The 922,746-nt window shown below is 28.5% G+C and carries 875 protein-coding genes, 5 tRNA genes, 6 rRNA genes, 1 other RNA gene, 20 pseudogenes, 2 CRISPR repeat arrays, 4 riboswitches and 7 other annotated features (2 of these 920 cut by a window edge); of the genes and pseudogenes, 361 read left to right on the top strand and 546 right to left on the bottom strand.

Annotated elements, in window-relative coordinates; genetic code table 11:
- From recD2 to NQ543_RS06895, 27 genes are all read left to right on the top strand, one after another.
- Nucleotides 1-200, top strand: partial view of an SF1B family DNA helicase RecD2 gene (gene recD2, locus NQ543_RS07025; protein WP_004609280.1) — the end only. Its footprint begins 1,993 nt before the window's first position; the window shows 200 of its 2,193 coding nt (coding positions 1,994-2,193); its start codon lies beyond the left edge, outside the window; the stop codon is at nt 198-200.
- A gap of 229 nt (nt 201-429) precedes the next feature.
- Nucleotides 430-626, top strand: a binding site (T-box leader).
- Nucleotides 627-664: 38 nt separating this feature from the next.
- A complete protein-coding gene (alaS, locus tag NQ543_RS07020) occupies nt 665-3,274 on the top strand; it encodes an alanine--tRNA ligase (protein ID WP_004609279.1) in 2,610 nt (869 codons plus the stop codon).
- A 60-nt stretch (nt 3,275-3,334) separates the two neighbouring features.
- The gene (locus NQ543_RS07015; RefSeq protein WP_004609278.1) at nt 3,335-3,586 is read left to right on the top strand and encodes an IreB family regulatory phosphoprotein; all 252 of its coding nucleotides are present in this window, start codon (nt 3,335-3,337) and stop codon (nt 3,584-3,586) included.
- Between the two features lies 1 nt (nt 3,587).
- A complete protein-coding gene (ruvX, locus tag NQ543_RS07010; protein ID WP_004609277.1) occupies nt 3,588-4,007 on the top strand; it encodes a Holliday junction resolvase RuvX in 420 nt (139 codons plus the stop codon).
- Between the two features lie 12 nt (nt 4,008-4,019).
- On the top strand, nt 4,020-4,409 hold the full coding sequence (locus NQ543_RS07005) for a DUF1292 domain-containing protein (RefSeq protein ID WP_004609276.1): 390 nt from the start codon (nt 4,020-4,022) through the stop codon (nt 4,407-4,409).
- A gap of 277 nt (nt 4,410-4,686) precedes the next feature.
- Nucleotides 4,687-5,220 (top strand): methylated-DNA--[protein]-cysteine S-methyltransferase, encoded by a 534-nt coding sequence (locus NQ543_RS07000; protein WP_004609275.1) that lies wholly within the window; start codon nt 4,687-4,689, stop codon nt 5,218-5,220.
- A 683-nt stretch (nt 5,221-5,903) separates the two neighbouring features.
- Nucleotides 5,904-9,362 carry a glycoside hydrolase family 3 N-terminal domain-containing protein gene (locus tag NQ543_RS06995; protein ID WP_039903796.1) on the top strand — a complete coding sequence of 1,153 codons (3,459 nt, stop codon included), beginning with the start codon at nt 5,904-5,906 and terminating at the stop codon, nt 9,360-9,362.
- 249 nt (nt 9,363-9,611) lie between these two features.
- Nucleotides 9,612-10,172 carry a GNAT family N-acetyltransferase gene (locus tag NQ543_RS06990; RefSeq protein ID WP_004609273.1) on the top strand — a complete coding sequence of 187 codons (561 nt, stop codon included), beginning with the start codon at nt 9,612-9,614 and terminating at the stop codon, nt 10,170-10,172.
- Nucleotides 10,173-10,246: 74 nt separating this feature from the next.
- Nucleotides 10,247-10,870: an SAP domain-containing protein gene (locus tag NQ543_RS06985; protein ID WP_004609272.1), complete on the top strand. Its 624-nt coding sequence runs from the start codon at nt 10,247-10,249 to the stop codon at nt 10,868-10,870.
- 148 nt (nt 10,871-11,018) lie between these two features.
- A complete protein-coding gene (locus NQ543_RS06980) occupies nt 11,019-11,699 on the top strand; it encodes a DUF5710 domain-containing protein (RefSeq protein ID WP_004609271.1) in 681 nt (226 codons plus the stop codon).
- A gap of 178 nt (nt 11,700-11,877) precedes the next feature.
- Nucleotides 11,878-12,111: a GNAT family protein gene (locus tag NQ543_RS06975; protein WP_004609270.1), complete on the top strand. Its 234-nt coding sequence runs from the start codon at nt 11,878-11,880 to the stop codon at nt 12,109-12,111.
- A 109-nt stretch (nt 12,112-12,220) separates the two neighbouring features.
- The gene (locus NQ543_RS06970; RefSeq protein ID WP_004609269.1) at nt 12,221-12,727 is read left to right on the top strand and encodes a flavodoxin domain-containing protein; all 507 of its coding nucleotides are present in this window, start codon (nt 12,221-12,223) and stop codon (nt 12,725-12,727) included.
- A gap of 393 nt (nt 12,728-13,120) precedes the next feature.
- Nucleotides 13,121-14,059, top strand: coding sequence for a tyrosine-type recombinase/integrase (locus NQ543_RS06965; protein ID WP_004609268.1), 939 nt, complete (start codon nt 13,121-13,123; stop codon nt 14,057-14,059).
- Between the two features lie 24 nt (nt 14,060-14,083).
- Entirely contained in the window at nt 14,084-14,599 is a 516-nt protein-coding gene (locus NQ543_RS06960) for a transcription termination/antitermination NusG family protein (RefSeq protein WP_004609267.1), read from the top strand.
- A complete protein-coding gene (locus NQ543_RS06955) occupies nt 14,596-15,093 on the top strand; it encodes a transcription termination/antitermination NusG family protein (protein WP_004609266.1) in 498 nt (165 codons plus the stop codon). The genes NQ543_RS06960 and NQ543_RS06955 overlap by 4 nt, the downstream gene beginning before the upstream one ends.
- A 113-nt stretch (nt 15,094-15,206) precedes the next feature.
- Nucleotides 15,207-15,311: a PglD-related sugar-binding protein gene (locus tag NQ543_RS06950; RefSeq protein ID WP_230197284.1), complete on the top strand. Its 105-nt coding sequence runs from the start codon at nt 15,207-15,209 to the stop codon at nt 15,309-15,311.
- A 110-nt stretch (nt 15,312-15,421) separates the two neighbouring features.
- On the top strand, nt 15,422-16,645 hold the full coding sequence (locus tag NQ543_RS06945) for a DegT/DnrJ/EryC1/StrS family aminotransferase (protein WP_004609265.1): 1,224 nt from the start codon (nt 15,422-15,424) through the stop codon (nt 16,643-16,645).
- On the top strand, nt 16,632-17,873 hold the full coding sequence (locus NQ543_RS06940) for an ATP-grasp domain-containing protein (RefSeq protein WP_004609264.1): 1,242 nt from the start codon (nt 16,632-16,634) through the stop codon (nt 17,871-17,873). Before NQ543_RS06945 ends, NQ543_RS06940 begins: the two co-directional genes overlap by 14 nt.
- A gap of 31 nt (nt 17,874-17,904) precedes the next feature.
- Nucleotides 17,905-18,564, top strand: coding sequence for an acetyltransferase (locus NQ543_RS06935; protein ID WP_039903789.1), 660 nt, complete (start codon nt 17,905-17,907; stop codon nt 18,562-18,564).
- A gap of 11 nt (nt 18,565-18,575) precedes the next feature.
- Nucleotides 18,576-19,169: a sugar transferase gene (locus NQ543_RS06930; RefSeq protein ID WP_004609262.1), complete on the top strand. Its 594-nt coding sequence runs from the start codon at nt 18,576-18,578 to the stop codon at nt 19,167-19,169.
- Nucleotides 19,159-20,430 carry a glycosyltransferase family 4 protein gene (locus NQ543_RS06925; protein ID WP_004609261.1) on the top strand — a complete coding sequence of 424 codons (1,272 nt, stop codon included), beginning with the start codon at nt 19,159-19,161 and terminating at the stop codon, nt 20,428-20,430. Before NQ543_RS06930 ends, NQ543_RS06925 begins: the two co-directional genes overlap by 11 nt.
- A gap of 14 nt (nt 20,431-20,444) precedes the next feature.
- Entirely contained in the window at nt 20,445-21,509 is a 1,065-nt protein-coding gene (locus NQ543_RS06920; RefSeq protein ID WP_039903786.1) for a glycosyltransferase family 4 protein, read from the top strand.
- Nucleotides 21,510-21,564: 55 nt separating this feature from the next.
- Nucleotides 21,565-22,059 carry an acyltransferase gene (locus NQ543_RS06915; RefSeq protein ID WP_004609259.1) on the top strand — a complete coding sequence of 165 codons (495 nt, stop codon included), beginning with the start codon at nt 21,565-21,567 and terminating at the stop codon, nt 22,057-22,059.
- A 15-nt stretch (nt 22,060-22,074) separates the two neighbouring features.
- Nucleotides 22,075-22,248, top strand: a complete 174-nt coding sequence (locus NQ543_RS06910; protein WP_004609258.1) for a hypothetical protein — start codon at nt 22,075-22,077, stop codon at nt 22,246-22,248.
- A 48-nt stretch (nt 22,249-22,296) separates the two neighbouring features.
- Nucleotides 22,297-23,268, top strand: a complete 972-nt coding sequence (locus NQ543_RS06905) for a glycosyltransferase (protein ID WP_004609257.1) — start codon at nt 22,297-22,299, stop codon at nt 23,266-23,268.
- Complete coding sequence (locus NQ543_RS06900) at nt 23,240-24,457, top strand: O-antigen ligase family protein (protein ID WP_004609256.1); 1,218 nt, start codon at nt 23,240-23,242, stop codon at nt 24,455-24,457. The genes NQ543_RS06905 and NQ543_RS06900 overlap by 29 nt, the downstream gene beginning before the upstream one ends.
- Nucleotides 24,457-26,007, top strand: coding sequence for a lipopolysaccharide biosynthesis protein (locus tag NQ543_RS06895; protein ID WP_004609255.1), 1,551 nt, complete (start codon nt 24,457-24,459; stop codon nt 26,005-26,007). Before NQ543_RS06900 ends, NQ543_RS06895 begins: the two co-directional genes overlap by 1 nt.
- A 128-nt stretch (nt 26,008-26,135) precedes the next feature.
- Here the strand turns inward: NQ543_RS06895 and NQ543_RS06890 are convergent, their stop codons facing one another.
- Nucleotides 26,136-27,296, bottom strand: coding sequence for an IS110 family RNA-guided transposase (locus tag NQ543_RS06890; RefSeq protein WP_004609000.1), 1,161 nt, complete (start codon nt 27,294-27,296; stop codon nt 26,136-26,138).
- 308 nt (nt 27,297-27,604) lie between these two features.
- Here NQ543_RS06890 and NQ543_RS06885 point away from each other — a divergent pair, with 308 nt between their 5' ends.
- The 8 genes from NQ543_RS06885 to NQ543_RS06850 all read left to right on the top strand — a co-directional run bounded on the left by NQ543_RS06885 (nt 27,605) and on the right by NQ543_RS06850 (nt 34,926).
- A complete protein-coding gene (locus tag NQ543_RS06885) occupies nt 27,605-28,564 on the top strand; it encodes a glycosyltransferase family 2 protein (protein ID WP_004609252.1) in 960 nt (319 codons plus the stop codon).
- Entirely contained in the window at nt 28,561-29,718 is a 1,158-nt protein-coding gene (locus NQ543_RS06880) for a glycosyltransferase (RefSeq protein ID WP_004609251.1), read from the top strand. Before NQ543_RS06885 ends, NQ543_RS06880 begins: the two co-directional genes overlap by 4 nt.
- Before the next feature lie 27 nt (nt 29,719-29,745).
- Complete coding sequence (locus tag NQ543_RS06875; RefSeq protein WP_004609250.1) at nt 29,746-30,219, top strand: glycosyltransferase family protein; 474 nt, start codon at nt 29,746-29,748, stop codon at nt 30,217-30,219.
- Nucleotides 30,180-30,962, top strand: a complete 783-nt coding sequence (locus tag NQ543_RS06870; RefSeq protein ID WP_004609249.1) for a glycosyltransferase — start codon at nt 30,180-30,182, stop codon at nt 30,960-30,962. The genes NQ543_RS06875 and NQ543_RS06870 overlap by 40 nt, the downstream gene beginning before the upstream one ends.
- A gap of 13 nt (nt 30,963-30,975) precedes the next feature.
- The gene (locus NQ543_RS06865) at nt 30,976-31,500 is read left to right on the top strand and encodes an acyltransferase (protein WP_004609248.1); all 525 of its coding nucleotides are present in this window, start codon (nt 30,976-30,978) and stop codon (nt 31,498-31,500) included.
- Between the two features lie 125 nt (nt 31,501-31,625).
- On the top strand, nt 31,626-32,702 hold the full coding sequence (locus tag NQ543_RS06860; RefSeq protein WP_004609247.1) for an NAD-dependent epimerase/dehydratase family protein: 1,077 nt from the start codon (nt 31,626-31,628) through the stop codon (nt 32,700-32,702).
- Nucleotide 32,703: 1 nt separating this feature from the next.
- Nucleotides 32,704-33,870 (top strand): nucleotide sugar dehydrogenase, encoded by a 1,167-nt coding sequence (locus NQ543_RS06855; RefSeq protein WP_039903781.1) that lies wholly within the window; start codon nt 32,704-32,706, stop codon nt 33,868-33,870.
- A 12-nt stretch (nt 33,871-33,882) separates the two neighbouring features.
- Nucleotides 33,883-34,926: a nucleoside-diphosphate sugar epimerase/dehydratase gene (locus NQ543_RS06850; RefSeq protein ID WP_004610418.1), complete on the top strand. Its 1,044-nt coding sequence runs from the start codon at nt 33,883-33,885 to the stop codon at nt 34,924-34,926.
- A 60-nt stretch (nt 34,927-34,986) separates the two neighbouring features.
- On the opposite strand, the gene NQ543_RS06845 is transcribed toward NQ543_RS06850, so the two are convergent.
- Nucleotides 34,987-36,104 (bottom strand): IS3 family transposase gene (locus NQ543_RS06845; protein ID WP_148344849.1). Its coding sequence is split into 2 segments (ribosomal slippage): nt 34,987-35,858 and nt 35,858-36,104, totalling 1,119 coding nucleotides; the frame shifts between segments, so codons are not numbered across the junction.
- Nucleotides 36,105-36,132: 28 nt separating this feature from the next.
- On the opposite strand from NQ543_RS06845, the gene NQ543_RS06840 reads away from it, so the two are divergent.
- The 12 genes from NQ543_RS06840 (at nt 36,133) to NQ543_RS06785 (ending at nt 47,024) form a co-directional block, all read left to right on the top strand.
- Complete coding sequence (locus NQ543_RS06840) at nt 36,133-37,353, top strand: polysaccharide biosynthesis C-terminal domain-containing protein (RefSeq protein WP_039903773.1); 1,221 nt, start codon at nt 36,133-36,135, stop codon at nt 37,351-37,353.
- 108 nt (nt 37,354-37,461) lie between these two features.
- Nucleotides 37,462-37,788, top strand: a complete 327-nt coding sequence (locus NQ543_RS06835; RefSeq protein WP_004608753.1) for a hypothetical protein — start codon at nt 37,462-37,464, stop codon at nt 37,786-37,788.
- The gene (locus tag NQ543_RS06830) at nt 37,760-38,068 is read left to right on the top strand and encodes a hypothetical protein (RefSeq protein WP_004608752.1); all 309 of its coding nucleotides are present in this window, start codon (nt 37,760-37,762) and stop codon (nt 38,066-38,068) included. The genes NQ543_RS06835 and NQ543_RS06830 overlap by 29 nt, the downstream gene beginning before the upstream one ends.
- Nucleotides 38,069-38,120: 52 nt before the next feature.
- On the top strand, nt 38,121-39,305 hold the full coding sequence (gene wecB / locus NQ543_RS06825; RefSeq protein ID WP_004609242.1) for a non-hydrolyzing UDP-N-acetylglucosamine 2-epimerase: 1,185 nt from the start codon (nt 38,121-38,123) through the stop codon (nt 39,303-39,305).
- Nucleotides 39,306-39,508: 203 nt separating this feature from the next.
- On the top strand, nt 39,509-40,789 hold the full coding sequence (locus NQ543_RS06820) for a YdcF family protein (RefSeq protein ID WP_004609241.1): 1,281 nt from the start codon (nt 39,509-39,511) through the stop codon (nt 40,787-40,789).
- A gap of 391 nt (nt 40,790-41,180) precedes the next feature.
- Nucleotides 41,181-41,387: an NUDIX hydrolase gene (locus NQ543_RS06815; RefSeq protein WP_004609240.1), complete on the top strand. Its 207-nt coding sequence runs from the start codon at nt 41,181-41,183 to the stop codon at nt 41,385-41,387.
- Nucleotides 41,388-41,508: 121 nt separating this feature from the next.
- Nucleotides 41,509-42,600 carry an endolytic transglycosylase MltG gene (mltG, locus tag NQ543_RS06810; RefSeq protein WP_039903770.1) on the top strand — a complete coding sequence of 364 codons (1,092 nt, stop codon included), beginning with the start codon at nt 41,509-41,511 and terminating at the stop codon, nt 42,598-42,600.
- A 1-nt stretch (nt 42,601) separates the two neighbouring features.
- Nucleotides 42,602-43,198 carry an O-methyltransferase gene (locus NQ543_RS06805; protein WP_004609238.1) on the top strand — a complete coding sequence of 199 codons (597 nt, stop codon included), beginning with the start codon at nt 42,602-42,604 and terminating at the stop codon, nt 43,196-43,198.
- On the top strand, nt 43,198-44,133 hold the full coding sequence (locus NQ543_RS06800; RefSeq protein ID WP_004609237.1) for a peptidase U32 family protein: 936 nt from the start codon (nt 43,198-43,200) through the stop codon (nt 44,131-44,133). The genes NQ543_RS06805 and NQ543_RS06800 overlap by 1 nt, the downstream gene beginning before the upstream one ends.
- On the top strand, nt 44,117-45,358 hold the full coding sequence (locus NQ543_RS06795; RefSeq protein ID WP_004609236.1) for a peptidase U32 family protein: 1,242 nt from the start codon (nt 44,117-44,119) through the stop codon (nt 45,356-45,358). Before NQ543_RS06800 ends, NQ543_RS06795 begins: the two co-directional genes overlap by 17 nt.
- 100 nt (nt 45,359-45,458) lie before the next feature.
- Complete coding sequence (gene greA / locus NQ543_RS06790) at nt 45,459-45,944, top strand: transcription elongation factor GreA (RefSeq protein WP_004609235.1); 486 nt, start codon at nt 45,459-45,461, stop codon at nt 45,942-45,944.
- A 447-nt stretch (nt 45,945-46,391) separates the two neighbouring features.
- The gene (locus NQ543_RS06785; protein WP_004609233.1) at nt 46,392-47,024 is read left to right on the top strand and encodes a YetF domain-containing protein; all 633 of its coding nucleotides are present in this window, start codon (nt 46,392-46,394) and stop codon (nt 47,022-47,024) included.
- Nucleotides 47,025-47,040: 16 nt separating this feature from the next.
- Here NQ543_RS06785 and NQ543_RS06780 read toward each other — a convergent pair whose 3' ends face one another.
- The 4 genes from NQ543_RS06780 to NQ543_RS06765 all read right to left on the bottom strand — a co-directional run bounded on the left by NQ543_RS06780 (nt 47,041) and on the right by NQ543_RS06765 (nt 50,914).
- Nucleotides 47,041-47,835: an ABC transporter ATP-binding protein gene (locus NQ543_RS06780; protein WP_039903766.1), complete on the bottom strand. Its 795-nt coding sequence runs from the start codon at nt 47,833-47,835 to the stop codon at nt 47,041-47,043.
- Nucleotides 47,828-48,757, bottom strand: a complete 930-nt coding sequence (locus NQ543_RS06775) for an ABC transporter permease (protein WP_004609231.1) — start codon at nt 48,755-48,757, stop codon at nt 47,828-47,830. Before NQ543_RS06775 ends, NQ543_RS06780 begins: the two co-directional genes overlap by 8 nt.
- An 11-nt stretch (nt 48,758-48,768) precedes the next feature.
- Nucleotides 48,769-49,758, bottom strand: coding sequence for an ABC transporter substrate-binding protein (locus tag NQ543_RS06770; protein ID WP_004609230.1), 990 nt, complete (start codon nt 49,756-49,758; stop codon nt 48,769-48,771).
- Nucleotides 49,759-49,806: 48 nt separating this feature from the next.
- Nucleotides 49,807-50,032: a binding site (T-box leader), on the bottom strand.
- A gap of 87 nt (nt 50,033-50,119) precedes the next feature.
- On the bottom strand, nt 50,120-50,914 hold the full coding sequence (locus NQ543_RS06765) for a ZIP family metal transporter (protein WP_004609229.1): 795 nt from the start codon (nt 50,912-50,914) through the stop codon (nt 50,120-50,122).
- Nucleotides 50,915-51,141: 227 nt separating this feature from the next.
- On the opposite strand from NQ543_RS06765, the gene NQ543_RS06760 reads away from it, so the two are divergent.
- The gene (locus tag NQ543_RS06760) at nt 51,142-51,525 is read left to right on the top strand and encodes a metal-dependent transcriptional regulator (RefSeq protein WP_039903763.1); all 384 of its coding nucleotides are present in this window, start codon (nt 51,142-51,144) and stop codon (nt 51,523-51,525) included.
- Between the two features lie 46 nt (nt 51,526-51,571).
- On the opposite strand, the gene NQ543_RS06755 is transcribed toward NQ543_RS06760, so the two are convergent.
- Entirely contained in the window at nt 51,572-52,828 is a 1,257-nt protein-coding gene (locus NQ543_RS06755) for a hypothetical protein (protein ID WP_004609227.1), read from the bottom strand.
- A gap of 123 nt (nt 52,829-52,951) precedes the next feature.
- Here NQ543_RS06755 and pnp point away from each other — a divergent pair, with 123 nt between their 5' ends.
- The 7 genes and pseudogenes from pnp to NQ543_RS06725 all read left to right on the top strand — a co-directional run bounded on the left by pnp (nt 52,952) and on the right by NQ543_RS06725 (nt 61,160).
- Nucleotides 52,952-55,084: a polyribonucleotide nucleotidyltransferase gene (gene pnp, locus NQ543_RS06750; RefSeq protein WP_004609226.1), complete on the top strand. Its 2,133-nt coding sequence runs from the start codon at nt 52,952-52,954 to the stop codon at nt 55,082-55,084.
- Nucleotides 55,084-55,632 carry a Maf family protein gene (locus NQ543_RS06745; protein ID WP_004609225.1) on the top strand — a complete coding sequence of 183 codons (549 nt, stop codon included), beginning with the start codon at nt 55,084-55,086 and terminating at the stop codon, nt 55,630-55,632. Before pnp ends, NQ543_RS06745 begins: the two co-directional genes overlap by 1 nt.
- Before the next feature lie 152 nt (nt 55,633-55,784).
- Entirely contained in the window at nt 55,785-56,216 is a 432-nt protein-coding gene (locus NQ543_RS06740) for a hypothetical protein (protein WP_039903759.1), read from the top strand.
- 347 nt (nt 56,217-56,563) lie between these two features.
- Entirely contained in the window at nt 56,564-57,190 is a 627-nt protein-coding gene (locus NQ543_RS06735; protein WP_039903844.1) for a GNAT family N-acetyltransferase, read from the top strand.
- Nucleotides 57,191-57,238: 48 nt separating this feature from the next.
- Nucleotides 57,239-57,952 carry a 5'-methylthioadenosine/adenosylhomocysteine nucleosidase gene (locus NQ543_RS06730; protein WP_004609222.1) on the top strand — a complete coding sequence of 238 codons (714 nt, stop codon included), beginning with the start codon at nt 57,239-57,241 and terminating at the stop codon, nt 57,950-57,952.
- Nucleotides 57,953-58,138: 186 nt separating this feature from the next.
- Nucleotides 58,139-58,330: pseudogene (locus NQ543_RS12155) on the top strand (IS1182 family transposase); the annotation flags it as partial.
- Nucleotides 58,331-58,691: 361 nt separating this feature from the next.
- The gene (locus NQ543_RS06725; RefSeq protein ID WP_004609220.1) at nt 58,692-61,160 is read left to right on the top strand and encodes an FAD-dependent oxidoreductase; all 2,469 of its coding nucleotides are present in this window, start codon (nt 58,692-58,694) and stop codon (nt 61,158-61,160) included.
- 22 nt (nt 61,161-61,182) lie between these two features.
- Here the strand turns inward: NQ543_RS06725 and NQ543_RS06720 are convergent, their stop codons facing one another.
- Nucleotides 61,183-61,857, bottom strand: a complete 675-nt coding sequence (locus tag NQ543_RS06720) for a Crp/Fnr family transcriptional regulator (RefSeq protein ID WP_004609219.1) — start codon at nt 61,855-61,857, stop codon at nt 61,183-61,185.
- A 218-nt stretch (nt 61,858-62,075) separates the two neighbouring features.
- Nucleotides 62,076-62,660, bottom strand: coding sequence for a TVP38/TMEM64 family protein (locus tag NQ543_RS06715; protein ID WP_004609218.1), 585 nt, complete (start codon nt 62,658-62,660; stop codon nt 62,076-62,078).
- 413 nt (nt 62,661-63,073) lie between these two features.
- Between NQ543_RS06715 and NQ543_RS06710 the strand changes: the two genes are divergently transcribed.
- Complete coding sequence (locus NQ543_RS06710) at nt 63,074-64,189, top strand: 6-phosphofructokinase (RefSeq protein WP_004609217.1); 1,116 nt, start codon at nt 63,074-63,076, stop codon at nt 64,187-64,189.
- A 146-nt stretch (nt 64,190-64,335) separates the two neighbouring features.
- On the opposite strand, the gene NQ543_RS06705 is transcribed toward NQ543_RS06710, so the two are convergent.
- The gene (locus NQ543_RS06705; RefSeq protein WP_004609216.1) at nt 64,336-64,866 is read right to left on the bottom strand and encodes a dihydrofolate reductase family protein; all 531 of its coding nucleotides are present in this window, start codon (nt 64,864-64,866) and stop codon (nt 64,336-64,338) included.
- A 366-nt stretch (nt 64,867-65,232) separates the two neighbouring features.
- On the opposite strand from NQ543_RS06705, the gene NQ543_RS06700 reads away from it, so the two are divergent.
- The 9 genes from NQ543_RS06700 (at nt 65,233) to NQ543_RS06660 (ending at nt 72,298) form a co-directional block, all read left to right on the top strand.
- Complete coding sequence (locus tag NQ543_RS06700; RefSeq protein ID WP_039903754.1) at nt 65,233-66,657, top strand: ABC transporter permease; 1,425 nt, start codon at nt 65,233-65,235, stop codon at nt 66,655-66,657.
- 1 nt (nt 66,658) lies between these two features.
- Entirely contained in the window at nt 66,659-67,330 is a 672-nt protein-coding gene (locus NQ543_RS06695) for an ABC transporter ATP-binding protein (protein ID WP_004609214.1), read from the top strand.
- Between the two features lie 136 nt (nt 67,331-67,466).
- Nucleotides 67,467-67,679 carry a FeoA family protein gene (locus NQ543_RS06690; protein ID WP_004609213.1) on the top strand — a complete coding sequence of 71 codons (213 nt, stop codon included), beginning with the start codon at nt 67,467-67,469 and terminating at the stop codon, nt 67,677-67,679.
- Nucleotides 67,680-67,710: 31 nt separating this feature from the next.
- The gene (locus NQ543_RS06685; protein WP_004609212.1) at nt 67,711-67,929 is read left to right on the top strand and encodes a FeoA family protein; all 219 of its coding nucleotides are present in this window, start codon (nt 67,711-67,713) and stop codon (nt 67,927-67,929) included.
- A gap of 26 nt (nt 67,930-67,955) precedes the next feature.
- Complete coding sequence (gene feoB, locus NQ543_RS06680) at nt 67,956-70,136, top strand: ferrous iron transport protein B (RefSeq protein WP_004609211.1); 2,181 nt, start codon at nt 67,956-67,958, stop codon at nt 70,134-70,136.
- Between the two features lie 57 nt (nt 70,137-70,193).
- Nucleotides 70,194-70,385 (top strand): FeoB-associated Cys-rich membrane protein, encoded by a 192-nt coding sequence (locus NQ543_RS06675; protein WP_004609210.1) that lies wholly within the window; start codon nt 70,194-70,196, stop codon nt 70,383-70,385.
- A gap of 156 nt (nt 70,386-70,541) precedes the next feature.
- Complete coding sequence (locus tag NQ543_RS06670; protein ID WP_004609208.1) at nt 70,542-70,901, top strand: heavy-metal-associated domain-containing protein; 360 nt, start codon at nt 70,542-70,544, stop codon at nt 70,899-70,901.
- A gap of 306 nt (nt 70,902-71,207) precedes the next feature.
- A complete protein-coding gene (locus tag NQ543_RS06665; RefSeq protein WP_004609206.1) occupies nt 71,208-71,726 on the top strand; it encodes an HTH domain-containing protein in 519 nt (172 codons plus the stop codon).
- A gap of 107 nt (nt 71,727-71,833) precedes the next feature.
- Complete coding sequence (locus NQ543_RS06660) at nt 71,834-72,298, top strand: IS3 family transposase (protein WP_004609205.1); 465 nt, start codon at nt 71,834-71,836, stop codon at nt 72,296-72,298.
- Here NQ543_RS06660 and NQ543_RS06655 read toward each other — a convergent pair.
- Nucleotides 72,291-73,151: an IS3 family transposase gene (locus NQ543_RS06655; protein ID WP_050752797.1), complete on the bottom strand. Its 861-nt coding sequence runs from the start codon at nt 73,149-73,151 to the stop codon at nt 72,291-72,293. The two genes, NQ543_RS06660 and NQ543_RS06655, sit on opposite strands and share 8 nt — an antisense overlap.
- Before the next feature lie 23 nt (nt 73,152-73,174).
- A complete protein-coding gene (locus tag NQ543_RS06650) occupies nt 73,175-73,516 on the bottom strand; it encodes a transposase (protein ID WP_004609083.1) in 342 nt (113 codons plus the stop codon).
- Nucleotides 73,517-73,557: 41 nt separating this feature from the next.
- On the opposite strand from NQ543_RS06650, the pseudogene NQ543_RS06645 reads away from it, so the two are divergent.
- From NQ543_RS06645 to NQ543_RS06570, 16 genes and pseudogenes are all read left to right on the top strand, one after another.
- Nucleotides 73,558-73,944, top strand: a pseudogene (locus NQ543_RS06645) (transposase); the annotation flags it as partial.
- A gap of 137 nt (nt 73,945-74,081) precedes the next feature.
- Nucleotides 74,082-74,915, top strand: coding sequence for a Cof-type HAD-IIB family hydrolase (locus NQ543_RS06640; protein WP_039903750.1), 834 nt, complete (start codon nt 74,082-74,084; stop codon nt 74,913-74,915).
- Nucleotides 74,916-74,927: 12 nt separating this feature from the next.
- A complete protein-coding gene (locus tag NQ543_RS06635) occupies nt 74,928-75,089 on the top strand; it encodes a hypothetical protein (RefSeq protein ID WP_004609202.1) in 162 nt (53 codons plus the stop codon).
- Between the two features lie 52 nt (nt 75,090-75,141).
- Nucleotides 75,142-76,338 carry an IS256 family transposase gene (locus NQ543_RS06630; protein WP_004610476.1) on the top strand — a complete coding sequence of 399 codons (1,197 nt, stop codon included), beginning with the start codon at nt 75,142-75,144 and terminating at the stop codon, nt 76,336-76,338.
- A gap of 130 nt (nt 76,339-76,468) precedes the next feature.
- The gene (locus tag NQ543_RS06625) at nt 76,469-76,702 is read left to right on the top strand and encodes a hypothetical protein (RefSeq protein ID WP_039903748.1); all 234 of its coding nucleotides are present in this window, start codon (nt 76,469-76,471) and stop codon (nt 76,700-76,702) included.
- A 427-nt stretch (nt 76,703-77,129) separates the two neighbouring features.
- Nucleotides 77,130-80,480, top strand: coding sequence for a LamG-like jellyroll fold domain-containing protein (locus NQ543_RS06620; RefSeq protein WP_050752800.1), 3,351 nt, complete (start codon nt 77,130-77,132; stop codon nt 80,478-80,480).
- Between the two features lie 489 nt (nt 80,481-80,969).
- Nucleotides 80,970-81,800, top strand: a complete 831-nt coding sequence (locus NQ543_RS06615) for a sialate O-acetylesterase (RefSeq protein WP_004609198.1) — start codon at nt 80,970-80,972, stop codon at nt 81,798-81,800.
- A 257-nt stretch (nt 81,801-82,057) separates the two neighbouring features.
- Entirely contained in the window at nt 82,058-83,947 is a 1,890-nt protein-coding gene (gene htpG / locus NQ543_RS06610) for a molecular chaperone HtpG (RefSeq protein WP_004609197.1), read from the top strand.
- Nucleotides 83,948-84,000: 53 nt separating this feature from the next.
- On the top strand, nt 84,001-84,537 hold the full coding sequence (locus NQ543_RS06605) for a nitroreductase family protein (protein ID WP_004609196.1): 537 nt from the start codon (nt 84,001-84,003) through the stop codon (nt 84,535-84,537).
- A gap of 181 nt (nt 84,538-84,718) precedes the next feature.
- On the top strand, nt 84,719-85,141 hold the full coding sequence (locus NQ543_RS06600) for a PD-(D/E)XK nuclease family transposase (protein ID WP_039903745.1): 423 nt from the start codon (nt 84,719-84,721) through the stop codon (nt 85,139-85,141).
- Nucleotides 85,142-85,177: 36 nt separating this feature from the next.
- Nucleotides 85,178-85,519, top strand: a complete 342-nt coding sequence (locus NQ543_RS06595) for a transposase (RefSeq protein ID WP_004609083.1) — start codon at nt 85,178-85,180, stop codon at nt 85,517-85,519.
- Nucleotides 85,444-86,403 (top strand): IS3 family transposase, encoded by a 960-nt coding sequence (locus NQ543_RS06590; RefSeq protein ID WP_333790947.1) that lies wholly within the window; start codon nt 85,444-85,446, stop codon nt 86,401-86,403. The genes NQ543_RS06595 and NQ543_RS06590 overlap by 76 nt, the downstream gene beginning before the upstream one ends.
- Before the next feature lie 264 nt (nt 86,404-86,667).
- Nucleotides 86,668-86,985 carry a hypothetical protein gene (locus NQ543_RS06585; RefSeq protein WP_004609194.1) on the top strand — a complete coding sequence of 106 codons (318 nt, stop codon included), beginning with the start codon at nt 86,668-86,670 and terminating at the stop codon, nt 86,983-86,985.
- Nucleotides 86,986-87,137: 152 nt separating this feature from the next.
- Complete coding sequence (locus NQ543_RS06580; protein WP_004609193.1) at nt 87,138-87,614, top strand: GNAT family N-acetyltransferase; 477 nt, start codon at nt 87,138-87,140, stop codon at nt 87,612-87,614.
- 172 nt (nt 87,615-87,786) lie between these two features.
- Nucleotides 87,787-90,225, top strand: coding sequence for a heavy metal translocating P-type ATPase (locus NQ543_RS06575; RefSeq protein WP_004609192.1), 2,439 nt, complete (start codon nt 87,787-87,789; stop codon nt 90,223-90,225).
- The gene (locus tag NQ543_RS06570) at nt 90,218-90,469 is read left to right on the top strand and encodes a metal-sensing transcriptional repressor (protein WP_004609191.1); all 252 of its coding nucleotides are present in this window, start codon (nt 90,218-90,220) and stop codon (nt 90,467-90,469) included. Before NQ543_RS06575 ends, NQ543_RS06570 begins: the two co-directional genes overlap by 8 nt.
- Nucleotides 90,470-90,490: 21 nt before the next feature.
- On the opposite strand, the gene NQ543_RS06565 is transcribed toward NQ543_RS06570, so the two are convergent.
- The 3 genes from NQ543_RS06565 to NQ543_RS06555 form a co-directional block, all read right to left on the bottom strand.
- Nucleotides 90,491-91,534, bottom strand: coding sequence for a DUF2812 domain-containing protein (locus tag NQ543_RS06565; RefSeq protein ID WP_039903744.1), 1,044 nt, complete (start codon nt 91,532-91,534; stop codon nt 90,491-90,493).
- Between the two features lie 74 nt (nt 91,535-91,608).
- Nucleotides 91,609-91,959 carry a DUF2200 domain-containing protein gene (locus tag NQ543_RS06560; protein WP_004609189.1) on the bottom strand — a complete coding sequence of 117 codons (351 nt, stop codon included), beginning with the start codon at nt 91,957-91,959 and terminating at the stop codon, nt 91,609-91,611.
- Nucleotides 91,960-91,971: 12 nt separating this feature from the next.
- On the bottom strand, nt 91,972-92,631 hold the full coding sequence (locus tag NQ543_RS06555; RefSeq protein WP_004609188.1) for a DNA alkylation repair protein: 660 nt from the start codon (nt 92,629-92,631) through the stop codon (nt 91,972-91,974).
- Nucleotides 92,632-92,774: 143 nt separating this feature from the next.
- On the opposite strand from NQ543_RS06555, the gene NQ543_RS06550 reads away from it, so the two are divergent.
- The 3 genes from NQ543_RS06550 to NQ543_RS06540 all read left to right on the top strand — a co-directional run bounded on the left by NQ543_RS06550 (nt 92,775) and on the right by NQ543_RS06540 (nt 95,625).
- Nucleotides 92,775-94,508, top strand: a complete 1,734-nt coding sequence (locus tag NQ543_RS06550) for an ABC transporter ATP-binding protein (RefSeq protein ID WP_039903743.1) — start codon at nt 92,775-92,777, stop codon at nt 94,506-94,508.
- Between the two features lie 446 nt (nt 94,509-94,954).
- Nucleotides 94,955-95,194, top strand: coding sequence for a hypothetical protein (locus NQ543_RS06545; RefSeq protein ID WP_259935258.1), 240 nt, complete (start codon nt 94,955-94,957; stop codon nt 95,192-95,194).
- A gap of 5 nt (nt 95,195-95,199) precedes the next feature.
- Nucleotides 95,200-95,625 (top strand): reverse transcriptase domain-containing protein, encoded by a 426-nt coding sequence (locus tag NQ543_RS06540; protein ID WP_259935257.1) that lies wholly within the window; start codon nt 95,200-95,202, stop codon nt 95,623-95,625.
- Between the two features lie 15 nt (nt 95,626-95,640).
- Here the strand turns inward: NQ543_RS06540 and NQ543_RS12120 are convergent.
- The 3 genes and pseudogenes from NQ543_RS12120 to NQ543_RS12115 all read right to left on the bottom strand — a co-directional run.
- Nucleotides 95,641-95,850, bottom strand: a pseudogene (locus NQ543_RS12120) (integrase core domain-containing protein); the annotation flags it as partial.
- An 88-nt stretch (nt 95,851-95,938) separates the two neighbouring features.
- On the bottom strand, nt 95,939-96,499 hold the full coding sequence (locus NQ543_RS06535; RefSeq protein ID WP_259935739.1) for an IS3 family transposase: 561 nt from the start codon (nt 96,497-96,499) through the stop codon (nt 95,939-95,941).
- A gap of 82 nt (nt 96,500-96,581) precedes the next feature.
- A pseudogene (locus NQ543_RS12115) lies at nt 96,582-96,731 on the bottom strand (hypothetical protein); the annotation flags it as partial.
- A 188-nt stretch (nt 96,732-96,919) separates the two neighbouring features.
- Between NQ543_RS12115 and NQ543_RS06530 the strand changes: the two are divergent.
- Genes NQ543_RS06530 through NQ543_RS06520 form a run of 3 tightly spaced genes read left to right on the top strand, consistent with a single transcriptional unit; the run spans nt 96,920 to nt 97,693 of the window.
- A complete protein-coding gene (locus NQ543_RS06530; RefSeq protein WP_336254210.1) occupies nt 96,920-97,099 on the top strand; it encodes a reverse transcriptase domain-containing protein in 180 nt (59 codons plus the stop codon).
- Nucleotides 97,041-97,403, top strand: a complete 363-nt coding sequence (locus NQ543_RS06525; protein WP_259935256.1) for a reverse transcriptase domain-containing protein — start codon at nt 97,041-97,043, stop codon at nt 97,401-97,403. The genes NQ543_RS06530 and NQ543_RS06525 overlap by 59 nt, the downstream gene beginning before the upstream one ends.
- 20 nt (nt 97,404-97,423) lie before the next feature.
- Nucleotides 97,424-97,693, top strand: coding sequence for a hypothetical protein (locus NQ543_RS06520; RefSeq protein WP_050752807.1), 270 nt, complete (start codon nt 97,424-97,426; stop codon nt 97,691-97,693).
- 73 nt (nt 97,694-97,766) lie between these two features.
- Here NQ543_RS06520 and NQ543_RS06515 read toward each other — a convergent pair whose 3' ends face one another.
- Both NQ543_RS06515 and NQ543_RS06510 read right to left on the bottom strand, forming a co-directional pair.
- Complete coding sequence (locus NQ543_RS06515) at nt 97,767-99,089, bottom strand: O-antigen ligase family protein (protein ID WP_004609185.1); 1,323 nt, start codon at nt 99,087-99,089, stop codon at nt 97,767-97,769.
- Between the two features lie 3 nt (nt 99,090-99,092).
- Complete coding sequence (locus NQ543_RS06510; RefSeq protein WP_039903742.1) at nt 99,093-99,839, bottom strand: LytR/AlgR family response regulator transcription factor; 747 nt, start codon at nt 99,837-99,839, stop codon at nt 99,093-99,095.
- 376 nt (nt 99,840-100,215) lie between these two features.
- On the opposite strand from NQ543_RS06510, the gene NQ543_RS06505 reads away from it, so the two are divergent.
- The 5 genes from NQ543_RS06505 (at nt 100,216) to NQ543_RS06485 (ending at nt 107,974) form a co-directional block, all read left to right on the top strand.
- Nucleotides 100,216-102,753 (top strand): MSCRAMM family protein, encoded by a 2,538-nt coding sequence (locus tag NQ543_RS06505; RefSeq protein ID WP_004609183.1) that lies wholly within the window; start codon nt 100,216-100,218, stop codon nt 102,751-102,753.
- Between the two features lie 37 nt (nt 102,754-102,790).
- On the top strand, nt 102,791-104,551 hold the full coding sequence (locus NQ543_RS06500; protein WP_004609182.1) for a SpaH/EbpB family LPXTG-anchored major pilin: 1,761 nt from the start codon (nt 102,791-102,793) through the stop codon (nt 104,549-104,551).
- Nucleotides 104,552-104,599: 48 nt separating this feature from the next.
- A complete protein-coding gene (locus NQ543_RS06495) occupies nt 104,600-105,451 on the top strand; it encodes a class C sortase (RefSeq protein WP_004609181.1) in 852 nt (283 codons plus the stop codon).
- 5 nt (nt 105,452-105,456) lie between these two features.
- Nucleotides 105,457-106,299 carry a class C sortase gene (locus tag NQ543_RS06490; RefSeq protein WP_004609180.1) on the top strand — a complete coding sequence of 281 codons (843 nt, stop codon included), beginning with the start codon at nt 105,457-105,459 and terminating at the stop codon, nt 106,297-106,299.
- An 88-nt stretch (nt 106,300-106,387) separates the two neighbouring features.
- Nucleotides 106,388-107,974 (top strand): IS1182 family transposase, encoded by a 1,587-nt coding sequence (locus tag NQ543_RS06485; protein ID WP_004609179.1) that lies wholly within the window; start codon nt 106,388-106,390, stop codon nt 107,972-107,974.
- A 147-nt stretch (nt 107,975-108,121) separates the two neighbouring features.
- On the opposite strand, the gene eno is transcribed toward NQ543_RS06485, so the two are convergent.
- Nucleotides 108,122-109,393: a phosphopyruvate hydratase gene (gene eno, locus NQ543_RS06480; protein WP_004609177.1), complete on the bottom strand. Its 1,272-nt coding sequence runs from the start codon at nt 109,391-109,393 to the stop codon at nt 108,122-108,124.
- A gap of 111 nt (nt 109,394-109,504) precedes the next feature.
- On the opposite strand from eno, the gene NQ543_RS06475 reads away from it, so the two are divergent.
- The 5 genes from NQ543_RS06475 (at nt 109,505) to NQ543_RS06455 (ending at nt 113,369) form a co-directional block, all read left to right on the top strand.
- Nucleotides 109,505-109,753 carry a hypothetical protein gene (locus NQ543_RS06475; protein ID WP_004609176.1) on the top strand — a complete coding sequence of 83 codons (249 nt, stop codon included), beginning with the start codon at nt 109,505-109,507 and terminating at the stop codon, nt 109,751-109,753.
- Between the two features lie 52 nt (nt 109,754-109,805).
- Nucleotides 109,806-110,012, top strand: a binding site (T-box leader).
- Between the two features lie 51 nt (nt 110,013-110,063).
- Nucleotides 110,064-110,837 carry a substrate-binding periplasmic protein gene (locus tag NQ543_RS06470; protein WP_039903739.1) on the top strand — a complete coding sequence of 258 codons (774 nt, stop codon included), beginning with the start codon at nt 110,064-110,066 and terminating at the stop codon, nt 110,835-110,837.
- An 18-nt stretch (nt 110,838-110,855) separates the two neighbouring features.
- Nucleotides 110,856-111,539 (top strand): amino acid ABC transporter permease, encoded by a 684-nt coding sequence (locus tag NQ543_RS06465; protein ID WP_004609174.1) that lies wholly within the window; start codon nt 110,856-110,858, stop codon nt 111,537-111,539.
- Nucleotides 111,532-112,260 carry an amino acid ABC transporter ATP-binding protein gene (locus NQ543_RS06460; RefSeq protein ID WP_004609173.1) on the top strand — a complete coding sequence of 243 codons (729 nt, stop codon included), beginning with the start codon at nt 111,532-111,534 and terminating at the stop codon, nt 112,258-112,260. Before NQ543_RS06465 ends, NQ543_RS06460 begins: the two co-directional genes overlap by 8 nt.
- Nucleotides 112,260-113,369: an aminotransferase class I/II-fold pyridoxal phosphate-dependent enzyme gene (locus tag NQ543_RS06455; RefSeq protein ID WP_004609172.1), complete on the top strand. Its 1,110-nt coding sequence runs from the start codon at nt 112,260-112,262 to the stop codon at nt 113,367-113,369. The genes NQ543_RS06460 and NQ543_RS06455 overlap by 1 nt, the downstream gene beginning before the upstream one ends.
- A gap of 127 nt (nt 113,370-113,496) precedes the next feature.
- Here the strand turns inward: NQ543_RS06455 and NQ543_RS06450 are convergent, their stop codons facing one another.
- Entirely contained in the window at nt 113,497-114,900 is a 1,404-nt protein-coding gene (locus NQ543_RS06450) for an ISL3 family transposase (protein ID WP_259935254.1), read from the bottom strand.
- Nucleotides 114,901-115,014: 114 nt separating this feature from the next.
- A complete protein-coding gene (locus NQ543_RS12110; RefSeq protein ID WP_004608838.1) occupies nt 115,015-115,464 on the bottom strand; it encodes a DUF6431 domain-containing protein in 450 nt (149 codons plus the stop codon).
- A 370-nt stretch (nt 115,465-115,834) separates the two neighbouring features.
- Here NQ543_RS12110 and NQ543_RS06445 point away from each other — a divergent pair, with 370 nt between their 5' ends.
- From NQ543_RS06445 to NQ543_RS06435, 3 genes are all read left to right on the top strand, one after another.
- A complete protein-coding gene (locus NQ543_RS06445; RefSeq protein WP_259935253.1) occupies nt 115,835-116,179 on the top strand; it encodes a PD-(D/E)XK nuclease family transposase in 345 nt (114 codons plus the stop codon).
- A gap of 378 nt (nt 116,180-116,557) precedes the next feature.
- Nucleotides 116,558-116,773: a hypothetical protein gene (locus NQ543_RS06440; RefSeq protein WP_259935252.1), complete on the top strand. Its 216-nt coding sequence runs from the start codon at nt 116,558-116,560 to the stop codon at nt 116,771-116,773.
- Nucleotides 116,774-117,033: 260 nt separating this feature from the next.
- A complete protein-coding gene (locus NQ543_RS06435; RefSeq protein ID WP_259935251.1) occupies nt 117,034-118,230 on the top strand; it encodes an IS256 family transposase in 1,197 nt (398 codons plus the stop codon).
- A 172-nt stretch (nt 118,231-118,402) separates the two neighbouring features.
- On the opposite strand, the gene NQ543_RS06430 is transcribed toward NQ543_RS06435, so the two are convergent.
- Entirely contained in the window at nt 118,403-118,852 is a 450-nt protein-coding gene (locus NQ543_RS06430; RefSeq protein WP_039904092.1) for a GNAT family N-acetyltransferase, read from the bottom strand.
- Nucleotides 118,853-118,956: 104 nt separating this feature from the next.
- Here NQ543_RS06430 and NQ543_RS06425 point away from each other — a divergent pair.
- From NQ543_RS06425 to NQ543_RS06375, 11 genes and pseudogenes are all read left to right on the top strand, one after another.
- Nucleotides 118,957-120,006: pseudogene (locus tag NQ543_RS06425) on the top strand (CapA family protein).
- Nucleotides 120,007-120,354: 348 nt separating this feature from the next.
- A riboswitch (ZMP/ZTP riboswitch) is annotated at nt 120,355-120,434 on the top strand.
- Nucleotides 120,435-120,603: 169 nt separating this feature from the next.
- The gene (locus NQ543_RS06420) at nt 120,604-122,274 is read left to right on the top strand and encodes a formate--tetrahydrofolate ligase (RefSeq protein ID WP_004609680.1); all 1,671 of its coding nucleotides are present in this window, start codon (nt 120,604-120,606) and stop codon (nt 122,272-122,274) included.
- Between the two features lie 36 nt (nt 122,275-122,310).
- A complete protein-coding gene (gene purE / locus NQ543_RS06415) occupies nt 122,311-122,799 on the top strand; it encodes a 5-(carboxyamino)imidazole ribonucleotide mutase (RefSeq protein ID WP_004609681.1) in 489 nt (162 codons plus the stop codon).
- Between the two features lie 16 nt (nt 122,800-122,815).
- Nucleotides 122,816-123,517, top strand: coding sequence for a phosphoribosylaminoimidazolesuccinocarboxamide synthase (purC, locus tag NQ543_RS06410; RefSeq protein WP_004609682.1), 702 nt, complete (start codon nt 122,816-122,818; stop codon nt 123,515-123,517).
- 16 nt (nt 123,518-123,533) lie between these two features.
- Nucleotides 123,534-124,559 carry a phosphoribosylformylglycinamidine cyclo-ligase gene (purM, locus tag NQ543_RS06405; protein ID WP_039904100.1) on the top strand — a complete coding sequence of 342 codons (1,026 nt, stop codon included), beginning with the start codon at nt 123,534-123,536 and terminating at the stop codon, nt 124,557-124,559.
- On the top strand, nt 124,553-125,146 hold the full coding sequence (gene purN, locus NQ543_RS06400; protein ID WP_004609684.1) for a phosphoribosylglycinamide formyltransferase: 594 nt from the start codon (nt 124,553-124,555) through the stop codon (nt 125,144-125,146). The genes purM and purN overlap by 7 nt, the downstream gene beginning before the upstream one ends.
- The gene (purH, locus tag NQ543_RS06395) at nt 125,147-126,670 is read left to right on the top strand and encodes a bifunctional phosphoribosylaminoimidazolecarboxamide formyltransferase/IMP cyclohydrolase (RefSeq protein ID WP_004609685.1); all 1,524 of its coding nucleotides are present in this window, start codon (nt 125,147-125,149) and stop codon (nt 126,668-126,670) included.
- 17 nt (nt 126,671-126,687) lie between these two features.
- Complete coding sequence (gene purD / locus NQ543_RS06390) at nt 126,688-127,938, top strand: phosphoribosylamine--glycine ligase (RefSeq protein WP_004609686.1); 1,251 nt, start codon at nt 126,688-126,690, stop codon at nt 127,936-127,938.
- A gap of 10 nt (nt 127,939-127,948) precedes the next feature.
- Nucleotides 127,949-131,710: a phosphoribosylformylglycinamidine synthase gene (locus NQ543_RS06385; protein WP_004609687.1), complete on the top strand. Its 3,762-nt coding sequence runs from the start codon at nt 127,949-127,951 to the stop codon at nt 131,708-131,710.
- Nucleotide 131,711: 1 nt separating this feature from the next.
- Nucleotides 131,712-133,097, top strand: a complete 1,386-nt coding sequence (gene purB, locus NQ543_RS06380; RefSeq protein WP_039904103.1) for an adenylosuccinate lyase — start codon at nt 131,712-131,714, stop codon at nt 133,095-133,097.
- A gap of 559 nt (nt 133,098-133,656) precedes the next feature.
- Nucleotides 133,657-135,102 carry a radical SAM protein gene (locus NQ543_RS06375; protein ID WP_039904104.1) on the top strand — a complete coding sequence of 482 codons (1,446 nt, stop codon included), beginning with the start codon at nt 133,657-133,659 and terminating at the stop codon, nt 135,100-135,102.
- A gap of 1,019 nt (nt 135,103-136,121) precedes the next feature.
- Here the strand turns inward: NQ543_RS06375 and asnA are convergent.
- On the bottom strand, nt 136,122-137,129 hold the full coding sequence (gene asnA, locus NQ543_RS06370; protein WP_004609690.1) for an aspartate--ammonia ligase: 1,008 nt from the start codon (nt 137,127-137,129) through the stop codon (nt 136,122-136,124).
- 143 nt (nt 137,130-137,272) lie between these two features.
- On the opposite strand from asnA, the gene NQ543_RS06365 reads away from it, so the two are divergent.
- The 4 genes from NQ543_RS06365 to NQ543_RS06350 all read left to right on the top strand — a co-directional run bounded on the left by NQ543_RS06365 (nt 137,273) and on the right by NQ543_RS06350 (nt 141,425).
- On the top strand, nt 137,273-138,541 hold the full coding sequence (locus tag NQ543_RS06365; RefSeq protein ID WP_004609691.1) for an L-cysteine desulfidase family protein: 1,269 nt from the start codon (nt 137,273-137,275) through the stop codon (nt 138,539-138,541).
- Nucleotides 138,542-138,620: 79 nt separating this feature from the next.
- Nucleotides 138,621-139,760, top strand: a complete 1,140-nt coding sequence (gene proB, locus NQ543_RS06360; RefSeq protein ID WP_039904105.1) for a glutamate 5-kinase — start codon at nt 138,621-138,623, stop codon at nt 139,758-139,760.
- Nucleotides 139,753-140,979 (top strand): glutamate-5-semialdehyde dehydrogenase, encoded by a 1,227-nt coding sequence (locus NQ543_RS06355; RefSeq protein ID WP_004609693.1) that lies wholly within the window; start codon nt 139,753-139,755, stop codon nt 140,977-140,979. The genes proB and NQ543_RS06355 overlap by 8 nt, the downstream gene beginning before the upstream one ends.
- 26 nt (nt 140,980-141,005) lie before the next feature.
- The gene (locus NQ543_RS06350) at nt 141,006-141,425 is read left to right on the top strand and encodes a C-GCAxxG-C-C family protein (RefSeq protein WP_004609694.1); all 420 of its coding nucleotides are present in this window, start codon (nt 141,006-141,008) and stop codon (nt 141,423-141,425) included.
- A gap of 311 nt (nt 141,426-141,736) precedes the next feature.
- Here NQ543_RS06350 and NQ543_RS06345 read toward each other — a convergent pair whose 3' ends face one another.
- The gene (locus NQ543_RS06345) at nt 141,737-142,921 is read right to left on the bottom strand and encodes an IS110 family RNA-guided transposase (RefSeq protein WP_004609695.1); all 1,185 of its coding nucleotides are present in this window, start codon (nt 142,919-142,921) and stop codon (nt 141,737-141,739) included.
- Nucleotides 142,922-143,223: 302 nt separating this feature from the next.
- Between NQ543_RS06345 and NQ543_RS06340 the strand changes: the two genes are divergently transcribed.
- The 19 genes from NQ543_RS06340 to NQ543_RS06250 all read left to right on the top strand — a co-directional run bounded on the left by NQ543_RS06340 (nt 143,224) and on the right by NQ543_RS06250 (nt 161,944).
- On the top strand, nt 143,224-143,682 hold the full coding sequence (locus NQ543_RS06340; RefSeq protein WP_004609696.1) for a MarR family winged helix-turn-helix transcriptional regulator: 459 nt from the start codon (nt 143,224-143,226) through the stop codon (nt 143,680-143,682).
- Entirely contained in the window at nt 143,676-145,904 is a 2,229-nt protein-coding gene (locus NQ543_RS06335) for an ABC transporter ATP-binding protein (RefSeq protein WP_004609697.1), read from the top strand. The genes NQ543_RS06340 and NQ543_RS06335 overlap by 7 nt, the downstream gene beginning before the upstream one ends.
- A complete protein-coding gene (locus NQ543_RS06330; protein ID WP_004609698.1) occupies nt 145,897-147,750 on the top strand; it encodes an ABC transporter ATP-binding protein in 1,854 nt (617 codons plus the stop codon). Before NQ543_RS06335 ends, NQ543_RS06330 begins: the two co-directional genes overlap by 8 nt.
- Before the next feature lie 284 nt (nt 147,751-148,034).
- Nucleotides 148,035-148,586, top strand: coding sequence for a hypothetical protein (locus tag NQ543_RS06325; RefSeq protein ID WP_004609699.1), 552 nt, complete (start codon nt 148,035-148,037; stop codon nt 148,584-148,586).
- Between the two features lie 39 nt (nt 148,587-148,625).
- On the top strand, nt 148,626-148,892 hold the full coding sequence (locus NQ543_RS06320) for a hypothetical protein (protein ID WP_004609700.1): 267 nt from the start codon (nt 148,626-148,628) through the stop codon (nt 148,890-148,892).
- Nucleotides 148,893-149,119: 227 nt separating this feature from the next.
- On the top strand, nt 149,120-149,770 hold the full coding sequence (locus NQ543_RS06315; RefSeq protein WP_004609701.1) for a hypothetical protein: 651 nt from the start codon (nt 149,120-149,122) through the stop codon (nt 149,768-149,770).
- A gap of 81 nt (nt 149,771-149,851) precedes the next feature.
- Nucleotides 149,852-150,235 carry a hypothetical protein gene (locus tag NQ543_RS06310; RefSeq protein ID WP_154645956.1) on the top strand — a complete coding sequence of 128 codons (384 nt, stop codon included), beginning with the start codon at nt 149,852-149,854 and terminating at the stop codon, nt 150,233-150,235.
- A gap of 11 nt (nt 150,236-150,246) precedes the next feature.
- The gene (locus NQ543_RS06305) at nt 150,247-150,546 is read left to right on the top strand and encodes a hypothetical protein (RefSeq protein ID WP_004609703.1); all 300 of its coding nucleotides are present in this window, start codon (nt 150,247-150,249) and stop codon (nt 150,544-150,546) included.
- Nucleotides 150,539-151,147 carry a DUF1430 domain-containing protein gene (locus NQ543_RS06300; protein ID WP_004609704.1) on the top strand — a complete coding sequence of 203 codons (609 nt, stop codon included), beginning with the start codon at nt 150,539-150,541 and terminating at the stop codon, nt 151,145-151,147. The genes NQ543_RS06305 and NQ543_RS06300 overlap by 8 nt, the downstream gene beginning before the upstream one ends.
- A gap of 1 nt (nt 151,148) precedes the next feature.
- Nucleotides 151,149-151,793, top strand: coding sequence for a putative bacteriocin export ABC transporter (locus tag NQ543_RS06295; RefSeq protein ID WP_004609705.1), 645 nt, complete (start codon nt 151,149-151,151; stop codon nt 151,791-151,793).
- A gap of 178 nt (nt 151,794-151,971) precedes the next feature.
- Nucleotides 151,972-152,631 (top strand): LytR/AlgR family response regulator transcription factor, encoded by a 660-nt coding sequence (locus NQ543_RS06290; protein WP_004609706.1) that lies wholly within the window; start codon nt 151,972-151,974, stop codon nt 152,629-152,631.
- Between the two features lie 512 nt (nt 152,632-153,143).
- A complete protein-coding gene (locus NQ543_RS06285; RefSeq protein WP_154645957.1) occupies nt 153,144-153,434 on the top strand; it encodes a hypothetical protein in 291 nt (96 codons plus the stop codon).
- A 348-nt stretch (nt 153,435-153,782) separates the two neighbouring features.
- Nucleotides 153,783-155,924: an ATP-binding cassette domain-containing protein gene (locus NQ543_RS06280; RefSeq protein ID WP_039904109.1), complete on the top strand. Its 2,142-nt coding sequence runs from the start codon at nt 153,783-153,785 to the stop codon at nt 155,922-155,924.
- 1 nt (nt 155,925) lies between these two features.
- Nucleotides 155,926-157,731, top strand: a complete 1,806-nt coding sequence (locus NQ543_RS06275; RefSeq protein WP_004609709.1) for an ABC transporter ATP-binding protein — start codon at nt 155,926-155,928, stop codon at nt 157,729-157,731.
- A 254-nt stretch (nt 157,732-157,985) separates the two neighbouring features.
- A complete protein-coding gene (locus NQ543_RS06270; protein ID WP_004609710.1) occupies nt 157,986-159,818 on the top strand; it encodes an ATP-binding cassette domain-containing protein in 1,833 nt (610 codons plus the stop codon).
- A 46-nt stretch (nt 159,819-159,864) separates the two neighbouring features.
- Nucleotides 159,865-160,134 carry a hypothetical protein gene (locus NQ543_RS06265; protein ID WP_004609711.1) on the top strand — a complete coding sequence of 90 codons (270 nt, stop codon included), beginning with the start codon at nt 159,865-159,867 and terminating at the stop codon, nt 160,132-160,134.
- A gap of 78 nt (nt 160,135-160,212) precedes the next feature.
- Nucleotides 160,213-161,052 carry a DUF368 domain-containing protein gene (locus NQ543_RS06260; protein ID WP_004609712.1) on the top strand — a complete coding sequence of 280 codons (840 nt, stop codon included), beginning with the start codon at nt 160,213-160,215 and terminating at the stop codon, nt 161,050-161,052.
- 405 nt (nt 161,053-161,457) lie between these two features.
- Nucleotides 161,458-161,766 carry a PD-(D/E)XK nuclease family transposase gene (locus NQ543_RS06255; protein ID WP_004609713.1) on the top strand — a complete coding sequence of 103 codons (309 nt, stop codon included), beginning with the start codon at nt 161,458-161,460 and terminating at the stop codon, nt 161,764-161,766.
- A gap of 13 nt (nt 161,767-161,779) precedes the next feature.
- Nucleotides 161,780-161,944, top strand: a complete 165-nt coding sequence (locus NQ543_RS06250) for a hypothetical protein (RefSeq protein ID WP_154645958.1) — start codon at nt 161,780-161,782, stop codon at nt 161,942-161,944.
- Nucleotides 161,945-162,089: 145 nt separating this feature from the next.
- On the opposite strand, the gene NQ543_RS06245 is transcribed toward NQ543_RS06250, so the two are convergent.
- Nucleotides 162,090-163,274 (bottom strand): IS110 family RNA-guided transposase, encoded by a 1,185-nt coding sequence (locus tag NQ543_RS06245; protein ID WP_039903945.1) that lies wholly within the window; start codon nt 163,272-163,274, stop codon nt 162,090-162,092.
- A gap of 487 nt (nt 163,275-163,761) precedes the next feature.
- On the opposite strand from NQ543_RS06245, the gene rpsP reads away from it, so the two are divergent.
- The 48 genes from rpsP to NQ543_RS06005 all read left to right on the top strand — a co-directional run bounded on the left by rpsP (nt 163,762) and on the right by NQ543_RS06005 (nt 207,841).
- Entirely contained in the window at nt 163,762-164,034 is a 273-nt protein-coding gene (gene rpsP / locus NQ543_RS06240) for a 30S ribosomal protein S16 (protein WP_004609715.1), read from the top strand.
- A gap of 2 nt (nt 164,035-164,036) precedes the next feature.
- On the top strand, nt 164,037-164,285 hold the full coding sequence (locus NQ543_RS06235) for a KH domain-containing protein (RefSeq protein WP_004609716.1): 249 nt from the start codon (nt 164,037-164,039) through the stop codon (nt 164,283-164,285).
- 115 nt (nt 164,286-164,400) lie between these two features.
- Nucleotides 164,401-164,907 (top strand): ribosome maturation factor RimM, encoded by a 507-nt coding sequence (gene rimM / locus NQ543_RS06230; RefSeq protein WP_117604637.1) that lies wholly within the window; start codon nt 164,401-164,403, stop codon nt 164,905-164,907.
- A complete protein-coding gene (gene trmD / locus NQ543_RS06225) occupies nt 164,897-165,616 on the top strand; it encodes a tRNA (guanosine(37)-N1)-methyltransferase TrmD (protein ID WP_004609719.1) in 720 nt (239 codons plus the stop codon). The genes rimM and trmD overlap by 11 nt, the downstream gene beginning before the upstream one ends.
- A gap of 106 nt (nt 165,617-165,722) precedes the next feature.
- On the top strand, nt 165,723-166,073 hold the full coding sequence (gene rplS / locus NQ543_RS06220; RefSeq protein WP_004609720.1) for a 50S ribosomal protein L19: 351 nt from the start codon (nt 165,723-165,725) through the stop codon (nt 166,071-166,073).
- A gap of 110 nt (nt 166,074-166,183) precedes the next feature.
- Nucleotides 166,184-166,729 carry a signal peptidase I gene (gene lepB / locus NQ543_RS06215; RefSeq protein ID WP_004609721.1) on the top strand — a complete coding sequence of 182 codons (546 nt, stop codon included), beginning with the start codon at nt 166,184-166,186 and terminating at the stop codon, nt 166,727-166,729.
- A gap of 14 nt (nt 166,730-166,743) precedes the next feature.
- Nucleotides 166,744-167,610, top strand: coding sequence for a ribosome biogenesis GTPase YlqF (gene ylqF, locus NQ543_RS06210; protein ID WP_004609722.1), 867 nt, complete (start codon nt 166,744-166,746; stop codon nt 167,608-167,610).
- Entirely contained in the window at nt 167,597-168,217 is a 621-nt protein-coding gene (locus tag NQ543_RS06205) for a ribonuclease HII (RefSeq protein WP_004609723.1), read from the top strand. Before ylqF ends, NQ543_RS06205 begins: the two co-directional genes overlap by 14 nt.
- A 67-nt stretch (nt 168,218-168,284) precedes the next feature.
- Entirely contained in the window at nt 168,285-169,037 is a 753-nt protein-coding gene (dprA, locus tag NQ543_RS06200) for a DNA-processing protein DprA (RefSeq protein ID WP_039904116.1), read from the top strand.
- Nucleotides 169,038-169,113: 76 nt separating this feature from the next.
- The gene (gene topA, locus NQ543_RS06195) at nt 169,114-171,186 is read left to right on the top strand and encodes a type I DNA topoisomerase (RefSeq protein WP_004609725.1); all 2,073 of its coding nucleotides are present in this window, start codon (nt 169,114-169,116) and stop codon (nt 171,184-171,186) included.
- Between the two features lie 61 nt (nt 171,187-171,247).
- Nucleotides 171,248-172,552: an FADH(2)-oxidizing methylenetetrahydrofolate--tRNA-(uracil(54)-C(5))-methyltransferase TrmFO gene (trmFO, locus tag NQ543_RS06190; RefSeq protein WP_004609726.1), complete on the top strand. Its 1,305-nt coding sequence runs from the start codon at nt 171,248-171,250 to the stop codon at nt 172,550-172,552.
- Nucleotides 172,539-173,435: a tyrosine recombinase XerC gene (xerC, locus tag NQ543_RS06185; protein WP_004609727.1), complete on the top strand. Its 897-nt coding sequence runs from the start codon at nt 172,539-172,541 to the stop codon at nt 173,433-173,435. The genes trmFO and xerC overlap by 14 nt, the downstream gene beginning before the upstream one ends.
- Before the next feature lie 150 nt (nt 173,436-173,585).
- The gene (gene rpsB / locus NQ543_RS06180; RefSeq protein ID WP_039904118.1) at nt 173,586-174,449 is read left to right on the top strand and encodes a 30S ribosomal protein S2; all 864 of its coding nucleotides are present in this window, start codon (nt 173,586-173,588) and stop codon (nt 174,447-174,449) included.
- A gap of 67 nt (nt 174,450-174,516) precedes the next feature.
- Entirely contained in the window at nt 174,517-175,404 is an 888-nt protein-coding gene (gene tsf, locus NQ543_RS06175; RefSeq protein ID WP_004609729.1) for a translation elongation factor Ts, read from the top strand.
- A 195-nt stretch (nt 175,405-175,599) separates the two neighbouring features.
- Nucleotides 175,600-176,316 (top strand): UMP kinase, encoded by a 717-nt coding sequence (gene pyrH, locus NQ543_RS06170; protein ID WP_004609730.1) that lies wholly within the window; start codon nt 175,600-175,602, stop codon nt 176,314-176,316.
- Between the two features lie 2 nt (nt 176,317-176,318).
- Nucleotides 176,319-176,864: a ribosome recycling factor gene (gene frr, locus NQ543_RS06165; RefSeq protein ID WP_004609731.1), complete on the top strand. Its 546-nt coding sequence runs from the start codon at nt 176,319-176,321 to the stop codon at nt 176,862-176,864.
- A gap of 87 nt (nt 176,865-176,951) precedes the next feature.
- Complete coding sequence (locus NQ543_RS06160) at nt 176,952-177,707, top strand: isoprenyl transferase (RefSeq protein WP_004609732.1); 756 nt, start codon at nt 176,952-176,954, stop codon at nt 177,705-177,707.
- Nucleotides 177,707-178,489, top strand: coding sequence for a phosphatidate cytidylyltransferase (locus NQ543_RS06155; RefSeq protein WP_004609733.1), 783 nt, complete (start codon nt 177,707-177,709; stop codon nt 178,487-178,489). Before NQ543_RS06160 ends, NQ543_RS06155 begins: the two co-directional genes overlap by 1 nt.
- A gap of 1 nt (nt 178,490) precedes the next feature.
- Nucleotides 178,491-179,642, top strand: a complete 1,152-nt coding sequence (locus tag NQ543_RS06150; RefSeq protein ID WP_004609734.1) for a 1-deoxy-D-xylulose-5-phosphate reductoisomerase — start codon at nt 178,491-178,493, stop codon at nt 179,640-179,642.
- On the top strand, nt 179,642-180,721 hold the full coding sequence (locus NQ543_RS06145; RefSeq protein WP_004609735.1) for a M50 family metallopeptidase: 1,080 nt from the start codon (nt 179,642-179,644) through the stop codon (nt 180,719-180,721). Before NQ543_RS06150 ends, NQ543_RS06145 begins: the two co-directional genes overlap by 1 nt.
- Nucleotides 180,722-180,770: 49 nt before the next feature.
- Complete coding sequence (locus NQ543_RS06140) at nt 180,771-185,090, top strand: PolC-type DNA polymerase III (protein WP_004609736.1); 4,320 nt, start codon at nt 180,771-180,773, stop codon at nt 185,088-185,090.
- A gap of 96 nt (nt 185,091-185,186) precedes the next feature.
- Nucleotides 185,187-185,654 carry a ribosome maturation factor RimP gene (locus NQ543_RS06135; protein WP_004609737.1) on the top strand — a complete coding sequence of 156 codons (468 nt, stop codon included), beginning with the start codon at nt 185,187-185,189 and terminating at the stop codon, nt 185,652-185,654.
- Nucleotides 185,655-185,666: 12 nt separating this feature from the next.
- A complete protein-coding gene (gene nusA, locus NQ543_RS06130) occupies nt 185,667-186,965 on the top strand; it encodes a transcription termination factor NusA (RefSeq protein ID WP_004609738.1) in 1,299 nt (432 codons plus the stop codon).
- 12 nt (nt 186,966-186,977) lie between these two features.
- Entirely contained in the window at nt 186,978-187,235 is a 258-nt protein-coding gene (rnpM, locus tag NQ543_RS06125) for an RNase P modulator RnpM (protein ID WP_039904120.1), read from the top strand.
- Nucleotides 187,228-187,524: a L7Ae/L30e/S12e/Gadd45 family ribosomal protein gene (locus NQ543_RS06120; RefSeq protein ID WP_004609740.1), complete on the top strand. Its 297-nt coding sequence runs from the start codon at nt 187,228-187,230 to the stop codon at nt 187,522-187,524. The genes rnpM and NQ543_RS06120 overlap by 8 nt, the downstream gene beginning before the upstream one ends.
- 4 nt (nt 187,525-187,528) lie before the next feature.
- The gene (gene infB / locus NQ543_RS06115) at nt 187,529-189,367 is read left to right on the top strand and encodes a translation initiation factor IF-2 (protein ID WP_004609741.1); all 1,839 of its coding nucleotides are present in this window, start codon (nt 187,529-187,531) and stop codon (nt 189,365-189,367) included.
- An 8-nt stretch (nt 189,368-189,375) separates the two neighbouring features.
- Entirely contained in the window at nt 189,376-189,720 is a 345-nt protein-coding gene (rbfA, locus tag NQ543_RS06110) for a 30S ribosome-binding factor RbfA (protein ID WP_004609742.1), read from the top strand.
- 109 nt (nt 189,721-189,829) lie between these two features.
- On the top strand, nt 189,830-190,708 hold the full coding sequence (locus tag NQ543_RS06105) for an aldose 1-epimerase family protein (protein ID WP_039904125.1): 879 nt from the start codon (nt 189,830-189,832) through the stop codon (nt 190,706-190,708).
- Nucleotides 190,709-190,745: 37 nt separating this feature from the next.
- Complete coding sequence (locus NQ543_RS06100; protein ID WP_004609744.1) at nt 190,746-190,922, top strand: sporulation protein Cse60; 177 nt, start codon at nt 190,746-190,748, stop codon at nt 190,920-190,922.
- 53 nt (nt 190,923-190,975) lie between these two features.
- The gene (locus tag NQ543_RS06095) at nt 190,976-191,125 is read left to right on the top strand and encodes a DUF1540 domain-containing protein (protein WP_004609745.1); all 150 of its coding nucleotides are present in this window, start codon (nt 190,976-190,978) and stop codon (nt 191,123-191,125) included.
- Nucleotides 191,126-191,553: 428 nt separating this feature from the next.
- Nucleotides 191,554-192,972: a group II intron reverse transcriptase/maturase gene (gene ltrA / locus NQ543_RS06090; RefSeq protein WP_004608658.1), complete on the top strand. Its 1,419-nt coding sequence runs from the start codon at nt 191,554-191,556 to the stop codon at nt 192,970-192,972.
- A gap of 162 nt (nt 192,973-193,134) precedes the next feature.
- Nucleotides 193,135-193,632 carry a hypothetical protein gene (locus NQ543_RS06085; protein ID WP_230197296.1) on the top strand — a complete coding sequence of 166 codons (498 nt, stop codon included), beginning with the start codon at nt 193,135-193,137 and terminating at the stop codon, nt 193,630-193,632.
- Nucleotides 193,616-194,335: a pseudouridine synthase gene (locus NQ543_RS06080; RefSeq protein ID WP_004609747.1), complete on the top strand. Its 720-nt coding sequence runs from the start codon at nt 193,616-193,618 to the stop codon at nt 194,333-194,335. Before NQ543_RS06085 ends, NQ543_RS06080 begins: the two co-directional genes overlap by 17 nt.
- Before the next feature lie 32 nt (nt 194,336-194,367).
- Nucleotides 194,368-195,012: a tRNA (guanosine(46)-N7)-methyltransferase TrmB gene (trmB, locus tag NQ543_RS06075; RefSeq protein WP_004609748.1), complete on the top strand. Its 645-nt coding sequence runs from the start codon at nt 194,368-194,370 to the stop codon at nt 195,010-195,012.
- On the top strand, nt 195,013-195,333 hold the full coding sequence (locus NQ543_RS06070) for a thioredoxin family protein (RefSeq protein WP_004609749.1): 321 nt from the start codon (nt 195,013-195,015) through the stop codon (nt 195,331-195,333).
- A gap of 8 nt (nt 195,334-195,341) precedes the next feature.
- Nucleotides 195,342-195,944 (top strand): YtpR family tRNA-binding protein, encoded by a 603-nt coding sequence (gene ytpR, locus NQ543_RS06065; RefSeq protein WP_230197297.1) that lies wholly within the window; start codon nt 195,342-195,344, stop codon nt 195,942-195,944.
- Nucleotides 195,945-195,964: 20 nt separating this feature from the next.
- A complete protein-coding gene (locus tag NQ543_RS06060; RefSeq protein ID WP_004609751.1) occupies nt 195,965-196,675 on the top strand; it encodes a hypothetical protein in 711 nt (236 codons plus the stop codon).
- A 2-nt stretch (nt 196,676-196,677) separates the two neighbouring features.
- Nucleotides 196,678-197,010, top strand: a complete 333-nt coding sequence (gene acpS, locus NQ543_RS06055) for a holo-ACP synthase (protein ID WP_004609752.1) — start codon at nt 196,678-196,680, stop codon at nt 197,008-197,010.
- A 210-nt stretch (nt 197,011-197,220) separates the two neighbouring features.
- Entirely contained in the window at nt 197,221-197,556 is a 336-nt protein-coding gene (locus NQ543_RS06050) for a single-stranded DNA-binding protein (RefSeq protein WP_004609753.1), read from the top strand.
- 58 nt (nt 197,557-197,614) lie between these two features.
- On the top strand, nt 197,615-199,426 hold the full coding sequence (gene lepA / locus NQ543_RS06045) for a translation elongation factor 4 (RefSeq protein WP_004609754.1): 1,812 nt from the start codon (nt 197,615-197,617) through the stop codon (nt 199,424-199,426).
- 426 nt (nt 199,427-199,852) lie between these two features.
- Nucleotides 199,853-201,271 carry a group II intron reverse transcriptase/maturase gene (gene ltrA, locus NQ543_RS06040; protein WP_004608658.1) on the top strand — a complete coding sequence of 473 codons (1,419 nt, stop codon included), beginning with the start codon at nt 199,853-199,855 and terminating at the stop codon, nt 201,269-201,271.
- A 160-nt stretch (nt 201,272-201,431) separates the two neighbouring features.
- A complete protein-coding gene (gene yfmF, locus NQ543_RS06035) occupies nt 201,432-202,694 on the top strand; it encodes an EF-P 5-aminopentanol modification-associated protein YfmF (RefSeq protein ID WP_004609755.1) in 1,263 nt (420 codons plus the stop codon).
- Nucleotides 202,694-203,974: an EF-P 5-aminopentanol modification-associated protein YfmH gene (gene yfmH, locus NQ543_RS06030; RefSeq protein WP_004609756.1), complete on the top strand. Its 1,281-nt coding sequence runs from the start codon at nt 202,694-202,696 to the stop codon at nt 203,972-203,974. Before yfmF ends, yfmH begins: the two co-directional genes overlap by 1 nt.
- Nucleotides 203,975-204,203: 229 nt before the next feature.
- Nucleotides 204,204-204,434, top strand: coding sequence for a DUF896 domain-containing protein (locus NQ543_RS06025; protein WP_004609757.1), 231 nt, complete (start codon nt 204,204-204,206; stop codon nt 204,432-204,434).
- A gap of 87 nt (nt 204,435-204,521) precedes the next feature.
- Entirely contained in the window at nt 204,522-206,498 is a 1,977-nt protein-coding gene (gene tkt / locus NQ543_RS06020) for a transketolase (protein ID WP_004609758.1), read from the top strand.
- A gap of 111 nt (nt 206,499-206,609) precedes the next feature.
- A complete protein-coding gene (locus NQ543_RS06015; RefSeq protein WP_039904135.1) occupies nt 206,610-206,990 on the top strand; it encodes a sporulation inhibitor of replication protein SirA in 381 nt (126 codons plus the stop codon).
- A gap of 3 nt (nt 206,991-206,993) precedes the next feature.
- Nucleotides 206,994-207,197 (top strand): YneF family protein, encoded by a 204-nt coding sequence (locus NQ543_RS06010; RefSeq protein ID WP_004609760.1) that lies wholly within the window; start codon nt 206,994-206,996, stop codon nt 207,195-207,197.
- A gap of 23 nt (nt 207,198-207,220) precedes the next feature.
- The gene (locus NQ543_RS06005) at nt 207,221-207,841 is read left to right on the top strand and encodes a histidine phosphatase family protein (RefSeq protein WP_004609761.1); all 621 of its coding nucleotides are present in this window, start codon (nt 207,221-207,223) and stop codon (nt 207,839-207,841) included.
- Nucleotides 207,842-208,039: 198 nt separating this feature from the next.
- Here NQ543_RS06005 and plsY read toward each other — a convergent pair whose 3' ends face one another.
- Nucleotides 208,040-208,648 carry a glycerol-3-phosphate 1-O-acyltransferase PlsY gene (gene plsY, locus NQ543_RS06000; protein ID WP_117604651.1) on the bottom strand — a complete coding sequence of 203 codons (609 nt, stop codon included), beginning with the start codon at nt 208,646-208,648 and terminating at the stop codon, nt 208,040-208,042.
- Between the two features lie 157 nt (nt 208,649-208,805).
- On the opposite strand from plsY, the gene parE reads away from it, so the two are divergent.
- Nucleotides 208,806-210,734 carry a DNA topoisomerase IV subunit B gene (gene parE / locus NQ543_RS05995; protein WP_004609763.1) on the top strand — a complete coding sequence of 643 codons (1,929 nt, stop codon included), beginning with the start codon at nt 208,806-208,808 and terminating at the stop codon, nt 210,732-210,734.
- Between the two features lie 12 nt (nt 210,735-210,746).
- Nucleotides 210,747-213,296 carry a DNA topoisomerase IV subunit A gene (gene parC, locus NQ543_RS05990; RefSeq protein WP_004609764.1) on the top strand — a complete coding sequence of 850 codons (2,550 nt, stop codon included), beginning with the start codon at nt 210,747-210,749 and terminating at the stop codon, nt 213,294-213,296.
- 12 nt (nt 213,297-213,308) lie between these two features.
- On the opposite strand, the gene sigK is transcribed toward parC, so the two are convergent.
- Nucleotides 213,309-213,995, bottom strand: a complete 687-nt coding sequence (gene sigK, locus NQ543_RS05985) for an RNA polymerase sporulation sigma factor SigK (RefSeq protein WP_004609765.1) — start codon at nt 213,993-213,995, stop codon at nt 213,309-213,311.
- A 133-nt stretch (nt 213,996-214,128) separates the two neighbouring features.
- On the opposite strand from sigK, the gene yqeH reads away from it, so the two are divergent.
- The 16 genes from yqeH to NQ543_RS05905 all read left to right on the top strand — a co-directional run bounded on the left by yqeH (nt 214,129) and on the right by NQ543_RS05905 (nt 228,108).
- Complete coding sequence (yqeH, locus tag NQ543_RS05980; RefSeq protein ID WP_004609766.1) at nt 214,129-215,226, top strand: ribosome biogenesis GTPase YqeH; 1,098 nt, start codon at nt 214,129-214,131, stop codon at nt 215,224-215,226.
- 14 nt (nt 215,227-215,240) lie between these two features.
- On the top strand, nt 215,241-215,528 hold the full coding sequence (yhbY, locus tag NQ543_RS05975; RefSeq protein WP_004609767.1) for a ribosome assembly RNA-binding protein YhbY: 288 nt from the start codon (nt 215,241-215,243) through the stop codon (nt 215,526-215,528).
- Nucleotides 215,525-216,625, top strand: coding sequence for a nicotinate-nucleotide adenylyltransferase (locus tag NQ543_RS05970; RefSeq protein WP_004609768.1), 1,101 nt, complete (start codon nt 215,525-215,527; stop codon nt 216,623-216,625). Before yhbY ends, NQ543_RS05970 begins: the two co-directional genes overlap by 4 nt.
- The gene (gene rsfS, locus NQ543_RS05965) at nt 216,618-216,962 is read left to right on the top strand and encodes a ribosome silencing factor (protein WP_004609769.1); all 345 of its coding nucleotides are present in this window, start codon (nt 216,618-216,620) and stop codon (nt 216,960-216,962) included. The genes NQ543_RS05970 and rsfS overlap by 8 nt, the downstream gene beginning before the upstream one ends.
- Nucleotides 216,962-217,684, top strand: a complete 723-nt coding sequence (locus tag NQ543_RS05960; RefSeq protein ID WP_004609770.1) for a class I SAM-dependent DNA methyltransferase — start codon at nt 216,962-216,964, stop codon at nt 217,682-217,684. The genes rsfS and NQ543_RS05960 overlap by 1 nt, the downstream gene beginning before the upstream one ends.
- Nucleotides 217,684-218,373 carry a 5'-methylthioadenosine/adenosylhomocysteine nucleosidase gene (locus NQ543_RS05955; RefSeq protein WP_004609771.1) on the top strand — a complete coding sequence of 230 codons (690 nt, stop codon included), beginning with the start codon at nt 217,684-217,686 and terminating at the stop codon, nt 218,371-218,373. The genes NQ543_RS05960 and NQ543_RS05955 overlap by 1 nt, the downstream gene beginning before the upstream one ends.
- 3 nt (nt 218,374-218,376) lie before the next feature.
- Entirely contained in the window at nt 218,377-220,710 is a 2,334-nt protein-coding gene (locus tag NQ543_RS05950) for a U32 family peptidase (protein ID WP_004609772.1), read from the top strand.
- A gap of 115 nt (nt 220,711-220,825) precedes the next feature.
- Nucleotides 220,826-221,155 carry a helix-turn-helix domain-containing protein gene (locus NQ543_RS05945; RefSeq protein ID WP_004609773.1) on the top strand — a complete coding sequence of 110 codons (330 nt, stop codon included), beginning with the start codon at nt 220,826-220,828 and terminating at the stop codon, nt 221,153-221,155.
- Nucleotides 221,156-221,290: 135 nt separating this feature from the next.
- The gene (locus NQ543_RS05940) at nt 221,291-221,605 is read left to right on the top strand and encodes a PTS sugar transporter subunit IIB (protein ID WP_004609774.1); all 315 of its coding nucleotides are present in this window, start codon (nt 221,291-221,293) and stop codon (nt 221,603-221,605) included.
- Between the two features lie 89 nt (nt 221,606-221,694).
- Nucleotides 221,695-222,012: a PTS sugar transporter subunit IIB gene (locus NQ543_RS05935; RefSeq protein ID WP_004609775.1), complete on the top strand. Its 318-nt coding sequence runs from the start codon at nt 221,695-221,697 to the stop codon at nt 222,010-222,012.
- Between the two features lie 137 nt (nt 222,013-222,149).
- Nucleotides 222,150-222,422 carry an ACT domain-containing protein gene (locus NQ543_RS05930; RefSeq protein ID WP_039904145.1) on the top strand — a complete coding sequence of 91 codons (273 nt, stop codon included), beginning with the start codon at nt 222,150-222,152 and terminating at the stop codon, nt 222,420-222,422.
- 14 nt (nt 222,423-222,436) lie between these two features.
- Entirely contained in the window at nt 222,437-223,801 is a 1,365-nt protein-coding gene (locus NQ543_RS05925; RefSeq protein ID WP_004609777.1) for a PFL family protein, read from the top strand.
- Nucleotides 223,802-223,841: 40 nt separating this feature from the next.
- Nucleotides 223,842-225,071, top strand: a complete 1,230-nt coding sequence (locus NQ543_RS05920; RefSeq protein ID WP_004609778.1) for an ATP-binding protein — start codon at nt 223,842-223,844, stop codon at nt 225,069-225,071.
- Between the two features lie 7 nt (nt 225,072-225,078).
- Nucleotides 225,079-226,812, top strand: a complete 1,734-nt coding sequence (locus NQ543_RS05915) for a GNAT family N-acetyltransferase (protein ID WP_004609779.1) — start codon at nt 225,079-225,081, stop codon at nt 226,810-226,812.
- 95 nt (nt 226,813-226,907) lie between these two features.
- A complete protein-coding gene (locus tag NQ543_RS05910) occupies nt 226,908-227,654 on the top strand; it encodes a putative ABC transporter permease (protein ID WP_004609780.1) in 747 nt (248 codons plus the stop codon).
- Between the two features lie 100 nt (nt 227,655-227,754).
- Entirely contained in the window at nt 227,755-228,108 is a 354-nt protein-coding gene (locus NQ543_RS05905; protein ID WP_004609781.1) for a helix-turn-helix domain-containing protein, read from the top strand.
- A gap of 153 nt (nt 228,109-228,261) precedes the next feature.
- Here NQ543_RS05905 and NQ543_RS05900 read toward each other — a convergent pair whose 3' ends face one another.
- The 26 genes from NQ543_RS05900 to NQ543_RS05775 all read right to left on the bottom strand — a co-directional run bounded on the left by NQ543_RS05900 (nt 228,262) and on the right by NQ543_RS05775 (nt 247,147).
- Nucleotides 228,262-228,531, bottom strand: a complete 270-nt coding sequence (locus NQ543_RS05900) for a hypothetical protein (RefSeq protein WP_004609782.1) — start codon at nt 228,529-228,531, stop codon at nt 228,262-228,264.
- A gap of 12 nt (nt 228,532-228,543) precedes the next feature.
- Entirely contained in the window at nt 228,544-229,725 is a 1,182-nt protein-coding gene (locus tag NQ543_RS05895) for a phosphopentomutase (RefSeq protein WP_004609783.1), read from the bottom strand.
- A gap of 9 nt (nt 229,726-229,734) precedes the next feature.
- A complete protein-coding gene (gene xerD / locus NQ543_RS05890; protein WP_004609784.1) occupies nt 229,735-230,643 on the bottom strand; it encodes a site-specific tyrosine recombinase XerD in 909 nt (302 codons plus the stop codon).
- Between the two features lie 65 nt (nt 230,644-230,708).
- Nucleotides 230,709-231,272, bottom strand: a complete 564-nt coding sequence (locus NQ543_RS05885; RefSeq protein ID WP_004609785.1) for a hypothetical protein — start codon at nt 231,270-231,272, stop codon at nt 230,709-230,711.
- A 50-nt stretch (nt 231,273-231,322) separates the two neighbouring features.
- The gene (locus NQ543_RS05880) at nt 231,323-232,528 is read right to left on the bottom strand and encodes a DNA polymerase IV (RefSeq protein ID WP_039904150.1); all 1,206 of its coding nucleotides are present in this window, start codon (nt 232,526-232,528) and stop codon (nt 231,323-231,325) included.
- Between the two features lie 10 nt (nt 232,529-232,538).
- Nucleotides 232,539-232,862, bottom strand: coding sequence for a branched-chain amino acid transporter permease (locus tag NQ543_RS05875; RefSeq protein ID WP_004609787.1), 324 nt, complete (start codon nt 232,860-232,862; stop codon nt 232,539-232,541).
- A complete protein-coding gene (locus NQ543_RS05870) occupies nt 232,855-233,052 on the bottom strand; it encodes a hypothetical protein (RefSeq protein WP_004609788.1) in 198 nt (65 codons plus the stop codon). Before NQ543_RS05870 ends, NQ543_RS05875 begins: the two co-directional genes overlap by 8 nt.
- A gap of 19 nt (nt 233,053-233,071) precedes the next feature.
- The gene (locus NQ543_RS05865) at nt 233,072-233,527 is read right to left on the bottom strand and encodes an AzlC family ABC transporter permease (RefSeq protein ID WP_004609789.1); all 456 of its coding nucleotides are present in this window, start codon (nt 233,525-233,527) and stop codon (nt 233,072-233,074) included.
- Between the two features lie 85 nt (nt 233,528-233,612).
- Complete coding sequence (locus NQ543_RS05860) at nt 233,613-234,599, bottom strand: SpoIVB peptidase S55 domain-containing protein (protein ID WP_039904153.1); 987 nt, start codon at nt 234,597-234,599, stop codon at nt 233,613-233,615.
- Nucleotides 234,600-234,652: 53 nt separating this feature from the next.
- Nucleotides 234,653-236,308, bottom strand: coding sequence for a DNA repair protein RecN (gene recN, locus NQ543_RS05855; protein WP_004609791.1), 1,656 nt, complete (start codon nt 236,306-236,308; stop codon nt 234,653-234,655).
- Between the two features lie 8 nt (nt 236,309-236,316).
- On the bottom strand, nt 236,317-237,117 hold the full coding sequence (locus tag NQ543_RS05850) for a TlyA family RNA methyltransferase (RefSeq protein WP_004609792.1): 801 nt from the start codon (nt 237,115-237,117) through the stop codon (nt 236,317-236,319).
- A complete protein-coding gene (dxs, locus tag NQ543_RS05845; RefSeq protein WP_004609793.1) occupies nt 237,098-238,972 on the bottom strand; it encodes a 1-deoxy-D-xylulose-5-phosphate synthase in 1,875 nt (624 codons plus the stop codon). The genes NQ543_RS05850 and dxs overlap by 20 nt, the downstream gene beginning before the upstream one ends.
- Complete coding sequence (locus NQ543_RS05840; protein ID WP_004609794.1) at nt 238,972-239,820, bottom strand: polyprenyl synthetase family protein; 849 nt, start codon at nt 239,818-239,820, stop codon at nt 238,972-238,974. The genes dxs and NQ543_RS05840 overlap by 1 nt, the downstream gene beginning before the upstream one ends.
- Nucleotide 239,821: 1 nt before the next feature.
- The gene (gene xseB, locus NQ543_RS05835) at nt 239,822-240,037 is read right to left on the bottom strand and encodes an exodeoxyribonuclease VII small subunit (RefSeq protein ID WP_004609795.1); all 216 of its coding nucleotides are present in this window, start codon (nt 240,035-240,037) and stop codon (nt 239,822-239,824) included.
- 9 nt (nt 240,038-240,046) lie between these two features.
- Nucleotides 240,047-241,363, bottom strand: coding sequence for an exodeoxyribonuclease VII large subunit (gene xseA / locus NQ543_RS05830; RefSeq protein WP_004609796.1), 1,317 nt, complete (start codon nt 241,361-241,363; stop codon nt 240,047-240,049).
- Nucleotides 241,363-241,767, bottom strand: a complete 405-nt coding sequence (gene nusB, locus NQ543_RS05825) for a transcription antitermination factor NusB (protein WP_004609797.1) — start codon at nt 241,765-241,767, stop codon at nt 241,363-241,365. The genes xseA and nusB overlap by 1 nt, the downstream gene beginning before the upstream one ends.
- Nucleotides 241,768-241,858: 91 nt before the next feature.
- Nucleotides 241,859-242,197 (bottom strand): Asp23/Gls24 family envelope stress response protein, encoded by a 339-nt coding sequence (locus tag NQ543_RS05820; RefSeq protein WP_039904156.1) that lies wholly within the window; start codon nt 242,195-242,197, stop codon nt 241,859-241,861.
- Between the two features lie 50 nt (nt 242,198-242,247).
- Nucleotides 242,248-242,718, bottom strand: a complete 471-nt coding sequence (locus tag NQ543_RS05815) for a SpoIIIAH-like family protein (RefSeq protein ID WP_004609799.1) — start codon at nt 242,716-242,718, stop codon at nt 242,248-242,250.
- A gap of 115 nt (nt 242,719-242,833) precedes the next feature.
- Nucleotides 242,834-243,391 (bottom strand): elongation factor P, encoded by a 558-nt coding sequence (gene efp / locus NQ543_RS05810; RefSeq protein ID WP_004609800.1) that lies wholly within the window; start codon nt 243,389-243,391, stop codon nt 242,834-242,836.
- 78 nt (nt 243,392-243,469) lie between these two features.
- Nucleotides 243,470-243,844 (bottom strand): hypothetical protein, encoded by a 375-nt coding sequence (locus NQ543_RS05805; protein ID WP_004609801.1) that lies wholly within the window; start codon nt 243,842-243,844, stop codon nt 243,470-243,472.
- Nucleotides 243,828-244,298 carry a prepilin-type N-terminal cleavage/methylation domain-containing protein gene (locus tag NQ543_RS05800; protein ID WP_050752810.1) on the bottom strand — a complete coding sequence of 157 codons (471 nt, stop codon included), beginning with the start codon at nt 244,296-244,298 and terminating at the stop codon, nt 243,828-243,830. Before NQ543_RS05800 ends, NQ543_RS05805 begins: the two co-directional genes overlap by 17 nt.
- Nucleotides 244,250-244,471 carry a PulJ/GspJ family protein gene (locus NQ543_RS05795; RefSeq protein WP_004609803.1) on the bottom strand — a complete coding sequence of 74 codons (222 nt, stop codon included), beginning with the start codon at nt 244,469-244,471 and terminating at the stop codon, nt 244,250-244,252. Before NQ543_RS05795 ends, NQ543_RS05800 begins: the two co-directional genes overlap by 49 nt.
- Nucleotides 244,458-244,865 (bottom strand): prepilin-type N-terminal cleavage/methylation domain-containing protein, encoded by a 408-nt coding sequence (locus NQ543_RS05790; RefSeq protein ID WP_004609804.1) that lies wholly within the window; start codon nt 244,863-244,865, stop codon nt 244,458-244,460. Before NQ543_RS05790 ends, NQ543_RS05795 begins: the two co-directional genes overlap by 14 nt.
- Entirely contained in the window at nt 244,855-245,157 is a 303-nt protein-coding gene (comGC, locus tag NQ543_RS05785) for a competence type IV pilus major pilin ComGC (protein ID WP_004609805.1), read from the bottom strand. The genes NQ543_RS05790 and comGC overlap by 11 nt, the downstream gene beginning before the upstream one ends.
- A 9-nt stretch (nt 245,158-245,166) precedes the next feature.
- Nucleotides 245,167-246,168, bottom strand: coding sequence for a type II secretion system F family protein (locus tag NQ543_RS05780; RefSeq protein ID WP_004609806.1), 1,002 nt, complete (start codon nt 246,166-246,168; stop codon nt 245,167-245,169).
- Nucleotides 246,161-247,147: an ATPase, T2SS/T4P/T4SS family gene (locus NQ543_RS05775; RefSeq protein ID WP_039904158.1), complete on the bottom strand. Its 987-nt coding sequence runs from the start codon at nt 247,145-247,147 to the stop codon at nt 246,161-246,163. The genes NQ543_RS05780 and NQ543_RS05775 overlap by 8 nt, the downstream gene beginning before the upstream one ends.
- 184 nt (nt 247,148-247,331) lie before the next feature.
- Here NQ543_RS05775 and NQ543_RS05770 point away from each other — a divergent pair, with 184 nt between their 5' ends.
- Both NQ543_RS05770 and NQ543_RS05765 read left to right on the top strand, forming a co-directional pair.
- Complete coding sequence (locus tag NQ543_RS05770; RefSeq protein ID WP_004609808.1) at nt 247,332-249,125, top strand: flavin reductase; 1,794 nt, start codon at nt 247,332-247,334, stop codon at nt 249,123-249,125.
- A gap of 73 nt (nt 249,126-249,198) precedes the next feature.
- Nucleotides 249,199-250,089: a PHP domain-containing protein gene (locus tag NQ543_RS05765; RefSeq protein WP_039904160.1), complete on the top strand. Its 891-nt coding sequence runs from the start codon at nt 249,199-249,201 to the stop codon at nt 250,087-250,089.
- A 77-nt stretch (nt 250,090-250,166) separates the two neighbouring features.
- Here NQ543_RS05765 and NQ543_RS05760 read toward each other — a convergent pair whose 3' ends face one another.
- The 14 genes from NQ543_RS05760 to NQ543_RS05695 all read right to left on the bottom strand — a co-directional run bounded on the left by NQ543_RS05760 (nt 250,167) and on the right by NQ543_RS05695 (nt 264,299).
- Nucleotides 250,167-250,295, bottom strand: coding sequence for a hypothetical protein (locus tag NQ543_RS05760; protein WP_004609810.1), 129 nt, complete (start codon nt 250,293-250,295; stop codon nt 250,167-250,169).
- A 313-nt stretch (nt 250,296-250,608) separates the two neighbouring features.
- Complete coding sequence (locus NQ543_RS05755; protein ID WP_004609811.1) at nt 250,609-251,022, bottom strand: hypothetical protein; 414 nt, start codon at nt 251,020-251,022, stop codon at nt 250,609-250,611.
- Complete coding sequence (locus NQ543_RS05750; RefSeq protein WP_259935709.1) at nt 251,022-252,341, bottom strand: M18 family aminopeptidase; 1,320 nt, start codon at nt 252,339-252,341, stop codon at nt 251,022-251,024. The genes NQ543_RS05755 and NQ543_RS05750 overlap by 1 nt, the downstream gene beginning before the upstream one ends.
- 66 nt (nt 252,342-252,407) lie before the next feature.
- Nucleotides 252,408-253,826, bottom strand: coding sequence for an amino acid permease (locus tag NQ543_RS05745; protein ID WP_004609813.1), 1,419 nt, complete (start codon nt 253,824-253,826; stop codon nt 252,408-252,410).
- 133 nt (nt 253,827-253,959) lie between these two features.
- A complete protein-coding gene (locus NQ543_RS05740) occupies nt 253,960-255,351 on the bottom strand; it encodes an LCP family protein (RefSeq protein ID WP_039904205.1) in 1,392 nt (463 codons plus the stop codon).
- Between the two features lie 14 nt (nt 255,352-255,365).
- Nucleotides 255,366-256,106, bottom strand: a complete 741-nt coding sequence (locus tag NQ543_RS05735) for a tyrosine-protein phosphatase (RefSeq protein ID WP_004609815.1) — start codon at nt 256,104-256,106, stop codon at nt 255,366-255,368.
- Between the two features lie 3 nt (nt 256,107-256,109).
- A complete protein-coding gene (locus NQ543_RS05730) occupies nt 256,110-257,546 on the bottom strand; it encodes a polysaccharide biosynthesis tyrosine autokinase (RefSeq protein WP_039904163.1) in 1,437 nt (478 codons plus the stop codon).
- A gap of 4 nt (nt 257,547-257,550) precedes the next feature.
- Nucleotides 257,551-258,948 carry a polysaccharide biosynthesis tyrosine autokinase gene (locus NQ543_RS05725; protein ID WP_004609817.1) on the bottom strand — a complete coding sequence of 466 codons (1,398 nt, stop codon included), beginning with the start codon at nt 258,946-258,948 and terminating at the stop codon, nt 257,551-257,553.
- A gap of 27 nt (nt 258,949-258,975) precedes the next feature.
- Nucleotides 258,976-259,794 carry a DUF5011/hyalin repeat domain-containing protein gene (locus tag NQ543_RS05720; protein WP_039904164.1) on the bottom strand — a complete coding sequence of 273 codons (819 nt, stop codon included), beginning with the start codon at nt 259,792-259,794 and terminating at the stop codon, nt 258,976-258,978.
- A 52-nt stretch (nt 259,795-259,846) separates the two neighbouring features.
- Nucleotides 259,847-261,610, bottom strand: a complete 1,764-nt coding sequence (locus NQ543_RS05715) for an ABC transporter ATP-binding protein (protein ID WP_004609819.1) — start codon at nt 261,608-261,610, stop codon at nt 259,847-259,849.
- Entirely contained in the window at nt 261,597-262,388 is a 792-nt protein-coding gene (locus tag NQ543_RS05710) for a phosphoenolpyruvate carboxykinase (ATP) (protein WP_004609820.1), read from the bottom strand. The genes NQ543_RS05715 and NQ543_RS05710 overlap by 14 nt, the downstream gene beginning before the upstream one ends.
- Before the next feature lie 112 nt (nt 262,389-262,500).
- Complete coding sequence (locus NQ543_RS05705) at nt 262,501-262,914, bottom strand: hypothetical protein (RefSeq protein WP_004609821.1); 414 nt, start codon at nt 262,912-262,914, stop codon at nt 262,501-262,503.
- Nucleotides 262,915-262,917: 3 nt separating this feature from the next.
- Complete coding sequence (locus NQ543_RS05700) at nt 262,918-263,979, bottom strand: radical SAM protein (RefSeq protein WP_004609822.1); 1,062 nt, start codon at nt 263,977-263,979, stop codon at nt 262,918-262,920.
- A complete protein-coding gene (locus NQ543_RS05695; RefSeq protein ID WP_004609823.1) occupies nt 263,979-264,299 on the bottom strand; it encodes a PqqD family protein in 321 nt (106 codons plus the stop codon). Before NQ543_RS05695 ends, NQ543_RS05700 begins: the two co-directional genes overlap by 1 nt.
- 314 nt (nt 264,300-264,613) lie before the next feature.
- On the opposite strand from NQ543_RS05695, the gene NQ543_RS05690 reads away from it, so the two are divergent.
- From NQ543_RS05690 to NQ543_RS05685, 3 genes are all read left to right on the top strand, one after another.
- Complete coding sequence (locus NQ543_RS05690) at nt 264,614-264,811, top strand: hypothetical protein (protein WP_148344865.1); 198 nt, start codon at nt 264,614-264,616, stop codon at nt 264,809-264,811.
- A gap of 66 nt (nt 264,812-264,877) precedes the next feature.
- A complete protein-coding gene (locus NQ543_RS12105) occupies nt 264,878-265,084 on the top strand; it encodes a LytTR family transcriptional regulator DNA-binding domain-containing protein (RefSeq protein WP_083784283.1) in 207 nt (68 codons plus the stop codon).
- Nucleotides 265,085-265,121: 37 nt separating this feature from the next.
- Nucleotides 265,122-266,357, top strand: a complete 1,236-nt coding sequence (locus NQ543_RS05685) for a nucleotidyltransferase domain-containing protein (RefSeq protein WP_004609826.1) — start codon at nt 265,122-265,124, stop codon at nt 266,355-266,357.
- Nucleotides 266,358-266,559: 202 nt separating this feature from the next.
- On the opposite strand, the gene NQ543_RS05680 is transcribed toward NQ543_RS05685, so the two are convergent.
- Entirely contained in the window at nt 266,560-267,069 is a 510-nt protein-coding gene (locus NQ543_RS05680; protein WP_187362841.1) for a ferritin-like domain-containing protein, read from the bottom strand.
- 324 nt (nt 267,070-267,393) lie between these two features.
- Between NQ543_RS05680 and NQ543_RS05675 the strand changes: the two genes are divergently transcribed.
- Nucleotides 267,394-268,197, top strand: coding sequence for an ISNCY family transposase (locus tag NQ543_RS05675; protein WP_004609828.1), 804 nt, complete (start codon nt 267,394-267,396; stop codon nt 268,195-268,197).
- Between the two features lie 215 nt (nt 268,198-268,412).
- On the opposite strand, the gene NQ543_RS05670 is transcribed toward NQ543_RS05675, so the two are convergent.
- The 6 genes from NQ543_RS05670 to NQ543_RS05645 all read right to left on the bottom strand — a co-directional run bounded on the left by NQ543_RS05670 (nt 268,413) and on the right by NQ543_RS05645 (nt 274,720).
- Complete coding sequence (locus tag NQ543_RS05670; protein ID WP_004609829.1) at nt 268,413-269,522, bottom strand: metallophosphoesterase; 1,110 nt, start codon at nt 269,520-269,522, stop codon at nt 268,413-268,415.
- Between the two features lie 120 nt (nt 269,523-269,642).
- Nucleotides 269,643-270,833: a [FeFe] hydrogenase H-cluster maturation GTPase HydF gene (hydF, locus tag NQ543_RS05665; protein WP_004609830.1), complete on the bottom strand. Its 1,191-nt coding sequence runs from the start codon at nt 270,831-270,833 to the stop codon at nt 269,643-269,645.
- The gene (hydG, locus tag NQ543_RS05660; protein WP_039904169.1) at nt 270,834-272,255 is read right to left on the bottom strand and encodes a [FeFe] hydrogenase H-cluster radical SAM maturase HydG; all 1,422 of its coding nucleotides are present in this window, start codon (nt 272,253-272,255) and stop codon (nt 270,834-270,836) included.
- A gap of 27 nt (nt 272,256-272,282) precedes the next feature.
- Nucleotides 272,283-273,371, bottom strand: a complete 1,089-nt coding sequence (hydE, locus tag NQ543_RS05655; protein ID WP_004609832.1) for a [FeFe] hydrogenase H-cluster radical SAM maturase HydE — start codon at nt 273,369-273,371, stop codon at nt 272,283-272,285.
- Nucleotides 273,343-273,588: a TM1266 family iron-only hydrogenase system putative regulator gene (locus NQ543_RS05650; protein ID WP_004609833.1), complete on the bottom strand. Its 246-nt coding sequence runs from the start codon at nt 273,586-273,588 to the stop codon at nt 273,343-273,345. The genes hydE and NQ543_RS05650 overlap by 29 nt, the downstream gene beginning before the upstream one ends.
- A gap of 148 nt (nt 273,589-273,736) precedes the next feature.
- Nucleotides 273,737-274,720 carry a D-isomer specific 2-hydroxyacid dehydrogenase family protein gene (locus NQ543_RS05645; protein ID WP_004609834.1) on the bottom strand — a complete coding sequence of 328 codons (984 nt, stop codon included), beginning with the start codon at nt 274,718-274,720 and terminating at the stop codon, nt 273,737-273,739.
- Between the two features lie 486 nt (nt 274,721-275,206).
- Here NQ543_RS05645 and NQ543_RS12070 point away from each other — a divergent pair, with 486 nt between their 5' ends.
- Nucleotides 275,207-275,770: a DapH/DapD/GlmU-related protein gene (locus tag NQ543_RS12070; protein ID WP_004609835.1), complete on the top strand. Its 564-nt coding sequence runs from the start codon at nt 275,207-275,209 to the stop codon at nt 275,768-275,770.
- Nucleotides 275,771-275,801: 31 nt separating this feature from the next.
- On the opposite strand, the gene NQ543_RS05635 is transcribed toward NQ543_RS12070, so the two are convergent.
- Genes NQ543_RS05635 through NQ543_RS05620 form a run of 4 tightly spaced genes read right to left on the bottom strand, consistent with a single transcriptional unit; the run spans nt 275,802 to nt 279,088 of the window.
- Entirely contained in the window at nt 275,802-276,578 is a 777-nt protein-coding gene (locus tag NQ543_RS05635; RefSeq protein ID WP_004609836.1) for an HAD-IIB family hydrolase, read from the bottom strand.
- A 15-nt stretch (nt 276,579-276,593) separates the two neighbouring features.
- Entirely contained in the window at nt 276,594-277,412 is an 819-nt protein-coding gene (locus NQ543_RS05630; RefSeq protein WP_004609837.1) for a MetQ/NlpA family ABC transporter substrate-binding protein, read from the bottom strand.
- A 5-nt stretch (nt 277,413-277,417) separates the two neighbouring features.
- Nucleotides 277,418-278,083: a methionine ABC transporter permease gene (locus NQ543_RS05625; RefSeq protein ID WP_004609838.1), complete on the bottom strand. Its 666-nt coding sequence runs from the start codon at nt 278,081-278,083 to the stop codon at nt 277,418-277,420.
- A complete protein-coding gene (locus NQ543_RS05620; protein ID WP_004609839.1) occupies nt 278,084-279,088 on the bottom strand; it encodes a methionine ABC transporter ATP-binding protein in 1,005 nt (334 codons plus the stop codon).
- 33 nt (nt 279,089-279,121) lie between these two features.
- Nucleotides 279,122-279,352, bottom strand: a binding site (T-box leader).
- Nucleotides 279,353-279,485: 133 nt separating this feature from the next.
- Here NQ543_RS05620 and NQ543_RS05615 point away from each other — a divergent pair.
- Nucleotides 279,486-280,217, top strand: a complete 732-nt coding sequence (locus NQ543_RS05615) for an ABC transporter ATP-binding protein (RefSeq protein WP_004609840.1) — start codon at nt 279,486-279,488, stop codon at nt 280,215-280,217.
- Nucleotides 280,210-281,382: an ABC transporter permease gene (locus tag NQ543_RS05610; RefSeq protein WP_004609841.1), complete on the top strand. Its 1,173-nt coding sequence runs from the start codon at nt 280,210-280,212 to the stop codon at nt 281,380-281,382. The genes NQ543_RS05615 and NQ543_RS05610 overlap by 8 nt, the downstream gene beginning before the upstream one ends.
- A 54-nt stretch (nt 281,383-281,436) precedes the next feature.
- On the opposite strand, the gene NQ543_RS05605 is transcribed toward NQ543_RS05610, so the two are convergent.
- The 10 genes from NQ543_RS05605 to NQ543_RS05560 all read right to left on the bottom strand — a co-directional run bounded on the left by NQ543_RS05605 (nt 281,437) and on the right by NQ543_RS05560 (nt 291,979).
- Nucleotides 281,437-282,603 carry a cation diffusion facilitator family transporter gene (locus tag NQ543_RS05605; protein WP_004609842.1) on the bottom strand — a complete coding sequence of 389 codons (1,167 nt, stop codon included), beginning with the start codon at nt 282,601-282,603 and terminating at the stop codon, nt 281,437-281,439.
- Nucleotide 282,604: 1 nt separating this feature from the next.
- On the bottom strand, nt 282,605-282,952 hold the full coding sequence (locus tag NQ543_RS05600) for a hypothetical protein (protein WP_039904175.1): 348 nt from the start codon (nt 282,950-282,952) through the stop codon (nt 282,605-282,607).
- Nucleotides 282,953-283,015: 63 nt separating this feature from the next.
- On the bottom strand, nt 283,016-283,624 hold the full coding sequence (locus NQ543_RS05595) for an MBL fold metallo-hydrolase (protein WP_004609844.1): 609 nt from the start codon (nt 283,622-283,624) through the stop codon (nt 283,016-283,018).
- 36 nt (nt 283,625-283,660) lie between these two features.
- Entirely contained in the window at nt 283,661-283,810 is a 150-nt protein-coding gene (gene rpmG / locus NQ543_RS05590; RefSeq protein WP_004609845.1) for a 50S ribosomal protein L33, read from the bottom strand.
- 71 nt (nt 283,811-283,881) lie between these two features.
- Entirely contained in the window at nt 283,882-285,975 is a 2,094-nt protein-coding gene (locus tag NQ543_RS05585; protein ID WP_004609846.1) for a peptidoglycan D,D-transpeptidase FtsI family protein, read from the bottom strand.
- A gap of 127 nt (nt 285,976-286,102) precedes the next feature.
- A complete protein-coding gene (locus NQ543_RS05580) occupies nt 286,103-288,346 on the bottom strand; it encodes a DNA translocase FtsK (protein WP_004609847.1) in 2,244 nt (747 codons plus the stop codon).
- An 86-nt stretch (nt 288,347-288,432) separates the two neighbouring features.
- Nucleotides 288,433-290,127 (bottom strand): ribonuclease J, encoded by a 1,695-nt coding sequence (locus NQ543_RS05575; RefSeq protein ID WP_039904177.1) that lies wholly within the window; start codon nt 290,125-290,127, stop codon nt 288,433-288,435.
- 151 nt (nt 290,128-290,278) lie between these two features.
- Nucleotides 290,279-290,866 carry a dipicolinate synthase subunit B gene (locus NQ543_RS05570; RefSeq protein ID WP_004609849.1) on the bottom strand — a complete coding sequence of 196 codons (588 nt, stop codon included), beginning with the start codon at nt 290,864-290,866 and terminating at the stop codon, nt 290,279-290,281.
- The gene (locus NQ543_RS05565) at nt 290,853-291,602 is read right to left on the bottom strand and encodes an NAD(P)-dependent oxidoreductase (protein ID WP_004609850.1); all 750 of its coding nucleotides are present in this window, start codon (nt 291,600-291,602) and stop codon (nt 290,853-290,855) included. The genes NQ543_RS05570 and NQ543_RS05565 overlap by 14 nt, the downstream gene beginning before the upstream one ends.
- A gap of 59 nt (nt 291,603-291,661) precedes the next feature.
- Nucleotides 291,662-291,979 (bottom strand): hypothetical protein, encoded by a 318-nt coding sequence (locus tag NQ543_RS05560; protein WP_004609851.1) that lies wholly within the window; start codon nt 291,977-291,979, stop codon nt 291,662-291,664.
- Nucleotides 291,980-292,078: 99 nt separating this feature from the next.
- On the opposite strand from NQ543_RS05560, the gene NQ543_RS05555 reads away from it, so the two are divergent.
- Nucleotides 292,079-292,597 (top strand): hypothetical protein, encoded by a 519-nt coding sequence (locus NQ543_RS05555; RefSeq protein ID WP_004609852.1) that lies wholly within the window; start codon nt 292,079-292,081, stop codon nt 292,595-292,597.
- 23 nt (nt 292,598-292,620) lie between these two features.
- On the opposite strand, the gene NQ543_RS05550 is transcribed toward NQ543_RS05555, so the two are convergent.
- The 8 genes from NQ543_RS05550 to NQ543_RS05515 form a co-directional block, all read right to left on the bottom strand.
- A complete protein-coding gene (locus NQ543_RS05550) occupies nt 292,621-293,061 on the bottom strand; it encodes an Rrf2 family transcriptional regulator (RefSeq protein ID WP_004609853.1) in 441 nt (146 codons plus the stop codon).
- Between the two features lie 187 nt (nt 293,062-293,248).
- Nucleotides 293,249-294,028, bottom strand: a complete 780-nt coding sequence (gene phnX / locus NQ543_RS05545; RefSeq protein ID WP_004609854.1) for a phosphonoacetaldehyde hydrolase — start codon at nt 294,026-294,028, stop codon at nt 293,249-293,251.
- On the bottom strand, nt 294,028-295,122 hold the full coding sequence (locus NQ543_RS05540) for a 2-aminoethylphosphonate--pyruvate transaminase (RefSeq protein ID WP_004609855.1): 1,095 nt from the start codon (nt 295,120-295,122) through the stop codon (nt 294,028-294,030). Before NQ543_RS05540 ends, phnX begins: the two co-directional genes overlap by 1 nt.
- A 15-nt stretch (nt 295,123-295,137) precedes the next feature.
- A complete protein-coding gene (locus tag NQ543_RS05535; RefSeq protein WP_004609856.1) occupies nt 295,138-296,121 on the bottom strand; it encodes an extracellular solute-binding protein in 984 nt (327 codons plus the stop codon).
- A gap of 2 nt (nt 296,122-296,123) precedes the next feature.
- Nucleotides 296,124-297,740, bottom strand: a complete 1,617-nt coding sequence (locus NQ543_RS05530) for an ABC transporter permease subunit (protein WP_004609857.1) — start codon at nt 297,738-297,740, stop codon at nt 296,124-296,126.
- Nucleotides 297,740-298,489, bottom strand: coding sequence for an ABC transporter ATP-binding protein (locus NQ543_RS05525; protein WP_004609858.1), 750 nt, complete (start codon nt 298,487-298,489; stop codon nt 297,740-297,742). Before NQ543_RS05525 ends, NQ543_RS05530 begins: the two co-directional genes overlap by 1 nt.
- 125 nt (nt 298,490-298,614) lie before the next feature.
- Entirely contained in the window at nt 298,615-299,478 is an 864-nt protein-coding gene (locus tag NQ543_RS05520; protein ID WP_004609859.1) for a MurR/RpiR family transcriptional regulator, read from the bottom strand.
- A 329-nt stretch (nt 299,479-299,807) separates the two neighbouring features.
- Complete coding sequence (locus NQ543_RS05515; RefSeq protein WP_039904181.1) at nt 299,808-300,362, bottom strand: DJ-1 family glyoxalase III; 555 nt, start codon at nt 300,360-300,362, stop codon at nt 299,808-299,810.
- A 201-nt stretch (nt 300,363-300,563) separates the two neighbouring features.
- Between NQ543_RS05515 and NQ543_RS05510 the strand changes: the two genes are divergently transcribed.
- Genes NQ543_RS05510 through NQ543_RS05500 form a run of 3 tightly spaced genes read left to right on the top strand, consistent with a single transcriptional unit; the run spans nt 300,564 to nt 303,133 of the window.
- Entirely contained in the window at nt 300,564-301,172 is a 609-nt protein-coding gene (locus NQ543_RS05510; protein ID WP_004609861.1) for an ECF transporter S component, read from the top strand.
- 6 nt (nt 301,173-301,178) lie between these two features.
- A complete protein-coding gene (coaBC, locus tag NQ543_RS05505) occupies nt 301,179-302,360 on the top strand; it encodes a bifunctional phosphopantothenoylcysteine decarboxylase/phosphopantothenate--cysteine ligase CoaBC (protein WP_004609862.1) in 1,182 nt (393 codons plus the stop codon).
- Nucleotides 302,360-303,133, top strand: a complete 774-nt coding sequence (locus NQ543_RS05500; protein ID WP_004609863.1) for a type III pantothenate kinase — start codon at nt 302,360-302,362, stop codon at nt 303,131-303,133. The genes coaBC and NQ543_RS05500 overlap by 1 nt, the downstream gene beginning before the upstream one ends.
- 48 nt (nt 303,134-303,181) lie before the next feature.
- Here NQ543_RS05500 and NQ543_RS05495 read toward each other — a convergent pair whose 3' ends face one another.
- The 7 genes from NQ543_RS05495 to NQ543_RS05465 are packed head-to-tail and all read right to left on the bottom strand — an operon-like array spanning nt 303,182 to nt 309,604.
- On the bottom strand, nt 303,182-303,880 hold the full coding sequence (locus NQ543_RS05495; protein WP_004609864.1) for a DUF421 domain-containing protein: 699 nt from the start codon (nt 303,878-303,880) through the stop codon (nt 303,182-303,184).
- A 53-nt stretch (nt 303,881-303,933) separates the two neighbouring features.
- Nucleotides 303,934-304,443 (bottom strand): flavin reductase, encoded by a 510-nt coding sequence (locus NQ543_RS05490; RefSeq protein WP_004609865.1) that lies wholly within the window; start codon nt 304,441-304,443, stop codon nt 303,934-303,936.
- On the bottom strand, nt 304,433-305,860 hold the full coding sequence (malQ, locus tag NQ543_RS05485; RefSeq protein ID WP_004609866.1) for a 4-alpha-glucanotransferase: 1,428 nt from the start codon (nt 305,858-305,860) through the stop codon (nt 304,433-304,435). Before malQ ends, NQ543_RS05490 begins: the two co-directional genes overlap by 11 nt.
- A gap of 1 nt (nt 305,861) precedes the next feature.
- Nucleotides 305,862-306,503, bottom strand: coding sequence for a lactate utilization protein (locus NQ543_RS05480; protein ID WP_004609867.1), 642 nt, complete (start codon nt 306,501-306,503; stop codon nt 305,862-305,864).
- Nucleotides 306,504-306,553: 50 nt separating this feature from the next.
- A complete protein-coding gene (gene feoB / locus NQ543_RS05475) occupies nt 306,554-308,566 on the bottom strand; it encodes a ferrous iron transport protein B (RefSeq protein WP_004609868.1) in 2,013 nt (670 codons plus the stop codon).
- The gene (locus NQ543_RS05470) at nt 308,556-308,792 is read right to left on the bottom strand and encodes a FeoA family protein (RefSeq protein ID WP_039904185.1); all 237 of its coding nucleotides are present in this window, start codon (nt 308,790-308,792) and stop codon (nt 308,556-308,558) included. The genes feoB (NQ543_RS05475) and NQ543_RS05470 overlap by 11 nt, the downstream gene beginning before the upstream one ends.
- Nucleotides 308,793-308,803: 11 nt before the next feature.
- On the bottom strand, nt 308,804-309,604 hold the full coding sequence (locus NQ543_RS05465) for an MBL fold metallo-hydrolase (RefSeq protein ID WP_039904187.1): 801 nt from the start codon (nt 309,602-309,604) through the stop codon (nt 308,804-308,806).
- Between the two features lie 191 nt (nt 309,605-309,795).
- Here NQ543_RS05465 and NQ543_RS05460 point away from each other — a divergent pair, with 191 nt between their 5' ends.
- Both NQ543_RS05460 and NQ543_RS05455 read left to right on the top strand, forming a co-directional pair.
- Entirely contained in the window at nt 309,796-310,314 is a 519-nt protein-coding gene (locus NQ543_RS05460; RefSeq protein WP_004609871.1) for a cysteine hydrolase family protein, read from the top strand.
- 69 nt (nt 310,315-310,383) lie between these two features.
- Nucleotides 310,384-311,448 carry a branched-chain amino acid aminotransferase gene (locus NQ543_RS05455; RefSeq protein ID WP_004609872.1) on the top strand — a complete coding sequence of 355 codons (1,065 nt, stop codon included), beginning with the start codon at nt 310,384-310,386 and terminating at the stop codon, nt 311,446-311,448.
- Nucleotides 311,449-311,525: 77 nt separating this feature from the next.
- On the opposite strand, the gene NQ543_RS05450 is transcribed toward NQ543_RS05455, so the two are convergent.
- Nucleotides 311,526-312,866 (bottom strand): citrate synthase, encoded by a 1,341-nt coding sequence (locus NQ543_RS05450; RefSeq protein WP_004609873.1) that lies wholly within the window; start codon nt 312,864-312,866, stop codon nt 311,526-311,528.
- 105 nt (nt 312,867-312,971) lie between these two features.
- Nucleotides 312,972-313,652 (bottom strand): class I SAM-dependent methyltransferase, encoded by a 681-nt coding sequence (locus NQ543_RS05445; RefSeq protein ID WP_004609874.1) that lies wholly within the window; start codon nt 313,650-313,652, stop codon nt 312,972-312,974.
- Between the two features lie 214 nt (nt 313,653-313,866).
- Between NQ543_RS05445 and NQ543_RS05440 the strand changes: the two genes are divergently transcribed.
- Complete coding sequence (locus NQ543_RS05440) at nt 313,867-316,200, top strand: cation-translocating P-type ATPase (RefSeq protein WP_004609875.1); 2,334 nt, start codon at nt 313,867-313,869, stop codon at nt 316,198-316,200.
- 21 nt (nt 316,201-316,221) lie between these two features.
- On the top strand, nt 316,222-317,532 hold the full coding sequence (locus tag NQ543_RS05435; RefSeq protein ID WP_004609876.1) for an amidohydrolase: 1,311 nt from the start codon (nt 316,222-316,224) through the stop codon (nt 317,530-317,532).
- A gap of 28 nt (nt 317,533-317,560) precedes the next feature.
- Here the strand turns inward: NQ543_RS05435 and NQ543_RS05430 are convergent, their stop codons facing one another.
- Nucleotides 317,561-318,103, bottom strand: a complete 543-nt coding sequence (locus NQ543_RS05430) for a hypothetical protein (RefSeq protein ID WP_004609877.1) — start codon at nt 318,101-318,103, stop codon at nt 317,561-317,563.
- A 96-nt stretch (nt 318,104-318,199) separates the two neighbouring features.
- Here NQ543_RS05430 and NQ543_RS05425 point away from each other — a divergent pair, with 96 nt between their 5' ends.
- On the top strand, nt 318,200-318,646 hold the full coding sequence (locus NQ543_RS05425) for a GAF domain-containing protein (protein WP_004609878.1): 447 nt from the start codon (nt 318,200-318,202) through the stop codon (nt 318,644-318,646).
- A gap of 33 nt (nt 318,647-318,679) precedes the next feature.
- Here NQ543_RS05425 and NQ543_RS05420 read toward each other — a convergent pair whose 3' ends face one another.
- The 7 genes from NQ543_RS05420 to NQ543_RS05390 all read right to left on the bottom strand — a co-directional run bounded on the left by NQ543_RS05420 (nt 318,680) and on the right by NQ543_RS05390 (nt 324,930).
- Nucleotides 318,680-319,084 carry a hypothetical protein gene (locus tag NQ543_RS05420; RefSeq protein ID WP_039904189.1) on the bottom strand — a complete coding sequence of 135 codons (405 nt, stop codon included), beginning with the start codon at nt 319,082-319,084 and terminating at the stop codon, nt 318,680-318,682.
- A gap of 59 nt (nt 319,085-319,143) precedes the next feature.
- Nucleotides 319,144-320,331, bottom strand: coding sequence for an Mbeg1-like protein (locus tag NQ543_RS05415; protein WP_004609880.1), 1,188 nt, complete (start codon nt 320,329-320,331; stop codon nt 319,144-319,146).
- Nucleotides 320,332-320,433: 102 nt separating this feature from the next.
- Entirely contained in the window at nt 320,434-321,027 is a 594-nt protein-coding gene (locus NQ543_RS05410) for an HD domain-containing protein (RefSeq protein ID WP_004609881.1), read from the bottom strand.
- Between the two features lie 95 nt (nt 321,028-321,122).
- Entirely contained in the window at nt 321,123-321,509 is a 387-nt protein-coding gene (locus tag NQ543_RS05405; protein WP_230197300.1) for a bacterial Ig-like domain-containing protein, read from the bottom strand.
- Nucleotides 321,510-321,751: 242 nt separating this feature from the next.
- Entirely contained in the window at nt 321,752-324,391 is a 2,640-nt protein-coding gene (locus NQ543_RS05400) for a bacterial Ig-like domain-containing protein (protein WP_004609883.1), read from the bottom strand.
- 81 nt (nt 324,392-324,472) lie between these two features.
- Nucleotides 324,473-324,622, bottom strand: a complete 150-nt coding sequence (locus NQ543_RS05395) for a hypothetical protein (RefSeq protein ID WP_154645959.1) — start codon at nt 324,620-324,622, stop codon at nt 324,473-324,475.
- 232 nt (nt 324,623-324,854) lie between these two features.
- Nucleotides 324,855-324,930, bottom strand: a tRNA-Gln gene (locus NQ543_RS05390).
- Between the two features lie 53 nt (nt 324,931-324,983).
- Between NQ543_RS05390 and gltX the strand changes: the two genes are divergently transcribed.
- Entirely contained in the window at nt 324,984-326,414 is a 1,431-nt protein-coding gene (gene gltX, locus NQ543_RS05385) for a glutamate--tRNA ligase (RefSeq protein ID WP_004609885.1), read from the top strand.
- 15 nt (nt 326,415-326,429) lie between these two features.
- On the opposite strand, the gene NQ543_RS05380 is transcribed toward gltX, so the two are convergent.
- The 24 genes from NQ543_RS05380 to NQ543_RS05260 all read right to left on the bottom strand — a co-directional run bounded on the left by NQ543_RS05380 (nt 326,430) and on the right by NQ543_RS05260 (nt 350,380).
- Nucleotides 326,430-326,795 carry a hypothetical protein gene (locus tag NQ543_RS05380; RefSeq protein ID WP_004609886.1) on the bottom strand — a complete coding sequence of 122 codons (366 nt, stop codon included), beginning with the start codon at nt 326,793-326,795 and terminating at the stop codon, nt 326,430-326,432.
- 9 nt (nt 326,796-326,804) lie between these two features.
- Nucleotides 326,805-329,360 carry a translation factor GTPase family protein gene (locus tag NQ543_RS05375; protein WP_004609887.1) on the bottom strand — a complete coding sequence of 852 codons (2,556 nt, stop codon included), beginning with the start codon at nt 329,358-329,360 and terminating at the stop codon, nt 326,805-326,807.
- Nucleotides 329,361-329,411: 51 nt separating this feature from the next.
- Entirely contained in the window at nt 329,412-330,743 is a 1,332-nt protein-coding gene (locus tag NQ543_RS05370; RefSeq protein WP_004609888.1) for an MATE family efflux transporter, read from the bottom strand.
- An 88-nt stretch (nt 330,744-330,831) separates the two neighbouring features.
- Nucleotides 330,832-331,569, bottom strand: a complete 738-nt coding sequence (locus NQ543_RS05365; RefSeq protein ID WP_004609889.1) for an amino acid ABC transporter ATP-binding protein — start codon at nt 331,567-331,569, stop codon at nt 330,832-330,834.
- A complete protein-coding gene (locus NQ543_RS12080; protein ID WP_004609890.1) occupies nt 331,569-333,140 on the bottom strand; it encodes an ABC transporter permease subunit in 1,572 nt (523 codons plus the stop codon). Before NQ543_RS12080 ends, NQ543_RS05365 begins: the two co-directional genes overlap by 1 nt.
- Nucleotides 333,141-333,202: 62 nt before the next feature.
- Nucleotides 333,203-333,370: riboswitch (Lysine riboswitch) on the bottom strand.
- A gap of 124 nt (nt 333,371-333,494) precedes the next feature.
- Nucleotides 333,495-333,935 carry a hypothetical protein gene (locus tag NQ543_RS05350; protein WP_259935680.1) on the bottom strand — a complete coding sequence of 147 codons (441 nt, stop codon included), beginning with the start codon at nt 333,933-333,935 and terminating at the stop codon, nt 333,495-333,497.
- A gap of 6 nt (nt 333,936-333,941) precedes the next feature.
- Complete coding sequence (locus tag NQ543_RS05345; protein WP_004609933.1) at nt 333,942-334,574, bottom strand: hypothetical protein; 633 nt, start codon at nt 334,572-334,574, stop codon at nt 333,942-333,944.
- Nucleotides 334,575-336,060: 1,486 nt separating this feature from the next.
- A complete protein-coding gene (ucpA, locus tag NQ543_RS05340) occupies nt 336,061-336,855 on the bottom strand; it encodes an SDR family oxidoreductase UcpA (RefSeq protein WP_004609935.1) in 795 nt (264 codons plus the stop codon).
- A gap of 15 nt (nt 336,856-336,870) precedes the next feature.
- A complete protein-coding gene (locus NQ543_RS05335; protein WP_039904247.1) occupies nt 336,871-337,251 on the bottom strand; it encodes a hypothetical protein in 381 nt (126 codons plus the stop codon).
- On the bottom strand, nt 337,226-337,822 hold the full coding sequence (locus NQ543_RS05330; protein WP_004609937.1) for a nucleotidyltransferase family protein: 597 nt from the start codon (nt 337,820-337,822) through the stop codon (nt 337,226-337,228). The genes NQ543_RS05335 and NQ543_RS05330 overlap by 26 nt, the downstream gene beginning before the upstream one ends.
- Complete coding sequence (locus tag NQ543_RS05325) at nt 337,822-340,113, bottom strand: xanthine dehydrogenase family protein molybdopterin-binding subunit (RefSeq protein WP_004609938.1); 2,292 nt, start codon at nt 340,111-340,113, stop codon at nt 337,822-337,824. The genes NQ543_RS05330 and NQ543_RS05325 overlap by 1 nt, the downstream gene beginning before the upstream one ends.
- 2 nt (nt 340,114-340,115) lie before the next feature.
- The gene (locus NQ543_RS05320; protein WP_004609939.1) at nt 340,116-340,580 is read right to left on the bottom strand and encodes a (2Fe-2S)-binding protein; all 465 of its coding nucleotides are present in this window, start codon (nt 340,578-340,580) and stop codon (nt 340,116-340,118) included.
- On the bottom strand, nt 340,570-341,373 hold the full coding sequence (locus NQ543_RS05315) for an FAD binding domain-containing protein (protein WP_004609940.1): 804 nt from the start codon (nt 341,371-341,373) through the stop codon (nt 340,570-340,572). The genes NQ543_RS05320 and NQ543_RS05315 overlap by 11 nt, the downstream gene beginning before the upstream one ends.
- 3 nt (nt 341,374-341,376) lie before the next feature.
- On the bottom strand, nt 341,377-342,780 hold the full coding sequence (locus tag NQ543_RS05310) for a uracil-xanthine permease family protein (protein ID WP_004609941.1): 1,404 nt from the start codon (nt 342,778-342,780) through the stop codon (nt 341,377-341,379).
- A 10-nt stretch (nt 342,781-342,790) separates the two neighbouring features.
- Nucleotides 342,791-343,552 (bottom strand): ABC transporter ATP-binding protein, encoded by a 762-nt coding sequence (locus NQ543_RS05305; protein WP_004609942.1) that lies wholly within the window; start codon nt 343,550-343,552, stop codon nt 342,791-342,793.
- Nucleotides 343,549-344,544 carry a FecCD family ABC transporter permease gene (locus tag NQ543_RS05300; RefSeq protein ID WP_004609943.1) on the bottom strand — a complete coding sequence of 332 codons (996 nt, stop codon included), beginning with the start codon at nt 344,542-344,544 and terminating at the stop codon, nt 343,549-343,551. Before NQ543_RS05300 ends, NQ543_RS05305 begins: the two co-directional genes overlap by 4 nt.
- Nucleotide 344,545: 1 nt before the next feature.
- Nucleotides 344,546-345,568: an ABC transporter substrate-binding protein gene (locus tag NQ543_RS05295; RefSeq protein ID WP_004609944.1), complete on the bottom strand. Its 1,023-nt coding sequence runs from the start codon at nt 345,566-345,568 to the stop codon at nt 344,546-344,548.
- On the bottom strand, nt 345,552-346,085 hold the full coding sequence (locus NQ543_RS05290; protein WP_004609945.1) for a nucleoside-triphosphatase: 534 nt from the start codon (nt 346,083-346,085) through the stop codon (nt 345,552-345,554). The genes NQ543_RS05295 and NQ543_RS05290 overlap by 17 nt, the downstream gene beginning before the upstream one ends.
- An 86-nt stretch (nt 346,086-346,171) precedes the next feature.
- Nucleotides 346,172-346,474, bottom strand: a complete 303-nt coding sequence (locus tag NQ543_RS05285) for a hypothetical protein (protein ID WP_004609946.1) — start codon at nt 346,472-346,474, stop codon at nt 346,172-346,174.
- Nucleotides 346,475-346,513: 39 nt separating this feature from the next.
- Nucleotides 346,514-347,464 (bottom strand): trigger factor, encoded by a 951-nt coding sequence (gene tig / locus NQ543_RS05280; RefSeq protein ID WP_004609947.1) that lies wholly within the window; start codon nt 347,462-347,464, stop codon nt 346,514-346,516.
- A gap of 441 nt (nt 347,465-347,905) precedes the next feature.
- Nucleotides 347,906-349,102, bottom strand: coding sequence for an IS256 family transposase (locus tag NQ543_RS05275; protein WP_004610476.1), 1,197 nt, complete (start codon nt 349,100-349,102; stop codon nt 347,906-347,908).
- Between the two features lie 75 nt (nt 349,103-349,177).
- A complete protein-coding gene (locus NQ543_RS05270) occupies nt 349,178-349,351 on the bottom strand; it encodes a hypothetical protein (protein WP_004609948.1) in 174 nt (57 codons plus the stop codon).
- A 191-nt stretch (nt 349,352-349,542) separates the two neighbouring features.
- Nucleotides 349,543-349,866 (bottom strand): PD-(D/E)XK nuclease family transposase, encoded by a 324-nt coding sequence (locus NQ543_RS05265; protein ID WP_039904253.1) that lies wholly within the window; start codon nt 349,864-349,866, stop codon nt 349,543-349,545.
- Between the two features lie 133 nt (nt 349,867-349,999).
- Nucleotides 350,000-350,380 carry a hypothetical protein gene (locus NQ543_RS05260; protein WP_039904256.1) on the bottom strand — a complete coding sequence of 127 codons (381 nt, stop codon included), beginning with the start codon at nt 350,378-350,380 and terminating at the stop codon, nt 350,000-350,002.
- Nucleotides 350,381-350,649: 269 nt separating this feature from the next.
- Between NQ543_RS05260 and NQ543_RS05255 the strand changes: the two genes are divergently transcribed.
- Complete coding sequence (locus NQ543_RS05255) at nt 350,650-351,159, top strand: DUF6512 family protein (RefSeq protein WP_004609951.1); 510 nt, start codon at nt 350,650-350,652, stop codon at nt 351,157-351,159.
- 27 nt (nt 351,160-351,186) lie between these two features.
- Here NQ543_RS05255 and NQ543_RS05250 read toward each other — a convergent pair whose 3' ends face one another.
- The 11 genes from NQ543_RS05250 to NQ543_RS05200 form a co-directional block, all read right to left on the bottom strand.
- On the bottom strand, nt 351,187-352,143 hold the full coding sequence (locus tag NQ543_RS05250) for a hypothetical protein (RefSeq protein ID WP_039904259.1): 957 nt from the start codon (nt 352,141-352,143) through the stop codon (nt 351,187-351,189).
- A gap of 118 nt (nt 352,144-352,261) precedes the next feature.
- Nucleotides 352,262-352,912 carry an ABC-2 transporter permease gene (locus NQ543_RS05245; protein WP_004609953.1) on the bottom strand — a complete coding sequence of 217 codons (651 nt, stop codon included), beginning with the start codon at nt 352,910-352,912 and terminating at the stop codon, nt 352,262-352,264.
- Nucleotides 352,909-353,760, bottom strand: a complete 852-nt coding sequence (locus tag NQ543_RS05240) for an ABC transporter ATP-binding protein (RefSeq protein WP_004609954.1) — start codon at nt 353,758-353,760, stop codon at nt 352,909-352,911. Before NQ543_RS05240 ends, NQ543_RS05245 begins: the two co-directional genes overlap by 4 nt.
- Before the next feature lie 2 nt (nt 353,761-353,762).
- Nucleotides 353,763-354,134: a GntR family transcriptional regulator gene (locus NQ543_RS05235; RefSeq protein ID WP_004609955.1), complete on the bottom strand. Its 372-nt coding sequence runs from the start codon at nt 354,132-354,134 to the stop codon at nt 353,763-353,765.
- 102 nt (nt 354,135-354,236) lie between these two features.
- Nucleotides 354,237-355,592 (bottom strand): MATE family efflux transporter, encoded by a 1,356-nt coding sequence (locus NQ543_RS05230; protein WP_039904262.1) that lies wholly within the window; start codon nt 355,590-355,592, stop codon nt 354,237-354,239.
- Between the two features lie 273 nt (nt 355,593-355,865).
- Nucleotides 355,866-359,048, bottom strand: coding sequence for a carbamoyl-phosphate synthase large subunit (gene carB / locus NQ543_RS05225; RefSeq protein WP_004609957.1), 3,183 nt, complete (start codon nt 359,046-359,048; stop codon nt 355,866-355,868).
- Complete coding sequence (carA, locus tag NQ543_RS05220) at nt 359,041-360,129, bottom strand: glutamine-hydrolyzing carbamoyl-phosphate synthase small subunit (RefSeq protein WP_004609958.1); 1,089 nt, start codon at nt 360,127-360,129, stop codon at nt 359,041-359,043. The genes carB and carA overlap by 8 nt, the downstream gene beginning before the upstream one ends.
- A gap of 10 nt (nt 360,130-360,139) precedes the next feature.
- Complete coding sequence (gene purF, locus NQ543_RS05215; protein ID WP_004609959.1) at nt 360,140-361,558, bottom strand: amidophosphoribosyltransferase; 1,419 nt, start codon at nt 361,556-361,558, stop codon at nt 360,140-360,142.
- Complete coding sequence (locus tag NQ543_RS05210) at nt 361,558-363,168, bottom strand: CTP synthase (RefSeq protein WP_004609960.1); 1,611 nt, start codon at nt 363,166-363,168, stop codon at nt 361,558-361,560. Before NQ543_RS05210 ends, purF begins: the two co-directional genes overlap by 1 nt.
- Before the next feature lie 133 nt (nt 363,169-363,301).
- Nucleotides 363,302-363,868 (bottom strand): ANTAR domain-containing response regulator, encoded by a 567-nt coding sequence (locus NQ543_RS05205; protein ID WP_039904265.1) that lies wholly within the window; start codon nt 363,866-363,868, stop codon nt 363,302-363,304.
- 19 nt (nt 363,869-363,887) lie between these two features.
- On the bottom strand, nt 363,888-365,129 hold the full coding sequence (locus NQ543_RS05200; protein ID WP_187362836.1) for a glutamine synthetase family protein: 1,242 nt from the start codon (nt 365,127-365,129) through the stop codon (nt 363,888-363,890).
- Nucleotides 365,130-365,377: 248 nt separating this feature from the next.
- Between NQ543_RS05200 and NQ543_RS05195 the strand changes: the two genes are divergently transcribed.
- Both NQ543_RS05195 and NQ543_RS05190 read left to right on the top strand, forming a co-directional pair.
- Entirely contained in the window at nt 365,378-366,313 is a 936-nt protein-coding gene (locus NQ543_RS05195) for a transposase (protein WP_187362837.1), read from the top strand.
- An 11-nt stretch (nt 366,314-366,324) separates the two neighbouring features.
- Complete coding sequence (locus tag NQ543_RS05190) at nt 366,325-366,693, top strand: transposase (RefSeq protein WP_004609964.1); 369 nt, start codon at nt 366,325-366,327, stop codon at nt 366,691-366,693.
- Nucleotides 366,694-367,187: 494 nt separating this feature from the next.
- A CRISPR array of direct repeats spans nt 367,188-368,459; the repeat unit is 33 nt; unit sequence ATTTACATTTCATATAATGATCAGATTATAAAC.
- A 169-nt stretch (nt 368,460-368,628) separates the two neighbouring features.
- On the opposite strand, the gene NQ543_RS05185 is transcribed toward NQ543_RS05190, so the two are convergent.
- The gene (locus tag NQ543_RS05185; RefSeq protein ID WP_117605149.1) at nt 368,629-369,207 is read right to left on the bottom strand and encodes a DUF3267 domain-containing protein; all 579 of its coding nucleotides are present in this window, start codon (nt 369,205-369,207) and stop codon (nt 368,629-368,631) included.
- A gap of 148 nt (nt 369,208-369,355) precedes the next feature.
- Here NQ543_RS05185 and NQ543_RS05180 point away from each other — a divergent pair, with 148 nt between their 5' ends.
- Nucleotides 369,356-370,036: a PIG-L family deacetylase gene (locus NQ543_RS05180; RefSeq protein WP_004609966.1), complete on the top strand. Its 681-nt coding sequence runs from the start codon at nt 369,356-369,358 to the stop codon at nt 370,034-370,036.
- 1,294 nt (nt 370,037-371,330) lie between these two features.
- On the opposite strand, the gene NQ543_RS05175 is transcribed toward NQ543_RS05180, so the two are convergent.
- From NQ543_RS05175 to NQ543_RS05165, 3 genes are read right to left on the bottom strand one after another with little or no spacing between them, the layout of a single operon-like run.
- Complete coding sequence (locus NQ543_RS05175; RefSeq protein ID WP_004609968.1) at nt 371,331-372,290, bottom strand: glycosyltransferase family 2 protein; 960 nt, start codon at nt 372,288-372,290, stop codon at nt 371,331-371,333.
- Nucleotides 372,277-372,678, bottom strand: a complete 402-nt coding sequence (locus tag NQ543_RS05170) for a GtrA family protein (RefSeq protein ID WP_004609969.1) — start codon at nt 372,676-372,678, stop codon at nt 372,277-372,279. Before NQ543_RS05170 ends, NQ543_RS05175 begins: the two co-directional genes overlap by 14 nt.
- Nucleotides 372,650-375,082 carry a YfhO family protein gene (locus tag NQ543_RS05165; RefSeq protein ID WP_004609970.1) on the bottom strand — a complete coding sequence of 811 codons (2,433 nt, stop codon included), beginning with the start codon at nt 375,080-375,082 and terminating at the stop codon, nt 372,650-372,652. The genes NQ543_RS05170 and NQ543_RS05165 overlap by 29 nt, the downstream gene beginning before the upstream one ends.
- Nucleotides 375,083-375,909: 827 nt before the next feature.
- Between NQ543_RS05165 and NQ543_RS05160 the strand changes: the two genes are divergently transcribed.
- Entirely contained in the window at nt 375,910-377,259 is a 1,350-nt protein-coding gene (locus NQ543_RS05160; RefSeq protein ID WP_187362838.1) for an ISL3 family transposase, read from the top strand.
- A gap of 167 nt (nt 377,260-377,426) precedes the next feature.
- Here NQ543_RS05160 and NQ543_RS05155 read toward each other — a convergent pair whose 3' ends face one another.
- The 9 genes and pseudogenes from NQ543_RS05155 to NQ543_RS05115 all read right to left on the bottom strand — a co-directional run bounded on the left by NQ543_RS05155 (nt 377,427) and on the right by NQ543_RS05115 (nt 387,290).
- Entirely contained in the window at nt 377,427-378,185 is a 759-nt protein-coding gene (locus tag NQ543_RS05155) for an AIM24 family protein (RefSeq protein ID WP_004609973.1), read from the bottom strand.
- Nucleotides 378,186-378,696: 511 nt separating this feature from the next.
- Nucleotides 378,697-378,882 (bottom strand): annotated as a pseudogene (locus NQ543_RS05150) (flavodoxin); the annotation flags it as partial.
- Between the two features lie 344 nt (nt 378,883-379,226).
- A CRISPR array of direct repeats spans nt 379,227-380,917; the repeat unit is 33 nt; unit sequence ATTTACATTTCATATAATGAACAGATTATAAAC.
- 163 nt (nt 380,918-381,080) lie between these two features.
- Nucleotides 381,081-381,359 (bottom strand): CRISPR-associated endonuclease Cas2, encoded by a 279-nt coding sequence (cas2, locus tag NQ543_RS05145; RefSeq protein ID WP_039904266.1) that lies wholly within the window; start codon nt 381,357-381,359, stop codon nt 381,081-381,083.
- Nucleotide 381,360: 1 nt separating this feature from the next.
- Nucleotides 381,361-382,353, bottom strand: a complete 993-nt coding sequence (cas1b, locus tag NQ543_RS05140; RefSeq protein ID WP_039904314.1) for a type I-B CRISPR-associated endonuclease Cas1b — start codon at nt 382,351-382,353, stop codon at nt 381,361-381,363.
- 2 nt (nt 382,354-382,355) lie between these two features.
- Nucleotides 382,356-382,844, bottom strand: a complete 489-nt coding sequence (locus NQ543_RS05135; protein ID WP_004609978.1) for a CRISPR-associated protein Cas4 — start codon at nt 382,842-382,844, stop codon at nt 382,356-382,358.
- Nucleotides 382,845-382,856: 12 nt separating this feature from the next.
- Nucleotides 382,857-385,019, bottom strand: coding sequence for a CRISPR-associated helicase/endonuclease Cas3 (locus NQ543_RS05130; RefSeq protein ID WP_004609979.1), 2,163 nt, complete (start codon nt 385,017-385,019; stop codon nt 382,857-382,859).
- A 52-nt stretch (nt 385,020-385,071) separates the two neighbouring features.
- Nucleotides 385,072-385,932 carry an IS3 family transposase gene (locus NQ543_RS05125; protein WP_050752797.1) on the bottom strand — a complete coding sequence of 287 codons (861 nt, stop codon included), beginning with the start codon at nt 385,930-385,932 and terminating at the stop codon, nt 385,072-385,074.
- A gap of 23 nt (nt 385,933-385,955) precedes the next feature.
- Nucleotides 385,956-386,297, bottom strand: a complete 342-nt coding sequence (locus tag NQ543_RS05120) for a transposase (protein ID WP_004609083.1) — start codon at nt 386,295-386,297, stop codon at nt 385,956-385,958.
- A gap of 552 nt (nt 386,298-386,849) precedes the next feature.
- Nucleotides 386,850-387,290 (bottom strand): Hsp20/alpha crystallin family protein, encoded by a 441-nt coding sequence (locus tag NQ543_RS05115; protein ID WP_004609980.1) that lies wholly within the window; start codon nt 387,288-387,290, stop codon nt 386,850-386,852.
- Between the two features lie 607 nt (nt 387,291-387,897).
- Here NQ543_RS05115 and NQ543_RS05110 point away from each other — a divergent pair.
- Together NQ543_RS05110 and NQ543_RS05105 are read left to right on the top strand one after the other, a co-directional pair.
- The gene (locus NQ543_RS05110; protein WP_004609083.1) at nt 387,898-388,239 is read left to right on the top strand and encodes a transposase; all 342 of its coding nucleotides are present in this window, start codon (nt 387,898-387,900) and stop codon (nt 388,237-388,239) included.
- Nucleotides 388,164-389,123 carry an IS3 family transposase gene (locus NQ543_RS05105; protein ID WP_333790947.1) on the top strand — a complete coding sequence of 320 codons (960 nt, stop codon included), beginning with the start codon at nt 388,164-388,166 and terminating at the stop codon, nt 389,121-389,123. Before NQ543_RS05110 ends, NQ543_RS05105 begins: the two co-directional genes overlap by 76 nt.
- Here NQ543_RS05105 and NQ543_RS05100 read toward each other — a convergent pair.
- From NQ543_RS05100 to NQ543_RS05080, 5 genes and pseudogenes are all read right to left on the bottom strand, one after another.
- On the bottom strand, nt 389,120-389,347 hold the full coding sequence (locus tag NQ543_RS05100; protein ID WP_083784284.1) for a cupin domain-containing protein: 228 nt from the start codon (nt 389,345-389,347) through the stop codon (nt 389,120-389,122). The two genes, NQ543_RS05105 and NQ543_RS05100, sit on opposite strands and share 4 nt — an antisense overlap.
- A complete protein-coding gene (locus NQ543_RS05095; protein WP_004609982.1) occupies nt 389,296-389,589 on the bottom strand; it encodes a transposase family protein in 294 nt (97 codons plus the stop codon). Before NQ543_RS05095 ends, NQ543_RS05100 begins: the two co-directional genes overlap by 52 nt.
- 492 nt (nt 389,590-390,081) lie before the next feature.
- Nucleotides 390,082-395,973, bottom strand: a complete 5,892-nt coding sequence (locus tag NQ543_RS05090) for a glycoside hydrolase domain-containing protein (protein ID WP_004609983.1) — start codon at nt 395,971-395,973, stop codon at nt 390,082-390,084.
- 419 nt (nt 395,974-396,392) lie between these two features.
- Nucleotides 396,393-396,959, bottom strand: a pseudogene (locus tag NQ543_RS05085) (conjugal transfer protein TrbL family protein).
- The gene (locus tag NQ543_RS05080; protein ID WP_004609985.1) at nt 396,910-397,101 is read right to left on the bottom strand and encodes a SpaA isopeptide-forming pilin-related protein; all 192 of its coding nucleotides are present in this window, start codon (nt 397,099-397,101) and stop codon (nt 396,910-396,912) included. The pseudogene NQ543_RS05085 and the gene NQ543_RS05080 overlap by 50 nt, the downstream one beginning before the upstream one ends.
- A gap of 49 nt (nt 397,102-397,150) precedes the next feature.
- Between NQ543_RS05080 and NQ543_RS05075 the strand changes: the two genes are divergently transcribed.
- Nucleotides 397,151-397,678, top strand: a complete 528-nt coding sequence (locus NQ543_RS05075; RefSeq protein WP_039904268.1) for a hypothetical protein — start codon at nt 397,151-397,153, stop codon at nt 397,676-397,678.
- A gap of 1,143 nt (nt 397,679-398,821) precedes the next feature.
- Here NQ543_RS05075 and NQ543_RS05070 read toward each other — a convergent pair.
- The 3 genes and pseudogenes from NQ543_RS05070 to selD form a co-directional block, all read right to left on the bottom strand.
- Nucleotides 398,822-399,238 (bottom strand): YjdF family protein, encoded by a 417-nt coding sequence (locus NQ543_RS05070; protein ID WP_004609989.1) that lies wholly within the window; start codon nt 399,236-399,238, stop codon nt 398,822-398,824.
- A gap of 214 nt (nt 399,239-399,452) precedes the next feature.
- A complete protein-coding gene (locus NQ543_RS05065; protein ID WP_004609990.1) occupies nt 399,453-399,803 on the bottom strand; it encodes a VOC family protein in 351 nt (116 codons plus the stop codon).
- 56 nt (nt 399,804-399,859) lie between these two features.
- Nucleotides 399,860-400,333: pseudogene (gene selD, locus NQ543_RS05060) on the bottom strand (selenide, water dikinase SelD); the annotation flags it as partial.
- Between the two features lie 171 nt (nt 400,334-400,504).
- On the opposite strand from selD, the gene yqeC reads away from it, so the two are divergent.
- Nucleotides 400,505-401,212, top strand: a complete 708-nt coding sequence (yqeC, locus tag NQ543_RS05055) for a selenium cofactor biosynthesis protein YqeC (RefSeq protein WP_004609993.1) — start codon at nt 400,505-400,507, stop codon at nt 401,210-401,212.
- A gap of 668 nt (nt 401,213-401,880) precedes the next feature.
- On the opposite strand, the gene brnQ is transcribed toward yqeC, so the two are convergent.
- On the bottom strand, nt 401,881-402,981 hold the full coding sequence (gene brnQ / locus NQ543_RS05050; RefSeq protein WP_004609994.1) for a branched-chain amino acid transport system II carrier protein: 1,101 nt from the start codon (nt 402,979-402,981) through the stop codon (nt 401,881-401,883).
- A 296-nt stretch (nt 402,982-403,277) separates the two neighbouring features.
- Here brnQ and NQ543_RS05045 point away from each other — a divergent pair, with 296 nt between their 5' ends.
- Complete coding sequence (locus NQ543_RS05045; RefSeq protein WP_004609995.1) at nt 403,278-403,700, top strand: hypothetical protein; 423 nt, start codon at nt 403,278-403,280, stop codon at nt 403,698-403,700.
- A 94-nt stretch (nt 403,701-403,794) separates the two neighbouring features.
- On the opposite strand, the gene NQ543_RS05040 is transcribed toward NQ543_RS05045, so the two are convergent.
- The 12 genes from NQ543_RS05040 to NQ543_RS04985 form a co-directional block, all read right to left on the bottom strand.
- Entirely contained in the window at nt 403,795-404,274 is a 480-nt protein-coding gene (locus NQ543_RS05040; RefSeq protein ID WP_004609996.1) for a YbaK/EbsC family protein, read from the bottom strand.
- A 118-nt stretch (nt 404,275-404,392) separates the two neighbouring features.
- A complete protein-coding gene (locus NQ543_RS05035; RefSeq protein WP_004609997.1) occupies nt 404,393-405,289 on the bottom strand; it encodes an SIR2 family NAD-dependent protein deacylase in 897 nt (298 codons plus the stop codon).
- Nucleotides 405,240-406,001, bottom strand: a complete 762-nt coding sequence (locus NQ543_RS05030; protein WP_004609998.1) for a protein-ADP-ribose hydrolase — start codon at nt 405,999-406,001, stop codon at nt 405,240-405,242. Before NQ543_RS05030 ends, NQ543_RS05035 begins: the two co-directional genes overlap by 50 nt.
- Before the next feature lie 74 nt (nt 406,002-406,075).
- On the bottom strand, nt 406,076-406,294 hold the full coding sequence (locus NQ543_RS05025) for a DUF6429 family protein (protein ID WP_004609999.1): 219 nt from the start codon (nt 406,292-406,294) through the stop codon (nt 406,076-406,078).
- Between the two features lie 146 nt (nt 406,295-406,440).
- Nucleotides 406,441-406,575 carry a hypothetical protein gene (locus tag NQ543_RS05020; RefSeq protein WP_004610000.1) on the bottom strand — a complete coding sequence of 45 codons (135 nt, stop codon included), beginning with the start codon at nt 406,573-406,575 and terminating at the stop codon, nt 406,441-406,443.
- 277 nt (nt 406,576-406,852) lie between these two features.
- A complete protein-coding gene (locus NQ543_RS05015) occupies nt 406,853-406,975 on the bottom strand; it encodes a hypothetical protein (protein ID WP_004610001.1) in 123 nt (40 codons plus the stop codon).
- A 121-nt stretch (nt 406,976-407,096) separates the two neighbouring features.
- Nucleotides 407,097-407,261, bottom strand: coding sequence for a hypothetical protein (locus NQ543_RS05010; RefSeq protein WP_004610002.1), 165 nt, complete (start codon nt 407,259-407,261; stop codon nt 407,097-407,099).
- A gap of 253 nt (nt 407,262-407,514) precedes the next feature.
- Nucleotides 407,515-407,694 carry an SWIM zinc finger family protein gene (locus NQ543_RS05005; RefSeq protein WP_004610003.1) on the bottom strand — a complete coding sequence of 60 codons (180 nt, stop codon included), beginning with the start codon at nt 407,692-407,694 and terminating at the stop codon, nt 407,515-407,517.
- Nucleotides 407,695-407,751: 57 nt separating this feature from the next.
- Entirely contained in the window at nt 407,752-408,630 is an 879-nt protein-coding gene (locus NQ543_RS05000; RefSeq protein WP_083784288.1) for a sensor histidine kinase, read from the bottom strand.
- A gap of 21 nt (nt 408,631-408,651) precedes the next feature.
- Entirely contained in the window at nt 408,652-409,437 is a 786-nt protein-coding gene (locus NQ543_RS04995) for an ABC transporter permease (RefSeq protein ID WP_004610005.1), read from the bottom strand.
- Between the two features lie 2 nt (nt 409,438-409,439).
- On the bottom strand, nt 409,440-410,339 hold the full coding sequence (locus NQ543_RS04990) for an ATP-binding cassette domain-containing protein (protein WP_004610006.1): 900 nt from the start codon (nt 410,337-410,339) through the stop codon (nt 409,440-409,442).
- 96 nt (nt 410,340-410,435) lie between these two features.
- Nucleotides 410,436-411,107, bottom strand: a complete 672-nt coding sequence (locus NQ543_RS04985; protein WP_004610007.1) for a response regulator transcription factor — start codon at nt 411,105-411,107, stop codon at nt 410,436-410,438.
- Between the two features lie 307 nt (nt 411,108-411,414).
- On the opposite strand from NQ543_RS04985, the gene NQ543_RS04980 reads away from it, so the two are divergent.
- On the top strand, nt 411,415-412,476 hold the full coding sequence (locus NQ543_RS04980) for a metallophosphoesterase (protein ID WP_039904271.1): 1,062 nt from the start codon (nt 411,415-411,417) through the stop codon (nt 412,474-412,476).
- A 50-nt stretch (nt 412,477-412,526) separates the two neighbouring features.
- On the opposite strand, the gene NQ543_RS04975 is transcribed toward NQ543_RS04980, so the two are convergent.
- Nucleotides 412,527-413,093 (bottom strand): sugar O-acetyltransferase, encoded by a 567-nt coding sequence (locus tag NQ543_RS04975; protein WP_039904273.1) that lies wholly within the window; start codon nt 413,091-413,093, stop codon nt 412,527-412,529.
- 274 nt (nt 413,094-413,367) lie between these two features.
- On the opposite strand from NQ543_RS04975, the gene NQ543_RS04970 reads away from it, so the two are divergent.
- From NQ543_RS04970 to NQ543_RS04955, 4 genes are read left to right on the top strand one after another with little or no spacing between them, the layout of a single operon-like run.
- Nucleotides 413,368-413,625, top strand: a complete 258-nt coding sequence (locus NQ543_RS04970; protein ID WP_004610010.1) for a hypothetical protein — start codon at nt 413,368-413,370, stop codon at nt 413,623-413,625.
- Nucleotides 413,626-413,650: 25 nt separating this feature from the next.
- The gene (locus NQ543_RS04965; protein ID WP_004610012.1) at nt 413,651-414,079 is read left to right on the top strand and encodes a VOC family protein; all 429 of its coding nucleotides are present in this window, start codon (nt 413,651-413,653) and stop codon (nt 414,077-414,079) included.
- A 14-nt stretch (nt 414,080-414,093) separates the two neighbouring features.
- A complete protein-coding gene (locus NQ543_RS04960; protein WP_004610013.1) occupies nt 414,094-414,522 on the top strand; it encodes a cytidine deaminase family protein in 429 nt (142 codons plus the stop codon).
- A gap of 26 nt (nt 414,523-414,548) precedes the next feature.
- Nucleotides 414,549-414,926 (top strand): GNAT family N-acetyltransferase, encoded by a 378-nt coding sequence (locus tag NQ543_RS04955; RefSeq protein ID WP_004610014.1) that lies wholly within the window; start codon nt 414,549-414,551, stop codon nt 414,924-414,926.
- 254 nt (nt 414,927-415,180) lie between these two features.
- Here the strand turns inward: NQ543_RS04955 and NQ543_RS04950 are convergent, their stop codons facing one another.
- Nucleotides 415,181-420,979 carry a lamin tail domain-containing protein gene (locus tag NQ543_RS04950; protein ID WP_004610015.1) on the bottom strand — a complete coding sequence of 1,933 codons (5,799 nt, stop codon included), beginning with the start codon at nt 420,977-420,979 and terminating at the stop codon, nt 415,181-415,183.
- A gap of 781 nt (nt 420,980-421,760) precedes the next feature.
- Between NQ543_RS04950 and NQ543_RS04945 the strand changes: the two genes are divergently transcribed.
- The 5 genes from NQ543_RS04945 (at nt 421,761) to NQ543_RS04925 (ending at nt 425,572) form a co-directional block, all read left to right on the top strand.
- A complete protein-coding gene (locus NQ543_RS04945; protein ID WP_039904276.1) occupies nt 421,761-422,654 on the top strand; it encodes a helix-turn-helix transcriptional regulator in 894 nt (297 codons plus the stop codon).
- Nucleotides 422,655-422,717: 63 nt separating this feature from the next.
- A complete protein-coding gene (locus NQ543_RS04940) occupies nt 422,718-423,467 on the top strand; it encodes an N-acetyltransferase (protein WP_004610017.1) in 750 nt (249 codons plus the stop codon).
- 11 nt (nt 423,468-423,478) lie between these two features.
- Nucleotides 423,479-424,360 carry an SPL family radical SAM protein gene (locus tag NQ543_RS04935; RefSeq protein ID WP_039904279.1) on the top strand — a complete coding sequence of 294 codons (882 nt, stop codon included), beginning with the start codon at nt 423,479-423,481 and terminating at the stop codon, nt 424,358-424,360.
- A 575-nt stretch (nt 424,361-424,935) separates the two neighbouring features.
- A complete protein-coding gene (locus NQ543_RS04930; protein WP_004610019.1) occupies nt 424,936-425,226 on the top strand; it encodes a DUF3784 domain-containing protein in 291 nt (96 codons plus the stop codon).
- Nucleotides 425,227-425,431: 205 nt separating this feature from the next.
- Entirely contained in the window at nt 425,432-425,572 is a 141-nt protein-coding gene (locus tag NQ543_RS04925; protein WP_004610020.1) for a hypothetical protein, read from the top strand.
- 262 nt (nt 425,573-425,834) lie between these two features.
- Here the strand turns inward: NQ543_RS04925 and NQ543_RS04920 are convergent, their stop codons facing one another.
- From NQ543_RS04920 to NQ543_RS04905, 4 genes are all read right to left on the bottom strand, one after another.
- Complete coding sequence (locus tag NQ543_RS04920; RefSeq protein ID WP_004610021.1) at nt 425,835-426,044, bottom strand: hypothetical protein; 210 nt, start codon at nt 426,042-426,044, stop codon at nt 425,835-425,837.
- A gap of 42 nt (nt 426,045-426,086) precedes the next feature.
- On the bottom strand, nt 426,087-427,397 hold the full coding sequence (locus tag NQ543_RS04915) for a sensor histidine kinase (protein WP_039904281.1): 1,311 nt from the start codon (nt 427,395-427,397) through the stop codon (nt 426,087-426,089).
- Complete coding sequence (locus NQ543_RS04910; protein ID WP_259935732.1) at nt 427,381-427,950, bottom strand: response regulator transcription factor; 570 nt, start codon at nt 427,948-427,950, stop codon at nt 427,381-427,383. Before NQ543_RS04910 ends, NQ543_RS04915 begins: the two co-directional genes overlap by 17 nt.
- 345 nt (nt 427,951-428,295) lie before the next feature.
- The gene (locus tag NQ543_RS04905; protein ID WP_004609458.1) at nt 428,296-428,682 is read right to left on the bottom strand and encodes a group II intron maturase-specific domain-containing protein; all 387 of its coding nucleotides are present in this window, start codon (nt 428,680-428,682) and stop codon (nt 428,296-428,298) included.
- Nucleotides 428,683-428,700: 18 nt separating this feature from the next.
- On the opposite strand from NQ543_RS04905, the gene NQ543_RS04900 reads away from it, so the two are divergent.
- Together NQ543_RS04900 and NQ543_RS04895 are read left to right on the top strand one after the other, a co-directional pair.
- The gene (locus tag NQ543_RS04900) at nt 428,701-429,123 is read left to right on the top strand and encodes an ATP-binding protein (protein WP_004610025.1); all 423 of its coding nucleotides are present in this window, start codon (nt 428,701-428,703) and stop codon (nt 429,121-429,123) included.
- A gap of 38 nt (nt 429,124-429,161) precedes the next feature.
- Nucleotides 429,162-429,512, top strand: a pseudogene (locus NQ543_RS04895) (transposase); the annotation flags it as partial.
- Between the two features lie 159 nt (nt 429,513-429,671).
- On the opposite strand, the gene NQ543_RS04890 reads toward NQ543_RS04895, so the two are convergent.
- The 5 genes from NQ543_RS04890 to NQ543_RS04870 form a co-directional block, all read right to left on the bottom strand.
- A complete protein-coding gene (locus NQ543_RS04890) occupies nt 429,672-430,922 on the bottom strand; it encodes a TIGR02679 domain-containing protein (RefSeq protein WP_004610027.1) in 1,251 nt (416 codons plus the stop codon).
- Entirely contained in the window at nt 430,919-434,914 is a 3,996-nt protein-coding gene (locus NQ543_RS04885; protein WP_004610028.1) for a TIGR02680 family protein, read from the bottom strand. The genes NQ543_RS04890 and NQ543_RS04885 overlap by 4 nt, the downstream gene beginning before the upstream one ends.
- 1 nt (nt 434,915) lies before the next feature.
- A complete protein-coding gene (locus NQ543_RS04880) occupies nt 434,916-436,031 on the bottom strand; it encodes a TIGR02678 family protein (protein ID WP_004610029.1) in 1,116 nt (371 codons plus the stop codon).
- Complete coding sequence (locus tag NQ543_RS04875; protein WP_004610030.1) at nt 436,021-437,511, bottom strand: TIGR02677 family protein; 1,491 nt, start codon at nt 437,509-437,511, stop codon at nt 436,021-436,023. The genes NQ543_RS04880 and NQ543_RS04875 overlap by 11 nt, the downstream gene beginning before the upstream one ends.
- Before the next feature lie 372 nt (nt 437,512-437,883).
- On the bottom strand, nt 437,884-438,681 hold the full coding sequence (locus NQ543_RS04870; protein ID WP_039904285.1) for a hypothetical protein: 798 nt from the start codon (nt 438,679-438,681) through the stop codon (nt 437,884-437,886).
- A 330-nt stretch (nt 438,682-439,011) separates the two neighbouring features.
- Between NQ543_RS04870 and NQ543_RS04865 the strand changes: the two genes are divergently transcribed.
- The 4 genes from NQ543_RS04865 (at nt 439,012) to NQ543_RS04850 (ending at nt 443,353) form a co-directional block, all read left to right on the top strand.
- Entirely contained in the window at nt 439,012-440,271 is a 1,260-nt protein-coding gene (locus tag NQ543_RS04865) for a methionine gamma-lyase family protein (protein ID WP_004610032.1), read from the top strand.
- A gap of 140 nt (nt 440,272-440,411) precedes the next feature.
- Nucleotides 440,412-440,570 (top strand): six-cysteine ranthipeptide SCIFF, encoded by a 159-nt coding sequence (scfA, locus tag NQ543_RS04860; protein WP_083784286.1) that lies wholly within the window; start codon nt 440,412-440,414, stop codon nt 440,568-440,570.
- 66 nt (nt 440,571-440,636) lie between these two features.
- Nucleotides 440,637-442,022 carry a thioether cross-link-forming SCIFF peptide maturase gene (scfB, locus tag NQ543_RS04855; protein ID WP_004610034.1) on the top strand — a complete coding sequence of 462 codons (1,386 nt, stop codon included), beginning with the start codon at nt 440,637-440,639 and terminating at the stop codon, nt 442,020-442,022.
- Nucleotides 442,022-443,353, top strand: a complete 1,332-nt coding sequence (locus NQ543_RS04850; protein ID WP_004610035.1) for an aminotransferase class V-fold PLP-dependent enzyme — start codon at nt 442,022-442,024, stop codon at nt 443,351-443,353. The genes scfB and NQ543_RS04850 overlap by 1 nt, the downstream gene beginning before the upstream one ends.
- Before the next feature lie 131 nt (nt 443,354-443,484).
- Here NQ543_RS04850 and NQ543_RS04845 read toward each other — a convergent pair whose 3' ends face one another.
- The 14 genes from NQ543_RS04845 to NQ543_RS04775 all read right to left on the bottom strand — a co-directional run bounded on the left by NQ543_RS04845 (nt 443,485) and on the right by NQ543_RS04775 (nt 461,713).
- Nucleotides 443,485-444,231, bottom strand: coding sequence for an SDR family NAD(P)-dependent oxidoreductase (locus NQ543_RS04845; protein ID WP_004610036.1), 747 nt, complete (start codon nt 444,229-444,231; stop codon nt 443,485-443,487).
- A gap of 20 nt (nt 444,232-444,251) precedes the next feature.
- Nucleotides 444,252-444,809: an elongation factor P gene (gene efp, locus NQ543_RS04840; RefSeq protein ID WP_004610037.1), complete on the bottom strand. Its 558-nt coding sequence runs from the start codon at nt 444,807-444,809 to the stop codon at nt 444,252-444,254.
- 310 nt (nt 444,810-445,119) lie between these two features.
- Nucleotides 445,120-445,809 carry a radical SAM protein gene (locus NQ543_RS04835; RefSeq protein WP_004610038.1) on the bottom strand — a complete coding sequence of 230 codons (690 nt, stop codon included), beginning with the start codon at nt 445,807-445,809 and terminating at the stop codon, nt 445,120-445,122.
- 2 nt (nt 445,810-445,811) lie between these two features.
- On the bottom strand, nt 445,812-446,294 hold the full coding sequence (locus NQ543_RS04830; RefSeq protein WP_004610039.1) for a QueT transporter family protein: 483 nt from the start codon (nt 446,292-446,294) through the stop codon (nt 445,812-445,814).
- A gap of 69 nt (nt 446,295-446,363) precedes the next feature.
- A riboswitch (PreQ1 riboswitch) is annotated at nt 446,364-446,410 on the bottom strand.
- Nucleotides 446,411-447,000: 590 nt separating this feature from the next.
- Nucleotides 447,001-447,927: a site-specific integrase gene (locus tag NQ543_RS04820; RefSeq protein WP_039904287.1), complete on the bottom strand. Its 927-nt coding sequence runs from the start codon at nt 447,925-447,927 to the stop codon at nt 447,001-447,003.
- Nucleotides 447,928-447,990: 63 nt separating this feature from the next.
- The gene (locus tag NQ543_RS04815; RefSeq protein WP_148344858.1) at nt 447,991-450,966 is read right to left on the bottom strand and encodes a type I restriction endonuclease subunit R; all 2,976 of its coding nucleotides are present in this window, start codon (nt 450,964-450,966) and stop codon (nt 447,991-447,993) included.
- 87 nt (nt 450,967-451,053) lie between these two features.
- Nucleotides 451,054-452,997: a restriction endonuclease subunit S gene (locus NQ543_RS04810; protein WP_004610042.1), complete on the bottom strand. Its 1,944-nt coding sequence runs from the start codon at nt 452,995-452,997 to the stop codon at nt 451,054-451,056.
- Nucleotides 452,998-453,201: 204 nt separating this feature from the next.
- Nucleotides 453,202-454,395: a restriction endonuclease subunit S gene (locus tag NQ543_RS04805; RefSeq protein ID WP_004610043.1), complete on the bottom strand. Its 1,194-nt coding sequence runs from the start codon at nt 454,393-454,395 to the stop codon at nt 453,202-453,204.
- Complete coding sequence (locus NQ543_RS04800) at nt 454,395-455,999, bottom strand: type I restriction-modification system subunit M (RefSeq protein WP_039904294.1); 1,605 nt, start codon at nt 455,997-455,999, stop codon at nt 454,395-454,397. Before NQ543_RS04800 ends, NQ543_RS04805 begins: the two co-directional genes overlap by 1 nt.
- A gap of 1,061 nt (nt 456,000-457,060) precedes the next feature.
- Nucleotides 457,061-457,687 (bottom strand): transposase, encoded by a 627-nt coding sequence (locus NQ543_RS04795; protein WP_004610046.1) that lies wholly within the window; start codon nt 457,685-457,687, stop codon nt 457,061-457,063.
- 53 nt (nt 457,688-457,740) lie between these two features.
- Complete coding sequence (locus tag NQ543_RS04790) at nt 457,741-458,610, bottom strand: IS3 family transposase (protein WP_004610047.1); 870 nt, start codon at nt 458,608-458,610, stop codon at nt 457,741-457,743.
- Between the two features lie 17 nt (nt 458,611-458,627).
- On the bottom strand, nt 458,628-458,930 hold the full coding sequence (locus tag NQ543_RS04785) for a transposase (RefSeq protein ID WP_004610048.1): 303 nt from the start codon (nt 458,928-458,930) through the stop codon (nt 458,628-458,630).
- A 98-nt stretch (nt 458,931-459,028) separates the two neighbouring features.
- Nucleotides 459,029-459,835: a reverse transcriptase domain-containing protein gene (locus NQ543_RS04780; protein ID WP_004610067.1), complete on the bottom strand. Its 807-nt coding sequence runs from the start codon at nt 459,833-459,835 to the stop codon at nt 459,029-459,031.
- 828 nt (nt 459,836-460,663) lie between these two features.
- Nucleotides 460,664-461,713 (bottom strand): Shedu immune nuclease family protein, encoded by a 1,050-nt coding sequence (locus tag NQ543_RS04775; protein WP_004610066.1) that lies wholly within the window; start codon nt 461,711-461,713, stop codon nt 460,664-460,666.
- A 561-nt stretch (nt 461,714-462,274) separates the two neighbouring features.
- On the opposite strand from NQ543_RS04775, the gene NQ543_RS04770 reads away from it, so the two are divergent.
- Together NQ543_RS04770 and NQ543_RS04765 are read left to right on the top strand one after the other, a co-directional pair.
- Nucleotides 462,275-462,610 carry a hypothetical protein gene (locus tag NQ543_RS04770; RefSeq protein WP_004610065.1) on the top strand — a complete coding sequence of 112 codons (336 nt, stop codon included), beginning with the start codon at nt 462,275-462,277 and terminating at the stop codon, nt 462,608-462,610.
- 394 nt (nt 462,611-463,004) lie between these two features.
- The gene (locus NQ543_RS04765) at nt 463,005-463,346 is read left to right on the top strand and encodes a hypothetical protein (protein ID WP_050752816.1); all 342 of its coding nucleotides are present in this window, start codon (nt 463,005-463,007) and stop codon (nt 463,344-463,346) included.
- A 532-nt stretch (nt 463,347-463,878) separates the two neighbouring features.
- On the opposite strand, the gene NQ543_RS04760 is transcribed toward NQ543_RS04765, so the two are convergent.
- From NQ543_RS04760 to NQ543_RS04735, 6 genes and pseudogenes are all read right to left on the bottom strand, one after another.
- Nucleotides 463,879-464,724: a hypothetical protein gene (locus tag NQ543_RS04760; RefSeq protein ID WP_004610062.1), complete on the bottom strand. Its 846-nt coding sequence runs from the start codon at nt 464,722-464,724 to the stop codon at nt 463,879-463,881.
- A gap of 4 nt (nt 464,725-464,728) precedes the next feature.
- Complete coding sequence (locus tag NQ543_RS04755; protein WP_335311186.1) at nt 464,729-465,265, bottom strand: Mov34/MPN/PAD-1 family protein; 537 nt, start codon at nt 465,263-465,265, stop codon at nt 464,729-464,731.
- Complete coding sequence (locus NQ543_RS04750) at nt 465,258-466,919, bottom strand: ThiF family adenylyltransferase (RefSeq protein WP_039904304.1); 1,662 nt, start codon at nt 466,917-466,919, stop codon at nt 465,258-465,260. The genes NQ543_RS04755 and NQ543_RS04750 overlap by 8 nt, the downstream gene beginning before the upstream one ends.
- A complete protein-coding gene (locus NQ543_RS04745; protein ID WP_039904303.1) occupies nt 466,882-467,883 on the bottom strand; it encodes a cyclic GMP-AMP synthase DncV-like nucleotidyltransferase in 1,002 nt (333 codons plus the stop codon). The genes NQ543_RS04750 and NQ543_RS04745 overlap by 38 nt, the downstream gene beginning before the upstream one ends.
- A 130-nt stretch (nt 467,884-468,013) precedes the next feature.
- Nucleotides 468,014-468,280, bottom strand: a pseudogene (locus NQ543_RS04740) (type I restriction-modification enzyme R subunit C-terminal domain-containing protein); the annotation flags it as partial.
- A gap of 15 nt (nt 468,281-468,295) precedes the next feature.
- The gene (locus NQ543_RS04735) at nt 468,296-468,619 is read right to left on the bottom strand and encodes a hypothetical protein (protein WP_222848065.1); all 324 of its coding nucleotides are present in this window, start codon (nt 468,617-468,619) and stop codon (nt 468,296-468,298) included.
- Between the two features lie 300 nt (nt 468,620-468,919).
- Between NQ543_RS04735 and NQ543_RS04730 the strand changes: the two genes are divergently transcribed.
- Nucleotides 468,920-469,360 carry a transposase gene (locus NQ543_RS04730; RefSeq protein ID WP_004610055.1) on the top strand — a complete coding sequence of 147 codons (441 nt, stop codon included), beginning with the start codon at nt 468,920-468,922 and terminating at the stop codon, nt 469,358-469,360.
- Between the two features lie 477 nt (nt 469,361-469,837).
- On the opposite strand, the gene NQ543_RS04725 is transcribed toward NQ543_RS04730, so the two are convergent.
- From NQ543_RS04725 to NQ543_RS04705, 5 genes are all read right to left on the bottom strand, one after another.
- Complete coding sequence (locus NQ543_RS04725) at nt 469,838-470,692, bottom strand: toll/interleukin-1 receptor domain-containing protein (protein ID WP_004610054.1); 855 nt, start codon at nt 470,690-470,692, stop codon at nt 469,838-469,840.
- 20 nt (nt 470,693-470,712) lie between these two features.
- A complete protein-coding gene (locus NQ543_RS04720) occupies nt 470,713-471,366 on the bottom strand; it encodes a TIR domain-containing protein (RefSeq protein ID WP_004610053.1) in 654 nt (217 codons plus the stop codon).
- Nucleotides 471,367-471,382: 16 nt separating this feature from the next.
- A complete protein-coding gene (locus tag NQ543_RS04715) occupies nt 471,383-472,231 on the bottom strand; it encodes a macro domain-containing protein (protein WP_004610052.1) in 849 nt (282 codons plus the stop codon).
- 355 nt (nt 472,232-472,586) lie between these two features.
- A complete protein-coding gene (locus NQ543_RS04710; RefSeq protein ID WP_004610051.1) occupies nt 472,587-472,727 on the bottom strand; it encodes a zinc ribbon-containing protein in 141 nt (46 codons plus the stop codon).
- A 35-nt stretch (nt 472,728-472,762) separates the two neighbouring features.
- A complete protein-coding gene (locus NQ543_RS04705) occupies nt 472,763-472,888 on the bottom strand; it encodes a hypothetical protein (protein WP_004610050.1) in 126 nt (41 codons plus the stop codon).
- A gap of 175 nt (nt 472,889-473,063) precedes the next feature.
- On the opposite strand from NQ543_RS04705, the gene NQ543_RS04700 reads away from it, so the two are divergent.
- The 4 genes from NQ543_RS04700 (at nt 473,064) to NQ543_RS04685 (ending at nt 476,432) form a co-directional block, all read left to right on the top strand.
- Nucleotides 473,064-474,074 carry a WYL domain-containing protein gene (locus tag NQ543_RS04700; protein WP_039904297.1) on the top strand — a complete coding sequence of 337 codons (1,011 nt, stop codon included), beginning with the start codon at nt 473,064-473,066 and terminating at the stop codon, nt 474,072-474,074.
- 353 nt (nt 474,075-474,427) lie between these two features.
- The gene (locus NQ543_RS04695) at nt 474,428-474,730 is read left to right on the top strand and encodes a transposase (protein WP_004610048.1); all 303 of its coding nucleotides are present in this window, start codon (nt 474,428-474,430) and stop codon (nt 474,728-474,730) included.
- A 17-nt stretch (nt 474,731-474,747) separates the two neighbouring features.
- Entirely contained in the window at nt 474,748-475,617 is an 870-nt protein-coding gene (locus tag NQ543_RS04690; RefSeq protein ID WP_004610047.1) for an IS3 family transposase, read from the top strand.
- A gap of 632 nt (nt 475,618-476,249) precedes the next feature.
- Nucleotides 476,250-476,432: a hypothetical protein gene (locus NQ543_RS04685; RefSeq protein WP_039904614.1), complete on the top strand. Its 183-nt coding sequence runs from the start codon at nt 476,250-476,252 to the stop codon at nt 476,430-476,432.
- 513 nt (nt 476,433-476,945) lie between these two features.
- On the opposite strand, the gene NQ543_RS04680 is transcribed toward NQ543_RS04685, so the two are convergent.
- The 10 genes from NQ543_RS04680 to NQ543_RS04635 form a co-directional block, all read right to left on the bottom strand.
- Nucleotides 476,946-478,049, bottom strand: coding sequence for a hypothetical protein (locus NQ543_RS04680; RefSeq protein WP_039904612.1), 1,104 nt, complete (start codon nt 478,047-478,049; stop codon nt 476,946-476,948).
- A 190-nt stretch (nt 478,050-478,239) separates the two neighbouring features.
- Nucleotides 478,240-480,765, bottom strand: coding sequence for a DUF4268 domain-containing protein (locus tag NQ543_RS04675; protein WP_039904608.1), 2,526 nt, complete (start codon nt 480,763-480,765; stop codon nt 478,240-478,242).
- Nucleotides 480,766-481,131: 366 nt separating this feature from the next.
- Nucleotides 481,132-481,359, bottom strand: coding sequence for a TnpV protein (locus NQ543_RS04670; protein ID WP_083784300.1), 228 nt, complete (start codon nt 481,357-481,359; stop codon nt 481,132-481,134).
- Nucleotides 481,360-481,373: 14 nt separating this feature from the next.
- A complete protein-coding gene (locus tag NQ543_RS04665; protein ID WP_004610556.1) occupies nt 481,374-481,517 on the bottom strand; it encodes a hypothetical protein in 144 nt (47 codons plus the stop codon).
- Between the two features lie 186 nt (nt 481,518-481,703).
- The gene (guaA, locus tag NQ543_RS04660; protein WP_004610555.1) at nt 481,704-483,251 is read right to left on the bottom strand and encodes a glutamine-hydrolyzing GMP synthase; all 1,548 of its coding nucleotides are present in this window, start codon (nt 483,249-483,251) and stop codon (nt 481,704-481,706) included.
- 12 nt (nt 483,252-483,263) lie between these two features.
- Nucleotides 483,264-484,541 (bottom strand): adenylosuccinate synthase, encoded by a 1,278-nt coding sequence (locus tag NQ543_RS04655; protein ID WP_039904603.1) that lies wholly within the window; start codon nt 484,539-484,541, stop codon nt 483,264-483,266.
- A 508-nt stretch (nt 484,542-485,049) separates the two neighbouring features.
- Complete coding sequence (locus tag NQ543_RS04650; protein ID WP_004610552.1) at nt 485,050-485,778, bottom strand: anti-sigma-I factor RsgI family protein; 729 nt, start codon at nt 485,776-485,778, stop codon at nt 485,050-485,052.
- Complete coding sequence (locus NQ543_RS04645) at nt 485,771-486,253, bottom strand: RNA polymerase sigma factor (RefSeq protein ID WP_004610551.1); 483 nt, start codon at nt 486,251-486,253, stop codon at nt 485,771-485,773. The genes NQ543_RS04650 and NQ543_RS04645 overlap by 8 nt, the downstream gene beginning before the upstream one ends.
- Nucleotides 486,254-486,266: 13 nt before the next feature.
- On the bottom strand, nt 486,267-486,638 hold the full coding sequence (locus NQ543_RS04640; RefSeq protein WP_004610550.1) for a hypothetical protein: 372 nt from the start codon (nt 486,636-486,638) through the stop codon (nt 486,267-486,269).
- Between the two features lie 940 nt (nt 486,639-487,578).
- Nucleotides 487,579-488,439 carry a diacylglycerol/lipid kinase family protein gene (locus NQ543_RS04635; RefSeq protein WP_004610549.1) on the bottom strand — a complete coding sequence of 287 codons (861 nt, stop codon included), beginning with the start codon at nt 488,437-488,439 and terminating at the stop codon, nt 487,579-487,581.
- A gap of 661 nt (nt 488,440-489,100) precedes the next feature.
- On the opposite strand from NQ543_RS04635, the gene NQ543_RS04630 reads away from it, so the two are divergent.
- Nucleotides 489,101-489,175: transfer RNA gene (locus tag NQ543_RS04630), tRNA-Arg, on the top strand.
- Nucleotides 489,176-489,252: 77 nt separating this feature from the next.
- Here the strand turns inward: NQ543_RS04630 and NQ543_RS04625 are convergent.
- The 3 genes from NQ543_RS04625 to NQ543_RS04615 form a co-directional block, all read right to left on the bottom strand.
- A complete protein-coding gene (locus NQ543_RS04625) occupies nt 489,253-489,459 on the bottom strand; it encodes a hypothetical protein (RefSeq protein WP_004610547.1) in 207 nt (68 codons plus the stop codon).
- A 134-nt stretch (nt 489,460-489,593) separates the two neighbouring features.
- Nucleotides 489,594-491,012 (bottom strand): group II intron reverse transcriptase/maturase, encoded by a 1,419-nt coding sequence (gene ltrA / locus NQ543_RS04620; protein WP_004610546.1) that lies wholly within the window; start codon nt 491,010-491,012, stop codon nt 489,594-489,596.
- Between the two features lie 447 nt (nt 491,013-491,459).
- Entirely contained in the window at nt 491,460-492,548 is a 1,089-nt protein-coding gene (locus NQ543_RS04615) for a CHAP domain-containing protein (protein WP_004610544.1), read from the bottom strand.
- 168 nt (nt 492,549-492,716) lie between these two features.
- Here NQ543_RS04615 and NQ543_RS04610 point away from each other — a divergent pair, with 168 nt between their 5' ends.
- From NQ543_RS04610 to NQ543_RS04580, 7 genes are all read left to right on the top strand, one after another.
- Nucleotides 492,717-493,091 (top strand): GntR family transcriptional regulator, encoded by a 375-nt coding sequence (locus NQ543_RS04610; protein ID WP_004610543.1) that lies wholly within the window; start codon nt 492,717-492,719, stop codon nt 493,089-493,091.
- Nucleotides 493,092-493,093: 2 nt separating this feature from the next.
- The gene (locus NQ543_RS04605; protein ID WP_004610542.1) at nt 493,094-493,960 is read left to right on the top strand and encodes an ABC transporter ATP-binding protein; all 867 of its coding nucleotides are present in this window, start codon (nt 493,094-493,096) and stop codon (nt 493,958-493,960) included.
- Nucleotides 493,954-494,604, top strand: coding sequence for an ABC-2 transporter permease (locus NQ543_RS04600; RefSeq protein WP_004610541.1), 651 nt, complete (start codon nt 493,954-493,956; stop codon nt 494,602-494,604). The genes NQ543_RS04605 and NQ543_RS04600 overlap by 7 nt, the downstream gene beginning before the upstream one ends.
- 81 nt (nt 494,605-494,685) lie before the next feature.
- Nucleotides 494,686-495,363, top strand: a complete 678-nt coding sequence (locus NQ543_RS04595) for a response regulator transcription factor (RefSeq protein WP_004610540.1) — start codon at nt 494,686-494,688, stop codon at nt 495,361-495,363.
- Nucleotides 495,360-496,352, top strand: a complete 993-nt coding sequence (locus NQ543_RS04590; protein ID WP_004610539.1) for a sensor histidine kinase — start codon at nt 495,360-495,362, stop codon at nt 496,350-496,352. Before NQ543_RS04595 ends, NQ543_RS04590 begins: the two co-directional genes overlap by 4 nt.
- Nucleotides 496,353-496,447: 95 nt before the next feature.
- Nucleotides 496,448-497,215: an ABC transporter ATP-binding protein gene (locus NQ543_RS04585; protein ID WP_004610538.1), complete on the top strand. Its 768-nt coding sequence runs from the start codon at nt 496,448-496,450 to the stop codon at nt 497,213-497,215.
- Entirely contained in the window at nt 497,205-499,211 is a 2,007-nt protein-coding gene (locus NQ543_RS04580; protein ID WP_004610537.1) for an FtsX-like permease family protein, read from the top strand. The genes NQ543_RS04585 and NQ543_RS04580 overlap by 11 nt, the downstream gene beginning before the upstream one ends.
- Nucleotides 499,212-499,302: 91 nt before the next feature.
- Here the strand turns inward: NQ543_RS04580 and NQ543_RS04575 are convergent, their stop codons facing one another.
- From NQ543_RS04575 to NQ543_RS04545, 7 genes are all read right to left on the bottom strand, one after another.
- Nucleotides 499,303-503,085 (bottom strand): beta-N-acetylglucosaminidase domain-containing protein, encoded by a 3,783-nt coding sequence (locus NQ543_RS04575; protein WP_050752826.1) that lies wholly within the window; start codon nt 503,083-503,085, stop codon nt 499,303-499,305.
- A gap of 594 nt (nt 503,086-503,679) precedes the next feature.
- On the bottom strand, nt 503,680-503,916 hold the full coding sequence (locus NQ543_RS04570) for a helix-turn-helix domain-containing protein (RefSeq protein ID WP_004610535.1): 237 nt from the start codon (nt 503,914-503,916) through the stop codon (nt 503,680-503,682).
- A 5-nt stretch (nt 503,917-503,921) separates the two neighbouring features.
- Nucleotides 503,922-504,341, bottom strand: coding sequence for an RNA polymerase sigma factor (locus NQ543_RS04565; RefSeq protein WP_004610534.1), 420 nt, complete (start codon nt 504,339-504,341; stop codon nt 503,922-503,924).
- A gap of 261 nt (nt 504,342-504,602) precedes the next feature.
- The gene (locus tag NQ543_RS04560) at nt 504,603-505,376 is read right to left on the bottom strand and encodes an ABC transporter permease (protein ID WP_004610533.1); all 774 of its coding nucleotides are present in this window, start codon (nt 505,374-505,376) and stop codon (nt 504,603-504,605) included.
- On the bottom strand, nt 505,369-506,289 hold the full coding sequence (locus tag NQ543_RS04555) for an ABC transporter ATP-binding protein (RefSeq protein ID WP_004610532.1): 921 nt from the start codon (nt 506,287-506,289) through the stop codon (nt 505,369-505,371). Before NQ543_RS04555 ends, NQ543_RS04560 begins: the two co-directional genes overlap by 8 nt.
- Complete coding sequence (locus NQ543_RS04550) at nt 506,286-506,759, bottom strand: helix-turn-helix domain-containing protein (protein WP_039904597.1); 474 nt, start codon at nt 506,757-506,759, stop codon at nt 506,286-506,288. Before NQ543_RS04550 ends, NQ543_RS04555 begins: the two co-directional genes overlap by 4 nt.
- Before the next feature lie 304 nt (nt 506,760-507,063).
- Nucleotides 507,064-507,735: a helix-turn-helix domain-containing protein gene (locus NQ543_RS04545; RefSeq protein WP_039904596.1), complete on the bottom strand. Its 672-nt coding sequence runs from the start codon at nt 507,733-507,735 to the stop codon at nt 507,064-507,066.
- Nucleotides 507,736-508,223: 488 nt separating this feature from the next.
- Between NQ543_RS04545 and NQ543_RS04540 the strand changes: the two genes are divergently transcribed.
- The 3 genes and pseudogenes from NQ543_RS04540 to NQ543_RS04530 all read left to right on the top strand — a co-directional run.
- Nucleotides 508,224-509,285, top strand: a complete 1,062-nt coding sequence (locus NQ543_RS04540) for a replication initiation factor domain-containing protein (RefSeq protein WP_471527412.1) — start codon at nt 508,224-508,226, stop codon at nt 509,283-509,285.
- Entirely contained in the window at nt 509,285-509,488 is a 204-nt protein-coding gene (locus tag NQ543_RS04535; protein ID WP_004610525.1) for an excisionase, read from the top strand. Before NQ543_RS04540 ends, NQ543_RS04535 begins: the two co-directional genes overlap by 1 nt.
- Nucleotides 509,489-509,564: 76 nt before the next feature.
- Nucleotides 509,565-510,164 (top strand): annotated as a pseudogene (locus tag NQ543_RS04530) (integrase DNA-binding domain-containing protein); the annotation flags it as partial.
- 41 nt (nt 510,165-510,205) lie between these two features.
- Here the strand turns inward: NQ543_RS04530 and NQ543_RS04525 are convergent.
- Nucleotides 510,206-511,066, bottom strand: a complete 861-nt coding sequence (locus NQ543_RS04525; protein WP_050752825.1) for an IS3 family transposase — start codon at nt 511,064-511,066, stop codon at nt 510,206-510,208.
- A gap of 82 nt (nt 511,067-511,148) precedes the next feature.
- Complete coding sequence (locus NQ543_RS04520; RefSeq protein WP_004608772.1) at nt 511,149-511,430, bottom strand: transposase; 282 nt, start codon at nt 511,428-511,430, stop codon at nt 511,149-511,151.
- A gap of 52 nt (nt 511,431-511,482) precedes the next feature.
- Here NQ543_RS04520 and NQ543_RS04515 point away from each other — a divergent pair.
- The 3 genes and pseudogenes from NQ543_RS04515 to NQ543_RS04505 form a co-directional block, all read left to right on the top strand.
- A pseudogene (locus NQ543_RS04515) lies at nt 511,483-511,818 on the top strand (site-specific integrase); the annotation flags it as partial.
- A gap of 78 nt (nt 511,819-511,896) precedes the next feature.
- Nucleotides 511,897-513,014 (top strand): IS3 family transposase gene (locus tag NQ543_RS04510; RefSeq protein WP_148344849.1). Its coding sequence is split into 2 segments (ribosomal slippage): nt 511,897-512,143 and nt 512,143-513,014, totalling 1,119 coding nucleotides; the frame shifts between segments, so codons are not numbered across the junction.
- A gap of 30 nt (nt 513,015-513,044) precedes the next feature.
- Nucleotides 513,045-513,305: pseudogene (locus NQ543_RS04505) on the top strand (tyrosine-type recombinase/integrase); the annotation flags it as partial.
- 522 nt (nt 513,306-513,827) lie between these two features.
- Here NQ543_RS04505 and NQ543_RS04500 read toward each other — a convergent pair.
- From NQ543_RS04500 to NQ543_RS04475, 6 genes are all read right to left on the bottom strand, one after another.
- Nucleotides 513,828-514,655 (bottom strand): undecaprenyl-diphosphate phosphatase, encoded by an 828-nt coding sequence (locus NQ543_RS04500; RefSeq protein ID WP_004610518.1) that lies wholly within the window; start codon nt 514,653-514,655, stop codon nt 513,828-513,830.
- A gap of 39 nt (nt 514,656-514,694) precedes the next feature.
- A complete protein-coding gene (locus NQ543_RS04495) occupies nt 514,695-515,231 on the bottom strand; it encodes a histidine phosphatase family protein (RefSeq protein WP_004610517.1) in 537 nt (178 codons plus the stop codon).
- Between the two features lie 75 nt (nt 515,232-515,306).
- The gene (locus NQ543_RS04490; RefSeq protein WP_004610516.1) at nt 515,307-516,524 is read right to left on the bottom strand and encodes an iron-containing alcohol dehydrogenase; all 1,218 of its coding nucleotides are present in this window, start codon (nt 516,522-516,524) and stop codon (nt 515,307-515,309) included.
- Between the two features lie 69 nt (nt 516,525-516,593).
- Complete coding sequence (locus NQ543_RS04485) at nt 516,594-517,514, bottom strand: LysR family transcriptional regulator (RefSeq protein WP_039904591.1); 921 nt, start codon at nt 517,512-517,514, stop codon at nt 516,594-516,596.
- Between the two features lie 311 nt (nt 517,515-517,825).
- Nucleotides 517,826-519,001, bottom strand: a complete 1,176-nt coding sequence (locus NQ543_RS04480) for a YibE/F family protein (protein ID WP_004610514.1) — start codon at nt 518,999-519,001, stop codon at nt 517,826-517,828.
- Nucleotides 519,002-519,065: 64 nt separating this feature from the next.
- The gene (locus tag NQ543_RS04475; protein ID WP_039904588.1) at nt 519,066-521,324 is read right to left on the bottom strand and encodes a purple acid phosphatase family protein; all 2,259 of its coding nucleotides are present in this window, start codon (nt 521,322-521,324) and stop codon (nt 519,066-519,068) included.
- 483 nt (nt 521,325-521,807) lie between these two features.
- Between NQ543_RS04475 and NQ543_RS04470 the strand changes: the two genes are divergently transcribed.
- Genes NQ543_RS04470 through NQ543_RS04425 form a run of 10 tightly spaced genes read left to right on the top strand, consistent with a single transcriptional unit; the run spans nt 521,808 to nt 529,713 of the window.
- Nucleotides 521,808-522,299: an NADH-quinone oxidoreductase subunit NuoE family protein gene (locus tag NQ543_RS04470; protein WP_004610512.1), complete on the top strand. Its 492-nt coding sequence runs from the start codon at nt 521,808-521,810 to the stop codon at nt 522,297-522,299.
- Nucleotides 522,293-522,646: a hypothetical protein gene (locus NQ543_RS04465; protein ID WP_004610511.1), complete on the top strand. Its 354-nt coding sequence runs from the start codon at nt 522,293-522,295 to the stop codon at nt 522,644-522,646. Before NQ543_RS04470 ends, NQ543_RS04465 begins: the two co-directional genes overlap by 7 nt.
- The gene (locus tag NQ543_RS04460) at nt 522,646-523,053 is read left to right on the top strand and encodes an ATP-binding protein (protein WP_050752828.1); all 408 of its coding nucleotides are present in this window, start codon (nt 522,646-522,648) and stop codon (nt 523,051-523,053) included. Before NQ543_RS04465 ends, NQ543_RS04460 begins: the two co-directional genes overlap by 1 nt.
- Nucleotides 523,050-524,210 carry a [Fe-Fe] hydrogenase large subunit C-terminal domain-containing protein gene (locus tag NQ543_RS04455; RefSeq protein ID WP_004610509.1) on the top strand — a complete coding sequence of 387 codons (1,161 nt, stop codon included), beginning with the start codon at nt 523,050-523,052 and terminating at the stop codon, nt 524,208-524,210. Before NQ543_RS04460 ends, NQ543_RS04455 begins: the two co-directional genes overlap by 4 nt.
- A 4-nt stretch (nt 524,211-524,214) precedes the next feature.
- Complete coding sequence (locus NQ543_RS04450; protein WP_004610508.1) at nt 524,215-524,541, top strand: hypothetical protein; 327 nt, start codon at nt 524,215-524,217, stop codon at nt 524,539-524,541.
- A gap of 1 nt (nt 524,542) precedes the next feature.
- The gene (locus tag NQ543_RS04445; RefSeq protein ID WP_004610507.1) at nt 524,543-525,244 is read left to right on the top strand and encodes a PHP domain-containing protein; all 702 of its coding nucleotides are present in this window, start codon (nt 524,543-524,545) and stop codon (nt 525,242-525,244) included.
- Nucleotide 525,245: 1 nt separating this feature from the next.
- A complete protein-coding gene (locus NQ543_RS04440) occupies nt 525,246-525,779 on the top strand; it encodes an ATP-binding protein (protein ID WP_004610506.1) in 534 nt (177 codons plus the stop codon).
- Nucleotides 525,776-526,144 (top strand): (2Fe-2S) ferredoxin domain-containing protein, encoded by a 369-nt coding sequence (locus NQ543_RS04435; RefSeq protein ID WP_004610505.1) that lies wholly within the window; start codon nt 525,776-525,778, stop codon nt 526,142-526,144. The genes NQ543_RS04440 and NQ543_RS04435 overlap by 4 nt, the downstream gene beginning before the upstream one ends.
- An 11-nt stretch (nt 526,145-526,155) precedes the next feature.
- Nucleotides 526,156-527,955, top strand: coding sequence for an NADH-quinone oxidoreductase subunit NuoF (locus NQ543_RS04430; RefSeq protein ID WP_004610504.1), 1,800 nt, complete (start codon nt 526,156-526,158; stop codon nt 527,953-527,955).
- A gap of 9 nt (nt 527,956-527,964) precedes the next feature.
- Nucleotides 527,965-529,713, top strand: a complete 1,749-nt coding sequence (locus tag NQ543_RS04425; protein WP_004610503.1) for an NADH-dependent [FeFe] hydrogenase, group A6 — start codon at nt 527,965-527,967, stop codon at nt 529,711-529,713.
- Between the two features lie 1,251 nt (nt 529,714-530,964).
- On the opposite strand, the gene NQ543_RS04420 is transcribed toward NQ543_RS04425, so the two are convergent.
- The 3 genes from NQ543_RS04420 to NQ543_RS04410 are packed head-to-tail and all read right to left on the bottom strand — an operon-like array spanning nt 530,965 to nt 533,023.
- Complete coding sequence (locus NQ543_RS04420; RefSeq protein ID WP_004610501.1) at nt 530,965-531,897, bottom strand: poly(ethylene terephthalate) hydrolase family protein; 933 nt, start codon at nt 531,895-531,897, stop codon at nt 530,965-530,967.
- An 8-nt stretch (nt 531,898-531,905) separates the two neighbouring features.
- Nucleotides 531,906-532,892, bottom strand: a complete 987-nt coding sequence (locus NQ543_RS04415; RefSeq protein ID WP_004610500.1) for an alpha/beta hydrolase fold domain-containing protein — start codon at nt 532,890-532,892, stop codon at nt 531,906-531,908.
- Nucleotides 532,889-533,023 carry a hypothetical protein gene (locus NQ543_RS04410; RefSeq protein WP_004610499.1) on the bottom strand — a complete coding sequence of 45 codons (135 nt, stop codon included), beginning with the start codon at nt 533,021-533,023 and terminating at the stop codon, nt 532,889-532,891. The genes NQ543_RS04415 and NQ543_RS04410 overlap by 4 nt, the downstream gene beginning before the upstream one ends.
- A gap of 159 nt (nt 533,024-533,182) precedes the next feature.
- On the opposite strand from NQ543_RS04410, the gene NQ543_RS04405 reads away from it, so the two are divergent.
- On the top strand, nt 533,183-533,689 hold the full coding sequence (locus tag NQ543_RS04405; RefSeq protein ID WP_004610498.1) for a TetR/AcrR family transcriptional regulator: 507 nt from the start codon (nt 533,183-533,185) through the stop codon (nt 533,687-533,689).
- A gap of 157 nt (nt 533,690-533,846) precedes the next feature.
- Here the strand turns inward: NQ543_RS04405 and NQ543_RS04400 are convergent, their stop codons facing one another.
- The 18 genes from NQ543_RS04400 to NQ543_RS04315 all read right to left on the bottom strand — a co-directional run bounded on the left by NQ543_RS04400 (nt 533,847) and on the right by NQ543_RS04315 (nt 549,724).
- Complete coding sequence (locus NQ543_RS04400; RefSeq protein ID WP_004610497.1) at nt 533,847-534,365, bottom strand: DUF5662 family protein; 519 nt, start codon at nt 534,363-534,365, stop codon at nt 533,847-533,849.
- Nucleotides 534,352-534,942, bottom strand: a complete 591-nt coding sequence (gene scpB / locus NQ543_RS04395) for an SMC-Scp complex subunit ScpB (protein ID WP_004610496.1) — start codon at nt 534,940-534,942, stop codon at nt 534,352-534,354. Before scpB ends, NQ543_RS04400 begins: the two co-directional genes overlap by 14 nt.
- A complete protein-coding gene (locus NQ543_RS04390; RefSeq protein WP_004610495.1) occupies nt 534,942-535,670 on the bottom strand; it encodes a segregation/condensation protein A in 729 nt (242 codons plus the stop codon). Before NQ543_RS04390 ends, scpB begins: the two co-directional genes overlap by 1 nt.
- 81 nt (nt 535,671-535,751) lie before the next feature.
- Complete coding sequence (locus NQ543_RS04385) at nt 535,752-537,137, bottom strand: VanZ family protein (protein ID WP_004610494.1); 1,386 nt, start codon at nt 537,135-537,137, stop codon at nt 535,752-535,754.
- 188 nt (nt 537,138-537,325) lie between these two features.
- Nucleotides 537,326-537,559: a hypothetical protein gene (locus NQ543_RS04380; RefSeq protein WP_004610493.1), complete on the bottom strand. Its 234-nt coding sequence runs from the start codon at nt 537,557-537,559 to the stop codon at nt 537,326-537,328.
- Between the two features lie 188 nt (nt 537,560-537,747).
- The gene (locus tag NQ543_RS04375) at nt 537,748-537,978 is read right to left on the bottom strand and encodes a PD-(D/E)XK nuclease family transposase (RefSeq protein WP_004610492.1); all 231 of its coding nucleotides are present in this window, start codon (nt 537,976-537,978) and stop codon (nt 537,748-537,750) included.
- Between the two features lie 184 nt (nt 537,979-538,162).
- Nucleotides 538,163-539,440, bottom strand: a complete 1,278-nt coding sequence (locus NQ543_RS04370; protein ID WP_004610491.1) for a spore germination protein — start codon at nt 539,438-539,440, stop codon at nt 538,163-538,165.
- Nucleotides 539,440-539,790 carry a stage V sporulation protein AE gene (spoVAE, locus tag NQ543_RS04365; RefSeq protein WP_004610490.1) on the bottom strand — a complete coding sequence of 117 codons (351 nt, stop codon included), beginning with the start codon at nt 539,788-539,790 and terminating at the stop codon, nt 539,440-539,442. The genes NQ543_RS04370 and spoVAE overlap by 1 nt, the downstream gene beginning before the upstream one ends.
- Nucleotides 539,790-540,794 carry a stage V sporulation protein AD gene (locus NQ543_RS04360; RefSeq protein WP_039904578.1) on the bottom strand — a complete coding sequence of 335 codons (1,005 nt, stop codon included), beginning with the start codon at nt 540,792-540,794 and terminating at the stop codon, nt 539,790-539,792. Before NQ543_RS04360 ends, spoVAE begins: the two co-directional genes overlap by 1 nt.
- Nucleotides 540,772-541,215: a stage V sporulation protein AC gene (spoVAC, locus tag NQ543_RS04355; protein ID WP_004610488.1), complete on the bottom strand. Its 444-nt coding sequence runs from the start codon at nt 541,213-541,215 to the stop codon at nt 540,772-540,774. Before spoVAC ends, NQ543_RS04360 begins: the two co-directional genes overlap by 23 nt.
- A gap of 70 nt (nt 541,216-541,285) precedes the next feature.
- Entirely contained in the window at nt 541,286-542,080 is a 795-nt protein-coding gene (locus tag NQ543_RS04350) for a folate family ECF transporter S component (protein WP_004610487.1), read from the bottom strand.
- A 181-nt stretch (nt 542,081-542,261) separates the two neighbouring features.
- Nucleotides 542,262-543,821 (bottom strand): GNAT family N-acetyltransferase, encoded by a 1,560-nt coding sequence (locus tag NQ543_RS04345; protein WP_004610486.1) that lies wholly within the window; start codon nt 543,819-543,821, stop codon nt 542,262-542,264.
- A gap of 54 nt (nt 543,822-543,875) precedes the next feature.
- A complete protein-coding gene (locus NQ543_RS04340; protein ID WP_004610485.1) occupies nt 543,876-544,202 on the bottom strand; it encodes a cyclic-di-AMP receptor in 327 nt (108 codons plus the stop codon).
- A gap of 153 nt (nt 544,203-544,355) precedes the next feature.
- Complete coding sequence (locus NQ543_RS04335) at nt 544,356-545,015, bottom strand: potassium channel family protein (RefSeq protein WP_039904576.1); 660 nt, start codon at nt 545,013-545,015, stop codon at nt 544,356-544,358.
- Nucleotides 545,016-545,063: 48 nt separating this feature from the next.
- Nucleotides 545,064-546,467: a TrkH family potassium uptake protein gene (locus tag NQ543_RS04330; RefSeq protein WP_004610483.1), complete on the bottom strand. Its 1,404-nt coding sequence runs from the start codon at nt 546,465-546,467 to the stop codon at nt 545,064-545,066.
- Nucleotides 546,468-546,484: 17 nt separating this feature from the next.
- Nucleotides 546,485-547,042, bottom strand: coding sequence for a manganese efflux pump MntP (locus NQ543_RS04325; RefSeq protein ID WP_004610482.1), 558 nt, complete (start codon nt 547,040-547,042; stop codon nt 546,485-546,487).
- Entirely contained in the window at nt 547,042-548,613 is a 1,572-nt protein-coding gene (locus NQ543_RS04320; RefSeq protein ID WP_004610481.1) for an NAD(P)/FAD-dependent oxidoreductase, read from the bottom strand. Before NQ543_RS04320 ends, NQ543_RS04325 begins: the two co-directional genes overlap by 1 nt.
- Nucleotide 548,614: 1 nt before the next feature.
- A complete protein-coding gene (locus NQ543_RS04315; RefSeq protein ID WP_004610480.1) occupies nt 548,615-549,724 on the bottom strand; it encodes an aminoacetone oxidase family FAD-binding enzyme in 1,110 nt (369 codons plus the stop codon).
- Between the two features lie 146 nt (nt 549,725-549,870).
- On the opposite strand from NQ543_RS04315, the gene NQ543_RS04310 reads away from it, so the two are divergent.
- From NQ543_RS04310 to NQ543_RS04300, 3 genes are read left to right on the top strand one after another with little or no spacing between them, the layout of a single operon-like run.
- Nucleotides 549,871-550,605, top strand: a complete 735-nt coding sequence (locus NQ543_RS04310) for a YebC/PmpR family DNA-binding transcriptional regulator (protein ID WP_004610479.1) — start codon at nt 549,871-549,873, stop codon at nt 550,603-550,605.
- Nucleotides 550,606-550,634: 29 nt separating this feature from the next.
- The gene (locus tag NQ543_RS04305) at nt 550,635-551,300 is read left to right on the top strand and encodes an MBL fold metallo-hydrolase (RefSeq protein WP_004610478.1); all 666 of its coding nucleotides are present in this window, start codon (nt 550,635-550,637) and stop codon (nt 551,298-551,300) included.
- Between the two features lie 2 nt (nt 551,301-551,302).
- Entirely contained in the window at nt 551,303-551,716 is a 414-nt protein-coding gene (locus NQ543_RS04300) for an acyl-CoA thioesterase (RefSeq protein WP_004610477.1), read from the top strand.
- Nucleotides 551,717-551,936: 220 nt separating this feature from the next.
- Here the strand turns inward: NQ543_RS04300 and NQ543_RS04295 are convergent, their stop codons facing one another.
- The 12 genes from NQ543_RS04295 to NQ543_RS04240 all read right to left on the bottom strand — a co-directional run bounded on the left by NQ543_RS04295 (nt 551,937) and on the right by NQ543_RS04240 (nt 559,632).
- Nucleotides 551,937-553,133, bottom strand: a complete 1,197-nt coding sequence (locus NQ543_RS04295; RefSeq protein ID WP_004610476.1) for an IS256 family transposase — start codon at nt 553,131-553,133, stop codon at nt 551,937-551,939.
- Nucleotides 553,134-553,199: 66 nt separating this feature from the next.
- A complete protein-coding gene (locus NQ543_RS04290) occupies nt 553,200-553,409 on the bottom strand; it encodes a hypothetical protein (RefSeq protein ID WP_004610475.1) in 210 nt (69 codons plus the stop codon).
- A gap of 11 nt (nt 553,410-553,420) precedes the next feature.
- A complete protein-coding gene (locus NQ543_RS04285; protein WP_004610474.1) occupies nt 553,421-554,524 on the bottom strand; it encodes a type VII secretion protein EssB/YukC in 1,104 nt (367 codons plus the stop codon).
- Between the two features lies 1 nt (nt 554,525).
- Nucleotides 554,526-554,768, bottom strand: a complete 243-nt coding sequence (locus NQ543_RS04280) for a hypothetical protein (protein WP_004610473.1) — start codon at nt 554,766-554,768, stop codon at nt 554,526-554,528.
- The gene (gene essA, locus NQ543_RS04275; protein WP_004610472.1) at nt 554,740-555,246 is read right to left on the bottom strand and encodes a type VII secretion protein EssA; all 507 of its coding nucleotides are present in this window, start codon (nt 555,244-555,246) and stop codon (nt 554,740-554,742) included. Before essA ends, NQ543_RS04280 begins: the two co-directional genes overlap by 29 nt.
- A 208-nt stretch (nt 555,247-555,454) precedes the next feature.
- Entirely contained in the window at nt 555,455-555,577 is a 123-nt protein-coding gene (locus NQ543_RS04270; protein WP_004610471.1) for a hypothetical protein, read from the bottom strand.
- A 380-nt stretch (nt 555,578-555,957) separates the two neighbouring features.
- Nucleotides 555,958-556,278 carry an alpha/beta fold hydrolase domain-containing protein gene (locus NQ543_RS04265; protein WP_004610470.1) on the bottom strand — a complete coding sequence of 107 codons (321 nt, stop codon included), beginning with the start codon at nt 556,276-556,278 and terminating at the stop codon, nt 555,958-555,960.
- Between the two features lie 206 nt (nt 556,279-556,484).
- Nucleotides 556,485-556,853, bottom strand: a complete 369-nt coding sequence (locus NQ543_RS04260) for a VOC family protein (RefSeq protein WP_004610469.1) — start codon at nt 556,851-556,853, stop codon at nt 556,485-556,487.
- Between the two features lie 11 nt (nt 556,854-556,864).
- A complete protein-coding gene (locus NQ543_RS04255) occupies nt 556,865-557,986 on the bottom strand; it encodes an Ldh family oxidoreductase (protein WP_004610468.1) in 1,122 nt (373 codons plus the stop codon).
- A gap of 69 nt (nt 557,987-558,055) precedes the next feature.
- Nucleotides 558,056-558,496 carry a 2-thiouracil desulfurase family protein gene (locus NQ543_RS04250; protein WP_004610467.1) on the bottom strand — a complete coding sequence of 147 codons (441 nt, stop codon included), beginning with the start codon at nt 558,494-558,496 and terminating at the stop codon, nt 558,056-558,058.
- Nucleotides 558,480-559,133 (bottom strand): HAD family hydrolase, encoded by a 654-nt coding sequence (locus NQ543_RS04245; protein ID WP_004610466.1) that lies wholly within the window; start codon nt 559,131-559,133, stop codon nt 558,480-558,482. Before NQ543_RS04245 ends, NQ543_RS04250 begins: the two co-directional genes overlap by 17 nt.
- Nucleotides 559,134-559,188: 55 nt before the next feature.
- A complete protein-coding gene (locus NQ543_RS04240) occupies nt 559,189-559,632 on the bottom strand; it encodes an Rrf2 family transcriptional regulator (RefSeq protein ID WP_004610465.1) in 444 nt (147 codons plus the stop codon).
- 223 nt (nt 559,633-559,855) lie between these two features.
- Here NQ543_RS04240 and NQ543_RS04235 point away from each other — a divergent pair, with 223 nt between their 5' ends.
- On the top strand, nt 559,856-562,294 hold the full coding sequence (locus NQ543_RS04235; RefSeq protein WP_004610464.1) for a YhgE/Pip domain-containing protein: 2,439 nt from the start codon (nt 559,856-559,858) through the stop codon (nt 562,292-562,294).
- Nucleotides 562,295-562,377: 83 nt separating this feature from the next.
- Here NQ543_RS04235 and NQ543_RS04230 read toward each other — a convergent pair whose 3' ends face one another.
- The 9 genes and pseudogenes from NQ543_RS04230 to NQ543_RS04190 form a co-directional block, all read right to left on the bottom strand.
- Nucleotides 562,378-563,010, bottom strand: a complete 633-nt coding sequence (locus NQ543_RS04230; RefSeq protein ID WP_004610463.1) for a flavodoxin — start codon at nt 563,008-563,010, stop codon at nt 562,378-562,380.
- A 17-nt stretch (nt 563,011-563,027) separates the two neighbouring features.
- Nucleotides 563,028-563,420: pseudogene (locus NQ543_RS04225) on the bottom strand (cupin domain-containing protein); the annotation flags it as partial.
- 50 nt (nt 563,421-563,470) lie between these two features.
- A complete protein-coding gene (locus tag NQ543_RS04220; RefSeq protein ID WP_004610461.1) occupies nt 563,471-564,004 on the bottom strand; it encodes a flavodoxin family protein in 534 nt (177 codons plus the stop codon).
- Between the two features lie 16 nt (nt 564,005-564,020).
- Nucleotides 564,021-564,896 (bottom strand): aldo/keto reductase, encoded by an 876-nt coding sequence (locus NQ543_RS04215; protein WP_004610460.1) that lies wholly within the window; start codon nt 564,894-564,896, stop codon nt 564,021-564,023.
- A gap of 15 nt (nt 564,897-564,911) precedes the next feature.
- Nucleotides 564,912-565,406: a cyclophilin-like fold protein gene (locus tag NQ543_RS04210; RefSeq protein WP_004610459.1), complete on the bottom strand. Its 495-nt coding sequence runs from the start codon at nt 565,404-565,406 to the stop codon at nt 564,912-564,914.
- A 179-nt stretch (nt 565,407-565,585) separates the two neighbouring features.
- Nucleotides 565,586-567,004 (bottom strand): group II intron reverse transcriptase/maturase, encoded by a 1,419-nt coding sequence (ltrA, locus tag NQ543_RS04205; protein WP_004608658.1) that lies wholly within the window; start codon nt 567,002-567,004, stop codon nt 565,586-565,588.
- Between the two features lie 431 nt (nt 567,005-567,435).
- Nucleotides 567,436-568,683 (bottom strand): D-alanyl-D-alanine carboxypeptidase family protein, encoded by a 1,248-nt coding sequence (locus tag NQ543_RS04200; protein WP_004610458.1) that lies wholly within the window; start codon nt 568,681-568,683, stop codon nt 567,436-567,438.
- Nucleotides 568,676-569,572 (bottom strand): DMT family transporter, encoded by an 897-nt coding sequence (locus tag NQ543_RS04195; RefSeq protein ID WP_039904569.1) that lies wholly within the window; start codon nt 569,570-569,572, stop codon nt 568,676-568,678. Before NQ543_RS04195 ends, NQ543_RS04200 begins: the two co-directional genes overlap by 8 nt.
- A 194-nt stretch (nt 569,573-569,766) precedes the next feature.
- Complete coding sequence (locus tag NQ543_RS04190) at nt 569,767-575,328, bottom strand: discoidin domain-containing protein (protein ID WP_004610456.1); 5,562 nt, start codon at nt 575,326-575,328, stop codon at nt 569,767-569,769.
- Nucleotides 575,329-575,696: 368 nt separating this feature from the next.
- Here NQ543_RS04190 and NQ543_RS04185 point away from each other — a divergent pair, with 368 nt between their 5' ends.
- Nucleotides 575,697-575,990, top strand: a complete 294-nt coding sequence (locus tag NQ543_RS04185) for a helix-turn-helix domain-containing protein (RefSeq protein ID WP_004610455.1) — start codon at nt 575,697-575,699, stop codon at nt 575,988-575,990.
- A gap of 43 nt (nt 575,991-576,033) precedes the next feature.
- Here the strand turns inward: NQ543_RS04185 and ileS are convergent, their stop codons facing one another.
- The 25 genes from ileS to NQ543_RS04060 all read right to left on the bottom strand — a co-directional run bounded on the left by ileS (nt 576,034) and on the right by NQ543_RS04060 (nt 600,397).
- On the bottom strand, nt 576,034-578,763 hold the full coding sequence (gene ileS, locus NQ543_RS04180; protein ID WP_039904567.1) for an isoleucine--tRNA ligase: 2,730 nt from the start codon (nt 578,761-578,763) through the stop codon (nt 576,034-576,036).
- 33 nt (nt 578,764-578,796) lie between these two features.
- Nucleotides 578,797-578,997 (bottom strand) — a binding site (T-box leader).
- Nucleotides 578,994-579,425 carry a DivIVA domain-containing protein gene (locus NQ543_RS04175; RefSeq protein ID WP_004610453.1) on the bottom strand — a complete coding sequence of 144 codons (432 nt, stop codon included), beginning with the start codon at nt 579,423-579,425 and terminating at the stop codon, nt 578,994-578,996. (Overlaps the previous feature by 4 nt.)
- An 11-nt stretch (nt 579,426-579,436) precedes the next feature.
- The gene (locus tag NQ543_RS04170; RefSeq protein ID WP_004610452.1) at nt 579,437-580,195 is read right to left on the bottom strand and encodes a YlmH family RNA-binding protein; all 759 of its coding nucleotides are present in this window, start codon (nt 580,193-580,195) and stop codon (nt 579,437-579,439) included.
- Nucleotides 580,196-580,223: 28 nt separating this feature from the next.
- Entirely contained in the window at nt 580,224-580,658 is a 435-nt protein-coding gene (locus tag NQ543_RS04165; protein ID WP_004610451.1) for a cell division protein SepF, read from the bottom strand.
- Nucleotides 580,659-580,753: 95 nt separating this feature from the next.
- Nucleotides 580,754-580,993, bottom strand: a complete 240-nt coding sequence (locus NQ543_RS04160) for a YlmC/YmxH family sporulation protein (protein WP_004610450.1) — start codon at nt 580,991-580,993, stop codon at nt 580,754-580,756.
- Nucleotides 580,994-581,016: 23 nt separating this feature from the next.
- Nucleotides 581,017-581,793, bottom strand: a complete 777-nt coding sequence (locus tag NQ543_RS04155) for a SigB/SigF/SigG family RNA polymerase sigma factor (RefSeq protein WP_004610449.1) — start codon at nt 581,791-581,793, stop codon at nt 581,017-581,019.
- Nucleotides 581,794-581,841: 48 nt separating this feature from the next.
- Nucleotides 581,842-582,537: an RNA polymerase sporulation sigma factor SigE gene (sigE, locus tag NQ543_RS04150; RefSeq protein WP_004610448.1), complete on the bottom strand. Its 696-nt coding sequence runs from the start codon at nt 582,535-582,537 to the stop codon at nt 581,842-581,844.
- Entirely contained in the window at nt 582,537-583,274 is a 738-nt protein-coding gene (locus tag NQ543_RS04145; protein WP_039904563.1) for a sigma-E processing peptidase SpoIIGA, read from the bottom strand. Before NQ543_RS04145 ends, sigE begins: the two co-directional genes overlap by 1 nt.
- A gap of 72 nt (nt 583,275-583,346) precedes the next feature.
- On the bottom strand, nt 583,347-584,123 hold the full coding sequence (gene proC / locus NQ543_RS04140; protein WP_004610446.1) for a pyrroline-5-carboxylate reductase: 777 nt from the start codon (nt 584,121-584,123) through the stop codon (nt 583,347-583,349).
- Between the two features lie 44 nt (nt 584,124-584,167).
- Nucleotides 584,168-585,265, bottom strand: coding sequence for a cell division protein FtsZ (gene ftsZ / locus NQ543_RS04135; RefSeq protein WP_004610445.1), 1,098 nt, complete (start codon nt 585,263-585,265; stop codon nt 584,168-584,170).
- Nucleotides 585,266-585,291: 26 nt separating this feature from the next.
- A complete protein-coding gene (ftsA, locus tag NQ543_RS04130) occupies nt 585,292-586,551 on the bottom strand; it encodes a cell division protein FtsA (protein ID WP_039904561.1) in 1,260 nt (419 codons plus the stop codon).
- 73 nt (nt 586,552-586,624) lie between these two features.
- Nucleotides 586,625-587,386 (bottom strand): cell division protein FtsQ/DivIB, encoded by a 762-nt coding sequence (locus NQ543_RS04125; RefSeq protein ID WP_004610443.1) that lies wholly within the window; start codon nt 587,384-587,386, stop codon nt 586,625-586,627.
- Between the two features lie 3 nt (nt 587,387-587,389).
- Nucleotides 587,390-588,304: a UDP-N-acetylmuramate dehydrogenase gene (gene murB / locus NQ543_RS04120; protein ID WP_004610442.1), complete on the bottom strand. Its 915-nt coding sequence runs from the start codon at nt 588,302-588,304 to the stop codon at nt 587,390-587,392.
- 1 nt (nt 588,305) lies between these two features.
- Complete coding sequence (murG, locus tag NQ543_RS04115; protein ID WP_039904559.1) at nt 588,306-589,391, bottom strand: undecaprenyldiphospho-muramoylpentapeptide beta-N-acetylglucosaminyltransferase; 1,086 nt, start codon at nt 589,389-589,391, stop codon at nt 588,306-588,308.
- A gap of 27 nt (nt 589,392-589,418) precedes the next feature.
- Nucleotides 589,419-589,499: an FtsW/RodA/SpoVE family cell cycle protein gene (locus NQ543_RS04110; RefSeq protein ID WP_230197318.1), complete on the bottom strand. Its 81-nt coding sequence runs from the start codon at nt 589,497-589,499 to the stop codon at nt 589,419-589,421.
- Between the two features lie 20 nt (nt 589,500-589,519).
- On the bottom strand, nt 589,520-591,127 hold the full coding sequence (locus NQ543_RS04105) for a recombinase family protein (protein WP_039904557.1): 1,608 nt from the start codon (nt 591,125-591,127) through the stop codon (nt 589,520-589,522).
- The gene (locus NQ543_RS04100; protein WP_154645961.1) at nt 591,117-591,272 is read right to left on the bottom strand and encodes a hypothetical protein; all 156 of its coding nucleotides are present in this window, start codon (nt 591,270-591,272) and stop codon (nt 591,117-591,119) included. The genes NQ543_RS04105 and NQ543_RS04100 overlap by 11 nt, the downstream gene beginning before the upstream one ends.
- 53 nt (nt 591,273-591,325) lie before the next feature.
- Complete coding sequence (locus tag NQ543_RS04095; RefSeq protein ID WP_004610437.1) at nt 591,326-591,850, bottom strand: GNAT family N-acetyltransferase; 525 nt, start codon at nt 591,848-591,850, stop codon at nt 591,326-591,328.
- A gap of 103 nt (nt 591,851-591,953) precedes the next feature.
- The gene (locus NQ543_RS04090; RefSeq protein WP_230197317.1) at nt 591,954-592,058 is read right to left on the bottom strand and encodes a hypothetical protein; all 105 of its coding nucleotides are present in this window, start codon (nt 592,056-592,058) and stop codon (nt 591,954-591,956) included.
- Nucleotides 592,059-592,118: 60 nt separating this feature from the next.
- Entirely contained in the window at nt 592,119-592,388 is a 270-nt protein-coding gene (locus NQ543_RS04085; protein ID WP_004610436.1) for a hypothetical protein, read from the bottom strand.
- 231 nt (nt 592,389-592,619) lie between these two features.
- Nucleotides 592,620-592,841, bottom strand: coding sequence for a P-loop NTPase family protein (locus tag NQ543_RS04080; protein WP_004610435.1), 222 nt, complete (start codon nt 592,839-592,841; stop codon nt 592,620-592,622).
- A gap of 340 nt (nt 592,842-593,181) precedes the next feature.
- Nucleotides 593,182-593,514 (bottom strand): AAA family ATPase, encoded by a 333-nt coding sequence (locus NQ543_RS04075; RefSeq protein ID WP_004610433.1) that lies wholly within the window; start codon nt 593,512-593,514, stop codon nt 593,182-593,184.
- Nucleotides 593,515-593,627: 113 nt separating this feature from the next.
- Entirely contained in the window at nt 593,628-596,414 is a 2,787-nt protein-coding gene (locus tag NQ543_RS04070) for a hypothetical protein (protein WP_004610432.1), read from the bottom strand.
- A 5-nt stretch (nt 596,415-596,419) separates the two neighbouring features.
- A complete protein-coding gene (locus NQ543_RS04065; protein ID WP_004610431.1) occupies nt 596,420-599,563 on the bottom strand; it encodes a hypothetical protein in 3,144 nt (1,047 codons plus the stop codon).
- Nucleotides 599,564-599,587: 24 nt separating this feature from the next.
- A complete protein-coding gene (locus NQ543_RS04060) occupies nt 599,588-600,397 on the bottom strand; it encodes a hypothetical protein (protein WP_004610430.1) in 810 nt (269 codons plus the stop codon).
- Nucleotides 600,398-601,044: 647 nt separating this feature from the next.
- Here NQ543_RS04060 and NQ543_RS04055 point away from each other — a divergent pair.
- Genes NQ543_RS04055 through NQ543_RS04045 form a run of 3 tightly spaced genes read left to right on the top strand, consistent with a single transcriptional unit; the run spans nt 601,045 to nt 602,266 of the window.
- Nucleotides 601,045-601,209, top strand: a complete 165-nt coding sequence (locus NQ543_RS04055) for a hypothetical protein (protein ID WP_004610429.1) — start codon at nt 601,045-601,047, stop codon at nt 601,207-601,209.
- Between the two features lie 12 nt (nt 601,210-601,221).
- Nucleotides 601,222-601,656, top strand: a complete 435-nt coding sequence (locus NQ543_RS04050) for an ImmA/IrrE family metallo-endopeptidase (RefSeq protein ID WP_004610428.1) — start codon at nt 601,222-601,224, stop codon at nt 601,654-601,656.
- On the top strand, nt 601,649-602,266 hold the full coding sequence (locus NQ543_RS04045; protein WP_004610427.1) for a hypothetical protein: 618 nt from the start codon (nt 601,649-601,651) through the stop codon (nt 602,264-602,266). The genes NQ543_RS04050 and NQ543_RS04045 overlap by 8 nt, the downstream gene beginning before the upstream one ends.
- Here the strand turns inward: NQ543_RS04045 and NQ543_RS04040 are convergent.
- From NQ543_RS04040 to NQ543_RS04030, 3 genes are all read right to left on the bottom strand, one after another.
- Entirely contained in the window at nt 602,241-603,182 is a 942-nt protein-coding gene (locus tag NQ543_RS04040) for a hypothetical protein (RefSeq protein WP_004610426.1), read from the bottom strand. The two genes, NQ543_RS04045 and NQ543_RS04040, sit on opposite strands and share 26 nt — an antisense overlap.
- Before the next feature lie 175 nt (nt 603,183-603,357).
- Nucleotides 603,358-605,235, bottom strand: a complete 1,878-nt coding sequence (locus NQ543_RS04035; RefSeq protein WP_039904554.1) for an AAA family ATPase — start codon at nt 605,233-605,235, stop codon at nt 603,358-603,360.
- 132 nt (nt 605,236-605,367) lie between these two features.
- Nucleotides 605,368-606,501: an AbiH family protein gene (locus NQ543_RS04030; RefSeq protein WP_004610424.1), complete on the bottom strand. Its 1,134-nt coding sequence runs from the start codon at nt 606,499-606,501 to the stop codon at nt 605,368-605,370.
- A gap of 230 nt (nt 606,502-606,731) precedes the next feature.
- On the opposite strand from NQ543_RS04030, the gene NQ543_RS04025 reads away from it, so the two are divergent.
- From NQ543_RS04025 to NQ543_RS04015, 3 genes and pseudogenes are all read left to right on the top strand, one after another.
- The gene (locus NQ543_RS04025) at nt 606,732-607,664 is read left to right on the top strand and encodes an Abi family protein (protein WP_004610423.1); all 933 of its coding nucleotides are present in this window, start codon (nt 606,732-606,734) and stop codon (nt 607,662-607,664) included.
- Nucleotides 607,665-607,949: 285 nt separating this feature from the next.
- Nucleotides 607,950-608,258, top strand: a pseudogene (locus NQ543_RS04020) (transposase); the annotation flags it as partial.
- A gap of 486 nt (nt 608,259-608,744) precedes the next feature.
- Entirely contained in the window at nt 608,745-609,953 is a 1,209-nt protein-coding gene (locus NQ543_RS04015; protein WP_004610421.1) for a Fic family protein, read from the top strand.
- A 566-nt stretch (nt 609,954-610,519) separates the two neighbouring features.
- Here NQ543_RS04015 and wecB (NQ543_RS04010) read toward each other — a convergent pair.
- From wecB (NQ543_RS04010) to NQ543_RS03915, 20 genes are all read right to left on the bottom strand, one after another.
- Nucleotides 610,520-611,704: a non-hydrolyzing UDP-N-acetylglucosamine 2-epimerase gene (wecB, locus tag NQ543_RS04010; protein WP_004610420.1), complete on the bottom strand. Its 1,185-nt coding sequence runs from the start codon at nt 611,702-611,704 to the stop codon at nt 610,520-610,522.
- 3 nt (nt 611,705-611,707) lie between these two features.
- Complete coding sequence (locus NQ543_RS04005; RefSeq protein ID WP_039904666.1) at nt 611,708-612,907, bottom strand: polysaccharide biosynthesis C-terminal domain-containing protein; 1,200 nt, start codon at nt 612,905-612,907, stop codon at nt 611,708-611,710.
- Nucleotide 612,908: 1 nt separating this feature from the next.
- Nucleotides 612,909-613,952: a nucleoside-diphosphate sugar epimerase/dehydratase gene (locus tag NQ543_RS04000; protein ID WP_004610418.1), complete on the bottom strand. Its 1,044-nt coding sequence runs from the start codon at nt 613,950-613,952 to the stop codon at nt 612,909-612,911.
- Nucleotides 613,953-613,970: 18 nt separating this feature from the next.
- Nucleotides 613,971-615,512 (bottom strand): lipopolysaccharide biosynthesis protein, encoded by a 1,542-nt coding sequence (locus NQ543_RS03995; protein WP_004610417.1) that lies wholly within the window; start codon nt 615,510-615,512, stop codon nt 613,971-613,973.
- A 14-nt stretch (nt 615,513-615,526) separates the two neighbouring features.
- Nucleotides 615,527-617,839 (bottom strand): polysaccharide pyruvyl transferase family protein, encoded by a 2,313-nt coding sequence (locus tag NQ543_RS03990; protein WP_004610416.1) that lies wholly within the window; start codon nt 617,837-617,839, stop codon nt 615,527-615,529.
- Between the two features lie 10 nt (nt 617,840-617,849).
- Nucleotides 617,850-618,995: a glycosyltransferase family 4 protein gene (locus NQ543_RS03985; protein ID WP_039904551.1), complete on the bottom strand. Its 1,146-nt coding sequence runs from the start codon at nt 618,993-618,995 to the stop codon at nt 617,850-617,852.
- A gap of 13 nt (nt 618,996-619,008) precedes the next feature.
- Nucleotides 619,009-620,127 (bottom strand): EpsG family protein, encoded by a 1,119-nt coding sequence (locus tag NQ543_RS03980; protein WP_004610414.1) that lies wholly within the window; start codon nt 620,125-620,127, stop codon nt 619,009-619,011.
- A gap of 3 nt (nt 620,128-620,130) precedes the next feature.
- Nucleotides 620,131-621,342: a glycosyltransferase gene (locus NQ543_RS03975; RefSeq protein ID WP_004610413.1), complete on the bottom strand. Its 1,212-nt coding sequence runs from the start codon at nt 621,340-621,342 to the stop codon at nt 620,131-620,133.
- A 20-nt stretch (nt 621,343-621,362) separates the two neighbouring features.
- Entirely contained in the window at nt 621,363-622,316 is a 954-nt protein-coding gene (locus NQ543_RS03970; RefSeq protein ID WP_004610412.1) for an Ldh family oxidoreductase, read from the bottom strand.
- 465 nt (nt 622,317-622,781) lie between these two features.
- On the bottom strand, nt 622,782-622,973 hold the full coding sequence (locus NQ543_RS03965; protein ID WP_004610411.1) for a hypothetical protein: 192 nt from the start codon (nt 622,971-622,973) through the stop codon (nt 622,782-622,784).
- A gap of 184 nt (nt 622,974-623,157) precedes the next feature.
- Nucleotides 623,158-623,343, bottom strand: coding sequence for a hypothetical protein (locus tag NQ543_RS03960; protein ID WP_039904549.1), 186 nt, complete (start codon nt 623,341-623,343; stop codon nt 623,158-623,160).
- Nucleotides 623,344-623,506: 163 nt separating this feature from the next.
- Complete coding sequence (locus tag NQ543_RS03955; RefSeq protein WP_004610409.1) at nt 623,507-624,835, bottom strand: glycosyltransferase family protein; 1,329 nt, start codon at nt 624,833-624,835, stop codon at nt 623,507-623,509.
- Between the two features lie 2 nt (nt 624,836-624,837).
- Nucleotides 624,838-625,809: a glycosyltransferase family 2 protein gene (locus tag NQ543_RS03950; RefSeq protein WP_004610408.1), complete on the bottom strand. Its 972-nt coding sequence runs from the start codon at nt 625,807-625,809 to the stop codon at nt 624,838-624,840.
- Nucleotides 625,810-626,982 carry a glycosyltransferase family 4 protein gene (locus NQ543_RS03945; protein WP_004610407.1) on the bottom strand — a complete coding sequence of 391 codons (1,173 nt, stop codon included), beginning with the start codon at nt 626,980-626,982 and terminating at the stop codon, nt 625,810-625,812. It abuts the gene before it with no gap.
- Nucleotides 626,966-627,865, bottom strand: coding sequence for an aldolase/citrate lyase family protein (locus tag NQ543_RS03940; protein WP_222848062.1), 900 nt, complete (start codon nt 627,863-627,865; stop codon nt 626,966-626,968). Before NQ543_RS03940 ends, NQ543_RS03945 begins: the two co-directional genes overlap by 17 nt.
- Nucleotides 627,828-628,442 carry a sugar transferase gene (locus tag NQ543_RS03935; RefSeq protein ID WP_004610405.1) on the bottom strand — a complete coding sequence of 205 codons (615 nt, stop codon included), beginning with the start codon at nt 628,440-628,442 and terminating at the stop codon, nt 627,828-627,830. The genes NQ543_RS03940 and NQ543_RS03935 overlap by 38 nt, the downstream gene beginning before the upstream one ends.
- Nucleotides 628,442-629,041 (bottom strand): PglD-related sugar-binding protein, encoded by a 600-nt coding sequence (locus tag NQ543_RS03930; RefSeq protein WP_004610404.1) that lies wholly within the window; start codon nt 629,039-629,041, stop codon nt 628,442-628,444. The genes NQ543_RS03935 and NQ543_RS03930 overlap by 1 nt, the downstream gene beginning before the upstream one ends.
- A 3-nt stretch (nt 629,042-629,044) precedes the next feature.
- Nucleotides 629,045-630,934 carry a polysaccharide biosynthesis protein gene (locus NQ543_RS03925; protein WP_259935583.1) on the bottom strand — a complete coding sequence of 630 codons (1,890 nt, stop codon included), beginning with the start codon at nt 630,932-630,934 and terminating at the stop codon, nt 629,045-629,047.
- A 91-nt stretch (nt 630,935-631,025) separates the two neighbouring features.
- A complete protein-coding gene (gene ltrA / locus NQ543_RS03920) occupies nt 631,026-632,444 on the bottom strand; it encodes a group II intron reverse transcriptase/maturase (RefSeq protein ID WP_004608658.1) in 1,419 nt (472 codons plus the stop codon).
- Between the two features lie 537 nt (nt 632,445-632,981).
- Entirely contained in the window at nt 632,982-633,473 is a 492-nt protein-coding gene (locus NQ543_RS03915) for a transcription termination/antitermination NusG family protein (protein WP_004610401.1), read from the bottom strand.
- 361 nt (nt 633,474-633,834) lie between these two features.
- Here NQ543_RS03915 and NQ543_RS03910 point away from each other — a divergent pair, with 361 nt between their 5' ends.
- From NQ543_RS03910 to ftsW, 4 genes are all read left to right on the top strand, one after another.
- The gene (locus NQ543_RS03910; protein ID WP_004610400.1) at nt 633,835-634,104 is read left to right on the top strand and encodes an HPr family phosphocarrier protein; all 270 of its coding nucleotides are present in this window, start codon (nt 633,835-633,837) and stop codon (nt 634,102-634,104) included.
- A gap of 95 nt (nt 634,105-634,199) precedes the next feature.
- On the top strand, nt 634,200-635,189 hold the full coding sequence (mraY, locus tag NQ543_RS03905; RefSeq protein WP_004610399.1) for a phospho-N-acetylmuramoyl-pentapeptide-transferase: 990 nt from the start codon (nt 634,200-634,202) through the stop codon (nt 635,187-635,189).
- A 1-nt stretch (nt 635,190) separates the two neighbouring features.
- Entirely contained in the window at nt 635,191-636,549 is a 1,359-nt protein-coding gene (gene murD, locus NQ543_RS03900) for a UDP-N-acetylmuramoyl-L-alanine--D-glutamate ligase (protein WP_004610398.1), read from the top strand.
- A 63-nt stretch (nt 636,550-636,612) separates the two neighbouring features.
- Entirely contained in the window at nt 636,613-637,626 is a 1,014-nt protein-coding gene (gene ftsW / locus NQ543_RS03895) for a putative lipid II flippase FtsW (protein WP_004610397.1), read from the top strand.
- Nucleotides 637,627-637,774: 148 nt separating this feature from the next.
- Here ftsW and NQ543_RS03890 read toward each other — a convergent pair whose 3' ends face one another.
- The 4 genes from NQ543_RS03890 to trpC form a co-directional block, all read right to left on the bottom strand.
- The gene (locus NQ543_RS03890; protein ID WP_083784293.1) at nt 637,775-638,107 is read right to left on the bottom strand and encodes a PD-(D/E)XK nuclease domain-containing protein; all 333 of its coding nucleotides are present in this window, start codon (nt 638,105-638,107) and stop codon (nt 637,775-637,777) included.
- A gap of 74 nt (nt 638,108-638,181) precedes the next feature.
- On the bottom strand, nt 638,182-639,330 hold the full coding sequence (locus NQ543_RS03885) for an AAA family ATPase (RefSeq protein WP_230197312.1): 1,149 nt from the start codon (nt 639,328-639,330) through the stop codon (nt 638,182-638,184).
- A gap of 109 nt (nt 639,331-639,439) precedes the next feature.
- A complete protein-coding gene (locus NQ543_RS03880) occupies nt 639,440-639,922 on the bottom strand; it encodes a DNA-deoxyinosine glycosylase (RefSeq protein WP_004610394.1) in 483 nt (160 codons plus the stop codon).
- A 3-nt stretch (nt 639,923-639,925) separates the two neighbouring features.
- Entirely contained in the window at nt 639,926-640,717 is a 792-nt protein-coding gene (gene trpC, locus NQ543_RS03875; RefSeq protein ID WP_004610393.1) for an indole-3-glycerol phosphate synthase TrpC, read from the bottom strand.
- Between the two features lie 197 nt (nt 640,718-640,914).
- On the opposite strand from trpC, the gene NQ543_RS03870 reads away from it, so the two are divergent.
- Nucleotides 640,915-641,166 (top strand): hypothetical protein, encoded by a 252-nt coding sequence (locus tag NQ543_RS03870; protein ID WP_004610392.1) that lies wholly within the window; start codon nt 640,915-640,917, stop codon nt 641,164-641,166.
- 76 nt (nt 641,167-641,242) lie between these two features.
- Here the strand turns inward: NQ543_RS03870 and NQ543_RS03865 are convergent, their stop codons facing one another.
- The 4 genes from NQ543_RS03865 to NQ543_RS03850 all read right to left on the bottom strand — a co-directional run bounded on the left by NQ543_RS03865 (nt 641,243) and on the right by NQ543_RS03850 (nt 645,638).
- Nucleotides 641,243-643,120 carry an FtsX-like permease family protein gene (locus NQ543_RS03865; protein ID WP_004610391.1) on the bottom strand — a complete coding sequence of 626 codons (1,878 nt, stop codon included), beginning with the start codon at nt 643,118-643,120 and terminating at the stop codon, nt 641,243-641,245.
- Nucleotides 643,117-643,881 (bottom strand): ABC transporter ATP-binding protein, encoded by a 765-nt coding sequence (locus NQ543_RS03860; protein WP_004610390.1) that lies wholly within the window; start codon nt 643,879-643,881, stop codon nt 643,117-643,119. The genes NQ543_RS03865 and NQ543_RS03860 overlap by 4 nt, the downstream gene beginning before the upstream one ends.
- Before the next feature lie 99 nt (nt 643,882-643,980).
- On the bottom strand, nt 643,981-644,964 hold the full coding sequence (locus tag NQ543_RS03855; protein WP_004610389.1) for a sensor histidine kinase: 984 nt from the start codon (nt 644,962-644,964) through the stop codon (nt 643,981-643,983).
- Nucleotides 644,961-645,638 (bottom strand): response regulator transcription factor, encoded by a 678-nt coding sequence (locus tag NQ543_RS03850; RefSeq protein WP_004610388.1) that lies wholly within the window; start codon nt 645,636-645,638, stop codon nt 644,961-644,963. Before NQ543_RS03850 ends, NQ543_RS03855 begins: the two co-directional genes overlap by 4 nt.
- 132 nt (nt 645,639-645,770) lie before the next feature.
- Here NQ543_RS03850 and NQ543_RS03845 point away from each other — a divergent pair, with 132 nt between their 5' ends.
- Nucleotides 645,771-646,262: a prolyl-tRNA synthetase associated domain-containing protein gene (locus NQ543_RS03845; RefSeq protein ID WP_004610387.1), complete on the top strand. Its 492-nt coding sequence runs from the start codon at nt 645,771-645,773 to the stop codon at nt 646,260-646,262.
- Between the two features lie 6 nt (nt 646,263-646,268).
- On the opposite strand, the gene NQ543_RS03840 is transcribed toward NQ543_RS03845, so the two are convergent.
- From NQ543_RS03840 to NQ543_RS03775, 14 genes are all read right to left on the bottom strand, one after another.
- Nucleotides 646,269-646,766 (bottom strand): GNAT family N-acetyltransferase, encoded by a 498-nt coding sequence (locus tag NQ543_RS03840; RefSeq protein ID WP_004610386.1) that lies wholly within the window; start codon nt 646,764-646,766, stop codon nt 646,269-646,271.
- A 2-nt stretch (nt 646,767-646,768) separates the two neighbouring features.
- Nucleotides 646,769-647,785 carry an AI-2E family transporter gene (locus tag NQ543_RS03835; RefSeq protein ID WP_004610385.1) on the bottom strand — a complete coding sequence of 339 codons (1,017 nt, stop codon included), beginning with the start codon at nt 647,783-647,785 and terminating at the stop codon, nt 646,769-646,771.
- Between the two features lie 53 nt (nt 647,786-647,838).
- Nucleotides 647,839-649,233, bottom strand: coding sequence for a polysaccharide deacetylase family protein (locus tag NQ543_RS03830; RefSeq protein ID WP_039904535.1), 1,395 nt, complete (start codon nt 649,231-649,233; stop codon nt 647,839-647,841).
- A gap of 56 nt (nt 649,234-649,289) precedes the next feature.
- Nucleotides 649,290-651,044, bottom strand: coding sequence for a hypothetical protein (locus NQ543_RS03825; RefSeq protein WP_004610383.1), 1,755 nt, complete (start codon nt 651,042-651,044; stop codon nt 649,290-649,292).
- Between the two features lie 230 nt (nt 651,045-651,274).
- A complete protein-coding gene (locus NQ543_RS03820; protein WP_004610382.1) occupies nt 651,275-653,071 on the bottom strand; it encodes an FIVAR domain-containing protein in 1,797 nt (598 codons plus the stop codon).
- 83 nt (nt 653,072-653,154) lie between these two features.
- The gene (locus tag NQ543_RS03815) at nt 653,155-653,925 is read right to left on the bottom strand and encodes a right-handed parallel beta-helix repeat-containing protein (protein WP_230197314.1); all 771 of its coding nucleotides are present in this window, start codon (nt 653,923-653,925) and stop codon (nt 653,155-653,157) included.
- 191 nt (nt 653,926-654,116) lie between these two features.
- Complete coding sequence (locus NQ543_RS03810; protein WP_004610380.1) at nt 654,117-654,566, bottom strand: hypothetical protein; 450 nt, start codon at nt 654,564-654,566, stop codon at nt 654,117-654,119.
- Between the two features lie 243 nt (nt 654,567-654,809).
- A complete protein-coding gene (locus NQ543_RS03805; protein WP_004610379.1) occupies nt 654,810-655,928 on the bottom strand; it encodes a 5-methyltetrahydropteroyltriglutamate--homocysteine S-methyltransferase in 1,119 nt (372 codons plus the stop codon).
- A 111-nt stretch (nt 655,929-656,039) separates the two neighbouring features.
- Complete coding sequence (locus NQ543_RS03800; protein WP_039904531.1) at nt 656,040-656,942, bottom strand: LysR family transcriptional regulator; 903 nt, start codon at nt 656,940-656,942, stop codon at nt 656,040-656,042.
- A 93-nt stretch (nt 656,943-657,035) separates the two neighbouring features.
- Complete coding sequence (gene ltrA, locus NQ543_RS03795) at nt 657,036-658,454, bottom strand: group II intron reverse transcriptase/maturase (protein WP_004608658.1); 1,419 nt, start codon at nt 658,452-658,454, stop codon at nt 657,036-657,038.
- Between the two features lie 429 nt (nt 658,455-658,883).
- The gene (lepB, locus tag NQ543_RS03790; protein WP_004610377.1) at nt 658,884-659,399 is read right to left on the bottom strand and encodes a signal peptidase I; all 516 of its coding nucleotides are present in this window, start codon (nt 659,397-659,399) and stop codon (nt 658,884-658,886) included.
- 33 nt (nt 659,400-659,432) lie between these two features.
- A complete protein-coding gene (locus tag NQ543_RS03785) occupies nt 659,433-660,152 on the bottom strand; it encodes a SigB/SigF/SigG family RNA polymerase sigma factor (protein WP_004610376.1) in 720 nt (239 codons plus the stop codon).
- Entirely contained in the window at nt 660,145-660,579 is a 435-nt protein-coding gene (gene spoIIAB / locus NQ543_RS03780; RefSeq protein WP_004610375.1) for an anti-sigma F factor, read from the bottom strand. The genes NQ543_RS03785 and spoIIAB overlap by 8 nt, the downstream gene beginning before the upstream one ends.
- On the bottom strand, nt 660,579-660,902 hold the full coding sequence (locus tag NQ543_RS03775; RefSeq protein ID WP_004610374.1) for an STAS domain-containing protein: 324 nt from the start codon (nt 660,900-660,902) through the stop codon (nt 660,579-660,581). Before NQ543_RS03775 ends, spoIIAB begins: the two co-directional genes overlap by 1 nt.
- Before the next feature lie 155 nt (nt 660,903-661,057).
- Here NQ543_RS03775 and NQ543_RS03770 point away from each other — a divergent pair, with 155 nt between their 5' ends.
- Nucleotides 661,058-662,200, top strand: coding sequence for a D-alanyl-D-alanine carboxypeptidase family protein (locus NQ543_RS03770; RefSeq protein ID WP_004610372.1), 1,143 nt, complete (start codon nt 661,058-661,060; stop codon nt 662,198-662,200).
- Between the two features lie 701 nt (nt 662,201-662,901).
- Here NQ543_RS03770 and NQ543_RS03765 read toward each other — a convergent pair.
- From NQ543_RS03765 to gpr, 7 genes are all read right to left on the bottom strand, one after another.
- Nucleotides 662,902-663,276, bottom strand: a complete 375-nt coding sequence (locus NQ543_RS03765; RefSeq protein ID WP_004610370.1) for a helix-turn-helix domain-containing protein — start codon at nt 663,274-663,276, stop codon at nt 662,902-662,904.
- Nucleotides 663,277-663,316: 40 nt separating this feature from the next.
- On the bottom strand, nt 663,317-663,796 hold the full coding sequence (locus NQ543_RS03760) for an HAD family hydrolase (RefSeq protein ID WP_004610369.1): 480 nt from the start codon (nt 663,794-663,796) through the stop codon (nt 663,317-663,319).
- A gap of 66 nt (nt 663,797-663,862) precedes the next feature.
- Nucleotides 663,863-665,119 (bottom strand): pyrimidine-nucleoside phosphorylase, encoded by a 1,257-nt coding sequence (locus NQ543_RS03755; RefSeq protein WP_050752823.1) that lies wholly within the window; start codon nt 665,117-665,119, stop codon nt 663,863-663,865.
- A 45-nt stretch (nt 665,120-665,164) separates the two neighbouring features.
- Complete coding sequence (fmt, locus tag NQ543_RS03750; protein ID WP_004610367.1) at nt 665,165-666,118, bottom strand: methionyl-tRNA formyltransferase; 954 nt, start codon at nt 666,116-666,118, stop codon at nt 665,165-665,167.
- A gap of 15 nt (nt 666,119-666,133) precedes the next feature.
- A complete protein-coding gene (locus NQ543_RS03745) occupies nt 666,134-666,418 on the bottom strand; it encodes a hypothetical protein (RefSeq protein ID WP_004610366.1) in 285 nt (94 codons plus the stop codon).
- Nucleotides 666,418-667,155: a stage II sporulation protein P gene (gene spoIIP / locus NQ543_RS03740; protein ID WP_004610365.1), complete on the bottom strand. Its 738-nt coding sequence runs from the start codon at nt 667,153-667,155 to the stop codon at nt 666,418-666,420. Before spoIIP ends, NQ543_RS03745 begins: the two co-directional genes overlap by 1 nt.
- A 51-nt stretch (nt 667,156-667,206) precedes the next feature.
- Nucleotides 667,207-668,181 carry a GPR endopeptidase gene (gene gpr, locus NQ543_RS03735; protein WP_230197311.1) on the bottom strand — a complete coding sequence of 325 codons (975 nt, stop codon included), beginning with the start codon at nt 668,179-668,181 and terminating at the stop codon, nt 667,207-667,209.
- 128 nt (nt 668,182-668,309) lie between these two features.
- On the opposite strand from gpr, the gene rpsT reads away from it, so the two are divergent.
- From rpsT to ltrA (NQ543_RS03720), 3 genes are all read left to right on the top strand, one after another.
- Nucleotides 668,310-668,570, top strand: coding sequence for a 30S ribosomal protein S20 (gene rpsT / locus NQ543_RS03730; protein WP_004610363.1), 261 nt, complete (start codon nt 668,310-668,312; stop codon nt 668,568-668,570).
- A 37-nt stretch (nt 668,571-668,607) separates the two neighbouring features.
- A complete protein-coding gene (gene pepF / locus NQ543_RS03725; RefSeq protein ID WP_004610362.1) occupies nt 668,608-670,383 on the top strand; it encodes an oligoendopeptidase F in 1,776 nt (591 codons plus the stop codon).
- A 564-nt stretch (nt 670,384-670,947) separates the two neighbouring features.
- Nucleotides 670,948-672,366 carry a group II intron reverse transcriptase/maturase gene (gene ltrA / locus NQ543_RS03720; RefSeq protein WP_004608658.1) on the top strand — a complete coding sequence of 473 codons (1,419 nt, stop codon included), beginning with the start codon at nt 670,948-670,950 and terminating at the stop codon, nt 672,364-672,366.
- A gap of 111 nt (nt 672,367-672,477) precedes the next feature.
- Here ltrA (NQ543_RS03720) and NQ543_RS03715 read toward each other — a convergent pair.
- From NQ543_RS03715 to NQ543_RS03700, 4 genes and pseudogenes are all read right to left on the bottom strand, one after another.
- Nucleotides 672,478-673,674, bottom strand: a pseudogene (locus tag NQ543_RS03715) (IS256 family transposase).
- Nucleotides 673,675-673,783: 109 nt separating this feature from the next.
- Nucleotides 673,784-674,089, bottom strand: coding sequence for a hypothetical protein (locus NQ543_RS03710; protein ID WP_039904528.1), 306 nt, complete (start codon nt 674,087-674,089; stop codon nt 673,784-673,786).
- A 302-nt stretch (nt 674,090-674,391) separates the two neighbouring features.
- Complete coding sequence (locus NQ543_RS03705) at nt 674,392-674,700, bottom strand: PD-(D/E)XK nuclease family transposase (protein WP_004610358.1); 309 nt, start codon at nt 674,698-674,700, stop codon at nt 674,392-674,394.
- Between the two features lie 149 nt (nt 674,701-674,849).
- Nucleotides 674,850-676,256 carry a uracil-xanthine permease family protein gene (locus NQ543_RS03700; protein ID WP_004610357.1) on the bottom strand — a complete coding sequence of 469 codons (1,407 nt, stop codon included), beginning with the start codon at nt 676,254-676,256 and terminating at the stop codon, nt 674,850-674,852.
- Between the two features lie 325 nt (nt 676,257-676,581).
- Between NQ543_RS03700 and ispG the strand changes: the two genes are divergently transcribed.
- Both ispG and NQ543_RS03690 read left to right on the top strand, forming a co-directional pair.
- Nucleotides 676,582-677,637 (top strand): flavodoxin-dependent (E)-4-hydroxy-3-methylbut-2-enyl-diphosphate synthase, encoded by a 1,056-nt coding sequence (gene ispG / locus NQ543_RS03695; RefSeq protein WP_004610356.1) that lies wholly within the window; start codon nt 676,582-676,584, stop codon nt 677,635-677,637.
- 54 nt (nt 677,638-677,691) lie between these two features.
- Complete coding sequence (locus NQ543_RS03690; protein WP_004610355.1) at nt 677,692-677,949, top strand: hypothetical protein; 258 nt, start codon at nt 677,692-677,694, stop codon at nt 677,947-677,949.
- Here NQ543_RS03690 and NQ543_RS03685 read toward each other — a convergent pair.
- Nucleotides 677,922-678,782: a deoxyribonuclease IV gene (locus NQ543_RS03685; RefSeq protein WP_004610354.1), complete on the bottom strand. Its 861-nt coding sequence runs from the start codon at nt 678,780-678,782 to the stop codon at nt 677,922-677,924. The genes NQ543_RS03690 and NQ543_RS03685 overlap by 28 nt on opposite strands.
- Nucleotides 678,782-680,152 carry a DEAD/DEAH box helicase gene (locus NQ543_RS03680; RefSeq protein ID WP_004610353.1) on the bottom strand — a complete coding sequence of 457 codons (1,371 nt, stop codon included), beginning with the start codon at nt 680,150-680,152 and terminating at the stop codon, nt 678,782-678,784. Before NQ543_RS03680 ends, NQ543_RS03685 begins: the two co-directional genes overlap by 1 nt.
- Nucleotides 680,153-680,278: 126 nt before the next feature.
- Here NQ543_RS03680 and NQ543_RS03675 point away from each other — a divergent pair, with 126 nt between their 5' ends.
- Together NQ543_RS03675 and NQ543_RS03670 are read left to right on the top strand one after the other, a co-directional pair.
- On the top strand, nt 680,279-680,614 hold the full coding sequence (locus tag NQ543_RS03675) for a hypothetical protein (protein ID WP_004610352.1): 336 nt from the start codon (nt 680,279-680,281) through the stop codon (nt 680,612-680,614).
- Nucleotides 680,615-680,629: 15 nt separating this feature from the next.
- The gene (locus tag NQ543_RS03670; RefSeq protein ID WP_004610351.1) at nt 680,630-681,541 is read left to right on the top strand and encodes a 4-hydroxy-3-methylbut-2-enyl diphosphate reductase; all 912 of its coding nucleotides are present in this window, start codon (nt 680,630-680,632) and stop codon (nt 681,539-681,541) included.
- 99 nt (nt 681,542-681,640) lie between these two features.
- Here the strand turns inward: NQ543_RS03670 and NQ543_RS03665 are convergent, their stop codons facing one another.
- The 19 genes from NQ543_RS03665 to dapF form a co-directional block, all read right to left on the bottom strand.
- Entirely contained in the window at nt 681,641-684,799 is a 3,159-nt protein-coding gene (locus NQ543_RS03665) for an Ig-like domain repeat protein (protein ID WP_187362832.1), read from the bottom strand.
- 238 nt (nt 684,800-685,037) lie between these two features.
- Complete coding sequence (locus NQ543_RS03660; RefSeq protein WP_004610349.1) at nt 685,038-685,787, bottom strand: Nif3-like dinuclear metal center hexameric protein; 750 nt, start codon at nt 685,785-685,787, stop codon at nt 685,038-685,040.
- Nucleotides 685,774-686,466, bottom strand: a complete 693-nt coding sequence (locus NQ543_RS03655) for a tRNA (adenine(22)-N(1))-methyltransferase (RefSeq protein ID WP_004610348.1) — start codon at nt 686,464-686,466, stop codon at nt 685,774-685,776. The genes NQ543_RS03660 and NQ543_RS03655 overlap by 14 nt, the downstream gene beginning before the upstream one ends.
- A gap of 1 nt (nt 686,467) precedes the next feature.
- A complete protein-coding gene (gene rpoD, locus NQ543_RS03650; protein WP_004610347.1) occupies nt 686,468-687,715 on the bottom strand; it encodes an RNA polymerase sigma factor RpoD in 1,248 nt (415 codons plus the stop codon).
- Between the two features lie 3 nt (nt 687,716-687,718).
- Nucleotides 687,719-689,470, bottom strand: coding sequence for a DNA primase (gene dnaG, locus NQ543_RS03645; protein ID WP_004610346.1), 1,752 nt, complete (start codon nt 689,468-689,470; stop codon nt 687,719-687,721).
- Between the two features lie 9 nt (nt 689,471-689,479).
- Nucleotides 689,480-690,853 carry a glycine--tRNA ligase gene (locus NQ543_RS03640; RefSeq protein WP_004610345.1) on the bottom strand — a complete coding sequence of 458 codons (1,374 nt, stop codon included), beginning with the start codon at nt 690,851-690,853 and terminating at the stop codon, nt 689,480-689,482.
- Between the two features lie 145 nt (nt 690,854-690,998).
- Nucleotides 690,999-691,892 carry an alpha/beta fold hydrolase gene (locus NQ543_RS03635; protein WP_039904647.1) on the bottom strand — a complete coding sequence of 298 codons (894 nt, stop codon included), beginning with the start codon at nt 691,890-691,892 and terminating at the stop codon, nt 690,999-691,001.
- A gap of 5 nt (nt 691,893-691,897) precedes the next feature.
- The gene (locus NQ543_RS03630) at nt 691,898-693,733 is read right to left on the bottom strand and encodes a YgiQ family radical SAM protein (RefSeq protein WP_039904523.1); all 1,836 of its coding nucleotides are present in this window, start codon (nt 693,731-693,733) and stop codon (nt 691,898-691,900) included.
- A 98-nt stretch (nt 693,734-693,831) separates the two neighbouring features.
- Nucleotides 693,832-694,578, bottom strand: a complete 747-nt coding sequence (gene recO, locus NQ543_RS03625) for a DNA repair protein RecO (RefSeq protein ID WP_039904521.1) — start codon at nt 694,576-694,578, stop codon at nt 693,832-693,834.
- Nucleotides 694,568-695,458: a GTPase Era gene (era, locus tag NQ543_RS03620; RefSeq protein WP_004610341.1), complete on the bottom strand. Its 891-nt coding sequence runs from the start codon at nt 695,456-695,458 to the stop codon at nt 694,568-694,570. The genes recO and era overlap by 11 nt, the downstream gene beginning before the upstream one ends.
- On the bottom strand, nt 695,437-695,853 hold the full coding sequence (cdd, locus tag NQ543_RS03615; protein ID WP_004610340.1) for a cytidine deaminase: 417 nt from the start codon (nt 695,851-695,853) through the stop codon (nt 695,437-695,439). Before cdd ends, era begins: the two co-directional genes overlap by 22 nt.
- Before the next feature lies 1 nt (nt 695,854).
- Nucleotides 695,855-696,313, bottom strand: coding sequence for an rRNA maturation RNase YbeY (ybeY, locus tag NQ543_RS03610; RefSeq protein WP_004610339.1), 459 nt, complete (start codon nt 696,311-696,313; stop codon nt 695,855-695,857).
- 9 nt (nt 696,314-696,322) lie between these two features.
- Nucleotides 696,323-698,365 carry a cysteine peptidase family C39 domain-containing protein gene (locus tag NQ543_RS03605; RefSeq protein ID WP_039904517.1) on the bottom strand — a complete coding sequence of 681 codons (2,043 nt, stop codon included), beginning with the start codon at nt 698,363-698,365 and terminating at the stop codon, nt 696,323-696,325.
- A gap of 49 nt (nt 698,366-698,414) precedes the next feature.
- Nucleotides 698,415-698,960, bottom strand: coding sequence for a chromate transporter (locus NQ543_RS03600; RefSeq protein WP_039904645.1), 546 nt, complete (start codon nt 698,958-698,960; stop codon nt 698,415-698,417).
- Complete coding sequence (locus NQ543_RS03595; RefSeq protein WP_004610336.1) at nt 698,960-699,517, bottom strand: chromate transporter; 558 nt, start codon at nt 699,515-699,517, stop codon at nt 698,960-698,962. Before NQ543_RS03595 ends, NQ543_RS03600 begins: the two co-directional genes overlap by 1 nt.
- A 40-nt stretch (nt 699,518-699,557) precedes the next feature.
- Entirely contained in the window at nt 699,558-700,745 is a 1,188-nt protein-coding gene (locus NQ543_RS03590; RefSeq protein ID WP_004610335.1) for an aspartate aminotransferase family protein, read from the bottom strand.
- 1 nt (nt 700,746) lies between these two features.
- Nucleotides 700,747-701,880 (bottom strand): M20 metallopeptidase family protein, encoded by a 1,134-nt coding sequence (locus tag NQ543_RS03585; protein ID WP_004610334.1) that lies wholly within the window; start codon nt 701,878-701,880, stop codon nt 700,747-700,749.
- Nucleotides 701,881-701,889: 9 nt separating this feature from the next.
- Complete coding sequence (gene dapD / locus NQ543_RS03580) at nt 701,890-702,594, bottom strand: 2,3,4,5-tetrahydropyridine-2,6-dicarboxylate N-acetyltransferase (protein ID WP_004610333.1); 705 nt, start codon at nt 702,592-702,594, stop codon at nt 701,890-701,892.
- A 14-nt stretch (nt 702,595-702,608) separates the two neighbouring features.
- Entirely contained in the window at nt 702,609-703,442 is an 834-nt protein-coding gene (dapF, locus tag NQ543_RS03575; RefSeq protein ID WP_004610332.1) for a diaminopimelate epimerase, read from the bottom strand.
- Nucleotides 703,443-703,697: 255 nt separating this feature from the next.
- Here dapF and nrdD point away from each other — a divergent pair, with 255 nt between their 5' ends.
- Nucleotides 703,698-703,976 (top strand): anaerobic ribonucleoside-triphosphate reductase, encoded by a 279-nt coding sequence (gene nrdD / locus NQ543_RS12150; RefSeq protein WP_004610331.1) that lies wholly within the window; start codon nt 703,698-703,700, stop codon nt 703,974-703,976.
- A 47-nt stretch (nt 703,977-704,023) separates the two neighbouring features.
- Here the strand turns inward: nrdD and NQ543_RS03565 are convergent, their stop codons facing one another.
- Complete coding sequence (locus NQ543_RS03565) at nt 704,024-704,704, bottom strand: LytR/AlgR family response regulator transcription factor (protein ID WP_004610330.1); 681 nt, start codon at nt 704,702-704,704, stop codon at nt 704,024-704,026.
- A 403-nt stretch (nt 704,705-705,107) separates the two neighbouring features.
- Between NQ543_RS03565 and NQ543_RS03560 the strand changes: the two genes are divergently transcribed.
- The 5 genes from NQ543_RS03560 (at nt 705,108) to NQ543_RS03540 (ending at nt 709,546) form a co-directional block, all read left to right on the top strand.
- Complete coding sequence (locus tag NQ543_RS03560; protein ID WP_004610329.1) at nt 705,108-705,638, top strand: matrixin family metalloprotease; 531 nt, start codon at nt 705,108-705,110, stop codon at nt 705,636-705,638.
- Between the two features lie 17 nt (nt 705,639-705,655).
- Nucleotides 705,656-706,375: a hypothetical protein gene (locus NQ543_RS03555; RefSeq protein WP_039904511.1), complete on the top strand. Its 720-nt coding sequence runs from the start codon at nt 705,656-705,658 to the stop codon at nt 706,373-706,375.
- Between the two features lie 455 nt (nt 706,376-706,830).
- On the top strand, nt 706,831-708,411 hold the full coding sequence (locus tag NQ543_RS03550) for a hypothetical protein (RefSeq protein WP_004610327.1): 1,581 nt from the start codon (nt 706,831-706,833) through the stop codon (nt 708,409-708,411).
- Between the two features lie 156 nt (nt 708,412-708,567).
- Entirely contained in the window at nt 708,568-708,876 is a 309-nt protein-coding gene (locus NQ543_RS03545) for a DUF1430 domain-containing protein (protein WP_004610326.1), read from the top strand.
- A 4-nt stretch (nt 708,877-708,880) separates the two neighbouring features.
- Complete coding sequence (locus tag NQ543_RS03540; protein WP_004610325.1) at nt 708,881-709,546, top strand: putative bacteriocin export ABC transporter; 666 nt, start codon at nt 708,881-708,883, stop codon at nt 709,544-709,546.
- Nucleotides 709,547-709,962: 416 nt separating this feature from the next.
- Here NQ543_RS03540 and NQ543_RS03535 read toward each other — a convergent pair whose 3' ends face one another.
- The 9 genes from NQ543_RS03535 to NQ543_RS03495 all read right to left on the bottom strand — a co-directional run bounded on the left by NQ543_RS03535 (nt 709,963) and on the right by NQ543_RS03495 (nt 718,598).
- Entirely contained in the window at nt 709,963-711,825 is a 1,863-nt protein-coding gene (locus NQ543_RS03535; RefSeq protein ID WP_004610324.1) for an ABC transporter ATP-binding protein, read from the bottom strand.
- Complete coding sequence (locus NQ543_RS03530; protein WP_004610323.1) at nt 711,818-713,551, bottom strand: ABC transporter ATP-binding protein; 1,734 nt, start codon at nt 713,549-713,551, stop codon at nt 711,818-711,820. Before NQ543_RS03530 ends, NQ543_RS03535 begins: the two co-directional genes overlap by 8 nt.
- Nucleotides 713,552-713,606: 55 nt before the next feature.
- The gene (locus NQ543_RS03525; protein WP_004610322.1) at nt 713,607-714,035 is read right to left on the bottom strand and encodes a MarR family winged helix-turn-helix transcriptional regulator; all 429 of its coding nucleotides are present in this window, start codon (nt 714,033-714,035) and stop codon (nt 713,607-713,609) included.
- 86 nt (nt 714,036-714,121) lie between these two features.
- Entirely contained in the window at nt 714,122-714,883 is a 762-nt protein-coding gene (locus NQ543_RS03520) for a nitroreductase family protein (RefSeq protein ID WP_004610321.1), read from the bottom strand.
- A gap of 60 nt (nt 714,884-714,943) precedes the next feature.
- Nucleotides 714,944-716,539 carry an ABC-F family ATP-binding cassette domain-containing protein gene (locus NQ543_RS03515; protein ID WP_004610320.1) on the bottom strand — a complete coding sequence of 532 codons (1,596 nt, stop codon included), beginning with the start codon at nt 716,537-716,539 and terminating at the stop codon, nt 714,944-714,946.
- A gap of 137 nt (nt 716,540-716,676) precedes the next feature.
- The gene (locus NQ543_RS03510; protein WP_004610319.1) at nt 716,677-716,856 is read right to left on the bottom strand and encodes a PspC domain-containing protein; all 180 of its coding nucleotides are present in this window, start codon (nt 716,854-716,856) and stop codon (nt 716,677-716,679) included.
- On the bottom strand, nt 716,856-717,596 hold the full coding sequence (locus NQ543_RS03505) for a DUF4097 family beta strand repeat-containing protein (protein WP_004610318.1): 741 nt from the start codon (nt 717,594-717,596) through the stop codon (nt 716,856-716,858). The genes NQ543_RS03510 and NQ543_RS03505 overlap by 1 nt, the downstream gene beginning before the upstream one ends.
- Nucleotides 717,583-718,281, bottom strand: coding sequence for a DUF1700 domain-containing protein (locus NQ543_RS03500; protein WP_004610317.1), 699 nt, complete (start codon nt 718,279-718,281; stop codon nt 717,583-717,585). The genes NQ543_RS03505 and NQ543_RS03500 overlap by 14 nt, the downstream gene beginning before the upstream one ends.
- On the bottom strand, nt 718,281-718,598 hold the full coding sequence (locus NQ543_RS03495; RefSeq protein WP_004610316.1) for a PadR family transcriptional regulator: 318 nt from the start codon (nt 718,596-718,598) through the stop codon (nt 718,281-718,283). The genes NQ543_RS03500 and NQ543_RS03495 overlap by 1 nt, the downstream gene beginning before the upstream one ends.
- Nucleotides 718,599-718,903: 305 nt before the next feature.
- On the opposite strand from NQ543_RS03495, the gene NQ543_RS03490 reads away from it, so the two are divergent.
- The gene (locus tag NQ543_RS03490) at nt 718,904-720,064 is read left to right on the top strand and encodes an IS110 family RNA-guided transposase (protein WP_004609254.1); all 1,161 of its coding nucleotides are present in this window, start codon (nt 718,904-718,906) and stop codon (nt 720,062-720,064) included.
- A 241-nt stretch (nt 720,065-720,305) separates the two neighbouring features.
- On the opposite strand, the gene NQ543_RS03485 is transcribed toward NQ543_RS03490, so the two are convergent.
- From NQ543_RS03485 to NQ543_RS03475, 3 genes are read right to left on the bottom strand one after another with little or no spacing between them, the layout of a single operon-like run.
- The gene (locus NQ543_RS03485; protein ID WP_004610314.1) at nt 720,306-720,917 is read right to left on the bottom strand and encodes a manganese catalase family protein; all 612 of its coding nucleotides are present in this window, start codon (nt 720,915-720,917) and stop codon (nt 720,306-720,308) included.
- Entirely contained in the window at nt 720,881-721,159 is a 279-nt protein-coding gene (locus NQ543_RS03480; RefSeq protein ID WP_004610313.1) for a spore coat protein CotJB, read from the bottom strand. The genes NQ543_RS03485 and NQ543_RS03480 overlap by 37 nt, the downstream gene beginning before the upstream one ends.
- Nucleotides 721,156-721,287, bottom strand: a complete 132-nt coding sequence (locus NQ543_RS03475; protein WP_083784291.1) for a spore coat associated protein CotJA — start codon at nt 721,285-721,287, stop codon at nt 721,156-721,158. Before NQ543_RS03475 ends, NQ543_RS03480 begins: the two co-directional genes overlap by 4 nt.
- Before the next feature lie 157 nt (nt 721,288-721,444).
- Here NQ543_RS03475 and NQ543_RS03470 point away from each other — a divergent pair.
- A tRNA-Trp gene (locus tag NQ543_RS03470) sits at nt 721,445-721,518 on the top strand.
- A gap of 147 nt (nt 721,519-721,665) precedes the next feature.
- Here the strand turns inward: NQ543_RS03470 and NQ543_RS03465 are convergent.
- Both NQ543_RS03465 and NQ543_RS03460 read right to left on the bottom strand, forming a co-directional pair.
- Nucleotides 721,666-722,217: a sugar O-acetyltransferase gene (locus tag NQ543_RS03465; RefSeq protein ID WP_004610311.1), complete on the bottom strand. Its 552-nt coding sequence runs from the start codon at nt 722,215-722,217 to the stop codon at nt 721,666-721,668.
- 22 nt (nt 722,218-722,239) lie between these two features.
- Nucleotides 722,240-724,921 (bottom strand): ABC transporter ATP-binding protein/permease, encoded by a 2,682-nt coding sequence (locus NQ543_RS03460; protein ID WP_004610310.1) that lies wholly within the window; start codon nt 724,919-724,921, stop codon nt 722,240-722,242.
- Between the two features lie 197 nt (nt 724,922-725,118).
- Between NQ543_RS03460 and NQ543_RS03455 the strand changes: the two genes are divergently transcribed.
- The 4 genes from NQ543_RS03455 (at nt 725,119) to NQ543_RS03440 (ending at nt 728,267) form a co-directional block, all read left to right on the top strand.
- Nucleotides 725,119-726,129 carry an aldo/keto reductase gene (locus NQ543_RS03455; RefSeq protein WP_004610309.1) on the top strand — a complete coding sequence of 337 codons (1,011 nt, stop codon included), beginning with the start codon at nt 725,119-725,121 and terminating at the stop codon, nt 726,127-726,129.
- Between the two features lie 108 nt (nt 726,130-726,237).
- Nucleotides 726,238-727,125, top strand: coding sequence for a LysR family transcriptional regulator (locus tag NQ543_RS03450; RefSeq protein ID WP_039904504.1), 888 nt, complete (start codon nt 726,238-726,240; stop codon nt 727,123-727,125).
- 103 nt (nt 727,126-727,228) lie between these two features.
- On the top strand, nt 727,229-727,576 hold the full coding sequence (locus NQ543_RS03445) for a MerR family transcriptional regulator (protein WP_004610307.1): 348 nt from the start codon (nt 727,229-727,231) through the stop codon (nt 727,574-727,576).
- Between the two features lie 4 nt (nt 727,577-727,580).
- The gene (locus NQ543_RS03440; RefSeq protein ID WP_004610306.1) at nt 727,581-728,267 is read left to right on the top strand and encodes a carboxymuconolactone decarboxylase family protein; all 687 of its coding nucleotides are present in this window, start codon (nt 727,581-727,583) and stop codon (nt 728,265-728,267) included.
- A 67-nt stretch (nt 728,268-728,334) separates the two neighbouring features.
- Here the strand turns inward: NQ543_RS03440 and rlmD (NQ543_RS03435) are convergent, their stop codons facing one another.
- Nucleotides 728,335-729,474, bottom strand: a complete 1,140-nt coding sequence (gene rlmD, locus NQ543_RS03435; protein ID WP_004610305.1) for a 23S rRNA (uracil(1939)-C(5))-methyltransferase RlmD — start codon at nt 729,472-729,474, stop codon at nt 728,335-728,337.
- Nucleotides 729,475-729,548: 74 nt separating this feature from the next.
- Nucleotides 729,549-731,444, bottom strand: a complete 1,896-nt coding sequence (locus tag NQ543_RS03430; protein ID WP_004610304.1) for a polysaccharide biosynthesis protein — start codon at nt 731,442-731,444, stop codon at nt 729,549-729,551.
- A 242-nt stretch (nt 731,445-731,686) separates the two neighbouring features.
- Here NQ543_RS03430 and NQ543_RS03425 point away from each other — a divergent pair, with 242 nt between their 5' ends.
- The 7 genes from NQ543_RS03425 (at nt 731,687) to NQ543_RS03395 (ending at nt 737,018) form a co-directional block, all read left to right on the top strand.
- Nucleotides 731,687-732,373, top strand: coding sequence for a YveK family protein (locus NQ543_RS03425; RefSeq protein ID WP_039904503.1), 687 nt, complete (start codon nt 731,687-731,689; stop codon nt 732,371-732,373).
- Nucleotides 732,373-733,134 (top strand): tyrosine-protein phosphatase, encoded by a 762-nt coding sequence (locus NQ543_RS03420; RefSeq protein WP_004610302.1) that lies wholly within the window; start codon nt 732,373-732,375, stop codon nt 733,132-733,134. The genes NQ543_RS03425 and NQ543_RS03420 overlap by 1 nt, the downstream gene beginning before the upstream one ends.
- Nucleotides 733,135-733,863 (top strand): CpsD/CapB family tyrosine-protein kinase, encoded by a 729-nt coding sequence (locus tag NQ543_RS03415; protein ID WP_004610301.1) that lies wholly within the window; start codon nt 733,135-733,137, stop codon nt 733,861-733,863.
- 6 nt (nt 733,864-733,869) lie between these two features.
- Complete coding sequence (locus NQ543_RS03410) at nt 733,870-734,880, top strand: hypothetical protein (protein ID WP_004610300.1); 1,011 nt, start codon at nt 733,870-733,872, stop codon at nt 734,878-734,880.
- An 89-nt stretch (nt 734,881-734,969) separates the two neighbouring features.
- Nucleotides 734,970-735,527, top strand: coding sequence for a hypothetical protein (locus tag NQ543_RS03405; protein WP_004610299.1), 558 nt, complete (start codon nt 734,970-734,972; stop codon nt 735,525-735,527).
- Nucleotides 735,527-736,195 (top strand): class D sortase, encoded by a 669-nt coding sequence (locus NQ543_RS03400; RefSeq protein ID WP_004610298.1) that lies wholly within the window; start codon nt 735,527-735,529, stop codon nt 736,193-736,195. The genes NQ543_RS03405 and NQ543_RS03400 overlap by 1 nt, the downstream gene beginning before the upstream one ends.
- Before the next feature lies 1 nt (nt 736,196).
- Nucleotides 736,197-737,018, top strand: coding sequence for a hypothetical protein (locus NQ543_RS03395; protein WP_004610297.1), 822 nt, complete (start codon nt 736,197-736,199; stop codon nt 737,016-737,018).
- Nucleotides 737,019-737,122: 104 nt separating this feature from the next.
- On the opposite strand, the gene ltrA (NQ543_RS03390) is transcribed toward NQ543_RS03395, so the two are convergent.
- The 13 genes and pseudogenes from ltrA (NQ543_RS03390) to aroF form a co-directional block, all read right to left on the bottom strand.
- Nucleotides 737,123-738,541, bottom strand: coding sequence for a group II intron reverse transcriptase/maturase (ltrA, locus tag NQ543_RS03390; protein WP_004608658.1), 1,419 nt, complete (start codon nt 738,539-738,541; stop codon nt 737,123-737,125).
- Between the two features lie 455 nt (nt 738,542-738,996).
- The gene (gene rpsO / locus NQ543_RS03385) at nt 738,997-739,263 is read right to left on the bottom strand and encodes a 30S ribosomal protein S15 (protein WP_004610296.1); all 267 of its coding nucleotides are present in this window, start codon (nt 739,261-739,263) and stop codon (nt 738,997-738,999) included.
- A 117-nt stretch (nt 739,264-739,380) separates the two neighbouring features.
- Nucleotides 739,381-740,091: pseudogene (gene yaaA, locus NQ543_RS03380) on the bottom strand (peroxide stress protein YaaA).
- Nucleotides 740,092-740,117: 26 nt separating this feature from the next.
- Nucleotides 740,118-740,879: an EFR1 family ferrodoxin gene (locus NQ543_RS03375; RefSeq protein WP_004610293.1), complete on the bottom strand. Its 762-nt coding sequence runs from the start codon at nt 740,877-740,879 to the stop codon at nt 740,118-740,120.
- Nucleotides 740,863-742,023 carry a glycerate kinase family protein gene (locus NQ543_RS03370; RefSeq protein WP_039904501.1) on the bottom strand — a complete coding sequence of 387 codons (1,161 nt, stop codon included), beginning with the start codon at nt 742,021-742,023 and terminating at the stop codon, nt 740,863-740,865. The genes NQ543_RS03375 and NQ543_RS03370 overlap by 17 nt, the downstream gene beginning before the upstream one ends.
- Before the next feature lie 17 nt (nt 742,024-742,040).
- Nucleotides 742,041-742,616 (bottom strand): hypothetical protein, encoded by a 576-nt coding sequence (locus NQ543_RS03365; RefSeq protein WP_004610291.1) that lies wholly within the window; start codon nt 742,614-742,616, stop codon nt 742,041-742,043.
- Between the two features lie 113 nt (nt 742,617-742,729).
- Entirely contained in the window at nt 742,730-743,353 is a 624-nt protein-coding gene (locus tag NQ543_RS03360; RefSeq protein ID WP_004610290.1) for an HAD family hydrolase, read from the bottom strand.
- Between the two features lie 212 nt (nt 743,354-743,565).
- A complete protein-coding gene (locus NQ543_RS03355) occupies nt 743,566-744,063 on the bottom strand; it encodes a shikimate kinase (RefSeq protein WP_004610289.1) in 498 nt (165 codons plus the stop codon).
- A gap of 6 nt (nt 744,064-744,069) precedes the next feature.
- Nucleotides 744,070-745,188: a prephenate dehydratase gene (pheA, locus tag NQ543_RS03350; RefSeq protein WP_004610288.1), complete on the bottom strand. Its 1,119-nt coding sequence runs from the start codon at nt 745,186-745,188 to the stop codon at nt 744,070-744,072.
- Between the two features lie 2 nt (nt 745,189-745,190).
- Nucleotides 745,191-746,258, bottom strand: coding sequence for a chorismate synthase (gene aroC, locus NQ543_RS03345; RefSeq protein ID WP_004610287.1), 1,068 nt, complete (start codon nt 746,256-746,258; stop codon nt 745,191-745,193).
- A complete protein-coding gene (gene aroA / locus NQ543_RS03340) occupies nt 746,236-747,516 on the bottom strand; it encodes a 3-phosphoshikimate 1-carboxyvinyltransferase (RefSeq protein ID WP_004610286.1) in 1,281 nt (426 codons plus the stop codon). Before aroA ends, aroC begins: the two co-directional genes overlap by 23 nt.
- A gap of 1 nt (nt 747,517) precedes the next feature.
- A complete protein-coding gene (gene aroB, locus NQ543_RS03335; RefSeq protein ID WP_004610285.1) occupies nt 747,518-748,576 on the bottom strand; it encodes a 3-dehydroquinate synthase in 1,059 nt (352 codons plus the stop codon).
- A gap of 18 nt (nt 748,577-748,594) precedes the next feature.
- Entirely contained in the window at nt 748,595-749,611 is a 1,017-nt protein-coding gene (aroF, locus tag NQ543_RS03330; RefSeq protein WP_004610284.1) for a 3-deoxy-7-phosphoheptulonate synthase, read from the bottom strand.
- Nucleotides 749,612-749,673: 62 nt separating this feature from the next.
- Nucleotides 749,674-749,924: a binding site (T-box leader), on the bottom strand.
- Nucleotides 749,925-750,084: 160 nt separating this feature from the next.
- Here aroF and NQ543_RS03325 point away from each other — a divergent pair.
- A complete protein-coding gene (locus NQ543_RS03325) occupies nt 750,085-750,501 on the top strand; it encodes a helix-turn-helix domain-containing protein (RefSeq protein WP_004610283.1) in 417 nt (138 codons plus the stop codon).
- Nucleotides 750,502-751,148: 647 nt separating this feature from the next.
- On the opposite strand, the gene NQ543_RS03320 is transcribed toward NQ543_RS03325, so the two are convergent.
- Nucleotides 751,149-751,235, bottom strand: a tRNA-Leu gene (locus NQ543_RS03320).
- 223 nt (nt 751,236-751,458) lie between these two features.
- Here NQ543_RS03320 and NQ543_RS03315 point away from each other — a divergent pair.
- Genes NQ543_RS03315 through NQ543_RS03305 form a run of 3 tightly spaced genes read left to right on the top strand, consistent with a single transcriptional unit; the run spans nt 751,459 to nt 753,480 of the window.
- On the top strand, nt 751,459-751,668 hold the full coding sequence (locus tag NQ543_RS03315) for a hypothetical protein (RefSeq protein ID WP_004610282.1): 210 nt from the start codon (nt 751,459-751,461) through the stop codon (nt 751,666-751,668).
- Between the two features lie 52 nt (nt 751,669-751,720).
- A complete protein-coding gene (locus NQ543_RS03310) occupies nt 751,721-753,043 on the top strand; it encodes an RsmF rRNA methyltransferase first C-terminal domain-containing protein (RefSeq protein WP_004610281.1) in 1,323 nt (440 codons plus the stop codon).
- On the top strand, nt 753,040-753,480 hold the full coding sequence (locus NQ543_RS03305; RefSeq protein WP_004610280.1) for an HD domain-containing protein: 441 nt from the start codon (nt 753,040-753,042) through the stop codon (nt 753,478-753,480). The genes NQ543_RS03310 and NQ543_RS03305 overlap by 4 nt, the downstream gene beginning before the upstream one ends.
- Nucleotides 753,481-753,515: 35 nt before the next feature.
- Here the strand turns inward: NQ543_RS03305 and NQ543_RS03300 are convergent, their stop codons facing one another.
- The 4 genes from NQ543_RS03300 to NQ543_RS03285 form a co-directional block, all read right to left on the bottom strand.
- Nucleotides 753,516-754,238 carry a lysophospholipid acyltransferase family protein gene (locus NQ543_RS03300; protein WP_004610279.1) on the bottom strand — a complete coding sequence of 241 codons (723 nt, stop codon included), beginning with the start codon at nt 754,236-754,238 and terminating at the stop codon, nt 753,516-753,518.
- Between the two features lie 2 nt (nt 754,239-754,240).
- Complete coding sequence (locus NQ543_RS03295) at nt 754,241-754,711, bottom strand: dihydrofolate reductase (protein WP_004610278.1); 471 nt, start codon at nt 754,709-754,711, stop codon at nt 754,241-754,243.
- Nucleotides 754,711-755,598, bottom strand: coding sequence for a thymidylate synthase (gene thyA, locus NQ543_RS03290; RefSeq protein WP_004610277.1), 888 nt, complete (start codon nt 755,596-755,598; stop codon nt 754,711-754,713). The genes NQ543_RS03295 and thyA overlap by 1 nt, the downstream gene beginning before the upstream one ends.
- 65 nt (nt 755,599-755,663) lie before the next feature.
- Complete coding sequence (locus tag NQ543_RS03285) at nt 755,664-756,017, bottom strand: helix-turn-helix domain-containing protein (protein ID WP_004610276.1); 354 nt, start codon at nt 756,015-756,017, stop codon at nt 755,664-755,666.
- Nucleotides 756,018-756,237: 220 nt separating this feature from the next.
- Between NQ543_RS03285 and NQ543_RS03280 the strand changes: the two genes are divergently transcribed.
- Nucleotides 756,238-756,915 carry a beta/alpha barrel domain-containing protein gene (locus NQ543_RS03280; protein WP_004610275.1) on the top strand — a complete coding sequence of 226 codons (678 nt, stop codon included), beginning with the start codon at nt 756,238-756,240 and terminating at the stop codon, nt 756,913-756,915.
- A 53-nt stretch (nt 756,916-756,968) separates the two neighbouring features.
- Here NQ543_RS03280 and thrS read toward each other — a convergent pair whose 3' ends face one another.
- The 3 genes from thrS to NQ543_RS03265 form a co-directional block, all read right to left on the bottom strand.
- Nucleotides 756,969-758,702 (bottom strand): threonine--tRNA ligase, encoded by a 1,734-nt coding sequence (gene thrS, locus NQ543_RS03275; RefSeq protein WP_039904494.1) that lies wholly within the window; start codon nt 758,700-758,702, stop codon nt 756,969-756,971.
- Between the two features lie 425 nt (nt 758,703-759,127).
- Nucleotides 759,128-759,364 (bottom strand): hypothetical protein, encoded by a 237-nt coding sequence (locus NQ543_RS03270; protein WP_224758263.1) that lies wholly within the window; start codon nt 759,362-759,364, stop codon nt 759,128-759,130.
- A gap of 66 nt (nt 759,365-759,430) precedes the next feature.
- Complete coding sequence (locus NQ543_RS03265; RefSeq protein WP_004610271.1) at nt 759,431-760,156, bottom strand: pseudouridine synthase; 726 nt, start codon at nt 760,154-760,156, stop codon at nt 759,431-759,433.
- Between the two features lie 162 nt (nt 760,157-760,318).
- Here NQ543_RS03265 and NQ543_RS03260 point away from each other — a divergent pair, with 162 nt between their 5' ends.
- From NQ543_RS03260 to NQ543_RS03225, 8 genes are all read left to right on the top strand, one after another.
- Nucleotides 760,319-761,842 (top strand): 4Fe-4S dicluster domain-containing protein, encoded by a 1,524-nt coding sequence (locus tag NQ543_RS03260; RefSeq protein WP_004610270.1) that lies wholly within the window; start codon nt 760,319-760,321, stop codon nt 761,840-761,842.
- Nucleotides 761,843-761,904: 62 nt separating this feature from the next.
- Nucleotides 761,905-762,135 (top strand): TFIIB-type zinc ribbon-containing protein, encoded by a 231-nt coding sequence (locus tag NQ543_RS03255; protein WP_004610269.1) that lies wholly within the window; start codon nt 761,905-761,907, stop codon nt 762,133-762,135.
- A gap of 77 nt (nt 762,136-762,212) precedes the next feature.
- A complete protein-coding gene (locus tag NQ543_RS03250; protein WP_039904488.1) occupies nt 762,213-763,229 on the top strand; it encodes a D-alanyl-D-alanine carboxypeptidase family protein in 1,017 nt (338 codons plus the stop codon).
- Nucleotides 763,222-763,794 (top strand): nucleoside recognition domain-containing protein, encoded by a 573-nt coding sequence (locus tag NQ543_RS03245; protein ID WP_004610267.1) that lies wholly within the window; start codon nt 763,222-763,224, stop codon nt 763,792-763,794. The genes NQ543_RS03250 and NQ543_RS03245 overlap by 8 nt, the downstream gene beginning before the upstream one ends.
- The gene (locus NQ543_RS03240; protein ID WP_004610266.1) at nt 763,787-764,296 is read left to right on the top strand and encodes a hypothetical protein; all 510 of its coding nucleotides are present in this window, start codon (nt 763,787-763,789) and stop codon (nt 764,294-764,296) included. Before NQ543_RS03245 ends, NQ543_RS03240 begins: the two co-directional genes overlap by 8 nt.
- A 393-nt stretch (nt 764,297-764,689) precedes the next feature.
- Nucleotides 764,690-764,854 carry a hypothetical protein gene (locus NQ543_RS03235; RefSeq protein ID WP_154645960.1) on the top strand — a complete coding sequence of 55 codons (165 nt, stop codon included), beginning with the start codon at nt 764,690-764,692 and terminating at the stop codon, nt 764,852-764,854.
- A gap of 112 nt (nt 764,855-764,966) precedes the next feature.
- Nucleotides 764,967-765,269, top strand: coding sequence for a transposase (locus NQ543_RS03230; protein ID WP_004610048.1), 303 nt, complete (start codon nt 764,967-764,969; stop codon nt 765,267-765,269).
- A 17-nt stretch (nt 765,270-765,286) separates the two neighbouring features.
- Nucleotides 765,287-765,928: an IS3 family transposase gene (locus tag NQ543_RS03225; protein ID WP_004610263.1), complete on the top strand. Its 642-nt coding sequence runs from the start codon at nt 765,287-765,289 to the stop codon at nt 765,926-765,928.
- Between the two features lie 21 nt (nt 765,929-765,949).
- On the opposite strand, the gene NQ543_RS03220 is transcribed toward NQ543_RS03225, so the two are convergent.
- Genes NQ543_RS03220 through NQ543_RS03210 form a run of 3 tightly spaced genes read right to left on the bottom strand, consistent with a single transcriptional unit; the run spans nt 765,950 to nt 768,636 of the window.
- Entirely contained in the window at nt 765,950-766,972 is a 1,023-nt protein-coding gene (locus NQ543_RS03220) for a tyrosine-type recombinase/integrase (RefSeq protein ID WP_004610262.1), read from the bottom strand.
- Entirely contained in the window at nt 766,962-767,924 is a 963-nt protein-coding gene (locus NQ543_RS03215) for a tyrosine-type recombinase/integrase (protein ID WP_004610261.1), read from the bottom strand. The genes NQ543_RS03220 and NQ543_RS03215 overlap by 11 nt, the downstream gene beginning before the upstream one ends.
- Nucleotides 767,917-768,636, bottom strand: coding sequence for a tyrosine-type recombinase/integrase (locus NQ543_RS03210; protein ID WP_004610260.1), 720 nt, complete (start codon nt 768,634-768,636; stop codon nt 767,917-767,919). The genes NQ543_RS03215 and NQ543_RS03210 overlap by 8 nt, the downstream gene beginning before the upstream one ends.
- 51 nt (nt 768,637-768,687) lie before the next feature.
- Here NQ543_RS03210 and NQ543_RS03205 point away from each other — a divergent pair, with 51 nt between their 5' ends.
- Entirely contained in the window at nt 768,688-769,029 is a 342-nt protein-coding gene (locus NQ543_RS03205; RefSeq protein WP_004609083.1) for a transposase, read from the top strand.
- Nucleotides 768,954-769,913 carry an IS3 family transposase gene (locus NQ543_RS03200; RefSeq protein WP_333790947.1) on the top strand — a complete coding sequence of 320 codons (960 nt, stop codon included), beginning with the start codon at nt 768,954-768,956 and terminating at the stop codon, nt 769,911-769,913. The genes NQ543_RS03205 and NQ543_RS03200 overlap by 76 nt, the downstream gene beginning before the upstream one ends.
- A 15-nt stretch (nt 769,914-769,928) precedes the next feature.
- On the opposite strand, the gene NQ543_RS03195 is transcribed toward NQ543_RS03200, so the two are convergent.
- Nucleotides 769,929-770,354 carry a hypothetical protein gene (locus NQ543_RS03195; RefSeq protein WP_004610259.1) on the bottom strand — a complete coding sequence of 142 codons (426 nt, stop codon included), beginning with the start codon at nt 770,352-770,354 and terminating at the stop codon, nt 769,929-769,931.
- A gap of 255 nt (nt 770,355-770,609) precedes the next feature.
- Between NQ543_RS03195 and NQ543_RS03190 the strand changes: the two genes are divergently transcribed.
- Entirely contained in the window at nt 770,610-770,888 is a 279-nt protein-coding gene (locus NQ543_RS03190; RefSeq protein WP_004610258.1) for an integrase core domain-containing protein, read from the top strand.
- A gap of 47 nt (nt 770,889-770,935) precedes the next feature.
- On the opposite strand, the pseudogene NQ543_RS03185 reads toward NQ543_RS03190, so the two are convergent.
- From NQ543_RS03185 to NQ543_RS03120, 14 genes and pseudogenes are all read right to left on the bottom strand, one after another.
- Nucleotides 770,936-771,118 (bottom strand): annotated as a pseudogene (locus tag NQ543_RS03185) (IS256 family transposase); the annotation flags it as partial.
- 686 nt (nt 771,119-771,804) lie between these two features.
- Nucleotides 771,805-773,997 carry a glycoside hydrolase domain-containing protein gene (locus NQ543_RS03180; protein ID WP_004610256.1) on the bottom strand — a complete coding sequence of 731 codons (2,193 nt, stop codon included), beginning with the start codon at nt 773,995-773,997 and terminating at the stop codon, nt 771,805-771,807.
- Between the two features lie 415 nt (nt 773,998-774,412).
- Complete coding sequence (locus NQ543_RS03175; protein ID WP_004610255.1) at nt 774,413-775,786, bottom strand: sodium-dependent transporter; 1,374 nt, start codon at nt 775,784-775,786, stop codon at nt 774,413-774,415.
- Nucleotides 775,787-775,874: 88 nt separating this feature from the next.
- Complete coding sequence (locus tag NQ543_RS03170; protein ID WP_004610254.1) at nt 775,875-776,411, bottom strand: flavodoxin domain-containing protein; 537 nt, start codon at nt 776,409-776,411, stop codon at nt 775,875-775,877.
- A 72-nt stretch (nt 776,412-776,483) separates the two neighbouring features.
- Nucleotides 776,484-777,869, bottom strand: a complete 1,386-nt coding sequence (locus tag NQ543_RS03165) for a D-2-hydroxyacid dehydrogenase (RefSeq protein WP_004610253.1) — start codon at nt 777,867-777,869, stop codon at nt 776,484-776,486.
- A 9-nt stretch (nt 777,870-777,878) separates the two neighbouring features.
- Nucleotides 777,879-779,342: a metallophosphoesterase family protein gene (locus tag NQ543_RS03160; RefSeq protein ID WP_039904485.1), complete on the bottom strand. Its 1,464-nt coding sequence runs from the start codon at nt 779,340-779,342 to the stop codon at nt 777,879-777,881.
- Nucleotides 779,343-779,406: 64 nt separating this feature from the next.
- The gene (gene asnS, locus NQ543_RS03155; RefSeq protein WP_004610251.1) at nt 779,407-780,792 is read right to left on the bottom strand and encodes an asparagine--tRNA ligase; all 1,386 of its coding nucleotides are present in this window, start codon (nt 780,790-780,792) and stop codon (nt 779,407-779,409) included.
- 58 nt (nt 780,793-780,850) lie between these two features.
- Nucleotides 780,851-781,477 carry a redox-sensing transcriptional repressor Rex gene (locus tag NQ543_RS03150; protein ID WP_004610250.1) on the bottom strand — a complete coding sequence of 209 codons (627 nt, stop codon included), beginning with the start codon at nt 781,475-781,477 and terminating at the stop codon, nt 780,851-780,853.
- On the bottom strand, nt 781,470-782,504 hold the full coding sequence (gene tsaD / locus NQ543_RS03145; RefSeq protein ID WP_004610249.1) for a tRNA (adenosine(37)-N6)-threonylcarbamoyltransferase complex transferase subunit TsaD: 1,035 nt from the start codon (nt 782,502-782,504) through the stop codon (nt 781,470-781,472). The genes NQ543_RS03150 and tsaD overlap by 8 nt, the downstream gene beginning before the upstream one ends.
- Nucleotides 782,505-782,951, bottom strand: a complete 447-nt coding sequence (gene rimI / locus NQ543_RS03140) for a ribosomal protein S18-alanine N-acetyltransferase (protein ID WP_004610248.1) — start codon at nt 782,949-782,951, stop codon at nt 782,505-782,507.
- Nucleotides 782,945-783,547 (bottom strand): tRNA (adenosine(37)-N6)-threonylcarbamoyltransferase complex dimerization subunit type 1 TsaB, encoded by a 603-nt coding sequence (gene tsaB / locus NQ543_RS03135; RefSeq protein WP_004610247.1) that lies wholly within the window; start codon nt 783,545-783,547, stop codon nt 782,945-782,947. The genes rimI and tsaB overlap by 7 nt, the downstream gene beginning before the upstream one ends.
- Nucleotides 783,544-783,993 carry a tRNA (adenosine(37)-N6)-threonylcarbamoyltransferase complex ATPase subunit type 1 TsaE gene (tsaE, locus tag NQ543_RS03130; protein WP_004610246.1) on the bottom strand — a complete coding sequence of 150 codons (450 nt, stop codon included), beginning with the start codon at nt 783,991-783,993 and terminating at the stop codon, nt 783,544-783,546. The genes tsaB and tsaE overlap by 4 nt, the downstream gene beginning before the upstream one ends.
- An 8-nt stretch (nt 783,994-784,001) precedes the next feature.
- Nucleotides 784,002-784,535: a DUF402 domain-containing protein gene (locus tag NQ543_RS03125; RefSeq protein ID WP_004610245.1), complete on the bottom strand. Its 534-nt coding sequence runs from the start codon at nt 784,533-784,535 to the stop codon at nt 784,002-784,004.
- A gap of 120 nt (nt 784,536-784,655) precedes the next feature.
- Nucleotides 784,656-785,183, bottom strand: coding sequence for an energy-coupled thiamine transporter ThiT (locus NQ543_RS03120; RefSeq protein ID WP_004610244.1), 528 nt, complete (start codon nt 785,181-785,183; stop codon nt 784,656-784,658).
- 73 nt (nt 785,184-785,256) lie between these two features.
- Nucleotides 785,257-785,356, bottom strand: a riboswitch (TPP riboswitch).
- Nucleotides 785,357-785,470: 114 nt separating this feature from the next.
- Here NQ543_RS03120 and NQ543_RS03115 point away from each other — a divergent pair.
- On the top strand, nt 785,471-786,661 hold the full coding sequence (locus NQ543_RS03115) for an acetate/propionate family kinase (protein ID WP_004610243.1): 1,191 nt from the start codon (nt 785,471-785,473) through the stop codon (nt 786,659-786,661).
- Nucleotides 786,662-786,694: 33 nt separating this feature from the next.
- Nucleotides 786,695-787,363, top strand: a complete 669-nt coding sequence (locus NQ543_RS03110) for a YoaK family protein (RefSeq protein ID WP_230197309.1) — start codon at nt 786,695-786,697, stop codon at nt 787,361-787,363.
- Nucleotides 787,364-787,379: 16 nt separating this feature from the next.
- On the opposite strand, the gene NQ543_RS03105 is transcribed toward NQ543_RS03110, so the two are convergent.
- Nucleotides 787,380-787,898, bottom strand: coding sequence for a hypothetical protein (locus NQ543_RS03105; protein ID WP_004610241.1), 519 nt, complete (start codon nt 787,896-787,898; stop codon nt 787,380-787,382).
- Between the two features lie 126 nt (nt 787,899-788,024).
- Here NQ543_RS03105 and NQ543_RS03100 point away from each other — a divergent pair, with 126 nt between their 5' ends.
- Nucleotides 788,025-788,933: an RluA family pseudouridine synthase gene (locus tag NQ543_RS03100; protein ID WP_050752820.1), complete on the top strand. Its 909-nt coding sequence runs from the start codon at nt 788,025-788,027 to the stop codon at nt 788,931-788,933.
- Nucleotides 788,934-788,946: 13 nt separating this feature from the next.
- On the opposite strand, the gene NQ543_RS03095 is transcribed toward NQ543_RS03100, so the two are convergent.
- The 5 genes from NQ543_RS03095 to NQ543_RS03075 form a co-directional block, all read right to left on the bottom strand.
- On the bottom strand, nt 788,947-789,357 hold the full coding sequence (locus NQ543_RS03095) for a peptide deformylase (RefSeq protein ID WP_004610239.1): 411 nt from the start codon (nt 789,355-789,357) through the stop codon (nt 788,947-788,949).
- A 10-nt stretch (nt 789,358-789,367) separates the two neighbouring features.
- Complete coding sequence (locus NQ543_RS03090; protein WP_004610238.1) at nt 789,368-790,696, bottom strand: MATE family efflux transporter; 1,329 nt, start codon at nt 790,694-790,696, stop codon at nt 789,368-789,370.
- 42 nt (nt 790,697-790,738) lie between these two features.
- The gene (locus NQ543_RS03085) at nt 790,739-791,446 is read right to left on the bottom strand and encodes a pseudouridine synthase (protein WP_230197308.1); all 708 of its coding nucleotides are present in this window, start codon (nt 791,444-791,446) and stop codon (nt 790,739-790,741) included.
- 1 nt (nt 791,447) lies between these two features.
- Nucleotides 791,448-792,413: a helix-turn-helix domain-containing protein gene (locus tag NQ543_RS03080; protein ID WP_039904476.1), complete on the bottom strand. Its 966-nt coding sequence runs from the start codon at nt 792,411-792,413 to the stop codon at nt 791,448-791,450.
- Nucleotides 792,414-793,217: 804 nt separating this feature from the next.
- A complete protein-coding gene (locus tag NQ543_RS03075) occupies nt 793,218-793,466 on the bottom strand; it encodes a hypothetical protein (protein ID WP_004610234.1) in 249 nt (82 codons plus the stop codon).
- A 706-nt stretch (nt 793,467-794,172) separates the two neighbouring features.
- On the opposite strand from NQ543_RS03075, the gene NQ543_RS03070 reads away from it, so the two are divergent.
- Nucleotides 794,173-795,290 (top strand): IS3 family transposase gene (locus tag NQ543_RS03070; protein WP_148344849.1). Its coding sequence is split into 2 segments (ribosomal slippage): nt 794,173-794,419 and nt 794,419-795,290, totalling 1,119 coding nucleotides; the frame shifts between segments, so codons are not numbered across the junction.
- A gap of 89 nt (nt 795,291-795,379) precedes the next feature.
- Here NQ543_RS03070 and NQ543_RS03065 read toward each other — a convergent pair.
- Complete coding sequence (locus tag NQ543_RS03065) at nt 795,380-795,925, bottom strand: ArdC-like ssDNA-binding domain-containing protein (protein WP_004610233.1); 546 nt, start codon at nt 795,923-795,925, stop codon at nt 795,380-795,382.
- Between the two features lie 321 nt (nt 795,926-796,246).
- Here NQ543_RS03065 and NQ543_RS03060 point away from each other — a divergent pair, with 321 nt between their 5' ends.
- Nucleotides 796,247-798,517 (top strand): hypothetical protein, encoded by a 2,271-nt coding sequence (locus NQ543_RS03060; RefSeq protein WP_004610231.1) that lies wholly within the window; start codon nt 796,247-796,249, stop codon nt 798,515-798,517.
- A gap of 398 nt (nt 798,518-798,915) precedes the next feature.
- Here NQ543_RS03060 and rlmD (NQ543_RS03055) read toward each other — a convergent pair whose 3' ends face one another.
- The 22 genes from rlmD (NQ543_RS03055) to NQ543_RS02950 form a co-directional block, all read right to left on the bottom strand.
- Nucleotides 798,916-800,265, bottom strand: a complete 1,350-nt coding sequence (gene rlmD / locus NQ543_RS03055) for a 23S rRNA (uracil(1939)-C(5))-methyltransferase RlmD (protein ID WP_004610229.1) — start codon at nt 800,263-800,265, stop codon at nt 798,916-798,918.
- Nucleotides 800,266-800,297: 32 nt separating this feature from the next.
- Nucleotides 800,298-800,981 carry a hypothetical protein gene (locus NQ543_RS03050; RefSeq protein ID WP_039904472.1) on the bottom strand — a complete coding sequence of 228 codons (684 nt, stop codon included), beginning with the start codon at nt 800,979-800,981 and terminating at the stop codon, nt 800,298-800,300.
- A gap of 49 nt (nt 800,982-801,030) precedes the next feature.
- Nucleotides 801,031-802,464: an Asp-tRNA(Asn)/Glu-tRNA(Gln) amidotransferase subunit GatB gene (gene gatB / locus NQ543_RS03045; protein ID WP_004610227.1), complete on the bottom strand. Its 1,434-nt coding sequence runs from the start codon at nt 802,462-802,464 to the stop codon at nt 801,031-801,033.
- Nucleotides 802,465-802,469: 5 nt separating this feature from the next.
- Nucleotides 802,470-803,918 carry an Asp-tRNA(Asn)/Glu-tRNA(Gln) amidotransferase subunit GatA gene (gene gatA, locus NQ543_RS03040; RefSeq protein ID WP_004610226.1) on the bottom strand — a complete coding sequence of 483 codons (1,449 nt, stop codon included), beginning with the start codon at nt 803,916-803,918 and terminating at the stop codon, nt 802,470-802,472.
- Nucleotides 803,918-804,208, bottom strand: coding sequence for an Asp-tRNA(Asn)/Glu-tRNA(Gln) amidotransferase subunit GatC (gene gatC / locus NQ543_RS03035; protein WP_004610225.1), 291 nt, complete (start codon nt 804,206-804,208; stop codon nt 803,918-803,920). The genes gatA and gatC overlap by 1 nt, the downstream gene beginning before the upstream one ends.
- 9 nt (nt 804,209-804,217) lie before the next feature.
- Entirely contained in the window at nt 804,218-805,291 is a 1,074-nt protein-coding gene (locus tag NQ543_RS03030) for a CamS family sex pheromone protein (RefSeq protein ID WP_004610224.1), read from the bottom strand.
- A 44-nt stretch (nt 805,292-805,335) separates the two neighbouring features.
- Entirely contained in the window at nt 805,336-807,330 is a 1,995-nt protein-coding gene (gene ligA / locus NQ543_RS03025) for an NAD-dependent DNA ligase LigA (RefSeq protein ID WP_039904468.1), read from the bottom strand.
- 221 nt (nt 807,331-807,551) lie between these two features.
- Nucleotides 807,552-812,360, bottom strand: coding sequence for a TIM-barrel domain-containing protein (locus NQ543_RS03020; RefSeq protein WP_004610222.1), 4,809 nt, complete (start codon nt 812,358-812,360; stop codon nt 807,552-807,554).
- A gap of 293 nt (nt 812,361-812,653) precedes the next feature.
- Nucleotides 812,654-812,998, bottom strand: coding sequence for a hypothetical protein (locus tag NQ543_RS03015; protein ID WP_004610221.1), 345 nt, complete (start codon nt 812,996-812,998; stop codon nt 812,654-812,656).
- A 29-nt stretch (nt 812,999-813,027) separates the two neighbouring features.
- Nucleotides 813,028-813,753: a hypothetical protein gene (locus NQ543_RS03010; RefSeq protein ID WP_004610220.1), complete on the bottom strand. Its 726-nt coding sequence runs from the start codon at nt 813,751-813,753 to the stop codon at nt 813,028-813,030.
- Nucleotides 813,754-814,392: 639 nt separating this feature from the next.
- Complete coding sequence (locus NQ543_RS03005; protein WP_004610219.1) at nt 814,393-816,537, bottom strand: ATP-dependent helicase; 2,145 nt, start codon at nt 816,535-816,537, stop codon at nt 814,393-814,395.
- A 95-nt stretch (nt 816,538-816,632) separates the two neighbouring features.
- Nucleotides 816,633-817,550 carry a dihydroorotate dehydrogenase gene (locus tag NQ543_RS03000; RefSeq protein ID WP_004610218.1) on the bottom strand — a complete coding sequence of 306 codons (918 nt, stop codon included), beginning with the start codon at nt 817,548-817,550 and terminating at the stop codon, nt 816,633-816,635.
- Nucleotides 817,543-818,298: a dihydroorotate dehydrogenase electron transfer subunit gene (locus tag NQ543_RS02995; protein ID WP_004610217.1), complete on the bottom strand. Its 756-nt coding sequence runs from the start codon at nt 818,296-818,298 to the stop codon at nt 817,543-817,545. The genes NQ543_RS03000 and NQ543_RS02995 overlap by 8 nt, the downstream gene beginning before the upstream one ends.
- An 11-nt stretch (nt 818,299-818,309) precedes the next feature.
- Complete coding sequence (locus NQ543_RS02990; protein WP_004610216.1) at nt 818,310-819,578, bottom strand: dihydroorotase; 1,269 nt, start codon at nt 819,576-819,578, stop codon at nt 818,310-818,312.
- Nucleotides 819,571-820,443, bottom strand: a complete 873-nt coding sequence (locus NQ543_RS02985; protein ID WP_004610215.1) for an aspartate carbamoyltransferase catalytic subunit — start codon at nt 820,441-820,443, stop codon at nt 819,571-819,573. The genes NQ543_RS02990 and NQ543_RS02985 overlap by 8 nt, the downstream gene beginning before the upstream one ends.
- Nucleotides 820,444-820,581: 138 nt before the next feature.
- The gene (coaD, locus tag NQ543_RS02980) at nt 820,582-821,064 is read right to left on the bottom strand and encodes a pantetheine-phosphate adenylyltransferase (RefSeq protein ID WP_004610214.1); all 483 of its coding nucleotides are present in this window, start codon (nt 821,062-821,064) and stop codon (nt 820,582-820,584) included.
- Between the two features lie 4 nt (nt 821,065-821,068).
- Nucleotides 821,069-821,617, bottom strand: coding sequence for a 16S rRNA (guanine(966)-N(2))-methyltransferase RsmD (gene rsmD / locus NQ543_RS02975; protein WP_004610213.1), 549 nt, complete (start codon nt 821,615-821,617; stop codon nt 821,069-821,071).
- Nucleotides 821,618-821,625: 8 nt separating this feature from the next.
- The gene (locus tag NQ543_RS02970) at nt 821,626-821,979 is read right to left on the bottom strand and encodes a YlbF/YmcA family competence regulator (RefSeq protein ID WP_004610212.1); all 354 of its coding nucleotides are present in this window, start codon (nt 821,977-821,979) and stop codon (nt 821,626-821,628) included.
- Nucleotides 821,980-822,159 carry a YlbE-like family protein gene (locus NQ543_RS02965; protein ID WP_004610211.1) on the bottom strand — a complete coding sequence of 60 codons (180 nt, stop codon included), beginning with the start codon at nt 822,157-822,159 and terminating at the stop codon, nt 821,980-821,982. It abuts the gene before it with no gap.
- A complete protein-coding gene (ylbD, locus tag NQ543_RS02960) occupies nt 822,152-822,454 on the bottom strand; it encodes a spore coat protein YlbD (protein WP_004610210.1) in 303 nt (100 codons plus the stop codon). The genes NQ543_RS02965 and ylbD overlap by 8 nt, the downstream gene beginning before the upstream one ends.
- Before the next feature lie 26 nt (nt 822,455-822,480).
- On the bottom strand, nt 822,481-823,764 hold the full coding sequence (locus NQ543_RS02955; RefSeq protein WP_004610209.1) for an FtsW/RodA/SpoVE family cell cycle protein: 1,284 nt from the start codon (nt 823,762-823,764) through the stop codon (nt 822,481-822,483).
- Nucleotides 823,757-824,023 carry a UPF0223 family protein gene (locus NQ543_RS02950; RefSeq protein WP_004610208.1) on the bottom strand — a complete coding sequence of 89 codons (267 nt, stop codon included), beginning with the start codon at nt 824,021-824,023 and terminating at the stop codon, nt 823,757-823,759. Before NQ543_RS02950 ends, NQ543_RS02955 begins: the two co-directional genes overlap by 8 nt.
- A 113-nt stretch (nt 824,024-824,136) precedes the next feature.
- On the opposite strand from NQ543_RS02950, the gene NQ543_RS02945 reads away from it, so the two are divergent.
- Together NQ543_RS02945 and def are read left to right on the top strand one after the other, a co-directional pair.
- Nucleotides 824,137-824,343 (top strand): hypothetical protein, encoded by a 207-nt coding sequence (locus NQ543_RS02945; RefSeq protein WP_004610207.1) that lies wholly within the window; start codon nt 824,137-824,139, stop codon nt 824,341-824,343.
- A 59-nt stretch (nt 824,344-824,402) separates the two neighbouring features.
- The gene (def, locus tag NQ543_RS02940) at nt 824,403-824,972 is read left to right on the top strand and encodes a peptide deformylase (RefSeq protein ID WP_004610206.1); all 570 of its coding nucleotides are present in this window, start codon (nt 824,403-824,405) and stop codon (nt 824,970-824,972) included.
- Nucleotides 824,973-825,106: 134 nt separating this feature from the next.
- On the opposite strand, the gene NQ543_RS02935 is transcribed toward def, so the two are convergent.
- Both NQ543_RS02935 and NQ543_RS02930 read right to left on the bottom strand, forming a co-directional pair.
- A complete protein-coding gene (locus NQ543_RS02935; RefSeq protein WP_004610205.1) occupies nt 825,107-826,390 on the bottom strand; it encodes an O-acetylhomoserine aminocarboxypropyltransferase/cysteine synthase family protein in 1,284 nt (427 codons plus the stop codon).
- A gap of 94 nt (nt 826,391-826,484) precedes the next feature.
- Nucleotides 826,485-826,907: a hypothetical protein gene (locus NQ543_RS02930; RefSeq protein WP_004610204.1), complete on the bottom strand. Its 423-nt coding sequence runs from the start codon at nt 826,905-826,907 to the stop codon at nt 826,485-826,487.
- Nucleotides 826,908-827,007: 100 nt separating this feature from the next.
- Here NQ543_RS02930 and NQ543_RS02925 point away from each other — a divergent pair, with 100 nt between their 5' ends.
- Nucleotides 827,008-827,673: a hypothetical protein gene (locus NQ543_RS02925; RefSeq protein ID WP_004610203.1), complete on the top strand. Its 666-nt coding sequence runs from the start codon at nt 827,008-827,010 to the stop codon at nt 827,671-827,673.
- Between the two features lie 55 nt (nt 827,674-827,728).
- Nucleotides 827,729-828,967 carry a 6-phosphofructokinase gene (locus NQ543_RS02920; RefSeq protein ID WP_004610202.1) on the top strand — a complete coding sequence of 413 codons (1,239 nt, stop codon included), beginning with the start codon at nt 827,729-827,731 and terminating at the stop codon, nt 828,965-828,967.
- A gap of 23 nt (nt 828,968-828,990) precedes the next feature.
- Here the strand turns inward: NQ543_RS02920 and pdxR are convergent, their stop codons facing one another.
- Nucleotides 828,991-830,307 carry a MocR-like pyridoxine biosynthesis transcription factor PdxR gene (gene pdxR, locus NQ543_RS02915; protein ID WP_039904463.1) on the bottom strand — a complete coding sequence of 439 codons (1,317 nt, stop codon included), beginning with the start codon at nt 830,305-830,307 and terminating at the stop codon, nt 828,991-828,993.
- Between the two features lie 134 nt (nt 830,308-830,441).
- On the opposite strand from pdxR, the gene cysK reads away from it, so the two are divergent.
- Nucleotides 830,442-831,356, top strand: coding sequence for a cysteine synthase A (cysK, locus tag NQ543_RS02910; RefSeq protein ID WP_004610200.1), 915 nt, complete (start codon nt 830,442-830,444; stop codon nt 831,354-831,356).
- A gap of 7 nt (nt 831,357-831,363) precedes the next feature.
- Here cysK and NQ543_RS02905 read toward each other — a convergent pair whose 3' ends face one another.
- The 5 genes from NQ543_RS02905 to NQ543_RS02885 all read right to left on the bottom strand — a co-directional run bounded on the left by NQ543_RS02905 (nt 831,364) and on the right by NQ543_RS02885 (nt 840,201).
- The gene (locus NQ543_RS02905) at nt 831,364-831,810 is read right to left on the bottom strand and encodes an RrF2 family transcriptional regulator (protein ID WP_004610199.1); all 447 of its coding nucleotides are present in this window, start codon (nt 831,808-831,810) and stop codon (nt 831,364-831,366) included.
- A gap of 59 nt (nt 831,811-831,869) precedes the next feature.
- Complete coding sequence (locus tag NQ543_RS02900; RefSeq protein ID WP_004610198.1) at nt 831,870-832,601, bottom strand: YiiX/YebB-like N1pC/P60 family cysteine hydrolase; 732 nt, start codon at nt 832,599-832,601, stop codon at nt 831,870-831,872.
- A gap of 11 nt (nt 832,602-832,612) precedes the next feature.
- Complete coding sequence (locus NQ543_RS02895; protein WP_004610197.1) at nt 832,613-834,757, bottom strand: Tex family protein; 2,145 nt, start codon at nt 834,755-834,757, stop codon at nt 832,613-832,615.
- Nucleotides 834,758-834,891: 134 nt separating this feature from the next.
- The gene (locus NQ543_RS02890; RefSeq protein ID WP_148344848.1) at nt 834,892-839,616 is read right to left on the bottom strand and encodes a discoidin domain-containing protein; all 4,725 of its coding nucleotides are present in this window, start codon (nt 839,614-839,616) and stop codon (nt 834,892-834,894) included.
- A 162-nt stretch (nt 839,617-839,778) separates the two neighbouring features.
- The gene (locus tag NQ543_RS02885; RefSeq protein WP_004610195.1) at nt 839,779-840,201 is read right to left on the bottom strand and encodes an NUDIX hydrolase; all 423 of its coding nucleotides are present in this window, start codon (nt 840,199-840,201) and stop codon (nt 839,779-839,781) included.
- A gap of 101 nt (nt 840,202-840,302) precedes the next feature.
- Here NQ543_RS02885 and pepV point away from each other — a divergent pair, with 101 nt between their 5' ends.
- The 4 genes and pseudogenes from pepV to NQ543_RS02865 form a co-directional block, all read left to right on the top strand.
- Nucleotides 840,303-841,670 carry a dipeptidase PepV gene (pepV, locus tag NQ543_RS02880; protein WP_004610194.1) on the top strand — a complete coding sequence of 456 codons (1,368 nt, stop codon included), beginning with the start codon at nt 840,303-840,305 and terminating at the stop codon, nt 841,668-841,670.
- A 48-nt stretch (nt 841,671-841,718) separates the two neighbouring features.
- Nucleotides 841,719-841,805: transfer RNA gene (locus NQ543_RS02875), tRNA-Leu, on the top strand.
- A 170-nt stretch (nt 841,806-841,975) separates the two neighbouring features.
- Nucleotides 841,976-843,397, top strand: coding sequence for a metallophosphoesterase (locus NQ543_RS02870; RefSeq protein ID WP_039904458.1), 1,422 nt, complete (start codon nt 841,976-841,978; stop codon nt 843,395-843,397).
- 87 nt (nt 843,398-843,484) lie between these two features.
- Nucleotides 843,485-844,276, top strand: a pseudogene (locus tag NQ543_RS02865) (FIVAR domain-containing protein); the annotation flags it as partial.
- Nucleotides 844,277-844,897: 621 nt separating this feature from the next.
- Here NQ543_RS02865 and metA read toward each other — a convergent pair.
- The 3 genes from metA to nagB form a co-directional block, all read right to left on the bottom strand.
- Entirely contained in the window at nt 844,898-845,839 is a 942-nt protein-coding gene (gene metA / locus NQ543_RS02860; RefSeq protein ID WP_039904454.1) for a homoserine O-acetyltransferase MetA, read from the bottom strand.
- 63 nt (nt 845,840-845,902) lie between these two features.
- Nucleotides 845,903-847,147 (bottom strand): deoxyguanosinetriphosphate triphosphohydrolase family protein, encoded by a 1,245-nt coding sequence (locus tag NQ543_RS02855; RefSeq protein ID WP_004610190.1) that lies wholly within the window; start codon nt 847,145-847,147, stop codon nt 845,903-845,905.
- Between the two features lie 80 nt (nt 847,148-847,227).
- On the bottom strand, nt 847,228-847,959 hold the full coding sequence (gene nagB, locus NQ543_RS02850) for a glucosamine-6-phosphate deaminase (RefSeq protein WP_004610189.1): 732 nt from the start codon (nt 847,957-847,959) through the stop codon (nt 847,228-847,230).
- A 208-nt stretch (nt 847,960-848,167) separates the two neighbouring features.
- Here nagB and ptsP point away from each other — a divergent pair, with 208 nt between their 5' ends.
- Nucleotides 848,168-849,877, top strand: a complete 1,710-nt coding sequence (ptsP, locus tag NQ543_RS02845) for a phosphoenolpyruvate--protein phosphotransferase (RefSeq protein ID WP_039904452.1) — start codon at nt 848,168-848,170, stop codon at nt 849,875-849,877.
- 59 nt (nt 849,878-849,936) lie between these two features.
- Here the strand turns inward: ptsP and NQ543_RS02840 are convergent, their stop codons facing one another.
- The 9 genes from NQ543_RS02840 to dtd all read right to left on the bottom strand — a co-directional run bounded on the left by NQ543_RS02840 (nt 849,937) and on the right by dtd (nt 860,334).
- The gene (locus NQ543_RS02840) at nt 849,937-850,638 is read right to left on the bottom strand and encodes an ABC transporter ATP-binding protein (RefSeq protein ID WP_004610187.1); all 702 of its coding nucleotides are present in this window, start codon (nt 850,636-850,638) and stop codon (nt 849,937-849,939) included.
- A 10-nt stretch (nt 850,639-850,648) separates the two neighbouring features.
- Nucleotides 850,649-851,413 (bottom strand): ABC transporter ATP-binding protein, encoded by a 765-nt coding sequence (locus tag NQ543_RS02835; protein ID WP_004610186.1) that lies wholly within the window; start codon nt 851,411-851,413, stop codon nt 850,649-850,651.
- Nucleotides 851,414-852,349: a branched-chain amino acid ABC transporter permease gene (locus NQ543_RS02830; protein ID WP_004610185.1), complete on the bottom strand. Its 936-nt coding sequence runs from the start codon at nt 852,347-852,349 to the stop codon at nt 851,414-851,416.
- A gap of 10 nt (nt 852,350-852,359) precedes the next feature.
- Nucleotides 852,360-853,235, bottom strand: coding sequence for a branched-chain amino acid ABC transporter permease (locus NQ543_RS02825; protein WP_004610184.1), 876 nt, complete (start codon nt 853,233-853,235; stop codon nt 852,360-852,362).
- A gap of 63 nt (nt 853,236-853,298) precedes the next feature.
- Nucleotides 853,299-854,459 carry an ABC transporter substrate-binding protein gene (locus tag NQ543_RS02820; RefSeq protein ID WP_039904449.1) on the bottom strand — a complete coding sequence of 387 codons (1,161 nt, stop codon included), beginning with the start codon at nt 854,457-854,459 and terminating at the stop codon, nt 853,299-853,301.
- Nucleotides 854,460-854,703: 244 nt separating this feature from the next.
- Nucleotides 854,704-854,812 (bottom strand): 5S ribosomal RNA (gene rrf / locus NQ543_RS02815).
- A gap of 76 nt (nt 854,813-854,888) precedes the next feature.
- A 23S ribosomal RNA gene (locus NQ543_RS02810) occupies nt 854,889-857,798 on the bottom strand.
- A gap of 227 nt (nt 857,799-858,025) precedes the next feature.
- Nucleotides 858,026-859,550: ribosomal RNA gene (locus NQ543_RS02805) — 16S ribosomal RNA — on the bottom strand.
- The 16S, 23S and 5S rRNA genes sit together here, the layout of an rRNA operon.
- Nucleotides 859,551-859,884: 334 nt before the next feature.
- On the bottom strand, nt 859,885-860,334 hold the full coding sequence (dtd, locus tag NQ543_RS02800) for a D-aminoacyl-tRNA deacylase (protein WP_004609931.1): 450 nt from the start codon (nt 860,332-860,334) through the stop codon (nt 859,885-859,887).
- A 75-nt stretch (nt 860,335-860,409) separates the two neighbouring features.
- Here dtd and NQ543_RS02795 point away from each other — a divergent pair, with 75 nt between their 5' ends.
- On the top strand, nt 860,410-861,672 hold the full coding sequence (locus NQ543_RS02795; RefSeq protein ID WP_004609930.1) for a replication-associated recombination protein A: 1,263 nt from the start codon (nt 860,410-860,412) through the stop codon (nt 861,670-861,672).
- Nucleotides 861,673-861,706: 34 nt separating this feature from the next.
- Here the strand turns inward: NQ543_RS02795 and miaA are convergent, their stop codons facing one another.
- From miaA to NQ543_RS02690, 21 genes and pseudogenes are all read right to left on the bottom strand, one after another.
- Nucleotides 861,707-862,630: a tRNA (adenosine(37)-N6)-dimethylallyltransferase MiaA gene (miaA, locus tag NQ543_RS02790; protein WP_039904235.1), complete on the bottom strand. Its 924-nt coding sequence runs from the start codon at nt 862,628-862,630 to the stop codon at nt 861,707-861,709.
- A gap of 2 nt (nt 862,631-862,632) precedes the next feature.
- Nucleotides 862,633-864,447: a DNA mismatch repair endonuclease MutL gene (gene mutL, locus NQ543_RS02785; RefSeq protein ID WP_039904233.1), complete on the bottom strand. Its 1,815-nt coding sequence runs from the start codon at nt 864,445-864,447 to the stop codon at nt 862,633-862,635.
- Nucleotides 864,448-864,452: 5 nt separating this feature from the next.
- Nucleotides 864,453-866,966, bottom strand: coding sequence for a DNA mismatch repair protein MutS (mutS, locus tag NQ543_RS02780; RefSeq protein WP_004609927.1), 2,514 nt, complete (start codon nt 866,964-866,966; stop codon nt 864,453-864,455).
- A gap of 70 nt (nt 866,967-867,036) precedes the next feature.
- Entirely contained in the window at nt 867,037-867,531 is a 495-nt protein-coding gene (cotE, locus tag NQ543_RS02775; protein ID WP_039904230.1) for an outer spore coat protein CotE, read from the bottom strand.
- A 270-nt stretch (nt 867,532-867,801) separates the two neighbouring features.
- Nucleotides 867,802-869,316, bottom strand: coding sequence for an IMP dehydrogenase (locus tag NQ543_RS02770; protein ID WP_004609925.1), 1,515 nt, complete (start codon nt 869,314-869,316; stop codon nt 867,802-867,804).
- 72 nt (nt 869,317-869,388) lie between these two features.
- Nucleotides 869,389-869,727, bottom strand: a complete 339-nt coding sequence (locus NQ543_RS02765) for a YlbF/YmcA family competence regulator (RefSeq protein ID WP_004609924.1) — start codon at nt 869,725-869,727, stop codon at nt 869,389-869,391.
- Nucleotides 869,708-871,153 carry a tRNA (N6-isopentenyl adenosine(37)-C2)-methylthiotransferase MiaB gene (gene miaB / locus NQ543_RS02760; RefSeq protein ID WP_004609923.1) on the bottom strand — a complete coding sequence of 482 codons (1,446 nt, stop codon included), beginning with the start codon at nt 871,151-871,153 and terminating at the stop codon, nt 869,708-869,710. Before miaB ends, NQ543_RS02765 begins: the two co-directional genes overlap by 20 nt.
- Before the next feature lie 182 nt (nt 871,154-871,335).
- Complete coding sequence (locus NQ543_RS02755; RefSeq protein ID WP_004609922.1) at nt 871,336-871,596, bottom strand: stage V sporulation protein S; 261 nt, start codon at nt 871,594-871,596, stop codon at nt 871,336-871,338.
- A 45-nt stretch (nt 871,597-871,641) separates the two neighbouring features.
- Entirely contained in the window at nt 871,642-872,421 is a 780-nt protein-coding gene (locus NQ543_RS02750; RefSeq protein WP_004609921.1) for a TIGR00282 family metallophosphoesterase, read from the bottom strand.
- Nucleotides 872,422-872,464: 43 nt separating this feature from the next.
- Nucleotides 872,465-874,021: a ribonuclease Y gene (gene rny / locus NQ543_RS02745; RefSeq protein WP_004609920.1), complete on the bottom strand. Its 1,557-nt coding sequence runs from the start codon at nt 874,019-874,021 to the stop codon at nt 872,465-872,467.
- Between the two features lie 419 nt (nt 874,022-874,440).
- Nucleotides 874,441-874,873: pseudogene (gene tnpA, locus NQ543_RS02740) on the bottom strand (IS200/IS605 family transposase).
- A 208-nt stretch (nt 874,874-875,081) separates the two neighbouring features.
- Nucleotides 875,082-876,113 (bottom strand): recombinase RecA, encoded by a 1,032-nt coding sequence (gene recA / locus NQ543_RS02735; RefSeq protein WP_004609918.1) that lies wholly within the window; start codon nt 876,111-876,113, stop codon nt 875,082-875,084.
- A 37-nt stretch (nt 876,114-876,150) separates the two neighbouring features.
- On the bottom strand, nt 876,151-876,609 hold the full coding sequence (locus tag NQ543_RS02730) for a CinA family protein (protein ID WP_004609917.1): 459 nt from the start codon (nt 876,607-876,609) through the stop codon (nt 876,151-876,153).
- On the bottom strand, nt 876,609-877,202 hold the full coding sequence (gene pgsA / locus NQ543_RS02725; protein WP_004609916.1) for a CDP-diacylglycerol--glycerol-3-phosphate 3-phosphatidyltransferase: 594 nt from the start codon (nt 877,200-877,202) through the stop codon (nt 876,609-876,611). Before pgsA ends, NQ543_RS02730 begins: the two co-directional genes overlap by 1 nt.
- Nucleotides 877,202-878,200 (bottom strand): helix-turn-helix domain-containing protein, encoded by a 999-nt coding sequence (locus NQ543_RS02720; protein WP_004609915.1) that lies wholly within the window; start codon nt 878,198-878,200, stop codon nt 877,202-877,204. The genes pgsA and NQ543_RS02720 overlap by 1 nt, the downstream gene beginning before the upstream one ends.
- A gap of 200 nt (nt 878,201-878,400) precedes the next feature.
- Nucleotides 878,401-879,546, bottom strand: a complete 1,146-nt coding sequence (gene fucO / locus NQ543_RS02715) for a lactaldehyde reductase (RefSeq protein WP_004609914.1) — start codon at nt 879,544-879,546, stop codon at nt 878,401-878,403.
- A gap of 414 nt (nt 879,547-879,960) precedes the next feature.
- A complete protein-coding gene (locus NQ543_RS02710; RefSeq protein ID WP_004609913.1) occupies nt 879,961-881,562 on the bottom strand; it encodes an FAD-dependent oxidoreductase in 1,602 nt (533 codons plus the stop codon).
- Nucleotides 881,562-882,125 carry an alkyl hydroperoxide reductase subunit C gene (gene ahpC, locus NQ543_RS02705; RefSeq protein WP_004609912.1) on the bottom strand — a complete coding sequence of 188 codons (564 nt, stop codon included), beginning with the start codon at nt 882,123-882,125 and terminating at the stop codon, nt 881,562-881,564. Before ahpC ends, NQ543_RS02710 begins: the two co-directional genes overlap by 1 nt.
- Nucleotides 882,126-882,361: 236 nt before the next feature.
- Nucleotides 882,362-882,913: a TetR/AcrR family transcriptional regulator C-terminal domain-containing protein gene (locus tag NQ543_RS02700; RefSeq protein ID WP_004609911.1), complete on the bottom strand. Its 552-nt coding sequence runs from the start codon at nt 882,911-882,913 to the stop codon at nt 882,362-882,364.
- A 78-nt stretch (nt 882,914-882,991) separates the two neighbouring features.
- Nucleotides 882,992-883,315, bottom strand: an RNA gene (gene rnpB / locus NQ543_RS02695) — RNase P RNA component class B.
- A gap of 81 nt (nt 883,316-883,396) precedes the next feature.
- Nucleotides 883,397-883,732 (bottom strand): DivIVA domain-containing protein, encoded by a 336-nt coding sequence (locus tag NQ543_RS02690; RefSeq protein ID WP_004609910.1) that lies wholly within the window; start codon nt 883,730-883,732, stop codon nt 883,397-883,399.
- A 169-nt stretch (nt 883,733-883,901) separates the two neighbouring features.
- Between NQ543_RS02690 and recU the strand changes: the two genes are divergently transcribed.
- The gene (gene recU / locus NQ543_RS02685) at nt 883,902-884,501 is read left to right on the top strand and encodes a Holliday junction resolvase RecU (RefSeq protein WP_004609909.1); all 600 of its coding nucleotides are present in this window, start codon (nt 883,902-883,904) and stop codon (nt 884,499-884,501) included.
- Nucleotides 884,491-887,196 carry a transglycosylase domain-containing protein gene (locus NQ543_RS02680; protein ID WP_004609908.1) on the top strand — a complete coding sequence of 902 codons (2,706 nt, stop codon included), beginning with the start codon at nt 884,491-884,493 and terminating at the stop codon, nt 887,194-887,196. Before recU ends, NQ543_RS02680 begins: the two co-directional genes overlap by 11 nt.
- Before the next feature lie 206 nt (nt 887,197-887,402).
- Here the strand turns inward: NQ543_RS02680 and NQ543_RS02675 are convergent, their stop codons facing one another.
- The 7 genes from NQ543_RS02675 to spoIVA all read right to left on the bottom strand — a co-directional run bounded on the left by NQ543_RS02675 (nt 887,403) and on the right by spoIVA (nt 892,321).
- A complete protein-coding gene (locus NQ543_RS02675; protein ID WP_230197302.1) occupies nt 887,403-887,636 on the bottom strand; it encodes a hypothetical protein in 234 nt (77 codons plus the stop codon).
- 226 nt (nt 887,637-887,862) lie between these two features.
- A complete protein-coding gene (nth, locus tag NQ543_RS02670) occupies nt 887,863-888,507 on the bottom strand; it encodes an endonuclease III (RefSeq protein ID WP_004609907.1) in 645 nt (214 codons plus the stop codon).
- Entirely contained in the window at nt 888,500-889,093 is a 594-nt protein-coding gene (locus NQ543_RS02665) for a DnaD domain-containing protein (protein ID WP_039904223.1), read from the bottom strand. Before NQ543_RS02665 ends, nth begins: the two co-directional genes overlap by 8 nt.
- Before the next feature lie 4 nt (nt 889,094-889,097).
- On the bottom strand, nt 889,098-889,511 hold the full coding sequence (locus NQ543_RS02660; RefSeq protein WP_004609905.1) for a hypothetical protein: 414 nt from the start codon (nt 889,509-889,511) through the stop codon (nt 889,098-889,100).
- Between the two features lie 199 nt (nt 889,512-889,710).
- Nucleotides 889,711-890,418, bottom strand: a complete 708-nt coding sequence (locus NQ543_RS02655; RefSeq protein ID WP_004609904.1) for a zinc metallopeptidase — start codon at nt 890,416-890,418, stop codon at nt 889,711-889,713.
- 89 nt (nt 890,419-890,507) lie between these two features.
- Complete coding sequence (locus NQ543_RS02650; protein ID WP_039904220.1) at nt 890,508-890,780, bottom strand: HU family DNA-binding protein; 273 nt, start codon at nt 890,778-890,780, stop codon at nt 890,508-890,510.
- A gap of 65 nt (nt 890,781-890,845) precedes the next feature.
- The gene (gene spoIVA / locus NQ543_RS02645; RefSeq protein ID WP_004609902.1) at nt 890,846-892,321 is read right to left on the bottom strand and encodes a stage IV sporulation protein A; all 1,476 of its coding nucleotides are present in this window, start codon (nt 892,319-892,321) and stop codon (nt 890,846-890,848) included.
- A 138-nt stretch (nt 892,322-892,459) separates the two neighbouring features.
- Here spoIVA and NQ543_RS02640 point away from each other — a divergent pair, with 138 nt between their 5' ends.
- A complete protein-coding gene (locus tag NQ543_RS02640; RefSeq protein WP_004609901.1) occupies nt 892,460-893,620 on the top strand; it encodes a pyridoxal phosphate-dependent aminotransferase in 1,161 nt (386 codons plus the stop codon).
- Between the two features lie 57 nt (nt 893,621-893,677).
- On the opposite strand, the gene pyk (NQ543_RS02635) is transcribed toward NQ543_RS02640, so the two are convergent.
- Nucleotides 893,678-895,108 carry a pyruvate kinase gene (gene pyk / locus NQ543_RS02635; protein ID WP_004609899.1) on the bottom strand — a complete coding sequence of 477 codons (1,431 nt, stop codon included), beginning with the start codon at nt 895,106-895,108 and terminating at the stop codon, nt 893,678-893,680.
- Between the two features lie 341 nt (nt 895,109-895,449).
- On the opposite strand from pyk (NQ543_RS02635), the gene NQ543_RS02630 reads away from it, so the two are divergent.
- Nucleotides 895,450-895,773 (top strand): PTS sugar transporter subunit IIB, encoded by a 324-nt coding sequence (locus NQ543_RS02630; RefSeq protein WP_039904237.1) that lies wholly within the window; start codon nt 895,450-895,452, stop codon nt 895,771-895,773.
- A 185-nt stretch (nt 895,774-895,958) separates the two neighbouring features.
- Here NQ543_RS02630 and NQ543_RS02625 read toward each other — a convergent pair whose 3' ends face one another.
- On the bottom strand, nt 895,959-896,195 hold the full coding sequence (locus tag NQ543_RS02625; RefSeq protein ID WP_004609897.1) for a methylated-DNA--[protein]-cysteine S-methyltransferase: 237 nt from the start codon (nt 896,193-896,195) through the stop codon (nt 895,959-895,961).
- Between the two features lie 153 nt (nt 896,196-896,348).
- Here NQ543_RS02625 and NQ543_RS02620 point away from each other — a divergent pair, with 153 nt between their 5' ends.
- The 3 genes from NQ543_RS02620 to NQ543_RS02610 are packed head-to-tail and all read left to right on the top strand — an operon-like array spanning nt 896,349 to nt 898,691.
- Nucleotides 896,349-897,098: a threonine/serine exporter family protein gene (locus tag NQ543_RS02620; RefSeq protein ID WP_004609896.1), complete on the top strand. Its 750-nt coding sequence runs from the start codon at nt 896,349-896,351 to the stop codon at nt 897,096-897,098.
- 1 nt (nt 897,099) lies between these two features.
- Complete coding sequence (locus tag NQ543_RS02615) at nt 897,100-897,555, top strand: threonine/serine exporter family protein (protein ID WP_004609895.1); 456 nt, start codon at nt 897,100-897,102, stop codon at nt 897,553-897,555.
- Nucleotides 897,552-898,691, top strand: coding sequence for a nucleotidyltransferase (locus NQ543_RS02610; protein ID WP_004609894.1), 1,140 nt, complete (start codon nt 897,552-897,554; stop codon nt 898,689-898,691). The genes NQ543_RS02615 and NQ543_RS02610 overlap by 4 nt, the downstream gene beginning before the upstream one ends.
- Before the next feature lie 110 nt (nt 898,692-898,801).
- Here NQ543_RS02610 and ltrA (NQ543_RS02605) read toward each other — a convergent pair whose 3' ends face one another.
- The 8 genes from ltrA (NQ543_RS02605) to NQ543_RS02570 all read right to left on the bottom strand — a co-directional run bounded on the left by ltrA (NQ543_RS02605) (nt 898,802) and on the right by NQ543_RS02570 (nt 911,000).
- Entirely contained in the window at nt 898,802-900,220 is a 1,419-nt protein-coding gene (ltrA, locus tag NQ543_RS02605; protein ID WP_004608658.1) for a group II intron reverse transcriptase/maturase, read from the bottom strand.
- A gap of 439 nt (nt 900,221-900,659) precedes the next feature.
- On the bottom strand, nt 900,660-903,050 hold the full coding sequence (gene pheT, locus NQ543_RS02600) for a phenylalanine--tRNA ligase subunit beta (protein ID WP_004609893.1): 2,391 nt from the start codon (nt 903,048-903,050) through the stop codon (nt 900,660-900,662).
- A gap of 4 nt (nt 903,051-903,054) precedes the next feature.
- A complete protein-coding gene (pheS, locus tag NQ543_RS02595) occupies nt 903,055-904,092 on the bottom strand; it encodes a phenylalanine--tRNA ligase subunit alpha (protein ID WP_039904217.1) in 1,038 nt (345 codons plus the stop codon).
- A gap of 33 nt (nt 904,093-904,125) precedes the next feature.
- Nucleotides 904,126-904,325: a binding site (T-box leader), on the bottom strand.
- A 104-nt stretch (nt 904,326-904,429) separates the two neighbouring features.
- Nucleotides 904,430-904,538, bottom strand: a 5S ribosomal RNA gene (gene rrf / locus NQ543_RS02590).
- A 76-nt stretch (nt 904,539-904,614) separates the two neighbouring features.
- A 23S ribosomal RNA gene (locus NQ543_RS02585) occupies nt 904,615-907,524 on the bottom strand.
- A 227-nt stretch (nt 907,525-907,751) separates the two neighbouring features.
- Nucleotides 907,752-909,276: ribosomal RNA gene (locus tag NQ543_RS02580) — 16S ribosomal RNA — on the bottom strand.
- Nucleotides 909,277-909,621: 345 nt separating this feature from the next.
- Nucleotides 909,622-910,338 carry a TrmH family RNA methyltransferase gene (locus NQ543_RS02575; RefSeq protein ID WP_004609170.1) on the bottom strand — a complete coding sequence of 239 codons (717 nt, stop codon included), beginning with the start codon at nt 910,336-910,338 and terminating at the stop codon, nt 909,622-909,624.
- Entirely contained in the window at nt 910,335-911,000 is a 666-nt protein-coding gene (locus NQ543_RS02570) for a M48 family metallopeptidase (protein WP_004609169.1), read from the bottom strand. Before NQ543_RS02570 ends, NQ543_RS02575 begins: the two co-directional genes overlap by 4 nt.
- A 54-nt stretch (nt 911,001-911,054) precedes the next feature.
- Here NQ543_RS02570 and sspI point away from each other — a divergent pair, with 54 nt between their 5' ends.
- Nucleotides 911,055-911,255 carry a small acid-soluble spore protein SspI gene (sspI, locus tag NQ543_RS02565; RefSeq protein ID WP_004609168.1) on the top strand — a complete coding sequence of 67 codons (201 nt, stop codon included), beginning with the start codon at nt 911,055-911,057 and terminating at the stop codon, nt 911,253-911,255.
- 13 nt (nt 911,256-911,268) lie between these two features.
- Here the strand turns inward: sspI and NQ543_RS02560 are convergent, their stop codons facing one another.
- From NQ543_RS02560 to dnaE, 11 genes are all read right to left on the bottom strand, one after another.
- A complete protein-coding gene (locus tag NQ543_RS02560) occupies nt 911,269-911,706 on the bottom strand; it encodes a hypothetical protein (protein WP_004609167.1) in 438 nt (145 codons plus the stop codon).
- On the bottom strand, nt 911,699-912,544 hold the full coding sequence (locus tag NQ543_RS02555; RefSeq protein WP_004609166.1) for a hypothetical protein: 846 nt from the start codon (nt 912,542-912,544) through the stop codon (nt 911,699-911,701). The genes NQ543_RS02560 and NQ543_RS02555 overlap by 8 nt, the downstream gene beginning before the upstream one ends.
- 148 nt (nt 912,545-912,692) lie before the next feature.
- Complete coding sequence (gene pyk / locus NQ543_RS02550) at nt 912,693-914,129, bottom strand: pyruvate kinase (RefSeq protein WP_004609165.1); 1,437 nt, start codon at nt 914,127-914,129, stop codon at nt 912,693-912,695.
- Nucleotides 914,130-914,166: 37 nt separating this feature from the next.
- A complete protein-coding gene (pfkA, locus tag NQ543_RS02545; protein ID WP_004609164.1) occupies nt 914,167-915,126 on the bottom strand; it encodes a 6-phosphofructokinase in 960 nt (319 codons plus the stop codon).
- Nucleotides 915,127-915,233: 107 nt separating this feature from the next.
- Nucleotides 915,234-916,139, bottom strand: coding sequence for an ATP-binding protein (locus NQ543_RS02540; protein ID WP_004609163.1), 906 nt, complete (start codon nt 916,137-916,139; stop codon nt 915,234-915,236).
- 9 nt (nt 916,140-916,148) lie between these two features.
- Complete coding sequence (locus NQ543_RS02535; protein ID WP_004609162.1) at nt 916,149-917,396, bottom strand: DnaD domain protein; 1,248 nt, start codon at nt 917,394-917,396, stop codon at nt 916,149-916,151.
- Nucleotides 917,397-917,398: 2 nt separating this feature from the next.
- Entirely contained in the window at nt 917,399-917,968 is a 570-nt protein-coding gene (gene coaE, locus NQ543_RS02530) for a dephospho-CoA kinase (protein ID WP_004609161.1), read from the bottom strand.
- Nucleotides 917,968-918,918, bottom strand: a complete 951-nt coding sequence (locus NQ543_RS02525; RefSeq protein WP_004609160.1) for a Gfo/Idh/MocA family protein — start codon at nt 918,916-918,918, stop codon at nt 917,968-917,970. Before NQ543_RS02525 ends, coaE begins: the two co-directional genes overlap by 1 nt.
- The gene (gene mutM, locus NQ543_RS02520) at nt 918,919-919,731 is read right to left on the bottom strand and encodes a DNA-formamidopyrimidine glycosylase (protein WP_004609159.1); all 813 of its coding nucleotides are present in this window, start codon (nt 919,729-919,731) and stop codon (nt 918,919-918,921) included.
- An 8-nt stretch (nt 919,732-919,739) separates the two neighbouring features.
- Entirely contained in the window at nt 919,740-922,352 is a 2,613-nt protein-coding gene (gene polA, locus NQ543_RS02515; RefSeq protein ID WP_039903691.1) for a DNA polymerase I, read from the bottom strand.
- An 11-nt stretch (nt 922,353-922,363) separates the two neighbouring features.
- Nucleotides 922,364-922,746 carry the end of a DNA polymerase III subunit alpha gene (gene dnaE, locus NQ543_RS02510; RefSeq protein WP_004609157.1) on the bottom strand. 2,671 nt of this gene lie beyond the right edge of the window, so only the last 383 of its 3,054 coding nucleotides appear in the window; the start codon falls outside the window, past its right edge — the gene reads right to left on this strand; its stop codon occupies nt 922,364-922,366.

Here is a 922,746-nt window from a genome sequence, read left to right as displayed (position 1 = left end):
TGTTAAGTGATTATTATATAATGTTAAGAAGAAATTTATTATATACAGCTATAACCCGAGCAAAACAGTCTTTATTTATTTTGGGAGATGCTAAAGCATTTATGCATGGTTTGCATAATTATCAAGATAATCGTCGAAAAACTACGTTAAAATTACGTTTTGAAGATAAACCTGAAATTAGTGTGTATGATTTTTTATAATCTTTACAAACTATAATGAGGTGAGATTATGTTATCTAGAAATAAATTGTTAATTGGTTTAAGTGTTGCTTCATTAATGATTTTATTTAGTGAATGCGATTGTATAGAAGATATGATGGATAATTTAAAGGCAAAAATGTAAAATTATTATATGAAATTAAAAAGACAATGAATGTTGTCTTTTTAATTAAATCAAACTTGAAAAATAAATAAGAATAGTTTATAATTTGGTAAATCGTTGAAAAAGAAAAGTACTATAAAAAATGTTTTTTAGAGATAGTATGGCTGGTGAAAATACTAATCATGTTTATAGGAAAGCTACTTTGGAGAGTAATTAAAAATTACCGTTTAAGCTGCGTTATAAGCTAATAAAGGGCATGAGTATTCATGAATTAGGATGGTACCGCGATTTAAGTCGTTCCTAGTAATAGGGCGACTTTTTATATTGGATAAAGGAGATAAATATGAAGCAATTAACTGGAAATCAAGTAAGAAAAATGTTTTTGGATTTTTTTGAAAGTAAGGGACATAAAGTAGAACCTAGTCATTCATTAATTCCTAATGATGATCCAACCTTACTATGGATCAATGCTGGAGTAGCAGCATTAAAAAAATATTTTGATGGAACAATCAAACCTGAAAATCCACGTATTACTAATGCACAAAAATCAATTCGTACAAATGATATTGAAAACGTTGGAAAGACAGCTAGACATCATACTTTTTTTGAAATGTTAGGTAACTTTTCAATTGGAGATTATTTCAAAAAAGAAGCAATTGATTTTGCTTGGGAATTATTAACAGATGAAAAATGGTTTGCATTTGATAAAGATAAATTATATATTACTGTTCATGATCATGATGAAGAAGCTTATAATTATTGGGTTGATGTAATTGGAGTAGAGCCAAGTCATATGTTAAAAACACCAGGTAATTTCTGGGAAATTGGAGAAGGTCCATGTGGACCAGATTCAGAAATTTTCTATGATCGTGGTGAAAAATATGATCCCGAAGGATTGGGTTTAAAGTTATTTTATGAAGAATTAGAAAATGATCGTTATATCGAAATTTGGAATTTAGTATTTTCACAATACAATTCTCAAGAAGGTGTCGATCGTAATGATTATGAAGAATTGCCACAAAAAAATATTGATACTGGAATGGGATTAGAAAGAATTACTAGTATTATTCAAGATGGTGAAACAAATTTCGATACAGATTTCTTTTTACCAATTATTCATGAAGCTGAAAAGCTTGCAAATGTAAGTTATCAAGAAAATAAAATGGCATATCGTGTTATTGCTGATCATATCCGTACAGTTACTTTTGCCTTGGCTGATGGGGCATTATTTGATAATGCTGGACGTGGTTATGTATTAAGAAGAATTTTAAGAAGAGCGGTTCGTTATGGTAAACAAATCGGAATTGAAAAAGCTTTTATGTATAATTTAGTTGGTGTAGTAAGTGAAATTATGAAAGAATTTTATGATTACTTACCTGAAAAAGTTAGTTATATTAGTGATTTGGTTAAAAAAGAAGAAGAGGCTTTTCATAAAACATTATCAAATGGAGAAAAGTTATTAAGTGGATTAATTAAAAAGAATAGTGATGGAATTATTAGTGGTAAAGATGCTTTTAAACTATATGATACTTATGGTTTCCCATTTGAACTTACATTAGAAATTGCTCAAGAATCTAATTTGAAAGTTGATGAAGAAGGGTTTAAAGAAGAACTTAAATTGCAACAAATGCGTTCACGTGGAGCAAGAGTTGATAATGAATCAATGACAAGTCAAAAACCAGATTTAATGGCTTTTGATTTACCATCATCATTTGAATATGATCCTACTAATATTAGAGGAGTTGTAATTGGATTATTTAAGGATGGTGTTAAAACAGATCAATTAAATGATTATGGTGAAATTGTCTTTGATGTAACAACTTTCTATGCTGAAATGGGTGGACAATGTGCTGATACCGGAATTGTTTATAACGATGAATGTAAAGCTAAGGTTGTAAATGTATTAAAAGCACCAAATCAACAACATTTACACTTTGTAGAACTTGAAAGCGGAAGTATTAAAGTTGGTGATGTTTTAACTTTAGAAATCGATAAAGAAAAACGTGGTAAAATTACCGCAAATCATACAGCAACACATATTTTACAAGCTGCTTTAAAAGAAGTAATTGGAAGTCATATTAATCAAGCTGGTTCATATGTTGATGATAATCGTTTAAGATTTGACTTTACTCATTTTGAAAAAATCACTAATGAACAGTTAAAAGCAGTAGAACAAAAAGTTAATGATGTTATCTTTAAAGGAATTGATGTTGAAATTGCTAATATGAGTAAAGAAGAAGCATTAGCTAGTGGAGCAATGGCTTTATTTGATGAAAAATATGGTGATACTGTAAGAGTAGTTTCTGTAGGTAATTATTCAAAAGAGTTATGTGGTGGATGTCATGTAACTAATAGTTCAAATATCGGATTATTTAAAATTGAAACTGAAGAAAGTGTTGGTAGTGGAATTAGAAGAATTGAAGCAGTTACTGGTAAGATAGCTTATGAAGCATTAGTATTAGAAAAAGAAACAGTTGATACAATTAGTTCAATTTTAAAATTAAAAAATCGTAAGGAAGTAGTTAATAAAGTTACGAGTTTAACAGAAGAATTAAATGCTGTTAAAAAAGAAGTAGAAGCATTGAATTCAAAATTAAATGCTTTAAATGCAGCTAATAGAATGAATGATATTCAAGATATTAATGGTGTAAAAGTATTATTTGTTGAAGAAGATATGGAAAGTAATAAAGCAAAACAATTAGCATTTGATCTTAGAGATAAAATTGATTCAGGAATCGTTATTTTAGTATCTAAATTTGAAGAAAAATGTTCATATTTTGTTGGTGTAAGTAAAGACTATGTTGCAAGTGGAATTAAAGCTGGCGATGTTGTTAAAAAGATAAATGCTATTGTTGATGGTCGTGGTGGTGGAAAACCTGATTTTGCACAAGGTGGTTGTCCAGTTAATGAAAAGATAGATACGATCAAAGATGAACTTAAAAACTTCTTTTAATTTAAGACTATTTGGTGTAAAATAGTTTTATAGGCAAAGCCTTAAGGGAGGTCGAATAATATGCATGATTTAACAAAGACAAAAGTATTTAGTTCTGAAGATATGCGTCGAGAAATGATTCGTAGTAATCTTCAAACTGTAATAGATGCTTTAAATGAAAGAGGGTATAATGCAGTACATCAGATTGCAGGTTATTTAATCTCTAATGATCCTGCATATATTTCTAGTCATAAGAATGCTAGAAACATAATTCAACAAGTTGAACGTGATGAAATTATTGAAGAGCTAGTCAAATCATATTTGGAGAAATAGGATGGAAAAAATATTAGGACTAGATTTAGGTTCAAGAACTTGTGGTATTGCCATGAGTGATGCACTTGGTATGCTTGCTCATGGCTTAGAAACATACCGTTTTAATGATGGTAATTATAAACAAGCTGCAAATTATGTTGTTGAAATAATTAATAAAAACCAAATTAAAACAGTTGTATTAGGTTTGCCTAAACATATGAATGGCGATTTAGGTGAAAGAGCACAAATTTCGATTATGTTTAAGGAAATGTTAGAAAAAAAAGTTGCAGGATTAAATGTCGTGTTGGTTGATGAGCGTTTGACAACAAAGGTTGCACAAGATCGATTGATTTTTGCTGATGTTTCGAGAAAAAAACGCAAACAAGTAATTGATAAAATGGCAGCTGTTGCAATATTGCAAGGTTATTTAGATGCTAATTAGAAAGGAAAAAAGATGGAAGCAAATAAAATCCAAGTTATTGATGATCAAGGAAATGAATTAGAATATGAAGTGTTATTCACTTTTAATAATGATGAATTAAATAAACAATATGTTTTATATTATGATTCATCATTAGAAGAGCCAAATGTGTATGCATCAATTTATGATGATGAAGGAAAGCTATTTCCAATTGAAACTCCTGAAGAATGGGAAATGGTTGAAGAAGTTTTTCAAAGTTTTATGGCTGAAAGTGAAGAGGGTCATGAATGCTGTGGTAGACATAAAGACGGTGGATGTTGCCACGAAAATGATGAAGATCATGAATGTTGTGGAGGACATCATGATGATGATCACGAATGTTGCAAAAAAAATGGTGATCATGAATGTTGTAAAGATAATTAGTTATTTTAAAGTATGGAATGATGTAAAATCCATACTTTTTATTATTATAGAATTATTTAGTAATAAAAATATTATTAGGAATGTTTAATATAAATAAAAGTTTTACGAATTTATTTAATTTTAAGATGATGATTTTAATATATGAGTATGATATGATTAATTTATGTTAGGCTAAGAGGAAGTAAGATTATTTTAGTTTTATTAATATTTAATAAAATTTTAATTGATAATGATTGAAAATTAAGTATAAATGAACTAGGAAGGAGAAATAATCAAGATGAACTATAAAAAAACATATATTTCACCACTGGGAATAATTTATATGCGAAGTGATGGAGAATATTTGACAGGATTATGGTTTGAAAAATCTAGAGATGATTTAAAACATCAGGGAGATTTCGAGGAAAAGGATTTATCAATATTTAATGAAACAAGTAATTGGTTAGATATTTATTTTAGTGGTAAAGAGCCTGATTTTATTCCAAAATATAAGATTGAAAATTTAACACCATTTAGAAAAATGGTTATAGATATTATGAATAAAATTCCATATGGGAAAGTAGTTACATATAATGATATTGCTAAAGAAATTGCAAAAATAAAAGGTCTTAATAAAATGTCTGCTCAGGCAGTTGGAGGGGCAGTTGGTTGGAATCCTATTTGTATTATTATTCCATGTCATAGAGTTGTTGGAAGTAATGGAAGTTTGACAGGTTATGGTGGTGGGATTAAAAATAAGATAAAATTATTAGAACTTGAAAAGAATGATATGACTAAATTTATTATTCCTACAAAAGGGACTGCTTTATAAGTGAACATGGTTAAAAGGCATAAATAAAGCTATTATTTTTTATTAAGCGAGAATATAGATCTAAATTATAATTTTATTTTAGATGATAACTTATTTTTAAAATAAATTGAAAAACGTTGATAATTAGAGTGTTTTTTAGTTTGTTTATATTGACAGTTTTTGTTTTGATAGGTAAAATAATTATATAGAAAGAGATGTTACTGTTAAATCAGGCATGACCTAAATATTGTTAATGATACTATAGTGTCGTCAACTTTATTTAGGTTTTATTTTTAATGCTGATAAATTGAAATTGAGAAATGGAGGGATTGAGAAAATAGGTTATAAATTATTATATTGGGGAATTTTTATTTAATAAAATAGGTGAAGTTTAAAGATTTTGCATTTTTTAATGTGTATAATCAAGTAAGTTTTTGTTTTGTAATTTAATAGTATTTTAATAAATTCTGGTTAATATTTATAATTTATCATATTTGTTTAGTTTATGATATTAAAATAAGATATTTTTAAGCATGTTAATATAAATAATAGTATAAAGATAAGAGTGTCTTCTAAACTACAATACTTGATTTTGAAATTTTTATTATATATGACAAAATTGCTTGTACGAAAGGATAAATCTTAACTTTACCAATATATTATTTTAAGTGCAAGAATATGCACACAAAAAGGAGAGAAAGAATATGAAATTAGGGAAGAAAATTGTTTCTTTGATGATAGTTTTAGTGATGATTGCTACAACTATATTTGGGATAAATATTTCTAATGCTGTGGCTTTAACTAATGAACAAAAAGCTCAAGAATTAGTTTCAAAAATGACATTAGAAGAAAAGATAGGTCAAAAAATCATGCTTTCATTTAGAAGTGGGTGGACAATGAAAGATGGTACAAAAATTTCATCTGTACAAAATATTAATGATGAAATTTATGAAATTATTGGAAAATATGATATTGGTAGTGTTATTTTATTTGCTGCAAATTTTGCATCTGATGCTAGTATTAATGTTGAATTAACAGATGGATTACAAAAAGCAGCAATGGATCAAAATTTAGGAAAGAACAGTATTCCTTTAATAATTGGAACTGATCAAGAAGGGGGAATAGTTTATCGATTAACTGGAGGAACTGCCTTGCCAGGGAATATGGCTGTAGGAGCTACAAATGATCCTGAATATGCTTATAAGGCTGGTAAAATTATTGGTAGTGAATTGAGTTCAGTAGGTGTAAATACAAATTTTGCTCCTGATGCAGATGTTAATAATAATCCTAATAATCCAGTTATTGGGTTGCGTTCGTTTAGTAGTGATCCACAATTGGCAGCAAAATTTACTACAGCTTATATTGAAGGGGTTCAAAGTCAAAACATAGCTACTTCAGCTAAACATTTTCCAGGGCATGGAAATGTTGCAACTGATTCACACACAGGATTACCTTCAATTGATGCTACTAAGGATGAGTTATATCAAACAGAATTAGTACCATTTAAAGCTGCAATTGCTGCAGGAACTGATATGATTATGACAGCACATATTCAATTTCCAAATGTAGTAAAAGAAGAAATCTATTCAGCAAAAAAAGATGAATATATGTTACCACCTGCTACTTTATCAAGAGAAATTTTAACTGATCTTTTAAGAGATGAGTTGAAATTTGATGGTGTGATTGTAACTGATTCAATGACTATGAATGGTGTTGCTAATTATTTTGATGTAAATGAACGTAATTTGCTAGCAGTCAAAGCAGGAGTTGATATTTTAGATATTCCATTTAATGATATATCTTCATGGGCTGATATGGAAACTAAACTAATTCCGTTAATTGATGCATTTGTTGATGCCTATACTAAAGAAGATGGTTATAATGGAATAAAATTATCTATTGAGGAATTAGATAAGTCTGTTGAAAGAATTTTAACATTAAAATATAATCGTAATATCATGGAATTAGTTAATGATAATACGAGTTTACAAGATAAAAAAGCAAAAGCTTTAGAGGTAGTAGGGTCAGTTGAAAATCGTGAAACAGAAAGATTGATTTCAGCAAAAGGAGTTACTGTTGTTAAAAATGAAAATGATGTTTTACCATTGAAATTAACTAGTAATTCTAAAGTATTATTTGCAACTACATATTCTAGAAATAATAATCGATTTGTTTTAGCGTGGGAAAGAGCAAAACAAGCTGGAATTATTCCAGAAGGTGCAGACTATAAAATTTTACAACACTATAATTGGACTGGATTAGATGATAAAGTCAACAGTGCAATTAATTCAGATGGTTCAAATTTCCAAGGAACAAATCGTGATTTATTAGATTGGTGTGATGTATTAGTACATTCTTCAGAAATATCTAGTGCCTCAGGAATAGATGGTTATCTTGTTGCATGTCCACAATTATTTACTAATTATTGTAAGAGTTTAGGAAAACAAACAGTTGTAATTTCTTTAAATCATCCTTATGATGTCCAAGCATTTCCTGATGCTGATGGAATTTTAGCTGTATATGGAACAACTAGTCTTGGTTTGGATATAACTGAATCTTTTGGAGGAGGAACAGTAGGAGCGACTGCTGCATTTAGTCCAAATCTTACTGCTGGAACTGAAGTAGTTTTAGGTACATTTGGAGCTTCTGGAAAGTTACCGGTTGATATACCTAAATATGTTCCAGGATCAAAAGTATATTCAACAGATGAAATTGTTTATGAACTAGGTTATGGTATTGAATATGAAGCATTAGCTAAAGATCCTGATAAAACTGCTTTAGTAGAAGCAATCAATAAAGTTGAGACATTAAATAAAAATAATTATACTGAAGAATCATGGCAAAGTGCTAAAAATGAATTAGAAACATTAAATGATGTTTTAAAAGTTGCTAAAAATGCTAATTTAACTCATAAATTAGCGCAAGCAAAAGTTGATGAAAATACACAAGAACTAAAAAATCAATATGATAAAGTTTTAGAATTATTAGTACCTGTTAGTGTTGATAAAACAGCATTAAAGATAGCAGTTGATATGGCTAATTTAATTACAGATGAGGAATTAGAAAATGTTGTACCAGTAGTAGTTAATGAATTCATTGTGGCAAGAAATGAAGCTAATGATATTTATAATAATGCAAGTGCTTTACAAGTTGAAGTAAATAATGCATTTGACAGACTTGCTAGTATCATGCAAAAATTAGAATTTTACAAAGGAGATAAAACAGCATTACAGGCATTTGTTGATAAAGTTGATGAAATAGATTCAAGTAACTATATTCCAACTACATGGACGGTTTTTGAAACAGAATTAAATGAAGCAAAAGATGTATTAGCTAATGAAAATGCCATGCAAGAAGAAATAAATAATGCATATAATGAATTAGTAACAGCATTCTTGAACTTAAGATTAAAACCTGATAAAACAGGATTAGGACAATTAATTGAAGAAGCTGAAACTAAACAAGAAAGTAATTATACACCTGATTCTTGGAATACTTTACAAGAAGCATTAAACTATGCAAAAGAAGTTTATAATGATGAAAATGCAACACAAGAAGAGGTAGATAATGCAGTAACTAAATTACAAGATGCACTTGATAATTTGGTGAGTGTAGTAGATAAAAGTGCATTACAAGCAATGGTTGATAAAGTTAATGGATTAGACAGTAAATTATATACAGAAGCATCATGGAATAATTTAGCTGAACCAATGACTAATGCTCAAACAGTATTAGATAATCTAGATGCAACACAAGTTGGGGTAAATGCAGCTTATGAAGCATTAATAAAAGCATATTTAAACTTAAGATTAATTCCAAATAAAGATTTATTAGAAGAACTAATCAATCAAGCAGAAATGTTAAATGTTGCTAATTATACAAAAACATCATACAGTGTATTAAAAGATGCATTAAATGAAGCAAAATTAGTATTAGATAATCCAAATGCATCACAAGTTGAAGTAGATGCAACAAAAGATGTTCTTGCAAAAGCAATCGCAGGATTACAAATAGTAGACAACATAGTAAGTACACCAGTAAATAATGGTGATACCACAAGTGTAAAAACTCGAGATAATAATTTAGCTGAAATATTTGCAGGACTAGGATTATTAAGTATGGCTGGATATATTGTATTTAGAAAAAAGAAAATGATTAAATAGAATAATCTGGAGTTTTAAATTATAACGGGGAAAATGCTCCCCGTTTTTTAAGTATGTTAAACATATGATCTTCGTAGATTAAACTAATATCAATTTTTTAATACTGAATATAAAAAATGAAGATATTATAAGTTATAATAAGCTGTGTATTATGCATGATTTTTTTTAAGATAGGGAAGTATTTTAAATAATAGGTATTGATAAAATTGTGTTACAATAAATATAACAAATATTAAAAGAGGAAAAGATATGGAATTGATACAGTACATACAAGAAAATAATGATAAAAAAATTGTAGATAAAATTATTGCTCTAGAAAATACTGCGTGGCCTCAAGATAAAGAAAACAATATTTTTCCATCAGGATTAAACACGTATTTAACTTCATTTATTTTGATAGAAAATGATATTGCGATTTGTCATGTTGGAATAAGAAAAACTATTTTATATCATAAAGAAGAGAAATATTTAGCATGTGGATTGAGTGAAGTTGTAACCCATCCTCATTATCAAAAAAGAGGTTTAGCATCTCAAATAATCAAAAAAGCGATAGAATTTATTATTTTACAACAAGCTGATATTAGTATTTTTACTTGTACTAAAGAAAAAGTTTCTTTTTATACAAGACTGGGATGGCAAGTAATTCCAGGCGCTTGTTTTATAGGTGGAACAACAAACAAACCATTTCGTAGTGATGATTTAAATCTTGTAACTATGATAATGTTTATTTCTCATAAAAGTAAACAGCATAGAAAAGATTTTGAAAATACAGATATTATTTTCGAATTAAAAGAAAATCAGCTTTGGTAAATTGATAGTTATGAAAATATAAAATTATTTTTATTTTTAATAAAATAAAGATATAGATTAAAATTTTAATAAGGATGATAGTAATGAATGAACGACCTGATTTTAATAAAATTGAATCATATAATGAATTTATAAAATATTATTGGTATCGAGATGAATTAAAAAAGATATGTAAAAGTTTAGGTGTTGCTAGTAATGGCACAAAACAAGATATTAATTATTATATTGAACAATATTTTAATGGAAATATAATCAAAGATAAAAAATATAAAGCAAGTAAAGTTAAAGATTCTTCTATAAGTTTAGATTCTAAATTATTAGAATGTGATTTTTGTTTCAATCAAAAATTTAGAGAATATTTTTCAAAGTTGACAAATATAACTAATTTTAAATTTAATGCTAATATGGCTACTACTTGGAGAATGGTAAAAAAGAATAACGATAAAAATTTTACGATACAAGATATGCTTGATGTTTATTATGGTAAAAAAGAATATGCAAGATATGATAACTCATCTTGTCAGTGGAATAAATTTTTTAAAGATTTTTGTGCTGATAAAAGAAATTCTATATATTCAAATAAAATGAAAGTTGCTTCAATTTTATGGAATGAAGTTCGTAATTCAACAAAAGAAAAAGTTTATACAGAAGAACTAATAAAAGAATATGCAGACAAAATCAAAAACTATCAGCAATAGAAATGTTGTTTACAAGAATTATATATTTACATGGCATTTGGTTTATTTGATTATAATCTACTTGATAAATATTTACTTTTGCTACTGCAAAGATTATTACATTAGAATATGATAAGAAAAATAAATTTAAAGGTTAGGGGGAAGATATATGCTTATATTAAATGTGCCCTATAATGAAAAAGATGATGCAAAATCTTTAGGAGCAAGATGGAATCCTATAATAAAAAAATGGTATGTAAAAGATAAAAAGGATTATCATAAATTTATCCATTGGATAGAACCGTATGGTAATATAGTGATTATTGATGAATTATATCTTATTGAAGGAGTTAAAAAGTGTTTTAGATGTGGTAAGGATACAAGAGTTATTGGTTTTGGAATTGATAAACACTTATCGATAGATGGATTGTTTGAAATAGAAAATAATAATTATGATGATAATGAAATTAAAGAAATATTATATGATAAAATGCTTGAAATAAATCAAGATGATATTCATATAGTTGGACCGATATATCCAATACCAGAGCCATTAATGGAATATATTCAAAATAAATATAATTACAAATTGAGATACTCTAAAACTACTCATATAAGTAGTATTTGCAATTGTTGTGATAATTGTGATGTTTTACAAGGAGATTTTTTTCTTTTTAGTGAAGTAGATAGTCCATTTTTTATCCATTCTCAAGAAGATGTAAAAAAATTAAAAATTTATAAAATAAAACTAGAGCAGGATTTAATAGTAAATGCGGATGATGGCTGGGCATCATTTGATGAAATGTTTAAAAAATATGGAAAAATTATTCCATTGGATATAAAAATATAAGAAAGTTGATAAATTTTGTCTAACTTAAAGTTTATAGAAGAGGAGTATTGTGGTAAGAAAATTTAAAGAAGGTGGTTTGAATATTGTCATGCAAATATGGTTTGATACAAATATTAAAACCCATCATTTTATATCAAGACACTATTGAATAGATAATTATGAAAGGGTAAAAGATATATTGCCAAAAAAAGAAATATATGTATTTGAAAATGATGATACTAATCAAATAAATGATTTTATTGGATTAATGGATAATTATATTGTAGGGATTTTCGTAAATAAAAATGCTCAATCAAGAGGGATTGGAAAAACAATTATTAGATTATGTCAAAAAATCAAAGTAACTTTAAGTTTAAAGGTATATCAAAAAATAAATGGGCTATATCTTTTTATCAAAGAGAGCAATTTGTGACTCAATCCGAACATATTGATAATGATAATAGTTAAAAAGAGTTTATTATGACTCGGAATAAATAAAGTTTATTTTGTATAATATAGAAATTTTTAGAGGGTGAAAATATATGAAAAGTCTAATTATATACGGTAGTCAATATGGAACAACAAAATGTTATGCTAAAAAACTTGCGGAAATAACAAAAATACCGATTATTAGTTACGAAGATATTAAAGATTTAACGAATTATAATTTAATAATTCATTTTGGTGGATTGTATGCAGGAGGTGTAAAAGGGCTAAAAAATACTGTTAAAGCGTTGAAAAAAGATGTAAAAATTATTATTGTTACAGTAGGATTAGCTGATGTATATGATCAAGAAAATATTGATAATATTAGAAGGTCTATAAGTAAACAAGTTCCTCAAAATATCTTAAGTAATGCGACTATTTTTCATTTAAGAGGCGGAATAGATTATAAAAAGTTAAATTTAAAACATCGAACAATGATGGCACTTTTGTATAATAAAGTAAAACATCTTCCAGAAAATAAAAAAACAGCTGAGATAAAAGCAATGATAGAAACATATAATCAAAAAGTTTATTTTATTGATTACGATGCATTAAATCAATAATTAGATATATTATAATTTTATTAAAATATTGAAGTATGGAAATCAGTAATGATTAACATACTTCTTTTTTATCTTTTAGTATATGAACAAGTTATAATATAAAATGTTAAGTCATAACATAGAAATATGCTAAAAAATATCTATATATAACAAAAAAGTCATAAACTATATATTAAAATTATTGTTTATGACTGCTTTTATATAAATTTTTCATAGAACTAGCTATTCTGCGATTTGAATTATAGCACAAAAAGCTACTTATTTAAACATAATATTAGATAAAATTCAAAAAAAGACATAATTTGCATTTTATTACTAATTTTTAGCACGAATATTTAAAATAAACGATTTACCTTTTTCAAATACAACTATATATTTAAGGGAGGCAATTATATGAGTAAAAATTTTATTGTAGTTAGTAGGGAATGGATGTATTTAAAAAAATTATCGGTTAAGTATTCTTCATATGTAAAATATGAGAATGTTGTTAATGTACACTTAATACAATATTTTGGTAAATATTGTTTGCAACAGATCAATGATGATATAATCATTAATTATTTTCAAACAAAAATTAATGAAGAAAAGTATTCATTAAGTACGTTATCTACAATACGTTATGTATTGAAATCAATTTTAGAATATGCACAGTCTAAATATGCAATTAAGTGTCCTAATTTTAATTTTATTAAACTAGCTAAAAAGAAAAATGATTGCAAAGTATTAACATCTGATCAAATAATGTTATTAGGAAAATATTGTTTTAATCATTTTGAACCAATATCTTTAGCTATTTTATTATCTTTGTATGGGGGATTAAGAATTGGGGAGTTTAGTGGTTTAAAATGGAAAGATATTGATTTTGAAAATGATTTGATTAGAGTTGAAAGAACTGTGGAAAGATTAAAAGCACCAGCTAATAGTATGACAAAAACACAGTTAATGTTAATGGATCCAAAAACAGCAACATCTAAAAGAATTATTCCAATTCCTGTTTTTGTTATGGAATATGTAAAAAAATATTATCAACATCATGCTATTGATGATGAACATTTTATCTATACTAATAGTAAAAATATTTCTGATCCTAGAAGTATTCAATATAGTTTTCATCGTATTTGTAAACTATATAATTTTAAATCAAATTTTCATTCTTTAAGACATACATATGCAACTAATTGTGTAATGAATAATATTGATATTAAATCATTATCAGAGATGTTAGGACATTCTAAAGTATCTACAACATTAAATCTATATGTTCATTCATCACTCGATTTTAAAAAAACACAGATAAATAAGATAGAAAAGCCTAGTTTTTTCGCAGAATAGCTAGTTCTGCGAAAAGCGAAAGGAATGAAATTGGTTATGTATTGGTATGTTATTCATGCAAAAGTAGACCGAGGAAGTAAAATTGTTAAATTTTTTAATAGCCAAAAAGGTGTAGATGCTTTTATTCCTAAAATTGAAAAATGGCATAATGTTAAAAGTGTAAAGGATTATGTTATTAAGGATTTGTATCCAGATTATGTTTTTGTTAAAAGTGATATGGATAATGAAGCGTTTAATAAAAAATTTAAAGAGTTCTTTGAGTCGATTGAAGGTTTTGGAGAGTTATTAGAGTATGAGGGTGTTTATGCATTAAAAGATACAGAACAAGACTTAATGGAAAAACTATTTAATGGAGGACATATCATTAAACGTTCCATCGGTAATATTGTTGACAAGAAATTGATTGTTGATACAGGACCGTTATTAGGGTTAGATGATTTAGTGGTTAAGATTAATCGTCATCATCGCGTTGCAACTTTACAAACAGAGTTTTTTGATAAAAAAATCATGGTTCCTTTGGAAGTAATAAGTAAATCATGAATTGGTATGTTTTAAATACGTTAAGTTATAAAAAAAATCAAGTTGTTTTTAATCTTAATAAAAGAAAATGTATTGAAGCATTTGTACCACAGTATGAATATTATCATCGTAAAACAAAAGAATATCTTATTAAACCAATGTTTACGGGATATGTTTTTGTTAAAACTGAATTGAATCAATTAGAGTTTAATTCGTTGTTATATAAAATGGCTGAAGAGAAAAATGGTGTGATAGGTCAATTGGTTAATAAAGAAACATTGGCTTTGAGAAAAGAGGAAATTAGGATGTTTGAGTTATTATTAGATGCTTATCATGTTGTAAGAATGTCCCAAGCATATTTACAAGATGGAAAAGCAGTGATTATTGAAGGACCATTGAAGTCATTTGAAAATAATATTGTAAAAGTTGATCGACATAATCAATATGCATATCTTGATTTATCGTTTATGGATAGACGGATAAAAGTAGGATTATATATAACATGCAAAAATTAGCTAGAGAGAATGGTATATCCGCCTCTAGATTTATTTTGAACATAGTTTACTTACCTTGGGGTAGGGGGAACTATGTTCTTTTTTTGTATTAGGGAGGGGATATTATTAGAAAATTGTTAATTGTAGGAGCAGGCGGTCATGGAAGATGCTGCTTAGATATTATTAGAGATTTAAACTGTTATGATGAAATCAGTTTTTATAAAATATCAAACAAATAATTAAGATAGAACATATTATATTGATATGCATTATCTTATTTTTATTTTATTTAATAAATAGTTTATTAAAATTACTAATTAAAAGTATAAGGTGAAGGGGAGTTATTGATATGATACAAGTGTTAGAAAAAAAAGTCATTTCGTTTTCACCACCTGATATTGGCGAAGAAGAAATTAATGAAGTAATCGATTCTTTAAAGTCAGGTTGGATTACAACTGGTCCAAAAACAAAAGAATTTGAAAAAAGAATAGCACAGTATTGTCATGGTGAACAAGCTGTATGTTTAAATAGTGCAACTGCATGTATGGATATGACGTTAAGATTATTAGGAGTAGGACCTGGTGATGAGGTTATTACATCAGCATATACATATACTGCTTCATGTAGCGTTATCTGTCATGTTGGGGCTACTCCAATAATTGTGGATGTTGCTAAAGATTCTTATGAAATGGATTATGAAAAGTTGGCAAATGCAATCACTGAAAAAACAAAGGTTATTATTCCTGTAGATATAGCTGGTATTATGTGTGATTATGATAAGATTTTTGAAGTTGTTGAAAGTAAGAAAGAATTATTTAAACCAAGCAATGAAATTCAAAAAGCTTTTAATCGTGTTATTGTAATGTCAGATGCAGCACATGCATTTGGAGCTAAGCAAAACGGTAGGATGTGTGGAGAAGTAGCAGATTTTACATCATTTAGTTTTCATGCAGTTAAAAATCTTACAACAGCTGAAGGTGGAGCAGTTGTATGGAAGAATGTGCCAGGTATTGATAATGAGTATATCTATAAACAATATCAGTTATTATCATTGCATGGACAATCAAAAGATGCTTTAGCTAAAACAAAATTAGGAGCATGGGAGTATGATATTGTTTTACCAGCGTATAAGTGTAATATGACAGATATTACAGCAGGTATAGGATTGGGTCAATTAAACAGATATGAGCACTTATTAGCTAGAAGGAAAGAAATTATTGAGATGTATAATGAGGGATTAAAAGATTTGGATATACAACTTTTAAATCATTTTGATATTGACCATAAATCATCAGGCCATTTATATTTTGTAAGAATTAATGGGATTAATGATAAACAAAGAAATGAAATAATTGCAAAGATGGCTGAAAAAGGCATAGCATGTAATGTTCATTATAAGCCACTACCAATGTTAACAGCATATAAGAAATTGGGATTTGATATTAAGGATTATCCTAATGCATATAATCAATTTATTAATGAAGTGACATTACCGCTTCATACTAAATTAAGTAATGAAGATGTTGAGTATATAATTAAAATCTTTAAAGAGGTTTTAGATGAGTGTAAATAAAAAATATAAATTAATGGTAGTTGGAGCAGCGGCTTTACAGATGCCTTTGATAAAGCGTATTAAAGAGAGGGGGTATGAGTTGGTTGTTGTATCTCCAAATCCAACTGAACCTGGTTTTGAATACGCTGATTATTCAGTAATTGCTGATGTTAGAGATCAAGATTTAATTCTTGAAAAAGCACGTGAATTGAAGATAGATGGCGCGGTTACAGACCAAACAGATTTAGCAGTTAGAACAGTGGCATATGTAACTGAAAAAATGGGTTTATCGTCTATTGGTTATAATATTAGTTGCTTATTTACTGATAAAGTTCTTATGCGAAAAAAATGTAAAGAATTAGATTTAAATCCTATTCCATATGCATTAGTACATAATTTATATGATGCAATAGAATTTTATGATACTTTAGGAGCACCTGCAATAATTAAACCAGCAGATTCTCAGGCAAGTAAAGGAGTACACAAAATAACTTGTAGACAAGATATGATCATGTATTTTAAAGAAGCTATGGATTATTCTCGAAATGGAAAAGTTATTATAGAAAAGTTTATTAATGGTTTTGAGCTTTTAGTTGATAGTTTGATTGTGGATGGAGAAATAAAAGTTCTTACGATTGGAGAATATGCTCCATTTGCAAAAAAAGATGTATTTTCTAGTCATAAGACCATATTTCCAAGTAAATGTCCAAAAGATGTAAAAGAAAAAGTAAGTACTTTTAATAATCAAATTATAAAAAAATTTGGATTAAATAATTCGCGTACTCATGCCGAATATTTATATGATGGCGAAAAATGTTATTTAGTTGAAATAGCAGCAAGAGGTGGAGGAGTATTTATATCATCGGATGCTGTAAAATTCTGCGCAGGTATTAGTACGGAAGATTTTTTGATTGATGCTGCAGTTGGGAATTTGTATATGCCAGAACCAAGTTCTGATTTTGTGGGACAGTATTTTGGGGAACTTTTTTTCTATATGCCAGAGGGAGAGATTATTAGTACAGAAGGTATTGAAGAAGTTCTAAAACTTCCTTTTGTACACAATTGTTTACTTACAGGAATAGAAGTAGGTATCAAAACTCCACCAATTACAGATAAAAATGGAAGAAAACTATTTACATTAACTGGAAATAGTTATGATGAGCTTGAGAAAAGAATGTGTTTAATAAAAAGTATGATAGATATAAAAGTACGAACTGATAATGGGATTGAGGGTATTATATGGAGTTAGTCAGTTTATATCTATTAAATGGAGGATGCATATGAATAAGTGTATAATATTTGGATTATCGTGTTTTTCAGATCTTGTAGCAAATTACATTGAGGCAGAAAATCAATATGAAATAATTGCATATACAGTAAATGAAAAATATCTTAAAAGTAATTTTTATAATGGCAAACCAGTTATTGCCTTTGAAAAGTTACCAGAAATTTTTGATATGAGTGATATTTATCTTATTAATACAGTTGGATATAGCAAAATGAATTCGATTCGTGAAAAAATTTTTGAAGAAAGTAAAAAGATGCAATTTAAGATTGGATCGTTTATTAGTAAAAAAGCAGTTGTATATACAAGTAAAAAAAATATTGGTGTAGGTAATATTATTCTTCCTTCATCACATATTGGATATAACGTACATATTGGAAATAATAATATTATTTTTTCTGGTGTAAATCTAACTCATGAAATTGAAGTGGGGAATAATAATTTTATTGCTTCAGGAACAACTGTTGGGGGATATGTAAAAATAAAAAATAATTGTTTTTTAGGTATGAATTCAACTATTAAAAATAGAATCACTTTAAATGATAAAACCTTAGTTGGGGCATCAGCGTATATACATAAGGATTCAGAAAAAAATGGTGTTTATGTTCCAAATAGAAGTATTAAATTAGATAAGGATAGCAATTTTTTTATATAAGGAGGAACTAAATGTATAAAAAGTTTTTAAAACGATTATTTGATATATTAATAAGTATCTTATTTCTTATACCTTTATCAATAATTTTTATTATTGTTTCAGTCGCTATTTTTATTGAAGACAGGGGACCTATCATATATAGTGGAGAAAGATTAGGCAAAAATGGCAAGGTTTTCAAAATGTATAAATTTAGATCAATGCATGTAAATTCTGAAGACATTAGAAATGCTGATGGAAGTACTTATAATTCAAAAAATGATCCAAGAGTTACTAAAGTTGGACATTTTATTCGAGAAACAAGTATAGATGAACTTCCACAAATAATAAATGTATTATTAGGTGATATGAGTATAATAGGTCCTCGAGCTAGTCTTAGCAACTCTCTTAGTGGATATTCTAGTGATGAATTGGATAAATTAAAAGTTCGTCCAGGAATAACAGGATACTCACAAGCCTATTTTCGTAATTCTTTATCGTCTAGAGAAAAAAGATTGAAAGATGTATGGTATGCAAATAATGTTTCGTTATGGTTGGATATAAAAATATTATTTAAAACATTCAGCACGGTATTATTGAGAAAAGGATTGTACACAAATGACAACTAAGAGAATAGAAAAAAAGAATATAATAAGATTATACGCATACTATACACCAGAAATAACTGCTAGTACACATTTAGTAAATGATTTAGAAAAAACATTAGTTGATAATGATTTTCAAATTGATTGTGTTACTCCTACCCCATCAAGAGGACTTGAACAAGATATAGTAGATAACTATAAAGATATACGGTATGAAGAAAAATATGATGGAAAGATTCGCGTGCATAGATTTAAGCTTTTACCTGAAAATAGTGTGGTCATAAAAAGAATAATACGTTATCTACTATTAAATATAAAACAATATAGAACAGCAAGGAACTTGTCAAATTGTGATGTTATTTTAGCTGGGAGTACACCGCCTACTCAAGGAATTGTAGCAGCATTATTGGGTAAAAAATTATGCTTACCTGTAGTGTATATTGTACAAGATATTTTTCCGGATTCGTTAGTTAGTACAGGAATATCAAGCGAAAAATCTTTATTTTTCAAAATTGGTAAATTAATTGAAAAATATACATATAAACATGCTGATAAAATAATAGTGATTTGTGATGAATTTAAACATAATTTGGTCGATAAAGGTGTATTGGCTGAAAAAATTAAAGTGATTTATAATTGGATTAATGCTGATGAAGTAATTCCTATTTCAAGGAATAGTAATAAACTTTTTGAAGAATATAATTTAGATAAAAATAATTTTTTTGTTACATATGCAGGAAATATGGGTAAAGCGCAAGATATAGATACAATTATAAATGTGGCTAAAATTATGCAAGAATATAAAGATATTAAATTTATATTATTTGGTTCAGGAGATGGAAAAAAATATTATGAAAATCTTATAAATTCAGAAAAAATAAATAATATTACTATATTACCTATTCAACCTCAAAATAGAGTGTCAGAGGTATATAGTTTAGGTAATGTTTCAATAGTATCTTGTAAAAAAGGTGCTGGTAAAACAGCTTTACCGAGCAAAACATGGAGCATTATGGCAACTGCTACAGCAGTGATAACTAATTTTGATAAAGATTCAGAACTTAATAACATTATTAATGATTCTAAGTCGGGAATTGCATGTGAATCTGGAAATGTTATGGAAATAAAACACGCAATTTTAAAACTATATGATGATAGAGCATTATGTAGTAAAATGGGTAATAATGGACGAGAATATATTAAAAGAAACTTAGATTCAAATATGTGTACTAAAAAATATATACAAGTTTTAAATGAAGCTATATCGATAAAAAAGGATAGATGAGAGGAGAAATATATATGCGAGTATTATTAGTATCTCCGTTGCCTCCACCAACAGGAGGAATAGCAACATGGAGTTTAAAATTTCTTGAATATTGTCGAAATAATAATATAAATGTAGTAACTATTAATACTGCTATAATTGGAAAAAGAGGTAAATTTTATGGTTCAAAAAGAAATCCTTTTACAGAAATATACAGATTAGTAAAAATTATTAGACTGACATTAAAAACTATTAAAAAAAAAGAGATCTCAATTGCACATGTTAATTCATCTTGTTCAAAATTAGGGATATTTAAAGATTATTTAATTATAAAAATATTATCCAAGAAAAAAATACCAATAATTTTTCAATGTCATTGTAATATTTGTGATCAAATTAACAATAATACGATTCAAAAGTTTTTTTTAAAAAGAATATGTAAAAAAGTAAAACTTGTGATGACTTTAAATATGGATTCTTTAAATTATATTAAAGAAATGGGAATAATAAATTGCAAAATTTTTCCAAATTTCATTGATGATGATTTTTTAATAGATATTCCAAAAAAAGTAAATGAAAAAATAAATAAAGTTGTTTATGTAGGGCATGTAAGTATTGAAAAAGGGGTACAAGAAATTCTTTGGACTGCAGAGAGATTTAAAGATATAGAGTTTATTTTATTGGGATCAATACATTACGGAATTGATGTGGTTCAAATACCTAATAATGTTAAATTTTTAGGTAATAAAAAACATGAAGAAATAATTTATTATTTAGATCAGGCGGATGTTTTTGTATTCCCGTCTTATAGTGAGGGTTTTTCACTTGCTCTTTTAGAGGCAATGTCAAGAGGTTTACCTATAATTGCTACTGATGTAGGTAATAATAAAGAATTATTGGAAAATAAAATTGGTAAAGGAGGAATTATAATAGATCCTAGAGATAAATTTGCTTTATATAATGCAATGATATCTATAAAAGATAAAGAAATACGAAAAAATTTTTCTTTATTTAATTACAATATTTCAAAAAAATATGTAAAATCTAAAGTTTTAGGAGATTTAATAGTAATATATAATACTATTATTGAAATGAGATAAGATGGTATACCTAATATTAAAAAAATTAAGTTGGCTTTTCTATCGCTTTTTTTTTATGCCAATTTTAAAGTCTGCATGTGGTAGTTGCGAAAAAGGTGTTACTATTGGGAAACAATGTACAATTAGTGGTATTAAAAATATTAAAATTGGTAAAAATTCATCGATTGGTGGGCGAGCACTAATTTTATGTACAAGAGCTAAATTAATAATTGGAAATTATGTTATGATTGGGCCACAAGTTAGTATTATAACTGGGGATCATAAGATTGATACAATAGGTAAATATATGGTAAATGTTTCTGACGATGAAAAAGTTCCTGAAAATGATCTACCTGTAGTTATTGAAGATGATGTTTGGATAGGGGCAAATTCAACAATTTTAAAGGGAGTTACAATTGGTGAAGGTTCAGTAGTGGCTGCAGGTTCTGTTGTAACAAAGAATGTCCCAGCGTATACAATAGTTGGTGGCGTGCCTGCTAAAATTATTAAAAATAGATTTACAGATGATGAATTGAAAAAGCATAGAAAGTTAAAAAACTTTAAAAATTAAAATAGGAGAATAAGGATGGAAGCACTAATAGTAACTCTTGATAAGTGTCCTAACCAAGATGCAGGAGCAGTAAGGATACATATGTATGCTAAAATACTTATAGAAATTGGTTATAAAGTAACTGTAATATCAATGGGAGAATCAACAAGATTTAATATAAAGCAACTTGAAAATATTTCATATATATAATATAGATCCGAAAAAAAATTTAAATTTCAAAAAATTGTAGACTATTTTATGTTTCCACTAAGGTTAAAAAAATTTATAAAAAAGAAACATTATGATTTATGTTTACATACACAAATTGATAAAATTAGTTTGGAAATTTTGAAAAAATACTGCAAAAAAATTAATATTAAATTAATATATGATGCAGTTGAGTGGTTTTCACCAGAGCAATTTAAAAGAGGTGATAAATCAATAAGTTATAAAAGAAATGATTCATATAATACAAAATGGATAGATAAACAATATTATGTTATTGCAATTAGTGAGTATTTAAAGAAACATTTTTTAGATAGGAATATAAAAGTGCTTAAGATACCGGTTATCTTAGATGTTCAAAATATTATTTCTAAAAAAAATATTTCAAATGATAAACTAGTTATCATGTATGCAGGATCTCCAGGAAAAAAAGACTATTTATTTGAAATTTTAAATGGAATTTTATTATTGAAAAAAGAAGAGCAAAGAAAATTAAAGTTTATTATTATAGGAGTAACTAGAGAACAATTAGTAAATATATGTAGTGTTGAAAATAATATTATTGATAAATTATCTGAGGTTATTGAAATAAAAGGGCGAATCTCTCGGGCAGATGTTTTATGTGAATTAGAAAAAGCAAATTTTACAATTTTGATAAGATCAGAAAAGCAACGTTATGCAAAAGCTGGATTTCCAACAAAATTTGTTGAAAGTTTAGCAACTGGAACACCAGTTATTTCTAATTTAACATCTGATTTAAATGATTATTTAATAGATAAAACAAATAGTATTGTTGTTGATTCATGTGATGAGAGAAGTATTTGTATTGCAATAAAAAGAGCACTAGCACTAAGTAACAATGAAAAAGTATATATGTGTCAAGAGGCGAGAAAAACAGCAATTAATTATTTCGATTATCGATTATTTATAACCCCAATTAAAAATTTTATATTTGAAATTGGAAAAGGAGAAGCAAATGATAACTTTAAAAAAATTAAAAATTAATGATATTTTTATTGGATTGATTTTATTCTTATTTTCAATGAATTTTATTAACATGGAAAGCAGATTAGTTTTAGTTTTATTTTTATCTGTTTTTTTATTATATAAATGCATTTGTATTCCGAAAAAAAGTATATTATTGATATTATTTTCAATATTATTTTATATTATGTCAGTTTATTATCATAGAGAATTTTTAACATATTATGTTTTACCTTATTTACTAGCACCTACGATGGGATATTTAGTAGGTTCTACGATAATAAATAAATGTTCATTTGAAAATTTAGATAATATGGTACGTTATTATATTTTTATTATAGTCTTTGGAAGATTTACGCATGTTTTTATGAATATGATAATTTCAGGAGGATTCGTCGATTATAATAGGAATGGTATGGATATTTGGACAAATAGCGTAATTGCTGCAACTGGACAAGGTGCTTTAATGTCGTTATGTATATCGTTATTATTTTACATGTTGTTTGTTGTGAATAGGAAAAATAATTTTAAAATGAAAATTATATTATTTATTGCAGTTATTTTTGCTATTTATAATAGTTTAGTTACAGCATCTAGGACAGCATTAATAATAATGATAATAGTTTTTGTGGTAAATATTTTTTGTACTGTAATAATGAGAAGTCAAGATAGTAAATTGAAAATAAAACGTATTTTTAAAATATCAATATTTGTAGTGATAGCTGTATTACTTTATTCTAATAATGCTTTTCAAATCAAAGAAAGATGGGAAAATACACCATTATATGAAAGAATTTCTGATGAAACAGGATATCAATCCGGTGATGAATATCGAAAGGAAAGTTTATTTAAAACAATTGAAGAGGCATATAAATATCCTTTTGGAGATGGGTCATTAGATACAACCCATAACTTATGGTTTGATGTTTTAAAGCAAGTTGGATGGTTTCCTTTTATATTATTGGTAACATTTACTGTTGTAGCTATTCATGACGTATTAAAAATAGTAAAAAATAGTAGTATATTATTAGAAAATAAATATTTGATATTAAGTATTTGTTGTGCTTTTTTAATAAATTTCTTCGTAGAACCAGTTTTTAAAGGAATGCCATATTATTTTGTTGATTTCTGTATTTTTGCAGGAATGTTAAATATCTATGCAAAAAGAAAAGGTAGCTATTATATAAACATCAGAAAGGATGATGTATAATGCAATCAAATTTTTCACGTTCAATAAAAAACATTGTATTAACTATGTTTTGTCAAAGTTGTACATTAATTCTTAGTTTTGTTTCTAGAAGTATTTTTATTCGATTTCTTTCTGCAGAATACTTAGGGATAAATGGACTATTTTCAAATGTATTAACAATATTATCATTTACTGAATTGGGTATTGGTAATGTAATGGTATATAGTTTATATGAGCCAATAAAGAAAAAAAAATATGATAAAATTAATGCCTTATTATTATTATATAAAAAAGCATATCATATAATTGCTACTGTAATGCTTGTTGCTGGATTATTAGTTACTCCATTTATTAATTATTTAATAAAAGAAAAACCAAGTATCCCAGAAGACATACATCTTTTATTTGTATTATATTTATTGAACACTGTTGTATCATATTTTTGTACATATAAAAAATCTATGCTATTGGCTGATCAAAAATCATATATTAATAATTTAGTGGCTAATTTTGCACACATTAGTCTTATGATAGTTCAATCAATCATTCTTTATTTTACACATTCTTTTATTTTATATCTATTATGTCAAATCCTATGTACACTAATGATTAATGTTATTTTGACTGTAATTGTTAACAAACAATATCCGTATGTTTTATTAGCACCTAAAAATCAGTTGTCAAAAGATGAAAAAAAAGAAATTTTTGTTAATATTAAGGCGTTAGCAATATCAAAAGTTTGTGGTATTGTCTCGAGTGGTACAGATAATATAATTATTTCAAAAATGTTTGGTCTTTTACAGGTAGGTATCATTTCAAATTATTTAATGGTTATTAATTCAGTAAATAACATATTTTATAATGCATTAACAAGTATTTCATCTAGTGTTGGAAACTTTAATGTTGATAGTTCTGTTCAAGAAAAAAGAAATATTTTTGATGAATTATTTTTATCAGTTTATTTTTTATATAGTTTTGTTTGTGTATGTTTATTAGTTTTAATGAAACCATTTATTATTCTTTGGTTAGGTGATTTATATTTGATATCCTCATTTACTTTAATTTCGCTTGTTTTTTCAATTTATGTAAGTGGTATAAATTACAGTATATATGTTTTTAGAACAACTGAAGGATATTTTAAAGAGGTACAGTATATATATGTTCTTTCAGCAATTTGTAACATATTTTTATCTATTTTATTAGGAAAACTATGGGGAATAGAGGGAGTTTTTGTTGCTACATGGATGTCTAAATTATTTCTTACAGAAGTTTCTGATAGTTATTATACATATGTAAAAATATTGCATAGGAAACATATATCATATTTTTACCGTTATCTATTTTTTTTATTTATTTGTGTAATTAATGCTTTAATATGCTTTTTAGTTGTTAATTCTATATCTTTTAACGGATGGATGGGACTTATTTTAAAAGGTGTTATTTGTGGGAGTGTGAACATCATATTTAATATACTAGTATTTTTTCATCGTAAGGAATTTAGAGCAATTATTAATCGTTATTTAAATCTCATAAGAAAGACAACTATATTAAAGTCAAGTAGTAGATTATGAAATAGTATGAAAATAAATTACTTGAAAATATAGTATTTGATCTTTGAAATTGTGAATGAAAAAATGTTAAAAAGAACTATCGTAAAAATAGCTTATTTTAATAGAATTTAGTTCGATAAATATTTTGATTATTTAAGAGAATTTATATCAAAAGTAATATGATTTATTTCAAGATGATAAATGATTCTTAAAAGTTTTCTTACACAATGACCTAAAGCGCAAAGATGTCCTTTACCTTGACTTCGTTTTAAATGATAGTAGTTATTAAATGCAGGGTTGTGGCGTATTACAGGTATGATGACTCGATAAAGTGTTGCCCTTAGATATTTAGAACCTTTCTTGGTTATGGCTGTTTTATCAGCTGAAAATTCGCCAGATTCACTGATATATGGATTCACACCTGCAAATTTAATTAATTTTCCTGCATTTGAGTATTTACTTATATCACCAAGTTCAGCTAAAATAGAAGTACCAGTAATAATTGATATTCCTGGTATTGATGTGATAGAAGAATCTTGTGTGATGGCGAGTTCTTCTATTTTTTTATCTAATTCTTCAATTTGAGAGTTTATTAAATCAATACTGGAAATAACCGATTGAATGATAAAAGAAATAGAAACATCATGAATACCCACAGAATTAGAAGCTAATTCTTTTAAGTCTTCTGCTGAGAAGATATTACAGTATTTAAAACATTTTCTTAAAGAACGAATATCTGTATGTGCAATGGTATAGGCATCACCATATTTTCTTAAAATATTTAAATATGTAATGGTGTATTCATTATTAAATAATGTATTAAATTCAGGAAAAACAATATCAATATGTCTTTGAAGAATATTCTTCTTACGATTCATTTCAATTGTCAATTGTGTACGATAGCGCGTTAATTCTTTGGCCTCCTTTAATTTCTCATCTTGAATAGAGATGATGCGATAGTAATCTTTATCTAGGAGAGCTTTGGTAATTAAAATAGCATCTTCTTTATCGCTTTTAACAGTTTTTAAAGAAGCTTTTCTAAGGTTCTTAGTGGTAATAGGATTGATTAAAGCAACTTTATAACCTTTAGCCAATAAGCAGCTTTCAATGGCAAAGTTATAGTGTCCGGTATCTTCCATACCGATTAAAAGTTCATCTTGTGTGTATTTATTAAGTTCGTCATAAAATTTTTGAAATCCATCTTTATTGTTTTTGAATAAAAAAGGATCACATAAAGATTCGCCAGTAGAAGCATCCATGATAAAAGCGGCATGTTTATATTTGGCAATGTCAATTCCAACAAGTTTCATAATTATCAATTCCTTTCTTAAGATGATTTGTGATTGTGAAATCAGATCCACTTCAAAGGTATCAAAAACCTGGTGTGTTCATAATTCAAAAGACTCATACAACTAATAATAAATGCGATACAAAGAAGTGGTAAGATCCTTTCTGAAAAGTCAAAGCAATAAGGAAAAAAATACAAATCCACATTCACAATTACACATTTTAACACAACCTGAAGTGATACCAAATAATTCAGGTAGAAAGGAGAATTGGTATATTAGATTTATTACTCTTTGTATGAGTAACTTCAATATACCAGGAAAAATAAGATATGAATACCCCTCTAATTAGTATTATAGTACCTGTTTATAATGTTCAAAAGCATTTAAGAAGATGCTTAGATAGTATTATCCAACAGACATATGAAAATTTTGAATGTATTCTTATTAATGATGGTTCGACAGATGGAAGTGGTGAAATTTGTGATGAGATTGCTAAACAAGATAAAAGATTTATTGTTATACATCAGCAAAATGCAGGATTATCTGTTGCGAGAAATAATGCTCTCTTAATGGCCAAAGGTGATTATGTTTCATTTGTTGATAGTGATGACTATATTTTACCACAATATCTTAATAGCTTATTGAATGCAATTATAAGTACCGATTCAGATATTTCTAAATGTGATTATTTTAGAGGAAAACTTACGAAGGATAAGGATACTTACGATGTTTCGGTAGTAAATTCTAAAAAATTTACGAGAGAAGTTTTATTGGATAAGGTTGGAAGTCAGCTTTGGCAATATATGTACAAAAAATCACTTTGGAATGACATAGTTAGTCCAGCAGGAAGGTATGCTCAAGATATGATGATATTGCATAAAATTACAAATAGAGCAAAAAAAATAGCTGTAATTGATCAAAAACTATATTTTTATTATATCGATAGGAATGACAGTACATCAAATGATTCCAAAAAAAAGGTGAAAGGAGCTTTTGATCGAGCAATTGCATTTAAAAATAGATATTTATTTGCAAAGGAGTTCGGTTATGAAGATTGTTGTAATAAGCTAATAAAAAATGTAATGGATTTTTATAATAATGCGTTAACATTAAAAAAACATACAAATGATTTATATTTAGATGATATGAAAGATTTATCATCATTTTTAAAACAAGAATTAAAATTTCAACAACAAAATAAAGAAATAGGATTTAAGTACATACTTCTTGGTTATCTATTAGGCTACTCACCTAACATGTATTGTAGATTGAAAGGAAAATCAGAATGATAATTGCATTTTTTTCAAATTATTTATCACATCATCAATTACCATTTTCAGAAGAAATGAATAAGATTAGAGATTGTGAATATTATTTTATTTCATGTGAACCATTTAATGATGAAAGAATTAAATTAGGATGGAAAAGTGAAAATAAAAAAAATTATGAGTTGCGTCCATACGAATCACAAGAAGACTATATTAAAGCAAAGAAATTAGCATTAGATTGCGATATAATGATTTGGGGATCAGCCAGTTATGAATATATAAAAATTCGAAAGAAGAGTGGAAAAATATATTTTAGATATTCAGAAAGACTTTTAAAATCAGGGATAAAAAAAAGTATTTTATCATTAAATTTTATACGATATATTAAATTAAATATATTACTAAGAAGTAAAAATGCTTATTTATTAAGTGCTAGTGCGTATGCACCTTTTGACTATAAAATTACTATGGGAAAATTTGCTAATATGTATAAATGGGGTTATTTTCCTGAGACAAAACAGTATGAAAGTATTGATAACTTAATTTTAAACAAAGATAAAATATCTATTTTATGGACAGGTCGTTTAATTGAGTGGAAACATCCAGAGTTTGCAATAGAATTATCAAAAAAATTAAAAGATAATGGAGTTGAATTTAATTTAAATATTATTGGTGATGGGCCATTAAAAATTCAACTCTCTGAAATGATTAAACATTTTAATTTGAAAGCAGAAATTCATTTACTTGGTGCTATGACTACTGAGGAAGTAAGGATGTATATGGAAAAAAGTAAGTTTTTTTTATTCACATCTGATTATAATGAGGGATGGGGTGCTGTATTAAATGAGGCAATGAATAGTGGATGTGTTGTATTCAGTAGTGATGCAATAGGTTCTACAAAATACTTGATTGAAGATGGAATTAATGGTTTTGAATATTGTGATGGAAATATGGATGATTTAATAAATAAGTTTAAATGCATATATAATGACATAGAAAAAAGTCATGAGATTGGCAAAAATGCATATTTGACAATTAAAACAAAATGGTCTGCTAAAGAATCGGCATTAAGATTTTTTAAACTATGTCAATGTGTAACGGCAGATAAAAATTATAATATAAAGGATGGACCGTTAAGTAAAGCCAAAGTAATTATACCAAAAAAGATATGGTAATCTAGAATGGCGAAAGGAGAATGATTTGTGAAAATTGTACACATAAATGGTGTATTTAAAAGCGGAAGTACTGGAGCGATTATATCATCTATTAATGATGTTTTAAAAAAAAATAATATTGAATGTGTAGTATGTTATGGGATTGGTCCTAAAAGAAATGGTGCTTTTAAATTTTGTTATAGATATGAGCAGGCACTATATAGAAGAGTTTCTAAATTGATTGGATTAAGATATGGCTTTGCGCCATTTTCAACATTGCGACTTATAAATTTTTTAAAAAAATCAGAAGCAGATATTGTTCATTTACACTCGATTAATGGAAATTGTGTGAATATACATAAGCTTTTAAAGTGGCTAAAAAAAATAATATACCTACTATCATCACAAATCATGCTGAATTTTTTTATACAGGTAATTGCACTTCAACATATGGATGCAAACAATATAAATCTGAGTGTTATATGTGTCAAAATAAAGTTTGGGCAACAGATAATGCATTGATAAAAAATACACATAGAGCATGGGAAAAAATGAAAGATGCATTTTGTGGATTTAAGGAATTAACCATTGTTTCTGTCTCACCATATGGTAAACAACAATCTAGGAATTCGCCAATCTTAAAATCTTATGTGCATGAAGTTATTTTAAATGGAGTAAACACATCTATTTTTTATCCGAGTTTTGATATAAATATTAGAGATAAGTTAGGAATTAGATCAAAAAAAATATATCTTTTTGTGACGTCTGAATTTTCTGAAAAGAAAGAACATTTAAAAGGTGGATATTATTTGTTAAAATTAGCAGAAAATATGCTTCAAGAAGATTGTATGTTCATTGTAATAGGGAGTGGAAATACTGCTTTATCAAGTAATTACTCCAATATAATATTCATTAACCATATAGAAGATAAGAAATTATTAGCTTGTTATTATTCTCAAGCTGATATACTTCTTTCATTAAGTAAATCAGAAACATTTGGTATGACATGTGCTGAAGCATTATGTTGTGGTACACCGGTTGTTGGATTTCGTTCAGGAGGTCCTGAGAGTATTGTATTACCTGAGTATAGTTATTTTACAAGATATGGTGATATTAATGATTTAGAAAAACATATGCACATAATTTCTGATAAATGCAAATTTCAAAAAAATAAAATAAGCGTAGATGCAAGGCAAACATATGATTCAAATCGTATGGCAACTGAATATCTAAAACTCTATAGAAAAATTTATAAAAATATTTGAAAGGGGAATTAATATGTCAATAATAGGTCAGTTATTAGATAAATATTATCAAATAAAAAAGCCATTAGCATATGCAAAGAAAAAGGGTGTTAATTTTACTGGTGAAGGGAAAGTAACAATTTATGGAAAATGTTCATATGGCTCAGAGCCATGGATTATATCGATTGGAGATAATGTTTATATAACAAATAACTGTGTATTTATTACGCATGATGGTGGTACATTACTTTTTAGAAAAGAAATTCCTGATTTAGAAATTACAAAACCGATTATTATTAAAGATAATGTATATATTGGTAATAATGTAACAATTTTGCCTGGTGTAACAATTGGAACAAATGTTGTTATAGGTGCTTGTTCGGTTGTTACAAAAGATATTCCTGATAATTGTGTATACGCAGGTAATCCTGCACGCTATATTAAAGGTATTGATGAATATAAGGAGAACTTGATAAATAATTCACTTCATTTAGGTCATCTAGTGGGTAAAGAAAAAGACGACGCTTTAAAGAAATATTATGGATATGATAAAATTTAAACTGGTCATAAAATATAATAGTAAAATTTATATATAATCAAATTTATAGGTATAAACATATTTTTACTACAATATATGTTTTTTTTATAAAATATGTAAAACTAGCGAAAGGAATTTTTATTAAGATGAATTATTGTAAAAAAATATTGATTACAGGTTCAGCAGGTTTCATCGGTTCTAACCTTATTTTAAGATTATTGAAAGATTATGAAGATATTCATATTATCGGTATCGATAATATGAGTGATTATTATGATGTTTCGATAAAGGAATATCGTTTAAAGAAAATAGAAGATTTAGTAGAAAAGACCAATAATAAATGGTCTTTTTATATTGGCAATATTGCTGATAAAAATCTGATTGATAAGATCTTTGATGAGCATAAACCAGATATTGTTGTTAATTTGGCTGCTCAGGCAGGTGTCAGATATTCGATTTCTAATCCTGATGCTTATATCGAAAGCAATTTGATTGGATTCTATAATATTTTAGAAGCATGTAGACATTCCTATGATAATGGTCAAAAAGGTGTTGATCATTTAGTATATGCATCAAGTTCATCTGTATACGGTTCTAATAAAAAAGTACCGTACAGTACAGATGATAAAGTTGATAATCCAGTCAGTTTATATGCTGCTACTAAAAAATCTAATGAACTGATGGCACATGCCTATAGTAAATTATACAATATCCCATCAACTGGTCTTAGATTCTTTACAGTATATGGACCAGCAGGCAGACCAGATATGGCATATTTTGGATTTACTAATAAATTAAGAAATAATGAGACAATTAAAATTTTTAATTACGGTAACTGTAAAAGAGATTTTACTTATATTGATGATATAGTGGAAGGTATTGTAAGGGTAATGAAAAAAGCACCTGAAAAGAAAAAAGGTGAAGATGGTTTACCGATACCGCCATATAAAGTATATAACATCGGTAATAATCACCCAGAAAATTTATTAGAATTTGTTGATATATTACAGCAGGAACTGATCAGTGCAGGAGTATTGCCGAAGGATTATGATTTTGAGGCACATAAGGAACTGATAGCAATGCAGCCAGGGGATGTACCGATAACATATGCAGATACAACACCATTGGAACAGGATTTTGGGTTTAAACCAAGTACATCATTAAGAGATGGACTTAGAAAATTTGCTAGATGGTATAAAGAATTTTATATGGGAGATGAATAAAATGAAAATAGCAGTGGCAGGAACAGGATATGTAGGATTAAGTATTTCTACATTACTAGCACAACATCATGAAGTTGTAGCTTTGGATATCATTAAAGAAAAGGTAGATATGATCAATAATCATATTTCACCTATTCAGGATAAAGAAATTGAAGAATTTTTAAAAACTAAAGATTTGAATTTAAAAGCAACTCTTGATAAAGAAGTTGCTTTTAAAAATGCCAAATTTGTGATTATCAGTACACCTACAAACTATGATGAAAATAAAAACTATTTTGATACATCAAGTGTTGAAGAAACAATTGAAAGTGTCTTAAAGATTAATCCAGAAGCTATCATAGTCATCAAATCAACGATACCGGTAGGCTTTACAAAAACTATGAAAGAAAAATACAGTATTGACAATCTGATGTTTTCACCGGAATTTTTAAGAGAAGGAAGAGCATTATATGATAACTTATATCCTTCAAGAATCGTAGTTGGTGAAAAAAGTGAAAGAGCAAAAGAATTTGCTTCACTGTTAGCGCAGGGTGCTGTTAAAAAAGATATTCCAATGTTGTTTACAGACAGTACAGAAGCAGAAGCAATCAAATTATTTGCTAATACATATTTAGCATTAAGAGTTTCATATTTCAATGAACTGGATACATATGCAGAAATGAAAGGGCTGAATACTAAAGAAATAATTGATGGGGTATGTTTAGATCCAAGAATAGGAAATCATTACAATAATCCATCATTTGGATATGGAGGATACTGCTTACCAAAAGATACCAAGCAGTTAAAGGCAAATTATAAGGATGTCCCAGAAAATTTAATCAGTGCTATCGTACAGTCAAACAGTACCAGAAAAGATCACATAGCTCAGGAGATAATCGATAAAAAGCCAAAAGTAGTAGGAATCTATCGTTTGACAATGAAATCAGGCTCAGATAATTTCAGAGCAAGTGCAATTCAGGAAATCATGAAAAGAATCAAGGCCAAAGGAATTGAAGTAGTAGTATATGAACCGACATTGAAAGAAGATAATTTCTTTAACAGCAGGGTAATTAATGATATAGAAAAATTCAAATCAGTAAGTGATGTAATAGTAGTAAACAGAGTGAATGAAGAATTAAAAGATGTAAAAGAAAAGATATATACAAGAGATCTGTATAAAAGAGACTAAGGGGGAATGTATATGACACAATTTAAAGATAAAACATTACTGATTACCGGAGGAACTGGTTCCTTCGGTAATGCAGTATTAAACAGATTTCTAGAAACTGATATCAAAGAAATCAGAGTGTTTTCTAGAGATGAATTAAAACAGGATAATATGAGACATGAATATCAGGCTAAATATCCTGATGTTTTTCATAAACTTAAGTTTTATATCGGTGATGTCCGTGATATAAACAGTATCAAAAATGCTATGCATGGTGTTGATTATGTCTATCATGCAGCCGCTTTAAAACAGGTACCATCTTGTGAGTTTTTTCCAATTGAAGCTGTTAAGACAAATGTCTTGGGAACTGAAAATGTCTTAACTGCAGCAATTGAAAGTGGAGTCAAAAGAGTAGTATGTCTATCAACAGATAAAGCAGCTTATCCTGTAAATGCAATGGGAACAAGCAAGGCAATGATGGAAAAAGTAATTGTTGCTAAGTCTAGAACAGTAGATCCAGATAAAACAGCAATCATGTGTACAAGATATGGAAATGTATTAGCATCAAGAGGTAGTGTAGTACCTCTTTTTATTAACCAGATAAAAGAAGGAAATGATCTAACTGTAACCGATCCAACGATGACAAGATTTGTAATGACATTGGAAGAAGCAGTAGATTTAGTATTATTTGCATTTGAAAATGGAGAAAGCGGAGATATCTTTGTACAAAAGGCACCGGCATGTACAATTGAAGTATTAGCTAAGGCGGTAAAGGAATTATTTAATGCCGATAATGAAATCAAGGTAATAGGAATCAGACATGGAGAAAAGATGTATGAAACACTATTAACAGATGAAGAGTGTGCCAATGCAATTGACTTAGGAAACTTCTATCGAGTACCGGCTGATAAAAGAGACTTGAACTATGACAAATATTTCTTTGAAGGAATGGTGAAAAATACATTAACACAGTTCAATTCAAATAATACAAGACTGATGACCTTAAAAGAAGTAAAAGAAAAATTAATGGAAGTCAAGTTAGTAAGAGATGAACTGAATGAATGGGAGAATAAATAAAATGAAGATCTTGATAACAGGAGCTAAAGGTTGGATTGTCAACACTTTTTTGGACAATTTCTATGAGAACATCCTAAATTCAACTGGTGTCTTATAGCCAAGTGAACCATGTATCCTCACATTATTATACCAGTTTACATAATCAAATAATTCTAGTTCCAGTTCTTCAAAACTTTCAAACCTTTTATTAAATGCAAACTCTGTTTTTATAATTTTATATGTTGCTTCAGCAACTGCATTATCATACGGACATCCTTTAGCACTTAATGACCTGTTTATATTAAATGCCTTTAATGCATTTTCAATATCTTCATTTTTGAATTCATTTCCTCGATCACTGTGAAACAAATCTATTTTTCGTAAATCATATTTTATTGAATAGAGTGCTTTTTCTACTAACTTGGCATTTTTATTCTTACTGGCTGCATATCCTACAATCTCTCTGTTATATAGATCTAACATAAGACATATATAATTCCATTTTCCATCCACATTAACATACGTCAGATCACTAACTACTACCTTCATTCTCTCTTTTTGATTAAAATTACGATTGAGTCTATTTTCTATATTATCATTATTACATGCTGCGTGATGTACTTTATACTGTTTAACTGTATAGCTTGATACTAAGCCATTTTCCTGCATAATACGTCTAATTCTTCTTTTACTGACAATATGGCCCAGTTTAGCCAATTCTATTTTAATCTTTCTTGAACCATAGTTGTTTCGACTGTTTTTAAATATTTCTTTTACTAAAGCAGTCAGATAATGATCATTGGATTTTTTCTTATTTAATTTATTATTACGATTATAATATAATGATGATCTAGGTATATCTAGTAATTTACACATTGCGCTGACCGGATATTTATCTGCATTGGAAATGATAACATTTATTTTCGTCCCATGATCAGCGCTGCTTGCTTTAAAATATCATTTTCCATCTTCAGTCGCTGATTTTCCTTGCGGAGTCTGATTAGTTCTTTTTCTTCATCACTGCGGTTGTCCTCGACATGGAACGAACCAGTATTATTGTACTTTTTGATCCATGAAGATAAAGCAGATGGAGTCAGTTCATATTCACGAACCAGCTCAGCTCTTGGTTTTCCGCTGTTGTATAATTCGACCATTTTCTGTTTAAATTCATCACTGTAAGTTCTTCTTTCTCTTGCCATTTCAGATTACCTCATTTCTTGATTTTCTATTGTAACAGTTCTCTTAAAAACTGTCCAATTTAGTGTAACCTATCCAGGTTTTGTAGGACAAAACCTTGCGGCTTCATTAAAAAATATCAAAGATGGTAAAGATCGAACTAGACCATCATTAAATATTGAAGATATCTATGAATATGATATCGACAGTGATGAGTCACTGTTAGATACATACTGTAAAGACTGTGATTTTGTCTTTAATTTAGCTGGAGTTAATCGTCCTAAAGACCAAAGTGAATTTATGAAAGGTAACTTTGGTTTTGTCAGCAAGCTGTTAGATACATTAAAGAAATATGATAATAAATGTGGTGTGATGCTTTCATCATCTATTCAGGCAACATTGATTGGACGATATGCAGACAGTGATTATGGAAAAAGTAAGCTTGCAGGAGAAAATCTGTTTTTTAATTATGCAAATGAAATAGGTATAAAAGTATATGTATATCGTTTTCCTAATCTGTTTGGTAAGTGGTGCAGACCAAATTATAACAGTGCAGTAGCAACATTCTGTTACAATTATGCTCATGATTTAGAGATTCAGGTAAATGATGCAAGTGTTGAACTTGAATTATTATATATTGATGATCTAGTTAATGAAATGCTTGATATTTTAGAAGGCAAAGAACATCATTGTATATTTGACGGAGTTGATGCAATTGAAGATAAAGACGGAAAATACTGTTATGTACCGACAACTCATAAAGCAACATTAGGACATATTGTTGAACTGTTAGACAGCTTCAAAGCACAGCCAAATACCTTAGTTATGCCGGAGATCCCAAATAACAGCTTTGCAAAGAAACTGTACAGTACATATTTATCATATTTACCAGAGGAAAAAACAATATTTCCTTTGAAAATGAATATCGATGAAAGAGGAAGTTTTACTGAATTACTTAAAACAAAAAACTGTGGACAGTTTTCAGTCAATATTAGTAAACCAGGAATCACAAAAGGACAGCACTGGCATCACAGCAAGTGGGAGTTCTTTATTGTTGTATCGGGACATGGACTGATTCAGGAAAGAAAGATCGATAGTGATGAGGTAATTGAGTTTGAGGTATCAGGTGATAAGATTGAAGCAATTCATATGTTACCAGGATATACACATAACATCATTAATTTATCAGATAGTGAAGATCTAGTAACAGTAATGTGGGCAAATGAATCATTTGATCCAGAACATCCTGATACATTTTTTGAAAAAGTATAACGTAACGACATCTTTTTTTCGTATATAGTTACTGAAGGATAATATTACAGTCGTGTCATTGTAATAAGAAAAAAACTTTAGTATTATATATTTAAGGATGTGATAGTTATGATGATGGAAATGTTTTTAGATGAACAAAAGGCAAGAAAATATAATATCAATATAGATGAATGTTATTTAGAAGTGGATCAATTTTTTGAAAAACGTGGTGTAAAGAAAGTTGAAAAAGGTGTGTACAAAGGAACTAAAGACGCTCTTTTTGCAATGGTTAAAGCACAGTGGGAATTACCTAAAACACCATGGTTTTTAAAAATAGTAGATAGCTGGTATTTTAGATATGTTGGTGATACGATTGAATGTCGAGAAGATGCATTAGAATCTTATTATAGAATTTTCACGAAGAACAATGATTACAAAAACGCGAAAAGCTATTAATTTTGACTTAGATAATAATTTATTGAAACAGAATTATCCTTCAAAAAATTATAAGAATGCTTGGCGAGATATTAAAAAATATTTTGAAGATGAAAATTTTATTCATCGTCAGTATTCAGGCTATGTATCTAAAGATGATATCTTGATGACTGATGTTTTTAATCTTGTTGGCAAGCTATCAAGACAGTATCCATGGTTAAAAATGTCAGTAATGATATTTGATGTAACTATTGTTGGTGATGAATATAATCTTTTGCCAATAATTAAAGATGAAACATAATAAAAATGAGTTAAATTAACTCATTTTTATTATATAAAGGGAGGTATAACTAATGGAAATAACTACAGATTATTCAAATGTTAAATGGCAAGAAAATGATAAATTAAAATTATTGATTATTGTAGGAACTAGACCTGAAATTATTAGATTAGCTGCTGTAATTAATAAATGTCGTAAATACTTTGACTGTATCTTAGCTCATACTGGTCAAAACTATGATTATAATTTAAATGGGATCTTCTTTCATGATTTAAAACTGGATGATCCTGATGTCTATATGAATGCAGTTGGTGATGATCTTGGTGCAACTGTTGGCAATATCATTAACTGTTCTTATAAGCTGATGAATCAAATCAAACCAGATGCATTGCTTATCTTAGGGGATACTAACAGCTGCTTAAGTGCCATCAGTGCTAAAAGATTGCATATCCCTATCTTTCATATGGAAGCTGGAAACAGATGCAAGGATGAATGTCTGCCAGAAGAAACAAATCGAAGAATCGTTGATATCATTTCAGATGTCAATCTGGCATACAGTGAACATGCAAGAAAATACTTACATGAATGTGGACTGCCAAAAGAAAGAGTATATGTAACAGGTTCACCGATGGCCGAAGTATTACATAACAATCTAGAACAGATCAAATCATCAAAGATCTTAGAAAAACTGAATCTAAAAGAAAAAGGCTATATTTTATTAAGTGCTCATCGAGAAGAAAATATCGATACTGAAAAAAACTTCTTATCGCTGTTTAATGCTATCAATAAAATGGCAGAAAAATATGATATGCCAATATTATATTCATGCCATCCAAGAAGCAAAAAAAGACTAAAAGAATCAGGATTCAAACTAGATTCAAGAGTAATTCAACATGAACCGTTAGGATTTCATGACTACAATAACTTACAGATGAATGCCTTTGCAGTAGTAAGTGACAGTGGAACATTACCAGAAGAAAGCAGTTTTTTTACATCAATAGGGAAATCGTTTCCAGCGATCTGTATACGAACAAGTACAGAAAGACCAGAAGCGTTAGATAAAGCGTGCTTTATCTTAGCAGGGATAGATGAAAAATCATTATTACAGGCAGTAGATGTAGCAGTAGAGGTGAATGGCAATAGTGATATAGGAATACCGGTACCTGACTATATAGAAGAGAATGTAAGTACAAAGGTAGTAAAACTGATACAGTCATATACTGGAGTAGTTAATAAGATGGTATGGAGAAAATATTAATGTTAACCTAGTTTAAGACTAGGTTATTTTTTTGTTTGAAATAGTGGAGTTTAATTTTATTAGTAATAATCATTTTTTGATGTTAATAATGGATAAGTTAAGTTGACTTTAATTAGAAAGCTTAGTATGATTAATATATATATAGATCATATTTTTACTTATTTAAACTATACTTATTGCAATAGAAAAGGAAGGGACAAAAAATGAAAAAATTATTTAAAAGTGTGTTAACGGTTTTTGTTTCATTAACAATGTTATTTTCATTAACAGTAAATGTTACTGCAATTGAAAATACTGCTAGTAGTGATGAAGAAAGATTGATAAGTGAAATTTTAACTTATTTTTCTTACAGTGAAGGTGATTTCAATGAACATAATGGATGGACTGCTTCGTCAATCACTGCTGATGTCGATATTCAAAGATGTTTAACTGAATTAAAAGAATTAAATCCAGAATTAGGGGAAGCATTTACCAATATTATAGATTACTGGATTTATGCAGATACAACGATGCCAATTTATTCTGATTTTTTACCTGATGGTTTACCAATGGACAATAGTTTATGTATTGTAACTTTAGGATATCAATTAGATCAAACAACAGGTGAAATGCAACAAGAATTAATTGATCGTTTAATAGTTACTTTAAATAGTGCTAATAGATACCCTAATGCATATATTGTAGTAACTGGTGGAGGAACATCACCTGCTGATCCATCTAAGACTGAAGGGGAAGAAATGGCTAAATGGTTGATTGCTAATGGTGTTGATGAAAATCGTATTATTGTAGAAAATAAAGCACCAACTACTGTTGGTAATGCTACTAATACATTTAGATTATTAAAAGAAAAACCAGAAGTTAAGTCAATTGCAATGATTTCTTCATCTTCGCATATTCAAAGAGCTGTAGCAATTTTCCAAGCTGTTTTCCAATTAGAAGCATATAAAGCTAATACTGATGCAATTGAAATTTTAAACAATACAAGTTGTTCAGTTGATCGCCAAGAAACACTAAGTCAACAAATGAATTCAGTTACTGAAGCAATTAATACTTGTTTAAATTCTAAGAATATTGGAATAATTGCAGATCTTAGCCTATCTACACTTGATAGTATTGAAATAACTAATGTAAACGATACTTATAGTAAAGGTGCTAAAGTTGAACCAAAAGTAACTGCGCATTTTACTACACCAGCTGGTGAAAAATATGATTTAGATGTAACAGATAAAGCAGAAATTACTGATATTGATACAAGTAAATTAGGAAACCAAGTATTAAAAGTAACATATAGTTATGGTGATGTAGTAAAAGATGTAAGTAAAACTATTACAGTAGGTACGACAGCTGTTGATACATCTAAAGGCGATAAACCATCAAATACCACAGCTGTAAAAACTGGTGATGAAACGTATGCATTAACATTTGTTAGTTTAATGATGTTGACTGCTTGTGGATATACTTATTTAAGAAGAAAAGAACTATAAAAAATATAATAAGTAAAATTTTTGATTTATATATAAATGTTGCAATAAATATAAAATTAGCTGTACAATAACCCCATATTTTGTACAGCTTTTTTTATATATAATTGTTTTTAGTATATTATGTTTGTTTTTAATATTTTCCTAATCCATATATTCATTTTAGATAAAAGAAAAAAAGACAAATCTATTTTAATATATTAAAACGTTAAAATAGTGCTTAGAGATGAAATGGAGTAATTATTAAATGAGCTATTGTAGTGTATGTGGTGAAAAATTAATTCAAAAACAATGTGAGATAAATAGTAATGTTTCTTATTGTTTTAAATATAAACAATAATATAGTAAAAAAGATAATATTTTATAATAAAGAAGAAAATGCTTAACAAATACTTTGATTCATAATTATGCAGTTGTAGTTGATAGTGAAAATTTTGTTTTAATAAACGAAGTAGATGAAGCAAAATGGTTTAAAGTAGAAAATATTTTATCAGCTATAAAACCTAATTCATTAGCAAAATCATTTGTTGAAAGATATTTAAAAAAAATATGTAAAATTATTTATGACTTGTTGAATTATGATTTGATAAGTCTTTTTTAAATGTAAAAATATTTCTTTTTTTGTATAAAAATGGCTATACTAATAATAAGCTGCCATTATATCTGTAGATAAGTTGAATATATACGAAAAATATCATATAATGTAAAAAATGGAGGATGCTATGAAGAAAATAAAAATTATTGCTGCTTGTATTGCTGTTATATTTGCAGTTATTATTGCTATGATATTTTTTTATTTTGATGGGCAAAAAGCAGTAAGTACAAAAAGTAAAGAAATAGTAGTTGAAGTTTCTGGTTCAGCTAGCAATGTTTTAGATCAATTAGATAAAGCTGGCTTAATAAGAAATAAAACTGTCGCAAATTTATATATAAAATTAAATCACTATGATTTTAAAGCTAACGTATATGTTTTAAATCAAAATATGGATTTAAAAACAATTTTAAAAATTATTGAAGGAGATAATGACTATATTTCCACTGATAAAGTTACTATATTAGAAGGATATACAATTCCTGAATGTGCTAAGCAAGTAGCTAAAGTAGCAAATATTGAAGTAGATACTACTAATTTAAATGATGATCAGATCTTAGAATTAAAAACAAACAAAGTTTTAGAAACATGGACAAATACGGAGTACTTGCAATCATTAATAGATAAATACTGGTTTTTAGATCAAACTATTTTATCAACAGAAATTATGTTTCCTCTAGAAGGATACTTTGCACCAGAGACATATGTTATTACAGCTAAAGATGTCAGCATTGAAAATATTACAACCATGATGCTAGATCAGATGGATAAAAATTTACAAGAATATAAAGATGAAATTAGCCAATTTATAATTAATGGAAACAATATTTCCTTACATCAATTTTTATCACTAGCATCGATAGTTCAATGTGAAGCTTCAAAACCATCTGAAGATCAAGCAAAAATAGCTGGGGTATTTATTAATCGTTTAGAAAAACCAATGCGCCTTCAAAGTGACGTAACAGTAAACTATGCTAATCAAATCAAAACAGTTGCTGTTACTTATAATCATTTAGAAGTTGATTCTAAATACAATACATATAAATATGAAGGCCTTCCAATTGGACCAATAAGTACAGTCTCTAAAGATGTAATTAATGCATGTTTACATTATCAAAAAAGTGATAATTTATTCTTTTTTGCATTAAAAGATGGAACAATAATATATTCAAAAACATATGATGAACATCAACAAATAGTAAAGGAAAATAAATGGTATTAAAATGAAGTATTTTGATGATTTAGAAAAAAGTGCAATTGATCGTAATATTCCGATCATGCAACGTGAAGGTTTAGAATTTATGATTAATGTTTTTAAAGAAAATAATTGTCATTATTGCTTAGAAATCGGAAGCGCAATAGGTTATTCGGCAATGATGTTAGTTAGTAATATTGATAACTTTAAAGTTGAAACAATTGAATTAAATGATGAAAGATATTTTGAAGCTATAAACAACATCAAAGATAAAAATTTACAAGAAAAAATTATTATCCATCATGATGATGCTTTAGAATTTGATTGCAATTCTTTAGTATTAAAAAAATATGATTGTCTTTTTATTGATGCAGCAAAAGCACAATATCAAAAGTTTTTTGAAAAATATATTGGTTTAATTAAAGAAGATGGAGTTTGTATTGTTGATAATCTTGACTTTCATGGAATGATCTTTGATATTGAAAATATCAAAAATCGCAATACTAAACAATTAGTTAAGAAAATAAAAAGATTCAAAGATTGGATCTTTAATAATGATGAATATGATGTTACATATTATCATGTTGGTGATGGAATATGTGTGATTAGAAAAAGGGTGGCATAATGGAATTAGTAGTACATTTAAATAGTAAAAAGTTTATTAATGATTTTATCGAAATTGGAATTAAAAATTTTATTGTCGGAACAAAATACTTTTCATGTCGACAAGCGTTGTCACTTGATTATCAAGAATTAAAAGATTTAAATGAACAATTAAAAGATAAAAAGTTATGGGTGCTAGTAAATGCTTTGATTGAAGAACATAATTTAGATGAGTTAGTTGATCATTTAGCTAAATTAAATGAAATAAAAATAGCAGGAATTCTATTTCAAGATTTTAGTGTGTTACAAATTTGTAAAGAAAATAATTATAATTTTGAAATGGTCTATAGCCCAGATACACTAAATACCAATCAGGCAACTTTAAATTATTTAAAGACATTAGGCATAAATAGTGCTTTTTTAGCACGTGAAATTCCTCTTGATGAAAAGATGATGATTGCTAAAAATACCGATTTAAAAACCATGATTCAAGTACATGGTGTTGAATATATGGCATATTCAAAGCGTAAATTATTGTCTAATTATTTTAAAGAAACAGGAATTGATCATGGCGTTTTAATTGACGATAATTTAACAATTCAGGCAAATGCAATTGATTATCGTTGTCATATTTATGAAGATAAATTTGGTTGTCATATTTTAAGTGAAAAACAGCTTTGTACTTTAGATATTTTAAGTAATTTTAGTTGTTTTGATTATTTGTATTTTGAATCATTATTTATTGATGATTTAAAAGTAGTTGAAATTGTTAGTTTATATCAAGAGGCAATTAATAGTATTAGTAAAGAAACTTATGGTAAGGTAAGTAAAGAATTAATTAGCGTGCTTCATCAAATTAAAAATAATGTTAAATATCACCACAGTTTTATGTTTGATGCGACAGTTTATAAAATAGATGATGTAAGAAAGCGAGAAGAAAATGAGAGAAGTAAGTAAAATCGTTAACGATAAAAGAATTATCTATAAAAAACCAGAATTACTAGCACCAGCTGGTAATCTTGAAAAATTAAAAGTTGCTATTCGTTATGGAGCCGATGCCGTATTTGTTGGTGGTAAAGAATTTTCGCTTCGCTCTGGGGCTTCTAATTTTACCCTTGAAGATATTAAAGAGGCGGTAGAGTTTGCAAATAAATATAATGCTGCTATTCATGTAACATGTAATATTATTTTACATCAAGATAATTTACAGGGAATTGAAGATTATTTAAGAAAATTAGATGAAATTGGAGTTAGAGCGATTATTGTTGCTGATCCATATATTATGATGATTGCTAAAAAATTAAATTTAAAACTTGAAGTTCATGTTTCAACTCAACTTTCAACTTTGAATAGTAAAGCGATTAAGTTTTATGAAAACCAAGGAATGGATCGAGTTGTTTTAGGTCGTGAAGTTTGTTATGATGACTTGAAAATGATTTTGGATAAAACAGATATGGATATAGAGTATTTTATTCATGGAGCAATGTGTATTCATTATTCAGGAAGATGTATGTTATCTAATTATTTTTCTCATCGTGATGCAAATCGTGGTGGATGTTCGCAATCATGTCGCTGGTATTATGATATTTATGATGAACATGGAAAGTTAAATGAAGGCAAGATTCCATTTAGTATGTCAAGTAAAGACATGGCTTTAATTAATCATATTCCTGAATTAATTGAATTAGGTGTTGATTCATTTAAGATTGAAGGACGAATGAAATCATTACATTATATTGCAACGATTGTTTCAACATATCGTAAATTAATTGATGATTATTGTAATGATCCTGATAATTTTGTTTTGAGTAATAAATATTATGATGAATTACTTAAAGCAGCAAATCGGGCTTTATGCACTGGTTTTTTTGATAATCAGGCAGATAATTCAAAACAGTTATATAACCAACGTGATGAACATCCAACTCAAGAATTTTGTGCACGAGTGGTTGATTATGATAAGGCAAATAAATTAGCTATTATTGAACAGCGTAATTATTTTTCAGTTGGTGATAAAATTGAGTTTTTTAGTCCAAATCATGATAATATTATTATTAAAGTGGAAAAGATTATTAATGAAGATAATGAAAATGTCTTAGTTGCAAATCATCCAATGGAAATTTTAAAAATACCGGTTGAAATTGAATTAGAAAAAGACGATATGGGCAGAAAAGTTAATTAAGTTTAAAATAATATTTTATCATGTAAATTCATGCTTAATTAAGATTAGTACTAGATATTTATCTAGATATATGCTATATTAATGATTACGAGGTGAGAATATGGAACAAGAAAAAGTATTGTTGACTCAAAGTGGGTTAGAAAAATTAGAACAAGAAAGAGATAGATTAATCAATGTCGAAAGACCTAAAGTAATTGAAGAATTACAATTAGCTCGTTCTCAAGGGGACTTATCAGAAAATGCTGATTACGATGCTGCTAGAGAAAAACAAGCTCACTTAGAATCAAGAATTAAAGAAATTGATTACATGCTTCAAAATGTAGAAATCATTTCTGAAGATCAGATGGATTTAAAAGTTGTAAAACCTGGTACGACAGTAACTATTTTGGATTTATCTGAAACTGATGCAGAACCTGAAAGTTATAAAATTGTTGGGTTTACAGAAACTGATCCATTAAATGGTAAGATTTCAAATGAATCACCACTTGCTAAGGCGGTGATTGGTCATGATGTAAATGAAATAGTGACAGTAGGTGTTGCAGAACCATATGATGTTAAAATTTTAAATATTGAATTTAAAGGTTAATATAGATGAAGACTAGCTAATAGCTAGTTTTTTTTATTTAAAGAGCATTTAGTTTCTTTTTATATAACGATAGAATAATTACACTTGCAATTAAAATAAATGGGCGAGAAATAATGTTAAAAAAGTTTAAGTTATCGATGTTTAACATAATGGCCACAATTGCAAAGATCAAACCACATAATAAGCTGTGTAAAATAGCATTTTTAGGAAATTTTTTTACAATCATAAATGCCCAAATAATCATAATGATAGCTGCAATTAGGTTAATTATCAGGTGATAAATAAAATTTGATAAATGAATAAAATTGATAATAAAGGCTAAGATAAGACTAGTAATTGTAAAGGTGATTAGGATGAATAATGCAAATTTTAAATATGTTTTGAAATAAGAATTCATAGTTCCTCCTTTTTATCTTAGTAATAATATATTTAAGGGTTGATGAAAATATGAATGTTTTAGAAGTGTTTTTTATTAGTCAGGGGATATATATTTATTTAAGTATTTTACTTAGAATTTTTGGTAAAAAGGAATTTAGTCAATTAAATGTATTTGATTTTGTTGTATTTTTGATTATTGCTGAAATAATGACAGATTCATTAGGAAATGATGACTTTCCTTTTATTTATGGAGTTATTGCTACATCAACATTGATTATAATTGATCGGTTGGTATCATTAATTACATTAAAGTCTAAAAGGTTAAGAGATATTTTTGAAGGCAGACCTACATATATTATTTATAAAGGGAAATTAAATCAAAAGGCAATGAAGAAACAACGCTATACTGTTGATGATTTATCGCATCACTTACGTGAAAATAATATAGATAGTATTTCAAAAGTAGAATTTGCTTTATTAGAGACAAATGGAACATTATCAATTATTACCAAAGAAGAATGTTGTGTTGAATTACCAGATGCTTTGATTATTGATGGAATCATTAATGAAGACAATTTAAAACTATTAAATTTAGATATTAATTGGTTAAAAAAAGAACTAAAAAAACAACATATTCATAACATTGATGACGTATTTTATTGTATCTTAGAAAAAGAAAAATTATTAGTTATAAAAAAATAGAACCGTGTCAACAGTTCTATCCAAGTAACATACGATCATTAGCAAAAGCTTCACCACTAGCTTCTTCAAACTTATGAAGTAAGTCTTCAACAGTCAAGTGTTTCTTTTCTTCTCCTCTAACATCATAAATGATTCTACCATTATACATCATGATCAAACGATTACCGACGTCAATAGCATCACGCATATTATGAGTGACCATCATGGCAGTTAAATTTTGTTTTGCAACGATTTCACATGTCAATTTTAAAACCTTAGCAGAAGTAGCTGGATCCAAAGCAGCAGTATGTTCATCTAATAAAAGTAATTTTGGTTTTTGTAAAGTCGCCATTAATAATGTAATAGCTTGGCGTTGACCACCAGATAATAACTTCATTTTAGTAGTTAAACGATCTTCTAAACCAAGATTTAAAGTTTTAACTAACTTACGATATTCTTCTTTTTCTTCTTTAGAAACACCCCAAGTAAGTCCACGTTTTTTTCCTCTTCGTTTAGCTAAAGCTAAATTTTCTAAAATTTGCATATCTCCAGCTGTGCCTAACATTGGATCTTGGAATAAACGACCGATTTTCTTAGCTCTTTGATGTTCTGGTTGTAGAGAAATGTTTTCACCATCTAAGGTAATAGTTCCACAATCTAAAGGATATAAACCGGAAATCATATTTAATAAAGTAGATTTTCCAGCTCCATTTCCACCGATAATAGTAACGAAATCTCCTTCATTTAATTCTAAATCAATTTCATGAAGAACTTTTTTTTCATTAACAGTGCCAAGATTAAATGTTTTACTTACTTTTTTTAATTTAAGCATCTTCATCAATCTCCTTTGTTAATTTTTTATACGTAGAAATTTGTTTACGTTTAGAAAGCATAATTGGAATTGTTAAAGCAATACCGACAAGAATAGCAGTTAATAACTTCAAATCATCAGTATTTAATCCAATCTGTAAAACTAAAGCAACAATGATACGATAAATGATGGAACCAATAATAATTGAACTTAGTCTTAATGCAAAACCACTTTTTTTACTAGAAACAATAACTTCGCCAATTACAATTGAAGCAAGAGCGATAACAATTGCTCCAGTACCAACTCTAACATCAGTTGCTTGACCATATAGAGCATATAAACCACCAGATAATCCAACTAGTCCGTTACTAATCATCAATCCTAATAATTTCATTGTATCTGTATTGATTCCAAGTGATCTGGCCATTTGTTCATTATTACCAGTGGCTCTAATTGATGAACCCATTTCAGTACCAAAGAACCAATATAATAAAGCAATAAATAAAATAACAAAAAGTAACGAAACAATAAATGCAATATAATATTTATTTATATTTAATGCTCTTGAAATATCATTAAAAAGAGTATTAGCAGTAGTTAAAGGTAAATTAGCACGTCCGCCCATAATTCTTAAATTGATTGAATAAAGACCAATCTGTGTCAAAATACCGGCTAGAATGGCTGGTATTTTACACTTAGTATGCAAAATACCAGTAATTCCTCCAGCAATAAAACCAGCTAAAATAGCAAATAAAATAGCTAATAGAGGATGCATATTATTTAAAACACAAACAGCACAAACAGCACCGCCAGTTGCAAAACTGCCATCAACTGTTAAATCAGCAATATCCAATAAACGGAAAGTAATATAAACACCAAGAGCCAAAAATCCCCATATTAAACCTAAATCAACAGCACCTAGGTAAGTATAAAATAATCCCATTTTAAAAACTCCTATTCTTCAATAAAAACAGCATCAGGATAATCTTCTTTATTAACTGTAATACCACACTTATTAGCTATTTTCATATTAATAACCAAAGAACAATCCTTAACATCTAATTGTACAATCGATGTATTAGCGGCAGTTTTTTTGCCATTTAAAATATCTAATGCTTGTTTACCAGCTTTACGACCTAAAGCTTCATAACTGATTCCATATGTTGCAAGTCCGCCAGCGTTAGTCATACCTTCTTCACCGACAATACATGGAATTTTTGCTTCACTAGTAATTGCTTCAACACTGCTCATATATGTTGCAAGTAAATTATCGGTTGGAATATAAACAACATCATTTTTATCACTTACAATTTGGCTTGTTACAGCTTGAATTTCGTTAGAATCAGCTACTTTATATACAGTTGCATCTAATCCTAATTTTTTTGCTGCATCTTTAGCTAAATCACCTTGAATAATTGAATTATCTTCACTACCACAATACATAATCGCAACTTTTTTAGCATCAGGTAATAATTTATGCATTAAATCAAATTGATCTTTAACCGGTGTTAAATCACTAGCTCCAGTAACATTTCCACCTGGTTCATCATTGCTTTTTACAAGCTTAGTAGCTGTATAATCAGTTATAGCACATCCTACAATGGGAATATCAGTTGTAGCTGCAGCTACTGATTGTAGAGCGGGAGTTGCAATTGCATAAATTAAATCATTCCCTCCATTTACTAATTTATCAGCAACAGTAGAGCAGTTTGCTTGATCTCCAGCAACTATATAATCAATATTTTCTTCCTTGACACCGGCTTCAACTAATTCGTCTTTAAATCCCTCATATGAAGCATCTAAGGCATCATGCTGCATTAACTGAATAACTCCGATTTTAACATCGGCTAAATCTTTTGGTTCACCACTTGCACCACCGCTATTACATCCAGTAATACTAGCAGCCATAGCTAAAGCAAGCAACCCACTAAAAACTTTTTTCATTTTATATTTCCCCCTTTATTTTCAATTATTAAACAAAAAAAGTCCTCTAAAGAGGACGACAAGGTCGTGGTACCACCCCAAATTCATCATTAGCTCACACTAATAATCTTTATAAGTATATAACTTTACTAGATAACGGCTAGTGACCGATGATTACCTACATATCAGTATCCAACTCCATGATGAATTCAATATTCCTTAACGCATTGTTTTCACCACCCACAATGTCTCTGATATCTAAAGAATATTTACTAGTTCACTTCACTGTCTTTGTTTAATAAATTGTTACTTTTATGATACATTGTTATCAACTATTTGTCAATAAGTCCTGGATTTTGACTTAATACTTTTTTACTTATAGTTAAGAAAACAAGATATCAAAAGACATCATTACCACAAAACCAATCATAAAACTAACTGTTCCAAAATCAATTTTTTTAGTTGTATTTGCTTCAGGAATCAACTCTTCAATACAAACAAACATCATGGCTCCAGCAGCAAAACATAATGCAAAAGGTAAAATACCATTAACTAATGATGCAAAAATATAGCCAATCAAAGCTGCCGGTATTTCAACAATTGCTGAAAACTGACCATATAGTAAAGCAATAAATTTACTTTTACCACCTTGATATAATGGTAAAGAAATTGCTGTTCCTTCTGGAAAATTTTGAATTCCAATTCCTATAGCAACCATTAAAGCTGGTAAATAATTACCGTCTTGACATCCTGCAAAAGCAACACCAACTGCTAAACCCTCAGGAATATTATGCAAAGTCATGGCTAATAACAGTAATTTATTCTTAGAATAATTACTAGGATTTATTCCTTCTTGATCATGTGACATTAAATGTTCATGAGGTAATAATTTATCAATAATCATCAATAAACCAACCCCACAAATAAAACCAATAGGAATAATCAATAATTCTAATTTACTACTATTTTCAAGATATTGTAAAGCTGGTAAGATAAGTGAAAAAAAAGATGCACCTACCATAATTCCTGCTGAACTGCCAAGGGCAAAACAGACAATCTTTTGACTTGCTTCTTTAACAAAATAAACTAATGAAGCTCCTAAAAAAGTCATTAACCAATTGAACGTAGCAACAAGCAATACGATTACAAATGGATTTAGCGATAATAAATAATCCATTATTTCACCTCATTTATATTTATGAAATAAAAATTATTAGTTATAGGCGCTAATGATTTTTTGTTAAATTTAATATAAAAAATGATAATAAAATGTGTTCTCTGTACTTTTTAAGATTATTTAAAAATATTAGAAATATCAAGATTTTTTTGTTAATAAGAGTTTTAAGGTGTTTGTATTGTCGTAAATACAATAATATGCTATTATTAAAGAACAGAGGTGAAATTATGGAAAATATGACAATTGCGATGCAAAATTATTTAGAGTTGATATATGAATTATCATTAGATGGTAAAAAAGCTCGTGTAAGTGATATTGCAAAACAACTCGGGGTATCTAAACCTAGTGTAAATAATGCAGTTGTAGTACTTGCAAAAAATGGGTATGTAAATTATGAAAAGTATGCAGATATTAAGCTTACTAAAGAGGGAATCAAGGTAGCAAAATTTATTTGTAATAAACACCAGACGATTAAGAAATTATTTGTTGAGGTATTAAATATTGATGAAACGATTGCTGATAAAGATGCTTGTCTAATTGAACATGTTATCTCTGATGAAAGTATTAAAGCAATGAAAGTATTTATGAATAATTATAAAAAAACAAAATAAAAACCAGCTTTTTTTTGAATCAAGCTGGTTTTTATAATGAACTATTTTAATAATTGAAATCAACATATTCTTCAGTTGTAACAATTAAAATGGCTTTACTTGTAACAATTCCTTTTTTATTGTCGAATGTTTCAATAGGCGTATATTCAACTTTATCATGACGTTGTACTTCTTCATCATAAACATAATCTTCTTGTCTAAAGAAAATACCATCTTCATCATATCTTGAAATAGTCCCCAATTCTTTTTGTCTGTTATAATGTACAACAGTTCCTTCAATACGTTCAACATATTTATCAAGATTATTCATGATTTTATCGTACATAATATCATAAAGTTCATCAGAATTTTGATCACTGTATTTATCCCCATAATCTTTTGCTGATGTATATTCACGATTGTTTTCTTGACAAAGTTTTGTTAAGAAAATATCTACAATTTCAATTAAATCCGCATCTTCAGTTCTAAGTGTTGCTTCTTTTAGCCTTAAATAAATATTTAAATGATCGATGTTGTAACCTTTTTCAAAGAATTCATATAATAAATAAGCATTAGCTTCTTTATACTTACCAATGTTTGAATTTGTTTTATAAAGAACTTCATAAAAATCAATTGAGCGAATGCGATTATGTAAAGATAAGAAGATTTTTTTAGCTTCTTCATATTGTTCTAATTCTACTAAACAACAGGCTCTTTGATAATCAATCCATTGTAATGTATTGAAATGCCATTTTAATGGTAATGCTAAGGCATTATTTGCAGTTTCAACACATTCTTTATATTTTTTTGCATTATATAATGCTCTAACTTTTAAACGATAATAACGTTCTTTTTTAGATTCAAATTCTTTGCCTTCACTATTAGTGAAAGGTTTATCATCTAATAGATTCGGATCTAATAAATTAAGCATTTCGATTAATTTTTCATAATCATCTGCTTTCTCTTTTTGTAAATACTTGATAGCACGATTCACAGATGGTTCCATTGGTGAATAACGCTCTTGTTTACAAATAGCTAAAATGTCGTCTAGGATGCCAAAGAAAAGAGTTTCATTTTCTTTGATTTTTTCATCATCGATATTGATATACTTGTTGTAAAGGGCATAACCATATTGATTTAAGTATCCTTTTAAATTTGGGGCTAAAGACATAAATGTCTTACCCACTTCAATTGCTTCATCATTGTTTTCATTTTTTTTCAATAATCTAATATAATCATTAGCCTGAAAATCATTAAATGAAGCAGGGTCGTCTTTAAATTTTGAATTGTATACTTCTAAGCTTTTTAATTCATTTTCATTCATAAAATCACCTCTGATTAGTATTATAACATTTTTTTATACAGATTTGCAGTAGTATCGTAATAAATTGTTTTGAAATAGAAATTTATATGTTATAATGGCTAAGATAATAGATGAGGTGAAAGAATGAGTAAACAAGTGTTTAGTATGGATTTTTATGGTAAAAATCTAAGTGTGGAAATTGGAGAATTGGCTAAACAAGCTAATGGATCAGTATTAGTTAGATACAATGATACTGTTATTTTGTCTACTGTTGTTGCAGGTAAAGAACCAAAAGATGTTGATTTTTTTCCGTTAACAGTAACATATGAAGAAAAATTATATTCAGTAGGAAAAATTCCTGGTGGATTTTTGAAAAGAGAAGGTCGTCCTAGTGAACATGGAACTTTAACAGCTAGAATGATTGACCGCCCAATTAGACCATTATTTGCTGATGGATTTAGAAATGAAGTGCAAAGTGTTAACACAGTTTTGTCAGTTGATCAAGATGCATCGCCAGAAATGGCAGCTATGTTGGGGGCATCTTTAGCATTATGTGTTTCTGATATTCCATTTAATGGACCAATTGCAGGGGTTAATGTTGGATTAGTTGATGGTGAATTTATTGTTAATGGAACACCAGAACAACTAGAAAGATCATTAATCAACTTAGAAGTAGCGGGAACTAAAGATGCAATTAATATGGTTGAAGCTGATGCTAAAGAAGTTAGTGAAGAAGTAATGCTTGAAGCGTTATTATTTGGTCATGAAAAAATCAAAGAATTAATTGCATTCCAAGAAAAAGTAGTTGAAGCTTGTGGTAAAGAAAAATTAGAAATTCCGTTATTTGAACTAGATAGTAATTTAGTTGATGAAGTAACTTCTCGTGCTAAAGATCAAATGGTTGCAGCAGTATCAATTCCTGGTAAATTAGAAAGATATGGCGCAATTGATGCATTAATCGAAGAAGTTACAAATGAATATGATAATAAAGAATATGAAAATGATGATATAAAAGCTAATGTAATGAAACAAGTAGGAATCATCTTACATGATTTAGAAAAAGATGAAGTACGCCGTTTAATTACAGTAGAAAAGATAAGACCTGATGGTCGTCGTTTAGATGAAATCAGACCATTAGATTCACAAATTGATTTACTTCCTCGAGTACATGGATCAGCTTTATTTACACGTGGAGAAACACAAGTATTATCAGTTGCAACATTAGGAGCAATTGGTGAACATCAAAAAATCGATGGTTTAGGTTTAGAAGATCAAAAACGTTTCATGCATCATTATAATTTTCCACCATATTCAGTTGGTGAAGTAGGAAGAATGGGAGCACCAGGGCGTCGTGAAATTGGTCATGGGGCATTAGGTGAACGTGCTTTAGCTCAAGTAATTCCAGGTGAAGATGTTTTCCCATATACAATTCGTGTTGTATCAGAAGTTTTAGAATCAAATGGTTCATCTTCTCAAGCATCAATTTGTGCTTCATCAATGGCATTAATGGCAGCTGGAGTACCAATAAAAGCACCGGTAGCTGGTGTGGCAATGGGACTTGTAAAAAAAGGTGATGACTATACTATTTTAACTGACATCCAAGGTATGGAAGATCACTTAGGTGATATGGACTTTAAAGTTGCGGGAACTGATGAAGGTATTTGTGCTTTACAAATGGATATTAAAATTGATGGTATTACTAAAGAAATATTACAAGAAGCTTTAGCTCAAGCTAAAGTGGCACGTAGAGAAATTATGGCTAATATGATGGCGGTTATTAATGAACCACGTAAAGAATTATCACCATATGCACCAAAAGTACAAATGATCAAAATTGGAACAGATCAAATCAAATCAGTTATTGGTCAAGGTGGAAAAACAATTAATGAAATCATTGAGCAATCTGATGGAGTTAAGATTGATATTGAACAAGATGGTACAGTGATTGTATATCATCATGATCAAGAAGCAATTAACAAAGCAATTGCTTTAATTGAAAAGATTGTTAAAAAAGCTAAAGTTGGTGAAGTATATGATGGAAAAGTTGTTAGAGTTGAAGATAATTATGCTTTTGTAAATTTATTTGAAGGAACTGATGCATTCTTACATATTTCTGATTACAATCATGAAAGAATTAAAAAGATGTCTGATGTAGTTAAACTTGGAGATATTTTAAAAGTTAAAGTCACAAAAGTTGATGATAAGGGTAAAGTTAATGTTTCTAGAAAAGCACTACTTCCTAAACCAGTAAAAAAAGAAGAGGCAAAATCTGAATAATGAAAAAAATTGTTTTAGCTAGTAGTTCACCTAGAAGAAAAGAATTATTAGAATTACATAAAATTGATTTTATTATTGATTATGTAGAAATAGAAGAAGTGCTAGACAAAAATCTAGCACTTCCTTTGCGTTTAGAAAAATTAGCATATCAAAAAGCTTTACCTATTTCATTAAAATATCCTCATGATATAGTAATTGGAGCAGATACAATGGTTTGTTTAAACAATAAAATGTTAGGTAAGCCAAAAGATCGTCAAGATGCATTTGAAATGTTGAAAAGCTTATCAAATCAAAGTCAAACAGTATATTCTGCTATAGCTATTATTGACGATGGAAAAGTAACAACATTTAGTGATGGTATTAAAGTAACTTTCAAAAAACTTACTGACATGGAAATTAATGAATATCTAGATACTAATGAATGGATTGGCAAAGCAGGAGCTTATGCAATTCAAGGTATTGGTAAATGTTTGGTTGATAAAATTGAGGGAGATATCGAAACAGTTATTGGTTTACCTGTTAGAATGATTGAGGATTATTTGAAATAAACATGGATTTATCCATGTTTTTATATTAGATAATTTTTAATTAATAATACTATATGATATTATAAAAGTAGAAAAAAGTATCAAATTATTTAAAATATGTTTAATTGTGGTAATAAATTAGTTATGGATAGGTATTAAAGGTGGGGTGGAATATGAAATTTAATCGAGTTATCTTTAATAGGATCATATTAGGGTTGATTGCACTTTTACAAACAATTCATTTGATTTGTCAAATAAGAAAAGATTATTTTATTGGAACAGAGAATTTAAGTCAATTACAAATTAAACAACAAATTGAGATGTCTAGTATTCAAGGACCAATAAGTTATATTCTCCAAGCATTAATAACGACAATGGTTTTTATGGTTATAATAACTTGGTATAAAAAAGATGTTTCGAGACTTTTAAAAGAAGATATAATCCTAATAATATCATTATTTGTAGTTTCTTATATTATTATGAATATTTTTAGTCTGGCTGTGGGTAATACGTTTGAAAGTATTTTAAGATTACCGCTAATAGGAATTGTATTTATTATTTGTTTGTATATAAAAACAGATACTAGATTGAGAAAACTCGCATAAATACAGTATCTATTAGCAAAATATCAAAAAGAAAATAAGGAAAATTACAACAGATGAAAGAGCTTGATGTAACGACTTATAAAGAGAAATACAGGGTTTTAAGAAATCGACGCTTGAAAGAGGTCGTCTTTTTCTATGGTATGTAACAGCAAACTATTTCATTTCTGCTTGATTATCTTAAAACTTATTAGGCTATGGTTTGTCAAGTGCTTGTTGTGTAAGCAATGCTGAATAGCACCTTTTACAAAGCATAGGCTGATAAGTCATTTTTCAAAAGCAGAAAAGAAATGATAACGCTTATTACAGCGTGTTATAATATAGACAAAAACAAATTGGAGGTTGTAGGAGTGAAGCTATTGATTGAGATAAAAGAAGTTTGCAGACAAGATTACAAAAAAGCTCAGAAATTTGCAATTCAGGGAATGCATTTAGATTGGTATATGGATAGCAAAGTTATTTTGGATTTGTACGCAAAATATTTCTGGTATATGGAACTAAATCGTGCAACAAAAGTTTATGGTGCTTATATTGATGATATTTTTGTGGGTGTTTTACTTGCCGAAATAAAGAATGAGCCAAAACGTTATTACAGCGTGTCAAAAGCGTTTTATGTGAAGATATTTGATTGGCTTCAGCATCTTGTGGCGGGAAAAGGTGTTGAAGAATATGATGAAGCGAATAAAGATATGTATAAGTCTTTTTGCCAAAAGAATAATCCTGATGGAGAGATAATTTTTTTTGCCGCTGACCCTGATTGCAAAATTAAAGGTATTGGAACAGCATTATTGTCTGCATTTGAAAAAGATGAAAGCGGAAAACTTATTTATTTATACACAGATAATGCTTGCACTTATCAATTTTATGAGCATAGAGGTTTTGAACGTTCAGAAGAACGACAAGTTGTGCTTGACTTGGATAAAAAGCAAGTTCCTTTAACTTGTCTGTTTTATACAAAGAAAATTACTGAACAGTAATAAACTGGCAAATCCCAGTTTTTCATAAGCGAAGAAAGGAGAAAAAACATGAAAATCGGAATTGTATGTGCCAGTGATGATGAACTTGCGCCTTTTTTAACTATGATAGATAGCTACAAGGTTACGGAAAAGGCAATGCTAAAATTTTATGAGGGACAAATTTGTGATATGCAAGTTGTTGCTTTATTTTCGGGGGTATGTAAGGTAAACGCTACCATAGCAACACAAATATTGATTGACATTTTTGGAGTGAATATCGTTATCAATGCAGGAGTAGCAGGCGGAATGGACCCAAAGCTGAAAATATTTGACACTGTTATATCTACGGAAGTCTGTTATCATGATGTTGCACAAGATGTTTTAACGGAATTTCACCCGTGGCTGAAAACTATATTTTTTGAAGCAGACAGGGAATTGATAAAAATATCTGAAAGAGCTGTAAAAGAAACAGAGCCCAAAGGCAAAGTGTTTTGGGGACGGATAGTTACGGGGGAATCTTTTATAACCAGCGAAGGACGAAAAGAAATCAATGATGAATTTACACCTCTGGCGACCGATATGGAAACGGCAAGTATCGCTCATGTATGCTATGTGAACAAGATACCATTTCTTTCAATCTGTTGTATTACAGATACCGCTGAACATAATGGTATTGAAAATTTTGAAGAAAATTGCGCTAAGGCTTCTGTGATTGCAAAAGATATTACAGTAGCTTTATTGAAGGAATATAACAGTCAGCATAAAATGGAGCAACAAAACTAGAAAAGGAATTAGAAAGGCTCAAATTAAGCAATCGCCGAAGTGAATCTTATAAGCCCCCGTTATCTAACTACAAAAAACAAAAGACATACAAAAATCCCGATATGAAACGATGTACGAAGTTATAAGACTGATTACAGAACATTTAATGGAACTGATGATAAGACAAAATATAGAAATAGTATACGGAAAAGGCAAAAGACAAAGGAGCAAAGAAAAATACAGATAAATTATGCCTTAAATGAAATGCAGGATAAAGTAGATGAAAATCTTGGAACCGAAGAAGAAAACATAAATGTAAAAACAGAACTGCTGTTAATAGGAATAGCCTATAATATACGAAAATACCACAATAAAAAGAAGGAGATGTCAATTTTCTAAAAGACTAAATAAAAACATGTAAAAAATACATGTTGTTTTAATAGTACCAAAAAAAGTTATCTAAATACGGATAACTTTATTTTTTCTAAATATACGATATCAGGCAAAAAAAGGCGTAACATCTAAAGATTAAAATCTTTATTCTTTACAGTCCCTTTTATGTTTTGATAGATTATTTATTAATAATTTAAGTATATTATACATATAAATTATCTATTAATGTAAGTTGTAATTTTTAAAGTTATCATAAGCAATATATATTTTAATAAATTAGATTACAGTTATGTGATTTAGTTACAGAAGAAATTAATTAAGTTTGTTATGATGATAATATAATAATGATGATAAGGAGAATGGATATATGAAAAAAAAGACTTTGATTATTGGCGGTGTTGCTGGAGGGGCAACTACAGCCACAAGACTTAGAAGAAGAGATGAAGAGATGGAAATTATTATGTTTGAAAGAGGTAAATATATTTCTTATGCAAACTGTGGATTACCTTATTATATTGGAGATACAATAAAAAGTCGCGATGCTTTATTATTACAAACACCTGAAGCAATGGAGAGTAAATATAATGTTGATGTTCGAACATTAAATGAAGTTATTGAAATAATTCCTGATCAAAAAAAGGTAATTGTAAAAAATTTAAAAACTGATGAAATTTATGAAGAAAGTTATGATAATTTAGTTATTGCAACTGGTTCATCACCTATTAAACCAAATATTTCTGGTATTGATGGAAAAAACATTTTTACATTATGGAATGTCCATGACATGGATGTAATTAAAGCTCATATAAAAGAAAATAAACCAAAAAGTGCAGCAGTTATTGGAGGGGGATTTATTGGTTTAGAAATGGCTGAAAATCTTCATAATGCCAATCTTAATGTTACTTTAATTGAAATGCAAGATCAGGTCATGGCACCACTTGATAAGGAAATGGCTAATTTACTTCATGAAAATATGATTGCAAATCAAGTTAATTTGATTTTAAATGATGGTGTAAAAGCATTTTATGAAAAAGACAATAAAACAAAAATAGAATTAAATAGTGGTAAAGAAGTTATTGTGGATATGGTTATATTATCTATTGGCGTCAAACCTAATAGTGAATTAGCTTCAAAAGCTAAGATTGCTTTAAATCAAAGAAAAGGAATTATTGTTGATGAATATTTAAAAACATCTGTTGATAATATTTATGCAGTAGGAGATGTAATTGAAGTTGAAAATTACATTACTAAAGAAAAAACAATGGTTCCATTAGCAGGAACTGCTAATAAACAAGCACGTATTTTGGCAGATAATTTGTGTGGTGATAAGAAAAAATATCGTGGTTCAAAGGCAACAGCGATTGCTAAAGTATTTGATTTAAATGCAGCTAGTGTAGGAATCAATGAAAAGCAATTAAAAGCAATAAAAAAAGTAAAAAATAAAGACTATTTCACTGCATTGATCAATCAAAAATCTCATGCTGGATATTATCCAGGAGCTACAACTTTAACATTAAAAATGATTTTTGATGCTAAAGGGAAAATCTATGGGGCACAAATAGTTGGGCAAGATGGGGTAGATAAACGTATCGATACTTTGGCTACAACAATTAGATTAAATGGAACTATTTATGATTTAATGGAATTGGAATTATCATATGCACCACCGTTTTCTTTGGCTAAAGACCCTGTTAATATGTTAGGATTTGTAGCTGAAAATATATTAAGTCATAAAGCTAATTTTATTGAATGGGATGAAGTTGATGCATTATTAGTCAATAAAGATAAAAAAGACGATTTTATTGTTCTTGATGTAACAGAAGAAATGGAAAGAATGGCTTTTGCAATCGATGGTTCTTATCATATTCCTTTAGGAAGCTTACGTCAGCGTTTAAATGAACTAGATAAAAATAAGCTAATTATTCCATATTGTGCTGTTGGAGTTCGTTCTTATAATGCTGCTAGAATATTGATGCAAAATGGGTTTGATCGAGTAGCAATTTTATCTGGTGGAACAACGTTTTATAAATCGATGCACTATAAGCAAACAACTATAAAAAAAGATGATAATACTACTAATAATGATAATCATGATGAAAAAAATGTTGATGATGGAGAAGTGAAAATTTTAGATTGTAGTGGGTTACAATGTCCAGGGCCTATTATGAAAGTAAGCGAAGCATTAAATGAAATGGAAAATAATGAGATCTTAAAAGTATCGGCTAGTGATATGGGATTTATGGCAGATATTGCTTCTTGGTGTAAAAAAACTGGAAATACTTTATTAAAAACAATGCGAGTTAACAATGAAAATATTGTCTATATAAAAAAGGGTCTAAATGTTATTGAAAACAAATCAGAGGTTAAAGATGGTAAGACAATGGTTGTATTTAGTGGTGATTTAGATAAAGTGTTAGCGTCATTTATTATTGCAAATGGTGCAGCAGCAATGAATCGTCCAGTAACGATGTTCTTTACTTTTTGGGGTTTAAATGTTTTACGTAAAAGTGAGAATATCAAAGTTAAAAAATCATTTATTGATAAATTATTTGGATTAATGATGCCAAGAGGTAGTCGTAAGTTAAAGTTATCAAAAATGAATATGGCTGGTATAGGTACTAGTATGATGAAAAAGGTTATGAATGATAAAAATGTTGATTCATTAGAAATATTAATGAAAAAAGCCATAGACAATGGCGTGCGTTTAGTTGCTTGTACAATGTCTATGGATATTATGGGAATTACAAAAGATGAATTAATTGATGGAGTTGAATTTGGAGGAGTAGCATCTTATTTAGCTGATGCTGAAGACGCTAATGTAAACTTATTTATCTAATGAAAAATAGATTGATATAATTTTATATTAATGAAGATAAACTTCGCTTATCGATAATATGAATTTGTCCTCGAGATAAACTAACATAGCCCTCTTTTGCAAAATAATTCAACATTCTTGATACAACTTCTCGAGCTGAATTTAAATTTTGAGCAATTTGTTCATGAGTCATTTTAATATCAAGACTATTATTACGATTACTTTCATCAAGTAAAAAAGTAGCTAATCTTTTATCAAAACTAATAAATAAAATTTGTTGCATCGCCCACATGACATCTGAAAAACGTTCAGTTGCTAATTTATAAGAAAATAATTCTACATGAATATTTTGAGAAAATAGTTGTAGAAAAACAGCAGGACTAATTTGAATAATTTGACACTTTGTTTGTGCCTCAACTAAAACGTCAAAATCAATACAATCTAAAACACAAGCAGCTGATAAAATACAGACATCATTAGCATTTAATCGATATAAAGTAACTTCCTTGCCTTCATCAGAAACAATATACGTTCTTAAACATCCCTTTATAACTACTAAAATACCAATGCAATCATTATTACCTTGATGAATCAATTGACCTTGGTCAATATCTTCAATCAATGCATTTGAAATTAACAATTCTTTTTCATCTTGATCAAGATTATCCCAAAATGGCAAAGTTTTACTTAATAAATTTATTTCATTCTTTTTTAGCATCATAGGCTCCTTTCAATAAAAATATAAATTATAATAAAGGAAGTAATTTAGGCAAATAATTTATATTTAAAACCTAATATTTCCTTTTTTATTATAAAAATATATTTTGTATATTAAAATAAAGGTTTATTAGAATTGAAAAAAGTTAATTATTCAATAATCATTATATATTATAAAAATTATTTAGTCATTAAAAAAGCCTACTAACTAGTAAGCTTTTAAAATAATGATGTAACCCAAGATATCACCATATTTAATCCAAGACTATAAGCAGCAATTGACCATGGTTTACATGTTAAAATAATGAAAATAAATTTCTTTAATGACATTGGTGTCAATCCTGCTAAAAAGCAAAGCAAATCATCAGGAGCACAAGGAACAAACATTGCAATTGCAAATAATTTATCAAATTTTTTTCCTTTTTCAATCCATGAAATATATTTATTATAATTATTTTGAGAAACTAATTTCAAAACAATATTTTTTCCATAACGTTTAGCAAGTAAAAAATTAATTATTGATCCAGTAGAAATACCAATAAAATTATAAACAAATCCCCATAACGGTCCAAAAAAAGCAACACCAATTACACAACTAACTCCTCCTGGAATAATAGGAATCACACATTGAACAATTTGAATTAAAATAAATATGATTGGTGCAAAAATACCTGCAGTCTTTAAAAATGCTTCTAAATTTTGTGGGGAAGAAAATATTCCACTTTGATAGCCGATAAAACCCAAAAATAATAAAATTATAAATGATAATATAGTAAGATAATTTTTATTAAATGATAAATTCATAATTAGTTCTCCTTTAAATGTTACTTCAATAAATACTAGATAACTTATTTTCTAAGCACATTATATTTTCAAAGACTAAAACAAAACTTTCTAAGATTCTTAAAAAAATCTTAAATATTAATATAAAATAAATAAATATTTAGACTTTGTATATATTATCTAAAATATAAATATTTGTTAAAATTATATTTTTAGTTTACTGTTATAAAAAATATATGATTATCATAAAAAATATTTCTATTAAATAGAATATTGAAATATTTTGTTTCGTATATATATTTGCCAAATATCTTAATATAAATCATTTTTTTACAATTTAATTACAAAAAAATATTAATTTGTTGTAAACGGTAACATTTTTTATTGAGTTTTATTTAAAATAATTTTATAATAATAATTATGGAGGTGTAGTTATGGCAGACATAAAAAGAATTGCATTATTATCTGGGGGTGGAGATTGTCCTGGATTAAATGCAGTTATTAGAGCAGTTACTAAAGCTGCGATTAATGAATACGGATATGAAGTTATAGGCTATGTATATGGATATCGTGGTCTTTATAACAATGATTACATAGAATTGACAGTTGATAAGGTTGAAAATATTTATAAAGAAGGGGGAACTATTTTATATAGTTCTAATAAAGATAATTTATTTGATTATCTTGTTGATGATGGACACGGTGGAAAAGTTAAAAAAGATGTGTCTGATGTAGGGGTTGAAAATTTAAAGAAGGCTGGAGTTGATGTATTAGTTGTTTTAGGTGGTGATGGAACATTAACAAGTGCTCGTGATTTTGCGCGTAAAGGAGTTAATGTTATTGGTATTCCAAAAACAATGGATAACGATTTACCAGCAACTGATTTAACTTATGGTTTTATTAGTGCTTCTTCTGTAGGTACTGAATTTATTGATCGATTAAATACAACAGCAAAATCACATCATCGTGTAATTTGTTGTGAATTAATGGGACGTGATGCTGGATGGATTGCGTTATATGCTGGAATGGCTGGAAATGCTTCATGTATTTTAATTCCAGAAATTCCTTTTACAATTGATAGTATTGTAAGACATGTAGAAAAACGTGATAAAGAAGGTTATCCATATACTGTTATTGCAGTAGCTGAAGGAGCAAAATATGCTGATGGTACAAAAGTTATTGGTAAAATTGTTGAAGATTCACCAGATCCTATTCGTTTAGGTGGAATTGCTAGTAAAGTTGCAGATGACTTGGAAAAAGTAATTAAAAATCATGAGGTACGTTCGGTAAATCCTGGACACATTATTCGTGGTGGTGATATTCAAGCATATGACCGTATTTTATCAATTCGTTTTGGTGTTAAAGCAGTTGAATTGATTCATGAAGGTAAATTTGGAAATGTTGTGACTTTAAAGGGTGAAGAAATGTCTTATACCTCTTTAGAAGAAGTAATTGGTGATGCTAAATTTGGTAAACAAAAACACGTTGATCCAAATGGTGAATTAGTAAGAGCTGCAAAATCAATTGGAATTTGTTTTGGAGATGATTAAGAGATGGAAACATCTCTTTTTTATATCTGTAATTATTATTTTGAAAATATGTTAATAGCTATTTATTATAAATAAATGACAATATTATAAAAAATATAAAATTTTAGGATACCTGATCATAGGTATTCTCTAAACTAAAAATATATTTAACGTCGTGTATAGATTAATTCTGTTATGCCATTATAAGATTGAGTGCTTTTTAATTTCAATTTAAGTTCGTTAGATACTGGTTCAAAAAGTTTAATTCCATCACCTAAAATAGTTGGGATAACAGAAATATAATATTCATCAATTAAATTATCTTGTATTAGTGGTTGGATAATTTTTGCACCACCACAAATCCAAATAGATTTACCATTTTTTTGTTTTAAATCTTTGACAAGCTCACTAGAATTTTTTTGTACAAAATTAATATTATTAGTAGAATCTAATTTTCTATGTGTGATTATATAACTTGTCAAAGAATCATATACCCAATTATCTGGTGATAATTCATTTTTTACTTGATAATACGTATTCCAACCCATAATAACAGTATCTACATCTTTTATAAAAGAAGAATATGTATCAATATTTTCTTCATCATCATTTTGACCATGTAACCAATTAACTTTACCATCTTTGCTAGCAATAAAACCATCAAGACTCATTGCTATATATAAAATAACTTTTCTCATTACTTTCCACCTTAATTTTAATCATATAAGTATTATATCATTTTATTTTATGCAAATATTATTAATTTATTATTTTAATTTTTCAAATAATATAAATAATTAATTGCATATTTTATTTTTATAAGTACATACTATTATTGAGGTGAGTTTATGAAGAAAGCAAAAAAACAACAACAATCAAATAATCACAACGCAAAAGATCAATTAGGTGATGATAATATTGTTGTATCAGGAAATAAACAAAATTCTCAAATGAATCATCGATAAAAATATGTGGAAACTTTTATAAGTTTCCCTTTTTTTTACATTATTGTAAGAATTTTATGTTGCATTTATTTGATAGATTATTTACAGGGAGGTAGAGACATGATAAAAAATGCGTTTCTTAGTATTAGAAAAAATTTAGGTAAGACAATTTTATTGTTTGTTATTATGGTTGTGATTACAAATTTAATAATTGCTGGATTGTCAATTCAAAGTGCATCTAAAAAGTCGATGGAACAAATTAGAACTTCATTGGGTAATGATGTAACTTTGAGCGTAGATATGAAAAATATGATGGGGCAACGTGAAAAAGGTCAAGCTATTGAAGAAGTACAAGCAAATATAACAACTACGATGGCTGACCAATTAAAAGATTTGAAATATGTAGAAAATTATAATTATACAATTTCAACTTTTGTTGATAGTGATACACTTAATCCGATTGAATTAAGTGCTAGTGACAATCAAATAAATATTCAATTTCCAAACCAAATGGGAGGCTTTAATGGAAATAGTGGAAGTTTTTCCATTAGTGCCAATACAACAATGGAATATTTAGAAGCTTTTAGTAATGAAGAAAGTAACTTAATAGAAGGAAAATTGTTATCGACAAGCGATAAAGGAAGTGATAGTTGTGTTATTGAGACAACATTGGCTAGTGATAATGATCTAGGTGTAGGTGATACAATTACATTAACTGCGACTGTTAATGATGAAACATTAAGTAAAACTTTAACAATTGCAGGAATTTATGAAGTAAGTGATTCGACTCAAATGATGGGGCCAGGTCATGATAATCCATTTAATACAATTTATACTGATTTATCAGTAGGACAATATTTTACAGCAAGCGATAGCAATATAACATCAGCAACTTATTATTTAGATGATCCTGAAAATATTGAAAAATTCCAGGAATTAGCTAAAGAAGAAACAGATATTGATTTTGAAACATATACATTAGAAGCAAATGATCGTTTATATCAACAAAATGTAAATAATTTAGAAAATACTCAATCGTTTGCAACTATGTTTTTAGTTGTAGTTATTGTTGCAGGTAGCGCAATTTTGTGTTTAATTTTAATTTTAACAATTAGAAATAGATATTATGAAATTGGAGTATTTCTATCACTTGGTCAAAATAAAATAAAAATTATTTTACAACAACTATTAGAAATCTTAATAATTGCTACAGTAGCTTTTGCTTTATCCTTAACAACAGGAAAAGTAGTATCAAATGTTGTGGGTAATATTTTAGAATCTGGCGTAAGTGATAATGGTGTGAGAATGGAAATGCCATCAGATATGCCAATTCAAGAAGAACAAACAAATATTCCGCAAATTCCTGCCTTTGATGATGTTTTTACTGCTCCAGAAAATAAGGAATTGGATGTTTCATTAACAACTCAAACAGTCTTACAACTTGCTGGTATTACAGTAGCTATTTGTTTAGTATCAATTACAATTCCATCAGTTTATGTATTAAGATTAACCCCACGAGAAATTTTGACTAAGAGGGAGGGATAATATGGAAACGATTTTAAGTTTTGAGGATGTTTCATATAGCTATTTGGATGGCTCTAGTACAGTTACTATTTTAGATAAGGCAAACTATGATTTTGAAAAAGGAAAAATTTATGCAATCGTTGGAGCTAGTGGTAGTGGGAAAACTACAACAATTGTTTTAGCTGGGGGATTAGATAAACCTAAAGAAGGTAAAGTTAATTTTAAAGGAACAGATATTAATCAAATTGGTTTAAATAAATACCGAAGAAATGATATTTCAATTGTTTTTCAAGCATATAATTTAATCTATTACATGAATGCCTATGAAAATGTTGCAAATGCTATTGAAATACCTAATATCAAAGTACCCAATAAAAAAGAATACTGTTTAAATATTCTACAAAAATTGGGACTTACAAAAGATCAATGTTTTCGAGATATTAGAAAATTATCTGGTGGACAGCAACAAAGAATTGCAATAGCTAGGGCGATAGCAAAAGATGTAGATTTAATCCTTGCTGATGAGCCAACTGGTAATTTAGATGAAAAAAATTCGCGAGAAATTTTAAAGATATTTATTGATTTAGCTCATAATGATAATAAATGTGTAATTATTGTTACTCACTCACCATCATTAGCAGCTAAGTGTGATGTGCAACTTAAAATTAGTGATGGACAAATTATTGAAGTATAAAGTCGCATAAGCGACTTTGTTTTTATTTTTAAAGTTAAAATCAACTAACTTTTTATTGATAAAGTATTGACTTTTTAGTTAGTTAAGTATAACATGTAGATAGTTAGATAACGCTAACAAAAGTGAGGGAGTGATAATGATGCCGTTAACAATGCTAAATGTTGGAGAAGTAGGAACTATTAGAAAAATTGGTGGCAACGATGAAACTAAAAGATTTCTAAATAATCTTGGTTTTGTAATTGGAACAAAAATTACTGTTTTATCAGCAATTTCTGGTAACGTAATTGTAAATGTAAAAGATTCAAGAATTGCAATAAATCAAGATATGGCAAGACATATTATGATTTAAATACAATTATTACAAGGAGAGTGATAAAAAAATGAATTTAAGTGAAGCAAAAGTGGGTACGACAGTAACTGTAGCTAAAATCGAAGGTGACGGAGCTTATAAACGCCGTATTATGGATATGGGTATTACTAAAGGAACTGAATTGTATATTAGGAAAGTTGCTCCATTAGGAGATCCAGTAGAAATTACTGTTAGGGGTTATGAATTAACGGTAAGAAAAAATGATGCTAAGTGTATATTGATTAAATAAGTTGATTAAAAAAAGGGGGAAAAAGTATGGAAATTAAAATTGCACTTGCTGGAAATCCTAACTGTGGAAAAACGACAATGTTTAATGCCTTAACAGGTGCTAATCAATATGTGGGTAACTGGCCAGGAGTCACTGTTGAAAAAAAAGAAGGTAAATTAAAAGGTAAAAAGAACAAAAATGTTACAATTACGGATTTACCGGGAATTTATTCACTTTCACCATATACTTTGGAGGAAGTTGTTAGTCGTGATTATTTATTGAATGATAATCCAGATGTAATAATTAATTTAGTAGATGCTACGAATATTGAAAGAAATTTATATTTAACGACACAATTAATTGAGACAGGAATTCCAGTAGTAATTGCTTTAAATATGGCTGATTTAGTAAAAAAACAAGATATTAAAATTAATGTTGAGCGTCTTTCAATGCTATTGAATTGTCCAATTATTGAAACTTCGGCTTTAAAACAAACTGGATTAGAAGAATTGATTGATAAAGCACTTGATGTTGCTTTAAAAAGAGAAGTTGATTTACCTAAAGAAATCTTTTCTAAAAAGTTAGAAAAAGCAATTGATGAAGTAATGAAAGTTTTACCAAATTCAATTAGCGAAGATAAAAAAAGATGGTATGCCATTAAATTACTTGAAAATGATTCTAAAGTTAGTGAAAACTTAGTTATTATAAACGATATTAAAGAAGTAATTGAAAGAAATCGCAGCAAAATCGAAAAAGAAAATGACGATGATATGGAAAGTATCATTACAGATGAACGTTATAAATTTATTCAAAAGATTATTGCTACTACAGTAAAGAAAGGTCAAAAAAATTTAACTTTATCAGATAAGATTGATAAAATTGTAACTAATCGTATTTTAGGTATTCCAATTTTTATTGCTGTAATGTTTGTTGTTTATTATGTTTCAGTGACAACAATTGGAACATTTGTTACAGATTGGACAAATGATGTATTTGTAGTTGCAATTCAAGATTTTGTAAGTGGAATTTTAGGTAATATTGGAGCTGGAAATGTTGTCTCTAGTCTTGTTGTTGATGGAATTATTGGTGGTTTAGGAGCAGTTTTAGGCTTTGTTCCGCAAATGGCTATTTTATTCTTATTTCTATCAATATTAGAGGATTGTGGATACATGGTACGTATTGCTTTTGTTATGGATCGTATCTTTAGACACTTTGGATTATCTGGAAAAAGCTTTATTCCTTTGTTAATTTCTTCAGGTTGTGGAATTCCTGGGATTATGGCTTCAAAAACAATTGAACAAGATAATGATCGTCGTTTGACTATTATGACTGCCACTTTTATTCCTTGTGGTGCTAAGTTACCGGTAATTGCATTAATGGGCGGTGTTATGGCTAGTTATGCAACTGGTAGTTATGAAGCTGGTGGGTTGATTGCTCCAATGATGTATTTTTTAGGAATTGTTGCTGTGTTAGTTGCTGCAATTATTTTAAAGAAAACAAAACCATTTTCTGGTAAACCAGCACCTTTTGTTATGGAGTTACCACAATATCATCTTCCTTCATCAAAAACAGTTTTATTACATGTTTGGGAAAAATTAAAAGGATTTATTATTAAAGCTGGAACAATTTTATTTTTAGCATGTGTTGTAATGTGGTTTTTAGGTGTATTTGGATTTGAAAATGGATCATTTAAAATGGTTGAAGATAGCTCAAATAGTCTACTTGCAGTTATTGGTGGATTGATTGATCCAATCTTTGCTCCACTTGGATTTGGTCAATGGCAACCAGTTGCGGCTTCGCTTTCTGGTTTTACAGCAAAAGAAGCAATTGTTTCAACTATGGGGACATTAGCAAATGTAGCTGGTGATGTTGAAAACAGCGTCAATGTCGCTCAAGGTATTCAAGCGTGGTTTCCAACAAGTTTAGCAGCTTTATCATTCTTGGTATTTAACTTATTAGATTCACCATGTTTAGCGGCAATTGCGACAATGGCACAGCAATTACAATCAAGAAAATGGTTCTGGTTTGCAATTTTATTCCAAAATGTTTTTGCTTATATTGTTAGTTTGTGTATTTATCAAATTGGTACATTTTTTATGAGTGGAACATTTACAGTATTAACAGCAGTTGGATTTATTTTCTTACTAATAATATTATTCTTATTATTTAGACCTGATCCTTATAAAAATAAACAAGTTTATGCACGTCGTAGTGTACAAGAATATTAAAAAATAATTGAAAACTGGATCAAAAAGATCCAGTTTTTTTAAAAGAGGTGAAATTGGATGGTTGTAGATATTATCATATTAACCCTTATATTAGGGTATTGTTTTTATTTGATTTATAAACAAATAAAAATAATAAAAAATATTGATAAAAATAGTTGTTCAGGCTTATGTAGTGGATGCACTGGATGTAGTAGCTTTAACAATATTAAAGATGAATACTATAAAGATAAATTATTAAAAAAGGAGTAGATTAAATTGGGTGATGCAACAAATTCAATGTTTTACATGTTTTTAATTATTATTGCTGTATATATAGTAGGAATGTTGCTATATCAAGGATTTTTATATTTAAAGAAGATATTCAGTAAACGAAAAAAAATATTAATTTAAAGGAGTAGAATTAGTATGGTTGATACAATTATTGTTGTTATTATAATTGTTTTATTATGGTTTGCACTAAAAAAGTCAATAAAACACTTTAAGGGAGAAGAGACTTGTTGTAATAGTAAGTGTGATACAATTAGTAAAAAAGAATTAGTGAATCCTATTATTGGTAAAAAAGTTATTAAAATAGAAGGAATGCACTGTGATCACTGTAAACAAAAAGTTACATCTGCTTTAAATGACTTAGAAGGAGTAAGTGCTGATGTTGATTTAAAAAATAATTGTGCAATTATTAGTTATGATCACGAAATAGATAAAGAAATAATTAAAAATACTTTAAAAAATGCAGGGTATTCAGTTGTATCGATTAAAATGTTGTAATAAAATATTAGTATTGTTTTACTTTTAATGATATAATAACTTAAATTATTATTAAGAGGTGATGATTATGACAACGATAATTGTGAGTATAATAATTTTTATAATGTTTATAATTGCATGTTATGTTATTATAAAAGATACAAAACTTAAAAAAACGGGATGTAATAGTTGTCATAAATGTCAAAAAAATAACATATGTCAGGATAATAAATTATTGAAAGATTACTATTATGATAAAAAATAGCACTTATATAATGATATGAACCTCATTATTTGGACACCAAATAATGGAGGTTCATTTTTATTATGGCAAAACTTACAAGAGAACAAAAAATAGAACTATACAAAAAACGAAAACAAGGAGAAACTGTATCATCATTATCTAAAGAATATCAAATAAGATCTGATAATATTAAGTATTTAGTTAGATTAATAGATAGACATGGATTTGATATTTTAAGATCTAACAAAAATAATTATTATTCACCAGAATTAAAATTAGAAATCATTAATAAAGTCCTTATTGATGGTAAATCAATAACAGGTACAGCAATTGAATATGGGCTAGCTGGTGATGGATTATTACATAGCTGGATTAACTCGTATAAAGACAACGGATATGTTATAGTAGAGAAAAAGAAAGGAAGACCATCTACTATGAACAAAGAAAATCAATTTAATAAAAAATATGAAGATATGTCACCTGAAGAAAAAATAAAATATCTTGAAAATAAAAATCAGTATCTAGAAGCAGAGAATGAATACTTAAAAAAGCTGCGTGCTGCAGTTCAAAAAAAGAAAAATCAACAATCGAAGAAAAAGTAACGATTGTTTGTGAACTGCGGCTTAAATATCCATTAAAGATTCTTCTTAAAATATCAGGATTAAAACGTTCAACTTATTACTACACATTATCAAAGACTAACAAAGATATGAAAAAAGATGAAATAATGAATAATATCATCAATATCTTTTATACTCATAAGGAACGTTATGGCTATCGTAGAATAGCTTTGGAGCTAAGAAATAAGGGATATATTGTCAATCATAAGAAAGTCAAACGATTAATGTCTGTAATGGAATTATATGGAAAAACACCAAAAGCAAAATATAAGTCATATAAAGGTGATATGAATGGTACAACAAAAAATTTATTACTTAATAAAGTAGTAGACGAAGAAAATCATAAGACATATTATGAGAGAAATTTCAACACAACAAGTTGCAATGAAATATGGTTAACAGATGTATCGGAGTTTCATATAGCAGCAGGAAAGCTTTATCTATCGCCAATATTGGATTTGCATAATCGAGAAATAGTATCTTTCAATATATCAACAACTTGGTACTATGTCAAGATTTCGGACCACATAAATGTAAGAAATTTAATTAATTGATACTAATTAAATAATCATGCTCATATTCATTAGGTGATTTATAATCACAATGTGAATGTACTCTTATTGTATTATAAAATCCTTCTATGTATTCAAATACCAGCTTATATGCATGATTATAATTTATAATCTTAAATCTGTTCAGCCATTCCCTTTTTATCAATGCATGATATGATTCTATACACGCATTATCCCACGGTGTTCCTTTTTGTGAATAGCTTCTTTTCATCTGCTTAGTTAATCTTTTGTATTTCTTCGATGTATAGTGCACTCCGCGATCTGCATGGATTACTATTGGTTTTGCGCTTTTTCTTCTTTTTTTAGCTGTTTCCAGACATTTTAATACTTCATCTACTTCTAATGTTTTGCTTAATGTCCATGCTATTATTTTTCTTGAATAGAGATCCATTATACTGGTTAAATATACAAATCCTTCATCTGCTGTCCAGATATATGTTATATCAGTACACCATGCCTGATTTGGTGCTTTTGGATTAAAATCTCGGTTTAGAATATTTTTTAGTTTATTTGAAAAATCACAGTCTTTTGTTGTTATTGTATATGGTTTGATATAATGAGCTTTAATATTGTTTTCCCTCATTATGTTTCCTACATATTTTTCACTTATTTTTTCTCCCTCTTTTTTTAGTATTTCAGTTATTTTAGGAGCTCCATATATTTCTTTTGAATCCTTATAGATTTTCTTGATTCTTTCTGTGATTCTAGCTTTTCTGATTTTTTGTTTACATGGTTTTCTTTTCAAATATTCATAATATCCTGATTTACTCAGTTGTAATTTTTTTAGCATACCGGTAACTGAAGTCTGTTTATCTTTTTTAGATTTTTCTTTTATCCTTTTATAAAGATCCTGCTTAGTTAATTGCCCAGTATGCCAATAGCCTTTTTTAGGACTTCTAAAGCATCCTGTGTATCTTTCAGTTCTTTTTTTAATCTGGCAATTTCTTTAGCTTCGTCACTTGAATAATTACCGCTTCCTCTTGAATTAATTACGCCGTCATTACTACTGGCATCTTTAAGCCATTTATGAACAGTGCTATCAGCAATACCAAACTGTTTAGCTATAGCTACTTTAGATTCATCAGGATGTTCTAAAACATATTGAACAACTCCCTGTTTAAATTCATCTGTAAATGTTGGTTTAGTCATCATCATATACCCCTTTTCTATTTTTGATTTAAGCTTATGACATTGTATCATATACTAGCTAGTTCTTCCATTTAACTGGTACAGTTTTTATTCTAGCATCAACTCCAAATTTTGAACAAACAAAAGATATGCTTAATAAAGCTTTTGAAAAATATGATAATTTGAATAATCTTATCTTTCATTCAGATCAAGGCTGGCAATATCAGATGCAGTCATATCATGAAATGCTTGAAGAAAAAAGAATTCAACAGTCAATGTCAAGAAAGGGAAACTGTTTAGACAATTCGCCAATGGAAAACTTTTTTGGAAAGATGAAAAATGAGATGTTTTATGGATATGAGTATACATTTGAAACATTAGATGATTTAAAGATTGCGATGGAAGAATATATTGATTATTATAATACACAAAGAATAACAGCAAAATTAAAAGGACTAACTCCTGTCCAATACAGGAATCAATCCTTATTAACTGCTTAAACTTAAATTTAAATATAGTATCCAATAAATTGGGTTCACTTCAATAAGTAGGTGCTATTTTTATTATTTATCAATATTCTTTATTTAAAGTAAAATATCAAGTATACTAATAACGTATTTTGCAAAGGAGATAAATGATGAAAAGAAAAAGTATTTTTTTAGATGTTGATGGAACTTTAGTTTCTGGACATGCAACAATGAATCCCAAAGTAATAGAGGCAATTAATCGAGCTCGACAAAATGGTCATTGTGTATTTATTTGCACAGGAAGAAATAAAACCGGAATCAAGTATGAACTAGCTAAAGCAGATTTTGATGGGATTATTGCAAGTGCTGGTAGTTATATAGAAATTGATAATAAAGTTATTCATAGTGTTTATTTTAATAAATTATTAGTAGATAAGATATCTAAAGTATTTGATGAGAATAATATATATTATAATTACGAATGTACAGACGTAACTTATATGTCTAAAAAGATGGTAGAGTTGTTTATAGGGGGAGTTAATTTTGAATCTGGTAATATAGAACTTGAAAAAATGATGCAAGAAGAATTTAAGAAATTTAGTATTCAAGATTTATCATTATATAATAATCAAGATATTCATAAAATATGTTTTATTGCTACTGATCAAATTGATGTTGAACGAGCAAAAAAACAATTAGGTGATGATGTTAATATGGTAATTCATGATATCTTTGATGCAACAACAATTAATGGTGAATTAATTTCCAAAGTTGATAATAAAGCCACAGCAATTAAACAGGTGATTGATTATTTAGGAATTGATAAAAAAGATACGATAGCTTTTGGTGATAGTATGAATGATTATGAAATGATCAATTTTGTTGAATGTGGAATAGCGATGGGGAATGCTTGTAAAGAACTTAAAGAGGTTGCTTCAAGAATTTGTAGAAGTGTTGATGAAGATGGAATATATTATGAATTTATTGAATTAGGATTAATATAGAGAAGGTATAAAATGCTTAAATTATTTGGAATCGTGTTAATTTATTTAAGTGGTATTACTCTTGCAGGAATTTTGGCAGTTGGATTATTTTTAGGATTACTATTAATAAAAAAGCAGATTAGTCATATGACAGAAGAAAAATGGGATATGGAGAGTGTAAATAATTTTGTGTAAACTAATCCACCAATGGTAGAATTAAATTAACTGCCAAAGGAGGATTTTTATTATGAGTAAAAAAGATATAGTTAAATATATAATTGATGAGTATGGTGTTACATCACCTACTGACATAACTAATGCATTAAAAGACTTATTAGGTGAAACATTACAAGATATGTTGAACTCTGAATTTGATGAATATATGGGATATGACAAGTATGATCAAAAAACAGATAAAACTAATTATCGTAATGGAACTTACAAAAAAACAGTTAAAACATCTCAAGGGAATATGGATTTAAATATTCCAAGAGATAGAAACTCATCATTTGATTCAGTTATTATAGAAAAACACAATCGTGATATTAGTGATATTGATAACAAAGTTATCAACTTATATGCCCGTGGTATGTCTGCAAGAGATATCAGTGATACTATTAAAGATATTTATGGTGTAGAAGTTAGTGCAGCTATGATAAGTAAAATAACAGATAAAATTATACCTAAAGCTTTAGAATGGCAAAATAGACCATTAGATACTGTATATCCAATAGTCTTTATTGATTGTGTTCATTTTAATGTTAAAGCAGATAATATGGTTACCAAAAAAGCTGCATATGTTGTCTTAGGGGTTAATGAGAATGGATATAAGGAAATACTTGGTATTTGGATTGGCGAAAACGAAACAGCTAAATTCTGGCTATCAGTACTAACTGATTTAAAGAATAGAGGAGTTAAGGATATATTAATTATTTGTAGTGATGGTCTTCCAGGTATTAAACAGGCAATTGAATCAGCATTCCCAAATACAGTACAACAAAGATGTATAGTTCATCTAATTAGAAATTCATGTAAATACTTGAGTTATAAAGATAGAAAAGAATTCTGTAAAGATCTAAGAACAGTATATACAGCATCTACAGGTGATAAAGCATTAGAAGCACTAGATAAGTGTAAAGATAAATGGGGAGATAAATATCCGTATGCATTTAAGCCATGGGAAGATAATTGGAATGAAGTTTGTAATATGTTTAATTATGTTCCAGAACTAAGAAAAATCATGTACACAACGAATGCAATTGAAAGTCTGAATAGTGCATTTAGAAAGTTTACTAAAATAAGAACAGTATTCCCAACAGATGAAAGTTTATTTAAATCTTTGTACTTAGCTCAGGATAAAATAACAAGTAAATGGAATGTCCCATATGGTAATTGGGGAGTTATATATTCTAGTCTTCAAATCATCTTTGAAGGGAGGCTTTAACGAGAACGTTTACAATTAAATATATTATGATATGATATAAAAAAGTAACTGTATGATTACTCAATACAGTTACCCATCAAATTCTATCATTGGAAATAGACTTTACACAAATAATTTACAGGCTCGGGATATGTATTTTAGAAAGCTTTCTAATCATGATTTTTTTATCCGTGGATTAATCATTTATATAATTGCTCTTTGTTTAATTGCATGGTTGAGTTTTTATATTTTTAGTGTGTTAGATTATCAATATGCGAAAATACTTTCTAAAGTGTTTATTTTAATTGGTTTGGGATATGTTGTTTTTGAATACATCAAGCATAAAGATGAAATAATTAAAAAATTAAATCGATTACATGGATAATCGGTTATTAAGTTTGTAAAATTCAAAGTTAATAAAGAAAATCACTGTAGGGATTAGCTATGGTGATTTTTTGATTTAGTATTTAATTTTTTATTAATTAGATAGAAATCTTTTTTAGTTATTCTCTATTTTATATTTTTAAAAATTGGTCTTAATAATTTTTTGATTTGATTATTGAGGCTTAATGTGATAGTCATATTTTATTTAATAGTAACAAAGTAGTTAATTATGTAGAAATTCTACATGATTAAAACGTAATGTTTTAAGTAGATTAGCTAAAATCATAATTTTATTCGTTCATTTTTGTATAAATTCTACAAAATATATTAATTTTTTTTATTTATTCTTAACTTAATTTTAAATATAAATTAGTAGCATGCTCTTTTTTGTTTTTGATATACTGCGATTGTTCAAAGGAGGAAAGAGAATGAAAACGAACAATTATGTTATTTCACTATTAACTGCAATGATGATTGTTTCACAAAGTCCTGTAGTTATTAATGCAAATAATGTTAAAAATTATCAATATGATTCAATTGGTAATATTGTTAAACAAAACGAATCATTACAAGCAGATATTTTTAATGTTGATTTTAGTGATGGTACAAATGACCTATCACCTTTACAAAATCAATTAGGAAAAACAATTGGCAATCCAAAAATTATTGAAAGTGATGAATTACATAAAAATATTGCTAAATTTGATGGTAGCAGTGCTTATCTTTATCCTTTCAATCAAGAAAAATATCAAAAAATTAATCAAACAGTTACGATGGAATGCATGGTTAAATTTAATAGCATTCCAAGTGGTGAACATGATATTTTTTCAAACCAACAATCTGGGGGAATCGGTTTAGGATTAAATAATGGAAAATTAACTTTTTTTGCTCATGTTGGGGGAAGTTATCGTCAACCGGTTTCTACAGTTAAAGTAGGTCAGTGGTATCATATAGTTGGTGTTATTGATGGTAAAGAGGTTAAATTATATGTAAATGGGCAATTACAAAGTACAGTAACTGCCCCAAGTGCAGGAATAAAATATCCAACATCATCAGGGGCTTGGAACATGGTTTTAGGTGCTGATAGTGATTCAAGTAACGGAGCTCAATCTTATATTAATGCAGATTTAAGTTTTGCAAGAATTTACAGTAGTGCCTTAAGTGATGATGGTATTGCTTATTTAAGTGATAAAGCATTTGCTGGAGCAGATATCGAAGAATTAAAGCCACAAGATATAAATTTAGGTTTAATTGGTAGTGAAGGAATTAGTGAAAATGGACAATGGAACTTAAATATTCATGCTAATGAAGTAAAAGTAGGAAGTATTGATAAAATTGAATATGATTTAGTATATGATAGTGATGCACTTAATTATGAAGGTGTGCAACATAAAATGTCTGGTGTAACGATTTTGGAAGAAGAAAAAGGACGTTTACACATTGTTTCATCTGCTACACTTTCAACAAATGATTTTAATATTTATGCAACAACACGTCTTGGTAAATTAAATTTTACAACAGAAGATGTAACAGATACAAAAACAGTAACTATCAAAACTGAAAATTTTAAAGCTTATGCTCAAGGTAAAGATGTTACCGAAAGTATGACTAATTATCCACAAGCTTCAAAAGACCTTAAAATTTATAGTCAAGAAAAATTTTATTTAAATGGAGATGGGGTTATTGGTGCTGGAGATATTGCTCTTGCAAGTGATGATTTAAAATATGATATTGCTAGTCAAGCTAATATTTATCCATATAAACATGTGGTAATTTTAACTATTGATGGAGCAGGAACTGTTTGGGATCCTGAATATATGTACTATACAACAAGTAATAGCATACTTCCAACTAAACAAAATAGTCCGGAAGTTTTAGCTAAACGCAAAAATGTTTATGCAATGGATCTTTTGAATAAAGAATTTGCAACAAGTTATAGTGCTCAAGCAGTTACGCCATCTATTTCAGCACAAAATTATTCATCAATTTTACATGGAGTACCATGGAAAGATGTTCCTTCTGAATATCAAGTAACTAATGATATTGCAGGTCAAAAATATTATGCTGATTTTAATAAAGAGATAGCTAAATATCCTTCTATTTTTAAAGCAGTAAATAGTGCTTTTCCATCACGTCAAAATGCAGCATTTGCTGAATGGACACAAATTTTAAATGGAATCATTGAACCAGATGCTCAAGTTATATCAAAAGGGTCAGCATCTAAAGAAAGTTTTTATGATGTAGCTAATTATATTAAAACGGATGATTTTAAAAATACAGCTGTTGTTTATATGCAAAGTGACTGGATGGATCATGTTGGACACAGTACAGGATATTATAATGATACATATTGGGCTGAACTAGAACAATATGATGACTATTATAAAGCAGTAGTTGATGCTTTAAAAGAAACTGGAGAATATGATGAAACATTAATTATCACAAATGCTGATCATGGTGGAAATGCGTATAACCATGGTTCTAGTGATCCTTCAAATATGGATATTTTTATTGGTATTGGTGGTCAAACAGTTGATTCTGGTAAAAAACTGACTGGTGGTAATAATGCTGATATTTCACCTATTGCTTTAGATGCACTAAGAATTAATAAACCAACTTCAATGACTGGAGAAGTATTTGATCAAAGTGCATTTTTATCACAGGATGAAATGAGTAAGAAAAATCGTGATATTGAAAATATCAAAATGGAAGTAGCTGGAAAGAGTGCTACATTAACATTAGAGAATCCAAAAAGTGAAACACGTGTAATCGATGCAGTAATTGATTTGAATGGTCAAAATATTACATCAATTAATCCTAATGGTGGAACAATTTTACGTCAAAGTATTGAGGATGACCAATTAAAACTTACAATCAGTTATACAGGACAACCAACAACTTTAGCAACAATTAATTTTGAAAAAGAGTCAAGTACACCAGCAAAATTATCTGAAATTATGTTAGGTGATGAAAGTGGAAATGAAATCTATCCTGATATTGAAAATAATGTAATTGCTTCACTAACAAATAAACAACATTTACAAATTGCTGTTGAATTAGCTAATCAGGTAACAGAAGAACAACTAGATAAAGTAGTACCAGTAGTTGTTGCTGAATTTAAAGCAGCATTACAAGAAGCAAAAGAAATTTTAGAAAACAAAAATGCTTTACAAAGTGATATTGATGCTTCATTTGAACGTCTTGCAAGTGTAATGCAAAAACTTGAATTTTTTAAAGGAAATAAAGATATATTAAAAGCATTTATTAAACAAGTAAGTAGTTTAGAAGAAAATAAATATAGTCAAATATCATGGTTAGAATTTACTAAAGCACTTAATGAAGCTAATACTCTAATAAATAATGAAAATGCTTTACAATATGAGGTAGATGAAGCATATACTAATTTAGTAACGGCCTTTTTAAACTTAAGATTAATTCCTAATAAAGATATGTTACAAAATTTAATTAATCAAGCTAATAACTATATTCAAACAAATTATACAGCTGCTTCATGGAATGTATTTAAAAATGAGTTAGAAAACGCTAAAATAGCTTTAAACAATCATGATGTTAATCAACAAGAAATTGATAATGCAGTAACTGCTTTAACTAATGCTATAGCAAATTTACAAATAATCGATACAAAAGGTAATAAAATAAACAACACTGATATTATATCAAGTGTAAAAACAGGTGATAATAATGCAATAACAATATTTGTAACATTAAGTTTGTTAAGTACAGCTGGATACATTTTCTTAAAGAAAAAAAGAAAATAACTTTATAAAATAGACAAATGGTATTAAAAAAGCTAGCAATTAAATTTCAAATTGTTAGCTTTTTCATATGTGCTAGACATGATATGCATTTAATAGGTGTAGATCTGATTGAATTACTGTTAAATATAATGAACTACAAGTGATATTATGGATGAAAGAAATAATGGCTAGATTTTACGAATCTATGAATAGAAGTTAAAAAAGTAAATCAAGAAATTATAAAATTATTGTTACATTTTGTATTATAAATTTAAAATACGATTAGTATGTACATTTATGATAAAAGTATGAAACTTTTATTCAATAACATGGCTATGCTTTTTATTTTTAACGTTAAAATTATTATATTTAAATAAAACAAAGTACATAGATTTTAAAGAATGATGACAAGTAAAATAATAGGAATATTTTGAATAAAGTGGATTAACACAGAGTGTTTTAGTACAATATAAAAGATTTATATAATTTAAAATAGGAGGAAAATATTTAATGAAGTCAGTTTTACTTATAGGACAATCAAATATGGCAGGACGTGGATTTTTACATGAAGTTACACCTATTTATAATGAAAATATTTTTATGTTAAGAAATGGAAGATGGCAGATGATGGTAGAGCCGATACATTTTGATAGATCGGTTGCTGGAATAGGACCGGCAGCATCATTTGCTCAAGCATGGTGTAATGCAAACAAAAGTGAACAAATTGGATTAATTCCTTGTGCGGAAGGAGGTAGTTCTATTGACGAGTGGAATACTGATGGTATTTTATTCCGTCATGCAATTAGCGAAGCTAAATTTGCTATGGAAAACAGTGAATTGATTGCAATCTTATGGCATCAGGGTGAAAGTGATAGTCATAGTAAAAGATATAAAGATTATTATCAAAAACTCAATGTTATAGTTAATTCATTTAGAAAGGAGCTGAAAGCTCCAGAAATTCCATTTATTATTGGCGGTTTAGGTGATTATTTAGGAAAAACAGGATTTGGAAAAAGCTGTATAGAATATGAATTAGTAAATCAGGAATTGCTTAAATATGCAAAGAATAATAAGAATTGTTATTTTGTAACTGGAGAAAAGTTATATGTAAATCCAGATGGTATTCATATTAATGCTGAGTCACAAAGAAGATTTGGAATAAGATATTTCGAGGCTTATCAAAGGAAATCGAATATATATTATCCATTAGAAGATGAAGTTGAAACAGTAGCAGTATGTTGTAAAAAAGAACATAGTATTGCAGAAAAAAGATATATAGCTTTAGAACAATTTACCTTAGGAAAAATAACTTTGGATGAAGTGATGAAATTTTTAAAATAAAAATGTCAATTTTGTAATTAAATATATTATTTAGATAAATCATACGAAGAGATTAATATATGATAAAACGAATATTTTTATTCTCTAATATGTTTGAAAAAGTTATATTTATAAGATAATCCAGAATTAGATATAAAATTTACTTAAATAAAAAATAAAAATAATAGCACTCAGGTGTTGACAGTGCTAAGGGGTTGTATTAGAATAGTGTTAGCACAAAAAGATAATGAGTGCTAATATAGAATGGAGATGTAAATATGGCTGAAAAAAAACAATTTAAAGCAGAATCAAAAAGATTATTAGATTTAATGATTAATTCTATTTATACACATAAAGAAATTTTCTTGCGTGAATTGATTTCAAATGCAAGTGATGCAAGTGACAAATTATATTATAAAGCATTAACTGAAAACATTTCATCTATCAATCGTGATGATTTAGTTATTGAAATTGGCTATGATAAAGATAATCGTATTTTAACTATTAAAGATCATGGTATTGGAATGGATAAAGATGAATTGGAAACACATTTAGGAACAATTGCTAATAGTGGTTCATTTGAATTTAAAAATGAAAATGATCATGACGACATTGATATTATTGGTCAATTTGGAGTTGGTTTTTATGCTGCTTTCATGGTAGCTAAAAAAGTTGAAGTAATTTCTAAAAAATATGGTAGTGATCAAGGATATACGTGGGTATCTGAAGTTAGTGATGGTTATGAAATTTTTGAAACTAATGTTAGTGATCATGGAACAACAATTAAGTTATATTTAAAAGATAATACTGAAGATGAAAATTATGATGAATATTTAAATCAATATCATCTACGTGATTTAGTTAAAAAGTATTCTGATTATGTTCATTATCCAATTAAAATGGATATGACCGTTTCTAAGAAAAAAGAAGATAGTGATGAATATGAAGATGTTGTTGAAAATCAAACATTGAATTCAATGGTGCCATTATGGAAAAGAAATAAAAAAGATATTACAGATGAAGAATATAATGAATTTTATAAAGATAAATTTAATGATTTCAATGATCCATTAAAAGTAATTCATAGTCGTGTTGAAGGAAGCGTTTCATACGATTCATTATTATTTATCCCATCTAAACCACCAATGAATTATTATTCAAATGAATATGAAAAAGGATTACAATTATATTCACGTGGTGTCTTTATTATGGATAAAGCAAGTGATTTAGTTCCAGAACATTTTAGATTTGTTAAAGGATTGGTTGATTCTGAAGATTTATCATTAAATATTTCAAGAGAAATGTTGCAACATGATCGTCAATTAAAAGTTATTGCTGATAAGATTGAAAAGAAAATTCAATCAGAATTAGAAACAATGCTTAAAAAAGATCGTGAAAAATATGAAGAGTTTTTTAATAGTTTTGGATTACAATTGAAATTTGGAATTTATAATAGTTATGGAATGTTAAAAGAAAAACTTCAAGATTTATTATTGTATTATTCAAGCAAAGAAGAAAAACTTATTACTTTAGCTGAATATCTTGAAAAAATGCCTGAAGAACAAAAAGAAATCTATTTTGCAAGTGGTGAAACTAGAGAAAAAATTGCTACATTACCACAAGTAGAATTAGTTAAAGATAAAGGATATGATGTATTATATTTAACTGATAATGTTGATGAATTCTGCTTCCAAATGATGCGTGATTATAAAGAAAAACCATTCAAGAGTGTGGCACAAGGTGATTTAGATATTGAAAGTGAAGAAGAAAAGAAAGAATTAGAAAAAACTAATGAAGAAAATAAAGATTTGTTGACAGCAATCAAAGATGCTTTAGGTGATAAAGTTGTTGATGTTAAAGTATCTTCACGTTTAAAATCACATCCAGTATGCTTAGTTTCAAGTGAAGGATTATCATTTGAAATGGAAAAAGTATTAAATCAAATGCCTGAAGGTAATGATATTAAAGCAGGTAGAATTTTAGAAATCAATCCTAATCACGATATCTTTAATGCAATGAAAAAAGTATATGAAAATAATAAAGATAAAATTGGAGATTATGCTAGTATCTTATATGATCAAGCATTATTGATTGAAGGATTCTCAATTGAAAATCCAGTAGAATTCTCTAATAAAATCTGTGATTTAATGATTGAATTAAATAAATAAGGGCTTTTATTAGCCCTTTTATGCTATAATGTTTTTATGAAAGAAGGGATAAGATGGAATTAGATACAGTAATAAAAAAACGTAGAAGTATTAGAAAATATAGAAATCAAACAGTAGATAAGAAATTAATTAAACAAATAATTGAAGCCGGAATTGAAGCTCCATCATGGAAAAATAGTCAAACTGCACGTTATCATATAGTTAATTCTAAAGAAGCTTTAGATGCTTTTAAAAATAATTGTTTACCACTATTTAATCAAGAAAATTGTAAAGATGCACCGGTATTGATTGTAACAACATTTATAAAAAATCGTTCAGGTTTTGAACGAGATGGAACTGCTAGTAATGAATTAGCTAACGGTTGGGGATGTTATGATCTTGGTTTACATAATCAAAATATGATTTTAAAAGCGACTGAATTAGGTTTAAGTACTTTAATTATGGGAATTCGTGATGAAAATAAAATTAGAGAAATGTTAAATATTCCTGTAGAAGAAACAATAGTATCAGTAATTGCTTTGGGGTATAAAGATATTGAAGTTGATCGTCCAAAACGAAAAAGTGTTGATGATATTTGTAAGTTTTATTAAGATAGGTATTTTTTCGTTGTTAAAAAATGATTATCTATGTTACATAAAAATAAATAACTATTATATAGCTGTTGAATAATATTAGCAGCTTTTTTATTTTAGTAAGTAATTTTAAATTAATTGTTAAAATAAAAAAAGAAAAATGATCACTAAAAAAGTATATGATAATGAGGTGATCAAATTGATTAAACGAATAGATAAAATCTATGATTTTAAAAATGATTTCATGTTCAAACACTCTCTTGGCAATGACCAAGATCCTGGTTCCTTTTATTTGCTTAAACTCTTTATTGAAGGTATTTTAAATATTAACTGTAAATCAATTATGATCTTAAATCCTGATCTTGTCGTTGAAAATATTGAAGATAAAGATATGCTTTTAGATATTAGAGTACAAACAAATACTGGTGATTATGTTAATATCGAAATGCAGTATTCTGCATTTTCTAAAAATCAGTATCAAAGATTTCAGATATATGGAGCATCATTATTGTCAAGACAGGAAAAAGAAGGAGATGACTATCAAAAAAATATCAATCATGTATATCAGATAATCTTTATCGATGATATCGATAAAGCAAACTTAAAACTGATGCTAGAATAAAAACTGTACCAGTTAAATGGAAGAACTAGCTAGTATATGATACAATGTCATAAGCTTAAATCAAAAATAGAAAAGGGGTATATGATGATGACTAAACCAACATTTACAGATGAATTTAAACAGGGAGTTGTTCAATATGTTTTAGAACATCCTGATGAATCTAAAGTAGCTATAGCTAAACAGTTTGGTATTGCTGATAGCACTGTTCATAAATGGCTTAAAGATGCCAGTAGTAATGACGGCGTAATTAATTCAAGAGGAAGCGGTAATTATTCAAGTGACGAAGCTAAAGAAATTGCCAGATTAAAAAAAGAACTGAAAGATACACAGGATGCTTTAGAAGTCCTAAAAAAGGCTATTGGCATACTGGGCAATTAACTAAGCAGGATCTTTATAAAAGGATAAAAGAAAAATCTAAAAAAGATAAACAGACTTCAGTTACCGGTATGCTAAAAAAATTACAACTGAGTAAATCAGGATATTATGAATATTTGAAAAGAAAACCATGTAAACAAAAAATCAGAAAAGCTAGAATCACAGAAAGAATCAAGAAAATCTATAAGGATTCAAAAGAAATATATGGAGCTCCTAAAATAACTGAAATACTAAAAAAAGAGGGAGAAAAAATAAGTGAAAAATATGTAGGAAACATAATGAGGGAAAACAATATTAAAGCTCATTATATCAAACCATATACAATAACAACAAAAGACTGTGATTTTTCAAATAAACTAAAAAATATTCTAAACCGAGATTTTAATCCAAAAGCACCAAATCAGGCATGGTGTACTGATATAACATATATCTGGACAGCAGATGAAGGATTTGTATATTTAACCAGTATAATGGATCTCTATTCAAGAAAAATAATAGCATGGACATTAAGCAAAACATTAGAAGTAGATGAAGTATTAAAATGTCTGGAAACAGCTAAAAAAAGAAGAAAAAGCGCAAAACCAATAGTAATCCATGCAGATCGCGGAGTGCACTATACATCGAAGAAATACAAAAGATTAACTAAGCAGATGAAAAGAAGCTATTCACAAAAAGGAACACCGTGGGATAATGCGTGTATAGAATCATATCATGCATTGATAAAAAGGGAATGGCTGAACAGATTTAAGATTATAAATTATAATCATGCATATAAGCTGGTATTTGAATACATAGAAGGATTTTATAATACAATAAGAGTACATTCACATTGTGATTATAAATCACCTAATGAATATGAGCATGATTATTTAATTAGTATCAATTAATTAAATTTCTTACATTTATGTGGTCCGAAATCTTGACATAGTACCAAACTGTATGATCGCTATGAAAGCAGAAATGAAGAAGGAAAGCTTGAAAAATATAATCTACTAACCAGAGTATATGTACAAATGCCCTATATCAATCTAATCAAGAAACAGAAAAAACTAGAAGAATTCAGTGAAATAGAAAAGGGGATATACATATTTTAAAACGGAATAACAGATGATATAATTAGGTTAAAGGAAGATAACAAGGTGGTAGAGATCATGAAAGAAAAGATAGAGAGATTCAACCAAGATGAGCAGTTAAGAGACATGGCATATAAAAGGAGCTTAAATCGCTGGGCGAATGAACGAGATAAACAGGACATGTATGAAAAAGGAAAAGAAGAAGGAATTGAAGAGGGAATAAAACAAGGAATCATAGAAAAAAGTAAAGAAAAGACAAAACAATTATTTAATAAATATTATCCTAAAGAAGATGACAGTATTTTAGAGAATTTAAATAATGAACAATATGATAAGATATTTGAAATGATCTTAGATAACCGAGGTATTAATGAAATTAAGAAATTTTTAAAATAATGGATAAAGATTAAATTAAAAACTATCATTTGATAGTTTTTAAAGTTATAAAAAGATAATAAAATGATTATATGTATTTTTTGTTGTTTTTGAATAAAAATGATATGATTATATAAATTTCAAAATAAGATTTATAAAAAGGGGATAAAATAATGTGTTTAACTTTTAGATATGCAAAAGAAAGTGATTGTAAATTAATTTTACAATTTATCAAAGATCTTGCTTCTTATGAAAAAATGTTAGATGAAGTAATTGCTACAGAAGAATTATTACATGAATGGATTTTTGAAAAGAAAAAAGCAGAAGTAATTTTTGCTTGTGAAAATGAAAAAGAAATTGGGTTTGCTTTATTTTTTCATAATTTTTCAACTTTTCTTGGAAAAGCAGGTATTTATTTAGAAGATTTATATGTAATACCAGAATATCGTGGTAAGGGATATGGTAAAGTAATTCTAAAAAAACTAGCACAAATTGCAGTTGATAGAGGCTGTGGAAGATTAGAGTGGTGGTGTTTAGATTGGAATCAGCCGAGTATAGATTTTTATTTATCGTTAAATGCTAAACCGATGAAAGATTGGACTGTTTATCGTCTTGCTGGAAAAACTTTAGAAGATTTAGCTAAAAAATAAAATGATTATACAATAATTTATATTTTAAGTGGTTAGTTTATGTGACTGATCACTTTTTATAGTTAAAGTAAAATAAATATATGTAAATAATTTTTATCATATTACTTGTAAAAAAAATAAAGTTGGGTTACACTATATTCGTACCCCCTAGGGTAGGGGTTAGGAGGGAGTTATGAAACAAAAATATAGTGTAAAAGGTATGACATGTTCGGCATGTGAAAATCATGTGCATAACAGTGTTTGTAAATTACCTGGTGTAAATAATGTCGAAGTTAATTTGTTGACAAATTCGATGAATGTTGAATTTGATGAAAATCAAGTTAATGATGCAATGATTATTAAAGCTGTTAGTGATGGTGGTTATCAGGCTAATGTATTTTCAGATAGTTTGGTATATGACGATGATTTAAGTAAGTTAAAGAAAAAATTGATTTATTGTTTTATTGCTTTGTTTTTATTGATGTATGTATCAATGTCAACAATGTTTAACTATCCGATTTTTTCGATTATTAGAGAAAATAGTTATGTAAACATAAGTTTACAGATAATTTTTCTAATTCCTATTTTAATATTGAAAAGAGATTATTTTATTAATGGATTTAAAAATTTAATTCATTTTGATCCAACTATGGATTCATTGATTGCTCTTGGTGCTGGAGCAGCAATTATTTATAGTATTTATTCATTGGTTTTAACAATCAATGGGATGATGATGGTAGGACATCTTGTTCATAATGTATATTTTGAATCAGCAGGGATGATTGTTACATTAATTAGTTTTGGTAAATATTTAGAAGCTAAATCTAAAAAGAAAACAACTGATGCAATAAGTAAGTTATTACAATTAGCACCTGATGTTGCTTGTCGAATTAATGATGGTAAAGAAGAATTTGTTAAGATTTCTGAATTGAAAATTGATGATAAAGTTTTGGTTAAAGCTAATGAAACGATTCCAGTTGATGGTAAAATTATTCAAGGAGTCAGTTCGGTTGATGAATCGATGATTACTGGTGAAAGTTTACCAGTAGAAAAAGAAGTTGGTAATTTGGTTATTGGTGGAACAAATAACTTGCAGGGAAGTTTTGTTTATCAAGTAACTAAAACAGTTGAAGATAGTACTTTAGCAAAAATAATTGAATTAGTCGAAGAAGCATCTAGTTCAAAAGCACCAATGACAAGAACAATCGATAAAGTAGTTAAATATTTTGTTCCAACTGTTATTATCATTGCTTTAATTACTTTTATTTATTGGTTAGCAACTGGAAATGATTTGAATTTTGCTGTTACTAGTGCTATTGCTGTATTGGTTATTTCATGTCCCTGTGCTCTAGGTTTAGCGACACCCGTTGCGATAATGGTTTCTACTGGAGTTGGAGCAACAAATGGAATACTAATTAAAAGTGCAAGTGTTTTAGAAAATGAAAATAGTATTGATGTTGTTGTATTTGATAAAACTGGAACCCTTACCCAAGGGAAGGCCAAAGTAAGTGATATTTATAGTGATAGTTTAAGTGAGATGGAAGTTATTAGAATCATTGCTTCATTAGAAAAAGGGTCAAGTCATGTTTTGGCAGAAGCATTTGGTTTAAAAGCACAAGAACTTAATTTAAAGTTAGAAGATGCAAGTGAATTTGAATCATTAAGTGGATTAGGAATTAAAGGTAAACTTGATGGTAAAGAATATTTAGTAGGTAATCTTCGCATGATGAAAGAAAAAGGAATTGATATAACTAAATATCAAAATCAAATTGATGATTATGTTGCTAGAGGAAAAACATTAGTCTTTTTAGCTAATGAAAACAAATTAGTTGGTTTAGTAAGTATTTTTGATGAAATTAAAGAAACTAGTAAACAAGCAATTAAACGTTTAAGAAAAATGAATATTAAAACAGTTATGCTTACAGGAGATTTAAAGGTTACAGCTAATGCAATTAACCAGCAATTAGGGTTAGATGAGGTTATTGCTGAAGTTCTACCGCAAGATAAAGAAAATGTTATAAAAAATTTACAGATGCAAGGCAATAGTGTTATGATGGTAGGAGATGGTATTAATGATGCACCAGCACTAGTACGTAGTGATGTTGGGGTTGCAATTGGAAAAGGAAATGATATTGCTATCGATGCCGCTGATGTGATTTTGATGAAAGATGATATGCGTGATATCGTTTCTTCAATTGAGTTATCTAAAAAGACAATTCTTAATATTAAAGAAAATCTTTTTTGGGCATTTATATATAATGTAATTGGAATCCCGATTGCAGCTGGTGTATTTTATCATGCGTTTGGACTTAGATTAGATGCTATGGTTGGGTCTTTATGTATGTCTTTATCATCAGTATGTGTTGTTAGTAATGCTCTTAGATTAAAGAGATTTAAACCATATTATCAAAAGGAGAATAAGAAAATGAAAAAAGAAATTGAAATTGATGGAATGATGTGTCAAATGTGTAAAAAACATGTAGAAGAAGCTTTAAATAATTTAGCTGATACAACTGCAACAGTTAATCTTGAAGCTAAAAATGCAATTGTTGAAACAAATCAAGATGATACTATTTTAAAAAGTGTAATTGAAAAAGCAGGTTATAAAGTAGTAGGAATTAAAAATGTCTAATGAAAAAGTACTCCTTCGTTTAAAAACAGCTCGTGGACAAATTGATGCAGTAATAAAAATGATTGAAGATGAACGATATTGTATTGATATTTCAAATCAGTTATTAGCAATTCAATCATTGATAAAAAATGCAAATAATGAAGTTTTATCTAATCATTTAAATCATTGTGTTAAACATGCAATCAATGAACATGATGCTGATAAAAAAATTGACGAAGTAATAAAATTATTAACAAAATTATAAAAAAGCTCCTAGTGAGCTTTTTTAATTTACTAAATTTTTATAACGATCATTTTCTTGTAAATCAAAATTAGTTTGAATTACGATAAGTCTATTTTCATCAACAAAAATCATCCCATCATAAACATCACTACCAGCAAGTAAATAACCATTGCTAATTTCTTTTTTATCTTGATAATAATTAACACTTAAGTAATTTTCTAAATAATTTTGAGCTTTATGTTTAGATGAAAAATAATAATAATTGATCTTTAGGCTTTGGTCACTGTTTGTTTCAAAATAACTATATGATTTATCAATCAATAAACTCGATGATTTTACACATTCTTTATTAGATTTTTGATTATAACCAAAATCTTTTAATGTAAACATATTATCACTAATATCAACATATTGTCGTGATGATGAATCTAAAACAAAGCCACTAATTGTGATAATAAAAAAGAAAATAAATAACCAATTTGAAATTATAAATAAATATTCATTCTTTTTATTATAACTAGGTAGCTTTTTTTTAATTAAAGCATTTTTTATTTTCTCAGTTTGAATATAATTAGTTAAAAAACGAACAATTAAGCTAATACATAAAAATAATGGAGCAAAATGGATTAAAATTGAACCATTAGTAACAAATTCATCAGGACTATTATTAAAAAATATTGAAGGAATCAATGAAAAAGATAATAATAAACTAATTGATACAAGTAAAATATTTAATAAAGTTCGATTCTTTTTAAAATAATTTAATAATAACTCGCGATTAGTTTCTTTAATCTTTATATCCTTATCTGCTTTAAATACAAAAATCTTGCGAGATTTACCAATAAATTCATATCCATGTTCAACATATTCAAGCAACCACTTATCTCTTTGTTCACGATTAGATGCCTGTTTATTTTTATCCGGTACAAAGATATCTGTTTTATAATATTGGCGTTTATTATCGTGTTTAAAAATAGTAAACATGTCTACATTTTTACAATTATATCCTTGTTTAGATAATTCATTTAATTTAGCTTCTAATAATTTATAATTACTAGGATCATAATTTGTTAATTTAAATTTCATAAGTAACTCCTTTTCTATAGTATAGATTATCATTTTTTTAACTATTAATAAAGAAAATACTTATAAAACTAATTTTATTTACGTAAAATTTTATCCATTGCTTTTCCTTTAGCTAATTCATCAATTAATTTATCTAAATAACGAATTTCTTTCATTAATGGTTCATCGATATCTTCTATTTTTACATTACATATTTTATCTTTGATCAAATGGCGTTTTTCATTTTTTTGTGGAGCTTCATTGAAAAAAGTTGCATAATCAATATCACTTTCAAGCATTGTTTCAATCTGTTTTTCATTATAACCAGTTAACCAATTAATAATTGTATCTACTTCTTGTTTAGTACGTCCTTTTTTTACTGCTTTATTAACGAGAAGGGGATATATTTTAGAAAATTTCATTTTATATATTTTATCACTGCTCATAGTTAATCCTCCTTAAATATATTTACTTGCTTCTTTAATGCTCAATTTATCTAATTTATCTTGGTATTCTTCAATAAAACACTTGACCCATTTACTATTAGTTTTAGAATAATCTCTTAAACTCCAGCCAATTGCCTTATTAATAAAAAATTCATCACTACCTAAATTATTAATAATAATTTGCTTTAATAGTTCTTTATCTGTTTTATCTTTTCTAGTAAGTTGATGATCAATAGCGATTCTTCTAAGCCAAAAGTCATCATCAACTGACCATTTCAACATTAAATCATTTACTCTTTTATCATTTAATCCAATATCACCGATTATTTGATCAAAACAATCTATTGTATCCCACCATTGTTTACTTTTAACATATTTTTCAATTTTAAAAATATCATCATAACTTAAATACTTTTTAAAAGCTCTTAAATAATCACAAACTAGATATTGAAATTCACGATATTTATCTTGATAACATAAATCAAGAAAATGCCAATCAATTGATTTATTTTTCTTTTCGTCTTTTAAAAATTGTTGATATAACTTTTTTCTATCTGGCGCATTTAATCCATAAAAAGCAAATTTATTTTTCATATACTTAGCCATTGATTTAGCTTTTTCTTTGTTTTTGTTTTCAATGAATATATTTTTAATCAATAAATACTTATCCATTAAACCAACTCCTTTAATAATTATATTGTAGCATTAAAGTAAAAGATTAGAAATATTAAAGTAACTTTGTATTTTAAATACCATTTTACTATAAAAAAGTAATAATATGTGTTATTATGTATTGGCATGAAAGGGGAGTGTATATGAGTAGTAGATCAAAAAAGTTTTTATCATATTATCGACCATATTTAAAACTATTTTTGGCAGATATGTTTTGTGCAATGATAGCAGCTGGAATATCTTTAGTATTTCCAATAATTATTCGTTATATTACGGGTACGGTATTAGTTGATAATAATTTTGAAATCAGCTTAATTTATAAATTAGGTGTATTGATGATTGTACTAGTAGTGATTGAATATTTGTGTAATTATTTTGTTGCATACAAAGGTCATGTAATGGGTGTATACATGGAACGTGATCTTAGAAATGAATTATTTCAACATTATCAAAAATTGTCTTTTAGTTTTTATGATGAAGAAAAAACAGGACAATTGATGTCTAGACTTACAAATGATTTATTTTCACTTACAGAATTATATCATCATGGACCTGAAGATATTGTTATTTCATTTATTAAATTTTTTGGGGCGTTTGTAATTCTTGCAAATATTAATTTGCAGTTAACTTTAATTATTTTTGCTTTTATTCCAATAATGGGTGCGTTTATTTATTATTATAATCGTAAGATGAAAAAAGCATTTAAAGCAAATCGTCGTCGAGTTGGAGATATTAATGCGCGCATTGAGGATAATTTATCAGGAATAAGGGTTGTAAAAAGTTTTGCGAATGAAAATTATGAAAATAATAAATTTAATGATGAAAATAATCGTTATGTAAATAGTAAAAGTAACAGTTATTTTTATATGGGTAAATTTCATTCTGGATTAGGTGCGTTTACAAGTATGATTACTGTTGCTGCGGCTATTTTTGGATCAATTTTTATTTCTAAAGATGTTATTGTTACTGCAGATTTAGTTGCTTTTTTATTGTATATTAATAATTTAATAGAACCGGTTAAAAAGTTTATTAACTTTACAGAACAGTTTCAAGAGGGAATAACTGGTTTTGAAAGATTTATGGAAGTATTGGAAATTGAACCGGATATTGTTGATAGTAAAAATGCAATTGATTTAAAAGATGTTAAAGGTGCAATTGAATATTGTAATGTTGGATTTAAATATAATAAGACTAATGATTATGTTTTAAAAGATATTAATTTAAAAATAAAGCCTGGTGAATATGTTGCTTTGGTAGGAACTTCTGGTGCTGGAAAGACAACTATATGTTCATTATTGCCGAGATTTTATGAAGTTAGTGAAGGAAAGATTTTAATTGATGGACATAATATTAAGGATATTAAATTAAATTCATTACGACAAAATATTGGAATTGTACAACAAGATGTATATTTATTTGCGGGAACTATTTTAGATAATATTCGTTATGGTCGTTTTGATGCGACAGATGAAGAAGTAATTGAAGCTGCTAAAAAAGCAAATGCGCATGATTTTATTATGGAATTACCTGATGGTTATAATACTGATTGTGGACAACGTGGAGTAAAATTATCGGGTGGACAAAAACAACGTTTAAGTATTGCACGAGTATTTTTAAAAAATCCACCAATTCTTATTTTTGATGAAGCAACAAGTGCTTTAGATAATGAAAGTGAACGTATTGTTCAAGAATCATTAGAATCATTAGCTAAAAATCGTACTACTTTGGTAATTGCACATCGTTTATCAACGATTCAAAATGCCCAAAGAATCTGTGTTTTATCAAATGAAGGAATTGTTGAAGAAGGTACTCATGAAGAGTTATTAAAGAAAAATGGCCAATATGCTAGTTTTTATTATATTGGAAAAAATATATAACAAATATAAAACAGCTAATCACTGACGATTAGCTGTTTTATTAGTGTGCCACGCATGACATAAGACTAGGTGGTGAAAGTCCACTGTGGGGGTTTCGTACTACCAACCACTAGCCGAAGACAAGGTATCCATCGTAAGGTGTGAACGGGAGGAAGTTGGAGGCAAAGTCCTGACCCAAGGAATACGAACTATTTTAGGCAGAAGCTTATCGGATGAGATTGCTAAACAAATCGAAGTCCAATAGTACGACGGAATAAGCAGTGTAAAGATAGTGGGTACATAGGATGAAAGTGTTATGTCTTACCGTGGGAGGTCCTAGGAACATGATGAAAATGTAATCATGGTGGAAACGTTTGTCCTAGGAAGTCAGCCGAGGTCATAGTAGTGATGATGATAACTGTAATGGTTATCTAGCGAAGGACCGAACATAAGGAGGTGAACTGGAAATGAAAGATACTCAAGATAAAATAGGATACTGTCAACTATCATTAGGCTTACTCTATGAAGATAGTACGGAATACGACAATAGTGGAGAAGTGTATCCTACATCAAAACAAGAGATATCACATACGAAGAACACCAATAGATTTGTAGTACATGAGAAGTTACTTGAAACAATTATGGAGGATGCCAATATAGAAAAGGCAATCCAAAGGGTTATGAGTAATAAGGAAGTGGTGGTGTAGATAAAATGCAAGTCGCAGAAGTTCGTACGCATTTCGCACAACACTGGTCTTATCTAAAGAAACTTATCATGGAGGGACATTATAGTCCACAAGCCGTTAAAAGAGTAGAAATACCAAAAGATAACGGAAAGAAAAGAGAGTTAGGAATTCCAACAGTGACGGATAGGGTCATACAACAGGCGATAGTACAGGTACTGACACCAATATTTGAACCCCAATTCAGTGACAATAGTTATGGGTTCCGACCAAGAAGAAATGCCCATCAAGCAGTAAGAAAAGTAGTCGAATACGCCAATGAAGGATATCGATATACAGTAGACCTAGATTTAGAGAAGTACTTTGATACAGTCAACCATTCAAGACTTATACAGATATTGTCACAAACTATTAAAGACGGAAGTGGTACTATGTCAAGATTTCGGACCACATAAATGTAAGAAATTTAATTAATTGATACTAATTAAATAATCATGCTCATATTCATTAGGTGATTTATAATCACAATGTGAATGTACTCTTATTGTATTATAAAATCCTTCTATGTATTCAAATACCAGCTTATATGCATGATTATAATTTATAATCTTAAATCTGTTCAGCCATTCCCTTTTTATCAATGCATGATATGATTCTATACACGCATTATCCCACGGTGTTCCTTTTGTGAATAGCTTCTTTTCATCTGCTTAGTTAATCTTTTGTATTTCTTCGATGTATAGTGCACTCCGCGATCTGCATGGATTACTATTGGTTTTGCGCTTTTTCTTCTTTTTTAGCTGTTTCCAGACATTTTAATACTTCATCTACTTCTAATGTTTTGCTTAATGTCCATGCTATTATTTTTCTTGAATAGAGATCCATTATACTGGTTAAATATACAAATCCTTCATCTGCTGTCCAGATATATGTTATATCAGTACACCATGCCTGATTTGGTGCTTTTGGATTAAAATCTCGGTTTAGAATATTTTTTAGTTTATTTGAAAAATCACAGTCTTTTGTTGTTATTGTATATGGTTTGATATAATGAGCTTTAATATTGTTTTCCCTCATTATGTTTCCTACATATTTTTCACTTATTTTTTCTCCCTCTTTTTTTAGTATTTCAGTTATTTTAGGAGCTCCATATATTTCTTTTGAATCCTTATAGATTTTCTTGATTCTTTCTGTGATTCTAGCTTTTCTGATTTTTTGTTTACATGGTTTTCTTTTCAAATATTCATAATATCCTGATTTACTCAGTTGTAATTTTTTTAGCATACCGGTAACTGAAGTCTGTTTATCTTTTTTAGATTTTTCTTTTATCCTTTTATAAAGATCCTGCTTAGTTAATTGCCCAGTATGCCAATAGCCTTTTTTAGGACTTCTAAAGCATCCTGTGTATCTTTCAGTTCTTTTTTAATCTGGCAATTTCTTTAGCTTCATCACTTGAATAATTACCGCTTCCTCTTGAATTAATTACGCCGTCATTACTACTGGCATCTTTAAGCCATTTATGAACAGTGCTATCAGCAATACCAAACTGTTTAGCTATAGCTACTTTAGATTCATCAGGATGTTCTAAAACATATTGAACAACTCCTGTTTAAATTCATCTGTAAATGTTGGTTTAGTCATCATCATATACCCCTTTTCTATTTTTGATTTAAGCTTATGACATTGTATCATATACTAGCTAGTTCTTCCATTTAACTGGTACAGTTTTTATTCTAGCATCAAAGAGTTATATCACTCATACATAAATATCTCAATGCAGGAGTCATAGTAAAACATAAGTTTGAAGAAACTACAAAAGGAGTACCCCAAGGTGGGCCACTCAGCCCATTATTATCAAATATATATCTTAATGAATTTGATAAAGAAATGGAAAAGAAGAGGAAATCGATTTGTAAGGTACGCAGATGACTGTGTCATACTATTCAAAAGTAAAAGAAGTGCAATGAGAGTCAAAGAAACAGTGACAAGATATTTAGAAGAGAAATTATTTGTAAAAGTGAACCAAGAGAAGACAAAGGTAGCCTATATTACTGATATAAAATTCTTGGGCTTTGGATTTTATATAGAGAAGAGTGGTAATGTACGAATCACTGTTCACAAGAAATCTAAAGAAAAGATGAAAAAGAGAATAAAGGAAATCACCAAAAGGAACCGACCAATATCAAGTAAGGAATTAGCTAAAGAGTTAAAGAATACATTACAGGTTGGGTGAATTACTATAGGATAGCGAATATGAGTAAACATCTAAGGGAAATAGACTCATGGATGAGAAGAAGAATACGAATGATATATTGGAAAAGATGGAAGTTAGTAAGAACAAGGTATAGAAATTTACAAAAACTAGGTATTAATAAAAGTAAGGCATGGGAATGGGCAAACACAAGAAAAAGCTACTGGCACATCGCCAATAGCTTCATACTAAAAAGGACACTTACAAATGAAGTATTAAAAATATACGGATTTATAAGTGCACTAGATTATTACAACTCTATAAACTTATGAAACGCCGTGTAGGGAACCCTACGCACGGTGTTGTGAAAGGGGCGAAAGATTTTAATTCTTAGCCCCTATTCAATTAAAATAAATTCAGATATCCTAGAAAGATCCAAGCAATAGCTGTAGAGAGTGAATAATTATAAAAGACACCATAATCAAACAGCCCACCAATTACTTCACAAACGACAATCAAACTAAAAATTAAAAGACCAAAATAATGTTTATCATTATATTTAGTTAATAAATAAATTATTTGTTTAAAACAAGAAATAAAAAATAATCCAAACAAGATAAAACCAATAATTCCTGTAGTAACTAATGCTTCAACAAATTCATTATGACTATGAACTACTTGAATTGATTGGATGGTTGTACCATCTGTTTGGTCCATCCCCATTTTTTTAAAATTATTTGCACCAATTCCAATAATTGGACTTTTTAGCCAAATTTCAAAAGAAGTATTCAATAATTCTAATCTACCACTACTAACTTGATCAAGTAATTCAAGCGCTTTAGAACTATCACCGGTAAATAATGAATAAGTAGCTTCAATAACTTTTGATATTTGAAATCTACTTTCTTCTTGGATTGGTTCTTGATTAAAAATAGCATTAATTCCTTTATCAATTACTAAACTACCAAAAATAATTGATATACATAATATACATATAATACCTATTTTTTTTAGTTTAGGATATTGTTTTTCTTTTAAAAAGAAATAATAAATTAATGCAGTAGCAATTAAAGCAAGAATAATTAAAGCACTACGACATTTAGTAAGTAAAATATAAATGATTTGAATTCCAATATTAATATAATATAATTTTTTATACCGATAATTATAAATGATTGCTAATATTGCTAATAAAATTGTTATACAGGCTAAAAATGCAGCTGGATTACAATTGAAATATATACCAAATAAACGATTTCCTGATGTACCAATAATCCAGCCATTTTTACTATCATAAATATTAAATAAATACATGATAATCGAAATAAAGCTTGCAAAACCAACTAAAATATTTGTAAAAGGAATAATTAGTGAAATTTCTTTTTTTATTGATGATATTGTGGTTGATTTTTTATTATTAAAAAGTAAGAAAAATATAATTAATTGAATAATAGCAAGAATATATGATTTTAAATCACTATATTTTTGATTTAAGATAGTTGCTAGTAATAAAATAATGCCATAAGTACTAATGTATATAAAATTTTTATTAATATTTATTTGTTTATGGGAAATATCATTAATAACAAGATAAACTCCCCAAATAATTATAGTTATTGATAAAAATGTATTGCTAATACCAAAATATCCTAAAGCTAGGGTATTGATAAAAGTATATAGGATAAAAGCTACTCTAAAATATTTATGAGATAATAAATATTTTTTCATATACTAATTACCAATAACATATTTTTTTCTAATATATTTTAGATATTTAGCTTTTATTTTAGTAAATGTTTGACTAGCAATAGGAATAACTTCTTTAGTTGTCATAATAAAAGTATGATTATTCATTATTTTATAAACATAGTCTATATTTACTAAATATGATTTGTGTGGAGAAATAAAGTAATCATATTTTAATAATGGTTTCATCCATTTTTTAAAAGAGGTTCTAATTGTTGCTGATTTAATTGTTGAACCATGCTTAGTATGGATAAATAGATAATGATTTTCATATTCAACAAAAGTTATTAAACGATGATCAATCGTAGTAATACCATCTTTTGTTTTAATTTCTAATAAACTTAAGTCCTGATGACTTAATAAACTAAGAATTGATGACATAAGTGATAAAAATTTAATTTTTTCAATTGGCTTTGGTAAAATAGCAAATGGTAAGATATCTAAATATTCAGGTAAGTAATTAGTATTATTACTTATGAAAATAATAAAAGCGTAAGGGTTGATTTTACGAATTAACTTGCTGATATATAAAACTTTTTCAATGTTTTTAGAAGTTAGATCTAGAAAATATATATTAACGGTACTAGTAACATCATTATTATATTCATTTAGTTCTAAATCAGATGAAATTGTAATTATTTTAAAATAGTTTTTAGTAATATATGGCATATGCTGATTAAAAATTTCTTCGATTGTTTGTTTTTCGTCACTATATAAAATAATTTTATACATAAAATATTTCCCCTCTGTTAAACGTTTATCAATATGTTTCGCTTGACAGTTTACCATACTTAGTTGATTTTTTCTATAGAGGTGAAATTAATTATTAATTTTTTTTATAAAAATTTTATGATATCTATTTAATTATAGGATATATATTCAAGGTTGATATTTGATAAAAGTTACATGTTTTAAGTGTATTTATTTTGTTTTTAAGTAAAAACAACTACTTACTTTAGGTAAGATGATATACTTATGTTGCCAGGATGTAATTTATCTTTGGATTTGATAAATAAGCTATGATTCATGTAGACTGAATTACTTCTTAGGCTATTTATCTCTAATTAGATATTTATGAAGAATATTTAGAAAAAAAGGAGGTGATAAAATGCATAGAATCAAAAAGTTATTTATTTTGCAATTAGCAGTGATTTTAGTGTTTTCAATAATTACAGTTATGTCTTCTGCAGATGCTAATATTCCTCAAGGACCAATTGATAGTGTTGATAAGGATAATGGTGTAGATCAAATTATGGAAGCGGGAATTGAAGATAAAAATTTTGCAACGGCAATATATGATTCCTTTGTATCAGCTAATTACTTCGGTGATGAAACCAAAGATGTAAGGCAGATATTAATGGAATATGAAGGAACTATTGATGCTGCTAATCGAGGAATTAAAGGTATTTATGGTATTGAGTGGCTGAAAAATGCAACATTAATTGATTTAAGCAACCAGCCAAATGCACCAGCTACAAGTATAAAGAATGAAATTGGTGATCTAAGGCCTTTATCAATCGAATATATTACACAGATTACTGGTATTACAGATGAAGAAGCGCGTGAATGGTATTGTGAAGGACAAGAATATAATATGGTACTCAATTTATCTGGAAATCCAATTTCAAATTATAAACAATGTGTTGGTCAGATTCATATAATTATTGGTATACAAACTGCAGCATCGTTTGAAGGTTACTATTTAAATGCCATTAAAACAGGAGCTGTTGATTGGTCAGTAAATTTAAAAGTGGACACACCAGAAATCTATGAGGAAGATAACCGAGTAAAATTTTCTAAAGATCCATATTCAACTCAAATTATTTGGGAAGGAACTACAGTTAATAATGATATTGCGTTAAACTATGAAGCGTTGGATAATGATATATTTGAAATTGATAATATCAAACATAGTGGTAAAGTTACTGGTTCTTTGGGAGTTTCTCTTGAAAATGCGATAAAATTTTTTAAGTATATTGATTATGGTGGTGGCGGATTTACAGTCAGAGATGCCATATCATATGGGTATGGAACAAACTTTATATCACGTATCTATATGCCAGTCGTTGCCAATAAAACTTTTAAAACAAATGTTAAAGTAACAAAATCTGCTACTAGTGATAATAGTGGTAAAAAGGTTGTTGGGGCTAAGTATCATTTATATTATAATGACGGTGATCAAGATTATGAAAATGATGAATTAGTTTCTGATAAAATATATATTACTGATGAAAATGGTGAGTTTTATGTTGATGATAATTTAGGAGTCGGTGAATATTATTTAAAAGAATTTGAAGCACCAGAGGGGTTCTTGATTAATGAAAATCCAATTTTCTTTAATATTACTGCTGATAAAACAACTATTAGTGTAACTGGTGGAGATAAAGATTTAAATATAAATGCTGGAGACATCAAAGAAGACCCAAATACTGTTTATATCGATCGTTATTCTAATGATGTTGAAGTAAGTATAAATGTTGATCCAGATTATGCTGCTGATCCTAATTATAAGTTAGAAAATATTGAACTTACATATTTTGATCGTGAAAGGCAAGAATTTATTACGCTAAATGTTACAGGGCCAGATGCTAATACCCCGTTTGCTTCGCCTGAAGAAGCTGCAAAATGGGTAACTGACTGGATTAATTCTAATAAAGGTAATGAAGAAAATCCAGGGGTTATTGATGGACAAGTAACAATAAATGCGCATTTTATTCATAACAAAGAACTCCAGACTTCAGATCCTAGACCAATGATGGATGTTGAATTTGATAAAGCTAGTCGAGACTTTGATGAAAAAGGTGATTTGAACTTATCGCCATTACCAGGGGCAACTTTTAAATTAGAATGTATGCACAAGCATACTGAAAAATGTAAGGATAAAAATGGCGGTTATACAAACTGCACGGATCCTCATACTGATGATCCTAAATATTTAACAGATGAAGGATGTAACTGGACTAGTAAAGCTATTAGTGATAGTGAAGGAAAAGTTAGATTTACTAAATTAAATACGGGAAAATATAAAATGAAAGAAACTACTGTTCCAGATGGTTATTTACCAACTGAAACAACATGGATTTTGACTGTAGATGCAATTAACAATACTTTTGAAATCGTTGTTAATTCAACTGATGACAATAGTGATTTAATCGGAAATCAAGACGATGGTTATACAATTGTTAATGAAACTTATAATATAAAAGTAATCAAAATCGATGCTGAAACTAATGAAAAATTGGTTGGAGCAGAGTTTGGTTTATTTAAAAAAGAAGCGAGTGGTGAATGGAGTAGTGAACCAATCCAGACTTCTATTACTAATGAACATGGTTTAGCTTTCTTTGAAAAGCTAAGTGAAGGAGAATATAAAATTAAGGAACTCACAGCTCCACCGGGCTATGAAATAATTACAGAGGAAGTTGTGTTTAAACTGCCATTTGAATATCTAAGCAAAGATTTAAATGGTGTTGAAAACACATTCTCATCTGATTCTAAAACAATTACATTTACAATTTCTAATAAAGTCGGTTTCAATCTTCCAAAAACTGGAGCTGGCATAACGGCAAGAATTGCTGCAATTGGAATTGTAATCATGGGAATAACAGTTATATTATTAAAAAAGACAAGAAAAATAGAAAAGGGTTAAACTATTTTATTTAATTTTATGGAGAGGTAAAAAGACGATGAAAGTGATTAAGAAGATTTTTAGTTTAATGTTGGTTTTTCTAGTTGGATTTGCTTTAACATTGCCTGCAGGGGCATCTGATAAAGTTGATCCAAAGGATAACCCTGAAATTGATTTAAGTAAAACAACTGGATCTATAACAATTAATAAAGAAGGTTCTACTTTTAGCATTTATAAAATTTTAGATGCTGTTGGAAAAGAAGGACAAAATGTTTATAATTATACAGTAAATAGTAATTTTATTAATTTAATTGGTGAGGGTAAAGCTTATTCTTTGGAAAAAATTGCAACTATGCCTAACCAATTAAATATTAATAATTATGATGATGAAGGTAATTTAATTGGTGTAACTGATCCAATTACTGAAGAAACATCAAAGTTCACAAGTGATGTACAAGCTTATATTGAAGCTAATAGTATACAACCAACTGCTACAATTCCTGTTAGTGAAGCAGGGGAAACAAAAGTTACTTTAGATATTGGTTTCTATATTATTATTGAAACTGGTACTTCTGGTGATTCTGCAAGTGTTGCATCTAAATCTATGTTAGTACCATTACCATATGTTGATGTTAATAAAGCTGAAGATAACAAATTATTTTGGAATTTTGATTTAACAATTACACCAAAAGATGAACCAGTAAATGTTGATAAAAGTATTATTGAAGGTGATAAAAAAGAAAACATTAGTGATAATAATGTAGGCGATATTCTTACATATCAAGTAGATGCTGATATTCCTCATTATGATGCTTCTACAAATACTCAAATGGTTAAATATATTATTACCGATACATTAAGTAAAGGGTTAGATTTCTATAGAGAAGGAGATCCTGAAAATAATATCGATATTATTGTATCTAATTTCAGTGGGGAAAGTAAAACATTGAAACCAGGTACTTTAGAAACACATGAAACAACAATTGGTGAAGAACCATATACTTATTATTCAGTAACCGATGGAGATTATGCAGTTAGTTATGATGGAAAGACAATGACTCTTGTTTTTGATTATCCTGATATAATGGCTTATAATAATCTTCAACTTAATTATCAAGTAAGAATTAATGAAGATGCTGTAATCGGTGTTGAAGGTAACCCTAACCAAGTTGATCTTGAATATACAAACAACAATAAAACATGGAATACTTCTAAACCATGGGACAAAACAGAAACTTATGTTTATGGTTTAAAAATTAACAAAGTTGACCCTGATGGAAATAAATTAGAAGGTGCTGAGTTCCAATTATATGCAGGTGCACCTGATCCTGATGGTGATTATGAAGGAAGAAATCCTTTAGTTACTTATAAATATGAAAATGGTCAACTAGTGATAAATAGTAATGATGGTAAAACAGCTGTTACAGATAAAGATGGTATTGCTTATTTAATTGGTTTTGAAGCTGGAACATATACATTAGTAGAAACAAAAGCTCCTAACGGATATATTATCCCAGATGGTCAAATGCAATTAGATGTTGTTGAAACAATAGGTGTTGATGAAGATGGTAAAGAAGCAGTTACTGATGTAAAATATACTTTAACAACAGGAGATGAAGTGACTGAATTACCTACTGAAGTTCTTGGAGATGTTGAAATAGGTGATGGATCTGTGGCTGTAACAAAAATCGTTAACCCTAAAGGATTTAATTTACCTAGAACAGGTGGCGCTGGTACTTGGATGTTTGCTGTTGGTGGTATTTTGATCATGGCAGGTATGGCTACAGCGTTTGTTAAATTAAGAAAAAAAGAAAACTAAAATATAAAAGAACTACATTAGTAGTTCTTTATTTGATAAAGAGGTACTATGAAAAAAAATGTAGTTAGAATAATATTAATAGTAGGTTTTTGTATTGGTTTAATAATTAGCTTATATCCATTAATTAGTAATATCTATTCTAGAAGAAACCAGATCCAAGTTATCAATGATTATACTGAAGATATTAAGGAAATTGATACGAAACAAATTGCAAAAGAGTTGGAATTAGCCAATGCTTATAATCGTAAATTAAATCAGACAATTGTTTTGACTGATCCCTTTGATCCAAGTGCTATTGACATGGCTGATGATGTGTATTATGATATTTTAAATTATACTGATGATGGGGTAATGGCATATATCAATATTCCAAAAATCGATGTTAATTTGCCAATTTATCATGGTACTGATAGTGAACACATGTTAAAGGGTGTAGGACATTTAGTAGGTACATCTTTTCCAGTTGGTGGTATTGATACACACGCAGTTCTATCAGCTCATTCAGGGTTATCTACAGCAGAATTGTTTACTAATTTAGCAGATTTAAAAAAAGATGATTTGTTTTATATTCATGTATTAGATGATGTATTAGCTTATGAAGTTGATAAAATAAACGTGGTCAAACCTAATGAAACTAATGATTTAAAGATTGTTCCAGGGCAGGATTATGTAACTTTAGTTACATGTACACCTTATGGAATTAACAGTCATCGTTTATTGGTTAGAGGTCATCGAGTTGAATATAATCCAGATTTAGAAAAACAAGAAAGTAAAAAAGCTAATAATGATGTATGGTTTAAAGAATATATTAAATCGATTGTAAGTGGGATTGGAATTATTGTATTAATTATTATTTTTATTGTCGTATTAAAAAGAGTTAAAAGGGTATTACGGAGGTAAAAGTAATGGTTAGAAAAATTCTGATGGTGCTTGTTGGTATTGGTTTTTTAGCAGGTTTGTGTTTTTTCTTGTTTCCATATGTTAATTCTTGGATGGTAAATAATGATGCTAAAAAGGAAATAGAAAGTTTTGAAGTTTTGAAAGAAGAAAAAAACTTTGATACACATGATTTGTTGTTTGAGATGATGGAAGATTACAATAATAAATTGTATAAAGATGGGCAAAACGGTATTAGTGATGCTTGGACTTTTGATCAAAAGGATTTTGTAATTGGTGATTATGATTTTAAAAATGATGTTTTTGCAACTATATCTATTCCAAAGATGAATCTTGAAATGCCGGTTTATTTAGGGGCGTCTAAAGAAAATATGGCAAAAGGAATTACAGTTCTCGCAAATACTTCTTTACCAATTGGCGGAAAAAATACAAACAGTGTTTTAGCTGGTCATCGAGGATATCGTGGGGTACCATTTTTTAGAGATATTGAGAATTTACAAGTTGGTGATGAAATAACGATTAACAATTATTGGCAAGAGATTAAATATATTGTATCTGATATTCAAATAATTTTACCCTCAGAAAGTGAAAAAATATTGATTCAAGAAGGTAAAGATATGATTACTTTGATTACTTGTCATCCTTATCGTAGAAATTATCAACGATATGTTGTCTATTGTGTTAGAGAAGATGAGTATAAAAAAGATGGAAATAGTGTAGTACATCAAGGGTCAAAAGTTGTTAAATCTTCTAAAAATGATATTATGATTGAGCGATATTTACCATTTATTTTATTATTAATATTAATAATTTTTATATTTGTACTAATCAAAAAAACAAAGAGGCTGTAACGCATTAAAATAATGTGTTTGACCAAAAATAAAAAAATAGCACTTAAACTCAGATGAGTATAAGTGCTATTTTTGGTATAATTAGATTATGCAAAATATAAAAATAATAGAATCTAATTACCCGATTGACAATTCTTATTATAATACATTTCAATGTAAACTTCCACTAGATTTTTTTACAGTTGTTCCTGTAGATGATCCGGTGACATCTTTCGTAGAAATTATGAAAGGAATTAACACTTCAAAGTATTTTAACTGCCCCCATAGAGGCAACAGGGGCTACGACCCTAATATGATGTTACAGGTTACATTGTTTGCATTTATAAACGGTCAATATGAATTAAGAAAAATGGAAGAATTATGCAGATATGATATCCGATATATGTGGCTGGCTAATGATGAAACTCCTTCTTTCATGGCTTTTCAAAGATTTATATCAGAAAAATTATCGATGTCTATCGAAGATATTTTTTATGATGTTGTTAAAAGAATCATTGAATTAGATGATGTTGATATTTCTAAACTTTATATTGATGGAACTAAGATAGAAGCCAATGCAAGGAAAAACAGTTTTGTTTGGAAAAAAGCTATTCTAGGCTATCAGGAAAAAGCATTTCTTAAAGTGACAGATCTGATCATAAGATTAAATGATGATCTTAACTTTAAATATGATATAAAATCAAGATATTCTGCTGATGATACAGGACTGATTGCAGAACAGTTAATGGAACTGATGATAAGACAAAATATAGAAATAGTATACGGAAAAGGCAAAAGACGTTCCTTATTACAGAAATATTATGATGAATTTCTTGAAATCTATATAAAATTAATGAGATATGAAGAATCATTGAACATATGTGGCGACAGGAACAGTTATTCAAAGACTGATCATGATGCTACCATGATGAACATGAAGTATGACTATTATAATCATACAGGTATATTTAAACCGGGATATAACCTGCAAATAGGTGTAAGTGATGAATATATTATGCATATGGATATATTTTCAAATCCTGCTGATACAAAAACATATATACCGTTTATGAAAAAATATAAAGAAAGATACGGCTGTTATCCAAAATGGCCAATAGGCGATGCCGGATATGGAAGCTATGATAATTTGCTTTTTAATGTCATAAACGGGATGGAACTGGGATTAAAGTATAATTATTATGCAAAAAAGAATACAAAGGAATTTAAAAAGAAAATATATAATCAGATGAACTGGGAATATGATGAAAAGGGATTTAAAGTCTGCCCACAGGGACATTCATTTAATATTGAAAAAGAAGAAAGATGGAACACAGCAGGTGAATATCTACAAATCAGCAGAGTATTCGAATGTGGTAAATGTCATGACTGTAAAGTAAAAGAAAAATGCACAAAGGCAAAGGAGCAAAGAAAAATACAGATAAATTATGCCTTAAATGAAATGCAGGAAAAAGTAGATGAAAATCTTGGAACCGAAGAAGGAAAAGAGATGAAAAAGCAAAGAAGTATACAGTCAGAAGGGACATTTGGAATAATAAAGCAGAATATGGATTATGTCCGATTAAAAAGAAGAGGAAACATAAATGTAAAAACAGAACTGCTGTTAATAGGGATTGCCTATAATATACGCAAATACCACAATAAAAAGATGAAAAAGAAGGAAATATCAATTTCCTAAAAAGCTAAATAAAAACATGTAAAAAGCACATGATGTTTTTATAGTACCAAAAAAGTTATCTAAATATGGATAACTTTGTTTTTTATCTAAATATACTGTATCAAGCAAAAAAAGGCGTAACGCCTAAAGATTAAAAATCCTTATTCGTTACAGCCCCTTTTTTATTTTACCTTGATAACAAGAAAAACCTGCTAAGTCATCTTCGATTTTTAATAAACGATTATATTTACAAATACGTTCACTTCTAGACATTGAACCAGTTTTGATTTGTCCAATATTTAAAGCTACTGCTAGATCGGCAATAAATGTATCTTCGCTTTCTCCAGAGCGATGAGATATAATTGGTGCAATCTTGTTTTTAGTCGCAAGTTCGATACAATCTAAAGTTTCGCTTAAAGTACCAATTTGATTTAGTTTAATTAAAATACTATTACTATAGTGTTCATCAATACCTCGTTGTAATCGTTTAGTATTAGTTACAAATAAATCATCACCAACTAATTGAATTTTATCACCTAATTTATTAGTCAATTCACGCCAACCGCTATAATCTTCTTGATCAAGTCCATCTTCAATTGAAATGATTGGATATTTAGAAATAAGCTTTTCATAATATACAATTAATTCTTTAGTTGAATAATCTTGATTATTAATTGTATATACACCATTATGGTACAATTCACTAGCTGCAACATCCAAAGCAATAGCAATATCTTTTCCAGGTTGTAAATGGCATTCATTAATTGCTTTAATAATTAATTCTAGTGCTTCTTCATTACTGTTTAGATTAGGAGCAAAACCTCCTTCATCACCAACAGATGTTGCTAAATTAGCTCTTTTTAAAATTGCTTTTAAGGTATGGAAAACATTGGTTGCCATCTCCATTGCCTGATAAAATGAATTTGCACTAATAGGCATAATCATAAATTCTTGAAAATCCAATGAATTATCAGCATGACTTCCACCATTGATAATATTAATCATTGGAGTTGGCAAAACTCTAGTATTTGGAGTACCTAAATAACGATAAAGAGGGATATCTAAATAATTAGCAGCACAATTAGCTACGGCTAAAGATACTGCAAGTGTAGCATTAGCACCTAATTTAGATTTATTTTCACTATTATCATAGCGAATCATAGTCATATCAATTTCTCGTTGTGATAAAACATTTTTTTGTTTTAATAGCTTGTTGATTGTATCATTGATATTGTTTACAGCTTTAAATACACTTTTACCTAAATAACGACTATCATCATTATCACGTAATTCTAAAGCTTCGTATTTACCGGTTGATGCACCGCTAGGAACGATTGCACTACCACAAAAACCACTTTCAGTTGTTACTTCAACTTGAATTGTTGGAAATCCACGTGAGTCTAATACTTGTCTTGCATATACATTATTTATATATGGCATATTTTTTCACCTCATTTATATTATGGAACAATTGTATGGTTTTAGTCATTTTTTATAATTTAATGATTTAGATATTATAAAAATGTGTTATACTATTTGTGGTGATGTAAAATGATAAGTGGAATATTGATGGTTATAGGAATTTTTGGTTTGTTAGTTTTAGGATGTTTTTTCTTGCTTTATAGTAGTGAAAAAAAACGTTTGAATCAAAAAAAACATGTAGAAAAAATAAATGTTATTGAACAGACTAATGGACAATTAGATAATATTTTAAAGCAGATGCAAGCTCTTAATCCACCGCTTGAAAAAGTGTGTGGGAAAATTGACAAATTTAATCATAAATTTCTAAAAGTAAAATAGTTAAAAAATTATTGACATTGAAACAAATTTTTATATAATATAGATAAATATTGGAAACTCATTGATAAAGAGAGTAGTTTGATGGCGTTTTTTAGCGAGCTGATGGTGGTGGAAGATCAGTAAACAAAATTAGACGAACCGCACTTTGTAGAGGATTGCTTGAATATAGTAGGGCAGTAAGTAAGTCTACTTTACAGACAAGAGGGGATATAAATCTTTATATCAATAAGAGTGGTACCGCGGATAATTCGTCTCTTGGCAAATGCCAGGAGACTTTTTATTTTGCTAAAATCAGGAAAGGGTGAAAAAAATGAAGAAATGTTTTAAGTTATTATTAGCAGGAATCATGGTATTTACACTTGTAGCATGTGGTGGTGAAGAAAAGGCTAGTGAGGAAGAAAATGTAAAAGAAATTAATATAGCTGTATCACCAGATTATCCACCATATGAATCTTTAGATACAGATGGTAAGACAATTGTTGGATTTGATGCTGACATGATTGCATTATTTCCAGAATATTTAAATGATGGAGATACAACATATAAATTTGTTTGGCATAGTATGAGTTTTGAAAATATTGTTTCTCAAGTTCAAGGAGGACAAGTTGATATTGGTGTATCTGGATTTACTTATGATAAGTCTAGAAAAGTAGCTTGGTCAAAACCATATACAGCTACAGCTCAAGTTGCTGTTGTTGATAAAGATTCAGATATTAAAACAGTCAAAGATTTAGAAGGTAAAACAATTGCAGCACAAAGTGGTTCAACTGGTGAAAAAGCTGCTAAAGAAATTAAAAATGCAAATGTTGTTTCAGTAACTAATGTTCAAGAAATTTTTAGTTCTTTAACTAGTAAACAATATGATGCAGTTGTTGTTGATTTAGCTGTTGCACAAAATTATGTAAAAGAACAAAATTTTGTAATGTTAGAAGAATCGTTATTGGATGAAAAAAATTATATTATCGCTAAAGAAGGAAATGATGAAATGATCGATATGATCAATAAATGTATTGATAAGTTTTTAGCTAGCGATGACTATAAAACTTTATGTGAAAAATATGGTTTAAAACAATTAGAAAATTAAAAAAAGGTAGGGATAGATATGTTTAGTGCATTCGACAGTATCTTTACCCCAGAAAACTTATTATTTCTTTTAAAAGGGGCAATGACATCACTTGGAATCGCAGCTCTGTCCCTTTTAATTGGTTTTGTATTTGGGGTATTAGGTGCTTCAGCAAAAATTTCAAACAATAAAATTTTAAGAGCAATAGCTAATGTGTATGTCGAAGTAATTCGTGGAACACCAATGTTATTACAGATTATGATTATTTTCAATGTAGTCCCAATTATTATTACTGAAATTACTGGAAATGTATTTAGAATGAATTATTATTTAATTGGGGTTGTGGCGATGAGTATCAATAGTGGTGCTTATACTACAGAATTGATTAGAAGTGGAATTAATGGTGTTGATAAAGGTCAATGGGAGGCTTGTCAAACATTAGGACTTTCAAGATGGCAAACAATGAGATTTGTTATTTTACCTCAAGCTTTTAAAAGAATTGTTCCACCACTTGTAAGTGAGTTTATTACTTTAATTAAAGATTCTTCTTTAATTAGTGTAATTGGAGCAGTAGAATTGATGAATTCTGCAAAGGTAATTGGAAATCAATATTATGAATTTATGTCGCCTTATTGTTTAGCGGGATTATATTATTTAGCTATGACATTGACTATTTCATATATTGCTAAAAAGATAGAAAGGAAGTTGGCTGTAAGTGATTAAAGTAGAACATATTGTTAAAGAATTTAATAGTTTAAAGGCAGTTAATGACGTTTCTTTGGAAATAAAAAAAGGTGAAATTGTCTGTTTAATTGGGCCATCTGGTTCTGGTAAAAGTACAGTTTTAAGATGTATTAACGGGCTTGAAAAACCAGAAAGTGGAAAAATTTATGTTAGTGGTGAATTGTTTGATGAAAACGATAAAGAAAATTATACTCGTTTAAAAAGTAAAATGGGTTTTGTGTTCCAACACTTTAATTTATTTCCTAATATGACAGTTTTAGAAAATTTAACATTAGCACCGATTAATGTGATGAATAAATCAAAAGAAGAAGCTATACAAATTGCTTGTAAATATTTAGAACGTGTTGGTTTGTTAGATAAAAAAGATGTTTATCCAAATAAGCTATCAGGAGGACAAAAACAACGTGTTGCAATTGCTCGAAGTTTATGTATGAATCCTGAAATTATGTTGTTCGATGAACCAACTAGTGCGTTAGATCCAGAAATGGTTATTGAAGTATTAGAAGTTATGCAAGAATTAGCTAAAGAAGGAATGACGATGGTTGTTGTGACTCATGAAATGGGCTTTGCTAGAACAGTGGCAAATCGAGTGGTTTTTTTAGAAGAAGGTAAAATTGTTGAAGAAACTGATTCAAAAGAATTTTTTACTAATCCTAAAACTTCAAGAGCTAAAGAATTCCTTAGTAAGGTGATGCATTAATGAAAATTGATTTTTTTGATGTTGAAGCTTGGATGACCGAACATGAAAAAGATTATCGTTATAATCTTGCTGAAACATGTGTTGATTCAATGAATGTTAATGATTTATTGAAAATGGTCGAGGATAAAGATGCAGTAATTAATGATTTATTGAATACCAAATTGGACTATGGTCCAATAGAAGGAAGTAAAAGGTTACGTAAGGCTATTGCAAAATTATATGAAACAGGTGATTTAGATAATATTGCAATTAGTCATGGGTGCATTAATGCTAATGAATTAGTGTTAATTAGTTTGCTTGAAAAAGGTGATCATCTTATTTCAATAACGCCAACTTATCAACAGATGTATTCTTTTCCAGAATCATTTGGAGTAGAAACAGGTTTGGTTGAATTAAAAGAAGGAAATGATTGGTTACCAGATCTTGATGATTTTAAACGAGCAATTAAAGACAATACAAAGATGATTTGTTTAGTTAATCCAAATAACCCTACAAGTACAATGTTTTCAAAAGAATTTTTAATGAAGTTAATTGAAATTGCTAAAGCTCATCAATTATATATTCTTTGTGATGAGGTGTACCAAGGGTTAAGTGATGATGAAGTGTCGATTAGTGATTTGTATGATTTAGGTATTGCAACTAGTAGTTTATCAAAAATCACTTCATATGCAGGTCTTAGAATAGGGTGGATAAAAGCTAATCATAAGATTATTAAAATGATTAATGATCGTCGTGATTATCATATTATTTCTACCGGTTATATTAATGATTATTTAGCTACGATTGTAGTTGAAAATTACGATAAGATTTTAAAAAGAAGTAGAAAAATTATTGAAACTAATAGACAAATTTTAATTGATTGGTTAGAAAAAGAGCCGTTGGTTGATTGTGTTGTACCTAAGGTTGGAACAATTGCCTTTTTAAAGTATAAATTACCGATAAAATCAAAAGAGCTTTGTATTGAATTACAAAAAGATACTGGAGTCTTTTTTGTACCAGGAGCTTGTTTTAATCAGGAATATCATTTGCGATTTGGTTTTGCAAACAACAGTAAAGATATTAAAATAGGTTTAGAATTATTTTCTAAATGGTTACATAAAGATGATTAAAATTTAATTATGTTTATAAATAGAGGCAATCTAAAATAACCTGGGGTTCTGGGGTTTTAGATACTAAATCATAACGGGGAAAAGTTGTTCCCCGTTTTTTTGTATCTTTCTATGAGAAAATGTACTTTTATTTGATATCTGTATTTTTGATTGGATACATGTGATATGTGGCATCATCATTGAGGCAGTACATGACCCTGTTTTTAAATCTATGCCAGTTAAGATATCCATTTGAACTATGTTTGAGTAATTTTATTGATTTATTTCTATTTTCAATGATTCCATTGGAAATGCGTTTCCCATCTGCTCTTATAAATGAATTGACGATTTCCCGTTTCCATTTAGTAAATGTATTTGCAAAATCTTTCATTTCTTTAATAGGACTGCTTTTAAATAGGGTAATCAGTTCGTCGATATTTTTTTTGGCACTGTCATAAGAAGAATCCCTGTAAAAAACATCCAGCTGATATTTAAGGTCATAAGCTAAATCTAATTCCCGATCATCCCTGATCATATAGTCAAAAATATCATAGTAGTTGAAATATCCCTGAAGTACTTTATTATATTTCTTTTCTACATTGGGATCGTATATGCACTTGTTGTTATTGGAGAAGAGCATCCAGTGGAATTTTTTCAAAACATAATAATGTCTGGATACTTCTGATAATTCATTTTTTTCAGCTTCGGTAAGGTTTTCTTTTTTGTTAAGGTAATTTTTTCTGGAGTAATAGCGATTCATGGAATTGATTCTTACTTTATCCAGTTTTCTGTGAAATTCCTGCTTGACATGATAGTGATCAACAGCACATAAGGCATCAGGAAACATAATTTTAGAAACAACACGATATGATTCCCACATGTCGAATGATACAACTTTAACTTTTTTTCTTTCTGATAAAGGAATATTAAAGAAATAATCCATCAGTACCTGTTTTCTTCTTGATGGAAGTACATCAACGATATTTTGTGACTGAAAATCAAGAAGAACACAGATGTATCTGCTTTTTTCGGATTTAAAAGCATAAACTTCATCAATGCACAGATATTGAGGAAGCTGCCTTCTTGACATGCAGACAAATGAATCAAAAATATGAGCGGCAGTTGTCTGTGAAATATGATAACGCTGAGCTACATCTTTAAATGTTGCAGCAGGATGCTTCAAATCTCTAAGGATATTATATACAGTCGCTAAGGAGATTCGTGAACCGGCAACAGAAAAAGGATTAAGTTCATAGAATGTTTTATTGCATTTTTTGCATCTGTATCTTCTGGCTCGATAATCAATCACACATCTATGACTGGTCAAAACAGAATGAGTGATGGTTTTTGTGGAGTAATCTTTAACTTGGTCAGTCATATTGAGGCATACAGGACACCGATGCGGTTTTCTGGCAAGAGTTACAGCTATATGAAGGTCGTCCTTTTGATGAGAGATGGCGAATGATTCAATATCCTTATTTTCAAGATTGAAGAACTGAAGGAAATCATTCTGGCTAATAACGTTTTTAGGCACAGTAGAAGTATCACACATGAAGCATCACCGCCATATCATAAAAAAATAAACATAATTTCATAAATAAATATACACTCCTTTCTTTGTTTACAGGTAAATAATAGAACCAAAAAAGGAAAGAAGATATAAAAGTTATGTGGTTATAAAAATAACGGGGAGATTTCTGGAATTAAATTTACATAAAACAAAATAATCATCGATAAAACAGGAAAATTTATGCTTAAGGTAATAAAAGTGAGATGAGTTGAGGATAGGGAGGGCAGTAATGACGATCTTATAAAGATCATGAAAAGTCAAGGAAATAAAAGGGATCATATCTTCAGCCAGGATAGCATGTGTTTTACCGCAGGATTTGCACATGATGCGAGTGATTCTGATTCTAATTTTTTGATTGAAAATAAAGATAGTACGAAAGTAGTAGGCATGTCTGATCCATAAAGAACCATGACAGTTAGGACATAGAATATTATCAAAATTTAAAGAATTAACGGAATCGTTATATGACTTGGATATTAAAGCTTCTAATTTATTCAGGTCAGGAAGAATAGTATTGATTTTTTTATTAAAATGGGTTATTATCATATTGTTCTTATGGAAAGGATGTATACAGACTGTGGTAGGAAAGTATGCATCCTTTTTTCTTTCTCAAAATTTCAGATAAACTGATAAAATAATTTTATCAAAAACCCCGTGAATATGGAAAGAATATAAATAATTATAATAAAAGAGCACCCCTATATATTTGAGTGCTCATTAAAACCCCGTAAAAGATTAGATAGTCTAAATAGAAAGACAATAACTCAGTTAAATTGATGTGATTGTCTTTTTTGTATGCTTAGATTTATATCTTTTAATATTTTACTATAACCATTAACTCTAGTTATTTTATAAAAATATAAATAAAAAAAGAAAAATGATTACTAAAAAAGTATAAGATAACGAGGTAATCAAATTGGTTAAACGAATAGATAAAATCTATGATTTTAAAAATGATTTCATGTTCAAACACTCTCTTGGTAATGACCAAGATCCTGATTCCTTTTATTTACTTAAACTCTTTATTAAAAGCATTTTAAATATCAGCTGTAAATCAATTACGATCTTAAGTCTTGATCTTGTCGTTGAAAATATTGAAGATAAAGATATGCTTTTAGATATTAGAGTACAAACCAATACCGATGATTATGTTAATATTGAGATGCAGTATTCTGCATTTTCTAAAAATCAGTATCAAAGATTTAAAATATATGGCGCATCATTGTTATCAAGACAGGAAAAAGAAGGAGATGATTATTAAAAAAATATCAATCATGTATATCAGATAATCTTTATCGATGATATCGATAAAGCAAACTTAAAACTATATGATTGCTATGAAAGCAGAAATGAAGAAGGGAAACTTGAAAAATATAATCTACTAACCAGAGTATATGTCCAAATGCCCTATATCAATCTAATTAAGAAACAAAAAAAACTAGAAGAATTCAGTGAAATAGAAAAGGGGATATACATATTTGAAAACGGGATAACCGATGATATAATAAGAATAGAAGATAACAAGGTGGTAGAGATCATGAAAGAAAAGATAGACAGATTCAACTAAGATGAACAGTTAAGAGACATGGCATATAAAAGGAGCTTAAATCGCTGGGCGAATGAACGAGACAAACAGGACATGTATGAAAAAGTAAAAAAAGAAGGAATTGAACAGGGAGTTATGCAAGGAATCATAGAAAAAAGTAAAGAGAAGACAAAACAGTTATTTAATAAATACTATCCTGAAGAAGATGATAGTATTTTAGAAAATTTAAATAGTGAAAAATATGATAAGATATTTGAAATGATCTTAGATAATCGAAGTATCAATGAAATTAAGGGATTTTTAAAATAGTAAGATTAAAAGTGGTTGGAAAAAATTAATTAAGTTAAGTATAAAAAGACAATAGTTCAAAATGAACATTGTCTTTTTGGTATATTGGATTGGTAAATAATCATATTTATTTTGGTTATAAAAGTCAAATTACGCAATATTAAGGATGATAATTATAGTAAAAAGAATATTTATTTTAATTTATGAGAGTGTAAATAATTTTGTGTAAACTAATCCACCAATGGTAGAATTAAATTAACTGCCAAAGGAGGATTTTTATTATGAGTAAAAAAGATATAGTTAAATATATAATTGATGAGTATGGTGTTACATCACCTACTGACATAACTAATGCATTAAAAGACTTATTAGGTGAAACATTACAAGATATGTTGAACTCTGAATTTGATGAATATATGGGATATGACAAGTATGATCAAAAAACAGATAAAACTAATTATCATAATGGAACTTACAAAAAAACAGTTAAAACATCTCAAGGGAATATGGATTTAAATATTCCAAGAGATAGAAACTCATCATTTGATTCAGTTATTATAGAAAAACACAATCGTGATATTAGTGATATTGATAACAAAGTTATCAACTTATATGCCCGTGGTATGTCTGCAAGAGATATCAGTGATACTATTAAAGATATTTATGGTGTAGAAGTTAGTGCAGCTATGATAAGTAAAATAACAGATAAAATTATACCTAAAGCTTTAGAATGGCAAAATAGACCATTAGATACTGTATATCCAATAGTCTTTATTGATTGTGTTCATTTTAATGTTAAAGCAGATAATATGGTTACCAAAAAAGCTGCATATGTTGTCTTAGGGGTTAATGAGAATGGATATAAGGAAATACTTGGTATTTGGATTGGCGAAAACGAAACAGCTGAATTCTGGCTATCAGTACTAACTGATTTAAAGAATAGAGGAGTTAAGGATATATTAATTATTTGTAGTGATGGTCTTCCAGGTATTAAACAGGCAATTGAATCAGCATTCCCAAATACAGTACAACAAAGATGTATAGTTCATCTAATTAGAAATTCATGTAAATACTTGAGTTATAAAGATAGAAAAGAATTCTGTAAAGATCTAAGAACAGTATATACAGCATCTACAGGTGATAAAGCATTAGAAGCACTAGATAAGTGTAAAGATAAATGGGGAGATAAATATCCGTATGCATTTAAGCCATGGGAAGATAATTGGAATGAAGTTTGTAATATGTTTAATTATGTTCCAGAACTAAGAAAAATCATGTACACAACGAATGCAATTGAAAGTCTGAATAGTGCATTTAGAAAGTTTACTAAAATAAGAACAGTATTCCCAACAGATGAAAGTTTATTTAAATCTTTGTACTTAGCTCAGGATAAAATAACAAGTAAATGGAATGTCCCATATGGTAATTGGGGAGTTATATATTCTAGTCTTCAAATCATCTTTGAAGGGAGGCTTTAACGAGAACGTTTACAATTAAATATATTATGATATGATATAAAAAAGTAACTGTATGATTACTCAATACAGTTACCCATCAAATTCTATCATTGGAAATAGACTTTACACAAAATAATTTACAGGCTCAATTCTATCATTGGAAATAGACTTTACACAAAATAATTTACAGGCTCTAATTTATATTTTTAATGCTTTTTTTAAAGTACATTAGGTCAATTGCCTGCATTTGATTTTCAAATATTTCTTTTGGATAATAATCCAAAAAGAAATTTTCAATACGGTGGCTATATACATAACCTAGACGGGTATAAAAAGTAATGTTTTCAAAACTTGAATTTGCTGTTGATAATAAAAAGGTATCATAATTACTATATGTTTTTTCAACGAATTTTATTAGCGCTTTTGCATATCCATTACCACGATGTTCTATTAATGTTAAAATATTTTTAATTTCTACATTACCATCAATTATTTCAACAGCAATAAATGATACTGGTTCGTTATTAACAAAATAACCATATAAACTACCATGTTCTAGATAATCTCTAACTAAATTAATATTTGGATCACTTTGAGTTAATAACTTATCGTAATCTAATTTGTTTATTATTTCTTTAATCACTTCAATCACTCCTAGCAGTATTATAAATTAAAGTACCATAAATAACAATATGGTATTTAAAGTGATAATATGGTTTGATATAATTATTTAAAAGGAGAACAGTTATGAAAAAGATACTAATATTAATAGCAATGCTATGCTTGCTTACGGGATGTTTTGGTAATGACAACAAAGAAATTAAAAAGACTGAAACAAAAAAAGAAGAAGCAAGTAACACAATGGTAGAAAAAAAGCCAGTTAAAACAAGTATTAAATTAAGTTTTGCTGGTGATTTTACATTAGGCAATTATGCTAACCAGGCATATTCTGGTTCGTTTGATCAAGAATATGAAAAAAATGGGAAAGATAGTTCATATTTTTTAAAAAATGTAAAAAGCGTTTTTGAAAGTGATGATTTAACTGTTGTTAATCTTGAAGGACCATTAACTAGTGCAACTGTACATGTTGAAAAGCAATTTCCTTTTAAGGGTTCAAAAGAGTATGCAAATATTTTAGTAGATGGTAGTATTGAAGCTGTAAGTTTAGCTAATAATCATTCAGAAGATTATTATAAGCAAGGTATGGATGATACTAAAGCTGTACTTGATAAAAAAGGAATTGGATATTTTGGTTATGAAGCTTCTTTTGTTAAAGAAGTAAAAGGGATAAAAATAGGTTTTTTAGGGTATCGTTCGATGTCGGTGTCAATGAATAATGAACAGGGACGAAAGACAATAAAAAATGCAATTGATGATTTAAAAATGAATCAGGAAGTCGATGTGGTTATTGTATATTTTCATTGGGGAATAGAATGAGAATATTATGCTAATGATGATCAACGTAATCTTGCAAAATTTACTATTGATAGTGGAGCGGATTTAGTAGTTGGAGCACATCCTCATGTTTTGCAGGGAATTGAAGAGTATAATGGTAAGCATATTGTTTATTCTTTAGGTAATTTTTGTTTTGGAGGTAATCGTAATCCTAGTGATAGTGATACGATGATTTATTCGATTACAATGAATTTTGTTGATGGTGTTTATAATGATAGTAATTATGAAATCATTCCTTGTTCAATTACTTCAGCAAGTAATAGAAATAATTATCAACCGATGATTTTACAGGGTGATGAAAAAGATCGAGTTTTAAAGAAAATAGAAAGGTATAGTTATTAATAGGTAATTGTCGTGATTAAAATGTTATTTTATTTTTTATATAGCGGTTATATTATTTTGTTGATTGGATTATTAGGAGGTAGAATTTCTGGTAATGTTGATATGCTCAAGTTTAGTGTTACGTGTTTAATTGTATGTTTATTTGATTTTTTGATTAGTTATCTTGTTGTTTTTAAAAGTAAGCTAAATAGTCAAGAAATAGGTCATAATCAACAGCATTTTAAAAAGGTAATTAAGCTACTTATAATACCATTAGTTATTATATATTTTGTTAATTTTTTAACTTGAGATAAAATCGATATTTTTTTTGTAAATGCTTGAATCTTATATAAATTAATGGTATTATGCATTTAGTTATACGACTGACGGAAGTGGAATTAACCACAGGGAGTATAATCATAGAAGAGCCGACCGTCTGGGCAAGAGTCTGGATTAGTGCGGGCTCTTTTTTAATTCTAAAGATAATGTAAAAGTACTGTTATGGACGTTTGTATCAGTTGAGAAAAACGTATAAATATGGTATAAATTAGGTGTATTTTAATTGTTTAGACAGTATCTTTAGAAGAATGTGAAAATTATAATTGAAAGGGTGGCAGTATGTTAAGTGATGTTGAAATTGCACAAAGTGCTAAAATGAAACCAATTAGTGAAATTGCTAAAAAAGTTGGTTTACAAGAAGATGATTTAGAATTATATGGTAAGTATAAAGCTAAAATTTCTTTGTCAGCAATTAATCGTTTAGAAAACAATCCTGATGGAAAATTGATTCTTGTAACAGCGATTAACCCAACACCTGCTGGGGAAGGAAAAACTACAACAATGATTGGGTTGTCACAAGCTTTAAATAAACTAGGGAAAAAATCAGTAGTAGCTATGAGGGAACCTTCTTTAGGTCCATGTTTTGGAATCAAAGGTGGAGCAGCTGGTGGAGGATATGCTCAAGTAGTACCGATGGAAGATATTAATCTACACTTTACTGGAGATATCCATGCTATCACTGCTGCTAATAATTTAATTGCAGCAATGCTTGATAATTCGATTCATCAAGGGAATCCGTTAAATATTGATGTCCGTAATATTGTTTGGAAAAGAGTTGTTGATTTAAATGATCGTGCTTTACGCAATATTATTTGTGGCTTAGGTGGTAAAGTAAATGGTGTACCTCGTGAAGATGGTTTTGACATATCAGTAGCAAGTGAAGTAATGGCTATTCTTTGTTTAGCGACAAGTTTAGATGATTTAAAAGAACGTGCTGGAAGAATGATCGTTGCTTATGATTATGATGGTAATCCAGTTACTGTTAATGATATTGAAGCAACAGGTGCAGTTACACTGCTATTAAAAGACGCAATCAAACCAAACTTAGTCCAAACATTGGATCATACGCCAGTCTTTGTTCATGGTGGTCCATTTGCAAACATTGCTCATGGATGTAATTCAGTTATGGCAACTAAATTAGCAATCAAATTAGGTGATTATGCAATTACTGAAGCAGGTTTTGGTGCTGATTTAGGTGCTGAGAAATTTTTAGATATTAAAAGTCGCCAAGCTGATCTTGATCCTCAAGCAGTAGTAATTGTTGCTACAGTAAGAGCATTAAAGATGCATGGTGGTGTTGATAAAAAAGAATTAGCTAATGAAAATTTAGAAGCATTGGCTAAAGGTGTAGAAAATTTAGAAAAACATATTGAAAATATTAAAAAATATAATTTACCATCTGTAGTAGCTATCAATGTTTTTCCAACTGATAGTGAAGCTGAGTTACAACTTTTAAAAGATACTTGTAATAAAATGGGAGTTGATGTTGCAATTTCTGAAGTTTTTGCTAAAGGTGGCGATGGTGGAATTGAATTGGCTCAAAAATTATTAGAAGTACTAGAAACTAAAGAAGCTAATTATAAACCACTATATGATTTAGATTTATCAATCAAAGAAAAAATTGAAGTTATTGCAAAAGAAATATATGGAGCTAGTGGCGTTGCTTTTGATAAAAAAGTAATTACAAAAATGAAAAAATACGAAGTTCAAGGATTAGGAAAATTACCAATATGTGTGGCTAAAACACAATATTCTTTATCTGATCAGCCAACATTATTAGGCCGTCCTAGTGGGTTTACAATCAAGATCAATGATCTTATTCCATCAGCTGGAGCAGGATTTTTGGTAGCAATTTCTGGTAGTATTATGAGAATGCCAGGACTTCCAAAACGTCCAGCAGCTGTCAATATGGATATTGATAAAGATGGTAAAATTACGGGATTATTTTAAATAGATTATCGTGATTTAATATGAAAGGGTGGAAATATGAAAGTAGCAATCATTATGGGTTCAACTAGTGATTTAAGTAAAGTAGAACCAGCAATCAGTATTTTAAAAGATTATGGGGTTGAGGTAAATGTTAGATGTCTTTCAGCTCATCGTGCTCATCTTGGTTTAAGTAGTTTTATTAAAGAAACAGAAACAGATGGTACAGAAGTTATTATTACAGCTGCAGGAATGGCAGCAGCTTTACCAGGTGTAGTTGCTTCACAAACAGTTTTACCAGTTATTGGAGTGCCAATTAGTGGTTCAACATTAGATGGTATGGATGCTTTATTATCAATTGTTCAAATGCCTTCAGGGATACCTGTTGCAACAGTAGCAATCAATGGTAGTAAAAATGCAGCATATTTAGCTTTACAGATTATGGCAATTAAACATGATGATATTAAAGAAAAATTAGTTGCTTATCGTAAAGAAATGGAAGCTCAAGCAATGGAAGCAAATGTTGAAGTAATGGAAAAATATAAATAAGAGGAGATTAGAAAAAATGGCAGAATTATTATATGAAGGAAAAGCAAAACAAGTTTATTTAACTGAAAAGGAAGATGAATATTTAATTCATTATAAAGATGATGCAACTGCAGGTAATGGAGTTAAACATGACCAATTTGAAGGTAAAGGAGTTTTAAATAATACAATTTCTTGCATTATTTTTGATATGTTGGAAGAAGCTGGAATTAAAACTCATATGATCAAAAAATTAAATGATCGTGATATTTTAGTTAAAAAAGTTGATATTTTCCCATTAGAGGTAATTATTAGAAATATTACTACAGGATCTTTTTGCAAAAGATTAGGAGCACCTGAAGGAATTGTTTTAGATGAACCAATTTTTGAAATTAGTTATAAAAATGATGATTATGGTGATCCATTAATCAATGAAGATCATGCTGTTGCTTTAAAATTATGTACAAGAGATGAATATAATTTTATTAAACAAGAAACTTTAAAGATTAATGAATTATTAAAAGAATTTTTCTTGAGTTTAAATTTAAAATTAGTTGATTTCAAGATTGAATTTGGAAAAACTCCTGATGGCGAAATTTTATTAGCTGATGAAATTTCTCCCGATTCTTGCCGTTTATGGGATGTAGAAACTAATCAAAAATATGATAAAGATGTATTTAGACAAGATATCGGTGATCTAATCGAAACTTATAAAGCAGTACTTGCAAGAATGCAAAAATAATAAAGGAGAAATAAAAATGGATTATAAAAAGGCTGGAGTAGATATTGAAGCTGGCTATAAATCAGTTGAATTAATGAAAAAACATGTTAAAGAAACTTTAAGACCAGAAGTTTTAGGGGGACTTGGCGGATTTGCTGGAGCATTTGATTTAAGTGCAATCAAAAATATGGATGAACCAGTTCTTTTATCAGGAACTGATGGTTGTGGAACAAAAGTGAAACTTGCTTTTATTATGGATAAGCATGATACAATTGGAATTGATGCTGTAGCAATGTGTGTTAATGATATTGCTTGTTCTGGAGGAGAACCATTATTTTTCTTAGATTATATTGCTTGTGGTAAAAATTATCCTGAAAAAATTGCAACAATTGTAAGTGGGGTAGCTGAAGGTTGTAAGCAATCAGGATGTGCTTTAGTTGGTGGTGAAACAGCTGAACATCCAGGACTTATGCCAGAGGATGACTATGATTTAGCTGGTTTTGCAGTAGGTGTAGTTGATAAAAAAGATATTATTAATGGTGAAAGTATTAAACCTGGAGATGTTTTAGTAGGAATTGCTTCAAGTGGAGTCCATAGTAATGGTTTTTCACTTGTACGTCAGGTTTTTGAAATGACTAAAGAATCTTTAGATACATATTATGATGAACTTGGTAAGACATTAGGTGAAGCTTTATTGATGCCAACTAGAATTTATGTAAAAGCACTTAAAAATGTTAAAGATGCTGGTGTTGTTATAAAAGGATGTAGCCATATTACTGGTGGTGGTTTTGATGAAAATATTCCTAGAATGTTACCTGAAGGAATAAAAGCGATAATTAATAAAGATAGTTATACAGTTCCTGCAATTTTTGATTTGATTGCTAAAAATGGTAATATCAGTGAAGATATGATGTATAATACTTTTAATATGGGATTAGGTATGGTTATTGCTCTTGATCCAAAAGATGTTGACAAAGCAATAGTAGCGATTAAAGAAGCTGGCGATGAATGTTATATTGTAGGTCATGTTGAAGCAGGCGATAAAGGGGTAAAATTATGTTAAAAATTGCCGTCTTTGTTTCTGGCGGTGGAACTGATTTACAGTCAGTTATCGATGCTATTGAAGCTAATCAAATTAATGGTAAGATTGTTTTAGTTATTTCTAATCGTAAAGATGCTTATGGATTAGAACGTGCTAAAAAAGCTGGAATTGAAACAGCAGTGGTAAAAAAAGATGATGAATTGATTGTTAAAATGCTAAAAGAACGTGAAGTTGATTTAGTTGTTTTAGCAGGCTATTTAGCGATTTTAAGTGATGTCTTGATCGATGCGTATCCAAATAAAATAATTAATATTCACCCATCACTTATTCCTTCTTTTTGTGGACCGGGATATTATGGAATGCATGTACATGAAGCAGTATTAAAACGTGGTGTTAAAGTAACTGGAGCAACTGTTCATTTTGTCAGCAGTGAAGTAGACGGGGGTCCAATTATTTTACAAGAAGCATGTAATATTGATGATTTAGATAACCCTGAAGATATTCAGGCAAGAGTTTTAGAAATTGAACATCGAATTTTGCCTAAAGCTGTTGCTTTATATTGTAATGGTAAAATTGTTGTTGAAAATGAAAGGGCTAAGGTGAAATAAATGAAAAGAGCATTAGTTAGTGTTACTAATAAAGATGGTATCGTTGATTTTTGTAAGGGTTTAGTGGAATTAGGATTTGAAATTGTTTCTACTGGAGGAACAATGGCAAAATTACAAGAAGCAAATATTCCATGTATTGCAATTGATGATGTAACAGGATTTCCAGAAATTTTAGATGGACGTGTTAAAACATTACATCCTAAAGTTCATGGGGGATTATTGTTCCGTCGCGATGTTCCTGAACATGTTGAAACAGTTAAAGAGATGGATATTAAGCCAATTGATTTAGTTTGTGTTAATTTATATGAATTTGAAAAAGCTTTAAAAGCTGGTAAACCAATGGAAGATATGATTGAAAATATTGATATTGGCGGTCCTTCAATGATTCGTTCAGCAGCTAAGAATTTTAAAGATGTTTTAATTGTTACTGATCCTAAGGATTATGATGCTACTTTAACAGCAATTAAAGATAATCAAGATGACTATGATTTTAGATTAAATCTTGCATATAAAGCCTTTTCAACTACGGGAGCATATGATGCGATGATTTCACGTTATTTTGCTGGTGTTGTTGGAGATGATTTCCCTGATGTATTAAATATTAGCTTGAAAAAAACTGAACATTTACGTTATGGTGAAAATTCGCAACAAAGAGCTAATGCTTATGTTGACCCATTTGTTCAACATAGTTTATTGGATTATGAACAATTACATGGTAAAGAAATTTCATTTAACAATGTAAATGATTTATATGGGGCAGTAGCAGTAGTTCGTGAATTTAATGATCAAATTGTTACAGCAGCAATCAAGCATTCAACACCTTGTGGGGTTGCAATTGGTAAAGATGGTTATGATTCATATATGAAAGCTTATAATGCTGATCCTCAAAGTATTTTTGGTGGAATTGTTGCAGTTAACTATAAAATTGATAAAAAAACTGCTGAAGAAATGCATAAGATTTTCTTAGAAATCGTAGCTGCTCCTGACTTTGATGAGGATGCTTTAGAAATATTAAAGAAAAAGAAAAATTTACGTATTTTAAAACTTAAAAACTTAGATGTAAGAGAAGCAAAATATGATATTAAGTATTTAGAAGGTAAAGTCTTAGTTCAAGATATTAATACTAAAATGATTAAAGAAATGAATTATGTAACTGAAGCCAAGCCAACAAAAGAACAAATTAATGATATGGAATTTGGAATGCGTGTAGTTAAATTTGTTAAATCTAATGCTATTTGTATTGTTAAAGATGGTGTTACTTTAGCAGTTGGTGGTGGACAAACTTCTCGTGTATGGGCATTAGAAAATGCTATTCATAACAACCCAGATAAAGATTTTAATGGGGCTGTACTTGCAAGTGATGCATTCTTCCCATTTAGTGATTGTGCTGAGGTTGCTTATAATGCGGGAATTGGTGCAATTGTACAACCTGGTGGATCAATTCGTGATCAAGATTCCATTGATTTCTGCAATGAAAAAGGAATTCCAATGGTATTTACAGGATATAGACATTTTAGACATTAATAGAGAGGTTTGAATATATGAAAGTACTAGTAATTGGTAGTGGTGGACGTGAACATGCCATTGCTTATAAATTAAATCAAAGTAGTAAGGTAGATAAAATCTATGCAATTCCTGGAAATCCAGGGATTGCTAAGATTGGTGAATGCATTGAAGGTAGTGTTGAAGATAACAAGATGATTGTTGATTTTGCTAAAGAAAATAAAATCGATTTAACAGTTATTGGACCTGAAGTACCTTTATGCAATGGTTTAGCTGATGATTTAGAAGCTGCAGGGTTAATGGCTTTTGGTCCAACTAAACATGCTGCAACTTTAGAAGGAAGTAAAGCTTTTTCTAAAGATTTTATGGTTAGACATAATATACCAACTGCTAAGTATAAAGAAGTTAATAGTTATGATGAAGCTATTGAGGCAATTAATGATTTTGATTATCCATTAGTAATTAAGGCTGATGGTTTAGCAGCAGGTAAAGGTGTAGTTATTGTTGATAATGTAGATGATGCTAAAGCAACACTAAAAGAAATGATGGTTGATGGAAGTTTAGATGGTGCTGGAAGTAAAGTAGTATTAGAAGAATTTTTAACTGGTTTTGAATGTTCATTACTATGTTTCTGTGATGGTGAGACGATTGTTCCAATGGTAAGTGCTAAAGACCATAAACAAATTTATGATGGTAATACCGGTCCTAATACAGGAGGTATGGGAACTGTTTCACCAAATCCATTTATGCCAGAAAATATGGATGAAGTATTAAAAAATGATATTTTGGATCCTTTTATGAAAGGATTAAAAGCCGATAATATGGATTATCGTGGTGTTGTCTTTATTGGTTTAATGATTGAAAATGGTAAAGCCAAAGTATTAGAATTTAATGTTCGCTTTGGTGATCCAGAAACACAATCAATTATGTTAAGATTAGATAGTGATTTGTATGATATCATGGTTGGTTGTGCAACAAAGACATTAAAAGATGTAGAAGTTAAATGGAATGATCAACATGTTGCTTGTTTAGTTCTTGCAAGTGGAGGATATCCTGGAAGCTATGCAAAAGGAATTGAAATTAAAAATATTGATGACTGTGATGATTGTGTTATATTTCATGCAGGAACTGCTATTAAAGATGGTAAATTAGTTACTAGTGGCGGACGTGTTTTAAATATTTGTGCAACTGGTTCATCATTAGAAGATGTAAGAAATAAAGTATATGCAGTAGCTGATAAGATTGATTTTGAAGGTAAGTATTACCGCAAAGATATTGGACTTAGATAGGGGGATAATAATGAGTGATGTAAAACGTATATACGTTGAAAAAAGAACAGCGTATGCAACAGAAGCAAATGAAATTAAACATAATTTAATTGAACAGTTGGGATTAGAAATCAAAACATTAAGAGTTATCAACCGTTATGATGTTCAAGGGATAAGTGATGATATTTTAAATAAAGGCATTGATACAATTTTATCTGAACCAATGGTTGATGATGTTTATCAAGAAGATTTCCCTAAAAATGAAGAAGAAGCAATCTTTGCTATTGAGTTTTTACCAGGTCAATATGATCAAAGAGCAGATTCTTGTGAGCAATGTTTTGCTATTTTAACTGGTAATACTAATGCTAAAGTAAAATGTGCTCGTGTATTTGCAATTACTTTTGCTGGTAATAAAGATGATGTTTTAAATAAAATTCAAGGTTTTTTAATTAATCCGGTAGATCAACGCCTAGCGTCTTTAGATAAACCAAAAAATTTAAATGATGAAGTGCCAGAAATTAAACCTGTATCTACAATCACTGGTTTTAATGAGTTTAGTAAAGAAGAACTTGAAAAATTCTTAGTTGATAATGGAATGGCAATGAATTATGATGATTTAAAAGTTACACAAGATTACTTTAAAAATGAAGAAAAACGTGATCCTACTGAAACTGAATTAAAAGTATTAGATACATATTGGTCAGATCATTGTCGTCATACTACTTTTGCCACTGTTATTACTGATTTAGATATTGAAAATGGTGCTTTTAAAGAAATTTTAGAAAAAGATATTGAAAATTACAAAACTAGTCGTCATTTAGTTTATGGAATTGATACTAAACGTCCACTTACATTAATGGATTTAGCGACTATTTCAATGAAAGAATTACGTAAAACAGGTTACCTAGATGATTTAGAAGTTTCTGAAGAAATTAATGCTTGTTCAGTAGAAATTACAGTTCATACAACTGATGGTGATGAACAATGGTTATTGATGTTTAAAAATGAAACACATAATCATCCAACAGAAATAGAACCATTTGGTGGAGCAGCAACTTGTTTAGGTGGAGCAATTCGTGATCCATTATCAGGAAGAGCTTATGTATATCAAAGTATGCGTATTACTGGAGCAGGAGATCCACGTAAATCATTAGAAGAAACAATTAAAGGTAAATTACCTCAACGTAAGATTTGTCAAGAATCAGCTCATGGTTTTTCTTCTTATGGTAACCAAATTGGTTTAACAACTGGTTATGTTCATGAAATTTATGATGAAGGTTATGTAGCTAAAAGAATGGAATTAGGTGCAGTCGTGGCTGCTGCTCCAAAAGAACAAGTTAAACGTTTAGAACCATTAAAAGGACATGTTGTCTTATTAATTGGTGGTCGTACTGGACGTGATGGAATTGGTGGAGCTACTGGTTCTTCTAAATCTCATGATATTAAGTCAATTGAAACAGCAGGTGCTGAAGTTCAAAAAGGTAATCCAGTTGAAGAAAGAAAAATTCAACGTTTATTTAGGAATAAAGAAGTAAGTGAAAAAATTGTTCGTTGTAATGATTTTGGAGCAGGTGGAGTCTGCGTTGCTGTTGGTGAATTAGCACCTGGTCTAGAAATTGATTTAGATGCCGTCTTAAAGAAATATGATGGTTTAACAGGGACAGAGTTAGCAATTTCTGAATCACAAGAACGTATGGCAATTGTAGTAGATAGTAAAGATGTTGATTTTATTAAAGCTGAATGTGCTAAGGAAAACTTAGAGGTTGTTCAAGTTGCTATTGTTACTGATCAAAATCGTTTGATAATGAGACATATGGGTAAAGATATTGTTAATATTTCACGTGAGTTCTTAGATGCAGCTGGAGCAAAACGTTATCAAGATGTTAAAATTATGTTACCTGATTTTGAAAACACACCATTTGATAAACAACCACAAACTAGTTTTGTTGATACTGTAACTAAGACATTATCTAAATTAAGTGTTGCTTCTCAAAAAGGGTTAATTGAAAGATTTGATTCTTCAATTGGTAATGGTACAGTGTTATCACCTTTTGGAGGAATTAAATATCATAGTGAAACTGAAGGGATGGCAGCATTGATTCCAGTGCTAGGAAAAGAAACAACAACAGCTTCAATCATGACTTATGGATATAATCCAGTAATCTCTAAATGGTCACCATACCATGGTTCAATTTATGCAATTGTTGAATCAATTGCGAAAATTGTTGCAATGGGTGGAAATTATCATAATATTCGTTTTTCATTCCAAGAGTATTTTGAAAAATTATTAACAAATCCAACTACTTGGGGTAAACCTACAGCAGCATTACTTGGTGCTTATCGTGTTCAAAATGCTTTAAAATTACCTTCAATTGGAGGTAAAGATAGTATGTCAGGGTCATTTGAGGATTTACATGTACCTCCAACACTAGTATCTTTTGCAATTACTAGTAGTGATGTTGATGATATTATGACACCTGAAATTAAAGAAGCAGGGCATATATTAGTAGAAGTTGTTATTAATAAAGATAAATATCATGTATTTGATTTTGATCATTTACAAAAACAATATGATGCTATTATGGCATTAATGAAAGAAAATAAAATTTATAGTGCATATACTGTAAAAGATGGTGGTGTAATTGAAGCCGTTAGTAAGATGGCTTTTGGTAATGGTATTGGAGTTGCTTTTAGTGGTGAATATGATTTAGATAGTTATGTAATGCGTGATTATGGAAATATCATCATTGAAGTTAAAAATGAAGAAGATTTAGATGTTTTTGATAATTATCGTATTGTTGGTACTACTAATGATAGTGAAGTATTATCATATGGACATGAAGCTATTTCTTTGGATGAAGCATATGCAATTAATAAGGCACCATTAGAAAGTGTCTATCCAACAAGAGAAGTAGCACCTACAAGTGAAATTAAAGTAGCTGCATGTAATACACGTTCTACTTTAAAAGCAAAAGTTACTGTTGAAACACCACTTGTAGTTATTCCGGTATTCCCAGGAACTAACTGTGAATATGATTCAAAACGTGCTTTTGAAAAAGCTGGAGCAAAAGTTCAATTAGTTTTAATTAGAAATAAAACTGAACAAATGCTTACAGATTCAATTAATGAATTAGAAGCAGCAATTAGACAAGCTAATATTGTAATGTTACCAGGAGGGTTTAGTGCTGGTGATGAACCTGAAGGTTCTGGTAAATTTATTGCCACAGTATTAAAGAATCCTCGTTTAAAAGATGCAATTAGTGATTTATTGGATAATCGTGATGGATTAATGATTGGAATTTGTAATGGATTCCAGGCATTAATTAAGTTAGGATTATTACCATATGGTAAAATTCAAGATATGTCTAAAGATGATCCAACATTAACTTTCAATACAATTGGTCGCCACGTTTCACAAATGGTAGATACAAGAATTGGAAGTGTTAAATCACCTTGGTTAAAATATGTAAATGTTGATGATATTCATACAATTCCAGTTAGTCATGGTGAAGGTCGTTTTGTAGCGCCAAAAGAAGTTATTGAAGAATTGTTTGAAAATGGACAAGTATTCTCTCAATATGTTGACCCTAATCGTAAGGTAACAATGCAAACACCTTATAACCCAAATGGTTCAATGTATGCGATTGAAGGAATTATTTCTCGTGATGGTCGTGTTATTGGTAAAATGGGTCATAGTGAACGTCAAGGTGAAAACCGCTTTAAAAATGTTTATGGTGAAATGGATCAAAAATTATTTGAAGCAGGTGTAGATTATTTTAAAGGTGGAAAATAGAATGGAAAAACAAGAGTTTGAATGTTTAACACTTTGTCCCTTGGATGGACGATATTCGGGTATTAAAGATGCATTAGGTGAGTATTTTTCTGAATATGCATTAGTAAAGTATCGTGTTTTTGTTGAAATTCAATGGTTAAAGTTTTTAATTGAAAATGTTGAAAGCGATATTTTAGCTAAATTTGATGTAAAAGATATTGATAAACTTACAGCTATTTCTAGTGAATTTAATTATGATTCTTTTGCAAGAATCAAAGAAATTGAAAATACTACTCGTCATGATGTTAAAGCTGTTGAGTATTTTATTGATGAAAAGCTTGAAGTATTAGGATTTGGATATTTACAAAGTTTCGTTCATATTGGATGTACTTCTGAAGATATCAATAATACATCATATGCATGTATGTTAAAATATGGTTTAAAAGATGTTTGGTTACCTAAGGCAAAAGAATTTGCAGCACTTATTGATAAGTGGGCTGATGAACATAGTGAAGATGCAATGCTTGCACATACTCATGGTCAACCAGCAACACCAACTACAATTGGTAAGGAATTTAAAGTTTATGCATATCGTTTCTTATCAAGTATTGAAAATATTGAAAGTATTAAAATTAAAGCTAAATTTAACGGGGCAACAGGTAACTACAGTGCTATTTTAACAGCTTTCCCTGATATTGATTGGCAAACTATGGCTAAGAAATTTGTTGAAGAGTATTTAGGTTTAACTTTTAATCCATTAACTACACAAATTGAAAGTCATGATTATACTTGTCATATTTTAGATGGAATTCGTCATTTTAATAATGTATTAGTTGATTTTGATGTTGACATGTGGCTGTATATTTCAATGGAATACTTTAAACAAATACCTGTTAAAGGTGAAGTTGGAAGTAGTACAATGCCTCATAAAGTTAATCCAATTCGTTTTGAAAATAGTGAAGCTAATATTGATATGTCAAATAATATTTGTGTAGCTTTATCAAATAAACTTCCTAAATCAAGAATGCAACGTGATTTATCAGATTCTTCTAGTCAAAGAAATCTAGGTTTAGCGTTTGGATATTCTTTACAAGCAATTAATGAAACTACAAATGGTTTAGCTAAATGTGTAGTGAATAAAGAAAAACTTGTTTATGATTTAAATGAAAAATGGGAAGTACTAGCAGAACCAATTCAAACAATGTTAAGAAAATATGGTGTACCTGATGCTTATGATACATTAAAAGCGTTGACAAGAGGTAAGAGTATTTCTAAAGAAGATATCTTGAAATTTGCAGAAAGCTTAGATATTTTATCTGATCAAGATCGTCAAACTTTAATTGATATGACACCAGCTTCTTATATTGGGCTTGCAAATATACTTGCAAAAATTAATTTATCTAAATAAGCTGTGATGAAAATCACAGCTTTTATATTGGATAATAGATACTCAAAATAATTATATTCTTAAATATTATATATTAAAAATTAGTAACTAAAATTAATTTTATTATAATTATTATTTTAGATACTAATAAATTATATTTTTAGTACTTTCGCATTACTACATTATTTTTAAATCAAACTTATAAAATTAAGAAGAAAATGTAATATAAAATAGCTTAATTATTGTATGGATAATATGTAAATTAGTATTTATTACTCAATCTTATTTATTAGAAAGAGTAGTTTTAATTAAATATTAGTAATTTATTATTTTTTGGTAAAAGATAGTTTTAAATATCATTACTATAGAAACAATATTTATTAATTTTGTTTTAAGAGTATCATTATTTGAAAAAATAGTATTTAAAAATAAATAAATAAATTAAGTAGATAAAAATATTTATTTTTAAATACTTATGTTTAAATTATTAAACTTATAATTTTTGGATATTGAAATATTTGAAAAAGATTTTATAATAATAGATAAGGAAACTTTATTTAAATGGGAAGAGGGGAATATATTGAATTTATCTAATTTAGGTATTACTTTTTCTACATCTAATTCTAAGTATTTTTATGATACTAAGACTGAGAAAGTATTTAGATGTGAACCAACACAGTATAATATTTTAAATGATATATTAAATGGTGTAGATATTTATGATAAATATTTAGATAAAGAAATAGAAAAAGTAAATGCAATAATAGAAAATACTAAAATATTATCTAATGAAAAAGATCTTCAATTTTATGATGGATATAGAGAATTTATAGAACATTCAACAGATATAGTTACACAAATAGTATTTGAATTAACAGAAAATTGTAATTTTAGATGTAAATATTGTATTTATAATGAGCAAAGTGATTATTTTAGAAATTTTTCTGCTAAAAACATGAATGAGGAAATAATAAAAAAAGCTCTGGATTATATGTTACCTTTAGCTAAAGGTTTATTAGTTATAGGATTTTATGGAGGTGAACCTTTAGTTCGATTTGATTTAATAGAAAAAACTGTAAATTATGTGAATATACATAAACCCAAAAAACTAAAAATCAAATACGCTTTGACAACTAACTTGTCTTTGATGACTAGAGAAAGAGCACATTTTTTTGCTAATCTAGAAGATTGTACTATCACTTGTAGTATAGATGGTCCTAAGAATATTCACGATAATTTTAGAGTATCAATCAATGATGAAGGTACATTTGATAAAACAATAGAAGGTTTGCATAATTTGATAGATGCATTTGGGGAAAGAGCTAAAAGATGTTTATCTATCTATACGGTAATTTGTCCGCCATATACAGATGAAAGATTGCAAGCAATTTATGATTTTTTTACTGGATTAGATTGGTTACCAAAAGAAATTAATTGTGAGAATACCAAAGTAAAGGCAGGAACATACGAAGTTAAAGATAATATTGAATATCCTAATAAATTGCTATCAGAACCAATAAAGGATTTCTTTTTGAGAAAATCGTTAAAGACTACTGATCCATTTGATTACGCAGTTCAAGCTATTAGAAGGCTAATTATAAAGATTAATAATCGTAGAATTAGTCAAGCACCTGGTTGTATAATTCCTATGAATGGTTGTTGTATACCAGGACAAAAAAGAATTTTTATTACAACTAATGGTGAATTTAAAGTTTGTGAAAAAATTGGTCATTCACCATCAATTGGTAATGTTGAAACTGGTTTCAATAAAGATGAACTGATTAAACATTATTATTATGATTATATAGAACAGTCTAAAAATGATTGTTTACATTGTTGGGCTTCAAAATTGTGTCCAGCATGCTTTTCAAATTGTTATGATGAAAAAGGATTTAATATAGTCGCTAAGAGAAATGATTGTATTAGAATGAAAAATTTTGTGAAAGATTGCTTGATAATTTACCATGAGTTATTAGAAAATAACCCTGAATTGCTTGTGAACATTATCAAATCAATTGATAATTGATTTGGTTTGTTAATAAAAAGGAAGGAGGGGAGAATCATGGAAGAAGTTAAGGTAATTGTTGAAAATAAAAAACAAGAAACTGTTGCTTTAGGATCTTGTTGGTGTCCTTGGTATACTCAAACTGTAATGTTTATTAACTATTAATTGAGTAAAAATTTATCTTAATATTATTAAGTTAAGATGACTTTATTTTGACCAGAAATTACTATCTATCGATATAATTTCTGGTTTTTGTTTATGTAAACTAGAAAAAATACAGTACTGATATTGTATTTTACAAGGCATATAATTAAAGTACACTATAATTTTTTGTTTAACTTGTCGAATATTTTTTTAGTAAGTAGAATGAGCAAAATTTTTTTGGTTTTAGATGAGTTGTAAGTGAGGTTTTCTTAGAAAATATCTTATTAAATGAAGGAATCTGGTAAAATTATCCTACCTAGTATGTATATTTTCTTTTGTTTTTCTTTGAAATCTTTTTTAAATAATTTGTTAATAGAAATTATTCAAAAATATGCATATATATGTATGCTGATGGATTATTTTTTAAGTGTCATATTTATTATATAGAAACATTTGCTTTTTCATTAGTAATAATTGTAACCCTTGTATAAGGGAACATATATATTTTAATAATGTTGGATTATAATACTTCATACTTATTTTTATATTGTATCTAAATCATATTTTAGTTATATTACTATATATATCCTGATAGATAAAGAAATAAATATTTTTAATAATATTATAATATTGAAATTGATTTTATATTTACAAAATTTTTTATGAATATAAATATTAAAGCATAAGGAGATAATGATAGCATATGATAAAAAAGATGAGATATTATAATGGTTCTTACTCGATAATGGATAATAAAAAAAGAGATTTCGAAAATGATTGTATTTATCAATCGTTTAAGAAGTCTCTTTTTAATATTCTGCCTTAAAATAAGAAAGGGCTAATATCTCTATTTTTATTTATTTTGGTTTATGTATTATGTTATTGAGTATTTATAACTATAATAAATTAATGTTATGTTTACTACATTCATCAATCATTTCTTGAGGCCAAATACTTGCTTGAACTTCACCAACGTGAGCTTTTTTAAGTAATAGCATACATAATCTTGATTGACCGATACCACCACCAATAGTGTATGGTAATTCTTTATTCATAATTTGTTGATGATATGGTAATTGTAAACGATCTAAACAATTTTCTGTTTCTAATTGTTTAACTAGACTATCTTCATCTACACGAATCCCCATTGATGAAATTTCTAAAGCGCATTTAAGTGGTTCAAACCAGAATAAAATATCACCATTTAAATCCCAATCATCATAATCTGGAGCACGTCCATCATGTTTAATACCACTTTTAAGTTTTTTTCCAACCCCCATTACAAAGATACATCCGTATTCTTTGCACATTGCAGTTTCACGTTCAGTAGGTGTTAAATCAGGATAACGATCTTCTAATTCTTGTGATGTGAAAAAATGTATTTTATCTGGTAATCTATTTACAGCATGGGGATATTTGTACCATACTTCATGTTCCATATGTTTTATAACTTTAAATATTTTTAAAACATGACGTTTTAATGTTTCTTCATTTCTTTCTTCTTTAGAAATAATTTTTTCCCAATCCCATTGATCAACATAATATGAATGCAAGTTATCAACTTCTTCATCTTTTCTAATGGCATTCATATTTGTATATAGACCTTCATGCATTTTGAAACCATATTTTTTTAAAGCCATTCTTTTCCATTTAGCAAGTGAATGAACTACTTCGATTTCTTCATTTGGCATTTGTGGAATGATAAATGAAACAGGTGTTTCTACACCATTTAAATTATCGTTTAATCCACTGCTTTTTGGAACAAACAAAGGGGCTGAAATTCTAGAAAGCTGTAAAGCTCTTCCAATTTCTTTTTGAAAAGTATCACGAATATATTTAATTGCCTCTTGTGTTTGTCGTAAATTTAGTACGGGATCATAATTTTCAGGTATAATTAATTTCATTGTAACAATATATCTCCTTTAATCATTTTTCTACATTGTAACACGTTAGAATGTCATGATACAATAAGAAAATTGAGTAATTTTGTTAAGATTTATGGTAAAATAGATTATGTTAGTAAAAATAGAAAGGATTGTATAAAATAATGAACAATATTAAATATCAAACGTATATTCAAATACTAAAAGAGGAGCTTGTTCCTGCAATGGGATGTACAGAACCAATTGCTTTATCATATTGTGCTAGTAAAGCTCATGATATTTTAAATAAAATGCCAGAGAGATGTTTAGTTGAAGTAAGTGGTAATATTATTAAAAATGTAAAAAGTGTAGTTGTTCCTAATACTAATGGTTTAAAAGGAATTGAGGCAGCTGTAGCAGCTGGAATTGTTGCGGGAAATACAAATAAGTTATTAGAAGTAATTGCTGATGTTAAAGACGAAGAAATTGCTGCAATCAATGAATTCTTAAAAAGAGATTGTATTGAAATCAAACCACTAGATAGTGAATATATTTTAGATATAAAAATTACATTATTTGAAAGTAATCATTACGCAAGTGTACGAATTGTCGATTCGCATACTAATATTATTTTAATTGAAAAAGATAATGAGATTCTTTTTTCAAAAGAAAATCAGAAATTCAATGATAAAATTGTTTTAAATTATGATGAATTAAATGTCGCTGATATTTATGAATTTGCTTGTCTTGTAAAAATTGATGACATTAAAGAGGTAATTAAACGTCAAATTGACTACAATAGTAAAATTGCAAATGAAGGAATTATTAATAATTATGGTGCTAATATTGGTAGTGTATTATTAAAAAGTGGAAATGATACAGCTACAAAGGCAAAAGCTATGGCAGCGGCTGGTAGTGATGCAAGAATGAGTGGCTGTGAACTTCCAGTAGTGATAAATTCTGGTAGTGGAAATCAGGGAATAACAATAACTTTACCAATCGTTGAATATGCTAAGGCTTTAAATGTTAGTGATGAAAAATTATATCGTGCTTTAGTTTTAGCTAATTTAATCGCAATTCATCAAAAAAATGGAATTGGGCGTTTATCAGCATATTGTGGAGCAGTAAGTGCTGGATGTGCTGCTGGTAGTGGTATTGCGTTTTTACATGGCGGTGATTATCAGTGTATTGCTCATACGCTTGTAAATTCTCTTGCAATTACTTCGGGAATAATTTGTGATGGTGCAAAATCTTCTTGTGCTGCGAAAATTGCTGCAAGTGTTGACGCAGGGATTTTAGGTTATAAAATGTATTTAGAAGGGCAAGAGTTTAAAGATGGTGATGGAATTGTTATCAAAGGAGTTGAAAATACGATTCGTAATGTAGCCCGTCTTGGTAAAATTGGAATGAAAGAAACGGATAAAGAAATTATCAAGATTATGATGGATTGTTAATTATTAAAATAACACGGCTTTAATGTTGTTATGTGACTATAAAACTTGTATAATTAAGGAAATTGCAGGAGGAAAAGTTATGAGGGATTTAAGTAAAGTAAAAAGTTTGATTATTAAAATTGGTTCATCATCGCTATGTGATGATGAAGGCAATATCAATAAGGAAAAGATATTAAATTTGATTTGGCAGATTGCTCAAATAAAGCGTAAAGGAATTAAAATTACGTTAGTCAGTAGTGGAGCAATTAATGCAGGGGTTCATATTATGAATCTTACTGAACGTCCCCAAACAATTCCTGAAAAACAAGCATTAGCAGCAATTGGTCAAGCTTCATTAATGCAAATATATGAAGATTTATTTAGTTTATTTGATTTAAAATGTGCACAAATTTTATTAAATCATGATGATTTTGATGACCGTAAGCGTTTAATGAATTTTAACCATGCACTACAAGCATTAATTAAATATGATGCAGTACCAATTATTAATGAAAATGATACTTTAGCGGTTGATGAAATAAAAGTTGGTGATAATGATACTTTAGCATCATTGATTGTTCCAGCTGTAGATGCTGATATGGTTATTTTAGTTAGTGATATTGATGGTTTATATGATGATAATCCACATACTAACAAAGATGCTAAATTGATTTGTGATGTTAATGGTATTACTAGTGAAATTGAAAATATGGCTAAAGATGCTTCTAGTAAAGTAGGTACCGGAGGAATGGTTACAAAGATCAAAGCTGCAAAAGTGTGCAACGATTATGGTTGTGCAATGGCAATTGTTAATGGTAGTAAAGAAAATGTTTTGGTTGATTTATTGAATGGACAAGACGTTGGTACATATTTTAATGGTGATGTAGGTAGAAAGTTAAGTGCTCGAGAGCATTGGATCATGTATCGTAGTATGCCTAAAGGTAAAATTATTGTTGACACTGGAGCGAAAAATGCACTTGTAAATAATCATAGCAGTTTATTACCTAAAGGAATTATTGATGTTACGGGAAATTTTTTAATTTCTCAAATTGTTGATATTGTTGATGAAGAAGATAATTTACTAGCGCGAGGAATGGTTAATTATTCAAGTGATGAAATTAAATTGATTAAAGGGTTAAATACTAGTGAAATTGAAAGTATATTAAATTATAAAGATTATGATGAAATCGTTCATGCGAACAATTTGGTTTTAGTAGAAGGGGTGAAAAATAATGATTGAAGATCAATTAAAACTAGCAAAATTAGCTTGTCGTCAAATGCAAAAAGTTGATAAATATACAAAAATGAATGCTTTAGATGCAATTAGTAAAGGATTACTTGAAAATATCGAATATATTTTAGCTGAAAATGCTAAAGATATTAATAATGCGAAAGCAAATGGTATATCATCAGCGATGATTGATCGTTTATTACTGACAAAACAGCGAATTGAAGCAATGGCTAAAGATGTTGAAAAAGTTGCTGATTTAAAAGATTGTATTGGTGAAGTCGTTCGAGAGATAAAACGACCAAATGGATTGGATATTAAACAAATTAGAATTCCTATTGGAGTTGTTGCAACAATTTATGAATCAAGACCAAATGTTACAGTAGATATTGCTTCAATTTGTATAAAAACGAACAATGTTTGTGTTTTAAAAGGTGGAAAAGAAGCGATTCATTCTAATATTGCTTTAATAAATGTAATTAATATGGCAATTAGAGATATTTTACCAGATAATGTTGTTACATTAATTGAAAATACTGATCGTTCTATTGTAAGTGAGATTATTAGGTCAAATAACTATGTTGATGTAGTTATTCCTAGAGGTGGAGCTGGATTGATTCAATATGTTGTTAATAATGCAACAGTACCAGTAATTGAAACAGGTGCCGGAATATGTCATTTATATATTGATAAAGAAGCTAATCTTGATATGGCAGTAGAAATTGCAATCAATGCAAAAATTTCACGACCATCAGTATGTAATGCTATTGAAACAATTTTAGTTCATCAAGATATTGCAACTGAATTTTTAATGAAAATAAAGGAACCATTTAAAAATATAAAAATATATGGGGACATTGAAACATTAAAATATTTAGATGGGCAATTAGCATTAGAACAAAATTATGCTACAGAATATGACGATTATATTTGTAATTTTAAAGTAGTTAAAGATATTGATGAAGCAATTGAACATATTTATAGTTACTCAACTAAACATTCAGAAAGTATCATTACTAATAATGATACTACAGCCAAGTATTTTATGGATTCTTTAGATTCAGCATGTGTTTATCATAATGCTTCAACACGCTTTAGCGATGGGGGAGAATTTGGCTTTGGAGCTGAAGTAGGAATAAGTACTCAAAAATTACATGCTCGAGGACCAATTGGCTTGCAAGAAATGACATCAACTAAGTATTTGATTTATGGTAAAGGACAAATTAGATAAATATTTTATAAGAAAGAGGAATAAAAATGAATATTGAAGAAAGAGTAAAAAAAGCATATGATTTACATCATATGGGTTATAATTGTGCTCAAGCAGTATTAGGAGCTTATGTTGATTTATTTGATTTAGAAATGGATCAAGCAATGACGATTGCCTATGGCTTTGGAGGTGGAGTTGGAATGACTCGTGAGATTTGTGGTACTTTAACAGGTGGAGCTATGGCACTTGGTTTAAAATATGGTAAAGGTGAAGCAGATGTTAAACAAAAGAAATTTGTTAATGAAAAAGTCTCTGCTTTATGTAAAGAATTTGAAGCATCTCATGGTTCGGTTATTTGTGGAGAATTATTAGGAATTAGAAAAACTGATAAAGAAGTTAATCGTGCTACTTGTGATGATTTAATTGAAGAAGTTGTTAGATTATTAGAAAAATATTTGATTGATTAAATGAAAAATGTCTTATTTAATGAGACATTTTTATTTTTATAAAAATTAGGGTAAAAAGTTTATATTGACAATAGTTTGAATACTAACTATAATGGTTCGTATACTAAATAATAGGTGGAATTATTTATTTAAGAAAGCTAACTATATAAAAATCAAGTGTTTTTAATGAAAAAGTTTGAAAATAGTAAATATTTTGATTCTAACAGTTAGATAGTAAAGTTATTTGAAAAGTGAATACGGATTTGCAATTTTAGGCATGACGAAAACAACCTTCTAGGTCCAATTTTTAAAATTTTATTTTTCTCAATCGATTATCTTAGAAGTCCAGGATTGAACTGCTGATTTGTACTCAGCAGATGATAAACGATTCTAAGCAGCTTCCTTACACAATGCCCTTGTGCACATCGATGGCCTTTGCCTTGAGAAATCTTCAACTGATAATATTCTTTGAATACAGGATTGAACCTGATTACAGGAAGTATTATCTGGTACAAGGTCTTTCGCAAGTATTTAGATCCTTTCTTGGTAATGGCAGTATGCTGTGCATTATATTGACTTGACTCGTAATGATAAGGAGCTACTCCTGCAAATTTAATGATTTGGGACGGTTTGGAATAGTTGCATATCTCTCCTAATTCGGCTAAAATAGAGGTACCAGAAAAATGTGAAATTCCTGGTATGGTTAGGATAGGAGAGTTGTTTTGGACGGAAAACTCTTCTATTTTTTTATCTATTTCGGCAATCTGCTCATTGACAAGCTCGATCTGGCTGATGAGATGTCTGATCTGAATCACTTCAGCAGCTGATGGGATGCCGATTGATATTTTCGCACATTCTTTGAGCTGCTCAGGTGTCAAAGATATACGTCTTCCTCTGCCTTTTGATTCAAAACATTTGCGAAGCGTTCTTATATCAGTATTGGCGATATTGTCAGCACTTCCGAATGTTTTAAGGATATTCATGTAGACGGAACCGTACTTGCTCTTGAACAGACGATTGAACTCAGGAAATACGATATCGATAGATTTTTGAAGACGATTCGTATAGACGTTCAATTCTTCTTTTAGATTATGATGATGTCTGGTCAGCTGCTTCTGTTCATAAAGATCGAAGCGATCGACTCTGGTGATACGATACTGCTTCTTGCGTTCGTGAGTATCCAGGACATCACAGATAGTTATAGTATCAAGTTTATCGTTTTTAGTAATGCCGCCCTGCATCTTACGAGCAAAATCAGTGGTTTTAGGATTGATTAAAGCAACAGCAAAATGGTTGTCCAAAAGGTATTTCAGCAAAGCAAAGTGATAATGACCGGTATCTTCCATACCGATGAGGACAGAGTCCTTGGAATAAAGTTTAATTTTTTGAATCAGAGAATCGAACCCTTCTTTATTGTTGGGAAAAGAAGATGGCGAAACGACAACTTCACCAGTATCTTTATCCATAATACAAAAGAAGTGCTTGTTCTTTCCGATATCAATACCAATTAATTTCATAATGAAAACATCCTTTCAATTCAATCATGTGAAATGGCATCCACAACACTTAGATCACAAAACCTGGTTCAAAATAGGAATTCAAGACTCATCTAACTAATCATTGTTTAGAAATAAGGTGTGGTAAGATCCTTTCTAAAGTAGTCAAGCCACAAGGAGCGATACAAATCCACATTCACATACTTCAATATTTTACAAGTAAAGCTAACCGTAATCAACCACGGATCAATAAGGTTGATAGAAAAAGTATACTGTAGATGACCAACTAAATGAGTCATTTATAATATACCAGGAGGTATAAAATGTCGGATGTTAAATATGATGATGTAAAAAAGTTAATTGAAAATTTTCAAGATTTGCATAAAAATATGCATTATTTATTAAACGAAAAAACTAAACAATTTGATCTTTCTGCTAGTCAGATTAGATTATTGATGATTGTAAAAAAACATCAAAATATTAATCAAAATGCGTTAGCTAAAAAACTCAATGTAACTAAAGCAACTTTATCAGTTAGGTTACAGCGTCTTGAAAAAATGGGATATCTTACTAAAAAGCAAGACATTCATGATAAACGAAATTATATCTTAAATATTACTGATATGGGTGATACCTTTATTAATGAAGGAATGGAAATATTACAAGAAAAAATACTTAATTTGTTTAAAGGTGTTAGTAAAGAACAAATTAGTCAATTAAATGATGTAATAAATATTATTAAATTGAATATTGAAGAATATAAAGGAGAAAGACAATGCTGAAATTAAAACATTATTTTAAAAAGTTTTGGGCACCGATTTTACTTTGTGTTGGTTTATTATTTATGCAATCACAATCAGAGTTGGCTTTGCCTGATTATATGTCAGATATTGTATCAGTCGGTATTCAAGCAGGTGGTTTTGATAGTGCTGTAAGTGATGTATTAAGTGAAGAAACTTTTAATCATTTATTAGTTTTATTAAATGAAGATGATCAAACAATTTTAGAGGATTCTTATCAATTAGTGACTTCAAAAGATATTGATCAGGATTTATTGGATAAATTTAGTAAAGCTAAAGGAAAAAACCTTTATGAATTAAAAGAACTCGATGATGAAGAAATGGATCAATTAGAAGATATATTAATTAAACCAATGTTATTGATTACATCAATTGATAGCATGGATCCAAATTCTAAAGAATATCAAGAACAATTTGGTAGTTTACCTGCAGGGATGAGCCCATATGATGCTATTGGCATGATGCCTCAAGATCAAAAAGATAAAATGTTTGAAAAAATTGATCAACAAATGGAAACAATGGGTGAATCAACATTAAAAATTGCAGCTGGAAATGGTGTAAAAGCTGAATATGAAAAACTTGGTTGTGATGTTGATCAAGTACAAAACAGTTATATTTTACAAACTGGTATTAAAATGTTAGGAATTGCGCTTATTGGAACTGCTTGTGCCATTGGATGTGGCTTTTTAGCTAGTAAAGTTGGTTCAGGTGTTTCAAGATTATTACGTAGTGATGTGTTTAAAAAAGTTGAAAGTTTTTCTAATGAAGAATTTAATAAATTTTCAACTGCATCATTAATTACTCGTACTACTAACGATATTACGCAAGTTCAGATGGTTGTAATTATGTTTATTAGGATTGTATGTTTTGCACCAATGATGGGAATTGGGGCATTAATTAAAGCTTTTAATAATACACCATCTATGACTTGGATCATTGGATTAGTTTTAATTATTATTTTTATGGTTATTATTGTAACATTTATAATTGTAATGCCTAAATTTAAAATTGTGCAATCATTGATTGATAAATTGAATTTAACAATGAGAGAAAATTTATCAGGGATGTTAGTTATTCGAGCTTTTGGAAATGAGGAACATAGTGAACAAAGATTTGATAAAGCTAATAGTGATTTAACTAAAGTTAATTTATTTGTTAATCGTACAATGGTATCAATGATGCCAATCATGATGTTTATTTTCAATATTGTTAGTTTATTGATTGTATATTATGGAGCTAAACAAATTGATTTAGGTAATATTGCAATTGGACAAATGATGGCATTTATGCAATATGCAATGCAAATTATTATGTCATTTTTAATGATTGCAATGATTGCAATTATGTTACCCCGTGCTAGTGTAGCAGCTAATCGTATTTATGAAGTATTATCAATGGAAGTAAAAATCAGTGATCCAAAAAATCCTGAATCATTTGATGAAAATAAAAAAGGATTAGTTGAATTTAAAAATGTTACATTTAAGTATCCAGGAGCTAATGAAGCAGTATTAGAAAATATTAGCTTTACCGCTAAACCTGGTGAAACAACTGCATTTATTGGCTCAACTGGATCTGGTAAAAGTACATTAATTAATTTAATTCCCCGTTTTTATGAAGTGACTGATGGTAAAATTGAAGTTGATGGGGTTGATATTAGAAATGTTAATCAACATGATTTAAGAGATAAAATTGGTTTGATTCCTCAAAAAGGTTTATTATTTTCAGGAACAATTAAATCTAATTTAACTTATGGAGCACCTGATGCAGCTGATGAAGAATTGGAAGAAGTTATTAAAATTGCTCAAGCAAAAGAATTTATTGATCAAAAAGAAAAACGTTTAGATGATCCAATTTCTCAGGGTGGTACAAATGTTTCTGGAGGTCAAAAACAACGTTTAGCAATCGCTCGAGCTATTGCTAAAAAACCAGAAATATTTATTTTTGATGATAGTTTTTCTGCACTTGATTTTAAAACAGATGCTAAGTTAAGAAATGAATTGAATAAAATGATTGAAAAGACAAGAAGTACAGTTTTAATTGTAGGACAACGAATCGCATCAATTATGTCAGCTAATCAAATTATTGTTTTAGATGAAGGAAAGATTGTAGGTAAAGGAACGCATGATGAATTGATGAAAAACTGTAAAGTATATCAAGAAATCGCATATTCACAGTTATCAAAGGAGGAATTAGGACATGAGTAATAATCAAAGAAGAAACGGCCCTAAATTCAACCCTGGCATGCATGGTATGCGTGGTGGCGGTGAAAAAGCTAAGGATTTTAAAGGAACGATTGCTAAGTTATTCAGATATTTAAAACCTTATTATTTTAAATTAGTTATAGTAATTATTTTTGCAGCTGCTTCAACAGTATTTTCAATTGTTGGACCAAAGATTTTAGCTAAAGCAACTGATAAGTTGAGTGAAGGAATTATGGCTAAAGTCAGTGGTACTGGTGGTATTGATTTTGAATATATTGGATATATAATTTGGATTTTAGTAGGATTATATTTAGTGAGTGCTTTATTTAGTTATATTCAAGGATTTATTACTTCTACTATCTCACAACGCGTAGCTTATGATTTAAGAACATCAATTTCTAAAAAAATGGATCGTATGCCACTCAGTTATTTTGATCGACATACTAGTGGGGATATATTGAGTAGGGTAACTAATGATATTGATACAATTGCTCAATCATTGAATCAAAGTATGTCACAGGTAATTACTTCGAGTGTTACGGTGGTAGGAATTTTTATCATGATGTTAAGTATTTCGCCACAAATGACAATTATTGCAGTGTGTGTCTTACCTGTTTCAATGTTATTAATTAGCATTGTAATGAAACGTTCACAAAAATATTTTGCTAAACAGCAACAAGCATTAGGTGATGTCAATGGCCATATTGAAGAAATGTATGGTGGACATAACGTTGTTAAAGCATTTAATGGTGAAGAAGCTTCAGTAAAACAGTTTGATGAATATAATGATAGTTTATATGAAAGTGCCTGGAAATCGCAATTTTTCTCTGGCTTAATGCAGCCAATTACTAATTTTGTTGGTAATGTTGGTTATGTTGCCGTTTGTTTGTTAGGTGGTGTCTTAGCCGGTGGTGGAAATATTTCGATTGGTGATATTCAAGCATTTATCCAATATGTAAGACAATTTAATCAACCAATTAGTCAATTAGCTCAAACAATGAATATGTTACAAAGTACAGCAGCAGCTGCAGAACGTGTTTTTGAGTTTTTAGATGAAGAAGAGTTAGAAAAAGAAACTCCTAAGATTACAAAAGACGAACTTGAAAAGATCAAAGGTTCTGTAACCTTTGCTGATGTTAATTTTGGTTATTTAGAAGATCAAACAATTATTAATGATTTTAGTTTGCATGTTCATTCTGGACAAACTGTTGCAATTGTAGGACCTACAGGAGCAGGCAAGACAACAATTGTTAAATTATTAATGAGATTTTATGAGTTAAATGGAGGAACTATCTTTATTGATGGTAAAGATATTCGAGATTTTGCTCGTAAAGATTTACGTTCATTATTTGGAATGGTTTTACAAGATACTTGGTTATTTAATGGTACGATTAAAGAAAATTTAATGTATAGTAAATTAGATGCCAGTGATCAAGAAGTTCAAGAAGCTTGTAAAGTGGCTTATGTTGATCACTTTGTTCAAACTTTAGAAGATGGTTATGATACAGTTATTAATGAAGAATCATCAAATATTTCACAAGGACAAAAACAGTTATTAACGATTGCAAGAGCATTTTTAAAGGATCCAAAAATTTTGATCCTTGATGAAGCTACTTCATCAGTAGACACAAGAACAGAAGTTTTGATTCAAAAAGGAATGGAAAGATTGATGGAAGGAAGAACAAGTTTTGTTATTGCTCATCGTTTATCAACAATTCGAGATGCTGATACAATTATTGTTATGAAAGATGGCGATATTGTTGAACTTGGTAATCATGAGTCATTACTTGAAAAAGATGGTTTCTATGCATCGTTATATCGTTCACAGTTTGAAGGACTTGATAACTAATATATGCGGACTTAAGATAATATCTTAGGTCCTTTTTTAATTAATTAAGAAATTTACCGTTTAAGTAAATGTTTGACCGTTTGAAGATAAAATAGACGATTATTTGTTTTTATTTAATATAATATAAATAGAAAAGTATAAACTTTTTAAGTTATATAGAAATTTTGTTGTTTGTGTAATGTTTAAATAGAGCGATGAGTTAGATAACAAAAATATTAAATATCCAAGTAGTGATTTGCTATACACTGATATAAATTTAATAATTATTGAAAGGATTTGATACTATGAAAAAGATAATAGCTGGTTTAATCGTTGTAGTAATAGCTATAGTTCTAACACTATTTATTTTTCCAAAAAAAGATGATGAAGTGATTGTTCAAATAAATGATCTTAAAACAGAGCTAAAAACATCAACACATCAAAATATCATTAATGCTGGTTATACAAGAATGGATAATAAAGATAATGTAAATTTATATAATCAAAAACCAGGGATAAATCTTTATACAATGGAACAAAATGTAAAAAATAATTCAGTAATGGCAATCGGTTTAACAATTAATGATAATATTAAAACATTAAAAATTGATGATTATGATTTATTAAAAATGAATAAAGAAGAATTATCAAAGGAATTTAATTTAATAGAAATAGTTGATCTTGTAAAATTTGTATATAAAGATGATTATTTTGTTTGTTTAAATTATCAAGATAATAAACTTGTTGATTTTGTAATTACTTATAATGTAAATGGCAATATGAGTGTTAAAGGTACTGATATATTTTATGAAGAATACAAGCAACAATGGCAAGATGAAATTGAAAATATTTGGTAATATCAATAATTATAAAACAAGTTTAAAGGAAAGATAGTTATGAAAAAAGAATATTTTTTTAAATTTGATAAAGTATTTACAGTTATAACTTTTATTTATATAGTAATAATGCCATTATTTTTTATGGAAAGGAATGAAATTGTATTTCTTTGTTTTAGTGCATTCTTTTTTGTAGAAAAATTAGCACTTTTAAACTTTTTAAAAGATGACGCATCTAAAAACAAAAAACTTTTATATTTATTGATAGCGATAATTCTAATTGGATGTTTAATATATGGAATGATTCGGTTGTTTGGATTAATTTAAATTGTTTATTCAAAAGAAATATGGAGATATTAGGTTTAATGATATTGTGATGAAAAAGTAAGTTGTGGTGGTAGCTTCGATAAACGTTATGATGAATGTACATGGAATTCAAATCATTACTATTATAATCAGATCATGAACATAATTATAACAGATATGAAAATTATTAGATTAAATATAAAATACTTATCAAGTGATAAGTATTTTATAGCTTTAGGAGGGATAGGATGAAAAAATTATTAGTTATTATCGTGGGACTTTTTTCATTTTTAATGGTCTATCTGTCAGTTAGAGAAGTTAATATTATTCAGGGAACGAATCTTTATTTGGCTGATTATACTATTGCTGATTACTTTAATGAAACAAATTATTCATTAAGTATTAGCGGTAATAATTTTGAAACTATTTATAATGCTTTGATAGAGTTTGCCGGTAATGAGGAAATTACATATGTATATCGTGATGAGAAAAATGATGATCAGCTGATGTATACGATTTTGAATCGCTATATTTTTTCAAGTCGGGATGATGTCATGGAAGCTTTTGATATTAATATCAAAGATGAAATTGATTTCTCGCGTTTAGATACAGATGCTTATTACAGCAGTGCTGCTGATGATCAAAGCAATGGACGAATTATGATTTTAGACAATCATTTTTTTGACCAGTATTTACAGATATTTAATTTTAAAACGTTTAATAAAATTGAAGAATGCAAGGATAATGATCTTTATATTAATATAGTCTGTAAAGAAAAAGTTTTTAATAAGTTTATTGAATTTCTTTATGACTATGATGAAAGTATTTCTGTATCTAATCATACTGGAAGCATTAATGAAATTACAATTCTTAACGAGAGCGAAGGAATAATAGCTTAAGGTAAAAAATTATTACAGTTTAATGTAATCGTTTTTGCAGTAATTATTATCAGTATGATCTTAAAACAGAATCGCAATTATATGATCAGACGAATGATGGGGACATCGACAATAAAAATATTTATCAATGAATTTGGAAAACTATTTGCATTGCTGTTTGGTGAGTTTGCATTAATTAATGTATTATCATTTTTTATCCTAGTTAAACAGGAAAGTGTAACTAAATGGAAGGTTTTAGGAGATATAATAAAGTTTGATGGCTATTTTTTAATAATATTACTTGGAATTGGAATAATCAGCTGTTTATTTATTCGCTTAGTTGGACATGTAAAATATTTAAACAGTCACAATCAGCTCAGTAAGCTTTATTATATTCAGGCGATTATAAAAGTAATTATTACGGTTGTTTTACTGGTACCGTTTGTCAATGCCTATAATTACGGTAAACCGTATTTAATTACCTAAATGTAAGAGCAATGAAGGATGAGGTAGGTAATTTATATTCAATAGATTTCAATCCTGAAAAAAGCAAAGAGATATTTTATGAATATATAGATAAAGCAGTATACTGTGATTTTCAGACATATTTTGACAATGTTGACACCCTTAGATATGATGATGTTTCAAAAGATGATGTTTATCCTTATCCAATGATTAGAACCAATGCAGTTTATTTAAAAGATCATGATATCAGGGATTTAGCTGGCAATAAAATTGATATTGAAAAAATCAAAGAAGATACTATTTTAGTGCCTGAAGAGTTTAAAAATGGCTAAGTATCAAAAAAGAAATGAACCGGTAATATATATCAAGAATAACGGTAAATTTTATAATTATAAATTATGGCAGCCATATGTACTGGATAATCCAATTCTTTATATTCAAAGAACTTTTTCATTCATTGACAATGAAATTCAAAGCATGTTCTTTAAAACAGATGATCCTAAGACATTACTAGAGGAACTGAAACCATACGGTATTCATCAATTTATCACTGCACAATATCGATATGATCATTATATAATGACATTTAAAGAACAGCTGATTGACTTTGGTTTGATATTTATTATTTATGTAATTTTATATTTAATTTTAATCATTCAGTCAATCTTAATGTTTTATAATGAACATGGAAAGACGATTGCAGTTAAATACATGCTAGGAAAATCAAAGATAAAAAGATATTGGGAATTATTCAGTGTCAGTGTACTAAGTTATGCAGTAATCTTTGCAGCCAGTACAAAATTAGATATAACTAGAAAAGACAGTATTAAGTTTATTTGTACTTTTGCGATTTTAGAACTGGTAATTGAATTATTGTATATTAGTTATTATGAACGAAAGAAGATGATTTCACTGTTGAAGGGGGAAAAGTAATATGACTATTGTAGAATTAGAAAATGTCAGTAAAAGTTATGGAGATAAAAATGTTTTAAATAATTTAAGTTTTAAAATCGAAGAGGGAACATTTAATGTTATTATGGGAGCATCTGGTTCTGGGAAATCAACAATTTTAAATATCATCGGTTTACTAGATAAAGCAACAAGCGGTGATGTGATTTTGTTTGGACAAAAGAATATCCGACCGTTTTCAATGAAAGCAGAGCAGATGCTTAAAAATAAAATAGGATATTTATTTCAAAATTTTGCTCTGATTGAAAATGAAACAGTTGCAAATAATTTAAAACTAGCATTAGAAAATGTAAGAGGTAATAAAAAAGAGAAAATCAGTGCAGCATTAAAAGAAGTAGGTCTAGAAGGCTATGAAAATAAAAAAATATTTAAATGTTCAGGAGGAGAACAACAAAGAGCAGCAATTGCTAGACTATTATTAAAGCCATGTGAGTTAATTTTAGCTGATGAACCGACAGGATCACTGGATATAAAAAATAGGGAGATTGTAGTAAAGCTGTTAAAAAATATGCAGGAACAGGGGAAGACAATTATTATAGTAAGTCATGATTCATTCTTTGAAGCAATTGCAGATAATGTAATTGATTTAAATAATGATGTTAGCAGATAATAATTATATTTGAGTTAGACTAAATTTGTTTATTTAAAAAATATCAGATAAATGTAAAAGAATAGATTAATCATAATTCCACTATTATGATGAGTCTATTTTTATATTTTAAGGTAAATATGCAACATAAAATGTAAAAATGTGTTATAATTAGCATATATAAGTGGGAGAGATATGTATGATAAAGGTAGCTATAGTAGATGATGAACAAGCAATATGTGATAAAATAAAAAACATATTACTTAAATTTGATGACATAAGAACATATACATATAATTCATTAAGTTTATTAGATCAAGAATATGATTTTATTTTATTAGATATTGAAATGCCTGATTATGATGGAATAGAGTATTCAAAAAAACATTTAGATCAAAAAATTATCTTTATATCAAGCTATGATACTAGATATAAACAAGCATATGGGCCTAATATATATGGATATATCACCAAAGATAATTTAGAAACAGAAATAATAGAAAATGTATCTAAGATGATTAAATTAATAGAAAATGATGTTATGCTTAGTTTTAAAGTAAATGGTCAGGAAATATCAATAAAACAAAATATGATTATTTATTTTATGTATTTAGGTGATAAAAATATTGCATTAGTGTATGAAAATAGTCAGATGATAGTTAAAAATCAAACAATAAAGAGTATTATGGAAAACTTAAATGATGATTTTATTATGATTGATCGCGGTGTTGTAATTAATAAAAATAGAATTGACAGAATCTGTAATGAAGGAATATATCTAAAGGGTGTAAATTGTTTATTTTATGTAAGTCGAAGAAAAAGAAAAGAGGTAGTAAGAGCTTTTTATGAAATTAAATAGTGTTTATTTGACCGTTTAATTACATATTTAACCGTTTAAAGAGAAAAATAATATTTCTCTTTTTTTTTATGCTATGATGCAAGTGTAGAAGATAATATAAGATTTATTTAAAAAGGCAAATTTAATTACTAAATAAAATATTTGATTTTTAAATAGTGAATTGAAAACTTATCTTTTTCTATGATATTAATAATAAAAATAGAAAAGTAATGATATTTATTTTTTAAATCTGGTCATAAAAATTTTATGAATATGTGATAATGAAATAATTAAAATATTTTTAAAAGGAGATGATACAAATAAGAATAATTTTATGATATAAAATATCCATTATGTTAGTATGTTGTTATTTTTACCGATTAAAGTTTTATTACATATAATGCATGAAATTTTTATAAAACATTTATTTGCTTAATGCTATATTTTGTAATTTTAAAATATTTTAGGGAAGGAGAAAGGTATGATTATACCTCATGTTTATTATGAAAAAATTATTATTTAGTTGTAGTTTAATGATAGCATGTTTATTTGTATCGATGAATATACTTACTGCCGCTTATATTACTGTACAAGACACAGATTCTTATGCATATAATCAAGCAAATTATGCTATTGTAACATTAAGTGGTCAAAGGGATACCAGTACCGATAGATTAAGCAATGTTAAAACAAGTAAAACGGTAAAAGGTCAAGTTGTAGTTGATTTTGAGACGATTCAAAGACCTAATCAATTTTCTGCTAATGTAGATGTTAATTTTAGATATCAAGGACTTTATCGAGGAACTGTCCATTTAAGTATTTAGCTAAATAGGGGGCTAGCTCCCTATTTTAAATATAATATTAAACTATTGAATTTTATTGATTTTTTATATAAGAAGAATATCTTAGGGTTAATTATAACAATAGATTTTATATTCATTGTTTTTGATATCAATTTTATAAATGTTTGAATGGATTTTGTATATAAATATATATTAAATAAATAAGAATTTTTAAGATAGTTTATTATTTATAAAATAACGGTTTAATTTGTTGAGTTAAAATTGTTTAAATTTAAGGTGTCTAATCAATAAAAAATGTATAATTTTTTAATTTAAATTATTGTTTATATATATTTATATATGATAAAAAAGCAAATGGAGGGAGATAATATGATAGAGTTAAAGAATATTAATATATCTTTTGGAAAAAAAGAGTGTATTAAAAATGGTCATTTTAAAGCATATCCTTATCAGATAACTTCAATCATCGGAGAAAGTGGTACAGGTAAGAGTTCATTATTGTATTTGATTGCAATGTTAACATCAAAAAGTTGTAAATATTATTATAATGGTAAATTATTAGAATTTAACGAAAAAGATAAAAGTAATTTTAGAAATAAAGAAATATCATTTATTAGTCAAGATAGTATTTTGATTGATACAATTAGTGTCGAAGAAAATATCAAACTTTATTTACAGATGTCAAAAAGTAATTATACTGTTGATGATTTATTAAAAGAAATAAATTTACAAGATAAAAAACATGCAATGCCAAATAATTTATCCGGTGGTGAGCGTCAAAGAGTTGCTTTGGCTTGTGCAATAGCTAAAGATAGTAAAATTATTTTAGGTGATGAAATAACTTCAGCTCTTGATGATGAAAATAAAAAAATAGTTACTAAGATACTTAGAAAGTGTGCTAATCAGGGAAAAATTGTTATTTTAGTAAGTCATGAAGATAATATTATTGAAAATAGTGATCGTATTTATCGTATTGAACATTTGGAATTGATTTTAGAAAAAGAAACATCGATAAATTCAAATACAAATAGTGAAGTTGATAATCGAAATAATACTAGTTGTTTTAGAATATTTAAAAATTTATTTTATTCGAATAAAAAAAATAATTTACGAAGACTTTTGATTAGTGTAGTAGTTATGTCGTTTATATTTTTAAGTGCATCAATTTTTGTAACATCTAATGAAAAACTTAATAATGAAAATTATTCTACAAATAATTTATCAATTAATAAACTTCTTGCAGTTAGTGATGAAAGTGGCTTTTTTCATCAAATTGACGGACAGCTAGGATGTAGTATCCATTTTATTGAAAATCAAGAGCCATTAGATACATCTATTATTAATCAATTAAATAATCTGGATCATATTAAAAAAAGCTATGATTATTATACATTCAATTATTCAATGTCGTCAGGTAACGGTATTTTTGAAAATATGACAATAAAAGTATTTAGAGATAACAAAGAAATTTTAAAACGAAGTAATGAAAATACAATAAGTGTTGATAAAGATTATCCTTTTTCAATTATTCCGTTTTTTCCAGAAGACGAATTTGTTTCAAATGATAGTGGCATTTATGTAAATAGCAATATGGCATATTATTACAATATTGAAGTAGGAGATATTTTAGAATTAGAAATTAATGTTCCTTATGCAATGTTAGAATTAAATAATCAAGAAACTTTAACCCTTGATGATAACATTGAAGCAAAAGCATATAATCCAGTATCTTGTCTTGGTAATAGGGTACCATATAAAGGTAAAGTAATTGGTATTATTGATTCAAATTCACAACTTGATAATGAAGTTTATCTTCATCATAGTATTATGGAAAATATGATTAATGAACAAGTTGAAAAATATCAAAAAAATGAAATAGAAATTAATTATAATATTTTTGAAGGTTATTCATCAATAATGGATTTAAAACCATATGCAAAAGCTATTTTTGTTGATAAAAAAGAAAATGTTTTAAAAGTACAAAATGATATTAATGAAATATCTGATGCAGTATTTGCATATAATGAATATCAAAGTATTTTAGAATTAGAAAATAATAGTGAGCAAATAAAAAATGATACAATTAAATTAGCTATTGTATGTATATTAATAATAGTGATAGGTGTAATTATTATAGAAATATTTTATCTAAAAAAATATAAATCAACATATATGATGTTAAAGTTGATTGGATATAGTGAAAAAAAGAAAAATAAAATTTTTATCATTCATGGGTTATATCAAGGATTAATTATTTTATGTACAGCAATGATTGTATATATAATTGGATCGATTCCCTTGATTATTGCTTTGAAAACTAAAGAAAATATTTTATTGGTACGTTCAAGTTTTCCGGATTTTTATAATACTTTTACAGGTTATGCAGTATTTTCATGGCAACATTTTATCTTCTTTACTTGTATTTTAGGGTTGGTTCTTATAGTTAGCCATTTAGGGATGAAAGTATTTTATAATCGAATAGATACTATTAAATGGTTAAGAGGTAAATAGAATGATTGAGATAAAAAATATTCATTTACAGATTCAAGATAAAGTGCTGCTTAAAAATGAACAATTAAATATTAACGAAGGTTATATTTATGTAATCAGTGGAAAAAGTGGCTGTGGGAAAACAACATTATTATATGTAATTTCACTGTTATCTAATTACTCTAATACTATTTATCATTGGGATGATCAGCGAATTGATAATTTAAGTGATGAAAAGATTGCAATGATTAGAAAAAATCAGATTGGTTATATTTTACAAGATTTAGAACTTATCAGCGAGAATTTAACTCTTCGAGATAATATTAAATGTATGTTTGCACTTATAAATAAGAAAGATGATTGGGCTAAAGTTGATGAATATATGCATAAAATGAATCTTGATGGTTTATTGGATCAAAAAATTGATGAATTATCCAGAGGTCAAAGACAACGTTTTGCTTTGGTTTTAGCTCTTATAAAAGATGCAAAATTAATTATTTTAGATGAACCTACTTCTTCATTGGATAAAGATAATACAATAAAACTGATGGCGTATCTTCAAATTATTGCAAAAAATTATCATAAGATGATTGTTATTGCTAGTCATGATAGATATGTGAAAAATAATTGTGATGTTTTATATGAAATTGAAAATTGTCGTCTTGTTTTAAAAACACAATCACTAATTAAAGAAAATGTATCTATGTTGAAAAATGATACTAAGATCAGTAATGATTTTTATAAAATTTATAATAAGAATAATTATAAAATAACAAAATTGTTAATGAAATTAATTTATACGATCATGATTATTGTAATATGCATCGGACCGGCTATTTTAACAATGTATATAAATGAAATCAAGCAATTATATGATCAGTATGCTAGTGATGAAATAATTGTTGTAAACTCAGATGAAAATTTACTAAATGTGTTATATGATGGTAAAGCTAATGTTTTTAGTATAGAGCAAATAAATATGTTGAAGGAAATAGAACATGTTATTGATGTCGATTATTATTGGCAATTAGAAGGTGCATTGAGTTTTGGTAAAGATGCAAAAAACATAACTGTTATTCCTAAAAAAGATTTAGATAAAATAGCCATTCCATCATCTTTAGCAAATAAAACAACAAAAAAAATGTCATTATCAATGATGTTATCAGTTGAAAATCAAATATATGAATTTAAAACGATAATAGATGATTATATAGTTAAAGATTATTTAATAAGTGAAAATATTGATAATGAAGTGATTTTTTTACCAGATAAACTCATTGATAAATTACTTTTACAACAAAATATCACTAATAGTGCTTCACTGGTAGTTAGATGTGATAACGTAGATAATATTGAAAATACGATGACTAAAATTACTAATTGGTTACCTGAAGTAACTGTTTTGTCTAATGGAACTAAATATAAAGAACAATTAGATAATTTACAAAATATTGAACAGTTGATTAACTTATTGCGTATTGTAACAATTATAGGGATTATTGTAATTGTCTATATCATTCAAATAATGGAAAATAAAAGTAGAATAAAAGAGATTACTAATTTGAGAATAAATGGGATTACAGAAAAAACATTTTATAAATTATATTATTACGAAAATAGATTTGTTATTTTGGCTACAATTGTTGGCTGTGTCATGGGATATATAATAGCAGTATCTTATTTTAAATCATCACTAGTACTTAGTAATTTATCGTTGATTTTATTACAATCAATCTTATGTTTATTAATAAGCCAAATTATTCCGTTAATTATTTCATCGAAACAAATTTTTACTAAAGATATTGCTAAAATTTTAAGAGATAATTAAATTTTTTAGAAGTTAAAATATTTAGTTATATAAAAAGTGAGTTATTTGATTTCTTATCATCAAATGTCTCACTTTTAGATTTATTAATCATAAAAATCTCTTATTTATTGAAAGTGATCTTTTACTAGAATTACTAATTGAATTAGTGTATATTACATATTATGAAAAGAAAAGCTGGTTGCTTTGTTGAAAGGTGAATTATAAATTCTTGAATGAAAATTAATTAGGGAAAAATATTGTTATGAGGGGTAAAAATGATTGAATTAAAAGACATTAATGTTTTATGTGATGAAAAAGAAGCTATTATAGATGGGTGTTTTATTGCATATTCTAATCAAATCACATCAATTATTGATAAAAGTGGTAGTGGCAAAAATACTTTATTGTATATACTGGCAATGTTAGTATCGAATAAATGTAAATATTATTATAATGGTAAATTATTAGCATATGATAAAAAGCAACAAATGGATTTTAGAAATAAGTATATTACTTTTATTACGAAAAACAGTTTATTAATTGATACTATTAGTATTGAAAAAAATATCGAGTTTTATTTACAGCAAGTAAACAGTGATGAAACCGTTGATGATTTATTAATAAAATTAAATTTGATTAATAAAAAAGAAGCTATGCCAAGTGATTTATCTGATGCTGAATTACAAAGAGCTATTCTAGCTTGTGGATTAGCTAAAAATACTAAGATTATTTTGATAGATGATAAAATGATGTTTACTAATCATAATGATGAGTTAATTTTAAATCTACTTAAAGAGTATGCTAATCAAGGTAAAATTGTAATCTTGGCAAGCAACGGTGAAAGAATTGTAAGAAACAGTGATCGTGTTTATCGTTTAGAAAATTCCAAATTGACATTAGAAAAAGAAAGTGAATCTAATTTAACAGTACAAGATGAAAGTTTTAAACAAAGCAAAATTGATGTATTTAGAATATTTGAAATTTTATTTCGGTCAAATAAAAAATATAATCTAAGACGAATATTAATAAGCTTTATCGTGATGTCAATATTATTTGCAAGTGCATCGATTTTTAATTTTGTAAATAATAATTTTGATAATCGTTATGCAACAAATTACTTAACGCCAATTAAACTTTTAGCAATCAGTAATGAAAGTAGTTTTTTTCATCAAATTAATGATGGATTACAAATTGGTTATGGATTGCATTATATTTATCATCAAGAGCCCTTAGATACTAAAATTACTGAACAGATGGAAGGTATCGAAAATATTAAAAAAATTTATGATTATTATACTTTTAATTATTCGATGTTATCGGCTTCGGGGTTTAGTCAAGATATGTCAGTTAAAGTAGTAAGAGCTGATCAAGAAATTGCAAGACGTAAATTAGATTGTGATGAAGATTATTCATTTTCAATTATTCCATTTTTTCCTGAAGAAAAACTTAGGCTAGATAAAGGTATTTATGTAAATAGTAATATGGCATATAATTATAATATTAAAGTAGGTGATACTTTAGAATTAGAAATAAATGTGCCATATGCGATGGCTAAATCAATTGATAAGCAAATATTGGGGTTTGATGATGGTACTAAAGGAAGAGCATATCATCAAGTGGCGTGCATTGGTGAAAAAGTACCACTAACAGTAAAAGTAGCAGGGATTATTGAAATGGATTCACAAGTAAGTAATGAAATTTATCTTTCAAATAAAATCATGACTAAAATGATTGATGAACAAGTTAAAAGATATCATGATGGAGAAATTAATTTAGACTATAAGTTATATGAAAAATATACGACAATTATAGATTTAAAACCATATGCAAAAGCTATTTTTATTGATGATGAAAAGCATGTTGAAAAAGTTCAAAAGGAAATAAGTGAGATATCTGATTTAGTATTTGTTTATAATGAGTATCAAAATACTTTAGGGTTAAAAAATGATAATAATTTAATGAAAGATGTTATAGCTAAGATGATGTTTATTTGTATTGGCATGTTTATTTTAGCTACGCTACTTGTAGAGATATTTTATTTAAAAAGATATAAATCAACATATATGATGTTTAGATTAAATAGTTATTGTAATTATCAAAAAAAATAAAATTTTTATCATTCATGGGTTGTATCAGGGATTGATTATTTTATGTATGGCAGTGGTCATATATGTGATTGGCTCACTTCCATTGATTATTGGTGATAGAACAGATTTAAACATATCACTAATTCGTTCTCTTTTTCCTGATTTATATATCAAATTTAGCGATTTTACAATGTTTTCATGGAAGCATTTTATGTTCTTTGTGATTGCTTTGATATTTGTTGTTGTGATTGCTTATTTAATTGTGTGGCTATTTTATCAATGTCAAGATATTATCAATTATTTAGAAGATGAATCTGATGAAGATGATTACTGTTAAGGGTGTTTTTTTACAAATAATCCTTGTTATATGAAAACAATTTTACTATAATAATTAATTATTGATAAGGAGGCTAGTATGTTAAGAAATATAATAGGTGGTATTGCAATTGGGATTGCAAATGTTATTCCTGGTGTAAGTGGGGGTACAATGATGGTAATCCTTGGTATTTTTAATCGGATGATGGATGCAATTAGTGGTGTGTTTAAACGTGAAAATCCAAATCGAAAAGATGATATTATTTTTATTGTACAAGTTTTAATTGGAGCAGCTGTGGGGATAATTGGTTTTGCTAAAATTTTAGAAGTTTTGTTTGAATATTGTCCAACTCAAACGATATATTGGTTTATTGGCTTAATTGCTTTTAGTATACCGCTATTTTTAAAAGGTGAAATGAGCGGACAAAAATTGGCGATAATACCTTTTATTTGTGGTTTGGCTATTATTTTTGTTTTAGAATTTTTAAATCCTGGTGAAGGGAAAACAGTTGTAAACCCTGATTTTCCTCCATTAAGTGCAGCTTTATTTATTAAAATGGTAATTATTGGAGCTGTATCCGGGGCTACGATGATTATGCCTGGAGTTAGTGGTAGTATGGTATTACTTATTTTGGGCGAGTATTATTTATTTAAGTCATATTTAGCAAATGTTACTAGTTTTAGTTTAGAGGTTATTTTACCATTAGGATTTATGGCTATTGGAATTGCAATAGGAATTGTTATTAGTGCTAAGTTATGTTCTTATTTTACTAAAACACATAAGGCTGGTTTTTTAAGCTTAATATTAGGTTTGATCGTTGCATCGTCATTAGTATTGATTCCTTTTGATGTTGTTTATGATTTTAATTTAATTATAACTTCTTTAGTAGCGTTTGCTTTTGGAGGTATAATTGTTTTTGGATTATCTAAAATACAGTAAAACGTTTTGAAGTGTCAAGCAGAAATGCTTGGCATTTATATTTAATATGCCAAAGTTGATTAGAATGAAGGCTAAATAGACTAAAGATAGTGATCGAATCATTAATAAGTAATTGATGTTAGTATCGTGTGAATGAATAGTAAAAATTAAGATACCAAGCTTATATGTGATTTTTATATTTTTTAACATAAGTGAATATATTGTGAATAATGTGAATAAGTTAAAAACTATATCAATTTTTTAATTGTGTCAATTGATAAAGGTTTAAGTTATTAGATGAATAATTATATTTTTATTAAAAATCATAATTTGAAATTTATTTTTATATAAACAGTTATCAATAAAATTAATTAAAGCATAAATAAAAAAAGAAAAATGATCACTAAAAAAGTATAAGATAATGAGGTGATCAAATTAGTTAAACGAGTAGATAAAATCTATGATTTTAAAAATAATTTCATGTTCAAACATTCTCTTGGTAATAATCAAGATTCTGATTCCTTTTATTTACTTAAGCTCTTTATAGAAGGTATTTTAAATATCAGCCGTAAATCAATTACGATCTTAAATCTTGATCTTGTCGTTGAAAATATTGAAGATAAAGATATGCTTTTAGATATTAGAGTACAAACCAATACTGGTGATTATGTTAATATTGAAATGTTTTCTAAAAAACAGTATCAAATATATGGTGCATCATTGTTATCAAGATAGGAAAAAGAAGGAGATGATTATCAAAAAAAATATCAATCATGTATATCAGATAATCTTTATCGATGATATCGATAAAGCTAACTTAAAACTATATGATTGCTATGAAAGCAGAAATGAAGAAGGAAATAAGATGGTAGAGATCATGAAAGCTAACTATATAAAAATCAAGAGTTTTTGATGAAAAAGTCTGAAAATAATAAACTTCCTGATTTTATGAATCAACTAGTAAAGTTCTTTAAAAAGTGAATATGTATTTGTAGTTTTTGGGCATGATGAAAACTACCTTGAAAAAGGTATTTTTAAAATTTGCATATGGCTATTTACTATCTCAGGAGTTCAGGGTCAAACTGCTGACCTGTAGTTAATAGATGATAAATGATTCTAAGCAACTTTCTTACACAATGTCCCTGAGCACAACGATGTCCCTTGCCTTGAGAAAGCTTCAATTGATAATACTGTTTGAATACTGGATTATTGTTGATCACAGGCAGTATGATTTGATATAAGGTCTTTCTCAAGTATTTAGATCCTTTCTTTGTAATAGCGGTATGCTGTGCAGTAAACTGACTGGATTCATAATGCAAAGGAGCGACTCCTGCAAATTTAATGATTTTTCTTGCGCTGGAGTAGTTGCTTATCTCTCCTAATTCGGCTAAAATAGAGGTACCAGAGAAATGAGAAATTCCTGGGATACTTAGGATAGGAGAGTTGTTTTGAACAGAGAACTCTTCTATTTTTTTATCTATTTCAGCGATTTGATCATGAATAAGTTCAATTTGACTAATGAGATGCTTGATTTGAATCACTTCTGCAGATGAAGAAATGCCTATAGAAGATTTGGCACACTCTTTAAGTTTTTCAGCGGTCAGAGAGATACGACCACCTCTGCCTTTGATGTCAAAACATTTACGAATGGTTCTGATATCAGCACTGGCGATATTTTCAGCACTGCCAAATGTTTTAAGTACATTCATGTAGACAGTACCATACTTGCACTTGAATAGACTATTAAACTCGGGAAACACAACATCAATGCATTTTTGTAAACGATTTGTATAGACGTTTATTTCCTTTTTTAAATTATGATGATGTCTAGTCAGCTGTTTTTGTTCATAAAGGTCGAAACTGTCAACCTTTGTAATACGATACTGTTTCTTACGTTTGGGGGTATCTAAGACGTCGCAAATAGTCAGCGTATCAAGTTTGTCATTTTTCGTGATACCACCTTGGAGCTTGCGCGTGAAATCGGTCGTTTTGGGATTGATCAAGGCAACAGTAAAACTTTGATCTAAGAGATACTTTAACAAAGCAAAATGATAATGTCCGGTATCTTCCATACCAATCAAGACAGAAGATTTAGAATAAGGTTTAAGTTTTTGAACAAGAAAATCAAATCCTTCTTTATTGTTGGCAAAAGAAGTAGGCGAAATAATAAGTTCACCTGTATCTTTATCCATGATGCAAAAGAAGTGTCTGTTTTTTCCAATATCGATTCCAACTAACTTCATGATAAAACATCCTTTCCTAATAGATTATGTGAAATGGTATCCACAACACTTAGACCACAAAACCTGGTGCAAAATAGGAATTCAAGACTCATCTAACTCATCATTGTTTAGGAATAAGGTGTGGTAAGATCCTTTCTAAAGTAGTCAAGCCACAAGGAAAAAAATACAAATCTACATTCACATATTCAATATTTTACAGAATAACTTAAACGTCATCAACCACGGATAAACAAGGTTGATAGAAAGGAGAAGGTATACTGTAGATGACTATTAAATGAGTCAATTACAATATACCAGGAAAGATAGACTGATTCAATCAGGATGAGCAGTTAAGAGACATGGCATATAAAAGGAGCTTAAATCGTTGGGCGAATGAACAAGATAAACAGGAATTTATTTAAAAATTAGAGGTGTCAAGCAAAAAAGCTTGACACCTAATGTTTGGTATGTTAAAGTAGACGAGTAAATTAATTAGGAGGATATATAAATGGCAGTAAAATTAAGATTAATTAGAATGGGTGCTAAAAAAGCTCCTTTCTATAGAATAGTAGCAGCAGATTCAAGAGCACCAAGAGATGGGCGTTTTATTGAAATGTTAGGAACATATAATCCTTGCACTAATCCTGCTCAAGTAACTATTAAAGAAGAAGAAGTATTAAAATGGTTAAATAACGGAGCTCAACCATCTGATACAGTTAAAAACTTATTATCTAAGCAAGGAATTATGAAAAAATTTGCTGATTCAAAATCAGGTAAATAATTATGGATTACGCAAAGATTCTTAAAGATATCGCAATTGAATTAGTCGAAGACAAAGAACACTTAGAAGTACGTGAAATGCCTTCGTTAGAAGAAAATGTTGTAGTATTGCATGTGTTTTGCGCTCAAAATGATATCGCTAGATTGATTGGACGTAAAGGAGTAATGGCCAATTCAATTAGACAATTGATGTCAGTAGCTGGTCGAATGACTAGTAAAAAATTAGATATTAAGTTTGAATCGTATGAATAGAAAATAGATGTGGTTTGCACATCTATTTTTTTAAGTGAAATATTTGGTAAGTGAATATGTTGTGAATAAGTTGAAAGGAGCTAAATGAAAATTTATAGATTTTCATAGTGAAATGATGGATAAGGTTAAAGTAGGTAAGATTGTGGGTACTCATGCTTTAAAAGGTGAGTTGAAAATTAGATCGAATAGTGATTTTAGTAATGAAAGATTTAAAAAGGGTAATTCTTTATATATTCGTTATCATGGAAATGATATTGAATTAGAAATTATTTCCTCTAGATTTCATAAAAATAATTATTTAGTAGCCTTCAAGGATCATCAAAATATTAATTTAGTAGAAAAATATGTTGGTTCATTTATTTACGGTTTAAAGGATAATACCTTATTAGGTGAAGATGAATATTTTTATGATGATTTAATTGGGTTGATGGTAAAGTGTGATGATAAAATAATAGGAAAAGTAAAAACAATTTATAATAATGGACGTCATGATATTTTAAATATTGATTATAATGGAAAAAATGTCGCAATTCCATATGTTGATGCTTTCATTAAAGATGTAGATTTAAATAATGAAGTTATTGAAGTTGAATTGATTAAGGGATTAATTGATGAAGATTGATATTTTAACATTATTTCCAGAAATGTTTGAAGGTTTTTTAAATACGTCTATTATTAAAAGAGCAATAGAAAAAAATCTTGTTGATGTTAAGTTGTATGATTTTAGAGAGTTTTCTAATGATAAGCATAAACATGTTGATGATTATCCGTATGGTGGCGGACAAGGGATGGTGCTTAGATGTGAGCCGATTATTGAATGTTTAAAAACTCTTGTTGATGATGATAGTTTGGTTATTTTGATGTCACCGCAAGGATTAACTTTTAATCATGCTCTAGCAACCACTTTATCAACTAAAAAACATTTAATTATTATTTGTGGTCATTATGAAGGGTTTGATGAAAGAATTCGTGATTATGTTGACATGGAAATATCAATTGGTGACTATGTGTTAACCGGTGGTGAGTTAAGTAGTATGGTTGTAAGTGATGCGATAATTAGGCTACTTGATGGGGCAATTAAAGAAGACAGTCATCAAGATGATTCATTTAGTCAAGGACTTTTAGAATATCCACAGTATACTAGACCACAATGTTATGAAGGAAAGAGTGTACCTGATGTTTTGCTTAGTGGACATCACGAAAATATTCGTAAGTGGCGTAAATATCAATCGTTAAAAAGAACGTATTTAAAAAGACCTGATTTATTAGAAAAATATGAATTTGATAATGAAAGCTTAGAAATGATGAAAAAAATTGAAGAAGAAGATTGACAATTGTTGTTTAAATGATGTATAATATCGAAGTCGTAAGACTGCAGGTGTTCCGCTGGTTAATCGAATGAACATCCAAGACAAAATTTGATAAAGGAGAAAAGAAATGAATTTACAATTAGTAGAACAAATTACTAAAAAACAATTAAGAAGTGATATTCCTGAATTCAAAGCAGGGGATACATTAAAAGTTTATGTAAAAATTAAAGAAGGTGACAAATTCCGTGTTCAGTTATTTGAAGGGGTTTGTATTGCAAGAAAAGGTAGTGGTATTTCTGAAACATTTACAGTAAGAAAGATTTCTTATCAAGTAGGTGTTGAAAGAACTTTCCCAGTTCATTCACCAATTATTGATCGTATTGAAGTGGCTAAAATTGGTAAAGTACGTCGTGCTAAACTTCACTATTTACGTGGATTATCTGGTAAAGCTGCTAGAATTAAAGAAATTAGAAAATAAGAAATGGGTTCCCATTTCTTTTTTTTACTGGTTTTAATTAAAACAAGAAATTATTTCATTTCTTTTTAAATGTTTTTTTTGTATAATAGAATATCGTAGGAGGCTTTGTAATGGCAAAAAGAAAAGAATTGATTAGGTTTTCATTAGAATTGGTAATTATTGTTGCAGTTACAGCTACTGTTTGTACTAAAATTGTTGTCCCAGTAAAAATACAGGGCGATAGTATGTATCCTACTTTACATGATAAAGATACCTTGATTGTAAATAAATTATATTTAAATAGAAGTGATATTAAGCGTTTTGATATTGTTGTTTTAAAGTCTAATAAATTAAATCAAGATATTATTAAAAGAGTAATTGGGTTGCCTGGAGATAATATTGTTTTTAAAGATGATAAATTATATATTAATGGTACATATTATGTAGAGGATTATTTAGATAAAGATTATATTGAAGAGGCAAAGGAAAAATATAATGCTAAGTTGTTTACTGAAGATTTTGAAATAACTTTAGATAATGATGAAATTTTTGTTTTAGGAGATAATCGTTTGCGTTCATCTGATTCTAGAACATTGGGAACTTTTAAGTACAGTGATATAATTGGTAAAAAAGGAATAGTAATTTTTCCTTTAAAAAATATGAAATTTGTAGAATAACGGAGGAAGATAATATGTCTAAACAAATTCAATGGTTTCCTGGGCATATGGCTAAAGCACGCCGTGAAATTAGTGAGAAAATGAAGTTGATTGATATTGTTGTGGAGTTAGTGGATGCAAGAGCACCATTATCCTCTAAAAATCCAATGTTTGATCAAATTTGTAATAATAAACCAAGATTAATTGTTATGACCAAAAAAGATTTAGCTGATGATAAAGTTACAGCACTTTGGATTGAGTATTTTAAAAGCAAAAATCTTCATGCGATTTGTGTGAATTTAAAAAACTTTAATGAGTATCAGCAAGTAATAAATGTCTGTAAGGAAATTTTAAAAGAAAAGATGGAACGTGAAGCAAAAAGAGGACTTAAATCTCGTGCGATGCGGGCGATGATTTTAGGTATTCCTAATGTTGGGAAGTCAACGTTTATCAATCGTTTAGCTAAACGCAAAGCGACTGTTACTGGAAATCGCCCAGGAGTGACTAAGGCTCAACAGATTATTCGAGTTGATAAAGATTTTGAATTATTTGATACTCCAGGAGTATTGTGGCCACGTTTTGAAGATATAAATATTGCTAGAAATATTGCATTAATTGGTTCGATTAAACAAGATATTTTACCACTAGATGAATTGTTTATTTATGCAATCGAATATTTAGAAAAAACATATCCTAACAGTGTAAAAAAACGATATGATATTGAAATTGATTTTGAAAGTGATTGGATTGAAAAAGTATATGACGATATTGCTAAAAATCGTAAAATAAAGCCAGTAAGAGGATATACTGATTATGATCGAGTGATGGAAGTCTTTTTTAACGATATTTTTGATGGTAATATTGGTAAAATTACTTGGGAGAAACCAGATGAAGCGCTATGAATATGAAAATAAGTATTATAATTTAGGATATGACTACATTATTGGCTTAGATGAAGCAGGACGAGGACCTATGGCTGGAGAGTTAGTAGTGGCAGGTGTTATTTTTCCTAAAGGCTATTATGATGAAAGAATTAATGATTCTAAACAGCTTTCAAATAAAAAACGCGAAGAATTATATGGATTGATTGTTGAAAATGCCCTTGCATATGATATTGAAATAGTTAGTGTTGAAGATGTGGATAAATTAAATGTTTATCAAGCAAGTAAGCAAGCAATGGAAAAATGTATTAGTAATTTAATGCGAGATAAAATGTTTGCTTTAAGTGATGCTATGCCTTTATCTTATTTTAATCATGAAGCAATTATTAAAGGAGATGCTAAGAGTATTTCAATTGGAGCAGCGAGTATATTAGCTAAAGTAACTAGAGATCATTTAATGGAAGAATATGCTAAAATTTATCCGGAATATGGTTTTGATAAACATAAAGGTTATGTTACTAAAATGCATAAAGAAGCACTTGAAAAATATGGACCTTGCCCGATCCATCGAAAATCTTTTGCACCAGTTGTAAAGGCAATGCAAAAACAAATGTCATTTGATTTTTAAAGTGACATTTTTATTTTTGTAGTAATTATCTTTTTTTATTTGTAAAAGATAATGAGGTGATTAAATGATGGAAGAAATTATATTATATTTTGCGTTAAAATATGCCGGTGATTTTGATAAAATCTATCAGGCTTTGGAACGTAAAGAAAAAATTGACGATGATCTAAAGGGGCATCTTTTTAAGGAGTTAAAATCTAAGTATACAACAATAATTTCTGATGATTATCCAGCTGCTTTAAAAGAAATAAATTGCCCACCATTTGTGTTGTTTTACTATGGTGATTTAAATTTAGTTAACACTAAATGTATAGGAGTTATCGGAATGCGCCAACCTAGTGATTATGGAATTGAAGTAACTAAGACGATAGTTAGTAAATTAGTGTTGGAAAATTATACGATTGTAAGCGGAATGGCTTTAGGAATTGATGCTATGGCTCATCAAAGCGCAATGAATGTACTAGGAAAGACGATTGCAGTTCTTGGAAGTGGAATTGATAATTGTTATCCATTAAAAAACAAAACAATTTATGAAATAATGAAAGTAAATCAGTTGGTTATTAGTGAATATCCAGGAAATTTAGTACCTAAGAAAATTAATTTTCCACGAAGAAATCGAATAATTTCTGGGTTAAGTGAATCTATATTAGTAACTGAAGCAAATGAACGTAGTGGCACGATGATTACGGTAGGTCATGCTTTGGAACAAGGGAAAGATATTTACTGTATTCCAAGTAGAATTAATGATTCTTCAGGTTGTAATCGTTTGATTCAACAAGGAGCTAAATTAGTTATGGATATTAGTGATATTGTTGATGATTAAAGGTTTTTTTAAATTTTAGGTTGACAAAATAACAAAAAACACTAATAATTGGTGTTAATTATGTGGAGGAAATGAAATGAGCAAAAAAATAGTTATAGTTGAGTCGCCATCCAAGTCCAAAACAATTGAAAAATATTTAGGAAGTGACTATATAGTTACTTCTTCAAAAGGACATGTAAGAGATTTGGCAACTTCTGGTAAAGAGGGATTAGGAGTTGATGTTGAAAATCAATTTTTACCTAAATATGTGATAAACAAAGATAAAAAGGATGTTGTAAAAGAATTGAAACATTTAGTTAAAGAATCTGATGAAGTATATTTAGCTACTGACCCCGATCGTGAAGGGGAAGCGATTTCATGGCATTTAGCACAAGTGTTAAATGTTGATATGAATAAAGAAAATCGTGTGGTCTTCAATGAGGTTACTAAAGATGCTGTTGTTAATGCTTTGCAACATCCACGTAAGATTGATCAAAATTTAGTAAAATCTCAAGAAACAAGAAGAGTTTTAGATCGAATTATTGGTTTTAAATTATCAAAGTTATTACAAAAGAAAATTAAATCAAAAAGCGCTGGGCGAGTTCAATCGGTTGCATTGCGTTTAATTGTAGAAAAAGAACGTGAAATTGAAGCTTTTGTTCCTCAAGAATATTGGAAAATAAAAGCTGAGTTTGAAAAGGATGAAATTGAATTTACTGGTGAATTAGCTAAATACAATAATGTTAAATTAGAAATTAAAAATGGTGAAGAAGCTAATCAAATCTATGAATCTTTAAATAAAGAGTTTGAAGTTGCTAATGTTAAAAAGACAACTAAAAAAAGAGAGTCAAAATTACCATTTATTACTTCAACTTTGCAACAAGAAGCCTCTTCAAAATTAGGATATAAAGCTAAAAAAACAATGTCGATTGCTCAAAAACTATATGAAGGTGTTGCTTTAGAAGATGAAACGGTAGGTTTGATTACTTATATGCGTACTGATTCAACGAGATTATCGGATGTGTTTGTAAAAAGTGCGTATGAATATATTGAAGAAAAGTATGGTAAAGACTATGTTGGAAAGGTAAAAGTGAGTAAAAAAACAGAAAATGTTCAAGATGCTCATGAGGGGATTCGTCCAACTAGCGCTTTAAGAACACCTGAAAGTGTAAAGAAATTTTTAAAACCAGATGAATATAAATTGTATTCGTTGATTTATGCTCGAGCAATGGCTTCATTGATGGCACCAGCAAAATTTGATGCTACTTCGGTATCATTAATGAACAATGGTTATGAATTTAAGGTTACTGGTTCAGTAATGAAATTTGATGGATATTTACGTGTTTATGGTGAATATGAAAAACAAAATAATGAATTATTACCAGAACTTAAAGAAAAGGAAATGTTGGAAAGTAAAAAGGTTGAAAAAACACAACACTTTACTAAACCACCTGCTCGTTATAGTGAAGCTAAGTTAATCAAAGAAATGGAAGAGCTTGGAATAGGACGTCCTAGTACTTATGCGATGATTATTGATACAATTCAAACTAGAGGTTATGTTGAATTAGTTGATAAAGCTTTCAAGCCAACAGAAACAGGAATTTTAACTAGTGATCGTTTAACGCAGTATTTTAATGATATTATTAATGTTGAATACACAGCAAAAATGGAACATGAATTAGATGAAATTGCTGAAGGTGAAGATGATTATGTAAGTGCTTTGCAAAGTTTTATGGATGTTTTCCAACCATTGTTAGATGATGCATATGATAAAATGGAAGTAGTGGCACCGAAAAAAACTGGTGAAAAATGTCCTGAATGTGGACATGATTTAGTTGAACGTCGCGGACGTTATGGATTGTTTGTAGCATGTGAAAATTATCCGGAATGTAAATATATTAAAAAAGATCCTGTTGAATTAGAATATACGGGTGAAGAGTGCCCTAAGTGCGGAGGTAAAATGGTCTTTAAAAATGGTCGCTTCGGTCGTTTTGAAGCTTGTTCAAATTATCCGGAATGTAAGTATATTAAAAATAGCAAGAAAAAAGAACCGGTGATGACAGATGAAGTTTGTCCTAATTGTGGCTCTCCGGTAGTAATTAAACAAGGACGCTATGGGGAATTTAAAGCTTGTTCAAATTATCCTAAATGTAAGACAATTATTAAGTAGAACATTTGTTCTACTTTTGTTTTCAATTTATAAATGTTAAAATGTAAAAAAGGTGATAAAGATGGAAAAAATAGTAAATGTAATTGGTGCTGGATTAGCTGGAGTTGAAGCTAGTTATCAGCTGGCAAAACGTGGCTATAAGGTACGCTTATATGAAATGCGTCCTAAGAAAATGACACCGGCACATCATAGTGAAAATTTTGCTGAATTAGTTTGTTCTAATTCTTTAAGGGCAGATGGGATGACTAATGCGGTTGGAGTATTAAAATGTGAAATGGAAATGTTGGATAGTATAGTTATTAAATATGCTCGAATCCATCAGGTTCCAGCGGGTGGAGCATTAGCGGTAGATCGTGAGAATTTTTCGAAATCAATTACAGAATTTATTAAAACTCATCCGTTGATTGAAGTTATTAATGAAGAAGTTAAAAAGTTTCCTGAAGGTTATACAATCATTGCTTCAGGACCGCTTACAAGTGATAGTTTATCAAATGCAATTAAAGATAAATTAGGTGAGGATTATTTTTATTTTTATGATGCAGCAGCACCAATTGTAACTAAAGATAGTATTGATTTTGAAATTGCTTATTATAAATCTAGATATGATAAAGGTGATAATGAATATATTAATTGTCCAATGACCGAAGAACAGTTCAATGATTTTTATGATGCGTTGATTAATGCTGAAGTTGTAAAACCAAAAGAGTTTGAAGAGAAGTTTTTTGAAGGTTGTATGCCTTTTGAAGAAATGGCGCGAAGAGGCAAACAAACATTACTATTTGGACCAATGAAACCGGTGGGATTAAATACACCTGAGGGAAAAAGACCATTTGCAGTGGTTCAATTACGTCAGGATAATGTACAAGCTAGTTTGTATAATATCGTTGGTTTTCAAACTCATTTAACGTGGCCGGAACAAAAACGAATTATTCATATGATTCCTGGGTTGGAAAATGCATCTTTTGTTCGTTATGGGGTAATGCATCGAAATAGTTTTATTTGCTCACCAAAGTATTTATTAAATACATATCAATTAAAGCTTGCTAATAATATTTTTATGGCTGGACAAATTACTGGAGTTGAAGGGTATGTTGAGTCAGCTCAAAGTGGGATTGTGGCAGGGATTAATATGGCTAGATTACTAGAGGGTAAAGAGCTGTTAGTTTTTCCTAAAGAAACAGTTATGGGAGCACTAGCTAATTATATAACTAATGCTTCTAAAGATGATTTCCAACCAATGAAAGCTAATTTTGGAATTTTACCTGATTTTCCTACTAGGATTAAAAAGAAAGAGCGTAAAGAGGCATATGCTATGCGAGCGATTAATACAATGAAAGAATTTATTGTAGAAAATGAACTTGGATAAATTAATTAATGAGTATTTAGATTGTTTAAAATATGAACGCAATTATTCAAATAATACAATTGCATCATATCGTCGTGAAATTATGCATTTTAAGGTTTATTTAGTGCAAGAGGGAATAAGTGATTATAATGATGTTGATTATTTGATGTTACGAGGATACTTAACTAAGTTATATGATAAAAATTTAGCTAAATCTAGTATTAATCATCGTTTGAGCGCGTTGAGAAGTTTTTTTGATTATTTGTTAAAAGAAGAGTTTATCAAAGATAATCCTTTTAAATTAATTGAATCACAAAAAGTTGGTCAGCGTAATCCGGATTTTCTTTTTCAAGAAGAAATGATTGACTTATTGGATAGTATTGAAACTAAAGATGATTTAGGTATTAGAAATAAAGCAATGCTAGAATTGATGTATGCTTCAGGATTACGGTGTTCAGAAGTGGCTAATTTACAAATCAGTGATATTGATTTTAATCAGATGGTCGTTCTTGTTCATGGCAAAGGTGGAAAAGATCGCTATGTTCCTTTTCATGAATATGCTCGTGATTGGTTGGTTAAATATATTGATGAAGCAAGAAATAATTTGATGATCAAAAATGCGGGCCATAATTTTATTTTTGTTAATAAGCTTGGCAATCCTTTGACTAATCGCGGAATTGAAAATATTGTTGACCGGGTTACTTTTAAATATGATGCTACAAAAAAAATACATCCTCATACAATTCGTCATTCGTTTGCAACGCATTTATTAAATGCCGGAGCTGATATTCGTACGGTTCAGGAATTATTAGGACATAAAAATTTAGCGACAACACAAGTATATACACATATTAGTAAAAATCATTTGAAAAAGGTTTATATGAAAACACATCCGCGTAGTTAAAAATGTAAAAAAATTCTTGAATGATAGAAAAAACTATGATAAAATTCAAAAGGTATGAAAAATACACACATTATGGATTCATTTATCTAGTGCCTATCGGTGATAAATGTTCGAAATAATGGAGGAAAAAACGAAAAGGAGGAAGTTACAATGTCAGTAATTTCAATGAAAAAATTATTAGAAGTAGGTGTTCACTTTGGACATCAAACAAAAAGATGGAATCCTAAAATGGCTCCATATATTTTTACAGCAAGAAATGGAATTTATATTATCGATTTACAAAAATCATCTAAAAAAATTGACGAAGCTTATAAAGCTATGAATGAAATCGCTGCTAAAGGTGGAAAAGTATTATTTGTTGGTACTAAAAAACAAGCTCAAGAAGCAGTAAAAGAAGAAGCAATTCGTTCTGAAAGTTTCTATGTAAATTCTCGTTGGTTAGGTGGAACTTTAACTAACTTTAAAACAATTCAAAAAAGAATTAAAAGATTAATTGAATTAGAAAAAATGGAAGCTGATGGAACTTTTGATTTATTACCTAAAAAAGAAGTAATCTTACTTAAAAAAGAAGCTGCTAAGTTAGAAAAGAACTTAGGTGGTATTAAAGAAATGAGAAGATTACCAAATGCCTTATTTGTAGTTGATCCAAAAGCTGAACATAATGCAGTAGCTGAAGCTAGAATCTTAGGTATCCCAGTATTCGGTATTGTTGATACTAACTGTGATCCAGATGAAGTGGATTATGTTATCCCAGCTAATGATGATGCAATTAGAGCTGTTAAATTAATTGTTGCAGCTATGGCGGATGCTATTTGTGAAGCTAAAAATGAACCATTAACTGTAGCATATATCAAAGATGAAGATGATAAAGAAGTATCTATGAATGATGCTATCACTTCAGTTGAAAATAACCAAAGAAGAGCTCCAAGAAATAAAGCTGGAAAACCAAATCCAAGAAAAAATAATGCTCCAAAAGCAACTAAAGAAGAAAAGACAGCTGGAACTGAAAATTAATTATGGAAAATAAGGGAAAGCTTAGCTTTCTCTTTTTAAATAAAGAAGGATAAAGGAGAAAATAAAAATGGCAATTAGTGCAAAATTAGTAAAAGAATTACGTGAAAAAACTGGTGCTGGGATGATGGATTGTAAAAAAGCATTAGAAGCTTGTGATGGTGATATTGAAAAATCATTCGACTGGTTAAGAGAAAAAGGAATTGCAAAAGCTGCTAAAAAAGCTGATCGTATCGCTGCTGAGGGTTTAACTACATTTGTAGTTGATGGAGATACTGCTGCAATCGTTGAAGTTAACTCTGAAACTGACTTCGTTGCAAAAAATGCTGAATTCCAAGCATTAGTAAATACAATCGCTAAAACTGTTGCATTAAGCAAACCAGCAGATTTAGAAGCTGCATTAAATACTGAAGTAGAAGGTAAAAAATTAGAAACAGTTATTGCTGAAGCTAGTGGAAAAATCGGAGAAAAATTAAGCTTTAGAAGATTTGAAGTTTTAACTAAAGAAGATGGTGAAGTATTTGGTGCTTATTCACATATGGGTGGAAAAATGACTGCAATTGTTAAAATTGCTAATTCTACTGATGAAAAAGCTCGTGATGTTGCTATGCATGTGGCTGCTTCAAATCCACAATATATTGATAGAACTGCTATCCCTCAAGATGTTTTAGATCATGAATTAGCTGTATTAAAAGCTCAAGCTATGGAAGAAAATGCTCAAGCAGCTAAACCTAAACCAGAAAATATTATTGAAAAAATGGTTGAAGGTAGACTAAATAAAAACTTAAAAGAAATGTGCTTGGTTGATCAAGAATTTATTAAAAATCCTGATGAAACTGTAGCTAAATTCTTGGGTGAAGGTAAAGTTTTGAATATGGTTAGATTCCAAGTTGGTGAAGGAATGGAAAAAAGAGAAGAAAACTTTGCTGAAGAAGTTGCTGCTCAAATGAAAGCTTAATTGTATTATTTAATAATTGGACAAAGTATCCCTTTGATACGCTTTATAGCCTTTCAAAGGGACTTTTTTGTGAAATGAGTGTCGCTTGACTAAAAGAAAAAAATGTGATAAATTTTTTAAAGATAATGTATTCATCATTGCTAATAATTGATGTAAATTATGCATGACTCTTAAAAAATATAAAAGGAGAGAATTATGAAGTATAAGCGAGTGTTATTAAAATTAAGTGGTGAAGCTTTAGCTGGAGAAGACAAAATTGGTATAAATGCTAAAACTGTTGCCGATATTGCTAGACAAATTAAAGATGCTAAAGATTTGGGTGTTGAAATAGCAATTGTCTGTGGTGGTGGAAATATATGGCGCGGTAAAACTGGAGCAGACATGGGAATGGATCGTTCTAGTGCTGATTATATGGGAATGTTGGCAACTGTTATGAATGGGTTAGCGGTCCAAAATGCATTAGAAGCAATTGGGGTTCCAACTAGAGTTCTTTCAGCAATTGAAATGCGTCAAGTGGCTGAACCATATATTAGAAGACGTGCAATTCGTCATTTAGAAAAGGGTAGAATCGTTATTTTTGGTGCTGGTACTGGTAGTCCTTTTTTTACAACAGATACAACAGCGGCTTTAAGAGCGGCTGAAATTAATGCTGATGTCATTTTGATGGCTAAAAATGGTGTTGATGGTGTATATTCTGCTGATCCTAAACTTGATGCAAATGCAGTACGTTTTGATGAGATTTCATATTTTGATGTTTTACAAAAAGATTTAAAGATTATGGATCAAACTGCAATTACTTTATGTAAAGACAATAATATTGATTTATGCGTGTTTAATATGTCTAAAGATGGTAATATTGCTAAGGCATGTAATGGCGATAAGATTGGAACAACTATTTCTGGAGGTAAATAAAAATGATTGATATGATTTTAGATGAAGCTAGTGAAAGAATGGGTAAAACAATTGACTCTTTTAAGCGTGATTTAACTACTGTTAGAACTGGACGTGCTAATCCAGCGATGCTTGATCGTGTTATGGTTAACTATTATGGTTCACCTACACCAATTAATCAAATGGCAGGTATTTCAGTTGTAGAAGGACGTCAATTAGTAATCAAACCTTATGATAAATCAGTGATTAAAGATATTGAACATGGAATCTATGAAGCTGAATTAGGATTAACTCCTCAAAATGATGGTGAAATTATCCGTATCATGGTTCCTGCTTTAACAGAAGATCGTCGTAGAGAATTTGCTAAACAGGTATGGAAATTTGCTGAAAATGCTAAGGTTTCAATTCGTAATATCCGTCGTGATAGTAATGATGAAATAAAAAAAGTTGATGGAAGTGAAGATGAAATTAAAGCTGGACAAGAAAAAGTTCAAAAATTAACTGATAAATTTGTTAAAGAAATTGATGAAATTGCTAAAGTAAAAGAAAAAGAAATTATGACAGTATAATATCAAAGATGCTAAGCTTATTTTAGCATCTTTTTTTTATTGCTTTTTTATGGTATAATCTCGATTAGTTAAGCGGGAGGTTGACAAATGTTTTTAAAGAAAAATAAAATTGAAGAAATAGATTATCATGATATAGATTTAGATAATATACCAAAGCATATCGCTTTTATCATGGATGGAAATGGACGTTGGGCAAAGAAAAGAAAAATGCCACGAACTTATGGACACCATGAAGGAACAAAAACAATTCGTGATATTGCTTTAAAATGTAATGAATTAAAAGTAGAAGCAATGACAGTTTACGCTTTTTCAACAGAAAATTTTGCTCGTCCTGATAGTGAAGTACAATATATTTTTAAATTACCAAAAGATTTTTTTAATTCATATATGAAAGAATTAATGGAAAACAATGTTAAAATATGCACGATTGGACATCTTGAAATGGCACCTAAAGAAACGCAAGATATCATTAACAAAGCTATTGAACAAACAAAAAATAATACTGGCTTGAAATTATGTTTTGCTTTTATTTATGGTGGACGTGATGAGATCGTTTGGGCAAGTAAAAAGCTTGCAAAAAGAGTTAAAGATGGACAAATTGATGCTGATGAAATTAATGAAAAGTTGTTTGAAAGTGAATTAATGACTAGTGATTTACCGGATGTTGATTTGATGGTTCGAACTAGTGGGGAACAAAGATTATCAAATTTTTTATTATGGCAACTAGCATATGCAGAATTTGTATTCACTGATGTTTTTTGGCCAGATTTTAATGATGATGAGTTGTTAAAAGTAATTTGGCAATATCAAAATCGTGATAGACGTTTTGGAGGATTGAAATAATGAAACAAAGAATTATTACTGCGATTTGTTTAATTGCTGTTGCTTTACCATGTGTTATTCTTGGTGGTTATTTTTTTAAGGGATTTATTGCTGTAGCCTTAATTGCAGCGGTTTATGAAATGCTACGTATTTGTACAAGGCCGAAAGTAAAATTATATATTTATCCATTGGTAGCTTTGTTTTTTGTTTATGGATTTTTATTTGATCAAAATGATTTGTTTTTAGCATCATATGGGATTTTACTTTATTTAGTTGTTCTTTTTACCGCAACGATTTTTGATGATACTTTAACAATTGAACGAACTAGTTATATTTTTACGATGGGGGTATTAATTTGTAGTGGTTTACATGCATTAATGGCTCTTCGTGATATTTATGGTTTTGAATATTTATTGTTGTTAGCATTAGCTACATATGGTAGTGATACAGGTGCTTATTTTACTGGGGTAACTATTGGAAAACATAAATTGATTCCTCGACTTTCACCAAAAAAGACAATTGAAGGGTCAATTGGTGGAATTTTACTTGGAACAATACTTTCAGTTGCTTATGCTAGTTATTTAGGTATAATTGAAACTAATCGAGTTTTGATTGTTGCATGTTTTGTTTTAACAATTACTGGTCAAGTAGGTGATTTAGTATTTAGTGCGATAAAACGTCATTTTGGAGTTAAAGATTATTCTAATTTACTTCCGGGACATGGTGGTGTACTAGATCGAATTGATAGTATTTTATTTAATGCATTAGTATTAAGTTTCTTTTTAGTGATGGTGAGGGTATAAAATGAAGTATATAACAGTATTAGGTGTTACTGGTTCAATAGGTATGCAAACTGTTGATGTTGTAAAAAATCATCGTGAACGTTTTAAAATTATAGCTATGTCAGCAGGTTATAATATTGAAAAAGTAGAAGAAATTTTAAAGATAATTGAAGTGGAATATATTTGTGTTGTTAGAAAAGAAGATGCAAATTATTTACAAACAAAATATCCGGATAAAAAGATTTATTATGGGAATGATGGTTTAATAAAAATTGCTACTTTAAGTGAAGTTGATATTGTTTTAAATGCAATTGTTGGGTTTGCTGGTCTTTTACCAACAATTGAAGCAATTAAAGCTAAAAAAGATATTGCTCTAGCAAATAAGGAAACTTTAGTTGTTGCTGGGCATATAATTACTAAGCTAGTAAAGGAAAATGGTGTAAAGCTTTTGCCGGTAGATAGTGAACATTCAGCAATTTTTCAGTCATTAAATGGTGAAAATAGTAAACAAATTAAAAAAATCATTTTAACTGCAAGTGGTGGTAGTTTTAGAGATAAAAAACGTGAAGAACTTGTAGGGGTAAGTGTTCAAGAAGCATTGAATCATCCTAATTGGTCAATGGGGGCTAAAATTACAATTGATAGTGCTACATTATTTAATAAAGGTTTAGAAGTAATTGAGGCTAAATGGTTATTTAATGTTGATTATGATCAAATTGAAGTATTGATTCATCCTGAAAGTATTGTTCATTCGATGGTTGAATTTATTGATAATTCGATTATTGGACAATTAGGTAATCCAGATATGCGTTTGCCAATTCAATATGCGTTAACTTACCCAAATCGTGATGTTTTAGTAGGTAGTGAAAGTTTAGATTTGGCTAAAGTCATGACATTAACATTTAAAAAACCAGACTTTGAACGATTTAGAGCCTTGAAGCTTGCATTTCAAGCAGGAAATGATGGTGGAAGTATGCCGTGTGTTTTAAATGGAGCTAATGAACAAGCAAATGAGTTATTTAGAAATGGTAAGATTGAGTTTTTACAAATCGAAGAATTAGTAGAAAAAGCTTTATCTTGCCATAAGAAAATTGAAAATCCTACTTTAAATGAATTAATTGATATTGATAGTTGGGCTCGTAATTTTGTATTAAATGAGATAGGAGAAGATTAATGCAGACATTAATAAATATTATAGTTTTTATTTTAATATTAGGAATTGTAGTTTTAGTTCATGAATTAGGTCATTTTGTAACTGCTAAACTTTTTGGTGTTTATTGTTCAGAGTTTTCAATTGGAATGGGACCTAAATTATTTTCTAAAAAAATTGGTGAAACTGAATATGAAATTAGAGCTTTACCAATTGGTGGTTTTGTAAGCATGGCAGGTGAAGCTGATAATGATATTGAAGAATTTAAAGATGTGCCATATGAAAGAACAATTAAAGGAATTAGCTGTTGGAAAAAATGCGTTGTTTTTCTAGCTGGTGTATTCATGAATTTCATTTTATCATTAGTTATTTTGATTGGGGTATATAGTTTTATTAATGTCCAAACAAATACTCCTGAAATCGGAACTATTAGTAATGATAGTCCGGCGATGATGGCAGGATTAGAAGCCGGAGATGTGATTTCAAAAATAACATATGATGGTGAAGAAAATATTATTGCGTCTTTTAGTGATATTCAAGAAATATTAGATAATTCAAACATAAAGTCTGAAAGCGAACAAATTAATTTAAAAGTAGAAGTTATTCGAGATGGTAAAGTTTTAACTAAGAATGTTAACGCTAAATTTAATGCGGATAGTAATTCGTACATGATAGGAATTACAGCGGCAACTAGACAATTAAGTTTTTTTGAAGCAGTTAATTATGGCTGGGATCAGTTTGTTGAAATGTCATTATTGATTTTTACAACTTTAGGTAAGTTGATTACAGATTCAGCTAATACGATCGGTCAATTATCTGGACCTGCTGGTATTTATAGTGTTACATCACAAATTACGGAAACTGGTTCAATTAGTCAATTGCTGATACTATTGGCGCTTTTATCTACTAATATTGGAATGTTTAATTTACTTCCAATTCCAGGGTTAGATGGATGTCAAACATTGTTTGCGGTAGTTGAAAAAATTATTGGTCGTGATATTCCGATTAAACTTAAATATTTACTTCAGGTTGCTGGGTTAGTGTTAGTATTTGGTTTAATGATTTATGTTACAATTAATGATATTTCAAGAATGTTTGGTTAAAGGGAATTTAATTCCCTTTTCTTATATTGATAAGATGTGAGGTGAAATAATGGATAATAAATTATTGATATTATTAAAAAATTTGGGTATTGAAAAAGAAGCTGATGGATTGAATGATGGTAAAATAACGAAAGTATTTGTAAGTAAGGATGATAGTTATACTTTTTATTTATCTTTTCAAAAATTGATTCCATTTAATGAATATCAATTATTAATACAAAACAAAGATAATTTTCCTTTTCCAATAAAATATGTGATTGATTATGAAAATGATGATTTTACCCAAGAAGAATTAATTCCATATATTGGTTATCTTTTAGAAGTATTAAAACAAAAATATCCGGTTTGTTTAACTTTAACAACAGATAATTTTAAAGTGGGCCCAATTATTAAAATTGGAGCATGTAATACAATTCAACTTGAACAATTGACACAGTTAAAAAGTGAAATAGAATCACTATTTAATCAAACAGGAATTAAACGAAACTTTGATTTTTATCTTGATGAAGAAAATGATACTTTTAAAGATATTAAAGAAGAAATGGAAACATATGAACCAGTTGAAATTGATATGTCACTTCTTCAAAAAACAGAAAAACCAAGTATGAAAGAAAATACTTTTCAAAATAAATATCGCAAAAAAAGCAATGCAGTTGATATGAAAATTGAAGAAATAACAGATCAAACACTAGATAATAATATTTGTATAAAAGGTTATGTTTTTAAAACAGATATAATTGTAACTAAATCTAATAAACATATTCAAAGTTTATGGGTAACTGATTATACTGATTCAATCATTGTTAAACGCTTTGAAAATAATTCAAATAATTCACTTGAAGAACTAAAATCAATTGGTAAAGGAAATGTATGGGTTAAAGTACGCGGAGAAGTGCGTTATGACAGTTATGCTCATGAAACGGTAATGATAGCTCGTGAGGTTGAAATTATCAAAGGTCCTGCACCTAGAAAGGATACAAGTGAAATAAAGCGAGTAGAATTACATACTCATTCAAAGATGTCGGCAATGGATGGAATTGGAACAATTGAACAATATATAAAAACTGTAGCTTCATGGGGACATAAAGCAATTGCTGTAACTGATCATGGAAATGTGCAATCTTTTCCTGAAGCTCAAAGTGCTAGTTTGCAAGCAGGAATCAAAATGATTTATGGTGTTGAGTTCAATATGGTCGAACCGGTCTTAAATATTGTTTATAATCCAATTGATGTTTCAATTGAACATGCAACATATGTAGCTTTTGACTTAGAAACAACTGGTTTATCAGTAATTCATGATGGAATTACTGAATTTGGTGCGGTCAAGATAAAAAATGGTGAAGTAATTGATCGAATGCAAAAATTTATTAATCCTGGAAAGACAATTTCTTCACGAATCAGTAGCCTTACAAATATTACAAATGAAATGGTAAAAAACGAACCGACTATTGATAAAGTTTTGCCTGAAATTATGGAGTTTTTTGGTGATTGTATTTTAGTTGCTCATAATGCAAGTTTCGATGTAGGTTTTTTAAATGAGAATTTAAGAAGAAGTAATATGTCAGAAATTAAAAATCCAATTATTGATTCATTAGCTCTAGCAAGAGCAATATTAAAACCGATGAAATCATATCGATTAGGCAATGTTTGTCGAAGTTATCGTGTTAATTATGATGATGAAGTAGCGCATCGTGCTGATTATGATGCAAAGGTACTTGGTGATGTATTTAATTTAATGATTCATCAAATTATGCAAAGTGAAAAATATAGTTTGTTAGATGTTTGTAAATTAACAAGTGATGATGTTTATAAAATTGTTTATCCTTATCATATGTGCGCTTTAGCACTAAATAAGACAGGATTAAAAAACATGTTTAAACTAGTTAGTGAAGCAAATACTAAATATTTTCATGGTGAATCAAGAATACCAAAGGAACGTTTGGAATATTATCGAGAAGGTTTGTTGTTTGGAAGTAGCTGTTATAATAGTGATGTTTTTGAAGCGGCATTAAATTTATCTGATGAGCGTTTAGAAAATGCAATGAAATTCTATGATTATATTGAAATCCAGCCACTGGAAGACTATTTTCATTTAATTGAACGTGGTAAGTTACAAGATAAAGATGAATTGATCAAATCTTTACAGAGAATTGTTACTTGTGCTAAAAAGTTAAATAAAATAATTGTAGCAACCGGTGATGTTCATTTTTTAGATGTTAAAGATCGAATTTTTAGAGATGTCTTTATTTCAAATCCAACGATTGGAATTGGTCATAAAGCTCATCCGCTTTGTGATCGTCGTAATCCAAAGGCAAAAAATCCATGTCAATACTTACGAACTACTGATGAGATGCTTGAGTGTTATCCATATTTATCAAAAGAAGAAACTTTTGAATACGTTGTAACAAATACTAATAAGATTGCTGATATGGTTGAAGAAATAAAACCAATTCATGATAAATTATTTACGCCAAAAATTGATGGTGCTGATGAAAATTTAAAGAAGCTTTGTTATGAAACAGCGCATAAGACTTATGGTAATCCTTTACCATCAATTGTTGAAAAGAGATTAGAAAAAGAGCTGAGTAATATTATTAAACATGGTTTTGGGGTTATTTATTATATTTCTCATTTACTTGTAAAAAAATCTAATGATGATGGTTACTTGGTTGGTTCAAGAGGTTCTGTTGGTTCATCGTTTGTTGCAACAATGTCGGGAATTACAGAAGTTAACCCGCTACCACCTCATTATGTATGTCCTAATTGTACTTATAGTGAGTTTTTAGAAGAAGGAACAATTGCTGATGGTTATGATTTAGAGGATAAACCCTGTCCTAAGTGTGGAACGATTATGAAAGGTGAAGGCCATAATATTCCCTTTGAAACTTTCTTAGGATTTAATGCTGATAAAGTTCCTGATATCGATCTTAATTTTTCTGGAGAATATCAGGCTAATGCCCATGCGTTTACTAAAGAAATTTTTGGTGAAGACCATGTTTTTAGAGCAGGAACAATTTCAACAGTAGCTGAAAAAACAGCATATGGATATGCTAAAGGATATGCAGAATTGATGGGGAAAGATCAGTCCATTAGAAGTGCCGAATTAGAAAGAATAGCAGCTGGATGTGGTGGTGTTAAACGAACAACAGGGCAACACCCGGGAGGGATTATTGTCATTCCTAGGGATATGGATGTTTTTGATTTTACACCTTATCAATACCCTGCTGATGATTTAAGTGCTACTTGGAAGACAACTCATTTTGACTTCCATGCAATTCATGATAATGTCTTAAAGTTTGATATTTTAGGACACGTTGATCCTACTGTGATTCGTGCTTTACAAGATTTGACAGGAGTTGATCCTAAAACAATTCCTACTAATGATAAAAAAGTAATGTCATTATTTACAAGCAGTAAAGCACTTGGCTGTGATTTGGAATTTATTGGTTGTAAAAGTGGTGCTTTAGGTTTACCGGAATTTGGAACTAACTTTGTAAGAGGAATGCTTGATCAAACACAACCTAAATCATTTAGTGATCTGGTAATTATTTCAGGGTTATCTCATGGTACTGATGTTTATTTAGGAAATGCTGAAAGTTTGATTAAATCGGGTACTTGTACATTGTCTGAAGTAATTGGATGTCGAGATGATATCATGGTTTATTTAATTGAAAAGGGATTACCAAATAAGGATGCTTTTGATATTATGGAATGTGTTCGTAAAGGTAAATCTACTGCGGTATTTCCAAAAATGCAATATGAGGAATTAATGAAAAAGCATAATGTACCGCAATGGTATATTGAATCATGTAAAAAAATTAAGTACATGTTTCCTAAGGCTCATGCGGTTGCTTATGTTCTTTCAGCAATCCGAGTAGCGTGGTGGAAAGTTTATTATCCGCGTGAATACTATGCTGTGTATTTTTCGACTCGTTGTGATTTTTATGAAATTGAAACATTGATTCAAGGGAAAGATGCTATTATGGCACGTCGTGAAGAAATTGCGCAATTAAAAGCACAACGCAGTGCTTCAAATAAAGAAGAAGGTTTGTGGGATGTTTTTGAAATCGCTTTAGAGATGATTGAGCGTGGTTATCATTTTAATCCAATTAGTTTACAATATTCACAAGCCAGCAAATTCATTTTAGATCCTAATGATGAATTTGGATTAATTCCACCTTTTAGTGCAGTTGATGCATTAGGTGAAGCAGTTGCTAAAACAGTTATTGATGCTCGTAATCAAGCTCCATTTTTATCAAAAGAAGATGTGATTAAACGTACTAAATTAAATAATTCCCATATTAAAACATTAACTAAGATGGGTGTATTTAATGGAATGCAGGAAAGAAATCAATTATCACTTTTTTAAAGTTGCAATTTTTAAATAGATATGTTATTATAGCTGTAGTTTCATAGAGAAGCGAGTGGGGCAACCCACTCTTTATTATTGAATAGAGGTGAAATGATGGAACTTTTAAATAAGATTAAAGAAATGATTGAACCAATTTTACAAAGTAACGATGTTTATCTTGATGATATTGAATATGTTCAAGATAAAGGAGAATGGTATCTTAGAATTTTTGTTGAAAAAAATGAAGGTTTTTTAGATATGGATACTTGTGTAGCGGTAAGTGAGCAAATCAGTCAAAAGCTGGATGAAGAAGATCCGATTAAGGGAGAATATTATTTGGAGGTTTCTTCGCCTGGGGTTGAAAAACCATTAAAAACATTTGAACAGGTTAAATCTTCTATTGGAAAGTATGTATATGCAAAATTTTATAATCCAATTGCAGGATTAGATGAAGTTGAAGGTTTTATTAATTCGATTGAAGATGAAACGATTGAATTTGAATATTTAGTTAAGAATATTAAAAAGAAAGTAAAAATTGAATACAACAATATTAAATTTATTAGATTAGCTGTGAAATTTTAGGAGGATATTAAAGTGGCTGGTATTAAATTCATGGAGGCATTAAATTTATTAATTGAAGAAAAAGGAATTGAAAAAGATGTCTTCTTAGAAATGTTGAAAGAATCTATTGCAAAAGCATATAAGAAAAATTATTTAAATTCTGATGCTAATGTCCGTGTTGAAATTAATGAAAAAACTGGTAAATTTAGATTATTTGAATTAAGAACGGTTGTTGATGATCTTGAAGATGAAGATTTAGAATTATCGTTGGAAGAAGCTCAAGCGATTAACCCATTTTATAAAATCGGTGATGTTGTTGAAACAGAAGCAGACGTTGAACATATTGGTCGTTTAGCAGCGATTCAAACAAAGCAACTGTTTAGACAAAAAATTCGTGAAACTGAAAAAGAAACTCTTTATAATGAGTTTGCTGATAAAAAAGATGATATTATCACTGGTATAGTTGATCGTGTTGAAGATAAGTTTGCAATCGTAAATATTGGAAAAACAGGAGCGTTTTTAGCATTAAATCAGCAAATTCCTGGAGAAAAATTAAAAGAGGGACAACATTTAAAAGTTTATGTTTGTGATGTTGATCGTGGAACTAAAGGAACTCATATTGTAGTAAGTAGAACAGAACCAAATTTTGTTAAAAGATTATTTGAATTAGAAGTACCTGAAGTTTTTGATGGAACAGTTGAAATTAAAGCAGTTTCTCGTGAACCAGGAGAAAGAAGTAAAATTGCAGTTTATGCAAGTAATGAAAATATTGATCCAATCGGTTCATGTGTTGGACCTAAAGGAAGTCGTGTTAAAAATGTTGTTGATGAATTAAATGGTGAAATGATCGATATCATTATTTGGAGCAATGATCCTGTTGAATTTATTTCAAATGCATTGAGTCCTTCAGAAGTTAAATATGTTTCTATTAATGAAAAAGATCATAGTGCTTTAGTAATTGTTCCAGATGATCAATTATCGCTTGCAATCGGTAAACGTGGACAAAATGCACGTTTAGCAGTAAGATTAACTGGATGGAAGATTGATATTAAATCAGTAAGTGAAGCTTTAGAAAATGGTTTAATTACTTTGGAAGAATTAGAATCAAAATCAGTACCTGTTGATGCAAGTTTTGAAGAACAATTTGCTCAAGAAATGTTGGAAAATAACGATGAAGCAAATGATGAAGAAGTCATTGTTAAAAATGATGATGAAATTATTGATGCTGAAGAAGATTATGATGATGATTTTTATGATTTAGATGACGAATATAGTAAATATGATGAAGAAATTGATTATGATGAATATGATAAATATTATGATGCTGACTAGGGAGTGATAATATTGCGTAAAATACCATTAAGAAAATGTTTAGCTACCGGTGAACAATTACCTAAAAAAGAATTAGTAAGAATCGTTCGTAATAAAGAGGGCGAAGTGTTTGTTGATTTGACAGGGAAAATGAATGGGCGTGGGGCTTATTTAAAAAAAAGTAAAGAGGCTTTTGAAATTGCAAAAAAGAAAAAATTGTTAGCACGTTCTTTACAAGTTGAAATTCCTGATGAAATATTTGAGGAATTAGGTAAGTTGATTAATGAATAATTTTTTAAATTTATTGGGACTAGCTAGTCGTGCCCGTAAAATTGTTACTGGAGAAACATTAATCAAAAAAATTAGAACAAATGCAATACATCTAGTTATTATTGCAAGTGATGCTAGCGATAATACTAAAAAGAAATTTATTGACAAGTGTACTAGTTATAATGTTGATTATATAGTAACTAGTAGTAGAGAAGAATTATCGAGTGCAATTGGTAAAAATAATCGGGTTGCTTTAGGAATTCAGGATGCTGGATTTGCAAAAAGTTTAAAAGAAAAGACAGGAGGGTGAAATTATGGCAAAACAAAACAAAAAAAATAAAAAAGGAAAAAAACAGTTAATGTCTAATTTTCCATCAAAACAAGAAGAATCAGTTGCTAAAGATGGAGTGATTGTATATGAAGAGGGAATTACTGTTGGACAATTAGCAGAAAAAATTGGACAAACACCTGCTAATATTATCAAAGTATTGTTTTTACTTGGAACAATGGTAACAATAAATTCGGCTCTTAGTGATGAACAAGTAGAATTAATTTGTTTAGAATATGGTTTTGATGCTGAAAAACATATAGAAGTAAATGAAATCAATTTTGAAGAAATTGAGATTGTTGATGATGAAAGTGATTTAGTACCTCGTTGTCCAGTTGTTACGATCATGGGACATGTTGACCATGGTAAAACAACATTATTAGATACTATTAGAAAATCTGCAGTTGTTGAAGGTGAATTTGGAGGAATTACACAACATATTGGTGCTTATCAAGTTGATGTAAATGGTAAAAAAGTTACTTTTTTAGATACTCCAGGACATGAAGCTTTTACTGCAATGCGTGCTCGTGGAGCACAAGTTACTGATATTGTTATTATTGTTGTAGCAGCTGATGATGGTGTGATGCCACAAACTAAAGAAGCAATTGACCATGCTAAAGCGGCTGGTGTACCGATTGTTGTTGCTATTAATAAAATTGATAAAGAAGGTGCTGATCCTGAAAGAATCAAAGGTGAAATGTCTGAGTATGGATTATTACCTGAAGATTGGGGTGGAGATACAGTATATTGTGAAATCTCTGCAAAAAAAGGGATTGGAATCGATGAATTATTAGAAACATTGATTGTTGTCGCTGAATTAGCTGATTTAAAAGCAAATCCAAATCGTTATGCATATGGTAGTGTAGTTGAAGGAAAACTAGATCGTGGACGTGGGCCAGTTGCAACATTATTAGTTGAAAATGGTACTTTAAGAGCTGGGGATCCAATTGTTGTAGGAACTGCTCATGGACGTGTACGTCAAATGTTAGATGATCGTGGAAAAGTAATTAAAGAAGCTTTACCAGCAACACCAGTAGAAATTACAGGGTTAAATGATGTTCCAGTTGCTGGAGATAAATTCATGGTTTTTGAAAGTGAAAAACAAGCTCGTAGTGTTGGAGAATCACGTTTGAAAGCAAAATTAGATAAGGAACGTAGTGTAGGAGCTGCTATGTCTTTAGATGATTTATTTTCACAAATTAAAGATGGTGAAGTACTTGATTTAAATATTATCGTTAAAGCTGATGTGCAAGGAACAGCTGAAGCAGTTAAAGCTTCACTTGAAAAAATTGATGTAGAAGGTGTAAGAGTTAATGTTATTCGCTCTACAGCTGGTGGTATTTCAGAATCTGATGTTTTATTAGCCACAGCTTCAAAAGCAATCATTTATGGTTTCAATGTTCGTCCTAATGCTAAAGTTCGTCAAAAGGCTGAAGAAGAAGGTATTGAAATTCGTCTTCATAATATCATTTATAAAATGGTTGAAGAAATTGAAACTGCAATGAAAGGTATGTTAGCGCCTGAAATCAAAGAAGTAATTACTGGTCAAGCAGAAATTCGTCAAGTTATTAAAGTGTCAAAAGTCGGGAATATTGCTGGATGTTATGTAACTGATGGATTTATTCGTCGTAATTGTGGCGTTCGTTTAATCCGTGATGGTGTCGTTGTTTATGAAGGAAAACTTGGTTCATTGAAAAGATTCCAAGATGATGTTAAAGAAGTTGCTAGTGGCTTTGAATGTGGTTTAAGTATTGAAAACTTTAATGATATTAAAGAGGGCGATATTGTTGAAGGTTATATCATGGAAGAAGTAGAAGTTAAGTAGGTGATTACATGGTTTTAAAGAAGGAAAAAGTTAGTGGTATTATTCAAAGAGAGTTATCACAAATTCTTCAAATGGAAGTTCGTGATCCTAAGATAGGATTTTGTACGATTACTGCAGTTGATTTAACTAATGATTTATCTATTGCTAAAATTTATGTAACATTTTTAGGTAAAGATTTTGATACACGTAAAGGAATGCAGGCTTTAGAGCGTTCAAAGGGTTTTATTCGTTCGTTGCTTGCAAAACGTCTTACAATTCGTAAAGTTCCTGAGTTACATTTTGTAAATGATACTTCTTTACAATATGGTAATAAGATTGAAAAAATTATTGATGATTTAAATCATAATAAATAATTAGAGGCAATTATTGCCTCTTTTATTTTAAAATTAAAATTTATATACTTTTTAGTTTAATTATAGATATGTTATAATAGATTATAGATATATGACTCAGGAGGTAATTATGATAACATTAAAAAATAATTTTTTAGAAGTTGTTCTAAAAAATAAAGGGGCTGAAATTATTAAAATAGTTGGACAGAGAGACCAAATCAATTATATGTGGCGTCGTGATCCGATTCAATGGGGAAGCAGCGCGCCGATTTTATTTCCAATCGTAGGAGCACTTCAAAATAATGAATGTCATATTAATGGTAAAACATACAGTATGACACAGCATGGTTTTTCACGTCACAGCGAATATCTTGCTAATCAAATAAATGATACTGAAGTTATTTTTACACTGGAACCGAATGAAGAAATATTAAAACAGTATCCTTATTTATTTAAATTAGAAGTAACTTATAGTTTAAATGATAATGTTCTTGCTTGTAATTTGAAGGTTATAAATACTGATAATAAAGAAATTTATTTTCAGATAGGAGGACATCCTGCTTTTGCTTGTCCATTTATGGAAGGTGAATCAAGTAATGATTATTATTTAGAATTTAGCGATAATGAAACTTTAGCTAGAAAAGTACTTAATTTAAAGAAAAAAGGAATTAGTCATGAAACTGTTTCTTTTTTAGATAATGAAAAAAGATTTTTTGTTCGCCAAGAGCTTTTTAGTAATGATACGATCGTTTTAGAAAATTTCAAATCAAATAAAATGGCATTAAAATCATTAAATCATAATAAATCATTGGTTGTTCACATGGATGGTTTTACTCATTTAGGTATTTGGGCAGCTAAACATGTAGGAGGATTAATTGCTATTGAACCATGGTTTGGTCATAGTGATTATGATGATTTTTGTGGAGAATTTAAAGATAAAGAAGGAATTGTTAGTTTAAAAGAAAATGAGCAATTTGAAGCAACTTTTAAAATTGAAATAAACCAATAAGACAATTTTTTCATGATGATTTTTTTATAATTTAATTATGAAAATAAAAATTATTGAAAAAACACATGAATTAGATTTAGAAGATGAGTTGAACGATTTTATTGCAAAGGAGGAAGTTTCAATTATTAATTTACATTATCAAGTTGCAATGACTTTTTCAAATGAATTGGAATATAGTTTTAGTTGCCTGATAGAATATGAAGATAAAAAATAATTTTCTCGTATAGTTTTAATGAGATTGTTAAAAATAGTTATGGAGGTGATTCCATGGCTAAAGACGTATGTTGTCATGTGGATAATTGTGTTTACAATAATAACTGTAAATGTGAAGCTCAAGAAATTACAGTATGTAATTGTAAATGTAATCATGCAAAAGAAATTAAAGAGACTGCGTGTGAAACTTTCAGATGTAAATAGGAACTTATGTTCCTATTTATTTTTAGTGTGCCACGCATGACATAAGACTAGGTGGTGAAAGTCCACTGTGGGGGTTTCGTACTACCAACCACTAGCCGAAGACAAGGTATCCATCGTAAGGTGTGAACGGGAGGAAGTTGGAGGCAAAGTCCTGACCCAAGGAATACGAACTATTTTAGGCAGAAGCTTATCGGATGAGATTGCTAAACAAATCGAAGTCCAATAGTACGACGGAATAAGCAGTGTAAAGATAGTGGGTACATAGGATGAAAGTGTTATGTCTTACCGTGGGAGGTCCTAGGAACATGATGAAAATGTAATCATGGTGGAAACGTTTGTCCTAGGAAGTCAGCCGAGGTCATAGTAGTGATGATGATAACTGTAATGGTTATCTAGCGAAGGACCGAACATAAGGAGGTGAACTGGAAATGAAAGATACTCAAGATAAAATAGGATACTGTCAACTATCATTAGGCTTACTCTATGAAGATAGTACGGAATACGACAATAGTGGAGAAGTGTATCCTACATCAAAACAAGAGATATCACATACGAAGAACACCAATAGATTTGTAGTACATGAGAAGTTACTTGAAACAATTATGGAGGATGCCAATATAGAAAAGGCAATCCAAAGGGTTATGAGTAATAAGGGAAGTGGTGGTGTAGATAAAATGCAAGTCGCAGAAGTTCGTACGCATTTCGCACAACACTGGTCTTATCTAAAGAAACTTATCATGGAGGGACATTATAGTCCACAAGCCGTTAAAAGAGTAGAAATACCAAAAGATAACGGAAAGAAAAGAGAGTTAGGAATTCCAACAGTGACGGATAGGGTCATACAACAGGCGATAGTACAGGTACTGACACCAATATTTGAACCCCAATTCAGTGACAATAGTTATGGGTTCCGACCAAGAAGAAATGCCCATCAAGCAGTAAGAAAAGTAGTCGAATACGCCAATGAAGGATATCGATATACAGTAGACCTAGATTTAGAGAAGTACTTTGATACAGTCAACCATTCAAGACTTATACAGATATTGTCACAAACTATTAAAGACGGAAGAGTTATATCACTCATACATAAATATCTCAATGCAGGAGTCATAGTAAAACATAAGTTTGAAGAAACTACAAAAGGAGTACCCCAAGGTGGGCCACTCAGCCCATTATTATCAAATATATATCTTAATGAATTTGATAAAGAAATGGAAAGAAGAGGAAATCGATTTGTAAGGTACGCAGATGACTGTGTCATACTATTCAAAAGTAAAAGAAGTGCAATGAGAGTCAAAGAAACAGTGACAAGATATTTAGAAGAGAAATTATTTGTAAAAGTGAACCAAGAGAAGACAAAGGTAGCCTATATTACTGATATAAAATTCTTGGGCTTTGGATTTTATATAGAGAAGAGTGGTAATGTACGAATCACTGTTCACAAGAAATCTAAAGAAAAGATGAAAAAGAGAATAAAGGAAATCACCAAAAGGAACCGACCAATATCAAGTAAGGAATTAGCTAAAGAGTTAAAAGAATACATTACAGGTTGGGTGAATTACTATAGGATAGCGAATATGAGTAAACATCTAAGGGAAATAGACTCATGGATGAGAAGAAGAATACGAATGATATATTGGAAAAGATGGAAGTTAGTAAGAACAAGGTATAGAAATTTACAAAAACTAGGTATTAATAAAAGTAAGGCATGGGAATGGGCAAACACAAGAAAAAGCTACTGGCACATCGCCAATAGCTTCATACTAAAAAGGACACTTACAAATGAAGTATTAAAAATATACGGATTTATAAGTGCACTAGATTATTACAACTCTATAAACTTATGAAACGCCGTGTAGGGAACCCTACGCACGGTGTTGTGAAAGGGGCGAAAGATTTTAATTCTTAGCCCCTATTCAATTGTGAATTAGATGTGAATTTGTGAATAAAATTAGTTTATCATTATTTTCTATTAGATTAAGATAAAACATGTTATAATGGTAGCGGTGATGAAATTGAAACGAATTCTTATAATTATGCTTTGTTTGTTAATAACTGGCTGTAAAGCTAGTGAAACTGAGGTAAATGATAAGCTTGATATGCAATATAAAAAATATACACAAAAACTTATTGAACAACGTGAATTTAAAGATGGAAGTGACGAGTTTTCAATCAGATTAGTTTTAAATAAAATTAATGATAGCAAAACACGTTATGATATTATTATTGACAGTCCTAGAATAAATATGTATGATTTACAAGCGATTGCTAAAGTTGAAAATGATGATGAAAGCAGTTTGCCTAGTTTAGGGATTTTAGAAGATGAGAGTTTTTCTTTAGTGCCTGGTGTTGTTGATAAAACAAAGGGAATATATCGTGGAGTTAATTTATCAGGAGTTACAAAGAAAAAGGATATTAGAGTTATTATATATTTAAGGTTTTATAATGATGAAAATAGTAAAAAATTGGAAGAAAGGTTTATAAGATTGGATGATGATGAGACTTGATAAGCTTTTAGCTAATTATGGAATAGGAACACGTAAAGAAGTTAAAAGTTATATTCGAAAGGGTTTTGTTGAAGTTAATGGTGAAATCATAAAAAAAGATGATTATAAAGTTGATTATCAAAAAGATGAGATTATTTTTGATGGTGAACTAATTGAATACCGCCCATATGTTTATTTAATGTTAAATAAGCCTAAGGGTTATGTAAGTGCTACTAAAGATAATGTTCATCCAACGGTTATTGATTTGATTGTTGGATATGAAAATTATGATTTATTTCCAGTTGGTCGACTAGATATTGATACTGAAGGACTTTTATTAATTAGTAATGATGGTGATTTTGCTCATCGATTAATGTCACCAAATAGAAATCATGCCAAAGTATATGTTGCTAGAATTGCAGGAATAATGAATGAATTTGATATTTTAGCGTTTAAAGATGGTGTGATTTTGGATAATGGTTATAAATGTAAACCAGCTAATTTGAAAATTTTAGAAGTGTTTGATGATAGTTGTGAGGTTGAAATAGAGATTTTTGAAGGAAAATTTCATCAAGTAAAGAAAATGGTAGAAGCTTGTAATAAAAAAGTAACTTATTTAAAACGAATAAGTATTAAAGGATTGACAATAGACCGTAGTTTACAATTAGGTGATTTTCGCGAACTTACTAAAGAGGAATTTATCGACTTGACTAAAGAATTATGATAAAATATATACATGTGTAAAGGGGAGTAATAATGCGACTTAGAAATAATCCAAGGGCTTATGACATTATGAATGAAAATAAAGATTTTGTAGTAATTGAGCCAGAAAGTTTTAAAAATAATTGGAAAAGTGTTTTTGGAAATGATAATCCAATTTATATAGAAATTGGAATGGGTAAGGGTGATTTTATTTATGAAAATGCCCGTTTGAACCCTGACATAAATTATATTGGGATTGAAAAATATCCAAGTGTTTTAGCAGCAGCGATTAATAAGATTAATTTACAAGAAAATAAAGTGAGTAATCTTCGTTTAATGCGTTATGATGCAATTGAGTTGAATAATGTATTTGAAAAAAATGAAGTAGATAAAATTTTCTTGAATTTTAGTGATCCTTGGCCTAAAAGTAGACATGCTAAAAGAAGACTTACTTCTAGTAAGTTTTTAGATGTTTATCGTCAAATTTTAATTGATCAAGGAGTTATTGAATTTAAGACAGATAATCGTGGTTTGTTTGAGTATTCATTGATTTCATTGAATCAATATCCAATGGATTTTGAATATATAAGTCTTGATTTGCATAATAGTCCTGAAAGTGAAGGAAATATTATGACTGAATATGAGCGTAAATTTTGTAAGAAAGGACCAATTTATAAATTAATTGGAAGGTATAAATAAATGGATAAATTAATTGAAATTAAGACAGTTGAAGAATTTGAAAAAGCAAAAGCTGGTAAAACTATTTTTATGTTTACGGCTAATTGGTGTCCTGACTGTATGTTTGTTAAACCGTTTATTGGTGATATTGTTGATGCAAATCCAGAATTTAAGTTTTATGTAGTAAATCGTGATGATTTATTAGATTTATGTAAATCTTTAGATATTTTAGGTATTCCATCTTTTGTGGCTTATAATGATGAAGCAGAGATTGGACGCTTTGTAAGTAAACTTCGTAAGACAAAAGACGAAATTCAAGCATTTATTGATAGTTTAAAATAAGAGGTGTTATGATGATGTTTCATGGATTTTATAATTTAGATCATGTAGGCGATATTATGCTTGCAAGAATAGTGGATGGTAAAACATTTAGCTATGATAAATATGATGATTTAGTTGTTTTAAAAGATAAAAAGGAAAATGTTATTGGTTATAATTTATTAAATGCCAGCAAATATTTAGGTAGTCTTAATAATGGTTTGATTAAATTTAGTGATGAACAAGTTGATGCTTTTAATGAAATTTTAGAAAAATATGGTTTTTTAGCAGTTACAGTTGATAAAACACCACGTTTTATTGTTGGTGAAGTTGTTTCAATGTGTGATCATCCAGATTCTGATCATTTACATATTTGTCAAGTTAATTTAGGAAACGAAGAAACTCAAATTGTATGTGGTGCACCCAATGTTGAACAAGGGCAAAGAGTTGTAGTTGCTACAATTGGAGCAATTATGCCAAGTGGTTTAGTAATTAAACCATCTAAATTACGTAAGGTTGATTCTAATGGGATGATTTGTTCGGCTCGAGAATTAGGCTTACCAAATGCACCTCAAGTGCGTGGAATTTTGGTATTAGATAAAGAAAAATATAATATTGGTGAATCTTTTTTTTAGACTAGAGGGGGAATAATAGAATGTTTAAAGGGTTATTTAAAAAGCATGTACAAAATGATGATATTTTTGAAGTTGACCCAGTTGTCGAACAACGTCGTAAAGAAAAATTTAGCACGCCATTAATTTATGATGAAGAATTTAAAAATAAAGAGACTAAAAAACCAAAAGAAAATGTTAAAGTTAAACCTGTTGAAAAACCAAAAGTAAGTGAATCAAAGAAAATAGTTGAAGAAGAACCAAAAGAAATTTATCGTATGAGTGAAATTATTTCGCCAATGCGAGGAATTACTAAAAGTAAAGAACCAGAAAAAAAGGTTTCTAAAAAAACTAAAGCTAGACCTAAAAGAAAACTATCTGATGATGAGTTAGTTCCCGTATTAAGTCCATATTTTGGTAATTTTGAAAAAAAGATTGAGGTAGAAACAGAATCTAAGTTGACAGCTATTAAAGAAGAAAAACCAGATGTTAAAGAAGAAAAGCCAAAAGTTGAAAAAAGAGTAAATAGAGAAACTGATGGTCTACCTACTGTAGAAGATAATCTTCGTAATATTGCTAAAATTGTTGAAGAAGAAAAAGACCAATTAAAAATTATTGAAGAAAGAACTGGAGAGTTTAAGTTGGATTTTTCTGGGGATGAAGAAAAAAAGAAAGATAGTTTAATTGACGAAATTGATGATGATATGTCATTAGATGAATTAATGAGTTTATATGAAAAGAAGTTTAAGGATTAATTATGATTAAAGGAATTGGTTGCGATATTGTTGATTTAAATCGCTTGAATGATTGTTTGGATGAGTTTGCTTGTAAAATCTTAACGTTTAAGGAGTTTGAAATTTATCGTAATAAAAAAACAGATAAACAAAAACGTGAATTTCTTGGTGGTCGTTTTGCGGGTAAAGAAGCTTTTTTTAAAGCTGTTGGAATAGAAGAAAAATTGGTTTCATTTAATGATGTTGAAATTTTAAATGATACTAATGGAAAACCATTTTTAAATTATGTTAATTCTTATATTTCAATTGCTCATGAAAATGATTATGCCATTGCTTATGTTATTGTAGAAGTCTAAATGACTTCTTTTTTTATTTATATTTTAGCCAAATTTTAGTAGACATTAACGGTCTAAAAACACATATAAAAAAGTATTTATTTCATATATAAAATAAAATCGATCAATATTGATTGATTTTTGTATTTTTATGAATTTTTACATTTTTAAGTTAGCTTGAAAAGCAATAATTATATTCATATAATTATTTTGAAAGAGGAGGGAGATTAAATGTTAAATCAAGTTATGCTAATTGGAAGATTAGTTGATATACCAGTAATGAAAACTACTAAAGGTGGTGTAAAAGTAGCCAATGCAACATTGGAGATTGAACAAGGGTTTAAAAATGGTTTAGGAGCGTATGAAAGTGATTATGTAACAGTTTCTTTGTGGCGTGGGATTGCAGAAATGATTATTGAAACAGCATTACCAGGAAGCATGATAGCAATAAAAGGTAGATTACATTCACGAACATTTGAATGTAGTGATTCTAAAGTTATTACATCAATCGAAGTGATTGCTGAACATGTTTCTTTACTGGATAAATATTTTAGAGGGAATAAATAGTATTTGAGTTTGACCTACTTATTTGTTATAATATTGTAACGAAAGTGGGTGATAATAAATGACGATTGATCAAAGTAAAATAAGAAATTTTTCAATTATCGCGCATATTGATCATGGTAAAAGCACCCTGGCAGACCGCATACTTCAATTAACTGGAGCAGTAGCTGATAGAGATATGAAATCTCAATTACTTGATAGTATGGATCTTGAGCGTGAAAGAGGAATAACGATAAAATTAAATGCGGTTCAACTTAATTATACTGCAAAAGATGGACAAACGTATTTGCTGCACTTGATCGATACACCAGGGCATGTCGATTTTACATATGAAGTATCTCGCTCTTTGGCGGCTTGTGAAGGTGCTATTTTAGTTGTTGATGCAGTTCAAGGGGTTGAAGCACAAACTTTAGCAAATGTATATTTGGCACTAGATAATAATTTGGAAATTTTACCAGTTATTAATAAAATAGATTTACCAAGTGCAGATCCTAGTCGAGTTATTAAAGAAGTAGAAGATGTGATTGGATTACCGGCAGATCATGCACCATTGATTTCTGCAAAAACTGGATTGAATATTGAAGAAGTTCTTGAAAAGGTTGTTCATGAATTCCCAGCACCTTCTGGAGATATCAATAATCCTACTCAAGCTTTGATATTTGATTCTTACTATGATAGTTATCGAGGTGTAATTGTTTTTGTTCGAATTAAAGAAGGTAAAATTAAAGTTGGCGATACAGTTAAATTTTTAGCTACTAATGCAATATATGAAGTTACTGAATTAGGTGTTAGAACACCTCGTGAAGTAAAAAAAGAAGAGCTGGTTGTCGGTGAAGTTGGTTGGTTTTGTGCCTCAATCAAATCTATTCAAGACATCCATGTTGGTGATACGGTTACTACTCTTGAACAGGAATCAAATGTTCAATTACCAGGATATCGTCAATTAAATCCAATGGTGTATTGTGGGCTTTATCCAATCGATAATGCTCGTTATAAAGATTTACGTGAAGCATTAGAAAAGATGAAATTAAGTGATTCAGCGTTAATGTTTGAACCAGAAACATCACAAGCATTAGGGTTTGGATTTAGATGTGGTTTTTTAGGATTATTACATATGGATGTTATCCAAGAAAGATTGGAAAGAGAGTTTGATCTTGAATTAATTGCTACAGCACCATCAGTTATTTATCATTGTTATCTAACAGATGGAAGTGAATTAATTATTGATAATCCTGCAATGATGCCAGCTCCACAGGTTATCGATCATATCGAAGAGCCATATGTAAAAGCATCAATTATGACTCCTAGTGAGTTTGTTGGTGCAATTATGGAACTTTGTCAAAATAAAAGAGGAGAGTATGTTGATATTGAATATATTGATGATACTCGTAGAAATGTTATTTATGAAGTTCCTTTATCAGAAATTGTTTATGATTTTTTTGATAAATTGAAATCTAGTACTAAAGGTTACGCTTCACTAGATTATGAATTAATTGGTTATCGAACAAGCAAATTACAAAAGATGGATATTTTATTAAATGGCGATGCAGTTGATGCTCTTTCAACGATTGTTCATAAAGATTTTGCGTATAGCCGAGGAAAGATTATTTGTGAAAAATTAAAAGAAATCATTCCTAAACAAATGTTTGAAGTACCAATTCAAGCGGCGCTTCAGGGGAAAATCATTGCTAGAACGACAATTAAAGCGATGCGAAAAAATGTCTTAGCTAAATGTTATGGTGGTGATATTACCCGTAAAAAGAAATTATTAGAAAAACAAAAAGAGGGTAAAAAGAGAATGAAAGCAGTTGGAAATGTGGAAATTCCTCAGGAAGCTTTTATGGCAATTTTATCTGTTGATGATGATAAGTAGTATTTAATACTACTTATTTTTTAGTGTGCCACGCATGACATAAGACTAGGTGGTGAAAGTCCACTGTGGGGGTTTCGTACTACCAACCACTAGCCGAAGACAAGGTATCCATCGTAAGGTGTGAACGGGAGGAAGTTGGAGGCAAAGTCCTGACCCAAGGAATACGAACTATTTTAGGCAGAAGCTTATCGGATGAGATTGCTAAACAAATCGAAGTCCAATAGTACGACGGAATAAGCAGTGTAAAGATAGTGGGTACATAGGATGAAAGTGTTATGTCTTACCGTGGGAGGTCCTAGGAACATGATGAAAATGTAATCATGGTGGAAACGTTTGTCCTAGGAAGTCAGCCGAGGTCATAGTAGTGATGATGATAACTGTAATGGTTATCTAGCGAAGGACCGAACATAAGGAGGTGAACTGGAAATGAAAGATACTCAAGATAAAATAGGATACTGTCAACTATCATTAGGCTTACTCTATGAAGATAGTACGGAATACGACAATAGTGGAGAAGTGTATCCTACATCAAAACAAGAGATATCACATACGAAGAACACCAATAGATTTGTAGTACATGAGAAGTTACTTGAAACAATTATGGAGGATGCCAATATAGAAAAGGCAATCCAAAGGGTTATGAGTAATAAGGGAAGTGGTGGTGTAGATAAAATGCAAGTCGCAGAAGTTCGTACGCATTTCGCACAACACTGGTCTTATCTAAAGAAACTTATCATGGAGGGACATTATAGTCCACAAGCCGTTAAAAGAGTAGAAATACCAAAAGATAACGGAAAGAAAAGAGAGTTAGGAATTCCAACAGTGACGGATAGGGTCATACAACAGGCGATAGTACAGGTACTGACACCAATATTTGAACCCCAATTCAGTGACAATAGTTATGGGTTCCGACCAAGAAGAAATGCCCATCAAGCAGTAAGAAAAGTAGTCGAATACGCCAATGAAGGATATCGATATACAGTAGACCTAGATTTAGAGAAGTACTTTGATACAGTCAACCATTCAAGACTTATACAGATATTGTCACAAACTATTAAAGACGGAAGAGTTATATCACTCATACATAAATATCTCAATGCAGGAGTCATAGTAAAACATAAGTTTGAAGAAACTACAAAAGGAGTACCCCAAGGTGGGCCACTCAGCCCATTATTATCAAATATATATCTTAATGAATTTGATAAAGAAATGGAAAGAAGAGGAAATCGATTTGTAAGGTACGCAGATGACTGTGTCATACTATTCAAAAGTAAAAGAAGTGCAATGAGAGTCAAAGAAACAGTGACAAGATATTTAGAAGAGAAATTATTTGTAAAAGTGAACCAAGAGAAGACAAAGGTAGCCTATATTACTGATATAAAATTCTTGGGCTTTGGATTTTATATAGAGAAGAGTGGTAATGTACGAATCACTGTTCACAAGAAATCTAAAGAAAAGATGAAAAAGAGAATAAAGGAAATCACCAAAAGGAACCGACCAATATCAAGTAAGGAATTAGCTAAAGAGTTAAAAGAATACATTACAGGTTGGGTGAATTACTATAGGATAGCGAATATGAGTAAACATCTAAGGGAAATAGACTCATGGATGAGAAGAAGAATACGAATGATATATTGGAAAAGATGGAAGTTAGTAAGAACAAGGTATAGAAATTTACAAAAACTAGGTATTAATAAAAGTAAGGCATGGGAATGGGCAAACACAAGAAAAAGCTACTGGCACATCGCCAATAGCTTCATACTAAAAAGGACACTTACAAATGAAGTATTAAAAATATACGGATTTATAAGTGCACTAGATTATTACAACTCTATAAACTTATGAAACGCCGTGTAGGGAACCCTACGCACGGTGTTGTGAAAGGGGCGAAAGATTTTAATTCTTAGCCCCTATTCAATTAATTTTAAATTAGAGCTATAGTTTTAATTCTATTTTTATTTTTTTGGTGTATAATATATACATTAGATTGAAAAAGGAGTGTCTTATGAAAAAAAGTTATCAATTAGCTGGATATACATTACATGTAATTCCAACAAAAAAATTTAAAAATATAACTATGTCATTAAAATTAGAAAATAAATTGATAAAAGAAAATGTGACTAAACGATCATTACTTTCTTTTATGTTAACTGGGGGGACAAAAGATTATCCCTCAACGCAAGCTTTATCAAGCCATTTAGAGGATTTATATGGAATGAGTTTTGGAACTAATTTGGCTAGTAAAGGGTTAGTTCAAGTTTTGAATATTTCTAGTGTTTGTATTAATGAAGAGTTTTTACCATATCAAGAAGATTTACTTAAACAACAAATTAAACTGTTTAATGATGTTCTTTATAATCCTAATGTAATCAATGGTAAGTTTGATGAGCAAACTTTAAATATTAAGAAAAAAGAATTAAAGGAACGCTTAATTGTTCAAAATGATGATAAATTTATGTATGGATTAAACCAGTTATTTAAAAATATGGGTGAAGATAGCTTTTTATCAGTTTGTAATAATGGATATATTGAAGAAATTGATAAAATTACTAATGAAGAATTATATCAATATTTATTAGAGTGCATTAAAAATGATGCTAAACATTTATATGTGGTTGGAGATGTTGATGAAAGTATCGTTGATGTTTTTAAAGAAAATTTAAGTTTTGAGTCAAGTAATGTGTTTAATGAAGTTGTAACAAATTTTAAATCAACAAAAAAAGAAGTATTAGAAGTAATTGAAAAACAAGACATTACTCAAGCAAAATTAAATATGGGATTTGTCGTTGATTGTAATTTTTTAGATGAAGGTACTTATGCAATGACCGTGTTTAATGCAATATTTGGTGGGTTTTCACAATCTAGATTGTTTAAAGTAGTTAGAGAAAAACATAGTTTATGTTATTATATCTCATCTAGTTACGGGGCATTTAGTGGGATTATGACTGTTAATGCCGGAATTGAAGGTAGTGACTATCAAAAGGCTAAAGAATTAATTTTAAAAGAACTTGCTAATATTCAAAATGGTGATTTTAGTGATGATGAAATTAATTTAGCGAAATTAATGTTAAAAAATTCACTTACTAAAACTAAAGATGAACCAATGAGTTTGATTGCTTTAGCATATAATCGAGATTTAACAAATAAACAAGAAACAAATGATGAATATCTTGAAAAAATCTTAAAAGTTAGTCGTGAAGAAATTATTGCAGCAAGTAAAAAAGTGCATTTAGATACTATTTTCTTACTTACAGGGAGTGATAAATAATGGAAAAGCTATATTTTAATACGTTAAAAGAAACACTGTATCATGAAAAAATGGATAATGGGTTAGAAGTTTATTTACTTCCTAAACCAGGTTTTGAAAAAACTTATGGTTTATTTTCAACGAATTTTGGTGCTATTGATACAACATTTGTACCACTTGGTCAAGATGAAATGATTAAAGTAGAAGATGGAATTGCTCATTTTTTAGAACATAAAATGTTTGATATGAATGGCACTGATGCATCTGATGAATTTGCTAAACTAGGAGCTAGTACAAATGCTTTTACATCTTCTAGTCGTACTGCATATTTATTTAGCACAACTTCTAATGAATATCCATGTATTGAATTGTTATTAGATTTTGTTCAAAAGTTAGAAATTACACCTGAGAGTGTAGAAAAAGAAAAAGGTATTATTGGTCAAGAAATAAAAATGTATGATGATGATCCAGATTGGCGAGTTTATTTTGGATCGATTCAAAATTTATACAATCTTCATCCAGTTGCCATTGATATTGCAGGAAGTGTAGAAACAGTTAATAATACTACTAAAGAGATGTTAGAAACTTGTTATAATACATTTTATCATCCAAGTAATATGATGCTTTTTATAGTAGGGAATATTGATGCTAATAAAGCAATTTCAATTATTCGTAGTAATCAAGCTAAAAAGGATTTTAAAATAGCAAATAAGATTGTTTGTCAAAAAGTCTTTGAGCCAAATAACATTAAAGTTAAAGAAAATGTTTTAACAATGGATGTTGAGATGAATAAAATTATTGTTTCTATTAAGATCAATGAAATTTTTGATGATCCAAAATTAAAAATTAAGCGTGAATTAGCAATTAATTTATTATTTGATCTATTATTTTCTAAAAGTTCAAAATTATATAACGATTGGTTAAATAGAGGAATAATCAATGATTCATTTAGTGCAAATTTCACACAAGAACGTGATTATGCATTTATTCAAATTGGTTGCGATTGTGATGATTATGAAACATTAAAAGATAATTTAATAGATTTAATTAAAAATTTTAAAGACATTAAAATTGAAAAAAGTGATTTTGAAAGAATTAAAAAGAAAAATATTGGCTTGTTTATAAATATGTTTAATAGTCCAGAAAGTATTGCCAATATATTTAGTCGTTATTATTTTGAAGGAACGATTGCCTTTGATTTAATTGATGAAGTTGCAAAAATTAGTCTTGATGATATCTATTCAATGTTTAAATATTTTGATTTAGATTATACGAGTACATGTATTGTTAAGAAAAAGTAAAATACAATATTGAATAATAGTTGACACATTGTCTGCTTATGTTATAATAACGTTGGTTAGAGAGTATATAAAAATTTCCACATCATAGATACGGGAACCTGATCTAAATTGCGGTGTTGAAAACCTATCTTTGAATAGGGATCCTAAAGTATATTTAAAGGTGCCCACCTGTACAAAACAGGGAAATATCTAAAGCTCTCTACCTTTTTTATGTTAAGGAGAATGATGAATGAGTAGCATAGATCCAAAGTTAATTGAAAGAATCAATGAGCTAGCAAAAAAGAAAAAAGATGGTACTATTACTAAGGCGGAATTGAAAGAACAAGAAAAATTACGTCAAGAGTATTTAAAAGCTTTTAGAAGTGGTTTTAAGCAACAATTAATGGGCATAAAGGTAGTAGATGTTAATGGAAATGATGTAACTCCTCAAAAAATAAAAGCTGAGAAATTAAAAAATTAAAGTAATTTAAATAAACTTATTCAAATTTAGACATTTTTGTGTATAATAAGGATAAGTTTTTTATGTGCAAAAAGGAGATTAGAATAAATGGAAACATCAACGTTATCAATTGCAGCTATCCGTGCATTAGGCATTGATACTATTAACAAAGCAAATTCGGGACATCCAGGAATGGTTTTAGGGTCCGCACCAGCTATTTATACTTTATTTACTAAAGAGATGAATTTTTATCATAAGCAATCAAAATGGTTTAATCGAGATCGTTTTGTTTTAGCTTCTGGACATGCATCAGCGCTATTATATACAATGTTACATTTATCTGGATATCAGATTTCAATGGATGATTTGAAAAACTTCAGACAATGGAATTCAAATACTCCAGGGCATCCTGAATGTGATATTACAGATGGTGTCGATGCTTCTTCGGGGCCTCTAGGGCAAGGGATTCCGATGGCAGCTGGAATGGCTTTAGCAGAAAAGTTTTTAGCGACTAAATACAATAAAGAAGATTATAACATTGTTGATCATTACACATTTGTGTTATGTGGTGATGGAGATATGCAAGAGGGTGTTACTTATGAAGCAGCATCACTTGCGGGACACCTTTCTCTTGGTAAATTGATTGTTTTATATGATGCTAACCAAGTTACTTTAGATGGACCATTATCAATGTCGTTTAGTGAAGATGTTAAAAAGCGTTATGAAGCAATTGGATGGCAAGTTATTAATGTTGCAGATGGTAATGATATTAATGCTATTCAAAAAGCAATTCGTAAGGGTAAAAAAGAATTATATAAACCAACTTTGATTATTGTTAATACAATAATTGGATATGGTTCAAGTAACCAAGGAACAAATAAAGTTCATGGGAATCCATTAGGTAAAGAAGATGGAAAAAATGCGAAATTATCTTATGGTTTTGATCATGAAGAGTTTTATGTGCCTGATGAAGTTTATGAAGATTTTGCCAATACATGTATTAAACGTGGTAAAAATCGTTATAATAAATGGAATCGTTTATTTAAAGATTATGAAAAAAATTACCCTGAATTAGCTCAGGAATTAAAAGATGCAATTGATGGTAAATATTCTTTAGATGTTGAAGAAATTACTAAAAAATATGTACCAGGATTTAGTGATGCAACTAGAAATACATCATATGAGTTGATTCAAGAAGCAGCTAAACAAAATCCAACATTTATGTCAGGGACTGCAGATTTAGCTTGTTCAACTAAAACGGAGATTGCTTTTGAAGAAGCTTTCAGTGTTGAAAATTATGGTGGACGTAATTTAGTTTTTGGAATTCGTGAATTTGCAATGGTTGCAATGATGAATGGAATTACTTTACATACAGGAATCAAAGTATCAGCTGGTGGTTTCTTAGTATTCTCAGATTATTTTAAAGCAGCACTTAGAATGGCGTGTTTAATGGAATTACCAATTATTATTCCTTTATCACACGATTCGATTGCAGTAGGTGAAGATGGACCAACTCATCAACCAATCGAACAATTAGCAATGTTACGTTCCTTACCAAATGTTCAAGTTTTAAGACCAGCAGATGCAATTGAAACTGCTGCTGCATGGAAAATAGCGATAGAATCAACTAAAAATCCAACTGCAATCATTTTAACTAGACAAAATGTTACAACACTTGAAAACACTTCAGTTGAAAGTGTAAGTAAAGGAGCTTATATAGTAGGGCATGAAGTTGATCATATTGATGCAATTATTATTGCGACAGGTAGTGAAGTAAATTTAGCAATGGAAGCTAAAAAAGCTTTATTTGAACAAGGAATTGATGTGCGTGTAGTTTCAATGCCATCAATGGAATTATTTGAAAAACAAGATGATGATTACAAAGAAACAGTTCTTCCACATAATGTGAGAGCACGTTTATCAATTGAAATGGCTAGTGATTTTGGTTGGTATAAATATGTTGGCTTAGATGGTAAAACAATGTCAGTTAATAAATTTGGAACAAGTGCTCCAGCTAATGTAGTAATTGAAAATTATGGTTTTACTGTTGAAAATGTAATTAAAAATATAAAAGATATTTTATAAGAGCAAAAAGTATCAAAGTCTTAATTTAAAGATTTTGATACTTTTTATATTTTCTTCTTTTTTTGACAATTTCTATTAAATAAACTTGTTAAAATTAAAGTGGTGATAGAAATGAATACATATAAAATATATAAATTAAATCAAAATGTAAAAGATTTATTAGAACAATATCCAGAGATAAAAGAAAAAATTATTACATTGCAACCAAAAAATGTTTATTTTACTAAACAATTAGAATGTCTTTTTGAAAATAATGATGGAGTTAGTGATTTTATTGAATATAAATTAAAACAAAGGAAAGATTATCTTCGTAATAAAAATATCCATATTATTAAAAATGAACTTACTAAAGAAACAATGAAATGTCAGGTGTTTGATTACTATGTTATTATAGAAGCATCTAAAAAATCCAATATATTCTTAGATATATTGTATCAAATTTCTAAAAGTTATGTTATAATGGATGAGCAAGTTAGAAGTTTGGAGGTATAAAAAATGGTTTTAAATGTAATCATTGGTGTAATTATTGGGATAATTATTGGATTTTTTGTGGCGCGATATATGTTTAAAAAACAATTACGAAAAAACCCACCAATTAATGAAAAAATGATTCGTGCAATGTATATGGAAATGGGTCGCAAACCAAGTGAAACCCAAATTAAAAGAATTATGGCGTCTATTATGGCGCAATATAAATAAGGGATTAGCCCTTATTTTATTTTATGAAGATATATATTACTAGACATTCTAAAACATTGTGGAATCAAGAAAAAAGACTTCAAGGATGGCAAGATTCACCCCTTAGTGAAACTGGCATTAAAGATGCTTTGTTATTAAAAGACAGAATTAAAGATTTGAAAATTGATTGTTGTTATTCTAGCCCAATTGGGAGAGCCAAAAGTACGAGCCAAATTTTATTTGATCAGTTTAATGAAGACGTGCGTTTAAAAGAAATGAATTTTGGAATTTATGAAGGGAAGAAAATTGAAGAACTTTTAAATAATGAAGAATACTTTAATTTATGGAATAATCCTGATGATAATGTTAGATTAACAGGTGGAGAATCGTATTTTGAAGTTCAAACAAGATTAAAGTCATTTATAAATGATGTATATCAAAAATATTATGATAAAACAATTTTCATTACGATTCATGGCATGCTTTTTGTAATCTTACATGGTTTAATGCTTAATTATCAAACAAAAGATCTAGTGAAGATCAATCAACATATTGTAAGAGGGTGTTCGTTAAGTGAAGTGGATTTTGATGGTAAAAACTTTACAATTAAATATATTGGTGATGCTAGTCATTTAGATGATGAAGAGGTAATCAGTTATAAATAAAAGGTTAAAAATATGTTTAGTTTATGGTGTCAAGTTAAGAAATTTAATTGTTTTTTAATTTGACATTTTTTATTAAATTAGTTTTTCTGATTTATATTTTTAACTAGTGTTAAACTATTTTAATTGTATTAAAAATCTAATGTTTAAATATAATAAAAAAGTATCAACTTAATAAGTTGATACTACTAACAAGATTTTTTACATCCAGCTTATTTTGCTTTCAGTTTTATTTTTTACTCTTTTTAGGTTTTCACGATGACGATAAACTAATAAAAGAATAATGATAGCAGTTGTTAGTTTACCGATTAGTGATATATCTAAAAAAGGAATTGAAACTAAAACTGATGATGAAGCTAATACTGAAGATAAAGATACATACTTGCTTATCTTTAAGACAATAAAGAATACTACCAAGGCTAAAATAGCACCAATTGGATTTACTGCTAAAAAATAACCAATTGCAGTTGATACAGCTTTACCACCTTTAAAGTTTGCAAAAATAGGATAACAATGTCCGATTACACAAAATAAAGCACATATATATGGTAAATCTGCATGTAAAGATAAGATTGAGCATAAATACTTAGTTAAAAGCATAATAATTAGTGCTTTTGATGCATCTAAAATAATTACTGCTACACCAGCTTTTTTTCCTAAAACTCTTCCAGTATTCGTTCCACCTAAATTTCCAGAACCAAAATTACGCACATCAGTTTTATAAAATAGTTTACCAATTACTAAAGCAAATGGAATTGAACCATAAAGATATGCCAAAATTATTAATAATATTGAAATCATATACATCACCTGACATTTATTATATAATAATCGTTTAAAAAAGCAATATTTTTATAAAACTTAAATTAGATTAATAAATTAATCAATTTAAAAACACAATAACCTTTGAAAAAATGATGTAATTTAGTTATAATGTCAAAAGTGATTAAAGGAGGCAATTGATTAAATGGCAGCTAAAAATAGTTATGATGAATCGAATATTCAAATATTAGAAGGATTAGAAGCAGTTAGAAAAAGACCTGGAATGTATATCGGTTCAACTGATAGCCGTGGTTTGCATCACCTTGTTTGGGAAATTGTCGACAATGCAATTGATGAAGCATTAAGTGGATTTGGTGATAACATTCAGGTAACGATTTGTAAAGATAATAGTATTATAGTTAGTGATCATGGTCGTGGGATGCCAACGGGAATGCATGCATCGGGTAGACCAGCGACAGAAGTCATTTTAACTGTTTTACATGCTGGTGGTAAATTTAATGAAGATGGCGGTTATAAAACATCAGGTGGTTTACATGGTGTTGGAGCCTCTGTTGTTAATGCTTTGTCTACCTGGTTAGAAGTAACAGTTTATCGTGATGGAAAAATTTGGCAACAAAGATTTGAAAATGGTGGTAGTAAAATTGGAAAATTAAAAGTTGTTGGTAAAACTAATAAAACGGGAACGACAATTCATTTTTTGCCTGATGCAAGTATTTTTTCAACGACAGAATATAATTTTTCAACAATTAGTGAAAGATTGATGGAAAGTGCCTTTTTATTAAAAGGAATCAGAATTGATTTAAAAGATGAACGTAGTGATAAAGAAGTTGTTTATCAATATGATAATGGATTGATTGCATTTGTTGAATATTTAAATTATGAAAAAGATGTATTAAATCCAATTATTAGTATTGAAGGTATCAATAATGAAATTGAAGTGGATTTAGCAATGCAATTTACTTCAGGATATCAAGAAAATACTTTGTCATTTGTAAATTTAGTAAGAACTAGTGATGGGGGAAGTCATGAAACTGGCTTTAGATCAGCTTTAACTAGAACATTTAATGAATATGCTCGTAAATATGGTTTGTTGAAGGAAAAGGATAAGAATCTAGAAGGAAATGATGTTCGTGAAGGTTTATCAGCAATTATTTCAATTAAAGTGCCGGAACATTTATTACAGTTTGAAGGACAAACAAAATCAAAATTAGGGACTCCTGAGGCTCGTAATGTGGTTGATAATATTGTCTATGAAAAACTATCTTTTTATTTAGAAGAAAATAAACAAATTGCAGATGTTTTAATTAAAAAAATGATTAAAGCAGCTCAAGTTCGTGATGCGGCTAGAAAAGCTCGTGAAGCTGCTAGAAAGGGAAAAGGAACACGGCAAGAAAAAATTTTAAGTGGTAAATTAGCACCGGCTCAATCCAAAGATAAAAAGCGTAAAGAATTGTATTTAGTCGAAGGGGATTCGGCTGGTGGTAGTGCTAAACAGGGACGTGATCGTAAGTATCAAGCAATTTTGCCATTACGTGGAAAAGTTATTAATACGGAAAAAGCAGCGATGAGTGATATATTGAAAAATGAAGAAATTGCAACGATTATTAATACAATTGGAGCAGGTGTTGGTGCTGATTTTAATGAAAAAGACAGTAACTATAATAAAGTTATTATTATGACCGATGCCGATACTGATGGGGCACATATTCAAACTTTATTATTAACTTTTTTCTATCGGTATATGAAAGGCTTAATTACAGCTGGTAAAGTATATATTGCTCTGCCGCCATTATATAAAATATCTAAGAAAAACGGAAAAAAAGAAGAAGCTATTTATGCATGGCAAGATGATGAACTAGAGGATGCAAAAAAGAAAATTGGTAAAGGTTATGTTGTACAGCGTTATAAAGGTTTAGGGGAAATGAATGCTAGTCAATTATGGGAAACAACAATGAATCCCGAAACGAGAACATTGATTCAAGTATCAATTGATGATGCCGCTCTTGTCGAAAGACGTGTTTCGGTATTGATGGGTGATAAAGTAGAACCGCGCCGTGAATGGATTGAACAAAATGTTCAATTTACACTAGAAGATAATTTTACAATTGATTAAGGAGGATAAAGCATGGATAAAAAAATAGTCATGTCACTTGAAACGATCATGGGTGATCGCTTTGGTAAGTATTCTAAATATATTATTCAAGATCGTGCTTTACCGGATGTTCGTGATGGGTTAAAGCCAGTTCAACGAAGAATTTTGTATTCAATGTATAAAGAGGGTAATCTAGCCACTAAACCATATCGTAAATCGGCTAAAACTATTGGAAATGTAATTGGTAATTATCATCCTCATGGTGATACCTCTGTTTATGATGCAATGGTTCGTCTATCTCAAGATTGGAAAATGAGAGCTCCATTAATTGATATGCAAGGTAATAATGGTTCAATCGATAATGATCCTGCAGCAGCAATGCGTTATACTGAAGCAAGACTTTCACCAATTGCTGTGGAATTGTTGAAAGATTTAGATAAAGATACGGTTTTAATGTCTTTAAACTTTGATGATACTGAATATGAACCAACTGTTTTACCGGCGGCGTATCCAAATTTATTAGTTAATGGCGCAACGGGAATATCGGCCGGATATGCAACAGATATACCACCGCATAATTTAGAAGAAGTTATTGATGCAACAATTTATCGAATTAAACATTCAAATTGTTCACTTGAAAAAATTATGGAATTTATTAAAGGACCTGATTTTCCTACTGGAGCGATTGTAGAGGGTAAAGAAGGAATCTTAAATGCTTTTAAACATGGTAAAGGGAAAGTAATTGTTCGCAGTAAAACTGAAATTATTGAAGAAAAAAATATGAATAAAATCGTAATTAGCGAAATTCCTTATGAAGTTAATAAAGCTGAGTTAGTTCGTAAAATTGATGAAATCCATTTCAATCGTAATCTTGAAGGAATAATTGAAGTTCGTGATGAATCAGATCGTAATGGTCTTAGAATCGTAATTGATTTAAAAAAAGATATTTCTGTACAAAATACTTTAAATTATCTATATAAAAATACTGATTTGCAAAAAAATTATAATTATAATATGGTAGCAATTAAAGATAAGCGACCAGTATTAATGGGTATTTTAGATATTTTAGATGGTTATATTGATCATCAAATTGATGTTGTTACTCGTAGTTCAATTTATGATTTAAATAAAGCTAAAGATCGTAAACATATTGTTGAGGGATTAATCAAAGCTATTTCTATTTTAGATGATGTTGTTAAAACAATTAGAGAATCTAAAGATAAAAGTGATGCTAAAAAAAATTTAATGGCTAAATACGAATTTAGTGAAAAACAAGCTGAAGCGATTGTAATGTTACAATTATATCGTTTAACTAATACCGATATTAAAACATTAGAAAATGAAAATGAAGAATTGAATGAAAAAATCAAATATCTAAATACTATTTTAGATAGTGATGAAGTATTAAGAAAAGTAATCATTGATCAATTAAAAAACATTAAGAAAAAATATCCAATGCCACGTTTATCAATGATTAGAGATAAGATCCAAGAAGTTAAAATTGATGAAAAAGCGATGATTTTATCTGAAGATGTCAATATTTCGATTACTAGAGATGGTTATATTAAAAGAATTAGTAATCGTTCGATCAAAGCAAGTGAAAAAACGCCATTTGGTAAAAAAGAAAATGATTATTTAGTATCAATGTATAAGGCCAATACATTAGATCATCTATTGTTATTTAGTGATGCTGGTAATTATTTATTTATTCCGGTTCATAAAATTGAAGAGTTTAAATGGAAAGATCCTGGTAAACATGTAAGTTATTTAGTTAAGATGGATTCTAGTGAAAAAATTATTGCAAGTATTCTAGTTAAAGATTTTAATTTGCCATTATATGTGATGATTGCTACTAAAAATGGTCAAATTAAACGTACTTTATTAAAAGATTTTGAAGTGACACGATATTCTAAACCATTAAAATGTATTGGATTAAAAAATGGTGATAAAGTTGTTGATGTTAAATTAACTAATAATGATCAAGGAATTATTTTAACAACAAAAAAAGGTTATGGTGCTTTATATAGTGAACAAGAAGTTTCGATAGTTGGGATAAAAGCTTTAGGAATTAAAGCAATTAATTTAAAAGATGATGAGCTAGTAAGTTTAGATACATTTGATCCTATGGTTGATCATTCTTTAGTATTGATTAGTGATAGTGGTGGAATAAAAAGAATTAAAATCAGTGATATTAAACCATGTAATCGTGCTACAAAAGGAGTAATGTTGTTTAAGAATCTTAAAACTAAAACAACATATGTAAAAAAAGCCTTAATCGTTGATAATAATCAGCAAATAATGATAACTTTAAATAATCAAACAGTAGTTGAATTTAAAGTCAATGATTATCATAACATGTCATTAGAACAAAAATTTAGTTCATTAGTTAAACTTAATAAAGATCAATATATTGATGATATTTATATTGATAAATGTATTTCAACAAATGATTACACTACTTTAAAAACAACATTAAATGTTAAAAAAGTAAGTGATGATCAAAGTTTGATTACAAAAAAGAATAAATCATTGAAATATGAAAAGATTAGTTTAGAAGATATTTTAAGTGATGGAGAATTTTAAAACCGTAAATATTTACGGTTTTTCTTCCATATGTTTTTTTAATAATTTTATCAAAGCGCGTTTTTCTAATCTAGAAACATAAGATCGAGAAATATTAAGTTTTTTAGCAATTTCTTTTTGACTGTATTTTTTGGTGTTATTTAGACCATAATGCATGATTAAAGTTTCTTTTTCTCGAGGATCAAGGATATTAAAATAAGTGGTTAGTCTGTTTAGAGTGTCTTTTTTGTCGATGATATCGATAAATTCATCTTGTTTTATGGCAATTGTATCACCTAAAACGATTTCGCTGCCATCTTTATCAATACCGATTGTTTCGTTTAATGAGACATCTAAATTGGTTTTTTTATTGGCTCTTAGATGCATTAAAATTTCATTTTCGATGCATCTAGAGGCATATGTGGCTAATTTAGTTTTGTGATTTTGTTTATAACTATCTACTGCTTTGATTAGTCCAATTGTTCCAATTGAAATAAGATCTTCTTGTAAATCTTTGTTATTTTCGTATTTTTTAGCAATATGGGCAACTAAGCGCAAGTTTCTTTCAATTAAAACATTTCTAGCTTCTTGATCACCATTGAAAAAACGTTCAAGATATTTGGCTTCTTCTTTGGGAGTCAATGGTATTTCAAAAGATTTTGATTTGATATAGGAAAGAAAAAAGCCATTAGTAAGTAATGACAATAATGTTGAAAACATGTTTTTCACCTCTAGTACATATATATTGAAAATCTTTTGTTTTAGGACAAAATATTTGTTATTTGTTGATTTTATTTACTTTAAAAGTTATTTGAAATAAGGTACAATAGGTGTAGTTTGAAAAGGAGAGTATATGAGCGAAGAAATTAGATGTTTTGGCTGTGGAGCAGTAATTCAAAGTGAAGATGAAAATGAAATTGGCTTTGTGCCAAAAAAAGCATTAAATAATGATAAGGTATTATGTAAACGATGTTTCCGTTTAAAAAATTATCATGAATTACAAAAAACAAATCTTACAAGTGATGATTTTTTGAATATTCTTCAAGAAATAGGTAATCATGATTGTTTAGTTGTTTATTTAATTGATTTATTTGATTATAATGGTAGCTTGATTAATGGGTTGCCACGTCATTTAAATAATAATGATATCTTGGTAGTAGGGAATAAAAGAGATATTTTACCTAAGTCATTAAAAGACATAAAAATTATTCACTGGTTGCGCCGTCAATTAAAAGAAACAGGAATTAAACCGGTTGATGTAATTTTATCTAGTGGTGTAAAAAATTATAATTTAGACTTATTGATTAATAAAATAAACGAATATCGCCATGGACGTGATGTTTATATTGTAGGAGTTACAAATGTAGGGAAGTCTTCATTGATTAATGCTTTATTAAAGCATTATGGAACAGGTGATAATAACTTGATTACTACTAGTGAATTCCCAGGAACAACTCTCGATTTAATAGAAATTGCTTTAGATGATCATAGCTATTTATATGATTCGCCAGGAATTATTAATCCTCATCAAATGGCACATCTTGTTAAAGATGAAGATTTAAAAACAATTATTCCTAAAAATGAATTAAAACCAATTAATTATCAATTAGATTCAAATCAAAGCTTATATTTTGGTGGTTTAGCTCGATTTGATTTTATTAAAGGAAATCATAGTTCTTTTACATGTTATTTTCCTAAGTCGTTAAAGATTCATCGTACTAAATTAGAAAATAGTGATGGGTTGTATAATCGTCATTTAACTTTAAAACCAGAAATTGAGGAAATTAAAGATATTAAAGATATGGTAGCTTATGATTTTAAATTACCTAATTATAAAGTTGATCTGGTAATTTCAGGTTTAGGTTTTGTTAGCGTGAATTGTGCTAATGCAAAGGTGAAAATACATGTTCCTAAAGGCGTTGGAGTATTTATAAGAGAAGCATTAATATAGAAAGGATAAATGATATGTTAACTGGAAAACAAAAAAGATATTTAAGAGGAATAGGTCATAATTTAAGTGCTATTTTTCAAATTGGTAAAGATGGTGTTCATCAAACACAAATTGAAGGAATTGATGCAGCATTAGAAGCCCATGAATTAATTAAAATTAAAATTTTAGAATCTTGCGGTGAATCTAAAAATGAAGTTGCAATTGAAATAAGTATGAAAACTAAAGCTGATGTTGTACAAATACTAGGAAGAACTATTCTTTTATATCGCCCTAGTGAAAAAGGTTTATATAAATTACCATGATGAAAATTGGAATATTTGGTGGAAGCTTTGATCCAATTCATCGCTCGCATATAAGTGTAATTGAAGAGTCATTAAAACAACTAGCTTTAGATAAATTATTAGTTGTTCCAACTGCTAATAATCCTTGGAAAGATTCTAGTAAAGCAACTAATAAACAGCGCTTAGAGATGTTAGAAATTGCAACTAGGCGTTATCAAAAAGTTGAAATTTGTTATTATGAAATTAATCAAAAAGGTGATGCCAAAAATTATACGATTGATACAATCAAGTATTTAAAATCTAAATATCATGATGATCAATTATATTTTATTATGGGAATGGATCAGGCTAGTTTGTTTCATAAATGGAAAGATGCTGATAAAATTAGTGAATTAGTATCTTTGGTGGTTTTTGATCGAATTGGTTATCAAACAAATAATAATTTAAAAAAATATAATTTTTTAAAATTAGATTTTGTTGCAACCGATGACGCTAGTAGTGACATTCGTAATGGAAATTTACATTCACTAGAACCAGAAGTGTTAAAATACATTGTATCTAATGGTATATATTTAGATACAATCATTAAAACTAGAATGTCAGCTAAAAGATATAAACATACTGTAAGTATGGCAAAGTTAGCTAAAGAAATTGCTAAAAGCAATGGAATTGATGAAACCAAAGCATATGTAGCAGGAATGTTGCATGATATTGCTAAAGAAATGCCACATGACAAGGCTTTAGCATTAATGAAAAAATATTTTCCTGATTATCTAAATAAGCCTGAAGCGATATGGCATCAATGGTTGTCACAATATGTAGCACAAATTGAATTTTTAGTTGATGATCAAGAAATTCTACAAGCAATTAGACATCATACAACGGCATCAATTAATATGTCTAAATTAGATATGTGTATTTATGAAGCGGATAAATATGATCCAAGTCGTGATTATGATTCGTCTAAAGAAATTGAACTATGTAAGCAAGATGTGATAGCAGGATTCAAGTCATGTTTACAAGATTTTTATGATTTTTCGACAAAAAAAGGAAGAAAAATCGATGAATGTTTTTATGGGATATATGATAAATATGTAAAAGGAGAAACAAATGGATAAATTAGAAATTATTGTAAAAGCTTTGGATGATAAACTTGCAAAAGATATTGTTGTTATTGATATGCAACTTGCAAGTCCTGTTTTTGATACTTTTGTTGTTTGCTCAGCAGATAATGAACGTTTGATGAATGCTCTTAAAGATAGTGTTGAAGATAGTATGGCTGAAAATGGATATGAAGTAAGATCAATCGAAGGTCGTCGTAATAGTAAATGGTTATTAATGGATTATGGAGATATTATTGTTCATATTTTTGATCAAGATGAACGTGATAGCTATAATCTAGAGAAATTATGGTCTGATATGCCAAGAATTGATATTTCAGGATATTTAAAATAATGTCATATGAAAACTTTGCATACTATTACGATAGTTTAATGGATGAGCAATTTTATGATGATTATTATCAATTTATTAACGAACATGCAAGTTTTAAAAGTGTTTTAGAACTTGGTTGTGGGACTGGCGAAATTGCAATTCGTTTAGCTAAGGATAATAAAGAAATTTATGCTACTGATTTGTCTAAAGATATGTTGGAAGTGGCAAGAATGAAGGCACTAGATTCAGATGTTAATTTAATGCTTGGTCGAGTAGATATGACTGATTTTAAAAGTAATCGAGCTGTGGATTTGATTTTGTGTTTATGTGATTCGATTAATTATGTTTTAAGTAAGAAAAAAGTATTACAAACGTTTAAAAATGTTTATGAATCATTGAAATATAATGGGACATTTATATTTGATGTTGATAGTCTTTATAAAATGGACTATGTACTTGATGGCTATTTTGAAGAAGAGGATGATGAAGAGTTTTATTTTAAATGGGCTGTTAAAAAGACTGGTGAAGGAAAAGTAGAACATTTAGTTGAAATAATTGATAAGGAAAATAATGAGCATATTAATGAAATTCATCATCAGCAGACTTATAGCATTGACACTTATTTGGAGTTATTAAAAAAAGCTGGGTTTAATGAAGTTGAATATTATGGTGAGTTTGAAGAGTATTATGATAAATCACAACGAATTATTTTTGTATGTCATAAAAGAAGGGAAAGAATGTAATGATTGGAATAATTGGCGCTATGGAAGAAGAAGTAGCTGAGATTAAGGAATATATGGATGTAAGTGATAGTAAAATTATTTTAGATTGTACTTTTTATCATGGAACAATTGAAGATAAAGAAGTAGTTTTATTACAAGGTGGAATTGGAAAAGTAAATGCCGCTATTTGTACTACTTTGTTGCTTACAAATTATGATATTGACTATGTAATTAATGTAGGTTCAGCTGGAGGATTATGTTTAAGTCAAAATGTTGGAGATGTTGTTATTTCAAATGAAGTGTGTCAATATGATTTTGATATTACTGCCTTTAAAAATAGAGTATTAGGTGAAGTACCAGGATTACCACCACGAATTAAAGCTGACGATGCTTTGGTTAATAAAGCTATTAATGTGTTAAAAAGTTTAGATTTGAATTATGAAACAGGGTTAATTGTTTCTGGTGATAAGTTTGTTGCTAACAAAGAAGTTGCATCATATATTAAAAATAATTTTGAGGATGCAAAATGTTGTGAAATGGAAGCGGCAGCAGTAGGACAGACATGTTATAAATTCAATACTAAATTTATCATTACTCGTTCATTAAGTGATATTTTTGGTAAGGGTGATTCAACGATTCAATTTGACGAATATTTAAAAAAAGCAGCCAAAGCATCAGCTAAAATGTGTGTGGCTTTGATTAAGGATTAAAATATGATAAATAATATTGAATTATTAGCACCGGCAGGAAGTTATGAAGCATTAGTAGCTGCTGTTCAAAATGGTGCTAATGCTATTTACTTAGGTGGTAATGAATTTAGTGCCAGAGCTTTTGCAACTAACTTTGATCATGATGAATTAAAAAAGGCCCTAAGATATTGTCATTTAAGAAATGTTAAAGTCTATGTTACTGTAAATACTTTGTATGAAGATAATCAGTTTGTTAAATTAAGAGATTATCTTTTGTTTTTATCATCAATAAATGTTGATGCCTTAATTATTCAAGATATTGGATTGATGGCTTATGTAAAAAAATACTTTCCTAATTTTGAAATACATATGTCTACGCAAACTAGTATTTATAGTTTAGAAGCAGTGAAATATTTTGAAAAAATAGGAGTAGAGCGGGTAGTTTTGGCTCGTGAAAATAGTCTACAAGAAATTAAAAATATTTGTAGCCATACAAATTTAGATATTGAAGTGTTTGTTCATGGGGCATTATGTATGTCTTATTCAGGACAATGTTTAATGTCTAGTATGGTAGCTAAAAGAAGTGGTAATAAAGGAGCGTGCGGTCAACCATGCCGTTTAGCTTATAAATTACAAAAAGATGGTAAAAGTATCGATCAGATTCCAAGTTATTTATTATCACCAAAAGATTTGTGTACATTAGAAAATGTGGATAAGCTAATTGAAGCTGGGATAACTTCATTTAAAATCGAAGGAAGAATGAAACGTCCTGAATATGTAGCAATAATTGTAGGCCAATATCGTAAAGCTATTGATGCATATTTTAATAATCAAAAAATAGTTGATTATAAAGAACGATTAAGCAAAATGAAACAAATGTTCAATCGTGGTTTTACAGGTGGTTTTTTATTGCAAGATAAAGATTTTATGGCAAGCGACTATCCAGGGAATCGCGGGATTAATTTAGGTAAAGTTATTAATTATGATTATCAAAAGAAGCTTGTAAAAATTAAGCTTGAAACTAAATTAAAGCAAGGGGATCGAATTGATTTTCAGGGAATTGATTATACTAGAACGATTACTAAGTTATTTTTAAATAATAAATTAGTTAATTTTGCAAATGCTAATGAGATTATTGAAATTGAATTAAACACACCGGTAAAAAAAGGCACACTAGTTTATAAAATTATTGATTTTGATTTAATTGAAAGAGCTCAAGCAAGCTATCAAAAAGAAAATATTAAAAATGAAATAGAGATGTATTTTACCGGACAAATTAATATCTGTCCAAATCTAACAATTATTTATCAAGATAAAGTTGTTGATGTTACATCAAATTTAATCATTGAACCAGCAAGTAGAACGCCACTTTCTAGTGAGCGGATTAAAGAACAGCTTGGAAAACTGGGAAATACAGTTTTTAAAGCTGAAAGTATTATTGTTGATTTTCCTGATAATGGTTTTTTCAGTTTAAAAGAAATAAATCAAATGCGCCGCAGTGCAATTGAAAAATTAGAACTATTGCTTACCGATACAAATGATATTAGTATAAATATTGATAAAGAAAGAAAAGAACATCTAAATAAAAAAATCAAAGGAATATGTATTCGCGTATATACATTATCACAATTAGAAGCAATAATTGATCAAGATATAGCCAAAATATATTTTCCACTTACTAATGAATTAAAAGATGCTATACTTTTAGCAGATAAACAGCATAAAAAAATCATTCCTTTTACAGGCTTTTTAAGTAATACAAAGCAACTATATGAATTTAAAAATAGTGATTTATATCAAGGAATTGATGAGATTTTAGTTGGAAATTACGGAGCATTAGAAATATTTAAAGATAAAAAATGTAGTTTAGATACAACTTTTAATCTTTATAATAGCTATGCACTTTCATATTTAAAATATGATGCAATTTTATCTTTAGAAATGAGTAAAAAGCAAGTTAATAATTTAACTGATATAAAACAAGATATTACAATGGTTGTATATGGCAAGACAGTTAATATGCATTTAAAACATTGTATTATTAGTAATCATTATTTTAATGAAAAAAGAATTGGATGTAATATGTGTAAAAATGGAAAGTATAGTTTACTTGATCGAAAAGGAGAATCTTTTATGATTTTAACAGATGATAATTGTAATAATTTAATTTTTAATAGTCATCATTTATATATAAATAAATTAAATGATTTGGAAGTTGATTATGTATTATTGTCATTTAGTGATGAAGATAGTGATACTGTTAAGTTGATTTATGACGAGTATAAAAAGATTGTATCAGGAAATAATTGTCAAATTCCGACTTTTATTAAACATACAAATGGTTATTTTTATGATTAATTATCATTTATTGTCAAAAAAATATTGTATTTTAGCAAAAAAAATTTTAAAAAATCAAAATTTTATTGAAGAAAAGTAAGTAAAATGCTAAAATTTATTTATCGGAGGGATCGTTATGATAGATAAAGATTTGGCAGCAAGATTAAAATCCTATCGAAATTTTAAACATCTTACGCAAAAAGAAGTAGCAAAATATTTAAAAGTACCACATTCTGCTATCTCAGATATCGAAAATGGTAAACGTGATATCACAGTAGGGGAGCTTAAAATATTTTCTAATTTATACGGGCGCAGTGTTGAAGAGATTATGAGCGGAAAAAAGTATGATTATTATAATATTGCTAATATTGCTCGACTTTTAACAGAATTACCAGATGAGGATTTGAAGGAAGTTATGTTTATAATTGAATATAAGCGTAAACGAAATGAAGAAAGAGAAAAATAGAACAAAGCAAATATACTTTGTTCTATTTTAGATTGTATAAATTATGGGATATATGTCAAAAAGATATAAGAATGGGTTTACATCTAATAATATTCGTTGTAAAATTATTATAAATAAAAAAAGGAGTGTAGATAAATGAAGACTATTTTATTAGTGTGCTCAGCTGGTATGTCAACTAGCTTGTTGGTAACAAAGATGGAGAGTGCAGCTAAAGAAGCAGGAGTTGATTGTAAAATTTTTGCATTGCCTTTTTCTGATGCCCCTAGAGTATTAGAAGAAGTAGATTGTATTTTATTAGGACCTCAAGTTCGTTTTCAAAAAGCTGCAATTGAAAAATTAGCTGCTGGACGTAAAGCTGGACCTGTTCCTGTTGATATTATTGACATGAGAGATTATGGAACAATGAATGGAAAAGCTGTTTTTGATGCAGCAATGAAGATGATTGGTTAATAATAAGCTTGATTTATAATAAAAACGGGCGTGGTAGATGCCCGTTTTGTATGATGGTATTTTAAAATTATATATGAGGTGATTTAAGCATGAAAAAAAGAATTATGTTGATTTGTGCAGCGGGTATGTCGACTAGTCTATTAGTGACAAAGATGCAAAAAGCGGCACATGAATTAGGTGAATATGTAGAAATTTTTGCATTACCTTTAAATGCTGGAAAAAAAGAAATTACAAATGTTGATTGTGTTTTATTAGGACCACAAGTTAGATATGCAAAAACTGAAATTGAGTCAATTATTGAAGAAAGTGGTAAAAAAATCCCTTATGCAATTATTGATATGAAAGATTATGGTTTAATGGATGGAAAAACTGTTTTTGCTAAAGCAATGAAATTAATGAGCAAATAATTAAAATATCTATATATGTTAAGCATATATGGATTTTTTTGTTATTTGCTAAAAACAGATAAGTATAAATTAATAATTTAGACTTTTTTGTTGTAATTAAATATGCTATAATGTTTAAAATATTAGGAGGAAATTTTATGCAAAAGGGAATTATTACAGTAGTTGGTAAAGATCAAGTAGGAATTATTGCTAAAGTATGTAGTTATTTAGCTACTAAGCAAGTTAATATTTTGGATATTTCTCAAACAATTATTCAAGGGTATTTTAATATGATGATGATTGTTGAGTTATCACATATTAGTGAAGAGTTTGCTGTTATTTGTGAAGAATTAGATAAATTAGGTGTTGAAATCGGTGTCAATATTAAATTACAACATGAAGATATTTTTAATAAAATGCATCGTATTTAAGGAGAAATTATAAAATGATTAATTTATTTGAAGTTACAGAAACTAATAAGATGGTTGAACAAGAAAATCTTGATGTTAGAACGATAACATTAGGGATTAGTTTATTAGATTGCATAGATCATGATATTGATGTTGTATGTGATAATATTTATAAAAAAATCACTACCGTTGCTAAGAATTTAGTACCAGTTGGTAAGGAAATTGAAATGAAATATGGTATTCCAATTGTTAATAAACGTATTTCAGTTACACCTATTGGTTTTGTAGGTAGCAATGCTTGTAAAAGTACTGATGATTTTGTTAAAATCGCTAAAGTGTTAGATAAATGTGCAAAAGAAATTGGTGTGAATTTTATAGGTGGATATAGTGCAATTGTTTCTAAAGGAATGACAAAAGCGGAAGAATTATTAATTAAATCAATTCCTGAAGCAATGAGAGTAACTAGTAATGTTTGTAGTTCCGTAAATGTTGGTTCAACTAAAACTGGAATTAATATGGATGCTGTAAAATTGATGGGGGAAATCATTAAGGAGACTGCTGATTTGACTAAAGAAAATGATTCAATCGGTTGTGCAAAATTGGTTGTATTATGTAATGCTCCTGATGATAATCCATTTATGGCTGGAGCGTTTCACGGTGTAAGTGAAGCTGATGCAGTTATTAATGTTGGTGTAAGTGGTCCTGGTGTAGTAAAAAATGCTATTAATAATGCTAAAGGTAAAGACTTTGGTGAATTATGTGAAATCATTAAAAAAACCGCTTTTAAAATTACACGTGTTGGTCAATTAGTTGCTAAGGAAGCATCTAAAAAATTAGGGATTCCATTTGGAATCATTGATTTATCATTAGCTCCTACTCCAGCTATCGGCGACAGTATTGCTGATTGTTTAGAAGGGATGGGGTTAGAAAGTGTTGGCGCTCCAGGAACAACTGCAGCGCTTGCGATTTTAAATGACCAGGTAAAAAAAGGTGGCGTTATGGCATCTTCGTATGTTGGAGGACTTAGTGGAGCATTTATTCCTGTAAGCGAAGATCAAGGAATGATTGATGCTGTAAATAGAGGTGCATTAACACTTGAAAAATTAGAAGCAATGACATGCGTTTGTTCAGTTGGCTTAGATATGATTGCAATTCCTGGTGATGTTAGTGCGACAACTATTTCTGGTATTATTGCTGATGAAATGGCAATTGGTATGATTAATCAAAAAACTACTGCAGTTAGAATTATCCCAGTTATTGGGAAAAAAATAGGTGAAGTAGTTGAATTTGGAGGGCTGTTAGGTTATGCTCCAATCATGCCAGTAAATAAATTTGAATGCAGTGAATTTATTAATCGCGGTGGAAGAATTCCTGCGCCAATTCATAGTTTTAAAAACTAAAAGACGATTTCTCGTCTTTTTAATTTGAAGGGGGATTTTTATGGATGAATTAATTGTTTTTTCTCCATTTTATAGTGATCATGAAGTTGAAAAATGTTTTGTTTTATATGATGAAATTGTCAGAAAGAAGATAACAACAAATGTAAATCAATTTGTTTCAGTATTAATTAAATTAGCAGAAAAATATAGTTTATCAGGTAATTTGTTTAATAGTTTATTAACTAATTTATTGATTAATAATGAAAATTCATTTACATTGGCTCTAGAAAGAAAAAAAGACATCGCACCAAATTTGAAAAATGTTGTAATGAATGATTTTAAAATTATTTATGAAATGTTTAATAGTGATTTTAGTTCTTTAACATTACTTCATCAGGATTTGATTAATAATTTTATACCTTCTAAACCAATTATTAATCAAGAATTATTTGAAGTTTCAAACACATTACAAAATAATTTAACTGAGTGTAAAAATGTCGAAGAATTCTATGATGTTTTAAATGCATTTTTTTCAGTATATGGTGTAGGAAAATATGGATTAAATAAAGCATTTCGTTATGAAAATGAACAAATTTGTCCTATAATACATATAGGTAACGGTCGATTAGATCAATTAATCGGATATGAAACTCAAAAACAACAACTTAAACAAAATACTGAAGCATTTTTAGCAGGGAAAAAGGCAAATAATGTTCTTTTATATGGTGATAGCGGTACTGGTAAATCTAGTAGTATCAAAGCTTTGTTAAATGAATATTATAAAGATGGTTTAAGAATGATTGAAGTTTATAAACACCAATTTAAATATTTGCCACGGATCATTCAAGAATTACAATCGAGAAATTATAAATTTATTTTATTTATGGATGATTTGTCATTTGAAGAATTTGAAATAGAGTATAAATATTTAAAAGCAGTTATTGAAGGTGGACTAGAAAAAAAACCGGATAATATTTTAATATATGCAACAAGTAATCGTCGCCATTTAGTAAAACAAACATGGAGTGATCGACAAGACCAAGATGAAATAAATATTAATGATGCCAAACAAGAAAAAACATCATTAAGTTCAAGATTTGGAGTTAAAATATTATATACACATCCCAATCGTCAAAATTATTTAGATATCGTTGATGGACTTGCTAAACAATATGATTTAAAGATAAATCAAGAAGAATTGCATCAAAAAGCCTTAACATGGGAAATTCGTCATGGTGGATTTTCTGGAAGAACTGCAAAACAATTTATTAATGCGATGTTAGGTAAATAGGAGAAATATGCAAAAATTATTATTAAAAGATTATGACAAAATTAAAAAATATTTAGATGATGCTAATTATGAAGGATACAATTCTAATTTTGTAACTATGATGATGTGGGATCATGAATACAAGATCTATTATGAAATAAAAGATAATTTCATGATTATGTTACATACATATATGAATGAAAAATTCTTTGCAATGCCATTTTGTAAAGAAGAATACTATCATGAAGCAATTGAATATATGATGGAATATGCAAAATTAAATAACTTTCCTTTTAGAATTGAATTAGCAGTACAGTCATCTGTAGAAATAATTAAAAAATTGTATGGAGATAAGTTTTTATATTTACATAATGATGCTAATGATGATTATATATATACTAAAAGTTCATTGGAAACTTTATCAGGTAAAAAAATGCAAAAAAGACGTAATCATTTTAATGCATTTATAAAAGAAAACCCTAATTATATTTATAAAGAGATCGAAGATGATGATATCGATAATGTTTTACAATGTTTAAAAAAATGGGATTTTTCTAGACAGATAGAGGAAAGTGTAATATCAGAATATGTAGGAATTGTTTATTTACTAATTCATCGTCATGAATTAAATATTAAAACTGGCTGTATTTACATCGATGGGAAATTAGAAGCATTTATTATTGGATCACCATTAAAACATAATACTATTCAAATTCATGTTGAAAAAGCTAATAAAGAAATTAGAGGTTTATATGTAGCAATTTGTAAATTTTTCTTAGAAAATAATTTTCCAGATTATGAATTTGTAAATAGGGAAGAGGACATGGGATTAGAGTCATTGCGTAAAGCAAAAAGGAATTTACATCCAGTTAAAATGATTGAAAAATATTCTATTGTAATTAATAATCAAAAAATACGTAAAGCAAATGATCAAGATTTATATGATATTATTGATTTGTGGCGTGATAGTTTTAGTGATGAAAATGAAATATCAACTAATTTTTATTTTATGAATCGATATGATTTGAAAAATGCATACATTTTAAAAAATAATGATACATTAGTATCAATGTTACAAATTGTACCATATACAATTATTATTAATCATCAAGAAACATTAGCATATTTTATTTTAGGAGTAGCTACTAATAAAAATTATCAAAAACAAGGAATGATGAAAAAACTAATGAATTATGTTTTATCATTACCAAAATTTGCAGATAGCAAAATCATGCTTCAAGCATATCATCCAGAAATTTATTATTTATTTGGTTTTACAGAAAAATATTTTCATAAAATAACAAAAATAGATAATAATTTATATAAAACCAGCAAAGTTAATAGCATAAAAATAATTGATAAATCTGATTATGCTAAATTAGTAGAATTATATAATTGTTATTGTAATAAATTTAATGGGTATCGTAAAAGAGATGTTGAATATTATAAAGAATATCTAATTCCTCGTTGTAATGCTTATAATGAAAAAATAGAACTATTTTATGAAGATACTTTAGCAATAGGTTATGCGATATATAGTAAAACGAAAGAAGAAATTAAAATATCAGAAATAATTTATCTTGATCAAAATTGTTTAGATAAGATAATTGAATATTTTACAAAAAGCAATAAAGTATTATTTATTGAAACAGATATGCGTGCAAATTTACATGGTGAAAGTAAACAAATATGTACCATGCTAACTAATTTTTCTTTCAATGATTGTTCTAGTGATGATTTATATATTAATGAATGCTTATAACTTTAAAAGAATATAGCAATAAAAATACTGCTATGTAGAAAATTTATGTCTAAAAGTTAAATATCATTTATATTTATAAAGAAGAGGTTGAAAAGATGAATTTATTTTTGACGTTAGCATTTTTGTTTTTTATTGGAGCTATTACCGGATGGGTAATTGAAGTTTTATTTAGAAGATTTTTATCTTCAGCAAATCCAGAACGTAAATGGATTAATCCAGGATTTTGTACTGGGCCATATCTTCCATTATATGGAGTAGGGTTATGTATGCTTTATTTGATTGCATCTTTGGAACAATATAATATTATCAAAGATTATTTTTGGAATAAAGCAATACTTTTTCTCATGATGGCAATTTTTATGACTGTTATTGAATATATTGCTGGGATATTTATTTTAAAAATTTCCAAAGTACGTTTATGGGATTATCGTAATGAACCAGGAAATATTCAAGGAATTATTTGTCCAAAGTTTTCTATAATATGGGCATGTTTAGGAGCGGTATATTATTTTTTGATTCATCCTTATATTTTAAATGCTCTTTTATGGTTATCTAATAATTTGGCATTTTCTTTTGTGATTGGAATGTTTTTTGGAATATTTATAATTGATGTCGTAAATTCTGCGCAATTGGTTGTAAAATTAAAAGCATATGCTGAAGAAAATGATGTTATTATAAAATATGAAATGATAAAGACAAATATTCGAAAATGGCATGATGATAATGAAATGAAATATCATTTTTTTAAACCATTTAAAACAGATACTCCTTTAGCAAAACATTTGAAAAATATGCAAGAAATTTTTGAAATAAGATATTCAAAGCATAAAAAAAATAAATAAATATAATAATGTTAAAACTCTTTGACAAAGTTCAAAAGACATTTGATAGATTTGTTAACTCAGTATTTTCTATAATTAATTGCGAAAGGAGATAAATAAAATGACATTAGGAGAAAATATTTTGAAATTAAGAAAGAAACAAGGACTTTCGCAAGAACAATTAGGATATCAAATTGATGTGACAAGACAAACTATTTCAAATTGGGAATCAGAAGATACAGCACCAAATCCTGAGCAATTAAAACGCTTATCAAAAGTATTTGATATAAGTGTCGATGAATTATTAGATAATGAATATAAATCAAAAGCAATTTTAATTAATAAAGTATCTAATACAGAAAGACTAGCCGGTATGATTATAAAAATCTTGAAAGTATTTGGGATTATAGTTATTTTATATTTAATCTTTGTAGCTGTTGCATTGATTGGATTATTTATCTATAGTCAAATGTAAATAGTTTTAACTAAAAATAAGAATTGTTTTATTACAAATGCAGTTCTTATTTTTTAGTTATCAATAAATTTTTATGATATATATAACTTCGCATAATGTATATTATGTAAATTTTATATAAAATAAAAACTAAGAAATAATGCATCTTAGCTTTTATAAAAATAGATTGTTAATAAATGCAGTACAATTAATAATTAAAAAGATCACACCTATAAAAATCAAAAATATGTATAAGTTAATTTTATCTTTTTTATAATTATTATATAATGCAAGCATTGAACATACTATCAAGCATATCGCAATGATAAAAAATGTAACTATACTTATTGGTGTTTTAGTTAATAAACCAGCACCAAAAATAAATGTACCAACTGCATAAGCCAATATTGAAAATACGATTAAGCGTTTGTTATTTTCTTCCATAAATACCTCTCATTAAATTATTTTATCTAAAATTGAATTTCCAATTTTTGGCAACTCAACTTCAAAATTATCTGCGATTGTTGCACCAATAACAGCAAATGAATCCATTTCTGGTAACTGTTTTGGTTTAATCAATTCTTTTGAATAAATAATTAAAGGAACTTGCTCACGAGTATGATCAGTACCTTTGAAAGTCGGATCATTTCCATGATCACTACTAATCATTAATAAATCATCTGGTTTTAAATATCTCATTAGTTCTTCTAATTGTAAATCAAATTCTTTAATGGCTTTGCCATATCCAATTGGATCGCGACGGTGTCCATAAATTGAATCAAAATCAACAAGATTAACAAAACACAAACCGTTGAAATCTGTTTTTGCAATCTCAATAACTCTATTTATAGTGTCAATATTATTTATTGTTTTAATATCTTTAGTAATTCCTTGATTTGCAAAGATATCAGCGATTTTTCCAATTCCAATTACATCATAATTATTATTTTTTAAATTATCTAGTACTGTAATTGCTGGAGGTTTTAATGCAAAATCATGTCGTGAAGAAGTTCGTGTATACGATCCATCTTTATTTTTGATAAATGGTCTTGCAATTACTCTTCCTATTTTCCAACGAGGATCCATTGTTAATTCTCTTGCAATCTTACAGGCATCGTATAATTCTTGTAGAGGAATTATATTTTCATTAGCTGCAATTTGAAATACAGAATCAGCTGATGTATAAACAATCCAATCGCCAGTTTTTGCTTGATGTTCAGCATACTCTTCAATAATTTTTGTTCCACTAGCAGCTTTATTACCCACGCATTTACGACCAGTTTTAGCTTCAAATAATTTAATAAATTCATCAGGAAAACCTGTTTTTGTAAATGTTATAAGTGGTTTTTTAGTATGTATTCCCATCATTTCAAAATGGCCGGTTATTGTATCTTTGCCACTTGAAAGTTCATTGAGTTTTAATGTATAGCCTAATTGAGATCTTAATGGATAAATACCTTCAAAATCTCCTAAATTTCCTAAACCTAATCCTTCTAAATTAGGAATGTCTAGTCCATTACATGCATCACAGATATGTTTTAAAGTATTTGCACCTTCATCATCATAACTGCTTGCATCTTGACCGTTTCCAATTCCTAATGAGTCACATATTAGTAAAAATATTCGTTTATATTTCATGTGTCCTCCTTAAATTTTATTTTTCTTTTTTACCCGCGGATGAAATAGTTGATATTCTTTTTTGATTTTTTGATTTGATATGTGGGTATATATCGTTGTTGTTGAAATGTTGCTATGACCCAGTAATTCTTGAATTGAGCGTAAATCAGCACCATTTTCTAGTAAATGAGTTGCAAAACTATGTCGGATTGTATGGGGTGAAATCTTTTTATTTATTGTTGTACGTTCGATAATTTGTTTTAAAATAATATAACACTCTTCTCTACTTAATTTATTACCATGATTATTAAAAAATAGCAACGGTGAGTCTTTTTTTATAAATTCATTGCGATAGTGTTTTAAATAATCATTTAATATATTTCTTGCCATATTACTTAATGGGACAATGCGTTCTTTATCCCCTTTTCCAATAATTTTAAGATAACCCATATTTATATTAAGTGAGCTTATTGTTAAATTAGTTAATTCAGATACCCTTAGTCCAGTTGCATACATAAGTTCAAACATACAACGATTTCTACTACTTATATGATCGTTGATTTCGATACTGTCTAATAATTCTTGCATCTCTTCTTTGCTTAATACAATTGGAAGTTTTTTATCTATTTTAGGTAAATCAAAGTCACTCATAATGTTTGTATCAATAACTGTTTCTTTAGTTGCAAATGTAAAAAACATTCTAAGTGAAACAAGCTTTCTGTTTATAGAAGTAGCAGATATCTTTTTTGAAAGTTCTTTAATATATAATCTAACATGTTCTTTAGCTATATCATTTATTTTAGTAATTTGAAAGTTATGATCTAAATAGCTTTCAAATTGATTTAAATCTTTGATATAGGCATTGATTGTATTTTTACTAAGCCCCTTTTCAACTATTAAATATTGCTTATATTCTTCTATTTCATCTTTTAATAACATATTTTTACCTCTTTTACTTCCTCATTATAGCATGTTTAAAAATAAACTTGCTAGTATTATGCAAATTAAAGTACATATACTTTAAATGCCATTGAAATTGTAACAATAATTAAAATTACGATTAAATAATCTAAGATATAATTAATTATTTTACGACTATTAAATACTTCTTTAGTAACAAAACTAGTTGTAAATGTATTTAAAGATAATCTAAGAGAAATTATTGAAATAACATACATTAAAATAAGTTCAATAATTAATTGTGGTACATAGCCAAGTAAAAACATATTAATATCAAAATTATTTAATGTAAAATAAAAAATTGATGCCAACGTAAATTGCATTCCTTTTGAAAATATAATAAAACTATTAAAAAATAGACCTAAAAAACTAGTAGACATCAATAATGATAAAAATATGTATATTCCAGTTATTATCAGATATAAATCATAGTTATTTGTTGTACTGTTACCTTTACAAAAAAATAAATACTTACAAAATTCAATTAAATTATCATTTCCATAAAAGTTGTAAATAATACCAAATAACATTCCACAAACTAATAATACTAAAGTAAATACATTGAACAATAGTTTTTCGTTTTTAAATACCTTATTTAAAATACTCATAAGTAGTCCTCCGTTTATACACCTTATGAGTAAAGTTATTATTTATTCATCTATTTTAAATATTTTTTTTGAATATTTTTATTTTTAATTTTTGATGCTTTTGTAATGATTGGTTTTTTAAATTTTTTATTTATGTCATCTAGAATAATATCTAAATCATCATCGTTATTATTAGTTTTATCGTTACTAGAATCAAAAATAGATAATTGTTCTTTATAATCTTTTTTATCAATTGTATTGTTTAAACTTACTCCTAGTAATCTTACTGCTCTTCCATTGTAATTAGCATCAAAAAGCATTTTTGCGGTAGATAAAATAATTTCATAATCATTAATATAAGAATTAATGGTTGTTTGACGAGAAATGCTTTCAAATCTTGTGTATTTAATTGTTATGGAAATAGAATTTGAGATAAGATTTCTATTTTTAGCTCTTGATGAAACTTTTTTTGCGAGTTTTTTTAATGTATCATATAAAATCACTTCGTCAGAAGTATCATATGGTAAAGTTGTCGAGTTACCAACTGATTTTAATTCGTTTTGTTGGGGATCAACCATTCTTGAATCAATTCCATTAGCTTTTCGATACAATAATAAAGCATTTTTTCCCACTATTTGTCTTAAAATATCATAGTTTGAATAATCAGCAATATCTTTAATCGTATTTATACCGGCTTCTTTTAATTTAATTGTTGTCTTTTTTCCAACGCCAAACATATTTTGAATATCTAAGGGCCACATCAATTCTTTTAAATTTGATCTTGTTAAAATTGTAATGCCCATCGGTTTTTTCATATCACTAGCCATTTTTGCTAAAAATTTATTTGGTGAAATACCGATTGAACATTTTAAATGTAATTGTCTATAAACATCTTGTTGAATCTCTTTAGCTAATTTAATAGGATGAAAGTTTCTTTCTTGTATGATTTTAGTTACATCTACATAGCATTCATCAATACTGGCTACTTCTAAAACATCACTATATGAGGCAATAATATTAAAAAAATCATTAGATAATTGATGATAATATTCAAAATCAACAGGTAATACAATTAAATCTTTACATTTTTGATATGCTTGAAACAATGGCATAGCTGAATGGATACCAAATTTTCTAGCTTCGTATGATGCTGTTGTAATAATACTACGACGTGATTGTCCTGAAATAACTAATGGTTTGTTTTTTAATTTAGGATTACGGGCTATTTCTGCACTTGCATAAAATGCATTTAGATCAATATGAAAAATAACTTGCATAACTACCCTTTTAAACAAAAATTAATTGTATACAAACCATATAAATAATTGTCCCAGTAATGATAGATAGTAGTGTATTGTTTTTATACAAATGAATTAAAATAGTAATTATAACAGCAATCAATTCTGGTAAAGCATGATTTTTATTAAAGAAATTCATATCCTTTAAACAATATACAACTAACATTGTCATAATGGAATATGGCAATATTTTACTTAAATACATTATTAAATCAGGTGTTTTTTTAGGATCTTTAAAAATAATAAACGGTAGAACCCTGGTTAAAAAGGTTGTTATAGAAACTACCGTAATTATCATAATATCATTACTCATATTTATTATCTAACCTCTTTTTTTCAATAACTAATATTAAAATAATTGTAACTAAAGATATAATTACAAAATTATCACGACCAAATATAATTAATGCAACTATACTAACTAAAAAACCAACAATAGTTGCTTCGTGATTTTTATTGCTTTTTATTTGATTAATTACAATAACAATAAATAATGCTGTCATAGAAAAATCCAAGCCACTACTATTGAATGTAATAAAATTTGAAATACATGCTCCAACCAATGAGCCAATAAATATGATCAAATAAACATATTAAAAAAAGCTCATATTTATTTTTTGAATGATTATTTACTAAAAGTGAAAAAGTTTCATCAGATAGTGAAAAAATCATATATGGTTTCAAATATTTTGTCTTTTCAAATTTTTTTAACATTGAAATACCATAAACGAGATGACGAGCATTTACCATCAAAGTCATAATAAAAGTACTAAATAAACTATAATGCGCCATTAATAGTGATATAGTCAAAAATTGCATACTTCCAGCATAAATAAAAACACTCATAATTAAAGCATAGTAAATTGGATAACCACTATCAATTAACAACATACCAAAAGCACATCCTAAAACAAAATAGCCCATTAAAACAGGAATTGTTTGTTTAAAAGCTTTCTTTATAATTACAATATTCATCATTATTTTCCCCCTTAACTATTATACTAAAAATTTTTAAACATGGAAGTTTATTTTATTTTAAAAGGTGCTCCAGGCACCTTTTGAACTACTTATCCATTTCTAACATCCATTCAATATATAATCCATATCCAAGCATTGGGTTATTACCAGATACATGAGTAACACAGCCAATAATTTTATCATTTTGAATGATTGGAGAACCACTCATTCCTTGAACAATACCATTTGCTTGTTTTGTTACTGCTTGATCGGTAACTTTAAATTCAATACCTTTTTCTTTGATTGAATCCTGATTATTCAATTTAGTGATTTCAATTTCACACTTTTGGATTTTTTGACCATCTAATACTGTTAGAAAGTATGCTTTTCCTAATTCAATCTCATCAATATTTGCTGTTTCCATAGATTTTTTTTTAGAAATATCGTAATTATAAGTTCCATAAATACCGAATTGATTATGGCTGTTTATACTACCTATTTCAACATTTGAAATATCAGCAATTTTGTTTCCAGAATGATTAGGTGTAGCTTTTTTTATACTTGTAACAGTACTTTCAAAAATTTTACCAGATTGTAGTAAATCACTGTTTAATGTAGTATCTTCCATAGCATGACCTAATGCTCCAAAACTTTGCTTATCAGGATTATAAAAAGTAATGGTTCCAACACCATTAATTGCATCTTTGACATATAAACCAGTAGTAAATTGGTTGTTTTCATAAATAACTTTTAGTGTTTTATGAATTTCTTTGTTATTTCTGATTATTGTAACATCAAAGTTTTCTTTTAAATTCCCACTATTTTTAATTATTTCACTCAATTCATTAATAGTAGTTACTTTTTTACTTTCGATTTCAATAATCTTATCACCAATTTTGAATTCATTTTCTAAAGGATTATAAATGTCATCGGTTGTTTTTACTTCATAGCCGCCAGTTATCACTACTCCTTGATAATCTAATTCAATTCCAATTGAATCGCCACCAGGGATTAATGTAATCGCATATGCTGCAATTGGATTAATAATGGATAAAGCTACAACTAGAGAAAGAATTAGCTTTTTAAAAAGCATAGAAACCTCCTTGTAACTAACGTTACATCTTAGTTTGGCTTCTATGCTCATAATTATTCATTACTTAATTTTAATTTTTTAGCATGATCGATTGATTCTTTAGATATATCTTTTCCAGAAATTAATTTAGCAATTTCTAAAATACTTTTTTCTTCACTTAATTCACTAACTTTAACACTTGTATTATCATCATAACTTGTTTTTTTGATTAAATAATGATGATTAGCAAAACTAGCAACTTGAGCTAAATGACTAATGCATAATACTTGATATTTTTTAGCAATATATTTCATTTTAGCACCAATACTTTCAGCTACTTTACCACTGACACCACTGTCAGCTTCATCAAAGATGATTGTTTCAAGTGAACCAGAAGATAATGATAATGTTTTTATTGCTAGCATGATTCGAGACATTTCACCACCTGAAGCAATTTTATTTAGCGGTTGTAATGTTTGACCAGAATTTGTTGAAACTAGAAAGGTAATAATATCTTGACCATTTTTTTGTAGAGAGGTTTTTTGAAAATTTATTTCAAATACAACTTTTTCTAGATACAATGATTTTAATTGTTCCATTACTTTATTTGTAAACTCTAATGCTTTTTGTTTGCGTAAAGTTGTTATTTCTTTTGCACTTTGATTAACTTGAATTAAAATTGAATCTAATTTTGATTTTAAATCGTTAATATATGTTTCACGATTTGTAAATGAAAGAATTTTATCTTCGATTTCTTTTTTTGCATTTAAAATAGCATTGATTGATTGACCATATTTTCTTTTTAAACGATTTAATTTAAATAATGTTTCTTGGATTTCATTTAAACGAAATTCATCAAAATCATTTCGATTATATTCATCTAAAATAGCATCATTTAAATCAATTAAATTATAATATAAATCATACATTTGTTCATAGATTTGCTGATAGTTAACATGTTGATTTAATGTTTCTAATTCATTTAATGCACTATTTAGTGATGAGAGTGTGCCTTGATTACCTTCCATATATTGACGATAATTACTAATTTTTTCATTAGTTTTTTCAAAATCAAGTAATCTTTTTTTCTCGGATTCTAATTTTTCTTCATCAATCTCTGTAAGATTCAAACTATTTATTTCAGATAATTGATTTTGGTAATATTCTAGTTGTTCATCGCTTAATTCTTCTTCAACTGCTTTTTGATAAGTTTTTTTTATGTCGATGTATTTTTGATATACTTCTTTGTATTTTTGTTTCAGTGATACAAGTGGTTTACCAATATAATCATCTAAAATATTAATGTGGTTATTGCTATCGAATAATGTATGTGTTTCAAATTGAGAATGGATATCAATTAATTCTTTCATGATTGATTTAAGAGCCATGGTAGAAACATTGCGATAATTAATTTTAATTGTTGTTTTATTATTACGATTAAATGATTTAGACACAATTAGTTTATCATCATATTCGATGCGATATTCCTTTAATTTATCTAAAACAGAAGAATTATCTTTAATTGAAAAAACACCTTCAATAAAAGATTCATTAGCATCACTTTTAATAAAAGTAGTTTGACTACGATTTCCGCATAATTGACCAATTGCATCAATAATGATTGATTTACCAGCACCAGTTTCACCAGTTAATACAGTCATTTGATCATGAAAATCAATTTGTAATTGATCAATAATCGCAAAATTTTCTATATAAATACTCTCTAACATTATTTCACCTACCTTTCAAAGCAATTATGAGCTGCATTTACTACATCTTCAATATTAATTTCAACATCCTTACCATCTTTTATAAATAAACCTAAAAATTCAATATTTCCTTCACCACCGGTAATTGGAGAATAAGTGAGATTAGTTAAAGTAAAACCATCTTCTTTAGCGTACTTAATAACATCTTTAATTACACGACAATGAATCTTTTTGTCTTTAACAATTCCTTTTTTTCCCACATCTTCTTTACCTGCTTCAAATTGTGGTTTGATTAAAGCAACAACTTGGTTATTTGCTTTTAAAATATTTTTTAGAGCATTAAAAATATGTTTTAATGAAATAAACGAAACATCAATTGATGCTAGCGTTGGGATTCCTTCTTGAAATAAATCGATTGTTGCATAACGAAAATTTGTTTGTTCTTTAACAATTACGCGGGGATCATTTCTAAGTTTCCAAACCAATTGATTTGTACCTACATCAACAGCATATACTAATTTTGCACCATTTTGTAAAGCGCAATCAGTAAATCCACCTGTTGAACTACCAATATCTACCATGATTTTATCTTTGATATCTAAAGAAAAATCTTTTAAAGCTTTTTCTAACTTTAAACCGCCACGAGATACATATGGCATAATATTTCCTTTAACATGCAAATTAGAATTAATTGGTATTTTTGTTCCTGGTTTATCAATAATATCATAATCATCATGAACAATTCCGGCCATAATTGCTCGCTTTGCTTTTTCGCGGGAATCAAAAAAACCTTGTTCAACTAATAAAACATCAATTCTCTCTTTTTTCATCAATTATCTCCTTAACTTTTTGATAAAATGATTCCATATCTAATCTTTCATCTTTTAAAATTTCATCAATACTTCCTTGAACTGAAAAATGATCATCAACCCCAAAACTATAAATTCTTTTTAAAATACCATTTTGACTATAATAATATGCAATATTACTTGCTAGAGAATTAATTTTTAATTCAGTTTCATAGATAACCAATGGTTTATCATCAACTATATGATTCAACATTTCAAAATCCATCGGTTTAATAAATAAAGCATCTACTAATCTAATTTTAATATCTTTATCTTCAAAATAACTACGAACTCTATTAACGTTTTGTCCATAACAAATAACTGTACAGTCATAGTCATGATCATTTTCGATAAACCATTTACCAATTGTTAAAAAATCATCATCTTTGACAATTTCATCTTTAATATCTCCTCGAGGAATTCTTAAAATATAAGGATGATCATTATTTTTTATATATGTATTAATAAATTTTTTGGCATCTTTACTATTACTTGGTGTACAAATAATAACATTAGGCAATGGGTTTAAAATTCCTAAATCAAATACACCATGGTGAGTTGGTCCGTCAGCTCCAACAAAACCGCAGCGATCAACACAAATCAAACATCCTAAATCCATTCTTGCAATATCATGATTGATTTGATCATAAGCCCGCTGTAAAAAAGATGAATATACAGAAATAAATGGTTTTTTCTTGGCTATTGCAAGACCTGCTGTAAATGTTAATGCATGTTCTTCAGCAATTCCAACATCAAAACTACGATTTGGGAAATGTTCAAATATATCATCCATACAAGAACCATGAATCATAGCGGGAGTTATTGCAACAATATCTTTATCTTTAGACATATTTAATTCAATATGATCAGCAACCATTTTTGACCAGCTAATTTTATCTTTAGGTGGTGGAGTTTTAATTGTACCATCAACAATATTAAAAGGTGCGATACCATGCCAATTACCTTTAAAATCGTTTTCAGCATATTTATACCCGCGACCTTTTTTCGTTACGACATGAATAACTACACTTGATTTAGACTTTTTGGCCAAATTTAGAACTCTTATCAAATCCTCAAAATCATGGCCATTAACGGGTCCTAAATAATCAACACCAAAATCTTCGAAAATCGTATCATCAATTAAACCATGTTTCACAAAGTCTTTAACTCGTTTAGAAATATTAAAAATCATTTGACCAAATTTATTTTTTGAAGTGATGTTACGATAATCTTGTTTTAGATTATTATACGTGCCACTTAATCTTATAGAAGATAGAAATTCACCAAAACCACCAACGCTTTTGCCAATTGACATTTGATTATCATTTAAAATAATTATTACTTTATTTTTAATTGACCCCAAATGATTTAAAGCTTCCAAAGATTCACCACCAACCATAGCAGCATCACCGATAACAGGAATCACTTCATAATCTTGATGATCTAAATCACGAGCAATAGCCATTGCAACCGCAGAGCTTAGAGCCGTTGATGAATGTCCTGCTTCCCAAACATCATGTTTGCTTTCTGCCTGTTTTTGAAAACCAGATAAACCATTATACTTGCGTAAAGTATCAAAGCGATTCGCTCTACCAGTTAATATTTTATGAACATATGATTGATGACCGACATCAAAAAATATTTTATCTTTAGGAGAATTGAAAACATAATGCAAAGCAATAGTTAATTCTACAACCCCTAAATTACTAGAAAGATGTCCACCAGTTTTTGAAATATTCGTAATTAAAAACTCACGAATATTACTAGATAATTGATTTAATTGTCTGATATCCAACTCTTTTAAAAAAGAGGGATCTTTTATATTGTTTAGATCCATTATTTCACTCTTCTCTTTAATTTTTCCAATACTTCTAAAATTAATTCGTGATTAATTTTTAATTTATTTATCAACGCAGTGGCTTCATTAAAATAACAATCAGCTATCTCTTGTGATTTTTCAACACCCATTAATGTAACATAAGTTGATTTGTTATTTTCAATATCGCTACCAACATTCTTTCCTAATAATTCACTATTACCAACTACATCCAAAATATCATCTTGAATTTGAAATGCTAAACCGATTTTATAACCAATTTCTTTAAATGTTTCTAAATCGTTAACATTAGCAACTAAGGCCCCCATTTGCATTGAAGCACTAATTAAATCACCAGTTTTATGATGATGAATTAAGTCCAATTCTTTACGATTAGCTTTTTTATTTTCAAATTTAATATCCAAAGCTTGACCTAAAATCATCCCATTTACACCACTGGCCTGATATAAAATACTTAATAATGCAATTTTTAACTCACTATTGTAGTTTGCTTTTAAAATAACATTGGCTGCTTCGTTTAATAAACCATCACCTGCTAAAATTGCAGTGGCTTCATCAAATTGTCTATGACAAGTAGGTTTCCCCCGTCTTAAATCATCATTATCCATACCTGGTAAATCATCATGAATTAATGAATAAGTATGAATCATTTCAATTGCACAGGCAGCATCTAAATAATCATGATAATTTAAACCATAACTTTGAATGATTCTAAGCATTAATAATGGGCGAATTCTTTTTCCTCCAGCGAGTAATGAATACTTCATTGCATCTTTGACTTTGGAATCTTGAAAACAATCAGTAATTTTAATTAATCTGGTATTTATCTCCTGAATTATCTGTTTCATGTTATTCCTCAAGATTTAAGTCTTCTAATTTACCATCGACTAATATTTTTGCCACTTTGTTTTCGATTCCTTCTAATTTATCATTGCAAAGTTTAGTTAATTGAATGCCTTCTTGAAATAATTCAACGCTTTTTTCTAATGATATTTGATTGTTTTCTAATGCACTTACAATTTCTTCAAGGCGATTCATCGCCTGTTCAAAAGTAATATTTTCCATAATTTACCTCTATTCAATAATGGCGTTTTTACTACCATCTTTCATTTTTATTTTAATTTTATCACCTGTTTTTAATTCATTTGCAGTTAAAACAACATTATCTTCTTTTAAGACAATTGCAAATCCGCGTTCTAATACTTTTAATGGTGAAAGTGTATTTAATTTAGATAATGTATAATATAGTTTTTCTTTTTCGTATTTTATTTTTTGTTTCATTAATTGTTCCATTGTCTGATTAATTAAATTTAAATGATTTTTTTGTTCAAGCGTAAATAAATTTGCTTGATGATTAAAAGTTTGAATCAAATTTTTAGCATTATTGCTTTGAAAATTCAAATTATAAGTAAAAATATCTTTTAATCGTTCAGACAAATAATCTATTTTAACTTTTTTATCTTCAAATAACTTATTTGGATTTTTAAATAAATAAAATGAATTTAATTTATTCAACATCTGTTTATTTAAAGTTATTTTTTGTTTCATTAATGTATTCAATGTATAATTAATATTATTTACATTCTGTTTTAATTCAACTAAATCAGGTGTTGCTTTAATTCCAGCAGCAGTTGGTGTTGCACAACGATAATCAGCAACAAAATCACAAATCGTATAATCAATTTCATGACCAACGCCACTAATAATTGGTGTTTTACAATTATAAATAGCTCTAGCTAAAGCTTCCTCATTAAAATTCCATAAATCTTCTAAAGAGCCTCCACCGCGGGCTATAATAATAGTATTGAAACCTAAACTATCAACGTAATTCAAGGTTTTAATTATATGTAAATATGCTCCTTTTCCTTGAACTGGAATGGGAAAAACAATAACTCGAACAACTGGAAATCTTAATTTAATCGTTCTTACAATATCTGCTAACGCTGCACTTGGATAAGCTGATAAAACAGCAATTTTGCTAGGAAATTTAGGAATTTCCTGTTTATGTTCTTGATCAAATAGACCTTCTAAAGCTAATGTTTTTTTTAGTTGTTCATATCGTAAATATAAATTACCTAAACCATCTTGTTCAATATTATCAACATATAATTGATATGTTCCAGCTACATCATATACAGAAACACTTGCTTGAATCAAAACTTTCATACCATTTTCTAATTCAAATGGCAATTTTCGTGCTTTTGAAGCAAACATAACTGCATTGATTCTAGACGTTTCATCTTTTAATGTGAAATAAAGATGCCCAGAACTATGGTGTTTAAAATTTGAAACTTCACCTTTAATTAAAATCTTTTGTAACTGTTCATCGCTATCTATTTTAGCTTTTAAATAACGATTTAGTGCGCTAACCGTTAAATATCGTTTTTCCATTACTTAATTTTATTTAATACTCCATTTACAAATTTATAAACATCATCATCACAATATTTTTTAGATAATTCAACTGCTTCATTAATAATAACTTCTTTACTTTGGTCCGTTTCTAATAATTCATAACATCCAACTAAAAGAATTGCAAGTTCCATTTTTGATAATCGTTCAAGTGACCATCCTTTTTTTAAATGTTTTGCAACTTCAGCTTTATACTTTTCAAGATTATTAGCAATGCTACTAATTAACATAACACAATAATCATAATCATCTTTATCATTTGCTAGTTCTTTATCACTATCTAAGTAATTATAAACTTCTTCTGTTGTTATATCTATAAGTAATTTTTGGTAAATTGCAATAACTGCTTTTTCTCTAATTAATTTTTTTCTATATTTCTTCATTCAAACCGTCCTTCCAAAATATCTATAATGATTTTATCATATTTGTATATTAAAATAAATGAATAATAAAAAGATTATCGAAAGATAATCTTTAAAAATTTATACCTTTAATTTCAATATTAACTTTAATATTTTTAATTCCTGTCATTTCAAAACAACTTTGAATAATTTTATTTTGTAATGCAGTAGTTGTGGTTGTAACGTTTAATCCATAATCAATTAGTATTGCTACATCAACAATAACTTGATTATTTTTGTTAAGACGCACGTTTATTGGGGAATTTCCAGGCATGTTGATCATATTCCCTTCAAAGCATATACCATTCATTGCTTTTACAGTTTCAATGATTATTGACTGAAATACATTTAAACCAATATTTAAAGTACCTAAATTTGTTTCTTTTTCGACTGAATAATATTCTTGACTCATATTAACTGCTCCTTTATATACACTTATTGTATATAAAATCAAGATAAAATTCAAGTCTCACTAATAAACTTAACTTCCACTTGATATTCGTTGTTTGTTTTTTCCATTACTGCTTTAATAATATTGTTAGCATCAGTTTCCTTACCATTTTTTTTATCTACAACTACTTTAATTGTTTTATTTTCCACTTCTACAAAGGCATTTTTAAATCCTGCATTATTAATAATATCAGTAATCTTTTTTTCTAAAGCTGCCGTTTCTTTAGCTTCACTAATTGAAGCTAAGGCTGAAGCAATTTCATCACTATTGCTTTTACCAGAAGCAATAATTGCATTATTTTTACTAATTAAATCTTCTCGTTCTTTATCTAAATTTTTTTGCATCATTTCAATTTGTGAAACTTCCTGATCATTTAAAGAAACTTGATTAGCAGTATTTTCTGGAGGCAAAAGAATATAATAAATTGAAAGTACTAAAATTAGACTAAATAAGGTTAAAAAAGTAATTGCTTGTCTATTCATATTTTTTCTCCTTTATCAACTACTCTAGTATATGTTAAAAAGATAAAAATATGAAAATAAACAATAATATATATAAAAAGTGATGATTAAATTTTAATCATCACTGATTAGTTAATTATGCTCTACCTTGATATTTACCATCAACTGTATTTACGATAACAATTTCACCTTCAGAAATAAATAAAGGTACTTTAATTTGATATCCTGTTTCAATAATAGCATTTTTAGTAGCTCCTGTAGCTGTATCACCTCTTACAGCTGGTTCAGTTTCAATAACTTTGAAAGGAACATTGATAGGTAAAGAAACTCCTAATACTTCTCCTTCATAACTAGTTACTTCAACTTCATCACTTTCTTTTAAGAAATTGATTTCCCATTTTAAATTATCAGCAGGAATTTCAATTTGTTCATAAGTTTCATTATCCATAAAAACTAATGCTTCTCCAGAATTATAAAGATATTGCATTTTATTTTTATCAACGTGTGCTTTTTTTACTTTATCATTTCCACCAAATGTAACTTCAGTAGTTGAACCAGATCTTAAATTCTTCATTTTGATTCTAATATTTGCAGCTGCACGAGCTGTTTTATTATGTGAATAATCTAATACAACATATAAGTTACCTTCATATTCAAAAGTAGTTCCTGGTCTTAAATCTCCTACACTAATCATTAAAAAAAATCTCCTTATTTGTAATTTACTTTGTGATTATACCAAAAAATAGTGATAAAGTGAAGTGCTTTTCTTTAATTATCGATATTCAAAAGATAATATCACTAATGAATCAAGTTCAATTTCTAAATTAAAACCAAATTCATTATCATATTTCTTTACTATAGTTTCAATATAATAATAATTTCCAAAATCATCTACAGTATAATTAATTACATAATTTTCAATCTCAATTACATTACTTAATAAAATATCATTTAAAATCATCTCTTTATAGTATCTTATAATACTAAGCTCAATTAATCGTTCGTTATTTAACCTTTTTGTTCTTTTAATCGCTCGACTATTTTCAATAATATTAAGATAAAACACACTAATATTTAAAACTAAAACCATAAAAACAATTAAAACCACTTGTAAAATCGAGCCTTTTGATTTATTCAACTGTTTCATCACTACTATCCTCAATAATCTCTTCATTTTTTAACTGATAATCAGTTGCAATTAAATAATGATATTCATTTTCACCATCATTTAAACACATATAAATATTTTTATCATATCTATAAAAACTTAACTCTTCAACATTTCTAATAATAATATCAAACCCTGGTTCTTTAACAACACGATTTTTATTCAATGATAATGTATATGTTTTATCATCACTATCTAAATATAATAAATTTCCGCCTACTTTAATATCTCTTGCAGTATATAAAATTTTAGCAACTTGTTTTGCTCCCATTGCATAAAAACTAGTATTAACATTAATGTTATTTTTACTAGTAACTATTTTAACGATTGGCAATACATTGATTACAATCAATAAGCAAATAGCTAAAGAAAATAATACCTCAATTAATGTAAAACCTCTTCTATTGATGAATCTAATTGATTTGTTTTCCATAATTCTAATTCCTTATTATTTTGTAATTTTAAATATTCATAATATTCGTGATTATTAGATTGATAATGTTTCAAGGCACTAACATAGCTACTAAAAATCATCACTACTGAGCCTACAAAGATACTAAAAGCTAATAATGTTTCAATTAATGTCATTCCTTTACTCTTTAACATAAAAAACCCCACTTCCAACATTAAATATAATACTTTTACAAGTATTTTTATCGCATAATTTTAAAGTATTTCCAGAATTGATATTACCATTTTTATTAAAATAGAGCTCAAAGCTATTTTCAAAATAATAATTCTCATCTAATTTTAGAACATGCTGATTGCCATCATTATAGCTTATTTGATTATTTTCAATGATGATATCTATTTTTTGATGATTTAACAGTGCTTGAGTTTTAGCATCCTGCAATAAAGAAATAACCTGATTACACTGTTGTTTAATTGATAAATGTACAGGTGATAAGCGTGCATACCTTAATGTAAATAAACTAAGAATAATAATTACACTAATTGAAAAAATAACTTCAATTAGTGTAAAACCACGATTAATTAGCATAAGCTTGACCATCGACAATAGAGATTTTTAAACCACTAGGGCAGGTTATTTGTTTTTCTGTCAAATACGGATGTTCACCCGATGTTAAATCAGAAATACTAGTTGGCAAGTGACCATGCTCGATCTCGTATAATACTATTTGGGAGTTGACTACTTCAACTTGAGCTTCACAGCTTTTTTCTTTAACAACCCGATTTTTACTTGTCACGTTAGGAATAACAAGTAATAAAATAATTAAAATGACTGAAATACAAAAGATCATTTCGATTAACGTAAATCCTTTTCTTTTCATTGTAACCTCCTATAAATTACTAATAACTGACATCATGGGAATAACTATTGATACATAAACTAAAACAACAAAAGTTGCGGTAAAACAATAAATTGTTGGTACAATTATTTTAATTACTTTACTAATTTTAAAATGCAGTATATCAAGTGATATTTTTAAATAATTATCAAGTGATTTATTAGCACGATTATCATGAATCAATAATTTAAAACTGGCAATAAATAATGGTTCAAAATAATTAAAATTAATGATGATTTTTTCTAATGACTCCCCTTTTAAAATCTGTGTATATATTTCATAGATCAACATTTTAATATCACTATCATCGATTTGTTGATAAAGCATAATAACTATATCAGTAGTATCATAACCATTAACTAATAACTCATTATAATAAAGGGCGAATTTAATTGAATAATATTTTTGAATGATATTTTTAATTATAAAAATATGACTAACAAAAAAATCAATTAATTGAAAATACTGTTTATTTATCGCATATATTGCGACAAAACAAAGTCCAATAAAACTGATAAGCAATCCTAAAATCAAAATAGGAATTATTTTAAATAACATAAACATAAATCTAGTTATTAAACTAGGTTCAATTGAAAATTCATTAAATAATTGCATAATTGATGGTAAAAGTGCATATACAATAAATAGTGAAAACATCATTAAAAAAACAATTAATAATGAAGGATATGTTAGCTCTTTTTTTAATTTCATAAAGGTATTGTCTTTTGATTTACAAATATTAACACTTTGTATAATTGCTTTAGATAAATTATTTTTAATTCTAAAAAAATTAAAATATTCTTTAAAAGTTTTATTAAAATCACACTCTAGAATCGCTTCATCCAAACTTTTGCCCTCATTTAACTTTAATTTTAATTGTTCAATTCGATCATTGTTATAAATATACTTACATATATTTAAGACATCTTGAATCAAATATCCCTGCTCTAAAAAAATAGCAATAGTCTCTAAAAAACGATATTCTTCATTCATACAAAACTCCTGTTAACTGTTTTTGATCAACCAAATCATTGTCTAATAAATATTTAGCATTGTCTTTAAAAGTAGTATATTCAACATATCCTTCTTTAAAAAAATGTTTGATCATTGTTCGATTTAAATATTCAACTAAAATAATTGGTTCATGTGAGCTTTTTTGATAAAGTATTTTTTGTGCCATTACCCCAATTAATACATCTTCGACATCAATTTTTAAGATCCCTAAATTTAACAATCTACGAATTGTTGTAAGGCAATTACTAGAATGAATCGTAGTTAAAACTAAATGACCAGTTAAAGCACAAGTTATTGCTAATCTAGCTGTTTGTTCATCACGAATTTCACCAATCATAATGACATCAGGATCATGACGAAGAATTTGTTTTAATGAGTTATTGTATGTAATTCCTAATTTATCGTTGATTTGAATTTGTAGACAATATGATTTTTTTATTTCAATTGGATCTTCTAATGTTACAATATTTTTTTGTTCAAACTTATTTATTGTATCTAATAATGTATATAATGTTGTTGATTTTCCTGAACCAGTTGCACCACTTACAATAAATAAACCAGCATTTAGTTTTACGATTTGATTTAAAAAATCTTTTACATCTTTAAAAACAGTAAGTTCATCTAATGACAAATTACGATGATTATTTAATATACGAACAACAATACTATCGATATCTTTTCCAGGTAAACTAGAAACCCGCAGATAATATATTTTGTTTTCATATGTATAGTTTATATGTCCGGTTTGTGGCATTAACTGGTAATTAATATCAATATTAGATTTAAATCGAATATAATTAATTAATTTTATTCCTACATTATAATCGAGTACATCATATTGAGTTAAACGACCATTTTGTCTAAATGATATAATACATTGTTGTTTTAATAAAAAATGAATATCTGATGTTTTATATGAAATGGCATGATTTATTATTTTTTCAAATAAGTCGTTCATATTTTTCCCTCCTATTACCATATACATTTTTAGATTTCAAATTACTTTTGATTTAAAAAAATATTATATTTTTTATTATATTAATGTCATAAAATAGCATATCAATATATGTCTTATCGATTGATTTTGAAAATACAATGTACTATAATTTTATTGGACATTTAAATAAGATAAGGAGAAGGTTATGAAAATTTCACAAGATATTCATTATATTGGTGTAAATGATCACCAAGTTGATTTATTTGAAGGACAATATGTTGTGCCAAATGGAATGGCATACAATTCTTATGTAATCATGGATGAAAAAATTGCAGTAATGGATACTGTTGATATTAATTTTACCCATGAATGGTTAGATAATTTGGATGATGCATTAAATGGAAAAACTCCGGATTATTTGATTGTACAACACATGGAACCTGATCATTCAGCAAATATTTTAAATTTTATCAAAACGTATCCAGATGCAACTATTGTTGCAAATACAAAGACATTTGTAATGATGGATCAATTTTTTGATTTAGATTCATCAGTAAAAAGACTGGAAGTAAAAAATGGTGAAACATTATCTTTAGGTCAACATAATTTAACTTTTGTATTTGCACCAATGGTACATTGGCCAGAAGTTATGGTTACATATGATAGTAAAGACAAAGTATTATTTTCTGCAGATGGTTTTGGAAAATTTGGAGCTAATGATGTAGAAGAAGATTGGGCATGTGAAGCACGTCGTTATTATATTGGTATTGTTGGAAAATATGGTGCTCAAGTACAAGCTTTATTAAAAAAAGCGGCAACTTTAGATATACAGACAATTTGTCCATTGCATGGACCAGTTTTAACAGAAAATTTAGGATATTATTTAAATTTATATAATATTTGGTCATCATATGGTGTTGAAAGTGAAGGTATTGTTATTGCCTATACGTCAGTTTATGGAAACACTAAAAAAGCCGTTGAATTACTTGCTGAAAAATTAAAAGAAAAAGGTTGTCCAAAAGTTGCAATTCATGATTTAGCACGCGATGATATTGCTGAAGCGGTTGAAGATGCTTTCCGTTACGGTAAGTTAGTTTTAGCAACGACTACCTATAATGCAGATGTTTTCCCATTTATGAAAGAGTTTATTAATCATTTAACTGAAAGAAATTTCCAAAATCGTACAGTTGCTTTAATTGAAAATGGATCTTGGTCACCACTTGCTAATAAAACAATGAAAGAAATGCTTTCAGGATGTAAAAATATTACATTTGCAAACAACTCAGTAACAATTAAATCTGCAGTTAAAAATGATACAATTGAAGCTATTGATAAATTATCTGATGAATTATGCCAAAATTATATCGCTCAATCAGATGATAAAGCTAATAAACATGATATGAGCGCCCTATTTAAAATTGGTTATGGTTTATATGTTGTTACAAGTAATGATGGTAAAAAAGACAATGGTTTGATTGTAAACACTGTTACTCAAGTAAGCGATTCACCAAATCGTGTTGCAGTAAATATTAATAAACAAAACTATTCACATCACGTAATTAAACAAACTGGAAAACTTAATGTTAACTGTTTGTCTGTCGAAGCACCATTTAGTGTTTTTGAACGTTTTGGTTTCCAAAGTGGTAGAACAGTTGATAAATTTGCTGATTTCAAACCACTTTATTCAGATAATGGATTGGCATTTTTACCACGATATATTAATGCTTTTATGTCTTTAGAAGTAGAAAATTACGTTGATTTAGATACACATGGAATGTTCATTTGTAAAGTTAGTGAAGCTCGTGTAATGTCTGATAAAGAAACAATGAGTTATAATTATTATCAAGATCATGTTAAACCTAAACCAAATACAGAAGGAAAAAAAGGTTTTGTATGTAAGATTTGTGGATATATTTATGAAGGTGATACATTACCTGATGATTATATTTGTCCATTATGTAAACATGGTGCAATTGATTTTGAACCAATTGAAAATTAGTTAAAACAAAATATCCGTACATTAATTGCGGATATTTTTATAATTATATAAAGAAATTAAAGGGAGCTAAATGATGGAAAAATATATTGATTTACATATGCATTCTAAATATAGTGATGATGGTGAATTCAAACCAGCTGAACTAGTTGAAAAATGCCATAAAAAAAATATTAAAATTATGGCAATTGCTGATCACAATAGCGTGAAAGCAATAGAGGAATCTAAAAAAGTTGCTAATAAATTAAATATTACATATATTCCTGCAATTGAAATAGATTGTACTTATAAAGGTATTGATTTACATGTTTTAGGTTATGGAATTGATTATCATCATGAAGATTTTGAATCTTTAGAAAAAAATATTTTAAATCAAGAACTTAAAAACTCTAAAGAAAAGATTGAATTAACTAATAATTTAGGATTTGATGTTGACAAAGAAGCATTAAAGAAATTAAGCGCTAGTGGTGTATATACCGGTGAAATGTTTGGTGAAATTTTATTAAATGATCAACGTTATTTAGATCATCCTTTATTAAAACCATATCGAAAAGATGGTAACCGCAGTGATAATCCATATGTAAATTTTTATTGGGATTATTATGCTCAAGGTAAACCTTGTTATACAAAAATGATTTATCCAACTTTAAAAGAAACAATTGAATTAATAAAAGAACATGGGGGTGTTACTGTATTAGCACATCCTGGTAATAACTTAAAAGGAAAATTTGAAATATTTGATGAAATGGTAAAATTAGGTCTAGATGGTGTTGAAGCATTTAGCAATTATCATGATAAAGAAACTGTTCAATATTTTTATCAAGCGGGCTTAAAACATAATATGTTAATTACTTGCGGTAGTGATTATCATGGTAAAACTAAACCAGCGATTGAATTAGGTGAATGTCGATGTATAATCGATGAAAAAGAAATTGAAGAACAACTAAAAAGCTATAATCTAATATAAAAAGCTTACCGATATAAGCTTTTTATATTAGATTATTTTTATTTAAAATAAATCGGGGAATTGTTCTATAATTCCATTTACAAAAAACTAGACATTTTTAAAATCTCATTTTGAACCATATCATAAGCATTTATATCAGCAATATAATCTCCTTGTAATCTAGCAGTTACTTCGATTGTTGTAAGTCTTAAGTGTTCATATAACATATTTTGCACCTTTTCTTTAGGAAAAAATGGGTTGATACTACTAAATGCTTCTGCAATACTTATTAAAAGTAATCGTGTTCACATAGTATTTTCTTGCCGTGTTAAATTCATCAGCTCTAATAATTTAACTTCATCTATACTTACCTAATAGTTATTATCTTGATCCTCTCTTAATCCATCTAATCTATCATTTGAATTTATATCGTCCATAATTTTCCCTCTTAATATAGAATATTAACAGTGGTAAAATTGTTTACTGATTATCTGTTATTAAATAAAAAAGTATGGTATTTATTTAACCATACTTAAAAAATTATTTCATTTTAATAGAATTAAGTTCTTTTTCAAATAGTTTCTTATTTGTTAAAAAGGCAATAACTAAAATAGCAAATGAAATATCGAAAGGACTCTTTAGCGTAATAATTACAATAAACAATCCAATTACATATCCAAAAATTTGAAAAACAAATGGCTTTTTAGAAATACCATGTTCACTAATTAATTTATACTGATTGACTAAATTATGCAATGTAATATAAAATGCCACAATTGCTACTAACACATCTACAGAAAAATTAATTAAATAATTATCTGTCAATAATTCTTTTACAAATAATAAAACTATATAACCACACATTGTTTGCCATAACCCAGAGATTGTATATTTTTCTAATATCTCTTTTTTTATTTTAGCAACTTGTTTTTTTGTTAACTTCTCTTTTTTCATTACTTAGTAACCTTTAATTCATGTGCAGTTGTTTCTTCAATATGACTATTAAAAAATTCTTCCATTACTTTGATCATATAATATGTATCTTTAATTCCTGCCGTTTCATAAGATGAATGCATTGCAAGTTGTGGTAAACCAATATCAACCCCATTCATTGAAACTTGAGCCATTGCAATATTTCCTAAAGTACTGCCACCTACTACGTCAGATCGATTTGCAAAAAATTGTACTGGCACATTAGCATTTTTACATAACCCTTTAAAAACAGCAATACTTACAGCATCACTTGTATACTTTTGCCCAGCGTGTGATTTAACAACAACACCTTCGTTTATATATACACAATTATTGACATCTGTTTTACTTGGATGATTTGGATGAACTGCATGAGCATTATCAGCACTTAACATAAAACTTGAAGCTAAAGCACGATAATATTCTTCATCACTTTTACCTAACGCATTGTTTACACGTTTTAAAACATCTTGTAAAAACGTAGAACCTGCTCCTTGTTTTGTTCCCGAACCAACTTCTTCATTATCAAAACATGCATATACATTAATTGATTTAGCATTATATCCTTTTAAAAATCCTTGTAAACTACTATAAGCACATTGTAAATCATCTAATTGTGGACAAGAAATAAACTCTTCATTTATCCCCCATATAGATGGCTCCATACGGTTATATAAATATAAGTCACTACCATAAATATTTTCAACATCAATATTTAATTTTTCAGCTATTAATTTATTTAAATCTCCTACTTTGCTATCACTACCACCAAATAATGGCAACATGTCTACTTGTTTATTATATGCATAACCATCGTTTACAGCACGATTCATATGAATTGCAACGTTAGGAATTAATACTAAATCACGATCAAAATTAATTAATTTAGTAAGATAACGATCGCCATCACGTACTAAAACACGTCCAGCAATTGATAAAGGCCGATCAAACCAAGTTGAACACAGCATTCCGCCATAACCTTCGGTATTTAGTTGCGTATATTTCCCTCTAATTTCAATTTCAGCATTTTCTTTGATTTTAAAAGTTGGTGAATCACTATGTGAAGCAGCAACATTAAAGCTATAGTTACTTAAATCAGTACCTAAATTTAAAGCAATGATACTAGAATTATTTCTAGAAACAAAATAACGTTTACCTGTTTCAATCTGCCATACTTGTCCTTCTAATAATTCTTCAAAGCCATTTTCTAATAATGTTTTTTTTATGTTATCAATGGCATGAAAAGCAGTAGGACTTTTTTTTATAAATAACATTAATTCCTGCGATATTTTTTTATCCATAAACAAAACCTCCGTATATAAGTATAACATATCCTTTAACTAAACGTTAAAGGATATGTTTAAAAATTATTTTGTTTTATTTTTTTTAGCAAGAGCAGGCATAATTGCTCCTAATCCAACTAAAATTATAGGTGTAATAATGTTCATTGCAATTTCAAATGGACTTCCCTTAAGCATTCCTAGTCCACAGCAAATAGCTGTAATTGCAAAACACCACCAACCAAAAAATTTCGCAAGTACTTGATTTTTAGTAAAACGATATTCAGCAGGGAATTTATCAATTGCCTTGCGTAAAGCAATATAAGCAATAAACACCCATAAATAACGAAGTGGCATACATACCGAATTTAATTGTGTTAAGAATTTTAAAAACGAAGTAACACTGTTGATTCCTAAAGCTGGTACTAAAATTAATGGTGTTACAATAGCCACTACTAACCATATACCGTTTACATATGCACCTTTATCATTTTTCTTCAACAACTTAGTAGGAATATATTGTCTTGCATCTTCATTATCTAATAACATTCTAAGTGGTGCATCAATAGAAATAACTAATGTTGATAATTGACCAATCATATTACAGATGGCATAAATAATCATAAATGTATTTCCAATGCCATAATACTCGCCTAATTTTTGGAATGACCAATAAGCACCATTTGCAATATACGAATCAAAGTTTGCATTGATATCTGCAACATTAAACATCATTCCCATTGAAATTGTTCCCAGTATTGCACAAACAATAACCATGATTGCAAGAGTAATCATTCCTTTAGGGAATCCCTTAGATGGATTTTCAACTTTATTTACATAAGGTGAAATCTTTTCACAACCCCCAACTGCAAAAACTAAAATAGATAAAGATGTAAAATACTCTAATCTAAATGATGGAATTAAGTTTTTAAAACTCCAGTCAATTGTTTGATACCCACCATTTGGATTAAGTACAGGTGCTGCCATCATTAAGATAATAAATAGAATTGACATAACAAACATCGAAGATCCTGCTAATGTCGCAAGTGATTTCAATGGGTTTAATCCTCGAGATGCTACCCATGCAAAAAATAAGAAAACAATCAGCGTAATAATTTGAACTAATCTAATATCCAAAGAATCATAAAAAGATGAATTTTGGAAAAGAACCCAACTTAACGCTTTTAATCCTCCTGATGCTTTAGATGCAATATAAGGCATATGTACAACCCAATATGTCCATCCAGCATAATAAGCTAGTTTCGAACCCATTGTTTCATGAATCCATGAACTAACTCCACCACCGGCATTTTTAAATGCTGAACCTAATTCTCCAACCATTAATGCATAAGGTACAAAATACAATGCAAACATCATGATCCAGCTAAAAATTACCTGAATACCGTTAAAGTATACAAATCCATTTACTACGTTTCCAAATCCCCAAACTGTAGAAAACGCCATAAAGGCTAAGTTATACCAAACGATTTTTTTCGAATTTGACATAAATAACCTCCATCTAATATTACAAATAAATGTTTTGTTTTTAAAACATTTATTTGCTTTTCAATTATATCAAATTACTATGATTTTCCCTATTAATTTATATTTTTTTATTAATCTAATAAAAAGTAGTTATTTAATATAATTCATTAATTTTGACTTTAGCGTTTTCAACTGACTTATCATCAGGAACTATCATGTATAAATCAGAACCATAAATTGGTGAATATAACGTTTGTCCATTTCCATTAACACTTTGCTGTTGAATTGTCCAAGGACTCATATCATCTAACTGCATTCTTACTAAACTAATTATTTGTTCATCAGACATGTTAGTTTGAAAAGAAACCTGCAATTTATCCATTAATTCACTATAATTGCTGATTATTGCCGGTGATAAAATTTTATTAATAATTCCTGTAATTACTCTCATTTGATTTCTACCACGTTCTTTATCACCATCTTCAAAAGAATATCTTTCACGTGAAAATACTAATGCTTCTTCACCATTTAAAGTAATTTTTCCAACCTCAAAGTTTTTAAATGCTTGAGGATTATAAACTTCGATACCACCTAAACTATCAACAATATCGATTAAACTATCAAAATTTACTCTTATAAAATAATCTATATCAATACCAAAATAAGATGCAACATTTTGCATTGTTTCATTAACTCCATATAAGCCTGAATGAGTTAATTTATCTCTTTGACCACCAAGAACATTAAATGGAATATAATAATCTCTTGGAACACTAGTTAATAAAACCGTTTTTGTAGTTGGGTTAACCGTTATTATCATATTAACATCAGAACGTGATTTAGTTGTAATTGAGCCATATGTATCTATTCCACTGACATAAACATTAAAAGTATTTCTAGTAATATCATTATTTTCAGGAGAATCTATTTGAGTAATATATTGTTTTGAATAGATAACTCTTGTATCATTAGAAAAATCAGGAAAATCTTCTTCAATCATGGCTCGATATGATTCGTTAATAATTATACAATCAACATCATTATTATATAAAGCATTTACTAGTGTTAACACACCACTGTATACTTTGGGTTGAATGTTTTCGTTGTTTTCTCTTTGAAGTTTTTCAATTGTTTTATCTACTGATTCATCATCAGTAGCAAGAGTTGAATATATTTTTCCTTTTAAATCTTGGGTGTATTGATATGTACTATTTGCTTTTACAATAATTGAAACACTGTCTGTTTCTACATGAGTTTGAGTTTTAGTTAAAGCATTCATTGTTTTAGAAAAAGTATAGTTTAAAGGTATTAGTAATAAGCAAAAGATAATAATAAGTATTTTACCTGTAAGTTTTATTTTTTTATTTTTTGCTTTATATTGGCTTAAAATAAATAAAAACAAGATAGCTATAATAACAATCATAAAAATAATGATGTATTTTGTTGATAAAATAGGATATTTAATTAACTGATACCCAAGCCGCAATATAACAATAATTAAAACAATCATAAAATATGTTCTAATATCTTTAAATATCTTATTCATTGTTCCCTCCACTTTTAATTTTGATCAATAAATGTAATTTTTTTATTTTCAATAATAGCTTTAGGGTGCATATATAATAATTTATCTGCATATTCAATACCATAATTCAATTCCAAATAATCTTGAATTTCATTCATATTAGGACGACGATACATACTGCTATGACCATCACTAGCTACAACTGTTACTAAACGGTAATCTAATAATTTCTTTGCAGTTATTTGGGTATTTTTACCAAAATGACCCAATATACTGCCTTTATTGATTTGAATTAAACAGCCAAGTTTTAACCATCGATAAATAATCCAAGGTTCTTTTTGAACATTTACATATCTTTCAGGATGAGCAATAAGTGGTATTTTACCAATCTTTAATATTTCTTTTAAAATCATTTCAATATCACTTACAGTATCATCAAAATAAAATTCTATCAAATAATATCTTGACTTATTTAATCCAATAACTTTATTATTTATTATTTTTTCAACAAGATCATTACTTGCTAAAATTTCCATTCCTAAATAAATCTTTAAATCAATTTTATGTTTAATTAATTCATTTTTAAAACGACTAAATGTATCAATTAAATTATTTCCATTATAATTTTTAAAACCATTGATTTGATTACTATGAGGCGTTACAACCATTGCTTTTACTCCACTATCGAATGCAAGTTTGGCCATATTAATTGCTTCATCCATGCTATTAGCCCCATCATCTAGATTAGGTAAAATATGAATATGTGTATCAATCATAACTTACTCCTTATATTCACCGCCTTTACTATATCTATATTGATTATATCCATAACTATAATGACCGTATTCTGATGATTTTTTAGTATAAATATTAAAGACATACCCCATAAAACAACAATCTTCTTTTAATATAGATAGTCCATTTTGTATCTTTTGATATGGTAGAAAATCATATTTTACAACATATAACAAAGCATCAGAATATTCTTGGATTAAAGTAACATCTTGAAAGATTCCACATGGTGGAGTATCAATAATTACATAATCAAATTCTTTTTTCATTTTTTCAATAAATTTTTTAAAATCCGGATGACTTAAAACAGATACAGGATTATTAATCGGTTTATCATTTCCTATAAACCAAAATTTTGAATTATCTAATTTACGAATATTTTTTAATACATCACCTTTTTGTAAATATAAATCAACTAATCCTTCATTATTATCACATTTAAGAATTTTGGCAATTGATTGTCTACGTAAATCAGCATCAATTAATAAAACACGTTTACCATTAGCTGCAAATGTTTCTGCTAAGTTTATTGTAAGGGTTGTTTTACCTTCGTTTGCAGCTGTACTAGTTACTACTATTACTTTATGTTCTTCTTTTTTAAAAACTCGTTCTAAGCGTATTTGTAGTGAACGCATATTTTCTTTGAAAGCAAAAGAAATTCGTCGGTCATTGATCGATATTCTTGTTTGTTTGTGAATTTTACGAGCTTTAAATTTCACTTGTGGAATTGTTGCCATACAGTTTAAATTTGTAATTCGTTTCATGTCTTCAGGATTTTTTACCGTTTTTCTAAAAAGCGCCATACATCCTAAAATTATTGTTCCAGATACCAAACCAATTATACCACCTACAAGAACAGTATTTGTAAAAGTTAATTTGTTGTAAGGATCTGTTGGAAGTTGTGGATTATTGATCATATGAAATTGAATTTGCCCTAAAACAAAACGTGCAACATCAGGATAAATTTCAATTGCTGATGTTAAAATCGACATTGCATCTTGAGGACTGTTACTTTCTACACCCATAGTTACGATATTAGATTCACTAACTGTACTGGCACTTAAAGTTCCATTTAAACTATTAACACCTAATTCATCAAGTAAAATACTTCTAAAATAGCTACTATCAAGAATATATGGAAAGGTTTTAGATAATTGATCAGCAGTATTTTGTGAATAATAATAACTGTAACTTCCGGTATTTTCACTATCAGTTGCAACTGTAAAAGTTGCTTCACAACGATAAATTGGAGTATAAGTAAGATAACGGAAAGTAGAAAAAGCAATAGTACATATAACAATAGTTCCTAAAAATACGCCCCAATAGTCTTTAAGTATTTTTAAAAAATCATGAATTAGTTCACTTAAATCAATTTCAATGCTATCGTCTTCCATCATTGATTCTTTTAATCTTTGTTCATCCATGATATCACCTACTTTCATGTCTATGGGTTTTATAATCATAATAACTATAACCATAGTCATTATGACGAATTTCATCATCTATAAACATATTTAAAGCAAACCCTATAAAATCACAGTCGCTTTGCCAAATTAAATCAACAGTATCATTTATAATTCTAATATCTGTCCAATCTTGACGCACAAGTAAAATTGTACTGTCAACAACTTCCATCCATACTTCTGCATCTACGGAAACAGATATAGGTGAACAGTCAATTATAATATAATCAAATTGCTCTTTTAACTGGTCTATTATTTTTTTTAAAGTAATAACGTCCATTAATTTTGAGGGATCATCAACAGCATGGTAAAGAAACAATTCGTAGATATTGCTTTTTTTATTGAAATATATGCTTTCTTTTAAAGTGGCTTTTCCTGTTATAACATCTTGTAAAGGATTAGTATCTAAAACTTCTTTATCAAATATTTTATATTGTGCTGGTTTTCTAAAATCACCATCTATCAATAATACTTTTTTATTTTTTTCAACAAATGATAAACAAATATTAGCTGCAACTGTTGATTTACCTTCATTTTCGCCAGTTCCAGTAACTAAAAGTACTTTAAAATTATGTTTATCAAAATTATGTTCGATTCTTGATGACATTCTTCCATTTGCTTCAACAAAATTCATGCTTGCAATAGGAGAACTGATAAGCAATGATTGTTTGGATTTTTTTAAATGTTTATTTCTTTTTTTCTTTTCATAAGGAATCACACCAACAACTCGACCATCTAATAATTTTGTAGCGTTTTCACTACTTTTAAGTGTATGACGAAATAAATATAGACAAACAATAATTCCAGCGACAGCTACTCCACCTAATAATGCGATATAGTTACGATAATTGATCAATCTTGAACTATTTGATGGTGTAGTTGGAATTGAAGGTTCTTGTAATACTTGTAATGTAGCATTAGTAAACACATAATCAGAAACTTCATCATAATGTTTTAATGCTGAATTCATAAATTGGTAAGCATTTTGAGGATCTTTAGAAGTAACATTTAATACTAATAAATTAGTTTCTTGAATTTGATTGCATGTAATCGTTCCTTGATTAGTTTTCCCAATTTCATTTTCCACTAATTCTAATAAAACATCACTTTGAAAAACTTCTTTAATAATATCAGCCATTTCATTAGCCATTGCTAGTGAAGTATATGTATCACTAGTTCCTTGAGCATTTACTACTAAAGTTGTAGAAACTGTATATTCAGGGATATAAACTAATTTTCCAATTCCTGTAGCTGCTAGATACAAAGAAATTACGATAAGGACAATTATCCACCAATTTTTTAATAAATCCCTAATAATACCTCGATAGTTGATTGAATCTAAATTAATTTCATCTTGATTCATATTTATGATTGCCCCCTTTCTTTGAAATTATTGTACAACTACAGTTAACCATGTTTCACCACTTGTTCCTGAATAACTAGCACGATAATGAATTTCATAAATACCAGGTGTAGTATTATCAACATTTGATTCAATTTTAACAACACGATGTAGTGTTCTACCTTGAGCACTTGTAACACTTTCAATATAATCAGCAGCATCGATTGTTTCACCAGGATTTATATAAATAATTCCCTGTGTTAATTTAATGTCAATTTGATTGTTTTCGCTTTTAATAATATGAACAGGTAACTCAATTGTTGATGTATCACCAAAACTATTAGAAACTTCATAAACACTATGATAAGTTCCCGCAACTGAATAGTTGATATCGTTACTTGTATTTATAATTGATTCATTTATTTCTCCATCGATTATATCATTTGCAATAATTCTTTCTTTAAGAAGGGTTGAATTACCTTCTCTTTCAGTAAATACTAATGGCTCACTAGTATTAAATCTTGGTGCATGATAATCACTAAAATGCACCTTTCGTGTATAGCTAGCTGAATGATTAGAAGAATCAAAGACAACATAAGTAACATTACAAACACCAGGATTAATAAATCTTGACATGCTTCCTACTACAATTTTACTTGTTAAATCACCATCATCTTGATCATAAGCACTTAATCCTTCTAAAAGCTGACTTTCTGTATAGTTACATGGAACCTCTAAAACATCACGATCACTTGTTATTTCTGGTATAGATGAATCACTACTTATTAATTCTTTTACAACTGCAATAATAAAAATTAATAAAGATACGCAAAATATTACAATAACTGTACGTTTTAAAATCCTCATGTACATCCTCCTTGCATTAAAAATCTTTAAAAAATCTAAATATCCAATTTCACTAATCATCTCCCTTTAAAAAACGTGTTACTTCTTCTTGATTTGCTTCATGAATAGAACCATTAGAAATCTTATAAACACGATGACACATTGAAAAAACACTAGGGCGATGCGCTGCTACGATTATTATTCTTAGAGGGTCATGTTCTAAAATATTCTTTAATACTTTCTTTTCTGTAGCTATGTCTAAAGCACTTGTAGCTTCATCTAATAATAAAATTGGGGTACTAACCAGTAGGGCTCGAGCAATCGATAATCTTTGTTTTTGTCCCTGTGAAAAACGACGTCCAAGTTCTCTTACTGGGGTATTGATTCCCTCAGTTAATTCCTTAATAAATTCCCATGCGCAAGACATTTTTAAAACTTGAATAATTTCTTGTTCTGTTGCCTCAGGCTTTAGCATTTTAATATTATCAGCAATTGTTCCTGAAAACATTGTGTTTTCTTGAGGAATATAACTAAATAAACAGCGGGTTGCTGAAGAAATATCAATCATTAAACCATTAGGATTACCAACTTTTAAACTACCTTTACGAGGATGAAATAGTCCTAATAATAAATTCAATGTCGTAGTTTTCCCTTGTCCACTAGGTCCTAACAACCCTATTATTTCCCCTGGATGAGCATATAAAGAAGAGTTTTCATAAACTGGTTTTCCTTCTTTGTACCAAAAACTTACATTATTCATATAAATCTCAACACCATATTTACTAGCTTCATTTAAAATCAAACGAGCTTCTTTATCATCTTTTACTTCTTCTCTAGGAAGATCAATAATTTCAATGATTCGTTGAGCATTAATACAAGCTCTGACCAATGTTGGAACAAGATTGACAATTGAACTAAAAGATCCTCTAAGTGATCCCGCCATTCCTACAAACATTGTCATCGTTCCATAACTAATTGCTCCACTAGCTAAACGAAATAGCGCGTATCCATAACAAGCATAACCAATGACTTGGCCAACTAATGAAGTGATAATTGTACCAAATGTTTGATATTTGTTTTGATCTAATGATATTTTCATTGATTTTTGTTGTACATCATGAAAATCATTAATAAATTTAGGTACTAGACCAAAAGCTTTAATCATTTGCAGATTTTGAAATGTTTCCTGATCAAAAGCCATTTTATTACTTGAAAAATCTTGATTTTTCTTAGTAAACTCACGCATTTTACGCATTGTATATCTTGATGTAAATAATGTAATAGGTGCTCCCATCAAAGCAATTAATGCCATTATTGGATCATTTTTCATCATAATCCAAAATGCACTAAAAAAACTTATAAAAACAGAGATGACAGTTGGGATAAAAGTTAAAATACTGTTTGCTACCATTCCTGCATCTCCATTAATTCGATACAATAAATCTCCAGTACGATAATCCAAAAGATATTCCCAATCTGTTTGTATAATCTGTTTAAAAATATCTTCTCGAATTTCAGTTTGAATCTTTAATTGAATTCTTAGCGATATCCGTGTTCTAATCACATTAATAAAAATTTGACCAACACCTGTACCAACGTACATACCAATTACATAAACAAGATTTTTAGAACTCTCTCCAGTTACAACATCAACAAGATCTCTAGAAACAACTGTTGTTCCTAATCCTAACAATGATCCTGATGTCATCAAAAACGTATAAATTGCAATCAATATCCAATATCTCTTTACATAAGTACTCAACCAGAGCAATTGATCAAACAATTCATTTAAACGTCCTTCTTTAATCCTCTTAATAATATGCTTAATTCTTTTCATCTATAAATATCACCTGCTTAACTAACTCAACTGACTCTTTGTCAGCTTTATTTGTTAGCTCATAAACAGGAACATTTCTCAACAAATGATCTAAAGTATCTAAACATAAATCCATCCCATTTTCTAACCACATAGGATAAATAATGTTATTACTAACTTCACTCACTTTTTCAAAACCATCTAATTTCCTAATCCTATTTTCATTTCCTTGTTTTAAAACAACTAAGCCTAAAACAGGAACATTTCTATTTTCACAATATGGAGATGAACCACACCATGGGGTTCCCCATCCAATAAACTCATTACTTTTATCTTCAACAAATACACAATCACCATTAATAATAAGTGCATCTAAATATTTATTCCATAACTCTGCCTGAGTTGTTTTACCAATACCAGATGGCCCTAAAAACATAATTCCTTTACCTTTATATTCAACTAATGAACTATGAATTTGTATTATATGTTTTTGCACAGCATGAGTGTAAAACAACTGCATTGTAAAAGCATCAAAACTTTCGGACTGATTCATTTTTATAATATTTGCTTTGCTCCAATCTTCATTTACAACCATAAAATCATTACCATTCATAATAAGATGTGTATTAGTATCTTGAAGATCGACATACTGTAGACCATTAAAAAAATCATACCCACGATAAAGAAAAATCTTTATATCAAAATTATCTAAATTAAAATCATTAAATTTTCTCCAGCAATTTTTTTGATAAGGGTATTTTATATATAAGTCAAAATTGATAATTTTATATTTATTCATAATTTTTTAGTTATTGATTTTTATCATTCAAAATTATATAAAATTTATAATTAAAAATGTAAACATATAATATACTTATATTGTGATCGTTCAATCTAATGTATACTATATTTTATGCTTTTGTAACACAACTCATTTCTTTAGATTGTATATCTATAACTAGACGCGAAATTAAATTAGCACCTAATCCTGTTGTTTGCGATTCTAATTGCTCAAGGTATTGTTGCCATTGTGAAAATACATTGTTAAGATTTGGATTTTCTCCTAGTCCGTTCACATATTGTTGGAATGCATCATCATTATTTGCATATACTCCTCCATTAAATACATTTACAGGAGAACCAGAAAAACCACTATACCAGCCAGTTCCTATAAATCCACCATCAGGGGTCCAATGAAAAAAGTAACCTTCTACGGTAGTTGCACCAGATGGAATTGAATTTGCACTAGTTGATACTGAGTGCCCACTTACTCCATCATATTGATTTGATTGAGGTACTTTAACATAGTTTGTTTCAGTTGCCATATTTTATTCCTCCTTAACTTCTTTATAATATCCCTTTAATTTTTGACAATATTCATTATTTATTTTATTAACGCTTCCAGAATGTGTTGCAAGTGTTGCAGCACATTTAAAACATACACTAGATACCTTACATGCTTTACATTCTTGAGGCCAATCTAGGTTATCTTCATATTCTATTAATTGCCCCCACGCTTCATTAAAACTTAATGTTTCAATTGAGATATTTGGTTCTGTTAAAAAACTACAAAATCCCATTTTACCATCCCAAGTAATCCAATATCCTAAACGATAATCTTGACAATACGTACATGGTTTTCTTTCTATATTAATAGGATTATTTAAGTAATGTTTGATTTCTTCTTTTTTATATTGATCAATTTTATCTTGGACGACTATTTCATCTAGATTTATTTTTTCATTTCTAAAAGAATTTTTTATACCACCGGTTGATACCCAAGGTAATTGATTAATATAGGCATAGAAAGCCATCTTTTTTATGTCATCAAGATTTTGTTTTGTGATTGTACTTACTAATTGAATTGGTATATTCATCTTTTTTAGTAATTGAATACTTTGGTGAACTTTTGTAAAGCCATTATCTATTTGACATACTTTTTTATATGTTTCGTTGCTTGAACCATATAATGTTATTTTTATCAATCTAGGTGGATAGTTTTCAAATAGTTTTTGATATTTAGGAATTAGCGATGCATTTGTTTGCAAAGTAATAAAAAATCCCATTTTTGATAACTGTGTATATATTTTTCCAAATTCAGGATGTAGTAATGGTTCTCCACCAGTAATACATAACCATGTTGTTCCTGCCTCTTTTGCTTGTTTTGCAATATCAATCCATTTTTTTGCAGATAATTCTTTTCCATATTTTGGAATATCTTTTTCTGATAAATGAACATAACACATTTTACAATTAAAATTACATCTTGGTGTTAGTTCAAAAGTTCCAGATATTGGTATCGCATCATCGAAAGCTTTTTGCCATACTTGTTTATAAAATGGATCAAGCCATTCCATACGATTACATGCTGGTTCAAATTTATATGCCATTATTTTTTAGGGACACGTACATATACGCTTCCTCGAACCCTTCCATCATCGATAATATAATTATCTGTTAATAGTTTGATATAGCCTTCAACATCTTTACGAGCAGTTTCCTCACTTACTCCATCGTAATGTTCCACTATCATTTTAACAAGATCATCAATTTCAAATTCGTTATTTTTCATATACTCCCATAAGTATGCAGCTGAAGATGAAATATAAACAATTGAAGTGACTTCTTGTACTCTTTTTCCAACTGGAACAATTACGTGTTGATCTGCAACTTCACGTAAAATTAAATCACTTTTTAATTTCAATTGCATCCCTCCTTTTATTAAATCAATAAATATAAGATTAAATATCCTTATATATTCTATTGTAGTCCATGCATTGTTTATTTGTCAAATTTTTTCGTGAAATAGAAAAATTGCTCGTCAAGAATACATTTAAAGCATTATATTTAAAAAAATATATATTATTTGATAGAATATAATTAAGGATATGATGCTTGCAAACAAAGAATTATTAAGTAATGAATGTGTTGAATTAAGTAGACAATTTATTAAAGATTTTTATAATCAAGATACTAATAAATATTTCGATTTAATAGATGATAATTTTATGTGGGTCGGTGCTTTTGAATTTATGTACATTTATGGAAAAGAAAAAAGATTCATGGACTCTTTTACACATTCATAGTTCTCATGCTCGTGATATACCTTTAGAATTTGATAGTGTTTATCAAACTCCAAATATTAATGAATATACATCTTGGTTTCAATATCTTAGAGCAATTGATTTCAATGATACTAAAGATAAACGAATCCAATTCTAAGATCTCAATAGTACAACGCATTATCTTTTACCCTTTGAGATTATTTATATTTAATCAAACGATAAAATATGTACTATTTATACTTTTGGTGATAGCATAAATATAAGAAGTTCCACAAATAATATTTCAAAATATGTTTCATTTTTATTACATGTTCATAAAAGATATTTAGTAAATAACTACTATATAAAATCAATAAAAAGATACCAAATAAAACTTATTAATGGGATTACTATTCCAGTTAGTCAAAAAATATTTAAATATAAAAAATAAATTAAAATCATTAACTTACAATTTATAGGAGAAACTTATGAAGCAAGTACAAACAATTCTTATGCATATAATATCTTGTTTTATGCATGATACAGATTTTCAACTATCCAATCAATTAACTAAAGAAAATTGGCAAGAACTATATGAACTTTCAAAAATTCATTCATTACTCCCAGTTGCATATGAAACCATTAAAACCAATGAATCATTTTTAAAAACAGATGAAGAATTTAAACATAAATGGCAAGACGAAAGTACATCATTAGTTGTTAAACAGATACAACTTAGTGATGCTTTTTTAAACATCTATCAAAAAATAAAAAATAATAATATTGATTGTATTGTTACAAAAGGAATTGTCTTAAGAGAACTTTATAATAAAAAAGAATGGCGAGTATCTGGTGATGAAGATATTATTATAAAAAAAGAAGATTTTAATAAAGTGTGTCACATACTACTTGATAATCATTATCAAGTAGTTAATGAAGTTATTAATGATAATGTACAAGTTACTACATTTATTGATCCTGTTTCTACTTTAAGTATTGAATTACATTTACAGTTATTTGGCAATGATTCTTATTTAGGTTTTTTGAATAAGTATTTTGAAGCTATTTTTGTTAATAGTAAAAATATTGAAATTGATGGTGTTTCAATCCAGGTAATGAATGAATTTGATCAGTTATTTTATTTGATTTGTCATTGTTTTAAACATTTTATTAATAATGGAGTTGGATTAAGACAATTGATGGATATTGGGATGTATAGTATAAAAAATTATGAATTTGTTGATTGGGATAAATTATTTAATTTTGCAAATGAATTTAATATAAGTATATTTATTCATTGTATATATAGTGTACTTGAAGATTTTTATAACGTTAAAATGAGTGATATCAATTATCCTAAACATTTAATTGATAAATTAGATTATACTGATTTTTTAGATGATATTTTTGATAGTGGTGTATTTGGTCTTTCAACTAAAGAAAGAGTTTATAGTAATTTGATGACTAGAAGAGTTTTAAATGAGCAAAACAAAAAAACATCACTTATATCCCTTATTTTTCCATCAGCTAAAAATTTAAGAGCTGGTTATCCTATTTTATATGATAAACCATATCTACTTCCATATGTATGGATAAAACGAATGAAAGGCTTTATTAATCGGTATAAACGCAGTAAAAAAGAAACTGATCTAGATATGAAAAAAGCAATTGAATTAGGTAATAAACGTATTTCATTATTAAAAAAATATAAAATCATAAAATAAAAAGACTAAATGAACAGTTTTTAAACTATTTGGTGCTCTAAATAATTAGGAACCCTTTAAAATATCTGTCGCTTTTTGGAGGAGAGCCTGTAAATTATTTTGTGTAAATGGTACTATGTCAAGAAAAAGTACCAGTTAAATAGAAATTTTTCTATTTAACTTCGACATTTGAAAAATTCTGATTCTAAGCTAAAAGTTTGTCTTATTTTGCATTACTGATTAAAAAATTATACTTACTTGCATGTCTTAATTCGTCTGTCATTATAGACATAAGTAATGTATAACTATTTCCGCTTGGCATTGTTCCCAAAATTTTTCTATACTTAGCAACTGCATTTAATTCACCAAATAATGCCAGCTTTAGATTTGATTTATAGTCCATATTAATTTCTGAATTATTTGATAACGTACTCTCCGGCAAAATTTGTCCTGTAAATTCATAGTATAATCTTCTTAATATCCGGTTATGTTTTCTTTCATCATTCCTGATACTTTTTATGATCTCTTTCTCCTCATTTGTTGGTGCTTGTTTAATTAAAACATTGTAAAACATCTCATCTTCTTTTTCATTTCCAATAGACTGCTTAATTAAAGAAATCGCTTGATTTAGTGTAATAATTTCTTCACTATCTAGTTGTAATTCACTATTTCTGTCATTAATTTCATAATCTTGGTTATATGGAGTGCACATATTATAATAATTGAGATACATTTTATCCCTCCTCATTACCATAATATGTTTTATTTTATGAATTGTTATTCTTTATTTCTCGAATTATTTATTAAATGTACTAATAAACTAGGTTGTTATTCAATTTTTTTATTTTCCAAAAGCTTTTTCATCATATAAACAAAGATCTTTAAAGAAAACAATTAATCATATGATTGTTGGAATAGTCACTAAATACTATAAAACGAAATAAGAAAAAATAGCACAACTCCAAGAATTATTGATGGCACTTTTTCTTGACATAGTACCACTATTTCTATCATTGACAGTAAAAATGCTCATCCTAGAAGACCCAGATGCAAGTATATGGGTGAAATGATCCAGATGGATGCTTCCAGCTTTGAATGGATCGATGGTCATATCTGGCATCTTCATTTGGCTGTTGATGATGCTACTGGTGAGGTCGTCGGTGCTTATTTTGATACTCAGGAAACACTAAATGGTTATTATAATGTCCTCTATCAGATTTTGACCAATTATGGTATCCCTGCTATGTTTTATACCGATAGACGTACTGTTTTTGAATATAAAAAGAAAAACAACACTTTTGATGATGATGACACTTTCACTCAATTTTCCTATGCATGTCATAATCTTGGCGTTGATATTAAAACAACGAGCATCGCCCAAGCTAAAGGCAGAATCGAAAGAATGAACCAAACCTTCCAATCTCGTTTACCTATTGAACTCAGACGTGCTCATATAACCGATATAGAGTCAGCCAATAAATTTTTAAAATCCTACCTAAAAAAATTCAATGACAGGTTTGCTCTACATCTCAATACTACCAAATCAGTATTTGAAACGCAACCATCAATTGAAAAGATCAATCATACTTTAGCTGTTCTTTCTCCTAGAAAAATTGATTCAGGGCATAGTATCAGATTTCAAAACAGGCTGTATTTGCCCGTGACAGAGAATGGAACACCCGTTTATTTAAAGAACAGAACAGATTGTATGGTTATTGAAGCATTTGATGGGAATCTGTATGTCAATGTACTTGATCACATATATATCATGCAGGAAATTCCAAAACATGAATTGTATTCAAAAGAATTTGACGAAGTAAAAAAAGAAGCTAAACCAAGAAAAAATATATTCCACCGATAAATCATCCTTGGAAACAGGCTTCCTACTTAAATTTTCTTGCAAAACAAAAGCACCGATCTGGTGCTAATGTTTAAAATTTTTTGGGACATTTTCAAATTTGCTTGACACTATTTATATTTTTACTTAATTAACATTTAGTATTTTTTATGTATACGATATATATTTGTACATTATTTATGGGAAACTATAAAAAATTAGATTAATTTTTATAATTCTCAATATTTTTTTAAATAACGAAATTTTATCCATCCTACATTATTATCTTTAATAACATAGGCATATATGCCATAAACTCCAATTAATTTAACTACATCACCTTTTTCAACTTCAATAAAATTATCAACATAATCATCTAAACAATATAATTTCTCTTTATTCTTATATAAAAATTCATTTTTAATTTTTAACACACAATTAGTATTAGTTTGTAAACATTTAGAAAATATTTTACCAGGTTTGATAAGATTAACTTCATAATTTGGCCATGCAATTTTATGATATTTCTTTTTTTCTGTATGTACATCAACAATTGCCTGATATAAAGGAAGTGGTTGAACATAAACTTTTTCGAAATAAAATCTATCGTTATCACCATTAATTATTAAAGCATTTAATTGATTAACAAATTTCACCCCTGTTCCACCATCTATGCTTATAATTCTTTTTTTGTTATCAATAATAATATCATTATTAATTGCATGACTATGTTGATTAGAAGTAGGTAAATGTCCAACAACAACATAATCATTTAAACAATGACCATCTTGAAAAAATGTTTTCATTTCAATTAATGAAGAAAGCTTAGAGTTTTTCCAATCTTTACGATTTTCAATACCAGCATGAACAAAAATAAAGTTATTTAAATGCAATGTTGTTGGTAACGTATTAAAATAATCAAAATAAGGTTGTAGATATTCTTTTACTTTAGCTTGAATTAATTCAGGAGCATCTTTTTTTATATCCATTGATAATTTATTAAGAGCTTGTTTAATCATCCCACTTTTACCTATACGATTTAAATAATTAATTACTTGTTTTACATATTTTTGATTACAGATCATTTCTTCTAAAGCATATTCGCAGTTCCCTAAAATTACATATACACGATCGCTATTTTTTTGTAATTCTTGTAAATATTCAATTGTTTCAATCGCTTGATTTCCCTTTTCAATAAAATCTCCTAAAATAACTAAGTAATCATTTTTATTATAATTTACTTTTTTTAATAATTCTTTAAATCGATCTAAATGACTATGAATATCACTAATTACAATGCATCGATATTTTCCAAAAATTCTTTTTTCTAAATGTTTAACTTTTAACATATTGCCACCTCTAATATAACTATATCATGATTTAACTATTTCTTGGTTAAATATATGTTAATTTAAAATAATAATATTTAAAAATCCAAGCCATTTAATTAAACAACTTGGATTATATAACTATTTTACATATACTATTTTATCTAAGATATCATTTACATATGCAAGTAAAATACCATAATTTGTCATTGGAACATTTTGTTTTTTTGCTTGTTCAACACGTGACATGATATGGCGGCGATTGAACATACAACCTCCACATATAATAATTAAATCATATTTTGTTAAATCATCAGGGAAATCATTACCATTTACAAAATCGATATTTGTAATTGAATAACGTTGCTTTAACATTCTTGGAATTTTAACTCTGCCAATATCTTCATTTACAGGTACATGACTACAACATTCAGCTATTAATATTTTAGCATTTTTGTTGAGATTACTAAGCTTGTTTACACTTTCGATATAATAGCTTAAATCACCTTTATATCCGGCCATTAAAACTGAAAAAGATGTTAATTTACAATTTTTAGGAATATTTTGATAAACATACTTAAATACTTGGGAATCTGTAATGATTAAATCAGGCTCTTGATTTAATTTAGCTAATGTTTCTTGCAATGTATCTGTAGTTGTAGCTACAGGAATACATTTTTTATCTAGTAACTCTCTTATAACTTGGACTTGTGGTAAAATCAATCTCCCTTTAGGAGCTTGAATGTCCTGGGGCATTACTAATAAAACTAAATCACCAGATTTAACTAAAGTTCCAAGGATACTTTCTTTTTCATAATCATTAGGTATATTTTGAATTATTTTGTTTTTTAATTCTGTAATTCCTTGTTTTGTTTTTGTACTTACTAAAATTGGTTTGCATTGAATGTTTTTTTCTACATTATTAATTATTTCTTCTTCTATTTCTAAATCGATTTTATTAATTACAGGAATTATAGTGATATGTTTATTTTTAAAATATTGATACCAAGCTAATTCTTCAGAGATATCATCACTAAATATGATAATCGCTAAATCGATTTTTTCACTTGTTTTTTTAGTTTTTCTATTTCTTAAATTTCCTAAATCGCCTACATCGTCAAAGCCAGCTGTATCAATTAATACACAGGGACCAATCCCTTGAATTTCCATTGCCTTATAAACAGGATCAGTTGTTGTACCAGCCACATTTGATACAATTGATACTTCTTGATTTACAAATGCATTGATCAATGATGATTTTCCACTGTTACGTTTACCAAAAAAACCAATATGAATGCGATTTGCACTAGGTGTTTGATTTAAATTACTCATTTAAAACCTAAAATCTCGCTTTCCTTGTTCAATCATTGATAAACGTTTTTTACAAATTTCTTTAACTTTAGCACTAGTAATATTATTTATTTCTTTATCAATTAATTTATTAGCTTTTATTTTTGTATCTTCACTTGCATAGTCTTGAATATATTCTTTTAAAGTTAATAAAGCATTTGGATGACAACAGTTTGAAATTTGACCAGATTTACAAAGCTGCATAAAACGATCCCCTGTTCTGCCTTCTCGATAACATGCAGTACAAAAACTTGGGATAAAATTTAATGAACAAAGCCAATTAACAATTTCATCTAAACTTCGTTTATCGCTTGTATCAAATTGAGCAGATGTTGTTTCATCTTCAGTTTCAGGTTTTTCATATCCACCAACACTTGTTTTAGAGCCACCACTAATTTGTGATACTCCTAATTCTAATACTCTTTCTCTAACTCTTTTTGATTCTCGAGTAGAAATAATCATTCCGGTATATGGTACTGCCATTCTAATAACCATAACTATTTTTTCAAAGATTTCATCACTTATTGCATTGGTAAAATCATCTTTATCAATATCGTCAGCTGGACAAATTCTTGGCACACTAATAGTATGCGGTCCAACTCCATGAACTGCTTCTAAGTGTTCAGCATGCATCAATAACCCCACAAAATCATAACGATACATCTCTAAACCAAATAACACACCAATTCCTACATCATCAATACCACCTTCCATTGCTCGATCCATTGCTTCAGTATGATATGCATAATTATGTTTTGGTCCTGTTGGATGTAAAGCTTCATAATTTTTTTTGTTGTATGTTTCTTGGAAAAGAATGTAAGTTCCAATTCCGGCTTCTTTTAATTTACGATAGTTTTCTACTGTAGTTGCTGCAATATTTACATTTACACGACGAATTGCGCCATTTTTATGTTTAATTGAATAAATTGTTTTAATGCTTTCTAAAACATATTCAATTGGATTGTTGATTGGATCTTCACCGGTTTCAAGAGCTAAACGTTTATGCCCCATATCCTGAAGTGCAATTACTTCTTTTTTTATTTCTTCTTGAGTAAGTTTTTTTCTTGCAATATGCTTATTTTTTTGATGATATGAACAATACACACAACCATTAACACAGTAATTTGATAAATATAATGGTGCAAATAAAACAATTCGATTTCCATATAATTTATCTTTAATCATTTTTGCAACTTTTTCCATTTCCCTGATTGCTTCAGGAATATCACATTCTAAAAGCAGCATTGCTTCACGATGTGTTAAACCTTTGCAATCTTTTGCTCTTTCAATCAACGAAAAAATTAATTCTCGATTATTTTTATTTTTCTTTGCATATTCAATTGTATCTAATATTTCTTGATCATCTATAAATTCTTCTGCCTTATTAGATTTTACATTATACATATTCATTCTCCTTCTTTTACTTAGGAATTATCCCTTGTAATCAAATTTACAATAATCTCCACGCTGATATACTATTTGATAACCTTCTTTTTTCAATGTATCAGCTAATTCATTAAGGCCTTCACTAGCTTCTTGACCACTAGACGCCTTATTATCATAAAGTAAGTATTTTTTTCTAACTTCATTAGGTGATAAATTAGGCATTACAACATTACATCCATGCTTTATTCCTTCAATTCGTCCATTAGGATCTAAAGTAGCTAGAGCAGTAGTTGCTGGTAAAAGTACATCTTTAGTCATAATTCTAATGATACTCAATAAAAATAAAGTCAAATTTAAATCACCATTTTTTTGATTTTTAAATGGGGTATCTTGATGAACTAAAAATGGTCCAATTCCAACCATTTCTGGCTGTAACTCTTTTATAAACAATAAATCATTAACTAGATGATCGATTGTTTGTAGATAGCTACCAACCATAAAACCACAACCAGTTTGAAACCCTATTTCTTTTAAATTAAATAAACACTTGATTCTTTTTTTAAACGACATTTCACGAGGATGCAACATATAATAATGCTCTTCATTATAAGTTTCTTCTCTTAATAAATAACGATTAGCTCCTGCATCATAATATTTTTGATACGTCTCTTTACTTTTTTCACCAAGTGATAATGTAATTGCACAATCTGGATATAAATTTCTAATTGATTTAATGATATCAACCATTAAATCATCATCATAATACAAATCTTCCCCACCTTGTAATACAAAAGTTCGAAAGCCTAATTTATAACCTTCATTACAGCAAAGCAATATTTCTTCTTTGTTTAAGCGATAACGTAACGCTTTTAAATTGCTTTTTCTAAGTCCACAATAATAACAGTCATTTTTACAATAACTACTAATTTCAATCAAGCCTCTAATATATATCTTATTACTAAAAATTTGTTTTGTTATTTTATTTGCACGTTTTTTAGCATAATTAAAGTCTTGATAGCTATAAGTAGATAATAACTGCTTAAATTCATTAAAACTTAAAATACCATCAAGTTCTAATTTATCAATTAATTGTTGGTTATTCATTTTATTTTTTAGAATATAGTGCTTTAACACTAACCCCTTCTACCATCCCTAGTTTTCCTGAAAGTGCTCCAATTATATCATTAGGTCCATCAACGATTATCGAAATAACCGATACTTGTTTATCTTTATAAGGAATTCCCATTCGACCAATAATATATTGGTTATATTCATGTAATAATTCATTTATTTTGTATGCACTTTCTATTTTATAAACAAATATTCCAATTATTGCAATTCTAGTTTCCATCTTACCTCCTTAAATGAAAAAGTCATTAATACAAACTAATGACTTTTTATGTATTTGCCCTTTGACTTAGATCAATCCTTATCATTAGCTGTAATACATTTATTTTAACACATTTAACGATGAAAACGTTATCATATGATAAATATTTTTAACAAATCCTAAATTTATTTTCTTTTCCCTTCTTTGAAGTAACAATACTTAATAAAGAATTTTCAACCATATCACTTACTGCCTGTTTAGTATAAAAAGCCATATGTGGTGTCAATAAAACATTAGGCATTTCTTTTAAAATTGATAGGTAATGATTTTTAATTGTTTTGTATTTATAATCGTTATAATATAAACCTAATTCATTTTCAATTACATCCAGTGCACATGCACTTATTTTACCACTTTCAAGGGCTTCAATTAAATCAGCGGTATCAATAATACTGCCTCTTGCAGTATTGATAATAATAACTCCACCTTTCATTTTATTAATAGTTTCTTTTCTAATTAAATGATAAGTATCTTTAGTTGCAGGAATGTGAAGGGTTAAGATATCACTTTGACTTAAAACCTTATCTAATGATACATACTTTGCATATTTTTTTACTTCTTCATTTATAAAAGGATCATAAGCTAAAATATTGCAGTTAAAACCAGTTAAATTTTTAATTACATTTTTACCAATTGCTCCTGTTCCAATTACCCCAACAGTCATATTCTCTAATTCTAAGCCCATACTTTCTTGTAATGAAAAATCAAAGCCCTCGGCTCTTTTTAAAATCATTTTCATCTTTCTAAGAGCCATTAACATGATCATAATTGTATAATTAGCAACACTAGCTGTTGAATAAGTAACATTACTTACTTCAATTCCAAATTCAATTGCTGCTTCAATATCAATATGATCATATCCAATTGTACGAGTAGAAATATGTTTAATTCCAAGATTAGCCCAAGCTTTAATAATATCTCTAGTAATGGGTGTAGTAATTACACTAATTCCATAACAGCCCTTAGCTAAATTTACATTATCTATACTTGGTTTTTCGTAACATTTTATAATTTGCAGATCATATTTTTTACTAAATTCTTCAAAAAAATTTCCTTCATCGAATTCACGATAGTTATACACAGCTATTTTCATTTTCTTCTCCTTTATTTAAGATATAAATAAGTTTAGTACTTATTTTAATTTTTGTACAGATATTTAATAAAGATATTCACAATGTAAATATCTTGTGACTTTGTGACAAATAAATATATAAAAATAGATTATTTCCAAATTATATATCTATTTTTAGTATTTTTTGTAATATTAAAAAATATATTCACTAAAATAACAAATAATTTCTTTATATTATTTCTATGTGACTTTAAATTTAATTTTTAAAATCAAATGTTTAGTAACAGTAATTAATCATTTTTACTAGTTAAAATATTCTTAGCTTTTTCATAAATTATAACATTTTTTATTTATTTAATAATATTAAATAAATTATTTTGTGAATTAATTGTGAAATTGTGACATTCAGCAATAATATGCTTTAATTATTGACATATAGTTTAGTTTAAGTATTATAATTTAAAAGATTATTATATTAAAGTTGATTTTTAAAGGAGAAATATATTTATGGAGATTGAAAAATTTTTAGAAGATTTAAAATCAGGTAAAGCTATCACTGGGGGTTCTCACGAACATGAACTGATGCATTATTTAGCAGAAGATGCGATGTTAAAAACTGCACAATTAAATAATTCTTATCATGATGCAAAAATAAGACGTCAATTATTCTCTGAAATAATTGGCAAACCAGTTGACGATACTTTTGCAATATTTCCACCATTTTATAGTGAATGTGGTAAAAATATTTATATTGGAAAAAATGTTTTTATTAATTGCTGTTGTCATTTTCAAGACCATGGGGGAATTTATATAGATGATGATGTTTTAATTGGATCTCATGTTGTCCTTGCTACCATTAATCATGGTCTGTTTCCAGAACAAAGAACAGATAATATTCCATCTGCTATTCATATTGGAAAGAAAGTTTGGATTGGGTCACATGCAACAATTCTTCCTGGCGTAACAATTGGAGATAATGCGATAGTTGCAGCAGGCGCAGTTGTAACAAAAGATGTTCCTGCTAATACTGTTGTAGGTGGTGTACCTGCAAAAATAATAAAAAATGTCTGAAAAAGTTATTAAAACTTATCAGACATTTTTATTATTCAATCCATCCAAAATGTTTACAGGCATTATATATTCCATCTTTATCACACGAATCAGTTATATATGTTGCTTTTTGTTTTAATTCATCAATCGCATTCCCCATTGCAATACTTGTCCATTCATCACTAAACATGCTTAAATCATTTTTTTCATCCCCAAAAACAACCACATCTTGATAATCACCATTAAAATGATCAACGATCTTTTTTATTCCAACTGATTTATCACCAGGTTCTACGAATAAATATTCTTTATGAAAACGACACCAAGGTAATTCTTTTAATGTTTCTAGTTTTTGTTCTTCGGGGCTAAAACAAGCAATATAAACTTTATATATTTCATCAAAATCACGAGGATCTAAACCTGGTTGAACAACTGTATTCATATAAATATCATGAGTAAAATCATAAAAACGATTATCAGGGGCTAATCTTCTTATTTCGTTATCTGGTGAAATGGCCCAAATAAAACCTTTTTCTTTACATTCATCTATTAATTTAAGACATTTATTGTAATCTAATGGTTTGATTTCTAATAATTGCCCATTAATTGTTATCCCATTACCACCATCGCTAACCATATTTTCAAAGCCTAATGCTTTCATATGATCAACTGCCATAGCATAACTTCTACCGGTAGCAATTGCTAAAAAGTGACCTGCTTCTTTTAATTTTTTTAATGCTAATTTTGTTGAATCAGGAATATATTGTTTTCCAGGTACGCCTACTGCTAATGTTCCATCAATATCAAAAAAGAAAAATTTACGTTTCATTTTTTGCCTCCATTTTTAATTTACTGGGATTACTGAACCATCACTATATGTTGAAGTAATAAATTCTTTAATTTGATCAGATTTTAATACTTCCATTAAAGCTTTGATTTTTTTATCGTTTTCACTACCTTTTTTACAAGCAACAATATTTACATATGGATTATCTTGACTTGCAGATTCTAAAAGAACTGCATCTTTTGTTGGGTTTAAACCAGCATCAATTGCGAAGTTTCCATTAATTGCAACTAATGCACCTTCGTTATTTTCATAGGCACTAGTTAAGATTTCTGGCTTGATTTCTTTAAATTCTAAATTTAAAGGATTTGATACAATGTCTTTAGTTGTTGAATTTTGAACTTTTACATTTTTATCTAATTCAATTACTCCGGCTTTATCTAAAATAGAAAGTACACGGCCATAATCAGCAGCAGAATTCGAAATAATAATTACATCATCTTTTTTTAGTTCATCAATACTTTTGATTTGTTTAGAATAAAATCCAAATGGTTCAATGTGAATACCACCTAAATTAACGAGATCATAACCATTAGTTTCTACAGAATCTTCAAAAAAAGGTTGATGTTGAAAATAATTTGCATCAAGATCTCCAGCATCTAAAGCACGATTAAAAATAAAATAATCATCAAAAATTTTAATTTCTAAATCAATGTCATATTCATCCTTTAAAATATTTTTAGCTTCTTCTAAAATATCGCCATGTGGTTTTGATGTGGCCCCTACTACTAAAGTATTTTCATCACTTGCATTACCACCACAAGCAGTTAATGTAACTGCTAATACTAAACTTATAATTGTTAATAACCATTTTTTCATCTTTTCTACCTCTTATCTAACTTTCTTACAAAATAATCACCAATAATTTGTATAATAAATACAATAATCAATATCAAAATAGTTGCTGTATACATAATATAATTATTATTTCTAGCCATTCCATATAAATATGCTAAATTACCTAACCCACCAGCACCAATGGCTCCAGCCATAGCTGTATAACCAACTAATGAAATTGCCATTACAGTAACTGAAGAAATTAAAGCAGGTTTTGCTTCAGGAATTAGTACTTTAGTAATAATTTGGAAATTACTAGCTCCCATTGCTTTACTTGCTTCGATTGTACCACTATCTACTTCATTTAAAGCGATCATAACCATTCTTCCATAAAATGGTGCACTTGATAAAATCAATGAAGGTAAAGCTGCTTTGGCTCCTATCATTGAACCTACTAAAGCAGTAGTTAATGGTACAATAATCATCAATAAAATAATATACGGAATCGCTCTTAAAATATTAACGATTAAATTCAAAACTTTATTAACAGGTTTATTAGGGTATAAACTATCTTCTTGTGTTAAATAAATAGCTATTCCTAAAATTAATCCAATAATTACTGCAAAAATCAAAGAAACAACTGTCATAAATAATGTTTCACCTAAGGCATTAATCATTGCATCTATATCGATATTTTCTAAAATATCATTCATTTACATCACCTCCACTTCAACATGATATTTATTAAATAATTCAATTACTTTTTCATAATCACCTGTAACTTCTAAAATCATAATTCCAAATGAACTATCAATTGTATTCGTCAAATTAGCTTCAATTACATTAATAAATGAATCACATTGTCTAATTACATTAGTTAAAATTGGTGTTCTACTAGTATTTTCATTAAAAATAACTTTTAATAACTTACCATTTGAATAAATGTTTTTTAACACATCTAAATCAAATTCATTATTATTTTTAATATCACGTATAAAACTTTTAGTTACAGAATGTTTTGGCATAGTAAATATTTTTTTTACATTACCTTCTTCAACAACCTTACCTTCAGACATTACTGCTACACGATTACAAATTTTTTGGACTACTTCCATTTGATGAGTGATCATCACAATTGTAATTTCTAATTTACGATTAATTTCTAATAGTAAATCTAAAATTGATTTAGTTGTATCAGGATCTAAAGCGCTAGTAGCTTCATCACATAGTAAAATTTTAGGATCATTAGCTAGGGCCCTTGCAATCCCTACCCTTTGTTTTTGTCCTCCTGATAATTCACTTGGATAAGCATTTTCACGACCTGTCAATCCCACTAGATCAACTAATTCTTTAACTCTTTGTTGGCGTTTATGTTTTTCTTTGATTCCAGCAATTTGTAAAGCTAATTCAATATTTTCACTAACTGTTCTTGACCATAATAAATTAAAATGTTGAAAAATCATTCCAATTTTAGTTCGTAATTGTCTAAGTTGTTTAGGTGACAATTTATTTAATTCATGTCCATCAATCAAAATCTTTCCCTTATCTTGTCTTTCTAATTGATTGATCATTCTTACAAGTGTTGATTTTCCTGCTCCACTATAACCAATTATTCCAAAAATATCACCATCATTAATTGATAATGAAACATTATCAACGGCTACTACTTTACGATTTTTTAAATCATAAATTTTACTCACTTCTTTTATTTCAATCATAAATCCTCCTTATAATATAAAAACTCGCCCTTGACAAAGGACGAGTTCTAACCCGTGTTACCACCTTAATTCATTATTATCTCACAATAATAACCTCATCGAGTACCATCATACTCTAGCGCTCTAACGGGCGCACCCGCTATAGACTAAATATCGCCTATAAAACTCCAAGACCATCTTCATTTACAGCCACTTACCCTTTTTCACCAAACAAGGACTCTCTACAAAGGAGATGTAAACTACTCTTCTTTTCATCGTCGTTGACATAATATTAACTAAAACTTTTTTAAAAGTCAAGTACTATTTTATTAAAGTAATACATTTAAAAGTTACTAAATGCTTTGATAATATGACTTTTTTAGTTTAGAATAATTATATACTATAAAGGGGGATAAATATGTTAAGAGTCGAAAATTTAACAAAAAAGTTCAAAAAAGTAACTGCGGTTGACAATGTTTCTTTTGAAGTAAATCCAGGTGAAATTATTGGATTGTTAGGAGAAAATGGCGCTGGTAAAACAACTACTTTAAGAATGTTAGCAACAATGTTAAAACCAACTTCTGGAAATGCTACGATTGATGGTTATAATATTATTGATAATCCTAATAAAATTAGAGAAAGAATTGGAATTTTATTTGGTGGTGATGTGGCTTTATATGATCGTTTAACCGGAAGAGAAAATATGATTTATTTTGCAAAATTAAATGGGATGAGTGATTTAGAAGCAAATCAAGCTGTTAATAAAATTGCAAGTGAACTAGAAATGAGCGATTATATTGATCGCCCAGTAGGAAAGTATAGTCGTGGAATGAAACAAAAAGTATCACTGGCAAGAAGTATCATTCATCAACCTGATGTAATGTTATTTGATGAACCGTCTACTGGTCTAGATGTTTTATCAAGTAAGCTTATCCATGATTTTATTTTAAAATGTAAAAAAGACAACAAAGCAATTGTTTTTTCTAGTCATAATATGTATGAAACAGAAAAGCTATGTGATCGAATTATTATTATTCATAAAGGTAAAATTGTTGCTAGTGGGACAATCGAACAATTGAAAAAAGATTATCAAAAAGATAGTCTTGAAGATTTATTTATTGAATGTATTGGAGGGATGCAAGATGAGTAATATAATGACTATTGTAAAAAAAGAATTTAAAGATATTTTAAGAGATCGAAAAACATTGTTAATGACATTTGTTATTCCAATTATTATTATGCCATTATTATTTACTTTCATCTTTTCATCAGTTAGTGATTTAGCTTCACCTAGTGAAGATAATAAATATAAAATTGTTTTAGAAACTAATAATCCAGAAATATCAACTCTTTTTAATGAATCTAATATTTATGAATTAGTTAAAAGTAATGATCCAATCAATGATGCTTATGATGGCAAAATAACGGCATATGTGATTGCCAATGATATCAATGAATTATTACTTCAAGGCAAAACTCCTGAAGTTGATCTATATTATGATACAACTTCACAACGTGCTTTAACAGCAATTAGTACAGTACAAACAATGTTCAGTAACTACCAAAATAATTATTTGGCAACTTATTTAGAGCAGAATAATTTATCTAGTGATATTTTAAAACCATTTACTTACAATGAACATGCTAAAGATAGTGAAGCTGATAGTGTATCATTAATGATGCTAGGAATGCTAATCCCAATGATGATCATCGGTTATTCTGGTTCTGGAATTGTTCCAATTGCGACTGATTTAGGAGCTGGGGAAAAAGAACGCGGAACATTAGAACCATTGCTTTCTACATCGGTTTCAAGAAGTTCAATTCTAATTGGAAAACTAATTGTTACAGCAACATTTGGAACAATAACGTCAATTCTATCTGCTGTTGGATTATTATTAGCATTTAAATTTGGATTAAGTGATATGATGGCTTTTTCAATTGATTTATCAATTCAAGGAATGCTTTTGATTATCTTATTAGCGGTGCTATATGTAATATTTATTTCTGCTGTCATGTTGTTAGTATCGACTTATGCTCGATCACTAAAAGAAGCAAATACATATTTAACACCAGTAACTTTAGTTCCTGTATTACTTTCTGTTATTACAATGTACATGGAACCAAGCGCTGTTTCAACGACAATGATGAATATTCCTATCTTAAATGTAGTTGTTGTAATTAAGGAGATTATTTTTAATCAGTTAAATTATACACATTTATATATGACAATAGGTTGGTCAGTAGTTTATGTTATTATTGCCATGATTGGTGCTAAAATGATGTATGAAAAAGAAGAAATAATTTTTAGAGCATAAAAGAGGTTTAAACGAATAACTTTTTAAAGTTAATTCGTAAAACCTCTTTTTTATTTATACAAAACTGTGTTCTATTTGCATTACAGTTTGATAATTCGGATTTATATTTTGTAGTTTTTCATTAATTTGTTCTTTTAAAAGATCGTGTTTTATTTGATCATTTGATGGGATTAAAACATCAAAAATCAAATTTGTATGAGTAGGCCCAGTTACAATTCTAAAATCATGTATGCTATATTGTTTATTTATATTTTTAACAACTTTTAAAACAATTTGTTTTAATTCATTAGTTAAAATATCATTTGAATCAATTGGGTCCATATGAATTGTTGTTAAGATATGATATTTATCCAAAATAGCTCTTTCAATTACATCCATCTCATCATGAACTAGCATAATATCATTATCGCTATCAACTTCAACATGTAATGTTAAAAATCTCCTACCCGGACCATAATCATGCATCATTAAATCATGAATTCCAAGTACAGTTGGAAACGATAAAATATAATTTTCAATATCTTTAATTAAATCTTTATCTGGCGCCATTCCTAGTAGTGGATTAACGGTATCTTTAAATATTTCAATTCCCGCTTTTAAAACAATAAGCGATACAATTGCTCCCATTATGCCATCAATTGCAAAATCTGTATATAACGATAAAATCAAAGAAATTAAAGTAGCTAAAGTAGCAATAACATCATTTAAACTATCTTGACTAGCTGCCAATAATGTTGCAGAATTAATTTTCTTTGAAGCATAACGATTAAATGATGCCATCCACAATTTAATTAAAATTGAAACAATTAAAATAATTACAGCTACAAAAGTAAATGTAACTTTTTGTGGTTCTATAATTTTTATAATCGAATCTTTTAATGATTGAATACCTACTAATAAAATAAGAAAAGCAATAATCAATCCTGCAACATATTCAACTCTTCCATGACCATAAGGATGAGTTTCATCAGGATGTTTATTTGCTAACTTAAAACCAAATAACGAAGCTAAATTACTACCTACATCAGATAAATTATTTAACCCATCAGCTTGAATTGCAATACTATTAGTAATAACCCCGATTGTAAATTTAAAAATTACCAATATTATATTACATATTATTGATAAAGTTGAACAAAGTGTCCCATATTTTTCTCTTACTTGCGAATTATTTACATCATTATAATTCTTAATCCATTTTTTTATTAATATTTTAAACATCTTAGCTTAAACAATAAACAAAAATATCTTGTTTATTCATTTCAATTAAATTTGCTTCCATTAATTCATCTAAATATTTATTAATTTTATTTTGATCAACTTCTTTATTAGCTAAAATAGCTAACGTTTTTACAATCATAGGATTATCCACTTTTAATAAAGCTTTATTTTCTTGATTATAAGTAGGTTTCTTTAATAAAACATCCAATATTGCAACATAAGCCAATTTAGTTTCTAAACGAATGTTTCTAAACATTGCATTTTCAAATAATTTTTTTGGCATATAATAATTAGTTGCACCAATTTCATCTTTTAATTTTTTTAATAACTCTTTATTGTATAGTTCCATCTCAATTCCTCCAGATACATTAATAATTATATCATAAACAATCACTAATATGCTAAATATTTCTTATAAATAAGGATTACTTGCTTGTTCTTGTTTTAATGAGGTTGCAGGACCATGTCCTGGATAAACAATTGCATCAAAATCATATTCTTTAATCTTATTTAAAGACGTACTTGTATCATGCTTTGATGAATTTGGAAAATCAAATCTTCCAATTGAACCATTAAACAACACATCACCAGAAAAAATAACACTTTCTTTAGGTAAATAAATCATTGAAGAACCAGGACAATGTCCTGGTAAATGTAACCAGTTAATTTCAAAATTTCCAATTTTCATTTTTTCATTACTAGCTATTACTGGTGCATTAACTACAAATGGTACTTCAAAAATTGAAAGGTTTGCTTTTGCATCATGCAACAATGCAATATCTTCTTGATGAATATAAATAGGACAATGACAATGTTCATATATATAATCAACTGCTCCGATATGATCAAAATGTCCATGTGTTAATAAAATTGCATCTAAAATTAATTCGTTATCGTTTAAAAATTTAATTACCTTTTTACCATTATCGCCAGGATCAACAATAAAACAATGATGATCATCATCACTGACAATATAACAATTTGTTTGCATATTTCCTAATAATAAAGTCTTTACCTTCATAATCTATCCTCCTATAAAGAAAAAAAGCCGTTAGGCTTATTTTTTTTCTTTATGTACAGTTTTTTTATTACATCTTGGACAATATTTATTAACTTCCATTCTATCTGGATGATTTCTTTTATTTTTTGTATTAATGTAATTTTCTTCACCGCATTCAGTACATTTAAGAATTATATTTTCTCTCATTAGTTACACCTCCATTTGTAAACTTCCGTTAAATATATTAACACAGTCTTATTCTAATTACTAGCTTTTTTTCAATTTAAGCCATACTTTTTTACATATTCATCAACAATTGCTTGTGAAATATATGGTGCAGAGCTTGAAGAATTATCAGAAGCAACAGTTTGACGAATCGCAACACAAGCAAAAGCAACGATTGGTTCAGAATTTTCATCAGCTTGAATATATCCAATTTGTAAGTGGTTTGGATAATCGGTTTTTCCAGTTCCTGTATAATCTTCAGCTGTCCCGGTTTTTGCATATGTAATATACGGTTTGCTAGACCAATACTTATTAGATGTACCATTACTGCGGGTTACACAAGCACGCATTCCTTGTTTTATTTGATTAAACGCAGTAGTTTGAGCTGATACATCATCTAAGACTTCAGTTTTAGCAACATAATTAGCATTAGCTATTCCATCTGAATCAGTAGTGTATGAATCTAATAATAAATGTGGTTTAATTCTTTTTCCACCATTAGCTAAAGTAGCTGCATATTGAGCTAATTGAATATTTGTATATGTATCATACTGTCCAATTGAAGCATCTAGTAAAAAACCTCCGGTTCTATTTCGATCACGATGAACTCCTAATTCTTCATATGGAACATCAAGTCCAGTTTTCACGCCTAAACCAAGTTCACCCAAATCTCTTCTTAAAATATCAAAAGCTTCATCATTTATTTTTAATGGTCCATCATATACATAGTTAGCACCACCTAAAAGCATTGCAATTCTAAACATATAAACGTTTGATGAATATGCCATTGCATCAACTTCATCGATAGCACCCATATTACGATATGATTTTTTTGGTTCAGTTCCTTTAATTTTAATTGGCTCATCTACAAACACCGTTCCTGGTGTAATAAGACCTTCTTTAAATCCTGTATATAATGTTCCACCTTTAATAGTAGAACCAATCAAATTGGCATCTAAATAATTTCCAGCAGCATAATCAGTTACCTCACCAGTCTCTTTATCAATCATTTTACCAGACATTACTAAAATTTCTCCAGTATAAGGATCAATCATGGTAAAGAACATTTTATTAAAGAATTTATTTTGACCATTCATTGTCTTTAATTCATTTTCTATTAATTGATCAGCAAATTGCTGTAACTGCCAATCAATTGTTAAACGGATATTTGACCCCGCAATACCTGATTTTGAACTAGTAACAATTGGATTACCATTTTCATCGTAGTTTAATGTATAACTACTATCACTACCTCTTAAAATATCTTCATATTGTGCTTCTAAACCAGATACTCCAATACGTGAATCATTTTGATATCCTAACGCTAACAATTCATCTTTTTGTTCAGCTGGTAGACCTTGTTTTTTAGTTGTTACTTTACCTAAAACTTGACTAAATTCATTATTATAAACATACTGACGTGACCAATCAGTAGTTATTTTGATTCCGGGTAAAATATCTGCATTTTCACCAATAATACTTGCTTCTTGTTCTGTTAGTCCTTCTGCTAAAATTGATGAACCACTAGTACAACTTCGCATTAAATAATAAAAATGTGTATATTTTAAAGTATCTTCATCCATATATTTTTCCAACATTTCATCACTAATACGTTCGATTTGTAATTTTAAAAGCGCATCATCATAATTATCTTGATTTTGAAGTTTACTTTTTTCTTCATCACTAACTAAATCATCTGCTAATTTTGGATATGCAATAATAAAATAATCCTTTTTATTACGTTTTGATATTGTTGAAGTATCAAAGTTAATCGTATCTGCTAAAAATCTTGCTGACTTTTTTAATTGATTATTTGTTATTTTTTTAGGTGCATAATATGTAGCACAAATCACATTAACATTTTGAACTAATTTTGTATAATTACGATCAACAATTTCTCCTCGTGGAGCATCTGTTGTATATGTTGCAGTTCCATATTTTTCAAGTTTAACTGCTAATTCATCAGCTGCACTAAATTGAATATATGCAAGTCGTGTAGCCATTACTGATGAAATTGTAACTACTATACAAAGTAAAATAATTAATCGTCTTGTAAGAATATTACCTTGTTGATTCTTTTTTTCTTTTGCTTGTTCTAAGGCTCCATAAAATTTAATTTTATGGATATTGTTACGAAAATTCAACATATTTCCTTGCCTCCTTATTACCTAAATATTATAGACTAATTGTCATCTTAAGTAAATCAAAACCTAATTAAGTGATTATATTTACACAAATTCACTTAATTATCAAAAATATATAAAAAGATATCTATTAAACATCTTCTTGATAACCGCGAATATATACTTCACGTGGTTTAGAACCAATTTGTGGTCCTATTACACCATCAGCTTCTAACTGATCAATAATTCTTGCAGCCTTATTATATCCAATTCTAAATTTTCTTTGCAATAAAGATGTACTTGCCTTTTGAACTTCAATAACAAAACTACGACACATTTCATACTCTTCGTCCTCTTCATCCTCTTTTGAAAGAGTACTAGAAGTAGATGTATTTAATTTAACATTCATATATTTTTCATCATAATTAGCTCCTTGTTGACTAATTGTATGATGACAAATTGCCATAACTTCCTCATCAGATACAAATGCTCCTTGAACACGAATTGGTGAACTCGAACCCATTGGCGAAAAAAGCATATCTCCTTTTCCTAATAACTTTTCAGCACCAGTAGTATCTAAAATAGTTCTTGAATCAACCCCAGATGATACCGCAAAAGCAATTCTTGAAGGAATATTTGCTTTAATAACCCCAGTAATGATATCTGTAGAAGGTCTTTGTGTTGCTACAATTAAATGAATTCCTGCTGCTCTAGCCATTTGAGCAATACGCATGATGCAATCTTCCACCTGTTTACTTGCTACCATTATTAAATCAGCAACCTCATCTAATATCACAACATGAAATGGCAATACTTCAAGTTGTTCATCTAATGGCATATCCTCATTTTTTTTCATTACATAATTATTATAACTTTCGATATTTCTAACATTAGCCTTTGCAAATAAATCATATCTTCGCTCCATTTCAACAACGACTTCTTGTAATACAGCTGCTGCCTTTTTAGGATCTGTTACAACTGGTGTAAGTAAATGTGGAATTCCATTGTAATTAGTTAATTCTACTTTTTTGGGATCAACTAAAATAAATTTAACTTCATCTGGTCTTGCACGCATTAAAATACTACAAATGATAGTATTTACACACACTGATTTTCCACTCCCAGTTGCTCCAGCAATTAATAAATGAGGCATTTTGTTAAGTTGAGCACAGATTGTTTTTCCACTAACATCTTTACCTAAAGGCACTAATAATTTATTTTCTTGTAATTCTTTAGGAATGTCTTTAATTACTTCTTTAAAAGTAACCATTGAAGCAACACTATTAGGAATTTCTACTCCAACTGCAGCCTTACCTGGTATCGGGGCTTCAATTCGAATGTCTTTAGCAGCTAAAGCTAATTTAATATCGTCTTGTAATTGAATAATTTTGTTAACTCTTGTTCCTGTTTCTAATTTTAATTCATATTTTGTAACAGATGGTCCAATAAAAATATCACTAATAGATGCAATTACTCCAAATTCTCTAAGCACTGTAGTTAAAGCATCAGCTTTTTTTAAAGCATTTCCTTTATTATCACCAGATTTTTTTGTAACTGGATTTTTTAATAATGATAATGCAGGTAAACGATAATTTTTATTGATCTTTTGTTTTGTTTTTGAAGTTTCATCATGAATTTTAGGTTCTTTTTCTTTTATCTCTAAAGTCATTGATTTTTCATCAAATTCCATAGTTGAAGAAGCATTATCATCTTCTTGTAAATGAACTGTATGAATTCTTGTAGTATCTTTTATTTCTGGTTCTATCTTATTTTCAAATACTTCATCAGGAAAAAAGAAAGCATCTTTTTTCTTTGTGAAAAAATCAATAAATTTCCCACTTTGCTTAACTTCTTTTTTTGAAGATTTTTTCTGAGGTCTTTTTTTACGATGAGTTACATAATATTTACTACTCAATATTGCAATAGCAATAATTAAAATAAATCCAGCTGCAATTAATGCTCCTGTTTTATCAAATAAAGCACTTAAAAAACCATAAAATATTGCGCCTAGCATACCACCACGATTACATGGGGCTTGATTAAAATATTGATTAATAACTTTTATGCCCGTCATATTATCGTCGTTTAATGCTGACATAAATGTTAAAATTGATGCTATCAACAAATAACAGCCAACCGCATTTGGACCATTTAAACGCGGTAATTTTGCATGATAAATAGCGTATATTGCTAAAACGATTAAAACTACGTATCCAATTCCTACAAAATTGCCTAATATATATGTGCACATATAATTTAAATATTCACCAATTGGACCTAAACGCAACGTAGCTACAATAACTAAAAACAAACAAACAGCTGTTATGATTCTGAATTGTAAAGCTTCGCTTAGCTGTTCTTGCTTTGATTTTTTTGATCGCTTTGTTTTAGCCATATCTCACACTCCCTATCCTAACTCAACTATTATAGCATAATAATGTATTCTAATAAAAGTAAAAGATTGAATGATTACATTCAATCTTACACTTCAATAATAATTGGTAAAATAACCGGTCTTTTACCTGTTTCTTTGGCAATATATTTACTAGCTTTATCTTTTATTTCTTGGCGTACTTCAATTGCCTCTAAAGTATAATCACCTTTCATTTGAGCTACACATTTTTCAGCAATATCAATTACACCTTTAATGATATGTTCAGAATCCTTTAAATAAACAAATCCTCTTGATTGTACATCAGTATTAGCGATTATTTCACGTTTTTTACTATCAATCGTTACCCCAATTACAACAACACCATCATTAGAAAGCTGGATTCGATCATCAATAACCTTATCACCAACATCACCAACACCAATTCCATCAATCATAACATCTTCAACTTCAATTGTATCACGATAATCTTCCAAAACACCATTTTTAAATGTTAAAATTTCGCCATTATCTATAATTGGAATATTTTCTTGTAAAACCTGCATACTCATAGCTACTTCCATATTTGAAATAAAATGCTGATATTCCCCTTTAATTGGAATAAAATACGTTGGATTAAAGATTTGGATAATTACTTTAACATCTTCTTGACTAGCATGCATAGAAGTAAGTTCTTTATTTTTTAAAACATGAATATTCGAATCGGTTTTATATAATTCATTGATTGCTCGATTAGCTATCTTTTCTGTTCCTGGTACCACTGGTGAAGCAACAATAAATGTATCATTTTCATTAAGTTTTAAATATTCATCGCCCCCATCAATAATATCATTGATATCATGATAAATTCTTTGTGGCGTTCCACTTAATAAAACTACTAAATCATCATCAATTCCTTTTTTGCCAATATCAGTAGAAAAAGCAATTATCTCTTTTGGAATATTAATTACAGCTTTTTTCAAACGTTGACCAATTCTTACAATACTATTTGTACTATCGTACTTATCACGTCCATAAAATACAATTTTACGATTATATTTTTTAGTTAACTCAACTATTTCCTTAGTTCTAAAAATGTTTTGCGCATATGATGAAATAATAATTCTTCCTTCACTATCTTCAAATATATTATCAATTTTATCAGTCAACTTATGTTTAGGCGAAGTATAACCAGAATTTTTAGAATAAGAAGATTCACATAACAGTGCTAAAACTCCTTTTTTGCCAATTTCCATCATCTTTTGAATATCACATCTAAAACCTTCTGGTGCTCCAAAATCAATGATAAATTCACCACAATACACGATATAGCCATCTCTAGTCCACAAAGCAACACCAACACTGCCTGGAATTGAATGAGTTACAGGGAAAAACTCTACTGGTACCCCTTCAATTTCAATTGAATCATTACGTTTAACACGATTTAATTGATAATTAATTTTAAAATTATTATGTTTTTTATGACGTTTTAACATTTGATCAATTAAATCAGCAGTTAATGCAGGAGCATATATTGGTGCATTTACAGCTTCTAATAAATATGGTAATGCCCCCATAACATCATCATGACCATGTGTAATAATAATTGCTACTACACGACTTGCATTTTCCTTTAAATAATCAAAACTAGGAATAATTATATCTATCCCTAACTTATTAATTTCAGGAAATCTAAATCCTGCATCTAAAATAAAAATTTTATCTTTTATTTCAATACAGTACATACTTTTACCCATTTCAGCTTGCCCACCAAGCGGTAAAATCTTTACAATATCTTTTCTCATTTTTTCCTCCATTATTATTATGTCCAAAAAACAGTCCTTAATATATTAACACATCAAAGTATCCATGGCTAATACTTTCTAAAAACATTGTAACAAAAAATAAATGAAAAGAGAAATAAATTAATATTTCTCAATCAATTTATTTAATTTTTTAATCCTTACACCCTTCAAAAACTGGTTGTAGCTGTTTATAATTTAGAGCATTTACTAAAGTTTGAATAACTAGATTTTCATCAAATAACATACTATTAGGTTTTTTTATACAATCATCTTGATACATTGGAACTAAATAAAAATGTTTTGTATTTAAAATTTGCATGATATTTTTACCTGAATTACTTAAAGCATCATTAGTTGCAATTGCTAAAACAACATTTTTTTCATTTCGTAAAGTTGATTTACAAGCCATTGTTACTGCATTATCATTAATACCATAAGTTAGTTTTGCAAGTGTATTACCACTACAAGGCATTACTAACATGATATCCAAAGGCGTTTTAGGCCCAAATACCTCTGCACTTACAACATCGTCAATGACTTTACGATTAATCACTTTTTCAATTTCTGCAATTAACTCTTTTGCTCGGTCAAATCGTGTATCACAATTTTCTATTTTTTCACTTACAAATACATAAATATCGCATTTTTGTTTCACGAGTTCATTTAAAACATACATTGTTTTTTTCAATGAACAAAACGATCCAGTGATTCCAATTCCAATCTTTTTATTTTTCAACATGACTATCAACTGCCCGTTTAATTGCTTTATATAAAGCTAACGCACTACTTTGATAAGCATATTTTGTTGGAAGTTGTTTTAATAAATGATAATTAACATCTCTTAATGCACTACTCAAACCATATGGTTTAGATGCAATATCATATATTTGACAATCTTTATCTTTAGTATTCATCATTTTTTCATTAATAATATTGTCAGGCACGGTATTGATAATAAAATCAAATCCATTTAATGATAATTCTTCTAAACAAAGATATCGATAACCACTTAAAATAATTTCATTACGATAATGTTTTTCACGCGTTGAAACAGAAATATGAGCATTAAACCGCATCAATTTACTAGCTAAATCTTTTCCACAATTACCATAACCTAAAATTAAAATATTAGAATCATTCAAACTAATCGCATTATCAATAATCATATATGCAATTAATGCTTCATCACTGATATAACTATTTTCTAAAACAAAAGTTTGATCACTATATAAATAATGATACTTAAAACCCTTAATTTTACTTAAATACTCTAAACGCTGATTTTTAAGCAGTGTAAATACAACACTGCCAAAAGCAAAATCATCTTGCTTACAATCCTTACCATCTACACCTAAATAAACAATCATACATGAAGGTAATTTATCTTGATTATCCACTACTTCATAACCATCTCTAGTCATTAATTTGGCTAAGTATTTACACCGATTATCTATTTGATTAATATAAACTAACATATTCCACCTCTAATATAAAATATGATAATTATTTAGGTTTGTGACAAGCCCGATAAAAATCAATCTTGTAGCTTTATTCCCATCTCTTCAGTTAATAAGCTTAACAACATTTCAATACGTTCATGCAACAAATCAATTGCCTGATTTAAAACTATTTTTTCATCTAAGCTATAATTGTATTCACTTATTTCATACTGACATTTTGTAATTAAATAATCATAATTATTATCCCCTACTTTAATCAAATAATTCAAATTTAATAAATTATTTTTATCATAATCATAACTTACTTTAATTTTTGCTTTTACATTTTCAAATCGTGTCTTTTTCACTTTACTTATTTCATTTGCATTAATATTTATTAATTTTGCTTTCATCTTTTTTCCTCCTTAATATCTTATACATATGTAAAAGCATTTTTTCTTTTTTTATTTACATCTTTTTACCCTTTTATTAAAATAACATTGGAGGTATTTATGTATTATATTATTACTTTTTTTACTTTTATTTTATCTTTAAAAACTTCTTGGATCTATAATAACTTTACTTACTTATCATATCAACCTACTTTGCGTATTTATTTTCTTATCTGGATTAGTGTTGTTTCAATATTTTTATTGATTAAAACAATTAAGCTTTTAAATTATAGTTATATTACTGGATTAGATAAATTATTAATTAGTTTTAACTTAATTTGTATTTTATTAGGTAGTTATTTACCGTACGATCCTAATAATACAAATATTTTATCAACTTTACATATTGTTCTTTCAAGCATCGCTTCATTATCATATTTAATAATAATTCAAATCATTATCAATCGCTTAATTCCAATTGATTATAATGCTTATAACCAAATAAATATAATTTATCATCGTTTAATTACAATTTTAATAATGCTTATTATCATGTTTGGAAGCATTAATACTATTATTGAGTTATTTACCATTTTTACCATTTTATTTATTTTAAATAAAATTGAAAACACGCTGTAATCTTTTCAGCGTGTTTATATTTATTATTTATCTTTAGAAATATAATATTTTGTATCTTTTATAACATCAGCTAATGTTATCTTTTTTAGTTCGTTTTCCAATGCATTTTGTACTTGTACTAACTTCCCATCTAAAATATTATGAATATTTCTTCCTACTGGACACTGACTATTAGGATTTTCATGAAAATGAAAAAGTTCTCCATTTTCTATACATTCTACAGCACTATATATATCATAAAAATTAATTTGTTCAAGTTCTTTTGCGATAGTTGCCCCACCGCTTCCACGTTTTACTTCAACAAGTCCAGCATTTTTTAGTTGTGATAAAATTTTTCTAATGATAACTGGATTAACATTTACACTAGCTGCTAAAAAATCACTTGTAATTTTATAATCATCTTTAAAAGTATCAATACACGCAAATATATGAACTGCAATTGTAAAACGGCTTGAAATTTGCATGATTATCCCTCACTTTCCTGCTTAATTGATTATAGTGATAATTTATACTAATGTCAATGTACTTCTTTTTTCAAAAATATTTACTTTACTAAAAAATACGATTCTTTTATAGAACATATTTCCGTATCTATTTTTAGAATCATATTTTTTGTTTTAAAAACTTAATATATTTAAACTACTAATTTTTTTAATTATATTTATTAATAATATCAATCAATTCACTTAAATTATTAATCACATAATCAGCGCCAGCATCTAAATATATTTGTTTAACTTTTTCAACTAATTCAGTTTTTTTAATTTTATCTAAATTATTAAATTCTTCTTCATTTAATCCTAGAGTTGAACTTCCCTCAATTACCCCAATTGTAATTACACCAGCGTTTAAACCCTCTTCTATATCAGAAACTGTATCACCAACTTTAATTACATTTTTAACACTTGTAACATTTAAAGTTTGAATATTTTTAAAAATCATATATGGATAAGGACGGCCTAAATGATTGGTTGCATCAGGAGAATACCAACAATCTGGACAATATCCTTGTTCTTTAGCACTTTTTAAAACAGGTTCCATCATCATATCAGTATATCCAGTAGTTGAACCAATTTTAATTTTCATTTCCTTGAGTTTATTTACTATTTCTATAACATATGGCTTAATACCAGTATGTTTAGTAATTCCAGCCATTAATGATGCTTCAAATAATTCATAAATTTTATCAATATCTTTTTTATCATAATTACGATTATATTTTGTTTTAAAGACTTCATTAATTGTTGGCATTTCCAACATCCTTTTAATATGATCAATTTTCAACATTCCCATTGGTTCTCTGATTTGATCAAAAGTTGGATCAATTCCATAAGCATTAAAAGCATCTTTAAATGCTTGTACAGGTGCAAAACAACCATAATCAACAGTTGTTCCTGCCCAATCAAAAATTACTGCTTCAATTCTACTCATTATGCTACCTCCGCTAAAAAATCTTTAATAATTGAACATAAATTCAATATATCAGCCTCATAAATTTCTCCAATATTTCCAATTCTAAATGTTTGAGCTGTAGTTAATTTACCAGGATAAATTGCATATCCACGATTTTTTATATAATTATACATTTCATTAAATTCAAAATATTTATCGTTTGGATAATAGAAAGTTGTAATAATCGGCCCTTGATAGGCTAAATCAACATAACTATCCATCCCCATTTCTTTCATTTTTTTAATTAATAAGCGATTATTGGCATAATAACGCTCACTACGTTTTTCTATCCCACCTTCTTCAAGCAATTCGTCGATTGCTTTAGAAAAAGCAAGGACTACATGAGTTGGTGATGTAAAACGCCACTTACCGTCTTTATCCATTGTCTCCCATTGATCATATAAATCCAATGATAAACTTCTAGCTTTGCCTTTACAAGCAATTAATAATTGTTTATTTGCGATAATAAATGAAAACCCTGGCACACCTTGAATACATTTATTGGCACTACTAATAGTAAAATCAATTCCTAATTTCCCTACTTCAATATCCACACCACCAAAACTACTCATTGCATCAACAATAAATATCCTATTACGTTCTTTAACTACTTTGGCAACACTTGCAATATCATTTAAAATTCCTGAAGTTGTTTCACTATGTACCATTGCAACATGAGTTATAGCAACATCTTCATTTAATTTTTCAGCAATTACTTTTGCTGATGGATTTTCATTTTCAGCAAATTCAATTACTTCATAATTAACTTTAGCATGTTGACAAATATTTGCCATTCTTTGACCATAGGCACCATTTGCAATAATTAACAGTTTTTCATTTTCTCCTACAACACTTGTAAGAACTGATTCCACTCCAAACGTTCCACTTCCTTGCATTAAAACAACAGTATATTCATCATCATTTACATGTGCTAATTCTAATAGTTGTTTTCTAATTTTTTGAGTGATTTTTTTATAATCATCGTCCCATGTACAATGATCAAATAACATTTCTTGTTTTACAGAAGCAGTGGTTGTAAGTGGCCCAGGTGTCAATAGTTTATAATTTTTCATGATTTATAATCTCCTTTACTTACATTGCTCAGATAATTTTTGATGTTTTTCTAATAATTCTGCAGTTAATGGTTCTGCAAATATTTTTGGATATGTAGATTTATTTGCATTATCACTAGTTTCACCTTCATATAATGGATTAGGATAAGTTTCTAGCAATTCTTTACGTCCTTTTTCAATAATGCATTTAGCCATCTCCATAGCTTTATCTTGACGTTTACTGTCTTCTTTTTTTACAACTGCAATTGATTCTGTCAAACTAAAATTCCCTTCAGTAGGATCAATAAAATCAATTGGTAAACCATCCTCTTTATCACGCACCGCTTGATGACGCAAACCAAATCCAATAGCAACTTCACCGGCTCGAACTTTTTTAATTGGTCCAGAACCAGAATCTTCAATATGAGCCCCAGCATTTTGGTAAATACCAGTCAAAACTTCTTTAGCTCCGTCTTCACCATATTCACTAATCAATGCTTGAATTAATAACCAAGCTGTTGATGAAGATGCAATATCTGTTACTGATACCATATCTTTATACACAGGATCAGCCAAATCTTTTAAACATGTAGGTGTTGGCAAATTATTAGCTTTTAATTCTTCTGTATTTACAATAATTGCTCCTTCTTGAGAAGTAATTGGTATATAAAAACTTGGAAATTCTGTCAATGTTTTAGGGTTAAAAGTTAAGTCTACAAACATTTTATTTTCATTTTGAGCACTATCTAAATAAAATGAACTCATTGTAACTAGATCTGCTTCTATGTCGCTACCTTCAGCGATAAGTTTTCCACCTAATTCTGATGTTCCAAAAGTTTGAAAGATGTATTCTCCTTCAAAACCATTGTTATCTAATGCGTTTTTCATTGCTGTTACAGCTTCATCATCAGCATTAGAATAAATAATTACTTGATCATCAGTTGATGAACATCCTCCAAGTGCTAGTGAACTACAAATCATGGCACTAGCTAATAATCCTTTAATAAATTTCTTTTTCATTTTTATTTTCCTTCCTTTTTCTTAATAATATATTTAAATACTCCTTTAGCAATTAAATTAATTAATAAAATTAATATTGATAATACAAATATTTCATTAAATTTTGCAAAATGCTGTAACTCTTTGATTTTGGTCGTCATAACCATTGTTCTTGCTCCAGCAATAAAGATTACTGCACTAACCGTTACCATTGCATTAATAAAATAATAACTAAATACTTCAAATAATGATATCAGTGCATTAGGGGTAATAATTCTTGTAACTGTTTTTAACCAATTATCTCCCATTAGTTTTGCTGTTGTTTCAAACGATCCATTCATCTTTACCAATGCATTTTTCATCATTAAATATGGTGATGAAAAAAAGTGCACGATATTACATAAAATAATAATTAAATACGTATTTTGTATTGGTGTACCAGAAAAAATTAATAAATAAGCGATTCCTAATACCATCCCTGGAATTGTATTAGTTATTAAAGCAATTGATTCAATTGTTTTCTTTAATCCCTTACCTAAATTACTTCGAGCCGTTACTAATGCCCCACCATAAACAACCAAAGTTCCCAATAAAGCTGTTAAAATAGCAACAACCAATGAATTTTTAATTACTCCTAATAAAGCATTATCTTGAAAAACACTTATAAAATTTTCAAATGTAAAAGTTATTCGATATGGCCATTCACCAACAAATGGAACTATTATTATTACTGCAAAAATAGCAATAATAATAACATTAATAATTACACTTAAACTTCCCCATATAACATCTCGAGCATAATTTTTCTTTAATTCAATTGTTGAAATTTTATTATATCTAATATTGTATTTTTCTAAATAATGCAATAATGCAATTGATACAATTGATGGAATCAGCATTGTCATCGCTACAACTGCACCACCGGCAAAATCAGGAATACTTCCTAACATTTTATTGTACAATAAGCTTGCAACAACATCATATTTTCCACCAACTGAAGCTGGGATTCCAAAGTCTGTAAAACTTAGAAAGAATGCCTGAATAAAAGCAGCTACCAATGTGCCAAGTAATGGGATCATTAATGTATTTTTAAATGTTTTAAAATAATTATCATTCATTAATTTTGATACAATAATGAATTTCTTATCAATATAACTCATCGCATTATTAATTAGCATAAATGCAATTGGAAAAGTATAAATTACATATCCTAACAATAGACCATTAAATCCATAAATATCAAATAACTGAAAACCAAATACCTTTGTCCATAATCCTTGTTTACCAAATGAATAAATTATTGCAAAACCATAAGTAATCGTTGGTAATAACATTGGTAACATTGATATATTTACAACAAATTTCTTTAACCATTTAAACATCCTCGTATAGTTAATACTATAGGCAATAATAAAAGCTAAAACGACTGATACAAAAGCACTTGTTAACGATACTATAAAACTATTTTTTAATGTATGACCAAAGCCTGTTGTTTGATATGTATTAATATAATTTATAAATGAAAATTCATTACCATTATAAAATGATTGTAATAATAATGAGCCAAGAGGGATAACTAAAAACGTAGCAAAGAGTACTATTATGATTCCATAGATAAATTTAATCTCTTTATTTTTCATTAGCTTACCTCACTAAACAACGATATAATATTCTTTCGCTTTATTTCTAATTGATTTAAGATAAAGTTTTTAACAAAATCACAACTCGGTGCATTAATTATTTCTTCTGGTTTACCAAATTGTGCAATTTTTCCTTCATTAATAATCAATACTTGATCCGATAAAGTTAAAGCCTCTTCAGGATCATGAGTAACAATTATCGTTGTAAGGTTATATTCTTTAGCAATCAATTTAATTCTTTCTTTGATTGATTCTTTAATTACACCATCTAATGCACTCAATGGTTCATCTAATAAAAGAATTTTGGGTTTCATTACCATTGTTCTTGCTAAAGCAACACGCTGTTTTTGTCCACCAGATAATTGATCGATTTTTTTATCTAAATGTTTTTCTAAACCTAACAAATGGATTAAATCATTTACTTCTTCTTTAGTAGAAATATTCTTTTTATTTTTTAATCCATATATAATATTTTCATACGCATTTAAATTAGGAAATAATGCATAATCTTGAAAAACGATATTAAATCCTCTTTTTTCCATCGAAACATTTGTTAAATCTTCATCATCAAATATAATCTTTCCGCTATCAACTTCACTAATTCCTAAAATTAAATTTAGCAAAGTTGTTTTTCCGCTTCCTGATGGTCCTAAAATTGAAACAATTTGTCCTTTCGGTATTTCAAAATTTAAATCATCTAATATTTTAATTCCATCAAACGACTTAATTATCCGTTCCAGTTTTAACATTCATATTACCTCCTTTGAACACTTGCATTATACTTATTTCAAACACTTACTTTCTACTTATTTTTCTTTAAAAATTTGTTAAGACAATGTAAAAAAAGAAGAGCTGATAATGTAGAAATTCTACATCATTGCTCTTCTTTTAAATAACCTCGATGACTAATCAACTTACTATTATAATCCAATTGTTTAGTATAATAATCATAATCACTTTTAATAACTCCCATGTATAACATATCAACTAAAGCAGTTTGTACAGTTCGAGAAAAAATAGCATCTCCATACATTAATTGATCGTTACTTGTTGATAAAACAATATTTGCATATTGGGTTAACATCGTATTTTCAAAATTAACTATCGCAATTGTAAAAGCACCCTTTTCATAAGCGATTTTTAATGCATCAACTGTTTCTTTAGAATTACCGGAATAAGAAATTCCAATTGCTAAATTATTAGAGTTTAAATTACTGGCATTAATGCTTTGTAAATAACCATCATCATATAATACAACTTGTTTACCTAAATAAATTAATTTGATCATTAAATCATTTGCTACACTTAATGAATTTTCAACTGCAAAAATACTTATATGATTACTATTATGAATCGCTTTTATTGCGTTTTCATAATTTTTAATAGAAATTGATTTAAGTGAATCTTCTAACATAGTTATTGTTCTTGCAACGATATTACTTGGAATATCTTTAATTAATTCTTCTTTTCCTAATGTATAACCATATAAAATATCAACATTATTACTTTTTTGATTTTTTAATAATTCATATTTAAATTCTTTAAAACTATTATAGCCAATCGCTTTAACAAAACGCATTATTGTTGGTTGTGAAACACTTACTTCTTTACTTATTAATGTCATTGATAATTTTGCATAATCATCATTAAAACTAAGAATGTAATCAGCAACTTTTTTCTCTGATGGTCTTAAAATATTATAGATCATTTTTATTCTAAAAATAGCTTTATTTATCATATTTACTCCTTGTACATTTTCTACATATTTTATTAATTTATATACATTATTATCATAATTTATTTTAAAAAAAGTTGCTATAAATGATTAAAATTTGATATTAAGAATATGTAATTTTTTTGTAAATAAAATAAAATTTGATTTTTTGTGATAAATATTCTTCTTTATTAGCGTTTTTGTATATCTTTCATATAATAATTTTTAACTTACTCAATACAATCTAAGATATAAAAATTGTAATCTATAATAAATAGTAAGTTTTTTACTATATCAAAAAAAGATAATGGAACAGTTTGAAAAACTACACATTATCTTTTCATATTTTAAACTTAAATATTTTCTTTTAAAAATTTATATTGCATTCCTTCTTGAATATTTGAACTATCAATACCTAAGGCTTCTAAAATACAATAACTAAAGGCTAATGATGCTGCAGGACCTCTTCCAGTAATTATATTTCCATCTTGATAAACTAATGTATCTTGATAAATCGCACTATTTAATTCTTTTTCAAACCCAGGGAAACAAGTTACTTTTTTATCTTTAATTACCCCGGCTTTTTCCAAAACAATTGGACCTGCACAAATTGCAGCAACTATTTTATTAGCGTTATTAAATTTTTGAACAAGATCAATAACACGTTTATCATCTCTTAAATTTGTTGCTCCTGGTAAACCTCCAGGAATTACTAAAGCATCATATGTTTCGATATTTTCATCACATAAACAATCCATAACTACTTTTATATGATGTGAGCTTTCTACTTCTAATTTATCCATTCCTACCATTGTACATGTAACGTTTGCACGAGTCATTACATCTACTACTGAAAGTGCTTCAAGCACCTCAAATCCATCATGAAATAATACAGCTACTTTTTTCATTTTGTTTCCTCCTTGCATATCACTATTCTAACATTAAATTGGCTAAATTGCATTATCAATGATTGAAAAATGAATTGTATAGTAATATAATGAGCGTGTTATTAACATAAAGACTTAGTAATGACAAGACATTAACTATTTACTGTGTGATAACAAATACATTATAAACACCGTATCTAATGAACGGTAGTGGAGGTTAAAATGAAAAATAAAAAAACTAAAGATCTTATTTTGTATGCAATGTTTATTGCAATTGAAATGTTGCTTGTATTCATTCCTTTTTTAGGATATATCCCAATTGGGCCTTTACGTGCAACTACTCTACATATTCCTGTTATCATTGCAGGAATTACTCTAGGTAAAAAAGGCGGAATGATTATTGGACTTGTTTTTGGGTTAAGTAGTTTATTTTATAATACGATCAGTCCAACAGTTACTTCATTTGTTTTTTCACCATTTATTAGTGGTAGTATTTTAAGTGCCGTAGTTGCAATTGCTCCTAGAGTTTTAATTGGCTTTTTTGCAGGGGGTATTTTTGAGCAGTTTTGTAAACATAAATGGAATCAATATGTAGGAATAATAATTTCTGGGTTAGCTGGTTCTTTAGCCAATACGATTTTAGTATTAGCTGGAATATATTTTATTTTTGGACAAAGTTATGCTCAAGCGATAGGTCAGGATTTCAATTTATTAATGGCTTATTTGATTGGAATTATTACTAGTAGTGGAATTTTAGAAGCAGTTGTAGGAACAATTATTGCTCTAATGGTATGTAAACCATTATTAGTATATACAAAGAAAGGAATGTAGATATAAATGAAAACAATAGTTGTAGGAATTAGTGGTAGCATTGCGGCGTATAAAGCATGCGATGTAGTTAGAGCATTAATAAAAAAAGGTTATGATGTTGAGGTAATTATGACAAATAATGCAACCAAATTCATTAGTCCTTTAACACTAGGAGCATTGATTAATAAACCGGTATTAGTGGATGATTTTGATGATGAAGGTTACCAAATCAAACATATCAGTTATGCTAAAAAAGCTGATTGTTTTGTTATTGTTCCTGCAACAGCTAATATTATTGGCAAAATTGCTAATGGAATTTGTGATGATGTGTTAACTTCAACATTTATTGCAGCAACTTGTCCTAAATTAATTGCACCTGCAATGAATGTTAACATGTATGATAATTTAGCTACACAACGCAATATCGAAAGATGTAAAACATATGGGATTAAGTTTGTTGAACCGGGCTATGGTTTACTTGCTTGCGGAGATACTGGTCGTGGCAAATTATCAGATTTAGATCATATTTTAACAATGATTGATTATTGTTTAAGCGATAAACCATTAAAAAACAAACGAATCTTAATTACTGCTGGTCCTACGCAAGAACCATTGGATCCAGTTAGATATATTACTAATCATTCTAGTGGTAAAATGGGCTATGCCCTTTGTAAACGGGCTTTTGAAATGGGAGCTAAAGTTACTTTAGTTACTGGTCCAACAACACTTAAACATCCTTATGGTATTAAAATTATTGAAGTTAAATCAGCTTTAGAAATGTTTAAAGCAGTTAAAGATAATTATCAAAAACAAGATTTTATTATTAAAGCTGCTGCAGTTGGTGATTATCGCGTTAAGGAAATTGCTAGTGAAAAAATAAAGAAAGCGGATGATGTTTTAAAGCTTGAATTAGTTAAAAATGATGATATTTTAGCTTATTTAGGAAGTCATAAAACTAATCAAATTTTATGTGGTTTTGCCATGGAAACTAATAATTTAGTTGAATTTGCAAAACAAAAATTTGTTAATAAAAATTGTGATCTATTAATAGCAAATAACTTAAAAGATCCTGGGGCGGGATTTAAAAATGATACTAATAAAGTTACTTTTATTAGTAAAGATGAAATTGAAGAAATTGAATTAATGACAAAAAGCGAGTTAAGTGATTTAATTTTAAGAAAATTAATTAAAATTAAGGAGGCAAAATAGTGTTAATAGTTATTGATATTGGTAATACCAATATTACAATGGGATTAGTTGATAATAATGAAATAATTGATAATTATCGTTTAACAACTAAATTGGAGAGAACTTCTGATGAATATGGTTTTATGCTACTTAGTTTTTTAAATGCATCAAATATTGATGTTAAGGAAATTGAAGATGTGATCATTGCTTCAGTTGTTCCTAAAATAATGTATTCATTTAGTAATTCTATTAAAAAATATTTTAATAAAGAACCTATTATTATTGGTCCAGGAATTAAAACTGGAATTAGAATTAAAATCGACAATCCAAAGGAATTAGGTGCAGACCGTTTAGTTGATGCTGCTGGAGCTTACTATATTTATGGTGGTTCTTGTTTGGTTATTGATTTTGGAACTGCTACTACTTTTGATGTGGTTGATGAAAACGGTGATTTTTTAGGTGGGGCTACAGCTCCAGGAATTGGAATTAGTATTAATGCTCTTTCTAACCAAGCTGCTAAATTACCAGAAATCGAAATTAAAAAACCTAAAAATGTTATTGCTAAAAACACTGTTAGCAGTATGCAAGCTGGAATTGTTCATGGTTATGTTGGCTTGACTGAAAATATTATTAGAACAATAAAAAAAGAGTATGGTAAGAATCTTAAAGTTATTTCTACTGGAGGCTTAGGTAGAATTATTTTCAATGAGACTGCTTTGATTGATGTTTACGATCCTGATCTAACTTTTAAGGGTTTAAAAATTATTTATGATAAATATAAAAAACTAAAATAAAATGACACTTAATGTGTCTTTTTATTTTAGTATAAATATATAAATTATTTATGTATCAAAATTTCTTTCAATTTCATTTAGTGTATAAATGATTAAACTATTATTATCAGCTTGATACATTAAAATTATATCCAAAAGTTCAATATTACGCACCTTTAATTCTTTTTCTAGCCATTTTTCATCTTTATTTATCTTTTTTAAATTATCAAAATAAATATGTCCTTCTTTAACTAATAATGTAGGTAATTTTACTTTATTAACTTTTATTTGCATATCCTCAACTACTAATGGTCGATATCTTTCTTTTGGAAAAAAACTAAACCGTCCATTACTCTCTAATACAACTGTTTGTAACTCATTTAAATTAAAATATCCTGCAATTCTGCATTGCATTAAAAACTCATCAAGATCAACTTTAGCTTTTTTTAACTCATTAAAATAAATTTGATCATTTTCATACAAAATAACTGCGTAACCATCAATAATTTTTCTTAACTTTAATGATTTCCCAGTTATTTTAGATAAACAAATAATGACTATTGCATATACAATCATTGCAATCAATGGCTGTAAAATATTATCTGCTCCTGCCATAACTAATTCGCTAGCAATACTTCCTATTGTTATTCCATTAATATAGTCATACATATTTAACTGTGTAACTTGTCGATATCCCATTAATTTAGTAATAACAAACAAAACTGCTAATGAAAAAAGTGACATAAGAATATACTCTATTATTTGCATAACATCACCATAATTAGTATGTCTATTTTATAAAAAAATAAACGAAAAAGATTCTAATCCTTTTCGTTTACATAAGCATTTTCAATTTCACCAATATACACATAATGATAATCTTTTTCTGGATAATAGTTATTATCTAATTTATCATCAATAAAGCCTTCTGGTGTTATCTTACCTTTATATAATTTTTTACAAACAAAAGTCATTTTTCCTTGTTTGAAAGTTGGTTGATTATCAACCATTTCAACATCAAAACCAACTTCATCAATCTTATTGACATCACGGCCTGATTTACTACCTAAAACGCCCAATTCCTTTTTATAACCTTCAAAAAAAGTTAATGTAAAATGATCACTTGCATCAACAAATTCTCTTGTATAACGTTGAGGTCGAATATAAACAGTAACTATATTTTTATTCCAAATAACTCCAATACCACCCCAAGAAGCAGTCATTGTATTTACTTTATCTCTATTTAATGCACTAATTAATAGCCAATCTTTTCCTATTGCTTTAAATGGATTTAAAACAATTTCATCAACATTTATTTTTTTAAAACTCATCTTGATCCTCTTTTCTTAACTTAAAAAACAAATCTAATCCTTTTTTAACCAAATCAATTTCAGGTACTCGATACGTCCAATTAATATCATTAACTTCACCTGGAACATTAAACCTTTGATCATTATTCACTTCTAATAAATCCCAAATTGGGATAATTACATCACTAGCATTAGAATGTAAACAATAACTAATAATTGCCTGATTTAAAGGCAAATTATTTTTAAAATAATTTCTATAACTTTCAACTTGATAATCATCAAGTCCTTCTATCCAGCCTTTAAGAGTTTCATTATCATGAGTACCAGGATAGAAAAAACATTCACCAAGTTCTTCCAGTTCATCAATTGACATAAATTGAAAAACCTTCATTCCTTTTAACCCATAATGATCTTTAAGCTCTACAACTTCTTTTCTTAAATATCCTAAATCTTCTGCAACTAATTCAATATCCCCTAATTTATCATATAAACAATCAAATAATTCATATCCAGGGGCATAACGCCAATATCCATTAGCTGCAGTTGTAAAATTTGATGGAATATCCCAATAAGAATCAAATGCACGAAAGTGGTCAATTCTCGTAATATCAAAAATTTTACTTGCCCAACCAATCCGATTGATCCAAAAATCAAAATCATGTTCTTTTAAATAATCCCAATCATAAATTGGATTTCCCCAATATTGACCAGTTTCACTAAAATAATCAGGCGGAACACCAGCAACATCAGTTGGATAGCCATCTTCATCAAGTAAAAATGAACAATTATCTATCCACACTTCTACTGAACCATGGTCTACATAAAATGGCATATCACCAATGATTTTTATTCCTTTTTTATTGGCATATTTTTTTAATGCAAACCATTGCTTATAAAAAATATACTGAACAAATTGATAATAGCCAATTTCATCTTGATATTGTTCAAGATTAACTTGATAATATTTAGGATAATATTTATGTTCATCTTTCCATGAGGCCCAATCAAAAGTACCATTTATTGAAGCAAATGTACAAAAGATTGCATAATTTAATACCCAAGGAGACATTTTTAAAAATTCTTGATATTCATCATTCTCCTTAAAATTTTTATATGCTTTTAATAAATATTTATGCTTAAATTCTCTGACTTTATCATAATATACTATATTACTATCACTTAAAAATAACTCAACTTCATCTAATAAATTCATATCTACCAATTGATTTAAATCAATATATATTTCATCACCAGCATATGTACTAATTGCTCGGTAAGGAGAATTAGCCTGATATGAAGGATGAAATGGTAAAATTTGTAAATAATCAGCTCCATTTTGTTTTAATAAATCGATAGTTTGATACGCATTTTTTCCAAAATCACCGATTCCAAAGTCAGAGGGAAAACTCGATAACGGAAATAATACTCCTACTTTCATATTAATACCCTAAATCTTCATTTACAATGATTACTTTAATACGATCAGCATTAACCTGATATCCTAATTTAACATAACTGCTACAAATACGATCAGCTGATAAACAGTTTTTACATTCACCTGTTTTTGCACAAGGTGTTTTCTTATTTAAACGGACCGCATTAGCTGGGGCACTAATTGTTTTAATGTGATTGATTGCTTCAGCTTCAGTTTCAAAAACTTTATTTTTTCCAGCTACAACGATTACTTCTTTTGGTCCATAAATCATTGCTGCAACACGATTACCAGTTCCATCTATATTATATAGATGACCATCTGTTGTTAAAGCATTAGTACTTGTAATAAAAATATCACTTGTAAACGCCTTTTTAAATACATCATTTAATTCTTCTCTACTTAAACCTTCTTGATAACGATCGTTATATACTACATCACTTTCTTTAATTAAGTCAATAACACCAGTTTCAAATAAAGTCATTGATCCGCCAAGGGAAACAGTTTTTTGATTAGATAAATATCTTTTTAAATAGTTATGTAATTGTTCAAAGTTTTCAACAAAAGTAATTTGCATGTTATTTTGATTAAATGCTTTAATCATTCTATCTTCTCTAATTCTTATAATTTCTTGTAAATTTTTATCCATAATTGTAAGTCCTTTCAAAACATCTATAGTACTATTATATTCTTTGTTTACTAAGAAATCAATAAGGCAATACGATAAACAATAAAAGCTACTATATATGCAACTCCTGTTTGATACAAGGCTGTTAAGATTGCTTGACAAAGAGACCCTAATTCTCTTTTAGTTGCTGCAAATGCTGCAACACAAGGCATATACAAAACAGTAAAAGTTAAAAAGGCAAAGGCACTAGCTGGTGTCAATAACATATGTAAAGATCGATATAGGGCAGCTGGTGTCGCTGAATTTGTTAAAACTGATAGTGTTGAAACAACTGATTCTTTAGCTGTAATACCTGTTATAAGTGAAGTTGACAAACGCCAATCTGAAAAACCTAATGGTTCAAAGATAAACGCTAATTTACTACCGATATACGCTAAAATACTTTTTGAACTGTCACTTACCATTTCAAATCTAAAATTGAAACTTTGTAAAAACCAAATTAATAAAGAAGCAACAAAAATAATTGTAAAAGCTTTTTTCAAGAAATCTTTAGCTTTTTCCCACATATGCATAATAACATTTTTAGCAGTAGGTATACGATAACTTGGCAGCTCCATAATAAAAGGAATTGGATCACCAGGAAAAACCGTAGCCTTTAATAATAACGCCGAACAAATTGCTACTAAAATACCAATACAATAAATTGTAATCATTACTAGCGGTGCTTTATCACTAAAAAAAGCTGCAATGATCATTCCATAAATCGGTAATTTAGCACTGCATGACATAAATGGTGTAACAATAATTGTCATTTTACGATCTCGCTGTGATGATAATGTTCTAGATGCCATGATTGCAGGAACTGAACAGCCAAAACCAATTAACATTGGAACAAAAGATTTGCCAGATAAACCAATTTTTCTTAATAATTTATCCATAACAAAGGCAACTCTTGCCATATAACCACTGTCTTCAAGCATCGATAAAAAGAAAAATAATACAACTATTAATGGTAAAAACGAAAGAACACTTCCTACCCCAGCAAATACACCATCTTGTAATAAAGAAATCAACCAAGTAGCAACATCTTGACTTTTTAAAAAGTCAATAATTGTATTTGTAATAAAATCAATTCCATTTTCCATTAATGTTTGTAATGGAGCGCCAATTACATTAAATGTTAAAACAAAGATCAATAACATTATTAAAATAAAAATTGGTATTCCAAAATATTTATGAGTTAAGATTGCATCAATTTTTTCAGATCTTAATTGACTATTTGTTTCCTGTTCTTTAAATACTGTTTTACTAGTGATACTTTCAATTGTTTGATAACGCATTTCTACTAATGCAGCATCTTTATCTAAACCTTCTTTTTGTTCCATATCTTTAATAATATGATCAATAATATGTAATTGATGATCATCAAGCTGTAATTGTTTTATAATATCTTCATTACCCTCAATTACCTTAGTAACAGCAAAACGATTAGGTAAATTAGTTTTATTAATATTTTCCTCAATTAAATGACTAATTGAGTGAATTGCTTTATGAATTTCACCACTACATAAATCTAAATGAAAACAGTTTTTTTCTGTTAAAGTTTCTTCAATTGCTTCAATCAATGCTTCAATTCCTTCATTTTTACTTGCAGAAATTGGAACAACTTTAATCCCTAAAGCATCTTGCAATCCTTCAACATCAATACAGTTACCGCTATTAATTACTTCATCCATCATATTTAACGCTAAAATCATTGGAATATTTAATTCCAATAATTGCATCGTTAAATATAAGTTTCTTTCAATACTTGTAGCATCAATGATATTAATGATCATTGATGGTTTTTCACGAATTAAAAAATCAGTTGAGACGATTTCTTCCATAGTATATGGTGTTAATGAATAAATACCTGGTAAATCAACTAATTTAATATTTGGATGTCTTTTAATTGTTCCTGATTTCTGTTCAACTGTAACTCCAGGAAAGTTTCCAACATGCTGATTTGAACCTGTTAAAGCATTAAATAGCGTTGTTTTTCCACAATTTTGGTTACCAATCAATGCAATTGTTTTATTTGCCATTGTCAATCACCTCAACTTCAATCATTGCTGCATCATCTTTTCTAATCGTTAAAACATAACTACGTAAATATAGTTCAATTGGATCTTTCATAGGTGCAACTTTACGTACTTTAACAATTGTTTTAGGTGTCAATCCCATTTCTAATAAACGTCTTCTAAGCAATCCTTCACCATGAACTACCGTAATTTTTCCACTCATCCCCGGTTCTAATTTATCTAATGTCATAAAATACCCCCTCACAACTTAAATATTTCTAAATCATCTGGTACATAAATATTTCCATTAAAATATAATTTAGCTTCATTTGTATATAATTGTTTACGTTTTTCTAAATTCATTTCTTCACTATGATACAATAGCAAATTTTCAACTTCTAATAAGTTAGCTATCAAGCTTGCATCTTTAACAGTTGAATGATGTTTTTCATACGGTTTAAAAATATCTTTTTGCTTATCTAAACAAAAAGCCTCACATAATAACCATTTAGCTTTATATGCATATTGATAACATGATTCATGATACGGTTCATCACCTAAACATGTCAGTTTTCCATCTTCTAACGCTATACTAAAGCCAAACTGTTTGATTTTTGTTGAATGAATATCAAAAAATGTTATCATATGACCTAAAATCGTTAAAGATTGACCATCTTTTACCTCATTGATAAAAATTCGTTTTCCAATTAAATTATAAAGCTTTTCTTGTAATGTCAATTTAATAATTGTTTTAATCGTATCAACTAATTCATCATGACAATAAATTTGAAAATTACCATCATATTGTTTATTTTTTATCATTGTAGCAATCATTCTAAAAATCCAAACAGTTCCTAAAACATGATCACTATGACCATGCGTTACAATCATATATTTTATCTTTTTTAAATCAATTTTAGCTAAATCCAACTGTCTTAAAATACCATTACCACCACCGGCATCAACAAGTAAATATTCATTTTTATTTTTTAAAACAAAGCAAGTATTGTAACACTTTTTAACACCTGCATTACCAGTTCCTAGCACTATTAATTTTTCCATAAAATCCTCCACGCTAGATTATACAACAAATTAGCAAAACTTTATAGTTAAATTAATCAAACAAATTATTTTTTGTTTATAATAATATATAATAAAAGCACAATCTTGTATACACCATTTAAAAATAATGATAAAGTGATTACATATAAAGATATATTAAAAGTTTTAATTTATTATAAAGGAGTATTGATATGAAAAAATTATTAGTTGTAATTGACTATCAAAATGATTTTGTAAGTGGTAGTTTAGGCTTTGATCAAGCAAAAGAAATCGAAGATTATTTAGTTGAATTAATTACTAAGTATCACGATCATTATGATGATGTTATTTTTACTTATGATACACATTATGATGATTATTTAAATACTGATGAGGGGAAAAATTTACCAATTGTTCATTGTCTTGAAAATAGCGAAGGATGGAAGTTATATGGAAAGATCGATGCATTGGCTAGTAATGATAAAAAAATTAAAAAGAATACTTTTGGTTCTTTGGAACTTGGAAATTATTTAAAGGATAAAGATTATGATGAAATTACTATTGTTGGTGTAGTTTCTAATATTTGTGTTATTTCTAATGCTATAATTATTAAAACTGCCTTACCGAATACTAAAATTATTGTTGATAGTAAAGGAATTGCTAGTAATGATTTATCATTACAACAAAAAGCTCTTGATATTATGAAAAATTTGCATATTGAAATAAAATAATTAATTGTATCTTGTAACAAACCTGAAATAAGAGTATACTTATAGATAACTTAAAGGGGGTAGTTGATAATGGAAATTAAAATTGAAAGAGCTAAAACACTAAAAGAAAAACCTGATCAAAATAATCTAGGTTTTGGAACTTATTTTACTGATCATATGTTTATGATGGATTATACTGAAGGAATTGGTTGGCACGATGCTAGAATCGTTCCATATGCTCCTATCGCTATGGATCCAGCAACAATGGTATTACATTATGCTCAAGAGACATTTGAAGGATTGAAAGCATATCGTAATCCTAAAGGAGAAATAACATTATTTAGACCTGAAATGAATGCTCGAAGAATGATTAATTCCAATAAACGTATTTGTATGGCAGAATTACCTGAAGATATGTTTGTTGAAGCTGTTGAAGCAATCGTTAAATATGAACAAGACTGGATTCCAACTGCAAAAGATACATCTCTATACATTCGTCCGTTTATGTTTGCAAGTGAAGCAAGTGTAGGTGTACACCCAGCTAAATCTTATACATTTGTCATCATTTTATCACCAGTTGGTAGTTATTATCCTGAAGGTGTAAATCCAGTAAAAATTTGGGTTGAAGATGAATATGTTCGTGCTGTAAAAGGTGGGACTGGTTTTACAAAATGTGGTGGAAACTATGCTGCTAGTATTGCTGCTCAAGTTAAAGCTGAATCTCATGGTTATACACAAGTATTATGGTTAGATGGTGTTCATCGTAAATATGTTGAAGAAGTTGGAACGATGAATGTTATGTTTTTAATTAATGATACTGTAGTTACCGCACCGCTTGAAGGTTCAGTGTTACCAGGAGTTACTCGTGATTCAATCATTCACATTCTTAAAGATTGGGGATATAAAGTAGAAGAACGTGAACTAAGTATTGATGAATTAATGGAAGCTGGACGCAATGGTAAGCTTAAGGAAGCTTTTGGAACAGGAACTGCTGCAGTTATTTCGCCAGTTGGCCAGTTATATTATAAAGGTGAAGAAATCGTTATTAATGATTTTAAAACAGGTGAATTAACACAAAAATTATATGATACTTTAACTGGTATTCAATGGGGACGTTTAGAAGATAAATACGGTTGGGTTCGTTATATTAAATAAATAAAAATGCTAAATTCCTAAATTAGGTTTTTAGCTTTTTTTTGTTAAAAAACACTGACTTTTGCCAGTGTTTGTAGTTATTTTCTTTTATCCAATGAAATATATTCGTGTGTTTCACCAACATATTTAGCGGCAGGTCTAATAATTCTACCAGAATATAATTTATTTTCAATATTATGAGCTAACCAACCTACTGCACGTGCAACAACAAACATCAATGTATATAATTCACGAGGAATTGATAACATATCATAAATCAATCCACTATAAAAATCAACGTTTGCACAAACAGTAATTTCTTTTCGTTTTTTTATAGCCTTAATTGCTGCCTGTTCAAAACGATAATAAAATTCAAACTCTTTATCTCGTCCCTTTTCTTTAGCCAATTCCTTACATTGTTGTCTTAAAATAACACAACGAGGATCACTAACAGTATATACAGCATGACCAATACCATAAATTAAACCACTATTATCATTAAATTGTTTATCTAAAATTTTTTCAACAATATTTTCAATTTCTTGATCAGTAGCTTCTATTCCTATTTCATCAATTGCAAGAAGCATCTGTTGCATTACTGCTAAGTTAGCCCCACCATGCTTAGGTCCCTTTAATGAACCAATTGCTCCAGCAAAGCTTGAATAAATATCAGTTCCTGTAGAACTAATTACAACATTAGTAAAAGTAGAGTTATTTCCCCCACCATGATCAGCATGTAATACCAAGCACATATCTAAAACTTCTGCTTCTTTTTGAGTGAATTGTTTATTATCTCTAAGTAGATATAAAATATTTTCAGCAATTGACAAATCATATCTAATTTGATGAATATATAAACTTTCTTTATCAAAATAATGTACTTTGCTTCGATAAGCATAACATACAATCAGTGGAATTTTAGCAATTAAATTTAATCCCTTATACATTGTTTCTTTAGGACTAGTGTTATCAGGATCATCATCATATGAATACAACATCAAAACTTCTTGCTGTAATTTATTCATTAAATTCTTTGATGGAAAACCTAATATTTTAGACTCTAAATAATTTGGTGGTAATTCATAATATTTAGACATCTCATCTTTAAATTTATTTAATTCATCTTCGTTTGGTAAATATCCAAACAAAATTAAAAAACATGTCTCTTCAAATAAAAATCTTTGATGCGGTTTTCTTTTATTAATAATATCGCTAACATTAATTCCCCGATAATATAACTCCCCTTTACAGTCAACTTTTTTACCACCAACTCTTTTATAACCTACGACATCTGATATTTTGGTGAGACCGACAAGTACTCCAGTACCATCTTCATTTCTTAGACCTTTTTTAACATCATATTTTGAATAGAGTTCATTATCAATACGATATTCATCTTTTCTAACTTTTTCTAGAAATCCTTCTATAAACTCACTCATATATATACCCCCTAAACTTTACATGTATTATATCATTATTTAGTATAATTGTATACAATCTATGTTAATTTAAAGTTAACTAGAGCCTCTATTATAGAATTTATATTATTTTTTTCTAGCTGCTATAAGTAACATCATTGGACGTCTCATTTCATCTTTCATTCCAAGTAAATTCATCATCTCTTTTGGTGGCTGTGGTTCAATAATATGTTGTAATTCAAAATCATTTTTAAGTAACGTATTTAAATAAGTTGTTAAAGTTCGATGATATTTGATTACTGGTTCTTTTAAAAATATTGCTTCACGCTTTCCTTCATAAAAATAATTATCAACTGGAAAATGCTTAATATTACCATTTTCATCATAATACCTGTCTTGATTTCCATTAGCAGTAAAAATTGGATGTTCAACTGAAAAAACAAGATTTTCTCCACTTTTTAACCACATTGATATATTATTTACTAACGATTTAAAATCTTTTACATAATGAAATACAAGTGAACTTATAATTATATCAAAAATATTTTTTGAAAAAGACAAATCTTCCATTGCTATACAGCGATAATCGATTTTTTTATCATTATTTTTATTTTTTGCTACTTCCAATATCTTTTTTGAAATATCTATTCCTAAAACATATCTAGCTCCATTATCTATTGCGTATTTACAATGCCATCCATACCCGCATCCTAAATCTAAAACGGTTTTATCTTGAAAATCAGGTAAAAATTTTTTTAATTCATGCCATTCACCGACTCCTTGTAACCCTTTTTTTGATTGTTCCAATTGACCATATTTATAAAAAAATCTTCATTATCATATTTATTTTCTTTCATAATAACTTCCTTTCGTCTTTAAATTATTTATATATTATAGCATTTAATTATTAGTTAATCATCGTGTTTTTAATTAATAATCTTGTCTTGTTTTAATAATTATTTATATTACTTAGGTTGTTTAATTAGAATAATTAAGCTAAAATTAATATAGAGGCGATATTATGGAAAAAAAATTTACAGGTTTGAGTGATCAAGAAGTTATCCAAAGAATTAATGAAGGAAAAGTTAATAATGTCGATAACAAAATTACTAAATCTTATAAAGAAATATTTATCAATAATACAATTACTTTTTTTAATATGATCAATATTTCTTTGTTAGCATTACTTATCTTTGTTGGTTCTCATAAAAATACTTTATTTATTTTAGTCATTGTTATTAATACGATTGCTGGAATATACCAGGAAATAAAAGCAAAAATTACTTTAGATCAACTTAAAATCATTGTTTCTTCTAAAGTTGATGTTATTCGTAATGGTATAACTAAAACAATTGCAATCAATGAAATTGTTTTAGATGATTATTTAATTTTACATACTGGTATGCAAATACCATCAGATAGTATTTTAGTTGATGGTTATGTTGAGGCAAATGAAGCATTGTTGACTGGAGAATCAGATCCAATTTTAAAGCAGATTGGTGATAAACTTTTTTCTGGCAGTTTTGTTACTTCTGGTAAAGGGATATGTAAAGTTATTCATGTAGGTAATGATAATTATACTAATAAGATTGCTAATGAAGCAAAGAAATTAAAAAAACATGAATCTAAATTGAATCAAAGTTTAAATATGATTTTAAAGTATATTAGCATTATTATTGTACCATTAGGAATATTATTGTTTTTAAAGCAATATTTATATGGTAATTTAGGGTTTAATGATGCAATTGTTAGTACTGTTGCAGCAATTATTGGAATGATTCCTGAGGGACTAGTTTTACTTACAAGTGTTGCCTTAACTATCAGTGTTCTTCGTCTTGCAAAGCAAAAAACTTTAGTCCAAGAATTATTTTGTATTGAAACTCTTGCTCGAGTAGATACTTTATGTCTTGATAAAACTGGTACAATTACTGAAGGAACGATGAAAGTTGAATTTGATGTTAAAATATGTAATGTTGATATTGAAGAGATTGTTGGTAATCTAATTAATTCATCAACTGATGAAAATGTTACTTCTAATGCGCTAAAAAAGCATTATACTAAAACGAATAATTATAAATTATGCCATAATATTCCGTTTAGTTCTGATCGTAAATATAGTGGTGCTTCGTTTTATCAAAAAGGAACTTATTATTTAGGGGCATATCAATTTTTATTTCCCCAAGGTAATGATGAGTTAGAAACAATATGTAATAAATATGCTAGTGATGGTTATCGTATTTTAGTTTTAGCTCATAGTAGTGAAGTAAAACAAGACGATAAATTAGCTTTGGATTTAACTCCATATGGTATCATTGTTTTAAGCGATGTAATTAGAAAAGATGCTAAAGAAATTCTTGCATATTTTGATAAACAAGGTGTTGATTTAAAAGTAATCTCTGGTGATGACCCGCTTACCGTTGGAGCAATTGCTAAAAAAGCTGGTTTAAAAAATGCTAATCATTATATTGATGCATCTACTTTAAAAACACCTCAAGATTTTGAAAACGCACTTAAAAGTTATTCAGTATTTGGACGTGTAACCCCACAGCAAAAAAAAGAAATGGTTTTAGCTTTAAAACGTTTAGGACATACTGTAGCGATGAGTGGTGATGGTGTTAATGATGTTTTAGCTTTTAAAGAAGCTGATTGTTCAATTGCAATGGCAGCAGGCAGTGATGTGGCTAAAGATGTTGCTAATTTAGTATTATTAGATAATAATTTTAGTGCTATGCCACATATTGTTAATGAAGGAAGACGAGTTATTAATAATATTACTATGTCTGCATCAATGTTTTTAATTAAAACTATTTTTTCTATTTTAATTTCTATTGCAACTATCTTTTTAGGTCAAGCTTATCCATTTGAACCAATTCAGCTTTCTTTGATTAGTACCTGTGGCGTTGGAATCCCAACATTCTTTTTGACGTATGAAGCTAATTTTGAGCAAGTAAAAGGAAATTTTTTAACGACTGTTTTAGAAAAATCATTTCCATTTGCCCTTACAATTGCTATTGGTGCTGCCACGATTACTAATATTGGTTTATATTTAGGATATGATCCTTTAATGTTAGCAACTATTTGTATTTTATTTACAGGATGGAATTATTTACTTGCGTTATTAAAAATCTATCGCCCATTAACATTATATCGTAGAATTGTTATTTATCTTACTCAACTACTTTATTTTGCTTTAATGCTAATTGGACAGCCATTATTTGAGTTAACTGATATTAGTTTTAATTGGTTAGTTGTTTTATTAGCCTTAATTGTATATTCTTCGTTATTTATTGATTTTTCTAGCTATTTATTTAAACAATTGGAAAAATTTTATAATAAACATAAAAAATCAAAATAATATTATCAAAGGAGAACGATTATGTATGAAAAAATAAAATCATTGGCAAAGCAATATTATCCTGAAACAGTTGCTATAAGAAGAGATTTACATAAATACCCTGAACAAGGCTGGTTAGAAATGCGTACTGCTTCTTTAGTTGCAAAAAAACTAGAAAAGCTAGGTTATCAAGTATTAATCGGAAAAGAGATAATGTGTGAGGAATATCGAATGGGTGTTCCTGACCAAGAGACGCTTGAAAGTAATTATCAACGAGCTATCTTACAAGGTGCTGACCCTTATTATATAAAAAAAGTAAAAGATGGTTTTACAGCAGTAGCTGGTATTTTAAAAAATGGTAGTGGTCCAGTTGTTGCTATTAGATTTGATATGGATGCATTGTGTATTGAAGAAGATGATTCTATTAATCATAATCCTGGTAAATTTGGTTTTATTTCATGTAATCAAGGTACTATGCATGCTTGCGGTCATGATGGCCATGTAGCAATCGGTTTAACTGTTGCTAAAATTTTAAGCAATATTAAAGATAGTATTCAAGGAACAATAAAGCTTATCTTTCAACCTGCTGAAGAAGGTGTTAGAGGTGCTAAAAGTATTTGTAAAAGTGGTATTTTAAAAGATGTTGATTATATTTTTGCCGGACACATTTGGCAACAAGAAGCAAATGAAGATTATGATATTTATCTTGGGATGAATGAAACTTTTGCAACAACTAAACTTGATGTTATTTATCATGGTGTTTCTTCTCATGCAGCAGGAATGCCTCAATTTGGAAAAAATGCTTTATTATCAGCATCATCTTGTGTTTTAAATTTACATTCAATTCCTCGAAATAGTGATGGTTGTACTAGAATAAATGTTGGTACAATTAGTGCCGGTACTAGTCGTAATGTTGTTCCAGAAACTGCTAAATTAGAAATTGAAGTGCGCGGTGCAACTACTGAATTAAATAATTATATGGAAGTATATGCGCGTGATGTTATTCGGGGAGCCGCTTTAATGCATGATACGATTGTTGAAATAAAGCAAATGGGTAAAGCCTATTCTCTTGATTGTGATAAGGAAATGATGGATATTATCAATCATGTATGTAGTGAAAATTTAAAAGAAATCAAAGTTGCCCCAAATTATTTGAGTCCTTTAGATGGCAGTGATGATTTTTCTTATATGATGTCTACAGTTCAAGACCATGGTGGAATTGGTACTTATATGAAATTAACAACAAATCTTTGTGCCTCTCCACATAATTGTGCTTTTGATTTTGATGAAAAAGTTCTATTAACTGGTACTACTGTTTATAGCTGTATTGCATATTATTTATTGCACAAATAATCGTACGAATCATCGTACGATTATTTTATTATCTTTTATTTGTTTCAAAAAAACTCATAAAATTATCAACAGCATTATTAATATCGTCACCTAATTGTGTTCTAAATTCATCAAAATCATATTTAGCACCATTTATAATATCATCTAATTCATCATCATTTGCATTATATACTTCTTTAGCATACTCTTTAGTTTGATGAGCTAAATTTCTAATTGTATCTTCATCTCCAACTTGTCCTTTATCTGCGGCCACTTGTAAATAACTTGCATGTTCATATAGTTTTTTTGCAGTTTCTTTATCTTTTACATTATCAAGATTTTCATTAATATAAGTCACGGCTTCACTTACATCTGTTTTATTTACTTCATAATCATTATTAAATTTATTTGTTACTTCTTTATCGATTTTTTCTAAGTCATTATCAGTAGTGTCATTGTTTGTATCATTAGTTTGATCTGTCTGATTGGATTGATTAGTATCACTAGTATCTTCTTTACTACATCCTACTAATGTAAAACAAAATGTGCATACTAATGTTAAACACAATAAGTATTTAGTTACTTTTTTCATTTATATAATCTCCTTATCATAATTTTATATTATTATTTTTAACCGATATTAGTTTTTTAAACCAAAAAATATTGTATAATATAACCGGTGATTAAAATGAAAGAAAAACAACTAGATTCATTATTAGAGAATATTAATTATGAAATATCGATTCTTGCAAATACAAGTGCATTTATTAAACAAGAATTTGAAGATGTATCTTGGGCTGGCTTCTATTTAAATCAAAATAAACAATTGATTTTAGGACCATTTCAAGGATTAATTGCTTGTACCTCAATTCCTTTTAATAAAGGCGTATGCGGTGCTTGTGCAACTAGTAGAAAAACTATTTGTGTTGAAAATGTCCATGAATTTCCTGGACATATTGCTTGCGATAGTGCAAGTAATAGTGAAATTGTAATACCAATTATCATTGATGATGATTTATATGGTGTATTAGATCTCGATTCTACTAGTTTTAATCGTTTTAAAAAAGATGATCAAATCATTTTAGAAAAGCTAGTAGCTACTTTAGTTAAACATTTAAAACGATTTAAATGTTAAAAGGTAAATTGTGCTTTAAGCATAATTTACCTTTTAGCTTTTTTTATCAAATTTATGTTTACATTTTGGACATGTAATCGTAATTTTACCACGTCTTCTTGGTACTCTTACCATTTGTTTACAACTTGGACATAAAAAATATTTATGTTCTTTATCTTGTTGATTATTTTTAATAAGATTATATCTTCTTTTTATTGGATGAATTAATGATAAAAATCTTTCATTTTCTTGTCTACGTCGATAAATATTTCGTGAATATGTTCTAAATAAATAATACAACAAGACCAACCAGATAATTAGAACTAAAAATGATTCTTTAATAAAAAATACATATAAAAGTAACAATATAAGTGCCAAAACAACTAAAAAAACATTAAATTGATCACTACCGTATCGTCCACTCATAAATTTTATTAAAGAATTTTTAAATTTATCCATTATTTTCCCTCTTTTCATCTTTGATAATAAAATAATACTAATAAATTATGAATTTATTATTACTTTTTCTTATATTCTTTACGACTATTATTATTTTCAATTAATAAAGTTTTAAAAAAGCAAATTATTGCTTCCCTTGATTCACTATCCATATTTTTAAGCTGTTTTAAAGCTTTAATTAAATGAATAAAAGCTTTTTGTGAAAAATCATTAACTTTTTCAATCTTTATTGCATCAAGAATATTAAAAATACTTTCAATCGCCTGTTTTCTAGTATCTTTATCAACTTTACTAAGCCATGATTTAAAAGTAATATCCATTGCTTGACTATCTTTATTAAAATCCCTGCATGTAATAAAATTTTTACCTTCAATCTGCCAAGAAAAAGCATCATGTTGCATTAATCCTTTTGCGTCACTTTTAACAATAACTACATCTTCTAAAGAATCAAGCATAATTCCAAAAATACAATTTTCTGGTGCATATTTTTTAATTTTAGAAATAAGTAAATCATAATTTATTAACTTTGTATTTTGTAAATCAAATCCTGGTCCATCATGATTATATATACATATTATTCTATTAATTAATTTTTTATAACTATTACTAGCGGCATATACTGCAAGATTACCACCCTTTGAATGTCCACCAATTCTAATTTTAACACCATAAAAATATTGATAAAGATATTCTTTAAGTATTTTAAAAGCACTAGTTTGCTTATCTCTATTTTTAATTAAAAAACTAAGTGAATATTTATATTTTTTTCCAATAATCATCTCTAAATATTCTTTAGCTCTAATTTGTGAGGGAATCAAAGTTTTATATGACATCATAAAATCTTCTTTCCATCCTAAAATGGTATCATCTGTCCCACGATAAGAAATAAAAATACTCCCATCTGATAACCAAAATGTAATAGCAGCAAATTGTTTAGTAATTTTATAATCTAATTCACTTACGTAATCAGATAATAATATATCTTTGTAACGATTTGATTTTGCCATAATTTCTAATAAAATGATTGAATTTTTAGTAAATGAAAATTCTTGCATCAATTTTTCTACATCATTTAATTTAAAAAACTGATCAGCAACATCTTTTAAATAACATTTTTCACTTATTACAACATTATTAAACTCAACGTATACAAGTAAACTTAATGCTAAAGCATCAATATCATTAAAAGGATCATTTTGAAAACTCAAATCACCTCGCCATTTTACATAATCAATTATATTTGTCACAATATTTCTCCTAACTTATTATTTATATAATTTAAATATTTGTTTTTATAACTATCTTTATTCACATTTTATGCACTTTTTCACATCTATAATAAATTATCACTATTTATCTTTAATATTACCTTTTTTTACATTTATATCGATTATCTTTTTTATATATTCCCATATATCAAGCGATCCTAATTTTGTTTTTTTCTGTCTTTGTATTACTTGATTTTTATCTACATTATGTTTTATCCAATCACTACCATCATTAGAATTATTTAAAAGTAATGGCTGAAAATTATCCATTGCATGTGCAAACTTTGCTTCAGCAGTTTTACATGCTTCAAATTCTTCAAATAAACTCTTCAATTCTTTTTTTTGATCATCAGGAAGAATTCCAAAAATACGATCAGCAGCTCTTTTTTCACGTTCTTTTTGGGTTTTTAAACCAATTATATCATATGCATAAGTATCACCTGCATCGATTTCTACGATATCATGAATTAATGCCATCATCATTGCTCTAGCTATATCAAACTGTTCATTGGCATATTCTTTCAATAAATAAATCATGATTGCCATGTGCCATGCATGTTCAGCATCATTTTCTTGACGTCCGTGATTACTTAAATGTGTTTGACGAAGAATGTTTTTTTCTTTGTCAATTTCTAAAATAAAAGCTATTTGTTTTTCAAATCTTTGTTTATCCATATTTTTATCCTACCTTAATACTATTTTATATTTATTATAACATGCTATTTTATTTTTAGTTCTAAAATTAAAAGGGATACTCAAAAGTATCCCTTTTAACGCTTATTTAAATAATCCTTTTTTCTAAGCATTGTAAAACTAGCTACACTTAATAATGCAATTGTTGTATAAACACTAGTCAAACTATTATCTCCTGTTTTTACTGCAACATTTTTATCTTGGTTAGTTTTGTCCTTATTATCTTCTTTATCCATTGATGTATCTTTAGCTGTTATTTCAATTTCAAACTCAGCTTTAAAATCGCCATAACTAATTACAATAACTTGTTTACCAAGTTTATTCATATCTGGTAAGGAAATGATTAAATCATCATTGCTAATTAAAGCAGTTGTCTGATTATCATAGTTAGCTAAAGCTTTTAAACCATCAAGATTAAATACTTCGCCTTGTTTATATGTTAGTTTTAATGGTAAAGATTGAATTTTTAAACCTGATATTTTTTTGCAATAACTTCAATTGTATCATCAACAGATAACTCTGTTCTTTTATAAACAATAATAACGTTTTGCTTACCAATATGATACTTATCAAATCCTCTTACCTCAAAATCAAGAGCAGTTACTTTTTTTTATCTCTTCACTACCATTGTCATAAACAATCTTTACTTCTCCACTATAAATAAATTCCATTCCTTCTTTAATTTGTCTAATCTCGGCTTTTCAACCTATATTAATGATACAGGTGTTTTTTCTTTAATTAAAATAGGATAAGTAACAGTAAATCCATTATAAATAACACTAACATTTACCTGACCAGGTTTACTCATATCAACACTACACATAGCTAAAGTAATATCGATTATTTCACTACTTCCATTATCATAAGTCAATAACAATTTACCACCAGTAACATCTAAACCTTGACCTTCAATATACTCGGTTTTATCTGGTAAAGTTGAAACAGTAATATTAACTAATGTTTTATCATTGATCAATATTTCAAGACTAGTAGTCAATCCTCCATAATTAACGATAATAGTTTGATTACCAATTTTACTCATATTTGGTAAATTAAACATATTACTATCTACATTTACTATTTCTTCACTTCCATCATTATAGTAAACTTTAATTGTTGCCCCATTAATTTCAAATTTTTGATCAACAAGATAATTAACTTTATTAGGTAAACTATTCATTTCTATTTTTGTAATAACTTTTTCGATAACATTTACATCAAATGTTGTTGTTTTTCCTTTATATGTCACTGTAATTGTTTGCTTTCCTATAATATTTACATCATAACCACTAATCATATCCATTGAAGCATCAATTACTTCTGATGTTCCATCATTATATAATGCAATTACTTTTAAATTACTAATGTCTAAAGGTTGTCCTTCGATATATTCAGTTTTGATTGCTCCATCAGAATCAAGTTTTTGCCCTCTTATATATTCAATTTTATTTGGTAGAGTTACAAGTTCTATTTTTGTAGCTTCTTTTTTTATAACCTCAACTTCAAATGTTGCTGTTTTTCCTTGATATGTTACGATAATTGTCTGTTTTCCAAGATGATCTTTATCATAGCCACTAACCATATCACTAGTCAAATCTATTTCTTCACTTGTGTCATCATTATAAGATACAATAACTTTTCCACCTGTTAAATCTAATGATTGTCCTTCAACATATTTAACTTTTGTAGGAGGGGTTAATACTATATCTTTAACTTCTTTTTCTATTATTTCAATTTTAAAAGTGGTAGAAACTGTTTTATTATCTTCTTTATATGTAACTGTTATCGTTTTTTCACCTAAACTAGATGAATCAAAACCAGTAATTGTTACATCATTATAATTTAATTTTTTAGAACTATCATCATTATAATAAGCTGTAATATCTAAACTTTCAGGATCAAAATCTTGACCAATTACATATTTTGTCTTTGTTGATGTAACTTCAAGATGATCAAGAGCTAATGGCTCTTTTACTGTAACAGTTTTATATGGTGTAATGAAAGTATTTCTATTTAAATCGTTTGTTATACGATATATTACAAAATATTTACCGGCATCTTCTTTGGTTACATTTTCAATTGTAAAAGTTGGTTTACATGTTTGAGCAATCAATATTGGATCACCATTACTCTGTGATTTATACCAATTATACTCATCTATAGGCCAATTTTCATATGGTGTCACTTCCATTGTCAGTGTTTCGTTTTCTGTTACCATATATTTCAAATTTTTGTCACTATCCGTATTTCTAATTCGATCAAAGTATACCCCAAAATCACTTATTAAATTTTGATGATCATTAACATTTTCTGGTAAAAAATACCATGCTACGTTCATCCATTTTTCACCTAAACCAGAACTTTTATATAGCCATCCTATTTCTAATAATTCTTTACGTCCATTATCTGTTTCAAATATTATTTCAGTAGGCATAACACCAAATATATCATTTTCATCTACACTATTTTCATTCCACAAACTATCATGAACATTTGTCCATGCATAATCAACTTTTACAACATTTGAACTAAGCATTGTAGCTGGATCAAAAAGATCAGTTTGATATGTAACAATTTTATCATTTTCATTTAAATCTTTTAGACCTAGTATTTCTATTTTATATGAATCAACATATGTATCTGTATTTACTTCAGGTTGTGCAAACGCAAATCCATAACCATAACTTACTGTTGTTAATTTATTATTTTTTGCTGTACACTCATAACTTTCATTAGTAGTTAAATTAGTTACTTTTATTGTGATATCATTAATATTATCATAACTTAATTGTTGATCATTTAGTTCTATTGACCACGCTGTTTCTTCTGGGTTAAGACTAATATTAGGATAAGGACCTGGAGCTGGGTATGCTGTACATGGTAAATTCATTGTTTCTCCACCCAACTGTCTTCCTATTGCCATTCTATCTGTATATGCAAATGTCATACCTGTTGTTTGATAACTCAATAACATATCACGATGCCCTGTCGTATTGAATGCATTTTGTCTTTGATTGTATCCTTCTTCAAACCATTGTTCAATTGATGCTTGAGGTGAACTACCATAAGCAATAATTTTATTAGGTGCAAATGCAGATTGCCAAAATTCATCACTCATATCATTAGGCTTTGACCATAAATTTGAGCTACCAGAATAATGATTTAATGAACCTGTTGCATTAAAATACAATGTTTCAATGACTGCAAAATTTTGTAAATTTTGATCATGACTAGAAACATTTTCATATGGATTTACCCCTGCTAACCAACGATAAAAATTAGTTAAATCCGTCATTGCTTGATGAACTTCTTCTTTTAATTTTCCTCCATCATAGGGAGCTACCAATGATGGGGTAATCTTATAATAATCATTATTCCCTCTATTATAATATTCATCCTTTTTAGCAATATCATATTTTTCTGTTACTTACTCTTTTGTTCTTCCTTTAAAAGGCTCCAATTCATTTAGATTAATTACATTATTATCTGCCTTTAAAGTCATCACATAGGAAGAAAGCATTGTAATACTTAAAACTAACGCTAAAAATATCGAAAAAACTTTCTTTAAATACCTCATTTCTATTCCCCACTTGGATGTATTTATATATATAGTTATATCCCAATTTAGTCTTAAATTCAATTTAATAAATCGAAAACATCCTATAAAATCAACATATTTTTCACATAAACAAAATTATAAATTATTAATAATTTTAAAACGTATTAATTAAATATAAAATAAATAGCACATAATATACTAACTTGTTATCAACAAATTACTATATTATGTGCTATACTAATCATATAAATGGCTGGGGTACCTGGATTCGAACCAGGGAAATGGCAGATTCAGAGTCTGCTGCCTTACCGCTTGGCTACACCCCAATGTATAATTATTATATCACTTTTTAAAATAATTTAAAGGAGAAAATTTAAAAATGAACAAAATTAGAACCCGTTTTGCTCCAAGCCCTACTGGTTATATGCATATAGGAAATTTAAGAACTGCATTATATAGTTACTTAATCGCTAAACATCTTGATGGTGAGTTTATTTTAAGAATTGAAGATACAGATAAAGAACGTGAAGTAAGTGGTGCGATTGAACTTATATATGATGTTTTAAAAGATACTGGTTTAACATATGATGAAGGACCACTAAAACCAGGTAATGTAGGACCATATATTCAATCAAAAAGACTAGATATATATCAAATATATGCCCATGAATTAGTTGATTTAGGTTATGGTCATTATTGTTTTTGTAGCGAAGATAAAATTAAAGAAAACCAAAATTATTTATATGATGATCCATGTAAAAATATCTCAATCGAAGAAGCTAGAAAAAGAATTGCTAATAATGAAAAATATACCATTCGTCAAACTATTAATAAAACTGGAACAACTACATTTAATGATGCAGTTTATGGCACTATTGAATACGAAAATGCATTATTAGACGAAGGAATTTTATTAAAGAGTGATGGTTATCCTACATATAACTTTGCTAATGTCATTGATGATCATTTAATGAATATTACCCATGTCGTTAGAGGAAATGAATATCTATCAAGTACTCCTAAATATAATTTAATTTATCAAGCTTTTAACTGGCAAATACCTACATATATTCATGTTCCTCCAGTAATGAAAGATGCTCAAAATAAATTAAGTAAACGCAACGGTGATGCCAGTTATCAAGATTTAATTAATAAAGGTTTTTTAAGTGAAGCAATTATTAATTATATTGCTTTACTAGGATGGTCACCAGTTGGCGAAGAAGAAATATTTTCATTAGATGATTTAGTTAAACAATTTACAATTGAGCGAATTAGTAAATCACCTGCAATTTTTGATTATGAAAAACTAAAATGGATGAATGGTGTATATTTAAGAAATATGACTGTTGAACAATTTAATCAATTAGCTATAAATTATTATCAAAATAGTATTGAAACAAAAATAGATTACTTAGAACTTTCAAAAATCTTACAACCTCGTATTCAAATATTAAGTGAAATTAGTGAAGCTGTTGATTTTATCGACTTACCTCATCCATTTAATCAAGATTTATTTATTAATAAAAAAATGAAAACAAACATTGAAAATTCATTAGAAGCTTTAAAAATCGTTTTACCAGAATTAGAAAATTTAGATTTTAACAATGAAGATAAAATTAAAGAAAAATTTATTGAATTAGCTAAAAAACATGAAAAGAAAAATGGACAGATCATGTATCCAATTAGAGTAGCTTTAACTTTTAAAACATTTACACCTGGTGGTGCTGTTGAAATTGCTCATATTCTTGGTAAAGACGAAACAATTAAAAGAATCAAAAATGCTATTGAAAAATTAGAAAAAATAGTTTAAAACCTAGTCACTTGACTAGGTTTTTTGACTATGTCTTTCTTTTAATCTTCTAAAGGCATTCTTTAAATTAATATCCTCTTCTTGAGCAAAAACAATTTTAGTATCTTCTAAAACAATAACTAAGCAATATTTTAATTTACGATTTAAACGATAATCCAACAAACTTACTTGTTCAAATAATAATTTTACTTCCGCAAACGCCCTTTTTAAATCATTAATTTCACCAAAAAAAATCCCCTTTACTTGTTCATATGCAAATTTCTTACTTTTAATCAAACCATTTACATAAAAATAATCATCTGTAATCTTTAAAGTATAAATCGCTCTTTTATTATAACCATCAATTCCTCCAATATAATTAAGATTATACTGAAATTTCATCTAATCACCTTATTCCTTATTATAATTTTTTATATCCTCTAATAAATAATTATATCCCTTAGCTTGTTTACGACGATATTCTTCCAATTTTTCTTTATCTAATTTTTCTACTTCTAAACGTAATTCTCGAGAAGAAATTCTTTTCCCACCTTGACCAAGAACAATTAATTGTTCTAAAGCATCTGATGTTGCTACTGTAATATTATATTTACTTGCAAGTTCGTGTGTCGTTCTTTCAATATACATGTCTGCTGTTTGGGCTTCTTTTGTATAAACAATATAGATATTATGATATTTATAACTAGAACCTAAATTATTTTTTACTTTATAAGCATCAAAAACTAAAATTAAAATACATTTTTTATAGCCTTGATAATTACACATTATATCAATTAATCGCGTTCTAGCAGCATCTAAATTATCTTTAGCTAATTCTTTTAATTCCGGCCATGAATGAATAATGTTATAACCATCAACTAATAAACATTCCGGCATGTATTTATATGTTGTATTACTGATGATTTTTTTAGTTAATGTGTTTGTTTGATGTTGTTTTATTGGTCCATAAGTACGAATAAAAATGTTTTCTAATTCTTCGTCTTCATTGCTATACGTTGTTTTTTCAATTTTCTTTTCTATATTTTCATTTTTTGGTTTAAATTGATAAGGAATATGCATATAATTTTCTACTTCATCCCATTTAACATTAAAACCGGCGCCATGACTACAAAATACAGAACCAGTAGGGTTTTCAAGATCAGATTCACTATCATAATTGATTTTACTAATTATTTCTTCTTGATTAGTACAAGGATAATAACCATCAATTTGTAATGTTATTCTACCTTTACCTTTAGTATAACTAATTACCTCACTTTGGTAATTTTGCATTTTACTAACTGGAGCCTTTCCCGTTAGATAAGCCATTTCATCTTGCTCTTTCGATAATTTAAAAGTGCCATTCATTGTTTCAATATCATAAATTGCTCGACTTAAATATTCAACCGGTATTTCTAATGTAAACTTGAAATATGGTTCTAATAAAATTGATTTAGTTGCTTTTAATCCTTGTCTTAAGGCACGATACGTTGCTTCACGAAAATCGCCACCTTCAGTATGTTTTAAATGTGCCCTTCCAGATATCAATGTTATTTTCATATCTGTAATTAAAGAACCTGTTAAAACTCCAATATGCTCTTTTTCTTTTAAATGGCTCAAAACTAACCGCTGATAACTTGTAGCTAAAACATTTTCTTTACAATCAACGGCAAACTCTAAACCACTTCCTGGTTTACCTGGTTCAAGTAATAAATGAACTTCAGCATAATGTCTTAATGGTTCAAAGTGTCCTACCCCTTCAACTGGTTCTAAAATCGTTTCTTTATAAATAATATTACCATGATCAAATTCAACATCTAAATTAAATCTTTCACTAATGATATTTTTTAGAATTTCGACTTGGATTTCTCCCATTAACTCAACATGAATTTCTTTTGATTGATTATTATAATTGATATGTAATTGCGGATCTTCTTTTGATAACAATAATAATTTTTCTAAAGCTTCATGTTGATTACAGTTTTCTGGTAAAATAATTCGATAATCCATATATGGTGATAAAATTGGAGTATTAATTGTTGATTCATTTCCTAATCCTTGACTAATTTCAAAGTTCTTAAAACCTTTAATTGCACATATATCTCCAGCATATACTTCATTTACTAATTGATATTTATCACCCGAATAAATTCGAATTTGATCTACTTTTTCATTACCTACTTGTTCTTTTACTTTTAAACTACCACCCGTTATTTTTAAATGAGTTAACTTATTGCCTTGTTTATCATGAGTTATTTTAAATACTCGAGCTTGAAACTGCTTAGGAAATTTTTTTTCTTTAACATAGTTTGTAAATTCATTTAAAAAAGTATCTATTCCTTCTATTTTTAAAGCCGAACCAAAGAAACATGGAAATAAATTTCGCTGATAAATTTCATCAATGATCATTTCTTTTGTAAGAGTTTGATGTTCTAAATAATAATCTAGTAATTTTTCATTATTTAAAGCAATTGTCTCATAAAAATTTTCATCTAAATTTTCAAAATCAAAACAATTTTCATCAAACTGTCCTTTTAAATCATTCAATAATTTATCTTTATTTGCATAAATACTATCCATTTTATTTATAAAAATAAATGTTGGAACATGATAATGCTTTAATAATTTCCAAATTGTTTCACTATGATTTTGGATTCCATCAATCCCACTAATAACTAATATTGCATAATCTAAGACCTGCAATGTTCTCTCCATTTCAGTTGAAAAATCAACATGCCCTGGTGTATCAATTAATGTAATTTGACAATCATTCCAATTAAACATTGCTTGTTTAGAAAAGATCGTAATTCCTCGATCTCTTTCTTGACTATTATAATCTAAAAATGCATCACCATGATCAACTCTACCTAAATGACGTATCGTTTTACTTAAATATAACATGCTCTCTGTTAATGTTGTTTTACCCGCATCAACATGCGCTAATATTCCTAATACTATTTTTTTCATTCAATCACACCTTTTTAATATCTTATCATATCTAGAATCTAAAATATAGAATTATAATTTTTTCGTACTAAATCTACGATAAACAAACAAAAATAATATCGATGTAACTGACCATGTAATTGGATAAGAAACAAGCAACATATTAAACGAAGAAAATATCGGCGCTATAAATAAAACCCAAAAAATTCTAAGCACACAAATACCTAAACATACAATTACCATCGGTTCAAGTGACTTTCCACAACCACGCATTATTCCAGAAAATATTTCTACACAACAATATGTAAAATAAAATGGTGTTAAAAACCGAATTATCTCACTACATTCATTAATAATTTTTATATCATTAGAAAATAAAACTGTAATATTGCTACCAAAAATCCATAGAAAACTACTAATTAATCCTGCTGATACAAAAGCCATAAACAGGCATGTTTTCATTCCTTGATTTACACGTTTCATTAATCCAGCACCATAATTTTGTCCTGTAAATGTAGTTATTGTCGAACCAAATGCTCCCATTACCATCCAAAATAAAGCATCAATTTTTACATAAGCAGCCCATGAAGCAATTGTATTTGTACCATAAGCATTAATGCTCGTTTGTAAAACTATGTTTGAAATAGAATACATAGTTGATTGTATCCCAGCTGGAATTCCTATTTTTATGATTCTTTTTAAAATTGCTGTATCTATTTTTATTTCTTTTAATCTTAATTGATAACTATGCTTACTTCTTATCAATTTTCTCATTACTAAAAAAGCACATACAAATTGCGCAACTACTGTAGCAATTGCCGCACCAGCAACTCCAATCTTAAAATAAGCAACAAACAATAAATCAAAAAAGACATTTACACCACTACAGACAATTAAATAATATAATGAGGTTTTTGAATCACCAATTGCCCTTAATATCCCAGCACCGATATTATAAATTACTCCAGGTATCATGCTTAAAAAATATAATTTCATATATAATGTCGCATCATTAATGATGTCACCTGGAACTCCAATCATATTTAGACATTGTCTAGAAAAAAGCAAACCAAAAATCATCATGACAACACCACAAATAAATGACATTGCAATCGATGTATGAACTGCTTTAGATACTTTTATATCATCATTCGATCCATAAAATTGAGCAATTACAACAGTTGCTCCAGATGATAATCCAATAAAAAAATTAACGATCAAATTTATTAAATTACCAGTTGAACCAACTGCAGCAAGAGCATTAGTTCCCACATATTTTCCTACAATAACCGTATCTACAGTATTATATAGCTGTTGAAAAAATGTTCCAATTAAGATAGGAAAGAAAAATAATAACAATTGTTTCCAAATCACTCCAGTTGTTAAATCTAATTCTTTATCCATAATATCCTCCCTAATAGACTGTTTATTATCATAGCATCAATACTCACTACCAGCAACACAATTCACAAAAAAACACCTAATTAGGTGTTTATTGTTCTAAATAACGTTTTAAAAATTCTTTTGTTCTTTCCTTGCTTGGATGATTAAAAATATGGTCAGGTGTTCCTTGTTCCATAATTACACCACCATCCATAAAAACAACTCTGGAAGAAACATCACGAGCAAATTGCATTTCATGAGTTACAACAATCATTGTCAATCCTTCATTGGCCAAATCTTTCATAACTTTTAATACTTCACTTACCATTTCTGGATCTAAAGCACTTGTTGGTTCATCAAATAATAATACTTCTGGTTTCATACATAATGCGCGAGCAATCGCTACACGTTGCTTTTGTCCTCCTGATAATTGAACACTGCTTACATTCGCAAATTTCAACATTCCTACTTTTTCTAAATATTTTTTTGCTATTTCAATTGCTTCTTTACGATGTCTTTTTAAGACTTTCACTTGACCAATAACACAATTTTCTAAGACTGTTTTATTATTAAATAAATTGAAGTTTTGAAACACCATCCCAACTTTACTACGATGTTTATTTACATTAATTTCACCTTTTAAAATATCTTTTCCATGATACATAATTTTACCAGCATTTGGTGTTTCTAAAATATTTAAACAGCGTAAAAATGTTGATTTACCACTACCACTAGCACCAATGATCGTAACAACTTCACCAGAAGAGACTGAAAAATCAATACTATGTAATACTTCTAAATCACCAAAAGATTTCTTTAGTTTTTCAACTCTAATAATTTCTGACATTATTGTACACTCCCCTCTTGATCAAAAACAATCGCTTTTTTACGATTCATTCTTTTTTCAATATAATTTAATATTCTTGTAGTTGGGAATGTTAAACATAAATAAATCAAAGCAACTACAAAATAAGTAGGGACAAATGCATATAAACTTCCAGCAACACTTTTTGCCTGATAGAATAATTCAGTAACTGCAATAACATTTAAAACACTACTATCTTTAATATTAATTACAAATTCATTACCGATTGCTGGAAAAGAATTTTTAATTGCTTGTGGTAAAACAATATATAACATTGTTTGTACACTATTCATTCCAATACTTCGAGCTGCTTCACTTTGTCCTTTATCAACTGCTTGAATACCTGAACGAATAATTTCAGCCATATATGCTCCAGTATTGATTGTAATTACAAAAACCCCAGCCGTAAATGGCGACCAATGGACAATATTTTTTAAACCATAATAAATAAATGCCCCTTGTACCATCATTGGTGTTCCTCTAAATATTTCAATATAAACAGTAGTAATAAACCAAACTACTCGTTTAACAATCTTACTAATTAAACTATCTCTTTCTTCAACCTTGATTGCTCTAATTGCACCAATAATTAAACCAATCAATAATCCTAAAATCGTACCACTAAAAGCAAGTGTCAATGTTGAACCAATTCCACTAATAAATAATGGACTATAAACTTCAAAAATTTGTTTTGCAGCAATAAAAATATTATCACTTAAACTTGTAATTGTTGCCGGAATACGTTCAATTGCTTCATCCATCATTTCACGTTTTTCTTTATCGGATAATGTATCTAGAAAACTATCAATTTGATTTTTTAATTCTGGATTATCTTTATTTACTGCTATTGATACTGATGTATCTGTTAAATCAACATCAAAACCTTTTCCATCTGCAAATTCTACATATGTCAAATCCGGATTTGTTGCAACAATTCCCGCAGCTACAGGTAATTCAGCAGTTACTCCATCAACCAATTCATTATTTAATTGCATTACCATTGCTGGATAATCTTCTAAAGCAGTTGCATGAATAACGTCAGGAATTTGATCAATTACAGTATCATATAACGTATTTAATTGTCCTAATACTTTTTTATTAGAAAAGTCTTTTAAACTTTTAGCATCAGCTAATTTATCATCTTTTCTAACGATCATGACCATTTGTGATTCATAATATGGTTGTGTAAAATCAACTCTTTGACGACGATCAGCAGTATCAGTCATCCCTGCAATTACAGCATCAATAACGCCTGCTTGAAGCGCTGGTTCTAAACCATCCCAGCTCATCTTTTTAATTACTAATTCTTTTCCTAAATACTTAGCAATTGCTCTAGCAATAGTTACATCATAACCATCAGCATATCCGCCTCCTTCTAAGGCAACAGTTGTCTCAGTTTCATTTACCTGAGTCCAATTAAATGGTGTGTAGTTACACTCCATTCCTACTACAAAAGTATTATCATCTTCCTCTTGGGCTTTTATCGTATTAATTGGGGATATTATCGATAAAAGTACAGTTAATACTGTAATAATTTTTAATAGTTTATTCATCTTTTCTTTCTCCTAATTTTGATATGAAAAAAAGTCGTGCTATTAACACGACTTGGTTATCTTGTGCTAATAGCTCCTCTTCATTACTGAAGGAGTGTTGTAGGTATTTCCCACAACCCCTAGATAATAAATCGCCATTTATTATCTATCGGCAAAGATTACCTTTCCTATAGATCACTGTATGCCTACTTACTATAGTACTCTGATGCTTTGCAACCTCTATTTTTTTCATTTTTAGAATATCTTAATTAACTGATTTTGTCAATAAAAATCTTTTCTTATAACTTTAATCAGTTGACTTTTATTAGTATATTTTATAAATTTATATTTAAAATACTAGATCATTATTTATTACTATTTATTTTTATCTATTGTCTTCGTTTTAATTTTGCTTTTATATATAAGGCAAATAATAAATACAACTCCTATTAGTGGTAATCTTAAAACACTTTCAAACGTATTACCCACAGCTAGACTAAAAATATTCATAATAATATAAGAAACTACAAATAATGATATTATTAAGATTATATTTTCTTTTAAAAGTCTTGAAACATCTTTTTTTCGCCAAGTTATAACTATCATTACAATCATTAGTATTGTTAATATTCCAATAATATAACTTATCGGTCCTTGAATACTAGACATCTCAATTCTTTGTTCTATCTGTAATTGACTTAAATTTTCTGTTCCAATAAAATAATCTTTTCTTATTTGACAAATCAAATGAATTGTTTGTAAAAGTGCAATCAACCCTAATATGATCCTATTAAAGATAATTCGATTAAATTTCATATTTTATCACGCCTTTAATGTATATGTATGTCCGCAACTTCCATAATCTAAATTTAATGATGGTAAATAATCATGAAGCGTAAGCTCCGCTCTAACTTTATACGAACAAGAATATTCCACAGATAGTCTACTTGCTTGTCTTTTACTTGTTGAAACATCATAAATACTTGGACTAAAAGCACCACCCCACCCTACAAATTCAACACTTAATTGAGGATCATAAATATATGTAATATTTCCTGTGCTAGGATTATATGAGAATCTACAATATAATGATGTTAGCCATTCTTTAAAATATCTGTTTCCACTATCATAGCCACTTTCATAACTTTGAAAAGTTTTTGCTACTACTGTACTCGCCCTAGTAGAAGGCTCCTCTTTTATATATGTTATTTCATAATTATTATCAACTATTGCTTTATTTATGGTTGCCAAATCACCATTATTATATGAATTTCGATATAAATTTAAAAAATCATCTGAAATTTCTCGCTCACCATTATAGACAAGTACATTTTCCTCATCATTAAAGCATTTTGTAATAAATTCTTCAAATAATTTTGATACATGATCGATGTTTGATAATGCCTTAACGCTGAAAATATCAAAAAATACGCATAAACTTAGAACAACTATCACAAAACTTAAAAAAACTTTTTAAGATATTTTTTCATTTTTCTTCCCTGGTATATATAAATTAAAAACCTCTCTAAATATACCTTTTCTTTTCATTATTGTAGATTACTATACAAACCTTATTAATATATTTATATTAATTACTTTTTCACCTTCTCTCCGTTTATAATTTCGTTATCTACCAATAATTTAATATACTTCTTTAATAATTATATATTTTATAAAACTATATATAGCAAAAAATATAAATCTAACCATAAATTAATATACTGTTATATTATATATATTATCGATGCTATACCATACAGTTTTGATTTTATTAAAATTATATACATAAATACTATAATTAATTTTATAATTTTCATTTTAGTAAGCTATATTTTTATCTTAATCAAGTAATTCATTCTGTTGTAAATATATGATTAAAAATTAATTATTAGAAATTGTATAATATTTTATTCATTTAATATTTCTCATATTTTTTAATGCCTCAGGCTCAATTTCTTGATATTGATGAAATTTTGAAATCATATTTACCAATAATACTGCTAAATAAAATATAAACTTAGAAATTACCAATAAATATATTTTTTTAAGTTCATAGATGCCTCAACAGTTAAAATATGAATAACATAAATCATATAAATAAAATTATTTAAGAAAATAGAATCAGTGAAATATAAGTAATTTATTTAAAACAACTTGAATGTTATTAATTGCATCCTACTATCTTGATTTACCTCACTTTTCTATAATTTTTACATTTAAATTGTTTTCCCTTATAAATATTTTTTCTAGTATGAAAATACTTTATATCTACATATTAATAAAGTTTATATTATTTTTACACCTGCATCATAACATAAAAAAAAGAGAAATATTATTTTTTCTCTTTAAACGGTTAAATATGTAATTAAACGGTCAAATTTTTATTATTTAGTTTCATAATATACTTTTTTCAATTTGATCTAGCTGAAAAAAATTATGTAGTGAAAACTGGTCTTGAACTATTAGATTATATATTGATTGAAAAAAATGATTTTTTAAAAAAGTAGTACATAAAAACATTTATTACTTGAATTATTGTCCACTAAAAGATAAATATTTTTATAATTTTAGGAAATTCAATCAATAATGTAATCGAAAATTGCAGTTCTAATTACACAAAACAAACAAAAATTAATATTAGCTAATATCAAAATAACTATTATATAAAAATACAAAACAGTATATCTAAACTAACCCTAAAAAATAATTCTACAAATCATGGTTATAGGATAAAAAATATAATGGTATTATTGATTTTTCTGAAGATAATTACTTTTCCATTGTTAAAATAATAATTTCACTTTTTAAAACCAAATAATTTTTCATGTTATTGCTAAAATTTAAAGAGTGATATCACAAAAATAACTCTTTTTTATTAACACTCAGATAATCAAATAAAAAAGTAGAGTTTCCTCTACTTCAAAATAATATGATAAAATCTTTATGCACCAACACTAACAGTTTCTGGAAGGGTACTTCCTCCATCAATAACCATAGCTGTTCCAGTAATATAACTACTTTCGTTACTACCTAAAAAAGCAGCTAAATCACCAATTTCTTCAGGTGAAGCTAAACGTTTTAAAGGTGTAGCATCGGCAATTGCTTGTTTAACACTTTCAGGATTATTAGCATCGCTTTGCATAGCAATACTATTAGCCATTGGAGTATCTACATAACCAGGACAAATCGCATTAACATTGATTCCATCTTTAGCAAACTCTCTTGCAAGTGATTTAGTTAAACCAATCAAAGCGGCTTTACTTGTAGCATACCCAACTTCTCCTTCATCAGCTACCATATATCCTGTAACTGAACTCATAATAACAATCTTACCGTTTTTATTTTCAACCATTGATGGTAAAATAGCTCGACAAATATTCCATGCCCCTTTTACATTAACATCTAAATGAAAATTATAATCATTCTCATCTGTGTCTAAAAAGTTTTTTAAACGACATACTCCTGCATTAGATACTAAAATATCAATCTTACCAAAAGTCTCAATTCCTTTATTTACAGCATTTTTACAATCATCCATTTTTGTAACATCAGTTTTTACAAAAATACTTTTAATTCCATATTGTTTTTCTAACTGATTACAAAATTCTTGTGTTGAATCACTACGTGCACATAAAATTAAATTTGCACCTTGTCTTGCATATACTTTTGCAATTCCTTCACCAATTCCTTTACTTGCACCAGTAATAAGTGCCACTTTACCTTCTAATTTCCCCATCTTTTTTCCTCCATTTTATTTAAAAGCTATTATATATTTTAAATATTCAATCGTATCTTTCGATAAAAATAATCTCGATTCTAAATTATGATCAATTACAATTGCATTAACATTTAATTTTTTCATTAACTTTAAATAATCAATAAGCTTTAACTCTAAGCAATATTTTGAAACTTTTTTAGAAAAAATAGAAAAATATAACTTATTATCTATACTAACTGGATTCTCTAATAAAAACTTAATTTCATCTTTTGATAACGTTAGTAGTCTTTTTTTAGATATTTTTATTTTAGTAATTATATAAACCGGATTACTTTTAAGATATTCTAAAATATCTCTTAAACTATCTAAATCATTATTATTTTGATAATTATAAATCATTTGAGACAATGTCATTATTTAAATCCTCTATAACATCGATATCAAATAATTCCTTATAATCATTGACTTCAAAAAATAAACACTCATCAAGATATTTATTTAAAACTTTTCTTCCTCCATAATCTCCTTTTAACTGCTTCAATTCATCAACATATTTACAATCAAAAATAGTTGGGTTCCCTACTTTATTTTGATAACTTAAAGTTGCTAATGAATAATTAGAAGCATTATAAGTATCAAGCATCTTATTTAAAGTTTGATAATTTAAATTAACTTGATCAGCTACAACAAACATTACTTGAAAATTATCTTGTTTATTAATCATCTCTAAGCCTGCCTTAATTGAATATGAAATTCCATCTTTACATTCAGATGAATACACATAATCTAAATCAGGATATGCTTTTGTTATTTCAAAATATTGAGTAACCACGATTAATTTACAATCATTACGCATCGAAACTAATTTAATGAGATTATCTAAACCATAGCGGTATAATTCTTTATCATTTATCTTATAAAATAACTTATTAGTACCAAAGCGGCGGCTATTGCCTGCCGCTAAATAAATAATATATGTCTCCATTATTCCTCAGGTAAAGCCATCAATACTTTTTCTGGTGTCATTGGCAAATCTCTAAGCCAAATTCCAGTAGCATTAAAAATCGCATGGGCAATTGCAGGGGAAGGAGTATTAATAACAATCTCACCAATTGATTTAGCCCCAAAAGGTCCACTTTGTTCATAACTGCTTTCAAATTCAACACGTAATCTTCCCATATCTAAGCGAGTTGGAATTTTATATTGCATAAATGAATTTTCATTAATAGCCCCTTTTGCACTGTATTGAATATTTTCATATAAAGCCATTCCAATTCCTTGGACAATTCCCCCTTCAGTTTGTACCCTTGCTAGATTAGTATTAATTACCGTACCACAATCAACCACAGCAACATAATCTAATACATCTACTTGTCCAGTATATTTATCTAATTCGATTTCAACCATTCCAACCATAAATGGTGGTGGTGAAACTGGTGAAGAATGGGACATTGTAACTTGCACAGGTATTTCATTACCACACATTGATTTAGTTGCAAGATCAAATAATAAAACCTCTTTATTAGTTTTTAAATTCTTAACACCTTTACCTGTAAAAACTAATTCATCATATTCACACTGTAAAATTTCAGCTGCTAATTTACATAAATTTTCTTTTAACCTTTCACAAGCTTTTAAAACTGCTTTACCTGTAACATAAGTAGTACTTGAAGCATAAGAACCAGAATCATATGGTGAAGCATCACTATCAGCACCAAAAACAATAATTTTATCAACATCGCATTCTAAACTTTCTGCAGCCATTTGCGCTAAAATTGTATCACAGCCAGTTCCCATATCGGCTGCTCCAATCGATAGTGTATAATAACCTTCATCTTCTAATTTAATTGTTGCTGAACCGACATCAACTCCAGAAATTCCTGAACCTTGCATGGCCATAGCAATTCCAGCACTACGTATTTTACCATTTTCTAACTTACGAACTTTTGATTTATTTTCCCAATCAAACAATTTTTTAGCATGTTCCATACATTTATCTAAAGTACAACTTGTAGCTACTTCATTATAGTAAGCAGGCATTGTTTGTCCTTGTCGAACCATATTTTTTTCACGAATTACCACAGGATCAATATTTAAACGAGCCGCTAATTCATTTACGATTGATTCAACTGCAAAAGTTCCTTGGGTTGCTCCATAACCACGATATGCGCCTGCTGCTTGAGTATTTGTATAAACAACATCATAACTAAATTTAAATGCTTCTAAATTATTTGAATATAACGGTATTGATTTATGACCAGATAATCCTACTGTAGTTGGTCCATGTTCACCAAAAGCACCAGTGTTTGATAGTGTATAAACATCAATAGCTTTAATTGTTCCATCGTTCATTGCTCCTATTTTCACCGTTACTTCCATTTCATGGCGCGGTGAAGCTGCAATTTGCGATTCTGTTCGAGTATAAATGATACGTGATGGTTTTTTAGTCATCCATGTTACAAAAGCTGGATATATTTCGGCTACAACGGTCTGTTTAGCACCAAAACCTCCACCGATTCTTGGTTTTTCGACTCTAATTTTTGATTTTGGAATACCAAGAGCATTAGCTAAAATTCGACGAACATGGAAAACAATTTGCGTTGAACTAATTACATGTAAACGTCCATAAGCATCAATTTGACAATATGTTCTAAATGTTTCCATCATTGCTTGATTATTAGCCTTAGTATGATAAGTTCTTTCAATAACTTCGTCACATTTAGAAAACACTTCATCAATATTACCATCTTGACAAGTTTCACTAGCACATAAGTTTCGTTGATTATCAGCACCAACAGGACATAATGATTTCCAGTTATCTTCAGGATGAATTAAAATTTCATTATCTTTAGCTTCTTTAAAATCAATAATTGCCTCTAAAACTTGGTATTTTACTTTAATTAATTTTAAGGCCTGATCAACTACTTTTTCATTTTCTCCTGCTACAATTGCTACTGCATCTCCGACAAAACGAACTCTTTGATCAAGAATCAAACGATCATATGGACTAGGTTCCGGATATGTTTGACCAGCCATTGTAAAACGTTGATTAGGCACATCTTTATATGTATAAATAGCTTCAATTCCACTAATTGCTTTTGCTTCAGTCGTATCAATTTCTTCAATTAATGCATGAGCATGTGGAGAACGTAACACCTTAACAATTAAACAATCATTAGGAGTAATATCTTCAACATAAACAGGTTTCCCTAAAAGAAGATTCATCGCATCTTTTTTTACTACTGCTTTATTTACTTGTTTAAAAGATTTCTCCATCACTATTCTCCTTTCTGTTTTTTAAACGCTAAATAGGCTTTAATTCCGCATAACTGTCCTTCATATCCTGAACAGCGACAAAGATTACCAGATAAATATGCAAGTATTTCATCATCACTTGGATCAGAATTTTCTTTAAATAACGCCATGGCATTCATCATAAATCCAGGATTACAAAAACCACATTGTTCAGCTCCTTGATTTGCAATAAACGTAGCAAACTCGCTAGCTTCTTCTTGTAAACCTTCTAAAGTTACGATTTTATGTCCGGCTACACGTAATGCTAAAATACTACAAGATAAAATTGGTTTATCATCCATAAATACTGTGCACAAACCACAATTACTTGTATCGCAACCACGCTTCACACTCAAACATCCATTCATTCGTAGAAAATCAATTAATAACATATCTGGTGAAATATCCTGACAAATATCTTTGCCATTTAAATTCAATTTAATTTCCATGATTTTCCTCCTTATCAAGTTCAAATAAAGAACGTTGAATCAATACTTTAGAAATACGACGACGATATTCCTTACTTCCTCTCAAGTTAGAACCAACAACTAATTGTTTTGCAATATTTTCAGCAAATTCTTTTGCTGTTTCTTTAGTAATTCCATTCTCCAAAATATGATTTTCATCATTAAAAGCAATTGCTTTTAATGGGCGAGCACCGATTACACATAAATATTCACCGTTTAACTTACTCATTGCTAAAGTCAAGACCGGAAAATCAGTTTTAGTATTTCTTTGTGACATATACACAATTTTAACTGGTGATTTTTTTACAATTATTCTTACTAAAATATCTTTAGTCATCGGCATTGTCGCAAATTCACGAATTGGAATGATACCGCCTGAATACATCTCTACATAAGCATCTAATCCCATAAATACTGTTAGCACATCAGAAAATCCATAGCGACCATAAATACTACCACCGATTGTCGCTAAATTTCTAAACTGTACTCCTACAATATTTTTAACACTTTCATAAATTGCATGATTTGTATATTCATTTAAACTTTGATCAAGTTCTAATTGACGCAATGTAACCATTGCTCCAATATGAATTTCATCACCTTTATCTTCAATTTTATCCAATCCAAGATCACATAAATCAATAGCAATATCAACACTACGATTTTGCATCTTTAACCACAGCATCCCACCAATTACTACACTACTGCGATTTTGGCACAAGTCATAAGCCTCTTTTAAAGTTTTAGCTCGAACATATTGATTAATTGTAAGCAAAAGTTATTCCTCCTTTACTTTCTTTTCTTTTGGTAAACAAATATTTAAAATAATTGCTACAAAGGCAGCTGGAACAATTCCCGAACCTCCAAAAATTAATTGAATTGCTTCAGGTAAACCAGCAAGAACAGCACTATTAGCACCTAAACCATAACCTAATCCTAACGCTACTGATACAATTGTCATATTACGAGGTGTTAGTGGTTCACGTGTGATTAATTGAATCCCACTCATTACAATTGATGAAAACATAATTACAGCTGCACCACCTAAAACACTTTGTGGCATGATTGAAATCAAAGCCGCAAGTTTAGGAAATAAACCACATAAAATTAAGAAAATTGCTCCACAAGATAAAGCATAACGATTAACAACTTTAGTCATTGTGACTAATCCTACATTTTGACTAAATGAAGTATTTGGTAATACTCCAAAGAAAGCTGCAAAACTAGAACCTAGACCATCACAAATTACCCCGCCGGATAATTCTTTATCACTAGCTTCACGATCCAATCCACCTTCAATAACTCCAGAAATATCACCAACAGTTTCTACAGCCGTAACCACAAACATAATAAGCACTGGTAAAATTGCTCTTAAATCAAATACTGGCTTAACCGGCATAAAATCTGGTAATGCAAACCAACTAGCTTCAGCCACTTTACTCCAGTCTAATACCCACGATTTTACAAACTCCGTTCCATCTGCACTAATTCCTGTAGTTGAAACAAACATTGGTAAAATCATACAAACAATATATCCACAAATAATTCCAATTAAAATACAAGAATAATTCAACATGCCACTAGTACCATGTTTTAAAACCAAAATCACAACTAAAACAAATAAGGCAATCAATAAATTTTCAATTGAACCATAATCTTTTGCTCCAGTTCCACCTCCAAATGAACCAACACCAACACTAATTAATGATAAACCAATTGAAAGCACAACTGTTCCGGTAACAACTGATGGAAAAAATCTTCTCAATGGTTTAAGCATAAAACCTAATACAGTTTCAAATAAACCACCGATAATTGAAGCTCCCATAATTGCTCCATAACCAATAATTCCTCCACCCATTACATTAGCAACACTTTGAAAAACACCGATAAATCCTGAACTAGTTCCCATAATAATCGGAACTTTACCACCAATTGGACCAATTGCAAATAATTGTACTAATGTAACAATTCCAGCTACAAGCATTGCATTTTGTAATAACGAAACTTGAATTTTAGCAAACTGTGAAGCATCAGACATTGCTGCACAGGCACTTGTAATAATTAAGATTGGGGTCAAATTGCCAACAAACATTGCTAAAACATGTTGCAACCCAAGTGGAATTGCTTGTTTTAGCGGTAATTTCCCTTCAAATTTATACGGACTTGAATATTTTTTCTCCATAAAATACCTCTTATTCTATTAAACTATAAAATTGTTTTTCATCCTTTTTAATAATTATATTTGAATAAATTAATCTAATTTTTTCAGTAATTTCCTCTGGCGTTTCTATTAAAGGATGAATCTCGCTAATAATTTTTCCTTTATCCATTAATAAAACCTGATTACAATAATTAAGTGCATCTAAAGGATTATGAATGACTAAGATAATTGCTTTATTATTATTTTTAACTAAATCACGGAGTTTTTTAAATAACATATGGCGATTATCAAAATCTAATGCACTGTCAGGTTCATCTAATAGCATTATTGGTGTATCTTGCATCAAAACTCTAGCAAAATTAACTAACTGCTTTTGTCCTTCACTTAAAATTGCATAATTTTTATTTAATAAATTTTCAAGATGTAATAATTTTGCAATTTGATTAAGTTTCTCGACATTTTTATTTTCACCAATTTTCCAATAGACATAATCACCTAACAAAATCAAATCATAAGCAGTAATACCGTCAATTATTTCAATTCTTTGTGTTAACATACTAATATTTTTAGCTCTTTGTTTAATTTTCATCTTTAAAAAATCTTCACCACAAAAAAGCACATCACCACTAGTTTTTAAAAAACCCATAATTCCTTTTAATAATGTCGATTTACCACATCCATTGCGACCAATTAATCCAATCATATCTCCTTTATTCAAACTAAAAGAAACATTATCTACAACATTATCTATATAAAATACCGAAAAATCTTTAATCTTTAATAACTCTTTCATTTAATACTTCCTCGTTGACGATACATCCAAAATAATAACATCGGTGAAGAAAAAAGAATCGTCAAAACACTTAATGGTAATTCTGCTCCAAAAACAAGTGATCTTGCAAGCATATCAGCAACTAAAATAATTATCGCACCAATTAAACCACTAACAATATAAAAACAGCCTGTTCGCTTTTTTAAAAATAAATATGTAATATGTGGTGCAATCAACCCAACAAATGAAATTACCCCAGTAATTGCAATTACCGAAGCTATCAGCCATGTTGTAAGCAATAAAATAATAAATCTTTGTCCTCTAGCATTTAATCCCAAATATCGTGCATTTTCATCACCTAAAGATAAAATAATAATTCGCTGATGAGCTAAGCAAAGCAAAACAAATGGAATTATTCCTAATAATAATGATAAAATCATTTTATCAAGAGTAATTGAAGCTAAACTACCCATTGTCCAAAACTCAATTGATGCAAGTTCTCCTAACGGATCTGCCATATATTTAAGCATCATTATTCCAGCATCTGCTAAAGACGAAATAATAATTCCTGCCAAAATATAAGTAGAAAGTTGCTTTCCTCTAGTTGTTTTAACTAAAAATATAACTAAAAATAAACTCAACAGCCCAAAAATAAAAGCTCCTACAGTCTTTTCTAAAAGAGAGCCGGTTCCGATGACGATTGCTAGAGCCGCACCTAAACTTGCCCCTGAAGCCACTCCAGTTAAATCAGGCGAAGCTAAAGGATTGCAAAATAGTACTTGATAAATACTACCAGCAAATCCCAAAGCAACTCCTGCATATATTCCCATTACAGCTCGAGGAATCCGTAAGTTATAAAAAACATTACGCTGAATTGAAGAATCATTTTTACCTAGTAAAATATTAATAATATCTTCAATTGATAAATCAAAACTACCAATCAATAATGAAATAATAAACAAAAATATGCAGACAATAATAATCAAAATTAAACTTATATTTTTATTTTTCATTTTATCTAGTAATTAAACTTTGATCCACTTCAAATCCATAGAATGTATCATAAAAATCAACAACATCTTCTTTAAAATCATCAAATGCATATTTATCTTCATGTAAAATACTAGCTATCCACATTGAACCCAATATTGCTGAAGGAACTGGTGAATCCCACTCTTCAATTCCCTTTGGCATTTGATAAACTGCATTATTTTTTATCGCAGTTAATGAAGATAATTGACCATCATTTAATACATCTTGAACACTATAAGATGCCGCTGGTGGAATAATAATAATATCTGGATTTAATTGTAAAAGTGTTTCATAAGAAACAGCCGTCCAATAATCACCTTTTATATCTTTAGCAACGTTTTTACCACCTGCAATTTCAATCATTTTACTTTGATACATTGTTCCTGGAGCAGTTTCTAAAAAGGCTGAATTAGAACCGATGTAAACTGTTTTATTACTATCACCATATTCTTCCATTTCTTCAATTTTATTATCATAATATGAATTTAAAAGCTTAGCTTGATCAGCTTTTCCTGTAGCTTTAGCAAGTAATGAAAGCATTTCCAATAATAATTCATCACTTTCAGGATTAACTACTATTGATTTTACTCCTAAATCATCTAATGTATCAGCATTATCTTTTAGTTTTAGTGGTAAAATAACCAGATCAGGCTCTAAATCAGCTATTGCTTCAATATTTATTCCCTTCATTGAACCTACCTGTGGTAATTCTAACAATTTTGAATTTACCATAGAATAAATTGGTCGACTATCTGCTTTTTGTTCAATTCCAACTAGATTATCACTAAGCCCTAAAGCAAGACATGCATAAGTACTAATATAATATGTACTTACTAGTTTATTAGCCGGCTTTTTTAAAACTATTTTTCTTCCAGCTTGATCTGTCAATGTAATTTTTGTTTCTTCTTTTTTTACTGTTGTTTCATTATTACTACAACCTACTAATGAAAAAGCTAATGTAAATGTTAATAATACTCCTAAAATCTTTTTAATCAATTTTATCACCTTCCCATGTTAATAATACATTTAATCTAAATATGATTTCTTGATATGCTTTAACAAATGAAACTTCATCTAAGTCATACAGATAACAATCTTTTCTATTTTTTATCTTTTCTAAATAATCAATCTTTTCTGCTTTAATAACTGCAATAACTATTTTATCACTATTTAATACTTCATTAACATAATAAAGAAAATCACGACTAGTTCTTTCAAATCTACCTAATTCATCCATAATAACTAATGAATAATTACTATCTAAAGCATTTTTCAAACACTTCTTTCCAAATGTAGAAAAAGATTCAGGAATACCAACTATTTTATTATCAACATATTTAGAAATCGGAATTGATGTCTTATTAATAAAATCATACATCTGATATGTTGAAATTAAACCATAGTTTTTTAATGGCACAGTTTTAAAACCGGCGTATCCTTGAAACTGTTCAATAACTCTTTTAACCAAAGTAGACTTACCTGCATTTTTTCTACCTGTAATCAATATATTTTTCTTCTCCAATCTATCTCACCATCATATCTAAATCAAAGTTTTTTACTTAGAAAGTATACCATATAAGCCACTTTTCTACAACGAATCAAAACTAATTAGTCAAACAATACAAACTCTAAACAATACACTAAATGATCAAACATAACTGTGTTAAAACCATAACAAATACAATCATCACATGGTCCATCCCAGTCATTATTTAACTTATCTAATAATGTTTTTACATCATTTTTTTCTATTTCTAGAGTACAATACAACTCACTATGATCCTTTAATCCTGAATAACTTCTAACTGGTGAAATTGAAAATTCAGAATTAATTTGCTTTAATTTTTCTTTAATTTGATCAACCTGACTATTTTCTTCACTAGAAATGATTACATGTAATCTAGCTAACATGTTATTTTTCGTGGAAAAACCGATAGAAAATCTATCGGTTTATTCGATTACAACTGCACTTTCAATAATTAATTGACTTGCTTTAACACGGTTGAAATCATTTCTTAAGTTTTCAGGTTCAACATGTTTTAATACTTCTTCTTTAGATGTATTATTATATAAAGCAATTTTTTCTAATTGTTGTTGTACTTCTTCATCTGTTGTTTGAATATTTTCCAATTTTACAATTTCATCAATAATTGCTTCAAATGTAGCTTGTTGTTTAGCAGATGGTTCAATTTGTTTTTTGAATGTTTCATGATCCATATTCATCATTTGAAGATATTGTTCTAATTGCATTCCTTGTTGTGCAAGTTGCATCTTTACATGTTCAATATATTTTTCAATTGCTTTTTGTAAATCATCTTCACTAATTTCAACTTCACTATTACTTAATACTTGATCAAAAGCAGCATTTTCTTTTTGACCTTGATAAGTTTGATCATGATGATTTTGAATATTAGCTTTAACACTTTCATGTAATTGTTCAACAGTTTCGATACTTGGAATATTTAACCCTGCAACAAATTCATCATTTAACGTAGCATCTTTTTTAGTTTCAATTTTATGAACTGTTACTTTAAAAACAACATCAGCTCCAGCTAAATCACTAACTCCATAATTTTGGGGAAATGTTAAATTTAAATCTCTAGTTTCTCCTTGTTTCATTCCAATCATTTGATCTTCAAAACCAGGAATAAATTGATTTGAACCAATTTCTAATTTATGTCCTTTTGCACTTCCACCTTCAAAAGCAGCTCCATCTTTAAACCCTTCAAAATCAATTGTTGTAAGGTCACCTTTAGCTACCTCACCATTTTTTTCTTCAAGAATTGGATTTTGCGTTACAATTGCATTTAATTGTGCTTCAATTTCTTCTTGAGTTACAGTTTGTTTTGTTACTTTAATTTCGACACCTTTATATTGCCCTAACTTATTAATTTTACTCATTTTCAGATTCCTTTCTTCAATTGACCGTCTAATTGTATCAAATTATGTTTATTTAAGCAATAAATTTTAAAATTCGTTTTTTACATTATTATAATAATATCGGCTTGCAATAAAAATTACATCACTATTAATAAAATATTTCTATCAATTGGTAACTGTATTTTTATAACCACACTAACTATATATTCATGATATTTAAATATAAAAAAGATTAAATCGTTTTGATTTAATCCTCAAATATTATTTTAAAAACCCTTTAATTTCATTAATACTTCGATTATCTAAAATCATTTCAAATATCTTATCATATTTTTCGAGCCTGTAAATTATTTTGTGTAAAGTCTATTTCCAATGATAGAATTTGATGGGTAACTGTATTGAGTAATCATACAGTTACTTTTTTATATCATATCATAATATATTTAATTGTAAACGTTCTCGTTAAAGCCTCCCTTCAAAGATGATTTGAAGACTAGAATATATAACTCCCCAATTACCATATGGGACATTCCATTTACTTGTTATTTTATCCTGAGCTAAGTACAAAGATTTAAATAAACTTTCATCTGTTGGGAATACTGTTCTTATTTTAGTAAACTTTCTAAATGCACTATTCAGACTTTCAATTGCATTCGTTGTGTACATGATTTTTCTTAGTTCTGGAACATAATTAAACATATTACAAACTTCATTCCAATTATCTTCCCATGGCTTAAATGCATACGGATATTTATCTCCCCATTTATCTTTACACTTATCTAGTGCTTCTAATGCTTTATCACCTGTAGATGCTGTATATACTGTTCTTAGATCTTTACAGAATTCTTTTCTATCTTTATAACTCAAGTATTTACATGAATTTCTAATTAGATGAACTATACATCTTTGTTGTACTGTATTTGGGAATGCTGATTCAATTGCCTGTTTAATACCTGGAAGACCATCACTACAAATAATTAATATATCCTTAACTCCTCTATTCTTTAAATCAGTTAGTACTGATAGCCAGAATTTAGCTGTTTCGTTTTCGCCAATCCAAATACCAAGTATTTCCTTATATCCATTCTCATTAACCCCTAAGACAACATATGCAGCTTTTTTGGTAACCATATTATCTGCTTTAACATTAAAATGAACACAATCAATAAAGACTATTGGATATACAGTATCTAATGGTCTATTTTGCCATTCTAAAGCTTTAGGTATAATTTTATCTGTTATTTTACTTATCATAGCTGCACTAACTTCTACACCATAAATATCTTTAATAGTATCACTGATATCTCTTGCAGACATACCACGGGCATATAAGTTGATAACTTTGTTATCAATATCACTAATATCACGATTGTGTTTTTCTATAATAACTGAATCAAATGATGAGTTTCTATCTCTTGGAATATTTAAATCCATATTCCCTTGAGATGTTTTAACTGTTTTTTTGTAAGTTCCATTACGATAATTAGTTTTATCTGTTTTTTGATCATACTTGTCATATCCCATATATTCATCAAATTCAGAGTTCAACATATCTTGTAATGTTTCACCTAATAAGTCTTTTAATGCATTAGTTATGTCAGTAGGTGATGTAACACCATACTCATCAATTATATATTTAACTATATCTTTTTTACTCATAATAAAAATCCTCCTTTGGCAGTTAATTTAATTCTACCATTGGTGGATTAGTTTACACAAAATTATTTACACTCTCTATTTTTCACTATTTAAATTTTCTAAAATACTATCATCTTCTTTGGGATAGTATTTATTAAATAATTGTTTTGTCTTCTCTTTACTTTTTTCTATGATTCCTTGCATAACTCCCTGTTTGATTCCCATTTCAAGACCTTGTTCAACCCCTTCTTCTTTTCCATTTTCATACATGTCCTATTTGTCTCGTTCATTAGCCCAGCAATTTAAGCTCCTTTTATATACCATGTCTCTTAACTGTTCATCCTGATTGAATCTGTCTATCTTTCCTTTCATGATCTCTACCATCTTATTTCCTTCTTCATTTCTGCTTTCATAGCAATCATATGGTTTTAAGTTTGCTTTATCGATATCATCGATAAAGATTATCTGATATACATGATTGATATTTTTTGATAATCATCTCCTTCTTTTTCCTGTCTTGATAACAATGATGCACCATATATTTGATACTGATTTTTAGAAAACATTTCGATATTAACATAATCACCAGTATTGGTTTGTACTCTAATATCTAAAAGCATATCTTTATCTTCAATATTTTCAACGACAAGATCAGGATTTAAGATCGTAATTGATTTACAGCTGATATTTAAAATACCTTCAATAAAGATTAAGTAAATAAAAGGAATCAGAATCTTGGTCATTTCCAAGAGAGTGTTTGAACATGAAATCATTTTTAAAATCATAGATTTTATCTACTCGTTTAACCAATTCAATCACCTTATTATCTTATACTTTTTTAGTGATCATTTTTCTTTTTTTATGTGATTAATTATAAAAATAGCCAACTATCAATATAAAATTGATAAATTGGCTAACTTATATAAACACACTTTTATTTAAACTATCATCAATATACCCATACATATATTTAATAACATCATTCAATCCTGTAAAACATTTCAAAATCTTTTTAGTAAGCTTATATTCCAAATACTTATTATCCCCATAATATATTTTAATATTAGCAAGTTCATTATTAGTATCAATATAATTATTTTGATCAACCATTACTCTTAAATTACAAAATATCCAATACACTAAATCTTTATCAATCTCATGATTAGTTTCTTTTATTTTATCATTATCACATAAATATTCAATCCTAAGTATATAACTAATGCCATCTTTTAATAAAGTAATAATAATTTGATTTTCCATCTGATTACCAATAAAAAGAGAAATTAACTTTCTTTTCAACAATCAAGACCTCCTTTAATAACAATCTATGCATCATCAAACTAAATATACCCACTTATTTTTTAAATAAACAACAAAATTCATTTATCAATTTTTATACTTTATTTTAATTTTCAATCACCTTATCATAGAAATAAAAATTATTTTATAAAACTTTTTTATATCATTAATATATTACTTAATAACATAAACAGAAATAAATTAAATGTTTCATCACATCTTGTCATATTTTCAATTATTATTGATATACTTTGTTTGAGGAGGGCTCTATGTTAAAAAGAATAAAACCAGAAACATATACTTTACTTGGTATTTTAGTTTTGTTTGCTGTTGGTTCATTATTTCATTTTTTATATTCGTTAACTGGTGAATGTTTTATTATCGGTTTATTTGTTCCTATTAATGAAAGTATTTTTGAGCATACTAAAATGGTTGTTTTGCCAGTTTTTATTTGGTGGTTTATTTTTTATTTGTTTAGAAAAAAAGATTTATTTGTCAATGCCTGGTTTACTAGTGCTTTAATTGCAATGATTAGTGCAATTATAGCAATTCCAATGCTATTTTATTTTTATAGTCAAGCTTTTGGGATTGAATCTTTGATTATTGATATTTTGATTTTATTAGCTTCTTTAGCAATTGGTCAAATTCTTGGTTTACATTATTACCGTCATGGAAAAGGAATCGAATATCACTTTGCGATATTTTTAATGATTGTAATAATTATTCTCTTTGCATTTTTTACAATAAATCCACCAGCATTCCCTATTTTTAATAGTTAAATAAAAAAATCCCCATCGGGAATTTTTTTATTCATTAGATATTTGTAAAATAATCAGGGCTTGTAATGCATTATTATTTTTAACATCGTTTTCAATATCGCTATCACTAGTTGTTTGATCATACATATATGCCTTGCTTCCATCAAAATAAATTGCATAATTAACATCTGGATCACCTTTTTGAACTATATCATAGCAATTATCAAGACTACGTTTTTTTAATGTAGCTTCATTTTTTAAATCATAATCTTCACGATCAAGATTATAAACACCAAATTCAATAGCCGTAAAATCTTTACTAACCTTTACAAAATCACTCAACATATATCCTCTAGCATTTGCATGAGGTGATGAATAATAATCAATTGTTAATGATGTTTCTTGGCTAACTTGATTAAGTGGCGGTATTTCTAGATCGTTTGTTAATTGTGGAAGATTGACAAAATTGTAATCTTGTAAATTGATGTCAAATTCTGCTTGAAACTCATTTAGTAATTGTAAAGACATCAATAATGTTTCTTTTAACAAAGGTATATTATCATATGTAATTTGATTATCTTCACCAATTGATAATTTCCCATTTGCCTTGGAATCATAATTTTCATAATCTAATGTATATTCATTATAATTTTCATTTTCTGCTTTAATCTTTAAAGTTTGACTCTTACCTCCAGATTCAGTTATTTCATAAATATATTCAAGAGATTTTTCATCTTCATTTTGTAATGAAAACATTACATTTTTAATAGTTTCTTCTTCTTTAATTTCTTTTCTTATTGTCAAAGAAGGATGATCAGCATCTTTTGCATTTTTTAAATCTTCAACAGCAATAGAAAAATCATCATTTTGATACCAATTATCTTCTAATTGATCCTTAATCGCATCAACTATTGCCATCCAAAAATCAACACTCTTTTCTTCTTGCTTTTGACATCCTGCAAATAAAAACAACATAGCTATTAATACAGTAATTATTTTTTTCATATTATCCACTCCATTTATTTAAAAATTTTTATATCTTTAAATTTTATAATTATTTTAACATAATACCTTATAAAAGTCTCATAATCTAAAATAATAAAATCAGGTTGTTAACCTGATTTTAAAACTCTTTATTTTTTATTATTTTCATACTAATCTTACATGATATAAACATTATTATTAAAGATAGTAGCATAACAATCACTAAAATCATACTGATATTCATCGTTAATAATGTATTAATAACTGGTGTAAAATCAATGTTTAATATTCTAATTAGTTCATTAAATCCATAACCAATAATAAATATTATTGCAAAAACTATAAACATTGCAACTCTGCTTTTTTCACTACCAAATTTTATTTGCAAAGGTAGCATTAATGATTGTAATATTAAAACAATTGGGATATAAATCAATGCTATCAAAAACAAATCATTTGTAACTGTACTATTTAAAAATAACGTCAATATACATGCAATTATTGTTGATAAAATAAGTGATATAACACCAAGCATAATTGCAAAAATATACTTTTCAATAACATAACCTTTTCTTGTAATCGGTAGTGAAAATAAAAATGCATTGCCATTATCAAATTCATCATAACTAATAGTACTTAAAGCAAACATCGAACAAATCATTGTTAAAAAACCGATTACAAATATACTATCTGTTGTTATCCCAAAAAATATTGCAACAATTGTTAAAGTTATAAAAAAACTCTTTTGCATCATTAATAATTTAAAATCTTTTATTATTAAACCCTTCATTTTTCTACACCTCTAATCATTATAGGAATCAATTCATCAATATTGCCTTTTTCAATTACAATATTTGGATAATTTTCCATATAAAACTGTCTTTGATTCGTTAAACATGAATAACCAAAATTTTCTTTTTTATATCTTAAAATATATTGTTTATCTAATTGATTAAATTGCTTGTCATCAACTTTCAATAAAGCATAATCGCTTAATAAAACATCACTATCTTCATGAAAAATTATTTTCCCATTATCAATCATATATAAATCATCACAAAGATTTTCTAAATCACTTGAAATATGTGAACTAATCAAAATTGCGCGCTTATCATCTTTTTCCATATACTCTCTTAGCGTTTCTAACACTTCATTTCTAGCCATAACATCTAATCCTGATGTTGGTTCATCAAGAATCAAAAGCTCTGTATCATGACTAATTGCTACTAAAATTTTTAATTTAGCTTTCATTCCTGTAGAAAATCCTTTAATTTGTTTATTCATCGGTAAAGCTAAGCGATGACACTGCTCTATAAAAAATTCTTTATCAAATTTATTATATAAATTTGATAAAACAGGAATTATATCAATAATTCTTAAATAACCACTAAACCCTGAATCAGATAATACAACTCCTAATTTTTGTTTATCTAAAATTGTAATCTCTTTAATATCTTTATTAAAAATTGTAATTTTGCCACTATCAAAATTAATTAAACCGAGAATTGCTTTAAAAGTTGTACTTTTTCCAGCACCATTTTGACCAATTAAGCCAGTAATATAACCTGGTTTTACTTGTAAAGAACAATCAAGTTCAAATGAATCATATCGTTTTTTTAGATTATCAATTTTTAACATATCTATTCCTCCATCATCAATTCAAATAACGCTCTAATTTCTTCATCACTTAAACCACAACGTTTACCTTTTTGAATTGCCATTTCTATTTCTTGTTCAACTTCTTTTCTTTGTTCTTCAATAATTAAATTTTTATTTGAGGCATTAACATAAGTTCCTTTACCATGAACAGTTATAGTAAAACCTGTTTGTTCAAGTTGATCATACGCTTTTTTTACTGTCAGCGCACTTATTTTTAGTTCTTTAGATAAAGAACGTACTGAAGGCAGAACTGTATTTGCAACCAATTCACCGTTTATGATCATTGCTTTGATTTGATCAACTATTTGTTCATAAATCGGTGTCATTGATGAATTATTTATAATTATTTTCATTGTCTTCCTCCTATCTATAAACAGTATATAACAGTATAAAACTGTTGTCAACTGTTATATACTGTTTATAAAAAAATAGAAATCTAATCAGATTTCTATCTTTTATATCACTTGACCAATTTCTCTATTTTTAACAGCAAAAAACTTTCGATACAGCAAATAAGAAATACCGCATACAACTACTTCACTAATCCAAAAAGCATGCCATACGCCTTTAGCTCCTAACCACTTACTTAAACAAAATGCAATTGGAATGATAATAACTATATATCTAAGAGCTGAAATAATAAGCGATGCTAAACCTTCCCCTAAAGCTTCTAATGCTCCACAAGTTGTAATTGAAACTGTGGAAACCATAAAACCAATACTGATAATTTGTAAAGCTTCAATTCCATAATTAATTGTTTCTTGATTTTTTGTAAAAAGACTCATCAACTGTTCTGGAACAAGGAAACAAAGAATTGTTCCTAAAAACATAATTGCAAGAGAAAAACCTAAAGCCGTACGATAAATCTTTTTCATCCGGTGATATTCTTTTGCTCCATAATTAAAACTAATTAATGGACGAATTCCTTGGATAATTCCATTTGCAGGAAGATATACAAATGTCTGTAATTTATAATAAATTCCTAAAATCGTTACATAAATTTGTGAATATGTAGCTAAAATCCCATTTAAAGCTGATATTAATAATGAAGGAAAAGCCATATTTAAAGTTGCTGGAATCCCAATATAGTATAATTTTTTAATTAATTTTCTTTCAGGTTTAATTAGTTTTGTTTTTATTTTAACTGATAAAGGATTTCTAATATAAATATAAGCATATAAAAATGCAACTAAACTTTGACCAATTCCGGTTGCTAAAGCCGCTCCAGCTATCCCCATAGCAGGAATAGGACCTAATCCAAAAATAAGAATTGGATCTAAAATAATATTAGTAATACAACCAGCAATCAACACAACCATTGTTGTCTTCATCTTTCCTAAGGCTTGAAAAACTTTTTCTAAAGCAATTCCAACATTAACAGAAACAGCAAATAAAAATGCCATATTAGAATATTCAATTCCCATTGAAATAATTTCTTGATTATCTGTAAATAAACTTAAAAACCACGGCATGATTAAAATACATATAGCTGTAAGAATCAAGCCATGTAAAAAGCTTAAAAATATCCCTAATGAAGTTGCACAATCAGCCATTTTTAGTTTTTTTGCTCCTAAACTTAAAGCAATAACTGCATTAATTCCGACTCCAAAACCAACGCCAATCGACGTAACAAGATTTTGGATTGGAAAAACAAACGATAACGCCGTCATTGCATTTTCACTTATTTGGGCTACAAAAAAACTATCAACAATATTATACAATGAATTTACAAGCATTGATAAAACATTAGGAACTGACATAATAAAAACAAGACGCCAGATTGATTTTTCTTTCATTAAAATTTGATCCATAATAACCTCCCATAAAATAAAAATACCACACATTCCTAAATAGGAAACTGTGTGGCGAAAATATAATTAAATTTGAAAAATCCACACCCCATAGGGTTTTAGTTATATTGTTTTAAGCAGAAAACATCATACCTTGAATATAAATAATTGTCAAGTTTTCATTCATTACTAATTTTATATTTTTAGTAAAAAATTATAAAATTTACTTTAAAATATTTATATTACATATAAATTATTTTTCTAATAACACAAAAAGAGAAACTAAAAGTTTCTCTAATCATTTATTTTAGAAATACTAATCGTTGTCTCTTCCAAAACATCTAAAATTACTTTTACAGTATCTAAGGATGTTAACACCGTTACTCCATTTTGAATAGCACATTGTCTAATAATTACCCCATCGCTATTTGATGAAGGTGATGACATCGTTGAACGAGTATTAATTACATAACTTACATAACCAGCACGAATTGATTCTAGGATCTCATTACTACCTTCACTAATTTTCTTTCTAATTCTTGTTTTTATTCCTTTTTCTTTTAAGAAATTAGCCGTACCGACAGTGGCTTCAATATTAAATCCCATATCATAGAATCTTTTAATCAGTGGTAATGCTTCTTCTTTATCTTCATTAGCAATTGTAACAAAAATTGTTCCATAATTGGCTACTGACATTCCTGAAGCGATTAAGGCTTTATACATTGCACGGTGTAGTTTTTTATCATAACCAATTGCTTCACCAGTAGATTTCATTTCTGGTGATAGGTAAGTATCCATTCCACTTAATTTAGAAAATGAGAATGTTGGTACTTTTACATAATACTTTTTAGCGTGTTCAGGCGACATTTCGATAATACCTTGTTCTTTTAAACTTTTACCTAAAATAACATATGTAGCAATATCAGCTAAGCTATATTTTGTAACTTTTGATAAAAATGGCACTGTTCTTGATGATCTAGGATTTACTTCGATAATATACACATTTTCATCCTTATCAACGATAAATTGGATATTAAACAAACCAATAATACCAATTCCTAATCCTAGCTTAGTCGTATACTCTTTAATCGTATTTTTTACCTTTTCACTAATACTAAAAGTTGGATAAACACTAATTGAATCTCCAGAATGAATCCCAGTTCTTTCAACTAATTCCATTATTCCAGGAATAAATACATCTTTACCATCACAAATAGCATCAACTTCAACTTCTTTACCTCTAATATATTTATCAACTAAAACCGGTTTATCTTCATCGATTTCTACTGCAGTTTTTAAATAATGTTTTAACTGTTCATCGTTATTGATAATTTGCATTGCTCTTCCACCAAGTACAAAACTTGGTCTTACTAAAACTGGATATCCAATTTCACTAGCAACCTCTAAACCATCAAAAACATTAGTAACAGCCTTTCCTTTAGCTTGAGGAATATTTAATTTATCAAGTAATTTTTCAAAAACATCACGATTTTCAGCTCTTTCAATTCCTGTACAATCAGTTCCAATTAACTTAACACCTAATTCACTTAATGGATTAGCTAAGTTGATAGCTGTTTGTCCTCCTAAAGTTGCAATCACGCCAATTGGTTTTTCTAGTTCAATGATATTCATTACGTCTTCAACACATAATGGTTCAAAATATAATTTATCGGAACATGTATAATCAGTTGACACTGTTTCTGGATTATTATTAATAATAATTGCTTCATAACCTGCATTTTTAATTGTTGAAACGGCATGAACTGTTGAATAATCAAATTCAACCCCTTGACCAATTCGAATTGGACCAGATCCTAGAACAATAATTTTTTCTTTTTTAGAAACAATTGATTCATTTTCATCTTCATATGTTGAATAAAAATATGGAATATAACTAGAAAACTCTGAAGCACAACTATCGATCATTTTATATACTGGTAAAATGTTGTTTTCTTTTCTTAAGTTTCTAATGTCAAGTTCATTTTGATGCCAATATTGACCAATTATTTTGTCACTAAAGCCCATTTGTTTAGCTTCTTTAAGAATTTCAATATTTAATGGATTTTCTTTTAATTTAATTTCTTGTTCAATAATATTTTCTATTTTCTTTAAAAAGAACATATCAATTGCTGTAAGATTAGCAATTGTATTTATGTCAATCTTATTTCTTAATAAAGCCGCAATTGCATAAATACGATCATCAGTACCAATTTTAATATACTCTAATAATTGTTCATTACTATACTCATCAAATTTACTATTATAAATATGCTCTAAACCAATTTCTAGTGAACGAATTGCTTTTAATAGACTTTCTTCAAATGATCTACCAATAGCCATGACTTCACCAGTAGCTTTCATTTGGGTATTTAATGAATTATTGGCATCTGCAAATTTATCAAATGGAAATCTTGGCATTTTAGTTACAATATAATCTAAAGCTGGTTCAAATAATGCTGGTGTATTAGCAAGCATTATTTCATCAAGCGTCATCCCAATTCCAATTTTTGCTGATACTCGAGCAATTGGATAACCACTTGCTTTTGAAGCTAAGGCACTTGAACGAGAAACACGAGGATTTACTTCAATTAAATAATATTGAAATGACTTAGGATCTAAAGCAAATTGAACATTACAACCACCTTCGATTTCTAATGCTCTAATGATTTTTAAAGCACTATCTCTTAACATATGATATTCTTTGTTAGTTAATGTTTGTGAAGGACATACAACGATTGAATCGCCGGTATGAATTCCTACTGGATCTAAGTTTTCCATATTACATACTGTAATTGCTGAATCATTTTTATCTCTAATTACTTCATATTCAATTTCTTTATAGCCCTTAATACTTTTTTCAATTAATACCTGATGAGTTGGTGATAATGTTAATGCATGTTTTATTAAACTCTTTAATTCTTTTTCATCATCAGCAAATCCACCACCAGTTCCACCAAGTGTAAAGGCTGGTCTTAAAACTACGGGATACCCGATTTTTTTTGCTACTTCAATTCCTTCTTCAATTGAATTTGCAATATCTGATGGTAATACTGGCTCATTTAAATTAGTACACAATTCTTTAAATAACTCACGGTCTTCAGCCTGTTCAATACTTTTACTTCTTGTTCCTAATAATTCAACTTGGCATTCTTTTAGAATACCCTTTTTTTCTAATTGCATTGCTAGATTTAGTCCTGTTTGACCACCAATTCCAGGTAAGATAGCATCGGGACGTTCATAACGAATGATTTTAGCGATAAATTCCAAAGTTAGTGGTTCCATATAAACTTTATCTGCAATAGTTGTATCTGTCATAATTGTTGCTGGATTACAATTACACAATACGACTTCATATCCTTCTTCTTTTAATGCTAAACATGCTTGTGTTCCCGCATAATCAAATTCAGCTGCTTGCCCAATGACAATTGGCCCTGAACCAATCACTAAAACTTTTTTTATATCTGTTCTTTTAGGCATTTTTTTCTTCCTCCATTAATTGAATAAACGTATCAAATAAATATGCACTATCTTGAGGTCCTGGAGCACTTTCAGGATGATATTGTACACTAAAGACTTTATCTTTAAGTGATCTTACACCTTCAATTGTATTATCTAATAAATTAATATGCGTAATCTCTAAATCAGTCTGTTTAAGACTATCATTATCTACGGCATAGGAATGATTTTGTGAAGTGATTTCAACTTTATTTGTAAATAAATTTTTAACAGGATGATTAGCTCCACGATGACCAAATTTCATTTTGTAAGTTTTTGCTCCATATGCAAGACTAACAATTTGATGTCCTAAACAAATTCCAAAAATTGGGTATTTCCCTATTAAATTTCTAATTGTATTAACTACAGCCATTACATCTTGAGGATCGCCAGGACCATTTGAAATAAAGATTCCATCAGGATTTAGCTTTTCAATCTCACTAGAAGTTGTATTGTAAGGAACGATCGTAACTTTACATCTTAATTTATTTAAAGATCTAATAATATTATGTTTAATTCCACAGTCAATTGCTACAACATGATATTTTTCATTTTCAACATCACCATGCCATATTTGTTTAGTACTTACTTTACTAACAGCATCATGTAAAATCTCACTATTTTTTAAAATTTCTAAACCTTTTTCTAATGGCGTATCAATTGATGTTATTAATACTTTTCTACTTCCAAGTTCTCTAATTGACCTTGTAATTTTTCTAGTATCAACTCCATAAATACCTGGAATATGATATTTTTCCATTATTTTAAAAAGCGTTGACGAACTGCGAAAATTTGATGGAAAATCATTATATTCTCTTACAATTAAACCTCCAATTGTAGGAATAGAAGTTTCAAAATCATCATCATTTATTCCATAATTACCAATTAGCGGATAAGTCATGACTACTGCTTGATATGTATATGAAGGATCAGAAATAATTTCTTGATATCCTACCATTGATGTATTAAAAACGATTTCACAAACTCGTTCATTATCGGCACCAAAACTTCTGCCGTAATATTCACTACCATCTTCTAAAATTATCTTTTTATTATATTCCATATTTACCTCACTACTTTTCTTTTAATAACGGTTTTTCAAAACGATCTTTTCTTGTATCACTAGGTATTTTAGTTGGATAATTACCATCAAAACATGAACTACAATAATCCTCACTATTAATTAGTGATTTAAGTTCATTAACCGGTAAATAACCAAGTGAATCAACACCAATAATATTTCCAATTTCTTCAACACTATGTTTACAGGCAATTAAATGCTCACTAGAATCAATATCAGTACCGTAATAGCACGGATATAAAAATGGTGGCGAAGATATACGCATATGAACTTCTTTAGCTCCAGCTTCTTTTAATAATTTAACAATCAAGCCACTAGTTGTTCCGCGAACAATTGAATCATCAATCAAAATAACTCTTTTATCTCGAACATTTTCTTCAATAACACTTAATTTAATTTTTACTTGATTAAGTCTTGAAGACTGTCCTGGCGAAATAAATGTTCGTCCAATATATTTATTTTTAATAAAACCAATTTCATAAGGAATTTTAGATTCTTGACTGTATCCAAGGGCAGCATCTATTCCCGAATCAGGTACACCAATTACAACATCACCATCAACCGGATGATATTTTGCTAAAAGTCTTCCAGCTTCTTTTCTTGAATGATGAACCGAAACACCATCAATAACTGAATCTCCCCTAGCAAAATAGATATATTCAAAAATACATGTTTTTTTCTTTTTTGTCTTGCAATGTTCTTTTCTAGAAATTACACCATCTTCACTAAAAATAACAATTTCTCCAGGTTCAATATCTCTAACAAAACTAGCACCAACTGCTTTTAAAGCACAGCTTTCAGAAGCGACGACATACATCCCGTCTTCACTTATACCATAACAAAGTGGTCTAAAACCATAAGCATCACGAGCACAGATTAATTTTTGTGAAGACATTAAAATCAATGAATAGGCTCCATCTAATTGTTTCATGGCTTGGCTTAAAGCATCTTCAATCGTATTAGTTTTAAGTCTTTCTTTAGTAACGATATAAGCAATTGTTTCGGTATCACTTGTAGAATGAAAAATTGCTCCTGATAATTCTAACTCATTACGTAATTCAAAAGCATTACTTAAATTACCATTATGAGCCAAAGCCATTTTTCCTTTTTGATGGTTTACTTCAATTGGTTGACAATTATTACGATTGGTTTTCCCGGTTGTTCCATAACGAACATGACCAACTGCCATGTTTGCTTCAGGAAAATTCATTAATTTATCTTTAGAAAACACATCATTTAATAAACCTAAATCTTTATGACTGTAAAATACACCATCTTGATTTACTACAATGCCACAAGATTCTTGACCTCGATGCTGCAAAGCATACAATCCATAATATACAATATTAGCAAGATCACTTTTATTTGGCGAATATACACCAAAAACTCCACATTCTTCGTTAATAGCCATTATTTACCTCCCATTGAATACTTTAATGCTGCTTCAATAAATCCCACAAAAAGAGGATGTGCACGATTAGGTCTACTTTTAAATTCCGGATGAAATTGAACCCCAATAAAAAACGGTTTATCGCTTAATTCAACTGTTTCAACTAGTCTACCATCAGGTGAAATTCCACTTAAAACAAGACCTTTTTTTTCAAAAACATCACGATAATCATTGTTAAACTCATAACGATGACGATGTCTTTCACTAATATTATTTATTCCATAATACTTTTTAATCATACTATTTTCTTTTAGTATACATGGATAAGCTCCTAGTCTTAACGTACCACCTTTATCAATATCATCATTTTGTCCTGGCATATAATCAATTACTTTATCTTTAGCATTTTCATTAAATTCTCTTGAGTCAGCTTCATTTAAACCAAGAACATTGCGTGCATATTCAATAACTGTAATTTGCATTCCTAAACAAATTCCAAAGTATGGTAAGTTGTTTTCTCGAGCATATTTACACGCTAAGATCATTCCTTCAATACCACGATCACCAAAACCACCAGGAATAATAATACCATCTAAATCTTTTAATTTTTCTTGGTAATTAGCTTCATTAATCAATTCTGAATCAATCCAATGAATTTCAACATGACTATTATGATAATATCCAGCGTGATTTAATGCTTCCACAACTGATAAATAAGCATCATGCAAAGAAACATATTTGCCTACTAAACCAATATTTATTGCAAATGGTCGCATTTTTATTTTCTCTACCATTTCTTGCCATTCTTTTAAATCTGGTTCAGGTGTTTTTAAATTAAGTTCATCACATACTACTTTAGAAAAATTTGATTGTTCAAGCATGATTGGAGCTTCATATAAATTTGGTAAAGTGATATTTTCAATAACATTTTCTAATTTAACATTACAAAATAATGCAATCTTTTGAAAAATTGATTTTTCTAATGGCTCATCACAACGTAGCACGATAATATCCGGATTAATCCCCATACCTCGAAGTTCTTTAACAGAATGTTGAGTAGGTTTTGATTTATGTTCGTTAGATCCTTTAATAAAAGGAACTAATGTTACATGAATAAAAATACTATTATCTTTACCTACTTCTAATGATATTTGTCTAATTGCTTCTAAAAATGGCTGTGATTCAATATCACCAGTTGTTCCTCCAATTTCAGTAATTACTACATCAGCATTTGAGCTTTTACCAACATTATAAACAAATTCTTTAATTTCATTAGTAATATGAGGAATTACTTGAACTGTTGAACCCAAGTATTTTCCTTGTCTTTCTTTATTTAAAACATTCCAATAAACTTTACCTGTTGTTAAATTTGAATATTTATCCAAATTTTCATCAATGAATCTTTCATAATGACCTAAATCTAAATCAGTTTCTGTTCCATCTTCGGTAACATAAACCTCACCATGTTGATAAGGACTCATTGTCCCAGGATCAACATTTATATATGGATCTAATTTTTGTGAAGCTACTTTAAGTCCACGAGCTTTTAGTAATCTTCCTAATGAAGCAGCTGTTATCCCTTTTCCAAGCCCCGATACTACTCCACCAGTTACAAATATGTATTTTGTCAAAATCTATCATCTCCTTTTTATGATTTACAAGAAAAAAGGCGACTTTAAGATAACCTTAAAAAGGTATTTCTTAAAGACGCCTTTGTCTTTCTACGTGGCATTCTACACTGTAATAACTTATTTGTCAATAAATTTATCCATATTTATTAATTATTTTTTTTGCGATAATAATTTTAGTTGTTTGATAATCCATTGCTTTTTTTTCAATAAAATGATGAGCTTCATCTTCATCCATATTAAATTTTTGAATTAGGATAAGTTTAGCTTGATTTACTAATTTTAATGCTACTAGACGTTTTTGCAATTTATTGATTTCATTTTTTACTTTATTAATATTTCTAATTGAAACACTACACATTCTTAAAACATTAAATAATGTTGTACGATTATATGGTTTAGGTAAAGTATATATTCCCATTTGTTCTAGTTCATAAGCGATATTTTCATAAAATTCGCTTTTTAACATTAATAGTACTTGACTATTAGTAACTTTAATAACATTTTTTACAAAATCAATATAGTTTTTTGATGATAAAGTAGAATCAACGATTATTAATTCAAAATGTTGCTCAAGCATCATTTTTTTAGCTTTATCAATATTTTCGACATAAAAAATATTTTGTGATTTTAGCTTAAATAATACTTCTTTTATCATTAATAAATTTTTATGATCACAACAAATTACTAATATCCCATTCACTTTATCACCTCCTAGTTAATTATAATTTTTTTATTAAATAATATTTTTCTACTAATTTTTCACCAAGAACTTCTTTAATAAAACTGCTATTTTTCATAATTTCTAATGAATCATTTAAAGTTTCTGGTAATTTTTTTAAATGAATATTATTAGTTTCTAAATTATACAAATCTAAATCAATCGCATCTACTAATTCTTCTTGATTTTCAATTCCCTTTAAGCCAGCATTAATAACAAGCGCAAAAACAATATATGGATTGATAACAGGGTCACTAACTCTTAATTCAACTCTTGAAAATTCTTTTCTAGCTGCCGGAATTCTGATTAATTGTGATCTGTTTTGATGTGACCAGCTTACATACTTTGGTGCTGAAAATTCACCTAAACGTTGATATGAGTTAGCAGTTGAACATAAAAATGCCATCATTTCGATTGTTCTATTTAAAATTCCAGAAATAAAATATTTAGCGTATTGATAATTTTTGAAATTTTCCGGATTAAAAATATTTTGACCATCTTTAGTAAGTGAAAGATTAATATGTAAACCATTTCCACTTTCATTTATTAATGGCTTAGGTAAAAACGATGCGTGTAAGCCATTAATTACAGCAACTGTTTCAACAATATTTTTAAAGATCAAAAAATAATCAGCAGCATAAAGAGCATCACTATATTTAAAGTCTATCTCATTTTGACCTGGTCCGTTTTCATGGTGAGAGGTTTCAGTATCTAAACCCATTTCATCCATTCTTAAACATATCTCACGTCTTATTTTTTCACCTTTATCTAAAGGGTAAATATCAAAATATCCGCCTTGGTCAATCGGTTCATTAGTTGGATTCCCTTTTTCATCAGTTTGAAATAAATAAAATTCACATTCTGTTCCAATTTTTGGTTCGAATCCATACTCTAAACATTTATTAACTGCATTTTTCAAAATCAAGCGACTATCAAATTCATATGGTTTGTAATCAGGTGTAAAGATATCGCAAAAAAAACCTACCATCATTCCTTCATATGGGCTATATGGTATAACATTAATCGTAGTTGGATCTGGCATTAAAATCAAATCTGATTTTTCAAGATTTGCAAATCCCTTAATACTTGAACCATCAAATGAAATCCCATATTTAAAAGCTTTTTTTACTTCTTTAGCACTAATAATAATGTTTTTAGTAACCCCCGTTAAATCACAAAACATTAATTTAATAAATTCAATATTATTTTCTTGAACAAATTCAATTACTTCACTATATCCCATAGTATCCTCCTTAAATACAAAAATCATTTTAAACTATCTAAAACAATGCAATTATTACATACATTCTACACTATATTATTTTCAATCGCAACATCCGTATTTTTAACTAGAAACAAATAAAATCTAATGGGGAGTATTTTTCTCTCCTTTTTACTATACTATTTTTTATCTGGCTGCTCTATATCATAGATAAAAATAAAAAAGTTTTACTTAGGATCTTTGACCTCGATGATGAGATCGTTGATGATTTGGATTTAGAAGTTAATTTCAATCAAAATAAACTATATATTAAATTTAAAAAAATTATCAAATGTTGTTCTAACTGCGGTTCAGTCAATTTTTTAAGCAAAGGGTTTTATAAAACCTGTTTGATTGGTTGTCCTTTTAATGGCAAACCTACTCTCATTGTTTGTAAACTTAGAAAATATGTATGCAAGGACTGTCATTCTTATTTTGTAGAAAATAATCCTATCGTTTATAAAAATTCTAATTTGACTAGAACTGCTGTTATAACTATCTTAGATGAATTAAAACCTTATACAGCTACCTATTCCCAAGTAGGACGAAGATTTGGCATTTCAACTACCCAAGTTATTAATCTATTTGATAAGTATGTTAGAGTAAAAAGAAAACAGCTTCCTAGAATCCTTCTTATTGATGAATTCTTTTTCTCAAGAAAAACTAAATTTAAATATCCAGCTATACTCATGAATTTTGAAAATAATTTGATTATCGATGTTTTAAAATCAAGAAAACAGGAAATCACAGTCGACTATTTCTTTCATATCCCTAATAAAGAAAAAGAAGCTGTTGAATTTATTTGTACAGATATGAGCTATACTTTTAAACCGTTATTAAAGCTCTATTTCCCTCATTCAACGCTTCTTGTTGATCATTTTCATGTCATCAAATACATTAATGATCAACTCAATAATACTAGAATTAGAATCATGCGTAAATATGCTAATGATAAAACTTCATTGGAATATCGTCTATTAAAAAACCGTTCTGAATTATTGCTTAAAAATAAAAAAGATTTAGATAATCTTACTTTGAAAAAGGATAAAATATTAAATTATACTTTAACTCAAGCAGAAGTTGTGCATCAGTTGACACTCATAGATGATGAAATCAATAAAGCTTATAAGCTAAAGAAATTATATATAGATCTTTTGATAATATAAGTAAAGATGAAATGAATGATTATGATATGGAAAAAGAATTAAATTCAATCATCAAACAATTCAGATACTCTCAAATTGAAGAAATGAAAGAAGTTGCCGATACACTCAATAATTGGAAAAAGGAAATATTAAACTCATTTGTTTGGGTTAGAAACAGAAGAATATCAAATGGTCCTATAGAAGGAAAAAATTACTACATAAAAAAGATTATATATAACGGTAATGGAATGCAGAACTTTGAATGTACACGAAATAGAATACTGTACTCTCAAAACAAATATGAAAAATATGATTTGAATATAGAATATAATGATTCAATAAAAATGAAATCAGATGATCTAGAAACATCATTTGATGAAGAAACAGATGAATTTGATTAAGAAAAAATACTACATTCTCCCCATAATATTTTAAAGGGAGAAATTGAAATTTTTTGTTTCAAATCCCCATGAAATTTTATAGCGCCCTTTATTTTTAAATAATATTAAGTTCTTTTTGAGCATTACTATAATTTTTTTCAATATTTAATGAATTAGTTAAGATCATATTTATTAATCTATGAAAATAAAGTAAAAAGAATTAATTCATATTCACAAACTAACTCAGCACTAGGTTTACTACAACTCTACAAGTTTTTAATTTAGTACTATAAATTCTTCTATTTCTTACTATTTTAGATTATCCCACTTTTACTAAATTATAATAATTCTCCTATAATATCCAATTTAGTCTAACACATTTCATATAATGATTAGTTAGATTATAAACCTTTTTAGGTTTAGGAGTTAGACCACCAATGTCTAGTATTTCATATAATGATTAGTTAGATTATAAACGCGAAACATACTATCTGCAAGAACGCCACCATAAAGAAATTTACATTTCATATAATGATCAGATTATAAACTTTAGAAAGCATACCTTTATGGGCAGTAACTCTGCTATTTACATTTCATATAATGATCAAATTATAAACTTTCTGCATCAATGACAGTGTTAGTTTTGGTATCATAATTTACATTTCATATAATGATCAGATTATAAACAATATCATCATAATTAATAATTTTGGTGTAAATAATATTTACATTTCATATAATGATCAGATTATAAACTTCTGAATACAATGATTATGCAATTGTCCCATGTGTATTTACATTTCATATAATGATCAGATTATAAACTCAATCGGTGCAGTAGGTAGCGACACAGGTTCAATATTTACATTTCATATAATGATCAGATTATAAACAACGTATCCACAAGGATGGAAAGAAGTAACAGAGGGATTTACATTTCATATAATGATCAGATTATAAACTAGGCGTTAGTGATATTTTCAATAACAATGATATTATTTACATTTCATATAATGATCAGATTATAAACACTTGATGATTTACGTTTTGTAAAGCAAAGTGGTATATTTACATTTCATATAATGATCAGATTATAAACAGCTTTACGTAGTAAAGTGCGCCTAAATATTGATTTATTTACATTTCATATAATGATCAGATTATAAACAATTGGGCAAATTATGTAACAGATATCATGCTAGTTGATTTACATTTCATATAATGATCAGATTATAAACACATCCTTTGCTAAATCGTGTTAAATCTCTTCAGGAATTTACATTTCATATAATGATCAGATTATAAACTTGTTCACTAGGAATATATTTAAATCCTAAATCCTGATTTACATTTCATATAATGATCAGATTATAAACTAACCTTCAAGTAGAACAATATATAATCTTTTCCATTATTTACATTTCATATAATGATCAGATTATAAACAAATCTTAAAATACCGCGTTTTGTTTTTCTTTTTGTATTTACATTTCATATAATGATCAGATTATAAACAATTCTTTCCATTCATCAATCATACTTTTATAAATATTTACATTTCATATAATGATCAGATTATAAACGTATTAGCTATTGTACAGTTAGTGCAACGGTTCTTATTTACATTTCATATAATGATCAGATTATAAACTAACTTTTAGTTTAATTTAATTAAAACAAAGTTTTATTTACATTTCATATAATGATCAGATTATAAACGTAATCTAGCCCTTTAGGGATTAGGCTTATGCCTTATTTACATTTCATATAATGATCAGATTATAAACCCGTTAACAGGTATTGATTAAATAAATAATTATTTTAAATTATCTCTATATCTTTAAATTATCATATTAATTGTATAAATACAATATTTATTTTGTTTATTTGCTAAATTTATTCTGTCGTACTCCATATATTTTTACATAATTAAGATCGACTGAAGATTTGTTTAAATTATGGTATATACCAATAAGAATTAAATTGATACAAATATGTTTTTGCTCCTTTTGGCATCTGAGTTATAGCATTATATGTATTATAATAATCTCCTGCTCCCATACTAATTGAAATGATTCCAAATACAACAAAGAAAATCAAATTTGGAAATATTAATCCAATAATATAAGGAACCAAACCAAAAACAATATTTGGTAATAACGACATAAAAACATACCTTGATTTACTCATCGACTCAACACCAGTTACAAATAACATTCCTTGTGCTAAATTTGTGTATAAATATACATTCTCTTTAAAACAAATAGCATGTAATATCTCATGAGGAAAGATTATTAATATTGGTGCAACACATCCAAAAAGTATTTGCCAAAAAGAATTTGTTAAATAATTTTTACATCGAATAATTGCAATAATTCCTAATACAACAATAATTATTAAACTTATTTTAGTTAAAAGTAATGATAAAGTTTTACTATCTTTAGGTTCTTGAAACATAACTGCTCCTGGTTTATGATTTCCATGAGGTAATGATTCAGGATTTAAATCATATTTACCTTTATAATATAATTTCATCTTATCTCCTTTATAATAATTGCTCTGTTTATTATATTTTATCATTCATTAACTAAAATAAAAATAGTTTAAAAATAATTTATTTAATCTTAAGTAATTTTAAGAAAGCCTTTATTATATTAATTTGCAATCATGATAGAATTTAAATATGAAAAAAATAATATTATTATGTTTAATTCTTTTAAATGGATATACAAATATTGATTTATCAAATAACAATATTATCCATCAACAAATTTTTGATCAAATTGATATTGATACATATCAAAATATTATGATTGTTGCTCATCCAGATGATGAAACAATTTGGGGTGGCGGTCATTTACTTAAAGATAAATATCTAGTGATTTGTTTAACTAATGGCAATAACAAAACTAGAAAAAAAGAATTTAATGAGGTGATGAATAAAACACATAATCAGGGTATTATTCTTGATTATCCTGATAAAACAAATAATAAACGAGATGATTGGAAAACATCATACAAAAATATTATCAATGATTTGAAATATTTATTATCTAAGAAACAATTTAAAACAATTGTTACTCATAATCCTAAAGGAGAATATGGTCATCAGCATCATAAAATGACCAGTACAATTGTTACAAACATTGTAAAGAATCTCAAACAAACAGATAACTTAAAATACTTTGGTAATTATTATCAAAAAAACAACCCTGTTTTACCTATGATTCCTACTTACAATAAAAAAACATTAAAACAAAAAAATGATTTAGTTAAATATTATAAATCACAAAAAAAAGTATGCCATAATTTAAAACACATGTTTCCTTATGAAAATTGGATTAGTTACAAAAACTGGAAATAAAATTATGTTTAACAAAATAACTCATTATATAAAGAGTTATTTTGTTAAATTTTTTATTTTATAAAACATATAAGGAGAATATATCCCCCAAATAAAATTACCTTGAATCAAATCTAACTTTCTTAACACCGAATACTTAATTATAAATACTTATTAATTTTCAGTTACATTTTTATCAAATACATAGATTTAGTTGTATTATTCACAACATCATCAATCACTAACTCAATATCCTTTATTAAAAGTATTTCAGGTTTTAAATAGACAAGTTGCTTTTGAAAATAACGCTAACTAGTACTAAACATTCCTTAATTATCCTTATAATCTGGAATGTACTTTTTAAATCAGCAGTATTTTTAATTGACTTATTTGGAGAAAAATTATCTAAACGATCTATCTGTTTTATTGCCATTAGATAATATATATAGTTATCAGCAAAATATATATTACATGCTTGATCTCCTTTATACTATCCATATCATAATATTTTAAATCTAACGCACAATATATTAAGCGATTCACTATATCATAAACAAATAGTCCATAATAATCATGAAGTATAACCTATTTTTGCGAAACATAATCAAGTTTAGTCATACTTATTCCAATACTATCTTCTAATAGTTCATTATTAATATCGACATTTACTGCTTTTTGCTCATCTGTTTTTTTAAAAATATATACCAATAAAACAAAATAATACGACTATTAATGCCCTACTTAATTTATTTACTGGCTTTATTTTTCCATCTCCTCTTAATTTCTATCAAGATAATATTAAAGCCTTAAAACTTAGTTATTATCATATATTAATCATCTTTCTATAAGACAAATATCGTAGTAAATATAATAATTTCTTCCTATAAATATTATACTTAATTATTAAGCATCATTAACTTTGTGAATACTTGATTTTTTTTTTACCATAATATATAATGTGCTTAGGCAAATAGTGATTAAGCCACAGAATGTAAAAAAGGAACGTGTCAGCGTTCCTTTTTTATTTGTTGTCATTTTTTTATGTATTTGTTAAGCCATTTGCCAATAAAACAGGCTATAATATCAGCTACAACAGATACCAAAATAGTGATTAATATCTCCACAGAATGTCACCTCCTTTCTCTTACGAGTGGAGGAAATGACAACTAAATTATTATAACATAACCATATTATTCAATAAATAATAGCTTATTAACAATGAGATATATTTAATACATTTATGATAAAAGTGCAATATATAAACATTTTTATACATGTAATAAAAATGAGTGTATTTGCATACACTCTAGCTATATTATAATCTGTTTAATTTATTATCCACCATTTTTTTATTACTATCTTTTACAATATATATAGGTCTGGCTTTATTTTCCATATAATCCTTAGAAATATATTCACCTAAAATAGCAATAAATAACATTTGAGTACCACTTAAAAATAAAATAAGACAAACAATTGTAGTATAACCACTAACATCATTTCCATATAATAAAGTTGAAATAGCTGTATATAAAGATAATAAAATCGATCCAATAAACAAAATTATTCCTACAATTCCTGCTAACTTTAATGGTGCTGTTGAAAAAGAGAAGATTCCTTCTAATGCATATGAAAATAAACTTTTAAAATTCCATTTTGTACTTCCGGCTACTCTTTCTACATTATTAAATGGGATCCATTTTGTATCAAAACCAACATATGAAAATAATCCTTTCATATATCGATTATATTCTCTAATTTCTAAAATCGAATTAACCATCAAACGACTCATCATTCTAAAATCTCCAGCACCATCACTCATATCAAATTTAGAAAAACACTGAATCACTTTATAAAAAGATTTACTTAAAAAATTTCTTATTTTTCCTTCACCGCTACGATCCATTCTTTTGCCCGCACAACAATCATATCCCTCTTGACTTACAGCATGATACATTGGGGCTAATAATTTTGGTGGATGTTGTAAATCTGCATCCATAATCACACAATAATCACCTGTTGATTTTTCTAATCCTGCAAACATGGCAGCTTCTTTACCAAAGTTTCTTGAAAATGAATAGTAGTTACAATGATTATCTTTAACACAAAGCTCTCTTAATATTTCAATTGTTTGATCGTGACTTCCATCATCAATAAATAAAATTTCGTAATCAATATTATTTATTTTATTCAATTCCTTTGTTACTTCTCGATGAAACAATGGCAATACTTCTTCTTCATTGTAACATGGTACAATCACACTAATTTTGTCCATACTCTTCTCCTTTAACAAAAATTCTAAATTTACAAAACACATAATTAGAAACCACAGTAACAATACTGACAAATATCTTTGAGATCATTTCATCTAAACTAAACAATTGAATAAATATAAACAATAATGTACTTTCAACTACTAAAGTAGCTAATCTAAGCATAAAAAATTGATAAGCTTCTTTACTTGCATCATTTTCACTTTTAAAAACATATTGTCGATTAGCAAAAAAAGCAAAAATCACAGCACCTATCCATGATATTACATTTGCAACTAACCATCCTTGATGAACTAATTTAATTAATAGCCAATAAATAATAAAATTGACTAACGTTGTACATCCACCAACAATAATATAACTAATCAACTCTTTTAAATCTTTCTTCATCTTTTTTTCTCCCTTGTACTACAAATAAAACTAAACCACCAAAACTTAAACATAACCCAATATTTTTCATTGGTGCATTAAAAACAATTTCTACATCATGTTTACCTTTAGAAATTTTAGTTCCTAAAAAAGCTGTATTAACACACTCACTTTCAACCTCTTTTCCATCAATTAAAACACTAAATCCTTTTTGATATGGAAACGATGTAACTAAATAACCATCTTTACTTACATCAATTTCACCCCGAGCAACAAATCCATCTTGATTATAAACACCTTTTAAAGCATCTACATTATTGTGACGATTTTTAATTACATCATAATCTAAAATATACGTTTTTATATTTTTCAAATTATAATGACCCTGACTAAACTCTAATTGTAATTTATCTAAGGGTTCATTTTGACTAATAATATATGTAAAATGCGTATTATTGTTTGGATAAGCTGCATTTATACTAGATAATTTATTTTTTATGCCATTTATTTTTATTGTTGTATCAAGTTTTTCTATGTATTTAACATCTTTAATATCAAATTCTATAATTAAAATTTTATTTTCTAAGATCGTATTTAAATTCAATTCTAATTTACTATTATTTTTAGTATCAATTTGATAACCATTATCTATTTTAGTTATCTTTAAATTATTACTTTGATAATTAATTGACGTATTTAAATCAATATTTTTTATTTTACTTTGATAATCTTTATGTCCATTTTCTACTATTACATTATTATAAATAGTATCTAATGTATCAGGAAATTGTAATTCATTGAATTGTTTATTATCATAACTATTACTAGTTGCATAAACTAATGGTAAAACATTATTATTTTCATATAAATTTGTTTCTATTTGTCTATAACCAATTGGTACAACATCTTCACTATAGACCGTTTTTACTCCTAATAATCCTTGAAAAAAGATATTTGAATTTGAAATACATGCTACTCTATTTCTTATACTAATAGGATTTTTAATTACATCGTAGTAAAAATGATTATATAAGTTATTATTTATTGAACTATAAATTGAAGTTCGATAAGTATTATTTCCTTGATTTACTGTATTTAATGATTGTTTAAAAGAATCATAGCGATAGTTGTTTTCAACTTTAACATTACTTAATTTATTTACCTGATTATATGTCTTTTTAGTAACATAACTTTCTTGTTGATTAGTTGCATAACATACTAATAATGGCATAACTGTCAATATAAGTAATGCTTGGTGATCTAATTTTAAATAGATGATAATTCCAATTAAACAAATAGCAATATCTAATGCTATTAATGGTTTATTTATTACAATAACAACTGGTAAAATGAATAACATTAATAAAGCAATATTTATCTTTTTATTTGTTTGTTTATATTCATTTAATGTATTCACTACGACATAAATAATTATTGGAATAAATGGCATAAGTATTTTATTTCGTGGATATAAAAAACCATTTAAACAAAATTTAAAGATTGGGATAAATAAAATTAATAATATAAAAATAGTTAATTTTCTTGTTTTTTTAAGCGTTAAACCTAAAATAAGTCCAATCAAACTTAAATAACTTAAACCACATCCATAAGGATCATATAATAAAGAATTTAAATTAAAGTCTGGAATAAATAAATTAATCAAATTTATTGTTTCAGCTTTAGTTTGATGATTTTCTAACATTACATATGCAGTTGGTAACAATAAAACACTACATATTAATATTGCGATTATAATTGGTTTAAGAATTTGTAATATCTCTTTGATTTCAAAACCATCTTTATTTATAACTTCAAAACAATAATAACTAAAAATTACAAATATTGCCGTGACACTAAAAAAATAACTATTAATAATGATCCAAACAATCGAGCCAATTAATAATTTATTTTTTCTAGTTTCAAGATATTGATCAACCGCAATTAATCCTAATAACAATCCTGACATATAATTAACAAACATAATTTGTCGATGACTTTGAAATAAAATCGATGAAGACAATAGCATAATCGCTCCAATAATACATAATAAAAAATTAAATCGTTTTTGTTTTAACCAATAATACATTAAATTCGTACTTACAACCAAGTTAAAGATCATATATATAATAATAATATTTTTTATTTCAATAAAAGGAAATAAGCAGCTAAGCAAAATATCCGGTCGTAATAAACCATAATATGAAAAATTATATATATTTTGACCAGCACCAAGATTAAAAGCAAAATCTGGAAAAATAGATTTATTATCTAAAATTAGCTGTCTTAAATAATCAGCGATATTAACATGTTGACTTAGCCAATCGGTATTCGAACCAAATATATTTTTTGATGGTATGATAACTACTACCATTATCAAAGCTAGGCATGTTAAAAATATATATGGATAAATTTGTTTTCTTTTCATTCGTTTTCCTCCCAAATATATTATCAAACATAATCCTTAAGAACGACCTGAAGAACTTCTAAATATTTCTTAATTTTTATTTATTATAACGAGTTATAATAAATAATCTTGTCAAAAATTGATGAATTTATGAATAATAAATTTTTAATTGTTGTTATTTTACTTCTAACTAACAAAAAAAATTAAAAAACAACAAAGAAAACAACTAATATAACAAACATTAATTAACGATATAAAATAAAAATACATTCCTAATTATAATTTTTTGTAATAAATCTATCAACTATTTCTGTAAATAAAATTAAATAATATATCTATTTATATTATATTTTTTTGGCTTCAAACTCTAATTTTTTATAATTCTCTCACTTATTTACCCATATAGATCAATTATTTCCTATCATTTTTTAATTTCTTCTACATTCAAATAATTTTTTTTAGAAATCTTACTAAACATATCTTAAATTTTATCTATTTTAACTTAATAACTTTTTATATATTAAAAAAACATGCTAGTTTTAAATATATTATTATAATTTTTTCAACGATATGATTCTTATTAGTTTAATAAACACTTGTTGCTTTCACAAATTATTTTCAAAAGAAAACTTTGATATAAAAGAGCAGTAAAAAGTTATTATAGCTATATTTTTAGGCGCTTTAATTTAAACTGGGGTAAACGATAACCTTTAATTTAAGTTGGGGTTTTCGATTTCTCCTTTAATCTTTATTTGGGGTCATCTGTTGATGACTCTTTTTATATAAAAAAATCCTTTCATGATATGATTTGATTGTTCATGTCAATCTATCAGGAAAGAAGTAATATCATGTACGATGATATCATCAACATTTTAAACCTTAATCATTCTGATGTACAGTCTTGTACTTCAAAAAAAGAAAATAACCGTATTACTTATTACATTACTTTAACCAGAAAAGAATTCTTTTGTCCTCTTTGCTTTCATAAACTCTATGTCAAGGATTATCGTAACGTTAAGCTCAGTCATAAGATTATCAGATGCTTTGATACTCGCATCATTTATAGAAAGCGGCGTTACTACTGTAGTAGGTGTAAATCTTATCATTATGAAGATAATCCTTTTGTTTCTACAAAACGTTCTGTTTTCACTGATCTCTCTGAAATTCAAATGATGAACTTCTTAAAAGAACATTCCGCTACTTTCTCTATGACTGCTAGACAATTTCATACATCTCCTACAAAAGTCATAAATGTATTTGATACCTTAGGTCAAATGAAAAAACTTCCTTTTACAGATGCTATCTGCATCGATGAATTTTACTGGAACAGAAAAAGCAAAAACAAGTATGCTTGTGTTATTGTCGATTTTAACACCAGTAATATCATCGATATTATCGAAGGAAGAAAATTAAAAAATTGGGACAGCTATACTCAGCTCATCAATAAAAAGGAATTACATAGTGTTAAATATATATGTACTGATCTGTTTGAAACCTATAGACAAGTACAGAAAATCTATTTCCCTCATGCTTTATTATGCTGTGATTCATTTCATATTATTAAAAATATTAATATCCTTCTTAAAAATGAAAGAATAAAAATTATGAAGAAACATGAGAAAGATTCTGTTGAATATTATCTTCTCAAGAATTTCAATTATCTTTTAATGATGAACTCCTCTAAAATCAAGGAAAATAAAGCGAAATATAATCACAAATTAAAAAGATATATTAATTATCCTCAGCTGCTGGAACTCATACTAAATATCAGTCCTGTTCTTAAAGAAGCCTATGAGCTCAAAGAACTTTACTTATTTTTTAATACGACCTCTAGTATCAATGATACACGTGTAAATTTATCAGAAGTCATCAATGAATATGCTTCATCAAATATAGAAAGTTATAGAAAATTTTCAACAACACTTGTTGAATGGTTTGATGAAATTGTCAATTCGTTTCATATATATAATGATCAAAGGATATCAAATGGCAAGATTGAAGGAATAAATTCAAGAATCAAAACAATTCTAAAAAATGCCAATGGATTTAGAAACTTCTCAAGAATGAGAAATAGAATTATGTTTTCATTAAACAAGAACTCTCTGCCTTCTTCCTTAAAGCAGTCACAAATAATCAAAAAGTCTGGAAGAAAACGTGGTAAATATAAAAAAATAAAATTATTTAATAAACATGATTGAATAAGTCCAATATAAAAGGTAGAAATCAGTTACTATACAGTCACCATATTTCTACCTTTATTTGATACCCAACCCCCCAGAGATTTAAAGCCATAACTGCTTTCACCCCAGTTTAAATTAAAGTATCCAAATAATGGGGTTCATATCACAATAGTGGATTCCTTTTATTATTGTACTGGAGCCATCAATACCTTTCCAGTTCCACGATATACATTTACAAGCCCTTCACCACTAGCAGCTGAACCAATTAACGATTTCCCTGAACGCTCAACTGTAAATTCAAGACTACCACTCCATGCAATTGCCATATTTCCATCTATTTTTAACACATCATCTTTTAATGTGATTTCGATAAGTTCTTCTTTTGGAACCATAGATTCCAAACATACTACACCACTACCTTGAATTCCTAAATTAAATAGTCCTTCATTTCCAGCTACTGTTGAAGAAAAATTAGAACGCATTACTGCTTTATGCTTTAAAGACGCATCACAAGCTAAAAACAATCCATCATCAAGTACAATTGAGTTATTCCATTCATCTAGATCAATTAAAAGCAAGTGTTTATATGTTGGTTCTAAAACCAACAATCCCTGACCGGTATATTCTGGTTTGATTGCTGATTCTCCAGTTACTTTACCACGCACTGCCTTACCAAAAAAATCTCCTACTCCTTTAATTCCAGTTGTAGCATGAACATCTCCAACCATCCATTGCATTGCTCCTGCTTGAAGTGTAATATTTGCTTTACTTACATCACAAATTACTTGCCGTTTTCGAACATTCATTTCATTACAAAAATATGCAGTTTGAGCATCTTGTGGCGTAACACTTAAATCTCGAATAAATTCAATAACTTTAAATGGACCAAGTTCATTTATTACTCGAATGTCATTATTATCTGTAAAATTTTTAACATCAAACATAAATTTTCACCTCATTTTTTTATTTCTACTTAAATTTTATCATATTCTCTAGTAACCTACAATCAATGTATCTTATTACTTATATTTCAATGGTTTTATTAATATTATCTAATAAATTTTAACTTTCACTAAATAATTTAATTTTACAAAAAAGGTGATATCAACAATATCGTCAATATCTCTTTTTTATCTGTCTCTATAATATTTATGAAATAAAATTACTATACTTGATTAAAAATATCTTCTAATCATTTATCGTAAATAAAAATCTAATTTCTATTTGCACCATAAGACTTGTTTTTTTAATTCTAACTCTTCAACTAAAACCCCTGCTTTTCTTTGAAGCATTAGCATTTGCAATAAATTGATCATAAAATGGATCACGGATACCGTAACAATAAAATGTTGATAGTAAATTACCCAAGCTTAGTAACTCTACATCTGTAATTGCTACACTAATCACTCATAAAATGCAATAAATATATTGATATCTTTATCATTAACACCTTCTTTAATTTAAACTTGAAATCCATTCTTGAATATCATCTTGAGATACATTTGATGAAAATCTTCTATCTTCTAGCCAATTACCAGTTCCTGCCATACCAGCTAACAATTGACCACTTTCACCAATTCCATCACTTGAAGAAGTACAAAATGGAATCACAGTTTTTCCAATAAAATCATTGTTTTCAACAAAACTATTTACTTGCTAAGCAGTATTGCCACCATAGTGGATAACCAATAAACCCCCGATCATACTCATCCCAATTTTCTACTGTTGTTGAAACAAGTTCAATATTTCTTGCATCTTCAATGTTTCCAGTTGCCGAATAATAAACAACTAATATCTTACCATCAATAGTAGTTGTGTCTGTATTGTGTGTGTTATTTTCATTTGTTGATGAATTGGATGATTCATCTTGTGAGTTGTTACTACAACCACTAAGGCCTAAAACAAGAAATATCTTTTATAACGTTTCATAGAATGATCAAATTATAAACTTACTGTTCCCTACAAAGTAGATCAACAGATAAAAGATTTACATTTCATATAATGAACAGATTATAAACAAAGATGGATGGAACGATGTTGGAGATTATGAAATATTTACATTTCATATAATGAACAGATTATAAACCCAATTTACTTCTTGTTATAAATTGGTCTGACTGACATTTACATTTCATATAATGAATAGATTATAAACTATTCGAAATTTTTATCTGCATCACTTAATAAAGCACATTTACATTTCATATAATGAACAGATTATAAACGCAAATTTTAATTCTGAGCGACCTTTTTGACAAATATTTATATTTCATATAATGAACAGATTATAAACGTAATGATGATTTAAATGGCTCTATTCTAGATTATAATTTACATTTCATATAATGAACAGATTATAAACTTTTTTTACAAGATTAAACATATCGCCATAAGTATGATTTACATTTCATATAATGAACAGATTATAAACGTCCGGAAATTCTTCAGCATACATCTTATCAAAAAAAATTTACATTTCATATAATGAACAGATTATAAACAGCGACCTTAGTTTAGCTAACATTGAAGATATTTACATTTACATTTCATATAATGAACAGATTATAAACCAAACCATCCAGCTGATCCAACTGCTAAAAAACCACATTTACATTTCATATAATGAACAGATTATAAACAATGACATATGTTGATAAAACAGTAACTTATTATAAAATTTACATTTCATATAATGAACAGATTATAAACGTTAGAATTAGATGATGATGTTGAACTTGCTGAAGAATTTACATTTCATATAATGAACAGATTATAAACATTCCTGATGATGATATAAAAAACTTTGTAAAAAGAATTTACATTTCATATAATGAACAGATTATAAACTCACCAGCAGGGTGAAAAAAGAGACGGAACGCCTTTACGATTTACATTTCATATAATGAACAGATTATAAACGACAGTGCAAATGAAATTGGTTTTTTTGTTGATGATATTTACATTTCATATAATGAACAGATTATAAACTTCGTTGTCTTATCGATCATGAAACAAGGCTTGTATTATTTACATTTCATATAATGAACAGATTATAAACAAACAAGGCAGGATAGAGCAAGTAGTAGCTTACCAATTTACATTTCATATAATGAACAGATTATAAACCACTACAGGAGCATTAGTGTTTGTAATTCAAAGTAAATTTACATTTCATATAATGAACAGATTATAAACTTAATCAATTTAAGGGTGTTGCTGAATATTATTCCAAATTTACATTTCATATAATGAACAGATTATAAACGAACATAAACTCTTCCAATTGCCGTTTATCTTTGATATTTACATTTCATATAATGAACAGATTATAAACGCTAGATGAGCTGAATGAGCCACACGTCAAAGGGTATTTACATTTCATATAATGAACAGATTATAAACCTAACATCAGTCTCTACGTATGTGATAGTTTCTTCAATTTACATTTCATATAATGAACAGATTATAAACCTTCTGCCCATACGATATATTTTTGTAATCCTTTATTTACATTTCATATAATGAACAGATTATAAACCTGCACTTTGCAAATCTTTAACTGCACGCTGTGCAGATTTACATTTCATATAATGAACAGATTATAAACTGCCAAAGGTATGTTTGTTAATAACATCAATCAAAAATTTACATTTCATATAATGAACAGATTATAAACCCGTTATCAGGCATTAAATTACATAAATAATTATCTTAAATTATCTCTATATCTTTAAATTATCATATCAATTGTATAAATACAATGTTTATTTTGTTTATTTGCTAAATTTACTCTGTCGTACTCCTCGTGTTTTTGCATAATCAAGATCGACTGAAGACTTTTAAATAAATTGATCATTTCCTTCTAATTTTCTAGTAATAAAATCTTTTTTCATCCATACATTATTCCTAGCTGAAAATATAATACATGAATCTATATCTTCTATCAAATATTTTTTTAATTCTGAACTTAATGATAAATATTGAGCTCGATCAAGTTCTCCTTCAAATACAGAATTTTGTATATGTGTCAAATATTTTTTACATGTTTTAAAAACATAACGTTGCCTTTTAGTATAATTTTCTTCTTGTTTTATATCATATATAACAATCAAATACATATTACCACCATATTTTAAACCCTTCGTATATTTTTTCATCAATAATATGTTTAATTAACTTATACGCTTCTAACCTTATTAAGTGTTTATAAGAAACACTTCTATTTAAATCTTTATGTTTAATGCTTCTTGTTAGGGTATTTTCCAATGCACTAACAACAACTTTTATAGTTGAATCTTTCATTCGATAATAGCCACCATCATCAATATAAAAATCATTTTCTGTTATCATATTTTTATTTAATAATGAAAATATAGTTCTGTCTACAATCAATGGTTTAAATACTTCAGATAGATCTAAACAAAGGGAAAAACGTTTATCTGATGGTTCATGTAAATAACTAATAGTTGGATTTAATTGCGTTCTATATATTTCTGATAATGTTTTTGTATATATAATAGTATTCATAAAAGAAATAAGTGTATTAACAAGATTATCAGGTGGTCGCTTAACTCTTTTTTCAAAATCAATATCTTGATCAATTATTATTTTCCATGATTCATAATATACTTTACGTATATTTCCTTCTACACCCATTAATGAAGAGATATTTCTAGTAGAATATATTTCTTTTCTAAGTTCTTCTATTTGCATAATATACTGTTTTAAATCTTTGTCTCTAGAATTATAATATTTTAAATTTCTTAAAATATTATATGATGCAGCTTCTATAATTTGCTGAGCAATTAATAATCTTGATTCATATTCTTGATACTTTTCAACTTGTTTTACTAATAAACTACCTGACACTAATGTTTCTTTAGGATAAAAAGAACCAATATAGAAATCATAATAATTGTAAAAATGCACACAAATACCTTTTTGTGATAAAAACGATAGTAAAGTAGAATTAATACTTACTGTAGAAAATATGTATAAATCGTATACTCTTTCAATTGGAATATCTTTTTTACCTTTTTCGTTTATTAATACTAATGAATCATCTTTTCGGCGAAGTTCTCCACTTGTAAAAATATAATATGATTGCTCCATTATTAAATATAACACAACTCATAATATGCACATTTTTTGCATATTTTACTATTAATAACTTCTGGTGGAGTAACTTTATTGCATAGCTCATTAATATCTTTTAATCTATTTTCTATCATTATTTTATCATTTTCATTAAGTACTATCATCTCTTTACGGTTTTCTTTGGGAATCAATAGCTCTCCTTTACATTCTATTCCTTTTTTATTTAATAAATATAAATAATATTTTAATTGTTGTTCTGCCATTTCTAGCTTCGATGAACTTTTCTTTATTTCACAAATAACATTATCTCTTACAATATCAATACAAACAAGATCATCTAAATAAATATGTTTTTTATCTCGTTTATAACTTTCTTCATCTATTAGTTTACCAATCATAACATTTTCATTTTCTTGCTCCATTACAATATCTTTAGCAAAAAACCATAGTTTTCGCCAACATAAATAACTATACGCATACATAGTTCCTGATATTTTCTTCATCATTTTCACCTGCTTTTAAACATACTTATCATTTAATTCATTATCATCAATTTCATTAATAACTAATCCAATACCTTTATGTATTTTATCATCAAAATCATATTTACAACGTGCTCGATGAATAGCTTCTCCTTTAATACAACTTTTTATATCAATATAATCACTACTTTTCAATGGTTTATAAATTGTATATGGTATACAGTAATCAATTAAATTATTTAATAATTCATATTTTTTTGTAGTCTGACTTTCACCACTTTTAATACAATCAATTAACTTTTCAACTTCTTTTAAATTATAAAAACGTTCAGGTAAGATATAAATACTATTAATATTTCTAAATTTATTATCTACTTCACTTTTTTCAACTTGCAAAGCAATAAGATCTTTTAAATACTCCTTCTTTTCATTATATATTTTCATATATCTTGTTTTTTCTAATTCTTTTCGATCATAAACCCTATCCATGCACTTAATTTTTTCTTCTTCTAAAAACATTTGATTATGATAATCTTTTAAAATATCTAATGTTCTTTCATAAATTATTTTATCATAGACACAGCCAATCCCATCTTTAAAAGTATAAATATTAACATTAATTAATTGATTAATGTTTTCTCTTTTACGATAAACTCTTCCCATTCGTTGGATGAGACTGTCAATCGATGAAAGATATGTATATAAAACATCAAAATCAATATCTAAACTAGCTTCGACAATTTGAGTCGATACACATATTCCTGTTCGATTACTTTTTGAAAATTCAATTACATCATCTTCAAGAATTTGACGATGTTTTTTAGTATATCTACTATGTAACAAATGAATTTCTGTATTACTATCGAGTTCTAAAAGTTTTGTGTATAATTTTTGTGCTGAATTAACAGTATTACAAATAACTAAAATTTTTTTTGTTTTAGCATCATCTAAAATATTATCTAAATCATTTAACATATCATCTTCATGAATCGTTATTTTATGACGATTATTAATATTTCCAATAAATCTCTTGTATTTGATATTACATGTCGATAATTCATCTAAAATAAACTGTGGTAATGTAGCTGTAATAATTGCAAATTTTCCACCGATTTTATGGATGTATTTCAAAGCTGTAATAATCGTAGCTAGCATATCAGGTGAATAAGCTTGTAATTCATCAATAATTACCTTACTGTATTTTAAAGTGGCTAATAGATGTTCAGTTCCCAAAGCTTTATAAGCAAATTTAAATATTTGATCAATAGTACAAACTGTTAGTGGGTAAGCCAAATTTCTAGCATTATGATAATTAGCTAAATCATTATCATACAACTTATAACAATCACCATGTAATATTGCAACTCTATTTTGATTATTAATTGGTAATAAATAATGTTCTTTAATTCTTTGATAAATAGCATTAGCAGAAACTTTCATCGGTAAAGTAAAAAAGCCTTTTTCATCATTAAGCCATAATAATGCTGCTTCTGTTTTACCAGCACCTGTACTTGCAACAATAGCTACATTTTCATTGTAGTTTTCCATCATAAATTTTTGAACACTATTTAGATCAAAACGTTTTAATATATTATCTTTCATTGATTGCTCGGCTTCGATTTCAATAGCTAAATTACCACTTGCTGACCAATCACAGCGATTCAATATTCCTTTAACTATTACAAATTCAATCCATTCTTCATCGGTAATTGTACTTGTTGGATTTCTTGGATAAATTAAATTTAAGTTTGCATAACTTAAATTATAATAATTATCACCTAAATAATTTGAAAGTTGCTCTTCATAATAGGCTTTTGAAAACTCTTTAATTCTATCTTTTAAAAATTCACCTCGACGATGATGATAAAATACTGAGTTTATAATTATTTTAAATTCTTTAATTTCTTTTCTAGAAAATCCTATTTTTTTAAAATCAACTGCTAATACACTTAAATAACCATGTGGAATCTCATCATTAGTATAGTGACCTCGCATTTTTTCTTGAAAAATTGTATTTACTTTCCCAATATCATGATATTTTATTGAAAGTTCGATCATTTTATCAAATTTTTCATTAAAATATATTTTTTTCAATTTCATTAGCTCATGGTATGAATCTAATACCATCTGCGTATGCTCTTTAATAGATATGTTTTCATTGATAGATTTAGCATAATAAACATCATATTTTTTATCCATAATATCTGGTACTATGTCAAGATTTTGGACTACATAAATGTAAGAAATTTAATTAATTGATACTAATTAAATAATCATGCTCATATTCATTAGGTGATTTATAATCACAATGTGAATGTACTCTTATTGTATTATAAAATCCTTCTATGTATTCAAATACCAGCTTATATGCATGATTATAATTTATAATCTTAAATCTGTTCAGCCATTCCCTTTTTATCAATGCATGATATGATTCTATACACGCATTATCCCACGGTGTTCCTTTTTGTGAATAGCTTCTTTTCATCTGCTTAGTTAATCTTTTGTATTTCTTCGATGTATAGTGCACTCCGCGATCTGCATGGATTACTATTGGTTTTGCGCTTTTTCTTCTTTTTTTAGCTGTTTCCAGACATTTTAATACTTCATCTACTTCTAATGTTTTGCTTAATGTCCATGCTATTATTTTTCTTGAATAGAGATCCATTATACTGGTTAAATATACAAATCCTTCATCTGCTGTCCAGATATATGTTATATCAGTACACCATGCCTGATTTGGTGCTTTTGGATTAAAATCTCGGTTTAGAATATTTTTTAGTTTATTTGAAAAATCACAGTCTTTTGTTGTTATTGTATATGGTTTGATATAATGAGCTTTAATATTGTTTTCCCTCATTATGTTTCCTACATATTTTTCACTTATTTTTTCTCCCTCTTTTTTTAGTATTTCAGTTATTTTAGGAGCTCCATATATTTCTTTTGAATCCTTATAGATCTTCTTGATTCTTTCTGTGATTCTAGCTTTTCTGATTTTTTGTTTACATGGTTTTCTTTTCAAATATTCATAATATCCTGATTTACTCAGTTGTAATTTTTTTAGCATACCGGTAACTGAAGTCTGTTTATCTTTTTTAGATTTTTCTTTTATCCTTTTATAAAGATCCTGCTTAGTTAATTGCCCAGTATGCCAATAGCCTTTTTTAGGACTTCTAAAGCATCCTGTGTATCTTTCAGTTCTTTTTTTAATCTGGCTATTTCTTTAGCTTCGTCACTTGAATAATTACCGCTTCCTCTTGAATTAATTACGCCGTCATTACTACTGGCATCTTTAAGCCATTTATGAACAGTGCTATCAGCAATACCAAACTGTTTAGCTATAGCTACTTTAGATTCATCAGGATGTTCTAAAACATATTGAACAACTCCCTGTTTAAATTCATCTGTAAATGTTGGTTTAGTCATCATCATATACCCCTTTTCTATTTTTGATTTAAGCTTATGACATTGTATCATATACTAGCTAGTTCTTCCATTTAACTGGTACAGTTTTTATTCTAGCATCACTATCTTCATAGAGTAAGCCTAATGATAGTTGACAGTATCCTATTTTATCTTGAGTATCTTTCATTTCCAGTTCACCTCCTTATGTTCGGTCCTTCGCTAGATAACCATTACAGTTATCATCATCACTACTATGACCTCGGCTGACTTCCTAGGACAAACGTTTCCACCATGATTACATTTTCATCATGTTCCTAGGACCTCCCACGGTAAGACATAACACTTTCATCCTATGTACCCACTATCTTTACACTGCTTATTCCGTCGTACTATTGGACTTCGATTTGTTTAGCAATCTCATCCGATAAGCTTCTGCCTAAAATAGTTCGTATTCCTTGGGTCAGGACTTTGCCTCCAACTTCCTCCCGTTCACACCTTACGATGGATACCTTGTCTTCGGCTAGTGGTTGGTAGTACGAAACCCCCACAGTGGACTTTCACCACCTAGTCTTATGTCATGCGTGGCACACTAAAAAAGAGATTGCCTAAGCAATCTCTAATCTATTATTCAATACTAATTGTATTGTTTTCAATAACCTTGATATCTTTTTTAGGTACTGATAATCTCAATACACCATCTTCATATTTAGCTTTGATATCTTCTTTAGGAATATTCTTTCCGATAAAAAAGCTTCTTGACATGCTTCCTGCATATCTTTCTTGGCGAATATATTTACCGTCTTTATCTTTATCATCTCGATCAAGAGTTTTATTTGTAGATACAGTTAAATATCCATTTTCAAATGAAACTGAAATATCTTCTTTTTTAAAACCAGGTAAATCAATATCTACTTCGTATGTGCCATCTGTTTCACGCACATCTGTTTTCATCATATTCTTTGCATGTTTACCATATAGTGGATTTTTTCTTCCAAAAAATTCTTCTTCAAAAGAATCCATCCAATCATCAAATAAATTTTCTCCAAAAATACTAGGCATCATCATAAGTCATTACCCCTTTCTGTTGTTTGACACTTAGATCATATTAGCATTGTTGAAGATGCAATGTTATATGAGAAACTAGGTTTTTTCTCTTTCCTAATTTCTAACTATATTATAGCCTTATTTTTTAGCACTGTCAAGAGGTAAGTGCTAATAATTTTTATATTTTTTTGCAAACCCAGTAAAATCAATGGTTTGCAAGCATTTTCCACTCTTGAAATTGTCATTTTTCTTAGGTTTGACACCAATTTGACACCAATTTTTTCTTTTCCGGTGTCAGAAGTTTACCGTCATACTATCCAGCTTTGCTATCTCGTTTTCAATCCTTGCCCTGTCGCCCAAGTGATTATACACTTCCATAGTCACATCAAAATGAGCGTGTCCTATGATACGCTTACTTGATTCGCTTTCCTTTGTATTTGTATAAGTTTATAAACATCTCTTTCTAGATATAGAAAAAGCGGTAAATCATATTAACTAATAACCGCTTTATGTAACATTGGATATAATTGTAAACTTTGAGATTTATCGTTCCACAACGACCGTCAACAAGATTAAATTGATGCTAGAATAAAAACTGTACCAGTTAAATGGAAGAACTAGCTAGTATATGATACAATGTCATAAGCTTAAATCAAAAATAGAAAAGGGGTATATGATGATGACTAAACCAACATTTACAGATGAATTTAAACAGGGAGTTGTTCAATATGTTTTAGAACATCCTGATGAATCTAAAGTAGCTATAGCTAAACAGTTTGGTATTGCTGATAGCACTGTTCATAAATGGCTTAAAGATGCCAGTAGTAATGACGGCGTAATTAATTCAAGAGGAAGCGGTAATTATTCAAGTGACGAAGCTAAAGAAATTGCCAGATTAAAAAAAGAACTGAAAGATACACAGGATGCTTTAGAAGTCCTAAAAAAGGCTATTGGCATACTGGGCAATTAACTAAGCAGGATCTTTATAAAAGGATAAAAGAAAAATCTAAAAAAGATAAACAGACTTCAGTTACCGGTATGCTAAAAAAATTACAACTGAGTAAATCAGGATATTATGAATATTTGAAAAGAAAACCATGTAAACAAAAAATCAGAAAAGCTAGAATCACAGAAAGAATCAAGAAAATCTATAAGGATTCAAAAGAAATATATGGAGCTCCTAAAATAACTGAAATACTAAAAAAAGAGGGAGAAAAAATAAGTGAAAAATATGTAGGAAACATAATGAGGGAAAACAATATTAAAGCTCATTATATCAAACCATATACAATAACAACAAAAGACTGTGATTTTTCAAATAAACTAAAAAATATTCTAAACCGAGATTTTAATCCAAAAGCACCAAATCAGGCATGGTGTACTGATATAACATATATCTGGACAGCAGATGAAGGATTTGTATATTTAACCAGTATAATGGATCTCTATTCAAGAAAAATAATAGCATGGACATTAAGCAAAACATTAGAAGTAGATGAAGTATTAAAATGTCTGGAAACAGCTAAAAAAAGAAGAAAAAGCGCAAAACCAATAGTAATCCATGCAGATCGCGGAGTGCACTATACATCGAAGAAATACAAAAGATTAACTAAGCAGATGAAAAGAAGCTATTCACAAAAAGGAACACCGTGGGATAATGCGTGTATAGAATCATATCATGCATTGATAAAAAGGGAATGGCTGAACAGATTTAAGATTATAAATTATAATCATGCATATAAGCTGGTATTTGAATACATAGAAGGATTTTATAATACAATAAGAGTACATTCACATTGTGATTATAAATCACCTAATGAATATGAGCATGATTATTTAATTAGTATCAATTAATTAAATTTCTTACATTTATGTAGTCCAAAATCTTGACATAGTACCAAATCTTCATTTCCAGTATTGATAATGCTGTGTTTGGAACCTTTCTTGCAGATATGACAAGTACCCGCATTTAACAATTCTTCTTTTCCGTCACAAATGGCTTTCCCTGTACCAGAAACAACATAATTTATATCGTCACTTGTTTCATGTTTGTGTAATCTGGTACTTTTTCTTGACATAGTACCAAATTGTTACAAAATATTTTTCGATTAATAATTTCAATTACAACATTTTTACCATGCACAGGTAGATTGTTAAAGGATTTTTTATATTTTAAATGACATTTTTGTGATGGTGTCCCACAGTAAGGACATATAGGATCTTTTATTTTAGACTGTACTTGAAAAATAATACAATCATCATTTGAATGCATTGAAACAAATTCTAAATCAGGACTCAGCATATTAATAAATTCCTGCATATTTATCTATCACCTTTACCAACATTGTACATTATTTTTTATTATATTTAACCAATATTGGAAAGAACCAATCTTATTTTAACTTTTATATCTACCACAGGATTATTTATAAACCCCTCTTAAAGATGGTTGTTTCCATCTTTTTGAATACCTTAAACCACATTCAGTTTATTGCTTAACCACTGATTTGTGAAAGTTCAACTACTCTTGTGTCATAGCTTGACCACACAAATCGTTATAGCTCAACCACTGGATTATTTAAAATCCCAATTAAAATATAAAACATATGAAGTATAACCAAAAGAAAGGAACAATTTTCTCCTGTTGAGATTACTGTTCCTTCTTTCATATTTTTGACTTTGGGAGTCTTAACTTTTTTATTTCATTTTAAGGCCCCTCCAATTTGCCCCCAAATTTCTGACGGTTCCCCTTAAAAATTTGGGTAACCCAAAATTATGATAGCTCAATATTCATTTTAAGATAAAATAGTAATTAATAATTTTGATTATTCGTTATTCTTTGTTTAATGATTATAGCACCAAGAGCAATTAATGATATCACTGCAAATGTACTATATAACGCAACATTGTTTGTATTACCTGTTATTGGATTAGCATTATCTTCCTTTTCATCTTCAATAGGTTCTGCAGGTTTTATTGGTTTACTTGGTTCAAGTGGTTTACTTGGTTCAAGTGGTTTACTTGGTTCAAGTGGAGTCCAAGGAAGTTTATTCACTTTAACTAAACCATCCATAGCGTCTAGTAGTAATTTAGTAGCTGAATCAACTTGTTCTTGTGTAGCATTTTCATCAATTTTTTCTGCTACGCTTATAGCAGCACGTAATACATCAAATGATTCTTTTGTATAATCATCTTTATTTAGTGCGTTTGCTTCTTTTAATAGTTTATAAAATTTATTAAAATCTACTACTGGTTTCTTTACCAATGATTCAAAACCTTTTTTTAATACATCTAAAGTTTTATCAACTTGAACTTGTTGTGAGAAATCATCATCCTGTACATCTAAAGCATGATTATATGCTTCTATGAATTCTGCATATGATTTTTCAGTATAAGAATCTTCTGGTAATAATTCTTTTTTCACTTTCTCAATGTATTCGTTTAATGAATCTCGATTTACTAATCCATAGGCATTTTCTAAATGACCAATTTTAAATTTTGCTTGTTTGATATAACATAAGTCAGTTGTTACTTTACCCCATCCCCAATTTTCAGAGAATTCACGATTCCAGTGACCATAAGAATCCATGATAAATGTACCGTCTTCTAGGACAACTACACCAGTATATCCTGTATCACCAGAATATGTATTTTGAGCCCAATCTTCTTCTAATTGGATAACATAATCACCATCTTCTTGGTTCATTAAATCTTCATAAGTTCCAACCCACGCAACCCATTCACCACAGTGCCAGTCATTACCGCCATCAAATTTACCATTGTCGTTTAAATCATATTGAATTTCTCGGAAAGTAATTAACAATCTCCCACTAATTGGATCGTAAGTAGCTTTATGACGTTCTCCAGCTAAAGAACCTGGTAAATCTATTGGCTTAGACCATGTTTCACCTTCATCATCTGAATAAATTAATGTTGTTGGATTTTTATGTGATTGGCTTCTAGCAAGACCAACGATACGTTCACCGTCAGGAGATCTAAACATTCCAATTTCACACATTTGATATTCTTTTTCAATTGACCGATAATCTTGTAAAAAAGTCTCTGGTTCACTCCATACCTCATTACCATTTTCATCAAATGTTAAGTATGTTTTGAAGTTTTCATAAGCATAGTTATGATAAATACCCATCCATTTTTGGATATAATTTCCATCTTTATCTTTAAGTTGCACTAAACTTGCCATCGCAACGATTGCATCATTATCATCATTTCCACGAATCTTCTCATAGAAATGTTTGTATTCTGTCCATGTTTCTCCATTATCATCAGAATAACTAGTATTCCATCCATAAGTATTGCCATCGTTGTCAGTCCCCCATCCAGGACAAGCAGTAATCAACATAATACGTTCAGTTCCATCTTCGAGATTTAAGACATACATAGTAGGTGTTTCTTGAGATCCAACCCATGATTTTGGAGTGTTTTCTTTTTCAGTCCATGTTTCTCCATTATCATCACTAATTTTCATGATGATAGGTCCTTTTCCATGTCCTTTAGGATAAGCCGTAATTAAGCGACCAGATTTAGTTCTAACCATATCTGGTTGACCTAAATATTGACGATCAGTACCTGGTGCCTTTTCAACATCACTTAAGTATTTTTCTGGAAGTTCATATGTTTTCAACACGTTTTTAATATTAATTTTCTTTTCAACATTAATTTCAACTTCTTCTCTAAATCCACCAGCTTTATTTTCAACAACAATGATTGCTTTACCTTTTGCTACTGCTGTTACAGTTCCTTCATCATTTACAGTAGCAACTAGAGGGTTTAATGATTTATATGTAATTGTTTTATCAACATTATCACTAATTAAATTAGTTTCAATTTGATAAGTTTCATTTAAGAACATATTAACATTTTTTTCACTAACATTTAAACCTTTTAATAACATATCAGAAGTAACTTCAGCTTGACTTAATACTCGATTATAAACTTTTAATTCATCAATATATCCAGTAAATCCTGTTCCACCAATAACATCAATAGGAGCTAATGTTTTTCCAGTTTTTGTCCAGTTATTATTCGCAAAAAATTTACCATTTACATACATTGATAAACCGTCTTGCTTACTTTGAGTCCAGACAATGTGGTACCAATTATTTTCTTTAAATGGATATGCAAATGTTAAAACATCTCCATCTTTTTTACCAACATGGAATCCCGCATCACGTGTTGGAGACATTTTTAAGTCGAATGAGAAATCTAAACCTCGATCCATTAATACGGAAACACGTTTATTTAATTCTGCAGTACAATTCACCCAGTAACTTACTGACCATGAAGAATCTTGATTAAATTTATTATCTTCTTCAAAAGTAACATTCTGTTTTTCATTGTCAATATATAATGCATTTCCGGACTTTCCATCTTTAAATTGTGCTTCATTTACTGTACCATTTCTATCACCCCAAGAATCATCAGCATTTCCCTCAAATGGATAATAGTATTCTTGAGATTCTTCATCTATTTTAACTGTAGTAACAGTCACTTTTATTGTATCAAACTTGGTTTTATCTTGTGATGATACTGCTTTAATTGTTGCAGAGCCTAATTTATTTCCTGTAACAACTCCATTTTTGTCTACTGAGACAATTTTTTCATTCGAACTTTCCCAGTAAACGTTTGAATTTAATACATTTTCAGGTAATACTTTTGCAGTTAATTGTTTTGTACCGTTTAATGTAACTTCTACATTATTTTCATTAATCTCAACACTTTCAACGTCATTAGTACCATTTTCTTTTAATTTGATATATTTATCAGTTAAGTCATTTAAATCAGATTTGAAGGTATTCATTTCTTCAGCTAATTTTTCGATTTCTGCTTCTGTCATGTATCTATTATTAACCGTTCTGGCAATTTGGGTAACTTTAGAATACATTACGTCAACATCAGTTTGTAGCCTAGGAATTTCAGCTAATATTTGTTTAATTTTGTTAACATCACGAACCCCTTCCCCCATTCTTTCTAAACGAACAGAACTTTTTGAAACAGGGTTTTCAGTACCTTTTACATCTGGATAGATTAAGAAACAATCGCCAGGCTCAAATGCGTTATGAGTTGCGTCATTTAATGGATCTTCAACCCATGCATCATATGCCCAACGTAAGAATCCTCCAGTTTCTTGACCAGCATTAATTAGTGACCAATAACTTTCTACTGGTGCACTTAAAGAGAAATTTCCTGGTTGATGTTCAGTACAAGAATATAACGTAGTTTTATATCCTAAAGCTTCACGTTCTTTTACTAATTCACTAAACGCTTCTGGATTTGCTGCCGCTGCAGTGTCCCCAACATTTAAATCAGTAACTCTTAGAGCTAAATCTTTTTTAGTTGTGAAATGATCCATTGCTCCAGCAGTTTTTAAAGGAACATCATTAATATTTACAACTGAATCAATTAAATCAAATGCTCTTCCATCAAATCCTCTTTCATCAATTCCAATATATGAATCATAAAACCAACCTTTTTCCATTAGATGATCAATCAAATCTTTTAGGAAATCTCCCCAAACTTTTTTATAACGATCACTTCCAACTGTGTATGATTCGTAAGTCAATTTATTTCCTTCCCAGTAAGCAAATGAATTATGCCACGGCGCAATACTATAAAGTACGATTTTATCTCCAATTCCCAATGATTTATTAAATTCAACCCATTTATCAAAATCTGTATAATCATAATTAAATGAACCATCTGTATTTTTAGTCCATTTAACCATTGATGGGTAATGAACATCATTTTTACTATAAGTTTGTCCACCCCATGCTTCTTCTACAATTGTGGTTGTGATTGCATGACCACCAATACTTTTATATAGTTCCATTCCAGATTTCATGATTTCTAAATGTTCATCACTGAAAGGAACTACACCATAATACTCAGCAGACGCATAAGGATATTGCCATAATTCAATATCAAATGAATCCCTATATTCGTCAGCATCTTTTAAAGTTACATCTTTAATATCAACTATATAAGTAAATGTTAATGGGTTATCTAAGCCATCAGCTTCCACTGTTAAAGTTGTTGTATATTTACCAGCTACAGCGTTTTTTGGAATATAAAGTTCAACCCAAACTGGTTGAACTTTATTGAATCCAACATTAATTGGGGATGTTTGATATAAAATATCAGAACTTTCTCCTCTATTTTTCCCATTATCTTCAGGTACAGGACGTGTTGTGCTACCATATCCTAAAAATGGTCCATTATAAGCTTTCGTCGATTTAATAAACGTAGTAGTAATATTATCTTTACTAATAGTATTATCTCCACTTACTAAATCCGTTGCAGTAACTTTCACATTTTTCAACGAACATCCTTTTGTAATTAATGCAATTTCTGATAATAATCTATCATTTTTCCACCCAAATAATTTTTTTGATGTTAATCCTAGCTCATTAACTTTATCATAAGTTTCTTGAGTATATTGAGTATCAATATCTACAATACTACCATGTAAACTTAAAGTCCCTTGCTCAACCGTAACATTTATTTCTTCTTTAATGCTATATGCATCAGAAATTACAGTAATTATAGTGTCTCCTACTCCTTCGGCAATAATTTCGCCCTTTGCATTAACTGAAGCAATATTTGAATCAGCTGTTTCATAACGTACATCTTTTAAGTCAGCGTAATCTGGTGTAACTGAATAAGTAATTTGATGTGTTGCACCCTCAATTAAGGTGATATTTTTATCTGCAATCTCAATACCATTTACAGCATATGGAGCATGATATACAACTACCTTAGCACAGTCTATTCCTGTGTTTGTTGCAGCATCTTCTTTCTTACCTGTAGCAACAGCTTTTAAAGTATGTTTACCTTCACTTAATCCATCGATTTTTTTTATCAACGTAGAGTTAATATTCTCCTTATTATATAAACTATATTCTCCATAAAAAATATCATCTACATAATATGCAACATAACCCATTGGTTTGTTTTTTCCAGCATAGATATCAATAGCATGTCCAACAAAATCTACAGTATAATAAACTTCTTTTGGATTATCTTTTGGAGGAATTGTTGACCAAGTATGCTCATCACTATCACCTAACCAATGTCCATCTGAGAAAGTAAATTTATTGCTAGTTCCTGAAGTTTTTTTATGAGAAATTGTAGTTGTTTCTTCTATTTCTGCTCTAGAACCATACACTTTAGCATAACTAACTTGTAAACCTTTTTGACTTCCATCATTTGGTAATAATACAGTTATAGTATGAGTTCCATACGCTAAATTTTTAACGGAATATAAAACTTGTTCTTTTGCTACCCCTGTAGTTTCAAGTGTAACTTCCTCTGATTCCCCTTCATCAAGTTTGTAAATATTTTTTGATGAACCAGTCGGAGTTATTCCAATTAATTCAACACCTGTACCTACGAAAGTAAACTGATAACTATGTTTACTTGCTTCGGTATTATTCTCATTCCAAACCCAGTGCTGTGTTTTTAATTCGCCTTCACCGATTTTAGCATCTGAATTGGACCAACCAGTTAATCCCGCATCATCTTCGCTTTCACTATAAATAAAATAATTTTGAAGAGTAGTGGATGTTACATTGTCATCTACTACTAGATAGTCTTCTTTTGCAAATGTTGTAGTTGCTACTGATGGCATAACATACATAAAGGCCATCATACTACTCACTAAAACCTTAAAAAATTTTTTTATCATTTTATTTTCCCTTCTTACATTAATAAATGAATTGTACTCCCATTATTCTTTATATTTCCGCCTTAAATAATAAACTTTTTTCAAGTACAAATACTGATTTGTTAAGCTATTAAGCTTCTCCTTTTTAATATTGTCTAAAATCAAAGTATATAATAATTTTCTTTCTGATTAATATCACCTTCTTTATAAAAATAAGTTCATGTATACTCTCAATAACATATTAAAGCAGTATACATGATTAACCGCTTACATTATAATTTAAAAAAGAAAAAAAGATTTATATTTTTTAATATACTTTTTATATTTTTTATCAAATTCTTTTAATATTATGTTATGTTATTTATGTACACATACTTGGCAAAAAAAATGTAACTACTTTGCGCTTAATATGCTTAAATTCAATAGAGATACTATCTCAACTATTTCACTGAATTCATTACTGTCTTGGTAATCATCACTGCCGACTGCATTCCATATACCGAGCTCATCAAATTTCCTTTCGTTGATGTTTCTAATCCAAACTGTTGCGCGATTCTTGGTACTTCTGCATCCGCAAATAACATTCCTAGTCCTAATAGCAATTCTGTCTACAAAAATGCTGTAAAACATTTTGCAATCGTCTGCTCGCACCATGATATGAAACCATCCGTAAATCCTCTAGGAACACTGAACATATACAAACTTGCTACTGCAACTTGGATTAGCAATATTCCTCCATGTTTCAAGTTTGCAAAAAACACTTTGATGACACAGTATCCAATCATGATGATCATGACCTGGGTAATCAGTATCCCCATATTGAGATTCATGATGATCTCCTGTGCATTATTCGACATTTCTCCAATTTCTCCACCAATAAACGAAGTCATTCCCCCAGTCATTTGTGTCTGCAATGATATGCAAAATTTATATAATTCTACAGGCACTGTCCATTTGTCATCTAGTGTTTTCGTTTCTCTGACTATACGTACCAAACGGTAATTCATCTGATACTGCGTAACCTTTCTTGTCGGTTACCAGAACTTTTGCTGTTTCTCCTTTTGCATTTTTAGTAATCGGTGCTTTTTCCAATGAGCCATATTTATAAATATCTTTCTGTGCTTTTACTGTTAATTCAACACCTTCCAACAGGTCTGCTTCTCCTGTATTATCGGAAGTGGTACTATGTCAAGAAAAAGTGCCAGAACGATTTTACAGTGAGAAAAATGATATAAATAATGTTGCGTCATTAAAAGCTGCATGTTCAAATAATAATATTCATTATAAAACAATGAAAAAACTAATGGAGACGAATGAATATGAAATAGTTTCATACTTTGAAGATGAAAAAATGACTCAAAGGATGGCACGAATTGAAGAAAAAAATAAGCTTGTAAACGAAGTAAAACAAATGAGAAATAAAGGAATGTCATATACAAAAATATCTGAGTTGCTTAATAGTAGTCGAAAAACTGCAAAGAAATATGCAACAGATGGATTTTTATTTACAATCGAAAATATATCATGCCATCGAACAAACAGTTGCGAAAAATATCATACAGAAATTCAAAATATGGTAGATAATCATTATACTATCAAAGAAATATACAAACATATTGTAACTAAAGGGTATGAAGGTAAGTATGGGAATATTAAACAAACTGTAGCTCAAATAAAAAAACAGGACAATTTCAATATAAGATTGTTTTACCTCGCAAGTATGTGATTAAACTTTTATATAAACAGTTAGATAAAATTGATGGGTTAAGTAAAGATAAATTACGTAAAGTCTATCAATTATATCCAAAAGTGAAGATACTTTTAGAACTTTTTATGAGTTTAAAAGCATCTTACATAGTATGAAATCAGTTCATGCATTAGAATCTTGGATAAAGAAAGTAAGTATAGATAGTTTTGGTCATATTATTATTTTTATCACTGGAATAAGGGAAGATTATGATGCGGTCAAAAATAGTATTTTATATTAAGAAAGTAATGGTGTTGTTGAAGTATCAGTTAATAAACTTAAACTTGTTAAAAGAATAATGTATAGTAGATGTAGTTTTGAATTACTTAAATCAAAAACGTTAATGATGAATATAATTAAGTAATTTCAACCAACATTGGAAAGAGCCATATTTATGTTAGCAAATATAAGCGTCCTCACCCTCAACGGTCAAATGCCCCTCATTAAAGGTAGAACCAATCGAACCGTCATTCATTACTTTTTCATAAATCTAATGCTCCTTTCATTTTGGGTAATAAAATAGCCGTCCAATAAGAACGGCTGGAAATAGAAAAGGAACGTCATTTTAGGCGTTCCAAAGTCTATGAAATATTCAATTTTTTATACTGACGTGTTACTCATCAAAATCTCAAATTAAGGTTATTTGACACCAATTTTTCTTTTCTGGTATCAGAAGTTTACTACCATACTATCTTTTCAATTCTTGAACAATCATTATTATATTCTTGCAAAAATATAAAGAAGTTTATGAGTTATATGAAAGCAGCTGTAATAAGTACAATATTATTATGGAGAAATTGGTGAAACAACAATAGATAAGATTTGTTGTTCTAAATATTCAAGCAAACTCTTTAATACCGCTTTAGAATTAGGAAGTACAAAAGCTATGTTTTGATTATAATAATCTGTTCGTCAAATATATTAACTTATGGATATAGTATAGTATTGACTATTTAGCTATGCCAGGTATTAAAGAAGATACAAAACAAAGAGGTGCAACTTTGATTACAATAAATAAGAGTGGAGAATATGAAATCAAACCATATCGATTAATAGAATTAGAATAATAAAAAACTTTAAAATATAAAATTAAACTTTATTAAAAAAGCGTAGGGGTAATTATTATCTGCCCCTATGCTTTTCCTTTCTTTTTTGCTGTTTCAGTTCAAATTTACGCTTTTTATTTATTTCTTGTTGTTTGCGGTTTTTCATCTTACGTTCAATTTTAAACTGCTCCTGCTGTAATTTTAAAGCTTGCCTAGATTTTGTTGCTAATCCAGTATTATGCATTTGTTTGCGTACTTCACGTTGCATTCGTTTTGGATTATAATTTACCTCTTTTACATCAGTTGCCACAGCCAGACTAAAGTGCAAGCGATAGTAGTTTTTCAAAATAAAATGATATACCTCATAATCTTTTGGCTCCGTTTTAAATGTAACTTTACATACAGATAATTTTTCTTGCGATATCTGTTCAAAAACACCTACCCAAAATGGCATTTCAAAAAATACTGTCACTTTGATTGATACTTTGTCCATGACAATTCCTCCTTAAATAATAATACTAAGCAAAGAATGGACGACCCTAAGGAGGGAGGGTTACTTACACCAATTGGTGCGACCGGGCTACCTACCGACTCTGTAAGATCACATTTCTTACGTTGCGTTTTTATCTTTGTATTTTGATTTTATCATATTATTAATTGTTTATCAACTAAAGCATTAGTTTGTTATTTCTATTATTAAATCACTTTTATTTAATCGGTGCTGTTAGTTCAATATGATTACCTTCTGAATCAATAAATTCTACAACCCAATTATTATTTATTTTTGTTAGTGGAAAACATAGTTTTAAATTTTTAATCTTGTTTTTTAATACATCTAAATTTTCAACATCTATACTAGGTAAACAATTACTGCCATATACATGAGTTTCATCTACTTTTTTAAAAGCAAATAATCCTAATCTAAACCCATCAATATCAAAAACACTATAAATATCATCTTTTATAAAAACTTCTTTTTCAAAAAAATTCTCATAAAATTCAATTGCCCTATACATATCTTTTACACATAAATATAATGATCTAATATGACATTGCATAACTCTTTACTAACCCCCTAATTTAACATCAAAAAACATTCTTATTTTACATTACAATTTTGATAAATTTTATCAGGATGTATTTTTCCAGTAACACTTAAACCATATTTAATATCTTCATCTTGAATCGAATGACCGCCAACTAATATTCCACCGGCTTCTTCTACTTTTTTAGCGCCACCCATTAAAATTTCACCTAATACGTTTAAATCATCATTTTCAGGAAAACATACAATATTTAAAGCACTAATTACCTCGCCACCCATTGCATAAATATCACTTAACGCATTTGTCGCAGCAATTTGTCCAAATATATAAGGATCTTCAACCATCGCTGGGAAAAAATCCAAAGTCGTTACAATCGCAAGATCATCACGTAATTTATATACTGAAGCATCATCCTTAGTATCATAACCAACTAATAAATTTTTATCTTCTTTTCTTGGTAGTTTAGCTAACACATGATCTAGCACTCCAGCACCTAATTTAGCACTACAGCCTCCGCTTTTACAAAATATTTTCTTTTCCATAATTATCTCCATATCTTCTATATATTTTTTTCCAACTATAAACCAAACTATTCTTATGATTACTTGTCTTTATTTTCTTCCAAAAATTACATTTAGCAATTAAAAAATTTTTCACAACATTATTTTACAATATATCTGATTTATTTTATACTACTTTTAGGAAGTGATGTAATGAAAACAGCTATTTTAAAATTAATTAAAAACGCCAAACTTGATCATGAACATTGTATATCTTTAATTGGTGGTGGAGGCAAAACCACGCTTGTTTTTGAACTCGGTGATGTTTTTTGTAAAGACGAAAAAACTATTTTAACAACAACTACACATATGCTCTATCCTGATCATTTAGATAAACAACAACTTTGTTTACACGAAGATATTTTAGAAATAAAACAAAAACTAAAGTCTTTAAATTTATTATTTTTAGCTAAACCATATATTAATAATAAAATACAATCTATGTCTTTTGAATTTTTATCAAATGTATTATTACAATGCGATAAAATGATTATTGAAGCTGATGGTTCTAAGCATTATCCTTTAAAATTTGAAAAAGAAAATGAACCTGTCGTGCCTAGTTTTTGTAACTGTGTAATTCAAGTTGTAGGCGCAAATGCAATCAATAAAAAAGCTAATGAAGTTCTGCATCGCTATTTACTTGCAAAAAAGTATTTTAATTGGCAAGATGATCCAATCGTTGATCTTTTAATTCTTAAACAAATAATTATATATAATTTTAATAAAGTTGCGGCTAAACGTAAGATTGTTATAATTAATCAAATAGATGTTTTAAAAGATTTTTCTTTGTTATATTTATTAAAGAATCAATTACCCTATGAGATTTATTTTCTTTCTGTTAAAAAAGATTTGTTCTATTAAATATATCATTTTCAAAATCCTTGAGTCATTTCTTTAATCTGACAATTTTTGTATTTTACTATAGACAATTTTATTTGTTGTAGTAGAAAAGCATGTTATTACATTGATTTATAAAAATTACTGGAGGAAAATATGAAAATTGTAATTATTGGTGATGGTAAAGTTGATTTTGCTATTCAAACAGCTAAGTCAGGAAGGATATGATATAACAATCATTGAAAATAAACCACAAATATCGAATTTAACAATAGCTGTTTTTAGACGTTGTTGAAAACGGGAAAATGATATATCAACTATGATGTATTAAAAAAGTTCAAGTTAATCAAGTATATTTAGTAATCGCATTAACTTCAAGTGATGAGATTAATATTATAAATTGTTTAATGACTAAAAAATGAATACTGATTATACTATAATGAGAATTAGAAATCCTAAATACATTGCCACAAAAAAATGTTTGTTCTTTAAATTTTCTAAATTTAATTAAAATAAATTCTTTTTCTAAGAAATGTTTAGAAATTTATCTAGTTTTAATCTTTATAGCCCCATTAATTCAGGTTCATAAAAAATTTAATTGTATGGAAGATATCTCTCTCCTTTTTTAATATACCTATAACATATTATGAATTTTTATATTATAAAAAGTGAGAATTCACTCACTCTTTAAATTATTTATTTTCTTTATATGGCAAAATAATTCCGATCAAAACAATAATAATTGAAATTGGACACATAATTGATAGAATTGGAACAGAAAATTCTAAAATAAAATCCAATCCAAAACTTGAAACTACAAAACTAAATACTGTAAATATAAGTAGCCAATTTTTATAAGAAATTTTTGGGGCAAGTTCATGAAAATATTCTGAACAGCAAGATAATAATCCTGCTGCTACATTAAAACATGCGATAAAGAAAATTGCTCCGACAATCCATTGACCCCATGAACCAAACGCACTATTAATTGCATAAGATAAAACTTCTGCACCATTATTTGAAGTAGACATAACCGAAGAAGTATGCATTCCAATATAGCCAGTAATTATATAAACAGTTCCTAATAAAATCCCGGCAATGACTCCAGCTTTCATACTTTCTTTAGCAATCTGTCCTGGTTTTTTTATACCTAAAGCCTGAATATTTAAAGTAATAATAATTCCAAAATTCAAGGCTGCTAAAATATCCATAGTTTGATATCCCTCGACAAAACCCGTTATAAAAGCATTATTTGCATAAGAATCAGTTGCTGGTGATAAACCAAAAGGAACGATAAATATTGTTCCTAGAAAAAGAATACCAATCAATATTAATAATATTGGTGCAGTTATTTTTCCAAGTAAATCTTTTAAACGATTAGGATGTAATGCAGCATACCCTGCCAAAATAAAAAATAAAAAAGCATAAATCATTTGTGACAAAAAAGAACTCGAAATAAATGGAGCTAATGTCATTTCAAATGAAGTAGATGCAGTTCTAGGAATAGCAACACATGGTCCAATTAGTAAATAGACTAATGTAATAAAAATTAGTGTAAATTTTGGATGAAAACGGTCAGTTATATTTTTTAAACCACGATGTTTTGATACAACAATTACTGCAACAGTTGGTATAACAACCGCAGTTAAAATAAAACCTAGTATTGCTAGTACAAACTGTTCGCCACTTTTGGCACCTATTAATGGTGGGAAAATTAAATTTCCCGCACCAAAAAACATTGAAAATAAAGTTATTCCAATAATCAAAGTATTTTTTAATGATAATTTATCCATAATTAACTCCTTTTAAACATAGCATACTTACTATATCAAAATATTTATAACCTGCCTACTTTAAATTTAAAAATTTTATGTTTAATGTCGAATTAATAAATTTCATCATACCTTTAAACAAAGCTAAAACAAATATACTCTTATTAATTGAAAATAAAAATTAATAAGAGTATACTTACTGTAGTGAAGGTATTTATATTAAACTTTTGTTTAAACTAATATTTAATACTAATTTATGAATTTTATTATATCTTTTAAATATATCTGAATTATATATCCATGGAGGTTTAATATTCATGAAAAAATTATATTTATACTTAATCAAAAATACTAAAAAAATTAATTTTATTTGTTTATTATGTTGTATTATTCCAATTATAGCAGGGATATGTTTATGGATATGGTTGCCAGATAAGCTTATTTGCTGGAACACGGTAACTGCTTCAATGAGTGGAACAGGTAGTAAGTTTGAAATTATTTTTATTTATCCTTTGATAATGCTTATCATTGAATTATTTATCATTAAATTAGCTGATGCACTAATTAATAAGACTGTAGCTAATTTAACAAAAATATTTATCCCTCTTTATGTTTTATATACATCGATAATATCATTAGCTAATGGTATGAATAATTTATTTATAAGTTTAATACTTACTATTATATTGTTTATTTTTGTTTTATATTTAAGTAATATCTATAATAAAAAATCAATTTAAAATGGTAGTGATAAAGTATTGTTTTATCACTACCATTTTTATTATCCATATATGTAATAACTAAATAAAAGCAATAATTTCTATTTTAATATTACTAAACATCTACAGACCAATCTTTGCAAACATCTACCCAATCGATAAAATGAGAATGAATTTCTAATTTAGCTAATGATAGATATACTGTACTATAATCATTTCCACCTGCAGGATAAACTTTTTCAAAACGTTTTAGTGATATATCAAGATACACGGCTACTTCTTTGTTAATTGCAAAAGGACATACTCCTCCTGGTGCGTGACCAATAAGAGTTTCTACTTGACAAGCTGGAATCATCTTTGCCTTTTCATTAAAGGTATTTTTATATTTTCTATTGTCAACTTTACTATCCCCTGCTGCAACAATTAAAATTGGTTTTCCATCAACTAAAAAAGACAGTGTTTTAGCAATTTGACATGGCTTACAGCCAATTACTTTTGCTGCCTCTTTTACTGTAGCACTTGATTTTTCAAGTTCGATAACTCTATCTTCCATTCCAACATTTTCAAAATATTGTTTTACATCTTCAAAAGACATTTTTTCACCTTCTTATAACTTATTAATATTAGTATATACTATAAAATCAGCAAAATAAACATATAAAGTATCTGATTTATAAATCACTCAACTAAATACCATAACCAATAAAAAGATACTAATTATTAGTATCTTTAGCTAACATGGTTTGTAAATCTTTAATTACTTTATAAATGTCTTCTTGAATACAAATTGTTTGCTTTTTTATTTCTTTTGGATAGTAGGTATCTTGAACATTTATACAGGCATATAATGCATTTTTATTTTTAAGTGTCATATTCCAAAAAGGGTATTTAATAATGCCTGGAGTATTATTTCCTACTCCTAGTTCTAAAAATAAAATATGCTGTTTTTTATGTGATTTTAAAAATTCATGATAACATTTGGCTGCTTGATGCCATCCTTTATCTTCAACAAATGTATCATCAATGCGTAAATTCATTGTCATCAATGCACCACAGTGAGGACAATAAGGAATCGCTTGAGTCGGTATTTTCATCTCTTTTTGTTTTGATACCATATTTAAAATTTCTTTTTCATTATCATAAGTTATTGGCTGACAGGCTTTGGAACATTGAAACAAACCATAATCTCCTTGACTGTAAAATAACCGTTGTTTATCAAATCCAGCTTTTTGAAAACAATGATCAACATTTGTAGTAAGAACAAAATAATCTTTATCTTTAACTAACTGATACAATTTTTGATATACCGGTTTTAATGGCTCTTGATAACGATTAATATAAATATAACGGCTCCAATATGCCCAATACTCTTCTAAAGAATCAAAGGGATAAAAGCCTCCAGCATACATGTTAGCAATCCCATATTTTTCATGAAAATCACTGAAATATTTCATAAAACGTTTTCCATCATATGTAAATCCAGCAGCCGTAGATAATCCTGCACCAGCTCCAATAATTATTGCATCAGCTTGTAAAAAAGCATTTTTTAATTTATATATATTATCTAAGTAAACTTGCGTAGATGTCATAATCGTTTTTTGTAAAAACATTAAAAATCACCTCTATTTCATGATCTTTTTGATATTCATAAACAGTTTGAATTGCAATTTTAGCAGCTATATCATTAGGAAAATGAAACTCACCAGTTGAAATACAACAAAATGCAATACTATTAAGTCCCTTTTCACTAGCTAATTTTAAACATGAATTATAACAAGATCGTAATTTTTCACAATCTGATTTTTTTAACTTATTAATTATAATTGGGCCAACTGTATGTAAAATATATTTACTTGGTAGATTAAATGCTGGAGTGATTTTTGCTTTTCCAGTTGCTTCATCATGGCCTTGTTGAGCCATTAGCTTAGCACAAGCTAGTCGTAATTGAATTCCAGCATAACTATGAATTGCATTATCAATACAACCATGGTTAGGATAAAAACACCCTAACATCTGACTATTAGCAGCATTTACAATCGCATCACGACAAAGCGTAGTAATATCCCCTTGCCATAAATATATTCCTTTTTTTATTGGTGTAAGTAAATGACAATCTGTAATCCCCTTTTTAGCAATTTCTTCTTGTAAATATTCGTCTTGTATTTTTAAAAATTCATTAGATGCTTCTTTGGGAAGACGAATATTGAATAATGCTCGTAATAATTGTTTTTGTAATGTAGGTGTTTTAGGAATTTTTATTTTTTCTTGTTGTTCTTTTAAAAGTTCTTTTATTAAGTAAATTCTTCGTTCTTGTTGTAACATGTTTCTTACCTCTTTATTTTATAAATGTAACTATAATCATTACAACATTAGTATAATATCTCTTTGTTGTAATGTCAATAGTTACATTTATTTACGAATAAAACCGCTGAATTCAGCATTTTTGGTAATATATACGCTTTATCCCATAATTTATTAATAACATCAAAATCATAACCTCTCCATGCATAATAATCTTTATCTTGATTAAAAGCACTATCATTTTCAAATCTAGATAAATACATTAACACCATCGTAAGTTCTTTCATCGCTTCTTTAGCCGTAATTTTTTCCATAACAACTATCTTCTATAATCTTTCTAATTCTTCCATCGTTGTTTTTCTTTTACTATACATAATTTTCCAATTTTTAACTATATCTCGAACAGTTTTATCACCAGCTTTGATTTTCGTCATTTTTTTTTAGGATCATTATCTATTCCTTATATTTTTTGATTAACTATATAAGTAGCCATCTTATTTAATTCTTCAGTATATTTTTGTAATAGTTCTTGAAAATAATCATCTTTTAAAATATTTTCATATTTAAATACATAATTTAAGCCTGGTGATTTCAAAACATAATCTAATAATCGATCATAGAGTTTTCCTTCTTTATATAAATGATCAATATAACTCCTTTAATTTTAAGTTATGTTCTTTAACTAATCCTAATTTATCTGCACCTAACTTTAATGATTCTTTTAAAACTTTGATTGCTTGGTTATATTATTTTTTTATTAATACATGTTGAAATATAATATTCTCGAATTCTTGGATATTTACAGTTTTCTTTACAATATTTATCAATATCATCAAATGAAAATTTTAATTCTTCCATTATTTTAATGTGATTTAAAGCCCAATTTTCAATATTATAATTTGTTGTCCAACTTTCTGATTTTTTTCAAGCATTACCTTATTTTCTGTATATAATAATTTATCTTTTAAACTTTTTTCACTTTTAAATTGTTCCATTAAAATCTCTTCTAAATACTCTTCAATGTAATCAATAACGGACCATCAAATATTTAATAAACCATTGATATATTTTAGCTTCAATTTGCTCATTAGCTTGATCTGAAATTTTATTCCACACTTAATAACACTTACTAGCAAACATTCCAAGGCCATCATCAGAATCATCCATCTCGACATTAAATACACTTAAAAATAAATAACTAGTTAACTCAAAAGCTTCTAAGTAATTACCAGCATCAATCATCATATTAACACTTTCATCTAAGTATTTTTCCATAGCCATTATAAACTTACCAGCTTGATGATATGAAATAAAATAATCTCGTCCTAAAAATGATTTAATTGTTTTATTGATTTGTTTTTTTATATTGCTTTATATCTATCTTCGACTTGTCTACTAACATTTTAAACTTCAATAAAAGTTTATCATCATCTTTTAAAACATTAAAAAGAAAATCACGTACTTGTTTATCACTAGCTTTTTCAATGATTTCATCAAGTGTAGAAGAATTATTGGAAATATAATTGTTTATTGATTATTTGTATTCTATATGCTCCTGATATGTATATAAAACTGCTGTTATATGCTTACAATTATGCCCATCCATAGCATATGGACAAGAACAATACATCTCAATTATTTCGTCATCATCAAAAATTATTTCAACATCGTAATCATTATTTTGCACTAATATTATTTTTTGAAATATGTTCATTAACTACGGCACCCTCTAAATAAATGTTCCCATTTCATTATTTACATCTCCTTTATTTTATATGTTTGTATTTATTGTTATTATTAAAATATCATTATCCAATGTTGCTTTAATTGACCAATTATGAATTTCAACAATCTTTTTTACAATTGATAATCCTAGTCCGGTAGAATTTTGATGTCTTGCTTGGTCACCTTTATAAAAGCGATCAAAGATACTTTCAAGATCAAATTGTTTATTATTATCTATATTATTAATAAAACTAATGATTCCGTTTTCTTCATTAATTTCAAAATAGTTTTTACCATGTTTAAGTGCATTATTTACTAAATTTTGAAGCATTCGCATAGTCATTTCTTGATTTGCATTAAGCAAAAGATGTTCATTTGAAAATAAAATAACAGGTTCAATATTTTTTGAATCAAAATCATAATAAAATGATGCTAATACTTTACAAATAAGGGGATATATTTCAAATTCTTCTTTTTTGATTTGATAATCGCTGTCATTTATTTTTGAGTGTAAAAATAAATCTTCTAAAATTGTTTTTAATGTTTCTAAACGATACTCAATTGTATCTAAATACTTTTTCTTTTCTTCTTCATCACTAGTTTCCTCAATTAATTTTAAGTATCCTTGCATACTAGTAAGCGGTGTTCTAATATCGTGAGATATTCCTGACATTAACGTTTGCATTTCTTTTTCTTTTTTTAATGCTAGTTCTTCGATTTCTTGAGTTTTTTTGTATAAAGAATTTATTTTCTTTTGTAAATATTTAATTTGTTTTAAATTACTTTGAATCGATATTTCAAAATGACTTTCATGTTCGTTTTTATAATCAATTTGTTCATTAATTTTTTTAATATCATTTATCAAAATAAAAAGAAGGCTTAAGCTAATGATTGTTATAATGCAAAAAATAGCACACAAGATCATCACTACTTAACACCTCCATATTTACAAATCTCTTTTTTGAATAATTTTAATACTAATAATAGTATACACTATAATATAAATGATTGAAATGAAAATTGTTTTTATCATGGTACTATGATTAAATGAGATAATATTTGTAAAAAGATAGGAAAGTGAATATTTTGCTAAATTTGAAAGATGAATAAATTCAAGAATCCCATTAATAAAAGGAAATAGCATTCCTGAAGCAATTAAAAATAATAAAATAATTCCAGCTGTTTTGTTTTTAAATAATGTTGATACAAAAATAATTAAACTAAACATTGCCATAGATAATAAAAACATTACTATTATAGATTTTAAAATTATTGATAATGACTCAATTTCAAAGCCTTCAATCAAAATATTTCCTAATATAAAACTTAGACTATAACAAATAAATAAAATAACTAATGACATAATTATTGAAACAACGACTTTTGAAATAATCATTGCATTTCTACCATTAGGTAAAGTTGCTACATTTTTAACATAGCCACTGCTATATTCATGACAAACAAATAAACTAAGATATATTCCTAAAATCAATACTCCAAATGAATGTCCAAACGTTGTAGCATAACCATTAAGTGATTTAACAACAGTATCAACTTGAATATAAAAACCTGGTTCATTAATAATATTAGTTGAATTGAAATTACTTGTATTTTGAGTTGATGTTTGCATTACTATACATACTATATATATGAAAATAAAGATGCCTATAGAAACCCAAAAACCTTTACTTTTTGATAGTCTTGTTATTTCTGATTTTATAATATTAAACATATTTAGCCTCCGATCTTTTCTAAAAAGTATGATTCTAAGTCTTGTTTTTGATAATATATTTGATTTATTTTAATATTATGTTTTGTTAATACTAGATTGATTTTTGAACTTTCGATATTATCATATATTCTTATTTCATTATTTTCATGAACAATATAATCATAAATTCCTAAATCATTTTCTAATAATGGGATAGCTTTTTCTACTTGTTCAACTTTTAATAACAAATAATCTCGACATTTTTGATCAAGTTCTTTAGCACTAATTTCTTCAATAATTTGACCATCACGAATAATTCCATATCGTGTTGCAACTTTACTTAGTTCTCCAAGAATATGGCTACTAATAATAATTGTCATTTTTTTATTTTCATTGAGATATTGAATAACTTCGCGGATCTGTCTGATTCCTTCGGGATCAAGACCATTAATTGGTTCATCAAGAATCAATAAATCTGGATTACCTAACAGAGCTAATGCAATTGCTAATCTTTGTTTCATTCCAAGAGAAAATTTCTTAACAATCTTTTTACTTTTAAAATCAAGTTTTACTAGATTTAATAATTCAATAATTTTTTCTTTATCTTTAAGTCCCATCGCAATCGCTTTTAATTCCATATTGTCATATGCTGATAAATTAGGATATAAACCCGGATTTTCAATTAATGAGCCAATTCTTCTATCAGTAAATTTATTTCTTGACTCACCAAATAATTTAATTTGACCAGATGTAGGAAAAATAAGACCCACTATCATTTTTAAAGTTGTTGACTTCCCTGCCCCATTTCTGCCAATAAAACCATAAACGTCTCCTTTTTTAATTGTCATATTTACATGTGATACTGCTTTTGTATCTTTGTATGTTTTACATAAATTATTGATTTCTACAACATTTTCATTCATCTTGCTCCCTCCTTGATTACATTTTTTATTATAAATATTAAAGTTTTAAAAAGTACAAAGTAATTATAAAGAAAGTATAAAGAAAAAGCTGAATTATTATTCAGCCATCTTAAATCCAATGCCCCACACTGTTTTAATATAGTCTTCATCAGTTTGTTTACTAATTTTTTTTCTAATATTACTTATATGAACATTAATTGTTTTATCATCACTAAGATAATCATCATTCCAAGCATATGCGTATATCTCTTGTTTTGTAAAAACTCGTTTAGGATTTTGTATTAATAATTCAAGAATATAATATTCGTGTCTAGTTAATTGAAGCAGTTGATTATTAATGATTGCATCATAGATTTGATTATCTAAAGTTAATTTTTTAAAAGTCATATTATTAGTTTTTTTATTGCTTTTTCTTAATTGAACATGAATTCTTGCTAGTAATTCTTCTAATTCAAATGGTTTGCATAAATAATCATAAGCCCCTATTTCTAATATTTCTACTTTACTATTAAGAGAATCTTTTGCTGTTAAAACAATAACAGGAATATCTGATTTTTCTCTAATTTTAACAAGAACTGATTTGCCATCCATACCTGGAAGCATTAAATCTAAAATAATAAGATCATAATTATCATCTTTACAATATAAAAGCCCTTCTGTTCCAGAATAGGCCTGATAACATTTAAAACCATTTTTATTTAAATAATTATAAATCATTTCGTTGATATCATTATTATCTTCAATAATCAAAATATTAGTATTTTCCACTTTTTCACCCCATCTATTTTTATTTAAACTAATATTATCAAATTAAAATTATAAAATAAATAAAAATAGCATGATAACTTATTAATAAATTTAAATATATCTATTAAAAATATATATTATTAGTACTTAATTTTCTATAATATCCAAAAAATTATTAATTTACTATTAAAACAAAAAATGTTATATATGATATTAATACATTTATTAAAGTTAATGATTTTATTTTTGATATTTTAGAAATATTTAATTATTTTTAAAGTTTGTATATATTTTTATTTTGTAAAATATGATTATGGAGGTATAATCTATGCAATTTTTAATAATGAGTATTGTTCTTTTTTTAGTTTTTGTTTTATATTTTCGATATTTATTTAATCTTTGTTTTTCATTCAATAAGAAAATTATTCTATTATTAGCATGTCTTTGTTCAATTCCCTGTTTAAAGCCCAATAGTATATTATTTATTTTTGAAGTTCACTTTATTTTAATTTCTTTTTTAATGACAAAATTAATGAAATATATAATAAAAAAACAAGATAAAACTAAATTAAGATTACTTTTTATTATTATCATCCCCATCTTTATTTCAAGTTCTATTTTAACTTATGGCTATATGAATATAAAAGATATTAGAAAAACAGAATATACAATTTACACGAATAAAAAATTAGATAAAGAATTTAAATTAACGATGATTTCCGATTTACATTATCCATGTTCCACTGATAAAAAAGAATTACTTGAAATCGTAAATAAAATAGAAAATGAAAATTCTGATGCGATTATCTTAAATGGCGATATTATTGATGAATATACAACAAATAACGAAAAAAAAGAAGTCTTCCAAACTCTTGGTAGACTATCAAAAACAACCCCTGTTTTTTATATATTTGGTAATCACGATACTGGTGAGTATTCTTTAAATAATCATAGTTCTTATGATTATTTAAAAAAATTAATTGAATCTTATGGTATTGAAGTATTAGCAGATAAATCAGTTACGCTTGATAATCTAACAATAATTGGTAGAAAAGATCTTCATCAACCATATAGAAAAGATATTTTACAACTAACAAAATCTATAGATGATAATCAATTTAATATTGTTTTAGATCATCATCCAAAAGATTTAAAAGCTAGTGCTAAATCTAATATCGACCTTCATTTATCAGGTCATACTCATGCTGGACAAGTTTTTCCGGCATACTATATATTTGAGTTATTTAATATTAATGAATTAAATTATGGAAAAGAAAAAATTGACGACATGACTGCAATAAATTCATCTGGTATTGGTGGTTGGGGATTTCCAATTCGAACTCAAAATCATAGTGAATATGTTGTAATCAACATCAAACATAAAAGTTAAATAAAAATAAAATATTTATCGATTTTCAATTATCATCTATAATTTGTATATCACTTTCCAATTTTATCAATTGTTTTAATGATTTTAGCTGGATTTCCTGCTACTACAACATTAGCCGGTACATCTTTTGTTACAACACTACCCGCCCCAATTACAGCATTATCTTTTATCGTGATTCCTGGTAATATACAACAATTACCTCCTATCCATACATTTTTACCAATTGTAACTGCTTTTCCATATTCAATATCATTTAATCTTTTTTTAGGATCTAGGCAATGACAAGCAGTATATATATGAGTATTTGGTCCAATTAACGTATGTTCCCCTATTTTAACAAGACACACATCCAAAATAACACAGCCATAATTAAGCATTACATTTTTACCAATAAAAATATTATATCCATAATCACAATAAAAAGGTGGTTTTATCCAAAAATTACCCTCAGTATTTATTAACTTTTTTAATAATCTTGAACGCATATTTATTTCATTAAAGCATTTTTTATTATATTTTGTACATATTCTATTTGCTCGTGCTCGATCTAATACTAATCGTGGATTAGCTGGATTATATATTTCTCCAGAAATCATCTTTTCTTTTTCACTTTTCATTTTTTCCTCCATTTATATCTTCATTATTCAAAAATAAAGATATAATTTATATTGCTTTAAAATAATACTTCAATTTTGATTTGAAGATCAATAACATGCCTTAATTATATCATAATAATAAAAATAGATTATATCGGTTATAAAAACTAAATAAATTTATAGTTTTTTCTTTTATATTAAAATATTATTTTAATAACTCATCTTTAATTGAACAAACTTTATAAAACCACTATAATTAAAATAAAAGATATTATGATATATGGAAGTGATATGTATGATAGTTTTAGGAATAATCATGTTAATATATGGTTTATTTACAATAATTAATGGAAAAATGCCATTTATTACTAAATATTCAGGAATTAAAAATATTTCTTTACATTGTCGTATTGAAGGATGTGCTATATTATTAGCAAGTTTATCAATCATCTTATTTAATTATTTAAATTTAGATTCAGTTTGTATGATGATACTTTTAATTACTTTATGTATCATAACTATAATTATTGAAATTATTTTAAAAGTATTTTAAAAAAATTAAATTTGGGGGATATTTTATGAAACTAGCAACAACTTATATCTGTGTTGATGATATTGAAAAATCATTAAATTTTTATAAAGCATTATTGCAACAAGAACCACTTTATTGCAATGATGATCGCTGGGTAACATTTGATTGTGGCAATTTAATTTCTCTTTATAATAGAAAATATGATGAAAAGTTAATTAAAGAAACAGATACAATTCATTTTAATCAAGCTTATTTAGATGATTTTAATAAACTTGTTTTACCTAAAAAGAATAATGTAGTAATATTGAATTTTGAAGTTAATAATTTAAAAGAAGAATATAAACGCATCAAAGATTTAGCTATTGGTGATGTATCAGAAATTTTATATGTTAATGTACACTTACCATATTATTATTTTAATATTACTGATCCAGATGGTAATATTTTGGAAATAACTGGAAAATATGAAGTTTAAAGGAGTAAAATTATATGGATATTTGGGAAAAGTTATATTTAAAAGCAAAAGAACAATATCATCCAGAAGAAGTATCACCATTTATTTATGCACATCATGTTGTTTGTGCTTTGGAAAGTGAAAACGGTGAAATATATACTGGTTTTTGTATCGAAAGTTGTTGTGGTGTCCTTGATTTATGTGCTGAAAGAACTGCTGCATTAAATATGTATATAAACAGTGGCCAAACAGTTATTAAAAGATTAATAGCCTTTCGCGATAAAGCACCTTTTGGTAAAGGTAGCGGAATACCTTGTGGAGCATGTAGAGAATTTTTAATGCAGTTAAATATAAAAAATAAAGATACAGAAATAATGGTCGATTATAAAAATCGTGAAATTATAACTTTAGGAAAGCTTTTACCTGATTGGTGGGGAATATATCGTTATGAAAAAAATGAATGATATTATTAACGAAAGGAATATAGTTTATGATTGAATATAAAGTTAATGATACAAAGCTTTTAGCTGATAAATTTATTTTGTTTGTTAATCAAATATGGAAAGGTAATTATGATTTAAATAAAACTACTGATGCTTTATCTAAAACAATAAATATAACTGCATATGATGGAAATACACTTATTGGCTGTTTAAGAATTCTTAGTGATGGTTATTATTTTGGAACTATTACAGAATTACTTGTTCTTCCAAAATATCAAAAACAAGGAGTTGGTAGTAAACTTCTTCAACTTGCAAAAGATAATACACCTACTCTATTATATTTTGGAGCCCAACCAGGAGTAGAAACATTTTATGAAAAAAATAATTGTAAAAAAAGCTTACAATCTTATATTATTGAAAAATAATTTAACTACAATAATATTATATTAACTAAAACTGCTAATTACATATTTTTATACATTTAAAAATCGAGAATACTTTATTTTTATTACTATATAGAATTATAAAGTTTCATAAGATTTTAACGTATCCTCAAATATATAGGGGCACTTTTTTTATTTAAAAAATACGGAGTGATTAATCACTCCGTATTAAATGAGTCATATAATTGCATGTTATTCTAGATTGATTTTATTTCTATGTGATATAAAGTCATTAATTATTTATGATTATTTTTTAGATTTTTTAAATATTTTTTAATCGTTATTATAAAAGCCATTAAGCTTACAATTGCCAATGTTAAATAATTAATATTTACAAGATCCCCTGTAAATGGTGTATTGTCAGATGTACTAGTAGTTCCATTTGTATTACTATCATTTTCTGGTTGAACATTGATATCTTGATCATCATCATTTTCAACAACTTCTACTATTCTAGTTACAATAGTAACATTATTAAAGCTATCAGTTACTTGATATACCAACTTATATCTACCAGCTTTATCAACATCGACACTCCCTAATACAACAATTTGACTAGTTAAATCATTACCTTGGCTGTCATAAGCTTTAACATCTTTCAATGGATCAAAATCTGTTCCTACAGCAACCTTATTAAATTCATCATCAGGTAATACAATCGTTGGTTTGATATTTTGTTTATCAATATTAACATAATTAACATTTGATCTTGTTAAACCACCATTAGCATCACTAATTTCAACATACCAGCCAAATAGTCCATGAGGAGCATTTTCTAATGTATAACTAACTTCCTGATTACTTTTTACACCATCAACTATACCAAAAGTATCATTTGTATAAATATTGACATCTAAATTTGTTGTTTCAATTTGTTTTTGAACTGGTGTAATTCCTAAATCACTATAATTAATTATAAATTCTTCTTCGCCATTAATATTAGCTACATCACCAATGTTACTTTCATCTTTAGCGTTATAATCATCTAATGAAGGTGAATATGTTCTAATAATTATTTGTCCATTAGTATTATCAAAATGCATCAATCGCATATAACCCATACCACCTTGGGCTAAGCCTTGATAATCAAATAACATCTGATAAACATTACGATCATTAACACCATCATGATTATCATCAAACTGCGATACTACTGTTTGAGCATTATGATAATGGCCAGATAAAACCATACAAACATTAGGATTAACAGCTACGACTTCATTATAGATTCGTTGTGGTTCTTCACCTAAGCCACCACTAGCTAATAGGTATTCATGGAAATTCAAAATTGCTTTTCTTTCTGGATATTTAGCCAAAACATCATTCATCCATTGAATCTCTTGGTCACCAATACCCCATCCCATATATAACATGATAAAATCAATACCATCAACAGTAATTAAATCATAATGCCCACGATTATCTTGATAACTTTCACCATACCATGGGGTTTGATTATATCGATCTTCACCAAAATATTTAGAGAAAGAAGTATAATCACCACTTAAATGACCAACATCATGATTACCAGCTAAAACACCATAAGGTATATTAGCATCATCAAGCATTTTATAAGCATTATCAGCATTGATCCATTCTTGTCCTTGATCTTCGTCATCAATAATATCACCATCATGGAATAAATACTGAATATTCATTCGTTCACGATTAGCTATCAACCAATTATGAATATCTAATTGATATTGATAGTTTCCATCAACATCTTGAACCGGATTACCATCAAAGTCTTCATTATAATATTGAGTATCACTTTCAATTGCAAATGTAAAATCATAGTTTTCTCTTGGAGTATCTGCTGGATTAGACATTGTACCAGTAACATCTTCTCCATATTGATTAGGAGTATATCCTTCACCATTTTGAACCATAATTTTAATTGTTTGATCAAATAAGTGATCTTTCAATATTACTTCACCGGTTAATTTCATGGTTTCATCATCAATTTCCATAATCGTATCTAATTTATCAAAAGTGTTAGTTGTATAATTATATGCATACATAAAAGTCTTTTGATTATTAGATTTACCTTCCCAATCAATCTTAACAGTTGCCTCATCACTAATATTACCACTTACTTTAACATCAAACTGTTGATAAGGGAAACCATCACCAGAATCACCACTGAAATCTTGAGTATTATTACCAGAAATCTGACTAACACCACTAGACAAAGTAATATTAGCATCACCTAATAGGTAACGTTCACCCCTTTTGAAAGCAACCTGCATCAAATCATCAGTACTATCACTTACAGTAACTTTAAATGTTGGATCACCATTAATAGTTGTCCCACTTACTGGTGTTATTTCCCCATTAATTGCTGCATTCTCTTCTGGAGTTACAAAGTTTATTACCTTGCTAGTAACATTTCCAATCATATCTGAAGCAGTTAATACTAATTGATGATTACCAGGAGTCATTTCTAATGAACGAAAATCATAAGGCAATTCAATTCCTTGTCCATCAAGGGTAGCAATTAAAGTACTTGTATCACAAATAGCATCTTGTGCACTAGCTTCAACAGTTCCATTATGATAAATTTGACCTTCAACCATATTAGTTTCAATAACAGGGGCCGTATTATCACTAACAAATGATACTGTCTTACTACCACTTGTTACACTATGAGTACCATCTTCTAACATAGTTGTATCAAGATCATAACGTAAAGCGTTAAAGTTTTGTTCATCTAATGTGAAAGTAGCATATAAAATTTCAACTTTGCTTGTACCATCACCCATACTAATTTCTTTTTCAGGAGTAATATCATTCACTTCAACAGGACTATCTGGTTTCCAGTTATCTTCAGTATGTTCAACTGCTCCTAAACCATAAACAGCACTATATTGACTAGCTCTTAAAGTTGTACCATCTGGTAATGTTAATCTAATATTTTTTAAAGTAAAATCATCGTTATTTTCAACATTGTGTTCTAAAGCGTTAGCTTTATTACCCGCATGGAAGGCAACTGTAATTGTTTTTGTTTCACTATCAAAGTAGCTGGCATTTATATCATAAGCATATGTTCGCCAATCACTATAAGTACCTTCATTGAAAACACCAATTACATCATTTCCAATAGCAACTGCATTTTTAAAGAAAACATCAGTTTGAGTAGTATCAAACACAATTCTTGCGTTTCCATTAATTGATTTAACTGCTTTATTAGTTACATCCTGATCATCAATTATTAAATTATTACCAGTACCTATAATTTGTTCAGTCTGGTTAATAATTGCACCTTCACTAATATTGATTTGATCACCAGTAGATACTGGATTTTCATTATTAACTGTGTTAACAGGTGTGGTTATTTGTTGATAGCCATCACTAATAACAAAATAATATGTATATGAGGATTTATTATATAAATCTATTGCCGGTAATGTTTTAGAAAAATTATCGCCAGAATTACGTAATAAATTATAAACTTCATAATCTTCACTATTATTATCTTTTAAATACAAATAAACACTTTTAATTGTTGTTTCGTTAGATTTAGCATCAAGTAAAAAAGTTAAATCACTAGCTTCATTAAAAGTAGTTGGTGTATGATCTTGATATACCGGCAAAGAAACAATTTCTGGTAAAACAGCTTCATACATTGGTTTTTCGCTCACTGTTCCAGGTGATGGCTTAGCATCATTATCAACTAGTACACTAGTAAAAGTTAAACCATCATATCTATTTTGATATACAATTGATTTATCAGCTGTAGTATCATCAACACCATCCATATTATATAAAACATAATCTAAAACATCTTTAATATTAGAAGTTATTTTCAACCCACGAGCTGAACCATTAGCCATTCCTGCATTATAGATTGAAATTAAATGATCACTGTCTAGATTAGTATTAAATTTATTATTAAAATCACTAATTTGCAAATCATCATTAGCACCGTTTTTAATCCAGAAAACTAATGTATCATGTGATTTGATAATTTTATCTTCATTAGTTTCATACCAGATAACATCACCATCTACACCTTGATCAGGATAATTATAATACAATTTATAATCTTTTAAATTAATATCCAAATTTGAATTATTATAAATTTCAATAAATTCATAACCATCACTGCCACCAACATTAGAACTATCAGGCATAATTTCACTAATAACCAAAGGAGCGACCTTACTTTGATCAATCATCCCTGGTTGTTCGATTACTACCGTGTTCTTAGCAGAAGTTGCTTTATTAAGACCATCAGTAATAGAAACATCATATGTTAAATTTGAATAACCTGTTAAATCTTGAGCTGGTACATCTACCTTCAAAATTCCATCAGTATATAATAAATCATAGCTAGCTACGATATTTTCATCTTGATATAGATTTAACTTAGCATCAATAATCATCTTAGTAAGATTAGTATTTTCTAACCTTACAGTAAAATTATCATTGGCACTTACAAAACTATCAGCCACTACTTCAACTTCAGGGTTTTCGACAATTGCTGGTGTTAAATATTTACCAGTAATTAATTGTTGACTATTTAACTTTCCTAATGTTACTTCATTATTATAAACGGGTACTCCAGAATTTGAAGTGTAATTATAATAAATAGCTTCATCGGTGTCGATTTTACCATTACTAGAATCACCAGCAGTATAATCTACAGCTGTTAATTCTTGATTGGTGTTAGTAACAATTTTAAATCCTCGTGTACCACTATTGCTCATTCCATCGCTATGAATAGTTGTAAAATTATCACCAGCAACAAAATTAGTACCATAATTATTATTAAAATCTGCAACTGTTAAACCTGCTTGTTCTACAGCATCATTAACAATCCAAACAGTTAACACTTCTTTAGCTTCTAAGACAATATCATCATCTAATTTCCAAACTGTTTTTTTATTACCATTAACATAAACTAGCTGATAATTATTTACAGCCACCTTTTGGTCACTAACATTAAATATCTGTAAATATTCATAAGCATCACTACCAGAAACATTAGCGCTGTTTGGTGATAATTCACTAATTAATAGTGGTGAAGCAAATTCAACTGTTCCTTTATTAACAGTGACTGTTTGCGTTGCACTAATAATTTCATTGATACCATCATTAAAAGTAGCACTAATATTTAAAAGCTCCTCATTACTAATTTCACTAGCAGGAACACTATAAACATAATTACCGTCATTGTCATATGTCATATCATATTCTTTATCATTTACCTTTAAAGTTGCTTTTAAAATAACTCCTGGTAAATTAGTTGTAGCTTTTACAACCAAAGCTTCGCCAGCATTGATTTCTTGAGCAGTATTAACGGTAACAATTCCATCATTTACTGTTACAAATTGATACTTACTTTCTAATTCTTGTTGTTCAATCAAACTACCTGGTGTAGGATCTAAATCATAACTATAAGTACTTTCTTGAACTCTACCGGAATTATAAATAAAGTTAATTCCTTTTTTTGTCTGGGCTTTTACATCTTCATCATTATAAATTACTGAACTTAAAATTTGTTTAGTGTTTTTTACTGTAACCTGTAGTTCTCTTTGACCGCTATTAGAAAAACCACTAACAATATTTTCAGTTTTAACAATCTGACCTTCATCAGCTGATAAATTATAATATTCTCTAAACAAAGCTAAATCTAAATCTTTACTTTCTTCATTTTGAATCCAAACAATCAAAGCTTGATTAGCTGGTAAAATAGTATTAACCGGTAAATTCCACTCACTAATAGTACTTCCATTATCATATAGCACTTGGTAATCATCTAGATTAATACTTTGATTACTAGTGTTATATAATTCAAAATATTCAAAAGCATCGCTTCCATTGGCTGTTATCATATCACTTTGATGACTATCTGCAACTATTTCACTAATAATAATTGGCGATGTAATACTATTTTCATCTAAAAAAATCGCATTACTATTATCATTATTAACTGCTTGTAATGAAATAACACTATTGCTACCTACTACAAGAGCTGTTGCCAAGGTTGCCATTGTGACCTTAATTACTTTATTTGATTTTTTCTTCGTCATTTTTTCATCCCCCTGATATTACAAGAGTATTGTAACAGAACCATCATCGAAGTATGTTAAAGCCAAGTAATTTTTACGTTAATTATCTTTTATACATTCTTTACTAAATATTTACTTTGATAAAATCATTTTAAAATAACCTGTGTTAAAATTTAGCAAAAATAATAGACAAGCATTTGATAAATGGCGATAAGAAAATATCAAAAACAATTAAACTTAACAGTTGACAATTAAGGTTACAAAAAGCAATATCTATTTTTCTAAAGACACACACTATTTTTTGATATTACTTATAAACAATCAAAAAGTTATAATATGACATCCTACATATAAGTAAAGTGTATTTACTAAAAAAGCATAAAGTATAAAGAAAGTAATCAATTGTTTTTTTATTAGAAACGATCATTTTAATTATTGTTGCATCAAAATATCTTTCCTTACCTGTGAAATTTTCCATACCAGATAGACTTGTTGATTTTGGACAAAAAACCAATTTTCCATGGATAAATTTCATATTTAATTACTACCTATTATATCAAAAACAGAAAAAACTGTTGTTCATCAATATAAAATCATCAACAATATAATGAAAAATAATTTTAAATACATACTTAGTAATATATCTTTCTAAACTATTGATTATTCAAATTAGAAAATACAAATCTATAAATAGAGACTTATCTAATTTAGAAATTCAATAAACCTCAAAATCACCATAAATCTTGACATATAAATGTCATATTTATATGATAACATGAGAAGCAAGGGAGTGAGTGGCTATATGAAAGAAAGCAGATTATTTAGAATTATTTATCACTTAATGGAAAATGGAAAATCTACTGCTCCAGAGTTAGCAGAAAAATTAGAAGTATCAGTAAGAACTGTTTATAGGGATATTGATATTATTAGTAGTGCGGGCGTACCTATATATGTGACAACGGGAAGAAATGGTGGTATACAGATAGCAGACAGTTTTGTTTTAGATAGGTTGCTTTTATCTGATAAAGAAAAAGAAGATATAATAACGGCATTAAGAAGTGTATCTATTGTGGATGATCATAACCGTGATACACTATCAAAGCTATCAGCGATTTTTAATACAAAAAGTGAAAACTGGCTTGAGGTTGACTTTTCACGCTGGGGGAATAAATCGCAAGATAATACTATGTTTCAAAAGATAAAGGAAGCAATCATATCACACAAAATGCTTTGTATTGTTTATGCAAATACTCGTGGAGAAGTGATTGAAAGAGTAATCTGTCCACTCAAAATGGTGTATAAAGCGAAAAGCTGGTATATAAAAGCCTTCTGTATGAATAAGTCCGACTTCCGTATTTTTAAATTGACACGTATTATACAAGCAAGGAATATGGAAAAAAATTTTAGTCCTATGGAATTTCCACAAGAAAAGAAGGAAACAAAAGTAAATTATGAAAATGTTATACTGCGTTTTCCTCAAGAAATGGCTTATCGGATTTATGATGAATTTGAAGTTGATGAAATCAATCAAGATGATAATGGAGATTTTATAATTTGTGCTCCAATGCCTATAGATGAATGGCTGATTGGTTATCTGCTTTCTTTTGGTTCAAAGGTTTATATCATAGAACCAAAGTATTTAAAAAAAATTGTCTACAATGAAGCAAAAAAAATATGCGAACAAAATAAACCATGACATATGTTGTCAAGGTTATTGTGATATAATACAGATGAAAAAGTATTAAGGGGTGACCTATTAATGAATGAAACATTTATGAACTTAACGCTGGATAATCTGGATACAGAACATATATGTTGTGCAATTTCGGATAAAAAACATCAAGTTGGAGTATCAGTAAAAAAACAATGGCTTAAAAAACGAATTGAAGAAGGTCATGTTTTCCGTAAACTTGATCAAAAAGGAAAAGTATTTATTGAATATGCTCCAATAGAAACAGCATGGGTTCCTGTTTCTGGAGAAAACTATCTGTATATTTACTGCCTTTGGGTAGCAGGCTCTTTTAAGAAAAAAGGGTATGCAAAATCTTTACTTGAATATTGTATTCATGACGCAAAGGAAACTGAAAAATCTGGTGTATGCGTTCTCAGCTCAAAAAAGAAAAAGCCTTTTTTATCGGATAAGAAATTTTTTTTGAAATATGGTTTTGAAGTGGTAGATACGGCTGGGAATGATTTTGAGTTATTATCATTGTCTTTTGATGGGAATAAGCCTAGTTTTTCTAAAAATGTAAAGAAAATGACAATCGATCAAAAGGAACTGACAATCTATTATGGGTTGCAATGTCCATATATTCCTAATTGTATTAAACAAGTACAGGAATACTGTAATAAAAATAATATACCATTAAATTTAATTGCTGTAGATACTTTAGAAAAAGCTAAAAATGTTCCTTGCATTTTCAATAATTGGGCTGTTTTTTATAATGGTGATTTTGTGACTAATCATCTTTTGAATGAAACTTTTTTGAAAAAGAAATTTCAATTATAGAGGTATAGTATATGCACTTAAAAAAGGTGAAAGGGATTTTATCTTCATCAAATGGAATGAACTTATATCGAGGTTGTACTCACGGCTGTATATATTGTGACTCAAGGAGCAAATGTTACCACATGGAACATGCTTTTGAAGATGTTGAAGTCAAAGAAAATGCTATTGTCCTTTTAGAAAATGCTTTAAAAAGGAAACGATTAAAATGTATGTTGAGCACTGGTTCTATGACAGATCCTTATCTTCCTCTTGAAGATGAATTTGGCAGTGTTAGAAAAGCATTATCGTTAGCATATAAGTATGGGTTTGGCTTTACTTTGATTACAAAATCTAATCGTGTATTAAAGGATTTAGATTTATTAAAAGCTATCAATGACAAGACAAAATGTGTAGTACAAATGACATTAACAACTTATGACGAGGATTTATGCAAAAAGATTGAACCAAATGTTAGTACTACAAAAGAAAGAGTCGAAGTTCTAAAAAAGCTACATGATGCTGGTATTCCTACAGTTGTTTGGCTTTGTCCTATTCTTCCTTTTATCAATGATACGGAAGAAAACATTAAGGGTATTTTAAATTATTGTATTGAAGCAAAAGTTTATGGTGTAATTTGTTTTGGAATGGGACTAACGCTTCGTGAGGGAAATAGAGAATATTTTTATAGTCAATTAGATCAATCATTTCCATATATGAAAGACAAATATATACAAACTTATGGTATGCAATATCAGATAAATAGTCCAAATAATACAACATTGATGAAACTTTTTCATCAATTATGTGAAGATAACGGAATAGTACATGACAACAAAATTATCTTTGAATATTTAAGTGAATTTGAAGAAAAAAATAGAAGTATCCAGTTGAGCTTATTTGATGAACTTCTTTAACAAATTGATACTAATATAAATAGTGTACCAGATAAATAAAAAAACTATTGATATATAATATTACTTGAAAACAGTAAAAGAAGTAATAACTTATATAATTAATAAACAAGGACAAAAAATTAAAATTGAAGTGTAACACTATAAAAATAGACAAGTAGTTTAAAATTGAAGCAATTAATTATTAAAAAACAGTCTAAACTAACATGCTATAGACTGTTGATAAGCTTGATATTTTAATTAATTCTCTCCATTGCTGGGTCAAAGATTATTATAATGATGAAACTAAAATTTTTAGGAAATCAGGTAATTATGATTTAAATAAAACTAATAGTACTTTATCTAAAACAATAAATATAACGCATATAATGAAAACACACTTATTGGCTGTTTGAAAATTCTTACTGACAGTTATTATTTTAGAACACAGCCTGGAGTTGAAACATTTTATAAAAATGATTGTAAGAAATTTTATAATCTTATATTATTGAAAAATGAATTTAACTACAATAATATTATATTGACTAGAATCGCTAATTACATATTTTTATACATTTAGAAATCAGGAGAAATGAAAAATGGATATAACTTTATTAATTTGTGCTTTATTTTTATTTATTTTAGCTATTTTATTATATATAGGAAAACTTAGTAATATGATTGCAGGATATAATACATTAAGTGCAAAAGAAAAAGAACAATATGATGAAGCAAAATTATGTAAGATACTAGCAATAACTTTGTTCTTCACATCAATTGTTTTAATCTTAGGGGCTATGAAAATATTAAGTTTTACCGATATGATCATTATTAGTATATTTATATTAATTATTGGGGTTATATTAGGAAATATTATTCCTAAAAAATAATATTTATATTAAAAATACTAACTAATTCTTTATATTTTATTACTTAAAAAATTAAGAATTATAAATTAAAATAAATATGTATGATGTTATAATTACATATTTATCAATTCCAACTCAAAAATCAATATAATCATATTTGATATTTAGAATTAATATAAAAATGATTATACCAATAAAACTAAAATATAAATAAGGAGTTAGACATATGATAGAATCTATTTTAAGTGATTTACTTACGGTATTTTTAGATATATTAATTTTTAATCCTTCTCATCCTAAAACTTCAAAAAAAAAGACGACTAATAAGATTAATTTTAATATCGCTAATATTTATTGTATATCTTAGTATTTTTGCAATATCACTTTTTATTACAATATCATCAATTCAATTTGATAAAACATTGGCAATTAAAATGGGAATTGTCACATCTTTATTATTGTCGATACTTTTAGTTTTCAGTGTTAAAGTTTATAATCAATGGAAAAAATCACAATCATCTAATTAAATACATATTTTATTGATTATATTTATATATCATAATGATTTTAATAAAACCATACACATAACAAAAACTGTTAAAAAAATCAACCCGCATATAAAATAACTTTTATCTATAATATTTTATTTTATCAAAATTATCAAAATACAACGATATTTCACCACATTTAGGACATATTGCAACTTTTACTTTTCCTAGTTCATCACTAAATATACTATTTCCCTTAGCCAATAACATAGTACCCATTGCTGTTAAATTGGAAACTTTTAAAGTATAACCAGTTACCATTTCATTATTACATCGTATACATTTTCTCATTTTAACACCCCCTTTTAATTTATGTTTGATATTTTTACTAGATTATTTTTTATGAATAGGAAAATGTAATTCTATTATAAATATATTATTATCTTCATGCGTGATGAATTGCCCATTATGTTTTTTCATAATCGCTTTACAATTATTTAATCCTATTTTTGTTGATGATTGTTTAAAACTTTTTTCTTTCTTTTTTGTATTTTTAATTATGATAATTAAATCATTATCTATTAGATAATATTTGATTAAAATAGGTTTTTTTAAGTCAGCATATTTATTAATGTTTGAAAAAATATTATTGAATAATCGATGAAATAAAGTTATGTTTACATAAATATAAGAAGAAATATCACTGGTTTCTTTTTTTATTATAGTTCCTTTTGATTCTAATTCATAAAGATTTTCTTCTAAGATTTGACTAACTAAAATATCAGAATCTACTTTTTCAAATTTAATTTCATATGAATTTGAATGTAATAAAAAATGCGAAAATAATTCATTGATTAAATTGTTTAAATGAAATGATTTTTCATATGCTGTATTTAAATAGTTATATGTTATATCGTCTTTTTGAACTTGACCTTTAGCTAATTCAATAAAAGCAATAATTGACGTTAATGGAGTTTTGATATCGTGCGATAAAGTAGTTATAAGTTGCATATTTGCATCATAAGCTCTTTTTTCATTTTCGATTTTTTCAATAACTGACTTTCTTAAGGAATCTATTCCATAAGCAACTTGTGTTATTTCATCACATCCTTCAATATGAACTTCATGATTTAAATTATTAGATAATCCATTTAGATCATTGTATAATTGAACAAGATATTTAATTTTTTTTCTTACTCCAGCAATTATTATGAAAAAAAATAGTAAGATTGTAATAATTGAAATGACTGTACTTACATTATTTTGAAGAGTATAATCAAAACATAACAAATTTACATTTACTTTTGCATCTTTTAAAGTTAAATTATATAAATTTAATTTTGAATAATCATTTTCATTTTCCAATGCTAAATTGCTATTTTCAGTCATTCCATAAATACTATCATATATCAAATATCCATTAAAATATACTTTTAAAAGAACATTTTCTTGATGAAGTGACCATGATTTTATTTGTTCTATTTCCTTAAGGGTGACTTCTTTATCTGTAACATATTTTTGTAGCGACTTGAGATTTCTTTTTTCAATTGCTTCAATATTTTGACGATCATTAAAATATGAATCAATTAGTCCACTAGCAACAGTAGAAGTAATCGCATAAAAGAATAGACAGATAATAAATGCTACTGCACATAATAAAAATAATTCCATTTTAAGTGTTCTAAATTTATTTATCCTCTTCAATGCAATATCCCCTTCCCCACACATTCTTTATATATTGAGAACTTTTTGAAGAATCATATGATTCATGCCAAATACTTTCATACAAATTTTCTAAAGTAAATATTTTATTTTTATGCTGTGCTAATAACATTAATATTTTATATCCGATATTTGTAAGAGTTATTTCTTGATTGTTTTTATAAACTCTTGAAGCATATTTATCAATTCGTAAATCTTTGATATATATGTAATTATTTTTTAATGGTGAGTTTTTACTTTGCTTATTTTGATATACTTGATATCTTTTAATCAAAGAAGAAATTCGTGCAAGTAATTCTATTTTTGAAAATGGTTTTGATAAATAATCATCACCACCCATAGATAAACCAATATATTTGTCATATTCAGTACTCTTAACAGTTAAAAATAATATCAGCATGTCATAATTTTCTCTAATTTCAATACATGTTGTTATTCCACCTCTATTAGGCATCATAATATCTAAAATGATCAAATCGATATCATTATTTATTTTGCTAATTGCTTCATCACCATTAGATGCTTCTACAACAATATATTATTGTTTTTCCAATATTTCTTTTAGTGCTATACAAATTTCTTTATCATCATCAACAATTAATATTTTATAATTATTCACTATTTTCACCAACTTTCTTTATATAAAAATTATAGCATTTGTAAAAAATAATTTCATCTTATATTCTTTTAGTTTAAAATTTTCTATTTAATTTATAATAATTATTTTTTATGTTTATTAATTATAAGTTTTATTTCATAGTATAAACAGCTATAAAAATTTATTTATATTAAAAATATTTTTAATAATTGAATAGGGGCTAAGAATTAAAATCTTTCGCCCCTTTCACAACACCGTGCGTAGGGTTCCCTACACGGCGTTTCATAAGTTTATAGAGTTGTAATAATCTAGTGCACTTATAAATCCGTATATTTTTAATACTTCATTTGTAAGTGTCCTTTTTAGTATGAAGCTATTGGCGATGTGCCAGTAGCTTTTTCTTGTGTTTGCCCATTCCCATGCCTTACTTTTATTAATACCTAGTTTTTGTAAATTTCTATACCTTGTTCTTACTAACTTCCATCTTTTCCAATATATCATTCGTATTCTTCTTCTCATCCATGAGTCTATTTCCCTTAGATGTTTACTCATATTCGCTATCCTATAGTAATTCACCCAACCTGTAATGTATTCTTTTAACTCTTTAGCTAATTCCTTACTTGATATTGGTCGGTTCCTTTTGGTGATTTCCTTTATTCTCTTTTTCATCTTTTCTTTAGATTTCTTGTGAACAGTGATTCGTACGTTACCACTCTTCTCTATATAAAATATTTCATAAACTGCAACGATCTCATTCTGCAGCTAAAAAGAGCCCATCTAGAAAACAGGCTAGAAACACGACTGAAATTCTTCGCAAAATATAAGCTTCTTATCATAGATGAGGTAGGATTTCTTCCACTGGATAGCGAATCATCGAATCTTCTTTTTCAGCTGATAACAAAAAGGTATGAGAAACATTCAACAATCATAACAACCAACAAATCACTGTCACACTGGGGAGAGGTTTTTGGTGATAATGTATTAGCGAATGCAATCTTAGACAGACTTATCCATCATTCACATATCATAAATATCACAGGAAGGTCATATCGAACAAAGGATAAGATGTCCATGATTGAAGATAAAGATCATAACAACCAGAACTGGTGAAAGTTAAACTAACACTTTTGGTGAATTTTATATTGACATTAACAATCAGCAGAGTATTCGAGTGTGGTAAATGTCATGACTGTAAAGTAAAAGAAAAATGTACAAAGGCAAAGGAGCAAAGAAAAATACAGATAAATTATGCCTTAAATGAAATGCAGGATAAAGTAGATGAAAATCTTGGAACCGAAGAAGGAAAAGAGATGAAAAAGCAAAGAAGTATACAGTCAGAAGGGACATTTGGAATAATAAAGCAGAATATGGATTATGTCCGATTAAAAAGAAGAGGGAACATAAATGTAAAAACAGAACTGCTGTTAATAGGGATTGCCTATAATATACGAAAATACCACAATAAAAAGATGAAAAAGAAGGAGATGTCAATTTCCTAAAAAACTAAATAAAAACATGTAAAAAATACATGTTGTTTTTATAGTACCAAAAAAGTTATCTAAATACGGATAACTTTATTTTTTTTCTAAATATACGATATCAGGCAAAAAAAGGCGTAACGTCTAAAGATTAAAAATCTTTATTCGTTACAGCCCCTTTTACCTAATTGTTTTTTTATAGAAAGAAATTAGACCTTCCTGATAGCCAAAAGCAGCATTTTTAATTATTAAATCAGCAATATCTTTTAATACAGGAGTTTGAAGATTATAAAGCTTTTTCATTCTTTTACTAAAAAGATGTTGTTGCTTAGATAAAATTTGATAAAAATTTTCTTTACTATATCCCCACAAATTAAGTGTATCTAAATATCTTTGTTTCAATTTATCACTAATTAGTAATCCCTCTGGATCAAAATCACCTGCATAATATAGGATACATCCACTTTGGCTTAAATAATCTAATAACATATACGTACATAGATTAATTTGTCCATTACTACAAATCAATCCTACATCTAGCTGCTTATCTTTAATATAATTTACTAAGACCCGAAAAACTGATGGATTTTCAACAATATAAACATTCATTGCTTTAAACTTTTGTTTTACTTGCATCAAATTATAGAGATTCATATTCCATGGCTCATAGTTTTGATAAAACCCTTCCCAATTTGAAGCAGTGTCCGGCTTAAGATGGCAAATATAACAGTTATTTGACAAATCGTCTTTTAGTAATCCTGCTTGAAATAATATATCGTTTATATTATGTAATGTGAGTTTTTGTTTATCAGTTTTTAATAATACTGTGATTCCATCTATTAATAGTTTTTTATGAAAATCCTGATCAAAAAAATGTGGATCTCCAGTGATTCTCTGACTAAAAACTGGTAATAAAAGATATTGATTTTGATAAACTGGTAAGTTATTTAATGCTGTAGCAATCTTATCTAATTCTTTTAAAAACTCATTTTTATTTTTATAAATATACCGATTTACTTGAGCATCATTATTTAAATATGCTAATAACCACGGATAACAGTGATCTTGACTATACTTGGTCAAAAAATACTCTTTAAAGTTTTCAATTAATAGTATTTTTTTAGATTTTATTTCTTTATTGGTAATAATTGGTTTATTATCTAAATGATTTAAAACATCAAGATAATCTATTCCTTCAAATTTTGTTTCTTGTAATAATTGATTAAATTTTCTATAACTTATTTTTAATGTTCCATTAGATAAATCAGTTCCAAGAAAAGCACCAATTGTTTCTTTTTCTAAAGATGATAAATTAAATAAAGTAATTTGACCACCTAAATGTCCCAAACTTTGATATTTTTTAATCCAAGCTTGATTGAATCTTTTAAAGCCAGGATGTTTAAAATATTCAATACATTCTTTTAACATCATTTAATAACAACCCGTCGTTCATGACCATTCCATTTATAAGCGATTTTAGTAACAAATGGAGCATTATTAGGTCTAAATAGTTCATAAATAGCTAGTGATGGACAAGATGGATAATCTCCCCATAAAACCTGTGAATTCATAATATAATCAAAATCAAATTTAGTAATTAATGCAAATAGATTATCAATATTATTTTCGTCAACTCCAGCAAAAGCTTCATCTAAAGCAATTAAATGTGGCGCATCGAATCTAGCACTTTCAAATTTAGCAGCAACAGCAGAGAACAATGGGACATACATCGAAATTGCTTTTTCACCACCACTATAAGCAAAAAAGATTCGATTAGTCAGTTCTTTACGATTTTCATTAGGTTTTTTTGCGTATAATACAAATTCGAACCATTGGCGATAATCCATTACCTCTCTAATTAATTGATGAAATGAAGCAGAGATATTTTCATCAAGGCTTAACCGGCGAGCGTTTTCAATTTTGGTTCTAAAATGCTGAGAAATTTTTTGACGATCACTATCTTTTAAAATACGATAATCTTTTTCTAATAATTTAACTAAATTTTGAATATCTAATTCATCATCATCTATAGATTTTTTACTTTGCCATTTTAAAGTCAATTGCAATCCGCTACTAGTATTCATATCTTTAATGTAACGTTCCATTTTATCGATCCAGCGTCGACTAGCCTGAATACGGTCCCTTATTTTTTTACCAATCGTATTTACTAGAATCTCTTCAAAAATATGTCGATCCTCTTCTTGAATTAACATTTTTTGTGATTCAATTCGTTCTTGCAGAATATTTAGTAATTCAATAAAAGGAATTTTCTTTCCCAAATAAGTAGCTTTAATAATAAAATGACCAGTTACATCATCAGCTTCATGACATAATTCATCAACTTCATGAGTCAAATGATACTGTGATAAATATGAAGCTTGTTCAAAAAAAACTCCCTGCAAACTAGTTGCATATTCATTAACAGGTTTATTTATTTTTATTTTACTAGTTAATTGTTTTAAATTTTTAAACAAATTATCATCTTCTTTAAAAATAAAGCCATATTGAACTTCCTGCATTAAAATGTCATGATATTTTTTAGTATATTTTTCTTGTAATGTTAATTGTTCCTTTAAGTTAATTAATTCATCTTTATTATAAGATTGTTCAGCTTTTTTTGTTGAAGATAAAGAAACATTATCTTCGATTGCTTGTTGCAAAGTGACTATTTCTTGATCAAGCTGTTCTAATTTTTGTTGTAAATCGGTATAACCTGCTTCCTTTAGTTGTTGTTCAATATTATTAATCTTACCTGAATTTATTTGATAGTTATGTTTTAACTTAATTATTTCTGCATTTAAAAAATCAACGTCCACTTGAAATTCTAATAAATTATCCTGATTGATTGTTAATAGTGAGTTTATGTTATTAATATGATCAAGATTATTTTTCAACTCATCTAAACTATTATCATATTCTTCAATGTTTTCAAGTCGATTTATTAATGCACCTTTAGAAACATTGATCAATAGTACATTACAGCCTTGTTTTATTTGTTGATAGATATTTTCAAGATTTTTTTCTTTTTCATTTTTATGCTTAGTTAGTTGATTGATTTTATCTTGAATAAAATCAATTTCTTTTTGGGTTCTTTCTATTTGTAGATATGTAATTTTAAGTTCTTTTTCATCTTTAAAAGATTGCATTTCTTGTTTTAGTAAAATAACTGAGCCGTTTAAAGTGTTAATTTTATTATCAATTATTTCAATTTGATGCTTTTCATCTTCTAATTCTTGCTTTAATTGTTCTAATTTCTTTTGACGAAATTGTTCGCGGCTTTGAAAACCAATATAACTAGAATTAATGTTTCCATCAATAGAACCTTCGAGAACACCATTTTTAAAATATCTTTCATTGATATCTAAATTTCCTGATAATTGAATTCCTAATTGTTCTAATGATTGTAATAAACTATTTTTATCAAATGGTACTTTTAAAAGTACTGGTTTTAAATCACTAAGACTATTTTTAGTCCATAAATAATAATCATGTCCTAAGTCACCATTATTGAGCAATAATTCCTGCCACTTTTCTTCAATAATAATTGCATCTAATAAATGCATCTGTGTTAAGAATTCTTCTATTTTATTTTTTTCATCTTGGTCTAAATTCTGATCAAATTCCAATAATTTAAATAGTGGCATATATTCGATTTGTTTTTTAGATAAATTATGACGGTATAATGTTGTTAATTCATCACGAACAGGTTCAATATCAGTTTTATTAAGCCAGTTTTGATATTCATTTTCTAATGTTTGATATTGTTCATAATGCGATTTTAACGTTGTTTTTAATGAAGCCAACTCATTTGTGAATTGTTCCAAATGCTTTAGATAATTATTATGAACAATGTTATATATTGACATATATTCTTGATTGTATTCATAATCAATCAAGTAGCTAGTCATTGTTTCGATATCTAAACTGCTAAGTTTTAAAATGTGGTTTGTTTGACTGAATTGATAAAAATATTCTTGATATTGATTAACGCAATTTGAATATTGATTCATTGCATTTTGATATTTTTGATCCCATTTAGCTAATTTAGAATTATATATTGTTATTTCATCATCAATATCTTTTATTTGTTCTTGAATCGAATCGTATTGATTAAATAAATTAATAATATTTTGGGTGTTATTTTTTTCTTGTTTTAAACATTTTTTAGTGTACTCAAAGTCTATTTTTTCATTATTATCTAAGACTTCTTTAAGAACACTATGTTCGCTAAAAGGAAAATCTTCAATAATACGATTTAATGTATTGGTAATTTGATTGAATTCTTTTTCTAACTGATACATTTCATTTTGGTATTTTTCAATCTGATTTTGTAAATCAATTACTTTATTAGATTTATTTTCATGCTGGTCTTCTTTTTGAGTAATTTGGATAGAAATTGTTTTATTTTGATCTTTTAAATTTACTAATTCACTATGCATGTTTTCAATGTTTGGATTTATCAAATCTTTCTTTTCGCTTTGTTTAATTTCTAAATTAATTTTATTTTTTTGCAATTCTTCTTGTAATTGATGATATTCAATATCGATTTTATTTAAATTTACCTCTTTATCTTTGATTTCTTTTATAATACGATTTTGTTGCTCGTTTTCACGATTAAATTTTTGCCACTTATCAACTAAAATAACTTTATTATAAACATCATAAGCCTGATTTATGCGTTTAGCTGCATCATAACTGGTATTTAAATTTTGTAAATCATCTTGCAGATTATCCATACTGGTTATCGCTTCACTCATTGGTCGTAAATCATCTTCACTTAGTGGTTGCAATGATTGAGCTAATATTTCATTAATTTTTGATGGGCTTAAAGAATTAGATAATTTAGGAGATCGTAATTGTAATAATAAATCAATGGCATCTTTATAATCATCAATATTTTCAAATCCAAATAAACTATCATTTACTTTTTGCATATATTCTTTTTGACTAGAAATAACTTGATTACCAAGTACATTTTCCAATTGTTTTTTTGTTAAAGTAAAATGGTTTTCCATTAATTTAAAATCAATATTAACCCGTCGATTATCTTCAATTACAAAATACCAGGTTTCTAGTGGCTTATTTTTACGAGCTCTTATACCCATTCCAATGGTTTTATAAACATCACTGGCCAATCTTTTAAATTCTAAATATAAATAACCAATTCTTTCATCACGGTCAGAATTTTCATCGATTAGATAAGTGTCCATTTTTCTAGAGCGGGTACCAAATGGATCTAGTCGTTCACTACTACGGTTTCCATCTAACAATAAAGGAATCATACTTTGCATTGTAACCGATTTACCGCTCCCATTACTACCTCTAAGTAACATATGACCGTTTTCAAAATCAAACTCATCATCTTCATAACACCAGAAATCAACTAATCCTAAACGATTCATTTTCCATCGACTTACACTCATACTATCCCTCCTGATAATTCCCAGCTAACTTTCCAATTACTGGATATAATACTATATTATTATCGTCTATTACTTGTACAAACCCTAATTCGATTAAATATTGATATAATTCTTCAATAAATAGTGATCGACTTTTTTTTCGATATGTTGCTGGTAAAAAGCTTTCATTTTCCTTGATCATTCTTTCAATTGTATTTTTTAATCGACTTATAGAAATAACGACCATTTCATTATTATCTTTTTTTAAATCAGAGTTTTTAATTCTTTTTCTTAAATAAGCCATAATAATAATGATCATTTCATCTAAGGTATTGTTTTTGGGAAACATTTTTCCAATTCTAACTTCTTCATCTAATATCAAATAGGCACTAGATTTATAAACCTGCAATTCACATGGACAAATTTCTTGAAAATCGCTTTGGATTCTTTTACGATAATGACGTATAAAAGCAAAATCATCATTATTTTCATTTTCTTTATAAATTCCACACGATAGCATAAGTCTTCGATAAATTCTTTGCTTTCTAACAATTCCACGATCTTGTTGCAACCCAATCCAATCTTCTTTCATAAAATCCTGAGGAGTTTGATTTTCAAAAATATCATAAACAAAATTACGCATAAAATATCTGGATAACCCAGTGTTTTCAAATAAAACTTCAACATTTTCATCTTGAATAAAATGTTCCATTTCTCCATCATCTTGAATGAAAAGCTGTTCTTTTAAACAAAATTTTAAAACATTTACAAACATTTTACGATTAGTAAACTTTAACCAATAATCTTCACTAACATTTAATTGCATTTGAATAAATTCCGTCAAATACGACAAGATAAACTGTTCATCAGCATCTTTATCTTCTAAATAGATTAAAATATAACATAAAATCCGGTATTCTTCGACACTTTTAAATTCAGTTATTCCCATCCAAGGTTCAGCTTTTCCAGGAACTTTATCAATTTTTATAAAATTTTGATGGCTAATTAGGGGATATCCAAAATTATCTTGAAAAATTCTTTTTAGATTTTTAGCATCATCTTTAATCCGATAATACATATCCCGATCATCTTTTTTTAAAACCCATCTTTTAGATAATAGTATTTCTTTAGTATTCATTAGTTTCCTCCAAGAAAACAATTTTATATGATGGCATTATAAAATTACCATCATAACATTTTACAACACATTCTTCATCAATTTCTTGCTCGTCAATGTAAAATTCTTTACCATCATCAGTTTTAGCTTTTCGATTTGTCTGAGCTAACCCTTTTGATAACCATGATAATAATGTTTTACGCGTTTGTTCATCAATCACTGGTAAATTATTGAAAGCAATTTGATTATTGATGATTAATTTATTTATCTTTTCTTTTTGTTTGGCGATATTTTCTTCAATTTCTAACTGCTGCATTCTTTTTTCTAATGTATAATCTGTTGATGGTTTTCTTATTGTTTTTTTACGCACAATTCTAGAGTGACTATCAAATTTTAGAGTATCTGGTTTTTCATCATAAACGCCACTATTTATATTATCAGTCTCTCTTGGACTAAGGTTTTTTAAATGTAAACAATCACTAACTCCAAAAACATAAGCACTTAGACAATGAGCTTCATTTATATCACGACATTTTAAAAAAATTTTCGCTAAATGTTCATATTGTTCTTTACGATTAGAACCACGATTATTTAATTCAACAATCTGAGTGGCATATCGAGTTATTTTACGAATGATTTCGTTAGTAATATCATTTAAACGATCAATTTCATTTTGGCCTTCTTTTCCAACAAACCAGCGATAAAAACTGTCCCATTTTCCACAATAATTGTCATATATGTTTTTTTCATCTAATTCAACATCAATTCTTGGAATTGATAATTCATATTTAACTGCTTGATTAATTAATTTCTCTAAAAGATTTTGATCGATACTTTCTAATTGCAAAGCAATTAAATTACCTGTTTCTTGCATTGTTTTAACAAATGACCTTAAATAACTAATTAATTTATCTTTATAAACTAAAAACGCTTCAGTTTTCATTAATTCTTCAGCTTTAGCGCTATTTAAAGTTTTAATATAATCCTGATAGTTTTGATTTAAAGTAATAAAATCATTAATTAAATATTGCAACCAAGCATGAATTTCACTATCTTTTTTATTTTTCACTTCATTAATCTGACATAAATTTTGATAAATTCGTTCTAATAATGTTGGTTCTAATGAAGCGCCTTCAATTTCTAAATTTTCTAGACGAATAGTTAATCGTTCAATTTCTACACTATATTCTGTCAACTGATAACGATATTTACGATTTTTAAAATCCTCAACAGTTTTAACTTTTTGACTATCTTGAATAGCAGTTAAATTGCCCCACTCTACTAAACTTTGCAAGTCTTGTTGACATAAATCCATCGTATAATTTTGAAACTCATCAAGACCTGTCATCATTTCATAAATATCTTCTTTATGAAGCCAATAATGTATTTTTTCATATTCTAAGAAGAAATATCGCATGATAACACGATAACGTGCTGCATTTTCTACTCTTAAATAATTGACTTCTTTAATTGCTTTAGTCAACTTGTTTGATATTTCCATTATTTTTACCTCTCAATATGGTAAATTATATATAAGTTATATACAAAATAAAATACTTTTATTATAACTCGATATATCTTTTTCTTCCCCTGTTTATATTTTTTATATAAAAAGTAAAGTAACGATATCACATTAATCGAAGAACTAACTATACAAACAAGTGTCACACAAAGATAATTTCAAGCATTAATATCTCTTCTATTTCTAGACATTATGTTTTGGATTTCTTTTTTCCACCTGTAATTTTAGCTATTCTTCTTAAAATCGTTACTCATTCTTGATATTTCTATAATTTATTGCTTGCTGACTTGAATGATTTTTTAATAAATGATTAATATACTTAGCAAGCAAATAACTTCATGATAACAATTATTATTTTTTTAATGTTTCATCATTAAAAAAGAACACTGGACCATCTTTGATACATTCTTCAATATCAATAAATTGACTTATAAAATCAAAATACCCATCACTTCCTGCTCTTTTTTCATAATAAATAATAGTATCTAATACATTTGCAAGTGATATAAAAACACTTTTAAATATAAATGAAAATTGTGATTTGTCTTCTAAGTCAACATATTGTGACAAATACTTATACAAATGCGGATTTACATAAGGGTTACATATTTGTTCTAAACCATCTGCCAATGATAAAATATCTTCATGTGTATAATCTGTATAGTCGCTAGTATATCCATTTTTCAAATCGAATAATCGATTGATAACAATATGAATGATTTTTTTTGCCTCATAACTATTAATTTCAAATAGCTCAAAAAGTGCTAATAAATAAGATTCGATTGAATAAAGTTCATTTTCCCATTTTCCTACTGCGTCTGTTTTTATTTTACCATAATTTCTTGTAATTGCTCGTAAATTAGTACGTTCTTCTTGAACATCAAATCCATACTCACCAGGAATATGATAATCATGATTATTTTTTTCTAAAAAATCTTTCCATTTTTCATTATCAAACTCATCAGCAAAATAACTTTCTTTAACAAACACTTCTAAATAAAATGCAAGTAATTCAATAGCTCTTGTTTCGCTTATACCATGATCAATAATTTGTTGATACATCTTAGTAGTACTAGGCTCTAAATTTTCTTTTAATTGTTCTTTAATTATGTCTATAAAACCTGCTCTTATATAATCTCTATTACTCATTTTTCTTATTCCCCTCATCATTTCCAATTGATTTTAGTTTTTTATCTTTTAAAACAAAGATAAATCATACCTAAATAAATTATACTATTTAATGAGCAAATGTTATAGGAAATTTTTTAATAAAATAATATTGTATGAAATAGTTAATCTATCTATTTAATATTAATTTAGCTTTTTTAACTTGTTCATAAAAATACAATAAACCTATCAAGTTTATTATGACTATCGATAATATTTCATAAAATATATTATTTACTTTCATAGATAACAACACAAATCAATAATATTCGTGTATAATAAACGATGAATTATTTATAGGAGGTTTTATATTTGATACTCGAACAAATTAATCCAGATTTACTAAAATTAGCTAAGGAATCTGATACAGTTTTACAAGATATCTATAAGGAAATTGATGCGGTTTGTCTAGCAAATTCTAACCGTATATTATCTGCATTTATTGATAATAAAGTTTCTTATTCTGATTTTAGTGATATTAATGGATATGGAAATTATGATGAAGGAAGAAATAAATTAGAAAAAATTTTTGCTACTGTTCTTGGTTGTGAAGATGCTTTAGTACGCCCACAAATTATGAGTGGAACAAATGCAATTTATTTAACACTTTCTGCTTTATTAAAACATGGAGATACGATGATTTCATTAACTGGAGCTCCATATGATTCTTTACAAGAAATGATTGGAATCAGTGGTAATTCTAGTCTGTCTTTAAAAGCAAATGGTGTTAAGTATGAACAGATTGAATTGATTAATGATGATTTTGATGATGAAAGTATTATTAATCGATTGAAAGAGAATAATGTTAAATTGGTAGAAATTCAAAGATCAAGAGGATATTCTCATCGTAAATCACTTTCTATTTCTAAAATTGAAAGAATTATTAATACGATCCGTACAGTTAATCAAGATGTTATTATCATGGTAGATAACTGTTATGGAGAATTGGTAGAAACTAAAGAACCAGGACATGTTGGTGCTGATATCGTTGTTGGATCATTAATGAAAAATCTTGGTGGTGGAATTGCACCAACAGGTGGATATGTTGCTGGAAATGAAACATTGATTCACATGGTTGCTGAGCGTTTAACTGCTCCGGGAATTGGAAAAGACTTAGGCGCAAATTTTAATTTAAACAATACTTTTTTTAAGGGAATATTTATGGCCCCTAATGCTGTAAAAAATGCCTTAAAAACGGCTGTATTTACAGCATATATGTTAGAAAAGCTAGGATATTCTAATGTGTCTCCTCGCTATGATGAATCTCGTACTGATATTATTCAAACTTTAGAACTTAAAACTAAAGATAATTTAGTCAGTTTTACTCAAGGTATTCAACAGACAAGTCCGATTGATTCTTTTGTTCATGTTTTACCGGCACCAATGCCTGGGTATCCGTTTGATGAAGTTATGGCTGCTGGTAGCTTTACCCAAGGTAGTACAATTGAATTAAGTGCTGATGCCCCGGTTATTGAACCGTATACATTATACTTACAAGGTGGTTTAACATTTGAATATGGAAAGCTATCGATTTTACTAGCACTATCAAATATGAAAAATAAGTTGGATTAAAATGATTTTCTCGTTTTTTTAAAATGGGAATAAGCTATGGACTTTTTGTTATAAAAATGATAAACTTTAACCGAGATATTATTCAATAATGTATAAAATATCGATACCTATAAAAATCATAAATTAGGAGGTTTATTATTATGAAACACATTATGACTCTTGAAACTCGCAATCTTTGTGATAGCGCCAAAAACGGTGGTTGTGGTGAGTGTCAAACATCTTGTCAATCTGCTTGCAAAACTAGCTGTGGCATTGCTAATCAGAAATGTGAAAACACAAACAAGAAAAACGAGAAGTAATTTAAATCAAAAAATAATGCCGCCAACTTGGCGACATTTTTTATATTATAAAGGAGAAATTAAAATATGATACATCAATATAAATTAGGTGGATATAACATCGTACTTGATGTTTGTTCAGGCTCTGTTCATGCAGTTGATGAAGTAGCTTATGAAATGATAGCTAAGTATCTTGATAAAGATAAAGATACATTAATTTCAGAAATGAAAGAACTTTATAAAGATCGATTGGATATTAGTGAAAATGATTTGTATGAATGCTATCAACAAATCACGGAACTTAAAGATGCCGGAAAACTTTTTGCTGATGATACCTTTGAATCGATGGCTGGAACTTTAAAAGAAAAAACATCAGGTGTTGTAAAAGCCTTGTGTCTACACGTCGCTCATACTTGTAATCTTAATTGCTCGTATTGCTTTGCAAGTCAAGGAAAATATAAAGGTGAACGTGCATTAATGAGTTTTGAGGTTGGTAAACAGGCTCTTGACTTTTTAGTTGAAAACTCAGGAACTCGTCATAATCTTGAAGTTGACTTTTTTGGTGGTGAACCATTAATGAATTTCCAAGTGGTAAAAGATTTAGTGGCTTATGCTCGTTCAATTGAAAAAGAAAAAAACAAAAATTTCCGTTTTACCTTAACAACAAACGGAATGTTAATTGATGATGAAGTTATTGAATTTGCTAATCGTGAATGTAGTAATGTAGTATTGAGTTTAGACGGTCGTAAAGAAATCCATGATCGTTATCGTGTGGATTATGCTGGCAAGGGAAGTTGGGAAAAAATTGTCCCAAAATTCCAAAAGCTTGTTGAAGCCCGTGGTGGCAAAGACTATTATATGCGTGGTACCTTTACCCATGCAAATCCCGACTTTTTAAAAGATGTTCAAACTATGTTAGATCTTGGTTTCCGTGAACTAAGTATGGAGCCGGTTGTAAGTGCAGCCGATGATCCATCTGCCCTAACTAAAGAAGATATGGAAATTGTAAAGGATCAATATGAAAAACTCGCTGAACTTATGTTAAAGCACGATAAAGAAAATGATCCATTCACTTTCTATCATTATATGATTGATCTTACTAGTGGTCCTTGTATTTATAAAAGAATCTCTGGGTGTGGTTCAGGAACTGAATATATGGCAGTTACTCCTTGGGGTGATTTATATCCTTGTCATCAATTCGTAGGTGATGAAAAATTTAAATTAGGTGATATTTGGAACGGTGTGACAAATCATCAAATTCAAAATGAATTCGCTTCATGCAACGTTTACGCCCACCCAGAATGCAAAGACTGTTGGGCAAGACTTTATTGCTCAGGTGGTTGTGCAGCAAACGCATATCATGCTACCGGATCAATTACCGGTGTCTATGAAGCTGGCTGTGAGTTATTCCGTAAAAGAATGGAATGTGCAATTATGGTAGCCATCAATCGAGCTTTTTCAGGAAATGAATAATGAAAACACCAATTCATGATTTTATCGTTAGTTATAATAAGCAAAATCCCAAACGATTTCATATGCCTGGTCATAAAGGAGCTTCCTATTTAGGGTTTGAGGCTTACGATATCACTGAAATCGTTGGAGCGGATAGTTTATATGAAGCCCATGGCATCATCAAAGAAAGTGAATTAAATGCAAGCAAACTTTTTAATTCACGAACTTTCTATTCAACGGAAGGTTCTTCACACGCTATTCGTGCGATGTTATCACTGACTTTACAATATGCCAAAGAAAAATCTAAAAATCCTTTAATTTGGGCTGCAAGAAATGCACATAGCACATTTATTAGTGCTGTTGCTTTATTAGACTTTTCAGTAAAGTGGTTATATTCGCCCCATAATACGTATCTATCTTGTCTAATTGAACCAAATACACTCGATAATGCGTTAAAAAAAGCTAAACAATTACCTGTGGCTGTTTATATTACTTCACCGGATTATTTAGGTAATCAAGCTAAAGTTTTTGAATTAGCAAATGTTTGTCATAAATATGATGTCTTATTACTAGTAGATAATGCACATGGCGCTTATTTGAAGTTTCTTCCTACTTCATTGCATCCAATTGATTTAGGTTGTGATATGTGTTGTGATTCAGCTCATAAAACACTTCCCGTATTAACTGGCGGAGCCTATCTGCATCTATCAAAAAATCGATTATCTTTTTTGGATAGTGATGTAAAAGAAGCTTTTCGATTATTTGGATCTACAAGTCCTTCTTATTTGATACTGCAATCTTTGGATTTAGCGAATGTATATTTAGAACAACTGACAAATAAATTAACTGATTTTATTCCAATTATTGATACTATGAAGCAAAAGCTTATCGAAAATGGCTATCAGCTTATTGGTAATGAACCACTTAAATTAACAATTGCTACAAAGGATTATGGATATAGTGGAAATGAATTTGCTGAACTATTAACAAAGCAAAATATAATTGTGGAATTTTTTGATCCAGACTATGTTGTTTTTATGTTAACCCCTTCACTTAAAGAAACGGATATCCAATATTTAACTGATTGTTTAATAAAAATTCCTCGTAAGCAAGCAATTAATATTTCACTACCTCAATTTTCTTATCCGACTGTATCGATGTCAATTCGTGAAGCTATGCTTTCACCTTTTGAAACATTACCCATTGATAAATGTGTTGGTAGAGTCTTAGCAAAAGCTTCTGTTGGTTGTCCACCGGCAGTTCCGATTTTAATTTGTGGTGAAGTAATTAATGAAAAAGCGGTTGAATGTTTTAAATATTATGGAATTCTAAGCTGTCACGTAATAAAATAACTTTAATTAAAGGAGTACTATACAATATTGTGCTCCTTTTTAACTATCCAAATTTTAAAGTATTCTCTCTAAAGGAAAAAGGCATAGACGACTTGCTCGACTATGCCAAATTTATAAATCTTAAACAATTTTTAACAGCTTCCCTTTTGTCCACCATCAATACGAATAATCGTATTATTGATAAAATTTGCTTCATCACTAATTAAAAACTTAACTAAATAAGCTACTTCTTCTGGTTTACCATAACGGTTAACCATTATTTTTTCTGTTTCTTCCTTTAAAAACTCTTCATCATATCCATCCAATTCATTTTCAGTACCAATGAATCCTGGGGCAATACAATTTACATTAACATATGGTGCAAATTCGAAAGCCAGATTATGCGTCATTGAAATTAACGCTGCTTTACTTGCATCATAATCAATGCACATTGGATAATAAGTATTAATCCCATTAGTCGAAGAAATATTTATTATTCTTCCATATTCTTGATCGATCATATGACGATATACTCGCTTACTACAATTAAATGCCCCTACTACATTTACATCTAATGTTTTTTTAAATTCATCAGCATTTTTTAAATGAAATAAGTTTGATAAATCAATTGCAGCATTATTGATTAAAATATCAACACCACCAAGTTTTGCTTCAATAGTAGATATCATTTTATCTACTTCATTTTCCTTAGAAACATCACATTGAATCGCTATACATCGTACCCCATAATCCTTGATAATTTTATCTTTTAATATTTCAGCTTCTTTTTTTGATGTTAAATAATTTATAACAATATCATAACCTTGTTTTCCAAGTTCTAAGGCAATTGCCTTCCCAATTCCCTGAGCTCCACCTGTAATTAATACAACCTTATTCATAATTTTAAAAAAGAGCTTAATTAAGCTCTTCCTGCATATTTACCATCAGCTGTAAACACTACAATTTTTTCTCCAGGTTCAATGAATTGAGGAACTCGTAATGATAATCCAGTATCAGTAACAGCATCTTTTGTTTGGTTAGATGGTGCTCCTTTGATTGCTGGATCTGTTTCTACAACTGTTAATTCCACTTTTTCTGGAACTGATACAGATAATAATAATCCTTCAAAGAACATTAATGATACCTCTGAACCTTCAATAATATAGTATTTAGTATCCCCTACTTGTTCCTCTGCTAATTCATATGTTTCATATGTTTCCATATCCATAAAATAATATGTACCATCTGCTTCATATGAATATTGTGCTGCTTTTCTAGAAATGTTTGCTGCTTCAAACTTTGTAGAAGCATTAAAATTTCTTTCTTGAATTGCACCAGTTTTTAAGTTTCTCATCTTTGTTTTTAAGATAGCCGCTCCTTTACCTGGTTTTACATGTTGAAAATCTAAAACTTGACAAGGATCACCATCAACAATTAAAGTTAACCCTGTTTTAAAATCACCTGCTAAAATAGCCATACATTCAACTCCTAATCTAAATATTTTTTACATACCTATTTTATCAATTTTATACTAATTCCTCAAGATACAATGTGCTAGTATTCTTGTTTTTCTTTAGTAAGTTCTTTAATATAGCTTCTTCTTTTAATCTAACCATAAGTTTCATTAATAAAACAACCATATTTTAACGCTAATAAGATATAATTGTCATAAAGAAATATTAATAATTCTTTTAAAGAAACCACCAATATACAATCCACTATTTTTTTAGTCTAAAGAAATTATGCTCTTGGTATATGTCTATCAGTATTTAATTTATATCTAAATTTTAATCTCCAACCCCAAAATCAGTAGGGATTCCTAAATAATCATATTTTCTATTATTTTTTAAATCATGATATTCTTCATCAAACCATTTTATTAATTCTTCATCTCTTTTTATTGGTGTAGAATTATTACGATATATATTAATTGTTCCATGATCAAAATATTTGGTTAGTATTTCAATATCTTTTCTAATCATCTCTTTAGTTTGACCTTGGATACCTACCATTAAACAAGGTGAATCAAAATCTTCTAATATTTCTTCGATTTTATCAAAATGAATATTTTTATTTAAAACATTGTTTCTCATTTCATCATTAAAAGTTTCGATACCAGTTTTTACGATAATCTCTATTTTAAATTTTTCTCTTAAAGCTTTTATCTTCTTTTTATATAAATAATGAGCTTCTATATATAATCTCTTTATCTTTTTTTCACCAATAATTTTATATATTCTTTCTATTGTTTCATCAGGTAATTCAAAAAAACTACCTGAATTAATAACTTCTAATACTCCATATTGACCAGTTATCTTATTCAATACTTCATCATTAATCTTCTGATTTTCTTTTTGATCAACGTCGTTATCTTCAATATAATCACAAAACGAACACTTACCCCATATACATGGTCTTGACTTTAATAAAACTATTTCTCTTTTATCTTTTTCTAAGATATGACTATAACGCTCCATAATTACTCCTTAATATATTCTATAAACTTAACATTCTTTTCTAATCGTTTAAAAACAACTGTTCCTAAATATAATACAATTGCTTCACCAATAAAAACATACAGTGCATTAATTAAATAAGGGATATGATAAACTAAACACAATTCCCCACCAACAATTGATCCTGTTGCTATTGATCCAATTAAAGCCGAAAGATAAATATTCGTTACTCTATTCATAAAATAGCATACAACTAATGTACTTAAAGGACCAACAATCCAATCAATAACCCCTAAAGGTGAAGGAATATTTGCTATAAAGCATCCTATTGCTAGCCCTGGTATTAGTTTTTTGTTATAAAACGCTAATAATACAACAATCTCTGATAACCTTAATTGCAATTCTCGATATGCCAGTGGTTGAATCATCAAAGTTAACACTGCATAAATAGTAGCGACCATTGCATTTAAAGTAATCATCTTAATTAAATCTTTTCTTTTTTTCATTTTCTTACCTCTCCAAAATTACAGTTTGAAGCCAAATAATAATAAAAAGTGGCAAAGCCACTTTCATTATTATTCTTAGTTTTTTATACTGGGTTTGGCTTTCGAACCAGTTTATTTAATTCTATTAAAGTTTATTAAAATTTTAATTATTTGTCAACTATCAAAAATCTAATATAATGTAGCAAATAGTTCTCCTACAAAAACCTAGAACCATGATACTATTTTTTCTACATATAAATAAACTGACAAAAATGAAAATATGTATTGTTGTGTAGTTAATCCAAAGAACATTGATTCTGTGTAATTTCGTATTTCTTAATTAATTTTTTACCTTTCAATATAAACAGTATCGCCTTTGACTTGATAAAAAACTATATAGTATTTTAACTTTAATATTTGACTTGAAATTTCAGTCGTAGCTTGATATTCTTTTAAAACTATTAAATCATATCAACCACTTAATGCTGATGAAATAAAGCTCAATGCATTTTGTATATCACTATAATAATATTTTCAATCATCTTAATAATATCAATTCAACATAATGAATATAATATTAATTGTACAATATCATTGTGTTCTAGTATTAAACAATATAATTTATTATTTATCCTTGAATAGCTTTAAAAATCTGCCGTTCATAATTTTTCTTAAAATTAATCTCTATTTACATACTATCAGTGCAAGCAATTTTCTATTTTATTAATTATAATCCTGATAATGTTCTCATTACGAGATCAACATCTTTATTTTCAAGTTCTTGTATAATATGTAAATATGTTTTTTGTGTTGTTGTCATACTAGCATGACCTAATCTCCTTGCTACACTGGCAATCGATACACCTGCAAATAATAGCAGTGAAGCATGTGTATGTCTTAAACCGTGAATAGATATTATTGAAATGCCACATTCTTTACAATGCCTTGTTAAAACATCATTAACTGTCGAATTATATATTTTATTTTCACCAACAAAAATAGGCTTATCTTTTGGCAATGTTTTAATGAGTTCAGAGAACTTAACTACAATTTGCCAGTCAATTTGTATCTTTCTTACAGATGATTTGTTCTTTGTTGGTAAAAAACCTCCTTCTCCTTTATAATCCCAGGTTTTACTAATAGACAACATTTGTCTTGAAAAGTCAAAATCCTCCGGTGTAATTGCTAAGGCTTCTGAAAATCTCATTCCTGTTTTGGCGACAAGTAAAATAAACCAATCCCAATTCACAGTTTCTTTTAAATCAAGATTTGCAAGTAAGGTATGTAGCTCAAATTGATTTAAAAATTTAATTTTCTTTACCTTAGGTGTCTTACCCTTAATAATTGCTTTTCTGGTAGGATCTCTACTTAACAACCCCTCATCAATTGCATCTAAAATTGCCCCTTTTAATTGATGATGAAAATCTAGTGTTGTTTGCCTTTCATGTTCCTTAGCATAATCATTTAAAAGTTGTTGATATGCTGTTCTAGTCAATTCCTTTATTTTTAAATCAGGAATAAGTCTTTCAACCCATTTATGTGTCATCAAATATTTTGCCATTGTCGCATCTCTAATGGCACCTCTTTTATATACCTCTATCCATTGTTTATAATATTCACAAAATAAAGTTTCCTTGTTTATATCGTTTAACATAAGCGACCTCCATCTACCAATTGCCCACACTGATATAGACAAAGAAACTTTTATTATATTTTTTTAACGTATTATAAGTGGCTTTATTTCTTCTTCCATTAATTTTCTAAGTTCAGCCATCATCTTAGAGTAATATTTAAATTTTGGAACAGTCTTTTCTTGAGATTGTTTATAACTTGCAAAATTTGCTGTTTCCTTAATTGCACTTTCATTTGGAATCACACCATTTCGATAATGAGTGGCTGCATATTTTACTTCCTCTTCAGATACATACCAAGCATCACAAAAATCGTTAACTACTTGTTCAATACATTCTTGCTTAGTACTTTCGATAATATTCAATATCGACTGTCCCCGATATTTATTTTCATCTAATTCAATTTCATAAACAATATTAGCCATAATATCAGCAACTTTAGAATTATCTTTTCTTAATTCCTCAATATATTGTTTTACTTCATCAATTTTCTTTTGCCTTATTTCAAATGTAATTTCTCCATCTGCACTGTCTTGATTAACAATATTTTGAATTAAGTTGATGATATATTCATAATCAATTTTAGTATGACTGTATGCCATCAGTTCATAATCTGAATCAATAACTATATTTGCAGGATCATCACCTTTATCAATATTTGACCTATACTCTTTTAACTCTTCTATTACATTATAATAATGTGCTGCATAATTATCATATTCTTCCTGAGTTATCTTATATTCGTCTAACATAGAATCATCATAACAAGTAAATGACTTTAATTGAGCGAATAATCTATCAAAATTCTGAAAAATCTTCGCAAACATTTCCTTTTCTTTAATAGACATATTTACAACTTCTTCAGGTGTACTTGCAAATGCTCTTAAAGTTGTTAGCGCTTTTCTAAAAGCTGATTCAATTTCATCCCATTCTGCCATTAAAGCATCTTTTGTACCACCAGCAGAATATAATTTAACTGCAGTATCAACTGCTTCTTTAAAAAGTATCGGTGCCTGGAACGTTACAATTTGTCCATAAGTTTTATTTTTATCAAAGATACGATTAGTTCTTGAAAATGCTTGAATCAAATCATGAGGTCCCATTGGTTGTCTATCAATATACATCGTAGACATGCAAGGTGCATCAAATCCAGTCAATAGTCTATCTACTACGATAACTAAATCAAGTTGCTCACTTCTACTTTTATATTTAACCTTTTTTCTTGCCAGACGATCATTTAAATTACTATTATAACTTTGAATTTGAGACATATCAAATTTTGTTCCAAACATTTTATTATAGTCATTCAATGATACTTTCATCTTATCTTGATTTACAGTTGATCCTTCTTCATTTTCTGATACAGAATATGTAATTGCAAATTTAGGAAAATCAGGAAGAACCTGTTTCATTTTTTCATCAATAACAAGATCTGTTTCTCCGTTTTTTACTTTTTTCAAAAGTTCATAATACTTTTGTGCCATCTGAATTGAACTTGTAGTTAAAATTCCTTCATAAGTCATTCCTTTTCCATTTTGAAAACCAAGTTTATGATATGATTTATTTAAAATAACATCTAAAACTTTTAACATATGTACTTCGTTATCATACATAGCCACATTCGTTTCATCAATCATATTTTTTGGCCCGTTATGCTCCACTTGAAATCCAAGTACCGCATTATCATGAATAGCATTTTGAATAGTATATTTATGCAGACATTTGCCATACAATTTTTCTGTTGTCCTAGGTAAATCACCCAATTTTGGATAAGGATTTTCCGCAAATCTCGGTGTTCCTGTAAATCCATACCACATAGAATTACTAAAAAATCTTTCTATTTCTCTTTTTGTAGTTGGACTTACTGCTCGATGGCATTCATCAACAACAAAAGCTATTTTTAAATTTTTTATTTTTTTATATTCTGGTGTATCTTCCTGCAAACGTTTTGTAATCAATCTTTGAAGCTTTTGTATTGTTGTTACAATTACTTGTCGATCACTAGATTTTAACTTATTTTTTAAATCATTTACATTACTTGTTTCGTCAACATCAATTAAATCATTATTTGCATATGCCTGAAATGCCAGGGTAGTTTGAGCATCAAGATCTTTTCTATCAATCAAGAAAATTGTTTTATCGAGTGATGGAATATCCATCAAAAGATTTCTTGTAGCTTTATATGAGGTTAATGTTTTCCCTGAACCTGTCGTATGCCATACAAATCCTGAATTACCTATTTTAGAAGCATCACGAATAGCCTCAATTGCATGAATCTGATACGGTCTTAATAAAATCAATCGCTTAGACTCTTCATCAAGAACGGTATATCTAGCAATCATCTCGTGGGCTTCTGGAATACGAAGAACACATCTTGCAAAATCAAGATAATCACATACTGGATTATTATCACTATCAAGCCAGCCACTAATAAATTTAGGGTTTAATTCGGTATCACTAGCTGCAGAAAAATACTTTGTATCTACACCGTTACTAATAACAAACATCTGAACAGCAGAAAAGATTCCGGTAAACTTCCCCTCACCAATATATTTCTTAATTTGCCAGAAACCATCCATATAAGAATGTTGTTTATTTTTAAGTTCAATATGAATCATTGGTAAACCATTAATCATAAGGGTAACATCAAAACGACGATCTCGTTCAGGTATATTACTTCCATCAGTATCTAAAGCACGATATTGATTGATAACTTCATACACACTGCTGCCTCCAGCAATATGCTCATGATTCATAACCACAAGATGTAACTTTTCTGTATTCCTTTGCACATGAACCATCACTTTACCATTTTCACCAACCAGCCATTCTCCAGCTTTATAAAAAGAAGAAAACTGTAACTGGTTTTTCACCTGATCAAATTCAGCATCAGAAAGACCTTCACCATTCAATCTATCTTTGTTATTTTGTTCCAGTATATATTTGAAATTCTTCCAAAGATCTTCTTCTGTTTTTAAATCCTTCCTGTATGTCCACTGAGATTCTCCGTAAACCAGTTGATCTATCAATTTTTGTTCTATTAATGCTTCTAATTCTGGCATAATCATCATCTCCTTTGTTACTAAATCTGATTTCTAAAAAAATTAATTTATTAATATATCTCTAATAAATATCCAATAATCATATGTTCATTTATTGAACTTAAATATAAATGTACAAAATATATTTAAATATAAACATCTGATTTTTAAATAAAATATTACAATTATAGTTCCATCTATAATACCAAAAATCAATTCAATTTCCAATTCTATTACTTTAATAAATCGTAATAAAATATTCACATAGAAAATACAACTTATTTTTCTTCGCTTAAACAATAAAATGATACTTAGAAGTATACATTTTTGTAATTTAACACCTATTTTTATGAACTTACACTGTATCGAAGTATTTACCTTTATTTTTGTACAAACTATACACTCCCACTGGTGAAGAGTAATTAGGTTATCGAGGTTATAAAAATATTTTCCAATAGCTGCTTGTTCAACTTTTGATTTTGGATATATAATAACCGTATTTTGTAATGATACCTTTGAAATTGAAGTAACCTTTATTCCCTGCATTAGTGGTAATAGTTGATTGTGATAGGAAGTAGAATTCATATAATATCCAAGATATCCAAAAGCAAATTTTTGTAATGGACGGTAGGGAATTGTATGAAGTCCTGAAATGACATATTCGTCACTCAAACCTGCTATTTCAGTACACTTTCCAACCGTTTCATCTTCTGCAGTGTCTGCAATAATGATATCACCATTTTTCAAAAATGACGACTTATATTTATCAAGAACAGTCTCATCCACGATCATAGGAAGTCGCTCCGATTTTATATCTAGCACTTCACCAAATTTCACCAAAATATCACCATAGTGAACATTCATAGCAACCCCACTATCATAAGATAAATCAGCTCTTGAGAGTGTATTATTTTGCATGCTAACAAATATTTTTCCCAGCTTACGCTGTTCCCAAGCGTACACTATATTTTTTCTAGAAATCATACACTTCCACTGGTGAAGAGTGATGAGGTTGTCTAAGGCCTCAAAATAATTTGCTATTTTAATCTGTTCTTCCAATTTTGGCATTCTTATTATACATTCACACAACTTATCATAATAAAAATATAATCGAACGCTACCCTCTTGTAAACGTATAATCCAATTCTGGAAATCTTTTGTTTTAAACCATTGCCATAAAAAAGGGTCATAAACTGAATCGACAGTCTGAAACACCTCATAAAGTGAACTTATAATCACGTTTTCAGTTCCCTTATAATAACCTATTGATCCTATATTTATTCTTGCAGGATTATATGCAAATGAATTTTTAGATACAATATTATAGGCTCTTCTATCAGTATCTTTCATATACCCAAACTCGTCATGCGCTTTATTTTGTGGTATAAATCCATGTTCGTTTGTTATTGCATATGGTTCTAAATTTAAATTATTTTTATTCTTTTTTCCAGATAAAAATGTGCAATCTCCAAGCTTACGCTGTTCCCAATCTATTGTTAAAAAATATTTGTCCAATAATATTTTTCGCTGGTGAAGAGTGATGAGACGATCCAACTCATCAAAATAATTCCCAATCTTGCTTTGTTCAAATAGGGAAGGAATCATAATTTTAATACTTTCAACATCATTTGCATTATATGATGGCAATGCTCCAACTTGAACTAATTTAGTCAAATCTATCTTTGCAAACTCTGCTTTTGCAAAGTTTATATCCCAATATTCTTTATTCAATGAATAAGCCATGGTATTATTATCAAACAAGAACGGAAAACGGCATAAACGCTTACGATTAAGCATTACTGCTGCTCCAACCTTTGCAAAATACATTGCTGGTACATCATTTAAAGGTGACCATTTTTTTCTAGCAATTTGCTCTTTAGTGACGTAATTATTTGAAACAGTCATTTCAATTTCATTACCTTCTAAATTCATATCTGAAACCTTATAAAAAGGAATTCCTTCTTTACCACCTTGTTCGCTGTTAGGAAATCCAACTCCAGAACTTGCTGATCCTATTTCTCCCAGCTTACGCTGTTCCCAAACAAAAGTCAAAATTTTAAATTCATGCGATTTTTTTCCTAAATAGTCAAATGTATTTAATGTAAAATTTTATTTTTATTAATAAAATCTATTAAAAATGATATTGTTGGCTTTTGGTGATAAACATCGTAAGCCATTAAACATTTAAACCTTACTAATGAAAATTCAAGATATCAGAAATAGAAAAATTTTGATATCTTGAATTCATATTTTTTTCTATACAAACATATTTTGAAGCATGAATTTCTTCATATTTTTTAATTCATCACACTTACGTTGGTGAAGAGTGATGAGATTGTCAAGATTTGAAAAATATTGTCCGATTTTAGTTTGCTCCAATTTTTGAGGCGTTAATACAGGAAAGTTTACAAGTATATTTTGATTTAAATGTTTAATAGTTCCACCAGTTGCTCTTTTTTTTACATAGTCTAGTAAAAACGGTGCTTTTAGATATTGAAAGAGATATTTATTATCTATCTCCAATTCATTTTTGATTTCAATATTGAATATCCCTGCATTAAGTGTCGCAGGCATTGATAATCCTTGAACTAACGCAACTTTTCCAAGAGTTCCGTCTTTTGTTATCAAAATACTTCCATTTTTTATCTGTATATTTTTATCCTGTTCGTATCGTTCTTTGTTAACAAAGTAACAAGTAGAATAGTTAATCGATCCATCAACAAAGTCTGTTCCCGTGATAAGCATGTAATCGCCGTTTTCCAAAAACTCTGATGTTCGTAAATTTTGCCATCCAATTCTTGCATGCATTGTAGCAATCTCAGATAGCTTACGCTGTTCCCAATCATCAGTAAACCCATCAAATCTAATTTTAGGAGCCTTTTCACCATTTTGTGGAAACATATTTTGAAGCATATATTTTTTTAATTTTTTGATTTCATCGCACTTACGCTGGTGAAGAGTGATGAGATTGTCAAGATTAGCTAAATATTGTCCTATTTGTTCCTGTTCATCAATACTTTTAGGTAACAAAACATCAAATTTTGAAAAAATGGAGATCCAATGTCGTTCATGACTAACAGGCAAATAACCGATACACTGCAATACATTATAAGCACAGTGCATATTGTCGTTAGGATTATTTAAACTAAGTAATTTTATCGCAGAACTCTTAACTTTAAAAGGAAAATCCACATAATGCGAAGAAGTTGTAAAGTCGTCAAAAATGATTACAGGATTTCTCCCACTTGCTTCTTTTATACCAAATTGTTCATTTGTATAACCCAAAATAAAACTTTGTCCTGCAGTTAAAACCGGTATATTATTTTTCTCATCATAATCAGTACTTTCAACAATATATGCTTGTGGTTGCTCATATTTGAATATTTCTCCCAGCTTACGCTGTTCCCAATCATCATTAAAACCTTTAAATCTGATTTTAGGCTTTTTCACTATAATCCCTCCTCAACCATCTTAATGTACTCATTTAAAGATGCCATTATGCTTTCATCAGTGCTGGTTAATTCATGTAATAATGATACAAAATCATTTTGTACTTTTTGAATTTCATCATCTGTTTGTTTCATTTCTGTTAAAAGTGCATTAATATCAACAGGTTCTTCTTTTTCAAAGTTATCTACATATCGAGGAATATTTAAGTTGAAAGCATTCTTTTCAATATCTTCAAAACTGGCAAGATAAGATTCTTTATCAACAGTTTCTCTTTTCATATATAAATCTATTACAGATTCAATATGTTCATCTGTCATTTCATTTTGTTTTTTTCCTTTGTTAAATTTCTTAGACGCATCAATAAATAGTACATCTCGTCCATCTCTATGCTTTTTCAAAACAACAATACAAGTTGGAATAGATGTATTGTAGAATAAGTTTGCTGGTAATCCAATAACAGCATAAATATTTCCTGACCGAAGTAATTTTTCTCTTATTTTACCTTCAGCAACACCTCTAAAAAGAACACCGTGTGGTAATACGATTGCCATAGTTCCACTATTTTTCAAATGGTAAAGTCCATGTAACAAGAATGCATAATCTGCTTTTGATTTAGGTGCTAATACACCAAAATCACTGAAACGTTCATCTTGTAAAAATCCAGCAGCTGCACTCCACTTAGCTGAATATGGTGGATTCATAAGAACCATATCAAAATTTGTTTCTTCATCAGTTGGCCAGTCCGCATCTAATGTATCACCATTTCTTAATTTCTGGTTTTCTGGAACAACACCGTGCAAAAACATGTTCATTCTTGCTAAATTATATGTTGAGGTCATAAGTTCCTGACCATAGTATTTTATATTTCTTGGATCCTTAGAATACTTCTTTGCATTCAAAAGTAATGAGCCAGACCCCATACAAGGATCATATACAGATAACCCTTTTTTATTCTCCTGTCCAGCAATTGCAATTTTTGTTAAAATTTTAGAAACTGCTTGAGGGGTATAAAATTCCCCTGCTTTCTTTCCGGTTTCTGATGCAAATTGCCCGATTAAATATTCATAGGCATTTCCTAAAATATCAGCATCAGTATTTAATAAATCTGCTTTATCGATTTCCTTGATTAAATTTGAAATAGTATCACTTTGTTTTTGGTCACCAGTTCCTAAACGATTAGAATATAAATCAATATCAGTAAATAAATCAGCGAATAGTGGGTTACTTTGTTCAATATTATTAAACGCTTTTTGTAAATACTCTCTGTTAAATGAATTATTTCTAGCTGCATCAGCAAAATAAGTATATGTCAAATCAGGTTCAATAACATAGTGACAAGCAGATTTGATTTCTTCCATCAACTCATCAGCACTTTCATCTTTTAATGCTTCTCGGTATTCTTCCAATGCTTCTTTTAATGATGAAGGTTTTTCATCATTGATTAGATCATATACTTTAATCAAAAAAGAATCTGATAAATATTTATAAAAGACAATTCCTAATAAATAGTCTTTATATTCATTTGCATCCATTTTTGATCGAAGAATGTCCGCTCCACTCCATAATACACTTATAAGGTCTTTACTGTTTTCTGCTTCTGCCATTTTATTTATCTCCTTCACTTTCTCTTTCAAATTCAAAACTTCTCATCAATTCCATAATCGAAGTATAATGCTATTTTTACAAATGTGCCAAGATTAACAGCTTCATCTTTATCAATCTTTGCGAGCATATCATTACAACTCCAATTACTAATCACATCTAAGTTTTAAAAATTATTCTATTAATAAAAATCTTCCACGGTTGTTGTAATCCTATTTGATGTTCACACTTTTATAAAATCCAATTATTCATTCGTTTTAATACTTATACATAAGGTATAAAACATCATTTATAGTATATCATTCACATTTCTAGCAATCAATATTATGATTAAAACTTAAGAACGGTAAGTATGAGTCTGTCACAATTAATTTTACAATTTATATAAATATTTTAAACAAGTAAATGTATTCTCAACCATTTTATCATAGATTACAAATTTAGACTCAACATTTCATTATCATGTTTCTAACGAATCAATTGAGAATTTTAAGCAGTTACCAAAAGCTTTTAAAAGAATTTCAAGAGGATTAGGTTATTTTGAATATGCCTGCAATCGACTGATATGTCCTAAAATTACAAGGCAATATTTTACCCAAAAAGAAAAGTTTATAGATATAGATAAAAATATGATTAACTAGATAAAAAGGAGCACATTTATTATTCATATTTGTGTTCCTTTTAAGCTATTTTTAAAATATCTATTAGTGAACATTCCGCTATAAAGTTTCCCTAAAGAATCAATAATCACTTCTAAATTATTTAATTACCAAAAAAATAATTTCAGTCATAGACTCTTTATAACTTTAATATTATAATTCATAATTAACTTTAATTTTACTTTTCTTCTGTAAATATTTTAAGGGGCTGTAACGAAAAGAGGTTTTTTTAAATCTTAATGAAGCGTTACAGCTTCTTTTTTTTTGTTTTGAAGATTATATTTTGGAAAATTTAATTTTTTTGCTATTTTTAATTAATTTTTGCATAAAAAAAAGCCTTTTTGGGCGCAATAAGGGTATCTGTTTCAAAATCAGTTTTTTTTTCAAGGACTTTTTGGATCTTTTTAATTTATTAGAGCTTCTTTTTTTCGCTTCTCCATCATCATTTTATGATATTTTCTAATATTAAATCCTATCGCGACCAGCATTATCTCTAATTTGACTCCAGATTCTCCTCTTCTTCTTAATTTTGAGTAATGATGATCTTCCTTCAATATCCCAAATACTCCTTCTGAATATATCTGTCTCCATTTTATGTATTCTTTTCCTGCTTCACTAGCCAGATTATTTCTTACTTCCTTCTTCATCTGATTTAATTTTTCATTATTGGTTATTTTTCGGTTCCCTTTGCTTTTTGTACACTTTGATTTTAAAGGGCATCCTTCGCAATGTTTATTTTCCAGTATCTGATTTACTTTCTTATATCGCCCTTTGGTATTGACCGTTTCTTTCACTAATTCAAATTTATATCCCTGCGGGCATATATAACTTCCATCTTCCTGCCTCATCTGAGATACCTTGAACTGATTCTTTTCTGTCTTTTTTTCCTGCTCTTTATAATATCCCGAATATTTCATATATAAATCTATCTCATGTTTTTCACAGAACATGTAATTATCATAACTTCCATATCCGGCATCTGCTGGTGTTTTTCCTGGGTATTCTCCATATGCCTGATAATACTTCTCCATAAATGGTGGTACTATGTCAAGAAAAAGTACCAGTTAAATAGAAATTTTTCTATTTAACTTCGACATTTGAAAAATTCTGATTCATAATTATTTGGACTCATATAACCGCAATGATTATGAATTCTTACTGTGTTATAAAATGTTTCAATATATTCAAATATTAATTGATATGTTTGACCATAATCCATTATTTTGAAGCGATTTAGCCATTCTCTTTTTATCAGTGAATGAAACGATTCTATACATGCATTATCCCATGGTGTTCCCTTTTGTGAATAGCTTCTTTTCATTTTTATCGTTATTTTTTGATATTCTTCACTTGTAAACTGCACTCCACGATCGCTATGGATCACAAGCGGTTTTTCAATATTTCTTCGTACTTTTGCAATATTTATTGCTTCTATTATCGATTCGGCTTTCATATCTTTAGTTAATACCCAGGATATGATTTTTCTTGAATATAAATCCATTACACTTGTTAAATAAACAAAACCCTCATCATAGGTCCAGATATAGGTTATGTCTGTACACCAGAAAGCATTTGGCCTGTCTGGATTGAATTCTCTTTTAAGCAGATTTTTTAAATCTGCAGTGAAATTTTTAGAAATCGTTGTTTTTGTCCAGTGTTTTATATAGCAGGCTTTTATTCCCATCTCACGCATATAATTACTGACTGTTTTCATGCTTATCTTTATTCCTTTTTGCCGCAGGATATAGGTGATTTTTGGTGCTCCATAAATTTCTTTGTTTTCATGATAAATAGTTAGAATCATTTCTTTGATTCGTTCTTTGTGCAGTTGCCGATGGGATTTTTTACGATGCTTCCATGATTTAAAACCGCTTCTGGAAATATTTAATATTTTGGTTACTGCTCTAATCGAAACCTTATTAGAATCGGCATCTTTATCAATATATTCGTCCAATGCTCTATAAAGAATACTTACTGGCTGTTGAGAATGTTCATAGCTTTTTTTAATATTTCAACAGCGTCTCTTAAATCCCTGTTTTCTTTTTTTAATCTTGCCAGTTCTTTAGCATCATCACTGGAATAATTACCAGAACCTCTAAATACCTTGCTTTCATCATCGCTGTTTGATGAATATTCTTTAATCCAGCGATGAATAGAACTTAATGAGATTCCAAGATTATTAGCTACTTCAGCCATGGTAAGTTCAGGATGATGCTTCCTATAATTAACAGCATCAATTTTAAATTGTTTATCGATTTGTTTCTTTTTAGCCATATAACTCTACCCCTTATTTATAATTTGATTATTGATTAATATAGATTACATCTGTTATCAGTATTAATCAATACTGTTTTCATTTTATTGACATTTCTCTATTTAACTGGACCTAAATATATACTAGCATCAAATTCATTAAGATATATATTTGATAATAATGGGCTGAGTGGCCCACCTTGGGGTACTCCTTTTGTAGTTTCTTCAAACTTATGTTTTACTATGACTCCTGCATTGAGATATTTATGTATGAGTGATATAACTCTTCCGTCTTTAATAGTTTGTGACAATATCTGTATAAGTCTTGAATGGTTGACTGTATCAAAGTACTTCTCTAAATCTAGGTCTACTGTATATCGATATCCTTCATTGGCGTATTCGACTACTTTTCTTACTGCTTGATGGGCATTTCTTCTTGGTCGGAACCCATAACTATTGTCACTGAATTGGGGTTCAAATATTGGTGTCAGTACCTGTACTATCGCCTGTTGTATGACCCTATCCGTCACTGTTGGAATTCCTAACTCTCTTTTCTTTCCGTTATCTTTTGGTATTTCTACTCTTTTAACGGCTTGTGGACTATAATGTCCCTCCATGATAAGTTTCTTTAGATAAGACCAGTGTTGTGCGAAATGCGTACGAACTTCTGCGACTTGCATTTTATCTACACCACCACTTCCCTTATTACTCATAACCCTTTGGATTGCCTTTTCTATATTGGCATCCTCCATAATTGTTTCAAGTAACTTCTCATGTACTACAAATCTATTGGTGTTCTTCGTATGTGATATCTCTTGTTTTGATGTAGGATACACTTCTCCACTATTGTCGTATTCCGTACTATCTTCATAGAGTAAGCCTAATGATAGTTGACAGTATCCTATTTTATCTTGAGTATCTTTCATTTCCAGTTCACCTCCTTATGTTCGGTCCTTCGCTAGATAACCATTACAGTTATCATCATCACTACTATGACCTCGGCTGACTTCCTAGGACAAACGTTTCCACCATGATTACATTTTCATCATGTTCCTAGGACCTCCCACGGTAAGACATAACACTTTCATCCTATGTACCCACTATCTTTACACTGCTTATTCCGTCGTACTATTGGACTTCGATTTGTTTAGCAATCTCATCCGATAAGCTTCTGCCTAAAATAGTTCGTATTCCTTGGGTCAGGACTTTGCCTCCAACTTCCTCCCGTTCACACCTTACGATGGATACCTTGTCTTCGGCTAGTGGTTGGTAGTACGAAACCCCCACAGTGGACTTTCACCACCTAGTCTTATGTCATGCGTGGCACACTAAAAAAGGAACAGCTATCGCTATGCTTTAGCTATTCCTTAATCCTCCATTCTTGACATAGAGCCATCTTTTTTAGGATATCTATCATTGAGCATCACTCTAAAGAATCTAGCGTTCCCCTAAATTATTTGATTACTCTTAAATAAAAAAGTCATTTAAAGACATTTTCTTATATACTATGTGAACACATCAAACTCAAATAAATTTACTAAAATTTTTGACTCAAGATATAAATACTAATTCTCTTAGTTAATAAATTTCTTATAAAGTTAATATAAGGTTAAATTTTAAATTATTCTAGAAGTACCCCTCTTATAAATCATAACGACCAAAACTAATCATAAATACTTTAAAACAATTTAATAAACTGCAAATATATAATTATATGCTTATTAGAAATTAATATTTATCAAATTACCTTTAACTTATCGAGTTAATTTATTAATAAAGCTATCCCAAGTTTCAATAATATAATTATCATTATATCTATCTTCCAGAGAATGTCGCTTATTGCTTTCAGCTAAATCATCGTTTGTATATCCACAAATCAAAACACCATAAAATTTAACACTTTTATTTGAATCAACTTGCAAATCGTATTTAGGTCCCTTAAAACAAGGTATTTCATCATTTATAGCTGCTTGTCTAATCCTATGCATTTCTTTTCTTACCATCTCTTTATTGTTATGTATATAATCAAATTCGTTGTGTAATTGTGTAACTCCTTCAAAAAACTTACTAGTAAATGGTTGATAAGAATTATTTACCAATATTTTTTTATCAGCCCCTTTAATCTCAATTAAATATATCTTCATTGATGATCTACCTGTAAATACAACAAAATCTATTCTCTTTGAAAAAAAAGGAAATTCCGAAAAACAAATATATTCATCTTCTGGACTAGCATAAACTTCAGCAAAAATTGATAAATCTTTCTTTAGTATGCTTCCTATTTCCGACTCTTTAGGTTTAGAATTAATTAGATTTCTTAAATACTCTTTAGTTATCATATTTTTTCTTATTTTCTCTCTACGAGCTGTTATAGAAGGATCTTCTATAAATTTATTATCCATAAATTTTAAATCTTCATATTTATTTTTTAAAATATCTATTTTGCTTTTTTGATCTTTTTTTGTATCAGTATCAAAATCATCTGGATTTTCATTAATTAATAGCATCACTTTCTCTTTGCTTCGACCATGCCAAGTTGGAAAATTAAATTCATCTAATTTTACTTCATCAAATTCTTCTGAAAAAAATTGAATCTTAGGATAATGTTCTATAAAAGTATCTGTTAATTCAGCATGTCCTTGATTAATAAGAGACTGAATTAAGTATTCAATGGAATTTGTGACAGAAGGACCTTGATTTTCATCTAATTCAGTTAATAAAATATATTTTTTATTATCATTCATATATGTACGAACTCTACAAATAGTTCTCTTATATACATGTATAAAATCATTAATTTTCATATTTTCTCTCCCTGTTTTATTTTGGTAGTGTCAAAAATCACTCATTTTAATATAAATACACTACTTCTAAATTTATTTTATCTTTAAGTTATTTTTCACCCTTTAATTAACAAAGGGATAAACCTGAAGTGAACCCAATGTATTTACAAGAATAGAGGTGTTCATCTTGTGTAAAGTATATTACAACTTATTAAACTTTGCAAATTTTTTTCAATCTTTGTTTCTTTAAATATTTTTCTTAGTATATCATTAAATTTACCAGTTTGTCCTTCTAACTAGTAAAAAAATTTCTTAATGAATTAGTGATTTCTAGCACAAATAAGGAACAATTAAATCATAGAATTTTTTACTCCATTCAGCATGAAATCTTGCCATTTGAAACCAATCCACTTCATTTTCACCCGAGTTTCGCAGCAAATATTAAATACTATAAATTCCAACCCCTAGTAATCATCAGAGATTCAGGTGATTTTTTGCGTCGAGAAATTTGCTTTTTTATGTAGTATAATGTAGCGTAATATCCCGATGTATATTATAAAATCTCTATAGAGGTGTTCTCTTATGTTCCTTAAAAAGTGTACTTATTCTAATGACCCCACTTTCCTTTCTATCGTCGAATCTTACAGAGATGATATCGGTAAACCTAAACAGCGCACTATCAAGAAAATGGGTTATCTGAATGAACTTGTTGATCAATTCGATGATCCTATTGATCACTTCATCAAATTAGCCAAATCTATGATCAGTAAGGTCAAAACTAATTCTTCTACTGATTTGGTTATTGATCTTTCTTTTCCTATCGATTCTTCTTATAATCTCTTTAATGTTGGATATGTGGTCTTAAAAGCTGTCTATAACGAGCTTATGTTGAATGAATTCTTCAAAAATAAACAGTGAAAACTCAATATCGATTATTCTCTTAATAAGAACATGGAACTTCAGGTCTTCTCGAGAATCCTGTATCCTGCTTCAAAAAATCTACTTATGAAAATCGTAAAAACTTTTTTGAACCCTTTGATGAGGGTATCACTAAGAATTCTACTTACCGCTGTCTTGATTATTTTTATAAATATAAATCTGATATTCAAAGAATCATCTGGGAAAATACTAGAAACAGCTATGACCGTAGATGCTCTACCAGATATTATGATTGTACTAATTATTATTTTAAAATTGAATATAATGACGATAACGTTATTGATGATAGTGGCGAAATAAAAGAAAAGACTTAAGAGAAAGAGGTCCTGAAAAAAACAGAAGACCTGATTCCATCATTGAGATGGGACTGTTGATGGATTCTAAAAATATACCAACGGCATATGATATATTTCTAAGCAACGAATCAGGAAAATTATCACTAAGACTATTGCTCAAGAAAACAAAAGCTAATTTTGGTATCGATAAAATAATAGTTGTTGCAGATAGAGGATTGAACACTTCTGACAATATTTACTTTTTAGCCGATAAGAATGAAGATAAGGATCATCATATGGATGGTTATGTTTATGGACAGTCGGTACGTGGTGATGACAAGGAATTCAAAGAATGGGTTCTTGACGAATCTGGGTATGTTACCGATATGATCAAAGAAGGAGACTTTTTTAAGGTCAATTTAAGGTCATTTTCTTTTTAATATTCAAAATATGCTTTATTTATCAGCTATTTTTAAGTTGCCTTTTTATTCGAACTCCGAAATAACACGATTATAGTGAACATATTTGTTAACATTACATATCGAAATTTAGCTATTTTCATTTTAATTTATTTTGTTTATTAGTTCTTTTAACTATCATGGTATCAAAGCGGTAGCACAAACATAGAAGAATATCACAATAAATATGTAGTCACAGCATTAATGACAGATATTATAGTAACCATTCATTGTAAAATTATACTCATTTTATTACTCAAATCCAATTCAATATCCATACAAGAATTCAATTTATAAAAATATTCATTTCATCTAATTTTTCACAAGTTCAAACGTTTTTGTTCTAAATGTAGTTCGCCACTACCAGTTATCTTTTTTAACTTAGCAGAATAAAGTTGATTAATTTCATCTCATATAAATCGAAAATCATAAGTTATATTTTTTGATATTATTAGTAATAAGACGCAAAAATAATTAAGTAGTCCTATCATTTAATTAAACACATCCTTTATTATTATTTTCTATTTATTACTGTATAAGGTTTATCTTTAAACAGCCTTTCTCCACTTCCTTCTTGTTGAAATACATTTACCATAATAATATTACTTCTCTCCGCTAAAAATAATCCCTTTTTTGCAATTTCATATGTATTCTTTGGATTTGTTGTTGCAAAAATATTTATAATTGAATCTTCTGGAAGTAACCTAATCTCTTGAACTATAGCATCAATAAATTTTTCATTATAAACTCTTTTCCCAACCGTATTACAAGATCGAGTTAATTTAATCAAAGGTATATTTAAATACTTTTCTGGTATCTGTTTTTCTTTTATAGGATAGGTATCTTCAATTATTAAAGTAAATTCATTACAATGATTATCAACACTTTTTTTTGTCACTTGTACTTGGCAACAATCTTCATTTGGAAACATATTTTCAAAAAATGGGTATTCTTTAAAGGTGTCTCTTACTACCAATTTAAATTGCATTTGTATCGGTACTAACACTAAGTTACACTTATCATACCCTAGTATCTTTGAACAAAACCAATACCACGCATATGTATGATTATGATAAACATTTCCTTTGTTTAAAATAGTTTCTTTATTTACTTTACGTATAAAATTAAATAATACATATAAAACAAACAATAAACCAATAACATTATTGCCTGAAAGCATTAAATAATAATATTTGGCATTATCAAAATTTGGTTTTTGTCCCCCTAGTATAGTTCTAATTATTTCTGACATATTAACAAATAGAGGAAACATAAAACTAATAAATAATAATAGTATCTGTAAATATTCTCTCCCTGAATCAACTATTTTATTTTTAATTATTTTAATCAATTTTATCATCAAATTACCTCTCAATACATTTAAACTTATCTATATATATTCCTTCACTCTTTTCACATTCAAAACATTCGGCAATATTTTCTGTATTCTCTTCTCCTAGCCATACTTTAAACCCATCTATACCGCAAATAATATACACTTGAAACCCAAAAGAACTTTTACACTCAGATAATTCTTTTTTCCAAGTTGATAAATCAATTAACGAAGGAGTGGGATTTGAAACAGGATGAGTATGCCAATTACCTATGCAAAATGAATTATTCAAAGAAGATTTATTGATTTTCAAAATGTGTGAGATTGATTTTCTAACAAATTTAATCATGCTACTTTCATCTTCTTTATCTGGTAATGACAAATCATCTATTATTATTACATTTTGTTCCTTCACTTTGTAACCAAGTAAAACACCACCAGATTCATTAATAAAAGACCTATTTTGTACATACATTGCCATATTTGAAATTACCTTGTCTGAGATATTAATAACTGTCTTGTACCTTTTTGACTGTACCTTAATTAACTCATTTCTATATTCAATCACAACAATCACATTCCTTAACCTTTAAATTTTCAACTTTATTTATTCCATAATCATCTTCGTAATAACGTTTTGTAAATTGTAAATCATCTATATGATTATTAATGCTTTTTGTTTTATAAGAATACAAAATATTGGAGTTAATTGAGGGCCATGCATTAATTATGTCAATAATTAATGATGTCGTATTTAAAAGAATATTGATTCCATATTGAGAATAAACTCCACCACATCCATTATACTTAATTTGTTTTTCATGATTTACAATATAGTTGAAATTAGAATTCAAAACACAGCTATAACATCCATCAGATGGATTTTTCATAACCAATGCATGAAAACCTATTGAATAGGATTCTAACCAACAAAAAATTGTTGGAATATATTTCTTCAATTTTATTAATCGATTATTGAACATATACTGTAAATCTTCATTTCCTGTAGTAATGATAATCAAGTCGTAGTCAGATTCATCATTGATGATTTCAGAAAAATTATGATCCAACACATATTCATTAATAGCATTGAATTTCATATTCCCGTATTCAGCAGAGAGTAATTCACACATCGCAGTAGCTTTATTGGTTCCAACAAACATTTCCCCCAATGTATGTCTAGATAGATTACAATATTCCAAGTTATCTCCATCAACAATTGTTAGATTGCTAACCCCAATCTTTGGTAATTCTCTAACAATATATGATCCTAAAGATCCGCACCCTATAACCAATACTTTTTTACATTCAATAAGATTCCCACCATTTCTAATTATACTTGTTTCAATATTTCTATTTGAAACTTCAATAAAAGTAATTGATATTATGTGACTTATTTTTTCTTTCAATTTTCCTTTTATATTATTTGAAAAAAGTATCTTTATTCCTATCTCTAAATTATTGAGTTGTGGAAAACGCAAAAAAATGAATATCTTATCTCTAACATAACAACGCGCTAATAATCTGCAAGTTTTTTCGTCAAAACGTTTTCTTTTTAGACTAAATAACAATTCTTTTAATAATTTAGTATCCCACATTTTAAAAGGTGGAGGTAGGATTCCTTTTATATCGATAACATTAAGATACAAACAATTCATTTGAGTATAGCTATATATAGAAGACTTAAAAGGAAATTTTTTTGAAAGAACATAGTTGTTTATAGGTTTCTTATCCTTTTTCCTTCTATACTCAAACATATGAATCCCTTTAATTGAATCTGCCGGAGAAATATTTGAATATACTAATAACATAGATTTTTTATTCCAATGGTATTTATACTCACTAACAACTTCTTTTTCTAATTCATAAGTATTTAAATTCATCAATCTTTTAAATTGTTCAAGAACAAATTCACATTTTTCCTGATAAGTTGCATTATAAAATGAAATTTCATCTCTCACATATAAACATATAGAATAAAAATTTAAATCTCCCATCTGCAAACTTTTATGCAAACAAAAATGTGGATATGATTTTATTTGATCCGTCAAAACGCAAATATCTGGAATACCACCGAAATTTAGTAATAAATAAAATGTTTCATTCTTGTACTCAAATTGAATAAATTTTTCTTCCACCTTAACAATATGCGAAAATTCTAAAAGCTTACTCTCAACAAACTTTTTATCCAAATTGACTTGTTCTTCTAAACTTATTTTCACCTGCATCTACCTGCTTTTCTGGAACTTCAAATTCCTCTCCTAGTACTTTGCGTACATATTCTCCAGCTGTATGTTCATCTCCAGCATTTTTTGCATTTCTCAACTGCAATTCAAAATCATAAATTTTACTCTTAAATTTCTTTCTGTATGAAGAATTTGAGTTAATTTTAAACATAGTATCTGTATAAGGAACCACTGGTAAATTTACATAATAGTAAGGATCGTCACTATAACTATCTATAGAATCTTTGATTTTTTTCACAACATTATACAATGCCTCTAAATCATAATCTTGGTTGTCTTCTTTCTTCTCTTCAAAATATTTACACGCTAATAATGTTAATGCAATACTTGGTGGCACTTCATTCCCATTATTTCTATCAAAAGCATTAAGCTTCCAACATTTTAAATATCTTACTACTCTTCTTAATTGAGAATTATTTGCTAAATAACTTTCTAAATATTTCTTCAGTCCTTTTGGATCTGATAATTCCCATTTATAGTCACTACTATATTCTTTTCCTTTAGCTAAATAATACTGATTATTGTGAATTGCATATATAGGAAAATCAATATGATATGACTCTTCACCATCTTCAAAATATGTTACTGTAATGCAAGGAATTTTATAATCAATTGTCCTATTATAATTATCTATGCTATCTCTCATATATCCCTTTATCTCTCGACAATCACTATTGTCCTCAACATTAAACTCAAAAGCTACTGCCAAATCCAAATCTACAGAACTGTCATATGCATCTATTGCTGTTGAAATAGAGTATGAGCCTTGCATAAAGAAATTCAGATCAGATTTTTTTATTTCTATTCCTTTTTCATCACATACTGTCGAAAAATTATTCTTTATCTCATCTTCAAACATTGCTCTTTTTTCTTTTAATTGATCTGTTAAAGGTGATTTAATATAATCATGAAAATCTTGAAATTGTTTTTTTAATTTCATTGTAAAGACTACCTCCTTTTGTACAACCTTAAAATTTAAATAATACTTAATTTTATTTTTTAGATTCAAAATTAAGTTTAAACTATTTTAATCAACTCAAAATTCACTCTACAAACCCCACATTTTTTCACTATAAGTAAAGTGCATTAACATTTATACCATCAATTACATTTTTTATTCCGGCCCATACGGATAAATCAGGAAAAACATCAACAATACTTCCTCTATCTGTAAATGGTGCTTCTTGTAAAACAGTAAAATCTTTTAACAATCCATTTCTAACAACAAATTCCACTATCTGATTGACAAAATAAATCTGATCTGCATTTAAGTTATTAGAATTTAGATAACTAGAGAAAGCATGTTTCGCAACATTCATATCTAATCCAACAATTTCACGTACAAATTCGCCTTACGGTTTTTCTCCGTATTCAGCATAATATTGTTCTTTTGTACCCAAGTCATGCCAGATAATATCTTCTAATCTTGAAACATCATCTTTTGACAATGGAGTATTCATTTTCAGTTTATTTATTACTAGCATCATTACTTCAGTATCTTGTTGGTGTTCTCGAATATAAAATTCAATCTGTTCGCGATTATTTTTTAAATCATCATTCTCTAAATTTGATTCGTGCCAATCGATTGAAAGAATATCATCATTAAGATTTGTTTCGTATTGAATCATCTTTTTAGGAATATATTTAATTAAATTACGAATCTTAATACGTATCATTTCCAAATCTTCAATACTAGCTCTATCAATCAAATCATTATTTATCTTAATGGTCTGGTACTAGCATCAGTCTCAAAAAGAAATTTCAGGATAGAGATAGAAAAAATTACATGGAAATACTGAAAAAAAGGAATAAAACACCATCTGATGACTTGATTAGTCAAAATATCCCGATTTCCAAAGAAGTTTACCTTCTGAATAACTATCGATGGCTTCTTTTAAAAAATCAGGGTCATATTGATAATCAAATCAAAGCCAAATATAATCATAAGCTGAAGATATATCTGAATACCTACGACTATGAAAAGATGTTTTTTTGAAATTGATGATCATTTGAAAATCATCAGAAAACTAAAAGAAAAATATATTGAATTTAATTCTTCTCATGAAACAGATCAGGTAAAATTAAATACAGTTCTCAAAGAGCTCACTGACGAATATTCAAAATCTGCAATATCAGTATTCAGAGAGTTTTCCGTACTATTAGATACGCATAAACAGGAAATAATCAATTCCTTTATTTATATAAACGATGCCAGTGGAAAACAAAGACGTATTTCCAACAGACCGATTGAAGGTTTTAATCGAATACCAAAAGACTTTAAAAGAAATTCAAGAGGATTAAGTAATTTTGAATATGCCCGTACTCGACTGATATGGTCTAGCAGAAAAAACGAAGCAATACTTTCTACACCAAAATCCAAAGAAGAAGTTTATAGACACAGATCAAAAAACAAATAGAAAATATGAACATCTAGGCACAAAAAAGGAACATATTCTTTATGATATATTTGCGTTTCTTTCGATCTTTTTTAGGGTATCTATTAGTGAGCATCCCCCTAAAGTTGCCCCCTAAATTATTTAATTACCCCTTTTTGACATTTTATTTGCTATTCGAACTCCATGAATTCATACATTTTTACTAACCTTTATAAATTAAGATATGTGATTTACTTCTCTTAATTCACAAATTTCTTATAAAATATATATTTCAACATATAATAAGGTCAATTTAAGGTCAGTAGTTTCATAATAAATTTATGAAAATGAATAGCAGCTTTTAGTATATCGTTTATCAATTTATACAGTTTAATATTTCATTTCTTTTTATTCTTTATAAAATAGATGTAGCAAATAAGTATAATTAAGCACTCATTGTACACAATAAGACATTAAAAATCTTTTAAAATATTTATTTGTAATCAACGAAATTAACGATTAGCTACATTTTATATCATATCCACATTTGAAATCATACAAAACATTCAACGGATGACGTATCTTTTCATTAGGTTTAAGGCAGATATTTCCATAGGGTCCATTACCATTATCTTTTCTCTCCTCCCACAATTTGATCCACTCGCATAAATCATTATACTGAATAGGTATTAGATGTTCATTCGGAACTAAATATGATATTTCCATTGATTTCTGAAAATTAATAGTTGACTCTTTTAACTCATCTAGTCTATGTTCATACCATTCTCTTTCACCAATAACAGTTGTGAAAATAATTTCTTCATAAATCCAAGGAGAAAGAGTTTGGCCCACATTCACTTCTTCTCTTACTTTATATATCGACTTTTCTGAATTAAGGAAAATTATAACTTCTGAATTATTGATTGTTCTTGCAATAGCAGTTGATAACATAGCATGTACATGGGTAGTTGTAAAATTTCGTTTTCTATAATCGTAATTTCCTTCTTTAGTTTTACAATATTTATCATCAAGCTTATGAAGCAAATCATCAGCACTTCCCCAAAACAGTTCATCTATAAACACTCTCAATCCAAATTGGTATTTTAAGAATCCTGCCAATAGCAAAGCTAGTTCTTCATCATCATGAGAATATGAAAGAAACACATCATAGTTATCAATCGGAAACCAACTATCAATAAAATTTTCTCCACTTATCACACCATTACCATCAATTGATGCATTTAGTATTGAATCAAAAGCATTAACAAGATTTTCTTTCAGTTCTATCCCACATGTCTTACAATTATCTAAAAATTGCTTATGATTATTTTTAAATTCCCACTGGTCTAGAGACAATTTAAAACATCTATACATAAAAATCTTCCTCTAAATTATCATAAATACGTTTTCTTATATTCATGTTTAATATCTTTCCAATGAACAAAATCGCTTATTTCTTCATTTGTTTTATCATATGCCATATCTATATACACATTAGGATTTTTAATAAAATCATCATACTTTACCAAAACACAATAACGCCCTGTTTCGTCACAATGTCCATCATTACAGTTTGGGTTTAGATAATAGTTTTCTGAAAATTCCTTAATTACTGTATTTGAATTAATATTAACCACGTTAACCTCTTTACCACAATGTGAACATGTATAACTTCCACCATATACAGTATCATACATATTTGGTAAAACTATTCCCAATAATCCACTTCGTCTGTTACCTTTTCCATCATAAAGTGTAGCTTTTAATTCTCTAATAATGAAATTTTGTTTATTATAATAGCATCCATCTGACCAACTATATTCGAATCCTTCATTTTCTGAAGAATGTTCTCCTATTAAGAAAAGTGTTACAGAAGTATTCTTCATATATTGAGAGCGAATTACCTGCATAACATAGTCAATATCTTCAGAATCTATCCACTTATCAAGCGATTTTCCTTGAATTTGCCCTTCCTCCAATATTTTAGAGATTTCATTTTTGTAATAATCATCTTCTTTTTTGAAACTAATAAAACATTTGTGTCCCATAATACTTCTATCTCCTTTAAACTATATTAAATATATCTTTATATTCGTATAAGGGAATATCCTTTATATTTCCATATATAAGAATCTTAATATTTGAATTAAAAGTTACTCCACTACCATTAAGAGTGCACAACATGCATCTTAATAACGCTCCATATTCTTTTGGACCATCATCAAATCTTGAAATACCCGATCCCAACAAAGGAAGAGCAATATCGTTTCCTGCATAAACCCTGTTAATTTCCTTCCACATTCTCATTAGCATATATTCAAATTTAGCCATATTTGTATGACTCTCATAATTACTATTCAATTCTGTCATAGCCAACATCAAATATGTATGATTATCAACACTGCTATCATAACGAATTATCGTACCAAGTGGAAAATCATATAATCCCTCATCATTTTTATGTAATCCTAAACGTTTTGCTTCCGATTCAATTACTGCATTAATCTCATCTGGTACCCCATGATTTAAAATCAATTGTCCATGTAAAGATTTTTTCGATATAATTACATCATCAATTTCGGTTCTAAAATTTGTATCACAACCTATCACTCTAAATTCTGGAACTTCAAATATATCACCACAAACAACAGTTACAGATGTTTGATGAATCGTGGTACTAACAGAATCTTTAAATATTCTACCTATCAACATATATATAATTATATATAATACAATGAAAGCAAATACACTTATAACTATCCTTAACCAAATAGTTAACGTCTCTATATCCGCCAACGATAGACCTAACACAGATAGAAAAGTAGATATTACTCCTATTGAAGACATAGTAATAATAATACTATCTTTTACTCGTTTTGTTAATTTACTGTACCATTTATATATCTTTCTCATTCTTATCTCCTTAATTTTAATATAAAATTTATAAAAAGATTATTCTTTCATAAATTTAACAGTATTAATACCACTTCTTTATAAATATGTATATCAATATGACTAACCAGGACATACTGCTGTTTTTAGCAATTAACGTTCCTATAAATTAGAACTATTATACCAAAAATTAGCATTCACAATCTTTAAATCCTAATCTATATATTCAGGGTTATGTTTTACCCAATACTATTATCAACAAAGCTACCTATAAAAAGAAACTTTACATAAAGTATAGGGTAAAACATAAATAAATTAGTTAGTTATTGTTAAAGAATTAATAATGTTTTTACTATATCCATACAAATGAGTTGCCTTATGATATTTTACGATAGGTTACATTATTACATTTTGGACATGGTGGTAAAGTATCATTAGTATCATCTAATATCACAACTGTGTCACATTTTATACAGACATAAGTTCCCTTACCTGGCTTTTCTCCTGTTTTATACACAATCAATCACCTCTCTTTCCTTAAAAATAATACGTCTAATGACATTTATGCTTGTGGTTAGCTAAAGTAGTCCCAGCTTTAGATTTTGCAGATTTACTACTTTTTTTATTCGCTAAAGTCTTAGCTGCTTTTCCAACCTTCCCGCCATGATGTGTCGCCATTTATTATCCTCCTTTCTTTAAGAATGTTTATACCTATATTATATTTTATTTAAAATAATATTAATATGGTTATTTATATTTTCAATGCACCTACAAAACATATTGAATAAATATAATAATTAGATAAAATAGTATATATAAGCACCTACAAAATATGAGTGGAAAGGAGAAAGAAATGACAGATAATCAAATTACCATATACTTAGATCCTATTGCTTATGAGAAAATAATTGAAGATCAAAAATTATTTAAAACAGGAAAAAATAAGTCAGATATAATAAAAAAAATAATAATAAATCATTATTCAAACTATAACCATAATATAAATTCTTTAAAACAGAAAATACAGGAGGCAATCACAATTGAAAGTAATGTTCAAGATTTTAGTGAAATAAGTTATCAAAATATTGCATGGAAAATTACTAAATATATATCTGAAACATCATTTTTAGATGGTGAAAGCAAACGAAATCGAAAAAAAAAGATACACATAAGAAAAAATAAAAACGATGATGAATTAGACTTTATACTTGATGCCTGTCCAAAAAATGCAAGTGAGTCTGAATATTTAGCTAATATTATTTACTCATATCTAAAAGAACCCCAATGTGAGAGAGAAAAAATTATTTATAAAAAAGTAATAAATAAAATTAATGATGCAATCAAAAATAATCAAAATATCCGTATAAAAACAAAATCGGGAAAGAAAATATTTATTAGTCCAAAAGAAATTTGCACTTCTAAAGAAGGGCTATATAATTATCTTTTATATCAAGGTTATAAAGAAGAAACGAATAAATATTTTGCTAGCACAATACATATATATAATATTACAAGTGTGTATCTTGATGCAAGTGTTCGAACATTTCAAACTTATATAGAAGAACAATTCAAAAAAATGAAATTAAATGGTGTTCAGTTTTCGATTAATAATAATACAATTTATAAAGTCCTATTAACAGACAGGGGTAAAGATTTATTCGATTCTAGATATCTAGAAAGACCTATACCATTATCGAAAAGTGATCAAAAAAAAGGAATTTATTACTTCAACTGTTCAGAACTACAATTTAAATCATATTTTGCTCCGTTTCTTAATGAGGTAATTGTTTTAGAGCCTGAGGAAGTCAGAATTAAAATAATAGAGGAATATAAGGAAACATTAAATAATTATAAAAATATTTAAATGATTTAGTGTACTTTCAACACTGTTTTAATAGTGTGAAAATGCTTTATGATATGAAATTCATTATTGAAAAAGCTCTCAAACGTTAGAAAGAATAATAGTAAAGAGTTTATCTGAATATTTCACTTAAAAAATCAAATAGTGTTACTTGTTTAATGTCGTCATCACACAGTACTATGACGATTTTTATTTTTGGTTTTCCTTTCTAGAATTGATTATTTTGATGCTAGTATATATTTAGGTCCAGTTAAATAGAGAAATGTCAATAAAATGAAAACAGTATTGATTAATACTGATAACAGATGTAATCTATATTAATCAATAATCAAATTATAAATAAGGGGTAGAGTTATATGGCTAAAAAGAAACAAATCGATAAACAATTTAAAATTGATGCTGTTAATTATAGGAAGCATCATCCTGAACTTACCATGGCTGAAGTAGCTAATAATCTTGGAATCTCATTAAGTTCTATTCATCGCTGGATTAAAGAATATTCATCAAACAGCGATGATGAAAGCAAGGTATTTAGAGGTTCTGGTAATTATTCCAGTGATGATGCTAAAGAACTGGCAAGATTAAAAAAAGAAAACAGGGATTTAAGAGACGCTGTTGAAATATTAAAAAAAGCTATGAACATTCTCAACAGCCAGTAAGTATTCTTTATAGAGCATTGGACGAATATATTGATAAAGATGCCGATTCTAATAAGGTTTCGATTAGAGCAGTAACCAAAATATTAAATATTTCCAGAAGCGGTTTTAAATCATGGAAGCATCGTAAAAAATCCCATCGGCAACTGCACAAAGAACGAATCAAAGAAATGATTCTAACTATTTATCATGAAAACAAAGAAATTTATGGAGCACCAAAAATCACCTATATCCTGCGGCAAAAAGGAATAAAGATAAGCATGAAAACAGTCAGTAATTATATGCGTGAGATGGGAATAAAAGCCTGCTATATAAAACACTGGACAAAAACAACGATTTCTAAAAATTTCACTGCAGATTTAAAAAATCTGCTTAAAAGAGAATTCAATCCAGACAGGCCAAATGCTTTCTGGTGTACAGACATAACCTATATCTGGACCTATGATGAGGGTTTTGTTTATTTAACAAGTGTAATGGATTTATATTCAAGAAAAATCATATCCTGGGTATTAACTAAAGATATGAAAGCCGAATCGATAATAGAAGCAATAAATATTGCAAAAGTACGAAGAAATATTGAAAAACCGCTTGTGATCCATAGCGATCGTGGAGTGCAGTTTACAAGTGAAGAATATCAAAAAATAACGATAAAAATGAAAAGAAGCTATTCACAAAAGGGAACACCATGGGATAATGCATGTATAGAATCGTTTCATTCACTGATAAAAAGAGAATGGCTAAATCGCTTCAAAATAATGGATTATGGTCAAACATATCAATTAATATTTGAATATATTGAAACATTTTATAACACAGTAAGAATTCATAATCATTGCGGTTATATGAGTCCAAATAATTATGAATCAGAATTTTTCAAATGTCGAAGTTAAATAGAAAAATTTCTATTTAACTGGTACTTTTTCTTGACATAGTACCATTTCATGCGTTATGCACCACTGATACACAGTTTAAGCACCGCTTTAAAATATAGAATTTATTCGAAATGCACCATTAATTCATGCACATAACCACTTAAAAGACCTGGATGTCAAATGCATTAAGTATCAATGTATGTCGTTCAAGAAAACGTGTAAAATATATTCGTTTGCATTTAAACTTCAATTTTGATTCACACAACTATGTGATACTGATCCTGACAGGAACACCCGTACTGAATCACACCATCAACAGAGTAGTCCACTAAGCATTCAAAAAAAGTCGTGATCCAGTATAAAACAACAGTGATGAATGAGAAAGCTGTTAAAAATTATATTAATATAAAAATAAAAAGGTCGGACATAATAAACCACTGGTGTTATCAGAAGTATTGATGGTGTTGGCCAATACAAGTCAGGGATCATCAAGAAAAACAATCTGATGACCCTTTGTTTGATAATAGAAGCAACAGAAATCATGATGATGATCGATAATAATACTATAATGGAGACAGCAGATGAGATCGGATAAACGAATGGCGAGCATATAACTTTTATGAATATGATACGAGAAGATGACATATAAAATGAACGCAGAAGATTTTATCGAAATAGCAGAATATATAAATGACAATTATATTTCAAAAGATGAATGCTCTGAAATTGATCTGTATAGAGTATTGAGCAGCATTGACAACAGTCTCAGTGATATAGCCATGTATTTAAAAAATCAACTGGTCGTGAAAAAGATTTGGCCGAATCAATTGTAGATAATAAATTATGAAATATGAACAATCTGAAATTAGATACGGGATATATCTGATCAGACTGTTTTTTATAATATATAAATTAAAATAATTTGAATAAAGTTATTAAAAATAAATGCTTATCATGACTAATTTACAGAAAAGAATTCCAAAAACTAGTTAATTTAAATAAAATAATCTAAAATAATTCGCCTATCAATATTCAATTATCAATTTTAATGCCAAACAATTTTACACTCTCACAGCTATCGCTATGCTTTAGCTATTCCTTAATCCTCCACTCTTGACATAGAGCCACTTTTTGACATTTTATATGCTATTCAAACTCCTTGAATTCATATAAATTTACTAACCTTTTAAAATTAAGATATAAGCTTTATTTCTCTAAATTCATTAATTCCTATAAAAATTCTTACTTCATAATATAATAAGGTCAATTTTAGGTCATGATTAATAGATGTTTATAATATATATTATGAAATATTCAAATTTCAATTTATGTCTTATAATATATATTTATTTTGCATTGTCATTTTTAATTGCAAATTCAATTGATAGGATATTAGGAATTGTATCATGATTATTTAAATCGAAAATTTTCTTTGCTTCCTCTATTAGATTAATATCAGGAGAAGTAACTAACGCATTAAATGATTGTAGAGAGACATTTCTCAATGATTCATTTTTTATAATATCATCTCTAACACTTTTTGAAATAAAATAATCTTCAGTATATAAAAATATAATGTAATTAATGATTGATAGCTTTAATTCAAGAGGCTGTTCATTAAATCTTTTATAAAACTTTCTATATCTCTTATGTGTATTTTCTACAAACATTAAAATCTCTGTTTTGCTTTCAAAAGGGAAAATACAAATGTGTAAGTTTGCAATTTTATATTTACAATCTTTATTATAAATATTATTTATAATTGATCCATCTAAATCTGTTATTAAAGCCACAGTACCTTGAAATGCAATAGGAACTGTATAGTCCAATTTAATACGACTAAACAAATAATATTCTGTATTATCTTTCTTTTGACTTAACCGCTTCGCCTTGTAAAAACAAGACAAATATTCTTTCAAATCTAACATTTTCACTTCTTCATATAGTCTTTCAATTTCGATAGGATAATTAATTCCTAATTCTCTAGATGCTTTAGGCATTTCAAGTTCAATATTTCTTTTATCTATTTGTTTCAAATAATTCTTCATGGCGATTTCAGCTAACATTTTTCCACTGATTTTATCATTATAGTTAATAGGATTCTCGTATGTTTGAAAGGCTGTATTATCACATTTTTGACATATCAAATGAAAAGTTCCAGAATTTTTAATTCCTTTTTCTGTATCTATAAATGGTAAATCTATTAATTTATTAGAATAATATACCTTTCCTTGATTTGCAATTTGTTTTAAACAAAACGCAGGTATACTATGAGAATTGCAAAAACTGTCTACTTCTCCTCCACATATCAAACATCTACTTTTTTTAGAAGTCCTTCTTGCTTTAGATACAACTTGATTTATTTTCTTTTTGTATTTAATTTTATCTTTTTCTATTATTTCTTTATCAATGTTATTTAATTTAAAATTAGTGAACTCAACATCTTTCATTGCTGTCCCCTCCAACTATACGTATTTAATATTAATTATTTTTAAATAAAACATTTAAAATTATTTCTCTTAATGATACTCAAAGATAAGAAACAATTTCATTTCCTTAAATATTTTTTCTGCTATATCATTAAATTTATCTGTTTGTCTTTCTAACCAATAAAAAAGTTACTAAATGAACTAATGATTTTTAGCGCAAGTATGGAACAATTACATCATAGAATTTTTTACTCCATTCAGCATGAAATCTTGCCATTTGAAGCCAATCCACTTCATTTTCAATACTTACATTATTCAATTGATAAAAAATCTTCGACGCCTTTGCTTCATCGTTCCTATTCCAACTCAAAGAAATTCCTAAGCCCGCTTCAATTTTCTCTTTATTTACAATTAGCATATCAAAAGTTTTCTTATTAATCTCTTTATCAGATTTTCCTAAATACATTTCCACTCTCGCAGAATCATAATTAGCAACACAATTAATTGAAAAACCACTAACACCTATAAATCCAGAAATATAATTTTCTATCGTTGCATTAACATTGCTAAAAGATTTATCTCCATGTGCTTCATGAATAAAATCAAGTGCATAAGTCCAATAGCGTCTTCTCAATTCGAAACGGCTGCCCGGTTCATCTTCATTCTCCTCGTTTTCATCTCTTAAATAAAACACAAAATCATCAGGATCGACATCATACAATTTAACTAACCTGCGTAAAATAGATAGTTTCATATCAGTACTTGTGTTTTTCTCTGTATAGATATTTTCATCAATTTGTAGCGCAGATCTTAACGTATTTTTATTATCACTAAAATATACCGATAAATCATAATCTCCTTTTTGTGCTACTAAGTGATTTAATACTGATTTTTCATCAGCGTGTAGCAACTTTACAACTCTTTCATACATGTCTACCCAACTTGTTACTGGCTGTTCAGCTTTTTTAAAACTAAATCGAACAATTTGTCTTCCACTTAAAGAAATATCTTCTCCTAACGTAACACTATCCATCTGTTTTTCAGCAGGTAAATAATCTGTTGTAGGTGCAGACCATATTTGTAATGCTTTATCTTTTAAATAATCACTCCTATCTTTAAGTTCAGCTAATGTCCATTTATCCTTTTGAGCAATATAAGTATTCATTCGTATTCCACTGTCTAAAAAACCATTTTGCATATTTTTCTTTTCTACAAAAGAGCTATTACTATATTTTGAGTTATAAGCAGTCAAAGTCAAATTTGCAATTCTATGAAGCCACTCCGCGTGAATTAATTCATAATTTTCACCAAGTTCTTTTTGCCATAATGGAGTAAGATGTTGAGGCATTATATGTTCAATTGAATATGTTCCATAATCACAATGACCATAAATATCCTTATCCTCAACAGTACCAAAATTTTCAATACGTTCTAGGATATAGATTTTATTTTTACTATTCATTGAATAAATTTGTCGTTCGGTAAAATCACGAGCGAATTCATCATTATTAGGAAAACATGCTCTATCTTTTTTGGATAATAATGTATATTTAAATTTAGATACGTAATCATTATCAGTTCCATCATATCGAATAATTTCTCTATGCAACATCAAAAAAATTTTATTTAAAGCATTTGTTGGTAAATCACAAATATTTCTTCTAAACAAATAATTTTCAGTTGTTATAAAAATATCCGAAACATCATCAATATTCAATTTATTTTCATCAAATAATCTTAAAACTTCCAAAAAAAACGGTCTCGTTACTGTTGTTTCTAAACGATTCAATCTGTAGATACAAGCATTCAACATTTTATCAACATTATTCCCGTTTAGAAGCACTTGATATCTTTTGGCATATGCCAACATATCTTTTAATAGTTCTTCTGTTTCAATTTTTGTATATTCAACAAATTCTTTAAAATTAATATACACTTTTTTTTGAGATGGAATTGCTTGTTGTTTAATACTTAAGTAATCTCTAATAAAAGAACTAACATCATATTTAGTACAAATTTCAATTTTATTCCAATACTTCTCATAATATTCATTTTGAACATTTGCTGGTAATCCCATTAAAATAAAGTTGCGAATTTTATCTCCTTCACTAAGATCTAGTCCAGTAGAGTTCAAACTCTCAAAAATCAATTGAGGATTATCATCATTGCTAAGTGTGATATTAATAATTTCAAGCTTGCAAATAGCATCGAATAATTCATCAACTGTAACCTCTTGTTTTTTTATGCGATCATAAAAATAATTGTAATTCGTAGTTAGATTTGAATCGCGTATATATTCATCTTCACTATTAAACAACTTATCAAATGCTTCTCTATCATTCTTAACTGGTTTTAATTTAATACGTGTTTCTTCTGGCTGATATTTATCAACCAAAAAGTCTTCATAAATTTGATTTGCTAATGTTTTTTCCTCAACTACCACTAATCCTTTTGAAATTAGGTTATACATTGCCAAAAGCAACAACGAAACAGTTGTTAAACGCTGTTGACCATCAATAACAAGAAACTCAGTATTTCTACCAGAAGACTCATATACTGATACTAAGCTACCAAAAAAATGATTATTTCTGCGATTTTTAACAACCTTTACTAAATCATCATAAAGCTGCTTACAATTTTCAGTCTTCCAATCATAATTTCGCTGATAGACAGGAATTATAAAACGTTTCTTTGAACCATCCATATATTCAATCAATCTACATTCTGAACCTTTCAAAATTATACCTCCATTCTGTTTTTTGACTCATCCTATATAATTTAATTTAATATAAAAATTATATTACGACCATACGTATCTCTGCATTAACAAAAATTTCACGATGCAACTTTAAATAAAAAATCGCGTATTATAATTATACTTCTATACACATAAACTCTCAATGAAAATCAAACTAAATAATTATTTTAATAAAAAATGTAAAATACAATAAAATTACTTACACACTTTTATTGAAAAAATATATTCAAAAAAGTGAGATTATCCCACTTCAATTACCTCTTTAATTATATTTTTCTCTGCAACATTTCTGACGAAATTCATCTCCTGTACCTAGCTCATTTGATTTTTTCTTTTAATTCTTCATTAATATCTTTCTTCCATAAGTTGCTTTACTAACAAGTCATATCTATCATTCATCTGCTGATCCACTGATAACAGTTCATCATTCAACATATTTTCTACAAATAAAGCTAGATAATGTGCTTTATAATTTTCTTTCAAATGTTTCAAATATATTCGTCCAAATTTTGTTAAATTTATTAACAATTCTTCTTGTTTTAAAACTGGAAATTCACAGCCTCTTACTTGAATCTATTTAATTTCTTTCATTTACTTTTAACGAGACTTATCCCTTGTTTTATTTTCTGCCTTGCGGTGAATTCTACATCATCATTGAAACTTCTATCTCGAATATTATCACCAGCATTGATTTCCAATTTTAATTTTTTAATAGCACTTAAATCTCTCATTTTTCAGTCCCATCTTATTCATTTTCACTCATAGCTTTCATTCAATGGCAAATTTTGTTTAATTAATACCCCTTTTTTCATTTACTTATATTTATCAAATAATTTAACATTATATATTTTTATAGATAAATATACAAAAAAGTGCCTTAAACAGGCACTTTTTCAATACGTCTAAACCACTCAGTACTATTCGAACTCGATTGTTCCTGGTGGTTTTGATGTAATATCATACATTACTCGATTTACCCCACGAACTTCATTTATAATACGAGACATAACTTTATTCAATACTTCATATGGGATTTGAGCAGCTTCAGCTGTCATGAAATCAATTGTGTTTACTGCACGTAAAGCAATTGCATAATCATATGTTCTTTCATCACCCATAACTCCTACTGAACGCATGTTTGTAAGAGCTGCAAAGTATTGACCAATTGTTTTATCAAGACCAGCTTTTGCAATTTCTTCACGATAGATTGCATCAGCATCTTGTACAATTTTAACTTTTTCTTCAGTAACTTCACCAATAATTCTGATACCTAAACCCGGTCCTGGAAATGGTTGTCTAAATACTAAGTATTCAGGAATTCCTAATTCTAAACCAACTTTACGCACTTCATCTTTGAAAAGATCACGTAATGGTTCAATGATTTCTTTAAAATCAACAGCATCTGGTAAACCACCAACATTATGATGTGATTTAATAACTGCAGATTCTCCACCTAATCCACTTTCAACAACATCTGGATAGATAGTTCCTTGAACTAAGAAATCAACAGTACCAATCTTTTTAGCTTCTTCTTCAAAAACACGAATAAATTCTTCACCAATAATCTTACGTTTAGCTTCTGGTTCTTCAATTCCCTTTAACTTATCATAATATCTTTGTTGAGCATTTACTCTAATGAAGTTTAATTCATAATGTCCATTTGGTCCAAATACTTCTTCAACTTCATCACCTTCATTTTTACGAAGTAATCCATGATCAACAAATACACAAGTTAACTGATTACCAATAGCTTTTGATAAAAGCACTGCTGCAACTGATGAATCAACACCACCAGATAAAGCACATAATACCTTACCATTACCAACTTTTTCTCTAATAGCTTTAACTTGTTCTTCAACAAATGAATCCATACGCCAATCACCAGAACAATTACATACATCCATTACGAAATTAGATAAAATATTTTTACCATGCTCAGTATGTAATACTTCAGGATGGAATTGAATTGCATACAATTTTTGCTCTTCATTTTCACAAGATGCAACTGGACAATCTTTAGTATAAGATGTAATTTCAAAACCTGGCGCAATCTTAGAAATATAATCAAAGTGACTCATCCAACAAATACTTTCTTTAGGTACATCTTTAAACAACTTAGAATCAGTTTTACTAATAATAAGATTTGATTTACCATACTCTCTTACATCAGCACGTTCTACTTTACCACCTAAAACATGTTGCATCAATTGAGCTCCATAACATAACCCAAGTACTGGAATACCTAATTCAAATAATTCTTTTTGATATGTAGGAGAATCTTCTAAATAACAACTATTTGGCCCACCAGTTAAAATAATTCCCTTAGGATTCATTTCTTTGATCTTTTCTAAATCAGTTTTATATGAATAAATTTCACAATAAACATTACACTCACGAACACGACGAGCAACTAACTGATTATATTGCCCACCAAAGTCAATAACAATAACTAACTCTCTTTTCACGCACTAACCTCCTTAAAATTCAATTTCTTTTAAAACAACAGTTTGATTACGATCAGGACCAACTGAAAACATTACAATTGGACAATGAATTAATTCTTCAATTCTTCTAATATAATTTTGACAATTAACAGGTAATTCCTCAAAAGATTTTACATTAGTAATATCTTCATTCCATCCTGGCATTTCTTCATAAACAGGTTCAACTTCTTCAATTCCTTTTACTGTTGCTGGTAAACCATGAATAATTTCACCTTTATATTTATAAGCAGTACAAATTTTTAAAGTTTCAAAACCACTTAAAACATCTAATAACATTAAACTAATACCAGTTAAAGAAGACATTCTTCTTGATTGATTTACTACAACTGCATCAAACCATCCTGTTCTTCTAGCACGCTTAGTAACGGTACCATATTCATGACCTCTTTGACGAATCAATTCACCAACTTCATCATTTAACTCAGTTGGAAAAGGCCCAGCTCCTACTCTAGTAGTATACGCTTTAATAATTCCAATTGATTCTTTAATATATAAAGGACCTATTCCAGTTCCTTCACTAACACCATTAGCACCTGGATGAGAACTTGTAACAAACGGATATGTACCATAATCAATATCCAACATTGCTCCTTGAGCACCTTCAAATAAAACCTTTTTATCTTCTTGTAAATATTGATCCAATAATATTCCTGTATCACAAACTAATGGTTTAATTTGTTTTGCATATTCTTTATATTCTTCAAAAATACTTTCAACCGTAAACTTATCTTTTAACTCTGGATATTCCATTAACTTCATTGGGAAAGTTTCTTTTAATCTTTCTAAAAATAACTCTTCATCAATAAACTCACCCATACGAATCCCAATACGACTGTATTTATCAATATATGTAGGACCAATTCCTTTTTTTGTAGTCCCGATACTATTAGCACCTTTACGTTTTTCTTGAATTTCATCAATTTCTAAATGATAAGGTAAAATAACATGACAACGATCACTTACTTTAATCTTACTTGTATCAATCCCAGCCTCATTTAAATACTTAACTTCTTCTAAAAAGGCCTTAGGATTAACAACCATTCCATTTGCCATAATTACTTCATGCCCACTAAAAATACCTGAAGGAATTAATTTCAACGCAAACTTCTTTCCATCATAAACAATCGTATGCCCAGCATTATTACCTCCGGCATAACGAACTACAACATCGGCTTTTTGGGCAAGATAATCAGTAACTTTACCTTTACCTTCATCTCCCCACATACTTCCTACTACAACAACACCTGCCATAAATTTCATCCTTTCTTATTTACTCTTACATTATATACAATTAATAAATAAAATGCATTAAAAAAGTAATCTAATATATGAGTTAATCTTAATTACTAACTAATTATAGTATAGTCTAAGCTATTAGTAAAATTAATATATCATCATTTTGATATAAGTACTACTTATATATATAAATCTTGATCAAGTCAACATTCTTTAACTTATCATAAAAATATAAGTTACCTAAATCTAACCTCTTTTTCAACATCAAAAAACATAATAAAAAATCGGTTTTTTTGGCACCAAACAACATACTACTAAATTTATAATTTCAAAACATAGACAATCCATACAATTAAAATTTACTAGCTTACTTAAATAAATAAATATACATTAATTGATGATTTTCTTAATTAATTTATATTTTTCTAGTTACTTAAATTTATGACTTATCTTCAATCAAATACTATTATATATTTTTAATCAATGTTTATTAAAAAAGGATTTCAATTTTATTTGAAACCCCCTATTCATGATGATAACCATGACGATGACCATGTTCATTGTTTTTATAATTATTATCTTGATTACTTGAAGTCAATGATTCAATTAAATGATGTATTTCCTTCATTGTCATATTTTGAACATCACTTACAGTTATAGTAGGATCAAGCTCTTGTAATTGTAAATAAGCCTGATACTTACCATAAGATAATCCTACTTCATGTGCTCTATTAACTTCATGATGATTAGTATGATAACAATAAGTATTACTTTGATTTTCTACAACTGTTTCAATATTAGTTAAAATTTGATTAGATTGCTTATTTTCATCACCAATTACACAAATAGTCATAACTTCATCATTGGACAAATATGCCATCACTTGATCATTATTGACAATCTGATCAATAGCTTCTTGATAATTTAAATATTTAATTTCTAATGTATCTAATAGTAATTTACCATCTTCATTATAACTATCAATTGAAACAACTTGATTAAAACGATTAATACCCAGTTCAATAGACGGATTAATATCAACACTAATAGCTACTGTTGGTGTAAAATACAACCAATATCCCCCAATCAAAAGCAACAATAAACATATCGTAGCCGGTATTAAACGAAAGAAATGAAATTGCTTAGCTTTAGTATAATTCCTAGTCTTTTTTGATATATATGCTTTTGTTTTATCTTTTAATTGATCTTCCATCTGGATTTGATCAAAAGCTTCTTTAATTTTTTTATTCATTATATTCACCCCCTAATTGATCTCGTAACATTTTTTTAGAACGAGTCAGGAGGGTATAAATAGTATTAACATTTTTACCAAGAATTTGACTAATTTCCGATGCTGTATAACCTTCGTAATAATGTAAATATATTACATCACGATATTTCTGTGATAAAGATAATACCGCCTCGATAACTTCACGATGATCATTACTTAAAAATTGCGGTTTTTCAAGTAAATCATCTAGTGGTATAGTTTTTTTTCGAAAGAAACTTCTGAGTAAATCTTTACAGCTATTAATAGTAACTCGAATGATCCAGGCTTTTTCATGTTCTGTACTATTAAATTTGATCTTACTAGTAATATACTTCAAAAAAACAGTTTGAAAAATATCTTCACTATCTGCTTCATTTTTTAAATAAAGAAGACAAATCCGTCTAACAGTATCACCATATTGATCAATTACTCGATTTAATTCTTGTTCACTACGCATTAAAACATCCTAATTAATGATGTCCGTGATTTCTGGCATGATGACTATTTCCATCATTGTGATGACCACAATTATTTGAATAACCATTAGCACTATAACTTGGACAATTTACATTGCAATTATCACAAATACCATCACCATTTTCATCATAATAATTCCACTGGCAATTACGACATTTTTGATTATCATCACAATTTATATTACAGTTATCACAAATACCATTTCCATCATTATCAATATGATTACAATTAACGTTAGCAATTTCTGGCACTGCTGTATCAATAGCTCTAGTATTGTCACTAGCAGGAGCATCAGCCATTATCACATTAACACCAAACCCTAATAATCCTATTCCAGTTAATAGACTAATAATAATTTTTTTCATCAAAATCCCTCCTTGATTATTTAATAAATTTAACCCTTTTCACTAATAATACGATTGAAATAGCATAAATCATTCACTTTTATAATTTTTTTAAAGTATGCTTTGTTAAAACTAACAACTAAAAAATTAAAAATGTTAAACAAAATGAAACTTAAACACATTTTCAATCACAAAAACTTTAAAATCATTGTAAAATAGTTTTTTTTGTCAATTTTATTTATATTGCATATGTTATGCATACTTTGATGTAATTATTATATAAGAGTATGTGTTAAAATAACTAAATTTAAAAACTGTTATCTATGGCATTAAAATCAATGATAATTATGATAAATTAAAACTTGTGTAGAAAATAAGGATTTTTGTCTAATTAAATGAATATGTTACTGAATTCAAAAAACAAAAGAAAGATTCTTTACAGTATTTATAAAAAAATCCGAATAGAACGTTCATAGAACGTTCAAGTTTCTTTCAATATTTACTACTTTTTATATTACAAACTACATTTAAATGATATTTGTAAAAACATCACTAATAAATATCAATTTAAGTTCGACTTAAATGATATTCTATCCAAACTCATTTACCCAAGTATTCTATTCCTCGCTTCCAAGCCTAGATTATCTAAGAAATTATTAGAGTAACTAAAATTTGAATATCAACATATAGAATACGCCTTTTATAAAAAAGATTTCAACTATATAAAAACAGTAAAAAATATACTTGATACATATTCCCATATAATTATATACAAGCAAATTTATCTGATGATTTACATGATAAATTTGACTTTAGAGTCAACTTTAAAATAATAAGAAAAAATTTGTAAACAAACCAAAAAATAGAGAACATAGACATTTTTTTAATTCAAAATGTATTTAAATTGAAAATATAGTATAGTTATCAGTAAAATTAATATATCATCATTTTAATATAAGTATTACTTATATATAACAACCTTGATCAAATCACTAACAATCTCCAAATGATAACGACCAGGCTGATAAGTTTCCCCATCAATATTAACTTCCTGCCTAGTTATCAAATCAACACTCTTTAACTTATCATGAAAGTATAACTTACCCAAATCTAACCTCTTTTTCAGCATCAAAAAAATATAATACAAAATCAATCTTTTTGGTAACGTCGAAACAAAATTCAAATCAATAAAGCCATCTTGAACATTAGCATCTTTACCAATTTCAAACCCACCACCAAAATATCTACCATTACAAAAAGCACAAACAACTAAATCACCATTATAAATAACCTTATTATTACTAGTCACCTTAGTTGGATAAAAACGATATTTAGAGATTCGTTTAATTAAAACATTAACATACTGCAACGTCTTAGGTAAAAACTTAATCTTATGATAATTATGAACATTATTTGCAATGTCACTATCAAAAGCGCAACATAACACATTAATACAATAAATATCATTAGCTTTAATCAAATCAATTGGTTGAGCTTTTAAACTCAATGACTTTTTTAAAAGCACACCTGGATCTTTACTATCAGCAATACTTCTAATAAAATCATTACCCGTTCCAGCAGGAATAACGACTAATTCATTATCACTACCTACTATTCCCTGAACTATTTCATGAATTAAACCATCACCACCAACTGCATAAATTCTACAGTTATGACATTCTTTAGCAATTTTTATTGCATGACGTGAATACTTTGTATATTTAATTTCATAATGATAACCTTGCATGGTTGAAACAATCATTGTTTCAATTTTGGTATCTTTTAAATTAGGTTTCATAATAAAAATATGTTTTTTATGCATTTATACCACCTTACATATTTTAACAAATTATTTATTCAATGAAAATAATTTTTAAATTTGGTAAAATAAGATTAGGTGGTGATCTTCATGATCTATTTTATCAATATCATAATTGGACTTCTATTCATTTGTTTTGACCTACTAGGATATAATAGTAACTTACTTAAATATCTAGTAAGTTTTAATTCTTTAGCCTATCTAATCATTAAAAGAGCTAATATTTATGTAATTCTAGCAATGGCCTTTGCTTTTATTGCTGATTATTTTCTATTATTTAGTGATTTATATATCTTAGGCATAATTTTATTTATCTTAGTCCAAATAACATATATGCATCTTTTAAATTATCATAACTATTTACCTTTATGTTTACTAATCTTTATTTTTGTTGATCCATTAATTACATTAGTCTTAATATACTTATGTTTTAGTCTATTAAATCTATATCATAGTTATCCTATCTCTAAAAGTTTTTTTACTTCAATTTTATTATTGCTGCTTTGTGATATTACAATTGGATTAGTATTTTTAGAAATAGTAGATCCTATGTGCTTTATTTTTATCTGGATTTTTTATTTACCTAGTCAATTATTTTTTATTTTTAGTTTTTTATAAAAGAGATTTATTTTTGAATTTAACAATGCTATAATGAATTAGCAATGTCTCCATAGTGAAATGGATATCACGCAACCCTCCGGAGGTTGAATTGTAGGTTCGATTCCTACTGGGGATACCATAGATTTTAAACCCGCATAAATACGTGGTTTTTTTATAAACAAAAACTATCATGTAGTAAAAATTTAAAACAACAGTTTAAAAGGACCTTTTTATAGGTCCTTTATTTGATTTTTGATTTCTGTCAATGATTCGATTGGCATTTCTAAAAAAATCAGAAATTTTTAATGCATTTAGTTCGCTTTGACAATGAAGATCTAATAATTGTAAAGCAAATAAAATTTCAATTATAGAATCTAGATTTGCTGTAATTGTTTCTAACTTTTCTTTTTGCTCTAAGTTCATATTCTCACCTCCTAATATCTTTTACAATACAGAAAAATAAACTGCTTTAAAATATTTAAAATTGAATAGGGGCTAAGAATTAAAATCTTTCGCCCCTTTCACAACACCGTGCGTAGGGTTCCCTACACGGCGTTTCATAAGTTTATAGAGTTGTAATAATCTAGTGCACTTATAAATCCGTATATTTTTAATACTTCATTTGTAAGTGTCCTTTTTAGTATGAAGCTATTGGCGATGTGCCAGTAGCTTTTTCTTGTGTTTGCCCATTCCCATGCCTTACTTTTATTAATACCTAGTTTTTGTAAATTTCTATACCTTGTTCTTACTAACTTCCATCTTTTCCAATATATCATTCGTATTCTTCTTCTCATCCATGAGTCTATTTCCCTTAGATGTTTACTCATATTCGCTATCCTATAGTAATTCACCCAACCTGTAATGTATTCTTTTAACTCTTTAGCTAATTCCTTACTTGATATTGGTCGGTTCCTTTTGGTGATTTCCTTTATTCTCTTTTTCATCTTTTCTTTAGATTTCTTGTGAACAGTGATTCGTACATTACCACTCTTCTCTATATAAAATCCAAAGCCCAAGAATTTTATATCAGTAATATAGGCTACCTTTGTCTTCTCTTGGTTCACTTTTACAAATAATTTCTCTTCTAAATATCTTGTCACTGTTTCTTTGACTCTCATTGCACTTCTTTTACTTTTGAATAGTATGACACAGTCATCTGCGTACCTTACAAATCGATTTCCTCTTCTTTCCATTTCTTTATCAAATTCATTAAGATATATATTTGATAATAATGGGCTGAGTGGCCCACCTTGGGGTACTCCTTTTGTAGTTTCTTCAAACTTATGTTTTACTATGACTCCTGCATTGAGATATTTATGTATGAGTGATATAACTCTTCCGTCTTTAATAGTTTGTGACAATATCTGTATAAGTCTTGAATGGTTGACTGTATCAAAGTACTTCTCTAAATCTAGGTCTACTGTATATCGATATCCTTCATTGGCGTATTCGACTACTTTTCTTACTGCTTGATGGGCATTTCTTCTTGGTCGGAACCCATAACTATTGTCACTGAATTGGGGTTCAAATATTGGTGTCAGTACCTGTACTATCGCCTGTTGTATGACCCTATCCGTCACTGTTGGAATTCCTAACTCTCTTTTCTTTCCGTTATCTTTTGGTATTTCTACTCTTTTAACGGCTTGTGGACTATAATGTCCCTCCATGATAAGTTTCTTTAGATAAGACCAGTGTTGTGCGAAATGCGTACGAACTTCTGCGACTTGCATTTTATCTACACCACCACTTCCCTTATTACTCATAACCCTTTGGATTGCCTTTTCTATATTGGCATCCTCCATAATTGTTTCAAGTAACTTCTCATGTACTACAAATCTATTGGTGTTCTTCGTATGTGATATCTCTTGTTTTGATGTAGGATACACTTCTCCACTATTGTCGTATCCCGTACTATCTTCATAGAGTAAGCCTAATGATAGTTGACAGTATCCTATTTTATCTTGAGTATCTTTCATTTCCAGTTCACCTCCTTATGTTCGGTCCTTCGCTAGATAACCATTACAGTTATCATCATCACTACTATGACCTCGGCTGACTTCCTAGGACAAACGTTTCCACCATGATTACATTTTCATCATGTTCCTAGGACCTCCCACGGTAAGACATAACACTTTCATCCTATGTACCCACTATCTTTACACTGCTTATTCCGTCGTACTATTGGACTTCGATTTGTTTAGCAATCTCATCCGATAAGCTTCTGCCTAAAATAGTTCGTATTCCTTGGGTCAGGACTTTGCCTCCAACTTCCTCCCGTTCACACCTTACGATGGATACCTTGTCTTCGGCTAGTGGTTGGTAGTACGAAACCCCCACAGTGGACTTTCACCACCTAGTCTTATGTCATGCGTGGCACACTAAAAAATATCTGTAACGTTAAATAACATTACAGATATTTTAACTTATTTAATTTCTCCTTTTAAAAGATGATATGTTGTATCTAATCCAACTTTAGCATCTTTTTGTAAATTTCGGTTACTTTGAAATGTCATAACACAAGTATCTAGATACTTACTCCACTTTCCATTTACTTCAAGTTTACTAAATCCAAAATAACGTAATCGATTTTGTAACCAACTAATTGCTGTAGGACAATTATGACTTTGTCCTTTCCATAATAAATGATTTTTTGCAAAATCCTGACTAGCTTTACCAAACTTATTATCAACTTCTAATTCATTTGTATCAAAACCTTTATTCATTGCTTCTTGCCATTTTCCTACCTCACTATTTTCTAAATAATATTTTTCATCGCCTTTCCATGAAGTATTCGATGATACATTAATGCAATATTCTAAATCAACCCAACCAGTACTATTAGCATAACCCCAGCCATTTTTTTCTTTAGTGATAGTTAATTGGGTACCATTTGCATAAGCAGTAATTTTAGCACTGCTAACACTTGGTTCTTTGCGACAATTAACACCACTTTTAGTATTTACCTTAACTTGATAATTTACAGCTTTTTCATTACTTATTGGTTTTGATGGCTGATTATTTGTAACACTTCCATCATAGTTAGGTTGAATATAACCTCTAATACTTGCATTTCCCACATTAATAACTCTACGACCTACAGCATTACTTTTATTACCTTCGATAACTGTAATTTGATTATTTGTAACACTTTCAACAATTCCTACATGCTCTGGCCAACCATCTTGATTATCCCAATCATACATAATAATATCCCCAACATTAGGACTACGTTTACCATCTTCATTCCAAATATTCATCTGTTTAGCTAATTCAATCATTTCACCACACGAACATTCAAGTGGAATAAATTTAGTTAAATTAGCTTTAATTACACAAGCACTAACAAAGACTGCACACCAATAATCATTATAATTTACTTTATAGCCTCTAGCTCGAGGAAGATGGTTATTATAAACATCAATAATTTGTTTATATGAACCATCTTTTTCATTCAATCCAATCCAAGATCTTGCATATTTTAATAATATTTCAACATTTGATATTTTAATCACCTCCCTAATTTATCTTATTCATTTAGAATTTTAAGCTTTAGTATGCTTTTACTATTCATTCATAATTTTATCAATACTGTATATATAAGATATTGACAGCATTACTAAATATCGTTATACTGTATATGTAAGATATATACAGTATATTATGTTACGAGGTGAATATTCATGGAAATTATACTTAGCAATTCAAGTTCAAAACCAATTTATGAACAAATTGTCATTCAAATCAAAGAACTGATTATGCAAGGCAAATTAAAACCAAATGATCCTTTACCTTCTATGCGCAAGTTGGCAAAAGATCTTCATGTTAGTATTATTACAACTCAAAGAGCCTATGATGAATTATCAAATGATGGCTTTATTGTAGTTATCCCAGCTAAAGGAGCATTTGTTGCAACCCAAAATAAAGATTTTATTCAAGAAGAAAATCGTCGTAGAATTGAAAAAATACTTCTTGATGCTTGCACTCTTGCAAAACAAAATGGGATTTCAAAAAAAGAGTTAATGACAACTCTTGAAATAATTTTTGAGGAGATATAATTATGGAATATGCAATCGAAATCAATAATTTATCAAAAAAATATCATGATTTTACTTTAGATAAAATCTCTTTTTCAATCGCTAAAGGAACAGTTGTAGGATTAATTGGTGAAAATGGTGCTGGTAAGTCTACTATGATCAATTCAATTCTAGGAATAATTGATGCAAATTATCGTTCATTAAAGTATTTTGGTAAAGAATACAAAGATAATGAAAAAGAAATTAAAGAAGATCTAGCAGTTATTTTTGATACAACACATTTTAATTTAGAGTTTACTCCTAAATTCATTGGTTTAATTTTATCTAAAACTTATAAAAATTGGGACAATGATATTTATTGTCAATATTTAAAACGTTTTAATCTTCCTTTAAAAAAGAAACTAAAAACATTTTCATGTGGGATGAAAATGAAATTAGAATTTGCAATTGCTTTTAGCCATCATGCAAAATTACTAATTTTAGATGAAGCAACTAGTGGTTTAGACCCAATTATTCGTGAAGAAATATTAGAAATCATTCGTGAATTTACAGAAGAAGAAAATCATACTGTTTTAATATCTTCGCATATTACTAGTGATCTTGATAAAATTTCTGATTATATAGCCTATATTCATGAAGGAAAACTATTATTTTTTAAACCATACGATAAAATTATTGAAGATTATGGTATTATCAATGGCAATAAAGATACTCTTGAAACATTAAATGAAGATGATATCATTGCCTATATTAAAAAGCCATACAGTTACTCTATTTTAGTTAACAATCGTTATGCAATTCAAAAAATAATTCCTGATTTAGAAATCATTCGTCCAACGATTGAAGAAATTATGTTATTTTATGCAAAAGGAGTGAATAAAACATGTTAGGAATTATTATCAAAGATTATTATGAAAGCTTTTGTCTTAAAAAGAATCTAATTAGCATGATTTTTGCATTTACAGCACTTATTGTATTAGTCATGTTAATGAAAAACCTATATTCATTTATCCTAATCGTAGGTATAACTTTACCAATGATGGGTACTTCTACTTTACAATATTCAACCGAACAAGACGAAATTTCTAATTACAATAAGATTCTTTTAACATTTCCCCTTACTAAAAAAGAAATCGTTAAAGCAAAAATAATTTCAACTTTAATCCTATCATTTTCAATTAACTTATTAATTTCATTACCAATTACCTTTATTTACACTTTTATTTATCAAACTACAAATCTTGACACCGCTTTATTAATTTGGTTATTTGGCTTTATTTTGACATTTATTATGACAGCTATCAATAACATTGGACTTTTTTCACTTGGTAATAAAAAAGGTACGATTGTTTTTGTTATTTTTATTATTGTGGTAGCTATAAGTTATGTTTGTTCAAATATTTTTATTGGAATTGAAACAATCGTTGAACTCACTACCCCTACACTACTTATGTTTGAGACTCTTATTGCAATTATTTTAAATATTATTAGTTTTTATGCTTGTGTAAAAATATATTCAATTAAAAATTCATAACTCTAGAGTTTGTAATCTAGAGTTATTTTATTATTGTGATATTTTATTTAGGATGATAAAATTTAAAATTAAGTAAAGGATGTGAGCAAGTTGAAAAAAATATTAATTATTGAAGATGATAAAACTATTAGTGATGAATTAAAAATATTACTTGATGATAATGGCTATGATAGCTATCAACTATTTAATTTTCATCAAGTAGCAAAAAAGATTATTGAATTTGATCCTGATTTAGTTTTATTAGATATTGTTTTACCAGGTACTAATGGTCAAACAATTTTAAAAGAAATACGTAAAGAGTCTAATCTACCAGTTATTATGCTGACAAGCAAAACTGGTGATATAAATGAAATAATGTCAATGAGCTATGGTGCTGATGATTATATTACTAAGCCATATAACCCTACTCTTTTATTACTTAGAATTGAAACATTATTTAGACATCTTGATGATCAAGGATCAAATGATCAAATCGAATATAATCAAATGACGATTAATTTACTTAAAAGTACTTTAACATATAAAGATAATGAAATAATTCTTTCAAAAAATGAATTGACAATTTTATACTATTTAATTAAAAATCATGGTAAAATTGTATCTCGAGACGAATTAATGGACCACTTATGGGACTATAGTGATTTTGTTGATGATAATACGTTAACTGTAAATATTAATCGTTTAAGAAAGAAAATGAAAAATTTAGGTATTTTAGATTCTATTGAGACAAGAAGAAAGCAAGGATATATATTATTATGAAATTAACTAATTATTTAAAAGATAAGCTTGTGCATCTTAGTTTATTTTTTTGTTTATTAATTAGTATTGAAATTGTCTTAATTCTTTTTGATACTGTTTATACACTTCACATCTTTATTCATTTTCTTCTTATTTTATTTGCAATAATTATTATTTTATATGATTATAATCGTAAAAAATCTTTTTATAATGATATGAAAAATAAACTTGATTCCCTTGATGATAAATTCTTAATTATTGAAATGCTTGAGCGTCCTACTTTTATTGAAGGCAAATACTTATACGATAGTTTAGTTGATATTTGTAAATCAATGAATGATAAAATTGAAGAATATGTAAGAACAAGTAATGAATTAAAACGTTATATTGAAACATGGGTACATGAAATTAAAATTCCTATCTTTGCTTTAAAACTACTAATTCATAATCATCACGATAAAGCTTCAAGAAAACTAAAATCTCAATTAATTAAAATTGATTCTTATGTAGAACAAGTTTTATATTATATTAGAAGTGAAGTTCCTCAAAATGACTATATAATTGGTCAATATAGTTTAAAAAAGATCGTTGATTCTTCCATCAATGCTAATAAAGACTCTTTAATTCTCAATCATTTTTCAATCATTGAAGAAATTGAAGATACAATTATTCTAACCGATGAAAAATGGTTATCATTTATGATCGGTCAAATCATTAACAATGCTATTAAATACGCTAATAAAAACGATCATCAAATCATCTTTTCAACTAAACAATTAGAAAAAAAAGTTAAATTAATTATTGAAGACAATGGCATTGGTATCATTGAAGAAGATTTACCTAGAGTCTTTGAAAAATCATTTACCGGATATAACGGTAGAACATATAAAGCCTCAACTGGAATGGGCCTATATTTATGTAAATCACTTTGTTTAGAATTAGGACATGATATTGAAATTGAATCAGTTAAAAATAAATTCACTCGCATAATCATTACTCTACAAAAATAAACTAACCTTACAGCGCTGTAAGGTTTTTTAATAATATTCGATGTTTATAAAAATTAGCATGTTTTATAATTTGATTGTAGATAGGAGGAAAAAATATGAATAACATTTTACAAATCAACAATATTTCAAAATATTATGGAAACAAATCATCTTTAACTAAAGCTATTGATAATATTTCTTTATCAGTTGATAAAGGTGAATTTGTTGCCATTATGGGTTCAAGTGGTTCAGGAAAAACTACTTTATTAAACTGTATTTCAACGATTGATCGCGTTACTAGTGGTGAAATCATCGTGGATCAAACTAACATAACGAAACTTAAGCGAAATAAATTAGCAGATTTTCGAAGAAATCAGTTAGGTTTTATTTTTCAAGATTTTAATTTACTTGATACATTAACAGCATATGATAATATTGCTTTAGCTTTACAAATCCAAAAATGTAAACCAACAAAAATCAAAGAAAAAGTAATTAATATAGCAAAAAAACTAGACATCACTGATGTTTTAGATAAATACCCATATCAAATGTCCGGAGGTCAAAAACAAAGAGTTGCTTCAGCTAGAGCTATTATTACTAACCCTAAAATTATATTAGCCGATGAACCAACCGGCGCTTTAGATTCAAAAAGTTCAAAAGCATTACTTGAAAGCTTTAATCAATTAAATAAAGACATTGATGCTACTATTTTAATGGTTACTCATGATCCTTTTTCAGCTAGTTATGCTTCTAGAGTAATATTTATTAAAGATGGTAAAATCTTCAATGAAATTAGAAGAGGAAATGAAAATCGTAAAGATTTTTTTGAAAAAATAATTGATGTTGTTTCACTTCTTGGAGGTGAATTGAACAGTGTTATTTAGATTATCTATTAAAAATCAAAAAAAGAGTATTAAAGATTATTCAATTTATTTCTTCACTCTTATTTTGGGTATCGCAGTATTTTATATTTTTAATGCCGTTGAATCTCAAACTTCAATGATGGAACTCTCACAAACAAAATCACAAATCATCGATGTAATGAACACTGCATTAGAAGCTATGAGTGTATTAGTATCATTTATCTTAGGTTTTTTGATTGCTTATGCAAGTCAATTTTTGATTAAGAAAAGAAAAAAAGAATTTGGATTATATCTATTATTAGGAATGAAAAAGATCAATGTTTGTATGATCATCTTTTTTGAAACAGTTATTATTGGTTTTATTTCTTTAGTAATTGGTTTGATTTTAGGAATCAGTTTATCACAATTTATGTCTTTATTTGTTGCTAGTTTGTTTGAAGCGAATATGCAAAAATTTGTTTTTGTTGTTTCTAGTAAGGCTATTATCAAAACTATTTTATATTTTATTTTGATTTTTATTTTTGTAACAATTATGGATTTAATCATTGTAAGTAAAGCTAAACTTATTGATTTACTTACAGCTCATTACAAAAAAGAAAAAAACATAATCAAAAACCCTTATCTTAGCTTTATTTTATTTATCATTGCTTGCTTAATGCTATCATATGCATATTATAATGTTACTGTTAGATATAACATGCTTACTAGTAAAAGTGATATTTTAATTCAAATTATTTTAGGAATTATCGGTACTTTTTTAATTTTTTATTCAATCTCTGGTTTTGTTTTAGCGATAATTAAAAAAATCCCTAATATTTATCATCGTCAATTAAATTCTTTTGTTGTATCGGAAATTGGAAATAAAATTAATTCTACTGTTATTTCTGGAAGTATTATTTGTTTACTTTTATTTATGACTATCTGTTTATTATCTTCATCATTTTCTCTAAAAAACTTTAAAGAAGATAGTCTTAAAGATACCGCCCCTATTTCTGCATCTTTTTCAAAGAAAATGGATGATTCTTACAGTATCAAAGAAATCTTTAATAAACAAGGAATAGATGCTTCTATATATAAAAATAGTTATGATTTTTATACTTATACATCTTTAGAAACTACAATTGGTTCAATATTAGGAAATTATAGCATACAAATGCTTAACTTAGATCCTACTATGGAAGAATATTTTGCTACTAAGTTACCAATCCTTAATGAAAGTACTTATAATAAAGCAGCTAAGCTCTACAATAATAAAACAGTTAATTTAAATAAAGACGAGTATCAACTCGTTGGAAACAGTGAAATATTTAATGATGCTTTAAAACAAGGTAATCAAACTATCACTTTTATGAATCAGACATTACATGCAAAATATAATCGTACTATTGATGGATTTTTAATGATGAATAATAATGCTTGCTTTGGTGAAGATTGTTTTGGTTTCATCATTGTTCCTGATGAATTTGATTTAAGTAATCTAAACTATAGCACCAATTATTTACTTGTACCAAAAATGAGCGATGAAAATAATAAATATATTTCTAGTTCAAAATTTGATCAAACGATTAATCCCGAAAATAATAAATGGCAACATGTTTTAATCAGCAGTCAAACAGATTTATATGATGAAAGTATCGGCTCTAGTGGCGTAATTATCTTTGTTTCATTGTATTTAGGTTTTATCTTTATGATTTCTGGAGCAGCACTTCTTGCTTTAAAAGAAATGTCTGATGCAATTGATAATAAAGGTAAATATGAAATACTAAGAAAAATTGGTACTTCGAATCAAAAAATAAATAATGCATTATTTAAACAAATGTTGGTGTTCTTTGGATTTCCACTACTTTTAGCCATCATCCATTCTATTTTTGGAATTCAAGTTTGTAATATAATGTTGGAAATTTACAATTCTGATGCACTTTTACAATCAATTATAATTACTGCAGGAATGATAATAGTAATATATGGTGGTTATTTCTTAGTATCATATTTAAGTTGTAAAAGAGTTATTAAATAATTTTCATTATCTTAAAAAAGCTTGACTTCAAATAAGAAATCAAGCTTTTATATCTTATAATTTATTTTAAAAACGGTCGATTATTAATATTTTAATCTTCACGTTTTTTTCTTTTCAAGAATGTTAACATCGCTGCAGAAGCCATTAACATTGTTGCAAATAATGTTGTATTTGTGCTTTCACCAGTATCAGGACTATCTGGTTTTATAGCACCATTATCACCATTATTATTTCCATTATCTTCACCGCTATTTCCAGATTTATAATATTCCATAGCAGCTTTTAATTCATTAATTCCATTTGTAATTTCATGACGATCAGTTGATGAATCTACTAGCGCTTCTAAAGAAGAAATTGCTGATTCAAGAACTTCTTTTCCATCTTTTTTATTTGTTGGTGTTTTTAATAATTCTTTTGCTTCTTTGATTAAAGCTTTTGCCTGTTCTTTGATTTCATCCAACGTATAGAATTCAGGAGTTACCTCATAAATTTCTACTGGATTATTTTCATCTACAGTAAAATCTTTTGTAAATTCAATTTTAATAGATTCTACATCTACTTGTTTTGGCATATCTAAAATTGTATATCCTTTATCTAAAGTACCTAATACAATTTCTTTACGATCAACAGTTCTTGCAATTACTTTTGCTTCAGTAATATTTTTACTACTTTGTAATACATGCAAACGTTTTAAATCACGATCTTTATTAAAGTGATATACAATCGTATCTCCAGCTTTAATATTTGATACTGGAGAATAATTAGTTGAAAGATCATAATCATTCATATTTGTTACTCTGTTAGTTGGCTGTTTACCATTAACACTTGCTTCCCAAACTGTTTCAGGAGCAGAAGTATTTACACTAAATTCTCCAATACGTGTCCATGTTCCTCCACGTGTTTGATTTACAGTATATTTTAAATAACGAGCATCAACATTTACATTTGTAAATTCATTGTACCAGCTATAGATATTATAAGGAAGATTTATCCATTCTTCACCATCTATAGAATAAGATAGCGTAACATCAGTAGGACGGTCTCCACTATAACTTTCATTAAAGATTAGTTTCAAATCACGTACATGAGTAACTCTTCCTAAATCCAATTGTAAATATTGTCCTGCTTCTGTTGTTACTGATACAGCATTTGATGCAATGTCAAAATTGTTGATACGATCCAATCCATATCCATCACGGAATGTATAGTTACTTGTATATGTTCCTGGATTTCTTTCTTCATTTGTTACTTTTAAAGTAGCATTTTTAATCATTCCATTTTCAGTTGCACGAAAACGTACGCGCGTTGCAATAGGATGAGAAGCTAATTGATCTTGTGTTGCCATTACCCAATCTACATCGTTACGTGTAAATTCAACAACACCCTTTACACCAAAATCAGCTTTTACATCTTTGATATATTTAAAGTCACGTAAAGAAAGCGTAAATGTATCTCCGGCTTTTACTTCAATTTTATCATTATAATGCGCTAATACCACCGGTGCTGTTCCATCACTTGATTCTTCAATTTTACGTACTACTTCTCCTGTATATCCTTCTATACTAGAAGATGCAATTTCATTAGAAATATCTTTATTTACTTTAAAGTCACGTACAAACCATTGGAAATCTTCTGCTTTAGATGCAGTAAATCTTATATATTGTGCTTTAATATTTAAATTAGTAAGAATTGTTTCATAATCAGAAACTTCTTTACCTAATTCAATCCAATTTTGACCATCAATAGAATATGAGAATTTACCAGATACTGTTTTATCTGTTTCAGTTCTTCCTTGTAATAGATAAATAGAATATACATCCATTTCTTTTCCTAAATCAATTTGGACATAAGAATCTTTTTCTACATTATCTTTTGACATGTATGCTTTGTCAGTATTATCAATTGCAAAGTTTGAAGCTTCATAAGGTTTTGCAGTATACCACCACTCACTATATTGTTGTGCTTCCATGCTTGCACTACCTTTGTAATCAATAACTTCTTTTCTATCTTTAGGAATTGTATTATCATACAATTTATTTCCTGCTTCATGTGCTTGAGCAATGAAATTTTTTACTACATTAGACACTTGTGCATTGGCATTTAACATAGCATCTTGATGTTCTAAACTAGATTGTTTTAATTCCCACCACGAAACAACATCATTTGATAAGATTGCATCCATCATTTCCATTGCTTCTTTAGCATATTTAGCATTTGTTGCAAAAGCATCAAGCTGTTTACTTGTTTCTTCTAAAACTTCTTTTGGTAAATTTGTTTTTAATCTTTTTGAAACTTCTTCCATTTTTTCAAATTCACCAATTAAAGCTGTACGTTCAAAAGAAACATCTTTACCAGAAAGAACTTTTGTAAAATAAGTATCCACTAATGCCTGCATTTCAGGAGCATCTGGTCTACCATTATCTACACGTGTTGTGTGGTTTGCAAAATAATAGAAATCTTCTGCATTTTCACCATATAATTCATTTACAGCATTTTTAAATGATGTTTCTGGATCATATGCTTTTAAATTCCAGCTATAATCAGCACCTGTATAAATACTGATTTTTGAAGTTTCTGCAAATTCCATTGGATTCATTGCCAATGTAGAAATTGTATCTTCCACTTCTGATGACAATCCATAAATTGGTCCTAATGCTAATTTTTTTGTATTATAGTCATTTACTGGATAATTCCAGAATAGTGCCATTTTTCTTTCAAATACATTGTATGCATTTTTTGCATCTTCTGTAGAAACTCCTTGAGATACTACTTCATTTCCAGTCCACATAACTTGAATATCTTTATCTAGATTTTCTGAAAATGCTGCTGTATATGGAGATTTATTACCATTTTGCATCATTCCACTATAAAAATATTCTGTTGGAACAGTTATTAATGGTTTTACATCTTCATGTGTTTTAATAAAACGTTCATTGAATTGATTTAATACATTTGCTTGTTTATCTCCGCTTCTATCTGCAATATCATCAAAATAGATTGCAAAACTTCTAACACCCATATCATACATTGATTGTGCTTTATCAATCAATGCTTGAATGTCTTCTTCTCCTTCTTTTCCGTCAAAACGAATATCAATTCCAGGAGAAATAGCAAATACAAAATCTACTTTGTTCGCTTTTGCTGTATTAATTAATTCTTGCATACGTGCCATTTCTTCAGGTGGATATGGATCTCTCCATTGGTTACGATGATATGGATCATCCTTTGGTGCATAAATATAAAGATTTAATTTTTGTTCACCATAAAATTTCAATTGATTTAAACGGTCTTCATGAGACCATGGTGTTCCATAGAACCCTTCAACAATTCCACGTTCTTCCATATCTGGTTCATCAATTATTGAAGCTTCTGGTAAAACATTTTTACCATCTTTTTTCTGTAACATTGCCTTTAAAGTCTTAACACCATAATATGTTCCAGACTCATCAGCACCTTCAATCATAATTTGATTGTCGTTTGCAGCAAGTACATACCCTTCTTCTTTTTGCTCTTTAGCATCAGGAAGTTTTAATGTACTAGCCATATCATTAATTTCAGCTACATTATCTTCTGCTTCACCAAGCATAATAGTAGTATCATTTTCATTGTTAGTTTCATTAATTATAATGTTGTTTTCTTTTAAGAATCTTTTTAATTCTTCAACAGCATCTTGATCAGCTACATCTGCACCAATCAAATTAACAAAACTACTTATTTCCATCCCATTTCCAAGTGTATTTACTGTTTTAGGGGTTGGATTAATTACCGGCATAGTAACTTTAAGTTCATCTTTTGCATTTACCTGTGTTAGTGTCATCCCTGATATCATTAAAGTTGCTGCTAAGGTTGTTAAACCTACTTGTTTCTTTTTCATTTTTCTCTCCATAAATTTCCTTTTGAATTAATTTTTAGCGATGAGGATTAAAATTACCTAGCTAAAATAATTGGGGTGTTTTTATCTTTGATCAATTTTACGATAAAATAAAACCTAACCTCATCTTTAGTACGTACTAAGCGACTGTAACCGCTTTATAAGCGTATCATATGCAAATAACAAATGTCAATAAAATAAATCTACCTTAAACTGGGAAGATAATTTAATAATATGTATATATTCTATATTCATTAATTGTTTAATTTGTTTTAAACTTTGAATAGTTCTAAAATCAGATTTAGATGACAAAATAAAATCTATTGCCTTGACACGATTTAAATAATTATTTTGAAAAGTTATTTTTTTATTTTCAATAATACTTTTAGATTTTTTTACATTATTTTCAATTTATTAGAAACTTGATATAGAAACTTAGATTATACGCATAAATACAGTATTTAAGGACTATTTATCAACTAAAAAAACAACCATTTTACCACGAATTTACCATGATTGAGTGAGCCTTGATATGACAGAAAAAGAGCAAGGGAGATTGCCCAAAGACCGTGTATCTCCCTTTTCATGGTTACATTTCTACTTCACTTTAGGTTCAAATTTCAGCATGGCTTTCATAAGCTCCGTTTGCACTTCGCCTTTTAATTCCTCGTCTATCCTCATGCTAACTTTACCGTTTTCATGGTAGAATGGACGCAAGCATAATTTTGATATGTACCCGTCATAAAACCTCAAAATTTCTTTGATTGCCTGTTCGTTACCGTTGGATGCATTGACAATCTTCTCATAAGCAGGATAACCATAATCTTTTGCCATTTCCTTTACTTCCTTTCATTCATCAACGTTTGTAGTTTTTGCAATCCTCTGTTTCTCGTACAGCTTACAGAAGAACGTGATACATGATAAAGCTCCGCAATCTCTCTGTCCCGCATATCTTGAAAATAGCACAACAAGATATAATTACGTTGCTTTTCAGACAGTTTGCGTAAAGCCGTACCCAATTTTTCGTCAGATACCTTGATTGAGAAATTCCATACTTGAAATACAGAAAATTCAAAAGAATATCTATCATAGTTCCCTTGATTGTTTTGCTTTATTTCTGGAATTTCACAAAACAATGCTTCATGCTCCAAACGCTTTGTGCGTTGCTTTCTGCGATAACGGACAATGCCTTTAATCGTTATCATCATATAAGCATTAAACTGTAACTTGATGATTTCCTCAAAAGAAGATAGTTTCATAATCTCACCCCCTCTCTGCTGAATGCTGAATTATATAAACGTCAAACAGACTGTTTATATCTTTGTTGTGAAGAACAGCAAAGAAAGAGGGTATGAAAAAAGCCCATACAAAACATATTGTTTGTATGAGCCTTTATTGACCCTGCTTATAATACTTCCTTTTTACTATGAAATTTCTTTTGCACCAGCCTTTAAGATTTTTTTCACATCTCGTTTTTTAGTCCAATCATTTTAGTACCTCTTGTATTTTTTTATCAACAACTATTTTACTTCACATTTTCTAAATGCCACTATTGATAAAAATGTAAAAGTCAAAATAAAGATTAGCCCGACAGAACATGATTTCACTAAATTAACAAGTTCAAAATTTACTACTAAATCTGTATAGTCTATTCCAAACGGCGTATGTTCCATAATGCCTTTAGTTACTTCGTTTAGTTCTAAAACTGGTCCAAGCAATAACAGAGTTATATATGATAACGCAAGTACAATGACAGGCTTTTTAACTAAAAACATAATAAATATGCCAATGCTTAACTGGGCTGAATATGTTAGTATTGCCAGAATAATAAAGGCAACTATATTCACTATGTCTGTACCCCCAATAGCAAAATTAATAATAGTTAAGTATGCAGTTGGCATATATACATTCATTTCTAAGTTAGTACAGACAGAAAATATGATAGCAATAATATATGGCAATGTCATAATTGCAATTAGTATTACAAGCGAAAGCATTTTACTGAAAACAATCGTACTTCGTTTGTGTCCGCTTGAAATAGCGTTTTCTATGATTTTATACTCAAAATCATTGCACAAAAACATACCAATAATAACACAGCCTAATAGAGTAAAAATTTCACTGTCAGCAAACAATGACATAATACCTGTGTTTTGAATATTCATATCGCCCGTTGCCGTTAAATGTGCAAATAAGAGCATTAAACCCGCACTTAATACAGAGAGAACAAATACTATTTTTATAAGTGAAGATTTTGCCATTTTATAAATATCTACCTTAATCAAATCAAGCATTTTTTACACCTCCCACAAGTGATAAGAAATAGTTTTCTAATGTTTCTTCTTGATAGCTCAAATTTGTAACTACTATATCATTTTCACTTAAAACTCTTGACACATATTCTATATCTGTCAAATAATCATATAATTCCAGTTCGGTGTCAGATATTACTTTATAATTATCTGTATGCAAAATAGATTTTAAGACTTTTATCAGATTCTCTAGTTGCTTGCAACCAATTAACAAATGTGGATTGCTTTCTTTTTCCAGCTCTTCAAGACTCATTGAGTTAACAATTTTTCCGCTATCAATAAAGATATACTGTGTAGCAACTTGATACAATTCTGGTAAATTATGGCTGGATATCAATATCGTTATATTTTTATTTTTACAAAGGTCTATAATTAAATTTCTTATTTCAGTAACCCCGATAGGGTCTAATCCATTTATAGGCTCGTCTAAAATAAGTATTTGGGGATTACCTAATAAAGCAATAGCAATACCTAGTCTTTGTTTCATTCCTAACGAAAAGTCCTTTGCCTTTTTCTTTAAATCTGCGGATAAACCAACAAGCTCTAATTCTGCTTTGCAATCAGTTTTTCTAATTCCTCTTAATGTTTGATGCAATTGTAAATTCTGCTTTGCTGTCATATAAGGAATAATACTGGGATTTTCAATCATGCACCCAATATTTTTTCGTTCTATCTGTATGTTCTTTTCATGTTCCTTACCAAACAAAATAATGCGTCCAGCGGTAGGAATACTCAACCCCACTAACGTTCTCATTAGTGTTGTTTTACCTGCCCCATTTTTTCCAATCAGTCCATATATTTCTCCCTCTTTCAGTTGAACGCATACATTATCCAAAGCAATGAATTTACCATAGTGTTTTGTAAGGCTATCGGTTTCTATCAATATTTTTTTCATTTTCTATTCTCCTTGTTTGTTTTTGGATAAAATGCTTCCATAACTTCTTGAGTAGCTTTCATAAAAAGTTCACTCGGTAATAATGCAATTCCTCTGGTACTAGGGTTTTCATCTCCAAGAACAACTAATGTATCTCCAGCTTTCAATCCTAATAAATCACGAGCTTGTTTCGGAATTACAATTTGTCCCCGTTCTCCGATTACTGTTGTTCCAAATAAATGCTTACCTTTTGGTGCTATACTGGCTTCTTCTTTTTCTCCGTCATAATGCAATAAATCATCGACGGAAACATCATATAAATCTGCTAATGCAACACAGTTTATTAAATCGGGAACACTATCTCCGTTTTCCCATTTTGCAACCGCCTGCCTTGATACATTGATTTCATTTGCAACTTCTTCTAATGTCATATTATTTGCTTTTCGCAAAAATATAAGATTTGAATGAAGATTTATTTTCTTATTATTCATATTTTTCATTCCTCCTCTATTTCCATTATATAACCGTAAATATTGATTTCAACCAACTGCACATACCAGTTTTTGTTATTCTTAGTTACATAAGCACGCAAATCTATATAGAAATGCACACTTTCAATTATTTTATGATTTTTCAGTTACTATCCTTATGGAGCTTCAGCATGCATATCCTTATTTTCTCTTGTCCACCACGAACAGAAAAGAAAAAGCCCTGTCAAGAGCATTGTCACCATAGGTGGTGCTTGCACTCTTGATCGGGCTTTTTGTTTGCTGTATCTTCCATGCAAGAGGAAAATCACAGTCCTCTGTTCCACTTGTCTTTCATATAGTCTTCAAATTCCATTTCATCAAAATCTAATTCGGGTGAAGTGTTTGGAATGTTGTTTCTTCTGTCTATATCCGCAAGTTGACGGAATATCCTGTCGTCATATGGACTATGATATTTGTACTCTTTTGGCTGTTCTCGGTATCGGTCTAACCCACGCATTTCCTTATGTACCCTCATAACACGTTCTAGCTTCTGACGCTGTATCAACTGCTTGATTTCCATAAGTTCTTCCAGCTCCACAACCTCATTGGTAATGTAATTGCTGATATACTGCATGAGCTTGGTTTCCATATAAAACCTGCACTCCTGCTCAGATTTAAAATATTCATTTTCGGGCAGATAGTCCAGGGAAACATTGAAGTCCTGTTCCCGTTTGATAACGTCCATAATATACGGCTCGGTATGATCGATATACTTCCATTCCCCCGCCAACAACTCATTGGGCGTTACTCCCAACACGTCCATTATCTTTTCCAGCGTGTCAAAGGTGGGATAGTTTACCCCTCGTTCAATCTTGGAAAGGCTCTGCATATTGATACCGATTTTATCCGCAAGCTCCTGCTGTTTCATTCCCCTGCATTTCCTTATGGTCTGTATGTTTTCCCCTAAGAAACTGATTTTCTTTATATAACGTTCCATAACTTATTATAACTTCTCCTTTCTTCACTTTTTGGTTCATTTATAAGCTTATCATACTTATTATTTTAGAAAAAGTCAAGAAAAAGTTCTTGACAAGTAATTCTGATAGCGTTATTATCGTATCATATAGAGTGATTAAGCACGCTAGGGTCAATCACACGCTTGAGTAAGCATATAAATGATATGTTTTCGCTTTGATAGCATGAATAGACATGGACTATCAGACCGAAAACCGTGGTTTCCAAAAGGGACTGGCTGGACGGGGCACGTCCCACAGACGTGTTTCGGACAGACAGTTCCTTTTGGAAAGGGAACGCCTTTAGGCGTTCCGTAAAGGGCGTATATGTAACACCGCCCTGCGTATACATGTCATAGTACCTAAAAACTGTGATAAATAAAGGACAAAACACTATTTTTACTCCGCAAAAAATCGGGAAGAACGAAAGGAGAAATGCACTATCGCAACACACGAAAATTTATCCATTAAGATTGATTACATCAGCATTGTATTTGAAACGGCAACCGCTGAAGATGTTATCAAGTACATTTTACATTTGCCAACGGACATCTTCAATGTCTATCCAGCTACTGTAAAATTCAAGACCTATCAGACACGCTGGGAGATTGGGGATATTTATGTATCGGGTGATGCAAGAAAGACAGAGGACAACCCACAGGGACTTGGCTGTTATCTCGTTATGACAGGCAGGGGCAGTGATGATATTTACCGTATCCTTGAAGATAAAGGCTTGACTTTTGGAGATATGTTCGGACGATGTGAAAGACGATACGGACTAGGCAATTTCCATTTCACAAGGCTTGATGTTGCCATTGATGATAAGAACGAAAAGCCATTCTTTACCATAGAGCAGATAAAGAAGAAATGCGAAAAAGAGGAATTTATCTCAAACAGTGAGGGTTATAAGTTTGACGAAAGCAAGTTTGATGATTTCGACACCGCAAAGACAGTCTATATCGGTGCTGGAAAATCGGGCTTGTCCTACCGCCTTTATGACAAGGATAAGGAAGTCTGCACAAAGTACAACAGGACGCTTGATGAAGTCGGGAGCTGGAAACGAACGGAAATGCAACTGCGTGACGACAAAGCTCATGCCTTTGCCATGACGTTCAAGGACAGACCGTTAGAACTGGGAGAACTGGCTTTCGGACTGCTGGCAGACAACCTACGCTTTGTCGTACCCAATAAAAATGAAAGCAATAAGAGCAGGTGGAAAACGTGTCGCTTCTGGGAACGTTTTTTAGGGGCTGTGGAAGTCTTGAAGCTCCACACCCCTAAACAGCAGAATACCCTTGAAGAAACACAGCAATGGCTCACAGAGGGTGGCGTGATTTCAGCGGTCAAGAGCTTTTACTTCTTGGAAGAACATGACGCACTGGGTGGACTGGAACGTGTAGAAAATATGCTGGATAAGGCAAGATACAGCACCGCCCTTTCCAGCAAGCTGACCGCCCACTTACAGAGAATAGACCGTACTGACCTTATCCCCTATATCCAGTATGATACGAAGCACGTAAAAGGGGGCATTTGATGAACGATATTCAAGTCCCAGTATGGGAGAAATACGCCATGACAGTAGAAGAAGCGTCCCAGTATTTTTCAGTCGGTCAAAACAAGATAAGACAGCTTGCCCAGCAGGACAGGTTCGGCAACTGGTATATGATGAACGGAAACCGCCTGCTCATCAAGAAAAAGCAGTTTGAAAAAATGCTGGATAAAATAGACACAATCTAATGAAAAAGAGCCTTGTATGTGATATTATCATCATAAGTCATATCGAGGCTCTTTCTTATGAAAGGAGCAGATAACAATGTCAGAAAAAAGACGGGACAATAAAGGTCGCCTGTTAAAGACGGGAGAGAGCCAGCGAACAGACGGAAGATACTTGTATAAATATGTGGACGCACAAGGAGAAACAAGATATGTGTACTCATGGAAACTTGTACCCACAGACCCCGTACCCAAAGGAAAGAGGAACGGGAAATCATTAAGGGAACTGGAAGCGGAGATACAAAGGGACTTGCAGGACGGTATCGACACCACAGGCGGAAAAATGACGCTGTGCCAGCTCTATGCCAAACAGAACGCACAGAGGGCAAACGTGAAGAAAAGCACACAGCAGAGCAGAAAACAGCTTGTGAGGATATTAGAGGAAGATATACTGGGAGCAAGGAGCATTGACAGCATACGCCTTTCAGACGCTAAGGAATGGGCGTTACGCATGAAAGAGAAAGGTTATGGCTACCAGACCATAAGCAATCATAAACGCTCGTTAAATGCTTCATTCCGCATTGCCATAGCGGACGACCTTGTGAGAAAGAACCCTTTTGACTTTAAGCTGAACGAAGTCATAGAGGACGACAGAAAACCACGACAGGCATTGACAGAGGAACAGGAAGAAAAGCTGGTACTATGTCAAGATTTCGGACCACATAAATGTAAGAAATTTAATTAATTGATACTAATTAAATAATCATGCTCATATTCATTAGGTGATTTATAATCACAATGTGAATGTACTCTTATTGTATTATAAAATCCTTCTATGTATTCAAATACCAGCTTATATGCATGATTATAATTTATAATCTTAAATCTGTTCAGCCATTCCCTTTTTATCAATGCATGATATGATTCTATACACGCATTATCCCACGGTGTTCCTTTTTGTGAATAGCTTCTTTTCATCTGCTTAGTTAATCTTTTGTATTTCTTCGATGTATAGTGCACTCCGCGATCTGCATGGATTACTATTGGTTTTGCGCTTTTTCTTCTTTTTTTAGCTGTTTCCAGACATTTTAATACTTCATCTACTTCTAATGTTTTGCTTAATGTCCATGCTATTATTTTTCTTGAATAGAGATCCATTATACTGGTTAAATATACAAATCCTTCATCTGCTGTCCAGATATATGTTATATCAGTACACCATGCCTGATTTGGTGCTTTTGGATTAAAATCTCGGTTTAGAATATTTTTTAGTTTATTTGAAAAATCACAGTCTTTTGTTGTTATTGTATATGGTTTGATATAATGAGCTTTAATATTGTTTTCCCTCATTATGTTTCCTACATATTTTTCACTTATTTTTTCTCCCTCTTTTTTTAGTATTTCAGTTATTTTAGGAGCTCCATATATTTCTTTTGAATCCTTATAGATCTTCTTGATTCTTTCTGTGATTCTAGCTTTTCTGATTTTTCGTTTACATGGTTTTCTTTTCAAATATTCATAATATCCTGATTTACTCAGTTGTAATTTTTTTAGCATACCGGTAACTGAAGTCTGTTTATCTTTTTTAGATTTTTCTTTTATCCTTTTATAAAGATCCTGCTTAGTTAATTGCCCAGTATGCCAATAGCCTTTTTTAGGACTTCTAAAGCATCCTGTGTATCTTTCAGTTCTTTTTTAATCTGGCAATTTCTTTAGCTTCATCACTTGAATAATTACCGCTTCCTCTTGAATTAATTACGCCGTCATTACTACTGGCATCTTTAAGCCATTTATGAACAGTGCTATCAGCAATACCAAACTGTTTAGCTATAGCTACTTTAGATTCATCAGGATGTTCTAAAACATATTGAACAACTCCCTGTTTAAATTCATCTGTAAATGTTGGTTTAGTCATCATCATATACCCCTTTTCTATTTTTGATTTAAGCTTATGACATTGTATCATATACTAGCTAGTTCTTCCATTTAACTGGTACAGTTTTTATTCTAGCATCAAGCTGTTGTCCTTTGTACGCAAAGACAGGGTATATAAAAAGCATTATGACGCAATCGTGATACTGTTAAAGACGGGACTTCGTATCTCGGAGCTGTGCGGATTGACAAGTCAGGACATCGACTTTCAAAATGAAGTTATCCATGTGAACCACCAGCTACTTAATAACAAGGAAACTGGCTACTACATAGAAACCCCAAAGACAAAAAGTGGTGTGCGTGATGTTCCCATGAGCGAGGAAGTGAAACAGGCATTTGAGCGTATCATGGCAGAAAGGAAGAAATCCGAACCGATAGAGATTGACGGTTACAGCGGTTTCCTCTTTCTGAATGGAAAAGGCTATGGATAGGTTACACTAAATTGGACAGTTTTTAAGAGAACTGTTACAATAGAAAATCAAGAAATGAGGTAATCTGAAATGGCAAGAGAAAGAAGAACTTACAGTGATGAATTTAAACAGAAAATGGTCGAATTATACAACAGCGGAAAACCAAGAGCTGAGCTGGTTCGTGAATATGAACTGACTCCATCTGCTTTATCTTCATGGATCAAAAAGTACAATAATACTGGTTCGTTCCATGTCGAGGACAACCGCAGTGATGAAGAAAAAGAACTAATCAGACTCCGCAAGGAAAATCAGCGACTGAAGATGGAAAATGATATTTTAAAGCAAGCAGCGCTGATCATGGGACGAAAATAAATGTTATCATTTCCAATGCAGATAAATATCCGGTCAGCGCAATGTGTAAATTACTAGATATACCTAGATCATCATTATATTATAATCGTAATAATAAATTAAATAAGAAAAAATCCAATGATCATTATCTGACTGCTTTAGTAAAAGAAATATTTAAAAACAGTCGAAACAACTATGGTTCAAGAAAGATTAAAATAGAATTGGCTAAACTGGGCCATATTGTCAGTAAAAGAAGAATTAGACGTATTATGCAGGAAAATGGCTTAGTATCAAGCTATACAGTTAAACAGTATAAAGTACATCACGCAGCATGTAATAATGATAATATAGAAAATAGACTCAATCGTAATTTTAATCAAAAAGAGAGAATGAAGGTAGTAGTTAGTGATCTGACGTATGTTAATGTGGATGGAAAATGGAATTATATATGTCTTATGTTAGATCTATATAACAGAGAGATTGTAGGATATGCAGCCAGTAAGAATAAAAATGCCAAGTTAGTAGAAAAAGCACTCTATTCAATAAAATATGATTTACGAAAAATAGATTTGTTTCACAGTGATCGAGGAAATGAATTCAAAAATGAAGATATTGAAAATGCATTAAAGGCATTTAATATAAACAGGTCATTAAGTGCTAAAGGATGTCCGTATGATAATGCAGTTGCTGAAGCAACATATAAAATTATAAAAACAGAGTTTGCATTTAATAAAAGGTTTGAAAGTTTTGAAGAACTGGAACTAGAATTATTTGATTATGTAAACTGGTATAATAATGTGAGGATACATGGTTCACTTGGCTATAAGACACCAGTTGAATTTAGGATGTTCTCATAGAAATTGTCCAAAAAAGTGTTGACAATCCACTATCCTATGACAAATGCTTACTATACAGCGACCTTTTCCAATTTGACAAAGAAGTATAACAAGTGCCATGAGGACAGCCTGCCAAAGATAACACCGCATATTCTGCGTCATACATTCTGCACAAGACTGGCAAACAGGAACATGAACCCTAAGAGCCTGCAATACATCATGGGGCACTCTAACATCAGTATCACGCTGAACCTGTATGCCCATGCGTCAGCGGAAAGCGTCAAGGCAGAATTGAGAAGCATGATAGCCTAAATCGTACCACGATATTTACCACGTTTGACCGTGAAGATATGTGAAGAAATGCAGAGATAAGCAAGTGTCTTTTGATAACAAAAACGTCCGCAAAGCCGATAAAATAAGGACTTGCGGATATATAAGAAGATATGAAAAGATAATCAAAAATCTATATTAAGTTTGATTTAAAACTTGAGTAGAAGACTGAGATATCATTTCATAATTGGATTTATAAATAAGATATGAAAAAAAAACATAAATCAATATTCCCGCAAAACAAAAATAAAAAGCAATTTTTTTATATAATTTATATTCATTCATAAAAATTCCTTCTTTGTAGTATATTTTATATACACGCTTATTTATAACTTATCTTAACTAAAATGTATAATATAAATCCCATATACGATACTATATAAAATTTATATATCAATTCAGATAAAAATAATATTTGCTTAAGAATAATTGAGCTATTTAATAAATATAAAAGCGCCAAACTTAAGAAACCCCTAAATTTCTTAAGATTGACGCCTCTATTTTTTAATTAAGAAACATAAAATAAGCAATTACAATAACACCTAAAATAATACGATACCATCCAAATACTTTAAAATCATGTTTTTTAATATAATCCATTAAAAATACAATTGTAATCATACTAACAATAAATGCTACTAACATTCCTACGACTAATAAAACAAACTCAAAAGCACTAAAAACTAATCCAAATTTAACAATCTTCAATAAACTAGCTCCAAACATTACCGGAATAGCTAAAAAGAATGTAAACTCAGCAGCAATTCTTCTGTTAACACCAATTAATAACGCTCCTACAATTGTTGCTCCAGAACGAGAAGTACCAGGAAAAACAGCAGCAATTAATTGAAAAATTCCAATTATCAATGCTGTAGTATAAGTTATTTCCCTTAATGAATTAATTTTTGCAGATCGGTTTTTATTGTAGTTTTCAATAATAATAAATAAAATTCCAAATACAATTAATGCAATTGATACTGTTAACGGGTTATAAAACAGCTCATTTAAAACATCATCGAATAATAGCCCAATTACTGCAGCTGGGATACAAGCAACAAGTATTTTAAACCACATTGTTACTATATTTCTTTTTACTTTCCAATGATTTTTATAATCAAACGGAAATAATTTTTTCCAATATATAAACACAACTGCAAGAATAGCCCCTAATTGAATTACAACTAAAAACATCTCCAAAAACTCAGCACTGACATCTAGTTTAATAAACTCATCAACTAAAATCATATGTCCTGTACTACTAATTGGTAGCCATTCTGTTATCCCCTCTACAATTCCTAAAACAATTGCTTTCAATATCTCAATTATATCCATACATACCTCCTAATCTTACTTATGCATTATAGCACTAATTTAATCATTTTTAAAATCATATTTTAATAACTTACAATTATCCATTTGATAATTAAAGATTTCATCATTTGTCATATCATTAAAATAACTATGAATTGCTCTGCAAACACCACCATGACATACTAATAATACATCATTTTCAATTGCTTGTTGCTTAATTTCATCTAAAAATTCATATACTCTTTTACATAATTCCACAAAAGACTCTCCTCCAGGATAGCGATAAGCTAAATTATGTTTAATTTCTAAAAATTTTTCATCTCTTCGATAAATTCCCTCACACTTTCCAAAATTAAATTCTCTAATTCGTGGTTCAATAATCATTTCAATTTGATGAACATTAGCATAATTTGCTGTATCAATAGCTCTTTGTAATGGCGAGACATATAAAAATTTATAATCAATGTTTTTCAATAAATCAGCTAACTTTTGAGCTTGTTTAATTCCTTTATCACTAAGCATTGCTTCACTAATACCACAAACAAGCTCTTTAATATTATAATCTGTTTCACCATGTCTTGTAATATATAAACTCATAATCACACCTCACTTACTAGCATTTTATCATAAGGTAAAAAAAAGACAAGGCTTGCAACCTTGTCTAATATCTAATTAAAAGTCTACTTCACTATCATAATAACACGCTTTTAATAACTTAACCATTTCTTCTTGAGTAGGAATACGTGGATTTGATCCTGTACATGCATCATCGATAGCATTAGCTGCAATTTCTTCAACTCTTTGTAAGAAAACATCTTCAGGTACAAATCCAGTTTCAGCTGGTAAACCATCTGCACCATAATGATTGATTGAATGAGGGATATTTAAATCATCATTCATTTTTCTTAAATATGCAATTAATAATTCTACTTTTTCATCATCATTATTTCCACCTAAATGCATATAATCAGCAATTACACCATAACGTTTTTTAGCAGTTTCATCTTTAGCATTAAAGGCAATAACTTTAGGTAAATACATTGCATTAGCAGCACCATGAATAATATGTCCACCTTGATCAACAAAGGCAGCTCCAGTTTTATGAGCCATGGAATGAACAATTCCAAGTAATGCATTAGAAAATGCTTGTCCTGCTAAGCATTGAGCATCATGCATATCATCACGGCATGCCATATCACCATTATATGATTTAACTAAATTAGCTTGAATCATTTCAATTGCATGAATTGCAAGAGGATCTGTATAGTTACAATTTGCAGTTGATACATATGCTTCAATTGCATGAGTCATTGCATCCATTCCTGTATGAGCTACTAATTTAACCGGCATTGTTTCTGCTAAATCAGGATCAACGATAGCAACATCAGGAGTAATTTCAAAATCTGCAATTGGATATTTAATTCCTTTTTGGTAATCAGTAATAATTGAAAATGCAGTTACTTCAGTAGCTGTTCCACTTGTAGATGGAATCGCACAGAAACGTGCTTTTTTACGTAATTTTGGAATTCCAAATACTTTACACATTTCTTCAAATGTAATTTCTGGGTATTCATATTTAATCCACATTGCTTTTGCGGCATCAATTGGTGAACCACCACCCATAGCAACGATCCAATCTGGTTGGAATTTTTCCATTACAGCAGCACCTTTCATAACTGTTTCTACTGATGGATCAGGTTCAATTCCTTCAAATAATTCTACTTCCATTCCTGCTTCTTTTAAATAATTAACAGTGCGGTCTAAGAAACCATTACGTTTCATACTTCCCCCACCGACACAAACAATCGCTTTTTTTCCTTCAAAATCTTTTAAAGCTTCTAAAGCTCCTTTTCCATGATATAAATCTCTTGGTAATGTAAATCTTTGCATAAATAGCACCTCCAATTAGAATTATAGCGCTCACAAACATTACTTCGTAGATACAAAAAAGGAATAACCCTATTCCTTTTTACATATATCTACATATTTTTTCAATTCACTAATAAAACCCATATCCTCTTTAGTAGGACGATATCCTTTTCTTTTAATCAAATAATCATAACCAATTACTTTATAATCCTCACAATTTCTTATAACCAAATGATATTGTTTAAACAATTCATTAGATTTAGCAATAAAAGAACTACTCCACATATATGCATGTGGTAATCGTTCTAATAACTGATATGGTATTTCTCTTTGGTATATTGTAATCGTTTTATCATGATTATTAATTTTTAATGGTATCGATGAAGCTTCTTGATCACCATAAACTATTTCAATTAAATCATTTAAATCACTTAAACAAATTTTATCACAATAAGATAATGGATTATCTGTACTAATTAATAAACGATAATCAAACTTTATTATTTCTTCAAACTCTAATTCCTTAGATTCCAATATATTTTTAATATATTGCTTTTCACTTGCAAGAAAATGAATAATTCCAATATTCACTTCACCCTCAGCTACTTTTTTAACTGTATCATATGTACTACTTTCATGATAATTAACTTTTACACTCTTATCTCTAACATTAATTCTTGATAAATAATCAATAAACACATCAACAAGATAGCTACCTCTAGGAATACAAAGATCTAAATAAATCGACTTATCATCATGATTACTGTATCTAGATTCTAACTGTTCTACTTGAACAATAATATTTTTTGCCTGTTCAATAAACTCAGCCCCTTTTTTAGTTACAACGACACCCTTTGAAGTTCGTTCAAAAATAATAATATTCATACTTTCTTCAATATCTTTTATTATTTTACTTAAATGAGGCTGATTCATAAACAAATTATTTGCAGCTTTACTAATCGATCCAGCATTAGCTACTTCAACAATATATTTTAAATGTAATAAATTCATTGTTTTTTCTCCTTGAAAACATTTTAACATATATTTATTGATTATTATACGTTTTAAAGAAAAAGATACTACTAAGAAATAAATAATATTAAACATAATATCTTTTCTATACTTTTAGTTTCTTACCATAAACTTAATATTAAAGATCAAGTAAAAATAATAGTCTAAAAATGTGCAATAATTTAACACACTACCATCATAAATTAAAAATTATTTTATATGATATTTTAAATAAGAATATACTTTAATTACAACTACTACTAAAAATGTTTTATAAATTTAATTATAGTAACTTATTATAATAATAATTTTTATTTTAACTCATTACTTAAACTCATTTTCTTTCTGGTCATTAAAAATGCTGAAATAATTGAAACAAATGGAACAGTTAAAATTACTCCTAAAGAGCCAGAAATACCCTGAATTATTTCAATTCCAATGCTATATGAATTAAACATTTGTAAAAATGACATATCATAAGCATAAAAAACAACTAATGTACTTAAAGAACCACCTGTAAACGCCAAAATCAAAGTATTAGACATTGTTCCCATCATATCGCCTCCAATTTTAATTCCGCTTTTTAATAATTCCTTAGCAGAAATATCAGGACGTCGATATTTAATTTCTTCAATCGTTGTAGCAATTGACATTGCTGTATCAATAACAGCACCAAGCGAAGCAATTAAAATTCCTGAAAACAATAAACCACTAATATCCAATTTACTATTTTGACCAATATAAATTAATGTTTCAATATCTTCAACATTAAATCCATTAATATTACTCATAGCACCAAAAACACTAGCAAAAACTCCCGCAATTACAACCCCAACAATAGTTCCTAAAATAGAACATAACGTTTTCATTGAAAATCCACCAATAAAATACATTATAACCATCGTCGTTAAAATAACTACTAATACAGCACTAAAGAAAGGAGAAAAACCTATATACATCATAGGAATATATAAGAAAATAATGCAAATAAATGTAAATACCAATCCAAGTGCCGATGTTAAACCTTTTTGTTTACCTATCAATATCAACAAAAACAAAAACAAGGTAACCATGCCGATTAAGATATTAGTTCGATCATAATTATAAACACTCGCACTAATACTGCCATCGTACTCACTTAATTGCACAATCACTTTTGTTCCAACTTTACAATCAGCACCATATAAATAACTATCAATATTAGTCGTTTCAACAATTTTACCTTTATAAGTACCTGATAATATTTCTACATTAACAATCTGAGTACCCACTTGATTCCCTTCACTATCGCGGTTTTCCTCAACTATTTCTACCACTCTAGCTTGAACAAATTCATTACTATCTTCATCCAATAATGGAGTTTTTTTAATACTTGTATTAAAAAAATATAAGAAAACTAAAAATAAAACAATTGCCCCGTAGACACAGATATGACCTATTTTTTCTTTTTTACTCATCTGTTTAAACCTTTGAATAATTTTTTTCATCACTGCCTCCTATAATACATAAAACAAGGCAGAACAAGCTGCCTTGTTAATTAAATTCCATTATTTATTCTTCAATTCTTTTTCTTTTAAGAACTTTGGCTCCTATTATTCCTAATAATGACATAATAGCTATTACTAGAGGAATTCCTACTTGTAAATCATCACCAGTTTTTACACTACTATTAATTTTATTACCAGTAGAAATAGACGAATCACTTCCTGGTTGATTAGGTTTTACAGGTTGATTTGTAATATCATCTTGGTTTGCTTTTGAAACAAATTCATTTACAGTAGCCGTTAATTCTTCTTGTAAACTAGTCAATTCTGTTTTAGTAATTGTTGCTTCATCTAGTTTTTCTTTTAATGATGCAATTATATTAGTATATTGCTTAACTACATCTTCACTAAATTCACCTTTATCATTTCCAATAACTGCTTTATCAAGTGTTTCTTGAGCTTGAGTAAATTGTTCTTGAACTGCAGCAAATTCTGCATTAGTAACCACTTCGTTTTTAGCAAATACTAATTGATTATAAGCTGCTTTTAACTCATCAGCACTTACTGCAACATTTGTATCATTTTGATATAATGTTTTATCTAATAATGTTGAAAAACCTTGTCTTAATGCAGTAGTTCCACCAATAGTATTAGCATAATCACCTTGTGCATATGCATAATAATTTAATGGATCATTGGCATTATTACCATTAATTGAAGAATCATATGCTTTTGATAAAATATTAATTGCTTCACTGTCATCACGACTATCTAAAACTTTATTAACATTATCTAAAGCAGCATCAATTCTTGTCTTTGAACCACTTGTAAGATTAGTTGTATCAATTGTCGCTACATCATCTTTAGCTTCCATAATTGAAGTAACATTACCATCTTTAGTTAATGTAACATCATAAGCATATTTTGCACCGCTATAATCATATGTTTTGATTGTTAATGAATCACTACTAAAATCTATTGTTGAAAAAGTAGGAATTGGATTATTAGAGCGTTCTGCAATATAATATTGTTTAGTAGTATTTAGTGTATAAAATTTACTTCCTGAAGCTGATCCAGCAGCTATATATAACGTACCTTCTGGATTATAAGCGTTTGCTCCATTTTCATTAACCCCATCAGTTTCAATTACTTTACCATCTAAAATTTGATAAGTACGTGCATATGAATGATCATGTCCTGTTAAACACAAATCAATACCAAATTCATCCATCAAGGGTGCAAATAAAATTCTTAAATTAGCTCCATCAACATCACTATGTGGAGAACCTGAACCATAAATATCATGGTGGAATAATACCACTTTCCATTTAGCATCTTCATGACTTGCAACAGCTTCTTTCATCAAAGTACGATGTTCTTCAACATTACGATTATTACTATTTAAACTAATAAATAATGTATCGCCATAGCTATAATAATAATCACCACCAGATTCAGTTGCACCTAATTGACTAGCATTAGGATTATTATAATGATAACTATAATCATCTACTTGAGATTCATGGTTGCCAATAGTTGTTGCTAGTGGCACACTTCTTAAAGCCTTCGGATATAAGAAACCAGCATATTCTTGTTCACGAATTAATTCACCACTACCATTTGAACCATATGATGAATAGTCAATTTGATCTCCAGCCGATAAAATAAAACTAGCATCTTTAGCAATTCCCTTTTCACCTAAAGCAGTTGTTAATGTCTTATTCCATGCATAAGTATTAATAGCAATACTTTCATCATTTTCTGTTCCTTCTCCAGTACTTCCTGAAGCACCAATTTGTGGATCTCCTACTAATACTGCTTGGAAATCAGTAAAGCTGTGTGTTTGATATGTATAAACATCACTCCAGTTATCATTAACAGTATATTGATAATAATATGTAGTATTTTCTTGTAAATAATCAGTAACAGATACTTTATTACTTGCTTTATAATTATTAAAACCATTAGTTTTTTCAATAGCTGTAGCTTCTCCAGCTACTTCATATGCATCAGACATATCAAAATTTGTCGAAATTCTTACTTTTGGTGTTCCAAAATCAGTAGAATACCAAGCAAAATTTAAATCGTTTTCATTTTCTCCAGGTGTTAAAGCAACTTTACCAGAATCTGTTTCTTCTTTGTTATCCCATTCATCAGCATACCAATTTTGATATTCAGTAGAACTAGTAATACCACTGTTTAGTTTATTACTTCCATCACCACTTGCATACTCGCCAAAAGCAGACGTAGGTACAGCAGTTAGACTAGCTATCGATGAAATCGTAGCCAAAGAAACAATTAATCGTTTTTTTATTCTTCCATTCATCTTAAAACCCCTTTTTCCTTTTTTGACTATTAAATTGTAGTACATCTAGTACGCTAATTATTTTACCTTGGAAAACAGAAGATTCAATCAAGTTTACAAACACTTTATTATTTTAACAAAAACTTAAAAATCAGTGATTTTTTTTAAGTAAAACTTAGTCAAAAATTCACTTATTTTTACCATAAAAATGTTCTTATTGACTTAAAACAACTAAAATCCAATTTGTAAAAAAGTTGATTAAAAAGACTGCTCATATAATACTTTATATTTTGATAACTTTTATTAACTACTTACAAAAATACTAATATGCAGTCACTTTTTTCTATAAATAAGTATTTTAATGTAAAACAGTTATTTACAGTCAAAATTATCTTTTTATAAAATATTATTTGGTTATCCAAAACTAACTTTTTCAGATGCTATTTAAAGCGGTTACAAAACATGCTATAATTAGATATAACCATAAAAGAAAGAGGTGTAATAATGAAAAAATTGAAACAAGAGTATTTGGATAAAATTGATGAAATTGTTGCTAAACACAAAGACGAAAAAGGTCCAATGAAACTTATGCTTCATGAAATTCAAGATAGTCTTGGCTATATTCCATTTGAAGCAATGGAAAAAATTTCTAAAGCAATCAATGTACCTGTCTCTAAAGTGTATGGGGTAGTAACATTTTATTCACAATTTACAACTGAACCTAAAGGTAAACATGTTATTTCAGTTTGTTTAGGTACTGCTTGTTATGTTAATGGTTCTCAAACAATTCTTGATTTACTTTGTGAAATGACTGGCTGTGAAGTAAATTCTACTAGCCCTGATGGTTTATTTTCAATCGATGCCACTCGTTGTGTGGGGGCATGTGGTTTAGCACCAGTTGTAAGTGTAGATGGAACTGTTTTTGGATGTTCAAAACAATTAGAAGATTTAAAAATGCTAGTTTTAAATTATTTGAAAGAAGATTCAGTATGTTAGTTAAAGAAGTAATCGATCTTTTAAATGCAAGAGAAATCTATATTGCAAACAAAGATGTGTATGATAAAAATTATGATAAAGCTTTTGCTAGTGATTTAATGTCTGATGCTTTAGCTTTATTAAAAGATGAAAGTGATGAGATTTTATTTATTACTGGTCTTGCCAATGTACAGTCACTACGTACCGCAGAGGTATTAGATATTGATACAATCTTGTTTGTTCGCGGAAAACCTTTAGATATGTCAATTGTAGATATGGCAAAAGATTTAGAAATTAATCTTTTCCAAACTGATGCTACAATGTTTGAAGCTTGCGGAAAATTATATGAAGCAGGAATGCGCCGATGATCAAAAAAACATATCAAGTAGAAAAAGATAATTACCAAGATGCTGGAAAAGCTTCTAGTGATATTAAAAAGACATTAAAAGCTTTACAAATTGATCGAAAAATTTTAAAGGCAGTAGCGATTGCTAGTTATGAAGCAGAAATAAATATTGCAATCCATTCTAATGGTGGAACCGTTACTTTTGAAATTGATGATGAGGGAATTGTCCATTTATCTTTTGATGATATTGGTCCAGGTATCGAAAATCTTGAATTAGCTTTAACACCAGGTTATTCGACTGCTTCTTTAAAAGCTCGTGAATTAGGGTTTGGTGCAGGAATGGGACTTTACAATATGAAAAGTGTGGCTTCTTCTTTTAGGATAACTTCTTCAAAAGAAGGAACACATATTAAAATGACTTTTAAATGAAACCAGTAGTTAGTTATAAAGGTAGTAATTGTAAAAAATGCATTAAATGTGTTAAAGAATGTCCCATGGATGCTATTTCAATTGTAAATGAACAAGTAATTATCGATGAAAATAAATGTATAAATTGTGATATCTGTATTCAAGCATGTAACCAGAAATTATTACAAGTTAAACATATTGATTTAAAAGATTTTTTAAATCAATATGACTACAATATTGCTTTGATTCCTACCGCTATTTTATCTGATTTAAAAAATTATGATGAAATTAAAAATATTGCTCATGCAATAAAAGAATTTGGCTTTGATGAAGTAGTTGAATATAGTGATATTGAAGGAACATTGTATAAACAAGCACTAAAAGATAGTATTGGAAAAAATAAAGTAATGATTACTTCTTTTTGTCCAACCATAAATAAATTGATTATAAATGAATATCCAACTTTAATCGATCATTTACTTCCTTATGATTATCCTGTTGAAATCGCTGCTAAAAAACTTAGAGATAAATATGCTGATAAAAAGGTTGGGATTTATTCACTATGTGAATGTGTCGGTAAATTATCTTTAGCAAAACATCCTTTTGGTAATGAAGAATCAAATATTGATTATGCTCTTAGTATTTCTAAGTTATTTCCACAAATCAATCATTTAAAAAATGATTTACAAGAAGATATTGAGTTTAATCATTTAGGAATTGAAAGTATTGTTAGTAATTTATATGGAAAAGATAATTTATCAATTATTAGTGTTGAGGGCTTATCACAAATTAAAAAAGTTTTAGATTTAGTGGAATTTGATCAATTGAAACATATCGATTTATTAGCTTTATTTAATTGTTTTCAAGGATGTATTGGTGGCTATTATTTATGGTCTAATCCATTTGAAGGCTGCTTTAATATTAAAAGCATGTTGGATAAGTGTAAAGATAATATTGAAGATATCAATCATCTTGACTATAAAAAAATTCATACTATTGATAGTAATGAACAAAACTTTAAAGAACGCTTAGCCTGGTTTAATAAAGTAAATGCGATATTAGAAACCTTACCGCAATTTGATTGTGGTAGCTGTGGTTATGCTAATTGTAGAAATTTAGCGATAAAAATTGCCAGTGGTGAAGCAGATGATTCCTTATGTCTAGTTAAAAGAAGGTGATTTGATGCAAGTAAGTGAAATCTTGAAATTAGATCTTAAACAAATTAATAATGTTGCATGTACAAATGTTATTGAAGATGTTTATATTGGGGATTTATTGAGTTTCGTAATGGCTAATGGTACGGAAGGTTCGTTATGGTTGACTGTACAAAAACATCTTAACGTTATTGCTGTAGCTAGTTTAAATGATTTTGTAGGTATTGTTTTTGTTGAAAACAGCTATCCTGATGAAGATACAATAGATAAAGCAACTAGTCTTGATATTCCTTTATTTATAAGTGAAAAAAGTGCTTATGCACTTGCAAAAGAGTTAATTTCTTTAGGTTTATAAAATGTATTATGATTTGCATATTCATTCTGCACTTTCGCCCTGTAGTGATGATTTGATGACTATTAATAATATATTTAATATGGCTTATATTAAAGGTTTACAATTAATTGCAATTACTGATCATAATTCTTTAAAACAGCAGTATTATTTAGAAAAGATTATTAAACATGATATTTTAAAAGGTAAAATTGATTATGTTCATGGTGTTGAACTACAAAGTAGTGAGGAGATTCATTTATTAGCTTATTTTAAAAAGGGTAGTAATTTAAATGTTATTCAAGAGTGGATTGATAAGCATTTAATTAAAGTTAAAAATCAAAGTGATTATTATGGTAATCAATATATTTATAATGAATTTGATGAAGTTATTGGAATTGAAGATAATTTGTTGATTAGCTCTTTGGATTTAAATGTATATCAGATCGTAAAAAAGGTTCATGAATTTAATGGCGTAGTAATTTTAGCTCATGTAATGGCTAAAAGATATGGAATATATGAAGTGTATCACGGGATTCCTGATGATTTGAATTATGATGGAATTGAAGTTGAAAGTATTAAGCAGTTAAATGAATTGAAGCAATTATGTAAACATCTTAAAGATGATTATGTTTTCTTTAATAGTGATGCTCATAATTTAGAGTCAATTAGTGAACCGATTAATCAAATTGATTGCGATATATTTTATCAGTTATGGAGGAAGTAAAATGCAAGAGATTGCAATGAGTATTCTTGATATAGCTTATAATTCAATTAGAGCTAACGCTAGTTTAATTAAAATCTTAATTCATGATAGTAATAATTTAAATATTATTAATATTCGAATTATTGACAATGGTAAAGGGATGGAACAAGCAACCATCAAAAAAGTTGTTGACCCGTTTTATACGACTAGAACTACTCGTAAAGTAGGTTTAGGGATTCCGATGTTTAAAGAAAATATTGAAGCTACCGGTGGAAAGTTTTTAATTGAATCAACTATAAATGTTGGAACTAAAGTTGAAGGTGAATTTGTTAAAAGACATATTGATTGTCCACCAATGGGGAATATTGTCGATACAATAATTACATTAATTCAAGCCGATGATAAGATTGATTATTTATTTAAATATACAAGTGATGATTTTGAATTTGTTTTAGATACTAAAGAAATTAAAAAAATTCTTGATGGTATTCCAATAAATTTACCAGATGTAATTATTTGGTTAAAAGATTATATAAAGGAGGGATTGCACAAATGAAATCCATAGAAGATTTAAAAAAGATTCGTGATAAAGCAAGAAATAATATGACAATGCGCTCAGATGATAAACAAAAATATCGAGTTGTTGTAGGGATGGCAACATGTGGAATTGCCGCAGGAGCTAGACCGGTATTAAATACTTTAGTAGAAGAAGTTGCTAATAATGATTTACCGGCTACAGTACTACAAACTGGCTGTATTGGAATGTGTACACTTGAACCAATTGTAGAAGTATTTGATCGTGATGACAATAAAACAACATATGTTCTAGTTGATGCTAAAAAAGCAAAAGAAATTGCTAAAGAACATTTAAAAAACGATAAAATAATCGATGAATATACAATTGGACATTATAAAAAATAGGAGGTTATAAGATGCCAGCAAAAAGAACCCAAGTATTAGTTTGTGCCGGTACAGGTTGTACTATTGGTAACTCTGGTGAACTAATTACAGAATTTGAAAAAGAGATTAAAGCACTTGGACTTGAAAATGAAATCGAAGTTTTAAGAACTGGGTGTTTAGGTTTATGTGGAGTTGGTCCAAATATTTCTATTTATCCTGATAATATTATTTATAAATCAGTTAAAGTAGAAGATGTAAAAGAAATTGTTATGGAACATTTCTATAAAGGACGTCCTGTTCACCGTTTAATGTTGAATGAATCAAATGAAGAAACTCGTGAAATTCATGATATTAATGATACAAAATTTTATAATAAACAAAAAAGAATTGCTCTTCATAATTGTGGGGTAATTGATCCTGAAAATATTAATGAATATATTGGTAAAGATGGTTATTTTGCCTTAGCTAAAGTATTGCAGGAAATGACTAGCCAAGAAGTCGTTGATGTAATTAAAGAAAGTGGACTTCGTGGCCGTGGTGGTGGTGGTTTCCCTACCGGAGTTAAATGGCAATTTGCTTTAGATGAACCAGGTGATGAAAAATATGTAATTTGTAATGCTGATGAAGGTGACCCAGGAGCTTTTATGGACCGCTCAATTCTTGAAGGTAACCCTCATAGCGTTATTGAAGCAATGGCAATTGCTGGATATGCAATTGGTGCTAATCATGGATATATTTATATTCGTGCGGAATATCCAATTGCCGTAGAACGCTTAACTTCAGCAATCAAACAAGCTCGTGAGTTAGGATTATTAGGCAAAAATATTTTTGATAGCGGATTTGATTTTGATTTGGAAATTCGTTTAGGTGCTGGAGCTTTTGTTTGTGGAGAAGAAACAGCATTAATTAAGTCAATTGAAGGAGAACGTGGAATGCCAAATCCTAAACCACCTTTTCCAGCTCATAAAGGAGTTTGGGGAAAACCAACAATTATCAACAATGTTGAAACATATGCAAATATCGCTCAAATCATTCAACATGGTGCAAAATGGTTTAGATCAATTGGAACTGAAACATCTCCAGGTACTAAGGTATTTGCTTTAGGGGGAAAAATTGTTAATACTGGGCTTATTGAAGTACCAATGGGAACTACTTTGCGTGAAGTAATTTATGAAATTGGTGGTGGTTGTCCTAATCATAAACGCTTTAAAGCAGTTCAAACCGGAGGACCATCTGGAGGATGTTTAACCGAAGAACAATTAGATACACCGATTGGTTTTGATGAATTAGTTAAATTAGGTTCAATGATGGGATCAGGTGGAATGATTGTTTTAGATGAAGATAATTGTATGGTTGACGTTGCTCGTTTTTATATGGATTTTATTGTTGATGAATCATGTGGTAAGTGTACACCTTGTCGAGTAGGAACAAAACGTATGCTTGAATTACTTGAACAAATTTGTGAAGGAAAAGGAACAATGGCAACTCTTGATGAACTTGAGATGTTAGCTTCAACAATCCAAGATACCGCTTTATGTGGTCTTGGACAAACTGCACCAAATCCTGTTTTATCAACAATTCATCAATTTAGAGATGAATACATTGCTCATATTGTTGATAAAAAATGTCCTGCTGGAGTATGTAAAGAATTATTACAATATGTAATTGATGAAGAAAAATGTCGTAAATGTGGTCTTTGCGCTAAACAATGTCCAGTTGGGGCTATTCATGGTGAACTTGGTAAAGTTCCATATGTTATTGATCAAGAAAAATGTATTAAATGTGGTCAATGTATTAAAGCTTGTCACTTTAATGTAATTGAAAGAAAGTAGGTGTAAGGAATGTCGAAAATAAAAATGAAAATAAATAATCGTGAAGTAGAGGCTTATGAGGGTCAAACTGTATTAGAAGCTGCCAAAAATAACGGCATCCATATCCCTACTTTATGCTATTTAAAAGATGTTACAGGTACTGGCGCATGCCGTGTTTGTCAAGTAGAAATTGAAGGTGCGCGTACTTTATGTGCAGCCTGTGTATATCCAGTAAGAGAAGGATTAGTTGTTAAAACAAACTCACAACGTGCTCTAGATGCAAGAAGAAGAGTTGTTGAATTAATTGTTTCAAATCACTCTAAAGACTGTTTATCTTGTATTCGTAATACAAATTGCGAATTACAAAGATTATGTCAAGAATTAGGTGTACGTGAAGATGCTTTTGCTGGTGAAAAATCAAGTCCAACTTTTGATGAAGTTTCACCTGGAATTGTCCGTGATACATCAAAATGCGTATTATGTGGACGTTGCGTTGAAACTTGTATAAAACATCAAGGATTAGGTATTTTAGGATTTATGAACCGTGGTTTTAAAACTAAAGTTGGTCCTGTATATGATAAAAGTTTTGCAGATGTAAACTGTATGCAATGCGGTCAATGCATCAATGTATGTCCAGTTGGAGCTTTACATGAAAAAGAAGAAGTTCATGATGTTATTGCAGCTTTAAACGATCCAACTAAACACGTTATCGTTCAAACTGCTCCTGCTGTTAGAGCCAGTTTAGGTGAAGAATTTGGTATGCCAATTGGAACTAGAGTAACTGGGAAAATGGTTCATGCTTTAAAATTAATGGGCTTTGATAAAGTTTATGATACAAACTTTGGTGCTGATTTAACAATCATGGAAGAAGGTCATGAATTTATTAGTCGTATTCAAAACAATGGTGTTTTACCAATGATTACTTCTTGTAGTCCTGGTTGGGTCAATTATATTGAACATGAATACCCAGAATTATTAGATCATTTATCAAGTTGTAAATCACCACATATGATGTTAGGAGCAATGCTTAAATCATATTATGCAAAAGAAAATAACATTGATCCAAAAGATATTTATGTTGTTTCAATTATGCCTTGCGTCGCTAAAAAAGGTGAAAAAGAGCGTGAAGAAAATTTAACTGATGGTCTAAAAGATGTAGATTCTGTATTGACTACTAGAGAACTTGGAAAATTAATTAAAATGTTTGGTATCAACTTTAAAGATTTAAAAGACGAAGACTTTGATCAAGATATGTTTGGTGAATATACTGGAGCTGGAGTTATCTTTGGAGCAAGCGGTGGTGTAATGGAAGCTGCTTTACGAACTGTCGTCGATGTTCTTACTAAAAAAGATTTAACAAATCTAGATTATCATGCAGTTCGTGGTGAAGAAGGAGTTAAAGAAGCAAGTATTAAAATCGGTGATTTAACTGTTAATGTTGCTGTAGCACATAGTATGACTTTAGCTAAACCATTATTAGATGATATTAAAAATGGTACTTCTAAATATCATTTTATTGAAATAATGGGTTGTCCAGGTGGTTGTGTAAATGGTGGTGGACAATCATATATTAATGCTTTAACTAGAAATAGTGGCTTTGACTGGAAACAAGCAAGAGCTAAAGCATTATATGATGAAGATTTATCATTACCAGTTCGTAAATCACACAAAAACTCTCAAATACAAAAATTATATGCTGATTTTTTAGGTGAACCTAATAGTGAAAAAGCGCATCATTTATTACACACTCATTACACTAAAAAAGAACGTTTTAAATAATGGCTAGTAAAATTAAATACTTATTTTGTTTAGTAACACTTTTATTATTAGTAGGTTAATAAAAACTCATAAGATTGGAGATTTTATGAATAGCATTAAAAACGAACAACATTAAATTTATTTACCAGGGAGATAAATCATAATTTTTATGATTATCTCCCTTTTTATTTTGTAATAGTACTGGTAATTTTAGATAATTGATTTTGCTGTATCTACTTATAAATTGACTCTTTTTAATTTAAAATAATATTTCAAAAAGTTTTTTAATACATTTTCTTTGATAATTTTGAATAATATTTATAATCTCTATACAATATTACTATAAAATTCAAACTAATTTAATTGATGTGTTACAGTTAAGTAATTTCAATTTTTTTAGAATTCAATCTATCTTTGATTTGATAAAATGATATGGCAATATTAAATATAAATAATGAAGAATTTATCTTATATGATTTTAGTTAGCATTTCGTTATTGCTTATATCTGTGACCAGTTATCAAGTGAAATATTAATGGTAAAAATAACAGCTCATTTAGTATATCTTAAAAAAATCAATTAAAAAATAATTTAGCTTCCGTCGATGATATTTCATTTTATAGCTACTATGTATACAATTACTATTGCTAAATATATTTCCTATAATTTAAAATTTTACATTATTTTTTATGTTATTTAATTCATTTAGCCACTTTCTTCGTTCAATCGATAAAGTAATCTTTTATATCGATGTATATAAAGTTGAGATATTTACTTTTACTTTAAATAATTTTAATTATATTAACAACACCATATTCATCAATTAAAGTTATGCTACAATAAATAAGAAAGAAATTATCAAAAAACTAAAATAGTCAAAATAATTACTACTTTACCATTATTAATTATAAAGCTAATTAAAAAATTTTCTGAAACCACATATGACTATAAATCAAGCGAAAGATTATTTATAACAATTTAAAGCCCATTATATAGTGAAATAAAAAATATAGTCCGTTAGTTAACGTAAAAAAAATCATATTCACACGTGAGTTCGCTCATAAAAAAATCATAGATCTCTTACAATTAGTGAACTTCTCAATCAAAAAAATATTCAAACAAACTTAAATACTTGCTCACACTTATACCTAAACAAAATAAGATTACCTACATATTAGCAGATTTTATCATTCAAATGATGAAAATGATCATATAATTTTTATTTACATCAAATTATAAAAAAACTCTAAAACATTAATAAAGTATTTAGAGACTACTTTTTGCTTTCGATCTTTAGATTAATATTAATGTCCGTATATAATTTGTTATTTAAAAATTCTGATTTTTCTCCAAGAAATGCATTACTTGCTTTTTTATCCTCTTGTAATTGCCACATAAACCACGCAGTTATATAACCATCAACTGAATACAACATTTGTCCATGCTCTACACCTATTCTTCTTGCCATTATTTTTGAAGATGGTATTTTATCATACATTTTAATCATTTTATCTAATGGTATAACCAATTTTGTTTCAAAATCTCCTTTTGTACCTGCAAACATAATAATAGGAACATTTATTTTACTTAAATCGTAATTCCATCCAAACGCATGAGCTACCTCTTCATGTGTTGGAGATAATGATACACCTGTTTTATAATAATCTTTGTACTTTGAAAAAGATAAAGCACTAAACACTCCGGCACCACCTTGAGAGTGTCCTATAATTCCAATATTCTCTAAATCAATTTGATGATAGAATATACTCCCTTTACTCTCATTTAAAGAAAAGATAAAATCCATTGTTTCATCACTTGATTTTCCATTTCCTGTACTAGGATCATCATTCCCCACTACAATAAATTTCCAAGAAGAAAGATGTTCAAATAAAGCCTTGCACTTTTTAGGCAATACTCCTGTTCCATTTAACACGAAAATAACAGGATATTCTTTATCCTTTATTTCTAATTCTTTTGGATAATAAATGGTGTACAACTTTGTCAGTTCACTACCTTTAAATGTAGTATGATTTATAGCGTAAGAACCCATTTTCAAATACTTTTCTTCTATTATTCCTCCTGTTTCAACTTTACTTATATATTTATTTGGAACAGTTGGCACTATTGCTAACCCAATCAAAAACAAGACTATTAATACGATGATAATTAATACAATAATTCCAATGATTTCAAATAGTATTTTCATATTTTGTCCTATCTTGCAGGTAAATATTTATTCAAATACTCTTCTACTGCTTCCATATATTCTTTATATACTTGATTGTCATTTTGAAGTCCATGCCCAGAATGTTTTGCTTCAAAATATTGGTAATCTATATGATTGTCTTGATAAGCTTTTAATAATCTTTGAGAACCCTTGTAAGGTTGAATTTTATCATATTTACCATAAGCCACAACACTTGGTACTGTATTTTTATCAATCCACATGAGGGCTGATATTGGTTTTAATTTTTCAAGATAAGATCCATTCTCAATCATTTCAATAGTTATTTCTTGTCCGCTCATGACACTAAATAATCCAGCAGCACCTTTTCTTGCATCTTCGTTATCTTGATCAAAGCCATAGATATCCCAATCTTCTACATAGAAACTAGATGGACCTACTGCTCCAAATAATAGTTTTACTGGAACAGGAGAAGTATCTGCATCACGATAAGCATAGATCATCGCAAGGGCATGACCAGCTGATCCACCGGCAATTGCCATTTCATTTATATTGTAACCATATTTTTTTGCTTCTTCAATGACTTTAGGCATAGCCTCTTTGATTTCAACAGATTGTGAATATATATTTGCAGTGGGGTTGTTTTCGTTGAATAATGTGTAATTAATACCAACTGCTACATAGCCTTTGGAACATAACCACGACAATACACCTTTATCACCTGCTTTATCGCCTGATGTAAAACCGCCTGCATGTAAATAGACAACCAAACTATATGTATCCTTTGTGCCATCTTTTGGCAAATACATATCAAATTTATTTGCTTCTTTTTCATCATAAGATATATCTTTATAAAGTATTCCTATCTCATCTGTAAATTCAACTTCATAATTCTTTGCCCAAGATTGTTTTATTGCGATTTTTAAAGCGATACCTAGTCCAAATGAAATTGTAAAGATAATCACACATATTATTACAAACATAACTTTTCCTCTTTTTCTATTCGTTTTATTCAAAATAAGTTACCTCCAAATAAAGTTCCACCTAGTAAAATGTTCAAAAATGTACGAAACGCTAATCTTCCTAATATAAAGGCAATTACTGTAATCACAATCAAAATTAAAATTCGAGACTTTGTAAGTTCCATTTTTATTCCTCCGACAATATATTCTTGACGAGTATCTTATTTGTGTTAAGATTTAGATGTAACACTTGTATCATCAAGATGAAACAAGTGTATCATGAGAATATGGTCTTTTCAATAGGGAAGACAAAAATGTAACAAAATAAAGGAGAGTGTATCATCGTGGATAATCTTAAAAAAAATCAATATGTAAAAAGCGAAATAACAAAGGCTTTATTAGAATTGTTGAAAGAAAAGGATTTAAATGAAATATCAATTAGAGAAATTACAACCAGAGCTCAAGTTGGTCGAGTTTCCTTTTATCGTAACTACAAACGAAAAGAAGATATTTTAGAACAATACCTATTTTTCATTATCAAAGAATGGGGAGAATCCAATACGGATTCATTATCAATGGATAAATTATTAAAAAAATTGTTCGAACATCTCGTTTCCTATCGAGATTTTTATACATTACTTTATACAAAAGGATTACTTTATCTATTTAAGGATACATTGAAACGACTCATCACAAAAGACCAGGAACTTCCTAATGTTGCTGCATATTCGGTTGCTTTTGTTTCTTATGGTATCTATGGATGGATCGAAGAATGGATTGCACGTGGTATGCAAGAATCTGCAGATGAAATATACAATATATTAATCTCTCAAAAAAATATGCCACAATAATCTAAATAAAATAATTAACGCGTATTATATAAACGATGAGAATATTTATCATATCTCTTAAAATCTCAAATAAAAGAAAACCTCTAAACCACCGATAAATAGGTCGTTTTTAGAGGTTTTAATTTTATTATTTAAATATTTTTATTTAATTATTAAACTAACTCAAATAAATTTTTTTAATATATTCAATCGTTTCATCTAATGAAGAATTAGCCAAATGTTTTAACATATCCTTTAAAATAGCATCAGTCTTTTCATTTATAACATAATAAAACCTTGTTTTATTATAATAATCAAGCGGTGCTTGATTATCAAAATCAACACCACGATAAACCATCGTCGCTGCGACACGATCACAAAACATTTCTACTACATATTTAATTGGCATTTCAATTGCAATGATTCCTTTACTTGTAAAATCAATCCAATATTCCCAATGATGTTTATTTCTACCCTTATGATGTAACCAAGCACTGCTATATCCAATCGTATCTCTTTCATTACTGTTAGGAGATTTATAACCTAAATAATATTTAGCCCCAGTTGCAAATTCACTCCATGTATATTTGGATAAATCATGAAGCAATCCTTGTTTATATAGTCCAAAACGAAAACATAATTTCATTACATAAAACTTATGTTTCGTAATTGTTTTAAAATGCTTAATGGCTTTCATTATCAGCCTCTATATTTTCATGATATCTTGTTTCAAAAATATCTTTTTGTTCATCAATTTCAACAATATCTGCTAAATTTGGTAACTCATCTAATGATGTAAGCCCAAAAGTATCCATAAATTCATCAGTTACACCATATAAAATTGGCATTCCAGGGCTATCTTCACGTCCAACTTCTTTAATTAACGCCTTAGCAATTAATTTACGAATCATTGCATCACATCCAACGCCACGAATATCCTCTATTCCTACTCTTGTAATTGGTTGATTATAAGCAATAATTGCTAATGTTTCTAATGCAGCATTAGAAAGACTCGCACTACTTTGTTCAACCATCTTTTGATAATATGAAAAATAATTACTATTAGTAGCTAATTTATAACGACCACCAAAATTAACTAATGTTATTCCTTTAATTTGTCTTTGTTCATACAAATTTTCAAATTCTTTCATTAAATTAGCAGCTTCTTTTTTACTTATTTCTAGTACACCGGCAATTTGTTTAAGATCAACCCCATCATCACCAACAAGATACAACATTCCTTCAATAATATCTAAATAATCAGTCTCTTCCATTAAACCTTCCCCTCTACGTATATTTCTTCAAATAACCCATCTTGAATTATTTCTACTTCCTTATCCTTTGCTAATACCAATACAGCAATAAAAGTTACAATAAAATAGAAACGATCATAACGATCAAATAATTCTTCAAACTTTACTCGTTTATTAACTCTTGTCTTAAAAAAATTTCTAATTTGTTCGGTTCTTTCATCAATTGAAATATCTTTCTTAGCAATATGTGTATCTAATGGTTTTAATAAAGCTTTACGTTGAAACATCTTTTGCATTGCTTTCATTAAATCATATACTTCTAAATCATCAGGAATCATCGTACTAGTATCAATTACATATTCATCCATTGACTCAGCCGGTTTAATAATCATTGTTTGACGTTGTTTGTATTTTTCACGAATTTCATCTAGAACATCTTTATAACGTTTATATTCAATTAATCTTTTTATCAAAGCATCTCGTGGATCTTCTTGGTACTCATCGTTAATTACTACTTTTTCTTTTGGAATGAGCATTTTACTTTTCATTTCTATTAAATCAGCAGCCATAACTAAATACTCTGACATTACCTCTAATAAAGATGGATCCATGGCATGAATATATTGCAGGTACTGATCTGCGATAACTGATAATTCTAATGTTTCTAAATCCATTTCTTTTTCTTTAATCAGGTGTAATAATAAATCCAAAGGACCTTGAAATTCTTCAATAACAACTTGATATTCCACGATGAAACCTCCTTATTTTAATTAAGCAGTAATTATTATAACACAATAATTACTGCTTTAGAAGAACTCTTTTTTTACTTATTAATGAATTGCTGGTACATAAATTATCCCATTACCATTTGTTACAAATTCATAAACAGGTTGCAATAACCCTTTTGTATCTCTTAAATAATTTAATCTAACTAATCTAATTGTAATTTCGCCTTGAACATTTTCTAAATAATCTTTATTAAACTTTCCTTCTTCAATATATTTATAAGCCTCTTTAGTTGAAATTAACTGATACTTTTTATATGGCTCATATGTTTTTATATTATATTCAATACTTTTAAATTTTAAATCCTTTGTAACAAAACAATTAATTGTCCCTGTAACATAATTATCATCAATAATTAAATCATTATATCTAATTTCATACTGTCCGTTACCCAAATCACTAAATGTAGCTTTCTTATCAACAATAATATCATAACTAGCTAAAAGACTAACTAACTGCTTTAAAGATAAACCTTCTTGATAATTATTATCATAACTATTATTAAGGATAAAACTTCCACCACTATAATCAATCCAAATATTAGTCTTTTTATCATTAGAATGATAAACGATCGTTTCATCATACTCTTCGACATTTCTTTGATCAATTTCAAGATTTATCTTATCAAAATAATGTTTTGCAAGATTATAACATTCCTTTTTATTATATTCCTTTATTTTATAAACGTTTTTATTTGTTGTTTTAGAAGATAATTTAGCTTGATTGACAAGATTAATATTGCTCATATCATTAACTTGATAATAGCTTTGTCTAATATTCCCTAAATCTTTTTGATAATAAGCAATAAAAATTGTTGAAAATATACCAATAGTTAAAACTAACGGAATTTGTTTTAATAAAGTGTATAACAATTTATTATCACATTTTTTTAATTTACAATAAATAAAATAACCTAATGCCCATATTCCATAACCTATCATACATCCTAGAGTATTATTAATGATATCATCCAATTCAAAAATTCCACGCTTACTTATATATTGTGAAACTTCAATTAATACAGTTAAAAGCAACCCGGTTAAATAGGTAAAACACCATTTCTTAAAAATACGATGAAATAACGGCAATATCATTCCTAAGGGAATAAACATACAAATATTTAAAATAATATTACGCCATAATAACATTCCAAAATTATTCCAAGCACTGATATAGGAACTAAATGGTATTAAATTGGGTTCAACTAAAAAAGCTCTTCTTTCCATTAATAAAGTTGCAAATACTACAACAATTATATATCCAATTAATAATGCTGAAAAAATTAATTTCTTTTTATTTAAATAAACATCTTTTTTTCTTTTCTTTTGAATAAAATACCAAATAAAATAAACACAGCCAATTATTAATAAAATAATACTTGCAATCATAATACATCGAACTGCTAAATGTAAAAATGACGTTATCTCCATAATACCAATACCTCATATTTTAGATTTTTGTCTAAAACATTATACATATTACCTAATTAAATAGCAATATCCTATCTATTTAAAATAAAATACTCAAAACCATTATTAGTATCTAAATATACTAAAAAAGACAATGATTATAACTACATCATCTATCTTTTTTATCTATAATTTTAACTAATATATCATTATTTTAAAAATTCTTTGATTTCTTCAATACTTCGATTATCTAAAATCATTTCAAATATCTTATCATATTTTTCACTATTTAAATTCTCTAAAATACTGTCATCTTCTTTGGGATAATATTTATTAAATAATTGTTTAATTAAATTGTACTTTCCTTGTTTTATCCCTTTTTCATACATGTCCTGTTTGTCTCGTTCATTCGCCCAGCAATTTAAGTTCCTTTTATATGCCATGTCTCTTAACTGCTCATCCTGATTGAATCAGTCTATCTTTCCTTTCATGATTTCTACCATCTTATTTCCTTCTTCATTTCTGCTTTCATAGCAATCATATAGTTTTAGGTTTGCTTTATCGATATCATCGATAAAAATTATCTAATATACATGATTGATATTTTTTGATAATCATCTCCTTCTTTTTCCTATCCTGATAATAATGATGCTCCATATATTTGATACTGATTTTTAGAAAACATTTCGATATTAACATAATCACCAGTATTGGTTTGTACTCTAATATCTAAAAGCATATTTTTATCTTCAATATTTTCAACGGCAAGATCAGGATCTAAGATCGTAATTGATTTACAGCTGATATTTAAAATACCTTCAATAAAGATTAAGTAAATAAAAGGAATCAGAATCTTGATCATTACCAAGAGAGTGTTTGAACATGAAATCATTTTTTAAATCATAGATTTTTTCTATTCGTTTAACTAATTTGATCACCTCATTATCTTATACTTTTTTAGTGATCATTTTTCTTTTTATTTGTGTTTTATTATTAAAAAGTTTAAATCATTTAAAATACTCCTTTTATATAGCAAAGGAGTATTTTTATGAACCGTTTTTCTTTTTAGGTTTACGAATAATAAAATTAAGTAACTCTTTTCCATCAAAAGGATAAAGAGGATATAAATAAGGCATTCCTAGCGGTTTTAAAGACACCAAATAACCAATTAACACAATATGAAAAATAATAAAACCTAACCAGCTTAATAAACCACAAAAAATAATCATAAAAATTTTTAAATATTTATTAGTAAGTGATAACTCATAATTAGGAGTTGCAAAACCACCAACATCTCCCACGGCACAAAGTAATAAAATTTCTTCACTAAAAATACCTAAATCAATCGCAAATTGTCCTAATAATACTGCAGCAATCATCCCCATTGCATTAGATAATGAAGTCGGTGTATGAATAGTAGCAATTCTTAATAATTCAATCGCTAATTCCACTAATAACACTTGTCCTAAAAATACTAAATCAAGTTCACCACTATTAGTAAGTAATATCCAAATTGGAACTAAATATATCGACAATAATACTGAACTACAACGGATTAAACGAATAAAAGTACCAATAATCGGTGTTTGACGATGTTCTTCAACATGCTCTAAAATTTCAAATAAAGTTGTTGGTAACATCAGTACCGATGAAGAAGTATCACAGATAATAGCAATATGTCCATGTAAAATATGAGTTGATACAACATCAGGTCTTTCGCTATAACGAACTAAAGGAAAAGGATTATATCCTTGATCTAAAATCATTTCTTCCAAAGCACGATCAGACATAACAAGATCTTCATTTTTAATTTCTTTGATTCGATCTAATAAATGTTGTAATATTTGTTTATCAACTTGATTATCTAAATAACATATACAAATATCTAATGGATTATTTTTTCCAATTGTTTGTTTATTCATAACTAAATCAATCGTTCTAATTCTTCTTCTAATTAAACCTACACATGTAAGAATTGATTCATTAAAACCATCTTTAGAACCTCTAACACTTTTTTCAGTTTCTGGTTCTTCAATTGAACGACTTGGATAAAACCTTGTGTCTAAAACATATTGGATATTTCGATATGTTACTACTGCACAACCAGTTAGTAAAGCATATTGAGCTTTATTTACATCAGGTTCTTCTTTTACATCACCATTATTAATACAATCTTTTAATGTTTTTCCACGATGATTAGTAATTCCTTCAACTAAATATGCCACCATATCTCCAGAACAAAGACTTGAAAAATAATTAATCGTTACTTTTTCGTTATCAAAATCAAGTATTCGGGTATTGAGATCAAATGAAGGGTTTTTCATTATGATTTTGGTTTAGTAAACACAGCAACAAGAAATGCAAATAAAATAGCACTACTGATTCCAGCTGCTGTTAAATCAAAAATTCCCATAGCTAGTCCAAAAATGCCATAATCTTTTGTTGCTGCTAATGCTCCATGCATTAAAGAATGACCAAAACTAGTAATTGGAAGCAATGCTCCAGCATGAAAAATCTCTACTAGTTTATCATAAATATGAAATAAATCTAAAAACGCTCCAATAACCACAAACATACTTGTAATATGACCTGGTGTTAATTTAGTATACTCATAAATTAACTGAGCTACTAAACAAACAAAACCACAAAAAATAAACGCCAAAAAATAATTCATTATTCAACAACCTCCAAACTAAAAGCATGTCCTATACATGGAATACTTTGTTTTTGATTTGTCATTACCGGTGATAACAATGCCCCTGTAGTAATTACTAAAACTCTTCGATATTTATGTTTTAACATTTTTTGATATAAATATCCAAATGTAACTAACGCACTACAAGAAGGTCCACTACCGCCTTGATTTACATCTTGATTACTACTATATAAAAGACTTCCACAATCATCATATTCTTTATAGTTAATCTTTTTTTCCGCCATTAATTCTTTCATGATTTTCTTTCCATAATCTGATAAATCACCAGTAACAATTAAATCATAATAATCACCTTGTCGATTTAAATCCGTTAAATGATTGCATAATGTATCAAATGCTGCTGGTGCCATCGCTCTACCCATATCATTTGGATCACTTTGAAATAAATCAATAACTCTACCAATTGTTAGTGATTCTACTTTAATCTTATTTGGGATATTATCAAGAATTACACTGACCGCTCCAGTAGCTGTTGTAGTCATTGTTTCTTTACGTTGTACACCATATTCAATGGGATAACGAAATTGCCTTTCAGCTGTTGCATTATGACTACATACAAAACAATTAGCATTTTTAATAGCATTGTTTTCAATTAACATTGATGCATTATTAATGACCAATCCCATTGTTGCACAAGCTCCATACATTGCCATAAAAGGACGACAAAAATCTTTAGCTGTATAATTACTAGCAGTGACTTGATTATTTAAATCCCCACCAAAATATACTTCTATATCTCCTTTTTTTAATTTTACTTTTTTTAAAGCAATTGCAATGGCATCTTGTAACATTGCAATTTCTGCTTGTTCATAAGAATCATATCCAAAATGAAAATCTGGATAATGACGATCAAAATAATCACCTAACGGTCCATTAAATTCATCTATGCCACATGTAGTTCCAATTGATTTAATATAAACATTATTTAAAATCATCGAGCTACCAGATAAAACTGAAGACATAACGAATTCCTCCTAAAACAAATGATGCAACTATTCCAAATGTAATTACCGTTCCACCTAATTTAAATATATTGGCTCCTATTCCAGTTACTAGACCTTCACTTTTGGCTTCTAATGCACTAGAAGTCATACTATTAGAAAAACCAGTTATTGGAATAAATGTTCCAGCTCCCGCTCTTTTTCCAATTCGATCATATATTCCTAGTCCCGTTAAAATAGCCGCAATTAAAACAATTGTAATAATCATCATTGGTGTTGCTTCTTTTTCTTTTATATCAAAAATAGCCATGTAAAAATCTAAAAATCCCTGTCCAATTATTCCAATTATGCCACCATACACAAATGCACTAATACAATGTTTTTTTACTTGTTTTTGTGGTTTCAATTTTTCTGCAATTTGATTATATTTTGATACATCCATATATTTCACCTCACTTTATTCTAGGCATTTTTAATTAATTTAAACAAAAAAGTCTAGCAAATTTGCTAGACTATAAACGTTTTATAACTCTTAAAATTGTATATCCTAAAATAATGTTGACTGGTATCATAATACATTCTTTAATCACTCGAATAAATAAAGATAAAGTAAATGGAATTCCATACATTACTTGTAGCCAATATGGTGTTAAACAAAAAGTAACAGCCATTTCCACTAAAACTACTGAAATAAGCCATTTATTAAACAAATGATAGTCATCATTATTTAACTTCCTTTTATAATAATACATTACCATGAATAAAACACTTACCATTATTACACACAAAACACTAATAAAAACTTTAATATTAAATGTAATATCCACTACTTGTTTAGATATAGTAACCTGCTCTAAGCTAAACACATAAACACATGCCCCTATAGCTAATAACACTAAAACAACTTTAATTACTTTCTCTAAATATTTAGAATAATCATCTTTAATATTTCTTACAATAATTGAAGGTATTAAAGTTTGCAATACAGCACTTAAAGTAAATCCTAAAAATGGAAATGAAGTTGGTGCTATAATCAACCCCACCCAATCAATCGCTAAACCAATGATAAAACAATAACCTGGTGCTAAAAGTACCCCAGCTAATAACATTGGAATAACTTCTACTGAGATTTTCAAACTTTCAAACCCAAATAATGGTATCATAATTGAAAATCTTTTTAAAACCACTGCAAGAATAACTAATAATGCAGCTAAAGTAAGTGATTTAGTATCACTTTTAATTGGATATTTCCAAAATACAAAAATACCAATTAAGACTAATAAAACTCCGCAAATAATTTGAATCATAATTTGATTGCTACTTATTTACAACCATTTCCTGCTTCATCCTCATTTCTAGTCCACAGGCGTTAATTCCGATCAATGACCGTACATGCGATTGCTACTTAAAAGTAGACTCCTCCTTTTTCTATATTATATACAAATGTATACAATCGAGATGATACTACAAATGAAAAGGGGTTTCAAGCTATTTAGAGTTTTTTTCAATAATATATGCTCTTGCTTTAGCAATAAAATACAATGATCCTGTAATAAAAACCGTTCCCTGGTGATTAAAAGCATCATCAATTGCTTTTTTATAATCAGGTTGAATTTTAACATTAAAACCATTAGCCAATGTTTTAGCATCACTAGAACGTACATGTTCAAATTCACAAATAGTTATATCATCTGTTAATTTCAATAACTTTTCTAACATATGTTTATGATCTTTATCACGAAGAGCACTAAAAATTATTTTTATATTGTCGTATTTTTTAGCACATTCGTAAAATGCATCGATTCCTTCTTTATTATGAGCTCCATCAATTATAATTAAAGGATCTTTATTTATTGTTTCAAAACGACCTTTCCAAGTTGCATTATATATTCCTGCTAATAAATCATTTTTACTGAAAGTTACAATTTGATGTTCTTTTAAATACAATAAAGCCTCGATTGCTAAAGCACTATTATTTACTTGATATAAAGCCGGTGTATTTAAAACAATATCAAAATCTCGATAACAATAACGAACATTACTTCCATCAATAATATTAGTAATTGGTTTTAAAGTTAATAATTTACTATGATGTTTATTACATACTTCTTTAAAGACATCCAAACACTCTTTTTTGGTTTCACCAGTTAAATAATCAATTCCTTCTTTTACAATTCCTGCTTTATTTAAAGCAATACTTTGATAAGTATCTCCCAAATAATCAATATGATCTAAACCAATATTTGTATTTATAGCTAGTTTAGGCATAATAATATTTGTAGCATCTAACGTTCCCCCTAAACCAACTTCAAAGATTGCAAGATCGACATTTTGATTAATAAAATACATGATTGCAATAAATACTTCAATTTCAAACATTGATATCTCATATTCAAGCCACAGATCCACATAATAATTAGCATAATCAACCATAGTTTGTTCATCAATAAACTGATCATTAATTCTAATTATATCTAATCTAGAATACAGTGCTGGAGAAGTAAAAGTTGCAATACGATACCCAGCATCTTTTAATACTTCTTTAATATAATTTGTAGTTGAGCCTTTTCCATTAGTTCCCCCAATATGAATACAATTTAATTTTAGTTGCGGATTACCAAGATCATACATATAACGTTTAAAATTATCTAAACTATATACCCGGTTTTTTTGACTGTTGATAAATTCAACAACTTCATCATAATTATTAAAACGTTTTTTAATTACTTTTGCTTTTATCATTTTATAATCATCTAACAATTTAAAACCTAAATGTTTAAAAAAATCAATTGTATTACTATTAGCTAAAACAAATAAATCATTTATTACTAGTTTATCAACAATTTCTATTAATTTTTTAGCAATTCCTTGACAACGATAATCAGCTTCAACAAACACTTTTAAATAGTTATCATTACTTATACAAATAATTCCAATGATTTTATTTTCATTACAACAAACATATGTAAATAAACTATTATCTATATCTTCCTTACCAATCAAATCATTACTAAATATCTCATTTTTATTTATTAATCTATACTCCATTATCATCACCTTAAGACATTATATGATAAAAGAAGTAGCTTAGCTACTTCTTTTTTAGAATTTTTCAAACTGATCAATATTTAACACGAACACTGTTGCTCCTCCAACAAGCACATCTACCATAATTGGAGTAAAAAACTCTCCCATTTCAGTTGGTGGAATCGTAGGTTCTTTTTCTACTCGTTTTTTAGCTTTAGCTTTAATTACAGAAATACAATCATCTACTTTATCATCATTTGTTCCAATCAAAAATGTTGTATTTCCTTTTTTTAAAAATCCCCCAGTAGTAAATAACTTTGTAACAAAATATCCTCCTTCTGTAAGTCCTTCTTGAACCGAAGCACTATCATCGGAATTTACAATTGCAACTATTAGTTTCATAACTATACACTCCTTTTGTGGTTCATTTAATGTTTAAAACATTAAAATTATATTCCCTGTATCTTACAATTATATTATACTATTTTTTTTTAAAAGATAATACAAATATACCAATATTTTCATAAAAAACCAATAGTAATCTTAATACATTGATTAACTATTTTGATCAAATCTTTCTAACTCTGTTGTTCTACCAATAACAAAGAAACGATCTCCTTTTTGAACTATGTAATTAGCACCAACATTCAATGACATTTGATCATTACTATCTTTTACTCCTATTACATTCATATGATAAGCTTGTCGAATATTTAAATATTCTAAGCTTTTACCTATCCAGTCATTAGGAACATTTATCTCAACTAAAGAATAATCATCATCTAATTCAACTAAATCAACAATACTTTTTCTAAGTAATGATTTAGCAACACGATACCCCATATCTTTTTCTGCTCTAATTACTCTATTAGCACCAACTTTTTCTAATATTTTTGAAAATTGTTTATTTTTTGCTTTAGCAATAACACAAGGAACTCCTAAGTCTTTTACATTCATTGTCGTTAAAACAGCTTCTTCTAAATGAGTTCCAATAGCAATAACTGCTACATCGATATCCTCAAATCCTAAAGCTTTTAATTGCTCAATATCAGTAGTATCTCCAACGATAGCTTTAGTTACTTCATCAGCAATTCTTTCAACACATGATTCATCTTTATCAATTGCAATTACCTCACAATCATATTTGGCCAAGGTTGTTGCTACAGTAGAACCAAATACTCCTAGTCCTAATACTGCATATTGTTTATTTTTCATATCCATCCTCCATCATAATCCTTTATAATTTCTATTATAACACTTTTATTATTCAAGCAAAATATTACCATCAGTATATCTTACTTCTTTTTTACTAGCATTTATATATGATTTTCTTGCAAAAGAAATAATCAAAGTAATTGGTCCAATTCTACCAATATACATTAAAATAATAAGTACAATTTTACCAATTGCTGAAAGTACTGGTGTAAGTGAAGCACTTAATCCAACGGTTGCGAATGCTGAAACAACTTCAAAGGCAATATCGATAAATGAAGCATTTTCAGTAATACTTAAAATAAACATTCCTGTAAAAACTAAACAAATTGCCATCGTAATAATCGCAAATGAACGAATAATCAATCTCCTTGGAATTCTTCTTGAAAATGCAGTTACTTCTTTTCGTCCATGATAAATATTATAAACCATTAAAATACTAACAGCAAAAGTGACTGTTTTGATCCCCCCAGCAGTTCCCGCTGGTGAACCACCAATAAACATTAATATACACATCATAAACTTTGTACTTGGATGCAACGAAGCAATATCTACTGAAGCAAATCCAGCAGTACGTAACGTTGCCGATTGAAAAAACGAAACTTGAAATTGATCGAACAATCCTAATTTAGCGATTGTATCAGGATTATTTACTTCACATAGATAGAATATAATCATTCCCACTGCTAATAATATTACTGTCATAATTAATACGATTTTAGTATGTAAACTAAAATTAGTAAATAAATGTTTAAAACTAAATTTAGAAGTTTTCTTAAATTCCTTTTTGATCACTTTAGCAACATCAAACCAAACAACAAAACCAAGTCCTCCCATTATAATCAAACCAGGAATAACCAGATTAATAATTATATTAGTTTGATATCCAATTAAAGAATTACTTCCAATTACATCAAAACCAGCATTACAAAACGCTGAAATAGAATGGAAGATTGAAAAATATATTCCCTTTACCACTCCATAATCAGGAATAAATACTAAAGCAAGTAAAACTGCTCCAATCCCTTCAACTAAAAAAGTATACTTTATTACATTTTTTAAAAATTTTGGAATTTCATTTAATGATGACTGGTTTAATGCTTCTTGCATAACTAATTTATTAGTCAATGAAATTTTCTTTCTTATCATAACTAACAATAAATTTAAAAAAGTTAAAAAACCAAGTCCCCCAATTTGAATTAGCATAATAATAACTAATTGACCAAACAAATTATACTGCTCTGCCGGTACTACAGGAACAAGTCCTGTAACACACGTAGCCGATGTTGCAATAAATAAATTATTTAAATATGATGTAGTTTCACCATTATTACTAATCGGTAAAGTTAATAAAATCGACCCAATTAAAATAACCATAAAAAAGCTAAGAGCAATTTGTCTTGTCGGACGCATCGAATGGTGCTCTTTAGTTTTTTTCAACATTTCAACCTTCATATCCCTATACTACCTCTCTAAAAAAACAAATGTTCAATCAAGATTTTAAATCCAATCAAAATCAAAATAATACCACCAATAATTTCAGCTTTACTTTTATATTTTTCTCCAAATACATTTCCAATTTTAACCCCAATTACACAAAGAATAAATGTGATAATTCCAATAATTGAAATTGCTGATAAAATTGAAACTTTAAAAAAAGCAAAAGTAATTCCTACTGCTAAAGCATCAATACTCGTTGCAATCGACAGCATAATTAAATCACCGATACGTAAAGTATCATCAACACATTCGATTTCATCATCAAGTGCTTCTTTGATCATATTGATTCCAATTAATCCTAATAATATAAAAGCAATCCAATGATCAATTGCAGCAATTGAATTAGCAAAAGCATTACCTAAAAAATAACCAAGTAGTGGCATTAATGCTTGAAAAACACCAAAGAATAAAGCAATAATAATAGTTTTTTTATAATTCATTTTACTCATTGCCAACCCTTTACAAATGGATACCGCAAAAGCATCCATTGCAAGAGCAATACCAATCAAAGCAATTTCAATAATCGACATTACTTATTCTCCCCTTTTAAAATTAATTCACTACATTTTAATCCATCTAAAGCACTTGACATAATTCCTCCGGCATAGCCTGCTCCCTCACCAATAGGATAAATACCTTTAATATTGCTTTGATAATTTTCATCACGTTCAAATTTAACTGGTGATGAACTTCGAGACTCCACACCTAAAAGCATTGCATTACTTGTAAAACCTGAAATCTTTTGATTCATCAACATTAAACCCTCTTTTAAAGCCTGATTAACTTCATCACTAAATAATTCATTTAAGTTAGCATGTTTTACTCCTGGTAAAACACTGCATTCGACACTTGTATCACCTACTTCACTTCCTAAATATTCTTCTACTTTCATTACAGGAACAAAATAATTTTTCCCACCTAATTCAAATGCTTTATGCTCTAATTCACGTTGATAAACAACGCCTGAAAGAGGATGATTATCTTTAAAATCCTCAATCCCTACTGTTACTAAAATAGCACTATTAGCATTTATATCATCACGAGCTTGATTGCTCATTCCATTTACTACAACGCCACCTAATTCACTACTTGAATTAATAACTCTTCCCCCAGGACACATACAAAATGTATAAACTCCACGCCCATTACTACTTTTAACTGCTAATTTATAATCAGCAGCTTTTAAGCGGGGATGATTGGCATATTTTCCATATTGCTGTTCATTAATAAATGATTGCAAATGTTCAATTCTTAAGCCAACAGCAAATGGTTTAGCTTCCATTTTTAATCCTCTTTGATACAACATCTCATAAGTATCACGAGCACTATGACCAATCGCTAATACTAATTTATCAGAATGCATTGTTTTAATTTTACCATTTTGATCTATTTTGATATTTACTAATTGATTATTTTCAATTCCAATATCTACTAATTGACTTTCAAATAATACCTCTCCACCATTTTCAATTATCTTTTCTCGCATACTTTTAACAACATTGATTAAATAATCAGTCCCGACATGAGGTTTATTCATATATAAAATATCTTCATTAGCACCATGTTGTACAAATGTTTCTAAAATAAACTGCTTTCTTTTATCTTTAACACCAGTAGTTAATTTACCATCACTAAATGTTCCAGCTCCACCTTCACCAAATTGAACATTACTATTTACAAGCAATTTACCGGTTTTAAAAAAGTTATTAATATCTTCTTTTCTTTTTCCAACTTCTTTACCGCGTTCAATCAAAGTAACTTTTTGATGAGCTCTAGCTAAATTATAAGCACAAAAAAGACCAGCTGGACCACTTCCTACCACTACAATATGTTCATCGTTAGCTTTCATTACAGGATAATGATATGGTTTTACTTTAGTTAATTGTAATTTAGGATATCTTTTAATGATCATTTCTTCATTATCGATATTAAAATCAAAACTACAGACAAAATGAATTTTATTTTTTCTTCTAGCATCAACTGCTTGTTTAACCAATTTAACATCCTTAATTTTATTTTTAGAAATATTTAATTGTTGTGAAATAACTTGACGATAATCCACCATATCCAATGGAACTTTTACATTATTGATTCTAATCATATTATCTTCCCTTACTTATTGTTTTAGCAATGTGATATCCTGAAGCAAAAGCAAAATGTAAATTATAGCCTCCACAATCACCATCTACATCTAACACTTCACCAGCAATATAAACTCCTGGATATTTTACACATTCTAAATTCTCATTAACTTCATCTAAACTAACACCACCACTAATTACTTGAGCTTTACGATAATCAAATGTCCCCGTAATTTTAAAACGTATATCTTTTAAATCAGTTACAGTTTCTAATACTTTAGCTAATTTATCATTAAACATGCCCTCTAGATAATAATTACCAAATTTTCCCTTACGTTCATTTAATAAAAACTCAGCTTGTTTATAATCATATTCTGGTAATAAATCTAAACTAATTTCTTTTTTACCATCATATCTTGAAAGCAGCCTTGATAATTGCATAATACAAATACCTGATAAACCTTGATCACTAAATAAAACTTCACCGTCTTGGCTTTCAATTAAACAATCATCAACTAATAAACTAGCTTTACACTTTACTCGTACCCCTTTTAATTTTGCATAAGATGGTTTAGTTTTTAATTGGACTAAACTAGGATACAACTTTGTTACTGTTAAATCAAGCATCTTAACCAAATCATAACTATTTTCTCCAGATAATAGTGATGCAGGTGAACCAGTAGCAATAACAACATTATCACATTCATATTTTCCTCTCGTTGTATCTACTAAATAGCCATGTTCTTTTTTTATTATTTTTAATGCTTTACATTCTTCAATTAAAGCAACTTGATCAAAATTATTCATTAATGCATTTTTAATTGTTAAACTTTGATTAGATCGCGGATATAATAAAGTTCCCACTTGTCTTGTTAAAACACCGATTTCATTAAAATATGCTTTAGCATCAAAACTATGAATAATTTTTTCAATTCTTTCATCATCAGTATTATAAAAATACATATCTAAATTAGTATTAGAAAGGTTACAACGTCCATTTCCACTTGCTAATATTTTTCTACCTGATTTATTCGATTGTTCTAAAATAATTACATTATGATGATTTTTTGCAAGTTCATGTCCGCAAATCAAGCCACTAGCTCCGGCTCCTATAATTACTGTTGTTTCCATTGACTATCTCCTTATATATTGTCTAATATTATAGCACAATATTATAGGCTTTCAAAACAAAAGAACTAATAAAATGAATACTTGATAATATTAGATGATAAGTGTATAATTTAATGGAATTTATCACTTTAAGGAGGAGTTATTTTATGGGTAGAGCACATGAAGTGCGTAAAGTTGCCATGGCTAAAACAGCTGCTAAAAAAACTAAGTTATATTCTCGTTACGGTAAAGAAATATATTTAGCAGCTAAAGCTGGGGGACCTGAACCAGATGGAAACTTAGCTTTAAGAAGATTAATTGAAAAAGCAAAAAAAGAACAAGTACCTGCTGATGTTATTAAAAGAGCAATTGATAAAGTAAAAAGCGGAGTTACTGAAGATTATGAAGAAAAAGTATTTGAAGGATATGCTAATGGTGGAGCTACTATTATTGTCAAATGCTTAACTGATAATATTAATCGTACGATTTCTCAAGTACGTCCTGCATTTACTAAATCTAAAGCTAAATTAGGAAACGAAGGTTCTGTTTCTTATTTATATGATGTTATTAGTGTTGTAAGTTTTAAGGGATTAGATGAAGAAGCAGTATTAGATGCCTTAGTAATGGCTGAAATTGATGCTCGTGACATTATTAGTGAGGAAGATGGTTCAATTAAAATTATTGGTGAACCAACTGATCTTTATAAGATTAAAGAAGCTATTGAAAGCATTAAATCAGATGTTGATTTTGATATCGACGAAATTCAAACTTTACCTCAAGATACTGTAGAACTTGAAGGTGAAGATATGGAACTATTTGAACGTTTAATGAATAATTTAAATGCTTGTGATGATGTTGATCAAATCTATCATAATGTAGCAAACTATGATGAGGGAGAATAATTCTCCCTTTTATTTATAAAGGAGGACATATGAAAGTTACGTATTTATATAACAGTGGATTTCTTGTTGAACTTAAAAATCATATTTTATTATTTGACTATTATCAAGGAACTATTCCTGATTTAAATCCTTCTAAACCATTGTATGTTTTTGTATCACATAGTCATTATGATCATTATAATCCTACAATATATAATTTAAATCATCCAAATATTACCTATATTATCGATCACGCAATAAATAATAAAGGCATTAAAGTTTTACCTAATAAACATTATTATGTTGATAACTTAAATATTCATACATTATTATCTAGCGATGAAGGTGTGGCTTTTATCATTGAAATAGAAAATAAACGTATTTATCATGCCGGTGATCTACACTGGTGGCATTGGATTGGCGAACCAGATAGTGATAATAATTATCAAGCTAATACTTTTAAAAGTGAAATTAATAAAATTAAAGACTTAAACTTTGATTTAATGATGATTCCTTTAGATCCCCGTCTTGAAGATTCTATGCATTGGGGAATGAATTATATTTTAAGTCATATTAAAGCTACTTATGTTTTACCAATGCATTTTACTAATAATCCTAAAAGAATGCTTGAATCTATAGATAATGAGCCATTATGTCGTTATAATAATATTATTAAAATTCATAGTGAGGGAGAAATTTTTATTTTAGGAGAATAGTTATGAACATTAAACCATATCAACATATTGCAAAATATTATGAAACTGATCAAATGGGGATTATTCATCATTCTAATTATATACGTTGGTTTGAAGAAGCACGAATTGATTTGATGAATCAAATTGGCCTAACTTATAAAACAATGGAAGAAAAAGGAATTATTTCACCTGTATTAGAAATAGAGTGTAAATATTTAAATATGATGTATTTTGATGATATTGCAACAATTCATGTATCATTTGATAAATACAGCAGTGTTCGCTTTACTTGTAGCTATGAGATATATAATCAAGATAGTATTTTGTGTACTACCGGAACATCTAAACATTGCTTTATTAATAAAGATGGAAAACCAATTAACTTAAAAAAAAGTTATCCTGAATTTGATCAAGTATTTAAAAAGTTCGTTAAATAAAATTATTAATATTCTTATATAAAAAGGAAGAATTAATTTTATTGATATTCAATAAATTAAAACTTCCTTTTTTGTTTGCTTATAATAAGTAAAGAGCCTGTAAATTATTTTGTGTAAAGTCTATTTCCAATGATAGAATTTGATGGGTAACTGTATTGAGTAATCATACAGTTACTTTTTTTATATCATATCATAATATATTTAATTGTAAACGTTCTCGTTAAAGCCTCCCTTCAAAGATGATTTGAAGACTAGAATATATAACTCCCCAATTACCATATGGGACATTCCATTTACTTGTTATTTTATCCTGAGCTAAGTACAAAGATTTAAATAAACTTTCATCTGTTGGGAATACTGTTCTTATTTTAGTAAACTTTCTAAATGCACTATTCAGACTTTCAATTGCATTCGTTGTGTACATGATTTTTCTTAGTTCTGGAACATAATTAAACATATTACAAACTTCATTCCAATTATCTTCCCATGGCTTAAATGCATACGGATATTTATCTCCCCATTTATCTTTACACTTATCTAGTGCTTCTAATGCTTTATCACCTGTAGATGCTGTATATACTGTTCTTAGATCTTTACAGAATTCTTTTCTATCTTTATAACTCAAGTATTTACATGAATTTCTAATTAGATGAACTATACATCTTTGTTGTACTGTATTTGGGAATGCTGATTCAATTGCCTGTTTAATACCTGGAAGACCATCACTACAAATAATTAATATATCCTTAACTCCTCTATTCTTTAAATCAGTTAGTACTGATAGCCAGAATTTAGCTGTTTCGTTTTCGCCAATCCAAATACCAAGTATTTCCTTATATCCATTCTCATTAACCCCTAAGACAACATATGCAGCTTTTTTGGTAACCATATTATCTGCTTTAACATTAAAATGAACACAATCAATAAAGACTATTGGATATACAGTATCTAATGGTCTATTTTGCCATTCTAAAGCTTTAGGTATAATTTTATCTGTTATTTTACTTATCATAGCTGCACTAACTTCTACACCATAAATATCTTTAATAGTATCACTGATATCTCTTGCAGACATACCACGGGCATATAAGTTGATAACTTTGTTATCAATATCACTAATATCACGATTGTGTTTTTCTATAATAACTGAATCAAATGATGAGTTTCTATCTCTTGGAATATTTAAATCCATATTCCCTTGAGATGTTTTAACTGTTTTTTTGTAAGTTCCATTACGATAATTAGTTTTATCTGTTTTTTGATCATACTTGTCATATCCCATATATTCATCAAATTCAGAGTTCAACATATCTTGTAATGTTTCACCTAATAAGTCTTTTAATGCATTAGTTATGTCAGTAGGTGATGTAACACCATACTCATCAATTATATATTTAACTATATCTTTTTTACTCATAATAAAAATCCTCCTTTGGCAGTTAATTTAATTCTACCATTGGTGGATTAGTTTACACAAAATTATTTACACTCTCGTTTTTCCATTAAGAACCATAATTTCTTTTTCATCAATTTTATATTTTTGATGTGGCTCTATAACCAACTCACTTCCATCATTTGCATATGTTAAAATATTTTCTCCTTTTGTAAAAATACAAATGCCCTCTATTTCTTGTTTTTCAATAAGAGGATAGTCATGATATTCATTATCATTAAAAATAAAAATACTTTTCATATTATTCCCTCCTATTGATTAGTAGAATCTTCATTTCCAAGATTTAATTCTTCTAAATTATTTTCTATTTCTTTAAGTTTTTCTTCTCTTTCACTGCCTGATAAAGACGTATCATTTTCAATAATTGCCTTTTCTTTCATATATCCATATGCGATATATTCTTCATTCCCTAGCTGTTTTGCAATATCAATAGCTTCTTCCATATCTGATTTACCTAAATAAATCCAAAACTCTAAAATTCTTTCATCAGAATTAAGTGAAACACTTGATAAAATATTATTCTTTTGTTCATCAGTTAATGATTCAACTTTAACATTAGAAAAAGCTAAAATATACTTAGTATTTATATTCATTCTACTAACACCAATATTTTCTAAGATATCTCTTACTGAAATATAATCTTGTTTAATATATGCTTCATTGGCCTGATTAAATAAAGTCTCTTCATATAATCTATATCCACCAAAATATCCACCTACAAAAATTGAGATAATAAGTAATCCAATCCCTACTCGATTAATGATTTTCAATCTTTTAAATTTTCTTTTATCAACTTCAATGTAATTATTTTTTAATTTATTTTGTACATTATTATATTCTTTATTTAAAATATCAACCAATTCATTTAATGTTTTTGCTTCTAAAAACGGTGTTGTAATTTTATTTTTGTTTAATAATTGATTTCCACCTTGATAATAATCCTCAAAAGAATATTTATTTTGTAATACATATCCTATCAATGCCTTATATTGACTAATAAAATCATTTTCATTAAATGACGTATCTTTATATATATCTCTCATGATAGCTTTAGGCATCATATTTGTATCGTATGTTAAATTGACAGGATTCAATGATATTTTAATACGTTTAACATCGTTTATTAAATTTTGAATATTAATTAAGGCCTGATATTTAAAAACTATTGATAATTCTCTAATTTTTTCAAATGGTTGTTCTTGATGATATGTAAATTCAAAACTTACTTCATCTAATGTTCTTTTAACTTTACAATCCAATAGATACTTGCTTTTTCTTTCAATTTGATAAAAATCAAAATCACTAGTAGCATTAATATTAGATTTTTTTAGATCTTTTTTAATCTTATCACTCATTTTATTCTTCCCCTCTACTTTCTATTAATATAATATCTCCCGAATAAATCTTAGCTTGTTTAAATGAATAATATATACTGACTTTCTTTTTACTACGACTAGAATAAATATATTGAAGATTATCAGGTAAATTAAAAGAATCATTTTCTTCAATAATTTTTAATGCATCTTTAATTATCATATCATTGTTTAATTGATAATCAGTACATTGAATTTTATTGGTAAGTGTAACTATTATCTTCATTTTCTAATTCTCCCTTTCTTTTATAAAATCTTCTTGTAAAAATAAATACACATATTCCTAAAACCACTGTTAAACATACAATAATCCAAACAAAAGAAATTTTTGTTTGTTGGTTTGTAAATATTTTATTAAATACTACTGGTTCTTTAAATAAATTATCATTTATATTTTTTTCATCATCTTTAGTTTGATAATTTGGTGTAAATAATTTATTTTTCGCTTCATCCCATTTTTCTTTTTCATTTATATTTTTTTCATCTATTGCTTTTTTAGCTTCATCTGTAAAAATATTTATGCCATTAATATCTGTTAAAGATGAATAGTCTTCTTTTTTATTTTTTAAACCATCCGTATTTAAATCTAAAGTACTTTCATCATTTTCGTCATTAGCATTTTCATTATATGCATTTATATTACTAACTCCGCTAATTAACATTATTAAAACAGTTGTTATTAGAAGATATTTTGTTTTTTTCATTGCTTAATCCACCCCCTTATTAAATACAATTCATAAAAAGTAATCGCTTACATATATTTTATATGATTATGTTATAAATATAAATATTAAACAGAAAAATTGTCCAAAATTTAATAAATTTAAACATATTGTCCTAAAAAATAGAGCTAAAATGTAATTTTTTAGCTCTTCGATGACTTATTATCTTTTAAATTATTATGATAAATTTTTATATTATCTTACCTTCAATAAATCGATAAACATCATAATAATTTTGTTCATGTAAAATATCATGATGCATATTGTCAAACAACTTAATTTCAACTTTATTTATACCCCACTTTTTTAACAATGGTGCTGCCCTACTAATTCCTTTACCAAATTGGCCTACTGCACCATTTTTACCGGATTAATCTATATGTAACTGATATAATTTATTATTAGTAAAAATCATACCTATTAATAATTCTCTAAATAATCCTGAACTTATATGTTTTAAAACCACAAGATCATTTAAATATTTATCTCACTCTATTTTATTTTTAATAGCCAATCTATATTTGTTTCAATTGGTTTAAATTTTTTGTTATAGTTATCAAAAGTTAATGAATCAATTAGTTTGCTTGAATTTTGGTCACCTACTTTTTACAATTACTTTTACTATGATTTTAATTATTTTCAATAAAAATATAAGTTGATAACCAGTTTCTAATAAAAAACAACCATTAATTTTTAATTCATTATCTTTTTTATCATCAAAATCCTAACAATAAATGATTCCATAGAAAAACCAATTAAATAATATGGTAATGTTTTTATCAACAAATAACTTTGATATACATTTTCAACTTTACTTTGCCAACTTCCTTCATTACCAAAATACCCTTTTATCTTGCTTGGATATAATAATTTTTCATGATCCATTACATTAATTCCAAATACCAAAAATCCTTTTTTACAAAAATATTTAGCAAGTTCTTCATAACAATCCATATGTTCAGTTATTCCATAAACAATTTTAATTATTCCAATAATCTTTTCGATGGTTTTCAAATATTTCTATAAATAATTATTTTATTATCACATGATTTAAACTCGATTTACATTAATACTCCTTTTTATTATTCTTCATAGCTACTTACAAATAATGTTATAATATCTTGCTTATAAAATATTTATAATCTACAATTTTGTAATAATTAATAACATTTCTTAATTATTAGCACAATAAAAAGCTGTAATTAATTACAGCTTCATCTCTATCTCTTTGGTAAAATTTCAATCCAATAATCATCAGGATCGTTAATAAAATACAATCCCATCTCTTTATTTTCAAAACAAATGCATCCCATTTCCTTATGTAACTCGTATGCTTTTTGATAATCATCTACTTCAAAACAAATATGACTTTCATTTTCACCTAAATCATATGGTTGAGGATGATCTTTTAACCAAGTCAATTCAATTTGAAAATTACTAATACCATCACCAAGATAAGTTAATACAAAACTTCCATCACTAGCTTCTTTAGTTCTTTCAACTTTTAAACCTAATGCTTTTTGATAAAACGCTACACTTTTTTCAATATTTGTAATATTGATATTACAATGTACACACTTAAATTTCATATAAAATCTCCTTAATACACAGTCTTATAACCATCATCTTCAATATCTAACTTACCAAAATATTTTTCAAAATCAACACCAACATAATTAGATAAATCTTTCATTTCTAAAACAGTTTTAACATCAACATCAATTCCATTTTCCATGCGATCTTTAACTGCTTCAATTTCCTTTTCACCATGAGTATAAATACGTGATTGTCCTTTAGCTTTTGGTGCATCTCTTAATTCTTGTAAGAAAGTTGAAAAATGTGCTTCAATATCTTCAGGATTTCCAAAAATTTTTGGATCAATTGCAATAAAACCATGGCAAGTTCCACCTACACCATCAATATGTGTATGATTAGATGTTAAACCTTGTGATAAAATTGAACAGAAAATCTCACAGAACATTCCATATCCATAGCCTTTATGACTACCTAATTGTTCTGTTGAACCACCTAGTGGCATAATTCCACCACTAATTTTATTTGCGATATTATCTAAAACATCAGGAGCATCGCATGAAGGATTACCATCTTTATCTAAAGCCCAACCTTGAGGTAATTCTTTTTCTGCTTTACGATACATTTCTAATTTTCCTCTTGTTACTACTGTAGTTGATGCATCAAAGAAAAATGGATATGGTTTAGCAGGCATTGCTAAAGCAATTGGATTTGATCCAAGCATTGCTTTACGAGCAAATGTTGGTACCATGATTGCTTCTGAATTAGTAAATGACATCCCAATCAAGCCTTGATCACAAGCCATCTTTGCATAATATCCTGCAATTCCATAATGATTAGAATTTCTAACTGTTACGATTGCCATTCCTACATTCTTAGCTTTTTCAATACATTTTTCCATTGCAAACTTACTAATTAATTGACCCATTCCTGCATGACCATCGATTACTGCAGAAACAGGTGTTTCAAAAACAATTTCAGGTTTAGCATCAACTTTAATCATTCCTTTTTCGATTCCTTTATGATATCTTGAAAGTCTTTGCATTCCATGTGATTCAATTCCATAAATATCTGATAAAAGTAATACATCTGTAATAATTTTACTTTCTTCTTTACTAAAACCAAATTTTTCAAACGCTTCATTACAAAAAGCATTTAAAGTATCAAATTTAAATTTAATATGTGCCATAATTTACCTCACTTATCTTATATTATCAACATTCTAACACAATAATTTTTTAATGTCATTAACAAATTATCAACCATTAATATACTCAAAAAACTCCTCTATTTCAAATTCATTAAACACAACAATTCCATGTTCTTTCAATAACTTACATGTAATTCCATCACCCTTAACTAAAGTATGACTAAAACTTCCATCATAAACATAATCCTTACCACAACTTGGACTTTTACTTTTCAATAAAACAACATTTACATTATTATCCAAAAGAATCTTTAAAGCTCTTTTTGCCCCTAATAAATATTCTTTTGTCTTATCTTCACCTTGATTATTAATTACCTTACCATCAATAATTTCACAAGGATACCTTGGAATCGTTAAACCACCTAAAACTTCTGGACAAATCATAATGGCTTTATTTTGATCAACTAATTCTTTAATTGATTCAACTAAATTATCATCACCACGATAAGTACATTTAACTCCCGCTAGACAACTACTTACTCCAATCATTGATCTTACTCCAAATTTCTTGAGGATAATCTACAACACAGTCAGCATTACTATTAACTAACTCTTCTTTTCCTCTAAATCCCCAAGATACGCCAATCGATTTTACTTTAGTATTTTTAGCAGTTTGGATATCAACATCACTATCGCCAATATAAACTACCTGATTTTTCTTAACATCAAATAAATTAATAACTAAATTAGTTAAACATGGATCAGGTTTTTTAGGATGTAAAGCACTATTTCCAAAGATGTAATCAAAGGTATCAGGAAATAAAGCTTTAGTAATTTTGATTGCATGTTGTTGGGGTTTGTTTGTTACTACAGCCAAATTATAGTCATGTTCTTTTAATATCTCTAATAATTCCACAATACCTGGATAAGCTTTTGTTTTATTAAGACAATTTTTACCATAAATTTCATCAAATTCATGCTTTATTTCCATAATATCATCATTGCAATTTTCTGGTAAAGCACGTTCGATTAATTTAATAACACCATCACCGACAAACTTATAATAACTATTAAAATCATGGATAGGATATCCTCTTTTTTTCAATAGTTGATTTACAGTGTCACCTAAATCCTCAATCGAATTAATTAACGTTCCATCTAAATCAAATATAACAGTATTTATCATCTAATCACTCCCAACGCCCTATTATATCATAATTCATCTTATATAGTTAAAATAATTAATAAGTTTTTTTATTTCGATCAACCATAGCCATTTGTAAAGTGATTTTTTTTAATTTTTCTTTATAACTTTTTTCAGCTTGATTAAAAGCTTCCAATATCATTGCCTGTTTTTGTTCTTTAACTTCTTTTAATTCATTTAAAAATACTCGCTCCACTAATCCTGTTGCTCTTGCAAAAGGCTCTTTTCCTTCAATTGCTTCAAAAATATCTAATAAAGTTATCTTGTCAGGACTTTTCTTTAAAGAAACACCACCTTTTTTACCAGCTTCTGAAGTAATCAAACCAGCAACTACTAACTGCCGAATTATTTTTTTTAAATAAGAATCAGATACTCCAAGACTTTTAGATATATTATAACTTTTAAGAGGTGTTTTTTCATCACTATGAGCAATCATGATCAATAAACAAATTGCTTGTTCTACACTATTTTTTAGCTTCATATTATTCTCCTATTTGTTGTAATTTTATTTTTAATTTGTTAAATTTTAGTACTTTTATTATAAGTTGTTAACTAAGCATATTCAATATCTAGATATAATTCATGATAAATTATATCTAAAATTAATTGACAAATTAACATGATAAGCATAGAATGTATTGCTATAAATAGATATTCTTTATCCATGGATATAAAATATCTATTTATGAAAAGGAGATAGAAAAATGATAAAAAAAGAGTGGTCTGCGTTTTTTAAAAACTGGTGGTTAAAAATTGTAATTATAGCCATCATTGTAATTCCTAGTATTTATGCTGGAGTATTTTTAGGGTCAATTTGGGATCCATATGGGAATACTAAAAATATCCCTGTTGCAGTAGTTAATAATGATAAAAAAGTTAACTATAACGATACAACCTTAAATGTTGGTAAAGAATTGGCTAAAAGTCTTAAAGAAAATGATTCGATGAACTTCAATCTTGTCAATTCAAAAATTGCTAACAAAGGACTAAAAAACGGTGATTATTATATGATCGTTACTATTCCTAGTGATTTTTCTAAAAATGCTACTACATTATTAGATGAAAATCCTCAAAAAATGATTTTAAATTATACTACTAATCCAGGAAGTAGTTATATTGCTTCTAAAATGGATGATTCAGCAATTGCAAAAATAAAAGCTGAAGTTTCTTCTACTATAACTAAAACATATGCCAAAACTATTTTTGATCAACTTGGCAGTCTTAAAAATGGAATGTCTATGGCAGCTGATGGTTCTAGTGAAATTAATAATGGTTCAAATCAATTAGTTGATGGAAATAAAACAATTTCACAAAACTTGCAGCTATTAGCCTCTAGTTCCATTACTTTTAAAGATGGTGCCTCTACTCTTACTAACGGTCTTAAAGACTATACTCAGGGAGTATTAGCTATTAATAATGGTGTTTATTCCTTAAAAGAGGGTGTAAATGCTTTTAACAGCTCTACTCCTGCATTAGCAAATGGAGTAAATGAATTAGATTCCGGTGCTAGTAAACTTGAAGATGGTACTGAGCAATATATAAATGGTGTTGCAACAGCATATGCTGGCAGTCAACAGCTAATTAATAATAATGCAATATTAACTCATGGCATTGAGACATTAGCCAATGGAACAACTCAGTTAAAAGAAGGAAATCAGCTAATTGTAAATGGATTACAACAGATGGCTACTCAAGTAAACAATGCTAATATTTCAATATCAGACTATACCAAATTAATTGATAAACTTGAAAATAGCAATAATCCTACTTATCAAGCTTTAGCTAAAAAAATATTAACCGAAGGTCTAACAAAAGAAGAAGCTGACGCATTAGGTCTAGCTAGTTTAGGTATAAAAGAAGCACTACCTTCATCTTATGAATTAATTAAAACAATGAATACCAATCTTTCTACAATGAACAGCGCTTTAAATAATGATACCGGTTTACTTGCTGGAAGTAAAGCTATTCAATCTAATTTAAATCAGCTTGATGCCTCTATTAATAGCGGTCAATACACTAATAGTAGTGGTGAGCTTGTTACTATTCCAAAAGAAAAGAGTTTGAAAATAGGTTTAATGAGTTATTTTAATGGTGCCAATAACCTTAATCTTGGCTTAGCTAAATTAAATGAAAATTCATCTGCACTGAATACTGGAATAAAAGAATTAAAAGCGGGCACTAATCAGTTAGCTTTACAAACACCTTCCTTAATTAATGGTGTTAATACCTTAAATCAAGGTACCAATCAATTAGCTCTTGGTACAACTACACTAGTAAATAATAATCAATCCTTAATAAATGGAGCTAACCAACTAACTAGCGGTGCTAATCAAATCAGCAGCGGTGCTAATCAGCTAGCTCTTGGTTCTATTACTTTAGGAGAAGGTTTAGATACGTTAAAAAACGGAACTAATACTTTAAGTACTTCTTTAAAAGATGGTGTTGAGCAAATTAGCAAGGTTAATGGTAACGAAAAGACTTTTGATATGATTGCTAGTCCTGTTGATACTTCACATCAAGAAATTTCAGTTGTTGAAAATAACGGTCAAGGAATGGCACCATATATGATGAGTGTAGGACTTTATGTAGCAGCTATGGCATTTACACTAATGTATCCTTTGTTCAATGATGTAGAAAAAGCTGAAAGTGGTTTTAAATATTGGTTATCAAAAGCTTCTATTTGGTTTACTGTTTCAGCAATTGCAGCTATTTTAATGATTACATCATTAATGCTTTTCTGTAATTTGAATCCTCAACAATTATTAATGACATTTATTTTTGCAGTAATTGTTGGATGGGCATTAATGGCACTAGTTACTTTATTAAGTATTGTGTGTGGAAAAATTGGCGAATTTATCTTATTGGTCTTTATGGTAATTAATTTAGGTGGTTCTGCTGGTACCTATCCATTAGAAACATCAAGTACAATTTATCAAATAATTCATCCATTTATGCCATTTACTTATAGTGTTAATGGATTTAGAAAAGTTCTTAGCATGCCAAATGTTTCTGTAAACTATGAGATTATGATATTTGTAGGAATAATTGTAGTATGTAGTTTATTAACTGTATTGATTTATAACCATCGAATAAAAAAGCCTACTTTGTTAATTCCTCAAGCATTTGAAAATGTAAATGACTAAAATTATACTAAATAATAAAAAATTCACTGGATACTTTGCCTCAGTGAATTTTTTATTATAAATACGATCATTATTTATTTCTTCTAAAATTCCAAGCTATTCAACCATTCAACTACATCTTTACTTGAATAACTTGCTTCATCACCATCAATTGCAAGCCCTTCAGTAACTATAGCATTTGGTTCTTCTTCTTGAATATTTTCAGGTGTTCCAGAAAGTCCTGAACCACCGTGAGTAATAAATGGTGCAATAGTTTTTCCAGATAAATCATAAGTATCTAAAAACGTATAAAGCGCCATTGGCATATCACCCCACCAATTTGGATAACCTAAGAAAATAGTATCATATTGTTCAATATTTTCAATTGCTGTACTTAATTCTGGTCTAGCATCGTCTTGTTGCTCTTGCTGAGCATAATCAACTAATTCATCGTAATTACTTGGATATGCATTAGTTGTCTCTAGTTTTACAATATCACCACCAACATTATCATGAATGATATTAGCTACTGTCTCAGTGTTTCCCGTTTCAGAAAAATAAACTATTAAAACATTACCAGCCTCTAAATCATTTTTATTATTTTCTACTGAAGTGTTATCAGATTGTTGATTAGCTGTTGTTGTATTATCATCATCTTTTGATAATGTATAAATAGATATTCCGGTAACTACAACGATTATAAGTGCAATAACTAAAATGATTAATTTTTTATTCATTTTCTTCACCTCTTTTCTTATAAATTATTATATACATCGTCGCCTACTGCTTCTAACCATTCATTTGATGTATTTTCACCAGGTACTTCAATAGAAATATGTGAAAACCAAGAATCTTTTTTTGCTCCATGCCAATGTTTTACATTAGCTGGAATTACAATTACTTTACCTGGCTGTAAACTTTCAGCTTCTTTACCTTCTTCTTGATACCAGCCATATCCAGCAGTGCAAATCAAAATTTGTCCTCCACCACTAGTTGCATGGTGAATATGCCAATTATTACGACATCCTGGTTCAAATGTTACATTTGCTAAAAATAACGGACTATCGCTTTCAACTAATGGATTTAAATAACTATTTCCAATAAAGTATTTTGCATATGCATCATTAGGATTTCCTTTTTTAAATACGTTTACTTTTTCAAATTCTATTTCATTCATAACTCATTCATCCTTTCATCTTAAATATTTTTTCCTAAATTATAAGCTGCTTCTAGATATTGTTTTTCTTTACTTGCTCCTAGATATCCATATCCACTAGCAAGAATCATTCCAACATTTTCTAAATTTAAATAATCAATTAAAATATCAATATGTTTTTTTATCCCACTCATAACTATATTATCATCATTCCAAGCTGTAGCAATGAAGATAGATTTTAAATGTTTATTTTGAATTTTTCCATTTCTTGAATAAAATCTATCAATAGCACTTTTAATTTGAGCAGAAAAACCAAAATAATAAATCGGTGTTGCAAAAACAATTAAATCACTAGCTAAAATAGTATCTAATATTTCAATCATATCATCATTAAAAACACATGCTCCATTCATTCCACAATGATCACACCCAATACATGGGTGAATATCTAAAAACGCAATATCGTATCTTTTAATTAAATGACCTTTTTCACTTGCTCCTTTAATAAATTCATCTACTAGCGTATTAGATGTTCCATTTTTATGAGGACTACCAGTTAAAATTACAATTTTCATTACTCTTCACCTCTTTTTAGCGATTGTCTTTTTGATCTTTAGCACTAAATACTGGAAAGAAATCATCTTGACCATAATCTTCAATTGTTTTGATTGATTTAAGTGCTTCCATATCTTCTTTACTAATTTCAAAATCAATTTTTAAATTATCAATAAGATGTTCTTTTGATGATGCTTTAGGCAATGCAGCCAAACCTAATTGAATAATATATCTAATACATAGTCTAGCTACTGATACATTATATTTATTAGCCATTGCAATAATATTTTCGTTTTTTAAAATCGCACCATGAGCAATTGGAGAATACGCTTCAACTAAAATATCATTTTCTTTACAAAATTTAATTAATTCTGTTTTGGTATTACTGATATGTGTAAGTATTTGATTTACCATTGGTTTTATTTGACAAGAATTTAAAATATTTTCAAGATCATCTTTTAAGAAATTAGATACCCCAATAGCTTTTACTTTTCCTTCTTGATAAGCAGTTTCTAATGCTTTCCATACTTCTTTATTTTCTTTAAAATACCTGTTATCATCTCTAAATTCTTGCCATGGTTGAGGACTATGAATAATCATTAAATCAAGATAATCTAATCCCATTTTATTTAATGTTTCATTAATAGAATCATAAGCTTCTTGATATGTTTTAGCCTCAGCTGCAACTTTACTTGTAATAAATAAATCTTGACGAGCAATATTACTTTTACGTATTGCTTTTCCTACTCCCTCTTCGTTTCCGTAAGCTTGTGCTGTATCGATATGACGATATCCCACTTCCAAAGCACATTCTACTACTTCTTCAACTTTATCATTGTCAATCAACCATGTTCCTAGTCCTACTTTAGGAATTTTTAACCCGTTACTTAACTCAAAAAATTCATTCATCATATTTCTTCTCCTTTATTAATTCTCTATTTTTTCAATTGTTATTTCACCAGACAAATTCTCAATATTTTCTATTCCTTCAATTGCATTTCCTAATTGATATAAATCATTAGCCAAGTCAAAACTATTATAAAACATTACTACATCTCCCCATGGCTCATAGTACGCTAATACTCCATTTTCACCATTACTTGCTAGAGGTGTATTAGTAACATCTAATTCATTAGGCGGATAGAAAATCTTTTCATTAGTACTATAATCTTCTACTTCTATTTTTAAAGGTAATTGTTCATAAAGAGATTTTGCTCCATCGCTATCATTTAACTCAAAAACAACACTATAACTATTATCCATTATTTTAATTATCATTGTATTTGTTGTTTGATTAGTTATTGTATTTTTATCATCGCTCGTCTTTGTTTTGCTTTCTTTAACAGCATTTTGATTATTATTCATAAAATAAACAAATAATGTTCCTAAAAGAATTATAAAAATCACTAAAATTCCTATCATTTTCTTCAAATACATCACCTCTAACTATAGTTTAACAAGTATTTAAAATAATAACAAATACCTATATTAAATAGTTAAATATACCTAAAAAGCATAATAATGATAATTGAATAGGGGCTAAGAATTAAAATCTTTCGCCCCTTTCACAACACCGTGCGTAGGGTTCCCTACACGGCGTTTCATAAGTTTATAGAGTTGTAATAATCTAGTGCACTTATAAATCCGTATATTTTTAATACTTCATTTGTAAGTGTCCTTTTTAGTATGAAGCTATTGGCGATGTGCCAGTAGCTTTTTCTTGTGTTTGCCCATTCCCATGCCTTACTTTTATTAATACCTAGTTTTTGTAAATTTCTATACCTTGTTCTTACTAACTTCCATCTTTTCCAATATATCATTCGTATTCTTCTTCTCATCCATGAGTCTATTTCCCTTAGATGTTTACTCATATTCGCTATCCTATAGTAATTCACCCAACCTGTAATGTATTCTTTTAACTCTTTAGCTAATTCCTTACTTGATATTGGTCGGTTCCTTTTGGTGATTTCCTTTATTCTCTTTTTCATCTTTTCTTTAGATTTCTTGTGAACAGTGATTCGTACATTACCACTCTTCTCTATATAAAATCCAAAGCCCAAGAATTTTATATCAGTAATATAGGCTACCTTTGTCTTCTCTTGGTTCACTTTTACAAATAATTTCTCTTCTAAATATCTTGTCACTGTTTCTTTGACTCTCATTGCACTTCTTTTACTTTTGAATAGTATGACACAGTCATCTGCGTACCTTACAAATCGATTTCCTCTTCTTTCCATTTCTTTATCAAATTCATTAAGATATATATTTGATAATAATGGGCTGAGTGGCCCACCTTGGGGTACTCCTTTTGTAGTTTCTTCAAACTTATGTTTTACTATGACTCCTGCATTGAGATATTTATGTATGAGTGATATAACTCTTCCGTCTTTAATAGTTTGTGACAATATCTGTATAAGTCTTGAATGGTTGACTGTATCAAAGTACTTCTCTAAATCTAGGTCTACTGTATATCGATATCCTTCATTGGCGTATTCGACTACTTTTCTTACTGCTTGATGGGCATTTCTTCTTGGTCGGAACCCATAACTATTGTCACTGAATTGGGGTTCAAATATTGGTGTCAGTACCTGTACTATCGCCTGTTGTATGACCCTATCCGTCACTGTTGGAATTCCTAACTCTCTTTTCTTTCCGTTATCTTTTGGTATTTCTACTCTTTTAACGGCTTGTGGACTATAATGTCCCTCCATGATAAGTTTCTTTAGATAAGACCAGTGTTGTGCGAAATGCGTACGAACTTCTGCGACTTGCATTTTATCTACACCACCACTTCCCTTATTACTCATAACCCTTTGGATTGCCTTTTCTATATTGGCATCCTCCATAATTGTTTCAAGTAACTTCTCATGTACTACAAATCTATTGGTGTTCTTCGTATGTGATATCTCTTGTTTTGATGTAGGATACACTTCTCCACTATTGTCGTATTCCGTACTATCTTCATAGAGTAAGCCTAATGATAGTTGACAGTATCCTATTTTATCTTGAGTATCTTTCATTTCCAGTTCACCTCCTTATGTTCGGTCCTTCGCTAGATAACCATTACAGTTATCATCATCACTACTATGACCTCGGCTGACTTCCTAGGACAAACGTTTCCACCATGATTACATTTTCATCATGTTCCTAGGACCTCCCACGGTAAGACATAACACTTTCATCCTATGTACCCACTATCTTTACACTGCTTATTCCGTCGTACTATTGGACTTCGATTTGTTTAGCAATCTCATCCGATAAGCTTCTGCCTAAAATAGTTCGTATTCCTTGGGTCAGGACTTTGCCTCCAACTTCCTCCCGTTCACACCTTACGATGGATACCTTGTCTTCGGCTAGTGGTTGGTAGTACGAAACCCCCACAGTGGACTTTCACCACCTAGTCTTATGTCATGCGTGGCACACTAAAAAAGACAATCACTATTTTGATTGTCTAAATAACCCTCTTACTTTTTTTGATTTTTGAAATCATAACATAAGCAATTACTAAAATAATTGCTAACCCATAAGGGAACATAAAATTAATAATTCCATTATACATATCTTTTATTTCATCACGTTCAATATTTTTATCACTAACATACTCTTCTTGATACAATAAATAATCTTTATAATATACATTCAAATTCCCAACTTTAGTTCCTTTTTTTACCGGTGCTTCAAGTTTTTCAAATGTATACTTAAACTCTAAATCGTCTTGATTATATCCATTAGGTAAAAAAGCCATTGCATAATTTTGATTTTCAATCAATATCTTTTGATTATCTTTAGCAACACTAATATCTAAATTTTTAACCTCAGTACCTTTAGTCAAAATTGGTTGCATTGAATAATTTTGACTAACATAATTTACAATATCTAATGTATCTTGAACAGCCGCTTTTGGTTTAACATCATTATTAACTGCTTTACCTACAACTACAATAATTTCATTATCTCCTACTTTATCTAAACTAGATAAACAATTTTTTGCAGCATCAGTATATCCACTTTTACAACCGATAATACTATCAGTATTAATATTACTTCTTTTTGCATTATATACTGATTTATTTACCCATTGATGTAATCCATTAGAAGAGGTAGCATAACGTTTTGAATATATTTCTTTAAAAGTTGGATTCGCAACAGCATATTGAACAATCAATGCCATATCATGTACTGTAGTATAATGATTATCATCATGAATTCCTGTTGTATTAACAAAATGTGTGTCTTTAAGTTTTAATTTTTTTGCACACTCATTCATTTTTTCTACAAAAGCTTCTTGACTTCCACATAAATTATTTGCAAGAGCTCTAGTTGCATCAGCACCACTAGGTAAAATTGCTCCTAAAAGTAAATCACGATATGTAACTGTTTCACCAACTTCAAAATTTGCTGAAGAAGCACCAGTTTCCCAGACTGTATCAATATCATTTTGTGTTATAACTGTTGTTTTATCTAGATTTTCAATCATATCCAATGCCACAATTGCAGTCATAACTTTTGTCATACTCGCAGGATACATTCTTTCATCCATATTTTTATTATATAAAATAAGACCACTATTTGCATCAATTGCCACTGCATATTGAGCGCTTAAACCAATTTCTTCACTATTATCAAGAGCACGAATTGGTGTTATTAAAGAAATAGTACATACTAATGAAATCAATAAACAATAAATTTTTTTAAACATCCAATTCTCCTTCCTTAACATCTCTTTTTAAAAATGATAATTTTGTTTCTGAAATTATTAATGCCATAAAAATTAAAACGAATCCTGTAACTACTTTAAAACTTAAAACTTCACCATACAATAATACCGAAAAAACAACACCAAAAACTGATTCTAAACTAAGTAAAATAGCTGCATTACATTCACTAACTAAATGTTGACCCATATTTTGACACAATAAAGTAACAGCAGTAGCAAAAAATGCTAAATATCCGATTTGTAAAATAATACTGCTATCTATCTGTTTAATTAAACTAATGTCTTCAAAAAACAATGAACCAAAAAAAGCTAAAATTGCTGTCATTGCAAATTGTAAAGTAGTTAATTTAATTGGATGCATTTCTTGTGAATATTTTTTGATTGCAAGAATATGCAAAGCATAAAAAATACCACCAATAAGGGTTAAGAAATCTCCTAAATTCATTGACAAATTACCATCCAAAGAGACCAAGCCAACACCAAAAATACAAAGTAAAGCTGCCATAAAATTATAATTATCCGGCCTTTTATGATAAAAGATCCAAACCAAAAAAGGAACAATCGCACAATACACAGCTGTTAAAAATGCATTCTTACCTGGGGTTGTCATTGTTAATCCAATTGTCTGAATCAAATAAGCAAGAAACAAACAAGTTCCAGTGACTATTCCCCCTTTTAAATCTTTTAATTTTGTATTTTTAACATGTTTATAAAACATGATAACCATAATAACTGTTGCTAGTGAAAATCTAACAAATAATAAAACATTTGGGGTTAAGAAATCTACCGCACTTTTCATTACAATAAAAGAGCTTCCCCAAATCATTGCAGCTAATGTTAGTAGCAACGAACCCTTTAATTTATCACTCACTATATTAACCTCCATACATACCTACTTATTTTAGCATTTTCGACATATTTCAACAATATTTATTTTTAATTAATTGATATTTTACTATCCTACTTTTAAATATATCAAATACTAATTAAGAATAAATATTAAAAAGCTTACTGAAAAATCATCAGTAAGCTTTAATTCAATAGTTTAGTTATTTTAACTAACTATTATTTTTTTCTTTTTTTACTTCCATATAATGCAACTGATGCAAGTGTTAAAGTAGCAAGTGAATACCATAAGTTTGTAGTATCGCCAGTTTTAACACTTGTAGTATCACCATTGTCTACCGGTGTACTTGGTGTGTTATCTACTGTTGTAATTACTTCTAAGCTATTGATTGCTTTTTCTAATACATCTTTTGCATTATTTACTTGTTCTTGTGTTGCATTTGGATCATTAAATACTGCTTTTGCTTCATTTAATGCATCTTTTAATCCATCAAATGTTGCTTTTGTATAGTTTGTACTATTTAATCCTTCTGCCTTATTGATTAATTCTTCTAATAAACTCTTATCTGGAATTAATCTTAAGTTCAAGAATGCTGTTACTAATTCTTTATGTGCATTATTTACTTCTTCTTGCATTGCATTTAAATCTTCATATACAGCAATTGCTTCATTTAATTCTTTTTCAAATGCTGCCCATGTATCTGTTGAGTATTTAGTTGAATCTAAATTACTTACATCATCAATAAATGCTTTTAATGCTGTTTTATCCCCTTTGTAGAATTCTAGTTTTTGCATTACACTTGCAAGTCGATCAAATGATGCATTAACATCTTCTTGACTAGCTGTTTCATCAGCTAAAATTTCTTTTGCTTCTTGTAATGCTGCTTTAAATTCTTCTGCAACTACAGGAACTACATTTTCTAAATCTTTATCAGTTACTTTATCAGCTAAATCAACTGCAATTTGTAATGCTGTTTTATCAGCAACTACTAGTTCTTCTTCGCTAAGACGAAGTGCAACAATGCTTGAAGCAATTGTTTGTTTCATTGCTTCTACTTCATTAGCACCTGGATTTTCCAAATTAACTAGAGCTTCTGCTTCTTTAATTACATCTTGGAATGCTGTCCATGTTTCATCAGTATATCCAACATTACTCATTGATTTAGCATTATCAATTATTGCTTGTAATCCTTCAATATCAGGATTTACCTTAGCTTGAATTAAACTGATTTCTGAAGCTGAGGCATTGTTATTTACAGCTCTTACATAAACTAAACGTACATGTTTTGTTGTAACTGGAGCAAAATTAATTGTTTTAGCTTGCGCATTATTTTCTAATGTTCCAGTTGCAATTGTTTCATAATCCACACCATTATCACTTACTTGGATTTGGTATTCTAATAAGTTACCATTGCTTCCTGATTGACGAGGAGTATAAATGAGTCCTTTTATTTCTGTACTTTCATCAATTTCTAAATCAATGTAATGAGGCATTGTTGTAATATTCCATGCTGAATGCCACATAGTTGAAGTTGAACCATCAAGTACATTTGATGGATTTGATCCATCTTGTTGATAACTTGATGCAGTAGCAGTTAATTTAGAAGAATCAACTAAATTAGGATCTGTTTTATCTTTAAGTTCAAGATTATCAAGAGCTTGTACTAATGCTTTTTCATAAGCATCAACTGTACTTTGTAATTGAACTGGAAGATTTAAACGAATACCTTCTATTACTTGATTCACACTTGCAACACTTTCATCAGTAAATTCACTTAAATCTTTAGTAAGTGCTAAATAAGCATTTAATCTACTATAATCAGCTTTTTTATAATCCATTTGAGATAATAAATCATTAATTTGACTTACATATGAATCAACTGTAGCTTTTGAAGGTGCATATTCAGTTAAAACTGATTTAGCTTCATCAATAACTGTACGTAATTGTTCATTAGCCATATTAGTTAATACAGCTTCACCATTCCAGATTGCATAATCAAGTGCCATTGTTGAAGCAAATGTATCATTTTTACCTAAACGTAAATCATCAACATATCCAATGAAAGCATTTGTTTTGCTACCGATTGTTTGAATTGGGAACATTGTTGTTGCTAACATTGGTCTTCCTTCAATTCTTTCATCATCTCCTAATGTATCTACTAATTCACCGTTAACATATAGAGAGATTCTATTTTGTTGGTTCTTAAATTCTAATTCAACCCATTCATTAACTGGAAGTGTATAGTTAAATGAAAAATCAAATCTTTCTCTTGAGAAACCAACTTTTCCTGTATCTTTTTGAACAGCTTTGATATTTCCATAAGGACTTTCAAATAAAATTTGTTCTTCTGTTGAATCAGATGTTCTCTTTACTTTTACACGTAAATCATTACCCAATCCTACAGTTTCTAAATCAGTAGAAATATAGCTTTGACCACCATTTAATCTTAATGCATTTTTGAAATCAACTGTTTCAATTTGAGCATTAACACCTTGTTCAATTTGATGGTCATTTGCAGATGTATCTTCATATTCATCCATTGGCATATTTAAAATAGCATCTTCTTTACTTTCTACTTCATATCCAAAATTAGTACCTGGGGCATCACCTAAAGAATCAGAAGTAGCTTTTGCTTCTTCAAGGTTCATGTCACCTTTACCCCAAAGTTTTGCTGCAAATAATGGTAATCCACGTTCAATACGATCATATACATCATATTCACTAACTCCATTATCTAAGTAGTCAGTCATGTCATTCCATACAGCAAAAGCTCCACCTTTCATTTGATCATCACCAGCAGGTATTGTTACACCGCTAATAGTGTTGATATCAAGGTTGTACATTGTTGAATCACTTAAATAGTCATAGTAATAACCGGCATTTGGAACAATATAATAATTTCCATCATTACAGTTAATTAAATCAAATCCATCTTCATACATTTGATCCATATTAGCATAACCAAAGTTCCATAAATTAATTTCTACACCTTCAGCATCGATATCTTCACCTTGGCTAGCTTGAGTAAAGCTTCCCCAAACTCTGGCTTTACGACCAGTTCCTTCAACAAAGTCTAACATATCATTAACGAATTTACGATATGCTTGAGAAGAGGCGTTATATTCATCAGCACCAATATGTACAGTTGTTTGACTATCAAATACTGGATTTTCTTCAGTCATATATTCTGAAAAAATTGATTGTACAAATTCTAAACTTTCATTATATTTACTAACTAAATTCAAATGATCGTTTTCACGCCCATATGTACCATTACGTAAATCAGGACGAACTTTTGTTAAAGCTAATGAGTGAGCAGGTGTATCAATTTCAGGAACAATATTAACACCTAATTCTCTTGAATCTTTAATAAATTCACGGAATTCATCTTTAGTATAGAATAAATCAGTACTTGTTAAATCAGCTTGGTTAAGTCCGTTATTTCCACCTTTTTTAATATCAGATTCCAAACGGAATGCAGAATAAGCATCCATAGGATCCATTCCATTTTGTGAATAATATTCCAATGGAATTAAATTGTCATTTAAATGAACTTGGAAGTCATTCATTTTATACCATGACATTTCTTTAACAAGTTGTTTTAAATAATCTAAAGTAAATGTCTTACGAGCTACATCCATAATAAATCCACGTACTTCATAAAGTGGATAATCTCTTGTTTCACCTTTAGCAATTGTAGTGTAATCACTTTGTTTTAAAGCTTGTAAGATAGTTCTAGTTGCCCAATAAGCACCTGTTTTAGTTTCTGACGTAACTGTAATTACATCATCAACTTCCATGATATATCCTTCTTCCATTAGACCTTTTGATGTGTCTGTAGTTTGGACGAAGTAGAAGTCTCCAGCTTGAGGTTGATCACCTTGAACAACACTGATTGCTTTTCCAGTAAGTAATTCATAATCTTCAGCCATAGCTTCTGCTGCAGCTTTTAAATCAGCATTACTATATACAATTCTTGATGTAGGAAGAACTGTGAAATTACCTTCAAATCCTTTCCATTCAGCTAATTCAGGTAGAATTACTGGTGCAGGATTATCAGTTTCTTCTTGTTGATATTTACCAGGAATTGTAATACCAATTTCTTTGAATTCATATTCATTTGTTTCTTTATCTGTGATTTTAAATGATACTTTTACAACTTTATCTACAATTGGTTGATAAATATGTAAATTTTCATCAACCACTTGTTCAAAATCAGTACCATTGTATTCAACAAGATATTTATCAGTTTCTGGATAGTTTACAACTAACTCAGTATCGCCTTTTTGAGGTTCTTCAATTGTAATTTGGTTAGCGATATCACTAGCACTATCTTCAATTATTCCTCCGTATACTTCCATTTCATACAGTGAAATATTATTCCATTCTACTCCTCCATCTGGATCTTGTGCAGTAAAATCATTAACCATTAAACGTACATATTGCGCACGTACAACTTCATCTAAAACAATACGATCAGTTTTAATTGCAGGACGTGATTCAATATGTTTAACTGTTTGCCATGAATCTTCTTCACCAGTGCTAGATACTTGGATTTCATAATCTGTTGCTTTTCTAGTTTCCCAGAATAAACGAACTGTTTTTATATTTCTTACTTCACCTAAATCAACACTGATCCAATGTGGTCCGTTTCCTAAGGCACTTGCCCATCTTGAATCTCTAGTTGTATGATCACCATCAAATGCTTTTGAAGCATTTAGACCACTTGTTTCATTTGAACTTGATGTAGCATCTTTATTTAATGCAACATTTTCTTGAGGATCTTGTGGTAATTGTTGACCATCAGTTAACATTACTTCAAAATCACGACAAGATACACTTGGATAACCATATTGTTTTGTCACTTCTAATTTAACATAACGACCCGAAACAGGCGCTTGTAAAAATTCAGTACTACTAGCTGATGTATTCCCATTTCGACTAACAACAGCTTCTCCCCAATTATTTGGATCATTAGAAACATAAATATTATAATCACTTGCATATACGCTTGCACTTTCCCAAATCATAGCAAATGTGTTCATTTCATATGTTTGTCCTAAATCAACATACGCCCATTGAGTTGCATTTTTTTCTGTTGACCAACGACTATCTTTGTCGGCATCTGTTAAATTAGATGCTGGCATTGATCCATATTCAGCGCTTGCTGTAACAGCTTTATTTAAAGCTAAATTTTCATTCATTGGAGTTTCAGCGACTTTATCCCCTAAAACTTCAAATTCACGTAAAGATAAACTAGGATATGCACCTGCAACTAATGATTCAACAGTAATCTTAACATAACGATAAGTTACTGGAGCATTTAGTTTTACAGTATAATCAACATCATACCCTCCATCATTTGTTTTGTCTTCTGATTGGAAAATTGTTTCATAAACGTTTCCATCATGAGAACCTTCAATTGTGAACTTTCCAATTTTTTGAGCATCTTTTTCAGCTAAGATTCTAAATTCATCAAATGTACGTTCTCTACCTAGATCAACACTCAACCAACCAGTACGTTCCCCTTCTTTAGCTGCCCAGCGTGATGAAAGTTCATCATTCCCGTCGAATGCTTTTTCAGCGTCAAAGCCATGAGCTGAATCTTCATAGTTAGCACTAGCCTCTTGATTCAAAGCAAAATTTTGTCTTTCTACTTCGGCTTGTACTGCAAAACTTCCAAACTGTGTGCTAGTAACTACCATTGTAGCAGCAACTAAAACCTTAAATGCACGCTTAGCTATTCTTTCCTTTCCTTTCAAATTTTTTCCTCCTTTCAACTTAATTGAATGAAATCAAACATTTTACTCTAACAAATATCCCACATATCTATAAAATATTATTGCTAGTGTATTCATATTTTAATTTCATTTTAATTGTTTCATAAACTTTATACATATGCAAGCGTTTTCTATGTAATTTGTTAATTTTATTTAACTCGTTAATAATAATGTCTCAATTTTATGAGACATTTAAAAAAAAATATGATAAACTAAAATTCATACACACTGGAGGTTATTATGAAAAAAATTGAATTAAGAGAAGATGAACTAAAAAAATATACAACTATAAAAAAACTTGTGGAAACAGGTGGTAATAAAAAAAAGCTGCAACTAAATTAAACTGCAGTTTAAGAACAATTGATAGAATGATTGCTCGATATAAAAATCAAGGTAAAGCAGGATTTATCCATGGTAATCGCGGTAAAATGCCAAGTACTACTATTTCTCAAGAAACAAAAAATAAAATTGTTAATCTTTATATTAATGAATATTTAAATACCAACTATACTTATTTTTGTCAAATTATAAAAGATAAATTTGGTTACACTATTAGTGATACAACAATCAATCGCTGGCTTAGAGAAAAAAATATCATTTCTCCTTATACTCGAAAAAACACCAAAAATAAATTCAAAAAACTAAAAAAAAGAACAAAATAATTAAAAATATCCAAGATAAATCATACATCTTGGATATTTTCTATTAACCATTAATTACATCATGACAACGGCAACATACTTCGCCATTCATTTCATCTTCATCAAAATAATTCCAGCAACGTGGGCATTGATGACCATTGAATTTTTCAGCTTTAATATAAGCACTATCAAATTCTTCTAATGAATTATTTTCCACTAATTCAACTTTTGCAACAATAAATAATTGTTTTAAATCATCAGCTAATTTAGCCATATCTTTAAATTCATCTTTTAAAGAAATAAATACTTTAGCTTCCATATTAGATTTAATTACTTTATCATTTCTTAAAGTTTCTAACACTTTTAATACATCTTTACGTAACAATAAGAAACGATCAAAATATGATTTAATTTCATCACTATTTTCAATTACAACCTTTTCAACATTTGGTTCTAAGAAAATAGATTCAGCTTTATTTTCATCACAGTGGAAATGATCATGCAATTCTTCGGCTGTAAATACTAACACTGGAGAAATTAATTTCATCATTGCTTTAGCATGATAATATAATACAGTTTGCACTTGTCTACGACGTAAACTATCAGCTTTTTCAATATATAAAATATCTTTTGTAAAATCCATATAGAAAGAACTTAATACATTAGTAAAATAATTTAAAATTTGTTGATTTGCATCAGCAAAATCATAATTATCATATGCTTGATGATATCCATCAATTAAATTATTTAACTCAACTAACATATACTTATCAACATCAGTTAAATCATTAACAGCAACTAAATCACTTTGTTTAAAATCATTTAAATTCCCTAAAACAAAACGCATTGTATTTCTAATTTTACGATAGTTTTCAGAAATTTGTTTCATGATTTCATCACTAATACGAACATCTTGTTGGTATGCTACTGAAGTTGCCCACAATCTTACAATATCAGCTCCATACTGATTTACCAACTTAATTGGATCAACTGTATTTCCTAATGATTTAGACATCTTATTACCTTTACCATCTAAAACAAATCCATGTGATAACACTGTTTTATATGGTGCTTTGCCATGAGCTGCGGTACCTATAATTAAAGATGAATTGAACCATCCACGATATTGATCACTACCTTCAAAATATAAATCTACAGGATATGGATAACCACGTTCTTTCATACACCCAGTATGACTTGATCCTGAATCAAACCAAACATCCATAATATCTTTTTCTTTTTTAAAGATACCGTTAGGTGAATGTTCATTTGTATAGCCTTCAGGTAATAAATCTTTTTCATCTAATTCAAACCAAACATTTGAACCATGTTTTCTAAATAAATCAGAAATATGTTTAAATACTTTTTCTTCCATAATTGGAGTTCCATCTTCACAATAGATAATTGGAATTGGTACACCCCAAGATCTTTGACGTGAAATACACCAGTCACCACGTTCTTTAATCATATTATAAATACGAATATGACCCCATTCATTTAACCAATTAACACTATCGATTTCTGCTAATAATTTATCTCTAATTTTATCTAATGAACAGAACCATTGATCAGTTGCTCTAAAAATAATTGGTTTTTTAGTACGCCAATCATGAGGATAACTATGAGTAATAAATTCTAATTTCAATAATACTCCTAGCTCATCTAGTTTCATTGTTACTGTCTTATTAGCATCATCAACATATTGTCCTTCTAACCATTCACCACAGTCTTTCATCATACAACCATGTTCATCTACATTACAATATGCTGGTAAACCATATTTTTGACCAACATAAAAGTCATCTGCCCCAAATCCAGGTGCTGTATGAACGCACCCAGTTCCAGCTTCAGCAGTAACATGATCACCTAAAATAACTAATGATTCACGATCATATAATGGATGTTTACAAGTAATCATCTCTAATTCTTTTCCTTTGAAATGATTACTTACTTGATATTCATCAATTTCAAATTTTTCCATCAATGAATCAACTAACTCTTCTAAAACAATCAATTTCCCTTTATTTGTTTCAACTAATGCATAGTCATATGTTTCATTCAAACAGATTGCAAGGTTAGCAGGAATTGTCCAAGGTGTTGTTGTCCAGATAACAAAATATGTATCATTATCTAAAATACCCTTACCATCTTTTACTTGGAACTTAACAAAAATAGTTGGACTTTTAATATCATGATATTCAATTTCTGCTTCAGCTAAAGCTGATTCACTTGATGGCGACCAATAAACTGGTTTTAATCCTTTAAAAATCAAACCATCCATTGCCATTTTTGCAAATACATCAATTTGATTTGCTTCAAATTCAGGCAATAATGTTAAATATGGATGTTTATAATCAGCAAATGTTCCCATTCTAATTAATTGTTCCATTTGCTTATTTACTTGTTCATGAGCATAAGCATCACATTTCTCTCTAAATGCCGCAGTTGACATTTCTTTACGATTTACACCTAATTTTTGAATTGCATTTTCAATTGGGAGTCCATGAGTATCCCATCCTGGAATAAATGGTGTATAACGCCCTTCCATATTATTGTATCGACAAATAACGTCTTTAATAACTTTGTTTAACATATGTCCCATATGCATATTTCCATTTGCATATGGTGGACCATCATGAAAAACAAAACTATCCTTACCTTCATTTTGTTTAATAACTTTTTCATACATGTTTGTCTCTTGCCAACGACTTACATAACCTGGTTCTTTTTTAGGAAGATTTCCTCGCATCTCAAAGTCAGTCTTTGGCATTAATAATGTGTCTTTGTAATTCATCTTCTTACCTCCATAAAATAAAAAAACGTCCCAACAAAGGACGAATATTCGCGGTACCACCTTATTTCGTATTTTTCAATACGCACTTAAAATCTTAACGCGATCAACGGCCACCCCTACTATTTTCAAGGCGCTACTCCAGAGTGATTCATTATAATAATAGTTACTGATTTACACCGACCATCAGCTCTCTATAAACATCTTATTATAAACAGTCTCTTTCATTGTATTTACTCTTCTTCATCATCTTCGTTAATTAGATTGAAAACTTCTGAATTATCAATCGTATCTAAAATATCTTGTGACATTTTTTGAACTGAAGAACGAAATTTAATTGCCTGATCTTTAAAATCATTCATTTCACTTGAAAGTGAACGAACATAATCCAAAGATTCTTTTAAAATCATATTGGCATTACGTTTTGCTTTATCTATCAAAGCACTTGCTTCTTTTAAAGCTAGACGAGCTATTTCTTCATTGGTTTTTTCAGTAATGTTGACACGATGTTGCAACAAAGAATTTTGTTCTTTAAGATGATCAAGTTCATCATTTAAAGACGAAATCTGATTTTTCAATTTATTAATCTGATTTTCATAATCAATCATCAAATTATCAACAGTTTGTTTATCATATCCCATAAATTGTTTCTTTATCCCACTCATCGTTTCACCTCTTACTTATAAAAATACCCTTCGATGACGTAATTATTCTGTTTTGTCACTCTTTTTGTATCGACAATTTTAACACGCCCATAACGTCGAAGCGATATTATATCACTATTATTACATAAATAGCTTATTTCTTCAACTTCTTTGTGATTAACTTTTACAAAACCTGAGCGAATATAATTAACCGCCTTGCTTCGAGGTAAATTATATATGCTACTAACTATTTTATCAAGTCGAAATGAAGAAACAATAAAAGTTTTACAAGTATATTGGTGTATAATTTCAATACTTTCATTAGATAAAGATAATTTAACTTTACTATGTTTAATCAAATTAAGATTATTTTTTACATAATCATATATCTTTAAATCCATTACTACATAAAAAACATCATGATATTCATAAATATCTCCAAACAACTCTCTTTTAACCCCTAAAGACATTAATGCTCCTAATATATCCCGATGCGTTAATTTACCAAAAGGTTTTGCATAAGTAATTTTAACTAAAACAATTTCAAAATCATCTTGTTCAATTTGATAATAAGCTGGTGCAATAATCATTCTTTTTGTTTCACTATTAATAAGACCGCCATTTTCTAAAACAATCAATTCATCCGATTTACCAATTACACTATGAACAATAGATTGATGATACGGATTTAAAAACTTTGTTAAGACGATTCTTTGACGATCTAATGCTTGATCTTTAAACTCAAGAATCTTTTTAACAAAAGCCTCTTCACCTTTAAAATGTTCAAACATAATTAAAAAGTATTAGTTTTACTAATACTTATTTATCAACAGATTCCTCATCCGTCACATCAATATTTCCTGAAACACTAATATTTTTAGGTGCACATAAGAAAATCTTTGGACCAATTGTTTGTATATCTCCATCAATAGCATAAATAACACCACTTAAAAAATCAACAACACGTTTAGCTTGTTCTTTTTGTAAACGATGTAAATTAATAACTACTGCTTGTTTATTTTTTAAATATTTAGCAATCTCTTGTGTTTCAGCATATGCTCTAGGTTCAAATAATATTAACTGACTATCTTTATTAGAATTCAATTTACTAATAGCTTCACTTGTCTTTGCATTTTTTGCTTGTTCAAAAAAACTAGTTTTTGGTTCGGTATCGATTTCTACATCATCATATTCTTCAACATCATCGCCTTCTTCATCAAAAAACCACTTTTTTACTTTTTCTCCGTATCCCATGAAGCATTCCTCCTTATTTTATTACTAGCCCATTATAACACAAAAAAACTAATCATAAAAGCATAAAAAAACAAAATAAAAGACAGCAATGTCTTTTATCCATCTAGTGTAACTAGAATTACATCACCGCCTATGCTTACAACACATTCAATTGGAATTACAATACAGGGTGTTTCTTTAAAAAAACAAAATAACTTAAAAAAACTATACTTCTCTACAATAATTGCCTGAATACACCTAGTACACCAATCAATCTCAATATCACTAATAAAGCCAACTTTACATCCATCTACAACATTAACAACATCCTTTGATTGTAATTTTACAAATCTCATCAAATCACCATTAATATATATGATTATTTCAGGTAATTATGTAGAGTGTTTAAAGCTTTTTTTTCAATTCTAGATACTTGAGCTTGCGAAATAAATAATTCTTTAGCTATTTCACTTTGTGACAAGCCTTCAAAATATCTTTGCTTTATCACATCATGTTCTTTTTGACTTAATGATTTTAAAGCATCATATAAATCAATTCGTTCATTAGTCTTTAATACACCTGCTTTTTCATCACTTAATGAATCAATCATCTTTAAACTATTACCATCACTATTTTTTACCTCTTCTTGTAAAGAAGCAACACTATTAGTTGATAAAAGTGCTTCAACAATGACACTTTGATCAATATCTAATTTTTTAGCTAATTCTTTGATTGTTGGTTCTCTTTGAAACTTATTTAAATATTCATCTTTTATCTTTAATATCTTATAAGCAATATCCTTTAAAGAACGAGATATTTTAATTTGATGATTATCTCTTAAATAACGTTTCATCTCACCAATAATTAAAGGAACAGCATATGTAGAAAACTTTAAATCATAACTAGTATTAAAGTTTTCTATCGCTTTGATTAAACCAATCATACCTACTTGAAACAAATCATCACAGCCATCACTTCGATTATAAAATCGTTTAGTCATTGAAATAACTAATTTAATATTATCATTGACTAATTTTTCTTTTATTCTTTCATCTTTAGTTTTTTGATATTCATCTATTAATGCATATGTTTCTTTGGTAGTTAATTTTTTTCTTGGTTCATGATAACCATTTATAATAATCTGATAATTATTCATATTTGCCTTCTTTCATCATTATTTTTAGCAAATATGACAAAATTATACCTATTTTATCTCATTATAATTTAGTTTATTTCTTAATTTTTTAATAATCTTTTTTTCTAATCTAGAAATATATGATTGCGAAATTCCCATCATTTTAGCAACATCTTTTTGAGTTAATTCATCATAATTCATTAAACCATATCTTAACATTAAAATTTCTTTTTCACGCTTTGACAAATCTTTAAATGCTTCATAAAACATTGTTCGCTGATCACTTTGTTCTAATTCATTTTTTACGATATCACTATCAGTACCAATAATATCTGAAAGCAACAATTCATTTCCATCATAATCAATATTTAATGGCTCATCAAGTGATATTTCATGTCGTAACTTATTATTCTTTCTTAAAAACATTAATATTTCATTTTCAATACAACGTGATGCATATGTTGCTAATTTTATATTTTTATCAGTTTTAAAAGTATTGATTGCTTTTACTAAGCCAATCGTTCCTATACTAATTAAATCTTCAATACCACCATTTTGATTAGTATCATATCTTTTTGCAACGTATACAACTAAACGTAAATTATGCTCAATTAATAAATCACGAGCATCATTATCACCTTTAGCCAATTTTTCTAACGCTTCTTTTTCTTCAAAAGCATTAAGTGGTGGTGGTAATACATCATGTCTACCAACATAATAAAGATACTTAGTTTTATTTAATAATTTTAAAATTAATTTTATCATTATAGTATGCCCCCCATTAACGATTTATTTAATAAACAATCATACTTGATTCCTCTAATAACCCCTACATATATATTTTCTAATAATTGATTATTAATTGCCAAAGTATCTACTTTGATTACACCAATAAAATCACTTCTTAAATCATTTAACTCAACAACATCAATTATTTCATATTTATCAATAATTTTTTCATTAATTAAAATTAACGGAAACCCTTCATAATAAACCTCATTACCACTATCTAGAAAACCATTAAATACATACTGCTTACCAGCATAAAATAATTCCACTGGATATAAATAACTATTAATTCTTACTTTCCTTTTCAAATAAACAATAAACATAATTTGAAGCAATACAAATAACAAACCAACAATAAATAATACAAAACTACTAAAACTAACCGGTACAATTAATATGCCATTATAAATAAAAGATTCATAAATAAAAGAACTAACAAAATACAAAATTGAAAAATAGATAAATAAAAATACCGGATAATATAAAAATATCTGTTTTTGATATAACAAATAAAAAATAACTAACCAAATAATTAAAATCATCCAACTATAACTATCTATATATAATAACAAAACCGAAAAGCTTAATAAAAAACTTTCTTTTAAAACTTGTAAATAACTCATTTCTTTACAAAGTAATATCCCCATCATCTCTAAAGACGATAAAATGATTAAAAAATTCGTTAAAAAAGTAACCTCAACATATACCTCCATCACCTCACCCCTTGTTATCATAGCTCTTTTTACCTTAAAAATATGTCATAAAATAAAAAGGATCTGACGATCCTAATTAGATTCTTTAATTGCTTTAATAATTGCATTACGGAAACCATTTTCTTCTAATGCTTCAACCCCTTTAATTGTAATTCCACCTGGAGAACAAACCTGATCTTTTAAAACACCAGGATGTAATTTTGTTATTTTTTGCATCATTCCTGAACCAATCAAAGTTTGACTTGCTAATTTATAAGCAACATCACGTGGTAATCCTAAACTTACGCCACCATCAGCCATCGCTTCAATAAACATATAAACAAAGGCTGGACCGCATCCGCTAATACTTCCACCTGCTTTCATTTGATAAGTAGGAAGTACTACTACTTCTCCAATACTAGAAAACATTTTTGTTGCAAATTCTAATTCATCATTAGTTAATGAATTTTCTTTTTCAAACAAAGTCATCCCATTTAATACTAATGCTGGGGTATTAGGCATAATTGTAAGGTGTCTAGTAGTTGGTAATAATAATTGATTATATAAAGTAAAATCATAGCCAGCTACAATTGAAATAACTGCTTTATTTTCCAATTTAGCTTTTACTTTCAAAATAACATCTTCAACAATATTTGGTTTAACCGCCATAACGATCATATCTACTGTTTCAACCAAATCGATTTCACTTTTACAACCTATAATTTCAAACTTTGAATTCATTTTAGCTAATTTATCACTATCAATATCAAAAGCATAAACATTTTTTCCATCAATAAAACCACTTTTAATTATTCCACCAGCAATTGCACTAGCCATATTACCCATTCCGATAAAACCTATTTTTTTCATCACTTTTCCTCCTTAATAAAATTAGCTAACAATGTTAGCTTATTTTAAATTCTTCTATTTTTAATAAATGCAGGTGGAAAATCTCCATCATCGTCGTCTTCTTCTTCAGTTGGATTATAGCGTGATGACATTGATGATGAATCATCATTACTACGTTTTAACATATTAGTACGTTGACTAAAATCATCTTCTTTTTCATCTTCAAAACCAGTAGCAATTACTGTAACAATAATTTCATCATCTAATTGTTCATTAATTGCAATACCTAAATATGTATTAATATCATCACCAACTTCTTTAGAAATTGTTTCTAAAGCAATATTAGCATCAAACAATGAAATATTTGCACCACCAGTAACATTGATAATAGCATCTTTAGCACCAGCTACTGAAACTTCTAACAGTGGTGAAGAAATAGCTGCTTTAGCTGCTTCTTTAGCACGGTTATCACCTTTAGCCATCCCAATACCAATTAAAGCATTACCACGGTTTTTCATAACTGCTGAAACGTCTGCAAAGTCCAAATTGATAAATGCAGGAATTGCAATTAAGTCAGTAATTGTTTGAACTCCTTGGCGCAATACATTATCAGCTTCTCTAAATGCTTCTTGCATTGGGCGACCACCGATCAATTGTAACAAACGGTCATTTGATACAGTGATGATTGAATCTACGTTAGCACGTAATTCTTCAATCCCAGCTGCTGCTTGTTTCTTTCTTCTCATTCCTTCAAATGTAAAAGGTCGAGTAATAACTCCTACTGTTAACGCCCCTAATTCACGAGCAATCTTAGCAAAAACAGGAGCAGCACCAGTTCCGGTTCCACCACCCATACCTGCAGCGATGAATACCATATCAGCACCTTCTAAAACTTTACGAATTTCTGCTTCAGATTCAAGAGCCGCTTTTTTACCAATTTCTGGTTCTCCACCTGCTCCTAATCCTTTAGTCAATTCACGACCTAATTCAATTTTATTTTTAACTGGTGAACGTTTCAATACTTGTAAATCAGTATTGGCAACATAGAATTCTACCCCTTCCAGACCTTCTTCTACCATTCGATTTACAGCATTGTTACCACCACCACCAACACCAATTACTTTAATTCGTGCTACTTGTTCAAATCCTAATTCTTCACTCATGATAACCTATTTCCTCTCTTCTTATATTAATCCTCACTAAAAAACGAATCTATCAATTTAGACATTTTTCCATTTTGATTTTTAGGACTAGTCTTAGTAAGCCCCTTAAATCTAACAGACATTGTATTAGAAATATCTGGCAACACCAATGAAGGTGTATAATTACCTACAATTTTATTTCTTTCCATCAAATAATAAATCATCCCAATTGTACCGACTAATGACATATCCCGAGCACCGATTGTCTGAGGACGATATACCCTAACTGGACATTCCAATACTTCACTTGCAATCGTATCAATCATTTCCAGCTCACCGCCACCACCAACAATCAATGTTTCATATTTACCAGCACTATCAATTACAGCAATTTTTTCTTTAATTTTTCCAATTACATTATACGCACTCTCTTTTAAGATATCTGCAAGATCTTGTTGCGTATAATCGTGCTTTTTACCATCTATAACGGTAGTATGAATAATATCATTTTGACCTTTAGTAACATCTAATGATCCATATTTTATTTTATAAGTTTCTGCCTGATTCATCGAAATCTGCATATTTTGCGCAACATTTCTAGTAAAATCATAACCTCCTACTTGACATACTGTCAAGTATTGCAAGTATCCATCTTTATAAAATGAAATGGTTGATGTTTTATATCCTATATCTATTAACACAGCACCCTCTTGAAGATAAGCAGCATCAAATGCTTCTTTAGCGCATGCAAAAGCATTGATTGTAATATCAAGTACTTCAATCCCACATTTTTCAACTGCTGAGATATATGGATAAAGCAGTTCCTTACTCGTTGTAATAACTAAAGCATCAACAATCAAATTTCTTGAAACTTCACCAATTGGTGCTTCAACAGTAGCACCTTTATCGCTGTGATATCTAACTGGAATAATTGACACCACTTCTTCATCTTTAGAACGCTTAAATTTAGCGGATAAACGTAATACCCTCAAAATATCCTCATTAGTAATTTTAGAACCATCATCTTTAAGACTAATACTACTATCACTTTGATATAATTTAGCTTTTATCGTTGGAATTGTCAAAGCGACACTTGTAATTTTTGTCTTTAAAAATTCTTCTGCTTCTTTAATTACTTTTTGTATATCTCTAGTTAAGATACGGTCATCTTCAATAATTCCTTTTTTCACGCCATGACTAGGAATTGTTTTAACAAATAATACATTGGCATTAAGATTACTTATTTCTGCAACAAGAAACTTTAATGTTGCACTACCAATATCTAAAATAGCGTAAATATTTTTCATCACGTATCTCCCTTTCTTAATATATACAATTCTAGCATAAATGCAACAGTTTTTAAACTCCTTTAGTCACAAATTATTTACTTCGATACACATACTTCCCTAAAAAATCATAATATTTATCATCTGGATATTTTTCCATCAACAAAGCATAATAATTTCCTTTTAACTGATTAGCCATTTGATCATATCTCAAATATAAAATTTTACCATCATCCATAATAAACTCACATCGAGTTTCATCGGCATTTTGTGGAGCATAATTTATACTTGAAATCTGACTAATAACTGAATAGGGAATTTTTGCATATTCTTTAGCAAAAGCTTTTAAAACTTTTTCATTAAAATTATTCATTTTAGGACAACGTTGTACATAATTTATTAATTTTCTTTGATCATCAATAGCAATTTTACCTTTTTCATCAATTAAATATAATACATCATTAATTGTACATTGACCAATTGGATCATTTTCAACTACTTGAATTGAAACTTTTCCTGACAAATCTTTAGAAACGTCTACACTTTTAACAAATGGTAATTTTTTTATATTAGATACTATTTTGTTATTGTTTATAAAAAAGGTAAAACTTTGGTGTATTTTTACATCACTAGCTTTAATAATCTCTTGAGTATCAATCAATTCATTTCCTGTAACATCAATCGATTTTATCCTACTATAATCACTGGCAAAAAAAGAAGCAATCAAAACAAGTACAAAAATAACTAATAAAGCTTTAATCCTTTTTCTTCTTCGTCTAGCTTTTTTTTCTTTTAAAATCGATCTGACTGGATTACGTTTATAATCATCATACATTTCTTTTTGCTTCTTTTTCATACTTTACTCCCAATTAACAAGATCTACTTCACATTTCAATTTAACCCCAAATTTATCATATACCTTTTCTTGAACTAACATAATTAAATCATAAATATCTTTAGCACTAGCATAACCATTATTTACAATAAAATTAGAATGCTTAGGAGAAACTTGTGCTCCGCCAATTTCATATCCCCTCAAACCACATTCATCAATATATTGCCATGCTGATTTATTTTCTGGATTTCTAAAAACACTTCCAGCACTTGGCATATTCCATGGTTGACTAGACATTCTTCTTTCTTTTCGTTTATCTAAAACCGCCTTGATTTCATTAGGCTCTTTAGCTGATAATTCAAATTCAGCTTCAAGAATAATTAATTTATGACGATCTTGACAAATAGAATGACGATATCCAAATTCCATCTGTTCTTTACTATATTTAACAACTTCACATTTTTCATTTAACAAAGTGACACTTTTTACTACACTTGCAATATCATATTTATAAGCTCCAGCATTCATAAAAATTCCACCACCAATTGAACCAGGAATCCCCCCCATAAATTCAAAACCACTCAAACCAATTTTAGCAGCTTGATATGCTAATGAAATCATCGATACTCCAGCTTGAGCTTTTATCAATGAACCATTGATTTTAACTTCAGTAAAACACTCAAATAATGAAATAATAACTCCTTCATATTCCTTATCAGAAAATAATAAATTTGAGCCACGACCGATTATCATATGTTTTACACGATGTTTACGACAATATTTAATTGTCTTTACTAAACTATCAATATCTTTAACTTTTAAATAAATTCGTGCCGGTCCTCCTACTTTATAAGTAGTATGTTTATAAAGCGGTTCATCTTCAATTATGCTGCCTGCATCTAACATTTCTAAATCTATTTTTACTTGTGAAAACTTCATTTTATGCTCCTAACGTATCTTTAATTAATTTATACATATCTACTAGAGCATTAGGTTTTCCTAATGCTAAAGCATTTTTCCTTAAACTTTCTTGAACAATTTGATTATTAATAACATAATCAACTTTATCGACAAAATCTTTACTATTTAAATCTTTTTCAAGAATCATTAATGCACCACTTCGATCAGATAATTCACGAGCATTATATTCTTGGTGATTTGATGCAACATATGGACTAGGTATTAAAATTGAGGGAACACCAATTGCACTAATTTCAGCCATTGTTGAAGCACCTGCCCGCGATACTATTAAAGTAGTGTTTTTTAATAGTGAAGGCATGTCATCGATATAAGGTACTAATTTTACATTATGATTAAGTTTCCCTACTTTATTTTTCATTTCTTCATAATAATTTTTACCAGTCACATATAATACCTGATAATCCTTTTTTTCAAAATCATGTAATGATTCTAACAGCTTTTCATTAACTGATTTTGAACCTAATGATCCCATTACAATCGTTACTAATGGTTTATGCTTATCTAAACCATATTTACTAAAAATTTCCTTAGGTTTTATTGAAGTAATAACACTAGCTCGAGGATTTCCTAACCTATATGTTTTTTCTTTAGGAAAATTTTGATAAGCTCGATCATAACAACAAACGATCTTATCAACATGTTTAATCAAAATTTTATTAGTTAAACCAATAATTGAATTTTGTTCATGAATCATTGTCTTATATCCTAAACGATATGCAGCTTCAACTACACTAGCACTAGGATAACCACCAAATCCAATTACAATATCTGGTTTGAATTTTTTAACAACTTTTTTTGCAGTAAAAATTGATTTTACAAACACTGTTGCCGCAATAGCTTTTTTAATTGGATTCCCAACTAATCCATGAACATTTAATCCTACATAATTATATCCTTTACTAGGAACAACTTGCGCTTCTAAACGATCTTTAGTTCCGACAAATAAAAACTCGCTATCAGGCTCTTTTTCTTTGATATATTCAACTAAAGCTAAAGCAGGATAAAGGTGACCTCCAGTTCCTCCTGCCCCAATAATTACTCTCATCTTCTCACCTCTTTGCATAGTATATCATTAAAACGTTGATTTTGAAATATTTAATACAATTCCAAAAGCAATCAAAGTTATTGTTAAAGATGAACCCCCATAAGACATTAATGGCAGTGTTACACCTGTTACTTTGCAACTTCGATACAATTTATATCAATGTATTTAGAAATATTTACTTTAAAAAATACTTCAACATTTTTATCTTTATCAATTTCTATTTTATCGATTAATTGAAACATTAATTCATTAGTTGGAAATTTAAAACTCATAAAATCATTGATCATCTGTCTATATTTTTCTATATCATTATCCAAATAATCATTTTTATACAATAATACTGATTTAGTCAACTCATTTTTTTTAACTTCTAAATCATTTAATTCATTTTCTATTTTTTTTGACACTAATGTATACTGTTTAACAGAAATAATCTCATCAAGTCGATCTTCATATAAACGAGTTAACATTCTTTCTTTTTTTAATATTTCACGTTGAACTTTTTTTAAAGCATCCTTAATTTCTACTAACTTTTTTTGACAAATTTGCATACTTTCATTAAGTAAGCATTCATAATTATAATCTTCTAAAAACTTTTTTCCAGCAAATTTTAAAAATTTTAATAAATCTTTTTCTAAAAGATCATAATTTAGCCGATGTGACGTACACATTCCATATTTACTATACTTAGAATAGTAATTACATTGTGTCCAATGTTGGACATTTTTTTTAGTCTTTCTTGTCGAAATGCTAAGATTATGTCCACATTCTTTACATTTCAACAAACCTTGAAATAAAAATCTTTTTCCATGATGAGCTCGATACTTATGATACTTAGATAATTCTTGTTGTACTGCATCAAACAACTCTTGACTAACAATTGGTTCATGAGTGTTTTTTACAATGATCCATGATGAAGGTGGTAATTCAACAAGTTTTTTAGAATTATAACTGAGTTTTTTCCATCTTGATTGGACCATATGACCTAAATACATTTGATCACTAACAATATTTTTTACTGTTTGGGGACGCCAAATACCTAAACCATCATTTAATTTATTTTGATGATTAGTTCGATCTTCTTTTTTATAAATAGAGGGAATCGGTATTTTTGCTTTAGTCAAACGATGCGCAATCGTACTTGTTCCAAGACCTTGCACCACCCATTCAAACATTTGTTTAACGATTTTTGAAGTAACGGGGTCAATAATTAAATGTTTTGGATTTTGAGGATCTTTTTGATATCCATATTTTGCAAATGAACCAATATAATCACCTTTTTTCCTTTTCGCATCAAAACTACTTCGAATTTTTTTCGATGTATCTCTTAAATATAAATCATTAACACTTAATCTGATTCCTAACATTGCATCACCAACATTAGAATCATAACCATCATTAATTGCAATAAATCTCACTTGTTTTGATAAAAAATATTCTTCAATATATCCTCCTGTTTCATATAATTCCCTGCCTAATCTTGATAAATCTTTTACAATTACACAATTAATTATTCCTTTTTCAATATCATTTTTTAAAGCTTCAAAAGCTGGTCGATTAAAATTTGAACCAGTAAAACCATCATCACTATAATGTTTAATAATTTTTAATTGATTAAATTTTGCAAATGATTCAATAATCATTTTTTGACTTTCAATTGATGAACTTTCATCTTTTTTATCATCTTCTTTTGATAAACGTTCATATGCTCCTACTAAATATTTATTATTTGTCATTATATAAATATCCTTTTCTTTTAGTAGAATCATTTTCTTGTTTTTTTAAATAATTTAGATAATTATTTTCTAATACTTTTTTTAAACTAGTTTGTGTTGGTAAATAGTGAAATGTTATTTTATAATCTTTAGTATTTTGTTTCATTATATCCCTCCAACACATCTTATGATACCTATTATTTAAAATAGAACCTATAATTAGGTTCTATCTTGGTTATATACCTTGGTATATAATAATGTTTTTATTTTATCAAATTCCTCTTCACTTACCTTATTTTGACTAGTCATAATAAATAATGGAATTGCTTTTTTACCTGAAGACATTGGTGGTTGCATATAAGAATATTCATTAAGATAAAAGTTATTGCGTTTATAAAAAGCAATTCTTCTACTAGCCATTTCATTATCTGGTAACTCTACTTCTAAGCATACTCTTTTATTTAAAAGTGCCACAACATCATTTAACATCTTTGAACCAAGACCACCATTTCGATAAAGTGGATTAACAGCAAAATGTTCAATATGAGCAATTTGTTCAAATTCAAAGATTGCCATAAATGCTTTTATTTGCTTATTTTCATCACTTAAAACATATATTTGATAATATGGATTATCTAATAATGCTCGTTGTTGATCATAAGTTCGATATTCATCACTAGGAAAACATTGTTTTAATAATTCATAAATTGTATCAAATTCATTTAATTCTAATTTTCTAATCATTTTCTAATTCCTTTCATTTTATTACTACTTCTTTTTGTAAGTGGACTAAACCAACATAAATTACTTTCCCTTTTAAATTTAAATTATAATTTCTTTTTTCTATTTATTTAATTGCCTTACTTGCAAGAACATCTAAATTATCATGGTTATTTTTAGTATACTTAAATTCAAAGATATATAATGTAAAATCACCTTTTGCTTTTAAGATAATATCACATTTTTCTTTACTGATTTCTTTATTGCTGATGATTTCATATTCATTTGATAATCAGGCACACATCCCTAGTATCATCATATGATAACTGTTTTCATCTTTTAAATCATAATTCGATGGTAAACTTTTAATAATTCTTTGATATGTTGTGGTAAATAGATTTTGATTAGTTATTTTTAAAGCATAAAATAAATCAGCTAATAAAGTATCAAATACATCTAAATAATATGCAGTTAGATTCATAAATTCTTCTTGTACTTCTCGATTAGGAATCTTGATAATATATATCCTATCTCTAAGTGAAATCGTTTTAGCTATCGTCAAATATCCAGCATTGACAAAAAGTCCCCATAAACTAGATGTCGTCCTAGATTAGATTCAAAAAACTTGTATCTAGATGTACTAACATTTGTAAATATCCCTTAGCAACTAATTTTTCATACCCCTGATTAAAAGCTTGATCCCTTTTTATCATTGCTTTTTTATCATTTTATTAGAACTAGTATTAATCCAATATGGTTGTAATTCATGGCTATCTGCATAGTTAATAATTGACTAGGGATTATATATTTCCTGATTTACAATATGATAGCCATCATACATTTGTTTTACATCTTCATTTAATTTTAAATCATAATATTTTAATAATTCTTTTGTTTCTTGTTCATTAAATCCAAAATATTTATCATATGTATGATCTTCAACAGTGCAAACTACTAAATTATTTAAGTCACTAAAAATATTTTCTTTAGCGACTCTTTGAATTCCGGTAAGCAAGGCATATTGTAAACTATTTGAGGTTTTTAAAGAATTTTGCAGTAATGAAGCTAGCCCATTTTTAATTTTATCGTAAAAGCCATTACATGTGTTTCAATAAATAGGGTATCGTATTCATCGATAAAAAGCATGTCTTTTCTTTGATAATATTTTCTAAGATTTTCATCAAAAAAGATAATGCATCAATAATGTTATTTAGCTTGCCATCACTTTTAGACATCAATCCATCAATAACTTGTTTATAATCATCTTCTTCAAATTTTGATAAATTATTAAATATATGTTCATAACTATTATATTCATTTCTTAATTGTTCTTTGATCTGTTGTACAACATTGATTTAGTCTCCTTTTGCATTAGCAAATGATACAAAAATAGTTGGATATTGATTCATGTTTGATGCATAAAGACTTTTAATGATATTAGTATCATTAAAAATTTCTTTAGAATCTTTAGTGATATCAAAAAACTCTGCCATCATTGACATATTTAATGTTTTTCCAAATCTTCTTGGTCTGGTAATTAGCGTAACAATCGACTGTCTTTGAAAAAATTCTTCAATCATCAATTTTTTATCTACTGCATAATAATTATTTTCTTTTAATCTTCGATAGTCATCTACTCCAATTGGTAAAGCTTTTTTCATCATATCACCTCGCTTCTTTGATCCCATTATAGCATATCTACATATTTCTTTCAGTAACTATCTTAAATCATTAATTATCTTTTATTAACTAAAATAGCCAGAATCTATAATGATTCTAGCTAATTAAAATATTTTTTTAATTATTTATTATCATCTCTTCTATTTAATTTTTCTTCTAGAATTCTTTTTATTTCTTTTAATTCTTCTTCAATTTCTTTTTTAGTTTTTTTAGTTCTATTGATAAATGTTGAATTCAAACCATTTTCTCTAGTCATATCAATCCATTTTAATGCTTTTTCCATGGGTACCCCTTTATCAATTAACACCTGTAAAATAAAGCCATATTGATTTTTTAAAGTCGTCCCAAAAACACCAGGATCATCTGTATTAACACTTACCATTACATGATTATGATCTTTATCAAAAGAATCATTCATCATAAAAATTGGATGATCATTCATTGAATTGAATTCACCAATATTTGCATTAGAAACAGGATTAGTTTCAATGATAATTCCTTTACATGCAATTTTATTAATAACATATTGTTGAGCTTCTTTATAAATATTTATAATTGTTTTATCACTCGTATCAATTTGAATCATTCGTGTCATTTTCTTTAAAAAACAACGACAATGTCTTGAATAAAATAATAAATCTTCATTCCAATTTTTAAAATTTTTAAAAATACAATTTTTATTAGAAAAATTTGCTTCACAGTTTAATAAATAATATTCATCTTTAACAAAATCTAATCCTGTAAATTGTTTTTTATAGGCTAAATAAAGATGATGAATATTAATTCCTTCACTATTTCCACCTAAATGTCCATTTATATCATAAATAAAATGTGTAATTTTCCATATATGTTCTTCTAAATAAGAAATTGAAATATCTTTAAATAAATTTTTATAAGCTTTTAAATGATATAACCACAATAAATTATCTAATAGCTCAATTGTCGGTAATGAAATGATTCGATGATTATCTACATAACTATCAATCGATATTCCTAAGATTGTTCCATGACCAAGTCTTTCTCCATTTTGATAACCATAATAATCAATTACTTCATCAACATGTCTTAAACCACTAGCAATTGAATGAAATACCTCCCCAACATGATATGTTATTCCTAAATCCTTTGTTGCTAATAATTTTATTCCATATCTATTAAAAGCTTTATCTTTTAGAATTGATTTATATTTATCTTTAACTGAACGAAAAATTGGAGCTAAAATCCATGGCTCACTAAATAGTTCATTACTTGCACCATCAATTCCAATCAAATATTCATCAGCATATGGTATTTCTGCTCTAATTTTTTGGAAAATAATTAAATTAAGAAAACATTCTTCTTGATATTGTTTATATCTAATCAATGAATCATCTTTTACTTTAAAATAATTATCCCAACATTTTTCAATATCATCATAGCGCTTATTAAAATGTAAAATCAAACCTACTTGAGGAACTAAGCTATTTGATGGTAATGTTTTTAAAAAAGTTAAATATGATGTTACAAAGTCTAATACTGTTTTACAATATATTTTTATTGTTTCATTAACATTTATTTTTGAAGCATATAGATTTTCATAGTTTTCTTGTTTACTTGAGTATTTAAATTTAACATGGCCAATTCTTATTTCTAGAAATTTTACTTGATCATATAGGTATGTATCAAAAATATTTTTAAACATATTTGGTTGAATATCAAAAATCATATGTTGTCTTCTAAAGAAATATTGAAATTCTAAAAAGCCTTTTATATCACTAGATTGAACAATAAATGAATGAATAAAGTTTTTAACTCTTATATAATGAAGAAAAAACTCTTTAAATCTTTGATCATTTTTTTCTTTGATATAAGTGATACTTTGATGCTGTAAAATATATTCAATATATTTATTAACATCTAAATCTTTATTTTCGATAAATCTTCTTACAAAATCTTGATATACTTTTTTAGAAAACGATCCATCTTTTTGATAATTACTCAAACTATAAATAACTTTTTCAATTGCAACAATCAATCCATCAAAATCATTATAATTAAAATCATCGATAGCTAATCCTGTCATATAATAATTAATTAACTTAACATAATTAGCTTTAATCTTACCATTCAATTTTTCTTCAAGCTTACATAAATAACTTTCTAAATCATCATCTTTATTATAAAAGTAATACACTAAATACAACATCAGCAATAAACGTAACATCATCGTTGCAATAATTAAATTAATTAAACTGCCATTATAACCATAACGTTGTTTTTGAAACTTAACTGATTTATCGTCATCAATTGCCTTTAATATTGATCGTACGTTTTCATGATGGTCAAGAATTTCATGACCAAGCCAATTCCATTGTTTTTCAAAAGGAATACTGCCAACTATATGCGTGTGAGTTTCCGCAATCCCTTTTAAAAGAATCGTATTTAATTGATGATTAACAACCGAAACTGTTTGAATCATATTATGATTAATACAAAATTCTAAATCATAATCATTATAACAATTATAAAATGCAGCTAATAAACTATCAGCAATCAATTTATTCAATTCTAAATAATCAAGTGTTTTATTATGATAAAAAGAAATATATTTTTTTGCTTCATCTATCATATTATCATCAAACATATCAATACATAAACGATTATGATGATATGTTAATAATGATTGTGCAGCATTTTTTAACATCTCATAAAAATCATCTAAGTGATAGGTATCATTTTTACTATAATAAAATTGTATCGTACTTTTAACCATATCTAAATTATAAATATGCCCATGATGTTCAATTCCCATCAAAATTTCATTTTCTAATTCTTCTTGTGAAAATGTATTTTTATGGAAAAATCGACAATCTAAATACGGTAAAAATAAAATTAACATTCGCAAATAATTTTCTTTACTATTTTCCATAAGTATTACCCCTTAGTTTGATTTCCATATTCAATTCCTGATTTAAAGTTATTAAAAAATCTTGTATCATTAGATAATTTTTCTACACGCGTATATTCTAAAATAAATAAATATAAATAATAACACTTCATGCATTTTTTGATAATATCGATAATAAATTTTATTTCCGCACTGTTTACCATATCTTGCTTCCATGTTTGACGAAGTAAATAATTAGCAATATCTTCATTTCCTACATATTTTTTATTACGTGGGACAGTAGTTCCATTTGCTCTTACACTTGTCTTTAGATTTCGAACTAATTTATTTAAATCATCAATTAATTTTTCTCGATTACGATCCAAACAATCTAATTGTATATCTAATATTTTATCATTTATCTGATCAAACAACTTATCATCATTACTATTTTCAATTATAATGTCGATATCAATATCAAAATGATAATATATTTGTTCATACAATGTATCAACTATTTCATCATAGCCACTATTATATAAATTAGATAAACGATCAGCTAAAACTTCAAATTCCATTTTAAAATCATCTAAAGAATTTAATAATGCTTTAATTTTATTAATATCTTCATTATTTTCATCGTTTTTATCAGTTAATCGATTTTCTAATCTTCGTTGAATTTGTTCACTAATATTTTTACATATATCTACATTTTTTTCATTTTCATTACGCAATTCTAAACTATCAAAATTAGTTTTAATATTATTTACATAAACTTTCATTAAACTAGAATCTTCAAGATTTTTTACTTGTTTAAATTGTTCTTCTAATTTATAAAAATATTTTATTATTGGATCAAGTTTTTTAGATTGCTTATTGGAATCATTTACCTGATTAATTAAAGTATACATTTCGTCTAATATTTTAGTAATTTCATTAATTGGCATAAGTCCAAACTTATCTAAGAATTTATTATGTACAATATTTTCAATTTTATTTACAGTTGGAGTAATTGCTGTAGCAAATTTGATTTTATCAGCTAACCATTCACGATCTAAATGTTTAAACATGTTATTCATTTCTTTAGCTATTTCTTTTTCAATTTTTAATCTTTTATCTAAATTAGAATAAGTAGACTTTTTATATTCATCATAACAATCATATGAAAAAGGCGCTTTTTGATCAAAAATTTGTTTTTTTACCCCAGCGGTTTTTAATTGAATCGTTGCATAGTATAATTGAACGATATATTTTTTATTATTAGAAGCATCATAATCATAGCTATAATAATTACGTAATTTATCTAAAAAATTGATACTCATTCGTGAAATAACGAAATAATAAATACATAGTGTTCTTCGCATTCCTAAATTATTAGGGATTAGAAGAATATTTTTGTTTAATGAATTAACAAAAGTATTAGTAAGAATGTTTTTTAATTTATTTTTGACACTTTTATATCTTTGTTCATAATTTTTTTGATGAATAATATAAAATAATTCATTTATTAAAATTGGAAGCATTATAATTGAATTAATTTCCCCTTTTATATAATCTGGATCATCTTCTTTATCATTATCATCATCAATTATTACTCTATCAAGATTATCTTTAAGTTTCTTCATTAATTCATTAATAAACAAGCCCAATTCTTCACAATCAATTCTTAATTTAGTATAATCATTCTTTGTTGAATCATCTTCTTGTTCTTTATTATCTGTTTGATCTTTAACATATATAAACTTTTCGATATTATTTTGATATTTTTGATAAGTATGTTTTGAATTTAAAATAACTCGTAAAAATTCTTTAAATTTATTAATAGTCCAATACTTATGTTTATCTTCTGATTCAAAAATATTTTCAGCTTCTTTTACTAAATAATTATAGACATTCATAAAACCACGAATATTAACACTAAAAACTGATAAATAAGCATATAAATAATTCATCCTTATTTCATCATTTAATTCTACTAACTTCTCTTTATCAAAATCATCATTATCGTTTGGTTTAGGAACAATAAAAGTTTTTAAATACACATTTTTTTCAGGATCATTATCAGCTTCAAGACCAGCACAAAATACATAACTTAATAATTCTAAAATATTTTTTCTTTCAAAAATATTATCACGATTTGAATGATAATGATGAACTATTTTTGCTGCATCATTAGAAAATTCTTGTACATAAAAGCGATATGATGGCGGTAATACTTTTTTTAAGAAATATTCTGTGCGATCTTTTGCGAATTTTATTTCTTTTTTTCTTTTTTTATAAGACATTTTTAAAGTTACTTCTTTAGTTTCACTCATAAAATACGCCATCAAGCTTTGTTCAAAGACTTGATAATCACCTGATATAAAAATAACAATATTAGGATGCGCAAAATAACTTAAAATATCAGTTAAGATTTTAATTGATTTTTTTGATGACATATCAACATCATCAAAGAAAAAATATATTAATGGCTCGATTTTTTCTCCAGCCAATTCTTTCATTGTATGTCTATTGATATCACGTTTATATTTTATGATCATGTTGATAAATTCTGATAAACATTTATGTAATTTATAATCAAAAGTTAAGATATCTTCTAAATTAGAATTATAATCATGTACATTTACACTATTATTTAAGACTACATTACTGTATTCTTTACTATAAATTGAATAATAGCTAATTAGTTCTTTTTTCTTTTCTTGTAAATCATGATGGATTGAATTATCGATATTAAAATAATAATTTAAATCACTTTTTTTAGAGTCTGTTTGTTCTAATTGATTTGCTTGTTCAAATAATGAGGTAATAACCCATCCTAGTATATCTGAGTTTTCATTTATATCTTCAGGATCAATCATTGGATTTATAATATCAATATAATTTTTTTTAGTTTCAACTTCTTTAAAATATTGATTTGATTCAATTTGACTAATGATAGTAATTAAAGCTGATGATTTTCCCATTCCTCTTCCTGCTAAGATTGAAATATTATTATTGAATTTTTCGTCATAATATTCGCTTTTATCAATATTTTTATTATTATTGTAGTTATAAGCTACTTCTCTAAATCTTTTAATTGTATTATCTAGATCGTCTAAACCGGGTATTGATTGTTTTAAAAAATCAACATTGATTTCTCTAGCCCCATGATGAACACCAATACCGTTATTGTTTATGCTTTCTTTCACTTTAATTTCCCCCTCTTTTATTATTCATTGTTTTCTACTTTTCACAAAATCAATAAAATATGTTATATTTAAGATATTCATTTTATCTTCAAAAAACTTATATCTAAACTGTAAAACAATAACTGCAATAATACTTAATAAATATGCCAAAAAATAAATAATATCAAATCTTATTCCATTAGATAATAAAAAATTATATAAAAAATATATTCCTAAAAATAAACAAGCTCCAGCTAAATTTTTTGAAAATGATTTAGAAGAACTATAATTATGAATTCTAATATATTTTTGATCAGTTTGAATTAGACCATGTACTAATGGTGCTAAATATTTTACTAAGTTTTCTTCAGTTAAATTATTATCTCCATAATACTCTTTTAATGCTTTATAACCTTCTTTAATCAAAAAATCATTTTGTATTTTTTCTTTATCTTTTTGTTTATTTGGAAATAATATTATACAAATAAAATATAAAATAATAATTATTGTTGAAACAAATAACTTTATACAATAACTATTATCGCCTTGAAAAAAACAAGCCATAATAATCATACTAATTAATAAAATTATTATTGGTATAAATGAAAGAGAATATTTTTTCTTATAATTTTTTTCCATATAAAATAAACATTTACTTAGCTGTGATAATATCCATCCAATACAATAACTTATTAAAAAAAATAAAATCCCAATAATAAAACCATTATCAATTGCTTTATAAATTTGTTTAAATTCATTAGGTACTAAACTAATGATTATTAATGATAAAATTGCCCCTGGTAAAGTCATTGCTGTTAAATCATATAAAGTTATTTTGTTTATCAAACTATCCATAAATTACTTTCCCCTCTCTTTATTTTTATTGTTTAAAAGTACTAAAATCAATATCTATTAATTATATGATATGATAATTTTTGTTTGTTTTCAACAACTTTATACAAGCGCTTACATTGATTGTAAAATAGATAATCATCTCTTAAATGTGATGATTTTGTAAATATTATTCAATTATTATTTTTTATAAATTTTAAAATAAACGATACCATCTTTGATACATTCATGATTTTATAAGCTATTATAAAATACAACATTTTTAATCACAAATATAAATAAAAAAGAAAAATGATCACTAAAAAAATATATGATAATGAGGTGATCAAATCGGTTAAACAAATAGATTAAATCTCTGATTTTAAACTAAAATAACAATATAATTCAATATTTAAATCAATTATCTTTATTTTTAATTTTTATCATGATACAATGCTTGTAGAAAGCTTATGATATAATAAACTATTAAAAACTCACTATGTTGTTTCTATAAATTATCTAATATTACCTAATTAAATAATTGAATATTTTAGATTCAACTTAGCGATGCTTATTATAGTATCGTTTTTCGTTTCTATAAAATACACATTGACAATATTTTTAATCGTCAAGAGATATAATCTTGATGGAGGTGGAGGGAAGTGATATGGATGTGTATAGAATTATTAAATTATCAAGAACAGCATGGAAAAGATTTTTCCAATTTTTTTAATTTAAAAGAAATAGATAATGATGCTCAAACGCTATTAGATAAATTTTTAAATAATCCTGAATATGGATTATTCAAAAAAAATGAAAGAACTCCAATTATTTAAATTGCAAAAGCTATGGGATTTAAAGTATTCACAGCTCGATTCGATGATAGAAACCTTTCTGGAACAATTGGTATTTCTAATAAACTTCGAAAAAAATATGGTAGCGATAAAGTTATTATCTTAAATAATCAAGATACTGATAAACATATTCTTTTTACCCTAGCACATGAAATAGCTCATTATATATTAGATTATATAAATGACTCATCAGAAGAATATTCTAATTCATATAGAACTAATGAATCTCAAACAGATAGTGAATTAAGAGCTAATCGTTTTGCAGCTTCATTTCTCATGCCAGCTAGTTCTTTTTCAAATACATATAAAGCTCTTTTAAAAGACAAAAAAGATAAAGAAACAATTATTAAAAAGCTATCAGATATTTTTAATGTTCCTGAAACAGCAGTAAGAATCCGAATTGAAGAATTAGAGTTGGATAATGAATAATCTTAACAATGGATTAAGTGAGTTTTCTGGTAATAATGTAATTGATGATTTAACCCATATTAATTCTTCAAAAGATTTACCTCACAAAGAAAATGATGAAAAAGAATTAGATGACAGAAATAAAATATATTCAACTATTTTAGAAAATTATTCAAAATATTTAAAAGATACATTAGATAGTAATAAATCAAATAAAAAAATTTTTCTAATTGGATTACTTGTTATTTTACTAATAATTGTTATTGGATTTTTTATATGTTTATATTTTCTAAACAATAATATTATTGCTTTGATTACAGCATTCGCCTCAGTTATAAGTGCAATTATTGTTATTCCTACAAAAATAGTTGAGTATTTATTTAATCCACAAGAAACTCAGCAAATTAATGAAGTTATAAAAATATTCAAGATTATGATAAAGCTGTTAGAAAAGATTTATCAAGAAAATAAAGACTGTAATAATAACTTTTTCAAAGGTTATTATACAGTCTTTTCTTTCTTATACATCTTTTTATTCGTTATAGTTCTTCTACAAAAATCTACTCTAAAAAATATATCGATTTATTCAATCATACATAAAATAATTATTTATCTAATATATCTTTTGTAAGCTTACTTAAGATTTTATCTTTATTTATATCATCATCAAAACTATAGCCATATAAAAAGATATCTAACTGCTCTTTTGAAAGATTAAGTTTTTTAAAAGTTTTACTCATCATATCAAAATAACTATTAGTATAAATCAAATTCTTTTTCATTAATAATTCTTGAACATATGGTTTATGATGCTGATACAATGAATCTAAATGAAACATTTCATTATTATTAATAATTTCTTCTTTGATTAAAGAATTATCATCAACTTCAAGCATTAAATCAAAATTATCGTTTTTACCATAAAAACTATTTACATCATGTATATTTAAACCAAATTTAGCATTATTATCAAATCCTTCTTTAAAAGGATACAAGATCTTTTTCACTTTTTTCTTTTTAAACCTTTGGTTACAAATTTGACATGCTGGAATAAAATTATACAAAGATAAAGCAAATAGTGAAAAAATAGATTTTGGATAAAAATGGTCTAAATCAGCTGTTGTATATTTTACACCCTTATTACTAAAATATGAAATATATTGACGATTACAATATGGACATACGGTAATACCACTTGATGTAATGAGTTTATGTCGCAATGATGAACTAAGGTAATCATATTTGATTATTTTAATAAATTCTTGATTCAATTTATCATATTTTTGATTAATTGCATTAATTAGTTTTTTAAACTCATTATCATTTTTAAAATAATCAGGATATTTAATTAAATAATCATTTATCCAATCATTAAAATATATTCTTATATAATTTTGCCGATAAGTATATCGATTAGTTTGGGTAATGGATTGATTTAAATCCTTTAAAGCATTATCTATTTTAAAATCACTATAACGAATTAATAAACCTGTTTTTAAATAGTTTGTTAAAAGTGAATCATTATTATTTATATCTACAAAATCCATAAAAATAATCTTTTTTATTTTATTTTCACTAAAACCTTTACTATCTTCAAAAAAATCACTTACACAAACATTTTTAAAATAACAATTATTACTAGAAACATAATTATTTTTAATTTCTTTAATTATTTCATTAAAATAATCATCCTTAATTTTATCATATATTTTGATATCTAATTTAATAATTTAATTCACCTAATTTCATAGAAATCTCATTAATTCGTTTTATTAGATTTTCTCGTTCTAATTCAAGCGCTATTTTTTGATTAAAATTAGATATTTTTTTATTTAGTTCACTATGCAAAATATTTTTTAAATAATCATCATCAATAACTGATATCATATCATTAATTCTTTTAAAATTTTTTTCATTTATATTATTATCAATATTATTAATTACTTCAATCATCTCATTTATTTTCCTTTTAGCAAACATCCCTACACTATCTTCTAAAAAGAATGTATCTTTAATAATATCATAATAATTACTAGCAAAAGACTTCTTAGCTTTACTTACAATTCGTTGATGATCAACAATATCAATGCATGTAATATAATCTTTAGGTATATCAGATAACATAAATGGTGAATGAGTAGAGATAATAAATTGATATTGCATCTCATTATCTATAGATTCAACTAATTTAACTAAATTATCAATAAAAGATGATATCCACATTGGATGAAATGATTTATCAGGTTCGTCTAATAAAATAATTGCAGATTTTTGATTTTTGTATTCATTAGTTAATGCATAATAAATACCTGAATAAGTATTTATTAATTGGAGTTCTCCTTCACTGATATTATTGTTTAAATGAATTTGAACAAATTTTTTTAAGTTATCAAAATTAAGATGATTACAAAGCAATTCATAAAGTTCTAAGACATCATATATATTTTGATTAAATTGCTCGTTTAAATTAATTTCAATTCCTAAATAATCATCAACATAATGACTGTCATTTTGATATTTTAAACATTTGTATTTTAAATAACTATCTGGCAATTCACTAATTTTTTGACAAAGAGTATCTAAATAACTATAACTTAAAAAGTTGTATCCATATTTTTTTATGTATCCACAGGCAATGCTACACATTAAATTTATTTTTGTAATCGTTGTTAGATCTTTATCGATGTTTTTTATTTCTAATAAATACTCATTTCTTTTTTCACTATTCTCAAGTATTTTATATCCTTCAAAAATAATGTTTTTTAATAAAATATAACGATAACGCTCTTGTACTTTTAAATTTAAATATTCTAAATTACTAAATTTATTTTTTAATATTTCAGATAATTCAACAAACTGATAATTATTATTTTTGATAAATTTTATCATAATTTTTAAATTATTACTTTCTACTTCTTTAAAGAAACTATAATTATTGCTTGCTAAATAATATAGATTAGCTAAATTACCTGTTTTTATATATTTACGGTTAATTAAATAGGACGGATCTCCAGCACTAGTGACTATTTTCTTATTCGGTAACAATTGTGATTTGATTATTTCTTTGTGGTAATATAAAAAGGATAAATTAATATGTGTGTCGCTATTTGAAAAGAATTTTTCATGCATCATCATTGTTTCAAAATCATAATAAAAATGAATTGCATATAACTGATTAATCATTTGATCATTTATCAATTCTTGTGGTTTAAACAATAATTCAGGATTAAATCCCTCAACATAAAATTCATTAGTACTTCCACATTTATATAGAGCAAACCAACCTGTTTTTCTATCTTTGTTATCAAAAGTAAACAATTCATAGCGGTCTACTCTTTTTAAACCTAATAAATCAAATAATGTAGTTTTACCACAACCATTTTTACCTACTATTAAATTAATTGATTTAATTTTATTACTGAAAAAATTTGTTAAAACAGAAGCATCTTTTTTAACAATTTTTAATCTTTTATTATCATAGTCATATTCTATATCATAATCATTTGTAAAACTAAAATACGTATCTTCAAAACATCGATCTATCTTTTTTATATATACATATAATAATTCAAAAGAATCATACATTATTTTATTATTCATCATCTACCACCTATTCTATAATACAATATGTAAATTATTATCTATAAAATATAGTATATCATACTCATGGTAAACGTTTATATTTATAAATAAAAATATGAAAGATTTTGAACATTAATTATTATTACATATCTATACTTCTATTAATTCTTTATGATTCACTATTAATGTATCCTTAGAAATATTAAATGAATTATTAATATCATTTACTAAAAATACAATCTTATTTTTGTTAGTATAATCAATAATCATATCTTTACCTAAAATTCTTGTTAGATTTGCAACAATGCTATTTAATGCTTGTTGATCATAATAATAGATATAAATATTTGTATGTTTCCTTGTAACTAATCTTTCAATAATATCCCCATCCACTTCATTAACTGAATGACCAAATATAAAAATATTCATTATTTCATCATTATCTAACCATTTAGCATAATCATTACCTGTCTTATAAATAATTCTTTGATAATATTTTTGAAATTCAATAAATTCATAATTATTATCATCTTCATTTATACTATCACCAATACCAAAGACCATATTCACGGCATCTTTATCATTATTTCTTATTTTCCCATGAATAAAGTGAGTTGGGATGTTTTTTTTATAAAGTTTATTATATGTATCGGTATAATTGAAATTAATTATATAATCGATATTTAATGTTTCAAAAAATTTGTATGTTTTTGATTTTCTATTTAAAAACTTTGATAAATAAATTTCTAGCATCCATGTTAAATCATTTAAATCAGATAGCAATTTTTCTTTAAATATGTATATTGACAATTTATAGTTATCAGTTTCTGATTGATTTATAATTTTATCATACATCTTTAATATTTCTCTATTTTCATTTGAAATTACATTATGCCGAGAAAAAGCTATTTTATCAAAATTATTGGTCACATATGACAATTTAGAAATCTCATCAGCAATAACTCCTTCAATATCAAACCAGTGAGGATCATTAGATAAATTACGTTCTTCAATACAATTTAACCAGTAATTATCTTTACAAATATTCATCATTTTCTCTAATACCTCATCATTAACTATCTTTTTATTATTAATAATATTAGCTGTTGATTTCATAAATTCAGATCTTAATAATTCTTCTTTTATATCTTCTCTTATAGCTATTTCTTTTTTATCATTAATAACTCTTTTTATTGCATTACAAAAATTATAAAAATCAATATATTTAGTATATAAACCATGTGCTATATCAAAACCATTTCCTATCACTAAAACATTCTTCATCTTAAATCACCATATCATCAATATTTATATAATTATTTTACTATAATTTATAACATTAAACCATCTTTAAAATTATAAATTGTAAAACTAATCCTCCCTCCTCTGTTATCATCAGTGGAAGTTAAATTTCAATTAGTCTAATTATTGTATTTTCTTTTGCAAAATTAAACATATATTAGATTATAGAATTATAAAATGATATAATTTCCATAAGGAAGTGATTTATATACATGAATACAACTAGAATTCATAAAAAATCTTTAGATATCAAAAATCGTATACAAAAACTAGAAAATAGAAATCTTATCTTAGATGATTCTAAAATGCTTTATGATTTTCTTAAGAAAAAGACAACCTATTATCATTTAACAAGCTATAGATTTCTATTAGATAATTATGATAAAACAATGGATAATTATAATAATCATCGTTCAAATGAACTAATTGCTTTATATGAATTAGATAAAGAGTTATCTTTTCTATTTTTTAATGAAATTAGAACTATCGAACAGTCACTACGTGCTCATATTGCTAATCTTTGCCATGAAAATGATGGAGTAACTTTTAAATTAGATGAAACAAACAAAACAGTGATTTTAGAAGAAAATTATTGTAAAAATGATAATCGTATCAAATTTATAGCTGATACTAATTTTAATAAGAATATTAGTAAGCAGCTTTTCAATGATATATATAAAATGAAAGAAGATCCGGCTATAAAACATCATCTTAATGATTATCAAAAAATAATACCTCTTTGGGTTATTATTAATTATGTTAGCTTTGGTACTTTAGTAAGACTAATTGAATGCTTTACAACTGCGAAACTTAACGAATTTATGAAAGGAAAAAGTTATAAAAAAGCTACTTCAGCTTTTGATCCATGTAGAACATATTTAAAAGCAATCCAAATGCTTAGAAATAAGATATCACATCATTCAAATATTCTTGGCAAAAAATCTCCTTATCATGTTAAAGGATATAGTTATTCGATTTATTTTATCGGTTATTATGGTATTTCAGCCTGGGCATCATTTCTTTTGAACGATTCAAATACTTCCATTCGTTTAAAAAAAGAAATAAAAAATATAATTAGAAAAATTAATCGCACTTATAATACTACATTTGATTTTACAATTTTTATGTGTAAAAATATAAAATAAATCTTTACAAAAAGTAAAATCTATAGTAATATAGTGGTACGTTGTGTGAGGACCTGCGCGCCTCACACCTTTTTATTATAATTTTTAAAATCATTAATCATTAAACTATCTTTAAATCTTAGATTTCTTTTTAAACATTTTTAAATATCTGCAAAGCCTTATTTTATAGCTCTACGAACATTTTATGTTTGTATTAACCTTCGCCTATTTTTTTATATTTTCCCTGTTAAACATAGTCAAAATCGTGATAAATCTTTCTTATGCGATAAGATACTGCACTGATACAACTATTCTAAATCTTCTCGAATCATAAAATTTGCAGAAGTCGCTCCCTTACACTACGAATCAAGTCAATTTAATGCACAACATAAGGCAATTACCAAGAAAAGATCGAAATATTTAAGGAAGACCTTATATCAAATTATACTTCCTGTGATTAATCATAACCCTGTATTTAAACAATACTATCAATTAAAAATTTCCCAAGGTAAAGGACATCGTTGTGCTCAAGGACATTGTGTAAGGAAATTGCTTAAAATTATTTATCACCTCTTATCTACAGATCAAGAATTTAATCATGAACCATTAAGATAATAAATAGCTATATACAAATTTTAAAAATAAGCCTGTAAAGATTGTTTTTGTCATGCCCAAAAACTACAAATCAATATTCACTTTTCAAAAAACTTATTAGTTAACTTATAAAACTCAGCATTTAAATATTTTCAAACTTTTTCATAAAAATCACTTGAATTTTATATAGTTAACTTTAAGTATAGAACATTCACTAATATTTTTAATATCTTGATTATTAAGTTTATAACCGTAAATCATTAAACGTATTAATAAATTGTTGATCTTCTTAATAATTTAGATAAACAAATCAAGATATTTAGTTTTTAGACTATACACTAATCAAATCTATTATCTATTTTTCATAAATAGTACCTTTTAGGTATTTTTAATTATAAATTTATAAGAAAAATAGTATATATTAATAGTTAAAAATATAACATATGAAAAAAATGTTTGATTATTTTCATATGTTATGATAATAATATAAAAAAAGAGGAAAATATTATGAAATATATACAATTAAAAAAGATGTTTCATATTGATGAAAACAAATGTAATGAATTATATTTTAAAAGATTTAATAGTGAAACAACTAATCATTTAGAAATAAAATTAAATAACGAATATGAATGTTTTTACTTAATCAATGATGAAATTTTATCTTTGCTTGATAAAATCTATATGCTAAATACATGGTTAGAAAAAACTATGGCTTCTGATGCATTACCAAATTTAGCAAAAGAATATTTAATCATTAGCACCCTTGTCGAGGAAATTAGAAGTTCTAATCAAATGGAGGGGATATATAGTACACGAAAAGAATTAAAAGATATGCTTATTAATAATACTCCTAAAAATTATAAAAGATTTTCAGGAATGATTAATAAATATGAAAAACTAAGGAAAGAACAATTTCTAAAATTAAATTCAGTATCGGATATTAGAGCATTGTATGATGAAATTCTTCTTGAAGATGTTATCAACGAAGATGAAAAAGATAAACCTGATGGTGTGATATTTAGAAAAGGTAGTGTTGAAATTAGTTCTGGAACTAAAGTTATTCATCAAGGAATTGTGGGAGAAAATAATATTATTGACATGATTGAAAAATCATTAAAAATACTTAATAATGAAAATATTAATTTTTTAATAAGAATTGCTGTGTTTCATTATTTATTTGAATATATTCATCCTTTTTATAATGGTAATGGCAGAATGGGTAGATTTTTAGCAAGTGGTTATTTAGCTAATCATTTAAATATATTATGTGCACTTCAGTTTTCTATTGCTTGCACACATAATAACAAAAAATATTATGAAGCCTTCACTTTGACAAATGATATTAGAAATAAAAGTGATTTAACTGTTTTTATCATTTATTTTTTAGAAATATATTTATCAGGTCTTCAAGAATTGAAAGAAAAAATTGAAGATACGATTAATGTGTACAATTATACGGTAAAAAAATTATGTAAATACGTTGATTCTAAATACCAGTCATTAGTTGAATTAATTTTACAAGTCACATTATTTGGGATTGAAGGTTTTACAATGACGCAACTTGTTAAAATCACTAACTACAGCGAACAAAGCATTCGAGCAATAATCAAAAAAATTAATCATGAAAATAATATTATTAAAATTGATCAACAACACAAACCATATAAATACAGTATAAATCTTGATGTTGTTTCTAAATTAAAAGAATTATAGGTTATTTTCTATAATTCTTTTAATTTATACAGGTTGTAGCTCTTTAACATAAATTTTATCAAAAATATTGATAAAAATACAAATAAACCTTTACAACAAAACATATTTATTCTAATATATACATACGTTGTGTAAGGACCTGCGCGCCTTACACTTTTTATTAAAATAAAAACATCCTATCCTACAATGATAATAATTTAAAATGTTTTTTAATTATATAGTCTTAATTCATATTATCATCTAATGCAAATCCAATAAAAAGGCACTTTTATTAAATGTTTTAGATAAATATAATATATGAGACTGAAAGATGCAAAAAACTGAGTGACTTTTTACCCCGTTTTGATTTAGTGTCTAAAACCCTAGGTTATTTTAAATTGCCTTATTATATTTGCTTACCACCGCTACATTATATATTTACAATAAAATTTTAGTTGAATTTCAATCTTTAATATATCTCGATAAATCTTATTTTTAATTTTATACGCTCATATTCTTTAAATCACAATAAATGTACAACATGTTTACCAAGCAAAAAAATAACCTAGTCTTAAACTAGGTTAACATTAATATTTTCTCCATACCATCTTATTAACTACTCCAGTATATGACTGTATCAGTTTTACTACCTTTGTACTTACATTCTCTTCTATATAGTCAGGTACCGGTATTCCTATATCACTATTATCATTCATCTCTGCTGCTGCATCTACTGCCTGTAATAATGATTTTTCATCTATCCCTGCTAAGATAAAGCACGCTTTATCTAACGCTTCTGGTCTTTCTGTACTTGTTCGTATACAGATCGCTGGAAACGATTTCCCTATTGATGTAAAAAAACTGCTTTCTTCTGGTAATGTTCCACTGTCACTTACTACTGCAAAGGCATTCATCTGTAAGTTATTGTAGTCATGAAATCCTAACGGTTCATGTTGAATTACTCTTGAATCTAGTTTGAATCCTGATTCTTTTAGTCTTTTTTTGCTTCTTGGATGGCATGAATATAATATTGGCATATCATATTTTTCTGCCATTTTATTGATAGCATTAAACAGCGATAAGAAGTTTTTTTCAGTATCGATATTTTCTTCTCGATGAGCACTTAATAAAATATAGCCTTTTTCTTTTAGACTCAGTTTTTCTAAGATCTTTGATGATTTGATCTGTTCTAGATTATTATGTAATACTTCGGCCATCGGTGAACCTGTTACATATACTCTTTCTTTTGGCAGTCCACATTCATGTAAGTATTTTCTTGCATGTTCACTGTATGCCAGATTGACATCTGAAATAATATCAACGATTCTTCGATTTGTTTCTTCTGGCAGACATTCATCCTTGCATCTGTTTCCAGCTTCCATATGAAAGATAGGGATATGCAATCTTTTAGCACTGATGGCACTTAAGCAGCTGTTAGTATCCCCTAAGATAAGCAATGCATCTGGTTTGATTTGATTCATAAGCTTATAAGAACAGTTGATGATATTGCCAACAGTTGCACCAAGATCATCACCAACTGCATTCATATAGACATCAGGATCATCCAGTTTTAAATCATGAAAGAAGATCCCATTTAAATTATAATCATAGTTTTGACCAGTATGAGCTAAGATACAGTCAAAGTATTTACGACATTTATTAATTACAGCAGCTAATCTAATAATTTCAGGTCTAGTTCCTACAATAATCAATAATTTTAATTTATCATTTTCTTGCCATTTAACATTTGAATAATCTGTAGTTATTTCCATTAGTTATACCTCCTCATAATAGGTATCAGGATGATCAGGATCAAATGATTCATTTGCCCACATTACTGTTACTAGATCTTCACTATCTGATAAATTAATGATGTTATGTGTATATCCTGGTAACATATGAATTGCTTCAATCTTATCACCTGATACCTCAAACTCAATTACTTCATCACTACCTATCTTTCTTTCCTGAATCAGTCCATGTCCCGATACGACAATAAAGAACTCCCACTTGCTGTGATGCCAGTGCTGTCCTTTTGTGATCCCTGGTTTACTGATATTGACTGAAAACTGTCCACAGTTTTTTGTTTTAAGTAATTCTGTAAAACTTCCTCTTTCATCGATATTCATCTTCAAAGGAAATATTGTTTTTTCCTCTGGTAAGTATGATAAATATGTACTGTACAGTTTCTTTGCAAAACTGTTGTTTGGAATTTCCGGCATAACTAAGGTATTTGGCTGTGCTTTGAAGCTGTCTAACAGTTCAACAATATGACCTAATGTTGCTTTATGAGTTGTCGGTACATAACAGTATTTTCCGTCTTTATCTTCAATTGCATCAACTCCGTCAAATATACAATGATGTTCTTTATCTTCTAAAATATCAAGCATTTCATTAATTAGATCATCAATATATAATAATTCAAGTTCAACACTTGCATCATTTACCTGAATCTCTAAATCATGAGCATAATTGTAACAGAATGTTGCTACCGCACTGTTATAATTTGGTCTGCACCACTTACCAAACAGATTAGGAAAACGATATACATATACTTTTGTACCTATTTCATTTGCATAATCAAAAAACAGATTTTCACCTGCAAGTTTACTTTTTCCATAATCACTGTCTGCATATCGCCCAATCAATGTTGCCTGAATAGATGATGAAAGCATCACACCACATTTATTATCATATTTCTTTAATGTATCTAACAGCCTACTGGCAAAACCAAAGTTACCTTTCATAAATTCACTTTGGTCTTTAGGACGATTAACTCCAGCTAAATTAAAGACAAAATCACAGTCTTTACAGTATGTATCTAACAGTGATTCATCACTGTCGGTATCATATTCATAGATATCTTCAATATTTAATGATGGTCTAGTTCGATCTTTACCATCTTTGATATTTTTTAATGAAGCCACAAGATTTTGTCCCACAAAACCTTTAGCTCCTGTTACTAAGATTTTCATTTTATTTATTCTCCCATTCATTCAGTTCATCTCTTACTAACTTGACTTCCATTAATTTTTCTTTTACTTCTTTTAAGGTCATCAGTCTTGTATTATTTGAATTGAACTGTGTTAATGTATTTTTCACCATTCCTTCAAAGAAATATTTGTCATAGTTCAAATCTCTTTTATCAGCCGGTACTCGATAGAAATTTCCCAAGTCAATTGCATTGGCACATTCTTCATCTGTTAATAGTGTTTCATACATCTTTTCACCATGTCTAATTCCAATTACTTTAATTTCATTATCGGCATTAAACAATTCCTTTACCGCCTTAGCTAATACTTCAATTGTACATGCTGGTGCCTTCTGTACAAAGATATCTCCACTTTCTCCGTTTTCAAATGCAAATAATACTAAATCTACCGCTTCTTCCAATGTCATTACAAATCTTGTCATCGTTGGATCGGTTACAGTTAAATCATTTCCTTCTTTTATCTGGTTAATAAAAAGAGGTACTACACTACCTCTTGATGCTAATACATTTCCATATCTTGTACACATGATTGCTGTTTTATCTGGATCTACTGTTCTAGACTTAGCTACGATTACTTTTTCCATCATTGCCTTGCTTGTTCCCATTGCATTTACAGGATAAGCTGCTTTATCTGTTGATAGACATACTACTCTTTTGACTCCACTTTCAATTGCTGCAGTTAAGACATTTTCAGTACCCAAAACGTTTGTTTTAACAGCTTCAATTGGAAAAAACTCACAAGATGGTACCTGTTTTAAAGCTGCAGCATGATAGACATAATCAACACCATGCATTGCATTTTTAATACTGTTTATATCACGAACATCACCGATATAAAACTTAAGTTTATGAAAAACATCAGGATATTTAGCCTGATATTCATGTCTCATATTATCCTGTTTTAATTCATCTCTAGAAAACACTCTGATTTCTTTGATATCAGTTTCTAGAAATCTGTTTAATACTGCATTACCGAAGGAACCAGTTCCTCCGGTAATTAATAATGTTTTATCTTTAAATTGTGTCATTTAGGTCTCCCTCCAATGTTATATTTTATTTTTTATATTCCTAATTAAATTAAGATAATATTTAAATTCGTCAGTTTTCGCATAAACTAGAATCAATACTGTCCCAGATATAATTAAACAAATTAAAGCTGAGCATAACCATGTAAAGAAATTTAATCCAACTAAATAAAGAAATTTTTTTATAATATATTTACTACATAGCGCAATTACAAAACAAAATACAAGTCGCTTAATATACATTTTTAAATAGTTATTAAATGACGTTTTAAACCAATGCTTATATATTGTATGTGCATCCATCCAAACACGTCCGCTTAAAAAACATATTGTTGTTCCAAGAAAAACTCCAGTTATTCCAAGATTAGTATATTTTACTAATATAACTGATGAAAATAAATTAACTATACCCTCTATAAGACTTCTATAACGATTTATGTAATATAATTTTCCTACAGCTCCCATAAAATTTGCAATACAATATTGATTAATTGAAATATAAAAATTAAGAACAATTATTGTTACAGTAATTTCTGATAATAAAAAATCCTTCCCAAGCCACATTTCAATAAAAGGTGATATAAGACTATACATACATATTGTGACAATAAATGCTAGCAAATAATTCGCAAAATTAATTTTCTTAAATAATTTTTCTGAATCTTCTTTTTCTTTTTTTAAGGCAAAATTACCAATAGAAGCTGTAATATTTGAAAAAAACAAATAAATCATTGTATCAAATCCATTGATAACCATACTATAATTTGAATAAATCCCAACAAGTAAAGTATTTAGATAAGTTGAAATAATTATATTATCTGTACTTGTTACAATAGTTTGCCCTATTTTCGAAAAAATGCCTGAAGCCATATATTTAGTTATATCTTGCTTTTCTTCTTTTGTTAAAGGCTCAATTACAGCTTTATCTACATATGCATATTTCTTTTTTATTGTGCATGTTATACTAATATTAGAAATCAGTGTATTAATAACATCTGCTATCAAATACAAAATAAAGTTATGAGTTGTGACTAAAATAATTGCTAAAGCAATAAATCTTGTAAAACGGAAAATAATTTGATTCTTAATATTAATATCATTTCTTTGATCAGCCATTAATAATGATCGTCTATATGCTAAAAAGTACGTTACAGCAGTATTAGCAATTGATAACCAATAAATCAAATAAATATCGCTTACATTATTTGGTAAATTAACAATATATTTCAAAAATGGTGTTATTACTAAACCTACTACACATACAAGTATACCTATTATATTATAAGTTTTTTTATAAATTTGCATTAATGCCGCAATTTTTCCACCATCTTTTTCTGCCAAAGGTTTATAAAGAGAGAATACTATTGCCGAACCAACTCCTAACTCCATTAAAGATAGCACCGTCATAATATTTGTAAATAATCCATTTAAGCCCAAATATGCCTTATCAAGAGTGTGTATAAAGATTGTTCTAAGAATAAATGCTAATACTACATCTGATATTTTATAAATGAAAGAAAACCATGTATTTCTTAATGTTTTTTTTGTTCTACTTTCTGTCATCTTCCTACTCCATTTTATTGACGCATTTGAGCTATTTTTCGTCTAAACTTACTAGTAATTTTATTCCCGCAATATTTTTCAATTAATGTATTAAATGGTAGTTTTTTTAAATCTTTATAAAATTTTTGGCTTAAATTATTTATTTTTATAGATTGTAGCAATGATTTATTTTCAATAGTAGAATTTTTATAATCAACCAAAAATACATCCATACTGTTATATAATTCAGAAAAAATTTGTTTACCTTTTTCTGAATGAATCATCACTAGTGATACTCCCTTATTATCATTTTTTTTAGGATAGTCCTTTTCAATTCCCCAATAATCTGCTAGTGTTAAATCAGATTGTCTGTGTATATTTTTAAATGAACAGTTTGTACAAGATTTTCTAAAGAAAATATGAGATAAAAAACCTCTCATGTATAAATCTTCTGTCAGTGGTTTTGAATATTCTGTTCCATCACTAAATTTAAAAGTAACTGAATATTTTTTCCAACCACTACGTTTATCTCTAAATGAAATATTTGTTATATATTTACCAGATTTTTTTTCTCTATATTTGACATATTCTTCCCATACTTTTGGTGATGCAACTCCATGACAAGCCAAATCTACTGTAATTAAATTATCATAATTTTTTCCCAATACTGCATATAATCCACCAATTTGACAAGGCGTTCCAGAAAATAATACTTTCTTTCCATCTAATAAATTATTTTTAATACTTTGATAAGTATCATTTATATCACTTTGTACATATTTACTACCACGTAATTTTTCTATTTCCTTAATATTTTTTATCATTTTGTGTTTTAGTACAAAATTTTGATCAAAAGCTGCTCCATATACGAAACCGCCATCTTTTATTATTTTCTCTGCAAGTAATGTAAAAATACCACCTGATGAGCTCATCATTCTAATATGATCATCTTTATTCATACATGCATATGTTTCAGGCTCTTTATTATCTTCTTTATATTTATTTTTTACTGGGCATTTCCTTTGACAATTACCACAATGAATACATTTATGATAATCAATAACCGGATATAAAAAGCCTTCATCGTTTTTCTTCATACTGATACACTGCTTAGGACAAATTACACTGCAAGCTCCACATCCAGTACATTGATCATAATCACATATATTAAATTTTTCTGTCAATTTTTTTTTTTTAAATATTCTTTCAATTGCATCTTCTAGCGTTTTTCTGTATTTAGGCAAAAAAGTATGAAGTTTTAATTTAATTTCATTTTCATTTGTCATTATATTAACAAATGCATTTGTAAGTGTATTTTCTTCTATTAGTTCATGATATGGTAATACATAACCTTCATATGTTCCAAATAAATCACTTGCAATTCCTTTACTTTTTATAGAATATCCTAAAACCAATGTTGGTATCTCTGATGAATATGCCGCAATAGTAGCATGAGTTCGAGCACCAACAAAAAATCTACAACGAGAAATTATATATTTAAGTTGTTCGCAATTGTATTCTTTATCAATTATAGATATTCGCGAATCATTAAATTGATCTTTTAATTTTTTTAATATAGGATAATCATTAGAATTTTGACTAATACTATACACATGAGGTATCAAACATATTGACATATCTGTTCTTTTTAAAATATACTCAATCAATTTACAAACATTCTTCCATGCATTAGGATTGCTTTCATTAATTACCATTTCACTTAAATTAATTCCTACTGTATTTTCTTCAATAAAACCTACAGGCAATAGTGTTTTTCTATGATTTAGAAAAAAAGCTGGATCACAGCATTTTATAATTTTTGATTCATCTATCCCTGCTTTTAAAAGATTGTCATATGTAATTTTTTCTCTTGCAAAAATATATTTGTATCGCTTTAGATCTTCGAGCACTTCATTTGTTATATTATCCTTTTCTATAGAACAACACCAAAGTATATTATCAATACGATTTAGCGTAGTAAATTTATTAAATGCCATATTGCTTATAGGGCGTCCATAACAATATGTGTCTCCCCCAATTGTCAAACAAACATCATTCGTATTCACTAATTTCATTAACGGAGCATGAATATATTGGAAACCAAAATATGATTTCTTATTAATTTTACGAATTATTATTGAAATATATCTATGTATTTGACTAGGATAATTAGCATATGGAATTATTGTAATTCCTAATTCTCTTACCATAGGTCTATCAAGATCCGGTGCATATGTTGCAACATAAATATCTTCATTATTATTTTGTAATATTTTTACTGTAGAGCGAATTATTGCTTCACAACCACGGTTAATATTTCCAGTTTGACCACACAAAAAATATCTCATATATAACATCCTATCCTTTATACCAATTTTTTTTCAATATTTCTGCAGGACTACACGGTCCAAATTCAATACAATTTTTTCTATCTTCATTTATTAAATTAACAAGTTCTTTAAAATTTAAAGCTGCATTTTTTGCATTCCAAATATCACTTATTGATTTATTTGCCATTATTTGTGTTCTTTTTAAATAATCAGTACTCTCAATATATTTTTTTGTTTTAGCATATAACATATTAATATCAGGAAATTTAAAAACAGCTCCATTTAATCCATCATCAATAAGATAAGGCGTTGCTCCTGCTGTATGACTAGCTAAAACAGCACAACCGCTATTCATTGCCTCATTAATAACCGCACCCCATCCTTCATAATAATTACTTGTCATAAGAAACATATCTGCTTTTTCCATATATTCCCGTACTTGTAGTGGCGTCTTTGTTCCAGCAAGATGAACATAATTTTTCAATTCTTTTTTTTCTAATAATTTTCTAATTTTTTCTTTTAAAGGACCATCACCTATCATTATCATTTCAAATATAATTTTATTACTACAAAGTTTTTCTGCTAATTTTATAGCTAGTTCTGGATGTTTCCAATCCAAAAATCTTCCTACCCAGAGTATTTCAAATTTTTTATTTTTTTTCATTTCCAATAATTCATTCATTTTGTAATTTTTCATTTCTGGAAAATATCCCCATTTAAAACACTTTTCCTTTGGAAATCCTATTAAAGATAAATCATATGCTGTATATGCACTTGCACAAAGAACATATATATTTTTATCACTATATTGTCCAATTCGCTTCATAATTTTCTTTCTTGTCCTTGGAATACATAATCTCCAAGCTCCTTTTTTAAGGAAATGTTCAGAATATAGAAAAGACAATTTATTATATTCCATTCTTAAGCTAATTAAGTCATTCGGACAACTACCAAATATAACTACATCTGCCTCAATAACCTCTTTCTTAACCTTCTCTTTTTCATTAGAATCATAATAATGTAAAACATATTTTGCATCCTGAGATACTTGATATCCTATTGTATCAACATCTTCAGTAGTAACAAAATAAAAATCATCAAATTGCTTCTGAAATTCTTTACAAAGTTCTATTTGATGATGATTTAAAATATTAGACACAAAAATTAATTTCAAAACTTTATCTCCTTTATAACCAAAATGGAATAAATGACATATTTTTCATTCTCCAATAAATTAAAAATATCATACCTAAAATGAATATAATTTGTAATATTTTTTTACTTTCTTTCGTAAATCCATTTTCAATAACTTGAGGTAATAATATAAACATAACAGGTGTAAAATAAAAACTGATTCTTTCAAGAACTAATGCATTGTATCTCATAATATAAAAACCTATTCCGATAATTAAAATATGCATAAATTTATAATTAATAGCACTTTTATTAGTTATTTTAAGTACATTATTATATGGTTTTTCTACATCATTATAATTCAAATATATATTATGTTTATATCTTGATTTTAATTGAATAACCATAACAAATAAAATTAAAAATGCTATTAAAATATTTATCAAGCCTCCTGTTAAATTTCCTGTAAAAACACCAGCATAACTTTTTTCAAAAACTTCATTTCCAAATTCAATTAACTCTGGAATAACTTTTGAGAGTATTAAAATTAAACTAACATCTAACAATACAGTCAACTTATTTACAGGAATTCTTACAAGAACATAAACTATAATAAATACAATTGATGTTTGATGAATAGATATAGCCAAAGCTGAAAATACTATAAAACTTAGTAATTTTCTCTTTTCTGCCATTTCTAAAGCTAACAAACAAATAGCTATAGCTATCGATTGTCTAAATCCTGTTAAATAGAATTGCATAAGTCCAAATGACATAAATCCTAAAACTGACATAAACATATTATTAGAATATCTATAAATAAATCTAAATGTAATACTGATACAAAAGGCAGATTGAAATAATAGAATAAATTGAGGCCATTTAATCAATCTACTTAATATCCAATTTAATAATAAATAACCTTTTTCAAATGGGTTGTTATTTAAAAAATCAACAAGTGACGATGACTCTATAGCCCTGCAATAGAGCCGATAATAGTTATTTAAATCCGAACCTATATCAACTTCTGCATTTCTAATAGAAAAAACTACTACAATGATAATTCCCGTAAATATCAAAAATTTCTTTTGTGTACTTATAGAAGTATTCCGAAATGATACAATCTTTGCAAGAATAATTAATAACAAAACAATTACAATTAATAAACTCATTATTTAACTCCGTTTTCCATTATTATTGAAAATAATTTCATTAAATAATTGAATATATTTATCAATATTCTTTTGCATATTAAAATTATCTTCAACAAATTTCACACATTTTTCTTTAATAAAATCCCGTCCATACTTTTCATTTTTCCTCAACACCTCATTAACAGCCATAACTACGTCTTCGCCTTTTTCTATTACAACACCAGTATATTTTGTAACAAATTCAGGGCACGCTGTTGTATTGTACACTACAATTGGCGTACCACATGCTAAAGCCTCTCCTGTAACTAAACCAAATGTTTCTTGTTTTGATGGATTAAAAAACACATCCGCAGCACTATATAATTCTGCCAATTCTTCCTTACTGTCTGTAAAAGCTATTGTAATTACATTTTTAGGATAATTAACTTTTTTTACCTGATTTCCCACTAAAATCACCACTGCATCAGGCATTGCTTCTGCAATTTTAATCATCTCTATTTGTCCTTTAACTGGACTCCATCCCGTTGCAACTCCCAAAATCATAATTTTGTTTCCAATCCCTAGAGTTTCTCTAATTTTATTACAAGTCCTCGGATAAAAAGTTGCTGTATCAATCCAATCATAAATCATTTCAATATTTGTTCTTGTAGATAAAAGTGATTTCCGTGCTTCATGTTCTATCCATTTTGACGTTGCCACAATTGTTGGTTTAACGTAATCAAAAATTTCACAATTCAATTTGTATTTTTTTTCAGCAGCTTTTCCAAATAATTCGCATCCCTTACATCCTGAAAGCCACTTATTACAACCCCTTTCTGTATAATGGTAACATCCGCCTGTTAAAAACCAACAATCATGAAGATCTACTACCACTGGAGTATGTAAGTCTTTTAATCCTTTCAAAAAAAGCCCTACATGCAAATAATTTGAATGTAAATTATGGGTAAGTATAATATCAGGCTTCAACCTTGATATTTTTCTAAGTAATATCTTCGTTGCAATACGAGAATGACATCCCTGAAGCTTATCTATTCTGTATTCTATAGCATGTAATTTATGGTCAAAAACATTTCCTACTCTAAAAACATTTGGATCTCTGGATTTATCTGTGTTTTCATTCGCATAAGCTACATAGCTCTCTATCCCCTTACTTTGGAGATACTTATGAATCTCCATACAAATACGTCCAGTACTTTTAGTCTTATATACGGCATTGACTTGTAATACTCGCATAATTCACCTCTTCTCTCTAACTAAATAGTCTTTTTGAATTTTATCCTATCATCGCCCGGTAAAATAATTTTTCCATCTACACCAGGCTTTGATGTTTTCAAACGATTTATAAAATCCGTAATTATTTCATCATATTCCTCTAGCACAGCAACCGGATCAATTACTGTCATATAAAATCCAACATTCATTCCTGAGCCATCTTCAGAATAAAATCTACCGACTTTATTTAGATAAGCTGCTCCAGACAGTACACCAGACATAATATCAATTAACATGGCAATTCCATATCCTTTAAATCCTGCCATTGGAAGAACCATACCTTGAATTCCTTCGTCTGGAGCATTCGTTGGTTTACCATCTTTATCAAGTGCCCAACCATTTGGAAGCAGTTTTCCTGCTTCCTTATATTGTTTGAACTTTGATTTAGCTACCACACTTGTTGCCATGTCAATAATAACAGGATCATGTCCTGGTACAGGAATAACTACTGCAAATGGATTAGTCCCTAGCATTTTTTCCTTCCCGCCAATTGGAGCCATCTGTGCTGGACTATTAGAACAAATAAAAGCAATGTATCCTTGTTCTGCAGCTTTTAATGAATAGTAAAATGCCGGTCCAAAAGTATTGTTATTTCTGCTAAATACCGTATATACTCCTGAATCTTTGCATCTCTTTATTGCTAAGTTCAAACAGAACATTGCCGAAACTGGTCCAAATGAATTATCACCATCCACCACAGCGAAAGCATCTGTTTCTCGCATAATTTTAAAATCAGGTTTCAAATTATATCCACCACATTTTAATCTCTTAATATGTGCCTGTGTCATGGCACAACCATGACTTGTTACCCCATATAAATCCGCTGTTGCAAAACAATCCGCAACAACCTCAGCTTGTATTTCGTCAAGACCATGTTTTGTCAATTCTGTAATTACTTTCTTTTTTTCTTTATAAAAATCAAACGTTTTATCCATTTTCTATCACTTCATCCATTCTTTTTTGAATCTAATGAAATATCCAACTTTGTCGAACTTCTTTTCCTTATCTATTCCATATTTTTCCATTTTAAAGCATAGTTCATTACCATAAACCACCTGTTTAATGTTTTTGCTATATTTTCAAATAATTCTTCATCATCCAGAATAGTAATCTTACACTCATTTAAAGCTTTTTCTCCTATTCCGTCTCTGTTTGTTGTGATGATAAACAGTCCAGTCTAAAACTATTTCTTCGATTCCAACTGATCCTCATGTTCCATTGCATCTTAACAACAATATTGCTATATCAGAAACGATATAATAATTAGAAATATCTAGATAAAAAATATATCCAGTAAGTAGGATGTTATGATTTTTCCTTGTTTTTAACAGATATTTTTTTACATAGTCTATTACTTTGTTAAAATTATAGGTTTCACCAACAACAAGTCTCATATCATCCTAAAATTTACAGTGATTGAACGCTTGTATCAATTCAAGTACACCTTTATTTCCTATTGTCTTATCAACAAGCGATGCTACTTTATCTTCTTTTTGAATACCATATTTATTATTTCTAACATTTATTCTTATCACTTCGAAATTATTCAAATGGAATCTTGATATATCAATTGCATTCAAAAATATATTCATTTTATTTCTATTGGATTTAAATTTCTCTACAAATTCACTTATGAATAAAATTCTTGAACAGCCTTCTTAAAGTGACTTTCCATTAGTACTTTTCCAGCTGAAATATCTGTGATAACATGATAATGAAGAATGACAAACACTTTTAAAAGTTTGATAATCGATAATGCCCTTCTAATATAGCCATTTACGTATATACAGCATCATATTTTTCTTTTCCAAAATGCTTTCTTACTGATTTTTGAAATGGTATCAATGACAAATCAAAATTTGTATGAAATTTATTGTTTAATACAAATTTCAAATTCGTAAAAAATCTTGTTCTTCTTGCATCCTTTGAAAAAATAAAATTTGTATATTTATATTTTTTCATCACTTTTTCTACTTCTGAATCATGACAAGAATAAACATCAAATGATATTCCATAGACTTTTCATTTTCATCAATTAAAAATTTGTTTAAGCTAATACACTCCCCCCTTAACAGTTGGAAGTGGTTTTCGAAAATCATTAAAAATCGCTATCTTTTTCATCGCTTTACTCTTTTACACCAGAAGCAGTCGCCTTGAAAAAAGTCTCCACGAACACCTTCTTAATATCTATTTCATTGTGATTTCTTTTACCACACTCAAATGCGTTCCTACTATATTCTACAATTTTTTCTGGATTCTCAACCAAGTATCTAAGCTGACCTTCAATTTCTTCGTATTCATTCACAATAATTGCACAGTTGTTCTCTTTAAGATAAATAATCGGTGCGATTGATTTATCTCCAATTGCAAAAATACATTTTCCATTTTTAAAATAATCTGTCAACTTTGTTGAAAAAGAAAGTCTTGCATCATAACGATGTTCTTTTTCCAAAGACTCAACAAATATTACAATATCTGCTGATTTTTGAATTCTATCCACCTCACTTTTGGGAACTTGTCCTTTAAAATGACATCCATTAGAATTTAGATATTTCATTGTTTTATCATCTAAAATAGTTGGTGAATAAATATCTAGTATAACACTCTCTCTATCTTGATTGATTTTTGCTAATGCTTTTGATATTTCTACAAGAGAATTTGCTCTACCTATAAGTAAATTTCCTGTATAGACCATTCTTATTGGACTTGAAACTTTTTTTTCTTCAAACTTCAATCCTTCATAATTGATTCCTTTTGTAAGCACAATACTTCTCGTACCGAAGAGTTTATCTGTATCTTCAGCTTCAGTTTTTGTAATCGTAAACATCTCTGTACAATTTGTTGCTAATTTTTTTACAACTCTGCGAAGCATAAAACGATGTATATATGCAAAAATATTTTTTCCACATGGTTTATAAGAATAATTATCATCTGCTAAATAACAAACATATGGCTTCGGATATTTTTTCAGTATATATAATTGAAATTTTCCCATATAAACTACTGGATATATCGGTACAAAATATACATCAGGTGCTTCCTCCTCAATAAACTCATTCAATTCTTTTGTTTTCCAACAGCCTAAAGTCCAGACAATTTCCCTCATGATCGTCATCAGCCATGATTTCTTCTTATGTGCTTTCATATAAAGTTTTCTTTCTGCTTCAATTGCTTTTTGTGTTACTTCATCCACTGTGATAGCATTAGTAACTCTTTTCCCTACGGGTTTTCTTTTATACACACTTTTTATGATCTCGTTTTCAGAAATTCGAAAAAAATGGTTACAAACTGGCGTATTAGGCATATCAGATTTTGTATAAATTTGCGCTACTCTATCAGGTTTCCAAAACTTAAATAAATCTGTTTGTGTATGAATCCCACTATCGCTTCGCCATGTACTCAAAGAAATCGCTAATATTTTCGGTAAATTTTTTTTATCTTTATTTTCTTTCATTTTTATTTAATCCTATCAAATATTTTCAATGCAATAATTGTTAATCTAAAGCCAGCTATCCTATATATTTTATAAATCATTTGAGGTCTTTGACTCATGCCATATTTTAGTAACCAACCTAAATTCTTAATTCTTTTTATATAAATCTTCTTTTTCGAATCTGAAAGTCGAGAGTAAACCACTAATAAATTACTGTAATATTTTGCTAAAGAACCATATAGCGCTATCTTTAATTTTTCATCTTTAATATCATTTGTAATACGATTTGACCATTTTTCTAAAATATAAACAAAATCTACTAAGTTTTTTAATGTATGAGTGGAAGTTATTGATCCTTCTCTTTGCCTATATGCAATCATTGGTTCATCAATAAATTCTATGGTAGAAGCATTGAAAATAACTTGATAGTTCCAATCCATATCTTCACCGAGAAGTCCAACTTCAAAATTAATATTATTTTCAACAATAAGTTTTCTTTTAACTGCTTTAATCCATGCCATACCATAAAATGCATCTGCTTTTACAAGTGCTTCTATCTTATTTGCATACAAAGTCTCTGACATTGCAAGTGAATAAGTATATGTACAATCTTCCAATTTTTTTGTTTCATTAAAATATTTCTGATACTTATAAAATATTAAATCTACTCCAGTTTTTGTCTTTTGTGCTAATTTACTTAAAAATTCTTTATCAAGTATATAATCGTCACTATCTATATAAACAATATACTTCCCAATTGCCTCTTTTGTACCAGCATTTCTTGCATCAGACAATCCGCCATTTTTTTTGTGAATTACTTTAATACAATCATATTTATGTGCAAGTTCATCACAAATATGAGGACTTTTATCCTTAGAACCATCATCTACAAGAATAATCTCATAATCTTTGTAAGTCTGATTTAAGATACTGTCTACACATTCACACAGATAATTTTCAACATTATAAATTGGTAATATAATACTAAATAGCATCTAATCTCCCCTGTTCTTTTTCATTGTTTCATTCAAATCAACTAAAATATTATTTAACATGATAGGTCTATCAAAATATTTTTCTGCTCTTGCTCTTCCTTCAGTTGCAAATATATTTTTTAAATTTTTATCCATATAAAGTAAATTCATTTTTTCTGCTAAGTCTTTTACATCTTTAACTTTCACAAGAAGCCCAGATACATTATTCTCTATAACCTCAGAAGGTCCAGGAACATTTGTAGTTATAATTGGAATACCTACACCCATTGCTTCTTGTAATACTTTTCCAAACCCTTCACGATATGTAGGATGTGTTAAAATATCAAACATTGCCATATGTGGATATACTTGATCTGGTGAAACGTTTCCAGTCATGATAATATGATCGTTATTTTGGGCAATTTCTATATTTTTTTGACTAATTGGATTTGTATCATCCATCATGCCAACCAATACCAGATAAATATTATTATGCTTTTTTTGTAGCATTATAAAAGCCTCGATTAATTCATTAATTCCTTTATCAGCATTAATTCTACCAACATATCCATATAAAAATGCATCTTGTGGAATATTATATTTATTTCTTAAAATCCACTTCATTTTTTCATGATCAAAACTATCACATTTTGCTAAATCAACACCTGTTGTACCACCAATACCTACAACAGAAATCTTTTCTTTACTGCAAAGCTTTTCATCAATAGCAAATTGCATATTCAATGGACTTTGAGATCTAATAGTCGTTGATAGCATACACGTGATCTTTTCTACAAGCCAAAAGATTTTTTTCTTTATGCCACTGAAAGAAACATATCGTAATCCACATTGACTATAAAACCTTATTTGAACACCAGCCAATACTCCTGCTATTGAAGCGTATAAAGATACGTTTGGAGAAGTATAATAAATCACATCAAATTTTTCTTTTTTGAAATACTTTCTAAGAAAGTTTGTGCACTTAAGTACATCTTTTATACTCACACCTCTACTCATCGGAAGATTAATACATGTTGCATAATCACTATTTCTATCTATAAACCCCTCTTCCATATTTGAAATTAAAGTAACATCATATCCATTTTTTGATAAATTCCTCATAGAATCAACAATAAACCAATCCATTGTTTTAGAAATAGTTGTCAATGCACATATCTTATATTTTCTTTTCACAATTATCTTCCCTCTCAACTATTTCGTTCACTTTTTGACAAACAATCTGCCTATTATTTTGAAAATCTTTTTCTGAAAACGATGTAACTTTTTGTTCCCAATCTCGGATTAGCTGTATACCATTCTTAAAGATATTTTCAATTTCCTTCGGGTTTTCTATTTTATTTGCATTACAGAAACTTCTCGAAAGTATTGCTAGAGTTGAACCCAAACGATAATGTTCTGTAATAACATATTCAGCTGGCAACTCACCATACCCTAATCTTGCAATCCCTCCAAAACCATAAGGAATTCCTTTTTCTGAAATAATTTTACATAACCTATCTACTGTTCCATCTGAAAGTAGTTCAAACATAAACCTTTTATGTAAAGCTAAATGAAGATCATTTAATCCAATATGAATTTCATCTATTCCACGAATTTTTACAATTTCTTCGATTTTATTCATTGCATCTATTGTTTCTAAAAGAAGCATTATTTTTGCTCTTCCGTTTACCAAGCTAATGAATGTTTCAATTTCTTCTAAAGTTCTAAACATTGGAAGCATTAATATATCTGCACCAGCATCAATAACAGCATTAATTTCTTTAAAAGAACCCATATATTCCATTGTTTCTTCATGTATTGGATTTATACGAACCAGTAGCTCTGCTTTATGAATTTGAGAACGTATCTTTTTTACATCATTAATTGTATGATGAGATTTAACTGTATCCAATCCAGCTTGTCTTTCATCTTTTCCAATATATTCCATATCAATGAATATTCTATCTACCCCTGCACATTCTGCAATTTCAGCAATTGCAGGGTTATTTGTAATATACATCAACTTTAATCCCATATTCTTACCTATCATCCTTTTTATAAATTTCTCCTGTTCCACCTTCTACTACTCCATCTGATTTTAATACTGATGTAATAGTTCTAAAAAAACACTTTAGATCAAATAAAAAAGAGATACGTTTAACGTATTCTCCATCTAATCCGGCTTTTACATCTATTTCTAATTCATCTCTTCCGTTTATCTGTGCCCATCCTGTTAATCCCGGTCTTACATCATTGGCATGATATTTATCTCTTTCTTCAATCAAATCATATTGATTCCATAAAGCTGGTCTTGGTCCGATAATTGCCATCTCTCCTTTAATAATATTGATGATCTGTGGCAGTTCATCCAATGATGTCTTTCTTAAAAATTTTCCAGCCCCGGTAATAAACTGATCAGGATCTTTTAACATATGTGTCGGCATATCTTTCGGTGTATCGATATACATTGTTCTGAATTTATAAATATTGAAATATGTTTTATTGATACCTACTCTTTTCTGTTTAAATAAGATTGGTCCTTTACTGTCTAATTTGATCCAAATACATAAAATAATAAAAACAGGACTTAATATAATCAGTCCGCATAATGATAAGATAAAATCAATGATTCTTTTTACTGTTTTTTTATACATTAAACTCCCACCTCAAAACTATATTCATCTGACGGTTTGATTACTGAACCATCTTCAATATCACTGCCGGCTTTTATTTTAGTATTGAAAGCAACTGTACAGTTGCTTCCAATTCTTGACATTGAACCTACTAATGCATTAGGTCTAATGACACTGTTTGAATAGATCAGACAGTAATCTTCAATAATGGCATCATGATTGACTGTAGTATTAGCTGTAATGATACAGCCAGTTCCGATCTTTGCATCAGCTTCAATTACTGAATGATAAAAAACAACTGTGCCCTCTTTGATTGTTGCATAAGAAGATACAGCAGCATCAGGGGCAATAACTGAAATAACATGATAGCCAGTATTCTTTGCTTTATGTATCAGTTTCTTTCTCAGTTCATTATTGCCAATAGCAATAAAGATATCTTTATATTCAGGATAACAGTTTTCTATTTTATCGATACCGCCAATGACTTTACAGTCATTGATGGTTTTATCAACACAACTGTCATCAAGAAAACTGATTTCATCATAACAGTTTAAATCTCTAATAATATCTAAGCAGCATCTTCCATGACCGCCTGCTCCTACAATTAAAAGTTTTTTCATTTTTTAATTAATTCCTACTTTTTCTTTTGTTATAGTTTTTTCATTTGGATTTTTATATGTCGGTACTAATTCCTTGATAAATGTTCTGATATCTTCTACTTCTTCATATGCCTCTTCTTTTAGTTCCTTTAATCTTTCAAAGAATACCTCTTCATTCATTTCGATTGGTTTCCCTATATGAATCAGCTTATTTGGTGTCTCCTGTAATCCTTCTTCTTTCATTAACAGCTCTTCATACAGCTTTTCTCCCGGTCTTAATCCCGTATATTCTATCTTGATATCTACATCTGGTTCAAACCCTGATAGCTTGATTAGATTTCTTGCCATATCTGCTATCTTTACCGGTTTTCCCATATCTAAAATGAAGATTTCTCCTCCTTTTGCATATGCTCCTGCCTGTAAAACTAGTGATACCGCTTCTGGTATCGTCATAAAATAACGGATGATATCCGGATGCGTTACAGTTACCGGTCCCCCTGCTTTGATCTGCTTTTTAAATAGCGGTATTACTGATCCATTTGACCCCAGTACATTTCCAAATCTTACTGCAACAAATTCTGTCTTTGATTTTTTATTGTATGACTGTACGATCATTTCACAGATTCTCTTTGTTGCTCCCATGACATTTGTTGGATTGACTGCTTTATCTGTAGAAATCAGAATAAATCGTTTTGTGTTATATTTATCAGCAGCCTTTACTACATTCAATGTTCCAAAAACATTATTTTTTACTGCTTCATTTGGTGAATCTTCCATCAGTGGCACATGTTTATGGGCTGCTGCATGATAAACGATATCCGGTCTAAAGCGTTTGAATAATGAATCCACTCTTTTAGTATTTCTTACCGATGCTATCATTACTTCCAGATTTAAATCATGATATTTTTCTTTAAGTTCTAACTGAATATCATAAGCATTATTTTCATAGATATCGACAATGATCAGTTGCTTTGGCTTGCTTGCCGCAATCTGACGGCATAGCTCGCTACCGATTGATCCGCCTCCACCGGTTACCATGACTACTTTATCCGTTACATAACCCATGATATCTTCTAGGTTGACTTCAATTGGATCACGTCCCAGTAAATCTAAAACATCTACTTCCTTAAAATCAGAAATATGAACATTGCCATTTAATAATTCATACATACCCGGTAATTTTTTAATCAGACATTTTGTTTCCTTACAGATATTCAAAACATCTGCCAGTTCTTTTTTATCAGCCGAAGGGATAGCTACTAAAATCTCTTCAATGCCAAACTTTTCAACAGCTTCTACAATCTTATCTCTTCCGCCATAGACTGTAACTCCATGAACACTTCTTCCCTGCTTGCTACGATCATCGTCAATAAAGCACATTACTTGTTTATATACCTGTTTAGAATTGATGATTTCTCGATAGATCTTTTCTCCAGCTAACCCAGCACCAATGATCATAACTTTTTGTAGATCTTTTACTTCTTTATTATCGATATTAAAACCGATCTTACTGTGTTTTAATCTAAGCAAACGATATAAAAAACGTTCACCACCTAAAAACATCGTCAAGAGCATAAAGTAAATAAAATAACAGCTTCTAGGTAAACTGTTACCGCTAACTTCAAATAAGACAATATTTGCTAAACTGTCAACAATAGTTGCCAGAACAATATTTTTAAGTTCAATAATCGAAGCAAACTGCCATAAGCTATGATAAAGTCTAAAATACCAGAAGATTGCAATTGCAATAACCAGTATTGGCAATGACATTATAAATAACCGCTCTAAGTAATGTTCTGGAATAGGTCCATTAAATCTAAGCAACAATGCTCCATATAATGAAAATATGACACATAAAATATCGGTTATTATTAATATTATTCTTCTTATATTCTTTTCACCTATAAATTTCAAAACTAATATCCCCTCCGATTGAATAGGGGCTAAGAATTAAAATCTTTCGCCCCTTTCACAACACCGTGCGTAGGGTTCCCTACACGGCGTTTCATAAGTTTATAGAGTTGTAATAATCTAGTGCACTTATAAATCCGTATATTTTTAATACTTCATTTGTAAGTGTCCTTTTTAGTATGAAGCTATTGGCGATGTGCCAGTAGCTTTTTCTTGTGTTTGCCCATTCCCATGCCTTACTTTTATTAATACCTAGTTTTTGTAAATTTCTATACCTTGTTCTTACTAACTTCCATCTTTTCCAATATATCATTCGTATTCTTCTTCTCATCCATGAGTCTATTTCCCTTAGATGTTTACTCATATTCGCTATCCTATAGTAATTCACCCAACCTGTAATGTATTCTTTTAACTCTTTAGCTAATTCCTTACTTGATATTGGTCGGTTCCTTTTGGTGATTTCCTTTATTCTCTTTTTCATCTTTTCTTTAGATTTCTTGTGAACAGTGATTCGTACATTACCACTCTTCTCTATATAAAATCCAAAGCCCAAGAATTTTATATCAGTAATATAGGCTACCTTTGTCTTCTCTTGGTTCACTTTTACAAATAATTTCTCTTCTAAATATCTTGTCACTGTTTCTTTGACTCTCATTGCACTTCTTTTACTTTTGAATAGTATGACACAGTCATCTGCGTACCTTACAAATCGATTTCCTCTTCTTTCCATTTCTTTATCAAATTCATTAAGATATATATTTGATAATAATGGGCTGAGTGGCCCACCTTGGGGTACTCCTTTTGTAGTTTCTTCAAACTTATGTTTTACTATGACTCCTGCATTGAGATATTTATGTATGAGTGATATAACTCTTCCGTCTTTAATAGTTTGTGACAATATCTGTATAAGTCTTGAATGGTTGACTGTATCAAAGTACTTCTCTAAATCTAGGTCTACTGTATATCGATATCCTTCATTGGCGTATTCGACTACTTTTCTTACTGCTTGATGGGCATTTCTTCTTGGTCGGAACCCATAACTATTGTCACTGAATTGGGGTTCAAATATTGGTGTCAGTACCTGTACTATCGCCTGTTGTATGACCCTATCCGTCACTGTTGGAATTCCTAACTCTCTTTTCTTTCCGTTATCTTTTGGTATTTCTACTCTTTTAACGGCTTGTGGACTATAATGTCCCTCCATGATAAGTTTCTTTAGATAAGACCAGTGTTGTGCGAAATGCGTACGAACTTCTGCGACTTGCATTTTATCTACACCACCACTTCCCTTATTACTCATAACCCTTTGGATTGCCTTTTCTATATTGGCATCCTCCATAATTGTTTCAAGTAACTTCTCATGTACTACAAATCTATTGGTGTTCTTCGTATGTGATATCTCTTGTTTTGATGTAGGATACACTTCTCCACTATTGTCGTATTCCGTACTATCTTCATAGAGTAAGCCTAATGATAGTTGACAGTATCCTATTTTATCTTGAGTATCTTTCATTTCCAGTTCACCTCCTTATGTTCGGTCCTTCGCTAGATAACCATTACAGTTATCATCATCACTACTATGACCTCGGCTGACTTCCTAGGACAAACGTTTCCACCATGATTACATTTTCATCATGTTCCTAGGACCTCCCACGGTAAGACATAACACTTTCATCCTATGTACCCACTATCTTTACACTGCTTATTCCGTCGTACTATTGGACTTCGATTTGTTTAGCAATCTCATCCGATAAGCTTCTGCCTAAAATAGTTCGTATTCCTTGGGTCAGGACTTTGCCTCCAACTTCCTCCCGTTCACACCTTACGATGGATACCTTGTCTTCGGCTAGTGGTTGGTAGTACGAAACCCCCACAGTGGACTTTCACCACCTAGTCTTATGTCATGCGTGGCACACTAATAAAAAACTGCCCAAGCAGTTTCATTTATATTTAAACAAAAAAAGAACATAGTTCCCCCTACCCCAAGGTAAGTAAAACTATGTTCAAAATATAGGCTGGGGGCGGTAGACCATTCTCCCCAGCTCATTTTTTACTTAATAATTTCTAAACCTGCTTTTATCTCTCGATTCATAAACAATAAATTCAAATAAGCTACTTTATTGTACTTATCAACCTTACGAATATCATTTTCAAAATATTTTAACGGACCATTAATAATAATTGCTCTTTTATCTTGTAAATACGCTTGGGACATCTTTACAACATAATTTTCATCCAACAACCTATCAAACATCTCAATCTCTTCTTTTTTTAACGCAGAAGTATCAGGATAAACAAGTTGTTTTAATAATCCATCTTTTTCCTTAGACATTTTCATCAACAATGAATTAAATTCCAATTGATTCATTGTTGACTTTACAAAGATATAGCCATTAAACATTGGTTTAATCTCATAATCTTTAGTAACTCTTCGATAATATTCGTATTTAGGTACAAATGCTTCAACATCTTCATATTTATTTAAATATTTAATTAACTGTTCTTTTTTATAAGAAAGAACATATAAAACATACCAGTTCATAATTTGTTAATTAAATAAAAAAATTTTGATGTTGATTTATGTATACCAATAAAAACATTCATTTCACTATTGAAAACATTGACTATTTTTTTATTCACTGTCCTCATCCCTTCAATAGTCTACAGAAATAGACATTCTGTGATTAGATTGTAGCATATTCGATTAAAAAATCAAGCTTAATTCATAATTTTGTCATTTTATAAAAAAGATTAATTATTGATAATCAGACATATTTTACAATACATTTATATATAATTAACTTGTAACATTGTTTCAAATATTTATGAAAAGATTTATCATTACTAATGCATAAAAAAAACAACAATGCTATAATTAAAGTAACACAAAGGAGGTAGATAAAATGGCAAAACGAATAAATGCTACCATAATTGATCCTGTAGGTCTTTATGCAACACCCGCAACAAAACTAGTCGATACAATGAAACTTTTTAAATCTGATATTAAATTAATTTATTCTTCAAAAACAGTTAATTTAAAATCTTTAATGGGGGTTTTATCTTTGGGGATTCCTACTAAAGCAACAATTGAAATTATTGCTGAGGGTGAAGATGAAGATGCAGCTATTAAAAAGGCAGCTGAATTATTGAAAGAATTAGGTATTTGTCAATAAATATGTCGAATAATTGGGACTTCGTCCCTTTTATTTTGCCTATTATTCGATAATATGGTATAGTAAAGACGAATTTAAAAAAAGGGGTTAAAAAAATGGAAAACTTTTTAAAATTGATCTTTGCTTTTGGTGTAGGATTCGTCTTAGTTTTAATAGCTATGCCTAGAGTAATCCCGTTTCTACATAAAATGAAATTTGGCCAAGTTGAACGTGAAGAAGGATTAGCATCACATAAGGTTAAAAACGGAACACCGACAATGGGAGGTATTGTTTTTGTTTTAGCTGCAATTTTAGGTACTGCTATTAGTACACTTGTTTTTGATATCAAAAATATATTTAATCCAGAACTAATTTTAACCACAATTGTTTTAGTTGGTTATAGTTTAATTGGCTTAATTGATGATGCTTTAATTATTGTAAAGCATAGTAATAAAGGATTACCACCATTAGCTAAATTATTAGCACAAATAGCTTTAGCGATTATTTGTTATTTTTACGCCATGAATTTTATTCCTGGTTTTACATCAGTAGTAACAATTCCACTAGTTGATATAAGTATTGATTTTAAATACTTATACCCATTCTTAATATTAATTATGTTTGCAGGTGAAAGTAATGGTGTTAACTTATCTGATGGATTAGATGGACTTGCTACTGGACTTTCAATGATTGCAATTGCACCATTTATTATCTTTTCAATTATGACTAAAGATTATGTTTTAGCTAGTTATGCTACTGCAATGGTCGGTGCTTTACTTGGATTTATGATGTTTAACTATCATCCAGCTAAGATTTTTATGGGTGACGTAGGATCACTTGGTTTAGGTGGTTTTTTAGCAGTTTTAGCAATTCTTACTAAACAAGAGTTATTATTGATTTTAGTTGGTGGGGTTTTCTTAATGGAAACATTATCAGTTATTATCCAAGTTACTTCATTTAAATTACGTGGTAAACGTGTATTTAAAATGGCACCGATTCACCATCATTTTGAAATGTTAGGTTGGTCTGAACAACAAGTTACTATTTCTTTTTGGTTTATTGGTTTTATTTGTGGTATTTTAGCAATTGTTATTGGAGTGTTATAAAATGTTAACAGGTAAAAAAGTATTAGTTATTGGTTTAGCTAAAAGTGGTAAAGCTGCAGTTCGCTTACTTAAAAAGCTTAATGCAACAATTACTATTAATGAATTTCAAGAAGCTAGTAAAATTCCTGAATATCAACAATATCTTGATGATGGAATTGAAATGATTACTGGTGGTCATCCTGATGAATTATTTGAACGTGATTTTGATTTTGTAATAAAAAATCCTGGAATCAATTATCATAAACCATTTATTTTAAGATTAAAAAAAAGAAATATCCCAGTATATACAGAAATAGAACTTGCTTATCAAGTAGCTAAAAAACAACATTATATTGGGGTTACAGGAACTAATGGTAAAACAACTACTGTTACATTAATTGATAAGATCTTAAAAGGACAATATCAAAATGTTCATTTAGCTGGTAATGTTGGTATGCCACTATGTGATATTGTTTTAGATCATAATTTATTAGAAGAAGAAAATCATTATATTGTTATTGAAATGAGTAATTTTCAATTACTTGACATTGATACATTTAAACCAAATGTTTCAACAATCATTAACTTAACACCTGACCATTTAGACTACATGGCTTCATTAGATGAATACTATGCTTCAAAAACCAATATTTATAAAAACACTAATAAAAATGATTGTTTTGTAGTAAATTTAGATGATCAAGTTTTAGACAAATATTTAAAACAATATCCTATTCCTTGTAAACAAATTACGATGTCATTAGATAATCAAGCTGATTGCATGATTAAAGATAAAGCTATTTATTATCAAAATGAATTTATTATTGATCTTGATGATATTAAATTAGTTGGTAATCATAATTTACAAAATATAATGATTGCAATTTGTATTGCTAAAAAATGTGATGTGAAAAATGAAATAATTAATCAAGAAATTGCTTCATTTATTGGTGTTGAACATCGAATCGAATTTGTTAAAGAAATAAATGGGATTAAAATATATAATGATTCAAAAGCTACTAACACTGATGCTAGTATCATTGCTTTAAAAGCATTTAAACAACCAGTTATTTTATTAATGGGTGGTTTTGATAAAGGCCTAGATCTAAAAGAAATGTCTACTTACAGTAATAAAATAAAACGTTTAGTAACATTTGGAGCCGCTGGTAAACGTTTTAAAGATGAAATGCATGTTGAAAATAGTATTTGTGTTAAAAACTTAAAAGAAGCTACATTAGAAGCAATCAATAACGCTACAGCTGGTGATATTGTTTTACTATCACCATCGACAAGTAGCTTCGATGAATTTAGCGGTTATGAACAACGTGGTAATGTATTTAAAGAAATTGTTTGCTCTTTAGACGATATAAATCATGATTAATGATTTATATCGTTTTTTCATTTATAAATTTTTTATTCATATACTTATGATGGAGGGATGTAAATGAAAAGCAAAAGAGTAGTTATTTTAGTAATGACTATTGTTTTTATTGGCTTAATGATGGTTTATAGTGCTTCAAATATTTGGGCTGGCTATAAGTTTAATGATTCTTTATATTATATAAAAAGACAAGCTTTATTTGCGGTAATTGGTATCATTGCAATGTTTATTTTTTCAAAAATTGATTATCATATTTATCAAAAAAACGCGAATAAAATTTTAATATTTTGTTTTATTTTAATGATTTTAGTTTTAATCCCTGGACTAGGTAGTGTTCGTGGTGGTTCAAGAAGTTGGTTTAATTTAGGAATCATTTCTTTACAGCCTTCAGAGTTATTTAAAATAGCAATTATTATATATAGTGCTAGTTATATAAGTAATCATTATCATGAATTGAAGAAATTAAAAGCAAGTATTAAGTTATTAGTAGTTTTATCATTAGGTTTTGGTTTGATTATGTTACAACCTGATTTTGGTAGTGGTTTTGTTATGGTTTGTTCGATTATTGTAATGTTGATTGTTAGTCCTTTTCCTTTTAAGTATTTTATTATGTTAGGAATTTTAGGTGTAATTGGAATTGTTTTAATGATCATATCCGCACCATATCGATTAGCCCGAATTGTTGCTTTTTTAAATCCTTTTGCTGATCCATTAGGTAGTGGGTTTCAAATCATCCAATCATTATATGCTATTGCTCCAGGGGGAATTTTAGGAGTGGGATTTAATAATAGTGTTCAAAAACATTTTTATTTACCAGAACCACAAACTGATTTTATTTTTGCGATATATTTAGAAGAATTTGGTTTAATTGGCGGTATTTTTTTAGTAGGATTATATGGTTATTTGTTTATTACAGTTTTCAATCAGGCAATGAAAGTTAAAGATTTATTTGGTAGTTTTTTAATGATTGGAATTATTTCCATGATTGGCATACAAACATTAATAAATCTAGGAGTTGTCGTTGGTCTATTCCCTGTTACAGGTGTAACCTTGTATTTACGAAACAATTTTATATAAATAATTATAACGTATAGACAAAAATGTTTGTAAATATATAAACTAGTTTATTTAAGGGATAACGATGATATTGAATAAATATACTGTTAAATGATATATTACCTTAAGTTTTATAATAAAGAAAAAAGGTTCATTCTTTTTTATGAACCTAATTCATTTTTTCTATTCTACATATATGTTTTTTTGTTTTCTTGTCATAAGTTATTCCAACTATCAGTAAGTTATCTTTATATTCTTCCAATAATTTTGGATATTTTTTTTCTTTAATTTGAGTGATTGCTGTTTCAACATCCTGATTCCACTTCAATTCTATAATCATTGCCGGTTTATCATCTTTAGGTATCAATATCATATCTGCATAACCTTTTCTACTTGGCATTTCTCTTACAATCGTATAATAATTCCTTGCATACATATATGCAATTGATATTGTATATGAAAGGGCATTTTCATTATTATATGTCAGTATTGATGTATCCAAGTGAGCTTCTTCTATATATTTGGCTACCTTCTTTTCATCTTGATTCCATGTTGCTTCTAACAGTTCTCTGCTGTTTAATAATGCCTTCGTTGTTTCGTTCCATGATGAATTTCAACTGATGCAACAAATGAACTTGTTACTTCCTTGTTTGGTATATAGCATGTCTGATTGGAACTGTTATATCCTAGATATCCTAGATGTATAAGTAATGTCAAAACATCATCCTTTGATTTAAAAGTGGTCATATCATTTTGAAACTTGTTGGTATTCAAATATACCTCTTCCCCTGCCAACAACTTTACAACATCGTCCCTCAATCCATCATAGTTCATATCTATATAGACTCTTAATGCTTCATAGGTTTCCGTAGATGTCCAATAATTTCCAAATTTTTTACGATCAATTGATGCAACAACAGAACGTGGGGAAAAAGTTGATAAACAATCTGTCATATAATAACCATCATACCATTCCCTCATTTCTTCATAACTTACATTATATAAAGAACAAAGATCTTTAACTTCATTTTCTGTAAATCCCATAAATTCAGCCAATAATTCCGGTTCAATCATAGATATTTCTTCAAACATATTCAAGGCACTATGAGTTCCATATTTTTTAATAGGCAGTATTCCTGTCATATAAGCAAGCTTTACATAAGGCTTATCTTTCAATAGATTTCTTAAAAAATCTAAATATCGATTCTGTGCTTCTTTATTTTTTGAATATTCCCTAAAGATACAGTCCCATTCATCTATAATAAATATAAATTGTTCATTAGTTGCACTGTAAACATCTTCTAGTGACATTGATAAAATACTTTCATCGAATAATTCAACATTATAATTTTTTTTTAGATCATTTATAATTCTTCTTGTCAAAAGGGTAACCATTTTACTAACATCATGTGTATAACCTAAAAAATCCTGCATATTAACATGAATGACATTATGTTGATTCAAATGTTTATAGTATAATTCTGTCTGGCTGATTTTCAAGTTATTAAAAATATGAGATGAATCACATCCTTTGGAATAATAAGCTACAAGCATATTAGCATCGGTACTCTTTCCAAATCGTCTTGGTCGTGATACACAAATATATTTATTCACTTTTTCTTTTAAATATTCGATTCTTTCAATTAATAAGGATTTATCAACATATATTTCCTTATTAACTGCTTCATAAAAATTTTGATTATTTGGATTTAAATAGACTCCCATAATTATCCCCCCTTTCTGTTCTTTTAACAATTATATCCTAATATATGTCCTATAACGCTATTAAAAAAATTCTAAAATTCAAATTTATCATACAATAAAAAATAGCATTTTACATGCTATCTTTGATAACTTTCCAACATTCAATCAACCGCTCTAAACTATAACTAGCATTAGCCGGTGAAGATGAAGGTAATTTAGTAACTGGTAAAGCTATTTTATCATCAAAATATTGATGATAAAGTTTGTTTGCAAGATTACCATTAGTATAAATATGTTTAATTGCACTACCATTGATTATTCTGATTAAATCATTGACTTTTACATCACTAATACTACTATCACTTGATCCTTTGATATTACAACTAGCAATTACATCCCATAAAGCAATTTTATTATTTAATAAAAATTGCTTTTTTAAAGTAATCGTACTTAAATTATCATTATCAAAAATATTTCCTAAAATCTTCCAAAAGCGATTTTGAGGATGATAATAATAAAACTTAGCCTCTCTTGACTTGATTGAAGGAAATGAGCCTAAAATTAATATCTTTGATTCTTTATTATATATTGGTTCAATAGTATGATATTCCATAACTTATTCCGGCTTTCTTAATCCCTGTAATATTTCAAATGTCTTTCTTTTATCATGACTTTTCATCAATGTTTCACCAATTAGTACTGCATTAACATTATTTTCTTCTAAAACTTTTATATCATCGTATGTTTTAATACCACTTTCACTTACAAAAACAATATCATCAGATACCATAGAACGTAATTCAATACTATTTTTCATATCAATTTCAAAAGTTCTTAAATCACAATTATTAACACCAATAATCTTAGCCCCTACACGCATTGCTTTTTTTACTTGCATTGAACTATGAGCTTCAACTAAAGCACTCATTCCTAATCTTTCAGCTAAATTTACACAACGCATCAAAGTTATTTCATCTAAAACACTACATAAAAGTATAATAGCATCTGCCCCTAATAACTTAGATTCATAAACCATATATTCATCAATAATAAAATCATTTCTTAAAACTGGTATTTTTACAATTCTTGCAATTTCAGCTAAAAAATCATCATCCCCCTTAAAAAAATCAGGCTCGGTTACAACAGAAATAGCAGCAGCTCCAATATCTTCATATTCTTTAGCTATCGTTTTATAATCAAAATTTTGTGTGATTTGTCCCTTTGTTGGTGTTGCTCTTTTTACTTCCATAATATAAGATAATCCTGGTTTACGTAAGGCTTTTTCAAATGGATAATCAAAATTGATTGGTTTATCAAATGCTAATTTAGCTATTTTTTCAATTGAATGTAGTTTTTTATTTTCTACAACCCTTTCTTTAGTACTTTCTATAATATCATCAATAATCATCTTTCTAACCCCTTTAAACAATAATTTTATATATTAATCACGCCCTATATTGTAGCACTTTTTTTTAAAGTTGCATCATTTTTTTAATAAAAAAATAATTCTTAAAAAAATTAAAGTTTTTCAAAGAAAACGCTTTCATTTTATGCTGGTTTGTGCTATTATAATGGTGAGGAAAGGATTAGGAAGGAGTTGATAATATGAATGAATTCTATATAATTACTGTATTAATGATTTATGTATTGTTAGTACTAAGTGAAACTTTATTAGAATATTCACATGTATTAACTGATAGAATTGATGATGTGGAAGATAAAATTATTTATCCTCACCAAACTTTCATAAGAATTATTCATAAAGTAATAACTCCAATAATTCTTAGAATTAATCTAAAAAAGGATTATCGCCTAAATATGAAACGTAGACCCCCAATTATATTAGTGGCTCACTAAGGTTGAGTCAAAAAATAATAAATATTTAGGTAATGATAACCTGATAAAAGATGATCAATTAAGATCATCTTTTATTTTATAATTTTACATTTTTACTATAAATCCCAATTGATAATATATAACAAATTAAGAAAAATACATATATTACTAAGACACTAATAATATTTACCCCTATTAAATCAGTAAACATCATATTAGATAATGCTTTGATTGAAAAATATGATGATATTGTCATAACAATAAGAGGCATAACATAGAAAAATCCTAATTCTAAGGCAATAGATTTCTTTAATGTTTTTGAACTAATACCTATTTTCTTTAATACGTTATATCTTTCTCTTTCTTCAAAAGAATCATTATATAACTTCATAAAGATAATACTACCACTAGCTAAAACAAATACCATAAACATAAAAATACAAACTGTAAATAAAATCTTGATCCAATCAATTTCACTTCTTTGGGGATCGATTTTTAATAATCCCTGACAATTTTGATTTTCTTGAATATCTTTAGCTGATGCTTCAAAATTATTTGGATCTTTTATTTTATAATTATAAATATTAATTACTGTTCCACCATTCTTTAAGTTTTGATATTCATTATCATTTACTACATAAAAATCCATCTGTTCTTGAAAATATCCTAAATATGGTTCATTGGTACTTCCAATTTGATGATAGTTTTTATTATTGATTTTTACATCAGACAAATCTTCATCAGTAATTACTGATAATAAATATAATTTTGAAACATCGATGATTTCATCATTTTTAGGCTCTTTAAAATTAAATTCCAAATTTACATCTTGTGCAAGTTTTTTTAACTGTGAGTAATTTAAAATTGCTGTAGTATAACCATTTGCTGTTGCTTCATCTGGTAATTGTAATATTTCAATATAAGAATGATATAAAACATCATTTTCTTTTTCAATTGCTTGTTTAAATTCATTATCCAAATTACTACTTGTAGCTAATATTTGATATGTGTAAGTATTTTCAAAGTGAACAATGCTATTATAACGATCGTTCATTGCTACACCAGTTGCTAAAGCTGTAACCGCACAAATCATTTGAACACATACCATTGCATACGTACGATAGTTCTTTTTAATTCTAAAAACAACGTTATTGACCCATAAATTTCTTTGCTTTTGATAAAGAAATCGTTTATTTTTCAATAAAGATTGATAAATAAATGGAATCAAGCCACCGAATAAAAAATATACCCCGATTACTACTAGAACAACTGCTAATAAGGCATTTGACATGGTTTCCATACCACCTTTAGCTATAGCGAAATAGTAACCAGTTGCCATAATTACTATTCCTAAAATCGTTTTTATAACTAAAAGCCATGTTTTAGCTTGTACATATTCATTTTGGCGATTAGCAGCCACCATTTCTAAAACACTACTACGAACGATACTAATATATCCTTTTAAAACAAAAATCGCATAAATAATTATAAAAATGATTGTTGTAATTAAAATTGGTGTAATTGAAAAATGAAATGCTATATCTATAGATATTTTAGAAATCGCCATAGTTATCATCACAAACAATTTAGAAGTAATAATCCCAAAACCAACTCCTAAAACTAATGCAACTAATCCTAAAAATATTGTCTCTATTGCATATAGCTTGCCAATCTTTTGATTAGTAAGTCCCATAAATACATAAATCCCAATTTCCTTTTTTCGTTTTGTCAAAAATACATTAGTTGCATACCAAATAAAAAACAACATGAAACAACCTAAAACAAACGACATCACTTGAATAACAATTTCAATATTTCTAGCATTACTTTCACCTAAGCCATTAAGAATACCTGAATCAATAAGATTTAAAAAATTAAATAGAACTAAAATAGTAAATGCCAAAGAAATAATCAATGACAAATAATTTTTAAAACTTACTTTAAAATTTTGAAATGCTAATTTCATCATTTTCATGAAAAATCACTTCCCATCGATGTTTGCATATCAATAATTCGATCATAAAACTCTTTACGATCATTACCTTTAGTAAGTTTGCATTTAATCATACCATCACTTAAAATATAAACATCTTTAGCATATGAAGCACTAAATGCATCATGAGTAACCATTAAAATCGTTGCTTTTTCTTGATCATTAACCATTTTTAAACATTCTAATAAATCTTTACTTGATTTTGAATCTAATGCTCCAGTTGGTTCATCTGCAAAAATTATCTCAGGATTGGATATTAATGCTCTACATGTTGCCCCACGTTGTTTTTGTCCACCTGATAATTGATATGGATATTTTTTCAAATGATTTTTTAAACCAAATAAATTAGCTAATGAATTAGTTTTTTCAAGACATGTTTTACTATCAACTCCATTTAATGATAACGGTAAAGCAATATTATCTTGTAATGTCATTGTATCTAATAAATTATAATCTTGAAAAATAAAACCAATTTTTTCTTTTCTTAAATCTGATAGATTTTTATTAGATATTTTTGATATATCTTGTCCATCTATTTTAATTATGCCATGAGTCGGTTTATCAATCGTTGATAAAATATTTAAAAGTGTCGTTTTACCCGAACCGCTAGGTCCCATAATAGCGATAAAGTCATTTTTATAAATCGTCAAATCAATTCCCTTTAATACCTTTGTTAAAAAACCTTTACCACCATAATCCTTAACCAATTCCTTAATTTCCATAACTACTTTTTCACTCATCATTATCTCCTCCTATTACAACTAAAATTATAATAAAATTATTAAAACAAATCCTTACATCTAGGTTACAAATAAACCCCTAACCTTACATTTAATGTAAGATTAGAGGTTAAAAAAATCACGATTATCTTTAAATACAATTATAAAGCGTGTATATTTTGAAAAACTACTTTCAACATAACAATCATGCCCTAATCTTTTTAAAATCAAATCAACCATATACAATCCAAATCCCGTTGATTTATATTGATTATTACGATGATTGCTTCCAGTATAACCACGTTCAAAGATTCTTGGTAAATCTTCTTTTTTTATTCCTTCACCATTATCTTCAATAAATAACGATGTTTCATTTTTATCTTTTTTAGTCCATATTTTTAAATAAGGATCTTTTTTTGAATATTTTATTGCATTATTAATCAGTTGATCAATTATGTATGTTAGCCATTCTTTATCGGAATAAACAAATGTTTCATCTATATCTATTTTAATATCAAATTTCTTTTCAATTAGAAAAAAACGGTTATTACGAATTGATGATTTAATACAGTCTAAAAGATTTATCTTAGTTACTTTTAAATCATATAAATGACTTTGTACTTTACAACCTAACATAACATAATTAAGTTGCTGTTTTATTTTTTCTAAAGAATATTTCATAGCCTGCTTTAAATCATTATCCAATATTTTTTCATTCATTAAAACTAGTGATGATAATGGTATTTTTATTTCATGACACCATCTTGCAAAATAATCTTGAAGATTGGAATTAATATCATATTGATTTTGTAATTCATTTTTTAAATAATTGATATCATGTTCAATAATTGCAACATCTATATCTTCAAATTCATTAAAAATAAGTGTATTTAGCTTTAATAATTCATCTTTTTTTCTTTTTGTTTTTCGATATCCTAAATACTCAAAAAAAGAAAAAATTAAAATTACTATAACTAATAAAAAATCTAAATATACTAATAAATCAATTTGTTTATTATCAACTAAAAAAATATAATAAAGATTAAAAGCTAAACATATAAAAATAATCAAACATATATATTTTAGATACCTCTTTAAATAATTCATGCAATAAAATAGCCCTTTCCTTTTTTAGTTTGAATAATCTCATTACCACAAAATTTTTTAATCTTACTGCGCATTCTAGAAATTAATACTGTCAATGAATTGTCTAAAATATACTCATCAGTATCCCATAATACATCCATTAATTCATTTCTTGTTACAACATTTGATCGGTTATTGATCAATGTTTGAATAATTTTTAATTCTGATTTTGTTAATTCTAAAAAGTTTTTTTTATAAAATAGCTTACCGCTATTTTCTTCAAAATAAATATCAGGATAAAGATATGTTTTTTCTTTTCTTTTATATTCATATGTTCTTCTTAAAATAGCATCAATTTTTACTTTTAACACTGATAAATTAAATGGTTTTTCAAGATAATCATCGCCTCCTTGAACAATTCCCATAATTTTATCACTATCGTCACTACGTGAACTAATATAAATAATCGGCACATTTGATAACTCACGAATCTTTCTACACCAATAAAATCCATCATAAAATGGCAAATTAATATCTAATAAAATTAGTTGTGGTTCAATCTTTGAAAACTCAGTTAATAAATTTTCAAAATCTTTAACTATAAAGACTAAATAATTCCACTTTAAAAGAAAATCACTAATTTCATTAGCTAACATTTTATCATCTTCAACAACCATTATTTTCATCTTTTCCATAATCTCACCTTTTAATATTATAGCACACTAAAAATTTATATAAATACAATTACAAGATATTACAAAAATGTAATATTTAAATAATAAACATGATATACTTATTATATTAAATTATATAAGGAGTTAATTACTATGGATAAAAATCAAATTTATGAGTATTTAAATAATAATAATATAAAATATGAAATTAGTGAACACATTGCTGTATATAATATGGAAGAAGCATATGATATTAAACTTCCTTATCCTAATGCTAGTGCTAAAAATCTTTTTATTCGAGATAATAAAAAACAAAATTATTATCTTTTAACTGTAAAAGGTGATAAAAAAGTTAATTTAAAAGAATTTAAACAAAATAATCATACTCGTTCATTATCTTTTGCTTCAAAAGATGATTTAATGTCAATTATGAAACTAATTCCTGGTGCTGTTACACCGCTAGGGATTTTAAATGATCATGATTGTAAAGTGCACTGTTTTATTGATGAAGCGTTTTTTGAGACTCCAGGACTTATTGGAGTACATCCAAATGATAATAGAACAACTATTTTTCTTAAAATTAATGATTTAATAAATATTTTAAAAGCCCATGGTAATAAAGTCGTTATTTATAATTTTAAATAATCATTATTATTTAAATAAAGCAAAAAGCATATCATTATGAACAATTCCATGCTTATCTTTAACGGCTTTTTTTAAACAACCTTCTAATTCAAAACCTAATTTTTCTAATAACTTTTTAGAAGTAAAATTATCTTCAAACACTCTAGCGCTAATAACTTCAATTCCTTGTTCAAATAACTTATTTATTACAATTTTTAGACTTTCATACATATATCCGTTTCTTTGATACTGTTCATCAAGATAATAAGAAAGACAAACTGAATCAACATGATATCTTAAATAATCTTTTTCAATAAAAATAGCTCCTATTATTTCTTTTGAATCAATCAATTGTAAATAATAAGTATTCTTACCCTCCTCAACTATTTCTTTTATCATATCGTCTTTATCATAAATTTTCATCATATTGTACTTTTGAACAAATTCACTATTTTGAATCTTTAAAATTTTATCAACATCTTCTAATTCTGGTTGTTTTAAAATTAATCGCTCACTTTTTAGCATTTTTAATCCTCCTGTTTATTTAGTATATCATAATTCTTTTTAACCTTAATAATTTGAATAACAATTACTAAAATAACTGGAACAATAATTAAACCAATAAAACCTAATATTTTCATTCCTAAATACATTCCAATCAGTGAAACAAGCGGACTAATTCCTAGACCTTTAGCAATTAATTTAGGCTCTAAAATATTTTTAGTAATTACGATTACTAAATAAATTATCAGTAATCCTAAAGCTAAAGATATTTTATTGGTAAATGCACAAATGACGATCCATGGAATCATAATCATATCAATACCAAAAACTGGCAAAAAATCAAATATTGCAATAATACATGAAAGCACTACACTGTGTTCTAGTTTCATTATCAAAAAACCAATCCACAATTCAAAAAATGTTACAACCATAATAATAAAATACGCTTTAAACATATTACTAAAAACATCTTTAGTCGTATCAACAACTAATGAAACCATTGGATATTTTCTAATTAATAATTTATCAATTCTTTGATAGTCAAGTAACATAAACAATGATGTCATAACAATAAAAACCATATCAAACATAATACTCGGTATTTTCATAATAATCATAATCAAACCATGTATAAAACTACTAGATACATTTTCAATAATACTCATAGAACCACTATAAATAAAATCAAGATACTTACTAATATCGATAATATAACTATTATTACTAAACATCACATATAATTTTTGTAGATAAGCTGGTAATATTTCTAAAATATTATATATTTGAATGATACAAAAGATAATCAAACTAATCACTAAAACAATAAATAATCCATAATTAAAAATTATTACTGCTTTAGCTAATAAATTATTTTTTATTTTTAGTAAATTTATTTCTCTAGTTAATAATGGTTGTAAGATCAAAACAATTAGGCAACTAAAAAATAAAGGAATTAACCAGTTAACTAAAACATATGTAGTAATTACTAAAACAAATAAAATCATCAACCAATACAAATACTTAATTAAATGTTCTTTCATCTAATCACCACTACATTATATGTATAAAAATAAAAAGAATTCTTAATCGAATTCTAATTATTAATACTATGATGCACAACATAAGAACTATCATCAATTCCCTTAAAGACATATCCTTTATCTTGATAATATTCAATTACTGAACCAAGTGCCTCTAAAGAATTTTCTTTACCATTTGCATCATGAAATAATAAAATAATATTATTATCTTTAGCCGCTGTTGCATTCTTTATTAATTGCTTAACTGATAATTCACCTGAACCATCTTCACTATCTTCATTCCAATCATAATATTGATAACCACGATTAACTACCTCTTTTGTTAATTTAGTCATAATTTTATAACAATATTCTTTAGAAACATTATTACTACTCCCTCCAGGAAAACGAATATATTTAGGAACAAAGCCAATTTGATCATAAACTAAATCTTCAATCTTTTTTAAATCATCAAAATATGCCGATGGTGAATTATATACTTGATCATATTCATGAACAAATGAATGTAAACCAATTGTATGTCCGGCATCATGAGCCTCTTTTATTAAATGATAATATTCTTCATTAGTTCCAGTGACAAAAAAAGTTGCTTTAGCATTGTATCTATCTAATATATCTAATACTTTTTTTGTGTGTTCTGATGGTCCATCATCAAAAGTTAGATATACTATTTTTTGATCACTTTGCGTAAATGTCCCAATTTTTTTATTTTCAACAACACTTACAATACACGTTTCTTTAGTTTTATTTGATGAACGATCTTTAGCATAATATGTGACTACATAATCTTCAACTTTAGAAATATCTAGATTTGAACTGTCAATTGTTAAAGTTGGGTTATCATCTTGGTTATCTTTGATACTAACACTTGACAATAAATCAATATCACTATCTTTTAAAACTGTTAGATTTCTAATTCCCCGAATTTCTGGAGGAGTAGTATCTTTAGGTAAAACATGAATAATTGATTTTTTTGTGATACATTTATTACTATGACAAATTTTTATTTCTACAGGATAATCACCTACTTCATCAAACTTATAATTGTCTTTAAATTCGATTGTAGTACGATTGGAAAAATGCTTAGTTTTAATTAAATCATTAGCTTCTACATTCATCCCTAAATCAATCGTAAGTTCTTTTACTTCTAAATCAGGTATGATTGTATCAACTAATTCAATTGTAATTGTAGTGTAAATATTATTGAAGGAATAAATTACCGGATATTTGCCTACTTTATTAAAATTCACTTTACTAGTATCAATACTAACATCATTTATAGAACCATCTATTACTTTTAAGATATTAGCTTTAAAATCAAATTTTTGAGATATTTCAATAGTTGGATGATAGTTATATAAAATTATATTATTTGTATTTTTAATGGATAAAGTCATTAAAATAATTATTAAAAATGCTGTAATCAATAATAACTTATATTTTGACACTTTTATCCCCTCATAATAATATATTTTATATTAAAAAAAATAGAACTACTAGAGTTCTATTCATTTTCTAATTGTTTTAATTCGTTTTCACCAGTAATATATTTTAAAATAGCGATAGCTGCATCTTGAGGTCCTTTATGCTCATTTCCTTTAATTCCTAAACGAGTTCTTAATTGCCCCACTTTTATTCCTTGTTCAAACATCTTATTAAAATAATCAACTAGAATTGGATCAGTTTGTTCTTGACGTTGAACAGGACCAAAAGGATTAGCAAAATAGCTTCCAACTAAACCATATTCAGTTGTTGTTCCTTTAGCCATACGATTTCCAGCTCTAAATACTTCTAGAGCATCATCAACATTATCAAAGAAACTTAATGCTTCTCCACCGTCTTCATAGTTATTAGCATATAAGAAGAAATCAACATGATGTTTAGCAACTACATCTTTATAATCAGTAATTGGAATTACGATACGAGCGTTAACCTTATCTGGATTCATAAATACTGAACGGTCTAATTCTTTGAAACTATATCCAGCATCTAAATCATCAAGTCGGACAAACGCCCCAATTTCAGTACCCGAAGATCTAATCATGCCATTTTCATCTAATGATAATACACCCATATCATCATATACTGTAACTAAATCACGAATATAAGCAGCCCCAAATACTTTGATTTGTTCAATTGTTTCAGACTTACCAGCACCACTATCTCCCATTACAACAATATTCTTAACTTCGCCACTATGTAAAGTTACTTTAACCATTGCTCCATGAATTGGTAATTGGCGTTGATTAATCTTACGAACATTATGCAAAGTTAACATCATTTTTTTCATATAACCAAAATAGTCAAATTCATCATTGGCTGATAATAATGCTACCATCATATCATTTTCGTCATCTTGATAGAAACTTTGATTCATTTTACCATCTTCATAACCATATACATAAATAATATCCGGTTTACGATTACGATACTCTTCTTCACTTGCAAGTTCAAATAAGTTACATAATGCAACCCCTTGAGCCATAAATGCAACATTAAAATATACAAATGCTAATAAATCTCCTACTTTTGCAGGATAACAGAACCATTGTTCTGAATCAAATTTTAAATCCTCAATTGGATTGTGTTTAATTTCCGGGAAAACTCCATCACGTTTATTACGTCTTGAATAAGTAATAAATGGAGGATGAATAATAACTGTTTCAATAAATGGAATATCATCTAAATTACGATACTCATATGGTAAAAATGAACGCATATTAGTAACTCTTAAACCAGCATTAACCCCTGCTGTAATTTGACGATATACTTGATGATTATACCCCAAAGCTTTTTCCTCAATAGTACGATATACTTGCAAAACTAATTCTTCGAATTTAGCTTGTGCAACAGCAAATTGTACATTTTGATATCCTCTACTAGTACTTTCATTATAAACAACACTATAACGTTGTAACTTTCTCCAGAAAAGATATACTTCTTCAATAACTTTTACAAATTCATCTCGATCTCTAAAATAAGCTGCAAAATGCGGATATGTACTAACAACTTCATCTACCGTCATTACTAATAGTAATTTAAAAATTGTTCTTAAATCAGCAACAAGATCAACACTTTCGGCTTTTACTTCTTTTAAATAAGTATAAATTGTATTTTCTTTTCTTTTACAGTCATGAATAAATCCTTTAAGTACCCTTGCAAAAGATTCACTTTCAATTAACTCACAACGTGATTGACAATATTCTTCAGAAAAATTCAAAATCGCATTTCCACGTGTAATTTTAAATTTATAACTCATATAACCACCCTTTCTTTACTCAATAAGTACTTCCCCCACTCATTGATTTTTGTCATTTTACCATAAAAGCCATTTTGTATACAATAGATATTTCAAAAAAAGTTGAATTATTTAACTATTTACATTATTTTTAATCATTTTTATCAAATAATTTACTTTCTTCAAACTAAAAACTAACATATGATAAAAGATACCCCATCATGGAGTATCTAATATTCTTGGTATTTGAATTAAAAATTATATTTAATAATTTTCTTTTTTCTTAATACCATATATACAACAGCACTTAATAATGCTATTGTTGCAAACATTCCAGCTAAGCTTTCATCTCCAGTTTTTACACTTGCAATTGTATCACCACTATTTGCTAGTGTTTTTACTGTACTATCAGTTGTTACTATTTGTAATCCGGCTATTGCTTTTACTAAAGCATCTTTTGCAATTTGTAATTCATTATATGCTAAATCTACTTCTTCTTGAGTTGCATTTACATTGTCTAATAATACTTTTGCATTATCTAATGCAATTTTAAAAGTTTTCCAGCCTTCTACTGTATAATCAGCTTCATTCATGTTTTCTTGTTCAATTAATGCAATTAATTGTTTTAATTTAGACATATCTACAGTTAAAGACTCTACAGTAAAATAATCAATAATCGTATTAGTATCTCGATTTGTTGCACTGCTATTTTTCTTTCCGGTATTAATTATTGTAATACGATATTGATCATTAACATCATCTTTCCAACTAAATAATTTTGCTTGATCTAATTTTTCAGAACTATAACAATCAATTTCTCCATTATATAATTCACTACCATCACTTACTTTAGTTACAATAAATTTAATTATTCCTACATCTACTGCTTTACGACCGTAAACAGTAATTTCATTACCAAAAAATTCTAATGCCATTTCCTCATTTGCAACTCCTGATTTTAAAGCTGTTCCTTTATCCAATATTGATTCACTTAAAATAACCCAATTCCCTTTTTTACTAACTTCACTATCTTCTGCATTAAATTTAATCTTAATTAATGCATCTCTAGCATCAGCTAACTTTAATACCATTTCATCAATTAAATCTTGATTTAAATTTTCTAATTCCAATAGTTTTTTAGCATCATCAAGAACTTTAATAAAGTTATCCTTATTTATATCAGAATAATTATCTAATTTTAATGCTTCGCAAGCTGAAATCAAAGTTTCTAACGCTCTTTTATTCAATTCTGGTACACTTATTTGTGGTTCATTACCTAATTCCACAATAACTTCAATTCTATCACTAACAGTTTTATTATTATAAGTAGCATTTGCTTCAATAGTATATGTTCCTGGCTTACTTATTAATAAAATATCGCCATCAATAATACCATCATTATCAACTTTATATCCAACTAAAACATCGTCATTAAGAGGACGACAAGTATTAAAATATAAGTGTGAATTTAATTTAATTGCTAAATCATCTTGAGCATATGGAATTGTTTGTTTCATTGGTTTTTCAATTATAATTCCTGCAAGTTCATCATTTTTACATTGATTTTCATTACTAACTACATCACTTGTAAAAGACATAAAATTAGCTGCTTTACCACTTTCATAATTAGAAATTTTAACTAAATACTCTTGGTTATTATTACTTAAATTTTTAAAATCATCAATTTCCATCACATCAACATTTGCATTATATGTATTATATACATTTGTTTTTATTACAGATTGATCTACTTTATTTAAAACCTCAACTTTTACTAATCCAGCACCAGCTCCGCGTTTTAATTTCAAATTACCACCAGTACCAATAAAAGAAAACTGTAAATAATTGTTTAATTTTTTAGTATAAATATTACTATTACCTTCAAACGTAGTATTTACCCATTTTTCATCAGCTTCACTTGCTGTTTCATTAATAACTTCTGTTTGTTCATTACCATTTGCATAATATTTTCTTACATTAGCGGCATCAACTGTTTCACTAATAATTTGAATATCATGACCTTTACCACTAAATGCTCCTAAATTCAATGATGTTAGATCATTACCAATAATATCTCGATTACTACTATTTTCAACAATTACACCTTGATTGATGTATGGTGAAGTTATTTTTAATTTGCATTTATATACGCAGTTTCTTTATCTAAATTAAATAAATTATTTTCACCGATAAACTGTGGTGCAGCAGTTTTTTTATTCAAATCCTCAGGTGCTATACATCCAATATAAGCATTATTATTAAATGTTGAATTAGCTCCTGGTAAAAAACAATCACTACGATTAGCTACACTTGAATTTGTAAAATACCAAATATTATTTGTATAATCAACCTGATCTCCTTGATATACTGCATGACAATCTTTATTAGAAATAAAAGTATTATTATATATCTTTGCACTCTCTAATTTAGTTACATCTGTTTCTCCAACAGCAACAATTTGAGCATTATGTGCAGTAAAAATCCCACTATCATTTATTGATAAATTATAACGAATTGTATTATTGCGATTATATGATTTTTGACGAACATGTAACATATAACCACCACCATAGCTATCATGAGTATAGTTATATTGAACAATTCCATCTCTAGTCATATCATCTAAATTAAATGCCATTCCATCATAACCATTTTGACCATTACATACTTCGTTGTATTGAAAAATCATGCCATTAGCACGATCACACCAAATACCGCAACCATATCCTTCAGTTGTACTTTGGAAAGTATCAACTTTATTATATTCTACTAAAACATTACTTGTATATAATGGAATAATTCCAGCACGAGTAACGTTATGAATATAGTTACCACGAATCACTACATTTGTGTGTCTAAAGTCAACATCATCTAATGTTCCTTTTACATTAGTAGTTGTGATTCCATTTGCCTGACAATTCTCTATTGTATTATTTTCAATTAAAATATCATCAAAACGTGTAATTTTTTTGATTCATCTAAATCCTGAACAATAACATTAAAATCATTTGCTTTTTCTGGATGTCTAGCAGTATAAGTGACTAAATTTATTCCCCCTGTACGATGTGTAGTACGAGCTCCCCAAAATGTATTTTATGTATTTGGGTTATTAGGATCACCGCCAACATAGCCATCTAATGGGCTACCATCTTCTCCTACAAAAGGCCCTTTCCAATCTTTAATTTGTGGCATAAAATAACTACCATTTCCATCAATCACTGGTTTATTTCCATTACCATACATATCAATAACAATTGGATAACCAGCACACCCTGGACCTTTAGCTCCAGTAAATTTTGAATTTGCTTTGATTAATATTTTATCACCTGGTTGAAAAGTTTTTGAATTAATGTCTTCCAGACTATCAAAAGCATTTTCAGGTGTTAATCCATCACCATCTTTTTTATTGATATTAGAATCCAAATAATAATTGGTTCCATAATCATTTTCATTTGGTGTTACTTCTTTTGCAGTTAATGCCTTTGGTGTAGCCATTGACAAAAGTATCATCACTACTAGAAAACCCTTTAATAACTTTTTCATCTTTTCTTCCCCTTTTCCTAAATTAGTAAATTTGTTATTTACTTAAAAAAAGACCAAATAAAATCATGTTTTAAGCATGGTTTTATTTGGTCTTGCCTAATTAAAGTAACAATCCTACTGTCTGCATTCTAATACTTAAACAAACCTTTTTCAATAAATATAATAAATTATATTGCCTATATTAAATTTCTCTTATAAAAACATCTAAATTTTCTAAACATATAATACATTATCAAATATTTACTACTTCTCCCATATTTCCTTAGCAATCTCTTTTACTAATTTAAGTTTATCCCACTGTTGTTGTTTAGTTAACTTATTTCCTATTTCACAAGAAGCAAAACCACATTGAGGACTTAAATAAAGACGATCAAAATTAACATATTTACTAGCTTCATAAATTCTTTGTTTAATGACTTCCTTATCTTCTAAAGTTGGTGATTTTGTAGTGATAAGTCCAAGAACTACTTTTTTATCATTTGGAATAAAACGAAGTGGTTCAAAATTACCTGAACGTTCATCATCAAATTCAAGATAATATGCTGATACTTTTTCATTTGCAAACAAATAAGGAGCTATTGGCTCATATCCTCCTGATGATGCCCAAGTTGAATGATAATTCCCACGACATACATGAGTAGTTATAATTAAATCATCAGGTAAATTTTCAAGTACAAGATTGTTTAAACGTAAATATTTATTTGCTTCTTGTTCTATCGATATATTTTCACCTTGTCTACTTTGCCAATATTTTTGATCACAAAACATTCCCCAAGTACAATCATCAAATTGAATATTTCGACAACCTGCAATATATAAATCTTCTATAACAGTTCGATATGCTTTTACTATATCTTGGATCAACACTTCAAAATCTGGGTAAATTAATTGAGTTTGTTTACCATTATCTTCTCTAAATAGTTCTGCAAATAATTGTGCTGGTGCAGGAATAGTTTGTCTTGCAACTGTATTTTCATCTTCAAACTGTTTTACAAATTTAAAATGATCAACAAAGGGATGATCTTCACCACTAATTTTTTTAACTACTTTAATCGACCCATGAGTAGTTTCTTCACCATGAAAAAAATAACCATGATCTAGTTCAATATGCTCGATTCCCTTAAATCCCCACATAAAATCAAGATGCCAATAACTTCTTCTAAATTCACCATCACAAATAACATGATAACCTGCTGCTTTTTGGTCTTTTATTAAATTAGTTATTTCTTCATCCTCAATCTTTTCTAATTCTTTTTTTGTAATAATATTATTTTCAAAATCTTTTCTAGCCTGTTTTAAACGTTCTGGACGTAAAAAACTCCCTACATAATCATATCTAAATGGTGCATTTAATTTTGCCATATTCTATCTCCTATTTCTATATTCTATGGCATTTATTATAGTACTCGAATTCTCTTAATGTAAAATACAATAAATTAACTGTTTGCTATAGCTTTTAACTATAACAAACAGTTATTTATTAACATGTTTCCTTAAAGCCTCAATATAAGCATTAGCTAAATCACTAGTAAGACTATCTTTACGTGTTATATACCCAATATTCATTTCACCTTCTTTATCAAGCGTAACGGCAACAATGTCCTTACCATTAAGATTTTCATCAATGATACCACTACATACTGTATAACCATTTAATCCTATTAATAAATTAAATAAAGTTGCTCGATCGCTTACACGAATATTTTTATTACGGACTACAGAACTGAAGATTTCTTCAGAATAATAAAAAGAATTATGTTCACCTTGTTCAAATGATAAATAAGGATATGATTGTAATTCTTCCATAGTCACTTTTTCCTTTTTAGCAAGCGGATTTTTATTACTTATAAAAATATGTGGCTTTACTACAATTAAACTATGAAAAATTAAATTATATTCTTTTAATATTTTTTGAATAACTAATTTATTAAAATTATTTATATACAATACTCCAATTTCACTTTTCATCCTTGTAACATCTTCAATAATTTCATATGTTTGTGTTTCTTTCAAACTAAAATCATATTCATCATGACCATATTCCTTAATAATATCAACAAAAGCATTTACTGCAAAAGAATAGTGTTGAGTAGACACACAAAACTGTTGTTTGCGTTTATCTTGTTGTAAATACTTTTCTTCCAAAAGATATGCTTGTTCTAATACTTGACGAGCATACCCCAAAAAAATCTCTCCTTCTTTAGAAATTAAAATACCTTTATTAGTGCGTAAAAAAATAGTAATATTCATTTCCTTTTCTAATTCTTTAATTGCATTCGTAAGACTTGGTTGTGAAATAAATAATTTTTTTGCTGCTTCACTTATTGATTTTGCTTTTGCTACTTCAATTACATATTTCAATTGCTGTAATGTCATATTTACCTCCATTATTCTAATTGAATAGGGGCTAAGAATTAAAATCTTTCGCCCCTTTCACAACACCGTGCGTAGGGTTCCCTACACGGCGTTTCATAAGTTTATAGAGTTGTAATAATCTAGTGCACTTATAAATCCGTATATTTTTAATACTTCATTTGTAAGTGTCCTTTTTAGTATGAAGCTATTGGCGATGTGCCAGTAGCTTTTTCTTGTGTTTGCCCATTCCCATGCCTTACTTTTATTAATACCTAGTTTTTGTAAATTTCTATACCTTGTTCTTACTAACTTCCATCTTTTCCAATATATCATTCGTATTCTTCTTCTCATCCATGAGTCTATTTCCCTTAGATGTTTACTCATATTCGCTATCCTATAGTAATTCACCCAACCTGTAATGTATTCTTTTAACTCTTTAGCTAATTCCTTACTTGATATTGGTCGGTTCCTTTTGGTGATTTCCTTTATTCTCTTTTTCATCTTTTCTTTAGATTTCTTGTGAACAGTGATTCGTACATTACCACTCTTCTCTATATAAAATCCAAAGCCCAAGAATTTTATATCAGTAATATAGGCTACCTTTGTCTTCTCTTGGTTCACTTTTACAAATAATTTCTCTTCTAAATATCTTGTCACTGTTTCTTTGACTCTCATTGCACTTCTTTTACTTTTGAATAGTATGACACAGTCATCTGCGTACCTTACAAATCGATTTCCTCTTCTTTCCATTTCTTTATCAAATTCATTAAGATATATATTTGATAATAATGGGCTGAGTGGCCCACCTTGGGGTACTCCTTTTGTAGTTTCTTCAAACTTATGTTTTACTATGACTCCTGCATTGAGATATTTATGTATGAGTGATATAACTCTTCCGTCTTTAATAGTTTGTGACAATATCTGTATAAGTCTTGAATGGTTGACTGTATCAAAGTACTTCTCTAAATCTAGGTCTACTGTATATCGATATCCTTCATTGGCGTATTCGACTACTTTTCTTACTGCTTGATGGGCATTTCTTCTTGGTCGGAACCCATAACTATTGTCACTGAATTGGGGTTCAAATATTGGTGTCAGTACCTGTACTATCGCCTGTTGTATGACCCTATCCGTCACTGTTGGAATTCCTAACTCTCTTTTCTTTCCGTTATCTTTTGGTATTTCTACTCTTTTAACGGCTTGTGGACTATAATGTCCCTCCATGATAAGTTTCTTTAGATAAGACCAGTGTTGTGCGAAATGCGTACGAACTTCTGCGACTTGCATTTTATCTACACCACCACTTCCCTTATTACTCATAACCCTTTGGATTGCCTTTTCTATATTGGCATCCTCCATAATTGTTTCAAGTAACTTCTCATGTACTACAAATCTATTGGTGTTCTTCGTATGTGATATCTCTTGTTTTGATGTAGGATACACTTCTCCACTATTGTCGTATTCCGTACTATCTTCATAGAGTAAGCCTAATGATAGTTGACAGTATCCTATTTTATCTTGAGTATCTTTCATTTCCAGTTCACCTCCTTATGTTCGGTCCTTCGCTAGATAACCATTACAGTTATCATCATCACTACTATGACCTCGGCTGACTTCCTAGGACAAACGTTTCCACCATGATTACATTTTCATCATGTTCCTAGGACCTCCCACGGTAAGACATAACACTTTCATCCTATGTACCCACTATCTTTACACTGCTTATTCCGTCGTACTATTGGACTTCGATTTGTTTAGCAATCTCATCCGATAAGCTTCTGCCTAAAATAGTTCGTATTCCTTGGGTCAGGACTTTGCCTCCAACTTCCTCCCGTTCACACCTTACGATGGATACCTTGTCTTCGGCTAGTGGTTGGTAGTACGAAACCCCCACAGTGGACTTTCACCACCTAGTCTTATGTCATGCGTGGCACACTAAAAAAAACAGGCATATAACCTGTTTTAAGTAAGTGGTACCGTAAAAAATACCCTTCCAATTACATCTTCATCAAAATCAAAATAACCCAATTTTCTTGAATCTAAACTATTATTGCGGTTATCACCCATAACAAAAACCTTACCTTCAGGAACATCTACAACCATATCTTCAGAATTAATCATGGCACCGTTAATATAATCTTCCTCTAGCAACTCACCATTTAAATATAACTCATTGTCTTTAATTTCAATATGATCGCCACCAATTCCAACAACTCTTTTAATAATAAAAGTTTCTTTCATATTGGCATCTTTATAATCAACGACAACAATATCATTTCTTTTTGGTTCGTTATGCTTATAAAAAACTTTATCTACTAATACTATATTTCCTTCATGATATGTAGGAAGCATTGATGTTCCATACACTTTTGAAATTTGAACAAAATATAATACCCCATAAGTAACTATTAAAGTTATTACAATAACTTTTAAATAGTCTAATAAAACACTTTTTTTGCTTTGTTTAACTTCATCCATATTATCACCTGATAAACATTATAACATGTTTTATTATTCATTCAAGTGACTACGTAACTTTGCAATAATTTTCTTTTCTAAACGTGAAACTTGTACCTGTGAAATATTTAGACGTTTAGCTACTTTCTCTTGATTAAAATCTAATTGATAGCGTAAATATAAAATTAATTTTTCTTTTTCATCTAGTTTATCAATTTCCATTTTTAAAGCAATTTTTTCAAACCACATCTTATTATGTTTATCTTCTACTCTCTCTTCCATTGAAATCGATGAGCCATCTTTTTCATAAATTGGTTCACTTAATGAAGTAGGATAATATGATGAATCAATTGCCTCTACTACATCTTGAACATCAATATTTAAATACTTAGCAATTGCCTCAACAGTAGGATCTTGGCCTGTTTGATTAATCAATAACTCTTTTACTTTATTAATTTTTAAATTCAATTCTTTTAACGAACGACTTACTTTAATCGTTCCATCATCTCTAAAATATCTTTTTATTTCACCCATAATTATTGGTACTGCATATGTTGAAAACTGTACTCCGTAATTAGTATCAAAATTATTAATTGCTTTCATCAAACCAATACAGCCAATTTGAAATAAATCTTCTTTATCATAATAATTATTTTTAAAACGATGCACTATTGACCAAACTAATCCTAAATTTTGATTAACAACTAATTCTTTAGCAATTTCATCCCCACATCTTGCTTTTTCAATTAGTTCAATTGTATTTGCCTTAGCCAATGTTAGAATCTTTCAATCTTTTTTTAATAGTTAGTTTTGTTCCTAAATTAAGTGTTGAATGAATTTCCAAACTATCACATAAAGCCTCAATAATTGTTAAACCCATTCCCGCATGTTCAATTTCTTTTAATGAACTGTACATTGGAACTCTTGCCATTTCAACGTCTTCAATTCCTTTACCATAATCTTGAATAACTATTTTTATCGTTCTATTTTCCTCAATTTGAACTTTTACAACAACTTTGCTTTCACCATCATTTTGATAGCCATGAATAATTGCATTACTGACTCCTTCACTAATAATTGTCTTTACTTCAGCAACTTCATCAACAGTTGGATTCATTGTTGCAATAAATGCTCCTATACTAGTTCTTGCAAAAGATTCATTTTCTATTTTTGCACTAAAACTAAGTTCCATTTGATTCATTATTCTTTTACCCCCTCTACATATTCCATCAGCGCAAACATTCCCGACAATTCAAAAACTTTATATTCTGTTTTGCTTAAATTAGCAAGAACTAATTTTCGATTTTCATTTTTTAAATGATTGTAGCGTCCTAAAACTAAACCAATTCCTGAACTATCAATAAAACTTGTATGTAAAAAATCAAAATAAACAACACCTCTACTTTTATCTAAAATGTTATTTATTAAATTACGATATTTACTAACATTACTACTACTTAATTCACCATAAAAACAGATAATAATTTTATCATCTAAAATCTTATATTCTATCTTATTTTCCATTTTCTCATCTCCTCGAAGTTATCATACAACTTTTAAAATCATGAATAAATGCTTTCGACAAAACTAGAATATTAACTACAATAAAAATATTTTTATCATCAATCATATATGTATTTTTATCAAACTTGGACATATTAATTACTGAGGCGATTAAATTGATAAAAAAACTATTAATATTTCTATTAATCATCAGCTTACTACCAATAACTAATCTTCAAGCAATCGAAAATGACATTACCCCAAATGCAAGTGGTGCCATATTAATCGATGCTGATTCTAAACAAATTCTTTATGATAAAAACGCTGATAAAAAACTTTTTCCCGCATCAACTACTAAAATAATGACCATGATCATTATGTTTGAAGCAATAAATAATAAAAAAATATCTTTTGATGATCAAGTAACAACATCTAAATATGCTGCTAGCATGGGTGGTTCTCAAGTATATTTAGAAGAAGGTGAAAACATGTCATTAGAAGATATGTTTAAATCAATTGCTATTGCAAGTGCTAATGATGCCAGTGTTGCAGTAAGTGAGTATATTGCTGGAAGTACTAATAAATTTGTTGAAATGATGAACCAAAAGGCCAAAGAACTTAATTTAAAAAATACACATTTTGAAAATGTTACTGGTTTACACGATAATAATCATTATACATGCCCCTATGATCTTGCCATGATGGCTTCATATTTAATTAAAATAGGCGGCAATAAGTTATTAAGTGTTACTTCTCTATATGATAGTTATATAAGAGAAGATACTAAACAAAGCTTTTGGCTTGTAAATACAAATAAATTATTAAAGTTATATGATGGGGTTGATGGTTTAAAAACCGGATATACTAAAGAAGCTGGATACTGTCTTGTAACTACTGCTAAACGTGATGGACAAAGATTAGTTGGTGTAGTAATGAAAGAAAGTGAACCTAAGAAAAGAAATGAAGAAATGTGTAATTTGCTTGACTATGGTTTAAATAATTATAAACGTGAAATTATTTATAAAAAAGATAGTATAATTGAAAAACATGTTGTAGATAAAATGGATAATTTAACTATCAATGTTGTTTGTAAAGAAGATATTGCTTATATTAAAGCAAAAGCTAATGATCAAAAATATACAACTAAGATTGTTTATAAAGATAATTTGTTACCAGTTAAAAAAGGTGATATAGTAGCTACTTTAACTGTATTATGTGATGACAAAGAAATTACTAGTTATAATTTATATAGTGATAACGATGTTGAAAAAGCTACTTATTTTTCTAAATTAATTAAAACATTTAAATTATTATTTTAATTGATATAAAAAGAAACTATTTTAGTTTTCCTTAACATAAATTTTTAAATATCTTAAACCGTCAATATATCATAAAAGATTGACGGTTTTTACAAATACTTATTAATTACTTCGAGCCCTCTTTTATTCTATTTAAAGCATCATTATATTTGGAAGATTTTCAAGAATGTAGTAGATATAATAAGAGTAACTGCGATACTTACGGTAGGAAGATAATAAAAAATAAATCGTTCTATTTTATACATTTGTATTTTCATCGATGATAACTCATTTGCTTGATACATTTTAATATCATTTCCCACTTTAATAATTAACTTCTAATCTATCACAATATAAATCGTCTTGCTCCTTATCAATGCTCTTTTAAAAATTCAACATATAATAAATAATAACCGATTAGCACAAATAATATTCCAAATACTAAAAAAAGCTAGTAGTGGTTCAGCCATTATTATCATACTTTCAAAAAATAAAAATACATATCAAACCAAAATAAAAAATAATTTTGGCCATCTTTACTAAAAAATTACCTTTTTCAGATTTTTCTTTCCACAAAACATCTTCATCTTAATATAAATAATTTTGGATAAATATTTTATATTTAGGTATATCATCGTTTTTAATAACATAATTTTTTATAAAAAAAGAAATAATTTTATTAATTATTTCTCATAGTTATCTCGTATAAATATCTCACTATATTAAATTATCTTAATCTTATCGTCCTTAATTTTTGCATCTAGTTTAAAGAATATTTGTTCAATGTGTTGTAATATTCCTTCACTTAACTCCTGAACAAGTATTGATAAAATTAAATCTTTCATTTCTCTATTTAAATTAGATTGATAGATTTTATGGTATAAAAGCAATAATTTATCATTATTACATATGATCAAAGGTATACATGGAAATACCTCTAAATATACACAATACTTAAGATAATTATCAAAACTGATCTTTCCACCATTTTCAAAACGATAGATTGAACTTATACTAACATTCAATATTTCAGCAATATCTTTTTGTGAAATATTTTTTAATTTTCTAATTTGTTTCAAGATTAGTCCAACTGACAAATTTTATCTCCAATTTATCTTAGTTTGAATTCTTTCATACTTATATAAATCCCATCATATCAGGCTTATCAAATGTACTATCAGCTATTGTCTTTAATTTATCAAAAGCCAAGTGTAAAACAACTCCATAACCAGTTATTTTAATCATTTGATAGTTATTCATACTATCACCAAATGCAATTGAATCTTTTTTTATTACATCTTTTTTAGTGCAATCCTTTCGAATAATCTTACCATTAATATAACTATCAGTATCTCTTGAAAAAATATCGATATTAAAAAACTCACGAATTCCTGGCGTTTGATTAATATAATTCTCCAAAATATATTCATTACCAAAGCTACCAGTCGATGCAATAATATCATTAAATCCAATATCATTTACATCTTTTATAATTGATATTGGTACTTTCGTACATTTAAAAGCTTTATGACTATTTTTACATGTCTGTTTAATTTCTTTAATAGTCTTTTTACTAAAAAATGTACCATCAATATCAAAAAATAAATATTTTCCCATTTTTAACCTCCCACAATTATATTATACAAGGATTTTTTCAATTAGTATCAATTTTTTGTTAAAAAATCAAACTATTTGATAGGCATTATATACTTCATCAATTAATGTTTCTTCAATTTCTTTATTTACATACAAATAAGCTAAAACATCGTTACTATTACATTTATCACCTATTTTTTTATTTAAAACAATTCCCACACTATGATCAATTATATCATCTTTAGTTAATCGACCACCACCTAGTTTCATTGAAATAATTCCTAAAGCTTTGGTATCTAATTTTTTTACATAACCATTTGTTTTAGCTTTAACAGGAATAATATTTTTGGCTAATTTAAATAAACCAGGATTATCAATATATCTAATATCACCATGTTGATAGCTAACCATTTCTTTAAATTTATTTAAAGCTTTTCCACTTTCAAGAACTTTTTTTAATAATGCCATTGCTTCAACTTCATCTTTACATCTTTTTGCTTGAAGAAGCATTAAACTAGCAGTTTTTAAACATAATTCTAATAAATCCTTAGGTCCTTTTCCCTTTAAAGTATTAATAGCTTCAATAACTTCTAAACTATTACCAATTGTATTACCTAGAGGCTGATCCATATTAGAAATAATTGCTCTTGTATCTTTATTAAAATACTTACCAATTTCAATCATTGTTTGAGCTAATTTTTCAGTTTCATCAATACTTTTCATAAAAGCACCATTTCCATATTTTACATCTAATAAAATCGCATCACTACCTGAAGCAATCTTCTTTGACATAATTGAAGAAGCAATTAAAGGCATACAATCAACTGTAGCTGTTACATCTCTAAGAGCATATATTTTTTGATCAGCAAGCGCCAATTCTTTACTTTGACCAATTATAGCAAGTTGAATCTCGTTGACCTGTTTAATAAAATTACTTTCATCTAGATGAATATCAAAACCAGGAATAGCTTCTAATTTATCAAGCGTTCCGCCTGTATGTCCTAAACCACGCCCTGACATTTTAGCTACAGGAACATTACAAGCTGCTACTAATGGTCCAACTACTAATGTTGTTTTATCACCAACACCACCTGTAGAATGTTTATCTACTTTAATTCCTTTAATCTTGCTTAAATCCATTATTTTACCACTATTAATCATTTCATCAGTTAATAAAAATATTTCTTGTTTAGATAACCCATTAAAACATATTGTCATTAAAAAAGCACTCATTTGATAATCAGGGATCTTATTATTACAATACCCATTAATAATAAAATGAATTTGTTCTTTTGTTAAGACATGATTATTTTTCTTTAACTCTATTATTTCTACCATTGTCATAATCAATTCCTCCTAAAAATAATGGTACAACAAATTGTTGTACCATTAATCAAATTTAGTATCTACTTTAAAAATATTATTACCATTTAAATAATCTTTTACAAGCATTCTTTTTTTACCAGCAATTTGTAATTCCGTAATTAAATAAATTCCATCACCTGTTTTTACACCAATCGCATCTTTAAAAATTTTAACAATCGTTCCATTTTCTTGATGACCATGATGTTTTGTTGCATTTTGGCAATTATGTATTGAACCTGCCCAAATTTTAACTACTTTATCTTGATAAACAGTATAAGCTCCTGGCCATGGATTCAATCCTCTAACATGATTATAAACTTGCTTAGCTGATTGATTAAAATCAATCTTTTCTTGTTCGTGACTAATTACTGGTGCATATGTAACTAAGTTTTCATCCTGTTCAATTGAATCATTAGTTTTACTAATAATACTTGGTAATGTTTCAATTAATAACTTTGCCCCGACATTACTTAAACGATCATATAACTCGCCAGTTGTTTCATCAGGTGCAATTTTAACTTCTTCTTGGCTGATAATATTTCCAGCATCCATCTTTTTAACCATATACATAATTGTTACTCCAGTAACCTCTTCACCATTAATGATTGCATAATGAACTGGGGCTCCACCACGATATTTTGGTAACAAGGAAGCATGAACATTAATACATCCTAATTTAGGTAAGTTTAAAATTGCTTCAGGAATCATTTGTCCATAAGCTGCTGTAATTACTAGATCAGGTTTTAAATCTAATAAATCTTGATAATCTTTTTTTATCTTTTGAGGTTGATATACTGGGATATCATGATTTAAAGCTACCTCTTTGACCTCAGGCATCGTTAATATTTTTTTTCGACCAACTAAACGATCAGGCTGAGTTACTACTGCAATAACGTTATAATTAGTTTCTAAAAGTTTTTCTAGTACACAGCTAGAAAAACTTGCAGTACCCATAAATAATATTTTTACATTTTCCATTTAATCACCACTTTCTTATAAAAGTGTACTAATAATATTAGAAATAATCAATACTAAAGTCTCAATTATTTTAATACAAATATCACTAATTTTTTTTACTACTAATGATAATGTGTTTTCTTCATTATCATTAGTAGTTCCATAATCAGTTGTAATTGGCTGATGTTCCTTTATTTCTTCTTCAAATTGTACGATATTTTGTTCAAACATGGCTTTTTGAATCCCGTAATCACCAAATAATCCATTAATTAAAAACAAAAGCAAACCAACTAAACACAAATCAATTAAAAAACTTTTCATTATCCTAAATATTTCCCTATTGCACTAGCAATAACTTCTACTGTAGCTTGGATTTCTTCTTTAGTGTTACTTTGGGCTCCTACTTCAATTAAAACCATATTATCACTTGTTCCTTGATTATAATGAGATTGTTTTACATAAACGCCTCGACTTATTTTAGGAACAATTGAATTAGCAATATCAGATAATTGTTGTGATAACTGATTAACAGCATCAAATTTGCCACTGCTTTTACCAACAACAAACATAATTTTAGCATACGATTTACCATTATGATTAATTGTCGATAATTCTTTAGATATTGAATCTCGATGAAAATCAATAATTAAATCATATCCTCCATTACTTTGAATGCTTTGTTCCAAATACATTTTTGAAACACTATATGATTTATTATAGGCAATATTATGAACAGCCTTATATCCTTCAAAATCATTAGATTCAACATCACATTGATATCCTTGACTACTTAAACAATCCTTTAAATAATTTGCTCCTAAAACAACATTATATCCATCATACTCCTCACCTTGATGAGTATTATAGATATGAATCTTTTTATCTTTTACAACTTTAGATTCCATATTTTGATAACTTGCTTTTACCTGATTAGAATTATCAATTGCATTAATAACTTGTGCCTTTGAAGGAGAAGACACTTTACTAGGTAAATAAACAATCAAACCAACAATTACAACTAATTTCAATAAAATCAAAAAAGTATTTTTTAGTCTCATCTACATCACCCACTATACTATACAACTAATTGTATGCGTGAAATGTAGTAATTAGTACCTTAACGCATTAATACTTTTACTTATTATTTTAGACATAACCTCACATTGTTCATCAATTTGCTTATCACTTAAAACAAAATTACAATCAATTGGATTCAATACTTCATTAAATAACAAATCCAATTCATTACTATTAAGTTTTCCAATTTGTCCTAGCATCATCTCTTTTTGACTTTCATTTAAACTCCCTTTATAACTATCACGTTTGCCAACTTTTAACTTATTTACAGAATTCAAACTATCCCCAAAATACTCCATTGTATAATTCAATACATCCCTAACTAAACTACTAGCATAAATTACAGTAGGCACTCCAATTGCAATAACATTTGCCCCAATCGTTTCTTTAGTAATTGCTTTACGATGATTACCAATCCCGCTACCTGGACTAATTCCTACATCATTAATTTGAATTACATGAGCTAATTTATGATAATTTTTAGCACATAAAGCATCAACAACAATTACTAAATCAATCTTTTCACGATCAACTAAAGCTTTTACAATTTCACTAGATTCCATTCCTGTTTGTACTTTTACCCCTGGAGCTATCGCTAAAATATCATAGTAGTGGTTTAATAGCTTATCTTCATCATCAAGATAATGAGTTATTTTTAAATCTCTTAATACTCTAGGTCCAATTGCATCATTTGTTAAAAAGCGATTACCTAAGCCAACCATTAGTATTTTAGGATAATCTATTTTATCAATTAATGGTTTTAAATTATTAACTACTTCATTAACTATATTTTGTTGATTTAAATAATTTTTAAAACTTATTTCAATATATGTACCGATACCTTGATTGATACTTTGATGTTCTTTTAAAATTGTTATTTTTTCAACTTTGATTCCATCATTTGCATATTCTTCTTTATTATAATGTTTTCCACTTTCTAACTGATCTAATGATTCACCAGCTAAATCACTACGTATATTATTAAAATCCATCTTATCACCTACCATAAATATCTCCATTTATCCATATTTAATACATTTTTCTTTAATTTATCATCTCTAATTCAAAAAAAAGTTGATTTTAATCAATTATTTATATATAATGTAGAGGCAAGAATAAAGCGAGGTGAAAGATCATGGCAAATATGAAACAACAAATCAAACGTTATAAAAACGATAACTTAAAAAGAGCAAAAAATGCTTCTTATAAATCAGCATTAAAAACTGCAATTAAAAAAGTATTAGCTGAAGTTGAAGCTGGAAATAAAGATGGAGCAGTTGAAGCTTATAACATTGTTGCATCAAAATTAGATGCTTCTGTTTCAAAAGGAATTCATCATAAAAACTATGCTAGCAGACAAAAATCAAGATTAGCTAAATTAGTAAACTCTATCTAATTGATAGGGTTTTTATTTTATATAAGGAGAAAAATGTATGGAAAGAGAAAAAATTGATATAAAAGATAAATGGGATTTATCTACAATCTATGATAATCATGATACATTTTATCAAGATTTAGAAAAAGCTAAATCATTAATTAATGATTTAGTTAGTTATAAAGGAAAAATATGTAGTAGTATTGATAGTTTTTATAATTTCTTATCAACAAAAGATACTGTTGAAAGACTTATAAATAAGTTATATTGTTTTGCACATTTAAACTGTGATGTTGAACCAAATAATCAAGAGTATCAAACTATGATGACTTCTACAATTGGTGTTTTAGAAGCTTCTTCAATTCAAATATCTTTTATTGATAATGAATTGATTGAAAATGAAACAAAAGTTTTAGAATATATTAAAGATTCAAAATTAGAAAAATATGCATATAAAATAAATTCTTTATTATCTTATAAAGAACATATTTTACCAAAAGAACAAGAAGAACTTTTAGCTAAGGCTGATAGTATTGCTGATATTTCTAGCCAAGTTTTTGACGCACTTCGTCTTGAATATGAAAACGTCGAAGAAAATGGGGAAATGAAAACTTTAAATAATGCTACTTTAAATCAATTTTTAAAGAGCAAAGATGATAAAGTGCGAAAAACTGCATATACTAATTTCTTTAAAGAATATAAACGATTTGAAAATGTTTTTGCGCAAACATTAGCTGGTACAATGAAAAAAGATGCTTTTTATGCTAATGTAAGAAAATTTGATAATTCACTTGAAGCAAGTGTATTTGATGATGATGTTCCAAGTGACTTATTTTTTAAAGTTTTAAATAGTGCTAATGTTAAATATCGTCATTTATTCCATCGTTATAATCGCTTAAAAAAAGAACTTTTAAATAAAAAAACTCTTTATAATTATGATTTAAATATTCCTTTGGTATCATCAATAAAAAAAGAATATACGATTGATCAATGCTTTGAAATAATCAATGAATGTTTAAAACCTTTTGGTAAAGAATATTTAGAAATTATAAATAAAGCAAGAAGTGAACGTTGGATTGATTATTATCCAACTCCAAATAAAAGAATTGGAGCTTATTCTAGTGGTAGTTATGATACTAATCCATTTATTTTAATGAATTTTATTGGAGATTATAATTCTTTATCAACTTTAATTCATGAACTTGGTCATAGTGTTCATTCATATTTATCTAATCATTATCAAGAATCAGTAAATGCTAGTTATCGTATCTTTGTAGCTGAAGTTGCTTCTACAGTTAATGAAACATTGTTAATTAATTATATGATCAATAATGCTAAAGATGATCAGGAAAAAGCATATTTTATTTATGAACAATTGGAAAACTGTGTTGGTTTAATTTTTAGACAACCGATGTTTGCTGATTTTGAATATAAATTACATACAATGGCTGAAAACAATGAGGCTTTATCTTCTAAAGTTATTACTGATTTATATGCTAAATTAAATCAAGAATATTATGGTGATGATGTAGTGATGGATGAATTAGTTGGATGGTCATGTTATTATGTTCCTCATTTCTATTACAATTATTATGTTTATAAATATACTTTAGGAATGACTGTTGCTTTAGCGATTGTTAATCGAATTTTAAAAGGTGATCAAAATCAAGTTGATAATTATTTGAGTTTCTTAAAATCTGGTGGTAGTGCTTCACCAGTAGATTTATTGAAAAAAGCCGGTGTTGATCCGCTAGATGATCAAATATATGAAGATGCTTTTAATTATTTTGAAGACTTATTAAATCAATTTGAAGCAATTAAAAAAGCAAAATAGAAATTTTTACCAATATCATTAAATCAAAATAATACCAGAAGTCATATCAAATATTTCTTCTGGTTTTTTATTGAGCCTGTAAATTATTTTGTGTAAAGTCTATTTCCAATGATAGAATTTGATGGGTAACTGTATTGAGTAATCATACAGTTACTTTTTTAGTGTGCCACGCATGACATAAGACTAGGTGGTGAAAGTCCACTGTGGGGGTTTCGTACTACCAACCACTAGCCGAAGACAAGGTATCCATCGTAAGGTGTGAACGGGAGGAAGTTGGAGGCAAAGTCCTGACCCAAGGAATACGAACTATTTTAGGCAGAAGCTTATCGGATGAGATTGCTAAACAAATCGAAGTCCAATAGTACGACGGAATAAGCAGTGTAAAGATAGTGGGTACATAGGATGAAAGTGTTATGTCTTACCGTGGGAGGTCCTAGGAACATGATGAAAATGTAATCATGGTGGAAACGTTTGTCCTAGGAAGTCAGCCGAGGTCATAGTAGTGATGATGATAACTGTAATGGTTATCTAGCGAAGGACCGAACATAAGGAGGTGAACTGGAAATGAAAGATACTCAAGATAAAATAGGATACTGTCAACTATCATTAGGCTTACTCTATGAAGATAGTACGGAATACGACAATAGTGGAGAAGTGTATCCTACATCAAAACAAGAGATATCACATACGAAGAACACCAATAGATTTGTAGTACATGAGAAGTTACTTGAAACAATTATGGAGGATGCCAATATAGAAAAGGCAATCCAAAGGGTTATGAGTAATAAGGGAAGTGGTGGTGTAGATAAAATGCAAGTCGCAGAAGTTCGTACGCATTTCGCACAACACTGGTCTTATCTAAAGAAACTTATCATGGAGGGACATTATAGTCCACAAGCCGTTAAAAGAGTAGAAATACCAAAAGATAACGGAAAGAAAAGAGAGTTAGGAATTCCAACAGTGACGGATAGGGTCATACAACAGGCGATAGTACAGGTACTGACACCAATATTTGAACCCCAATTCAGTGACAATAGTTATGGGTTCCGACCAAGAAGAAATGCCCATCAAGCAGTAAGAAAAGTAGTCGAATACGCCAATGAAGGATATCGATATACAGTAGACCTAGATTTAGAGAAGTACTTTGATACAGTCAACCATTCAAGACTTATACAGATATTGTCACAAACTATTAAAGACGGAAGAGTTATATCACTCATACATAAATATCTCAATGCAGGAGTCATAGTAAAACATAAGTTTGAAGAAACTACAAAAGGAGTACCCCAAGGTGGGCCACTCAGCCCATTATTATCAAATATATATCTTAATGAATTTGATAAAGAAATGGAAAGAAGAGGAAATCGATTTGTAAGGTACGCAGATGACTGTGTCATACTATTCAAAAGTAAAAGAAGTGCAATGAGAGTCAAAGAAACAGTGACAAGATATTTAGAAGAGAAATTATTTGTAAAAGTGAACCAAGAGAAGACAAAGGTAGCCTATATTACTGATATAAAATTCTTGGGCTTTGGATTTTATATAGAGAAGAGTGGTAATGTACGAATCACTGTTCACAAGAAATCTAAAGAAAAGATGAAAAAGAGAATAAAGGAAATCACCAAAAGGAACCGACCAATATCAAGTAAGGAATTAGCTAAAGAGTTAAAAGAATACATTACAGGTTGGGTGAATTACTATAGGATAGCGAATATGAGTAAACATCTAAGGGAAATAGACTCATGGATGAGAAGAAGAATACGAATGATATATTGGAAAAGATGGAAGTTAGTAAGAACAAGGTATAGAAATTTACAAAAACTAGGTATTAATAAAAGTAAGGCATGGGAATGGGCAAACACAAGAAAAAGCTACTGGCACATCGCCAATAGCTTCATACTAAAAAGGACACTTACAAATGAAGTATTAAAAATATACGGATTTATAAGTGCACTAGATTATTACAACTCTATAAACTTATGAAACGCCGTGTAGGGAACCCTACGCACGGTGTTGTGAAAGGGGCGAAAGATTTTAATTCTTAGCCCCTATTCAATTATCATATCATAATATATTTAATTGTAAACGTTCTCGTTAAAGCCTCCCTTCAAAGATGATTTGAAGACTAGAATATATAACTCCCCAATTACCATATGGGACATTCCATTTACTTGTTATTTTATCCTGAGCTAAGTACAAAGATTTAAATAAACTTTCATCTGTTGGGAATACTGTTCTTATTTTAGTAAACTTTCTAAATGCACTATTCAGACTTTCAATTGCATTCGTTGTGTACATGATTTTTCTTAGTTCTGGAACATAATTAAACATATTACAAACTTCATTCCAATTATCTTCCCATGGCTTAAATGCATACGGATATTTATCTCCCCATTTATCTTTACACTTATCTAGCGCTTCTAATGCTTTATCACCTGTAGATGCTGTATATACTGTTCTTAGATCTTTACAGAATTCTTTTCTATCTTTATAACTCAAGTATTTACATGAATTTCTAATTAGATGAACTATACATCTTTGTTGTACTGTATTTGGGAATGCTGATTCAATTGCCTATTTAATACCTGGAAGACCATCACCACAAATAATTAATATATCCTTAACTCCTCTATTCTTTAAATCAGTTAGTACTGATAGCCAGAATTTAGCTGTTTCGTTTTCGCCAATCCAAATACCAAGTATTTCCTTATATCCATTCTCATTAACCCCTAAGACAACATATGCAGCTTTTTTGGTAACCATATTATCTGCTTTAACATTAAAATGAACACAATCAATAAAGACTATCGGATATACAGTATCTAATGGTCTATTTTGCCATTCTAAAGCTTTAGGTATAATTTTATCTGTTATTTTACTTATCATAGCTGCACTAACTTCTACACCATAAATATCTTTAATAGTATCACTGATATCTCTTGCAGACATACCACGGGCATATAAGTTGATAACTTTGTTATCAATATCACTAATATCACGATTGTGTTTTTCTATAATAACTGAATCAAATGATGAGTTTCTATCTCTTGGAATATTTAAATCCATATTCCCTTGAGATGTTTTAACTGTTTTTTTGTAAGTTCCATTACGATAATTAGTTTTATCTGTTTTTTGATCATACTTGTCATATCCCATATATTCATCAAATTCAGAGTTCAACATATCTTGTAATGTTTCACCTAATAAGTCTTTTAATGCATTAGTTATGTCAGTAGGTGATGTAACACCATACTCATCAATTATATATTTAACTATATCTTTTTTACTCATAATAAAAATCCTCCTTTGGCAGTTAATTTAATTCTACCATTGGTGGATTAGTTTACACAAAATTATTTACACTCCCTTTTTATTTATATAACATTGACTTAAATAAATATTATTTTAAAATTTTTTTGATTTCTTCAATACTTTGATTATCTAAGATCATTTCAAATATTTTATCATATTGTTCATTATTTAAGTCCTCTAAAATACTATCGCCTTCTTTAGGATAATATTTATTAAATAATTGTTTTGTCTTTTCTTTACTTTTTTCTATGATTCCCTGTTTTATTCCTTCTTCTTTTCCTTTTTCATACATATCCTGTTTGTCTCGTTCATTAGCCCAGCAATTTAAGCTCCTTTTATATGCCATGTCTCTTAACTGCTCATCTTGATTGAATCTGTCTATCTTTTCTTTCATGATCTCTACCACCTTGTTATCTTCCTTTAACCTAATTATATCATCGGTTATCCCGTTTTCAAATATGTATATCCCCTTTTCTATTTCACTGAATTCCTCTAGTTTTTTCTGTTTCTTAATTAGATTGATATAGGGCATTTGGACATATACTCTGGTTAGTAGATTATATTTTTCAAGCTTCCCTTCTTCATTTCTGCTTTCATAGCGATCATATAGTTTTAAGTTTGCTTTATCGATATCATCGATAAAGATTATCTGATATACATGATTGATATTTTTTGATAATCATCTCCTTCTTTTTCCTATCCTGATAATAATGATGTTCCATATATTTGATACTGATTTTTAGAAAACATTTCGATATTAACATAATCACCAGTATTGGTTTGTACTCTAATATCTAAAAGCATATCTTTATCTTCAATATTTTCAACGGCAAGATCAAGATTTAAGATCGTAATTGATTTACAGCTGATATTTAAAATACCTTCAATAAAGAGCTTAAGTAAATAAAAGGAATCAGGATCTTGATCATTACCAAGAGAGTGTTTGAACATGAAATCATTTTTAAAATCATAGATTTTATCTATTCGTTTAATCAATTTGATCACCTCATTATCTTATACTTTTTTAATGATTATTTTTCTTTATATTTTTTAATTATTTTAGTTTTAAAATATAAAAACAGCACAATTTCTTGTGCTGATAAATAAATTCATTTATTATCAAATAAAAACCATATATCTAAATATTCATGATCTTAGACTTGATCTTTTTTATTTTTAGGCAAAAATAAGCTTAAAAATAACGATACAACAAATACTCCAGCAACTGCATTTCCATTAAAGATATCGCCAATAATTGGAGGAAAAGCTGCAAAGAAATTTCCAGATGTTTGAGTCAAACCAACACCAATACAAAATGAAAGAGAAACAATGATCATAGTGCGATCATCAAATTTGCAATTTTTAAGCATTTTTATTCCTTCATACATAATTGATCCAAACATCATAACTGTACAACCACCTAAAACTGCTTGTGGTAAAGAATTAAAGAAGGCACCTAGTGGTGGAAATAAAGATGCTAAAATCAAAATCAATGCTCCCATTAAAATCGTAAAACGATTAATTACTTGTGTCATTGTAACTAATCCTACATTTTGACTAAATGATGTTAATGGAAGACATCCAAAACACCCTGAAATCGCACTAGAAAAACCATCAACTGCAAGAGATCCTTGTAATTCTTCAATTTTAATATCACGATCTAAAGCACCAGTACATACTGCTGTTGTTGCCCCAGTTGTTTCGGCTGCTGAAACTAAAAAGACAATTGCTATCGTTAAAAATGCTCCTAAATCAAATATTGGCTGATGACTTGAAAAGAATACTAATTGAGGAATACTAAAAATCCCTACTTCTTCAATCGTTTTAGTAATACCAGAAAAATCAACCATTGGTGCAATATTTAATACTGTAAAAACAATTGATAAAAGATATCCACAAATCAAACCAACTAAAATATTTAAATTCTTATAAACACCCTTTAACCAATAACGTGAAACAAGACATACAATTAAAGTAAATGTTCCTACTAAAATATGATACCAGGCACCAAAATCCTCTACGCCGGTTCCACCACCCCAAGAATCCATTCCAACAGATAAAAGTGATAATCCAATTGCAATTACAACACACGCTGAAACAACTGGTGTTAAAAAACGTTTCCAATATTTAGCACTTAATCCAACTAATCCTTCAAAAATACCACCTAAAATAACAGCACCAACCATTCCTTCATAACCTAATTTGGGATTTGTACAAATAACTAACAAACTTCCTAAAAAAGTAAAACTTACTCCCATAACAATCGGTAATTTAGAACCGATTTTCCAAACTGGATAAAGCTGCATACATGTTCCTATTCCAGCTACAAACATTGCACATTGAAGTAACTGTGTAATTTCAGCTGAACTTAAATGCTCACCACTCCCTTTTACAACTGCTGCTCCACATACTATTAATACTGGAGCTAAGTTAGATACAAACATTGCAAGTACATGTTGTAAGCCAAATGGAATAGCTTTTTTTAGCGGAACTCTTCCATTTAATTTATAGATATTTTCTGTACTTATTGATGTAACTTTTTCTTCTTTATTATTTTTCATCTCACTACTCCTTCTATTTATTAAAAATATCTAAAAAAACATTTTAATTCTACCATGATTAACATCAAATTTCTATACTCTACACATATTTACTATTTAATTACTTTTGTTTTTATAAATAAAACTGATATAATATTGTATTAAAAATGCAATATCATAAAAAATAAATAAAAAAGCCAATAGAATCGGCATAATTTGATATTTGAGAAAAAAGGGTTCCTAAAAAATATGGTGAGAACTTCTAAAGACAGGTTTTGACTTTTATTTTACCAATTAGGATGCGAACAACGTCTGCCGTATGTTATAATAATTTTGAGGTGAGTTCATGAAAAGAAATGAAACAAGAGCTATTAAAGTTGGCAACTTAGTAATTGGTGGTAATGATCAAGTCATTATCCAATCAATGACTAATACCAAAACTAAAAACATTGAAGCAACAGTTAAACAAATCAATGATTTAGCTAATTCTGGATGTCAATTAGTACGTTTGGCTGTATTAAATATGGATGATGCTCTAGCAATCAAAGAAATTAAATCTAGAGTAAATATTCCTTTAGTTGCAGATATTCATTTTGATTATCGTTTAGCATTGCAAGCAATTAAATCCGGAATTGATAAGATTAGAATTAATCCTGGTAATATTGGTTCAATTGATAAAGTTAAATTAGTTGTTGAAGCTTGTAAGAAAAAACATATCCCAATTAGAATCGGAGTTAATGGTGGATCGCTTGAAAAAGATATTTTAGAAAAATATGGTAAACCAACCGCTAAAGCAATGATTGAAAGTGCTAAAAAACATGTTGAAATATTAGAAAGTTTAGACTTTTATGATATTTGTATATCATTGAAATCTTCAAATACATTACTTACAATTGAAGCATATCAATTAGCTAGTGAAACTTTCCCTTATCCTTTACATATCGGTGTTACTGAAGCTGGTACTAAACTTGGGGGAACGATTAAATCAAGTCTTGGAATTGGAACTATTTTGTATCAAGGAATCGGTAATACGATTAGAGTCTCTTTAAGTGATAGTCCTTTAGAAGAAATAAAAGTAGCTAAAACTTTATTAAAAGAATTAGAATTGATTGATAATGTTCCTACATTAATCTCATGTCCAACATGTGGCAGAATTCAATATGACTTAATTCCAATTGCTAAAGAAATTGAAGATTTTTTAAATACCATCAACAGTAATATTACAGTTGCTATTATGGGATGTGCCGTTAATGGTCCTGGTGAAGCTAAACATGCAGATATTGGTATCGCTGGAGGCGTTAATGAAGGGCTATTAATTAAAAAAGGAGAAATTATTCGTAAAGTTAAACAAGATGATATTATTGAAGAACTTAAAAAAGAAATTATCAAAATGACAAAGTAGCTTTGTGCTACTTTTTTTAGTTATACATATTATATAAAGAAAGGAGAATGGAAAATGGATAATACTTATCGTAAATTATTTAATTTAGATTTTGAAAATTTTTATAAACTAGTTAATAAATATGAACTTGATATTGATCAAGAACATTTATTTATAATTTATAACTTAATTCAAAATAATCGCTATGCTTTAGATGACAGTCATTATAATGATGTTTTATATAACTATATAAGTGAAAAGACAAGTATTGCTACTTGTCTTAAAATTAAATCTTTTTTTACGGATTATTTCAAATTAGGGTTAAATGTTTGAGTTTTAAACATTTCAATTTCTTGTTTATATGGTGCTACTTTTTCAATATATGGTGTTTCTAATATTTTAGGAACATCTTTTAATTTTTCATGATGAACAATTTTATTTAAAACTTCAAATCCAATATATCCATAACCAATATTTTCATGGCGATCCTTACTTGCTCCACGAACATTTTTAGAATCGTTAATATGTACAACTAATAAACGATTTAATCCAATTTTTTGATCAAATTCATCTAAAACACTATCAAAATCATTTAAATCATATCCCGCATCATGTAAATGACAAGTATCCAAACAAACACCTAAACATTCATTATTATCAACATTATCAATAATATATTTAATTTCATCAAAAGAACGACCACATTCACTACCTTTACCTGCCATTGTTTCTAATGCAATTTTAACATTTCCACAATCTTTAGTAGCTTCATTTAATCCCTCAATAATTCTATTCAATCCTACTTGACTACCTGCTTTTACATGAGAACCAGGATGTAAAACTAATCTAGTTATCCCTATCGCTTTACAACGCTCAATTTCTTGTTTTAAAAATCTTACCGCAATTTCATATGTTTCTTCTTTGATTGTATTAGCTAAATTAATAATATAAGGAGCATGAACAACTACGTTATTAATATCAATTCCATTTTCTTCCATTAATTGTTTAGCTTCTTCTACTCTTAATTGGTCAATTGGTTTACGGGCTGTATTTTGAGGAGCACCAGTATAAAACATAAATGTAGTAGCATTATAGCTAAGTGCTTCTTTAACTGAACCTAAAAGCATCTCTTTTCCTGACATTGAAACATGACTACCTATTAACATTAATTATCCTCCATATTTCTTTTTGCAATTTGTGCTGCTCTAGCACGTTCTTTTTTCTGACGTCTTATATCATTTTGAATCATTTGACGTTTTTGCTTACGAACAACTGTTTCAATTTCTCTTTTACGTTTTTTCTTATATCCAGGTTTTACTTTTCTTGGCTTACGGATAATACTTTGAACCTTTTTTTCTAATTCAGTTTGTTGTTTAACACGTTTAGTTCTTTTTAAACGTTCACCTAAATCAACAAATTGATTATTTTTAATTGCCATATTTTTAAAGATAATCCCTTTTTTTTCTAATACCTTTAAATTTGCCTCATCACTAGTATCATACATACTATAACAAACACCAGTATATTTACCACGCCCACTTCGTCCACTGCGATGAATATAAAAATCCGATTCCTTTGGAAATTCAAGATTGATAACATGAGAAACTCCATCAATATCAATTCCCCTAGCAGCAATATCTGTGGCTACTATATATTGATATTCATTATTATGAATTCTTCGCATCATTTGTTTACGTTCACGTGGTTCTAAATTCCCATGAACTTCACCAACCTTAAATCCATCTTCACGTAATTGTTTAGTAATTTTAGCAACTTCATCGCGTTTATTTGCAAAAATAATACAAATATAAGGATCAATTATATTCATTATTTTTTTCAATACATCATAACGATCTTGATGTTTTGTAGCAATTAAAACATGTTCTACATTATCAGTTGTTACTTTATCATCATCAATTTCTACAATTACAGGTGTTTGCATATATTTTTTTAAAAAGGGTCTTAACATTTGAGGAATTGTTGCTGAAAAAACCATCATTTTTAAATCCTCTTTCATCTTCCCAGCAACTGCATCAATATCTTCTAAATAACCAAACTCCAATGTCATATCAGCTTCATCAATAATAAATGTAGAAGCAGTAGTTATTTTTAATGCTTGTTCATCTAATGCTAAATCTTTTATTCTTCCTGGTGTTCCAATAACAATATGTGGTTGAACTGTTAATTTATTTACTGATTTTTGGCGATCACTTCCACCAATTAATAAAGATACTCTAATTTTTTCATTATATTTTACAAATAATTTTGCATTATTATATATTTGCGTTGCTAATTCTCTTGTAGGAGCAGTGATTACAGCTTGAACACAATCTTGGTTAGTATCTATTTGATCCATTACTGGTAATAAAAATGCATGTGTTTTACCTGTTCCAGTTTGTGAAATACCAATTATATCATTATTTTTATATACTAAGGGAATGACTTTTTCTTGAATAGATGTAGGTTTACTAAAACCTAATTCATTGATTGTTTGATAACAAAACTTTTGAAAGTTATATTTTTCAAATGTATTCATTTTACGTCTCCTTTTCTTAGATAAATTCAATTAATTTTATCATACCCCAAATAAAAAGCAAGTAAATTTATCTATTTGTAACAAATAGTAAAAAGATACATAAATTATTATAAAAGGAGGTATACTATGGATCCATTTTATGATGAAAATTTCTACTATGATAATTACAATCCTCAAACATATCCACCATTTCCAATCAATAATAAAATGAAAGCTAGAATTACTTTACAACGATCTTTACACTATGCAACAAAAACAATTTATACAATAAATCAAATTATTCCCCTAATATATCAAATTCGACCTATTATTAATAATACCAAAAATGCATTTAAGATCATTCAAGCAGTAAATCATATTAATAATATTGATTTAGATGAAGTAGAAAAAAATATCACTCCTATCGATAAAGAAAAAAATAATTCTGATAATGACGTACACTTTGAAAATATGCTACAATAACTTCGAGGTGATGTTATGAAAGTATATCAAATTGTTCCTCGAGGATATTGTAAAGGCGTTGTAAGAGCAATTGAGATTGCAAAAAAATATGCTTATCAAGATGACGTTTATATTCTTGGAATGATTGTTCATAATCAATATATTGTTGATGCTCTTGAAAATTTAGGCATTAAAACAATTGATAAAAAAAATGTTTCAAGAGAAGAACTATTAGATTTTATTGATAAAGGAACTGTAATTATTACTGCTCATGGAGCTGGTAATAATGTTTTTAAAAAAGCTAAAGCTAAAAATTTAAACGTAGTTGATGCTACTTGTCTTGATGTAATCAAAACACATGATTTAATTAAAGATTATTTAAACAAAGGTTTTGAAATTCTTTATATTGGTAAACACGGTCATCCTGAATCTGAAGGTGCCCTATCAATAGATAAAGACCATATTCATTTAATTGAAACAAATAAAGATATTGATAAATTAGATAAAAAATTAAATTATGTAATTACTAATCAAACAACTATGTCTTTATATGATGTTTATAATTTATGTAATTATGCTAAAAATGTAATTCCTAATTTAACTATTGCTAAAGAAACATGTCAAGCAACAACAGTACGACAAGAAGCAATTGCAAAAATAAGTGATGATGTTGATGTTGTGTTTATTGTTGGTGATCCTCATTCCAACAATACAAAAAAATTAGCAAGTATTGCTAGTGAAAAGGCTAATAAAACTACTTATATGATTGAAAGTGTAAATGATATAACTTTAGAGATGTTAAAAGACAAACATATAGCTGCTGTTAGTTCAGGTGCTTCTACACCTACTTATCTTACAACCCAAGTAATCAATTATCTAAAACAATTTGATTATAATAATTGTAATACCCATACTAAACCAAAAATTGATTTGCATAAAATATTATAAAAAGATAATGAGTTAGTATTAAATGATACTAACTCACGTATTTTTTCAGTTATAAAAAGAAGTTGTAACAAATTAATGTTACAGCTTCTTTATTTTATATTATTTATCAATCAATCCAGAATCAGGAATTAATCTTAATCCTAAATATGCAGTAACTAATTTTACGTATTGTTCATCAACTTCAGCTTGTGAATGAGGTACTTTCAACATTTCTACTGATGCTTCATAAACAGGATAGTATGCTGCCCATGATTCTTCACTATATTTTGATTGATCTAATTTACTACATTTTTCTACGAAAGCTTCTAAATTATTTTTATTTACAATATTTTCAATTTTTATATTTACAGTAGTAGTATTACCAGAAGCATCTGTTAATACAATATTTTCATCTACATTTGCAGTATATGTTTTTGTAAATACTGTTCCAGTTTCATCACTTGTCCATCCTTCAAGTGTAACTGGTTCACTTGTTTTAATAGTTACTGTAACACTATCATATGTGTAATCAGTAGTTGAGTATTCAATTGTATAAGTTGGAGCTGTAGTATCTACTACATGTACAATTCTTGAAACTGTTGCACTGTTTCCTGATGAATCAGTTGCACTATATTCAATTTTGTACCATCCAAGTCTTGCTGGATCTACAGCATCTACATATTCACTAGATGTTTCTAATCCTTCTTGGCTAGTAGCATAAGTAATTTTTGAAACTATTGCACTAAGTGCTTCTCCTGAATTATCAGTTACAGTTGGAATAATATCAGTAAAAGGTGTTAAATATTCATGTTCAGTGATTGCTTCAACATCTCCTAAATCAATTACCGGAGCTGTTGTATCTACTACTTTAACAGATATTCTTGGATTAATTCTATTTCCAGCTGCATCTGTAATGTAGAATGAAAATGCATTTGCATAAGATCCAATTTTTCTAATATCTAGATTTGATGAATTATGATTCCACCAAGTATCTTCTACAACTGTTACTTCACTATCATCACTAATAAATTCTTTTTGAGCTTCTAAAATAGCGCTTACTTGTTCACTACTTAAATATGAGTTAGGTGCACTAGCATCTACTTCTACTGTAATAAACCATTGATCAGGTTTATATTCAGGTACTTTTTTATCAATATTTGTTATTTTAATTGCAACATCAGTTGGATTTCCAACTAAATCATAAATAGTTACAACTTCATCAACATTTTGAGTATATTCTTTAGTAAATATTCTATTATCTACTTTTTGCCAACCTAATTCAATAAGTTTAGCTTCATCAATATCTTCACTAACAGTCATTGTTGCAATTACATTATTGCGAGTTGGTTCTACTGTTGAATAAGTTACTTGAGCGTTTGGAGCAGTCTTATCTACAGTAAATTGATATGTTCCTAAATTTCCGGCACGATCTTCAAAATTTAATGTAATATCTTTTGTTCTATAGAAGTATCCATAGTATTCGCTTGCATAACCATTTTCATCTACGTCAACACTACGCCATAATGATATTCCATTTAATTTAACTGATTCGTCAAATACTACAGTTACTTTAATTCTTCCATCTTGTTTTGCTTCATATTTTTGTGTTAAATCAATAACATTTGGATTTGTTTTATCAATTGTAATAGTTACTGTTGTTGTATTTCCAGCTTTGTCAACAGCACTAATTGTATATGTTCCTTCATCGCTTAAAACAGTTGGAATATTTTCTGTATATTTTGTATCATTGATTAATACATAATCAAGATGATCATCTTCAATTGTATAAGATACATCAGTATTATAATATTTGTTATTTTCAATACCACTAATTACTGGTGCATTACGATCAATTTGATTAATTTCAACAGTAATTGTCTTTTTATTACCTGCTAAATCATAAATATCAAATTGATAAACATCATTTTCACTAAATTCTTTACTATAATTTACTTTACCATTACTATAAGTATGTTTAATCCATCCATCTGGTGCAACAATTTCTTCTGTACATTTTAAAGTAACTGTTACATTACCATTTGTATATTCTCCATAATTTGGTGAATAAGTTAAAGTTGTTTTACCAAATGTTCTATCAATATTACTTACATCAATATCAACATATGAAACATTTCCAGCATAATCACTAACAGCTAAATCTTTAATGCTTGTATTTTCGCTAAATGTTTTTTGATATGTTTGATTATCGATTTTTGTCCAACCATCTAATGGATTAATTCCACCATATCCATCATACGATTCATTTGCAGCACTAATTGTAACTACAACATCTTGATTAGTTGGAGCTGTAGTACTATATTGAACATCTACTACTGGTTTTTCAATATCATATATAAATGCATAAGTTGCAAAGTTTCCTGTAGTATCAAAAACTTCAACTGTATTCATTTTTTCATTATCATAATATGGTTTTAAATTAACGTAATTAGCATCATTCCATACATTACTTCTATTTAAACGATATTTATCATTTACAATAATATGACTTAATCCGCCTACATCATGTAATTTAAAATCAACATATGAATAATAATTAACTCCATCAACTGTACTACCTACTTGATTTTTAGCAGTAATAGTTGGAAGAGTTGTATCTACAACATCAATTTCTCTAGCAGCTGCTTTTGTTACTACATTTCCAGCTTCATCCGTAATTTTATACCATACAGTATAATTACCTATTTTATCAAGAGAATCTACTTGTTGATAATTACCAGCATTATTATAGCGATAAATAAGTTCTACTTTAATATCCTCAGAAGCGCTTACATTATCACTAGCAATATATTCTTCAAAATATTTATCCCCAACTTCAATTACTGCTTTATTTGGATTAGTATTAGTTAATTTTAATGTTGGAGCTGTAGTATCATAAACAAATTCATAACTACCGCCTACATACAATCCACCATTTCCATCATCAAATAATACTTCTATTACATTAGACTGACCTTCATTTAAATAAGCCTTTACATTTGATAAATTAATATCAGTCCATTTATTTGGTGATAAAGCAAGTTCTTGACTATTTAAAGTAATTTTTGTAAATGGTACAGAACAAGCTACTTTAAAATGTGCATTTGAAAAAATATTTTTTTCCGCATTTCCAACAAACTCATCTTCAACAGGTGTAATTGTTGCTGTTTCGTTTTCAACTACGTTTTCTAAAGAATAAGCATCAGCTGGAATAACTGTAAATGAAAAAGTCATTGCCATAGTCATCGCTATGACTAAAAAAGTTTTACTTATTTTCTTCATTAATTTTTTCATAGTTTTATACTTGGATATTATAAATATATCCATTCCCCTTTCTTTTAATTTTTAGCATTTGATTAATAAATTGCTAGAAAATTTTATAACAATTATCTTCCCCTATTACACCTCCCTTTATATGAAATATCCAGCAAATTTATAATCACAATACCATATAATAATATTATATAACTTTTAATTCTAAGATTCAATTTTACAAAAAAAAAGACGATTAAAAAATCGCCTAATAACAATAATAATCATCAGATTTTGCTATTAATGTCTCAAGACCCTTAGCATCCAATAATTCTTTTACTCTTTCTTCCATAATTACCTCAACATGATGAGGTACATCTATTAAAACAATATCATGATCAATTGCATATTTAGCATGTCGATGTTTTGTATCACCAGTAATAAAAGCATCAACTTTACCTACTAAAGATTCAATATCCTCGCTACCACTACCACCACAAATAGCAATACTACTAATTAATTTTTCTCTACCAGCATATTTAACTGGCAGATTAAATGCTTTACGAACTCTTGTCACTAATTCACTAGTTAAACATGGTTGATTTAAAATTGCGCATTTACCAACTTGAATATCATCATAACATTTAATATCATGAACATCTAACTCATTAATCAACCAATCATTCATAGATATTCCGTCTTTTCCACGATCCAAACAAGTATGCAAACTATAAACTATTATATTATTACTTATAGCTAATTGAACAAATTTCCCATGATGATTACTAAAATTCAAATTATCTATCTTCTCTAGAAAAAAAGGATGATGAGTAATTAACATTTGACATTTATTATCAATTGCTTTTTGAATGCTCTGTAAATCAGCATTTAAAGATACCATAGCTTTACTAATTTCTTGATCAACATCACCAATTTGAAGACCACATTTATCCCATGGTTGTTGCAAATCTATAGGAAAATAATCTTCTAAATAATTAATTATCTCATAAGCTTTCATGTAATACCTCTTCAATCATTTTTATTTTATCATTTAATTCATGATAACGAGGATGATTATGATCTAATGTATTTTGAATCTTTTTATATACATTATATTGTTTTTTCCATTTTTCTTTAAATAAAGGAGTTTGATTATTAATTAAAACCGGTCCAAATTCAACATCTTTTTGACTATAAGTAACAGCTTTATTTTTTCTACTAGTTACTACCATAACTTCATAAATATGACCAGCATCTTTTACCATCTTTTCATCAATAATAATCCAATCATGAGAAAATAAATATTTTCGCAAATGATCATTATTAGCATTAGATTGTAAAAACAGAACTTGAACATTTTTTAAATACTCACGATTTTCATCTAAAATCTCACAAATCAAATAAGAACCCATTCCTGCAATACTAATCATATCAACTTTACGATTTAAAATTGGATTCAAACCATTACCTAATAATGCAAATACACGATCTTGTAAATTATATTGATTAATTGTTTCAACTGAAGAATCATAAGGACCTTTTGCAACATCACAAGCATATGCTTTTGATATAATTTTATTTTCAACTAAATAACAAGGTAAATACCCATGATCTGTTCCAATATCAGCAAGAACAGAGCCTTGCTTATATTTATCAATTACGTCTGCAATCAACTGTAATCTTTTAGATAATTTCATCTTAACGATCCAAAAAATCTTTCAATCTTTTTGAACGTGAAGGGTGTTTTAACTTACGTAATGCTTTTGCTTCGATTTGACGAATTCTTTCTCTAGTTACACTAAACTCTTTTCCAACTTCTTCTAATGTTCTAGTACGTCCGTCATCTAAACCAAATCTCAAACGTAATACTTTTTCTTCACGATCAGTAAGTTCTAGTAATACTTCATTTAATTCATCTTTTAATAATTCATTTGCAGCGTAATCATCAGGAGACATTACACCTTCATCTTCAATAAAATCTCCTAAATGAGAGTCGTCTTCTTCTCCAATTGGTGTTTCTAATGAAACAGGTTCTAATGAGATTTTTTGAATTTCACGAACTTTTTCTGGTGTCATTCCATCTATTCTTTCAGCAATTTCTTCAGCTGTTGGCTCACGACCTAATTCTTGAATTAACAAACGTTGTATTCTTGTTAATTTATTGATAGTTTCTACCATGTGTACAGGAATTCTGATAGTTCTAGCTTGATCAGCAATTGCTCTAGTAATTGCTTGACGAATCCACCAAGTAGCATAAGTTGAAAACTTAAATCCTTTAGTATAATCAAATTTTTCAACTGCTTTGATTAATCCCATATTACCTTCTTGAATCAAGTCTAAAAATAACATTCCACGTCCAACATATCTTTTAGCAATAGAAACAACTAAACGTAAGTTAGCAGCAGCCAATTCTTTCTTAGCAGCTTCATCACCTTCTAAAATCTTTTTAGCTAATTTAATTTCATCATCATGTGACAATAACTCTACACGGCCAATTTCCTTTAGATACATTTTTACTGGATCATTAATCTTGACATTACTTCCTAATTGATTTTTATCCATTTCTGCATCAGCATCGGCAACTTGATACATATGAAGTGTATCACTAGTCATCATATCGAAATCACCATCAAAATCTAAATCTGGAGTATCATCACCTAATAAATCATCTCCTAAATCAAGATCAATATCTAGATCATCTGCTGCTCCTGTGAGTAACATATCATCTTCAACATCGATATCATCTAAACCATCATCAGAAATAATAATATCATTATTTCCAATAAACTCTAATAAATCTTCTGCAAGATCGTCACTTAAATCGTAAGTAGATAAATAAGTATCAATTTGATCTTGAGTTAAAATTCCATCTCCATTTTTAGCATCATTTAAAACAATTTTCTTCAAATCATCAAATGATACAGCTGTAACATTTTTCTTTTTCATATACTACTCCTTACCTTTTAATGCTATGATTTCTTTTAATATCTGAGCTTTTTGCTTAGGATCAAAAGTATCTTTTAAAGCCTTTGTTAATTCATCAATTTTAATTTTCACAGTTTTTTCTTTAATAGTTTCAATATAATCATTAATTGCCTTAGTATCTTTTAATTTTGGTAAATTTAACTGCGATATTTCTACTATATTTTTTACAAGATTTTCATCTTCAATACTACTAATTAAATCAGCAATTTCTAAAACAACTTCATGACGATAATAATCAACTATATATGATGCAATAATTCGATAGTTATCATTAAACATAAAACCAGCTTTTGCTTCATACATCATTGCGACATTTTTATCATTCATCATATAATATAATAAATCACGTTCAGCTTTAGAATATTTATCAATTAAACGTACACTTTGTTGATAAAAAACCTGTTTAGTTGGTTGATTAATTTTTGTAACACTTTGTTTATTAACAAGACTAGAAATTATTTCTTTAGAAAAACCGGATTTTTTTTCTAATTGTTGGATATAATAATCTTGATCAATCATATCATCAAGATTACTAATTTCACTAGTAATCATTTCTAAATACTTCTTTCGCTCTTCATAATTATCCATATTCGTTAATTCATAATAATAATTCATTTTAAAATCTAATGAAGATAACGGTCTTTTAATCAAAGCGTTTAATTCATCAACACCTTTTTTCTCCAAAAATTCATCTGGATCCAAATCATCAGATAAATCAATAATCTTAACACTAAAACCTTCATTAATTAAAATATCACTAGCCTTGATCATAGCTTTTTTTCCAGCTTGATCACCATCTAAACAAAGATAAACAACTTTACTAAGACGCTTTAACAGCCTTATATGTCCTTTAGTTAAAGCAGTTCCCATAATGGCTACAGCATTTTTAATTCCGGCTTTATATAATGCAATAACATCCATAAATCCTTCATTAACAATAACAAATCCCGCTTGTCTAACTTCTTCAATGGCACGATGATAATTGTACAGCAATTCACCTTTAATAAAAATTTTTGATTCTGGTGAATTCATATACTTTGATTCATTTTGACTTTGTTGATAAATCCGGCCACTAAAACCAACAACTCGACCACTTGTATCATGCAAAGGAAACATAATTCGATCACTAAAACGATCATATCCTTGATTATTTTCAATAATCAAGCCAGATTCATACATTGCAATTTTATCAAAGCCCATCTTTTCAAAAGCCTTTAATAAAATATTGTTGTTTGGAGCATATCCAATTTCAAAAGTTTCAATGATTTCATCATTCATGCTTCTTGCATTTAAATACTCTTTTGCAGGTAAAGCTAATTTTGTATTTAAATAATGATGATAGATTTTATTTGCTTCATCATGCATTTTATATAAAGGTTCTAATTTTTGATCAACTAGTTGAACTCGTCTTTCAAGATTATATTCGCTAATATCAACATTTCCCATAGAAGCAACCATTTTAACAGCTTCGATATATGGGATTTTTAAATAATTCTTTAAAAAATTAAATACATTTCCACCATTTCCACAAACAAAACACATATAAATTTGTTTTTCTGGTGAAATGGTCAAAGAAGGATTACTATCATCATGAAATGGACAAAGTGTTACATAATTGCGTCCTTTTTTTTTCAGTGAAAGATAATTGCCAACTACATCAACAATATCTACACTCTGTCTTATTTCATCAATTTTTTTTTCTGATAATCTTGGCATATATTTTAACTAAAACATAACCTTTTTACTAATATAATCAACTAATTCATCAATTGGTAAACGAATTTGTTCCATTGTATCACGATCACGCACTGTTACTGTATTATCTTCAAGCGTATCGAAATCAACAGTTACACAAAATGGCGTACCAATTGCATCTTGACGACGATAACGTTTACCAATTTGTCCAGCAACATCAAATTCACAGCTAAAATGTTTAGCTAACATACTATATACTTCACTTGCTTTATCACTTTGTTTCTTTGTAAGTGGTAAAATAGCTACCTTGTATGGAGCAAGAGCTGGTAATAATTTCATTACTACTCTAGTTTCCCCATCCTCTAATGTTTCTTCTTCATAACTATCGCAAAGTACTGATAAAAATAAACGATCAGCACCAACAGATGGTTCAATTACATAAGGAATATACTTTTCATTAGTTGTTGGATCAAGATATTCCAACGATTTTTTTGAATGATTTTGATGTTGAGTTAAATCATAATCGGTACGATCAGCAATTCCCCATAATTCTCCCCAACCAAATGGGAAATTATACTCTACATCGCAAGTTCCTTTAGAATAGAAAGACAATTCTTCTTTTTCATGATCTCTAAAACGTAAGTTTTCGTCTTTGATTCCTAAATCTTTTAAGAATTTTTTACAATAATCTTTCCAATATTCAAACCATTCTAAATCAGTACCTGGTTTACAGAAAAATTCCAATTCCATTTGTTCAAATTCACGCATTCTAAATATAAAATTACCTGGTGTAATTTCATTTCTAAATGCTTTACCAATTTGCCCAATTCCAAATGGTACTTTCTTTCTTGTTGTTCTTTGAATATTTTTAAAATTAACAAAAATCCCTTGAGCAGTTTCTGGGCGTAAATACACTGTAGATTTAGCATCTTCAACAACACCCATTTTAGTTTCAAACATTAATTTAAACTGTCTTACATCAGTAAAATTGCTTTTCCCACAATTAGGACAAACAATTTGATGTTCTTTAATATAATTAACTGTTTCTTCACTTGTCCATCCTTCACTATGTACACTTGGATCATAATTTTCAATTAATTTATCAGCACGATGTCTAGTTTTACATTCTTTACAGTCGATTAATGGATCTGAAAAGCCACCAACATGTCCACTAGCTTCCCAAACTCTTGGATTCATAAAAATAGCTGAATCTAAACCAACATTATATGGTGATTCTTGAATAAAACGTTTCCACCATAATTGTTTAATGTTATTTTTCATTTCCACTCCTAGTGGACCATAATCCCAAGTATTTGCAAGTCCATCATATATTTCTGAACCTTGATACACAAAACCTGATACTTTAGCATGATTTACTAATTTATCCATATCTTTAATTGCCATAATTTACTCCTTTATATGTAGATTTTTGATATATACAATGAAAGACTTGGAACATCGCCAAGTCAATATAAATATATCTATATCTATTTTTATGCAAATATAAAATACCCTTATAGTGGTTTATTGTCAACCAATTATAAGGGTACTAAATATATGTTCGTTCATTCAACCATGTTAAGATATCTAAATATACTTCACGTCTTTGATTATCATGTAGTATATCTTGATGACTGTTATCATATAATTTAAGTGTTAAATCTTTTACCCCTCTATCTAAAAGACGTTCATAAAACCATTTAGGTCCTTTACCTAACATTCCAAATACATCTTTTAAGCCTGAAATAATCAAAATTGATAGGTAATCAGGAATTTTTTCAATTGTAGACGTTGAAGTAACTTCTTTAATTAATTTTAAAATATCACTATATGCTTGATTAGTATATACAAATCCAGTAAATGGATCATCTCGATATTTTTCCAATTCTTCTAAATCATCAGTTACATATGGCTTAGTTTTTAATAACCGTTTTTTTAGAGTTTTTGAACGATGCATACTTCCACGCAATAACACTTCACCTTTTAAAAACACTTTGGCAATATTAGTTCTTTTCAATTTACCACAAGTTCCCATAAAAATACAACCTTGAATATAATCACCATATTTAGCAACATACTTTCTTAAAACAACTGAGCCCAATTCATTACCTAAAATAAAATAAGGCAAATCAGGGAATCTTGAAGCAATAATATTTCTAAGTCGCTGCATATCTTCAACTAAGTTTACTGTTGCATCACCAACACCAAAATATCCTTGTTCATAATTATATAAAGACATTCCATGACCCGGAAAATCACTTACAACAACAACAAATCCATCACTTGCTAAATATTCAGCAAAACGACGATAACGTCCAACATATTCTCCCATAGCATGATGAATTTGTACAACACCTTTATATCTAATCATCACAGCTGGTAAATAAAGATCAAAATTTATTAATGTTCTAGTTGTAGATGAAAAAGTTTCGCTAAATTTCATAGTCATTACCCTCTTTTTTGTTTATTGCATTTTGGTGGATATCTATGCTGTTGATTATTCTTTCTAGGTCTAATTAAACATTTTTTTGAAAAACCAATTAAATCTTTACGATTTGCTTTAATTAATGCTTCATATACTAAATCATAATTTTTAGGATTACGATATTGAATCAAGGCTCTTTGCATTGCTTTTTCTTTAGCCGTTTTTGGAACATATACTTTAGACATATCTCGAGGATCTAATTCAGTATAATACATTGCAGTTGAAAGAGTTCCAGGAGTCGGATAAAAATCTTGTACTTGCTCTGGTTGATGATGAATATCTCGTAAATATTCAGCTAATTCAATAGCATCTTCTAGGGTACAACCTGGATGTGATGACATTAAATATGGAACTAAAAATTGCTTTTTATTATATTCTTCATTTAAACGATAATATTTATCAACAAATTTTTCATACAAACCTCGACGTGGTTTTCCCATTTTATCTAAAACACGATCGCTAATATGCTCAGGAGCTACTTTTAATTGGCCACTTATATGATTTTGAACTAATTCTCTAAAAAAGCTATCATCTTTATCATACATTAAATAATCATATCTAATTCCTGAACGAACAAATACTTTTTTTATATTTGGTAACATCTTTAATTTATTTAACAGTTCCTTATAATCTTGATGACTAACTTCTAAATTATTACAAGGTTTTGGCCATAGACATTGTTTAGTTGGACAAGCTCCATGTTTTTGTTGTTTTTTACAAGCCGGTTGTCTAAAATTAGCAGTTGGTCCTCCTACATCATGAATATACCCTTTAAATTCCGGATCCCAAACCATTTTACTTGCTTCTGATAAAATCGATTCATGCGAACGAGTTTGAACAATTCTTCCTTGATGAAAAGCCAAAGCACAAAAATTACAAGAGCCAAAACAACCACGATTACTAATCAATGAAAATTTCACTTCATTAATAGCTGGAATATGCTCGCTACTAGGATGATATGTACGATTATAATCTAATGAATACGCTCGATCAAATTCACGTTGTGTTAGTGGGCGATTTGGTCGATTTTGAACAACATACCAGCCTTGATATGGTTCAACTAAAGTTTTAGCGTTATAATGATCAGTATTTAAATATTGAATTTGAAAAGATTTAGCATAAGCAACTTTATCTTTACAAATTTCTTCATAACTAGGTAAAATAATTGGTTCATGGGCATCTTCAAGATTTTTGGTTTTAAAAACAGTTCCATCTAAATACGTTAAATACTTTATTTCTAAACCACTATCTAAAGCTTCAGCTACTTCAATAATGCTATTTTCACCCATTCCATATAATAATAAATCAGCATTAGCATCAATAATAATTGATTTACGAACTTTATCGTCCCAATAATCATAATGTCCAAGACGTCTTAAACTAGCTTCAATGCCTCCAATAATAATATTGGCATCTTTATATGCTTGACGTGCCATTTGGCTATATACGATTACAGCACGATCTGGTCGTTTAAACCCCTTTCCTCCTGGCGTATATAAATCTTTATGACGACGTTTTTTAGCAACCGTATAATGATTAACCATTGAATCAATATTTCCAGATGAAATCAAAAACCCTAATCGAGGCTTTCCAAATTGTCTAAATTCTTCAACATTATGCCAATCTGGCTGAGCTAAAAAACAAACCTTAAAACCATGACTTTCTAAAGTTCGACAAATAATAGCAGCGCCAAATGAAGGATGATCAACATAACCATCTCCACATATATAAACAAAATCCGGTTGCTGCCAACCTCTTTCTTCCATTTCCTGACGATTTATCGGTAAAAAATCACTCACATCTATCCCTCTTTCTTTCAATAACTTATTATATACATAAAACAACAAAAAATAAACAAAATAGACAAAAGTTATCATATCTTTTGTCTATTTAAATATTAAAAATTACTTAACTGTAAAATAAACTTACGACTTTGAAATACTAACCCTGTAAATTCATCAATATAAGCATTCATAATTTCAGTCAATTGATCAATCACATCATCATCAAGCTTAAGTAAATCAATATTTTCTAATGAACATTTATTAATATAACGAAATCCCTTTAATACCTCAATTGATAAACGCATATCATACATCCCCAAACATTCTTTACAAACAAAACCACCACTACTAATCGAGATTCCCGCTATATGACTACTGTCTCCACATACACTACATTGCTCCACTTCTAAAGCACAACCAGTTGCCTTTAAAATATAAGCATTAAATAATAGATAAACTAATCTAGGATCATAACCGCTATTTAAATATTTAAGTGCTAAAAGTAAATTATTATAGCACTCTTCATCAGGATCATTATCTAAAATATATTTATAAACATATTCAATAAAATAACTAGCATATGCTTCTAATTCAATATCTTCTTTAATATGAACAAAATAATCAATTACTGATCCTTTTATTAATGTTGATAACCCCTTTCTAGGTATAAATAAATATTCACCTAAAGAAATTGTTTGACAAGCTGGAGCGTTTTTACTTTTCATCTTCTTTACACCACGAGCAATTAAAGCCATTTTGCCATAAGTTTTAGTATATATCCATACTAACATATCACTTTCTTTATAGGGCTTGTTTTTTAAAACAAGCCCTTCGATACTTTCTTCATTATTAATAGTCATCTTCATTATATCCAAATTCTTTTAAATATTTTTGTTTATTACGCCAGTTATTTTCAACTTTAACAAACAACTCCAAATGAACTGGTACTTGTAAAAAACGTTTCATCTCTCTTTGGGCATTCAAACGAATTTTTTTAATCATTGCCCCTTGTTTACCGACAATAATTCCTTTTTGACTCTTACGATCACAAACAATCGTTGCAATAATTTCAACACCATTTTCATCTTCAAGCATTCTTTCAATTACAATTGCAACACTGTGAGGAACTTCCTCTCTTGTAAAATATAAGATTTTTTCCCTAATAAACTCTGCCATTACAAAACGTTCAGGATGATCAGTTAAATGATCTTTAGGATAATACATATTTCCTTCGGGTAAATAATTTTTGATCGTTTTTAATAACAGATCAACATTATTATTTTCTTTTGCACTAATTGGAATAATTTCTTTAAAATCAAATAATTCTTGCCATTGTTGCAATTTAACAACCAACTCTTCTTTACTAACTGTATCAATTTTACTTAAAATTAAAAATACTGGTCCATCTGCTTCTTTTAATCTTTCAATAATATATTTATCACCACGACCAATCTTTTCATTAGCCGGAGCTAAAAACAAGACTAGATCAACCCCAAAAATACTATTTAATGCTGTTGAATTCATAAATGTTCCTAAACGATCTTGAGGTTTATGAATACCTGGTGTATCCATAAAAATAATTTGCGCTTGATCATCAGTATAAATTCCTTGAATCGTATTTCTAGTTGTCTGAGCAACATCAGACATGATTGCTAATTTAGTTTCTAATATACAATTTAATAATGTTGATTTCCCTACGTTAGGACGACCAACTATGCTTACAAATCCTGATTTAAACATGATAAATTTTCCTCTGTAAATGCCATTGGCAATAATTCTTTCATTAAAATTGTTTTATATTCCTGAAAATTTGCTAATATAATCAAACAATTTTCAGGAAGTAACTCACTCATTACTTGTCGACATATTCCACATGGTGAAATAATCTTATCACTACTAGCAACAACTGCTAGTAATTCAATATCATTTTTACGATAACCATTACAATATGCACTATATATCGCATTTCTTTCTGCACACATCGATGCACCATAAGATGCGTTTTCAATATTTGTACCGATAAAATACTTGCCATCTTTAGTTTTTAAACAAGCTCCTACTTTAAAATTAGAATATGGAGAATATGAATTTTTAGATGCTTCAAAAGCTTTATCAATGATTGTTTGATATAACATTTTATCGCTCAATTTTCAATGCATTTAAAATCTTTTTTTGCATCGCAATCATTTTTTCTTCATCTTCTTTTTCCATATGATCAAAGCCTAAAAGATGCAATAAACCATGCGTAAACAAAAAACACATTTCCCTTTTTAAACTATGTCCATATTCATTAGCTTGCATCAATGCATGATCAACTGAAATAAAAATATCTCCAATATTTCTTGCCATTCCTTCAACATAATATTGCTCACTATCTTCCAAAGCAAAACTAATAACATCGGTAGCTCGATCAATATTACGATATTCTTTATTAATTTCATGTATTTTTTGATCATCAACTAAAATACACGATAATTCAAGATCATCACTGATTTCTAATTGTTTACTTGCTTCATTAATAATATTTAAATAATCTTGATAATAATCTTCTTTAAAATCATTTACTTCATTTATTAGTGCAAAATCAATTTTCATTTTATTACCTCATCTATCAATTTTTCCGCCTTTAATTATAACACAATCATAAAATTGATTCACTATTTTTGTTTGATGAGCAACAATAATTACCATTATTTCCTTACGCTTATAATAAAGATAATTTAAAATTTTAGACACTTTATTATCATCGACATTACTTAAAGCTTCATCTAAGATCAATACTTCTGGTTTTAACAACAAAGCACGAATAAGCATGATTACTTGACGTTGTCCCGATGATAAAGGTTTTCCATCTACTTCCACTATCATCTCTAAACGATCAATTAATTCATCTAATTCAAATTCTTTTAATAATTGATACATCAATTGTTCATTTTTACTTTTTAATAAAAGATTAAAACGTAATGATTCTTGATAAAAAATAGGTTCTTTATCTAAATAAATAATTTTTTGATACAAAGAAGATAATTCAATTTTATTAATATCTACATTATTTATTAAAATATTACCCTTTACTAAATCATCATGTTTCATCAATAGCTTTAATAATGTTGATTTACCAGCTCCGGTATCTCCTTTTAGCCATAATGAGTTATTAATTACTAAATCTAAATGATCAATAATTGGTTTATTATAACCATAACTATATGTAATATGATCATATTTAATTTCTTTTATTCTATCTTTTAGTTTGATTTTCTTCTCTTTTTTTTCTGGAATAATTTCTTTATATCGTTCATAAATAATCATTATTTCATCTTTTTCAATAATAAAAGAAATTAAATTAAATAACGGTTCAAACAAATACGACGTCAACATATAAAACAAAACAATATCCCCAATACTAATATATCCTTTTTTATAATAATAACTTGCAATTAACACAACTAAAAAAGCTAATCCCTGAACTAAAAACTCACTTACAATATTTAAATCATTAAATTTTTTACCCCGTAAAAAAACATTATAATTATACTTATCAAATAAATAATTGATCTTTTCACGAGCAAACTGTTTTAAAAAAAACTGATGACTATTATAAAAATTCTTTAAATATTCCAAATACCCATTATTCATTCTCTCTTGACTAGTAATAATCTTTTTATTTGCCTCATTTATTCGTTTCATTCCCTTAATTACAACTAAACTAATTATCAATAATACTATAAACACAACAATCCCTATTTCAACCGAAAAAATAAACAATGCAACAATAATACCCATTATCAATACTAAATCCATAAATACAACTGTATAAAAATGAATAAAAAAATTGCTTAAAGAAAATAAATTTTGCACTCTTGTCAACATAGCTCCTTGACGACTATATGATAAATAACGAAATGGTAAATACATCATTTTAACTACCGTTTTATTTACATATTCATAGTTTAGTTTTTTTTGGATTTCAACTTCCAAATTCTTCCTTTGATAATCTATAACAATTCTTATTGTTGCAACAAAAATAAAGATTCCACTAAAAATAACAACTATATAAAAATCCATCTCTTCAATCGAATTAATCAACCCTTGAAAATAAAACGAACCAAAAATACTACAAACAGAAATAACAATTGCTTTAATCAGCAATGCAATTACATCACGATAATTACTTTTTAAATGCTTAATTAAAAACTCTTTAAAACTATAATCCTTTTCTCCTTGTTTTATTACATATCTTCCAACGTGTTCATTACAAATACATACTCCGGTAAATATTTTTTCTAATTCCTCATATTTTAATCTAATTAATCCCTTAGCTGGATCACCAATTATTAAATATCGTTTTGTTATTTTATATAAAACCATAAAATGTGTCATATTATCATTGATTACATGAATAATACATGGTAATTTAGCTTCTTTTAATAATGTTTCAAAATCACATTGATAAGCTTTAGCATCAAAATTAAATGATTGTAAACATCTAATCATACCATATACGCTAATTCCTTCAGTAGTTAAGCGACATCTATCTTTAATCTCTTTAATAAAAATATCATGATGATAATATTTTAAAAGCATCTTAATGCAATAAGCACCACAACTATATTCGTCATCTTGTTTATATATTGGGTATTTTTTCATAATAAAACCTCCTATTATCATTTACGATCATAGAAGGATAAATTACTACTTATTTTATTAAATAGGTGATTATTACCTGCGTTATTCCAGCGATAATCATGACAAAAATAGGATTTAATTTTTTTACTCGTAATAAAATAATTGAAACAATAAATATAATAATCGAACTAATATTTACATTAGTTTTACTAAAAAAACTATCCTGGATAATAAGTAAACCTGATACCCCAATCATTGCTACTACTGCTGGTCGAATATATTTTAAAATACTTTGAATAACGGACATCTGCTTATATTTTAAATAAACATAGGCAATTAAAGAAACAATGATACAAGAAGGGATAATACAGCCTAGTGTTGCTACTATTGCTCCTAAAAGACCATCAATTTTTAAACCAACAAAAGTAGCTGAATTAATTGCAATTGGACCAGGTGTCATTTGTGAAATCGTAATCAAATCACTAAATTCATTAAATGATAACCAATTATGAAGCTCGACTACCTGATGTTGAATTAATGGCAATGCCGCATAACCACCACCAAAACTAAAAGCACCAATCTGGATAAAACTAATCAACAATTTCCATAATAACATCATCTTTTTCTCCAATACTCAACCATACTTTGGATAGCTCCAATTAAACCACAGCCAATAACAATATAAACAACACTAATATCATAAATATATGTTAATACAAAAGCAATAATCATAATTACAATCAATACTTTTTCATGCTCATCAACAATTCCTCTTGCCATATCATATGTAACCGAAGCAATTATCGCCCCAATAGCTGCTTGCATTCCAAAAAGAATTAAACTAATTATTTCATTACTTTTAAAAGCCTCATAAAATAATGAAACTAACGAGATAATCACAAATGGCGGGATAATTGTTGCTATTATTGAAACAAGCGCACCTTTAATTCCCGCTAATTTAAAACCAATTACAATCGCCCCATTTACAGCAATTGGCCCTGGTGCCGATTGTCCAATCGCAACTAGATCCAACATTTCTTTTTCTTCAATCCAATTTAACTCATCAACATATTTATTTTTCATCAGTGTTACAATTACATATCCACCACCAAAAGTAAAAGCACTCAAATATAAATTAGTAATAAATAATTTAAATAACATCTTCTTATTCATCGTCATCACCAACAATTAAAGGGATTTATAAATTAAATCCCTATCCATTAACTTCTTCAATTACAGCACTTAAAATCTCAATCATTTCATCAACATGTTTTTCTTCAATAATAAATGGTGGTAACATTCTAATAACATTATTACCAGCACTAACAAAGATTAATCCTTTATCTAAAGCTTTTTGAATATAAGGTTTTACTGGATTAGTAAACTCTAATCCAATCATTAATCCTAAACCACGACGTTCTTTAATAACATCATATTTTTCAACCAACTCATCTAATTTTTCAATCAAATACTCACTAATATCTTGAACATGTTCTAAAATATTATTTTCTTCAATAATCTTAAACACGGTTTTACAAGCACACCCTGCCATTGGATTACCGCCATAAGTAGATCCATGATCTCCAGGTTTTAAAGCAGCTCCGACTTTTTCATTTGCAACGAAAGCCCCCATTGGAAAACCAGCACCAATTCCTTTAGCAAGACAAACAATATCTGGCATAATTCCATATTGGAAATAAGTCATGATTGTTCCTGTTCTTCCCATACCACATTGTACTTCATCTAAGATCATTACAATATCATGATCATCACACAATTGTCTAATACCACTCATAAATTCTTGGCTGCAAACATGAATACCACCTTCACCTTGAACTGGTTCAAAAATAATTGCAGCAGTACGAGGTGTAATTAATTGTTTAACTGACTCTAAATCATTAATTGAAGCATATTTAACACCTGGAAGCAAAGGACCAAATGCTTCTTGGTATGCTGGTGTTCCTGTTAAAGTAACTGAACCTGTAGTACGTCCATGAAATGAATGTTTTAAACTAATAATTTCACTATCAGCTTGATGATGTTTTTCATAATAATACTTACGTGCTAACTTCAAAGCACCTTCAGTTGCTTCAGCCCCACTATTAGTAAAGAAAACACGATTTAATTTAGTTGCTTTTACTACCGCTTCAGCCGCTTCAATTGCTTCAACGCTATTAAAATAATTAGAAATATGCATTAAACGATGCATTTGCTTACATAAAGCATCAGTATATGGCTGATAATCATGGCCAAATGAATTAACTCCAATTCCTGAATAAAAATCTAAATACTTTTTACCATTGATGTCATATAAATAAACACCTTTTCCATGATCGAAAGTAATATCATATCGACCATAAGCCTTCATAAAAACATCATTTGCTCTATCATAATAACTCATATTAAATATCCCCCAATTTAAGTTTGGTTGCTAGACGATAATATACATCAACCGCCTGAAGCAACACTTCTTCATTAAAATTAAACGTCTCTGTATGTAAACCACTTGAATATTCATCAGATTTAGTACCAACATAAAAGAAAATCCCTGGAATTTCTTTTTGATAATATGCAAAATCCTCTGCAAGCATTAATGGTTCTTTTAATTCCTCATAATTTTGATCAACAATATTTACAAACTGATGATACAACTTATAATCATTTAAAACCGGTGGATACATTGGCGGACAACTAAAGTCTATCTTGCAGCCATATGTATTTTCCATTCCTTTGTTAATTGCTTGCATCGTATCCGTAATTTTTGTAAACACTACTTCATTATATGTTCTTAGCGTACCTTTAAACTCTACGCGATCAGCAACAATATTTCTAACTGTTCCACCTTTAATTTCACCAATATTGATTACACAACTTTCAACCGGTGAAATAACTCGTGAAATAATACTTTGATACTGACAAATTATTTGACTGGCAATTACAATCGCATCTATTCCTAAATGATACAATCCCGCATGTGCACTTTTACCTTTAATAACTACATCTAATTCCCCATTTTGAGCCATTAAAGGTCCTGGTCGACAAGCAATTTTACCACTATCGATTGAAGGCATTAAATGCATTCCAAAAATAGCTTCTACATGGTACTTTTGTAATATTCCTCGTTCAACTAACAACTTAGCACCACCAGGTGCTTCTTCAGCCGGTTGAAAAATCAATAAAATATTAAAATCAAACGATTCATCACTTTCTTTTAATCTTTTTGCCAATGCTAAAAGTGCTGCCATATGACCATCATGACCACAAGCATGCATATATCCATCATGTTTAGACTTAAAATTACAATTAGTCTGTTCACTAATCTTTAAACCATCCATATCACTACGAAAAGCTACTGTTTTATCTTGATGATGATCAATATATACTAATATTCCCGTATCTAATATTGAAATGGGATCGTATCCCATTTCAATTAGTTCTTTTTTTAAATAATTAGATGTCTGATATTCTTGTAAACCAAGTTCAGGAATTTGATGTAACTGGCGACGCCATTTTTTTATTTGTTCTAAAGCGTCCATATTAATCTCCTAAAGCTTTCTTAAATCATCCATTAACTGTGTTTTACCTTCAGTTTTTTCATCTTTTTGTTCTTTAATAATTCTTGCTGGATTCCCAACAACAACTGCTCCAGCAGGAACATCTTCAGTAACGATTGAACCAGCTCCAACCACAGCTCCTTTACCAATACGCACACCTTCAATTACAACTGCATTAGCACCAATCAATACATCATCTTCTAAAATAACCGGTGAAGCACTAGGTGGTTCAATAACTCCAGCTAAAACTGCTCCAGCTCCAACATGGCAACGTTTACCAACTTCAACACGTCCACCAAGTATTGCACCCATATCGATCATTGTTCCTTCTCCAATTTTAACACCGATATTAATTATCGCACCCATCATAATAACCGCATTATCACCAATACTTACATGCTCTCTAATAAATGCACCTGGTTCAATTCTAGCATTAATATTTGTCATATCTAATAAAGGAATCGCACTATTACGACGATCTTGTTCTAAATAAGAATCTTTGATTAACTCTTTATTAGCTTCCATATATGCTTTAATCAAATCTAAATCACCAATACAAACTCTGCTGTCACTACCACCAAACATCTTAAAATCAGTTGCTTCTGGTAAATTTTCTCCTTTTAAATAAACTTTCACTGGTGTTTGTTTTTTAGCATCACCAATAAACTTAATAATTTCTTCTGCACTATTTAACATAATCTTCTCCTTTTCTATACTTCAATCGTTCCTTCAAAAACATTAACAGCTGGTCCTGACATCATGATTGTATCATTAATATACTCTATTTCTAAACAACCACCTAATAATTCTACTGTAACTTTATTTTTAGTATAGTTATTTAAATAACTAGCATACATTGCTGCACAAGCTCCAGTACCACATGCCATTGTTTCTCCAGAACCTCGTTCCCAAACACGCATTTTTATATAATGATCATTAATAACTTCAACAAACTCAGTATTGACACCTTCTGGAAACATTTCATGAAATTCAAATTTAGGTCCAATTTTCTTTAAATCCAATGTCTCTAAATCATCTACAAATGTTACTGTATGCGGGTTACCCATTGAAATACTTGTTAAATTATATTTATAATCATCAATTACAATTGTTTGATCGATCATTGTTTCTTGATTATAATTACATGGAATATCACTGCATGTCAAGATTGGTTTACCCATATCAACCTTAGCCCCAATACACTTATCTCCATCAAATAACAATTCAACAATTCGTAAACCTGCTTTAGTTTCAATTTCTAATACATGTTTATCACTTAATTTATGATCATATATAAATTTCGCAAAACAGCGGATACCATTACCACACATTTTACCTTCACTACCATCAAGATTAAACATTCGCATTTTAAAATCATATTTATCCGATGGTAAAATAACGATCATTCCATCACTACCAATCCCAAAATGTCGATCACTTATTTTTTTAATAAACTCTTTATCCATACAAACATCTTGGTTTATCCCATCAACATAAATATAATCATTTCCAAGACCTTCCATTTTTGTAAAATGTAATCGCATAGTTAACTCCTTTCTGTGTTTACAAAATTTTATCAAAACAATGAAATTTTTTCAATTCTTAGATTAAATTTTCTTATAATAAATAGCATATAATATAATGGTGATAAAATGGAATACATGTTTAAAAAAGTCAATCGCGTACTTAAAATCATTCTTTCAATTATTATTTTTATAATTATTTGCTATTGTGTGTAATAGTGCATATTAGATGTTAAAAAATAAGTAAACTGCTATAATATTTTCGAGGTGATAACAATGGTTGAATTTAATGGTGTACTAGTTGAAGTAAAAAATGGTTATATGGAAGAAAAAGAGATTCAAGCTTATATCAATTATTTAAAAAATAAATTTCCTGATGAATCTTTAAAATCACTTTCAATAACAATTGATGGAAATGATGTAGATTTAGATTATGTTTTAAAACCCCAAAACTTTGAAAGAATCCGTAGAATTACCGGATATCTTGTAGGAACTCTTGATCGTTTTAATGATGCTAAAGCAGCCGAAGAACGCGATCGAATAAAACATGCATAAAAAGGTAAAGTCACTAATTTAGTGATTTTACCTTTTTTCATGTCTCGCTATTTAAATTTATAATGCATATACTTTATAAATAACGTCTTATATCTTCTTCTACTAATATTTAATTTTATTCCATTTTTAAGACAAATAGTATTATTTAATATTGAACTAATATAATCCATATTTACTATTACATTTCTTGAACAATAACAAAAATTATCTTGCAAAATTGTATAAATACTTGATAAGCTTTTATTTAAAATTCTAAACTCTGCTTTATCAGTAACAATAATCAAGTCACCTAAATCACTTTTTATATACATAATATCTGTTATTTTAATTGATACTAACCCATTTTTATAAGTAAATTGTAACTCTTTTTCTTCAGATAAAATCTCAAAAAACTTATTTAATGCTAGTGGTAATTCATCATTTAACTTACTTTTTAAAACATAACCAATTACATTTTTATCAAATGCATTTTTAAGATGCTTGGAACATGCTGTTACATATATTAAGAATACATTTTTATCACGCAATTTTTTTATAATATCTAAACCTGCTTTTTCAGGCAGATCAATTTCCACTAAATATAAAGAAAAATCGATCTTTGAACTTAAACATTTTTTTGATGAGTCAAAATAATATATTTCTTCTTTAACAAAACCATATTTTAATAAAATTTCGATAATCATTGATAAAGAACTATCACTATCATCAACTATAGCTACCTTAATCATAATATCCTCTCCCAAATATATTTAATACCCTCTACATATAATTGTACTTTATTTAAACAATATGTCAAATTTATATTTAAATAATCCATTCAATCAAAAATACCTACCACTCACCTAAATAGTATTGTTATTCATATATATAAATTGTATATATAAGTTAAGGGAAACAAATACCAAGATTTTACTTAAAATAAGGAGGGATTCATATAAGGCTATTACAACTTTTATTAGACACAAAAATACTTATAAATAATAAATTTAAAAAACAATTTATTATTTAGTAAGACTTTTATAACATTTCATAAAACTAATATAATAATCTAAATATTTTGGTAAATGTTTATTAACTTTTTTTACACAATTATAATTATTTTAAAATTACAGAAAGGAAGCTAAAATTAATATGAAAAAAATAATAATTACATTATTAGCTATAATAATATCTTTTTTAGTTGGAACTGTATCTGTCGATGCCTATGCTTTAACTGGTTGGAAATTTAGTACAATATCTGAATCTTATAAATGGGGAAATAATATTTCTAAAGTATCTTCTTCTTATAAAAATGCATTCATAAAAGCTGTAGATTCTTGGAACAACGCTGTAAATGTAAAATATTCATATCACTATAATTCTAAAAATACTTGTGACACTTATAGTAAAAGTAGCAACAGTGAATATGGTACTACAGTCACTACATACAACAGTAATAAAAAAGTGGTTGAATTTCATTCAAAAATAAATTCAGCCAATACAAATATAACTGGAAATGTTTACCAAAGTGTTGCGGCTCATGAACTAGGACACCCATATGGTTTAGGTGATTTAAGCAGCGGTAATTCTCTTATGAGTCATGCTAGAAATAGAAATACTATATATAAACCACAAACCGATGATATAAATGGAATTAAAAGAATATATCCAGAATGGTATTAAGAAAGAGAGGGCGATCTATGATGAAATACAAATATACAATTATAATTGTAAGTTTATGTCTTATAGCATTTGGCATCGGCATATTTTCTAGACAACAAAAAACTGATAACTCAGGTTATAAACAAGTAATTCACAGTGATTATGATGTTGCCTATAATTTAGAACAATTAAAAGAGGTTTCTGATATTATTGTAAAAGGAAAGTATGTAGAATTTATTGATACATGGAATATGTCAAGAGATCCTATTAATATTCAAAAAGAAGATAGTGAATATTATATTGAAGGAAAAAATTATCGTTTTCAAATTGAAGAAGTAATAAAGGGTAATCCTGAAAGCGATTCAATAATCGTAAGTATCGAATCAGCAACAAGAAATTCAATTGACTTTCGTGAAAATGATAATGATCAACCAGATATTCATCACTACATGTACACAAATCCTCGTTTTATTGAACCAGATATTGGAAATGAGTATGTATTATTTTTAGATTATAATAATAGTATTGAGAATTTTGATTATTATTATGGAGCAATTGAACCATTTTCTATTAAAATCGAAAATAATAAAACAATCTTACAAAGTAATTTAATTATTGATAAAATTAGAAAACAAAAAGAATCAACTGCTATAAATGTCGATGGTGTTGAAGTAAATGTAAAAGAAGAATTAGTCCCTCTAGATGATTTTATTGGTGAAATGGACTATGACCAATTAAAAAATATGCTATTTAATTAATTCAATTTTAAATAATCAATAATTTTCTTTAGATACAAATTAAATCTGATGAGGAGATATGCTGATAAATGTGTATCTCCTTTCAATTCAATAGGAAAACAGTGAAAATCCCTACTATTAATTGTTTATATATGACCTTTTTTAATATTTTTATTATTTATTCATTTAAAATTATTAATTTAAAAATAAATATCGCTCACTAATTATTGCCATTTATATTTATAAATGATATATATTAAGTAAGAGAATAATTATCAAATTATATTGAAAAAAACAAATAAATTTCCATAAATAACACCTATCAATCTTATCCAAATAATCTTTAAAATATAATATAAAATAATTCCCTTTCATCAATAATCAAAAACAATTAAATTTATAAATCTATTAAAAATACTAGTTACTAATTATATATTAAGCATAAATAATTAATATATAATAGATTGGAGAAAATTATGAAAAAAATTTTAGTAGTATATACTATATTTATGGCTAGTATATTATTCTATTTCTCATATGATTCTTATAATTTTATCAATTATGCTAAAATTATGAATATGCAAAATAATCTTGGCAATGAAATTACTTCTTTTCAAATTGATATATTAGATAAAAATTATCATCAAGATGTTTTAAAAACAATTGCCACATATGCAAATCAAAATAAGATTCAATATATCGTTGGTGATTTGATACCTAGTGAAGATGGTTCAATGCTTTATTATGAATACATAAATATTTATGATAATGATTTATTTTATGATAATGTTCGAATGGTTTCTGGTAAAAAAATTGATTTTACAGATTTGAACAATCAAGGCTATATCTCAAGTGATACCAACGATAAACAAGCTACGGGAACAATATCATCATATAATAATACTTACTTTATGCATGAATTTCAGGTTTTTCAATTTAAAAATGCTAATATATATTTACCCGAGGCTTACAATACTCGTCTTAATTTTTTTGTCGAAGGTAATACCAAGGCTAAAAATTTAGCCTCGATGTTACAAGAAAAATATAACGATGAAATAATTACAATTAATTTTCGCCAAGCACACGGTGGAAGCATTGAAGAAATTGAAAGTACTTATCGACAAAGTGATATTGAATATGCCATAGTATGTAGTTTTATTGTAATGTTATTAATTATGCTATGTATTGTTATTAAGGATAAAAAAGAAATTCTAATTAGAAAGATGCATGGTCAAAATTCATTGAGAATTGTATTAGAGCTTTATTTAAAAAAAGCTCTAATGATATGGTTGATTTATGTAATTACATTTTTGATCTTATGGATTTTAGTAATTAGACAGTGGGATAATTTTTATATAGAATTATTTAATGATATTATTAAATACATTAGCATTGGTTTACTGCTTATTCCATTAATTTTATTATTATCACATCTATATATTAAAATGACAACTAATGTAATTGAACTAAAAAATCAACAAAAATCAAAAGCAATGATTTATATCAATGTTATCTTAAAAATCGCTATTAGTATCATTATTATGATGCCATTAGTCACATCACTTAACCAAGCATATTTCAACTTAGAAAAATACATTTATACTAAACAACATTATCAAGAATATACTGATTATTATACATTTGCATATTTTGAAGGTAATAAAGAAGAATTAGAAGAAGTTTTTCAACAAAATATTTACTTTGATATGAGTGATTATAATTATGCTAGTGATATAAACGCGTATGCGTATACCGGGATGCCAAATATTGAAAATACAGAAAACTTACCAATAATATATGTAAATAAAAAATATCTAGAAAATTATCATTTTGTAGACAATGATAATCATGATATAGACATTAATAAAATAAATGATCAAACAATCTTAGTTCCTAAAAAATATCAAAACAAACAAATTCATGAAACAGGTACAATCATAAATGTTAAAAATACTCATAAACACTATAATCTCAATTTACGTCAAAGTGCTTATTATGTTGATGAGCCAATTATTGTAATCTATGCACACAGTGATTGGATATCTGCTAATAGTTAAGGATTATTTTTAAAGAATAAAAATAGAAATGAACTAGAAAATGAAATTTCTAAAATTACTGATCAGGATTATCGTATTTTAAATGTTAAATCCGATATTAATAATTATAGCGTAAGAGCCCAAAATATCTTCATTAATACATTTAGTAAAATTGTAATGTGTTTAGCTTTGTATGCTTTATTTATTTTTCAGTTTGCTTCGTTATATATTCAAGATAATAAAAAAGAACTTTCGATTATGTATTTATCAGGTAAAACTAAGTTTAATCGCTATAGCAATATATTTATTAGTAATTTATGTATATATTTGTTAATTATCTTGATTGCTGTTTTATATAAGAAAATAATGTTTATATTATGTATGGAATTTGCAATTATATTTTTTGTTTTTGATATGATTTTCTTATTATTGTTTATTAGACATTTTGAACGAAAAAGCATCGTTGCTAATTTAAAAGGAGAGTAATAATATGACAGCAGTTATTAAAATGGAGAATGTGTCTAAATCCTTTCAAAAAAATATTGTTTTAGATAATTTAAATTTAGAAGTAGAACAAGGAGAACTAGTCGCTATAATTGGTAAATCAGGTTGTGGGAAATCAACATTATTAAATATTTTAGGCTTGCTTGATAAAGCAAGCAAAGGAAAAGTAGAAATATTTGATCAACAGTCAATTCGTCCTTTTTCAAGAAAAGCTGAAAAGCTATTACATGATAAAATTGGTTATTTATTTCAAAATTATGCATTAATTGAAAACGAAACAATTGAGTATAACTTAAATATTGTATTTGATTATCGAATAAAAAAAGAAGAAAGAAAACAAAAAATTGCTAAAGCATTAGATCAAGTTGGATTAAAAGGAATGGAAAAGAAAAAAGTTTATCAATGTTCCGGTGGTGAACAACAACGTATCGCTCTAGCAAGACTATTAATTAAACCGTGTCAATTAATTTTAGCTGATGAACCAACTGGAAATCTAGATTATGAAAATAAAGAAAAAGTATTTAATTTATTAAAAGCATTTAATCAAAGTGGAAAAACTGTCATTATCGTAACCCATGATATTGAATTAGCTAAAAAGTGTCATAAAATATATCAAATGAATCAGGGAAAATTAAGCAATTATACAAACTAATTATTTATAAAAAAATATTATGAAGAAAAAAATTTATTATTTTTATATTTTTAGTTTGATTATTCTAATGTTTCTTATCTTTGAAGTATATATGCAATAATAATAAAATGACCAAAAAAGATTAACTAATGATAATATTAATAAATTATAAGATATGTTGAATAATCTAGAAACAAAAAAATTATCTACAAATAAAGCTAATGAGTAAAAGAAAATTAATGGGTATCAGGTTCATATTGCATCATATAATCAAAATGATAAATATCTTTTTTCAACCACAATTCGTAATTAATACATAATTGTCAATGATGATGTATATAAAAGTTCTATTGATCAAAATAAAAAGATAATCACTTATTTGAAACAAAAACTGAATATACAAAAAGGGCAATGAACCAAATCATTGCCTTCTTTAATTAATCTAACTCTAAACCACCAGTATATAACTGATAATATGTTCCCTTTTGTTCAATTAGTTTATCATGATCACCACGTTCGATAATTCGTCCTTGATCTAAAACCATAATTGCATCAGAGTTTTTAATTGTTGATAAACGGTGAGCAATAACAAATACTGTTCTACCTTCCATCAATTTATCCATACCACTTTGAACAATACTTTCTGTTCTTGTATCAATACTTGAAGTAGCTTCATCTAAGATCAATACCGGAGGATTAGCAACTGCTGCTCTTGCAATTGCAAGTAACTGACATTGTCCTTGTGATAAACTTGAACCATCACCACTTAACACTGTTTGATAACCATGTTCTAAATGCATGATAAATTCATGAGCATTAGCTAATTTAGCTGCAGCAATACATTCTTCATCAGTTGCATCAAGTTTACCATAACGAATATTATCCATAATTGTTCCCGTAAATAAATGTGTATCTTGTAAAACAATACCTAATGATCTTCTTAAATCTGCTTTTTTAATTAACTTAATATCAATTCCATCATAAGTAATTGATCCTTTTTGAATATCATAAAAACGATTAATTAAGTTAGTGATTGTTGTTTTACCAGCTCCAGTAGCTCCAACGAAAGCTAACTTTTCACCAGGTTTAGCAAATAAATTCATATCATATAAAATCGTTTTATTTTCATTATAACCAAATGTAACATCATGGAAACGAACATCACCAACTAAACGAACATATTCAATCGAATCATCAGGACGACGATGTTCCCAAGCCCAAACACCTGTACGATAATCAACTGGTGATAATGTTCCATCTTCATTTTCTTTAGCATTTACTAAAGTAACATGTCCTTCATCTTTTTCAACTTCTTCATCAAGTAAAGCAAAAATACGACTTGCTCCAGCTAATGCCATTAAAACCATGTTAACTTGTTGAGAAATTTGCCCAATTGGGTTATTGAAAGAACGGTTTAATTGTAAAAAAGATGCAAGGGCTCCAATTGTTAAATTAGTATAACCATTAATTGCAAGTACCCCACCAATTAAAGCAACTAAAACATAACTAACATACCCTAAATTACCAATTAATGGCATCAAGATATTAGCATATTTATTGGCTTCATAAGCACTTTCAAATAATTCTTCATTAACTTTATCAAAATCTTTTTTAGCTTCTTCTTCATGAGTAAAGACTTTTACTACTTTTTGTCCTTCCATCATTTCTTCGATAAAACCATTAACTTTACCTAAATTAATTTGTTGCTGATAAAAATATTTACCACTTCTACTAGTAACATGTTTAGACACAAACAACATTACTATTACCATAAATACACTAATACAAGTCAACGGTACACTAATAATGATCATTGAGACAAAAACACTTAAAATTGTTATACCTGATACAATAACTTGAGGCACACTTTGAGAAATCATTTGTCTTAAAGTATCAGCATCATTTGTATAAATAGACATGATATCTCCATGATTATGAGTATCAAAATATCTAATTGGAAGCTTTTCCATGTGTTCAAACATAGAATCACGAATTTCTTTTAATGAACCTTGAGATACATTAATTAAAATACGGTTGAATCCATATGTTGCAAGTACCCCAATTGCATATATTGCAATCATTCTTATAATCGCATTTAATAATGGTGCAAAATTAGGGTTAGCAGAGTTTATATATGGGGTAATATAATCATCAATCAAACTCTTAATAAAGATAGACCCCGATACATTTGCAATTGTACTGACAATAATTAATAACAATACTACAATACAAGAATTGCGATGTCTTGTAAGAACAAAATTAAATAATCTTTTTAATGTTTTTACTTGATCCTTATTCACTTAAGCTTCCCCCTTTCTTTTGGGTTTCATAAATATCTTTATAAATTTCACTAGTTTGTAGTAATTCATCATTAGTTCCCATTGCTGAAATCTTACCATCATCTAAAACAATAATTAAATCAGCGTCTTCAACTGAACTAATTCTTTGAGCAATAATAATTTTAGTTGTTCCTGGAATTACCTCTTTAAATGCTTTACGAATCAAAGCATCAGTTTTAGTATCAACTGCACTAGTAGAATCATCAAGAATTAAAATCTTTGGTTTTTTAAGCAATGCACGAGCAATACATAATCTTTGTTTTTGTCCACCTGAAACATTACTTCCACCTTGTTCAATATAAGTATCATATTTATCTGGGAAACGTTGAATAAATTCATCGGCATGAGCTAATTTACAAGCATGGATCATTTCTTCATCAGTAGCATTCTTGTTACCCCAGCGAAGATTCTCTTTGATTGTTCCTGAAAATAAGACATTTTTTTGAAGCACCATAGCTACTTCATTTCTAAGCGTATCAAGATCATAACTACGTACATCTTTACCACCAACAAGTACTTCACCACGAGTAACATCATATAATCTAGGAATCAATTGTACAAATGTTGATTTAGCACTACCAGTACCACCAATAATTCCAATCGTTTGTCCAGATTTAATATGAACGTTAATATCTTTTAAGTTAACTTCTTCTTGATCATCAAAATATGAAAAGCTAACATTATTGAAATCAATTGATCCATCTTTAATTTCATATTCAGGATTTGTAGGATTATGTAATGTTGATTTTTCATTAATTACTTCACTAATACGTTGTGCAGAAGCAATTGACATAACAACCATTACAAAAACCATTGATAACATCATTAAGCTCATCAAAATCATCATTACATAAGTAAACATACTTGTAAGTTCACCAGTAGTTAAACTTCCACCAACAATCATATGAGCCCCAAACCAAGAAATACCAATAATACATCCATAAACAGTAAATTGCATAATTGGTTGGTTAAAAACTAAATAACTTTCTGCTTTTAAAAACAATTTATAAATTAAACCAGATGTCTTTTTAAATTTCTCATCTTCATGTTCTTCTCGAACATAGGCTTTTACAACTCTAATTCCATTAACATTTTCTTGAACAGATGCATTTAAATCATCATACGTTCTAAATATTTTTCTAAATAACGGATGTGCTCTAGTCATGATAAAAGCTAAAATAATTCCTAAAAAGATTATTGCAACAACAAAAATCATCGCTAATTCAGCATTAATCGTAAATGCCATAACCATTGCACCAATCATCATTAATGGCGCTCTAATACACATTCTAATAATCATTTGAAAAGCATTTTGAACATTAGTAACGTCTGTCATTAAACGAGTTACTAAACCTGCTGTTGAATATTTATCAATATTTGCAAAAGAAAAATTTTGAATATTATAATACATTGCTTTTCTTAAATTCTTTGCAAAACCTGTTGATGCTTTAGCAGCATATTTACCTGCTAATCCCCCAGCGCTCAAAGAAACAAATGAAGCAATCAACATCATAATACCAATCTTTATTACTGCATCCATATCATTATTATTAATTCCTCTATCAATAATCAATGACATTAAAAATGGAATAGTAACTTCTAAAATTACTTCTATAACAACTAACAACGGAGTTAAAATAGCTGCTTTTTTATATTCTTTTACTTGTGCTAAAAGTGTTTTTAACATCTCTCTACCTCCTTAAAAAATAAATAGCGTGCTATATATTCTTTGAAAATAAATATTAAGAATTACTTCTTAATATTTTTTCTAAATATTCATGTAACCGAGTAATTTCATCTTCATTTAATGAACCTAATAATTCCTCTTCCGATTCCTCAAATGCTTTACGAATTTCTTTATCTAAGCCTGATGCTTTATCTGTAACTTCAATATATTTACTACGTGCATCATGTTTACATGGCACTCGAACAATCAATCCTTTACTTTCGAGACGATTTAAAATACCTGTTAGTGTCGGATTTGAAATATCTAAAATTCTTTCAAGATCTCTTTGAGTTAACTTTTCTCCTTTTTCACGAGCTTTAAACAAATTAATAATGGTAAACATCTGTGCTCCAGTTAAATCAAAGCGATTAAATTTTTTATTTAACTTTTGTTCTTGAAGAATATGTACTTGCTTTATTAAAAATCCAACTTTTTTAGTAGGCATTGTCATTCCTCCTTAGATAGATAGCACGCTATATATTATAATCATGTCATTAATATTGTCAATACCAAAATAAAAGAAAAAGAATCCTAAGATTCTTCGTCTTCTTTCCCCCATTGTTCAAACCATAACTTAGATGAACGTGTCATCTCTTCAATAAAAGGATTAGTCCATTTACGCTTATAAATATCATCAACATAACCCTTACCACCACTTGTCTTATTTGCTCTAGTTGCACGATCATCAAACATTTCAACCAACTTTTCATCACTTAATCTTTCATAACGATTTTTACTTACAACATACTCACTATCAAAACGCATCGGTTTAACACGATTTTTTTGTTGTAAAGTTGGATATCCCATTACTAACATTCCAACTGGTGCTGTATATTGTGGTAAATTCAATAGTTCTCGATGAAATTCATATTGTTCAATAATATCCCCAATAAAACAACTTCCTATCCCCATACTTTCTGCTGCTACTACAGCATTTTGAGCAGCAATCAATGCATCACTATACGCTAGTAAAAAATCACCATAAGAAGGACTTCTCACTTCTTTGTCACCATGATAATACTTAAAAGCATCATACCATTTTTGATAATCGGCAACAAAAATCAATACTAATGGTGCTTTAGCAATAAATGGTTGATTATCACAAGATTTTGCTAATTTTTCTTTTATTTCTTGGTCTTCAACATCAATAATTGAATACAAAGTCATATTCCCCGCTGTTGGCGCTTGAATAGCAGCATCAATAATTAATTTCTTTTTATCCTCTTCAATCATCTCATCACTATAAACTCTTACTGATTTACGTTCAAATAATCCTTTAATTACATCATTCATAATCTACCTCCAAAATAATTTAGCTACATTATACATTAAAAACAAGTAGATACATAGTACCTACTTGTTATTTTCCTTATATTCTAAATATTCATCATATGTAGATAAACGATCTAAAATACCTGTTTCATTAAATTCAATAATACGATTTGCAATTGTTTGAACAAATTGATGGTCATGACTAGTAAATAAAATATTTTCTTTAAAATTAATCAATCCTTGATTCAATGCTTGAATTGATTCAAGATCAAGATGGTTAGTTGGCTCATCTAAAACCAAAACATTAGCTTCTGCCATCATCATTTTTGCAAGCATACATCTAACCTTTTCTCCTCCAGATAAAACCGATGCCTTTTTCAATGCTTCTTCACCTGAAAATAACATTCTTCCAAGCCATCCTCTTAAATCTTGTTCATATTCATCTTTAACCGAAAATTGACGTAACCAATCAACTAATGACAAATCACAATTATTAAAATATTTAGAATTATCTTTAGGGAAATATGATTGTGAAGTAGTTACACCCCATTGGTATGTTCCTTCATCAGGTTCCATTTCTCCCATAATAATCTTAAAGAATACTTCTGTAGCTTTTACATCACCTACAAAAGCAACTTTATCCTTAGGATTAATTGAAAAACTTACATTATTCAACAATTTAACCCCTTCTACTGTCTTAGATAATCCTTCTACTTTTAAAACAATGTTTCCTACTTCACGTCCTGGTTTAAAAGAAATAAACGGATAACGACGAAGTGATGGCTTAATATCAACCATTTCCAAGTTATCTAATAATTTCTTTCTTGAAGTAGCTTGTTTAGCTTTAGAAGCATTAGCACTAAAACGGGCAATAAATTCTTCTAATTCTTTTTTCTTTGCTTCAGCTTTTTTATTTTGATCCTTTGCCTGTTGTAACTGTAACTGACTATATTCATACCAAAAATCATAGTTACCTACATATAATTGAATCTTTGAATAATCAATATCAGCAATATGTGTACAAACCTTATTTAAAAAATAACGGTCATGGCTTACTACAATAACAGTATTTTTAAAATTCATCAAAAAGTTTTCTAACCAACGAATACTTTCTAAATCCAAATGGTTAGTCGGCTCATCTAATAAAAGTACATCAGGATTACCAAATAAAGCTTGTGCTAATAATACTTTTACTTTTTGATTACCATCTAATTCCTTCATCTTTAAATCATGTAATTCACTACTAATTCCTAAACCATTTAAAAGAATCTCTGCATCAACTTCAGCATTCCAACCATCCATTTCTGCAAATTCTCCTTCAAGTTCACCTAATCTAATTCCATCTTCATCATTGAAATCAGGTTTAGCATACAATTTTTCTTTTTCCTGCATAATTTCATAAAGTCTTTTATTACCCATTATTACAGTTTCTACAACACCTTTATCATCATAAGCAAAATGATCCTGTTTTAAAACTGATAAACGTTTATTAGGTTCTAAAATTACTTCACCTTTATTTGGTTCAATTTCACCAGCTAAAATTTTCAAAAAAGTACTTTTACCAGCACCATTAGCACCAATAACACCATAACAATTTCCATCTGTAAATTTAACTGATACATTTTCAAATAAAGCCCTATCTCCATATCTTAAAGATACATTTTGTGTTGATATCATTAATTTATCTCCTTTTTTATTAAAGTCATATTATTATGTCATAAAGTAACGATTAAATCAATACAATTTAACTTTCTTAATAACAATTACTTACAATGACATAAAAAGGTTAATTTTTCACTTAACCTTTTTAAACACTATTCACTTGGAATTATAATCGCAGCGATAATATAAGCAATAATTCCACTACCAGCCATTGCAAACAAAACAATCCAACCTAATCTAACTAATGATGGATCCAAATCAAAATATTCAGCAATTCCACCACAAACACCACATATCATACGATCATGTCTTGAACGATACAATTTTTTCATTACTGCACCTCCATTTTTATATCAATATCACTTGCATCACAGTTTACACTTATTTTTTTCATTCCACCACTAAAACTATAATCATCACTTAAACCATCAGTTTTATAATTCCCAATTCTAACACTACCTAAATCACAACTTACATCATAACTATAATCTACTTCATTCCCTACCATCATTGCTTCAATATCACCCACGTCGCAATCAAAATAACTATTTTGACAATCTAATAAATCAATAGTTGCCTTACCTGCGTCAACTTCAACATTAAGATTTGTTGATGTAATTTTTTTGGCACCAAAATTACCCGCATCAATACTTACTTCAATATCTGTTGCATAAATATTTTCAGCTTCAAAATCACTTGCATCAATATTTATATCAACATTATTAAATTGATAATTAATCGGTATATAAATCGTTATCTTTTTATTTAAATTAAAAATATTAAAATTATCTTCAATTATCAAAGTATTATTTTCATTAATTATCTTTGTAGCGCTATTACTACTTACTTTAATTATACTACCATCATACTCTTGAATAATCACTTTACTAGCATCAACTTCAATTTCAAGATCGTTAATTCCCGTAAACTCATATTCATTATTATTAGATATATTAATACTATCAAAATACGTACTCTTTAATTGTGAAAAACCCCCAAGAATAGTTCCACTGATCAATAGAATCAAGGCCATTAATAAACATCCCAAAATAAAATATTTACTTTTTTTCATACCATTCACCTACCCTACCAATCATTTCTCGACAAAACTTAATTCCTACTTTAAACAAATATGGAATAAGTTTTACTAACATTTTTCCAATCCAAAAAAATCCAAATGATAAAACTATCAAACCAAATCCCACAGAAAAAATAATTAAAGCAGCTCCTGTTAACTCACCAAGAATCATTATTCCTTTTACAAAACAAGCAATTGCTCCTATTAAACATCCCACACCAGCACAAAAACTACCTAATGTAACTCCAAATAATCCACCAACAATACCAATAACAATACCAAGCAAGCCACTAAAAACCGGTATTCCAAAAATAACAATACCAATAATTATTAAAATCAATAATAATTTATTACGTTCTTGATTCCCTTTAAAATGACTTTCATTTTTTACATCATTATTTTTAGTTTTAATAATTTCCTGATTTTGTTCAAATGATGAATTAGACATCCCTTTATCACCATATTCAATATCTTGTTCAAAATTTTCATTAATTCCAGCTTTAATAATAGCAGCAACTTTTTCCGGTGTTCCCAATTCATTAATTACTTGTTGTTCATTTTCAATTCCTGCTTCATCAAAATAATCTTGATAATATTGAGTTGCCTCATCTCTTTCAACATCTTCAATATCTTGAAGCAAAAATGCCAGTTCATCAAGAAATTCTTTACGATTCATCATTATTTTCCCTCCTCAATAATTCGATTAATTTTTTGTACATAAATCGTCCATTCTTGACGATACATCTGTAATTGTGCTTGTCCTTGAGGTGTGATTTTATAATAGCGACGATTTCTTCCCTGATATTCTTGGTCATATGTTTCTAGACAATTATCCTTTAATAATCTTCTTAAAACTGGATAAAGAGTTGATTCAGAAACATCAAGGGCATTACGAACATCTTGCGTAATTTTGTATCCATATGTTCCATCTATTTCTTTAGAAACTACTGATAAAACAATTGTATCTAATAGCGCAGCACCAGTATTAAATATCATAGTAACTTCCTGGTATATTGAAGTTACTCATACAAAGAGTAATAAATCTAATATACCAATTCTCCTTTCTACCTGAATTATTTGGTATCACTTCAGGTTGTGTTAAAATGTGTAATTGTGAATGTGGATTTGTATTTTTTTCCTTATTGCTTTGACTTTTCAGAAAGGATCTTACCACTTCTTTGTATCGCATTTATTATTAGTTGTATGAGTCTTTTGAATTATGAACACACCAGGTTTTTGATACCTTTGAAGTGGATCTGATTTCACAATCACAAATCATCTTAAGAAAGGAATTGATAATTATGAAACTTGTTGGAATTGACATTGCCAAATATAAACATGCCGCTTTTATCATGGATGCTTCTACTGGCGAATCTTTATGTGATCCTTTTTTATTCAAAAACAATAAAGATGGATTTCAAAAATTTTATGACGAACTTAATAAATACACACAAGATGAACTTTTAATCGGTATGGAAGATACCGGACACTATAACTTTGCCATTGAAAGCTGCTTATTGGCTAAAGGTTATAAAGTTGCTTTAATCAATCCTATTACCACTAAGAACCTTAGAAAAGCTTCTTTAAAAACTGTTAAAAGAGATAAAGAAGATGCTATTTTAATTACCAAAGCTCTCCTAGATAAAGATTACTATCGCATCATCTCTATTCAAGATGAGAAATTAAAGGAGGCCAAAGAATTAACGCGCTATCGTACACAATTGACAATTGAAATGAATCGTAAGAAAAATATTCTTCAAAGACATATTGATATTGTTTTTCCTGAATTTAATACATTATTTAATAATGAATACACCATTACATATTTAAATATTTTAAGAAAATATGGTGATGCCTATACCATTGCACATACAGATATTCGTTCTTTAAGAAAATGTTTTAAATACTGTAATATCTTCTCAGCAGAAGACTTAAAAGAATTAGCTTCTAATTCTGTGGGTATTCATGATGTTTCTATTTCTTTTATCATTCAATCGGTTATTTCCAGTATTGATTTAATAAACTCTCAAATTGAAGAATTAGATAAAAAAATAGAAGAACTCGCCATCACACAAGATTCTTCTATCACATCAATACCAGGAATATCAATTATTACTGGTACTTCTATTTTAGCTGAACTTGGTGATATAAGTAAATACTCAAATGCAGGAAAATTAATTAAATTTGCAGGTGTGAATCCATATATCAGTGAATCTGGCGAATTTTCAGCTGATAAAACAGCCATAACCAAGAAAGGTTCTAAATATCTAAGGGCAACACTTTATCGAGTCATCATACCTGTAATACGCCACAACCCTGCATTTAATAACTACTATCATTTAAAACGAAGTCAAGGTAAAGGACATCTTTGCGCTTTAGGTCATTGTGTAAGAAAACTTTTAAGAATCATTTATCATCTTGAAATAAATCATATTACTTTTGATATAAATTCTCTTAAATAATCAAAATATTTATCGAACTAAATTCTATTAAAATAAGCTATTTTTACGATAGTTCTTTTTAACATTTTTTCATTCACAATTTCAAAGATCAAATACTATATTTTCAAGTAATTTATTTTCATACTATTTCATAATCTACTACTTGACTTTAATATAGTTGTCTTTCTACTTATTTTAGAATATTATATGAAATATAATATTATTAGTCAACAAATAATATTAAAAAAAGGACTAATGTCCTTTATTTGTTGCATTTACCATTTTTAAATGATGGATTAAATGCATAATAATTTTTAGAATTTAAACGTTTTTTAACTAATTCTAATGCTTCAGCAAATCTTTGATAATGAACAACTTCACGAGCTCTTAAAAAACGTATTGGTTTTTTAATTTCTTCATCATCAACAAGAGCTAAAATATTGTCATAAGTTGTTCTTGCCTTTTGTTCCGCCGCCATATCTTCAGTTAAATCAGTTATTGGGTCACCTTTAGATTGGAAATATGCTGCCGTAAATGGTACATTGTTAGCTCCTTGTGGATAAATACCCAAAGTATGAGTTACAAAATATTTATCATAACCTTGTTTTTTAATTTCATCAATCGATAAATTTGCTGTTAACTGGTAAATAATTGCACTAATTATTTCTACATGAGCAAGCTCTTCAGTTGCAATATCGGTTAACAGTGCCTGAATTTCCGGATAAGGCATTGTATAGCGTTGCGATAAATATCTTAAAGCTGCTGCTAATTCTCCATCTGGTCCTCCTAATTGATCAATAATTACTGCTGCTGCTTTAGCATCGGCTTTTTTTATATTTACTGGATATTGCAATCGTTTTTCATACAACCACATGATTCATCACCTACCCATGGCCATGGTGCACAAATATACCCATTTCTATAAGCGTTAACTTCGCGATTATTTAATGAATTTCCTTGTCTACGATATTCTCTTTTAGCTTCATTTAAACGAGTACTAGCTTCATGAAAATAGCGCATTGCTTCTTCATCATTAGGATGAGTATCAATAAATAAGGCAGCATCTTGAACAGCAAAATCTAACATCATTACATTCATTAATAAATCATTCATCATTTAAATTCACCCCAAGGCAGATTCAGTTCTTCAAATATCGTTCCTACATGAAATGCCTTCATGATTGGATAAATCATTCTAAATCTTTGATATTTGATAGATGAAATAGCTAATTCTAATTTATTCATATTAATTCCTCCTTTCACTATAATATATGTCAATGTAGTATTTAGCACTAGGCGATTATTTTTTATTAATATGATTTAAACAAATTTAAACAAATATATTTTTTTTCTTTACATTTATTATTTTATATGCTATTATATTAGAGCAGTCAGCAATAATAGAGGTATAGTTCAATGGTAGAATACCGGTCTCCAAAACCGTTGATGTGGGTTCGACTCCTACTACCTCTGCCAGGATAAAAATGTGTAGCTTAAATAGCTACTTTTTATTTATATATAAAGCAAATATCATATAAAAAAATGAAGCAAAATTGTCTTAAATCCTAAAAGTTAGATTAACTTTAAAGGACGCTACAAATGCTTCATTTTTTATGTTTACTATTAAATTTTCTTTATAACCTTACATGGTACTCCTGTTGCAATGCTATTTGCCTCAATATCTTTAGTTACAACACTGCCAGCCCCTATTACACAACCATCACCAATTTCTACTCCAGGTAAAACAATAACATTACCGCCTAACCATACATTATTTCCAATTAAAATCGGTAAAGCTTGTTCAATTCCTTGATTTCTTGTTTGATAATCTAAAGGATGATTAGCCGTATAAAAACCACATGATGGTCCAATAAATACATTATCACCTACAGTAATTTTAGCGCCATCCATGAAATAACAATTACTGTTAATAAATACATTTTTACCTAAAACTATATTATTTCCATAATCACAAGTAAAAGGACTTAATAACTCTAAGTTATCAGGTTGATAACCTAATAATTTATTAATAATAGAATTTCTTTTTTCTAAATTACTTGGTTTGATTTGATTTAATTCAAAACATAGATCTTTAGCATTTAATCTTTGTTTTACTAATTCTTGATCAGTAGCATTATACCATTTACCTAATAACATCTTTTCTTTTTCTTTCATTTATATTCTCCATTTTAATAAATTATTCAGTTCTTAAAGCAGTTACAGGATCTTTTTTAGCCGCTTTTTTAGATGGGATAATTCCTCCTAATAAAGTTAATAATACACTTAAAACAATTAAAATAATAGCACTTACTAAAGGAAGAACTGCATTAACATCTGTAGAGCCAACTAAACTATGAATAATTTGATTAGCAGGAACCAACACAATTAAACATATTAAAATTCCTAAAACCCCTGAACATAAACCAATAATAAATGTTTCCGCATTAAATACTTGAGAAATATTTCTTTTTGAAGCTCCAATTGCACGCAAAATACCAATTTCTTTTGTTCTTTCTAATACTGAAATATAAGTAATAATTCCAATCATAATCGACGATACTACTAATGATACTCCTACAAAAGCAATTAAAACATAAGAAATAACATTAATAATTGTTGTAACCGAAGACATCAATAATCCCACATAATCAGTATACGTAATTTGATTTTCTTCACTAACTGTTTCATTATAATCATTTATACATCTTGAAATTTCATCTTTATCTTCAAAACTATCAGTATAAATATTTATTGCACTAGGTGCATCATAATTTATTAAACCGAACATTTCCATATTATCATCATATGTTCCCGTTGAAATATATGAATTATAAATTTCTAATAATACTTCATCATCTGGATTTTCTAAATAATTATCTAACGCTGCTGCTAATTGAACTTCACTCATATTTTGAACATTTGCATTTCGATTAGGTGAAGTCATTAAAATTTCTTGACAAAACCTAGCTTTTTCAGATATCCCTAAATTAGATAAATACTTTTTAGTATCTTCGATTCGAGCACTATTATCACTTGGAGAAAAAGTCATTCCATTAGTTATATTAATTTCTTTACTAGCTTCTTGTGCTTTAACAACCTCACTATTATTAGTATAATCAATAATATAATCAGTCAACGCTTTTGTATAACCAATATTTTGATTAATCAATGTACTTGTATCATCGTTATTAGGTCGAACAACTCCTGTTATTTTAAGTTTAACACCATTATCTAAAAGACCTTCCATTTTTGTCATATCATCTTTAATACTGCTATATAATCCATTTCTATTTTTGATATAAGTAGCACTATCTGGAATCAAATAAAATTCTTTTGAACAAATATCTTCATAGCTCCATTTTTGATTTTCAAAACTTACGGTTTCGCCATTATTTATTTTATTCATTACATCTTTATATTCACTCGCTGGTAAAATTCCTAGTTGATATAACACAGTTAATGAAATTTCATTATTTTTATCCAATACTAAAACAATTTCATCATATTCATTTGGCCACTTACCATAAACCACATCATAATTATCTTTTAAAACTTTACTAACACTACTATCTTTTTTACCAGACATCAATTCTTGAAAATTGGATCTAGTAGGATTAGTCATCATTGAGGAATTATCATTACTATTATCATCTAAAGTACTTCCATCAGTATTAACTAATTCACCATTAGGATCTCTAGTATAAACTCCAAATTTAGTATCATAAGTATAAACTATTCCATTTTCTCCTACAAATTCATTGATTTCGCTTTTAGGATTCTCTAGATACTTTTTAAATTCTGTCAAATTATTTTTTGTAATATTTGTTGTCATTGTTGAAGCCATTTCTAAATCTCTTGAATTTGAATACACTCCATCTTTTTTATGATCAACATCATTAGTCACTAAACTTTGATTTTCACCCATAACAGAAGTTAAATCAATCGTTTGCGCTTCAATTGAGATAGGATAAGAAGACATTGTGTCCTTTTGAATATCACTAATATAATTACTTACCCCATTGGAAAGCGATAAAATTAATGCAATTCCAATTATCCCTATCGATCCAGCAAAAGAAGTTAATAACGTTCGTGCTTTTTTAGTTTTTAAGTTATTAAAACTTAAAACCAAAGCTGTCAAAAATGACATCGAAGATTTCCCCATGTTTTTATACTTAACTTCCGGTAAATCCTTTTCATCAAGATTATAAGGGTTTGAATCATCAATAATTTTTCCATCTTTAACCTGAACAATACGACTTGCATAACTTTTAGCTAGTTCAGGATTATGAGTAACCATTACGACCAAACGATCTTTAGCAACTTCTTTTAATAAATCCATTACTTGAACACTTGTTTCACTATCCAATGCTCCAGTTGGTTCATCTGCAAGTAAAATATCTGGATCATTAACTAAAGCTCGAGCAATAGCAACTCGTTGCATTTGTCCTCCCGAAAGCTGATTTGGTTTTTTATAAATATGCTTTTCCAAACCAACTTGTTTTAAAGCATCAATTGCTCGTTGTTTACGCTCGCTTTTAGATACTCCAGAAATTGTTAATGCCAGTTCAACATTAGCAAGAATACTTAAGTGCATAATTAAATTATAACTTTGAAAAACAAAACCAATCGTATGATTACGATATGAATCCCAATCACGATCTTTATATTGTTTTGTTGAAATACCATTAATAATCAAATCACCACTATCATAGCGATCTAAACCACCAATAATATTCAACAAAGTTGTTTTTCCAGAACCACTTGGTCCTAAAATTGCTACAAACTCACTATCACGAAGATTTAAGCTAATATTGTCTAAAGCAACTTGTTTTAAATCTCCTGTAATATATTGTTTTGTAATATTTTTAATTTTAAGCATTTTATTTACCACCTCTTATTTGCCATATTTTATATTCCTTAAATTAACTTATTATGTATTACTTATTAAATTATAGTTAAAATATATTTTAATTATACTTATCCATCATGCTTTTTAAGTATTATCAATTATATAAAATGAGTATTTTACTATATTTTTTGTTCTTTTATAATAAAAGATAATAGGAGGTAATTTAGATGAAATATATAAAATTAGGTGTTTCTGATTTAAATGTTTCAAGAATATGTTTAGGATGTATGGGCTTTGGTGATGCCTCAAATGGTCAACATTCTTGGACCGTTGACAAACAGACAACTCGTAAAATTATTAAATATGCATTAGATAAGGGAATTAATTTTTTTGATACCGCTATTGCTTATCAAAATGGAACTAGTGAACAATATGTCGGTAAAGCCTTACGTGATTTTGCTAAAAGAGAAGATGTTGTCATTGCTACAAAATTTCTTCCTCGCAGTCAAGAGGAATTAGATAATAATGTTAGTGGTCAAGTTCATATTGAAAGGAGTTTAAATCAAAGCTTATTGAATTTAGGTGTTAATTACGTCGATTTATATATTTATCATATGTGGGATTATCATACTCCAATGGAGGAAATCATGGATGGTCTTGATAAAATTGTCAAAGCTGGTAAAGCTCGTTATATTGGAATTTCAAATTGTTTTGCTTGGCAACTTGCTAAAGCTAATTTTTATGCAAGAGAACATAACATGAATGAATTTATTTCAATGCAGGGACATTATAATCTTATTGCTAGAGAAGAAGAAAGAGAAATGATTCCATTTTGTCAAAGTGAACAAATTGCCCTTACCCCATATAGACCTTTAGCAGGTGGACGATTAGCAAAACAACCAGGAATTATGACAAAACGTTTAAAAGAAGATACTTATGCTAAATTTAAATATGATCAAACAGCAAAGATGGATCAAGAAATTATTGATCGTGTTTATAAGCTTGCTAAAAAACATCAAGTCTCAATGAGTGAAATATCACTTGCCTGGCTACTTACAAAAGTCAGTGCGCCTATTGTAGGTACAACAAAATTAGAACAAATTGACGCAATGGTAAAAGCAACTGAAATTACTTTATCACCTGCAGAAATCAAATATTTAGAAGAATGTTATCTTCCCCATCCATTAGTTGGTGTTATGGCACAAAATGGTAAGCAAAAAGCTGGTAATGTTGTTTAATTATATTAATGTTTTTTATGTATAACAATTATTTGTTATGCTTAAAAAGCATTTTTTATTTGAGAAAGTTGTATTTAAGTGTTATAAATAAAATAAGGAGGTGTTTACGTGGAGATACGTGTTTTAAAATATTTTTTAATGGTGGCTAGGGAAGAAAATATTACTAGAGCAGCTAGTCTTTTACATATTACTCAACCGACTCTTTCTAGACAATTAATTCAATTAGAAGAAGAATTAGGGGTTACATTATTTTTAAGAAATAAACATCGTATTACTTTAACAGAAGATGGTATGTTACTTAGAAGAAGAGCTGAAGAAATTGTATCGTTATCAAAAAAGATTAAAGAAGATTTATCTAATAAAAGCAAAGAATTAACGGGAAAAATATGTATTGGCAGTGGTGAATTAAAAAGTTCTCAATTTTTAGCTGAGCTAATTAATTCTTTTCATCAACAACACCCACTAGTGAAATTTGAAATTTATAGTGGTAATTCTGATAATATCAAAGAACGAATCGACAATGGTTTATTGGATATTGGTTTGCTTCAAGAGCCTGTTGATATTGCAAAATATAGTTTTGCACGTACGCCATTTAAAGAAAGATGGGGAATTCTTGTTAATAAAAGTTGTAACTTAAGCAAAAAAAATTTAATAAAACCAGAAGATTTAGTAAATGTTCCCGTTATTATGCCACAGCGTGAACTTGTTCAAAATGAATTAAAAAATTGGTTTGGTGATTATGCTGATCAAATTGAAAGTGTCGCAAGTGGTAATTTACTATATAATCAAGCAGCCCTGGCACGTTGTCATATGGGATGTATTATTACACTTGAACTCAATTGTACTTATGATGATTTACACTTTGTTCCGTTTTCACCAAAATTAGAATCAGGTACTGTTTTAGTATGGAAAAAAACTCAGTTTTTTTCACCAGCAGCAACTGCATTTATTCAATTTTCTAGAAATTATATAAAAAACATAAACAATACCTTATAAGCATTATCAATAATATCATATAGGTATTAGACATATAATTTAATAAGATTTACAATATAAGTGTTCAAAAGAACACTTACTTTTTTTTACGAGGAGGAATTTAATGACCATTGATGAAGCAAGCAAACGTTATAATATCCCCTTAAATATTCTTCATGAATATGAACGTTGGGGATTATGTAACGCAGTAAAAAAAGTAATGGGTGCCTGGCAATATGATGACACAGATTTAGAGCGTTTAAGCTTAATTATGACATTACATGATATTGGTTTTGAAAGCTTTGAAATAGAAACATATATGAAACTACTATTAGAAAAAGAAAATAGTGAAGATCAACGTCTTAAAATACTAGAAGATAAAAGGCGAAATATTTTAGATGATATTCATTTAAAAGAAAAGCAATTAAATTATTTAGATTATCTACGTTATAATATAAAATTAGGAGGATAAAACTATGAAAAACTATTATGAAACTGATCCCGAATTTATGGAACGTTTTGAAAACTTTACTTTTAATGAAGTTGTTAATGAGAAAGGACAAACACTAGATGATTTCACTCGCTATATGGCAATTATTTCTACATTGCTTGGATGTCAAGGAATTGATGTATACAAACTAACTTTGCCACGTGCTCTCGATGCTGGATTAAGCCCTGTAATGATAAAAGAAATAGTATATCAGGCTGTTGATTATTTAGGAATTGGTCGTGTGCTCCCTTTTTTAGATGCCACAAATGATATTTTAACTAAACGGGGTATTAAACTTCCATTAGAAAATCAAGCAACAACTACTTTAGAAAATCGTTTAGAAAAAGGAATTGAAGTCCAAGCAACTATTTTTGGTGAACATATGAAAGAAGCATGGAAAAGTGGACATATTAACCGTTGGTTAGCTGCTAATTGTTTTGGAGACTATTATACACGTACAGGTTTAGATTTAAAACAACGAGAAATAATCACTTTTTGTTTTTTAGCTGCACAAGGAGGATGCGAACCTCAATTAATTGCTCATGCTAAAGGAAATATGAACTTAGGAAATGATAAAGATTTCTTGATTAGAGTTGTATCTCAATGTCTTCCTTATATTGGCTATCCTCGTAGTTTAAATGCAATTACTTGTATTAATAAAGCTGCTGAATAATATTTAAACATCAATAATAAAAAAGGACTGTAAAATGATTTACTGTCCTTTTTATTATTTATACTTTTTAACTAACACTTGATAATAAAACAATTGTTTCTGTATGAATTGTATGAGGGAACATATCAAATGGATATAAAACATTACCTCGATAACCTAATTTAGAAAAATATTTTATATCTCTAATTTGAGTAGTTGGATCACATGATATATAAACTACTTTTTTAGGATTTAAGATTTTAATAGCATCCATAAATTCTTTAGTACTACCACTACGTGGGGGATCCATAATAACACAATCAACACGTTGTTTAGTCTTTGCTAGTACAGCCATAAAATTCGATGCATCATCATTTACAAATCTAATATTCCCTATTTTATTCATTCTTGCATTATTATTAGCATCTTTTATGGCGTCTTGATTAAGTTCTACGCCAATAACCTCTTTAGCCTTTTTAGCAGCAACCATACCAATTGTTCCAATTCCACAATAAGCATCAATTACTATTTCATCACCCTTTAATTCCAATAAATCAATTGCTTTATTATATAAAGCCTGACATTGTTCATGATTTATCTGATAAAAAGATTTCGGTGAAATCTTAAAAGTCAAGCCACACAATTCATCAACAATAAACCCTTTACCATATAAAACCTTTTCCTCATTACCTAAAACAATACTTGTCTTTCTTTTATTAACATTTAAAACAACTGTTTTAATACTTGGAAAACTCTTAACTAACTCATTACAAAAATTCTTCGATCCTTTAAACACATTATCATTACATACTAATACGATCATTGTTTGATCTTTAACAATTGCACGACGAATTAAAACATGACGTAATAATCCTCGTTGACGTTTTTCATCATAAATACTTACTTGATATCTTTTTAACAAGCTTTGAATTTTCTTTATTATTAAATCACTAACTTCTTCATGTAATAAACATCGATTATAAGGAATAATACGATGACTGTTTTCTTCATAAAAACCAAATTCATATTTTTGATTAAAAGCAACAATAATCTTATTACGATACTCATATGGATATTGCATTCCTTTGATTTTTTCTACTTTATACATATTTAAATTATTATTTTTCAATAAATCTTTACAATAATTTGTTTTAATTTCTAATTGTTTATTATAGTCAATATTAATATATTTACAACTTCCACATTTTCTTTCAATTAAACATTTCATTTTATCACCGCCATCAGTATATCATAAATATATTTATATCGACATAATAAAAAAGATTATTTTCATAATCTTTTTTATACTGCTACTTTTTCTTTTGTTATAGTTTTTTCATTTGGATTTTTATATGTCGGTACTAATTCCTTGATAAATGTTCTGATATCTTCTACTTCTTCATATGCCTCTTCTTTTAGTTCCTTTAATCTTTCAAAGAATACCTCTTCATTCATTTCGATTGGTTTCCCTATATGAATCAGCTTATTTGGTGTCTCCTGTAATCCTTCTTCTTTCATTAACAGCTCTTCATACAGCTTTTCTCCCGGTCTTAATCCCGTATATTCTATCTTGATATCTACATCTGGTTCAAACCCTGATAGCTTGATTAGATTTCTTGCCATATCTGCTATATTTACCGGTTTTCCCATATCTAAAATGAAGATTTCTCCTCCTTTTGCATATGCTCCTGCCTGTAAAACTAGTGATACCGCTTCTGGTATCGTCATAAAATAACGGATGATATCCGGATGCGTTACAGTTACCGGTCCCCCTGCTTTGATCTGCTTTTTAAATAGCGGTATTACTGATCCATTTGACCCCAGTACATTTCCAAATCTTACTGCAACAAATTCTGTCTTTGATTTTTTATTGTATGACTGTACGATCATTTCACAGATTCTCTTTGTTGCTCCCATGACATTTGTTGGATTGACTGCTTTATCTGTAGAAATCAGAATAAATCGTTTTGTGTTATATTTATCAGCAGCCTTTACTACATTCAATGTTCCAAAAACATTATTTTTTACTGCTTCATTTGGTGAATCTTCCATCAGTGGCACATGTTTATGGGCTGCTGCATGATAAACGATATCCGGTCTAAAGCGTTTGAATAATGAATCCACTCTTTTAGTATTTCTTACCGATGCTATCATTACTTCCAGATTTAAATCATGATATTTTTCTTTAAGTTCTAACTGAATATCATAAGCATTATTTTCATAGATATCGACAATGATCAGTTGCTTTGGCTTGCTTGCCGCAATCTGACGGCATAGCTCGCTACCGATTGATCCGCCTCCACCGGTTACCATGACTACTTTATCCGTTACATAACCCATGATATCTTCTAGGTTGACTTCAATTGGATCACGTCCCAGTAAATCTAAAACATCTACTTCCTTAAAATCAGAAATATGAACATTGCCATTTAATAATTCATACATACCCGGTAATTTTTTAATCAGACATTTTGTTTCCTTACAGATATTCAAAACATCTGCCAGTTCTTTTTTATCAGCCGAAGGGATAGCTACTAAAATCTCTTCAATGCCAAACTTTTCAACAGCTTCTACAATCTTATCTCTTCCGCCATAGACTGTAACTCCATGAACACTTCTTCCCTGCTTGCTACGATCATCGTCAATAAAGCACATTACTTGTTTATATACCTGTTTAGAATTGATGATTTCTCGATAGATCTTTTCTCCAGCTAACCCAGCACCAATGATCATAACTTTTTGTAGATCTTTTACTTCTTTATTATCGATATTAAAACCGATTTTACTGTGTTTTAATCTAAGCAAACGATATAAAAAACGTTCACCACCTAAAAACATCGTCAAGAGCATAAAGTAAATAAAATAACAGCTTCTAGGTAAACTGTTACCGCTAACTTCAAATAAAATAATGTTTGCTAAACTGTCAACAATAGTTGTCAGAACAATATTTCTAAGTTCAATAATCGAAGCAAACTGCCATAAGCTATGATAAAGTCTAAAATACCAGAAGATTGCAATTGCAATAACCAGTATTGGCAATGACATTATAAATAACCGCTCTAAGTAATGTTCTGGAATAGGTCCATTAAATCTAAGCAACAATGCTCCATATAATGAAAATATGACACATAAAATATCGGTTATTATTAATATTATTCTTCTAAAATTTAATTGCAATTTTTCATTTGTTGCCTTCATTATTATTCTCTCCCCCTATTTAATTGTATTTGCCCTTTTTATATTTCTCGATATAATATTTCAAAAACATCTTTATTATTATAAATTTCTAGTAATAAATCAAGTCTTTTATTTATTAAAATTTCTTTTTAGACAAAACAAGAAATAATTGACCATTTCTCTACTTTTTACTTATTATTCCTTGCATTTAATTCATTTATGGAGCATAATGGATGATGGAATATATTTATTTAGGAGGACTTATGGATAAAACTGAATTAAATGATGAAGTTCAAATAGACTTATCAGAATTATTTAAATTAATTAGAAAACATTTAAAATCAATTGTGATATTTATGCTAATTGGAGCCATATTAGTTGGAGCCTATACAGCATTTATGGTAGATAAAAAATATTCATCACAGGGAACTATCTTATTAAAAGCTGAAGTAATAGATGGTGCAATTGATAATAATCAATTAAATTCTAATGAATCGATGGTTGCAAACTACATCGAATTATTACAAGGAAATAATATTCAAGATAAAGTTGCTAAAAATTTAGATATTTCATCTGGCTTAGTAAGTAATGCTTTACAGGTTTCAAATACTGAAGATACACAAATAATTGAAATAAGTGCTACAACAACTGATCCTGGCTTATCTAAAAGAATTGTTGATGAAACAATCAACGTATTTACAGAAACAGTAAAAGAGATATTAGATGTATCTAATATTATTATGGTTGATAATGCCGAAATTAACACTGCTCCTGTTTCGCCTAACATTCAAAAAAATATGGTTTTAGGTGCAGTTGCAGGAATAGTTATTTCTTTAGGATACATATTATTAACTTATTTATTGGATAGTAAAATTAAAAATGCAGATGTTGCTGAACAAGTTTTAAATTTACCTGTATTAGGAATAGTTCCATATTTTGAGGATCAATAATGGAATTGATCGATATCCATAGTCATTATGCTTGGGATATTGATGATGGTATTGCAAACTTGAATGATGCTAAAGAAGCACTAACAAAAGCAAAAAAACAAAATATAAAAAGAATCGTTGCAACACCACATATTATTCCAGGAACAACAAATGATCTTAATTTAATTAAACAAAGAATTAATGATTTTATCAAATTAGCTAAAGAATATGGAATTATTGGGTATTGTGGCAGTGAAGTTATGCTTAATGATGAATGTTTAATTGGGTTACAAAACAATTTAATTATTCCCATCAACAATGGTCCATATGTACTTGTTGAATTTAATTTATCAAGAAAGATAAATGGTGATTGTCTTGATTATTTATATGAATATTCATTAAAGCACAAATTAATCATTGCTCATGTTGAAAGATATTTTTATAAAGATTTAGATTTATCAATGATTAGTTCATGGATAAAGCATGGTTATATCATCCAAGTAAACAGTTCTAGTTTTCTTGGTGAAAATGGCAGTAAAATTAAAAAAAATGCCTATAAATTATTGGAAAAAGGATTAATTCATGTTATTGCTAATGATACTCATAGAGCATCAAGACATCGTTTTCCAAATTTGCATGATACATACGAATTATTATCTAAAAAATATGAAGAAAAAAATATTAGACAATTAATGTATGATAACCCTCTTGCTATCATTAACGGTAAAGAGGTTTTACCAGTACAAGTAAAAAAACTATCATTGTTTAAAAGGAGAAAATAAATGTTTAAGAAAAAAACAAAAAAAGAAAGTGAATCCACGTTGTTAATAACCAACCCTAATCAAAAAAATAGTCGCGTTGATTATAATGAAATTTATCGTCATATACGTACAAATATTGAATATTCAGCTGTTGGACAAGATATTAAAGTAATTAATATTACTTCTGCAGCTCCATCTGAATCTAAAAGTACCACTTCATTGAATTTAGCAATGATTTATGCTGCTAAATATCCTAAAGTTTTACTCATCGATGCAGATTTAAAAAAACCAGTGTTACATAAATATCTAAAACTTTCTAATACTAACGGTCTTACTAATGCATTGATTGATTATGATAAAAATAAAAAGATCAATCAATCATATTTTCAAAAAATAACTGATAAGTCTTTTGTTGGGGAATTAAGTGTTTTAACATCAGGGATTAAAGTACCTAATCCTTCAGAATTATTAAGTAAACCTATTTTTGAAGAATTTATAAAAAAATTAAAAGAAATGTATGATTTTATTATTATTGACTGCCCTCCAGTAATGGTAGTTAGTGATGCTATCCCAATTGGAAATGTAGTAGATGGAACTATATTTATATGTTCTTCTAAATCTACTAATCGTAAAGATGCAAAATCAGCAATTGAAATTTTACAGAAAAACAACGTACACATAATTGGCACAGTATTGACACAAGTTGAAGATGATGGCATGAATTCTAAGTATTATTATTACTATTATTAAGATAAAATGATTCAAAAGAGAAATAATATACTTTTTGCCATCACTGTAATAATTTTATGTGTTTTAATTGTTATAATAATTTTTTACGATCGAAATAGCACTGAAAAAGTTGCTAATAAATTTAATAGTGCTAATACAACTACTGAAGTTGAAAAAGAAAAACCTCAGGAAAAAGAAGATAAAGATAAAACGGATGAAAGTGAAAAAGTCACAGAAATTCCTACTATCTATTGTGTTGGAGATAGTACAACAATCGGTAGTGAAAACCAAAACAATTCATATGTAACTTATTTATCGCAATCATTAAATGCTAATATTAAAGTAATCGGTGATGCAAAACTAACTAGTTCAGCTTTATTAGTTAAATTAGGAGTTACACCTGTTTATATAGATAAATTATCTATACCAAGCACTACTACACCTACATCAATTGTTTTTTTAGATAGTGATGGTAAAGCTAATAATGATTTATTGGAATGCCAAGGTTCGATTGAAAAAGTTACTATTAATGGAATTGAAGGTACAATTACTTATCAACATGAAGGAAATACACTTGTATTTACTCGAAATGAACCTGGTGAAGCTTCAGTCGTAAATTCACCAACATTATTACAAATTAATAGTGAGATTGAATCAGATAGTATTTTGATTCTTTATACTGGTGCTTACGAAGAAAGTATTCGCGGTAGCTTAGCTAATTACCAAAATCAAATTATCAGAGCCTTTAATACTGATAAATATATTGTTGTTTCATTAACTCAAGATAATCGAAATGAAACAAATCAAGCATTAAAAAATACACATGGTGAACATTTTTTAGATTTTAAAAATTATTTATTAACTAGTGGATTAAATGATTTAGGTATTCAACCAACACCAGCAGACCAACAAAATATAGCTGAAAATAAGATACCTGATAGTTTAAAAGCTGATTCAATCAATGGAAATGACAAATATAGTCAATTGTTATCTAATCAAATAATTAAAAAATTAACTGAAATGCAATATATAAAATAAAAAAATGTTAAATTATTATAATATTGCTTGTTATTTATACAAAAAAGGCATATCATTGATATATGTATTTATGATAGGGAGGAAGAAAAATGAAAAAAAGAATTTGCTCATTGCTTGTAGCTTGTTTCCTAGTAATATCAACTACATCTTCATTATGGGCAATAGGAAATTTAAATGATAATGAAAAAGAGGTTTTAGCTGCATTAAAATCAACAGTAGAAGTTGATGGTTCAACTGTCGGTTTACAAGATGCTGATATTAACACTGCTGAAAATTATATGATGCAAGATGGTTTTGACTTAACCTCAGAACAAAAAACTATCATCATTAATAATATCGAAGCTACTAAATCATACTTAGCTGCTAATCATATCAAAGACTTTAACTCTATTACAAGACAACAAGCTTATGATATCTTAGAATTTCTACAAGCTGCAGCAAATGCCATTGGATTAACTGTTAAACTAAACGGTGCCGATAGAACTATTTCATTCTATGATGGAGATAAACTTATTTATACAACTACTCAAGTTATAAAAAGAACTGGTTATGATATGACACAAACGGTAGTTATTGCATCAGGTTTAGTTATTATTTTATTGGGTGCAGGATATTATGCAAAAAGAAAACAGTTATTTTGTAAATAATGAAATTACATCATAAACAAAGTAAAATAATGGCACTAATATTAGTGCCATTATCTTTTACATTTATCTGCTATTTGACATTATATATGTTAATAAGTCCTGTAATTGACCCTTTAATATCTATTTATAACTTGATTGCAAGTGACTATGCACCTGAATTAAATGAAGAAAATTCTCAAAATTTATATGCAAATAAATTAGTGTCTTCTGATATTATTAAAGCTTCTCAAATTATTCAACCAAATTTTGGTGATATGTTTGGAAAACTTACGATTGATTCGGTCAATATTAAAGTAAATTTATATTATGGTGATGATAGAGAGCAATTAAGACATGGTGCCGGATTATTTGCCGGATCTTTTTTACCAGGATTTAATCGTACGATTCTTATCGCTGGGCATTCAATACCTTATTTTGAACCTTTAGGAAATATTAAAACAGGTGATATTATTAGTATTTCTACTCACTATGGAGATTTCCAATATAAAATAACAAATACAAAAATTGCTGATGCGGATGATAGTTCAAATTATGATTTAAAACAAGATAAAAAAGAACAGTTAATTTTATATACATGTTATCCATTTGAATTAATCGGTTATAAATCTCAACGACTATTTGTTTATGCTGATAAAATAAGTGGACCAACTATAGTGGAGGGACAATAATATGCATAAAAAATCAAAACGTAGATCAGTAGCTTATATAGTATCATTGTTATTAACTGTTTTTATTAGTATTTTTATTGTTTTAACAATTAGTAATTTTACTATTTTTAACGCAAATTATCTACTTTCTAAAATGGAAAGTGTTAATTTTTATCAAGAAGCTATTAGTAACTTAAATAAACAGATTCAACAAGAAACACAATCAACTGGTTTTCCAATTGAAATGTTTGAAAATTATATTGATGAAAAAGAAGCTGATGATATAATGGAAAATCATTTAAAAGATGCTTTAGTATATGGTAAAACAAAAATTGATACATCTAAGTTTGAAGAAAAACTTTCTAATGATATTGATAATTATCTTAAATCAGCAAATATTATTATTAATAGTGAAGAAGAAACTGCAATTTCAATTTTAAAAACAAATTTAATTGATTATTATGAAACATATTTAACATTTCCATATTTAAATATATATGTTGACATAGTTAATAACTTTCATTCTTTTTACCACGTTATTGTAGTTATCTTAGTTTTATTGATACTACTTGCTGGATTTATTTTATATCACTTATTTAGTCACTATCGTGGTAGACGTAGATATTTTGCTTATTCTTTAATAAGTTCAGGATTAATATGCTTTATTTTACAGACAATTATTTATTTTGGTAATTTTGTTAATAAAATCAGTTTATCTCCTCAATATTTCTATAATTTTATTACTAGCACAATTAATACATATTTATTAATTTATATTATCGCTGGATTAATCTTAATTGCATCGGGAATAATTTGTGCATATATAAAAATAGAAAAATCTTAATCCTCCATTGGAGGATTTTTTGATAAAATAATTGAATAGGGGCTAAGAATTAAAATCTTTCGCCCCTTTCACAACACCGTGCGTAGGGTTCCCTACACGGCGTTTCATAAGTTTATAGAGTTGTAATAATCTAGTGCACTTATAAATCCGTATATTTTTAATACTTCATTTGTAAGTGTCCTTTTTAGTATGAAGCTATTGGCGATGTGCCAGTAGCTTTTTCTTGTGTTTGCCCATTCCCATGCCTTACTTTTATTAATACCTAGTTTTTGTAAATTTCTATACCTTGTTCTTACTAACTTCCATCTTTTCCAATATATCATTCGTATTCTTCTTCTCATCCATGAGTCTATTTCCCTTAGATGTTTACTCATATTCGCTATCCTATAGTAATTCACCCAACCTGTAATGTATTCTTTTAACTCTTTAGCTAATTCCTTACTTGATATTGGTCGGTTCCTTTTGGTGATTTCCTTTATTCTCTTTTTCATCTTTTCTTTAGATTTCTTGTGAACAGTGATTCGTACATTACCACTCTTCTCTATATAAAATCCAAAGCCCAAGAATTTTATATCAGTAATATAGGCTACCTTTGTCTTCTCTTGGTTCACTTTTACAAATAATTTCTCTTCTAAATATCTTGTCACTGTTTCTTTGACTCTCATTGCACTTCTTTTACTTTTGAATAGTATGACACAGTCATCTGCGTACCTTACAAATCGATTTCCTCTTCTTTCCATTTCTTTATCAAATTCATTAAGATATATATTTGATAATAATGGGCTGAGTGGCCCACCTTGGGGTACTCCTTTTGTAGTTTCTTCAAACTTATGTTTTACTATGACTCCTGCATTGAGATATTTATGTATGAGTGATATAACTCTTCCGTCTTTAATAGTTTGTGACAATATCTGTATAAGTCTTGAATGGTTGACTGTATCAAAGTACTTCTCTAAATCTAGGTCTACTGTATATCGATATCCTTCATTGGCGTATTCGACTACTTTTCTTACTGCTTGATGGGCATTTCTTCTTGGTCGGAACCCATAACTATTGTCACTGAATTGGGGTTCAAATATTGGTGTCAGTACCTGTACTATCGCCTGTTGTATGACCCTATCCGTCACTGTTGGAATTCCTAACTCTCTTTTCTTTCCGTTATCTTTTGGTATTTCTACTCTTTTAACGGCTTGTGGACTATAATGTCCCTCCATGATAAGTTTCTTTAGATAAGACCAGTGTTGTGCGAAATGCGTACGAACTTCTGCGACTTGCATTTTATCTACACCACCACTTCCCTTATTACTCATAACCCTTTGGATTGCCTTTTCTATATTGGCATCCTCCATAATTGTTTCAAGTAACTTCTCATGTACTACAAATCTATTGGTGTTCTTCGTATGTGATATCTCTTGTTTTGATGTAGGATACACTTCTCCACTATTGTCGTATTCCGTACTATCTTCATAGAGTAAGCCTAATGATAGTTGACAGTATCCTATTTTATCTTGAGTATCTTTCATTTCCAGTTCACCTCCTTATGTTCGGTCCTTCGCTAGATAACCATTACAGTTATCATCATCACTACTATGACCTCGGCTGACTTCCTAGGACAAACGTTTCCACCATGATTACATTTTCATCATGTTCCTAGGACCTCCCACGGTAAGACATAACACTTTCATCCTATGTACCCACTATCTTTACACTGCTTATTCCGTCGTACTATTGGACTTCGATTTGTTTAGCAATCTCATCCGATAAGCTTCTGCCTAAAATAGTTCGTATTCCTTGGGTCAGGACTTTGCCTCCAACTTCCTCCCGTTCACACCTTACGATGGATACCTTGTCTTCGGCTAGTGGTTGGTAGTACGAAACCCCCACAGTGGACTTTCACCACCTAGTCTTATGTCATGCGTGGCACACTAAAAAAATAACTACTAAAGAAAATCTTTAATAGTTATCTTTTTATTTTTAATTATTTTCTTAAACCTAAGCTTTCACATAAAGCAGAATATCTTTCGATATCTTTATTTCTTAAGTATTTTAATAAATCTCTTCTACGTCCAACTTTTTTTAATAAACCTCTATTAGAGTGTTTATCTTTTGGATGTTGTTTAAAGTGATCATTTAATTTGTTGATATCTGCAGTTAATACTGCGATTTGTACTTCTGGAGAACCTGTATCTCCTTCTTTAGTAGCATATTTTTGCATAATAGCTGTTTTTTCTGCTTTTGTTAACATTTTTTTATCCTCCTTAAATTTAACTTAGCTGACCCCAAGCTATACGTCGAGTCCTCGTATATCCTAGATGTTGCCGCAATTAATATTTTACCAAATAATCCTTTAAAGTCAAGTTATTTATCGAACAAAAACATAATTTTGCTCATTCGACATTTGTTCGTTAAAAACATATCCTAACTCATTAAAATTTTTAACTTGATCAAAACAATTAACTTTATTTTCTATCAAATAACGTGTCATTTGTCCCCTTGCTTTCTTTACATAAACACCAATTTCTTGGTATCCATTAGATCTTTTTTCCATAAAATAACATTTTACATATTTAATATCATCAGTTAAATATTTTTAAATAATTCTAGTATACTGCTTTGCACCCAAATCAAGAATTTCTTTATCATCTTTAATTAATTCCTGATAAATCTTATTGTCCCAAAATTCATATAAACTACAATATTCATCAACTACTAATTTATCATTTAATTCTAAACGATATGGTACAACACCATCAAATGGTCTTAAAATACCATAAAATCCTGATAAAATTCTTAAATGTTTTTTAGCAAACATATAATCCTCATCAGTTAAAATATGTGATGCCATTTGTTCATATTGAACTCCTTTATATGCAAACATAGCTGGTACTAGATTGTTGTTTAAATTCATTGATTGATAATTATCATACGCTTCTTTAGCAATTTTATCATTACATTTTAATAATTTCTTTACTTCATCTACAGTTAATGTTTTTAAATTATTTAAAATTATCTCACTTTCTTTTATATATATTGGCTTACTTAGTGCATCAAAATAATCAATTTCTTGATACATTCTTTTTGCTGGTGTTATTACAATTTTCATACCTTTCTATAATGTTCCTTTAAATAATATCTAACTTTATTTTGGGTTATTTTTTTATATTCAATAGCATTTAAAGGGCAACCACCAATACATGCCATACACTGCGTACATCTGTTATTCCATTTAGGTTTATTATCAACAAGTTCAATATTATTTAATGGACATAATTTTTTACATGTAGCACAGCCATTACAATTTTCCTTTACATAAAATCCATCACTTTTAACAAACATCAAATAAAAAACATAATTAACAAATGAACTAGCAATTTTATCAATTAAATTACATTTTTCATCATCTAATTTATCTTTTTCATTAATTCTTTTTGCCACTAATAATGAAGGTTTTATTGCCTCGGAAATAATTTTTTTAGCTTCATCACTATCTGGTGCTTTAAACATTGTAATAAAATTTTCAGGCATAACAATTCCTTTAATCCCCATATACATTAACCCTACTCTATCACATAATTCTTTTACATATTTTTTAGCATTACCAATACTACTACCACATGTTAAAACAAAATAAATCATTTTATTTCCATTAAAAACATTATCACTAATAAATTCTTCAACTACTCTAGGAATTCTCCAAGCGTACGTTGGACAAACGATAATATAAGGTTTTGTACTTTCAAAAATACTTTTTTGATTATTTTTTAAATAATCATTAATACAAACAATCTCATCATTTAAAATAGAATTAATTACTTCACTAATATACCTACTATTACCAGTACCACTAAAATACAAAATCATTTTTTCCTCCACTAACTTTATATAATCGAAAAACTTGTTCAACAGTATTACTCATATTTTTACATGCAATTTGTTTATCCATAGCTTTTTGTAAACTAATTACCTCATTTAAGATTGAAAAATAAGCGTCTATTCCCAATTCATTACATATCTTTGCCTCATTAGAAATACTGCCACAAATTGCAATAACTGGTAATTGATATTTTTTTGCAGCTCTAGCAACACCAATAGGTACTTTACCCATAACACTTTGAGAATCTAAACGCCCTTCTCCAGTTATAATTAAATTAGCATCTTTTAAATCGTTTTCCAATTCTATTTCATTTATAACTAAATCTATTCCAGATTGTAATTTTGCATTTAAATAAGTATAAAATGCAAATCCTAATCCACCAGCAGCTCCAGCACCAGGATAGTTTTCATTAGCATTATTGTATTTTTGTTTAGATAATAAAGCATAGTCCAACATCCATTTATCCATCTGTTTAATTAATTGCTCACTAGCACCTTTTTGTAAGGCAAATACTTCACTTGCGCCATTTTTTCCACATAATGGATTATTTACATCACAAGCTATCATAAATTCACATTTTTTTATTATTGAAGGAACATTAGTATCATCAATAATTTTTAATTGACTTAGTCCCTTAGCTCCAAATTCAACCGGTTTATTGTTTATATCTAACATTTTATAGCCAAGTGCCTGTAACATTCCAATACCGCCATCATTTGTAGCACTACCGCCAATTCCAATAATAAAACGATAATATCCCTGCTCAATTGCATCTAATATCATTTGTCCTAATCCATATGTTGTTGTATTTAACGGATTTCGATCTTTTAACTCAACTAAAGTTAAACCAGCTACTTTAGCCATTTCAATAACTGCTAATTTTCTCGATGCAATTAATCCATAACTACATTCAATAACTTTTCCTAAAGGATCCAAAGCTTTGATTGTACGAATTTTACCATTCATTTGACTTACCAATGTTTCTATTAACCCTTCGCCACCATCAGACATCGACTTAATAACAATATTACTATCAGGAAATACACGTTTAATTCCTTCTTCAATTGCTTTACCTGCTTCATTAGACGTTAAACTTCCTTTAAAAGAATCTACTGCAACAACAATTTTCATTATCTCACCTCCTAAAATTACGGTATCCACCAACTACCGTCTATCATTTGATTAAGTGTCCCTACTTCTTCATAAAGAATATTACCTTTTTTATCTTTTACAATAATTTTATCATAATAACGATAACCACAAGTAATTTTATCGTTTACAACACCTTCTTCAATCCAGGCAGTAAAATAAACTAAATCATCATCAATAAATACAACACTTTCATTTTCTTCCATAATAATTTCAAACTGCTCAGAATAATAACAAGTTAGCTTTTTATCTTGGCTAATCACATTAAGATTAGAACCAATAATTTGAAAATTATATAAATTAATCGCACTGATGGAAAAATCTGTAATTATCTTACAACAACTACCTGGTAGATATTTATATAAAATTACTTTACCTATATTGAAATTGTCTTGTAAAAAATAGATATAACCACCATAAAAATGAATTGTTGTCCCTTGATAACTACCATTATTCAACCAGTCTTGAATATCCCATAAATCTTCATAATCACTTAAGCTATAGCCATAACAAGTTTGTCCTGGTAATATTTCTATTGTTCTTCCTGTAATCTCACTAAATCTTTTTATATTCATGATGTTCTCCCAATATTAAAACATAAGTATTTTCTTATTCATAAAATATTATAATTTTTATACTTTTATATCAAATTCTACTAAATAACAATAAAAAGGAGAACAATGTCTTCTTACAACAATTTTAATAAATCTAAAGGGTGATTAAAAACATATGTTGGATTATCAATTCCATCATTTAATACGCTACCCCAAGTAGCATATCCAAAATCAACACCGGCATTCTTTGCAGCCAAATAATCACTAATTGAATCACCAATAAAAATAGCTTCTTCAGATTTTATTGAAATTTTATCTAAACATTTAAAAATAGGTTCTGGATCTGGTTTATGCTTTGTTGTATCATCAGCCAAAATAGCTACTTTAAAATATTTATCAATTCCTTTTTCAACTACATCAATTTGATATTGTGCAACCATCTTTGAGGAAACAATTGCTTGAATAATTTTTCCATCAAACTTTTCAAAAACAGTCTCAAATCCTTCATACAATTTAGCGCCATGTTCATATTCATTAACATATTTAACCCATCTTGCATAAGTTTTTTCAATATCTTTTATTTTTAAATCCGCCATTGTTTTTAAACCTGGAGCTCCTGCATATTTTAAAAGTTCTTCATAAGCAACTTTTCTACCTGTTTCTTCTTCAATGATTCTCATTAATGGAACTATATTCATATCTAAAGTATCTAAAATAGTTCCGTCAATATCATAAATTATTGCTTTATATTTTTTCATTACATATCCTCCAACCAATAGTATTCTATCATATATCTACTATTAGTTCCAAATATAAAGCATACAGAAAAAAATACAATTGCTAGTGTTTAATTTTACTTTTCGTTGAGCACAACAAAAAAATTGTTTAATAGACAAAATAAATGTAAGTAATGTTATACAAATTATATAAACTTTATATAAAAAATAGGAGTATTTTTACTCCTACTAAATTATATCTTATTTTTTAACAATTCCACTAAATGATCAGTAACTACTTCTAAAGAATCATCATTAACAAGATGAATATCACAAGCTTCTAAATATAACTGATATCTTTGATTATACAATTTATCTAATTTATCACTGCCCTCTTTTAATAATGGACGTGATGAAATATCAACGTCTTTTTTTATATTATTAAGTGGTCGATCAATAAAAACAACAATTCCATTTTCTTTTAAATATTTTATATTCAATGGATCTAAAACAATTCCCCCACCTGTAGAAATAATATAGCCATTTAATTTAACTATTTCCTTGCAAACATTTGTCTCATTTTCTCTAAAATAATCTTCCCCAATTACAAACATTTCATCAATTGTTTGATGATATTTATTAACTATATATTCATCAGTATCAATAACTAATTTATTAAGTTTTTTTCCAAGTAATTTAGAAATAGTTGTCTTACCACAACCCATCATTCCAATTAAAACAATATTTTTCATAATTCTTTATGCATGACAATAATTTCCTAACACTCTTAGTGTTAAACAATTAGTCTTTAATTGTTCTAGTGCTATTTTTACATTATTATCATTTAAACTTCCTTCAAAATCAATATAAAAATAATATTGCCAAGGTTTATCTTTAATTGGGCGTGATTCAATTCGCGATAAATTAATTTGATGATCTTTAATAACTTTTAAAATTGAACTAAGTGCTCCTACTTTATGCTGTAACGTAAAAACAATACTAACTCGATTACTATTATTACAATTTTCTAATTGTTTTCCAATAATTATAAATCTTGTATTATTACTTTCAACATTATGAATATTTTCTTTAATTACTGCTAAATCATATAACTTAGCAGCTATTTTAGAAGCAATAGCACCTAAATGTTTATCATTTTTTTCACTAACATATTTTGCTGCTGCTGCTGTATTTGAATAATTATAAACTTTAATTTTAGGATGATCATTTAAAAACTTAGAAGATTGTTGTAAACCTTGTTCATGACTATATAAACAAGTAATATCTTCTAGCTTAGCGCCTTTAATTCCTAATAGATTTTGAGTAATTTTGATACTATGTTCGCCAACAATATAAAAACCATAGTCTCTTAATAAATCATAATTATCATTAATTGCCCCAGTTGAGGAGTTTTCTAATGGCACAACTCCATAATCAATTTCATCGTTTTTTAAAGCCTCATAAACATCTTGAAAATGCTCATAATTAATATTATCAACTTCTCCAAAATACTCCAATAACGCTTGATGAGCAAAAGCTCCTGGAACACCAGCATAACCAACTTTAATATTTTCTGTCTTTTCTTTAGCTAATTTATATGTGTATGTTAATGGTATAAAAGTTGCCTGATAGCTTTTTCCAATGTCCATAATATCTTGAACAAAATTATGAGCATATGCTTGTAAAGATGAATCATTTAAACGCTTAACATTTTTTTCAATAACATCTTTTTCTCGCTCAGGTTGAAATATTTGCATATTATTAGCCAACTTATAGGTAACAACTTCCCTGCTTATTTTCATCCTTTGTTCAAACAATTTAATTAATTGTTGATCAATTTGATCAATTTCTTTTCGACATTCATTTAAATCTTTCATAATTACCTCACTAAATCAAGAATTGTCAACGCTGCCATAGCTTCAACTACAACCGTTGCTCTAAAGACAATACATGGATCATGACGTCCATGAATTTCTAATGTAGTATTTTGATGATGTTTTATATCTACTGTTTCTTGTATCTTAGAAATTGAAGGCGTTGGCTTAATTCCAACATTAAAAACAATTGGCATTCCATTACTAATTCCACCAATAATTCCACCATTATTATTAGTTTTAGTTTTAATAACATCTTTATCATAATAATAACAATCATTAGCTTCACTACCAAACATCTCACTAATTCTATCATTACCAAAAGCAACTGACTTAACAGCCGGAATTGAAAACAACAAACTAGATAAATGACTTTCAATTGAATCAAAGAATGGATCACCTAAACCAGCTTTCAATCCTATTATTGCACATTCAATTTTACCCCCAACTGAATCCTGATTCATTCTTGCTTCATCAATTGTTTTTACAAACTGATCATAAATATCTTTATTCAAAACTGGATACTGTTGCTCACTTAAATAATTTAATGTTTCATTTGATAAACGCATATCAAAATATTCATCATATATATCTTTAATACTTAAAATATGGGCCCCAACATGAATTCCCTGTTTAGCAAGAATTTGTTTAGCAATTGCACCAGCAAAGACAATTGGTGCTGTAATTCTTCCAGAAAAATGACCACCGCCACGAACATCATTAAAACCTTGGTATTTAACAAAAGCCGGATAATCACTATGACCAGGACGCATTTTTTCTTTTAATAATGAATAATCTTTAGAATGCTGATCACAGTTATAAATCATCCCACAAAGTGGCGCTCCAGTAGTAATACCTTCATATAAGCCACTAACCACTTCAACATTATCAGCTTCTTTTCTTGGTGTCGACATTTTATTTCGACCTGGAGCACGACGTTTCATTTCTCTTGCAACTTCATCCATATCGATTTTAATTCCAGCTGGAAGATTTCCTAAAATAATCCCAATTGCTTTACCATGTGATTCTCCAAAAATTGTTATTTCGATATTATTTTTCCATGTCGATGACATCAATAATTCCCCCTAATGATTTATAATCTTCCCAAAAACTTGGATATGATTTTTCAACACATTCCATATTATCAATAATGATTGGTCGAATACTTCTTGTAGCAGCAATTGCAAGCATCATCGCTATACGATGATCATTATAACTAGAACAATTGCCACCAGTAAATTCATCAACTCCATTAATAATCATACCTTCTGGTAATTCCTTTACATTTCCTGATAATTCATTAATTTGACTACTAGTAGCAACAAGTCGATCACATTCTTTAATTCTTAATCTTTTAGCATTAATAACTTCACTTCGACCTGTAGCTAAAGCTAATGCTACAGAAACAACCGGAATTACATCGGGACATTGACTAGCATCAACAATTGTTGCTGATAAATTTTCACCAGTTACTTTAACTCCATCTCCAAGAACCGTAATTTTAGCGCCCATTGATTCTAAAATATCTAAAGTAGCTTTATCTCCTTGTAAAGAATCTAAATTTAAATCCGTTAAAACTACATCATTTCCAATTGCTCCAGCAACAAGATAAAAAGCTGCTTGGGAAAAATCAGCTTCAACCCGATAATCTTGAGCATGATATTCTTGATTCCCAATAATAATAAAACTTTGATAATTATTATTAATTATTTTAATACCATATTGATTTAACATTTGTAATGTTAAATCAATATATCCTTTAGATTCAAGCGGTGAAGTAATTTCAATAATCGAATCACCTTTTAAAAGCGGTAATGCAAATAGTAAACCGGTGATAAACTGTGATGAAATATTTCCAGGAATTTTATAATGATCAGGTTTTAGCTTTCCAATTACATATAAATCCAAAATATCTTTTTTATATAAGTAGCCAATATTTTGTTGCTCAAAAATTTTATAGAATGTATCTAATGGCCTTTTTCCTAAATTACCATGTCCAGTAAAATGAACTTTATTTTCTTCAACGATTGAAATTGGAATCATAAATCGTAAAGTTGAACCAGATTCTTCACAATCTATCTCACTATTATTTTTAGTAAACGTTGATGTTCCATCAATGATTAAATAATCATTATATTTCTCTATTTTAGTTCCTAGTGATTGCATTGCTTTAATTGTTGCTTGAATATCTTTGGAATATTCAATATTATCAATACGACTAATTCCTTTAGCTAAACTAGCACAAATAATTGCTCGATGTGCTAATGATTTAGAAGGAGGTACTTGAACTTTTCCTTTTAATTTAGTTGGTGTTATTCTTACTGCTGTCATTTTATACCCTATCCTTTTCTTTAATTAGTGAAAGATCACTTTGATAAATATAACTATTTCCAATTTCTTTTAATAATACTAATGACAATTTTTTATTCAAATTCTTTTTATCTAAGCTAATTGCTTCAATTAAATCATCTGTTTTAGTATCACTAAAAATAGGAAGATTATATTTAAGACATATATCTTTAATTATATCACTAGTTCCTTTAAAAGAAAGATTCTTTTCTTCAGCAATCTTAGTTAACTGAACCATTCCAATTGCTACAGCTTCGCCATGAGAATATTTTTCATAATGATAATATTGTTCAATTGCATGTCCTAAAGTATGACCAAAATTCAATAAAAGTCGATCACCAAAATCAAATTGATCACGTTCTACAACATCACGTTTAATATCAACACAACGATAAATAATCTCATCAATATCTTGATACAAATCATCAAAATCTTTATAACTACTTAAACGTTCAAATAAATTTTTATCTTTTATACATCCATATTTAATTACTTCTGCCATTCCATCATTAATAAAACGCTTAGGTAACGTTTTTAATGTATCAGGATCGATTAAAACCATCTTAGGATGATAAAAAGTTCCAATTAAATTTTTCCCTTCTGGTAAATCTACAGCTACTTTACCACCTACAGATGAATCAACTTGAGCTAAAAGTGAAGTTGGAATTTGAACAAGCTTCACTCCTCTTAAATATGTTGAAGCCACAAACCCAACTAAATCGCCAATAACACCACCACCTAATGCAATAATTAAATCAGTTCTTGTAAGTTTGAATTCCAATAAAGACTTATATAGCGATGGTAGAATATCAAATCTTTTTGATTGTTCACCATGAGGAACAATCACATGATCAACAACATATTCTTTTTTTAAGACATTAGTTAAACGCTCACCATAATAGCTATACACCTGATCATCTGAAATAATCATAATCTTATTGCCATGATAAATATTTTTAATATATTTATCAACATCATTTAAAATTCCTTTTTTAATATATATTGGATAACTATTATCCTTTAACGCAACTGTCAATTCCATCGCTATCTTCCTCCTATTTTAAACTTTCTTTCCAACAACATCTGCAATTTTATTAATTTGTTTTAATAATTCTTCATATTTTTCCGGTCTTAATGACTGTGGTCCATCACACAATGCTTTTTCTGGATTATTATGCACTTCTATCATCAATCCATCACATCCCGCTGCTATTGATGCTTTTGCCATTGGTTCTACTAACCACCATTTCCCTCCTGCATGACTTGGATCGATTATTATTGGTAAATGTGTCAATTTCTTGATTACCGGGATTGCTTGTAAATCTAATGTGTTTCTTGTATATGTTTCAAATGTTCTGATTCCTCTTTCACATAAGATTACATTGGGATTTCCATTTGCCATGATATATTCTGCTGACATGATCCATTCTTCAAATGTTGCACTTAATCCTCTTTTTAATAAGATTGGTTTTTTTGTCCCTGCTCCTACTTTTTTTAATAAGTCAAAGTTTTGCATGTTTCTTGCACCAATTTGTATTAAATCTACTTTTTCATTAAATTCATCAAGATATTGGGCATCCATCAACTCTGAACAGATTGGTAGTCCTGTTGCTTTTTTAGCTGCAACTAAAATATCTAATCCTGAAGAACCCATTCCCTGGAATGCATATGGCGAAGTTCTTGGTTTGAAAGCTCCACCTCTTAAAATATTTGCTCCAGCTTTTTTAGCAGCCTTAGCAATTTCAATTACCTGTTCTTCACTTTCAACTGAACAAGGTCCAGCAATCAAGGCAAGATTATCACCACCGACTTTAACACCGGCTACATCAACGATTGTATCATCGGGATGAAATGCACGGTTGGCTAGTTTATATGGCTCAGATACTCTCATTACATGATCAACTGCCATATCCACTTCAATAGCACGAGGATCAATTTTAGTAGTGTCTCCAATTACCCCAATTACAGATTGTTCTGTACCATTTACAACACTTACTTTTAATCCTTTATCAGTTATAATTTTTGATACTTTTTCAACATCTTTAACTGTTGCTGTAGTTTTCATTACAATAATCATTTTAATATTCCCCTTTTCTATTTATTATCTCAACTCTGTATATAAATAAAAGCTCTCCTCCTAAAAAGGACGAGAGCTATGCTTCGTGATACCACCTTATTTTATTAATATATTACTATATTAACCTCATCAAGTACGCTAATAAAATTAGTACATACTCTTACACGCTAACGGGTGTTACCGGAGAGACCTACTAAAAACTTTCAGTCCTCTACTCCAAGACGAATTCAGTATTATAGGTAGACTCTTTTCCACCAACCAAGAGTTCTCTATACTACTTCAAATACATACTATTTCTTTTCACAGTATTTATATCAGATGTTGTTGCAATTATTTTATCCAAGAATAACAATTCTGTCAATATTTTTAATAAAACTTTTTATCCAAATTATTTTTAGACTATATCAGTCTACATAATTCTGGCGGTTATTGGAATATAAATACGATATAATCATATTGATGGGGGACACAATATGGATAATATAGACACAACATTAATTGGCACTTATATTAAAAATATTCGATTATCTAAAGGCTGGTCACAAGCTAAACTTGAATATATATCAGGTATTTCTGCTTCATCAATTAGTAATATTGAACATGGACATAAAGGTATTTTTTATAACATGTCTATTCCTGCAATAGTTAAAATTGCTCATGCTTTAGAAATGAGTTTTTATGATGTTCTTAATGATTCCGGTTTTTTATCATACATCGGTGATCAACAATTTTGTAAAGAAAAATCACAAATATATATTACAAATGATGAGTTAATAAATTTATTTAATCGTCTAAGCCTTAGTGATCAACAATTCATTATCAAAGACATACGTCAACGAGTTGAAGAAACAGAAAAACTAAAACAAAAAAATTTGTTTAAAAAACTATAATATAAATGAACAATATCTATTGCTCATTTTTTTATTAATATTCAATTATCTAATAGTTAAAACACGATTAATCATATAGATTAACCGTCCATATCTATTATTAAAATAATTTATAATACCAATTTAGTAAAATCTTTAGAACTATCACCTTCTTTAGGTTCACTGTTATTTATTTTATTAAAAAACAACTAGCTACTTCATTTACTTTAAAACTTTTTACAATACATTTGTACATCTTTTATTATGTTCTAACGATAAATAATTAGATGTGGTATTTTAGTTTCATTACGCCCTTCAATTAAAGATATAATTCTTACTAGATTTTTAAACTTCGAAGATGTCTTACATTATCTTCTATTTGTCTATCCATCTAGAAATATTCTTCTTTAATTTATAATAATAGAAAATCTATTACAATAATCTAAAAAAATGTATATTTTTTTCTAATTAAATATACATTTTTCATTTATTTTTCAAATTTTTAAAAAAATTTTACATTTCTGTCATAATTCGACAAATTTAGATATCCAAACACGTCATAATGATATCGAAAAGTGATAGAACTTTTCAATCTCATGAGAAATCATCTTATATAAGATAAATATGAAAACAAAATAAAAAAGTCAACGAACACATTGACTAATAAATGGTGCCCAAGACCGGACTCGAACCGGTACAGTATCGCTACCGACGGATTTTGAGTCCGTTGCGTCTACCAATTTCGCCACTTGGGCAACTACCAATAATTATTATATACAATTTAAAGTATAAAATCAATAGTATTTTCAATAAATGTACATTTATTTATAAAATTTATTAAAAAAAACAATTTTTAGAAAGAATTTAGTGTTAATTTACTAAATAGTATTGACGAATTGATTAAAATGACGTATTTTTTTAGTAGAAATAAACTAAATAAAAAGAACAAAATAAAATTAAGAAAACGTGGTATATTATATGGTGGGCAATGAAATTTTAAACGAATTAATTGAAATAACAAATTCTTTAGATGCAACAACTGAAACATTAATTGGTTTGCAAGAAAATGCAAAATATGAAGATGCTATTAAAAAAATAGACATCGACTTATATCTTGAATTACCAATTCAAGAGTTAAGTAAACTAGCAAATCGTTTAGCACAGATTTCTAATGAGCTATCAAAATAACAGACAAGCAATTGCTTGTCTTTTGCTTTATATATTAAATTTGAGGTGAAACATGGACATATTATTTGAACAAAGAATGCAAATGCTTTTAAAAGATGAATATCAAAACTTTAAAGCAGCGCTATTAAAAAAACCAATAAAAGCATTTTATCTAAATCCCAAAAAAAAGAATGTTATCCAACATCTAGAATATCAATACTTAACTAAGCATCCATATATAAATGATGCATATTTTTATGACTATGATAGTTATCCTCTAGGTAAACATCCCTATTTTAATTGTGGTTTATATTATATTCAAGAACCTAGTGCCATGGCTGTTGCTAGTAGTGTTGAGTTTAATAAAGATGATTATATTTTAGATATGTGTGCAGCTCCTGGTGGTAAAACTTGTTACGTAGCAAGTAGATTAAGTGATGAAGGATTAATGATTGCCAATGATATTAATAAATTAAGAGCAGAGATTTTATCAGAAAATATTGAACGTTTTGGAATCACTAATACGATTGTTACTAATTGTGATCCCGTCAAATTGGATAAACAGTTTAATTGTTTTTTTGATAAAATTATTTTAGATGCTCCTTGTTCTGGAGAAGGAATGTTTAGAAAACTTGACACGGCAATTGAAACATGGTCGATTGATAAAATATATGATTGTGCTAAAATTCAAAGGAGACTGATTAATGCAGCATATAAAATGCTTAAAGATGATGGGATTTTAATTTATTCAACTTGTACATATTCTTTAGAAGAAAATGAAGAACAAGTTGATTATATGATAAATGAATTAAATATGGAGCTTTTAGAAATTAAAAAGCAGCCTGGTATGTCTAGTGGCTATAATAATGATAAAGTTGTTAGAATGTATCCACATATCAATAAAGGAGAAGGCCAATTTATTGCACTATTAAAAAAACATAGTGATAATAAAACAAAGAAAGTTAAATTATTAAAACCAAATGTTACTTCTCAACAACTTGATTTAATCAAGAAGTTTTATAACGATAATTTAAAAATAAAAGTACCATCACTATTATTTAGTTCAAATAATCATATCTATGCTATTTTACCACAATTTCTTGAACTAAAAGGAGTAAAAGTTTTAAGAAATGGTTTATATCTAGGAGAATGTAAAAAAGGACGTTTTGAACCAAGTCATTCATTAGCTTTAACACTTAATATGAATGATGTAAAACGTTATTATAATTTTAAAAGTGATGATATTGAAGTTGCAAAATATATTCATGGTGAAACTTTGATTGGAAATAATCAAAAAGGCTATGGTTTGATCTTGGTTGATGGTTATCCTTTATCGTTTTATAAAGAAAGTAATAACCAAGTTAAAAATTTATATCCTAAGGGGTTACGACGATGAAAAGATATTATTTTATTAAAGAAGCTATCAATGATATTTTAATTAAAAATAATGGTTTAGAGCATTCTGCTAATGTTGCTAATATGGCTTGTTTATTAGCTAAATTAAAAAATCTTGATTTAGAATTAGCTGCTATTATTGGTATTTGTCATGATTTAGCTACATATAGATTTAAATCTAGTTTTGATCATGCTAATAGAAGCAGTATGTTAGCTAGAGAAATTCTAACTAATAGTAATCTTTTTAATCATGATGAGATTATCTTGATTACTACTGCTATCAAAAATCATTCTTTCAAAGATAGAATTGATGATGAATATAGTGAATTAATCAAAGATGCTGATTTAATAGTTCAATATTTAAATGAACCTAATGTATCTTTTAGTAAAGAAAAACAACGCAGATTAAATAATATTTTTAAAACATTCAATAAATAATTAAAAATAACCACACAAAGTGGTTATTTTTAACTTTAAGCGTTATTTTTTGTCCATTCTTGGATATATGTTTCAATTTTATCATGAACTATTTTAGCTATTTCATTTGTATGCATATCTTTATAATCATTATAATATAACGGTGGTAAATAATGAATTTGAGCTGTTGTTTTTTTAATCGTATTATTATCAAATACTTTATAACAATCTATTAACGCTACAGGTACAATTGGTGCTTTAGCCTTAGTAGCAATTTTAAAAGTTCCACCTTTAAACTCTAAAATATTATTACCATCTTTACTCCTTGTTCCCTCAGGAAAAACAAAGAAATTTTGACCATTAGCAACCTCATTACTAACATAGTTAATTACTCTAGCACCGTCACGAACATTTTTACGATCTAATGGTACATATTCTAACATCTTAATAACATCTTTAACTAAAATAACTGATGTTAATTCTTTTTTTACAATTGCTCTAATTGGTGCTTCATGAGTTTGAAAAATAGCTAGTGGATCATATAACCCTTGATGATTAGGCGCTAATAAATAACCTGATTGTTTAGGTAAATTTTCTAAACCATAACATTTAAGTTCAACGCGGGCTTTTTTACTAATCGTAGATACAACACCATGAATAAAACCATATCTTTCTTCTAAAGGATAATTTTCTATATGTTTATACTTATTTACTTTATAACCCCACCAGTAAGGCAATCTTAAAATAACTCTAATAACAATCAATGCAATCCTTTTCATGTTTATCCTCGCTTATAAATTTGTAATTTAAATGTTTCAAATGGTTTTTCTTCAACCAATTGATATCCATATTCATCAAAACTTGGGAAATATGTTTCTCCAGTATGTTTTCCAGGAATTCTTGAAATCAATAACTGATCGGCAATCGGTAAACATTGACGATAAATCGATGCTCCTCCAGAAATAAACAAATCCTCACCACTTTTTTGATATTCCAAAATTACTTCTTCTAACGAATTTCTAACTTCAACTCGATTATCTTCAAATGGTTCTAAGCTTACAACAATCGTCTTACGATTAGGTAATGGTCTTCCAATTGCCTTATAAGTAGTAAGCCCCATTAAAATAGTTTTATTTAATGTTGTTTCTTTAAAATGCTTTAAATCTTCTGGCACATTCCAAGGCATTCCATTACTAGAATCCTCTTTTCCAATCAATAAATCTTCATCTGTTGCTACAATAATACTAATCATTACACACTCACCTTTCCTACCAATTTACCATAACTTTGATAATCTTCAATTTTAATATCTTCAATTTTATAATCAAAAATAGATTTAACTTCAGGATTTAAAACTAATTTACACTTAGGTAGCGGCTTTCTTTCAAGTTGTTGTTTTACAACATCAAAATGATCTTTATAAATATGAGCATCACCTATTGTATGAACAAATTCTTTTGCCTCATAACCACAAGTACGTGCTAGCATTTCAACCATTAAAGCATATGATGCAATATTAAAAGGTACGCCTAAAAAAATATCGGCACTACGTTGATATAATTGGCAAGATAAATATTTCTTATCAGCACTTACATAAAACTGTAAAAATGCATGACATGGTGGTAACGTCATATTATCTACTTGAGCCGGATTCCAAGCACAAATAATATGTCTTCTTGAAAAAGGATCGTTTTTTAAACTATCAACTAACTTAGCTAATTGATCAACACCTTCATAATTGAAATTACGCCATTGTGCCCCATATACCGGACCTAAATCTCCATATTTTAATACAAATGAATCATCTTCTGGTAAATTCTTAATTTTTTCAATAAATTCCTCGATTGTTTCACCTTGATAATCTTTTGATTTTTTATAATTTTCATATGGCCATTCATTCCATATTTTAACATTTCGATCAACTAAATATTTTATATTCGTATCACCTTTAATAAACCATAATAATTCTTCAGCAATTGGTCTAATAAACATTTTTTTAGTTGTCATCAAAGGAAAACCATCTCTTAAATCATATCGTGTCTGATATCCAAAAACACTTCTTGTCCCAGTACCAGTACGGTCACTTCGATCTTCACCGTTTTCTAAAACATATTTACACATCTCTAAGTATTGTTTCATTTTCTACACCTCGGTTGTTATTGTACAATAAAATCTAATTAAAAAAAACACTTTTTAACAAGTGTTTATTTTTTATCTAGTTTATTATGGCGTCTTAACGTTATTTTAACTGATTTCATTATATCAATGATTATCTTTAATTCATTTGGGTTACAGTCTAATAATAGTTCATTGATTTCGTCAATATAAATCTTATCTGCTTCAACTAAACTATCGCACAGTAAAAAATCTGCCGAAACAGCTAGTGCATTAGCTATACTAACTAAAGTAGGTAGACTTAGTTTAGTTGCACCGCGTTCAATATGTGATATATTAGTTGGAGAAATATTTGATATCTCAGCTAATGTTTGTTGAGATAAATTTTGAGAAATCCGTTCTTCTCTTATTCTTTTACCAATAAGTTCATAATCAATTTCCATGGCGATTCCTCCAACAATTTTAATTATAACTAACTAAAGATATAATGAAATATATTAAGTATCCCATTAGGATACCTAATATATTATTACCATCTTTTATTATTTTTATTCATTGGATTTTTCACTATGTATATTTAAATTTGACTATGTTATAATATCAATGCAATAAGATGACAACCAAACAACTATTCAATATATTTTAAAAGAAAGGGAATAAACAATGAAAAAACAAGCACCTAAAATAAATACCGCACTACGTAGTCATACAATTATTGTTCCAGAATGTATTCGTAATGCTAGCGGGATTGTAATCAATGGTAATAAAATAAAATCATTAATATTTTCTACTGATGTTGCAGTAATTTCTAACTGTAATGCTGATGCAGTGATTGCCGTATATCCATTTACACCAACTTTGCAAATAACAAATGCCATTATTGATGTTTCTCAAAGACCTGTATTTGCAGGAGTTGGTGGTGGTACAACAGCCGGTCCTCGAGTCAAAGAAATTGCTTTAGATGCGGAATTACATGGCGCAACAGCAGTTGTGTTAAATGCACCAACTAAAACAAAATTTATTCAAGAATTAGTTGATTACATTGATATTCCTGTTGTTTTATCAATCGTATCTTTAGATGAAAATCTTGAAGAAAGAATGTTACACACTGGTGCATCGATCATTAATGTTTCTGGTGGTAAAAAAACTGCCGAAATCGTAAGAGAACTTCGTAAGATTTCTCCTAATTTTCCAATTATTGCAACCGGTGGTCCAACAGTTGAAACAATTCAAGAAGTTATTGATGCTGGTGCTAATGCCATTACATATACCCCACCAACTAATGGCGATATATTTAAATTAATGATGGAAAAATATCGTCATAGCTGCCATAGAGACTAATTAAAAAGATGTAATTAGTAAATTTTATCATTTACAAAATTACATCTTTTTTTCTATTCTTTATTTTCAATTTCTTTTTTCAACATTGATACAAATTCATCAAACGGTACTGTAATTTGTTTTTGTTGTCCATGTTGACGATATGTAACAGTTTTTTCATCTCGTTCATTATTACCTAAAACTAATAAATACGGAACTTTTTCCATTTGTCCTTCACGAATACGATATCCTAATTTTTCTTCACGAGCATCCATTTCTACTTTTAATCCTGCTTCTTGTAATAATTTAGTTACTTCTTTAGCATATTCTAAATGATATTCATTATTTACTGGTAAAACTTTTACTTGAACTGGTGCTAACCATAATGGGAACACTCCTGCAAAATGTTCAATTAAAATACCAATAAATCTTTCAATTGATCCAAAAATAACACGATGTAACATTACTGGACGAGCTTTTTCACCTTTATCGTCAATATATGTTATATCAAATCTTTCAGGTAAGTTCATATCTAATTGAATAGTTCCACATTGCCATACTCTACCTAAACTATCTTTAACATGGAAATCTAATTTAGGTCCATAGAAAGCTCCATCACCAGGATTGATTTTATAATCCTTACCAGCAGCTTTACATGCAGCTGCTAATGCTGCTTCTGATTTTTCCCAAATAGCTAAATCACCAATATATTTTTCTTCAGGACGAGTTGATAATTCAATTTCATAACTTAAATTTAAACTATTATAAACACGATCAATGAAATTAATTAATTTAATAATTTCACTTTCAATTTGATCAGGTGTCATAAAAATATGCGCATCATCTTGAGTAAATGTACGAACTCTAAATAATCCATTTAAAGCACCACTTGCCTCATGACGATGAACTTGTCCTAATTCACCCATTCTAAGAGGTAAATCTTTATAAGAATGTAAACCATTTTTATAAACTAATAAACTACCTGGACAGTTCATTGGCTTAATTGCAAATTCACGATCATCAACCATACTTGTATACATATCATCTTTATAATTAGCCCAATGTCCACTAGTTTCCCATAATTCACGAGACATCATAATTGGAGTTTTAATAAATACATATCCTTCTTTTGTATGTTCTTCATACCAGAATTGTTCTAATGTATTTCTTAAAATCATTCCTTTAGGTAAAAAGATAGGCATTCCAGGAGCATATTCACTCATCATAAATAAACCTAATTCTTTACCGATTTTTTTATGATCTCGACGTTTAGCTTCTTCTAATAAATTTAAATGTTCTTCTAATGCTTCAGGTGTTTCAAAACATACTCCATAGATTCTTTGAAGAACTTTATTGTTTTTATCACCTTTCCAATAAGCTCCAGAGTGTTTAGTTAACTTGAAGTTTTTACATGCTTTAACTGTCTCTACATGAGGACCGCGACATAAATCAACAAAATCCCCTTGTTTATAACAACTAATGTTTGTTCCATTTTCAAAATTATTAATTAAATCAATTTTATATTCATCATCTTTAAACATTTCTAAAGCTTCTTCTTTAGAAATTTCTTGACGAACAATACGTTTACCATCTTTACAGATTTTTTTCATTTCTTTTTCAATTTTAGGAATATCTTCATCTTTAATCACAGCATTTCCTAAATCAACATCATAATAAAATCCTTCACTAACTACTGGTCCAACCCAAAATTTAGCTTGAGGATATAAATGTTTAATTGCTTGAGCCATAACATGAGCACAAGAATGATTTAGTACACTTAATTTTTCATCTTCTTTAAAATCAATCATTTTTCTTCTCCTATCCAAAAACGTAAATACGTTTTTTTGTTCTTTCATCAAAATATTCATCTTCAAATTTGCTACCACATTTTTCAATTGTTTTTTAGAAGCAATATTTTCTTTTTTACATGTTCTTCTTCAGGATATACTAACTTTTTCATAACCTTCTCCCTAAATAAAAAACTCTCATCCAAAGGACGAGAGTATCGTGGTACCACCTTAATTTGTTATAAAATAACCTCTTAGCTATAACGCGCTACCGACAATCTCTTTCGAGTGTTGCATATTAGGGAGTGGAGTATAAATATCCTCATCAAGACTTTCACCAACCGTCTTTTCTCTATATCAAAGTAATATCTAGACATATCCTAAATCATCGCATCATATTTACTCTTATAATTTTACTCATTTATTTATTAAAGTCAATAAGTTATTTATTTAATTTTGTCATTTTGTTTTACCAAATATGTATTTCTAATTTTCTCTGTTTCTTCTTTAAATGCTTGATAAACATATTTAGAAGGCATCTTATTAAACATCGTTAGTGTATCACACTTTAAACAGTATATGCCTTTAATACCACGAACATTTACATCTTTAATCCACTCATCTTTTGCTTTACATATTCCACATTCTTTTATATTTTGTGGTTCTATTACTTGTATTCTCATTTTCATCACCCATCATACAGTATGCACCAATAAAAGCAAAATAATTGTCAAATAAAGATAACTAAATTACTTTTTACCGTTAACTAATTTCTTTAAATCTTTAACTTCCTGTGGTTTTAAAATTCTATATTTACCTGGTGTTAATCCCTTTAAATTTACACATCCAATACTTACACGATGTAATCTTTTAACAGGATGTCCAACACTTTCAAACATTTTTTTAACTTGTCGGTTTTTCCCTTCAACAAGTTTAATTTTTAACATTGTTGTCTTATGTTCAATATCTTTATTAACTACTTTGATCTTACAAGGGAGTGTTTTAACTCCTTCTAAATAAATTCCTTTTTCTAACTTATTTAAAGTTTGACCATTGATAAGTCCTTTAACACTAACTTCATAGATCTTTTCTAAATGAGAACGTGGATGCATAATCATATTTGCAAACTCACCATCATTAGACATAATAATCAATCCTGTAGTATCAAAGTCTAAACGACCTACTGGATAAATTCTTTCTTTTACATCAGTAAAATAATCTGTAACAATTGGTCGATCAAACTCATCATCTAAAGTACAAACACAACCTTTTGGTTTATAAAAAACATAATATACTTTATTTTCACCAACGATTGGTTTTCCTTCAACTGTAACAATATCACCTTTTTTTACTTTAGTTCCTAATTCACGAACAACCTGCCCATTTACTTCTACTTTTCCTTGTACGATCAAATCTTCTGCTTTTCTTCTAGATGTATAACCACTTGCAGCAATTACTTTTTGTAATCTTTCCATATTTTCACCTACTTCGAATACATTATACTAAAACCTAAATTAAAAGCAATAAAATCGTAGTTTAAAATTTATTAATTGATAATATTTTTTATTTATCTCCATACTATCATATTTTATCTATTTGGAGTACAATATAAGTATAAATAAACTTGGAGGAAGATTATGAGAGGAATATATTCGTCACTGACAAAAATTAGACGCAAAGTATTTGTTGAAGTGGCAAAACTTGCTTATGAAGGTAATGACTATAGTCGAATTGAAGATTTACCATATAAAATAATTCCTGGCGAGGTTGCTACTTACCGCGATAGTATTTTTTTAGAAAGAGCAATCGTTGGAGAAAGACTCCGTTTAACAATGGGCTTATCTTTACGACCAATTGATGAACCAGCCCCAATTTCTAAAGGAATTGAAGAAAGTATCATTGCTGATAAATATTATGAACCACCATTAATCAATATTATTAAATTTGCCTGTAACAAATGTGAAGAAAATAAATATGAGGTAAGTAATGGTTGTCAAGCATGTCTAGCCCATCCTTGTATTGAAATTTGTCCTAAAAATGCCATTAGTTTTAAAAATGGAAAAGCCTATATTGACCAAGATAAGTGTATAAAATGTGGATTATGTAAAAATAATTGTCCATATGATGCTATCTTAAAAAAAGAAAGACCATGTGCCAAAGCTTGTGGAATGAATGCAATTGAATCAGATGAATACGGTAATGCTCATATTAACTACGATAAATGTGTTTCTTGTGGAATGTGTTTAGTTAGTTGTCCATTTGGTGCTATTGCTGATAAAAGTCAAATTTTCCAATTGATTCAAGCAATCAAAAATGGTGATGAAATCATCGCAGCTGTTGCGCCTGCTTTCATTGGTCAATTTGGACCTAAAGTTACTCCTGAAGTATTAAAAAAAGCAATGCGTGAATTAGGATTTAAAGATGTTGTAGAAGTTGCTATCGGAGCAGATTTATGTACGATTGATGAAGCCAATGACTTTTTAGAAAAAGTTCCTGAAAAGCAACCATTTATGGCAACATCATGTTGCCCATCATGGTCAATGATGGCTAAAAAAGAATTTCCTGAATTTAAATCATATATTTCAATGGCATTAACTCCAATGGTATTAACAGCTAGACTAATCAAAGAAAAACATCCAAATAGCAGAGTTGTATTTATAGGCCCATGTGCTGCTAAAAAATTAGAGGCCTCAAGAAAATCTGTACGTAGTGAAGTAGACTTTGTTTTAACATTTGAAGAAGTAGGTGCCATGTTTGAAGCTAAAGGAATCGATCTTTCTACTTTAGAAGCTGATCCAAATGATTCTTTCACTCAAGCAAGTGGTGATGGTCGTGGATTTGCTGTAAGCGGTGGGGTTGCAAAAGCAGTTGTTAACTGTATCAAAGCTAAAAGACCTGATTATAATGTATTAGTAGAATCTGCTGAAGGATTAGAAAATTGTAAAAAAATGTTAAAGCTTGCTAAAAAAGGAAAATATGATGGTTATTTGTTAGAAGGAATGGCTTGTCCTGGCGGATGTGTTGCTGGTGCCGGTACTCTTTTACCAATTAATCGTGCTAGTAATGCGGTTAAAAAATATACAAGTACTTCAAAAACAATGAACGCTAATGATTCTGAGTATAAAGAGTATTTAGATTTATTAATTGAAAAATATAAATAGTTTTCATAATTAATTCATTTTTTGATAATAGAATATTATTTAGATATGATAGGAGGTATATTATGAAATGTCCCGTATGTAAAGATGTAACATTACTTATGTCTCAAAAAAATGGAATCGAAATTGATTATTGTCCTGAATGTCGTGGAATCTGGTTAGATCGTGGTGAATTGGATAAAATCATTGAAAGGGCTAACCATCAAGATTATTCTAATCACCATGATTCTAAATCAAGTAAACCAAAGAAAAAGAGTTCTGTTTTAAAAGATATATTTGAAATGTTTGGTGAATAGAAGCTAAGAAATTAGCTTCTTTTTTATAATTACATTCTATTTAATTTTTTTATGCATAGATTTATATGGGTGATAAAATGATCTATGTAAATATTATTAGTTTAATTATTTCTTTAGCCATAACTCCATTAAATAGTGTTAAACCGGTTGAATTTCAAGGTAAAAGTTATATTGTAATGGAAGCTAGTAATCAAGTTGTAATTGAAGGAAGTAATGAGGATTATATTCAAAGTGTTGCTTCAATTTCTAAAATAATGACATGCATTCTTGCAATTGAAAATATGGATTTAGATACAATTATTACAGTTGATGATACAATCAACAAAGCATGGGGTAGCGGGATTTATATACATATAGGTGATAAAATTAGTTTACGTGATCTTCTATATGGCTTAATGTTAAGAAGTGGTAATGATGCAGCTTTAATGATTGCAAAAGCAGTAGCTAAAGATGTTCCAAAATTTGTTGATATGATGAATGATAAAGCTAGAGAATTAGAACTTCATAATACTACTTTTTCTAATCCTACTGGATTAGATGAAGAAGATAATGGTAATCAATCAACTGTCTATGATATGGCTAGATTAATGGCTTATTGTCATCAAAATCCTATTTTTAATGAAATTGTTAAAACAAAGGAATATGTTCGTGAAGATGGTAATGGAACATGGCATAATAAAAATAAATTATTGACTAATTATAAGTATTGTATTGGTGGTAAAACAGGTTTTACTAAAAAAGCTCGTCGAACACTAATTACTATGGCGCGTAAAAATGGACTTGATTTGATTATTGTTACTTTTAATTGTGGTAATGATTTTGAGTTTCATCAAAAAAAATATGAGGAATGTTTTGATTTATTAGAAGAGACAAAGATTTTTTCTAGGGGAATTGTTGAATTTAAACAACAAAAGTATTATTTGGATTTAGATTTATTTGTTAATAAAAAAGATAGTGATAAAGTAGATGTTTCATTTGATAATAATGAAATTATTATTTCATTAAATAATCAACCAATTAGAAAACAAAAAGTTGTCCCTTATAATTTCTTTATTGGCTTTAAGATGGTTTTAAAGGATTTAATCTATGGCTAAGGTTTTTAAATATGGATTAGTTTTCTTTATCTTAGTCGCTTTTATAACTAATCATCAAGATGAAATGTTTAAAGCGATATTAGATTCCCCTAATCAAGTTTTTGATTTAATTAAAATTCTTGTTTTATCTGCTTGTTTATGGAATGGTTTTTTAAATATTATTAAAGCTTCAGGATTAATTAAACAATTATCTTTTTTATTAAAACCTATTTTAAAACTTATTTATGGTAAAGTAGTTGATGATAATCAAGTTTATTTATATTTATCAACTAATTTTATTGCAAATTTATTAGGTGTTGGATCTTTAGCTTCAATTAGTGGGTTAAAAGCAATGAAATCATTAACTAAATATCAAACTAATCCAAAAATACCATGTAAAGAAATGATGTTATTAGTTATTTTAAATACTACAGGATTATCAATTATTCCTACTACTATGATGACTTTAAGACAGAGTTATGGTAGTAAAGATATTTTAGGTTTTTTTGGTTATAGTATTGTAATTGGTTTAATTATTACAGTAATTGGAGTTATTGCAAGTAAGGTGATTGAACATTATGAATAGTATTATTTTAATTATTTTATTAGTTGCATTTATTGAAGCTATTTTTAAACATGTTGATATTTTTGAAGAGTTTATTAATGGGGTTAAAGAGGGAAGTAAGCTGTTATTAACGATTTTTCCTACTATGATGGCTTTTATGTTATGGGTAACTTGTTTTCAAAGTTGTGGGATTATAAATATATTAGAAAGTGTCTTTAAGAGTGTTTTTCAGGTTTTAAATATTCCAATTGATATTTTTATGATGATGCTTGTTAGACCTTTTTCATCTAATGGTTCTTTAAGTGTTTTAAATAATGTGTTTTTAAAATATGGTGTTGATCACCCTTATAGTATTCTTGGTTCAATTGTTCAAACAGGTAGTGATACAACGTTTTATGTTGTTACATTATATTTTGGCAGTATTAAATTACAAAATAATCGCTATGCTTTAAAATTAGGATTATGGCTGGATGCAATTGCTTGCTTACTTGCAATAATTGCCTTTTTGATATTTATAAAATAAATGATTAAAAAATAGATAATAAAATATCGTGGGGTGTGATACCCCCTTGATATAATAATATGGTCTAGTTCTAGTTATATAAATAATTATGAATAATGAATTATTGACTTTATTTGATATTAAAGATGATATTGTTGAATCTTTCACTATAGATAATATTGGTACCTATTATGAAATAAATATTAGATTCAAACCATCTATTGTATGCTGTCCTCATTGCGGTAGTATTCATTTTATTAGTAAAGGTACTCAAAAAAAAGGTTAGTGTCTACTCCTATTAATGATCAGCCTGTTAAAATGATTACCCATCTTAAAAGATATAAGTGTCTAGATTGTAACTCTTACTTCTTTGATACTAATCCTATCGCTTATGAGAACTGGTCTTTTACTAAAGTGGCTATTATATCTATTTTAAATAAATTAAAACCATATAACGCAACATATGCATCTATAGCTAGAATGTTCGGTGTTTCTACTACTAGAATTATAGATGTTTTTGATGCCTTTGTACGAATTAAAAGACATAATCTTCCTAAAATGATGCTAGTATATATTTAGGTCCAGTTAAATAGAGAAATGTCAATAAAATGAAAACAGTATTGATTAATACTGATAACAGATGTAATCTATATTAATCAATAATCAAATTATAAATAAGGGGTAGAGTTATATGGCTAAAAAGAAACAAATCGATAAACAATTTAAAATTGATGCTGTTAATTATAGGAAGCATCATCCTGAACTTACCATGGCTGAAGTAGCTAATAATCTTGGAATCTCATTAAGTTCTATTCATCGCTGGATTAAAGAATATTCATCAAACAGCGATGATGAAAGCAAGGTATTTAGAGGTTCTGGTAATTATTCCAGTGATGATGCTAAAGAACTGGCAAGATTAAAAAAAGAAAACAGGGATTTAAGAGACGCTGTTGAAATATTAAAAAAAGCTATGAACATTCTCAACAGCCAGTAAGTATTCTTTATAGAGCATTGGACGAATATATTGATAAAGATGCCGATTCTAATAAGGTTTCGATTAGAGCAGTAACCAAAATATTAAATATTTCCAGAAGCGGTTTTAAATCATGGAAGCATCGTAAAAAATCCCATCGGCAACTGCACAAAGAACGAATCAAAGAAATGATTCTAACTATTTATCATGAAAACAAAGAAATTTATGGAGCACCAAAAATCACCTATATCCTGCGGCAAAAAGGAATAAAGATAAGCATGAAAACAGTCAGTAATTATATGCGTGAGATGGGAATAAAAGCCTGCTATATAAAACACTGGACAAAAACAACGATTTCTAAAAATTTCACTGCAGATTTAAAAAATCTGCTTAAAAGAGAATTCAATCCAGACAGGCCAAATGCTTTCTGGTGTACAGACATAACCTATATCTGGACCTATGATGAGGGTTTTGTTTATTTAACAAGTGTAATGGATTTATATTCAAGAAAAATCATATCCTGGGTATTAACTAAAGATATGAAAGCCGAATCGATAATAGAAGCAATAAATATTGCAAAAGTACGAAGAAATATTGAAAAACCGCTTGTGATCCATAGCGACTATGCCGAAGAAAAAACTATACCGAAGTTTTGGATACGTCGGATGAAAATAGCCTAATTCTTCGGTATAGTATTCCTGTTAATCCAGACTATAAGGATCTTTTACTTTTATAGATTTTTTCCATAATTTTTCGCCTTTTGTTTCACCAAAAGTCTTATTCAGTGCTTCTGACATCATTTCTAATGTTGCGAATGCATAGAATCCAGTTGTTGTTGACATGCTTTCGTGTCCTAACAGCTGCATAATAAAAGGTAATGGTACACCATTTTTATATAAATCCATTGCTTTTGTTTTACGAATCATATGACAATGAACCTTTTTTGGTACTGATTCGTTTTTTTCTCTCGCTATTTTAACTGCCTGTTTTAAAATCAATGCAATGCTGTCAGTTGACAACTGGTGAGGTTTGTTGTCCAGGTTCGAATAAAATAAATACTCATCTATCGATTCATCATGAAATTCATCAAGATATTTTTTTAGATGACATACAGTTTTTGTGGTAAGTGGCACATTCCTCAATTTTTTTCCTTTCCCAATGACTGTTATATATGGACAGGAAACATCTAAATGCAGTGAAGAAACTTTAAGATCAGAAAGTTCCTGAACACGGCAGCCTGAATCATACATCAAGATAAGCAGCACCTGATTACGTCTATGCTTTTTAGTATCATTTCCATAAGCAGACAAAATAGCTTTAGTTGCCTCCGGTTTAAGATATTCTATAGGTTTTTTTATTGTTTTTTGACCTCTGATGGATTTGGCGTTATTGTAAAATACTGTCAATTCGAAATCTTCTTCAGAAGCATATTTCAAAAACGATTTCAATGCCGTCATTCTTAAATTGATGGTTTTTGGTGAAGCTTGATTATTTTTTAACCAGATAATATAATCTGTCATATTTTCTCTTGAAAATATTTCAAAAGTAATTTTATCATTGATGATGTGTTTTTCTTTATTGATAAAACGAAGATAAAGTTTTATCGATGTTTTATATGATTCGATTGTTTTATCAGATAAATTTCTTACCAGAGGCATGTATTCATGCAGGAAACTTCTGGCCAGTTTCCAAAATGAGTGGTCCTTTTTTCGATTATATTTCATCTTCTTCCACCTCCGGAATCAGTTCATTGCTTAATAAAGAAAGATCATTATATTTTGGAAAGAAATCAAGAATCAGATGAATATAATAATACGTACTTTCTAAATTTGAATGACCCATAAATGTCATAAGATAGGGTAGCTTGGCCATGACATCTTCATTATTTAATGACCATTTAAGGATATTTTTACATGCAAAGTGATGTCTTAAATCATATGCTCTTAGCTGGACTTCTGCATCTTTTCTCAAACCAGCCTGATCCCAAATTTTATTAAAGTATAGCGAAATAGAACCTGTCGGATAATAGCGATCAGCTATATCTGAAAAGAAGTATTTTCTGTTTGGAGTTATATGATTCATTATACAATGATATCTTCTAAAAAATTCAATAGATTCATCATTCATGAAAATTCTTCTATCACAATGTGTTTTGGATGCAATGATATCTATATATCCTAGGTCCAGATGAACATTCCTGGTTTCAAGTACGCGTGCTTCTTTACATCTTGTGCCAAAATAATATAAAAATCTAAATAATGCAGGCAGAACAGCAGAGAGTCTAATCGTATTGGCTGTTTTAGAATAAATATCAATCTGCTTAAAAAATTTTTGAAGTTCTTCATTAGAAAAAAGATATACGTTGCTTTTGTATCTGACGGCCTTATATTTGTCGCTTAATATATATGATATATTATCCTGACTGTTCATATATTTACCTAATTCTCTAATACATGACATATAACCCATATATTGAGATTTGCTGCGTTCTTTTTTGTGATGGATCCATCCTTCAACTGTTTCTTTTTCCAGATAACCATAATTTCCATGTTCCAGATTATACCTGTCAAAATCACATAAAGTCCATTCACCTGTTTTGTATATAATACCTATAGAATGTTTGAATTCAAGAAATAATATAATCTTGTCAGCTAGTCGGCTTTGAAATTTAGTCATCAATTTCACCACCAATTCCGATATCCCTCATTAAAAGAACGTATTCTTTTAATCTTTCTGAATCAGTAGATATATAGATGTTTGTTGAATTAGGATCCGAGTGCCCCAGTATCGATGAAATGGTTTCTAGTGAGACTCCTTTGTGTACAAGTGCAGAAGCGGTATTATGTCTTAAAAAGTGGATACCAAAAAATCTATCATCTTTGGTTATATTAGCTTTATTCATAATTTTATTAACTATTGTGTAACAGGCTGAATGATCAGCTAAAGGTTTGAAAGGTGGGAGGTGACTTACGAAGATGTTTTCATAATCACTTTTTTCACGTTCCTGAGTTATATATAGATACAAAGAATTTCCAATTTCTGTGTATAATGGAACGATAACTTGATTCCCAGTTTTTGACTGTATAAAATGGATACAGTCATTATGCCAGTCGATATCTGATAGTTTTAATGCTACTATATCACAGGCTCTTATACCTAAGATATAACCTAGTAGAAAAATAGATTTATCTCTATAGGTTACCAAGTCAGAATTTAACACTGCTTGAATTCTATTGTGCTCATCATTACTCAGGGTCAGTATGATTTTTTTTGTTCTTGGTAAACGAAGACCGCTAATCTGCTGTAGAAGATCATTTCTTTTGATAAATTTAAGGTATGAGCGCACGCCACTTATGACATATCTTTGTCTTTTTGGCTTGAAGGTCATGTGATGCTAGAATAAAAACTGTACCAGTTAAATGGAAGAACTAGCTAGTATATGATACAATGTCATAAGCTTAAATCAAAAATAGAAAAGGGGTATATGATGATGACTAAACCAACATTTACAGATGAATTTAAACAGGGAGTTGTTCAATATGTTTTAGAACATCCTGATGAATCTAAAGTAGCTATAGCTAAACAGTTTGGTATTGCTGATAGCACTGTTCATAAATGGCTTAAAGATGCCAGTAGTAATGACGGCGTAATTAATTCAAGAGGAAGCGGTAATTATTCAAGTGACGAAGCTAAAGAAATTGCCAGATTAAAAAAAGAACTGAAAGATACACAGGATGCTTTAGAAGTCCTAAAAAAGGCTATTGGCATACTGGGCAATTAACTAAGCAGGATCTTTATAAAAGGATAAAAGAAAAATCTAAAAAAGATAAACAGACTTCAGTTACCGGTATGCTAAAAAAATTACAACTGAGTAAATCAGGATATTATGAATATTTGAAAAGAAAACCATGTAAACAAAAAATCAGAAAAGCTAGAATCACAGAAAGAATCAAGAAAATCTATAAGGATTCAAAAGAAATATATGGAGCTCCTAAAATAACTGAAATACTAAAAAAAGAGGGAGAAAAAATAAGTGAAAAATATGTAGGAAACATAATGAGGGAAAACAATATTAAAGCTCATTATATCAAACCATATACAATAACAACAAAAGACTGTGATTTTTCAAATAAACTAAAAAATATTCTAAACCGAGATTTTAATCCAAAAGCACCAAATCAGGCATGGTGTACTGATATAACATATATCTGGACAGCAGATGAAGGATTTGTATATTTAACCAGTATAATGGATCTCTATTCAAGAAAAATAATAGCATGGACATTAAGCAAAACATTAGAAGTAGATGAAGTATTAAAATGTCTGGAAACAGCTAAAAAAAGAAGAAAAAGCGCAAAACCAATAGTAATCCATGCAGATCGCGGAGTGCACTATACATCGAAGAAATACAAAAGATTAACTAAGCAGATGAAAAGAAGCTATTCACAAAAAGGAACACCGTGGGATAATGCGTGTATAGAATCATATCATGCATTGATAAAAAGGGAATGGCTGAACAGATTTAAGATTATAAATTATAATCATGCATATAAGCTGGTATTTGAATACATAGAAGGATTTTATAATACAATAAGAGTACATTCACATTGTGATTATAAATCACCTAATGAATATGAGCATGATTATTTAATTAGTATCAATTAATTAAATTTCTTACATTTATGTGGTCCGAAATCTTGACATAGTACCAGTCATGAGAAAATTATAAATTAGCTCAACAGATAAATCATCTATTTCATATAGTTTATTATCAGATAAAAATTGCAAGAAAAGATAAGCGTAATAACTATAATTATGTTTGGTCGTTTCTTTGATATTTCGGTCATATATATAATTTTTATATGCCTCATATTCGCCTTGAAATCTTATTATATCATCGTCATATTTTTTACCCTTTTTAATAGACAAATCGAAATAACCATGTTCCAAATAAAAGTTTAGAAATCGTGTTAAACGACCTCTATCAAAATATCGATGGGCACTAAAATGGCCATTGATATAAATGTCAGCAGCGTACTCATTTCCCAATTCAAGAGTATATTCTTCACTGCCATGATTTTCACAAAAACGCCTTAAAACATTCAACTCTCTCCTGTACTTAGCTAACGTCTATTGTTTGTAATGATTCTTTTTCAAGAACATTAAGAGTTCTTCCGATAAATAAATCAAATTATTCATAATGTTATCCTCCTTATAAATAGGGTAACACTAGTTGTTTGGTACTAGAATACTATACCGAAGAATTAGGCTATTTTCATCCGACGTATCCAAAACTTCGGTATAGTTTTTTCTTCGGCATAGTCGCTACTATACCGAATTCGGTATAGTTCAGATCGTGGAGTGCAGTTTACAAGTGAAGAATATCAAAAAATAACGATGAAAATGGAAAGAAGCTATTCAGAAAAGGGAACTCCATGGGATAATGCGTGTATAGAATCGTTTCATTCACTGATAAAAAGAGAATGGCTAAATCGATTCAAAATAATGGATTATAGACAAACATATCAATTAGTATTTGAGTATATTGAGACATTTTATAACACAGTAAGAATTCATAATCATTGCGGTTATATGAGTCCAAATAATTATGAATCAGAATTTTTCAAATGTCGAAGTTAAATAGAAAAATTTCTATTTAACTGGTACTTTTTCTTGACATAGTACCATCCTTTATCATTAGAACTATAGCCAAGATGATTATTCATCTCTCCCTGAAGCATCGATTCAAAAAGAGGACCAAATAAATCTTTAAGCGCATTATTCATATCTTCTACAGATTTGGGATTATAAGTTTCCAGGATAGCTTGTGCTAAAGCAACTTTTTTTGGATTACGTTTTATTCTAGGCATTTCCATTCCTTCTTTCCTCCTAATTATACCATAAATAAAAATAAAATCTGTGAAGTTGAGCCGCGCGCTCTCAACTTACACAGATTATTTTACACTCTCAGTAACAAAATTAAAGTTACTATAACTATTTGTATCTTTAGAAGTAAAAATTCTGAGAAACTTTAAGAGTTTTTCAGAATTTTTTTCTACAATCTCGCTGTCCAATCGATAGTAAATAATTACAACTTCCTTATATTTATACGATCGAAAATATTGGCTAATACCATCTTCTCTTTAAATATATTTTTTAAATCAAACTACCATTGGTTGTCTAATTGCTGTATATAAACTTTAATGAAATATATATTTTCAACGCAAATTTTTTAAATTCTTTTGCATAGACACTACTAGTATGTATTGAATCAAAAAAATTTTTATCGACTAATAAATTGTATCTTTTACCCACTCTAAAATAAGTTTTTTGATTTATTCCCAGCTTATTTCATAATGCGATATATAGAGTGAATCTGCTAAGATAACTTTTAACTATACTTACTTAAATTCATTTGAATATTTTACTTTTCTTAGTATAAAAACTTCTTTTATCAACATTTAATTATTTATATCGTCTATTAGGAAATCACTATATTACAAGGTAATTTAGTTTCTTAACAATCTTTTCATTATAGCTTTCAGATTTTATTTTTTTACTCTTTCCCAAATAGTCTATCATTTGGCATACATCCAATTTCTAACATATAATCAATAAATGCACCACCAGATTCATTTTCAGGTAATGGGTTAACCCACTGACCATCAAATTCTCTTTGATACAAAGGCAGTGTTTCGTTATGATGAATTCCTGTTTCTGATACCGTTATTGCAATCTTTGTTCCAGCCGGAATAATATCTCGTAAAACGAATGATGAATTATATACTTTAGCATCGTATCTCAATCTATGTATTGAACAAGAATGATTATTAATTGATACTCTTGATGCATAAATTAAATCATTTTCATCATCATTCACACAATACGTATCAAAATTTTTCTGAAGTTTAGCTGTATCTAAATTTTCTTTATATTCATCACTTAGTATTGGTTCAGAATATCCATCAGTATATGATGTCATAATAAATCCATATTCAATCGACTTATCTTGATCAAGATATTTAATAGGAACAAGTGAACACCTTTTATCATATTCTGTAAGACGTACATACATAGCGTTTTTAGGTAAAACTGCTATCTGATTAAATGGGTCTGTAAAATATATACCTCTATCACTTGAATATTTTCCAAGTGAATATACACGCAATCCTTTTTCAGCTCTATTTACCATTAACATACCTTGCGAAGACTTCATTCCATTTGTAACATATACAATTTTTTCTTTTATATACTCTTTTTCAAGGTCGTCAGGAAAAAAAGTACATCCATCAACCCCCGATACAGCTACTTTGTCTATAGTTACTTTACCTTCGCCATTTCCAATTGTAATATCTGTAGCAAATTGATCAAATGACCATGTTTTAGGCATAGTATATCCAAGATTGCCACTATACCCATATGAAGAATCAGATATAAATAAACGACCAACTTCTGGATATGTATCCCTTACAGTAGCACATACATTTCTAGTACCATACACTCCAATTTGAAAATCATTCGCATCTTTTTTTATTGTATCAACAATTGCTTTAAAATATGGTAAAATATTACTTTTTATTTGAGTATCAGTAGCATCAAAATCAACTGCAAAATAAATTGGAACAAAAGAACTGTATCCAAGATTTTTAACAGCAGCTATTGCACTAGTAGCATTTTGAATTCCCGTAGAGAAATTAAATCTTTCTACACTATTACCGGATTCTTGAAAAATTAAAAACAATTTTAATCCGGCATTAAGAATATTATTGACTTCTGTTTTTGTTAGTGCTTTATCTAATGTTCCTCCTGGTGTGTTACTCACATAACGACCAACATAGCGATAACCATTATCTACAAGTGTTTGAATTTGTGTAGGAGTTAGTTTAGTTGCAGTATCACATCCAATTGCAGGTCTACTTGTATCGCCATTACTACTCATTAATGATCTGATTACACTATAGCCGACTGTATTTATTGGTTTAGAAATTAACATTTCTTTTGCAAATTTATTACATGTATAGTTGATATTAGTATCATAAATTGATGATGAGATATCTACATTATAACCATTACAAACTAATGAATATCTAATTAATCTAACAATATTATCTGAATTGCCAATATTAAAAACTTTTTCTTTACATCTAGCTACTGTTGTTGGTCCCCATGTACCTGTAGCAGATTCTTTAGAAATACCTAACTCTTTTTGTAATGCATAAATTAGCATCTTATTCATTTCACGATTGTATAAACCATCACATGGACTAATTTGATAATACATATAATAATCACGATTTAATTTTTGTTGAACACTCCTAATAATTTTTTTACCTCCAGATACAGTTGAAAACGCACTCATATCTAATAAAGCCCTCATAAAATCTTTATTCATATTACCATTGCCACCAATTCCAGTAGCCTCTTTAAAGCGTTTTACTGCTGCTGAAGTTCTAGAACCATAATTTCCATCGAATCCTCCAGGATTAAAACCTTTACACCACAAGCCACCTTGAACAATATATACTAAATTACCAGTATCACCTTCATTAATATCAGGACATTTATCATATGTTGAAGGACCAAAACTATTACTTGTTGAAGTGATACCTTCTTCGATTTGTAATGCTCGCCTTAATCCATAAATAGTATCCCATCCAGTGATACCATCCTCAGTTACTCTGTTAAAACGACTATCATCTCCATATGTTAAATTAAGCCATTGTTGTGTTTTTAAAACCATTGTATCCATATTAATTTCTCCTATCTATATTTGAATTTGTAGAATTTATACCGGTATTTTCTACAACTTAAATATAAATTTATTTAAGAGCACAATAGTTCAATTATTAAGTAATCAGTATCAATTATATATACAAATCATTTTATTTATATAATCACTAACAAATATATAATTCAATACATATAAAATGTTACTCTAATTATTCAAAATATTAATCTCAAAATTTTCATATCTTTTATTATATTGAATAATTCTTATCTTTATACTGTTTCTCTACCATATTTATTAATTTTAAAATCTATAATTAATTAAAAATTTCATCAGAAAAGTGATGATTTAATAGTTCCAAAATTTTTTAATATTAATTATTGGATTATTACTTATTTTTTCTTTATACAATTATAGGGGGAATTAATCCCCTAGTTTACTTTATAAATGTCATATAATATCCTTGTATAAATAAAATAATAATTATACATGGTAAAATATATTTTAAATAATTTTTTGTCCATTTAGGAAATTTAAGTCCTTTACCAGTATCTGCTTCTTTAATAAAATTATCAAAATTCCAACCATATCTAGTCGTACAGAAAATCAAATATGCTAGTGATCCTAATGGTAAGAAATTATATGTTACTAAAAAGTCTTCAAAATCTTGAATTGTTGTACCGGCACCAAGTGGAGCAATATCACTTAAAATATTAAATCCTAGAGCACATGGCAGTGATAAAATTAAAATTACAATCAAATTAATAATTACTGCTTTTTTTCTGCTCCAATTAAATAAATCCATTGCAAAACAAATAATATTTTCAAATACTGCAATAATTGTTGATAATGCCGCAAAACTCATAAATACAAAAAATAACATTCCCCAGACTTGCCCTAACCACATCTCATTAAAAATACTAGGCAAAGTAATAAATACTAAACCTGGTCCACTTCCTGGATTTACACCAAAAGCAAAACAAGCAGGAAAAATAATCAATCCAGAAAACAAAGCTACTAAAGTATCTAGAGTACATACACTAATAGTTTCACCTAATAAACGATGACTTTTATCAATATAACTACCAAAAATAGCGATTGCACCGATTCCTAAACTAAGTGTAAAAAATGCCTGTCCCATAGCAGCAAAAATTATTTCCACTAAACCATATTTTTGAATTGCTTCAAAATTTGGAATTAAGTAAAACGCTAAACCTTCACCAGCCCCTGGTAATGTTACAGCTCTTACAACCAAAATCAAAATAATAAATAAAAGTGAACACATCATCACTTTAGTAATTTTTTCAACACCATTTTTTAATCCTAATGAACAAATTCCAAATCCTAAGAAAACAACAACTACCATCCAAAATATTTGTAATATTGGATCTTGTAGTGAATTATTAAAAATACTTTCTACTTGCTGAGGTGTCGTTCCAATAAAATCTCCTTTTGCCATCTTTATAAAATAAGATAACATCCAACCACCAACAGTAGTATAGAACATCATTAAAACATAATTACCTAATGCTTGAAACTTACCAATCCCACTCCAAATTTTTTTATCTGGCTTCAATGTATTAAAAGCTAACACAGCACTTTTTTGACTTGCACGACCAACTGCAAATTCCATAGTCATTATTGGTGCCCCTAGGGCAACCAAGAAAAACAAATAAATCAATACAAATAAAGCTCCGCCATATTGTCCAACAATATATGGAAATCGCCATACATTTCCTAAACCAATTGCACAACCAGCAGAGATTAAAATAAATCCTAATCTTGACGAAAATTTTTCTCTCTCTTTCATTTTTACAACCCTTCTTAAAAATATTATCAGGTTAATTTTAGCCTACTGTTTAACAAATTTCAACAAATTATCAAAACCACATATTATTTTATATATTTTCGTTTTTTATATAATCGATAATCGGTTCTATATATTTTCGATCAGTCCAATCACATTTCTTTCCTTTAGCTAAAACTAATGCTTTCATCCACGGTTCATAAGTCTCTGGATCCTTTTTAGCAATTGCTTTTTGTAATAATTTACACAAACTACGATCTTTAAAACTCATTTTACTTTCATCCCATGTTCCCCTACCATAAAATATCGGTATATCTTTTAAATCATCTTTTAAATTATAGGCTTTAATTTCATCAAATGCTTTTTTATCATAAGGTGAAGCTCCCACACAAAAAATAATCACCTTTTTATTTTTTAACTCTGCATAATTTTTTTTCAATACTTTTAAGCCTGATATACCACTAGCATATATTGCTGAAGCAAATATAACTAATTCATATTTATCAAACATTCCCTTTTGATAATCTTTTATATCAAAAACATCACAAGCTATTTCTTTTTTTAACATATAAGCATATTTTTTTGTCGCCCCATATTTTGATTTATACAATATTAATATTTTATTCATCGTCATCACCTCTATATAACTAATTATAACATTTATACGAATAATAAAAAACACGGATAAAATTATCCGTGTTTATAAAGTACATACATTTCTTAATTGATTATTTTTAAAACCTTCAATATTTAAACATACTTCATCGATTACACGATTACGTGTTTCAACCGGTGCCCAAGCAATGTGTGGTGTCATAATTAATTTAGTAGCATCATTGATTTGTAACAATGGACTATCATCATTAAATGGTTCATTTTCAAACACATCTAATCCGGCTCCAGCTAATTGATAATTTTTTAGAGCCTCAACTAAATCTTTTTCATTTACAATCTTTCCTCTTCCTACATTAATAAGATATGCTGAAGGTTTCATTTTAATAAACGCATCATGATTAAAAAGATTTTCAGTTTGTTTATTCAATGGTGCATGAATTGAAATAATGTCACTAGTTTTTAACAACGTATCAAAATCTACTTGTTTATAAGCTTGATGGTTATTTTTCCCACTTGTTGAATAGTATTGAACATTGCAATCAAAAGCACTAGCAATACTAGCTACTTTTTGGCCAATTTCACCCATTCCTACAATTCCCCAAGTTTTATTAGCTAATTCATTAAATGTATAACCTAAATGTGTAAACATTGAGCTAGATGAGTAATTTCCTGAAGCAATATAATGATGATAATAATGGGTTTTATTATAAAGATCTAGAAGTAATGCAAATGTGTGTTGAGCAACTGCATTAGTTGAATAGCTTTTAACATTGCATACAGTAATCATATTTTCTTTACAATATTCTAAATCAATATTATTTACACCTGTTGCTGTTACGCAAATTAATTTTAATTTTATACAGTTTTTTAACTGTTCTTTGCCTAATAGATGTTTATTAGTAATTACAACATCAGCATCTTTAATTCGATCAGGAATATCTTTTTTATCAGTTTGTTGATAAATTGTCACTGCTCCAAATTTATTAAGTTTACTAAGATCTACATCTTTACCTAAAGTTTCGCTATCTAAAAACACAATTTTAAAATCTTCTTGGATCATGTTTACAATCTCATCTAAACTTTTACCAGCTAACATTTCACCTAGTAAAATTGCTTCATTTAAATCTAAAATCTTTGAAGTATTACAGTTTCCACTCATTACTCCTTCATTTATTTCAAAATTTAAATCTTTATTTAATAATGAAATTCCTAAACTACGATTAGTAATTTCATCCATATTTTTAATATCCTTTAAAACCTTATTCGTAAAATCTTTATCCTTTTCATTACAAGCTTTAATACACTTTGTAAAGTCTTTAAACTTTCCAACTTCTTCTCTAAAAATATCATTATACAATAATGGTAAAACAACATTATATACATCCATCGGAACCGAACCATATCCTTTTGTAAAACAATACAATATTGCACTACCTAATTTTTCATCTTTCATTCCATCTACTAACTTCATCTTTTTCTCCTAAAACATATTTACTATAATTCTTTGACGATCTTGTAAAGTCATATCATCATAAATAATAAAACAATATTTAAAACGTTTATAACGATGATCATATTTTAATACATTATAACTTAAATAACGACTATCACTTTCTTTAGCGCCACTTCCGCAAGAAGAACCAGCAGCAATAACATACATACCATCATGATTAGTAAAAAATGGTAAATGTTTATGTCCATGTAAAACATATTGAATTTGATGTTTTCTAAACCACTCAATTAAATCTTGACTATCTACTAGTGCTTTAGAACTATCCATTATTTTTCCCACAAACATTTTTTCACGCCATCTTTGTTTTAAAAACTCATCTCGGGTAATTGGAAATAAATGATGATGTAACATTGCTACCATCGTGTAATCTTTTAGATTTTTAATACTTGCTAATTCTTCATCAATATTATCTAATTGCTTTTTACCAACTTTTCCTCTTGCTAAATTTCCTTCTACTGTGGAATCTATTTTGATTAAAATAATCTTTTCTTTTTCAAATACTTTAATACTTTCATTCAACAAAAAAGCAATCACTTTACTTTTTTGTCTTTTAAAAATATTAAAACCATTAACTATTACATCATGATTACCTAAAATAAAAGAAACATCTCCGCTATATTTATTTTTTAATAACTTCATAAAGTTAGATGCTTCATACATATTTTTACGATTAGGCGAATTCATTAAATCTCCAGTAATTAAAAATTTCAATGAATAATATGATCGTAATTGTTTAAACGTTTCATCTAAACTTTTTTCTAAAGCTAGACAACCTTTATTTTTCTTTTTATTTCCTAAATGTAAATCACTAAGTTGTATAAAATAACTATCGTATGGACTTAGATATCTACTTGAAAAGATAGTATCTTGTTTTATTTTAAACATTGCATCTTGAATGTCTTTTATCGTGTATACAGGCAAAAAAGACCAATTGTCACCTTTAAATATTAAAAGACCCGGCCAACGATCAATTTGATATAATGCATTTATAAAATGCCTATATGGTCCATAAAATGATAAATCATCTTTTTTTAATAAGCTATGACAATTAATAACACTTACTTTATCACTACTTAAATCTTTAACAATTTGTGATGAAGTCAAATAAACATTAATAGTATCACTGTAATCAAAACTAGACAATACAACAATTTGATATTTATTTCTTTCTGTATTAATATATTCCATTAACTCATCTAAGTATTTAGGATCAATTTTATCTATTATCTGATCTTTATTTTTAGCTTTGCAAATAGCATTAAAAGCATCATAACCTATATTTTCAATGGCATTTAGATTAATGTTGCGTTTACGCATCCATTTTCTAAATTGACATAATCCACGATATCCATCAAGAATGCGAGTAAAATAAGTAAAGCTATTATCGAAAATTAGATTCAAATAGCAATTGATCAAATCATATTCATTCATTTCATCGCCTCCTAGTTATATTATACCGCAAGAAAAGAAAAAGCCTATAAAAATATAGGCTTTTTTAAAATTTCAGATTTCTTGGTGTTCTTGGGAAAGGTTCAACGTCACGAATATTTTGCATACCTGTTAAATACATTAAGAAACGATCAAAGCCTAAACCAAATCCTGCATGCTTACATCCACCATATCGACGTAAATCCATATACCATTGTAAGTTGTCTTTAGTCATATTTTTTTCATCCATGATTTTTTCTAAGACATCATATCTTTCTTCACGTTGACTACCACCTACTAATTCTCCGATTCCTGGAACTAATAAGTCACAAGCGGCAACTGTTTTATTATCATCATTTAAACGCATATAAAATGCTTTGATTTCTTTTGGATAATCAGTTAAAAATACTGGACCTTTAACTACTTGTTCACAAATATAACGTTCATGTTCACTATTTAAATCCATTCCCCATGAAACTTTATTTTTAAACTTAACATCAGCCTTTTCTAAAATTTCAATTGCTTCAGTGTATGTCATACGTTTAAAATCGCTATTTCTAACTTTAGTAATACGATTAATACAATCTTTATCAATCATTGATGCAAAGAAATTCATTTCTTCTGGAGCATTATCTAAAACATAGTCAATACAATATTTAACCATATCTTCAATCAAATCCATATCATCTTCAAGATCTGCAAAAGCAATTTCAGGCTCAATCATCCAAAATTCACTAGCATGTCTTGAAGTATTTGAATTTTCTGCTCTAAAAGCAGGCCCAAATGTATAAACATCTCTAAATGCCATAGCAAAAGCTTCAACATGTAATTGACCAGTAACTGTTAAAAAAGCTTCTTTTTCAAAAAAGTCATCTTCAAAGTTTGTTCCATCAATAGTTGTAGCTCTAAACATTTCTCCAGCACCTTCACCGTCATTACTTGTAATGATTGGTGTATGTACATACACAAACCCTTGTGATTGGAAAAATTCATGAATCGCCATTGATAAAACACTACGTAATCTAAAAATAGCATAAAAAGTATTAGCTCTAGGTCTTAAATGAGGAATTTCTCTCATATATTCAAAAGAATGACGTTTCTTTTGTAATGGGAAATCTTCATCACAACGACCTTCAATTTCGATTTCAGTTGCTTCTACTTCAAAAGGTTGTTTTCCTTCAGGAGTTAATTTTAATTTTCCAACAACTCTAATTGCACTCCCTGTTGACAATTTATCAATTTCTGCATAATTATCAATTCCTTGTTCAGTATAAACAATTTGTAAATTTTTAAAATATGTACCATCATTTAAAGCAATAAAACCTAGTTTACCACTATTTCTATTAGTACGAACCCAACCCTCAAGTTCAACATATTCATACCCTTCTAAATCCATCATTTGATTACTTAAAAACATTTCATATAATTCTCTAACCGTTATAAATTCAAACATATTAATCCTCCTAGTTTTAAATATTATATACTTTATCATCTATACTATTCAAGCATTATTATCGATTTGAATCCATCTTAATTACTAATTCTTGGATTGCTACTACAACATCTACTTGCTGTACCTCTACACCAGGTCTAACCGTAAAATGAGTATGTGTAAAATCTACAATTCCTCTAATTCCTAAATCCATTAAACGATCTACTGTTGGTTGAACATTTTCTGAAATGGCTAAAATTGCAATCTTACAATCTTTTGGAAAAGTTTTTTCCAAATCATCAATATTATACAACTTAACTCCAAAACGTTCGCCCTCTTTGTTTTTATCTTGATCATAACCACAGACAATTTTTCCAACCGTATATTGCCAACGATTATATTTTAAAATCGCGCTTCCTAAATTTCCAACTCCGATTAAAATAATCGATTCATCTAATCCTAAACCTAACACTTCACTTAATACATCTATCAGATGTTTAACATCATAACCTTTACCACGTTGACCAAAATTATTAGTTTTAGATAAATAAGTAAAATCTCGACGAATCGTTGTATCTAAAACTCCTGTTAATTCTGATAATTCACTTGATAAACAGTTTTCTTTACCTTCATGTTGCATCTTTCTAAGAGCTTTTAAATAAACCGGATAACGCGACATCGTTGCATTTGAAATTTTTTTATCCATCACTTCTTACTCCTTGATAAGATTCACTTTCAAGATCCAAATTAGGTTTAATTCCAAGTGATAAATCACTAAACATTTTCAAATCATACATCTGTTTTGCACATAAAGCAATCATCATAGCATTATCAGTACAACAACTCATAGGTGGTAATAATAATTCAACACCATCCAAATTACTTACTGCCATCTCCATTGCCGTTCTTAATCCTCGATTAGCACTTACTCCACCTGCTAACATTACTTGTTTAACACCATAAGCTTTAGCTGCTTTAATCGTTTTATTAACTAAAACCTCAATTACCACATTTTGAAAAGACGTCGCTAAATTTTCTTTATTAATTGTTTCACCACGTTGATTAGCTTTATGATTTAAATTAATTACCGCCGATTTTAAACCACTAAAACTAAAATTATAGCTATCATCATCTAAAGGAAGCGGTAAATCATATGTTGCTTTTCCAACACTAGCCATTTTATCAATTATCGGACCACCAGGATATGGTAATCCTAAAACTCGGCCAACTTTATCATATGCCTCACCAACAGCATCATCAAATGTAGTTCCAATAACTTCAAATTCAAATGGTGCTTTTAATAAAACTAATTCACTGTGTCCACCACTTACAACTAAACATAAACTTGGATATATCATATCTTGATTATAATTATTTGCATAAATATGACCAGCAATATGATGAACCCCAATTAATGGTTTTTGATATGCCATAGAGATTGTTTTAGCCACTTGCAATCCAATATGCAATGAACCAACTAACCCTGGTCCTTTAGTAACTGCTATGGCATCAATTTGATCAATTGTAACATTAGCTTTTTTTAATGTTTCTTTTAGTACTACACTTACACATTCAACATGCTTTCTACTAGCAATTTCTGGAACTACTCCACCATACAATGCATGTATATCAATTTGGGAGGCTACTACACTTGATAAAAATTCACGTTTATCTTTCAAAATAGCCATTGCCATTTCATCACAACTTGATTCAATTGCTAAAATCAGTGACATTTACTTATCCTCCATTTTCTTTATCATTAAATATGCATCTTCATGATTATCTTGATAATAATTCTTTCTTGTAGCAACAATTTTAAAACCACATTTTTTATATAAACTAATTGCTTTTTCATTAGAAACACGTACTTCTAAATTAATATTTGGATATCCTTGCATTTTAGTAATTTCTTCACATTTATCCATTAAAAGCTTTCCATATCCTCTACCTTGATACATTTCTCTTATTCCCAATGTAGTTATTTGAGTTTGATCTCCTAATAACCACATCCCAATATATCCAACTATTTCATCATTATTCTCTAAAATCAAAATAGTCGAAAAAGCATTTCTCTCTACTTCATAATATAAAGCATCTTTATCCCAAGGAGAAGTAAACAATTCTTTTTCAATCTCTACGATCTTATCAATATCCAAACATTCCATTTTTCTAATTAACATATTTTTTTAGCCTCAACATCCTTTAAATAATGAGGAATTAAATTATCAACATCTTCAACATATTCAACATTTTTTGAAGCCTCATATATATTTTTACATAAATCAACTTCAATTTTATCATACCCAACTATTTCACTATCTCCATATACTGGATAATCAGGATACTGCTTTTTAAAATCATTAAAATTTTCAATCAACATTATTTGATCATCAATAACCTTACAATTATTATCATACACTCCAACAAATATCTTTTTACTACGCGCATCGATAACACTAATTGCCTTGTCACTACCTACATATCCATGTAAAGAAGAAACCGCTTTTATTTTTATTTTACTAATTGCAGCTAATGTTTTAGCAATCGTTAAGGCAACTCTTTGACCAGTATATGAACCAGGGCCAATCGTTATGATCATTTCATCAAAATCTAAAATATTAAAATTATTTCTTTTTAACATTTCATCTAAATAAGTTATAGCATATTCAGATTGCTTTTTATTACCAAACTCTTGATATCGCTCAAGACATTTATCATTTTCATATAAAGCTATTACCAGATAAGCATTTGATGTATCCATTACAACTGTTTTCATTTAAACTCCTCCAATAACTGCTCATATCTAGATCCTACTGCTCTAAATATAAAATCACGAGCATTTTCATCAATTTTTTTTATTTCAATTTCTAATCTTTCAGTTGGTAAAATATCTTCAATATAATTTGCCCATTCAACTACACAAACATCATCACTATCAAAAATCTCTTCAAAACCCAAATCATCATCTTGACCTTCCAAACGATAAGCATCAAAATGTGATAAATTCAATCTTCCTTGATACTGTTTTAAAATTGTAAAAGTAGGACTATTAATAATTTTTTTAATTTCTAAACCTAAACCAATCCCTTTAGTAAAAGTAGTTTTACCAGCACCTAAATCCCCACTTAAAGTAATTAGCATATTTGGTTTTAATAATTCACCTAATTGCTTTCCTAATTCAATTGTTTCATCTAAATTATTGATTCTAATTACTGTTTGCATTTTTTCACCTATCCTTGTGTTAGATCTTCATAGATATGGTACCAGTGTTTAGTAAAATCTTCATCAAATGGACCAGCTCTTTTTGAAGCTAAATTAATTAATATATCTAATTGTTTTTTTAATATTTTATCTAATTCTTTAGAATAATTCATTTGTTTTGCGTGTTGACGATATTCTTCTTCGTCCAAAACACGATAATTTCCATCAGGAAAAACTTTTAAATCAAGATCATAATCAATATATTTTAATGCTTCGCCATCATATAAAGTTGGTGAAGCAATATTACAATAATAATAAACTCCTGTTTTACGAATCATGCAAATAACATTATACCATTTTTTCTTAGGAAAGTAGCATATTGCAGGTTCTCTTGTATGCCACATTCGTCCATCTGCTTCGGTAACTAAAGTACGATTATTTATCGCAATAAAATGATCATCATTTTCATCTAAAATAAATCCCTTGGACCAACATCGATGGATACTTCCATCATGTTTATAACAATGAATTAATACCTTTTTTCCTACCAGGGAATTTGACATTATTCAATACCTCTCTTTATAACATTTCTATTATACACAAAATGCATATTTTTTTAAAGGTGAAATCTCATAACAGCAATAAAAAAGACACATATCACCGTGATACGTGTCATAACTTAATTATATTCTAATTTTATTTTTTAATCTTGGATATAAAAGCATAAACAAGATAAAACATACAACAAGAGTGGCTAAATTATATGGGATATTATATGATAAGTTACCAAGTAATGGAGTATTAAATGCATACCACCCAGCAATTAAATGACTAATTGTTTTTAATATCATTACAATAATAATTCCAATTGGAATTTCAATTTGATTAATTTTAATCAATGGAATCAAGCCAACTATTCCGACAATTGCCATTGGTAACAAATAGTCAAAAATAACTGATAGCGGTCCATAAAATGTCGCTAAACCTAAGACAAAATGTAACCCTACACATACAAGTGAAACGATTAAACCATAACTAGCTCCCATTAAATAGCTACATAACATTAATGCTACTAAAGAAAAACTAATATTTCCACCATTTGGCATTGTAGGTGTAAATTGTGTTAGATATTCTAAAACAATTTGTAATGCTGCAAAAATAGCCATATAAGTCATTGTTTTAGTAGTAATTTCAAATTTCCTGTTTTTCATTCTTTGTTTTCCCCTTTCTTAAAAAGAGCCAAACAAAATTAAAAAAAGCTTTTTTACAAGCGTAAAAAAGCAAATAATTTTAAAATTGCTCTCTCTACGCTGGCATTACCCAGTTCAGATAATAAGGGACAAGGTATAACCTTTCTCAGCAAAATGCGCCCCTGGCTCATTTATATTATATGATTTATTAGTCAAATTTCAAGAAAAAATTATAAAGCTTATGCTTTTTTATAGATATTTTATAAAATAATGATATAATGACCATAGATTAAGGAGGCTGTATAAAAATGGCAAAAATTATTTCTGTAAATGCAGGTAGTTCATCATTAAAATTTCAATTATTTGAAATGGATGACGAATCTGTAATTACCTCTGGGGTTATTGAAAGAATCGGATTAGAAGATTCTATCTTTACGATCAAATATGATGGTAAAAAAACAGTTACAACTAGTCCTATTAAAGATCATAAGGTTGCAGTAGAACTATTATTAGATACTTTAATTGAAAAAGGCATTGTAAAAGATTTAGATGAAATCAAGGGCGTTGGACATCGTGTTGTTCAAGGGGGCGCATATTTTGATTCATCAGTTATTATTGACGAAGATGTTGTAAATAAAATTGACGAATTAAAATCATTGGCACCACTTCACAATCCAGCACATTTAACTGGATATTATGCATTTAAAGAAGCAATTCCTAATGCTGGTGCAGTTGCGGTATTCGACACTGCTTTTCATCAAACATTAGAACCAAAATGTTATATTTATCCAATTCCATATAAATATTATACTGATTATAAAGTGCGTAAGTATGGGGCTCATGGTACTAGTCATTACTATGTTTCTAGAAGATGTATTGAAATGTTAGGTAATCCTGAACATTCTAAAATTATCGTTGCTCATTTAGGTGCTGGTGGATCTTTAACAGCAATTAAAGATGGTAAGTCAGTAAATACATCTATGGGATTTACACCACTTGCAGGTATCATGATGGGAACTCGTAGTGGTGATGTTGACCCTTCAGTAATTGATTATTTAATTGAAGAAGTTGGCATGGATATGAAAGAAGTTATCAAAATGTTGAATAAAGAATCGGGATTATTAGGAATTTCAGGTATTTCTAGTGATTTTAGAGATGTTCAAAATGCTGCCATTGAAGGAAATGAAAGAGCACAATTAGCAATTGATATTTTCTATCGCCGTGTTATTGCTTATATTGGACGTTATTTCATTGCTTTAGGTGGTGTTGATGCAATCTGCTTCACTGCAGGAATTGGGGAAAATTCATTCTTTGCAAGAAAAGGTATTTGTGATTTATTAAAAGATGCTTTAGGTGTTGAACTTGATGAAGATGCAAATGTTAATGGTAAAGGTGATCGTTTGATTAGTACTCCTAATTCTAAAGTTAAAGTTTTTGTTATCCCAACAAATGAAGAATTAGTAATCGCACGTGATACTAAACGCTTATTAAATTTATAAAAATACATGTAGCAAAAATGCTACATGTTTTTAATGATGAAAATTAAAAGTTATTTTAAAGCAACGATTCATGAATCTTTGCTAACAGGTATTTTACTTGCGATTGTTGGGGGATTTTTAGACATCTATACTTATATTTTAAAAGGTAATGTCTTTGCTAATGCACAAACTGGTAATATTGTTTTAATGGGATTAAAGATTGCTCAAAGTGATTTTATAGGGGCACTATATTATTTATTACCGATTATGGCATTTTTTCTTGGAATTGTTATTAGTGAATATATTAGACATAAATTTACTAATCTTCAATATCTTGAGTGGCAACATTTGATTTTGATAATTGAAATAATTATTCTTACAATAATTGCTTTTGAACCAAAACAATTACCACATTTAATTTGTAATGTAACAATTGGTTTAGTTTGTTCATTACAAGTTAATGCTTTTAAAACTACTCGTGGTTTACCATATGCTTCAACTATGTGCACTGGTAATTTAAAATCGGCTGGTCAAAAATTATCTGCCTATCTTTTTTTACATGATAAAGATGCATTGAAACATTGTTTTCGATATTTAATCATTATTTTCTTCTTTATTTTAGGTGCAATTATTGCAACAATATTAATTAATTTCTTTGGTCAAATTTCTTTATTATTTTGTTGCTTACTACTTTTAATAGCTTTATTGATTTTAATGTATTAGCCTTTTTAGGCTTTTTTTATTTTAACAAATGCTCTTCAACATAATTAATAATTTCTTTACGTGTACTAAGTACATTGCAAAATGGTTTTCGTAAATCCAATCTTTGCATATCAACACAACGTATTTCACTTAACTGTAAACGACTTTTAGTTTTTACATTTTCCATCATTACATCAATATCTAATTCAAAACCCGGATTACAACTATTACCTTTTAATGATGTGCACGGAATAATTAACATTTTATAACCTAAATCTTTTAATATATAACACCAATGTCCATCCATTAATTCTTTAGGAAATCCTCGTCCAATATTGAAATATGCGAGTTGATGAATTTTAGGCCTAAGTTTTAAATGATAAAACGTATTTTCACTATCACGACCTTGCTCTTTTACTAAATGACAATAAAAATATTCTAATTGATTAGTTAAATGTTTTAGTGAGCAACTATATTTTTCTACATCATAAATACCGGTCTCTTCTAGATTTTCTAATGATTTACTTATTTCAACTAAGTTATCATGAACACTCATTTTGATCTCCTCCTATTATCTTTTACATTAGTAATTCTAAAATTACTTATATTGTTTACATTTTTTTAATATTTATGCATTTTATACCATTAATTTGTTATAATGCTTTTAAAAGGAGGAATCTATGTGAAATATAAGCTTCAAGGGGATTATTTGACATTGATCATTGATAATGATTTTCATCATAAAACAATTAGAGATATATTCAATTATTTACATTTATCAAAAAAAACAATTCATTTATTAAAACAAGATAAAAATTATACTTTAAATAATCAATTTGTAAACGATAATCATCTTTTAAACAAAAATGATCATTTAAAAATAAAAGCTTTTAATCAAGAATCAATTGATTACGTTCCTCAAGAATATCCTTTATCAATAGCTTATGAAAATGATTTTATCTTAATCGTAAATAAGCCAATCAATACAACTATTTATCCAGAAACAAAAAAAGAACTAAATACATTGTGTAACTATGTTGCAAACTATTATTTAGAAACTAATCAATATTTGCTAATTCGACATATTCATCGTTTAGACAAAGATACGACTGGTTTAGTATTATTTTGTAAATGTCCTCTTTTACAGCCAATATTAGATAATATGATGGCAAATAAATTAATAAAAAGAAGCTATATTGCTATTTGTAAAGGAATTATCGATCATGATCTTACGATTAATAGAGATATTGCTCGAGATCGTCATGTTAATAAAATGAGAATTACTAACAAAGGATTAAAAGCAATAACAGAAATAAAAATTATTAAACATGATAAACAAAAAAATTATACTGTTTGTAAATGTGATTTGAAAACTGGTCGAAAACATCAAATTCGTGTTCATCTAGCTTCAATTAATCATCCATTATTAAGTGATCCTTTATATGGTAATAAAAGTAAATTAATTGATCGATTAGCTTTACATGCATATAAATTAGAATTTATTCATCCTGTTACAAAGCAACAGATTATTGTTAAAGCTGACTTACCTCAAGATATGAATTTTATTAATATCAAAAAAGATTGGTTATAAGCCAATCTTTTAATTATACTAAAATACCGTTACAGTGATCTATTTCATGTTGGATAATTTGGGCTGAATAATCTTTGAAAGTTCGTGTTTTTTTCTTAAAATTAAGATCTAAATATTCAACTGTTATTTTATGATAACGCAACGCTGGCATTAAGGTTTCATGACATAAGCAACCTTCATTTGTTTCATATTTACCTGTAGTTTTAGTAATTGAAGGATTGATCATTACTAAATATTCATCATTATTTTCAATTACAATTATTTGCTTATTATAACCTATCATATTAGCTGCCATTCCAACACATTTATCTTTATTTGCTTTAATTGTATCTAAAAGATCTTCTACTATATATAAGTCTTCTTTTGATGCTAATGATGATTTTTGACTTAAAAATAATTTATCTTTTACAATTTTTTTAATCATTTTTTACTCCTTATACTAATTGTTTATTCATCCATTTACCACTATGATAACGCCAGATAAAGAAAATACTACGCACTATCCAATCAATAAACATTGCAATCCATACACCTAATAAACCATAACCCATATATCGACCAATAACATAACTAAAACAAAATCTAAAAATCCACATCGAAGTTGCTGAAACAATCATTGTAAATTTTGCATCATTTGAAGCTCTTAAAGCATTTGGAAAAGTAAATGCTAATGGCCAAATTGTAGCTGCAAAAATTGTATGAATAAAAATACATTGATATGCTAAATCAATTGTTTCTTTTGAAAGAGCATAAAATTTTAAAATTATTGGCGTAAAAACCAATAATACAGTTATTAAAACAGCCATTGTAATATATGTAATCTTCATTAATTTTTTTATATAATATTTTGCCTGTTTATAATCGTTAGCTCCTACACACCTACCTACTACAGTAACCATTGCAAGCGACATTGCCATTCCTGGAATAATTTGCATTTGTGCAAGATTATTAGAAACAGCATTGGCTGCAATTGAATATGTTCCAAAAGAAGCAATTAAACTTTGTACTAGTATCTTACCAAATTGGAACATTCCATTTTCTAAACCTGAAGGAATCCCAATTGTAAGAATCTTTTTGATATAAGTAAAATCAAAATGCCAATGTAAATAATCATTGACATATAATTCATTATTTTTATGACTTAATGTCTTTAAAATAACTGTACAAGCAACCACTCGGGCAATTAAAGTTGCCAGTACAGCTCCAAAAACGCCCCATTTAAAACCAAAAATAAATACTGCATTTAATCCAATGTTAATAACATTCATAATAGCACTATTGATCATTGAAATCTTAGAATTTCCTATCGCTCTAAATAATGCTGCCCCAGCATTATATAAAGCAATAAAAGGATAAGAAATTGCTGAAAACAAAAAATAAATTTCAGCATTTTTCATGACATTTGCTTCTACATGTCCAAAAATAAGTTGCAATAAAGAACTATTAAAAATAATGATAATGATCATTAATACACTAGCTAGTAAAGCTGTAATTAAAATTAATTGCTTAGCAGAATATTGAGCTTTTTTTATTGAACCCTGACCAATAAACTGTGATGCAACAACAGCTCCTCCAGTTGCAAGAGCTGAAAAAATATTGATTAATAAAACATTAATCCCATCAACTAATGATACTGCTGATACAGCTGCTTCACCAACACTTGCAACCATTACAGTATCTGAAAAACCAACTAGTATTACTAGTATTTGTTCAATTATTAATGGAATTATTAGTTTTTTTAAATCTTGGTTACTAAATAACATTAAATATCCCCCCAATGGGTTTTATTATATACCTATTTTATATTATTTTGTATTATTTATTGTAATAAGTTGTTTAATTTCTTGATTATTTAGTTTTCGATAATTTGCCAATGATAGATTATTATCTAAATTTATTGAAGCAAACATAACTCTTTTTAATTCTAATACTTTGTTATTACATGATAAAAACATTTTTTTGATCTGATGATAGCGACCCTCATTAATAGTAAGATAACAGTGATAATCATCAATTATTTCTAAATAACTTGGTTTACACTTTACTTTTTGATCTATTATAATTCCGTTATTAAATATTTCAATTAAATCATCAGTTAATTTATTTTTAACTGTGACATAATATTTTTTATCAATATGATTTTCAGGTAATAATAATCTTTTTGATAATGTTTTATCATTTGTAATTAACAATAAACCGGTTGTATCAATATCTAATCTTCCTAAACAATAACAATCATCTCGACCGATTAAATCAATTACACATTTATATTTTTTATCATGATTAGCACAAATATATCCTTTAGGTTTATTTAACATGTAATAAACAAATGGCCATTTTAACTCAACACCATCAAAAACAATAACATCATCAATATCAACTTGATATCTTATATCTTTAATAATTTGATTATTAACTCTAATTCGACTTGATTTAATCAAATTTTTACATTTATTTACATTACCTAAATTACAACACATTAAAACATAGTATAAATCTTTAATAACTATCACCTCAATCCTCAAATAAAATATTAATAATAACCGCTACTATTGCAAACAAAACCCCAGCTATTGGCCAAATAATCCAACTATGTCCCCAATCATTACTTACTAAACTATATCCCAAATATATTGTTAAAGACAAAAGCCAATAAACGCTGCTAATAGTATCTTTGATTTTTTTATTTTTACTTAGTTTACTATTTTGACAGTTTTCTTTTAAAAGTAAATTCATGCTTTCATAATTAATACTAGCAATTACAAAAAAATTAACTCCTAATCCTACTAATATTAATAATATTGCAACCATTTTTAAAATAAACAACTCATCATCTAAAACAACAATACCTAAAAATAATGGTAGTACCGATAAAATACAAATAATCGTCCCTAAAATATTATATTTAACATAAGTATCATGATATTCTTTTTTTAATTGACTTACTACTCCCTTTACCCCATATTCTGTATCAAATAATTCATTTTCTAAATAATCAAATTTCTTAGTCTTTTCTTCACAATATATAAATATCCCAGTAGCAATCGCAACCAAAATTAATAAAACGCTTAATCCTACTGCTGTAGCAATATTTCCAGCTATTATCTTATCACCCAAACTTAATAAAATAAATAAACAAACAGGTGAAATAATACAAAGAAAAACTCCTAATGACATTAACTTGGCACTTGTATGCTTTATATTTAAAAATTCTTTGGCTTCCGTTAAGGTAACTTTTCTTACTTTTAAATCAACATCTTCATTTAAAAACTCTTCTTCTTCAATTTCATCTTTAATTAAATAATCTGTAGTTACTCCAAATATCTCACTTAATAAAATAATTTTTTGTAAATCAGGAACAGATTGTTCGCCTTCCCATTTTGATATTGATTGTCTAGTTACATTTAACTTTTGAGCTAACTGTTCTTGTGACCACCCATTCTTTTTTCTAAGTTCAATAATTTTATCTGCTAATATCACATTCATTACCTCCAATCTATTTACAAAATAAATATAGCCCATTTTCTAGTTACTTACTACCAATTTAACTAGACAATTAGCGCAACTAGCAGTTGCAACTAATAAATATATCTTAATTATACTTTATTTTACTTTTAAAAAATCATTTTATTATAAATAACATATTAATATAATTAAATCTTGTTTAAATCTAAAAAAATCCTGACATTTGATAAATTAAAATGTACTTATAAAAAATCATCTGCACAATATATACAAATGTGCAGATGACGATTTAAAAATTAAATTCATAAGTTGTCACTTTCATATTTTTTATATGCTTTTTTTACATCAAAATAGACAATAACAGGGATAGCAATATCAAAAAATATCCAGAATGTAAAATTATGTGTATACAATTTAATAATACATATACAAAAAAAATGATGCAAATGATAAAATCAGATAAACAACTAGGATTAAATTTTAATCAACATACAGAATTATATGATATCTTAATTTCAAAGAATAATTTTTAAAGACAGTTAAATGATATGATAAATTTTTCCTTTGTGGTAGATATATTAAAAGGGTAAGTATTCATCCACTATGGGAGAACAGTGTAAGATATTGTAAGAATGTTCAAATTTCCTAAATTTGATGCTAGAAAATATTAGCATAATAACTATAATTATGTTTGGTCAATTCTTTGATATTCCTGTCATATATAATTTTTATATGCCTCATATTCGCCTTGAAATCTTATTATATCATCATCATATTTTTTCCCCTTTTTAATAGATAATCGAAATAATCATGTTCCAACTAAAAGTTTAGAAATCGTGTTAGACGACCTCTATCAAGATATCGATGCGTACTAAAATGACCATTGATATAAATATCAGCAACGTATGCATTTCTCAATTCTAGAGTATATTCCTCACTGACTTGATTTTCACAAAAACATTTTAAAACATTTAACCCTCTTCTGTACTTAGCTAGTGTTGATTCTTTATATTGATTTTTCCTCAAGAAAGCTAAGCGTTCTTTAGATAAATAAGCTAAATTATTCATAATGCTATCCTCCTTATAAACAGGTTAGCATTAGTTATTTAGTGTACTATACATCAAAAAATATAAAGAATTAATTGATCCTGATATTTCGATTTTCCAAATGCTTGCATCTTATTTAGTTCTTGCTTCATTAGGAATTTTATGTTTTGTTTTCTTGCCATTAAATTCATCTTCTTTTACGCAATAATATTTTTAATACATATTATTTTATTAATGTGTTTTATATAAGTATTAGTAGAATAATACGTATTAAAAATGGCGCAGTAATCCCTATAAAAATCCTACAGTTAAGAAGTAAGTGGTCTACTTTATTATCTAATTAGCCAAAAGCCTAAGGCTAATAGAAAATGATATACTCAAATCAATTTCTTAGGTAATTCATAAAAAAACATATTAAGATCTTTGATCTAAAGAATGCTCTTTCAATTAAAAGGCGCTGATTATCCAGCTTAGGATAGCTTGGCTAGTATTTTTAATACGCTCAAGACTAGTATTCAATGTTTGTAGTTTTCCATTTGAATATGATGCTACATATCCAAATGAATAACTTAAGGTATCAAGACCAAGTTGATACGAAACTACATACGCATAAGACTCGGCTTCTACCTCAGCCTTTCTTCTATTAATATCTGGATAGGTTACACTAAATTGGACAGTTTTTAAGAGAACTGTTACAATAGAAAATCAAGAAATGAGGTAATCTGAAATGGCAAGAGAAAGAAGAACTTACAGTGATGAATTTAAACAGAAAATGGTCGAATTATACAACAGCGGAAAACCAAGAGCTGAGCTGGTTCGTGAATATGAACTGACTCCATCTGCTTTATCTTCATGGATCAAAAAGTACAATAATACTGGTTCGTTCCATGTCGAGGACAACCGCAGTGATGAAGAAAAAGAACTAATCAGACTCCGCAAGGAAAATCAGCGACTGAAGATGGAAAATGATATTTTAAAGCAAGCAGCGCTGATCATGGGACGAAAATAAATGTTATCATTTCCAATGCAGATAAATATCCGGTCAGCGCAATGTGTAAATTACTAGATATACCTAGATCATCATTATATTATAATCGTAATAATAAATTAAATAAGAAAAAATCCAATGATCATTATCTGACTGCTTTAGTAAAAGAAATATTTAAAAACAGTCGAAACAACTATGGTTCAAGAAAGATTAAAATAGAATTGGCTAAACTGGGCCATATTGTCAGTAAAAGAAGAATTAGACGTATTATGCAGGAAAATGGCTTAGTATCAAGCTATACAGTTAAACAGTATAAAGTACATCACGCAGCATGTAATAATGATAATATAGAAAATAGACTCAATCGTAATTTTAATCAAAAAGAGAGAATGAAGGTAGTAGTTAGTGATCTGACGTATGTTAATGTGGATGGAAAATGGAATTATATATGTCTTATGTTAGATCTATATAACAGAGAGATTGTAGGATATGCAGCCAGTAAGAATAAAAATGCCAAGTTAGTAGAAAAAGCACTCTATTCAATAAAATATGATTTACGAAAAATAGATTTGTTTCACAGTGATCGAGGAAATGAATTCAAAAATGAAGATATTGAAAATGCATTAAAGGCATTTAATATAAACAGGTCATTAAGTGCTAAAGGATGTCCGTATGATAATGCAGTTGCTGAAGCAACATATAAAATTATAAAAACAGAGTTTGCATTTAATAAAAGGTTTGAAAGTTTTGAAGAACTGGAACTAGAATTATTTGATTATGTAAACTGGTATAATAATGTGAGGATACATGGTTCACTTGGCTATAAGACACCAGTTGAATTTAGGATGTTCTCATAGAAATTGTCCAAAAAAGTGTTGACAATCCAATCATGTATATTCTTGTGAAGAAGTCTGTGTGCTGATTCGTGAATTAGTGTTTTCAACTTTTAGCTTGATGCCATATCAGTTCTTAAACAGATAGTATTGTTCTTAGGATCATAATATCCGGTTACCTGAGTGTTTGCTAATTTTTCATTATATTTAATGGTTTTATCAGACAAGATTAAATTGTCTAATATATCTTGTATATAATTTGAATCAGCAGTTAATTCCTGTGCTAGTGTAGGAGTTTTCTCTAATGTTGTTTGAGTAATATCAAAAACATATCCTATTGTAAATCCACAGCGATCAATAGTTATAGTTTCTAAAGTTTCATTATCATCTTCATCTTTAGTAATAACTTCCTTATCTATCTGATAAAGTCTAGGTATAATAACCTTGTTCTCTTTTCCATTTTTCTTTACACTAGCATTACACTTCTTCCAATCTACATACGACTTAATAATATATGCTTGAGGGAATTGTGTAAGAATTAAAATAATGTTGTTTAAACTGTATAGATATACAGTGCAAACTTGAAGATATTTTTTATATAGCTCAGTATTAAAAGTATCTCTTACACCTTGTTCTAAATAATTAAGGATGTTATCCATATTTTCTTTTTTGAGCAACTGTTGTATAATAATTTGATTTTACCATAATAATTGTTCCTCTTTTTTGAAACAACAAAAAAGACAAAAAGGATCCGCCTGTGTTGTTTCATTCCTAATTTTTAAAATATGACTTATTAATCTATACTTCCTAAATGAGAGATTCTGAGCAAATCAGAAATCAAATAACTTATAATTGAATTATATAATCATATAATATCGAAAATCAATAGATCAAAAAATGCACTGTAATTATCAAAATACTATATTGAGTTTTCTGGATTTGATATAATTATTAAAAATAAGCAAAAGGAGTGATGCTATATGGCTAATAATTATTTGGGCCATGAAGAACGTGTAAAATTTTATGAAAACTATCTTAATCGTTCAAAAGAATGGCAATTTTTTGTTGATTTAATTCAAGAAAAATTTGAAATAAATGATATTAATTCTTTCGATGAATTTTTAACACAAAAACCAATTATATCTAAGGTTTTTTCTTATTTTGTCAATATTGTTGAATGTACTCCTAATAATATAGAGTTTAAAAATTTTATATTTCAAGAAGTATTCGTTATTGTTGAGTTCTATTTAGGTAAAAGAGATAAAAATGAAATCGATGATATAATCAGTAGTAATTTTGCAAAAGCTCTTTTTTTGATTGTTTGGATAACAAAACTTGAGAATCAAGATAATGAAACGGAATATTTATTTGATCTAAGTCTTTTAACTCAAAAAAATATGTCATTATTATTAAAAATGGATTCTTTGTGTTTGTATGAGGAAGAAATTTTACAATTTTTTGAAACCATAAACATAGAAAAACTGGACGAGATTAAAAGAATATTTAGTGATAACGTTAATTCAATAGTTTATCCTGCTGATACAACTTTTCTTGAAAGTTGTCGAGATAAAATAATCCAAGTTGATGCATTTGATTTTAATAGAATTGAAAGACCAGCCAATATTACTTGGGAAGAAAATTATATTTTAGATATGTTGAGTATTAGCTTCGAAGACAGGAAAATTATCCCATTGTTCTCTTCAGGTGATTCTACTACTCCTGATTATAAACAATGGACTGAGAAAAGATTAGAAGAAATGCAGAAATACTTTAGTAATGATATTTCTGATTTTATAATTGAATCTGTTAGATATATGATGTTTGGAGCTATGCCTTCTAAAACAACAATAGATAGACACATTGGATTGTTTATCGAAAATTACGATAACTCTACTACTGTTGTAGAAAAGTATAATAACTCATCATTTAACATTATTGCTTGTTTAGTTGAAGACAAATATTTAAATAGCTCAAAAGTAAAAGATTTTTTCCTTAAACTTTCGTCGATTGAAGACATAGACGAAATTATGACATTAGATAGACATAAAATATCTTTAACTAAAAAACAAAGAAGAATTTTAAAGGAATATTATCAAAGTTGTTTTACTTATTTGGATTCAATATCTGATGTTTACAGTTATTCGAAATATTTATTAGATAAGGATAATGTTAAATCAATCAATAATAAATATTTAGTAAAAAATAGTCAAATGTTTGATAAATATATTATATCTTCTGATGATATTTTATGTGCTTCCTTGTTCATCAATTATATGTTATTTTTAACAAGACTTAATGGTAATTCTAATATTGATAAAGAATATATAAAATATGAAATGATACGCATTCAAGAATTATGGGAAAAACAATATTATGATTTTTGTGTTTCTAAATTACATAGTATTAGTCATGAGATTGAAATGAAGACGGAAGTAATAGAATTATTTAATAAAAATGTATTAGATAATATTTTTTCTTTAGCAAATATATGTGTTATTACACAAACACAACAATATATAGAAAACATGGAATCTATATCTAGTAATCCTTTAAGTGCTATGATAGGAAGAGTTTCTTTAGATAAAACTTTTCCTATAGATGAAAAATTGACTTTTGATATTGAAAAACATGATGTTGATAGATTAACAACTACAATAATTGAAAATATAAAAAAAGATTATGGCTATAGGTTTTTAAATATTTTGGATACTGAAAAATATGTTAAAGAATTCCACAGAAGAATGACACAAAATGCGAGATTTGCTTTTGGTTTCTTTAATAAAACAAAAGAACTTTATGATATTGTAAGAAAAAAATTAAAAGATGATTTTACGTTAATAGATTATGAAGAAAATATACAGCTTGCTCATTTAACACAATTATTTCCTATAATTGAGATTATGATAAAAAAAATAGGAAAAATCTATAATATTTTTCCATTTAAGGAAGATGAAAAGCATTTTATGCAAAGTAAAGATCCAAGTTCTATATTACGATTAATATTAGAAAAGGCTTATCTTGAAACGCAGAGTTTTGAAGTTGTACCTGATTTATTATTTATATATCATTATATGTATAATGGCAACTCTCTTAATATTAGAAATGAATGTATTCATGGAAGAGAGTATCTTTCTGGAGAATCAATGTTTTTTGCGTTTAAGGTATCATTATCAGCTTTATATATGTTAATAAGACGGTTAGAGATAATAATTTCTTCTATTGAAAATGCTAAAGAGGAAGTAGAAAATTAATTCGTAGCATTTAAAGCTGAAATAGTTTGATCAAAAAACTGTAATTTTGTTTAAATTCGTATAAAATTCATAATAAATTATATGACTAAATAAAAAGCACGATAAATAAAGGGGATTTTATCTTCTTATTAATTCTTCACATGAAAAAATTAAACATGAAACATCTGCCACATGATTGTCGACTTACTTTTGGTACATTAGCAACACTGTACAAAATGGATATCTATATGACAAAAAAGATATTAGATATAAATTTCAAATCTTTCAAAAAATGTTTATACATATACCCTAATAATTAATAAGCTTTATAAAGAAATACAAAAAATCAAGGTTTTTAGCCTTGATTTTGTTGCTTATAGAGTACATTTCATCATCTTCAATCACGATAAAATGTTGATTTACATGCACTCTAATCTAATTATATTTTCAATATGAGTAGTATGTGGGAACATATCAACTGGTTGACACATGTCTACTTGATAATTAAATTCTTGTAAATATTTTATATCTCTAGCTTGAGTTGCAACATCACAAGAAATATAAATTATTTTACTTGGTTTAGCTTGAATTAAATAATCTAAAAATTCTTTAGAACACCCTTTTCTTGGTGGATCAACAAAAACAACATCAAGATGGATATTATTATTTACTAATTCAATCATATATTTTCCAGCATCATCACATTTAAACTCAACATTTTCTATCTTATTTAACTTAGCGTTATTTCTAGCATCATTTATTGCTGTATCAACAATTTCAACACCATATACTTTCTTTACATATTTAGCTAATGATAATGCAATTGTTCCAATCCCACAATAAGCATCTAAAACAACATCATCATTTGATAACTTAGCAAATTCAATTGCTTTTTGATAAAGCTTTTCTACTTGAATGGGATTAACTTGATAAAATGATTTAAGTGATATTTTATATCTATTATCCAATAAATTATCATAAATAAAACCATCACCAAATAATATAATTTCTTTATCTCCTAAAATAACATTATCAATTCGATGATTAATATTTTGAATCACTGTTTTAATCATCGAAAATTCTTTAGTAATTTCAGCTACTAACTTATCTACATTATTTATTTTATCAAGATAACTAATTAAAACTAACATAATTTCATTACTATGATAACCATGTTTAGTTAAGATATGCTTTATATTCCCTTGATGAGATAGTTTATCATAAGGATAAATTTTGTATTTTTCCATTAACTCTTTTACACGTTTAGTAATTTGATTAGATAATTTATTTTGAATAAAACATTCATCACATGGAATTATTTCATTTGATTTTTGTTTATAAAATCCTGTAACTAATCTATTTCCTTTTACCCCTATTGGCATTTGTACTTTATTTCGATAATACCATGGATCTTCCATCATTAAACAATCATTAACTTCAACAAAACAATTACCAATTCTTTCTAAACAATCTTTAACTCTTTTAGTCTTAAATAACATTTGACCTTCTTGATTCAAATGTTGTAATTGACATCCTCCACATGGTTTAAAAACTGGACATTTTGGTTCTACACGATATTTAGATACATTATCCAATTCAATTAATCTTGCAATCGCATAATTCTTTAAAACCTTAATAACTTTAAGTTTCCCAGTTTCACCAACTAACATCCCTTTTACAAAATAAGTAAAATTATCAACTTTTACAACACCCTGTCCATCATGAGTTAAATCAATACATTCTCCATAAAAATAATCATTTTTCTTCATCTTTTCCTCCTAAAAAGACGAGCATTGCTCGTCTATTGGGTTGAATCTTTCTTTAAAACTTGATCAGTAGTTTCTTGATCAACTACATTTGTACCAGTAAAGCTGATTTCATCACTACTAGGATGTTTTGTTCCAAAAATAGGGAAATTACTATCACCATTACTAGTTAAAACAAATTCAACATTATATTGCCCTCTACCATTAGCCATTCCAAGTAAATCACTATACTGACTTTCTTCATTACTTTTTTCATTACCTAATGCATCATCTAAAGTATGTAAAGCATTAGTAGCTAATTGTTTAGCACTATCAGAAGCAGTATTATCAACAAAATTCATCGTAATTTTAATAATACGACAATCAACTTCAATTTCAACTGTATCAATACTTGGATCACTATTTTTAATACTATCTTCTACATTATTTAACTTATCTTTATCAATTGCAATTAAAGAAGCACAACGATCTCCATAAACAGGTCCATCGTTTCCACCAGCAATAAACACATAAACTACAAATGCAATAATTAAAGCTAACAGAATTAATAAAAGATAACGCTTCTTAAACTTTCTTTTCTTTTTATTACTTTTTTTCTTTTGTTTAGATTTTTTCATCGGTTTTTCTTCTTTATTTAAAGATTTACTAGTATCTTCTTTAATATTAGATGGTTGTAAGTCTTCTATTTCATCATCAAAAACGAATCTTTTATGAGACATATCTAGTTCCTCCTTCAACCATTGTATCAAATATTAAAATATTTGTACATTAAGAAATTCTTTCTTTTAACAATTCAATTAACAACTTACTAGTAAGTCCAGGATTAGCTTGCCCTCCAGTTTTCTTCATAATCTGTCCAACTAAGAAACCTACTGCACGATCTTTACCATTACCATAATCTTCAATAGATTGTGGATTAGCATCTAAAACCTCATTAATAATTTTAGTAAGTTCTTCAGGAGAAGAAATCTGTTTCATATTATTCTCTTCAATAATTACTTCAGGATCTTTACCTTCAGCCATTAATATTTCAAAGACCTTCTTACCTTGTTTACTAGAAATCGTACCATCTTGAATATAATTAATCATTTTAGCTAAATACTCAGGTGTTAATAAAGTATCGCTTATAATTAAATTATTTTTATTTAAATAAGCCTGTACTTCACCTAATAACCAGTTACATGCAATCTTATAATGCTTAGTATAAGTTACAATACTATCAAAGAAATCAGATATTTCTTTTGTTTGAACTAAAATCAAAGCATCAGTTTTTGGAATCTTATATTCATTAATATAACGCTCTACTCTAGATTCAGGCATTTCTGGAATATTAGCAATAATATCTTGAACCCATTGATGATCTAGACGAATTGGTAAAATATTTGGTTCTGGATAATATTTATAATCAACCGCATCACCTTTAGCACGCATTACAACTGTTTCTTTTTTATCTTCATCAAAGCGACGTGTTTCTTGTAGAACTTGTCCCCCAGTAATTAACACTTTTTCTTGTCTTGCAACTTCATATTCAATTGCTTTTTGAACATTAGAAATACTATTTAAATTTTTAATTTCAGTTCTAGTACCAAATTTATCACTACCAAATGGGCGGATTGAAACATTGACATCACAACGCATTGATCCTTCTTCCATTTTTGCATCACTAACATCAGTAAATAATAAAATTTGTCTAAGTTTTTCTAAATATGCAGCTGCTGCTTTACCACTTCTAATTGTTGGTTTTGTAACGATTTCAATTAATGGAATCCCAGCACGGTTATAATCAATTAATGAATAATCATCAAAATGGAACTGCTTAGCAGTATCTTCTTCCATATGCAATCTTTCAATTTCAATTATTTGTTTTTGTCCATCAACTTCAATATTCATAGTTCCATTGCGTCCAATTGGTCTACGATCTTGAGTAATTTGAAAACCTTTAGGTAAATCAGAATAATAGTAGTTTTTACGATCAAAACATACTAATTCATCAATTTCCATATTTAAAGCACCACATACACGAATTGCATATTCAACACCTGATTTATTTAAAACTGGCATTGCTCCAGTCATTCCCATATCAACAACATTAACTTTTGTATTTGGAGCTTCACCGAATGATACAGGGGATCCTGAAAACATTTTTGATTTTGTTTTAAGCTCACAATGAACCTCTAATCCAATAACTACTTCAAAATTCATCTTCCCTACCCCTTTCTTGAATATTGATTAGCAAAACCTAAGGCTTGTTCCAAAGCATATGCTACATTAAATACCGTTTGTTCTTCAAATAAACGTCCCATTAAATTAACTGCTATTGGCATTCCTTCACTAAAACCTGAAGGTAATGATAAACTTGGTGTTCCTGCAAAATTTCCTAACGCTAAATGATTTTCTAAAATGATGTATTCATCAGATAAACGATCATCATTAGCATCATCTAATTTAGGAGCAACACTACCTCCATTAGGTGTTAAAATAATATCATAATCTTGATAAATTTTATTTAATTCTGCTACAATCAAACGTCTTACACGTTGTGCTTTTCTAAACATTTTTTCTTGATTTTCAGTTGCTAAAGCAAGATTTCCTAAAATAAAACGACGTTTTATGTGAGCTCCAAAACCATCTGTACGAGAATTGATCATTACTTCATCAGTTGAATTACCAGGTTGACGATCACCATATTTAATTCCATCTAAACATGAATGGTTACTTGTTGCCTCACTATTTGCAATAATTGTATATGTAGGTAAAATAGCTCTAGCTAAATGATTTGGAATTTCTACTTCCTCTACAATTGCTCCTAATTGTTTAAATGTATTAACAACATGAACAAAATTATTTTTTATATCTTCATTTCTAATTTCATCACTTACTGTTTTTAAAACAGCAATTTTAATTCCTTTAATATCACTATTTAAGTCTTTTAAATAATGTGGTACAGGACGATTACTTGATGTCATATCACGATCATCACGACCTGCTAAAGCTTCAGTAACAATTGCCATGTCACGAACATTACGAGTAAAAGCTCCAACATGATCTAAGCTTGATGCATAAGGAATGACTCCAAAGCGTGAGATTCTTCCCCATGTTGGTTTAAAACCAACAATTCCACAAAAACCAGCCGGTTTACGAATTGAATCGCCAGTATCACTACCTAAGGCAAATGGCACAAGACCACATCCTACAAGAGCAGCACTTCCTCCAGATGATCCTCCAGCAATTCTACTTGAATCCCATGGGTTAAACACCGGTCCTGTTAAAGCTGACTTATTTGTTCCACCCATTGCTAATTCATCCATACTAGCTTTACCAACTAAACTAATTCCTTGATTATATAATTTTTCTACAACAGTAGCATTATATACTGGAACATAATCTTCTAACATCTTACTAGATGCAGTAGTTTTAATGCCTTTGGTATTATAGTTATCTTTAAATACTGCAGGTATCCCTTTTAAAAGCTCATCTTCTTTTACATCTAGCTCTTTAATATTTTTTAAAGCTTCATCTTTAGTAATTGTTACAAAAGCATTTAATCTTTCTTGTTGTAAAGTTGCTTCTTCAAATAATTCTTCATAATATTTATTTAAATCTATCTCTTTATTAATAATTAAATTATGTAATTCTTCAATTGAATATACTTCCATTATCCCACCACCTTTGGTACCTTAATTTGATTTTCTTGAACACTTTTAGCATTAGCTAATGCATCTTCTAAACTTATTACATCAACTGGATTATCTTCACGTAAAAAGCTTGTTTCAATTTCATAAGGGTATGCTAATGGTTCAACTCCTGTTGTATCGATTTTTTCCAACACAGATACATGATTCATAAAAATATCATATTCTTCTACAAGTTCAGGCATTTCTTCATCACTAATATTAAACATAGTTTTTAACCCTAACTTCTTTAACATTTCTTCTTTACTTTCCATAATTTTCTCCTAATATAATAAACTACTTTTAGCCTCTTCGCCTTTATTTCTAATAATAATTGCTTCTAATTTATCTTGTGAATATACTAATACTTTTACATCAAAGCCAGTAAATTGACTATCGACTTCATCTGCTGCTGTAGAAACTAAATAAATTAGTTCTTCATATGTTTTTACATTGACATTTAAATTAATATTCATTGATTGAATAGTATTATCTTTATAACGACCATATCCAATTACTCCAACTGCTTCAGTAGAAGCCTTTTTCATATTGCTTTTAAATATTTCAAATTGCGAAGCAACTTCTTCATCAGCTAAAGTCGCTTCTTCACTAGAAAACATATAATTATGATAATTTAAAGTTTCAGTATTTCCAACACTACCATCACAATAACTCTTTAAAATATATCGACCATTAATTGTACTTTCATTAGTATTTGTTGCATAATAAACACAAATATTAGCAGGAACATCTTTCAAATCCTTTTTTGTTTGTAAATATTCATAAAGCTTACTAATCGTTTGACGACCATATTCTTCAACTATTTGATCATCCATAGAAGTTGTTAAACGTGAATTATCTTCATTACGAGGATCAAGTACAATTGCAAGTGAAATACCACTTATTACATATTCATCGCCTTTTCTTAAATAATAATCTTGTTCATGAACAGTAGAAACCATAATTGGATTTTGAATGCCTCCTACTGACTCACCTCTTTGAACCTGTAAAGTATATGGATATTCTTTAGGATCACTGGAACGTCTTAGTAATTTATCCATATCTTCATTTTTTAAATATTGTCCAGATGACATATAATAATCATCTGTTGAAAAATGTTCTGTCGATAAAACTTGTAACTCTCTACCTATTGTTTGAAAATCACTAGTTTGTCCAAAAGAAGTATAATAATTATCACGATTTAAATTTGTATTAAAATTAACTACTCGATAAAAAGTATCATCTAAACTATCAGTAGTCGAAACATCATTTGCAGTTTGATTTTCAACTTTCTCTTTTGCATCATGACATCCTGTAAGTAACAAAGCAAAAATTAATAAAATAGTCATTTTCTTCATCTTACAATTCCTCCTTGTACTAGTGCATTATAACATTATTTTTACTACTTAACCATCTCAAATAAAGTTTCTTCATCAATTATCTTAACATTTAAGCTTTGCGCCTTTATTAATTTACTCCCTGCATTTTCTCCAGCTAATAAATAATTTGTTTTTTTAGATACTGATCCCGAAACTTTACCACCATGCTTTTCAATTATATCACTTGCTTCTTTTCTTGACAAAGTAGGGAGCGTTCCTGTAACAACAAAAGTCATTCCATCAAAACGATCATCACTATCTTGATCTTCAATGATTTTCATATTTACACCATAATTTTTAAGCTTATCGATTACTATGCGATTATCAGGATTTTTAAAATAATTAATAATTGCCATAGCACTAATATCACCAATATCATTTACTTCAATTAATTGAGCATAACTAGCATTCATTAAATTATCAATACTTTTAAATTTTTTCATTAAATTCTTTGCAGCTGATTTTCCTACATTACTAATTCCTAAACTTGTAAGTAACTTACTAGCATCATTATTCTTACTCTTTTCAATTGCATTTAATAAATTATCAGTACTTTTAACTAAACCAATAACTTTTTTATCTAATAGTTCCTGACGTTTACCAATCAAACTATAAATATCACTTAAATCTTTAATATATCCTAAAGATACTAAAGTCTCCACATACGCTAAACCAAAACCTTTAATATCCATTGCATCTCTTCCTACAAAATTAACAATATTTCTAACCAATTTACTTGGACAACTATGATTAGTACATTTTATATCCGCATTATTTCCTTCACGAATTGCAGGAGCGTTGCAGACTGGACAGCGATCACCGATTACATAAGGAACACTATTGGTTGGTCGTTTTTCTTTGACTACACGTTTAACTTTAGGAATAATTTCGCCAGATTTATAAACCACAATCGTATCACCAATACGAATATCTAAATCATCAATAAAATCTTGATTATGTAAGGTAGCTCTTGATACTGTTGTTCCACATAAGCGAATTGGTTCAAAAATAGCAGTTGGTGTAATTCTACCTGTTCTTCCTACTGAAAGTTCGATTTCTAATAGTTTAGTTTCTTTTTCTTCAGGAGGATATTTATAAGCAATTGCCCAGCGCGGAACCTTAGCAGTATTTCCTAATTTTCTACGATCTTCAAAATTATCTATTTTTACTACTGCACCATCAATATCATATTTTAATTTATCGCGGTTTTCACCAATTTCTTCAATTGCTTGCCAAACTTCATCAGCAGTTTTACATATTTTATAATTTTCAATAACTTTAATTCCTTGTTTTTTTAAATACTCATAACCTTCGCTATGACTAACAAATTGTTTACCACGGACATCTTGAATATTAAAAACAAACATTGATAAATTTCTTTCTTTTGTAATTTTACTATCCAATTGTCTAAGTGTTCCTGCTGCACAATTACGTGGATTAGCAAATGTTTTTTTACCTTTTATTTCTTGCATTTCATTTACTTGATTAAATGCTTCATTAGTCATATAAACTTCACCACGAACCTCTAAATATTCAATTGGTTCCTTTAATTTTTTCTTAACATCTTTTATAACTTTAGCATTAGCTGTAACATCTTCACCTTGTAAAATTCCATCACCACGAGTTATTGCAACATCTAATTTACCATTTACATATCTTAATGCAAGTGATAATCCATCTATTTTATATTCTACAACAAATGTTGGATCATCAAGCTGTTCTTGCATATCTTTAACAAATTGTTCTACCTCTTCTTTAGAAAACACGTCTTGAAGTGATAACATTGGTACATTATGTCTTACAAGAACTCCGGCTTCACGTTTAGCTTCACCACCTACTTTTTGAGTTGGTGAATCTTCTGTTATATATTCTGGATGTTTTTTTTCTAAAGCTTTTAATTCTTGCATCATCATATCATATTCATAATCGCTTATTTCTGGATCATCTTGATTATAATAGCGATCATTATGATACATAATTTTTTGTTTTAGTTCATTATATCTATTTAAATCACTCATCTTTTCACTCCTAATCCATAATATTATACCAAAATCAAATTGACTATAAAACAAAAATATATATTTTATCAAAAAACCGACAGTTTGACGGTTTTTTACAATTTATAAAATCAATTAACTTATTTAGATTAAAAATAAAATTTATATTGTCTTTAAATAGTTTACGATAATCTATCAAAAAAGGGAATTAGTTTTATATTAACTAGTTCCCTTTAATACTATTAATCTTTTTCTTTTTTTCTAAGTATTGCAAATCCTGCAACAGATAATAATGTAATTCCTACTAATGTTTCTACTAGTGCTTGATCACCTGTTTTTACACTTGCAGTTGTATCACCATTATTTACTGGTGTTTTTACAGTATTATCAATCGGTGTACTTGCTGTGTTATCTACTGATGTTGTTGTATTTGCTTCTAAGCTATTGATTGCTTTTTCTAATACATCTTTTGCACTATTTACTTCTTCTTGTGTTGCATTTGGATTTTCATATACTGCTTTTGCTGTTAATAAAGCATTTTCTACTACAGCATATGATGCTTTTGTATAGTTTGCACTGTCCAATCCTTCTGCTTGATTGATCAACTCTTCTAATAAACTCTTATCTGGAATTAATCTTAAGTTCAAGAATGCTTTTACTAATTCTTCATATGCACTGTTTACTTCTGGTTGCATTGCATTTTCATCGTTGTATACAGCATTTGCTTCATTTAATTCTGTTTCAAATGTTGCCCATGTATCTGTTGAATATTTACTTGAATCTAATCCACTAACTTTATCGATAAATGCTTTTAATGCTGTTTTATCTCCTTGTTTAAAGTCTAACATATGCATTGCACTTGCAAGACGATCAAATGCTGCGTTTACTTCTGCCTGTGTTGCACTTGTATCATTGTAAATTGCATTAGCTTCATCTCTAGCCGCAATGAATTCATCAACTACTGCTTGTACAACATTAGCTAAATCTTCATCAGTAATTGCATTTGCTAGATCAATTGCAATCTTTAATGCTGTTTTATCACTATCAACAACCACTTTTTTAAAATTAGCTACATAATTTGCATCAGATGATACAGTGAATTTATATTCTGCATCCATGCTAACTACTTCACCATTTAATGTCCAGTTTACAAATTCGTATCTTTCATTTGGTTTAGCAGTTAATGTTACTTCATCACCTTGTACATAACTATCTTTTTCAGGTGTGATTGTTACAGTTCCCATTGTTTCATCATTACTTGTTGCATTTATTTGATATGTTGTTACTTTATCAAAGCGCACGTAATCAAGATTGAAGTTTCCTGGGTTTACATCACCTTCGCTACGAATTTTAATCGTATTTTTACCAGCCTCTAATTCAACATTTGCAATTGTAACTTCGTTCCAATCACCATTTTTATTACTGTCACCCCATGTAGGAGTTACTTGAATTTCAAAATCATTTTCTTTTTCATCGTTAATATATAATGCTCCAGTTCTTGGAGTGTCATCATATATAGATGAACCTTTTTTACCGCATCCAGCGTTTACTACTAAGTTATAAGTTCCAGCTTCTTTAATATCCACAGTAAATTCAACGTAGTTTCCTACATCTTTCCATCCTGCTACATATCCGCTACCAGAATATCCTTTCCATTCTGTATCTACTCTTAAACGGTTATTTGCTGAATCTGTGATACCTTCTCCATCTTCTAATTCAAAGATATCACCTGGATTAATTTCTGGTAATTTTGGTACGAAATTGAACCAATCAACATCACATTTAAAATCGCTATTTTCTAAAGCAGTAAATTCTAAGTAAATTGGACTTACAGTAACGTCTGTATCTTTTGATGATATTTCATAAGTAGTCCATTCATCATTAGCTGGGATATCCATTGTAGCTAAAATCTTATCACCGACACCACTTTCATATACTGTAAGTTTTCCACCAGTACTGCTCTTTAAGCGAATTTTTATTCCACCTTTATTTTCACCTTTAACTTCATTAAATCCAAACCATGCACCATCAGTAGTAGTAGAAAGTACTTTTTCACCACTAGCTACTTGATCTTCAGTGATTTCAAACCCTTCATAACTATTTGCATTTTCAGCTTCGATTTGACTAAATGCATCAACAGAACGATCGATTTTATTAAATGTAAGTGAATCTAAATTATAATTTCCTGGATTCCTATCACCTTCAGCAACAAATTTAAATGTATTGACACCTTCACTCATTGACACATTTTCAATTGTATATTTCTTCCATACCCCTTGTTTTACGCCATTGACTGTTTCGCCCCATTTTTCAGTTACTTCAAATTCAAAATCCTTTAATTTTTGACCATTTAGATACATTGTACCTTGACGTGGACTATTATCATATTTAGGATCATTTTTCTTTCCATTGTTAACATTTAAAACTAGATTGTAATCTCCTGCTTGTTGTACATCAACAGTAAATTCAAGTGCATCCCCTTCTGCTTTAAATCCTTTAGCAAATCCTGTTCCTGTATAACCTTTCCATTCAGTATCAACAGTAAGACTATCACCACTTACTGGTAATAAAGTTGCATCTTCTAATTCATAAACATCACCATCATTAATTTCTTGTGGTGGAAGACTTTCATCTTCTTCACCTAATTCAGGTTCTTTTTGTACAACTTCTAATAATTTAACATTGATTTCTTTACCAGTATCTTTAGTTTTTACATATACAATGTTATTTTCACTATCTAACCAATATGCTTCTGTAGTTGCATTATACTCATCTAATGAATTAACACGACTAATATCACTACCGTTAATAGTAACATTTCCTAATGATTCAATATGATTGAATTTTAAATTGTAAGATCTATCTACAGGTGTATATACATCTGCATTTCCATTTACTCGTTCATTGATTTTAAAATCAATTTCACTACCATTTTCTATACAATCATATGTTGTAGTAGTGTAAGCATTTTGGGTAATATATTCACGAGTTTGACCATCATCTTCATATAATGTAAAGCTACTTTCACCTTTAGCATAAATATCTAATGTAAGTGGATCTAATGGTTTTTCATCAGCGTAGTCAACTTCAGGTCCCATTGGAATAATTGCTCCAGCTTTGACAAATACTGGAATTTCATCCAATTTAGCAGCTACTCTAATTGTTTTTCCATTTTCGCCACCTTCATAGCGTTCACCTGTATAATAATTATACCATGTTGTTTTAGGTGGTAACCAAACTGAAACAACTGTATCTTTAGTATCAGCAGCAGGTGCTACTAAGAAATAATCACCATAATAATATTGTTCATTTAAATCCCATGCATCTGGATTATATTGGCTATCATCTTCAAGTAGCATTGCACGCATGATTGGTACACCTTGACTATATCCTTGCCATGCTAAAGAGTATGTATATGGATATAATGCATAACGAATCTTTAAATTTTCTCTTAAAGTTTCTTGAGCTGTTTCACTGTAAGTCCATGGTTCACGTCCATCATGACCGTGAGTACGCATAATTCCATTCCATGCTCCAAATTCAGATACCCAGCGTGTATATAATTCATCACTTGGGCGTTTCATGAATCCACCTAAATCATGTGAACTTGCCCAATATCCAATTAAACCAGAATCAATACTAAATCCAATTTGATTAGTCAATTCCTGTGAAGTTGGATTAATATCGCCAGACCATGCAGTTGCATAATGTTGTCCAGCATAACTTCCACGAGTTATAAACATTGGACGACTTTGATCGGTATATTCTTGCCATGCTTCATAAGCACCTTTAGATGAGAATGTTGGAGCTGTATTGCTTCCTAATACATCAAATTCATCTGGCCAGAACCAATCACCATATCCAGTTGTAATAACGCTATCCATGTAAGATTTTACCCATCTTGCTTCATTTTCTGGTTTGTATAATTCAGCTCCCCCAGAAGCTTCAGGTGTTCCTGCGTTGTTATGTAAACCTACTCTAAAGCCAAGTGCATCGGCTTCTTTAAACATTGCATCGATATCTGGGAACTTTGTCTTATCATTGTTCCACATTTGTTTTCCCCATTTTTGACCGGCACCTGTTTGATTTCCCCCATTATCAGCAACGTCACCGCGCCATCCATAGTCAAAAACATAACAGTCAGCTGGATAATCTTCGTCTCTTAAACGATGAATCCATTCTAAAAATTCTGCTTGAGTCGCATTATCATTACCATATTTAGATAACATGAAACCATGAGCCCATTTTCCATATAATTCCATTCTACCAGTAATTTCAGCATACTCATTTAAAATAGTTTTAAAATCAGGTCCATACATAAAATAATAATCTAAATAATTTTTAGTTTGGAATCCTCCACCATGTTTATAGAATGCAGTATCTTTTTCAATTGTATTTAAGAAAATACCATATCCTACTGTACTCATGAAAAATGGAGCTATAACTCGACCATGAGACATAGAAAATTCAGAAAAATCTTGATCATAACGATTTAAATTACTTCTTCTACCATGATCACCTGAACCAAATCCAAAAATCCCCCCAGCATTTGTACTACCTTCAGTCTTTTTAACTCCTCTAACTCCTAAATCATTCCAGTACATCCCTTGATCATCAGAGTCTTTACTAATTAAATTTCCATCTAAATCATACATTCCGATTCTAAATGGATTTTTTTGTACTCTAATTTCAATTTGATCAGTTAAAATTTGAATATAGTCCCCTTTATCTTCAATTGTTTTATTTACTAATGGCCATTCATTTTTTTGTACCATATAGTATTGTGGGTCTTCAGGACGATATCCATCATTACCATTTAATGACAATTGAACTCTGAGCGTTCTTGCTGTACATAATTCAACTTTCACTTGGGCATTATCTACATTAAAGATAATAACATTTCCATCATCACTGTTATTAAAATCAGTGTAATTTCCAATTTCATTTTCACTTGCAGCCATAACTTCTAAACTTGTAGTCGAAGCAAAAAACGTCGACATACATACAGCTATTGCAAGTATCAAACTTAGACATTTCTTTAATCTTTTCATTGCCTTTCTCCTTTCCTATTTTAAAATTATTCTTTATAAAGTATGTTAACGACCCACTATTATAATAACAAATAATTGTAAGTGGTTACAATTTATAAATTTTGTAATTTTTTTACAAAAATCGTACACATTATTTTCAAAAAATGAAAAAAGCACTCTCTTGAGTGCTAATTAGTTAATTTTTTCGATGCCTTATATTCTACCATTAATGTTTTTACAGATAATTCAAAAGCAATACTATTAACCTTAGATCGTTACATTTTCATTTGTAATTATTATAATTGTTTACTTTATCACCTACTAATAGATTTGTCATATTTATCATCTGTCATTAAATTACCTGATTCCTTAACAAAATTATCCATAATCTTATCCCAATCATCAGCGATATAATATTTTTTATTTTCTTCTAAAAACTCAGTAGTTATATCATTTCCCTCAGAATCTAATATTTTAACATCATATCTATCGCCAATAAATGCATATTCTAAAAGTTCTCTTCCCATAGGATATGACTTTCCAATGTCACTAGAATTATATAATCTAACTATCAAAATTAAAGATAGTATTTGAAGTACAATTAAAAAAATTATAACTTTCGTTTTAAAAGATTTTAAATTGATTTTTTTTAAAAACATAATTATCCCCTATTTCTAAAAATAAAATGTTAAAATACTAGTTTATAACTAATACTTTCTTTGTCATAATAAATTCCCATGCCACTATTATTTCCAAATTGTTCATCATAAACACGAATACTAAAATTAGAATATGTTACTTTTCTTGAATCATTTAAAATTGTTTTAGTGTATTTTATTTCTATATCATTTACATTTCCAGAAGTTAATGAACCATTATGAATATACGGTGTTCCAGTACGTGTATATTTCCCAATTCCATCATTGAACCAACATGTAGCTCGTATATATCCACCAAATTCATTTGATGTTGGACGCCCATTATATTTTAAAATTTTGTAAATATGAGGAGTTGTTCTTGTAACCCCACTAGAAACTCTAGTAGATATATTTCTTATTTCATTTTCATCTTTTACAATAAGAGTATAATCTCCATATGCAAATTCATTAATAATCTCCTGCCTATTTTTACCCAAATTATTTGAAATAAATTCATCAGTAATATTGTTATCTGAATTATCAAAAATACTTATATTATCTGTATTTTTTGAAAAAATAATATCAAGATATTTATTAATATTCGGATAATTTTTAACATCAGTATCATAAAGTTGCTCTGCAATTATATTTTGATTATATGCATCAACTGCTATTTGCATATTAATAACTGATAATGCTACAACTAAAACGCATAAAAAAACTTTTTTTATATCTGTATCCTTTCCTAATATTATGAGATATATACGTATCCACATTCAACTCCTCTCCCATATATAATTTATCTCTATACATAAAGTTTAATAATTATTAAACTTTATACCCAACTTTTATATACTTCCTTGACAATTAAATTATACTGAAATAATCAATTATTATCAAATATTTTCATAAACAATTCATCCTCAAAAAATAGTAAATCGTCCTATGTTTAATAATATACTTTTTTTCCATAAATTTATATGTTATAATAAGAGTTTCAATAAATAATATAATAAATGAAATCATTTCAAAAAATATCTATCATATATATTAAATAACAATTAAATATTCACAGCATAATCCGATTTTATTAAATAAAAAACAATTTCTATAAAACTAAATGGTATAAAAGCTTAGTTCTTATAATCTCTATTTTCTTAGCTATAATTGATTCATGTTTTCAATATTTTATATTTAATATACTCTTTTTTAATTAAATACGAATCATACGAGTATAAAGAATATATGACAAATTAGATACTTAAAAAATTCATAGGAATAAAATTATATAATGAATGATACAATTGATAAAAATAGTAATTTTTTATATTTTTATCTACATTATTTTAGCCTTATAGTTTTATTTTTTGATAATTCTAAACTTCTATCAAATTAAAAAAGCACTCTTTTGAGTGCTAATTAGTTAATTTTTTCAATGCCTTGTGTCCTGCCATTAATGTTTTTAATCCTGCTGGTAATTCAAAGGCAATATCAAGTGTATTACCATTAACCTTAACAACAACACCTTTTCCAAATGTATCATGCATGACAAAATCACCTGATGCCCAATCACTGACTTGATTATTTCCTATTAATTCATCTTTACTTAAATTAGTGTTAATATAATTAGAAGTTTTAAAGCGAGGTCTTGTGCCTATATGTTTTATTCCTTCTTTACCAATTTCTTCAACAAAACGACTTGATATTTTAGGAGAATCAGTAACAAAACTAAACCCTTCACTATCAGTTAGATAAAGCTGTTTTTTAGCTCTAGTAAAAGCAACATATGCTAATCTTCGTTCTTCTTCAATACCTTCATCAGATTCGCTTAATGCTCTAAAACTTGGAAAAATTCCTTCTGATAAACCAAGTACAAATACATAATCAAATTCTAAACCTTTTGCCATATGAATTGTCATTAAACTTACATATTGACTATCATCATTGTCATCACTATCAGTATATAACGCAATTTCTTGTAAGTAATTTTCAATTGTAGCAAGATCAGGATTTTGACTTTCAAATTCATAAATTGATCGCTGTAACTCATGAATGTTATCAATACGATTTTCTTCTAAATTTTTATTTAACATTTCAATATAACCAATATCATTCATTAGATTTTCAAACATCTCATGTAAAGGTAAATTAGATTGTTTAGCTTTTTCTATAGCAGCTACTAATATTCTAATTTCTTTTTTGGCTTTTGAAGATAACTTTATTTGATCACTAAATAATGTTAAAGCTTCATATAAACTAACATTATTATTTCTAGCAACAGCTTGAATATTTTCTATTGTTTTTTTACCAATTCCACGACTTGGTACATTAATTATTCGTTCAAATGCTAAATCTTCACTATTACAAACTAATTGTAAATAACTTAATGCATCTTTAATTTCTTTACGACTAAAGAATTTCAATCCTCCAAAAATACGATAATCAATACCATGAGAAATTAAACATTGTTCAATTGTTCGTGATAAATAATTTGCACGATATAAAATCGCAAAATTACGATAATTTACACCATCAACATCATTAATTATTTTTTCAATTTCACTACAGATATACTCTGCTTCATCTTGTTCATTTTTAGCAGTGTAATGAATAACTTCACCACCACCAGTAGCTTCAGTAAACAATTCTTTTTCTAAACGATTTTTATTTTTTCTAATTAAACAGTTAGATATATTTAAAATATTTCCTGTTGAACGATAATTTTGATTTAAAACAATTGTTTTACATGGTTTAAAATCTTTATCAAAATCCAAAATATAGTTAACATTAGCACCTCTAAATGAATAAATTGTTTGATCAGGATCTCCAACAACACATGTAATTGCTTTATCTGACATTAATTTAACTAAACGATATTCAATATTACCAACATCTTGAAACTCATCAACATGAATATATTGAAAGCGATATTGCCATTTTTCTAATACATCAGGATAGTTTTCAAAAATATATACCGTTTTTAATAACAAATCATCAAAATCTAATAAAAAATGATTTTCTTGATATTCTAAGTATTCTTTATAAACTTTTGCTTTTTTTATTTCTCCTTGAAATGAACCAGCAAATTCTAATGCTTTTTCTGGTGTAATGTTTGCCATTTTATAATTAGAAATAGTTGCAATCATGCTTTTTATACTAATTGTTTTTGCATCAATTTGTAATTGATTATAGATTTTTTTAATTAATGCTTTTTGATCTTCTTCATCCATAATAGTAAAATTACTAGGATAATTGATTACATTAATATGTTGTCTTAAAATTCTTACACATAATGAATGAATCGTACAAATCAATGAACCTAAAGCATGAACACCCAATAAATCAACAACTCTTTCTTTCATTTCATTAGCTGCTTTATTAGTAAAAGTTATCGCTAAAATTTTTCTTGGATCAACCCCAATTTCATCGATCAAATATGCTATTCGATATGTAATAACACGTGTTTTACCAGAACCCGCACCGGCTATTATTCTTAAATGACTATCAAGATAAGTAGCTGCTTCTTTTTGATTTTTATTTAATAATTTATCTAAATCCATCTAATCACCACCATTAAATCATTATAACTCATGTAAATTCAAAAAGATACTAAAAAGCTGTTGAGCTTTATTTATTTTTTCAACAGCTTTTTAACTCAAAATTTATGTGAACGTCCAACTAAATCATTAATATCATCAATTCCTAGTTGTTCAACTAATACTTCTAAATCTTCAATTATTTTTTTACAAGCATATGGATCAATTAAATTTTGGCATCCAATTGCTACAGCACTGGCACCCGCTGACATCATTTCAATTACATCACGAGCACTTTGAATTCCCCCCATTCCAATTACAGGAATCTTGACTGCTTGACTTACCTGATAAACCATTCTTAAAGCAACTGGGAAAATTGCTGGTCCTGAGTATCCTCCAGTTTTATTAGCAATAATTGGTTTTCCTGTTTTAAAATCAAAACGCATTCCTACTAGGGTATTAATCATTGTAATTCCATCAGCTCCAGCTTCTTCAACAACTTTTGCCATTGCTACAATATCAGTAACATTTGGTGATAATTTTACGTAAACTGGAACTTTAGAAACTTCTTTAACACGGCGAGTTAAATCTGCAGCCATTTCTGGATTAGTTCCAAATTGAATTCCACCGCTATGTACATTTGGACAAGAAATATTTAATTCTAAAGCCCCAACCATATCATGATTAGATAAACGTTTTGCTGTTTCTACATAATCTTCTGGTGCACTACCCCCGATATTAGCAATTACTTTATCATTATATAAAGGTCTTAGTTTTTCTAATTCTTCATTCATTACTGCATCGACCCCAGGATTTTGAAGACCAATTGCATTTAATAAACCACTAGGGCCTTCTGCAATTCTAGGTAATGGATTTCCATAACGTGGTTCTAATGTTGTTCCTTTTAACATTATTGAACCTAAAATATTAATATCATAAAATTTAGAAAATTCATATCCAAATCCAAAAGTTCCACTAGCAGGAATAATTGGATTTTTCATCTCTAAACCAGGTAAAAATACTTTTAAATTAGCCATTTACAATCACCTCTTCACTATATAAAATTGGTCCTTCAACACAAATACGTTTATATGGTTTGGTTTTAACTTTGCATGAACATCCCATACACGCTCCAAAACCACATCCCATTCTTGCTTCAAAAGATAATTGTCCATTTTCTGGATAATTTAATGCTAAAGCATCTAACATTGGTTCTGGTCCACAACTATAATAATTATCAAATTCTATTTGTTCATTTTTAATAACATCAATAACTGTTCCCTTTGTTCCTAAACTTCCATCCATTGTTGCAACATAAACATTTGAAAATTCTGCAAATTTTTCTTGATAAAAAACATCAGCTGCACTATTAAATCCTAAAACAGTAGTTACTTCAATACCTTGTTCTTTTAATTTTTTACCTAAATTATATAAAGGAGGAGTTCCTAAACCACCACCAATTAATAAAGCTTTACCATCTTTGATTGTAAATCCATTTCCAAGTCCAATTAGACAATCAAGCATACTACCAATTTCTTTATTCTTTAAAATTTCAGTTCCTTCACCAACAACTTTAAATACAATTGTAATATGATTATCATCATAATCACTAATTGACATTGGTCTTCGTAAATATGGTTGTAGACTATCATTTATTTTAATATTAATAAACTGTCCAGGAGCACTAATATATTTAGCTCCTTTACCTTCTAAAACCATTTCATAAACATCATTTGCAATATTTTTAATACTAATTATTTTCATTATTCCCTGTAAATTAGCCATAATATTTCCTCCTATATCTCACTAACTACACCATCTAAAACATGATATTTTAATACCCCATAACACTTAGTATCTAAAAATGGTGTATTAATCGATTTAGACTTAATATTATCTTTAGTTATTGTATATTCTTCATCAAGATCAAAAATTACAAAATTAGCCATTTTTCCAACTTCTAAATCATGATCAATTCCAATGATCTTAGCAGGATTTAATGACATACAAGTAAGGACTTTTTCTAAAGAAATTAACCCTTTTTTTACAATATATGTATACATTAAGCTAAAAGCATGTTGATTACCAATAATTCCAAAAGGAGCTTTATCAATTGGTTTATTTTTTTCTTCAATTGCATGAGGTGCATGATCAGTAGCAATAACTGTCACTACATCATCATTTATTCCTTTAATTAATGCTTCTAAATCAGCTTTACTTCTTAAAGGTGGATTCATTTTATAATTAGGATTTAAATCTTTAATATTTTCATCAGTTAAAATCAAGTGATGTGGACAAGCTTCACCACTTACTAATTTATTAGTTTCTCTAGCTTTAGCTAGAGCCAATACAGTTTCTTTAGTAGAGATATGACAAATATGATAACGATTTTTAATCTCATCTGCTAATTTTAGATCACGAATTGCATGATTATATTCAGAAGCATTATTAATTCCCACTAAATCATGTTCTTTTGCATAATTTCCTTCATTGATACAAGCACCAGGCTGCAATTCACTCTCATCTTCGCAATGAGCTACAATAATTGAGTCAATTGCTTTTACTTCTTTCATTGCTTTTTCCATCATCTCTTTTGATTGAACACCTCTACCATCATCAGAGAATCCAACAACTATTTTTTCTTCATTATTAGCTTTAAAATCAACTAATTCTAATCCTCTTAATTCTTTAGTAATTGCGCTATATGTATAAGTATGCACTTTAGCATCTTTTTCTACTCGGTTAGTAAAATCCTTAATCGTTTCAACATCATCCATACAAGGAATTGTATTAGCCATTGCAACTAAATGAGTATAACCACCATATTTTGCAGAATTAGTACCTGTTGCAATTGTCTCTTTATGTTCAAAACCTGGTTCTCTTAAATGAACATGTAAATCAACAAATCCTGCAGTTAATAATTTTCCTTTTAAATCAATTACTTTATCAGCAACATCAATATTTTCATCTATCTCAATTATTTTTTTTCCTTCAATTAATACATCTAATTTTTGTAATCTACCATGATAAAACACATTACCATTTTTAAATAATATTTTAGTCATTATTCAATACCTTGTTTAATAATGCCATTCTTACAAATACCCCATTTTTCATCTGTTTAAAAATACGACTCTTATCACATTCAACAATATCATCAGCAATTTCAACATTACGATTAAATGGAGCAGGATGCATTATTATTGCCCTTTCTTTCATTTTATTAACTCTTTCTTGATTTAAACCATACAATTTATGATATTCTTCTTTAGATAATTTCATTAGATTTTGGTGACGTTCATGTTGTACTCTCAAAAGCATCACAATATCCACTTCAGGTAAAATTGAATCAAAATCTACATAATTATAACCTGGTTCTTCAAATTCACGAGGACCACTTGTATATACTTCCATGCCAAGTCGTTGCATTATTTCAAAATTACTATGAGCAACTCGAGAATGAATTATATCACCAACAATAACAATTTTTAATCCTTCAAAGTGACCAAATTCTTCGCGAATAGTCATTAAATCCAGTAACGATTGACTAGGATGATTACCTGTTCCATCACCACCACTTACTACTGGAATACTAACTTTTCCAATTAAATCATCAAAATAATTTTCTTTTGGATGACGAATTACTACAGCATCACATCCTATCGATTCAAAAAACTTTACTGTATCATAAAGTGTTTCTCCCTTTTGCACACTAGAATTACCTGCCTCAAAATTCTGAGTACGACATCCTAAATTATATGCTGCTTTATCAAAACTATAATGGGTTCTAGTAGAAGGTTCAAAAAATAAGTTTGCCACTACTTTTTTTCCGTGATAATCAACTTTTTTTCCATTTTTAAACTCTTCAGCCTCATCTAAAATTTGATTAATATCTGCAATTGAAAAATCTTTTAATGTAAATATATTCATCTTTTTCCTCCATAAAAAATACCTCTAACGAGGTATAATTGGGAAATAATATTTATTATACCCAGTTGACGTATTTTCTTTCTTTAAACATCATATCAAATATCATTAATTTTGACAATTCTTTTAAATAACAATAATTTATAGAAGTTTCTTTTGTAATGCTTCCTCTACACAAGGTGGTACTAAACCAGTAACACGACGATTATGACTAACCATCTCTTTAACGGCTGATGATGAAATAAATGAATGTGACGGTCTAGTCATTAAAAAAACCATATCAACTTCTTTATCTAAATATTGATTAGAAAAAGCTAATTGTAATTCATATTCAAAATCCATTGTCGCTCGAATTCCTCTTACAAGTATACTTGATCCAACATCTTTAGCATATTCAACTGATAATTTATTAGACGAATCAATAATTACATTTCCAAATTGTTTACATGAACGTCTTAATAATTCTTTTCTTTCATCAATTGTAAATAAGCCAACTTTATTTGGATTAATACATATAGTTACATACAAAGTATCAAACATTCTACTAGCACGTTCAATTATATCTAAATGTCCATTAGTTACAGGATCAAATGTTCCTGCATATACTGCAATATTTTTTTTCATATTCTTACTCCTGATATTTAAAAACGTTTAACGCTGTAATGCCATAGTCATTTTTTTTAATTAAATTCAATTGCTCAAATGGTTTAAAAACAACTTCTTTTAATTCTTCTACCATAACAATACAATCATTATTCAACATTTTATTTTCAATCAAAAATTCTAATATTCCATCAACTAATCCTTTACCATATGGTGGATCCAACAACACTAAATCAAATTTAATCTTTTCCTCATTAAATCTTTTTAATGCTTTTCGATAATCTAATTTAAACACTCTTGCATTTTCAATGTTTAAAGCATTAAGATTTTCTTTAATAATTTGAAAAGCTGCATATTGATTATCTACACTATAAAGAAAATCACAACCTCTTGATAATGCCTCAATGCCAAGACCACCACTTCCAGCAAACAAATCTAATACATTGCCTCCTTCAAAATAAGGTCCAATTATATTAAACATATTTTCTTTATTACGATCAGTTGTTGGTCGTGTTAAGTTTGATTTAACACTTTTTAATTGTCTACTTTTATATTTTCCTGCAATTACTCTCATAACTCCCCTTATAACCTATATGGTGATAAATTTAATTCTTCTGATATATCTTTAAAAACTACACTTGTTATTTCTTCTAAAAAATCATTTAAGCAATGATATTTTTGATAATAATCAATGATATCACTATTTTGACTAATTTGTTTTTTTAATTTTTTAATTTCCTCTTTAATATCGGTGTTATTGATATATTGTTCGTATTTTTTTAATTCTTCATATTCATCTAGTTTACTTTGATAAGTTTTTAATAACGATTTATTTTCCGGAATATATAATTTTTTTTCTGCTTCAAGATAATCTATATATCGTTGATCACATTTTATTTCCTTAATTAGATTGTCTAATAATTCATTTAATTCCACCTATAACATCATCTCCACCATATTTATTAACATTGATACTTGTTCTATTTTATCTATAAAATGTTGATTTTTTTCATCTTTATACTCTTGAATCAAGCGATTATATTCTTGAGGATACCTAGATAAAATAAGATACCAGTGAGGATGGTAACGAAGATAATATCTTAATTGATCATCCATCGTACCACTTTTTTTCTTTTTCTGGTTCTCTTTTATCTAAAAATGTATTTACTACATTTAATACTTTTTCAATTGAATTTAAACTGTTTGATAACGCATTTAAATCAATATTTTTAATAATTTCAACTAACATGTTTAAATCAAAATTATTACCTGTTTTATATGGTTGCCAAAATTTATCATCTTTTCCATACATAACAAAAATTTCATATAGTTGTTGCCAAGTATAGCGTCCATTTAAAACATCTTGTTTTATACTAGGAATAGTTTTTAAGAATTCTTTAAATTCATCCATGATATCACCTAGTATATTATATGTAACTATTGTAAATCTGGTACATATTTAGAATCTAGTGAATATTTTTGTCGGTTATGTTTAGCAATTATTGCTTGAGCGATACCAATTGAAATAAACGCACAAATCGTTGAAGAACCTCCATCAGAAACTAACAATATCGGTACTCCGGTCATTGGAATCAAACCAGAAACTCCACCTAAATTAATTAACAAATGAAAAAAGAAATATGAAGCAATACCAAGTAAAATAATTTTAGATTTATTTTCTTTAACTTCATTTGAATACTTCAACAATTTAAAAATAATAATACCAGTTGGAACAATAATCAATGCTAAACCAAACAATCCTAGTTCTTCATAAATTATCGCACCAATAAAGTCATTGTGAGATTCAGGAATATAACCAAACTTTTGTTTAGAATTTCCAAATCCCAATCCAAATAAACCTCCATTACTAAATGCAATTAATGAATTTATAATTTGATAACTACGATTACTTGGATCAATTAAGGGATCTAACCAAATATAAATTCTATTTAATTGATAAGGTTCTAACACAAGTGTACCTAACACTACTAATACAACACTACCAATTGCAATAATAAGCCAAGCAAATCGCTTATATTTTTTATAATATCTTCGTGGTGTAGCAATAAAACACATAAAACAAATTAAAGCAAGTATCACAGTCGTTCCAAAGTCATCTTGAACAAATAACCCAATTGAAACAACAACACCTACTAAAATCATCGGTAAAACAACACATTTCATCAGCTTTTCACGATAAAATTCCCTTTTCATCTCTTCATCTCTAAATTCACCTTTTACTTTAAATGAAGATTCATTTTCAGTTAAAAAATAACTTAAAATCAAAATCATTGCAATTTTCATAAACTCAGCTGGTTGGATACTAATTGAACCAAGCTTGATCCATGCATGCGATCCTTTAGAATCACTCCAAAAAACACATATGATCATTGCAATAATTCCAACAACATATATCGTTAATGAAGAAGTATGACCAATAAACCGAGTTTTAAATACTCTTGCTAAAAAGATCATCATGATCACACCAGCAATAACAAAGACAGTCTGCGAAATCATCATCCTTACTGCTAAAGTAATGGTTTCACTTTCATCTGTAACTCCACCTACTGCTGCTGAACCAATCATTACTACTCCTAAAACTGATAAAATTATAACACTTGCATAAATACTTTTATCAGTCCCACGACTTGTAAATAATCGTTTCAATTTATCAAATATCTTTTTTATTTTCATTCTTAATTTTTTTATCAAATTACTCACCTAAATAAATCCAATCATTTTCTTTTGCAGCTTTTACTACTTGATAAATTGAATAATGTGAGATTTCATAAAATTGTTTATCTAAGCTTTTTTCTTCGCTTTTACTATCAACAATTAGTTTGAATTTATGATAACTATTCATAAATTCTTCTTTACTAATCCCTACTTCATATGCTTTTTCTACTGCATTATATAATGCAATTACATCAATAATCTCCTCAGTTGACCAATGATAATCAAGCGGGTAATTATATTCCATATTTATCACTCCTCGTATTTTTTTTATATTATAGCTTAATTTTTAATGATTATCTACAATAACCCAATCAAAAGATAATTATTGGAATAGGATATACTAAAGGAGGTGATAATATGAATTGTGGATTTAATTATTCAGGTTGCGGATGTAATTCATATAGTCCATTTGTAACTAATCCATTTAGCTGCTGTGGTTGTAGCAATATGTCAAATTGTGGATGTGGTTATAGCAATTTTGGTTCAACAAACTGGTTTGCAATTGTATTAGTAGTATTCTTACTATTAATTATTTGTGGAAATTCAAAAATTAGAGTCGGATAAGCTATTTATTTCACCTCATTTTGTGCTATAATACTATCGAAATTAGATGAGGTGAAGATATGTTAACAATGAAAGATATAATCGACGATAGTAATAAAAAAATTCGTGAAGTTTCTAAAGAAGTACCATTACCATTAAGTGATGATGATAGAGATTTACTGTTTAAGATGCATGAATTTCTTGTAAATTCTCAAGATCCTGAACTTTCTAAAAAATATGATTTACGTCCTGCAGTAGGAATTGCAGCTATTCAATTAGGAATTCCTAAAAGAATGTGTGCAATTCATGTATTAGATTATGATAGTAAAGGAAATGTTGTTAAAGCTAACGATTATGCTTTAGTCAATCCTAAAATCGTATCTTATACCCAAAAGAATTCCTTTTTAAGAGATGGTGAAGGTTGTTTATCAGTTAATAAAGAAGTTCAAGGTTATGTACCACGCCATGCTAAAGTGACAGTTGAGGGATATGATCTTTTAACTGATCAAGAAGTTAAAATTGTTGCTAGAGGATTTTTATCAATTTGTTTACAACATGAATTAGACCATTTTGAAGGTACTCTTTTCTATGATCGTATTAATAAAGATAATCCATTTGCCCCAATTGAAAATGCTATGGTTATTGAATAAATTATTAAGTTAGAAATCTAGATATATAGGTTTCTAACTTTTTATTTTAAACTAATGCTTTTAAATTTCTTAGTAATTTAAAAACATTATTTCATAATAAATAGGCACTTTGTTTTAAGTGCCTATAAAAATTATTATTTAATTTTCACAAATGCTTGTTTTAAATCTGCAATTAAATCATTTACATCTTCTAAACCAACTGACATTCTGATTGTTTCTTCTTTTACTCCACCAGCAAGTTGTTCTTCTTTTGACATTTGAGCATGTGTAGTACTAGCTGGATGTGTTAACAATGAACGTGAATCAGCAAAATTGGTAACGTGGATAAATAATTTAATATTATTAATGACTGTTTTACCGCCATCAACACCACCTTTTACCCCAAAAGTATATAATCCTCCAAAACCATTAGGAAAATATTTTTTTGCTAGTTCATAATTAGGATTATCTGGTAATTCAGCATAACTTACCCATTCTACATCTTCACATTCATTTAAAAAATCAGCTAATTTTCGGGCATTTTCAACATGTTTTTTCATACGTAATGATAGAGTTTCTAAACCTAATAATGTCATATATGCATTAAATGGTGACATACATCCTCCTAAATCACGCAATGTTTTAGCAACTGCTTTAGTACAAAATGCCTCTTTACCTAAATTAGCATATACAAGATCATGATATGCTTTATCTGGTGTATTAAATAATGGATAACGTGGATTATCTTTCCATTTAAAATTACCACTATCAACAACTACACCACCCATAACATTACCATGTCCAGCTAAATATTTAGTCGTTGAATAAACAACTAAATCTGCCCCATGTTCAATTGGTCTAAATAAATATGGTGTTGGTGTGGTATTATCAACAACAAATAAAATACCATATTTTTTTGCAATCGCACTAATTGCATCAAAATCTAACATATCACCATTAGGATTCCCCACTGATTCAACAAAAATAATTTTTGTTTTATCATTAATTGCTGCTTCTAATGCATTTAAATCTTTTGGATCAACAAAATGTGATTTAAATCCCATTGCCACCATTGTTCCTGATAAAGAACCAATTGTTCCACCATATAAATTATTTGCGGCAACAATTTCATCACCACTTTGACAAACTGTCATTATTAACCCCATGATTGCTGCTGTACCAGAAGAAAACGCTACTGCTCCAACTCCACCATCAAGCGCTGCCATTCTTGTTTGAAGGGCATCAACAGTTGGATTTGATAAACGTGAATAAAAATATCCTCCTTCTTCTAATGCAAAAATTCTAGCTGCTTGATTTGCATCATCAAATGTAAATGCATTTGATAAGTATAGTGGTAACCCTGTTGCCTTAGTTGTAGCATCAGGTTTTTGTCCTGCATGTATTTGTAATGTTTCAAAACCAAAATTTTTACTATCCATATAATTTCCTCCTCAAATTTAGAAAATTGTATCATAATTATTAAAAATTTTCCATAATAAAAAGTGGCAAGCACTGCCACCATATTATTATTTATTAATAATAATCTCTAACCAAGTTAACCATATCTTCAACATATAAGCGAGCTCCATCAATAACATTTTGATCAATTTCCTTTAATTGCTTAAAAGTCAACTTAAATGAATATTGTTCACGCATTAACGGTAAATCAGTTTCTTGACATAGTTTAATCATATTTTGCATTTTATGATCATTTATGTAGAAAGCATTGAATAATGCTAAATTACGTACTTTATGACGATTTAAATGTTTAATAAAATTCTCAAGTTGAGAATCTTTCCAAATAGAATCATCGAATCCAATTATTAATAAATCAATACAATTGCAATCATCAAAATCATCAATAGATTTTGCATATGTTTTAACCCATCTTGCCATTGCTTCAGCAACTGGTTTAATGTGTTTAGACTTTTTTGTATATAAAATTTCTATTTTCATTTATATCACCGAGTATATTTTAAATTCTATTTGTGAACTGTATATAAACTTGTCTTTAGTATAATACTTATTTTATAGGATAGAAAGGTATTGGTTATTGATGAGGTATAAGAAGTTTTATATTATAGTTTTGTGTTTACTTTTTTTATTGACTGGATGTGTTAAAGGGAATGTAAATATTGATTTTCAAAATATTGATGATGTTGAAATGAATGTAGAAATTTTGCTTCCTAAAAGCTTTTATAATAGCTATGCTACTCCAATTGATGAATTGAAAAATGCATTAAAAGAAAAAAATTTTAGAGATTGGCAAAGTGAAGATCTTAAAAAATCTATTAATGGGGTAAGTTACTTAGGTTTTAATTTTATTGCACCTGAAACAATTAATAAACTACTATTATCCTTTTTTTATTTTAACAAACAAGAAAATAATTATCATGTTGAAATTGATTTAAATACAATTAACAATATTTATGATACTAGTGAGTTAAAAAACATAAGTAATTATTCACTAGAAAATTTAAAAGATATGGGCTTAGAAGTAAATTTAAATATTATAATGCCTGGAGAAATTATTAAAACCAATGTTGGTAAAATTAATAATAACAAAGTACAAATTAATCTTCTTGATTTATTAACTCAAGATAAAATATCTACAATTTCTCTTGTTTCTAAAGAAAAAACCAATAATTCTTTTGTTATAAATTTTATCGTTATTATAATCTTAATCTTTATTCTTTATCGAATTATTAGAAAAAGTAAATAATTAACTTTTTTTTACTGTCTAAAGATGTTAGAATTAGTCAGTAGAGGAGAATAAAATGAAAAAAAGAAATTGTATTATTGGACAATCTGGTGGACCAACAGCAGCAATTAATGCAAGTCTTGCTGGAGTAATTTATGGTGCTAAGTATAGTAATGAATATGAAAATGTTTATGGGATGATCCATGGTATCATGGGATTATTAGAGAATCGTTATATTGATCTTCTTAAAGAATTTAATAATGATGAAAAGATCAATGCTTTAAAACAGACCCCTGCAATGTATTTAGGTTCTTGTCGTTTTAAATTACCTACATATAAAGAGAATCTTGATGTATATGTTAAAATATTTGATATTTTAACTAAATTAGATATTACTGATTTTTATTATATTGGTGGAAATGATTCAATGGATACGGTCATGAAATTAGATGATTATGCAAAAAGTATTAATAGTCATATTAATTTTATAGGTATACCTAAAACCATTGATAATGATTTAATGGGAACTGATCATACGCCGGGCTTTGGTTCAGCTGCTAAATATGTGGCGTCATCAATTTTAGAAGTAGTTCATGATAGTCTAATCTATCAATTAAAATCAGTAACAATTATTGAAATCATGGGAAGAAATGCTGGATGGTTAACTGCGGCAGCGGCTTTAGCTCGAAACGAGTATAATGATGCTCCAGATTTAATTTATCTTCCTGAAGTAGTTTTTGATAAAGAACGTTTCTTAAGAGATATTCATGAAGTTTTTGAAAGAAAAAATTGTGTAGTTATTGCTGTTAGTGAAGGTATTAAAGATGCAAATGGAAATTTCTTAGATGATAATTCTAAATATGCTAAAAAAGATGCTTTTGGTCATGTATTGCATTCTGGTACTGGTAAAATGTTGGAGTCATTAGTATTTAAGGAATTCCAATGTAAGGTTAGAAGTATTGAATTAAATGTATTACAACGTTGTGCTATGCATATTGCTAGTAAAACTGATTTGGATGAATCTTTTGTAATTGGGCAAAAAGCAATTGACACTGCATTAGCTAATAAATCTGGTCATGTTATGGGATTTAAACGTATTTCTAACAATCCTTATCAAGTTGATTATATTTCTAGTGATGTTAGAAAAATTGCTAATTTGGAACAGAAGATTCCAACTGAATGGATTAATAAAGATGGTAATAATATTACTCAGGAATTATATGATTATTTATTCCCGTTAATTCAAGGTGAAGTTAGTGTTAATTACCAAAATGGTATTCCAGCTTATTATAGTTGTAGTCATTTAAACAAATAGGATTGGCATTGCCAATCCTTTTATTATTGCCATATTTGTTTTAATACTCTTGTAGCTTGATCAATATCTTGATCAAGAATTCCAGAGAAAGAAAACGTGATTTGATTTTTTTTATTTTTATATACTAAAATATCATTTTCTTTTGCTAATTGAATATATTTGTCAACTAAATCATCTTCAATATACATAGTTATTTTTAATGCTGTTTCATATAAAACAAATTTATATTTAGGAAATGATTTTTGTAAATTAGTTAAAAGATGTTTACTTTTATTACGGTAATGTTTTCGTAGCCTTTTTAGATGTCTAGCTAGTTGTCCATCTTCAATATACATAGCTAAAGCTAACTGCTCTAATTTAGATGCTGTTTGATGATAACCATCTATTTTTTTTATAAATATTGATAATAATTTATCAGGTAATACCATGTAACTAATTCTAATTGAAGGTAACAGTAATTTTGAAAAAGAACCAATATAAATAATATTATCATTATCCAATTTTGCCATTGCATCAATTGGTTTAGTATTATACTTTAGTTCACCATTATGATCATCTTCAATAATATATATACCATTTTTTTTAGCATATTCAATAATTTCCAATCGACGTTGTTGTTTAATAGGATGACCATGATAGCCACCTGAAGAACTATTTAAATAAAGTAGTTTTAAATTATACATTTTTAATCCCTCAAGCGTTAATCCTTGATCATCAGCTGGTAATTTTACTACTTTCATATGACAATCATCAAAAACTGTTTCTGCCTGCATAAATCCTTTTTCTTCTATTCCTACAATTTCATCATTTTGAAATAAACTACAAACATAATAAAGTAAAATTTGGAATCCTGCACCAATTATATAATTATTAACCGGTCTACTTAACCCGCGATATTCATGACTATATTTTTGAAGAGCTTTTTTTAGCTTGATTTCACCGCGCACATCACCATAACTCATTAAATCATCACCTTGATTTAATGCTTTTTTTATATATTTTTTCCATATATCTAAATTAAAACTTTCACCATCTACTAATCTTCCACTAAAATCATATTTATATTTATGGTAATCATCATTTTCATCATTTTGATTTATATTTTCATTTATATCATGATTATTATATTCAACATCAACAAAATAACCTACTTTTTCTTTTGAATAGATATAACCTTCTACTAATAACTGTAAATATGCACTTTCTACTGTTGTTCGACTTACATCTAATCGTTTTGCCATTTGTCTAATTGATGGTATTTTATCATTATATTTTAGATATCCTTTTTCAATATCTTCTATTATTGCCTTATAAACTAGTAAATATTTATATTCTTTCATAAACAGTCCTTCTTTTTTTATCATATTTTATCATTTTAATAACGACAATGAAATATTAATTATCATTTTAATATCTTTTTTTTAGTTTATGTGCTATAACTTGGTATATCAAATAAAGGTAAGGAAGTGAAATTATGAATATTAAAAAAAGTGTTTTGGAAACTATTGGTAAAACACCTCTTATTGAAATTGATCGTTTTAAAGAGGCTACTAATATCAAAAACAATTTATATACAAAAGTAGAATTTTTTAATCCTGGTGGAAGTGTTAAGGATCGTGTTGGTTTGAATTTAATTAAACAAGCTTATCAAGATAAATTAATTGATGAAAATACTACTATTATTGAACCAACTAGTGGTAATACTGGAATTGGTTTAGCAATTGCTTGTGCAATTTATGGTAATAAGTTAATTTTAACAATGCCTGAAACAATGTCTATTGAAAGACAGAAGTTATTAAAAGCATATGGTGCTAATCTTGTTTTAACAGAAGGTAAAAAAGGAATGCAAGGTGCTGTTGATAAAGCAAATTCATTAGCTAATGAAATTGAAAATACCTTTATCCCTGGACAATTTGTTAATCCAAATAATCCTCTCATTCATATTGAAACCACAGCACTTGAAATAATTGATGATTTTAATGATAAAATTGATTATTTTGTTGCTGGAATTGGTACTGGTGGAACAATCACTGGGGTTTCTAAGGTATTGAAAGAAAAATATCCTGAAATAAAAATTATTGCAGTTGAGCCAAGTGATTCTCCGTTAATTTCAAAAGGTAAAGCAGGTAGTCATGGAATTCAAGGAATTGGTGCTAATTTTATTCCTGAAATTCTTGATTTAAATATAATTGATGAAGTTATTACAATTGATTTAGATGAGGCATATCAAATGTCACGATTATTAGCTAAAAAAGAAGGATTGCTTGTTGGTATATCTTCAGGAGCCGCATTAGCAGCTGCAAGTAAATTACCTGGTGAAAATAAAAATATTGTTGTATTATTACCGGATACTGGTGAACGTTATCTATCAACGGCTTTATTTGAATAGCAAAAAGCTACATTGTATAATGTAGCTTTTTATTATTATCTTTATCTTGAGATTGTTCAAGCAAATCTTTTAATGTATAACTATCAACATATTCATTAATTACTCTATCTAGACCTCGCCAAAACAATACTGTATTACAAATATCTTCTCGTTGACAAAAATCCCCACATTTTTTTAAACAAGCTACTGGAGCCAAATCTCCTTCTGTAACTCGCAATATATCACCAACAACATATTCATCTAAATTTTTAGCTAAACGATATCCCCCAGTATTCCCTCTTAAACTTTGTAAGTATCCTGCTTTGTTTAATAATGAAATAATTTGTTCTAAATATTTAACTGTTAAATTTTGTCTTTTTGCGATATCTTTTAATGGTATATATTTACCATCATCATGAATAGCAATATCTAACATTATTCTTAAAGCGTAGCGACCTTTAGTTGAAATTTTCATTTATGTCCACCTCGCTATTATAATACTGATATTACATAACAAATACAAGCGTATTTTACTTATTTTGTATTATTTTCTATACAATTATTTTGTTTACTTAATAAATAACTATGTTCAGTATTAGGCAATGATTCTAAAAAAATACCTATATCAGTTGGCGTGATTATTTCATGATCTAAAATTTTACTAGTTTTAGTCACTTCAATATTAACAGCTTGCAATGCATAATATACTAATTCACTGCAATATAAATTTTTTTCATCATACGTAACCATTGCATAATCATATGGTGTATTTAGATAATCTAGTGCATGATACAAATATTTCTTTATAAATTCATCATTTTCTTTAAAACGATATCCAGATAATGCTTTTAAATAAGATTCTTTTTTTAAATTTGCCATTTGATCAAAAGTTCTAATTTTTACTCCAGTTGAATTACTATCTAGTACTAAAATCTCGTCTTTATTTTGATAATGTTTTACAATCTCTTGATAATATTTATCATTTTCATTAAAAAAAGATGTAAATTGTTGATAGCTTCCTAGATAAAACAATGAATGTTTCCATCTTCCAGGAATAGCATATGAGCTTAAATAATTAACATTTTCAAGATTTATTATATCACCAACTTTAAAAAGTTCTGTATAATCTAATAACTCTTGATATTCAATTACTTCTTGATTATCAGTTGAATCTTCAACAACAACTGTTTGTTCATCAGGTTTATTTTCATATAAACAACCACCTATTAGTAATACTAATACTATTCCTAAAAGAATTTTTCTCATCATCTCATCCTTTAATCTTTTATCATACTTAAACCAACACGATGTTTATTAACATCTACATCAATAACATAAACTTCTACTATATCTCCTATACTTAGTTTATCCAAAGGATGCTTAATTCTTTCATGTGAAATCTTAGAAATGTGTACTAATCCATCATTTTTTAGACCAATATCAATAAATGCTCCAAAATCAACTACATTTCTAACTGTACCTTCTAAAACCATTCCTGGTTTTAAGTCTTCAATTTTTAAAATATCTTTCTTTAAAAGCGGCGTAGCATAGTTATCACGTGGTGAACGATTAGGTTTGATAAAACTATCAATAATATCATCAAGTGTATAACTATCTATTTTTAATTCTTCTAATATATTTTCTTTATTAATTGTTGTTAATTTAGATGCAATTTCCTTAGTACCTAGTTCTTTTTCACTAGCATTAATTAATTTTAATAATGCTTTTGCCTGTTGATAATTTTCTGGATGAATTGCAGTTGCATCAAAAGGATCATTAGCACCTGGAATTCTTAAAAAACCAATTGACTGCTGATATGTTTTTGAACCCAATTTATTTACATTTTTAATTTCTTCACGATTAGTAAATTTACCATGTTCATCACGATATTTAATGATATTTTTTGCTACAGCACTATTTAATCCAGATACATATTGTAATAAAGATACAGACGCTGTATTAATATCAACCCCTACACTATTTACGGCTTTTTCTACAACAAAATCTAATTGTTCTTCTAGTTGTTTTTGTGCAATATCATGTTGATATTGTCCTACACTAATTGCTTTTGGCTCAATTTTTACTAACTCAGCTAATGGATCTTGTAATCTTCGAGCAATTGATACTGCTGAACGTTCTTCTACTTGATAATCCGGAAATTCTTCTTTAGCAAGCTTACTTGCTGAATAAACAGATGCTCCAGCTTCTGAAATAATTGCATAATCAACATCAAGATTATTGTCTTTAATTAATTTTGAAATAAAAGCTTCACTTTCACGACTAGCTGTACCATTACCAATTGCAATGATTTCAATTTTATAAGTTTTAATAATATCTAAAAGTATTTTCTTTTCTTTATCATAGTTATCTTTAGGAATGGTAATAAATACTTTATCAATCTTTAATACTTTTCCAGTTTGATCAACTACTGCTAATTTACATCCTGTACGATAGGCAGGGTCAACTCCTAAAACCATTTTATCTTTTAATGGAGCTTGCATAAGTAATTTTTCTAAGTTAATTGAAAATACTTTTAATGCTTGTTCACTTGCTTTTTCTGTTAATTCATTACGTACTTCTCTTTCAATCGATGGTAATAATAATCGATTTAAACTATCCTCCACAGCTTTTAATATATATTCATTAACGCTACTGTTTCGATTTTTTGTTACTCCTCGATTAATATACTCAATTAAAAAATCTTTATTTACATTAATATTGACAGTAATTACTTTTTCTTTTTCAGCACGATTTATCGCTAAAATACGATGTGATACTATTCGATTAACACGTTCATGATAATCATAATACATTTCATATACTTTTGTTTCATCAGAATTTTTCTTTTTAACTTTAGTTTCAATTACTCCAGATTTATATATTATATCTTTAACAAATTTACGATATTTTATATCATCACTAATAACTTCTGCAATAATATCTAATGCTCCTTGAATAGCATCTTCAATATTTTCTACTTTATCATTTAGATATTTTTTTGCTTCTTCATCTATATTTCCTTTTGGTAAAGATAATATCCATTTACTTAATGGTTCTAATCCTTTTACTTTTGCTTCTGTAGCTTTTGTTTTTCTTTTTTCCTTGTAAGGACGATATAGATCTTCAACCTCATTTAATTTAGTTGCTTTTAAAATATCTGCCTCTAGCTGTTTTGTCAACATACCTTTTTCATCAATTAATCTAATTACATCTTCTTTACGTTTTAATAAATTAACTTGATATTGATAATATTTATCAATATTTCTTATTTGATCTTCATCTAACCCACCTGTTGCTTCTTTACGATAACGGGCAATAAATGGTACCGTATTTCCTTGTTCTAATAATTCTAAAACTGCATTAATTTGTTTTTCAGTGATTTCTAATTCTTTTGCTGCTATTTTGATAATTTCTTCGTTCATAATAACTCCTTATCATTTATTTTAACTATAATATTCTATCTCAATTTAATAAAATATCAACTCTTGAAATCACTTTTTTAATTTTAATAATAAAAAGGCCCACATAAGTGAGCCAAAAATTTATTAATCAATTTTTATGATTTCTTTTTCTTTTTTAAATAGCTTGCAATTAATCCAGATGTCATAATCAAGCCTAAACTTGTTGTAATATAACTAGAATCTCCAGTTTTTACACTTGTAGTATCACCATTATTTATTGGTGTTACTTCTAAGTTATTGATTGCTTTTTCTAATGTAGCTTTTGCACTATCTACTTCTTTTTGAGTGGCATTTGGATTTTCATATACTGCTTTTGCTTCATTTAATGCTTTTGTTAAGCCATCAAATGTTGCTTTTGTATAATTTGCTACGTTTAATCCTTCTGCCTTATTGATTAATTCTTCTAATAAACTCTTATCTGGAATTAATCTTAAATCTAAGTATGCTTTTACTAGTTGATTATAAGCATTGTCTACTTGTTCCTGTGTTGCATTTGCATCTTTTAATATCACATTTGCTTCAGTTAATTCTGTTTCAAATGCTTTCCATGTAGCTTCTGTATATTTATTTGAATCTAATCCACTTACATATTCTACAAATACTTGTAATAAACTCTTATCAACTGTTGTTACTAAATTATCAAGTGCTTCTTGTAATTTATTTGTTGCTTCATCTACTTCTTTTTGCATTACATTTTCATCAGCTAATATTTTATTAGCTTCTTGTAATGCTTCTTGCAATGCTTTCCATGAATTTGCTGTATAATCTTCTTCCTGTTTACTGTTAGCTTCTTCGATTGCCTCAATTAATTTAGTTTTATTGCCTTTATAAAATTCTAATTTTTGCATTGCATTTGCAAGTCGATCAAATGCATTATTTACTTCTTTTTGAGTAGCACTAGTATTATTGTATACTTCATTTGCTTCACTTAATGCTGCTTTGAATTCGTCAACTACAACAGGTATTACATTTTCTAAACTTTCTTCACTGATTAAGCTTGCTATATCAATTGCAATCTTTAATGCTGTTTTATTTGTATCTGTAATTTCTGCCTTAATTAATTGACTTTCAATATAATCTGCTTTAACAACAATATCTAAAACTTCTCTTGATGATGTTATATCATTTAATTGTTCTTTTAATGTTGTTAATTCATTGATAAAGATTTGCCATGATTCTGGTGTATAATTTTCTTCTTTTAGTTCATCTAATTTTGCTAGTGCATTAGTAGCTTTACTAATATTAATCAATGCAGTTTTTGCATTTATTAATTTTGTATATGCATTATCTAGCATTTGTTGTGATACAAGATTTGTATCTAATAATTTTTGAGCTTCATTTATTGCATTAATAAGATTATCAACTGTAGGTTTTGCATAAATAGATGTATCTAAATCTTTAACTGTATTAACTAAGTTAGTTAATGCAGTTTTATCACCCACATTAATTACCCCATCACTATATTCAAATAAACCAATTTCTGCAATATTACAACTTTGTTTTGCACCACCGCCATATGCTTCTGTTGCTGTTATTTTAATATAATTTGCATCAGTAGGAATAAATTCAACATATTGAATATCTTTACTATCTACCCATTGTCCTGAGGCAACTGTTGTAAATTCGTTACCATCAATACTTGTTGCAATTTCATATTCTTTAATTCTACCATTATTACTATTTTGACGTGGTGTATATGCTAATTTATATAGTGTTTTTGTTTTATCTAATTTTAGAGTTACTGATTGTGGTAAGTTGATATTTGCATTTCCCCATGTTGAATGCCAATATGTATTTATATTACCATCAATAACATTAACTGCTGCACCATCTGTATTTTCTGCAGTACTAGATGAATGTTGTGATGTATAGCTAGAAACAGTAATACCGCTAGTAATTTCAGTAAAATCGTAAATATTAGTATTTAATACAGCTACTTTACCATTTTTAATATTTTCAATAATACCATTAGTTTCAAGTAATTCGACTGCTTTCATTACACCATTGATTTGTTTTGGTAATGTAGCTTCGAAAAAGATTGTATCACTGCTAGAACCTTCTTTATAATCAGCAATTATTTCTTGACTACCTACATTTAATTTTAATTGTGGATTTCCAATTGCTAGTAGTTCTTGATCAAATGTTAAAGCTACATTAATTTTATCATTATCAAAACTAACGTTATAATCTACTAATTTTGGATCTTTTAATTCTTCCGTTTTAGTTCCAGCATAAATAAAATCATCATTAAATTCTGTATACTTTATTCTAAATGTTCCATCAGTATCATCTTCATATAACAAACCAAAACGAACATCTTCATCATCATTTTGTAATACGCTTAGACATGAGTATAAAAATTTTCCTGTATTTAAAATTTGGCTATCTAACCATGTAATATCACCTGTTGCTTGATCTACCTCACCAATATGAACCATTCCCTGTGTTCTTGGAGAATGATCTGGATTTGTCATTACAACATATTCTTTTCCATTACGAGTAAAATTAGTTACTGATAATTGACAATATACCTCATTAATATCAATTTGTTCTACTTTATCCCAAGTCAATCCATTATCACTACTTGTTGCAACATACACCTTGTTTGCATAAGTATTTCTCATAAATAATTTAACTTGTCCGTTATTTAATTGAACTGCTTGTGATTCTGTAAACATTTTACCGCTATTATTCATTGTTTCACGGTCATTACCCATATTAGTTTGTGGTGAATCACCTAACTGCCAAGTTTTTCCTCCATCATTACTAATAATCATAGCTGAAGACTGGCTACCTCCAACATTTTTATTTGCACTATAAACTGGAAAACCTAGAGTACCATCTTCCATTTGAATTCCAACGCCAGGCCCTGTTCCTAAAAACATCATCCAATCAGCTTTAACCTGAGGTGTTATATCAATTGGATTAGACCATGTTTTACCATCATCATCAGAATAATATAACCATAAATATTGTGTATTTAATACATGTAATTCACCTTTTTCAGGTCCATTTTTTAACATATAAATGTTACCTTTATATTCACCATTTAAATAAAGGCTACCACGTTCGTGATATGGAGCATCACTTTCTAAAATAACTGTATAGCCAGTTTTATTATTTTGACTATCATAAACATACCCAAATCCATCTTCCGGTCTAACAGTATATTCATTACCTGCTTGGTCAAATAACTGTAAATAATCAACGCCATCAATTTCTTTATATCCTGTTCCTGTTGTTAACTGACTTGTATCCATTAACCCAGAAGATTCTGGAAACATGTCAGCAAGCAAAAAAATACGACCTGTTTCTTTATCTTCGACCATGCTACTATCAATTAAAAAAGCTGATGATGAAGGATTGTTTGGATTAGAAATTAAATCGTTAATAATAATTGGATCTCCAAAATTTTCTTGATTAGCTTCACGTCTTCTAACTGCAATATCAATATTTCCACAATCTTGTGCACCTGTAATTCGTTTATCAATTGCAGCTAATAAGGTACCTTTTGAAGTTTTTAATAATGATGGAATTCGATATGAACTTGAATTTTCATATCCCGCATAATATAAATCTTCATTTTCTGTTTTTATTGCATTAGTCATATCGATTTCTTGACCAGGTTGCCAATTTGTTAGAGTATGTTCTTGTAAAATTGTACTTGGATCTAATATTTCATTGTATGCTCTAACATAATCAATTGCACCTGTCAATGATTCTAAGTCATCTCCTGATGTATCAATAAAACCAAAGTTAACAGCATTAGCATCAGCTAAAAGACTAAAGAATCCTTCTGGAACTGCTGAAGTATATTTATCAACATAAGCCCCATCTAAATAAAACATAAATCCTTTAGCATTACCATTTTCTTTTGTAATCGTAATTGTATGCCAAGATGTATCTTTGACTGTTCGATTAGCTCGATTAAGTGATGTAGTTGGCATAACAAAATCTTTTGTTCCTTCTACATCTAATCCAAAAATATTGTTACTTGGATCTACATATAAATCTATATATTTATTTTCACTAAGATTATCTGAGATAGAAAACAATGACATTCTTCCTAAATTCTGATCATTAACTTTATATCTAATTGAAATACTTCCACTATCCATAGAAACTAACTTAGAAATATTTTCATTATCTTGCACTCTTTGCACATTACTATCTTGATAATAAATATTTTCATATTTATATGCAATACTTTCAAGTGCTCCTAAATGATAAGACATAATTTCACTTTCACTTAAAGCACAATTGTACAATTCTAAATTTTTTAAATTACCAGTCATTGGATAATTATTTCCACTAGCTCTACTTCCAACACCAAATCCCATATAATTAGGATTATCAATTACTTCATTAGTAAAGCCAGATGGTGCATTTCCTTCTAATACTTTTTTTCCATCTAAATAAATACGGAAATAGTTATTTTTAGACATTGTAAAAGTAACTTTATGTTCCATCGTAAAATCGACATCATTAAGAGTTACATAAGAATTACTTAACATCTGATTTCCAGAAATATTTCTTAACTCTACTCCTAATCTTTTTGAACTTGGAATTGCATACAACGTAAAATAATTGTTTGCAGTCGTATTATCTCCTATAAAGAAGATTGCATTAACACCACTATTACTGTTGCTTGTAAAACTGAAAGTTCCATTTAATGTAAACTGATCTAAATTAGCATAGTTTGCAACATCTTCACTGGCATTAATCGCCCCTGATCCATTAGTTATAGTAGTTACTTGATCAACTGAATATTGATTAGTTGGAGCAATTCTACTTTCCTGTGCATAAATCGGGACACTCATTAGTGGAGTCGTAACTGTTGTTCCAAACAACAAAGTTGTTAGAACTAGACATCCAACTCCTTTTCTTTTTTCATTTTCCTTTCCTCCTTTTATAGCATTTTAAAGTATACGCTTACATTAATATTATAATATTTAAAATTATTTTGTCTTTGTAGATTTTATTTATTTTTTTGACATTTTATCATAATATTCATTAATAGTATAAATTATGTCATTAAAAATTTCTTCATCCAATAATTCCTTAGCTTTATCAATTGTAGCAAATAGATAATCAGTATGCTCATCAGATAATTGAACATGATCATTTTTGGGAATACATAAATAACCAATTCCAACTGTTTGATAATGTTTTCTAATTTTAGAAAAAGTATAAGCTGGTTTAATAATTATTATGTCTAATCCTGTTTCTTCTTTTAATTCACGAATTAATGCTTGATTAGGGGTTTCTCCATATTCTAAACCACCCCCTGGTAATTCCCAATATCCAAGTCCATCACTTGAGGGACGAGCTCTTTTCATTAATAAAATTTGATTATTTAATACGACAATACCTTTTACAGTTATATGAAATCTTACATTTTCCATGTTCTACCTCCATTTAATATATATATCTTATCACTATTATTAATAAAATTGTTTAATTTTTTTTAATATTAATGTTATAATTGACAAGAGGTGATATTTATATGATAGATTTCAAATCAGAAGTTTTAAAAATAAAAGATCAAATGATTGAAGATATAAAAATGTTATGTGCTATTCCATCAACTCAAGACGATAATACAGTTGCTGAATTTGCTCCTTTTGGTAAAGCAAATCGCCAAGCATTAGATGCTATGTTAAAAATCGGTAAACGTGATGGTTTTAAAGTAGAAGACGTTGATGGATATGCTGGACACATTGATATTGGTGAAGGTAATGAAACATTTGGAATTTTAGGACACCTAGATGTCGTTCCTGTAAATGAGATAGGATGGGATAGTGATCCTTTTGAAGTGATTATTAAAGATGATAAATTATATGGTCGCGGTGTGGCTGATGATAAGGGGCCTCTTTTAGCTGGATATTATGCAGCTAAAATTATTAATTCTTTAAATTTACCTGTAAAAATGAAAATTAGAGTCATTTTTGGTTGTAATGAAGAATTAGGTAGTCGCTGTGTAAAATATTATTTTTCTAAAAAACCATATCCTAAAATGGGATTTACACCTGATGCTTCTTTTCCAGTTGTTTATGGTGAAAAAGCTGGTGGTGAATTTGTAATTGAAGGTAATGTTGAAAAAGGCGGTTTAATTTATTTAAGTGCTGGTAATAGAGCTAATATTGTACCAGAAACTTGTGAGGCAGTAATTTGTGGTAATTATAAACAATATGTAGATTCTTATAAAAGCTTTTTAAGTATAAATGACTTAACTGGTGATATTGAAGAAGAAGGTAATCATACTAAACTTGTTTTAAAAGGTAAATCTGCACATGCAAGTACCCCTGAAGAAGGAATTAATGCTGTTGTTTATTTATGTAAATATCTTGCAACAGTTGTTGATAATAAATTAGTTAATTTTATTTTAGAGTATCTTGATGATTGTAACGGTAAAAAGCTAGGTATTGATCATGTAGGCGTAATGGGACCTCTAACTTTAAATCTTGGCATTATTTCTTATTGTAAAGAAAATTTCAAAATAACTCTTGATTTACGTTGTCCTCATGATATGGACTTTGATAATATGATTTCTAAATTCCAAACAGTTTGTGCAAATTATGGTTTTAATGAATCACATAATATTGGAAAAGCTTTATATGTTGATCCTGATTCAAAATTAATCAAAACTTTACATGAAGCATATGTAAATGTTACTGGTGATACAGTTAATAAACCACAAACTATGGGTGGTGGAACATATGCTAAATCAATGCCTAATTGTGTTGCTTTTGGTGCTGAATTTTTAGGTGAAGATAATTTGATTCATGGTAATAATGAAAATATTAAAATTGAATCGTTATTAAAAGCAACTGAAATTTATTGTCAAGCTATCTATAATTTAATTAAAGTCTAGAATATATTCTAGACTTTAATTAAATAATTTGTTAAACTATATTTACTTGCAGACATGGCGAAACTGGTATACGCGCTATCTTGAGGGGGTAGTGAGCAATTGCTCGTGCGAGTTCAAATCTCGCTGTCTGCACCATTGTAAAATTGTTCAAATTAATCGTATTTTAATATAAAATCAATCATTTTTTTGATTGTTTTTTTTTGTGTAAAAAATTGTATAATAATTTACATTTTTTTACCTACTTTTTTCTTTATAAATTGGATAAGATTAAATTAGAATTAATTATAGAAAGGGATGAATCAAAAATGAAAGCAATAAAGAAAATTATTGCCACCGCTATTTGTTTAATGATAATAATAGGATTGTGTATTTTTAATCCTGTCAGTGCTACTGAAGAACCATTATTAACAGTTGCATTTATGTCTGATTTACATAATCAGCAAAGCACACTTGAAAGTGGGAATATTAGAAATTCCATTACTAAAGTATGCGACGACTTAGCTACAAACGAAAATACTGATGTTTTAGTTATTGGAGGTGATGTAACATCGGATTCCTATGTATCAAAACCTGTTTTAGAATCTGTATTAAATAAAGTTGTAAACGAAACAAATAAAGTAACAAAAAATACACTTTGGATAACTGGCAATCATGATTACAATGCTGGTGAAAGAGATGGTTATGATAGTGCACCATATTATGAATTTTATATGAAACAAAATGTTGGTGAATTATCTGATTTAGAAAGTTATTATGAAGAATATAAAGGAGAACCTCAACTTCTTGCATATCATTATGTAATAAAAGGATTCGATTTTATTTGTCTTAATACTTCTCATGAAATGTTAGAAGGTGGAAAACAAAATTCTAATTATGCTTATAGTGATGGAACAATGAGTTGGGTAGATAATAAACTTGAAGAACTGGGAAAAAATAAAACAGTTTTTGTAATTGGTCATTTCCCATTTAGAGATTCACATAGTTTATCATCTTCTTCAAAAGGTATGACTGTTGAATGTGATAATAAATTCAAATCAATTCTTTCTAAATACCCTAATGTTTTATATTTTTATGGACATGACCATGGTACAGATAGTGCTTATATTCGTAGTGATACAGCTCAACGAACTACAGAATATTTAGCTGATGGTAGCATTAAACCTGAAATTTCAGGTATTGGAGATAGTGTTTTATGGACTTTAGAAAAAACTAATGACGGATATTCATTACAAAATGTTCAAATCGGAAAATATTTAGGATATGATGGTAATTTAAATACTATTGAAAATCGTTCGAGTTGGGAAATTGTTAAAAATGATGATAGCTTTACTTTAAAATATTTAGAAAATGGTAGAAGTCTTCATATTGGAACTGGTAATAAATTTTCACTTGGTTCTGCTAGTCCAATTAAATTTTATCAACAAATTGGTGAAGAATATCTTGAAAGTAATAGCTTAACTGAAGGAGCTAAATATGTTTTAGTTTCTAATGAAAATTATGCTTTAACTAATCTTACAAATGGAGCAACTGGCGAAAGTATTCGTCTTGAACCTCTTTATGTTGAAAAAACAGAAAATGGTATTTGTGATGCAAAAATTGCTGAACCAAGTTTTATTTCTACATTTATGGGTTCACTTCGCTATTATAATAATAATATTGAAGATGGACCAACTGTTGAAGATTCTAAAGTGGTTCAAAACTTAATGATGTATGTATATAAAGATTGAATTGAATTACAAATGAAAAATCATGGTGTTAAAAATGGTGGAGAAAAAATCATCGAACCAGTTGTTATTAAAAGAAATATGACAAATATATCAACAGATAAAACAGCATTAAAGATTGCGGTAGATCTATCTAATGCAATTACTGATAAAGATTTGGAAAAAGTAATTCCAGCAGTAGCTGATGAATTCAAGGCGGCAAGAAATGAAGCTAATGAAGTTTACAATAATGCAAGTGCTTCACAAGTTGAAATAAATAATGCATTTGACAGACTTGCAAGTATCATGCAAAAATTAGAATTCTTCAAAGGAGATAAAACAGCATTAAAAGCATTCATCGATAAAGTAAGCGGATTAGAATCAACTAAATATACAGAAGCTACATGGACAGAATTTAATGATGCCTTAACAGCAGCAACTAGTGTATATAACGATATAAATGCAATGCAACCAGAAGTAAATGAAGCATATACAAATTTAGTAACAGCATTCTTGAACTTAAGATTAAAACCAAATAAAGATTTATTAAAAGATTTAATCAATGAAGCAAATGGATTAAATGCTGCAAATTATACAAAAGCATCATTAGATGGATTAACAAAAGCATTAAATGAAGCAAAGGCAGTATTTGAAAATTCAAATGCCACTCAAGAAGAAGTAGACAATGCAAAAGATGTATTAGAAAAAGCAATCAATAGCTTAGAAACAAATATAACAACACCTAGAGATAACACACCAATAGACAATACTACGACAACACCAGTAAGTAATGGTGATACCATAAGTGTAAAAACTGGAGATAGTGATTTAGTTGGAATGTTTGCAGGATTAGCGTTATTAAGTTTAGTTGGAATTAAGCTGACAAAAAGAAGAGAAAATTAATAAAGCCACTGACCTAGCCAATGTCATTAAGTTAAGGAAATGACATTATAGACACTGATATCTTATATTAGTGTCCTCTTTTTTTATAAAAAAGTGTTGACATTTAAATGAGTTTGTGAAACTTATTATTCATATCTTTTATGAATAATAAACCAATTGTTTATAAGTATGAACTTTTGGAGGTATGGCTTATGAACAATTTTATTCCACTTAAAAAAACTTTGTATACTGTTTTCATTTTACTGACATTTCTCTATTTAACTGGCACTTTTTCTTGACATAGTACCATTTTCTAATATAAATCTTTGAAAAACCGTAAAAAAGAGTTTTATCATTAACCAGTCACATATATCGGATATTATAACTGTATAATTCTTTCATTTTTCCTAATCAATATTAACCGTTATAAATGCAAACAATGTACCCTGTAACATCATATTAGAATCGTAGCCTGTTGCCTCTATAGCGACAGTTAAAATAACTTAACATGTCAATTCCTTTCATAGTTTTTACAAAAGATATCGCTGGATTATTTACGAAACAGCAATAAAAAAATCTAGAATTTATAATTTTTTATTTTATATAAAATAAAAGAAATCAGTTACAATAACTAATTTCTTACTATTGATTTTTTTTTATTTCCTCTAGATCATCTAAGTCATAAGGTGTTAATTGATATACATAATAGTTTAACCAATTACTGAATAATAAATATGCATGAGAACGCCACTTCACTAATATTTCTCCATTAATATCATCATTTTCATAATAATTTTTTGGCATAGTTGCATCATTTGAAATCGCAAGATCTCGTCTATATTCTTTATCTAATGTATCAGGATCATATTCAGGATGTCCTGTTACAAAAAAACGAGAACCATCTTTTTCAGCAATAAGATATACTCCTGCTTCATTACTACTTGCTAAAATATCTAAATTATCAATTAATTCTATATCTTCCCTTTTGATTGTTGTATATCTAGAATGTGGTGCATAAAATTGATAATCAAAACCTCGTAAAATTTTACGTTTCATTTTTTCTACATTAGTATGATGGCAATATACCCCAGTTAATTTTTCTTTTAACTCATATTTTTTAATTCCATAAAAATGATAAAGTGCTGCTTGTGATGCCCAACAAATAAAAAATGAACTAAATACATGCCTTTTTGACCATTCTAGGATTTTTTCCATTTCTTGCCAATAATCAACATCTTCAAATTCTAATCTTTCTACTGGCGCACCTGTTATAATCAAACCATCATAACGATTTTCTTTTATTTCATCAAATGTTTTATAAAATGCTAAAAGATGTTCTTGAGATATATTTTTAGATTCATGACTTGCCATATGAATCCAATCAACTTCTATTTGTAGTGGCGTATTTGATAGCATTCTCAATAATTGTGTCTCTGTTACTATTTTTGTAGGCATTATATTTAAAATTAATAATTTTAATGGTCGAATTTGCTGTGTTAAAGCCCTATTTTCATCCATTACAAATATATTTTCATCTTTTAAAATTTTGCTTGCTGGCAAGTCATTTGGTATTTTAATAGGCAATATTTTCACCCCCTCATTAGTCATAAGTTTAACATATTTATGATTAGAATTTAAGTATAAATACTAAAATGAAATTAATTCATTAAATATTTTAATAATGTATTCATCAGACATTCCAGATAAATAATCAATTATACATCTAATAATTGCTTTGTCATCTTTTGTAAAATCATATATTATCTTATTTTGATATATTTCAGGACGTTTCATTCCTATTATTTTACTATATTTTTCTAACCAACATATAAAACTATCAATAATTTGAGGATAATTATTACGATCTTTTGATAATTCATCAATTATACTAGTGTTTTTTTCTTTTGCTAATTTATCATATTTTAATAAGAAATCAAAAATCGAATTTAATATTAATTTGACATAATTAGCATGTATTTTTAATCTGTCGATTAAATAAATATTTTCATAATTGAATTTCATAATTATTTTCATAATTTCATGTGCTTCATCAGATAATGCTATGCCATCGCTTAAATTACTATTTTTACAAACATCTTGAATAAAATAATTTACTATTGTTCCATTATTAATTGCTGTAAATTTATATTCTTTACAAACATTATTTATTAATAATTTTAATTTATCAACTTTTGTCTGTTTTAATACTTTTAATCTTAAAGCATCTTCAATATCTCTTGCAAGATATGCAATCTTATCTGACATTTTAACAACGCATCCTTCCCATGTATAAGGGTTATACAGACCTGCTTTAGTATAATTATTTAAATCAATATATTCTTCACGTTTAATTATATTTTTTTGATTCATTTCACCACAATGTGAAATTATTCCATCACGGATAGCATACGTTAAATTTAAATTATGATGATGATGTGAATTATCTTCTAATGTTTCTATTTCATCAATAAAATGTAAACTATTTTGCTCATGCCAGAACGATTGTAATCCATATTCCTTTGCAATTTCATCAATTATACGCTCTCCACCATGACCAAACGGAGCATGACCTAAATCATGTCCAACTGCAATAGCTTTGGTTAATTCTGTATTAAGACCTAAATAATTTGCAATTGTATAACTTATTGACTCTACTAAATTTACATGTTCACTTCTTGTACATACATGATCATCTTTTACTGCAAAAAAGACTTGTGTTTTATGTTTTAAGCGACGATAAGCTAAGCTAAAAATAATGCGTGTATAATCACGTCCAAATTCACTTCTTAAATCATTACTTCTTTGATATAGTGGTTGTAATCGAGATATTGCTTTTTGAAAATCGGGATTATTTTCATTCATTGCTACATGCTCAAATATTTTTTTTGTCATTCAAGTTCCTCCAATAATTCTTTACATATTTTGCTAAAATGTGTAAAAAAAGAAAGATTTTTAAATCTTTCTGTTAATAATTATTTTGTTAAAAGAGATGCAGCATCTTTATCAATAATAACTGTTACATCATCATGATTTTGTAAAACACTTGCAGGAAGATCAGTTGTAACTGGACCCTCAATCATTCCTTTTACAGCTTCAGCTTTACCTTTACCAAATGCTAAAATCAAGATACTTTTTGCATTCATTATATTTTTAATTCCCATACTAATTGCTTGTTTTGGCACATCATCAATTTTGCCATCAAAAAATAATCGTGCATTATCTTCAATAGTGCTTTGCTTTAGATCAACCTTATGCGTAACTGCATCAAATGATGTTCCTGGTTCATTGAAACCAATATGTCCATTTGAACCAATACCTAATAATTGAATATCAATAGGATTTTCAGCTAACATTTTATTATATTCATCACAGTTTTCTTGAATATCCCCTGCTCCACTTGGTACATGGATATTTTCAGGTTTAATATCAATACTTGAAAATAAATGCTCTTGCATAAAATAATAATAACTTTGTGGATGTGTTTTTTCTAATCCATAATATTCATCTAAGTTGTATGATTTAATATCTTGATAAGAAGTCCCGTTCTCCTTATGATCTTTAACCATTAATTCATACATTTTAATTGGTGTTGAACCTGTAGCTAATCCTAAATTAGCAGTTGGTTTATTTTTCACAACTTCCAGCATAATATCAGCCGCTTTTTGGCTTGCTTCTTCATAATTTTCACAAATAATTACTTTCATATTCTGTCCCTCCTCTTATTATGATACTATTTTTATATCAAAACTTCAAGCTAAAGCTATCTTTTGATAATTTTTGTATAAACAATATATTTTATTTTACTCCTACTATTTATAAGTAGATTAAAAAAAAGACAAACCTGGCTACAATATTTCTTTATTTTTCATATAAAATAAGGTAGAATAAGTGATGTACGGAGGTGTTTTTATAATGATAAACGGAATTGGGGCATCTAGTGGGATTGCTATCGCTAAAGCTTATAAACTAGTTATGCCTGATTTAACTGTGACTAAAGTTACAGTAGAAGATGCAGATGCTGAAATCAAAAAATATGATGATGCTATGACACAAACTGCAAAAGAATTAGAATCTATTAAAGAAGCTGCTGCTAAGAACTTATCAGCAGAAGAAGCAGCAGTATTTGATGCGCATGCATTAGTATTGCAAGATCCTGAATTAAAAAGTCAAGTTGAAGACAAAATAAAAAATGAAAAAATTAATGCTGCTGCAGCATTAGAAGAAGTTGCAAATATGTTCATTGCAATGTTTGAAAGCATGGATGATGCTTATTTCAAAGAAAGAGCTGCTGATATTAAAGACGTTTCTCGTCGTTTATTAGCTAATTTATTAGGTAAATCATTACCTAATCCTGCATTAATTGATGAGGAAGTAGTAATTATTGCTGATGATTTGACTCCTTCAGATACAGCTCAATTAAATAAAAATTTAGTAAGAGGTTTTGCTACTAATATTGGCGGTAGAACATCTCATTCAGCTATTATGGCTCGTTCATTAGAAATTCCTGCTGTTGTTTCTTGTAAAACAATTACTGAAGATGTTAATGAAAATGACATGATTATTTTAGACGGTGAAGCTGGTATTGTTATTGTAAATCCAAACGAAGAAGAAATTAAAGAATATCAAGCTAAACGTGAAGCATTTATTGCTTATAAAGAAGAATTAAAAAAATTAAAAAACGAAAAATCTATTACTTTAGATGATCATCATGTTGAGTTAGTAGCTAATATCGGTTCTCCTAAAGATATTCAAGCTGTCTTAGATAATGGTGGTGAAGGAGTAGGTTTATTTAGAACTGAGTTCTTATATATGGAATCAGCTGAATTACCTACTGAAGAACAACAATTTTCTGTATATAAGGAAGTTTTAGAAGGTATGAGTGGTAAACCAGTTGTTGTTCGTACATTAGATATTGGTGGAGATAAAAAAATTGAAGCTCTTCCATTACCAGAAGAAATGAATCCATTCCTAGGTGTTAGAGCAATTCGTTTATGTTTCCAAAAAGAAGATATTTTTAGAGTTCAATTAAGAGCTTTACTTAGAGCATCTGTCTATGGTGATTTAAGAATTATGTTCCCAATGATTGCTACTTTAGATGAATTTAGAAAAGCAAAAGGAATTTTATTAGAAGAAAAAGAAAAATTAGTAAATGAAGGTATTGCTGTTTCTGATAATTTCCAAGTTGGTATTATGATTGAAATCCCTGCTGCTGCAGTATTAGCTGATCAATTTGCTAAAGAAGTTGACTTCTTCTCAATTGGTACAAATGATTTAGTTCAATATACTTTTGCTGCAGATAGAATGTCATCAGGAGTTTCATACTTATATCAACCTTTCCATCCATCAATTTTACGTTTAATCAAACATGTAATTGAATCATCTCATAAAGAAGGTAAATGGACAGGTATGTGTGGTGAAATGGCTGGTGAAGCAATTGCAGCACCATTACTAATCGGTTTAGGACTAGATGAATTCTCTATGTCAGCTACATCTATTTTAGCTCAAAGAAAATTAATTAGATCAATGAAAAAATCTGAAATGAATGAATTAGCAGCTAAAGCTATTAATTGTTCTACAATGGATGAAGTAGTTGCTTTAGTAAAAAAATATATTGAATTATAATATAAATATATTATAAAAAATGTCATGAGTTTTAACTCATGACATTTTTATTATCATTTTTATCCTAAATATGCTTCACGAACTTTTGGATTATTTGCAACATCTGATGCTTCTCCAGAAATAGTAATTTTTCCTGTTTCTAAAACATATGCACGATTAGCTATAGATAATGCTTTATTAGCATTTTGCTCAACTAAGAAAATAGTTACTCCATCTTTATTTATCTCTTTTATTATTTCAAAAATTTCATTAACTAAAATTGGTGATAAACCCATTGATGGTTCATCTAATAACAATAACTTTGGACGTGACATTAAAGCTCTTCCCATTGCAAGCATTTGTTGTTCCCCACCAGATAATGTTCCAGCTAATTGGTGTTTACGCTCTTTTAAACGAGGAAATTTATTATAAATGTTTTCTAAATCTCTTTCAATTCCGATTTTATCAGTTCTTAAATAAGCACCCATTTCCAAATTATCTTCAACTGATAATTGAGCAAAAATTCTACGCCCCTCTGGAACTTGTGCTAAACCTTCTGCAATTATTTTATGAGCTGGCATCTTATTAATATTTTTATCCATAAAAAATATATCACCAATTGTAGATTTTAATAATCCACTTAAAGCATGCATAATAGATGTTTTGCCTGCTCCATTTGCACCAATTAACGCAACTATTTCGCCTTCATTTACATCAAATGTAACATTCTTAACAGCATTAATAACACCATAATGAACATTCAAATTATTAACTTTTAACATCTTAACCCTCCTAGTCACTATTACCTAAATATGCAGCTATAACATCTGGATTAGACTTTATTTCATCTGGTGTACCAAATGCAATTATTGTCCCGAAATTTAATACTGCTATTTTATCACAAATTCCCATTACTAATTTCATATCATGTTCAATTAACAAAATAGAAACTTGAAATTTTTTACGAACTATTTGTATTGTTTCCATTAGTTCTGCAGTTTCTGTAGGATTCATACCAGCAGCTGGTTCGTCTAATAACAATAATTTTGGTGAAGTAGCAAGAGCTCTAGCAATTTCCAATTTTCGTTGTTTACCATATGGTAAATTAGATGCTTTAACATCTGCATATTTATCTAAATCAAAGACTTCCAGTAATTCCATTGCTTTTTTTGTCATTTGTTCTTCACCTTTAAAATAGTTAGGTAAATGTAAAATACTCGCTAATAAAGAATAATTCTGTGAATAATGTAACCCAACTTTAACATTGTCTAATACTGTCATATCTTTAAACAAACGAATATTTTGGAATGTTCGAGCAATTCCTAATTGTGTTATTTTTGTAGGAGTTAGTTTATTAATTGATTTCCCTGCAAAGACAATACCGCCACTTGTTGGTTTATATACGCCTGTAAGTAAGTTAAAAACAGTAGTTTTACCTGCACCATTTGGACCAATCAATCCAAACAATTGATTTTCATCTATCTCAAAATTAAATTCGTCGACTGCTTTTAATCCACCAAATCTAATTCCTAAACCCTTTGCTTCTAATAAAGCCATTTAAACTACCTCCTTATCTTTTAGAAAAGGGATATAATTTTTAATAGTTTTAAAAATATTTTTTTCTTTTAAGATCATAGCAATAATCAATATTGCTGCATATAATAACATTCTGTATTGTGAAAATGCTCTAAGATATTCTGGTAAAATTGTCATCACAATAGCCGCAATAATTGAACCTTTCCAATTTCCCATACCACCAAGCACAACGATAACCAATATTTCTACTGATTTATTATAATCAAATACTTTTGGTGAAATTACAGTAATATAATGAGCATACAATCCTCCAGCTAACCCTGCAAAAAATGCAGAAATTGCAAAAGCTAATATTTTATAATAAGTAGTAGGTATTCCACTTAGTTCACTCGCAGTTTCATCTTCACGAATAGAAATAATAGCACGTCCATGTCTTGACTTAACAATCGAATATATTACAAAAACTGTAACTGCTGCCGAAAAAAATACAATTGCAAAATTTGTACTACGTGGAATTCCAACTAATCCTTTCGAACCATTAGTAATGCTTAAGTTTACCATAATAACTCTTATAATTTCATTAAACGCCAATGTAATAATACATAAATAATCCCCTTTTAAACGCAATGTTGGGATTCCAATAATAATTCCAATAATAGCCGCTATAATAGCTCCCATTAATAGTGAAGCAATAAATGGCAATTCTAAATGAATACTACATAACGCTGAAACATATGCACCTACAGACATAAATCCAGCATGTCCTAGTGTTAATTGTCCTAAATATCCAGTTGCTAAATTTAATGATGATGCTAAAATAATATTAATTCCTGCAATCATAATAATTCCTAACCAATAATTAGAAATAATACCACTAGATATTAAAAATGTTAAAATAAAATATAGTAAAATTGTACCTATAAATGATATACCAACCTTTTTAAATTGTTTTTTCATATTCAATCACCTATACTTTCTCTCTTACATTGCTTCCAAATAAACCAGCAGGCTTAATAAGCAATATAAATATTAAAATTCCAAAAACAACTGCATCAGAAAAAGCTGAAGAAATATAGGTAATTGTAAATGATTCAGCTATTCCTATAATAAGGCCTCCGATCATCGCACCTTGTATACTTCCAATTCCTCCTAATACTGCTGCAATAAATGCTTTAATTCCTAGCATTGCACCAATATATGGGTTAATTAAAGAAAATTTTGTTCCATAAATTACACCTGCAATAGCTGCTAAAGCAGATCCAATTGCAAAAGTTAAAGCAATAGTTGTATCAATATTTATTCCCATCAATTGTGCTGCTTTTCCATCTTCACTTACAGCACGCATTGCTTTACCTAATTTTGTTTTATTGATAAAGAAAAGTAATAATGCCGTTGATATTGCTGTAATTACTAATGTTGCAATTGTTACATATGACATGGAAATAGCACCTAAATGAATTGTTCCAGATGGAATTATTTTTGGAAATGTTAATGATGCTGAGCCAAAAATAATTAAAAATAAATTTTGTAATAAATAACTTACACCAATGGCAGTAATTAAAACTGCTAAAGACCCGCTACCACGCAATGGTCGATAAGCTACACGTTCTGTTACAATACCTAATAGAGCACATCCAATAATAGATAAGATTACAGCTAAAATCATTGGTAACCCAAATACTGACATACATGCATAAGTTATATACGCACCTACCATAATAATTTCACCATGAGCAAAATTAATCATTTTAGCAATTCCATAAACCATCGTATAACCAACCGCAACTAAGGCATACATACTTCCGGTACTTAGTCCATTTATTATTTGTTCTATAAAATCCATTCTTTCACCTCATTATTCTAAAAAAGCAATGGAATATATTCCAATTGCTTTTTTTACTTAAACTTAATTTGAATTAGTTACATACTCACCATTTTCAAAACCTACAATTACCATTTCTTTAATTGGATTATGTTTTTTATCATATTTAAATGCACCTGCTACACCGTTTTTATAATTAGTATCAGCTAATGCCTCATTAACTTTTGAAGATTCAGTAGTTCCTGCTCTTTCCATAGCATCCATCATTACAAATACAGCATCATAAGCAAATGCAGCAAACATATTTGGTTCAGTTTTATATTTATCAGTATAATTTTTTACAAATCTTTGAACATTTTCATCAGAAGAATTTTTATCAAATCCACTTGTATAATAACTTCCATTAAAGATGTTTCCATCAACACCGCTAACACCTAAAACTCCATCCCATCCATCAGCACCAAGTAATGGAGTATTAATTCCTGCATCACGGAATTGTTGGACAATTGTAACTACTTGTTCATAATAATCAGGTAAGAAAATTGTATCATATTCTTCATTCTTTAATTTAGAAATATATGTTGAATAATCTTTTGTATCCTTAGTATATGTTTCATCAAATACAACTTCTACATTTTGATTTTTTGCTTCTTCTACAAATGCATCACGTAACCCAGTAGAATAATCAGAATCTTTATTTGATAAAATTGCTACTTTTTTATAATTAAAATCTGTATTACACTTTTTAGCTAAAAATGTTCCAGCATATGAATCATTAGTACAAATTCTAAATACATTTTCATATGTTTCACCTTCATCATTAATTGTAATCTGGTCTGCAGAACCAGATGGAGTTAAAATAGGTATTCCATCAGCTTCAGCAGTAGCAACTACAGCTAGTGCTGAACCAGAAGTAACTGATCCAATTATCGCATTTACCCCTTCTTCTGTTACAAGTTTATTATAAGCATTAACACCTTCAGTTGCATCGGCTTTATCGTCTAAATAAACAGCTGTAATATTTGTATCATTCTCATCATTATATTCATTAATCGCAAGCTCAATTGCATTTTTTACTGCAATGCCATATTGAGAAGCATCACCCGATAATGGTCCAATAAAACCTAATTTTGCTTCACTAATATCAGTAGTTGCAGAACCTCCTCCGCCACCACAAGCAACAAGTATACTTGCTACTGACAAAGTAGCTATAACTTTTTTGAATTTTGATAAATTTCTTTTCATATTGACATCCCCTCTAATATTCTTTATAGATTTATTATTATCATACCTATAAATAACTCCCATGTCAATAAAAAGATATTTTTTTACAAATATCATAAATTTCATTTATATTTTATGCGATTTACTAAAAAAATCAATAAAATCAAAAAAATATGTATTCATGTATAAGAAGAAGAAACAAAAAAAGATACCGGAGAAGGTACCGGTATATGATGAAGAATATATGATCCCAAAATAAAAAAAGAACCGGCAGCTTGCTATTGTCGCACCGCAGTACTATCGTCGCCGTTATGATGCTTAACTTCTGTGTTCGGTATGGGTACAGGTGTGTCCATCATGCTATCGCTACCAGATCTTCTCTTTTAAGCAATTCCTTTCGAGAATCACTCAAAACCGGATAATAGCTCCTATTGCTTCTTCTTCTCTCTTTAGGTTAAGTCCTCGACCTATTAGTATCAGTCCGCTGAACATGTCACCATGCTTACACTCCTGACCTATCAACCTTATCGTCTTTAAGGGGTCTTACCTACTTGCGTAATGGGAAGTCTCATCTTGAAGTGGGTTTCACACTTAGATGCCTTCAGCGTTTATCCCTTCCATATTTAGCTACCCAGCTGTGCCACTGGCGTGACAACTGGTGCACCATTGATATGTCCATCCCGGTCCTCTCGTACTGAGGACAGATCTTCTCAAACTTCCTACGCCCACGACAGATAGGGACCGAACTGTCTCACGACGTTCTGAACCCAGCTCGCGTACCGCTTTAATGGGCGAACAGCCCAACCCTTGGAACCGACTTCAGCTCCAGGATGCGATGAGCCGACATCGAGGTGCCAAACCTCCCCGTCGATGTGAACTCTTGGGGGAGATCAGCCTGTTATCCCCAGGGTAGCTTTTATCCGTTGAGCGACGGCCTTTCCATTCAGCACCGCCGGATCACTAAGCCCGACTTTCGTCCCTGCTCGACTTGTTGGTCTCGCAGTCAAACACCCTTTTGCCTTTGCACTCTGCGCTTGATTTCCATCCAAGCTGAGGGTATCTTTGGGCGCCTCCGTTACTCTTTGGGAGGCGACCGCCCCAGTCAAACTGCCCACCTGACACTGTCCCGTTGCCAGCTTATGGCATCCGGTTAGAACTCCAATACAGGAAGAGTAGTATCCCAACAGCGACTCCTCACACACTGGCGTGCATGTCTCTCAGTCTCCTACCTATCCTGTACATCCTGCATCAAAGTCCAATATCAAGCTACAGTAAAGCTCCATGGGGTCTTTCCGTCTAGTCGCGGGTAACCTGCATCTTCACAGGTACTAAGACTTCACCGAGTCTACAGCTGAGACAGCGCCCAAATCGTTACGCCTTTCGTGCGGGTCAGAACTTACCTGACAAGGAATTTCGCTACCTTAGGACCGTTATAGTTACGGCCGCCGTTTACTGGGGCTTCAATTCAGTGCTTCGCTTGCGCTGACACATCCTCTTAACCTTCCAGCACCGGGCAGGCGTCACCCCATATACGTCGTCTTTCGACTTAGCATAGAGCTGTGTTTTTGGTAAACAGTCGCTTGGGCCGTTTCACTGCGGCTCATATCTCTATGAGCACTCCTTCTCCCTAAGTTACGGAGTCATTTTGCAGAGTTCCTTAGCTATAGTTCTCTCGCTCACCTTAGGATTCTCTCCTCACCCATGTGTGTCCATTTTCGGTACGGGTTACTGTATGATTTTCACTAGAAGCTTTTCTTGGAAGCTGGCTTCAATGACTTCTGTACTTGCCTTGGCTTTCCATCCGCTTCACGCCTTCGCTTTCTCGACATCCGGATTTGCCTGGATATCTGCTACCTCGCTTGCACCTGCTCTTCCAGCCGCAGGATCACCTAGCCTTCTCCGTCACTCCTTCATTCATACCGTAAGTACAGGAATCTCTACCTGTTGTCCATCGACTACGCCTCTCGGCCTCGCCTTAGGTCCCGACTTACCCAGAGCGGACGAACCTTCCTCTGGAAACCTTGGGTTTTCGGTGCGTGGGATTCTCACCCACGTTCCGCTACTCACACCGGCATTCTCTCTTCTATATGCTCCACAGCTCCTTCCGGTACTGCTTCTTCGCTCATAGAACGCTCCCCTACCACTTGCTCATCGCAAATCCATAGCTTCGGTAATATACTTAGCCCCGGTAAATTATCGGCGCAGAGTCATTCGACTAGTGAGCTGTTACGCACTCTTTAAAGGATGGCTGCTTCTGAGCCAACCTCCTAGTTGTCTGGACATCTCCACATCCTTTTCCACTTAGTATATATTTTGGGACCTTAGCTGATGGTCTGGGCTGTTTCCCTCTTGACAGTGGACCTTATCACCCGCTGTCTGACTGCCGAGCATGTCTCTGTGACATTCGGAGTTTGATTATATTCAGTACCCCGGGATGGGGCCATCACATATTCAGTGCTCTACCTTCACATGACTCTCTCTCGACGCTAGCCCTAAAGCTATTTCGGGGAGAACCAGCTATCTCCGAGTTCGATTGGAATTTCACCCCTAGCCACAACTCATCCGCCAACGTTTCAACGGGGGTCGGTTCGGTCCTCCATCGGGTTTTACCCCAACTTCAACCTGGTCATGGCTAGATCACTCGGTTTCGGGTCTACGACATGCAACTAGCGCCCTGTTAAGACTCGCTTTCGCTTCGGCTCCGCATATCCTGCTTAACCTCGCTGCATATCGTAACTCGCCGGTTCATTCTACAAAAGGCACGCTATCACCCTTTAACGGGCTCTAACTTCTTGTAAGCATATGGTTTCAGGTTCTTTTTCACTCCCCTCCCGGGGTTCTTTTCACCTTTCCCTCACGGTACTGGTTCACTATCGGTCACAGAGGAGTATTTAGCCTTACCAGATGGTCCTGGTAGATTCCGACAGGATTCCTCGTGTCCCGCCGTACTCAGGTGCTGTCTCAAGCTTCTTCACTATTTCGGCTACGGGGCTTTCACCCTGTCTCGCCGGACTTCCCAGTCCGTTCGCCTATAATGCCTTCTTGCTCTTTCCTGACAGTCCTACAACCCCGATCCTAAAATCGGTTTGGGCTCCTCCCCTTTCGCTCGCCGCTACTTAGGAAATCATTTTTATTTTCTCTTCCTTCAGGTACTTAGATGTTTCAGTTCCCTGAGTCTCGCCTCTCTGCAGCTATCTGTTCACTGCAGGATATCCGGTCTCTATCCCGGATGGGTTCCCCCATTCGGACATCGACGGATCGTTGCATGCTTACTGCTCCCCGTCGCATTTCGCTGTTTGCTGCGTCCTTCTTCGCCTCTCTGTGCCTAGGCATCCGCCATACGCTCTTCCCTACTTTACCTATTCGGTGTCTTGATCACTATTTCCTTCTTACTGACTGTTTCAGTGTTGAATTCTCTTAGTTTTCTTTCGACTTTCTCTAGAAAGACCTCAATAATTTTCTTATCTCGATCTCTTTCTTTCGCAATTTGTCTATTATCCAGTTTTCAATGATCTCTGAGCTTCTCTCTTCTTCGAGTTTCACTCAAAACTAAACAGAATCTTCTCCACACTTCCTCTTCTCCTTAGAAAGGAGGTGATCCATCCCCACGTTCCCGTAGGGATACCTTGTTACGACTTCACCCCAATCATCAATCCCACCTTAGACAGCTCCCTCCTTGCGGTTAGGCCACCGGCTTCGGGTGTTATCAACTCTCATGGTGTGACGGGCGGTGTGTACAAGGCCCGAGAACGTATTCACCGCGACATGCTGATTCGCGATTACTAGCGATTCCAACTTCATGTAGTCGAGTTGCAGACTACAATCCGAACTGAGAATGGTTTTATGGGTTTTGCTTCACCTCGCGGCTTCGCTTCCCTCTGCTCCATCCATTGTAGCACGTGTGTAGCCCAGGTCATAAGGGGCATGATGATTTGACGTCATCCCCGCCTTCCTCCAGCTTGTCACTGGCAGTCTCGCTAGAGTCCCCAACTTAATGATGGTAACTAGCGACAAGGGTTGCGCTCGTTGCGGGACTTAACCCAACATCTCACGACACGAGCTGACGACAACCATGCACCACCTGTCTCGGATATATCTATCCCCTCATCTCTGAGGTCTTTATCCGGATGTCAAGACCTGGTAAGGTTCTTCGCGTTGCTTCGAATTAAACCACATGCTCCACCGCTTGTGCGGGCCCCCGTCAATTCCTTTGAGTTTCATTCTTGCGAACGTACTACTCAGGCGGAGTACTTATTGCGTTAACTGCAGCACTGAAATTTGACTCCCAACACTTAGTACTCATCGTTTACGGCGTGGACTACTAGGGTATCTAATCCTATTTGCTCCCCACGCTTTCGGGAATGAGCGTCAGTTACAGGCCAGACCGTCGCCTTCGCCACTGGTGTTCCTCCATATATCTACGCATTTCACCGCTACACATGGAATTCCACGATCCTCTCCTGCACTCTAGCAGCCCGGTTTCTATGGCTTACTGAAGTTAAGCTTCAGTCTTTCACCACAGACCTCTGCCGCCGCCTGCTCCCTCTTTACGCCCAATAATTCCGGATAACGCTCGCCACCTACGTATTACCGCGGCTGCTGGCACGTAGTTAGCCGTGGCTTTCTCATAAAGTACCGTCACTCGGATATCATTCCCTATATCCGCCGTTCTTCCTTTATAACAGAAGTTTACAGAACGAATTCCTTCTTCCTTCACGCGGCGTTGCTCGGTCAGGGTTCCCCCCATTGCCGAAAATTCCCTACTGCTGCCTCCCGTAGGAGTCTGGGCCGTGTCTCAGTCCCAGTGTGGCCGGTCACCCTCTCAGGTCGGCTACGCATCGTCGCCTTGGTGAGCCGTTACCTCACCAACCAGCTAATGCGCCATAAGTCCATCCTCTACCAGTGCCTTGGCACTTTTAATATGGTCACCATGCAGTGTCCATACCTATGCGGTCTTAGCTGCCGTTTCCAGCAGTTATCCCCCTGTCTAGGGCAGGTTACTTATGTATTACTCACCCGTTCGCCACTCGAGCATTGCTGCTCGCGTTCGACTTGCATGTATTAGGCACGCCGCCAGCGTTCATCCTGAGCCAGGATCAAACTCTCCATTGTCCTTTTATCTCTCTCAGACAATTTCCTGTCTGTTTAGCTCTTCTTTTTTTCTCTTTGACGTGTGTTCTTTAATTCTGTTTAGTTTTCAATGATCTCTCTTATCGGCCTCTCTTTTGCCGACTTTCTTATCTTACACTCTTTTTTGACTTTAGTCAATATCTTTTTCCATCTTTTTCTAAAGCCTCTTTCCTCTTCTCTCGAGTGCTCACTTAATTTACCATATTCCTTTGCCTTTGTAAAGCTTTTTTTGCCTTTTTTTATCTTTTTTTATATTCTCTGTTCTTTACAATATATAAATATAAAAGAACACTAGTTTGTGTTCTCCATTATATTATTAAAAAATCTCTTTACTATCCAATATTATTGTTACTGGCCCATCATTGTTCAATGATACATCCATCATTGCCCCAAATATACCTTTTTCTACTTTAATACCCTTTTTTTCTAGTGTGCTATTAAAATATTCATACAGTGGTTTTGCAATTTCAGGTTTTGCTGCTTCTACAAAACTTGGTCTCCGTCCTTTTTTACAATTTGCATATAACGTAAATTGTGATATTGATAAAATACTTCCACCAATATCTATTAACGATAAATTCATTTTATTTTCTGTATCTTCAAATATTCTTAGATTAACTAATTTCTCTACCATCTTATCAACAATCTTTTCATCATCACCTTCAGTAATCCCAACTAAAACCATGTATCCTTTTCCAATTTCGCCGACAATTTTTCCATCAACTTTCACATTACTTTTACTTACTCTTTGTATTACCAATCTCATTTAATTCACCTATCTTTCAATATTTAAAAATGTTATAATTATTATAACTGATTTTTAAAATGAAAGGAAGATAATATGATATCAACTCTTGCAAGTCGTATGCGACCTAAAAATTTATGTGATGTAATTGGTCAACAACATTTAGTTGGCGAAAATTCTATATTAACAAAAATAGTTGAAAAAAAACATCCTTTTTCAATAATTTTATATGGGAATCCTGGTTGTGGAAAAACAACTATTGCAAATGCTTTAGCTAACGACCTTAATATTCCATGTCGCTTTTTTAATGCTTCAACTGGTAATAAAAAAGAAATGGATATTATTATTGAAGAAGCTAAACTATGTAATGGATTATTTATTATCATTGATGAAATTCACCGATTAAATAAAGCTCGACAAGATGATTTATTATCATATATGGAAAATGGTTTACTTATAGTTGCAGGATGCACTACTTCAAATCCTTTTCATTCAATAAATCCTGCAATTAGATCTCGTTGTCATATTTTAGAAGTAAAATCATTAACTGTAAATGAAATTATAGTTGGTTTAAAAAGGGCAGCAAGTTCACTAAACGGCTTAAATAATCAATATATTGTTGATGATGAAGTATTCGCTAAAATAGCCAAATCATGTAATGGTGACATTCGTTATGGTTATAATTGTCTAGAAATTTGTTCAATTGTTTGTAAAGACAATCATATTACTCTTGACGATTTAAAACGTAGTTCCATTACAACTAACATTACATATGATAAAAATGAAGATAATTATTATGATACTTTAAGTGGCCTACAAAAATCTATTAGAGGTAGTGATCCAAATGGTGCAATGTATTACTTTGCAAAATTAATTAAAGCTAATGATATTGAATCTTTAGAAAGAAGATTAATCACCACAGCATACGAAGATATTGGTTTAGCAAATCCAAATGCATGTATGCGTACTGTAACGGCGTTACAAGCAGCAAAAATAATTGGCTTTCCTGAAGCACGCATTCCTATTGCTAGTGTAATTATTGATTTATGTTTGTCACCAAAATCAAAATCAAGCGAAGCTGCAATTGATGCCGCTATATCTTCACTAAATACCAATTCATCAAAAATTCCTGAATATCTTAGACTTACTCCTGTTGGATTAAAGGATGATGAAAAATATGATTATAATCGACCGGAATTATGGGAATATATACAATATTTACCTAAAGAATTAGAAAGAGAGCAATTTTATATTCCTTGGATGACAAGTAATTATGAAAAAGCACTTGCCCAAAATTATCAGCGAATTTTAAAACACGGTCGTACAAGTAATATCAAAAAATTAAATCAACAAAAATAGCATTTAAATTTATTAAGATTTAAATGCTATTTTTTTATAAAAATTCATCATATTTTAAATATTCAATAACTTCTTCTACTGTATTATTAAAGTTATCTAAATTAACATCAAACCATTTAACAGGCATCTGATTATTAAACCATGTATATTGACGCTTTGCATAATTACGGGAATTCTTTTTTATCAATTCAACTGTTTCTTCAAAATTTTGTACACCTTGATAATATGCAAACCATTCTTTATAACCTATAGCTTTCATACTTTGAAGATTAGCAGAAAGATTCTTTTTCATTAACATATCTATTTCATTTAATAAGCCTTGTTGAATCATTAAATCAACACGCTGATTAATTCGTTTATATAAAACACTTCTTTCTAATGTTAATCCAATAAATTTTGCATCATAAACTAATTCATGATTTTGTTTAGCCAAAGTTTCACTTTTCTTTATCCCAGTACTTTCATAAATAGCAATTGCTCTTAAAACACGTTGACGATTATTGGGATGTAATTGAGAAGCAGATAAATGATCAATTTCCATCAAATAATTATATAATTCATCATTAGTATAATTTTTATATTTATTAATATATTCTTGATGTTCAATTTGACTATCACTAAATTCATAATCATATAGTGCTGCTTTTATATACAATCCTGTTCCTCCTACAATAACTGGAATTTTATTACGACTACTTATTTCCTTTATTTTTAATCTAACTTCATCTTGAAAATCTTTTACACTGTAGCTTTCACTTGGTTCTTTAATATCTATTAAATGATGAACAATTCCTTCCATTTCATCATTTGTTACTTTAGCAGTTCCAATATCCATAGTTTTATAAATTTGCATTGAATCTCCACTAATTACTTCACCATTAAAATATTTTGCTAAAGCAACTCCCATTTTAGTCTTACCAACTCCAGTTGGTCCAACTACAACAATAACTTTTTCCATCATTACACCCGCTTAAATAATTTTTCAATTTCATATGTTGAATAATAAATAATTGTTGGTCTACCATGAGGACATACATATGGATTATCACAACACATTAAATTATCAATTAAATTTTGCATTCCTTCTTGTGATAAATGTGTATTAGCTTTTAAAGAAGCCTTACAACTTAATGTAGCAATAGCATGTTCTTGTAACTTAATTACATCAACTTTATTATCATGCAATAACTGTGTTACCATATCCTCAATAAAAACATGTTCGTCGATATTTTGCATCCACATTGGTAATTGTTTTATAACATAACCATTATCACCAAAAATTTCTAAATTAATTCCTAATTTAGCCAATATTTGTTTTCTTTCTTCAATTATTAAAAACTCACTCATTGGATATTCTAAAGTAATTGGTACTAATAAATCTCTCATCGATAAATCAAGATTAGCATATTTTTCTAAATAATATTCATAATTTATTCTTTCTTGACCTGCATGTTGATCGACTATATACATTCCAGTTTCATCTTCACAAATAATATAACTACCATGAATTTGTCCTTTAACTAATAATTTCTTCTTCATTATTTTAGGTTTAGGTTCAAGCTTACTTTCAATTGTTTGTTTATCTGGAACAATATATTCTTTTTTTGATTCATTTATTGTATTGATTTGATTTTCTAAAATTGTTTCTTGATATATTCTCTTATCTAAGATATTTTCGTTTTCTATTTTTTCATCATTACTCTGTTCATCATATTTAAATTCAAAATCCATTTGTTGTAAATCAGGAACAAATTTAGGTCTACTATTAGTTACTGATGGGGAATATGTAAGATTAACTTTAGATAAAGCATCACTTATTCCTTGATATACTAAATCTTTTAATTTATATTCTTTAGAAAATCTTACTTCTAATTTTGAAGGATGTACATTTACATCAACTAAAAACGGATCTATTTCAATATTGACAATAGCAATAGGAAAACGTTTATCTATAAGGTAACGCCGATATGCATTATTTATACTATCAGTAGTTATTTTATTTTTAACAACTCGAGAATTTACCATCGTTACTATATGATTTTTACTAGCACGATTAATATCAATTTTTGAAATAAAACCAGAAATTATAAATTCATCATCTTCAAAATTAACCGGTATCATATTTTTAGCAACATTCAATCCGTATATATTGGAAATAACTTCTAATAAATTACCATTACCGTTTGTTTTATAAACTATTTTTCCATTATTTATTAATGTAAATGAAATATCAGGATGAGAAAGTGATAGACGTTCTAAATATGTTTGAATATTTGCAAATTCTGCATTAATTGAGCGAATATATTTCAAACGTGCTGGTACGTTTTGAAATAATTTTTTTACTTTTATATCAGTACCTTTTTTACTATCACTTTCATCACAACTAATGAATTTACCATATTGATATATTACTGTTGTTCCTTTTTCACCTGTACTTGTTTTTAATTCAAAATTACTTATTGATGCAATCGATGGTATCGCTTCACCACGAAATCCTAATGTTTGTATACAAAATAAATCTTGATCATCCTTTATTTTGCTTGTAGCATGACGACTAAAGCATAATAAAGCATCTTCTTTTACCATTCCTTCACCATTATCAATTACTTGAATTAAATTTAGTCCACCTTCTTCAATAATGACATCAATTTTATTGCTATTTGCATCAATACTATTTTCAACTAATTCTTTTACTACATTTGCAGGTCTTTCAATTACTTCCCCAGCGGCGATTTTATTAGCAAAGATATCATCAAGTTGTTTTATTTTTTGCAAAGATATCACCTACTTTCATTTAATTTCTTTAATTCTATTAATGTTGATAAAGCATCTAGAGGTGATAAAGTCATTAGATCTATTTTATCAAGATATTTTTCTACTTCACTTCTGGTAACTATTGGTGCTTCTTTTACTTTATCACTACTTAAATGATGTTCAATATTATTCTCTTCTAAACTTTTTAACAAAGTATTAGCACGATTCAATATGGCATCTGGTAATTTTGCTAATTTAGCAACATTAATCCCATATGATTTATTTGAACGCCCTGGTTTAATACGATATAAAAATACTAAGTTATCATTTTCAATCGATGCACTAGCATGAACATTTTTAATTCCTAAATTTTTTTCTTCCAAAAATGTTAACTCATGATAATGGGTTGAAAATAGTGTAATACATTTAATTGAAGTTGCAATATATTCAATCATTGATTGAGCAATCGCCATTCCATCAAACGTTGCTGTTCCTCTACCAATTTCATCAAAAATAATTAAAGAATTTTCTGTTGCATATCTTAGTGCGTTATTTGCTTCCAACATTTCGACCATAAATGTGGATTGTCCTGAAATCAAATCGTCACTTGCACCAATACGAGTAAAAATTTGATCAAAAATTGGAATATTAGCCATACTACATGGAACAAAGCATCCAATTTGTCCCATTAAAGCAATTAATGCAATTTGTCGCATATACGTTGATTTACCACCCATATTAGGTCCCGTAATTAACAATACTGGACTTTCCTTATCAATATCGATATCATTAGATACATATGTTCTTTGTGACATAACTTTTTCAATTATTCCATGACGTCCATCAACTATTTTTAATGTTTTTTCCTGATTAAAAACGGGGCGAACATAACTATTTTCACTTGATAATACTGCCATTGATTGATAAACATCTACCATTGCAACTATTTTAGCAACATCCTGAAGTACATGAACATCATTTTTTATATAATCACGAATTTGCGTAAATAATACATACTCTAATTTAATCATTTTATCTTGTGCACTTAATAATTTTGATTCCATTTCCTTTAATTCAGGTGTAACAAATCGTTCAGCATTTGCTAAACTTTGCTTGCGCGTATAATTAAATTCATCTTTAACTAATGATAAATTAGCTTTAGTTACTTCTATATAATAACCAAAAACACGATTATAACCAATCTTTAATCCTTTAATTCCTGTCTTTTCGCGTTCCTTTTGTTCAAAGTTTGCTAACCATTGCTTTCCATGATCACGAATATATCTTAGTTCATCTAACTCTTCGTTAAAGCCATCTTTAATAATCCCACCATCTTTTACTGTTAGTGGGGGATTATCAATAATCGCTTTATCTACTAGTTCACATATATGATTTAAATCTACAAGTCTGTTAGCCAACTCATCTAATAATGGCTCATTTATTGATAACAGTTGTCCTTTTAATTCCGGTATAACTTTTAGCGAATTACTAATCCATTTTAAATCTCGAGCATTAATATTTCCAAAAGCAATTCTTGATGATAGTCTTTCTAAATCATAGATATCTTTTAAAATTTCTTTAATACTTTCTCTTTGAATAAAGTTATTAGTAAAAATTTCAACAATATCTAAGCGTTTTTCTATTTTATCTTGACTAATTAGTGGTCTTTCAATCCACTGTTTTAATAATCGAGATCCCATCGCAGTTTTTGTTTGATCTAATAACCAATATAAACTACCATATTTTTCATTAGATTTACTATTTGCTGTTAATTCTAAAGCTTTTCTAGTATATATATCCATAGTTAAATATTCATTATTATCAATTTCTTCTATTTTTTGAAGATGCTCTAATTCTCTTTTTTGAGTATCTAATAGATAATTTAATAATAATGATGATGTTTTTCTTTGCTTTAAATCACTTATATTACTAAAAATTTTATCATATTTATCATTATATTTATCATTAGGAAATGGTGAAGATAAAATATCTTTAAATTCAAATGACTGTTCTGGTAAACAAACAATTTCTTTAACTGCCATCATTTGTAATTGATTTAATAATAATTTTTCTTTTTTATCAATGTTGACAACACTAAATTCACCAGTAGAAATATCACAAAAAGCAAGTGTATAATTAAAGTCAAATTCTTCAATTGCTGCAATATAATTATTTCTATTATTAGTTAGAGATTCATCAAAAATTGTACCAGGTGTAATAATTTGAACTACACCACGTTCAACAATACCTTTCTTTCCTGGCTCACTTAATTGTTCAACAATAGCAACTTTATGCCCATTATCTACCAATCTTTGAATATAAGTTGCTGCTGAATGAAAAGGTACACCGCACATTGGAACTCTTTGGGCAACTCCAGCATTTTTTCCAGTTAAAGCTATTTCTAATTCTTTAGAAACTAAAATTGCATCATCAAAAAACATTTCATAAAAATCACCTAATCTAAACATTACTATTGAATCTTGATTTTCTTCCTTTATAGATAAATACTGCATCATCATTGGACTATATTTAGGTTTCATACATTTACCCCACTTCTAAAAATTACTTCACCATTATAACACAACTAAAAAAAGAAAAAAGGCTTACGCCTTATTTAATAAATTTTTCATCAACAGTAATATTATCTAATTCATCCCATGATTCATTTTCTACTTTTGTTTCAACTCTCATTGTTGTTTTACCTATTACACTCAAAGAAATTTCTTTTTCTATTTCAATTATAATATCATCTTTTGATTTATTTACCCCAATACATTTAGGTTCTCGATTACATGTAACCACTAGTTCGTCATTTTCATTAAAATCACGACTATCTTTTCTAACCAAGTCCAAATCATTTACATAACTAACAGTTTGTTTTAAAACACTACTATCATCATTATTGCTATACCAAATATGAACATCAAAAGTCCCTAATACTACAGGTTGCCCATTTTTAAAAGTTGCACTATAACGATGATTTGTAATCCAACATCCTAATATTTTATCATAATTTTCTATTACAAAAGGATATTTATTTAGGGTTCTTTTTTTCCCTTTAGCAATAACTGCCTGAGTAATGATTTCACGAATATTATTTGCCATGTTCTCACCTATTTTAATATATGCAAATTTCTTTAAAGAATATACCATAAAAGACACTTTTTGTAATATTCTAATCAAAATAGCTTTAAAATAGATAATAAGCAAAAAGTACAAATCTAGTTATTAAAATCCAACATAATAAAATATTAGATTTTACAATAACTTCAATATCAAATATTCACATTTAAACAATTTAATTTCTATTTAAAAAAGTATGTTTTCCCTAAATTAAATAAGTTAAACATACCTTTATGTATTAGAAATTTAAAATTAATTTTTATGTCCATTACCTGAAGTTGAATCTTTTAAAACAACATCATGTGCTCCACCTTCAACAATGCTTGTTGAAGAAACAAGTGTAATTTTAGCTTTTTGTTGTAATTCAGGAATAGTTAACGCACCACAATTACACATTGTCGATTTAATTTTGCTTAGAGTTAAACCAACGTTATCTTTTAAACTTCCTGCATATGGCACATATGAATCAACACCTTCTTCAAATGAAAGTTTTGAATCACCACCCATGTCATAACGTTGCCAATTACGAGCACGAGCAGAACCTTCACCCCAATATTCTTTCATATATTGTCCATTAATGCTTACTTTATTCGTTGGAGATTCATCAAATCTAGAAAAATATCTTCCTAGCATGATGAAATCTGAACCCATTGCTAAAGCCAATGTCATATGATAATCATGAACGATTCCACCATCTGAACAAATAGGAACATATATTCCAGTTTCTTTGAAATATTCGTCACGAGCTTTTGCAACTTCAATTGTCGCAGTAGCTTGTCCACGTCCAATACCTTTTTGTTCACGAGTAATGCAAATTGATCCGCCACCGATTCCAACTTTAACAAAATCTGCTCCGGCTTCTGCTAAGAATCTAAACCCTTCAGCATCAACAACATTACCAGCACCAACTTTTACACTATCTCCATAATGTTCTCTAATCCAATCAATTGTCATTTTTTGCCATTCTGTAAATCCTTCAGACGAATCAATACATAAAACATCTGCTCCAGCTTCTACTAAAGCAGGAACACGCTCAGCATAATCACGTGTATTAATACCAGCACCAACTACGTAACGTTTTGAATCATCTAATAATTCATTTGGATTTGATTTTCTTGTTTCATAATCTTTTCTAAAAACAAAATACGCTAATTTTTGATCATCATCAATAATTGGTAAAGCATTTAATTTATTATCCCATATTAAATCATTTGCTTCTTTTAAAGAAATTCCAATATGTCCACAAACTAATTTATCATATGGTGTCATAAATTCAGTAACTTTAGTATTTAAATCCATTCTTGAAACACGGTAATCTCTACCTGTTACTATCCCTAATAATTTACCATTAGCGCTACCGTCTTCAGTAACTGCCATAGTTGAATGCCCTGTTTTTTCTTTTAAAGCAATAACATCTGCTAATGTATCATTAACACTCAAATTTGAATCACTTGGTACAAATCCTGCTTTATAAGTTTTAGCACGTTTTACCATTGCTGCTTGGTCTTCAATTGTTTGTGATCCATAAATAAATGAAACTCCACCTTCTCTTGCAAGTGCAACAGCCATTGTATCATTAGAAACAGCTTGCATAATAGCTGAAACTAACGGGATATTTAATGATAAGGCAGGTTCTTCACCTTTTTTAAATTTTACTAGTGGAGTTTTTAAACTAACGTTTTTTGTTTGACATTCTTTAGATGAATACCCTGGTACTAAAAGATATTCATTAAATGTGCGTGATGGTTCATCAAAAAAATATGCCATGTTATGTCTCCTTTTCTTTATCTCTAAGTTTAATATCAAAATTATAATTATGTTTAATAACTAAGTCAACCCTTATTTTAATAATTGCCCATTTATATAACTAGTAATTGATTGTAAAATCTCATCAACTTCTTCTTTTAAATATAAATAATTTACAACTATTGGATGATTTTCAAAATCATTCTTTATTTTTTGATACTCTTCAATTGTTTCAACAACATTTTCGTCTTGGTTTGCTTTTTGATTAACTATCTTTTTTTGATAAGCTTTTATTTTTGCTTCTAATTCAATTATTTTATTATCTTGATGTATTATTTTTTCATATTTTTGATACTCTTTAATTACTTCAAGATTTAATAAATAATCATTTATTTTTTTTGCATAATCCAAGCTATGATTCAATTGCTTCACCCTTTAAAGCCCAAGTTTTTGCTTCAGTAATTTTTACTTTAATTATTTTACCAATATCTTTAGGATTACCTTTAAAATTAACTAATTTTTGATGACGTGTATATCCTGTCAACATTGTATCATCTTTTTTAGAAGTTCCATCAACTAGAACTTCAACAGTTTTATTTAAAAATCTTTGATTTTGTTTATATGCTTTTTCATTTACAATTTCATTTAATCTATATAACCTCTGATCTTTTTCTTCACTTGAAACATTATCAACCATTTTAGCTGCTGGTGTTCCTTCACGAGGTGAATAGACAAATGTATAAGCTAAATCATATTCACATTCTTGATATAAAGATAATGTATCTAAATATTGTTCATGAGTTTCATTTGGAAAACCTACAATTATATCAGTTGTAATAGTACAATCAGGTATATATTTTTTAATTTTGTAAAATAATTCTAAATATTGCTCTCTAGTATAACGACGTCCCATTAATTTTAGTACCTCATTATTTCCGGATTGAACTGGTAAATGGATTGCTGGCATAATATTGTCATATTTTGCAATAATCTTAATCATATCCTCACTAAAATCCCATGGATGACTAGTTGTAAATCTAATTCTCGGTATACCTGTTTTTGCTACATCTTCAAGCAAATTAGAGAAATTATAATCATTTCCAAGATCTTTACCATAACTATTAACATTTTGCCCTAATAAAGTAATTTCCTGATATCCATCAGCAACTAAACTTTCAACTTCTTTGACAATATCTTTTGCTAAGCGAGAACGTTCTTTACCACGAGTATAAGGAACGATACAATATGTACAAAATTTATTACATCCATACATAATATTTACCCATGCTTTATGTTTACTATCACGTTTAACTGGCGCGTTTTCAATAACATCACCTTCTTTTGACCACACCTCAATTATCATCTCCTTACTATAAAAAGCTTCTTTTAATAACTCAGGAAGACGATGGATATTGTGTGTTCCAAAAATCAAATCAACATGTGGATGTTTTTCTAAAATTCTATTTACAACAACTTCTTCTTGTGCCATACACCCACACATTGCAAAAATTAAGTTTGGATTTGTTTTTTTCAAATTTTTAACATATCCAACTTTCCCAAATACTTTTTCTTCAGCATTTTCTCGAATCGCACAAGTATTTAAAATAATAATATCAGCTTCTTTAATTTCATCCGTCGCTCTATAAGACATACTTTCTAATATACCAGATAATGTTTCACTATCACGTTCATTAGCTTGACATCCATATGTTTGGATATAATACTTTTTACCTACACCAGCTTTTATCATATCCGCTGGAACATGATATACATCATCATAACGGCCAATCTCATTACGACTTCTTCTTTTTGCTTCATTTAATGAAGGTTTTTTAAAATAATTACTATAATCTTTCATTTACTCACCACTTTTCTTACATATTATATACATAATTTCAAAACTTTTCCACAAAAAAATTGATAATAAAACATTATGCTAGATTAATTTTTATATTATAAATTATAAAAATAAAAAACTAGAGATATATCTCTAGCATTTATATATTTGAACCTAACTTATATTTTAATTAAAGTTAATAATTATCGTAATTCTAAAGACAATCTAAGTGCTGTAATTTCTTTACCCTCAACCATTAAATCATGAAATGATGGGATACAAATAATCTCATTTCCAGTAGGAATTATATATCCCCGAGCAATTGCAATAGCTTTGATTGCCTGATTTAAAGCTGCAGCTCCAATAACTTGAATTTGTAATTTTGACTCACTTCTAATCATACTTGCAATAGCCCCAGCAACATTATTAGGGCTAGATGATGACGATACTTTGATTGTTTCCATATATTACCTCCTAATTTAACATATGAAAACTTATAAAAAATATACCTAATTATATGGATGATCTTGATTGATTAAGATTCTTTCAATTTTTACAGGTCGATTTTCTTCAAAAGTAATGATTACCCCAGATAATTGTCCACTACTTTTAGCAACAATAAATGGTGCTCCAAATCCTCTTAATCTAGTTACAATAGCATCTAAATCACACCCAATAGCACTCATATATGGACCTGTCATTCCTACATCACTAATAAACGCTACCTTTCCATCTATTATTTTTTCATCTGCCGTTTGAACATGGGTATGGGTACCTAATATAGCACCATTGACTTTATCTTTTACATAATGTGTAAAAGCAATTTTCTCACTTGTTGTTTCACCATGAAAATCAATAATATGGATATCCTGCTGTAAATCTAAATAATCATCAATAACATCAAATGGATTACTATTACGACTATCCATAAAAGCTGCACCCAAAACATTTGTAACTCTTACTTTTTTATCTAAAACATCAAATACTCTTGATTTCACTCCAGGTAAAACTTTAGGTTGATTAATAGGTACAATTAATTTATCGGCCTCATCAATATAATCATATAACTCTTTTTTATCAAAAGTATGATTTCCCATTGTCATTGCTTGAATTCCTTGAAATGATAATTCATCATAATGTCTCTTTAACAACCCTTTACCATGACTAGTATTTTCAACATTCGCTATAACAAAATCAATTTCTTTATCTTTAACTAAACGATGTAAATAATCATTGATCATTTCACGCCCAATTTCTCCAAATACATCTCCAATAAATAATATTTTCATATTCAGATCCTTTCATATAAAAGGATAGGCTAAGCCTATCCCATTATTTAGCTATTTCATTGGCACGAACTTCACGTATCACCGTTACTTTAATATGTCCAGGATATGTAAGTTCTTCTTCAATTTTTGTTTTAATGTCACGAGCAATTTTATGTGCCATTAAATCATCAACCTTATCAGGTTTAACTACAATACGTATTTCTCGGCCAGCTTGAATTGCAAATACACGATCTACACCATCAAAACTTTTTGCCATTTCTTCAAGTTTTTCCAACCGTTGAATATAATTTTCAATTGTTTCACTCCTACTTCCTGGTCGTGCAGCACTCAATGTATCAGCAGCAGCAACTAAAATTGAAATGACACTAGTTGCAGGTACATCACCATGATGCGATTCAATTGCATTTACAACTACAGGATGTTCTCCATGCTTTTTAGCAAACTTAGCTCCTAATTCAACGTGGCTACCTTGCATCTCATGGTCTATTGCCTTTCCTAAATCATGTAGCAATCCTGCACGTCTTGCTAATTGTTGATTCAAGCCTAATTCAGCAGCCATTATTCCTGCTAAATGCGCTACTTCCAATGAATGTTGTAAAGCATTTTGACCATAACTAGTACGATATTTTAATTTTCCTAACATCATAATAATATCTTTATCAATTTTAGAAATACCTAATTCAAATATCGCATCTTCCCCAGTTTTTCTAATTACTTCATTTAATTCATTCTTTGTTTTTTGAACAACTTCTTCAATTCTACCAGGTTGAATACGTCCATCTCGGATCAAAGTCTCTAATGACAATCTCGCTATTTCACGACGTACTGGATCAAAACATGAAATAGTTATTGCCTCAGGAGTATCATCAATAATTAAATCAACTCCAGTAGATTGTTCAATCGCTTTAATATTTCTACCTTCTCTACCTATAATTCTTCCTTTCATTTCCTCGCTAGGTAAAGCAACTACAGAAACAGTTCTTTCTACAGTTTCTTCTTGAGAATAACGGTTAATTGCATTAGCAATTATATCACGAGAAATTAAACTAGCTTTTGATCTAGCCTCCTCTTCTTGTTCTTTTATATATGCCGTCATTTCTGTTGCAATTTGTTGTTCAACTTGTCTAAACAATTCCTGTTTAGCTTCGTTCGCTGACATAGCAGCAATTTTTTCTAATTCACCTACTTTGGCATTAATTTTCTCTTTTAATTCAGCTTCTAGTTTCCCTAATTCCGCTTCTTTTTTTTCTATTTGTACTACTTTTTGTGCTAAAACATCTTCTCTACCTTGAACAGCAATATCCCTTCTATCAATAGTTTGTTCTCTTTGTAAAAGTTTATTTTCAAGTTCATTAATTTCTTGTCTTTGCTCTTTAGCTTCTTTTTCAGCTTGAAGTTTTAACTCATATGCTTCTGTTTTAGCATCTAAAATCGCTTCTTTTACAAGATTATCAGCTTTAACAGTTGCTTCATCTATAATTTTTGCAGCACTTACGTTTGCTTTAGAAATTTTTAATTTATTTATAAAATAATTAATAAAAAAACCTAAAGCTACAGCTAGAACATAGGTTAAAATAGAAACAATATCAATATCTGACATTATTTAACCCCCATTTTCTTCTATGTATTTATTTTGAATATATTTGCATTCATGTGCGAAATACACAATAGTATTGTATAATATTTTTGGCCTGTTTACAATCAAAACTGTTATTCCATAAAATTTTTAATTATAATCTGTTAATTATTTTACCATCAAATACATGATTACAATTATTCGTATCATAAAATATATTCGATTATTTCTAACAAAAAAAAGATAGCGTTATCATTTATAAATTTAAAATTAAAATCAAATAAAACAATACAATAATTTATTTAAAATACACATTTTTAATCATAACCACGCCTAAAAGACGTGGTATGTACACGCCCTAGAAGGGCATGCTGTTGCATCATGTTTTAAACACTGAAGCCTGACAGCTGCAACGCCTTTACTGGCTAGCCCTTAAAGGGCTTTTATTTTTTGCCTCCTTTTACCGGCTCACCCGTAAACGGGTCTATAAATTCTTTCATACTCATTTGATCATATAACTTATCTTCCTGCAATTGATTTTGTATATATTCCTTTATAACTTTCTCATTCTTTCCTACGGTATCTACAAAATATCCTTTCGCTCAAAAATGTCGACTCCCATATTTGTATTTCAAGTTTGCATGTCGATCAAATATCATCAGTGTTGATTTACTTTTCAAATACCCCATAAATTTTGCTGCTGAATATTTTGGTGTCATTTCCAAAAGCATATGTATATGATCCAGACATGTTTTTCCCCCCCTCTATTAATTTAACGCCTGGTTTTCTATTAATCAAAAGTGTTAATATTTGAATAATATCTCTTCTTATTCTATTATATATAATCATCCTTCTATACTTTGGCACTATTACAATATGATATTTACATCTGTATGACGTGTGTAATAAACTATTTGTGTCTTTTTGTGTCTTTCATTAGAACCTCCTTGTATTTTCATATTTAGCTACCAGTTCAAATATGATTATATCATCGGAGGTTTTTCATCACGCTAAAGCTAATTTTACCATACGCATAGCACGTGGTATTTATTTAGTAATAAAAATAGTTCTTATAAAATAAGAACTATTTTAGATTATTTGCTTCTTCTATATTCTTAACAATTGTTTGTGTAATTTCTTCCATTATATCTGGATGAGTCGTTAAATATGTTTTAGCATTTTCACGCCCTTGTCCAATTTTTTCGCCTTTATAAGCATACCAAGCACCACTTTTTTCTACAATATCATTTTCAACTGCTAAATCTAAAACTTCTCCATCACGAGAAATTCCTTTACCATAAATAATATCTACCTGCGTTGTTTTAAATGGCGGTGCTACTTTATTTTTTACAACTTTAATATTTGTTTTATTTCCGACAATTTCAGTCCCTTGTTTAATTGCCTCACCGCGGCGAATTTCAATTCTAACTGAAGAATAAAATTTCAAAGCTCTTCCACCAGTTGTAGTTTCAGGATTACCAAACATAACTCCTATTTTTTCTCTCAATTGATTAATGAAAATGATTGTACATTCCGATTTATTCAATTCTGCTGCAATTTTTCTAAGTGCTTTAGACATCAATCTTGCTTGAAGCCCCATTTGAGCATCGCCCATTTCACCATCTAATTCCACCTGAGGTACTAATGCTGCAACAGAATCTACAACAACTAAGTCAATTGCACCAGAACGAACAAGAGTCTCAGCAATTTCCAATCCCTGTTCTCCAGAATCAGGTTGTGATAAAATCAATTCATCAATATTAACTCCTAAATTTTGGGCATAAACAGGATCAATTGCATGTTCAGCATCAATAAATGCAGCGCGTCCACCTTGTTTTTGACACTCAGCAATAGCATGAAGAGTTAAAGTAGTTTTACCACTTGATTCAGGTCCATAAATTTCAATAATTCGTCCTTTAGGATATCCACCAATTCCTAACGCTAAATCAAGTGTTAATGATCCAGTAGGAATTACATCAACACTAACAGCAACACGATCTCCAAGCTTCATTACAGAGCCTTTTCCATATTTTTTTTCAATCTGCTTAATTGCATCATCCAAAGCTTGTACTTTTTTAGCATCTTCTTTATTATCTTTCACTTTTGCTTCTGCCATAATATTTTCCTCCTACTATCATATACTATTTAAATGATCAATTTACTTTAAACTTTTCAATTAATTTTCTTACCACAAAATCAATTGCCTGTTGCTGAATTTCTTGACGTGTTCCTTTTAAATTCAATTCATATACATTTACACCTTTATATAAAATTCCAATATATACAAGTCCCACCGGTTTACCTTCCATTGCATCAGGACCGGCATTTCCAGTAAAAGAAATACAAATATCACTATCTAATATTTGTTTACCATTTATACACATTAAAGAAGCAATTTCTTTACTAACTACTCCATATTTTTCAATTATATCATGTGGTATACTTAATAGCCTTTCTTTTGTTTCATTTTGGTAAGTTATCAAACTTCCTTTATAAACCTTAGAAATGCCAGGAACACTTCCTAGCATTGTCGCAAAGTTACCTACTGTAAAACTCTCTACACTAGATATACTAATATTAAATTGTATTAATAATTTTGCTAATTCATCCATCACATTGTCTCCATAAGCATCTCACGATTTTTTATAAAATAATCAATCCCACTAATTACTGATATTACAGTAGCTATCCAAGCTAAAATCGTTGCCAAATCAATTCCTAGTACTGAAAAAGGAAAATTGTTCACTAATAAAAAACATAGTGCTATCATTTGACTAACTGTTTTCAATTTTCCTAACTTACTTGCTGCAACTACTACTTGCTTACTAGCCGCTGACATTTTTATAGCATCAACAATTGTATCACGTGATATCATAATTATTGGAATAATTATATTAATTTTCCCATCACTTGCCAGTAATAAAAAAATTGTATTGACTAATAGTTTATCAGCAATTGGGTCAGCAAATTTACCAAAAGTTGTAATCAACTTTTTGCTTCTTGCAATTCTTCCATCAAAATAATCTGTAATTGAAGCAATTATAAAAATAACTAAAATAATAATATTTACTAACGAAATATCTGTATCTAAGATATGATAGACAGGAACACTAATTCCTGTCGTATCATATGGAAACATATATACTAAAATCAATAATGGTACTAATAATACTCTTATGACCGTTAATTTATTAGGTAAATTCATTATTTCACCTGCGTAATTTTAAGGGTTTGTCTTCCCCCATTATATTCACTTGGATCAATTTCTAATAACGTATCATTGATATAAAAACGATGTCCCATAAAATATCCAATTACCAATTCTAGATCTTGAAAATCAGTAGCATTAAATTCTAACTCTACTACTTCTGGTGTAGCATCTAAAGAATTGCTTTTATTAGCATCATTATAAATCCCACTTTTAAAACCACTATATTCAGTACCATTAACTCTTAATTGACACCATGAACGTCCTACAAATTCAGCTTTAAATTTAAAAGTTGTCTGTTCTGGAGCTAGTTTAAAACTATAATCCAAATTACCATTCTTAGTTATTTCAACAGTATGGGTAGGTTTTATCTCATCTTTTTTATTATTTTCCTCAGTTGTATCAGTTTCATTATTTCCATTATCAGTATTTTGATCTTGAACATCATTATTACCTTCTACAGTCGGGGTATTATTATCTTTAAAATCTTCATTGCTACTAGGAGTTCTTGTTGCAACAATAGAATACCAAACAACAAAAACAATTCCTATACAAACTAAAGCAACTAATACATACTTAAAATATCTCATCAAATATCTATCTTCATACACTTTTTTATTTGATATTGTTTTTTTCGGTTTAACATTTTTCAAATCTTTAAATGTATCACTAACTTTTCCAGAAATAGTAACATTTTTCTTATTTTCATCTACTAATTTTTTATCATTATTGCCTTGATAACTTTTATCCAATTGTATTTCTTGAGTCAATGCTTCAAACTCAGCATCAAGCTCCTTTTCTTCCATTCCTAAATATTTAGCAATTTTTCGTAAATACATTTTCAAGTACAATTCATCACCTTTGTACTTGTCAAATGCTCCGGATTCTATATCTTTCAAGACAGCTACAGAAATAAATGTTCCTTTGGCTAATTCTTCTAATGTAATCCCTCTAGCCTCACGCTCTCTTTTTACATGTTCACTAATATTTTCCATGAGCTATCCTCCTTTTTATATTTAATTAAAAACCTCTAATAAACATCTAAATTATATCATAATTATTATTATTGACAATAACCTAATCACATTTATTTTATGAAAGATTTTAAAAAATATACACATTCTTTTATTTAGATATAATAAATCAGGAAAAAAATAACTAGATGAAATATCAAATTCATCTAGTTAAAAAATTTTTATAATAGAGATTTATATAACTCTTTAATTTCTCCAACACTTGTATCTCTTGGATTACCTGGACAACACGCATCTGCTAATGCTGATTCACTTAAAAAGTCTAAATCTTCAACTTTAACAATTTCTTTTAAATCAGCCGGAATCCCAACATCTTGAGATAACTTTTTAACTGCCTCTACTGCAGCTTTACGATATTCATCTTGTGACATACCTGTAACATCAACACCCATAGCTTTTGCAATATCCTTATATTTTTCACCAGTATATTCAGCATTGTATTCCATAACTGTTGGTAAAATAATTGCATTAGCAACACCATGAGGTGTATCATATAGTGCTCCTAATGGATGAGCCATTGAATGAACCAATCCTAATCCAACATTTGAAAATCCCATGCCAGCAATATATTGACCTAATGCCATTCCTTCTCTACATTCTGGTGTATTATCTACAGCACCTCTTAATGATTTAGAAATAATTTCTATTGCTTTAAGATGGAACATATCACTTAATTGCCATGCACCTTTAGTAATATATCCTTCAATTGCATGAGTTAAAGCATCCATACCAGTTGCAGCAGTTAATCCTTTTGGCATCGATGCCATCATATCAGGATCAACAAAAGCTACTACTGGAATATCATGCACATCTACACATACCATTTTTCGATCATTTTTTGCATCAGTGATAACATAATTAATAGTAACTTCTGCAGCTGTTCCTGCTGTTGTTGGTACAGCAAAAATTGGTGTACATGGATTTTTAGTATCAGCTACCCCTTCAAGACTTCTAACATCGCTAAATTCAGGATTACGATCAATAATTCCTACAGCTTTTGCTGTATCCATTGAAGAACCTCCACCAATTGCAATGATATAATCAGCTTTAGCATCTTTTAATGCTTGTACACCATGTTGAACATTTTCAATCGTTGGATTTGCTTTAATATCCGAAAAAATTTCATAAGCCAATCCCGCTTCGTCTAATAAATTAGTGACTTTCTTTGTTACATTAAATTTAATTAAATCAGGATCTGAACATACTAATGCTTTTTTGAATCCTCTTGCTTTTGCTTCATTAGGAATTTCATCAATCGCACCTTTTCCATGATAACTTGTTTCATTTAATACAAACCTGTTTGCCATCTTTATCAATCTCCTTTGTTTCTAATTACTTATATTTTATCACCCAAAGTAAATTAAAAACAAGTTACAAATGTAAGCGTTTGTAACATTTTTCTATTTATAAAAAGATATAAATATATATCTATAGAATAGACAAAATACGTCTTATTTAATCAATTATTAAAATAAATTCAAAAAATATTTTAATATATAATAATTTTATAAAAATACTAGCTGTTTTCATATTTAACAAAGTAAATGTACATATTCCCTTTAAAATTTCTCTATTTAAAAACATACATAATTACATTAAAGTTATAGTCTCATTATTTTTTTAATATCTTCATCTTTTAGTTATAAAATATTTATAATTATTTTTATTTATATAACTAATTTTCTTAAAAACACTATAAAAAACTATAAATCCATAGGGAATTATAGTTCTTGTTCTTCTATAAATGTTACTATTTCTTCAAAAGATTTCTTTCCAAAAATAACTTTTTTACGATCAATTATTGTACAAGGAACACTCATTATATTATATTTTTCTTTATATTCTGGATAATGATTTAAATCATAAATTGATGCACAAACATTTTCATTTTCAATAGCTATTCTTTGAACTGACTGAACAACTTCAGGACACATTGTGCATGATAAAGAAACAAATATTTGAATTTCATGTTGTTTTAAATCTAAAATTTTTTGATAAATATCTTTTTCAATTGTTTGCCCTATAGTACCTATATTATATATAGCTAATACAAAAGAATTAAATTCATGTCCACCAGGTATTAAATAATAATGTAAATTTTTTGATTTTTTATTATCATCACATATATCTATATATGATTCCTTAGATTGTTTTATTATTACATGTATATGTGAAGATAGTGAAGAGAACTCTTCGACAAAGTTTTTTAATTCTAATGAAAATGAATCATTATTAAGATAAGTCACAAGATAAATATTTTTTGTTATTTTATCTAAAATAGGAAGTAACTGCGATCTAATTTCATTAGATATAAAATTATCGCTATGATTTGTTATCTTCTTTTGTACTTCCATCCTTTGAACTTCCTTTGTTAATAAATTATACTGTTTTTTTATTTGTGATATATACTTTTCTAATGAAGTTGCCGCAATTGCACCATCACTAACAGCTGTTACAACCTGTCTTAATTCTTTATCACAAATATCACCAGCTCCATAAACTCCATCTATGTTTGTTTTTTGATAACGATCAGTTATTAAATAACCCTGCTCATTTAATAATAATTGATCTTTAAATAAGTTATTTGCTGGAACATAGCCTGCAAAAACAAAAATACCAAACTTTTGTTTATCAGCTACATCATAACGCCATGTTGTTTGATTTCGATTATTTCTAAATATGGCATATTCTAATTGTAAGTTTCCTCCTGCTTCGATAATTTCTGTTTCAAAACATATTTTAATTTGTGGATGTTTTTTTACTTCATCTGCAATTGATTGCGCGCATGTAAATTCTTTTTCTCTAACAATCATTATAATTTTTGAAGCGTATTGTGTTAAAAATAATGCTTCTTCACATGCAGCAAATCCTCCACCAATGACAAATAATTCACATCCTTCAAAAAATTCACCATCACATGTTGCACAATAAGCAATTCCTCGTCCTTGAAACTCTTTTTCACCTGGAAAACCCAGTTTTCTAGGTGAAGCGCCAACTGCTAAAACTAATCCAATTGATTTAAATTCTCCTTGATTAGTTATAACCTTTTTAATTGGCCCATCAAGTTTTAGTTCTTTAACCGTAGCAATCTTAAATTCAGCGCCAAAATTTTGCGCTTGTTTTTTCATCTTTAATGTTAAACCTTCACCAGAATCTTCCATAACCCCTGGATAATTAACTATTTCAGATGTAATCGTAATCTGTCCGCCAAATTTTTCTTTTTCAATTACTAAAACGCTATATTTTGCCCTTGTTAAATATATTGCAGATGAAAGTCCTGCTGGACCTCCACCTACAATAATCACATCATAAACTTGATTCATTAAATCATTCCTACTAAATCTAAAGAAGGTTTTAATGTTTTTTCCCCAGGTTTCCATTTAGCTGGACATACTTCGTCTCCATGTTCATAAACAAATTGTGATGCTTGTACTCTTCTTAATAATTCATCAGCATTTCTTCCTACATTACCAGCGATAACTTCATATGCAACAATTTTTCCTTCAGGATTAATAATAAACGTTCCTCTTTCAGCTAAACCATCAGCTTCAATATAAACATCAAAATCTTTAGCTAACGTAGCTGTTGGATCAGCTAACATTGGATATTGAATTTTTTTAATTGTTTTAGAGGTATCATGCCATGCTTTGTGAACAAAATGGGTATCACATGATACTGAATAAATTTCACAATTAATATTTTTAAATTCAATATATTTATTTGCTAAATCTTCCAATTCAGTTGGGCAAACAAATGTAAAGTCTGCTGGATAAAAAAAGAAAACATTCCATTTTCCTAATAAATCTTGCTTAGTTATTTCTTTAAACTCATCTTTTATAAATGCTTGTGTTTTAAAATCTTGTATTTCTTTTCCAATTAACGACATATTTGGTCTCCTCTTTCTAAATTTATATTTAGTTAGTTTTAACTAACTGTTTATAATTTAACACAGCTTATTTGTTTTTGCAATTCATATGCTCTTTCATTAAAAATAAATTTAAGTATTTAGTTAAAACCAATAATAAATCATATGAAAATAATATTTTTATTAATTATAGAATAATAAAAATAGGCAAATTTCCTTTTTATATAAAATAAGGATTTTGCCTATTTTTAATTCATTTAATAAATATCTAAAATATTTTGTTTCATACGTTTTGGCAAAGCTTCTATCAATAACTTAACTATTTCATCAATATCACTTGGCATATCGTTTAAAATCCACTCAACTGTCATATCAACTGAACCATGACAATACATCTTCAACAAAAAATCGAATTCTTTATCTATTTGATGTCCTAATTTATTTTCAAAAATAGAGCGATAAAAATCATAAATACAATTAAAATCATAATTAACTAAACTATTATAATCATTAGATTTAAAAGCTTCTTTGAAAAAAGAATGTTCATTTTTAATAAATTCAAATTTTAAATATAATGCTTCATATAAAGAACAACCATTTCCCATTTTACGAAAAGATTTCAGTACCAATTTTTCAAAATACCAATTCACTAAATCATACTTATCCTTAAAATGGCGATAAAACGTTTGGCGTGTCATTCCACTTCTCATTACAATATCAGTTACTGTAATTTTATCTAATGAAGTCATTTTAATCAAATCCTTAATCGCTTGAGCAAATACATATCTTGTTTTATCATGTTTGTCCATATTCACACCTCTATGTATTATTATAAATATAATGACTAAATAAAAAAGCTGAATAAATCAGCTATATAATGACTCGTTTCGTAAGCCAAGTTCTGTTTTTCAAACGATTATTTATCTATGTTTTAAACATCCGTCTTTTAGTTCATTTCCTTCAAGACGATTCCCCTACCAAATTTGGGTTTCTTCCTTGCAGAGTTTACCTCTTTTCAGCCAAGTCTTTCGACTGGAATAGTTTCTGTGGCACTTTATAGCTTATCAACCATACATATTTGCTTAGGTCTTAGGCTTGTCGTTAGCTCACGCTACCATGACTTATTGATTCGTCATGTACAAACACTACAAACATCGCAGTTTGTGGAAGCCTGGACTTTCCTCTACTTTCGTAGCAATCGTTTTCTACGAGTCATTTATATTTTACATACTTTTTTTTAGAAAACAAGTATAAATTATTTTCTAAAGTAAATAAGATGCAAATTCTGCATCTTATTTGTTTTGATTAAATACAACTTTTTCTAATAAAGATAATCTTTTTAAAATATCAACATTTGTTGACAAGTTTTCTTCCATAGCATGTATATTATCATCTTGTAAAGCTTTTTCACGTTCCAATTTAACTATTTTTATTTTTTGCTCATTTAAACGTGATTCTAACTGATCGATTTTATCATATGATGCATTTAACATTGCAGCAAAAGTTTCATAATCTTTAACAATGATATCTAAAAAATGATCTACTTCTTCAGCGTTATATCCTTTAAAATCTACTTTAAACTCTTTAGCAACTATTTTTTTAGGACTTAAAATAATTTTTTGTTCCACGCTAATCAACTCCTATCTATATATTATATTGAAACAAAAATTTTTATTAAATGCAAGTGATTAATATATTTGTGTGAAAATTTTATAATATATGCGAAACTATAAAGATAGTATATATTTTATCACAGTTATGGTATAATACCTGAGTAAAGTAATAAAAGGAGCAATTATGGTAAATTATCCAAATTTAAAAAAAGCGACCGTTCATCAAACTAAATTAATTGATGGAAAATTAAATACACGTCATCGTGGAATGAATCTTGAAGAAGATCTAAATCTTACAAATAAATATTACTTAGCTAATGGGATTGCAAACATTCATAAAAAACCTACTCCGATACAAATTGTAAGAGTAGATTATCCAAAAAGATCAGCAGCTAAAATTATAGAAGCATATTTTAAAACACCTTCTACTACTGATTACAATGGTATTTATAAAGGAAAATATTTAGATTTTGAAGCAAAAGAAACAAAAAGACAAAATTTTCCTTTTACTAATATTAGTGTTCATCAGATTGAACATTTAAGAAGTATTATAAAGCATCAAGGAATTGCTTTTGTAATTATTGCTTTTACCCATTTAAATGAGGTATACTTAATTGATGCTTCATACATAATTGAAGCATATTATCAACCTAATCAAAAATCTATTTCCTATTATGCAATTAAGGAAAGAGGCCATTTGATTGAACAAGGATTTAATCCCCGATTAAATTATTTAAAAATAATCGATCAATATTATTTAGGAGGTCACGAAAATGACAAATAAGCCTATAAAAACAAAATCAAAAACGAAATTGAATTGGAAAAAAATATTTACAAGTTTAGGAATTGTAATGATTGTTTTATGTCTTGCTGGAGGATCATTTTTTGCATGGACTATCTATAAAGAAACAGAAGATTTTTCAGCAAAAAAATTACTTTCAGAAGAACCTAGTAAAATATACGATGATAAAGGTGAATTAATGTATACATATGGAAGTGATGTTAATGGTAAACGTGAAAACATCACTTATGAAGATTTACCACAAGTATTAATTGATGCTGTTGTTGCAGCAGAAGATTCAAGATTTTTTGAGCATGACGGTTTTGATTTACCACGTATTGCTAAAACACTAATTACAAATTTAGCACATTTAAGTATTCGTGGTGGTGGTTCAACAATTACTCAGCAGGTAATAAAAAAATCTTATTTTCCTAAAGAAGAGCAAACATATACTCGTAAAATAAGTGAAATATTTTTAGCTATTCAAGCTACAAAAGAAGTAAGTAAAGAAGAAATTCTTACTTTATATTTAAATAAAATTTATTTTGGACGTAGTACTAATTCAATCGGTATTGCTGCTGCTAGTAAATATTATTTTAATAAAGAAGTATCACAACTTACATTACCAGAAGCTGCACTATTAGCTGGTACCTTGAATTCACCAAGTGCCTATGATCCATATTATAATTTAGATTTAGCAACAAAACGTCGTGATATTATTTTAAATTTAATGGTTGATCATGGATATATTACTCAAAAAGAATGTGATTTAGCTAAACAAGTTAAAATTGAAAATATGTTATGCCGTGGAACTTCAACTTCTGATGATTCTTTAGCTGCATATGTTGATTTAGTTACCAAAGAAGTTAAAGAAAAAGCTGGATTAGATCCAACTGAAACTCAAATGGAAATCTATACATACTGCAATCAGGAATTACAAAAAAGAGCAACTGCCATGGCAAATGGTGAAACATATAAATATAGTGATGAAGATATGCAAATGGGTGGAAGTGTTCAATCTACACAAGATGGCCGTATTGTTGCAGTAATTGGTGGCCATAATTATAAATCTGGAGACTTAAATAAAGCTACAGTAAAACAACAACCTGGTTCTTCAATTAAACCAATTCTTGATTATGGAATGGCCTATAAATACTTAGATTGGTGTACTGGTCATACAGTAAAAGATGAACCAATTGAAGCCGGAATTAAAAACTGGGATAATCAATTTCATGGTTCAATGACGATTTCAGAAGCTTTAGAAAATTCTTGGAATATTCCTGCTTATACTACTTTCCAAGAAGTAAAAAAAGTTGCTGGTTCTAAAAATCTTACTGAAGACCTTGAATCATTAGGAATAGACATGTCTGATCAAGATCCTGATTTACCTGATTCTTATGCAATTGGTGGTTGGAGTACTGGTGTAAGTCCAGTAGAAATGGCTGGAGCCTATGCAACAGTAGCAAATAATGGTAAATATATTGAATCACATACTGTAAATTATATTGAAGTTGCAAAAGACAATGAAACAATTAAAGTAGACGAACAGTTACAAAAAAAAGCTACTAATAGTATTGGTGAAGATGTTTCTTTCATGATTCGTGAAACAATGTTAAGCTATACTAGTAATGGTTCAGGAAGTTATGCATATTTAAATGGTATTGATAACATTGGTGCTAAAACCGGTACTTCTAACTGGGATAGTAAAAGTAGCTATGTAAAAGCTGGAAAAAGCCGTGATTTATGGATGACAGGATATACACCTGATTACACTTGTTCAGTCTGGATGGGATTTGATACTGAAGGAATTAAAAAAGGAAAAAATACTTCTGATTATAAAGCTTATCCAGGTCGCGTTGTAGGTGAGTTACTTGAATATTTAGAAGACACTACAGCTGATAAAAAATCATATCCTAAACAACCTGACAATGTTGAAAAAATAGAAATTGTAGCTGGTGTTTACCCATACGTTAGCCCTAATTCAAATACACCAAGTGATAAAATCATCACTGCATGGGCTAAAAATGGAACTGGACCTGCTAGTTCTTCTAATTCATCATCTGAAGAAGAATATGATATTAATAGTTTATCATCATTTAATGCCTCACTTTCAAGTAATGGAAAAATTCATGTTGAATTTTCTCAATACGAACCAGCAAATGCTGCTACTGATGAAAATGCAAATGAAGCAACTAAATTATATGGTGTAATTGAATACGTTGTTGAAGTGACTAATCCTAATACTAATGAAGTCTTATATTCAACAACTCTTAATGCCCCTACTGGTACAATAAATTATACTCCTTCCAATAGAGTTAATGTTACTGGATATTATCGTTTTCAAAAAGCTCATGAAAAAGTATCTAACAAAATTACTAAATCAGTTGGTACTGATAAGTTAGATGATACTATTGATTATTCCATTACTTCCAACGGTTCATCAGTTAGTAATGGAAGTACAATTACAAATAACTTGATTACAATAAAAGTAAATGCACAAAATAGTTCAAATACTATTAGTATTGATTTTTATACAAGTGACGGTAATGCATATGGAGATTCCATTGTCTTTACAGGTAGTAGCTCTAGAGAAATTGAATTAACACCAGGTCAGTATACGGTTAGAATTTCTGAATCTAATGATTCTAGAACAATTACTGATACAATTACATTTACAATTGAAAGTTCAAATAACTAATACCTAATAGGATAGAGAAATAGATTGAATTTCTATTGCCCCTCCTATTGAACCAAATGTACGGTTCTAATATTTGGCTTTACATTTATATCGAAATTACAAACTCTTAAGATAGTATTCTAGGGGATAGACTAAACCCAGTCTATCCCCTTTCTCTTTGCCTAAAACTGTTGGAAATAATATGAAGTTTATCACATCTAACTTACTCACTCTAACCTTGAATTTATACATTTGTACATATATATATCTTCTTGCTTAAATCTGCATTTATATGCAGTGTTTAATGCCATTAGATTTCTATAGACTATCTTAGTTTTTTTAAATACATCGTATCTTGTGGCGTAATCATGTCCAAACTTATCTAGAAATACCTTTATGCTTCCTATCTTAAAATAGTATATCCATCCTCTTACTATTTGATTAACTTTCTTAAATGTTATTGAGAGTGGTCCTGAAATTGCATGCTTTCTTTTTAGATACTTCTGTATTTTTGAATACGGGTGATTCCTTCACCTATAATATCACTGTCAACAGCTTATGGTTCACTACACTTGGCAGTAAATATCCGTGGTTGGTTTCTCTCCAACTGAATCCATGTCATGGCCAGCACACATAAAAATAGCCCTCAAACTCATTGAGTTTGAGGGCTATTTTAATTCCATATTATTATTTGATTCTATCCTTTTTTATAGAATCTTTACACATATCAAACAATTTACATTCTTTACAATTTGGATTAGTTGCTTTACAAAAATATCTACCAAAAAAAATAAATTGATGATGTGCTTTATTCCATCGTTCCTTAGGAATTGAACGACATAATTTTTTTTCAACATTTAAGACATTATCATCTTTTTTTGCAAATCCTAATCGTTTAGAAATTCTTTCAACATGTGTATCAACTGCAAAAGCAGGAATATCAAATGCAACCGAACGTACTACATTAGCCGTTTTACGTCCAACACCTGGCAAACTTTCTAATTCTTTTTGCACACTAGGTACTTTACCATCATATTTATCAATTAACATTTTAGACATTGCTAAAAGGTTTTTAGCTTTATTACGATATAATCCAATAGTTTTAATATCCTCTTGTAACTGTATTAACGATGCCTGACTCATGGTTTTTACATCAGGATATTTTTTAAATAAATCTTTTGTTAATTCATTAACCTTTTTATCGGTTGTTTGTGCTGATAACATTACTGCTACTAATAATTGAAAATCACTATCATGATTTAATTCACAGTATGCATCAGGAAATAACTCCTCTAAATAATTTAATACTCTAGTTGTTTTTTCTTTATTCATTTTCCCACCACTTATAATCACTTACTGGTACAGTTCGTTTAGGTTCATCCTGTTCAATATAACGCTGTTTTACTCCATTTTGAGACCAATTAATAAGAATCCTTTCAATATATCTAAAATTGAAAACTTGGCTTTTAACTGCTTCTTTTAATGCCTTTACAATCATATCATCACTATAATTAGAATTTTTCCATTCCTTAATTATATTAATTTCAATTGGTGATAAGGCTCTTGCAAATTGTTCTTCAAAAATAGCAATCAAATCAAAATCATTTTCTTTTTCAGCACTATCTTCATCTTTATCTAGTAACTTCTCAGTAAGATTATTTAAATTAATTGCACCTAAATGATTATAAATAAACTTTTTCTCCAATAAACTTCCCAATACCTTGTTAAGTTCTTGATTAGACAAAGTTGAATAATTTTGAATCATTTGAGGTGTTACCGTTTTTACTCCAATTTCTTTTAAATTATATACAAGTAACAAAATATGACATTCATTATCTTCAATCTGTAATTCTTTAGCTCTTAACAACAATAAACGTCCTATATCAATACATTTATTTTCTATTAATTCTTTTAACATATAATTACCTATTATTATCAATTCGATACGCTTTTATAAATTCACCATCATCGATTCCATAAAATGCATAAATCAATGAATTTTCACCACGATACAACAAACAATAAACAAATATTTCATTTTCATACCCTATTTCAATATCATCTGGAGTATGCTTATATCTCTCTTCAAAAGCATCAATACACACCTGTCTATCAACAACATTTCCACTATAAGATTTAATAAATTTCTTTTTCTCATTAAAAACAGCATATTGTTCTTTATCTTCTTTTTTACCATGTATTATATAATAACTTCTTTCTCCATCATAACGATTAAAATAATCAGAACTATCATATCCATTTTCCGCCATGATTTCTTGTTCCACTTCAATTAACTCATTTTTATGCCTAGAATATGGAACATGCACCCAAAGCATATAAAAACTCACTACAACAAACACAAGTACCAAAAAAATTATTAAAATATTAAACCTATGTTTTCGTAAAAATTTCAAAATCTCACCAACTTTCTATGCATATTATACTATCAATTTTCATATTATAAAAGAAAAATATATACTATCTTTAAATACAAAAAAAAGGATTCATTAAAATCCATATGAATCCATATATTAACTAATCGCGATCATTACCAATTACAATCAACACAATTCTAAGTAATGATAAAATAGTTGATAGCATTGCTGCAACATAAGTAAAAGCTGCAGCTGATAACATTGATTTTGCACCACTATACTCATTACCAGTCAAATAATTTGTTTTCAATATTTGTAATGCTCTAGATGATGCATCAAATTCAACAGGTAAAGTTACAAGTTGAAAAAGTAAAATACCACTCATTAAAATAACTCCAATCCAAGCAACGCTTGAATTTCCCATCAACAAACCGATAAAAACAGCAACCCATCCTAAATATTGTCCAATATTACAAAAAGGAATAATTGCATTTCTAAATACAAGTGGACGATAATGAAGTTTATGTTGAATTGCATGTCCACATTCATGACTAGCAACTGCTAAAGCAGCAATCGATGTCCCATCAAAAATTCCTTGAGATAAATTAATAGTTCTATTTCTAGGATCATAATGATCAGATAATTTCCCACTCACTCGATTTATTTTAATATCACTTAGTCCGTTTCGATCGAGTATTTCACGAGCAACCATCGCTCCCGTTATTCCTCTACTATTAGGAACTTTTTCATATTTACTATACGTTTTATTTACTTTTATTTGTGCATAAATCATAATTATTGCTCCAATGGCAACCAATAAATAACCTAATATATAAGCAGATGACATTGGATAATAATAAAATGGCATATTTATCAACTCCTTTAGTTCTATTATACACTATATTATTAACTAATTATTAATAATATAACTAATAAATAATTAAAAAGATACAATGATTAGTTCATTGCATCTTTTAAACGATTACTTGGTTTAAATGTAACAGTTTTACTAGCAGGAATGATCATTTCTTCTTGAGTTTTAGGAGAAATTCCTTTACGAGCTTTACGATCATTTACTTTGAATGTACCAAATCCAGAAATTAGAACTTTGTCACCTTCAATAACACTGCGAGTAATTGTATTAAAAACTGTATCAACTAAAATTTCGGCATCTTTTTTAGTTAAGTTTCTTTCTTTAGATACTGATTCAATCAATTCTTTTTTATTCATAAATACCTCCAAAAATCTAATACCACGAAAGTATAACATTAAAAATTACCGATTTCAAGCTCTTTTTATAGCACAATTGCAATAACATTACTTTTTCCTTTATTAACTATTTTTGATAATATATCGTGTATCCGTTGACTAGCATTTTCAGGAATTGCATTTAGCTTAATGTACATTCCTTCTTCAATTAAATCACCTAATTTTCTTCCAAAAACATCGCAATCAAAAATTGCTTTTTTATCATTTCCATTAGAATTTAAATAGTCAATAAATGCTTCTGCTTGTTCCTTTGAACCAATAATTGGTTCAAAGGTACTTTCAATATCAATTTTAATCATATACGTAGTTCCTGCTTTAGAAACCAATTTCATCCCATATCTAGGTCCCTGTTTTATTAATTCTGGTTCACTTAATTCAATTTCTTCAAGCTTTGGAATAGCATAACCATATCCTGTTTGTTTAACCATTCTTACTGCATTAGAAAATCCTTCATATTCTTTTTTTATATCTACTAACTCTTGAATAAATGTTAAAAACGTAGCTTGATCAAATCCTCTATCTCCAATTATTTCTTCTAATATTTCATTATATAATCCATCCCGTTCTTCTATTTTTAATGTGGCACTAGATGTACTGGTATCAATACCTGTTAAATACGCTTTATCAACAAAATCATATTGACAAATAGATTCAGCAATTCTTTCAACATCTTTAAATTTTTTAATTGATTGTAATGATTCTTTTAAAGATGTATCTAATGTTTGCTTTAACCAATGATTACTCGACATCATTGCTAACCATTTAGGCACTTCAATACGTACTTCACTAATTTTAAATTCATATAATGCATCTTTTAGTAAAGAAACAATTTGTGGTTCTTCCATATTTGTTACATCCATAGCAATTACTGGTACATCATATTTATCACTTAAACGTTCTACTTCTTTTTTACATACATTGCTATTTATATCTTTGCTATTAACAATTACAATAAATGGTTTATCAATTTCCAATAACTCTTCAATAATACTATCAGTTGCCTCTCTATAATTTTCACCCGGAATATCACAAATACTACCATCACTAGTAATTACAATTCCAATTGTAGAATGATCTTGAATAACCTTTTTTGTTCCTACTTTTGCTGCTTGATCAAAAGGTATTGATTCTAAATACCAAGGTGTTTTAACATATCGAATTCCTTGTTCATCTTCATATCCTTTTGCACCATCAATTACATAACCAACACAATCAACTAGACGAATATTTACTCTAAAATTTTCGTCCATGAGCATCTCAACTGCTTGATTAGGAATAAATTTCGGTTCAACTGTCATTATCATTTTACCTTTACCTGATTGTGGTAATTCATCAATTGCTCGTAATTTTGCATCTTTATCTTCAATATATGGTATTACAGCTTTTTCCATAAAACGTTTAATAAATGAAGACTTGCCACTTCTAACCGGTCCTACAACCCCCAAATATATGTCCCCATCACATCTTTTAGCGATATCATGTAAGATATTTTTAGTTTCCATTGTTAACTCCTCTCTTTGTCTTATTTATATGAGATATCATTATTTTTAGAACATATCTTGGTTTTATTTTATTAAAATCATTTTTTACTTTATCACCTTTAGAAAATATATTAGAATAAAAAAGAGGTGAATTATTAAATGAATTTTTCAAAGAGAATGGATCTATTTTCCGAAAGTATTTTTACTATTTTAGCAAAAAAAGCAAATCAAAGAAAAAAAGCCGGTTTACCTGTAATTGATTTTAGTACTGGTACTCCGAATATACCTCCTTCAAAAAAAATACGAGAAACTCTTTCAAAAGCAGCATTAGATTCTAAAAATTATATTTATGCAATCAATGATTTACCAGAATTAATCAGTGCTGTAATTGACTGGTATAAAAGAAGGTACAATGTTGTCTTAAATAATGATGAAGTTTGTTCTTTATTAGGTTCACAAGAAGGTTTATCTCATTTAGGGATGATATTAGTTGATGAAGGTGATATTGTTTTAGTTCCTAATCCTAGCTATCCTGTATTTAAAGATGGGCCTTTAATTGCAGGGGCAAAAATAGTAGAAATGCCACTATTAAAAGAAAATAATTATTTAATAGACTTTAGTAAAATAGATAAAAATATTGCAAAAAAAACTAAATTTATGGTTGTTTCATATCCAAATAATCCTACATGTGGAATTGCAAATGATGAGTTTTATCTAAATTTAATTCAATTTGCTAAAGAAAACGATATTATTGTTTTACATGATAATGCTTATAGCGAGTTATTATTTGAATCACCAGGCAAAAGCTTTTTATCATATCCTGGAGCTAAAGATGTTGGAATTGAATTTAATTCATTATCAAAAACATATGGTTTAGCAGGGGCTAGAATTGGTTTTGCGGTTGGAAATAGCAAAATAATTAAACAAATTAAAACTTTAAAATCTAATATTGACTATGGTATGTTCATTCCAATTCAATTAGCCGCAATTGAAGCAATAACTGGGGATCAATCATGTGTTGAACAAACACGGGATGCATACAAAAAACGTCGAGATGCTTTTTTAACTAATGCTAAAAAAATTGGTTGGAAAATTAATAAAACTAAAGGTACTATGTTTATCTGGGCCAAAATACCTGATAAATATAAAACGTCATTAGATTTTGTAAATGATTTATTTAACCAAACAGGAATTTTATTTGTTCCAGGCAGTGCATTTGGTTCTTATGGAGAAGGATTTGTTAGAATTGCATTGATTCAAGATGTTCAAACAATTGAAAATGCATTTTCATTAATTGATAAAACAAATATATTTAAGTAAAAAAAATGAAGATTTAAAAACTCTCTATAGTATTTAAATCTTCTTTTATATTTGAAATTATTTTACTCTAACTAATTCTAAATAACTAGTATCTCCAATTAAACCAGGTTTTCCACCTGTTACAAGAATTAAATCTCCAGAAGCTACACCATTTTCTTTAGCAATGATTTCTGCATAATCCATCATACTAGAACGTGTTTTCATAGTTTTACAAATAACCGGTGTTACTCCCCAACTAAGAGCTAATGATCTTGTTGTATTAACAATAGGCGTTGCTGCAATAATTCTTGCTTCTGGGCGATAACGAGACATTTTTCGAGCAGTAAATCCACTTTCTGTAAAAGCAATAATTGCCGCAACTTGAAATTTTGAAGCAATTTCAGCAACTGACATGCAAATTGCTTCAGATGTATCTTTACCAGCTGTTAAAACAGCTTGTCGATGTAAAGCATCATAATCTAAGCTTTGTTCGGTTTTTAAAGCAATACGACTCATTGTCATAACTGATTCTTGTGGATATTGTCCTGCTGCTGATTCACCAGATAACATAATTGCATCCGTTCCATCAAAAATAGCATTTGCTACATCACTTACTTCGGCACGAGTTGGTCGTGGATTTGTTTGCATACTTTCTAACATTTGAGTTGCTGTGATAACAATTTTTCCCATATCTTTACATTTACTAATTATACTTTTTTGAATTAATGGTACATCCTCTGCTGGTACCTCAACTCCTAAATCACCACGAGCAATCATGATACCATCAGCAATATTTAGAATTTCATCAATATTTTCGACTCCTTCTTTATTTTCAATTTTAGCAATTACTTGAATATCTGGTCGATCATTTTCAATTAACAATTTCTTTATATCAAAAATATCTTGTGCTCTTCTTACAAATGATGCTGCTACATAATTAAATGGTTGTAAGCAGCCAAATTTTAGATCGTCAATATCTCGCTTAGATAAATAGTTAAATCCTAATTTTATTCCTGGTACATTTATTCCGCGCTTATTTTTTACCACTCCATCATTTGCACAAACACATACTATATCAGTGCCATCAACATGATCAACTAATAGCTCAACTTGTCCATCATTTACTAAAATAAAACTTCCTGGTTTAATATCATGATATAAATCTTTATAAGATATTGTAAAACGATCACTTGTACCTTCTATATCTTCTTGACAAATAGTAACAATTTGCCCTTTTTTAAATTCTGCATATCCCCCTTTAAAATCTCCTGTTCTAATTTCAGGTCCCTTAGTATCTAATAATATGGCAACAGATGATCCTAATTCCTTATTAATTTCAGTAATCAATTTAATTCTATTTAAATGTTCTTCATGACTTCCGTGAGAAAAATTAAGTCTCATTACATTCATTCCAGCTTTCACCAATTTAGTCATCATTTCTTTACTTTCAGATGCTGGTCCAATTGTACATATAATTTTAGTTTTACTCATTTTTTCATTTTTTAACATATTATTTATCCCCACTTTCTATATCTATATATATTATAGTCAATTAATTTTTTACTTGCGAGTTTTTTTATAAATTGATTACTTTTTTAGTATATTTTATTATTTTTCAAATTATATATATAATTATCTTAGATATCAGCAAAATTTTTCAAATTAATATATTATTTCCTAGGAAATAATAAGAAGAAACTAATAGTTAGTTAATTATCAAAAAAATTAAAAGAAATGTCATTAATAGATCATTTACCAAAAAAACTTGAAAGTGTTTACATTTTATGGTAAAATACGTCTGTAAATTTCATATAATTTCTAGATTAAAAATTGAGAAAGGGGCTTATATTGTGAAAAAAATTGTCTTACTATGTGATACATATAATGACATGGCTATTGCAAATAACTATCTAGTAAGCAAAATGAAAGAAGCATCAATAAAGGATTCTATTGAATGTGAAATATATGCCTGTTCTATCCACGATATATGTGAAAAAGCTATAGATGCAGATGTTGTTTTACTCACACCCTTGATTTGTTTTAAACAATTTCTAATTGAAAAAATTGTAGATTGTCCTGTTGAACAAATAGGAATAGGAGCTTATGCAAATATAGATGGTCAATATATCCTCGATAAAGCTTTTTCAAAAATATCTGAAAATTATGTATCATAAACTAAAAACACAGTTCATAATGAATTGAACTGTGTTTTTTTAATTAAATTTTTTTCTAAATTTAATAACTGCTCTTTTAGTTCATTCCTCCAGCATAACCTACTAATTTTTTTATTAGAATCAATTATTCAATGACATGGTACTACTATCATAACTCTATTTTTATTATTTGCCATTCCTATTACTCAACATGCTTTTGAGTTATTTATGCCAACATCTTTATAACTTTTTGTTTCACCATATAATATCTTTAATAATTCTTGCCAAACTTTTATTTGAAAAGAAGTTCCTGTCAAATCTAAAAACAAATCAAATACTTTCCTTTCACCATTAAAATATTCATTTAATTGTCTTGTTGCTTCTTTTATCAATGCTGTATATTCATATTTGTCATTTGTAGTTATTGCATATATTTTATTCAATAATATATATGTCTATTTTCATTTTATATTGATATCCTTTTAACATAATCATCACCAAGATTATTTTATCATAATAATTTACAAATATTAATCATCATTTTATATCATTTAAAATTTATTCGTGGTATACTTTTGTATGATTTGAGGTGAATTATGAACGAACAAAAACTTATAAACTTAATTGGAGAAATTGGGCGTCTTTTATTAAAATATGGTGCTGAAATATATCGCGTAGAAGAATCTTTATTAAGAATGTGCAAAAGTTATGGTTATCAAAATGTTGAGGTATTTGCTCTACCAACATATTTTACTCTTACAATCGAAACACATGATTATCATACGTTTACTCTATCTAAACGTACGCAACAAAATCGAGTTAATTTAGAAAAGCTTTATGAGTTAAATAATTTAGTGCGCAATGTTTGTTGTAATCGGCCTAATTATCACACTTTAAAAGCACAGGTTAATGAAATTATAAACATTCCTACAAATATGAAACTTGTATTTTGGGGTTATGGTATAGGTACGGCTTCTTTTACAACCTTTTTTGGTGGTGGAATTAGTGAAACAATTTGTGGATTTTTTATTGGTTTGATATTATATTTTTTCATTTGGCTAATAGAAATTCTTGAAATTAATAACTTAGTTTGTACCCTTTTATCCAGTATGCTTTTAACAATAATTGCCATTGTTTGCAATAAAGTTGGATTTATTGATAACCTTCAAGCTGTAATTATTGGTTGTTTAATGATTTTGACACCAGGTGTAGCAATTACAAATAGTTTAAGAGATATTATGGGTGGCGATTATATTTCAGGTACAGCACGTATGTTAGAAGCGTTATTAACTGCTACTTTTATTGCAGTTGGCGTTGGAACAATAATGGTACTTTTAGGAGGTTAAGATGAATAATTTTATTCAATGTTTAAGTGCGTTTGTTGCTTGTATTGGTTTTTCTTTAATATTTAGAATTCATCACCAATTGCGATTTGTTTTAGTTAGTTCTTTTGGTGGAGCGTTGGGTTGGTTAGTATTTTTATTGTTTAATAATTTTAATAACGAATTAGTTGCTTATTTTATTGCAATGACAATAGTTAGTTTATTTTCTGAAATAGCAGCTCGTATCTTTAAAGCACCTGCAACAATATTTTTGATTATAGGCTGTTTCCCACTTGTACCTGGACGTGGAATTTATCAAACTATGCTTTATTGTACACAAGGAAATACAGCATTATTTATAGATAGTTTCATTCATACTATTGCCATTTCTGCTAGTCTAGCATTAGCAATTATGATTGTTTCAACAATATTTAAAGTTATTAAAAAATTTTCTAAATACTCTTTGAAGGTTAATTTATGAAAGTTCTTGGATTAATTGTTGAATATAATCCCTTTCACCAAGGACATTTATATCATTTAAACAAAGCAAAAGAACTAGTTAACCCTGATATAACAATAATAATTATGTCAAGTCATTTTGTTCAACGTGGTGAACCAGCAATAAGCGATAAGTGGACAAGAGCTAAAATAGCAATTAAAAATGGTGTTGATTTAGTCATTGAATTACCATTTGTATATAGTGTACAAAGTGCTGATTATTTTGCTAAGGGAGCAATTGAAATACTCCATAAATTAAATGTAACTGACATTGTTTTTGGAAGTGAAAGTGGTAATATTGACCTTTTTAAAGATATTGCTTTGACAATAAAAAATAATACTAATGATTATAATACATTAGTAAAGCATCAACTAAATTTAGGTTTACGTTATCCTGATGCTTGCAATAAAGCATTATCAATTTTAATGAATAAAAGTATTACTACCCCTAATGATTTATTAGGTTTAGCATATGTAAAAGAAGTCATAAATAATAACTTTCAAATTAATTTACATTGTATAAAAAGAACAAATGATTTTCATAGTTTAGAACTTGAAAATATATGTTCAGCAAGTGCTATAAGACATGCATTAAAAAATAATATAGCTATAACAAATCAAATTTGTAACTATGATGAATATAAAGAATTTTATTTTTTTGAAGATTTCTTTCCTTTTCTACGTTACAAACTTTTAACAATTTCAAAAGATGAATTAAAATATATTCATCTTGTTGATGAGGGAATAGAAAATTTACTCAAAGAAAAAATATTATTATGCAAAGATATGAATCAATTCATAACATCTTTGACTTCTAAACGTTATACACGTTCTAGAATCCAAAGAATGTTAATTCATATTTTAATGGGTAATAATAAGGCTACAATTATTGAAAGTATGAAAATTGATTATATTAGAGTTTTAAAAATGAATAATGTTGGTCAAAAATATTTAAATAGAATCAAAAAAATATGCGATTATAAAATAATAACTAACTTTTCTAGTTATCAACATTTAGCTTTAAATCTTGAATTTAAAGCAACAAAGCTTTTATCATGCATATCAAATAGTCCTGACCAATTAATTTCTCTTGAATATAAGAGTATTCCTAAATTATAAACCAGATATTAATCTGGTTTTTATTTATACCAATAAATTGAATAGGGGCTAAGAATTAAAATCTTTCGCCCCTTTCACAACACCGTGCGTAGGGTTCCCTACACGGCGTTTCATAAGTTTATAGAGTTGTAATAATCTAGTGCACTTATAAATCCGTATATTTTTAATACTTCATTTGTAAGTGTCCTTTTTAGTATGAAGCTATTGGCGATGTGCCAGTAGCTTTTTCTTGTGTTTGCCCATTCCCATGCCTTACTTTTATTAATACCTAGTTTTTGTAAATTTCTATACCTTGTTCTTACTAACTTCCATCTTTTCCAATATATCATTCGTATTCTTCTTCTCATCCATGAGTCTATTTCCCTTAGATGTTTACTCATATTCGCTATCCTATAGTAATTCACCCAACCTGTAATGTATTCTTTTAACTCTTTAGCTAATTCCTTACTTGATATTGGTCGGTTCCTTTTGGTGATTTCCTTTATTCTCTTTTTCATCTTTTCTTTAGATTTCTTGTGAACAGTGATTCGTACATTACCACTCTTCTCTATATAAAATCCAAAGCCCAAGAATTTTATATCAGTAATATAGGCTACCTTTGTCTTCTCTTGGTTCACTTTTACAAATAATTTCTCTTCTAAATATCTTGTCACTGTTTCTTTGACTCTCATTGCACTTCTTTTACTTTTGAATAGTATGACACAGTCATCTGCGTACCTTACAAATCGATTTCCTCTTCTTTCCATTTCTTTATCAAATTCATTAAGATATATATTTGATAATAATGGGCTGAGTGGCCCACCTTGGGGTACTCCTTTTGTAGTTTCTTCAAACTTATGTTTTACTATGACTCCTGCATTGAGATATTTATGTATGAGTGATATAACTCTTCCGTCTTTAATAGTTTGTGACAATATCTGTATAAGTCTTGAATGGTTGACTGTATCAAAGTACTTCTCTAAATCTAGGTCTACTGTATATCGATATCCTTCATTGGCGTATTCGACTACTTTTCTTACTGCTTGATGGGCATTTCTTCTTGGTCGGAACCCATAACTATTGTCACTGAATTGGGGTTCAAATATTGGTGTCAGTACCTGTACTATCGCCTGTTGTATGACCCTATCCGTCACTGTTGGAATTCCTAACTCTCTTTTCTTTCCGTTATCTTTTGGTATTTCTACTCTTTTAACGGCTTGTGGACTATAATGTCCCTCCATGATAAGTTTCTTTAGATAAGACCAGTGTTGTGCGAAATGCGTACGAACTTCTGCGACTTGCATTTTATCTACACCACCACTTCCCTTATTACTCATAACCCTTTGGATTGCCTTTTCTATATTGGCATCCTCCATAATTGTTTCAAGTAACTTCTCATGTACTACAAATCTATTGGTGTTCTTCGTATGTGATATCTCTTGTTTTGATGTAGGATACACTTCTCCACTATTGTCGTATTCCGTACTATCTTCATAGAGTAAGCCTAATGATAGTTGACAGTATCCTATTTTATCTTGAGTATCTTTCATTTCCAGTTCACCTCCTTATGTTCGGTCCTTCGCTAGATAACCATTACAGTTATCATCATCACTACTATGACCTCGGCTGACTTCCTAGGACAAACGTTTCCACCATGATTACATTTTCATCATGTTCCTAGGACCTCCCACGGTAAGACATAACACTTTCATCCTATGTACCCACTATCTTTACACTGCTTATTCCGTCGTACTATTGGACTTCGATTTGTTTAGCAATCTCATCCGATAAGCTTCTGCCTAAAATAGTTCGTATTCCTTGGGTCAGGACTTTGCCTCCAACTTCCTCCCGTTCACACCTTACGATGGATACCTTGTCTTCGGCTAGTGGTTGGTAGTACGAAACCCCCACAGTGGACTTTCACCACCTAGTCTTATGTCATGCGTGGCACACTAAAAAGAAACAGACACTAGTCCATTTCTTTTATAATTATGCTCTTAATACTGCATCAAATTCTTTTGATACTGATTCTAAAATCTTTTCCATTACTGCATTTATAGTATTTTCTTGTAAAGTTCCTTTTGAATCTTGGAAAATCAAATTAATTGCTACAGATTTTTTATTAGCTCCAATATGTTCACCTTCATAAACATCAAAGATTTTAGTTTCTTTTACCAATTGTTTACTTGCTTGAATAATTTTACGACATACATCATATGTAGCAACATCTTTATCCATTACTAAAGCAATATCTCTACTTACTGATGGATACACTGGAATATCAACGAATTTAACTTTGCTTGTTTTTAAGCTAAGTAATGTTGTCAAATTCAATTCTACAACATATACATCTTTTACATTATATTTCTTTTCCATTAATGGATGAATATTACCAATCACACCTACTATTTCTTTTCCAATCATTATATATGCTGATCTACCAGGATGATAGTTAATATCATTTTGATCTACTCGTACTAATTTATAACGAGATTCTTCGATACCTAAATTTTTAAAGATTGTTTCTACAAAACCTTTCATTAAATAATAATCAGCTTTATATGAAATTTGTTTAAATGCTAAACCATTATATTCACCACAACAAGCAATTGCTAAGTTTTGTAATTCGGTATCTTTAGAATATGTTGTAGATAATTCAAAAACATTAACATCTTTAATATTATGTGATTGATTATAGTTGATTACTTGTAACAATGAACTAATTATTGATTTTCTAGTTACACTTCTTTCTTCTCCTAACGGCATTGCTAATTTAATTGTCTCATTAGTATGAAAAATATTAAAATCCTCTACTAATGTTGGTGATGTTAAAGAATAAGTTAATGTTTCATGTAATCCTTGGTCCTTAAGCAAATTACGAATCACATGTTTTTTTGCTTGAACATCGTTTCTTTTACCAACAGTCATAGACATTTCAGGCAAAGTTGATGGTATTTTATCATATCCATAAATACGTGCTACTTCTTCAATTAAATCTGCTGTCATTGTAATATCATTACGATAAGTTGGTACTTTAACATTAAATTGCTCTCCATTTAATGTAAATTCAAATTTTAATGAATTAAATATTTCTTCTATTTCTAAAGTACTAATATTTGTTCCTAATAAACCATTTACTTTACTTGTTGAAACTTCTACATATCGTTCTTCAATATTTAAATCAGTTGTTACACTTTTATAAATTTCTTTAGCATCAGCTAGTTCTTCCAATAAATTTGCACATCTTTCCAAAATATTTAAAGAATTAGCCGTATTTAATGCTCCTTTAATATAATGTTGTGATGCATCAGTTAGTAAATTCAAACGTCTTGCAGTTTCTCTTAAATTAGCTCCATCAAAAGTAGCAACTTCAATTACAATATTTGTAGTATTTTCATCAATTTTTGTACTATTAGATCCCATAACACCAGCAATACAACCAATTCCATCATCAGTTGAAACAATAATATCATTAGGTTCAATTGTATATTCTTCTCCATCTAATAAGATTTCTTTACGATTAAATCCAGTTTTAATTACAAATTCTTTTTTATTTAATTTATCATAATCATACATATGAATTGGTTGGCCAGTTTCCAACATGACAAAATTAGAAATATCTACAATGTTATTAATTGGTTTGATTCCACTAGCAAGTAAAGCATTTTTTAACCATTCAGGTGAGTCTTTTGTTGTAACACCTTTTACTAATTTAGCACCAAAAAAAGAACATAGATCAGTATCTACTTTAACATTTATTTCACTACCATCTATTCCTTTTGTTTCAATTTTTGGTAAATTTACATCACGTTTTAAAATTGCACCTACTTCATATGCAAATGAAGTTAATGCCATACAATCAGCGCGGTTTGGTGTTAAACCTATCTCCAAAATTGTATCTTTAAGACCTATATATTCTAATGGATCTTCACCAACTGGTGCATTATCATCCAATATATGTATTCCTTCTTTATCTTCAGGTTTTAACAATCTTTGATCTAATCCAAGTTCTGCAATCGAACAGATCATTCCATTAGATTCTACACCTCTAATTTTACTTTCTTTTATAATAAATCCATTACCTAAATCACATCCTGGATTTGCAACAATTACTTTTTGATTAGCAGCAACATTTGGTGCCCCACAAACAATTTGTCTAATTTCTCCAGGTTTTACTTCTACTTTACAAACATTTAAATGATCACTATCAGGATGTGGAACACATTCTAATACATGACCAATTGTCATATTATTACCATTTGCTAAATTATGCATTCCTTCTACTTCTAATCCTATTGAAGTAATTTTATCAGCAAGTTCCTTAGGATCTTGATCATCAACTTTTATATATCTATTTAAAACTTTTAAACTAATATCCATTCTTCTACTCCTTTCTTGTAAACTGATTTAAAAATCTTATATCATCATTATAGAAATTACGGATATTATCAATACCATATTTAAGCATTGCAACACGTTCAATTCCAATTCCAAAAGCAAATCCTTGATATATTTCAGAATCAAAACCACACATTTCAAGTACTTTAGGATTTACCATTCCTGCACCTAAAATTTCAATCCATCCTGTATGTTTACACATTGAACAACCCTTACCTCCACAATTATGACAAGAAATATCAACTTCAACAGAAGGTTCAGTGAACGGGAAATAAGAAGGGCGTAAACGTATTTCACGTTTTTCACCAAAAAATTTACGAGCAAATACTTCCAATGTTCCTTTTAAATCAGCCATTGTAATATTTTTATCAACAACCAATCCTTCACATTGCATAAATTGATGTGAGTGAGTAGCATCATCATCATCACGGCGATAAGTTTTACCAGGACATATTACTTTAATTGGACCTTTTCCTTTAGCAGCTAACAATGTATGTGCTTGGACTGGAGATGTATGTGTTCGCATAAGCGTATTTTCATCAATGTAAAATGTATCTTGCATATCACGTGCTGGATGTCCTTTTGGCAAATTCATTAATTCAAAATTAAAATAATCACTTTCAACTTCAGGACCTTCAGCGATTTGATATCCCATTCCTAAAAATAGATCTTCTAATTCAGTTACAATTATTGATAAAGGATGCAATGAACCTTGATCTAATTTATAGCTAGGTAATGTAATATCAATTTTTTCTCTATTAATTTTATCTAAAATTGTTTGATTTTCTAATAGTTCTTTTTTTTCTTCAACAGCCTTAGATAATTCTTGTTTAACAAGATTTGAAATTTGTCCAAATGTTTTACGAGCTTCCGGATCCATATTTTTCATTAATTTCATTGATTCTTGAATTGGACCTTTTTTCCCTAAATATAGGACACGAATATCATTTAATTCTTTTAAAGAAGAACATTCATCTAATTTATTCAATGCCTCTTCTTTGATTCTCAATAATTCATTTTCCATTTTATTCCTCCTAAAATATAAAAAATCGTTCCCAATAGGAACGATTATCTCGCGGTACCATCCTAATTTATGACAAAATGTCATACACTTAATTAGCTGTAACGTAGCTTAAACGGCGGTGATTAGTCGCACTCAAAGGTGAATTCAATAATTCCATTGTTAAAAGACTTTCACCAAATGTCTTTCTCTCTAAAACAATTTTCTTATTTACTACTCCTCATCAACGTATTACTTGTCTATTATAACGTGTTTATAAAAATTTGACAATAGTATTTAATTATTTAATTATTCGATTAAATAATTAGAAATGTGTAATTTAAATATTAAATAAAAAAAGAACCGGCAGCTTGCTATTGTCGCACCGCAGTACTATCGTCGCCGTTATGATGCTTAACTTCTGTGTTCGGTATGGGTACAGGTGTGTCCATCATGCTATCGCTACCAGATCTTCTCTTTTAAGCAATTCCTTTCGAGAATCACTCAAAACCGGATAATAGCTCCTATTGCTTCTTCTTCTCTCTTTAGGTTAAGTCCTCGACCTATTAGTATCAGTCCGCTGAACATGTCACCATGCTTACACTCCTGACCTATCAACCTTATCGTCTTTAAGGGGTCTTACCTACTTGCGTAATGGGAAGTCTCATCTTGAAGTGGGTTTCACACTTAGATGCCTTCAGCGTTTATCCCTTCCATATTTAGCTACCCAGCTGTGCCACTGGCGTGACAACTGGTGCACCATTGATATGTCCATCCCGGTCCTCTCGTACTGAGGACAGATCTTCTCAAACTTCCTACGCCCACGACAGATAGGGACCGAACTGTCTCACGACGTTCTGAACCCAGCTCGCGTACCGCTTTAATGGGCGAACAGCCCAACCCTTGGAACCGACTTCAGCTCCAGGATGCGATGAGCCGACATCGAGGTGCCAAACCTCCCCGTCGATGTGAACTCTTGGGGGAGATCAGCCTGTTATCCCCAGGGTAGCTTTTATCCGTTGAGCGACGGCCTTTCCATTCAGCACCGCCGGATCACTAAGCCCGACTTTCGTCCCTGCTCGACTTGTTGGTCTCGCAGTCAAACACCCTTTTGCCTTTGCACTCTGCGCTTGATTTCCATCCAAGCTGAGGGTATCTTTGGGCGCCTCCGTTACTCTTTGGGAGGCGACCGCCCCAGTCAAACTGCCCACCTGACACTGTCCCGTTGCCAGCTTATGGCATCCGGTTAGAACTCCAATACAGGAAGAGTAGTATCCCAACAGCGACTCCTCACACACTGGCGTGCATGTCTCTCAGTCTCCTACCTATCCTGTACATCCTGCATCAAAGTCCAATATCAAGCTACAGTAAAGCTCCATGGGGTCTTTCCGTCTAGTCGCGGGTAACCTGCATCTTCACAGGTACTAAGACTTCACCGAGTCTACAGCTGAGACAGCGCCCAAATCGTTACGCCTTTCGTGCGGGTCAGAACTTACCTGACAAGGAATTTCGCTACCTTAGGACCGTTATAGTTACGGCCGCCGTTTACTGGGGCTTCAATTCAGTGCTTCGCTTGCGCTGACACATCCTCTTAACCTTCCAGCACCGGGCAGGCGTCACCCCATATACGTCGTCTTTCGACTTAGCATAGAGCTGTGTTTTTGGTAAACAGTCGCTTGGGCCGTTTCACTGCGGCTCATATCTCTATGAGCACTCCTTCTCCCTAAGTTACGGAGTCATTTTGCAGAGTTCCTTAGCTATAGTTCTCTCGCTCACCTTAGGATTCTCTCCTCACCCATGTGTGTCCATTTTCGGTACGGGTTACTGTATGATTTTCACTAGAAGCTTTTCTTGGAAGCTGGCTTCAATGACTTCTGTACTTGCCTTGGCTTTCCATCCGCTTCACGCCTTCGCTTTCTCGACATCCGGATTTGCCTGGATATCTGCTACCTCGCTTGCACCTGCTCTTCCAGCCGCAGGATCACCTAGCCTTCTCCGTCACTCCTTCATTCATACCGTAAGTACAGGAATCTCTACCTGTTGTCCATCGACTACGCCTCTCGGCCTCGCCTTAGGTCCCGACTTACCCAGAGCGGACGAACCTTCCTCTGGAAACCTTGGGTTTTCGGTGCGTGGGATTCTCACCCACGTTCCGCTACTCACACCGGCATTCTCTCTTCTATATGCTCCACAGCTCCTTCCGGTACTGCTTCTTCGCTCATAGAACGCTCCCCTACCACTTGCTCATCGCAAATCCATAGCTTCGGTAATATACTTAGCCCCGGTAAATTATCGGCGCAGAGTCATTCGACTAGTGAGCTGTTACGCACTCTTTAAAGGATGGCTGCTTCTGAGCCAACCTCCTAGTTGTCTGGACATCTCCACATCCTTTTCCACTTAGTATATATTTTGGGACCTTAGCTGATGGTCTGGGCTGTTTCCCTCTTGACAGTGGACCTTATCACCCGCTGTCTGACTGCCGAGCATGTCTCTGTGACATTCGGAGTTTGATTATATTCAGTACCCCGGGATGGGGCCATCACATATTCAGTGCTCTACCTTCACATGACTCTCTCTCGACGCTAGCCCTAAAGCTATTTCGGGGAGAACCAGCTATCTCCGAGTTCGATTGGAATTTCACCCCTAGCCACAACTCATCCGCCAACGTTTCAACGGGGGTCGGTTCGGTCCTCCATCGGGTTTTACCCCAACTTCAACCTGGTCATGGCTAGATCACTCGGTTTCGGGTCTACGACATGCAACTAGCGCCCTGTTAAGACTCGCTTTCGCTTCGGCTCCGCATATCCTGCTTAACCTCGCTGCATATCGTAACTCGCCGGTTCATTCTACAAAAGGCACGCTATCACCCTTTAACGGGCTCTAACTTCTTGTAAGCATATGGTTTCAGGTTCTTTTTCACTCCCCTCCCGGGGTTCTTTTCACCTTTCCCTCACGGTACTGGTTCACTATCGGTCACAGAGGAGTATTTAGCCTTACCAGATGGTCCTGGTAGATTCCGACAGGATTCCTCGTGTCCCGCCGTACTCAGGTGCTGTCTCAAGCTTCTTCACTATTTCGGCTACGGGGCTTTCACCCTGTCTCGCCGGACTTCCCAGTCCGTTCGCCTATAATGCCTTCTTGCTCTTTCCTGACAGTCCTACAACCCCGATCCTAAAATCGGTTTGGGCTCCTCCCCTTTCGCTCGCCGCTACTTAGGAAATCATTTTTATTTTCTCTTCCTTCAGGTACTTAGATGTTTCAGTTCCCTGAGTCTCGCCTCTCTGCAGCTATCTGTTCACTGCAGGATATCCGGTCTCTATCCCGGATGGGTTCCCCCATTCGGACATCGACGGATCGTTGCATGCTTACTGCTCCCCGTCGCATTTCGCTGTTTGCTGCGTCCTTCTTCGCCTCTCTGTGCCTAGGCATCCGCCATACGCTCTTCCCTACTTTACCTATTCGGTGTCTTGATCACTATTTCCTTCTTACTGACTGTTTCAGTGTTGAATTCTCTTAGTTTTCTTTCGACTTTCTCTAGAAAGACCTCAATAATTTTCTTATCTCGATCTCTTTCTTTCGCAATTTGTCTATTATCCAGTTTTCAATGATCTCTGAGCTTCTCTCTTCTTCGAGTTTCACTCAAAACTAAACAGAATCTTCTCCACACTTCCTCTTCTCCTTAGAAAGGAGGTGATCCATCCCCACGTTCCCGTAGGGATACCTTGTTACGACTTCACCCCAATCATCAATCCCACCTTAGACAGCTCCCTCCTTGCGGTTAGGCCACCGGCTTCGGGTGTTATCAACTCTCATGGTGTGACGGGCGGTGTGTACAAGGCCCGAGAACGTATTCACCGCGACATGCTGATTCGCGATTACTAGCGATTCCAACTTCATGTAGTCGAGTTGCAGACTACAATCCGAACTGAGAATGGTTTTATGGGTTTTGCTTCACCTCGCGGCTTCGCTTCCCTCTGCTCCATCCATTGTAGCACGTGTGTAGCCCAGGTCATAAGGGGCATGATGATTTGACGTCATCCCCGCCTTCCTCCAGCTTGTCACTGGCAGTCTCGCTAGAGTCCCCAACTTAATGATGGTAACTAGCGACAAGGGTTGCGCTCGTTGCGGGACTTAACCCAACATCTCACGACACGAGCTGACGACAACCATGCACCACCTGTCTCGGATATATCTATCCCCTCATCTCTGAGGTCTTTATCCGGATGTCAAGACCTGGTAAGGTTCTTCGCGTTGCTTCGAATTAAACCACATGCTCCACCGCTTGTGCGGGCCCCCGTCAATTCCTTTGAGTTTCATTCTTGCGAACGTACTACTCAGGCGGAGTACTTATTGCGTTAACTGCAGCACTGAAATTTGACTCCCAACACTTAGTACTCATCGTTTACGGCGTGGACTACTAGGGTATCTAATCCTATTTGCTCCCCACGCTTTCGGGAATGAGCGTCAGTTACAGGCCAGACCGTCGCCTTCGCCACTGGTGTTCCTCCATATATCTACGCATTTCACCGCTACACATGGAATTCCACGATCCTCTCCTGCACTCTAGCAGCCCGGTTTCTATGGCTTACTGAAGTTAAGCTTCAGTCTTTCACCACAGACCTCTGCCGCCGCCTGCTCCCTCTTTACGCCCAATAATTCCGGATAACGCTCGCCACCTACGTATTACCGCGGCTGCTGGCACGTAGTTAGCCGTGGCTTTCTCATAAAGTACCGTCACTCGGATATCATTCCCTATATCCGCCGTTCTTCCTTTATAACAGAAGTTTACAGAACGAATTCCTTCTTCCTTCACGCGGCGTTGCTCGGTCAGGGTTCCCCCCATTGCCGAAAATTCCCTACTGCTGCCTCCCGTAGGAGTCTGGGCCGTGTCTCAGTCCCAGTGTGGCCGGTCACCCTCTCAGGTCGGCTACGCATCGTCGCCTTGGTGAGCCGTTACCTCACCAACCAGCTAATGCGCCATAAGTCCATCCTCTACCAGTGCCTTGGCACTTTTAATATGGTCACCATGCAGTGTCCATACCTATGCGGTCTTAGCTGCCGTTTCCAGCAGTTATCCCCCTGTCTAGGGCGGGTTACTTATGTATTACTCACCCGTTCGCCACTCGAGCATTGCTGCTCGCGTTCGACTTGCATGTATTAGGCACGCCGCCAGCGTTCATCCTGAGCCAGGATCAAACTCTCCATTGTCCTTTTATCTCTCTCAGACAATTTCCTGTCTGTTTAGCTCTTCTTTTTTTCTCTTTGACGTGTGTTCTTTAATTCTGTTTAGTTTTCAATGATCTCTCTTATCGGCCTCTCTTTTGCCGACTTTCTTATCTTACACTCTTTTTTGACTTTAGTCAATATCTTTTTCCATCTTTTTCTAAAGCCTCTTTCCTCTTCTCTCGAGTGCTCACTTAATTTACCATATTCCTTTGCCTTTGTAAAGCTTTTTTTGCCTTTTTTTATCTTTTTTTGTTTTTCTCCACTTTCTTCTGCTCTCCTTCTCTAAAATATAAGAGACAATTCGCTATGAATTGTCTCTTTATATACTTATTTAAAATGATACATCATAATACTCCCAGCAATAGCAACATTTAAAGATTCAATTGTATTTATTGGTATATAACCAACATAATCACATTCTTGCAAAATATCTTTATTCATACCATTACCCTCATTTCCAACTATAAACGCCATTTTCTCACTAATCTTTATCTGTTTTATATCTTGCCCATTTTCTAAAGCACTCCCAATAATCTTTACATTATTTTTTTTCAAAGTTGATATTACAGTTTTTAAATCATCATATATACAATTAATATGAAAATTTGCACCTTGCATAGATCTTAATAATTTATCATTATATAAATCAACGCAATTATTAGATAAAATAACTTGATCAATCGAAAATGCTAAAGCAGTTCTAATTAAAGTACCAATATTACCAGGATCTTGTAAATCATCCAAAATCAAATATCGTTTACCATCAATTAATTTATTTTCTTTTTTTATTTTACATTTTGCCATTATAAATTGTGGTGACTTAGTAAATGACAATTTACTCATAACTTCATTACTAACTATAACTATTGGTAAATCACTAGTAATATCTTTTGTAGAAATTAAACATTCTACTTGTTTTGCTTTCATTGCTTCTTCTACTAAATGCTCACCTTCAACCAAATAATATCCAGTTTCATCACGATATTTTTTTTGTTTCAATTTTATTAGTGTTTTAATTGTATTATTACTTGTCGATGTAATCATATATCTATCTCCTTTAATTCTTTTATTTTTATCCTATAATTTGGTAATCTTTTTTCTACTTCACTATAAAATTCATTTGAATGATTAGGGTGTATGAAATGGCATAATTCATGAATTATTACATAATCAATTAAACTTTTATCTAAATGCACTAAGTATAAATTAAATGATAATTTATTATTTTGAGGAAAACAAGCTCCCCAACGTGACTTTAATTTTCTAATTTCTATTTGAGGTAGAGTTAAATCAAACATTTTTTTTATATAAAAATTAATTCTTTTTAATAAATAATCATAAAGAATTTCCTGTAATTTTATTTCTATTACTTTTTTTATATTTTTACTACACACATATATTTTATCATCACTTATTATAACCTTATTATCTTTAATCTCTTTTTCTATGATTTCATATCTATGATTAAAAATATAAACATATCCTCCATTTTGATAATTTACTTTTGGAACATAATCATTAACCCTTTTTAAAATCTCATTTTTATGATTTAAAATTAGATTTTCTATCATCTCTATTTTAAAACCAAAACCAGCATTAACAATCACTTTACCTGATTTAATTTTTAAATAACATTTTTTTATATTTTTCATATTCAATTGATATTCAATAATTTGATTATCAATTTCTATTTTTCTAATTTCCATAATCTTACCGTATAAATTAATTTTATTTTGTCTATAATAATTTAGGAGGTCAATATGGATATTCGTAATGCACTACTAAATAAATTACATAATACATCATTTGATGAATTAAAAGAAATTATTAATCAAGGAATTGCTTCTAAAGAAGAAACAATTTTGCCAGGTTTAGGAGTCTTATTTGAACAGTATTATAATTCTTTGAACAGTTCACAACAAACCGAAATAATCAAATCATTATGCAATTTATTAAAATAGACTCCAAAGGGGTCTATTTTTTATAATATTTAATTTCCTCTTTAATACCTCTTAGTATCATAAATAATACTAACAAAATAAAATTAAATCTAAATAACCTTTCAAATTCAATAAATATTAATAAAATAAATATAACTATTAATATAATTACATCATAAGAAATAATTTTTTTATCGCCGATTTTAGGTCTTATTTCTATTTTTCCATCATATTTTATTCCATCAACAACAATTTTATAAATTTCAAACAATAAATAATTTAAAATCCATAATAATAAAAAATATAATGTTGTATAAATATTATCTGTAAATATTTTCATAATTGCTCTAGACGTTGTCATATCAAAATAAATCATGAAATCACATACAAATGCTATTAAAGTAATAAAAAATGTTGCAATAGCATTACGTGCTAAATAAAAAATTAAAAAATCTTTTTTTACTTTATCCATAATAATCACCAACCTGTCGAGTTGTTAAATCTATTGAAAAAGCATACTTATCATTATCATTACTAAAAATTATTACTACACTCAAATCTTTATTTTTAAAATTGCCTTCATCTAAATAAAAAACTCCATAATCATTAGCATTAATTAATTCTTTACTTTTACCACTAATTTTTTTAAATACAATATAATTATCATCGTTATCTTTATTTAATTTTTTATCTTTTAAATAACGATATTCTAAAGAGACTTCTGGATATTTTTTTATTATTTGTTCATCTGTTGTTTTTAATGAACCTAATCGCATCATTTGGCTAGAAATACTTGCATTTTCAATTCTATATTCTTTATTAGATCCTTCTAATTGCTCTACAGGTACAATTTTTAAATTTAACTCACTAATGACTTGATTATTATTATTTATAATCAACTTAGCTTTACTAACATCCTGTAAATCACTCTTATTGCTTTTTCTTGAAATTTTTTGGATTATATATTTTAAATTATCTTCAGGATAATTTTCTAATCCAACTGAATATTCTTCTTTTTGATCATCATTTTCTAAACTAACACTAGCATTAATATTAGTTTCCACACCAATTAAGTTATTATTTTTTACACTTATTGATCCATCACCAATAGAAAAACTATCTTCTCTATGATATACTTCAATATTTTCAACTTTTATATCATCATTTTCACCATTTAATATGTAATCATAATAAACCACATCTCCATAAGTTTGAAATATATAATTATCATGCATATAAAATAATGTTATTGAGACTATTAAAGCAAAAATAAGCGAAACAAATAAATTTTGTTTATATTTTTTTTCCATATTTATCACCTACATTAGTCATTATAACTTATTTTTTAATATATAGGAAGAAAAACCATCATTCATAAATCGACTTATAAGAATAATACAACCAATAAAAAAGGTTGAATAAATCAATAAAAAATCAATTTATTACAACCCATTATATTTATTTTACAGTAACTAATTCTAAATAACTAGTAGTTCCCCCAACACCTGGTGTACCAGCTGTAATTAAAATTTGTTCACCTGGTTCAACACCATTTTCTTTTGCTAAAATTTGTGCATATTCTAATTGAGAAGCACGATCATTCATTCGTTTACAAACAACACCTTTTACTCCCCAGTTAAGTGCTAATGAACGAGTTACTGGTTCATAAGGAGTAGCAGCAATGATCATAGATTCCGGACGATAACGTGATACACGCTTAGCAGTTGAACCACTTTCTGTATATACAACAATAGCAGACACTTTGAATTTTGATGCAATTTCAGCAACAGACATACAGATTGCTTCAGAAGGATCTTCTGGTGCAGTTCTAATTGCTTTTCTTAATAAAGAAGCATAATCCAAAGTTTCTTCAGTTTTTAATGCAATTTTAGTCATTGTCATAACTGATTCTTCTGGATATTTACCTTGAGCTGATTCACCAGATAACATAATTGCATCAGTACCATCGTAAATAGCGTTAGCAACGTCACTTACTTCAGCACGTGTTGGTCTTGGATTTTCTTGCATACTATCTAACATTTGTGTAGCAGTAATAACTACCTTTCCAGCAGCACGACATTTTTTAATTAATTTCTTTTGAATTAAAGGTACATCTTCTGCAGGCACTTCAACTCCTAAATCACCACGAGCAACCATGATACCATCAGCCACTTTTAAAATTTCATCCATGTTATCAACACCTTCATTGTTTTCAATTTTGGCGATGATTTGGATTTCTGGATGTCCATTTTCAATTAATAATTTTTTAACATCTAAAACGTCTTGAGCACGTCTTACAAAAGATGCTGCAATGAAATTAACACCTTGTTCACAACCAAAAGTAATATCAGCTGTATCTTTTGGTGATAAGTAATCAAAACCTAATTTAACACCTGGTACATTAATACCTCTTTTGTTTTTAACAATTCCATCATTTGCGCATACACAAACAATATCTGTTCCTTCAACATGATCAACTAACAATTCAACTTGCCCATCATTTACTAAAATAAATCCACCAGGTTTAACATCTTTATATAATTCTTTATATGTAATAGTAAAACGATCACTTGTTCCTTCAATATCTTCTTGACAAATGGTAACAACTTGTCCTTTTTTAAATTCTGTCTTACCACCAACAAAATCACCTGTTCTAATTTCAGGTCCTTTAGTATCCAATAAAATTGCAATATTCTTATTTAATTCCTTGCTTAATTTACGAACTGTTTTAATTCTTCCACCATGTTCTTCAAAATCACCATGAGAAAAATTAAGTCTCATCACATTCATTCCTGCAAGAATTAATTTTCTTAACATTTTTTCATCTTCACTTGCAGGTCCAATAGTACAAACAACACGTGTTTTCTTTTTTCTCTCTTTCAATTCAAATGCCATATCCTATTTATCCTCACCTTATTTATTTATATTTATATTAACGAAGTTTCATCGCATCTTCGTAAATACCAAAATCAGTTTTACGCTTTTGTGATAAAGTTTCAATAATATCTAACCCTTTAATTTCACCATTAACTACACTTACACATAATCCACCTTTACCAGCTTCTAACAACTCAACAGCGTAAACTCCCATACGAGAAGCAAGTACACGGTCTCTTGCAGATGGACGTCCACCTCTTTGCATATGTCCTAAAACATTAGCACGTGTTTCAAAACCAGTTTCAGCTTCTATTTTCTTTGCTAATTCATTAACATCTGTAATATGTTCAGTAATAACAACTATTGCATGTTTTTTATCTGATTTTTTTGCTGCTTTTAATCTTTCAATTACTTGTTTTTCATCAAATCCGATTTCACTTGTAATAATCATTTCAGCACCAGCAGCAATACCTGCATTAATTGCTAAATCACCACAACGTCGTCCCATTACTTCAAGAATAGTACAACGCTGATGTGAACTAGATGTATCTCTCAAACGGTCTAAAGCGTCAACAATTGTATTCAATGCTGTATCAAATCCAACTGTACAGTCTGTATTTGGAATATCATTATCAATTGTTCCTGGGATACCTATACAATTTATACCCATTTCAGTAAGTTTTAAAGCACCTGTATAGCTACCATCTCCCCCAATAACTACTAAAGCTTCCATTCCTACTTTTTTCATTTGTTCAATCGCAGCTTTTCTAATTTCAGGATCTTTAAATTCAGGAAAACGAGCTGACTTTAAAATAGTTCCTCCTAAATTAATAATATTGCGTGTACTATGGCGATCAAATTTAATGAAATCACCTTCATACAACCCTTTATATCCCAAACGAACTCCGTATACTTCAATACCCTTATTTAAACAAGTTCTTGCCACAGCACGAACAGCTGCATTCATTCCAGGAGCATCTCCACCAGATGTTAATACACCAATACACTTAACCATTCTTTTTCCTCCTTATATTCACATTTTTATTTCCAAGACATTTTAACACAAAAAATTTGATGTTTCCATTAAATCTTTAATATTTTCTATTAAAAAATCGATATTTTTTACCGTAAATCCTTACCTTTTAACTCTAAAGGCATACTAACCGCTTTCATTCTAGAAACCAATCGTTCAGCCCTTTCTTTATCAGTTGTTTTTAATGTATATATTTTTTTCAATTTTTCTAATGAATATTCACTTGTAAAAAAAGTAGCTTTTTCATTTTGAAGACGATATGCCAAAACAGCTGAAAGAATTTCATCACGTGACCATGGTGTAACATTTTCACCACCAACATCATCAATAACTAAATAATCTAAATTTTTCATCAATTCAATCGAACTATTTACTCCTTCATTTCCAAAAGAGCTCTTTAAATCCATTAAAAATGTTGGAAAATGAATAAAGCCACATTTATATCCTTTAATAACAAGGCAACGTATTAAAAATCCCATGATCGTACTTTTACCAATACCTTCATTTCCATACAAATAAAAACCTTTATTAGTTGGTCTATTTATATAATCACTTAATATTTTAATAATCGCCATTCCATTACTTTCTAAATCATTTTTAAAACTCAAATCACTAGGTTTTGTAAGTAAAATCTTACTACTTACATTTTTAAGCAAAATATTATTTAAAACATTTTGATCATTGAAATGCGATAATCCATATTTACATGGCTTTAATGCTAATTTAATCATACCATCATAATAATCAAATTCTCGAATCATCCCTTTGGACACTTTAGGACAATCTTTTAATGACTTACACTCTTTACAAATATCTAAATCCTCTTTATATTCCAAGAATTCAATCCAATTTTCTTCAATGTCTTTACGTTTTAAATCATACTTTTTTAATATCTTAATAATATTATTATCTTTTATTAACTTATTAATACTATTTTGTTTATTTTCATAAAAATCATTTTCACCAAACAAAGTAAGATCTTGTATATTCTTCATATTCGCCTCCTATTCAAACTGACTTAAAAACTCATTTAATTCAGTTTCATCAACACTATCGTTATTAACCATGCTTACATCATCTTTTATATCATCGTCAACATCATCATTACGTCGATATTTTAAATACAATTTAGCTTCATCCAACGCTTCTTTTACTGTTTCAATTTTTTTACGTTTCCATTGGGAAGCACGTGTTTGCATAAACGCTCTAGATAAAACATTATCACATTGAGAAAGTGTAAGTTCGATTAACACATTTACAACACCTGGTTGTAAATATAAACTAGTCATAATTGATTCAACAATCTGTAAATCATGCTTTAGTGGCTCTCTACCACCTTGTTTATCTTTTAGTAATTGATATGGATTAACACTTTCTAAATATTGAATATGTGCATTTAATAAATCGTTATTACTACTACTTTTATGAATTGCTGCTTGTTTATGATAAATTTCTTCAAACTTTTCAGGCATTGCTATATCGTAATAATCTCGACAATTTTTAATTAATAATTGTTTAGAAATTTTATCATTTTTTATGCTATCTTTAACTAATCCTTGCATATCTAAAGAATTGATTCGATACATTATCCCTAATTGTTTAATAAGAGTTTCATCATCACTTGTAATCACGCTTCTTTTTATCTGATAATCTTTTAAACCTTGATAAAATAATTCTAAATCATAATCACCATCAATTTTACCATAATCATTCCCAAAATAATTCTTTTCAACCAAAACCTCTTTGCTTCCTTCAAGCATATTAATATCAAAAACATCAGTAAATTTAGCAGTAATATTTTCATAATCACTAAAATCAAAAGTTGATGATTTAAAACATAACTTAGTTCGATATAAATCCTCTTTTCCAAGTCTTTGTAATAATAATGGCCCTAAAATCACATGATTAAAAATTTTAGAAGGAGATAATGGTGTCTTAATTATAAAATGATATATTCGATTATTATCCACATCTTTTTTATATCTTTCTAAAAGTCCAATTGCCTCTAACTTTTTACTTGCCTCATTGATTTGTGTTAATGATAAACCACTTATTTTCGTTAAACGACTAAATAAGCTTGTTGCTTTAGTCAATGAAAGCTGATCTAATTCTGCATAAAGGGTTAAATATAAACTACAAGCAGTATTACCAACTAATGGCTGATATAAAAGCTGGATGGTACGCATATGAATACTATCAAGCGGATAATTTGCATTTACCATATATAAATCAGACATCATTAACTCATTCATATCTATCTTCCTTTCAATAATTCTTCGATTTGATTATATAAATTTTCTAAAGAACCACTATTATCTAAAATAATATCTGCTTTTACTTTTTTAGATTCTATACTCATTTGATTTGCAATAATCAATTTTGCATACTCTTTATCAATTTGATCACGTTCCATCAACCTTTTTAACTCGTCTTCTAAACTTAAATATACTACAATTACTTTATCACATAAATACTCTAATTTACTTTCGTAAAGTAATGGGATATCTAAAAAAATATACTTTAAATCACGATTATCTTCAATTTCCTTTTTAATTCTACTAATAACATAAGGGTGAATAATTTTTTCTAAATCATCTTTTGCTTCTTTATCATTAAAAATAATTTTTCCTAATTTTTTACGATCAATCTTCCCCTCTGGTAAGTTAAATCTAGTTTTAGTTTTATCTATACAATTTTGATCTATCGTCAAGGCATCATATGCTAATTTATCACTATCAACTACTAAATGACCTTTATCTCTTAAATAATTAGTCACCGTACTTTTACCAGTAGCAATACTACCAGTAATTCCAAAAATCTTCATTAAAATCTCTCCTTAATCGCGCTTAAAATCTTAGCACAGTTAACACTACTATCCAGACTCATAATATTACTTTCTAACTGGTGATTTTCAATTAAACTATTAAAGTGGGCAATTTCACTATAAAAATCATCATACTCATAATCAATGTATTCATCAATCACAGTTTTATCATTTAAAATCACTTTAATATACAAAGGACGATGTAATGGTTTTAAAATCATTTTCCCCTTTTCACCATTAAAAACAACACAACTTTCTTTTTTATGATCAATAGCACATTCAACAATTCCTATTTTCTCACCGAATAAAATTTTAGCATTAACATAACTATCTACACCACATTCATGATACCTACACTCTAGCGATAAATCACTTAATTCATTATTAAAGAAATCATCTAAATAACTAATATTATAAATTCCTAAATCTAATAAACAACCACCTTGTTTAAGATCAAACAAGTAACAATTAGCATCATATTCCATATGTTCATTACAAAAACTGGTTTCTATCTTTTTAATATCTCCAATTATTTGATTATCAAGAAGATTTTTAGCTTTTTGATAACATGGTACAAATCTGTTTTTCATTGCTTCCATCAATAAAACTTTTTCTTGTCTTGCTAGCGCTCTAAGTTCTTCCATTTGTCTATAATCAATTGTAGCTGGCTTTTCTACTAAAACACTTTTATGCGCTAAAATAGCTTTTTTAATCCATTCATAATGATAATAATGAGGCAAAGCAATATATACTGCTTCAATATCTGGATCATCTAATATTTTTTGAAAAGAATCATAAGCTTTATTACATGGATAAATCATTTTAAAAGCTTTAGCTTTTTCTATAGTTCGACAACTAACAGCTTCTAATTTAGCTCTTTTATCTTTAACTAATGCTCTGCAAAAGCGATGAGCAATATTTCCAGCCCCAATAATTCCCCATTTTATCATTTATCTTCTCCTCTTTTGACATTTTTTACAATAATATGTTCCACGTCCTTTAATTGCTTCTTTAGTAATTTCACCACCACAAATAGAACATTTTTTTTGTAAATGGACTTTTAATTTAACTTGAAACAAGCCATCTATTCCATTTGCACTAAATGAATGAATAGTAGTACCACCTTGTTTAATTGCTTCATTTAAAATACTACTTGCTACTTCAATTAACTCTTTTACACTCTTTTTAGTTAATTTACTTGCAGGAGTATATGGATCTAAACCCATTGCAAAACATATTTCATTAGCATAAATATTACCAATTCCTGCGATAATACTTTGATCTAAAAGAGCATGCTTTATCGGTAAATTGCATTTATGTAATTTTTCATATAGTTTTTTTTCATCAGCATAAAATGGTTCTGGTCCTAATTTGGATAATGGCAATTCATTAGCGTAATTATCCAAACTAACTAACTTCATTCTTCCAAACTTACGGGTATCGTTATATCTAAGTTGTTTACCATCATCAAGATTAAAAACAATATGATCGTGTTTATTTAACGGTTCATCACGATTTACATAATGATATTTGCCTTCCATTCTCAAATGAGAAACAAAAGCAACATCATCTAATTTAAAAATTAAAAATTTACCAATTCGATCAATATCATTGATTACTTGATTACAAACTTTATTCTTAAATTCCTCTATATCATCTTCAATAATCTTAGGATACATGATATCAATTGAAATAATCCTTTTATTTAATACAAAATTCTTTAAAGTTCTTCTAACCGTTTCTACTTCTGGTAACTCTGGCATTTTATCACCTACTTTAATTCATACCAATTTATAGCATAACTTCCTTCAGATTTTAATTCTACATTCATCTTAACAGCCGTTGTCATTCCCTTGGCAACAACTTCCATTACTTCTTCTAATTCTTCTTTATAAACATCAAAAATCAATTCATCATGCACTTGTAAAATCATTTTAGATTTTAAATTATGCTTTTTAAACAGTTCATCAACTTTAATCATTGCCACTTTAATAATATCAGCAGCCGATCCTTGAATTGGTGAATTCATCGCAAGACGTTTACCAAGTTCTTGACGCATATAATTTTTTTCATTTATTTCACGAATAAAACGTTTACGATTTAACATTGTTGTTACATAACCATTCTTTTTACAAAATTCAATATTGTTATCCATATATGTTTTAATTTCCGGATAATTTTCAAAATAACGTTTTATAAAATTACGTGCTTCATTAACTGGTACCCCAACTTGTTCCGCTAAACCAAAATCTGACATTCCATAAATAATTCCAAAATTTACCGCTTTAGCATTACGACGCATTGTACTATCAACTTCATCTTCATCTACTCCAAAAATCTCACTAGCTGTATGACGATGAATATCTTTATCTTCATTAAATGCTTTAATTAATGATTTTACGTTTGCCAAATGTGCCAATACTCTTAATTCAATTTGTGAATAATCAAATGAAACTAAATAATCGTATTCTGGAATAAATGCTTTGCGGATTAATTTACCTTCAGCTGTTTTTACTGGAATATTTTGAAGATTAGGATCAGTAGATGAAAGTCTCCCGGTTTGGGTTAATGCCTGATTATATATTGTGTGAATTTTTCCATCAACAAATATTTGTTCTTGTAAGCCGATAATATATGTAGAATATAATTTAGAAAGTGTTCGATATTGTAATACTTTATTTATGATTGGATGAACGTCTTTTAATTTATTTAAAATATCAACAGATGTTGAATATCCTGTTTTAGTCTTTTTTCCGTTAGGTAAACCTAAATCTTCAAATAGAACTTCACCTAATTGTTTTGGAGAAGCAATATTAAAATTTTTATTAGCTAATTGATGAATTTCTTTTTCTAAAACCTCAATTTCTTTACCAAACTGATTTTCTAAATCTTTTAAAACATCTTTATCAATTTTAGCACCTTGATATTCCATACTTGCTAAAATCTTAGCAACCGGCATTTCTACATCTTTATATAGATCAAATTGATTTTCTTGTTTTAATTTTTCAATCGCTTTATCTTTTAAAACATATATAGCTTTTGCCTGTTTAATTAAATGATCAGCAATTGCTGTTGTTTCTGGAATTTTTTTCTTTGCACCTTTACCATAAACTTCTTCATCATATAAAACATCATAATAATCATAATATTCACATACACTGCGAATTTCATCTTTTAAACTAGGATTTAATATATAAGATGCTAATTGTAAATCAAAAACATAGTTCTTTATTTCTAAACCATGCCATTTAGCTGCATTAATACATTTTTTAATATCATATCCATATTTTTCTATTGATTCATCATTGATAAAATTTTGGAAATTTTGACATTTTATCGCATTTTCAATATCAATATAATAAGCTTCACTATTATTATAAATTGCAAAGCCAACAATTAATGAACGATGATAGTTACTATCAAAAACACCTACAACAATTGAACTGTCTCGTTTGATAATTGGCAAACAATCAACTATTTTAACATCTATAACTGTTTCTCCTTTATTATCTTCATTAGCTAAAGACATTCTTTTTAATAATGAATTCATATTATAACGGCGATAAAACTCAGCAAGTTCATTGTAATCAAATCCTTGATAATAAAAATCATCTAAATCAAGTTCCATTGGAACATCTTTAATTATTGTAGCAATTTTTTTTGAAAGTAATCCTTGATCAATATTATCACGAATCTTTTCACCCATTTTTCCTTTTAATTCATCTAAATGATCATTTAAATTTTCAATAGTATGATATTGCTTTAATAATTTTAAAGCTGTTTTTTCACCAACTCCAGGAATTCCAGGAATATTATCAGCCTTATCCCCCATTAATCCTTTTAAATCTCTCATCTGATCAGGAATTAATCCATACATCTCTTTAAACTTTTCTGGTGTTATTTTTTCTAGTTCAGCAACACCTTTTTTTGTTAAATAAACACTGACATTATCATCAACTAATTGCAACATATCTTTATCACTGGTAACAATACTAACTTTAAATCTTTTTTTACTTGCAATGCTAGCAATCGTTCCAATAACATCATCACCTTCATACCCCTCAATTTCTTGATAGTGAATCCCATGTGCTGTTAAATATTCTCTAATCATTGAAAATTGACAAACCAATTCATCAGGGGTAGCACTACGTGTTCCCTTATATACTTCAAATAAATCATTTCTAAATGTTTTTTTACCGTAATCAAAAGCTACAACGATGTATTCAGGATTGCCCTTTAAAATATTTTCTAACATATTAGCAAATCCATAAACTGCATTTGTCGGTATACCGTCTTTATTAACCATCAAATTTCCCATCGCTGCTGTTGCATAATATGCGCGATACAACAATGAATTTCCATCTATTAATACTAATTCTTTCATTTTATCCACCCTTAACGTACTTTTTTAGCTTGATAAATCACCAACGATAATTTATCACGAAATTTCACTTGTCCTTCTATTAAACAAATATCCCCACGCACTAACACGTTTTTCAATGTTTGATAATTATTGGCAAATACAACTCCATCAATTTCTCCGGTTTCATCGTATCCATCAACAAAACACATTTCTTGACCTTTTTTATCAACAATTGCCTTTACTCTTGATATTGCCATTACTATTGTAACATATTTATCAATGTTATTATGCAATTCACTTACACTTATAATTTTAAGGTTTAAATTTTGCTTAATTAAAGCAATTGGATGCATTGATAAATAAACACCTAAAACCAACTTTTCCTCTTCTAAAATCTTCATACGATTATCTTTGA

It is taken from the genome of Thomasclavelia spiroformis DSM 1552 (genome assembly GCF_025149465.1).
In the GTDB taxonomy this organism is placed as follows: domain Bacteria; phylum Bacillota_I; class Bacilli_A; order Erysipelotrichales; family Coprobacillaceae; genus Thomasclavelia; species Thomasclavelia spiroformis.
The sequence above is the reverse complement of the archived record's forward strand: the minus strand, read 5'-3'. Positions and strand labels throughout refer to the sequence as shown.

Excerpts from the sequence above, each read along its gene's own strand:
- NQ543_RS03845 (WP_004610387.1), top strand. The coding sequence starts at position 645,771 with ATGGATAAAAATCAAATTTATGAGTATTTAAATAATAATAATATAAAA.
- NQ543_RS03520 (WP_004610321.1), bottom strand. The coding sequence starts at position 714,883 with ATGAATGATGTAATTAAAGGATTATTTGAACGTAAATCAGTAAGAGTT.
- NQ543_RS04380 (WP_004610493.1), bottom strand. The coding sequence starts at position 537,559 with ATGGCATATAAAAGGAACTTAAATTGCTGGGCGAATGAACGAGACAAA.
- ltrA (WP_004608658.1), top strand. The coding sequence starts at position 199,853 with ATGAAAGATACTCAAGATAAAATAGGATACTGTCAACTATCATTAGGC.
- NQ543_RS03115 (WP_004610243.1), top strand. The coding sequence starts at position 785,471 with ATGGCAAAAATTATTTCTGTAAATGCAGGTAGTTCATCATTAAAATTT.
- NQ543_RS03960 (WP_039904549.1), bottom strand. The coding sequence starts at position 623,343 with ATGAAAAAATATAAATATACAAATTTTATTTTTTCAAAGGATGCAAGA.
- NQ543_RS06675 (WP_004609210.1), top strand. The coding sequence starts at position 70,194 with ATGGTTGTAGATATTATCATATTAACCCTTATATTAGGGTATTGTTTT.
- NQ543_RS03555 (WP_039904511.1), top strand. The coding sequence starts at position 705,656 with ATGATGAAATACAAATATACAATTATAATTGTAAGTTTATGTCTTATA.
- phnX (WP_004609854.1), bottom strand. The coding sequence starts at position 294,028 with ATGAGTAGAATTGAAGCAGTAATTTTTGATTGGGCAGGAACAACTGTT.
- NQ543_RS05175 (WP_004609968.1), bottom strand. The coding sequence starts at position 372,290 with ATGGACAAAATTAGTGTGATTGTACCATGTTACAATGAAGAAGAAGTA.
- cas2 (WP_039904266.1), bottom strand. The coding sequence starts at position 381,359 with ATGTATTTGATTGTTATATATGATATAAAACAAGAAGAAAATTATACT.
- ltrA (WP_004608658.1), bottom strand. The coding sequence starts at position 900,220 with ATGAAAGATACTCAAGATAAAATAGGATACTGTCAACTATCATTAGGC.
- NQ543_RS06850 (WP_004610418.1), top strand. The coding sequence starts at position 33,883 with ATGACACAATTTAAAGATAAAACATTACTGATTACCGGAGGAACTGGT.
- NQ543_RS06635 (WP_004609202.1), top strand. The coding sequence starts at position 74,928 with ATGCTTAAATTATTTGGAATCGTGTTAATTTATTTAAGTGGTATTACT.
- sigK (WP_004609765.1), bottom strand. The coding sequence starts at position 213,995 with ATGTTTTCAACATTATTGTCATTACTTACTAATGGCTTTTTTCTTTCC.
- NQ543_RS06770 (WP_004609230.1), bottom strand. The coding sequence starts at position 49,758 with ATGAAAAAAGTTTTTAGTGGGTTGCTTGCTTTAGCTATGGCTGCTAGT.
- NQ543_RS06885 (WP_004609252.1), top strand. The coding sequence starts at position 27,605 with ATGAATACCCCTCTAATTAGTATTATAGTACCTGTTTATAATGTTCAA.
- lepB (WP_004609721.1), top strand. The coding sequence starts at position 166,184 with ATGGCAAAAAGAAAAGAATTGATTAGGTTTTCATTAGAATTGGTAATT.
- NQ543_RS05900 (WP_004609782.1), bottom strand. The coding sequence starts at position 228,531 with ATGGAAGAAAATAACAAACGCTTAATCGTATTTTCAATATTGGCTTAT.
- NQ543_RS03680 (WP_004610353.1), bottom strand. The coding sequence starts at position 680,152 with ATGAATACATTTGAAAAATATAACTTTCAAAAGTTTTGTTATCAAACA.
- xseB (WP_004609795.1), bottom strand. The coding sequence starts at position 240,037 with ATGGAAAATATTACTTTTGAACAGGCGATGAATCGCCTTGAAGAAATT.
- NQ543_RS05350 (WP_259935680.1), bottom strand. The coding sequence starts at position 333,935 with ATGAAATTTAATCGAATTATCTTTAATAGGATCATATTAGGGTTGATT.
- NQ543_RS03635 (WP_039904647.1), bottom strand. The coding sequence starts at position 691,892 with ATGAAATTTAGCGAAACTTTTTCATCTACAACTAGAACATTAATAAAT.
- NQ543_RS03395 (WP_004610297.1), top strand. The coding sequence starts at position 736,197 with ATGCATAAAAAATCAAAACGTAGATCAGTAGCTTATATAGTATCATTG.
- ltrA (WP_004608658.1), bottom strand. The coding sequence starts at position 738,541 with ATGAAAGATACTCAAGATAAAATAGGATACTGTCAACTATCATTAGGC.
- NQ543_RS04645 (WP_004610551.1), bottom strand. The coding sequence starts at position 486,253 with ATGCGTAGTGAACAAGAATTAAATCGAGTAATTGATCAATATGGTGAT.
- NQ543_RS05595 (WP_004609844.1), bottom strand. The coding sequence starts at position 283,624 with ATGAAGGTAAAGACTTTATTATTAGGAAATATGCAAACAAATTGTTAT.
- rpmG (WP_004609845.1), bottom strand. The coding sequence starts at position 283,810 with ATGAGAGAAAATATAATTCTTAAATGTACTGAATGCGGTGAAGAAAAT.
- purB (WP_039904103.1), top strand. The coding sequence starts at position 131,712 with ATGGAAAAACAAGAGTTTGAATGTTTAACACTTTGTCCCTTGGATGGA.
- recN (WP_004609791.1), bottom strand. The coding sequence starts at position 236,308 with ATGTTAGAGAGTATTTATATAGAAAATTTTGCGATTATTGATCAATTA.
- NQ543_RS05310 (WP_004609941.1), bottom strand. The coding sequence starts at position 342,780 with ATGGAGAAAAAATATTCAAGTCCGTATAAATTTGAAGGGAAATTACCG.
- NQ543_RS06010 (WP_004609760.1), top strand. The coding sequence starts at position 206,994 with ATGGTTTTAAATGTAATCATTGGTGTAATTATTGGGATAATTATTGGA.
- NQ543_RS06585 (WP_004609194.1), top strand. The coding sequence starts at position 86,668 with ATGAAAGAAAAGATAGAGAGATTCAACCAAGATGAGCAGTTAAGAGAC.
- aroB (WP_004610285.1), bottom strand. The coding sequence starts at position 748,576 with ATGGAATTGACAGTTGCGTTAAAGGATAATAGTTATCCAATATATATT.
- NQ543_RS04735 (WP_222848065.1), bottom strand. The coding sequence starts at position 468,619 with ATGATACGTATTAAGATTCGTAATTTAATTAAATATATTCCTAAAAAG.
- NQ543_RS06295 (WP_004609705.1), top strand. The coding sequence starts at position 151,149 with ATGACTATTGTAGAATTAGAAAATGTCAGTAAAAGTTATGGAGATAAA.
- NQ543_RS03510 (WP_004610319.1), bottom strand. The coding sequence starts at position 716,856 with ATGAAAAAATTGTATCGTTCAAGACATGATCGTATGATATGTGGTGTT.
- NQ543_RS05250 (WP_039904259.1), bottom strand. The coding sequence starts at position 352,143 with ATGAAAAAAATAATTACTGTATTAATAGCTATGTTGTTTTTATTTGCA.
- NQ543_RS06490 (WP_004609180.1), top strand. The coding sequence starts at position 105,457 with ATGGTTAGAAAAATTCTGATGGTGCTTGTTGGTATTGGTTTTTTAGCA.
- NQ543_RS06775 (WP_004609231.1), bottom strand. The coding sequence starts at position 48,757 with ATGGGATTATTTTATACTTACCTAGGTGCTGTTGATTTAGGTTTAATA.
- NQ543_RS05115 (WP_004609980.1), bottom strand. The coding sequence starts at position 387,290 with ATGATGATGCCTAGTATTTTTGGAGAAAATTTATTTGATGATTGGATG.
- NQ543_RS04665 (WP_004610556.1), bottom strand. The coding sequence starts at position 481,517 with ATGAGAGATTTAAGTGCTATTAAAAAATTAAAATTGGAAATCAATGCT.
- NQ543_RS04105 (WP_039904557.1), bottom strand. The coding sequence starts at position 591,127 with ATGACAAATAATAAATATTTAGTAGGAGCATATGAACGTTTATCAAAA.
- NQ543_RS06485 (WP_004609179.1), top strand. The coding sequence starts at position 106,388 with ATGCAAAATATAAAAATAATAGAATCTAATTACCCGATTGACAATTCT.
- pyrH (WP_004609730.1), top strand. The coding sequence starts at position 175,600 with ATGAAGTATAAGCGAGTGTTATTAAAATTAAGTGGTGAAGCTTTAGCT.
- pheS (WP_039904217.1), bottom strand. The coding sequence starts at position 904,092 with ATGGAAAATGAATTATTGAGAATCAAAGAAGAGGCATTGAATAAATTA.
- NQ543_RS04330 (WP_004610483.1), bottom strand. The coding sequence starts at position 546,467 with ATGAAGGTTGAAATGTTGAAAAAAACTAAAGAGCACCATTCGATGCGT.
- NQ543_RS02965 (WP_004610211.1), bottom strand. The coding sequence starts at position 822,159 with ATGGATGATCAATTAAGATATTATCTTCGTTACCATCCTCACTGGTAT.
- rimM (WP_117604637.1), top strand. The coding sequence starts at position 164,401 with ATGGATAAGGTTAAAGTAGGTAAGATTGTGGGTACTCATGCTTTAAAA.
- NQ543_RS04885 (WP_004610028.1), bottom strand. The coding sequence starts at position 434,914 with ATGAGTGTAAGTCGATGGAAAATGAATCGTTTAGGATTAGTTGATTTC.
- NQ543_RS03935 (WP_004610405.1), bottom strand. The coding sequence starts at position 628,442 with ATGTATAAAAAAACAGTAAAAAGAATCATTGATTTTATCTTATCATTA.
- feoB (WP_004609211.1), top strand. The coding sequence starts at position 67,956 with ATGGAAATTAAAATTGCACTTGCTGGAAATCCTAACTGTGGAAAAACG.
- NQ543_RS06310 (WP_154645956.1), top strand. The coding sequence starts at position 149,852 with ATGATCAGACGAATGATGGGGACATCGACAATAAAAATATTTATCAAT.
- NQ543_RS04445 (WP_004610507.1), top strand. The coding sequence starts at position 524,543 with ATGTATTATGATTTGCATATTCATTCTGCACTTTCGCCCTGTAGTGAT.
- NQ543_RS04060 (WP_004610430.1), bottom strand. The coding sequence starts at position 600,397 with ATGGATAGTTTGATAAACAAAATAACTTTATATGATTTAACAGCAATG.
- proC (WP_004610446.1), bottom strand. The coding sequence starts at position 584,123 with ATGAAAAAAATAGGTTTTATCGGAATGGGTAATATGGCTAGTGCAATT.
- NQ543_RS06835 (WP_004608753.1), top strand. The coding sequence starts at position 37,462 with ATGATGATGGAAATGTTTTTAGATGAACAAAAGGCAAGAAAATATAAT.
- pheT (WP_004609893.1), bottom strand. The coding sequence starts at position 903,050 with ATGGATATTAGTTTAAAAGTTTTAAATAGATATATAAAAGTTGATGAT.
- NQ543_RS04070 (WP_004610432.1), bottom strand. The coding sequence starts at position 596,414 with ATGGAAAATAGTAAAGAAAATTATTTGCGAATGTTAATTTTATTTTTA.
- NQ543_RS05775 (WP_039904158.1), bottom strand. The coding sequence starts at position 247,147 with ATGAACGACTTATTTGAAAAAATAATAAATCATGCCATTTCATATAAA.
- NQ543_RS03050 (WP_039904472.1), bottom strand. The coding sequence starts at position 800,981 with ATGTCTCATAAAAGATTCGTTTTTGATGATGAAATAGAAGACTTACAA.
- NQ543_RS05840 (WP_004609794.1), bottom strand. The coding sequence starts at position 239,820 with ATGAAACAGATAATTCAGGAGATAAATACCAGATTAATTAAAATTACT.
- NQ543_RS12110 (WP_004608838.1), bottom strand. The coding sequence starts at position 115,464 with ATGATAATAACCCATTTTAATAAAAAAATCAATACTATTCTTCCTGAC.
- NQ543_RS06345 (WP_004609695.1), bottom strand. The coding sequence starts at position 142,921 with ATGAAATTAATTGGTATTGATATCGGAAAGAACAAGCACTTCTTTTGT.
- ylbD (WP_004610210.1), bottom strand. The coding sequence starts at position 822,454 with ATGGATGAATTTAAAGAATTCTTAAAAACTATTCCTAGTATAAAACAA.
- NQ543_RS04995 (WP_004610005.1), bottom strand. The coding sequence starts at position 409,437 with ATGTTTAATATTATAAAATCAGAAATAACAAGACTATCAAAAAGTAAA.
- tsaE (WP_004610246.1), bottom strand. The coding sequence starts at position 783,993 with ATGCAAACAGTAATTAGAATCAATAATTTAGATGAAACAATTGAATTA.
- NQ543_RS05435 (WP_004609876.1), top strand. The coding sequence starts at position 316,222 with ATGTATGAAAAAATAAAATCATTGGCAAAGCAATATTATCCTGAAACA.
- NQ543_RS03010 (WP_004610220.1), bottom strand. The coding sequence starts at position 813,753 with ATGTGGATACGTATATATCTCATAATATTAGGAAAGGATACAGATATA.
- NQ543_RS04215 (WP_004610460.1), bottom strand. The coding sequence starts at position 564,896 with ATGATGAATGAATTTTTTGAGTTAAGTAACGGGTTAAAAATTCCTAAA.
- NQ543_RS02570 (WP_004609169.1), bottom strand. The coding sequence starts at position 911,000 with ATGGAAATTAGAAAAATAGAAATTGATAATCAAATTATTGAATATCAA.
- NQ543_RS06930 (WP_004609262.1), top strand. The coding sequence starts at position 18,576 with ATGTATAAAAAGTTTTTAAAACGATTATTTGATATATTAATAAGTATC.
- NQ543_RS06095 (WP_004609745.1), top strand. The coding sequence starts at position 190,976 with ATGGCTAAAGACGTATGTTGTCATGTGGATAATTGTGTTTACAATAAT.
- NQ543_RS03270 (WP_224758263.1), bottom strand. The coding sequence starts at position 759,364 with ATGAGAATACAAGTAATAGAACCACAAAATATAAAAGAATGTGGAATA.
- NQ543_RS04535 (WP_004610525.1), top strand. The coding sequence starts at position 509,285 with ATGAACGATATTCAAGTCCCAGTATGGGAGAAATACGCCATGACAGTA.
- NQ543_RS06120 (WP_004609740.1), top strand. The coding sequence starts at position 187,228 with ATGAATAATTTTTTAAATTTATTGGGACTAGCTAGTCGTGCCCGTAAA.
- NQ543_RS04305 (WP_004610478.1), top strand. The coding sequence starts at position 550,635 with ATGAAAGTTACGTATTTATATAACAGTGGATTTCTTGTTGAACTTAAA.
- NQ543_RS03485 (WP_004610314.1), bottom strand. The coding sequence starts at position 720,917 with ATGTGGTTGTATGAAAAACGATTGCAATATCCAGTAAATATAAAAAAA.
- NQ543_RS04170 (WP_004610452.1), bottom strand. The coding sequence starts at position 580,195 with ATGTTTGAACATTTTAAAGGTGAAGAGGCTTTTGTTAAAAAGATTCTT.
- trpC (WP_004610393.1), bottom strand. The coding sequence starts at position 640,717 with ATGATTATTGATGATATTATAGAAAGTACTAAAGAAAGGGTTGTAGAA.
- NQ543_RS03075 (WP_004610234.1), bottom strand. The coding sequence starts at position 793,466 with ATGAATAATTTAGCTTATTTATCTAAAGAACGCTTAGCTTTCTTGAGG.
- ptsP (WP_039904452.1), top strand. The coding sequence starts at position 848,168 with ATGATAAACGGAATTGGGGCATCTAGTGGGATTGCTATCGCTAAAGCT.
- thyA (WP_004610277.1), bottom strand. The coding sequence starts at position 755,598 with ATGAAACAATACTTAGAGATGTGTAAATATGTTTTAGAAAACGGTGAA.
- mraY (WP_004610399.1), top strand. The coding sequence starts at position 634,200 with ATGGAAAACTTTTTAAAATTGATCTTTGCTTTTGGTGTAGGATTCGTC.
- NQ543_RS02650 (WP_039904220.1), bottom strand. The coding sequence starts at position 890,780 with ATGAATAAAAAAGAATTGATTGAATCAGTATCTAAAGAAAGAAACTTA.
- xerD (WP_004609784.1), bottom strand. The coding sequence starts at position 230,643 with ATGTTATTAAAAGATGAAATAGAAGAATATAAGCAATATTTAATAGTT.
- efp (WP_004609800.1), bottom strand. The coding sequence starts at position 243,391 with ATGATTAGTGTAGGAGATTTAAGACCAGGAACTACTTTTGAATATGAA.
- NQ543_RS04625 (WP_004610547.1), bottom strand. The coding sequence starts at position 489,459 with ATGAACTTAGAGCAAAAAGAAAAGTTAGAAACAATTACAGCAAATCTA.
- mutS (WP_004609927.1), bottom strand. The coding sequence starts at position 866,966 with ATGAAACCTAAATATAGTCCAATGATGATGCAGTATTTATCTATAAAG.
- NQ543_RS04335 (WP_039904576.1), bottom strand. The coding sequence starts at position 545,015 with ATGAAAAATAAACAATATGCAGTATTAGGACTAGGAGTATTTGGTTCT.
- NQ543_RS05960 (WP_004609770.1), top strand. The coding sequence starts at position 216,962 with ATGTCATATGAAAACTTTGCATACTATTACGATAGTTTAATGGATGAG.
- NQ543_RS04490 (WP_004610516.1), bottom strand. The coding sequence starts at position 516,524 with ATGCAAAGATTTACATTACCAAGAGATTTATATCATGGAAAAGGAGCT.
- NQ543_RS02995 (WP_004610217.1), bottom strand. The coding sequence starts at position 818,298 with ATGGCTAATTTACAGGGAATAATGAAAATAATTAGTATTAAAAATATT.
- NQ543_RS05860 (WP_039904153.1), bottom strand. The coding sequence starts at position 234,599 with ATGCTTTTTAAAAAGCTAATTCTTTCTCTAGTTGTAGCTTTATCCATT.
- NQ543_RS03480 (WP_004610313.1), bottom strand. The coding sequence starts at position 721,159 with ATGATGAATGATTTATTAATGAATGTAATGATGTTAGATTTTGCTGTT.
- NQ543_RS02835 (WP_004610186.1), bottom strand. The coding sequence starts at position 851,413 with ATGGCTTTATTAGAAGCAAAGGGTTTAGGAATTAGATTTGGTGGATTA.
- NQ543_RS06880 (WP_004609251.1), top strand. The coding sequence starts at position 28,561 with ATGATAATTGCATTTTTTTCAAATTATTTATCACATCATCAATTACCA.
- comGC (WP_004609805.1), bottom strand. The coding sequence starts at position 245,157 with ATGAAAAGAAAAGGATTTACGTTAATCGAAATGATCTTTTGTATTTCA.
- NQ543_RS04830 (WP_004610039.1), bottom strand. The coding sequence starts at position 446,294 with ATGAAAAAAAGAAAAGATTTAATTAAGATGATTACTTTAAATGCAATG.
- hydF (WP_004609830.1), bottom strand. The coding sequence starts at position 270,833 with ATGAGTAATTTAAATCAAACACCTAGTGCAAATCGCATTCATATTGGT.
- NQ543_RS02610 (WP_004609894.1), top strand. The coding sequence starts at position 897,552 with ATGAAAGTTCTTGGATTAATTGTTGAATATAATCCCTTTCACCAAGGA.
- NQ543_RS05455 (WP_004609872.1), top strand. The coding sequence starts at position 310,384 with ATGGAAATTAAAATTGAAAGAGCTAAAACACTAAAAGAAAAACCTGAT.
- NQ543_RS03660 (WP_004610349.1), bottom strand. The coding sequence starts at position 685,787 with ATGAAAGCTTATGAGATAATTAATTATTTAGAAGATTATTTTCCTATA.
- NQ543_RS02720 (WP_004609915.1), bottom strand. The coding sequence starts at position 878,200 with ATGGAAAATATTAGTGAACATGTAAAAAGAGAGCGTGAGGCTAGAGGG.
- NQ543_RS02665 (WP_039904223.1), bottom strand. The coding sequence starts at position 889,093 with ATGTTAAAAGAATTAATAGAAAATAAATGTATTGATATAGGACGTTTA.
- trmD (WP_004609719.1), top strand. The coding sequence starts at position 164,897 with ATGAAGATTGATATTTTAACATTATTTCCAGAAATGTTTGAAGGTTTT.
- NQ543_RS05945 (WP_004609773.1), top strand. The coding sequence starts at position 220,826 with ATGATAGATAAAGATTTGGCAGCAAGATTAAAATCCTATCGAAATTTT.
- htpG (WP_004609197.1), top strand. The coding sequence starts at position 82,058 with ATGGCTGAAAAAAAACAATTTAAAGCAGAATCAAAAAGATTATTAGAT.
- NQ543_RS04640 (WP_004610550.1), bottom strand. The coding sequence starts at position 486,638 with ATGAAAAAAATTATTATTAGTCTATTAACTGGAATAGGATTATTAGGG.
- NQ543_RS06560 (WP_004609189.1), bottom strand. The coding sequence starts at position 91,959 with ATGAGCAGTGATAAAATATATAAAATGAAATTTTCTAAAATATATCCC.
- NQ543_RS02935 (WP_004610205.1), bottom strand. The coding sequence starts at position 826,390 with ATGGATAGTAAAAATTTTGGTTTTGAAACATTACAAATACATGCAGGA.
- greA (WP_004609235.1), top strand. The coding sequence starts at position 45,459 with ATGGAACAAGAAAAAGTATTGTTGACTCAAAGTGGGTTAGAAAAATTA.
- recA (WP_004609918.1), bottom strand. The coding sequence starts at position 876,113 with ATGGCAGAAGCAAAAGTGAAAGATAATAAAGAAGATGCTAAAAAAGTA.
- brnQ (WP_004609994.1), bottom strand. The coding sequence starts at position 402,981 with ATGGATAAATTATCATTAAAAAATACTTTGATTATTGGAATAACTTTA.
- NQ543_RS03415 (WP_004610301.1), top strand. The coding sequence starts at position 733,135 with ATGTTTAAGAAAAAAACAAAAAAAGAAAGTGAATCCACGTTGTTAATA.
- NQ543_RS05950 (WP_004609772.1), top strand. The coding sequence starts at position 218,377 with ATGATAAATAATATTGAATTATTAGCACCGGCAGGAAGTTATGAAGCA.
- thrS (WP_039904494.1), bottom strand. The coding sequence starts at position 758,702 with ATGATTGATTTTAAAGAAGATGAAAAATTAAGTGTACTAAATCATTCT.
- NQ543_RS05335 (WP_039904247.1), bottom strand. The coding sequence starts at position 337,251 with ATGACATTGTCTCAAATGATTTATAATTATCAAAATAATAATGATTTA.
- NQ543_RS04550 (WP_039904597.1), bottom strand. The coding sequence starts at position 506,759 with ATGAATAATAAGAAAATAAATCTTCATTCAAATCTTATATTTTTGCGA.
- NQ543_RS03505 (WP_004610318.1), bottom strand. The coding sequence starts at position 717,596 with ATGAAAAAAAGTAAATATTTTATTTTGGGATGTTTATTAATGGCCTTG.
- NQ543_RS05490 (WP_004609865.1), bottom strand. The coding sequence starts at position 304,443 with ATGAGTTTTAAAAAAATAAATGTTGATGAAATTGTTTTAAATCCATTT.
- NQ543_RS06050 (WP_004609753.1), top strand. The coding sequence starts at position 197,221 with ATGTTAAATCAAGTTATGCTAATTGGAAGATTAGTTGATATACCAGTA.
- NQ543_RS05305 (WP_004609942.1), bottom strand. The coding sequence starts at position 343,552 with ATGAAAGAGTTATTAAAGATTAAAGATTTTTCGGTATTTTATATAGAT.
- NQ543_RS06500 (WP_004609182.1), top strand. The coding sequence starts at position 102,791 with ATGAAAGTGATTAAGAAGATTTTTAGTTTAATGTTGGTTTTTCTAGTT.
- NQ543_RS03745 (WP_004610366.1), bottom strand. The coding sequence starts at position 666,418 with ATGAAAAGTTTTTTAATTGATTTGTGTTTAGTTGGTTTGCTTTTGTTT.
- NQ543_RS04430 (WP_004610504.1), top strand. The coding sequence starts at position 526,156 with ATGCCAGCAAAAAGAACCCAAGTATTAGTTTGTGCCGGTACAGGTTGT.
- NQ543_RS05800 (WP_050752810.1), bottom strand. The coding sequence starts at position 244,298 with ATGGAAAACAAATCAATTAGATTCATCAATAGAAGAGGTTTTACATTA.
- aroF (WP_004610284.1), bottom strand. The coding sequence starts at position 749,611 with ATGATTATTGTAATGAAAACTACAGCAACAGTTAAAGATGTTGAAAAA.
- NQ543_RS06540 (WP_259935257.1), top strand. The coding sequence starts at position 95,200 with ATGCAAGTCGCAGAAGTTCGTACGCATTTCGCACAACACTGGTCTTAT.
- NQ543_RS05005 (WP_004610003.1), bottom strand. The coding sequence starts at position 407,694 with ATGAACATATTTCAAAAAATAATATTAGTGCAAAATAATGATTACGAT.
- NQ543_RS05610 (WP_004609841.1), top strand. The coding sequence starts at position 280,210 with ATGAGTAATATAATGACTATTGTAAAAAAAGAATTTAAAGATATTTTA.
- NQ543_RS03015 (WP_004610221.1), bottom strand. The coding sequence starts at position 812,998 with ATGTTTTTAAAAAAAATCAATTTAAAATCTTTTAAAACGAAAGTTATA.
- ybeY (WP_004610339.1), bottom strand. The coding sequence starts at position 696,313 with ATGAAAATTGATTTTGCACTAATAAATGAAGTAAATGATTTTAAAGAA.
- NQ543_RS06565 (WP_039903744.1), bottom strand. The coding sequence starts at position 91,534 with ATGAAATTTAAATTAACAAATTATGATCCTAGTAATTATAAATTATTA.
- nusB (WP_004609797.1), bottom strand. The coding sequence starts at position 241,767 with ATGAAGAAATATAGAAAAAAATTAATTAGAGAAAAAGCAGTTATTGCA.
- purF (WP_004609959.1), bottom strand. The coding sequence starts at position 361,558 with ATGGCTATTAACGAAGAATGTGGAGTTTTTGGTGTATATTCGCCAAAT.
- tsf (WP_004609729.1), top strand. The coding sequence starts at position 174,517 with ATGGCAATTAGTGCAAAATTAGTAAAAGAATTACGTGAAAAAACTGGT.
- NQ543_RS02870 (WP_039904458.1), top strand. The coding sequence starts at position 841,976 with ATGAAAGCAATAAAGAAAATTATTGCCACCGCTATTTGTTTAATGATA.
- rpsP (WP_004609715.1), top strand. The coding sequence starts at position 163,762 with ATGGCAGTAAAATTAAGATTAATTAGAATGGGTGCTAAAAAAGCTCCT.
- NQ543_RS06960 (WP_004609267.1), top strand. The coding sequence starts at position 14,084 with ATGAAATTGGTTATGTATTGGTATGTTATTCATGCAAAAGTAGACCGA.
- NQ543_RS03285 (WP_004610276.1), bottom strand. The coding sequence starts at position 756,017 with ATGGAAATTGATTATGAACTTATTGGTAAAAGAATAAGAGAAGAACGG.
- efp (WP_004610037.1), bottom strand. The coding sequence starts at position 444,809 with ATGGCTATTTTAGCAGGTGATTTTAAAACAGGGTTAACTTTAATTGTT.
- acpS (WP_004609752.1), top strand. The coding sequence starts at position 196,678 with ATGATTAAAGGAATTGGTTGCGATATTGTTGATTTAAATCGCTTGAAT.
- NQ543_RS06860 (WP_004609247.1), top strand. The coding sequence starts at position 31,626 with ATGAATTATTGTAAAAAAATATTGATTACAGGTTCAGCAGGTTTCATC.
- NQ543_RS05010 (WP_004610002.1), bottom strand. The coding sequence starts at position 407,261 with ATGGCTATGGAAAAATACTTAGATGAAAGTGTTAATATGATGATTGAT.
- NQ543_RS06515 (WP_004609185.1), bottom strand. The coding sequence starts at position 99,089 with ATGAAAAAATATTTATTATCTCATAAATATTTTAGAGTAGCTTTTATC.
- NQ543_RS03455 (WP_004610309.1), top strand. The coding sequence starts at position 725,119 with ATGAAATATATAAAATTAGGTGTTTCTGATTTAAATGTTTCAAGAATA.
- NQ543_RS03840 (WP_004610386.1), bottom strand. The coding sequence starts at position 646,766 with ATGCTAAAAAGTGAGCGATTAATTTTAAAACAACCAGAATTAGAAGAT.
- NQ543_RS04125 (WP_004610443.1), bottom strand. The coding sequence starts at position 587,386 with ATGAAAAAGAAGCAAAAAGAAATGTATGATGATTATAAACGTAATCCA.
- dtd (WP_004609931.1), bottom strand. The coding sequence starts at position 860,334 with ATGAGATTGGTAATACAAAGAGTAAGTAAAAGTAATGTGAAAGTTGAT.
- NQ543_RS05090 (WP_004609983.1), bottom strand. The coding sequence starts at position 395,973 with ATGATAAAAAAATTTTTTAAGGTTTTAGTGAGTAGTATGATGGCCTTT.
- NQ543_RS06800 (WP_004609237.1), top strand. The coding sequence starts at position 43,198 with ATGGAATTAGTAGTACATTTAAATAGTAAAAAGTTTATTAATGATTTT.
- NQ543_RS03125 (WP_004610245.1), bottom strand. The coding sequence starts at position 784,535 with ATGTCAAATTCCCTGGTAGGAAAAAAGGTATTAATTCATTGTTATAAA.
- NQ543_RS06105 (WP_039904125.1), top strand. The coding sequence starts at position 189,830 with ATGATAACATTAAAAAATAATTTTTTAGAAGTTGTTCTAAAAAATAAA.
- NQ543_RS04845 (WP_004610036.1), bottom strand. The coding sequence starts at position 444,231 with ATGAATAAGGTTGTATTAATTACAGGTGGAGCTCAGGGAATTGGGAAG.
- NQ543_RS06265 (WP_004609711.1), top strand. The coding sequence starts at position 159,865 with ATGGCAGTGGTCATATATGTGATTGGCTCACTTCCATTGATTATTGGT.
- NQ543_RS05615 (WP_004609840.1), top strand. The coding sequence starts at position 279,486 with ATGTTAAGAGTCGAAAATTTAACAAAAAAGTTCAAAAAAGTAACTGCG.
- infB (WP_004609741.1), top strand. The coding sequence starts at position 187,529 with ATGGCAAAACAAAACAAAAAAAATAAAAAAGGAAAAAAACAGTTAATG.
- rny (WP_004609920.1), bottom strand. The coding sequence starts at position 874,021 with ATGTCAGATATTGATATTGTTTCTATTTTAACCTATGTTCTAGCTGTA.
- NQ543_RS05605 (WP_004609842.1), bottom strand. The coding sequence starts at position 282,603 with ATGTTTAAAATATTAATAAAAAAATGGATTAAGAATTATAATGATGTA.
- NQ543_RS06650 (WP_004609083.1), bottom strand. The coding sequence starts at position 73,516 with ATGATACAATGTCATAAGCTTAAATCAAAAATAGAAAAGGGGTATATG.
- NQ543_RS06260 (WP_004609712.1), top strand. The coding sequence starts at position 160,213 with ATGTTAAGAAATATAATAGGTGGTATTGCAATTGGGATTGCAAATGTT.
- pgsA (WP_004609916.1), bottom strand. The coding sequence starts at position 877,202 with ATGAATTTACCTAATAAATTAACGGTCATAAGAGTATTATTAGTACCA.
- NQ543_RS06730 (WP_004609222.1), top strand. The coding sequence starts at position 57,239 with ATGAAAATCGGAATTGTATGTGCCAGTGATGATGAACTTGCGCCTTTT.
- NQ543_RS06160 (WP_004609732.1), top strand. The coding sequence starts at position 176,952 with ATGTTTTTAAAGAAAAATAAAATTGAAGAAATAGATTATCATGATATA.
- NQ543_RS06870 (WP_004609249.1), top strand. The coding sequence starts at position 30,180 with ATGTGTCAAAATAAAGTTTGGGCAACAGATAATGCATTGATAAAAAAT.
- topA (WP_004609725.1), top strand. The coding sequence starts at position 169,114 with ATGAGCAAAAAAATAGTTATAGTTGAGTCGCCATCCAAGTCCAAAACA.
- eno (WP_004609177.1), bottom strand. The coding sequence starts at position 109,393 with ATGCCATATATAAATAATGTATATGCAAGACAAGTATTAGACTCACGT.
- NQ543_RS03425 (WP_039904503.1), top strand. The coding sequence starts at position 731,687 with ATGGATAAAACTGAATTAAATGATGAAGTTCAAATAGACTTATCAGAA.
- NQ543_RS02540 (WP_004609163.1), bottom strand. The coding sequence starts at position 916,139 with ATGAAGAATATACAAGATCTTACTTTGTTTGGTGAAAATGATTTTTAT.
- NQ543_RS05030 (WP_004609998.1), bottom strand. The coding sequence starts at position 406,001 with ATGTTACAACAAGAACGAAGAATTTACTTAATAAAAGAACTTTTAAAA.
- NQ543_RS03865 (WP_004610391.1), bottom strand. The coding sequence starts at position 643,120 with ATGAAAATGATGAAATTAGCATTTCAAAATTTTAAAGTAAGTTTTAAA.
- asnA (WP_004609690.1), bottom strand. The coding sequence starts at position 137,129 with ATGAAATTAATTATACCTGAAAATTATGATCCCGTACTAAATTTACGA.
- NQ543_RS05795 (WP_004609803.1), bottom strand. The coding sequence starts at position 244,471 with ATGTTAAAGAGTAAAGGAATGACATTAATTGAAACATTATTAGCTTTT.
- NQ543_RS06955 (WP_004609266.1), top strand. The coding sequence starts at position 14,596 with ATGAATTGGTATGTTTTAAATACGTTAAGTTATAAAAAAAATCAAGTT.
- NQ543_RS05135 (WP_004609978.1), bottom strand. The coding sequence starts at position 382,844 with ATGATGAAGAAAATATCAGGAACTATGTATGCGTATAGTTATTTATGT.
- NQ543_RS03170 (WP_004610254.1), bottom strand. The coding sequence starts at position 776,411 with ATGAATAAAATATTAATATTGTATAAATCAAAATATGGGGCGACAAAA.
- NQ543_RS03460 (WP_004610310.1), bottom strand. The coding sequence starts at position 724,921 with ATGCTTAAAATTAAAAATATTACAAAACAATATATTACAGGAGATTTA.
- NQ543_RS04700 (WP_039904297.1), top strand. The coding sequence starts at position 473,064 with ATGACAGATAATCAAATTACCATATACTTAGATCCTATTGCTTATGAG.
- NQ543_RS05820 (WP_039904156.1), bottom strand. The coding sequence starts at position 242,197 with ATGAGTCAAGAATATTATTCAGTCGAAAAAGAAACAAATTTAGGTACT.
- NQ543_RS03165 (WP_004610253.1), bottom strand. The coding sequence starts at position 777,869 with ATGAAGTTAGTAGATGGAATGAAAGATGAAAAATTAGGTAGTGCAATA.
- NQ543_RS04520 (WP_004608772.1), bottom strand. The coding sequence starts at position 511,430 with ATGATACAATGTCATAAGCTTAAATCAAAAATAGAAAAGGGGTATATG.
- NQ543_RS03600 (WP_039904645.1), bottom strand. The coding sequence starts at position 698,960 with ATGTTATTATGGAAATTGTTGATTAGTTTTATCCAGATTGGTGCTTTT.
- NQ543_RS04420 (WP_004610501.1), bottom strand. The coding sequence starts at position 531,897 with ATGAAAATACTATTTGAAATCATTGGAATTATTGTATTAATTATCATC.
- NQ543_RS06025 (WP_004609757.1), top strand. The coding sequence starts at position 204,204 with ATGAGTAGCATAGATCCAAAGTTAATTGAAAGAATCAATGAGCTAGCA.
- NQ543_RS04110 (WP_230197318.1), bottom strand. The coding sequence starts at position 589,499 with ATGTCTTATGGGGGTTCATCTTTAACAATAACTTTGATTGCTTTTGGA.
- NQ543_RS04990 (WP_004610006.1), bottom strand. The coding sequence starts at position 410,339 with ATGAATGAAAATGTTGTAGAAATCAATAATTTATGTAAAACATACAAA.
- mutM (WP_004609159.1), bottom strand. The coding sequence starts at position 919,731 with ATGCCAGAGTTACCAGAAGTAGAAACGGTTAGAAGAACTTTAAAGAAT.
- NQ543_RS04635 (WP_004610549.1), bottom strand. The coding sequence starts at position 488,439 with ATGCATAAAAAACATATTTTTATTATGAAACCTAATTTAAAAGATACC.
- NQ543_RS05160 (WP_187362838.1), top strand. The coding sequence starts at position 375,910 with ATGTACGATGATATCATCAACATTTTAAACCTTAATCATTCTGATGTA.
- NQ543_RS05380 (WP_004609886.1), bottom strand. The coding sequence starts at position 326,795 with ATGAAATTTCAGTATAATCTTAATTATATTGGAGGAATTGATGGTTAT.
- era (WP_004610341.1), bottom strand. The coding sequence starts at position 695,458 with ATGTTTAAATCAGGATTTGTAAGCATAGTTGGTCGTCCTAACGTAGGG.
- NQ543_RS04450 (WP_004610508.1), top strand. The coding sequence starts at position 524,215 with ATGCAAGTAAGTGAAATCTTGAAATTAGATCTTAAACAAATTAATAAT.
- NQ543_RS05550 (WP_004609853.1), bottom strand. The coding sequence starts at position 293,061 with ATGCAAATTTCAAGCCGTTTTACAATTGCAGTTCATATATTTGCGTGT.
- NQ543_RS06270 (WP_004609710.1), top strand. The coding sequence starts at position 157,986 with ATGATTGAATTAAAAGACATTAATGTTTTATGTGATGAAAAAGAAGCT.
- NQ543_RS03250 (WP_039904488.1), top strand. The coding sequence starts at position 762,213 with ATGATCTATGTAAATATTATTAGTTTAATTATTTCTTTAGCCATAACT.
- NQ543_RS05735 (WP_004609815.1), bottom strand. The coding sequence starts at position 256,106 with ATGATTGATACACATATTCATATTTTACCTAATCTAGATGATGGGGCT.
- NQ543_RS06900 (WP_004609256.1), top strand. The coding sequence starts at position 23,240 with ATGATAACTTTAAAAAAATTAAAAATTAATGATATTTTTATTGGATTG.
- NQ543_RS03915 (WP_004610401.1), bottom strand. The coding sequence starts at position 633,473 with ATGAACTGGTATGTTTTATATGTTCTTTCTTATAAAAAAGAACAGTTA.
- NQ543_RS05300 (WP_004609943.1), bottom strand. The coding sequence starts at position 344,544 with ATGAAAAATAAAAATATAAGTTTAATTTTGATTATTATTGTCTGCATA.
- coaE (WP_004609161.1), bottom strand. The coding sequence starts at position 917,968 with ATGAAGATTTTTGGAATTACTGGTAGTATTGCTACTGGTAAAAGTACG.
- NQ543_RS06315 (WP_004609701.1), top strand. The coding sequence starts at position 149,120 with ATGAAAAAATTATTAGTTATTATCGTGGGACTTTTTTCATTTTTAATG.
- ruvX (WP_004609277.1), top strand. The coding sequence starts at position 3,588 with ATGGAAAAAATATTAGGACTAGATTTAGGTTCAAGAACTTGTGGTATT.
- NQ543_RS06005 (WP_004609761.1), top strand. The coding sequence starts at position 207,221 with ATGAAGATATATATTACTAGACATTCTAAAACATTGTGGAATCAAGAA.
- trmFO (WP_004609726.1), top strand. The coding sequence starts at position 171,248 with ATGGAAAAAATAGTAAATGTAATTGGTGCTGGATTAGCTGGAGTTGAA.
- NQ543_RS06805 (WP_004609238.1), top strand. The coding sequence starts at position 42,602 with ATGAAGTATTTTGATGATTTAGAAAAAAGTGCAATTGATCGTAATATT.
- NQ543_RS03205 (WP_004609083.1), top strand. The coding sequence starts at position 768,688 with ATGATACAATGTCATAAGCTTAAATCAAAAATAGAAAAGGGGTATATG.
- NQ543_RS02660 (WP_004609905.1), bottom strand. The coding sequence starts at position 889,511 with ATGCTTTGGGTGCATGTTCCATATTCTAGGCATAAAAATGAGTTAATT.
- NQ543_RS02825 (WP_004610184.1), bottom strand. The coding sequence starts at position 853,235 with ATGGATTTTATAGAACAAATAATAAATGGACTAAGTACCGGAAGTATG.
- NQ543_RS05715 (WP_004609819.1), bottom strand. The coding sequence starts at position 261,610 with ATGAAAAGAATTAAGCATATTATTAAGAGGATTAAAGAAGGACGTTTA.
- nth (WP_004609907.1), bottom strand. The coding sequence starts at position 888,507 with ATGAATAAAGAAAAAACAACTAGAGTATTAAATTATTTAGAGGAGTTA.
- NQ543_RS05925 (WP_004609777.1), top strand. The coding sequence starts at position 222,437 with ATGATTAATTTATTTGAAGTTACAGAAACTAATAAGATGGTTGAACAA.
- NQ543_RS05460 (WP_004609871.1), top strand. The coding sequence starts at position 309,796 with ATGAAAAAATTATTAGTTGTAATTGACTATCAAAATGATTTTGTAAGT.
- NQ543_RS04965 (WP_004610012.1), top strand. The coding sequence starts at position 413,651 with ATGAAACTAGCAACAACTTATATCTGTGTTGATGATATTGAAAAATCA.
- NQ543_RS05850 (WP_004609792.1), bottom strand. The coding sequence starts at position 237,117 with ATGAAAAAAGAGAGAATTGATGTTTTATTAGTTGAACAAGGTTTTTTT.
- NQ543_RS06365 (WP_004609691.1), top strand. The coding sequence starts at position 137,273 with ATGAACAATATTAAATATCAAACGTATATTCAAATACTAAAAGAGGAG.
- NQ543_RS03870 (WP_004610392.1), top strand. The coding sequence starts at position 640,915 with ATGAATGAATTCTATATAATTACTGTATTAATGATTTATGTATTGTTA.
- NQ543_RS02555 (WP_004609166.1), bottom strand. The coding sequence starts at position 912,544 with ATGGAAAAAAAATATAAACAAAATTTATTTGTTTCGCTTATTTTTGCT.
- NQ543_RS04235 (WP_004610464.1), top strand. The coding sequence starts at position 559,856 with ATGATAAAAAAAGAGTGGTCTGCGTTTTTTAAAAACTGGTGGTTAAAA.
- NQ543_RS05645 (WP_004609834.1), bottom strand. The coding sequence starts at position 274,720 with ATGAAAATAGCTGTGTATAACTATCGTGAATTCGATGAAGGAAATTTT.
- NQ543_RS06925 (WP_004609261.1), top strand. The coding sequence starts at position 19,159 with ATGACAACTAAGAGAATAGAAAAAAAGAATATAATAAGATTATACGCA.
- NQ543_RS05285 (WP_004609946.1), bottom strand. The coding sequence starts at position 346,474 with ATGTTAGCTAGATTACATGTAATCATTTCTAGTGAAGAAAATAGTCAG.
- NQ543_RS03550 (WP_004610327.1), top strand. The coding sequence starts at position 706,831 with ATGAAAAAAATTTTAGTAGTATATACTATATTTATGGCTAGTATATTA.
- NQ543_RS04220 (WP_004610461.1), bottom strand. The coding sequence starts at position 564,004 with ATGAAAATTGTAATTTTAACTGGTAGTCCTCATAAAAATGGAACATCT.
- NQ543_RS05420 (WP_039904189.1), bottom strand. The coding sequence starts at position 319,084 with ATGGATAAATTTAAAAATTCTTTAATAAAATTTATGAGTGGACGATAC.
- NQ543_RS06070 (WP_004609749.1), top strand. The coding sequence starts at position 195,013 with ATGGATAAATTAATTGAAATTAAGACAGTTGAAGAATTTGAAAAAGCA.
- NQ543_RS02730 (WP_004609917.1), bottom strand. The coding sequence starts at position 876,609 with ATGGATGAATTAGCAAAATTATTAATACAATTTAATATTAGTATATCT.
- NQ543_RS05910 (WP_004609780.1), top strand. The coding sequence starts at position 226,908 with ATGAATTTATTTTTGACGTTAGCATTTTTGTTTTTTATTGGAGCTATT.
- NQ543_RS05320 (WP_004609939.1), bottom strand. The coding sequence starts at position 340,580 with ATGGAAATTAAATTGAATTTAAATGGCAAAGATATTTGTCAGGATATT.
- NQ543_RS04800 (WP_039904294.1), bottom strand. The coding sequence starts at position 455,999 with ATGGCAGAAGCAGAAAACAGTAAAGACCTTATAAGTGTATTATGGAGT.
- NQ543_RS05045 (WP_004609995.1), top strand. The coding sequence starts at position 403,278 with ATGAAAAAATTATATTTATACTTAATCAAAAATACTAAAAAAATTAAT.
- sigE (WP_004610448.1), bottom strand. The coding sequence starts at position 582,537 with ATGATAAAATTAATTTTAAAATTATTAAATAAAACTAAGTATCTTTAT.
- xerC (WP_004609727.1), top strand. The coding sequence starts at position 172,539 with ATGAACTTGGATAAATTAATTAATGAGTATTTAGATTGTTTAAAATAT.
- NQ543_RS04975 (WP_039904273.1), bottom strand. The coding sequence starts at position 413,093 with ATGAAAAGTGAAAAAGAAAAGATGATTTCTGGAGAAATATATAATCCA.
- ahpC (WP_004609912.1), bottom strand. The coding sequence starts at position 882,125 with ATGTCGTTAATTGGAAAAGAAATACAAGATTTTAAAACACAAGCATTT.
- scfB (WP_004610034.1), top strand. The coding sequence starts at position 440,637 with ATGATACATCAATATAAATTAGGTGGATATAACATCGTACTTGATGTT.
- NQ543_RS05465 (WP_039904187.1), bottom strand. The coding sequence starts at position 309,604 with ATGGAAAAATTAATAGTGCTAGGAACTGGTAATGCAGGTGTTAAAAAG.
- NQ543_RS06305 (WP_004609703.1), top strand. The coding sequence starts at position 150,247 with ATGAAGGATGAGGTAGGTAATTTATATTCAATAGATTTCAATCCTGAA.
- NQ543_RS03445 (WP_004610307.1), top strand. The coding sequence starts at position 727,229 with ATGACCATTGATGAAGCAAGCAAACGTTATAATATCCCCTTAAATATT.
- NQ543_RS03110 (WP_230197309.1), top strand. The coding sequence starts at position 786,695 with ATGATGAAAATTAAAAGTTATTTTAAAGCAACGATTCATGAATCTTTG.
- NQ543_RS06575 (WP_004609192.1), top strand. The coding sequence starts at position 87,787 with ATGAAACAAAAATATAGTGTAAAAGGTATGACATGTTCGGCATGTGAA.
- NQ543_RS04360 (WP_039904578.1), bottom strand. The coding sequence starts at position 540,794 with ATGTCTTCAGTTTTATCTGGTAGCTCGATGATTTTAAATAATGTTTAT.
- purC (WP_004609682.1), top strand. The coding sequence starts at position 122,816 with ATGGCAGAATTATTATATGAAGGAAAAGCAAAACAAGTTTATTTAACT.
- NQ543_RS03255 (WP_004610269.1), top strand. The coding sequence starts at position 761,905 with ATGAAATGTCCCGTATGTAAAGATGTAACATTACTTATGTCTCAAAAA.
- NQ543_RS06720 (WP_004609219.1), bottom strand. The coding sequence starts at position 61,857 with ATGCTAAAAAAGAATGAAATAAATTTATTAAGTAAAACTTTGCCATTT.
- NQ543_RS06495 (WP_004609181.1), top strand. The coding sequence starts at position 104,600 with ATGAAAAAAAATGTAGTTAGAATAATATTAATAGTAGGTTTTTGTATT.
- spoVAE (WP_004610490.1), bottom strand. The coding sequence starts at position 539,790 with ATGAATTATTTTTTGGCGTTTATTTTTTGTGGTTTTGTTTGTTTAGTA.
- NQ543_RS03655 (WP_004610348.1), bottom strand. The coding sequence starts at position 686,466 with ATGAAATTATCTAAAAGATTACAGTTGATTGCAGACGTAATTGATAAA.
- NQ543_RS04920 (WP_004610021.1), bottom strand. The coding sequence starts at position 426,044 with ATGAGAAAATGTATACGATGTAATAATGAAATGGTAACTGGTTATACT.
- rplS (WP_004609720.1), top strand. The coding sequence starts at position 165,723 with ATGAATTTACAATTAGTAGAACAAATTACTAAAAAACAATTAAGAAGT.
- NQ543_RS05600 (WP_039904175.1), bottom strand. The coding sequence starts at position 282,952 with ATGGAACTATACAATAAAGAGTTATTAAAAAAATTAAAAGATGAAATT.
- NQ543_RS03215 (WP_004610261.1), bottom strand. The coding sequence starts at position 767,924 with ATGACTAAATTTCAAAGCCGACTAGCTGACAAGATTATATTATTTCTT.
- NQ543_RS06285 (WP_154645957.1), top strand. The coding sequence starts at position 153,144 with ATGATAGCATGTTTATTTGTATCGATGAATATACTTACTGCCGCTTAT.
- NQ543_RS03800 (WP_039904531.1), bottom strand. The coding sequence starts at position 656,942 with ATGACATTACAGCAATTGAAATATGTAATTGAAGTAGCAAAAGCAAAA.
- NQ543_RS05570 (WP_004609849.1), bottom strand. The coding sequence starts at position 290,866 with ATGTTGAAAAATAAAAAGATTGGAATTGGAATCACTGGATCGTTTTGT.
- NQ543_RS06665 (WP_004609206.1), top strand. The coding sequence starts at position 71,208 with ATGGCAAAACTTACAAGAGAACAAAAAATAGAACTATACAAAAAACGA.
- NQ543_RS05540 (WP_004609855.1), bottom strand. The coding sequence starts at position 295,122 with ATGAAAAATTATAAACTATTGACACCTGGGCCACTTACAACCACTGCT.
- NQ543_RS04785 (WP_004610048.1), bottom strand. The coding sequence starts at position 458,930 with ATGGCTAAAAAGAAACAAATCGATAAACAATTTAAAATTGATGCTGTT.
- NQ543_RS05000 (WP_083784288.1), bottom strand. The coding sequence starts at position 408,630 with ATGATCTTGTGTGCTATTTTTTGCATTATAACAATCATTAGCTTAAGC.
- NQ543_RS03180 (WP_004610256.1), bottom strand. The coding sequence starts at position 773,997 with ATGGATACAATGGTTTTAAAAACACAACAATGGCTTAATTTAACATAT.
- NQ543_RS03975 (WP_004610413.1), bottom strand. The coding sequence starts at position 621,342 with ATGCGAGTATTACAAGTCAATGCCGTATATAAGACTAAAAGTACTGGA.
- rsfS (WP_004609769.1), top strand. The coding sequence starts at position 216,618 with ATGGATAAATTAGAAATTATTGTAAAAGCTTTGGATGATAAACTTGCA.
- NQ543_RS06475 (WP_004609176.1), top strand. The coding sequence starts at position 109,505 with ATGATAAGTGGAATATTGATGGTTATAGGAATTTTTGGTTTGTTAGTT.
- NQ543_RS05620 (WP_004609839.1), bottom strand. The coding sequence starts at position 279,088 with ATGATTGAAATAAAAGAAGTGAGTAAAATTTATGATTTAAAAAATCGT.
- NQ543_RS05580 (WP_004609847.1), bottom strand. The coding sequence starts at position 288,346 with ATGGCTAAAACAAAGCGATCAAAAAAATCAAAGCAAGAACAGCTAAGC.
- NQ543_RS04260 (WP_004610469.1), bottom strand. The coding sequence starts at position 556,853 with ATGAAATTTAAGTGTGTACATTGTAATATCAATATTACAAATATTGAA.
- NQ543_RS03430 (WP_004610304.1), bottom strand. The coding sequence starts at position 731,444 with ATGAAGGCAACAAATGAAAAATTGCAATTAAATTTTAGAAGAATAATA.
- NQ543_RS06205 (WP_004609723.1), top strand. The coding sequence starts at position 167,597 with ATGAAGCGCTATGAATATGAAAATAAGTATTATAATTTAGGATATGAC.
- NQ543_RS05915 (WP_004609779.1), top strand. The coding sequence starts at position 225,079 with ATGCAAAAATTATTATTAAAAGATTATGACAAAATTAAAAAATATTTA.
- NQ543_RS04250 (WP_004610467.1), bottom strand. The coding sequence starts at position 558,496 with ATGATTGGAGTAAGTAGTTGTCTAGCGGGAGTTAAATGTACTTATCGT.
- NQ543_RS04320 (WP_004610481.1), bottom strand. The coding sequence starts at position 548,613 with ATGATTAGAATCAATAATGTAAAAGTTCCATTGGATATGGTGGATTAT.
- ltrA (WP_004610546.1), bottom strand. The coding sequence starts at position 491,012 with ATGAAAGATACTCAAGATAAAATAGGATACTGTCAACTATCATTAGGC.
- NQ543_RS05905 (WP_004609781.1), top strand. The coding sequence starts at position 227,755 with ATGACATTAGGAGAAAATATTTTGAAATTAAGAAAGAAACAAGGACTT.
- NQ543_RS05535 (WP_004609856.1), bottom strand. The coding sequence starts at position 296,121 with ATGAAAAAGAAATTTATTAAAGGATTATTAGCTAGTGCCATGATTTGT.
- NQ543_RS06865 (WP_004609248.1), top strand. The coding sequence starts at position 30,976 with ATGTCAATAATAGGTCAGTTATTAGATAAATATTATCAAATAAAAAAG.
- ftsW (WP_004610397.1), top strand. The coding sequence starts at position 636,613 with ATGAAAAGCAAAAGAGTAGTTATTTTAGTAATGACTATTGTTTTTATT.
- NQ543_RS05495 (WP_004609864.1), bottom strand. The coding sequence starts at position 303,880 with ATGCAAATAATAGAGTATATTCTTATGTCACTTTTTTCATTAGCAGTT.
- NQ543_RS05095 (WP_004609982.1), bottom strand. The coding sequence starts at position 389,589 with ATGCAGGAATTTATTAATATGCTGAGTCCTGATTTAGAATTTGTTTCA.
- coaBC (WP_004609862.1), top strand. The coding sequence starts at position 301,179 with ATGAAAACAATAGTTGTAGGAATTAGTGGTAGCATTGCGGCGTATAAA.
- def (WP_004610206.1), top strand. The coding sequence starts at position 824,403 with ATGTTAACAATGAAAGATATAATCGACGATAGTAATAAAAAAATTCGT.
- NQ543_RS03175 (WP_004610255.1), bottom strand. The coding sequence starts at position 775,786 with ATGAAAGAGAGAGAAAAATTTTCGTCAAGATTAGGATTTATTTTAATC.
- malQ (WP_004609866.1), bottom strand. The coding sequence starts at position 305,860 with ATGAAAGTAGGAGTATTATTTCCGTTATCGAGTTTTCCCTCTGACTTT.
- NQ543_RS05730 (WP_039904163.1), bottom strand. The coding sequence starts at position 257,546 with ATGGATGAACAAAGATTAAAAGAATCAATGATGGAAGACGATAGCATT.
- NQ543_RS04015 (WP_004610421.1), top strand. The coding sequence starts at position 608,745 with ATGAAATATATACAATTAAAAAAGATGTTTCATATTGATGAAAACAAA.
- pyk (WP_004609165.1), bottom strand. The coding sequence starts at position 914,129 with ATGGCATTTGAATTGAAAGAGAGAAAAAAGAAAACACGTGTTGTTTGT.
- NQ543_RS04055 (WP_004610429.1), top strand. The coding sequence starts at position 601,045 with ATGTGTATAGAATTATTAAATTATCAAGAACAGCATGGAAAAGATTTT.
- NQ543_RS03880 (WP_004610394.1), bottom strand. The coding sequence starts at position 639,922 with ATGGAATATCATACTATTGAACCAATATATAATAAAGAATCAAAGATA.
- NQ543_RS06765 (WP_004609229.1), bottom strand. The coding sequence starts at position 50,914 with ATGGATTATTTATTATCGCTAAATCCATTTGTAATCGTATTGCTTGTT.
- NQ543_RS04475 (WP_039904588.1), bottom strand. The coding sequence starts at position 521,324 with ATGAATGGAAGAATAAAAAAACGATTAATTGTTTCTTTGGCTACGATT.
- NQ543_RS05430 (WP_004609877.1), bottom strand. The coding sequence starts at position 318,103 with ATGAAAAAAGTAACTAAATACTTATTGTGTTTAACATTAGTATGCACA.
- nrdD (WP_004610331.1), top strand. The coding sequence starts at position 703,698 with ATGGTTGAATTTAATGGTGTACTAGTTGAAGTAAAAAATGGTTATATG.
- NQ543_RS06890 (WP_004609000.1), bottom strand. The coding sequence starts at position 27,296 with ATGAAACTTGTTGGAATTGACATTGCCAAATATAAACATGCCGCTTTT.
- NQ543_RS06855 (WP_039903781.1), top strand. The coding sequence starts at position 32,704 with ATGAAAATAGCAGTGGCAGGAACAGGATATGTAGGATTAAGTATTTCT.
- NQ543_RS06605 (WP_004609196.1), top strand. The coding sequence starts at position 84,001 with ATGGAATTAGATACAGTAATAAAAAAACGTAGAAGTATTAGAAAATAT.
- yqeH (WP_004609766.1), top strand. The coding sequence starts at position 214,129 with ATGAGCGAAGAAATTAGATGTTTTGGCTGTGGAGCAGTAATTCAAAGT.
- NQ543_RS03970 (WP_004610412.1), bottom strand. The coding sequence starts at position 622,316 with ATGGATAAAACGTTTGATTTTTATAAAGAAAAAAAGAAAGTAATTACA.
- NQ543_RS03020 (WP_004610222.1), bottom strand. The coding sequence starts at position 812,360 with ATGAAAAGATTAAAGAAATGTCTAAGTTTGATACTTGCAATAGCTGTA.
- NQ543_RS06895 (WP_004609255.1), top strand. The coding sequence starts at position 24,457 with ATGCAATCAAATTTTTCACGTTCAATAAAAAACATTGTATTAACTATG.
- NQ543_RS06140 (WP_004609736.1), top strand. The coding sequence starts at position 180,771 with ATGGATAATAAATTATTGATATTATTAAAAAATTTGGGTATTGAAAAA.
- NQ543_RS02620 (WP_004609896.1), top strand. The coding sequence starts at position 896,349 with ATGAACGAACAAAAACTTATAAACTTAATTGGAGAAATTGGGCGTCTT.
- NQ543_RS04545 (WP_039904596.1), bottom strand. The coding sequence starts at position 507,735 with ATGGAACGTTATATAAAGAAAATCAGTTTCTTAGGGGAAAACATACAG.
- NQ543_RS05015 (WP_004610001.1), bottom strand. The coding sequence starts at position 406,975 with ATGGAACAATTTAAAAGTGAAAAAAGTTTAAAAGATAAATTATTATAT.
- NQ543_RS03605 (WP_039904517.1), bottom strand. The coding sequence starts at position 698,365 with ATGAAAAAATACCCAATATATAAACAAGATGACGAATATAGTTGTGGT.
- rpsB (WP_039904118.1), top strand. The coding sequence starts at position 173,586 with ATGTCAGTAATTTCAATGAAAAAATTATTAGAAGTAGGTGTTCACTTT.
- NQ543_RS03760 (WP_004610369.1), bottom strand. The coding sequence starts at position 663,796 with ATGGGAAAATATTTATTTTTTGATATTGATGGTACATTTTTTAGTAAA.
- NQ543_RS05230 (WP_039904262.1), bottom strand. The coding sequence starts at position 355,592 with ATGGATCAAATTTTAATGAAAGAAAAATCAATCTGGCGTCTTGTTTTT.
- NQ543_RS03305 (WP_004610280.1), top strand. The coding sequence starts at position 753,040 with ATGAAAAGATATTATTTTATTAAAGAAGCTATCAATGATATTTTAATT.
- NQ543_RS05650 (WP_004609833.1), bottom strand. The coding sequence starts at position 273,588 with ATGGAAACTAGAATTGCAATAATTGGAATATTTGTTTATAAAATAGAA.
- NQ543_RS06970 (WP_004609269.1), top strand. The coding sequence starts at position 12,221 with ATGAAAAGTCTAATTATATACGGTAGTCAATATGGAACAACAAAATGT.
- NQ543_RS03495 (WP_004610316.1), bottom strand. The coding sequence starts at position 718,598 with ATGATATTTAATACTGGTGCTGCGCTATTAGATACAATTGTTTTATCA.
- NQ543_RS03995 (WP_004610417.1), bottom strand. The coding sequence starts at position 615,512 with ATGACAGAAAGTAGAACAAAAAAAACATTAAGAAATACATGGTTTTCT.
- NQ543_RS04765 (WP_050752816.1), top strand. The coding sequence starts at position 463,005 with ATGGATTCTAAAAATATACCAACGGCATATGATATATTTCTAAGCAAC.
- pyk (WP_004609899.1), bottom strand. The coding sequence starts at position 895,108 with ATGTTAAAAAATGAAAAAATGAGTAAAACTAAAATTATATGTACAATT.
- NQ543_RS05630 (WP_004609837.1), bottom strand. The coding sequence starts at position 277,412 with ATGAAAAAATGGTTATTAACAATTATAAGTTTAGTATTAGCAGTTACA.
- NQ543_RS06330 (WP_004609698.1), top strand. The coding sequence starts at position 145,897 with ATGAGTAATAATCAAAGAAGAAACGGCCCTAAATTCAACCCTGGCATG.
- NQ543_RS04245 (WP_004610466.1), bottom strand. The coding sequence starts at position 559,133 with ATGATAAATACTGTTATATTTGATTTAGATGGAACGTTAATTAATTCG.
- NQ543_RS06980 (WP_004609271.1), top strand. The coding sequence starts at position 11,019 with ATGCTTATATTAAATGTGCCCTATAATGAAAAAGATGATGCAAAATCT.
- NQ543_RS06355 (WP_004609693.1), top strand. The coding sequence starts at position 139,753 with ATGATTGAAGATCAATTAAAACTAGCAAAATTAGCTTGTCGTCAAATG.
- NQ543_RS04495 (WP_004610517.1), bottom strand. The coding sequence starts at position 515,231 with ATGAGTTTATATATTACAAGACATGGTGAAACAGATTATAATATTAAA.
- NQ543_RS02615 (WP_004609895.1), top strand. The coding sequence starts at position 897,100 with ATGAATAATTTTATTCAATGTTTAAGTGCGTTTGTTGCTTGTATTGGT.
- NQ543_RS04930 (WP_004610019.1), top strand. The coding sequence starts at position 424,936 with ATGGATATAACTTTATTAATTTGTGCTTTATTTTTATTTATTTTAGCT.
- NQ543_RS04685 (WP_039904614.1), top strand. The coding sequence starts at position 476,250 with ATGAACGCAGAAGATTTTATCGAAATAGCAGAATATATAAATGACAAT.
- NQ543_RS06015 (WP_039904135.1), top strand. The coding sequence starts at position 206,610 with ATGAATACATATAAAATATATAAATTAAATCAAAATGTAAAAGATTTA.
- NQ543_RS05885 (WP_004609785.1), bottom strand. The coding sequence starts at position 231,272 with ATGAGTATTTTAAATAAGGTATTTAAAAACGAAAAACTATTGTTCAAT.
- NQ543_RS04385 (WP_004610494.1), bottom strand. The coding sequence starts at position 537,137 with ATGGAGATAACGTCATTTTTACATTTAGCAGTTCGATGTATTATGATT.
- NQ543_RS12070 (WP_004609835.1), top strand. The coding sequence starts at position 275,207 with ATGGAGATTGAAAAATTTTTAGAAGATTTAAAATCAGGTAAAGCTATC.
- rbfA (WP_004609742.1), top strand. The coding sequence starts at position 189,376 with ATGGTTTTAAAGAAGGAAAAAGTTAGTGGTATTATTCAAAGAGAGTTA.
- rpsO (WP_004610296.1), bottom strand. The coding sequence starts at position 739,263 with ATGTTAACAAAAGCAGAAAAAACAGCTATTATGCAAAAATATGCTACT.
- NQ543_RS05410 (WP_004609881.1), bottom strand. The coding sequence starts at position 321,027 with ATGGATAAACAAAGATTTGAAAAACAAATAGCTTTTATTTTAGAAATT.
- NQ543_RS06700 (WP_039903754.1), top strand. The coding sequence starts at position 65,233 with ATGATAAAAAATGCGTTTCTTAGTATTAGAAAAAATTTAGGTAAGACA.
- NQ543_RS05110 (WP_004609083.1), top strand. The coding sequence starts at position 387,898 with ATGATACAATGTCATAAGCTTAAATCAAAAATAGAAAAGGGGTATATG.
- NQ543_RS04770 (WP_004610065.1), top strand. The coding sequence starts at position 462,275 with ATGTTCCTTAAAAAGTGTACTTATTCTAATGACCCCACTTTCCTTTCT.
- NQ543_RS04775 (WP_004610066.1), bottom strand. The coding sequence starts at position 461,713 with ATGAAAATTAATGATTTTATACATGTATATAAGAGAACTATTTGTAGA.
- NQ543_RS06550 (WP_039903743.1), top strand. The coding sequence starts at position 92,775 with ATGAGTAGTAGATCAAAAAAGTTTTTATCATATTATCGACCATATTTA.
- NQ543_RS06915 (WP_004609259.1), top strand. The coding sequence starts at position 21,565 with ATGCCAATTTTAAAGTCTGCATGTGGTAGTTGCGAAAAAGGTGTTACT.
- NQ543_RS05530 (WP_004609857.1), bottom strand. The coding sequence starts at position 297,740 with ATGAAAAATAAAGAGATTAAATTTATCTATGGAATCATAATAGTACTC.
- NQ543_RS05720 (WP_039904164.1), bottom strand. The coding sequence starts at position 259,794 with ATGAGGATTTTAAAACGTACAGTTATTGTAATATTTTGCGTATCTTTA.
- NQ543_RS03280 (WP_004610275.1), top strand. The coding sequence starts at position 756,238 with ATGAAAAAACAAGCACCTAAAATAAATACCGCACTACGTAGTCATACA.
- NQ543_RS05970 (WP_004609768.1), top strand. The coding sequence starts at position 215,525 with ATGATGAAAATTGGAATATTTGGTGGAAGCTTTGATCCAATTCATCGC.
- NQ543_RS06325 (WP_004609699.1), top strand. The coding sequence starts at position 148,035 with ATGAAAAAGATAATAGCTGGTTTAATCGTTGTAGTAATAGCTATAGTT.
- NQ543_RS03525 (WP_004610322.1), bottom strand. The coding sequence starts at position 714,035 with ATGCCTACTAAAAAAGTTGGATTTTTAATAAAGCAAGTACATATTCTT.
- gatB (WP_004610227.1), bottom strand. The coding sequence starts at position 802,464 with ATGAATTTTGAAGTAGTTATTGGATTAGAGGTTCATTGTGAGCTTAAA.
- NQ543_RS06280 (WP_039904109.1), top strand. The coding sequence starts at position 153,783 with ATGATAGAGTTAAAGAATATTAATATATCTTTTGGAAAAAAAGAGTGT.
- NQ543_RS06785 (WP_004609233.1), top strand. The coding sequence starts at position 46,392 with ATGAATGTTTTAGAAGTGTTTTTTATTAGTCAGGGGATATATATTTAT.
- NQ543_RS03700 (WP_004610357.1), bottom strand. The coding sequence starts at position 676,256 with ATGAAAAATAATAAAGAAGAAAAAGTTACATCAATAAGTACAGAAAAT.
- NQ543_RS04605 (WP_004610542.1), top strand. The coding sequence starts at position 493,094 with ATGGAATATGCAATCGAAATCAATAATTTATCAAAAAAATATCATGAT.
- NQ543_RS05875 (WP_004609787.1), bottom strand. The coding sequence starts at position 232,862 with ATGAGTAATGATATTATGATAATTACGGTAGTTTCTATAACAACCTTT.
- NQ543_RS03400 (WP_004610298.1), top strand. The coding sequence starts at position 735,527 with ATGAAATTACATCATAAACAAAGTAAAATAATGGCACTAATATTAGTG.
- fmt (WP_004610367.1), bottom strand. The coding sequence starts at position 666,118 with ATGGAAAATGTAAAAATATTATTTATGGGTACTGCAAGTTTTTCTAGC.
- NQ543_RS06630 (WP_004610476.1), top strand. The coding sequence starts at position 75,142 with ATGAGTAAAAAAGATATAGTTAAATATATAATTGATGAGTATGGTGTT.
- NQ543_RS06335 (WP_004609697.1), top strand. The coding sequence starts at position 143,676 with ATGCTGAAATTAAAACATTATTTTAAAAAGTTTTGGGCACCGATTTTA.
- NQ543_RS02990 (WP_004610216.1), bottom strand. The coding sequence starts at position 819,578 with ATGACTAAAATATTATTTAAAAATGGTAATGTGTTTTATCATGGTAGA.
- NQ543_RS06235 (WP_004609716.1), top strand. The coding sequence starts at position 164,037 with ATGGATTACGCAAAGATTCTTAAAGATATCGCAATTGAATTAGTCGAA.
- feoB (WP_004609868.1), bottom strand. The coding sequence starts at position 308,566 with ATGGCAAATAAAACAATTGCATTGATTGGTAACCAAAATTGTGGAAAA.
- NQ543_RS03545 (WP_004610326.1), top strand. The coding sequence starts at position 708,568 with ATGTGTTTAGCTTTGTATGCTTTATTTATTTTTCAGTTTGCTTCGTTA.
- NQ543_RS02680 (WP_004609908.1), top strand. The coding sequence starts at position 884,491 with ATGACAAATAAGCCTATAAAAACAAAATCAAAAACGAAATTGAATTGG.
- rimI (WP_004610248.1), bottom strand. The coding sequence starts at position 782,951 with ATGTTAATTAGAAAAATGGAATGTTTGGATATTGATAAGATCGTAGAG.
- NQ543_RS03980 (WP_004610414.1), bottom strand. The coding sequence starts at position 620,127 with ATGAGTTTATTAATTGTAATTGTTTTGTTATTAATTATTCTTGCAAAG.
- NQ543_RS06940 (WP_004609264.1), top strand. The coding sequence starts at position 16,632 with ATGAGTGTAAATAAAAAATATAAATTAATGGTAGTTGGAGCAGCGGCT.
- nagB (WP_004610189.1), bottom strand. The coding sequence starts at position 847,959 with ATGAAAGTAATTATTTGTGAAAATTATGAAGAAGCAAGCCAAAAAGCG.
- NQ543_RS06290 (WP_004609706.1), top strand. The coding sequence starts at position 151,972 with ATGATAAAGGTAGCTATAGTAGATGATGAACAAGCAATATGTGATAAA.
- NQ543_RS04725 (WP_004610054.1), bottom strand. The coding sequence starts at position 470,692 with ATGTATAGATGTTTTAAATTGTCTCTAGACCAGTGGGAATTTAAAAAT.
- NQ543_RS03665 (WP_187362832.1), bottom strand. The coding sequence starts at position 684,799 with ATGAAGAAAATAAGTAAAACTTTTTTAGTCATAGCGATGACTATGGCA.
- NQ543_RS05805 (WP_004609801.1), bottom strand. The coding sequence starts at position 243,844 with ATGAAACAGTTGAATAAATCAAAAGGCTCGATTTTACAAGTGGTTTTA.
- polA (WP_039903691.1), bottom strand. The coding sequence starts at position 922,352 with ATGAAAGAATTAGTATTAATAGATGGAAATTCATTGTTGTATCGCGCA.
- NQ543_RS04835 (WP_004610038.1), bottom strand. The coding sequence starts at position 445,809 with ATGGAGCGTTATAGTCATATCTTAGAAAAAGATAAAAGAGAAATAGTT.
- NQ543_RS04695 (WP_004610048.1), top strand. The coding sequence starts at position 474,428 with ATGGCTAAAAAGAAACAAATCGATAAACAATTTAAAATTGATGCTGTT.
- yqeC (WP_004609993.1), top strand. The coding sequence starts at position 400,505 with ATGAAAACAGCTATTTTAAAATTAATTAAAAACGCCAAACTTGATCAT.
- wecB (WP_004609242.1), top strand. The coding sequence starts at position 38,121 with ATGGAAATAACTACAGATTATTCAAATGTTAAATGGCAAGAAAATGAT.
- NQ543_RS03855 (WP_004610389.1), bottom strand. The coding sequence starts at position 644,964 with ATGAATTATTTAAAGAGGTATCTAAAATATATATGTTTGATTATTTTT.
- NQ543_RS04255 (WP_004610468.1), bottom strand. The coding sequence starts at position 557,986 with ATGGCACATATTAAATTTAAATTTGATACTTTAAATGCTTTTTGTAAT.
- NQ543_RS03805 (WP_004610379.1), bottom strand. The coding sequence starts at position 655,928 with ATGGCAAAATTAAATGCACCATTTAGATATGATTATGTAGGGAGTTTT.
- NQ543_RS02890 (WP_148344848.1), bottom strand. The coding sequence starts at position 839,616 with ATGAGTGTCCCGATTTATGCACAGGAAAGTAGAATTGCTCCAACTAAT.
- purE (WP_004609681.1), top strand. The coding sequence starts at position 122,311 with ATGAAAGTAGCAATCATTATGGGTTCAACTAGTGATTTAAGTAAAGTA.
- NQ543_RS04970 (WP_004610010.1), top strand. The coding sequence starts at position 413,368 with ATGATAGTTTTAGGAATAATCATGTTAATATATGGTTTATTTACAATA.
- NQ543_RS03420 (WP_004610302.1), top strand. The coding sequence starts at position 732,373 with ATGGAATTGATCGATATCCATAGTCATTATGCTTGGGATATTGATGAT.
- essA (WP_004610472.1), bottom strand. The coding sequence starts at position 555,246 with ATGAAAAAAACAAAATATCTTCTAATAACAACTGTTTTAATAATGTTA.
- NQ543_RS04175 (WP_004610453.1), bottom strand. The coding sequence starts at position 579,425 with ATGAGTGGGATAAAGAAACAATTTATGGGATATGATAAACAAACTGTT.
- NQ543_RS04680 (WP_039904612.1), bottom strand. The coding sequence starts at position 478,049 with ATGAAAGATGTTGAGTTCACTAATTTTAAATTAAATAACATTGATAAA.
- murD (WP_004610398.1), top strand. The coding sequence starts at position 635,191 with ATGTTAACAGGTAAAAAAGTATTAGTTATTGGTTTAGCTAAAAGTGGT.
- NQ543_RS04925 (WP_004610020.1), top strand. The coding sequence starts at position 425,432 with ATGATAGAATCTATTTTAAGTGATTTACTTACGGTATTTTTAGATATA.
- NQ543_RS03755 (WP_050752823.1), bottom strand. The coding sequence starts at position 665,119 with ATGACAATGGTAGAAATAATAGAGTTAAAGAAAAATAATCATGTCTTA.
- NQ543_RS03810 (WP_004610380.1), bottom strand. The coding sequence starts at position 654,566 with ATGAAAAAGTTATTAAAGGGTTTTCTAGTAGTGATGATACTTTTGTCA.
- NQ543_RS04730 (WP_004610055.1), top strand. The coding sequence starts at position 468,920 with ATGAAAAGATGTTTTTTTGAAATTGATGATCATTTGAAAATCATCAGA.
- NQ543_RS07015 (WP_004609278.1), top strand. The coding sequence starts at position 3,335 with ATGCATGATTTAACAAAGACAAAAGTATTTAGTTCTGAAGATATGCGT.
- NQ543_RS05040 (WP_004609996.1), bottom strand. The coding sequence starts at position 404,274 with ATGTCTTTTGAAGATGTAAAACAATATTTTGAAAATGTTGGAATGGAA.
- NQ543_RS04555 (WP_004610532.1), bottom strand. The coding sequence starts at position 506,289 with ATGAAAAAAATATTGATAGAAACCGATAGCCTTACAAAACACTATGGT.
- NQ543_RS02925 (WP_004610203.1), top strand. The coding sequence starts at position 827,008 with ATGAGGTATAAGAAGTTTTATATTATAGTTTTGTGTTTACTTTTTTTA.
- NQ543_RS04890 (WP_004610027.1), bottom strand. The coding sequence starts at position 430,922 with ATGATGTTAAAAGAATGTATTGAATATTTTAAACATCCTGGCTTTAAA.
- NQ543_RS05065 (WP_004609990.1), bottom strand. The coding sequence starts at position 399,803 with ATGCAATGTCATATTAGATCATTATATTTATGTGTAAAAGATATGTAT.
- tsaB (WP_004610247.1), bottom strand. The coding sequence starts at position 783,547 with ATGAAAACAGTTGTAATGGATACATCAAATGCTTATCTGGTAATAGCT.
- wecB (WP_004610420.1), bottom strand. The coding sequence starts at position 611,704 with ATGGAAATAACTACAGATTATTCAAATGTTAAATGGCAAGAAAATGAT.
- NQ543_RS03885 (WP_230197312.1), bottom strand. The coding sequence starts at position 639,330 with ATGGGAGTCTATTTAAATCCAAATAATCAAAATTTTTATGAAGCAGTT.
- pdxR (WP_039904463.1), bottom strand. The coding sequence starts at position 830,307 with ATGAAAGAATATAAATATTTACTAGTTTATAAGGCAATAATAGAAGAT.
- NQ543_RS05700 (WP_004609822.1), bottom strand. The coding sequence starts at position 263,979 with ATGGCATATAAATTTGAACCAGCATGTAATCGTATGGAATGGCTTGAT.
- NQ543_RS04045 (WP_004610427.1), top strand. The coding sequence starts at position 601,649 with ATGAATAATCTTAACAATGGATTAAGTGAGTTTTCTGGTAATAATGTA.
- NQ543_RS03860 (WP_004610390.1), bottom strand. The coding sequence starts at position 643,881 with ATGATGAGTGAAAAAGTAGTTATGGAAATTAAGGAATTGGTTAAGGAT.
- NQ543_RS04465 (WP_004610511.1), top strand. The coding sequence starts at position 522,293 with ATGTTAGTTAAAGAAGTAATCGATCTTTTAAATGCAAGAGAAATCTAT.
- miaB (WP_004609923.1), bottom strand. The coding sequence starts at position 871,153 with ATGAAAGATTATAGTAATTATTTTAAAAAACCTTCATTAAATGAAGCA.
- ucpA (WP_004609935.1), bottom strand. The coding sequence starts at position 336,855 with ATGGGGAAATTAGAAGGTAAAGTGGCACTTATTACTGGTGCAAGTAAA.
- alaS (WP_004609279.1), top strand. The coding sequence starts at position 665 with ATGAAGCAATTAACTGGAAATCAAGTAAGAAAAATGTTTTTGGATTTT.
- NQ543_RS05685 (WP_004609826.1), top strand. The coding sequence starts at position 265,122 with ATGAAGCAAGTACAAACAATTCTTATGCATATAATATCTTGTTTTATG.
- NQ543_RS05120 (WP_004609083.1), bottom strand. The coding sequence starts at position 386,297 with ATGATACAATGTCATAAGCTTAAATCAAAAATAGAAAAGGGGTATATG.
- NQ543_RS06080 (WP_004609747.1), top strand. The coding sequence starts at position 193,616 with ATGATGATGAGACTTGATAAGCTTTTAGCTAATTATGGAATAGGAACA.
- NQ543_RS05865 (WP_004609789.1), bottom strand. The coding sequence starts at position 233,527 with ATGATGAATATTGTAATTATAAAGAAAGCTTTTAAACAAACAATTCCT.
- ltrA (WP_004608658.1), bottom strand. The coding sequence starts at position 632,444 with ATGAAAGATACTCAAGATAAAATAGGATACTGTCAACTATCATTAGGC.
- NQ543_RS04650 (WP_004610552.1), bottom strand. The coding sequence starts at position 485,778 with ATGAATAAAAAAATTAAAGAAGCTTTTGATCAAATCCAGATGGAAGAT.
- NQ543_RS04375 (WP_004610492.1), bottom strand. The coding sequence starts at position 537,978 with ATGATCAAGATTCTGATTCCTTTTATTTACTTAATCTTTATTGAAGGT.
- NQ543_RS05780 (WP_004609806.1), bottom strand. The coding sequence starts at position 246,168 with ATGAATGAAGAATATCGTTTTTTAGAGACTATTGCTATTTTTTTAGAG.
- rlmD (WP_004610229.1), bottom strand. The coding sequence starts at position 800,265 with ATGAAGAAAAATGATTATTTTTATGGAGAATGTATTGATTTAACTCAT.
- NQ543_RS03515 (WP_004610320.1), bottom strand. The coding sequence starts at position 716,539 with ATGATATCAACACAAAATGTATCTTTAAGATATGGAGATAGGGCTTTA.
- NQ543_RS04040 (WP_004610426.1), bottom strand. The coding sequence starts at position 603,182 with ATGGATTTTGTAGATATAAATAATAATGATTCACTTTTAACAAACTAT.
- ftsA (WP_039904561.1), bottom strand. The coding sequence starts at position 586,551 with ATGAAAAATATTTACGCTATTTTAGATATTGGTAGTGCAACATTAAAG.
- mltG (WP_039903770.1), top strand. The coding sequence starts at position 41,509 with ATGAAGAAAATAAAAATTATTGCTGCTTGTATTGCTGTTATATTTGCA.
- NQ543_RS05635 (WP_004609836.1), bottom strand. The coding sequence starts at position 276,578 with ATGAAACGTAAATTTTTCTTTTTTGATATTGATGGAACATTAGCAGTA.
- NQ543_RS02525 (WP_004609160.1), bottom strand. The coding sequence starts at position 918,918 with ATGATAAAATGGGGAATTATTGGGGCTGGAAATATTGCTCATCGCTTT.
- pnp (WP_004609226.1), top strand. The coding sequence starts at position 52,952 with ATGAGTAAACAAGTGTTTAGTATGGATTTTTATGGTAAAAATCTAAGT.
- NQ543_RS03105 (WP_004610241.1), bottom strand. The coding sequence starts at position 787,898 with ATGAGTGTTCATGATAACTTAGTTGAAATAAGTAAATCATTAGAAAAT.
- NQ543_RS04300 (WP_004610477.1), top strand. The coding sequence starts at position 551,303 with ATGAACATTAAACCATATCAACATATTGCAAAATATTATGAAACTGAT.
- trmB (WP_004609748.1), top strand. The coding sequence starts at position 194,368 with ATGCGACTTAGAAATAATCCAAGGGCTTATGACATTATGAATGAAAAT.
- NQ543_RS03355 (WP_004610289.1), bottom strand. The coding sequence starts at position 744,063 with ATGAAAAATATTGTTTTAATTGGAATGATGGGTTGTGGTAAGACAACT.
- NQ543_RS02700 (WP_004609911.1), bottom strand. The coding sequence starts at position 882,913 with ATGGACAAACATGATAAAACAAGATATGTATTTGCTCAAGCGATTAAG.
- NQ543_RS02770 (WP_004609925.1), bottom strand. The coding sequence starts at position 869,316 with ATGGCATATTTTTTTGATGAACCATCACGCACATTTAATGAATATCTT.
- NQ543_RS03965 (WP_004610411.1), bottom strand. The coding sequence starts at position 622,973 with ATGAATATATTTTTGAATGCAATTGATATATCAAGATTCCATTTGAAT.
- miaA (WP_039904235.1), bottom strand. The coding sequence starts at position 862,630 with ATGGAAAAAGTTATTGTTGTAGTTGGACCAACTGGAGTTGGTAAGACT.
- NQ543_RS06470 (WP_039903739.1), top strand. The coding sequence starts at position 110,064 with ATGAAGAAATGTTTTAAGTTATTATTAGCAGGAATCATGGTATTTACA.
- lepB (WP_004610377.1), bottom strand. The coding sequence starts at position 659,399 with ATGGATGAAGTTAAACAAAGCAAAAAAAGTGTTTTATTAGACTATTTA.
- NQ543_RS03360 (WP_004610290.1), bottom strand. The coding sequence starts at position 743,353 with ATGAAAAAATATAAAGCAATAATTTATGATATTGACGGAACTATTTTA.
- NQ543_RS04760 (WP_004610062.1), bottom strand. The coding sequence starts at position 464,724 with ATGATAAAATTGATTAAAATAATTAAAAATAAAATAGTTGATTCAGGG.
- NQ543_RS03490 (WP_004609254.1), top strand. The coding sequence starts at position 718,904 with ATGAAACTTGTTGGAATTGACATTGCCAAATATAAACATGCCGCTTTT.
- NQ543_RS06435 (WP_259935251.1), top strand. The coding sequence starts at position 117,034 with ATGAGTAAAAAAGATATAGTTAAATATATAATTGATGAGTATGGTGTT.
- NQ543_RS05395 (WP_154645959.1), bottom strand. The coding sequence starts at position 324,622 with ATGAGGTATTTAAAGAAAGTTTTTTCGATATTTTTAGCGTTAGTTTTA.
- dapF (WP_004610332.1), bottom strand. The coding sequence starts at position 703,442 with ATGCGATTACATTTTACAAAAATGGAAGGTCTTGGAAATGATTATATT.
- proB (WP_039904105.1), top strand. The coding sequence starts at position 138,621 with ATGAGGGATTTAAGTAAAGTAAAAAGTTTGATTATTAAAATTGGTTCA.
- rlmD (WP_004610305.1), bottom strand. The coding sequence starts at position 729,474 with ATGAAATGTTTAATTGAAAGAAAATGTGGAAGTTGTAAATATATTAAT.
- NQ543_RS06685 (WP_004609212.1), top strand. The coding sequence starts at position 67,711 with ATGAATTTAAGTGAAGCAAAAGTGGGTACGACAGTAACTGTAGCTAAA.
- NQ543_RS03310 (WP_004610281.1), top strand. The coding sequence starts at position 751,721 with ATGGACATATTATTTGAACAAAGAATGCAAATGCTTTTAAAAGATGAA.
- NQ543_RS05555 (WP_004609852.1), top strand. The coding sequence starts at position 292,079 with ATGTATTATATTATTACTTTTTTTACTTTTATTTTATCTTTAAAAACT.
- NQ543_RS05815 (WP_004609799.1), bottom strand. The coding sequence starts at position 242,718 with ATGAATAGACAAGCAATTACTTTTTTAACCTTATTTAGTCTAATTTTA.
- NQ543_RS05520 (WP_004609859.1), bottom strand. The coding sequence starts at position 299,478 with ATGATAAATAAAGCTATTTTTAGAATAAAAATGATCTATAATATTTTA.
- coaD (WP_004610214.1), bottom strand. The coding sequence starts at position 821,064 with ATGAAAAAAAATATTGCAGTATATGCAGGAACATTTGATCCTGTAACT.
- NQ543_RS04410 (WP_004610499.1), bottom strand. The coding sequence starts at position 533,023 with ATGGAACTTACAAAGTCTCGAATTTTAATTTTGATTGTGATTACAGTA.
- NQ543_RS05265 (WP_039904253.1), bottom strand. The coding sequence starts at position 349,866 with ATGATTTTAAAAATGATTTCATGTTCAAACACTCTCTTGGAAATGACC.
- NQ543_RS03365 (WP_004610291.1), bottom strand. The coding sequence starts at position 742,616 with ATGAATATAAAAAGATTTAGTGAGATTACAGGAAGAACAATAGAAATA.
- xseA (WP_004609796.1), bottom strand. The coding sequence starts at position 241,363 with ATGGAAAAACGATATTTAACGGTTAGCGCACTAAATCGTTATTTAAAA.
- NQ543_RS06100 (WP_004609744.1), top strand. The coding sequence starts at position 190,746 with ATGAAAATAAAAATTATTGAAAAAACACATGAATTAGATTTAGAAGAT.
- NQ543_RS06545 (WP_259935258.1), top strand. The coding sequence starts at position 94,955 with ATGAAAGATACTCAAGATAAAATAGGATACTGTCAACTATCATTAGGC.
- NQ543_RS06300 (WP_004609704.1), top strand. The coding sequence starts at position 150,539 with ATGGCTAAGTATCAAAAAAGAAATGAACCGGTAATATATATCAAGAAT.
- NQ543_RS04100 (WP_154645961.1), bottom strand. The coding sequence starts at position 591,272 with ATGAAACAAAATACTAAAGATTATAAAATAACATTTCACTATTTACCA.
- asnS (WP_004610251.1), bottom strand. The coding sequence starts at position 780,792 with ATGTTTGAATTTATAACGGTTAGAGAATTATATGAAATGTTTTTAAGT.
- NQ543_RS04350 (WP_004610487.1), bottom strand. The coding sequence starts at position 542,080 with ATGATTCAAATTATTTGCGGAGTTTTATTAGTCTTAATTGGTATTTTT.
- NQ543_RS05035 (WP_004609997.1), bottom strand. The coding sequence starts at position 405,289 with ATGTTTTTACAAAAAACGATTATGACATCTACGCAAGTTTACTTAGAT.
- NQ543_RS03230 (WP_004610048.1), top strand. The coding sequence starts at position 764,967 with ATGGCTAAAAAGAAACAAATCGATAAACAATTTAAAATTGATGCTGTT.
- NQ543_RS06520 (WP_050752807.1), top strand. The coding sequence starts at position 97,424 with ATGAGTAAACATCTAAGGGAAATAGACTCATGGATGAGAAGAAGAATA.
- NQ543_RS04935 (WP_039904279.1), top strand. The coding sequence starts at position 423,479 with ATGCACTTAAAAAAGGTGAAAGGGATTTTATCTTCATCAAATGGAATG.
- rsmD (WP_004610213.1), bottom strand. The coding sequence starts at position 821,617 with ATGAGAGTAATTGCAGGAAAATATAAAAGTAGACAATTAAAAAGTGTT.
- NQ543_RS02985 (WP_004610215.1), bottom strand. The coding sequence starts at position 820,443 with ATGAATATATTTACATTAAAAGATTTTTCAATTGCAGATATTAATCAA.
- NQ543_RS05130 (WP_004609979.1), bottom strand. The coding sequence starts at position 385,019 with ATGGATAAAAAATATGATGTTTATTATGCTAAATCTATCAATGAAAAC.
- hydG (WP_039904169.1), bottom strand. The coding sequence starts at position 272,255 with ATGTATAATGTAAAATCTAATAAGGCAGAAGAATTTATAGATGATCAA.
- scpB (WP_004610496.1), bottom strand. The coding sequence starts at position 534,942 with ATGGAAGAGACTGATTATTTAGATATTATTGAAGGAATGTTGTATCTT.
- NQ543_RS04565 (WP_004610534.1), bottom strand. The coding sequence starts at position 504,341 with ATGAAACTATCTTCTTTTGAGGAAATCATCAAGTTACAGTTTAATGCT.
- NQ543_RS06525 (WP_259935256.1), top strand. The coding sequence starts at position 97,041 with ATGAATTTGATAAAGAAATGGAAAAGAAGAGGAAATCGATTTGTAAGG.
- NQ543_RS06275 (WP_004609709.1), top strand. The coding sequence starts at position 155,926 with ATGATTGAGATAAAAAATATTCATTTACAGATTCAAGATAAAGTGCTG.
- NQ543_RS05070 (WP_004609989.1), bottom strand. The coding sequence starts at position 399,238 with ATGGACAAAGTATCAATCAAAGTGACAGTATTTTTTGAAATGCCATTT.
- NQ543_RS06570 (WP_004609191.1), top strand. The coding sequence starts at position 90,218 with ATGTCTAATGAAAAAGTACTCCTTCGTTTAAAAACAGCTCGTGGACAA.
- dxs (WP_004609793.1), bottom strand. The coding sequence starts at position 238,972 with ATGGATCTAAACAATATAAAAGATCCCTCTTTTTTAAAAGAGTTGGAT.
- NQ543_RS06420 (WP_004609680.1), top strand. The coding sequence starts at position 120,604 with ATGTTAAGTGATGTTGAAATTGCACAAAGTGCTAAAATGAAACCAATT.
- NQ543_RS03295 (WP_004610278.1), bottom strand. The coding sequence starts at position 754,711 with ATGATTAGTATTATTGTAGCAACAGATGAAGATTTATTGATTGGAAAA.
- NQ543_RS03160 (WP_039904485.1), bottom strand. The coding sequence starts at position 779,342 with ATGAATGAATATGATTTGATCAATTGCTATTTGAATCTAATTTTCGAT.
- NQ543_RS03060 (WP_004610231.1), top strand. The coding sequence starts at position 796,247 with ATGGCTAATAATTATTTGGGCCATGAAGAACGTGTAAAATTTTATGAA.
- NQ543_RS04280 (WP_004610473.1), bottom strand. The coding sequence starts at position 554,768 with ATGAAGATAATAGTTACACTTACCAATAAAATTCAATGTACTGATTAT.
- NQ543_RS05425 (WP_004609878.1), top strand. The coding sequence starts at position 318,200 with ATGAAAGAAAAACAACTAGATTCATTATTAGAGAATATTAATTATGAA.
- NQ543_RS04315 (WP_004610480.1), bottom strand. The coding sequence starts at position 549,724 with ATGGAAACAACAGTAATTATAGGAGCCGGAGCTAGTGGCTTGATTTGC.
- spoIIP (WP_004610365.1), bottom strand. The coding sequence starts at position 667,155 with ATGAGACTAAAAAATACTTTTTTGATTTTATTGAAATTAGTTGTAATT.
- NQ543_RS03710 (WP_039904528.1), bottom strand. The coding sequence starts at position 674,089 with ATGAAAGAAAAGATAGACAGATTCAATCAAGATGAGCAGTTAAGAGAC.
- ylqF (WP_004609722.1), top strand. The coding sequence starts at position 166,744 with ATGTCTAAACAAATTCAATGGTTTCCTGGGCATATGGCTAAAGCACGC.
- NQ543_RS04160 (WP_004610450.1), bottom strand. The coding sequence starts at position 580,993 with ATGAGATTTGTAAAATTACAATCAAAGGATGTTGTTAATGTTGTAGAT.
- NQ543_RS04210 (WP_004610459.1), bottom strand. The coding sequence starts at position 565,406 with ATGATAGGAATTTTAGTGATTTTTATAATTCTTTTAGGAACATTATTT.
- tsaD (WP_004610249.1), bottom strand. The coding sequence starts at position 782,504 with ATGTCACTGATTTTAGCAATTGAATCAAGTTGTGATGAAATGGCAATG.
- dnaG (WP_004610346.1), bottom strand. The coding sequence starts at position 689,470 with ATGCCAAGATTATCAGAAAAAAAAATTGATGAAATAAGACAGAGTGTA.
- NQ543_RS02930 (WP_004610204.1), bottom strand. The coding sequence starts at position 826,907 with ATGAAAATAGAAATTTTATATACAAAAAAGTCTAAACACATTAAACCA.
- NQ543_RS03095 (WP_004610239.1), bottom strand. The coding sequence starts at position 789,357 with ATGATTAAAAAAATTGTAAAAGATAAATTATTTTTAAGTCAAAAATCA.
- NQ543_RS04295 (WP_004610476.1), bottom strand. The coding sequence starts at position 553,133 with ATGAGTAAAAAAGATATAGTTAAATATATAATTGATGAGTATGGTGTT.
- NQ543_RS05025 (WP_004609999.1), bottom strand. The coding sequence starts at position 406,294 with ATGGAAAAAATTACGGCTAAAGAAGCGATGAAAGAACTTACGATGGTG.
- NQ543_RS02795 (WP_004609930.1), top strand. The coding sequence starts at position 860,410 with ATGATATCAACTCTTGCAAGTCGTATGCGACCTAAAAATTTATGTGAT.
- NQ543_RS05670 (WP_004609829.1), bottom strand. The coding sequence starts at position 269,522 with ATGTTAAAAGTTAAACATTTAGAAAAAAGAATTTTTGGAAAATATCGA.
- scfA (WP_083784286.1), top strand. The coding sequence starts at position 440,412 with ATGAAACACATTATGACTCTTGAAACTCGCAATCTTTGTGATAGCGCC.
- NQ543_RS02905 (WP_004610199.1), bottom strand. The coding sequence starts at position 831,810 with ATGAAAATTTCAACTAAAGGTCGCTACGCTTTAAGAATAATGTTAGAT.
- murG (WP_039904559.1), bottom strand. The coding sequence starts at position 589,391 with ATGAGAGTAATTATTGGGGCAGGAGGAACTGGAGGTCACCTTTATCCT.
- NQ543_RS06620 (WP_050752800.1), top strand. The coding sequence starts at position 77,130 with ATGAAAACGAACAATTATGTTATTTCACTATTAACTGCAATGATGATT.
- NQ543_RS06760 (WP_039903763.1), top strand. The coding sequence starts at position 51,142 with ATGGAAAATATGACAATTGCGATGCAAAATTATTTAGAGTTGATATAT.
- NQ543_RS03670 (WP_004610351.1), top strand. The coding sequence starts at position 680,630 with ATGAAAGTATATCAAATTGTTCCTCGAGGATATTGTAAAGGCGTTGTA.
- NQ543_RS05440 (WP_004609875.1), top strand. The coding sequence starts at position 313,867 with ATGGAAAAAAAATTTACAGGTTTGAGTGATCAAGAAGTTATCCAAAGA.
- NQ543_RS04025 (WP_004610423.1), top strand. The coding sequence starts at position 606,732 with ATGAATACAACTAGAATTCATAAAAAATCTTTAGATATCAAAAATCGT.
- NQ543_RS05375 (WP_004609887.1), bottom strand. The coding sequence starts at position 329,360 with ATGAAAAAAATAGTATTAGGAATATTAGCGCATGTTGATGCGGGTAAA.
- NQ543_RS04470 (WP_004610512.1), top strand. The coding sequence starts at position 521,808 with ATGAAAAAATTGAAACAAGAGTATTTGGATAAAATTGATGAAATTGTT.
- NQ543_RS05370 (WP_004609888.1), bottom strand. The coding sequence starts at position 330,743 with ATGGATAAAGAATTAGATTTAACAACTGGAGTGATTTGGAAACAATTG.
- NQ543_RS04185 (WP_004610455.1), top strand. The coding sequence starts at position 575,697 with ATGATTGCTCGATATAAAAATCAAGGTAAAGCAGGATTTATCCATGGT.
- purN (WP_004609684.1), top strand. The coding sequence starts at position 124,553 with ATGTTAAAAATTGCCGTCTTTGTTTCTGGCGGTGGAACTGATTTACAG.
- NQ543_RS03315 (WP_004610282.1), top strand. The coding sequence starts at position 751,459 with ATGGTGGGCAATGAAATTTTAAACGAATTAATTGAAATAACAAATTCT.
- NQ543_RS04345 (WP_004610486.1), bottom strand. The coding sequence starts at position 543,821 with ATGGAGTATAGATTAATAAATAAAAATGAGATATTTAGTAATGATTTG.
- NQ543_RS03565 (WP_004610330.1), bottom strand. The coding sequence starts at position 704,704 with ATGATTAAGGTAGCTATAGTTGATGATAGTGATAGTTCTTTATCAATG.
- gatA (WP_004610226.1), bottom strand. The coding sequence starts at position 803,918 with ATGGAAGTATATTCAATTGAAGAATTACATAATTTAATTATTAATAAA.
- NQ543_RS04165 (WP_004610451.1), bottom strand. The coding sequence starts at position 580,658 with ATGGGATACGGAGAAAAAGTAAAAAAGTGGTTTTTTGATGAAGAAGGC.
- dprA (WP_039904116.1), top strand. The coding sequence starts at position 168,285 with ATGGAAGAAATTATATTATATTTTGCGTTAAAATATGCCGGTGATTTT.
- NQ543_RS04820 (WP_039904287.1), bottom strand. The coding sequence starts at position 447,927 with ATGTTAAACGATATAAACAAGGAAACTTTATTTTGTGAATATTATAAA.
- NQ543_RS06705 (WP_004609216.1), bottom strand. The coding sequence starts at position 64,866 with ATGAGAAAAGTTATTTTATATATAGCAATGAGTCTTGATGGTTTTATT.
- rpsT (WP_004610363.1), top strand. The coding sequence starts at position 668,310 with ATGGCAAATATGAAACAACAAATCAAACGTTATAAAAACGATAACTTA.
- NQ543_RS04585 (WP_004610538.1), top strand. The coding sequence starts at position 496,448 with ATGAATAACATTTTACAAATCAACAATATTTCAAAATATTATGGAAAC.
- NQ543_RS03930 (WP_004610404.1), bottom strand. The coding sequence starts at position 629,041 with ATGAAAAAACTTTTAATTGTAGGAGCAGGCGGTCATGGAAGATGCTGC.
- NQ543_RS03690 (WP_004610355.1), top strand. The coding sequence starts at position 677,692 with ATGGATAATACTTATCGTAAATTATTTAATTTAGATTTTGAAAATTTT.
- NQ543_RS02945 (WP_004610207.1), top strand. The coding sequence starts at position 824,137 with ATGAATTGTGGATTTAATTATTCAGGTTGCGGATGTAATTCATATAGT.
- NQ543_RS03560 (WP_004610329.1), top strand. The coding sequence starts at position 705,108 with ATGAAAAAAATAATAATTACATTATTAGCTATAATAATATCTTTTTTA.
- NQ543_RS05790 (WP_004609804.1), bottom strand. The coding sequence starts at position 244,865 with ATGCTAATTAATCGTGGTTTTACACTAATTGAAGTTATTTTTTCAATT.
- NQ543_RS06145 (WP_004609735.1), top strand. The coding sequence starts at position 179,642 with ATGCAGACATTAATAAATATTATAGTTTTTATTTTAATATTAGGAATT.
- NQ543_RS04880 (WP_004610029.1), bottom strand. The coding sequence starts at position 436,031 with ATGAATACTAAAGAAATACTATTATCTAAAAGATGGGTTTTAAAAAAA.
- NQ543_RS03465 (WP_004610311.1), bottom strand. The coding sequence starts at position 722,217 with ATGAAAGAAAAAGAAAAGATGTTATTAGGTAAATGGTATAATGCTACT.
- NQ543_RS05765 (WP_039904160.1), top strand. The coding sequence starts at position 249,199 with ATGGAAAAATATATTGATTTACATATGCATTCTAAATATAGTGATGAT.
- NQ543_RS02920 (WP_004610202.1), top strand. The coding sequence starts at position 827,729 with ATGAAAAAAAGAAATTGTATTATTGGACAATCTGGTGGACCAACAGCA.
- NQ543_RS03370 (WP_039904501.1), bottom strand. The coding sequence starts at position 742,023 with ATGAAAATTGTTGTTGCAGTAGATTCTTTTAAAGGAAGTTTAACGTCT.
- NQ543_RS04875 (WP_004610030.1), bottom strand. The coding sequence starts at position 437,511 with ATGGAAATATCAAACAAGTTGACTAAAGCAATTAAAGAAGTCAATTAT.
- ytpR (WP_230197297.1), top strand. The coding sequence starts at position 195,342 with ATGATGATGTTTCATGGATTTTATAATTTAGATCATGTAGGCGATATT.
- NQ543_RS03265 (WP_004610271.1), bottom strand. The coding sequence starts at position 760,156 with ATGGAAAGATTACAAAAAGTAATTGCTGCAAGTGGTTATACATCTAGA.
- cdd (WP_004610340.1), bottom strand. The coding sequence starts at position 695,853 with ATGTTATATCAAACAATCATTGATAAAGCTTTTGAAGCATCTAAAAAT.
- NQ543_RS03245 (WP_004610267.1), top strand. The coding sequence starts at position 763,222 with ATGGCTAAGGTTTTTAAATATGGATTAGTTTTCTTTATCTTAGTCGCT.
- NQ543_RS03675 (WP_004610352.1), top strand. The coding sequence starts at position 680,279 with ATGGATCCATTTTATGATGAAAATTTCTACTATGATAATTACAATCCT.
- NQ543_RS04230 (WP_004610463.1), bottom strand. The coding sequence starts at position 563,010 with ATGAATAAAAAATTAATCATTTTAGTTATTGCACTTATAATCGTTGTA.
- NQ543_RS06830 (WP_004608752.1), top strand. The coding sequence starts at position 37,760 with ATGATTACAAAAACGCGAAAAGCTATTAATTTTGACTTAGATAATAAT.
- NQ543_RS03000 (WP_004610218.1), bottom strand. The coding sequence starts at position 817,550 with ATGGCTAATTTAAAAGTATTTTTACCTGGTTTAGAGATGAAAAATCCA.
- NQ543_RS04285 (WP_004610474.1), bottom strand. The coding sequence starts at position 554,524 with ATGAGTGATAAGATTAAAAAAGATCTAAAAAAATCTAATATTAATGCT.
- NQ543_RS05325 (WP_004609938.1), bottom strand. The coding sequence starts at position 340,113 with ATGGAGAAATCTTTTAAACAAGTAAATAAAGCAGTAGTAAAAAAAGAT.
- NQ543_RS03440 (WP_004610306.1), top strand. The coding sequence starts at position 727,581 with ATGAAAAACTATTATGAAACTGATCCCGAATTTATGGAACGTTTTGAA.
- NQ543_RS06615 (WP_004609198.1), top strand. The coding sequence starts at position 80,970 with ATGAAGTCAGTTTTACTTATAGGACAATCAAATATGGCAGGACGTGGA.
- NQ543_RS05180 (WP_004609966.1), top strand. The coding sequence starts at position 369,356 with ATGAAAAAAATAATATTATTATGTTTAATTCTTTTAAATGGATATACA.
- NQ543_RS06725 (WP_004609220.1), top strand. The coding sequence starts at position 58,692 with ATGAAAAAAAAGACTTTGATTATTGGCGGTGTTGCTGGAGGGGCAACT.
- frr (WP_004609731.1), top strand. The coding sequence starts at position 176,319 with ATGATTGATATGATTTTAGATGAAGCTAGTGAAAGAATGGGTAAAACA.
- NQ543_RS05240 (WP_004609954.1), bottom strand. The coding sequence starts at position 353,760 with ATGTTAAAAATTGATAATCTAAAAAAACGATATGATTCATTTGAACTT.
- NQ543_RS04290 (WP_004610475.1), bottom strand. The coding sequence starts at position 553,409 with ATGAAAAGTATTTTTATTTTTAATGATAATGAATATCATGACTATCCT.
- NQ543_RS03475 (WP_083784291.1), bottom strand. The coding sequence starts at position 721,287 with ATGAATAAATTAGAATTAGCTATTTCATCTATCAAATATCAAAGATTT.
- NQ543_RS05480 (WP_004609867.1), bottom strand. The coding sequence starts at position 306,503 with ATGGATAAAAATTTACAAGAAATTATAAGAATTAGAGAAGATAGAATG.
- NQ543_RS06995 (WP_039903796.1), top strand. The coding sequence starts at position 5,904 with ATGAAATTAGGGAAGAAAATTGTTTCTTTGATGATAGTTTTAGTGATG.
- NQ543_RS04370 (WP_004610491.1), bottom strand. The coding sequence starts at position 539,440 with ATGAAAAACCCTTCATTTGATCTCAATACCCGAATACTTGATTTTGAT.
- NQ543_RS04325 (WP_004610482.1), bottom strand. The coding sequence starts at position 547,042 with ATGTCGATTATTGAAATTGCTTTGATTGGTATTGCTCTTGCAATGGAT.
- purD (WP_004609686.1), top strand. The coding sequence starts at position 126,688 with ATGAAAGTACTAGTAATTGGTAGTGGTGGACGTGAACATGCCATTGCT.
- NQ543_RS03150 (WP_004610250.1), bottom strand. The coding sequence starts at position 781,477 with ATGGATAAAAAAATTTCAAATGCAACGATGTCGCGTTATCCGGTTTAT.
- spoIVA (WP_004609902.1), bottom strand. The coding sequence starts at position 892,321 with ATGGAAACTAAAAATATCTTACATGATATCGCTAAAAGATGTGATGGG.
- gpr (WP_230197311.1), bottom strand. The coding sequence starts at position 668,181 with ATGGTAGGTGATAAGATGGATTTTAATAATATACGTAGTGATTTAGCT.
- gatC (WP_004610225.1), bottom strand. The coding sequence starts at position 804,208 with ATGGAAAGTAAAGAAGAAATGTTAAAGAAGTTAGGGTTAAAAACTATG.
- pepV (WP_004610194.1), top strand. The coding sequence starts at position 840,303 with ATGATAGATTTCAAATCAGAAGTTTTAAAAATAAAAGATCAAATGATT.
- yfmH (WP_004609756.1), top strand. The coding sequence starts at position 202,694 with ATGGAAAAGCTATATTTTAATACGTTAAAAGAAACACTGTATCATGAA.
- carA (WP_004609958.1), bottom strand. The coding sequence starts at position 360,129 with ATGGAATATAATAAAAAGATAATTTTAGAAGATGGTAGTGAATATTAC.
- ispG (WP_004610356.1), top strand. The coding sequence starts at position 676,582 with ATGAAAAGAAATGAAACAAGAGCTATTAAAGTTGGCAACTTAGTAATT.
- NQ543_RS04780 (WP_004610067.1), bottom strand. The coding sequence starts at position 459,835 with ATGAAAGATACTCAAGATAAAATAGGATACTGTCAACTATCATTAGGC.
- NQ543_RS06710 (WP_004609217.1), top strand. The coding sequence starts at position 63,074 with ATGGCAGACATAAAAAGAATTGCATTATTATCTGGGGGTGGAGATTGT.
- NQ543_RS04850 (WP_004610035.1), top strand. The coding sequence starts at position 442,022 with ATGAAAACACCAATTCATGATTTTATCGTTAGTTATAATAAGCAAAAT.
- NQ543_RS06465 (WP_004609174.1), top strand. The coding sequence starts at position 110,856 with ATGTTTAGTGCATTCGACAGTATCTTTACCCCAGAAAACTTATTATTT.
- NQ543_RS04050 (WP_004610428.1), top strand. The coding sequence starts at position 601,222 with ATGGGATTTAAAGTATTCACAGCTCGATTCGATGATAGAAACCTTTCT.
- fucO (WP_004609914.1), bottom strand. The coding sequence starts at position 879,546 with ATGGCAAACAGGTTTGTATTAAATGAAACAAGTTATCATGGAAAAGGT.
- NQ543_RS06690 (WP_004609213.1), top strand. The coding sequence starts at position 67,467 with ATGATGCCGTTAACAATGCTAAATGTTGGAGAAGTAGGAACTATTAGA.
- NQ543_RS02840 (WP_004610187.1), bottom strand. The coding sequence starts at position 850,638 with ATGTTAAAAGTTAATAATTTGAATGTTCATTATGGTGTTATTAATGCT.
- NQ543_RS03030 (WP_004610224.1), bottom strand. The coding sequence starts at position 805,291 with ATGAAGAAAATGACTATTTTATTAATTTTTGCTTTGTTACTTACAGGA.
- NQ543_RS03685 (WP_004610354.1), bottom strand. The coding sequence starts at position 678,782 with ATGTTAATAGGTAGTCATGTTTCAATGTCAGGAAAAGAGATGCTTTTA.
- NQ543_RS05625 (WP_004609838.1), bottom strand. The coding sequence starts at position 278,083 with ATGAATGATATTTTAGAAAATATCGATATAGATGCAATGATTAATGCC.
- lepA (WP_004609754.1), top strand. The coding sequence starts at position 197,615 with ATGACGATTGATCAAAGTAAAATAAGAAATTTTTCAATTATCGCGCAT.
- NQ543_RS02820 (WP_039904449.1), bottom strand. The coding sequence starts at position 854,459 with ATGAAAAGAAATTTATCAAAATTCAAAAAAGTTATAGCTACTTTGTCA.
- pheA (WP_004610288.1), bottom strand. The coding sequence starts at position 745,188 with ATGAAAGATTTAAATGAATGTCGAAAAGAAATTGATCAAATTGATCAA.
- NQ543_RS06350 (WP_004609694.1), top strand. The coding sequence starts at position 141,006 with ATGAATATTGAAGAAAGAGTAAAAAAAGCATATGATTTACATCATATG.
- NQ543_RS02750 (WP_004609921.1), bottom strand. The coding sequence starts at position 872,421 with ATGAAAATATTATTTATTGGAGATGTATTTGGAGAAATTGGGCGTGAA.
- sspI (WP_004609168.1), top strand. The coding sequence starts at position 911,055 with ATGGATATTCGTAATGCACTACTAAATAAATTACATAATACATCATTT.
- NQ543_RS05525 (WP_004609858.1), bottom strand. The coding sequence starts at position 298,489 with ATGTTAAAACTGGAACGGATAATTAAGTCGTTTGATGGAATTAAAATA.
- NQ543_RS06715 (WP_004609218.1), bottom strand. The coding sequence starts at position 62,660 with ATGAATTTATCATTTAATAAAAATTATCTTACTATATTATCATTTATA.
- NQ543_RS06135 (WP_004609737.1), top strand. The coding sequence starts at position 185,187 with ATGGAACTTTTAAATAAGATTAAAGAAATGATTGAACCAATTTTACAA.
- NQ543_RS04480 (WP_004610514.1), bottom strand. The coding sequence starts at position 519,001 with ATGAAAAAAATTATTCAAAGGTTTAAACAGATGAGTAAAAAAGAAAAA.
- cotE (WP_039904230.1), bottom strand. The coding sequence starts at position 867,531 with ATGGCAAATAATATTCGTGAAATCATTACTCAGGCAGTTATTGCTAAA.
- NQ543_RS06245 (WP_039903945.1), bottom strand. The coding sequence starts at position 163,274 with ATGAAGTTAGTTGGAATCGATATTGGAAAAAACAGACACTTCTTTTGC.
- NQ543_RS05745 (WP_004609813.1), bottom strand. The coding sequence starts at position 253,826 with ATGTCAAATTCGAAAAAAATCGTTTGGTATAACTTAGCCTTTATGGCG.
- NQ543_RS04870 (WP_039904285.1), bottom strand. The coding sequence starts at position 438,681 with ATGAGTAATAGAGATTATATAAGAGCAGGTTTTATAGACATAATTAAA.
- NQ543_RS06935 (WP_039903789.1), top strand. The coding sequence starts at position 17,905 with ATGAATAAGTGTATAATATTTGGATTATCGTGTTTTTCAGATCTTGTA.
- NQ543_RS03260 (WP_004610270.1), top strand. The coding sequence starts at position 760,319 with ATGAGAGGAATATATTCGTCACTGACAAAAATTAGACGCAAAGTATTT.
- NQ543_RS04940 (WP_004610017.1), top strand. The coding sequence starts at position 422,718 with ATGAATGAAACATTTATGAACTTAACGCTGGATAATCTGGATACAGAA.
- NQ543_RS06455 (WP_004609172.1), top strand. The coding sequence starts at position 112,260 with ATGAAAATTGATTTTTTTGATGTTGAAGCTTGGATGACCGAACATGAA.
- NQ543_RS03325 (WP_004610283.1), top strand. The coding sequence starts at position 750,085 with ATGGATAATATAGACACAACATTAATTGGCACTTATATTAAAAATATT.
- NQ543_RS05100 (WP_083784284.1), bottom strand. The coding sequence starts at position 389,347 with ATGTCAAGAAAAAGTACCAGATTACACAAACATGAAACAAGTGACGAT.
- NQ543_RS05365 (WP_004609889.1), bottom strand. The coding sequence starts at position 331,569 with ATGTCAGAAATTATTAGAGTTGAAAAACTAAAGAAATCTTTTGGTGAT.
- NQ543_RS04075 (WP_004610433.1), bottom strand. The coding sequence starts at position 593,514 with ATGGGATCAAAGAAGCGAGGTGATATGATGAAAAAAGCTTTACCAATT.
- NQ543_RS04455 (WP_004610509.1), top strand. The coding sequence starts at position 523,050 with ATGAAACCAGTAGTTAGTTATAAAGGTAGTAATTGTAAAAAATGCATT.
- NQ543_RS06740 (WP_039903759.1), top strand. The coding sequence starts at position 55,785 with ATGAAATTTAATCGAGTTATCTTTAATAGGATCATATTAGGGTTGATT.
- NQ543_RS06985 (WP_004609272.1), top strand. The coding sequence starts at position 10,247 with ATGATAGTAATGAATGAACGACCTGATTTTAATAAAATTGAATCATAT.
- NQ543_RS02895 (WP_004610197.1), bottom strand. The coding sequence starts at position 834,757 with ATGAACGAAGAAATTATCAAAATAGCAGCAAAAGAATTAGAAATCACT.
- yfmF (WP_004609755.1), top strand. The coding sequence starts at position 201,432 with ATGAAAAAAAGTTATCAATTAGCTGGATATACATTACATGTAATTCCA.
- NQ543_RS03590 (WP_004610335.1), bottom strand. The coding sequence starts at position 700,745 with ATGAGTTATTATGATAGAGCAAATGATGTTTTTATGAAGGCTTATGGT.
- NQ543_RS04715 (WP_004610052.1), bottom strand. The coding sequence starts at position 472,231 with ATGAGAAAGATATATAAATGGTACAGTAAATTAACAAAACGAGTAAAA.
- NQ543_RS03540 (WP_004610325.1), top strand. The coding sequence starts at position 708,881 with ATGACAGCAGTTATTAAAATGGAGAATGTGTCTAAATCCTTTCAAAAA.
- ileS (WP_039904567.1), bottom strand. The coding sequence starts at position 578,763 with ATGAATTACAAAGACACATTATTAATGCCAAAGACTGACTTTGAGATG.
- NQ543_RS05515 (WP_039904181.1), bottom strand. The coding sequence starts at position 300,362 with ATGAAAAAAGTAGCTGTATTATTTCATGATGGATTTGAGGTGCTTGAA.
- NQ543_RS05585 (WP_004609846.1), bottom strand. The coding sequence starts at position 285,975 with ATGTTGAATTTTCGTAACAATATCCATAAAATTAAATTTTATGGAGCC.
- NQ543_RS02830 (WP_004610185.1), bottom strand. The coding sequence starts at position 852,349 with ATGAAAAAACAATTTAAAAAGGTTGGTATATCATTTATAGGTACAATT.
- NQ543_RS06320 (WP_004609700.1), top strand. The coding sequence starts at position 148,626 with ATGAAAAAAGAATATTTTTTTAAATTTGATAAAGTATTTACAGTTATA.
- NQ543_RS06385 (WP_004609687.1), top strand. The coding sequence starts at position 127,949 with ATGAGTGATGTAAAACGTATATACGTTGAAAAAAGAACAGCGTATGCA.
- NQ543_RS05450 (WP_004609873.1), bottom strand. The coding sequence starts at position 312,866 with ATGAGTGAGTTTATAGAAGGATTTCTAGAAAAAGTTAGAAAAGATGAA.
- NQ543_RS02710 (WP_004609913.1), bottom strand. The coding sequence starts at position 881,562 with ATGAATCAAGTTTATGATGTGATTATTGTAGGTGGAGGTCCAGCAGGA.
- NQ543_RS05155 (WP_004609973.1), bottom strand. The coding sequence starts at position 378,185 with ATGTTTGATGTTAAAAATTTTACAGATAATAATGACATTCGAGTAATA.
- yhbY (WP_004609767.1), top strand. The coding sequence starts at position 215,241 with ATGTTAACTGGAAAACAAAAAAGATATTTAAGAGGAATAGGTCATAAT.
- ltrA (WP_004608658.1), bottom strand. The coding sequence starts at position 658,454 with ATGAAAGATACTCAAGATAAAATAGGATACTGTCAACTATCATTAGGC.
- NQ543_RS04340 (WP_004610485.1), bottom strand. The coding sequence starts at position 544,202 with ATGAAACTAATAGTTGCAATTGTAAATTCCGATGATAGTGCTTCGGTT.
- NQ543_RS06695 (WP_004609214.1), top strand. The coding sequence starts at position 66,659 with ATGGAAACGATTTTAAGTTTTGAGGATGTTTCATATAGCTATTTGGAT.
- NQ543_RS02855 (WP_004610190.1), bottom strand. The coding sequence starts at position 847,147 with ATGACAAAAAAAATATTTGAGCATGTAGCAATGAATGAAAATAATCCC.
- NQ543_RS04485 (WP_039904591.1), bottom strand. The coding sequence starts at position 517,514 with ATGAATTTATTACATTTAAAATATATTGTTGAAGTAGCTAATGCTGGA.
- NQ543_RS04035 (WP_039904554.1), bottom strand. The coding sequence starts at position 605,235 with ATGAATAATAAAATAATGTATGATTCTTTTGAATTATTATATGTATAT.
- NQ543_RS03120 (WP_004610244.1), bottom strand. The coding sequence starts at position 785,183 with ATGAAAAACAGGAAATTTGAAATTACTACTAAAACAATGACTTATATG.
- NQ543_RS07000 (WP_004609275.1), top strand. The coding sequence starts at position 4,687 with ATGAACTATAAAAAAACATATATTTCACCACTGGGAATAATTTATATG.
- NQ543_RS04005 (WP_039904666.1), bottom strand. The coding sequence starts at position 612,907 with ATGAAAATCTTAGTAACAGGAGCTAAAGGTTTTGTGGGACAAAATCTT.
- NQ543_RS05760 (WP_004609810.1), bottom strand. The coding sequence starts at position 250,295 with ATGTTATATGAACACTTAAGACTTACAACAATCGAAGTAACTGCTAGA.
- spoIIAB (WP_004610375.1), bottom strand. The coding sequence starts at position 660,579 with ATGAATCAAATGGAACTTAGTTTTAGTGCAAAAATAGAAAATGAATCT.
- NQ543_RS06910 (WP_004609258.1), top strand. The coding sequence starts at position 22,075 with ATGGAAGCACTAATAGTAACTCTTGATAAGTGTCCTAACCAAGATGCA.
- NQ543_RS06505 (WP_004609183.1), top strand. The coding sequence starts at position 100,216 with ATGCATAGAATCAAAAAGTTATTTATTTTGCAATTAGCAGTGATTTTA.
- NQ543_RS05680 (WP_187362841.1), bottom strand. The coding sequence starts at position 267,069 with ATGTATCTCAATTATTATAATATGTGCACTCCATATAACCAAGATTAT.
- spoVAC (WP_004610488.1), bottom strand. The coding sequence starts at position 541,215 with ATGGATGTATCAAAATATAATCAAATTGCAGAAAAATTGAAACCACAA.
- carB (WP_004609957.1), bottom strand. The coding sequence starts at position 359,048 with ATGCCTAAAAGAACAGATATAAAAAAAGTTTTAGTGATTGGTTCAGGG.
- NQ543_RS04200 (WP_004610458.1), bottom strand. The coding sequence starts at position 568,683 with ATGTTTAAAAAAATTTATTGTTTATTGATTTCATTAGTATGTACTATT.
- NQ543_RS03405 (WP_004610299.1), top strand. The coding sequence starts at position 734,970 with ATGAAAAAAAGAATTTGCTCATTGCTTGTAGCTTGTTTCCTAGTAATA.
- NQ543_RS02950 (WP_004610208.1), bottom strand. The coding sequence starts at position 824,023 with ATGGAATATAATTACCCGCTTGATTATCATTGGTCAACTGAGGAGATT.
- NQ543_RS05870 (WP_004609788.1), bottom strand. The coding sequence starts at position 233,052 with ATGACAGCATTATTTATTGTTATTGTAATTAATCAAATAAAAAGCAAT.
- rpoD (WP_004610347.1), bottom strand. The coding sequence starts at position 687,715 with ATGAAAAAGAAAAATGTTACAGCTGTATCATTTGATGATTTGAAGAAA.
- NQ543_RS03990 (WP_004610416.1), bottom strand. The coding sequence starts at position 617,839 with ATGAGATATTTTTTGTGTGGTCAAACTGGAAATATTAACCGTGGTTGT.
- NQ543_RS05275 (WP_004610476.1), bottom strand. The coding sequence starts at position 349,102 with ATGAGTAAAAAAGATATAGTTAAATATATAATTGATGAGTATGGTGTT.
- NQ543_RS04155 (WP_004610449.1), bottom strand. The coding sequence starts at position 581,793 with ATGAATAATTATCAGATTATTATAAATGGTTATCATGAACCAAGAAAA.
- NQ543_RS06795 (WP_004609236.1), top strand. The coding sequence starts at position 44,117 with ATGAGAGAAGTAAGTAAAATCGTTAACGATAAAAGAATTATCTATAAA.
- NQ543_RS04960 (WP_004610013.1), top strand. The coding sequence starts at position 414,094 with ATGGATATTTGGGAAAAGTTATATTTAAAAGCAAAAGAACAATATCAT.
- NQ543_RS03950 (WP_004610408.1), bottom strand. The coding sequence starts at position 625,809 with ATGCTATTTAGTATTATATTACCAATTTATAATGTTGAAAATTATCTG.
- NQ543_RS06990 (WP_004609273.1), top strand. The coding sequence starts at position 9,612 with ATGGAATTGATACAGTACATACAAGAAAATAATGATAAAAAAATTGTA.
- NQ543_RS05880 (WP_039904150.1), bottom strand. The coding sequence starts at position 232,528 with ATGCAAGTTATTTTTCATATTGATCTAAATGCATTTTATGCAAGTGCA.
- NQ543_RS04905 (WP_004609458.1), bottom strand. The coding sequence starts at position 428,682 with ATGAAAAAGAGAATAAAGGAAATCACCAAAAGGAACCGACCAATATCA.
- NQ543_RS05200 (WP_187362836.1), bottom strand. The coding sequence starts at position 365,129 with ATGGGATATAGTGAAGTAATTGAATTTGTTCAAGAAAATAATATTGAA.
- NQ543_RS02655 (WP_004609904.1), bottom strand. The coding sequence starts at position 890,418 with ATGCCATTTTATTATTATCCAATGTCATCTGCTTATATATTAGGTTAT.
- NQ543_RS06340 (WP_004609696.1), top strand. The coding sequence starts at position 143,224 with ATGTCGGATGTTAAATATGATGATGTAAAAAAGTTAATTGAAAATTTT.
- NQ543_RS06745 (WP_004609225.1), top strand. The coding sequence starts at position 55,084 with ATGAAAAAAATTGTTTTAGCTAGTAGTTCACCTAGAAGAAAAGAATTA.
- NQ543_RS04745 (WP_039904303.1), bottom strand. The coding sequence starts at position 467,883 with ATGAAATTAAAAAAACAATTTCAAGATTTTCATGATTATATTAAATCA.
- NQ543_RS05940 (WP_004609774.1), top strand. The coding sequence starts at position 221,291 with ATGAAGACTATTTTATTAGTGTGCTCAGCTGGTATGTCAACTAGCTTG.
- NQ543_RS04950 (WP_004610015.1), bottom strand. The coding sequence starts at position 420,979 with ATGACGAAGAAAAAATCAAATAAAGTAATTAAGGTCACAATGGCAACC.
- NQ543_RS05185 (WP_117605149.1), bottom strand. The coding sequence starts at position 369,207 with ATGAAATTATATTATAAAGGTAAATATGATTTAAATCCTGAATCATTA.
- NQ543_RS04435 (WP_004610505.1), top strand. The coding sequence starts at position 525,776 with ATGAAATCCATAGAAGATTTAAAAAAGATTCGTGATAAAGCAAGAAAT.
- NQ543_RS03825 (WP_004610383.1), bottom strand. The coding sequence starts at position 651,044 with ATGAGTTATAAATTTAAAATTACACGTGGAAATGCGATTTTGAATTTT.
- NQ543_RS05255 (WP_004609951.1), top strand. The coding sequence starts at position 350,650 with ATGTTAAAAAGAATAAAACCAGAAACATATACTTTACTTGGTATTTTA.
- NQ543_RS04655 (WP_039904603.1), bottom strand. The coding sequence starts at position 484,541 with ATGGCAGGTGTTGTTGTAGTAGGAAGTATGTGGGGAGATGAAGGTAAA.
- purM (WP_039904100.1), top strand. The coding sequence starts at position 123,534 with ATGGATTATAAAAAGGCTGGAGTAGATATTGAAGCTGGCTATAAATCA.
- NQ543_RS05935 (WP_004609775.1), top strand. The coding sequence starts at position 221,695 with ATGAAAAAAAGAATTATGTTGATTTGTGCAGCGGGTATGTCGACTAGT.
- parC (WP_004609764.1), top strand. The coding sequence starts at position 210,747 with ATGGATAAAAAAATAGTCATGTCACTTGAAACGATCATGGGTGATCGC.
- tkt (WP_004609758.1), top strand. The coding sequence starts at position 204,522 with ATGGAAACATCAACGTTATCAATTGCAGCTATCCGTGCATTAGGCATT.
- NQ543_RS03530 (WP_004610323.1), bottom strand. The coding sequence starts at position 713,551 with ATGTTAAAAACACTTTTAGCACAAGTAAAAGAATATAAAAAAGCAGCT.
- NQ543_RS03005 (WP_004610219.1), bottom strand. The coding sequence starts at position 816,537 with ATGGATTTAGATAAATTATTAAATAAAAATCAAAAAGAAGCAGCTACT.
- NQ543_RS02885 (WP_004610195.1), bottom strand. The coding sequence starts at position 840,201 with ATGGAAAATGTAAGATTTCATATAACTGTAAAAGGTATTGTCGTATTA.
- NQ543_RS05245 (WP_004609953.1), bottom strand. The coding sequence starts at position 352,912 with ATGAAGGGTTTAATAATAAAAGATTTTAAATTATTAATGATGCAAAAG.
- NQ543_RS05170 (WP_004609969.1), bottom strand. The coding sequence starts at position 372,678 with ATGAAGAAAGATTTAAAAGAGTTGATTAGTTATATTATTGTTGGTGGA.
- NQ543_RS07005 (WP_004609276.1), top strand. The coding sequence starts at position 4,020 with ATGGAAGCAAATAAAATCCAAGTTATTGATGATCAAGGAAATGAATTA.
- NQ543_RS04145 (WP_039904563.1), bottom strand. The coding sequence starts at position 583,274 with ATGGAGGTATATGTTGAGGTTACTTTTTTAACGAATTTTTTAATCATT.
- dapD (WP_004610333.1), bottom strand. The coding sequence starts at position 702,594 with ATGTTAAATAGTGCAGAAGAAATTATTAAGTTTATTGGTGATGCTAAA.
- gltX (WP_004609885.1), top strand. The coding sequence starts at position 324,984 with ATGAACAAAATTAGAACCCGTTTTGCTCCAAGCCCTACTGGTTATATG.
- NQ543_RS04610 (WP_004610543.1), top strand. The coding sequence starts at position 492,717 with ATGGAAATTATACTTAGCAATTCAAGTTCAAAACCAATTTATGAACAA.
- NQ543_RS05330 (WP_004609937.1), bottom strand. The coding sequence starts at position 337,822 with ATGGAGACATATATTATTTATTTAGCGGCAGGCAATAGCCGCCGCTTT.
- NQ543_RS06920 (WP_039903786.1), top strand. The coding sequence starts at position 20,445 with ATGCGAGTATTATTAGTATCTCCGTTGCCTCCACCAACAGGAGGAATA.
- NQ543_RS06595 (WP_004609083.1), top strand. The coding sequence starts at position 85,178 with ATGATACAATGTCATAAGCTTAAATCAAAAATAGAAAAGGGGTATATG.
- NQ543_RS03955 (WP_004610409.1), bottom strand. The coding sequence starts at position 624,835 with ATGAAAGAAAATAAAGATAAAAAAAATTTACCGAAAATATTAGCGATT.
- NQ543_RS03065 (WP_004610233.1), bottom strand. The coding sequence starts at position 795,925 with ATGGATAACATCCTTAATTATTTAGAACAAGGTGTAAGAGATACTTTT.
- NQ543_RS04705 (WP_004610050.1), bottom strand. The coding sequence starts at position 472,888 with ATGGCGACACATCATGGCGGGAAGGTTGGAAAAGCAGCTAAGACTTTA.
- NQ543_RS04440 (WP_004610506.1), top strand. The coding sequence starts at position 525,246 with ATGCAAGAGATTGCAATGAGTATTCTTGATATAGCTTATAATTCAATT.
- NQ543_RS06150 (WP_004609734.1), top strand. The coding sequence starts at position 178,491 with ATGAAGTATATAACAGTATTAGGTGTTACTGGTTCAATAGGTATGCAA.
- NQ543_RS05560 (WP_004609851.1), bottom strand. The coding sequence starts at position 291,979 with ATGAAAGCAAAATTAATAAATATTAATGCAAATGAAATAAGTAAAGTG.
- NQ543_RS06510 (WP_039903742.1), bottom strand. The coding sequence starts at position 99,839 with ATGTATAAAATTATTTTATATAGTGACGAAAAACAAACAATCGAAGAA.
- NQ543_RS12080 (WP_004609890.1), bottom strand. The coding sequence starts at position 333,140 with ATGAATAAACTATTAAAAATTATTACAGTATTAACTGTACTTTTATCG.
- murB (WP_004610442.1), bottom strand. The coding sequence starts at position 588,304 with ATGAAGTTTTCACAAGTAAAAATAGATTTAGAAATGTTAGATGCAGGC.
- NQ543_RS02535 (WP_004609162.1), bottom strand. The coding sequence starts at position 917,396 with ATGAATGAGTTAATGATGTCTGATTTATATATGGTAAATGCAAATTAT.
- NQ543_RS06085 (WP_230197296.1), top strand. The coding sequence starts at position 193,135 with ATGAAATTGAAACGAATTCTTATAATTATGCTTTGTTTGTTAATAACT.
- NQ543_RS03410 (WP_004610300.1), top strand. The coding sequence starts at position 733,870 with ATGATTCAAAAGAGAAATAATATACTTTTTGCCATCACTGTAATAATT.
- NQ543_RS04575 (WP_050752826.1), bottom strand. The coding sequence starts at position 503,085 with ATGAAAAAGAAACAAGTAGGTTTAACAACCTTAGCAGCAACTTTAATG.
- NQ543_RS04400 (WP_004610497.1), bottom strand. The coding sequence starts at position 534,365 with ATGAAAGCCATTAAGCATTTTAAAACAATTACGAAACATAAGTTTTAT.
- NQ543_RS05740 (WP_039904205.1), bottom strand. The coding sequence starts at position 255,351 with ATGAATAAGATATTTAAAGATATTAGAACATATTTTATGATTGTTTTA.
- NQ543_RS06905 (WP_004609257.1), top strand. The coding sequence starts at position 22,297 with ATGTTTCCACTAAGGTTAAAAAAATTTATAAAAAAGAAACATTATGAT.
- NQ543_RS03500 (WP_004610317.1), bottom strand. The coding sequence starts at position 718,281 with ATGATGAATCGTAAAGAATTTCTTGATGAACTGGCATTTTTGCTTCAA.
- NQ543_RS03375 (WP_004610293.1), bottom strand. The coding sequence starts at position 740,879 with ATGATTTTGTATTTTAGTGGTACTGGTAATAGTAGGTATATTAGTGAA.
- NQ543_RS06155 (WP_004609733.1), top strand. The coding sequence starts at position 177,707 with ATGAAACAAAGAATTATTACTGCGATTTGTTTAATTGCTGTTGCTTTA.
- aroA (WP_004610286.1), bottom strand. The coding sequence starts at position 747,516 with ATGACAGCAGTAAGAATAACACCAACTAAATTAAAAGGAAAAGTTCAA.
- NQ543_RS04310 (WP_004610479.1), top strand. The coding sequence starts at position 549,871 with ATGGGTAGAGCACATGAAGTGCGTAAAGTTGCCATGGCTAAAACAGCT.
- NQ543_RS06580 (WP_004609193.1), top strand. The coding sequence starts at position 87,138 with ATGTGTTTAACTTTTAGATATGCAAAAGAAAGTGATTGTAAATTAATT.
- NQ543_RS04030 (WP_004610424.1), bottom strand. The coding sequence starts at position 606,501 with ATGAAGAATGTTTTAGTGATAGGAAATGGTTTTGATATAGCACATGGT.
- NQ543_RS06755 (WP_004609227.1), bottom strand. The coding sequence starts at position 52,828 with ATGAATGAAAATGAATTAAAAAGCTTAGAAGTATACAATTCAAAATTT.
- NQ543_RS02560 (WP_004609167.1), bottom strand. The coding sequence starts at position 911,706 with ATGGATAAAGTAAAAAAAGATTTTTTAATTTTTTATTTAGCACGTAAT.
- tig (WP_004609947.1), bottom strand. The coding sequence starts at position 347,464 with ATGAGTAAAATTAATAAGTTAGGGCAATATAAAGGTGTCGAAATTAAA.
- NQ543_RS05575 (WP_039904177.1), bottom strand. The coding sequence starts at position 290,127 with ATGAGAAAAGATATTGTAAAGATTTTACCGCTTGGTGGGCAAGCTGAA.
- NQ543_RS03210 (WP_004610260.1), bottom strand. The coding sequence starts at position 768,636 with ATGACCTTCAAGCCAAAAAGACAAAGATATGTCATAAGTGGCGTGCGC.
- NQ543_RS04425 (WP_004610503.1), top strand. The coding sequence starts at position 527,965 with ATGTCGAAAATAAAAATGAAAATAAATAATCGTGAAGTAGAGGCTTAT.
- NQ543_RS05895 (WP_004609783.1), bottom strand. The coding sequence starts at position 229,725 with ATGAAATATAAACGAATATTTTTACTAATATGTGACTCATTAGGAATT.
- NQ543_RS04795 (WP_004610046.1), bottom strand. The coding sequence starts at position 457,687 with ATGGAGAAGTATTATCAGGCATATGGAGAATACCCAGGAAAAACACCA.
- NQ543_RS05470 (WP_039904185.1), bottom strand. The coding sequence starts at position 308,792 with ATGACATTAGATAAATTAGAACCGGGGATGAGTGGAAAAATTACGGTA.
- NQ543_RS06820 (WP_004609241.1), top strand. The coding sequence starts at position 39,509 with ATGAAAAAATTATTTAAAAGTGTGTTAACGGTTTTTGTTTCATTAACA.
- NQ543_RS05755 (WP_004609811.1), bottom strand. The coding sequence starts at position 251,022 with ATGAAAAAAGAGAAGTTAACAAAAAAACAAGTTGCTAAAATAAAAAAA.
- NQ543_RS03220 (WP_004610262.1), bottom strand. The coding sequence starts at position 766,972 with ATGAAATATAATCGAAAAAAGGACCACTCATTTTGGAAACTGGCCAGA.
- NQ543_RS05710 (WP_004609820.1), bottom strand. The coding sequence starts at position 262,388 with ATGAATAAATATAAAATTATCAATTTTGACTTATATATAAAATACCCT.
- cysK (WP_004610200.1), top strand. The coding sequence starts at position 830,442 with ATGAATATTAAAAAAAGTGTTTTGGAAACTATTGGTAAAACACCTCTT.
- pfkA (WP_004609164.1), bottom strand. The coding sequence starts at position 915,126 with ATGGTTAAGTGTATTGGTGTATTAACATCTGGTGGAGATGCTCCTGGA.
- NQ543_RS04590 (WP_004610539.1), top strand. The coding sequence starts at position 495,360 with ATGAAATTAACTAATTATTTAAAAGATAAGCTTGTGCATCTTAGTTTA.
- NQ543_RS04955 (WP_004610014.1), top strand. The coding sequence starts at position 414,549 with ATGATTGAATATAAAGTTAATGATACAAAGCTTTTAGCTGATAAATTT.
- NQ543_RS05675 (WP_004609828.1), top strand. The coding sequence starts at position 267,394 with ATGGGTGAAATGATCCAGATGGATGCTTCCAGCTTTGAATGGATCGAT.
- ltrA (WP_004608658.1), top strand. The coding sequence starts at position 670,948 with ATGAAAGATACTCAAGATAAAATAGGATACTGTCAACTATCATTAGGC.
- purH (WP_004609685.1), top strand. The coding sequence starts at position 125,147 with ATGAAAAGAGCATTAGTTAGTGTTACTAATAAAGATGGTATCGTTGAT.
- NQ543_RS02755 (WP_004609922.1), bottom strand. The coding sequence starts at position 871,596 with ATGGAAACAATCAAAGTATCGTCATCATCTAGCCCTAATAATGTTGCT.
- NQ543_RS06965 (WP_004609268.1), top strand. The coding sequence starts at position 13,121 with ATGAGTAAAAATTTTATTGTAGTTAGTAGGGAATGGATGTATTTAAAA.
- NQ543_RS05235 (WP_004609955.1), bottom strand. The coding sequence starts at position 354,134 with ATGAAAATAATTATAAATAATTCATCAATGACACCGATTTATGAACAA.
- NQ543_RS02575 (WP_004609170.1), bottom strand. The coding sequence starts at position 910,338 with ATGATTACATCGACAAGTAATAATACAATTAAAACACTAATAAAATTG.
- NQ543_RS05565 (WP_004609850.1), bottom strand. The coding sequence starts at position 291,602 with ATGTTAGTTTATATTAATCAAATAGATAATCGGTGTAAATACTTAGCC.
- NQ543_RS05705 (WP_004609821.1), bottom strand. The coding sequence starts at position 262,914 with ATGGCAACTGAAACAAACTATGTTAAAGTACCTCAATCAAATCAATAT.
- NQ543_RS05750 (WP_259935709.1), bottom strand. The coding sequence starts at position 252,341 with ATGGATAAAAAAATATCGCAGGAATTAATGTTATTTATAAAAAAAAGT.
- NQ543_RS06250 (WP_154645958.1), top strand. The coding sequence starts at position 161,780 with ATGATTATCAAAAAAAATATCAATCATGTATATCAGATAATCTTTATC.
- NQ543_RS06555 (WP_004609188.1), bottom strand. The coding sequence starts at position 92,631 with ATGGATAAGTATTTATTGATTAAAAATATATTCATTGAAAACAAAAAC.
- NQ543_RS04500 (WP_004610518.1), bottom strand. The coding sequence starts at position 514,655 with ATGGATATAATTGAGATATTGAAAGCAATTGTTTTAGGAATTGTAGAG.
- cas1b (WP_039904314.1), bottom strand. The coding sequence starts at position 382,353 with ATGGAGCAATCATATTATATTTTTACAAGTGGAGAACTTCGCCGAAAA.
- recO (WP_039904521.1), bottom strand. The coding sequence starts at position 694,578 with ATGACTATTAATAATGAAGAAAGTATCGAAGGGCTTGTTTTAAAAAAC.
- NQ543_RS06640 (WP_039903750.1), top strand. The coding sequence starts at position 74,082 with ATGAAAAGAAAAAGTATTTTTTTAGATGTTGATGGAACTTTAGTTTCT.
- NQ543_RS02640 (WP_004609901.1), top strand. The coding sequence starts at position 892,460 with ATGAATTTTTCAAAGAGAATGGATCTATTTTCCGAAAGTATTTTTACT.
- NQ543_RS02900 (WP_004610198.1), bottom strand. The coding sequence starts at position 832,601 with ATGAGAAAAATTCTTTTAGGAATAGTATTAGTATTACTAATAGGTGGT.
- NQ543_RS06660 (WP_004609205.1), top strand. The coding sequence starts at position 71,834 with ATGAAAAAAGATGAAATAATGAATAATATCATCAATATCTTTTATACT.
- ltrA (WP_004608658.1), top strand. The coding sequence starts at position 191,554 with ATGAAAGATACTCAAGATAAAATAGGATACTGTCAACTATCATTAGGC.
- ligA (WP_039904468.1), bottom strand. The coding sequence starts at position 807,330 with ATGAGTGATTTAAATAGATATAATGAACTAAAACAAAAAATTATGTAT.
- NQ543_RS05510 (WP_004609861.1), top strand. The coding sequence starts at position 300,564 with ATGAAAAATAAAAAAACTAAAGATCTTATTTTGTATGCAATGTTTATT.
- NQ543_RS05190 (WP_004609964.1), top strand. The coding sequence starts at position 366,325 with ATGAATGATTATGATATGGAAAAAGAATTAAATTCAATCATCAAACAA.
- NQ543_RS05920 (WP_004609778.1), top strand. The coding sequence starts at position 223,842 with ATGGATGAATTAATTGTTTTTTCTCCATTTTATAGTGATCATGAAGTT.
- NQ543_RS06450 (WP_259935254.1), bottom strand. The coding sequence starts at position 114,900 with ATGTGTGATACTTCTACTGTGCCTAAAAACGTTATTAGCCAGAATGAT.
- ltrA (WP_004608658.1), bottom strand. The coding sequence starts at position 567,004 with ATGAAAGATACTCAAGATAAAATAGGATACTGTCAACTATCATTAGGC.
- NQ543_RS05930 (WP_039904145.1), top strand. The coding sequence starts at position 222,150 with ATGCAAAAGGGAATTATTACAGTAGTTGGTAAAGATCAAGTAGGAATT.
- NQ543_RS04945 (WP_039904276.1), top strand. The coding sequence starts at position 421,761 with ATGAAAGAAAGCAGATTATTTAGAATTATTTATCACTTAATGGAAAAT.
- NQ543_RS05725 (WP_004609817.1), bottom strand. The coding sequence starts at position 258,948 with ATGAATCAAGATGAAATTAATTTAGATTCAATCAACTATCGAGGTATT.
- aroC (WP_004610287.1), bottom strand. The coding sequence starts at position 746,258 with ATGTCATCGACATGGAAAAATAATATCGAAATAACAATTTTTGGAGAA.
- NQ543_RS03835 (WP_004610385.1), bottom strand. The coding sequence starts at position 647,785 with ATGAAAGAACATTTAATTAAGTATTTGTATTGGTTGATGATTTTATTT.
- NQ543_RS05695 (WP_004609823.1), bottom strand. The coding sequence starts at position 264,299 with ATGCAATTGAAATTAAAAAGTGATTTAATTTTACGTGAAGTTGCAGAT.
- NQ543_RS05165 (WP_004609970.1), bottom strand. The coding sequence starts at position 375,082 with ATGAAAAGAAAACAAATTTATCCATATATATTTTTAACATGCCTAGCT.
- NQ543_RS04980 (WP_039904271.1), top strand. The coding sequence starts at position 411,415 with ATGCAATTTTTAATAATGAGTATTGTTCTTTTTTTAGTTTTTGTTTTA.
- NQ543_RS06670 (WP_004609208.1), top strand. The coding sequence starts at position 70,542 with ATGGTTGATACAATTATTGTTGTTATTATAATTGTTTTATTATGGTTT.
- recU (WP_004609909.1), top strand. The coding sequence starts at position 883,902 with ATGGTAAATTATCCAAATTTAAAAAAAGCGACCGTTCATCAAACTAAA.
- NQ543_RS04240 (WP_004610465.1), bottom strand. The coding sequence starts at position 559,632 with ATGAAGCTAAAAAATAGTGTAGAACAAGCAATTTGTTTATTGATCATG.
- NQ543_RS05770 (WP_004609808.1), top strand. The coding sequence starts at position 247,332 with ATGAAAATTTCACAAGATATTCATTATATTGGTGTAAATGATCACCAA.
- NQ543_RS06945 (WP_004609265.1), top strand. The coding sequence starts at position 15,422 with ATGATACAAGTGTTAGAAAAAAAAGTCATTTCGTTTTCACCACCTGAT.
- NQ543_RS06780 (WP_039903766.1), bottom strand. The coding sequence starts at position 47,835 with ATGCTTAAATTAAAAAAAGTAAGTAAAACATTTAATCTTGGCACTGTT.
- NQ543_RS04000 (WP_004610418.1), bottom strand. The coding sequence starts at position 613,952 with ATGACACAATTTAAAGATAAAACATTATTAATTACCGGAGGAACTGGT.
- NQ543_RS05955 (WP_004609771.1), top strand. The coding sequence starts at position 217,684 with ATGATTGGAATAATTGGCGCTATGGAAGAAGAAGTAGCTGAGATTAAG.
- NQ543_RS03640 (WP_004610345.1), bottom strand. The coding sequence starts at position 690,853 with ATGGCAATTAAAGATATGGATAAATTAGTAAATCATGCTAAAGTATCA.
- NQ543_RS03775 (WP_004610374.1), bottom strand. The coding sequence starts at position 660,902 with ATGGAAAATAAGATAGAATATAAGATTTTAGATGATAAAATTATTATC.
- NQ543_RS04095 (WP_004610437.1), bottom strand. The coding sequence starts at position 591,850 with ATGATTAGAAAATTAGAATTAAATGAATTTGATACAATTTATGAATTA.
- NQ543_RS03595 (WP_004610336.1), bottom strand. The coding sequence starts at position 699,517 with ATGAATAAGAAGATGTTATTTAAATTATTTATTACTAATTTATATTTG.
- ftsZ (WP_004610445.1), bottom strand. The coding sequence starts at position 585,265 with ATGAGTGAAGAATTAGGATTTGAACAAGTAGCACGAATTAAAGTAATT.
- NQ543_RS04560 (WP_004610533.1), bottom strand. The coding sequence starts at position 505,376 with ATGCTTGATTTGATTAAGGTAGATATTTATAAAATGGCAAAATCTTCA.
- NQ543_RS06060 (WP_004609751.1), top strand. The coding sequence starts at position 195,965 with ATGTTTAAAGGGTTATTTAAAAAGCATGTACAAAATGATGATATTTTT.
- NQ543_RS03240 (WP_004610266.1), top strand. The coding sequence starts at position 763,787 with ATGAATAGTATTATTTTAATTATTTTATTAGTTGCATTTATTGAAGCT.
- NQ543_RS04570 (WP_004610535.1), bottom strand. The coding sequence starts at position 503,916 with ATGGCAAAAGATTATGGTTATCCTGCTTATGAGAAGATTGTCAATGCA.
- NQ543_RS03850 (WP_004610388.1), bottom strand. The coding sequence starts at position 645,638 with ATGGAAAAGATGAAAATAATGGTTGTTGAAGATGATAAAATGTTAGCT.
- NQ543_RS05270 (WP_004609948.1), bottom strand. The coding sequence starts at position 349,351 with ATGTATGAAAATGGAAAAGAAGAAGGGGTTGAACAAGGTCTTGAAATG.
- NQ543_RS03300 (WP_004610279.1), bottom strand. The coding sequence starts at position 754,238 with ATGAAAAGGATTGCATTGATTGTTATTAGAGTTATTTTAAGATTGCCT.
- NQ543_RS04600 (WP_004610541.1), top strand. The coding sequence starts at position 493,954 with ATGTTAGGAATTATTATCAAAGATTATTATGAAAGCTTTTGTCTTAAA.
- NQ543_RS04815 (WP_148344858.1), bottom strand. The coding sequence starts at position 450,966 with ATGCCAGAATTAGAAGCATTAATAGAACAAAAATTGATAGATCAACTG.
- pepF (WP_004610362.1), top strand. The coding sequence starts at position 668,608 with ATGGAAAGAGAAAAAATTGATATAAAAGATAAATGGGATTTATCTACA.
- NQ543_RS03910 (WP_004610400.1), top strand. The coding sequence starts at position 633,835 with ATGGCAAAACGAATAAATGCTACCATAATTGATCCTGTAGGTCTTTAT.
- parE (WP_004609763.1), top strand. The coding sequence starts at position 208,806 with ATGGCAGCTAAAAATAGTTATGATGAATCGAATATTCAAATATTAGAA.
- NQ543_RS03585 (WP_004610334.1), bottom strand. The coding sequence starts at position 701,880 with ATGGACGCTTTAGAACAAATAAAAAAATGGCGTCGCCAGTTACATCAA.
- NQ543_RS06440 (WP_259935252.1), top strand. The coding sequence starts at position 116,558 with ATGTATGAAAAAGTAAAAAAAGAAGGAATTGAACAGGGAGTTATGCAA.
- NQ543_RS03090 (WP_004610238.1), bottom strand. The coding sequence starts at position 790,696 with ATGTTATTTAGTAACCAAGATTTAAAAAAACTAATAATTCCATTAATA.
- NQ543_RS04720 (WP_004610053.1), bottom strand. The coding sequence starts at position 471,366 with ATGGGACACAAATGTTTTATTAGTTTCAAAAAAGAAGATGATTATTAC.
- NQ543_RS06625 (WP_039903748.1), top strand. The coding sequence starts at position 76,469 with ATGTATTTTAGAAAGCTTTCTAATCATGATTTTTTTATCCGTGGATTA.